This is a genomic window from Salmonella sp. SAL-020, assembly GCF_017372215.1.
GTDB lineage: Bacteria > Pseudomonadota > Gammaproteobacteria > Enterobacterales > Enterobacteriaceae > Salmonella > Salmonella enterica.
The window spans coordinates 2,867,693-3,790,438 of the sequence record NZ_CP071690.1 but is presented as its reverse complement, the minus strand read 5'-3'; the positions used below and the strand labels follow the sequence as shown (position 1 = coordinate 3,790,438).

815 protein-coding genes, 19 tRNA genes, 3 rRNA genes, 3 other RNA genes, 31 pseudogenes, 1 riboswitch and 1 other annotated feature (2 of these 873 only partly in view) are annotated in these 922,746 nt (G+C 52.7%); of the genes and pseudogenes, 501 read left to right on the top strand and 370 right to left on the bottom strand.

The genetic code is table 11. The features are described 5' to 3' along the window. The 4 genes from leuC (J1G48_RS18460) to leuL all read right to left on the bottom strand — a co-directional run. Positions 1-1,372 carry the 5' portion of a 3-isopropylmalate dehydratase large subunit gene (gene leuC, locus J1G48_RS18460; RefSeq protein ID WP_001140632.1) on the bottom strand. Its footprint begins 29 nt before the window's first position, so the window shows 1,372 of its 1,401 coding nt (coding positions 1-1,372); it begins with the start codon at positions 1,370-1,372; its stop codon lies off the left edge, out of view. Positions 1,373-1,374: 2 nt separating this feature from the next. Further along, positions 1,375-2,466, bottom strand: a complete 1,092-nt coding sequence (leuB, locus tag J1G48_RS18455) for a 3-isopropylmalate dehydrogenase (RefSeq protein ID WP_000042328.1) — start codon at positions 2,464-2,466, stop codon at positions 1,375-1,377. Further along, positions 2,466-4,037 (bottom strand): 2-isopropylmalate synthase, encoded by a 1,572-nt coding sequence (gene leuA, locus J1G48_RS18450; protein WP_000082819.1) that lies wholly within the window; start codon positions 4,035-4,037, stop codon positions 2,466-2,468. The genes leuB and leuA overlap by 1 nt, the downstream gene beginning before the upstream one ends. Positions 4,038-4,124: 87 nt before the next feature. Further along, positions 4,125-4,211 (bottom strand): leu operon leader peptide, encoded by an 87-nt coding sequence (leuL, locus tag J1G48_RS18445; RefSeq protein ID WP_001575587.1) that lies wholly within the window; start codon positions 4,209-4,211, stop codon positions 4,125-4,127. Between the two features lie 656 nt (positions 4,212-4,867). Between leuL and leuO the strand changes: the two genes are divergently transcribed. From leuO to mutT, 23 genes are all read left to right on the top strand, one after another. Then, complete coding sequence (gene leuO / locus J1G48_RS18440; RefSeq protein WP_001115423.1) at positions 4,868-5,812, top strand: transcriptional regulator LeuO; 945 nt, start codon at positions 4,868-4,870, stop codon at positions 5,810-5,812. Positions 5,813-6,133: 321 nt separating this feature from the next. Beyond that, positions 6,134-7,858, top strand: a complete 1,725-nt coding sequence (gene ilvI, locus J1G48_RS18435; protein WP_000425606.1) for an acetolactate synthase 3 large subunit — start codon at positions 6,134-6,136, stop codon at positions 7,856-7,858. Positions 7,859-7,860: 2 nt separating this feature from the next. Then, a complete protein-coding gene (ilvN, locus tag J1G48_RS18430) occupies positions 7,861-8,352 on the top strand; it encodes an acetolactate synthase small subunit (RefSeq protein ID WP_001563086.1) in 492 nt (163 codons plus the stop codon). 283 nt (positions 8,353-8,635) lie between these two features. Next, on the top strand, positions 8,636-9,640 hold the full coding sequence (gene cra, locus J1G48_RS18425) for a catabolite repressor/activator (RefSeq protein WP_000762406.1): 1,005 nt from the start codon (positions 8,636-8,638) through the stop codon (positions 9,638-9,640). A gap of 605 nt (positions 9,641-10,245) precedes the next feature. Further along, positions 10,246-10,704: a division/cell wall cluster transcriptional repressor MraZ gene (gene mraZ / locus J1G48_RS18420; RefSeq protein ID WP_000488294.1), complete on the top strand. Its 459-nt coding sequence runs from the start codon at positions 10,246-10,248 to the stop codon at positions 10,702-10,704. Position 10,705: 1 nt separating this feature from the next. After that, the gene (gene rsmH / locus J1G48_RS18415; RefSeq protein ID WP_000970444.1) at positions 10,706-11,647 is read left to right on the top strand and encodes a 16S rRNA (cytosine(1402)-N(4))-methyltransferase RsmH; all 942 of its coding nucleotides are present in this window, start codon (positions 10,706-10,708) and stop codon (positions 11,645-11,647) included. Then, positions 11,644-12,009, top strand: a complete 366-nt coding sequence (ftsL, locus tag J1G48_RS18410) for a cell division protein FtsL (RefSeq protein ID WP_000625651.1) — start codon at positions 11,644-11,646, stop codon at positions 12,007-12,009. Before rsmH ends, ftsL begins: the two co-directional genes overlap by 4 nt. Before the next feature lie 15 nt (positions 12,010-12,024). Further along, positions 12,025-13,791, top strand: a complete 1,767-nt coding sequence (gene ftsI, locus J1G48_RS18405; RefSeq protein ID WP_000642235.1) for a peptidoglycan glycosyltransferase FtsI — start codon at positions 12,025-12,027, stop codon at positions 13,789-13,791. Beyond that, positions 13,778-15,265: a UDP-N-acetylmuramoyl-L-alanyl-D-glutamate--2,6-diaminopimelate ligase gene (murE, locus tag J1G48_RS18400; protein WP_207600919.1), complete on the top strand. Its 1,488-nt coding sequence runs from the start codon at positions 13,778-13,780 to the stop codon at positions 15,263-15,265. The genes ftsI and murE overlap by 14 nt, the downstream gene beginning before the upstream one ends. Continuing rightward, positions 15,262-16,620: a UDP-N-acetylmuramoyl-tripeptide--D-alanyl-D-alanine ligase gene (murF, locus tag J1G48_RS18395; RefSeq protein ID WP_000626630.1), complete on the top strand. Its 1,359-nt coding sequence runs from the start codon at positions 15,262-15,264 to the stop codon at positions 16,618-16,620. Before murE ends, murF begins: the two co-directional genes overlap by 4 nt. Beyond that, the gene (gene mraY / locus J1G48_RS18390) at positions 16,614-17,696 is read left to right on the top strand and encodes a phospho-N-acetylmuramoyl-pentapeptide-transferase (protein WP_000964141.1); all 1,083 of its coding nucleotides are present in this window, start codon (positions 16,614-16,616) and stop codon (positions 17,694-17,696) included. The genes murF and mraY overlap by 7 nt, the downstream gene beginning before the upstream one ends. Positions 17,697-17,698: 2 nt before the next feature. Further along, positions 17,699-19,015 (top strand): UDP-N-acetylmuramoyl-L-alanine--D-glutamate ligase, encoded by a 1,317-nt coding sequence (gene murD / locus J1G48_RS18385; RefSeq protein ID WP_000796445.1) that lies wholly within the window; start codon positions 17,699-17,701, stop codon positions 19,013-19,015. Continuing rightward, positions 19,015-20,259, top strand: a complete 1,245-nt coding sequence (ftsW, locus tag J1G48_RS18380) for a cell division protein FtsW (protein WP_001239803.1) — start codon at positions 19,015-19,017, stop codon at positions 20,257-20,259. Before murD ends, ftsW begins: the two co-directional genes overlap by 1 nt. Then, positions 20,256-21,323, top strand: coding sequence for an undecaprenyldiphospho-muramoylpentapeptide beta-N-acetylglucosaminyltransferase (gene murG / locus J1G48_RS18375; RefSeq protein WP_000016623.1), 1,068 nt, complete (start codon positions 20,256-20,258; stop codon positions 21,321-21,323). Before ftsW ends, murG begins: the two co-directional genes overlap by 4 nt. A 118-nt stretch (positions 21,324-21,441) precedes the next feature. Beyond that, positions 21,442-22,917 carry a UDP-N-acetylmuramate--L-alanine ligase gene (murC, locus tag J1G48_RS18370; RefSeq protein ID WP_001096072.1) on the top strand — a complete coding sequence of 492 codons (1,476 nt, stop codon included), beginning with the start codon at positions 21,442-21,444 and terminating at the stop codon, positions 22,915-22,917. After that, positions 22,910-23,830 carry a D-alanine--D-alanine ligase gene (locus tag J1G48_RS18365; protein WP_000763894.1) on the top strand — a complete coding sequence of 307 codons (921 nt, stop codon included), beginning with the start codon at positions 22,910-22,912 and terminating at the stop codon, positions 23,828-23,830. Before murC ends, J1G48_RS18365 begins: the two co-directional genes overlap by 8 nt. A 1-nt stretch (position 23,831) precedes the next feature. Then, positions 23,832-24,662, top strand: a complete 831-nt coding sequence (ftsQ, locus tag J1G48_RS18360) for a cell division protein FtsQ (RefSeq protein ID WP_000075728.1) — start codon at positions 23,832-23,834, stop codon at positions 24,660-24,662. Beyond that, on the top strand, positions 24,659-25,921 hold the full coding sequence (gene ftsA, locus J1G48_RS18355; RefSeq protein WP_000588463.1) for a cell division protein FtsA: 1,263 nt from the start codon (positions 24,659-24,661) through the stop codon (positions 25,919-25,921). The genes ftsQ and ftsA overlap by 4 nt, the downstream gene beginning before the upstream one ends. A gap of 60 nt (positions 25,922-25,981) precedes the next feature. Then, positions 25,982-27,133 carry a cell division protein FtsZ gene (gene ftsZ / locus J1G48_RS18350; protein ID WP_000462785.1) on the top strand — a complete coding sequence of 384 codons (1,152 nt, stop codon included), beginning with the start codon at positions 25,982-25,984 and terminating at the stop codon, positions 27,131-27,133. 100 nt (positions 27,134-27,233) lie between these two features. Further along, a complete protein-coding gene (gene lpxC, locus J1G48_RS18345) occupies positions 27,234-28,151 on the top strand; it encodes a UDP-3-O-acyl-N-acetylglucosamine deacetylase (protein WP_000595487.1) in 918 nt (305 codons plus the stop codon). 278 nt (positions 28,152-28,429) lie between these two features. Then, positions 28,430-28,927 (top strand): secA translation cis-regulator SecM, encoded by a 498-nt coding sequence (gene secM / locus J1G48_RS18340; protein WP_000014333.1) that lies wholly within the window; start codon positions 28,430-28,432, stop codon positions 28,925-28,927. Positions 28,928-28,988: 61 nt separating this feature from the next. Beyond that, on the top strand, positions 28,989-31,694 hold the full coding sequence (gene secA, locus J1G48_RS18335; protein WP_000905758.1) for a preprotein translocase subunit SecA: 2,706 nt from the start codon (positions 28,989-28,991) through the stop codon (positions 31,692-31,694). 151 nt (positions 31,695-31,845) lie between these two features. Next, a complete protein-coding gene (gene mutT, locus J1G48_RS18330) occupies positions 31,846-32,241 on the top strand; it encodes an 8-oxo-dGTP diphosphatase MutT (protein ID WP_000736053.1) in 396 nt (131 codons plus the stop codon). Between the two features lie 33 nt (positions 32,242-32,274). Here the strand turns inward: mutT and J1G48_RS18325 are convergent. After that, positions 32,275-33,263: pseudogene (locus J1G48_RS18325) on the bottom strand (aldo/keto reductase). Positions 33,264-33,348: 85 nt separating this feature from the next. Between J1G48_RS18325 and J1G48_RS18320 the strand changes: the two are divergent. After that, positions 33,349-34,290 carry a LysR family transcriptional regulator gene (locus J1G48_RS18320; RefSeq protein ID WP_001538994.1) on the top strand — a complete coding sequence of 314 codons (942 nt, stop codon included), beginning with the start codon at positions 33,349-33,351 and terminating at the stop codon, positions 34,288-34,290. Here the strand turns inward: J1G48_RS18320 and yacG are convergent. From yacG to coaE, 3 genes are read right to left on the bottom strand one after another with little or no spacing between them, the layout of a single operon-like run. Continuing rightward, a complete protein-coding gene (yacG, locus tag J1G48_RS18315; protein ID WP_001286419.1) occupies positions 34,287-34,478 on the bottom strand; it encodes a DNA gyrase inhibitor YacG in 192 nt (63 codons plus the stop codon). The genes J1G48_RS18320 and yacG overlap by 4 nt on opposite strands. A gap of 9 nt (positions 34,479-34,487) precedes the next feature. After that, complete coding sequence (zapD, locus tag J1G48_RS18310; RefSeq protein ID WP_000557441.1) at positions 34,488-35,231, bottom strand: cell division protein ZapD; 744 nt, start codon at positions 35,229-35,231, stop codon at positions 34,488-34,490. Beyond that, positions 35,231-35,851: a dephospho-CoA kinase gene (gene coaE / locus J1G48_RS18305; protein ID WP_001270913.1), complete on the bottom strand. Its 621-nt coding sequence runs from the start codon at positions 35,849-35,851 to the stop codon at positions 35,231-35,233. Before coaE ends, zapD begins: the two co-directional genes overlap by 1 nt. Positions 35,852-36,076: 225 nt before the next feature. On the opposite strand from coaE, the gene J1G48_RS18300 reads away from it, so the two are divergent. After that, positions 36,077-37,120, top strand: coding sequence for a GMP reductase (locus J1G48_RS18300; protein ID WP_001217365.1), 1,044 nt, complete (start codon positions 36,077-36,079; stop codon positions 37,118-37,120). A gap of 30 nt (positions 37,121-37,150) precedes the next feature. Here J1G48_RS18300 and hofC read toward each other — a convergent pair whose 3' ends face one another. From hofC to nadC, 4 genes are all read right to left on the bottom strand, one after another. Beyond that, complete coding sequence (hofC, locus tag J1G48_RS18295; protein ID WP_000114102.1) at positions 37,151-38,353, bottom strand: protein transport protein HofC; 1,203 nt, start codon at positions 38,351-38,353, stop codon at positions 37,151-37,153. Next, a complete protein-coding gene (gspE, locus tag J1G48_RS18290) occupies positions 38,343-39,728 on the bottom strand; it encodes a type II secretion system protein GspE (protein WP_000650595.1) in 1,386 nt (461 codons plus the stop codon). The genes hofC and gspE overlap by 11 nt, the downstream gene beginning before the upstream one ends. 9 nt (positions 39,729-39,737) lie before the next feature. Beyond that, the gene (ppdD, locus tag J1G48_RS18285; RefSeq protein ID WP_000414989.1) at positions 39,738-40,175 is read right to left on the bottom strand and encodes a prepilin peptidase-dependent pilin; all 438 of its coding nucleotides are present in this window, start codon (positions 40,173-40,175) and stop codon (positions 39,738-39,740) included. 221 nt (positions 40,176-40,396) lie between these two features. Further along, a complete protein-coding gene (gene nadC / locus J1G48_RS18280) occupies positions 40,397-41,290 on the bottom strand; it encodes a carboxylating nicotinate-nucleotide diphosphorylase (protein WP_001135135.1) in 894 nt (297 codons plus the stop codon). Positions 41,291-41,377: 87 nt separating this feature from the next. Here nadC and ampD point away from each other — a divergent pair, with 87 nt between their 5' ends. Both ampD and ampE read left to right on the top strand, forming a co-directional pair. After that, the gene (gene ampD / locus J1G48_RS18275; RefSeq protein WP_000936326.1) at positions 41,378-41,941 is read left to right on the top strand and encodes a 1,6-anhydro-N-acetylmuramyl-L-alanine amidase AmpD; all 564 of its coding nucleotides are present in this window, start codon (positions 41,378-41,380) and stop codon (positions 41,939-41,941) included. Next, positions 41,938-42,792, top strand: a complete 855-nt coding sequence (gene ampE, locus J1G48_RS18270) for a beta-lactamase regulator AmpE (RefSeq protein WP_000172039.1) — start codon at positions 41,938-41,940, stop codon at positions 42,790-42,792. The genes ampD and ampE overlap by 4 nt, the downstream gene beginning before the upstream one ends. Before the next feature lie 91 nt (positions 42,793-42,883). On the opposite strand, the gene J1G48_RS18265 is transcribed toward ampE, so the two are convergent. The 3 genes from J1G48_RS18265 to aroP all read right to left on the bottom strand — a co-directional run bounded on the left by J1G48_RS18265 (position 42,884) and on the right by aroP (position 46,777). Then, the gene (locus tag J1G48_RS18265; RefSeq protein ID WP_000024766.1) at positions 42,884-43,834 is read right to left on the bottom strand and encodes a family 43 glycosylhydrolase; all 951 of its coding nucleotides are present in this window, start codon (positions 43,832-43,834) and stop codon (positions 42,884-42,886) included. Further along, complete coding sequence (locus J1G48_RS18260; protein WP_000357537.1) at positions 43,834-45,240, bottom strand: MFS transporter; 1,407 nt, start codon at positions 45,238-45,240, stop codon at positions 43,834-43,836. Before J1G48_RS18260 ends, J1G48_RS18265 begins: the two co-directional genes overlap by 1 nt. Positions 45,241-45,403: 163 nt before the next feature. Further along, the gene (gene aroP / locus J1G48_RS18255) at positions 45,404-46,777 is read right to left on the bottom strand and encodes an aromatic amino acid transporter AroP (RefSeq protein ID WP_000969487.1); all 1,374 of its coding nucleotides are present in this window, start codon (positions 46,775-46,777) and stop codon (positions 45,404-45,406) included. Between the two features lie 562 nt (positions 46,778-47,339). Here aroP and pdhR point away from each other — a divergent pair. From pdhR to J1G48_RS18230, 5 genes are all read left to right on the top strand, one after another. After that, the gene (gene pdhR / locus J1G48_RS18250) at positions 47,340-48,104 is read left to right on the top strand and encodes a pyruvate dehydrogenase complex transcriptional repressor PdhR (protein WP_000331771.1); all 765 of its coding nucleotides are present in this window, start codon (positions 47,340-47,342) and stop codon (positions 48,102-48,104) included. Between the two features lie 159 nt (positions 48,105-48,263). Further along, positions 48,264-50,927 carry a pyruvate dehydrogenase (acetyl-transferring), homodimeric type gene (gene aceE, locus J1G48_RS18245; RefSeq protein WP_000003851.1) on the top strand — a complete coding sequence of 888 codons (2,664 nt, stop codon included), beginning with the start codon at positions 48,264-48,266 and terminating at the stop codon, positions 50,925-50,927. A 14-nt stretch (positions 50,928-50,941) separates the two neighbouring features. Continuing rightward, entirely contained in the window at positions 50,942-52,825 is a 1,884-nt protein-coding gene (aceF, locus tag J1G48_RS18240) for a pyruvate dehydrogenase complex dihydrolipoyllysine-residue acetyltransferase (RefSeq protein ID WP_000963608.1), read from the top strand. Between the two features lie 201 nt (positions 52,826-53,026). Further along, a complete protein-coding gene (lpdA, locus tag J1G48_RS18235; RefSeq protein WP_001519338.1) occupies positions 53,027-54,451 on the top strand; it encodes a dihydrolipoyl dehydrogenase in 1,425 nt (474 codons plus the stop codon). Positions 54,452-54,739: 288 nt separating this feature from the next. Next, positions 54,740-55,024 (top strand): hypothetical protein, encoded by a 285-nt coding sequence (locus J1G48_RS18230; protein ID WP_000765366.1) that lies wholly within the window; start codon positions 54,740-54,742, stop codon positions 55,022-55,024. Between the two features lie 37 nt (positions 55,025-55,061). Here J1G48_RS18230 and J1G48_RS18225 read toward each other — a convergent pair whose 3' ends face one another. Both J1G48_RS18225 and J1G48_RS18220 read right to left on the bottom strand, forming a co-directional pair. After that, positions 55,062-55,853 carry a DUF2950 family protein gene (locus J1G48_RS18225; RefSeq protein ID WP_000757445.1) on the bottom strand — a complete coding sequence of 264 codons (792 nt, stop codon included), beginning with the start codon at positions 55,851-55,853 and terminating at the stop codon, positions 55,062-55,064. Positions 55,854-55,865: 12 nt separating this feature from the next. Beyond that, entirely contained in the window at positions 55,866-57,488 is a 1,623-nt protein-coding gene (locus J1G48_RS18220; RefSeq protein WP_000174534.1) for a DUF3300 domain-containing protein, read from the bottom strand. A 388-nt stretch (positions 57,489-57,876) separates the two neighbouring features. Between J1G48_RS18220 and acnB the strand changes: the two genes are divergently transcribed. Further along, positions 57,877-60,474 (top strand): bifunctional aconitate hydratase 2/2-methylisocitrate dehydratase, encoded by a 2,598-nt coding sequence (acnB, locus tag J1G48_RS18215; RefSeq protein ID WP_000888953.1) that lies wholly within the window; start codon positions 57,877-57,879, stop codon positions 60,472-60,474. A 39-nt stretch (positions 60,475-60,513) separates the two neighbouring features. Here the strand turns inward: acnB and J1G48_RS18210 are convergent, their stop codons facing one another. Then, positions 60,514-60,978 (bottom strand): membrane protein, encoded by a 465-nt coding sequence (locus J1G48_RS18210; protein ID WP_000110438.1) that lies wholly within the window; start codon positions 60,976-60,978, stop codon positions 60,514-60,516. 417 nt (positions 60,979-61,395) lie between these two features. Then, positions 61,396-61,719 (bottom strand): hypothetical protein, encoded by a 324-nt coding sequence (locus J1G48_RS18205; RefSeq protein ID WP_001101536.1) that lies wholly within the window; start codon positions 61,717-61,719, stop codon positions 61,396-61,398. Between the two features lie 270 nt (positions 61,720-61,989). Here J1G48_RS18205 and yacL point away from each other — a divergent pair, with 270 nt between their 5' ends. The 5 genes from yacL (at position 61,990) to J1G48_RS18180 (ending at position 66,558) form a co-directional block, all read left to right on the top strand. After that, positions 61,990-62,352 carry a protein YacL gene (gene yacL, locus J1G48_RS18200; RefSeq protein ID WP_000384308.1) on the top strand — a complete coding sequence of 121 codons (363 nt, stop codon included), beginning with the start codon at positions 61,990-61,992 and terminating at the stop codon, positions 62,350-62,352. Between the two features lie 234 nt (positions 62,353-62,586). Continuing rightward, positions 62,587-63,540, top strand: a complete 954-nt coding sequence (locus tag J1G48_RS18195; protein WP_001022092.1) for a 2-keto-3-deoxygluconate permease 1 — start codon at positions 62,587-62,589, stop codon at positions 63,538-63,540. Continuing rightward, entirely contained in the window at positions 63,537-64,808 is a 1,272-nt protein-coding gene (locus J1G48_RS18190; RefSeq protein ID WP_000783302.1) for a D-threonate kinase, read from the top strand. The genes J1G48_RS18195 and J1G48_RS18190 overlap by 4 nt, the downstream gene beginning before the upstream one ends. Continuing rightward, the gene (locus tag J1G48_RS18185; RefSeq protein WP_000448745.1) at positions 64,798-65,781 is read left to right on the top strand and encodes a D-threonate 4-phosphate dehydrogenase; all 984 of its coding nucleotides are present in this window, start codon (positions 64,798-64,800) and stop codon (positions 65,779-65,781) included. Before J1G48_RS18190 ends, J1G48_RS18185 begins: the two co-directional genes overlap by 11 nt. Before the next feature lie 9 nt (positions 65,782-65,790). Beyond that, a complete protein-coding gene (locus J1G48_RS18180; RefSeq protein WP_000678254.1) occupies positions 65,791-66,558 on the top strand; it encodes a DeoR/GlpR family DNA-binding transcription regulator in 768 nt (255 codons plus the stop codon). Positions 66,559-66,587: 29 nt separating this feature from the next. On the opposite strand, the gene speD is transcribed toward J1G48_RS18180, so the two are convergent. From speD to J1G48_RS18165, 3 genes are all read right to left on the bottom strand, one after another. Beyond that, positions 66,588-67,382: an adenosylmethionine decarboxylase gene (speD, locus tag J1G48_RS18175; RefSeq protein ID WP_000734294.1), complete on the bottom strand. Its 795-nt coding sequence runs from the start codon at positions 67,380-67,382 to the stop codon at positions 66,588-66,590. A 20-nt stretch (positions 67,383-67,402) separates the two neighbouring features. Continuing rightward, positions 67,403-68,263 carry a polyamine aminopropyltransferase gene (gene speE, locus J1G48_RS18170; protein ID WP_000829968.1) on the bottom strand — a complete coding sequence of 287 codons (861 nt, stop codon included), beginning with the start codon at positions 68,261-68,263 and terminating at the stop codon, positions 67,403-67,405. A gap of 106 nt (positions 68,264-68,369) precedes the next feature. Beyond that, the gene (locus J1G48_RS18165; protein ID WP_000846613.1) at positions 68,370-68,717 is read right to left on the bottom strand and encodes a YacC family pilotin-like protein; all 348 of its coding nucleotides are present in this window, start codon (positions 68,715-68,717) and stop codon (positions 68,370-68,372) included. A 201-nt stretch (positions 68,718-68,918) separates the two neighbouring features. Here J1G48_RS18165 and cueO point away from each other — a divergent pair, with 201 nt between their 5' ends. Continuing rightward, on the top strand, positions 68,919-70,529 hold the full coding sequence (gene cueO, locus J1G48_RS18160) for a multicopper oxidase CueO (protein ID WP_000946053.1): 1,611 nt from the start codon (positions 68,919-68,921) through the stop codon (positions 70,527-70,529). A 77-nt stretch (positions 70,530-70,606) separates the two neighbouring features. On the opposite strand, the gene J1G48_RS18155 is transcribed toward cueO, so the two are convergent. Then, positions 70,607-72,997, bottom strand: a complete 2,391-nt coding sequence (locus J1G48_RS18155) for a pyrroloquinoline quinone-dependent dehydrogenase (protein WP_000829727.1) — start codon at positions 72,995-72,997, stop codon at positions 70,607-70,609. Between the two features lie 205 nt (positions 72,998-73,202). Between J1G48_RS18155 and hpt the strand changes: the two genes are divergently transcribed. After that, complete coding sequence (gene hpt / locus J1G48_RS18150) at positions 73,203-73,739, top strand: hypoxanthine phosphoribosyltransferase (protein ID WP_000683343.1); 537 nt, start codon at positions 73,203-73,205, stop codon at positions 73,737-73,739. A gap of 57 nt (positions 73,740-73,796) precedes the next feature. Here the strand turns inward: hpt and can are convergent, their stop codons facing one another. After that, positions 73,797-74,459 (bottom strand): carbonate dehydratase, encoded by a 663-nt coding sequence (gene can, locus J1G48_RS18145; RefSeq protein WP_000651591.1) that lies wholly within the window; start codon positions 74,457-74,459, stop codon positions 73,797-73,799. 108 nt (positions 74,460-74,567) lie between these two features. On the opposite strand from can, the gene J1G48_RS18140 reads away from it, so the two are divergent. Together J1G48_RS18140 and J1G48_RS18135 are read left to right on the top strand one after the other, a co-directional pair. Then, complete coding sequence (locus J1G48_RS18140) at positions 74,568-75,494, top strand: ABC transporter ATP-binding protein (RefSeq protein WP_000150619.1); 927 nt, start codon at positions 74,568-74,570, stop codon at positions 75,492-75,494. Further along, positions 75,491-76,261: an ABC transporter permease gene (locus J1G48_RS18135; RefSeq protein ID WP_000983418.1), complete on the top strand. Its 771-nt coding sequence runs from the start codon at positions 75,491-75,493 to the stop codon at positions 76,259-76,261. The genes J1G48_RS18140 and J1G48_RS18135 overlap by 4 nt, the downstream gene beginning before the upstream one ends. 119 nt (positions 76,262-76,380) lie before the next feature. Here the strand turns inward: J1G48_RS18135 and J1G48_RS18130 are convergent, their stop codons facing one another. The 4 genes from J1G48_RS18130 to J1G48_RS18115 are packed head-to-tail and all read right to left on the bottom strand — an operon-like array spanning position 76,381 to position 81,312. Beyond that, a complete protein-coding gene (locus J1G48_RS18130) occupies positions 76,381-77,460 on the bottom strand; it encodes a fimbrial protein (protein WP_000794041.1) in 1,080 nt (359 codons plus the stop codon). Positions 77,461-77,468: 8 nt separating this feature from the next. Beyond that, entirely contained in the window at positions 77,469-80,015 is a 2,547-nt protein-coding gene (locus J1G48_RS18125) for a fimbrial outer membrane usher protein (protein ID WP_001231784.1), read from the bottom strand. 26 nt (positions 80,016-80,041) lie between these two features. Next, positions 80,042-80,725: a fimbrial biogenesis chaperone StiB gene (stiB, locus tag J1G48_RS18120; protein WP_001086413.1), complete on the bottom strand. Its 684-nt coding sequence runs from the start codon at positions 80,723-80,725 to the stop codon at positions 80,042-80,044. A gap of 47 nt (positions 80,726-80,772) precedes the next feature. Next, positions 80,773-81,312, bottom strand: a complete 540-nt coding sequence (locus tag J1G48_RS18115) for a fimbrial protein (RefSeq protein ID WP_000777530.1) — start codon at positions 81,310-81,312, stop codon at positions 80,773-80,775. Between the two features lie 369 nt (positions 81,313-81,681). On the opposite strand from J1G48_RS18115, the gene J1G48_RS18110 reads away from it, so the two are divergent. Together J1G48_RS18110 and J1G48_RS18105 are read left to right on the top strand one after the other, a co-directional pair. After that, complete coding sequence (locus J1G48_RS18110; protein WP_000901960.1) at positions 81,682-82,122, top strand: PTS sugar transporter subunit IIA; 441 nt, start codon at positions 81,682-81,684, stop codon at positions 82,120-82,122. 61 nt (positions 82,123-82,183) lie between these two features. After that, on the top strand, positions 82,184-83,413 hold the full coding sequence (locus J1G48_RS18105; protein ID WP_000245312.1) for a polysaccharide deacetylase family protein: 1,230 nt from the start codon (positions 82,184-82,186) through the stop codon (positions 83,411-83,413). A gap of 6 nt (positions 83,414-83,419) precedes the next feature. Here J1G48_RS18105 and panD read toward each other — a convergent pair whose 3' ends face one another. From panD to thpR, 9 genes are all read right to left on the bottom strand, one after another. After that, positions 83,420-83,800: an aspartate 1-decarboxylase gene (gene panD / locus J1G48_RS18100; protein WP_000621526.1), complete on the bottom strand. Its 381-nt coding sequence runs from the start codon at positions 83,798-83,800 to the stop codon at positions 83,420-83,422. Positions 83,801-83,894: 94 nt separating this feature from the next. Then, positions 83,895-84,749 (bottom strand): pantoate--beta-alanine ligase, encoded by an 855-nt coding sequence (gene panC, locus J1G48_RS18095; protein ID WP_000905348.1) that lies wholly within the window; start codon positions 84,747-84,749, stop codon positions 83,895-83,897. A 125-nt stretch (positions 84,750-84,874) separates the two neighbouring features. Then, the gene (gene panB / locus J1G48_RS18090) at positions 84,875-85,666 is read right to left on the bottom strand and encodes a 3-methyl-2-oxobutanoate hydroxymethyltransferase (protein WP_000805487.1); all 792 of its coding nucleotides are present in this window, start codon (positions 85,664-85,666) and stop codon (positions 84,875-84,877) included. Positions 85,667-85,786: 120 nt separating this feature from the next. Then, positions 85,787-86,266 carry a 2-amino-4-hydroxy-6-hydroxymethyldihydropteridine diphosphokinase gene (folK, locus tag J1G48_RS18085; RefSeq protein WP_000150770.1) on the bottom strand — a complete coding sequence of 160 codons (480 nt, stop codon included), beginning with the start codon at positions 86,264-86,266 and terminating at the stop codon, positions 85,787-85,789. Further along, a complete protein-coding gene (pcnB, locus tag J1G48_RS18080) occupies positions 86,263-87,660 on the bottom strand; it encodes a polynucleotide adenylyltransferase PcnB (RefSeq protein ID WP_125540466.1) in 1,398 nt (465 codons plus the stop codon). Before pcnB ends, folK begins: the two co-directional genes overlap by 4 nt. Positions 87,661-87,821: 161 nt before the next feature. Next, positions 87,822-88,718, bottom strand: a complete 897-nt coding sequence (gene gluQRS, locus J1G48_RS18075; RefSeq protein ID WP_001677011.1) for a tRNA glutamyl-Q(34) synthetase GluQRS — start codon at positions 88,716-88,718, stop codon at positions 87,822-87,824. A 68-nt stretch (positions 88,719-88,786) separates the two neighbouring features. Further along, on the bottom strand, positions 88,787-89,242 hold the full coding sequence (dksA, locus tag J1G48_RS18070) for an RNA polymerase-binding protein DksA (protein WP_001155232.1): 456 nt from the start codon (positions 89,240-89,242) through the stop codon (positions 88,787-88,789). 176 nt (positions 89,243-89,418) lie between these two features. Further along, positions 89,419-90,123, bottom strand: a complete 705-nt coding sequence (gene sfsA / locus J1G48_RS18065; protein WP_000899412.1) for a DNA/RNA nuclease SfsA — start codon at positions 90,121-90,123, stop codon at positions 89,419-89,421. A 16-nt stretch (positions 90,124-90,139) separates the two neighbouring features. Next, positions 90,140-90,670, bottom strand: coding sequence for an RNA 2',3'-cyclic phosphodiesterase (gene thpR / locus J1G48_RS18060; RefSeq protein ID WP_001294178.1), 531 nt, complete (start codon positions 90,668-90,670; stop codon positions 90,140-90,142). Between the two features lie 72 nt (positions 90,671-90,742). Between thpR and hrpB the strand changes: the two genes are divergently transcribed. From hrpB to stfH, 13 genes are all read left to right on the top strand, one after another. Beyond that, on the top strand, positions 90,743-93,172 hold the full coding sequence (hrpB, locus tag J1G48_RS18055) for an ATP-dependent helicase HrpB (protein ID WP_001677012.1): 2,430 nt from the start codon (positions 90,743-90,745) through the stop codon (positions 93,170-93,172). Positions 93,173-93,312: 140 nt separating this feature from the next. Beyond that, positions 93,313-95,835, top strand: a complete 2,523-nt coding sequence (gene mrcB, locus J1G48_RS18050; RefSeq protein WP_000918127.1) for a bifunctional glycosyl transferase/transpeptidase — start codon at positions 93,313-93,315, stop codon at positions 95,833-95,835. A 292-nt stretch (positions 95,836-96,127) separates the two neighbouring features. Continuing rightward, positions 96,128-98,371 (top strand): ferrichrome porin FhuA, encoded by a 2,244-nt coding sequence (gene fhuA / locus J1G48_RS18045; protein WP_000113212.1) that lies wholly within the window; start codon positions 96,128-96,130, stop codon positions 98,369-98,371. Between the two features lie 48 nt (positions 98,372-98,419). Next, entirely contained in the window at positions 98,420-99,217 is a 798-nt protein-coding gene (gene fhuC, locus J1G48_RS18040) for a Fe3+-hydroxamate ABC transporter ATP-binding protein FhuC (RefSeq protein ID WP_001157197.1), read from the top strand. After that, the gene (gene fhuD / locus J1G48_RS18035; protein ID WP_001205361.1) at positions 99,217-100,107 is read left to right on the top strand and encodes a Fe(3+)-hydroxamate ABC transporter substrate-binding protein FhuD; all 891 of its coding nucleotides are present in this window, start codon (positions 99,217-99,219) and stop codon (positions 100,105-100,107) included. Before fhuC ends, fhuD begins: the two co-directional genes overlap by 1 nt. A gap of 14 nt (positions 100,108-100,121) precedes the next feature. Next, positions 100,122-102,161 carry a Fe(3+)-hydroxamate ABC transporter permease FhuB gene (gene fhuB / locus J1G48_RS18030; protein WP_089180341.1) on the top strand — a complete coding sequence of 680 codons (2,040 nt, stop codon included), beginning with the start codon at positions 100,122-100,124 and terminating at the stop codon, positions 102,159-102,161. Positions 102,162-103,097: 936 nt separating this feature from the next. After that, entirely contained in the window at positions 103,098-103,658 is a 561-nt protein-coding gene (stfA, locus tag J1G48_RS18025; RefSeq protein WP_001090556.1) for a fimbrial major subunit StfA, read from the top strand. A gap of 85 nt (positions 103,659-103,743) precedes the next feature. Then, positions 103,744-106,401: a fimbrial biogenesis outer membrane usher protein gene (locus J1G48_RS18020; protein WP_000951681.1), complete on the top strand. Its 2,658-nt coding sequence runs from the start codon at positions 103,744-103,746 to the stop codon at positions 106,399-106,401. Between the two features lie 17 nt (positions 106,402-106,418). Then, positions 106,419-107,171 carry a fimbrial chaperone StfD gene (gene stfD / locus J1G48_RS18015; protein WP_000987333.1) on the top strand — a complete coding sequence of 251 codons (753 nt, stop codon included), beginning with the start codon at positions 106,419-106,421 and terminating at the stop codon, positions 107,169-107,171. Between the two features lie 18 nt (positions 107,172-107,189). Further along, positions 107,190-107,702, top strand: a complete 513-nt coding sequence (locus J1G48_RS18010; RefSeq protein WP_001250315.1) for a fimbrial protein — start codon at positions 107,190-107,192, stop codon at positions 107,700-107,702. Next, positions 107,699-108,175 carry a fimbrial minor subunit StfF gene (gene stfF, locus J1G48_RS18005; protein WP_000738037.1) on the top strand — a complete coding sequence of 159 codons (477 nt, stop codon included), beginning with the start codon at positions 107,699-107,701 and terminating at the stop codon, positions 108,173-108,175. Before J1G48_RS18010 ends, stfF begins: the two co-directional genes overlap by 4 nt. Continuing rightward, complete coding sequence (locus J1G48_RS18000; protein WP_001129315.1) at positions 108,175-108,705, top strand: fimbrial protein; 531 nt, start codon at positions 108,175-108,177, stop codon at positions 108,703-108,705. The genes stfF and J1G48_RS18000 overlap by 1 nt, the downstream gene beginning before the upstream one ends. After that, positions 108,705-109,544 carry a fimbrial adhesin StfH gene (gene stfH, locus J1G48_RS17995; RefSeq protein ID WP_001669135.1) on the top strand — a complete coding sequence of 280 codons (840 nt, stop codon included), beginning with the start codon at positions 108,705-108,707 and terminating at the stop codon, positions 109,542-109,544. Before J1G48_RS18000 ends, stfH begins: the two co-directional genes overlap by 1 nt. A 107-nt stretch (positions 109,545-109,651) precedes the next feature. On the opposite strand, the gene hemL is transcribed toward stfH, so the two are convergent. Continuing rightward, on the bottom strand, positions 109,652-110,932 hold the full coding sequence (hemL, locus tag J1G48_RS17990) for a glutamate-1-semialdehyde 2,1-aminomutase (protein WP_000045254.1): 1,281 nt from the start codon (positions 110,930-110,932) through the stop codon (positions 109,652-109,654). Positions 110,933-111,101: 169 nt separating this feature from the next. Here hemL and clcA point away from each other — a divergent pair, with 169 nt between their 5' ends. Next, entirely contained in the window at positions 111,102-112,523 is a 1,422-nt protein-coding gene (gene clcA / locus J1G48_RS17985; protein WP_000845439.1) for a H(+)/Cl(-) exchange transporter ClcA, read from the top strand. A gap of 81 nt (positions 112,524-112,604) precedes the next feature. Further along, positions 112,605-112,949, top strand: coding sequence for an iron-sulfur cluster insertion protein ErpA (gene erpA, locus J1G48_RS17980; RefSeq protein WP_001278668.1), 345 nt, complete (start codon positions 112,605-112,607; stop codon positions 112,947-112,949). A gap of 100 nt (positions 112,950-113,049) precedes the next feature. Here erpA and J1G48_RS17975 read toward each other — a convergent pair whose 3' ends face one another. Genes J1G48_RS17975 through mtnN form a run of 3 tightly spaced genes read right to left on the bottom strand, consistent with a single transcriptional unit; the run spans position 113,050 to position 115,201 of the window. Continuing rightward, positions 113,050-113,673, bottom strand: a complete 624-nt coding sequence (locus J1G48_RS17975; protein WP_000964234.1) for a TRIC cation channel family protein — start codon at positions 113,671-113,673, stop codon at positions 113,050-113,052. Positions 113,674-113,709: 36 nt separating this feature from the next. Continuing rightward, positions 113,710-114,510, bottom strand: a complete 801-nt coding sequence (gene btuF / locus J1G48_RS17970; protein WP_001118838.1) for a vitamin B12 ABC transporter substrate-binding protein BtuF — start codon at positions 114,508-114,510, stop codon at positions 113,710-113,712. Further along, on the bottom strand, positions 114,503-115,201 hold the full coding sequence (gene mtnN / locus J1G48_RS17965; RefSeq protein ID WP_000689824.1) for a 5'-methylthioadenosine/S-adenosylhomocysteine nucleosidase: 699 nt from the start codon (positions 115,199-115,201) through the stop codon (positions 114,503-114,505). The genes btuF and mtnN overlap by 8 nt, the downstream gene beginning before the upstream one ends. An 84-nt stretch (positions 115,202-115,285) precedes the next feature. Between mtnN and dgt the strand changes: the two genes are divergently transcribed. The 3 genes from dgt (at position 115,286) to cdaR (ending at position 119,670) form a co-directional block, all read left to right on the top strand. Further along, the gene (gene dgt, locus J1G48_RS17960) at positions 115,286-116,803 is read left to right on the top strand and encodes a dGTPase (protein WP_000146451.1); all 1,518 of its coding nucleotides are present in this window, start codon (positions 115,286-115,288) and stop codon (positions 116,801-116,803) included. A gap of 129 nt (positions 116,804-116,932) precedes the next feature. Next, positions 116,933-118,360 carry a serine endoprotease DegP gene (gene degP / locus J1G48_RS17955; RefSeq protein WP_000753958.1) on the top strand — a complete coding sequence of 476 codons (1,428 nt, stop codon included), beginning with the start codon at positions 116,933-116,935 and terminating at the stop codon, positions 118,358-118,360. A 152-nt stretch (positions 118,361-118,512) separates the two neighbouring features. After that, on the top strand, positions 118,513-119,670 hold the full coding sequence (gene cdaR, locus J1G48_RS17950) for a DNA-binding transcriptional regulator CdaR (protein ID WP_000929459.1): 1,158 nt from the start codon (positions 118,513-118,515) through the stop codon (positions 119,668-119,670). A gap of 56 nt (positions 119,671-119,726) precedes the next feature. On the opposite strand, the gene J1G48_RS17945 is transcribed toward cdaR, so the two are convergent. Both J1G48_RS17945 and J1G48_RS17940 read right to left on the bottom strand, forming a co-directional pair. Then, positions 119,727-122,759 (bottom strand): putative mucin/carbohydrate-binding domain-containing protein, encoded by a 3,033-nt coding sequence (locus tag J1G48_RS17945; protein ID WP_000191143.1) that lies wholly within the window; start codon positions 122,757-122,759, stop codon positions 119,727-119,729. Positions 122,760-122,944: 185 nt separating this feature from the next. After that, positions 122,945-123,331, bottom strand: a complete 387-nt coding sequence (locus J1G48_RS17940) for a DUF3461 family protein (RefSeq protein ID WP_000272193.1) — start codon at positions 123,329-123,331, stop codon at positions 122,945-122,947. A gap of 246 nt (positions 123,332-123,577) precedes the next feature. Here J1G48_RS17940 and J1G48_RS17935 point away from each other — a divergent pair, with 246 nt between their 5' ends. After that, positions 123,578-124,879: an MFS transporter gene (locus J1G48_RS17935; protein WP_000017181.1), complete on the top strand. Its 1,302-nt coding sequence runs from the start codon at positions 123,578-123,580 to the stop codon at positions 124,877-124,879. Between the two features lie 36 nt (positions 124,880-124,915). On the opposite strand, the gene dapD is transcribed toward J1G48_RS17935, so the two are convergent. The 3 genes from dapD to map form a co-directional block, all read right to left on the bottom strand. Further along, positions 124,916-125,740: a 2,3,4,5-tetrahydropyridine-2,6-dicarboxylate N-succinyltransferase gene (gene dapD, locus J1G48_RS17930; RefSeq protein ID WP_001186670.1), complete on the bottom strand. Its 825-nt coding sequence runs from the start codon at positions 125,738-125,740 to the stop codon at positions 124,916-124,918. Between the two features lie 29 nt (positions 125,741-125,769). Next, positions 125,770-128,442 (bottom strand): bifunctional uridylyltransferase/uridylyl-removing protein GlnD, encoded by a 2,673-nt coding sequence (glnD, locus tag J1G48_RS17925; RefSeq protein ID WP_001094519.1) that lies wholly within the window; start codon positions 128,440-128,442, stop codon positions 125,770-125,772. A 237-nt stretch (positions 128,443-128,679) separates the two neighbouring features. Further along, complete coding sequence (gene map / locus J1G48_RS17920) at positions 128,680-129,474, bottom strand: type I methionyl aminopeptidase (protein WP_001018214.1); 795 nt, start codon at positions 129,472-129,474, stop codon at positions 128,680-128,682. Positions 129,475-129,924: 450 nt separating this feature from the next. Between map and rpsB the strand changes: the two genes are divergently transcribed. From rpsB to tilS, 21 genes are all read left to right on the top strand, one after another. Beyond that, positions 129,925-130,650: a 30S ribosomal protein S2 gene (gene rpsB, locus J1G48_RS17915; protein ID WP_000246886.1), complete on the top strand. Its 726-nt coding sequence runs from the start codon at positions 129,925-129,927 to the stop codon at positions 130,648-130,650. 257 nt (positions 130,651-130,907) lie between these two features. Beyond that, positions 130,908-131,759: a translation elongation factor Ts gene (gene tsf, locus J1G48_RS17910; RefSeq protein WP_000808106.1), complete on the top strand. Its 852-nt coding sequence runs from the start codon at positions 130,908-130,910 to the stop codon at positions 131,757-131,759. A gap of 144 nt (positions 131,760-131,903) precedes the next feature. Further along, positions 131,904-132,629, top strand: coding sequence for a UMP kinase (pyrH, locus tag J1G48_RS17905; protein WP_000224567.1), 726 nt, complete (start codon positions 131,904-131,906; stop codon positions 132,627-132,629). Between the two features lie 146 nt (positions 132,630-132,775). After that, positions 132,776-133,333: a ribosome recycling factor gene (gene frr / locus J1G48_RS17900; RefSeq protein WP_000622423.1), complete on the top strand. Its 558-nt coding sequence runs from the start codon at positions 132,776-132,778 to the stop codon at positions 133,331-133,333. Positions 133,334-133,473: 140 nt separating this feature from the next. Next, a complete protein-coding gene (gene ispC / locus J1G48_RS17895) occupies positions 133,474-134,670 on the top strand; it encodes a 1-deoxy-D-xylulose-5-phosphate reductoisomerase (RefSeq protein WP_000811903.1) in 1,197 nt (398 codons plus the stop codon). Between the two features lie 312 nt (positions 134,671-134,982). Then, the gene (gene ispU, locus J1G48_RS17890; protein ID WP_000947413.1) at positions 134,983-135,741 is read left to right on the top strand and encodes a (2E,6E)-farnesyl-diphosphate-specific ditrans,polycis-undecaprenyl-diphosphate synthase; all 759 of its coding nucleotides are present in this window, start codon (positions 134,983-134,985) and stop codon (positions 135,739-135,741) included. A gap of 12 nt (positions 135,742-135,753) precedes the next feature. Then, positions 135,754-136,611, top strand: coding sequence for a phosphatidate cytidylyltransferase (gene cdsA, locus J1G48_RS17885; protein ID WP_000922422.1), 858 nt, complete (start codon positions 135,754-135,756; stop codon positions 136,609-136,611). Positions 136,612-136,622: 11 nt separating this feature from the next. Then, a complete protein-coding gene (gene rseP, locus J1G48_RS17880; RefSeq protein ID WP_000949014.1) occupies positions 136,623-137,975 on the top strand; it encodes a sigma E protease regulator RseP in 1,353 nt (450 codons plus the stop codon). Positions 137,976-138,006: 31 nt separating this feature from the next. Next, the gene (gene bamA / locus J1G48_RS17875) at positions 138,007-140,421 is read left to right on the top strand and encodes an outer membrane protein assembly factor BamA (protein ID WP_001240929.1); all 2,415 of its coding nucleotides are present in this window, start codon (positions 138,007-138,009) and stop codon (positions 140,419-140,421) included. Between the two features lie 122 nt (positions 140,422-140,543). Then, positions 140,544-141,029: a molecular chaperone Skp gene (skp, locus tag J1G48_RS17870; protein WP_000758966.1), complete on the top strand. Its 486-nt coding sequence runs from the start codon at positions 140,544-140,546 to the stop codon at positions 141,027-141,029. A 3-nt stretch (positions 141,030-141,032) separates the two neighbouring features. After that, complete coding sequence (lpxD, locus tag J1G48_RS17865) at positions 141,033-142,058, top strand: UDP-3-O-(3-hydroxymyristoyl)glucosamine N-acyltransferase (RefSeq protein WP_001139265.1); 1,026 nt, start codon at positions 141,033-141,035, stop codon at positions 142,056-142,058. A 105-nt stretch (positions 142,059-142,163) separates the two neighbouring features. Continuing rightward, positions 142,164-142,619, top strand: a complete 456-nt coding sequence (gene fabZ, locus J1G48_RS17860) for a 3-hydroxyacyl-ACP dehydratase FabZ (protein ID WP_000210741.1) — start codon at positions 142,164-142,166, stop codon at positions 142,617-142,619. 3 nt (positions 142,620-142,622) lie between these two features. Then, complete coding sequence (lpxA, locus tag J1G48_RS17855; RefSeq protein WP_000565950.1) at positions 142,623-143,411, top strand: acyl-ACP--UDP-N-acetylglucosamine O-acyltransferase; 789 nt, start codon at positions 142,623-142,625, stop codon at positions 143,409-143,411. Further along, positions 143,411-144,559 (top strand): lipid-A-disaccharide synthase, encoded by a 1,149-nt coding sequence (lpxB, locus tag J1G48_RS17850; RefSeq protein ID WP_000741216.1) that lies wholly within the window; start codon positions 143,411-143,413, stop codon positions 144,557-144,559. The genes lpxA and lpxB overlap by 1 nt, the downstream gene beginning before the upstream one ends. Then, positions 144,556-145,152, top strand: coding sequence for a ribonuclease HII (gene rnhB / locus J1G48_RS17845; protein WP_000569412.1), 597 nt, complete (start codon positions 144,556-144,558; stop codon positions 145,150-145,152). The genes lpxB and rnhB overlap by 4 nt, the downstream gene beginning before the upstream one ends. 23 nt (positions 145,153-145,175) lie before the next feature. After that, positions 145,176-148,658, top strand: coding sequence for a DNA polymerase III subunit alpha (gene dnaE, locus J1G48_RS17840; protein ID WP_001294829.1), 3,483 nt, complete (start codon positions 145,176-145,178; stop codon positions 148,656-148,658). A 12-nt stretch (positions 148,659-148,670) separates the two neighbouring features. After that, complete coding sequence (gene accA / locus J1G48_RS17835) at positions 148,671-149,630, top strand: acetyl-CoA carboxylase carboxyl transferase subunit alpha (protein WP_000055753.1); 960 nt, start codon at positions 148,671-148,673, stop codon at positions 149,628-149,630. Positions 149,631-149,809: 179 nt separating this feature from the next. Beyond that, on the top strand, positions 149,810-151,573 hold the full coding sequence (locus J1G48_RS17830; RefSeq protein WP_000524168.1) for a chitinase: 1,764 nt from the start codon (positions 149,810-149,812) through the stop codon (positions 151,571-151,573). 75 nt (positions 151,574-151,648) lie between these two features. Continuing rightward, positions 151,649-153,790 carry a lysine decarboxylase LdcC gene (gene ldcC, locus J1G48_RS17825; RefSeq protein ID WP_001021050.1) on the top strand — a complete coding sequence of 714 codons (2,142 nt, stop codon included), beginning with the start codon at positions 151,649-151,651 and terminating at the stop codon, positions 153,788-153,790. A 55-nt stretch (positions 153,791-153,845) separates the two neighbouring features. Next, positions 153,846-154,235, top strand: coding sequence for a VOC family protein (locus J1G48_RS17820; RefSeq protein ID WP_000901088.1), 390 nt, complete (start codon positions 153,846-153,848; stop codon positions 154,233-154,235). Positions 154,236-154,297: 62 nt separating this feature from the next. Then, the gene (gene tilS / locus J1G48_RS17815) at positions 154,298-155,590 is read left to right on the top strand and encodes a tRNA lysidine(34) synthetase TilS (protein WP_000210041.1); all 1,293 of its coding nucleotides are present in this window, start codon (positions 154,298-154,300) and stop codon (positions 155,588-155,590) included. 83 nt (positions 155,591-155,673) lie between these two features. On the opposite strand, the gene rof is transcribed toward tilS, so the two are convergent. Together rof and J1G48_RS17805 are read right to left on the bottom strand one after the other, a co-directional pair. Beyond that, complete coding sequence (gene rof, locus J1G48_RS17810; protein ID WP_000062330.1) at positions 155,674-155,934, bottom strand: Rho-binding antiterminator; 261 nt, start codon at positions 155,932-155,934, stop codon at positions 155,674-155,676. Then, on the bottom strand, positions 155,921-156,121 hold the full coding sequence (locus tag J1G48_RS17805) for a YaeP family protein (RefSeq protein ID WP_001518678.1): 201 nt from the start codon (positions 156,119-156,121) through the stop codon (positions 155,921-155,923). The genes rof and J1G48_RS17805 overlap by 14 nt, the downstream gene beginning before the upstream one ends. Before the next feature lie 197 nt (positions 156,122-156,318). Here J1G48_RS17805 and J1G48_RS17800 point away from each other — a divergent pair, with 197 nt between their 5' ends. From J1G48_RS17800 to nlpE, 3 genes are read left to right on the top strand one after another with little or no spacing between them, the layout of a single operon-like run. Then, a complete protein-coding gene (locus J1G48_RS17800; RefSeq protein WP_001185319.1) occupies positions 156,319-156,864 on the top strand; it encodes a YaeQ family protein in 546 nt (181 codons plus the stop codon). Next, on the top strand, positions 156,861-157,283 hold the full coding sequence (gene arfB / locus J1G48_RS17795) for an alternative ribosome rescue aminoacyl-tRNA hydrolase ArfB (protein ID WP_000560527.1): 423 nt from the start codon (positions 156,861-156,863) through the stop codon (positions 157,281-157,283). Before J1G48_RS17800 ends, arfB begins: the two co-directional genes overlap by 4 nt. A gap of 31 nt (positions 157,284-157,314) precedes the next feature. Beyond that, positions 157,315-158,016 carry an envelope stress response activation lipoprotein NlpE gene (gene nlpE, locus J1G48_RS17790; RefSeq protein WP_000252580.1) on the top strand — a complete coding sequence of 234 codons (702 nt, stop codon included), beginning with the start codon at positions 157,315-157,317 and terminating at the stop codon, positions 158,014-158,016. Positions 158,017-158,089: 73 nt separating this feature from the next. On the opposite strand, the gene proS is transcribed toward nlpE, so the two are convergent. From proS to metN, 6 genes are all read right to left on the bottom strand, one after another. Then, the gene (gene proS / locus J1G48_RS17785; RefSeq protein ID WP_001260683.1) at positions 158,090-159,808 is read right to left on the bottom strand and encodes a proline--tRNA ligase; all 1,719 of its coding nucleotides are present in this window, start codon (positions 159,806-159,808) and stop codon (positions 158,090-158,092) included. Between the two features lie 110 nt (positions 159,809-159,918). Beyond that, positions 159,919-160,626 (bottom strand): tRNA (N6-threonylcarbamoyladenosine(37)-N6)-methyltransferase TrmO, encoded by a 708-nt coding sequence (gene tsaA, locus J1G48_RS17780; RefSeq protein ID WP_000093988.1) that lies wholly within the window; start codon positions 160,624-160,626, stop codon positions 159,919-159,921. Then, complete coding sequence (gene rcsF, locus J1G48_RS17775; protein WP_001202315.1) at positions 160,623-161,027, bottom strand: Rcs stress response system protein RcsF; 405 nt, start codon at positions 161,025-161,027, stop codon at positions 160,623-160,625. The genes tsaA and rcsF overlap by 4 nt, the downstream gene beginning before the upstream one ends. Before the next feature lie 118 nt (positions 161,028-161,145). Next, positions 161,146-161,961 carry a methionine ABC transporter substrate-binding lipoprotein MetQ gene (metQ, locus tag J1G48_RS17770; RefSeq protein ID WP_000874215.1) on the bottom strand — a complete coding sequence of 272 codons (816 nt, stop codon included), beginning with the start codon at positions 161,959-161,961 and terminating at the stop codon, positions 161,146-161,148. A gap of 38 nt (positions 161,962-161,999) precedes the next feature. Further along, complete coding sequence (locus J1G48_RS17765; protein ID WP_001287486.1) at positions 162,000-162,653, bottom strand: methionine ABC transporter permease MetI; 654 nt, start codon at positions 162,651-162,653, stop codon at positions 162,000-162,002. Next, positions 162,646-163,677 (bottom strand): methionine ABC transporter ATP-binding protein MetN, encoded by a 1,032-nt coding sequence (gene metN / locus J1G48_RS17760; protein ID WP_000594021.1) that lies wholly within the window; start codon positions 163,675-163,677, stop codon positions 162,646-162,648. The genes J1G48_RS17765 and metN overlap by 8 nt, the downstream gene beginning before the upstream one ends. Positions 163,678-163,866: 189 nt before the next feature. On the opposite strand from metN, the gene gmhB reads away from it, so the two are divergent. The 8 genes from gmhB (at position 163,867) to dkgB (ending at position 171,453) form a co-directional block, all read left to right on the top strand. After that, complete coding sequence (gene gmhB, locus J1G48_RS17755) at positions 163,867-164,433, top strand: D-glycero-beta-D-manno-heptose 1,7-bisphosphate 7-phosphatase (RefSeq protein WP_001051725.1); 567 nt, start codon at positions 163,867-163,869, stop codon at positions 164,431-164,433. A 370-nt stretch (positions 164,434-164,803) separates the two neighbouring features. Continuing rightward, positions 164,804-166,345: ribosomal RNA gene (locus tag J1G48_RS17750) — 16S ribosomal RNA — on the top strand. Positions 166,346-166,414: 69 nt separating this feature from the next. After that, a tRNA-Ile gene (locus tag J1G48_RS17745) sits at positions 166,415-166,491 on the top strand. Positions 166,492-166,602: 111 nt separating this feature from the next. Beyond that, positions 166,603-166,678 (top strand) — tRNA-Ala (locus J1G48_RS17740). A 182-nt stretch (positions 166,679-166,860) separates the two neighbouring features. Then, positions 166,861-169,904, top strand: a 23S ribosomal RNA gene (locus J1G48_RS17735). 197 nt (positions 169,905-170,101) lie between these two features. After that, positions 170,102-170,217: ribosomal RNA gene (rrf, locus tag J1G48_RS17730) — 5S ribosomal RNA — on the top strand. The 16S, 23S and 5S rRNA genes sit together here with 3 tRNA genes alongside, the layout of an rRNA operon. Before the next feature lie 191 nt (positions 170,218-170,408). Next, positions 170,409-170,485, top strand: a tRNA-Asp gene (locus J1G48_RS17725). Positions 170,486-170,649: 164 nt separating this feature from the next. Then, positions 170,650-171,453 (top strand): 2,5-didehydrogluconate reductase DkgB, encoded by an 804-nt coding sequence (dkgB, locus tag J1G48_RS17720; RefSeq protein WP_000154868.1) that lies wholly within the window; start codon positions 170,650-170,652, stop codon positions 171,451-171,453. A 20-nt stretch (positions 171,454-171,473) separates the two neighbouring features. Here the strand turns inward: dkgB and yafC are convergent, their stop codons facing one another. Next, positions 171,474-172,388 carry a DNA-binding transcriptional regulator YafC gene (gene yafC, locus J1G48_RS17715; RefSeq protein WP_000648524.1) on the bottom strand — a complete coding sequence of 305 codons (915 nt, stop codon included), beginning with the start codon at positions 172,386-172,388 and terminating at the stop codon, positions 171,474-171,476. 104 nt (positions 172,389-172,492) lie between these two features. On the opposite strand from yafC, the gene J1G48_RS17710 reads away from it, so the two are divergent. From J1G48_RS17710 to J1G48_RS17700, 3 genes are all read left to right on the top strand, one after another. Then, positions 172,493-173,668 (top strand): MFS transporter, encoded by a 1,176-nt coding sequence (locus J1G48_RS17710; RefSeq protein ID WP_001127530.1) that lies wholly within the window; start codon positions 172,493-172,495, stop codon positions 173,666-173,668. 131 nt (positions 173,669-173,799) lie between these two features. Continuing rightward, complete coding sequence (locus J1G48_RS17705; RefSeq protein WP_001230970.1) at positions 173,800-174,600, top strand: endonuclease/exonuclease/phosphatase family protein; 801 nt, start codon at positions 173,800-173,802, stop codon at positions 174,598-174,600. A gap of 77 nt (positions 174,601-174,677) precedes the next feature. Beyond that, positions 174,678-175,448, top strand: coding sequence for a class I SAM-dependent methyltransferase (locus J1G48_RS17700; RefSeq protein ID WP_000207238.1), 771 nt, complete (start codon positions 174,678-174,680; stop codon positions 175,446-175,448). 55 nt (positions 175,449-175,503) lie between these two features. Here J1G48_RS17700 and mltD read toward each other — a convergent pair whose 3' ends face one another. Further along, positions 175,504-176,871 (bottom strand): murein transglycosylase D, encoded by a 1,368-nt coding sequence (gene mltD, locus J1G48_RS17695; protein ID WP_000644705.1) that lies wholly within the window; start codon positions 176,869-176,871, stop codon positions 175,504-175,506. Between the two features lie 71 nt (positions 176,872-176,942). Continuing rightward, positions 176,943-177,698 carry a hydroxyacylglutathione hydrolase gene (gloB, locus tag J1G48_RS17690; RefSeq protein WP_001052774.1) on the bottom strand — a complete coding sequence of 252 codons (756 nt, stop codon included), beginning with the start codon at positions 177,696-177,698 and terminating at the stop codon, positions 176,943-176,945. Between the two features lie 34 nt (positions 177,699-177,732). Between gloB and J1G48_RS17685 the strand changes: the two genes are divergently transcribed. After that, complete coding sequence (locus J1G48_RS17685; RefSeq protein WP_000801238.1) at positions 177,733-178,455, top strand: class I SAM-dependent methyltransferase; 723 nt, start codon at positions 177,733-177,735, stop codon at positions 178,453-178,455. Here the strand turns inward: J1G48_RS17685 and rnhA are convergent. Continuing rightward, a complete protein-coding gene (gene rnhA / locus J1G48_RS17680; RefSeq protein ID WP_000917872.1) occupies positions 178,452-178,919 on the bottom strand; it encodes a ribonuclease HI in 468 nt (155 codons plus the stop codon). The two genes, J1G48_RS17685 and rnhA, sit on opposite strands and share 4 nt — an antisense overlap. Before the next feature lie 63 nt (positions 178,920-178,982). Here rnhA and dnaQ point away from each other — a divergent pair, with 63 nt between their 5' ends. Beyond that, complete coding sequence (dnaQ, locus tag J1G48_RS17675; RefSeq protein ID WP_001670675.1) at positions 178,983-179,714, top strand: DNA polymerase III subunit epsilon; 732 nt, start codon at positions 178,983-178,985, stop codon at positions 179,712-179,714. A 133-nt stretch (positions 179,715-179,847) separates the two neighbouring features. Continuing rightward, a tRNA-Asp gene (locus J1G48_RS17670) sits at positions 179,848-179,924 on the top strand. Positions 179,925-180,246: 322 nt separating this feature from the next. Here the strand turns inward: J1G48_RS17670 and J1G48_RS17665 are convergent. Then, positions 180,247-181,302 (bottom strand): ImpA family type VI secretion system protein, encoded by a 1,056-nt coding sequence (locus J1G48_RS17665; protein WP_000367631.1) that lies wholly within the window; start codon positions 181,300-181,302, stop codon positions 180,247-180,249. A gap of 10 nt (positions 181,303-181,312) precedes the next feature. After that, a pseudogene (gene tssG / locus J1G48_RS17660) lies at positions 181,313-182,089 on the bottom strand (type VI secretion system baseplate subunit TssG); the annotation flags it as partial. Between tssG and J1G48_RS17655 the strand changes: the two are divergent. The 5 genes and pseudogenes from J1G48_RS17655 to J1G48_RS17635 form a co-directional block, all read left to right on the top strand. After that, positions 182,089-182,385, top strand: a pseudogene (locus tag J1G48_RS17655) (DUF2195 family protein); the annotation flags it as partial. The pseudogenes tssG and J1G48_RS17655 sit on opposite strands and share 1 nt — an antisense overlap. Positions 182,386-182,408: 23 nt before the next feature. Continuing rightward, a complete protein-coding gene (locus J1G48_RS17650) occupies positions 182,409-182,930 on the top strand; it encodes a DUF2778 domain-containing protein (protein ID WP_000968384.1) in 522 nt (173 codons plus the stop codon). 396 nt (positions 182,931-183,326) lie between these two features. Beyond that, positions 183,327-183,833, top strand: a pseudogene (locus J1G48_RS17645) (hypothetical protein); the annotation flags it as partial. Beyond that, a pseudogene (locus J1G48_RS17640) lies at positions 183,833-187,207 on the top strand (RHS repeat-associated core domain-containing protein); the annotation flags it as partial. The pseudogenes J1G48_RS17645 and J1G48_RS17640, both read left to right, overlap by 1 nt. Further along, entirely contained in the window at positions 187,204-187,650 is a 447-nt protein-coding gene (locus J1G48_RS17635) for a hypothetical protein (protein ID WP_000171102.1), read from the top strand. The pseudogene J1G48_RS17640 and the gene J1G48_RS17635, both read left to right, overlap by 4 nt. A 65-nt stretch (positions 187,651-187,715) precedes the next feature. Here J1G48_RS17635 and J1G48_RS17630 read toward each other — a convergent pair whose 3' ends face one another. After that, entirely contained in the window at positions 187,716-187,973 is a 258-nt protein-coding gene (locus J1G48_RS17630) for a SymE family type I addiction module toxin (RefSeq protein ID WP_000994230.1), read from the bottom strand. A 334-nt stretch (positions 187,974-188,307) separates the two neighbouring features. On the opposite strand from J1G48_RS17630, the gene J1G48_RS17625 reads away from it, so the two are divergent. From J1G48_RS17625 to J1G48_RS17610, 4 genes are all read left to right on the top strand, one after another. Continuing rightward, complete coding sequence (locus J1G48_RS17625) at positions 188,308-188,541, top strand: hypothetical protein (protein WP_124084119.1); 234 nt, start codon at positions 188,308-188,310, stop codon at positions 188,539-188,541. A gap of 557 nt (positions 188,542-189,098) precedes the next feature. Beyond that, complete coding sequence (locus J1G48_RS17620; protein ID WP_001751277.1) at positions 189,099-189,416, top strand: hypothetical protein; 318 nt, start codon at positions 189,099-189,101, stop codon at positions 189,414-189,416. Next, complete coding sequence (locus J1G48_RS17615) at positions 189,413-189,880, top strand: sugar tyrosine-protein kinase (protein WP_000828182.1); 468 nt, start codon at positions 189,413-189,415, stop codon at positions 189,878-189,880. Before J1G48_RS17620 ends, J1G48_RS17615 begins: the two co-directional genes overlap by 4 nt. Before the next feature lie 316 nt (positions 189,881-190,196). Beyond that, positions 190,197-190,475: a hypothetical protein gene (locus J1G48_RS17610; RefSeq protein ID WP_012543321.1), complete on the top strand. Its 279-nt coding sequence runs from the start codon at positions 190,197-190,199 to the stop codon at positions 190,473-190,475. A gap of 66 nt (positions 190,476-190,541) precedes the next feature. Here J1G48_RS17610 and J1G48_RS17605 read toward each other — a convergent pair whose 3' ends face one another. Continuing rightward, positions 190,542-190,856, bottom strand: a complete 315-nt coding sequence (locus J1G48_RS17605; protein ID WP_072100769.1) for a SymE family type I addiction module toxin — start codon at positions 190,854-190,856, stop codon at positions 190,542-190,544. A gap of 52 nt (positions 190,857-190,908) precedes the next feature. Between J1G48_RS17605 and J1G48_RS17600 the strand changes: the two genes are divergently transcribed. The 10 genes and pseudogenes from J1G48_RS17600 (at position 190,909) to J1G48_RS17555 (ending at position 200,042) form a co-directional block, all read left to right on the top strand. Next, positions 190,909-191,118 (top strand): hypothetical protein, encoded by a 210-nt coding sequence (locus J1G48_RS17600; protein ID WP_001676010.1) that lies wholly within the window; start codon positions 190,909-190,911, stop codon positions 191,116-191,118. Beyond that, positions 191,039-191,609, top strand: a pseudogene (locus J1G48_RS17595) (integrase core domain-containing protein); the annotation flags it as partial. The gene J1G48_RS17600 and the pseudogene J1G48_RS17595, both read left to right, overlap by 80 nt. Positions 191,610-192,371: 762 nt before the next feature. Continuing rightward, entirely contained in the window at positions 192,372-192,869 is a 498-nt protein-coding gene (locus J1G48_RS17590; RefSeq protein ID WP_016695185.1) for a Saf-pilin pilus formation protein, read from the top strand. Between the two features lie 83 nt (positions 192,870-192,952). Then, positions 192,953-193,690, top strand: a complete 738-nt coding sequence (gene safB, locus J1G48_RS17585; protein WP_001676318.1) for a pili assembly chaperone SafB — start codon at positions 192,953-192,955, stop codon at positions 193,688-193,690. A gap of 23 nt (positions 193,691-193,713) precedes the next feature. Beyond that, positions 193,714-196,224, top strand: coding sequence for a fimbrial biogenesis outer membrane usher protein (locus tag J1G48_RS17580; protein WP_000669611.1), 2,511 nt, complete (start codon positions 193,714-193,716; stop codon positions 196,222-196,224). A gap of 21 nt (positions 196,225-196,245) precedes the next feature. Beyond that, positions 196,246-196,716 (top strand): AfaD family invasin, encoded by a 471-nt coding sequence (gene afaD, locus J1G48_RS17575; RefSeq protein ID WP_000266930.1) that lies wholly within the window; start codon positions 196,246-196,248, stop codon positions 196,714-196,716. A 407-nt stretch (positions 196,717-197,123) separates the two neighbouring features. Next, positions 197,124-197,945, top strand: coding sequence for a polysaccharide deacetylase family protein (locus tag J1G48_RS17570; RefSeq protein ID WP_000119387.1), 822 nt, complete (start codon positions 197,124-197,126; stop codon positions 197,943-197,945). Between the two features lie 82 nt (positions 197,946-198,027). Further along, positions 198,028-198,268 (top strand): annotated as a pseudogene (locus J1G48_RS17565) (PerC family transcriptional regulator). A gap of 491 nt (positions 198,269-198,759) precedes the next feature. After that, positions 198,760-199,707 carry a LysR family transcriptional regulator gene (locus J1G48_RS17560; RefSeq protein WP_000970304.1) on the top strand — a complete coding sequence of 316 codons (948 nt, stop codon included), beginning with the start codon at positions 198,760-198,762 and terminating at the stop codon, positions 199,705-199,707. A 119-nt stretch (positions 199,708-199,826) separates the two neighbouring features. After that, complete coding sequence (locus J1G48_RS17555; RefSeq protein ID WP_012543323.1) at positions 199,827-200,042, top strand: hypothetical protein; 216 nt, start codon at positions 199,827-199,829, stop codon at positions 200,040-200,042. Between the two features lie 3 nt (positions 200,043-200,045). Here J1G48_RS17555 and pagN read toward each other — a convergent pair whose 3' ends face one another. From pagN to fadE, 4 genes are all read right to left on the bottom strand, one after another. Next, positions 200,046-200,765 (bottom strand): adhesin/invasin protein PagN, encoded by a 720-nt coding sequence (pagN, locus tag J1G48_RS17550; protein WP_000787603.1) that lies wholly within the window; start codon positions 200,763-200,765, stop codon positions 200,046-200,048. A gap of 330 nt (positions 200,766-201,095) precedes the next feature. Beyond that, positions 201,096-201,503, bottom strand: a complete 408-nt coding sequence (locus tag J1G48_RS17545) for a Spy/CpxP family protein refolding chaperone (protein ID WP_000788200.1) — start codon at positions 201,501-201,503, stop codon at positions 201,096-201,098. A 309-nt stretch (positions 201,504-201,812) separates the two neighbouring features. Further along, the gene (locus J1G48_RS17540; protein WP_000015791.1) at positions 201,813-202,580 is read right to left on the bottom strand and encodes an amidohydrolase; all 768 of its coding nucleotides are present in this window, start codon (positions 202,578-202,580) and stop codon (positions 201,813-201,815) included. Between the two features lie 108 nt (positions 202,581-202,688). Then, on the bottom strand, positions 202,689-205,133 hold the full coding sequence (gene fadE / locus J1G48_RS17535; protein ID WP_000973041.1) for an acyl-CoA dehydrogenase FadE: 2,445 nt from the start codon (positions 205,131-205,133) through the stop codon (positions 202,689-202,691). 239 nt (positions 205,134-205,372) lie between these two features. On the opposite strand from fadE, the gene lpcA reads away from it, so the two are divergent. Both lpcA and J1G48_RS17525 read left to right on the top strand, forming a co-directional pair. Then, positions 205,373-205,951, top strand: a complete 579-nt coding sequence (gene lpcA, locus J1G48_RS17530; RefSeq protein WP_000284051.1) for a D-sedoheptulose 7-phosphate isomerase — start codon at positions 205,373-205,375, stop codon at positions 205,949-205,951. A gap of 212 nt (positions 205,952-206,163) precedes the next feature. Next, entirely contained in the window at positions 206,164-206,931 is a 768-nt protein-coding gene (locus J1G48_RS17525) for a class II glutamine amidotransferase (protein WP_000333387.1), read from the top strand. Here the strand turns inward: J1G48_RS17525 and dpaA are convergent. Continuing rightward, the gene (gene dpaA, locus J1G48_RS17520; protein ID WP_001225658.1) at positions 206,902-207,642 is read right to left on the bottom strand and encodes a peptidoglycan meso-diaminopimelic acid protein amidase; all 741 of its coding nucleotides are present in this window, start codon (positions 207,640-207,642) and stop codon (positions 206,902-206,904) included. The genes J1G48_RS17525 and dpaA overlap by 30 nt on opposite strands. A 249-nt stretch (positions 207,643-207,891) precedes the next feature. Here dpaA and dinB point away from each other — a divergent pair, with 249 nt between their 5' ends. From dinB to prfH, 3 genes are all read left to right on the top strand, one after another. After that, positions 207,892-208,947 carry a DNA polymerase IV gene (dinB, locus tag J1G48_RS17515; RefSeq protein ID WP_001226204.1) on the top strand — a complete coding sequence of 352 codons (1,056 nt, stop codon included), beginning with the start codon at positions 207,892-207,894 and terminating at the stop codon, positions 208,945-208,947. A gap of 218 nt (positions 208,948-209,165) precedes the next feature. Further along, a complete protein-coding gene (locus J1G48_RS17510; RefSeq protein WP_000528884.1) occupies positions 209,166-210,305 on the top strand; it encodes an RNA ligase RtcB family protein in 1,140 nt (379 codons plus the stop codon). Further along, positions 210,302-210,916 (top strand): peptide chain release factor H, encoded by a 615-nt coding sequence (gene prfH / locus J1G48_RS17505; RefSeq protein ID WP_000602086.1) that lies wholly within the window; start codon positions 210,302-210,304, stop codon positions 210,914-210,916. Before J1G48_RS17510 ends, prfH begins: the two co-directional genes overlap by 4 nt. Positions 210,917-211,070: 154 nt before the next feature. Here prfH and pepD read toward each other — a convergent pair whose 3' ends face one another. Then, positions 211,071-212,528 (bottom strand): cytosol nonspecific dipeptidase, encoded by a 1,458-nt coding sequence (gene pepD, locus J1G48_RS17500; protein ID WP_001292977.1) that lies wholly within the window; start codon positions 212,526-212,528, stop codon positions 211,071-211,073. Positions 212,529-212,776: 248 nt separating this feature from the next. Between pepD and gpt the strand changes: the two genes are divergently transcribed. From gpt to crl, 3 genes are all read left to right on the top strand, one after another. Beyond that, entirely contained in the window at positions 212,777-213,235 is a 459-nt protein-coding gene (gpt, locus tag J1G48_RS17495) for a xanthine phosphoribosyltransferase (RefSeq protein ID WP_001292018.1), read from the top strand. 88 nt (positions 213,236-213,323) lie between these two features. Further along, a complete protein-coding gene (frsA, locus tag J1G48_RS17490) occupies positions 213,324-214,568 on the top strand; it encodes an esterase FrsA (protein ID WP_000189582.1) in 1,245 nt (414 codons plus the stop codon). A gap of 57 nt (positions 214,569-214,625) precedes the next feature. Further along, complete coding sequence (gene crl / locus J1G48_RS17485) at positions 214,626-215,027, top strand: sigma factor-binding protein Crl (protein WP_000174693.1); 402 nt, start codon at positions 214,626-214,628, stop codon at positions 215,025-215,027. A gap of 50 nt (positions 215,028-215,077) precedes the next feature. Here the strand turns inward: crl and phoE are convergent, their stop codons facing one another. Continuing rightward, a complete protein-coding gene (gene phoE, locus J1G48_RS17480) occupies positions 215,078-216,130 on the bottom strand; it encodes a phosphoporin PhoE (RefSeq protein ID WP_001043667.1) in 1,053 nt (350 codons plus the stop codon). Positions 216,131-216,412: 282 nt separating this feature from the next. Between phoE and proB the strand changes: the two genes are divergently transcribed. From proB to J1G48_RS17460, 4 genes and pseudogenes are all read left to right on the top strand, one after another. Next, positions 216,413-217,516, top strand: a complete 1,104-nt coding sequence (gene proB / locus J1G48_RS17475; RefSeq protein ID WP_001285275.1) for a glutamate 5-kinase — start codon at positions 216,413-216,415, stop codon at positions 217,514-217,516. An 11-nt stretch (positions 217,517-217,527) separates the two neighbouring features. Continuing rightward, positions 217,528-218,775 (top strand): glutamate-5-semialdehyde dehydrogenase, encoded by a 1,248-nt coding sequence (proA, locus tag J1G48_RS17470; RefSeq protein WP_000893239.1) that lies wholly within the window; start codon positions 217,528-217,530, stop codon positions 218,773-218,775. Between the two features lie 115 nt (positions 218,776-218,890). After that, a tRNA-Thr gene (locus J1G48_RS17465) sits at positions 218,891-218,966 on the top strand. A gap of 163 nt (positions 218,967-219,129) precedes the next feature. Next, positions 219,130-219,336 (top strand): annotated as a pseudogene (locus J1G48_RS17460) (Arm DNA-binding domain-containing protein); the annotation flags it as partial. On the opposite strand, the pseudogene J1G48_RS17455 reads toward J1G48_RS17460, so the two are convergent. Further along, a pseudogene (locus J1G48_RS17455) lies at positions 219,331-220,037 on the bottom strand (IS3 family transposase); the annotation flags it as partial. The pseudogenes J1G48_RS17460 and J1G48_RS17455 sit on opposite strands and share 6 nt — an antisense overlap. 66 nt (positions 220,038-220,103) lie before the next feature. On the opposite strand from J1G48_RS17455, the pseudogene J1G48_RS17450 reads away from it, so the two are divergent. The 8 genes and pseudogenes from J1G48_RS17450 to J1G48_RS17410 form a co-directional block, all read left to right on the top strand. Then, positions 220,104-220,448, top strand: a pseudogene (locus J1G48_RS17450) (diol dehydratase reactivase ATPase-like domain-containing protein); the annotation flags it as partial. A gap of 206 nt (positions 220,449-220,654) precedes the next feature. Beyond that, positions 220,655-220,978, top strand: a complete 324-nt coding sequence (locus J1G48_RS17440) for a DUF1889 family protein (RefSeq protein WP_001673904.1) — start codon at positions 220,655-220,657, stop codon at positions 220,976-220,978. Positions 220,979-221,319: 341 nt separating this feature from the next. Beyond that, positions 221,320-222,558, top strand: a complete 1,239-nt coding sequence (locus tag J1G48_RS17435; protein ID WP_012543325.1) for an MFS transporter — start codon at positions 221,320-221,322, stop codon at positions 222,556-222,558. Between the two features lie 131 nt (positions 222,559-222,689). After that, positions 222,690-224,111 carry a 3-isopropylmalate dehydratase large subunit gene (gene leuC, locus J1G48_RS17430; RefSeq protein ID WP_001274865.1) on the top strand — a complete coding sequence of 474 codons (1,422 nt, stop codon included), beginning with the start codon at positions 222,690-222,692 and terminating at the stop codon, positions 224,109-224,111. A gap of 1 nt (position 224,112) precedes the next feature. After that, positions 224,113-224,739 (top strand): 3-isopropylmalate dehydratase small subunit, encoded by a 627-nt coding sequence (gene leuD / locus J1G48_RS17425; RefSeq protein WP_000379342.1) that lies wholly within the window; start codon positions 224,113-224,115, stop codon positions 224,737-224,739. Positions 224,740-224,753: 14 nt separating this feature from the next. Beyond that, complete coding sequence (locus J1G48_RS17420; protein ID WP_000780208.1) at positions 224,754-225,632, top strand: fumarylacetoacetate hydrolase family protein; 879 nt, start codon at positions 224,754-224,756, stop codon at positions 225,630-225,632. Further along, positions 225,632-226,546: an alpha/beta hydrolase gene (locus J1G48_RS17415; protein WP_000105597.1), complete on the top strand. Its 915-nt coding sequence runs from the start codon at positions 225,632-225,634 to the stop codon at positions 226,544-226,546. Before J1G48_RS17420 ends, J1G48_RS17415 begins: the two co-directional genes overlap by 1 nt. A gap of 33 nt (positions 226,547-226,579) precedes the next feature. Next, positions 226,580-227,545: a LysR family transcriptional regulator gene (locus J1G48_RS17410; RefSeq protein WP_000859023.1), complete on the top strand. Its 966-nt coding sequence runs from the start codon at positions 226,580-226,582 to the stop codon at positions 227,543-227,545. Here the strand turns inward: J1G48_RS17410 and J1G48_RS17405 are convergent. Beyond that, entirely contained in the window at positions 227,490-227,762 is a 273-nt protein-coding gene (locus J1G48_RS17405) for a hypothetical protein (RefSeq protein WP_001675688.1), read from the bottom strand. The two genes, J1G48_RS17410 and J1G48_RS17405, sit on opposite strands and share 56 nt — an antisense overlap. A gap of 691 nt (positions 227,763-228,453) precedes the next feature. Between J1G48_RS17405 and J1G48_RS17400 the strand changes: the two genes are divergently transcribed. Continuing rightward, positions 228,454-228,852, top strand: a complete 399-nt coding sequence (locus tag J1G48_RS17400; RefSeq protein WP_000766837.1) for an outer membrane protein — start codon at positions 228,454-228,456, stop codon at positions 228,850-228,852. Positions 228,853-228,898: 46 nt separating this feature from the next. Here J1G48_RS17400 and stbE read toward each other — a convergent pair whose 3' ends face one another. The 5 genes from stbE to J1G48_RS17375 all read right to left on the bottom strand — a co-directional run bounded on the left by stbE (position 228,899) and on the right by J1G48_RS17375 (position 234,857). Beyond that, the gene (gene stbE, locus J1G48_RS17395) at positions 228,899-229,657 is read right to left on the bottom strand and encodes a fimbrial biogenesis chaperone StbE (protein WP_001247028.1); all 759 of its coding nucleotides are present in this window, start codon (positions 229,655-229,657) and stop codon (positions 228,899-228,901) included. Continuing rightward, positions 229,623-230,948, bottom strand: coding sequence for a fimbrial usher protein StbD (stbD, locus tag J1G48_RS17390; protein WP_000899098.1), 1,326 nt, complete (start codon positions 230,946-230,948; stop codon positions 229,623-229,625). Before stbD ends, stbE begins: the two co-directional genes overlap by 35 nt. A 4-nt stretch (positions 230,949-230,952) precedes the next feature. Continuing rightward, positions 230,953-233,514: a fimbrial outer membrane usher protein gene (locus J1G48_RS17385; protein ID WP_000075344.1), complete on the bottom strand. Its 2,562-nt coding sequence runs from the start codon at positions 233,512-233,514 to the stop codon at positions 230,953-230,955. Beyond that, a complete protein-coding gene (stbB, locus tag J1G48_RS17380; RefSeq protein WP_000781492.1) occupies positions 233,498-234,259 on the bottom strand; it encodes a fimbrial biogenesis chaperone StbB in 762 nt (253 codons plus the stop codon). The genes J1G48_RS17385 and stbB overlap by 17 nt, the downstream gene beginning before the upstream one ends. A 61-nt stretch (positions 234,260-234,320) precedes the next feature. Beyond that, positions 234,321-234,857: a fimbrial protein gene (locus J1G48_RS17375; RefSeq protein WP_000062035.1), complete on the bottom strand. Its 537-nt coding sequence runs from the start codon at positions 234,855-234,857 to the stop codon at positions 234,321-234,323. 662 nt (positions 234,858-235,519) lie between these two features. Here J1G48_RS17375 and J1G48_RS17370 point away from each other — a divergent pair. The 9 genes and pseudogenes from J1G48_RS17370 (at position 235,520) to J1G48_RS17330 (ending at position 242,269) form a co-directional block, all read left to right on the top strand. Further along, positions 235,520-236,254 (top strand): hypothetical protein, encoded by a 735-nt coding sequence (locus J1G48_RS17370; protein WP_001676314.1) that lies wholly within the window; start codon positions 235,520-235,522, stop codon positions 236,252-236,254. Continuing rightward, positions 236,227-236,527 (top strand): annotated as a pseudogene (locus J1G48_RS17365) (hypothetical protein). The gene J1G48_RS17370 and the pseudogene J1G48_RS17365 overlap by 28 nt, the downstream one beginning before the upstream one ends. A 501-nt stretch (positions 236,528-237,028) precedes the next feature. Beyond that, positions 237,029-238,603 carry an EAL domain-containing protein gene (locus J1G48_RS17360; protein WP_000868287.1) on the top strand — a complete coding sequence of 525 codons (1,575 nt, stop codon included), beginning with the start codon at positions 237,029-237,031 and terminating at the stop codon, positions 238,601-238,603. Positions 238,604-238,702: 99 nt separating this feature from the next. Further along, a complete protein-coding gene (locus tag J1G48_RS17355) occupies positions 238,703-239,446 on the top strand; it encodes a hypothetical protein (protein ID WP_058662147.1) in 744 nt (247 codons plus the stop codon). Beyond that, a complete protein-coding gene (locus J1G48_RS17350) occupies positions 239,419-239,907 on the top strand; it encodes a hypothetical protein (protein ID WP_000545419.1) in 489 nt (162 codons plus the stop codon). The genes J1G48_RS17355 and J1G48_RS17350 overlap by 28 nt, the downstream gene beginning before the upstream one ends. 400 nt (positions 239,908-240,307) lie before the next feature. After that, positions 240,308-240,832 carry an Ail/Lom family outer membrane beta-barrel protein gene (locus J1G48_RS17345; RefSeq protein ID WP_000830239.1) on the top strand — a complete coding sequence of 175 codons (525 nt, stop codon included), beginning with the start codon at positions 240,308-240,310 and terminating at the stop codon, positions 240,830-240,832. A 143-nt stretch (positions 240,833-240,975) separates the two neighbouring features. After that, positions 240,976-241,617, top strand: a complete 642-nt coding sequence (locus tag J1G48_RS17340; protein WP_000610827.1) for a helix-turn-helix transcriptional regulator — start codon at positions 240,976-240,978, stop codon at positions 241,615-241,617. A gap of 10 nt (positions 241,618-241,627) precedes the next feature. Next, positions 241,628-241,852 carry a membrane protein gene (locus J1G48_RS17335; RefSeq protein ID WP_000737127.1) on the top strand — a complete coding sequence of 75 codons (225 nt, stop codon included), beginning with the start codon at positions 241,628-241,630 and terminating at the stop codon, positions 241,850-241,852. 57 nt (positions 241,853-241,909) lie between these two features. Beyond that, complete coding sequence (locus J1G48_RS17330) at positions 241,910-242,269, top strand: DUF4156 domain-containing protein (protein ID WP_000722975.1); 360 nt, start codon at positions 241,910-241,912, stop codon at positions 242,267-242,269. Positions 242,270-242,338: 69 nt separating this feature from the next. Here J1G48_RS17330 and mdsC read toward each other — a convergent pair whose 3' ends face one another. Genes mdsC through mdsA form a run of 3 tightly spaced genes read right to left on the bottom strand, consistent with a single transcriptional unit; the run spans position 242,339 to position 248,203 of the window. Continuing rightward, a complete protein-coding gene (gene mdsC, locus J1G48_RS17325; RefSeq protein ID WP_001575673.1) occupies positions 242,339-243,796 on the bottom strand; it encodes a multidrug efflux transporter outer membrane subunit MdsC in 1,458 nt (485 codons plus the stop codon). Between the two features lie 16 nt (positions 243,797-243,812). Next, on the bottom strand, positions 243,813-246,980 hold the full coding sequence (gene mdsB / locus J1G48_RS17320; protein ID WP_000673153.1) for a multidrug efflux RND transporter permease subunit MdsB: 3,168 nt from the start codon (positions 246,978-246,980) through the stop codon (positions 243,813-243,815). Next, positions 246,977-248,203, bottom strand: coding sequence for a multidrug efflux RND transporter periplasmic adaptor subunit MdsA (gene mdsA, locus J1G48_RS17315; RefSeq protein WP_001254855.1), 1,227 nt, complete (start codon positions 248,201-248,203; stop codon positions 246,977-246,979). The genes mdsB and mdsA overlap by 4 nt, the downstream gene beginning before the upstream one ends. A gap of 276 nt (positions 248,204-248,479) precedes the next feature. Here mdsA and golT point away from each other — a divergent pair, with 276 nt between their 5' ends. From golT to foxA, 13 genes and pseudogenes are all read left to right on the top strand, one after another. After that, positions 248,480-250,783, top strand: coding sequence for a gold/copper-translocating P-type ATPase GolT (gene golT / locus J1G48_RS17310; protein ID WP_000083300.1), 2,304 nt, complete (start codon positions 248,480-248,482; stop codon positions 250,781-250,783). Then, positions 250,780-251,244 carry an Au(I) sensor transcriptional regulator GolS gene (golS, locus tag J1G48_RS17305; protein WP_001020583.1) on the top strand — a complete coding sequence of 155 codons (465 nt, stop codon included), beginning with the start codon at positions 250,780-250,782 and terminating at the stop codon, positions 251,242-251,244. The genes golT and golS overlap by 4 nt, the downstream gene beginning before the upstream one ends. A 77-nt stretch (positions 251,245-251,321) precedes the next feature. Then, complete coding sequence (gene golB / locus J1G48_RS17300) at positions 251,322-251,516, top strand: gold resistance metallochaperone GolB (protein WP_001159470.1); 195 nt, start codon at positions 251,322-251,324, stop codon at positions 251,514-251,516. Positions 251,517-251,807: 291 nt separating this feature from the next. Further along, positions 251,808-253,061 (top strand): MFS transporter, encoded by a 1,254-nt coding sequence (locus J1G48_RS17295; RefSeq protein WP_000288507.1) that lies wholly within the window; start codon positions 251,808-251,810, stop codon positions 253,059-253,061. Between the two features lie 188 nt (positions 253,062-253,249). Continuing rightward, a complete protein-coding gene (locus J1G48_RS17290) occupies positions 253,250-255,208 on the top strand; it encodes a site-specific DNA-methyltransferase (RefSeq protein ID WP_000910368.1) in 1,959 nt (652 codons plus the stop codon). 9 nt (positions 255,209-255,217) lie between these two features. Then, positions 255,218-258,190 carry a type III restriction-modification system endonuclease gene (locus tag J1G48_RS17285; RefSeq protein WP_077681940.1) on the top strand — a complete coding sequence of 991 codons (2,973 nt, stop codon included), beginning with the start codon at positions 255,218-255,220 and terminating at the stop codon, positions 258,188-258,190. Positions 258,191-258,466: 276 nt separating this feature from the next. After that, complete coding sequence (ssaA, locus tag J1G48_RS17280; protein ID WP_000934834.1) at positions 258,467-258,568, top strand: small effector SsaA; 102 nt, start codon at positions 258,467-258,469, stop codon at positions 258,566-258,568. A gap of 116 nt (positions 258,569-258,684) precedes the next feature. Then, a complete protein-coding gene (locus J1G48_RS17275) occupies positions 258,685-260,088 on the top strand; it encodes a cytochrome ubiquinol oxidase subunit I (protein ID WP_000393711.1) in 1,404 nt (467 codons plus the stop codon). Beyond that, the gene (cydB, locus tag J1G48_RS17270; protein ID WP_058662148.1) at positions 260,085-261,095 is read left to right on the top strand and encodes a cytochrome d ubiquinol oxidase subunit II; all 1,011 of its coding nucleotides are present in this window, start codon (positions 260,085-260,087) and stop codon (positions 261,093-261,095) included. Before J1G48_RS17275 ends, cydB (J1G48_RS17270) begins: the two co-directional genes overlap by 4 nt. Further along, positions 261,041-261,226 carry a DUF2474 domain-containing protein gene (locus J1G48_RS23595; RefSeq protein WP_305954967.1) on the top strand — a complete coding sequence of 62 codons (186 nt, stop codon included), beginning with the start codon at positions 261,041-261,043 and terminating at the stop codon, positions 261,224-261,226. Before cydB (J1G48_RS17270) ends, J1G48_RS23595 begins: the two co-directional genes overlap by 55 nt. After that, positions 261,145-261,337, top strand: a pseudogene (locus tag J1G48_RS23430) (hypothetical protein). Before J1G48_RS23595 ends, J1G48_RS23430 begins: the two are co-directional and overlap by 82 nt. A 95-nt stretch (positions 261,338-261,432) precedes the next feature. Continuing rightward, on the top strand, positions 261,433-262,437 hold the full coding sequence (gene foxR, locus J1G48_RS17260; RefSeq protein ID WP_000074605.1) for a ferrioxamine uptake transcriptional regulator FoxR: 1,005 nt from the start codon (positions 261,433-261,435) through the stop codon (positions 262,435-262,437). Between the two features lie 145 nt (positions 262,438-262,582). Continuing rightward, positions 262,583-264,691 carry a ferrioxamine B receptor FoxA gene (gene foxA / locus J1G48_RS17255; protein WP_001127730.1) on the top strand — a complete coding sequence of 703 codons (2,109 nt, stop codon included), beginning with the start codon at positions 262,583-262,585 and terminating at the stop codon, positions 264,689-264,691. Positions 264,692-264,731: 40 nt separating this feature from the next. On the opposite strand, the gene J1G48_RS17250 is transcribed toward foxA, so the two are convergent. Continuing rightward, a complete protein-coding gene (locus J1G48_RS17250) occupies positions 264,732-265,364 on the bottom strand; it encodes a LysE family transporter (RefSeq protein WP_000433131.1) in 633 nt (210 codons plus the stop codon). Positions 265,365-265,595: 231 nt separating this feature from the next. Here J1G48_RS17250 and yahO point away from each other — a divergent pair, with 231 nt between their 5' ends. Next, positions 265,596-265,871, top strand: coding sequence for a DUF1471 family periplasmic protein YahO (yahO, locus tag J1G48_RS17245; RefSeq protein WP_000848026.1), 276 nt, complete (start codon positions 265,596-265,598; stop codon positions 265,869-265,871). Between the two features lie 135 nt (positions 265,872-266,006). On the opposite strand, the gene prpR is transcribed toward yahO, so the two are convergent. After that, positions 266,007-267,632 (bottom strand): propionate catabolism operon regulatory protein PrpR, encoded by a 1,626-nt coding sequence (prpR, locus tag J1G48_RS17240; protein ID WP_000205288.1) that lies wholly within the window; start codon positions 267,630-267,632, stop codon positions 266,007-266,009. A 265-nt stretch (positions 267,633-267,897) separates the two neighbouring features. Between prpR and prpB the strand changes: the two genes are divergently transcribed. The 4 genes from prpB to prpE all read left to right on the top strand — a co-directional run bounded on the left by prpB (position 267,898) and on the right by prpE (position 273,493). After that, positions 267,898-268,785, top strand: a complete 888-nt coding sequence (prpB, locus tag J1G48_RS17235; protein ID WP_000052230.1) for a methylisocitrate lyase — start codon at positions 267,898-267,900, stop codon at positions 268,783-268,785. A 122-nt stretch (positions 268,786-268,907) separates the two neighbouring features. Beyond that, complete coding sequence (gene prpC / locus J1G48_RS17230) at positions 268,908-270,077, top strand: 2-methylcitrate synthase (protein ID WP_000132748.1); 1,170 nt, start codon at positions 268,908-268,910, stop codon at positions 270,075-270,077. A gap of 37 nt (positions 270,078-270,114) precedes the next feature. After that, positions 270,115-271,566: a bifunctional 2-methylcitrate dehydratase/aconitate hydratase gene (locus J1G48_RS17225; RefSeq protein WP_001272703.1), complete on the top strand. Its 1,452-nt coding sequence runs from the start codon at positions 270,115-270,117 to the stop codon at positions 271,564-271,566. 40 nt (positions 271,567-271,606) lie between these two features. After that, positions 271,607-273,493 (top strand): propionate--CoA ligase, encoded by a 1,887-nt coding sequence (gene prpE, locus J1G48_RS17220; protein WP_000010206.1) that lies wholly within the window; start codon positions 271,607-271,609, stop codon positions 273,491-273,493. 103 nt (positions 273,494-273,596) lie between these two features. Here prpE and hemB read toward each other — a convergent pair whose 3' ends face one another. Next, entirely contained in the window at positions 273,597-274,571 is a 975-nt protein-coding gene (gene hemB, locus J1G48_RS17215; RefSeq protein ID WP_000130724.1) for a porphobilinogen synthase, read from the bottom strand. A gap of 512 nt (positions 274,572-275,083) precedes the next feature. Here hemB and ehaB point away from each other — a divergent pair. Together ehaB and iprA are read left to right on the top strand one after the other, a co-directional pair. Further along, on the top strand, positions 275,084-278,098 hold the full coding sequence (ehaB, locus tag J1G48_RS17210) for an autotransporter adhesin EhaB (RefSeq protein WP_000556502.1): 3,015 nt from the start codon (positions 275,084-275,086) through the stop codon (positions 278,096-278,098). Between the two features lie 85 nt (positions 278,099-278,183). After that, on the top strand, positions 278,184-278,807 hold the full coding sequence (gene iprA, locus J1G48_RS17205; protein ID WP_000950242.1) for a hydrogen peroxide resistance inhibitor IprA: 624 nt from the start codon (positions 278,184-278,186) through the stop codon (positions 278,805-278,807). A gap of 44 nt (positions 278,808-278,851) precedes the next feature. Here iprA and ampH read toward each other — a convergent pair whose 3' ends face one another. Next, positions 278,852-280,009: a D-alanyl-D-alanine-carboxypeptidase/endopeptidase AmpH gene (ampH, locus tag J1G48_RS17200; RefSeq protein ID WP_000830773.1), complete on the bottom strand. Its 1,158-nt coding sequence runs from the start codon at positions 280,007-280,009 to the stop codon at positions 278,852-278,854. Positions 280,010-280,355: 346 nt separating this feature from the next. Between ampH and sbmA the strand changes: the two genes are divergently transcribed. Together sbmA and yaiW are read left to right on the top strand one after the other, a co-directional pair. Then, the gene (gene sbmA / locus J1G48_RS17195) at positions 280,356-281,576 is read left to right on the top strand and encodes a peptide antibiotic transporter SbmA (RefSeq protein ID WP_000477024.1); all 1,221 of its coding nucleotides are present in this window, start codon (positions 280,356-280,358) and stop codon (positions 281,574-281,576) included. Between the two features lie 14 nt (positions 281,577-281,590). After that, complete coding sequence (yaiW, locus tag J1G48_RS17190) at positions 281,591-282,685, top strand: surface-exposed outer membrane lipoprotein YaiW (protein ID WP_001271418.1); 1,095 nt, start codon at positions 281,591-281,593, stop codon at positions 282,683-282,685. A gap of 37 nt (positions 282,686-282,722) precedes the next feature. On the opposite strand, the gene J1G48_RS17185 is transcribed toward yaiW, so the two are convergent. Then, positions 282,723-283,031, bottom strand: a complete 309-nt coding sequence (locus J1G48_RS17185) for a YaiY family protein (RefSeq protein WP_000763139.1) — start codon at positions 283,029-283,031, stop codon at positions 282,723-282,725. Between the two features lie 267 nt (positions 283,032-283,298). On the opposite strand from J1G48_RS17185, the gene J1G48_RS17180 reads away from it, so the two are divergent. Next, a complete protein-coding gene (locus J1G48_RS17180; protein ID WP_001239240.1) occupies positions 283,299-283,514 on the top strand; it encodes a DUF2754 family protein in 216 nt (71 codons plus the stop codon). Positions 283,515-283,539: 25 nt separating this feature from the next. Here J1G48_RS17180 and ddlA read toward each other — a convergent pair whose 3' ends face one another. Then, positions 283,540-284,634 carry a D-alanine--D-alanine ligase gene (ddlA, locus tag J1G48_RS17175; protein WP_001096584.1) on the bottom strand — a complete coding sequence of 365 codons (1,095 nt, stop codon included), beginning with the start codon at positions 284,632-284,634 and terminating at the stop codon, positions 283,540-283,542. Positions 284,635-284,711: 77 nt separating this feature from the next. Here ddlA and J1G48_RS17170 point away from each other — a divergent pair, with 77 nt between their 5' ends. The 5 genes from J1G48_RS17170 to adrA all read left to right on the top strand — a co-directional run bounded on the left by J1G48_RS17170 (position 284,712) and on the right by adrA (position 289,235). After that, on the top strand, positions 284,712-285,425 hold the full coding sequence (locus J1G48_RS17170) for an extensin family protein (protein ID WP_000480785.1): 714 nt from the start codon (positions 284,712-284,714) through the stop codon (positions 285,423-285,425). Positions 285,426-285,593: 168 nt separating this feature from the next. Then, entirely contained in the window at positions 285,594-286,805 is a 1,212-nt protein-coding gene (locus tag J1G48_RS17165) for a multidrug efflux MFS transporter (protein WP_000446774.1), read from the top strand. A 296-nt stretch (positions 286,806-287,101) separates the two neighbouring features. Further along, positions 287,102-287,362 carry an anti-adapter protein IraP gene (iraP, locus tag J1G48_RS17160; protein WP_001518423.1) on the top strand — a complete coding sequence of 87 codons (261 nt, stop codon included), beginning with the start codon at positions 287,102-287,104 and terminating at the stop codon, positions 287,360-287,362. A 348-nt stretch (positions 287,363-287,710) separates the two neighbouring features. Beyond that, the gene (gene psiF / locus J1G48_RS17155; RefSeq protein ID WP_000705166.1) at positions 287,711-288,031 is read left to right on the top strand and encodes a phosphate starvation-inducible protein PsiF; all 321 of its coding nucleotides are present in this window, start codon (positions 287,711-287,713) and stop codon (positions 288,029-288,031) included. Positions 288,032-288,122: 91 nt separating this feature from the next. Continuing rightward, the gene (gene adrA, locus J1G48_RS17150; protein WP_000484083.1) at positions 288,123-289,235 is read left to right on the top strand and encodes a diguanylate cyclase AdrA; all 1,113 of its coding nucleotides are present in this window, start codon (positions 288,123-288,125) and stop codon (positions 289,233-289,235) included. 14 nt (positions 289,236-289,249) lie between these two features. Here the strand turns inward: adrA and proC are convergent, their stop codons facing one another. Next, positions 289,250-290,059, bottom strand: coding sequence for a pyrroline-5-carboxylate reductase (gene proC, locus J1G48_RS17145; RefSeq protein ID WP_000412192.1), 810 nt, complete (start codon positions 290,057-290,059; stop codon positions 289,250-289,252). A 139-nt stretch (positions 290,060-290,198) separates the two neighbouring features. On the opposite strand from proC, the gene J1G48_RS17140 reads away from it, so the two are divergent. The 5 genes from J1G48_RS17140 to ppnP all read left to right on the top strand — a co-directional run bounded on the left by J1G48_RS17140 (position 290,199) and on the right by ppnP (position 292,885). After that, positions 290,199-290,654 (top strand): YaiI/YqxD family protein, encoded by a 456-nt coding sequence (locus tag J1G48_RS17140; RefSeq protein ID WP_000158143.1) that lies wholly within the window; start codon positions 290,199-290,201, stop codon positions 290,652-290,654. Between the two features lie 184 nt (positions 290,655-290,838). Then, the gene (gene aroL / locus J1G48_RS17135; protein WP_000983569.1) at positions 290,839-291,384 is read left to right on the top strand and encodes a shikimate kinase AroL; all 546 of its coding nucleotides are present in this window, start codon (positions 290,839-290,841) and stop codon (positions 291,382-291,384) included. Positions 291,385-291,410: 26 nt separating this feature from the next. Beyond that, a complete protein-coding gene (gene yaiA, locus J1G48_RS17130; RefSeq protein ID WP_001143161.1) occupies positions 291,411-291,602 on the top strand; it encodes a protein YaiA in 192 nt (63 codons plus the stop codon). A gap of 250 nt (positions 291,603-291,852) precedes the next feature. Then, entirely contained in the window at positions 291,853-292,530 is a 678-nt protein-coding gene (locus J1G48_RS17125) for an AroM family protein (protein ID WP_001276437.1), read from the top strand. A gap of 70 nt (positions 292,531-292,600) precedes the next feature. Next, entirely contained in the window at positions 292,601-292,885 is a 285-nt protein-coding gene (gene ppnP, locus J1G48_RS17120) for a pyrimidine/purine nucleoside phosphorylase (protein WP_000941953.1), read from the top strand. Positions 292,886-292,922: 37 nt separating this feature from the next. Here the strand turns inward: ppnP and rdgC are convergent, their stop codons facing one another. Then, entirely contained in the window at positions 292,923-293,834 is a 912-nt protein-coding gene (gene rdgC / locus J1G48_RS17115) for a recombination-associated protein RdgC (RefSeq protein WP_000964305.1), read from the bottom strand. A gap of 125 nt (positions 293,835-293,959) precedes the next feature. Between rdgC and mak the strand changes: the two genes are divergently transcribed. Continuing rightward, positions 293,960-294,868 carry a fructokinase gene (gene mak / locus J1G48_RS17110; RefSeq protein WP_001219273.1) on the top strand — a complete coding sequence of 303 codons (909 nt, stop codon included), beginning with the start codon at positions 293,960-293,962 and terminating at the stop codon, positions 294,866-294,868. Between the two features lie 21 nt (positions 294,869-294,889). Here mak and araJ read toward each other — a convergent pair whose 3' ends face one another. The 3 genes from araJ to sbcD all read right to left on the bottom strand — a co-directional run bounded on the left by araJ (position 294,890) and on the right by sbcD (position 300,574). Continuing rightward, a complete protein-coding gene (araJ, locus tag J1G48_RS17105; RefSeq protein ID WP_000755625.1) occupies positions 294,890-296,062 on the bottom strand; it encodes an MFS transporter AraJ in 1,173 nt (390 codons plus the stop codon). Positions 296,063-296,234: 172 nt separating this feature from the next. Continuing rightward, positions 296,235-299,375 carry an exonuclease subunit SbcC gene (gene sbcC, locus J1G48_RS17100; RefSeq protein ID WP_001676513.1) on the bottom strand — a complete coding sequence of 1,047 codons (3,141 nt, stop codon included), beginning with the start codon at positions 299,373-299,375 and terminating at the stop codon, positions 296,235-296,237. After that, entirely contained in the window at positions 299,372-300,574 is a 1,203-nt protein-coding gene (sbcD, locus tag J1G48_RS17095) for an exonuclease subunit SbcD (RefSeq protein ID WP_001221260.1), read from the bottom strand. The genes sbcC and sbcD overlap by 4 nt, the downstream gene beginning before the upstream one ends. 214 nt (positions 300,575-300,788) lie before the next feature. Here sbcD and phoB point away from each other — a divergent pair, with 214 nt between their 5' ends. From phoB to malZ, 5 genes are all read left to right on the top strand, one after another. Beyond that, a complete protein-coding gene (gene phoB / locus J1G48_RS17090; RefSeq protein ID WP_000113921.1) occupies positions 300,789-301,478 on the top strand; it encodes a phosphate response regulator transcription factor PhoB in 690 nt (229 codons plus the stop codon). Between the two features lie 69 nt (positions 301,479-301,547). Then, the gene (gene phoR, locus J1G48_RS17085) at positions 301,548-302,843 is read left to right on the top strand and encodes a phosphate regulon sensor histidine kinase PhoR (protein ID WP_000893646.1); all 1,296 of its coding nucleotides are present in this window, start codon (positions 301,548-301,550) and stop codon (positions 302,841-302,843) included. A 408-nt stretch (positions 302,844-303,251) separates the two neighbouring features. Next, complete coding sequence (gene brnQ / locus J1G48_RS17080; RefSeq protein ID WP_000149625.1) at positions 303,252-304,571, top strand: branched-chain amino acid transporter carrier protein BrnQ; 1,320 nt, start codon at positions 303,252-303,254, stop codon at positions 304,569-304,571. Between the two features lie 74 nt (positions 304,572-304,645). Beyond that, positions 304,646-306,016: a proline-specific permease ProY gene (gene proY, locus J1G48_RS17075; protein WP_001537837.1), complete on the top strand. Its 1,371-nt coding sequence runs from the start codon at positions 304,646-304,648 to the stop codon at positions 306,014-306,016. Positions 306,017-306,177: 161 nt separating this feature from the next. Continuing rightward, positions 306,178-307,995, top strand: coding sequence for a maltodextrin glucosidase (malZ, locus tag J1G48_RS17070; protein ID WP_000930715.1), 1,818 nt, complete (start codon positions 306,178-306,180; stop codon positions 307,993-307,995). Positions 307,996-308,066: 71 nt separating this feature from the next. Here malZ and J1G48_RS17065 read toward each other — a convergent pair whose 3' ends face one another. Both J1G48_RS17065 and acpH read right to left on the bottom strand, forming a co-directional pair. Further along, positions 308,067-308,669 (bottom strand): peroxiredoxin, encoded by a 603-nt coding sequence (locus J1G48_RS17065; RefSeq protein ID WP_000244731.1) that lies wholly within the window; start codon positions 308,667-308,669, stop codon positions 308,067-308,069. Between the two features lie 209 nt (positions 308,670-308,878). Continuing rightward, the gene (gene acpH / locus J1G48_RS17060) at positions 308,879-309,460 is read right to left on the bottom strand and encodes an ACP phosphodiesterase (protein ID WP_001009858.1); all 582 of its coding nucleotides are present in this window, start codon (positions 309,458-309,460) and stop codon (positions 308,879-308,881) included. Between the two features lie 93 nt (positions 309,461-309,553). Between acpH and queA the strand changes: the two genes are divergently transcribed. From queA to J1G48_RS23590, 9 genes are all read left to right on the top strand, one after another. Continuing rightward, positions 309,554-310,618 (top strand): tRNA preQ1(34) S-adenosylmethionine ribosyltransferase-isomerase QueA, encoded by a 1,065-nt coding sequence (gene queA / locus J1G48_RS17055; RefSeq protein WP_001266522.1) that lies wholly within the window; start codon positions 309,554-309,556, stop codon positions 310,616-310,618. 196 nt (positions 310,619-310,814) lie between these two features. Beyond that, positions 310,815-311,942 carry a tRNA guanosine(34) transglycosylase Tgt gene (tgt, locus tag J1G48_RS17050; RefSeq protein WP_000667302.1) on the top strand — a complete coding sequence of 376 codons (1,128 nt, stop codon included), beginning with the start codon at positions 310,815-310,817 and terminating at the stop codon, positions 311,940-311,942. 22 nt (positions 311,943-311,964) lie between these two features. Beyond that, the gene (gene yajC, locus J1G48_RS17045) at positions 311,965-312,297 is read left to right on the top strand and encodes a preprotein translocase subunit YajC (protein ID WP_000007628.1); all 333 of its coding nucleotides are present in this window, start codon (positions 311,965-311,967) and stop codon (positions 312,295-312,297) included. Positions 312,298-312,324: 27 nt separating this feature from the next. Beyond that, positions 312,325-314,172, top strand: coding sequence for a protein translocase subunit SecD (secD, locus tag J1G48_RS17040; RefSeq protein ID WP_000934811.1), 1,848 nt, complete (start codon positions 312,325-312,327; stop codon positions 314,170-314,172). 10 nt (positions 314,173-314,182) lie between these two features. Then, positions 314,183-315,154 carry a protein translocase subunit SecF gene (gene secF, locus J1G48_RS17035; protein ID WP_000046629.1) on the top strand — a complete coding sequence of 324 codons (972 nt, stop codon included), beginning with the start codon at positions 314,183-314,185 and terminating at the stop codon, positions 315,152-315,154. 144 nt (positions 315,155-315,298) lie between these two features. After that, complete coding sequence (locus tag J1G48_RS17030; protein WP_000793035.1) at positions 315,299-315,664, top strand: VOC family protein; 366 nt, start codon at positions 315,299-315,301, stop codon at positions 315,662-315,664. Between the two features lie 25 nt (positions 315,665-315,689). After that, a complete protein-coding gene (locus J1G48_RS17025; protein WP_000198318.1) occupies positions 315,690-316,382 on the top strand; it encodes a YafY family protein in 693 nt (230 codons plus the stop codon). A gap of 169 nt (positions 316,383-316,551) precedes the next feature. Continuing rightward, positions 316,552-316,899 (top strand): HNH nuclease YajD, encoded by a 348-nt coding sequence (gene yajD, locus J1G48_RS17020; RefSeq protein ID WP_000974818.1) that lies wholly within the window; start codon positions 316,552-316,554, stop codon positions 316,897-316,899. 437 nt (positions 316,900-317,336) lie between these two features. Then, entirely contained in the window at positions 317,337-317,444 is a 108-nt protein-coding gene (locus J1G48_RS23590; RefSeq protein WP_000176312.1) for a type I toxin-antitoxin system toxin Ldr family protein, read from the top strand. A gap of 83 nt (positions 317,445-317,527) precedes the next feature. Here the strand turns inward: J1G48_RS23590 and J1G48_RS17010 are convergent, their stop codons facing one another. Next, complete coding sequence (locus tag J1G48_RS17010) at positions 317,528-318,391, bottom strand: nucleoside-specific channel-forming protein Tsx (RefSeq protein WP_000752021.1); 864 nt, start codon at positions 318,389-318,391, stop codon at positions 317,528-317,530. A gap of 299 nt (positions 318,392-318,690) precedes the next feature. Next, positions 318,691-319,230 carry a DUF3251 domain-containing protein gene (locus J1G48_RS17005; RefSeq protein ID WP_000198484.1) on the bottom strand — a complete coding sequence of 180 codons (540 nt, stop codon included), beginning with the start codon at positions 319,228-319,230 and terminating at the stop codon, positions 318,691-318,693. A 151-nt stretch (positions 319,231-319,381) separates the two neighbouring features. Here J1G48_RS17005 and nrdR point away from each other — a divergent pair, with 151 nt between their 5' ends. The 6 genes from nrdR to pgpA all read left to right on the top strand — a co-directional run bounded on the left by nrdR (position 319,382) and on the right by pgpA (position 323,489). Then, positions 319,382-319,831 (top strand): transcriptional regulator NrdR, encoded by a 450-nt coding sequence (gene nrdR, locus J1G48_RS17000; RefSeq protein ID WP_000543533.1) that lies wholly within the window; start codon positions 319,382-319,384, stop codon positions 319,829-319,831. Positions 319,832-319,834: 3 nt separating this feature from the next. Continuing rightward, complete coding sequence (gene ribD, locus J1G48_RS16995; RefSeq protein WP_001150229.1) at positions 319,835-320,938, top strand: bifunctional diaminohydroxyphosphoribosylaminopyrimidine deaminase/5-amino-6-(5-phosphoribosylamino)uracil reductase RibD; 1,104 nt, start codon at positions 319,835-319,837, stop codon at positions 320,936-320,938. Between the two features lie 88 nt (positions 320,939-321,026). Further along, positions 321,027-321,497 carry a 6,7-dimethyl-8-ribityllumazine synthase gene (ribE, locus tag J1G48_RS16990; RefSeq protein ID WP_001021372.1) on the top strand — a complete coding sequence of 157 codons (471 nt, stop codon included), beginning with the start codon at positions 321,027-321,029 and terminating at the stop codon, positions 321,495-321,497. A 20-nt stretch (positions 321,498-321,517) separates the two neighbouring features. After that, positions 321,518-321,937, top strand: a complete 420-nt coding sequence (gene nusB, locus J1G48_RS16985) for a transcription antitermination factor NusB (protein ID WP_000801129.1) — start codon at positions 321,518-321,520, stop codon at positions 321,935-321,937. 78 nt (positions 321,938-322,015) lie between these two features. After that, positions 322,016-322,996: a thiamine-phosphate kinase gene (gene thiL / locus J1G48_RS16980; protein ID WP_000742083.1), complete on the top strand. Its 981-nt coding sequence runs from the start codon at positions 322,016-322,018 to the stop codon at positions 322,994-322,996. Next, positions 322,974-323,489 carry a phosphatidylglycerophosphatase A gene (gene pgpA / locus J1G48_RS16975; RefSeq protein ID WP_000154063.1) on the top strand — a complete coding sequence of 172 codons (516 nt, stop codon included), beginning with the start codon at positions 322,974-322,976 and terminating at the stop codon, positions 323,487-323,489. The genes thiL and pgpA overlap by 23 nt, the downstream gene beginning before the upstream one ends. 103 nt (positions 323,490-323,592) lie before the next feature. On the opposite strand, the gene J1G48_RS16970 is transcribed toward pgpA, so the two are convergent. Genes J1G48_RS16970 through xseB form a run of 4 tightly spaced genes read right to left on the bottom strand, consistent with a single transcriptional unit; the run spans position 323,593 to position 327,652 of the window. Continuing rightward, positions 323,593-324,567 carry an aldo/keto reductase gene (locus J1G48_RS16970; protein WP_001199872.1) on the bottom strand — a complete coding sequence of 325 codons (975 nt, stop codon included), beginning with the start codon at positions 324,565-324,567 and terminating at the stop codon, positions 323,593-323,595. Between the two features lie 56 nt (positions 324,568-324,623). Beyond that, complete coding sequence (gene dxs / locus J1G48_RS16965; RefSeq protein WP_000006777.1) at positions 324,624-326,486, bottom strand: 1-deoxy-D-xylulose-5-phosphate synthase; 1,863 nt, start codon at positions 326,484-326,486, stop codon at positions 324,624-324,626. Between the two features lie 23 nt (positions 326,487-326,509). Then, a complete protein-coding gene (ispA, locus tag J1G48_RS16960; RefSeq protein ID WP_000348077.1) occupies positions 326,510-327,409 on the bottom strand; it encodes a (2E,6E)-farnesyl diphosphate synthase in 900 nt (299 codons plus the stop codon). Next, complete coding sequence (xseB, locus tag J1G48_RS16955; protein WP_001124944.1) at positions 327,410-327,652, bottom strand: exodeoxyribonuclease VII small subunit; 243 nt, start codon at positions 327,650-327,652, stop codon at positions 327,410-327,412. A gap of 209 nt (positions 327,653-327,861) precedes the next feature. On the opposite strand from xseB, the gene thiI reads away from it, so the two are divergent. After that, complete coding sequence (thiI, locus tag J1G48_RS16950; protein WP_000668652.1) at positions 327,862-329,310, top strand: tRNA uracil 4-sulfurtransferase ThiI; 1,449 nt, start codon at positions 327,862-327,864, stop codon at positions 329,308-329,310. A gap of 43 nt (positions 329,311-329,353) precedes the next feature. Here thiI and phnV read toward each other — a convergent pair whose 3' ends face one another. From phnV to phnR, 5 genes are all read right to left on the bottom strand, one after another. After that, a complete protein-coding gene (gene phnV, locus J1G48_RS16945; RefSeq protein WP_000909797.1) occupies positions 329,354-330,151 on the bottom strand; it encodes a 2-aminoethylphosphonate ABC transport system, membrane component PhnV in 798 nt (265 codons plus the stop codon). Beyond that, a complete protein-coding gene (gene phnU, locus J1G48_RS16940; RefSeq protein WP_000052719.1) occupies positions 330,145-331,014 on the bottom strand; it encodes a 2-aminoethylphosphonate ABC transporter permease subunit in 870 nt (289 codons plus the stop codon). The genes phnV and phnU overlap by 7 nt, the downstream gene beginning before the upstream one ends. Positions 331,015-331,016: 2 nt before the next feature. Further along, on the bottom strand, positions 331,017-332,126 hold the full coding sequence (gene phnT / locus J1G48_RS16935) for a 2-aminoethylphosphonate ABC transport system ATP-binding subunit PhnT (protein ID WP_000928798.1): 1,110 nt from the start codon (positions 332,124-332,126) through the stop codon (positions 331,017-331,019). A 5-nt stretch (positions 332,127-332,131) separates the two neighbouring features. Next, positions 332,132-333,145 (bottom strand): 2-aminoethylphosphonate ABC transporter substrate-binding protein, encoded by a 1,014-nt coding sequence (gene phnS / locus J1G48_RS16930; protein ID WP_000778008.1) that lies wholly within the window; start codon positions 333,143-333,145, stop codon positions 332,132-332,134. 197 nt (positions 333,146-333,342) lie between these two features. Then, positions 333,343-334,062: a phosphonate utilization transcriptional regulator PhnR gene (gene phnR / locus J1G48_RS16925; protein ID WP_000836268.1), complete on the bottom strand. Its 720-nt coding sequence runs from the start codon at positions 334,060-334,062 to the stop codon at positions 333,343-333,345. A gap of 139 nt (positions 334,063-334,201) precedes the next feature. Here phnR and phnW point away from each other — a divergent pair, with 139 nt between their 5' ends. Together phnW and phnX are read left to right on the top strand one after the other, a co-directional pair. Beyond that, positions 334,202-335,305 (top strand): 2-aminoethylphosphonate--pyruvate transaminase, encoded by a 1,104-nt coding sequence (gene phnW / locus J1G48_RS16920; RefSeq protein WP_000203973.1) that lies wholly within the window; start codon positions 334,202-334,204, stop codon positions 335,303-335,305. A 9-nt stretch (positions 335,306-335,314) separates the two neighbouring features. Continuing rightward, positions 335,315-336,124 (top strand): phosphonoacetaldehyde hydrolase, encoded by an 810-nt coding sequence (gene phnX / locus J1G48_RS16915; protein WP_001675137.1) that lies wholly within the window; start codon positions 335,315-335,317, stop codon positions 336,122-336,124. Positions 336,125-336,220: 96 nt separating this feature from the next. Here phnX and yajL read toward each other — a convergent pair whose 3' ends face one another. Together yajL and panE are read right to left on the bottom strand one after the other, a co-directional pair. Beyond that, positions 336,221-336,811, bottom strand: coding sequence for a protein deglycase YajL (yajL, locus tag J1G48_RS16910; RefSeq protein WP_001275809.1), 591 nt, complete (start codon positions 336,809-336,811; stop codon positions 336,221-336,223). After that, on the bottom strand, positions 336,774-337,685 hold the full coding sequence (gene panE, locus J1G48_RS16905) for a 2-dehydropantoate 2-reductase (protein WP_000705816.1): 912 nt from the start codon (positions 337,683-337,685) through the stop codon (positions 336,774-336,776). Before panE ends, yajL begins: the two co-directional genes overlap by 38 nt. A gap of 125 nt (positions 337,686-337,810) precedes the next feature. On the opposite strand from panE, the gene J1G48_RS16900 reads away from it, so the two are divergent. After that, on the top strand, positions 337,811-338,302 hold the full coding sequence (locus J1G48_RS16900) for a YajQ family cyclic di-GMP-binding protein (protein WP_001138913.1): 492 nt from the start codon (positions 337,811-337,813) through the stop codon (positions 338,300-338,302). A 46-nt stretch (positions 338,303-338,348) separates the two neighbouring features. Here the strand turns inward: J1G48_RS16900 and J1G48_RS16895 are convergent, their stop codons facing one another. After that, positions 338,349-339,713: an MFS transporter gene (locus J1G48_RS16895; protein WP_001000932.1), complete on the bottom strand. Its 1,365-nt coding sequence runs from the start codon at positions 339,711-339,713 to the stop codon at positions 338,349-338,351. Between the two features lie 524 nt (positions 339,714-340,237). Between J1G48_RS16895 and J1G48_RS16890 the strand changes: the two genes are divergently transcribed. Then, a complete protein-coding gene (locus tag J1G48_RS16890) occupies positions 340,238-341,749 on the top strand; it encodes a tetratricopeptide repeat protein (RefSeq protein WP_000403144.1) in 1,512 nt (503 codons plus the stop codon). Between the two features lie 11 nt (positions 341,750-341,760). Beyond that, positions 341,761-343,254, top strand: a pseudogene (locus tag J1G48_RS23585) (SEL1-like repeat protein). 81 nt (positions 343,255-343,335) lie between these two features. Here J1G48_RS23585 and cyoE read toward each other — a convergent pair. The 7 genes from cyoE to J1G48_RS16850 all read right to left on the bottom strand — a co-directional run bounded on the left by cyoE (position 343,336) and on the right by J1G48_RS16850 (position 350,679). Beyond that, entirely contained in the window at positions 343,336-344,226 is an 891-nt protein-coding gene (gene cyoE, locus J1G48_RS16880; protein ID WP_000971352.1) for a heme o synthase, read from the bottom strand. 11 nt (positions 344,227-344,237) lie between these two features. After that, positions 344,238-344,567, bottom strand: a complete 330-nt coding sequence (locus J1G48_RS16875; RefSeq protein ID WP_000019878.1) for a cytochrome o ubiquinol oxidase subunit IV — start codon at positions 344,565-344,567, stop codon at positions 344,238-344,240. Next, positions 344,567-345,181, bottom strand: a complete 615-nt coding sequence (locus J1G48_RS16870) for a cytochrome o ubiquinol oxidase subunit III (RefSeq protein WP_000179833.1) — start codon at positions 345,179-345,181, stop codon at positions 344,567-344,569. The genes J1G48_RS16875 and J1G48_RS16870 overlap by 1 nt, the downstream gene beginning before the upstream one ends. Further along, the gene (cyoB, locus tag J1G48_RS16865) at positions 345,171-347,162 is read right to left on the bottom strand and encodes a cytochrome o ubiquinol oxidase subunit I (RefSeq protein ID WP_000467158.1); all 1,992 of its coding nucleotides are present in this window, start codon (positions 347,160-347,162) and stop codon (positions 345,171-345,173) included. Before cyoB ends, J1G48_RS16870 begins: the two co-directional genes overlap by 11 nt. Before the next feature lie 10 nt (positions 347,163-347,172). Further along, a complete protein-coding gene (cyoA, locus tag J1G48_RS16860; RefSeq protein ID WP_001239448.1) occupies positions 347,173-348,129 on the bottom strand; it encodes a cytochrome o ubiquinol oxidase subunit II in 957 nt (318 codons plus the stop codon). Between the two features lie 452 nt (positions 348,130-348,581). Beyond that, entirely contained in the window at positions 348,582-350,057 is a 1,476-nt protein-coding gene (gene ampG, locus J1G48_RS16855; protein ID WP_000098473.1) for a muropeptide MFS transporter AmpG, read from the bottom strand. Positions 350,058-350,100: 43 nt separating this feature from the next. Next, on the bottom strand, positions 350,101-350,679 hold the full coding sequence (locus J1G48_RS16850) for a lipoprotein (RefSeq protein WP_001537832.1): 579 nt from the start codon (positions 350,677-350,679) through the stop codon (positions 350,101-350,103). A gap of 303 nt (positions 350,680-350,982) precedes the next feature. On the opposite strand from J1G48_RS16850, the gene bolA reads away from it, so the two are divergent. From bolA to fadM, 9 genes are all read left to right on the top strand, one after another. Further along, positions 350,983-351,300, top strand: a complete 318-nt coding sequence (gene bolA, locus J1G48_RS16845; protein WP_000973433.1) for a transcriptional regulator BolA — start codon at positions 350,983-350,985, stop codon at positions 351,298-351,300. Between the two features lie 346 nt (positions 351,301-351,646). Beyond that, the gene (gene tig / locus J1G48_RS16840) at positions 351,647-352,945 is read left to right on the top strand and encodes a trigger factor (protein WP_001198403.1); all 1,299 of its coding nucleotides are present in this window, start codon (positions 351,647-351,649) and stop codon (positions 352,943-352,945) included. Between the two features lie 247 nt (positions 352,946-353,192). Next, positions 353,193-353,816, top strand: coding sequence for an ATP-dependent Clp endopeptidase proteolytic subunit ClpP (gene clpP / locus J1G48_RS16835; protein ID WP_000122257.1), 624 nt, complete (start codon positions 353,193-353,195; stop codon positions 353,814-353,816). Between the two features lie 251 nt (positions 353,817-354,067). Next, positions 354,068-355,339, top strand: a complete 1,272-nt coding sequence (gene clpX, locus J1G48_RS16830; RefSeq protein WP_000130313.1) for an ATP-dependent protease ATP-binding subunit ClpX — start codon at positions 354,068-354,070, stop codon at positions 355,337-355,339. 185 nt (positions 355,340-355,524) lie between these two features. Continuing rightward, positions 355,525-357,879 (top strand): endopeptidase La, encoded by a 2,355-nt coding sequence (gene lon / locus J1G48_RS16825; RefSeq protein WP_001067723.1) that lies wholly within the window; start codon positions 355,525-355,527, stop codon positions 357,877-357,879. A gap of 208 nt (positions 357,880-358,087) precedes the next feature. Next, positions 358,088-358,360 carry a nucleoid-associated protein HU-beta gene (gene hupB, locus J1G48_RS16820; RefSeq protein ID WP_001043544.1) on the top strand — a complete coding sequence of 91 codons (273 nt, stop codon included), beginning with the start codon at positions 358,088-358,090 and terminating at the stop codon, positions 358,358-358,360. Positions 358,361-358,650: 290 nt separating this feature from the next. Beyond that, positions 358,651-360,522, top strand: coding sequence for a peptidylprolyl isomerase (gene ppiD, locus J1G48_RS16815; RefSeq protein ID WP_000969434.1), 1,872 nt, complete (start codon positions 358,651-358,653; stop codon positions 360,520-360,522). Between the two features lie 149 nt (positions 360,523-360,671). Continuing rightward, positions 360,672-361,046, top strand: coding sequence for a helix-hairpin-helix domain-containing protein (locus J1G48_RS16810; RefSeq protein WP_000680322.1), 375 nt, complete (start codon positions 360,672-360,674; stop codon positions 361,044-361,046). A 103-nt stretch (positions 361,047-361,149) separates the two neighbouring features. Beyond that, entirely contained in the window at positions 361,150-361,548 is a 399-nt protein-coding gene (fadM, locus tag J1G48_RS16805) for a long-chain acyl-CoA thioesterase FadM (RefSeq protein ID WP_001194543.1), read from the top strand. 105 nt (positions 361,549-361,653) lie between these two features. Here fadM and queC read toward each other — a convergent pair whose 3' ends face one another. Together queC and J1G48_RS16795 are read right to left on the bottom strand one after the other, a co-directional pair. Beyond that, positions 361,654-362,349: a 7-cyano-7-deazaguanine synthase QueC gene (gene queC, locus J1G48_RS16800; protein WP_000817201.1), complete on the bottom strand. Its 696-nt coding sequence runs from the start codon at positions 362,347-362,349 to the stop codon at positions 361,654-361,656. A 64-nt stretch (positions 362,350-362,413) separates the two neighbouring features. Then, positions 362,414-364,114, bottom strand: coding sequence for an SgrR family transcriptional regulator (locus J1G48_RS16795; RefSeq protein ID WP_001238163.1), 1,701 nt, complete (start codon positions 364,112-364,114; stop codon positions 362,414-362,416). Positions 364,115-364,214: 100 nt separating this feature from the next. Between J1G48_RS16795 and cof the strand changes: the two genes are divergently transcribed. Further along, a complete protein-coding gene (gene cof / locus J1G48_RS16790; RefSeq protein WP_000113030.1) occupies positions 364,215-365,033 on the top strand; it encodes an HMP-PP phosphatase in 819 nt (272 codons plus the stop codon). Between the two features lie 49 nt (positions 365,034-365,082). Here cof and cdsH read toward each other — a convergent pair whose 3' ends face one another. Further along, on the bottom strand, positions 365,083-366,138 hold the full coding sequence (gene cdsH / locus J1G48_RS16785) for a cysteine desulfhydrase (RefSeq protein WP_000987849.1): 1,056 nt from the start codon (positions 366,136-366,138) through the stop codon (positions 365,083-365,085). A gap of 112 nt (positions 366,139-366,250) precedes the next feature. Here cdsH and decR point away from each other — a divergent pair, with 112 nt between their 5' ends. The 3 genes from decR to J1G48_RS16770 are packed head-to-tail and all read left to right on the top strand — an operon-like array spanning position 366,251 to position 370,296. After that, positions 366,251-366,709, top strand: coding sequence for a DNA-binding transcriptional regulator DecR (gene decR, locus J1G48_RS16780; RefSeq protein ID WP_000884593.1), 459 nt, complete (start codon positions 366,251-366,253; stop codon positions 366,707-366,709). Positions 366,710-366,749: 40 nt separating this feature from the next. Continuing rightward, positions 366,750-368,522, top strand: coding sequence for a SmdA family multidrug ABC transporter permease/ATP-binding protein (locus J1G48_RS16775; protein WP_001235566.1), 1,773 nt, complete (start codon positions 366,750-366,752; stop codon positions 368,520-368,522). After that, positions 368,515-370,296, top strand: coding sequence for a SmdB family multidrug efflux ABC transporter permease/ATP-binding protein (locus tag J1G48_RS16770; protein WP_001256083.1), 1,782 nt, complete (start codon positions 368,515-368,517; stop codon positions 370,294-370,296). The genes J1G48_RS16775 and J1G48_RS16770 overlap by 8 nt, the downstream gene beginning before the upstream one ends. A 31-nt stretch (positions 370,297-370,327) precedes the next feature. Here the strand turns inward: J1G48_RS16770 and J1G48_RS23550 are convergent, their stop codons facing one another. Continuing rightward, positions 370,328-370,453: a hypothetical protein gene (locus J1G48_RS23550; protein ID WP_016712120.1), complete on the bottom strand. Its 126-nt coding sequence runs from the start codon at positions 370,451-370,453 to the stop codon at positions 370,328-370,330. A gap of 55 nt (positions 370,454-370,508) precedes the next feature. Here J1G48_RS23550 and glnK point away from each other — a divergent pair, with 55 nt between their 5' ends. Then, on the top strand, positions 370,509-370,847 hold the full coding sequence (gene glnK, locus J1G48_RS16765; protein ID WP_000780341.1) for a P-II family nitrogen regulator: 339 nt from the start codon (positions 370,509-370,511) through the stop codon (positions 370,845-370,847). Between the two features lie 31 nt (positions 370,848-370,878). Continuing rightward, entirely contained in the window at positions 370,879-372,165 is a 1,287-nt protein-coding gene (gene amtB, locus J1G48_RS16760; protein ID WP_000684917.1) for an ammonium transporter AmtB, read from the top strand. Between the two features lie 99 nt (positions 372,166-372,264). On the opposite strand, the gene tesB is transcribed toward amtB, so the two are convergent. After that, a complete protein-coding gene (gene tesB, locus J1G48_RS16755; RefSeq protein WP_000084176.1) occupies positions 372,265-373,125 on the bottom strand; it encodes an acyl-CoA thioesterase II in 861 nt (286 codons plus the stop codon). A gap of 214 nt (positions 373,126-373,339) precedes the next feature. Here tesB and J1G48_RS16750 point away from each other — a divergent pair, with 214 nt between their 5' ends. Beyond that, positions 373,340-373,909: a YbaY family lipoprotein gene (locus J1G48_RS16750; protein ID WP_000779802.1), complete on the top strand. Its 570-nt coding sequence runs from the start codon at positions 373,340-373,342 to the stop codon at positions 373,907-373,909. Between the two features lie 32 nt (positions 373,910-373,941). On the opposite strand, the gene J1G48_RS16745 is transcribed toward J1G48_RS16750, so the two are convergent. Continuing rightward, on the bottom strand, positions 373,942-374,331 hold the full coding sequence (locus J1G48_RS16745; protein ID WP_000961287.1) for an MGMT family protein: 390 nt from the start codon (positions 374,329-374,331) through the stop codon (positions 373,942-373,944). A gap of 84 nt (positions 374,332-374,415) precedes the next feature. On the opposite strand from J1G48_RS16745, the gene ffs reads away from it, so the two are divergent. Further along, positions 374,416-374,512, top strand: an RNA gene (gene ffs / locus J1G48_RS16740) — signal recognition particle sRNA small type. 49 nt (positions 374,513-374,561) lie between these two features. On the opposite strand, the gene J1G48_RS16735 is transcribed toward ffs, so the two are convergent. Beyond that, a complete protein-coding gene (locus J1G48_RS16735; RefSeq protein WP_000213140.1) occupies positions 374,562-376,112 on the bottom strand; it encodes an EAL domain-containing protein in 1,551 nt (516 codons plus the stop codon). 224 nt (positions 376,113-376,336) lie between these two features. Between J1G48_RS16735 and J1G48_RS16730 the strand changes: the two genes are divergently transcribed. Both J1G48_RS16730 and ykgO read left to right on the top strand, forming a co-directional pair. Beyond that, on the top strand, positions 376,337-376,597 hold the full coding sequence (locus J1G48_RS16730) for a type B 50S ribosomal protein L31 (RefSeq protein WP_000801415.1): 261 nt from the start codon (positions 376,337-376,339) through the stop codon (positions 376,595-376,597). Positions 376,598-376,602: 5 nt separating this feature from the next. Then, positions 376,603-376,743: a type B 50S ribosomal protein L36 gene (gene ykgO, locus J1G48_RS16725; protein ID WP_001197749.1), complete on the top strand. Its 141-nt coding sequence runs from the start codon at positions 376,603-376,605 to the stop codon at positions 376,741-376,743. Between the two features lie 55 nt (positions 376,744-376,798). On the opposite strand, the gene J1G48_RS16720 is transcribed toward ykgO, so the two are convergent. The 6 genes from J1G48_RS16720 to acrA all read right to left on the bottom strand — a co-directional run bounded on the left by J1G48_RS16720 (position 376,799) and on the right by acrA (position 383,598). Continuing rightward, entirely contained in the window at positions 376,799-377,269 is a 471-nt protein-coding gene (locus J1G48_RS16720; protein ID WP_000136183.1) for a YlaC family protein, read from the bottom strand. 117 nt (positions 377,270-377,386) lie between these two features. Further along, a complete protein-coding gene (gene maa / locus J1G48_RS16715) occupies positions 377,387-377,938 on the bottom strand; it encodes a maltose O-acetyltransferase (RefSeq protein ID WP_001278793.1) in 552 nt (183 codons plus the stop codon). A 178-nt stretch (positions 377,939-378,116) separates the two neighbouring features. Continuing rightward, a complete protein-coding gene (locus tag J1G48_RS16710; protein ID WP_001280991.1) occupies positions 378,117-378,335 on the bottom strand; it encodes an HHA domain-containing protein in 219 nt (72 codons plus the stop codon). Positions 378,336-378,362: 27 nt separating this feature from the next. Continuing rightward, the gene (gene tomB, locus J1G48_RS16705; RefSeq protein ID WP_000344807.1) at positions 378,363-378,737 is read right to left on the bottom strand and encodes an Hha toxicity modulator TomB; all 375 of its coding nucleotides are present in this window, start codon (positions 378,735-378,737) and stop codon (positions 378,363-378,365) included. Between the two features lie 495 nt (positions 378,738-379,232). Then, positions 379,233-382,382 carry an efflux RND transporter permease AcrB gene (gene acrB / locus J1G48_RS16700; protein WP_001132508.1) on the bottom strand — a complete coding sequence of 1,050 codons (3,150 nt, stop codon included), beginning with the start codon at positions 382,380-382,382 and terminating at the stop codon, positions 379,233-379,235. A gap of 22 nt (positions 382,383-382,404) precedes the next feature. Further along, complete coding sequence (gene acrA / locus J1G48_RS16695; protein ID WP_001039202.1) at positions 382,405-383,598, bottom strand: multidrug efflux RND transporter periplasmic adaptor subunit AcrA; 1,194 nt, start codon at positions 383,596-383,598, stop codon at positions 382,405-382,407. 141 nt (positions 383,599-383,739) lie between these two features. Between acrA and acrR the strand changes: the two genes are divergently transcribed. Both acrR and mscK read left to right on the top strand, forming a co-directional pair. Next, complete coding sequence (acrR, locus tag J1G48_RS16690) at positions 383,740-384,393, top strand: multidrug efflux transporter transcriptional repressor AcrR (RefSeq protein WP_000101753.1); 654 nt, start codon at positions 383,740-383,742, stop codon at positions 384,391-384,393. Between the two features lie 118 nt (positions 384,394-384,511). After that, on the top strand, positions 384,512-387,874 hold the full coding sequence (mscK, locus tag J1G48_RS16685; RefSeq protein WP_000178242.1) for a mechanosensitive channel MscK: 3,363 nt from the start codon (positions 384,512-384,514) through the stop codon (positions 387,872-387,874). Positions 387,875-387,915: 41 nt separating this feature from the next. Here mscK and J1G48_RS16680 read toward each other — a convergent pair whose 3' ends face one another. From J1G48_RS16680 to priC, 3 genes are all read right to left on the bottom strand, one after another. After that, a complete protein-coding gene (locus J1G48_RS16680) occupies positions 387,916-388,851 on the bottom strand; it encodes an Rpn family recombination-promoting nuclease/putative transposase (protein WP_000440504.1) in 936 nt (311 codons plus the stop codon). A gap of 69 nt (positions 388,852-388,920) precedes the next feature. After that, positions 388,921-389,088, bottom strand: coding sequence for a pleiotropic regulatory protein RsmS (gene rsmS / locus J1G48_RS16675; RefSeq protein WP_000051161.1), 168 nt, complete (start codon positions 389,086-389,088; stop codon positions 388,921-388,923). 13 nt (positions 389,089-389,101) lie between these two features. After that, positions 389,102-389,629 carry a primosomal replication protein N'' gene (gene priC / locus J1G48_RS16670; protein ID WP_001676831.1) on the bottom strand — a complete coding sequence of 176 codons (528 nt, stop codon included), beginning with the start codon at positions 389,627-389,629 and terminating at the stop codon, positions 389,102-389,104. Between the two features lie 68 nt (positions 389,630-389,697). Here priC and J1G48_RS16665 point away from each other — a divergent pair, with 68 nt between their 5' ends. The 8 genes from J1G48_RS16665 to hemH all read left to right on the top strand — a co-directional run bounded on the left by J1G48_RS16665 (position 389,698) and on the right by hemH (position 397,979). Continuing rightward, positions 389,698-390,075, top strand: a complete 378-nt coding sequence (locus J1G48_RS16665) for a DUF454 family protein (protein ID WP_001189860.1) — start codon at positions 389,698-389,700, stop codon at positions 390,073-390,075. A gap of 152 nt (positions 390,076-390,227) precedes the next feature. Then, on the top strand, positions 390,228-390,779 hold the full coding sequence (gene apt, locus J1G48_RS16660; protein WP_000127350.1) for an adenine phosphoribosyltransferase: 552 nt from the start codon (positions 390,228-390,230) through the stop codon (positions 390,777-390,779). A 113-nt stretch (positions 390,780-390,892) separates the two neighbouring features. Beyond that, positions 390,893-392,821 carry a DNA polymerase III subunit gamma/tau gene (gene dnaX, locus J1G48_RS16655; RefSeq protein ID WP_000121974.1) on the top strand — a complete coding sequence of 643 codons (1,929 nt, stop codon included), beginning with the start codon at positions 390,893-390,895 and terminating at the stop codon, positions 392,819-392,821. Beyond that, positions 392,154-392,218, top strand: a sequence feature (DnaX frameshifting element). (Overlaps the previous gene by 65 nt.) A 45-nt stretch (positions 392,822-392,866) precedes the next feature. After that, a complete protein-coding gene (locus J1G48_RS16650; protein ID WP_000467098.1) occupies positions 392,867-393,196 on the top strand; it encodes a YbaB/EbfC family nucleoid-associated protein in 330 nt (109 codons plus the stop codon). Then, positions 393,196-393,801, top strand: coding sequence for a recombination mediator RecR (recR, locus tag J1G48_RS16645; RefSeq protein ID WP_001195023.1), 606 nt, complete (start codon positions 393,196-393,198; stop codon positions 393,799-393,801). Before J1G48_RS16650 ends, recR begins: the two co-directional genes overlap by 1 nt. Positions 393,802-393,911: 110 nt before the next feature. Next, on the top strand, positions 393,912-395,786 hold the full coding sequence (htpG, locus tag J1G48_RS16640) for a molecular chaperone HtpG (RefSeq protein ID WP_001523272.1): 1,875 nt from the start codon (positions 393,912-393,914) through the stop codon (positions 395,784-395,786). A gap of 357 nt (positions 395,787-396,143) precedes the next feature. Next, positions 396,144-396,788 (top strand): adenylate kinase, encoded by a 645-nt coding sequence (adk, locus tag J1G48_RS16635; RefSeq protein WP_001220237.1) that lies wholly within the window; start codon positions 396,144-396,146, stop codon positions 396,786-396,788. A gap of 228 nt (positions 396,789-397,016) precedes the next feature. Continuing rightward, positions 397,017-397,979, top strand: coding sequence for a ferrochelatase (gene hemH, locus J1G48_RS16630; RefSeq protein WP_001250083.1), 963 nt, complete (start codon positions 397,017-397,019; stop codon positions 397,977-397,979). Here hemH and aes read toward each other — a convergent pair. Beyond that, the gene (gene aes / locus J1G48_RS16625; RefSeq protein WP_000801777.1) at positions 397,976-398,947 is read right to left on the bottom strand and encodes an acetyl esterase; all 972 of its coding nucleotides are present in this window, start codon (positions 398,945-398,947) and stop codon (positions 397,976-397,978) included. The two genes, hemH and aes, sit on opposite strands and share 4 nt — an antisense overlap. Positions 398,948-399,099: 152 nt before the next feature. On the opposite strand from aes, the gene gsk reads away from it, so the two are divergent. Beyond that, a complete protein-coding gene (gsk, locus tag J1G48_RS16620) occupies positions 399,100-400,404 on the top strand; it encodes an inosine/guanosine kinase (protein WP_000671592.1) in 1,305 nt (434 codons plus the stop codon). Positions 400,405-400,452: 48 nt separating this feature from the next. Here the strand turns inward: gsk and ybaL are convergent, their stop codons facing one another. Continuing rightward, positions 400,453-402,129: a YbaL family putative K(+) efflux transporter gene (gene ybaL, locus J1G48_RS16615; protein WP_000546202.1), complete on the bottom strand. Its 1,677-nt coding sequence runs from the start codon at positions 402,127-402,129 to the stop codon at positions 400,453-400,455. Between the two features lie 214 nt (positions 402,130-402,343). Further along, on the bottom strand, positions 402,344-403,564 hold the full coding sequence (locus J1G48_RS16610; protein WP_001251594.1) for an MFS transporter: 1,221 nt from the start codon (positions 403,562-403,564) through the stop codon (positions 402,344-402,346). Positions 403,565-403,736: 172 nt separating this feature from the next. Here J1G48_RS16610 and ushA point away from each other — a divergent pair, with 172 nt between their 5' ends. Beyond that, positions 403,737-405,398 carry a bifunctional UDP-sugar hydrolase/5'-nucleotidase UshA gene (gene ushA / locus J1G48_RS16605; protein WP_000670386.1) on the top strand — a complete coding sequence of 554 codons (1,662 nt, stop codon included), beginning with the start codon at positions 403,737-403,739 and terminating at the stop codon, positions 405,396-405,398. A gap of 116 nt (positions 405,399-405,514) precedes the next feature. On the opposite strand, the gene ybaK is transcribed toward ushA, so the two are convergent. From ybaK to copA, 4 genes are all read right to left on the bottom strand, one after another. Further along, complete coding sequence (gene ybaK / locus J1G48_RS16600) at positions 405,515-405,994, bottom strand: Cys-tRNA(Pro)/Cys-tRNA(Cys) deacylase YbaK (protein WP_000186618.1); 480 nt, start codon at positions 405,992-405,994, stop codon at positions 405,515-405,517. A 201-nt stretch (positions 405,995-406,195) separates the two neighbouring features. Beyond that, positions 406,196-406,990, bottom strand: a complete 795-nt coding sequence (locus J1G48_RS16595; protein ID WP_000771536.1) for a TraB/GumN family protein — start codon at positions 406,988-406,990, stop codon at positions 406,196-406,198. Between the two features lie 85 nt (positions 406,991-407,075). Beyond that, positions 407,076-407,903, bottom strand: a complete 828-nt coding sequence (locus J1G48_RS16590; RefSeq protein WP_000488544.1) for a lysozyme inhibitor LprI family protein — start codon at positions 407,901-407,903, stop codon at positions 407,076-407,078. 153 nt (positions 407,904-408,056) lie between these two features. Continuing rightward, entirely contained in the window at positions 408,057-410,558 is a 2,502-nt protein-coding gene (gene copA / locus J1G48_RS16585) for a copper-exporting P-type ATPase CopA (protein ID WP_000083909.1), read from the bottom strand. A gap of 109 nt (positions 410,559-410,667) precedes the next feature. On the opposite strand from copA, the gene cueR reads away from it, so the two are divergent. After that, the gene (gene cueR, locus J1G48_RS16580; protein WP_001026760.1) at positions 410,668-411,084 is read left to right on the top strand and encodes a Cu(I)-responsive transcriptional regulator; all 417 of its coding nucleotides are present in this window, start codon (positions 410,668-410,670) and stop codon (positions 411,082-411,084) included. Here cueR and J1G48_RS16575 read toward each other — a convergent pair whose 3' ends face one another. Together J1G48_RS16575 and J1G48_RS16570 are read right to left on the bottom strand one after the other, a co-directional pair. After that, entirely contained in the window at positions 411,085-411,537 is a 453-nt protein-coding gene (locus J1G48_RS16575) for an NfeD family protein (protein ID WP_000561177.1), read from the bottom strand. Continuing rightward, entirely contained in the window at positions 411,534-412,451 is a 918-nt protein-coding gene (locus J1G48_RS16570; protein WP_000906146.1) for an SPFH domain-containing protein, read from the bottom strand. Before J1G48_RS16570 ends, J1G48_RS16575 begins: the two co-directional genes overlap by 4 nt. A gap of 146 nt (positions 412,452-412,597) precedes the next feature. Between J1G48_RS16570 and fetA the strand changes: the two genes are divergently transcribed. Then, positions 412,598-413,275 carry an iron ABC transporter ATP-binding protein FetA gene (gene fetA, locus J1G48_RS16565; RefSeq protein ID WP_000140185.1) on the top strand — a complete coding sequence of 226 codons (678 nt, stop codon included), beginning with the start codon at positions 412,598-412,600 and terminating at the stop codon, positions 413,273-413,275. Next, complete coding sequence (gene fetB / locus J1G48_RS16560; protein WP_001002130.1) at positions 413,262-414,041, top strand: iron export ABC transporter permease subunit FetB; 780 nt, start codon at positions 413,262-413,264, stop codon at positions 414,039-414,041. Before fetA ends, fetB begins: the two co-directional genes overlap by 14 nt. 85 nt (positions 414,042-414,126) lie before the next feature. On the opposite strand, the gene cnoX is transcribed toward fetB, so the two are convergent. The 3 genes from cnoX to tesA all read right to left on the bottom strand — a co-directional run bounded on the left by cnoX (position 414,127) and on the right by tesA (position 416,580). Beyond that, complete coding sequence (gene cnoX, locus J1G48_RS16555; RefSeq protein ID WP_000116055.1) at positions 414,127-414,981, bottom strand: chaperedoxin; 855 nt, start codon at positions 414,979-414,981, stop codon at positions 414,127-414,129. A 59-nt stretch (positions 414,982-415,040) separates the two neighbouring features. After that, positions 415,041-415,811, bottom strand: a complete 771-nt coding sequence (locus J1G48_RS16550) for an SDR family oxidoreductase (RefSeq protein WP_001172804.1) — start codon at positions 415,809-415,811, stop codon at positions 415,041-415,043. Between the two features lie 154 nt (positions 415,812-415,965). Continuing rightward, complete coding sequence (gene tesA / locus J1G48_RS16545; protein ID WP_001010573.1) at positions 415,966-416,580, bottom strand: multifunctional acyl-CoA thioesterase I/protease I/lysophospholipase L1; 615 nt, start codon at positions 416,578-416,580, stop codon at positions 415,966-415,968. On the opposite strand from tesA, the gene ybbA reads away from it, so the two are divergent. The 6 genes from ybbA to J1G48_RS16515 all read left to right on the top strand — a co-directional run bounded on the left by ybbA (position 416,551) and on the right by J1G48_RS16515 (position 423,759). Then, entirely contained in the window at positions 416,551-417,237 is a 687-nt protein-coding gene (gene ybbA, locus J1G48_RS16540; protein WP_001110587.1) for a putative ABC transporter ATP-binding protein YbbA, read from the top strand. The genes tesA and ybbA overlap by 30 nt on opposite strands. Further along, a complete protein-coding gene (gene ybbP / locus J1G48_RS16535; RefSeq protein WP_000561784.1) occupies positions 417,234-419,648 on the top strand; it encodes a putative ABC transporter permease subunit YbbP in 2,415 nt (804 codons plus the stop codon). The genes ybbA and ybbP overlap by 4 nt, the downstream gene beginning before the upstream one ends. Positions 419,649-419,833: 185 nt before the next feature. Next, complete coding sequence (locus J1G48_RS16530; protein WP_000152869.1) at positions 419,834-420,967, top strand: porin; 1,134 nt, start codon at positions 419,834-419,836, stop codon at positions 420,965-420,967. 256 nt (positions 420,968-421,223) lie between these two features. Then, positions 421,224-422,054, top strand: a complete 831-nt coding sequence (locus J1G48_RS16525; protein WP_000524317.1) for a MetQ/NlpA family ABC transporter substrate-binding protein — start codon at positions 421,224-421,226, stop codon at positions 422,052-422,054. Positions 422,055-422,090: 36 nt separating this feature from the next. After that, positions 422,091-423,107, top strand: a complete 1,017-nt coding sequence (sfbB, locus tag J1G48_RS16520; protein ID WP_000569653.1) for a virulence-associated ABC transporter ATP-binding protein SfbB — start codon at positions 422,091-422,093, stop codon at positions 423,105-423,107. After that, entirely contained in the window at positions 423,100-423,759 is a 660-nt protein-coding gene (locus J1G48_RS16515; protein ID WP_000342245.1) for a methionine ABC transporter permease, read from the top strand. The genes sfbB and J1G48_RS16515 overlap by 8 nt, the downstream gene beginning before the upstream one ends. A gap of 38 nt (positions 423,760-423,797) precedes the next feature. On the opposite strand, the gene mnmH is transcribed toward J1G48_RS16515, so the two are convergent. Further along, positions 423,798-424,892 (bottom strand): tRNA 2-selenouridine(34) synthase MnmH, encoded by a 1,095-nt coding sequence (mnmH, locus tag J1G48_RS16510; protein ID WP_001154079.1) that lies wholly within the window; start codon positions 424,890-424,892, stop codon positions 423,798-423,800. A 69-nt stretch (positions 424,893-424,961) separates the two neighbouring features. Further along, a complete protein-coding gene (allS, locus tag J1G48_RS16505) occupies positions 424,962-425,888 on the bottom strand; it encodes an HTH-type transcriptional activator AllS (RefSeq protein WP_000460169.1) in 927 nt (308 codons plus the stop codon). Positions 425,889-426,114: 226 nt separating this feature from the next. On the opposite strand from allS, the gene allA reads away from it, so the two are divergent. The 10 genes from allA (at position 426,115) to glxK (ending at position 437,959) form a co-directional block, all read left to right on the top strand. After that, positions 426,115-426,597, top strand: a complete 483-nt coding sequence (gene allA / locus J1G48_RS16500; RefSeq protein ID WP_000764661.1) for an ureidoglycolate lyase — start codon at positions 426,115-426,117, stop codon at positions 426,595-426,597. 78 nt (positions 426,598-426,675) lie between these two features. Beyond that, positions 426,676-427,494, top strand: a complete 819-nt coding sequence (allR, locus tag J1G48_RS16495; protein ID WP_000141265.1) for an HTH-type transcriptional repressor AllR — start codon at positions 426,676-426,678, stop codon at positions 427,492-427,494. An 84-nt stretch (positions 427,495-427,578) separates the two neighbouring features. Then, positions 427,579-429,360, top strand: a complete 1,782-nt coding sequence (gene gcl / locus J1G48_RS16490; RefSeq protein WP_001096865.1) for a glyoxylate carboligase — start codon at positions 427,579-427,581, stop codon at positions 429,358-429,360. A gap of 12 nt (positions 429,361-429,372) precedes the next feature. Further along, on the top strand, positions 429,373-430,149 hold the full coding sequence (gene hyi, locus J1G48_RS16485; protein ID WP_000943591.1) for a hydroxypyruvate isomerase: 777 nt from the start codon (positions 429,373-429,375) through the stop codon (positions 430,147-430,149). Between the two features lie 100 nt (positions 430,150-430,249). Then, positions 430,250-431,128, top strand: a complete 879-nt coding sequence (gene glxR / locus J1G48_RS16480) for a 2-hydroxy-3-oxopropionate reductase (protein WP_000765815.1) — start codon at positions 430,250-430,252, stop codon at positions 431,126-431,128. A 65-nt stretch (positions 431,129-431,193) separates the two neighbouring features. Then, the gene (locus tag J1G48_RS16475; protein ID WP_000005070.1) at positions 431,194-432,441 is read left to right on the top strand and encodes an MFS transporter; all 1,248 of its coding nucleotides are present in this window, start codon (positions 431,194-431,196) and stop codon (positions 432,439-432,441) included. Positions 432,442-432,536: 95 nt separating this feature from the next. Continuing rightward, complete coding sequence (locus J1G48_RS16470) at positions 432,537-433,991, top strand: putative allantoin permease (protein ID WP_000401061.1); 1,455 nt, start codon at positions 432,537-432,539, stop codon at positions 433,989-433,991. Positions 433,992-434,069: 78 nt separating this feature from the next. Beyond that, entirely contained in the window at positions 434,070-435,431 is a 1,362-nt protein-coding gene (gene allB / locus J1G48_RS16465; RefSeq protein ID WP_000006865.1) for an allantoinase AllB, read from the top strand. 58 nt (positions 435,432-435,489) lie between these two features. Continuing rightward, the gene (locus tag J1G48_RS16460; RefSeq protein WP_000484505.1) at positions 435,490-436,788 is read left to right on the top strand and encodes a uracil/xanthine transporter; all 1,299 of its coding nucleotides are present in this window, start codon (positions 435,490-435,492) and stop codon (positions 436,786-436,788) included. A 22-nt stretch (positions 436,789-436,810) separates the two neighbouring features. Continuing rightward, positions 436,811-437,959 (top strand): glycerate 3-kinase, encoded by a 1,149-nt coding sequence (gene glxK / locus J1G48_RS16455; protein WP_000706327.1) that lies wholly within the window; start codon positions 436,811-436,813, stop codon positions 437,957-437,959. Positions 437,960-438,038: 79 nt separating this feature from the next. Here glxK and allE read toward each other — a convergent pair whose 3' ends face one another. The 3 genes from allE to allD are packed head-to-tail and all read right to left on the bottom strand — an operon-like array spanning position 438,039 to position 441,141. Continuing rightward, positions 438,039-438,824 carry a (S)-ureidoglycine aminohydrolase gene (gene allE / locus J1G48_RS16450; RefSeq protein WP_000540985.1) on the bottom strand — a complete coding sequence of 262 codons (786 nt, stop codon included), beginning with the start codon at positions 438,822-438,824 and terminating at the stop codon, positions 438,039-438,041. Between the two features lie 10 nt (positions 438,825-438,834). Next, positions 438,835-440,070 carry an allantoate deiminase gene (allC, locus tag J1G48_RS16445; RefSeq protein ID WP_000589762.1) on the bottom strand — a complete coding sequence of 412 codons (1,236 nt, stop codon included), beginning with the start codon at positions 440,068-440,070 and terminating at the stop codon, positions 438,835-438,837. Between the two features lie 21 nt (positions 440,071-440,091). After that, positions 440,092-441,141 carry an ureidoglycolate dehydrogenase gene (gene allD / locus J1G48_RS16440; protein WP_000703943.1) on the bottom strand — a complete coding sequence of 350 codons (1,050 nt, stop codon included), beginning with the start codon at positions 441,139-441,141 and terminating at the stop codon, positions 440,092-440,094. 315 nt (positions 441,142-441,456) lie between these two features. Here allD and J1G48_RS16435 point away from each other — a divergent pair, with 315 nt between their 5' ends. From J1G48_RS16435 to J1G48_RS16420, 4 genes are read left to right on the top strand one after another with little or no spacing between them, the layout of a single operon-like run. Further along, positions 441,457-443,121, top strand: a complete 1,665-nt coding sequence (locus J1G48_RS16435; protein ID WP_000580911.1) for an acyl-CoA synthetase FdrA — start codon at positions 441,457-441,459, stop codon at positions 443,119-443,121. A gap of 9 nt (positions 443,122-443,130) precedes the next feature. Continuing rightward, positions 443,131-444,390, top strand: coding sequence for a DUF1116 domain-containing protein (locus tag J1G48_RS16430; RefSeq protein ID WP_000495330.1), 1,260 nt, complete (start codon positions 443,131-443,133; stop codon positions 444,388-444,390). Positions 444,391-444,401: 11 nt separating this feature from the next. Beyond that, positions 444,402-445,211, top strand: a complete 810-nt coding sequence (locus tag J1G48_RS16425) for a DUF2877 domain-containing protein (RefSeq protein ID WP_000821193.1) — start codon at positions 444,402-444,404, stop codon at positions 445,209-445,211. 3 nt (positions 445,212-445,214) lie between these two features. Then, positions 445,215-446,108, top strand: coding sequence for a carbamate kinase (locus J1G48_RS16420; RefSeq protein WP_000855344.1), 894 nt, complete (start codon positions 445,215-445,217; stop codon positions 446,106-446,108). Positions 446,109-446,148: 40 nt separating this feature from the next. On the opposite strand, the gene purK is transcribed toward J1G48_RS16420, so the two are convergent. The 4 genes from purK to ppiB all read right to left on the bottom strand — a co-directional run bounded on the left by purK (position 446,149) and on the right by ppiB (position 449,059). Then, on the bottom strand, positions 446,149-447,216 hold the full coding sequence (purK, locus tag J1G48_RS16415; protein WP_000815603.1) for a 5-(carboxyamino)imidazole ribonucleotide synthase: 1,068 nt from the start codon (positions 447,214-447,216) through the stop codon (positions 446,149-446,151). Then, entirely contained in the window at positions 447,213-447,722 is a 510-nt protein-coding gene (gene purE, locus J1G48_RS16410; protein ID WP_000098736.1) for a 5-(carboxyamino)imidazole ribonucleotide mutase, read from the bottom strand. The genes purK and purE overlap by 4 nt, the downstream gene beginning before the upstream one ends. A 117-nt stretch (positions 447,723-447,839) precedes the next feature. Next, the gene (gene lpxH / locus J1G48_RS16405) at positions 447,840-448,562 is read right to left on the bottom strand and encodes a UDP-2,3-diacylglucosamine diphosphatase (RefSeq protein WP_000212289.1); all 723 of its coding nucleotides are present in this window, start codon (positions 448,560-448,562) and stop codon (positions 447,840-447,842) included. Positions 448,563-448,564: 2 nt separating this feature from the next. Next, entirely contained in the window at positions 448,565-449,059 is a 495-nt protein-coding gene (gene ppiB, locus J1G48_RS16400; RefSeq protein WP_000255991.1) for a peptidylprolyl isomerase B, read from the bottom strand. Between the two features lie 172 nt (positions 449,060-449,231). Here ppiB and cysS point away from each other — a divergent pair, with 172 nt between their 5' ends. Next, a complete protein-coding gene (gene cysS, locus J1G48_RS16395; RefSeq protein ID WP_000912376.1) occupies positions 449,232-450,617 on the top strand; it encodes a cysteine--tRNA ligase in 1,386 nt (461 codons plus the stop codon). Between the two features lie 43 nt (positions 450,618-450,660). Here cysS and J1G48_RS16390 read toward each other — a convergent pair whose 3' ends face one another. The 5 genes from J1G48_RS16390 to folD form a co-directional block, all read right to left on the bottom strand. Beyond that, positions 450,661-451,485 carry a DUF2145 domain-containing protein gene (locus J1G48_RS16390; protein ID WP_000819118.1) on the bottom strand — a complete coding sequence of 275 codons (825 nt, stop codon included), beginning with the start codon at positions 451,483-451,485 and terminating at the stop codon, positions 450,661-450,663. Further along, positions 451,482-451,919 carry an STM0539 family protein gene (locus tag J1G48_RS16385; RefSeq protein WP_001038574.1) on the bottom strand — a complete coding sequence of 146 codons (438 nt, stop codon included), beginning with the start codon at positions 451,917-451,919 and terminating at the stop codon, positions 451,482-451,484. Before J1G48_RS16385 ends, J1G48_RS16390 begins: the two co-directional genes overlap by 4 nt. Beyond that, entirely contained in the window at positions 451,912-452,457 is a 546-nt protein-coding gene (locus J1G48_RS16380) for a metal-dependent hydrolase (RefSeq protein WP_001143571.1), read from the bottom strand. The genes J1G48_RS16385 and J1G48_RS16380 overlap by 8 nt, the downstream gene beginning before the upstream one ends. A gap of 126 nt (positions 452,458-452,583) precedes the next feature. Next, positions 452,584-452,796: a ribosome-associated protein YbcJ gene (gene ybcJ, locus J1G48_RS16375; RefSeq protein ID WP_000190281.1), complete on the bottom strand. Its 213-nt coding sequence runs from the start codon at positions 452,794-452,796 to the stop codon at positions 452,584-452,586. Between the two features lies 1 nt (position 452,797). Then, positions 452,798-453,664: a bifunctional methylenetetrahydrofolate dehydrogenase/methenyltetrahydrofolate cyclohydrolase FolD gene (gene folD, locus J1G48_RS16370; RefSeq protein ID WP_000729164.1), complete on the bottom strand. Its 867-nt coding sequence runs from the start codon at positions 453,662-453,664 to the stop codon at positions 452,798-452,800. 546 nt (positions 453,665-454,210) lie between these two features. Between folD and fimA the strand changes: the two genes are divergently transcribed. The 6 genes from fimA to sfmF all read left to right on the top strand — a co-directional run bounded on the left by fimA (position 454,211) and on the right by sfmF (position 460,304). Continuing rightward, a complete protein-coding gene (fimA, locus tag J1G48_RS16365) occupies positions 454,211-454,768 on the top strand; it encodes a type 1 fimbrial protein subunit FimA (protein WP_000681034.1) in 558 nt (185 codons plus the stop codon). 73 nt (positions 454,769-454,841) lie between these two features. Then, positions 454,842-455,375 (top strand): type 1 fimbrial protein subunit FimI, encoded by a 534-nt coding sequence (gene fimI / locus J1G48_RS16360; protein ID WP_000619618.1) that lies wholly within the window; start codon positions 454,842-454,844, stop codon positions 455,373-455,375. A gap of 43 nt (positions 455,376-455,418) precedes the next feature. After that, positions 455,419-456,111 carry a type 1 fimbria chaperone FimC gene (gene fimC, locus J1G48_RS16355; protein WP_001519112.1) on the top strand — a complete coding sequence of 231 codons (693 nt, stop codon included), beginning with the start codon at positions 455,419-455,421 and terminating at the stop codon, positions 456,109-456,111. A gap of 30 nt (positions 456,112-456,141) precedes the next feature. Further along, positions 456,142-458,754 (top strand): fimbrial biogenesis usher protein, encoded by a 2,613-nt coding sequence (locus J1G48_RS16350; protein WP_000754223.1) that lies wholly within the window; start codon positions 456,142-456,144, stop codon positions 458,752-458,754. 14 nt (positions 458,755-458,768) lie between these two features. Next, positions 458,769-459,776 (top strand): type 1 fimbria D-mannose specific adhesin FimH, encoded by a 1,008-nt coding sequence (gene fimH / locus J1G48_RS16345; RefSeq protein WP_000708656.1) that lies wholly within the window; start codon positions 458,769-458,771, stop codon positions 459,774-459,776. A 9-nt stretch (positions 459,777-459,785) separates the two neighbouring features. After that, on the top strand, positions 459,786-460,304 hold the full coding sequence (gene sfmF / locus J1G48_RS16340; RefSeq protein ID WP_000577507.1) for a fimbria assembly protein: 519 nt from the start codon (positions 459,786-459,788) through the stop codon (positions 460,302-460,304). A gap of 45 nt (positions 460,305-460,349) precedes the next feature. On the opposite strand, the gene fimZ is transcribed toward sfmF, so the two are convergent. The 4 genes from fimZ to fimW all read right to left on the bottom strand — a co-directional run bounded on the left by fimZ (position 460,350) and on the right by fimW (position 463,396). Continuing rightward, positions 460,350-460,982, bottom strand: coding sequence for a fimbria biosynthesis transcriptional regulator FimZ (gene fimZ / locus J1G48_RS16335; protein ID WP_000801273.1), 633 nt, complete (start codon positions 460,980-460,982; stop codon positions 460,350-460,352). 603 nt (positions 460,983-461,585) lie between these two features. Further along, on the bottom strand, positions 461,586-462,308 hold the full coding sequence (gene fimY / locus J1G48_RS16330) for a fimbria biosynthesis regulator FimY (protein ID WP_001258102.1): 723 nt from the start codon (positions 462,306-462,308) through the stop codon (positions 461,586-461,588). 18 nt (positions 462,309-462,326) lie between these two features. Next, entirely contained in the window at positions 462,327-462,638 is a 312-nt protein-coding gene (locus tag J1G48_RS16325) for a hypothetical protein (protein WP_000226499.1), read from the bottom strand. 161 nt (positions 462,639-462,799) lie between these two features. Further along, positions 462,800-463,396 (bottom strand): fimbria biosynthesis transcriptional regulator FimW, encoded by a 597-nt coding sequence (gene fimW / locus J1G48_RS16320; protein ID WP_000944160.1) that lies wholly within the window; start codon positions 463,394-463,396, stop codon positions 462,800-462,802. Between the two features lie 254 nt (positions 463,397-463,650). Here fimW and J1G48_RS16315 point away from each other — a divergent pair. Then, a tRNA-Arg gene (locus tag J1G48_RS16315) sits at positions 463,651-463,727 on the top strand. 26 nt (positions 463,728-463,753) lie between these two features. Here the strand turns inward: J1G48_RS16315 and J1G48_RS23410 are convergent. From J1G48_RS23410 to J1G48_RS16285, 8 genes and pseudogenes are all read right to left on the bottom strand, one after another. After that, a pseudogene (locus tag J1G48_RS23410) lies at positions 463,754-463,852 on the bottom strand (hypothetical protein); the annotation flags it as partial. Continuing rightward, positions 463,821-464,214: pseudogene (locus tag J1G48_RS23405) on the bottom strand (IS3 family transposase); the annotation flags it as partial. The pseudogenes J1G48_RS23405 and J1G48_RS23410, both read right to left, overlap by 32 nt. A gap of 20 nt (positions 464,215-464,234) precedes the next feature. After that, positions 464,235-464,488 (bottom strand): annotated as a pseudogene (locus J1G48_RS23400) (transposase); the annotation flags it as partial. Positions 464,489-464,874: 386 nt separating this feature from the next. Continuing rightward, positions 464,875-466,527: a DUF6056 family protein gene (locus J1G48_RS16305; RefSeq protein ID WP_001575778.1), complete on the bottom strand. Its 1,653-nt coding sequence runs from the start codon at positions 466,525-466,527 to the stop codon at positions 464,875-464,877. Next, a complete protein-coding gene (locus J1G48_RS16300) occupies positions 466,508-467,434 on the bottom strand; it encodes a glycosyltransferase family 2 protein (protein WP_000703619.1) in 927 nt (308 codons plus the stop codon). Before J1G48_RS16300 ends, J1G48_RS16305 begins: the two co-directional genes overlap by 20 nt. Then, on the bottom strand, positions 467,431-467,793 hold the full coding sequence (locus tag J1G48_RS16295) for a GtrA family protein (protein WP_000915523.1): 363 nt from the start codon (positions 467,791-467,793) through the stop codon (positions 467,431-467,433). Before J1G48_RS16295 ends, J1G48_RS16300 begins: the two co-directional genes overlap by 4 nt. Before the next feature lie 422 nt (positions 467,794-468,215). After that, complete coding sequence (locus tag J1G48_RS16290) at positions 468,216-468,425, bottom strand: copper-binding protein (protein ID WP_108745541.1); 210 nt, start codon at positions 468,423-468,425, stop codon at positions 468,216-468,218. Positions 468,426-468,660: 235 nt separating this feature from the next. Continuing rightward, positions 468,661-469,035, bottom strand: a pseudogene (locus tag J1G48_RS16285) (ATP-binding protein); the annotation flags it as partial. 9 nt (positions 469,036-469,044) lie between these two features. Here J1G48_RS16285 and J1G48_RS16280 point away from each other — a divergent pair. Further along, positions 469,045-469,278: pseudogene (locus J1G48_RS16280) on the top strand (efflux RND transporter permease subunit); the annotation flags it as partial. Between the two features lie 50 nt (positions 469,279-469,328). Here the strand turns inward: J1G48_RS16280 and rclR are convergent. Beyond that, complete coding sequence (gene rclR / locus J1G48_RS16275) at positions 469,329-470,183, bottom strand: reactive chlorine-specific transcriptional regulator RclR (RefSeq protein ID WP_000339616.1); 855 nt, start codon at positions 470,181-470,183, stop codon at positions 469,329-469,331. 215 nt (positions 470,184-470,398) lie between these two features. Here rclR and rclA point away from each other — a divergent pair, with 215 nt between their 5' ends. The 3 genes from rclA to rclC all read left to right on the top strand — a co-directional run bounded on the left by rclA (position 470,399) and on the right by rclC (position 472,690). After that, positions 470,399-471,724, top strand: a complete 1,326-nt coding sequence (rclA, locus tag J1G48_RS16270) for a reactive chlorine resistance oxidoreductase RclA (RefSeq protein ID WP_000195925.1) — start codon at positions 470,399-470,401, stop codon at positions 471,722-471,724. 156 nt (positions 471,725-471,880) lie between these two features. Then, entirely contained in the window at positions 471,881-472,117 is a 237-nt protein-coding gene (rclB, locus tag J1G48_RS16265; protein ID WP_000922173.1) for a reactive chlorine resistance periplasmic protein RclB, read from the top strand. A 12-nt stretch (positions 472,118-472,129) separates the two neighbouring features. Beyond that, the gene (gene rclC / locus J1G48_RS16260) at positions 472,130-472,690 is read left to right on the top strand and encodes a reactive chlorine resistance membrane protein RclC (protein WP_000362181.1); all 561 of its coding nucleotides are present in this window, start codon (positions 472,130-472,132) and stop codon (positions 472,688-472,690) included. Between the two features lie 86 nt (positions 472,691-472,776). Here the strand turns inward: rclC and J1G48_RS16255 are convergent, their stop codons facing one another. Further along, positions 472,777-473,952: a DnaJ family molecular chaperone gene (locus tag J1G48_RS16255; protein ID WP_001033453.1), complete on the bottom strand. Its 1,176-nt coding sequence runs from the start codon at positions 473,950-473,952 to the stop codon at positions 472,777-472,779. 325 nt (positions 473,953-474,277) lie between these two features. Between J1G48_RS16255 and pheP the strand changes: the two genes are divergently transcribed. Beyond that, positions 474,278-475,672, top strand: coding sequence for a phenylalanine transporter (pheP, locus tag J1G48_RS16250; protein WP_000786288.1), 1,395 nt, complete (start codon positions 474,278-474,280; stop codon positions 475,670-475,672). A gap of 41 nt (positions 475,673-475,713) precedes the next feature. Here pheP and J1G48_RS16245 read toward each other — a convergent pair whose 3' ends face one another. After that, positions 475,714-476,961 (bottom strand): mechanosensitive ion channel family protein, encoded by a 1,248-nt coding sequence (locus J1G48_RS16245; RefSeq protein ID WP_001156971.1) that lies wholly within the window; start codon positions 476,959-476,961, stop codon positions 475,714-475,716. Between the two features lie 310 nt (positions 476,962-477,271). On the opposite strand from J1G48_RS16245, the gene J1G48_RS16240 reads away from it, so the two are divergent. Further along, positions 477,272-479,242 (top strand): autotransporter domain-containing protein, encoded by a 1,971-nt coding sequence (locus J1G48_RS16240; protein ID WP_000192416.1) that lies wholly within the window; start codon positions 477,272-477,274, stop codon positions 479,240-479,242. A gap of 266 nt (positions 479,243-479,508) precedes the next feature. Here J1G48_RS16240 and nfsB read toward each other — a convergent pair whose 3' ends face one another. From nfsB to J1G48_RS16225, 3 genes are all read right to left on the bottom strand, one after another. Next, a complete protein-coding gene (gene nfsB, locus J1G48_RS16235) occupies positions 479,509-480,162 on the bottom strand; it encodes an oxygen-insensitive NAD(P)H nitroreductase (RefSeq protein ID WP_000355881.1) in 654 nt (217 codons plus the stop codon). A gap of 96 nt (positions 480,163-480,258) precedes the next feature. Next, a complete protein-coding gene (locus J1G48_RS16230) occupies positions 480,259-480,627 on the bottom strand; it encodes an MmcQ/YjbR family DNA-binding protein (protein ID WP_000348989.1) in 369 nt (122 codons plus the stop codon). Continuing rightward, positions 480,627-481,208: a TetR/AcrR family transcriptional regulator gene (locus J1G48_RS16225; RefSeq protein WP_000113613.1), complete on the bottom strand. Its 582-nt coding sequence runs from the start codon at positions 481,206-481,208 to the stop codon at positions 480,627-480,629. The genes J1G48_RS16230 and J1G48_RS16225 overlap by 1 nt, the downstream gene beginning before the upstream one ends. 288 nt (positions 481,209-481,496) lie before the next feature. Between J1G48_RS16225 and J1G48_RS16220 the strand changes: the two genes are divergently transcribed. Beyond that, positions 481,497-481,838 carry a RamA family antibiotic efflux transcriptional regulator gene (locus J1G48_RS16220; protein WP_000155633.1) on the top strand — a complete coding sequence of 114 codons (342 nt, stop codon included), beginning with the start codon at positions 481,497-481,499 and terminating at the stop codon, positions 481,836-481,838. A gap of 5 nt (positions 481,839-481,843) precedes the next feature. Here the strand turns inward: J1G48_RS16220 and J1G48_RS16215 are convergent, their stop codons facing one another. The 4 genes from J1G48_RS16215 to J1G48_RS16200 all read right to left on the bottom strand — a co-directional run bounded on the left by J1G48_RS16215 (position 481,844) and on the right by J1G48_RS16200 (position 486,294). Further along, entirely contained in the window at positions 481,844-482,092 is a 249-nt protein-coding gene (locus J1G48_RS16215; protein ID WP_000682497.1) for a DUF1158 family protein, read from the bottom strand. A gap of 66 nt (positions 482,093-482,158) precedes the next feature. Continuing rightward, the gene (locus J1G48_RS16210) at positions 482,159-483,277 is read right to left on the bottom strand and encodes a YbdK family carboxylate-amine ligase (protein ID WP_001196907.1); all 1,119 of its coding nucleotides are present in this window, start codon (positions 483,275-483,277) and stop codon (positions 482,159-482,161) included. A gap of 11 nt (positions 483,278-483,288) precedes the next feature. Continuing rightward, the gene (gene entD / locus J1G48_RS16205; protein WP_000958063.1) at positions 483,289-483,993 is read right to left on the bottom strand and encodes an enterobactin synthase subunit EntD; all 705 of its coding nucleotides are present in this window, start codon (positions 483,991-483,993) and stop codon (positions 483,289-483,291) included. Positions 483,994-484,038: 45 nt separating this feature from the next. Next, on the bottom strand, positions 484,039-486,294 hold the full coding sequence (locus tag J1G48_RS16200; protein ID WP_001034952.1) for a TonB-dependent siderophore receptor: 2,256 nt from the start codon (positions 486,292-486,294) through the stop codon (positions 484,039-484,041). Between the two features lie 188 nt (positions 486,295-486,482). On the opposite strand from J1G48_RS16200, the gene fes reads away from it, so the two are divergent. The 4 genes from fes to wzz(fepE) all read left to right on the top strand — a co-directional run bounded on the left by fes (position 486,483) and on the right by wzz(fepE) (position 493,213). Continuing rightward, on the top strand, positions 486,483-487,697 hold the full coding sequence (gene fes / locus J1G48_RS16195) for an enterochelin esterase (protein WP_000656608.1): 1,215 nt from the start codon (positions 486,483-486,485) through the stop codon (positions 487,695-487,697). Between the two features lie 30 nt (positions 487,698-487,727). Beyond that, positions 487,728-487,946, top strand: a complete 219-nt coding sequence (locus J1G48_RS16190; protein WP_000396012.1) for an MbtH family protein — start codon at positions 487,728-487,730, stop codon at positions 487,944-487,946. Next, complete coding sequence (gene entF, locus J1G48_RS16185) at positions 487,943-491,827, top strand: enterobactin non-ribosomal peptide synthetase EntF (RefSeq protein WP_000194136.1); 3,885 nt, start codon at positions 487,943-487,945, stop codon at positions 491,825-491,827. The genes J1G48_RS16190 and entF overlap by 4 nt, the downstream gene beginning before the upstream one ends. Positions 491,828-492,076: 249 nt before the next feature. Beyond that, positions 492,077-493,213, top strand: coding sequence for an LPS O-antigen length regulator Wzz(fepE) (gene wzz(fepE), locus J1G48_RS16180; RefSeq protein ID WP_001139588.1), 1,137 nt, complete (start codon positions 492,077-492,079; stop codon positions 493,211-493,213). A 52-nt stretch (positions 493,214-493,265) separates the two neighbouring features. Here the strand turns inward: wzz(fepE) and fepC are convergent, their stop codons facing one another. Genes fepC through fepD form a run of 3 tightly spaced genes read right to left on the bottom strand, consistent with a single transcriptional unit; the run spans position 493,266 to position 496,053 of the window. Further along, complete coding sequence (fepC, locus tag J1G48_RS16175) at positions 493,266-494,060, bottom strand: iron-enterobactin ABC transporter ATP-binding protein (RefSeq protein ID WP_000140620.1); 795 nt, start codon at positions 494,058-494,060, stop codon at positions 493,266-493,268. Beyond that, positions 494,057-495,046 (bottom strand): iron-enterobactin ABC transporter permease, encoded by a 990-nt coding sequence (fepG, locus tag J1G48_RS16170; RefSeq protein ID WP_000480064.1) that lies wholly within the window; start codon positions 495,044-495,046, stop codon positions 494,057-494,059. Before fepG ends, fepC begins: the two co-directional genes overlap by 4 nt. Beyond that, positions 495,046-496,053, bottom strand: coding sequence for a Fe(3+)-siderophore ABC transporter permease (gene fepD / locus J1G48_RS16165; RefSeq protein WP_001277879.1), 1,008 nt, complete (start codon positions 496,051-496,053; stop codon positions 495,046-495,048). The genes fepG and fepD overlap by 1 nt, the downstream gene beginning before the upstream one ends. 110 nt (positions 496,054-496,163) lie before the next feature. Here fepD and entS point away from each other — a divergent pair, with 110 nt between their 5' ends. Further along, positions 496,164-497,408: an enterobactin transporter EntS gene (gene entS / locus J1G48_RS16160; protein ID WP_001081661.1), complete on the top strand. Its 1,245-nt coding sequence runs from the start codon at positions 496,164-496,166 to the stop codon at positions 497,406-497,408. 62 nt (positions 497,409-497,470) lie between these two features. Here entS and fepB read toward each other — a convergent pair whose 3' ends face one another. Next, positions 497,471-498,427: a Fe2+-enterobactin ABC transporter substrate-binding protein gene (gene fepB, locus J1G48_RS16155; RefSeq protein ID WP_001238987.1), complete on the bottom strand. Its 957-nt coding sequence runs from the start codon at positions 498,425-498,427 to the stop codon at positions 497,471-497,473. 308 nt (positions 498,428-498,735) lie between these two features. Here fepB and entC point away from each other — a divergent pair, with 308 nt between their 5' ends. The 7 genes from entC (at position 498,736) to J1G48_RS16120 (ending at position 506,121) form a co-directional block, all read left to right on the top strand. Next, positions 498,736-499,911, top strand: a complete 1,176-nt coding sequence (gene entC, locus J1G48_RS16150; RefSeq protein WP_000367604.1) for an isochorismate synthase EntC — start codon at positions 498,736-498,738, stop codon at positions 499,909-499,911. A 9-nt stretch (positions 499,912-499,920) separates the two neighbouring features. Continuing rightward, the gene (gene entE / locus J1G48_RS16145; RefSeq protein WP_001222465.1) at positions 499,921-501,531 is read left to right on the top strand and encodes a (2,3-dihydroxybenzoyl)adenylate synthase EntE; all 1,611 of its coding nucleotides are present in this window, start codon (positions 499,921-499,923) and stop codon (positions 501,529-501,531) included. Between the two features lie 13 nt (positions 501,532-501,544). Further along, on the top strand, positions 501,545-502,402 hold the full coding sequence (locus tag J1G48_RS16140) for an isochorismatase (RefSeq protein ID WP_001007166.1): 858 nt from the start codon (positions 501,545-501,547) through the stop codon (positions 502,400-502,402). Beyond that, positions 502,402-503,157: a 2,3-dihydro-2,3-dihydroxybenzoate dehydrogenase EntA gene (entA, locus tag J1G48_RS16135; RefSeq protein WP_000752163.1), complete on the top strand. Its 756-nt coding sequence runs from the start codon at positions 502,402-502,404 to the stop codon at positions 503,155-503,157. Before J1G48_RS16140 ends, entA begins: the two co-directional genes overlap by 1 nt. A gap of 2 nt (positions 503,158-503,159) precedes the next feature. Further along, entirely contained in the window at positions 503,160-503,573 is a 414-nt protein-coding gene (gene entH / locus J1G48_RS16130) for a proofreading thioesterase EntH (protein WP_000637969.1), read from the top strand. Between the two features lie 181 nt (positions 503,574-503,754). Then, positions 503,755-505,860, top strand: coding sequence for a pyruvate/proton symporter CstA (cstA, locus tag J1G48_RS16125; RefSeq protein ID WP_001043108.1), 2,106 nt, complete (start codon positions 503,755-503,757; stop codon positions 505,858-505,860). 63 nt (positions 505,861-505,923) lie between these two features. Next, complete coding sequence (locus J1G48_RS16120) at positions 505,924-506,121, top strand: YbdD/YjiX family protein (protein WP_000460619.1); 198 nt, start codon at positions 505,924-505,926, stop codon at positions 506,119-506,121. 35 nt (positions 506,122-506,156) lie between these two features. On the opposite strand, the gene J1G48_RS16115 is transcribed toward J1G48_RS16120, so the two are convergent. Beyond that, positions 506,157-507,245 (bottom strand): oxidoreductase, encoded by a 1,089-nt coding sequence (locus tag J1G48_RS16115; protein ID WP_001016849.1) that lies wholly within the window; start codon positions 507,243-507,245, stop codon positions 506,157-506,159. Between the two features lie 126 nt (positions 507,246-507,371). Between J1G48_RS16115 and J1G48_RS16110 the strand changes: the two genes are divergently transcribed. After that, positions 507,372-508,532, top strand: a complete 1,161-nt coding sequence (locus J1G48_RS16110) for a pyridoxal phosphate-dependent aminotransferase (protein WP_001245593.1) — start codon at positions 507,372-507,374, stop codon at positions 508,530-508,532. On the opposite strand, the gene J1G48_RS16105 is transcribed toward J1G48_RS16110, so the two are convergent. The 4 genes from J1G48_RS16105 to dsbG all read right to left on the bottom strand — a co-directional run bounded on the left by J1G48_RS16105 (position 508,533) and on the right by dsbG (position 512,489). Continuing rightward, a complete protein-coding gene (locus J1G48_RS16105) occupies positions 508,533-509,150 on the bottom strand; it encodes a ParB/RepB/Spo0J family partition protein (protein ID WP_001164756.1) in 618 nt (205 codons plus the stop codon). It abuts the gene before it with no gap. After that, on the bottom strand, positions 509,123-510,358 hold the full coding sequence (locus J1G48_RS16100) for a phosphoadenosine phosphosulfate reductase (protein WP_000118140.1): 1,236 nt from the start codon (positions 510,356-510,358) through the stop codon (positions 509,123-509,125). Before J1G48_RS16100 ends, J1G48_RS16105 begins: the two co-directional genes overlap by 28 nt. A gap of 165 nt (positions 510,359-510,523) precedes the next feature. Further along, complete coding sequence (locus J1G48_RS16095) at positions 510,524-511,426, bottom strand: LysR family transcriptional regulator (protein ID WP_000002497.1); 903 nt, start codon at positions 511,424-511,426, stop codon at positions 510,524-510,526. A gap of 316 nt (positions 511,427-511,742) precedes the next feature. Continuing rightward, on the bottom strand, positions 511,743-512,489 hold the full coding sequence (gene dsbG, locus J1G48_RS16090; protein ID WP_000597122.1) for a thiol:disulfide interchange protein DsbG: 747 nt from the start codon (positions 512,487-512,489) through the stop codon (positions 511,743-511,745). Positions 512,490-512,929: 440 nt separating this feature from the next. Between dsbG and ahpC the strand changes: the two genes are divergently transcribed. The 6 genes from ahpC (at position 512,930) to J1G48_RS16060 (ending at position 519,786) form a co-directional block, all read left to right on the top strand. After that, positions 512,930-513,493 (top strand): alkyl hydroperoxide reductase subunit C, encoded by a 564-nt coding sequence (gene ahpC / locus J1G48_RS16085; protein WP_000052802.1) that lies wholly within the window; start codon positions 512,930-512,932, stop codon positions 513,491-513,493. Between the two features lie 241 nt (positions 513,494-513,734). Then, the gene (ahpF, locus tag J1G48_RS16080) at positions 513,735-515,300 is read left to right on the top strand and encodes an alkyl hydroperoxide reductase subunit F (RefSeq protein WP_000887641.1); all 1,566 of its coding nucleotides are present in this window, start codon (positions 513,735-513,737) and stop codon (positions 515,298-515,300) included. A gap of 332 nt (positions 515,301-515,632) precedes the next feature. Continuing rightward, a complete protein-coding gene (locus J1G48_RS16075) occupies positions 515,633-516,193 on the top strand; it encodes a molecular chaperone (RefSeq protein ID WP_000377428.1) in 561 nt (186 codons plus the stop codon). Then, positions 516,186-518,465, top strand: coding sequence for a molybdopterin-dependent oxidoreductase (locus J1G48_RS16070; RefSeq protein WP_000064319.1), 2,280 nt, complete (start codon positions 516,186-516,188; stop codon positions 518,463-518,465). Before J1G48_RS16075 ends, J1G48_RS16070 begins: the two co-directional genes overlap by 8 nt. After that, the gene (locus tag J1G48_RS16065; RefSeq protein WP_001250383.1) at positions 518,462-519,019 is read left to right on the top strand and encodes a 4Fe-4S dicluster domain-containing protein; all 558 of its coding nucleotides are present in this window, start codon (positions 518,462-518,464) and stop codon (positions 519,017-519,019) included. The genes J1G48_RS16070 and J1G48_RS16065 overlap by 4 nt, the downstream gene beginning before the upstream one ends. Further along, a complete protein-coding gene (locus J1G48_RS16060; RefSeq protein WP_000417098.1) occupies positions 519,019-519,786 on the top strand; it encodes a dimethyl sulfoxide reductase anchor subunit family protein in 768 nt (255 codons plus the stop codon). The genes J1G48_RS16065 and J1G48_RS16060 overlap by 1 nt, the downstream gene beginning before the upstream one ends. Before the next feature lie 67 nt (positions 519,787-519,853). Here the strand turns inward: J1G48_RS16060 and uspG are convergent, their stop codons facing one another. Continuing rightward, a complete protein-coding gene (uspG, locus tag J1G48_RS16055; protein WP_000278499.1) occupies positions 519,854-520,282 on the bottom strand; it encodes a universal stress protein UspG in 429 nt (142 codons plus the stop codon). A gap of 222 nt (positions 520,283-520,504) precedes the next feature. On the opposite strand from uspG, the gene J1G48_RS16050 reads away from it, so the two are divergent. Further along, the gene (locus J1G48_RS16050; protein ID WP_000646124.1) at positions 520,505-521,743 is read left to right on the top strand and encodes a zinc-dependent alcohol dehydrogenase; all 1,239 of its coding nucleotides are present in this window, start codon (positions 520,505-520,507) and stop codon (positions 521,741-521,743) included. 82 nt (positions 521,744-521,825) lie between these two features. Here the strand turns inward: J1G48_RS16050 and rnk are convergent, their stop codons facing one another. The 9 genes from rnk to citC form a co-directional block, all read right to left on the bottom strand. Continuing rightward, entirely contained in the window at positions 521,826-522,236 is a 411-nt protein-coding gene (rnk, locus tag J1G48_RS16045; protein ID WP_000089748.1) for a nucleoside diphosphate kinase regulator, read from the bottom strand. Positions 522,237-522,470: 234 nt separating this feature from the next. Beyond that, entirely contained in the window at positions 522,471-523,277 is an 807-nt protein-coding gene (gene rna, locus J1G48_RS16040) for a ribonuclease I (RefSeq protein WP_001092577.1), read from the bottom strand. 109 nt (positions 523,278-523,386) lie between these two features. Then, complete coding sequence (gene citT, locus J1G48_RS16035) at positions 523,387-524,850, bottom strand: citrate/succinate antiporter CitT (protein WP_000059040.1); 1,464 nt, start codon at positions 524,848-524,850, stop codon at positions 523,387-523,389. 37 nt (positions 524,851-524,887) lie between these two features. After that, a complete protein-coding gene (gene citG / locus J1G48_RS16030; RefSeq protein WP_000982655.1) occupies positions 524,888-525,784 on the bottom strand; it encodes a triphosphoribosyl-dephospho-CoA synthase CitG in 897 nt (298 codons plus the stop codon). Further along, positions 525,756-526,307: a citrate lyase holo-[acyl-carrier protein] synthase gene (citX, locus tag J1G48_RS16025; protein ID WP_001236063.1), complete on the bottom strand. Its 552-nt coding sequence runs from the start codon at positions 526,305-526,307 to the stop codon at positions 525,756-525,758. The genes citG and citX overlap by 29 nt, the downstream gene beginning before the upstream one ends. 3 nt (positions 526,308-526,310) lie before the next feature. After that, positions 526,311-527,840, bottom strand: a complete 1,530-nt coding sequence (gene citF / locus J1G48_RS16020) for a citrate lyase subunit alpha (RefSeq protein WP_000192324.1) — start codon at positions 527,838-527,840, stop codon at positions 526,311-526,313. Between the two features lie 9 nt (positions 527,841-527,849). Further along, positions 527,850-528,758 (bottom strand): citrate (pro-3S)-lyase subunit beta, encoded by a 909-nt coding sequence (gene citE, locus J1G48_RS16015; protein ID WP_000622342.1) that lies wholly within the window; start codon positions 528,756-528,758, stop codon positions 527,850-527,852. Next, complete coding sequence (citD, locus tag J1G48_RS16010; protein ID WP_000700679.1) at positions 528,755-529,051, bottom strand: citrate lyase acyl carrier protein; 297 nt, start codon at positions 529,049-529,051, stop codon at positions 528,755-528,757. Before citD ends, citE begins: the two co-directional genes overlap by 4 nt. Further along, positions 529,048-530,124 carry a [citrate (pro-3S)-lyase] ligase gene (citC, locus tag J1G48_RS16005; protein ID WP_000467872.1) on the bottom strand — a complete coding sequence of 359 codons (1,077 nt, stop codon included), beginning with the start codon at positions 530,122-530,124 and terminating at the stop codon, positions 529,048-529,050. The genes citD and citC overlap by 4 nt, the downstream gene beginning before the upstream one ends. A 384-nt stretch (positions 530,125-530,508) precedes the next feature. Between citC and dpiB the strand changes: the two genes are divergently transcribed. Further along, entirely contained in the window at positions 530,509-532,170 is a 1,662-nt protein-coding gene (dpiB, locus tag J1G48_RS16000) for a sensor histidine kinase DpiB (RefSeq protein ID WP_000121823.1), read from the top strand. Next, positions 532,139-532,819 carry a two-component response regulator DpiA gene (gene dpiA / locus J1G48_RS15995; protein ID WP_000138786.1) on the top strand — a complete coding sequence of 227 codons (681 nt, stop codon included), beginning with the start codon at positions 532,139-532,141 and terminating at the stop codon, positions 532,817-532,819. Before dpiB ends, dpiA begins: the two co-directional genes overlap by 32 nt. A gap of 53 nt (positions 532,820-532,872) precedes the next feature. On the opposite strand, the gene dcuC is transcribed toward dpiA, so the two are convergent. Then, positions 532,873-534,258, bottom strand: coding sequence for an anaerobic C4-dicarboxylate transporter DcuC (gene dcuC, locus J1G48_RS15990; RefSeq protein ID WP_000958619.1), 1,386 nt, complete (start codon positions 534,256-534,258; stop codon positions 532,873-532,875). Between the two features lie 378 nt (positions 534,259-534,636). Between dcuC and pagP the strand changes: the two genes are divergently transcribed. Beyond that, the gene (pagP, locus tag J1G48_RS15985) at positions 534,637-535,209 is read left to right on the top strand and encodes a lipid IV(A) palmitoyltransferase PagP (RefSeq protein WP_000289055.1); all 573 of its coding nucleotides are present in this window, start codon (positions 534,637-534,639) and stop codon (positions 535,207-535,209) included. Positions 535,210-535,396: 187 nt separating this feature from the next. Continuing rightward, on the top strand, positions 535,397-535,606 hold the full coding sequence (gene cspE, locus J1G48_RS15980) for a transcription antiterminator/RNA stability regulator CspE (protein ID WP_000034826.1): 210 nt from the start codon (positions 535,397-535,399) through the stop codon (positions 535,604-535,606). Positions 535,607-535,663: 57 nt separating this feature from the next. Here the strand turns inward: cspE and crcB are convergent, their stop codons facing one another. Further along, the gene (gene crcB / locus J1G48_RS15975; protein ID WP_000939753.1) at positions 535,664-536,047 is read right to left on the bottom strand and encodes a fluoride efflux transporter CrcB; all 384 of its coding nucleotides are present in this window, start codon (positions 536,045-536,047) and stop codon (positions 535,664-535,666) included. 90 nt (positions 536,048-536,137) lie between these two features. Between crcB and J1G48_RS15970 the strand changes: the two genes are divergently transcribed. Next, positions 536,138-536,926, top strand: coding sequence for a deaminated glutathione amidase (locus J1G48_RS15970; protein WP_000495782.1), 789 nt, complete (start codon positions 536,138-536,140; stop codon positions 536,924-536,926). 128 nt (positions 536,927-537,054) lie between these two features. Further along, positions 537,055-537,258, top strand: coding sequence for a twin-arginine translocase subunit TatE (gene tatE, locus J1G48_RS15965; protein WP_000503938.1), 204 nt, complete (start codon positions 537,055-537,057; stop codon positions 537,256-537,258). 85 nt (positions 537,259-537,343) lie between these two features. Here tatE and lipA read toward each other — a convergent pair whose 3' ends face one another. From lipA to J1G48_RS15910, 11 genes are all read right to left on the bottom strand, one after another. Further along, a complete protein-coding gene (gene lipA, locus J1G48_RS15960; protein WP_000042640.1) occupies positions 537,344-538,309 on the bottom strand; it encodes a lipoyl synthase in 966 nt (321 codons plus the stop codon). Positions 538,310-538,514: 205 nt separating this feature from the next. After that, a complete protein-coding gene (locus J1G48_RS15955) occupies positions 538,515-539,468 on the bottom strand; it encodes a YbeF family transcriptional regulator (RefSeq protein WP_001282824.1) in 954 nt (317 codons plus the stop codon). Positions 539,469-539,769: 301 nt separating this feature from the next. Beyond that, a complete protein-coding gene (lipB, locus tag J1G48_RS15950) occupies positions 539,770-540,411 on the bottom strand; it encodes a lipoyl(octanoyl) transferase LipB (protein ID WP_000284009.1) in 642 nt (213 codons plus the stop codon). Between the two features lie 99 nt (positions 540,412-540,510). Then, positions 540,511-540,774 carry a DUF493 family protein YbeD gene (gene ybeD / locus J1G48_RS15945; protein WP_000850547.1) on the bottom strand — a complete coding sequence of 88 codons (264 nt, stop codon included), beginning with the start codon at positions 540,772-540,774 and terminating at the stop codon, positions 540,511-540,513. A 107-nt stretch (positions 540,775-540,881) separates the two neighbouring features. Then, on the bottom strand, positions 540,882-542,093 hold the full coding sequence (gene dacA, locus J1G48_RS15940) for a D-alanyl-D-alanine carboxypeptidase DacA (protein WP_000858711.1): 1,212 nt from the start codon (positions 542,091-542,093) through the stop codon (positions 540,882-540,884). Positions 542,094-542,233: 140 nt separating this feature from the next. Further along, entirely contained in the window at positions 542,234-543,367 is a 1,134-nt protein-coding gene (gene rlpA / locus J1G48_RS15935) for an endolytic peptidoglycan transglycosylase RlpA (RefSeq protein ID WP_001231306.1), read from the bottom strand. A 10-nt stretch (positions 543,368-543,377) separates the two neighbouring features. After that, positions 543,378-544,490: a peptidoglycan glycosyltransferase MrdB gene (mrdB, locus tag J1G48_RS15930; protein ID WP_000131713.1), complete on the bottom strand. Its 1,113-nt coding sequence runs from the start codon at positions 544,488-544,490 to the stop codon at positions 543,378-543,380. A 2-nt stretch (positions 544,491-544,492) separates the two neighbouring features. Beyond that, positions 544,493-546,394, bottom strand: coding sequence for a peptidoglycan DD-transpeptidase MrdA (gene mrdA, locus J1G48_RS15925; RefSeq protein WP_000828700.1), 1,902 nt, complete (start codon positions 546,392-546,394; stop codon positions 544,493-544,495). 30 nt (positions 546,395-546,424) lie between these two features. Continuing rightward, on the bottom strand, positions 546,425-546,892 hold the full coding sequence (gene rlmH / locus J1G48_RS15920; RefSeq protein ID WP_000776107.1) for a 23S rRNA (pseudouridine(1915)-N(3))-methyltransferase RlmH: 468 nt from the start codon (positions 546,890-546,892) through the stop codon (positions 546,425-546,427). A 3-nt stretch (positions 546,893-546,895) separates the two neighbouring features. After that, the gene (gene rsfS, locus J1G48_RS15915; RefSeq protein WP_001161670.1) at positions 546,896-547,213 is read right to left on the bottom strand and encodes a ribosome silencing factor; all 318 of its coding nucleotides are present in this window, start codon (positions 547,211-547,213) and stop codon (positions 546,896-546,898) included. Positions 547,214-547,541: 328 nt separating this feature from the next. Then, positions 547,542-548,150, bottom strand: coding sequence for an adenosylcobalamin/alpha-ribazole phosphatase (locus tag J1G48_RS15910; RefSeq protein ID WP_001241922.1), 609 nt, complete (start codon positions 548,148-548,150; stop codon positions 547,542-547,544). A 96-nt stretch (positions 548,151-548,246) separates the two neighbouring features. Between J1G48_RS15910 and cobD the strand changes: the two genes are divergently transcribed. Continuing rightward, positions 548,247-549,341 carry a threonine-phosphate decarboxylase CobD gene (gene cobD, locus J1G48_RS15905; RefSeq protein WP_001173257.1) on the top strand — a complete coding sequence of 365 codons (1,095 nt, stop codon included), beginning with the start codon at positions 548,247-548,249 and terminating at the stop codon, positions 549,339-549,341. Here cobD and nadD read toward each other — a convergent pair. From nadD to leuS, 4 genes are read right to left on the bottom strand one after another with little or no spacing between them, the layout of a single operon-like run. Further along, positions 549,316-549,957, bottom strand: coding sequence for a nicotinate-nucleotide adenylyltransferase (gene nadD, locus J1G48_RS15900; protein ID WP_001675307.1), 642 nt, complete (start codon positions 549,955-549,957; stop codon positions 549,316-549,318). The two genes, cobD and nadD, sit on opposite strands and share 26 nt — an antisense overlap. 1 nt (position 549,958) lies before the next feature. Further along, the gene (gene holA, locus J1G48_RS15895; RefSeq protein ID WP_000620495.1) at positions 549,959-550,990 is read right to left on the bottom strand and encodes a DNA polymerase III subunit delta; all 1,032 of its coding nucleotides are present in this window, start codon (positions 550,988-550,990) and stop codon (positions 549,959-549,961) included. Then, positions 550,990-551,580: an LPS assembly lipoprotein LptE gene (gene lptE, locus J1G48_RS15890; RefSeq protein WP_001269950.1), complete on the bottom strand. Its 591-nt coding sequence runs from the start codon at positions 551,578-551,580 to the stop codon at positions 550,990-550,992. Before lptE ends, holA begins: the two co-directional genes overlap by 1 nt. A 14-nt stretch (positions 551,581-551,594) precedes the next feature. Continuing rightward, positions 551,595-554,177 carry a leucine--tRNA ligase gene (gene leuS / locus J1G48_RS15885; protein WP_001157915.1) on the bottom strand — a complete coding sequence of 861 codons (2,583 nt, stop codon included), beginning with the start codon at positions 554,175-554,177 and terminating at the stop codon, positions 551,595-551,597. 236 nt (positions 554,178-554,413) lie between these two features. Between leuS and J1G48_RS15880 the strand changes: the two genes are divergently transcribed. From J1G48_RS15880 to J1G48_RS15860, 5 genes are all read left to right on the top strand, one after another. Further along, a complete protein-coding gene (locus J1G48_RS15880; protein WP_001574029.1) occupies positions 554,414-554,755 on the top strand; it encodes a UxaA family hydrolase in 342 nt (113 codons plus the stop codon). A gap of 16 nt (positions 554,756-554,771) precedes the next feature. Next, positions 554,772-555,944, top strand: coding sequence for a UxaA family hydrolase (locus tag J1G48_RS15875; RefSeq protein WP_001670689.1), 1,173 nt, complete (start codon positions 554,772-554,774; stop codon positions 555,942-555,944). 49 nt (positions 555,945-555,993) lie between these two features. Continuing rightward, positions 555,994-556,947 (top strand): 2-keto-3-deoxygluconate permease, encoded by a 954-nt coding sequence (locus tag J1G48_RS15870; RefSeq protein ID WP_000694480.1) that lies wholly within the window; start codon positions 555,994-555,996, stop codon positions 556,945-556,947. A 67-nt stretch (positions 556,948-557,014) separates the two neighbouring features. After that, entirely contained in the window at positions 557,015-558,943 is a 1,929-nt protein-coding gene (locus J1G48_RS15865; RefSeq protein WP_001044182.1) for a sigma-54-dependent Fis family transcriptional regulator, read from the top strand. 92 nt (positions 558,944-559,035) lie between these two features. Then, entirely contained in the window at positions 559,036-559,509 is a 474-nt protein-coding gene (locus J1G48_RS15860; RefSeq protein ID WP_001044884.1) for a zinc ribbon-containing protein, read from the top strand. Between the two features lie 38 nt (positions 559,510-559,547). Here J1G48_RS15860 and J1G48_RS15855 read toward each other — a convergent pair whose 3' ends face one another. After that, positions 559,548-560,543: a tetratricopeptide repeat protein gene (locus tag J1G48_RS15855; protein WP_001016625.1), complete on the bottom strand. Its 996-nt coding sequence runs from the start codon at positions 560,541-560,543 to the stop codon at positions 559,548-559,550. Between the two features lie 124 nt (positions 560,544-560,667). Between J1G48_RS15855 and J1G48_RS15850 the strand changes: the two genes are divergently transcribed. Genes J1G48_RS15850 through J1G48_RS15835 form a run of 4 tightly spaced genes read left to right on the top strand, consistent with a single transcriptional unit; the run spans position 560,668 to position 564,981 of the window. Continuing rightward, positions 560,668-561,375, top strand: coding sequence for a DUF1266 domain-containing protein (locus J1G48_RS15850; protein WP_001575803.1), 708 nt, complete (start codon positions 560,668-560,670; stop codon positions 561,373-561,375). Beyond that, complete coding sequence (locus J1G48_RS15845) at positions 561,372-562,805, top strand: J domain-containing protein (RefSeq protein WP_000845198.1); 1,434 nt, start codon at positions 561,372-561,374, stop codon at positions 562,803-562,805. The genes J1G48_RS15850 and J1G48_RS15845 overlap by 4 nt, the downstream gene beginning before the upstream one ends. Positions 562,806-562,816: 11 nt before the next feature. After that, on the top strand, positions 562,817-563,512 hold the full coding sequence (locus J1G48_RS15840; protein ID WP_000356624.1) for a DUF1266 domain-containing protein: 696 nt from the start codon (positions 562,817-562,819) through the stop codon (positions 563,510-563,512). Beyond that, positions 563,509-564,981 (top strand): J domain-containing protein, encoded by a 1,473-nt coding sequence (locus tag J1G48_RS15835; RefSeq protein ID WP_001017760.1) that lies wholly within the window; start codon positions 563,509-563,511, stop codon positions 564,979-564,981. Before J1G48_RS15840 ends, J1G48_RS15835 begins: the two co-directional genes overlap by 4 nt. A 21-nt stretch (positions 564,982-565,002) precedes the next feature. Here the strand turns inward: J1G48_RS15835 and J1G48_RS15830 are convergent, their stop codons facing one another. The 12 genes and pseudogenes from J1G48_RS15830 to miaB all read right to left on the bottom strand — a co-directional run bounded on the left by J1G48_RS15830 (position 565,003) and on the right by miaB (position 578,381). Next, entirely contained in the window at positions 565,003-566,682 is a 1,680-nt protein-coding gene (locus J1G48_RS15830) for a molecular chaperone HscC (protein ID WP_001713999.1), read from the bottom strand. A gap of 75 nt (positions 566,683-566,757) precedes the next feature. Next, positions 566,758-567,996: pseudogene (locus J1G48_RS23395) on the bottom strand (hypothetical protein). A 31-nt stretch (positions 567,997-568,027) separates the two neighbouring features. Then, positions 568,028-568,963 (bottom strand): pyrimidine-specific ribonucleoside hydrolase RihA, encoded by a 936-nt coding sequence (gene rihA / locus J1G48_RS15815; RefSeq protein ID WP_001207439.1) that lies wholly within the window; start codon positions 568,961-568,963, stop codon positions 568,028-568,030. Positions 568,964-569,079: 116 nt separating this feature from the next. Further along, positions 569,080-569,805: a glutamate/aspartate ABC transporter ATP-binding protein GltL gene (gltL, locus tag J1G48_RS15810; protein WP_000631369.1), complete on the bottom strand. Its 726-nt coding sequence runs from the start codon at positions 569,803-569,805 to the stop codon at positions 569,080-569,082. After that, positions 569,805-570,479: a glutamate/aspartate ABC transporter permease GltK gene (gene gltK, locus J1G48_RS15805; RefSeq protein ID WP_000272799.1), complete on the bottom strand. Its 675-nt coding sequence runs from the start codon at positions 570,477-570,479 to the stop codon at positions 569,805-569,807. Before gltK ends, gltL begins: the two co-directional genes overlap by 1 nt. Continuing rightward, positions 570,479-571,219: a glutamate/aspartate ABC transporter permease GltJ gene (gene gltJ, locus J1G48_RS15800; protein WP_000020930.1), complete on the bottom strand. Its 741-nt coding sequence runs from the start codon at positions 571,217-571,219 to the stop codon at positions 570,479-570,481. The genes gltK and gltJ overlap by 1 nt, the downstream gene beginning before the upstream one ends. Before the next feature lie 159 nt (positions 571,220-571,378). Beyond that, entirely contained in the window at positions 571,379-572,287 is a 909-nt protein-coding gene (locus tag J1G48_RS15795) for an amino acid ABC transporter substrate-binding protein (RefSeq protein WP_001676690.1), read from the bottom strand. Between the two features lie 354 nt (positions 572,288-572,641). Further along, positions 572,642-574,180 carry an apolipoprotein N-acyltransferase gene (gene lnt / locus J1G48_RS15790; protein ID WP_001575804.1) on the bottom strand — a complete coding sequence of 513 codons (1,539 nt, stop codon included), beginning with the start codon at positions 574,178-574,180 and terminating at the stop codon, positions 572,642-572,644. Between the two features lie 19 nt (positions 574,181-574,199). Continuing rightward, a complete protein-coding gene (gene corC / locus J1G48_RS15785; protein WP_001278615.1) occupies positions 574,200-575,078 on the bottom strand; it encodes a CNNM family magnesium/cobalt transport protein CorC in 879 nt (292 codons plus the stop codon). Positions 575,079-575,235: 157 nt separating this feature from the next. Next, positions 575,236-575,709: an rRNA maturation RNase YbeY gene (ybeY, locus tag J1G48_RS15780; RefSeq protein WP_000084480.1), complete on the bottom strand. Its 474-nt coding sequence runs from the start codon at positions 575,707-575,709 to the stop codon at positions 575,236-575,238. Beyond that, a complete protein-coding gene (locus tag J1G48_RS15775; RefSeq protein ID WP_001018045.1) occupies positions 575,706-576,752 on the bottom strand; it encodes a PhoH family protein in 1,047 nt (348 codons plus the stop codon). The genes ybeY and J1G48_RS15775 overlap by 4 nt, the downstream gene beginning before the upstream one ends. A 204-nt stretch (positions 576,753-576,956) precedes the next feature. Next, a complete protein-coding gene (miaB, locus tag J1G48_RS15770) occupies positions 576,957-578,381 on the bottom strand; it encodes a tRNA (N6-isopentenyl adenosine(37)-C2)-methylthiotransferase MiaB (protein WP_001575805.1) in 1,425 nt (474 codons plus the stop codon). A 143-nt stretch (positions 578,382-578,524) separates the two neighbouring features. Between miaB and ubiF the strand changes: the two genes are divergently transcribed. Beyond that, positions 578,525-579,700 carry a 3-demethoxyubiquinol 3-hydroxylase gene (ubiF, locus tag J1G48_RS15765; protein ID WP_000184625.1) on the top strand — a complete coding sequence of 392 codons (1,176 nt, stop codon included), beginning with the start codon at positions 578,525-578,527 and terminating at the stop codon, positions 579,698-579,700. A 66-nt stretch (positions 579,701-579,766) separates the two neighbouring features. On the opposite strand, the gene J1G48_RS15760 is transcribed toward ubiF, so the two are convergent. The 13 genes from J1G48_RS15760 to nagB all read right to left on the bottom strand — a co-directional run bounded on the left by J1G48_RS15760 (position 579,767) and on the right by nagB (position 587,400). After that, positions 579,767-580,342 (bottom strand): hypothetical protein, encoded by a 576-nt coding sequence (locus J1G48_RS15760; protein WP_001109076.1) that lies wholly within the window; start codon positions 580,340-580,342, stop codon positions 579,767-579,769. Positions 580,343-580,477: 135 nt separating this feature from the next. Next, positions 580,478-580,552 (bottom strand) — tRNA-Gln (locus J1G48_RS15755). Positions 580,553-580,595: 43 nt separating this feature from the next. Continuing rightward, positions 580,596-580,670, bottom strand: a tRNA-Gln gene (locus tag J1G48_RS15750). Between the two features lie 46 nt (positions 580,671-580,716). After that, a tRNA-Met gene (locus tag J1G48_RS15745) sits at positions 580,717-580,793 on the bottom strand. Positions 580,794-580,808: 15 nt separating this feature from the next. After that, positions 580,809-580,883: transfer RNA gene (locus J1G48_RS15740), tRNA-Gln, on the bottom strand. Between the two features lie 35 nt (positions 580,884-580,918). Next, a tRNA-Gln gene (locus tag J1G48_RS15735) sits at positions 580,919-580,993 on the bottom strand. 23 nt (positions 580,994-581,016) lie between these two features. Further along, positions 581,017-581,101, bottom strand: a tRNA-Leu gene (locus J1G48_RS15730). Between the two features lie 8 nt (positions 581,102-581,109). Next, a tRNA-Met gene (locus tag J1G48_RS15725) sits at positions 581,110-581,186 on the bottom strand. Between the two features lie 221 nt (positions 581,187-581,407). After that, complete coding sequence (gene asnB, locus J1G48_RS15720) at positions 581,408-583,072, bottom strand: asparagine synthase B (RefSeq protein WP_000337038.1); 1,665 nt, start codon at positions 583,070-583,072, stop codon at positions 581,408-581,410. Between the two features lie 289 nt (positions 583,073-583,361). Further along, complete coding sequence (nagD, locus tag J1G48_RS15715) at positions 583,362-584,114, bottom strand: ribonucleotide monophosphatase NagD (RefSeq protein ID WP_000153143.1); 753 nt, start codon at positions 584,112-584,114, stop codon at positions 583,362-583,364. A gap of 46 nt (positions 584,115-584,160) precedes the next feature. Continuing rightward, positions 584,161-585,381 (bottom strand): DNA-binding transcriptional regulator NagC, encoded by a 1,221-nt coding sequence (gene nagC, locus J1G48_RS15710; protein WP_000187578.1) that lies wholly within the window; start codon positions 585,379-585,381, stop codon positions 584,161-584,163. 4 nt (positions 585,382-585,385) lie between these two features. Beyond that, entirely contained in the window at positions 585,386-586,540 is a 1,155-nt protein-coding gene (gene nagA, locus J1G48_RS15705) for an N-acetylglucosamine-6-phosphate deacetylase (RefSeq protein ID WP_000271186.1), read from the bottom strand. 59 nt (positions 586,541-586,599) lie between these two features. Further along, a complete protein-coding gene (nagB, locus tag J1G48_RS15700) occupies positions 586,600-587,400 on the bottom strand; it encodes a glucosamine-6-phosphate deaminase (RefSeq protein WP_001237059.1) in 801 nt (266 codons plus the stop codon). A gap of 326 nt (positions 587,401-587,726) precedes the next feature. On the opposite strand from nagB, the gene nagE reads away from it, so the two are divergent. The 4 genes from nagE to chiQ all read left to right on the top strand — a co-directional run bounded on the left by nagE (position 587,727) and on the right by chiQ (position 594,006). Next, positions 587,727-589,679, top strand: a complete 1,953-nt coding sequence (gene nagE / locus J1G48_RS15695) for a PTS N-acetyl glucosamine transporter subunit IIABC (RefSeq protein WP_001023069.1) — start codon at positions 587,727-587,729, stop codon at positions 589,677-589,679. A 210-nt stretch (positions 589,680-589,889) separates the two neighbouring features. Beyond that, positions 589,890-591,557, top strand: coding sequence for a glutamine--tRNA ligase (glnS, locus tag J1G48_RS15690; RefSeq protein WP_001287181.1), 1,668 nt, complete (start codon positions 589,890-589,892; stop codon positions 591,555-591,557). 660 nt (positions 591,558-592,217) lie between these two features. Beyond that, positions 592,218-593,624: a chitoporin gene (gene chiP, locus J1G48_RS15685; RefSeq protein WP_001258803.1), complete on the top strand. Its 1,407-nt coding sequence runs from the start codon at positions 592,218-592,220 to the stop codon at positions 593,622-593,624. Between the two features lie 49 nt (positions 593,625-593,673). After that, a complete protein-coding gene (chiQ, locus tag J1G48_RS15680) occupies positions 593,674-594,006 on the top strand; it encodes a ChiQ/YbfN family lipoprotein (protein ID WP_000722258.1) in 333 nt (110 codons plus the stop codon). A 48-nt stretch (positions 594,007-594,054) separates the two neighbouring features. Here chiQ and tcuC read toward each other — a convergent pair whose 3' ends face one another. The 9 genes and pseudogenes from tcuC to ybfF form a co-directional block, all read right to left on the bottom strand. After that, a complete protein-coding gene (gene tcuC, locus J1G48_RS15675) occupies positions 594,055-595,359 on the bottom strand; it encodes a tricarballylate/proton symporter TcuC (RefSeq protein ID WP_000057014.1) in 1,305 nt (434 codons plus the stop codon). A gap of 50 nt (positions 595,360-595,409) precedes the next feature. Next, entirely contained in the window at positions 595,410-596,549 is a 1,140-nt protein-coding gene (gene tcuB / locus J1G48_RS15670) for a tricarballylate utilization protein TcuB (RefSeq protein WP_000811134.1), read from the bottom strand. After that, the gene (tcuA, locus tag J1G48_RS15665) at positions 596,536-597,939 is read right to left on the bottom strand and encodes an FAD-dependent tricarballylate dehydrogenase TcuA (protein WP_000228709.1); all 1,404 of its coding nucleotides are present in this window, start codon (positions 597,937-597,939) and stop codon (positions 596,536-596,538) included. Before tcuA ends, tcuB begins: the two co-directional genes overlap by 14 nt. Positions 597,940-598,036: 97 nt before the next feature. Then, positions 598,037-598,963 (bottom strand): tricarballylate utilization LysR family transcriptional regulator TcuR, encoded by a 927-nt coding sequence (gene tcuR / locus J1G48_RS15660; RefSeq protein WP_000423371.1) that lies wholly within the window; start codon positions 598,961-598,963, stop codon positions 598,037-598,039. 114 nt (positions 598,964-599,077) lie between these two features. Beyond that, the gene (gene fur / locus J1G48_RS15655; RefSeq protein WP_000131700.1) at positions 599,078-599,530 is read right to left on the bottom strand and encodes a ferric iron uptake transcriptional regulator; all 453 of its coding nucleotides are present in this window, start codon (positions 599,528-599,530) and stop codon (positions 599,078-599,080) included. Beyond that, a pseudogene (locus J1G48_RS15650) lies at positions 599,523-599,608 on the bottom strand (ryhB-regulated fur leader peptide). Before J1G48_RS15650 ends, fur begins: the two are co-directional and overlap by 8 nt. A 203-nt stretch (positions 599,609-599,811) precedes the next feature. Continuing rightward, complete coding sequence (gene fldA, locus J1G48_RS15645; RefSeq protein ID WP_001018621.1) at positions 599,812-600,342, bottom strand: flavodoxin FldA; 531 nt, start codon at positions 600,340-600,342, stop codon at positions 599,812-599,814. A gap of 150 nt (positions 600,343-600,492) precedes the next feature. Beyond that, on the bottom strand, positions 600,493-600,786 hold the full coding sequence (gene ybfE / locus J1G48_RS15640; protein ID WP_001040939.1) for a LexA regulated protein: 294 nt from the start codon (positions 600,784-600,786) through the stop codon (positions 600,493-600,495). Positions 600,787-600,919: 133 nt separating this feature from the next. Continuing rightward, positions 600,920-601,690, bottom strand: a complete 771-nt coding sequence (gene ybfF, locus J1G48_RS15635) for an esterase (protein ID WP_000773245.1) — start codon at positions 601,688-601,690, stop codon at positions 600,920-600,922. A gap of 184 nt (positions 601,691-601,874) precedes the next feature. Here ybfF and seqA point away from each other — a divergent pair, with 184 nt between their 5' ends. Together seqA and pgm are read left to right on the top strand one after the other, a co-directional pair. Further along, positions 601,875-602,417 carry a replication initiation negative regulator SeqA gene (gene seqA, locus J1G48_RS15630; RefSeq protein ID WP_000848395.1) on the top strand — a complete coding sequence of 181 codons (543 nt, stop codon included), beginning with the start codon at positions 601,875-601,877 and terminating at the stop codon, positions 602,415-602,417. Between the two features lie 24 nt (positions 602,418-602,441). Further along, the gene (gene pgm / locus J1G48_RS15625) at positions 602,442-604,082 is read left to right on the top strand and encodes a phosphoglucomutase (alpha-D-glucose-1,6-bisphosphate-dependent) (protein ID WP_000974381.1); all 1,641 of its coding nucleotides are present in this window, start codon (positions 602,442-602,444) and stop codon (positions 604,080-604,082) included. Positions 604,083-604,196: 114 nt separating this feature from the next. On the opposite strand, the gene J1G48_RS15620 is transcribed toward pgm, so the two are convergent. The 10 genes from J1G48_RS15620 to kdpF all read right to left on the bottom strand — a co-directional run bounded on the left by J1G48_RS15620 (position 604,197) and on the right by kdpF (position 616,808). Then, positions 604,197-604,682 (bottom strand): pyridoxamine 5'-phosphate oxidase family protein, encoded by a 486-nt coding sequence (locus J1G48_RS15620; protein WP_000070056.1) that lies wholly within the window; start codon positions 604,680-604,682, stop codon positions 604,197-604,199. A gap of 64 nt (positions 604,683-604,746) precedes the next feature. Continuing rightward, positions 604,747-606,066, bottom strand: a complete 1,320-nt coding sequence (gene potE, locus J1G48_RS15615; protein WP_000042658.1) for a putrescine-ornithine antiporter — start codon at positions 606,064-606,066, stop codon at positions 604,747-604,749. Continuing rightward, positions 606,063-608,261 (bottom strand): ornithine decarboxylase SpeF, encoded by a 2,199-nt coding sequence (gene speF, locus J1G48_RS15610; RefSeq protein ID WP_001292402.1) that lies wholly within the window; start codon positions 608,259-608,261, stop codon positions 606,063-606,065. The genes potE and speF overlap by 4 nt, the downstream gene beginning before the upstream one ends. A 379-nt stretch (positions 608,262-608,640) precedes the next feature. Beyond that, complete coding sequence (gene speFL, locus J1G48_RS15605) at positions 608,641-608,745, bottom strand: leader peptide SpeFL (protein ID WP_015632840.1); 105 nt, start codon at positions 608,743-608,745, stop codon at positions 608,641-608,643. Between the two features lie 277 nt (positions 608,746-609,022). Continuing rightward, positions 609,023-609,700: a two-component system response regulator KdpE gene (gene kdpE / locus J1G48_RS15600; protein WP_000186059.1), complete on the bottom strand. Its 678-nt coding sequence runs from the start codon at positions 609,698-609,700 to the stop codon at positions 609,023-609,025. Then, positions 609,697-612,381 carry a two-component system sensor histidine kinase KdpD gene (gene kdpD, locus J1G48_RS15595; RefSeq protein WP_000997469.1) on the bottom strand — a complete coding sequence of 895 codons (2,685 nt, stop codon included), beginning with the start codon at positions 612,379-612,381 and terminating at the stop codon, positions 609,697-609,699. The genes kdpE and kdpD overlap by 4 nt, the downstream gene beginning before the upstream one ends. Further along, entirely contained in the window at positions 612,378-612,962 is a 585-nt protein-coding gene (kdpC, locus tag J1G48_RS15590) for a potassium-transporting ATPase subunit KdpC (RefSeq protein WP_001518103.1), read from the bottom strand. The genes kdpD and kdpC overlap by 4 nt, the downstream gene beginning before the upstream one ends. An 8-nt stretch (positions 612,963-612,970) precedes the next feature. Next, positions 612,971-615,019, bottom strand: coding sequence for a potassium-transporting ATPase subunit KdpB (kdpB, locus tag J1G48_RS15585; protein ID WP_000088026.1), 2,049 nt, complete (start codon positions 615,017-615,019; stop codon positions 612,971-612,973). Positions 615,020-615,039: 20 nt separating this feature from the next. Then, positions 615,040-616,719: a potassium-transporting ATPase subunit KdpA gene (gene kdpA / locus J1G48_RS15580; RefSeq protein WP_000730078.1), complete on the bottom strand. Its 1,680-nt coding sequence runs from the start codon at positions 616,717-616,719 to the stop codon at positions 615,040-615,042. Beyond that, the gene (gene kdpF / locus J1G48_RS15575) at positions 616,719-616,808 is read right to left on the bottom strand and encodes a K(+)-transporting ATPase subunit F (protein WP_001670793.1); all 90 of its coding nucleotides are present in this window, start codon (positions 616,806-616,808) and stop codon (positions 616,719-616,721) included. Before kdpF ends, kdpA begins: the two co-directional genes overlap by 1 nt. Before the next feature lie 336 nt (positions 616,809-617,144). On the opposite strand from kdpF, the gene J1G48_RS15570 reads away from it, so the two are divergent. Further along, entirely contained in the window at positions 617,145-617,351 is a 207-nt protein-coding gene (locus J1G48_RS15570) for a YbfA family protein (RefSeq protein ID WP_000401435.1), read from the top strand. Positions 617,352-617,462: 111 nt separating this feature from the next. Next, positions 617,463-618,884 (top strand): deoxyribodipyrimidine photo-lyase, encoded by a 1,422-nt coding sequence (gene phrB, locus J1G48_RS15565; RefSeq protein WP_001142016.1) that lies wholly within the window; start codon positions 617,463-617,465, stop codon positions 618,882-618,884. 38 nt (positions 618,885-618,922) lie between these two features. Here phrB and J1G48_RS15560 read toward each other — a convergent pair whose 3' ends face one another. Beyond that, complete coding sequence (locus tag J1G48_RS15560; protein WP_001041122.1) at positions 618,923-620,404, bottom strand: MFS transporter; 1,482 nt, start codon at positions 620,402-620,404, stop codon at positions 618,923-618,925. A 328-nt stretch (positions 620,405-620,732) separates the two neighbouring features. Between J1G48_RS15560 and ybgI the strand changes: the two genes are divergently transcribed. The 5 genes from ybgI (at position 620,733) to nei (ending at position 624,711) form a co-directional block, all read left to right on the top strand. Further along, positions 620,733-621,476 (top strand): radiation resistance protein YbgI, encoded by a 744-nt coding sequence (gene ybgI, locus J1G48_RS15555; RefSeq protein ID WP_000798844.1) that lies wholly within the window; start codon positions 620,733-620,735, stop codon positions 621,474-621,476. Between the two features lie 15 nt (positions 621,477-621,491). Then, entirely contained in the window at positions 621,492-622,148 is a 657-nt protein-coding gene (pxpB, locus tag J1G48_RS15550) for a 5-oxoprolinase subunit PxpB (protein ID WP_001188371.1), read from the top strand. Further along, positions 622,142-623,074, top strand: a complete 933-nt coding sequence (gene pxpC / locus J1G48_RS15545) for a 5-oxoprolinase subunit PxpC (protein WP_000932039.1) — start codon at positions 622,142-622,144, stop codon at positions 623,072-623,074. The genes pxpB and pxpC overlap by 7 nt, the downstream gene beginning before the upstream one ends. Next, the gene (gene pxpA, locus J1G48_RS15540; RefSeq protein WP_001017925.1) at positions 623,064-623,798 is read left to right on the top strand and encodes a 5-oxoprolinase subunit PxpA; all 735 of its coding nucleotides are present in this window, start codon (positions 623,064-623,066) and stop codon (positions 623,796-623,798) included. Before pxpC ends, pxpA begins: the two co-directional genes overlap by 11 nt. Positions 623,799-623,919: 121 nt before the next feature. Beyond that, entirely contained in the window at positions 623,920-624,711 is a 792-nt protein-coding gene (gene nei / locus J1G48_RS15535) for an endonuclease VIII (RefSeq protein WP_001113969.1), read from the top strand. Positions 624,712-624,765: 54 nt separating this feature from the next. Here the strand turns inward: nei and J1G48_RS15530 are convergent, their stop codons facing one another. Then, positions 624,766-625,812: an AbrB family transcriptional regulator gene (locus tag J1G48_RS15530; RefSeq protein WP_001122036.1), complete on the bottom strand. Its 1,047-nt coding sequence runs from the start codon at positions 625,810-625,812 to the stop codon at positions 624,766-624,768. Between the two features lie 136 nt (positions 625,813-625,948). Next, positions 625,949-627,232: a citrate synthase gene (locus tag J1G48_RS15525; RefSeq protein WP_000785811.1), complete on the bottom strand. Its 1,284-nt coding sequence runs from the start codon at positions 627,230-627,232 to the stop codon at positions 625,949-625,951. A gap of 100 nt (positions 627,233-627,332) precedes the next feature. Between J1G48_RS15525 and J1G48_RS15520 the strand changes: the two genes are divergently transcribed. From J1G48_RS15520 to pnuC, 29 genes are all read left to right on the top strand, one after another. Beyond that, positions 627,333-627,578, top strand: coding sequence for a hypothetical protein (locus tag J1G48_RS15520; RefSeq protein ID WP_001539488.1), 246 nt, complete (start codon positions 627,333-627,335; stop codon positions 627,576-627,578). A 393-nt stretch (positions 627,579-627,971) separates the two neighbouring features. Then, positions 627,972-628,376: a succinate dehydrogenase cytochrome b556 subunit gene (gene sdhC, locus J1G48_RS15515; protein WP_000263340.1), complete on the top strand. Its 405-nt coding sequence runs from the start codon at positions 627,972-627,974 to the stop codon at positions 628,374-628,376. Continuing rightward, on the top strand, positions 628,370-628,717 hold the full coding sequence (gene sdhD, locus J1G48_RS15510; protein ID WP_000254356.1) for a succinate dehydrogenase membrane anchor subunit: 348 nt from the start codon (positions 628,370-628,372) through the stop codon (positions 628,715-628,717). Before sdhC ends, sdhD begins: the two co-directional genes overlap by 7 nt. Further along, the gene (gene sdhA, locus J1G48_RS15505) at positions 628,717-630,483 is read left to right on the top strand and encodes a succinate dehydrogenase flavoprotein subunit (RefSeq protein WP_000775561.1); all 1,767 of its coding nucleotides are present in this window, start codon (positions 628,717-628,719) and stop codon (positions 630,481-630,483) included. The genes sdhD and sdhA overlap by 1 nt, the downstream gene beginning before the upstream one ends. Positions 630,484-630,499: 16 nt before the next feature. Next, the gene (gene sdhB, locus J1G48_RS15500; RefSeq protein WP_001537859.1) at positions 630,500-631,216 is read left to right on the top strand and encodes a succinate dehydrogenase iron-sulfur subunit SdhB; all 717 of its coding nucleotides are present in this window, start codon (positions 630,500-630,502) and stop codon (positions 631,214-631,216) included. A gap of 523 nt (positions 631,217-631,739) precedes the next feature. Further along, positions 631,740-634,541, top strand: coding sequence for a 2-oxoglutarate dehydrogenase E1 component (gene sucA, locus J1G48_RS15495; protein WP_001181500.1), 2,802 nt, complete (start codon positions 631,740-631,742; stop codon positions 634,539-634,541). A gap of 14 nt (positions 634,542-634,555) precedes the next feature. After that, the gene (gene odhB / locus J1G48_RS15490) at positions 634,556-635,764 is read left to right on the top strand and encodes a 2-oxoglutarate dehydrogenase complex dihydrolipoyllysine-residue succinyltransferase (protein WP_000099853.1); all 1,209 of its coding nucleotides are present in this window, start codon (positions 634,556-634,558) and stop codon (positions 635,762-635,764) included. Between the two features lie 141 nt (positions 635,765-635,905). Next, complete coding sequence (sucC, locus tag J1G48_RS15485; RefSeq protein ID WP_001048590.1) at positions 635,906-637,072, top strand: ADP-forming succinate--CoA ligase subunit beta; 1,167 nt, start codon at positions 635,906-635,908, stop codon at positions 637,070-637,072. After that, the gene (gene sucD, locus J1G48_RS15480) at positions 637,072-637,941 is read left to right on the top strand and encodes a succinate--CoA ligase subunit alpha (protein ID WP_000114633.1); all 870 of its coding nucleotides are present in this window, start codon (positions 637,072-637,074) and stop codon (positions 637,939-637,941) included. The genes sucC and sucD overlap by 1 nt, the downstream gene beginning before the upstream one ends. 1,582 nt (positions 637,942-639,523) lie before the next feature. Continuing rightward, positions 639,524-641,092, top strand: a complete 1,569-nt coding sequence (gene cydA / locus J1G48_RS15475; protein WP_000884371.1) for a cytochrome ubiquinol oxidase subunit I — start codon at positions 639,524-639,526, stop codon at positions 641,090-641,092. Between the two features lie 15 nt (positions 641,093-641,107). Further along, complete coding sequence (gene cydB, locus J1G48_RS15470; RefSeq protein ID WP_000568258.1) at positions 641,108-642,247, top strand: cytochrome d ubiquinol oxidase subunit II; 1,140 nt, start codon at positions 641,108-641,110, stop codon at positions 642,245-642,247. Between the two features lie 14 nt (positions 642,248-642,261). Beyond that, positions 642,262-642,375, top strand: a complete 114-nt coding sequence (gene cydX / locus J1G48_RS15465) for a cytochrome bd-I oxidase subunit CydX (protein ID WP_000270278.1) — start codon at positions 642,262-642,264, stop codon at positions 642,373-642,375. Then, positions 642,375-642,668 (top strand): cyd operon protein YbgE, encoded by a 294-nt coding sequence (gene ybgE, locus J1G48_RS15460; RefSeq protein ID WP_000148790.1) that lies wholly within the window; start codon positions 642,375-642,377, stop codon positions 642,666-642,668. Before cydX ends, ybgE begins: the two co-directional genes overlap by 1 nt. Before the next feature lie 228 nt (positions 642,669-642,896). After that, entirely contained in the window at positions 642,897-643,301 is a 405-nt protein-coding gene (gene ybgC / locus J1G48_RS15455; RefSeq protein ID WP_001046240.1) for a tol-pal system-associated acyl-CoA thioesterase, read from the top strand. Beyond that, positions 643,298-643,990, top strand: a complete 693-nt coding sequence (gene tolQ / locus J1G48_RS15450; RefSeq protein ID WP_000131318.1) for a Tol-Pal system protein TolQ — start codon at positions 643,298-643,300, stop codon at positions 643,988-643,990. The genes ybgC and tolQ overlap by 4 nt, the downstream gene beginning before the upstream one ends. A 3-nt stretch (positions 643,991-643,993) precedes the next feature. After that, positions 643,994-644,422, top strand: coding sequence for a colicin uptake protein TolR (gene tolR / locus J1G48_RS15445; protein ID WP_000124676.1), 429 nt, complete (start codon positions 643,994-643,996; stop codon positions 644,420-644,422). A gap of 64 nt (positions 644,423-644,486) precedes the next feature. After that, on the top strand, positions 644,487-645,665 hold the full coding sequence (gene tolA / locus J1G48_RS15440; protein ID WP_000030577.1) for a cell envelope integrity protein TolA: 1,179 nt from the start codon (positions 644,487-644,489) through the stop codon (positions 645,663-645,665). A 123-nt stretch (positions 645,666-645,788) separates the two neighbouring features. Next, positions 645,789-647,081, top strand: a complete 1,293-nt coding sequence (gene tolB, locus J1G48_RS15435) for a Tol-Pal system beta propeller repeat protein TolB (protein WP_001562341.1) — start codon at positions 645,789-645,791, stop codon at positions 647,079-647,081. A 34-nt stretch (positions 647,082-647,115) separates the two neighbouring features. Then, the gene (gene pal, locus J1G48_RS15430; protein WP_001176621.1) at positions 647,116-647,640 is read left to right on the top strand and encodes a peptidoglycan-associated lipoprotein Pal; all 525 of its coding nucleotides are present in this window, start codon (positions 647,116-647,118) and stop codon (positions 647,638-647,640) included. A 9-nt stretch (positions 647,641-647,649) separates the two neighbouring features. Continuing rightward, positions 647,650-648,438, top strand: a complete 789-nt coding sequence (gene cpoB / locus J1G48_RS15425; protein WP_000097553.1) for a cell division protein CpoB — start codon at positions 647,650-647,652, stop codon at positions 648,436-648,438. Positions 648,439-648,602: 164 nt separating this feature from the next. Further along, positions 648,603-648,678: transfer RNA gene (locus J1G48_RS15420), tRNA-Lys, on the top strand. Between the two features lie 136 nt (positions 648,679-648,814). Next, positions 648,815-648,890: transfer RNA gene (locus tag J1G48_RS15415), tRNA-Val, on the top strand. A 3-nt stretch (positions 648,891-648,893) separates the two neighbouring features. Beyond that, positions 648,894-648,969 (top strand) — tRNA-Lys (locus J1G48_RS15410). Between the two features lie 139 nt (positions 648,970-649,108). Next, a tRNA-Lys gene (locus J1G48_RS15405) sits at positions 649,109-649,184 on the top strand. A gap of 134 nt (positions 649,185-649,318) precedes the next feature. After that, positions 649,319-649,394, top strand: a tRNA-Lys gene (locus J1G48_RS15400). 29 nt (positions 649,395-649,423) lie between these two features. Continuing rightward, positions 649,424-649,549, top strand: a non-coding RNA gene (locus J1G48_RS15395) — RtT sRNA. A 29-nt stretch (positions 649,550-649,578) separates the two neighbouring features. Continuing rightward, a non-coding RNA gene (locus tag J1G48_RS15390) (RtT sRNA) lies at positions 649,579-649,704 on the top strand. A gap of 294 nt (positions 649,705-649,998) precedes the next feature. After that, positions 649,999-651,042 carry a quinolinate synthase NadA gene (gene nadA, locus J1G48_RS15385; RefSeq protein WP_000115336.1) on the top strand — a complete coding sequence of 348 codons (1,044 nt, stop codon included), beginning with the start codon at positions 649,999-650,001 and terminating at the stop codon, positions 651,040-651,042. A gap of 24 nt (positions 651,043-651,066) precedes the next feature. Next, complete coding sequence (gene pnuC, locus J1G48_RS15380; RefSeq protein ID WP_000345361.1) at positions 651,067-651,786, top strand: nicotinamide riboside transporter PnuC; 720 nt, start codon at positions 651,067-651,069, stop codon at positions 651,784-651,786. Here the strand turns inward: pnuC and zitB are convergent. Together zitB and J1G48_RS15370 are read right to left on the bottom strand one after the other, a co-directional pair. Continuing rightward, positions 651,783-652,721, bottom strand: a complete 939-nt coding sequence (gene zitB / locus J1G48_RS15375) for a CDF family zinc transporter ZitB (RefSeq protein ID WP_000951250.1) — start codon at positions 652,719-652,721, stop codon at positions 651,783-651,785. The two genes, pnuC and zitB, sit on opposite strands and share 4 nt — an antisense overlap. Positions 652,722-652,831: 110 nt before the next feature. Then, positions 652,832-653,218, bottom strand: a complete 387-nt coding sequence (locus J1G48_RS15370) for a YbgS-like family protein (RefSeq protein WP_000784385.1) — start codon at positions 653,216-653,218, stop codon at positions 652,832-652,834. Between the two features lie 319 nt (positions 653,219-653,537). On the opposite strand from J1G48_RS15370, the gene aroG reads away from it, so the two are divergent. After that, positions 653,538-654,590 (top strand): 3-deoxy-7-phosphoheptulonate synthase AroG, encoded by a 1,053-nt coding sequence (gene aroG / locus J1G48_RS15365; RefSeq protein ID WP_001109233.1) that lies wholly within the window; start codon positions 653,538-653,540, stop codon positions 654,588-654,590. Between the two features lie 93 nt (positions 654,591-654,683). On the opposite strand, the gene J1G48_RS15360 is transcribed toward aroG, so the two are convergent. Both J1G48_RS15360 and J1G48_RS15355 read right to left on the bottom strand, forming a co-directional pair. Then, positions 654,684-655,229, bottom strand: coding sequence for a FumA C-terminus/TtdB family hydratase beta subunit (locus J1G48_RS15360; RefSeq protein WP_000970374.1), 546 nt, complete (start codon positions 655,227-655,229; stop codon positions 654,684-654,686). Between the two features lie 14 nt (positions 655,230-655,243). Then, a complete protein-coding gene (locus tag J1G48_RS15355; protein ID WP_000086835.1) occupies positions 655,244-656,089 on the bottom strand; it encodes a fumarate hydratase in 846 nt (281 codons plus the stop codon). Between the two features lie 129 nt (positions 656,090-656,218). On the opposite strand from J1G48_RS15355, the gene J1G48_RS15350 reads away from it, so the two are divergent. Beyond that, the gene (locus tag J1G48_RS15350) at positions 656,219-657,109 is read left to right on the top strand and encodes a LysR family transcriptional regulator (RefSeq protein ID WP_000405927.1); all 891 of its coding nucleotides are present in this window, start codon (positions 656,219-656,221) and stop codon (positions 657,107-657,109) included. Here the strand turns inward: J1G48_RS15350 and J1G48_RS15345 are convergent, their stop codons facing one another. Beyond that, positions 657,110-658,093: a LysR family transcriptional regulator gene (locus J1G48_RS15345; protein WP_000282119.1), complete on the bottom strand. Its 984-nt coding sequence runs from the start codon at positions 658,091-658,093 to the stop codon at positions 657,110-657,112. 222 nt (positions 658,094-658,315) lie between these two features. On the opposite strand from J1G48_RS15345, the pseudogene J1G48_RS15340 reads away from it, so the two are divergent. From J1G48_RS15340 to J1G48_RS15310, 7 genes and pseudogenes are all read left to right on the top strand, one after another. Continuing rightward, a pseudogene (locus tag J1G48_RS15340) lies at positions 658,316-659,584 on the top strand (SLC13 family permease). Positions 659,585-659,633: 49 nt separating this feature from the next. Further along, complete coding sequence (locus J1G48_RS15335; protein ID WP_001089085.1) at positions 659,634-659,882, top strand: oxaloacetate decarboxylase subunit gamma; 249 nt, start codon at positions 659,634-659,636, stop codon at positions 659,880-659,882. 15 nt (positions 659,883-659,897) lie between these two features. Next, complete coding sequence (gene oadA / locus J1G48_RS15330; protein WP_000150408.1) at positions 659,898-661,667, top strand: sodium-extruding oxaloacetate decarboxylase subunit alpha; 1,770 nt, start codon at positions 659,898-659,900, stop codon at positions 661,665-661,667. Between the two features lie 12 nt (positions 661,668-661,679). Beyond that, positions 661,680-662,981 carry an oxalacetate decarboxylase subunit beta gene (locus tag J1G48_RS15325; RefSeq protein WP_000444879.1) on the top strand — a complete coding sequence of 434 codons (1,302 nt, stop codon included), beginning with the start codon at positions 661,680-661,682 and terminating at the stop codon, positions 662,979-662,981. A gap of 118 nt (positions 662,982-663,099) precedes the next feature. Next, positions 663,100-663,798, top strand: a complete 699-nt coding sequence (locus tag J1G48_RS15320; RefSeq protein WP_001005986.1) for a triphosphoribosyl-dephospho-CoA synthase — start codon at positions 663,100-663,102, stop codon at positions 663,796-663,798. 379 nt (positions 663,799-664,177) lie between these two features. After that, positions 664,178-665,257, top strand: a complete 1,080-nt coding sequence (locus J1G48_RS15315) for an iron ABC transporter permease (protein ID WP_000128331.1) — start codon at positions 664,178-664,180, stop codon at positions 665,255-665,257. Continuing rightward, complete coding sequence (locus tag J1G48_RS15310) at positions 665,257-666,033, top strand: ABC transporter ATP-binding protein (protein WP_001214701.1); 777 nt, start codon at positions 665,257-665,259, stop codon at positions 666,031-666,033. Before J1G48_RS15315 ends, J1G48_RS15310 begins: the two co-directional genes overlap by 1 nt. A gap of 90 nt (positions 666,034-666,123) precedes the next feature. Here J1G48_RS15310 and gpmA read toward each other — a convergent pair whose 3' ends face one another. The 8 genes from gpmA to modE all read right to left on the bottom strand — a co-directional run bounded on the left by gpmA (position 666,124) and on the right by modE (position 674,991). Beyond that, positions 666,124-666,876 carry a 2,3-diphosphoglycerate-dependent phosphoglycerate mutase gene (gene gpmA / locus J1G48_RS15305; RefSeq protein ID WP_000301556.1) on the bottom strand — a complete coding sequence of 251 codons (753 nt, stop codon included), beginning with the start codon at positions 666,874-666,876 and terminating at the stop codon, positions 666,124-666,126. 223 nt (positions 666,877-667,099) lie between these two features. After that, positions 667,100-668,140 (bottom strand): galactose-1-epimerase, encoded by a 1,041-nt coding sequence (galM, locus tag J1G48_RS15300; RefSeq protein ID WP_000931433.1) that lies wholly within the window; start codon positions 668,138-668,140, stop codon positions 667,100-667,102. After that, complete coding sequence (gene galK, locus J1G48_RS15295) at positions 668,134-669,282, bottom strand: galactokinase (RefSeq protein WP_001049364.1); 1,149 nt, start codon at positions 669,280-669,282, stop codon at positions 668,134-668,136. The genes galM and galK overlap by 7 nt, the downstream gene beginning before the upstream one ends. 2 nt (positions 669,283-669,284) lie before the next feature. Next, positions 669,285-670,331 carry a galactose-1-phosphate uridylyltransferase gene (gene galT / locus J1G48_RS15290; protein ID WP_000187473.1) on the bottom strand — a complete coding sequence of 349 codons (1,047 nt, stop codon included), beginning with the start codon at positions 670,329-670,331 and terminating at the stop codon, positions 669,285-669,287. A 10-nt stretch (positions 670,332-670,341) separates the two neighbouring features. Then, positions 670,342-671,358, bottom strand: coding sequence for a UDP-glucose 4-epimerase GalE (gene galE, locus J1G48_RS15285; protein ID WP_001265465.1), 1,017 nt, complete (start codon positions 671,356-671,358; stop codon positions 670,342-670,344). 222 nt (positions 671,359-671,580) lie between these two features. Further along, on the bottom strand, positions 671,581-672,489 hold the full coding sequence (locus tag J1G48_RS15280) for a DUF2167 domain-containing protein (RefSeq protein ID WP_000885526.1): 909 nt from the start codon (positions 672,487-672,489) through the stop codon (positions 671,581-671,583). Positions 672,490-672,659: 170 nt separating this feature from the next. Next, positions 672,660-674,135, bottom strand: a complete 1,476-nt coding sequence (gene modF / locus J1G48_RS15275) for a molybdate ABC transporter ATP-binding protein ModF (protein WP_000096946.1) — start codon at positions 674,133-674,135, stop codon at positions 672,660-672,662. Positions 674,136-674,202: 67 nt separating this feature from the next. Beyond that, entirely contained in the window at positions 674,203-674,991 is a 789-nt protein-coding gene (gene modE / locus J1G48_RS15270; RefSeq protein WP_001147418.1) for a molybdenum-dependent transcriptional regulator, read from the bottom strand. 128 nt (positions 674,992-675,119) lie between these two features. Between modE and J1G48_RS15265 the strand changes: the two genes are divergently transcribed. The 4 genes from J1G48_RS15265 (at position 675,120) to modC (ending at position 677,959) form a co-directional block, all read left to right on the top strand. Beyond that, entirely contained in the window at positions 675,120-675,269 is a 150-nt protein-coding gene (locus tag J1G48_RS15265) for an AcrZ family multidrug efflux pump-associated protein (RefSeq protein ID WP_000891513.1), read from the top strand. Between the two features lie 166 nt (positions 675,270-675,435). Beyond that, on the top strand, positions 675,436-676,209 hold the full coding sequence (gene modA / locus J1G48_RS15260; protein ID WP_000951416.1) for a molybdate ABC transporter substrate-binding protein: 774 nt from the start codon (positions 675,436-675,438) through the stop codon (positions 676,207-676,209). After that, positions 676,209-676,898: a molybdate ABC transporter permease subunit gene (gene modB / locus J1G48_RS15255; protein WP_000604026.1), complete on the top strand. Its 690-nt coding sequence runs from the start codon at positions 676,209-676,211 to the stop codon at positions 676,896-676,898. Before modA ends, modB begins: the two co-directional genes overlap by 1 nt. A gap of 2 nt (positions 676,899-676,900) precedes the next feature. Then, positions 676,901-677,959, top strand: a complete 1,059-nt coding sequence (modC, locus tag J1G48_RS15250) for a molybdenum ABC transporter ATP-binding protein ModC (RefSeq protein WP_000891710.1) — start codon at positions 676,901-676,903, stop codon at positions 677,957-677,959. Here modC and J1G48_RS15245 read toward each other — a convergent pair whose 3' ends face one another. Next, on the bottom strand, positions 677,960-678,778 hold the full coding sequence (locus J1G48_RS15245; RefSeq protein ID WP_000127031.1) for a pyridoxal phosphatase: 819 nt from the start codon (positions 678,776-678,778) through the stop codon (positions 677,960-677,962). A 163-nt stretch (positions 678,779-678,941) separates the two neighbouring features. Here J1G48_RS15245 and pgl point away from each other — a divergent pair, with 163 nt between their 5' ends. Next, a complete protein-coding gene (gene pgl / locus J1G48_RS15240) occupies positions 678,942-679,937 on the top strand; it encodes a 6-phosphogluconolactonase (protein WP_000815468.1) in 996 nt (331 codons plus the stop codon). 143 nt (positions 679,938-680,080) lie between these two features. Here the strand turns inward: pgl and J1G48_RS15235 are convergent, their stop codons facing one another. Next, positions 680,081-681,364, bottom strand: coding sequence for a putative acyl-CoA thioester hydrolase (locus tag J1G48_RS15235; protein ID WP_001094776.1), 1,284 nt, complete (start codon positions 681,362-681,364; stop codon positions 680,081-680,083). 237 nt (positions 681,365-681,601) lie between these two features. Here J1G48_RS15235 and hutI point away from each other — a divergent pair, with 237 nt between their 5' ends. The 5 genes from hutI (at position 681,602) to hutH (ending at position 687,937) form a co-directional block, all read left to right on the top strand. Next, positions 681,602-682,825, top strand: coding sequence for an imidazolonepropionase (gene hutI, locus J1G48_RS15230; RefSeq protein WP_001249485.1), 1,224 nt, complete (start codon positions 681,602-681,604; stop codon positions 682,823-682,825). After that, positions 682,822-683,763, top strand: a complete 942-nt coding sequence (gene hutG, locus J1G48_RS15225) for a formimidoylglutamase (protein ID WP_000195683.1) — start codon at positions 682,822-682,824, stop codon at positions 683,761-683,763. Before hutI ends, hutG begins: the two co-directional genes overlap by 4 nt. Positions 683,764-683,807: 44 nt before the next feature. Next, positions 683,808-684,533, top strand: coding sequence for a histidine utilization repressor (locus J1G48_RS15220; RefSeq protein WP_000287413.1), 726 nt, complete (start codon positions 683,808-683,810; stop codon positions 684,531-684,533). Positions 684,534-684,729: 196 nt separating this feature from the next. Then, positions 684,730-686,415, top strand: a complete 1,686-nt coding sequence (gene hutU / locus J1G48_RS15215; RefSeq protein WP_001115195.1) for a urocanate hydratase — start codon at positions 684,730-684,732, stop codon at positions 686,413-686,415. 1 nt (position 686,416) lies between these two features. After that, the gene (hutH, locus tag J1G48_RS15210; RefSeq protein ID WP_001095241.1) at positions 686,417-687,937 is read left to right on the top strand and encodes a histidine ammonia-lyase; all 1,521 of its coding nucleotides are present in this window, start codon (positions 686,417-686,419) and stop codon (positions 687,935-687,937) included. Positions 687,938-688,021: 84 nt separating this feature from the next. Here hutH and J1G48_RS15205 read toward each other — a convergent pair whose 3' ends face one another. After that, a complete protein-coding gene (locus J1G48_RS15205; RefSeq protein ID WP_000767403.1) occupies positions 688,022-688,498 on the bottom strand; it encodes a kinase inhibitor in 477 nt (158 codons plus the stop codon). Positions 688,499-688,555: 57 nt separating this feature from the next. Then, a complete protein-coding gene (gene bioA / locus J1G48_RS15200) occupies positions 688,556-689,845 on the bottom strand; it encodes an adenosylmethionine--8-amino-7-oxononanoate transaminase (RefSeq protein WP_000205515.1) in 1,290 nt (429 codons plus the stop codon). 86 nt (positions 689,846-689,931) lie between these two features. On the opposite strand from bioA, the gene bioB reads away from it, so the two are divergent. The 7 genes and pseudogenes from bioB (at position 689,932) to slrP (ending at position 698,960) form a co-directional block, all read left to right on the top strand. Continuing rightward, positions 689,932-690,972, top strand: a complete 1,041-nt coding sequence (gene bioB, locus J1G48_RS15195; RefSeq protein ID WP_000090727.1) for a biotin synthase BioB — start codon at positions 689,932-689,934, stop codon at positions 690,970-690,972. Next, complete coding sequence (bioF, locus tag J1G48_RS15190; RefSeq protein WP_000118943.1) at positions 690,969-692,126, top strand: 8-amino-7-oxononanoate synthase; 1,158 nt, start codon at positions 690,969-690,971, stop codon at positions 692,124-692,126. Before bioB ends, bioF begins: the two co-directional genes overlap by 4 nt. Beyond that, positions 692,110-692,865, top strand: coding sequence for a malonyl-ACP O-methyltransferase BioC (bioC, locus tag J1G48_RS15185; protein WP_000079917.1), 756 nt, complete (start codon positions 692,110-692,112; stop codon positions 692,863-692,865). The genes bioF and bioC overlap by 17 nt, the downstream gene beginning before the upstream one ends. Beyond that, entirely contained in the window at positions 692,858-693,544 is a 687-nt protein-coding gene (bioD, locus tag J1G48_RS15180) for a dethiobiotin synthase (protein WP_000167219.1), read from the top strand. Before bioC ends, bioD begins: the two co-directional genes overlap by 8 nt. Before the next feature lie 650 nt (positions 693,545-694,194). After that, on the top strand, positions 694,195-696,216 hold the full coding sequence (uvrB, locus tag J1G48_RS15175) for an excinuclease ABC subunit UvrB (protein WP_000042502.1): 2,022 nt from the start codon (positions 694,195-694,197) through the stop codon (positions 696,214-696,216). A 308-nt stretch (positions 696,217-696,524) separates the two neighbouring features. Beyond that, positions 696,525-696,698 carry a hypothetical protein gene (locus J1G48_RS15170; protein WP_001575831.1) on the top strand — a complete coding sequence of 58 codons (174 nt, stop codon included), beginning with the start codon at positions 696,525-696,527 and terminating at the stop codon, positions 696,696-696,698. Positions 696,699-696,705: 7 nt separating this feature from the next. Further along, a pseudogene (slrP, locus tag J1G48_RS15165) lies at positions 696,706-698,960 on the top strand (SPI-1 type III secretion system effector E3 ubiquitin transferase SlrP). A 91-nt stretch (positions 698,961-699,051) separates the two neighbouring features. Here slrP and yvcK read toward each other — a convergent pair. Then, complete coding sequence (gene yvcK, locus J1G48_RS15160; protein WP_001246038.1) at positions 699,052-699,960, bottom strand: uridine diphosphate-N-acetylglucosamine-binding protein YvcK; 909 nt, start codon at positions 699,958-699,960, stop codon at positions 699,052-699,054. A 264-nt stretch (positions 699,961-700,224) separates the two neighbouring features. After that, a riboswitch (molybdenum cofactor riboswitch) is annotated at positions 700,225-700,369 on the top strand. On the opposite strand from yvcK, the gene moaA reads away from it, so the two are divergent. From moaA to J1G48_RS15115, 9 genes are all read left to right on the top strand, one after another. Then, on the top strand, positions 700,357-701,346 hold the full coding sequence (moaA, locus tag J1G48_RS15155) for a GTP 3',8-cyclase MoaA (RefSeq protein ID WP_000168181.1): 990 nt from the start codon (positions 700,357-700,359) through the stop codon (positions 701,344-701,346). Its footprint overlaps the riboswitch before it by 13 nt. Positions 701,347-701,367: 21 nt before the next feature. Beyond that, complete coding sequence (gene moaB, locus J1G48_RS15150; protein ID WP_000084606.1) at positions 701,368-701,880, top strand: molybdenum cofactor biosynthesis protein B; 513 nt, start codon at positions 701,368-701,370, stop codon at positions 701,878-701,880. A 2-nt stretch (positions 701,881-701,882) separates the two neighbouring features. Then, entirely contained in the window at positions 701,883-702,368 is a 486-nt protein-coding gene (moaC, locus tag J1G48_RS15145; RefSeq protein WP_000080897.1) for a cyclic pyranopterin monophosphate synthase MoaC, read from the top strand. Beyond that, entirely contained in the window at positions 702,361-702,606 is a 246-nt protein-coding gene (moaD, locus tag J1G48_RS15140; protein WP_000598596.1) for a molybdopterin synthase sulfur carrier subunit, read from the top strand. Before moaC ends, moaD begins: the two co-directional genes overlap by 8 nt. 1 nt (position 702,607) lies before the next feature. Continuing rightward, positions 702,608-703,060, top strand: coding sequence for a molybdopterin synthase catalytic subunit MoaE (gene moaE / locus J1G48_RS15135; protein ID WP_001209387.1), 453 nt, complete (start codon positions 702,608-702,610; stop codon positions 703,058-703,060). A gap of 47 nt (positions 703,061-703,107) precedes the next feature. Next, the gene (locus J1G48_RS15130; RefSeq protein ID WP_000373611.1) at positions 703,108-703,812 is read left to right on the top strand and encodes a Bax inhibitor-1/YccA family protein; all 705 of its coding nucleotides are present in this window, start codon (positions 703,108-703,110) and stop codon (positions 703,810-703,812) included. Positions 703,813-703,956: 144 nt separating this feature from the next. Then, entirely contained in the window at positions 703,957-704,664 is a 708-nt protein-coding gene (locus J1G48_RS15125) for a Bax inhibitor-1 family protein (RefSeq protein ID WP_000529058.1), read from the top strand. 23 nt (positions 704,665-704,687) lie between these two features. Then, positions 704,688-705,296, top strand: a complete 609-nt coding sequence (locus J1G48_RS15120; protein WP_001574057.1) for a hypothetical protein — start codon at positions 704,688-704,690, stop codon at positions 705,294-705,296. A gap of 7 nt (positions 705,297-705,303) precedes the next feature. Continuing rightward, the gene (locus J1G48_RS15115) at positions 705,304-705,864 is read left to right on the top strand and encodes a hypothetical protein (protein WP_001052197.1); all 561 of its coding nucleotides are present in this window, start codon (positions 705,304-705,306) and stop codon (positions 705,862-705,864) included. A 2-nt stretch (positions 705,865-705,866) separates the two neighbouring features. Here the strand turns inward: J1G48_RS15115 and J1G48_RS15110 are convergent, their stop codons facing one another. Genes J1G48_RS15110 through J1G48_RS15100 form a run of 3 tightly spaced genes read right to left on the bottom strand, consistent with a single transcriptional unit; the run spans position 705,867 to position 708,825 of the window. Next, positions 705,867-706,829, bottom strand: coding sequence for a YbhN family protein (locus J1G48_RS15110; protein ID WP_001129817.1), 963 nt, complete (start codon positions 706,827-706,829; stop codon positions 705,867-705,869). Further along, complete coding sequence (clsB, locus tag J1G48_RS15105; RefSeq protein ID WP_000649639.1) at positions 706,829-708,070, bottom strand: cardiolipin synthase ClsB; 1,242 nt, start codon at positions 708,068-708,070, stop codon at positions 706,829-706,831. The genes J1G48_RS15110 and clsB overlap by 1 nt, the downstream gene beginning before the upstream one ends. Then, positions 708,067-708,825 carry an endonuclease/exonuclease/phosphatase family protein gene (locus J1G48_RS15100; RefSeq protein WP_000192039.1) on the bottom strand — a complete coding sequence of 253 codons (759 nt, stop codon included), beginning with the start codon at positions 708,823-708,825 and terminating at the stop codon, positions 708,067-708,069. The genes clsB and J1G48_RS15100 overlap by 4 nt, the downstream gene beginning before the upstream one ends. Positions 708,826-708,957: 132 nt before the next feature. Between J1G48_RS15100 and J1G48_RS15095 the strand changes: the two genes are divergently transcribed. Further along, complete coding sequence (locus tag J1G48_RS15095) at positions 708,958-709,368, top strand: YbhQ family protein (RefSeq protein ID WP_000871970.1); 411 nt, start codon at positions 708,958-708,960, stop codon at positions 709,366-709,368. On the opposite strand, the gene J1G48_RS15090 is transcribed toward J1G48_RS15095, so the two are convergent. The 5 genes from J1G48_RS15090 to cecR form a co-directional block, all read right to left on the bottom strand. Continuing rightward, complete coding sequence (locus tag J1G48_RS15090; RefSeq protein WP_000469050.1) at positions 709,330-710,436, bottom strand: ABC transporter permease; 1,107 nt, start codon at positions 710,434-710,436, stop codon at positions 709,330-709,332. The two genes, J1G48_RS15095 and J1G48_RS15090, sit on opposite strands and share 39 nt — an antisense overlap. Positions 710,437-710,551: 115 nt before the next feature. Next, positions 710,552-711,682 (bottom strand): ABC transporter permease, encoded by a 1,131-nt coding sequence (locus J1G48_RS15085; protein WP_000045765.1) that lies wholly within the window; start codon positions 711,680-711,682, stop codon positions 710,552-710,554. After that, positions 711,675-713,411 (bottom strand): ATP-binding cassette domain-containing protein, encoded by a 1,737-nt coding sequence (locus J1G48_RS15080; RefSeq protein ID WP_001287612.1) that lies wholly within the window; start codon positions 713,409-713,411, stop codon positions 711,675-711,677. Before J1G48_RS15080 ends, J1G48_RS15085 begins: the two co-directional genes overlap by 8 nt. Beyond that, the gene (hlyD, locus tag J1G48_RS15075; protein WP_000743436.1) at positions 713,404-714,399 is read right to left on the bottom strand and encodes a secretion protein HlyD; all 996 of its coding nucleotides are present in this window, start codon (positions 714,397-714,399) and stop codon (positions 713,404-713,406) included. Before hlyD ends, J1G48_RS15080 begins: the two co-directional genes overlap by 8 nt. Next, positions 714,399-715,073 carry a transcriptional regulator CecR gene (gene cecR / locus J1G48_RS15070; RefSeq protein WP_001025254.1) on the bottom strand — a complete coding sequence of 225 codons (675 nt, stop codon included), beginning with the start codon at positions 715,071-715,073 and terminating at the stop codon, positions 714,399-714,401. Before cecR ends, hlyD begins: the two co-directional genes overlap by 1 nt. Positions 715,074-715,302: 229 nt before the next feature. Between cecR and rhlE the strand changes: the two genes are divergently transcribed. From rhlE to ybiB, 3 genes are all read left to right on the top strand, one after another. Continuing rightward, a complete protein-coding gene (rhlE, locus tag J1G48_RS15065; RefSeq protein WP_000007065.1) occupies positions 715,303-716,664 on the top strand; it encodes an ATP-dependent RNA helicase RhlE in 1,362 nt (453 codons plus the stop codon). A 207-nt stretch (positions 716,665-716,871) separates the two neighbouring features. Then, positions 716,872-719,016 (top strand): ATP-dependent DNA helicase DinG, encoded by a 2,145-nt coding sequence (dinG, locus tag J1G48_RS15060; RefSeq protein ID WP_001218637.1) that lies wholly within the window; start codon positions 716,872-716,874, stop codon positions 719,014-719,016. 29 nt (positions 719,017-719,045) lie between these two features. Beyond that, complete coding sequence (ybiB, locus tag J1G48_RS15055; protein WP_000386476.1) at positions 719,046-720,020, top strand: DNA-binding protein YbiB; 975 nt, start codon at positions 719,046-719,048, stop codon at positions 720,018-720,020. A 155-nt stretch (positions 720,021-720,175) separates the two neighbouring features. Here ybiB and ybiJ read toward each other — a convergent pair whose 3' ends face one another. Both ybiJ and J1G48_RS15045 read right to left on the bottom strand, forming a co-directional pair. After that, positions 720,176-720,436: a DUF1471 family protein YbiJ gene (ybiJ, locus tag J1G48_RS15050; protein WP_000849089.1), complete on the bottom strand. Its 261-nt coding sequence runs from the start codon at positions 720,434-720,436 to the stop codon at positions 720,176-720,178. A gap of 284 nt (positions 720,437-720,720) precedes the next feature. Continuing rightward, positions 720,721-720,987, bottom strand: a complete 267-nt coding sequence (locus J1G48_RS15045; RefSeq protein ID WP_000146332.1) for a DksA/TraR family C4-type zinc finger protein — start codon at positions 720,985-720,987, stop codon at positions 720,721-720,723. A 204-nt stretch (positions 720,988-721,191) separates the two neighbouring features. Here J1G48_RS15045 and rlmF point away from each other — a divergent pair, with 204 nt between their 5' ends. After that, entirely contained in the window at positions 721,192-722,118 is a 927-nt protein-coding gene (gene rlmF, locus J1G48_RS15040) for a 23S rRNA (adenine(1618)-N(6))-methyltransferase RlmF (RefSeq protein WP_001275962.1), read from the top strand. Here rlmF and ybiO read toward each other — a convergent pair. The 6 genes from ybiO to rhtA form a co-directional block, all read right to left on the bottom strand. Then, positions 722,115-724,337, bottom strand: a complete 2,223-nt coding sequence (gene ybiO / locus J1G48_RS15035; protein ID WP_001267701.1) for a mechanosensitive channel protein — start codon at positions 724,335-724,337, stop codon at positions 722,115-722,117. The genes rlmF and ybiO overlap by 4 nt on opposite strands. Positions 724,338-724,455: 118 nt before the next feature. Beyond that, the gene (gene glnQ / locus J1G48_RS15030; RefSeq protein WP_000569093.1) at positions 724,456-725,178 is read right to left on the bottom strand and encodes a glutamine ABC transporter ATP-binding protein GlnQ; all 723 of its coding nucleotides are present in this window, start codon (positions 725,176-725,178) and stop codon (positions 724,456-724,458) included. Beyond that, on the bottom strand, positions 725,175-725,834 hold the full coding sequence (gene glnP, locus J1G48_RS15025; protein ID WP_001159076.1) for a glutamine ABC transporter permease GlnP: 660 nt from the start codon (positions 725,832-725,834) through the stop codon (positions 725,175-725,177). Before glnP ends, glnQ begins: the two co-directional genes overlap by 4 nt. A gap of 143 nt (positions 725,835-725,977) precedes the next feature. Then, complete coding sequence (gene glnH, locus J1G48_RS15020; protein ID WP_000838671.1) at positions 725,978-726,724, bottom strand: glutamine ABC transporter substrate-binding protein GlnH; 747 nt, start codon at positions 726,722-726,724, stop codon at positions 725,978-725,980. Positions 726,725-727,200: 476 nt separating this feature from the next. After that, positions 727,201-727,704: a DNA starvation/stationary phase protection protein Dps gene (gene dps, locus J1G48_RS15015; RefSeq protein ID WP_000100805.1), complete on the bottom strand. Its 504-nt coding sequence runs from the start codon at positions 727,702-727,704 to the stop codon at positions 727,201-727,203. A 302-nt stretch (positions 727,705-728,006) separates the two neighbouring features. Further along, the gene (gene rhtA / locus J1G48_RS15010; protein ID WP_001119554.1) at positions 728,007-728,894 is read right to left on the bottom strand and encodes a threonine/homoserine exporter RhtA; all 888 of its coding nucleotides are present in this window, start codon (positions 728,892-728,894) and stop codon (positions 728,007-728,009) included. Positions 728,895-729,246: 352 nt separating this feature from the next. Between rhtA and ompX the strand changes: the two genes are divergently transcribed. Next, entirely contained in the window at positions 729,247-729,762 is a 516-nt protein-coding gene (gene ompX / locus J1G48_RS15005; protein WP_000716763.1) for an outer membrane protein OmpX, read from the top strand. A 62-nt stretch (positions 729,763-729,824) separates the two neighbouring features. On the opposite strand, the gene J1G48_RS15000 is transcribed toward ompX, so the two are convergent. Further along, positions 729,825-731,405 carry a phosphoethanolamine transferase gene (locus tag J1G48_RS15000; RefSeq protein WP_001089322.1) on the bottom strand — a complete coding sequence of 527 codons (1,581 nt, stop codon included), beginning with the start codon at positions 731,403-731,405 and terminating at the stop codon, positions 729,825-729,827. Between the two features lie 264 nt (positions 731,406-731,669). After that, positions 731,670-731,798, bottom strand: coding sequence for a manganase accumulation protein MntS (mntS, locus tag J1G48_RS14995; RefSeq protein ID WP_001670439.1), 129 nt, complete (start codon positions 731,796-731,798; stop codon positions 731,670-731,672). Positions 731,799-731,983: 185 nt separating this feature from the next. Between mntS and mntR the strand changes: the two genes are divergently transcribed. Further along, the gene (gene mntR / locus J1G48_RS14990) at positions 731,984-732,457 is read left to right on the top strand and encodes a manganese-binding transcriptional regulator MntR (protein WP_000533542.1); all 474 of its coding nucleotides are present in this window, start codon (positions 731,984-731,986) and stop codon (positions 732,455-732,457) included. Beyond that, a complete protein-coding gene (locus J1G48_RS14985) occupies positions 732,454-733,566 on the top strand; it encodes an anion transporter (protein ID WP_001046521.1) in 1,113 nt (370 codons plus the stop codon). Before mntR ends, J1G48_RS14985 begins: the two co-directional genes overlap by 4 nt. A gap of 43 nt (positions 733,567-733,609) precedes the next feature. On the opposite strand, the gene ldtB is transcribed toward J1G48_RS14985, so the two are convergent. Then, complete coding sequence (gene ldtB / locus J1G48_RS14980) at positions 733,610-734,530, bottom strand: L,D-transpeptidase (protein WP_001056404.1); 921 nt, start codon at positions 734,528-734,530, stop codon at positions 733,610-733,612. A 218-nt stretch (positions 734,531-734,748) separates the two neighbouring features. Here ldtB and J1G48_RS14975 point away from each other — a divergent pair, with 218 nt between their 5' ends. After that, on the top strand, positions 734,749-736,341 hold the full coding sequence (locus tag J1G48_RS14975; protein ID WP_000961479.1) for an ABC-F family ATPase: 1,593 nt from the start codon (positions 734,749-734,751) through the stop codon (positions 736,339-736,341). A 399-nt stretch (positions 736,342-736,740) separates the two neighbouring features. Next, on the top strand, positions 736,741-737,484 hold the full coding sequence (locus J1G48_RS14970; RefSeq protein WP_024137505.1) for a DUF4261 domain-containing protein: 744 nt from the start codon (positions 736,741-736,743) through the stop codon (positions 737,482-737,484). Between the two features lie 28 nt (positions 737,485-737,512). Here the strand turns inward: J1G48_RS14970 and J1G48_RS14965 are convergent. Together J1G48_RS14965 and J1G48_RS14960 are read right to left on the bottom strand one after the other, a co-directional pair. Continuing rightward, a pseudogene (locus J1G48_RS14965) lies at positions 737,513-738,241 on the bottom strand (Cof-type HAD-IIB family hydrolase); the annotation flags it as partial. Positions 738,242-738,436: 195 nt separating this feature from the next. Continuing rightward, a complete protein-coding gene (locus J1G48_RS14960) occupies positions 738,437-739,702 on the bottom strand; it encodes a DUF1479 domain-containing protein (protein ID WP_000210957.1) in 1,266 nt (421 codons plus the stop codon). A gap of 261 nt (positions 739,703-739,963) precedes the next feature. Here J1G48_RS14960 and J1G48_RS14955 point away from each other — a divergent pair, with 261 nt between their 5' ends. Beyond that, entirely contained in the window at positions 739,964-740,773 is an 810-nt protein-coding gene (locus tag J1G48_RS14955; protein WP_000217902.1) for a Cof-type HAD-IIB family hydrolase, read from the top strand. 77 nt (positions 740,774-740,850) lie between these two features. Here J1G48_RS14955 and J1G48_RS14950 read toward each other — a convergent pair whose 3' ends face one another. The 4 genes from J1G48_RS14950 to moeA all read right to left on the bottom strand — a co-directional run bounded on the left by J1G48_RS14950 (position 740,851) and on the right by moeA (position 746,450). Beyond that, a complete protein-coding gene (locus tag J1G48_RS14950; protein WP_000192661.1) occupies positions 740,851-743,283 on the bottom strand; it encodes a glycyl radical protein in 2,433 nt (810 codons plus the stop codon). Positions 743,284-743,288: 5 nt separating this feature from the next. After that, a complete protein-coding gene (locus J1G48_RS14945; RefSeq protein ID WP_000576953.1) occupies positions 743,289-744,188 on the bottom strand; it encodes a glycyl-radical enzyme activating protein in 900 nt (299 codons plus the stop codon). Between the two features lie 277 nt (positions 744,189-744,465). Then, positions 744,466-745,215, bottom strand: a complete 750-nt coding sequence (gene moeB / locus J1G48_RS14940) for a molybdopterin-synthase adenylyltransferase MoeB (protein ID WP_000829289.1) — start codon at positions 745,213-745,215, stop codon at positions 744,466-744,468. Further along, the gene (gene moeA / locus J1G48_RS14935) at positions 745,215-746,450 is read right to left on the bottom strand and encodes a molybdopterin molybdotransferase MoeA (RefSeq protein ID WP_000395783.1); all 1,236 of its coding nucleotides are present in this window, start codon (positions 746,448-746,450) and stop codon (positions 745,215-745,217) included. The genes moeB and moeA overlap by 1 nt, the downstream gene beginning before the upstream one ends. 202 nt (positions 746,451-746,652) lie before the next feature. Here moeA and iaaA point away from each other — a divergent pair, with 202 nt between their 5' ends. From iaaA to gsiD, 5 genes are read left to right on the top strand one after another with little or no spacing between them, the layout of a single operon-like run. Further along, positions 746,653-747,594 carry a beta-aspartyl-peptidase gene (iaaA, locus tag J1G48_RS14930; protein ID WP_001030503.1) on the top strand — a complete coding sequence of 314 codons (942 nt, stop codon included), beginning with the start codon at positions 746,653-746,655 and terminating at the stop codon, positions 747,592-747,594. Between the two features lie 10 nt (positions 747,595-747,604). Continuing rightward, entirely contained in the window at positions 747,605-749,476 is a 1,872-nt protein-coding gene (gene gsiA / locus J1G48_RS14925) for a glutathione ABC transporter ATP-binding protein GsiA (RefSeq protein ID WP_001120597.1), read from the top strand. Positions 749,477-749,508: 32 nt separating this feature from the next. Then, the gene (gene gsiB, locus J1G48_RS14920) at positions 749,509-751,047 is read left to right on the top strand and encodes a glutathione ABC transporter substrate-binding protein GsiB (protein WP_000191430.1); all 1,539 of its coding nucleotides are present in this window, start codon (positions 749,509-749,511) and stop codon (positions 751,045-751,047) included. A gap of 60 nt (positions 751,048-751,107) precedes the next feature. Then, complete coding sequence (gene gsiC, locus J1G48_RS14915) at positions 751,108-752,028, top strand: glutathione ABC transporter permease GsiC (RefSeq protein ID WP_000936067.1); 921 nt, start codon at positions 751,108-751,110, stop codon at positions 752,026-752,028. Between the two features lie 2 nt (positions 752,029-752,030). Next, entirely contained in the window at positions 752,031-752,942 is a 912-nt protein-coding gene (gene gsiD, locus J1G48_RS14910; RefSeq protein WP_001236024.1) for a glutathione ABC transporter permease GsiD, read from the top strand. Between the two features lie 90 nt (positions 752,943-753,032). Here the strand turns inward: gsiD and rimO are convergent, their stop codons facing one another. Then, a complete protein-coding gene (rimO, locus tag J1G48_RS14905) occupies positions 753,033-754,358 on the bottom strand; it encodes a 30S ribosomal protein S12 methylthiotransferase RimO (protein ID WP_000073317.1) in 1,326 nt (441 codons plus the stop codon). A 230-nt stretch (positions 754,359-754,588) separates the two neighbouring features. On the opposite strand from rimO, the gene bssR reads away from it, so the two are divergent. From bssR to J1G48_RS14870, 8 genes and pseudogenes are all read left to right on the top strand, one after another. After that, on the top strand, positions 754,589-754,972 hold the full coding sequence (gene bssR / locus J1G48_RS14900; RefSeq protein ID WP_000259651.1) for a biofilm formation regulator BssR: 384 nt from the start codon (positions 754,589-754,591) through the stop codon (positions 754,970-754,972). 101 nt (positions 754,973-755,073) lie between these two features. After that, positions 755,074-755,320 (top strand): annotated as a pseudogene (locus J1G48_RS23390) (IS4 family transposase); the annotation flags it as partial. Positions 755,321-755,684: 364 nt separating this feature from the next. Beyond that, positions 755,685-756,200, top strand: a complete 516-nt coding sequence (locus tag J1G48_RS14895) for a CoA ester lyase (protein ID WP_001521476.1) — start codon at positions 755,685-755,687, stop codon at positions 756,198-756,200. A 22-nt stretch (positions 756,201-756,222) separates the two neighbouring features. Beyond that, a complete protein-coding gene (locus tag J1G48_RS14890; RefSeq protein ID WP_001677062.1) occupies positions 756,223-756,972 on the top strand; it encodes an electron transfer flavoprotein subunit beta/FixA family protein in 750 nt (249 codons plus the stop codon). Between the two features lie 10 nt (positions 756,973-756,982). Continuing rightward, positions 756,983-757,936, top strand: coding sequence for an FAD-binding protein (locus J1G48_RS14885; RefSeq protein WP_000157772.1), 954 nt, complete (start codon positions 756,983-756,985; stop codon positions 757,934-757,936). 32 nt (positions 757,937-757,968) lie between these two features. Next, positions 757,969-758,232, top strand: a complete 264-nt coding sequence (locus J1G48_RS14880) for a hypothetical protein (protein WP_001677061.1) — start codon at positions 757,969-757,971, stop codon at positions 758,230-758,232. Next, on the top strand, positions 758,229-759,392 hold the full coding sequence (locus J1G48_RS14875) for an acyl-CoA dehydrogenase family protein (protein ID WP_000835399.1): 1,164 nt from the start codon (positions 758,229-758,231) through the stop codon (positions 759,390-759,392). Before J1G48_RS14880 ends, J1G48_RS14875 begins: the two co-directional genes overlap by 4 nt. 448 nt (positions 759,393-759,840) lie before the next feature. Continuing rightward, positions 759,841-761,526 carry an electron transfer flavoprotein-ubiquinone oxidoreductase gene (locus J1G48_RS14870; protein WP_001000306.1) on the top strand — a complete coding sequence of 562 codons (1,686 nt, stop codon included), beginning with the start codon at positions 759,841-759,843 and terminating at the stop codon, positions 761,524-761,526. A 5-nt stretch (positions 761,527-761,531) separates the two neighbouring features. Here J1G48_RS14870 and J1G48_RS14865 read toward each other — a convergent pair whose 3' ends face one another. After that, positions 761,532-762,422: a LysR family transcriptional regulator gene (locus J1G48_RS14865; RefSeq protein ID WP_000545335.1), complete on the bottom strand. Its 891-nt coding sequence runs from the start codon at positions 762,420-762,422 to the stop codon at positions 761,532-761,534. 261 nt (positions 762,423-762,683) lie between these two features. Next, positions 762,684-763,109, bottom strand: coding sequence for a GntP family permease (locus J1G48_RS14860; RefSeq protein WP_000287110.1), 426 nt, complete (start codon positions 763,107-763,109; stop codon positions 762,684-762,686). A gap of 346 nt (positions 763,110-763,455) precedes the next feature. Between J1G48_RS14860 and J1G48_RS23545 the strand changes: the two genes are divergently transcribed. Next, positions 763,456-763,953 carry a PQQ-dependent sugar dehydrogenase gene (locus J1G48_RS23545; protein WP_021590877.1) on the top strand — a complete coding sequence of 166 codons (498 nt, stop codon included), beginning with the start codon at positions 763,456-763,458 and terminating at the stop codon, positions 763,951-763,953. A 20-nt stretch (positions 763,954-763,973) separates the two neighbouring features. Continuing rightward, positions 763,974-764,135 carry a PQQ-dependent sugar dehydrogenase gene (locus tag J1G48_RS23540; protein WP_001715619.1) on the top strand — a complete coding sequence of 54 codons (162 nt, stop codon included), beginning with the start codon at positions 763,974-763,976 and terminating at the stop codon, positions 764,133-764,135. Here the strand turns inward: J1G48_RS23540 and J1G48_RS14845 are convergent. Continuing rightward, positions 764,132-764,758, bottom strand: a complete 627-nt coding sequence (locus J1G48_RS14845) for a glutathione S-transferase family protein (RefSeq protein ID WP_000631904.1) — start codon at positions 764,756-764,758, stop codon at positions 764,132-764,134. The two genes, J1G48_RS23540 and J1G48_RS14845, sit on opposite strands and share 4 nt — an antisense overlap. 243 nt (positions 764,759-765,001) lie before the next feature. Between J1G48_RS14845 and dacC the strand changes: the two genes are divergently transcribed. Further along, positions 765,002-766,204, top strand: a complete 1,203-nt coding sequence (gene dacC / locus J1G48_RS14840; RefSeq protein WP_000195712.1) for a serine-type D-Ala-D-Ala carboxypeptidase — start codon at positions 765,002-765,004, stop codon at positions 766,202-766,204. Between the two features lie 44 nt (positions 766,205-766,248). Here dacC and deoR read toward each other — a convergent pair whose 3' ends face one another. After that, complete coding sequence (gene deoR, locus J1G48_RS14835) at positions 766,249-767,007, bottom strand: DNA-binding transcriptional repressor DeoR (protein ID WP_000450103.1); 759 nt, start codon at positions 767,005-767,007, stop codon at positions 766,249-766,251. Positions 767,008-767,078: 71 nt separating this feature from the next. Beyond that, the gene (gene ybjG / locus J1G48_RS14830) at positions 767,079-767,687 is read right to left on the bottom strand and encodes an undecaprenyl-diphosphate phosphatase (protein ID WP_001520197.1); all 609 of its coding nucleotides are present in this window, start codon (positions 767,685-767,687) and stop codon (positions 767,079-767,081) included. A gap of 312 nt (positions 767,688-767,999) precedes the next feature. Here ybjG and J1G48_RS14825 point away from each other — a divergent pair, with 312 nt between their 5' ends. Next, entirely contained in the window at positions 768,000-769,232 is a 1,233-nt protein-coding gene (locus J1G48_RS14825; RefSeq protein ID WP_001181274.1) for an MFS transporter, read from the top strand. A gap of 53 nt (positions 769,233-769,285) precedes the next feature. On the opposite strand, the gene J1G48_RS14820 is transcribed toward J1G48_RS14825, so the two are convergent. Together J1G48_RS14820 and J1G48_RS14815 are read right to left on the bottom strand one after the other, a co-directional pair. Continuing rightward, a complete protein-coding gene (locus J1G48_RS14820; RefSeq protein ID WP_000023554.1) occupies positions 769,286-770,101 on the bottom strand; it encodes a Cof-type HAD-IIB family hydrolase in 816 nt (271 codons plus the stop codon). Next, positions 770,098-771,309 (bottom strand): MFS transporter, encoded by a 1,212-nt coding sequence (locus tag J1G48_RS14815; protein WP_000217423.1) that lies wholly within the window; start codon positions 771,307-771,309, stop codon positions 770,098-770,100. Before J1G48_RS14815 ends, J1G48_RS14820 begins: the two co-directional genes overlap by 4 nt. Positions 771,310-771,476: 167 nt before the next feature. Here J1G48_RS14815 and J1G48_RS14810 point away from each other — a divergent pair, with 167 nt between their 5' ends. Further along, the gene (locus J1G48_RS14810; RefSeq protein WP_000661873.1) at positions 771,477-772,097 is read left to right on the top strand and encodes a TetR/AcrR family transcriptional regulator; all 621 of its coding nucleotides are present in this window, start codon (positions 771,477-771,479) and stop codon (positions 772,095-772,097) included. A 116-nt stretch (positions 772,098-772,213) separates the two neighbouring features. On the opposite strand, the gene J1G48_RS14805 is transcribed toward J1G48_RS14810, so the two are convergent. Then, the gene (locus tag J1G48_RS14805; RefSeq protein ID WP_001024853.1) at positions 772,214-773,899 is read right to left on the bottom strand and encodes an aspartate:alanine antiporter; all 1,686 of its coding nucleotides are present in this window, start codon (positions 773,897-773,899) and stop codon (positions 772,214-772,216) included. A gap of 270 nt (positions 773,900-774,169) precedes the next feature. Here J1G48_RS14805 and J1G48_RS14800 point away from each other — a divergent pair, with 270 nt between their 5' ends. After that, positions 774,170-774,547 (top strand): inner membrane protein YbjM, encoded by a 378-nt coding sequence (locus J1G48_RS14800; RefSeq protein WP_000680849.1) that lies wholly within the window; start codon positions 774,170-774,172, stop codon positions 774,545-774,547. A gap of 31 nt (positions 774,548-774,578) precedes the next feature. On the opposite strand, the gene J1G48_RS14795 is transcribed toward J1G48_RS14800, so the two are convergent. Continuing rightward, positions 774,579-774,842 carry a GrxA family glutaredoxin gene (locus tag J1G48_RS14795; RefSeq protein ID WP_000495513.1) on the bottom strand — a complete coding sequence of 88 codons (264 nt, stop codon included), beginning with the start codon at positions 774,840-774,842 and terminating at the stop codon, positions 774,579-774,581. A gap of 169 nt (positions 774,843-775,011) precedes the next feature. On the opposite strand from J1G48_RS14795, the gene J1G48_RS14790 reads away from it, so the two are divergent. From J1G48_RS14790 to J1G48_RS14730, 13 genes and pseudogenes are all read left to right on the top strand, one after another. After that, positions 775,012-775,302 (top strand): YbjC family protein, encoded by a 291-nt coding sequence (locus J1G48_RS14790; RefSeq protein ID WP_001259131.1) that lies wholly within the window; start codon positions 775,012-775,014, stop codon positions 775,300-775,302. After that, positions 775,286-776,008 (top strand): annotated as a pseudogene (nfsA, locus tag J1G48_RS14785) (nitroreductase NfsA). Before J1G48_RS14790 ends, nfsA begins: the two are co-directional and overlap by 17 nt. A 57-nt stretch (positions 776,009-776,065) precedes the next feature. Continuing rightward, positions 776,066-776,968 carry a 30S ribosomal protein S6--L-glutamate ligase gene (gene rimK, locus J1G48_RS14780; protein ID WP_000684361.1) on the top strand — a complete coding sequence of 301 codons (903 nt, stop codon included), beginning with the start codon at positions 776,066-776,068 and terminating at the stop codon, positions 776,966-776,968. A gap of 96 nt (positions 776,969-777,064) precedes the next feature. Further along, positions 777,065-777,541 carry a YbjN domain-containing protein gene (locus J1G48_RS14775; protein ID WP_000624810.1) on the top strand — a complete coding sequence of 159 codons (477 nt, stop codon included), beginning with the start codon at positions 777,065-777,067 and terminating at the stop codon, positions 777,539-777,541. A gap of 348 nt (positions 777,542-777,889) precedes the next feature. Then, complete coding sequence (gene potF / locus J1G48_RS14770) at positions 777,890-779,002, top strand: spermidine/putrescine ABC transporter substrate-binding protein PotF (protein WP_000125769.1); 1,113 nt, start codon at positions 777,890-777,892, stop codon at positions 779,000-779,002. Between the two features lie 87 nt (positions 779,003-779,089). Further along, positions 779,090-780,223: a putrescine ABC transporter ATP-binding subunit PotG gene (gene potG, locus J1G48_RS14765; protein WP_001000694.1), complete on the top strand. Its 1,134-nt coding sequence runs from the start codon at positions 779,090-779,092 to the stop codon at positions 780,221-780,223. A gap of 9 nt (positions 780,224-780,232) precedes the next feature. Further along, a complete protein-coding gene (gene potH / locus J1G48_RS14760) occupies positions 780,233-781,186 on the top strand; it encodes a putrescine ABC transporter permease PotH (protein WP_000105453.1) in 954 nt (317 codons plus the stop codon). Then, positions 781,183-782,028 (top strand): putrescine ABC transporter permease PotI, encoded by an 846-nt coding sequence (gene potI / locus J1G48_RS14755; protein WP_001061629.1) that lies wholly within the window; start codon positions 781,183-781,185, stop codon positions 782,026-782,028. Before potH ends, potI begins: the two co-directional genes overlap by 4 nt. 73 nt (positions 782,029-782,101) lie before the next feature. Further along, positions 782,102-782,575: a YbjO family protein gene (locus J1G48_RS14750; protein WP_000505788.1), complete on the top strand. Its 474-nt coding sequence runs from the start codon at positions 782,102-782,104 to the stop codon at positions 782,573-782,575. A gap of 42 nt (positions 782,576-782,617) precedes the next feature. Continuing rightward, positions 782,618-783,745, top strand: coding sequence for a 23S rRNA (uracil(747)-C(5))-methyltransferase RlmC (rlmC, locus tag J1G48_RS14745; protein WP_001149775.1), 1,128 nt, complete (start codon positions 782,618-782,620; stop codon positions 783,743-783,745). 294 nt (positions 783,746-784,039) lie between these two features. After that, positions 784,040-785,383 carry a PTS sugar transporter subunit IIC gene (locus J1G48_RS14740; protein WP_000399323.1) on the top strand — a complete coding sequence of 448 codons (1,344 nt, stop codon included), beginning with the start codon at positions 784,040-784,042 and terminating at the stop codon, positions 785,381-785,383. A gap of 29 nt (positions 785,384-785,412) precedes the next feature. After that, positions 785,413-785,733 (top strand): PTS sugar transporter subunit IIB, encoded by a 321-nt coding sequence (locus tag J1G48_RS14735; RefSeq protein WP_000655399.1) that lies wholly within the window; start codon positions 785,413-785,415, stop codon positions 785,731-785,733. Between the two features lie 9 nt (positions 785,734-785,742). Next, positions 785,743-787,230, top strand: a complete 1,488-nt coding sequence (locus J1G48_RS14730) for a sulfatase (RefSeq protein ID WP_000644020.1) — start codon at positions 785,743-785,745, stop codon at positions 787,228-787,230. A 218-nt stretch (positions 787,231-787,448) separates the two neighbouring features. Here the strand turns inward: J1G48_RS14730 and artJ are convergent, their stop codons facing one another. The 6 genes from artJ to J1G48_RS14700 form a co-directional block, all read right to left on the bottom strand. Then, positions 787,449-788,180 carry an arginine ABC transporter substrate-binding protein ArtJ gene (artJ, locus tag J1G48_RS14725; RefSeq protein WP_000737538.1) on the bottom strand — a complete coding sequence of 244 codons (732 nt, stop codon included), beginning with the start codon at positions 788,178-788,180 and terminating at the stop codon, positions 787,449-787,451. Between the two features lie 236 nt (positions 788,181-788,416). After that, entirely contained in the window at positions 788,417-789,085 is a 669-nt protein-coding gene (artM, locus tag J1G48_RS14720; protein WP_000895396.1) for an arginine ABC transporter permease ArtM, read from the bottom strand. Beyond that, a complete protein-coding gene (artQ, locus tag J1G48_RS14715; RefSeq protein ID WP_001001677.1) occupies positions 789,085-789,801 on the bottom strand; it encodes an arginine ABC transporter permease ArtQ in 717 nt (238 codons plus the stop codon). The genes artM and artQ overlap by 1 nt, the downstream gene beginning before the upstream one ends. Positions 789,802-789,807: 6 nt before the next feature. Continuing rightward, positions 789,808-790,539: an arginine ABC transporter substrate-binding protein ArtI gene (artI, locus tag J1G48_RS14710; RefSeq protein ID WP_000756583.1), complete on the bottom strand. Its 732-nt coding sequence runs from the start codon at positions 790,537-790,539 to the stop codon at positions 789,808-789,810. Between the two features lie 17 nt (positions 790,540-790,556). Further along, a complete protein-coding gene (gene artP / locus J1G48_RS14705) occupies positions 790,557-791,285 on the bottom strand; it encodes an arginine ABC transporter ATP-binding protein ArtP (protein ID WP_000027186.1) in 729 nt (242 codons plus the stop codon). Positions 791,286-791,514: 229 nt separating this feature from the next. Further along, complete coding sequence (locus tag J1G48_RS14700; RefSeq protein ID WP_001270724.1) at positions 791,515-792,030, bottom strand: lipoprotein; 516 nt, start codon at positions 792,028-792,030, stop codon at positions 791,515-791,517. 127 nt (positions 792,031-792,157) lie between these two features. Between J1G48_RS14700 and J1G48_RS14695 the strand changes: the two genes are divergently transcribed. Further along, the gene (locus tag J1G48_RS14695) at positions 792,158-792,481 is read left to right on the top strand and encodes a heavy metal-binding domain-containing protein (RefSeq protein WP_001160725.1); all 324 of its coding nucleotides are present in this window, start codon (positions 792,158-792,160) and stop codon (positions 792,479-792,481) included. Then, complete coding sequence (locus J1G48_RS14690; protein ID WP_000645850.1) at positions 792,478-793,308, top strand: N-acetylmuramoyl-L-alanine amidase; 831 nt, start codon at positions 792,478-792,480, stop codon at positions 793,306-793,308. Before J1G48_RS14695 ends, J1G48_RS14690 begins: the two co-directional genes overlap by 4 nt. Here the strand turns inward: J1G48_RS14690 and J1G48_RS14685 are convergent. From J1G48_RS14685 to J1G48_RS14655, 7 genes are all read right to left on the bottom strand, one after another. Then, positions 793,305-794,318 (bottom strand): NAD(P)-dependent oxidoreductase, encoded by a 1,014-nt coding sequence (locus tag J1G48_RS14685; RefSeq protein WP_000866905.1) that lies wholly within the window; start codon positions 794,316-794,318, stop codon positions 793,305-793,307. The genes J1G48_RS14690 and J1G48_RS14685 overlap by 4 nt on opposite strands. Before the next feature lie 95 nt (positions 794,319-794,413). Continuing rightward, positions 794,414-795,847, bottom strand: a complete 1,434-nt coding sequence (locus tag J1G48_RS14680) for an SDR family oxidoreductase (protein ID WP_000079010.1) — start codon at positions 795,845-795,847, stop codon at positions 794,414-794,416. A gap of 10 nt (positions 795,848-795,857) precedes the next feature. Then, a complete protein-coding gene (ltaE, locus tag J1G48_RS14675) occupies positions 795,858-796,859 on the bottom strand; it encodes a low-specificity L-threonine aldolase (protein WP_000566348.1) in 1,002 nt (333 codons plus the stop codon). A 38-nt stretch (positions 796,860-796,897) separates the two neighbouring features. Continuing rightward, entirely contained in the window at positions 796,898-798,616 is a 1,719-nt protein-coding gene (poxB, locus tag J1G48_RS14670; RefSeq protein WP_000815309.1) for a ubiquinone-dependent pyruvate dehydrogenase, read from the bottom strand. Positions 798,617-798,773: 157 nt separating this feature from the next. Then, positions 798,774-799,742 carry an NADH oxidoreductase gene (hcr, locus tag J1G48_RS14665; RefSeq protein WP_001676981.1) on the bottom strand — a complete coding sequence of 323 codons (969 nt, stop codon included), beginning with the start codon at positions 799,740-799,742 and terminating at the stop codon, positions 798,774-798,776. A gap of 11 nt (positions 799,743-799,753) precedes the next feature. Further along, positions 799,754-801,406, bottom strand: a complete 1,653-nt coding sequence (gene hcp / locus J1G48_RS14660) for a hydroxylamine reductase (protein ID WP_000458786.1) — start codon at positions 801,404-801,406, stop codon at positions 799,754-799,756. 143 nt (positions 801,407-801,549) lie between these two features. Beyond that, a complete protein-coding gene (locus tag J1G48_RS14655; RefSeq protein WP_000491118.1) occupies positions 801,550-802,449 on the bottom strand; it encodes a lysine exporter LysO family protein in 900 nt (299 codons plus the stop codon). 201 nt (positions 802,450-802,650) lie between these two features. Here J1G48_RS14655 and J1G48_RS14650 point away from each other — a divergent pair, with 201 nt between their 5' ends. Beyond that, positions 802,651-804,309 (top strand): ATP-dependent endonuclease, encoded by a 1,659-nt coding sequence (locus J1G48_RS14650; RefSeq protein ID WP_000599761.1) that lies wholly within the window; start codon positions 802,651-802,653, stop codon positions 804,307-804,309. Here the strand turns inward: J1G48_RS14650 and J1G48_RS14645 are convergent. Beyond that, positions 804,306-805,256 (bottom strand): VirK/YbjX family protein, encoded by a 951-nt coding sequence (locus tag J1G48_RS14645; RefSeq protein ID WP_001519893.1) that lies wholly within the window; start codon positions 805,254-805,256, stop codon positions 804,306-804,308. The genes J1G48_RS14650 and J1G48_RS14645 overlap by 4 nt on opposite strands. Before the next feature lie 145 nt (positions 805,257-805,401). Between J1G48_RS14645 and macA the strand changes: the two genes are divergently transcribed. Further along, positions 805,402-806,520, top strand: a complete 1,119-nt coding sequence (gene macA, locus J1G48_RS14640) for a macrolide transporter subunit MacA (protein ID WP_001201751.1) — start codon at positions 805,402-805,404, stop codon at positions 806,518-806,520. Further along, positions 806,517-808,463, top strand: coding sequence for a macrolide ABC transporter ATP-binding protein/permease MacB (macB, locus tag J1G48_RS14635; protein WP_000125875.1), 1,947 nt, complete (start codon positions 806,517-806,519; stop codon positions 808,461-808,463). Before macA ends, macB begins: the two co-directional genes overlap by 4 nt. A gap of 129 nt (positions 808,464-808,592) precedes the next feature. Here the strand turns inward: macB and cspD are convergent, their stop codons facing one another. Further along, a complete protein-coding gene (gene cspD, locus J1G48_RS14630; protein WP_000447499.1) occupies positions 808,593-808,814 on the bottom strand; it encodes a cold shock-like protein CspD in 222 nt (73 codons plus the stop codon). Between the two features lie 150 nt (positions 808,815-808,964). Here cspD and J1G48_RS23380 point away from each other — a divergent pair, with 150 nt between their 5' ends. The 3 genes from J1G48_RS23380 to clpA all read left to right on the top strand — a co-directional run bounded on the left by J1G48_RS23380 (position 808,965) and on the right by clpA (position 811,765). Beyond that, positions 808,965-809,042: a hypothetical protein gene (locus J1G48_RS23380; RefSeq protein ID WP_212742690.1), complete on the top strand. Its 78-nt coding sequence runs from the start codon at positions 808,965-808,967 to the stop codon at positions 809,040-809,042. Between the two features lie 95 nt (positions 809,043-809,137). Beyond that, on the top strand, positions 809,138-809,458 hold the full coding sequence (gene clpS / locus J1G48_RS14625; RefSeq protein WP_000520789.1) for an ATP-dependent Clp protease adapter ClpS: 321 nt from the start codon (positions 809,138-809,140) through the stop codon (positions 809,456-809,458). 30 nt (positions 809,459-809,488) lie between these two features. Continuing rightward, on the top strand, positions 809,489-811,765 hold the full coding sequence (gene clpA / locus J1G48_RS14620) for an ATP-dependent Clp protease ATP-binding subunit ClpA (RefSeq protein ID WP_000934064.1): 2,277 nt from the start codon (positions 809,489-809,491) through the stop codon (positions 811,763-811,765). Positions 811,766-811,977: 212 nt separating this feature from the next. Here clpA and J1G48_RS14615 read toward each other — a convergent pair whose 3' ends face one another. From J1G48_RS14615 to J1G48_RS14595, 5 genes and pseudogenes are all read right to left on the bottom strand, one after another. Continuing rightward, positions 811,978-812,175 carry a hypothetical protein gene (locus J1G48_RS14615; RefSeq protein WP_001117984.1) on the bottom strand — a complete coding sequence of 66 codons (198 nt, stop codon included), beginning with the start codon at positions 812,173-812,175 and terminating at the stop codon, positions 811,978-811,980. A 161-nt stretch (positions 812,176-812,336) separates the two neighbouring features. Beyond that, positions 812,337-812,690, bottom strand: a pseudogene (locus J1G48_RS14610) (integrase); the annotation flags it as partial. A gap of 454 nt (positions 812,691-813,144) precedes the next feature. After that, positions 813,145-813,232: transfer RNA gene (locus J1G48_RS14605), tRNA-Ser, on the bottom strand. A gap of 148 nt (positions 813,233-813,380) precedes the next feature. Continuing rightward, positions 813,381-814,058, bottom strand: a complete 678-nt coding sequence (locus J1G48_RS14600) for a hydrolase (RefSeq protein WP_000097893.1) — start codon at positions 814,056-814,058, stop codon at positions 813,381-813,383. A gap of 19 nt (positions 814,059-814,077) precedes the next feature. Then, positions 814,078-814,938 carry a pirin family protein gene (locus J1G48_RS14595; protein WP_000809969.1) on the bottom strand — a complete coding sequence of 287 codons (861 nt, stop codon included), beginning with the start codon at positions 814,936-814,938 and terminating at the stop codon, positions 814,078-814,080. A gap of 108 nt (positions 814,939-815,046) precedes the next feature. On the opposite strand from J1G48_RS14595, the gene J1G48_RS14590 reads away from it, so the two are divergent. Further along, a complete protein-coding gene (locus J1G48_RS14590) occupies positions 815,047-815,958 on the top strand; it encodes a LysR family transcriptional regulator (RefSeq protein WP_000597928.1) in 912 nt (303 codons plus the stop codon). Between the two features lie 90 nt (positions 815,959-816,048). Here J1G48_RS14590 and infA read toward each other — a convergent pair whose 3' ends face one another. From infA to trxB, 6 genes are all read right to left on the bottom strand, one after another. Continuing rightward, entirely contained in the window at positions 816,049-816,267 is a 219-nt protein-coding gene (gene infA, locus J1G48_RS14585; protein ID WP_001040187.1) for a translation initiation factor IF-1, read from the bottom strand. After that, the gene (locus tag J1G48_RS14580) at positions 816,195-816,578 is read right to left on the bottom strand and encodes a membrane protein (RefSeq protein ID WP_001539595.1); all 384 of its coding nucleotides are present in this window, start codon (positions 816,576-816,578) and stop codon (positions 816,195-816,197) included. Before J1G48_RS14580 ends, infA begins: the two co-directional genes overlap by 73 nt. Then, positions 816,579-817,283, bottom strand: coding sequence for a leucyl/phenylalanyl-tRNA--protein transferase (gene aat, locus J1G48_RS14575; protein ID WP_001241649.1), 705 nt, complete (start codon positions 817,281-817,283; stop codon positions 816,579-816,581). 44 nt (positions 817,284-817,327) lie between these two features. Then, positions 817,328-819,049 (bottom strand): cysteine/glutathione ABC transporter ATP-binding protein/permease CydC, encoded by a 1,722-nt coding sequence (cydC, locus tag J1G48_RS14570; protein WP_001202260.1) that lies wholly within the window; start codon positions 819,047-819,049, stop codon positions 817,328-817,330. Next, the gene (cydD, locus tag J1G48_RS14565) at positions 819,050-820,816 is read right to left on the bottom strand and encodes a cysteine/glutathione ABC transporter permease/ATP-binding protein CydD (protein WP_001044541.1); all 1,767 of its coding nucleotides are present in this window, start codon (positions 820,814-820,816) and stop codon (positions 819,050-819,052) included. A gap of 113 nt (positions 820,817-820,929) precedes the next feature. Continuing rightward, complete coding sequence (gene trxB / locus J1G48_RS14560; protein ID WP_000537407.1) at positions 820,930-821,898, bottom strand: thioredoxin-disulfide reductase; 969 nt, start codon at positions 821,896-821,898, stop codon at positions 820,930-820,932. A gap of 545 nt (positions 821,899-822,443) precedes the next feature. Between trxB and lrp the strand changes: the two genes are divergently transcribed. The 10 genes from lrp to J1G48_RS14510 all read left to right on the top strand — a co-directional run bounded on the left by lrp (position 822,444) and on the right by J1G48_RS14510 (position 838,163). Beyond that, a complete protein-coding gene (gene lrp / locus J1G48_RS14555) occupies positions 822,444-822,938 on the top strand; it encodes a leucine-responsive transcriptional regulator Lrp (protein ID WP_000228469.1) in 495 nt (164 codons plus the stop codon). A 134-nt stretch (positions 822,939-823,072) separates the two neighbouring features. Further along, positions 823,073-827,194: a DNA translocase FtsK gene (ftsK, locus tag J1G48_RS14550; protein WP_001680783.1), complete on the top strand. Its 4,122-nt coding sequence runs from the start codon at positions 823,073-823,075 to the stop codon at positions 827,192-827,194. Between the two features lie 142 nt (positions 827,195-827,336). Then, positions 827,337-827,948, top strand: coding sequence for an outer membrane lipoprotein chaperone LolA (lolA, locus tag J1G48_RS14545; protein WP_001519746.1), 612 nt, complete (start codon positions 827,337-827,339; stop codon positions 827,946-827,948). A 9-nt stretch (positions 827,949-827,957) separates the two neighbouring features. Then, positions 827,958-829,301 (top strand): replication-associated recombination protein RarA, encoded by a 1,344-nt coding sequence (rarA, locus tag J1G48_RS14540; RefSeq protein WP_000067792.1) that lies wholly within the window; start codon positions 827,958-827,960, stop codon positions 829,299-829,301. A gap of 258 nt (positions 829,302-829,559) precedes the next feature. Then, positions 829,560-830,852: a serine--tRNA ligase gene (gene serS / locus J1G48_RS14535; RefSeq protein WP_000886697.1), complete on the top strand. Its 1,293-nt coding sequence runs from the start codon at positions 829,560-829,562 to the stop codon at positions 830,850-830,852. Between the two features lie 236 nt (positions 830,853-831,088). Continuing rightward, the gene (dmsA, locus tag J1G48_RS14530; RefSeq protein WP_000850262.1) at positions 831,089-833,533 is read left to right on the top strand and encodes a dimethylsulfoxide reductase subunit A; all 2,445 of its coding nucleotides are present in this window, start codon (positions 831,089-831,091) and stop codon (positions 833,531-833,533) included. A 10-nt stretch (positions 833,534-833,543) separates the two neighbouring features. Further along, positions 833,544-834,161 (top strand): dimethylsulfoxide reductase iron-sulfur subunit DmsB, encoded by a 618-nt coding sequence (gene dmsB, locus J1G48_RS14525; protein WP_000213069.1) that lies wholly within the window; start codon positions 833,544-833,546, stop codon positions 834,159-834,161. 1 nt (position 834,162) lies between these two features. After that, positions 834,163-835,026, top strand: a complete 864-nt coding sequence (locus J1G48_RS14520) for a dimethyl sulfoxide reductase anchor subunit family protein (protein ID WP_000534676.1) — start codon at positions 834,163-834,165, stop codon at positions 835,024-835,026. A gap of 349 nt (positions 835,027-835,375) precedes the next feature. After that, positions 835,376-836,524 (top strand): MFS transporter, encoded by a 1,149-nt coding sequence (locus J1G48_RS14515; RefSeq protein WP_000109268.1) that lies wholly within the window; start codon positions 835,376-835,378, stop codon positions 836,522-836,524. A 217-nt stretch (positions 836,525-836,741) separates the two neighbouring features. Beyond that, the gene (locus tag J1G48_RS14510) at positions 836,742-838,163 is read left to right on the top strand and encodes an amino acid permease (RefSeq protein WP_001134268.1); all 1,422 of its coding nucleotides are present in this window, start codon (positions 836,742-836,744) and stop codon (positions 838,161-838,163) included. Positions 838,164-838,455: 292 nt separating this feature from the next. Here the strand turns inward: J1G48_RS14510 and pflA are convergent, their stop codons facing one another. Beyond that, positions 838,456-839,253: a pyruvate formate lyase 1-activating protein gene (gene pflA, locus J1G48_RS14505; RefSeq protein ID WP_000067973.1), complete on the bottom strand. Its 798-nt coding sequence runs from the start codon at positions 839,251-839,253 to the stop codon at positions 838,456-838,458. 118 nt (positions 839,254-839,371) lie between these two features. Beyond that, entirely contained in the window at positions 839,372-839,698 is a 327-nt protein-coding gene (locus J1G48_RS14500; RefSeq protein WP_012543336.1) for a hypothetical protein, read from the bottom strand. A 130-nt stretch (positions 839,699-839,828) separates the two neighbouring features. Here J1G48_RS14500 and sopD2 point away from each other — a divergent pair, with 130 nt between their 5' ends. Further along, positions 839,829-840,788, top strand: a complete 960-nt coding sequence (sopD2, locus tag J1G48_RS14495; protein WP_001145562.1) for an SPI-2 type III secretion system effector SopD2 — start codon at positions 839,829-839,831, stop codon at positions 840,786-840,788. A gap of 75 nt (positions 840,789-840,863) precedes the next feature. On the opposite strand, the gene pflB is transcribed toward sopD2, so the two are convergent. The 3 genes from pflB to ycaO all read right to left on the bottom strand — a co-directional run bounded on the left by pflB (position 840,864) and on the right by ycaO (position 846,228). After that, the gene (gene pflB / locus J1G48_RS14490) at positions 840,864-843,146 is read right to left on the bottom strand and encodes a formate C-acetyltransferase (protein WP_001292799.1); all 2,283 of its coding nucleotides are present in this window, start codon (positions 843,144-843,146) and stop codon (positions 840,864-840,866) included. Between the two features lie 59 nt (positions 843,147-843,205). Next, positions 843,206-844,063, bottom strand: a complete 858-nt coding sequence (gene focA / locus J1G48_RS14485; RefSeq protein WP_058662150.1) for a formate transporter FocA — start codon at positions 844,061-844,063, stop codon at positions 843,206-843,208. 404 nt (positions 844,064-844,467) lie between these two features. After that, positions 844,468-846,228, bottom strand: a complete 1,761-nt coding sequence (gene ycaO / locus J1G48_RS14480) for a 30S ribosomal protein S12 methylthiotransferase accessory factor YcaO (RefSeq protein ID WP_000194823.1) — start codon at positions 846,226-846,228, stop codon at positions 844,468-844,470. 136 nt (positions 846,229-846,364) lie between these two features. On the opposite strand from ycaO, the gene J1G48_RS14475 reads away from it, so the two are divergent. The 14 genes from J1G48_RS14475 to J1G48_RS14410 all read left to right on the top strand — a co-directional run bounded on the left by J1G48_RS14475 (position 846,365) and on the right by J1G48_RS14410 (position 862,282). Beyond that, positions 846,365-847,057 (top strand): DUF421 domain-containing protein, encoded by a 693-nt coding sequence (locus J1G48_RS14475; RefSeq protein WP_000642867.1) that lies wholly within the window; start codon positions 846,365-846,367, stop codon positions 847,055-847,057. 185 nt (positions 847,058-847,242) lie between these two features. Then, on the top strand, positions 847,243-848,331 hold the full coding sequence (serC, locus tag J1G48_RS14470) for a 3-phosphoserine/phosphohydroxythreonine transaminase (protein WP_000079590.1): 1,089 nt from the start codon (positions 847,243-847,245) through the stop codon (positions 848,329-848,331). Between the two features lie 70 nt (positions 848,332-848,401). After that, positions 848,402-849,685 carry a 3-phosphoshikimate 1-carboxyvinyltransferase gene (gene aroA, locus J1G48_RS14465; RefSeq protein ID WP_000445198.1) on the top strand — a complete coding sequence of 428 codons (1,284 nt, stop codon included), beginning with the start codon at positions 848,402-848,404 and terminating at the stop codon, positions 849,683-849,685. A 142-nt stretch (positions 849,686-849,827) separates the two neighbouring features. After that, complete coding sequence (locus tag J1G48_RS14460; RefSeq protein ID WP_000792301.1) at positions 849,828-850,589, top strand: M48 family metallopeptidase; 762 nt, start codon at positions 849,828-849,830, stop codon at positions 850,587-850,589. Positions 850,590-850,761: 172 nt separating this feature from the next. Then, entirely contained in the window at positions 850,762-851,445 is a 684-nt protein-coding gene (gene cmk / locus J1G48_RS14455) for a (d)CMP kinase (protein ID WP_000125007.1), read from the top strand. A gap of 113 nt (positions 851,446-851,558) precedes the next feature. Beyond that, entirely contained in the window at positions 851,559-853,232 is a 1,674-nt protein-coding gene (gene rpsA, locus J1G48_RS14450; RefSeq protein WP_000140324.1) for a 30S ribosomal protein S1, read from the top strand. Positions 853,233-853,387: 155 nt separating this feature from the next. Then, positions 853,388-853,672 (top strand): integration host factor subunit beta, encoded by a 285-nt coding sequence (ihfB, locus tag J1G48_RS14445; protein WP_000167332.1) that lies wholly within the window; start codon positions 853,388-853,390, stop codon positions 853,670-853,672. A 229-nt stretch (positions 853,673-853,901) separates the two neighbouring features. Next, a complete protein-coding gene (locus J1G48_RS14440) occupies positions 853,902-856,166 on the top strand; it encodes a ComEC family protein (protein WP_000705774.1) in 2,265 nt (754 codons plus the stop codon). Positions 856,167-856,202: 36 nt separating this feature from the next. Next, positions 856,203-857,951 carry a lipid A ABC transporter ATP-binding protein/permease MsbA gene (gene msbA / locus J1G48_RS14435; protein WP_000551246.1) on the top strand — a complete coding sequence of 583 codons (1,749 nt, stop codon included), beginning with the start codon at positions 856,203-856,205 and terminating at the stop codon, positions 857,949-857,951. After that, positions 857,948-858,925, top strand: coding sequence for a tetraacyldisaccharide 4'-kinase (lpxK, locus tag J1G48_RS14430; RefSeq protein ID WP_000561676.1), 978 nt, complete (start codon positions 857,948-857,950; stop codon positions 858,923-858,925). Before msbA ends, lpxK begins: the two co-directional genes overlap by 4 nt. 43 nt (positions 858,926-858,968) lie before the next feature. Then, entirely contained in the window at positions 858,969-860,201 is a 1,233-nt protein-coding gene (locus tag J1G48_RS14425) for a winged helix-turn-helix domain-containing protein (RefSeq protein ID WP_000056937.1), read from the top strand. 51 nt (positions 860,202-860,252) lie between these two features. Continuing rightward, positions 860,253-860,435 carry a protein YcaR gene (ycaR, locus tag J1G48_RS14420; protein WP_000350061.1) on the top strand — a complete coding sequence of 61 codons (183 nt, stop codon included), beginning with the start codon at positions 860,253-860,255 and terminating at the stop codon, positions 860,433-860,435. Further along, entirely contained in the window at positions 860,432-861,178 is a 747-nt protein-coding gene (gene kdsB / locus J1G48_RS14415; RefSeq protein WP_000011577.1) for a 3-deoxy-manno-octulosonate cytidylyltransferase, read from the top strand. Before ycaR ends, kdsB begins: the two co-directional genes overlap by 4 nt. Positions 861,179-861,388: 210 nt before the next feature. After that, the gene (locus J1G48_RS14410; protein WP_000436889.1) at positions 861,389-862,282 is read left to right on the top strand and encodes a YcbJ family phosphotransferase; all 894 of its coding nucleotides are present in this window, start codon (positions 861,389-861,391) and stop codon (positions 862,280-862,282) included. Here the strand turns inward: J1G48_RS14410 and elyC are convergent. Further along, positions 862,262-863,038: an envelope biogenesis factor ElyC gene (gene elyC / locus J1G48_RS14405; protein WP_000899553.1), complete on the bottom strand. Its 777-nt coding sequence runs from the start codon at positions 863,036-863,038 to the stop codon at positions 862,262-862,264. The genes J1G48_RS14410 and elyC overlap by 21 nt on opposite strands. Before the next feature lie 135 nt (positions 863,039-863,173). Between elyC and cmoM the strand changes: the two genes are divergently transcribed. From cmoM to J1G48_RS14370, 7 genes are all read left to right on the top strand, one after another. Continuing rightward, entirely contained in the window at positions 863,174-863,977 is an 804-nt protein-coding gene (cmoM, locus tag J1G48_RS14400; protein WP_001154025.1) for a tRNA uridine 5-oxyacetic acid(34) methyltransferase CmoM, read from the top strand. Beyond that, complete coding sequence (gene mukF, locus J1G48_RS14395; protein ID WP_001288828.1) at positions 863,970-865,292, top strand: chromosome partition protein MukF; 1,323 nt, start codon at positions 863,970-863,972, stop codon at positions 865,290-865,292. The genes cmoM and mukF overlap by 8 nt, the downstream gene beginning before the upstream one ends. Further along, complete coding sequence (mukE, locus tag J1G48_RS14390; RefSeq protein WP_000060025.1) at positions 865,273-865,977, top strand: chromosome partition protein MukE; 705 nt, start codon at positions 865,273-865,275, stop codon at positions 865,975-865,977. The genes mukF and mukE overlap by 20 nt, the downstream gene beginning before the upstream one ends. Further along, complete coding sequence (gene mukB, locus J1G48_RS14385; RefSeq protein ID WP_000572746.1) at positions 865,977-870,443, top strand: chromosome partition protein MukB; 4,467 nt, start codon at positions 865,977-865,979, stop codon at positions 870,441-870,443. Before mukE ends, mukB begins: the two co-directional genes overlap by 1 nt. 344 nt (positions 870,444-870,787) lie before the next feature. Further along, positions 870,788-872,638 carry a L,D-transpeptidase gene (ldtD, locus tag J1G48_RS14380; protein WP_000925870.1) on the top strand — a complete coding sequence of 617 codons (1,851 nt, stop codon included), beginning with the start codon at positions 870,788-870,790 and terminating at the stop codon, positions 872,636-872,638. A gap of 259 nt (positions 872,639-872,897) precedes the next feature. Continuing rightward, entirely contained in the window at positions 872,898-873,446 is a 549-nt protein-coding gene (locus J1G48_RS14375; RefSeq protein WP_000357052.1) for a YcbK family protein, read from the top strand. Positions 873,447-873,473: 27 nt separating this feature from the next. Continuing rightward, positions 873,474-874,121, top strand: coding sequence for an MBL fold metallo-hydrolase (locus tag J1G48_RS14370; protein WP_001109471.1), 648 nt, complete (start codon positions 873,474-873,476; stop codon positions 874,119-874,121). Positions 874,122-874,182: 61 nt separating this feature from the next. Here J1G48_RS14370 and aspC read toward each other — a convergent pair whose 3' ends face one another. The 4 genes from aspC to J1G48_RS14350 form a co-directional block, all read right to left on the bottom strand. Continuing rightward, positions 874,183-875,373: an aspartate transaminase gene (aspC, locus tag J1G48_RS14365; protein ID WP_000462653.1), complete on the bottom strand. Its 1,191-nt coding sequence runs from the start codon at positions 875,371-875,373 to the stop codon at positions 874,183-874,185. A gap of 184 nt (positions 875,374-875,557) precedes the next feature. Further along, positions 875,558-876,649: a porin OmpF gene (gene ompF / locus J1G48_RS14360; RefSeq protein ID WP_000977709.1), complete on the bottom strand. Its 1,092-nt coding sequence runs from the start codon at positions 876,647-876,649 to the stop codon at positions 875,558-875,560. 593 nt (positions 876,650-877,242) lie between these two features. Further along, a complete protein-coding gene (asnS, locus tag J1G48_RS14355; RefSeq protein ID WP_000117867.1) occupies positions 877,243-878,643 on the bottom strand; it encodes an asparagine--tRNA ligase in 1,401 nt (466 codons plus the stop codon). Between the two features lie 200 nt (positions 878,644-878,843). Next, positions 878,844-879,305 (bottom strand): Lrp/AsnC family transcriptional regulator, encoded by a 462-nt coding sequence (locus tag J1G48_RS14350; protein WP_000762342.1) that lies wholly within the window; start codon positions 879,303-879,305, stop codon positions 878,844-878,846. 317 nt (positions 879,306-879,622) lie between these two features. Here J1G48_RS14350 and dpaL point away from each other — a divergent pair, with 317 nt between their 5' ends. Together dpaL and J1G48_RS14340 are read left to right on the top strand one after the other, a co-directional pair. Then, the gene (dpaL, locus tag J1G48_RS14345) at positions 879,623-880,837 is read left to right on the top strand and encodes a diaminopropionate ammonia-lyase (protein WP_000544855.1); all 1,215 of its coding nucleotides are present in this window, start codon (positions 879,623-879,625) and stop codon (positions 880,835-880,837) included. 245 nt (positions 880,838-881,082) lie between these two features. After that, positions 881,083-882,519, top strand: coding sequence for a sodium:alanine symporter family protein (locus J1G48_RS14340; protein WP_000893200.1), 1,437 nt, complete (start codon positions 881,083-881,085; stop codon positions 882,517-882,519). 77 nt (positions 882,520-882,596) lie between these two features. Here J1G48_RS14340 and pncB read toward each other — a convergent pair whose 3' ends face one another. Both pncB and J1G48_RS14325 read right to left on the bottom strand, forming a co-directional pair. Next, on the bottom strand, positions 882,597-883,799 hold the full coding sequence (gene pncB / locus J1G48_RS14335; protein ID WP_000191404.1) for a nicotinate phosphoribosyltransferase: 1,203 nt from the start codon (positions 883,797-883,799) through the stop codon (positions 882,597-882,599). Positions 883,800-884,185: 386 nt separating this feature from the next. Further along, a pseudogene (locus tag J1G48_RS14325) lies at positions 884,186-884,404 on the bottom strand (recombinase RecT); the annotation flags it as partial. 20 nt (positions 884,405-884,424) lie between these two features. On the opposite strand from J1G48_RS14325, the gene J1G48_RS14320 reads away from it, so the two are divergent. From J1G48_RS14320 to J1G48_RS14305, 4 genes and pseudogenes are all read left to right on the top strand, one after another. Further along, entirely contained in the window at positions 884,425-885,054 is a 630-nt protein-coding gene (locus J1G48_RS14320) for a hypothetical protein (protein WP_000274547.1), read from the top strand. Continuing rightward, entirely contained in the window at positions 885,038-885,664 is a 627-nt protein-coding gene (locus J1G48_RS14315; protein ID WP_000729406.1) for a hypothetical protein, read from the top strand. Before J1G48_RS14320 ends, J1G48_RS14315 begins: the two co-directional genes overlap by 17 nt. Positions 885,665-886,497: 833 nt before the next feature. Then, a pseudogene (locus J1G48_RS23375) lies at positions 886,498-887,370 on the top strand (phage tail protein); the annotation flags it as partial. Then, positions 887,370-887,951: a tail fiber assembly protein gene (locus J1G48_RS14305; protein WP_000143167.1), complete on the top strand. Its 582-nt coding sequence runs from the start codon at positions 887,370-887,372 to the stop codon at positions 887,949-887,951. The pseudogene J1G48_RS23375 and the gene J1G48_RS14305, both read left to right, overlap by 1 nt. Before the next feature lie 3 nt (positions 887,952-887,954). On the opposite strand, the pseudogene J1G48_RS14300 reads toward J1G48_RS14305, so the two are convergent. Then, positions 887,955-888,170: pseudogene (locus tag J1G48_RS14300) on the bottom strand (tail fiber assembly protein); the annotation flags it as partial. A 258-nt stretch (positions 888,171-888,428) separates the two neighbouring features. Here J1G48_RS14300 and sseI point away from each other — a divergent pair. Then, complete coding sequence (sseI, locus tag J1G48_RS14290) at positions 888,429-889,397, top strand: SPI-2 type III secretion system effector SseI (protein WP_001674638.1); 969 nt, start codon at positions 888,429-888,431, stop codon at positions 889,395-889,397. 97 nt (positions 889,398-889,494) lie between these two features. Continuing rightward, positions 889,495-889,913, top strand: a pseudogene (locus J1G48_RS14285) (transposase); the annotation flags it as partial. 131 nt (positions 889,914-890,044) lie between these two features. Here the strand turns inward: J1G48_RS14285 and J1G48_RS14280 are convergent. The 4 genes and pseudogenes from J1G48_RS14280 to J1G48_RS14265 form a co-directional block, all read right to left on the bottom strand. After that, complete coding sequence (locus tag J1G48_RS14280; RefSeq protein WP_000334547.1) at positions 890,045-890,671, bottom strand: SOS response-associated peptidase; 627 nt, start codon at positions 890,669-890,671, stop codon at positions 890,045-890,047. A gap of 68 nt (positions 890,672-890,739) precedes the next feature. After that, a pseudogene (locus J1G48_RS14275) lies at positions 890,740-891,046 on the bottom strand (hypothetical protein). Then, the gene (gtgE, locus tag J1G48_RS14270) at positions 891,031-891,717 is read right to left on the bottom strand and encodes a virulence effector protease GtgE (RefSeq protein WP_001525490.1); all 687 of its coding nucleotides are present in this window, start codon (positions 891,715-891,717) and stop codon (positions 891,031-891,033) included. Before gtgE ends, J1G48_RS14275 begins: the two are co-directional and overlap by 16 nt. A 270-nt stretch (positions 891,718-891,987) precedes the next feature. After that, positions 891,988-892,179, bottom strand: coding sequence for a DinI-like family protein (locus tag J1G48_RS14265; protein ID WP_000497441.1), 192 nt, complete (start codon positions 892,177-892,179; stop codon positions 891,988-891,990). A 426-nt stretch (positions 892,180-892,605) separates the two neighbouring features. On the opposite strand from J1G48_RS14265, the gene pepN reads away from it, so the two are divergent. The 3 genes from pepN (at position 892,606) to zapC (ending at position 897,144) form a co-directional block, all read left to right on the top strand. Then, complete coding sequence (pepN, locus tag J1G48_RS14260) at positions 892,606-895,218, top strand: aminopeptidase N (protein ID WP_000193790.1); 2,613 nt, start codon at positions 892,606-892,608, stop codon at positions 895,216-895,218. Between the two features lie 207 nt (positions 895,219-895,425). Further along, positions 895,426-896,436, top strand: coding sequence for a quinone-dependent dihydroorotate dehydrogenase (gene pyrD / locus J1G48_RS14255; protein WP_000291723.1), 1,011 nt, complete (start codon positions 895,426-895,428; stop codon positions 896,434-896,436). Between the two features lie 165 nt (positions 896,437-896,601). Beyond that, a complete protein-coding gene (gene zapC / locus J1G48_RS14250) occupies positions 896,602-897,144 on the top strand; it encodes a cell division protein ZapC (protein WP_001574119.1) in 543 nt (180 codons plus the stop codon). Here zapC and J1G48_RS14245 read toward each other — a convergent pair. Further along, positions 897,141-898,250 (bottom strand): YcbX family protein, encoded by a 1,110-nt coding sequence (locus J1G48_RS14245; RefSeq protein ID WP_000224079.1) that lies wholly within the window; start codon positions 898,248-898,250, stop codon positions 897,141-897,143. The two genes, zapC and J1G48_RS14245, sit on opposite strands and share 4 nt — an antisense overlap. A gap of 98 nt (positions 898,251-898,348) precedes the next feature. On the opposite strand from J1G48_RS14245, the gene rlmKL reads away from it, so the two are divergent. The 6 genes from rlmKL (at position 898,349) to rmf (ending at position 906,273) form a co-directional block, all read left to right on the top strand. Continuing rightward, a complete protein-coding gene (gene rlmKL, locus J1G48_RS14240; protein WP_001086485.1) occupies positions 898,349-900,457 on the top strand; it encodes a bifunctional 23S rRNA (guanine(2069)-N(7))-methyltransferase RlmK/23S rRNA (guanine(2445)-N(2))-methyltransferase RlmL in 2,109 nt (702 codons plus the stop codon). A 12-nt stretch (positions 900,458-900,469) separates the two neighbouring features. Beyond that, positions 900,470-902,377 carry an ABC transporter ATP-binding protein gene (locus J1G48_RS14235; RefSeq protein WP_000053044.1) on the top strand — a complete coding sequence of 636 codons (1,908 nt, stop codon included), beginning with the start codon at positions 900,470-900,472 and terminating at the stop codon, positions 902,375-902,377. Positions 902,378-902,391: 14 nt separating this feature from the next. Next, the gene (gene pqiA / locus J1G48_RS14230) at positions 902,392-903,645 is read left to right on the top strand and encodes a membrane integrity-associated transporter subunit PqiA (RefSeq protein ID WP_000333139.1); all 1,254 of its coding nucleotides are present in this window, start codon (positions 902,392-902,394) and stop codon (positions 903,643-903,645) included. A gap of 4 nt (positions 903,646-903,649) precedes the next feature. Then, positions 903,650-905,290 (top strand): intermembrane transport protein PqiB, encoded by a 1,641-nt coding sequence (gene pqiB / locus J1G48_RS14225; RefSeq protein ID WP_000433414.1) that lies wholly within the window; start codon positions 903,650-903,652, stop codon positions 905,288-905,290. Continuing rightward, complete coding sequence (pqiC, locus tag J1G48_RS14220; protein WP_000759136.1) at positions 905,287-905,850, top strand: membrane integrity-associated transporter subunit PqiC; 564 nt, start codon at positions 905,287-905,289, stop codon at positions 905,848-905,850. The genes pqiB and pqiC overlap by 4 nt, the downstream gene beginning before the upstream one ends. A 255-nt stretch (positions 905,851-906,105) precedes the next feature. Further along, complete coding sequence (rmf, locus tag J1G48_RS14215) at positions 906,106-906,273, top strand: ribosome modulation factor (RefSeq protein WP_001537784.1); 168 nt, start codon at positions 906,106-906,108, stop codon at positions 906,271-906,273. Between the two features lie 99 nt (positions 906,274-906,372). On the opposite strand, the gene fabA is transcribed toward rmf, so the two are convergent. Continuing rightward, positions 906,373-906,891 (bottom strand): bifunctional 3-hydroxydecanoyl-ACP dehydratase/trans-2-decenoyl-ACP isomerase, encoded by a 519-nt coding sequence (gene fabA, locus J1G48_RS14210; protein ID WP_000227928.1) that lies wholly within the window; start codon positions 906,889-906,891, stop codon positions 906,373-906,375. Between the two features lie 68 nt (positions 906,892-906,959). Continuing rightward, positions 906,960-908,720 (bottom strand): Lon protease family protein, encoded by a 1,761-nt coding sequence (locus J1G48_RS14205; RefSeq protein ID WP_000156448.1) that lies wholly within the window; start codon positions 908,718-908,720, stop codon positions 906,960-906,962. 185 nt (positions 908,721-908,905) lie between these two features. On the opposite strand from J1G48_RS14205, the gene matP reads away from it, so the two are divergent. After that, positions 908,906-909,358 (top strand): macrodomain Ter protein MatP, encoded by a 453-nt coding sequence (gene matP / locus J1G48_RS14200; RefSeq protein ID WP_000877172.1) that lies wholly within the window; start codon positions 908,906-908,908, stop codon positions 909,356-909,358. A gap of 71 nt (positions 909,359-909,429) precedes the next feature. On the opposite strand, the gene ompA is transcribed toward matP, so the two are convergent. Further along, positions 909,430-910,482, bottom strand: a complete 1,053-nt coding sequence (gene ompA / locus J1G48_RS14195) for a porin OmpA (protein WP_001674965.1) — start codon at positions 910,480-910,482, stop codon at positions 909,430-909,432. Between the two features lie 356 nt (positions 910,483-910,838). Continuing rightward, positions 910,839-911,348, bottom strand: coding sequence for an SOS-induced cell division inhibitor SulA (sulA, locus tag J1G48_RS14190; protein WP_000288733.1), 510 nt, complete (start codon positions 911,346-911,348; stop codon positions 910,839-910,841). A gap of 216 nt (positions 911,349-911,564) precedes the next feature. Between sulA and J1G48_RS14185 the strand changes: the two genes are divergently transcribed. Further along, positions 911,565-912,170: a TfoX/Sxy family DNA transformation protein gene (locus J1G48_RS14185; RefSeq protein WP_001202375.1), complete on the top strand. Its 606-nt coding sequence runs from the start codon at positions 911,565-911,567 to the stop codon at positions 912,168-912,170. On the opposite strand, the gene yccS is transcribed toward J1G48_RS14185, so the two are convergent. Both yccS and J1G48_RS14175 read right to left on the bottom strand, forming a co-directional pair. Then, complete coding sequence (gene yccS / locus J1G48_RS14180) at positions 912,157-914,310, bottom strand: YccS family putative transporter (RefSeq protein ID WP_000950876.1); 2,154 nt, start codon at positions 914,308-914,310, stop codon at positions 912,157-912,159. The two genes, J1G48_RS14185 and yccS, sit on opposite strands and share 14 nt — an antisense overlap. An 18-nt stretch (positions 914,311-914,328) precedes the next feature. Next, positions 914,329-914,775, bottom strand: a complete 447-nt coding sequence (locus J1G48_RS14175) for a YccF domain-containing protein (protein ID WP_001261222.1) — start codon at positions 914,773-914,775, stop codon at positions 914,329-914,331. Between the two features lie 123 nt (positions 914,776-914,898). Between J1G48_RS14175 and helD the strand changes: the two genes are divergently transcribed. Then, positions 914,899-916,953, top strand: coding sequence for a DNA helicase IV (gene helD / locus J1G48_RS14170; protein WP_000420505.1), 2,055 nt, complete (start codon positions 914,899-914,901; stop codon positions 916,951-916,953). Positions 916,954-916,988: 35 nt separating this feature from the next. Here the strand turns inward: helD and mgsA are convergent, their stop codons facing one another. Together mgsA and J1G48_RS14160 are read right to left on the bottom strand one after the other, a co-directional pair. Continuing rightward, complete coding sequence (mgsA, locus tag J1G48_RS14165) at positions 916,989-917,447, bottom strand: methylglyoxal synthase (RefSeq protein WP_000424187.1); 459 nt, start codon at positions 917,445-917,447, stop codon at positions 916,989-916,991. Positions 917,448-917,541: 94 nt separating this feature from the next. Beyond that, positions 917,542-918,204, bottom strand: coding sequence for a DUF2057 family protein (locus J1G48_RS14160; protein WP_058662153.1), 663 nt, complete (start codon positions 918,202-918,204; stop codon positions 917,542-917,544). Between the two features lie 173 nt (positions 918,205-918,377). On the opposite strand from J1G48_RS14160, the gene J1G48_RS14155 reads away from it, so the two are divergent. Beyond that, positions 918,378-918,791, top strand: a complete 414-nt coding sequence (locus J1G48_RS14155; protein WP_001676378.1) for a CoA-binding protein — start codon at positions 918,378-918,380, stop codon at positions 918,789-918,791. Positions 918,792-918,835: 44 nt separating this feature from the next. Here the strand turns inward: J1G48_RS14155 and hspQ are convergent, their stop codons facing one another. Then, positions 918,836-919,153 (bottom strand): heat shock protein HspQ, encoded by a 318-nt coding sequence (gene hspQ / locus J1G48_RS14150; RefSeq protein ID WP_000561983.1) that lies wholly within the window; start codon positions 919,151-919,153, stop codon positions 918,836-918,838. Between the two features lie 57 nt (positions 919,154-919,210). Further along, a complete protein-coding gene (gene rlmI / locus J1G48_RS14145; protein WP_000140478.1) occupies positions 919,211-920,422 on the bottom strand; it encodes a 23S rRNA (cytosine(1962)-C(5))-methyltransferase RlmI in 1,212 nt (403 codons plus the stop codon). 214 nt (positions 920,423-920,636) lie between these two features. Here rlmI and J1G48_RS14140 point away from each other — a divergent pair, with 214 nt between their 5' ends. From J1G48_RS14140 to yccX, 3 genes are read left to right on the top strand one after another with little or no spacing between them, the layout of a single operon-like run. Further along, the gene (locus tag J1G48_RS14140; protein WP_000859416.1) at positions 920,637-921,185 is read left to right on the top strand and encodes a YbhB/YbcL family Raf kinase inhibitor-like protein; all 549 of its coding nucleotides are present in this window, start codon (positions 920,637-920,639) and stop codon (positions 921,183-921,185) included. Positions 921,186-921,210: 25 nt separating this feature from the next. Then, positions 921,211-921,990 (top strand): AraC family transcriptional regulator, encoded by a 780-nt coding sequence (locus J1G48_RS14135; RefSeq protein WP_000548080.1) that lies wholly within the window; start codon positions 921,211-921,213, stop codon positions 921,988-921,990. A gap of 48 nt (positions 921,991-922,038) precedes the next feature. Next, positions 922,039-922,320: an acylphosphatase gene (gene yccX, locus J1G48_RS14130; protein ID WP_000072884.1), complete on the top strand. Its 282-nt coding sequence runs from the start codon at positions 922,039-922,041 to the stop codon at positions 922,318-922,320. Here yccX and tusE read toward each other — a convergent pair. Both tusE and yccA read right to left on the bottom strand, forming a co-directional pair. After that, entirely contained in the window at positions 922,317-922,646 is a 330-nt protein-coding gene (gene tusE, locus J1G48_RS14125) for a sulfurtransferase TusE (protein ID WP_000904449.1), read from the bottom strand. The two genes, yccX and tusE, sit on opposite strands and share 4 nt — an antisense overlap. 86 nt (positions 922,647-922,732) lie before the next feature. Beyond that, positions 922,733-922,746, bottom strand: partial view of an FtsH protease modulator YccA gene (gene yccA, locus J1G48_RS14120; protein WP_000374046.1) — the 3' portion only. Its footprint extends 646 nt past the window's final position; the window shows 14 of its 660 coding nt (coding positions 647-660); its start codon lies beyond the right edge, outside the window; its stop codon occupies positions 922,733-922,735.

Here is a 922,746-nt window from a genome sequence, read left to right as displayed (position 1 = left end):
GGCCGGTAACGGCGGCAGCGGCGGCCATCGCCGGGCTGACTAAATGCGTGCGACCCCCTCGGCCCTGACGGCCTTCAAAGTTACGGTTGCTGGTGGAGGCGCAGCGCTCGCCCGGGTTCAGGCGGTCATTATTCATGGCCAGGCACATGGAACAGCCCGGTAAGCGCCATTCAAATCCTGCTTCGATAAAGATCTTGTCCAGACCTTCCGCTTCCGCCTGCGCTTTCACCGGACCTGAACCCGGCACCACCAGCGCCTGCACGCCAGGCGCAACTTTGCGCCCTTTGGCGACTTCCGCCGCCGCGCGCAAATCTTCAATACGCGAATTGGTACAAGAGCCGATAAAGACTTTATCAATAGCAACGTCCGTTAACGGTACGCCCGGCTGTAAGCCCATATAAGCCAGCGCTTTTTCGGCGCTGGCGCGCTCAACCGGATCGCTAAAAGAGGCGGGATCGGGGATGATGTCGGTGACGGAAATCACCTGGCCCGGATTCGTGCCCCAGGTCACCTGCGGCGCGATCTCTTCTGCTCGCAGGGTGACGACAGTATCAAAGGTCGCGCCGTCATCGGTTTTCAGCGTTTTCCAGTACTCGACGGCTTCGTCAAAATCGCGGCCCTTCGGCGCGTGCAAACGCCCTTTTACGTAGTTAAAAGTGGTTTCATCCGGGGCGACCAGACCGGCTTTGGCGCCCATCTCAATCGCCATATTGCACAGCGTCATGCGGCCTTCCATACTCAGCGCGCGGATCGCGTCGCCGCAAAATTCAACCACGTGCCCGGTGCCGCCGGCGCTGCCGGTTTTACCGATGATCGCCAGCACGATGTCTTTGGCGGTAATGCCCGGCGCGGCGTTGCCCGTGACTTCAATCTTCATGGTTTTAGCGCGCCCCTGTTTCAGGGTTTGCGTCGCCAGTACATGTTCTACCTCAGAAGTGCCGATGCCGAAGGCCAGCGCGCCAAACGCGCCGTGGGTGGCGGTGTGGGAGTCGCCGCAGACGATGGTCATGCCCGGCAGGGTGACGCCCTGTTCCGGCCCCATCACATGGACGATGCCCTGATATGGGTGATTCAGGTCATACAGCTCGACGCCGAACTCGTTACAGTTCTTAATCAGCTCCTGCATCTGGATACGCGCCATTTCACCGGAAGCATTAATGTCTTTAGTCTGCGTCGAGACGTTGTGATCCATCGTGGCGAAGGTTTTCCCTGGCTGACGTACCGGACGATGGTGCGCGCGCAGACCGTCAAACGCCTGCGGAGAGGTGACTTCATGCACCAGGTGGCGGTCGATGTACAGCAGCGGCGTTTCGTTTGGCGCCTCAAAGACCACGTGGGCATCAAATAATTTTTCGTATAACGTTTTGGCCATGATTACACCCCTTCTGCGACATAGCGGGCGATAATATCGCCCATCTCATCGGTACTGACTGCGGCAGCGCCCCTGGCTAAATCGCCGGTGCGAACGCCCTCTTCTAATGCGCGATTGATCGCCTGTTCAATGGCTGTTGCCGCATCGTTGGCATCCAGGCTGTAGCGCAGCAGCAGCGCCAGCGACAGGATCTGCGCAATTGGATTGGCGATATTTTTCCCGGCGATATCCGGCGCGGAGCCGCCAGCCGGTTCATACAGGCCAAACCCTTGCTCGTTCAGGCTGGCGGAGGGCAACATCCCCATTGAGCCGGTGATCATGGCGCATTCGTCGGACAGAATGTCGCCGAACAGGTTAGAGCACAGCAGTACGTCAAACTGCGACGGGTCTTTAATCAACTGCATGGTGGCGTTATCGATATACATGTGCGCGAGTTCCACATCGGGATACGTTTTCGCGACATCATTGACGATTTCACGCCACAGGATAGAGCTTTGCAGTACGTTGGCTTTATCAATAGAGGTGACTTTACGGCGGCGTTTACGCGCCGATTCAAAGGCGATACGGGCAATGCGCTCGATCTCAAAGCGGTGATAAACTTCGGTATCAAAGGCTTTTTCGTACTGACCGCTGCCTTCGCGGCCTTTTGGCTGTCCGAAATAGATCCCGCCGGTCAGCTCGCGCACGCACAGGATATCGAAACCGTTAGCGGCGATATCGGCGCGCAACGGGCAAAATGCTTCCAGTCCCTGATACAGTTTCGCCGGACGCAGGTTACTGAATAATTTGAAATGTTTGCGCAGCGGCAGCAGGGCGCCGCGCTCTGGCTGGCTTTCCGGGGGCAAATTTTCCCATTTCGGGCCGCCGACGGAGCCAAACAGAATGGCATCCGCCTGCTCGCACCCTTCAACGGTGGTTTTCGGCAGTGGATGACCATGATTGTCGATAGCAATACCGCCGACGTCATAGTGGCTGGTGGTTATACGCATATCAAAACGGCTGCGTACCGCATCCATAACTTTCAGGGCTTGCGCCATGACTTCCGGGCCGATACCGTCGCCCGGCAGTACGGCAATATGATAGTTCTTCGACATTACACGGTTTCCTTGTTGTTCTCTTTATTTTGAGCTTTGCGTTGCAATTCTTTTTCAACTTCGGCGGCGCGCCAGATATTGTTCAGTACGTGCACCATCGCTTTGGCGGAGGATTCGACGATATCCGTCGCCAGCCCGACGCCGTGGAAGCGGCGACCATGATGGTTCACGACGATATCGACCTGACCCAGCGCGTCTTTGCCCTGGCCTTTGGCGTTCAGGTCGTATTTAACCAACTCAACGTCGTAGCCAGTGATGCGGTTAATCGCCTGATAGATGGCGTCGACCGGGCCGTTGCCGTTCGCCGCTTCGGCCTTGATCTCTTCACCACAGGCCAGCTTCACGGAAGCAGTGGCGATATCGCTGGAGCCGGACTGCACGCTGAAGTAATCCAGACGGAAATGCTCTGGTTCTTCTTGCTGTTTATTAATAAACGCCAGCGCTTCCAGGTCATAGTCGAACACCTGGCCTTTTTTGTCCGCCAGCTTCAGGAACGCGTCGTACAGGTGATCCATGTTGTAGTCTGTGTCCTTGTAACCCATCTCTTCCATGCGATGTTTCACGGCGGCACGGCCAGAGCGGGAGGTCAGGTTCAGCTGTATCTGGTTCAGACCGATGGACTCTGGCGTCATGATTTCATAGTTTTCGCGGTTCTTGAGGACACCATCCTGGTGGATGCCGGAAGAGTGGGCAAAAGCGCCGCTGCCGACAATCGCTTTGTTGGCCGGGATCGGCATGTTACAGATCTGGCTGACGGTCTGGCTGGTGCGCCAGATTTCGTGGTGATTGATGTTGGTGTGTACATTCATGATGTCTTTGCGCACTTTAATCGCCATGATCACTTCTTCCAGTGCGCAGTTACCGGCACGTTCTCCGATACCGTTCATCGCGCCTTCAACCTGACGCGCGCCCGCATGTACTGCCGCCAGCGAGTTGCCTACTGCTATCCCTAAATCGTCGTGGGTATGAACGGAGATGATAGCTTTGTCGATATTGGGGACACGTTCATACAGGCCGGAAATGATTCCCGCGAACTCAAACGGCATGGTATAGCCCACGGTATCGGGAATATTAATGGTTCTCGCGCCGGCGTTTATAGCGGCTTCCACCACGCGCGCCAGATCGTCAACAGGCGTCCGGCCAGCATCTTCGCAGGAGAACTCTACGTCATCAGTGTAATTACGCGCCCGCTTAACCATGTATACCGCGCGTTCGATGACCTCATCCAGCGTGCTGCGCAGTTTGGTGGCGATGTGCATTGGCGAGGTGGCGATAAAAGTATGGATGCGAAACGCGTCGGCGACCTTCAGCGCCTGTGCCGCGACGTCAATGTCTTTTTCTACACAACGCGCCAGGGCGCAAACGCGGCTGTTTTTAATGGTGCGGGCGATGGTTTGGACGGATTCAAAATCACCCGGAGAAGAGACCGGGAAGCCCACTTCCATGACATCAACACCCATGCGCTCAAGGGCCAGGGCAATCTGCAGCTTCTCTTTCGCGCTCAGGCTGGCCTGTAACGCTTGTTCGCCGTCGCGTAAGGTCGTATCAAAAATAATGACTTGCTGGCTCATGATGTGGTCCTTGTCTCCAGGGGCGCCTTGCGTCAGGCATAAAAAAACCCGCGCAACGGCGCGGGTTTTGTTTGACTTCGAGCTGACTTAATGTTGAATGCCGCCCACCGGTCTACCGCGCACAATAAATGCGTTGAGTAGTAGTAGCCCAGTGAAACGAACGATATGTGACATTAATTCAGCTCCAGCGAATGCGTTATGCTTTTAGTGGTACTGGATATGCCGTTTAATGTCAACTCTATTTTCTGTCGCCATTGCATTTTGTTGACGATATCCGGATACGTACTTTAGCTAATTGTGCTGGGCTGCGCGTCCAATAAAGGATAAAAGAACGAGTGGACATTCATACTTTTCATTGTTTGAAATATTTAGGCATTTTTGTTTGCAAATTGGTTAGGGGAATGGCCTGTTAAAGGTATGCTAAAGGTTTTGTTTATCTTTTTGATTTGTTTTATATTTTAACAAATAACCTTGTTTACTTAATGGATAAGGATAAAGTTATTGATAAATTAATGTTAACTTTTTAGCTATTAATAATATAAACATTTAATTGAAACTTAAATGATCATTCACTTGGTGTATGATTGTGTATTCGCCATAGTTATGGTTATATTGCTTGCGTAATTTAAACATTATGAATCGCAATGGTGTGACTCAGGACACATTATGCTTGCGCTGGCATTCTATTTGTCTCTGTCAGCGTCTTTATGTTTTCCGAATTTTAACGCTTTCCCTTTTTCTTATTTTATATGCATGGTAAATCATATTTTCAGGAATTATTTCTGCCTTCAGCCAGAAAAAGGGAGTTAAGCGTGACAGTGGAGTTAAATATGCCAGAGGTCAAAACCGAAAAGCCGCATCTTTTAGATATGGGCAAACCACAGCTTCGCATGGTTGATTTGAACCTATTGACCGTGTTCGATGCGGTAATGCAAGAGCAGAATATTACGCGCGCCGCCCACACGCTGGGAATGTCGCAGCCTGCGGTCAGTAACGCCGTAGCGCGTCTGAAGGTTATGTTTAATGACGAACTTTTTGTTCGATATGGACGAGGAATTCAGCCGACTGCCCGTGCATTTCAGTTATTTGGTTCAGTCCGTCAGGCGTTACAATTGGTGCAAAATGAATTGCCGGGATCGGGGTTTGAGCCGACCAGCAGCGAACGTGTATTCAATCTTTGCGTGTGCAGTCCGCTGGATAATATCCTGACGTCACAGATTTATAATCGTGTAGAAAAAATTGCGCCAAATATTCATGTCGTTTTTAAAGCGTCGTTGAATCAGAATACTGAGCATCAGTTACGCTATCAGGAAACCGAGTTCGTTATTAGTTATGAAGAATTCCGTCGTCCTGAGTTTACCAGCGTACCGCTATTTAAAGATGAAATGGTTTTAGTCGCCAGCCGAAAACACCCGCGTATTAGCGGCCCGCTACTGGAAGGCGATGTTTATAATGAACAACATGCGGTTGTTTCTCTCGATCGTTATGCGTCATTTAGTCAGCCGTGGTATGACACGCCGGATAAACAGTCGAGCGTGGCTTATCAGGGCATGGTGCTTATCAGCGTTCTGAACGTGGTTTCGCAGACGCATTTGGTCGCTATTGCCCCGCGCTGGCTGGCGGAAGAGTTTGCGGAATCGCTGGATCTGCAAATATTGCCGTTGCCTTTAAAACTGAATAGCCGGACATGCTACCTTTCCTGGCATGAAGCGGCTGGGCGTGATAAAGGGCACCAATGGATGGAAGATTTATTAGTTTCTGTTTGTAAGCGATAAAACCGGGCAGAATAAATCAGAAACAAATTCTGGTTTATTCTGCTTTTTAGCGTATATAAAAAATTTTATGCTGAATTAACGGTGAGCGATTCTTTTCGTCGTTGTGAAAAATAGATGAATTGCTGTAAGTCTGCATTTATAAGCGATTATTTATTACCTGGTGTGATTCAGACGGAGTATTTCTCCATTTCTTCTCTTCTTGCCTCCTGATTATTCTAACCTTCCCCATCTTTACGTCATTCCACCCAATTGCCAGGCGTGATAGCGAGCGGTTAAGGTGTCCGTCAAACCGTGATGACAGGTATAAAGTGGAGGCAAGCCGTGGAGATGTTGTCTGGAGCCGAGATGGTCGTCCGATCGCTTATCGATCAAGGCGTAAAGCAGGTGTTCGGCTATCCTGGAGGCGCAGTGCTTGATATTTATGATGCGCTACATACCGTTGGAGGGATCGATCATGTGCTGGTGCGTCATGAGCAGGCCGCGGTGCATATGGCGGATGGCCTGGCGCGAGCCACTGGCGACGTTGGCGTGGTGCTGGTGACTTCCGGACCGGGAGCGACCAATGCGATTACCGGGATTGCTACGGCCTATATGGATTCCATTCCGCTGGTGATTCTTTCCGGCCAGGTCGCCACCTCATTGATTGGCTATGATGCTTTTCAGGAGTGCGACATGGTGGGGATTTCCCGACCGGTGGTCAAACATAGCTTCCTGGTCAAACAGACGGAAGATATTCCCCTGGTGCTTAAAAAGGCCTTCTGGCTGGCGGCAAGCGGACGTCCTGGGCCGGTGGTCGTGGATTTGCCGAAAGATATTTTGAATCCGGCGAAAAAAATGCCGTATGCCTGGCCGGAGACGGTCAGTATGCGCTCTTACAATCCCACAACATCAGGACATAAAGGACAAATTAAGCGTGCCTTGCAAACGCTGGCGTCGGCAAAAAAGCCGGTGGTCTACGTTGGGGGAGGGGCGATAAGCGCGGCCTGCTATGCGCCGTTGCGCCACATCATTGAAACCTTTAACCTGCCGGTGGTCTCTTCATTAATGGGACTGGGCGTGTTTCCTGCTACTCATCGCCAGTCGTTAGGAATGCTGGGAATGCATGGCACTTATGAAGCCAATATGACCATGCATAACGCCGACGTGATTTTCGCTGTTGGCGTACGATTTGACGACCGCACGACGAATAATCTCGCTAAATATTGTCCGAACGCGACGGTATTACACATCGACATTGACCCGACGTCCATATCCAAAACGGTTAACGCTGATATCCCGGTGGTGGGCGATGCCCGCCTGGTACTGGAACAAATGCTGGAGCTACTGGCGCAGGATGCGCCGTCTCAGCCGCAGGATGATATTCGCGACTGGTGGCAGCAGATAGAGAGCTGGCGCGCCCGTCAGTGCCTGAAATATGACGCGGAAAGCGAAAGCATTAAACCCCAGGCGGTGATTGAAACCCTCTGGCGTCTGACGAAGGGCGATGCGTACGTGACGTCCGATGTAGGACAACACCAGATGTTTGCCGCTCTCTATTACCCGTTCGATAAGCCACGTCGCTGGATTAATTCCGGCGGGCTCGGCACGATGGGTTTTGGCCTACCGGCTGCATTGGGCGTTAAAATGGCCCTGCCGAAAGAAATGGTGGTCTGCGTGACCGGCGATGGCAGTATACAGATGAACATTCAGGAGCTGTCGACAGCCTTACAGTATGAACTGCCGGTACTGGTTCTGAACCTGAACAACCGTTATCTGGGGATGGTAAAACAGTGGCAGGATATGATCTATTCCGGTCGCCATTCTCAGTCTTATATGCAGTCGTTACCGGATTTTGTGCGCCTGGCGGAAGCATATGGCCATGTCGGGCTGCAGATTAACCACCCGGATGAGCTGGAAAGTAAACTCAGCGAAGCCCTTGAGCATGTGCGTAATAACCGACTGGTGTTCGTCGATGTCACCGTTGATGGCAGCGAGCATGTCTATCCGATGCAGATTCGCGGGGGCGGGATGGACGAAATGTGGTTAAGCAAAACGGAGAGGACCTGATGATGCGCCGGATTTTATCGGTATTACTGGAAAACGAATCTGGGGCGTTATCGCGGGTTATCGGCCTCTTTTCGCAACGCGGATATAATATTGAAAGCCTGACCGTCGCGCCGACAGACGATCCGACGTTGTCGCGCATGACTATCCAGACGGTAGGCGATGAAAAAGTGCTTGAGCAAATTGAAAAGCAACTGCACAAGCTGGTTGATGTGCTGCGCGTCAGCGAGCTGGGACAGGGAGCGCACGTTGAGCGGGAAATCATGCTGGTGAAAATCCAGGCCAGCGGCTACGGACGGGAAGAGGTGAAGCGTAATACGGAAATTTTCCGTGGTCAGATTATTGATGTCACGCCAACGCTGTATACCGTTCAACTGGCGGGCACCAGCGATAAACTGGATGCTTTTCTGGCCTCGCTGCGCGACGTGGCGAAAATTGTTGAAGTGGCGCGTTCAGGCGTCGTCGGGCTTTCGCGCGGCGATAAGATTATGCGCTGAGCAGATTCGCCGGATGACGACGCGGTTGCGTTTTATCCGGTCTACAGGCTGATATCTGGCCCAGGTCCGATAAGCGTAGCGCCATCAGGCAGGTTTGCCGGATATCAGCCAACAGGAATTATCGCCCAACCCAATATCACCGGTTGGGCTTTTTTTTGCGAAATCCGTGGTAACCCGGAATAAAAGCGGTTGCCGGAGTGATCAAACTGCGCTTAGATGTTAACGATTTTAACCCATGCCGACATAAAGGTTATGGTTTGTACAATTTACACAAGGGGCAATTGTGAAACTGGATGAAATCGCTCGGCTGGCCGGTGTCTCGCGCACAACTGCAAGCTACGTTATAAACGGTAAAGCAAAGCAATACCGCGTGAGCGACAAAACCGTAGAAAAAGTCATGGCGGTAGTGCGTGAGCACAATTACCATCCTAACGCTGTGGCTGCCGGGCTGCGTGCTGGACGCACACGTTCCATTGGTCTGGTGATCCCGGACCTTGAAAACACGAGCTACACCCGTATCGCAAACTATCTTGAGCGCCAGGCACGCCAGCGTGGCTACCAACTGCTGATCGCCTGTTCTGAAGATCAGCCGGATAACGAAATGCGCTGCATTGAGCACCTTTTGCAACGCCAGGTGGATGCAATCATTGTTTCAACTTCGTTACCGCCGGAGCATCCCTTCTATCAGCGCTGGGCCAACGATCCGTTCCCCATCGTCGCGCTCGACCGCGCGCTGGATCGCGAACATTTCACCAGCGTGGTCGGTGCCGATCAGGATGATGCCGAGATGTTGGCGGAAGAGCTGCGTAAATTCCCGGCGGAAACGGTGCTTTATTTGGGCGCGCTGCCGGAGTTGTCCGTCAGTTTCCTGCGCGAGCAGGGGTTCCGCACCGCATGGAAAGACGATCCGCGGGAGGTGAATTTCTTATATGCCAACAGCTATGAGCGCGAAGCCGCCGCGCAGCTGTTTGAGAAATGGCTGGAAACGCATCCTATGCCGCAGGCGCTCTTTACGACATCATTCGCGCTATTACAGGGCGTGATGGACGTTACGCTGCGGCGCGATGGAAAACTGCCTTCGGATTTGGCGATTGCGACCTTCGGCGATCATGAGCTGCTGGATTTTCTGCAATGCCCGGTACTGGCGGTGGCGCAGCGTCATCGTGATGTCGCGGAACGCGTGCTGGAGATTGTGCTGGCAAGTCTTGATGAACCGCGTAAACCGAAACCCGGCTTAACGCGTATTCGGCGAAACCTGTATCGTCGCGGCATTCTGAGCCGTAGCTAAAGGACCGGCGGTAAAAGACACTCTCTTCTGCCGCCGTCAAACAAATGCGTATCAGTAAAAATATCCCTTAAATAATTAAGACTATTCCTTAAAATTATCCGAAAATTCTTTTTTATTACCTTTCTTTTGTCCGAAATCGTCCATATTCCACTAATTAAGACGTAACGAGTCTTTTCCTTTGTCTTGTTTTGTTACAAGCAGGCAAGAAATCGTCGAATTAACAGCCACTTTTTGTCTTTGGCGCGACAGTCGCTCGTAGGCGCTGGTATAGCAGGCGCTGCACACGTTAAACAGGCACTGTTAACACGGTGCAATATGTCCTAAAATGCCGCTCGCGTCGCAAACTGACACTTTATATTTTTCTCGGATTATATTGAGTCCGTTTTAAACGGCGGTGGGTCTTTGGTTTTTTTCTTACAAATATTCATAACGTTAATTTGACTTGCACGCTGGGTGGAAATTAATCAACGCAGATATTCGCCGTAAACATTGGCTTTTTTACTTAGGTAAGCGTTGTGACTTGCTTGACAAGCTTTTCCTCCGCTCCGTAAACTCCTTCGAGTGGGAATTTGTGGGATAAAGTGGTAAGAAGGGGTGAGACTGGCATGTTCCGGGGGGCAACGTTAGTCAATCTCGACAGTAAAGGGCGCCTGACCGTGCCGACCCGTTATCGGGAGCAACTGATCGAGAGCGCTACCGGTCAAATGGTATGTACCATTGACATCCATCACCCATGCCTGCTGCTTTACCCCCTGCCTGAATGGGAAATTATTGAGCAAAAGTTATCTCGTCTGTCGAGCATGAACCCGGTAGAACGTCGCGTACAGCGTTTACTGTTGGGCCATGCCAGCGAATGTCAGATGGATGGTGCAGGTCGATTACTGATCGCGCCAGTTCTGCGGCAACATGCCGGACTGACGAAAGAAGTGATGCTGGTTGGACAGTTCAACAAATTTGAGCTGTGGGATGAAACGACCTGGTATCAACAGGTCAAGGAAGATATCGACGCTGAACAGTCAGCTACCGAAACGTTATCGGAGCGGCTGCAGGACTTGTCTCTATAAGATGATGGAAAATTTTAAACACACTACGGTACTGTTGGATGAAGCCGTTAATGGGCTGAATATTCGTCCGGATGGTATCTATATTGATGGCACATTTGGTCGCGGCGGCCACTCGCGCCTGATCCTCTCGCAACTGGGCGAAGAGGGGCGCTTGCTGGCGATCGATCGCGATCCGCAGGCGATCGCCGTTGCGCAGACCATTAATGATCCTCGCTTCTCCATCATTCATGGACCTTTTTCCGCGCTGGCTGATTATGTAGCCGAGCGCGAGCTTACCGGCAAGATTGACGGGATCCTTCTCGATCTTGGCGTATCTTCTCCGCAGCTTGACGATGCGGAGCGCGGTTTTTCATTTATGCGCGACGGTCCGCTGGATATGCGAATGGACCCGACGCGCGGCCAGTCTGCCGCCGAGTGGTTACAAACGGCGGAGGAGGCGGATATCGCCTGGGTGCTGAAAACATTCGGCGAGGAGCGTTTTGCCAAACGTATTGCTCGCGCCATTGTTGAGCGCAATCGCGAACAGCCGATGACCCGCACCAAAGAGCTGGCGGAGGTGGTTGCGGCGGCGACCCCGGTAAAAGACAAATTCAAACATCCCGCGACCCGTACCTTCCAGGCGGTGCGCATCTGGGTAAACAGTGAACTGGAGGAGATAGAGCAGGCGCTAAAAAGCTCGCTCAGCGTACTGGCTCCAGGCGGGCGGCTTTCAATCATCAGTTTCCACTCGCTGGAAGACCGTATTGTGAAACGCTTTATGCGTGAGCAAAGCCGCGGTCCGCAGGTACCGGCGGGATTACCGATGACGGAAGCGCAGCTCAAAAAACTGGGCGGTCGTGAGTTACGAGCGTTAGGCAAGTTGATGCCGGGTGAAAAAGAGGTAGCTGAAAATCCTCGGGCCCGTAGTTCAGTTCTGCGTATCGCAGAGAGGACGAACGCATGATCAGCAGAGTGACAGAAGCCCTAAGCAAAGTGAAGGGATCGATAGGAAGCAACGAGCGCCATGCCTTGCCTGGCGTGATCGGTGACGATCTTTTGCGGTTCGGGAAGCTGCCACTCTGCTTGTTCATTTGCATCATTTTAACGGCGGTGACGGTGGTCACGACGGCGCACCATACTCGTTTACTCACCGCGCAGCGTGAACAATTGGTTCTGGAGCGCGATGCATTGGACATTGAATGGCGCAACCTGATCCTTGAAGAAAATGCGCTAGGCGATCACAGCCGGGTGGAGCGGATCGCAACGGAAAAGCTGCAAATGCAGCATGTTGATCCGTCCCAAGAAAATATCGTAGTGCAAAAATAAGGATAAACGCGACGCATGAAAGCAGCGGCAAAAACGCAAAAATCGAAACGCCAGGAAGAACAGACCAACTTCATCAGTTGGCGTTTTGCGTTGCTGTGCGGCTGTATTTTACTGGCGCTGGTTTTTTTACTTGGACGCGCGGCGTGGCTACAGATTATCGCCCCGGATATGCTGGTGCGTCAGGGCGATATGCGTTCGCTGCGTGTTCAGGAAGTCTCCACCTCACGCGGTATGATTACCGACCGTTCCGGGCGTCCACTGGCGGTCAGCGTACCGGTTAAGGCGATCTGGGCCGACCCGAAAGAAGTTCATGACGCCGGCGGCATCAGCGTTGGCGATCGCTGGAAAGCGCTTTCTACTGCGCTCAATATTCCGCTCGATCAGCTCTCCGCCCGTATCAACGCCAACCCGAAAGGGCGTTTTATTTATCTGGCGCGCCAGGTAAATCCTGACATGGCGGACTACATCAAAAAACTCAAACTGCCGGGGATTCATTTGCGTGAAGAGTCCCGCCGCTACTACCCGTCAGGAGAAGTAACCGCTCACCTCATCGGTTTTACCAACGTCGACAGTCAGGGTATTGAAGGCGTTGAAAAGAGCTTTGATAAGTGGCTTACCGGTCAGCCTGGCGAGCGAATCGTGCGTAAAGACCGCTATGGCCGCGTGATTGAAGATATCTCCTCCACTGATAGTCAGGCAGCGCACAACCTGGCGTTAAGCATTGATGAACGCTTACAGGCGCTGGTTTACCGCGAACTGAACAACGCGGTGGCGTTTAACAAGGCGGAATCCGGTAGCGCGGTGCTGGTCGATGTCAATACCGGTGAAGTACTGGCGATGGCGAATAGCCCTTCCTATAACCCCAACAACCTTGCCGGTACGCCGAAAGACGCGATGCGTAACCGTACCATCACCGACGTGTTTGAACCAGGTTCTACGGTTAAGCCGATGGTGGTGATGACTGCGCTTCAGCGCGGTATCGTCAACGAAAATACGGTGTTGAATACCGTTCCATACCGAATTAACGGCCACGAAATTAAAGACGTGGCGCGCTACAGCGAATTAACCCTGACCGGGGTTCTACAGAAGTCGAGTAACGTCGGTGTATCCAAGCTGGCGTTAGCGATGCCGTCCTCAGCGTTAGTAGATACTTACTCACGTTTTGGGCTAGGAAAGGCGACCAATTTGGGGTTGGTCGGAGAACGCAGTGGCTTATATCCTCAAAAACAACGGTGGTCCGACATAGAGAGGGCCACCTTCTCTTTCGGCTACGGGCTAATGGTAACGCCGTTACAATTAGCGCGAGTCTATGCAACGATCGGCAGCTATGGCATTTATCGCCCGCTGTCGATTACCAAAGTTGATCCGCCTGTACCCGGCGAACGCATCTTCCCTGAATCCACCGTACGCACCGTGGTGCATATGATGGAAAGCGTGGCGCTGCCGGGCGGCGGCGGCGTGAAGGCGGCGATTAAAGGCTACCGTATCGCGATTAAAACCGGTACGGCGAAAAAAGTGGGGCCGGACGGTCGCTACATCAACAAATACATTGCTTATACCGCAGGCGTCGCGCCTGCGAGTCAGCCGCGCTTCGCGCTGGTGGTTGTCATCAACGATCCGCAGGCGGGTAAATACTACGGCGGCGCCGTTTCCGCGCCGGTATTTGGTGCCATCATGGGCGGCGTTCTGCGCACCATGAACATCGAACCGGACGCGCTGGCAACGGGCGAAAAAAATGAATTCGTAATTAATCAAGGCGAGGGAACAGGTGGCAGATCGTAATTTGCGCGACCTTCTTGCTCCGTGGGTGGCTGGACTACCCGCGCGAGAACTGCGAGAGATGACGCTCGACAGCCGTGTGGCTGCGGCGGGCGATCTCTTTGTGGCAGTGGTGGGTCATCAGGCGGACGGGCGTCGATATATCCCGCAGGCGATAGCGCAAGGCGTAGCTGCCATTATTGCAGAGGCGAAAGACGAGGCGAGCGACGGTGAGATTCGCGAAATGCACGGCGTACCAGTCGTCTATCTCAGCCAGCTCAATGAGCGTTTATCTGCGCTGGCGGGCCGCTTTTACCATGAGCCATCTGAAAACATGCGTCTGGTGGCGGTGACCGGCACCAATGGCAAGACCACCACCACCCAACTACTGGCGCAGTGGAGCCAGTTGCTCGGCGAAACCAGCGCAGTGATGGGAACGGTAGGCAACGGACTGTTGGGTAAAGTGATCCCGACGGAGAACACAACCGGTTCCGCTGTGGATGTTCAGCATGTGCTGGCCAGTCTGGTTGCGCAGGGCGCGACCTTCGGCGCGATGGAAGTCTCTTCTCACGGCCTGGTGCAGCATCGCGTGGCGGCGTTGAAATTTGCCGCCTCCGTGTTTACTAATTTGAGCCGCGACCATCTCGACTATCATGGCGATATGGCGCATTACGAGGCGGCAAAATGGATGCTTTATTCCACCCACCATCACGGTCAGGCAATCGTCAACGCCGATGATGAAGTTGGACGCCGCTGGCTGGCGTCGCTACCCGATGCGGTCGCAGTATCGATGGAAGGGCATATCAACCCTAACTGTCACGGTCGTTGGCTGAAAGCGGAGGCGGTGGAGTACCACGACCGCGGAGCGACGATTCGTTTTGCTTCAAGCTGGGGTGACGGCGAAATCGAAAGCCGCCTGATGGGCGCGTTTAACGTCAGCAACTTACTGCTGGCATTGGCGACGCTGCTGGCGCTGGGCTATCCGTTAACGGATTTGCTGAAAACCGCCGCGCGTTTGCAGCCGGTTTGCGGGCGTATGGAAGTGTTCACTGCGCCAGTCAAACCGACGGTGGTGGTGGATTACGCGCACACGCCGGATGCGCTGGAAAAAGCGTTGCAGGCGGCGCGTCTGCATTGCGCCGGAAAATTGTGGTGCGTCTTTGGCTGTGGCGGGGATCGTGACAAAGGTAAGCGCCCACTCATGGGGGCCATTGCCGAAGAATTCGCGGATATCGTCGTGGTGACTGACGATAACCCGCGTACCGAGGAGCCGCGCGCCATTATCAACGATATTCTGGCCGGAATGCTGGACGCCGGGCAGGTCAGGGTAATGGAAGGCCGCGCTGAGGCGGTAACCAATGCCATTATGCAGGCAAAAGACAATGACGTCGTGCTGATTGCAGGTAAAGGGCACGAGGATTACCAGATTGTCGGCACGCAGCGTCTTGATTATTCAGACCGCGTGACCGCAGCGCGTTTGCTGGGGGTGATCGCATGATTAGCGTAACGCTCAGCAAAATTGCCGATGTCCTTGGCGCCGAACACCGCGGGGCGGATCTCACGCTCGATACGGTCATTACCGACACACGGAAAGTGACGCCGGGATGCCTGTTCGTGGCGCTGAAAGGGGAACGCTTTGATGCGCATGATTTTGCTGATAAAGCAAAAGCGAACGGCGCTGGCGCCCTGCTGGTCAGTCGTCCTCTGGATATCGATCTCCCGCAGGTGATTGTAAAAGACACGCGTCAGGCATTTGGCCAACTGGCCGCCTGGGTACGTATGCAGGTACCGGCGCGGGTGGTGGCGTTAACCGGTTCGTCCGGCAAAACCTCGGTCAAAGAGATGACCGCCGCGATTCTTAGCCAGTGCGGAAATACTCTGTATACCGCAGGCAATTTTAACAACGACATCGGCGTGCCGATAACGCTGCTGCGCTTAAACCATGATTATGACTATGCGGTAATCGAGTTAGGCGCTAATCACCAGGGAGAAATCGCCTGGACCGTTAGCCTGACGCGCCCGGAAGCGGCGCTGGTCAATAACCTGGCGGCGGCGCATCTGGAAGGCTTCGGCTCGTTGGCCGGCGTGGCGAAAGCGAAAGGCGAAATCTATACCGGTTTGCCTGAGAACGGTATCGCGATTATGAATGCCGATAATAATGACTGGCTGAACTGGCAAAGCATTATTGGCGATCGTCTGGTGTGGCGCTTTTCGCCGAATGCGGCAAACAGCGACTTTACCGCTGCGAATATCCACGTGACGTCACACGGTACCGAATTTACCCTGCAAACGCCGATGGGCAGCATTGATGTGCTGCTGCCGTTGCCGGGGCGGCACAATATTGCCAACGCGCTGGCGGCCGCTGCTTTATCAATGGCGGTGGGGGCGACGCTGACGGCGATTAAAGCAGGGCTGGCGGCGTTAAAAGCCGTACCCGGGCGTCTGTTCCCGATTCAGCTAAGTGAAAACCAACTGGTACTGGATGACGCTTATAACGCCAACGTTGGTTCGATGACCGCCGCAGTGCAGGTCCTTTCTGAAATGCCCGGCTACCGCGTGCTGGTGGTAGGCGATATGGCCGAGCTGGGCGCAGAAAGCGAAGCGTGCCACCTCCAGGTTGGTGAGGCCGCAAAAGCGGCGGGTATTGATCGCGTGTTAAGCACCGGAAAACTCAGTCAGGCTATCAGCCACGCCAGCGGCGTCGGCGAACATTTTGCCGATAAAGCCGCGCTCATTGCGCGTTTACACGCTCTGCTTCAGGAGCAACCAATGATGACTATTTTAGTGAAAGGATCACGCAGCGCCGCGATGGAAGATGTGGTTCATGCGTTACAGGAGAAAGGTTCATGTTAGTTTGGCTGGCCGAGCATTTGGTCAAATATTATTCCGGCTTTAACGTCTTTTCTTATCTGACGTTTCGCGCCATCGTCAGCCTGTTGACCGCGCTGTTCATCTCTTTATGGATGGGCCCGCGTATGATCGCTCGTCTGCAAAAACTCTCTTTTGGCCAGGTGGTACGTAACGATGGCCCGGAATCGCACTTCAGTAAACGCGGTACGCCGACGATGGGCGGCATCATGATCCTGACGTCGATTGTGATTTCCGTTCTGTTATGGGCTTACCCGTCTAACCCGTACGTCTGGTGCGTGCTGGTGGTATTGATCGGCTACGGCATTATCGGTTTTGTCGATGACTACCGCAAAGTGGTGCGGAAAGATACCAAAGGGCTGATTGCGCGCTGGAAATATTTCTGGATGTCGGTTATCGCGCTCGGCGTGGCCTTTGCGCTTTATCTCGTCGGGAAAGACACGCCCGCGACCCAACTGGTGGTGCCGTTCTTTAAAGATGTTATGCCGCAATTGGGGCTGTTTTACATTCTGCTGTCCTACTTTGTTATCGTCGGTACGGGTAACGCCGTAAACCTGACCGACGGGCTTGATGGCCTGGCGATCATGCCGACTGTTTTCGTTGCCGCCGGCTTTGCGCTGGTGGCCTGGGCGACCGGGAACATGAACTTCGCCAATTACCTGCATATTCCGTATTTACGCCATGCGGGCGAGCTGGTGATTGTCTGTACGGCGATTGTCGGCGCGGGATTAGGATTCTTGTGGTTTAACACCTATCCGGCGCAGGTTTTTATGGGCGATGTCGGATCGCTGGCGTTGGGCGGTGCGTTGGGCATTATCGCCGTGCTGCTGCGTCAGGAATTTCTGCTGGTGATCATGGGCGGCGTCTTTGTGGTGGAAACTCTGTCGGTCATCCTGCAGGTGGGCTCCTTTAAACTACGCGGACAGCGTATTTTCCGTATGGCGCCTATCCATCACCACTATGAACTGAAAGGCTGGCCGGAACCGCGCGTGATTGTGCGCTTCTGGATTATTTCGCTGATGCTGGTGCTGATTGGCCTGGCAACGCTGAAGGTACGTTAATCATGGCTGATTACCAGGACAAAAACGTCGTCATTATTGGTCTGGGCTTAACCGGACTCTCTTGCGTGGACTTTTTTCTCGCTCGCGGCGTGACGCCGCGGGTGATGGATACTCGCGTGACGCCGCCGGGTCTGGATAAGCTGCCGCAAGAGGTTGAGCGTCACGTTGGCGGCCTGAACGACGAGTGGCTCTTAGCGGCGGATTTAATCGTCGCCAGCCCTGGTATTGCTCTGGCGCACCCTTCGCTGAGCGCTGCCGCCAGCGCTGGAGTAGAAATTGTCGGCGATATCGAACTGTTTTGCCGCGAAGCGCAAGCGCCGATTGTAGCCATCACCGGCTCGAACGGCAAAAGCACCGTGACCACCTTAGTGGGCGAGATGGCGAAAGCGGCGGGCGTCAATGTCGGCGTTGGCGGCAATATCGGTCTTCCGGCGCTGATGCTGCTGGATGCCGATCGCGAATTGTACGTGCTGGAATTATCCAGTTTCCAACTGGAAACTACCTCAAGTTTGCAAGCGGCGGCGGCAACGGTGCTCAACGTCACTGAAGATCATATGGACCGGTATCCGTTTGGTTTGCAACAGTACCGGGCGGCGAAACTGCGCGTCTACGAGAAGGCGAAAGTGTGCGTAGTGAATGCCGATGATGCGTTGACGATGCCGGTTCGTGGGGCCGATGAGCGCTGCGTCAGCTTTGGCGTCAATATGGGCGATTATCACCTTAATCGTCAGCAGGGCGAAACCTGGCTGCGAGTCAAAGGCGAGAAGGTGCTGAACGTGAAAGAGATGAAGCTTTCCGGTCAGCATAACTATACCAATGCGTTAGCGGCGCTGGCGCTGGCGGATGCCGTAGGTCTGCCGCGCGCCAGCAGTTTGAAGGCGTTGACGACATTTACTGGTCTGGCGCATCGCTTCCAGCTGGCGTTGGAGCATAACGGCGTACGTTGGATCAACGACTCGAAAGCGACCAACGTCGGCAGTACCGAAGCGGCGCTAAACGGTTTGCATGTGGACGGTACGCTACATCTGCTGCTGGGCGGCGACGGTAAGTCGGCAGACTTTTCTCCGCTGACACGCTATCTGACCGGCGATCGTATCCGCCTGTATTGCTTTGGGCGCGATGGCGCGCAGCTTGCCGCACTGCGTCCGGAAATCGCCCAACAGACTGAGACGATGGAAGAGGCGATGCGTTTGCTGGCGCCGCGCGTTCAGCCGGGTGATATGGTGCTGCTGTCGCCCGCCTGCGCCAGCCTCGATCAGTTTAAAAATTTTGAGCAACGGGGCGATGTCTTTACCCGTCTGGCGAAGGAGTTAGGTTGATGCGTTTATCTCTCCCCCGTCTGAGAATGCCGCGCGTACCAGGCTTTGGCCTCCTGGCCTGGCTGTTTGCGGCGCTTAAAGGCTGGGTGATGGCTTCGCGCGATAAAGACGCCGACAGTCTGATCATGTATGACCGCACGCTGCTATGGCTGACCTTCGGGCTGGCGGCGATTGGTTTTGTCATGGTGACGTCGGCCTCCATGCCAGTCGGGCAGCGCCTGGCGAACGATCCGTTTTTGTTTGCCAAACGTGATGCGCTCTATATCTTCCTGGCATTTTGTCTGGCGATGGTCACGCTACGTTTGCCCATGACCTTCTGGCAAAAATACAGCACGACGATGCTGATTGCGTCGATCATTATGCTGCTTATCGTGCTGGTCGTCGGGAGCTCGGTCAACGGGGCGTCGCGCTGGATTGCGCTGGGGCCGCTGCGTATTCAGCCTGCGGAGTTTACCAAGCTGTCGCTGTTCTGCTACCTCGCGAACTATCTGGTGCGTAAGGTTGATGAAGTGCGAAATAACCTGCGCGGCTTTTTAAAACCAATGGGCGTGATTCTGGTGCTGGCGGTGTTACTGCTGGCGCAGCCTGACCTCGGGACAGTGGTCGTACTGTTTGTCACCACGCTGGCGATGCTGTTTCTCGCCGGGGCGAAATTATGGCAGTTCATCGCCATTATCGGGATGGGCATCTCGGCGGTGATTCTGTTAATCCTCGCCGAACCGTATCGTATTCGCCGTGTTACCTCGTTCTGGAACCCCTGGGAAGATCCGTTCGGCAGCGGTTATCAGCTGACGCAGTCGCTGATGGCTTTTGGTCGCGGTGAGATATGGGGGCAAGGGCTGGGGAATTCGGTGCAGAAACTGGAGTATTTGCCGGAGGCGCACACTGATTTCATCTTCGCCATTATTGGGGAAGAACTGGGTTATATCGGTGTGGTATTGGCGCTTTTAATGGTATTCTTCGTCGCTTTTCGCGCGATGTCGATTGGCCGTAAGGCATTGGAGATTGACCACCGTTTTTCCGGATTTTTAGCGTGTTCTATCGGTATCTGGTTTAGTTTCCAGGCGCTGGTAAACGTTGGCGCGGCCGCGGGGATGCTGCCGACCAAAGGTCTTACGCTGCCGCTGATCAGTTATGGCGGGTCGAGTCTGTTGATTATGTCGACGGCCATTATGTTTTTATTACGTATTGATTATGAAACGCGTCTGGAAAAAGCGCAGGCGTTTACACGAGGTTCTCGATGAGTGGTCAACCGAAGCGGTTAATGGTGATGGCGGGCGGTACCGGCGGGCACGTGTTCCCGGGACTGGCCGTTGCGCATCATTTAATGTCCCAGGGCTGGCAGGTTCGCTGGCTGGGTACCGCCGATCGTATGGAAGCGGATTTAGTGCCGAAGCATGGCATCGACATTGACTTTATTCGGATCTCCGGTCTGCGCGGTAAAGGCGTAAAAGCGCTTCTGGCGGCGCCGCTGCGGATTTTTAACGCCTGGCGGCAGGCGCGGGCGATCATGAAGCGGTTTAAGCCGGATGTCGTGCTGGGAATGGGCGGTTATGTTTCCGGCCCCGGCGGTCTTGCCGCCTGGTCATTGGGTATTCCGGTCGTTTTGCATGAGCAAAACGGTATCGCCGGGCTAACCAATCAGTGGCTGGCCAAAATCGCGACCACGGTGATGCAGGCGTTTCCCGGTGCGTTTCCGAACGCGGAAGTGGTGGGTAACCCGGTGCGTACCGACGTACTGGCGTTGCCGTTGCCGCAGGTGCGTCTGGCCGGTCGTGACGGCCCGATTCGCGTGTTGGTGGTCGGCGGTTCTCAGGGGGCGCGAGTCCTGAACCAGACGATGCCGCAGGTTGCCGCCAGACTGGGCGATACGGTTACAATCTGGCATCAAAGCGGAAAAGGCGTGCAGCACACGGTAGAGCAGGCGTATGCCGGGGTGGGACAACCGCAGCATAAGGTAACGGAATTTATCGATGACATGGCCGCCGCCTATGCGTGGGCGGATGTGGTGGTGTGCCGTTCCGGCGCTTTAACGGTGAGCGAGATCGCCGCCGCCGGGTTACCGGCGATATTCGTGCCGTTTCAGCATAAAGACAGGCAGCAGTACTGGAATGCGCTGCCGTTAGAAAACGCCGGCGCAGCTAAGATTTTTGAGCAGCCGCAGTTTACTGTAGAGGCTGTCGCCGACACCCTGGCGGGGTGGTCGCGCGAGGCGTTGTTAACCATGGCGGAGCGTGCCCGCGCGGTATCCATTCCGGATGCTACCGAGCGCGTCGCCAGTGAAGTCAGCCGGGTTGCCCGGACATAATTTGTGGCGGTGCCTTTTGCATCGCAGGGTTTTTCTACCCTCAATAATTTGGGTTGCAGGCAAGCCAACGCATCTGCAATTTGAAGTATGGCGGGTATTGGAGTTAATGGCGTAAAGAATGAATACACAACAACTGGCAAAACTGCGTTCCATCGTGCCCGAAATGCGTCGCGTTCGGCACATTCACTTTGTCGGCATCGGTGGTGCTGGTATGGGCGGTATTGCCGAAGTTCTGGCCAATGAAGGGTATCAGATCAGTGGTTCCGATTTAGCGCCGAATCCGGTGACCCAGCAGTTGACGAGCCTGGGGGCGACGATTTTCTTTAACCATCGTCCGGAAAATGTGCGTGATGCCAGCGTGGTCGTCGTTTCCAGCGCAATTTCCGCGGATAACCCGGAAATTGTCGCGGCGCATGAAGCGCGTATTCCGGTTATTCGCCGTGCGGAAATGCTGGCGGAACTGATGCGTTTTCGCCACGGCATCGCCATTGCCGGGACGCACGGAAAAACCACAACGACCGCGATGGTGTCCAGTATTTATGCCGAAGCGGGGCTGGACCCGACTTTTGTGAATGGCGGACTGGTGAAAGCCGCAGGCGTTCATGCGCGTCTGGGCCATAGTCGTTACCTGATTGCCGAGGCAGATGAGAGCGACGCGTCCTTCCTGCATTTGCAGCCGATGGTCGCGATCGTCACCAACATCGAAGCCGACCATATGGATACCTATCATGGCGACTTTGAAAATTTAAAGCAGACGTTTATTAACTTCCTGCATAACCTGCCGTTCTACGGTCGCGCGGTAATGTGCGTCGACGATCCGGTCATCCGCGAGCTGCTGCCGCGGGTGGGGCGTCAGACCACGACGTATGGCTTTAGCGAGGATGCTGACGTCCGCGTAGAAGATTATCAGCAGATAGGGCCGCAGGGGCACTTTACGCTGTTGCGCCAGGGAATGCCGGATCTGCATGTCACGTTGAATGCGCCGGGTCGCCACAATGCCCTGAATGCCGCCGCAGCAGTGGCGGTAGCGACCGAAGAAGGCATCGACGATGACGCTATCCTGCGCGCGCTGGAAAGCTTCCAGGGGACCGGGCGTCGTTTTGACTTCCTCGGCGAGTTCCCGCTTGAGCCGGTGAATGGTAAAGCCGGGACGGCGATGCTGGTGGATGACTATGGCCATCATCCGACTGAAGTAGACGCCACCATTAAAGCTGCGCGAGCAGGGTGGCCGGATAAAAACCTGGTGATGCTGTTTCAGCCGCACCGTTACACGCGCACGCGCGATCTGTATGACGATTTCGCCAATGTGCTGACCCAGGTCGATGCGCTGCTGATGCTGGACGTTTACCCGGCGGGTGAAGCGCCGATTCCGGGCGCGGATAGCCGTTCTTTATGTCGTACGATTCGTAATCGGGGAAAAATTGACCCGATTCTGGTTTCCGATCCGGCTCAGGTTGCGACAATGTTAGCGCCGGTGCTGACGGGTAACGACTTGATATTAGTGCAAGGCGCAGGAAATGTTGGCAAAATTGCGCGTTACTTATCTGAAATCAAGCTGAAGCCGCAAATCCAGGAGGAAGAGCAACATGGCTGATAAAATCGCGGTCCTGTTGGGCGGAACCTCTGCGGAGCGGGACGTTTCGTTAAATTCCGGCGCGGCAGTGTTGGCCGGGTTACGTGAAGGCGGTATTGATGCGCATCCCGTCGATCCGCAAGAGGTCGATGTCGCGCAGCTTAAAGCAATGGGCTTTCAGAAGGTCTTTATTGCGTTGCATGGCCGCGGCGGTGAAGATGGCACCTTACAGGGAATGCTTGAGCTGCTCGGCCTGCCTTATACCGGCAGCGGCGTGATGGCCTCGGCGCTTTCCATGGATAAACTGCGCAGTAAATTGCTGTGGCAGGGCGCGGGCTTACCGGTTGCGCCGTGGGTCGCATTGACGCGCGCTGAGTTTGAAAAAGGCCTTAGCGAAGAACAAAAAGCGCGAATTTCGGCGCTGGGTTTACCGCTGATCGTCAAACCCAGCCGTGAAGGCTCCAGCGTCGGTATGACGAAAGTAGTAGAAGAAAATGCTTTACAGGGTGCGTTATCATTGGCTTTTCAGCATGATGACGAAATACTGATTGAGAAATGGCTGTGCGGTCCGGAATTTACGGTGGCGATAGTTGGCGAAGAAATTTTACCGTCAATTCGTATCCAACCGGCAGGAACCTTCTATGATTATGAGGCGAAGTATCTCTCTGATGAGACTCAGTATTTCTGCCCTGCCGGTTTAGATGCGTCCCAGGAAGCCGCGCTACAGTCTCTCGTCCTGCAGGCATGGAAAGCTTTAGGCTGCACGGGATGGGGGCGTATTGACGTCATGCTGGACAGCGATGGTCAGTTTTATCTGCTGGAAGCCAATACTTCTCCGGGGATGACCAGCCATAGTCTGGTGCCGATGGCGGCGCGTCAGGCGGGAATGAGCTTCTCGCAGTTAGTGGTACGAATTCTGGAGTTGGCGGACTGATATGTCGCAGGCTGCGCTGAACACGCGAAACAGTGATGAAGAGACGCCTTCTTCACGCCGCAATAATGGAACGCGTCTTGCAGGAATTTTATTCCTGCTGACGGTACTGTGCACCGTGTTTGTTAGCGGGTGGGTCGTGTTAGGGTGGATGGAAGATGCGCAGCGTTTACCGTTATCAAAGCTGGTATTAACCGGCGAGCGTCACTACACGCGTAACGATGATATCCGTCAGGCGATACTGGCTCTGGGCGCGCCGGGAACCTTCATGACGCAGGATGTGAACATTATCCAGAGCCAGATTGAGCGTTTGCCGTGGATTAAACAGGCCAGCGTCAGAAAACAGTGGCCTGATGAATTGAAGATTCATCTGGTTGAATATGTGCCGATTGCGCGTTGGAATGATCAACATATGGTCGATGCTGAAGGGAACACCTTCAGTGTGCCGTCAGACCGCATCGGCAAACAGGTTTTACCCATGTTGTATGGCCCGGAAGGCAGCGCGAGTGAAGTGTTGCAGGGATACCGCGAGATGGGGCAGGTGCTGGCTAAGGATAAATTCACTCTAAAGGAAGCGGCGATGACCGCACGTCGCTCCTGGCAATTGACGCTTAATAACGGCATTAAGCTCAATCTCGGCAGGGGCGATACGATGAAAAGGTTGGCTCGCTTTGTAGAACTCTATCCGGTTTTACAGCAGCAGGCGCAAACCGATGGCAAACGGATTAGCTACGTTGATTTGCGTTATGACTCAGGTGCGGCAGTTGGCTGGGCGCCGCTCCCCCCTGAGGAATCTAATCAGCAACAGAATCAGGCACAGGCAGAACAACAATGATCAAGGCGACGGACAGAAAACTGGTAGTAGGACTGGAGATTGGCACCGCGAAGGTTGCCGCTTTAGTAGGGGAAGTTCTGCCCGACGGTATGGTCAATATCATTGGCGTGGGCAGTTGCCCATCGCGGGGTATGGATAAAGGCGGGGTGAATGACCTTGAGTCAGTGGTGAAATGCGTTCAGCGCGCCATTGACCAGGCGGAATTGATGGCCGATTGCCAGATCTCCTCGGTATATCTGGCGCTTTCCGGCAAACATATTAGCTGTCAGAATGAAATTGGCATGGTGCCCATTTCCGAAGAGGAAGTGACGCAAGAAGATGTGGAAAACGTCGTGCATACTGCGAAGTCAGTGCGCGTGCGCGATGAGCATCGCGTGCTGCATGTGATTCCTCAGGAGTACGCCATTGACTACCAGGAAGGCATTAAAAATCCGGTCGGTCTTTCCGGCGTGCGTATGCAGGCGAAAGTACATTTGATTACCTGCCACAACGATATGGCAAAAAACATTGTCAAAGCTGTTGAACGTTGTGGTCTGAAAGTTGACCAACTGATATTTGCCGGACTGGCGGCCAGTTATTCCGTGTTAACGGAAGATGAACGTGAACTGGGCGTCTGTGTCGTGGATATCGGCGGTGGTACAATGGATATCGCCGTTTATACTGGCGGCGCGCTGCGTCATACCAAAGTGATCCCTTACGCGGGGAACGTGGTGACCAGCGATATCGCTTATGCCTTTGGTACGCCGCCGAGCGATGCTGAAGCCATTAAAGTTCGCCACGGTTGCGCACTGGGCTCCATCGTCGGTAAAGACGAGAGCGTTGAAGTACCGAGCGTGGGCGGGCGTCCGCCGCGCAGCCTGCAACGTCAGACGCTGGCGGAAGTGATTGAGCCGCGTTACACCGAGCTGCTCAATCTGGTCAACGAAGAGATATTGCAATTACAGGAACAGCTTCGCCAACAAGGGGTAAAACATCACCTGGCGGCGGGGATTGTGTTAACCGGCGGCGCGGCGCAAATCGAAGGGCTTGCTGCTTGCGCTCAGCGCGTGTTTCATACGCAGGTGCGTATCGGCGCGCCGCTGAATATCACCGGTCTGACGGATTATGCCCAGGAGCCGTATTACTCAACGGCGGTGGGATTGCTTCACTACGGGAAAGAGTCCCACTTAAACGGTGAAGCAGAAGTGGAAAAACGTGTTACGGCATCAGTTGGCTCGTGGATCAAGCGACTTAATAGCTGGCTGCGAAAAGAGTTTTAATTTTTATGAGGCCGCCAGATATTACGGCCTCAGGCGACAGGCACATGACGGAGAGAGATTATGTTTGAACCTATGGAACTAACCAACGACGCGGTGATTAAAGTCATCGGCGTCGGTGGTGGCGGCGGTAACGCTGTTGAACACATGGTGCGCGAGCGCATCGAAGGTGTTGAATTCTTCGCGGTGAATACCGACGCTCAGGCGTTGCGTAAAACGGCGGTTGGCCAGACCATTCAAATTGGTAGCGGCATTACCAAAGGTCTGGGCGCCGGCGCTAACCCGGAAGTCGGTCGTAACGCGGCGGACGAAGACCGTGAAGCGCTGCGTGCGGCGCTTGAAGGCGCAGACATGGTATTTATCGCGGCAGGCATGGGCGGCGGTACCGGAACCGGCGCGGCGCCAGTGGTTGCTGAAGTGGCAAAAGATTTAGGTATTCTGACCGTTGCCGTGGTGACTAAGCCTTTCAATTTTGAAGGCAAAAAGCGCATGGCATTTGCGGAGCAGGGTATTACCGAGCTGTCCAAGCATGTGGACTCGTTGATCACCATCCCGAACGACAAGCTGCTGAAAGTGCTGGGCCGTGGTATCTCCCTGCTCGACGCGTTCGGCGCGGCTAACGACGTGCTGAAAGGCGCGGTTCAGGGTATCGCAGAGCTGATCACCCGCCCGGGCCTGATGAACGTCGACTTTGCTGACGTGCGTACCGTGATGTCTGAAATGGGCTACGCAATGATGGGCTCCGGCGTGGCGAGCGGTGAAGACCGTGCGGAAGAAGCGGCTGAAATGGCTATTTCTTCTCCGCTGCTGGAAGATATCGACCTGTCCGGCGCGCGCGGCGTGTTGGTCAACATTACGGCGGGCTTCGACCTGCGTCTGGACGAGTTTGAAACCGTCGGTAACACCATTCGCGCGTTTGCGTCGGATAACGCCACCGTGGTTATCGGTACCTCTCTGGACCCGGATATGAATGATGAACTGCGCGTGACGGTAGTGGCGACCGGTATTGGTATGGACAAACGTCCGGAAATCACCCTGGTGACCAATAAACAGGTGCAGCAGCCGGTGTTGGATCGTTATCAGCAGCACGGTATGGCGCCGCTGACGCAGGAGCAAAAAACGGTCGCGAAAGTGGTTAACGACAATACACCACAGGCGGCGAAAGAGCCGGATTATCTGGATATCCCCGCATTCCTGCGTAAGCAAGCTGATTAAGAATTAGCTGGAATTTGGGATTCTGGGCTCTTTGTGCTAAACTGGCCCGCCGAATGTATAGTACACTTCGGTTGGATAGGTAATTTGGCGAGATTATACGATGATCAAACAAAGGACACTTAAACGTATCGTTCAGGCGACTGGCGTCGGTTTACACACCGGCAAAAAAGTCACCCTGACATTACGCCCTGCGCCGGCCAATACCGGGGTCATCTATCGTCGCACCGACTTGAATCCACCGGTAGATTTCCCGGCCGATGCCAAATCTGTGCGTGATACCATGCTCTGTACGTGTCTGGTGAATGAGCATGATGTACGGATTTCAACCGTTGAGCACCTGAACGCTGCTCTGGCGGGCTTAGGTATCGATAACATCGTTATTGAGGTTAATGCCCCGGAAATCCCGATCATGGATGGCAGTGCCGCTCCGTTTGTCTACCTGCTGCTTGACGCCGGTATTGATGAACTGAACTGCGCCAAAAAATTCGTACGCATCAAAGAGACTGTTCGGGTTGAAGATGGCGATAAATGGGCTGAATTCAGACCGTACAATGGTTTTACGTTGGATTTCACCATCGACTTTAACCATCCGGCGATCGATTCCAGCAGCCAGCGCTACGCGATGAACTTCTCTGCGGATGCGTTCATGCGCCAGATCAGCCGTGCGCGTACCTTCGGTTTTATGCGTGATATCGAATATCTGCAGTCCCGCGGCCTGTGCCTGGGCGGCAGCTTCGATTGTGCCATCGTTGTTGACGATTATCGCGTATTGAACGAAGACGGCCTGCGTTTTGAAGATGAATTCGTTCGTCACAAAATGCTTGACGCGATCGGTGACTTGTTCATGTGTGGTCACAATATTATTGGTGCGTTTACCGCGTATAAATCCGGTCACGCATTGAATAATAAATTGTTACAGGCAGTCCTGGCAAAACAGGAAGCCTGGGAATTTGTGACCTTCCAGGACGACGCAGAACTGCCGTTGGCTTTCAAAGCGCCTTCGACGGTACTGGCATAACGACATACGCTGTCGTATAAAATTCGACTGGTTAACCTGGCACTCTCTCCGGCCAGGCGAGCCAGTTGTTTTTTTTACTATCCTTTATCTGCGCTTTCCTTAATACAGCCATTTTGACAGGGTTAAATGGAAACACGGCGCGTTCGCTGTTTTCTTAGCCGATTTTCACCTTAGCTTCTCGTCATTACTGCTGTAGCGCGTACGCTTTAATGATAAGATTTGTGCGCAAATTGTTTTGATTCCGTAAGCCCATGAGGGGCATATCAGGTGGCAATGACGTGAGTGGAATACTGACGCGCTGGCGACAGTTAGGCAGACGATACTTCTGGCCGCATCTCTTATTAGGGATGGTCGCGGCGAGTTTTGGTTTGCCCGCGCTCAGTAACGCCGCTGAAACCAATACGCCTGCAAGGACGACCGCCAGCACCGCGTCTAAAGTTAACTTTAGCCATTTTGCGCTGTTAGAAGCCTCTAACCGTCGTCCCAATTTCACCGTAGATTACTGGCATCAGCACGCTATTCGCACGGTGATTCGCCACCTTTCTTTTGCAATGGCGCCGCAAACGCTGCCCGTTGCCGACGCGCCGTCGCCATTACAGGCGCATCATATCGCCTTACTGAATACGCTCAGCGCGATGCTCACGCAGGAGGGCACGCCGCCGGCGATTGTTCGTCGCCTCTCCCTGGCGTATTTTGCGCCACAAACCGCATTTAGCATCCCGGCCTGGATAAGTCAGGCGCAGGGTATCCGCGCCGGTCCGCAACGTCTCAGCTAACGAAAAAAGACCCTTTTACTTTATTTGTAGCTCCGCGGCGCGGGGCATTTGAGACTTTATTATGCTAATCAAATTATTAACCAAAGTATTCGGTAGCCGTAACGATCGTACGCTGCGTCGTATGCGTAAGGCCGTCAGCCTTATTAATGCGATGGAACCGGAGATGGAAAAACTCTCCGATGACGAACTGAAAGCGAAAACCAACGAATTTCGCGCCCGTATTGAAAAAGGCGAAAGCGTAGAGAGCCTGATTCCGGAAGCGTTCGCGGTGGTGCGTGAAGCCAGTAAACGCGTCTTTGGGATGCGTCACTTCGACGTTCAGCTATTGGGTGGTATGGTGCTCAACGATCGCTGTATCGCCGAAATGCGTACTGGTGAAGGTAAAACGCTGACCGCAACGCTGCCAGCCTACCTGAACGCGCTGTCCGGCAAAGGCGTTCATGTGGTAACCGTGAACGACTATCTGGCGCAGCGTGACGCCGAAAACAACCGCCCGCTATTCGAATTCCTCGGTATGTCCGTTGGTATCAACCTGCCAGGTATGCCTGCGCCAGCCAAACGTGAAGCTTACGCTGCCGACATCACTTACGGCACTAACAACGAATACGGTTTTGACTACCTGCGCGACAACATGGCGTTCAGCCCGGAAGAGCGCGTGCAGCGTAAACTGCATTATGCGCTGGTGGATGAAGTCGACTCCATCCTGATCGATGAAGCGCGTACGCCGCTGATTATTTCCGGCCCGGCGGAAGATAGCTCGGAAATGTACAAAAAAGTGAACAAAATCATTCCGCACCTGATTCGTCAGGAGAAAGAAGATTCTGACACTTTCCAGGGCGAAGGCCACTTCTCCGTTGATGAGAAAGCGCGCCAGGTTAACCTGACCGAACGCGGTCTGGTGCTGATCGAAGAGCTACTGGTGCAAGAAGGCATTATGGATGAAGGCGAGTCGCTCTACTCGCCTGGCAATATTATGTTGATGCATCACGTCACCGCCGCGCTGCGCGCGCACGCGCTGTTTACCCGTGACGTGGATTACATTGTGAAAGACGGCGAAGTCATCATTGTTGATGAACATACCGGTCGTACCATGCAGGGGCGTCGCTGGTCTGACGGTCTGCACCAGGCGGTAGAAGCGAAAGAAGGCGTTGAAATTCAGAATGAAAACCAGACGCTGGCGTCTATTACCTTCCAGAACTACTTCCGTCTGTATGAAAAGCTGGCCGGTATGACCGGTACGGCGGATACTGAAGCCTTCGAATTTAGTTCTATCTATAAGCTGGACACCGTCGTTGTTCCGACCAACCGTCCGATGATCCGTAAAGATTTGCCGGATCTGGTCTACATGACCGAAGCGGAAAAAATCCAGGCCATTATCGAAGATATTAAAGAACGTACCGCGAACGGTCAGCCAGTGCTGGTCGGGACGATTTCTATCGAGAAATCTGAAGTGGTCTCCAGAGAGCTGACCAAAGCGGGCATCAAACATAACGTACTGAACGCAAAATTCCACGCCAACGAAGCAGGCATCGTTGCGCAGGCTGGTTATCCAGCGGCGGTCACTATCGCTACCAACATGGCGGGTCGTGGTACCGATATTATGCTGGGCGGTAGCTGGCAGGCGGAAGTCGCTGCGCTGGAAGCGCCGACGGAAGAACAGATTGCGCAGATTAAAGCGGACTGGCAGGTACGCCATGACGCGGTTCTGGCTGCCGGCGGCCTGCATATCATTGGCACCGAGCGCCATGAATCCCGCCGTATCGACAACCAGCTGCGTGGCCGTTCCGGTCGCCAGGGCGATCCGGGTTCTTCCCGTTTCTACCTGTCGATGGAAGATGCGCTGATGCGTATTTTCGCCTCCGATCGTGTCTCCGGTATGATGCGTAAACTGGGGATGAAGCCGGGCGAAGCGATTGAGCACCCGTGGGTGACGAAAGCTATCGCTAACGCGCAGCGTAAAGTAGAAAGCCGTAACTTCGATATTCGTAAGCAACTGCTGGAATATGATGATGTGGCGAACGATCAGCGTCGTGCAATTTATACCCAGCGTAACGAACTGCTGGATGTGTCTGACGTGAGCGACACCATTAACAGCATTCGCGAAGATGTCTTTAAGGAGACTATCGACGCCTACATTCCGCCGCAGTCGCTGGAAGAGATGTGGGATATCCCGGGTTTGCAGGAACGCCTGAAAAACGACTTCGACCTGGAGATGCCGATTGCCGAATGGCTGGATAAAGAGCCGGAGCTGCATGAGGAGACGCTGCGTGAGCGCATCCTGGCGCAGTCCATCGAGGTGTATCAGCGTAAAGAAGAGGTGGTTGGCGCTGAAATGATGCGTCATTTCGAAAAAGGCGTGATGCTGCAAACGCTCGATTCCCTGTGGAAAGAGCACCTGGCGGCGATGGATTACCTGCGTCAGGGTATTCATCTGCGCGGCTATGCGCAAAAAGATCCGAAGCAGGAATACAAGCGCGAATCCTTCGCTATGTTCGCCGCGATGCTGGAATCGCTGAAATATGAAGTGATCAGTACCCTGAGCAAAGTCCAGGTACGTATGCCTGAAGAGGTCGAAGCGATGGAAATGCAGCGTCGCGAAGAGGCGGAGCGCCTGGCGCAGATGCAGCAGCTAAGCCATCAGGATGACGATGCCGCCGTGGCTGCCGATCTGGCCGCCCAAACCGGCGAACGTAAGATTGGACGTAACGATCCTTGCCCTTGCGGTTCCGGTAAGAAATACAAACAGTGTCATGGTCGCCTGAGCTAATGCGATAAACTTACCGGCCTGATAAGACATAATGTGTTGCCATCAGGTCAGTACTGGCATTATTGCCGAAGGGCGCTACGCTTATTCGGCCTGGCATTGAACACAGATAAAAAGGCGCAGGCGACTGCGCCTTTTTTATGGATGCAACAAGATGAAAAAACTGCAAATCGCGGTTGGGATTATCCGCAACCCGAACGACGAAATTTTTATTACCCAACGCGCCGCTGATGCGCATATGGCGAACAAGCTGGAATTTCCCGGCGGAAAAATTGAAGCCGGCGAAACACCAGAGCAGGCGTTGATCCGGGAGCTACAGGAAGAGGTGGGGATTACGCCAACACAGGTGACACTATTCGACACTCTGGAATATCAATTCCCGGATAGACACATTACGCTGTGGTTTTGGCTGGTTGAACGCTGGGATGGCGAACCGTGGGGGAAAGAAGGACAGCCGGGACGGTGGATCGCGCAGAACGCGTTGAGTACGGACGATTTTCCGCCGGCCAATGAACCGATTATTCGTAAATTACGCCAATTTGCGCTTTAGTGGGGGATCGCAACACGATCCCCATCGATCTTATTAGCGATTTAATGTCGACATAATTTCCGGCCAGTAGCGGGGGCCGGCCGCGGCGTCGTGAGGAAAAACCGCCTCAATTGCCGTCAGCTCCTGCGGGCTTAGGGTCAGTGATAACGCGCCGAGGTTTTCATCCACCCTGGCGCAGTGGCGGGTGCCGGGAATGGGAACGATGTGCCTGTTGCGGGCCAGCAGCCAGGCCAGCGCTAATTGTGCGGGGGTACACTCTTTTTCGCGTGCCATTTGTTTTATTGCTTCAGCCAGACGTAAATTGCGCGAGAAGTTCTCACCCATGAACCTGGGATTTGTGCGACGGAAGTCATTCGCAGCAAAATCTTCTGGCGTTTTAATCGTACCGGTCAGAAATCCGCGTCCCAGCGGGCTGTAAGCGACGAATCCTATACCCAACCGTTCACAGGTGGAAAGTGCTGAAATTTCCGCTTCGCGGGACCAAAGCGAATACTCACTTTGCAGCGCGGTAATAGGGTGAACGTTATGGGCGGTTCCAGCGTTTGCGTTGATGCTTCGGATAGCCCGAGATAACGCACTTTTCCCTCGCGCACCAGGTCCGCCATTGCACCGACAGTCTCTTCTATGGGAACTGATGGATCAACGCGATGTTGATAGTACAGATCGATATGATCGACCCCCAGGCGTTGCAGGCTTTGCTCACAACTACGGCGAACGTACTCCGGTCTGCCATTGACGCCACGCGCCATAGGGTTAGCAGGGTCGAGAACGATACCAAATTTCGTCGCTAAAAATACCCGATCGCGACGATCGGCGATGGCTCTTCCAACTAACCTTTCATTGGTATAAGGGCCATACATATCTGCGGTATCGAGCAGTGTTACCCCCTGATCTAACGCATAATGTAGCGTCTTAATTGAGGTGCTGTCGTCATGAGCGCCGTAAAATGCGCTCATGCCCATACATCCCAGTCCGATGGCTGACACTCGCGGTCCGTTTGCGCCTAATGTACGATATTGCATACTACCTCCATGAGGATATTTTGTGCATGGCAGGCAGTCTATACCTGGCGTATAAGATGAAAAATAGGGGGAATAAGCATGGTTTATGAAGGCTGGCTTAATAATGCGTCATGATGTGATGTCCATATTGCATGCTTTTTGCATGATTGCTGAAAACCATAGCTTCACGCGGGCAGCGGCGCAGTTACATATTTCTACATCGGCGTTAAGTCAGAATATGCGCCAACTGGAGGATGAACTTGGCGTGAAATTGTTGAACCGAACCACCCGGCGTGTCGGTTTGACAGAAGCAGGACATGCCTTTCTTGCCAGTATCAGGCCCGCATTAAACCATATTGATGAGGCGATGGAACATGCCCGCCAGAGCCGCGATATACCCGGAGGGACATTACGCCTGACCGTACCGCGCACGGCGGCTACGCTTCTGTTACAACCTAATCTCGCCGGTTTCATGCGCGATTATCCCGATATTCGGCTGGATATCGATGTGAATGACGGTTTTGTGGATTTAATTAACGAACGCTTTGATGCCGGTATTCGCTTTGGCGATGCGGTACAACTTGATATGAATGTCGTTCCGCTCGGTGATGTTTTACGCCCGGCGATCGTAGCATCCCCTGCATACCTTGCGCGTTTTGGCACGCCGCTGCACCCTCAGGAACTCATCAATCACCGCTGCCTTTGCCATCGTTTTACGCGTGAGAGCGGGCTATATCGGTGGGAGTTTGTTCACGGAGCGCAACGGCTGGAAATTACGCCGGAAGCCGCGTTAATGGTGAATGATAAAGCGTTGCGTCTCTCCGCCGCGCGTGATGGGGCAGGGCTAACCTATGTTTTTGAACAGGATGTCCACGAAGACTTACAGGATGGGCGGTTGTGTTCCGTACTTGAGGAGTGGCTGCCTGCGGCGGACCGGTTTTATTTGTATTATCCCGGCCGCGCGCATATGGCGCCAAAACTACGCGTATTTATTGATTATTTTTGTCATAAGGCGATATTGCCGTCTCAACAGAGCCATCACCGTTAGCGCTCTTCGCTCCAGTCGTCGCTATCAGACTGGTCGCCGCTGCTGGCGATTCGTTTCTCTTCGGCGGCCCATTCGCCCAAATCAATTAACTGACAGCGTTTAGAACAAAATGGGCGGAAGGGGCTAATTTCCCCCCAGACGACCGGTTTACCGCAGGTCGGACAGTTTACGACGGTCACGTCAGACATTTTTACTCCTTAGCAACAGGCCAGTTCAAAATCAAGACGCTCCGGCACCAGACCATTTTCACTATCCAGCGGCATAAAGCGAATGGCAAAACGGCTCTTATGGCCGGAAATTTGCGGATAAAGTTGTGAATCGAGCGTCAGCATAAGACGCAGCAAATCGGCGTCGTCCCCGTTATCCTGATAAAAACCGTTCAGGCTGGTTTGCTTACGGAAAGGCGCTGAATTACGGATCAGATCAAGCACCAGCGTCAGCGCCTGGGTGAGGGGATTCAGGCTGGCAAGCCAGCTTTCAATCTGGGCGTCGCGCTGCGCCTGTTGTAGGTGTAACCAGATATGCAGAGTGGGTAAATCGAAACTGCAACAGCCGCCAGGAATACTTAAGCGTTGACGCACAAGGGCAATCAAGCGATCTTCGCGTAGCTGCTGGCCAATCCTCGGGGCGGAGATCAGCACGCTGCCCGCGGATTTTAACTGCTGGCGCAGGGCTTCAATACGGTCTTGATCGACGCCGGGAACCTCAACCCAGGCCTGTAATTTACGCTGCTGGCGCTCCAGTTCTTTCAGCAGTTCGGTACGGACTTCGCCCCGTTCGAATACATCCAGTAGATCGCTGATGTTACGGAAAAAATGCAGTGCGCCAGCATGGTCTGCAATTGGCAGGTTGATGGAGAGCTGTTGGATTAAAAACTCTATGCGCAGCCACGTACGCATCTTCTCATTGAGAGGGTGTTCAAATAGGACCTGGGTGTGCATTACGGTTTTTCCTGTGAGACAAACTGCGACGCGAGCTTAAGATAACTGGCGTGCAGGCGGGCCACATCTGATGCGATAGCATCCGGTGCGCCGTTATTATCAATAACATCGTCCGCCACGGCAAGGCGCGCTTCACGCGTCGCCTGCGCAGCGAGAATGTGTTCAACATGCTCGCGCGTAACATCATCACGCTGCATTGTGCGTATGAGCTGCGTTTCGGGCGTCACGTCAACCACCAGTACGCGGTTGGCTTTTTGATACAGCCTGTTTTCAACCAGCAGAGGCACAACCCATAACACATAGGGCGACGTAGCCTGTTGAAACTGTCGTTGGGTTTCCTGCTGAATTAAGGGATGAAGCAGAGCGTTAAGCCAGGCTTTTTCTTCCGGATGCGAAAAAATACGCTCACGCAGCGCCCGGCGACGTAACGTGCCGTCGGCGGCGATAAGTTCAGAACCAAAATGTTCCGCTATTGCGTTCAGGGCGGGCTGCCCTGGCTCAACCATCTGGCGCGCAATAATATCCGCGTCGATGACGGTTATTCCGAGGTCAGCGAAGGCATCAGCGACGGTACTTTTACCGCTGCCAATACCGCCGGTTAAGGCTACGGTATACCTCATATCTCCAGCTTCCGGAATTTTAGTTTGACAATCAAAAGGTTAAATTTTAAGCATGCAAAGACGATACGCTCTGAGCATTAACCTACTATTCGCTAGGTAAATTTATGGGATTGTAACGTAAAAAAAGAGAATTTCGCAGTCTTGTACGGCCATGATTAGTGCGTATGATAGCGTCACTGGAGTTGTGAGTTTCGATTTTTCGCCATTAACCCCAGGAATCCGTACATGCGTATTGAAGAAGATCTGAAGTTAGGTTTCAAAGACGTTCTTATCCGTCCTAAGCGTTCTACCCTCAAAAGCCGTTCCGATGTCGAACTGGAACGTCAATTCACCTTTAAACACTCAGGTCAGACCTGGTCTGGCGTACCGATTATTGCGGCCAATATGGATACCGTCGGGACGTTTGAAATGGCGCAAGCATTGGCCGGGTTTGATATTCTGACTGCTGTACATAAACATTATACCGTTGAAGAGTGGGCAGCTTTTATCAACACGGCTTCGGCTGATGTTCTGAAGCATGTGATGGTTTCCACCGGGACCTCTGATGCTGATTTCGAAAAAACCGTGCAGATTCTGGCGCTGAATCCTGCGCTGAACTTTGTCTGTATTGATGTGGCCAATGGCTATTCAGAACATTTTGTGCAGTTCGTCGCGAAAGCACGTGAAGCATGGCCGACAAAAACAATCTGCGCAGGCAATGTGGTAACGGGCGAGATGTGCGAAGAGCTTATCCTCTCCGGCGCCGATATCGTGAAAGTGGGAATTGGTCCCGGCTCCGTATGCACGACGCGTGTAAAAACTGGCGTTGGTTATCCGCAACTGTCGGCGGTTATCGAATGTGCTGACGCGGCGCATGGCCTGGGCGGCATGATCGTCAGCGATGGCGGCTGCACCATGCCAGGCGACGTAGCAAAAGCCTTCGGCGGCGGCGCGGATTTCGTTATGTTGGGCGGCATGCTGGCGGGTCACGAAGAGAGCGGCGGCAGCGTGGTAGAAGAGAACGGCGAGAAATTTATGCTGTTCTACGGCATGAGTTCGGAATCTGCGATGAACCGTCATGTCGGCGGCGTTGCGAAATACCGCGCGGCAGAAGGTAAAACGGTTAAATTGCCGCTGCGTGGGCCGGTGGGCAATACCGCCCGCGATATCCTGGGCGGTCTACGCTCAGCCTGCACTTATGTCGGCGCGTCTCGCCTGAAAGAGTTGACCAAACGCACCACCTTTATTCGGGTGCAGGAACAAGAAAACCGCATTTTCAATAGCCTCTAATATTCTGGCTGGCGTAAATGTGCGCCAGCCTTATCCCATCCCGCTCATCGCGTCTCCCAAATGAAAAATCGGCAAATACATCGCCACCACCAGCGTACCGATAATTAAGCCGGTGATGATCAATAACGCCGGTTCCAACAGCGACGCCAGATTATCGGCCAGCGCCAGCGTAGATTCACTGTGGTGACGGGCAAGGTTATGCAGCATGATATCGAGTGAGCCGGACGCTTCGCCCGTTCTGACCAGTTGCAGGCATAGTGGACTAAATTCCTGGGTATTTTTTAGCGCCAACCAGACCGGATTGCCCGCGGCGATCTCCTGATGTACCTGCGTTAAACGCTGTGACCAGTAAGGGCAGCCGAGACTCTCGATAGCGCTTTCCAGTCCCTGAAGAAAAGGAATGCCTGCGCTTTGGGTTAATGCCAGTACGGTGAATATTTGCGCTAGTTTCTGGCCTCTTATCAGGCGACCCATAACGGGAAGCCGTAGCAGAAGACGCTGCCGCTGCGCTTGCCAGGACGGCTTTTGTTTTACCCTGCGGTGAGCGATAGCAACGAGCATCGTCAGGAACAAGATGAGCCAACCCCATGCCGACCCCCATTGCGCTATCGCAATAATACCGCGCGTCAGAAGAGGAAGCGGGGTATTGAAGCTACGGTAAATGGCGGCAAATTCCGGCAGGACAAAGTGCAGCATGGCGAAAACGACCAGGGCGGCCATTGTTAGAATAATTGCGGGATAGCGCAGCGCCTTTTTCACGCTAACCGTAATCTGCCGTTGCGCTTTTTGCTGACGGGCCAGTTCAAAGCAGCATTCGGCCAGTTTGCCGGTCAGTTCTCCGGTGCGGATCATCGTCTGGTAGAGCGGCGGAAATACCTGCGGCCAGGAGACTAATGCGCTGGAAAAAGGGACGCCCTGTTCAAGCTCGTGAGCCAGCGTGCGCAACAGCGCTTGCCATTGTCGGTGGGGATGCTGTTTCGCAAGGAGTTCCAGCCCTTCTGAAAGCGTCAGCCCGGCATGAATGAGCGTGGCCAACTGATGAATAATTTCAGCGCTTTGCTCTTCTTTCCACAGTGCGGCGTTAACGCCTATGCGCTTGATGCGAAGCGGCATAATGCGCTGATGTTGCAGGGTGATGATCAGCGCCAGACGATTGTCCACCCATACAACGTCTTGTTCCAGTTGACCTTTATCGTTAACGCCTTGCCAGCGCCAGAGCTGTTTAACGCTCATGGGGCATTCCCAGAACGCGCAGTATCTCTTCAAAGGACGTCATGCCTTGCTCAACGGCGCGACAGCCATTTTCAAAAAGCGTCCCTGTACCGGTCTGTTGGAGGTGGGCTTCCAGTGCTTGCGCCGATGCGCCGCTCGCAATTAACTGACGTAATGCCGGGGTAACGGTTAACACTTCGAATAACGCGGTTCGGCCATAAAAGCCGTGGTAGCAATGCTGACAGCCGTTTGCCTGCCAGCGCGGTAGCGCGCTGGGCCAAAGATTGGGCGATAGCACTACGGGATCGCTCAGGCGCTGTTTGCAGTGCGGGCAAAGCTTCCTTACCAGGCGTTGCGCTACCACCAGCGTAAGCGCCGATGAGATCATCCAGCGTGCTACGCCCATTTGCTGCAAACGTATCAGGGTTTCACTGGTGGAGTTCGTATGTAGCGTTGAAAGTACCAGATGGCCCGTTTGTGCCGCCTTAATGGCGATTTCTGCGGTGTCGCCGTCACGAATTTCACCTACCATGATGATGTCAGGGTCCTGGCGTAATAGCGCACGCAGCACATTTTGAAAGGTGAGCCCGGCGCGGGGATGGATCTGCGTCTGGTTAATCCCATCCAGTGGAATTTCTATCGGATCCTCAACGCTACAGAGGTTGATACCCGGCGTATTCCGGGTTTGTAGCGCGCTGTATAGCGTGACCGTTTTTCCGCTACCGGTGGGGCCAGTCACCAGTACCAGCCCCTGAGGTTGCTGTAGGGCTTGTCTAAAAGCGGTAAGTTGTGCCCCGTACATGCCCAGCGTGTCCAGATCCAGCGTTTGTTCAACCTGATGCAACAACCGTAAGACGACTTTTTCGCCTTCTTTACAGGGAAGCGTGGCGATACGAAAAGAGATGCTGTCGCCCGCCAGGTCAACGGTAAATTGCCCGTCCTGCGGCAGTCGATGTTCAGCGATGTCCAAATTTCCCAGGACTTTCAATCTGGCCGTCAGCGCAAGCCCCGTCTCTTTGGCGATGTCCTGCAGAATATGAAGAACGCCGTCGATGCGGAGTCTTATTCGGTAGCGGCTGGCGCCGGGTTCGAGATGGATATCAGAGGCGCGTTTCGCCATCGCCGAGCGTAATGTCTGATTGAGAAGCTGGGCTGCGGTTTCTCCGCCTTTCGCGGCGTTTGCCGAGGGTGCCTGATCCGGCTTATGCCGATGATTTTCCATTTGCTGGCGAGTCCAGCACACAATATCAATCTGTTTTTGCGTGGCGAAATGCAGAGCGTCCAGTAACGCATGAGAGGGCGCGTCGACCACCGCAACAGTGATACTGTTGCTGGCGCTATTGATCAGTACAGCCTGATGACGTTGACACAAGGTGTTGAGCTGAGCGTCTTTCATCTTGTCTCCTTAGTTGGCGTCAAAACGGAAGACATCTTCACAAGCCTGTTGTAACGCGCTGTCGCTTTGAATATTGCAGTTACGCGTCCAGCCAGTAATGCCGTTAGCATTGTCCCAGGCGGGCGTCATGATGACGCTAAGCCCGCTCAGACTCTCCTGGCCGGTAAGCGTGATGACGCCTTTTTCCACGCTCATGCCCGAAACATAACGGGTGATGACGGGCGAGGGGATACCGTTGACGCCCGCATCGCATGTGCTCGTCCCACCATGTTCCAGAGCGCAGAGTTCGACGGCAGTACGGTAGGGGACAAACGTTTGCAACATATCCGTCAGCGCCGCTTTACGCAGATAGTTCTGGTAAGCCGGAATGCCAATGGCGCTTAAAATGGCGATGATGCCAATAACGACCATCAGTTCGATAAGCGTGAAACCGCGTTGTTTTTCCATTGTTCGCTCCTTGAGTTAGCTGGCGCTACTGTGGCAAACGCGGGAAGAGCGGGCGAGCGGCAAAAGGTAAAACGGGAAGGCGGATTCTGAAGATTTTCGCTGCGTTACATGACACGGCAACGTTATTGCGAGGCGCTACGAATGTTTTACCGAATAATGACGCGGATCTACGGACAGGTGATTTATAGACCCGACGGCGCAGCGCCATCGGGTGGAGAGGATCAGCAAAAACGCATGGAGAGATCGAGCGCGCGCACGTGCTTGGTCAGCGCGCCAACGGAGATGAAATCCACCCCGGTTTCAGCAAATTCGCGTAAGGTTTCCGCGGTGACGTTGCCGGATACTTCCAGCCGCGCCTGGCCGTTGACGCGTTTCACCGCCTCGCGCATCTGGTCGGTGTTGAAATTATCCAGCATGATGATATCCGCGCCTGCTTTCAGCGCATCGTCCAGTTCATCCAGATTTTCGACCTCGACTTCTACCGGCACGTCCGGATGTAGCCAGAACGCTTTTTCCACCGCCTGACGAACCGAACCGGAGGCGATGATATGGTTTTCTTTAATCAGGAACGCGTCAGTGAGGCCCAGACGATGATTGGCGCCGCCGCCGCATAAAACCGCATATTTGAGCGCGGTGCGCAGACCCGGCAGCGTTTTACGCGTGTCGAGCAACTGGGTTTGGGTGCCAGCCAACAGTCCAACGTAGCGGCGTACTTCACTGGCGACGCCGGAAAGGGTCTGGACAAAGTTTAGCGCCGTGCGCTCGCCGGTCAACAATACGCGAGCCGGGCCGTTCAGTTCAAACACTGTTTGGTTGGCGTGAATGGCGTCGCCGTCATCGACATGCCAGGTGAGGCGCACATCATCGCCCGCCAGTTGGATGAAGACCTCTTCAACCCAGCGCTTGCCGCAGAAAACGCCGTCTTCACGAGTGATCACCGTGGCATGGGCTTGCGTATCTGCCGGCAAAAGTTGCGCGGTGATATCGTTGCCAGCATCGACTTCTCCACCTAAATCTTCACGCAGCGCCTGAGCAACGGCGGCAGGGATATCGAGATTAATGCGTTCCAGTAGCGCGTCACGTCGGTCGTCTGGGTTATAACGGCGAGGCGGCATGATAAAACTCCAAATTGCTAACGAATCATAAGGTAGAAACATGCTACTCTGAAGCAGCTATAAGCACCACTCAAAAGGAGACTCCGCATGTTGCCAGATAAGGGTTGGTTAGTAGAGGCGCGACGCGTCCCTTCTCCGCATTATGATTGCCGTCCGGATGACGAAAAACCGTCCTTGCTGGTGGTGCATAATATTAGCCTGCCCCCCGGCGAGTTTGGCGGTCCGTGGATCGATGCATTATTCACCGGAACGATAGATCCAGACGCCCATCCTTTTTTTGCAGAAATCGCTCATCTTCGTGTTTCGGCCCATTGTCTGATTCGTCGCGACGGTGAAATCGTCCAGTATGTGCCTTTTGATAAGCGTGCGTGGCATGCGGGCGTATCAAACTATCAGGGGCGGGAACGTTGTAATGATTTCTCCATTGGTATTGAGCTGGAGGGGACAGATACGCTGGCTTATACCGATGCGCAGTATCAGCAGCTAGCCGCCGTGACGCGCACGCTTATCGCTTGCTATCCGGCGATCGCCGACAATATGACCGGACACTGCAACATTGCGCCTGACCGCAAAACGGACCCTGGCCCTGCCTTTGACTGGCCGCGCTTTCGCGCTTTGGTAGCCCTCTCGTCGCACAAGGAGATGACATGACGCTGTTTACGACATTACTGGTGCTGATTGTCGAGCGCCTGTTTAAGCTGGGCGAGCACTGGCAGCTCGATCATCGGCTGGAGGCGCTATTCCGTCGGATTACGCATTTTTCGATGTTGCGCACGATGGGAATGACGGCGATCGCGATGGTGGTGACTTTTCTACTGCTCCAGGCGTTAAAAGGGCTGCTATTTAACGTGCCGACGCTGGTGGTGTGGATTCTCCTGGGCGTGCTGTGTATCGGCGCGGGCAAAGTGCGAGTACATTATCACGCCTGGCTGAAAGCGGCGTCCCGTAACGATCCGCATCCTTGCGAGGCGATGGCCAGCGAGCTTACGCTGATTCACGGCGTGCCGCCGGATTGTAATGAGCGTGAGTTTTTGCGTGAGCTGCAAAATGCGTTGTTATGGATAAATTTCCGTTTTTACCTCGCACCGCTATTTTGGTTTATCGTTGGCGGTCCATGGGGGCCGGTAACGCTGGTGGGCTATGCGTTTTTACGGGCCTGGCAGACTTGGCTGGCGCGCTATCAGACGCCGCACCAACGTTTGCAATCCGGCATTGACGCTATTCTTCATGTGCTGGACTGGATTCCGGTACGTCTGGCGGGCGTAGTGTATGCATTACTGGGGCATGGCGAGAAAGCGTTGCCGGCCTGGTTTGCCTCGCTGGCGGATCTGCATACTTCGCAGTATCAGGTGCTCACACGTCTGGCGCAGTTCTCACTGGCGCGCGAACCGCATACTGACAAAGTAGAAACCCCCAAAGCGGCGGTATCAATGGCGAAGAAGGCCTCGTTTGTGGTGGTGGTGATTATTGCGTTGCTCACCATTTATGGGGCATTAGTGTAGCGTTGTGCCGATGGCGCTAACGCTTATGCTGCCTACAATGGAAAAATCTGTAGGCCCGGTAAGCGCTAGCGCCACCGGGCAGTGCAACGGCTTAGATCGTATCGGCTGGCGGCACGCCAAAATCAGGCATCCCGTTTTCGTCCCAGCGCACCCGTTTCAGACGCGTATGGCGGTTGGGATCGTACAACGGATCGCCTTCAATTTCGGTGTAATTTCTCGCGTGGTACACCAGTACATCTTCACCTTCCGGCGTTTGCGTAAAGCTGTTATGTCCCGGCCCATACTGGCGATTTTCATAGCTGGTGGTAAAGACCGGGCGCGGTGATTTATGCCAGTTGGCCGGATCGCGCGGATCGTCGTTTACGTTAATCCACAGTAATCCCATACAGTAGTTTTCATCGGTGGCGCTGGCCGAATAGCTGATAAACAGCTTGTCGCCATGCACCACGACGGCCGGACCTTCGTTAACCCAAAAACCCCGACACTCCCAGTCGTACTCTGGCTTACTGAGTCTTACCGGCTCGCCTTTAATCGTCCACGGATTTTCCAGTTCAGCCAGATAAATATTTGAGTTACCGGCAATATCCGGCGCTTTTTGCGCCCACAGATACCACTGCTTTCCCTGATGATAAAAAGTGGTGGCATCGAGGGCGAAGGTATCAAACGGTGTTTTAATTTGACCTTTCTCCGTCCACTTGCCGGTGAGTGGGTCGGCATCGGCGCACTCCAGGGCAAACATGCGATGCTGGAAAATTCCCAGCTTATCAAGCGCTTGAGTATGGGTAGCGGCAAAATAGATGTACCACTTGCCGTTGATGCGGTGCATTTCCGGTGCCCAGATGAGCTGGCTCATCGGGCCACTTTCCGGTTTGCGCCAGACGACAACGGGGTCGGCGGCGCGCAACCCTTCCAGCGAATCAGCCCGGCGGATTTCCAGCCTGTCATATTCCGGTACGGAGGCAATAAAGTAGTAATCGCTGCCGTCGCGTAAAATAAACGGATCGGCACGTTGTTCAATAAACGGGTTTGGCCAGTTTGCCATCAGGCTTTCCTTACGCTTTCAGCGGCTTTGAGGTCCTGCAACTCACTCAATTCGCGGTAATTAGTGCGACGTTTTTCCAAATCGTCCTGGATTTTTTTCATCAGTTCACGGTCAACTTTCAGCAGACGTACCACGCCTGCGGTAATCAGATAGCCAACGCCGGGGATAACGGTAAACAACAGCATAATACCGTTCATCGCCGAGGCGCTTTGCGCTTTGGCGCTGGCGTCATAACCGTACCAGGAGAGCAAAAAGCCGACCATCGCCCCGGCAATCGCCAGGCCCAGTTTCAGGAAGAACAGATTACCGGAGAAGCTAATACCGGTAATGCGTTTGCCGGTTTTCCATTCGCCGTAATCATCGACGTCCGCCATCAGCGACCAGTGCAACGGGGAAGGGATCTGATGCAGAATATTGAGCAGGAAGTAGAGCGCCACTATCATCACGGTAGCTTTCGGATCAAAGAAATAGAACGCGCAGGAGAAAATCGCCAGCGCGATATTGGTCCAGAAAAATACCTTCAATTTACACCAGCGATCGGTTAAGACTTTTGCCAGCATACTGCCGATCATCATACCGACCACGCCAAGGCTAATAAAAAGCGTAGCGAAATGGGTGCTTTGTCCCATCACCCAGGTGACGTAATACATGGTCGCCGCCATACGGATAAACCCCGGGCAGACGTTACATAAGGTCAATAGCAGAATGCGTACCCATTGATCGTTTTTCCACACGTCTTTGAAATCATTCTTCATATCATCGTGCGTCGGAACGGCAGGGCGAACGCGTTCGCGGACGCTGGCAAAGCAGAACAGAAACATACCCATGCCGATAATCGCCAGCACGGTCATCGCCAACTGATAGCCTTTGGCTTTGTCGCCGCCGCCAAACCAGTCCACCATCGGCAATAGCGTTAACGATAGCAACAGCGTCGCGATGCCGACTAACACGAAGCGATAAGCCTGACAGGCCACGCGCTCTTTTGGATCGTTGGTGATCACGCCGCCCAGTGAGCAATAGGGAATATTGATGGCGGTGTAGGTCACGGAAAGCAGAAAATAGGTGACGAAAGCATAGACAACTTTGCTGTTATAGCCCCAGTCCGGCGTCGTGAACATCAGCACGCTGAACAGCGCGTAGGGAAATGCAATCCACAGTAGCCAGGGGCGGAAACGACCATATTTACTTTGGGTACGATCGGCAAGCGCGCCCATCACCGGATCGGTAACGGCATCGATAACGCGTACTGAAAGGAGTAAAACACCGACTAACGCCGGGGCAAGACCAAAAATATCCGTATAAAAGTAATTAACAAACAGCATGATAGCGCCAAAAATAATGTTACATCCGGCGTCACCCATGCCATACCCGATTTTCTCTCTTACCGAAAGTCTGCCCTTATCCATTGAGACTTCTCCCCATCAGATGATGGCGGTAATTATTCGCCTGCGAGCTTTTTTTTGCGTAGCAGGATCACGCCGCTGATATGGATAAAATGGTTATACGTGGGAAACTGTGAGGCAGATAACACCCTCCCCGGACGGGGAGGGCGGAAAAGTAACGTCACGATCAGTGGGCTTTCACCGTTTTTGCCGTTTTTTCTTTACACAGATAGCCGACGCCCAGGATAAGCAGCCATACCGGAATCAGCCACACGGAGATCGCCATACCTGGCGTCATCAGCATAATGATCAATACCGCCGCCATAAACAGCAGGCAGAGAACGTTGCCGAACGGATAAAACAGGGCCGGGAAGCGGGTTTTCACGCCCTGCTGCTGTTTCGCGCGACGGAACATCATATGGGCAAGGCTAATCATCGCCCAGTTAATGACCAGCGCGGAGACCACCAGCGCCATCAGCAGTCCGAATGCGGACTCTGGGGCCAGGTAGTTGAGCAGCACGCACAACGCAGTCACGACGGCGGAAACCAAAATGGAGCTCACCGGCACGCCGCGTTTGTCGACGTTCAGCAGCGCTTTCGGCGCATTTCCCTGCTGGGCCAGACCGAACAGCATACGGCTGTTGCAGTAAACGCAGCTGTTATAAACCGATAGCGCGGCGGTGAGAACCACGATATTCAGCGCATTGGCGACAAACGTATCGCCCAGCTCATGGAAGATAAGGACAAACGGGCTGGTATCGGCGGTGACGCGAGTCCATGGCAGCAGCGAAAGCAGAACCGCCAGCGAGCCGATATAAAAAATCAGGATGCGATAGATAACCTGATTGGTAGCTTTGGGAATGCTCTGTTCCGGGTTATCGGCTTCAGCGGCGGTGATCCCTACCAGCTCCAGTCCGCCGAAAGAAAACATAATAATGGCCATCATCATCACCAGCCCGGTCCAGCCATGCGGCAGAAAGCCGCCCTGTTCCCACAGGTTGCGCACGGTGGCCTGCGGACCAGCGGTATCGCTGAAGAGTAACCACGCGCCGAACAGAATCATAGCGATGACGGCGATCACTTTAATAATGGCGAACCAAAACTCCATCTCACCGAACACTTTAACGTTGGTCAGGTTGATGGCGTTGATAATCACAAAGAAGGCTGCCGCAGAAGCCCAGGTGGGGATCTCCGGATACCAGAACTGGATATATTTACCCACTGCGGTCAGTTCCGCCATGGCAACTAATACGTACAGCACCCAGTAGTTCCAGCCGGAAGCGAATCCGGCAAAGCCGCCCCAGTATTTATAGGCGAAGTGGCTAAAAGAGCCGGCGACCGGTTCTTCAACCACCATCTCCCCCAGCTGGCGCATAATCAGAAAGGCAATAAAGCCTGCAATCGCATAGCCCAGGATAATTCCTGGCCCCGCCGACTGAATAACGGAGGCGCTTCCCAGGAACAAGCCTGTCCCTATCGCGCCGCCCAATGCGATAAGCTGAATATGGCGGTTTTTCAGGCCGCGCTTGAGCTGCTCGCCGTGCTGCTGACTGTCCATTATAAAACCTCGTGTATCGAGCGCGGTTTATTCATAACGCGCTTATTTTGAACGATGCAGTAGTGCGTGTGTAAGTTTGCAATTCCGCTTTTTGTATTGATTTATTTACAGATTCGTTTTTTTAAATGTCACTTCAACTCTTTCGTCTTGATCAGAATAATGGTATGTGGCCGCGAATGCACCTGCTTTGTGCAGGGGTGATGACGAGTTGCGTAAAAAGAAAGCACTTGTAAATACCTCCTTTTATTTTCCCTTACAGATGTTAATTTGTTTTTATTCATTATTTATGCATAAAAATGCATTTAATCTACTGTTGAATCGGTTCAGATGAGATTTTTTATCGTTTCAAATACGTTAAATCTACCTCCAGGTGGGTAAATTTAACATTTGTGCACAGTTACAGTTTTGAAACATGATTTCTGTAAAATTGTTAAAATGTGCCTCCTTTACTGATTTCAATCAAAACCTGTATGGACAGAAGGTGAATACTTTGTTACTTTAGCGTCACAGACATGAAATTGGTAAGACCAATTGACTCCGGGCAAATGGCTTAAGACAGGAAATCATGGCCTACAGCAAAATCCGCCAACCAAAACTCTCCGATGTGATCGAGCAGCAGCTGGAGTTTTTAATCCTTGAGGGAACATTGCGTCCCGGAGAAAAACTCCCACCGGAACGTGAACTGGCAAAACAGTTCGACGTCTCCCGTCCCTCCTTGCGCGAGGCGATTCAACGTCTCGAAGCGAAGGGATTGTTGCTTCGTCGTCAGGGCGGCGGAACCTTCGTGCAGAGCAGCCTGTGGCAGAGCTTTAGCGACCCGCTGGTGGAACTGCTCTCCGATCACCCTGAATCCCAGTTTGACCTGCTCGAAACGCGCCATGCTCTGGAAGGCATTGCGGCTTATTACGCGGCGCTGCGCAGCACCGATGAAGATAAAGACCGTATTCGCGAGCTGCACCACGCTATTGAGCTGGCGCAAGAGTCCGGCGATCTGGATGCCGAGTCCGAAGCCGTGCTCCAGTATCAAATCGCCGTCACCGAAGCGGCGCACAACGTGGTATTGCTTCATCTGCTAAGGTGTATGGAGCCGATGCTGGCGCAAAACGTGCGGCAGAACTTCGAATTGCTGTATGCGCGTCGGGAGATGCTGCCGCTGGTGAGTACGCATCGCACCCGTATATTTGAAGCCATTATGGCCGGAAAACCAGAAGAAGCGCGTGAAGCGTCACACCGACATCTGGCGTTTATCGAAGAGATTATGCTGGACAGAAGCCGTGAGGAGAGCCGTCGTGAACGCGCTTTACGCCGCCTGGAACAGCGCAAGAATTAGTTTTTTCTGGCAGAACGTTAACCAGAAGATGTTGTGAATAACGCGCAAAAATGTGCGCGGCAACTAAACGCAGAACCTGTCTTATTAAGCTTTCTGACGAAAGTTTAATGGGACAGGTTCCAGATAACTCAACGTATTAGATAGATAAGGAATACCCCCATGTCAGAACGTTTCCAAAATGACGTGGATCCGATCGAAACTCGCGACTGGCTACAGGCGATCGAATCGGTCATCCGTGAAGAAGGTGTTGAGCGCGCTCAGTATCTGATTGACCAACTGCTTTCTGAAGCTCGTAAAGGCGGCGTGAAAGTCGCGGCAGGCGCAGGGGCCAGTAATTACATCAACACTATTGCCGTTGAAGACGAACCGGAATACCCGGGTAATCTGGAGCTGGAACGTCGCATTCGTTCTGCGATCCGCTGGAACGCCATCATGACCGTGCTGCGCGCGTCTAAAAAAGACCTTGAGTTGGGCGGCCACATGGCGTCCTTCCAGTCTTCCGCCACGATCTATGATGTCTGTTTTAACCATTTCTTCCGTGCGCGCAACGAACAGGATGGCGGCGACCTGGTGTACTTCCAGGGCCACATCTCTCCGGGCATCTACGCTCGCGCGTTCCTGGAAGGTCGTCTGACCCAGGAACAGATGGATAACTTCCGTCAGGAAGTTCACGGCAATGGCCTCTCTTCCTATCCGCACCCGAAACTGATGCCGGAATTCTGGCAGTTCCCGACCGTCTCTATGGGGCTGGGCCCAATCGGTGCTATCTACCAGGCGAAATTCCTGAAATATCTGGAACACCGTGGCCTGAAAGATACCTCTAAACAGACCGTTTACGCCTTCCTCGGCGACGGCGAGATGGATGAGCCGGAATCCAAAGGCGCGATCACCATCGCCACCCGTGAAAAACTGGACAACCTGGTCTTTGTTATCAACTGTAACCTGCAGCGTCTTGATGGCCCGGTCACCGGTAACGGCAAGATTGTTAACGAACTGGAAGGCATCTTTGCAGGTGCTGGCTGGAACGTTATTAAAGTCATGTGGGGCGGTCGTTGGGATGAACTGCTGCGTAAAGACACCAGCGGTAAGCTTATCCAGCTGATGAACGAAACCGTTGACGGCGACTACCAGACCTTCAAATCCAAAGACGGCGCTTACGTACGTGAGCACTTCTTCGGTAAATATCCTGAAACCGCCGCGCTGGTGGCCGACTGGACTGACGAGCAGATTTGGGCGCTGAACCGCGGTGGTCACGATCCGAAGAAAGTCTACGCGGCACTGAAAAAAGCGCAGGAAACCAAAGGCAAAGCGACGGTAATCCTGGCCCATACCATTAAAGGTTACGGCATGGGCGACACCGCGGAAGGTAAAAACATCGCTCACCAGGTTAAGAAAATGAACATGGACGGCGTGCGTTACGTCCGCGATCGTTTCAACGTGCCGGTTGCCGATGCTGATCTCGAAAAACTGCCGTACATTACCTTCCCGGAAGGTTCTGAAGAACACAAATACCTGCATGAACGCCGTCAGGCGCTGCATGGCTACCTGCCAAGCCGTCAGCCGAACTTCACCGAGAAGTTAGAGCTGCCTCAACTTTCAGATTTCGGCGCGCTGCTGGAAGAGCAAAGCAAAGAGATTTCCACCACTATCGCTTTCGTGCGTGCCCTGAACGTGATGCTGAAGAACAAGTCGATCAAAGATCGCCTGGTGCCGATCATCGCCGACGAAGCGCGTACTTTCGGTATGGAAGGTCTGTTCCGTCAGATTGGTATCTACAGCCCGAACGGCCAGCAGTACACCCCGCAGGACCGTGAGCAGGTTGCTTACTACAAAGAAGACGAGAAAGGCCAGATTCTGCAGGAAGGTATCAACGAGCTGGGCGCAGGCGCATCCTGGCTGGCTGCGGCGACCTCTTATAGCACCAACGATCTGCCGATGATCCCGTTCTATATTTACTACTCTATGTTCGGGTTCCAGCGTATCGGCGACCTGTGCTGGCAGGCTGGCGACCAGCAGGCTCGCGGCTTCCTGATCGGCGGGACTTCCGGTCGTACAACGCTGAACGGCGAAGGTCTGCAGCACGAAGATGGTCACAGCCACATTCAGTCGCTGACTATCCCGAACTGTATCTCTTACGACCCGGCTTACGCCTATGAAGTGGCTGTCATCATGCATGATGGTCTGGAGCGTATGTACGGTGAGAAACAAGAGAACGTTTACTACTACATCACCACCCTGAACGAAAACTACCACATGCCGGCCATGCCAGCAGGTGCCGAGGAAGGTATCCGTAAAGGTATCTACAAACTCGAAACCCTTGAAGGTAGCAAAGGTAAAGTTCAGCTGCTGGGCTCCGGTTCTATCCTGCGTCACGTGCGTGAAGCGGCAGAGATCCTGGCGAAAGACTACGGCGTAGGTTCTGACGTGTACAGCGTAACCTCCTTCACCGAACTGGCGCGTGATGGTCAGGATTGTGAGCGCTGGAACATGCTGCACCCGCTGGAAACCCCGCGCGTACCGTACATCGCTCAGGTGATGAACGACGCTCCGGCAGTGGCATCTACTGACTATATGAAACTGTTCGCCGAGCAGGTTCGTACTTACGTACCGGCTGACGACTATCGCGTACTGGGTACGGATGGCTTCGGTCGTTCCGACAGCCGTGAGAACCTGCGTCACCACTTCGAAGTTGATGCTTCTTATGTGGTTGTTGCAGCGCTGGGCGAACTGGCTAAACGTGGCGAAATCGACAAGAAAGTGGTAGCGGATGCGATTACCAAATTCAACATCGATGCAGATAAAGTTAACCCGCGTCTGGCGTAAGAGGTAAAAGAATAATGGCTATCGAAATCAAAGTACCGGACATCGGGACAGATGAAGTTGAAATCACCGAGATTCTGGTCAAAGTGGGCGACAAAGTGGAAGCTGAACAGTCGCTGATCACCGTAGAAGGCGACAAAGCCTCTATGGAAGTCCCGTCTCCGCAGGCTGGCGTCGTGAAAGAGATCAAAGTCTCTGTCGGCGACAAAACCGAGACCGGTGCACTTATCATGATTTTCGATTCCGCCGACGGTGCAGCTGACGCTGCGCCTGCTCAGGCAGAAGAGAAGAAAGAAGCGACTCCGGCAGCAGCACCTGCTGCGGCAGCGGCGAAAGACGTTCACGTTCCGGATATCGGCAGTGACGAAGTTGAAGTGACTGAAGTGATGGTGAAAGTGGGCGACACCGTTGAAGCTGAACAGTCGCTGATCACCGTCGAAGGCGACAAGGCCTCTATGGAAGTGCCGGCGCCGTTCGCGGGCACCGTGAAAGAGATCAAAGTGAACACCGGTGATAAAGTGTCTACCGGCTCACTGATTATGGTCTTCGAAGTGGCGGGCGCAGCGCCTGCCGCAGCACCAGCGAAAGCGGAAGCCGCTCCGGCTGCTCCAGCAGCAGCGACGGGCGTGAAAGACGTTAACGTACCGGATATCGGCGGCGACGAAGTTGAAGTCACCGAAGTGATGGTCAAAGTCGGCGATAAAGTTGCCGCTGAACAGTCGCTGATCACCGTCGAAGGCGACAAGGCCTCTATGGAAGTTCCTGCGCCGTTCGCGGGCACCGTGAAAGAAATCAAAATCAGCACCGGCGATAAAGTGAAAACCGGTTCTCTGATTATGGTCTTCGAAGTAGAAGGCGCAGCGCCTGCGGCCGCTCCGGCTAAACAGGAAGCGGCGGCACCGGCTCCGGCGGCGAAAGCTGAGAAGCCTGCTGCCCCGGCTGCCAAAGCGGAAGGCAAATCTGAGTTCGCTGAAAACGACGCTTACGTTCACGCTACCCCGCTGATTCGCCGCCTGGCGCGCGAGTTTGGCGTAAACCTGGCGAAAGTGAAAGGCACCGGTCGTAAAGGCCGTATTCTGCGCGAAGACGTTCAGGCTTACGTGAAAGACGCAATCAAACGCGCGGAAGCTGCACCGGCTGCTGCGGGCGGTGGTATCCCGGGTATGCTGCCGTGGCCGAAAGTGGACTTCAGCAAGTTTGGTGAAGTTGAAGAAGTGGAACTGGGCCGTATCCAGAAAATCTCTGGCGCGAACCTGAGCCGTAACTGGGTGATGATCCCGCACGTTACGCACTTCGACAAAACCGATATCACCGATCTGGAAGCGTTCCGTAAACAGCAGAACGCCGAAGCTGAGAAGCGCAAACTGGATGTGAAATACACGCCAGTGGTCTTCATCATGAAAGCGGTTGCCGCTGCTCTGGAACAGATGCCGCGCTTCAACAGCTCTCTGTCCGAAGACGGTCAGCGTCTGACCCTGAAAAAATACATCAACATCGGCGTGGCGGTTGATACCCCGAATGGCCTGGTGGTTCCGGTCTTTAAAGACGTGAATAAGAAGAGCGTGACCGAGCTGTCTCGTGAACTGACCACCATCTCCAAAAAAGCGCGTGATGGTAAGCTGACCGCTGGCGAAATGCAGGGTGGTTGCTTCACTATCTCCAGCATCGGCGGCCTGGGAACTACCCACTTTGCGCCGATTGTCAACGCGCCGGAAGTGGCTATCCTCGGCGTTTCTAAGTCGGCGATGGAACCGGTGTGGAATGGGAAAGAGTTTGTGCCGCGTCTGATGATGCCTATCTCTCTTTCTTTCGACCACCGTGTGATCGATGGTGCTGATGGTGCGCGTTTCATTACCATTATCAACAATATGTTGTCTGACATTCGCCGTCTGGTGATGTAAGCGAAAAAGCCGGCCCGACGGCCGGCTTTTTTTTGATAATCTCATGTATTTTGTGAGGTTATTAGCGAAAGCGATAATTCGTGATCCGTTTGTTGTTTCAAAATTGTTAACAATTTTGTAAGATACGGGCGGATAGAACGACCCGGTGGATGATGGGCGATCAAGTACCCCGGACCGCCGGATACAAATAAAGAGGTCATGATGAGTACTGAAATCAAAACTCAGGTCGTGGTACTTGGGGCGGGCCCGGCAGGCTATTCTGCCGCTTTCCGTTGCGCTGATTTAGGTCTGGAAACCGTAATTGTAGAACGCTACAACACCCTTGGCGGTGTTTGTCTGAACGTCGGCTGTATCCCTTCTAAAGCGCTGCTGCACGTAGCAAAAGTTATCGAAGAAGCCAAAGCGCTGGCTGAACACGGTATCGTCTTCGGTGAGCCGAAAACCGATATCGACAAGATTCGTACCTGGAAAGAGAAAGTGATCACGCAGCTGACCGGCGGTCTGGCGGGTATGGCCAAAGGCCGTAAAGTGAAAGTGGTCAACGGTCTGGGTAAATTCACCGGGGCGAACACCCTGGAAGTGGAAGGCGAAAACGGCAAAACCGTGATCAACTTCGACAACGCGATCATCGCGGCAGGTTCTCGTCCGATCCAATTACCGTTTATTCCGCATGAAGACCCGCGCGTATGGGATTCTACCGACGCTCTGGAACTGAAAGAAGTACCGAAGCGTATGCTGGTCATGGGCGGCGGTATCATCGGTCTGGAAATGGGGACCGTATACCACGCGCTGGGTTCAGAGATTGACGTGGTTGAAATGTTCGACCAGGTTATCCCGGCGGCTGATAAAGACATCGTTAAAGTCTTCACCAAGCGCATCAGCAAGAAATTCAACCTGATGCTGGAAACCAAAGTGACTGCCGTTGAAGCGAAAGAAGACGGTATCTACGTTTCGATGGAAGGCAAAAAAGCCCCGGCTGAAGCGCAGCGTTATGATGCGGTTCTGGTGGCGATTGGTCGTGTGCCGAACGGTAAAAACCTCGACGCGGGCAAAGCTGGCGTGGAAGTTGACGACCGTGGCTTTATCCGCGTCGACAAACAGCTGCGCACCAACGTGCCGCACATCTTCGCTATCGGCGATATCGTCGGCCAGCCGATGCTGGCGCATAAAGGCGTTCACGAAGGCCACGTTGCCGCTGAAGTTATCGCCGGGAAGAAACACTACTTCGATCCGAAAGTTATCCCGTCTATCGCGTACACCGAGCCAGAAGTGGCATGGGTTGGCCTGACCGAGAAAGAAGCGAAAGAAAAAGGCATCAGCTATGAAACCGCCACCTTCCCGTGGGCAGCTTCTGGCCGTGCTATCGCTTCTGACTGTGCAGACGGTATGACCAAACTGATTTTCGACAAAGAATCTCACCGCGTGATCGGCGGGGCGATTGTCGGCACCAACGGCGGCGAGCTGCTGGGTGAAATCGGTCTGGCGATCGAAATGGGCTGTGACGCGGAAGACATCGCGCTGACCATTCATGCGCACCCGACTCTGCACGAGTCCGTCGGTCTGGCTGCTGAAGTGTTCGAAGGTAGTATTACCGACCTGCCGAACCCGAAAGCGAAGAAGAAATAATCTTCTGTAGGTGGCAATGCGCCACCCGATACAAAAAAGCGGCTTTACAGCCGCTTTTTTTATGCATGGCAAATCAGATGTGTCAAATGATGGCGAAGGATAACGAAACCGCAAAATTTATCGTTTCCGCAGCAGTACGTTTTTCAAAGCTTATGCCGTCGGTAGTGCCTTTGTCTGTCATTTTCGACCAACTAATTGTTTCATAAGAAATACCTCTCCTTACTTTGTCATCATCCTGAAATTGGTAACTCTATAAAATAATAGTGAGCTAATTATGAGGTTTGATATATGAAACTTTTTCTGACAACAGCAGCGCTAACTGCGACCTTGATTTCCGGCATGACATTTGCCAGCGATCCCGTCATCCCCTGGGCGACTAACAGCGGCGGTACGGAAAGCACGCATATTGCGGCAATGGGCGAGGATTTGAATGCGCAGCATCAGCAGATCACCCACACGCATGAAGGCGTATGGGCGGCCAATTCCGGCAGCATTCAGGCTGATGAAGCCGCGCTGACCAGCAACAAGCCGCCGGTACAAGGCCACCCGGAATTGATGCCGCATCAGGGCTAATGATCACGGCCTGGCGATAACGCCAGGCGCTTACGGGTTATTCGGCGACCTGCCACTGCGCGTCTGGCGCAAAACGCGTGATAGCCTGAACTTTACTCTCCGTCTCCTTGCCTAAATCCGCCTGATAAATACGATCGTCCTGGTTGACCATAAAACTCATCACCCCGGTTTCGCCGTAATGCATCGGCCAGGCCAGAAGCGCCGCGCCGTGACCGTCGTTATCGCTGATAATACGGAAATGGTAGCCGTGGTAACCCTCGTCTGGCGCTGCGGGACTAAAGTTTGGGCCTAACGGACTGGGGACGTCGCCTGCTTTGGTTGGCCAGTACAGGCCATCTTTTTGGCCTTCGCTACTGATTATCCTGTGCGCCCAGCGATGGTTTTGTAAGTAATAGTCCTGCTGCGCATCAACGTAAGCATGCATGGCCTGTAAGGTAGAAAGTTCATTTCGCCCAATAGTACGGGTGAGGATCTCATTCCCGGCTGCCGCCATATCAAAGCGCCAGCCGCCAGTCTCTTTCATCATGGGCACCGGGAGCTGCCAGTCTTCTCGTCCGACATTCAGGTGCGCCGTATTGTCTTTCTGTACAATGCGATGGCCTTCGCGCCAGTCACGATTGAAGCGGGCCACGGCCTCGGGATCGGCACCTTCCGGCGGCAGAAATTGCCGCCAGTCATCGCCCAGTAGCGCGGTAAGCTGCGTTTCGTTTTTTCCGGCTACCGCCGCGGCGAAGGCGCTGGCGGCCGCTTCCGGGGAGGGGAACCGTTCCTGCGCGTAGCCCAGCAAGGGTAACGACAGTAACAGAGCGCTTAACATAACCTTTTTCATTATCTGCTCCGGTTAACGGCGATGAAATTCATGATGTTCAGAAAAATGTTCCCGCGCGGCGGCGCGTTGCTCGGTGTTTAAGTGACTGCCGCGACGGCTTTCCAGGCCGCGTAGCTGTTGCGATTGCCATGACGGCGATCGACTGTCGTTCCCGCTAAACACATTGGCGTGCATATTCTGGCGAAATGCCTGACGCTGTTGCGGCGTAGAGGATTCAATACGCTGGCGGGCGGTGTCTCTCTGCTGTTGTGAAACAGGGTGCTGCTGGGCTTTAGCCTTCAGCTCGGAACGATGCTGCTGCGTGGTGGATTTATTCAGTGTCTGCTGCGCCGCCTCGCGACGACTGCTGTTTTGTGTTCCGTCATAGCCACGGTAATTATTACGCTGGGCAATTTGATTTAACTGCTGCGATGCCGCCTTACGCTGGGCATCGCGGGTGCCTGGCGCTGGCAAAGAAGCGTTGGCCGTATGGCTGCGCTGTTGAAATTGCGTCATGGCCGCCTGGCGCTGACTGTCGCGAGACACTGGCGCTTGCTGCGTTGCGCTTAACCCGCCGCTAACATTGGTGGGATGGAACCGTTGCGCAACGGTATTATTCGGATAGGGGACGCCATTGCGCCAGGCGGGATTATGCTGCCAGCCCATCGTTTGGCCCGGCAGGTTTTGCCCGGATATCCGGTTGAAATTATTGACATTGATGTTGATATTATCGCCATTATGTTGATAACCGTTACCACCATGATGGTAATCATCATCATGGTGGTCGTCGTCATGGTGGTGATGATCGTCATCATCCCAGTCTATGCTGCTGAACAACGCATAGGTGGTGGCGACGCCCAGACTATAACCAAAACCTTTAACAAAACTGTCGGCAAACTGCTGCCCCGGAGGGGGCGGTAAATACACCGGCGGATAAGCGGTATTGGGCCAGGCGCCATACACCGTCGCGGGGTTATAGTTCGGCACGTACACCACCTGCGGATTCGCGGGTTCAATTTTTATAACGGTCGACGGTGTCGCTGGCGTACTGGCGGATGTGGTGGTTGTCGTCGTGACGGCGGTAGAAGCGCTGGACTTCGGCACGCTGGTGACGGTTTGCTGTGGCGTGGATTTTAGCGAACCGGTTTGTTGAGCGAGCAGACGCAGCCTTTGCACCGCATCCATCACATCCTGTGGCTGGGCTAAGAACGCATCGCCCAGGTTTTGCACCCATTGCGGATTCTCGCCCATAAGCGCCATCAACTGGGGAAAGGCGACCAGCGATTTGACGCTGGGGTCCCACGGTTGGCTGGCCACCGCCTGAATAGCGGCATCGCCCTGCAGCGTGGGGTTATCTCGCGACCACTGGACGGCCTGAACCACGTTCGCCGGGTAGGTGGAGGCCATGAGCACCTGAGAAAGCAGGGCATCGGGATAAAGCGCGACAGGCGCGACCCATTGATCAATTTGCGCAGTGGTAAAGGTCGTTTTCGCGACAGGCGCGGGCACAGCGGTCTGCGTTTGCTCAGGGGCGGGAGTCGCCGCCTGCGCGGGCGCTTCGGGAGCGCGGCTTTTAACATACAGTACGCCCGAAGCGGCAAATAACCCGGCACTGCACACAAGGGCAATGAGATGGGGTTTAAAGGGCAACGTCATTTTATCTCTCCCGATTCCCGAGAATCGCTATGGTCATTATGCCTGCCGCCGACGGGGTGCAGTTTGGCGTGAGTATAAAGGGACGATAGTTTAATTTTTAGCTAATGTTGGGATCGGTAACGTTACGTGACGATCAAAGCACGAAATGAGGTAAGCATTTATGGCTGCAGCTCCCGTCTCAGTAGAGCATTAGACCATCCTTAACGATTCAGCCACTTTTTTATGTTGCTTTTTTGTAAACAGATTAACACTTAAAGAAAATCCTGTTATTGTGCCTTATGCGGTACCGGGCATTTACCCTACTAACTACTGTCTCACAGGAGCGTGAAGAGAATCGCCCATCAACAAAAGCGCCGCATTATGACAATGAGAGCGAGGAGATATCGTCGTGCTAGAAGAATACCGTAAGCACGTAGCTGAGCGTGCTGCCCAGGGGATTGTGCCAAAACCTTTAGACGCAACCCAAATGGCTGCGCTTGTCGAGCTGCTGAAGACCCCGCCTGTGGGCGAAGAAGAATTCCTGTTAGACCTGTTGATCAACCGCGTTCCTCCTGGCGTAGATGAAGCCGCTTATGTTAAAGCCGGTTTTCTCGCTGCTGTCGCGAAAGGCGACACCACCTCCCCGCTGGTCTCCCCAGAAAAAGCCATTGAACTGCTGGGCACCATGCAGGGTGGTTACAACATTCATCCGCTGATTGATGCGCTGGACGATGCGAAACTGGCGCCGATTGCTGCCAAAGCACTGTCCCACACCCTGCTGATGTTCGATAACTTCTACGACGTAGAAGAGAAAGCCAAAGCGGGCAATGAATATGCCAAACAGGTGATGCAATCCTGGGCCGACGCCGAATGGTTCCTGAGCCGTCCGCCGCTGGCGGAAAAAATCACCGTCACCGTTTTCAAAGTGACCGGCGAAACGAATACCGACGATCTCTCTCCGGCGCCGGATGCGTGGTCGAGACCGGATATCCCGTTACATGCGCAGGCGATGCTGAAAAACGCCCGTGAAGGCATTGAGCCGGATCAGCCAGGCGTTGTCGGCCCCATCAAACAAATCGAAGCATTGCAGAAAAAAGGCTACCCGCTGGCCTACGTGGGCGACGTGGTGGGCACCGGTTCTTCCCGTAAATCCGCGACCAACTCCGTGCTGTGGTTCATGGGCGATGACATCCCGAACGTGCCGAACAAGCGCGGCGGCGGCCTGTGCCTCGGTGGCAAAATTGCGCCTATCTTCTTTAACACTATGGAAGATGCGGGCGCACTGCCAATCGAAGTTGACGTTTCTAACCTGAATATGGGCGATGTGATTGACGTCTACCCGTACAAAGGCGAAGTGCGCAATCATGAAACCGATGAACTGCTGGCAACCTTCGAACTGAAAACCGACGTGCTGATCGACGAAGTGCGTGCCGGTGGTCGTATTCCGCTGATTATCGGACGTGGCCTGACCACCAAAGCGCGTGAAGCGCTGGGTCTGCCGCACTCTGATGTATTCCGTCAGGCAAAAGACGTGGCAGAAAGCAGCCGTGGCTTCTCTCTGGCGCAGAAAATGGTCGGTCGCGCCTGTGGTGTGAAAGGTATCCGTCCGGGCGCGTACTGCGAACCGAAAATGACCTCCGTCGGTTCTCAGGATACTACCGGCCCGATGACCCGCGACGAGCTGAAAGACCTGGCCTGTCTGGGATTCTCCGCCGATCTGGTCATGCAGTCGTTCTGTCACACCGCAGCCTATCCGAAGCCGGTTGACGTCACCACGCACCACACGCTGCCAGACTTCATTATGAACCGTGGCGGTGTCTCTCTGCGTCCGGGCGACGGCGTGATTCACTCCTGGCTGAACCGTATGCTGCTGCCAGATACCGTGGGTACCGGCGGCGACTCCCATACCCGTTTCCCGATCGGTATCTCCTTCCCGGCGGGCTCTGGTCTGGTGGCGTTTGCCGCCGCGACCGGCGTGATGCCGCTGGATATGCCGGAATCCGTGCTGGTACGCTTCAAAGGCAAAATGCAGCCGGGCATCACCCTGCGCGATCTGGTCCATGCCATCCCGCTGTACGCCATCAAACAGGGCCTGCTGACCGTTGAGAAGAAAGGCAAGAAAAACATCTTCTCTGGCCGCATCCTGGAAATCGAAGGTCTGCCGGATCTGAAAGTGGAGCAGGCGTTTGAGCTGACCGATGCTTCCGCCGAGCGTTCCGCTGCCGGTTGTACCATCAAGCTGAACAAAGAGCCGATTGTTGAATACCTGACCTCCAACATCGTCCTGCTGAAGTGGATGATTGCGGAAGGCTACGGCGACCGTCGTACGCTGGAACGCCGTATCCAGGGCATGGAAAAATGGCTGGCGGATCCGCAACTGCTGGAAGCCGATGCTGACGCAGAGTACGCGGCGGTGATCGACATCGATCTGGCGGATATCAAAGAGCCAATCCTCTGTGCGCCGAACGATCCGGACGACGCGCGTCTGCTGTCTGACGTGCAGGGCGAGAAGATCGACGAAGTGTTCATCGGCTCCTGCATGACTAACATCGGCCACTTCCGTGCAGCCGGCAAGCTGCTGGACAACCATAAAGGCCAACTGCCGACTCGCCTGTGGGTGGCGCCGCCAACCCGTATGGACGCCGCGCAGCTGACCGAAGAAGGTTACTACAGCGTGTTCGGTAAGAGCGGTGCGCGTATTGAGATCCCTGGCTGTTCCCTGTGTATGGGTAACCAGGCGCGTGTGGCCGACGGCGCGACGGTGGTTTCCACTTCTACCCGTAACTTCCCGAACCGTTTAGGTACCGGTGCGAACGTCTTCCTGGCTTCTGCGGAGCTGGCGGCGGTTGCGGCGCTGATCGGCAAACTGCCGACGCCGGAAGAGTACCAGACCTACGTGGCACAGGTGGATAAGACGGCGGTGGATACTTACCGTTATCTGAACTTCGACCAGCTCTCTCAGTACACCGAGAAAGCGGACGGCGTGATTTTCCAGACTGCGGTGTAACAGAGACGGGCCCGGATTTCCGGGCCCGAATGGCGCTTCTTATTTATTATTACGCTTCACTTCCCGTAGCCCCGGCAAATACGTAATTACCCCGCCCATTATTGCCCCGGCTACAATCGCTGGAATAAGCATAATCAATACTTCACCATATATTAATGGTAGTATGCTTATGTCAAAACCATATCGCACCAAATTAAACAACGTCGTGATCAGACCGCCTGCAATGGCGCAAAGGATCATCCTGTTAATTATTTTTTGATATAATTTCAGGGGTATCAGCGCGCAGGCGACACCGGTTAACCATGCGGGGAGGAGACTGTATATCCAGCCGGTAATAATCACTAATTCTGGTATTGTTCTGCAGAAATACAACAAAAATGAGTCTGGTCCGCCAATAATGGCGGGTAAAAAGTTTATGATACCTATCGCGATGGCTGCGCCTATTAACGGGCCAAACAGAATAAACCAACCGCTATGATAAATTATTCGTCGAAATACAGACATAATGTATCCTTCCTGAATTTTCCTTCAACCGTCTGACAAAAAATACAACTCACTACGGCTTCTCTGCTGATATCGCCCATTGCTGGAGCTTAGTTGAAAAGCGCTTATCAAGTAGCCAACAATTTCATGACAACGACCCGGATGATAAGGAAGCGTCTGAAAGACTAGCAGGCATCGGCGTGGCAGGGTATTGATGATTTCTGAAAAAAAACGCCAGAGGGACACCGGGCTGGTAATGCTATAACTGGATGAGGGGCAGCCATTTTTAATGACTGCGCTCTTCCGGCGCATAATAAAAGGTCATCTAAACGGCGCGCTGTCTGATGTGAAATTTGTCGTCGAGTTTTCGCTTAACGGAGATTAAGTGAATGTAAACGTGATGGGTGAGGGAAATTTTCTTGCAGCTATCGGTAATGCCTATATCCCCAGCACTTCCGGCACCAGCTCTTCCAGTTGCCTGACCAGCTCAGGGTCCATATAGCGGTAGTCATCGGGGATATCGAGTACGTGCAGGGGCTTATTTTCAATAATACGACGATATTCAGCCATCAACCGGTCTTTATGTTTCTGCTCCATAACGCAGATAACGTCAGCCCACTGAAGTAACCCGCACGACACGCTTTTTTTGGCGTTGCGGCTGGTGCCAGCGGAACGGACGCTAAGGCCAGGATAGCGGCGGAACACCTGCTCCGCCGTGGGGCTGCGCCATTGATTTCGGCTGCATATGAAAAGCACATTCATTAAATAAATACTCTTCCAGATCGCGCTTCGCTAACGGCGAGTTTGTGAATCGTGGAGACTTAATACCCCACGGTGCGGCACGTAGCACTTTGTCGGAGTGCGTGTAGATATATTGAAGCGCTAGAGTGACTTTCTGTATGAATAATAAACTGTTTTGGCATTTTTATTTTATCTTTTGTGCGCCCCGCTGTTTTTCTTTCACCGTGCTGCGATAATTACCTTAAGGCGCAATGCGGTATTGGCGCATTGTCAGGGCAGAGGAAAACAATTATGGATTACGAATTTCTGCGCGACGTTACCGGAGGGGTAAAAGTACGAATGTCGATGGGCCACGAGGTGGTCGGTCACTGGTTTAATGAAGAGGTTAAAGACAACCTCTCGCTACTGGATGAAGTAGAACAAGCCGCGCGTACGGTCAAAGGCAGCGAACGCTCCTGGCAACGAGCAGGGCATGAATACACGATCTGGATGGACGGCGAAGAAGTGATGATTCGCGCCAATCAACTGGATTTTTCCGGCGATGAGATGGAAGAGGGGATGAGTTATTACGATGAAGAGAGTTTATCCCTGTGCGGCATGGAGGATTTTCTGCGGGTCGTCGCCGCGTATCGGGAATTCGTCAGTAAAGCCTGACCCTCTCTTCGTTATTGTCCCACAACGCCAGTCGACGGACAGTTGGGGGCGGTAGTGGAAACGAAGTCGCCAAACATTCCAGCCGGGAGTATCCCGGCTTTTTTATAGCAGAATGATTTTTTGATTTTTATTAATCATTTTAAAACTGTGATCTGACGCGTTTGTGATCTTAATTTGATTGAATATAATCGTTATGATTTTATTCAATCACAACAAGCAACAGGCGGTAAGACCATGAACATCAAAAAAGCAATAGAGCGCGTACCCGGCGGCATGATGGTCGTACCGCTCGTTATTGGCGCAGTCATTAACACCTTCGCCCCGCAGGCGCTTGAGATCGGCGGTTTTACCACTGCCTTATTTAAAAACGGCGCGGCACCGCTGATTGGCGCTTTTCTGCTGTGTATGGGAGCCGGTATCAGTGTGAAAGCCGCGCCCCAGGCGTTATTGCAGGGCGGGACGATTACGCTCACTAAGTTGCTTGTCACCATCGGCATTGGCCTGGGCGTGGAGCATCTTTTCGGCGCGGAGGGTATTTTTGGCCTGAGCGGCGTGGCGATTATCGCGGCGATGAGCAATTCAAATGGCGGACTTTATGCTGCGCTGGTAGGCGAATTCGGCAATGAGCGCGACGTCGGCGCTATCTCTATTTTGTCTCTTAATGATGGCCCTTTCTTTACGATGATTGCGCTGGGCGCGGCAGGGATGGCGAACATTCCCATTATGGCGCTGGTGGCGGTGCTGGTTCCGCTGGTTATCGGCATGATCCTCGGCAATCTTGATCCTCATATGCGCGATTTTTTGACTAAAGGCGGCCCGCTGCTCATTCCTTTCTTTGCTTTTGCGCTGGGGGCGGGCATCAACCTGGAAATGTTACTGCAAGGCGGACTTGCCGGAATTCTGCTCGGCGTGCTGACAACGTTCGTTGGCGGTTTCTTTAATATTCGCGCAGATCGTCTGGTTGGCGGAACTGGCATTGCCGGGGCGGCGGCCTCCAGCACCGCGGGTAATGCCGTTGCGACGCCGCTGGCTATTGCGCAGGCCGACCCTTCGCTCGCCGAGGTGGCCGCTGCTGCCGCTCCGCTGATTGCCGCCTCGGTGATCACCACGGCAATCCTGACGCCAGTGTTGACCTCCTGGGTTGCAAAAAAACAGGCGCGTCAGGCTTCTTTGGAGAAAAACGCATGAAAATGATGGTTATCGCCGATGATTTTACCGGATCGAATGATACCGGCGTCCAGTTGGCGAAGAAGGGGGCGAGAACGGAAGTTATGTTGAGCGCGTCGCAAAAACCGTCCCGCCGCGCCGATGTGTTAGTCATTAACACCGAAAGCCGGGCGATGCCCGCAGATCAGGCGGCATCTGCCGTTTATGCCGCGCTTTCCCCGTGGTGTGAGACATCGCCAGCGCCGCTGGTGTACAAAAAAATCGACTCCACATTTCGCGGCAATATCGGCGCCGAAGTGACGGCGGCCATGCGCGCCAGTCAGCGAAAACTGGCCGTTATCGCCGCCGCGATCCCTGCGGCCGGACGCACGACGCTTGAAGGAAAATGTCTGGTTAATGGCGTCCCGCTACTGGAAACCGAATTTGCCAGCGATCCGAAAACGCCCATTGTCTCTTCCCGCATTGCCGAGATAGTGGCGTTGCAAAGTGAGATCCCTGTGTATGAAGTCTTTTTGCAGGATGTCCGACGCGGCGGGTTAAGCGCCTTACTTACGGCTTATGCGGCTGAGGGCGAAGGGATTATCGTCGTGGATGCGGTGGAAGAGCGGGACCTGACGTTGATTGCGCAAGCGGCGTGTGAACAACCGTCGATGCCGCTGCTCGTCGGCGCAGCGGGTCTGGCGAATGCGTTGCCGGTTGAACTTTTTATGCAAGACCGGCAGCGGCTGCCGGTGCTGGTGGTGGCCGGTTCGATGAGCGAAGCCACGCGACGTCAGGTGGATAATGCGCTGTGCCGGGGACGTGCGGAGGTCGTGGATATCGATGCCGCGCGCATGGTGTCGGATAGCGCGGAACAGGAAATCGCGTCTGTCGTAGAGCAGGCCTGCGCGCTGTTAAGTCAGCATCGACATACGATTTTACGCACCAGCCGTCGCGCAGAAGATCGACAGTTAATCGACGCGTTGTGCGAAAAATCCGCGATGAGCCGTCAGCAATTGGGCGAGCGACTGAGCCAGCGGCTTGGCGTCGTCACGTTAAACATTATCGAGCAGGCGCGGATTGGCGGGCTGTTTCTGACTGGCGGCGATATCGCTACCGCCGTCGCCGGCGCGCTTGGCGCTGAAGGTTATCGCATTCAGAGCGAGGTGGCGCCCTGTATTCCCTGTGGAACGTTTGTAAACAGCGAAATTGACGATCTGCCGGTCATTACCAAAGCGGGCGGATTCGGTTCAGACAGTACGTTGTGTGACGCGCTTTATTATATTGAGGAGATGTATTGTGGAGACTAAAACCGTTGCCATTACCATGGGCGATCCAGCGGGCATTGGGCCGGAAATTATTGTTAAAGCGCTAAGCGAAGACGGTCTCAACGGCGCGCCGCTGGTGGTTATTGGATGCCTCGCAACGTTGAAACGTTTACAGGCGAAGGGCATCACGCCGAACGTCGAGTTACGGGCCATTGAACGGGTCGCCGAAGCGCGTTTTGCGCCCGGCATCATTCATGTGATTGATGAGCCGCTGGCGCAGCCGGAGGCGCTGGAGGCCGGGAAAGTTCAGGCGCAGGCGGGGGATTTAGCGTATCGCTGCGTGAAGCGCGCCACCGAGTTAGCGTTACGGGGCGACGTACAGGCTATCGCTACCGCGCCGCTGAATAAAGAGGCGCTGCACCTGGCGGGGCACAACTATCCGGGCCATACCGAGCTGCTCGCGACCCTGACCCATAGCCGCGATTACGCGATGGTACTTTACACCGATAAACTAAAAGTGATTCACGTTTCAACGCATATCGCGCTGCGTAAATTCCTTGATACGTTAAGTACCGCGCGTGTCGAAACGGTGATTGGCATTGCTGATACTTTCCTCAAGCGTGTGGGTTACGTTAAACCGCGTATCGCCGTGGCAGGCGTGAATCCTCATGCGGGCGAGAATGGCCTGTTTGGCGATGAAGAGACGCGTATCCTGACGCCAGCCATTACCGATGCCCGCGCAAAAGGTATGGACGTTTATGGGCCGTGCCCGCCGGATACTGTATTTCTCCAGGCTTATGAGGGACAGTATGATATGGTGGTGGCGATGTATCATGACCAGGGGCATATCCCGTTGAAATTGCTTGGCTTTTATGATGGCGTGAATATCACCGCAGGGCTGCCGTTTATCCGGACTTCTGCCGATCATGGCACCGCATTTGATATCGCCTGGACGGGAAAAGCAAAATCTGAGAGCATGGCCGTATCGATCAAACTGGCAATGCAACTGGCATAATTCCCTGTTATGAAAGGACAACACCGTCTGGATCTCATTGTGGCGTATCTGAAAAACCATACGCTGGTTACGGTAGAACAGCTGGTTGAGGCGGTTGACGCATCGCCAGCCACTATCCGTCGCGATTTGATCAAGCTGGATGAGCAGGGCGTGATCAGCCGTAGTCATGGCGGCGTGGCGCTGCGGCGTTTTGAACCCGCCCAGCCCACCACCAATGAAAAACAACTGCGATCGCCCGCTGAAAAACGGGCGATCGCACGCGTTGCCGCATCGCTGGTCAATGCTGGCGATGCCGTCGTGCTGGATGCCGGTACGACAATGATGGAACTGGCGAAATGCTTAACCCATCTTCCGCTGCGGGTCATCACCGTCGATCTGCATATTGCGCTGTTTTTAGCTGAGTTCCGGCAAATTGAAGTGACGATTGTCGGCGGTCGTATCGATGACAGCAGTCAGTCCTGTATCGGTGAGCATGGGCGCAAGCTGTTGCGCAGCGTTTACCCGAACATCGCGTTTATGAGCTGTAATTCATGGGGGGTAAAAACGGGCGTGACGACCCCAACGGAAGATAAGGCCGGGCTTAAACAGGAGATTATTGCTAATGCGCAGCGCAAAGTGTTGCTGGCGGACAGCAGTAAGTATGGCGCGCATTCGCTCTTTAATGTGGTGCCGCTTGAGCGCTTTAATGATGTGATTACTGACGTCAATCTGCCGCCGTCAGCGCAGGTTGAACTGAAAGGGCGCGCTTTTGCGCTAACGCTGGTGCAGCCGGAGTGACAGCGCCGTCAGGCGCTGCCAGTGGTGAATCAGACCGCAGAAATATTGCGGCCGTAGTAAATCTCGCGCATCTCTTTCCACAGCGCGGCGGTGATCTGCTGGCGTTCGGTTTCAGTGAGATCTTCCGGTTTGGTGTGAAACATGTAGTGCTTAAGATCGAACTCTTTAAGCAGCATCTTGGTATGGAAAATATTTTCCTGATACACGTTTACATCCACCATGTCATACAGCGATTTCATATCTTCCGACATAAAATTCTGAATAGAATTAATCTCATGATCGATAAAGTGTTTCATACCGTTGACGTCGCGCGTAAAGCCGCGCACGCGGTAATCGATGGTGACAATATCGGACTCTAGCTGGTGGATCAGGTAATTGAGCGCTTTTAGCGGTGAAATCACCCCGCAGGTTGACACTTCGATGTCGGCGCGAAAGGTGCAAAGCCCGCCTTCCGGATGGCTTTCCGGATAGGTATGCACACAGATATGGCTCTTATCGAGGTGCGCCACCACGGTTTCCGGCAGCGGGCCGGGATGTTCGGTTTGGTCGATAAGTTTCGGGTCGACTGGCTCTTCGCTCACCAGAATCGTGACGCTGGCGCCCTGGGGTTCATAATCCTGTCGGGCGATGTTCAGGATGTTCGCGCCGATAATGGAGCAGGTCTCCGACAGGATCTCGGTCAGTCGGTTGGCGTTATAGAGTTCATCGATATAGGCGATATAGCCATCGCGCTCTTCTGCGGTTTTGGCGTAGCAGATATCGTAAATACAAAAACTCAGGCTTTTCGTCAGATTGTTAAAGCCATGCAGTTTCAGCTTTTTCAATTTTTATCACCTCCTTAACGTCACTGTGCGGACAGTGCGTCATGTAGATATTGCGGTAGCGCAAATGCAGCGGCATGAATAGCCGGGTTGTAATAGCGACATTTGAGGCCGGCGGCATGAAAACGCGCCTGAATAATTTCGCTCGACAGGTGACGAAGAGCGTCGTTGTCCGTCGCCCAGGCGAAGGTCATGATGCCGCCGTAGTAGGTCGGAATCGCCGCCTGGTAGAAGCCGACATCGCTGAAGTAATGACTCAGCTTTCGGTGGCTGTCGAGCGCTTCATCCTGTTGCAGGAAGCACACGCCGTTCTGGGCAACAAAAATGCCGCCCGGATTCAGGCAACGCTTACAGCCTTCATAAAAGGCGGAGGTAAACAGGCTTTCGCCGGGGCCTATCGGATCGGTACAGTCGGAAATGATCACATCAAAGGTCTGATGGGTCTGATTGACGAAATTCACGCCGTCGTCGATCACTAGCGTAAAGCGCGGATCGTCGTAGCTGCCGGCATTGTGGTTGGGTAAATACTGGCGGCAAAACGAGACTACGCCAGCGTCTATCTCTACCATGGTGATGGTTTCGACGTTTTTATGCCGGGTAACTTCACGTAGCATTGCGCCGTCGCCGCCGCCGATAATCAGAACGTGTTTCGCATGACCGTGCGCCAGCAACGGGACGTGGGTCATCATTTCATGATAAATAAACTCGTCGCGTTCGGTGGTCTGTACCACGCCGTCCAGCGCCATCACGCGGCCAAAAGCGGCGTTTTCAAAGATGATTAAATCCTGGTGATCGGTTTTTTCATGATACAGAACGTTGTCTACGGCAAAGTACTGACCAAACTGGTCGTGTAGCGTTTCATGCCACATCGTATTTTCGGCCATTGGCTGATACCTCCATTGTTAACACCCGTAAAAAAAGGGCGCAACATCATAGCTAACAATGACCGTGGATGCACGGTCATTATTTCAGCAATAGGATCACGGAGGATTATTTAACGTAGGCTAACAGGCTCAGAGAATCGCGGGCCAAAGCTTTGCATTTTTTAGCGACCGGAATACCGATGCCGCTAAGATCGCGGTAGCTGTCTTCGCCCAACGATTTCATATCGAAGGTGTCGTAGTTACTCAGGTCCCACTGATTTTGCTGGGCAAAAAAGACCAGCGCACGCCGAATCTGACTGTTGGGTAAATTTTGGTAACCACAGTCATTTTTCAGAAAAACGAAAACCGCCGTTAAATCGGCCATATCTTCAGCTTCGGATTCAGTAAGCGCATAGCTATTTGCGCATAAGGCCATCAGGCTGCCAAACAACACGGGTCTGAAAAACGTCTTCATTGCTTCTACCACGGCATCAGGGAAAGTCAACGTTAGCATACTGAGAACGTAGCGACGACTTTTATTATCAGGATTGGTCGCGGCGTTTTCATTCTTATTGTATTGCTGTCAGGAATGGTAAAGACGTGTTGCTGGCTTGACCTTCCCGTTAGGGCAGGGTCTAAGCTTAGACACCCGCCTGTTCATTATAAGGAAATGATTATGTTACGCCGTGATTTCTTAAAATATTCAGTGGCGCTGGGGGTTGCATCAGCGCTGCCGCTGTGGAGCCGCGCCGCTTTTGCCGCCGAACGTCCCGCGTTGCCTATTCCTGACCTGTTAACGGCAGATGCGAGCAACCGTATGCAGTTAATTGTTAAAGCCGGACAGTCGACATTCGCCGGTAAGAACGCGACAACCTGGGGCTACAACGGTAATTTGCTGGGGCCAGCGGTACAGCTTCACAAAGGAAAAAGCGTGACCGTTGATATCCATAACCAACTGGCCGAAGACACGACGCTTCACTGGCATGGTCTGGAGATTCCGGGCATCGTCGACGGCGGTCCGCAGGGGATTATTCCCGCAGGCGGAACCCGCACGGTGACGTTTACGCCGCAGCAACGCGCCGCGACCTGCTGGATTCATCCGCACAAACACGGCAAAACCGGGCGCCAGGTGGCGATGGGCCTTGCCGGACTGGTGCTGATTGAAGATGACGAGATTCGCAAATTGCGCCTGCCGAAACAGTGGGGCATCGACGATGTGCCGGTGATCATTCAGGACAAACGCTTCTCCGCCGATGGCCAGATTGATTATCAACTGGATATTATGACCGCCGCCGTCGGCTGGTTTGGCGATACGCTGCTGACCAATGGCGCTATCTATCCGCAGCATTCCGCGCCGAAAGGCTGGCTACGTCTGCGCTTGCTAAATGGCTGTAATGCGCGTTCGCTGAATATCGCCGCCAGCGATAATCGCCCGCTTTATGTGATCGCCAGCGACGGCGGCCTGCTGGCGGAGCCGGTGAAAGTCACCGAACTGCCGTTATTAATGGGCGAGCGTTTTGAAGTGCTGGTGGATATCAGCGACGGGAAAGCCTTTGACCTGGTGACGCTGCCGGTCAGCCAGATGGGAATGGCGATCGCTCCGTTTGATAAACCGCATCCGGTGATGCGTATCCAGCCGCTGCGGATTACCGCCTCCGGTACGCTGCCGGATACGTTGACGACGATGCTGGCGCTGCCGTCGCTGGAAGGGCTGACGGTGCGCAACCTGAAACTGTCGATGGACCCGCGTCTTGATATGATGGGGATGCAAATGCTGATGAAGAAATATGGCGCTCAGGCGATGAGCGGCATGGATCATGACAGCATGAACGCGCATATGCAGGGCGGCAATATGGGGCATGGCGAGATGGATCATGGCAACATGGATCACAGCGGGATGAATCATGGCGCGATGGGCAATATGAATCACGGCGGAAAATTCGACTTCCATAACGCTAACTTTATCAACGGCCAGGTCTTCGATATGAACAAACCGATGTTCGCGGCGCAAAAAGGCCGACATGAACGTTGGGTGATTTCCGGCGTGGGCGACATGATGCTGCATCCTTTCCATATTCACGGCACGCAGTTCCGTATTCTGTCAGAGAACGGCAAAGCGCCAGCAGCGCACAGAACGGGCTGGAAGGATACGGTACGCGTTGAGGGCGGTATCAGCGAAGTGTTGGTCAAGTTCGATCACGACGCACCGAAGGAACATGCCTATATGGCGCACTGTCATCTGTTAGAACATGAAGATACGGGAATGATGTTAGGATTTACGGTCTGACCGATGTCTGTGACGCAGGCCGGGTAAGGCGAAACCGCCACCCGGCACAATGCCCGGCATACGCCGGGCATTAATGGTTATTTCGCGTCGTCAGGCAAAGCATAGGCCACGATATAGTCGCCCATCTTCGTACCAAACGAACCGTGGCCTCCGGCAGAAACGACCACGTACTGCTTACCGTTTACCTCATAGGTCATCGGCGTTGCCTGGCCTCCGGCGGGTAAACGTCCCTGCCACAGTTTTTCCCCGTTGCTCATGTTATAAGCGCGCAGGTAGTTGTCGGCGGTCGCGGCGATAAACAGCACGTTACCGGCGGTTGAGATTGGCCCGCCCAGCATTGGCATCCCCATGTTGAACGGCACCGGAACCGGCATCGGGAACGGCATACTGTCGCGCGGCGTCCCTATACGTTTCTTCCACACGATTTCATTGGTCTTCAGATCCAACGCGGAAATATAGCCCCAGGCCGGTTGTTTACACGGCAGGCCAAACGGCGAAAGGAACGGATTCAGCGTGACGCCGAATGGTACGCCGTACTGTGGCTGAATACCCGCTTCTGTACCAGTACCTTTCGCGTCTTTCGGCGGCTCCATCGGATTACCCGGGCCGCGTGGGATCAGCTTCGAGACAAACGGCAGCGCCATCGGGTTAGCGATAGCGACCTGACGGTCTGGATCGACGGAAATACCGCCCCATTCAAACATCCCCAGGTTGCCAGGGAATACCAATGTTCCCTGCTCGGACGGCGGGGTGAAGATACCTTCATAGCGCAACTGGTGGAACATGACGCGGCACACCAGTTGGTCGAACATGGTCGCGCCCCACATATCCGCGCCGGAGAGATCTTTTTTCGGGCGGAAGGTTAAATCAGAGAACGGCTGAGTTTTGGCGACGTAATCGCCTTTTGCCGCGCCCTGCGGGACCGGTTTTTCCGGGGCGGGCACGACCAGCTCGCCATTACGTCTGTCCAGCACAAAGATATTACCGGTTTTCGCTGGCGCATAGATAACCGGAACGGTAGTACCGTCAACGGTAATATCCGCCAGCGTCGGCTGTGCCGGCAGGTCCATATCCCACAGATCGTGATGGACGGTCTGATAACTCCAGGCCAGTTTCCCGGTGGTGGCATTCAGCGCCAGGATGGAGCTGGCATAACGTTCCTGCTCCGGCGTGCGGTTACCGCCCCAGATATCCGGCGTGGTCACGCCCATCGGCAGATAGACCAGATCCAGTTTCGCATCATAGGCGGCAGGCGCCCAGGAGTTCGGCGAGTTAAAGGTAAAAGCGTGCTCATCGGCTGGAATCGCGTTCGGATCTTTCGCCCCCGGATCGAAGGCCCACAGTAGTTTACCGCTATTAACATCAAAACCACGGATAACGCCGGACGTTTCGCGGGTAGAGAAGTTATCCGTGACCGAACCGGCAATGACAATCGTTTTATCGGTGATAATCGGCGGCGACGTCGGTTCATACAGTCCCGGCGTGGTGTCCGGCATATTGGTTTGCAGATTCAGGACGCCTTTGTTGGCGAAGGTTTCACACAGCTTGCCGGTTTCGGCATTCACCGCGAAAAGGCGACCGTCGTTGACCGGGAGGATAATACGGCGCGGACAGTCGGCGATGACCTCCGGCGAGGCGGTATCCGCTTTGGCCTCATGATAAGAGACGCCGCGGCAGGTCACATGCTGGAAAGACGAATCGGTCTTCAACTGAGGATCAAAATGCCACTTCTCTTTACCGCTGGCGGCGTCCAGCGCGAACAGACGCTGGTGAGCTGTACACAGATAAAGCGTATCGCCGACTTTAATCGGGGTCACTTCGTTGGTGATTTCACCCGGATCGTTGGGTTGTTTCAGATCGCCGGTGCGGAAGACCCACGCTTCTTTCAGTTGGTGAACGTTATCCGCAGTGATCTGTTTCAGCGGCGAATAGCGTTGGCCTTCCTGATTACGTCCATAGGCCGGCCAGTCTTCGTCGGCGATCGACGAACTTGTTGCGGCGGGCGTGGCGTCGGCGCGAAGCGTACCGTTGATCTCCTGCGGGTCGTTGAAGCCGGCCCAGGTCAGAATGCCGCCGCTAATCAGCAACGCCACGACCAGCGCCGCCACTGCGCCACTGGAAGGAACCACCAGCCGATGCCAGACAAACGGTAATATTAGCCAGATGCCGAAAAACACCAGGATATCGCTACGCGGCGTGAGCGCCCAGAAGTCGAACCCGACTTCCCACACGCCCCAAATCATTGTCGCCAGCAGCAGGGCGGCATACAGCCACAGCGCGGCACGTTTACTGCGCCATAGCAATCCGGCCACAACCAGCATCACGAGGCCCGCGATGGGGTAGTACCAGGAACCGCCAATAGCAACCAGCCAGACACCTCCGATAAGAAGATACAGCCCACAAAGTGCTGCAAAGAGGGCCGTCAGCGTCACGAGTAATCGTGGCGATCGTGCGTTATTTTCTGCCATAAAAAGACACCATCCCAAATTGTTAATTTTTTAGTAGCAATTAAGTATAGGAATTAACATGTGTGATCGTCATCACAAAATGAGCTTTCTTATCAAATGCCGCGAATGAATACGTTTGCTGTTATACTGCGTGCCTTGCGCGTCAATGCGGCGTTATTAGTCACCGGCATTGAGTGATTTGTTTTTAAATCATATGGTTATAAATATGAAACATACTGTTGAAGTCATGATCCCCGAAGCGGAGATCAAAGCACGTATTGCCGAGCTGGGTCGTCAGATTACCGAACGTTATAAAGACAGCGGCAGTGAAATGGTGCTGGTAGGTCTGTTGCGTGGCTCATTTATGTTTATGGCGGACCTGTGCCGTGAAGTCCAGGTTCCTCATGAAGTCGATTTTATGACCGCCTCCAGTTATGGTAGCGGCATGTCCACCACACGCGACGTGAAAATCCTCAAAGATCTGGATGAAGATATTCGTGGTAAAGACGTGCTGATTGTCGAAGACATTATTGATTCCGGTAATACGCTGTCGAAGGTCCGTGAAATCCTGGGCCTGCGCGAGCCGAAATCGCTGGCGATTTGTACGCTGCTGGATAAACCTTCTCGCCGCGAAGTGGACGTGCCGGTTGAGTTCGTTGGCTTTTCGATTCCGGACGAATTTGTAGTCGGTTACGGTATCGACTACGCTCAGCGTTATCGCCATCTACCGTATGTTGGTAAAGTGGTGGTGCTGGACGAGTAAGCGCAGAAATGCCGGATGGCGTCGCTAAAGCGACTTATCCGGCCTATAGCTAATGGCTTATTGGTGGGGAATGTATTTCAGACTTAGGGCGGAAATACCCTTATGATAGCCGTTCTCCAGCGTTTCTCTGTTGGTGGCGGTGACGTCAAGATCGCGCAGCAGGCCATCATTGATACTGTACGCCCAGCCGTGAATGGTCACATTCTGACCGCGTTTCCACGCTGACTGCATAATGGTGGAATGCCCCAGGTTATAGACCTGTTCCATGACGTTCAATTCATAGAGCGCGTCCAGACGTTGCTCTTCGGGCATTTTTCCCAACAGCGAGCTATGTTTAAGCCAGATGTCGCGGATATGCAGCAGCCAGTTATTAATCAAGCCCAGCTCAGGGTTTTCTACCGCAGCCTTGATACCGCCGCAACCGGAGTGGCCGCAAATGATAATATGCTCAACTTCCAGAACATCTACCGCATACTGAACCACGGAGAGACAGTTCAGATCGGTGTGAATAACCAGGTTAGCCACATTACGGTGAACAAACAATTCGCCCGGTTCAAGCCCGGTTAAACGCTCTGCGGGAACGCGGCTGTCGGAACATCCAATCCATAGAAAGCGCGGTTTTTGCGCTTGCGCCAGTTTCTCAAAAAATCCGGGGTCCTCTTCCACCAGCATTTTTGACCATAGTGCATTGTTGCTGATGAGTGTATCTATGTCTTTCATGGAAGTTAACGACCTGTAACCAAATAAGTGCGTTGGGCTAATATAGGGCAACTCCGTAATTATTTAAACCATATATAAAGTGTAAGAACGTAAAGTAAGTGAGAATTTATGACCATTGCGCTGGAACTTCAACAACTTAAAAAAACCTATCCCGGCGGCGTTCAGGCGTTGCGCGGCATAGATTTGCAGGTCGAAGCGGGGGATTTTTACGCGCTTCTGGGGCCAAATGGAGCAGGGAAATCGACCACCATCGGTATTATCAGCTCATTGGTTAATAAAACGTCCGGGCGCGTTAACGTTTTTGGTTACGACCTGGAAAAAGACGTGGTTAACGCCAAGCGACAGCTTGGACTGGTGCCACAGGAGTTTAACTTTAACCCGTTTGAAACGGTGCAACAGATCGTAGTGAATCAGGCGGGTTATTACGGCGTGGAACATAAAGAGGCGGTTTTACGTAGCGAAAAGTATTTAAAACAGCTCGATCTGTGGGAAAAACGTCATGAACGCGCGCGGATGCTCTCCGGTGGGATGAAGCGCCGCCTGATGATCGCCCGCGCGCTGATGCATGAGCCTAAACTATTGATTCTCGATGAGCCGACGGCGGGCGTCGATATCGAATTGCGTCGCTCGATGTGGGGATTCCTGAAAGACTTAAACGCCAAAGGCACCACCATTATTCTCACCACCCACTATCTGGAAGAGGCGGAAATGCTGTGCCGCAATATCGGTATTATTCAGCACGGCGAGCTGGTGGAAAATACCTCCATGAAAAATCTGCTTTCAAAGCTGAAATCGGAGACGTTTATTCTGGATTTAGCGCCAAAAAGCCCGCTACCTAAGCTTACGGGTTATCAATATCGTCTGGTGGATACCTCGACTCTGGAGGTGGAAGTGTTACGCGAGCAGGGGGTTAACAGTGTCTTTAGCCAACTGAGCGAGCAGGGGGTTCAGGTATTAAGTATGCGTAATAAAGCCAACCGTCTGGAAGAACTGTTTGTGTCGCTGGTGCATGAAAAACAAGGAGATCGCGCATGATGCAGCTTTACTGGGTTGCCCTTAAAAGCATCTGGGCGAAAGAGATCCACCGCTTTATGCGGATCTGGGTGCAAACGCTGGTGCCGCCCGTCATCACCATGACGCTCTATTTTATTATTTTCGGCAACCTGATTGGTTCGCGCATCGGCGAAATGCATGGTTTTAGCTATATGCAATTTATTGTGCCGGGCCTGATTATGATGGCGGTCATTACTAACTCCTACGCGAATGTCGCGTCGTCATTTTTTAGCGCCAAGTTTCAGCGCAATATTGAGGAACTGCTGGTCGCGCCGGTACCAACGCATGTGATCATCGCCGGATTTGTCGGCGGCGGCGTAGCGCGCGGGCTGTGCGTAGGGATTCTGGTGACGGCGATTTCGCTCTTTTTCGTGCCTTTCCAGGTGCATTCCTGGGTATTTGTCGCGCTAACGCTGATTCTGACCGCGATTCTGTTCTCGCTGGCCGGACTGCTGAACGCCGTGTTTGCGAAAACCTTTGACGATATCAGCCTGATCCCGACCTTTGTGCTGACGCCGCTGACCTACCTCGGCGGGGTATTTTACTCGCTGACGCTGCTGCCGCCGTTCTGGCAAGGGCTGTCGCACCTGAACCCGATCGTCTACATGATCAGCGGCTTCCGCTACGGCTTCCTGGGTATCCATGATGTACCGCTGGTGACGACGTTTGGCGTACTGGTGATCTTTATCGCCGCTTTCTACCTGCTGTGCTGGTCGCTGATCCAGCGTGGGCGCGGGTTGCGCAGTTAAGCGCTGACTGGGGAGATGGGGCGTTGGGTTGCACTTCGCTTCACCCCATCTACGGGCCCGTAATATCAATGGGTTACGGGGCTGTAGGTGGGAGGGCTTGCTGAAACCCAACGCTTCTCTCAGCGAATCTGAATCTCCAGCGTGGCGGTAGCCTGGTATTCTCCGGTGTGGGGAACATGTCCGGTGGTATTGACCGGCGCGGCGGTGAACTCGGTGCTGCCTTTACCGTCGGCGTAATCTTCAATCGGCAATTCGGCGCTGCCGCCGGGAACGATGGTATTATCGTATTTATCGGAAATCCGTATCCCCAAATTCTCATTGTCAGTTTTCAGGTAGTCCGGGTTGTGCGGATCGGTTGCGCCATTTAATGACATCGACAGGTTGGTGCCGTCCGCCACGTTACTACAGGTAAAGTTTACCTGAGTGGTGACGTGCGAGTTCTGCGGACTGTCGCCGAGGTGACGAATATCTTTGCCCTCAATATCCGGTAGCCTGACCTCGATAACCTGCCCGGCGTTGATGGAGCAGGACTGCGGCACGGTAATGGTCCCGGACATGGTGACGTGCGCCATCGGTGGAACGGAAGGGGGAATATTATCTCCGCTGCTGCCCGGCGTTTTTGACAAATAGAGATTCATAATCGTCGTCTCAGGAATGGTGATTTCACCTACCAGTGGGTGAGTAATATAAATACGCACGTTACCCTTATTCCCTGCGGACATTTTGTTTATGTCCGCGCCCGTACACCCGCCTGCGGTGGGGTCCTGATTACTGATCGCTGAAAAGGGAACGGGGATATACTGTTTCAGGTTACCGACGATGTAGGTTTCCGTACCAATCTCCAGCTTACCCGCGACCAGAACATAAAAATCCATCTGTTGCCCATTGCTACCCGCTTCGCTGTACGTTCCTTTTTGTGTTAAATCGCCGGTCGTGGCGGTGAAATAGTTAACGCCCTGATAATCTTTATTATCGCAGTCGCACCTGGCGCTGTATTCGCCGCCGACCGACCAACTCTCTTTGACTATTTTCCCTGCCTGGTTCTCATCCGTATCGGTAATGGTCTGGTCAAGGGGAAAAAAGAAATTATGCGTGCCGCTGGTGGGTTGACACCAGCCGCTTCCGTTGCCCATCGTTCCGTCTGCCAGCGCATGGCCTGAAAATAGCGACAGCGCCAGCAGCATCCATAAATTCTTCATTGTGTTCCTCACTGGCAGACGGCGTTCGCCATCACTATGCCGTTCATATTTTTGCTGATATCCAGGTGGTAATCCGCGCGGCAAGAGGCGCTTCCCCAGTTCACCAGCAGCAGGCCCTCTTCCGGCAGGCCGCTGAGGAAGACCTGGCCTTTATCGCCGACGATACTGGCCAGGTTCGCATCCTGCCCATCGACGCTTGCCGTCGCGCCAAAGGGCACGGGCTCGCCATTGCTGCGCGTCAGCGTTAACAACACGCGATAGCCCTTATGCGTGTCATACGCCGCGCGCACCACCGCATTACGCGTCGGGTAGACGGTCTGGTTGTTGAGCGGAATATCCACGTTGTCAGCAAACGTGCTGCTGTCGAGCGAGATATCGTAGCGATAATACGGCGTGACGTTGGGGATCACCGTATAACCCCGGAAGTCGGTGGCGACGCCGGTCTGGTTTTCAACCGAAACGCCGCTGGCGCCGGGCGCTTTAATTAAAATCGCCGCGCCGGTAATCGGCTGGCTCAGGGTAATACCGTTTTCGTGCGCCAGAATGCCGCCGCTGATGCCGTAGCTGACTTGTTGGCTATCTGGCGACTGATTGTAACCGGCGTTGAGGTTGGCATAAGTGCCTTTATAGCTGGCGTTTACCCCGCCGGAATCACCGTCTTGTGTGCTGTGGCTTTGCTGTAACGACCAGTTCAGGTTTCTGTCACGCAGCGCGGTGCCGCTAAGGGTGGTGCTGTTCACCGTGGCATCGTGCTTACGCGTGTTCAGCATATAGCTGGCGTATAGCCTGGAATCGAACACCGTAAACGGAACGTGCAGCGACAGCGTGAACAGCCGATCGTTCTGGTTATAACGATCGTCGTCGTTGTCATCATCGTCATTGTCCGAACGGTACTGGTAGGTGTTTTTGTTATAGCTGTAGCTCAGCGTATAGCTCACCGGACCCCAGCTATTGTTGTAGCTGGCGCTCAGGGATTCCATCTGCTGCGCGCTGTGCCAGTAATCTTCTTTGACCCAACTTAGCGTTAAGGAACCGAGCGTATTGCTAATTTGCTGGTTGACCGAAGCTTCGAAACGATTATGGCGCTTGCCGTAGTTATCATAAAAATCGTCGTCCGGGTTGATCACCTCGCTCAGCGAATTGTAGTTTTCGCTGGCGTAACGATAGCCGGCCAGCGAAAACGTGGTGCCCGTACTGACGACGCCCTTGCTGTAGCGGACGCGCCAGGATTGCCCGATTTCTTTGCGGCCATAGTCAAATTTGGCGTGCGACCAGATGCCGTCCAGGGAAATGGCCCCCAGCATCTGCATATTTTGCCCGACGCCGAAGGCGACGGACTGGTATTTATCGCCGGCAATCTGGCTGCCGCCGTACAGGGTGATGCCCCACGGCAGGCCGTACAGCAGGGTCGCCTGGCCGAAGTCGTCCAGCGTGTGGTTGTTATAATCGCGATATTTACCCACGGTCACGCTGTATTTTGCCCGTCCGGTGCGCTGCAGAATCGGCAGCGAAGAGTAGGGCACGATAAAGTGCTGTTCGCTGCCGTCGGTTTCTTTTACCGTCACGTCATAGTCGCCGTTGCTGCCGGTGGGAAACATATCGTTGATTTCAAATTCGCCCGGCGAAACGGCGGTCTGATAGGCGATATAGCCGTTTTGCCGCACGATAACCTGCGCGTTTGAGCGGGCGATGCCGCGAATCGTCGGGGCGTAACCACGCTGGCTGTTGGGCTGCATTTGATCGTCAGAGGTGAGCTGGAGGCCGCGAAAAGGTACGCTGTCGAACACGTCGGATGGCGTATTGCTGTCTCCGGCGGTGAACTGGCTTTTCAGCGCGATAATGTCGCGCTGTAAATAGTTATAAACGCTGTTCCAGCTACCGCTCTCGCCGTTATTTGAACTCCAGTTACTGTAGTTGCGAAAACGCCACGGCCCGAGGTTAAAACCCGGCTGGAGAGCGAGATACTTCGATTCCGCATCGTCGGAATCCTCACTGGAACCGTACTCTTTATAGCCGCTGAAGCTGTAGTTCAGCATCAGCGCGGTAATCCCCTCCTGCCACTTTTCCGGCGGTACGTAGCCGCGTGCGTTGTTGGCGATGTAGAGTTGCGGGATGCTTACTGATAATGCCTGTTGCTGAAAATCAAACCGCTGGCTGGCGCCGGGGATAACGCTGAGATCGACGCAGCCTTTTTCACTCTCCAGCGTTGGAAAAAGGTCGGTTTTGACGCCGTTATCTTTTAGTTCCTGGAGCCGTAAACAGCCCTGTAATGCCTGTTGACCGTCACTGAGCGTCGCGAGTTGAAAATCAACGTTTCGTGCGCCGATTTCTGTTTTATTGATATTGATAGTGACGTAATAGGTGCCAGGCAGCTGGCTTTTGTCGTTATCAAATGTCGACAGATCGACGCTTGTGCGACTCGCCTGCCCATGGTTTTCAATAAATGCCGGATTGAAATAGTCGCGCGCCCATGCAACGTGTGTGAACGTGCTGCCCAGCGCGATACACACAGCGCAGCGCGATAAATAAAATACCCGGTGTTGCCTTTTGCGCATCGGCACTCTCATCCCTGTCACTCTTCTCAAGGCGTTTGTTTATGTTCGGGGCCAGTACCGCCAAAATCGTTGATGATAGACCAGGCGATCGGGCCGCTGGCGGCGGCAGGCAGCGTGTACTGCGCGTTGCCGAAAGGCGCCACATAGCGCGGGGCTTTCACTTTTTGACTGCCAACGGAAAGGGTGGCGAAGTTCATATAATAGGGCGTGGGGTTCTTCACGGTGAGCGTGCGACCCTGACGCGACCACGTTAATCGATCGGCAACCTCTTCTGGTTTTTGGGTTAACGCTTTTGGCCGGTAAATCAGCTTAAATTCCGCTTTAACGGCCAGCATGAGTGTGTTGTGTTTATTGTCCGGATTGCTGCTGGGAATCGATTTAATATCCAGCCAGTACATCGACTCGCGATCTTCCGGCAAATTACCGCCGGTACGGATAATTCGCAGTACGTTTTTTTGCCCGCCATTAAGGCGAAAAAGCGGCGGGGTGACCATAAACGGCGCATCACCGCTCGCCCCGGTTTCACTGATCGATTGCGCCCAGGACTGAATTAAATAGGGAACGTTGTCGCTATTGCTTATCGATATGGACGCATCTTTGGCATCGCCGTGAAAAATAACCCGCGTTGTGCCGATGTTTATCCCTGCGGCATGCGCCAGCGAACCGCACAACAGGCAACAAAGCAACCCTGCTTTAGCCAATGAATTCATTGATGACCTCAATAAACAAAGGGGCCAGCCGACGCTGGCCACCAGGATCAGTTATATTGCAGATAGAATGTTGCGGTTGCATCGACCGTTCCCGACTTAACGGGAACCGCGGTGGCGATATAGCGGGCGGTGAAAGGCATTGAGAGTTCCGTCACCCCCTCTGCTGTAGGGAGCGCGACTGCGGCAGACCATGCCTGAAGATCGTTAAAGGTCATAGGGGTGCTAGTTTTATCAAGAATTTGCACGCCAATATTCTCAGCATCATCCTCATTTTTCAGGATGGTCGCATCGGTTCCGTCGAGTGTGCCTTCAAAGCGCGCCTGTACACTGCTGTAGACGTTTGCGTCGCAGTTTTCGAGTTCGATGGTGAAGTCTGTATCCCCTGCCGTCTGCCCTGCGGCAGTGAAAAGAGAGGCAAATTCTTCCTGTAATGTCACCTCTACTGAATCCGTTTTTACCGTACAGGCGTTTTGCTTAATGAGGCCGGTGATATGTACGGTGCCGTCTTTGGCGGTGTCTGCCAGCGCGGCGGGGGAGAGGGTGATGGCGGCCAGTGCCACAGTGAGTGTTTTTAAGGAGAGTTTCATTATCTTTGATCCTTTAAGATATTATAAATATTGACATAGTAACAATATCTATAGTGTGGAAAGTTATTGTTCTTTTTATTCCCGAATGAGTAAATATAATGTCCGATGATTTTTACGGCGCGAAGAAAAATTCAGAATACATAAATATGAAATATTTATAATATATATTTAATCAATTATTTTGGTGAGTGTTTGTTTAATTGAATCGCCGTGATTACCCTTTAATGGGCCAGATTCTATGAAGGCTGCTAACAATTTTAAAAATAATGCAAATTTTTTTGAATAAAAAATGATCGTGGTCATAGTGTGTTGTCGGCCAAAAAAACATGCTGACATCATGCAGGATTGGAGCTCAATGGAGGAGAAGTTATGCTGGGATGGGTCATTTCCTGTCATGACGATCGGGCGCAGGAAATGCTCGAAGGTCTTGAAAAGAAGTATGGGCCGTTGGCGCAGTGTCGGGCGGTCAATTTCTGGCGTGGGTTAAGCGTAAATATGCTCAGCCGCATGATGTGTGACGCCCTCCATGCCACCGACTCCGGTGAAGGCGTGATATTTTTAACCGACATTTCCGGCGCGGCGCCTTATCGTGTAGCGTCGCTGATGAGCCATAAACATTCTCAATGTGAAGTTATTTCCGGTGTTAGCTATTCATTGATGGAGGAAATGATTACCTGGCGAGAGTCAATGAGCAGTTCAGCATTTCGCGACCAGATTGTCGCGCTTGGCGCGCCGGATGTCACCAGTCTCTGGCATCAGCAGCAGAAAAATCCGCCTTTTGTATTGCTGCATGATTCGTATGAGTTTTGATCAATACCATTGACGACGCTTTTGCTACAATGACGGCGTTTTTTCGCCTCGGTTATGATATATGGTTATGCGCGTTGTTCTTATCTTGCTGTTCTTTTTCGCCGGTAATGTGTTGGCTGCCTTGCCCGCTCGTTATATGCAAACGACGAAAGATGCCGCCATCTGGTCGCAGATTGGCGACAAAATGGTGACCGTAGGGAATATCCGCGCCGGACAAATTCTTTCCGTAACGCCTGTTGCGGCTGATTATTATGCCTTTAAATTCGGCTTCGGTGTGGGCTTTATCGATAAAGGCCATCTGGAGTCCGTGCAGGGAAAACAAAAAGTGGAAGATGGCCTGGGCGATCTTAACAAGCCGCTCAGCAATCAGAATCTGGTGACCTGGAAGGACACGCCGGTGTATAACGCGCCGGACATCAGTAGCGCCCCGTTTGGCGTATTGGTGGATAATTTGCGTTACCCCATTATTAGCAAGCTGAAAGGCCGGCTACATCAAACCTGGTATCAGATCCGTATTGGCGACAGGCTGGCTTATGTCAGCGCCATGGATGCGCAGGAAGACAACGGCATTCCGATTTTGACCTATCATCACATCTTACGTGATGAAGAGAATACTCGTTTTCGCCATACGTCCACCACGACTTCGGTTCGGGCATTCAGCAACCAAATGACCTGGCTTCGCGATCGCGGCTATGCCACGTTGACGATGTACCAACTGGAGGATTACATCTATAACCGCGCTAATTTCCCGGCGCGCGCGGTGGCTATCACCTTTGATGATGGCCTTAAATCGGTGAGTCGCTATGCGTATCCGGTATTAAAGCAGTACGATATGAAAGCGACGGCATTTATTATCTCATCGCGTATTAAGCGCCATCCGCAAAAATGGAATCCCAGGTCGCTGCAATTTATGAGCGTGTCCGAATTGCGCAAGATAAGCGATGTTTTTGATTTTCAGTCGCATACCCATTTTTTACACCGGGTAGACGGGCATCGCCGCCCGATTTTATATAGCCGCAGCTACCATAATATTCTGTTTGATTTTGAACGTTCGCGGAGGGCGCTCACACAGTTTACTCCGCACGTATTTTATCTTTCTTATCCCTTTGGCGGCTATAACGCGACCGCGATCAAAGCAGCAAAAGACGCCGGTTTCCATCTGGCGGTCACCACGGTGAGAGGGAAGGTGAAGCCGGGAGATAATCCGATGCTGCTCAAAAGGCTGTATATTTTACGCACGGATTCGCTGGAAACGATGTCGCGGCTGATCAGCAACCAGCCGCAGGGATAAGGACTATCAGGCAACCTGTACCGGAATAGCTTTCGCGGTGCGCTTCATTTCGTTGTCGCCTTCAAAATAGGCCACTTTCGGACGCCATGTACGCGCTTCTTCATCAGACATGGTGACGAAGCTGGCGATAATCACAATGTCGCCAACTTCAGCACAGTGCGCCGCCGCACCGTTCACCGAGATGATTCTGGAGCCGCGTTCAGCCGCAATCGCATAGGTTGAGAAACGTTTCCCATTGGTCACGTTCCAGATATCAATCGCTTCGTTTTCCAGAATACCGGAGGCATCAAGGAAATCTTGGTCAATGGCACAAGAACCTTCGTAGTGCAGGTCCGCCTGCGTGACTTTTACGCGGTGGAGCTTGCCTTGCAGCATGGTGCGAATCATAACTTCTTTACCCTGTCGTTTACCTTGGCTAAGCAGGCGCTTGTGGCCTGCTTTGGAAATTCTCAGGCAGTATTGCCCGATTTTTAACCCCTGTCTACTGGGCTAATGTAACGCTTTGATTATCGATCAGACGCGCCTGACCCAGCCAGGCGGCGGCCAGAATCACTGCGCGTTTGCTGGTTTCCGTCAGCTCCTGCAGCGTGTCGGCATCACGGATTTGAATGTCGTCGGCACGGAAGCCTTTTTCATTCAGTTCCTGTTCGGCAATGGCAATAATCTCTTGCAGCTCACGATTACCCGCAATCAGTTTTTCAGCGATGCTATTCATCACGTTGTATAGACCCGGCGCAATTTTGCGCTGCTCTGCGGTCAGATAAGCGTTACGTGAGCTGAGCGCCAGACCGTCTTTAGCGCGAATAATCGGCACGCCGACGATCTCAATGTCATAACTCATATCCGCCACCATTTTGCGGATCAGCGCCAGTTGCTGGAAATCCTTCTCGCCAAAGCAGGCGATATCCGGCTGGATCAGGTTGAACAGCTTGCTGACGATGGTCGAGACGCCGCGGAAATGACCCGGACGGCTGGCGCCTTCCAGCATGGTAGAGAGGCCGGGAACATCAACGTACGTTTGGCCTTCCAGCCCCTGCGGGTAGATTTCCTCAACGGCTGGCGCAAAGACATAATCGACTTTGCGTTTGTTCAGCTTTTCACAATCTTCCTGCAGCGTGCGCGGATAACGCACCAGATCGTCCGGCCGGTCAAACTGCATCGGGTTGACGAAAATGCTGACGATCACCACATCAGCCCGGGCTTTTGCCTCATCGACCAGCTTCATATGGCCGTCGTGCAGGTTGCCCATGGTGGGAACCAGTGCGACGCGTTTACCTTCCTGACGCAGACGACGAATATGCTGGCGCAGCAGCGGCAGGGTTTCAATGATTAGCACAACAAAACTCCTTGAGTTGCTTGATGATCCTGCCCGATGGCGCTGCGCTTATCAGGCCTACATCCGTTGAGGATCTGTAGGCCGGATAAGACGCGTCGCGTCGCCATCCGGCACGGTCAGAAAAATTAGTGAAAGCTGTGTTCTTCGCCCGGATAAACGCCGGACTCCACTTCAGCCATATACTGCTGTACGGCGGCGCGCATGTCGCCCGCCTCGGCAAGGAAATTTTTCGCGAATTTGGGAATATGGCCGCCGGTGATGCCAAACGCATCGTGCATCACCAGGATCTGACCGTCGGTGACGTTGCCTGCGCCGATGCCGATCACCGGAATCGACAGCGCTTCCGTGACGCGCTTCGCCAGCTCAACCGGCACGCACTCCAGCACCAGCAGTTGAGCGCCAGCCGCTTCTAAAGCCAGCGCGTCATCCAGCAGCACTTGCCCTGCATCGCCGCGGCCCTGAATTTTATAGCCGCCGAAGATATTCACCGACTGTGGCGTTAGCCCCAGATGACCACAAACCGGCACGGCGCGTTCGGTGAGCATTTTCACCGTATCAACCAGCCAGGCGCCGCCTTCAATTTTGACCATATTGGCCCCCGCACGCATCACGATAGCCGCGTTTTCACATGCCTGTTCCGGGGTGGCGTAAGCCATAAACGGCAGGTCGGAGAGCAATAGACAGTTGGGCGCGCCACGTCGCACGGCACGAGTGTGGTAAGCGATATCTTCCACGGTGACCGGCAGGGTGGAGTCGTGCCCCTGAATCGTCATGCCCAGTGAGTCGCCAACCAGCATCACATTGATACCTTCGTCGGCAAATAACTTAGCGAAGCTGTAGTCGTAGGCGGTAATTGTCGCGAAGCGTTTTTTCTCTTGCTTGCATTTCTGCAGCAGTGAAATGGTGGTGGGTTTCATAACGTTTCCTGATGGTAAAAGTTATATTTCCCGGCATTCTAACAGTCATATTCAGGGGGGCAATTGATTTAAGCAATCGTTTGGCGCTAAAGCAGTAAACGCTAAAGGGGAGGCGATGTTTTACCAGTGGGCGGGTTTTGCAGCACCAAGATGGGTGAGATGCTGATGCAGGCTGATACCATCCGGAAAGATCAGATCAGGAGCGATTTCGAATAACGGCCACAGCATAAAACCGCGGTTTTTCATGTCGTAGTGCGGCACGGTCAGATGGTCGGTGTTAATGACTTCATCGCCAAACAGCATAATGTCGAGATCCAGCGTGCGCGGCCCCCAGCGTTCGGCCTTGCGCACCCGGCCCTGTTGCAGCTCAATGCGCTGGGTATGGTTAAGCAATTCTTCGGGGGCGAGAGCGGTATCCAGCGCCACCGCAGCGTTCAGGTAATCGGGCTGATCCTGTGGGCCAAGCGGCGGCGTGCGGTAAAACGAAGAAACCGCGACGATACGGCTATCGGGAATGTCGGCGATAGCCTTCAGGGCGGCATTGACCTGCTCCAGCGGAGAGGCCAGATTACTGCCAAGCGCGATATACGCGATCGTCATACGGTGCCCTCGCGGCGCGGCGCGCGTTTGCGCGGACGTGAACGACGGCGGCGTGGAGCAGGATCGTCGTCCAGCTCGTTGAGCATCCCTTTTTGTTCCGGCGGCGCGGAAGCCTGAAACTCGGCCCACCACTGCGCCAGACGTTGCAGTTCAGTATTATTTTCCACCTGAGCGCGCAGCTCCAGCAAATCAAACGCGGCGCGGAATTTGGGATGTTCCATCAGTTTCCAGGCGCGTTTGCCCTGACGACGGGACATGCGTAACTGAAGCTGCCAAATATCACGGGTAAGCGTGGTAAGGCGTTTCGGGATCGCCAGTGAACGGCAGGCTTCATCCAGCACGTCATTCATGGCCAGCGCGAAAGCATCGTAATAGGCAAGGCCGCTCTCCTGAGCGATTTTTTGCGCCATCTCCAGCAGCGGATACCAGAACATGGCGGCAAACAAAAATGCCGGGTTAACGCGCATCTCGTTACGGATGCGGTTATCCGTATTCTTCAACACCTGCGCAATGATGCGTTCCATTGCGCTGTCGCCGTTTTCGGTGAAATAACGCGTAATGGTAGGAAACAACGGCTGGAAGAGGTGGTATTCCCGCAGTTGTTGATAGGTTTCATAACCGTTCCCCGCCTGCAACAGCTTCAGCGACTCTTCGAACAGGCGCGCGGGAGGAATGTCGTTTAGCAAGGTTGCCAGACGCGGGATTGGCTCAGCCGTTTCAGGGCTGATACGCATATTGAGCTTCGCAGCGAAACGCACGGCGCGCAGCATTCGAACCGGATCTTCGCGGTAGCGCGTTTCCGGATTGCCGATCAGGCGAATCACGCCTTCTTGCAGATCCTGCATTCCGCCGACGTAATCGCGCACGGTAAAATCCGCTACGCTGTAGTAAAGGCTGTTGATGGTGAAATCGCGGCGCTGGGCATCTTCTTCGATAGAGCCGAAGATATTATCGCGCAGCAGCATACCGTTTTGCCCACGCTGGGAGGTCGTACGGTCGCTTTCACTGCCTTCATGATGACCACGAAACGTTGCCACTTCGATAATTTCCGGGCCAAACATCACGTGAGCCAGGCGGAAACGGCGCCCCACCAGACGGCAATTGCGGAATAATTTCCGTACCTGATCCGGTGTTGCGTTGGTGGTCACGTCGAAATCCTTCGGCTTTTTACCGAGCAGGAGATCGCGGACGCCGCCGCCGACCAGGTAGGCTTCATAGCCCGCTTTGTTCAGCCTGTACAGTACCTTGAGGGCATTTTCACTGATATCTTTGCGGGAGATAGCGTGCTGTTCACGCGGGATAATCGTCATATGTGGACGGGCGACGGCTTGTTCTGCCTCGCTCTCCTCGCGGCTTAACACCTTACGGCAAAAATTAGCGACTCGGGTAAAAATAGCGCACCTCGGTAGTGTCATACATTAATAAGATCAACTTACTCTATGTCTTTCGCATTACGGCAGACGGGCGTAAGAGAGCAACGCGACCTGGGCTGTAAGCATCATTAACGCCGCAGCAATGCGAAAGACGATGAGCAAAAATAGCGGCTAATCATAGCTCAGCGAGACGCATTTGAGAATGCCGGATTTACATTAGCCGATGTGGGTACGGCTGTAAGCCTCCAGTGCGCCACCGCAAAGCGCAGCAACTCCTCAACAGACATCTCCTGCCACGCTACGACGGCGCGTTGGCCTAAAAAGCGCAATGCCTGGACCAGTACCGGGCGCGGATCGCCTGTCGCAAGCGCAGGGGCATGATTTTGCTTGGAAAGTTTAGCGCCTTGTTCGTTGAGCGCCAGCGGAAGGTGCACGTAGCCTGGCACACGCCAGCCAAACTGTTTATACAGCGAAAGTTGTCGGACAGTGGGTTCGATTAAATCTGCGCCGCGGACGATCTCCGTTACCCCCTGAAAATGATCGTCGACCACCACGGCCAGATTATAAGCAAACAGTCCGTCGCGGCGGTGGATAATAAAATCTTCGCTAGCCAGCTGCGGGTCAGCCTGGATGTCGCCGCGCAAGGCATCATGGAAATGCATCACCGGATGCTGCTGTTTAATTCTGACGGCGGCATTCTCCGGCCCGTGGCATAACGTCCGACAATGGCCGTCGTAAATACCGCCCAGACGTTGAATGCGCGAGCGGGGGCAAGTGCAGTAGTAGCTCAGTCCCTGCTCGTGAAGCCAGGCCAGCGCCTCGCGATAAGCCTCATGACGCTGTGATTGCCATAAGACCTCGCCATCCCAGTGCAGGCCGTAATGTTCCAGCTGGCGCAGAATGGTCGCTGCGGCACCGGGAACTTCACGTGGGGGGTCGATATCCTCGATGCGAACGCGCCAAATTCCGCGTTGCGCACGGGCTTGTAGATAGCTGCCGAGGGCGGCGATTAACGAGCCGAAATGCAGTTCGCCGGATGGCGACGGCGCGAAACGGCCAATATAGTGTGAGTCAGTCATGCTGCGGGCAATAAAGAATAAGGCGGGAAAACTCCCGCCTGTCATAAATAGGGTAGAAACGAACGGGATTAACCCGCCATCTGTTTTTCGCGAATTTCAGCCAGCGTTTTGCAGTCGATGCACAGATCGGCTGTTGGACGCGCTTCCAGGCGGCGGATACCAATCTCCACCCCGCAGGACTCGCAATAACCGAAGTCTTCATCTTCCACTTTCTTCAGCGTCTTCTCGATCTTTTTGATCAGTTTGCGCTCACGGTCACGATTACGTAACTCCAGGCTAAACTCCTCTTCCTGCGCGGCGCGATCGACCGGATCGGGGAAGTTGGCGGCTTCGTCCTGCATGTGCGTCACAGTGCGATCGACTTCATCCCGGAGTTGATTACGCCATGCTTCAAGAATACGCTTGAAGTGCGATAGCTGGGCTTCGTTCATATACTCTTCGCCCGGTTTCTCCTGGTACGGCTCCACCCCAGCGATGGCGAGAATACTCAGGGACGATGTTTTACGGTTTTGCCCTTCTTGCATGTTGCTTCTCCTTAACACGCACTATCGATCCCCATGTTCGGGGGAAAATCAGGTCGCTATAAATAGCAGATGCTTTTCCGGATAGCAATTATCTAAACGTAACACTTGACAACCCTGTGAGGAAAAGCGTATTTACGCACGCGGCCAGAATACTTAATAATCAGGCTGTTATTCCACTACAACGTTATGGGTACTGGTTCGTTCAGTTCCATTTTTTGGGCTGAAAGTTCTGCTTTATAAGCTAAAACTTCCACGCCTTTATTCTGAGCCTCGCTCAATAGCTGCGCGTATTTTATATCGATATGACGTGCGGGTGAAAAACGTGTAATGGCGGAGTGCAGCACCGCGAACACCACCACTGCGCGATGACCTGCCGCCGCAACGCCCATCAATTCCCGAAGATGTTTTTGCCCTCGTTCGGTGATGGCGTCGGGAAAATAACCGTTTTCTTTTTCCGCTAACGTGACCGATTTCACTTCAATATAGCAGTCCGGGCGGAAATCTGCCTGTAACATAAAATCTATACGGCTGCGCTCGGCGCCATATTTGACTTCACTTTTCAGAATATTGTACCCCGCCAGCGCCGGCAGGCGATTCTCCTGAATTGCTTCTTTCGTTAGCTGGTTCGCCCGCAGCGTATTCACGCAAATGAATGCGCCGGATTGCGTTTCAGTCAATTCCCAGGTATGCGGATATTTGCGTTTAGTATTTTCTGATGTCGAATACCAGACGGTATCGCCAGGCGTGGCGCAGCCGGTCATCGCGCCGGTATTAGGACAGTGCAGCGTAAGCGTTGTACCGTCAGGGGTGATGACATCAGCTAAAAAACGTTTATAGCGCTGAATCAGCGTAGCGCGTTGTAAAGGGGGTGAGAATAGCATCGACGTTCCTTCATTATTATTCGCCCAGCGTCCAGCGCTGCAGCTCGGCATAGCGGGTACGGCCTTGCCCATACGAAGAGGCGTAAAGCGCAAACGACGTGACCGGAAATGACCAGCAAAAGCCCGGCGGCGGGATAGCCACCGTATGGCTGGCGTCGCGCAGCAGCGTAATATGCGGGTGAAAAGGCTGCGGGCTTTGGTAACAACCGCTGCGGGCGGCCTGCGCGCGCAGCATATTAGCCAACTGCAACAACCCGCGCGGCGGCTGGCGCATCCCCAGCCACACCACGCGCGAACGCAGCCACTGACCGGCGTCATCCAGATGTAGCGTAAAGCCCGGCTGGCGAATTCGTCCGGCCAGTTGCGCAAGCGCGCGCTGCTTATCGCTACTGACGTCGCCTAAAAAGGCCAGCGTCAGGTGTAGGTTCGCCGCTGCGACGGGGCGTCCGTCTTCAGACGCAAAATGGGCGGCGCGCCAGGCGATAATTTGTGCGCGCGCGTCGTCGGGTAAGTCAATCGCAAAAAACAGCCGTTTTGGCTCAGACATAGGGATACTCGGTTATGGATTAACACGATGCTACAATGCGGCGCAAAGAAAGTTAACCCCGTGGAGCCGTTTGTGACGTCATTGCCCGTTGCCGCCGTATTGCCTGAATTGTTGACAGCCCTAAAAACCGCGCCGCAGGTTTTGTTGTCCGCGCCTACCGGGGCGGGGAAATCCACCTGGCTGCCGTTGCAACTCCTGCAACAGGGGCCGGTTGCTGGAAAAATCCTTCTGCTTGAACCGCGTCGTCTGGCGGCGCGTAATGTCGCGCAGCGTCTGGCGGAAGCGTTGAATGAAAAGCCTGGCGAAACGGTAGGTTACCGGATGCGCGCGCAAAGCTGCGTGGGGCCGCGTACCCGGCTGGAAGTGGTGACAGAAGGCGTATTGACCAGAATGATTCAGCGCGATCCCGAATTACGCGGCGTGGGGCTGGTGATACTGGATGAATTTCATGAGCGCAGTTTACAGGCGGATTTAGCGTTAGCGCTGTTGCTGGATATCCAGCAAGGGCTCCGTGACGATCTCAGGCTGTTAATCATGTCTGCGACGCTGGATAACGACAGGCTTTGTCAGCGACTGCCTGATGCGCCGACGATCGTCTCGGAGGGGCGCGCGTTTCCCGTGGAGCGACGTTATCAGCCGCTTGCGGCGCATTTGCGTTTTGATGAAGCCGTCGCGATGGCGACAGCGGAACTGCTGCGCAATGAAAACGGTTCGCTGCTGCTATTTTTACCCGGCGTAGGCGAAATACAGCGCGTTCATGAACATCTGGCGTCGCGGGTAGGCAGCGATGTCCTGCTTTGTCCGCTGTATGGCGCATTGTCTCTGGAAGCGCAACGCAAAGCGATTGTTCCCGCACCCGCCGGGATGCGTAAAGTGGTATTGGCGACTAACATTGCCGAAACCAGTTTGACGATTGAAGGGATTCGTCTGGTCGTCGATAGCGCTCAGGAGCGCGTGGCGCGATTTGACGCGCGAACGGGACTGACGCGGCTGGTTACGCAGCGTATCAGTCAGGCGTCAATGACGCAGCGCGCGGGGCGCGCCGGACGACTGGCGCCGGGTATCTGTTTACATCTGCTGGCCAAAGAACAGGCGGAGCGGGCGGCGGCGCAAAGCGATCCGGAAATCTTACACAGCGACCTTTCCGGTTTATTGATGGAGGTGTTGCAGTGGGGATGTCACGATCCGGCATCGCTTTTCTGGCTGGACAGGCCGCCGGAGGTGAATCTTCAGGCCGCCCGCCGTTTATTATTGATGTTAGGCGCGCTGGAGGGCGAGCGGTTAAGCGCGCGGGGCCGGAAAATGGCGGCAACAGGTAACGATCCGCGCCTGGCGGCGATGTTAGTCAACGCCGGCGAGGGCGATAGCGCCGCCACTGCCGCCATGCTCGCGGCCATCCTTGAGGACCCGCCGCGCGGCGGCGGTACGGATTTAAGCGTAGTATTTTCGCGGCGACAGCCGGGCTGGCAGCAGCGTAGCCAGCAGCTTTTAAAACGGCTGCAGGTGCGTAATGGCGAGCCGGATAGCGCGCTTATTATGCCGCTGTTGGCCAGAGCGTTTAGCGACCGCATCGCGCGGCGTCGTGGTCAGGAAGGGCGCTATCAGTTAGCCAATGGTATGGGCGCGATGTTAGATGCGGATGACGCGTTGGGACGTCATGAATGGCTGATCGCGCCGCTGTTACTGCAAGGTAGCGCCTCGCCGGACGCCCGAATATTGTTGGCGCAGCCGCTGGATATTGCCTCGCTGATTCAGGCGTGTCCTGATTTACTGCGCCAGTCCGACACGGTTGAATGGGACGAGGCGCAGGGAACGTTGAAAGCATGGCGCAGAATGCGTATTGGACAGTTGACGGTTAGCGTTCAGCCACTGGCGAAGCCGTCTGAAGAGGAGCTTCATCAGGCGATGCTGAACGGCATCCGCGATAAAGGTCTGTCCGTCCTTAACTGGACGCCGGAAGCGGAGCAGTTCCGTCTGCGTCTGCACTGTGCGGCGAAATGGCTGCCGGAATATGACTGGCCTGCCGTGGATGAGGCGTCGCTGCTGGCGACTCTGGAAAATTGGTTGCTGCCGCACATGACAGGCGTACAGTCGTTACGGAGTCTGAAATCTCTGAATGTGACTCAGGCGTTACGGGGACTGCTTGACTATGCCATGCTGCAACGTCTGGATAGTGAACTGCCTGGGCATTACACTGTGCCGACGGGAAGCCGAATAACGATTCGTTATCATGAAGATAACCCGCCCGCGCTGGCGGTCAGAATGCAGGAAATGTTTGGCGAAGCGAAGACCCCAACCATCGCTCAGGGCCGCGTGCCGCTGGTGCTGGAACTGCTTTCGCCAGCGCAGCGACCGCTACAGATTACGCGCGATTTAAGCGCTTTCTGGCAGGGGGCGTATCGCGAAGTGCAAAAAGAGATGAAGGGCCGTTACCCCAAACATGTCTGGCCGGACGATCCGGCGAATACGGCCCCAACGCGGCGCACGAAGAAGTATTCGTGACGTGTTATACGTTGCCTCCAGGCCAGATAAGGCGTTAATCGCCATCCGGCAAAAGGGTAAATTGAGAGATTTCTTCTTCTGTCGTCTGGCGGAAGAATAGAGAATCGGGCCTTTGCGCCTGTATGTTGCGGAGAAAAAGCATGGCGGGGAATGACCGCGAGCCGATTGGACGTAAGGGGAAACCGTCACGTCCTGTGAAACAAAAGGTGAGCCGTCGTCGGCAGCATGACGACGATTATGATGATGACTATGAGGATGAAGAACCGATGCCGCGTAAAGGTAAGGGCAAAGGGCGTAAGCCTCGTGGCAAGCGCGGCTGGCTGTGGCTATTGCTAAAACTGTTTATCGTTTTTGTGGTGCTGTTCGCCATTTACGGCGTCTATCTGGATCAAAAAATCCGCAGCCGTATCGATGGCAAGGTCTGGCAGCTTCCGGCGGCGGTATATGGCCGGATGGTGAACCTTGAGCCAGACATGCCTGTCAGCAAAAACGAGATGGTAAAATTGCTGGAAGCGACGCAGTATCGTCTGGTGACGAAGATGACCCGTCCCGGCGAATTTACCGTGCAGGCCAATAGCATTGAGATGATCCGTCGTCCGTTTGACTTCCCGGACAGCAAAGAAGGGCAGGTGCGCGCGCGGCTGACGTTCAGTGACGGGCGTCTGGAAACCATCGTCAATCTGGATAACAACCGCCAGTTTGGCTTCTTCCGTCTCGATCCGCGGCTTATCACCATGCTTTCTTCGCCAAATGGCGAGCAGCGTTTATTCGTCCCGCGCAGCGGTTTCCCGGATCTGCTGGTCGATACGCTGTTGGCGACGGAAGACCGTCATTTCTATGAGCATGATGGCATTAGTCTTTACTCTATCGGGCGTGCGGTGCTGGCCAACCTGACGGCGGGACGCACGGTGCAGGGGGCCAGTACGCTGACCCAGCAGCTGGTGAAGAACCTGTTCCTCTCCAGCGAAAGATCATACTGGCGTAAAGCGAATGAAGCCTACATGGCGCTGATCATGGATGCCCGTTACAGTAAAGATCGTATTCTTGAGCTGTACATGAACGAGGTCTACCTCGGTCAAAGCGGGGACAATGAAATTCGCGGTTTTCCGCTGGCGAGCCTGTATTACTTTGGTCGTCCGGTAGAGGAACTGAGCCTCGATCAGCAGGCGTTACTGGTGGGGATGGTAAAAGGGGCGTCGATTTATAACCCGTGGCGCAACCCGAAACTGGCGCTGGAGCGTCGTAACCTGGTGTTACGCCTGTTACAGCAGCAGAAAATCATCGATCAGGAACTCTATGACATGCTGAGCGCGCGTCCGCTTGGCGTACAGCCGCGCGGCGGCGTTATTTCACCGCAGCCAGCGTTTATGCAGATGGTTCGTCAGGAACTGCAGGCGAAGCTGGGGGATAAAATTAAAGATCTCTCCGGCGTGAAGATCTTCACCACCTTTGACTCCGTGGCGCAGGATGCCGCAGAAAAAGCCGTTGTCGAAGGTATTCCGGCGTTGAAGAAGCAGCGTAAATTGAGCGATCTGGAAACCGCGATGGTGGTGGTGGATCGCTTTAGCGGCGAGGTGCGCGCGATGGTTGGCGGGGCGGAGCCGCAGTATGCCGGCTATAACCGTGCCATGCAGGCGCGCCGTTCCATCGGGTCGCTGGCGAAACCGGCGACCTATCTGACCGCGTTAAGTCAGCCGAACTTATACCGTCTGAACACCTGGATTGCCGATGCGCCGATTTCTCTGCGCCAGCCGAATGGTCAGGTCTGGTCGCCGCAGAACGACGATCGTCGCTACAGCGAAAGCGGGAAAGTGATGCTGGTGGATGCGTTAACTCGCTCAATGAACGTACCGACGGTCAATCTGGGGATGGCGTTAGGTTTACCGGCGGTAACCGATACCTGGACGAAGCTCGGCGTGCCGAAAGATCAGCTCAATCCGGTTCCGGCTATGCTGTTAGGGGCGCTGAACCTGACGCCGATCGAAGTGGCGCAGGCGTTCCAGACTATCGCCAGCGGCGGAAATCGCGCGCCGTTATCAGCGCTGCGTTCAGTTATTGCGGAAGATGGTAAAGTGCTGTACCAAAGTTATCCGCAAGCTGAACGCGCTGTACCGGCACAGGCGGCTTACCTGACGCTCTGGACAATGCAGCAGGTCGTCCAGCGTGGTACGGGGCGTCAGCTTGGCGCGAAATATCCGGGTCTGCATCTGGCGGGTAAAACCGGGACGACAAACAACAATGTCGATACCTGGTTTGCCGGTATCGACGGCAGCCAGGTGACTATCACCTGGGTAGGCCGTGATAACAACCAGCCGACGAAATTGTACGGCGCCAGCGGCGCGATGGCGATTTACCAGCGCTATCTGGCGAACCAGACGCCGACGCCTTTAGTTCTGACGCCGCCGGAAGATGTGGTGGATATGGGCGTTGATTACGACGGTAATTTTGTCTGTAGCGGCGGTATGCGCACTCTGCCGGTCTGGACGGACGATCCAAATACGCTGTGCCAGCAGGGCGAGATGATGCAGCAGCAACAGCAGCCGTCAGGCAATCCGTTCGATCAGTCGTCTCAGCCGCAGCAGCCTGCGCAGCAACAGCCGCCGAAAGAAGAGAAGAGCGACGGCGTTGCCGGCTGGATTAAGGAGATGTTCGGCGGCAATTAATCACGGTAATAGTACCGGGTGGCGCTGTGCTTATCCGGTCTACACCGTTACGACCCCATTATGTGCGACGTAGGCCGAATAAGGCGCTTACGTCGCCATCCGGCAAATCCCCTATAAATAACATTTCAGTCTAATTTATTAACCCTTCCTTTTCATCTGGTTGTTTCTTAACCCCTTAGTTTTCGTAGGGCCGCGTATCGCTTGCCATTGCGACGATATTTCGCCTATCATGCTGTGGTTATAATAATAATTATCGTTTACGTTATCATTCACTTTCATCAGAGATATACCAATGGCGCGTCTTAAAACTGCTCAGCCAAACTCCTCACTGCGTAAAATCGCAGTTGTAGTAGCCACAGCGGTTAGCGGCATGTCTGTCTATGCACAGGCGGCGGTTCAACCGAAAGAAGAAACCATTACCGTAACCGCAGCGCCTGCCGCGCAGGAAAGTGCCTGGGGACCGGCGGCAACCATCGCTGCAAGACAATCCGCCACGGCAACCAAAACGGACACGCCGATTCAAAAGGTGCCGCAGTCTATTTCCGTTGTTACCGCCGAAGAGATGGCGTTGCATCAGCCAAAGTCGGTTAAAGAAGCGTTGAGTTATACCCCTGGCGTTGCCGTGGGCACTCGTGGCGCGTCCAATACTTACGACTACCTGATCATTCGCGGTTTCGCCGCTGATGGCCAAAGCCAGAATAACTATCTGAATGGCCTGAAAATGCAGGGTAACTTCTATAATGATGCGGTGATAGACCCTTATATGCTGGAACGCGCGGAAGTGATGCGTGGTCCGGTTTCCGTTCTGTACGGGAAAAGTAGCCCTGGCGGTTTGCTGAATATGGTTAGCAAGCGCCCGACGACGGAGCCGCTGAAAGAAATTCAGTTCAAGATGGGTACTGACAGCCTGTTCCAGACTGGTTTTGACTTCAGCGACGCGCTGGATGAAGAGGGCGTATATTCTTATCGTTTGACAGGTCTGGCGCGTTCCGCCAATGCACAGCAGGATCGCGCGGAAGAGCAGCGCTATGCGATTGCGCCAGCGTTCACCTGGCGTCCGGATGACAAGACAAACTTTACGTTTCTCTCTTACTTCCAGAATGAACCAGAGACGGGTTACTACGGCTGGCTGCCGAAAGAGGGAACGGTTGAGCCGCTGCCAAACGGTAAACGTCTGCCAACAGATTTCAACGAAGGGGCGAAAAACAATACCTATTCTCGTAATGAGAAGATGGTAGGGTACAGCTTCGATCATGAATTCAACGACACCTTTACCGTGCGCCAGAATTTGCGCTATGCCGAGAATAAAGTCTCGCAAAATAGCGTCTATGGTTACGGCGTTTGTTCCGATCCGGCAAACCGTGACAGCAAGCAGTGCGCGGCATTAGCGCCAGCGGACAAAGGTCATTATCTGGCTCGTAAATATGTTGTTGACGACGAGAAACTGCAAAACTTCTCCGTTGATACTCAGTTGCAAAGTAAATTTGCCACCGGTGAGGTGGATCACACGCTGCTGACCGGCGTCGACTTTATGCGTATGCGTAATGATATCAATGCCTGGTTTGGCTACGACGACTCCGTACCTCTGCTTGACCTCTATAACCCGGTGTACACTGATTTCGACTTTGCTTCGCGAGATCCAGCAACATCCGGCCCGTACCAGATTTTGAATAAGCAAAAGCAAACGGGTCTGTACGTCCAGGACCAGGCACAGTGGGATAAAGTCCTGGTAACATTGGGTGGGCGTTATGACTGGGCCGATCAAGAGTCTCTGAATCGCACTACTGGCATCACATCTAAACGTGATGATAAGCAGTTTACCTGGCGTGGTGGTGTTAACTATCTGTTTGATAATGGAATAACGCCTTACTTCAGTTATAGTGAGTCGTTTGAGCCGGCTTCACAGACGGGAGAGAACGGGAAAATATTTGCACCTTCGAAAGGTAAGCAGTATGAAGCGGGGGTTAAATATGTACCGAATGATCGGCCGATAGTCATTACCGGTGCGGTCTATCAGTTGACCAAAACCAACAACCTGATGGCTGATCCGGCGGGGTCTTTCTTCTCGGTTGAAGGCGGTGAAATTCGCGCCCGCGGCGTGGAACTAGAAGCGAAAGCGGCGCTTTCTGCAAGCATCAACGTCGTGGGTTCTTACACCTATACTGACGCCGAATACACGACGGATACGACCTATAAAGGTAATACTCCTGCACAGGTACCAAAGCATATGGCGTCGTTGTGGGGCGATTACACTTTCTTTGATGGTCCATTGTCTGGTTTAACGCTGGGGACCGGCGGGCGTTTCACGGGGTCAAGCTATGGCGATCCGGCAAACTCCTTTAAAGTAGGGAGTTATACGGTTGTCGATGCATTGGTACGTTATGACCTTGCGCGCGTAGGCATGGCAGGCTCCAACGTTGCCCTTCATGTCAATAATCTGTTTGATCGCGAATACGTCGCCAGCTGCTTCCAGACGTACGGCTGTTTCTGGGGCGCAGAACGTCAGGTCGTTGCAACGGCAACCTTCCGTTTCTAATTTCTTTTTGGGCACGGCTTGCCGTGCCCGTTTTACAAGTTGGCTGCGATGCAGGAAAACCACATTCATTCCGATACCACCTTTGCGCTGCGAAGCGTCGCCTTTCGTGTGCCGGGCCGCACGCTTTTACACCCCCTCTCGTTAACGTTTCCCGCAGGTCGAGTCACCGGACTTATCGGCCATAATGGTTCCGGTAAATCCACGCTGTTAAAAATGCTGGGCCGCCATCAGCTGCCTTCCGAAGGGGATATTCTGCTCGACAATCAGCCGCTGGCGAGCTGGAGCAGCAAGGCGTTTGCCCGCAAAGTTGCCTATCTGCCTCAACAATTGCCACAGGCGGAAGGAATGACGGTGCGCGAACTGGTGGCGATTGGCCGCTATCCGTGGCACGGCGCGCTGGGACGCTTTGGCGTCGCGGACCGGGAAAAAGTAGACGAGGCGATTACGCTGGTCGGCTTAAAACCGCTGGCGCATCGTCTGGTGGACAGTCTTTCCGGCGGTGAACGCCAGCGCGCGTGGATTGCCATGCTGGTCGCGCAGGACAGCCGTTGTCTGCTGCTGGATGAGCCGACGTCAGCGCTGGATATCGCCCATCAGGTGGACGTGCTGGCGCTGGTGCATCGTTTAAGCCAGCAGCGCGGGCTGACGGTGGTTGCGGTGCTGCACGATATCAACATGGCGGCCCGCTACTGTGATTATTTAGTCGCGCTACGCGGCGGTGAAATGATTGCGCAAGGAACGCCTGCGGAACTGATGCGCAGTGACACTCTGGAACAGATTTACGGTATCCCGATGGGTATCCTTCCGCATCCGGCGGGCGCGGCACCTGTGAGTTTTGTGTATTAATGCGTGATTTATATCCTCTGACTCGCCGCCGTTTATTAACGGCGATGGCGCTCTCGCCGCTGCTGTGGCAAATGAATACGGCGCAGGCTGCCGCTATCGATCCCCGCCGGATTGTGGCGCTGGAGTGGCTGCCGGTTGAGCTGCTGCTGGCGCTCGGTATTACGCCTTATGGCGTGGCGGACGTGCCAAATTATAAGCTGTGGGTTAGCGAACCGCCGTTGCCGGATTCGGTGATTGATGTGGGTCTTCGCACTGAACCCAATCTCGAACTACTGACGGAGATGAAGCCGTCGTTTATGGTCTGGTCGGCAGGTTACGGTCCCTCGCCGGAAAAACTGGCGCGGATCGCGCCGGGGCGCGGGTTCGATTTTAGCGACGGCAAAAAGCCGCTGGCGGTAGCCCGACGCTCGCTGGTTGAACTGGCGCAGACGCTGAATCTGGAAGCTGCGGCAGAAAAACATCTGGCGCAATACGATCGCTTCATCGCCAGCCAGAAGCCGCATTTTATCCGCCGCGGGGGGCGTCCGTTACTGATGACGACGCTTATCGATCCGCGGCATATGCTGGTGCTCGGCCCGAATTGCCTGTTCCAGGAGGTGCTGGACGAGTATAGCATTGTCAATGCCTGGCAGGGTGAAACCAACTTTTGGGGCAGTACGGCGGTTAGCATCGATCGGCTGGCGATGTATAAAGAAGCGGATGTGATCTGCTTCGATCACGGGAATAGCACCGATATGAACGCGCTGATGGCAACGCCGCTGTGGCAGGCCATGCCGTTTGTCCGCGCCGGGCGCTTTCACCGGGTGCCCGCCGTTTGGTTCTATGGCGCGACCCTCTCCACGATGCATTTTGTCCGCATCCTGAATAACGTGTTGGGAGGCAAAGCGTGAGCAGAAAACGTGAAATGCCGGATGGCGGCGTGAAAAACGCCTTATCCGACCTACGGTTCGGGCGCTTTGTAGGCCGGATAAGGCGAAGCCGCCATCCGGCGTTGCTGTTATTGGCGCTGTTTGTTGCCGCCTGCTGGCTGACATGGGTTAACTTCTCCGTTGCGCTACCGCGCAGCCAGTGGCAACAGGCTATCTGGTCACCGGATATCGACATCATTGAGCAGATGATTTTTCATTACAGCCTGCTGCCAAGACTGGCGATTTCGCTGCTGGTGGGCGCGGGGCTTGGGCTGGTAGGCGTCCTGTTCCAGCAAGTATTGCGTAACCCGCTGGCGGAACCGACCACGCTGGGCGTGGCGACCGGCGCGCAATTGGGGATCACGGTGACTACGCTATGGGCGATTCCCGGCGCGCTGGCGACGCAGTTTGCCGCCCTGACGGGAGCCTGTATCGTCGGCGCGCTGGTGTTCGGCGTGGCGTGGGGCAAACGTCTGTCGCCAGTGACCCTGATCCTCGCCGGGCTGGTGGTTAGCCTCTATTGTGGCGCAATCAACCAGTTACTGGTGATTTTCCACCACGATCAGTTGCAAAGCATGTTTTTATGGAGCACCGGAACGCTAACGCAAACCGACTGGAGCGGCGTGCAGCGTCTGTGGCCGCAGTTGCTGGGCGGTGTGATGCTCACGTTATTGTTGTTACGCCCGATGACGCTGATGGGGCTGGATGACGGCGTTGCGCGTAATCTGGGTCTGGCGCTGTCGTTAGCGCGTCTGGCGGCGCTGTCGCTGGCGATTGTGTTGAGCGCTCTGCTGGTCAACGCGGTGGGCATTATCGGTTTTATCGGCCTGTTTGCGCCGCTGCTGGCGAAAATGCTTGGCGCAAGACGTCTGCTGGCGCGCCTGATGCTGGCGCCGCTCATTGGGGCGCTTATTTTGTGGCTATCCGATCAGATTATCCTTTGGCTAACCCGCGTATGGATGGAGGTTTCCACCGGGTCAGTGACGGCGTTAATCGGCGCGCCGCTGCTCCTGTGGCTGCTGCCGCGGCTTAAAAGCATGAGCGCGCCGGATATGAACGCCAGCGATCGTGTGGCGGCGGAACGTCGGCACGTTCTTGCTTTTGCCGTTGCCGGTGGCGCGCTCCTGCTGCTGGCAACATGGGTCGCCCTCTCTTTTGGTCGCGACGCGCACGGCTGGACGTGGGCGAGCGGAACGCTGCTTGAAGAACTGATGCCGTGGCGCTGGCCGCGGATACTGGCGGCGTTAATGGCGGGCGTCATGCTGGCGGTGGCGGGCTGCATTATTCAGCGTCTGACCGGTAATCCAATGGCCAGCCCGGAAGTGCTGGGGATCAGTTCCGGAGCCGCGTTTGGCGTGGTGTTGATGCTGTTTTTGGTGCCGGGGAATGCCTTCGGTTGGCTACTGCCTGCCGGAAGCCTGGGCGCGGCGGCGACACTGCTGATTATTATGATAGCCGCCGGGCGCGGCGGTTTCTCGCCGCAACGGATGTTGCTGGCGGGGATGGCGCTCAGCACCGCGTTTACCATGCTGCTAATGATGCTCCAGGCGAGCGGCGACCCGCGGATGGCGGAAGTATTGACCTGGCTCTCAGGATCTACCTATAACGCCACTGGCGGGCAGGTTACGCGAACCGCGATCGTAATGGTGATTTTGCTGGCACTTGTGCCGTTGTGTCGCCGCTGGTTAACGATTTTGCCCCTGGGCGGCGATGCCGCGCGTGCGGTGGGCATGGCGCTTACGCCGTCGCGTATCGCGCTGCTGGCGCTGGCGGCGTGTTTGACGGCAACCGCGACGATGACCATTGGGCCGCTGAGTTTCGTTGGACTGATGGCGCCGCATATTGCGCGGATGCTCGGTTTTCGCCGGACGATGCCGCATATGGTCATCTCGGCGCTGGCAGGGGGCGTTTTACTGGTCTTTGCCGACTGGTGCGGCAGGATGGCGCTATTTCCGTATCAGATCCCGGCGGGACTGCTTTCAAGCTTTATTGGCGCGCCGTACTTTATCTATTTGCTACGTAAACAGAGTCGGTAAAAAAAAGCTGTGCCACATTTATGTCGGGTGGCAGCCATGCTCAACCCGACCTACAAATTACACAATATCAATATGTTGTGGCAATATTTTGTAGGCCTAAAAATAGCTGAACGCTATCAGGTGCGAGAGCTGTCCTGTCACGTTTTATCGAGGGAACTCTGCTTTTATTTTCAGCAAGAAGCAGGTGTTATTTTTGTATCGATAAGTCATGAGCTATTTCAGTGGCGCGCCGCTGTCTCGTGAACAGGGTGACTAATTTCAACATATCCAGGCCCGAAACGTTGATGATAAATTGCGGCATGATCTATCCAATAATAAGAATTACCGGTTTCGGTATTAAGCCTTTTTAAATATTAAGATGCGGATGCCGCATCTTTAATGCATCTCGTAAATCAATTTTAATTTAATAATAAATTTTCATTATAAAACTTCGATAATAAAATATTATTTTTTTATCGAAGTAATAAAAAACAACTCTATTAAAATAAATTAATTGCCACGAGTAAACAAAAAAAATGTAACTTAGCATTTTTTGATTTTTTTAATGGAATTTATACCAAAAATAAATGTTACGCGTCATTGCTATATATTCAGTACTGTAATTCTGATCTTTTTTTATTCATTTTGACATGTTTATTGTTTTTTTGGCTCTCCCGTCTTGCTTTGTTTGTTTTTTGAACGGTAAAAAATATTTATTATTTAATGCTGATGATCCTTTAAATAAAAAACACTTGTCTTTGGGTTTTTAATGGAAAATACTTCACCGCGCCTAAGGGATGTTATTTATTAACGTGTTGTTTGCTTCTTTTTAATGTTGCATCGGGAATTTCATAACTCGTCATATAATATATATCTACCCATATAAACATGGGGTATTGAGTATAACTCCGTGTGAATAGCGTAAAAATACTCACCAACTTTTAATAAGGATGAAAAATGAATACAGCAGTAAAAGCTGCGGTTGCTGCCGCACTGGTTATGGGTGTTTCCAGCTTTGCCAATGCTGCAGGCAGTAATACTGGTACGGTTACTTTTACCGGTACTATTGAAGATTCACCGTGTTCAATCGTGGTTGGCGACGAACACCAGACCGTTAACCTGGGCCATATCGGTACTGGTTCTCTGATGGGCGGTAAAGAATCTTCAAAAGTCGATTTCCATATCGGTCTGGAAAACTGCGCATTCACCACTGAGAAAGAAGTGTCTACCGTTTTCTCTGCCATCGGTAACGAATCCAGCGCTAATCCGGGCAGCGTTGCGCTGATGCGTATCGGCGGCGGCGAAATGGCGGGTTCCAGCATTGTCATCGGCAACCACCTGGGTTCCGCGATCAAATTGGGCGACGCTTACAGCGAAAATCTGACGATGAACGGCAGCGTTGCGGCGGCGAAACAGACTCTTAACTTCAAAGCCTGGGTGAAAGGCGATTCCGCTGCCAGCACTATCGATACCGGCGAATTCAGCAGCACCGTAAACTTCACGATCAGCTATCTGTAAGTGAAATATCATCCTGCGGCAGTCTGCCGCAGGATAATGCTTAAAGTAAAAAAATAGATTATATATTTCAGGGATAGATTGTCTGATGGCTCACTATAAAAAATTTCGTCTGAGCACGCTTGCGGCCGTGGTGGGTATTGTTCTGGCTGTCGGTCCGGAAAATAGCTATGCGGAAGCGCCCATTCAATTTAATACCCGATTTCTTGATGTTAAAGATGATGCCAGCCTGGATCTCTCCCGCTTTTCCCGTAAAGGCTACATTATGCCGGGGAGCTATCATCTCCAGGTGCTGGTCAATCAGAGTCAAATTGCCCAGGATAATGTTATTACGTATTCCGTTGATAATAACGATCCTGATAACACCTATCCCTGTTTATCGCCTGAACTGGTATCGCTGCTGGGGTTAAAACCTGAAATAGCAGATAAAATGATCTGGATAAATGCCGGTCAGTGTCTGCAACCAGATCAACTGGAGGGGATGGAAACCCAAACGGATTTAAGCCAGTCAACGCTGACGGTGATTATTCCTCAGGCCTATCTGGAATACAGCGATGAAGAGTGGGATCCACCTTCCCGCTGGGATGAAGGGATTCCCGGCGTGTTATTTGACTACAACGTTAACAGCCAGTGGCGACATGCTGAACATGATGACGGCGATGAATATGACATCAGCGGCAACGGCACGGTGGGTGCCAACCTCGGCGCGTGGCGTTTGCGCGCGGACTGGCAGGCTAACTATCGTCACGAAAATGACAGCGAAGATAAAGACAACTTTGGCTCCAGTTCCGAACAGAACTGGGACTGGAACCGCTATTACGCCTGGCGGGCGATCCCGCAGCTCCGGGCGCAGCTAACGCTGGGCGAAGGATCGCTGGAATCCGATATTTTCGATGGCTTTAACTATGTTGGCGGCAGCCTTATCACCGACGATCAGATGTTACCGCCTAATCTGCGCGGCTACGCCCCGGATATATCAGGCGTGGCGCGCACCAACGCCAAAGTCACCGTGACCCAGCGCGGGCGGGTGATTTATGAGTCGCAGGTCCCGGCTGGACCGTTTCGCATTCAGGATATTAATGAAACGGTATCCGGCGATCTACACGTCAAAATTGAAGAACAAAGCGGTCAGGTGCAGGAATATGACGTCAGCACCGCCTCCATTCCGTTTCTGACCCGTCCCGGCCAGGTGCGCTACAAGTTGGCAGCCGGGCGACCGCAGGACTGGGATCACAATATGGAAGGCGGCTTTTTCACCTCAGCCGAAGCCTCCTGGGGGATCGCTAACGGCTGGTCGCTGTACGGCGGTGCCATCGGTGAGCAGGATTATCAGGCGCTGGCGTTAGGACTGGGGCGCGATCTGGCGCTGCTGGGCGCGTTTTCCGTCGATGTCACCCATTCCCGTGCGACGCTGCCAGAGGGTAGCGCCTACGGCGACGGCACCATTCAGGGTAACTCGTTCCGTGCCAGCTACGCTAAAGATTTTGATGATATAGACAGCCGTCTGACGTTTGCTGGTTATCGCTTTTCCGAAGAAAACTACATGACGATGGACGAGTTTATCGATACGCATAATGACGATAACGATCGTCAGCGCACCGGCCACGATAAAGAGATGTATACCCTGACGTACAGCCAGAACTTTTCGGCAATAAACGTCAACGCCTATATCAACTACACCCATCGCACCTACTGGAATCAACCTAACCAGGACAGCTATAACCTGACGCTGTCGCACTATTTCGATGTCGGTGAGGTGCGCGGGATCAGTCTGTCGGTGAACGGTTTTCGCAACGAATATGACAATGAGCGTGATGACGGCGTGTACGTCTCGCTCAGTATTCCGTGGGGCAACAACCGCACGCTGAGCTACAACGGCTCCTTTAGCGATGACAACAACAGCAATCAGGTCGGCTATTACGAGCGCATTGACGATCGCAATAACTACCAGATCAACGCTGGTCGCGCGGATAACGGTGCGACTCTCGACGGCTACTACCGTTATCAAGCGAGCTATGCCGACATTGACGTCAGTGCGAACTATCAGGAAGGCGACTATACCTCCGGCGGACTGAACATCCAGGGCGGCGCGACGCTGACTGCTAAAGGCGGGGCGTTGCACCGCACCAGCGTCAACGGCGGCTCGCGGCTGCTGGTGGATGTCGGCGATGAAGCGAACGTACCCATCTCCGGCTACAGCACGCCGGTATATACCAACGCGTTTGGTAAAGCCGTCATTGTCGACGTCAACGACTACTACCGCAACCAGGTGAAAATCGACATTACCCAGTTGCCGGAAGACGCGGAAGCAATCCTCTCCATCGCTCAGGCGACCCTGACGGAAGGGGCGATCGGTTATCGCCGCATGGAGGTGCTCAGCGGTAAAAAAGCCATGGGCAGTATCCGCCTGCGCGATGGCGGCACGCCGCCCTTCGGCGCAGAGGTTTACAACAGTCGCCAGCAACAGTTAGGGATCGTAGGTGAAGACGGCAGCGTTTATCTGATCGGCATTAACCCCGGCGAGCGGTTGCAGGTGACATGGGAAGGTAAAACGCAGTGTGAAGCGGCGTTGCCCGATCCGCTGCCGGGCGATCTGTTTAGCGGCCTGTTGCTGCCGTGCATCGGCGATGCTTCATCACCTGAGGCAACGCAGCCCGAAGAGAAACCATTACTCCAGCTTCATACGCAGCGGCGGACGTCTTCGACGCAACCCGAAGCGCTCTCTTCTCGTTATCCAACACATTGATTCAGGAAACCGCATTCATGATGTCATTAAAACGTTATAACCTGGCCGCTGTTTTGCTGCTTTTGCTGGGCGGCTACGGTAGCGCCCAAGCCGCCATCGCGCCCGATCGCACCCGCCTGGTGTTTCGCGGCGAAGATAAATCGATAAGCGTCGATCTGAAAAACGCCAACAGCAAACTGCCCTATCTGGCGCAGTCCTGGGTGGAAGATGAGAAGGGCGTCAAAATCACCTCGCCTTTAATCGTCGTCCCACCGGTCCAGCGCATTGAGCCGTCGGCAATCGGACAGGTCAAAATTCAGGGGATGCCGGCGCTGGCGTCGCTCCCCCAGGATCGGGAAACCCTTTTTTATTACAACGTGCGCGAAATTCCGCCGCAAAGCGACAAGCCCAATACGCTGCAAATCGCCCTGCAAACGCGCATCAAAGTTTTTTACCGCCCGCAGGCGCTATCGAAAATCGATATGCAGCATCCCTGGCAATACAAGATCACCCTTCAGCGTCAGGGCAATGGCTATCAGGTGAGCAATCCGACCGGTTACTACGTGGTGTTAAGCAACGCCAGCAACCGCATGGACGGCACACCAGCCAGAGGCTTTAGCCCTTTAGTGATTGCACCAAAAAGCAACGTGACGCTGGGAGGGGACGCCAGTGAATTAGGTCACTCGCCTGTGCTGACTTACGTCAACGATTATGGCGCGCGGTTACCGCTGATTTTTAACTGTACTGACAACAGTTGTGCGGTAGATGAAGCAAAAAGCAGAAAGTCGTAACCGACAAGGAGACGCAAGATGAGGCAATGGCGGTTACGGCTGGGCACGGTAACGTGTGCGGCCATGCTGAGTGCGGTCAGTATGCCGCTGGCAGCGGGAAGTAAGACGGTCAACATGACGCTGACGATAGTCGTTAATGCCGCGCCGCCCTGTACTGTGACCGGCGGTGAGGTGGAATTTGGCAATGTGTTGACGACGAAAGTGGATGGGGTGAATTACCGGCAGGCGGTGGGCTATCGCCTGAGCTGTAACGGCAGAGTGAGCGATTACCTGAAGTTACAGATTCAGGGGAATGCGGTGACTATCAATGGCGAGTCGGTATTGCAAACCGATGTCGATGGATTGGGGATCCGTCTGCAAACCGCCACGGATGGCGAGCTGATTTCACCCGGCAATACGCAATGGTTGTCATTTCAATACAGCGGTGGCAGCGGTCCGGCCATTGAGGCAATTCCCGTCAAAAATAATGGCGTAACGTTAACAGGCGGCGCGTTTAACGCAGGCGCCACGCTGGTGGTGGATTACCAATGAAAAAAATGGCTTTGACGATGTTAATGGGGGGCAGCCTTGCCGCACAGGCAGCCGATAATCTTAAGTTTCACGGCACATTAATTTCACCGCCGAATTGTACGATTAACAATGATCAGACGATCGACGTTAAGTTCGGTAACCTGCTGATTAATAAAATAGATGGTACGCGTTATGCGCAGAATGTTCCGTATGAGATCACCTGTGATTCAACGGTGCGCGATGAGACGATGGCGATGACCCTGACGCTAAGCGGTTCCGTGAGTGATTTTAATCCGGCGGCGGTAAACACCAGCGTGGCGGGGCTGGGGATTGAACTCAGGCAGAACGACCAACCCTTTACGTTGGGGTCCACCATTACGGTGAATGAACAATCGATACCTGTTCTGAAAGCCATACCGGTTAAAAAGAGCGGTGCTTCGCTGAAAGAAGGCGGCTTCGATGCGACGGCAACATTACAGGTGGATTATCAGTAATGGCTAAAAGACAGGCGTTATTACACGGCGCGGCCTGCATCCTCTGTGGGGCGCTGATATTGCCGGTCTCAGCGGCAGATAACCTGCATTTTTCCGGTAGCCTGGTGGCCAGTCCTTGCACGCTCACGATGCAGGGGACGGGGATTGCCGAAGTCGATTTTTCGTCGCTTGACAGTTCTGATTTCACTCCCGACGGCCAGTCTGCTCGTAAGCCTTTGGTGTTTGAACTCACGGATTGCGATTCGGCGCTGAGTAACGGGGTGCAGGTGACTTTCACTGGAACCGAAGCGACCGGAATGCGCGGTATCCTGGCCATCGATAGCCATTCAGGTGCTTTTGGGATCGGGATTGGTATTGAAACGCTATCCGGCGTTCCCGTGGGCATGAACGATAAAGAGGGTGCGATATTCACGCTGGTGACGGGGAATAACGCGCTAAACCTGAATGCCTGGGTACAACGCCTTCCTGGCGAGGACCTGGTTCCGGGAACGTTCTTCGCAAGCGCACTAGTTACCTTTGAGTATTTATGATGAGAAGCATACAGATTTTATTTTTACTGTTGGCGGTCGTTTGTTGCCGTTCAATAGCGGCGGGACCCATGCTGAAAGCGACGTTTTCAAGCACCACGATGTATTATGGTATTGGCCCTAATAGCGACAAATCTATTGTGGCGGAGGTGACGATAGCGACTCCGGAGGGGGTGTACTATGGCTCCTGGAACCTTTCGGGACATCGTAAAGGAGAAACGCTAACCGCAGACTCCTGGTCTGGGCCAGAACCTGCGCCGAAGGTTGTATTGAAGGATTTTGATAACACTGTTTCGCGATCTGCGTGCAAGAATCTTCCCTCGAACTGGAGGGGGTGTGGTTCTTTTACCCTGGAGATTACGGTACAAAGCGATGATTATGGTTGCCCCTGGCTGGCGTCGAGCCATATCGTTGCTACCGCTTTTATCACTAACGAAACGTATTCCCCGCCGGATACGCGCAGCTCAGTTTGCCCGAAAGTTCCCGTTGATACTTTTGATATCTCCTGGGATGCGAACGTTTCGAAACAGAAAACAACCCTCATGCTTGATGCCACTGGTGGCACGGTGAATCGCACGTTACATACCTATTTGATGGAGGGGGGGAAACTGTGCGATGGCAGCAAATTTGACAACCGTGGCGCTTATTGCCGTTTTGTCTCATCGGGTATTACGCTCAATGTGCTGGGCTGCGACCAGTCGAGCGTCACGACCAGCGCCGTTGATCATCCGATAACCGATGTTGAGCTTCATGACATTAATGTAGCGGTGAACACCCGCAACATTGGCTCCGGGCAGTTCACGTCGACCTGTAGCTTCCAGTATATTATTGATGAGCTTTAGGGGGGCTGGGTGTTTGGCGAAGATTCACGCTAACCTGGTATGAACCAAAAAAAAGCCGGGTGGCGGCTTCGCCTTACCCGGCCTACGTTGTTTCTGGACGTTCTCTTTTACAGTTTCGCAAACACCCGACGCGCGGCGTCGATGGTGTTATTGATATCTTCTTCACTGTGCGCCACGGACATAAAGCCTGCTTCGAACGCGGACGGCGCCAGATATACGCCTTCCTCCAGCATCAGGTGGAAGAAACGCTTAAAGCGTTCCACGTCGCACGCCATCACGTCCTGATAGCAGGTTACGCTCTCAGCGTCGGTGAAGAAAATCCCGAACATGCCGCCGACATGGTTAACCACCAGCGGAATATTCGCTTCTTCGGCAGCTTCCAGCAAACCTTCCGCCAGACGGGTGGTGAGCTCATCCAGCGTTTCATGAATGCCGGGCTGGGCGACTTCATTCAGGCAGGCGAAACCGGCCGCCATCGCAATCGGGTTGCCGGAAAGGGTGCCCGCCTGGTAAACCGGGCCCGTCGGCGCCAGCGCATCCATTACATCGCGACGACCGCCAAACGCGCCTACCGGCATCCCGCCGCCGATGATTTTACCCAGACAGGTCAGGTCAGGCACGACGCCGTAGTAATCCTGGGCTCCGGCCAGCGCTACGCGAAAACCGGTCATCACTTCGTCGATAATCAGCAGCGCGCCGAACTCATCGCACAAGGCGCGCAGGCCTGGCAGAAATTCCGGCAGCGGCGGGATGCAGTTCATATTGCCCGCTACGGGTTCGACGATGATACAGGCGATTTCCTGCGGATATTGTTCAAACGCCGCGCGCACTGACGTCAGATCGTTATAAGTGCAGGTCAGCGTATGTTTCGCGAAATCTGCCGGCACGCCCGGCGAGTTCGGCTGACCGAGCGTCAGCGCGCCAGAACCGGCTTTGACCAGCAGACAGTCTGCGTGGCCGTGGTAGCAGCCTTCGAATTTGATAATCTTATCGCGGCCAGTAAAACCACGCGCCAGGCGAATAGCGCTCATCGTCGCTTCGGTGCCGGAGTTCACCATGCGCACCATGTCCATGGTCGGCACCAGGTTGGTCACCAGTTCCGCCATTTTTACTTCCATTTCGGTTGGCGCGCCGAAGCTTAAACCGCGCTCCGCAGCTTCGATCACCGCATTGCGGATAGCCGGATGGTTATGCCCCAGTACCATTGGTCCCCAGGAACCGACATAGTCGATATACGCTTTGCCATCGACATCGTACAGATACGCGCCGTCCGCTTTTTCGATAAACAGCGGGGTGCCGCCCACGCCAGTGAAGGCGCGAACAGGGGAGTTCACGCCGCCGGGGATCAGCTCGCGGGCCGCGCTATAGAGATTTTCAGACTTACTCATGGAAAGATTCCTGGTTCGTAGAAAAAGTGAATACCCGCTATTCTAAGTTATTCAGAGAAGGTTATGAAAGTTTTACGCATTTGAAACAATACGATTTGCAGGGGATTTTCACGGCGTTGGCGAGTAGAATGCCGACTTTAGATTTGTATTACCAATTAATGATCTTCTGATGAAAACAGACACTTCCACCTTTTTAGCTCAGCAAATTGTGCGTTTACGGCGCAGAGATCAGATTCGCCGGTTAATGCAGCGGGATAAAACGCCGCTGGCCATCCTGTTAATGGCGGCCGTTGTCGGCACGCTTACCGGACTGGTTGGCGTCGCCTTTGAAAAGGCGGTTTCCTGGGTACAAAACATGCGCATTGGCGCGCTGGTTCAGGTCGCGGACCATGCGTTTTTGCTTTGGCCGCTGGCCTTTATCCTTTCGGCGTTACTGGCGATGGTCGGCTACTTTTTGGTGCGAAAATTTGCGCCGGAAGCCGGCGGCTCGGGTATCCCGGAAATTGAAGGCGCGCTGGAGGAGTTACGTCCGGTGCGCTGGTGGCGCGTGTTGCCGGTGAAGTTTATCGGCGGGATGGGAACGTTGGGCGCAGGAATGGTATTAGGGCGCGAAGGGCCAACGGTGCAAATCGGGGGCAACCTGGGGCGCATGGTGCTGGATGTTTTTCGTATGCGCAGCGCCGAAGCGCGGCATACGTTGCTGGCGACCGGCGCGGCGGCGGGGCTCTCTGCGGCGTTTAACGCGCCGCTGGCGGGTATCCTGTTTATTATTGAAGAGATGCGCCCGCAGTTTCGCTACAACCTGATTTCGATTAAAGCGGTGTTTACCGGCGTCATCATGTCGAGCATTGTGTTCCGCATATTTAACGGCGAAGCGCCGATTATTGAAGTCGGCAAACTGTCTGATGCGCCGGTTAACACGCTGTGGTTATACCTTATCCTCGGCATTATTTTTGGCTGCGTCGGGCCAGTATTTAATTCGTTGGTGCTGCGTACCCAGGATATGTTTCAGCGCTTTCATGGCGGCGAAATTAAAAAATGGGTGCTTATGGGCGGCGCGATCGGCGGCCTGTGCGGTATTCTGGGGTTGATTGAGCCGGAAGCGGCAGGCGGCGGATTTAACCTTATTCCTATCGCCGCGGCAGGTAATTTTAGCGTCGGGCTACTGCTGTTCATCTTTATTACCCGGGTGGTCACAACGCTGCTTTGCTTTTCTTCCGGCGCGCCGGGGGGCATTTTCGCCCCGATGCTGGCGCTGGGAACGCTGCTTGGTACGGCCTTCGGTATGGCGGCGGCAGTGCTTTTCCCGCAGTATCACCTGGAGGCCGGTACCTTTGCGATTGCCGGGATGGGGGCGCTGATGGCGGCGTCGGTGCGCGCCCCGCTGACGGGGATTGTGCTGGTGCTGGAGATGACCGATAACTACCAGCTCATTTTGCCAATGATTATCACCTGTCTTGGCGCGACACTATTAGCCCAGTTTTTGGGCGGGAAACCGTTATACTCAACCATCCTGGCGCGCACTCTGGCGAAGCAGGATGCGGAACAGGCGGCGAAAAACCAGAATGCGCCTGCGGGCGAGAATACTTGAACGAATTACTAGGGTATTAGATAATGACTGCCAATATTGGGTGAAAATTTATCCAATTACCGATGTCGTTTGGAGCAAAATATGAGTGATGACGTAGCGCTGCCGCTGCAGTTTACCGACGCAGCAGCGAATAAAGTAAAAAGTCTTATCGCTGACGAAGATAACCCGAATCTGAAACTACGCGTGTATATCACCGGCGGTGGTTGCAGCGGCTTCCAGTATGGTTTTACCTTTGACGATCAGGTTAACGAAGGGGATATGACCATCGAAAAACAGGGCGTTGGCCTGGTGGTTGACCCGATGAGTTTGCAGTATCTGGTGGGTGGTTCGGTCGATTATACCGAAGGCCTGGAAGGTTCCCGCTTCATTGTAACCAACCCGAATGCGAAAAGTACCTGCGGGTGTGGCTCTTCCTTCAGTATTTGATTGCTGTTCGTTGTGCCGGATGGCGACGCGAGCGTCTTATCCGGCCGACAGGAAAGATGTTCCAGGCCCGATAAGCTTAGCGCCATCGAGCAAAACAATATCAACGTCCGTTTTCATCCAGGGCAAACGTCGGCAATTTCAAATGCCAGCGAATGGCCGCCAGGCGAATGAACAGCGTGACGACCATACCCATCATGCTGGCGCTTTCCAGCGGTACTGAAAACGTATAAAACGCGGTGGCGTGAACAATCCCGCCGATAATACAGGCCGTGGCATAGATTTCGGTGCGTAGGATCATGGGGATCTCACGTGCCAGAACATCGCGAATAATCCCGCCGCCGACGCCGGTAATCACGCCCATACAGACGGCCACTAATGGCCCCGTTTCAGCGAGGAAGGCTTTATTCACCCCAATGCCGACAAACACCGCCAGCCCGACCGCATCCAGCACCGGCAACATCCATTTCGGCAGACGTCTTGGCTGGCGAACCAGCAGGATGGTCAGCATACTGGTGACCATGGCGACGACCAGGTCGGTAGGATCTTTAACCCAGAATACCGGGCCGTTATCCAGCGCCATATCGCGGATTGTCCCGCCGCCGACGGCAGTAACGACGCCGAGCACCAGGACGCCGAACGGATCCATACGTAATTTCCCGGCCAGCAACACGCCAGAGATAGCAAATACAGCCGTGCCTACAATATCCAGCCAATAGACGAGCATTGTCGAATCCCCACTGGGAGCCTGGTAAGACAGGCTCTAATTCACCTGTGAAAGCGCATTACAGAGTTGTTTTGCGGCGAGGATAATACGCGGGCTTGCGCGTTCAAACCAGTCGCTGTTAAGCGGAATAACCGGAATTTTTAACAGGTTTCCCCAGTATTGTTCAATTTTGAGAATTTCGCCCGCTTTTCCGGCCACGATAATGGCCTGGGGATGCCTTGCCAGCACCTGTTCACGGCTGACTTGCGGCCACGGCACGCGGCTGTCAGCAAAGACGTTTTCTCCGCCGCAGGTCGTCAAAACCTGATGTTGAATAGACCCTTTACCACTGGTAAACAGAGGATTCATGCCAAACTGAAGAAAGACGCGCTTTTTAGCTTTACCGGCATACTCGGCGTTGAGCGCGGCGTACTCGTTTAGCAATGTCTGCGCTGCCTGCTGAGCCTTTTCCGGCTGCGGGCTCCAGGCGGCCAGTTGGCGGAGCGTGTCGGCGATCTGTTCGATGCTTACCGCGTCCACCCACATGACCTTAATACCTAATGACGTCAGTTGGTTTACCTGGCGTTCCGCATTACCGCCGCGCCAGGCGACGACCAGATCCGGCTTCAGCGCCACAATGCGTTCCAGATTCATTCCCTGCCAGGTAGAGACCTGTTCTATTTTTTGCGCTTCGGGCGGGTAGTCGGAATAGCTGCTGACGCCAACGGGCGTAATCCCGGCGGCAAAAGCAAGCTCCGTATTGGCGGGAGAGAGGGTAATTACGCGCGGCGCAGCGTAAAGCCACACCGGGAGCGTAAGCAGCAGGGCGACCAGCGCCCTGAACATTTGCTTAGCCATGCGCCAGTTTCTGTACCAGCGTTTCGACCATCAGAGTCGACTGTTTCGCCGCCACCGCGAGGAATTCGTCAAAGCTGAGGTGCGATTGCTGATCGGCCACGTCAGAAATAGCGCGTACCACCACGAACGGCACGCTGAAGTTATAGCAGACGTGGGCGATAGCGGTGGCTTCCATCTCTACGGCGACCGCGTCGGGGAAGTTATGCCGAATTTTCGCCAGCCCGACGGAGCCGTTAATAAACGCGTCGCCGCTAACAATAAGGCCGCGTACCGCGTTCAGATTCAACTCCCTGATGCAGGATTCCGCGGCGGCAATCAGTTTGTCATCGGCCTTAAATCCGGCCGGACAGCCCGGTAATTGCCCGTATTCATAGCCGAAAGCGGTCACATCAGCGTCGTGGTAACGCGCTTCGTCAGAGACGACGATATCGCCGACCTTCAGCGTGGACGCCAGACCGCCTGCGGAACCGGTATTGATGATCACGTCCGGCTTGCAGTGCTCCAGAAGCAACGTTGCGCCCAGCGCCGCCGCGACTTTACCGATACCGGATTTCAGCAACGCCACTTCGGTGCCGTTCAACTGGCCAGTGTAAATTTCGCAGCCGCCCAGCGTAATCGTCTGACGGTTGTCAATTTTGTCACGCAGCAGCGTAACTTCTTCTTCCATTGCGCCAATGATGCCGATTTTCATAGATTTACTCGCGATAAGTCAGTTTTGGGGGCATAGTTTATCATGCGCTTATGGGGAAGCGCATTTCTCAGGCGGGGAGAGGATATGGCATCGATCGATTTCCGAAATAAAATTAACTGGCATCGTCGTTATCGTTCACCGCAGGGCGTAAAGACGGAACATGAGATCCTGCGGATTTTTGAAAGCGATCGCGGGCGGATTATCAACTCTCCGGCTATACGCCGTTTGCAGCAAAAAACGCAGGTTTTCCCGCTGGAGCGCAATGCCGCGGTGCGTACTCGTCTGACGCATTCGATGGAGGTGCAGCAGGTGGGGCGTTATATCGCGAAAGAGATTTTAAGCCGCCTGAAAGAGCAAAACCGACTGGAGGAGTACGGTCTGGATGCGCTGACCGGTCCCTTTGAAAGTATTGTGGAAATGGCCTGCCTGATGCACGACATCGGTAATCCGCCGTTCGGTCATTTTGGCGAGGCGGCGATCAATGACTGGTTTCGTCAGCGGCTGCATCCGGAAGATGCGGAAAGTCAGCCGCTCACGCATGATCGCTGTGTGGTTTCCTCGCTACGGCTACAGGAAGGCGAAGAAAATCTGAACGATATTCGCCGCAAGGTACGTCAGGATATCTGCCATTTTGAAGGCAATGCACAGGGAATTCGTCTGGTACATACGCTCATGCGGATGAATCTTACCTGGGCGCAGGTTGGCGGAATTTTAAAATATACCCGTCCGGCATGGTGGCGAGGGCCGGTGCCGGATTCCCATCGCTATTTAATGAAGAAACCGGGCTATTATCTTTCTGAAGAGAAGTATATTGCGAGGTTACGTAAAGAACTGCAGTTAGCGCCTTACAGTCGCTTTCCATTAACGTGGATTATGGAAGCCGCAGATGATATTTCTTATTGTGTCGCCGATCTTGAAGACGCGGTAGAGAAAAGAATCTTTAGCGTTGAGCAGCTTTATCACCATTTATATCACGCGTGGGGCCACCATGAGAAGGATTCGCTGTTTGAGCTGGTGGTAGGAAATGCGTGGGAAAAATCACGCGCCAATACATTAAGCCGCAGTACCGAAGATCAGTTTTTTATGTATTTACGGGTAAATACATTAAATAAACTGGTGCCCTATGCCGCTCAGCGTTTTATTGATAATTTGCCGCAGATTTTTGCCGGTACCTTCAATCAGGCGCTGCTGGAAGATGCCAGCGGTTTTAGCCGCCTGCTTGGACTCTATAAGAATGTGGCGGTTGAACATGTGTTTAGCCATCCGGATGTAGAACAGCTTGAACTACAGGGATACCGGGTGATCAGCGGGTTATTAGATATCTATCAGCCGCTATTAAGCTTGTCGCTTAACGACTTTCGCGAGCTGGTGGAAAAAGAACGGTTGAAACGCTTCCCTATAGAATCGCGCTTATTTCAGAAACTTTCTACGCGCCATCGTTTGGCCTACGTGGAAGTCGTCAGTAAATTACCCACGGATTCGGCGGAGTACCCGGTACTGGAATATTATTATCGCTGTCGGTTGATTCAGGATTATATCAGCGGGATGACTGACCTTTACGCATGGGATGAATATCGGCGTTTGATGGCGGTCGAACAGTAAATGGACTTTTGTAAAGATGGACAATAAATTTTTACTTTTTCCAGAAACTTTGTTCCGGAACTTCGCGTTATAAAATGAATCTGACGTACACAGCAATTTTGCGTTACCTGTTAATCGAGATTGAAACACATGAAAAAAACCACATTAGCAATGAGTGCACTGGCTCTGAGTTTAGGTTTGGCATTGTCGCCTCTGTCTGCCACGGCGGCTGAAACGTCCTCTTCAGCAATGACTGCCCAGCAGATGCCAAGCCTGGCACCGATGCTCGAAAAAGTGATGCCATCGGTGGTCAGTATTAATGTTGAAGGTAGCACCACGGTGAATACGCCGCGTATGCCGCGTAATTTCCAGCAGTTCTTTGGCGATGACTCCCCGTTCTGCCAGGACGGTTCTCCGTTCCAGAATTCTCCGTTCTGCCAGGGCGGCGGTAACGGCGGCAACGGCGGTCAGCAACAGAAATTCATGGCGCTGGGCTCCGGCGTAATTATTGACGCCGCGAAGGGCTACGTCGTCACCAACAACCACGTGGTTGATAACGCCAGCGTGATTAAAGTACAGCTTAGCGATGGACGTAAATTCGATGCTAAAGTGGTAGGCAAAGATCCGCGTTCTGATATCGCGCTGATTCAAATTCAGAATCCGAAGAACCTGACGGCGATTAAGCTGGCGGACTCCGACGCGCTGCGCGTGGGGGATTATACCGTCGCTATTGGTAACCCGTTTGGTCTGGGCGAAACGGTGACGTCAGGTATCGTTTCGGCGCTGGGGCGTAGCGGCCTGAACGTAGAAAATTACGAGAATTTTATTCAGACCGACGCCGCGATTAACCGCGGTAACTCCGGCGGCGCGCTGGTGAACCTGAACGGTGAGCTGATCGGTATTAACACCGCGATTCTGGCGCCGGACGGCGGCAACATCGGTATCGGCTTCGCTATCCCCAGTAACATGGTGAAAAACCTGACGTCGCAGATGGTGGAATACGGCCAGGTGAAACGCGGCGAACTGGGGATCATGGGGACTGAGCTGAATTCCGAATTGGCGAAAGCGATGAAAGTCGACGCCCAGCGTGGCGCGTTCGTCAGCCAGGTGATGCCGAATTCGTCCGCGGCGAAAGCGGGTATCAAAGCCGGGGATGTCATTACCTCGCTGAACGGTAAACCGATCAGCAGCTTTGCGGCGCTGCGCGCTCAGGTCGGCACTATGCCGGTCGGCAGCAAAATCAGCCTCGGTCTGCTGCGTGAAGGTAAAGCGATTACGGTTAATCTGGAACTGCAGCAGAGCAGCCAGAGTCAGGTTGATTCCAGCACCATCTTCAGCGGGATTGAAGGCGCTGAAATGAGCAATAAAGGCCAGGATAAAGGCGTTGTGGTGAGCAGCGTGAAAGCGAACTCACCCGCCGCGCAAATTGGCCTCAAAAAAGGCGATGTGATTATCGGCGCTAACCAGCAGCCGGTGAAAAATATCGCCGAGCTGCGTAAGATTCTCGACAGCAAGCCGTCGGTACTGGCGCTGAATATTCAGCGTGGTGATAGTTCTATTTATTTGCTGATGCAGTAATCACCTTTGTCCCCCTTCCACCACGGAAGGGGGCAACACTTTTCTGTGAAACTCCCCACAACTCCATACTTCTTTGCACCGTTTTGTGCATTTGCACAATGTCGAGGCCTGTCATCTTCCTTATGCTTGTGCTCTGCTCACAGGAGGGATTTATGGCTGGCTGGCATCTTGATACCAAAATGGCGCAGGATATCGTGGCGCGCACTATGCGCATCATCGATACCAATATCAACGTAATGGATGCCCGCGGGCGTATTATCGGCAGCGGCGATCGGGAACGTATTGGTGAATTGCACGAAGGCGCGCTGTTAGTGCTGTCGCAGGGCCGGGTTGTGGATATTGACAACGCCGTGGCGCGACACCTGCACGGGGTGCGTCAGGGGATTAATCTTCCCTTACGTCTTGAGGGCGAAATTGTCGGCGTGATCGGCCTCACCGGCGAACCAGAGCATCTGCGTAAATATGGCGAACTGGTGTGTATGACTGCCGAAATGATGCTGGAGCAGTCGCGGTTAATGCACCTTTTGGCGCAGGATAGCCGTTTGCGCGAAGAGCTGGTGATGAACCTGATTCAGGCCGAAGAAAATACGCCGGCGCTGGTGGAATGGGCGCAGCGTTTGGGGATCGATTTGAACCAGCCGCGTGTGGCGGCGGTGGTGGAAGTCGACAGCGGCCAGCTTGGCGTCGATAGCGCAATGGCGGAACTTCAGCAGTTGCAGAATGCGCTTACCACGCCGGAGCGTAACAACCTGATAGCCATTGTTTCTCTCACCGAGATGGTGGTGCTCAAACCCGCCTTAAACTCGTTTGGTCGCTGGGATGCTGAAGATCATCGTAAGCGCGTAGAGCAGCTTATCTCGCGAATGAAAGAGAATGGTCAGCTACGTTTTCGCGTGGCGCTGGGCAATTACTTTACCGGGCCGGGCAGTATTGCACGTTCATACCGCACGGCGCGCACTACGATGATGGTCGGCAAACAGCGGATGCCAGAAAGCCGCAGCTATTTTTATCAGGATTTGATGCTGCCGGTTCTGTTAGATAGCCTGCGTGGCGGCTGGCAGGCCAATGAGCTGGCGCGCCCGCTGGTAAAACTCAAAGCGATGGATAACAACGGGTTATTACGTCGGACGCTGACGGCGTGGTTTCGCCATAATGTCCAGCCGCTGGCGACCTCTAAGGCGCTGTTTATTCATCGTAACACGCTGGAATATCGGCTAAATCGTATTTCGGAACTGACCGGGCTGGATTTGGGAAATTTTGACGATCGGCTGTTGCTGTATGTGGAGCTACAATTGGATGAACAGCGTTAAGCCCGGCGGCGCTTCGTTGACCAGAGCAGGGAAATTGGGCGAAGTGGTAGGCCGGATTAGGCAAAGCCGCCATCCGACAACGTAATCTCACAGCGCCCGAAGACGCTGTGATGGGGGGGGTAATTCGTGGTCAGGCGCTGTAATCCCCGCGCCGTGACCTGCCAGATCACGTGTTGCGGCTGCGGCCAGCTTTCGCCATTGAGCGGGTTGCGGATAACCGACTGGTCTGCGCCCTCGGCATGAAAGACCTCAATCGTATAATCCTCATCCAGCCCGCAGACGTCAGTATAGCCGCCAAGCTGCACCGAACCTTTTATCGACTGACGGTAAACCACCGTACCGCGCGTATTATAAATCGTCACTGCCGCATATTCCGTTGCGAAGTCGCTATGCGGCGCAATTGGGTATGCGGTAAAGATAAATTGTTGCGCACGGATGTCTATTTCCATACTGGCAAAACCATTTTCTTCCTTGCCAATAAGCTGCCAGCTGAATTTATCGCCATATAATGCGGCAGCATCGGAGGTATTTTTCTCTTCCGTTTGTTCCGGTGAGTCGACCTCCAGCCCATCGCTCACCACGCGCCAGCGGTTGTGTTTTTTCAGCCTGACGTTTTGCCCGGTCGTTTCATTGATGGCGCTGCAACGGTAAGGTTCGTCATGGAAGAGCTCAATGTACATTCCCGCTTGCAAAACAACCGTATCGCTATCGGCTGAATAGTGGGTGATGCCATCATAATGACGGCTATAGATAACCTCGCCGGACTCCTCCTTTATCGTGAGCGTGCTGTATGTCGCGGTATAGTAGGGATGAGGCTGCCCGGCCAGTGTTTCTATTGTCATGCGCTGTTGCCGATTATCGTAAGCAAGCTGGCAAAACGTTCTGTCGCCTTGTCCGCGTAACTGCAACGTCACGCCTTTACCGATGCCTTCGCCCGGCTCGCTGTTATCCGCCGGCAGCACATCAACGCTGTCGCGCATTAACGCGCTACGGGTCGGCTCTTCAATATGGGAGAGCATCAGCCAGAGATCGTTTTTGCAAGCGGCATAAGGTTGCGCCATTAATAAAGGGCAGGCGCGGATAGCATCTGCGCGATGGGTAAACATAGCCTGGAGATCTGCGGCAGGATCGTTGTTGAGCGAAAAATGATAAAGCCCTTCGCTATCAAGACGCAGTAACTGATATTTCGTCGACGAGACCAATGTCAGATAGCCCGGCGAGGCTTTCAGGCGGCCAGGCTCGGCATGATAAAGATAAAGGTGGTAGTGGTCGCTAAACGGCACCACAATTTTTCCGGTGGCGCAGTTTATTCCGTTCATCTTACGTTCAAAAACCTTTTCGCCGCTGGCGGTTAACACCGTTATGCTGGCGTATAACGTATTCGCGAAGTAGCTGTGCTGCGTGGCGTTCGTGATATCCAGAACTAATTGTCTGGCCTCATGATCCACGGCTAAACGGGCGAAGGGCATGTCACCGTAGCCGAGGAAAATCAACTGCTCGTTATACGCGGCGCTGTCCTGCAAGGCGGTGAAATTAACGGTAAGTGCGTTTTCCCCTTCGCGGATAACCACATAGTCCGTGTCCGGGCGGTATTTCTGCGATCGCCCTTTGGGCAGGGTGAGATGGTAAATGCCAATGGGCAGGGGAGTTAACGTGAGCGTACTGTCGTTGACGGGCAATGTATACGTGCTGCCGGCGTTGTCGTGTAGCGTTAAGGCGCGTCCATAAAGTTGCTCCGGCTGATCGATATTCAGCGTTAGCGTGAGCGTTCCCGTTTTGTTCAGCTCCGCCAGTTCGGCGTTTTCAACCAGCCAGACAAAAGAGTCCAGCCCTAACTGTTGGCGCGCGCTTTCCCATTCGCGCTCCGGCAACAGATCGTAAAGCGGCCAGACGGGTTTTACCGCCTGTGCGGCGATCTGCTCGCGGGTGAACGCATCGACCGGTAAGCCGCACAGCTGAATAAACGGCGCGACGTCATAACCTGAGGCTGTGGCGATGGCGTCCGCCAGCAGATCGGTCAGGCGATGCTCGCAGGGCAAAAAGTTTTCGTCAGCACCCAGCTCGCGGTAGTTCTGGTTAAACACTCGAAAGGCTTCTGTTCCGCCTTTAAATAACATCAGCATCAGAAATTGCAGGCGGGGGCGGACGCCCCAGGCGTTAACCGGCGTGCGATTCCGCAGATAGGTAATGAATTGCAATTCCTGCTCAGACTGCCGTCCGTAATTGTAGAGCCAGCCGTCGGTATAAAGATGGTTCCCCTGGTTCAGGTTAAGCTGCTGGAAAAACGCGGCGTAAATGTTGTTCCACACCTCACCGACTGGCAGGTCGACGTCATTCATAAAGACGCCCTGATAGCCGTGACCGATTTCATGCAGAATCGTCCACTGCGTGGCGACATTATCGATCCACCCCTGGCTTAATGTTGCAGCCGTTTGCGCGCACCACCAGGGGAGATAATAAGCCGCGCCGACGCCGTGTTTATCCGCTTTAATAAAATAGCGGTTAGCGACATTTTGATTAAGCGGCGAAGCAGGGCTATCGCTGAGACCAGTCCAGCCATTATAGGCGTCGATCACTCGCGTGTAGTACGCATCCAGCGCGGTGATACCGGCGTTGATGACATTAGCGCGATCCGCCCAGGGCAGCAGAAAACGCACGCGGTCCAGTTCCAGTAGGGCAAAAGGCGACGCCTGTTCTTCCCAGGTCTGGAAAAAAGCGTCTTCGGATTGCCCCTTACGCCAGTGTGGCAAATTTTTATTGCTGGTTGGCTGTCGGTAGATCACCGAAAACTCGCCGCCCTGCGCAAAAAAGAGGGTATCAATAAAGGGAACGGAATCGACCGTTGTGCTGATCGTTTGCCAGTTGCCGTTCAGCGTAAGCGATTTCTCACACGCTGAGTCATTGCACAGCAGACGGAGTCTGGCGTTACCGGCGTTGTTATTTGGCTGGCGGATTTGCAGCTGCGTATTCGCTGGCAGAATAAATCCCAGCGCCTGGCGGTCGTGCTCGCGCCCCTTTTCAAATTTGATGTTATCCAGTCCGGGGGCCGCAGGCAGCGAATAACATGTTAGCGTGATTTCCTGAGTCATATAACCTCCATAAATAGGGAGGATGAACATAGCTTTTTATTTTTATTAATAAATACAGCAGGATAACGAAATGATATGTATAGAGCCGCTGTGAGGCATAGTGATGAAAAATGGCGGTAGCCGTGAGGCGGATGAGAGGGAGCAGCAGAGTGATAGGGGCTCGAAATGAAGCCCCGGCAGCTTTTTTATTTGCGGGTAAGCTTGTCCAGATCGGCTTCGATTTCACTGATCTTATTCGCGACGACGCTTTCCAGGTGGCGCAAGTCGTCAAGGATCTTACGTTTGAGATCGAGTTCTGAGCGGTCGCGCTGGCAGATTTGGTCCAGCTCGTCAATCACATAGCGTAGGTTAGGGCTAATCTCCTGTACTTCTTTATAACCCTGACCGATGCCATCGGCCACCACCGTTTTACGCTGGCGTGGATACTTAAACTTCACGCTTTTAGCAAAGAATTCACCTCTATCCTTTTGAAAATAGATTTTCAGGATATCGTTATTGGCTTCTTGCCGCAGGCTGTAACGATCGATTTCCTCAGGATTGGTAATGCCCAGACTTTTTAGATTGTCATACATAGCGGTATCCTTCATCACACTATAACTTTTGAATAATTAACGAAAAATTGGTTTTTCGCCACCAATGTATACAAAAAAAGCGTAGTTGATCGCAGAAGACGTCTCGGCAACGTCATGAGCAAAAGGGCGGCGGTTATTGATAGCTTAAGTAATTCAACGCGATATTCCGTTTATAGAGAAAGCGTTTGAGGTCAGTGTGGGAAATTGACCGGAGGCAGTGGTCGATAACCTTGAGAGGCGGAATCTATGTCCGGAACGTATAATGCCACTATTCGCCGGGTGGTGATTTCCGCCTGGATAGGAAACTCCATTGAATATTATGATTTTCTATTATATGGCCTGGCAAGCGCGCTGGTATTTGGCCCGCTTTTTTTCCCTGGCGCCAGCCCATTGACTGCAACGTTATCTTCTTTTGCCAGTTTCGGCGTGGGATTTATTTCCCGACCGCTGGGCGCGCTATTTTTTGGCAACAGGGGGGATACGCTTGGGCGTAAAAACACGTTATTAATCACGTTAGGCGGGATGGGCGCGGTCACGTTTCTCATCGGTTGCCTGCCTTCTTACGCCAGTATCGGCGCGCTGGCGCCTGCTTTACTGGTTATTCTGCGTTTTCTACAGGGATTTATGGTTGGAGGCGAATGGGGAGGCGCCATGTTGATGGTCGTGGAATATGCTGCTGGAAAGCACCGGGGGCGGTTAAGCGCGCTATCGCAAACAGGAGGACTCACGGGACAATTATTGGCGACAGGCGTATTTATAGTCGTGACCCAATTACCGAAGGAGGCGTTGTTATCGTGGGGATGGCGTATTCCTTTTCTGCTCAGTGCGCTTTTGGTGTTGCCTGGATTATATATGCGTCATCGTCTGGATGAGACGCCTGTCTTCCGTGCGTTTAAAAAGCAGCAGGCCATTAATCATAGGCAGCAAAGAGAAGAAAGGCCGGTGGTCAAAGTAGTACGAGAACAATGGCGCAGCATTTTGCTGATTATAATTCTGCGTTTTGCGGAAAGCGTTCCCTTTTTTCTTGCCACCGTCTTCGCGGTTTCCTGGGCGACGACGCAGCTTGGGATTGCCAGCCTGACTATTCTGTACATTGTAATGTTCACCTGTCTGCTGGCGTATCCCATGCACGTGCTATTTGGCATCATGTCGGATCGGCGTGGCTGCCGTCAGGTGTATATTTTCGGCGCGCTTTTTGTCGCGGCAATGGCTTTTCCCTTTTTCTGGCTGCTGGAAAGCCGTTCGCTCATACTGATGACAATGGGCTACGTTCTGCTTATTAACATTGGTCATAATTCACTGAATGCCGTGCAACCTTCTTTTTTCGCCGGACTGTTTCATCCGCCTGTACGCTACAGCGGTTCATCAATTGGCGCTCAGTTGGGGGCGGTTGTGGCAGGGGGATTCACGCCGTTTATCGCTAAAGCGTTAAGCGCAGTCTATGATAACAGTTGGACTTTGGTTGCCGGTTATGTCGTTTTGACTGCGCTGGCTTCGGCGTTTGCGGCAAAGATTGCGCCGGAAACCGTGTTACCGCATTCGCCGTAATGCAAAGGGGGGCTGTCGCCCCCGCTTTTCACTCGCTTAATCAATAGTGCGCAATAATTCGTTAATGCCCACTTTACCACGCGTTTTGGCGTCGACTTTTTTCACGATCACCGCGCAGTACAAACTGTACTTACCGTCTTTTGACGGCAGGTTGCCGGAAACGACCACGGAGCCCGCCGGTACGCGGCCATAGTGAACTTCACCGGTTTCGCGATCGTAGATTTTGGTGCTCTGGCCGAGGTATACCCCCATGGAAATGACGGAACCTTCTTCGACAATGACGCCTTCCACGACCTCAGAACGCGCGCCAATAAAGCAGTTGTCTTCAATGATGGTTGGGTTAGCCTGCAGCGGCTCCAGTACGCCGCCGATACCCACGCCGCCGGAAAGGTGAACATTTTTACCAATCTGCGCGCAGGAACCCACCGTCGCCCAGGTGTCAACCATGGTGCCTTCGTCAACGTAGGCGCCGATGTTAACGTAAGACGGCATCAGCACGGTGTTGCGGGCGATAAATGCGCCCTGACGAACGGCCGCAGGCGGAACGACGCGGAAGCCTTCTTTCTGAAAACGCGCTTCGTCGTAATCAGCGAATTTCATCGGGACTTTATCGAAGTAGCGGCTTTCCGCACCGTCGATAACCTGGTTATCGTTAATACGGAAAGAGAGCAGAACCGCTTTCTTCAACCACTGGTGAGTGACCCACTGACCGTCGATTTTTTCTGCGACACGCAGCGCGCCGGAATCAAGTAGAGAAATGACCTGTTTTACCGCCTCTCGGGTCACGGTATCTACATTAGCCGGCGTAATATCGGCGCGGCGCTCAAAAGCGGTCTCAATAACGTTCTGTAACTGCTGCATTGTTAAACTCTTTCATATAAATAAACACACTACCCTTTATCGTTTGGATTGAGGGCCGCTGTCAACCGTTGTTGCACCTCAAGTTGCAGCACATTATTAAGTGCGCGCCGATCCGCTGTGGCGATTATGAATAAATCTTCTACTCGTTCACCAATGGTTGTAATTCGGGCGCCATGAAGCGAAATTCCCAGATCGGCAAAAATTTGTCCGACCCTGGCCAGCAGACCAGGCTGATCGAGCGCGATCAATTCCATGAATGATTTTCTGTCGGTATGGGTGGGCAAAAAATTGACTTCCGTTTCGACCGTAAAGTGCCGTAACTTTGCCGGTTGCCGACGCGGCTGCGGCGGCTGCCAGCTACGCTGCGTAATGGTTTGTTCAAGACCGGTGCGAATAACGTCATGGCGATCCGCCGCCAGCGGGCTGCCGTCTGGTTCCAGAACAATAAACGTATCCATTGCCATGCCGTCGCGAGTGGTAAAGATCTGCGCGTCATGGACGCTTAAATTACGCCTGTCCAGCTCGGCGCAGACGGCGGCAAACAGATAGGGTCTGTCCGGACTCCAGATAAAAATTTCGGTTCCACCGCGCGTGGCCTGCGGACTGAGCAACACTAACGGTTGGCGCAGATCGTGCTGCAATAAATGGCGTGCGTGCCAGGCGAGCTGATTTGGACTATGACGAACAAAATAGTTAGCGCGACAGCGGGTCCAGATTTTGTGCAGCGCGGCTTCATCAATATTGTCCATTCGCAGCAGCGCCAGCGCCTGAAGCTGATGGTGACGCACGCGCTCACGCATATCCGGCGTATTTTGCATTCCACGCCTGAGCTGTTTTTCAGTGGCGAAGTACAGCTCGCGCAGCAGGCTCTGTTTCCAGCTATTCCACAAGGTTTCGTTGGTCGCGCAGATGTCCGCGACGGTCAGGCAGACCAGAAAACGCAGCCGTGTTTCGGTTTGCACCTCTTCGGCAAACTGCTTGATGACTTCCGGATCCTGGATGTCGCGGCGCTGGGCGGTGACTGACATTAGCAGGTGTTGGCGCACCAGCCAGGCGACCAGTTGCGTTTCGCGTGAGTTCAAACCGTGCAGTTCGGCGAAGGTGAGTACATCCTGCGCGCCCAGTACCGAATGGTCGCCGCCGCGTCCTTTCGCAATATCGTGGAACAGCGCGGCGATCAGGATCAGTTCCGGATGGGGAAGCCGCGGCCAGAGATCGACGCATAGCGGATGGCGCTGGCGCGTCTCTTCTTTCGCAAAGCTCTCCAGTTTGAGCATTACGCGGATGGTGTGTTCATCCACCGTGTATGCGTGGAACAGGTCAAACTGCATTTGTCCGACGATGTGTGACCACTGCGGCATATAAGCCCACAGTACGCTGTGGCGATGCATGGGCAGCAGGCCGCGGCTGACCGCGCCGGGATGGCGCAGCATACTAAGAAACAGAGTGCGCGCCTCCGGGATGTAACACAGCGGTTGGCTCAGGTGGCGGCGGGCGTGGCGCAAATGGCGTAACGTCGTAGAGTAGATGCCGGTGATCGCGCTATTGCGCACCATCATATAAAACATCCGCAGGATCGCTTGCGGTTCGCGGATAAACAGCGTGTCGTCACGCAGATCAATAAGCGTGCCGCGCAGTTGAAACTCATCGTCAACAGGACGTGGTTTTTCATCCGCAGGTAGCGCCAGAATCGCCTCGTCAAATAGCTGAAGCAGCATCTGATTAAGTTCGCTCACCCGGCGCGTAACCCGGAAGTAGTCTTTCATCATCCGCTCAACCGGATCATTGCCCTCGCCGCTGTAGTTAAGGCGTTGAGCGACGCTTAACTGGCGGTCGAACAGCAGGCGGTTATCGTAGCGGCTGACCACCAGATGTAGCGCAAAGCGAATGCGCCACAGGATATGCAGGCACTCGTTGAGCTCCGCGCGCTCAGCGGGGGTTAAAAAGCCGAATCCCACCATCTCATCGAGCGAGGTAGCGCCGAAGTGACGTCGGGCGACCCACTGTAACGTATGGATATCGCGCAGGCCGCCGGGGCTGCTTTTAATATCCGGCTCCAGATTATAGCTGGTACCGTGATAGCGCTGGTGGCGCTGGTTCTGCTCTTCTACTTTGGCGGCGTAAAATTTGTCGGACGGCCAAAAACCTTCGCTGAAAATATGTTTTTGTAGTGCCAGAAACAGAGCGACATCACCGATCAGCAGGCGCGTTTCGATGAGGTTTGTTGCAACGGTTAAATCAGACAGACCTTCCAGCAGACACTCTTCCAGCGTACGTACGCTATGCCCGACATCCAGCTTGACGTCCCATAATAAAGTCAGCAGCTCGCCGACCTTTTGCGCCTGTTCATCAGGCAGCTTTTTGCGGCTTAAAATGAGCAGATCAATATCGGAAAGCGGATGCAGTTCACCGCGTCCATAGCCGCCGACGGCGACCAGCGCCAGATCGGCAATCTGACCGAAACCGGCCTCAATCCACAGGCGTTGCAATAACTGGTCGATAAATTCGGTTCGGGCTTCAATAAGCTGTTCAGCACAAATGCCGCTGTCAAATGCCTCTCCCAGCCAGTGTTGAAAGATGTCGATGCGGGCTTTGATACCGGCGACGGTCAGTTCAGCGCGCGGCCAGACGCCAGGGTTTTGCGGCTGGTCAGGGAGGGTGGGGAGTGCGGTATTCGCGTGCTGTTCAGGAAGAGTATTCATATGCGCCACCCATTAAAAAGCCGGATAATGGCGTGAACGCCTTATCCGGCCTACGTATTTACTCTTCATCCTTCAAGTTGCTTCTACGTTGGCTGCGCTCGTTCACTCCAGTCACGTACTTATGTACGCTCCTGAAGATTCACTCTCTTGCCGCCTTGAGGCAACTCGAATGATTTTGAGTAAAGGTGTAATTTGTAGGCCTGATAAGATGCGAAGGCATCGCCATCAGGCAAAACATTATTCGTCGTGTGTGATGATCGCCGGGATGGTGTCATCTTTACGCAGCGTCAGAATTTCACAGCCGTTTTCCGTTACCACAATAGTATGCTCGTACTGAGCAGACAAGCTGCGGTCTTTGGTTTTTACCGTCCAGCCGTCTTTCATGGTGCGGATACGGTAATCCCCGGCGTTCAGCATCGGTTCAATGGTAAAGGTCATGCCAGGCTGCAACACGACGCCGCCATCGTCTGCATCATAATGCAGCACCTGCGGTTCTTCATGGAAGCCGCGACCAATACCGTGTCCGCAGTATTCACGTACCACGGAGAAACCTTCGCCTTCGGCATATTTCTGGATGGCGGCGCCAATGGTGCGCAGGCGGATGCCCGGTTTCACCATTTTGATGCCCAGATACAGGCTCTCTTGCGTGACGCGGCACAGACGCTCGCCCAGAATGGTCGGTTTGCCGACGATAAACATCTTCGAGGTATCGCCGTGGAATTCATCTTTAATCACGGTCACGTCGATGTTGACGATATCACCATCTTTCAGATGTTTAGCGTCATCCGGAATGCCGTGGCACACCACTTCATTAATAGAGATACAGACGGATTTCGGATAGCCGTGGTAGCCGAGGCAGGCGGAGATCGCGTGTTGTTCGTTAACGATGTAATCGTTACAGATACGGTCCAGTTCGCCGGTGGTGACGCCCGGTTTGATATACGGTTCGATCATTTCCAGCACTTCGGCTGCCAGACGGCCCGCGACGCGCATTTTTTCGATGTCTTCAGATGTCTTGATAGAGATAGCCATGAATTCTGTCCATCAGTGCCGATGATTTCGGCAATAATTGTGTAAGTGCTGACAATGGTATCAGTCAGGGGTGTGCCCTGCCAAATTGAGAATCATTCTGAACTTCGCCTTTCGTGCCACAGGTGCGTTGGCGACATTTTTTCACCCCAGTCACTTACTGGCCGTAAGCTCCCGGGGATGCAAAAATTTGCCGCCTGCCTGTAACACGAAATTCATCGTTCAATTCAGCACTGAGTGCCAACAATTATTGGTGTCGGTGGCGTATTTGTGGTATAAAGCGCGCCGGACTTCCGATCCATTCGAAGACTACACACGATGGACGGGAGCGACAAATCTCACTTTGTGTAACAACACACACGTATCGGCACATATTCCGGGGTGCCCTTTGGGGTCGGTAATATGGGATACGTGGAGGCATAACCCCAACTTAATCTATAGAGGTTTTAAATCATGGCAACTGTTTCCATGCGCGACATGCTCAAGGCTGGTGTTCACTTCGGTCACCAGACCCGTTACTGGAACCCGAAAATGAAGCCGTTCATCTTCGGCGCGCGTAACAAAGTTCACATCATCAACCTTGAGAAAACTGTACCGATGTTCAACGAAGCTCTGGCTGAACTGAACAAGATCTCTGCTCGTAAAGGTAAAATCCTTTTCGTTGGTACTAAACGCGCTGCAAGCGAAGCGGTGAAAGAAGCTGCTAACAGCTGCGACCAGTTCTTCGTGAACCATCGCTGGCTGGGCGGTATGCTGACTAACTGGAAAACAGTTCGTCAGTCCATCAAACGTCTGAAAGACCTGGAAACTCAGTCTCAGGACGGTACTTTCGAAAAGCTGACCAAGAAAGAAGCGCTGATGCGTACTCGTGAGCTTGAGAAACTGGAAAACAGCCTGGGCGGTATCAAAGACATGGGCGGTCTGCCGGACGCTCTGTTCGTTATCGATGCTGACCACGAGCACATTGCTATCAAAGAAGCGAACAACCTGGGTATCCCGGTATTTGCTATCGTTGATACCAACTCTGATCCGGACGGCGTTGACTTCGTTATCCCGGGTAACGATGACGCAATCCGTGCTGTTAGCCTGTACCTGGGCGCTGTCGCTGCAACCGTTCGTGAAGGCCGTTCTCAGGATCTGGCTTCCCAGGCGGAAGAAAGCTTCGTAGAAGCCGAGTAATAAGGCTTGATAACTCCCTAAAATAGTTCGAGTTGCAGGAAGGCGGCAAGCTCGAGAATTCCCGGGAGCTTACATCAGTAAGTGACCGGGATGAGCGAGTGAAGGCAACGCGCCTGCGGCTCGAAATATGAAGGGGAGAGCCCTTATAGACCAGGTAGTATCACGTTTGGTTAGGGGGCCTGTATATGGCCCCCTTTTTCACTTTTATATCTGTGCGGTTTGATGCCGGGCAGATCAAATCTTTCGAGGATTTTAGAATGGCTGAAATTACCGCATCCCTGGTAAAAGAGCTGCGTGAGCGTACCGGCGCAGGCATGATGGATTGCAAAAAAGCGCTGACTGAAGCGAATGGCGACATTGAGCTGGCAATCGAAAACATGCGTAAGTCTGGCGCTATCAAAGCGGCGAAAAAAGCAGGCAACGTGGCTGCTGACGGCGTAATCAAAACCAAAATCGACGGCAACGTCGCTTTCATTCTGGAAGTTAACTGCCAGACTGACTTCGTGGCTAAAGATGCTGGCTTCCAGGCATTTGCTGACAAAGTGCTGGACGCCGCTGTTGCTGGCAAAATCACTGACGTAGAAGTCCTGAAAGCGCAGTTCGAAGAAGAGCGCGTTGCTCTGGTAGCGAAAATCGGCGAGAACATCAACATTCGTCGCGTCGCTTCCCTGGAAGGCGACGTTCTGGGTTCTTACCAGCACGGTGCGCGCATCGGCGTTCTGGTTGCCGCTAAAGGCGCTGACGAAGAGCTGGTTAAGCAGCTGGCGATGCACGTTGCGGCAAGCAAGCCGGAATTCGTTAAGCCGGAAGATGTGTCTGCTGACGTGGTAGAGAAAGAGTACCAGGTACAGCTGGACATCGCGATGCAGTCCGGTAAGCCGAAAGAAATCGCAGAGAAAATGGTTGAAGGCCGCATGAAGAAATTCACCGGCGAAGTTTCTCTGACTGGTCAGCCTTTCGTCATGGAACCGAGCAAATCTGTTGGCCAACTGCTGAAAGAGCACAACGCTGACGTGACTGGCTTCATCCGCTTTGAAGTGGGCGAAGGCATTGAGAAAGTCGAGACTGACTTTGCAGCAGAAGTTGCTGCGATGTCTAAGCAGTCCTGATTTTCCTGAGGAGCCGCCTGAGGGCGGCTTCTTTTTGCGCCTCTCTTGTAAAATCAGCCGACGCCTGGCGTCTGCGCTGAAATGCGACGTACAATGTCGCCGGAATTAACTCATATCAATCGTTGACAGTCTCAGGAAAGAAACATGGCTACCAATGCAAAACCCGTCTATAAACGCATTCTGCTTAAATTAAGCGGCGAAGCTCTGCAGGGTACGGAAGGCTTCGGTATTGATGCAAGCATACTGGATCGTATGGCTCAGGAGATCAAAGAACTGGTTGAACTGGGTATTCAGGTTGGTGTGGTGATTGGCGGTGGTAACCTGTTCCGTGGCGCGGGTCTGGCAAAAGCGGGGATGAACCGCGTTGTGGGCGACCACATGGGCATGTTGGCCACCGTCATGAACGGCCTGGCAATGCGTGATGCGCTTCACCGCGCCTATGTGAACGCCCGCCTGATGTCGGCAATTCCTTTAAACGGCGTGTGCGACAACTACAGTTGGGCCGAGGCGATTAGCCTGCTGCGTAATAACCGTGTTGTGATTCTGTCTGCAGGTACGGGTAACCCGTTCTTCACTACCGACTCTGCGGCCTGTCTGCGCGGGATCGAAATTGAAGCGGATGTCGTACTGAAAGCGACCAAAGTGGATGGTGTATTCACTGCCGATCCGGCAAAAGATCCTTCCGCGACCATGTACGATCAGCTGACCTACAGCGAAGTGCTGGATAAAGAGCTGAAAGTGATGGATCTGGCGGCGTTCACGCTGGCTCGTGACCACAAACTGCCGATTCGTGTTTTCAACATGAACAAACCGGGCGCGCTGCGTCGTGTGGTGATGGGCGAAAAAGAAGGGACGTTAATCACGGAATAATTCCCGTGAGCGCCAAATACGGGTAAGATTCTGTTCTATTGACGGGTCTTATTACCTGGCAGAAATTAAACGAGACTATACTTAGCACATCTTTATATTGTGTGACCGTCTGGTCTGACTGAGACTAGTTTTCAAGGATTCGTAACGTGATTAGCGATATCAGAAAAGATGCTGAAGTACGCATGGAAAAATGCGTTGAAGCGTTCAAAACCCAAATCAGCAAAGTGCGCACGGGTCGTGCTTCTCCCAGCCTGCTGGATGGTATTGTCGTAGAATACTATGGCACTCCGACCCCGCTGCGCCAGTTGGCAAGCGTAACGGTAGAAGACTCCCGTACCTTAAAAATTAACGTGTTTGACCGTTCTATGGGGCCAGCCGTTGAAAAAGCGATCATGGCGTCAGACCTCGGTTTGAATCCAAGCTCTGCGGGCACCGACATTCGCGTTCCGCTGCCGCCGCTGACCGAAGAACGTCGTAAAGATCTGACGAAAATTGTCCGTGGCGAAGCGGAGCAGGCGCGTGTCGCCGTTCGTAACGTCCGTCGTGATGCGAACGATAAAGTAAAAGCTCTACTGAAAGATAAAGCGATCAGTGAAGATGACGATCGTCGCTCTCAGGAAGAAGTACAGAAAATGACCGACGCGGCAATTAAGAAAGTTGATGCGGCGTTGGCAGATAAAGAAGCAGAACTGATGCAGTTCTGATTGATCTGTACGCAGATATAAACTCATTCCACCGCTAACCTGGCGGATGAGTGGTGTACAAAGCGCCGCGCAGAAGACATTATCAGGTCTCCTGTGCGGCGTTTTGCTTTTTATTCCGTTTCAACACTTCTGGACGTTTCATGAAGCAATTAACCATTCTGGGCTCGACCGGCTCTATTGGTTGCAGCACACTGGACGTGGTGCGCCATAATCCTGATAGCTTCCGCGTTATCGCGCTGGTGGCGGGTAAAAATGTCGCCCGCATGGCGGAGCAGTGCCTGGAGTTCTCGCCGCGTTATGCCGTGATGGACGATACGTCGAGCGCAGAACAGCTCAAAATAATGCTTCAGCAGCATGGCAGCCGCACCGAGGTTCTGAGCGGTCAGCAGGCTGCCTGTGAGATGGCGGCGCTTGATGAGGTCGGGCATGTGATGGCGGCCATTGTGGGCGCGGCTGGTTTACTGCCGACCCTGGCGGCGATTCGCGCAGGGAAGACGATTCTGCTGGCGAATAAAGAATCGCTGGTGACCTGCGGGCGGCTGTTTATGGACGAAGTAAAACGCAGCAACGCCCGGCTTTTACCCGTCGATAGCGAACATAACGCGATTTTTCAGAGTTTGCCGCAATCTATTCAGCATAATCTGGGATACGCTGACCTTGAGCAAAATGGCGTAACGTCGATTTTGCTTACCGGGTCTGGTGGCCCGTTTCGTGAAACGCCCATGTGCGATCTGGCAGCGATGACGCCGGATCAGGCATGTCGTCATCCGAACTGGTCGATGGGGCGAAAAATCTCCGTCGACTCCGCCACCATGATGAATAAAGGTCTGGAATACATTGAAGCGCGTTGGTTATTTAATGCCAGCGCACGTCAGATGGAAGTGTTGATCCATCCGCAATCGGTCATTCATTCGATGGTGCGTTATCAGGACGGCAGCGTCCTGGCGCAGCTTGGAGAACCTGACATGCGTACGCCTATTGCGCATACGATGGCATGGCCGAATCGCGTCACGTCCGGCGCGCAGCCGCTCGATTTTTGCAAACTCAGCGCGCTGACGTTTAGCGCGCCAGATTATCAGCGTTATCCTTGCCTGAAGCTGGCGATGGAGGCGTTTGAGCAAGGTCAGGCGGCAACGACGGCGCTCAATGCGGCAAACGAAATCACCGTTGCCGCGTTTCTGGCGCAACAGATTCGTTTTACCGATATCGCCGGGCTCAATTTAGCGGTGCTGGAGAGGATGGATTTACACGAACCGGCAAGCGTTGAGGACGTATTGCAGGTTGACGCCATCGCGCGTGAAGTAGCCAGAAAACAAGTGATACGGCTCTCACGCTGACGATTATCCCGCGACAGAAGATCGTGCTATTTGTTAGCGTTGGGCTTCGGTGATATAGTCTGCGCCACCTGATCGCAGGTTTTTGGCTTTTTTCGGTCAGGTTAGCCGTGGTTTTACACGGCTTTTTTGTGGATACACAAAATCATTCAGGACGCATCGGGACGGCAGGCGAGTACGTTCCCGGCGTGCGCAGACAGCGCACGACAGGGGCGATGACGCGCGGTCATCCGCGAAGCGAACCGAAGAGAATGTGTATAAAGGCTTCAGTATTCCTGAGTACCGCTAAATCCTTTCAGGGACAAAAAACGCGTTATGTTGTCTGCAACTCAACCAGTAAGCGAAAATTTGCCAGCGCATGGCTGCCGTCATGTTGCAATAATTATGGATGGCAATGGTCGCTGGGCGAAAAAGCAAGGGAAGATCCGGGCCTTTGGGCATAAAGCCGGGGCGAAGTCCGTCCGGCGAGCGGTCTCTTTTGCTGCCAATAACGGTATTGATGCGTTAACGCTGTATGCCTTTAGTAGTGAAAACTGGAACCGACCGGCGCAGGAAGTGAGCGCGTTAATGGAGCTGTTTGTGTGGGCGCTGGATAGCGAAGTCAAAAGCCTGCACCGCCATAACGTTCGCCTGCGTATTATCGGCGATATCAGCCGATTCAACTCACGTTTACAAGAACGTATTCGCAAATCAGAAGCGCTTACCGCCCATAATACGGGTCTAACGCTGAATATCGCTGCGAATTACGGCGGACGTTGGGATATTGTCCAGGGAGTCCGACAACTGGCGGAACAGGTGCAGGCTGGAGTGCTGCGCCCCGATCAGATTGATGAAGAGAGACTAGGCCAGCAAATCTGTATGCATGAGCTGGCGCCTGTGGATTTAGTAATTAGGACTGGGGGAGAGCATCGCATTAGTAACTTTTTGCTTTGGCAAATTGCCTATGCCGAACTTTACTTTACGGATGTTCTTTGGCCCGATTTCGATGAACAAGACTTTGAAGGTGCGCTGCATGCCTTTGCTAATCGAGAGCGTCGTTTCGGCGGTACCGAGCCTGGTGATGACAAAGCCTGATGGGGGTTGCTTTTGCTGAAGTATCGCCTGATTTCTGCTTTTGTGTTAATACCCGCGGTCATCGCTGCGCTTTTTTTATTGCCGCCGGTGGGGTTCGCCATTATTACGCTGGTTGTCTGTATGCTGGCCGCGTGGGAATGGGGACAGTTAAGCGGTTTCGCCGCGCGTTCACAGCGGGTTTGGCTGGCGGTGCTGTGTGGTCTGTTATTGGCGCTGATGCTATTTTTGTTGCCTGAGTATCATCACAACATTCGTCAACCGCTGGTTGAGATGTCGCTTTGGGCATCGTTAGGATGGTGGGTTGTCGCGCTACTGCTGGTGCTATTTTATCCCGGTTCGGCGGCAATCTGGCGCAACTCAAAAACATTGCGTCTCATTTTCGGTTTGTTAACTATTGTGCCATTTTTCTGGGGCATGCTGGCGCTGCGCGCCTGGCACTATGACGAGAATCATTACAGTGGCGCAATATGGTTACTCTATGTCATGATCCTGGTCTGGGGAGCGGACTCTGGCGCGTATATGTTTGGTAAATTGTTTGGCAAACATAAGCTGGCGCCGAAGGTTTCCCCGGGTAAAACCTGGCAAGGGTTTATCGGCGGGCTTGCTACGGCTGCCGTGATCTCATGGGGCTACGGTATGTGGGCGAATCTGAATGTTGCGCCTGTTATCTTGCTGATTTGCTCTGTGGTGGCGGCTCTGGCTTCTGTACTGGGCGACCTCACCGAGAGTATGTTTAAGCGCGAAGCAGGAATTAAGGATAGCGGCCACTTGATTCCAGGCCATGGCGGCATTCTGGACCGAATTGACAGCCTGACGGCTGCCGTACCGGTCTTTGCTTGCCTGTTGTTACTGGTGTTCAGGACGCTCTAACGGAAGGTTTTATGCTGAGTATTCTCTGGAATCTGGCTGCATTCATCATCGCACTGGGCGTGCTGATCACTGTGCATGAATTTGGTCATTTCTGGGTTGCCCGGCGCTGCGGTGTGCGAGTTGAGCGCTTTTCCATCGGTTTTGGCAAAGCGCTCTGGCGTCGTACCGATCGGTACGGCACCGAGTATGTCATCGCCCTGATCCCGCTGGGCGGCTACGTCAAAATGCTGGATGAGCGCGCCGAACTGGTAGCGCCGGAATTGCGTCGTCACGCCTTCAATAACAAAACGGTGGGCCAGCGCGCCGCAATTATTGCCGCAGGTCCGGTTGCGAACTTCATTTTTGCTATCTTTGCTTACTGGCTGGTCTTTATCATCGGCGTCCCTGGCGTTCGTCCGGTCATTGGCGAAATAACGCCCAACTCGATTGCTGCGCAGGCGCAAATTGCGCCTGGTACGGAACTTAAAGCCGTTGATGGTATCGAAACCCCTGATTGGGATGCCGTGCGTTTACAACTGGTGTCCAAAATTGGCGATCAGCAGACGACGGTGAGCGTCGCGCCGTTTGGTAGCGACCAGCGGCAGGATAAAACGCTTGATTTACGTCACTGGGCATTTGAGCCTGATAAGCAAGATCCTGTATCTTCTTTAGGGATTCGGCCCCGCGGGCCACAGATTGAACCGGTACTGTCAGAAGTGCAGGCGAATTCCGCAGCCAGTAAAGCGGGTTTGCAAGCAGGCGACAGGATCGTTAAAGTCGATGGTCAGCCGTTAACGCAGTGGATGAAATTCGTGACGTTTGTACGCGATAATCCCGGTAAGCCGTTAGCGTTAGAGATTGAAAGGCAGGGGAGCGCCTTGTCGTTGACGTTAACGCCGGATACGAAATCGGTTAACGGAAAGGCGGAAGGGTTTGCAGGCGTGGTGCCTAAAATTATTCCTCTGCCGGAAGAGTACAAGACTATACGCCAGTATGGGCCTTTTAGCGCCATCCTCGAAGCCACGGATAAGACGTGGCAGTTGATGAAGCTGACGGTCAGTATGCTGGGTAAATTGATAACCGGTGATGTGAAACTGAACAACCTCAGTGGGCCGATTTCTATCGCTCAGGGGGCTGGGATGTCAGCGGAGTTCGGGGTGATTTATTACCTGATGTTCCTTGCGCTAATCAGCGTGAACTTAGGGATAATTAACCTGTTTCCGCTGCCCGTTCTTGACGGGGGTCATCTGCTGTTCCTGGCGATTGAAAAGCTTAAGGGCGGGCCGGTATCCGAGCGGGTTCAAGACTTTAGTTATCGCATTGGCTCGATTTTGCTGGTGTTGTTAATGGGGCTTGCACTTTTCAATGATTTCTCTCGGTTGTAAGAGAGTTAGTTAGGAAGAACGCATAATAACGATGGCGATGAAAAAGTTGCTCATAGCGTCGCTGCTGTTCAGCAGCGCCACCGTATACGGTGCTGAAGGGTTCGTAGTGAAGGACATTCATTTCGAAGGCCTGCAGCGAGTCGCCGTTGGTGCGGCTCTCCTCAGTATGCCGGTGCGCACAGGCGACACGGTTAATGATGAAGATATCAGTAACACCATTCGCGCTCTGTTCGCCACCGGCAACTTTGAGGACGTCCGCGTCCTGCGCGATGGTAATACCCTTCTGGTTCAGGTAAAAGAACGTCCGACCATTGCCAGCATCACTTTCTCCGGGAACAAGTCGGTGAAAGATGACATGCTCAAGCAAAACCTCGAAGCGTCTGGCGTACGTGTTGGCGAGTCTCTGGATCGCACCACGTTGTCTGATATCGAAAAAGGTCTGGAAGACTTTTACTATAGCGTAGGTAAATACAGCGCCAGCGTTAAGGCGGTCGTCACGCCGCTACCGCGCAACCGTGTTGATCTTAAACTGGTGTTCCAGGAGGGCGTATCGGCGAAGATCCAACAGATCAACATCGTCGGTAACCATGCCTTTAGCACCGAAGAACTCATTTCTCATTTCCAGTTGCGTGACGAAGTGCCGTGGTGGAACGTCGTCGGCGATCGTAAATACCAGAAACAGAAGCTGGCGGGCGACCTTGAAACCTTGCGCAGCTACTATCTGGATCGCGGCTACGCGCGTTTCAATATTGACTCCACGCAAGTGAGTCTGACGCCGGATAAGAAAGGGATCTACATCACCGTCAATATCACCGAAGGCGATCAGTACAAGCTTTCCGGGGTTCAGGTGAGCGGTAACCTGGCCGGACATTCCGCTGAAATTGAGAAACTGACGAAAATTGAACCGGGCGAGCTCTATAACGGCACCAAAGTGACCAAAATGGAAGATGACATCAAAAAGCTTCTGGGTCGCTATGGTTACGCCTATCCGCGCGTGCAGTCACAGCCTGAAATTAACGATGCTGACAAAACCGTAAAACTGCGCGTGAACGTCGATGCGGGCAACCGTTTCTACGTGCGTAAGATCCGCTTTGAAGGCAACGACACCTCAAAAGATTCCGTTCTGCGCCGTGAAATGCGCCAGATGGAAGGGGCGTGGCTGGGCAGCGACCTGGTTGACCAGGGGAAAGAGCGTCTGAACCGTCTCGGCTTCTTTGAAACCGTCGACACCGACACGCAGCGCGTTCCGGGTAGCCCGGATCAGGTTGATGTGGTGTACAAGGTGAAAGAGCGCAACACCGGTAGCTTTAACTTCGGTATCGGTTACGGTACAGAAAGCGGCGTGAGCTTCCAGGCCGGCGTTCAGCAGGACAACTGGTTAGGTACCGGTTATTCCGTGGGGATTAACGGCACCAAAAACGACTACCAGACCTACAGCGAACTGTCCGTTACTAACCCATACTTTACCGTTGACGGCGTGAGCCTCGGTGGTCGTATCTTCTATAACGACTTCCAGGCGGACGACGCGGATCTATCCGACTATACCAACAAGAGTTACGGTACGGATGTGACGCTTGGCTTCCCCATCAACGAGTACAACACGTTGCGTGCTGGTCTGGGTTATGTCCATAACAAACTGTCCAACATGCAGCCGCAGATCGCGATGGATCGTTATCTTGAGTCGATGGGACAATCTGCTGATACCAGCAGTTTTGCCGCTGATGACTTCACCTTTAACTACGGCTGGACCTATAACAAGCTTGACCGTGGTTATTTCCCGACGGACGGCTCGCGAGTCAACCTGACGGGTAAGGTGACGATCCCAGGTTCCGACAACGAATACTACAAAGTGTCGCTGGATACCGCGACCTATGTGCCTATCGATAACGATCACAAGTGGGTGGTTCTGGGGCGTACTCGTTGGGGTTATGGCGATGGTTTAGGCGGCAAGGAAATGCCGTTCTATGAGAACTTCTATGCCGGTGGTTCCAGTACCGTGCGTGGTTTCCAGTCGAATACTATCGGCCCGAAAGCGGTCTATAAAAATGGCGCCCACACTAGTTGGGACGATAATGATGATTACGAAGACTGTACTCAGGAATCAGGCTGTAAATCAGATGATGCGGTAGGTGGTAATGCCATGGCTGTCGCCAGCCTGGAATTTATTACCCCGACGCCGTTCATCAGCGAAAAGTATGCCAACTCGGTTCGTACCTCCTTCTTCTGGGATATGGGTACCGTTTGGGATACGAACTGGGATCCGTCATCTGCGCCGTCAGATGTACCGGATTACAGCGATCCAGGCAACATCCGTATGTCCGCGGGTATCGCATTACAATGGATGTCCCCATTGGGGCCGTTGGTCTTCTCCTACGCCCAGCCGTTTAAAAAGTACGATGGAGACAAAGCCGAGCAGTTCCAGTTTAACATTGGTAAAACCTGGTAATTGTTCACTGCAAAGGAATGCATTGGTAGTGTAGCGATGACTTTTGGCGATGCCCCCAGGGATCGCCAGGCCACGCAAAAAGCTGTACCTTCGGGTGCAAATGGGATGGTAAGGAGTTTATTGTGAAAAAGTGGTTATTAGCTGCAGGTCTTGGTTTGGCGATGGTAACGTCCGCACAGGCTGCTGACAAAATTGCAATCGTCAACATGGGTAATCTGTTCCAACAGGTTGCGCAGAAGACGGGTGTATCCAATACACTGGAAAACGAATTTAAAGGCCGTGCGGCTGAACTGCAAAAAATGGAAACCGATCTGCAATCTAAAATGCAGCGTCTGCAATCCATGAAAGCAGGTAGCGATCGTACTAAGCTGGAAAAAGACGTGATGTCTCAGCGCCAGACTTTCGCGCAAAAAGCGCAGGCTTTTGAGAAAGATCGCGCTCGTCGTTCCAACGAAGAACGCAACAAACTGGTGACTCGTATCCAGACTGCGGTGAAAAAAGTGGCTAACGACCAGAGTATCGATCTGGTGGTAGACGCAAACACCGTTGCTTACAACAGCAGCGATGTGAAAGACATCACCGCTGACGTACTGAAACAGGTTAAATAAGTAATGCCTTCAATTCGACTGGCTGACTTAGCAGAACAGTTGGATGCAGAATTACACGGTGATGGCGATATCGTCATCACCGGCGTTGCGTCCATGCAATCTGCAACAACAGGCCACATTACGTTTATGGTAAATCCTAAGTACCGTGAACACTTAGGTTTATGCCAGGCTTCTGCGGTTGTCATGACGCAGGACGATCTTCCTTTTGCTAAGAGCGCGGCGCTGGTAGTTAAAAATCCCTACCTGACCTACGCGCGCATGGCGCAAATTTTAGATACTACGCCGCAGCCCGCGCAGAATATCGCGCCAAGCGCCGTGATTGATGCGACGGCAACGCTGGGTAGCAATGTTTCAGTCGGCGCGAATGCGGTGATTGAATCTGGCGTACAACTGGGCGATAACGTGGTTATCGGCGCAGGCTGTTTCGTCGGAAAAAATAGCAAAATCGGGGCGGGTTCACGCTTGTGGGCGAACGTAACGATTTACCACGACATTCAGATCGGTGAGAATTGCCTGATCCAGTCCAGTACGGTGATCGGCGCGGACGGTTTTGGCTACGCTAACGATCGTGGCAACTGGGTGAAGATCCCACAACTGGGCCGGGTCATTATTGGCGATCGTGTCGAGATCGGCGCTTGTACCACCATTGACCGTGGCGCGTTGGATGATACTGTTATTGGCAATGGCGTGATTATTGATAATCAGTGCCAGATTGCACATAACGTCGTGATTGGCGACAATACGGCAGTTGCCGGTGGCGTCATTATGGCGGGTAGCCTGAAGATTGGCCGTTACTGCATGATTGGCGGCGCCAGCGTGATCAATGGGCATATGGAAATATGCGACAAAGTCACGGTAACTGGCATGGGTATGGTGATGCGTCCCATCACGGAACCGGGCGTCTACTCCTCAGGCATTCCGCTGCAACCCAACAAAGTATGGCGTAAAACTGCTGCACTGGTGATGAACATTGATGATATGAGCAAGCGTCTCAAAGCGATTGAGCGCAAGGTTAATCAACAAGACTAACGTTCCGCCTTGTAGTTGCCATTCTTTTCCGGCCTGTCACATTCATACGATTGCGGCAGGCCGTGTTATTATTGCCTTTTTGTATATTTGGACAGGAAGAGTATTTTGACTACTAACACTCATACTCTGCAGATTGAAGAGATTTTAGAGCTTCTGCCGCACCGTTTTCCGTTTTTACTGGTCGATCGCGTGCTGGACTTTGAAGAAGGTCGTTTTCTGCGTGCGGTGAAAAATGTCTCCGTCAACGAGCCGTTTTTCCAGGGGCACTTTCCGGGCAAACCGATTTTGCCAGGCGTGCTGATTCTGGAAGCGATGGCGCAGGCAACCGGTATTCTGGCGTTTAAAAGCGTTGGTAAACTGGAACCTGGCGAACTGTATTATTTCGCGGGTATTGATGAAGCGCGCTTTAAGCGTCCGGTGGTGCCAGGCGATCAGATGATCATGGAAGTCACTTTCGAGAAAACGCGCCGTGGCCTGACCCGCTTTAAAGGGGTTGCGCTGGTCGACGGTAAAGTCGTGTGCGAAGCAACCATGATGTGTGCTCGTAGCCGGGAGGCCTGATTCGTGATTGATAAATCCGCCTTTATTCATCCTACCGCCATTGTGGAAGACGGCGCTGTAATTGGCGCTAATGCCCACATTGGTCCCTTTTGTATTGTTGGGCCGCAGGTCGAAATTGGTGAGGGAACCGTACTGAAGTCTCATGTGGTCGTGAATGGTCAAACCAAAATCGGCCGCGACAACGAGATTTATCAGTTTGCCTCCATCGGTGAAGTGAACCAGGATCTGAAATATGCGGGTGAGCCGACCCGTGTGGAAATTGGCGATCGTAACCGCATCCGCGAAAGCGTCACCATTCATCGTGGTACAGTGCAGGGCGGTGGGTTGACGAAGGTGGGTAGCGATAACCTGCTGATGATCAATGCGCATGTCGCACATGATTGTACGGTAGGGAATCGCTGTATCCTCGCCAACAACGCCACGCTGGCGGGGCACGTATCAGTCGATGATTTTGCGATTATCGGCGGTATGACGGCAGTTCATCAATTCTGCATTATCGGTGCGCATGTGATGGTCGGCGGCTGCTCCGGCGTGGCGCAGGATGTCCCTCCGTATGTGATTGCGCAGGGTAACCATGCGACGCCGTTCGGGGTAAATATCGAAGGGCTGAAGCGTCGCGGCTTTAGCCGTGAAGGGCTGGTGGCGATTCGTAATGCCTACAAACTGTTGTACCGCAGTGGTAAAACGCTCGACGAAGCGAAGCTGGAAATCGCTGAACTTGCTGAAAAGCATCCGGAAGTGAAGGCGTTTACCGAGTTCTTTGAGCGTTCAACGCGCGGTCCGATTCGTTAATGGCGGCACAGCGTCCTTTAACGATTGCCCTGGTCGCCGGTGAAACGTCCGGCGATATTCTTGGCGCAGGCTTAATTCGTGCGCTGAAAGCGCGCGTACCCAACGCCCGCTTTGTGGGCGTTGCGGGGCCGCGTATGCAGGCCGAAGGGTGTGAAGCCTGGTACGAAATGGAAGAGCTGGCGGTCATGGGCATTGTTGAAGTGCTCGGACGTTTACGCCGTTTGTTGCATATCCGCGCCGATCTGACCCGCCGTTTTACCGAGCTCAAGCCCGATGTCTTTGTCGGGATTGATGCCCCTGATTTCAACATTACCCTCGAAGGTAATCTGAAAAAGCAAGGGATTAAGACCATTCATTATGTCAGCCCGTCCGTTTGGGCCTGGCGACAGAAACGCGTTTTCAAAATAGGCAGATCCACCCATATGGTGCTGGCTTTTCTGCCTTTCGAAAAAGCGTTTTACGATAAATTTAACGTCCCGTGCCGCTTTATCGGTCACACCATGGCGGATGCCATGCCGCTGGACCCGGATAAAAATGCGGCGCGCGACGTGCTGGGTATCCCGCATGACGCCCATTGTCTGGCGCTACTGCCAGGTAGCCGTGGCGCGGAAGTGGAAATGCTCAGCGCCGACTTCCTGAAAACCGCACAATTGCTGCGACAGCGCTATCCCGATCTGGAAGTGGTAGTGCCGCTGGTAAACGCGAAACGCCGCGAGCAGTTTGAAAAAATTAAAGCGGAGGTTGCGCCGGATCTCGCCGTTCATTTGCTGGACGGTATGGCGCGCGAGGCGATGATCGCCAGCGACGCGGCGTTGCTGGCCTCAGGCACGGCGGCACTGGAGTGTATGCTGGCAAAATGCCCGATGGTCGTGGGGTATCGTATGAAGCCCTTCACTTTCTGGCTGGCGAAACGTCTGGTGAAAACGGAGTATGTGTCTTTGCCTAACCTGCTGGCGGGAAGAGAATTAGTCAAAGAGCTGTTGCAGGAAGAGTGCGAACCGCAAAAACTCGCCGAAGCGCTGTTGCCGCTACTGGCGAACGGTAAAACCAGCCATGCGATGCACGACACCTTCCGTGAGCTGCATCAGCAGATCCGCTGTAATGCCGATGAGCAGGCGGCAGATGCCGTCCTGGAGTTAGCACAATGATCGAATTTGTTTATCCACACACCCATTTAGTGGCGGGTGTGGATGAAGTGGGCCGTGGCCCGCTGGTGGGCGCCGTAGTGACCGCCGCCGTGATCCTCGATCCGGCTCGTCCGATCGTCGGTCTGAATGATTCCAAAAAATTGTCTGAAAAGCGTCGTCTGTCATTGTATGACGAGATTAAAGAAAAGGCGTTAAGCTGGAGTCTGGGACGCGCGGAAGCGCATGAAATTGATGAGCTGAATATTTTGCACGCCACCATGCTCGCCATGCAGCGCGCTGTCGCTGGTCTGCATATTGCGCCAGAATATGTGCTGATCGACGGCAATCGCTGTCCGGAACTGCCTGTGCCGTCAATGGCCGTGGTGAAAGGCGACAGCCGCGTGGCGGAGATTAGCGCGGCGTCTATTCTGGCGAAAGTCACCCGCGACGCAGAAATGGCGGCGCTGGATATCGTTTTTCCTCAGTATGGCTTTGCGCAGCACAAAGGCTATCCAACCGCTTTTCATCTGGAAAAGTTGGCCCAGTATGGCGCGACGGCGCACCACCGACGCAGTTTTGCGCCTGTTAAACGCGCTCTGGGACTTGTGTCCTGATTCTTGTATCGAGAAATCTGAAGATGTCTGAACCACGTTTCGTTCACCTGCGGGTGCACAGCGACTACTCTATGATCGATGGGCTGGCGAAGACCGGGCCGCTGGTGAAAAAGGCGGCCTCATTAGGTATGCCTGCGCTGGCGATCACCGATTTTACCAACCTCTGCGGTCTGGTGAAGTTCTACGGAGCGGGTCATGGCGCGGGCATTAAACCCATCGTCGGGGCGGACTTTAACGTTCACAACGAACTGCTGGGAGATGAGCTGACTCATCTGACGGTACTGGCGGCGAATAATACGGGATACCAGAACCTGACGTTGCTGATCTCGAAAGCGTATCAGCGCGGCTACGGCGCGGCAGGCCCGATTATCGAGCGCGACTGGCTGGTAGAGCTTAAAGAAGGTTTGATCCTGCTTTCCGGCGGGCGCATGGGCGACGTAGGCCGCTGTCTGCTACGCGGCAACCAGGCGCTGGTGGAGGAGTGCGTTGCTTTCTATGAAGCGCATTTTCCCGATCGCTACTTTCTGGAACTGATCCGCACCGGCAGACAGGATGAAGAGACTTATCTCCATGCTGCGGTTGAACTGGCTGAGGCACGTGGTTTGCCGGTTGTCGCGACAAACGATGTCCGTTTCCTTGAAAGCGATGATTTTGACGCCCATGAGATTCGTGTCGCGATCCACGACGGTTTCACGCTCGACGATCCTAAACGTCCACGCAATTATTCACCGCAGCAGTATATGCGCAGTGAAGAAGAAATGTGCGAGCTGTTCTCCGATATTCCGGAGTCGCTGGAAAATACGGTGGAGATTGCCAAACGCTGCAACGTAACGGTGCGTCTGGGTGAATATTTCCTGCCGCAGTTCCCGACCGGCGATATGACCACCGAAGATTATCTGGTCAAAAAAGCGAAAGAGGGGCTGGAAGAGCGTCTGGCTTTCCTGTTTCCGGACGAAGAAGAGCGCAAAAAGCGTCGCCCGGAATATGACGAGCGTCTGGATATTGAACTACAGGTTATCAACCAGATGGGGTTCCCTGGCTACTTCCTCATCGTGATGGAGTTTATCCAGTGGTCAAAAGATAACGGCGTGCCGGTAGGGCCGGGACGTGGTTCCGGGGCTGGTTCGCTGGTGGCCTACGCGCTGAAAATTACCGACCTTGATCCGCTGGAATTTGACCTGCTGTTCGAACGTTTCCTGAACCCGGAACGTGTCTCGATGCCTGACTTCGACGTTGACTTCTGTATGGAGAAACGCGACCAGGTGATTGAGCACGTCGCAGACATGTACGGGCGTGATGCGGTATCGCAGATTATCACCTTCGGTACGATGGCGGCGAAAGCCGTTATCCGCGATGTGGGCCGCGTGCTGGGGCATCCGTACGGTTTTGTCGATCGTATCTCGAAGCTGGTGCCGCCCGATCCGGGCATGACGCTGGCAAAAGCCTTTGAAGCGGAACCGCAACTGCCGGAAATTTACGAGGCGGATGAAGAGGTCAGAGCGCTGATCGATATGGCGCGTAAGCTCGAAGGCGTCACGCGTAACGCCGGTAAGCACGCTGGCGGCGTGGTCATCGCGCCGACCAAAATTACCGACTTTGCGCCGCTGTACTGCGATGAAGAGGGCAAGCATCCGGTTACCCAGTTTGATAAAAGTGACGTGGAATATGCCGGGCTGGTGAAGTTCGACTTCCTCGGTTTGCGTACGCTGACCATCATCAACTGGGCGCTGGAGATGATCAACAAGCGGCGCGAGAAAAACGGCGAGCCGCCGCTGGATATCGCCGCCATTCCGCTGGATGACAAGAAAAGCTTCGACATGCTGCAGCGCTCGGAAACCACGGCGGTCTTCCAGCTTGAATCGCGCGGCATGAAAGATCTGATCAAACGTCTGCAGCCGGACTGCTTTGAAGATATGATCGCACTGGTGGCCCTGTTCCGTCCCGGCCCGTTGCAGTCAGGGATGGTAGATAACTTCATCGACCGTAAGCACGGTCGTGAAGAACTCTCTTACCCGGACGTTCAGTGGCAGCATGAAAGCCTGAAGCCGGTACTGGAGCCGACCTACGGCATCATTCTGTATCAGGAACAGGTGATGCAGATTGCCCAGGTACTTTCCGGGTATACTCTCGGCGGCGCGGATATGCTGCGTCGTGCGATGGGTAAGAAAAAGCCGGAGGAGATGGCCAAACAGCGTTCCGTTTTTGAAGAGGGCGCGAAAAAGAACGGTATCGACGGCGAACTGGCGATGAAAATCTTTGACCTGGTGGAGAAATTCGCCGGTTACGGGTTTAACAAATCGCACTCCGCCGCTTATGCGCTGGTTTCTTACCAGACGCTATGGCTAAAGGCGCACTATCCGGCTGAATTTATGGCGGCGGTAATGACCGCCGATATGGATAACACCGAGAAGGTCGTCGGCCTGGTGGACGAGTGCTGGCGGATGGGACTGAAAATTCTGCCGCCGGATATTAACTCCGGATTGTACCATTTCCACGTTAACGATGAGGGCGAGATCGTCTACGGCATCGGCGCGATCAAAGGCGTCGGCGAAGGGCCGATCGAAGCGATCATCGACGCGCGTAATCAGGGCGGCTATTTCCGCGAGCTGTTTGATCTGTGCGCGCGGACCGACACCAAAAAGCTCAACCGCCGGGTGCTGGAAAAGCTGATCATGTCCGGGGCGTTCGACCGCCTGGGGCCGCACCGCGCCGCGCTGATGAACTCATTGGGCGATGCGCTGAAAGCCGCCGACCAGCACGCCAAAGCGGAAGCTATCGGTCAGGCGGATATGTTCGGCGTACTGGCGGAAGAGCCGGAGCAAATCGAACAATCCTATGCCAGCTGCCAGCCGTGGCCGGAGCAGGTGGTGTTAGATGGGGAACGTGAAACGTTGGGGCTGTACCTGACGGGCCACCCTATCAATCAGTATTTAAAAGAAATTGAGCGCTATGTCGGCGGGGTAAGGCTCAAAGACATGCATCCGACAGAACGTGGTAAAGTCACCACGGCTGCGGGGCTCGTGATTGCCGCAAGGGTTATGGTCACCAAGCGCGGCAATCGTATCGGCATCTGTACGCTGGATGACCGTTCCGGGCGTCTGGAAGTGATGTTATTTACCGACGCGCTGGATAAATACCAGCAGTTGCTGGAAAAAGACCGCATACTTATCGTCAGCGGACAGGTCAGCTTTGATGACTTCAGCGGGGGGCTTAAAATGACCGCCCGCGAAGTGATGGATATTGACGAAACTCGCGAAAAATACGCTCGCGGGCTTGCTATCTCGCTGACGGACAGGCAAATTGATGACCAGCTTTTAAACCGACTCCGTCAGTCTCTGGAACCCCACCGCTCGGGGACCATTCCAGTACATCTCTACTATCAGAGGGCGGATGCGCGAGCGCGGCTGCGTTTTGGCGCAACGTGGCGTGTCTCTCCGAGCGATCGTTTACTTAACGATCTGCGTGGCCTCATTGGTTCGGAGCAGGTGGAACTGGAGTTTGACTAATACAGGAATACTATGAGTCTGAATTTCCTTGATTTTGAACAGCCGATAGCAGAGCTGGAAGCGAAAATCGATTCTCTGACTGCGGTAAGCCGCCAGGATGAGAAACTGGATATTAATATCGATGAAGAAGTCCATCGCCTGCGCGAAAAAAGCGTAGAACTGACGCGCAAAATCTTCGCCGATCTCGGCGCATGGCAGGTAGCCCAACTGGCGCGCCATCCGCAGCGTCCGTACACCCTGGATTATGTCCGTCTGGCGTTTGATGAGTTTGATGAGCTGGCGGGCGATCGCGCCTATGCTGATGACAAAGCCATCGTCGGCGGTATCGCGCGTCTGGAAGGGCGACCGGTGATGATCATTGGTCATCAGAAAGGTCGTGAAACCAAAGAAAAAATTCGTCGTAACTTTGGCATGCCAGCGCCGGAAGGCTACCGCAAAGCGCTGCGCCTGATGGAAATGGCTGAACGCTTCAACATGCCGATTATCACCTTCATCGACACCCCGGGCGCTTACCCTGGCGTGGGCGCGGAAGAGCGTGGTCAGTCTGAAGCTATCGCCCGCAACCTGCGTGAGATGTCTCGTCTGAACGTACCGGTCATCTGCACCGTGATTGGCGAAGGCGGCTCCGGCGGCGCATTGGCGATTGGCGTGGGTGATAAAGTGAATATGCTGCAATACAGCACCTATTCCGTTATCTCCCCGGAAGGTTGCGCCTCTATTTTGTGGAAGAGCGCCGACAAAGCGCCATTGGCTGCTGAAGCGATGGGCATCATCGCGCCGCGTCTGAAAGAGCTGAAGCTCATCGATTCCATCATTCCGGAGCCGCTGGGCGGCGCGCACCGTAATCCGGAAGCGATGGCGGCGTCGCTAAAAGCGCAGCTGCTGGAAGATTTAGCCGATCTCGATGTGTTAAGCACCGATGATTTAAAAAACCGTCGTTACCAGCGTTTGATGAGCTACGGTTACGCCTAATCATTTACCTCATTTTTCCCAGGAGGCCGGATAATCCGGCCTCTTTTTTTTGGACGAGGAAAAATGAGACGCCGATGAGTTGATGTGATTAAACGCAACGGCATGTTCTCCCTGACACTGTAGCAACTGCCAGGCGTGTGGCCAGGGCAGGCAGTGAACTACCCTTCAAGGAGAAAATTATGGGATTGCAAAAAACACTGGCGCTCAGCGCCGTGGCGGCAGGAATCATGTTGAGCTTATCCGGTGCGCAGGCCGCGCCGCTGCTTAGCAGTAGTGAGCCAATGACCATCAACGCCAGCGATCTGGCGGCGAAAGAGAAAGCGCTGACGGATTTTCCGTTAATGGAGGCAGTGAAATCCTCTATCCAGACGTTGGATAACAGCGCGGTCGAACAAATCGAACCGGGGCGCGCCGCTAACCCGGCAAACGTAAAACGCGTTGAAAGTATTCTGAAAGAGGCCGACTGGGATTATCTGTTCCCGATGCGCGCGCCGGAATACACTTATTCTAACTTCCTGAAAGCGATAGGTAAATTCCCGGCGGTTTGTGGTACCTACACCGATGGACGCGATAGCGACGCTATCTGCCGTAAAACCCTGGCTACTATGTTTGCGCATTTTGCCCAGGAGACGGGCGGTCACGAAAGCTGGCGTGACATTCCGGAATGGCGCCAGGCGCTGGTCTATCTGCGCGAAGTCGGCTGGACAGAAGGGCAGAAAGGCGGCTACAACGGCGAATGTAACCCGGATGTATGGCAGGGCCAGACCTGGCCGTGCGGTAAAGATAAGGACGGCGATTTCCTCAGCTATTTTGGTCGCGGGGCAAAACAGCTTTCTTATAACTACAACTATGGGCCTTTCTCTGACGCGATGTATGGCGACGTTCGCCCTCTGCTGGATAAACCCGAGCTGGTGGCGGATACCTGGATGAACCTGGCGAGCGCCGTCTTCTTCTTTGTGTATCCGCAGCCGCCGAAGCCGTCTATGCTACATGTGATTGACGGTACCTGGCAGCCAAACGATCGCGATAAAGCAAACGGCCTGGTATCAGGTTTCGGCGTCACTATTCAGATCATCAATGGCGGCGTGGAGTGCGGCGGCGCAGATGAGAATGCGCAGTCGCTTAACCGCATCGCCTACTACAAAGAGTTTGCCAACTACCTGAAAGTGCCGGTGCCGGCGGACGAAGTGTTGGGCTGTAAAAAGATGAAGCAGTTCGATGAAGGCGGCGCTGGCGCGTTACCGATCTATTGGGAACAAGACTGGGGCTGGAGCGCCGATACTGCGGACGGTAAAACCTATTCCTGCCAGTTAGTGGGATATCAGACGCCGTATACCGCCTTTAAAGAGGGCGACTACACGAAATGTGTACAGCATTATTTCAACGTTAATGTCGTCGATGATAACGGAACCACTGAACCGGATGTCACGCCAACTCCGGCGCCAGTGACGGATGAAAACGTGGCGCCAGTCGCGCGCATTGCCGGGCCGGTCGGGGCGGTGGAAGCTGGTAGCCCGGTTTCACTCAGCGCGGAAGGATCGACCGACGCGAATGGCGACAAGCTCACCTATACCTGGATGTCGCAGGATGGCAAAACGCTGAGCGGCCAGGATAAAGCCGTTGTGATTTTCAACGCGCCGGATGTCACTCAGAACACCCAGTATGTGGTGAATCTGACCGTTAGCGACGGTACGCTCTCCAGTACAGCGGTTTATACGCTGAATGTGAAAGCGAAGGCCGCCGCTGCGGATGACGAAGATAAGACCACCAGCTATCCTGCCTGGAGCAGCAGCCAGAAATGGAATCCGGGCGACATCGTTAACAGTAATGGCGCATTGTACCAGTGCAAACCGTTCCCGGAAGGCTCATGGTGTAATGTTGCGCCTGCCTACTATGAGCCCGGTGTAGGGATTGCCTGGGCCGATGCATGGAACGCATTGTAATAAGATAAATCCTGTCGGTGCTTTGCATCGGCAGGATTGTTACTATGCTTATCTCAGGTTTTTTCAGGAGAAAGCATGAACATCATCGCCATTATGGGGCCGCACGGGGTTTACTATAAAGATGAACCCATCAAGGAGCTTGAGCGTGCATTACAATCCCTGGGATTTCAAATTATCTGGCCGCAAAATAGCGTTGACTTGTTGAAGTTTATTGAACATAACCCGCGCATCTGCGGCGTTATTTTTGACTGGGATGAATACAGTCTCGACCTTTGTAGCGAAATCAACCAGCTAAATGAATACCTTCCTCTCTACGCCTTTATCAATACCAACTCCACGCTGGACGTTAGCGTTCACGATATGCGCATGGCGCTGTGGTTTTTTGAGTATGCATTGGGGCTGGCTGAAGATATCGCGACGCGCATTCATCAATATACAAACGAATATCTCGATAATATTACGCCGCCGTTTACCAAAGCGCTTTTTACCTACGCCAAAGAAGGAAAATATACCTTTTGTACGCCGGGTCATATGGCGGGAACGGCGTATCAGAAAAGCCCGCCAGGCTGCCTGTTTTATGACTTTTTTGGCGGCAATACCTTAAAAGCTGATGTGTCGATTTCGGTGACTGAACTGGGATCGCTGCTGGATCACACCGGGCCGCATCTGGAAGCGGAAGAGTATATCGCCCGTACTTTTGGCGCCGAGCAGAGCTATATGGTGACGAACGGTACGTCGACCTCGAATAAAATTGTCGGTATGTATGCCGCGCCTGCGGGAAGTACGCTACTCATTGATCGTAATTGTCATAAATCGCTGGCGCATTTGCTGATGATGAGCGATGTGGTGCCTCTCTGGTTGAAGCCGACGCGCAATGCGCTCGGTATTCTCGGCGGTATTCCTAAGCGTGAATTTACCCGCGACAGCATTACGCGTAAGGTGGCGGAAACCGCGCAGGCGCAATGGCCGGTTCATGCGGTTATCACCAATTCTACTTACGATGGTCTGTTGTATAACACTAACTGGATCAAGCAGATGCTGGACGTTCCCTCGATCCATTTTGATTCCGCCTGGGTACCCTATACCCATTTCCATCCGATCTACCAGGGGAAAAGCGGGATGAGCGGCGATCGGGTGCCCGGAAAAGTGATTTTCGAAACGCAATCCACCCATAAAATGCTGGCGGCTTTTTCGCAGGCGTCGCTTATTCATATCAAAGGGGAATATGACGAAGAGACGTTTAACGAAGCGTTTATGATGCACACTTCCACATCGCCGAGCTATCCCATTGTCGCCTCTATCGAGACCGCGGCGGCGATGCTGCGCGGCAATCCAGGGAAAAGATTGATTAATCGTTCGGTGGAACGGGCGCTCCATTTTCGTAAAGAAGTACAGCGGTTACGTGAAGAGTCCGATAGCTGGTTCTTTGATATCTGGCAGCCGGAAGAGGTTGATGAGGCCGAATGCTGGCCGGTCACGCCGGGAGAAACCTGGCATGGCTTCGCCGATGCTGATGACGATCATATGTTTCTCGATCCGGTTAAGGTGACAATCCTGACGCCGGGGATGGATGAGCAGGGCAACATGAGCGAAGAGGGGATACCCGCCGCGCTGGTGGCGAAGTTCCTCGATGAGCGAGGCGTGGTGGTGGAAAAAACCGGGCCGTATAATCTGCTGTTTTTGTTCAGCATAGGGATTGATAAGACCCGTGCGATGGGGCTGCTGCGCGGACTGACAGAATTTAAACGCGCCTACGATCTTAACCTGCGCGTCAAAAATATGTTGCCGGATCTGTATGCGGAAGATCCGGATTTTTATCGCAATATGCGCATTCAGGATCTGGCGCAGGGGATCCATAAACTGATCCGCCAGCACGATCTTCCGGGGCTGATGCTGCGGGCGTTCGAGGTTTTACCGGAGATGATCATGACCCCGCACCAGGCCTGGCAGCGTCAGATCAAAGGCGAGGTGGAAACCGTGGCGCTCGATCAACTGCCAGGGCGCGTTTCCGCGAATATGATCCTGCCTTATCCGCCAGGCGTTCCGCTGTTGATGCCCGGCGAGAGGATTACGCAACAGAGTCGGGCCGTGCTCGATTTTCTGCTGATGCTCTGCTCGATTGGCCAGCATTATCCCGGTTTTGAAACGGATATTCACGGCGCGAAACGGAATGAAGACGGGGTGTACCAGGTACGAGTCTTAAAACACGCCTGTTAGCTTGCCTGACGGGAATGTGACGAGTAACGTACTGATAATCAATAAAGGAGACGCTATGCTGGGATTAAAACAGGTTCATCACATCGCGATCATTGCGACAGACTATGCGGTGAGCAAGGCGTTTTACTGCGATATTCTGGGGTTCGATCTGTTAAGCGAAGTTTGGCGGGAAGAGCGTGACTCGTGGAAGGGCGATTTGGCGCTAAACGGGCAGTATGTGATTGAGCTTTTCTCTTTTCCCTTCCCTCCGGCGCGTCCAAGCCGACCTGAAGCCTGCGGCCTGCGCCATCTGGCTTTCAGCGTGGAAAATGTGGAAAACGCCGTTGCGCATCTGGAAAAGCATCAGGTTAAGTGCGAACCGATACGCATCGATCCGTATACCGGGAAGCGCTTTACTTTTTTCAACGATCCGGACGGTTTACCGCTTGAGCTGTATGAGCAGTAAGGCTTGTCATTAAGACGCTCGCCAGGTAACGTTGCCGGGCTAAGTCACTATAAGCATGGATCATGACCACTCTCACGTTGAATACCTCGTTACTCTCTTCTCGCCGTATTCTGGCTGCCTTTAGCGGTGGCCTGGATTCTACGGTGCTTCTGCATCAACTGGTGTTGTGGCTAGAACGCCACCCTGACGTTACGCTGCGTGCTATCCATATTCATCACGGTTTAAGCCCTCATGCTGAAAGCTGGGTGCGGCATTGCGAAACCGTATGCGCACGCTGGCAGGTTCCGCTGGTAGTGGAGCGGGTGACGCTGGCGGATAATGGCCTGGGTATCGAGGCCCATGCGCGTGAAGCGCGCTACCGGGCGTTCGCACAGACGCTATTGCCTGGCGAAGTGCTGGCAACCGCGCAGCACCTTGACGATCAGTGTGAAACATTCCTGCTGGCGTTAAAGCGCGGCAGCGGTCCGGCCGGACTTTCCGCGATGGGAGAACGCTCGCCTTTTGCCGGAACTCTGCTTCTTCGCCCGCTGTTGAGAGAAACGCGGAAGACGCTGGAACAGTGGGCTGTGCGTCATGGCTTATGCTGGATTGAAGATGAAAGCAATCAGGATGACGCCTACGATCGCAATTTTTTACGCCTGCGCGCGCTTCCGCTCTTACAGCAGCGCTGGCCGCATTTTCCTGCGGCGGTAGCCCGTAGTGCGACGCTCTGCGCCGAGCAAGAAAGGCTGCTGGACGAGCTTCTGGCCAGCGATCTTACGGACTGTATCACGACGGAGGGAACATTGCGGCTCTCTCCATTAATGTCGATGAGCGATGTGCGGCGGGCGGCGATTTTGCGTCGCTGGCTGGCGATGCGTAATGCGCCGATGCCCTCTCGCGACGCGCTGGAACGTATCTGGCAGGAGGTGGCGCTGGCGCGCGACGATGCCTCTCCCTGTTTACGCTTTGGCGATCACGAGATTCGCCGTTATCAGTCGCAACTGTGGTGGATTAAATCCGTGGCCGGACAACACGAAACGACGGTCGCCTGGCCCGTCTGGCAAACACCGCTGGCGCTGCCTGCCGGCTTAGGGACGGTACAGCTCGTTCCTGGCGGCGAACTGCGCCGACCGCGAGAGGAAGAATCCGTCAGCATTCGGTTTAAAGCGCCAGGGTTGCTACACATTGTGGGACGTCACGGCGGACGTAAATTAAAGAAAATCTGGCAGGAGCAGGGGATCCCGCCCTGGCGACGAGACACCACGCCGCTGTTGTTTTACGGCGAAACGCTGATTGCGGCTGCGGGTGTTTTTGTGACGCGTGAGGGAGCAGCAGAAGATAAAGAAGGGGTGAGTCTGGTTTGGCATGCCTGATGGCGCTGCGCTTATCAGGCCTACGTATCGCATGGAACGTAGGCCGGATAAGGTGCTTGCACCACCATCCGGCAACAAAATACTCAGGATTCGCTAACTACCACGGTACCAATTTCCGGGTGGCTGAAACTGGCGATTTTATCGAGACGAAGCTCACAAGACTCGCCGGAAACCTCGGCAAGCAGATATTCTACATTTTTACGTAAGATCAAATCGTTCGCTTTTGCCTGCAAAACCTCGCCATCTTTTAACGTTAGCGTCAGTATTAAATGATGCATGCAGGCAAGCTCAAGACTATCGTAGTCATCGCAATTAATGGGTTGATACGTTTCATTCATTGACATAATCGCTCACCAGTAAGTTCGCGGCAGCATAAGCTGCCTTTTCCCTGACCGACTCTGAAAGGGCGCTATCTGCCGCCACTTCATTAAGCACTTTCAATACACAACCCAGCGCATCCGGGACATACCCTAAGTCTCCGCTGGCGATTTCCGCATACCGCTTGCGTACTAACTCACAATATTTTTCCACATGCCCTCCTGTCAGCATTCTGACTTAACCGTGGATGCAAGTCTAAGCCTACGAAGTTAAATCTTGTTTAGCAAGGTGACTATACCATACTCATTTGCGCAATATCAGCGCCTGACGCGAGTAGATAAAAGATTCGTTAACAGCCTTTTAGCGCGGTTTTCGCTACAATGGGCGCCTGATTCGAAAGGAGTTTTCTCATGGCGCTTAAAGCGACAATTTATAAAGCCGTCGTCAATGTGGCTGACCTTGATCGCAACCGGTTTCTGGATGCGGCATTGACGCTGGCGCGTCACCCTTCTGAAACGCAGGAGCGCATGATGCTGCGCCTGTTGGCATGGATAAAATATGCTGATGAACGGTTGCAGTTTACACGCGGGCTCAGCGCGGAAGATGAGCCGGAGGCCTGGCTGCGCAACGATCATCTGGGCATCGATCTTTGGATAGAGCTGGGGCTGCCGGATGAGCGCCGTATTAAGAAAGCCTGTACTCAGGCGAGCGACGTCGCGCTCTTTGCTTATAACTCCCGGGCGGCGCAAATCTGGTGGCAGCAGCATCAAAGCAAGTGTGCGCAGTTCGCTAACCTGTCCGTCTGGTATCTGGATGACGGGCAGCTGGCGCAGCTCAGTGAATTTGCCGATCGTACCATGACGCTACAGGCGACGATTCAGGACGGCGCAATCTGGCTTTCTGATGCTCGGAATAATCTGGAAATACAGCTAACCGCCTGGCAACAGCCCTCATGATTGCCATCTCCCGGACGGTCTCCATAGCCGATAATGAGCTGGAAATTACGGCCATTCGCGCGCAGGGCGCGGGTGGTCAGCACGTAAATAAGACCTCTAGCGCGATTCATTTGCGCTTTGACATTCGGGCCTCTGGCCTGCCAGAGTATTATAAACAGCGTTTGCTGACGGCCAGCCACCATCTGATAAGCGATGATGGCGTCATTATCATTAAGGCGCAGGAGTTCCGGAGCCAGGAGCTCAACCGGGAAGCGGCTATCGCCAGGCTGGTTGCCGTCATAAAAGAATTAACCGCGGAGCAGAAAAGCCGTCGCGCAACCCGTCCGACGCGTGCCTCGAAAGAGCGCCGCTTATCCTCAAAGGCGCAAAAATCTTCTGTAAAGGCGCTTCGCGGCAAAGTTCGTCGTCCACTGGATTGACGGGCAGGAATAGCAATTTCATAAGGATTTTATGGTGAGAACAGCAATATTGTCAGTAGCGGCAGCCTGTACGCTATTTGCATTGATAGGGTGTAATAACCGTGCGGAAGTTGACGCCCTGCAACCTGCGCAGGCGGCGGAATTAAAACCCATGCAGCAAAGCTGGCGCGGCGTGCTGCCCTGTGCGGATTGTGAAGGTATTGAAACGTCACTGTTTCTGGAAAAAGACGGCACATGGGTGATGAACGAGCGCTATCAGGGCGTGCGCGAAGAACCTTCCTCTTTTGCGTCATACGGTACCTGGGCGCGGACGGCGGATAAACTGGTGTTAACCGACAGCAATGGCGAGAAATCGTATTATCGCGCGAAAGGCAATGAGCTGGAGATGCTCGACAGAGAAGGCAATCCGGTGGCTTCGCAGCTTAATTATACGCTTGTGCCTGTTACCGCCAGCCTGCCGGTAACGCCAATGCCGCTGCGTGGTATGTATGTATACAGGGCCGATGCGGCGACCTTTACCGATTGCGCGACCGGAAAACGGCTGCCGGTCGCCAGTAACGCCCAGCTTGAGCGCGGCTATCTGGCGGCGAAAGGTGAAGCGGAAAAACCGGTGCTGCTGACGGTAGAAGGGCATTTTGTGTTAGCCGCGAATCCGGACACGGGCGAGCCGGTAAAAACGCTAATAGCTGATAAAAATGTGAAGTTTGCGCCGGGTAAAGATTGCACTCACTAATAAAAGGCCTCGCAGGGTGCGAGGCCTTTACATATCTGCCGGATGGCGCCGGGCAATCCCAACAAAATGTCGTTTAGCCTTTAATCGCCTTGACCAGATAATCAACGATATCGCCGGTTTTAATCAGCGATTTTTCACCGCTACGACGGTATTTATACTCAATATCGTCGTTATCCAGGTTGCGATCGCCAATCACGATAGTATGTGGAATACCAATCAGCTCCATATCGGCAAACATCACGCCCGGGCGCTCTTTACGGTCGTCCATCAGCACTTCAATGCCCTGCGCGCGCAATTCGCTGTACAGCTTTTCCGCCAGCTCCTGCACACGGAAGGATTTGTGCATATTCATCGGCAGAATAGCGACCTGGAAAGGCGCAATGGCGTCAGGCCATACAATGCCGCGCTCGTCAAAGTTCTGCTCGATAGCCGCGGCAACGACACGTGTTACGCCGATACCGTAGCAGCCCATTGTCAGGATCTGGTTACGGCCATCTTCACCCTGAACGGAGGCTTTCAGCGCTTCTGAGTACTTGGTACCTAACTGGAAGATGTGACCCACTTCGATACCGCGTTTGATAAGCAACGTTCCCTGACCATCCGGACTCGGATCGCCGGCGACTACGTTACGGATGTCGGCAACAACAGGCGTCGCCACATCGCGATCCCAGTTAATACCAAAGTAGTGTTTACCGTCGATGTTGGCGCCAGCGGCAAAATCGCTCATGGCGGCAACGGTACGATCGATGATGACCGGAATCGGCATATTGACCGGGCCGAGGGAGCCAGGGCCGGCATTAATTACGGCGCGAATCTCTTCTTCGGTAGCGAAGGTCAGCGGGCTGGCAACGTGCGGCAGTTTTTCCGCTTTAACTTCATTCAGTTCATGATCGCCGCGAACCAGCAGAGCCACCAGCGGAGACTTGCTGTCTTTCACCGCTTTCACCAGCAGCGTTTTTACCGTTTTTTCAATTGGCAGGTTGAATTGTTCCACCAGCTCCGCGATGGTTTTGGCATTTGGTGTATCGACCAGAGTCATTTCCTGCGTCGCCGCTGCGCGCGGCGTTTGCGGCGCGATAGCTTCTGCCAGTTCAATGTTAGCCGCGTAATCAGAAACATCAGAGAAAACGATATCGTCTTCGCCGCTTTGCGCCAGCACCTGGAATTCATGCGAGGCGTTGCCGCCGATAGAACCGGTATCGGCCTGTACCGCGCGGAAATCCAGCCCCATACGGCTGAAGATACGGCTATACGCGGCGTACATGGCGTCATAGGTTTCCTGCAACGACTCCTGAGAGGTGTGGAAAGAGTAAGCATCTTTCATCAGGAATTCGCGCGAACGCATCACGCCAAAGCGCGGACGCACTTCATCACGGAATTTGGTCTGGATTTGGAAGAAGTTCAGCGGCAACTGCTTATAAGAGCTGAGTTCATTACGCACCAGATCGGTGATAACTTCTTCGTGGGTCGGGCCGAGTACGAACGGACGCTCGCCACGGTCGACAAAACGCAGCAGTTCCGGACCGTACTGTTCCCAACGACCACTCTCTTGCCACAGGTCGGCTGGCTGAACGACTGGCATCGACACCTCGATAGCACCGGCGTTGTTCATCTCTTCACGCACGATGTTTTCGACTTTTTTCAGGACGCGCAGGCCGGTCGGCAGCCAGGTATATAACCCGGAGGCGAGCTTGCGGATCATCCCGGCGCGCAGCATCAGCTGGTGGCTGATAACCTCGGCGTCGGCAGGTGTCTCCTTCAGAGTGGAGAGCAGGTATTGGCTAGTACGCATGTTGTTACGGTTCCAGTTGAACGATCGAACAGGCTCAATGTGAGCCTGATACAAAAAAAGTGATTTAGTTTACCAGCGTGCAAGAGATGTCAAAAGAGAAGGGCGTGAAATTACCGTGGTTCCAGCGCAAACACTTCAAATCCGGTGTTAACCACACGCCAGCGCACGTTAAAATCATGCAGCCAGACGGCATAGGTTTTGCCCGTCTCTTCACCCTTACGATAAGCCGGGCGAGGATCTTGCGCCAGCACATCGCAAATAAATGTCCGTAGCTGCGGATAACGCCTTTCCAGCGTCGTAAGCTGTTGAGCCACCTCAGCGGTAAAACTCACGGGCATTTCAGCTATCGGCGCCTGTTGCGCATAGCTGGCGGCGGCGTCCGGTAAGGCCTCGGCAAACGGTAAATACGGTTTAATATCCACCACCGGCGTGCCATCCACCAGATCCAGACTGCCTAATTTCAGAATTACGCTCTCTTTCCGGCACTCGATACCTTTTAGCGCAACGAGCGACATGCCAATCGGATTGGGGCGGAACGTGGAGCGCGTGGCAAAAACGCCCATTCTGGCGTTACCGCCAAGACGGGGCGGACGAACTGTCGGCCGCCAGCCGCCGTCCATCGTCTGATGAAAAACGAAAAGCACCCACAAATGGCTGAAAGCTTCCAGGCCGCGAACGGCATCGGCCTGGTTGTAAGGCGCTATCAGATGCAGTTCGCCGCAGGCGCTTTTGACCAGACCAGGCTGGCGCGGAACGGCGAATTTTTCTTTATAGGGGGAGCGAATAACGCCGATTTGTTCAAACTGAAAGCTGCTCATTTCGCCGAAATATTCAGGGCGGACCCGATACAAACCGCCTGACGATAGCAGCCTGGCGTGCCGCTGGTAATTTCACAGCTGTGCAGCAGGACGGCGTTGGCTTTCATTTTAGATGCATTAATCTGCATACGCTTGCGCGCAGTTGGAATGTTAGGCGGAGAGTCTTGATTTGTCGCCTGGCAGGATTCGCCGCTAACCTCGCCAAGATCGCGGAAAGGTTTACCGACTAAGTCTTCAGCATTGGTGTAAATCCTGACGGGAGCGGCACGCGGCGCTTTAGGTTTCTCCGGCTCCGCTTTTGGCGGGGTTGCGGTGCTTTGAACGGGTTCAACAGGGGATCTGCTTAGCATGGAACAACCGCCCAGCATGAGTGCCAATAAACAGATCGGTAAAGCACGCATAATATTTCCTCAATGAATGTTCTAATTGCCAGATATTGAATCAGGAGCTTGCATAAATGACAAGACGGGCAATAGCCCGTCCTGAATAATATTACAGATTGTGGAATCAGCCTAAAACTTACCAGCCTTTCACCGCACCGCCATTAAAAACTTTATTTGCGGCTTCGTACACTTCATCAGACTGATAAGCCTGAACGAATTTTTTCACATTCTCGGCGTCTTTGTTATCTTCACGCGTCACGATAAGGTTAACGTACGGAGAATCTTTATCTTCAACGAAGATACCGTCTTTCGCTGGCGTCAGGCCAATCTGGCTGGCGTATGTCGTATTGATGACTGCTAACGCGATCTGCGCGTCATCCAGCGAACGCGGCAACTGCGGCGCTTCCAGCTCAACAATTTTCAGATTTTTCGGGTTTTCGACGATATCCAGCGAGGTAGGAAGCAGACCGACGCCGTCTTTCAGTTTAATCAGCCCTACTTTTTGCAGCAGCAACAGGGAACGACCAAGGTTGGTCGGGTCGTTAGGCACAGCGACCTGGGAACCGTCCTTGAGCTCATCCAGAGATTTGATTTTTTTGGAATATCCTGCAATGGGATAGACAAAAGTCTTACCAACGGAAACCAGTTTGTAGCCTCGATCTTTGATTTGCTGATCCAGATACGGTTTGTGCTGGAAGGCATTGGCATCGATGTCGCCTTTGCTCAGCGCTTCATTAGGCAGAACATAATCATTAAAGGTCACCAATTCCACGTCCAGGCCGTATTTTTCTTTCGCGACTTTCTGCGCGACTTCGGCAACTTGCTGCTCTGCGCCAACGATTACGCCGACTTTAATATGATTTGGATCTTTTTCATCCTGACCGCAACCCGCAAGTGCCAGAGAACCAATCAGAGCACCCACTGCCGCAAAGGTTTTGAATTTGAACGCCATGCTTATTTCCTTAATGAGTATTTGTGTTGTGTTTAACGTTACTTATGCGTGACAGCCCTGACGATGCGATCGCCGGATAACTGAATTAAATAAACCAGAACGACAAGTAATACCAGCACCGTATTCATCACGGTAGCATTGTATCCAATATAACCGTACTGATAGCCGATTTGACCGAGGCCGCCAGCGCCGACGGCACCGCCCATTGCGGAGTAACCGACCAGGGTGATCAGTGTAATGGTTGCCGCATTCACCAGACCAGGCAGCGCTTCCGGTAAAAGGATTTTACGTACAATTTGCAGCGGCGTGGCGCCCATCGCTCGCGAGGCTTCAATCAGCCCGGCAGGGATCTCTAACAACGCATTTTCCACCATACGGGCGATAAAAGGCGCGGCGCCGACGGTCAGCGGTACAATTGCAGCCTGCAAACCAATGGAGGTGCCGACAATTATTCGGGTAAAAGGAATCATCCACACCAGCAGGATGATAAAGGGAATCGAGCGGAAAATATTGACCACCGCGGAGAGGGAGCGATACAGTCTGGCGTTCTCCATAATCTGCCCCGGGCGCGTAACATACAGCAATACGCCAACCGGCAGGCCAATCACGAAACCGAAGAAACCGGAGACAAAGGTCATCGCCAGCGTTTCCCAGACGCCACGAACCAGTAACCACATCATTGCCTCAGACATAACCCAGTACCTCTACTTTCACATGGTGATCCTGCAGCCAGGCAATTGCGGCTTGCGTCTCTTCTTGTGTGCCGTGCATTTCCGTTAGCATAATGCCGAACTTCACACCGCCCGCGTAATCCATCTGCGCGCTGATAATATTATTGTTCACATTGAAACGACGCGCGGTTTCAGAAAGCAGCGGGGCATCCACAGACTGCCCGGTGAACTCCATGCGCAGCATCGGCACGCTGTCAGTTTCCGGCGACGCTTTCAAACGCGCCTGGTAATCTTCCGGAATGTCCAGGTGCAGAGTGGACTGAATAAACTTCTGCGCCAGCGGCGTTTTAGGGTGCGAGAAGACTTCGCTGACCGTATCTTGCTCAATAAGCTCGCCATTACTGATAACGGCAACGCAGTCGCAGATACGTTTTACGACATCCATTTCATGAGTGATAAGCAGAATCGTCAACCCCAGACGACGGTTGATATCTTTCAGCAATTCCAGAATCGAACGGGTCGTCGCGGGATCAAGCGCGCTGGTGGCTTCATCGCACAGCAACACTTTTGGATTACTGGCTAACGCGCGGGCAATCGCGACACGCTGTTTCTGACCGCCGGAAAGATTTGCCGGATAGCTGTCGTGCTTGTCGCCAAGACCGACTAAATCCAGCAGCTCTGTGACACGGCGTTTGATCTCTTCCTTTGGTGTGTTATCCAGTTCCAGCGGCAACGCGACGTTGCCAAACACGGTACGGGAAGAGAGCAGGTTAAAATGTTGGAAAATCATGCCGATTTGACGGCGAGCTTTGGTCAACTCAGACTCTGAAAGCGTTGTCAGCTCCTGACCGCCGACCTGAACGCTACCTTCGGTTGGACGTTCAAGTAAGTTAACGCAGCGGATAAGCGTACTTTTACCGGCGCCGGAGGCGCCAATGACGCCATAAATCTGCCCGGCAGGAACGTGCAGGCTGACATTATTTAGCGCCTGAATGGTGCGCGTCCCCTGCTGGAACACTTTGGTAATATTCGAAAGTTTAATCATTGATTCTTTATTATCGTAATGAAATGAGCGGAGGCATTTTCGTCTGCCTAATACGGTCAACGCCGTCAACAGAATGGATGTTAAGGCATCCAGACGTCTAAATCAATCAGGCTTTATACGATGAGCACTTTCTTGCCTGCTGAAACATGCGATACTAGCGCCACTTGCTTTACTCAGGAGCTATAAAAGGTGGCAAAGTTTGTACCCGCAATTTTTCTCGACCGTGACGGCACCATTAATATGGATCACGGCTACGTACATGAAATCGATGCATTTGAGTTTATAGACGGCGTTATTGACGCGATGCGCGAGCTAAAAAAAATGGGCTATGCGTTGGTGGTGGTGACGAACCAGTCCGGAATCGCGCGCGGCAAATTCACTGAGGCGCAGTTTGAAACGTTAACCGAATGGATGGACTGGTCGTTGGCGGATCGCGATGTTGATTTGGACGGCATCTATTATTGTCCTCACCATCCGCAGGGCAGCATAGAAGAGTTCCGTCAGGTATGTGATTGCCGCAAGCCGCATCCAGGAATGCTTATCTCGGCGCGTGATTTTCTGCATATCGATATGGCGGCTTCTTATATGGTGGGAGACAAGCTGGAAGATATGCAGGCGGCAGCGGCGGCAAATGTCGGGACAAAAGTGCTGGTGCGTACGGGCAAACCGGTCACGGCAGAAGCAGAAAACGCGGCGGACTGGGTGTTAAACAGCCTTGCTGACCTGCCATCAGCGATAAAAAAGCAGCAAAAATAAGCGTTATGGATAAAAGATGAGCGGTTAAAACAAAAATGCATTTTTCCGCTTGTCTTCCTGAACCGACTCCCTATAATGCGCCTCCATCGACACGGCGGATGTGAATCACTTCACACAAACAGCCGGTCGGTTGAAGAGAAAAATCCTGAAATTCAGGGTTGACTCTGAAAGAGGAAAGCGTAATATACGCCACCTCGCGACGGTGAGCTGAAAGCCGCGCCGCACCTGCTCTTTAACAATTTATCAGACAATCTGTGTGGGCACTCGAAGATACGGATTCTTAACGTCCTCGGACGAAAAATGAATACCAAGTCTCAAGAGTGAACACGTAATTCATTACGAAGTTTAATTCTTTGAGCATCAAACTTTTAAATTGAAGAGTTTGATCATGGCTCAGATTGAACGCTGGCGGCAGGCCTAACACATGCAAGTCGAACGGTAACAGGAAGCAGCTTGCTGCTTTGCTGACGAGTGGCGGACGGGTGAGTAATGTCTGGGAAACTGCCTGATGGAGGGGGATAACTACTGGAAACGGTGGCTAATACCGCATAACGTCGCAAGACCAAAGAGGGGGACCTTCGGGCCTCTTGCCATCAGATGTGCCCAGATGGGATTAGCTTGTTGGTGAGGTAACGGCTCACCAAGGCGACGATCCCTAGCTGGTCTGAGAGGATGACCAGCCACACTGGAACTGAGACACGGTCCAGACTCCTACGGGAGGCAGCAGTGGGGAATATTGCACAATGGGCGCAAGCCTGATGCAGCCATGCCGCGTGTATGAAGAAGGCCTTCGGGTTGTAAAGTACTTTCAGCGGGGAGGAAGGTGTTGTGGTTAATAACCGCAGCAATTGACGTTACCCGCAGAAGAAGCACCGGCTAACTCCGTGCCAGCAGCCGCGGTAATACGGAGGGTGCAAGCGTTAATCGGAATTACTGGGCGTAAAGCGCACGCAGGCGGTCTGTCAAGTCGGATGTGAAATCCCCGGGCTCAACCTGGGAACTGCATTCGAAACTGGCAGGCTTGAGTCTTGTAGAGGGGGGTAGAATTCCAGGTGTAGCGGTGAAATGCGTAGAGATCTGGAGGAATACCGGTGGCGAAGGCGGCCCCCTGGACAAAGACTGACGCTCAGGTGCGAAAGCGTGGGGAGCAAACAGGATTAGATACCCTGGTAGTCCACGCCGTAAACGATGTCTACTTGGAGGTTGTGCCCTTGAGGCGTGGCTTCCGGAGCTAACGCGTTAAGTAGACCGCCTGGGGAGTACGGCCGCAAGGTTAAAACTCAAATGAATTGACGGGGGCCCGCACAAGCGGTGGAGCATGTGGTTTAATTCGATGCAACGCGAAGAACCTTACCTGGTCTTGACATCCACAGAAGAATCCAGAGATGGATTTGTGCCTTCGGGAACTGTGAGACAGGTGCTGCATGGCTGTCGTCAGCTCGTGTTGTGAAATGTTGGGTTAAGTCCCGCAACGAGCGCAACCCTTATCCTTTGTTGCCAGCGGTTAGGCCGGGAACTCAAAGGAGACTGCCAGTGATAAACTGGAGGAAGGTGGGGATGACGTCAAGTCATCATGGCCCTTACGACCAGGGCTACACACGTGCTACAATGGCGCATACAAAGAGAAGCGACCTCGCGAGAGCAAGCGGACCTCATAAAGTGCGTCGTAGTCCGGATTGGAGTCTGCAACTCGACTCCATGAAGTCGGAATCGCTAGTAATCGTGGATCAGAATGCCACGGTGAATACGTTCCCGGGCCTTGTACACACCGCCCGTCACACCATGGGAGTGGGTTGCAAAAGAAGTAGGTAGCTTAACCTTCGGGAGGGCGCTTACCACTTTGTGATTCATGACTGGGGTGAAGTCGTAACAAGGTAACCGTAGGGGAACCTGCGGTTGGATCACCTCCTTACCTTAAAGAACTGTTCTTTGAAGTGCTCACACAGATTGTCTGATGAAAAACGAGCAGTAAAACCTCTACAGGCTTGTAGCTCAGGTGGTTAGAGCGCACCCCTGATAAGGGTGAGGTCGGTGGTTCAAGTCCACTCAGGCCTACCAAATTTTCCCTGAATACTGCGTTGTGAAATAACTCACATACTGATGTATGCTTCGTTATCCCACGCCTTGTCTCAGGAAAAATTATCGGTAAAGAGGTTCTGACTACACGATGGGGCTATAGCTCAGCTGGGAGAGCGCCTGCTTTGCACGCAGGAGGTCTGCGGTTCGATCCCGCATAGCTCCACCATCTCGTGAGTGTTTACGAAAAAATACTTCAGAGTGTACCTGAAAGGGTTCACTGCGAAGTTTTGCTCTTTAAAAATCTGGATCAAGCTGAAAATTGAAACACAGAACAACGAAAATTGTTCGTGAGTCTCTCAAATTTTCGCAACACGATGATGAATCGTAAGAAACATCTTCGGGTTGTGAGGTTAAGCGACTAAGCGTACACGGTGGATGCCCTGGCAGTCAGAGGCGATGAAGGGCGTGCTAATCTGCGATAAGCGCCGGTAAGGTGATATGAACCGTTATAACCGGCGATACCCGAATGGGGAAACCCAGTGTGACTCGTCACACTATCATTAACTGAATCCATAGGTTAATGAGGCGAACCGGGGGAACTGAAACATCTAAGTACCCCGAGGAAAAGAAATCAACCGAGATTCCCCCAGTAGCGGCGAGCGAACGGGGAGGAGCCCAGAGCCTGAATCAGCATGTGTGTTAGTGGAAGCGTCTGGAAAGGCGCGCGATACAGGGTGACAGCCCCGTACACAAAAGCGCATGTGCTGTGAGCTCGATGAGTAGGGCGGGACACGTGGTATCCTGTCTGAATATGGGGGGACCATCCTCCAAGGCTAAATACTCCTGACTGACCGATAGTGAACCAGTACCGTGAGGGAAAGGCGAAAAGAACCCCGGCGAGGGGAGTGAAAAAGAACCTGAAACCGTGTACGTACAAGCAGTGGGAGCCCCACCACCAAAGCATTTGCTGTACCGCGTTGACGGAGCGAAGCGACGTCAAACCGATAAAACAGCAGTGTAAAGTGAGCCGCAGGGCGCTTTGCGCGACAGCGCAAAGGCAGGCGGTTTCGCGTAGCGAAAGCGAATGCTTTGGGGTGGGGTGACTGCGTACCTTTTGTATAATGGGTCAGCGACTTATATTCTGTAGCAAGGTTAACCGAATAGGGGAGCCGGAGGGAAACCGAGTCTTAATTGGGCGTTAAGTTGCAGGGTATAGACCCGAAACCCGGTGATCTAGCCATGGGCAGGTTGAAGGTTGGGTAACACTAACTGGAGGACCGAACCGACTAATGTTGAAAAATTAGCGGATGACCTGTGGCTGGGGGTGAAAGGCCAATCAAACCGGGAGATAGCTGGTTCTCCCCGAAAGCTATTTAGGTAGCGCCTCGTGAATTCATCTCCGGGGGTAGAGCACTGTTTCGGCTAGGGGGCCATCCCGGCTTACCAACCCGATGCAAACTGCGAATACCGGAGAATGTTATCACGGGAGACACACGGCGGGTGCTAACGTCCGTCGTGAAGAGGGAAACAACCCAGACCGCCAGCTAAGGTCCCAAAGTCATGGTTAAGTGGGAAACGATGTGGGAAGGCCCAGACAGCCAGGATGTTGGCTTAGAAGCAGCCATCATTTAAAGAAAGCGTAATAGCTCACTGGTCGAGTCGGCCTGCGCGGAAGATGTAACGGGGCTAAACCATGCACCGAAGCTGCGGCAGCGACACTGTGTGTTGTTGGGTAGGGGAGCGTTCTGTAAGCCTGTGAAGGTGTGTCGTGAGGCATGCTGGAGGTATCAGAAGTGCGAATGCTGACATAAGTAACGATAAAGCGGGTGAAAAGCCCGCTCGCCGGAAGACCAAGGGTTCCTGTCCAACGTTAATCGGGGCAGGGTGAGTCGACCCCTAAGGCGAGGCCGAAAGGCGTAGTCGATGGGAAACGGGTTAATATTCCCGTACTTGGTGTTACTGCGAAGGGGGGACGGAGAAGGCTATGTTGGCCGGGCGACGGTTGTCCCGGTTTAAGCGTGTAGGTGTGTGTTCCAGGTAAATCCGGTTCACTTTAACACTGAGGCGTGACGACGAGGCACTACGGTGCTGAAGCAACAAATGCCCTGCTTCCAGGAAAAGCCTCTAAGCATCAGGTAACATCAAATCGTACCCCAAACCGACACAGGTGGTCAGGTAGAGAATACCAAGGCGCTTGAGAGAACTCGGGTGAAGGAACTAGGCAAAATGGTGCCGTAACTTCGGGAGAAGGCACGCTGACACGTAGGTGAAGTGATTTACTCATGGAGCTGAAGTCAGTCGAAGATACCAGCTGGCTGCAACTGTTTATTAAAAACACAGCACTGTGCAAACACGAAAGTGGACGTATACGGTGTGACGCCTGCCCGGTGCCGGAAGGTTAATTGATGGGGTCAGCGCAAGCGAAGCTCCTGATCGAAGCCCCGGTAAACGGCGGCCGTAACTATAACGGTCCTAAGGTAGCGAAATTCCTTGTCGGGTAAGTTCCGACCTGCACGAATGGCGTAATGATGGCCAGGCTGTCTCCACCCGAGACTCAGTGAAATTGAACTCGCTGTGAAGATGCAGTGTACCCGCGGCAAGACGGAAAGACCCCGTGAACCTTTACTATAGCTTGACACTGAACATTGAGCCTTGATGTGTAGGATAGGTGGGAGGCTTTGAAGTGTGGACGCCAGTCTGCATGGAGCCGACCTTGAAATACCACCCTTTAATGTTTGATGTTCTAACGTGGACCCGTTACCCGGGTTGCGGACAGTGTCTGGTGGGTAGTTTGACTGGGGCGGTCTCCTCCTAAAGAGTAACGGAGGAGCACGAAGGTTGGCTAATCCTGGTCGGACATCAGGAGGTTAGTGCAATGGCATAAGCCAGCTTGACTGCGAGCGTGACGGCGCGAGCAGGTGCGAAAGCAGGTCATAGTGATCCGGTGGTTCTGAATGGAAGGGCCATCGCTCAACGGATAAAAGGTACTCCGGGGATAACAGGCTGATACCGCCCAAGAGTTCATATCGACGGCGGTGTTTGGCACCTCGATGTCGGCTCATCACATCCTGGGGCTGAAGTAGGTCCCAAGGGTATGGCTGTTCGCCATTTAAAGTGGTACGCGAGCTGGGTTTAGAACGTCGTGAGACAGTTCGGTCCCTATCTGCCGTGGGCGCTGGAGAACTGAGGGGGGCTGCTCCTAGTACGAGAGGACCGGAGTGGACGCATCACTGGTGTTCGGGTTGTCATGCCAATGGCACTGCCCGGTAGCTAAATGCGGAAGAGATAAGTGCTGAAAGCATCTAAGCACGAAACTTGCCCCGAGATGAGTTCTCCCTGAGACTTAAAGTCTCCTGAAGGAACGTTGAAGACGACGACGTTGATAGGCCGGGTGTGTAAGCGCAGCGATGCGTTGAGCTAACCGGTACTAATGAACCGTGAGGCTTAACCTTACAACGCCGAAGATGTTTTGGCGGATGAGAAGACGATTTTCAGCAGTGATTCAGAGTTGAGTACGCAATACTTTGCGCAGCAGCAAGGCGGCAAGCGAAGGAAAGGAAGGAGCATACAGAAGTATGTGACTGAGTTTACGAGCGCAGGCAACGCCGCTGATGCGATAAAGAATTGCGTACAGAGCACAAAGAATTTGCCTGGCGGCACTAGCGCGGTGGTCCCACCTGACCCCATGCCGAACTCAGAAGTGAAACGCCGTAGCGCCGATGGTAGTGTGGGGTCTCCCCATGCGAGAGTAGGGAACTGCCAGGCATCAAATTAGAAGTATGGCATTAACTTTCGGGGCAGTTCACTACTCGACAGAGAGTAGGACAAAAGCGAAAGCTTTTGAACGTTGCGAAGCAACGGCCCGAAGGGTGAATCACGAAGTGATTCATAAACTGCCAGGCATCAAATTGCAGTAAACCGGGATGAAAATCCGGGTTGTGACAAAGAAATTCGGTGGAGCGGTAGTTCAGTTGGTTAGAATACCTGCCTGTCACGCAGGGGGTCGCGGGTTCGAGTCCCGTCCGTTCCGCCACTTATTAAGAGCCCTGAGCATTAGCTCAGGGCTTTTTCTTTGCATATCATTTAATTATTGCTCAATTCGCAAAAATCCTCTGCATTTCTCGCTCTTTTTCTACAAAGCGCTGAAGGTCATAATCCCCTCAGTTAACGAACATAGTGATTAAAAAGAGGAATTCTATGACTATCCCTGCATTCGGTTTAGGTACTTTTCGCCTGAAAGACGACGTGGTTATCGCTTCTGTGAAAACGGCGCTTGAACTGGGCTACCGTGCTGTCGACACTGCGCAAATCTATGATAATGAAGCGGCTGTTGGACAGGCGATTGCTGAGAGCGGCGTACCGCGTAATGAGCTGTACATCACCACCAAGATCTGGATTGAAAACCTTAGCAAAGACAAGCTAATCCCAAGCCTGAAAGAGAGCCTGAAAAAACTGCGTACCGATTATGTCGATCTGACGCTGATCCACTGGCCATCTCCGGGTGATGCCGTGTCTGTCGAAGAATTTATGCAGGCATTGCTGGAAGCTAAAAAACAAGGGCTGACTCGCGAAATTGGCATTTCAAACTTCACCATTCCGTTGATGGAAAAGGCTATTGCCGCGGTGGGCGCAGACCATATAGCCACCAACCAGATTGAGCTATCTCCGTATCTGCAGAATCGTAAGGTGGTTGACTGGGCGAAAGCGCACGGTATCCACATCACCTCTTACATGACGCTGGCATACGGTAAAGCGCTGAAAGATGAAGTGATTGCGCGCATTGCGGCTAAACATAATGCGACCCCGGCGCAGGTTATTCTGGCATGGGCAATGGGTGAAGGTTACTCCGTGATCCCTTCATCCACCAGGCGTGAAAATCTGGCAAGCAACCTGCTGGCGCAGGATCTGCATCTGGATGCCGAAGATAAAAATGCGATCGCGGCACTGGATTGCAACGATCGTCTGGTTAGCCCGGAAGGACTGGCTCCTGCCTGGGATTAATTACCCGATCCTTTGTACCTTTACCCCTCTTTCACAGCTCCTGCGGGAGCTGTTCTTATATATTCGCTCAAAAAGTCGATAAATGCCCGAATACGTGTGCTGACGGCGCGATCGCTGTAGTAAACGGCGCTGAAAGGCATTTCTACCGGCAGACGTTTATCGGCCAGCAGTTCCACCAGTTCTCCCCGGGCGATCTCTTTATCAATCATATAATCTGAAAGACATGCAATGCCGTTACCGCTCAGGCAAAGTTGTTTTAACGTTTCCCCGCTGTTGGACGAAATCCCACATTCGATCTCATGGAGCTGTCCGTCACTACAGGCTATCGGCCAGGTATTGAGCGAGATGGGTTCTGAGAACCCCAGGCACAGATGCTGTTTTAACTCTTCAACGCTCTCAGGCTTGCCAAAACGGGCAATATAATCCGGTGAGGCGATAATCTTACGATAGCTGGTAAATAACGGACGCGCGCGCAGACTTGAATCTGTCAACGTGCCTGCGCGTATCGCAACATCCACTTTTCGTTCAATAAGATTGATGAACGTTTCTGAGGAGACAAGAGACAACGTTATTTCCGGATACCGTTCACGAAAAGGTTTAATCAGCGGCATCAGGAAATGCAGCATTACCGGCGTTGCCGCATCGATACGCAGTAAGCCGCGCGGGGTATTACGCGACTCCATGATTTCCGTTTCTGCGGCGGCCATTTCTTGCAGTATCTGCTGCACGCGCCTGAAGTATCGCTCTCCTTCTTCAGTCAGGCTCAGCTGTCGGGTCGTACGATTAAGCAGACTGACGCCGAGCTTCATCTCCAGCTTTTTAACTGCCCGGCTGACAGCGGAATTGGCCTGTCCAAGCTGCTCTGCCGCCCGGCTGAAGCTGCCGCTTTCCACGACAGCGACAAAAATTGCGAGTTCTTCGGAGGTGGCTTTCATTTTTGCTCCTGAAGCAAAATTAAATTGATATTTTGGCTATTTTTGTCATTAAAACATCCAGGCATACTGCGTGTCATCTGATTACTGCTGTTATGGAGTTATGTATGCCTCTCGCTTTATTTGCACTGACAATAAGTGCTTTCGCTATCGGTACGACTGAGTTTGTGATTGTCGGCCTGGTGCCGACCATTGCTCAACAACTGGCTATCTCGTTACCTTCCGCCGGAATGCTGGTTTCAATCTATGCGCTGGGTGTGGCTATTGGCGCGCCGGTGCTAACCGCGCTGACCGGACGCCTGCCGCGTAAACAGTTACTGGTCGCGCTGATGGTCTTGTTTACGGCGGGGAATTTGCTGGCATGGCAGGCACCGGGCTATATGACATTAATCGCCGCCCGTCTGCTGACGGGCCTGGCGCACGGCGTGTTCTTCTCGATTGGCTCTACCATCGCGACAAGTCTGGTGCCAAAAGAGAAAGCGGCTTCTGCTATCGCTATTATGTTTGGTGGTTTAACGGTAGCTCTGGTCACGGGCGTGCCGCTGGGCACATTTATCGGTCAGCATTTTGGCTGGCGTGAGACCTTCCTTGCGGTATCACTGTTAGGCGTGATTGCGCTGATGAGCAGTCAACTGCTGATCCCTGCCAATATTCCCGGTCGGGCGGCCGCCAGCATTCGTGACCAGGTGAAAGTACTGACTCATCCTCGTCTGTTGCTGATTTACGCCGTTACGGCGCTGGGCTACGGCGGGGTATTCACGGCATTCACCTTCCTGGCGCCGATGATGCAGGATCTGGCGGGATTCTCCCCGGCAGCAGTAAGCTGGATCCTACTGGGTTATGGCGTATCTGTGGCTATCGGCAATATCTGGGGCGGTAAACTGGCAGATAAGCATGGTGCCGTTCCTGCGCTGAAATTCATTTTCGCCGCGCTGTTTGTTCTGCTGATGGTCTTCCAGGTGACGGCCTCCACGCAGTATGCCGCGCTGGCTACCATTCTGGTGATGGGGGTCTTTGCCTTCGGTAACGTACCGGGTTTGCAGGTCTACGTGGTACAGAAAGCGGAACAATTCACGCCTAATGCGGTAGATGTGGCGTCAGGTCTGAACATTGCGGCGTTTAACATTGGTATTGCGCTGGGCTCCGTGATTGGCGGGCAAACGGTGGCGCATTACGGTTTGGCGCAGACGCCGTGGATTGGCGCCCTCATTGTTCTGGTGGCTTTCCTGCTGATGGGGGTCAGCGGACGTCTTGATAAAACTGTACGCATTGCTTTGGAGTAAATTATTGATGTAAGCGCCTACTTACAAAACAAACTGCAATTGTTCGTTGAAAGTGAGTGCTAAAATCCCTATAACAGAAGAACCAGTCCGGTTGAGGACTGGTTGACGTTACAGAGGTTTGAAAGTCAAAAGTGCGAAAAAACACCTATGCGATGCGCTATGTTGCCGGACAGCCCGCCGAGCGGATTTTGCCGCCAGGGTCGTTTGCGAGCATTGGCCAGGCATTGCCCGCCGGGGAACCGCTAAGCAGTGAAGAGCGGATCCGTATCCTCGTGTGGAATATATTCAAGCAGCAGCGAGCCGAATGGTTATCGGTGCTGAAGAACTACGGCAAAGATGCGCATCTGGTCCTGTTGCAGGAGGCGCAGACGACGCCTGAGCTGGTACAGTTTGCCACCGCTAACTATCTTGCCGCCGACCAGGTTCCCGCTTTTGTATTACCTCAGCATCCGTCTGGCGTCATGACGCTGTCTGCCGCCCATCCTGTTTACTGCTGCCCTTTACGGGAAAGAGAACCAATTTTACGTTTGGCGAAATCAGCCCTGGTGACGGTATATCCCTTGCCGGATACCCGTTTATTAATGGTAGTAAATGTTCATGCGGTAAATTTTAGTCTGGGCGTGGACGTATACAGTAAGCAGTTACTTCCGATCGGCGACCAGATTGCGCACCATAGCGGCCCTGTCATTATGGCGGGGGATTTTAATGCCTGGAGCCGCCCACGTATGAATGCGTTGTACCGCTTTGCACGTGAGATGTCGCTGCGCCAGGTGCGTTTCACTGACGATCAGCGCCGTCGTGCGTTTGGACGACCGCTGGATTTTGTTTTTTATCGTGGGTTAAACGTGAATGAAGCCTCCGTACTGGTGACGCGCGCTTCCGATCACAATCCGCTACTCGTTGAATTCAGTCCCGGCAAACCTGAGCAATAAAGGTGCGTCAGGTCTGCCGTGGGGCAGGCCTCTTCGGGTGCTGCCCTCTATTTTTCTCATAACAGAAGGGCACTACCATGACAACGCATTCCCATCATGACAATGTTGAAAAGCAGTTTGGTTCACAGGCGAACGCCTATTTACATAGCGCCGTTCACGCATCGGGTCGTGACTTAGCGCGGCTGGCGCAAAGGCTGTCTGATTTTTCCCACGCGAACGTACTGGATATGGGATGTGGAGCTGGACACGCGAGTTTTGTCGCTGCGCAACATGCCAACTCGGTCGTGGCATACGATTTATCCGCCAGCATGCTTGAGGTTGTCGCTGGAGCGGCGGAAGAAAGACATTTAAGTAATATTACTCTCCGGCAAGGCTATGCCGAAAAACTGCCCTTTGAAGATGCATCGTTTGAGGTGGTGATTAGCCGCTATTCCGCGCATCACTGGCACGACGTTGGTCAGGCATTGCGTGAGGTTTATCGTGTATTAAAACCCGGCGGCGTGCTGATTATCATGGATGTCATGTCGCCTGGACATCCTGTAAGCGATATCTGGCTGCAAACGGTGGAGGCGTTACGCGACACGTCGCATGTCCGTAACTATTCCAGTGGCGAATGGCTGACGATGGTCAATAACGCGATGCTGGTAACGAATACCGTGATAACCGATCGTTTATCGCTGGAGTTTCGCTCATGGGTAACGCGGATGCGTACGCCAGCGCCGTTGGTTGAGGCGATTCGATTATATCAGGCGAGTGCCCCGGTAGAGGTGAAGCGTTATTTTGAGTTGCAGGATGACGGCTCGTTTAGCAGCGATACTATCATGCTGGAAGCGCATAAAGCGGTATAGCAATTTAAAAGGCGCCGGGGGAAGCGGCGCCTTTTGGCTTTTTCGTCGGACAATATCAGGAGTCTGGCGTGCTATTGTCCTTCACAAACAACGTAAGCTGATCGCCCGGTTGTAGATTATCCGTATCATGGTTCCAGCGCATCACATCTTTGATATTTACCCCGTGACGTCTGGCGATACTGGAAAGCGAATCGCCTTTACGGACACGATAGATAATGCTATCGCTATTGTTTGCCAGTCGTTGTGCGCTGCTGCCAGCGCCTACGGTCAGGCTTTGCCCGATTTTCAGGCGCGAACCACGCAGGTTGTTCCACTGCTGCAAGTCCTTCGTGCTTACGCCAAGCCGCGAAGCAATACCGGAAAGCGTATCGCCAGAGCGCACCTTATAGCTACGGCTATTCAACGGCGTATTGTCGGCGATCAGTTGGGACTGAACGGCGTCAATCTCACCGGAAGCCAGCGACTCACGCAACTGCTCGGCATGCTTTTTGGGCACCATAACATATTGCGGACCGCTTACGCCTAAGGTAGACCCTTTTACACCGGCATTAAACGTCTTCAGCTTGCTGATAGACATGCCCGCCATATCCGCAACCTGGGCCATTTCAACTGGACTGTTTAAACGAACTCGTGCCAGCGCTCGGCTTTCATCTGTTGTTGGCAGACGTACGCCGTAGCGTTTGCTGTTTTTGAGAATTTCACTCAATGCCAGCATCTTAGGTACGTAGAGTTTTGTTTCTCTGGGCAAAGAAAGCGACCAGAAATCCGTCGGTTTTCCACGCGCTTTGTTTGCTTTAATTGCCCGCATAACACGGCCTTCGCCGCTGTTATACGCTGCAACGGTTAACAGCCAGTCGCCGTCAAACATTTTGTTCAGACGCTGCATCATGTCTAACGCGGCGGTCGTAGAGGCTACAACATCGCGACGCGCGTCATAATTACGGGTCTGCTTTAAACCATAATTGCGCCCTGTGCTCGGTATGATCTGCCAGATGCCTGCGGCATTGGCGCCAGACGTTGCGTGAGGATCAAAAGCGCTCTCCACTATGGGTAGTAGTACCAGCTCCATAGGCATGTTACGTTTCTTAACCTGCCCCGCTATCCAGTACATATACGGCTCTGCCCGTAAAGTTACATCGTGGAGATAGCTCTTATTGCGTAAATACTTCTGTTTCTGTTCGCGAATCCGGCTGTTTTCCGGAATTCCCATCTTTAGCTCGTCGCCAATGAAAGCCCACAAGTCCTGATCTGGCGCGATAGACGTTCCGTCGTCCATCCATCGTGCCTGACTCGTAAACTTTCCTGCTTCCCCTTGACCAGCTGCAGAAAGGCTCTGTGCGTGCTGTTGGACGTTGCCAGTGTTCTGAGACGTCTGGCACCCCACAAGCAGGACAGAGGCGAGTAATATCGCTTTTGCCTTCATGTGTGTGTCAATAGTTGCTTAAAAGACGACCGATCATAACGGCGAAGTTAGCGAATGACAAGTAAGAATTATCAGAACGTGTCTTTCTTTGACCTTAACCATGCAAAACGCGCTTCTGGTTGTTGCAATATTGTTTCTTTGTTTATTTCATTAATTAAATCAATATCTTCAGTTCTTAAAAAAAGATTAATCTTACGCTCATTTTTAAGAATAACGGGTAGTGTCATTTGTTTTTTTACACGTAACTCTTTAACTTTACGATAATATTCATTTATGAACGAATCGTGCGGAAGTATGCTCAATGCGAACTTAATGTTAGCTAAAGTGTATTCGTGAGCGCTGCAAATGAGTGTGTCATCAGGCAGAGAGTTAATCTTCATAAGTGACTGATACATCTGTGATGGCGTGCCTTCAAACAGTCGACCACAGCCGCCAGAGAACAGCGTGTCGCCGCAGAATAAGTAAGGATGGCTAAAGTAACAGACGTGTCCTAACGTGTGGCCCGGCGTGGCAAAAAGAGTAAATTTCTCGCCTAAAACGCGAATAGTATCGCCATCGCCAACAAGATGGGTTGCTCCCTTGTCTTGCGTTTCCGCCGGTCCATAAACCGTCATTTGCGGGAAGTGTTGCAACAGCTCTTTGACTCCGCCAACATGGTCGTGATGGTGATGCGTCAGAAAAATCGCCTCCGGCATCCACTTATGTTCAGCAATGGCCTTTAAGACGGGGGCCGCTTCGCCGGGATCAACAATCACACAGCGGCCTTCATCATTGGTCAGCACCCAGATGTAATTGTCCTGAAACGCGGGAATACTGTTAAGATTCATATATTACCTCTCAAATAATTAGCGGAAGGTTGCGATGAAACCGGCAAGGCTCTCTCAAACTGTCGTTGCGCCCGGATGTTGGGGTGAGTTGCCCTGGGGCAATTACTACCGTGAGGCGCTGGAACAGCAGCTAAATCCGTGGTTTGCAAAAATGTATGGTTTCCATTTGCTTAAAATCGGTAATTTAAGCGCAGAAATCAATTCCGAAGCGTGCGCGGTCTCCCATCAGGTGAATGTTTCGTCGCAGGGGTCGCCGATGCAGGTTCTGGCCGATCCGCTACACCTTCCTTTTGCGGATAAATCCGTCGATGTTTGTCTGCTGGCGCATACTTTGCCGTGGTGTACCGACCCGCACCGTTTATTGCGGGAAGCCGACCGCGTATTGATTGATGACGGTTGGCTGGTCATCAGTGGATTTAACCCGCTGAGTTTGATGGGGTTACGTAAACTGGTACCCGTTTTACGTAAAACACCGCCCTATAATAGTCGGATGTTTACCCTTATGCGGCAACTGGACTGGCTGTCTTTACTCAATTTCGAAGTGCTACATTATAGCCGTTTTCATGTCTTACCCTGGAAAAAGCAGGGGGGGCGGCTTTTAAATACGCATATCCCGGCGCTGGGCTGTTTACAGCTTATTGTGGCCCGTAAGCGGACCATCCCGCTTACGCTTAATCCGCTGCGACATAATAAAAGTAAAACCCCTATCCGCCAGACCGTTGGCGCCACCCGGCAATATCGCAAACCGGATGGCTAAGCTTCCGCCTGGTAGCCACTATCTTCCTGCGTGGGATTCATTGCCGCGGCGCGCGCCAGTTCATCACAACGCTCGTTTTCGGGATGGCCTGCATGGCCTTTGACCCATACCCATTTGATCTGATGCTGACCTAACGCAGCATCGAGACGTTTCCACAGATCGACATTTTTTACGGGTTTCTTTTCCGCTGTTTTCCAGCCGCGTTTCTTCCAGTTATGAATCCATTGGGTAATTCCTTGCCGCACATATTGGCTGTCGGTGCTCAATGTCACTTCGCAATGTTCTTTTAACGCTTCAAGCGCGACGATCGCCGCCATCAGTTCCATACGGTTATTGGTGGTCAGCGTGTAACCTTCACTAAACGTTTTTTCATGACCGCGATAGCGTAAGATAGCGCCATAACCACCAGGCCCTGGATTCCCCAGGCAAGAGCCATCGGTGAAAATTTCTACCTGTTTAAGCATCTCTGGTAGACTTCCTGTAATTGAAATCGATAACAAAACGCAAGTCTGACATAAATGACCGATATGAGCACTGCAATTACACGACAGATTGTCCTCGATACCGAAACCACCGGTATGAACCAGATAGGCGCGCACTATGAAGGTCACAAGATTATTGAGATCGGTGCGGTTGAGGTGATAAACCGTCGTCTGACCGGCAACAATTTTCATGTTTACCTGAAGCCCGATCGCCTTGTCGATCCAGAGGCTTTTGGCGTACACGGTATTGCCGATGAGTTTCTGCTGGATAAGCCGGTTTTTGCTGATGTGGTCGATGAGTTTCTTGATTATATCCGCGGCGCGGAGCTGGTCATCCATAACGCATCGTTCGATATCGGCTTTATGGATTATGAGTTTGGTCTGCTTAAACGCGATATTCCTAAAACCAATACTTTCTGCAAAGTTACCGATAGCCTGGCGTTGGCGCGGAAAATGTTCCCCGGCAAGCGTAACAGCCTTGATGCGCTGTGTTCGCGTTATGAGATAGATAATAGCAAACGTACTTTGCACGGCGCATTGCTCGATGCCCAGATCCTTGCCGAAGTGTATCTGGCGATGACGGGCGGACAAACGTCCATGACGTTTGCGATGGAAGGAGAGACGCAACGGCAGCAAGGTGAAGCGACCATTCAGCGAATCGTTCGCCAGGCCAGCCGGTTACGGGTCGTTTTTGCCTCTGAGGAAGAGCTGGCTGCGCATGAATCGCGACTTGATCTGGTGCAGAAAAAGGGCGGAAGTTGCCTTTGGCGGGCGTAATTTATTCCTTTTTAGGCTATAAAAATCATCCTTCGGGCGATTTTTGCAGCAACTGATTCAAAAGGTGAGAAAAAGCGTTGACGGGCGACACCGCAAACCGTAATATTCGCCTCGTTCCCAGCGGGAACATCACGGAGCGGTAGTTCAGTTGGTTAGAATACCTGCCTGTCACGCAGGGGGTCGCGGGTTCGAGTCCCGTCCGTTCCGCCAGATACAAATCTCAGGGTGTTTTTATATATCCTGTGAAGTAAAAAAAAACCGTATCACTGTAAAAGGGATACGGTTTTTTTTCGTCTTCAAGAAGTTCCACCGCCTATCGTGGAATCTGACGCAAATGGGCCTACGCCTGGATGACGAACAGGATATTACCGCCACTTCTTTCACTGTCATGGCTATTTTGATCCCACTGACATTTAAGGCGCGGCCTCATGGCGGTGCTTAACCGGGATCGGGACATGTTCAGCGCAGAAGCAGACTGCGTAATGTTGATATCACTCAGATAATTACGGAGAACCGCCAGACATGCGCATCATCACTCCAGGGCATCCCACTTCTCCAGCAACTCCACCGGGATCTCATTGATCACCTCCGAGAACCGTTTTCCCACCAGTCTTTCAGCCTGGCGTAACAGTGGGATGGTCGGGCTACTGGGTTCACTGCTCTCAAACCAGCGACGAATGCACCGCAGGCGCTCCAGCGCATCATTACGATCGCGAATTGGCCCCGGTTCAGCATTGTGTGGGAGGGATATACCGGGTGGCGCGTTGACAGGCGGCACATCCTCTGCCCGTGCCGGAACGGCATTATCCATAACCGTGCCTGCGGGGTCTGGCACTGGCGCTGGCGACGGAGGGATTTCCGGTGTGGTTGTCTGTACCACGTCAGGCAGCAGCGCTAACAACTGCCGCAGGCGTGAAAAATCTGGAGCCAGATCGCCTAATGTCTCACGCGCCCACACTTGCAGGCGTTCTGCGCTTTCCTGCGCTTCGCGAAACGCCGCCAGCGGTAATGCCCCACGGGCTTCGAGGTCGGCCAGTTGCTGGCGGACGGATTCGGGGGCCAGCGCATCAGCCGGGCGAGGGGCGGATAACGCGCGCTCGACATCCCGTACCTGCAGGCGCAGGACGGCACTGTTTGACAGCGTGATACCGCGAATGTCTGCCATCACGCCTTCGTGATCCAGCAGCGCCGCCAGGGCATTACTGCGCGCCAGCGCCGCATCTTCAATAGATTCTGCGGGTGCGCCTTCGCCGGTAAGCAGCTGTGGATGGAGTGCATCGGACCAGATTACGCTCAGTTCTGCCAGTTGCGTGAGCATTTCCGCCAGTCCCTGTGCGCCAGCCTGCTGGATGCGACTGCGCAGCAGCAGGATCAACACCCGGATATCCTTACTGCGCGTGAGCAGACGGCGCGTATCACGTTCAATTTCCGGCCAGTTCACGGCTTCCGGCGTACTGACAAAATCACCATATTGCGCCTCCGCCTGGGGGGCGGCGCGGCTGAACAGCAGCAGGTATTCCGGGTCGTACTCCGGATCGGGGCCGCAGGGTTGTTCCGCGCTTACCGGTTTAGTCAGGGACATGTCCATATCATTACTCTCAGTTGGTTAAGCCGTGTTCAGGTTCAAAAATCATGCCGGTCACCGGACGGTCATGCATGGCTTTACCTGCCCAGGCCGTCCAGCCAAGCCGCTGCGCACCGCCGATCACCGCAGGCGGTGCGGCATGAGGCTTCAACTGCAGCTCAATTTCCCAGCAATATTCAAAACCAATGAACGTACGCACCAGTTCTGTCAGCACGGGCAGATTGTTGCCACCGGGCAGAAAACGCAGGTAATCCTCCAGCGTGAGCGGGCCGATAATTAGCCGGAATTTGTACTGCATATCCGGTACGGCCTGGCCGATAAGCGCCCCGTTGCCCAGCACCGAAGACTGCGCGGGCGTGCCCAGACGGGTGATTTCATCGTTCGCCACCGTTATCCAGTGCAGGGCGAACTCTTTCACCGCAAAAGGTACGCTGAAATAGTGCGCCAGCGTGGCGGCCAGCCCGTCAGGATTGCGCGATTCGCGTACCAGATGGGCGGAGGCTGCCAGGCGAACATGATCTGACAGCGGGCTTTCGGCGCTTTCCCGTAGATCCTGCCCGCTGAGACTGGCGATATAAAACGCAAAACGGTCGTGTTCCGGTTTGTCCAGCCCGCCACCAGCGGACTGGGCGCTGCGCCATGCCTGCCAGAACTGCGTCAGCCAGCGGTGGTGAAAAATATTGGAAAAATGAACCAGCGTCGGATCGTGACGACTCTCTGAGCGGTTTAGCGCCAGCTCGGTATAGTGCAGCGGCAACGGGCCGTTTGGCCCCCATAGTCCGAGGCTGTATCCATCCCGTTCATCGTCAGGAAATGGATAACCTTACCATTCTGAAAACAACGGTCACACTGAAAAAAAGTACCGGTGAATGTGGCTGTTTCTCAACATTAATCAACTATACCAGCTTACTGGCGCAGGATGTTGAGGGTTACGAACGCGGAAGTGCATATTCCCTTCAGGAGGGGAATATCTCACTGGCGAAGATGCAGGGACGTTATCCTTTCAGCTTTGTATTATCGGTGGATAACCAGTCTGTACGGGATCAGAAGCTGGCGCTAATGATACGTTGTACACCACCGCTGTAATACACAGAATAGTCAGGGAGAAGATGATGGCAGTAAGACTGACTTTTGACGGGCAAAAGCTGACATGGCCTGGTATCGGGATATTTAAGGCGACCACGGGGTTACCGGATTTACAGTGGCCAGATAAACAGTGTGTGCCGGATGCGGCGATACCGGAAGGGAATTATAAATTGTTTATTCAGTTTCAGGGGGAGGCACCGATAAGAAATGCTGCGGATTGTGATCTGGGACCATCATGGGGCTGGAGTACCATTCCGCGAGGCCAGGCTGCCGGAACATGTGAGATATACTGGGCGAACTGGGGATATAACCGTATCCGGCTGGAATCAGCGGATGAGAAGACCCGAAAAGCCTGTGGGGGCAAGCGGGGTGGTTTTTATATCCATGATTCCACCAAAGGTTACAGCCATGGTTGTATTGAAGTGGAACCGGTGTTTTTCCGTATTCTGAAACAGGAGACGGAAAAAGAAAATGGTGAAAAGACATTTACGGTTAATGTTAAGTATGTTTCTGGTCAGCAAACGAATGGTGGAACAAAACAATAATACCGTTAAAACCGGATCAAATTATCGTGTCTGAACGTGCTGTGGTTGACAATGATTACAATGGTGGCCAGATAAGTAACGAGCACCAATGATAAAGTATATGACTGGCGGTGTGCTGGTTATTAATCAAATTTTTATAAAATGCAATGCGAATCTGGTAAGCGTAATAAAAATAAAATCATAATATTGTTATATTCATTTCCTTATTTATGTAATTCAGTATTTATGTTATGTGCTAATTTTTGTGTTTTTATTTTCATGGCTCTTGTCAGCAATATACCCTGTTCTTCTGGTAAATATTTAAATATAACAGGCTGGTTGCATTATAAAGTGCGGGGCACTGTTTCCTGACGGTGAGTCTATTTATTTTAATCCGGTATTAAAGGAGTCACTACCATGAGTTTTGTATCCACAAATAATAAATCCGGTATAGGAGGGCTGACGACAACCACGCCGCCGATAACCGGAGAAAGTGGCGGTGTCACCGCAGATTCAGTCGCCGGAAGCGTGGCAGATGCGGCGGAAGCCGCCGTGGAACAGGCTGCGGGATCGCTGTTTGGCGCATTGCCGGAGCCATCAGGACTGGTGAAAGCCGCGGTGGCAGCGGCGCAGGCCGCCGCCGCAGGTATGGCGCAGGATGCGGTATCGGCCATCGTCTCCGCTGTTGCAGGCGGGCCGGGGGCGCATAATGTGACGGTCAGCGGCAGCGCCGTACCGCCGGGCGCATTACTGTTCGCCAGCCTGGACGGCGGCGAAACATTAAGTGAACTGTTCAGCTATGTGGTACAGCTAAAAACGCCCGACACCCTGAATCTGGGCTATGTCTCCCCGGCGGCCAACCTGCCGCTCAAACCGATGGTGGGCAAAGATCTGTGCGTCAACATCGAACTGGATGGTGGCGGCACTTCCCGCTGGAGTGGCAGCGGACCTACAGCAGCCGTGATGAACGGACGGAGGGGATGTTCGGGCGGGGCTGGAGCGTGCTGTATGAAGTGTGCCTGGAGCGTACGCCGGACAACCCGGATGAAAACTGCATGACGTATGTGGCCCCGATGGGACGGCAAATTGACCTGCAGGCGGTGGAGCCGGGGAGTGGTTTTTACAGCCCCGGCGAGGGGCTGGCAGTGCGGCGCAGCGAACAGGGCCACTGGCTTATCAGCAGTGATGACGGCGTGTACAGGCTGTTTGAAGCGGACCCGTTCAGCCCACAGCGTCGGCGGCTGAAAATGCTGGGCGACCGCAACAGTAACTGCCAGCACCTGACCTACGACAACCACGGGCGTCTGGTGGAAATCAGCGGCGATCGGCAGCGCCCCTGCATCCGGCTGCACTATGAGCTGGCAGCGCACCCGCAGCGCGTGACGCGCATCTTCCGCCATTACCCGGAAGGGGAGCCGGAGCTGCTGCGGCGTTACCGCTACGATGAGGCGGGGCGGCTGAACGGGGTAGTGGACAACGCAGGTCAGTATCAGCGCGAGTTTGCGTACGACGACAACGACTGCATGACGATGCACCGGGAGCCGGGCGGCGAACGGTATTACTACACCTGGGCGTGGTTTGAAGGCCCGGACGATGCGGCGTGGCGGGTGACGGGCCATCATACGGACAGCGGCGAGCAGTACCGTCTGGACTGGAATCTGGCAGAACGTTCGCTGTGCGTGACGGATAGTCTGGGGCGTACGCGCTGCCACTGGTGGGATGCGCAGGGCCTGGTGACGGCGTACCGGGACGAGGCCGGGCAGATGACCACTTTCCGCTGGAGCGATGAAGAGCGGTTACTGCTGGGGATGACGGACGCGCAGGGCGGCAAATGGCGTTATGTCTATGACCGTCTCGGCCACCTGACGGAGACGCATGACCCGCTGGGCCGGGTTGAGCAGACGCAGTGGCATCCGGTGTGGCACCAGCCGGAAACGGAGGTGGATGCCGCGGGGGCGGCGTGGCGTTATGAGTATGATGAGCGGGGCAACCTGCAGGCGGTCAGCGACCCGCTGCACCAGCGCACGGTATACGGGTACGACCGGCACGGTCAGGTGGTGCGGATAACCGACGCGCGGGGCGGAGATAAATACCTGCAGTGGAACGAAGACGGGCAGCTTATGCGCCACACGGACTGTTCTGGCTCGCAGACGGCATGGTTTTATGATGAACGCACGCGGCTGGAAAGGGTGACGGACGCGGAGAGTAACAGTACGCGTTACAGCTATGACGGCAACGGACATCTGACGGAGGTCATGTTCGCGGACGGGCGTACGGAGCGTTACCAGCCGGATGCGGCGGGACGGCTGGTGAAATACACCAGCCCGGCGGGGCAGATAACACGCTGGCAGCGGGACGGCCAGGGGCGGGTGCGCAGGCAGACGGATGCGACGGGTCGCAGGACGGCGTATGAGTACGACGCTTACGGGCGGCTGACCACGCTCACGAACGAGAACGGGGAAAGCTACCGGTTCCGGTACGATGTTCTGGACCGGGTGACGGAACAGACGGACCCCGGCGGCAGCCGCCGGGCATACGGGTATAACGCGCTGAATGCGGTGACGGCGGTGATATACGGCGGGGAGCGCGGGGGAGAAATCCGTCACGGTCTGGAGCGTGATGCGGCGGGGAGGCTGACGGCGAAAATCACGCCGGAGACGCGCACGGAATACCGGTACGACGCGGCGGACCGTCTGCTGGAAATCCGCCGCAGGCGGCATGATGCGGCGGAAGGCGGAGAGCCGGAAGTTATCCGGTTCAGCTACGACAGTGCGGGTAACCTGCTGAGCGAGGAGACGGCGCAGGGCGTGCTGCAGAACCGGTACGATGTTCAGGGCAACCGCACAGAAACGCAGATGCCGGATGGGCGGACGCTGCGGTACCTGTACTACGGGAGCGGCCATCTCCAGCAAATCAACCTGGGGCGTGATGTCATCAGCGAGTTCACGCGTGACCACCTGCACCGTGAGGTGCAGCGGAGCCAGGGGCGGCTGGACACGCGGCGGATGTACGACCGGACGGGCCGGTTAACGCGGAAACTGACCTGTAAAGGAATGCGCGGTGTGGTGCCGGAGACGTTTATTGACCGGGAATATGCGTACAGCGGCCAGGATGAGCTGCTGAAAAAGCGGCACAGCCGGCAGGGGGTGACGGATTATTTTTACGACACGACGGGGCGTATCACGGCGTGCCGGAATGAGGCATACCTGGACAGCTGGCAGTACGACGCGGCGGCGAACCTGCTGGACAGGCGGCAGGGAGAGACCGCGCAGGCGGGTGCAGGCAGCGTGGTGCCGTTCAACCGGATAACGTCATACCGTGGGCTGCATTACCGTTACGATGAATATGGCCGGGTGGTGGAAAAGCGGGGCCGCAACGGTACGCAGCACTATCGCTGGGATGCGGAGCACCGGCTGACGGAAGTGGCGGTCATCCGGGGGAGCACCGTACGGCGTTACGGGTACGTGTACGACGCGCCGGGCAGGCGGGTGGAGAAGCACGAACTGGACGCGGAAGGAAAGCCGTATAACCGGACGACGTTTTTATGGGACGGAATGCGGCTGGCGCAGGAGTGCAGGCCGGGAAGAAGCAGCAGCCTGTATATCTACAGCGACCAGGGGAGCCACGAGCCGCTGGCGCGGGTGGACAGGGCGGCGCCGGGCGAAGCGGATGAGGTGCTGTATTACCATACGGACGTAAACGGCGCGCCGGAGGAGATGACGGACGGCAGGGGCAATATTGTCTGGGAAGCGGGCTATCAGGTATGGGGGAACCTGACGCATGAAAAAGAAACCCGGCCCGTACAGCAGAACCTGCGTTTCCAGGGGCAGTATCTGGACAGGGAAACGGGGCTGCATTACAATTTGTACAGATTTTATGATCCGGATATCGGGAAGTTTATATCGGGCGATCCAATCTCGCTGAAGGGTGGAATAAACTTATATGCGTATGCACCGAATCCTCTGTCATGGATCGATCCTTTAGGTCTTAAATGTGGATCTTCGTATGAGCAGGCCAGAAATAAAGCCCTCAAATGGTTAGAAGAACGTGGATTTAAAGCGGAGAGAGTTAATATAGGTAAGTTCGGTTCGACAAGAGGAAAACCTGTAGGAATGACAACCGCCGATGGCAAAACAGGATTTAGGATCGAATATGATGAACGAAGTGGTGCCCATATTAATGTCTTCAGTGGAAAGGATAAAGGCGAACATTTCTTATCTGATGCAAGTGAATCTATCGTAACAAAACTCCAAAAATTATTTGATCTTCCATCCAAACCTCAAAGGCCAATATCATGACTCTTGATGATGAAATAAAAGAGAAAATATTACAGCTATCTGATTCACTCTTAATCATTGATAGCTGGAATTCTATCGCTGATGAGTTATCAGACTCTTTTGAGTGGATAGGTTCAAAAATTAACTGGTCAAAGACCAGTAAGCATGAAAGTCTGAATTTAAAAGGTAATTATTTCGATTGGATTGATCAAATAAATAACTTTATCCATGCCAATAACATTGATAGTGAAATTTTACATAGCGATAATATTTATTATATAAATGATTCATCATTGGATTTCTCAGTTTCTATTAAACCAAAACAATTTTATCAATTTTTAAAGATGGCTATTAACAATATCCCTCAGCATCATTATTTCTTCAATAGAGAAAAAAAATGGTGTATTGTAATAAGCTCTGAGGGCTATATCGATTTTGGTTTTTCAGTATCAGATAAGATATAATGACAGCCGGGAAGAATTATATAAACCTTCCCGGCTTTTTTATTATTCAATCCCCGTTCATTCCACTAAACCAGCACGTCCTTAATTCCCTTAACCACCTGTTTAGCCTGATAAAGCTGCTCGCGCAGCTTCTGCTCCTCGTTACTGTCCGCCATCAGCACAATACACCCCTGTGAAATCTTCACGGTGACGCCGCGCCCGGTCTTAAATCCCGCTTCTTCCAGCCAGTCGCCCTTAAGATGCAGGCTGGGGATTTGTGAGTAATAGGTGGTCATGTGGGTTTTGCTGTTGATGTGGCGGACGCTGACGCCGGAGGCATTCATATTTGCTGACTAAATAAATTCTTAATTATCCGCCGGATGCTGGCTGATTGTGGAGCTCAGGGTGAGCGAGTATGGGCGCGACATCCTGGCACTGAGCCCCCCTCTCCCCGGCCAGCTCCGGGCGGTGATGAGCAACCGGCTGCCGGGGCCGTATTTTGACGATGAAACGGGCCTGCATTAAAATCTGTTCAGATATTATGCACCGGAGTGTGGCAGGTTCGTCAGTCAGGGCCCGACAGGGCTGTAAGGAGGATTAAATCCTTACCACTATCCGTTGAATCCCGTCACAGATACAGATCCGCTGGGATTGTTTACATGTGAATTATGTAGTCGCATGATAGATGAGACTAATAATAGTCTGGATAGTCTTCCATTTAATCCGGCAAAAATGTTAACGGCTAGTTTAAATATAGCTAATTCTGCAAGATTGCACACAAGTGGGGTAGCCAAACTCGGGATAGGTATTGCTGCTGATGGATTTATTACATTGTCTCCAGTGGGCAATGTTTCTCTGGCAGGGGGGAATATCACATTAGCAACTGCTTCATATAACAGGGCAAATTTATGATTATCAGAATCACTTAATGAAACCGACAAGGATAGGTGCTGCAAAAATTTATTAGGTGTATTGCCTTATAGTGAACAGTTTGACGATCCAGATGAGCCATCAATTAGCGATGTGTATAAAGAGAAATTCCATAACATGATGGATTCTCCAATGAATTTAATCAAAGAGATAGGGACATTGATGTTTGATGAATATGATTAATAAAATATCCATGTTGATCTTTATTATTGGAAGTATAATCGCGATAATATGGATATTATATGCCACTTTATCGAAAAGAGGGATGTTTAGAGATAATCTTAAAAAAATAATCAAGATAATATGTGATTTATTTTGGGGGATAGGCTGATAACTCTGAGTAAAGAATATAAGAGACTGTACATGAAATTATTAATCATTCGTTGAATAAAAGCCGGGAAATCATTATAGGCGGATAACCGCATCACGGAAGATATGTAGTAACTGTACCGGTATGACTGTTACGGGAGGCTGACGCCGGAGCAGATGGCGGGACAACTGGAGCCGGAGTACACACCCCAAAGGAAAGAGAGGTTTGTGTGTATTATTCATTGTGTGATCATAGCGGTACAGGTACTTCTGCTGGTTTGTTATTCACACTATCAGCCCCTGATGCTGATTTATCACCAGGAATATCAGAGTCTGGAGGGGATTCTTATGGGGCACTTCTTGCGGGAGTGGCTTATACAGATGCTCGTAATAAAAATGATAGTTATAAATATACAAAAGGTGTGAGTATGGGACCCGGATTTGGAGACTGGGGGGAACTCACATGCTCCCGGCATTCGAGGTGTCTATCGGAGATTTTCGATCTGATGGATAAGGAATATGATTGGTTATCAGGTGAATTCAAGTGAAAAGAAATAGATTTTTTCTATCGTTACTATTTATGGTGTTGATTGTGTTGTTCGTTATTCTATTTTTTACATGGTTAGGTAGAGAGAATATTAAAAATGATAGCGCTATTCGAGAAGTTGCGAAAGAAGAAGTTGATAAGCTTTTTTCTCTTTATAATAAAGGGGAGTATGCTGAGATATATGATTTGTCATGTGACTCTTTCAAAAATGCCACTGCGAGAAAAGATTTTTTAACAGTTATGGGAACTAAAATGAAAATACTCGGTGAATTTAAAGGGCGAAAACTTCAATATAGTAATGTCATTAATTCAAAATCCGTGGAGTTATATTATAGAGTGGACTATATTAACTATTCTTTAATTGAAGAATTTAACTATATTAAAAATGATGGACAAAAAATATGCTTGCAAGCAATGTTTACGGATGATGCGGGGAAACATGGGGAGGTAATTAAATTACATTAACGTGTGATAACTCCAGTTAGAGCCTATCCCAATGCGATGAAGAATTGGGGCTGTATTATAACTAGCACCGTTCTATAATCCGGGACTGGGAAGGTATATTACGCAGATCCAATAGGGCTGAAAGGGGGATGGAACCGATATCATTCTCCGCTGAATCCTATTACAGATAGTGATCCTCTTGGCCTTATTACTTGTGGTGCTGATAGAGGTGATTCTGGCAAGTTATTAAGATGAAAAATGGTTGAAAATAATTGCGTTAGTGAATGCTCATTTATGCCTTTACCTACAAAAAGTAACGGATTTGCTTGCTGGAATTGTGTTAACGAATGCAAATAAAATCAATGCTGTTGATGTTTTTACTACAGGAATAAGTATGGTTAACGATAAGGATACAGCTATATTAATTAGTGATTTAATGTTGAGATTCGGTAAGGAACTTGATGAATCTGTTGCTGTTGTTCAGTCCCGTTGTGATGAGGATGAATTTAAGGTATATCGAGAAGCGGTTGGTTTGATTATGGGTGAAATGCTTATTAAAATAATGAATCCATTATATGAAAAACATCCCGAAATAAAACCAAAAGGATTGAAATAAAACATCTGGAGCCGGAGGAATAATGTGTAAAAGCCGGAGGGGTTATCTTTTCCCGGCTTTTTATTATCAATTACTCATTAACTCCTGTTCCGTTCTTTTGCGTTTAATCACCGGAATATCTCCGGTATTGTTCAGCGCCCCCAGAAATTTTTTTAACCACTGTTCTGCACTCCGTTTATTAATGCGGGTTACGCCCATCCCTTCAATACAGACAAAGAGTCCGTGGGTATGCTGCGGCGTGATCACGATGCAATCCCTCATTACCCGCACCTTGACGGGCATCCCGTTAATAAACCCCGCCTGCGGCATCCATTCACCGTACAAACGAACTGAAAGTCTCTCAACGCGTGAGTATGTAAGTATCCCGCATAATCGAGCCATTCACATTTAGAGATCATCCGACATAATCAATCTGCCAACGCAGGAGATCGCTGTGCGTAAAGCCCGTTTTACTGCGCACCAGATCATCGCTGTGATTAGATCAGTCGAATCCGGACGGACTGTTAAAGATGTCTACCGGGAGCCGGTATTTCTGAAGCCACCAGGGACAACTGGAAGTCTGGATACGGCGGCAGGGATACGCGTGGAATCACAAAAGGCTCCACCGTATTTACTGTCTGCTCAAGCTGAATTTTCGCCGTAAGGGTAAACAACGGCTGCCGGTACGCAATCCCTCGCCACTGGTCACGCCGGAAGCGCTGAACCAGAGCTGGTCTGTGGGCGTCGTTTTCGCACGTTCAATGTTGTTGATGACTGTAATCGTGAAGCGTTGTCGATTGAAATCGATCTGAATCTGCCAGCTCTGCGAGTGGTCCGTGTACTCGACAGGATTACAGCAACCGCGGTTATCCGGCCATGCTGCGTATGGATAAGGGACCGGAATTTATCTCGCTGGCACTGGCTGAATGGGCAAAGAAACATGCAGTAAAGCTGGCGTTTATCCAGCCGGGTAAGCCGAAGAAAAACGTTTTCATCACGCGCTTTAACCGGACATACCGTACAGAAATACTCAATTCTTATCTGTTCAGAACGCTGAATGAGGTGCGGGAAATTACGGATAAAGGGTTATCAGAATATAACTGCGAACGTCCATATGAATCGCGGAACAATATGATACCGAAGGAATACCGCTAACAACATTATCTGGCCGGAATCTTAAAAATGCATGGAACTAAAACGGGTCTATTTACAGGGGCACCTGCGATGAATTTCGCTGCACTGAAAAGCGATACCGGATGAGAGCTGCTTCAAATTAATGTGCCATGTTCACGGGGAGGTTGTGCGACGTTTGCATAATCCAGCAAGAACTGAAAGGAAGGGGAGAGCTTTTTCATGCCTGTATAATCAGTCTGGCCTGTGTCAGTCAGCTCTTAGTGTTGAGACTCTCATTGGAGCGCTATAATTGCTTTTCCGTTTCGGAAAACAAGATTTTCCATTAAAGATCTTCCCTGCGAGGAAAAGTTAACTAATAATCTTACCGTCGAGTTAGGAGATGTATGTTTAAATATAAACAATGTTGCAACGATGCCTGATAATTATCCTCTCTTCGAAGATAAGTTTCCCACACCCAGTGTGGTGGGTGTCATTGTAATGTTATCACTTGAATGTAAATGGAAGGTATAATTGCTTTTTGACTAGTATTCTATTCCACCCTGACAACACGATGTTAACATCAACACTGTTTATATTGGCAATAACGCAATTTTTTTCAGATTAAGAGGTGCTCTGATATATAGATTTTTATGACATTACTTATTTGAATTGGTAACAAATACCAATAAGTACAAGCTGTTATTACCAGCCACGGATTTTTCCATACGGTAAGATTTGGTATGGCGTTATGTATTCTGGATGTGCTGGATTATTTTAATTTGGTAAAAAAAGGTGGTTATTCAAATGAAAAGCATAAAAAAATTGATTATCGCAAGTGCGTTGAGCATGATGGCTGCTAGTTGTTATGCTAGCTCATTTTTGCCGAACACAGAGCAAGAGAAATCAGTGAATGTTAGCTTTGCCGCTCCCGAAAATTTAACCATATCGTTTGATCAAGTGCCGGGCTTAATGGCTGGGCAGAAGCCTGCAGGTATGAATATTGCGAAGCTTACAGTTGATTCTGCTTCTATTAAAGAATACGGGGCTAGGGGGGTTGCTAACACGACACTGGACGCTGCTGGTAGTGCATGGAAAATAACTGGTAAAAATAGTGGCACGATACTCACTGTGGGCTTCTCAAATAATAATATGAGCAGAGGTCATGGCGCGCAAATGTGGAATGGGAGGAGCTGGTTCACCTTTGATACCAATGCCCCACTTGATATTGTTACAATAGGGGCTCAGAATATCCCACCTGATACGTACCCAATAACTGTAGACGTAGTGGGATATCAGCCTTAATAGTAAACAACCATTAGTGTATTGCGCCTTGTTTAAGGCGTAATACACATCAAGTTTTTTATTTTTCTTTTACAATTTTTGATATGAAAACAATTAATTTTGTTTTAATGGCGGTAGCTTTGTTTGCCTCTAATTCTATGGTTTCAGTATATGCCGCCAGGCAGCAATTAAATTCAGCCACTAAATCATTCAGCGTGAAGCTGGGAGCTACACGTGTGATTTATCACGCTGGTACACCAGGCGCGACGCTCTCGGTGAGCAACCCGCAGAATTACCCTATTTTGGTTCAGTCTTCAGTCAAAGCAGAAGACAAAAATTCGCCAGCCCCCTTTATGGTGATGCCGCCTCTATTTCGTTTAGAAGCGAACCAGCAGAGTCAACTGCGTATTATCCGTACTGGTGGTGACATGCCAACGGATCGTGAGACTTTACAGTGGGTCTGTATAAAGGCGGTACCACCCGAAAATGAACCGTCGGATACACAGGCTAAGGGCGCGACCCTTGACCTCAATTTGTCCATCAGCACCTGTGACAAGCTGATTTTCCGCCCGGATGCCGTGAAGGGGACGCCGGAAGATGTTGCAGGAAATTTAAGATGGGTGGAGACGGGCAACAAACTTAAGGTAGAGAACCCCACCCCGTTTTACATGAATTTAGCCTCTGTCACAGTAGGGGGAAAGCCCATTACAGGGCTTGAGTATATCCCCCCCTTTGCTGACAAAACACTAAATATGCCAGGTGGCACTCGTGGTGATGTCGAGTGGAAAATTATTACAGACTTAGGTGGTGAAAGTCATCCGTTCCACTACGTTTTTAAATAAGTTCAAGGATTTAGCGGCAGAAAATGAAGTTCAAACAACCTGCCTTGCTACTGTTCATCGCGGGAGTGGTTCATTGCGCAAATGCGCACGCTTACACATTCGATGCATCAATGTTGGGCGATGCAGCGAAAGGGGTTGATATGTCGCTCTTTAACCTGGGGGTACAACAGCCAGGGACTTATCGAGTGGACGTGATGGTGAATGGTAAACGTGTCGACACCCGTGATGTGGTGTTCAAATTGGAAAAGGATGGGCAAGGAACGCCTTTTCTGGCTCCTTGTTTGACGGTCAGTCAGCTTTCACGCTACGGCGTAAAAACGGAAGATTACCCTCAGTTGTGGAAAGCAGCAAAGACCCCAGATGAGTGTGCGGATCTGACCGCCATTCCACAGGCTCAAGCGGTACTGGATATCAATAATCAGCAACTGCAACTGAGTATTTCGCAGTTGGCGTTGCGTCCGGAATTTAAGGGGATCGCTCCTGAAGATCTCTGGGATGATGGTATTCCGGCGTTTCTGATGAACTACAGTGCGAGGACAACGCAGACGGATTACAAAATGGATATGGAGAGGCGTGACAACTCTTCCTGGGTACAACTGCAACCGGGAATCAATATAGGTGCGTGGCGTGTCCGCAATGCGACCAGCTGGCAGCGGAGTAGTCAACTGTCGGGGAAGTGGCAGGCAGCATATACCTATGCTGAGCGTGGACTGTACTCACTAAAAAGTCGTCTGACTCTGGGGCAAAAGACTTCGCAGGGGGAGATATTTGATAGTGTGCCATTTACCGGTGTGATGTTGGCATCGGATGACAACATGGTGCCCTACAGTGAGCGGCAGTTTGCTCCGGTAGTGCGTGGAATTGCCCGCACGCAGGCTCGGGTGGAGGTCAAACAGAATGGTTACACCATTTACAACACCACCGTGGCGCCCGGACCGTTTGCACTGCGGGATCTGTCGGTAGCAGACAGTAGTGGTGATCTGCATGTCACCGTGTGGGAGGCCGATGGCAGTACACAAATGTTTGTGGTGCCGTATCAGACCCCGGCGATAGCACTGCACCAGGGATATTTGAAGTACAGCCTGTTGGCGGGCCGATACCGATCGTCAGACTCTGCAACAGATAAGGCGCAGATCGCGCAGGCTACGTTGATGTATGGTCTGCCGTGGAATCTCACTGCATACGGCGGTATACAGAGTGCAACGCACTATCAAGCTGCATCGCTTGGTTTGGGGGGATCTCTCGGGCGGTGGGGGAGTTTATCTGTCGATGGAAGCGACACACACAGTCAGCGTCAGGGGGAGGCGGTACAGCAAGGAGCCTCCTGGCGACTGCGTTACAGCAACCAGCTGACTGCGACGGGGACAAATTTTTTTCTGACGAGATGGCAGTATGCCTCGCAGGGCTATAACACCTTATCCGATGTGCTCGACAGTTATCGACATGATGGCAACCGTCTATGGTCGTGGCGAGATAATTTGCAGCCGAGCTCGCGTACCACCCTGATGTTGAGTCAGTCATGGGGGAGGCATTTGGGCAATCTGAGTTTAACCGGTTCCCGTACCGACTGGCGTAATCGCCCCGGTCATGATGACAGCTACGGACTGAGTTGGGGAACCTCTATCGGAGGGGGCTCGCTGTCATTGAACTGGAATCAAAACAGAACGCTGTGGCGCAATGGCGCGCACCGTAAAGAGAACATAACCAGCCTGTGGTTCAGTATGCCATTAAGCCGCTGGACGGGGAATAATGTAAGTGCTAGTTGGCAGATGACTTCACCATCACACGGTGGTCAGACGCAACAAGTGGGGGTCAACGGAGAGGCATTCAGTCAGCAACTGGATTGGGAGGTGCGTCAGAGTTACCGTGCCGATGCCCCGCCAGGTGGTGGTAATAACAGCGCATTGCACTTGGCATGGAATGGGGATTACGGCCTGTTAGGTGGTGACTATAGCTACAGCCGGGCGATGCGCCAGATGGGAGCCAATATCGCGGGAGGTATAGTTATCCACCATCATGGTGTGACGCTGGGGCAACCTTTGCAAGGCTCAGTGGCGCTGGTTGAAGCGCCAGGGGCCTCGGGGGTGCCAGTTGGCGGCTGGCCTGGCGTTAAGACGGATTTTCGTGGCGACACCACAGTGGGCAACCTGAGCGTCTATCAGGAGAATACAGTCAGCCTCGATCCGTCGCGACTACCGGATGACGCAGAGGTCACACAAACCGATGTGCGCGTGGTGCCAACCGAAGGGGCGGTGGTGGAAGCGAAGTTTCACACTCGCATCGGGGCCAGGGCACTGATGACGCTGAAACGGGAAGATGGGAGCGCCATTCCTTTCGGGGCGCAGGTTACAGTCAATGGGCAGGATGGCAGTGCTGCTCTGGTGGATACTGATAGCCAGGTTTATCTCACTGGTCTGGCGGATAAGGGCGAACTGACGGTGAAATGGGGAGCACAGCAATGTCGGGTTAACTACCAGCTACCTGCCCACAAGGGAATCGCGGGCTTGTATCAAATGAGCGGTCTCTGCAGATAGCCGATTCTGAAGGAGAGAATAATGTGGATGAAAATACAGCGAATGAAAACGGTTATCTATAGCGTAACCTTACTGGTTGCTGCCAGTAGCTTGATGCCGATAGCGAACGCCGCAGAAAAACTTCAGACAACGCTACGTGTAGGGGCTTACTTTCGGGCCGGGCATGTGCCAGATGGGATGGTGCTTGCGCAAGGCTGGGTGACTTATCACGGCAGTCACAGCGGGTTTCGGGTATGGAGCGATGAGCAAAAGGCGGGTAACACGCCTACCGTATTGCTGCTGAGCGGGCAACAGGATCCCCGCCATCACATTCAGGTTCGCCTGGAGGGTGAGGGGTGGCAACCAGATACGGTGAGTGGTCGTGGCGCCATTTTAAGAACCGCTGCAGATAACGCCAGTTTCAGTGTGGTCGTTGATGGCAATCAGGAAGTGCCTGCGGATACCTGGACGCTGGATTTTAAGGCCTGTGCATTGACACACGAGGAGGCGTAGACATCTGTTCCACTCATACTACCTGTATCAGTGAATAAGGCGAATACTGTATATCAGGTTCGAGGATGTATTGAAAATTTACTCAAGGCAAATATGGTTAGCAATCTTCATTGCAGAAAAATAAATTGCTGATTGATTTTAAAATCTGAAATTCATCTTTTTTTGTAGGGAGAGGAATATTATGTTTCGTAAAATAATTTAACGGACACTGATGCCTTTATTATTTTCTGTTTTGTGGATTTGTTTGATTCACTCTTTTGTGAGCGGGGCTTTATAAGCCCCTGGTATAAGGTTTGTTTATCTGTCAGGTATTCATATGTGATATTTAAGATTTTATGTTTAGAGGGCTTTTTCTTGTCCCCTCAGGCGTAAAAATAATTTATTTTTTATATAAAGGAATAAAGCATATGTCTTATGCACGACATTTACCGGTATTAATGTATCACCATGTCAGTGATAAACCCGGACAGATAACCTTATCTCCCCGTACGTTCCGGGCGCAGATGAAATGGCTGGCTGAATCTGGCTGGAAAACCGTTACCGCAGCAGAGGTGGAAGCTTTTTATCATGGTGCAAGATTGCCTCGTAAAAGCGTCATGCTGACCTTTGATGGCGGCTGGCTGGATAACTGGTTGCAGGTTTTTCCGGTGCTGCAGGAGTTTAATCTGCATGCGCATCTCTTTCTTGTGACCAGTTTGATCAGTGACGGACCGGTCCGTATTCCTGCAGGCGAACTGGTGTACTCTCATGATGAGTGTCAGAAGCTGGTTAAACAAGGCCGGGCTGATGAGGTCATGCTGCGCTGGTCAGAGGTCCGGGAGATGCACCTCAGTGGCCTTGTTGAGTTTCACTCGCACACGCACACCCACCGACGCTGGGACCAGAAACCTGTGTCCCGTAATCCGTCGGATTTGCTTCGTGTCGATATTCTTCTTAGTCGTAAGCGGATGAGGGAGATGCTGGGTTATTGCAGTCAGCATCTGTGCTGGCCTGAGGGCTGGTATTGTTCTGACTATATTCATGTGGCTGAAGAGCTGGGGTTCACATACCTGTATACCACAGAAAGGCGTATGAACAATCCAGTCATCGGTTCACAGCGTATTGGTCGTATCAACACAAAGGAGCGAAAGAATGTGGGCTGGCTGAAACGTCGTCTGTTTTATCACACCACGCCCGGATTTTCTTCGCTGCTGGCCCGGCATAAGGGGGCACGTCGGATAGCTGACTGAGCCGGAGACCAGGATGAAAGTGCTGCATACCGAATCCTCCCCCATCATCGGCGGGCAGGGGTTGTAGGCTATATCCCAAATGATGGTGCTGATTTTGAGCAGAAATAAGATAACACCGGAGGCCGTGATAGACCCGGTTGCGCAGAATCTGGAGGCAGCAGGTCACTGGCGCAGGGCTTCTACCCGCTGGCTTTTGGTCATGGGAGATTTTGAATGTACAGAGGCCCAGCGGGAGTGGTTGTTGTTGCGCCGGAATTATTGCCTTGCGCAGATATCTTCCCCTGGCGCCAGTAAAGCTGGATATCAGCGACGTGACGAAATGAGAGGAGCCTGCACATAGGTTTATGTTTTGAGTAAGCGTCTTATTTAAACCGTCTGTTCTGTTTCCTCCGCTTTCACAAATAATGTCGAGCCGGGTGGGGGACTCAAGTAAGAATAATCTGGCGATGTTTTGCTTGTTTCCACGGGATACTTTGTTAGGTGAACGATGCAATTAATGTGCTCCAGACTGCGTCACAGAAAAGGAGAATGCCTTTGCAGAACGGGGGCATGACAATGAACCACTTTATTATTGGTATCTGGTTCGGCGACAACCTTGACGATCACTTCTGAGATAGGGTATTTACACTGAGTGGTAAACAGGTTCAATTAGTAACCGGAGATGGATGCAAAATCATGATCGATTCAGATGCTATTTTGCAGCCAATAGATTTTTTATTAAGATGATATCAAGGACATTGAGGCACACAATGACGCATCAGTAAGTCGTTGATAGCTCATTTGATATAAGAATTTCTTTTATCAACGGAAGATAATGATGGAACTGATCAATAATCGTGGTATGCGAGACTGGATGATATTTATTAAAGTGGCGGAAGTAGGGAATCTTTCCCGGGCTGCACGGGAATTAGATATTAGCATTTCTGCTGTCAGTAAATCGCTTAGCCGCCTTGAGAATTCTATTGAGGTTACTTTACTTCGGCGCGATTCACATCACTTAGAACTGACTGGAGCTGGTCAGACAGCCTATGCAAGCATGAAAAGGATAACATCTTCCTTTCAGTCCTTGCTGGATGAATTGCGAAATCCGGATAAAATTATCAGAGGGAGTATAAAATTTTCGGCTCCGGCTCTTGTCTGTGAGTTTCTTGCCAATAAGTGGATATGGGAATTTACAGCTAGCTATCCGGATACAAAAATCTACCTGGATTCACGAGAGCGTAGCGATTTTTTTAGTAAATCCCTGGAGTTTGATGAGCTGGTTTTTAAAAGTGGCATAATCGAAAGTGAGGATCTCGTGTATCGAAAGATAAGCCCTTTAAAGTTGGTTCTTTGTGCGAGTCCGAAATATATCAGAAAATATGGCAGGATCTCACACCCTGGCGATTTGGAAAATCACATTATTGTGGGTCTTCACAATCATGGTCTTTCCGGACCTCTTACTCTTTTCCGTCAAGATGAATCATACACTATTAGTGGCGCTGTTAATGTTCATTTATCTTCCAATAATCTTTTGAGTGTTCTTAATTTGGTTTTAGAAGGAAAGGGTATCAACCTTATTACTCCGGCCTGGCTTGCCACCAAATACTTAAAAAATAATGAACTTGAAATTATACTTCCTGAATGGAGGGTCCCAGATCTCCCCATTTATCTTGTATGGCGTCATCGTCAGTATTATTCTCCTTTATTTCAACGCTTTCTGTCTTTTATTGAAGATAAATGGAATAATCGCCCACAAATTGATTTTCTGAATGATGATTAACCCGTTTGGAATGGTTTTGACACGTTCCTGACTTAAACCCACATGATGATGACTGAATTGAGGCATCGAGATATGCGACTGGTCAGCCAGTCGTCTTTTGACGATGCCCAATACAAAACATGATGCCGACTGACGGAAATGATAATATCCGGAAACAGGACGGGGCTGTTTTTGGGCAGCCGGAAGTTAAGCCCATACCAGAAACGTTGCAGTGTACTGAAAAATGGCGCCAGGTTGCACCTGTTCAACGATTTTCTGAAGGCGCAGGAGTATTCATTACTGATATCCTCCATTGCGCCTTCGGGAACCCACAGGACCAGCTATTTTACCGATAGTGTTTAAAAGGCGTAAGTAATGCCGAGCATGAAGTCATTGGAGGCAGCCTTTGTGTCTGCATCATAAGCGGTATGTTCATCACCAGCATAGTGATTTTTTGAAATGCTTACTTTGCCAGCATTAATGTATTTATAACTGGCGTCAATCATAATATTATCTGTTACAGCATATTTTGCACCGATACCTGCGCCCCAGGCAAAGTTATTTTTTGAAGCAGACAGAGTTTCATTAATACCAAAACCAACAGGAATGGTGTTATTACTTAGCTTCACATGAGCGAGGCCAACGCCTGCGCTGATATAGGGAGTAAATGCCGTACTATTGTGAAAATCATAATAGCCATTAACCATGTAAGTGGTCATTCGGACCTGATTTTTTACATTTATGTGTACTGGATCACCAAATGCAATAATATCCTGCCCGCCTTTAGCATCCGTCTCACCTCTGAAAGTGGTATCCAGTTCTAAACGTACTGGAAGCTGGAATGGATCATAAAAGTCATAACCGATAGCAACCCCGCCGCCAAAAACGCCTTTGGTACGGTCAGGTAACGTTGCATGACCATTAACTATCTCATCCTGGCTGAAGGTTGAGTTGATTCCATAGACATTGACTACGGATGTCCCCGCTTTCCCGGTGATATAGATCCCTTCTTTTGCTGATGCAGTAGCGGACCAGGCTACCACAAGGGGAATGATGCAGACTGCGAAAAAGTTTTTCATTTCAGAACCTGCCTTAATATTGGGCTAAAAGACAAGTTTCACGGTATAGGGTGTGATATAACGATTACATAAACGAAGCCCAAAAAACGGTCTATTGTAACGCTGGGTTTTCTGTAAGCGGGTAAAAAATGAGATGAAAATTTTAAATAACAATACGATAACCGTCGGTATGGAAATCCATCTCCTCGCCAAATTGCCCCACGTACGGTTTCACTTCTACGTTATGTAACAGGTAGTGTGAGATAGAGCGATGCTGTAACAAAAAGATGAAGATGAATTTGTACCCGACCTGGATAAAGCCCGTTATCCAGGAATAACGGGCAAAAATATTTACTCAAGTGCCTGGGCGAGATCTTGTTGTACCTGTTGACGCTGTTCTGGTGTTAAGACTTTGCTTAAATCAAAATAATATTTAACCCGATAATAGCGAGCCTGTTGTTCTATGTTACTGAAGGCTGCAAGCTGCTGTTTTACGGCGGCGTCATCCCATTTACCGGATTTAATCACCTCTATCAGCGCACCGTCTTTAATTCCCTTCATAGAAATCTGACTGACGTCGGTTTCCAGTTGTTGGTGAAGTTTTTTGATCCGGGTAATCTGATCGTTTGTCAGCTTCAGATGCTGGACAATAGGATCCTGGGCGGGCAGGGGAGGATTGGGGACAGCGGTGGCGAAAGCGCCAAAAGAAACGCCCGCCAGAGTCGCTGCCAGTAAAGTTGTGCGTACAAAGTTTTTCATGAAGATATCCTGATAAGGGAGTGATTAACCGTTTTTATTACCCACGAATGGCGAGCAATTATCTTAGAGCCTATCCCATTAGGGCTATTTTACTTGCCATTTTGGACCTGGGCAGTGCTCAAAATCCTCACGTACTACGTGTACGCTCCGGTTTTTGCGCGCTGTCCGTGTCCAAACTGGCTGCGCCAATAACGCCTGGTGGGATAGGCTCTTAGTCAGAATACGTTGCCTGCCACATTACGCCACGCGAATTTGTTTTACGGAGAGTTACGGAGTGAAACAATCCCGCCGCGGTGAGCGGCAGGTTGCTTACAAGGTGAATGGATCGGCATCGCGCCAGGCTGGAAATTTTTCGCGATAGTCCTGCAAGGCGACGAGAGAAAGATCGGCATCGATACGTGTCGCCTGGTGTGGTTCGGCGGTGGCGATAATGTCGCCCTGGGGATTAATGATCCGGCTATCGCCGCGATAATGTAGCCCGTTACCATCGGTGCCAACCCGGTTGCAGCCTGCGACATAAGCCTGATTTTCAATAGCGCGCGCCGTCAGTAATGTTTGCCAGTGTAGCGAGCGCGGCGCGGGCCAGTTCGCTACATACAGCGCCAGATCGTAATCATTGCGGTTGCGTGACCATATCGGAAAGCGCAGATCGTAACAGAGCAGCGGCAGAATGCGCCAACCGCGCCACTGCACGATGATGCGTTTATCGCCTGCGGCATAATGTTGATGTTCATCCGCCATACGAAATAGATGGCGCTTATCATAGAGATGAACCTTGCCTTCCGGTTCAACCAGTAAGAAGCGATTTACGGCGCCGCGCTCAGTTTGTAGCGCCGCGCTGCCGGCAATCAGAGCGTCAGTTTGTCGGGCTTTGGCCTGCATCCACGTAATCACGCTATCTTGCGAAAGTGAGTTATTAGCGGCCTCCATCGCGAAGCCGGTGGTAAACATTTCAGGCAGAACAATCACATCCCGGCCAGATACGAGCTCTAGCTGTCTGTCAAAATGACGCAGGTTTGCCGGGCCGTCCATCCAGACTAAAGGTTGTTGCAACAGAGTAATTTTCAAACCAGACACGATCGGAGCTCCTCATTGAACAGCGTCTTTACACTGTAGCATGAGCAATAATAAAAAAGCGGCAAGAAAAAGCCCCGCGAAAGCGGGGCAGGAAAGACACGAGACTGATTATGCGGCTTCGACTTTACGCACTTTCTCCGGCAGCTTTACCGGTTTGGTCGCCAGCGCTTCAGGTTCAAAATCATCAACGTTGATACTGCGCAGGCGGCTCTCTTCCGCTTTCGCCAGGATGGCGGCTTCATCTTTATCTATAAGCCCTTTCGCCAGCGCATTGCGCGCCAGTTCATCCAGACGAGTAAACGGCAGATTTTTACCCAGTTCTTTGCAGATGCGCTGGTGGATAGGGTCGGCAGCGATGACATCACGCAGCGCTTCTTCCAGTAAACCGACCGGATTATGTTCGGCGGGCGTCAGATACTGACCGCGCCCAATGCGTGAACGTGTGGCGTTCGGCACCTGTAGGATCTTCGCCACGGCGTGATCCAGCTTATCAGACGGCGCCAGATAATGACGGCCAGTCGGGAAGATCATCGCGGTGAGCAATCCGGCCACGACGCGGTTCGGGAAGTTCTGCAGCAGATCGTCCATCGCTTGTTCAGCACGATACAGCGCATCCTGTACGCCCCAGTGCACCAGCGGCAGGTCGGCTTCGTGGCGGCCTTCGTCGTCGTAACGCTTCAGTACGGCTGAGGCCAGATAAAGCTGACTCAACACATCGCCCAGACGCGCGGAGATACGCTCGCGGCGTTTCAGGCTGCCGCCCAGTACCGCCATTGACACGTCAGACAGCAGCGCCAGGTTTGCGCTCAGTCGGTTCAGATGCTGGTAATAACGCTTCGTGGCGTCGCCGGTTGGCGTATGGCTCGTTAATCCGCGGGTCAGGCCAAGCCAGAAACTGCGGACGGTATTGCTGCCGACATGGCCGATATGTTTAAACAACAGCTTATCAAAGGCATTCACATCATTATTCTGCGCTGCGGCCATCTCTTCCAGTACATAAGGATGGCAGCGAATGGCGCCCTGACCAAAGATCATCATGCTACGGGTCAGGATATTCGCGCCTTCCACGGTGATCGCGATAGGCGCGCCCTGGTAAGCACGCGCCAGGAAGTTGCTCTCGCCCAGCATAATGCCTTTACCCCCAGTGATATCCATCGCGTCGATAATGGACTGCTGGCCGCGGTGGGTGCAGTGGTACTTCACGATAGCCGACAGTACCGCCGGTTTTTCACCCAGCATAATGCCATAGGTGATTAACGATGCGGCGGCATCCATCACATAAGCGTTACCTGCAATACGCGCCAGCGGTTCCTCAATACCTTCCATCTTGCCGATAGATATTTTGAACTGACGACGAATGTGAGCATAGGCGCCGGTTGCCAGCGCGACGGATTTCACCCCGCCAGTGGAGTTGGACGGCAGGGTAATACCGCGTCCTACCGACAAACATTCCACCAGCATACGCCAGCCTTGTCCGGCCATTTTGGGGCCGCCGATAATATAATCAATAGGCACGAAAATATCGTTACCGCGGGTTGGACCATTCTGGAACGGAACGTTAAGCGGGAAGTGACGACGACCAATTTCCACACCCGGCGTTGAGGTGGGGATCAGGGCACAGGTAATACCCAGCTCTTCTTCTCCGCCTAACAATCTATCCGGATCGGAAAGCTTAAACGCCAGGCCCAACACGGTAGCTATCGGTGCCAGCGTAATGTAACGCTTGTTCCAGGTCAGGCGCATACCCAGCACCTGCTGGCCCTGCCATTCGCCCATGCAAACCACGCCGGTATCCGGAATGGCGCCTGCATCAGAACCTGCTTCCGGGCTGGTCAGCGCAAAGCAGGGGATCTCCTGGCCGCGCGCCAGTCGCGGCAGATAGTGATTCTTCTGCTCTTCCGTACCATAGTGCTGCAACAACTCGCCAGGGCCGAGTGAGTTTGGAACGCCGACGGTGATAGCCAGAATCCCGGAGACGCCGGACAGTTTTTGCAGTACACGGGACTGCGCATAAGCGGAGAACTCCAGTCCGCCATACTCTTTTTTAATGATCATCGCAAAAAAACGATGCTCTTTCAGATAAGCCCACAGTTCCGGCGGCAGATCCGCCAGTTCATGGGTAATCTGGAAATCGTTCGCCATCCGGCACGCTTCTTCTACCGGGCCGTCGAGAAACGCTTGCTCTTCGGCAGTGAGTTGCGGTTGTGGATAGTTGTGCAGTTTTTTCCAGTCAGGCTTGCCCTGGAACAGATCGCCTTCCCACCAGGTTGTACCGGCATCAATCGCTTCTTTCTCAGTGCGCGACATCGGCGGCATGACCTTACGGAAGCCGCGGAACACCGGTGCGGAAATCATTGATTTTCGCATCGGTGTGAGGTTAAACGGCACGAGGATAATGGCCAGAGGAACCAACAGCCAGATGGACCACAGGCCAGCGACGCCAAGTGCGGCGGTCCAGGCGAGCAGAATCAGGCTGCTGAGAAATAAACTCACGCGGTGATAGAACAATGCGCCGAGCAGAACAACCGTAGCGATAATACTCAAAATCATCATAACGAAAAGCTCCCTTGCTTGTAGGAGGTCTGACCACTTGTGATGATTAGGTTGTAGTGGATGTAAAATTTTTTAGCAATGTGTTTACAAAATAATTACAACAAAGCTCACATTGTTGCCGTTTTTGGGGGCACGAAAAATCAAAAGCGTGAGGCGTTAATTCGGCTTATGCTTCTCGCCTGTACTGCTATCCGGTACACTGCATACTGTCATTTACATTCATGCTGAAGGATATCCTCATGTACCAGGATCTTATTCGTAACGAACTGAACGAAGCGGCGGAAACGCTGGCTAATTTTTTAAAAGATGACGCCAATATTCACGCTATTCAGCGCGCGGCGGTCCTGTTGGCTGACAGTTTTAAAGCGGGTGGTAAGGTACTTTCCTGCGGTAACGGCGGCTCCCATTGCGATGCGATGCACTTTGCTGAAGAGCTGACAGGCCGTTATCGTGAAAATCGTCCGGGCTACCCGGCAATTGCGATTTCTGATGTTAGCCATATATCCTGCGTCAGTAATGATTTTGGCTATGACTATATTTTCTCTCGTTACGTTGAGGCGGTAGGGCGCGAAGGCGATGTCCTGTTAGGGATCTCGACGTCGGGTAACTCTGGTAACGTGATTAAAGCGATTGCCGCGGCCCGTGAAAAAGGCATGAAAGTGATTACGTTGACCGGCAAAGACGGCGGCAAAATGGCGGGAACGGCGGATATTGAAATTCGCGTACCGCACTTCGGTTATGCCGATCGTATTCAGGAAATTCATATCAAAGTAATTCATATCCTGATTCAACTGATCGAAAAAGAGATGGTTAAATAACTATACCCGTCATACTTCAAGCTGCAGGTGCGTTGGTTGCGCTCAGAAACCCCAGTCACATAGTTATCTATGTTCCTGGGGATTTCCTCCCTTACCGCCTTCCTGCAACTCGAATTATTTAGGGTATAGCATATTGTTTTCTTTGATATTTTGAGATTTGATTGGCTGTAAAAATTACGCCTTCCCGCTTAAGGCGTTTGTGGAGGTGATGTATGTGCGAACTGCTTGGGATGAGCGCCAATGTGCCGACGGATATCTGCTTTAGCTTCACCGGACTGGTGCAGCGTGGCGGCGGAACCGGGCCGCATAAAGACGGCTGGGGAATTACCTTTTACGAAGGAAAGGGCTGTCGCACGTTTAAAGATCCGCAACCGAGCTACCATTCGCCGATTGCGAAACTGGTACAGAATTACCCGATCAAGTCCTGCTCGGTTATCGCCCATATCCGTCAGGCTAATCGCGGTGAAGTGGCGCTGGAAAATACACACCCTTTTACCCGGGAATTATGGGGACGCAACTGGACTTATGCTCATAACGGTCAGCTCAACGGTTATAAGTCGCTGGAAACCGGTAATTTTCGTCCGGTGGGGGAAACCGACAGCGAAAAAGCGTTTTGCTGGCTATTGCATAAATTAACGCAGCGTTATCCCCGCACGCCGGGCAACATGACAGCGGTATTTAAATATATTGCGACACTGGCGACGGTATTACGTGAAAAAGGCGTTTTTAACATGCTGCTGTCAGATGGGCGATATGTGATGGCGTTTTGCTCAACCCATTTGCACTGGATCACTCGCCGGGCGCCGTTTGGCGTAGCCACGCTGGTGGATCAGGATATGGAAATTGATTTCAGCTCACAGACCACGCCAAATGACGTGGTTACCGTGATTGCTACCCAGCCGCTAACGGGGAATGAAACCTGGCAAAAGATTATGCCAGGCGAATGGGCGTTATTTTGCCTCGGAGAGCGTATAATTTGAGGCCAGCTGTGGCTGAACGACTTCGTGACTCAACGGTTTGCTCACGACGTAACGTCCATCAACGATAGAAACAGTTGGCGGCTTATGCGTCTGTTCAAAATAATCGTAGCCGGGTTTTAGCTGCGCCCAGAAATCTTTGTAATATGAATATTTATGACGCTGCATATTGGCGTCGGTCATCCGGAACGGATAAATACTCACCTGCACGCTCGGCTGACCAAAGACCAGCGCGGCGGTGACAAACTGGAAAATCTCATCAATGCCGCTATCGGTCATGGCATAGCAGCCGACGGAAACACAGGCGCCGTGAATCATCAGATATTTACCATCATAGCCATGCGCGCGATCGTAGGCATTGGGAAAACCAATGTTGATGGCCTTATAAAAACGGCTGTCTGGCTTGAGTTGATTGCGCTGAACGCTGTAAAACCCTTCCGGACTTTTAAAATCGCCCTGACGGCGTTTCGGGCCTAACCCACCGGAATAGTTGCAAATTTTGTAGCTATCAAGCAACTGGTATTGCTCACCCATTTTGACGTAGAGATCAAGGGTGCGCTCTTCTTTAAAAATCTGAATATAGACCGGTGAGCCCATTAACTGCTGCTTATACTCTTTACTGACCGGCGTGACGGGGCTGCTGCTGCTCAGCAAACCGGCAAATGAGACGCACGGCATCAGAAGCATCGCAAGAAAAAATGCGATTTTACGCATACTGCTTGTTCCTTGATAAAACGGTTACACACGCCAGAACGGCAAAAGAGTCCCCAAATCGGAGTAATCTGGATTTGGAGCGCTCACATTAGCACCACGGCAGTTTTTCGCAAGTCCCCGTGTGTACGTTTACAATTTTCCCGCCGCTTTCGTCGTCATACCTTCGAATATGTCGCATTTTTAACGCGAATGTCTCTTTGCGCGCAATAAAACATACTGTACACTTAAACAGTATTGTGGGGGCGAGCGATGCGCAAAATCATACATGTTGATATGGACTGTTTTTTTGCCGCGGTAGAGATGCGTGATAATCCGGCGTTACGCGATATTCCCATTGCCATTGGCGGGAGTCGTGAGCGTAGAGGCGTTATCAGTACCGCCAACTATCCTGCGCGCCAGTTTGGCGTACGTAGCGCGATGCCGACCGCCATGGCGCTAAAACTGTGCCCCCATCTCACCTTATTGCCTGGCCGCTTTGACGCCTATAAAGAGGCTTCGCGGCATGTACGTGACATCTTTTCCCGCTACACTTCACTGATTGAACCGCTCTCGCTGGATGAAGCCTGGCTGGATGTGACTGACAGCCCGCACTGTTATGGTTCGGCGACGCTGATCGCCAGGGAGATTCGTCAGACTATTTTCAATGAACTGCAACTCACCGCCTCCGCCGGCGTTGCGCCAGTGAAATTTCTGGCGAAGATCGCCTCCGATCTCAATAAACCGAACGGACAATATGTTATTACGCCAGCCGATGTACCCGGCTTTCTTAAAACGTTGCCGTTAGCCAAAATTCCAGGCGTGGGGAAAGTTTCCGCCGCTAAACTGGAAAATATGGGGTTAAGAACCTGCGGGGATATTCAACAGTGCGATCTGGCGATGCTTCTCAAACGCTTTGGTAAATTTGGCCGGGTATTATGGGAGCGTAGTCAGGGTATTGACGAGCGTGATGTTAACAGCGAAAGGCTGCGTAAATCGGTAGGCGTTGAGCGTACTCTGGCGGAGGATATTCATGAATGGTCGGACTGCGAGGCCATTATTGAACATTTATATCCGGAACTGGAGCGTCGTCTGGCTATAGTAAAGCCCGATTTACTGATTGCCCGACAGGGCGTTAAATTAAAATTTAATGATTTTCAGCAAACCACTCAGGAACATGTCTGGCCGCAATTAAATAAAGAAGACTTAATTACCACCGCCCGTAAAACCTGGGACGAGCGTCGCGGCGAGCGCGGCGTACGGCTGGTGGGGCTACACGTAACGCTGCTCGACCCTCAGTTGGAACGACAGTTGGTGTTAGGGTTATAAGTCAGGCTATTAAGATTTTATCACTATTACGATTGCGCCATCTAAATTTCAGTATTACTATACCCGCGTTTTCTCATTCTCAATAACTGCAAAGGAGGTTCATCATGACACTTTATTCTCTGAACGCACTTTGCAGACCTTTCCAGGATTAATTTTCTTTTATTGCCCTGGATTAGTCTGCCATTTCCTGATTTTTTAATTCATATATGGAATGGTATATGGGCAATTATATTCGTCCTTTATCAGATGTGGTATTTTCTATCGCATCGGATAACCTGTGGATCGAAGATTCCGCGATCCAACAATTATATACGACGGCTAAGTTAACCGGTATGAAACGCGTTATCGGGATGCCAGATCTGCATCCGGGGCGCGGCTATCCTATTGGCGCAGCCTTTTTCTCGCGTGGACGTTTTTATCCGGCGCTGGTCGGCAACGATATCGGCTGCGGCATGGCGTTATGGCAAACGGATATTTTAGGGCGTAAATATAACGCCGATAAACTGGAGAAGCGGCTGGCGTCGCTGCCTGACGTGGCGGACGCGCAGTGGCTGGAGGAGAATGTCCCCGCCGCAATGCAGCATCATTCGTGGCGCTCTGCGCTGGGTTCCATTGGCGGCGGCAATCATTTTGCCGAGCTGCAGCAGGTCGATCGCATCGTCGATGCTGATTCGTTCGCTTTGTCGGGGTTGCAAAAAGCGCAGTTATTACTGCTGGTACACAGTGGTTCACGCGGTCTGGGGCAAGCTATCCTGCGTCGTCATGTGGAGGCGTTTTCGCATAACGGTTTGCCGGAAGATAGCGACGATGCGCGCCACTACCCTGCAGAACATGACGATGCGCTGGCATTTGCCCGCAGTAATCGCGCGCTGATTGCCCGCCGGATACTGCAACAGCTCAGGGCTGAGGGCGAACCGCGGCTGGATGTGGCGCATAACTTCGTTGAACCCTGTACTGTCGCGGGTGAGGCGGGGTGGCTGCACCGTAAAGGCGCTACGCCAGATGGGCAGGGACTGGTGATTATCCCCGGCTCGCGCGGCGATTATAGCTGGCTGGTGAAACCCGTCGTCAGCGAGGAGAGCCTCTTCTCCCTGGCGCACGGCGCGGGGCGCAAATGGATGCGTACCGAGTGTAAAGAACGGTTATCGGCAAAATTTACCCCGCGACAGCTCTGCCGTACTGGGATGGGTAGCCGGGTGATTTGCCGCGATCGCCAGCTCATTTATGAAGAAGCGCCGCAGGCGTATAAATCCATCGATAGCGTTGTGGATTGTCTGGCAGACGCCGGACTGATTACGCCAGTTGCCTGCCTGCGTCCGGTGCTGACGCTGAAAACCTCAGGGGAGAAAAGCGCATGATCTTACTGCAACTTTCTTCTGCGCAGGGACCGGACGAGTGTTGTCTGGCGGTAAAAAAAGCGCTGGATTGTCTGACGAAAGAAGCCGCCAGAGAAAAGGTATCGTTGACGCGACTTGAAACAGAGCCGGGACGATTACCAGACACGCTGCGTTCCGCGCTGGTCTCGCTGGACGGCGAAAAAGCCATGGCTTTCAGTGAACGTTGGTGCGGCACGTTACTGTGGATTTGTACCAGCCCGTATCGTCCGCACCATGGGCGAAAAAACTGGTACGTCGGCATTGGGCGCTTTTCCGCCGACGAGCACATACAGTCTGATGAGATTCGTTTCGAGACTCTGCGCTCTTCCGGCCCGGGTGGGCAGCACGTTAATAAAACCGACTCGGCAGTGCGGGCCACGCACCTGGCGAGCGGGATTAGTGTGAAGGTTCAGTCGGAGCGCAGTCAACATGCGAATAAGCGTCTGGCCCGGCTGCTGATTGCCTGGCGGCTGGAACAGCAACGGCAAAATGAGTGTGCGGCGTTGAAGTCTGAAAGGCGTCTGTTCCATCATCAGATTGAGCGCGGCAATCCGCTGCGGATATTTAAAGGAATGGCGTTTACGCCACAATAATTCGGTGCTACCAGCGCTGTTATAGGGCTGTCTGGCTATTCGCGTGTAGCCGCAGCGCTATTCAGCGCATCCAGGAGAGCTTATCTGGCAATGGATACCCGATATTCCATATTGATAGCCCGTCCAGAAATGGGACGGGCATTTTAGCGCTTTCTTACTTCGCAGGAATCGCTTTCAGCAATTCGGTCAGCAGAGTCCAGTAGTGGCCGACGCTTTCGATATGTACCTGCTCATCCGGAGAGTGAGGTCCGGTAATGGTAGGCCCAATAGAAACCATGTCCATATCCGGATAGGGTTTCTTAAACAGACCGCATTCCAGGCCGGCGTGGATAATCTGGATGTTAGGTGTCTTGTTAAACAGACGCTGATAGGTTTCCCGCACCAGGTGCATGACCGGCGAGTTCGCATCGGGCTGCCAGCCAGGATAGCTGCCTTTTGCTTCGGTTTTCGCGCCAGCCAGCTTGCCCAGCGAATCCAGCATACTCACCACATAATCTTTACCGCTGTCGATAAGAGAGCGAATCAGGCAGTGAATTTCGACATTCGCATCAGACATTGTGACCACGCCAACGTTCAGCGATGTTTCCACTACGCCTTTCGCCACGTCTGAATTGCGGATCACGCCGTTCGGCGTTGCGTTCAGCAGGCGCACAAAGGTATCGCGTGACGGCGCGGTCAATGCGGCTTTATCACTGGCAACCTCATTGAGTTGCAGCGTCAGGTTTTTCTCTTTTTCCGCCAGTTCGTTTTTCAGAATATCCTGGTAAGCGTTCACTAATGTTTTCAGAGCGCCTACGTTGTCTGCGGCAACGGCGAGGGTAGCGAACGCTTCGCGCGGAATCGCGTTACGCAGCGTGCCGCCGTTGAAATCGATCAGACGCAGATCCAGTTCTTCTGCGTGCCCGGCCAGAAAACGCGCCAGCAATTTGTTGGCATTGCCAAGACCGAGGTGAATTTCACCACCGGAGTGGCCGCCTTTCAGGCCTTTCAGGGTTAGCTTAAAGCACGCAAATCCTGCGGGTACAGCTTCACGGGTCAACGGCAGATTAGAGGTAAAATCAATACCGCCTGCGCAGCCCATATAGATCTCACCTTCTTCTTCAGAGTCGGTGTTGATCAGGATGTCGGCCTGCAACCAGCCGGACTGGAGGCCGAACGCGCCATCCATGCCCGCTTCTTCGGTCATGGTCAGCAGCACTTCCAGCGGGCCATGGACGACATTATCATCAGCCAGTACCGCTAACGCAGAAGCCATTCCAATACCATTGTCGGCGCCGAGCGTAGTACCGCGCGCTTTAACCCATTCGCCATCAATATAAGGCTGGATAGGATCTGTAGTGAAGTCGTGAACGGTGTCGCTATTTTTTTGCGGCACCATATCCAGATGCGCCTGTAAAACGACCGGCTTGCGATTTTCCATACCTGCAGTGGCGGGCTTACGGATCAGAATATTACCGACCTGGTCGCGATCCACGTAAAGGCCTTTCTCTTTGGCCCAACTCACAATATGTTCCGCGAGTTGCTCTTCGTGATAGGACGGGTGAGGAATAGAACAGATTTTGGCAAAAATATCCCACAAAGGTTGTGGTGATAACTGAGACAGTTCAGACACGATAAGTCTCCTTGGCGGTGGTCTGAAAAACGTTCTTACAGGCCACAGGGTTAGCGGAATTGATAACTCTTACGAGATGCGACTGAGAATACCACTTTCTCCGCCTGCGGGTAGTATAAAGCATACAAAAAGAGGCGTGGATTCCGCTAAACACTGGTTTTTAGCGCGTCAGGTCTCTATAATCTCGCGCAACTATTTCCCCCTCGAACACTTTTTAAGCCGTAGATAAACAGGCTGGGACACTTCACATGAGCGAAAAATACGTCGTCACCTGGGACATGTTGCAGATTCACGCACGCAAACTGGCGAGCCGCCTCATGCCTTCAGAACAATGGAAAGGCATTATTGCCGTAAGTCGTGGCGGCCTTGTACCGGGCGCACTACTGGCGCGTGAATTGGGCATTCGTCATGTCGATACCGTATGCATCTCCAGCTACGATCACGATAACCAGCGCGAACTGAAAGTGCTGAAACGTGCAGAAGGCGACGGCGAAGGCTTTATCGTCATCGACGATCTGGTCGATACCGGCGGCACCGCCGTCGCGATTCGCGAAATGTACCCTAAAGCGCATTTCGTCACGATTTTCGCTAAACCGGCGGGCCGTCCGCTGGTTGATGATTATGTTATTGATATTCCTCAGAACACCTGGATTGAACAGCCCTGGGATATGGGTGTGGTATTTGTACCGCCGATTTCAGGTCGTTAATCAGCAGCTTTTCAGAGCGCCCGGCAATGCCGGGCGCTGTTTTATTGGTTACAATAAGCCTCTATGAGTATCCAAGGAGGCTGCACGAATGACACAGGCTAACCTCAGCGAAACCCTGTTCAAACCCCGCTTTAAACATACTGAAACGTCTACCCTTGTCCGTCGGTTCAATCGTGGGTCGCAGCCGCCCATGCAATCCGCGCTGGACGGTAAGAACGTCCCGCACTGGTATCGCATGATAAACCGCCTGATGTGGATTTGGCGCGGCATTGACCCACGAGAAATCCTTGATGTGCAGGCGCGTATTGTGATGAGCGACGCAGAGCGAACGGATGATGATTTATACGATACGGTCATCGGTTACCGCGGCGGCAACTGGATTTATGAGTGGGCAAAGCAGGCGATGGACTGGCAGCAGAAAGCCTGTCAGGAACAGGACGCCATGCGCAGCGGACGCTACTGGCTTCATGCCTCAACGCTCTATAACATTGCCGCCTACCCGCATTTGAAGGGCGATGAGCTGGCGGAGCAGGCGCAGGCGCTGGCGAATCGCGCCTATGAAGAGGCCGCGCAGCGGTTGCCAGGCTCGTTACGTGAAATGGAATTTGCCGTTCCTGGCGGTTCGCCTGTCACCGCGTTTTTACATATGCCGAAAGGGGATGGCCCGTTTCCGACGGTGCTCATGTGCGGCGGCCTGGACGCCATGCAAACCGACTATTACACCCTGTATGAACGCTATTTCGCGCCGCGCGGTATCGCGATGTTAACGCTTGATATGCCTTCGGTTGGATTTTCATCAAAGTGGAAATTAACCCAGGATTCCAGCTTGCTCCACCAGCATGTGTTAAAAGCGCTTCCTAATGTTCCCTGGGTGGATCATACCCGTGTTGCGGCGTTTGGTTTCCGTTTTGGCGCCAATGTTGCGGTGCGTCTGGCCTATCTGGAAGCGCCGCGTTTGAAGGCGGTGGCTTGCCTGGGGCCGGTGGTCCATGCGCTACTTAGCGATCCGCAACGACAGAGCACGGTGCCGGAGATGTATCTGGATGTGCTGGCCAGCCGTCTGGGTATGCATGATGCTTCGGATGAGGCGCTGCGTGTGGAGCTCAATCGCTATTCGTTGAAAGTACAGGGGCTACTGGGCAGACGTTGTCCTACGCCAATGCTTTCCGGCTTCTGGAAAAACGATCCTTTCAGCCCGGAAGAAGAGTCTCGCTTAATTACAACATCATCTTCAGACGGTAAGCTGATAGAGATCCCTTTTAACCCGGTGTACCGCAATTTTGACCGCGCGCTGCAAGAAATTACCGACTGGATTAATCATAGATTGTGTTAATAGATTGATAAATTCTATTGATTTGGTAAAACAGTTGCTTCATTAAAGGAGATCGCAATGACGTTACCGAGTGGACACCCGAAAAGTAGATTGATCAAGAAATTTACCGCGCTTGGCCCCTATATCCGGGAAGGGCAGTGCGAAGACAATCGTTTTTTTTTCGATTGCCTGGCAGTTTGCGTCAACGTGAAGCCCGCGCCAGAGAAGCGTGAATTTTGGGGCTGGTGGATGGAGCTGGAAGCACAAGAGAAACGCTTCACTTATCGTTATCAGTTTGGTTTGTTTGATAAAGAGGGCAACTGGACCGCAGTGCCGATTAACGAAACCGAAGTGGTGGAGCGACTGGAATACACGCTACGCGAGTTTCATGAAAAGCTACGCGACCTGCTGATTTCTATGGAGCTGGCGCTGGAGCCGTCTGACGATTTCAACGACGAGCCGGTAAAACTGTCGGCATAACCCTGCTGTCATGCCTGATGGCGCAGCGCCATCAGGCACAATGCGACTTATCAGAACTGGTAGGTCAACCCTATTGCCACAATATCATCGTCATTAATGCCTAACGTGTTATCGCTATCAAGCTGATTGATTTTGTAATCTACAAACGCGGACATATTTTTGTTGAAGTAATAGGTTGCGCCAACGTCAATGTAATTCACCAAATCCTCACTGCCGACGCCCTCAATATCTTTGCCTTTTGACAGCACATAGCCTAATGACGGACGCAGACCAAAATCAAACTGATACTGGATAACCGCTTCGAAGTTTTGGGTTTTATTGGCAAATCCGCCGGAAACTGGCGTCATGTTGCGGGTTTCTGAATAGAAGGTCGCAATATAAATATCATTAGCGTCATACTTAACACCCGTAGCCCAGGCTTCGGCTTTATCGCCCGTACCGCGGCGCTGCAGATTTTGCTCCCTGGTGCGATCGGAGAGAGTATAAGCGCCGCTGACGGCAAAATCGCTGCCGCCGAAATCATAGCTCACGGATGTGCCGAAGCCGTCGCCGTTTTGCTTTTTCACATCGCGATCTTCGTTTTTCCCCTGATACTGTAAGGTAAGATCCAGTCCATCAACGATGCCGAAGAAATCGGTATTGCGGTAAGTCGCCAGCCCGCTGGCGCGTTTAGTCATAAAATTATCGGTCTGGGCGGAAGAGTCGCCGCCGAATTCGGGAAACATATCCGTCCAGGCCTCAACATCGTACAGCGCGCCCAGGTTACGTCCATAGTCAAAAGAACCGATATCTTTTAATTTCAGGCCAGCAAAGGCCAGGCGGGTTTTTTGCTGGGACGAATCACTTTCGGCTTTATTACCGGCAAACTCAGCTTCCCAGCGCCCGTAGCCGGTCAATTGATCGTTAATTTGCGTTTCGCCTTTAAAACCAAAACGAACGTAGCTTTGATCGCCATCTTTGCTGTCATAATCGCTCATATAGTGCATGGCTTTAACTTTTCCATACACATCAAGCTTATTACCGTTTTTATTGTAAACCTCGGCGGCGTGAACAGATGCTGATGCGATGATACTCACCACTATTGCCAGAGTGCTCTTATTCATTTCCATTCCTGTTTTAATTACGCGCTATGATTTGTCGGGAGACCCGGTAAAAAACAGGAAGGTTTTTAACGTTCGGTAATGAAAGATTTATGACAAAGTGAGAATTTTTTTAAAAAAATATGTTTAATTGTTGCGGTAATAAAATGGTCAAATTCCGCCGCTACGCTTGCTGATCCTGCGCAACAAAATTTCACGCTACGCGTACAGGTTGTTGGCAACCGGAGCCAGTCCTGCTAAAACGTTCATTTGGTCTTTATTTCTTATTTTGAACGGCAGAGAATCATGAGTGACAGCCAGACGCTGGTCGTAAAACTCGGCACCAGCGTGCTAACAGGCGGATCGCGCCGCCTGAACCGTGCCCATATCGTAGAACTTGTCCGCCAGTGCGCGCAGCTACACGCCGCGGGACATCGTATTGTTATTGTTACCTCTGGCGCGATTGCCGCCGGACGTGAACATCTCGGCTACCCGGAACTGCCGGCAACGATCGCCTCTAAACAGCTTCTGGCGGCGGTAGGGCAAAGCCGCCTGATTCAACTGTGGGAGCAGTTGTTTTCAATTTACGGTATCCATATCGGGCAGATGCTGTTGACGCGTGCGGATATGGAAGACAGAGAGCGCTTTCTGAACGCCCGCGATACGCTACGTGCATTACTGGATAACCATATTGTGCCGGTTATCAATGAAAATGATGCCGTTGCGACAGCGGAAATTAAAGTGGGCGATAACGATAACCTCTCCGCGCTGGCGGCTATCCTGGCAGGCGCGGATAAACTGCTGCTGCTGACCGATCAGCAAGGATTATTTACCGCCGATCCGCGTAGCAATCCGCAGGCGGAGCTTATCAAAGATGTGTATGGCGTTGACGATGCGCTGCGCTCTATCGCGGGAGACAGCGTTTCCGGGCTGGGAACCGGTGGTATGAGCACTAAGCTTCAGGCGGCAGACGTGGCCTGTCGCGCGGGTATTGATACGATTATTGCCTCAGGCAGTAAACCGGGCGTGATCGGCGATGTGATGGAGGGGATTTCCGTCGGCACCCGTTTTCATGCGCAAGCCTCGCCGCTGGAGAACCGCAAACGTTGGATCTTCGGCGCGCCGCCGGCAGGTGAAATTACGGTTGATGAAGGCGCGACCGCGGCAATGCTGGAACGTGGCAGTTCACTTCTGCCAAAAGGCATCAAAAGCGTGACGGGCAATTTCTCGCGGGGGGAGGTCATCAGAATTTGTAACCTGCAAGGGCGTGATATTGCTCATGGCGTCAGCCGTTATAACAGTGATGCTCTGCGGCGGATAGCCGGTCACCACTCTCAACAAATCGATGCGATTCTGGGCTATGAATATGGCCCGGTCGCTGTTCATCGTGATGACATGATTACTCGATAAGGAACAGGCATATGCTGGAACAAATGGGCATTGCTGCTAAAGCGGCGTCGTATAAGCTGGCGCTGCTCTCCAGCGGCGAAAAAAATCGCGTGCTGGAAAAAATAGCCGATGAACTGGAAGCGCAAATGGAAAGTATCCTCAGCGCGAACGTACAAGATGTTGAGCAGGCGCGAGCCAATGGCCTGAGCGAAGCGATGCTGGACCGCCTGACGCTGACCCCTGCGCGTCTGAAAGCGATTGCTGACGATGTGCGCCAGGTCTGTAATCTCGCCGACCCGGTCGGGCAGGTGATCGACGGCGGTCTGCTGGACAGCGGGCTACGTATGGAACGCCGCCGCGTGCCGTTGGGCGTGGTTGGCGTTATCTATGAGGCGCGTCCGAATGTTACCGTTGATGTGGCTTCTTTGTGTCTGAAAACCGGTAATGCGGTGATTCTACGCGGTGGGAAGGAGACGTATCGCACGAATGCCGCAACCGTTCGTGTCATTCAGAAGGCGCTGAAAGCTTGCGGTTTACCGGAGGCGGCGGTTCAGGCGATTGATAATCCGGACCGTTCGCTGGTCAATGAAATGCTGCGTATGGATAAGTACATCGATATGCTGATCCCGCGCGGCGGCGCAGGCTTGCATAAACTGTGCCGCGAGCAATCCACCATTCCGGTGATTACCGGCGGGATTGGCGTGTGCCATATTTTTGTTGATAGCAGCGCAGACATCGCCCCGGCGCTGAAGATTATTGTTAACGCCAAAACCCAGCGCCCGAGCACCTGTAACACGGTGGAAACCTTGCTGGTGCATCAGGACATCGCAGAACGCTTTTTGCCTGCGCTGAGCAAGCAGATGGCGGAGAGCGGCGTGACGTTGCATGGGGATGAAACCGTCATGCAACTGCATGGCCCTGCCAAACTGGTGCCGCTGAAACCGGAAAAGCTGGATAACGAGTTTCTGTCTCTGGATCTGAACGTTGTGGTGGTCGAAAATATGGATGGCGCTATCGCTCACATTCGCGAACATGGTACTCAGCACTCCGATGCGATTTTGACGAGTGATATGCATAATGCTGCGCGTTTCGTGAACGAAGTGGATTCCGCTGCGGTTTATGTCAACGCCTCTACCCGTTTTACCGATGGCGGGCAGTTTGGGCTTGGCGCAGAAGTGGCGGTCAGCACGCAGAAATTACATGCCCGCGGTCCGATGGGGCTTGAAGCGCTTACCACCTATAAGTGGATCGGCTTTGGCGATGGTACGATTCGTGCGTAATTAATGTCGAGCGGTGCAAAAATAGCCGGTTGAGTAGCAAGGCTATTGACGCACCGCCCGGTTAGTTTTAACCTTCTACCCCGTGATTCACCCGCGTGAACACACCCTTCTCAGGGCCGATATAGCTCAGTTGGTAGAGCAGCGCATTCGTAATGCGAAGGTCGTAGGTTCGACTCCTATTATCGGCACCATCTCAAGTTCCTCAAACGTCCGTATTCATCCATAAATACACTGATTTATAACGACTTTATTGCTTTTTTGTCCATCACCGTCCGTAACCATCCAGTAGAATCCGACACTGAATGTGTATAGGATTGTGTATATGTTCCTGTTCGGTCTTGGATTCCTATCCACATGCCTTTAAACGATATGCAGATTCGCCGCGCTAAGCCTGAAACTAAAGCCTATACACTCGGAGATGGGCAAGGGTTGTCATTGCTAATTGAACCTAATGGAAGCAAGAGCTGGCGGTTCCGTTATCGTTTTGCCGGTAAGCCAAAAATGATCTCGCTGGGTGTGTATCCGACGATCACACTTGCAGATGCCAGTTCTCGTCGTGATGTCACCCACCCACTTCTGATTCGGGCCGCTGGTGTAAAAGTCCTGCTTCAGCCAATTCTCTGAGACTGGCAGATCATGTTTGCGGTAACTGACCGGACGGAACCGGCGCGAGGCTTTCGCCCGCCGCCCCTGCCGACGCAGGCTGGCCGCCACGGTTTTCACGTTGAACTGGTAACCCTGAGCACGAAGCTCATCCGTCAGGCGTGGCGCACCATAGCGTTGTTTTGCGTCACTGAATGCTTCCCGGACGACGTTATCACAGACAAGGCGGAACCGCTGACGCTGGTTTATCTGATGACGACGCTGATGCCAGACGTACCAGCCGCTACGGGCAATCTGAAGTACACGGCACATGGCTTTGATATTGAACTCAGCCTGATGTTTTTCGATGAAGACATACTTCATTTCAGGCGCTTCGCGAAGTATGTCGCGGCCTTCTGGAGAATGGCCAGTTCCTCATCCCGTTCTGCCAGTTGACGTTTCAGACGGGCGATCTCAGCGGACATCTCCTGCTCGCGTTCAGAAGAAGAGAGCTGATTTTGCTGTTTGCTTCGCCAGTTGTAGAGCTGTGATTCATACAGGTTAAGTTCGCGGGCGGCAGCGGCCACCCCAATGCGTTCAGCCAGTTTCAGGGCTTCCTGACGAAATTCAGGCGTGTGCTGCTTGCGTGGCTTTTTGGTGGTTGATGCTGGTTTTGTCATGTGAGTCACCTCTTACTTGTGAGTTTACTCACTTAGTCGCGTGTCCACTATTGCTGGGTAAGATCAATGGCCTCGCTGACCAGTCATGACATGAACGCCGTGCATATCCAGGATCTTCTTGCGGTGGATACGTTTATTCCCCGCGCGGTACAGGGTGGCATTGCCGGGGAATGTTCAATGGAAAACGCCGTTGGCATTGCGGCGATGGTGAAATCCGATCGCTTACAGATGCAGGCTATCGCCAGCGAGCTAAGCGCCCGGTTAAATACCCCAGTTGAAGTCGGTGGTGTGGAAGCCAACATGGCTGTGGCTGGCGCGTTAACGACGCATGGATGCGCCGTGCCGCTGGCGATCCTCGATTTAGGCGCAGGATCCACCGATGCCGCCATTATCAATAACGATGGCGCAGTACGGCGTTGTCGCCGGGCAGGGTAATATCCGTGGTACTGAAGGCCCGCGCAATGCGGTAGCGACCGGGCTGGTTTTAGCCGGAGAAGCCAAAAAATAGTGCAGAAAACAGCCGCGCAAGCGTTTAGCTGCGGGGTAAGTCAAAGAAAGGCGATGTTCTCTTTGATATCCCGGCGGAGTTGGGTACATAGTATCAAGGTGTCTCTCACGTGGTTAATTTTAAGGATAAGAGCATGCCAACAGCAATTGAAAAAGCCTTGGATTTTATTGGTGGTATGAATACTTCGGCGCCAGTGCCCCATTCAATGGATGAAAGCACCGCTAAGGGAATTCTAAAGTATTTGCATGACTTAGGTGTGCCAGCGAGTCCGGAAGTTGTGATGGCACGGGGTGAGCAGGAGGGATGGAATCCTGAGTTCACGAAAAAAGTGGCCGGATGGGCAGAGAAAGTCGCCTCCGGTAACCGCATCCTTATCAAAAACCCAGAGTATTTTTCGACCTATATGCAGGAGCAGCTCAAAGAACTCGTGTGAGCTGACTATCGAATAAAACGCTAACGGACGTTTCCATCTAAGGATGGCGGCGTTCAGAAGGGGTTGCCAGTGACAGTTTTGGACTGCCGATTCATTTCTTTTCGTCAAATTAATGTCTATATATTTATTGAATAAATATATAGTTCATAACTTACTACGTTGCCATTACCGCGTCATTCTTAGATGATCTACATTTCATAAAACACTTGATTCCATTTCGTCTCTATTAAGAAAAATAAAATGTGAACGCTGTCAATTCTGTAAACGTAAAAGATAAATATTGTATACACGGATGTTTGTTGGCAAACAGGCAGATGGCAATCAGGATCTTTTACGGAACATTGTGTATGAAAAATAATATTGAAGAGACAATAGGTAAGTACTTGCCTATTTTAATGATATTACCTCTGGCGGGTTTGGCAGAGTTAGCTTCTTTATATTCAATCCAGGCTTTATTACCAAAGTTAAGTGAGGTTTATAATATCCCATTGAATCAGGTAGGGATGATTTTGTCTGCTGAGGTGGGGTTTCTGGCATTAGCCATGTTATTTAGCGGCACGTTATCTGACCGTTTTGGGCGAAAGCCAATCATTTTTTATTCGTTGCTGGCAGGAGGTATTTTAACTCTATTGTGCGCAACTGCATCATCATGGCCGATGCTGGTGGTATACCGCGCTTTGCTCGGCATTGCAGTAAGTGGTATTACGGCGGCCGTTACAGTCTATATCAGTGAAGAAGTCTCTCCTGCTTTGGCAGGGATTGTTACTGGATATTTTATTTTTGGCAATTCGCTAGGGAGTATGTCTGGTCGTGTGTTTGCAACTTTGATGATGGAGCATGTATCTATAGATACGATTTTCTTTATCTTCGGTGGTGTTCTGATTGCTATGGCACTCGCGGTGAAGTTGTTTCTCCCGACATCCCGACAGTTTGTTCCTACACCTTCACTACAGCTTGGTGCAGTGTTGAAAGGCGGGTTGGAACATTTTAAGAATATCCGCGTATCATTATGTTTTGTCATTGGATTTATTCTTTTCGGCTCTTTTACGTCCATCTTTAATTTTCTGGCGTTTTACCTGCATCGACCGCCTTATGAGCTGAGCTACACCTGGATAGGTTTGATTCCAGTTAGCTTCTCATTAACTTTTTTTCTTGCGCCATATGCTGCCCGTGTCGCGTTGAATATTGGGTCGATGAATGCGCTCAGTATGCTGATCATCTGTATGATGGTCGGTGCATTTCTTACGCTAATCGCCCCTTCTCTGTGGGTTTTCATTTCAGGTATCGTTTTACTGTCAGTCGCATTTTTCTCTGCTCATTCCACCGTATTAGCCTGGGTCAGTTCACGGAGTCCAAACGCAAAAGGACAGGCGACATCGTTTTATCTGCTTTGCTACTACTCTGGCGGTGCAGTAATGGGGTATTTAAACGGGTATCTTTTCTCCTGGCAGGGATGGAATGCTATTGCGGCATCATGTCTGATGATGCTGGGGATAGGATTATTTATCTGCCGGTTTATTTTCGCAAAATATGAGAAACAACCGCAAATCAAAAAACAGTCAGTTCAGGAGAGTTTCTGATTATAGACACGAAGTGTGTTTTTATACTTTCCATAATGGAATCATCATTTTTTCATTAATGTGTCACTATAGCTAAAAGCTTAAATTGTGAATATTTGGCTACCCGGATATTCGTTGCTCCAGGAATATATATGTCTGCTAAAACGCTGTATGAAAAATTAGTTGAGTCACATACCATTCGTGAACTTGATAACGAAGGACATGTTTTACTTTATATTGATCGTTCAATACTGAATGAATATACCAGCCCGCAGGCATTTAGCGGGTTAAGAGAACGCGGCCGCACCGTTCGGCACACCGACACGTTTTTATTGAATATTGACCATGTTAATCCCACGCGGTCGCAACGGGATGACTTAATGACCGATCCGGGAGGACAGCTACAGGTTGATTACTTTCGGGAAAATGCCGCTGACTTTGGCATCACATTATTTGATGTGCTGGATCCGCGTCAGGGGATTGAACACGTGGTTGCTCATGAACAAGGGCTAGTGATGCCTGGCATGGTGATCGCCGCCGGGGATAGTCACACGACAACCTACGGTGCATTTGGCGCGCTGGGCTTTGGTATCGGGACGTCGGAAATTGAACATCTGCTGGCCACGCAGACGCTGGTTTACCGCAAGCTCAAAACCATGCGCGTAAGTGTTCAGGGAGAGCTACCTTTCGCCTGTTCCGCAAAAGATATTGTTCTTGAATTGCTTGAACGTATTGGCGCTGATGGCGCGACCGGATATGCCATTGAATTTGTGGGTGAGGCCATCAGCGCGTTGAGCGTTGAAGGACGAATGACGCTCTGCAACATGGCGGTAGAAGCGGGGGCGCGTGGTGCCATTATTGCGCCGGATAAAAAGGTTTTTGACTATATCTACGGTAAACCGCAAATGCCTGTAGGTGAACTCTGGCAGCAGGCATTGCTGGAATGGTCACAGTTGAGCAGCGATGCTGATGCGGTATTTGATAAGACGGTGGCGATCAACTGCCATGATCTTGAGCCTAAAGTCACCTGGGGAATCAGTCCGGATCAAACAGGTTCCATCACCGGACGTGTTCCTTTCCCGGAACAGGAAACCAATCCGCTTAAGCGCCTGGCGCTTGAGAAGGCCCTTCATTACATGGGATTAACGGCTGGCATGTTGCTGAAAGATATTCGTATCTCTCACGCTTTTATTGGTTCATGCACAAATGGTCGCATTGAGGATTTGCGTGCCGTTGCGAAGGTGCTTGAAGGGCGCAAAATCGCCAGCCATGTTCGCGGGATCATTGTGCCTGGTTCAACAATGGTAAGACGCCAGGCGGAAGAAGAAGGACTGGCGAAAATCTTTATTGCTGCCGGTTTTGAATGGCGGCAGTCGGGTTGCTCAATGTGCCTTGCGATGAATGAAGATGTATTGTCGCCCGGCGATCGCTGTGCATCAGGTACGAATCGTAACTTCCCTGGACGACAGGGCGCTGGAGCAAGAACGCATTTGATGAGCCCGGCGATGGTTGCGGCGGCGGCGGTAGCGGGGCATCTGGTCGATGTTCGGTCATTACTTCAGGCAGGGGAATAAGATGGATACGTTTAAGCAAATCAGCGGGCGAATTGCGCCGATGCTGGAACCGAATATCGACACTGATGTGATTATGCCAAAACAGTTCCTGAAAGGGATCGATCGCCAGGGGCTGGATAAAGGGGTGTTTTTCGATCGTCGCTTTATGGCTGGCGGCCAACCAAATCCTGATTTTATTCTGAACATGCCGGGCTGGCAGAGCGCGACATTCCTGCTGGTTGGCCCCAATTTTGGCTGTGGATCGAGTCGTGAACACGCCGTATGGGGATTAAAACAACTGGGAATACGGGGGCTGATAGGTAGCACATTTGCAGGCATTTTCGATGATAACTGCCAACGCAACGGGATCCTCACGGTCTCATTAGATGAACCTGCTTTGGCGCGCCTGGCGCAGCTTGCCGCGAGTGCTGATACCAATTCTATCACTGTTTCACTCGATCGCTGCGAAATTACGACGGCAGAGGAAACGATCTCCTTTGTGATCAGTGAACTCAAACGGGCGATGCTGGCCGCAGGCGAAGATGCGATAGCCTGGACATTGCAATACTTGCCGGAGATTGAAAATTTTGAGGTTGCGCATTATTCACGGCGGCCGTGGTTAAAACGCCCTGCATCCCCGCGCGGTTAAGGAAGAAGACTGCAATGAAACTGGTTCAATATCTTGTGAACGGTGGCAAACGCTACGGCATTATGCAGGAAACCGGAATAATTGATCTCTCGCAGCGGCTTGGCGACAAATATCCCACTTTGAAATCTCTACTGTGCGCTAATGCGCTGACGGATGCGGCGTTATGGTGTGATGAGCCGGCGGATTATTACTACCAGGAAGTCACTTTTCTGCCGGTGATTGACGATCCGCAGAAGATCATCTGTGTCGGAATGAATTACGCCGATAAGCGTATTGAGTTTAATGAAACCAACCCGGCCCCAACCCTTTTTGTCCGTTTTGCGGATTCTCAGACCGGGCATAATGGCCTGCTGCTGAAGCCTGAAAATACCAATGAGTTCGACTACGAAGGTGAATTAGCCGTAGTGATTGGGCGGCCATGCTCCCGGGTCAGCGCTGAGGATGCTTTAGATTATGTCGCCGGATACAGCTGCTATATGGATGGTTCAGTGAGGGACTGGCAGCATAGCTGGTTTACGGCTGGAAAAAACTGGCCTTCGACAGGATCATTCGGTCCGTGTCTGGTGACCACAGACGACATTCCCGATCCCCAGATGCTACGTTTACTGACACGACTAAACGGGCGGGAGGTGCAGAACGAATCTACGGCAAATATGATCCATCCTATCGCTTCACTCATTGCTTATATAAGCACCTTTACTCTGCTTTCCCCTGGCGACACGATCCTCACAGGGTCGCCTGGTGGAGTGGGCAAAAAACGCGTTCCACCGCTGTTTTTACACGATGGTGATGTTATTGAAGTTGAGATTGAACATATTGGAACCCTGCGCAATGTCGTCCGGGATAGCCGTTATTTAACATCATCTGTTAGCTGGCATGACGGGAGAAAGTGATGAGTACACTGATTGAATGCGGCGCCTCTCCGTTTATTCCGGGGGTTGCGCTCAAGGATGTTCGTCTGGAAAATGGTCTGACGGTAAGAGTGGCTATCGGAGGCAGCGGTTCACCTTTGGTACTGCTACATGGGCATCCGCAGAATCATACAACATGGCGGAAAGTCGCACCGACATTGGCGCAAAATCATACAGTCATTTTGCCGGATTTGCGTGGCTATGGCGACAGCGATAAACCAACGAGCGATCCGGCGCACCGTACCTATTCAAAGCGCACCATGGCGCAGGATATCGTCATGTTAATGGATGCGCTCGGCTTTTCCCGTTTTGCCTTTGTAGGGCATGATCGTGGCGGACGCGTAGGACACAGGCTCGCGCTGGATTATCCGGATCGTGTGACCTGTTGTACTTTTATCGACATTGCTCCAACCGCGACGATGTACGCCTTGACCGATAAATCCTTTGCTACGCGTTACTTTTGGTGGTTTTTCCTGATTCAACCTTTCCCGTTACCCGAAACGATGATTGCGCACGATCCGGCATTTTTTCTGCGTAAGCATATTTCTGGCCAGCTAAAAATAGAGGGCGCGACCTCGCAGGAAGCATTCAATGAATACCTGCGCTGTTACCAGAACCCTGAGATGATCCACGCGATCTGTGAGGACTACCGGGCTGCTGCGACGATTGATTTGGACGATGATGCCGCAGATACGTCGGCGCGTATCCGGTGTCCGTTACAGTTGCTGTGGGGAGGGCTGGGAACGGTAGGGCAACTATATAATGTGGTTGGTACCTGGAAAGAAAAGGCGCTAAACGTTCAGGGGGAAGCATTGCCTTGCGGACACTCCCCGCAGGAAGAGTGTCCTGAGTACTTTATCCAGAAACTTCAGTCCTTTTTACATTCAGTGTTATAACTCGGTCATCCTTTGCAACTTCGCACTGATGCTATGAAAACGACACCTGTAGGAAAAAAACATCGCCAGCCCCTTGAGGGCTGGCCTTCTGTTGAAGATCTTTTCGTTTTTGTCACCGTTGCTCGCAACGGTGGATTTGCCCGGGCAGCGCTGGAGCTGGGGTTATCTCCCTCCTATATCAGCAAACGTATCGCTATCCTTGAAAAATGTCTCAACGCCCGGCTTTTTTTTCGAAATAACAGAGTGATGCGTCTCACACCGGAAGGCGAAAATGCGCTGGGTGGGGCTATGCAGGTCGTCAGTGAAATGGATGGTTTTGTCAGTCGTTTGGATAATCAACGTGGTGTGTTGGCTGGTAATATCACCATCAACTGCTCATTTGGTTTTGGGCATAAATATGTCGCAGAGGCGCTGTCGTCATTTATGATCGCCTATCCTGATATTACGGTAAAACTCACGCTAACGGATCGTGAAGTGGATCTGGTGGAAGAGGGGATCGATATTGAAATTCGCGTTGGGGATGATATCAACGAATTGTATATCGCACGGCAGTTAGCCACTAATCGACGGATCCTGTGTGCTTCCCCTGAATACCTCGAACGCCACGGCAAGCCAGAGTCTGTTAGTGCGCTTGTGCAGCACGATTGCCTAATGATTCAGGAAAAAAACTCGGCATTTGGCAATTGGATATTAACGGACGGTAAGCAGCAGACACATTGCCGACTAAACGGTTTTCATTCTTCCAACAGCGGCAGTGTGGTGCTTATTTGGGCCTTGAAAGGCCATGGCATTACATTGCGGTCGGAATGGGATGTTGCGCAGTATATTGAACGAGGTGAGCTGGTTCGCGTGTTGCCTCAGTGGTATCAGGAAGCGAATATCTGGGCTGTATATACCCGGCGTTCATCAAGTTCTGATCGTATCAAAATCTGCATCGATTTCCTCACGGAGCATCTTGCACAATGCTTGCCAGGCGGTAAAGCACCGGGCGTACTGTGATCAGTCGGCGCCAACTGTCGTGGCGCCAGATGCTCTGACTTACGTTTACTGTTAGGTGTTCTTTTTGCCAGCACCCAGTAGCTTTTAGGGCGTTGCGTTGGTGGCGCGGTTTTGTTTCCGCTATCGTGGCAAAGTTATCTTTTATCCCACCACGAGGCCCAACCTCCACATAGATACCTCCATTATTACCGGATTTCTCACCTGGTTTTAACGTCATATTTTATCTCCTGATTTTTGGGTGACGATTATCGGAGGTTGAGAATTCTATTGGTATCGGCTGGATGGCATTGTAAGTATCACACACTCACTCCATAACAATCAGATTGATTGAGCGACTACTTTAGCTCAATAGATATGTGTTCATCTTAAGCGTATTATCGCAGGTTGGTAATTAAAATTCTTTAAAAAACAATACCATCCATCAATTCAATATGCTGATTTTTCGAGGTTTTCTCAAATTTAGTTATGCTTATGTAATGCTACCTAACTGACTAACAGTAATGCTCTTTTCACACAAAAGCCTTAACAGAGGAAACGCAATATTACGTGACTTAATGCCTCTGCTCATTCTCATTAGTTATACCAATGTAATGTTTTCTCACAGCAAAAGAGAAGTAGCTACCTGTGCAGCATTATAGGCGGAAAATCCATTGGGGGTATTACCAAAGATGAAATAGAAAATTAATATTATTAATTAAATGAATATGAAATAGGTATTGTTCCTGTTATCGTTACAACCTTTTCTGTCATAACAATCTTCTCATTTTCTTTCTCGCATACTTGCTGAGCATGGTATAAATGTCTATGAGGACGTCAGCTCGGAAAAGCATTCGTTCTGCATGGTATGCCTTTCGCTATTCTCAGGGGCGTGAAATGAAAGTTTTCTTTGATGGAGTCTATATAACTATATGAAATTGATAATAATCCTCCTTCTCGCGCTATTCCCGTTATGTTCATCTGCCAGCAATCATTATGCCCTTGTTTTTGAAAATAACACGATACTGCTTGTTTTAAATCTTAAATGTTCTCCCTGTGATTTAAACTGCGCAAATATTCAATACCAGATTTTCAATAAAGAGACGGAGTCTGTTATTTCAGGGGTTGCTAAGCCTGTGACAACGGGCATCGAAAATAATTTTCGTGGTTATATGATGCGTAATAATAATACGTTCTACACATTAATTGAATCAGATAATGAAAACGTATGGGATATGTCTGTTGAGGAGAAGGGAACTCAACAGAACAAAGATGCCGTGCAAAAAGTAAAATATCAGCTTAATGCTATTTTTGACAATGGTACATGCTGAGTCTGGCTTGCCTCAGGGATACGATCGTATCCCTGAATATTTCCCATCAAAACTCAGGAATAAAATCACTCTTACTAATATATTTTTCCAGTATGGCGGTATATTGTCGCCAGTTCCCGGAATCATTGATTACTGCATAATTTATCGATGCTCCCGGCGTTGGCGAGCGTGTTAGCGGCACATCAAGTGCTGTTTTCGGCGCAACCATGATATCGCCGATACTTTTCTTGTTATCCATCGTTAACGTTAAACTCATATACCACGAGGTGGGGTTAACTATCCGTATAGTATTTTCTTTAGCAATAAAGCGTAATTTTTTCTCCTCCGCTTCCGTGGGCGCTTTTAATTCGGTCGGGCGAATTAAAATTTTTAGCCGCAAACGAAGCGGTAATACCAGTTTTCGCGGGTGGTTTTTAATGTCCTGGGTGACTGGCGGTATCTGATAAATGTTTAGCCAGAAGAGACTCTCCCGGTCCGTTGCCAGCTGCTGGCGGGAACTCAGGAGCAGGCGAAGCGTTCTCAGTTCTCCTGGCTGCATTTTAAATACCGGCGGCAGCGCCACCAGCGGCGTTTTGCTATTATCCGGAGAGGCGTCAATGTTTCCGGCGTCGGTCCATACCTGTAACAGCATCGGCGTTGTATTATCGTTGGATAATGTCAACGATTGAGCGACATCATCTGAAGCAAAAATAATTCGGGTTCTGTCAATATTAACGGCAGCTTGTGCCGGGCCATACCATCCCGTCAACCCAAGTAGCGTTAATATGACTTTACTGAAAACTAACCACTGCCTGTAATTGCGCATTCACGCTTCCTGCCGTTACTGTTTGTCCGCCGATCGCCTCAAGCGAGGCAGTAAAATCACCGCTATAGGTTTCTACTGAACCGGATGATACCCGTGTGGTTAAATCTTTATAGCCATACCAGCCTCGGGCGTTGCCAGTGCCTGTCTTGATCCGATCGGGTAACAGGTTAATCGGCGTACCGGCATCGTTATAGATGCGGATACCCACTCCGGAAGCTACGCCAGGTTCGCCATAATGGGTGTCCAGTAGCCACGACAGACCGCCTGCGGATGTGGTTAGCCCCAGGCGACGCGCCGCCGCCACGGCGGTGGGTTGATTAACGACAAAACCCATTGCGACATTAGCGGCGCTGGTGGACGGGAGGGCACTGGACACGGCACCGGACTCACATTCCAGGCTGACGTGGAAAGGCGCCTGACTATTGCCTCCGGCGGCTAATATGCCGACGGCGACAGGGGGAATTTTCACGATCGCAGGATAATCTGTGATTTTACATAACGCGCCGCGAACATAGGTGACGCTATTATATGTACTCCATGCCCCGGGCCAATAGCTGGGCCAGCCATAATAATCGCTGGCATGATCCAGTCCCGCTTTGATCCGCTCGGTAATCAAGCCTGGGCCTTTAAACGCGATATAACCCCGAGGCTGCGTCCAGGTATCTCGGTCCATTGGATTCTGGTAGGCAAAATATTTTCTTGAGTCAATTTTAAACATCTCATATAACACGTTGCTAAACGCGCTGGCAGGAATATAAATATATTTGTCATCCTGAAACCAACTGTCTGCGGTAAGTTGGCGTTCTTTCCAGAAGCGGCTGTAATATTCGCCGGTACTGAGGTTTGTCATACGGACAGCAACATTACGCTCCACATCATAATAAGCGCCTTCTACTTCGGGAGTAAAAAATGCCCCCGCAAAAGCGCTATCGCCATTTGTCGAATACATCTCATAGAGCTTCCCGGCATCGGCGGAATCGCAGCGGTAAAGTACCTGTTTACTGGAATAGGGCGTGCCGGTGGCGGCCGTCAGGAAGTTACCGATCCCACTGGCCAATAGTGTGCCGGAGGGTTGAAAAGTTTCACTATTACTGACGCTAATCACCGTTGGCAAACCGATATTACCGGTATTCGTGTCAGTTGCGCCGATCCAGTTTTGCGCCGTGTAGCCCGCTTTTATCGCCGCGTCAGAGAGCGCGCTCTTATCGGTGACTTTGATACATGACGACCATGTTCCGGCGCTGACGAACAGGCTGGTGATAAACAATAGCGTTCGGAAACTAAAAAGCATTGTGCTATTCCTTCTCGCAGATTTTGTTCAGATAGAGAAACGGTTCTTTGGTGTGAAGATCGAGTTGGTAGGCAACCCGGCAACGCTGGTTTGCCCCTGTTCCCCAGCGCACCAGTAGAGAACCCGACGGATGGGCGATACGGGCATAAATCTGCCCACTCTGGCCGACCATGCCGATGTTTGTGCCTTCACCGTTGAAAACATCAGCGCCCATTGGCGGTATGCCGCCATCCGGCATCTTCACGGAGATCAGCACTGCTTTGCCGCTGATAGTGGCGAAATTGACACGCGCGATGGCGCCGGCATAGGGCACAATCTGCTGACTTCCTCCCGTCAGTTCGGCATCGCTGCGCATCTTACGGGTATCGAGCGTAACGTTATTGACGCGGTAAGGAGATAACGAAGGCAGAATGGCGTAACCAAAGCGATCAACCACAGCGCCCTGGCCATTTTGTACGATCGCGCCCTGCGCGCCATCGGCATGAATAAGCGCAAAGGTATCGCTGGTATAGGGGCCAGCCGTCAGACCGCCAGGGTGAAGAACCAGGGTGCCGGACGCGCCCAGCCCTTCCTGACGATAGTTATCACCCTGGTCATAGTTGGCGCGAAGTGCGCCAAACCGGGTGTTCTGTTGTAGATTACCGCCAAACGTCGTTGGCGCGCTGCTATCGCTATTACTATTGCGATAACGCTCGTAGCCGCCATAAACCGACCATGACAGGTCGCTGTTTTCACCGCTACTGCCGGTCATGGATACGGTTGAGGAACGGCTTTGACTGGACTGGTTATAATTCATGGCGACAGACGTTCTGTTTTCGCCCCAATCCAGCGGTATAGAGACATTAAACGACATTGTGGTTTCGGTATATTTTTGTCGGCTACTCACGTCCAGTGGTTCGTTGACGCCGTGATAAAAGCGATCGTAATCCCAGGTGGTGCGCTGTCGTGCGATATTCACCCCGTAGCTTATATTCCGCCACTGGTTGCTATACCCCATTTGTAGCTGTGTTATACGCGATTGGTTATTGTAGTAGTCTGCGGTGCTGGCGCTGAGGTTAAGCGTGCCAAGCCGTCCTAACGGCTGGCTTACCGTCGCGGACAGGCGATTGCGCTGATGCAGCGTGTCGGAGTAGTAATCAATCCCCGTTTTTGCTTCCCGGCGTACGCCGAGCACGTCCTGAAGATCGCGAAAGCCGTTGGTTGAATAACGATAAGCCGCCAGTACCAGGTTAGTGCCGGTGGTAAACGTTTTGCTGTAACTGAGTTCCGCGCGCCAGCCTTGCTGGCGATCGTTATGCTCTGCGCGCGCGTTCGACCAGGTGGCGTTAAGGCCGAACGCGCCCATACCGGTGGCCCAGACGCCGCCCGCCAGCCATGCCTGGTAACGCTGCGCAATTCGTGAACCGAGGTTGAGGGTAATGGTGTTATTAACGCCGTGCTGGAACGTTCCCTCAAAGAAACGATTTTCAATATCGTAGTACTGACGAACCCTGCCGAAGGCCAGCGAATAGTGCCAGTTACCGGGACGTACCGAATCCGGCACGGAAGAATAAGGCACGGTGAAACGTGAGGTTTTACCGCTGGCCTCGATAACCTCTACCTCCAGATCGCCTTGATAACGGGTGTTGTACAGATCGTCAATATAAAATGGGCCCGGCGGAACGTTGGTTTCATAAATCACTTTCCCCAGTTGTTTTACTACCACGTGCGCGCTACTGGCCGCTACGCCCCGAACTTCCGGCGCATAACCGCGTTTGCCCTGCGGGCGCATCCGCTCGTCGGTGACAAGTTTAGCTCCGTTAAAAGACAGACTGCCGAATAAGCTGGAGTCCGTATAGCTATCGCCCAGCGACAGAATACTGTTAATAGACGCGACAGGTCTTTGCACCCAGGTTCGAACGCTATTATAGCGCCAGGCGCTTCCGCTCTGGTTGCTATTGGCATAGCGCAGATTACTTTGATGACGGACCTGCCAAAGTCCGAGGTTAACGCCCATGTTTAAACCGCTCCATAAGTATTGGTAGCGATAATGGCTGTCGGTATTTTCGGTGTGGGTCCAGTTTGTGTTATGGCGTAAAAACAGCGCCAGCGCGCCGCTATCCCACTCTGAAGGGGAGATATAACCGCGCGGTTTGTGCGTAAGTTCGGTCATTGGAATCGTTAGCAACAGGCGAAGCGTGGCGCTATCAAATTGCCAACCGGCATGAGGCACCCACTCCCTGAGCGGGCGACACTCGGTCGCAGCGTCGGTCGCGGGGAGTGATTTTATCTGTGCTGCTTTCATCACCGATAAGGGCAGGCAGGGTTCAGTCTGTTGACCCTCTTTTACAGCATTAAATCGAATATTAGTGCTCGAGGTTACCAGCGTGCCATTAACGTAAACGTCGGCAAGATAGTCTCCGGAAGGCGTTTGCTGTTCATTAAAACGGGCAATATTTTGTCCGTAAGTGGCCCCCTGAAGTAGCGCAGGAGCAAAATAATACTCTTCACCCTGCGCGGAGCCTGAGCAAACTATGGCGATCAATAGCGCAAGGCTTTTGCGGTTCCAATTAATGGTGGGGGACATCGTAGCTCTCGCTTATCCTTGCGCCCAGGTCGTTAACCAAAGTAACGGTGACTGTACCGGAGAAGGATTTGAGTGACCGTTTGCCCGGCAGCCACCAGGTTTGACTGGAGAAAGGGGCAATCATGTCAGCATCCAGGTTATACGAAGCGCCGTTCACTTTTACATTCAGGTTACTTAAAGAGGCAAACCAGGGCTGCGGATTAACAATAACAATACCGCTTTTTCCGGAACCCTTATTTACCGTTTTAATCTGTAATTTTTTCGCCAGATTATCAGGTTTACCTAGCCCGTCAGGACGATAGAAAAGTTTTATTCTTGAGCGCAGCATCACCAACATTTTATTTTGCCCACTGTCGCTGCCAATATTCGTTGGTGGTACCTGTAATACGTTAAACCAGAATACTGACTCACGATCCTGCGGCAATTTTTTCGTGTTGTTATAAATTACGCGTACCACCTGGCCTGCTTTGGGTTGAATACGAAATACCGGCGGCGTGGCAATGAACGGCATCGCGCTGCTATTTTCCGGGCTGGTATTCATATCGCCATCGTCAAACCAGGTTTGTACGATATAAGGTATTGCATCATTATTTTTTAACTGCACATCTACGGAGGAGGCTGTTGATGGGTAAATTATTCGGCTACCCAAAATAGTAACGCTCGCCCACGATGCTGTGGCGGGTAGGGCCAGCAATAGAAAAACTATTAAGTAATATAATGCGGAATGTCGGGTATCCATTTTCATCTCAACAACTCCCTGGCGATTGAAAATGGTCTGGCGTTTCAACGCCAGACCGTAGCGACGATTATTTATACGAAACGGCGTATTGTAGGGTGGCAGCGACTGTCCCAGCCTCTGCTTTCCCGGTAGAGTAATACCGCGCGGTATAAGTCGCGCTCGCTTCAGAAGCATTTGGTTCCAGCTGTAGGTCGCCGTCGCCAGTAAAGCCGCCGGTCAGATTGATTGGCTCCCCTGAGGTGTCGAGTAATTGGACTTCAACATTTTTCGCGCTGCCAGTATTACCCAGGTTACCGTTACTGGTGACCTGATTACCGACAAAGACAGTGGAAATTTTTGTTGTTTTGTCCTGAGAGCCGGTACATCCGGACAGCCCAATATCAAACGTTATTGGCCCCGCGGTTTTCCCTTGTTCTGATAAATCTTTAGTACTTACTGTTGGTAATAACACGACGGGTTTAGCCTGATTACCATTAATCACGACAGAGCACGTTTCATCAGAGACTTCCCCTTGAAAGGTGATGGTGTTATCAGAAACAGCCATCGCGCTGCTGGAGACAAGAAGCGAGCCTGTGATCATTGCTAAATATTTTTTCATAGACATATGATAATGTTCCTGTATTAATCTTTACTTTTTCAGAACGAGTGCAATTCGCCCGAATGTTTCGTGCTTATGGAGGAGTGGTAAAAATAACGATCATTAACTCTATTTTTGGATGTGAGCTATACCCTCCTGACTATTGATAATGCGATATAAAACAAACAGACTTATTTCTCTCATCATGAAATAGAGCGATAAGCGCTTTCGTCCATACATCTCATTAGTACAACTGATAGTGTTATCATTTAATTGAGTGTAATCCGATAACAATTCTCTCCGCGACTGAATAGATAGACTATGTTGCAATACAACCTGCACATTTTTGCTATGTAAAATCCGTATCAGTTAAACCTCCCGATGGATAATACGATGGTGAGATTAAGGTAAATTTTCTGAAATGTGCTTCTGAAACAGTATAATTAGTCTTACTTTTTTCTTACTTTTGGCCTTTCAGAAGTTTCCTGAGTTTGCGTTAAGGTAAAGAAAAGTGTTCAGATTTACCTATAACTGTTTGATTTGTAATGTTCAGGTAATACTTGTGTCAATTATTGTTTACTATAAGTGAGAGTTATAAGTTAAACTCAGGTTAATTAGGGGGCTGAATTCTTTTTTGAGCATGATAATATGTCGTCTGAATGATGGATGCAGTTACCTTTAGGATTGTCATGAATGAAAGCATATTTTTACTTGATAAGCGTGTTGTATTTGATAGTACGAAGATGACCTTATCGCATGGTAATGAGATAATCAGAATATCAGAAGCTGAGACCCATCTGCTTCTTGCTTTTTGGCATGGTCTTTACAAAAAAGAAGATATTATTCATTTAGTTTGGGAAAATCGCGGAGGCTGCGTCTCAGAATCAAGTTACTATAAACTCATTAATCAAATGAGAAATGATTTTAGTAGCATCGGTCTACAGCCATCTGACATCGTAACTCGCCCTCGGGTGGGGGTGTCGCTGTCTGTTGCCATTGAACCTATAAAAAAAATCACCTCCCTAAAGGTGAGTGATGAAAACGTTAAAGGCCCCTCGACTCGGGAGAAAATATTTTACAAAATTAAACGTCACAGCGTATTTGTGGTATTAACAGGAGCCATTCTTCTGGCATTGCTCTATGGTGTATTTACTATATATAAAGCGCCTGTTCGTAACAGCCCTGATAGTTTTTTTACATATCTTGGCGAATATAACGATTATGCAATCTATAAAACAAAAGAGGATAAGGTCACATTAAGTGAAGTAGTTTTTGCTTTTAACTCTCTAAAAATTAAAATTTACCGGCAAAATGGACGCCATCTTTATTATATCAGGGAGCCTAACATGAATATTTTTCTGCAATGCTTAAATCCTGTTGAAATGGCGGTGCCAAAATGTATTACAGTAAAAGAACGTTACTGATTATATTTGTAATATTTATCGCCATTGTCGCAATCGGATCGGTAATAGCGCTTGAATGGGTAAATCGTGACTCTTATAGAACCAATAATCTTATATGCACGACAAAATCAGAAGCGTATATTGAACCACGAAAATTGTACATGGATGGTGGACTTGTGCTGGATCTTAAATCCGGCAGGATTACCCTGCACTACGATGTTACTACCGATACGAAAGAGAAACGGCTTTTTTTTCGTGATATCTGCATCAGCAAACTGCGCAGAACGGGTATGAAAACATTTACTTTTAAAGTCAATTCAGTTAAGACTTTTGAGTCTGATACTGCTGGCGATTTGTTTTCCTGGTTGAGACTGTTACAGCCTGGTACGATTAATGAGTTAAAGATGGTCAAAATTGGGAAAAATACCTACATGTTTTCGCTTAATCGACATTTGTATAATGTGTGTACCACCAGTAGTAACGTTGAGTTGTAGCCAATAATCCCTGTATTGATGGGAATTCGTTCCGTGATTGTTATGCCTCATCAGGCAGCGAACCTGGCATCTGGCTAACATATTGAATTTAGATATCTGCTATCGCTTATTTTAACGATAGTATCCTGCACCTGTTGGGTATTGATATTTTCTTGTCTATTTTCGGCACAGGGAGTGCCATCTTGCTATCATTAAGAACGTATAACCTATCTCTCAATATTGCTTTTCTATATTAATGTTACTTTAGTTATCCTATAAAAGCGTACAGTGGCAAAAGGAAGGCCGGTAAGAGGGCAATGATTTGAAAGTAAGAAAGCTATTTCTGATGTTGTTTATTGCCGTTCCACTGATCGTAATGATATTGGTGGGGTTACTCGCGGGTATCTTCCAGCTAAAACGAGATATCGCCGTCAGCGCCAATACGCTGCTGCGGTTTAGCGCGGATATATCTGCCGCCTCCTGGCAAGTCGCCGGAAAAGCCGCCAGACTGGCTGAGAGTTCCTGCACTGATACGCTGAAAGAACTGTCCAGAACGCGGGCCTTCACTCCTTATGTACGTGACATTGGGTTTCTGGAAAATGGTGATATCACTTGCTCCTTTGTCACAGGAACCGAACGCTATCATTTTTCCCGGCTGGCAGGGCTTTCCTTACCTGCTTCTTATCCGGAACGGTGGTTGCGATCTATCGGTAGTATGGCCGAAGGACCCGATCGCCTTGTTGTGGTTTATGTGAAAAAAGTAGCAGCGAATAAAGCGGCCTTCGTCATTGTGGATTCGCAGTATGTCCAGGAGCTCATAGAGATATTGGCAGCAGAGAGAGCATCAGCCTTTAGCCTGACATTCGGCGCAGGGGAGGCGATTACCAGCGCTGCGACGTTGCGCGGTAAGGCGTTTTTAACGCAGCGGTTCACCTCAACCGATCACACTCTCCAGCTGATGGTGCGAACCCCCTTCTCAACGTTATCGGCATACTGGTTACAAAACCTTTTTATTTTTGTTCCGCTGTCATTGTGTCTTTCTGTAGGGATGATGTTGTTCTACAGGCGCTGGTATTTAAAACGTTTATCTCTGGCCCGGGAGATTGCCAGGGGAATAACGCACAATGAGTTTACGGTACATTATCAGCCTGTTTTTAATGTTAAACACGGTAGTTGCGGCGGCGTGGAGGCGCTAATGCGCTGGCCGCAACCGGATGGCCGTTTTATAACCCCGGATATTTTTATTACCGCCGCAGAAAATGAAGGCATGATTATTCCACTCTCTCGTCATCTGTTCGAACTGATTGCTCATGACGTAATAAACTGGACTGTACCGGATGATTTCTATATCAGCGTAAATATATCGCCTGCGCATCTTATGGATGACGGTTTTATACAAGATATAGAGGCGCTCAGGACTCGTTTGGGAACGATAACGCTTATGTTGGAGCTCACCGAACGTAGCCTGATTGTAGAACCTTCACAGGTCGCAGAAAAACTTTCAACGCTCCGTGAAAAAGGCGTGTTAATAGCGATTGATGATTTTGGGACCGGCTATTGCTCACTCTCCTATCTCCAGCAATTACCTGTAGACTCTCTTAAAATAGACAGAACGTTTATCGATACCATTGATACCAGCAGCGATGATGTTCCTGTCCTGGATACTATCATTACGCTGAGTCAGCGACTGGGGCTCAATGTGGTTGCCGAAGGGGTCAGTACCCAGCACCAATTGCGTTACATCTTAAGCCACGGGGTAGGATTCGTTCAGGGATTTCTTTATGCCAGGCCGATGGGGGCTAATGACTTTATGAGCTGGCTTGGCAAGTCGGCCCAGAGGCAAAATGGTTTGCTCAAGGGGGAAAACGAATCTGCGAGTGGCCTGGTGGCTGAATAATACAGGAGCTCGCTACGGAAAAAAATTCAATAGCGCGATATATCCTGGTAATATGTTTATGCCGTGAAGAAACGTGATAGCACTGGGGCGGATATTTTTATGAGTCAGAACAATTATCTGATTGACAAAAGAGTTATTCTTGATTGTGAACGAATGACGCTTTCCTGCGCCGGAGAGTCGATAACGATATCTGAATCGGAACGCAGTTTGCTTATCGCTTTTCATGAAGGCCTTTTTAAAAAAGATGATTTAATTAACTATGTCTGGGGGCGCAAAGGTGTCGTGGTCTCTGATGCCAGTTATTATAAATTGATTAACCAGCTACGAGGGTCATTTGATAAAATTGGTCTTAAGGGGGCGTCTGTTGTGACTCGCCCTCGCGTGGGTGTTTTACTCTCCGTTTCCATTGAACCGTTGAGTGATGAGGAGCAAAATACTCCGTTGCCTGCTGTTGCTGAAACAGAAGTATCGACGGTTGAAGTGCGGCACGATGACACTATTATTACCCCAATACCGGGCGCTGTGAATAAAAAAGATTGGCTCTACTTTTGCCTGGCCGCGCTTCTGATGTTTTTTATGATGTATAAAGTTAAGGGTGAAAATATTGATTATTTTACCCTCCAGGGTTCGTATGATGGATACACTTTTTATAGTGTCGGGCATGATAAAACCCATCTGACGGATATCGTTGAAGCGTACTCTGAGATGAGTAATGAAATACATAAACAAAACGGAAAAATCATTTATTACATTCGCGTTCCTAATACAAATATTTTTGTCCAGTGTCTTAACCAACTTGATATAGCGGAGCCGAAATGCATTTCCATAAAAGAACGTTATTAAGCGTGGCGACGCTTGGTATGCTGGCTGTTTCAGTCGTACTGATGGTAGTTTGGGTACGAAACAGTAACCATAGTTCTATTAATACTAATGAATTTTTATGTACGACAAGAACGGTAACGACGATACAACCTAAAGATATCCATGCCGATGGCAGTCTTGTTCTTGATTTTAAGATGAAGAGAATTACGCTTCAATATGAAATAAAAACAAAAGATAACGGTGTAAAAATATTATACCGGGACGTATATATGAAAAATTTACATCGAACAGCACCTGGTGTTTATACGTTCGAAGTATCCCAGGTAAAAGTCTTTGCCACGGACACGGCTGGCGATCTGTTATCATATTTACGGGTTCTGCATCCGGAAGCGGCTAATGAGATTCGAATATCTAAAGTGGGTGAGAAAACCTTTTTTTATTCTCTTAATCGGCAGCTTTATAACGTTTGTACCGCGCAGTAGATCTGAATGTTGTCTGAATGCGTCAGAAAGCGAGTTGCGAAATTGCCCTCCGCAAGGGTAAAGGTTAACTTGAATGTTAATTAAAATCTATATAAAACAGTTATTTATGAATTTTTGACTCTTCGGAAAGGTGACTGATACTCGCTGATAACCTCTCGCAGTCCGCCTGACGGATGCGATGCCAGGATCGGTCTGAAGCAACTATGAATCCGCCATTAATAAAAAAGTAAGAACTCTGTAAGACTGATTTCATATCCATTATCGAATATATCAGGTTATATTACCTCCGCAGTTGGCATGACTGGTAATAAGCGCATTAGGTGTTCTTAATCTAAATGCTATTTGTGTGCCATAAGTTCCGGTACCGCCTTAATTATATATCAAAAATGGAGTGGTTTTAATGAAAAGACGGTCTTCGTTCCTTGTTTTTTTAGGTTTATTATTAGCGTCACCTTTAGCTTTGGCTAACGATCAGCACACCGTATCGTTTGGTTATGCACAAACTCATCTCAGTTCATTGAAAAATAGCGATAGCAAAGATCTGCGAGGCTTTAATTTTAAATATCGTTACGAGTTCAATGAGACCTGGGGGATGTTAGGATCATTCACCGCGACGCGCAATGAAATGGAGAACTACACCTGGAAAGAGGGGAAATTGCATAAAAATGGTTCCGATTCTGTGGACTATGGTTCTTTGATGTTTGGACCAACATATCGTTTTAATGACTATGTGAGCCTGTACGGCAATGCGGGTATAGCGACGATGAAATTTAATAAACACTCAAAAGAAGAGTCCTTTGCCTACGGCGCTGGCGTAATATTTAATCCAGTTAAGAGTATATCTATCGATGCATCATGGGAAGCCAGTCGTTTCTTCGCTGTGGATACCAATACATTTGGTGTCAGCGTAGGTTATCGCTTCTGATATTAAAAGTATAAGCGTTACGTTTATGGCAAGGAATTAAAAATAATATGGCGCTGCTACAGAATAGGGATGGTTATGAGCGCTCAGGTAATCTTAAGAGGAAGATAAAACACTCACCGTAGCGTTATTCTATTGATGAAATTATGATAAATTCACTATCGGAACAACTTCCGTTAAAAACGATAGGTATAGTTTTAACGGATGATTATTATACTTATTTAGGCATCGCTTCACTCTTTGAGGATGGGAAGTGCTTTATGTTCCCACTCAATGGAGAATATAATTCGTGTCAGATATCAGCTAGCGAAGATATCATAATTATTATTGATGGACGAGTTTTGATTCAGGGGGTCTGGAAAGGTTTTAAGGCGCTCATGCAGCATTATCCACATGCTCGTCGAATCTGGCTCACGCGCAGAGATATTGGAAAACTTTATCCACATGGCTGCGATAGAGATCCTGATATCGATCCCGATTTGGCAAAGCCTGTTTTTATTGAGCATTTCATTAAATACGCTTGTGCAAACGAAGTAGCGGTCGGTGAACTTGCGCCGTTGACAAAAAAGGAGGAGGAGTTGTTATGGCACTTTTTATATAAAAAGTCGATGAGTCAGATCGCCAGTAGCTATGGCATGAGTCGTAAGACTTTGTACATTCATAGATTGCGTATCTGTCGTAAATATGGCTTCAAACGCTTTTTCCATTTGCTATTTATTTACCAAAGAAGTCGCCATATCTTCGCATCTAAAATTTGCCGTGTAGACAAAAACGCCGATCAGGCTTGAAGCAAACAAGATGAAAAAGTTAACGATGAGAGAGTGTGAAAGCATCAATCCTACTATGCTGCTTGCCATTAAGATACTTATCTCGGCGCTTGACGAAAAAACAAAAATAAGACTCAGAGAGCATATTGAAAAAACTGAACAAGAAATAGCCTCAAGCATACATGATAGCATCATGACAGAGACTTTTCTTCAGCAAATGAAAGACATTCGTTACATCTTAAATATAGTTCCTTGACGGCGTTCAGAAGCAAGAACGCGTTATTATTTAATGATTAATAGACTAGGTATTAGTATGAAAAAGATCTTAGTATGTTTCGCCGGCTTGGCTTTAACCGCATGTAGCGCTAATTCGTTGAATTATGGCGCTGAACAGGTACGGGTGATGACCAGCGAGCCAGGTAAGGAATGCAGCTACTTAGGGGATATCACGGGCAGCCAGGGGAATTTCTTTACCGGTGGCTGGACTTCCAACAGTAACCTGGAAACGGGTGCCCGTAACGATCTGAAAAACAAAGCTTATAAAATGGGCGGCAATACGGTAGTCCTGTTAACCCAGCGTGCAGGCCAGACAGGAAGTTCATGGCACGGTTCGGGCTCAAGCAAACAAACGAATGTCACGTTAAGCGGGAACGTTTATCGTTGCCCTCGTTAACCTTATTTTGCAGGCAATATATGCCTGTTTAGCGCGCGCGCCGCACTGGCGACGCGGGCGCTATTTGGGCTAACCTTGCTTTTTCTCGCTGTATTCCCGCCAACCGCCGCCTAATGCTTTATACAGATTAATGATATTCAGCTGTTGCATGAGCCGTGTGCGTACCAGGCGCTGTTGCGCGCCATAAAGCATACGATGGGTATCAAGCAGCGTAAGGTAGTCATCGACGCCTTCCTGAAAACGGAGTCCGGCCAGCTCATAGGCGATTTGGCTGGCTTCAACCGCGCGTTGTTCTGATTGCACCTGGTCATTCAGCGTACGCTGTCCCGCCAGACCATCCGCCACGTCGCGAAAGGCTTGCTGAATAACGTTTTCATACCTGGCGATTTCAATCTGTTTTTGGACATGCGCCCTATCCAGGTCAGCGCGTAATGCGCCGCCGTGAAAGAGAGGCAAGGTGATTTGCGGTAGAAAACGCCAGCTTCCCGATCCCGGTTCAAAGAGTCCGCTAAGAGACGCGCTGGCCGTTCCCGCCGTGCCTGTCAGGCTGATTGTCGGGAAGAAGGCGGCGCGCGCTGCGCCTATTCGGGCGTTTGCGCCACGCAGCCTGTACTCGGCGGCGCGAATATCCGGGCGGCGTACCAGCAGATCTGACGGTAATCCGCCTGGCAATGTGGTCGGGATCGCGACTTCCGTAAGCGTGACCGCCTCGTTTAGTCGACGCGACAGTTCAGGCGTGAGCGGCTGGCCCAACAGCAATTCCAGCGCGTTACGATCCCGCGCCAACTGTCGCGTATACGCCGCGCGATTGATTTCGGCAGAACGCAGCGCGATCTCCGCCATACGCAGATCGAGCTGTGTGGCGTTGCCTGTCCGGGCAAGCTGGGTTGTCAATGTGTATGAACTTTTTTGCGCGGCCAGCGTATCTTCGGTTAAGCGCAGCAGCTCCCGGTCAGCCCGTAGCGTCAGCCAGGCGCTGGCGACTTCGGAAACCAGGCTCATTCGCGCCGCAATGTACGTCTCATCAAGCGCCATATAGGCGGCTAATGCCTGGTCGCTAAGGCTTCGCACTCGCCCCCAGAGATCCAGTTCCCAGGCCGTCGTCGCCCCAGCCATCTCGTAGCGTCGGTTAATCTCAGGCTCGTCCGTGACGCTGAGATCGGCGGGAGTGCGACCGGCGTCCATGGCGGTGGCGATGCCGAGCGTCGGCAGCATCTCCGCGCGCTGAATACGGTATAACGCCCGGGCGGCTTCAACATTGAGCCCTGCCTTGCGTAAATCCCGATTATTGCGTAACGCGATCGCGATCAGTTCCTGTAGAAGCGGATCGTGGAAGAAATCACGCCAGCCAATGTCAGCGGCATCCGGCGCGCCAGAAACGGTTGACGTTGCGTAGGGATAGACCATCGCAGTCGGCGATGCGGGGCGTTCGTGCTTCGGCGCCATCGTACAGCCAGCAAGCGTGGTGACGAAAGCAAGCGTCGCCAGCGTGGCGGTCTGCCGATAGCCTGTAAAAGTGATCTTCATTATGCCATTCCCATCATTATGCTTGCTGATCATGTGAATCAACGCGGTTCTCACGCTTTAATGCCATCCTGCGAACCACCACGTAAAACACAGGCGTCAATAACAGGCCGAAGAGCGTGACGCCCAACATGCCGGCAAACACGGCGATGCCCATCGCATGTCGCATTTCCGCGCCGGCACCCGTCGCGAGTACCAGCGGTACTACGCCTGCGATAAAGGCGAATGAGGTCATCAGGATAGGACGCAGACGCAGGCGGGACGCTTCCAGTACGGCGGTCAGCGGGTCTGCGCCGTCGTGTTCTTTGGCGCGGGCAAACTCGACAATCAAAATGGCGTTCTTGGCCGCCAGGCCGACCAGCACCACGAAACCAATCTGCGTAAAGATATTGTTATCTCCGCCAGATACCCACACGCCGACAATGGCTGAGAGTAATGACATAGGCGCAATAAGCAGGACGGCGAAGGGCAGCGACCAACTGTTGTACTGCGCCGCCAGGATCAGGAAGGCCAACAGCACCGCCAGCGCAAAGATAGCAAGCGCAGAATTGCCGGCCTGTTTTTCCTGATAAACCAGATCGGTCCATTCGAAGACCATCCCTTCCGGTAACGTTTCACGCACGATCTTTTCAATCGCGTCCGTCGCCTGTCCGGAGGAGAAGCCCGGAGCCGGTCCACCGCTAATATCTACCGAGGGGAAGCCGTTGTAATGGATGATTCTGTCCGGCCCCGACTGGCGCATAATCGTGACGAAAGCGCTAAGCGGGATCATCTCGCCCTTCGCATTGCGGACTTTAAGCAGGCCGATATCCTCTTGTTGCATACGGAATGGCGCATCGGCCTGCGCCATCACCCGCCAGGTACGGCCAAATCGGTTGAAATCGTTGACGTAAAGCGAGCCGAGGTTAATTTGCAACGTTTCAAAGATGTCGGTGAGCGATACCCCCATTGATTTCGCCTTTACCCGGTCGATATCCACCTGTAATTGCGGGGCGTTTGTCTGGAAACTGGCCAGCATATTGGCCAGTTCGGGCGTCTGCATCGCCTTAGACATAATCTCGCTTTGCACCTTTGTCATCGCTTCAAATCCCAGTTCCGCACGATCTTCAATCTGCAATTTAAAGCCGCCCGTCGCGCCAAGCCCTGGAACCGGCGGTGGCGGGAAGATGCCAATAAATCCGTCGGGAATGTGGCTAAATTTGTGCATTAGCTTTCCGGCGATAGCGTTAGCGGAAAGCGAAGGATCTTCACGCTCGTCAAAGGGTTTCAGCATGGCGAACATCAGCGCCGAATTTGGCACATTTACCGGGCCGTTAACCGACAGACCGGGGAAGACGACGACGCTTTCAACGCCGGGTTCCGCCAGCGCGATAGCGGACATCTGTTTCACGACCGCCTCTGTGCGATCCAACGATGCGCCGCTTGGGAGCTGGGCGATGCCGACGAGATAGTATTTATCCTGCGCAGGCACAAACCCGTTCGGCACCTGATGGAAGCCAAGCCAGGTCAGCCCCACAAAGCCAGCATAGAGCACCATCACAATGACGCTGCCGCGCACGGCCCGACGGACGGCGCTAACATAGCGGTTCGACGCGCTGTCGAAGAAACGGTTAAAGCGATGGAAAAAACCGCCAGTGACCGTGCCCATCAACCGCGTTAGCCAGTCAGCCTTCGCAGTATCGTGGTGCGGTCTTAGCAAAATGGCAGCCAGCGCAGGGGAGAGCGTCAGCGAGTTAATGGCCGAAAGGATGGTCGAAATAGCGATGGTCAACGCGAACTGACGATAAAACTCACCCTGCAGGCCCGCCAGGAATGCGGAAGGGATAAAGACCGCCGTTAGCACCGAGGTAATAGAAAGAATGGGACCAGTGACTTCATCCATCGCCTTCTTTGCCGCCTCTCCGGGGCTTTTGCCCTGCGAGATATGCCGTTCCACGTTTTCGACCACAACGATGGCGTCATCGACAACGATACCTATCGACAGGACCAAACCAAACAGCGAAAGCGTATTCAGCGAAAAGCCAAACAGGTGCATCAAGGCAAAGGTGCCGACCAGCGAAACGGGAACCGCCACCAGAGGAATAATGGACGCCCGCCAGGTTTGCAGGAACAGCACCACGACAAGGACGACCAGCACGAGGGCTTCCAGCAACGTAATCGCCACCGATTGTAGCGATGCGCGCACGAAGACCGTAGGATCATAGGCAATCCGGTATTCGATATCCTGCGGGAAGTTTTGCTGTAACTCATCCATTTTGCCGCGAATCGCGTTAGAAACGTCAATCGCATTGGCGCCCGGACTTTGAATAATCTGTAACGCTGGCGCCGCTTCGCCATTCAGTAAACTGCGCAGCGTATAGGCATCTGCGCCCAGCGTGACGCGGGCGACATCACGCAGACGCGTCACCTCGCCGTCAGCGCCGATTTTTACCACAATCTCGCCGAACTGTTCTTCGCTGGTCAGGCGGCCCAGCGTGTTTACCGTCATCTGAAAAGCTGCGGAGGCCTCCGGCTGTTGCCCGACGGAACCGGCGGCGACCTGTACGTTTTGTTCCCGCAACGCCGTAACGATATCACTGGCGGTAAGACCGCGGTTGGCGATTTTCGCCGGGTCCAGCCAGACGCGCATGGCGTACTCGCCCGCGCCCCAGACGAGAACATCGCCGACGCCGGGTAAACGGGCCAGCTCGTCGCGAACCTGCCGGATGGCGAAGTTAGACAGGTAAAGCGAGTCATAGCGTTTTTGCGGCGAGACAAGATGGACCACCATCAACATATCGGGGGACGTTTTCTCCGTTACAACGCCAATTCGCTGGACTTCTTCGGGCAGGCGAGGCAGCGCGCGGGATACCCGGTTTTGCACCTGAATTTGCGCCATATCAGGATCGGTTCCCTGTTCGAAGGCGATAGAGATAACCATGCGACCATCAATGGCCATCTGGGTATTCATATACAACATGCCGTCAACGCCGTTGATCACCTGTTCCAGCGGCGCGGCTACCGTATCGGCAATCACTTGCGGGTTAGCGCCGGGGTAGCTGGCGCTAACCTGTACCGTGGGCGGCGTAACGGCCGGATATTCACTCAGCGGCAGTTTTAAAAAGGCGATAGCGCCAGCCAGCAGCATTAACAGCGACAGGACGATGGCGAAGATGGGTCGTGCAATGAAAAAGTGGGTGAATTTCATTGGCGCACCGCCTTCGGCGCACTGTCGCCGTCCGCTTTAGTCAATGTCGCGGTCTGTTTGTCGGTCACATTCTGTCGCATCGGCACCAGACGCGGCGCAACGGTCATGCCAGGACGCACCAGCCCCTTGAGGATGATTTTTTCTCCCGGCTGTACTCCCTGTGTAACGACGCGGAGTCCATCGACCATTTGTCCCAGCTCAACCGGACGATACTCCACCTGATTCTCCTTGCCGACGATCAGCACATAATTTTTGCCCTGATCGGCGCTCACCGCCATATCGTCAATCAGCACGGTTTCCCGCGGCTCGCCGATGGGCAAACTGATTCGGGCAAACAGGCCGGGAGAAAGCATTCCGTTGGGGTCAGGAATCACGGCGCGCGCCCGGATAGTGCCGGTGCTGCGGTTCATCTGATTGCCCATAAAGTCGAGTACGCCCTGATAAGGCAGCCCGTTATCGGTGGTTAACCCCATGTTGACTACCGGTGAATTTTTGTCGGAGCGGGTATGCCGTAACGCCTTCAGCCAGGTGGCTTCGTCAATATCGAAATACACATACATGGGATTGTGAGACACGATAGTCGTCAAAAGCGTGGCGTTACCCGCTACGCCGCCGCTGACCAGATTGCCCCGGGTCACCAGTATGCGGTCAACGCGTCCGGCAATGGGCGCGGTAATACGGGTCCAGGAGAGTTCAAGGCGCGCTGCGGCGACGGCGGCTTTGGCCGATTGCATCTGCGCCTGTCGCGCATTACGCGTGGCGGTGACATCGTCAGCGTTTTTACGTGATACGGCGCCGCTGGCGACCAGTCGTTGAATGCGATCGAAATCCGCCTGCGCCTGGCGGGCCAGTACTTCAGCCTGACGTAATTGCGCGACGGCGGTGTCGAGGGCGACCTCGAACGGGCGCGGATCGATCTGGAACAGCAGTTGTCCGCGGCTTACCAGACGTCCTTCCGGAACGCTGACGGCGTCAAGGGTTCCTCCCACGCGCGAACGCAGCTCCACGGTCTCCGGCGCGGCCAGAAAACCGGTGAATTCCGCCGTAGGCGTGAGTGTACGGCTAAGGGCTTTAGCAACCGGTACCGACGGTGGAGGCGGCGCGCTGGCCGGGGGGCCGACGGCGTTGTCTTTATCCCATAGTGCTTCGCCGGCCATGTAAATCACGCCCCCGATGGCGGCGATGACGCCGGCTATCAACATAATTTTGAATGTTCTACGCATGTCGTTTCCCTCTTTACCGCAGCGTGTCGGCCATTCCGCAACGCTGCCGCAGAATTTTTGGCAAAGGCTAGGCGTTACAACGAAGGAAAGGTCAAGCGTTCCTGGCGGGTTTTTACGGGACGTAGGTCGGCATCGTGGCGTAAATGTCTCGCATCATCCTCTTTTATGAGCCATCTCACATTCTCGCCGAACCGTGCAGCCTGAATACGCTTGACCTTCCCACAATGGCAAGCTTTAGGCTTTCTGATACCGAATAGTCAGGATGGGGAAGTCGTCATGAGTCAGTCAGAAAATCGTCACGACACGATAAGCTTGCTTATTGAAGGTATGACCTGCGCGTCGTGCGTCGCTCGCGTTGAAAAAGGTATTAAGGCTGTGCCTGGCGTAACGGACGCTACGGTGAATCTGGCGACGGAGCGCGCCACCGTCCGCGGGACGGCGTCGGCGGAGGCGGTGATCGCGGCGATTGAAAAAACGGGGTATGAGGCGCGACCGATAGAGACGGCGGGGCAGGGCGAAGACGACTCTGAAGAGAAAAAAGAGGCCGAGCGCGTCAGGCTGAAGCGCGATCTGATTCTCGCCAGCGTGCTGGCGCTCCCCGTTTTTGTGCTTGAAATGGGCTCGCACCTTATTCCTGGTATGCACGAGTGGGTGATAAAAACGATTGGCCTGCAACAAAGCTGGTACTGGCAATTTGCACTGACCCTGTTGGTGCTGACGATCCCCGGTCGCCGTTTTTACCTTAAAGGGTTCCCGGCGCTGGCGCGTCTGGCGCCGGACATGAACTCGCTGGTCGCCGTGGGAACCGCAGCGGCATTCGGCTACTCGCTGGTGGCGACCTTTACGCCCGACCTGTTGCCTGAAGGGACGGTAAACGTCTATTACGAGGCCGCCGCAGTGATTGTCGCGCTTATTCTGCTGGGGCGCTTTCTGGAGGCAAGGGCGAAGGGGCGGACTTCCGAAGCGATTAAACGTCTGGTGGGGCTACAGGCGCGGGTCGCGCATGTGTTACGCGAGGGCCGCATCGAGGATATCCCTGTCGACGAGGTTGTGCTGGGCGACTGTGTGGAGGTTCGGCCAGGCGAGCGGATACCGGTTGACGGCGAAGTGACCGAAGGCCGCAGCTTCGTTGACGAGTCGATGATTACCGGCGAACCGATACCGGTTGAGAAATCCGCAGGAAGCGCGGTGGTGGGCGGTACCGTAAACCAAAAAGGCGCGCTCACGCTGCGGGCGACCGCCGTCGGCGGACAGACCATGCTGGCGCAAATCATTCGTCTGGTGGAACAGGCGCAGGGTTCAAAACTGCCGATTCAGGCCGTCGTGGATAAAGTGACGCTGTGGTTTGTCCCGATGGTAATGCTTATTGCTGCGCTGACCTTTGTGGTATGGCTGGCGTTTGGGCCGTCGCCTGCGCTGACTTTCGCTCTGATCAATGGCGTTGCGGTTCTGATTATCGCCTGTCCTTGCGCGATGGGCCTGGCGACGCCGACCTCTATTATGGTGGGAACCGGTCGTGGGGCGGAAATGGGCGTGCTGTTCCGTAAGGGGGAGGCGTTACAGCTACTCAAAGACGCTAAGGTGGTGGCCGTAGACAAAACCGGGACGCTTACCGAAGGCCGCCCGGTACTGACCGATCTCGACGTGGCCAGCGGCTTTGAACGCCGTGAGGTGCTGGCGAAAGTCGCGGCGGTAGAATCGCGTTCAGAGCATCCGATTGCCCGTGCGATTGTCGTGTCGGCAGAAGAGGAAGGGATCGCGCTACCAGGCATGAACGGCTTCGAATCGGTGACCGGGATGGGCGTATACGCTACCGTTGACGGTACGCGTGTTGACGTGGGGGCTGATCGCTATATGCGCGAAATTGGCGTGGATATTAGCGGCTTCGCCACCACCGCCGAACGGTTAGGGCAGGAAGGGAAATCGCCGCTCTATGCGGCTATTGACGGTCAACTGGCGGCGATTATCGCCGTGGCCGATCCGATCAAACCCAGTACGCCCGCCGCAATTAACGCTTTACATCAGCTCGGCATTAAGGTCGCCATGATCACTGGCGATAATGCCCGCACGGCACAGGCTATCGCCAGACAGTTAGGAATTGATGATGTGGTTGCCGAGGTATTGCCAGAAGGGAAAGTCGAGGCGATACGGCGCCTGAAAGCGGCGTATGGGCAGGTGGCGTTTGTCGGCGATGGCATCAACGATGCGCCAGCGCTGGCGGAGTCCGACGTGGGGCTGGCGATTGGCACCGGCACCGATGTGGCGGTGGAATCCGCCGACGTCGTACTAATGTCCGGCAACCTGCAAGGCGTGCCGAATGCTATCGCGCTGTCTAAAGCGACCATCCGCAATATCCACCAGAATCTGTTCTGGGCCTTTGCTTACAATACGGCGCTGATTCCTGTCGCGGCAGGCGCGCTATTTCCGGTCTGGGGCATATTATTGTCACCGGTATTCGCCGCAGGGGCGATGGCGATGTCGAGCGTGTTCGTGCTGGGCAACGCTTTGCGGCTGCGCCGTTTCCGGGCGCCGATGGCAACCCCATCCGACACATCCACGACCCGAGGAGGAGCGTCATGAACATCGGTAAAGCAGCTAAAGCATCGAAAGTCTCGGCCAAAATGATTCGCTACTATGAACAGATTGGTCTGATTCCCGCGGCAAGTCGGACGGATTCCGGCTATCGGGCCTATACCCAGGCTGATGTTAATCAATTGCATTTTATACGCCGCGCGCGCGACCTCGGTTTTTCAGTTGCTGAAATCAGCGACTTACTGAATCTTTGGAATAACCAGTCGCGGCAAAGCGCTGACGTCAAACGCCTGGCGCAGACGCACATTGATGAACTGGACAGACGTATCCAGAACATGCAGCACATGGCGCAAACCCTCAAAGCGCTGATTCACTGCTGCGCCGGCGACGCGCTGCCAGATTGTCCCATTCTGCATACGCTTGGACAACCTGACGATAGCGAGCCGGAGGCGCGTACCGGAGCGGTATTGCGCCGTCCTCGTCGCCACGGACTGGCAAAGCGTCTGTAAGTCCTGAGATTACGCTTGACCTTCCAACACTGGCAAGGCCCAGACTGGCAACAGTTCCCACACAAAAGGAGTTCACCATGCAGTTCCATATTGATGACATGACCTGCGGCGGCTGCGCCAGTACGGTAAAAAAGACGATTCTGACTCTCGATGCTAATGCGACGGTGAGAACCGACCCGGCGACGCGTCTGGTTGACGTTGAAACGTCGCTATCCGCGGAGCAGATTGCCGCCGCCCTGCAAAAGGCCGGTTTCCCGCCGCGCGAGAGGTAATCGTCAATGGCGATCGGTCTGGCGACAGGCCGGTCGCGATACGCTAGCCACGCTTCGCTTTCCTTTGCATGAGATAATCCCCATAAAAAATGTGACAAATCATGTGCCAGTAAGCTTTGTTAATAATATGTAATGATTTGTCTATTTTTGCTAACATTTTACCTGCTATATACAAAAAGATAACAAATAAGTAGCGCAACGCTACCTTGTTACGTCGCTTTGACGACGGGAGCGCTCCAGCGTTTCGCCGCTTCAAAGCTTGATGTTATTTTTTGATGCAGGACACTACCTATGTACACCCCCCTGAACTGGACGACGACACAACGACATGTGGCGTTTGCCAGCTTTACCAGTTGGATGCTGGATGCGTTTGATTTCTTTATCCTTGTCTTTGTACTTAGCGATCTCGCCGAATGGTTTCACGCTTCCGTATCGGACGTTTCCATTGCGATTATGCTGACCCTGGCGGTACGTCCCATTGGCGCGCTGCTATTTGGCCGAATGGCGGAAAAGTACGGACGTCGACCGATACTGATGCTCAATATTCTGTTCTTTACGGTGTTTGAACTGCTTTCCGCCTGGTCGCCCACCTTCATGGCATTTCTGATTTTTAGGGTCATGTACGGCGTGGCGATGGGCGGGATATGGGGCGTCGCGTCATCACTGGCGATGGAAACCATTCCCGATCGTTCGCGTGGCCTGATGTCGGGCATTTTTCAGGCGGGCTATCCCTGCGGCTATCTGTTCGCCTCGGTTATTTTTGGCCTCTTCTACAGTATGGTAGGCTGGCGCGGTATGTTCCTGATTGGCGCCCTGCCTGTTGTCTTACTGCCTTATATCTGGTTTAAAGTGCCGGAATCCCCCGTCTGGCTGGCGGCCAGAGCGCGTAAAGGGAATACCGCGCTGCTTCCTGTTCTGCGCAAACAGTGGAAGTTGTGTCTGTATCTGGTGCTGGTCATGGCGTTCTTTAACTTTTTCAGTCACGGCACGCAGGATCTCTATCCTACCTTCCTGAAGATGCAGCATGGTTTTGATCCGCATCTGATCAGTATCATTGCGATTTTTTATAACATTGCCGCCATGCTCGGCGGTATTTTCTACGGTACGCTATCGGAACGTATTGGGCGTAAAAAAGCGATCATGATCGCCGCCTTTCTTGCGCTTCCGGTACTCCCGCTATGGGCATTTTCCAGCGGATCATTCACGATTGGCCTGGGCGCGTTCCTGATGCAGTTTATGGTGCAGGGCGCCTGGGGAGTCGTGCCGACCTGGCTGAACGAGCTGGTTCCGGCGAATGCGCGCGCCGTGCTGCCAGGGTTTGTTTACCAACTCGGTAATTTACTGGCGTCGGTTAATGCGACGTTACAGGCCCGCATCGCGGAAACGCATGGCGGAAATTACGGGTTGGCAATGGCGATCGTGGCTGGCGCGGTGGCTATTTTAATCTGTGTATTTGTGGCATTTGGTCGCGAGACCCGGGGAGTCGTCATCTCCGGTACAGATAGCGACGCCCTCCCGGAGTCGGCCATCGGTCATCGCACGTAAACACTACGCTCCTGGCGCATACTGTCGCCGGGAGCGCTCCTTCCTCCTGTGGTTTTTACGCCCTTTCAACGAACAACAAAGGTTAATGATGGCATCTGCCTTTCGTGACCATTACAATCATCGCTTACTTTTTTCTTTATAAGAAATTGATTGTTGGACCTTAAAATTGTCAACGGAGCGAAGATATCATGTTGAAAGATAACCAAAAACACAACGAGTCTGTTGCCCCGAATAGCGCCTTTCTGTCTGAGTTACAACGTGCATTACCGGAATTTTTTACCGCCGATCGCTATAACGAGCAGGGCGAACTGATCGCGAAAGGCGGATTTGATCTCGCCAGATTTGAGCGCGCGCTGAAAGCGCGTAATATTGATGAGCTGACTAGCGGTTATCAGATTGATTTTATTGGTAAAGATTACGCAAAAAAACAGGCGGGTGAAAAATCCGTTACCGTTATCGTTCCTGACGTGGAACACAATACTCTGGCAGAAAATAAAAACAGCCATAATCTTTTTCTGACCGGAGATAATCTGGATGTGTTACGCCATCTGCAAAATAATTACGCCGATACCGTCGATATGATCTATATCGATCCCCCTTATAACACCGGATCGGACGGGTTTGTCTATCCCGATCATTTTGAATATAGCGATCGGGCGTTGCAGGATATGTTTGGTCTTAATGATACTGAACTGGCACGTTTAAAATCCATTCAGGGTAAATCGACGCACTCCGCGTGGTTATCTTTCATGTATCCGCGTCTTTTCCTGGCCAGGAAGCTCCTGAAAGATACCGGATTTATTTTTATCTCTATCGACGATAATGAGTACGCCAATCTTAAATTAATGATGGATGAGATTTTTGGCGAAGGCGGATTTGTCACCAATGTGATGTGGAAGCGCAAAAAAGAGATTTCTAACGACTCTGATAACGTTTCCATCCAGGGGGAATACATTCTTGTTTACGCCAAAACCGGTCAGGGCGCTTTACGTTTAGAACCGCTTTCTAAAGAGTATATTCAGAAATCCTATAAAGAACCGACCGAACAGTTTCCAGAAGGGAAATGGCGACCGGTGCCGTTAACGGTGTCAAAAGGGCTGAGCGGCGGCGGCTATACCTATAAAATTACCACGCCGAACGGTACGGTACACGAAAGACTATGGGCTTATCCTGAAGCCAGTTACCAAAAACTGGTGGCCGATAATCTGGTCTATTTTGGCAAAGATAACGGCGGTATTCCCCAGAGAGTCATGTACGCGCACCACAGTAAAGGGCAGCCAACGACCAATTACTGGGATAACGTAGCGTCGAATAAAGAGGGGAAAAAGGAGATTCTGGATCTCTTCGGCGACAACGTTTTTGATACGCCGAAACCGACCGCATTATTGAAGAAAATCATCAAGCTCGCTATCGATAAAGACGGCGTCGTTCTGGACTTTTTTGCCGGTTCCGGCACCACGGCCCATGCGGTGATGGCGCTGAATGAAGAAGATGGGGGGCAGCGCACGTTTATTCTGTGTACTATCGATCAGGCATTAAGCAATAACACTATCGCGAAAAAAGCAGGTTATAACACTATTGATGAAATCAGCCGCGAGCGAATTACACGCGTTGCGGCGAAGATCCGCGCCAACAATCCCGCGACCAATAGCGATCTCGGTTTTAAACATTATCGTTTTGCCACTCCGCCACAGCAGACGCTGGACGATCTGGATAGCTTCGATATTGCTACCGGCCATTTTATCAATACCAGCGGTCAACTGGCCGCTTTCACCGAGTCAGGATTTACCGACATGATCAATCCTTTTTCCGCCAGAGGATTGGGCGTGCCGGGCGGCGCAAGCGGCGAAGAGACCTTATTAACGACATGGCTGGTCGCCGATGGTTATAAAATGGATATTGACGTACAGACCATTGATTTTTCCGGCTATTGCGCCAGGTATGTTGATAATACGCGCCTGTATCTGATTGATGAACGATGGGGAACAGAGCAGACCCGCGATCTTCTCAACTACATTGGTACGCACCAGCTTCCGGTTCAGACCATTGTCATTTACGGCTACTCTTTCGACCTTGAATCCATTCGTGAACTGGAAATCGGCTTAAAACAGCTTGATCAAAAAGTGAACCTGGTGAAGCGTTATTAAGAGGGGATGATGATGAATATTTTACTGGAAGAACTTCCCCATCAGGAACAGGCGTTAGCGGCGATTCTGGCGAGTTTCACCGGTATCGATCACGCGCAGGCCGATCATAATCACTATGCTAATCCGCTGATTAAGGAACGTTACGACGATAAGGCCAATATTGACGTTAAAATGGAGACCGGGACGGGCAAAACCTATGTCTATACCCGGTTGATGTATGAACTGCATCAGAAGTATGGCCTCTTCAAATTTGTGCTGGTGGTGCCGACGCCAGCCATTAAAGAAGGCGCGCGGAACTTTATCACCAGCGATTACGCCAGACAGCATTTTTCACAGTTCTACGAAAATACGCGGATGGAACTTTGCACCATCAACGCCGGTGATTTTAAAGTAAAGTCGGGGCGTAAAAATTTTCCGGCCCAGTTATTAAGTTTTACTGATGCCAGCCGTCGTGATAGCCATACGATTCAGGTTTTGCTGATCAATGCGCAAATGCTCAATTCCGCCAGTATGACGCGAGACGATTACGATCAAACGCTACTGGGCGGGCTGACGTCGCCTGTTAAAGGGCTGCAAATGACGCGACCGGTGGTCATTATTGATGAACCGCATCGTTTTGCGCGAGATAACAAATTTTATCGAGCGATTCAGGCCATTCAGCCGCAAATGATCGTCCGCTTTGGCGCTACCTTCCCGGATATTGTCGAAGGTAAGGGTAAAAATAAATGTGTACGTAAAGATTACTATCGCCGGCAACCGCAGTTTGATCTCAACGCGGTGGACAGTTTTAACGATGGTTTGGTGAAAGGTATTGATATTTATTACCCGAATCTCCCCGAAGAACAGGCCAACAATCGTTATATCGTTGACAGCGTCACGGCAAAGAAATTAATCCTCCGACGGGGGAGCAAAATTGCCGAGGTTGGCGTGGGCGAAAATCTCGCCGATGTCGATGCAGGATTTGAAGGCAGTATCGAATATGCCGGCAGTAAAATGTTGTCGAACGATCTGGAGCTGGAGGCAGGGATGGCGCTGGTGCCAGGAACCTTTGGCGCGAGCTACCAGGAACTGATTATTCAGGACGCTATCGATAAGCATTTTGACACTGAGCAGGCAAATTTCTTACGCAGCAATGAGCCAGAAAATAATGCCCCGCGTATTAAGACCTTAAGCCTTTTCTTTATTGACAGTATTAAAAGCTATCGTGATGACGAAGGCTGGTTGAAAGTCACTTTTGAGCGTTTGCTGAAAAAGAAACTGACGCAACTGATTGACGATTATCAGCGCAAGACCCTGCCGCGAGAAGTGGAGTATCTGTCGTTTCTGCAGGCCACGCTCGCCAGCCTGCACTCGGATAACCAAAACGTCCACGCTGGTTACTTTGGCGAAGACCGCGGAAGCGGCGATGAGGCGATCCAGGCTGAGGTAGATGATATTCTGAAAAATAAAGAGAAGTTGCTCAGTTTTTCAGACCATCACGGCAACTGGGAAACGCGCCGCTTTCTGTTTTCAAAATGGACGCTTCGCGAAGGCTGGGATAACCCGAATGTTTTTGTCATTGCTAAATTACGTTCTTCCGGTAGCGAGTCGAGCAAAATTCAGGAAGTGGGGCGCGGCCTGCGGCTACCGGTAGATGAAAACGGCCATCGCGTTCATCAGGAAGAGTGGCCGTCCCGACTGTCGTTTCTGATTGGTTATGATGAAAAAGCGTTTGCCAGTATGCTGGTTGATGAGATTAATCGCGACAGCAAAGTTCAGCTTAACGAGCAGAAACTGGATGAGGCGATGATCACACTCATCGTCACCGAGCGGCAAAAAGTCGATCCTGCGTTTACGGAGCTTCGTTTGCTGGAAGATCTGGATGATAAAAAACTGATCAACCGGAGTAATGAGTTTAAACCCAGCGTCACGCTTAACGGGGAAACCAAAAGTGGTTTTGCGTGGCTACTGGAGTTCTACCCTGAGCTGACGCAGGCGCGGGTGCGAGCGGATCGCATTCGTGACAATAAGCCCGCCTCCCGACTGCGAGTCAGGTTACGCAAAGAGAATTGGGAACAACTTAGCAGTATCTGGGAGCAGTTTTCCCGCCGTTATATGCTGCAATTCGAGCGTAGCGGCGCGTCTCTGGAACAGATTGCCGCCGAGGTGCTGCGCGATCCGGCGCTGTATATACGCCAGAAGCCAAGCCAGGTGCAACAACGGCTGGTATCGAATGAAGATAATGGCCGTTTTGAAGTGGCGCAGCGGGAAGGCGAATTAGCCGCCAGCGAATTTATGGTGGGCATGAAATATGGCCATTTTCTTAAGCAACTGGCGTTACGCACCAGTCTGCCGGTTAACGTCCTGCACCCGGTGTTAATGGCGATGCTGCGTGATGTTTTGCACGGAGATTCACGCTATTTAAGCGAGATCTCGTTGGACAATATGACCCGCGCATTACAGACGCGGATTAATGCGCATTTTGCGCAGCGCCACGATTATCTGCCTCTCGATTTTCAGGCTTCAACGTCGGTATTTGATTCCACGGCACGGCAGTTCAGAGAGGAGATTAGCGCTGAAATTGTGGGGAAAAATGTGGATGAGAATGCGATAGACGATCCCCGTTCTCTCTATCAAATACCGCCGTTGCGTTATGACAGCGTCGATCCAGAATTGCCGCTATTAAAATACGATTATCCGCAACAGGTTTCTGTGTTTGGCAAACTGCCTAAGCGGGCCATTCAGATCCCCAAATATACGGGGGGCTCTACTACGCCGGATTTTGTGTACCGTATTGAGCGTCAGGACGCCGACAGTGTTTATTTACTGGTTGAAACTAAAGCAGAAAATATGCGCGTAGGCGATCAGGTTATTCTTGATGCGCAACGTAAATTCTTCGATATGCTGCGTCGGCAAAATATCAATGTCGAGTTTGCGGAAGCGACCAGCGCGCCGGCGGTATTTTCTACGATCAATGGCTTGATTGAGGGGAAGGCAAACTAACGGGTTTGAATGGACCTTAACGGTTATCTTTTTGATAGACCATATAAAATGGCCGCCGCGCAGCGAGCGTTGCGGTCATTCTCCCTGTGCTAATCCCCCGTCCCGTAAACCGCGTTGACTTGAAGGTTATCGTTTTACGTCTATTCTTAACTTTCAGCTAAGCGTATTTTGCTGAAATTGCAAATAGTCTTGAGGACGCTGTTTTTTTGTTTTGCCGTTATTTTTATAACGGCCAGGTAGATATTGCCAAGTGAATGTAACTAAGGGAGACATGTTATGCTAAATAGATACTACCGTTTCGCTGTCGAAAAAGACGACCCCTCCGAAGCGCCAGAGTCGGGCGATAAGCCTGACAGCCAGCCGCAAAAAAAATCGTAATTTATCTGGATATTCCCCGACGTTTTTACGTTTGGGGAAAATAACCGTTTCGTTTCAACCTGGTTGCGAACAGTGAATATTTTACACGAAGTGACTATATATAAACGGGAGGGAACATGGAGTTTGATGCCTTCTTTTTAGCGAGACTCCAGTTTGCCTTTACCGTCTCTTTTCATATTATTTTCCCCGCGATTACGATTGGCTTAGCCAGTTACCTGGTGGTACTGGAAGGTTTATGGCTAAAAACGCGTAATCCTGTCTGGCGCTCGCTCTATCAGTTCTGGCTCAAAATTTTTGCCGTCAACTTCGGGATGGGCGTGGTCTCCGGTCTGGTCATGGCTTACCAGTTCGGAACGAACTGGAGCGGTTTCTCCCAGTTCGCCGGCAGTATCACCGGGCCTTTATTAACCTATGAAGTGCTCACCGCATTCTTCCTGGAAGCGGGATTCTTAGGCGTGATGCTTTTTGGCTGGAACAAAGTCGGGCCGGGCCTGCATTTCTTGTCTACCTGTATGGTGGCGTTGGGTACGTTAATGTCGACGTTCTGGATTCTGGCGTCTAATAGCTGGATGCATACCCCGCAGGGATTTGAAATTCACAACGGTCAGGTGGTCCCGGTGGACTGGTTCGCGGTGATTTTCAACCCGTCGTTCCCGTATCGCCTGTTGCATATGTCCGTTGCGGCGTTTTTAAGTAGCGCGATGTTTGTCGGCGCGTCCGCTGCCTGGCATTTACTGAAAGGTAACGATACGCCGGCTATCCGCCGTATGTTCTCGATGGCGTTATGGATGGCGGTCGTGGTGGCGCCCGTTCAGGCATTGATTGGCGATATGCACGGCCTTAACACCCTGAAGCATCAGCCGGTCAAAATCGCCGCGATTGAGGGGCACTGGGAAAATACGCCCGGCGAGCCAACGCCGCTTACGCTGGTAGGCTGGCCGGATATGGAGGCGGAACGGACCCGCTATGCGCTTGAGATCCCGGCGTTGGGCAGTCTGATCCTGACGCATAGCCTGGACAAACAGGTGCCTGCGCTAAAAGATTATCCCAAAGAGGATCGCCCCAACTCTACCGTGGTGTTCTGGTCTTTCCGTCTGATGGTGGGCATGGGCGTACTGATGATCTTCCTGGGGCTGGCCAGCCTGTGGCTACGCTACCGACGCCGACTGTATCATTCGCGGCCCTTTATGCACTTTGCGCTGTGGATGGGGCCGTCCGGGCTTATCGCCATCCTTGCCGGATGGGTGACGACTGAAGTAGGACGTCAGCCGTGGGTGGTCTATGGCCTGCTGCGAACGCGTGATGCGGTTTCCGCGCACAGCACCTTGCAGATGAGCATCAGTTTGCTGGCCTTCTTTGTGGTCTATTCCCTGGTCTTTGGGGTTGGCTATATTTATATGATTCGTCTTATCCAGAAAGGGCCGCAGCCGGCGGAGACACCGACCGCTGAAACCGATGGCAGACCCGCGCGTCCTATCTCTGCCGTGGGAGAATCGCTTGAGCAGGAGAAACGCGAATGACCATCGATCTTCCGGTTATCTGGTTTGCTATTATCGTGTTCGCCACGCTGATGTATATCGTAATGGATGGGTTCGATCTGGGCGTCGGTATCCTGTTTCCGTTTATTCGCGATAAACACGATCGCGATGTTATGGTGAACTCGGTCGCGCCGGTATGGGACGGGAACGAAACCTGGCTGGTGCTGGGCGGGGCCGGGCTTTTTGGCGCGTTCCCGTTGGCTTATGCCGTCATCACCGACGCGCTGACTATCCCGCTGGTGGTTATGCTGCTTGGTCTTATCTTTCGCGGCGTCGCTTTTGAATTCCGTTTTAAAGCCACCGAGTCGCATCGCGCGTTCTGGGATAAATCCTTTATCGTCGGGTCAATCCTGGCGACCTTTGCCCAGGGGGGTGTGGTGGGCGCGGTGGTGAGCGGTTTTCAGGTGGAAGGGCGAACCTTTAGCGGTTCGCAGCTTGACTGGCTGACGCCGTTTAATCTGTTCTGCGGTGTCGGTCTGGTTGTCACCTACGCGCTGCTGGGCGCTACCTGGCTGATTATGAAAAGCGAAGATCCGCTGCATAGCCGGATGTGCGCGCTGTCGCGCCCGTTGTTGATCGTCTTGTTGTTGGTGATGGGAGGCGTCAGCGTGTGGACGCCGCTCACCCACGACGACATCGCCGAGCGCTGGTTCACGCTGCCCAATTTATACTACTTCCTGCCGGTGCCTGTGCTGGTGTTGGCTTTTAGCATCTGGCTATGGCGCAGCGTGAAAAAACCAGAATCCCATGCGCGTCCATTTATTCTCACGCTAGGGCTGATTTTTCTGGGGTTCAGCGGGTTAGGCATCAGTATTTGGCCGAATATTATTCCACCGGATATTTCGCTGTATGCCGCCGCCGCGCCGCCGCAAAGTCAAAGCTTTATGCTGGTTGGGGCGCTGATAATCATCCCGATTATTCTGGCTTATACCTTCTGGAGCTACTACGTCTTCCGTGGAAAAGTGCGACATGGAGAGGGATATCACTGATGGTTAAAGTGAAAAAATGGTCGCGGCGAGTCGTATGGATGGTCGCGATATGGTGCGCCAGCGTGCTTCTGCTGGCGGGCGTCGGAATGTTATTCAGACTGCTCATGACCTCCGCAGGATTTCGCTCCTGACTGATACCCCCCGGACGCGCTTTCATCTCTCGCGAAAGCGCGTTTTTATCGACAGATCGGCGTTTATCGATCACCTTTGCTCGCCTTATCTCTCCCCTCAATAGCGGTTGATAATTATTCTCATCTTTATTGTCGTTCCCGGGCCGCAGTGATATGGTTACACAGTGGCTAACGCTCTGGTATAACGCAGATAAACGGTATTGATGATGTCTCCGATCTCCTGTCACTCTTCCGCCGCCCCGGCGATGAAAAAGATCTTTTCCGTCAGCGACTTCATCGCGTTTGGCGAGCGTTATGGCATTGATTACCGCTTCCCTGCGTTACCGCAGTATACGCAGAGTAGTCCCGTACTTCATGGCGATATCGAAGAGATAGCGCTTCCCGGCGGGATTTGCATTACACGCTCGGATGTTCACGTGTTACAACCTTATGAAACCACCTCTCGCCATAGCAGTCCGCTGTATATGCTGGTGGTGTTGGAAGGTAACGTCGCGCTGGCTGTCAATGAGCAGACCTTTTTGTTGAGCGCGGGGATGGCGTTTTGCTCGCAACTGAGTGAGCAGCAGACGATACGCGCCCATCACGGCGCAGACAGTAAATTGCGCACCTTATCGCTGGGAATGTACCCGGACGGCGGATGGCGGGAGCGTTTGCCTGTCTCGCTGGCAGACGAGTGGGAAAATAGCGCAACCTCGGCGAGGGTCTGGCAGGTGCCGGAGTTTCTGCTTTCGGGGCTACGTTATGCGCAGCAGCCCGGACCTCATGCGGCGTCACGCCAGTTAATGCTGGAAGGCATCATGCTGCAATTGCTGGGCTATGCGCTAAATCTATGTCAGCCCGCAACGCAAAAACGCGGGCTTCCCGTCACCGGTGAATATCAGCGGCTGGAGCTCATTCGGCGTTTACTGGAGCAGACGCCGGAAAAAGCCTACACGCTGAACGAACTGGCGCGTCGGGCGGCAATGAGTCCAAGTAGCCTGCGGTGCAAGTTTCGCCATGCCTATGGGTGTACCGTGTTTGATTATCTGCGCGATTGCCGCCTGGCGCGCGCGCGTCGTTATCTGATGGAGGGATACAGCGTGCAGCAGGCCGCCTGGATGTCAGGCTATCAACATGCCACTAACTTTGCGACGGCATTTCGTCGGCGTTATGGCTGCTCGCCCGGCGAGCTGCGTGACGCGTCTCTGACGGCGTCCCGCCACTGTGCGTAACGCGCCCCGCCAGAACGGTAATATCCGCCGCTAACCCGGTTTTCTGCCGCTTTGGGTGATTTTTTATCATTGCGCATAGGCAATCTGGCGTTACGCATAGTGGTCCGTTATCTCTAAAAGGTAATAATTCTTATTTACAATAAAGATGCCTTTGGAGATGTTCATGTTTGCGACAACGCGTATGGCGCTATTGATAGGCGGAGCTATCGGCGGCGCGACTTTTCCTCTTTTTGCCCAGGAAACCACAAAAAATGATACCGTCATTGTCACCTCGCCCGTTCAGAGTGGCGCGACCAAGCTGGCGACGCCAGATATTGAAACGCCGCAGTCGGTATCCATTATTACCCGCCAGCAGTTTGAAGAGCAGGGCGCAACCAGCGTGCGTCAGGCGGTCAGCTACACCCCAGGCGTATACAGTAACCAGATAGGCGCCTCTAACCGCTTTGATTACATCGTATTGCGTGGTTTTTCGGACGGTAGTCTGGATAACGTCTATCTCGACGGGTTAAAAATGATGGGCGACACCAATTCGCACAGTTCGTTGGTGGTTGACCCCTGGTTTCTGGAAGATATCGAGGTGGTACGCGGCCCGGCGTCCGTTCTGTATGGTCGTTCATCGCCAGGCGGCATTGTCGCGTTGACGTCGCGAAAACCGGCGTTTGATGTCGGGGGAGAAGTGAAGCTGTTTGCCGGCAATCACAACCAGCGCGGGGCGGCTTTTGATGTGACCGGCCCACTGGATGACAATGAACGTGTGGCGGCGCGTCTTAGCGGTATGACACGTTACGCCGATTCGCAGTTTACCCCCTTGAAAGAGGAACGTTATGCGCTGATGCCGAGCCTGACCTGGCGAATTACCGATCGGACGCGTCTTGATCTTATGGCCTATCTGCACCGTGATCCGGAAGGCGGTAGCCACTCCGGACTGCCTTATCAAGGCACGGTTGTACCTTATAACGGCAGAAAAATTTCTAACACTTTCTTTGAAGGTGAAGATGACTACGACAAATACGATCGCCGTGAAAATATGGTGGGTTATAACATTGAGCATCTGTTCGATAACGGCTGGTCGGTACGGCAAAAATTGCGTTATTTGCATACCAAAGTGACGTTGAATCAGGTCTATGCCGCAGGTTGGTTGAATGAAACGGCGCTGAATCGCGGCTATTCCGGCTCCGGGGAGAAAATGTCGGCTATCGCGCTGGATAATCAGCTCGACGGCAGCGTGGATACCGGGGCGATTAATCATCGTCTGCTGGTGGGGATCGATTATCAGGATCGCAGTAATCATACTACTGGCTATTATGGCGCGTTTCCGCCGATTGACGCTTTCAACCCTGTTTATGGCGCTCAGCCGGATTACATTACGTTGTATAGCCGTGAAAAACATAAGCTGCGGCAGACCGGATACTATTTACAGGATCAGATGTCATGGGATCGCTGGCGCTTTACGTTGGGCGGTCGTTACGATCGGGTCAGCGTGTCTAACATCGACAAACTTCATGATTCACGCAGCGATCTCGATAAAAACAACGTCAGCACCCGTGCCGCGTTGCTTTATCTGTTCGACAATGGCGTCGCCCCCTATCTCAGTTATTCTACCGCGTTTACGCCGACCAGCTTCGCCGACGAAAACGGCAATGTGCTGGAACCGATGAAAGGCAAGCAGTGGGAGGCGGGGGTAAAATACGAACCGCTGGGGGGGAATAGCCAGTTTAGCGCCGCCGTGTATCGTATTAACCAGACAAATATCGCGACCAAAGAAGAACCTACCGATCCGTACCGCTCGATTGGTGAAATTGAGTCTAAAGGGGTGGAACTGGAGGCCATTAGCCATTTGTCGGATAGCGTCCGTTTGCAGGCGGCGTATACCTATACTGATATCCGTTATAAGAAAAGTAGCCCGCAAGAGCAGGGTAAGCGCGCGGTTTATGCTCCACGGAACCAGGCCAGCGCCTGGCTAAGCTACGATGTGAAAAGCGGTCTGTTAGAGGGGCTGACTTTGGGCTCCGGCATCCGGTACGTCAACGGCGTGACCAGCGATCGCCTGAATACCCACACGTTGCCGTCCTATACATTGGTCGATATGGTGGTAGGGTATGATTTATCCAGCATTGGGTTAAATGGCTTGAGCGCCCAGCTCAACGTAAATAACCTGACGGACAAACGCTATGTCGCTGCCTGTAATTCGCTCTCTTATTGTTATTTTGGCGCCGAGCGTAGCATTGTAGGCAGCGTGTCATGGGCGTTTTGATAACGCTTATCGTCCGGTAGCAAAGGCTACCGGGCAAACATTAGCGGTGCGTCACGCCTTCATAGAGAAGTCTGAGCGCAAACATCCCGATAATGGCGCCGATAACACGGCTGGCAATGCGCTGTATACGCCCATAAGCGCGGCGGACTGCGGGGAGCGAAAAGGCCTGGCTGAGAAAAATACGCCAGATAACGGATGACAGCACAATTCCGGCCCAGGCCATTAACCTTGCCCATGTGGGCGTTTCTGCGCTAAGCGTTACGGAAAAAATACTGATAAAAAACAGTACGGTTTGCGGATTGGATAAATCGGTCATTAATCCCCGGCGAAAGAAAATCGTCCACGGGGCGGCAATCGGCGTCTGGAGCGTGCTCATTTGCGGCGTCGCCTGGTGGCGAATACTGTTCCAGGCGAACCATAATAAATAGGCGCCGCCGACAATTTTGATAAGAGAAAATACCGCTTCGCATTGCGTAATGAGCGTCGCCAGACCGAAAAGCCCCAGCCCGGAATAAAAGGCGTCTCCCGTGGCGACGCCCAGGCCGGTGATGACTCCCGCCCGGCGTCCTGATGCGAGGCTGGTTTGCACCACCACAAACAGATTCGCGCCGGGATTAAAAAAGGTTAACACAAACAGACTGACGGTAAGCACAACGGCATGAAACGGCTCCATAGGCAACTCTTCTCTTAGCCTCAAGAAATAACGTTCATCTTATTAATAGTCAAACCAGATGATTGCGAGTGAGATCACAAAGCAGGGGCGTTTTAATCCGCGTCGTTATGCCGACTGAGCGGGGGCTGACTGGATTTTTCCAGCAATCTACACTACTTATTTAATCAGTCCGAACGGCCTTTTTGTTCTGATAAAGCGATGATGGCGTAATAATAAAACGAGGGTTTTGCTATGAAAACTGGCTACAAGGTTATGCTTGGCGCATTAGCGTTTGTCGTGACAAACGTTTATGCCGCAGAAATCATGAAAAAAACGGACTTTGATAAAGTCGCCTCCGAATACACGAAAATTGGCACGATTTCCACCACCGGGGAAATGTCGCCGCTGGACGCCAGAGAAGATTTAATCAAAAAGGCGGATGAAAAAGGGGCGGATGTGGTGGTGCTGACGTCCGGGCAGACAGAAAATAAAATTCATGGTACGGCTGATATTTATAAAAAGAAATAAAAGCGTTGCATCATAAAAATACCCGCCTGGGTTTCCGGCGGGTATTTTTATTCCTGGCAACCGTCATCCGTTTTGCCGGATGACGGCCTGCAGTAAACGTAGCGCCATCAGGCATTCAGGACGCTGTCATTTGTCTTAATTATCCGACTGGTCTTTGGCACCTGCTTTTAAACGACGCCACAGAGTGGTGCGGCTAATCCCCAGATAACGCGCCGCCGCGGTCTTATCGCCCTTAAAGCGCGCCAGTACATCCTGTAACGTGTGCGCATCCATGGTTGAAGGCGTCAGTTCTGCTGTGTTCACCATAAGCTCAGGTAATAACTGCCGCATAAATTGCCTGTCCAGCGTTGGCGCGGGATCGACGCTTAAAAAAAGCGCCAGGCGCTCCATCATATTACGCAGTTCGCGAATATTACCGGGCCAGCGCCAGGCCAGCAAAAGCGGCTGACACTGTGTCAATCCATGACGTATCGATTCGGTAAACGGAATTTCCATTGCCGCCAGCGACTGTTTTAAAAAGCTTTCCGCCAGCGGTAAAATATCAGCCTGCCGCTCGCGCAAAGGAGGAAGCGTCAGACGCAGAATACTCAGGCGATAAAAGAGATCGGGGCGAAAACGTCCTTGCATTATCTCCCGATCCAGATCGCAATGCGTAGCGCTGATCACCCGGACATCCACCGGGATCGGCTGGTGTCCGCCGACGCGAGTGACGGCTTTTTCCTCCAGTACGCGCAAAAGTCGGGTTTGTAACGGCAAGGGCATTTCGCCGATTTCATCCAGAAGCAGCGTGCCGCCGTGTGCGATTTCAAACAGCCCCGCCCGGCCTCCTCGTCGTGAACCGGTAAACGCACCCTCTTCATAACCAAACAGTTCCGCTTCCAGCAACGACTCGGTAATCGCGCCGCAATTGACGGCGACAAAGGGAGGGGATGGCTTATTCTGACGGTGAGGCTGGCGGTGAAAAAACGTCTGGTGAATCGCCTGCGCCGCCAGCTCTTTTCCGGTCCCTGTTTCCCCCTGAATCAGCACTGCCGCACGGGAGCGGGCATAGAGCGTAATCGTCTGGCGGAGCTGCTCCATTTGCGGCGACTGGCCGCGTATATCGCCCAGTTCATACCGGGTTTGTAATCCCTTGCCGGATGAGTAATCCACGCGCTGGCGCCGTGTCAGACGGGTCATATCCAGCGCATCATGAAAAGCCTGACGAACGGTCGCCGCGGAATAAATAAAGATGGCGGTCATTCCCGCTTCTTCCGCCAGATCGGTAATTAATCCCGCGCCGACGACGGCCTCAATACCGTTGGCCTTAAGTTCGTTAATTTGCCCGCGCGCGTCCTCTTCGGTGACATAGCTTCGCTGTTCAAGACGGAGGTGAAACGTTTTCTGAAAGGCAAGTAAAGCCGGAATGGTCTCCTGATAGGTCACGATACCGATAGACGAGGTGAGCTTTCCCGCTTTCGCCAGCGCCTGTAATACATCGAATCCGCTGGGCTTGATGAGGATCACCGGTATTGACAGGCGGCTTTTTAAATAGGCCCCATTCGAACCCGCCGCGATAATCGCGTCGCAGCGCTCGGTCGCCAGTTTTTTGCGAATGTAGGTCACCGCCTTTTCAAAGCCGAGTTGAATAGGCGTGATGGTCGCCAGATGATCGAATTCCAGACTGATATCCCGAAACAGTTCGAACAGACGCGTTACGGAGACCGTCCAGATCACCGGTTTATCGCTATTATCGCGCGGAGCGCTGTGAGCAGTCGTCATCGCAGTAGGCTCATCTTTAAGGGGCGATTTTTTGTTTTAAACGTGTTTCATAAATGTTGCAATGAAACGGGGTGATTCGTTTCATGAAACGTTAGCTGACACGTTTTTCTTTTCCCTTAATCGCGCTTATTCATAACAGGCATTACTGTAATTACCTGTTTTTAAATCTCATTGTATTTAATTTTCTCGCTGCCTCTTTGCCTGGCATAGCCTTTGCTTTGGTAAATACATCTTGAATAACAATTTACTAACATGAGGACGAGATATGTCTTTACATTCGCCGGGGCAGGCATTTCGCGCCGCGCTCTCTAAAGAGAATCCATTACAAATTGTCGGCGCGATCAATGCCAACCATGCTCTGTTGGCCCAACGGGCCGGGTATCAGGCTATCTATCTTTCTGGCGGCGGCGTAGCGGCGGGCTCGCTCGGACTGCCGGATCTGGGGATTTCTACGCTGGATGATGTGTTAACCGATATCCGGCGCATCACGGATGTTTGCCCGCTGCCGCTGTTGGTGGATGCGGATATTGGCTTTGGCTCCTCCGCCTTTAATGTCGCGCGGACGGTAAAGTCCATAGCCAAAGCGGGCGCCGCCGCGCTGCATATTGAAGACCAGGTTGGCGCTAAGCGCTGTGGACACCGTCCAAACAAAGCGATCGTCTCGAAAGAGGAGATGGTAGACCGAATTCGGGCGGCAGTGGATGCGCGCACCGATCCGAACTTTGTGATCATGGCGCGTACCGATGCGCTGGCGGTGGAAGGGCTGGAGGCGGCTCTCGATCGTGCGCAGGCTTACGTGGACGCGGGGGCTGACATGCTGTTCCCGGAGGCGATCACCGAACTGTCGATGTACCGCCGGTTCGCCGACGTGGCGCAGGTGCCGATCCTCGCCAACATCACTGAGTTTGGCGCGACGCCGCTGTTTACGACCGACGAGTTGCGCAGCGCAAACGTGGCGATGGCGCTCTATCCGCTGTCGGCGTTTCGCGCCATGAACCGCGCCGCAGAAAAAGTCTATACCGTGCTGCGCCAGGAAGGGACGCAAAAGAACGTGATCGACATCATGCAGACCCGCAACGAGCTGTACGAAAGCATCAATTACTACCAGTTCGAAGAGAAGCTGGACGCGCTGTACAGGAATAAAAAATCGTAGCCTGTAGGCCTGATAAGGCGAAGCCGCCATCAGGCAATGCCGGATGGCACTACGTTTATCCCGCCTACGGTACGGCCTACACGCCTCAATACCCTACACATTACAATAATGACGAGGACAATATGACAGACACGACGATCCTGCAAAACAACACGCATGTCATTAAGCCTAAAAAATCGGTCGCGCTTTCCGGCGTACCTGCCGGAAATACCGCTCTGTGTACCGTGGGAAAAAGCGGTAACGATCTGCACTATCGCGGTTACGACATTCTCGATCTGGCGGAGCACTGCGAATTTGAAGAAGTCGCGCATTTACTGATCCACGGAAAATTACCGACCCGCGACGAGCTGAACGCGTATAAAAGCAAGTTAAAAGCGCTGCGCGGATTACCCGCCAATGTCCGTACCGTTCTGGAAGCGTTACCGGCGGCCTCGCACCCGATGGATGTGATGCGTACCGGCGTTTCCGCGCTGGGCTGCACCCTGCCGGAAAAAGAGGGACATACCGTCTCCGGCGCGCGCGATATTGCCGATAAGCTGTTGGCCTCGCTCAGCTCTATCCTTCTTTACTGGTATCACTACAGCCACAACGGCGAACGTATTCAGCCGGAAACCGACGATGATTCCATCGGCGGCCATTTCCTGCATCTGCTGCACGGTGAAAAGCCAACCCAAAGCTGGGAAAAGGCGATGCATATTTCGCTGGTGCTGTATGCCGAGCATGAGTTCAACGCCTCGACGTTTACCAGCCGGGTGATTGCCGGGACCGGCTCGGATGTCTACTCCGCGATTATCGGCGCGATTGGCGCGCTGCGCGGCCCGAAACACGGCGGGGCGAATGAGGTGTCGCTGGAAATTCAACAGCGTTATGAAACGCCGGACGAGGCAGAGGCGGATATCCGTAAACGCGTGGAAAACAAAGAGGTGGTGATTGGCTTTGGACATCCGGTTTACACCATCGCCGACCCGCGCCATCAGGTGATCAAACGGGTGGCGAAACAGCTTTCAGAAGAAGGCGGCTCGCTGAAGATGTACCACATCGCCGACCGTCTGGAAACGGTGATGTGGGAGACCAAAAAGATGTTCCCGAATCTCGACTGGTTTTCGGCGGTCTCCTACAACATGATGGGCGTCCCTACCGAAATGTTCACCCCGCTGTTTGTCATCGCCCGCGTTACCGGCTGGGCGGCGCACATTATTGAACAGCGTCAGGACAACAAAATTATTCGTCCTTCCGCCAATTATACCGGCCCGGACGATCGCCAGTTTGTGCCGATCGAAAAGCGTTGCTAATTAAAACCTCTAAATATAAAAACAGGAGTTGTACCCTATGTCCGCACATATTTCGAACATCCGCCCAGACTTTGACCGTGAAATCGTTGATATCGTTGATTACGTGATGAATTACGAGATCACCTCAAAGGTGGCGTACGACACCGCGCATTATTGCCTGCTCGACACGCTCGGCTGTGGTCTGGAAGCGCTGGAATACCCGGCCTGTAAAAAATTGCTTGGGCCGATCGTGCCAGGCACGGTGGTGCCCAACGGCGCACGCGTGCCGGGCACCCAGTTCCAGCTCGATCCGGTACAGGCAGCCTTTAACATTGGCGCGATGATCCGCTGGCTCGATTTTAATGATACCTGGCTTGCCGCCGAGTGGGGCCATCCTTCTGATAACCTGGGCGGTATTCTGGCGATTGCGGATTGGCTGTCACGCAACGCCGTCGCCGCCGGCAAAGCGCCGCTGACCATGAAACAGGTATTGAGCGGGATGATCAAAGCCCATGAAATTCAGGGTTGCATCGCGCTGGAAAACGCCTTCAACCGTGTCGGACTTGACCATGTGTTGCTGGTGAAAGTGGCCTCGACGGCGGTGGTCGCTGAAATGCTGGGGCTGACGCGCGATGAGATCCTTAACGCGGTATCGCTGGCGTGGGTGGATGGGCAGTCGTTGCGCACTTATCGTCATGCGCCGAATACCGGTACGCGCAAATCCTGGGCGGCGGGCGACGCTACCTCACGCGCGGTACGTCTGGCGCTGATGGCGAAAACCGGCGAGATGGGCTATCCCTCGGCGCTCACCGCCAAAACCTGGGGCTTCTACGACGTTTCATTCAAAGGTGAAACGTTCCGTTTCCAGCGCCCTTACGGCTCCTACGTGATGGAAAACGTGCTATTTAAAATTTCTTTCCCGGCAGAATTCCACTCGCAAACCGCCGTCGAAGCGGTGATGACGCTGTATGAGCAGATGCAGGCCGCGGGTAAAACGGCAGCGGATATCGAGAAAGTGACCATCCGTACCCACGAAGCCTGTCTTCGCATTATCGATAAAAAAGGCCCGCTCAATAACCCGGCGGACCGCGATCACTGTATCCAGTATATGGTCGCCGTGCCGCTGCTGTTCGGACGGTTAACCGCGGCGGATTATGAAGACGAGGTGGCGCAGGACAAGCGTATTGACGCCCTGCGCGAGAAAATCGTGTGTTATGAGGACCCGGCTTTTACCGCCGACTATCACGACCCGGAAAAACGAGCTATCGGCAATGCGATCACCGTGGAGTTTACTGATGGCTCACGCTTTGGCGAGGTTGTCGTGGAGTATCCGATTGGTCATGCGCGTCGCCGCGCCGACGGTATTCCGAAGCTTATCGAAAAATTTAAAATTAACCTGGCTCGTCAGTTCCCGACTCGCCAGCAGCAACGCATTCTGGATGTCTCCCTGGACAGAGCCCGCCTGGAGCAGATGCCGGTTAACGAATACCTCGATTTATATGTCATCTGAGCCAGCCAGCAGTAAGGCGTAAGTTCAACAGGAGAGCGTGATGTCTTTTAGCGAATTTTATCAGCGTTCCATTAACGAACCGGAGGCGTTCTGGGCCGAGCAGGCCCGACGTATCGACTGGCGACAGCCGTTTACGCAGACGCTGGATCATAGCCGTCCACCGTTTGCCCGCTGGTTTTGCGGCGGCACCACTAACTTATGTCATAACGCCGTTGACCGCTGGCTGGATAAACAGCCGGAGGCGCTGGCGCTGATTGCCGTCTCATCAGAGACCGATGAAGAGCGCACATTTACCTTCAGCCAGTTGCATGATGAAGTCAACGCTGTGGCCGCTATGCTGCTGTCGCTGGGCGTGCAGCGTGGCGATCGCGTATTGGTCTATATGCCGATGATTGCCGAAGCGCAGATAACCCTGCTGGCCTGTGCGCGCATTGGCGCGATCCATTCGGTGGTCTTTGGCGGTTTTGCCTCGCACAGCGTGGCGGCGCGGATTGACGATGCCAGACCGGCGCTGATTGTGTCGGCGGATGCCGGAGCGCGGGGCGGTAAAATCCTGCCGTATAAAAAGCTGCTTGATGACGCTATTGCGCAGGCGCAGCATCAGCCGAAACACGTTCTGCTGGTGGACAGAGGGCTGGCGAAAATGGCGTGGGTGGATGGGCGCGATCTGGATTTTGCCACGTTGCGCCAGCAGCATCTCGGCGCGAGCGTGCCGGTGGCGTGGCTGGAATCCAATGAAACCTCGTGCATTCTTTACACCTCCGGCACTACCGGCAAACCGAAAGGCGTCCAGCGCGACGTCGGCGGTTATGCGGTGGCGCTGGCAACCTCGATGGACACCATTTTTGGCGGCAAGGCGGGCGGCGTATTCTTTTGCGCATCGGATATCGGCTGGGTCGTCGGCCACTCCTATATCGTTTACGCGCCGCTGCTGGCAGGCATGGCGACTATTGTTTACGAAGGACTGCCGACGTACCCGGACTGCGGGGTCTGGTGGAAAATTGTCGAGAAATACCAGGTTAACCGGATGTTTTCCGCCCCGACCGCGATTCGCGTGCTGAAAAAATTCCCGACGGCGCAAATCCGCAATCACGATCTCTCCTCGCTGGAGGCGCTTTATCTGGCCGGTGAGCCGCTGGACGAGCCGACGGCCAGTTGGGTGACGGAGACGCTGGGCGTACCGGTCATCGACAATTATTGGCAGACGGAGTCCGGCTGGCCGATCATGGCGCTGGCCCGCGCGCTGGACGACAGGCCGTCGCGTCTGGGAAGTCCCGGCGTGCCGATGTACGGTTATAACGTCCAGCTACTCAATGAAGTCACCGGCGAGCCCTGCGGCATAAATGAAAAAGGCATGCTGGTGATCGAAGGGCCGCTGCCGCCGGGCTGTATTCAGACTATTTGGGGCGACGATGCGCGTTTTGTGAAGACTTACTGGTCGCTGTTTACCCGTCAGGTTTATGCCACCTTCGACTGGGGAATCCGCGACGCCGAGGGGTATTACTTTATTCTGGGCCGTACCGATGATGTGATTAATATTGCGGGTCATCGGCTGGGGACGCGAGAAATAGAAGAAAGTATCTCCAGCTACCCGAACGTAGCGGAAGTGGCGGTAGTGGGGATAAAAGACGCTCTGAAAGGGCAGGTGGCGGTGGCGTTTGTCATTCCGAAGCAGAGCGATACGCTGGCGGATCGCGAGGCGGCGCGCGACGAGGAAAACGCGATTATGGCGCTGGTAGACAATCAGATTGGTCACTTTGGTCGTCCGGCGCATGTCTGGTTTGTCTCGCAGCTCCCCAAAACGCGTTCCGGAAAGATGCTTCGCCGCACGATCCAGGCGATCTGCGAAGGCCGCGATCCGGGCGATCTGACAACCATTGACGATCCCGCGTCGTTGCAGCAAATTCGCCAGGCGATCGAGGAATAGCCGTAAGCCGGATAAGCCGCGTCCGGCAACGGGTTAGCGTTTGCGACTGAATAGTGGGGTGTAAAGTCGGGAAAGGGCGGCAGCGCGCCGCCCTGTAACAGAATTAACGCAGAATATTTTTCTCAGCCAGATCCAGCGCGAAGTAGCTGAAAATCAAATCGGCGCCGGCGCGTTTAATCGAGCCCAGACTTTCCAGCACGACCTTTTCTTCATCGATGGCGCCAGCCATAGCAGCAAATTTAATCATGGCATATTCACCGCTCACCTGGTAAGCGCCAAGCGGCAACTCTGTGCGTTCGCGGATTTCACGCAGCACGTCCAGATACGCGCCGGCCGGTTTCACCATTAAGCAATCCGCGCCCTGGGCTTCGTCGAGCAGTGATTCGCGAATCGCTTCACGGCGGTTCATCGGATTCATTTGATACGTCTTGCGGTCGCCTTTTAACGCGGTACCCGCTGCTTCACGGAAGGGGCCGTAGAAAGAAGAGGCGAACTTAGTGGAGTAGGACATTATTGCCGTATCGGTAAAACCGGCGGCATCCAGCGCCTGGCGGATAGCCTGGACTTGTCCATCCATGGCTGCGGAGGGCGCAATAAAATCTGCTCCAGCCGCCGCCGCGATAACGGCCTGCTTGCCGAGGTTGGCCAGCGTCGCATCGTTATCCACTCCGTGTTCGCACAACACGCCGCAGTGGCCGTGCGAGGTGTATTCGCAGAAGCAGGTGTCGGACATGACGATCATCTCCGGCACGGTTTGCTTACAGATGCGGGACATTCTTGCCACCAGTCCGTCTTCTTTCCAGGTATCGCTGCCGGTGTCATCAGTATGGTGAGAAATGCCGAAGGTCATAACGGAACGAATGCCAGCATTTGCGATACGTTCAATCTCTCGCGCCAGTTGCTTTTCCGGGATACGCATTACGCCGGGCATGGCATCAATAGCTTTGTAATCGTCGAGTTCTTCTTCAACAAAGATCGGCAACACCAGGTCGTTCAGGCTAAGTGTTGTCTCTTCAAACATAGCGCGCAGCGCAGCGGATTTGCGCAGGCGGCGAGGGCGATGGATAAGGTCTGTCATGGTCTGCCTGATGTTTGTGGAATCGAAGGCCCAGTATACCTGAATCTGCAGGCAGATGTTTTACGAAAACGGTCCTTAACGTAGCAGGCGCAGCCCCAGCGGCAGCAGAACATGACGCTTCCTTTATATACCGAAGATTAATACCTCAGGCACTATATCATTTTAAATAAGAATTAGTTTTACGTTGTTTTTAGTTTTATTTCATCGTCATTTAAGTAAATGTGGGTTTCAACATTATTCATGTTTATTTTGTTTTTCTTTAATCCATATTTATCTTATATGTGTTTTGTTTTTTTATTTTCTTGTAAGGCCATGAAAAAGAATGCTTTTCAATTATAAATTTTCCTTTTATTACGTCCTTTTAATTCATGTCCGAATCCGGACTGAGGATAAAGAATAATTGAACCTTTTAGCAATGACGCCGCATAATCCTTCTTGCTAAACATCTGTATGTTTTTATGCATTGATAATTGATGGATCAACTATATTACGTCCCTGAGGAGGGATGACAAATGCACTCCTGGAAAAAGAAACTTGTAGTCTCACAATTAGCATTGGCTTGCACTCTGGCAATCACTTCTCAGGCGAATGCTACTACTAATGATATTTCTGGTACCACTTACAATACGTTTCATCACTACAACGATGCGACCTACGCTGATGACGTTTATTATGATGGCTATGTAGGTTGGAACAACTACGCAACTGATAGTTACTATAACGGTGACATTTATCCTGTAATCAATAACGCGCGAGTTAATGGCGTTATTTCTACCTACTATCTGGATGATGGCGTTACTACCAATACTAATGCGAATAGCCTGACAATTAAAAACAGTACTATTCACGGTATGATTACCTCCGCGTGTCTTGAGGGTACCGATTGCGTAAATCGTGACACCGGGTATGTATATGATCGTCTGGCGTTGACCGTTGATAACTCTACTATTGATGACAACTACGAGCATTATACCTATAACGGTACCTATACCGATGGTACTGCGGATACACATGTTGTTGATGTTTATGGCATGGGTACCGCGATTACACTGGATCAGGAAGTTGATCTGTCTATTGTAAATAATTCTCATGTTGCTGGTATTACCCTGACTCAGGGCTACGAATGGGAAGATATCGACGATAACACCGTTAGCACTGGCGTAAACAGTAGTGAAGTATTTAATAACACAATCAATGTTGTTGATTCTACCGTAACCTCTGGTTCATTGTCTGATGAAGGTACTTCCGGCTGGTTTGGTAATACTAATAACGCTAGCGATTACAGTGGTTCTTATACTGCTGATGACATTGCGATTGCGGCAATTGCACACCCATATGCTGATAATGCAATGCAGACGACGGTCAACCTCAGCAACTCCACGCTGATGAGCGATGTTGTATTCTCCAGCAATTTCGATGAAAACTTCTTCCCGAATGGAGCGGATAGCTATCGTGATACTGATGCTGACCGCGACACGAACGGTTGGGATGGCACTGACCGTATGGATGTTACCCTGAATAATGGTAGCAAATGGGTTGGTGCAGCAATGTCTGTACATATGACAGACACTGGTACTGATGCCGATGGAGACGGTGTTTTTGAATATACTGTAGATACTAACGGCGACGGTATTCTTGATGCCACATCTCCGGATGGAGTTTACGATTCTTATGCTGTAGGTACCGAGGCAACTGCAACTCTGATCGATATCGCAGCTAATAGTCTGTGGCCATTATCAACTGTAGGTGTTGATAACATTTATACTGACTACAGTGAGTATAACCATATCGTTGGTAACGAAGTTTATCAGAGCGGCCTGTTTAACGTGACCCTGAATACCGGATCACAGTGGGACACTACTAAAACTTCTCTGATTGATACGCTGAGTATCAATAGTGGTTCTGTTGTCAATGTTGCTGATTCTACTCTGGTTTCTGACACTATCGGCCTGACTGGTGGTTCTGCTCTGAACATCAATGAAGATGGTCATGTTGCAACTGATACCCTGTCTATCGATAACAGTACCGTTACGATTGCTGATGATGTTTCTGCTGGCTGGAGCGTAAATGATGCTGCCCTGTACGCAAACACTATCAACGTAACCAATAATGGTGTACTGGATGTTGGTAATAGCGCTTCTAATGCGCTGCAGGTTGATACTCTGAACCTGACCAGCTACACCGATGCTAACGGTTATGTGAACGCTGGTGTCTTCAACATCGAAAGTAACCGTTTCGTACTGGATGCTGACCTGACTAACGATCGTACTAACGACACGACTAAGTCTAACTACGGTTATGGCGTGATTGCGATGAACTCTGATGGTCATTTGACCATTAACGGTAACGGCGATACTTACGATACCGACCAGACGGAAGCAGGTCAGGATGAAGTTGATAACGTTGGTGACAATGTTGCAGCTGCCACCGGTAACTATAAAGTGCGTATCGACAACGCCACTGGCGCGGGTTCTGTTGCGGATTATAAAGGTAATGAGCTGATCTATGTTAACGATAAGAACAGCACCGCAACCTTCTCTGCAGCAAACAAAGCTGACCTGGGTGCTTACACCTATCAGGCTAAGCAGGAAGGCAACACTGTCGTGCTGGAACAGATGGAACTGACCGACTACGCTAACATGGCGCTGAGCATTCCTTCTGCGAACACCAATATCTGGAACCTGGAACAAGACACCGTTGGTACTCGTCTGACCAATGCTCGTCATGGCCTGGCGGATAACGGCGGCGCATGGGTAAGCTACTTCGGCGGTAACTTCAACGGCGACAACGGCACCATTAACTACGATCAGGATGTTAATGGCATCATGGTCGGTGTTGATACCAAAGTTGACGGTAACAACGCTAAGTGGATCGTTGGTGCGGCAGCAGGCTTCGCGAAAGGCGATCTGAGCGATCGTACCGGTCAGGTGGATCAGGACAGCCAGTCTGCCTACATCTACTCTTCCGCTCGTTTCGCAAACAACATCTTTGTTGACGGTAACTTAAGCTACTCTCACTTCAACAACGATTTGTCTGCTAACATGAGCGACGGTACTTACGTTGACGGCAACACCTCTTCTGACGCCTGGGGCTTCGGCTTGAAACTGGGTTATGATCTGAAGCTGGGTGATGCAGGCTACGTAACGCCTTACGGCAGCGTATCCGGTCTGTTCCAGTCCGGCGACGACTACCAGCTGAGCAACGACATGAAAGTTGACGGTCAGTCTTACGACAGCATGCGTTATGAACTCGGTGTAGATGCAGGTTATACCTTCACTTACAGCGAAGATCAGGCGTTGACGCCGTACTTCAAACTGGCTTACGTTTACGACGACTCCAACAACGATGCTGACGTAAACGGCGACTCTATCGACAACGGCGTAGAAGGTTCTGCGGTACGTGTTGGTCTGGGTACTCAGTTCAGCTTCACGAAGAACTTCAGCGCCTACACCGATGCTAACTACCTCGGCGGCGGTGATGTTGATCAAGACTGGTCTGCAAACGTTGGTGTTAAATATACCTGGTAATCATTTTCTCTCAGGAGAAATAAAGGTAATTTAAACTGAAAAATGCCCGTCAAGGACTTGACGGGCATTATTGCAAGGAATGCATATGTTATCTTTAAGCAAGCCACTACAGGAATTCTACAGACTCGATAAATGCCTTTCTAAGCATGGTACGCGTTTCGAGTTTGTTAATGATAAAGAGATTATCTGTTCACCTGATGAAAGTAATACCCATACCTTTGTTATTTTAGAGGGGGTTGTTTCGTTAGTTCGCGGTGATAAAGTTCTTATTGGTATTGTGCAGGCCCCCTTTATTTTCGGTTTAGCCGATGGTGTGGCGAAAAAAGAGGCACAATATAAATTAATTGCGGAGAGCGGTTGCATTGGTTATCGCCTCTCATCATCACAAACTCTTGCCATCATTGAGCAAAACCAACTGTGGCGTGAAGCCTTCTGTTGGATAGTATGGAAAAGTCAGGTACTGGAACTTCGTGACAAGCAGCTCATTGGTAATAATTCTTACGACCAAATTCGTGCGACGTTAATGACAATGATTGAGTGGGATGAAGAACTTCGCTCACGTATTGGTGTTATGAATTATATTCATCAACGAACGCGCGTATCGCGATCGGTGGTGGCGGAAGTTCTCGCGGCCCTGCGTAAGGGTAATTACATTGAAATGAATAAAGGCAAACTGATCAGTATTAACCGTTTGCCCTCCGAATATTAACAAGAATGTTGCGCCTCGTCTGATATAGCGCGAGGCGCGACGACTCAGGATGCAGGAATAGCAATCGGTTTATTGCCGCTTAGCTCAGTAACCAAATCGTTAATCCCGTCGCTCATATTGGTAAAACGCGTGAGAGGGGAACGGGTTACGACCACAAAAGCGCCAATATTATATTGCGGGATCATCGCCATATAGGTAATAAAACCGCCGCCTCCTCCTGTTTTCTGGATAATGCCAGGACGTCCGTCTTTTGGCGCCATATAGACCCAACCCAGACCGAGCGCGTCGGCTTTACCCGGTACGTCCATCCCGATGATTTTCTTTAACTGTGTGCGCTGATAAATCAACGTTTGCATACGATCGGCCTGTTGGCTACGGTGATAGAAATCTGACGACAGATACTGTTGCATCCAGCGCATCATATCTCCTGGCGTAGAATAGACCCCACCGCTGCCAATGGCAGCCAGCGTATTATTACAGGGGCTTGCGCCTTTTTCTGCCACTATCAGACGCTTACACTGATCGGGAGAAGGGGTAAACGTGGTGTCTTTCATTCCCAGCGGGCGGGTAATCTTTTCTTCAAACAGTTGCGTATAAGGTTTGCCGGAGGCGGTCGCCAGCGCGTCGGCTAACAGGTCGAACGCCAGATTGGAATAGGCCGCCTGTGAACCGGGCGCGACTTTTAACGTTGCTGTGGAGAGCCAGTTCCAGCGTTGTTCGCGGGTTGGCCAGACAAATACCGGACGATGCGCCGCGCCGCCGGGCTGTTCTCGCGGAAGCGCGCTGGTGTGGGTCGCTAAGTTGACCAACGTAATCGGCGTGCCTTGATACGTCGGGACATGCGCGCCGGGAGGCGCATATTTGCTGAGAGGATCGTTTAATTTTACCGTTCCCTGATCGAGCAATTTTACCAACATTTCACTGGTCATGAGCTTGGTGAGAGAAGCGATACGAATGACCGAATCAAGCTGTGGACGAACATTATTGCCCGGTCTGGTGTCACCGAAACTACGAAACACGCGTTGATTGCCGTCGATCACCACCAGCGCCATGCCCGTGGCACCGCTACCATAAAAGATATGCTCGGCATAACGATCAACGATATCAGAGGCAAAAACCGGATCGGCAATCGGCTGAGCCGCCTGGACAGAAGTAAGTGATGCCGCAAACAGCATGGCAGTAAAAAGCAGACTACGTTTCAACGGTGATGTCCATAAGTGAAATAACGGTGGTTATGCGTATTTATACTACCCGGCGGCACATTGCAAAACGTTAAAGAGAAAAAAGTGGGTGAAAAAACGTAACGGCGGGTTTTCGTGATGGAGAATGTTTACTTTTGTGATAGAGCGCTTGTGATAACCTGATAGCGTCAGCGTGCCTGCTGTGTATGAAACTCGTCGAAACAATTCTGTTGAGCAGAAATGCGAACTAAGCGTCACAACGTAGGTCACAATGCCTGGTTTAGCCCTTTCATTTGCGTGGGCATGGCGTGCTATTGCCGCCGTCACAGCAGCCGTAATAAAGATAAGAAGTTAGCAGGAGAGCATGATGTTTAAATCTTTTTTCCCAAAGCCAGGGCCGTTTTTCATGTCGGCGTTTGTTTGGGCGCTGATCGCCGTCATTTTCTGGCAGGCGGGAGGAGGAGATTGGGTGGCGCGACTTGTGGGGGCATCCGATGAAGTGCCTATCAGCGCAGCGCGCTTTTGGTCGCTGGACTATCTGATTTTTTATGCTTATTACCTGATTTGCGTGGGATTATTTGCAACGTTCTGGTTCATCTATAGCCCGCACCGCTGGCAGTACTGGTCGATACTTGGCACCTCGCTCATTATTTTTGTCACCTGGTTTTTGGTGGAGGTTGGCGTCGCGGTTAACGCCTGGTACGCGCCGTTCTATGATTTGATTCAAACGGCGCTCAGCTCGCCGCACAAGGTCACTCTTGGTCAATTTTATCATGAAGTGGGGGTGTTTCTCGGTATTGCGCTTATCGCCGTGGTGATCGGCGTGCTGAACAACTTCTTTGTCAGCCACTATGTATTTCGCTGGCGTACCGCAATGAATGAGCACTATATGGCGCACTGGCAGTACCTGCGCCATATCGAAGGGGCTGCCCAGCGTGTGCAGGAAGACACCATGCGTTTTGCCTCTACACTGGAGAACATGGGCGTGAGTTTTATCAATGCCATCATGACGCTTATCGCCTTTCTGCCGGTGTTAGTCACCCTGTCAGCGCATGTGCCGAATTTACCCATCGTAGGACATATCCCTTACGGCCTGGTCATTGCCGCCATAGTCTGGTCATTAATGGGGACGGGCCTGCTGGCGGTCGTCGGGATCAAATTGCCAGGGCTGGAATTTAAAAATCAGCGAGTGGAAGCCGCTTATCGTAAGGAGCTGGTCTACGGTGAAGATGACGCCAGCCGCGCCACGCCGCCCACCGTCCGTGAACTGTTTAGCGCGGTGCGCCATAACTACTTCCGTCTCTACTTTCACTATATGTATTTCAACATCGCGCGCATTCTCTATTTGCAGGTCGATAACGTTTTCGGTTTGTTCCTGCTGTTTCCTTCCATTGTTGCCGGTACGATTACGCTGGGGCTGATGACGCAAATCACCAACGTGTTTGGCCAGGTGCGCGGTTCGTTCCAGTATTTGATTAACTCCTGGACGACGCTGGTGGAGCTGATGTCTATTTATAAACGTTTACGTAGCTTTGAACGCCAGTTGGATGGTCAGCCAGTTCAGGAAGTGACCCACTCTTTTAGCTAACAGAAGGAAACGTTATGTCGGCGGCGTCCCGTCTTTATCCTCTGCCTTTTCTGGCGGTTGCCATATTGGCTGGCTGTAGTAGTCAATCCGGGCAGCCGGTGAGCAAGGGCGAGAAGCCTGTCGACGTGGCAAGCGTAGTACGTCAGAAAATGCCAGCCAGTGTCAAAGACAGAGAGGCCTGGGCGAAAGATATCGCGACAACGTTTAAGAGCCAGGGGCTGGCGCCGACGGTAGAAAATATCTGTTCGGTGCTGGCTGTCGCCCAGCAGGAGTCCGGTTATCAGGCGGATCCTGTCGTGCCGGGGCTAAGTAAAATCGCCTGGCAGGAGATTGATCGCCGCGCTGAACGACTACACATTCCGCTGTTTCTGGTGCACACCGCGCTGAAAATTAACTCCCCCAACGGCAAGAGCTATAGCGAACGCCTGGACACGGTAAAAACCGAAAAACAGCTTAGCGCTATTTTTGATGATTTTATCAATATGGTTCCTATGGGGCAGACGCTATTTGGCTCATATAACCCGGTGCATACGGGCGGCCCGATGCAGGTCAGCATTGCCTTTGCCGAACAGCACGCGAAAGGTTATCCGTGGAAGATGGCGGGTACGGTACGTCAGGAGGTCTTTACGCGCCGTGGCGGGTTGTGGTTTGGAACTTACCATTTGCTGAATTACCCGGCGAACTACAGCGCGCCTGTTTTCCGCTTCGCCGACTTCAACGCGGGATGGTACGCCAGCCGTAACGCTGCGTTCCAGAATGCCGTCAGTAAAGCCAGTGGGGTAAAACTGGCGCTGGATGGCGATCTGATTCGTTATAACAGCAAGGAACCGGGCAAAACAGAGTTAGCGGTACGCAAACTGGCAGGGCAGTTGGGAATGAGTGAGCGTGAAATTCGCAGCCAACTGGAGAAAGGCGATAGCCTGGCGTTTGAAAAAACGGCGCTCTACAAGAAAGTCTATAAACTGGCCGAGGCCAAAACGGGCAAGACGCTTGCGCGGGAAATGTTGCCCGGTATTCAACTGGAAAGTCCGAAGATCACGCGCAAGCTGACGACCGCCTGGTTTGCTAAACGAGTTGATGAGCGGCGGGCGCGGTGTATGGGGCGATAAATTTCGCGCTGGGATATTTTCTCCAGCGCGCTAAGGTTTATTGGTGACGGTGACGCCAGCGTAAAAACGCGGCGATAACGGCGAAAATGAGGCAGCCCGTGAGGAAGGGCACCAGGCCAAAAATCGTCCCGACGCCCAGCCCAATCTCTACCCGCGGTCGACCTGTATCCTGTACCTGCATCAGATGCTCATAGATGCCCGGCGCATGAACCAGCAGGTTTAAGAGTTGCGCTCCGGCCCAGAAGCAAAACAGTACAAATATGGCGTAAGCAATATTTCCGGGCGTAGAGGAGGTTTCTCGATGCTTCCCGCTGAACAGCGATTTTGAGAGAGTGAAATCAGCCATAAAGACCTCCAGGATGATCGGCTACGATCTGGCGTTATGCCATCGGCTTACTGTGAAGTCTGACAGGTCATTGTGTTTGTCAATATCAGAATCATGGTAATTTCACATACGGAATGTATCCATCGCGTAAATTTTTGTTAGTTGTCACAAAACGATCACTTTTATCAAAATTAATTAACATTTAAGAAATTCCGTATCCCCCACAGACTCGCCCGCCAGAAGTATGCAAAAATACGTTTTTGTTGCTGTTAATACGTCGGAGTCGTTATGCGTTTGCCTGTAAAAATTCGTCGTGACTGGCACTACTATGCCTTCTCTATTGGCCTTATCTTTATTTTGAATGGCGTCGTAGGATTGCTGGGATTTGAGGCGAAAGGATGGCAAACCTATGGTGTTGGGCTGGTAACGTGGATTATTAGCTTCTGGCTGGCGGGGTTCATTATTCGCCGGCGCGAAGATGATGAGGTAAAAGACGCCCGATAAACGTTGCGCTATCGGGCGTGCGGTATTACATCGTGGTTTTTAAGGCGTTATTCGCCGTATGGCGTTCCAGCGCCAGCTCAATCAGGCGGCTGATCAAATCGGTATAGCCCAATCCGCTCGCCTGCCAGAGTTTTGGATACATACTGATATTGGTAAAACCTGGCAGCGTATTAATCTCGTTAATCACGACCTCATTGTCTGCCGTTAAGAAGACATCGACACGCGCCATACCCGCGCATCCCAGCGTCTGATAAGCCTGGATCGCGATCGCGCGGATCTTGTCATTCACCCCGGAAGGAAGCTGCGCAGGCACGACAACTTGTGCGCCATTATCATCAATATACTTAGTATCGTAGGCGTAAAATTCGCTGTTCAGTACGATTTCGCCGCAGGTACTGGCCTGTGGGTTATCGTTACCTAATACGGCGCATTCGATCTCGCGCCCTTTGATCCCTTGCTCCACCACCACTTTATGATCGAATTCGAAAGCCAGCGCGACCGCCTGCTGATATTGCGCTTCGTTAGCGACTTTACTAACGCCGACCGAAGAGCCCTGATTGGCGGGCTTAACGAACAGCGGCAGTCCCAGACGGGATTCAACCTCGGCAAAACTAAACGCGTGACGATTCGTTCGGGTGAGTGTAATAAACGGGGCGATATTCAGTCCTGCATCGCGTAGCAGTCGTTTGGCGATGTCTTTATCCATGCAGGCTGCGGAGCTCAGCACGTCTGAACCGACAAACGGTAAGTTTGCGACGCGCAGCATCCCCTGCAATGAGCCGTCTTCGCCCAGCGTACCGTGGACGATAGGAAAAATAACATCTACCGTCGGTAGCGGCTGCCCGTTCTGGGCGTTAATCAATTGGTGTTGATGTTTGCCAGGCACCTGGGCCAGACTGATTGCCGAAGGACGTAGCGCGATATGTGCCGGATCGTCTGCATTCTGCAAATAATTTTCCGCATCGTTAACATGCCATTGTCCCGCCTTATCTATCCCTAACAGCACCACGTCGAAGCGGGTTTTATCGATCGCATCAACGATATTTTTCGCTGATTGCAAAGACACTTCATGTTCCGCCGACTTACCGCCAAATACTATTCCTACCCGCAATTTCGCCATCTTAAAAACCCATTCCATCGAATGCAAAGCGTATACATTACCACGACAAAACGCGGGTTTCGCGGGGTTCTGCCATAATGTTTATGGGATGTGAGAACGGAGGCCGCGTGAGAGGTAAGGGTTTTCTGATTATTGTGCTGTTGGGCGGTATTGGCGGGCTGGGATATCGTTATCTTCCCTCTTATTATAATCCTTTTGCTCCGCTACAACTTGCCGATCCGCCAGGCTGGATCACTACCTTCAAACTACAGCGCCTGATGCCGTCGCAGTGCCGGGAGCTGTTGACGGCGGCCAATCAACAGGGATTAATTTCATCACAACCTGTTGCGGATAGCGCTGGTGAATGTCCCTTGTCCCATGTTGTGCGCGTCAGAGATTTTGGCCAGGTCAAACTGAGCAGCAGTTTTTTAGCCTCCTGCCCGTTGGCGCTGCGCTCCGCGCTGTTTGTCGAACAGCAGGCAAAACCTTTAACAGAAACGTGGATGAAGCGCCGCCTGACCCGCATCGAACATCTGGGTAGCTATGCCTGCCGTAATATTTATCACCGCCCGGATGCGCGTCGCAGTGAACATGCCAGCGCAGAAGCGCTGGATATCAGCGGGTTTCAGCTATCAGATGGCCGAAAAATCACTGTTCTGCGCGGCTGGGGGCGTCAGGAGACGGGGCCCTGGTTACGCGCTATGTTAAACGCCAGTTGCCATTATTATGGCAATGGGCTCGGGCCTGACTATAACGCTGCTCATGCTAACCATTTTCATCTTGGAATGCGGGGCTACGGCGTGTGTCGTTAAAGCATAAACGTCTGCCTTGCGCGGCTATATAATGTGACATGTTTCACAAAAATGATGAACGGGGAGACAAAATAGCAAAGTGTGACGTATCGCACCTCTGGAACCACCAGGAAAAAGAGAACTTGCTAAGCTAACGCGTATTTTCAGCTACTTACCGTTACGAGTCTTATGGAATCCTGGAAAGTTAATCTAATTTCCGTTTGGTTTGGATGTTTTTTTACCGGGCTGGCAATCAGCCAAATCCTGCCATTCTTACCCCTTTATATTTCCCAGCTTGGCGTCTCTTCCCATGAAGCGTTATCAATGTGGTCCGGGTTAACGTTTAGCATCACGTTTCTTATTTCCGCCATTGTGTCGCCGATGTGGGGCAGTCTCGCCGATCGCAAAGGGCGTAAACTGATGCTATTGCGCGCGTCGCTCGGGATGGCGATAGCTATTCTACTGCAGGCATTCGCGACCCATGTCTGGCAACTTTTCCTGCTGCGCGGAATCATGGGGTTAACGTCAGGTTATATCCCCAATGCTATGGCGCTGGTAGCCTCTCAGGTACCGCGCGAACGTAGCGGCTGGGCGCTCAGTACGCTTTCTACCGCGCAGATCAGCGGCGTTATCGGCGGGCCGTTAATGGGCGGCTTTGTCGCGGATCATATCGGGCTGCGGGCGGTATTTCTGATTACTGCCATGCTGTTGGTGGTGAGCTTTCTGGTCACGCTATTTTTAATTAAAGAAGGCGTGCGTCCGGTCATCAGGAAAAGCGAACGCCTGAGCGGTAAAGCCGTTTTTGCGTCGTTACCTTATCCTGCGCTGGTGATCAGTTTGTTTTTTACCACGATGGTCATTCAACTCTGTAATGGTTCCATCAGTCCAATCCTGGCGCTGTTTATCAAATCAATGATGCCGGACAGTAATAACATCGCCTTTCTTAGCGGGGTAATCGCCTCGGTGCCCGGTATCTCTGCGCTTATCTCCGCGCCTCGCCTGGGAAAACTTGGCGACAGAATCGGCACGGAAAGAATTCTGATGGCCACGCTTATCTGCGCAGTGCTGCTTTTCTTCGCGATGTCCTGGGTCACCACGCCGTTCCAGCTGGGGCTGTTACGTTTCTTGTTAGGCTTTGCCGATGGCGCGATGTTACCCGCCGTACAAACGTTATTGGTGAAATACTCCAGCGATCAAATTACCGGACGTATTTTTGGCTACAACCAGTCATTTATGTACCTGGGCAACGTGGTTGGGCCGTTGATGGGCGCGACGGTATCGGCGATGGCCGGTTTCCGCTGGGTTTTTATCGCTACGGCGGCGATCGTGTTGATCAATATCGGGCAACTGACCCTGGCGTTACGTCGTCGGCGTAACGCGCAAAAAGCGAAAGGCCAATAGCGGTGCATCGTAACGGCACTTCTGCCGTTACGATATGGTTTAAATTAAAAGATATATTCTTTATCCGTGAAGTTTTTCTATAGATGGCATAACCTTAAATTATGATATAGCGTGATTATTGTTTTTTGATGGTTTATTATCGTCTCGTTTACGGCCTGAGAAACGTTTCGCTGCGGCGACAGTGATAATTATTTGTGTAAAGTTCTTCCTGTATCATAAAAATAGTACTTTCAGCCTCTAGGCAGTGGTTCTTCATAGTGATAACGTCACCCTGGAACTAATAAGGAAATATGGTCATGAAAAATCTCATAGCAGAGTTGTTGCTTAAGCTAGCCCAAAAAGAAGAAGAGTCGAAAGAACTGGTTGCTCAGGTAGAAGCGTTAGAGATTATCGTCACAGCAATGTTACGTAACATGGCGCAAAACGAGCAGGAGATGTTGATACGTCAGGTAGAGGGGGCACTTGAAGGCGTAAAGCCGGATGCCAGCGTTCCTGATCACGATACGGAATTGCTGCGCCAATATGTAAAAAAGTTGCTGAGACACCCCCGGCACTAATCGTATTTAAAACAACACAGTTGTTATAACGTTACTTTTATAAAATAGCCCTGGCCGCTTCGTTTTTATTTTGCTCTGTATTAACCAGAAGAAAATAAAAACGAAGCGGCTATGGTAATAACAGTGTAACGTTATGCGTTGTTCTTCTGCATCCTGCGTGACTGTGGATAATCGAGTTGCACATTAGCCTACGGTTTGTCAATCAATAAAACATATATTGCTAACGGTAAGTAATACTTTTACTGCCGGGTGGTATTTTTGCCAGTAACAGCCAGACTTATATAAAGTCCCTGGGATATTTCCCAAAGGGACAACGTGTAATGCGTACACTGACAAAAGGATGGTGCTATGAAAATAACATTACTGGTGACTTTACTTTTTGGCCTGGTCTTTTTAACCGCCGTCGGCGCAACCGAAAAACCGTTAACACCGCAACAGCAGCGCATGACGACCTGTAATCAGCAGGCGACAGCGCAAGCGTTGAAAGGCGATGCACGTAAAACTTACCTTAGCGACTGTCTAAAAAACAGCCAGTCAGGCCCTGGCGAGAAAAGCCTGACGCCGCAACAGCAGAAAATGCGTGAATGCAATGTTCAGGCGACGGAACAATCCCTGAAAGGCGATGACCGTAGCAAGTTTATGAGCGCCTGCCTGAAAAAAGCGGCGTAGTGCTATCGGGTGAGCCCTGAAAAACACTCACCCGAAATTTCATACTTCCTCCATGCGCTCTGTTTCTATAATTTGGGAAAATTGTTTCTAAATGTTCCCAAAAATAATGAATGATGAAAATTTTTACCGAAAAGCGGTTGAACAGGCGGTAGCGCCGCCTGACCCTCCTGATGATCGTCAGCGCTCCGGGTTGCGCTTCGCCCGGCGCATCAGGCTACCGCGTGCGGTGGGGTTAGGGGGGATGTTTTTACCGGTGGCCGCCGTGTTAGTGTCGCAACCTGTCTTTGGCGGCTGGTGGCTATTGCTGGTCGGCTGGTCTTTTGTCTGGCCGCATCTGGCGTGGCAGTGGGCGGCGAAAGCCCTTGATCCGCTACGCCAGGAAATTTACAACCTGAAAGTGGATGCGATCCTCTCCGGCATGTGGATCGCGTTGATGGGCGTCAATATGTTGCCTGCCGCCGCGCTGTTTATGATGATGAGCATGAATCTGATGGGCGCTGGCGGGCGGCGGCTATTCACTGTCGGAATGGGCCTTTTGCTGGCGTCATGTCTGGTGACGTTGCAGCTTACCGGGCTACCTGTCGCGATGCGAAGCTCGTCGCTGGAAGTCACGCTCTCTTTGCCCGTCATTATGTTGTATCCGCTGCTGTTCGCCTGGGTAAGTTACCAAACGGCCATTAAATTAGCGGAACATAAGCGACGCTTGCAGGCGATGAGCTCGCGGGATGGCATGACCGGCGTCTATAACCGACGCCACTGGGAAATTTTATTACGTAATGAATTCGATCACAGCCGACGCCACCATCGGGAGGCGACATTGTTGATTATCGACATCGATCATTTTAAGAGCATTAACGACACCTGGGGACATGATGTTGGGGATGAGGCTATTATCGCCCTGACGCGTCAATTACAGATAACGCTACGCGGGAGTGATATTATCGGGCGCTTTGGCGGCGACGAATTTGCGGTGATTATGTGCGGAACGCCGGCAGACAGCGCGATTACCGCCATGTCGCGAGTGCATGAACGGCTAAATACCTTACGCTTGCCGGGCGCGCCGCAGGTCATGTTACGTATCAGCGTGGGCGTGGCGCCGTTAACGCCACAAATCGGTCATTATCGGGAATGGTTAAAGTCTGCGGATATGGCGCTTTACAAAGCAAAGAATGCCGGACGTAACCGCACCGAAGTGGCGGCATGACGTCCAGCCGGGCTTCAGGATTTACTGATCGCCTCTGATTTTTCCATACACTTCGTCATCGCTTCTATTACCGCAGCGCGGAAGCCACGTTCTTCCAGAACGCGTACGGCTTCAATCGTCGTTCCGCCAGGCGAGCACACCATATCTTTCAGTTCGCCGGGATGCTTTCCGGTTTCGAGTACCATTTTCGCCGACCCCATGACGGCCTGCGCGGCGAATTTATAAGCCTGAGCGCGAGGCATACCGCCCAGAACGGCAGCGTCCGCCATCGCCTCGATAAACATAAACACATAGGCCGGCGAAGATCCGCTCACGCCAACCACCGGATGGATCATCGGCTCAGCAATCACCTCCGCCTCGCCAAAGCAGCGGAAAATATTCAGCACATCAGCCGTATCTTCCGGTGTGACCAGCGCGTTGGGTGTGACGGAGGTCATTCCTGCGTTGACCAGCGACGGCGTATTCGGCATAGCGCGAATGATTTTACGGTCGTGTCCCAGCGCGCGCGCAAGCTGATCAAGCGTTACGCCTGCGGCGATAGAGACCACCAGCGAGTCTTTGTTCAGGCTGGAGGAGATTTCACTGAGCACTTTCACCATAATGCCCGGTTTTACCGCGCCGAAAACGATATCCGCGACCTGAGCGACCTCCTGCGCGCTTTGCGCCGCATTAATGCCGTACTGGTCATGCAGGGCGGCAACTTTATCGGGGGAGGGGGTGTAGACCCAGATCTGGCCGGGAAGTACCTGACCGCTGGCAATCAGTCCGCCAAGAATAGCCTTGCCCATATTACCGCAGCCAATAAAACCGATTTTCTTCTCCATCTCGTCACTCCCTATGTTTGTGTGTTATGGGGAATGGTTAGCTTAACGCGGATTGAAAACGGGCAGAAGGAGAAACAGTACTTTGATGAAAGACAAAAGCGCGAGACAATAAAAGATTGTATACCGTACGGGAGACATTATGACCATCTGGGTGGATGCGGATGCGTGTCCGAATGTCATTAAAGAAATTTTGTACCGCGCCGCCGAGCGGATGCAGTTGCCGCTTATTCTGGTTGCCAATCAGGCCTTGCGCGTGCCGCCTTCGCGTTTTATCCGCACGCTCCGCGTGGCCGCCGGGTTTGACGTGGCGGACAATGAAATCGTGCGTCAATGCAAAGCGGGCGATCTGGTGATTACCGCGGATATTCCGCTGGCGGCTGAAGTGCTGGAAAAAGGCGCTGCGGTTCTTAATCCCCGGGGAGAACGCTATAGCGACGCCACGATTCGTGAACGTCTGACGATGCGTGACTTTATGGACACGCTACGCGCCAGCGGCGTACAAACGGGGGGGCCAAACACTCTCTCGCCGCGCGATCGTCAGCATTTTGCCGCCGAGCTGGATAAGTGGTGGCTGGAAAGCCAGCGTAAAAAATAAATCCTGTAATGAAAAATTTACAGTTTATTCATTTCTGATTCTTGCTATAGTACTAATATTGTGACTTTAGTACCTTTGTGTAAATTATTATTTACATTTATGCGTTGTACTAGTTAGATGATATGATTATAACATTGCTGATATCAAATCCTGCGTATGCGCAGTTCCTGGGGGAACGCCTGCTATGATGCAACCTCTTTATCTTGTTGGCCCGCGGGGCTGTGGGAAAACCACCATCGGTATGGCGCTGGCGCAGGCAACCGGTTTTCGGTTTGCAGATACCGACCGCTGGCTGCAATCGCACGTGCAGATGAGCGTCGCTGATATCGTTGAAAAAGAAGGCTGGGGAGGGTTCCGCGCCCGGGAAACCGCGGCCCTGGAGGCGGTAAGCGCGCCTTCGACTGTCGTGGCGACGGGAGGCGGTATTATTCTCACGGAGTATAACCGACGTTATATGCACCGTGTTGGCGTAGTGATTTATCTGTGCGCGCCGGTATCCACGCTGGTTAACCGGCTTGAGGCTGAACCTGAAGCGGATCTGCGCCCGACCCTCACCGGCAAGCCGTTGAGCGAAGAGGTTCGGGAAGTGCTTGAGCAGCGTGACGCGTTGTATCGCGAAACGGCGCATTACATTATTGACGCGACGAAAGCGCCGGCCCAGGTCGTTTCTGAAATTATTGCGGCGCTGCCGCCGTCGACGCAACGGTTACAGGGAGATGTCTATACTTAACGCTCACCCAGAATAAAGGAAACGCTATGCCAACCAGACCACCTTATCCGCGGGAAGCTTATATCGTCACCATTGAAAAAGGCACGCCGGGCCAGACGGTGACGTGGTATCAGCTACGGGCTGACCATCCGAAACCTGATTCGCTCATCAGCGAGCATCCGACCGCAGAAGAAGCGATGGATGCGAAAAAACGTTACGAAGATCCGGATAAATCATAGACGCATGAACCACTCGGAAGGGATTCTGAGTACCCCTAAATTGTATCTCCATCACATTCTTGAAACATTTATACTGGCAACTAAAACCGTAAATTAAGCGATAACAATACAATATTGGAGTTATTTGGAATCTTTACACAATACGTTGCTCATCTGCTGCTACGCTTTCTGAGATTTGTAGGGCAGGTAGCGCGGTGAGCGTGTGAATATTTGCCCGGGAATTACGACGAAGTAATAAGGTGGAATAAAAATGAGTGCGTCGTTGGCAATCCTCACAATCGGCGTTGTGCCAATGAGCGAAGTGTTACCGCTTCTGACGGAATACATCGACGAACAACACATCACCCATCATAGCCTGCTGGGAAAAATGAGCCGGGAAGACGTTATGGCGGATTACGCTGTAGAGCCTGGCGACGATCCGCTTTTGACGTTGCTGAATGATAACCAGATAGCCCATGTTTCCCGCCAGAAAGTGGAGCGAGATTTACAGAGCGTTGTCGAGGTGCTGGATAATCAGGGTTACGATGTCATTATACTGATGAGCACCGCGGCGATTAAAAGTATGGCAGCCCGTAATTCTATTTTGCTTGAACCGCTGCGTATTATTCCACCGCTTGTCGCCTCTATTGTGGATGGACATCAGGTTGGCGTGATTGTGCCTGTTGCAGAACTTCTGGCGGCCCAGGAGAAAAAATGGCAGGTATTGCAAATGCCGCCGGTGTATTCGCTGGCGAATCCGGTTCACGGTTCTGAGCAACAGTTAATTGATGCCGGGCAGGCGCTACTGGATCAAGGCGCGGACGTCATTATGCTGGATTGTCTGGGTTTTCATCAGCGTCATCGGGATATTTTACAGCAGGCGCTGGATGTGCCGGTTTTACTCTCTAATGTTTTGATTGCGCGGTTAGCTTCAGAACTGCTTGTCTAATTTTACGTGACAGGCCGAACGTCAGGACTCTATATTGGGTGTTAATTTAATAATGAGACGGGGCCTGATTATGCTACAAAGCAATGAATACTTTTCCGGGAAAGTGAAGTCTATTGGATTTACCAGCAGTAGCACCGGCCGGGCCAGCGTTGGTGTGATGGCGGAAGGGGAGTATACATTTGGCACCGCCGAACCCGAAGAGATGACGGTTGTGAGCGGCGCGTTGAAGGTACTGTTGCCGGGAACTGTCGAATGGAAAGTGTATACAGCCGGTGAGGTGTTTAACGTGCCTGGCCACAGCGAGTTTCATCTCCAGGTTGCTGAGCCCACCTCGTATCTGTGCCGCTATTTGTAACGGTGAGTCCCCTCTCCGGCGGAGAGGGGCCCTCTGGTTAGCGCTGCGCTTCGCCGCCTAATCCTTCCACCAGGCTTTGAATCAGCGCCGCCAGCTCGCCGGTCATCAGGATAAAGTCCGCGTCAAAACGTTGGGCAAAATCTTCCCGGTCGATATCTTCGTTCTGGTCGCGCAGCTCATCGCAGAATTTCAGACGCTTAATGGAGCCGTCATCGCACATGACGAATTGAATGCGCTGCTGCCAGTCGAGCGCCAGCTTCGTGACCACTTTACCCGCTTCAATATGAACGGCGATCTCGTCGCTGACCAGATCCTGCTTTTTCGCGCGGATCACGCCGCCATCTTCCAGCATCGCTTTCAATTCGGCTTCGTCCAGCAACTGGAAACCCTGAGCGACCGTACCGGAGCGCACCCACTCGGTGAGCGTCAGCTCAATCGGATTTTCCAGCGCCAGCGGGACGACCGGCAGCGAGCCAAGACTTTTACGCAGTAGCGCCAAAGTATCTTCCGCTTTTTTCGCGCTGGCGCAGTCAACCATAATCAGGCCGTTAACGGTATCAATCCACATCATTGTCTGACTGAAGCGGCTAAACGCGCGCGGCAGCAACGAATGCAACACTTCATCCTTCAGGGAATCTTTTTCCGTCTTCTTCAGCTTGCGTCCCTGATCGGCTTCCAGTTTCTGGATTTTCGCCTCCAGAGCCTGTTTGATCACTGGCGATGGCAGGATTTTCTCTTCTTTGCGCGCGCAAATAATAATCTGGCCATTGGCGGTGTGCGTTAACGCATCGCTGTGAGAGCCCATCGGCGGAACCCAGCCCATTTTGGCCATATCCTGGCTACCGCATGGGGTAAACGTCATTGAGGCGAGCTGTTTCTCCATCTCTTCGGCGCGTAATGTAATATCGCGGCTAAGACGGTAAACCATTAAATTTTTGAACCACAGCATGATAATTTCCACGGCCTTGTCGTTAAATCCAGGCGGTATAGTAACGAATTGTCGGCAGGCTTGCATTGCCAATCAGAACGGTGAATTCTACCCTGTTGATATTCCCAAAAAATGAGGAGCGGTATGTGCGTATTGGTATCGATTTAGGCGGCACAAAAACGGAAGTCATTGCGCTTGATGATGCAGGAGAGCAGCGGTTTCGCCATCGTCTGCCTACGCCGCGGGAGGATTATCAGCAAACGATAGAAACCATCGCTACGCTGGTCGACATGGCGGAACAGGCGACCGGCCAGACCGGTAGCGTTGGCATTGGCATTCCCGGTTCTCTCTCGCCTTACACCGGCGTGGTGAAAAACGCTAACTCTACGTGGCTTAACGGCCAGCCGTTCGATAGCGATGTGAGCCGTCGTCTGAAGCGTGAAGTGCGGTTAGCCAACGATGCCAATTGCCTGGCGGTATCAGAGGCGGTAGATGGCGCGGCGGCGGGGGCGCAAACGGTATTTGCGGTGATTATCGGTACCGGGTGCGGCGCGGGCGTAGCGCTAAATGGCCGGGCGCACATCGGCGGCAACGGTACGGCAGGCGAATGGGGCCACAATCCGTTGCCGTGGATGGATGACGATGAGTTGCGTTACCGCGAAGAAATTCCCTGTTATTGCGGTAAACAAGGCTGTATCGAAACCTTTATTTCCGGTACGGGATTCGCCACGGATTACCAGCGTTTGAGCGGTAAAACGCTAAAAGGCGATGAGATTATTCGTCTGGTCGACGCGCAGGACGCCGTGGCGGAACTGGCGATAAGCCGTTATGAGCTACGGCTGGCGAAGGCATTATCTCATGTCGTGAATATTCTGGATCCGGATGTCATTGTGCTGGGCGGCGGTATGAGCAATGTTGAGCGCCTGTACAAAACGGTTCCGTCGCTGATGAAATCGTTTGTTTTTGGCGGCGAGTGCGAGACGCCGGTACGTAAGGCGCGGCATGGCGATTCGAGCGGCGTGCGCGGCGCGGCCTGGCTGTGGCCGCTGGCGTAACGTTGTTAGCCGGATGGCGCGTCATCCGGCAACCGGCGTGACCGATGGCTGCTTGTGTTTTAGACGTCCGTATACCAGCAACGACGACATGGCGGAAAACGAGAGCAGGGCGGCGGGAAGCGCCACATAGTGGTACGCAAAACCTAGCGTCAGCATCAGCCCGCCGCACCAGGCGCCAATCGCGCTACCGAGATTAAACGCGATTTGCCCTCCCGCCGCGCCCAGCAGTTCGCCGCCTTTGGCGTTTTGCAGCAGCAGGATTTGCAGCGGCGCAGAGAGCGCAAACAGACCAGCACAGCAGATAAACGCGAAAGTCAGCGATGCCGTTTTGTATCCGCTGAAGAAAAAGAGCGCCATGAGAGAGAGCACGATAACGAGGTCAGTCACTACCGCGATGCGCAGCGGAGTATATCTGCCGGAGAGTTTGCCGCTTAACAGATTGCCTAACACCATCCCCAGCCCGACCAGCATCATAATAAACGTCATGCTCGTCTCCGAAAAACCGGAGATGTACATCATAAATGGCTTGATATAGCTGAACCAGGCAAAAACGCCCGCATTGCCGAACATCGTGGCGGCGAAAATGAGCCACGGCGCGGGGCTACGCAAGAAGTGAAACTGTTCGCGCAGGCTGCCTTGGGCTTTGTCACGGATATCCGGCACCCAGAAGAAAATTGCGGTGAGCACGGCGATGTTGAAAACCGCGATCAATAAAAAGGTGTAGCGCCAGCTAAATTCCTGGCTCAGGTAAGTGCCGAACGGAATGCCCACCAGATTCGCCACCGTCATCCCTGAAACCATACCCGCGACGGCGGCGGTGACTTTCCCGGGGCGGATAATCTTTGACAGGACAATGGCGCCGACGCCAAAAAAGGCGCCGTGCGGAAAGCCGGAAACCAGTCTGCCGACGGCGAGCATCAGATATGACGAGGAAAAGGTAAATATGGCATTGCCCATCACGCACAGCGTGACCAGAAACAGCAGTATATGTTTAAGCGAAAAGCGGCTGGAAAAGAGCGCCATAACAGGCGCGCCCAGCACGACGCCGAAGGCGTAAAACGAGATCATATGCCCGGCGGCGGGAATCGTTATTCCGACATCGCGTGCCAGCTCCGTCAGCACGCCCATAATGCCAAACTCGGCCATCCCCAGGCCGAACGTACCCAGCGCCAAAGAAAAAATAACTTTTTTCATACCACCTGCCGAAAATGAAGACGCATGTCGCGCGCTGCGGCTATGAATTGTCACAGCCAATCAACGTATAGCTTGCGGATAAGCGCGAGGTAATACCATTCCTTATTCGTCTTTGTGTATTCATTATTATGCTATGTCATGACGGTATGCTGTGTGCAGGATGACATTCGCGTTACTCCACGGCAAACGCTTTGTCCAGTTTGCTATAACCAAGCCCATTGATTTTTTTCACTTTTATCTGCACAGGGATACGTTCTTTCATGGCTTCCACGTGGCTAATCACACCGATGGTCTTCCCGCTGGCATTCAGCGCGTCGAGCGCATCCAGCGCGGCGTCCAGCGTTTCGCTATCAAGCGTGCCGAAGCCTTCGTCGAGGAACAAAGAATCAATGCGCGTTTTATGGCTGACCAAATCTGATAACGCCAGCGCCAGCGCCAGGCTGACCAGGAAACTTTCGCCGCCTGATAACGTTCGCGTATCGCGCACGGCGTCGGCCTGCCAGGTATCGACAACCTCCAGTTCCAGCGCGTCGCTGGCTTTGCGCTGCAATAAATAGCGGCCATGCAGGCGGGTGAGCTGATGATTCGCCAGCCAGACCAGATTATCCAGCGTCAGTCCCTGGGCGAATTTGCGGAACTTATCACCTTCTTTAGAGCCGATCAGCGCATTGAGATAGCCCCAGTCTTCCACTTGCTGAGAGGCTTGCTTCATTTCCGCCATCAGCGCGCGTTGGCGCTGCCGATTATCTGCATCCTGTTTAATTTGCTGGCGGATTTCCCCCTGGCGTGTCGTGTTTTCGCGCAGTTGTTGCGCCAACTGCGTCAGCCGCTGCGCGAGCTGCTCCGCCGTACACGTTGGGTCCAGACCAGCGGGCGGCTGTTGCTGATGGTCAGCCAGCGCCTGCGCGGACTGCGCGCTTAACGCCTTCGCTTGTTGTAGCTGACTTTCCAGCGTTTGTTGTTGTTTTTCCAGACGGGTCACGGTCTCTTCATCCAGCAACGCCGCCAGGAACGTTGCCTGGCTGTCAAACGGGCTATTTTTTAACGCCGCATCAAAGTGCGCTATCGCCTCGGCGGCGCGCTGCTGCTCCTGCGTCGTCTGTTCCTGCAGGGTTTGCAACTGGCTTTGTAATGACACGCACTCATCATGCGCCTGCCGCCAGTTATCCAGCGGCACGTCGTCGTCGGAATCCGCGGTATCCGTTTGCGGTAGCGTCTCCAGCAACGGGGCAAGCCTGTCGATCTGCATTTGCAAATCCGCGAACTCGGTCTGACGCTGTTGCCATATTTTCGCTTCGTCGGCGCGCTCATTCAGCCACGAAGCCTCGTCTTCTGGCGCTGGAAGGGAAAGCGTATACTGCGCCAAATCAGCCGTCAGCGACGCCTGACGCTGCGCAATCTGCGCGGTAAAGCGCGCTACCTGTTCAGTATGCGCCGCGATTTGCGTTTGTAGAGCATGACGCTGGCTGAGCTGATCCAACTGTTGCTCATGCTCTTCCGCGGCGGTCAGCCAGCCCGCGAGGTCTTCTTGCGGCTGGAGCTGAACGCCCAGCGTAGCGCACAGCGTTTGCCATTCCTCAGTAAGCGCTTGCTCCTCCTGCAACAACGACTGCGCCTCGCTTTCATCCCGCTGTAATTGTTGCGTTAAGGCATCTAACTGTCCTCGCAGCGCAGCGCCTTCTTCCGCCAGCGTTTTGACCTCTTTTTCCAGCGCGTCGCGGCGGGTTTGATTCGCGCTCAGCTCCAGCGCCTGATAGGCGGCGATGGCGGGGTGTGTCGTCGAGCCGCAAAGCGGGCACGGCTGGCCGGACTGTAAGTGCGCCCGCTGGCTTTCCAGATCTTTGATGCGCGCCTCCTGCTCGCAAATAGTGCGAACGTCCGCAAGCTCCTGCGCTTTAGTCTTATAACTCAGGCGCTTATCCGCCAGACGTTGGGTGTATTGCGCCTGTTCCTGATGATGACGCGCGATAGCTGCCTGTAGCTGCGCCTGACGCTTTTGTTTCGGGAGAATTTGCCCCTGAAGCGCGGCGAGACGATGGCGTAGCGGACGCTGCCGAGTATGCAATGCCCTGGCTTCCGCCAGCGCCTGTGGCGTGAGGTCGAGCGTGAGCGGCGGTAGCGCATCACGCTGACGCGTATCGCTCAGCAACTGCTGTTGCCATTGGCTCAGTTGCGCCCGATCGTGGGATTGTTGTGTTAATAATGCTCGCCACCCCGCCAGTTCGCTGCGCCAGATGCGGATGCCGTCGTGTTCCGCCAGCCATGTCTTCAACCGCTGCCCTGTGGTGTTCAGTTGCGTGAATTGTCGATGCGCGCAGGCGCGGATACGCCGGCGCAGGCGATACGCGCTTTGTAAGCGAGCATTCACTTCATCACTGTGCTGGCGAACACGCTCAACGGCGCGGGTTTGTTCCTGAATGCGCTCCCAATGCGGGCGCAACTGGCGAGCGGGTTGCGCCAGAGTCAACGCCGCGAGCTGCGGCTGCGCTTTTTCTCGCGCCTCTTGTGCCGCGTACAGCGCCTGCTGCCGGGCGTGTAATTCAGTGTGGAGCTCGTTTTTTCGGGTCAGCCAGTGAAGGTGCTGCTGCTGTACCTGCTGGTCGGCCAGCAGGCGTTTCTCTTCGTCAGTAAGCGCCTGCAAACTAGCTTCCAGTTGCTGTAACTGTTCGTCCGCCAATAGGGCGACGCCGCTGGCCTGCGCTTGTAACTTTTCCAGTTCGAGACGGGCTGATTTATGTTTTTCAAATACCTGTGCGGAGATCTGCCCGTAAATCTCAGTGCCGGTGAGCTCCTCCAGAAGCTCTGCGCGCTCTTTCGCTTTGGCGTTAAGAAAGGCGGCGAACTGCCCCTGTGATAACAACATCGAACGGGTGAAGCGCCCGTAGTCCAGCCCGGTCAACGTGGCGATCATCTCCAGTTTATCCTTTACCTTATCGGCAAAGATCTTTCCGTCTGAACACCGCGCCAGCTCCACGCGTGGGGCCTGGAGATTGCCGTCAGGCTGATTTCGGGCTCGGTTCTGGCTCCAGAACGCGCGCCAGGCTTCGCCTTTTACCTCAAACTCCACTTCGGCCAGACATTCCGCCGTATCGCGCGTCATCAAATCGTTTTGCGATTGCGATACCGTATTCAGGCGCGGCGTTTCGTGGTACAACGCCAGGCAGATGGCGTCAAGCAAGGTGGTTTTTCCCGCGCCGGTCGGGCCGGTAATGGCGAATAACCCGTTACTGGCAAACGGTTCGGCGGTAAAATCGACCTTCCATTCTCCTTTCAGCGAGTTCAGGTTTTTCAGACGCAAACTGAGAATTTTCATGCCTCATGCTCCTCATTCAACGCGTAGAGCGTGCTGGAAAAGAGCTGATTCAGGCGCTCGCGCTGCGGGGTATCTAACGCTTCCAGCGCCAGACGCCGCGCAAAAACCTCTTCCACGCTAAGCTCGCTTAATGTTTCCCGCCGCTCGTTCGCCAGCGAGCGCTCGCGCTGTTCGCGGCTACGGCGCACCAGTAATACCTCTACGGGGAGTGACTCCGTTAATGTCTGTATTCTGCGTTGGATATCGTGCAGATAGTCATCGGTTGTGATTTCAATATCCAGCCAGACGGGGGGCGATTGCTCAACGCCGCGCCACTGCTCAAGCTGTTCGGTAATTGATGCCAGGTCGCCTTTTAAAACCGCCAACGGTTGAGTCACGGGGACAGCCAGACTTTCGGTGCTTTGCCATTTCCCCTGGTCGAAGGTCACCAGATGCACGCATTTGCTTTTGCCGCACTCATCAAAGCTGAGGGCGATGGGCGAGCCGCAATAGCGGATATGCTCCGTGCCGCCGACACATTGCGCGCGGTGAATGTGTCCTAATGCGATATAATCTGCGGGGGGGAAATGCTGCGCCGGAAAGGCATCCAGCGTACCGATATAAATGTCGCGAACCGCATCGCTTTTGCTGGCGCCGACGGTGGTTAAATGTCCCGTCGCGATAACCGGCAGCTTTCGTTCGCCGCGTAGCTGGCACGCTTCCTGATACTGCTGTTGATAATAATCGGCAATCGCATGAAGAAGTTGCTGCTGTTTCTCGCTGCCGGATAACCCCGCCTGACTGGTAATAATGTCGCGCGGGCGCAAAAAGGGAATGGGGCACAGTACGGCGCCCGGAGAACCGTCGCGACGATGAAGTAGCCGCGGCGCATAGCCCGCGCTGGCGATCACGGTTGTATTGAGAAACGCCAGAATGTCGCGCGACTCGTTTAGCGTGGCGACGGAATCATGATTACCGGCCAGCACCACCAGATGACAGCCCGTTTGCTGTAAATTAACGACGAAACGGTTATAAAGTTCTCGGGCATAGCTTGGCGGCGAACCGGTATCAAAAATATCGCCAGCGACAATAATGGCATCCACCTGATGGGCCTGCGCGGTCTCCAGCAGCCAGTCCAGAAAAGCCTGATGCTCCGCGGCGCGGCTTTTACTGTAGAAATTTTGTCCCAGATGCCAGTCAGAGGTGTGGAGGATGCGCATAATTGTTCCATGCAAAAAAAGCGTGAACGGGATTATACACGTCATCCCTTCCATTTTTGGGCGCAATTTACCGCCGGTACACGGTAATGCACGGTTTCACCGGTGTCATAAATCATCAACATGCTGTCAATGCCGCCTTTTTTTTTCATAAATCTGTCATAAATCTGACGCATAATGGCGCGGCATTGATAACTAACGACTAACAGGGCAAATTATGGCGAGACGTATTCTGGTCGTAGAAGATGAGGCGCCGATCCGTGAAATGGTGTGCTTCGTGCTCGAACAAAATGGCTTTCAGCCCGTAGAAGCCGAAGATTATGACAGTGCGGTGAATAAACTTAATGAACCCTGGCCGGATCTCATCCTTCTTGACTGGATGTTGCCCGGCGGGTCAGGGTTACAGTTTATTAAACATCTCAAACGTGAAGCCATGACCCGGGATATTCCTGTGGTTATGCTGACCGCAAGAGGTGAGGAAGAAGATCGTGTGCGCGGGCTGGAAACCGGCGCTGACGATTACATTACCAAGCCGTTTTCCCCCAAGGAGTTGGTGGCGCGCATTAAAGCCGTTATGCGGCGCATCTCGCCGATGGCGGTCGAAGAGGTGATCGAGATGCAGGGACTGAGCCTTGATCCCGGCTCTCACCGCGTGATGACCGGCGACAGCCCGCTGGATATGGGGCCGACCGAATTTAAATTACTCCATTTCTTTATGACGCACCCGGAACGGGTTTACAGTCGCGAGCAGCTACTCAATCATGTCTGGGGCACCAATGTGTACGTTGAAGACCGGACGGTCGACGTGCATATTCGCCGTTTGCGTAAGGCGCTGGAGCACAGCGGCCACGACCGGATGGTGCAAACGGTACGCGGGACAGGGTATCGTTTTTCGACCCGCTTTTAATGCCTTTTCCGCCAGTAGAACACAGGTTTCTGGCGGAGAAGGCTTTCCATTCTTGAGGGAGTATGACGCGTGCTGGAACGGCTGTCATGGAAAAGGCTGGTGCTGGAGCTGGTGCTCTGTTGCATCCCCGCGCTTATCCTTAGCGCTTTTTTTGGTTATCTGCCGTGGTTTTTACTGGCGGCGGTGACGGGACTGCTTGTCTGGCATTTCTGGAATTTGTTACGCCTCTCCTGGTGGCTTTGGGTCGACAGAAGTATGACGCCGCCGCCGGGACGGGGAAGTTGGGAACCGCTGTTATACGGTTTACACCAGATGCAGTTGCGAAATAAGAAGCGTCGCCGCGAGCTGGGGAACCTGATTAAACGTTTTCGCAGTGGCGCGGAGTCGCTGCCTGATGCCGTGGTACTGACCACAGAAGAGGGCGGCATTTTTTGGTGTAACGGTTTGGCGCAACAGATACTGGGGCTACGCTGGCCGGATGACAACGGGCAGAATATTCTCAATCTACTGCGTTATCCGGAGTTTACCCAGTATTTAAAAACGCGTGATTTCACCCGTCCGCTTCATTTGGTGCTCAATACCGGGCGGCACCTGGAGATCCGCGTCATGCCTTATACCGATAAACAACTCCTGATGGTGGCGCGCGATGTGACGCAAATGCATCAGCTTGAAGGCGCCAGACGTAACTTTTTCGCCAACGTTAGCCATGAGTTGCGTACGCCCTTGACGGTATTGCAAGGCTATCTGGAAATGATGCAGGAACAGGCGCTGGAAGGGGCGACGCGAGAGAAAGCGCTGCATACGATGCGCGAGCAAACGTATCGTATGGAAGGGCTGGTAAAACAACTGCTTACGCTGTCTAAAATTGAGGCGGCCCCGGCGCTGTTATTAAATGAAAAAGTGGATGTACCGATGATGCTGCGGGTCGTGGAGCGTGAAGCGCAGACGCTCAGCCAGCAGAAACATACCTTTACGTTTGAGGTCGACGATAGTCTTAGCGTTCTGGGCAACGAAGAGCAGCTACGTAGCGCGATCTCAAACCTGGTGTATAACGCGGTAAACCATACGCCGGCGGGAACGCATATTACGGTGAGCTGGCGACGTGTCGTGCATGGCGCTGAATTTTGCATTCAAGATAACGGTCCGGGGATTGCTGCCGAGCATATTCCTCGTCTGACCGAACGCTTCTACCGCGTCGATAAAGCGCGTTCGCGGCAAACGGGCGGCAGCGGCCTGGGATTGGCGATTGTGAAACATGCGTTGAATCACCATGAAAGCCGCCTTGAAATCGACAGTTCGCCTGGCAAAGGAACGCGATTTAGCTTTGTGCTGCCGGAACGTTTAATTGCCAAAAATAGCGATTAATTGCCTTTCGTAAGTATAACTTTCCATAAGCCAGCGGATGCTGGCTTATTTTCTTTGCAGTTAAGACGGGCTCGTTGAAACATTCAACGTTTGGTGATTTTTTGTTCGCATGATTAGCCATAACTTTTTCATGAGAATGGTGTTTTATTCTGGTTGTAAATTTCATATCGCTATATTCATCTGGTTTTTAGATCCCACCTTGCTTTAAAACGTTATAAGCGTTTAAATTGCGCTTCAGGTGCTGTCATTACGACTGCATTTGCGCGGTAAATCGAAAAACAATTCTTCGCCGCATCGGTCCGGGAGCTTTTCCCGCTGAAATTGATAAAAAACGCCGCTTTATAATCCTCCGGGAAAGGCAAAAATTTTAATGTTTACAACATCACCATCCACAGGCAGTAAGACTTTATGACCCATCAGTTAAAATCGCGCGATATCATCGCCCTGGGCTTTATGACATTTGCGCTGTTCGTTGGCGCAGGCAATATTATCTTTCCTCCTATGGTCGGTTTGCAGGCGGGTGAACACGTCTGGACAGCCGCTATTGGCTTTCTGATTACCGCCGTAGGGCTACCGGTTCTTACTGTTGTGGCGCTGGCGAAAGTCGGCGGCGGCGTAGACAGCCTCAGTACGCCGATTGGTAAAGTGGCGGGACTCCTGCTGGCGACCGTTTGCTATCTGGCCGTCGGGCCGTTATTTGCGACGCCGCGTACCGCGACGGTGTCGTTTGAGGTCGGTATCGCTCCGTTGACCGGCGATTCTGCAATGCCGTTGCTGATTTACAGCGTGGTCTATTTCGCTATTGTTATTCTGGTTTCCCTCTATCCGGGTAAGCTGCTGGATACGGTAGGGAATTTCCTGGCGCCGTTGAAAATTATTGCGCTGGTCATCCTTTCCGTCGCGGCTATCGTTTGGCCTGCCGGTCCAATCAGCAACGCCCTGGACGCTTATCAGAATGCGGCCTTTTCTAACGGATTTGTGAACGGCTATCTGACGATGGATACGCTGGGCGCGATGGTGTTTGGTATCGTTATTGTGAACGCGGCGCGTTCTCGCGGCGTGACCGAAGCGCGCCTGTTGACGCGTTACACGGTCTGGGCCGGCCTGATGGCGGGCGTGGGGCTGACGCTGCTTTACCTTGCCTTGTTCCGCTTAGGTTCTGATAGCGCGACGCTGGTCGATCAGTCAGCGAACGGCGCGGCGATTCTTCATGCCTACGTTCAGCATACCTTTGGCGGCGCGGGAAGCTTCCTGCTGGCGGCGCTGATCTTTATCGCGTGTCTGGTGACGGCGGTGGGGCTGACCTGCGCCTGCGCTGAGTTTTTCGCGCAGTATATTCCGCTGTCTTACCGCACGCTGGTCTTTATTCTCGGCGGCTTCTCTATGGTGGTGTCAAACCTCGGACTGAGCCATCTGATTCAAATTTCCATTCCGGTGCTGACGGCTATCTATCCGCCGTGTATCGCACTGGTTGTATTAAGTTTTACCCGCTCATGGTGGCATAATTCCACCCGCATCATCGCGCCGGCCATGTTTATCAGTCTGCTTTTTGGTATCCTTGACGGCATCAAAGCATCTGCCTTTGGCGATATGCTGCCAGCCTGGAGTCAGCGTTTGCCGCTGGCGGAACAGGGACTGGCGTGGTTGATGCCAACGGTGGTGATGGTGATCCTGGCGATTATCTGGGATCGCGCGGCGGGTCGGCAGGTGACCTCCAGCGCTCACTAAAATCGCTGACATATGTGTACACCACGGGGCTTAACGCCCCGTGGTTTTTTATTGTGTTGATAGGTCAGAAATTGATGGAAAGCAATAATAAGCTAAAGCGTGGGCTGAGCACCCGGCACATTCGCTTTATGGCATTAGGTTCGGCAATCGGCACCGGCCTGTTTTACGGCTCGGCGGACGCCATCAAAATGGCGGGGCCGAGCGTGCTGTTGGCCTATATTATTGGCGGGGTCGCGGCATATATCATTATGCGCGCATTGGGGGAAATGTCCGTTCACAACCCTGCCGCCAGCTCATTTTCGCGCTATGCGCAGGAAAACCTCGGCCCGCTTGCGGGCTACATTACCGGCTGGACCTACTGTTTTGAGATCCTGATCGTCGCCATTGCCGACGTGACCGCGTTCGGCATTTACATGGGAGTCTGGTTCCCCGCCGTGCCGCACTGGATTTGGGTACTTAGCGTGGTGCTGATCATTTGCGCCATCAACCTGATGAGCGTCAAGGTGTTCGGCGAGCTGGAGTTTTGGTTCTCCTTCTTCAAAGTCGCCACCATTATTATCATGATTGTCGCGGGTATCGGCATCATTGTGTGGGGAATTGGCAACGGCGGGCAGCCGACCGGCATTCATAACCTGTGGAGCAACGGCGGCTTCTTCAGCAATGGCTGGCTGGGAATGATCATGTCGCTGCAAATGGTGATGTTCGCTTACGGCGGGATTGAGATTATCGGTATCACCGCCGGGGAAGCGAAAGACCCGGAGAAATCCATTCCGCGCGCCATTAACTCAGTACCGATGCGTATCCTGGTATTTTATGTCGGCACGCTGTTCGTCATTATGTCTATCTATCCGTGGAATCAGGTCGGCACAAACGGCAGCCCATTTGTGCTGACGTTCCAGCATATGGGGATTACCTTTGCCGCCAGCATTCTGAACTTTGTGGTATTGACCGCCTCGCTTTCCGCTATCAACTCCGATGTGTTTGGCGTAGGCCGTATGCTGCATGGTATGGCGGAGCAGGGGAGCGCGCCGAAAGTCTTTGCCAAAACGTCACGCCGTGGTATTCCGTGGGTTACTGTGCTGGTGATGACGATTGCGCTGCTGTTTGCGGTTTACCTGAACTACATCATGCCGGAAAACGTCTTCCTGGTGATTGCCTCGCTGGCGACGTTTGCGACGGTATGGGTATGGATCATGATCCTGCTGTCACAAATCGCCTTCCGCCGTCGTTTACCGCCGGAAGAGGTAAAAGCGCTGAAGTTTAAGGTGCCGGGCGGTGTCGTAACGACGATAGCGGGTCTGATTTTCCTGGTCTTCATTATTGCGCTTATCGGCTACCATCCGGATACCCGCATCTCACTGTATGTGGGCTTCGCCTGGATAGTTCTGCTGTTGATTGGCTGGATGTTTAAACGCCGTCGCGACCGTCAATTGGCGCAGGCGTAGTCGTTTTTCTCTGCCTTATCCGGTCTGCAGACAATGGTAGGCCGGATAAGCGGAGCCGTTTCTCCTCCTGGAGTCTCCTCCCCTAATAAACCCCTGGATGATGAGTTATCCTTTAAATCTCTGTGGCAAGGTGGCCCCATTTTCAGTGGAGGGGATACGAGATGTTGAATGCCTGGCACTTACCGGTTGCCCCATTTGTGAAGCAACATAACGATAAATTAACCATTACGCTGTGGCTGAGCGGAGAAAATCCGCCGTCTCGCGTGACGTTGCGCTCAGAATTCGATAATGAAGAAATCTCACTGGCGATGCGCAAACAGCGCCGCCAGCCGCAGCCGGGCGTGACGGCGTGGCGAGCGACGCTCAATATCGCGTTAGGGCAGCCCCGTCGCCGTTACAGCTTTAAATTGCTTTGGCACGACCGCCAGCTTTGGTTTACGCCGCAGGGATTTAGCTGCTTTCCGCCCGCGCGTCTGGAACAATTTGCGGTTGATGTGCCGGATAGCGGCCCGCAGTGGGTCGCCGATCAAATTTTTTATCAGATCTTCCCGGATCGTTTTGCCCGCAGCCAGTCTCGTGAAGCCGGGCAGGATAAGGTGTATTACCACCATGCTGCCGGTCACGACATCGTGCGTAAAGAGTGGGATGAACCGCTCACTCCCCAGGCGGGCGGTTCCACCTTTTACGGCGGCTGTCTGAATGGCATTTGTGAGAAGCTGCCGTATCTGAAAAAACTGGGTGTCACAGCGCTATATCTGAATCCGGTATTTACCGCGCCGAGCGTCCATAAGTACGACACGGAAGATTATCGCCATGTCGATCCGCAATTTGGCGGCGATCGGGCGCTGCTACGCCTGCGGCGTGAAACGCAAGCACAGGGCATGAGGCTGGTGCTGGATGGCGTGTTTAACCATAGCGGCGACTCGCATGCGTGGTTTGACAGGCATAACCGCAGCACTGGCGGCGCGTGCCATCACCCGGACTCGCCGTGGCGTGACTGGTACTCCTTTTCACCACAAGGCGTGGCGCTGGACTGGCTGGGTTATCCGAGCCTGCCGAAACTCGATTATCAATCAGAAACGCTGGTCGATGAGATCTATCGCGGTGAGGACAGTATCGTTCGTCACTGGCTAAAGGCTCCGTGGAATATGGACGGCTGGCGGCTGGATGTCGTACATATGCTGGGCGAGGCGGGCGGGGCGCGTCATAATTTGCAGCACGTCGCCGGTATTACCCGGGCGGCAAAAGAGGCGCAGCCCGAAGCCTATATTGTGGGGGAACATTTCGGCGATGCGCGGCAGTGGCTACAGGCCGATGCGGAAGATGCCGCCATGAATTATCGCGGCTTCACCTTCCCGCTATGGGGATTTCTCGCCAATACTGATATCGCTTACGAACCACAGCATATTGATGCCCGGACCTGTATCGCGTGGATGGATAACTACCGCGCCGGGCTGTCACATCAGCAACAACTGCGCATGTTTAATCAACTCGACAGCCATGATACTGCGCGCTTTAAAACCCTGCTGGGTAAAGACGCGGCGCGCCTGCCGCTGGCGGTGGTCTGGCTGTTTACCTGGCCCGGCGTGCCATGTATTTATTACGGCGATGAAGTCGGCGTGGACGGCGCAAATGACCCTATGTGCCGCAAACCATTCCCGTGGGATGAACGCAAGCAGGACGGCAACTTGCTGGCGCTGTACCAGCGTATGGCGAAACTGCGCCAGAGCAGTCTGGCGCTGCGTCGTGGCGGATGCCAGGCGCTGTATGCCGAAGGTGACGTAGTGGTATTCGTGCGAGTTTATCAGCAGCAGCGGGCGCTGGTGGCGATTAACCGGGGCGAGGCCTGTGAAGTGGCGCTGGAAGCGTTGCCGTTGCTGAACGTGGCCGGATGGCAATGTAAAACGGGAAGCGGTGACATCCGCGAGGGAAGACTTAGTTTACCCGCGATTTCCGCGACGGTATGGATGAATCGTTGAGGCGAGGTGGTTCATAATACCTCACGCATAAAAAAGGCTCGCATTCGCGAGCCTTTTATCAATGCACTGACTTACAGGCTGGAAATGTTCTCAGCCAGGTATTTAGCCACGCCGTCCGGAGAGGCGTTCATGCCTTCTTTGCCTTTTTCCCACTGCGCCGGGCAGACATCACCGTGCTCTTCGTGGAACTGCAGCGCGTCGACCATACGCAGCATTTCGTCGATATTACGACCCAGCGGCAGATCGTTTACGACCTGGTGGCGAACAATACCGTTAGCGTCAATCAGGAAAGAGCCGCGCAGCGCAACGCCTTCGTCCGGGTGTTCGATACCGTAAGCTTTCTGAATTTCACGCTTCACGTCGGCGACCATTGCGTATTTCACCGGGCCAATGCCGCCTTTATCGACAGGGGTGTTACGCCATGCGTTGTGAACGAACTCAGAGTCGAAAGAAACGCCGACCACTTCAACGCCGCGCTTCTGGAATTCTTCATAACGTTTATCAAAGGCGATCAGCTCAGACGGGCAAACAAAAGTGAAGTCCATCGGCCAGAAGAACAGAACGGTCGTTTTACCATTGGTGTGTTGTTTGAAGTTGAATTTATCAACAATCTCACCGCTACCCAGTACCGCCGCAGCGGTGAAATCCGGGGCCTGACGAGTAACCAGTACCATAATAATTCTCCTGCAATATTAAGGGTTTTAGAACGCAACGCGGGCAGTATAGGGAGGGCGAAGCGACAAAACAATGCGGTCTTGACAATCAATGAGACAGCTTTTGCCTATCGATCGGGTCATTATAAATCGTAATGATGACCCTTTTATGACAGCGAACGATCTTTCTGCCAACGGCGGATCTGACGCACGCCCTCGCTATCAGGCCGTCACAGCGCTTTGCGGGCGGCCTGTGCCATCATACGCGGATAAAAATGCCAGAAGCGCTCTTCTAACGCGTCGTAGTGCGCGTCCAGATCGTACCAGGAATCACGCAAGGCATCCAGCCGGGGACGGCGATTCGCCATGCCATTCAGCACGTTTTGAATGAAATCCATATCGCGATACCGCTCTAACCATTTTTCTGACCAAAGATAATCATTCAGGTTGACAAAGCGCGGCGGGGAGTCGGGCAGAATCGTCGCGACCTGCGCATGGGCGTAGCCGACAAACGCCTGAAGTGGAAAATCGGGAGAGATTTGCGTCCAGTGACGCGATAAAAAATGATCCCACATGACGTCCAGCGTAATGGGCGCCACGCGCCGCGTTTCATGGCGGAACCACTCTCGCGCCTCACGAACTTCCGGCAGGTTGTCGGTCATGACGTCAATACGCCGATGCATATAAATACCCTCTACCACGTCAGGAGGATAATGCGTTGCCGGGTTACCGCGGACAAAATCGGCCAGAAGATTACCGGAAAGCGAGCTGTCGGCAAGGTGCGCCAGATGCAGGTGAGCAAGAAAATTCATTATTGATTCTCTGTCCAAAAAGCGGGTAACGGTTGCAGCGGGAACGCCCCGGCACTAGACTACCCGCCTCTTATTTTAGTCTGAGTCAGAGTCATGCGCGTTACCGATTTTTCCTTTGAACTACCCGAATCCCTGATTGCCCACTACCCACAGCCGGAACGCAGTCGCTGCCGTTTGCTGTCATTAGAGGGGCCGACGGGCGCGCTGACGCACGGTACTTTCACCGATCTGCTCGATAAGCTCAACCCTGGCGATTTGCTGGTCTTCAATAATACCCGCGTGATCCCGGCGCGGCTCTTTGGCCGTAAAGCCAGCGGCGGCAAGATAGAAGTGCTGGTCGAACGTATGCTCGATGATAAACGCATCCTGGCGCATATTCGCGCTTCTAAAGCGCCAAAACCGGGCACGGAACTGCTACTGGGCGACGACGAAAGTATCCACGCGACCATGACCGCGCGTCACGGCGCTCTGTTTGAAGTTGAGTTTAATGACCCGCGTCCGGTGCTGGATATTCTTAACGCCATCGGCCATATGCCGTTGCCGCCGTACATCGACCGCCCGGACGAGGACGCCGACCGCGAACTGTACCAGACGGTCTACAGTGAAAAACCGGGCGCCGTCGCCGCGCCGACCGCGGGGCTGCACTTTGATGAGCCGCTGCTGGCGGCGCTTCGTGAGAAAGGTATCGAAATGGCGTTTGTTACGCTACACGTAGGCGCGGGCACTTTCCAGCCAGTGCGTGTCGATACCATTGAAGATCACATCATGCACTCCGAATATGCTGAGGTGCCGCAGGAGGTGGTCGACGCGGTGCTGGCGGCGAAAGCGCGTGGCAACCGGGTTATCGCTGTCGGCACCACCTCGGTACGCTCACTGGAGAGCGCGGCACAGGCGGCAAAAAACGATTTGATAGAGCCGTTCTTCGGCGATACGCAAATCTTTATTTATCCAGGTTATCAATACAAAGTGATTGATGCGCTGATCACCAACTTTCATCTGCCGGAATCGACGTTGATTATGCTGGTTTCCGCATTTGCCGGTTATCAACACACCATGAATGCCTATAAGACTGCGGTAGAACAAAAATATCGCTTTTTTAGCTACGGGGACGCGATGTTTATCACGTACAATCCGCAGGCTATTTCTGAGCGTCCGTAAGAAGGCTATCTCACTTGCCATTTTGACGCCGGGCAGTGCTCGCCATCCTCACGTACTGCGTGTACGCTCCGGTGGCTGTGCGCTGGTCGACCCCAAACTGGCTGCGCCGATGACGCCTTCGGGAATTTATTAGCTATGGAATCATTCCGTAGCGAGTCGTTAAACGTCGGACTGTTTTTCTGACGCAGGAGTGATAATGAAATTTGAGTTAGATACCACCGATGGTCGCGCGCGTCGCGGTCGTCTGGTGTTTGATCGTGGCATAGTGGAAACGCCTGCTTTTATGCCTGTGGGTACTTACGGTACCGTGAAAGGCATGACGCCGGAAGAAGTGGAAGCGACCGGCGCGCAGATTATTCTCGGCAACACTTTCCACCTGTGGCTGCGCCCGGGTCAGGAGATCATGAAGCTGCATGGCGATCTGCACGATTTTATGCAGTGGAAAGGGCCGATTCTCACCGATTCCGGCGGCTTCCAGGTCTTCAGCCTCGGCGATATTCGTAAGATTACCGAGCAAGGCGTGCACTTCCGTAACCCGATCAACGGTGATCCGATTTTCCTCGATCCGGAAAAGTCGATGGAGATCCAGTACGATCTCGGTTCCGATATCGTGATGATCTTTGATGAATGTACGCCGTACCCGGCAGACTGGGACTATGCGAAACGCTCGATGGAGATGTCGTTGCGTTGGGCGAAGCGTAGCCGCGACCGTTTTGATAGCCTTGGCAATAAGAATGCGCTTTTTGGCATCATTCAGGGCAGCGTTTACGAAGATTTACGCGATATCTCGGTGAAAGGTCTGGTAGAGATTGGCTTTGATGGCTACGCTGTCGGCGGTTTGGCTGTCGGTGAGCCGAAAGCAGATATGCACCGCATTCTGGAGCACGTTTGCCCGCAGATCCCGGCTGACAAACCGCGTTACCTGATGGGCGTGGGTAAACCGGAAGATCTGGTGGAAGGAGTGCGTCGCGGTATTGATATGTTTGACTGTGTCATGCCAACGCGAAATGCCCGTAATGGTCATCTGTTTGTGACCGACGGCGTGGTGAAGATTCGTAATGCAAAGCATAAAAGCGACACCAGCCCGCTTGACGCCGAGTGCGATTGCTACACCTGTCGCAATTATTCACGCGCTTACTTGCATCATCTCGACCGTTGCAACGAAATATTAGGTGCGCGTCTCAATACCATTCATAACTTGCGTTACTACCAGCGTTTGATGGCGGGTTTACGCAAGGCTATTGAAGAGGGTAAATTAGAGAGCTTCGTAACCGAGTTTTACCAACGTCAGGGGCGACCCGTTCCACCTTTGAACGTTGATTAATTTTAATAATGAGGGAATTTGAATGAGCTTTTTTATTTCTGATGCGGTAGCGGCAACAGGTGCTCCAGCGCAGGGCAGCCCGATGTCTCTGATTTTAATGCTGGTGGTGTTTGGTCTGATTTTCTATTTCATGATCCTGCGCCCGCAGCAGAAGCGCACCAAAGAGCACAAAAAGCTGATGGACTCCATTGCGAAAGGTGATGAAGTTCTGACGAATGGCGGTCTGGTCGGTCGAGTGACCAAAGTAGCGGAAGCCGGCTACATTGCCATCGCGCTGAATGACACCACGGAAGTGGTTATCAAACGTGACTTCGTAGCTGCCGTTCTGCCGAAAGGCACCATGAAGGCGCTGTAATATTTCGTTTTCCCAAAGGGAACTGCCGTGTTAAACCGTTATCCTTTGTGGAAGTACATCATGCTGGTCGTCGTGATTATCGTCGGCCTGCTTTACGCACTTCCCAACCTGTATGGTGAGGATCCGGCTGTTCAAATCACTGGCGTGCGCGGCGTCGCCGCCAGTGAGCAAACGCTGATCCAGGTCCAGAAAACGTTACAAGAAGAAAAAATTCCCGCTAAGTCTGTGGCACTGGAAGAGGGCGCTATTCTTGCGCGCTTCGACACCACCGATACCCAGCTACGCGCCCGTGAAGCGCTGATGAGCGTGCTGGGGGATAAATATGTCGTGGCGCTTAACCTTGCGCCGGCTACGCCGCGCTGGTTGGCGGCTATTCACGCCGATCCGATGAAGCTCGGTCTTGATCTGCGCGGCGGCGTTCACTTCCTGATGGAAGTGGATATGGATACCGCGTTAGGTAAACTCCAGGAACAAAATATCGATAGCCTGCGCAGCGATCTGCGTGAAAAAGGCATTCCTTATACCACCGTTCGTAAAGAAAATAATTATGGGTTGAGCATCACGTTCCGTGACAGCAAAGCGCGTGATGAGGCGATCGCCTATCTGACGCCGCGTCATCGTGACCTGGTGATTTCCAGCCAGAGCGGCAATCAACTTCGCGCGGTAATGACCGATGCGCGCCTGAGCGAAGCGCGTGAATACGCCGTTCAGCAGAACATTAATATTCTGCGTAACCGTGTTAACCAACTGGGCGTCGCGGAGCCTGTCGTACAACGCCAGGGCGCAGACCGTATTGTGGTTGAGCTGCCGGGTATCCAGGATACCGCTCGCGCGAAAGAAATTCTCGGCGCGACCGCGACGCTGGAATTCCGTCTGGTGAATACCAACGTTGACCAGGCCGCCGCTGCTGCCGGGCGCGTACCGGGTGATTCCGAAGTGAAACAGACCCGCGAAGGTCAGCCGGTGGTATTGTACAAACGCGTGATCCTCACCGGCGACCATATCACCGACTCGACGTCCAGCCAGGATGAATATAACCAACCGCAGGTTAACATCTCGCTGGATAGCGCAGGCGGCAATATCATGTCTAACTTCACTAAGGACAATATCGGCAAACCGATGGCGACCCTGTTTGTGGAGTATAAAGACAGCGGTAAGAAAGACGCTAACGGTCGCGCCGTACTGGTGAAACAGGAAGAAGTGATTAACATTGCCAACATCCAGTCCCGGCTGGGTAACAGCTTCCGTATTACTGGTATCAGCAACCCGAACGAAGCGCGTCAGCTCTCGTTGTTGTTGCGTGCGGGCGCCCTGATTGCGCCGATTCAGATCGTTGAAGAGCGCACCATTGGCCCGACTCTGGGTATGCAGAACATCAAGCAGGGCCTGGAAGCCTGTCTGGCCGGTCTGGTGGTCTCCATCCTGTTCATGATCTTCTTCTATAAGAAGTTTGGTCTGATTGCGACCAGCGCGTTAGTGGCTAACCTGGTGTTGATTGTCGGTATCATGTCGCTGTTGCCGGGGGCAACGCTCAGTATGCCGGGGATTGCGGGTATCGTGTTAACCCTTGCGGTGGCGGTCGACGCCAACGTTCTGATTAACGAACGTATCAAAGAAGAGTTGAGTAATGGCCGCACGGTACAGCAGGCGATAAACGAAGGCTATGCCGGCGCGTTCAGTTCCATCTTCGATGCGAACATCACGACGCTGATTAAAGTCATCATTCTGTATGCCGTTGGTACCGGGGCAATTAAAGGGTTCGCGATTACGACCGGTATCGGTGTGGCGACGTCGATGTTTACCGCGATTATCGGTACGCGTGCTATCGTAAACCTGCTATATGGCGGCAAGCGCGTCACTAAGCTGTCAATCTGAGGAGTGCGATGTGGCACAGGAATACACTGTTGAACAACTAAACCACGGCCGTAAAGTCTATGACTTTATGCGCTGGGACTTCTGGGCATTCGGCATCTCCGGGCTGTTGCTGATCGCGGCCATTGTCATTATGGGCGTACGCGGGTTTAACTGGGGGCTGGATTTCACCGGTGGTACGGTAATTGAAATCACGCTGGAAAAACCGGCTGAAATGGACGTGATGCGCGAAGCGCTGCAAAAAGCGGGCTATGAAGAGCCGCAGTTGCAGAACTTTGGCAGCAGTCACGACATTATGGTGCGTATGCCGCCAACCGAAGGTGAAACCGGCGGTCAGGTACTGGGTAGCAAAGTGGTGACGATCATTAATGAAGCCACCAACCAGAACGCGGCCGTGAAGCGTATTGAATTCGTGGGGCCAAGCGTGGGCGCCGATCTGGCGCAAACCGGCGCTATGGCGCTGCTGGTGGCGTTGATCTCTATCCTCGTTTATGTCGGTTTCCGCTTTGAGTGGCGACTGGCGGCAGGGGTGGTCATCGCGCTGGCGCACGACGTGATCATTACGCTGGGGATACTGTCGCTTTTCCATATCGAGATTGACCTGACCATTGTGGCATCGTTGATGTCGGTGATCGGTTACTCGCTGAACGACAGTATCGTGGTCTCCGACCGTATTCGTGAAAACTTCCGCAAAATCCGTCGCGGGACGCCTTACGAAATCTTTAACGTGTCGCTGACCCAGACGCTACACCGTACGTTGATTACCTCCGGTACGACGTTAGTGGTAATTCTGATGCTGTACCTCTTCGGCGGTCCGGTACTGGAAGGCTTCTCGCTGACGATGCTGATCGGTGTCTCTATTGGTACGGCATCTTCTATCTATGTCGCATCGGCGCTGGCGCTGAAACTCGGTATGAAGCGCGAGCATATGCTGCAGCAGAAAGTCGAAAAAGAAGGGGCGGATCAGCCGTCCATTCTGCCGTAAACACGTATTTAAGTGTTATCTGAATCCCGGTCATACGATCGGGATTTTTTTTATGTACCATGACGATAAACATTACTGACAGTATGCTGTCAGGAGCCCTGTCATACACTCCTCATGAATTAATCCACACACGCAGGAGGATGTATGAAAAACTTGATTAACTGGTTTGAAATTCCAGTTACTGATATGGCGCGTGCAATCGCCTTTTATGAGCAAGTGATGCAGATATCGTTACGTCGGGAAACCATGGATGGGGCGGACCTGGCCGTATTCCCGTATGCTGAACCCGGACCCGGCGGAGCGCTGATAAAGCAGGATGATGTCGCTCCAGTTGCGCAGGGAGTCGTTATTTATCTGCATACCGCCGATTTGTTAGCCTCGATTGAACGTGTCGTCCTTGCTGGTGGCAAGTGTGTTCTGGAACCCATGGTTCCCGGAGATGACATTGGAACCATCGCGTTGTTTATTGACAGCGAAGGTAACCGAATAGGTTTACATCAACCTGCGTGATATTTGCTAAATGTAGAGAGTCAATATGACCAGACGCGCTGACCGTTTGTTTCAGATCGTGCAAATTTTGCGGGGTAGACGACTGACGACGGCAGCGCTGTTGGCACAGCGGCTTGCGGTTTCTGAACGGACGATTTATCGCGATATTCGCGATCTGTCGTTATCCGGTGTGCCTGTCGAAGGTGAAGCGGGGAGCGGATACCGTTTAATGGCGGGTTTTGATCTGCCGCCCTTGATGCTTACCCATCGTGAATCGGAAGCACTGATGGTGGCTATACGGTTATTGAAAACCTGGGGCGGCGATTCGCTATCGCGCGAGCTTGAATCCGCCCAGGAAAAAGTGTTGGCTATTTTACCGGAAGAGAGCCGTCGTAAAGCGGAGCAGACACGGATTTACGCTCCGGATTTGGGTACATCTCCACATTCGCGCAGCGCGTTTGATCTTATCCATCAGGCCGTTTCGGCGCAGCAGGTGTTGGCGCTACATTATCGTGATGAAGCGGGGCATCTCTCTTCGCGGGATATACAACCTCTGGGATTGTTTTTCTGGGGAGAGCACTGGCTACTGGTTGCCTGGTGTGAGAGACGGGAAGACTATCGGTGTTTTCGCCTCGATCGCTGTTTACAAATTACTCCGCTTAACCGGCGATTTCGTGAAACAATCGACCGTTCTTTGCGTGATTTTTTGCGTAAAGTTGAGCACGAAAAAATGCCGTAAGATGTGATAGCGATAACTCCAACGCTTGTAAAACGGGTTGATTGGTCATCAGTTTGCCTGAAATAGCCTTCCTTACCTGGATATATAAGTTGCACAGAATCATTGCTAAAAGCCCGGCTTCGCGGGAAACTGCGCATAACCCTTTGTATTATTCAGGTACCTGTTGATTATGGCTATCATCCCCAAAAACTATGCGCGCCTGGAAAGCGGCTATCGTGAAAAAGCGCTGAAGCTGTTTCCGTGGGTATGCGGACGTTGTTCCCGTGAGTTTGTGTATTCAAATCTGCGTGAGCTGACGGTGCATCATATCGATCATGACCACACCAATAATCCGGAAGACGGCAGCAACTGGGAGCTATTGTGCCTCTACTGCCACGATCATGAGCATTCTAAATATACCGAAGCCGATCAGTACGGTTCGACGGTCATTGCCGGGGAAGATGCGCAAAAAGATGTCGGCGAGGCGACTTATAACCCGTTTGCCGATCTGAAAGCGATGATGAACAAAAAGAAATAAGCAGGCTGCTGACAAAGTTGTTGGTGCTGTTGAATGTTAGGTTACGCTTCGCTCCACCCAACGGAATCCGCAATATAAATGAACTATTGGTTTTCGTAGATCGGATGCAATCCGACATTTTTTCAGCCCCGGAGTTTGTCGCCAGCCCCAAACGTCCTGTAACGCATACATTGTCACTGGAATCCCGATCGCAAGGTTGGGATTTTTTTGTTTTTAAGTCCTGCCGATACTGGCGAGCAGAGTAGAATCAGCGGTAAGCCGGGGCAACCCGGTGAGGCGCAATGTTGCGGGGGCTTGATCCCCGGTGGCCTTGTCGCTGGAAAGAGAAAACCCCCGCACATTGTTCGGTATTCACCGGCAACATTACGGGGGCTAACTTGACCCTAGACAAGTTGAGGATAGCCGCGAACCGTTGCCATTGCAACAAAGGCGGCAATATGACGCTCACAGAGTTGAGCATTACTATCTGGCACGATCTGGCGGCACCAACGCTGGTCGGGATTGCGACAGGTCTGTTTTTAGGCTGGTGGCATCGCCGGAAGTAATGTGAAGTGGGCGCGACTCGCCGCCGCATGGCAGCATGCGCCCGAAACGGGCCAGAAGACGACCTCTGGCCTTTTTTGCAGGTTTAGAAGTTGTAACCCACGACCAGGTAGCCGCCCCAGCCGGTAGATTTCGCGCTGAAATCGCCGTCGCCCCAGTTCAGTTTTGCGCCATTCTGCCACTGTCCGCCGTTATGGAAGTAACGCGCAACGACCGAGTAGTGCCAGTGATCGTAGTTCAGCGCCAGGATATGGCTGGAAGCGATGGAGTTGCTGGTACGGTTCGGATCGTCGCCTAAATCAGATCCCCAGTCAAAGTTGGTAAAGCCGATATAGCTCAGTTTACCGCCCCACAGATCGGTGATGGGGACGAAGTATTTCACTTTGAAACGGTAGCCGTCCCATTCGTTTTCATTGGACGCGCCGTAGTTTTGCCACTGATATTTCGCATACACGTTCAGCGACAGACCCATCGGCAGGCCTGTGTCGATATCGGTCCCCAGACCCATATACCATGTGCTCTGGCGGCTGGCTTTGTTATCGCCCATATCGTAGATGTAGTTGTTGGCGAAATACCACTCTTTAAACGGGCCGAAGCTCAGGTCTGCGCCGGTCAGCTTATCAATCGAGAAACGCGGTTCGATTTCCATGAACAGCGGAGAACCGTCGGACCAGATACCTTTATCGTTGCCGTTACCCCAATCAAAGGTTTTGGGAATATCGATATAGCCGTAGAAATCAAACCAGTCTTTTTTGGCAAATGCTTCATATTCCAGATAGACGTCGTTGTTCAATTTCGGCGAGAAACGGGTATGGTAGCTGCCTACCACGTTTACGCTCTGGTGCCACCAGTCGGACAAATACTGCGGCTGATCATTTTCTGCTGCGTTAGCAGTAAAAGATGAGGTGAGCGCCAGCGCTGCGCTGACTGCGAGTAAAGTTTTTTTCATATGTATGCCACTGTTTGAAATCCCTTGCGGGAGTGAAAAGAACGCAATTTGCGTTTCTAAATATTTCGTGTTTCTGCGGAGCCTATTATAAAAATCATTGCTCACAAAAATATGTCTTGTTTCACATATCTATCATTTACGTAATCGATTGCGTTCACGTTTGCGCATTTTAGACGCGGCGACAGTACTATCTTTCATGAATATTACCAATCCATGTCATAAATGACGGAAATGTCAGTAGGGCAACAAAAGTCGCGCGGGGGATGTTGCGGAACGCACAAAACGCTCCGCCAGAACGTTTATTGATTAACAGGCTGAATATCATGGATGCGAATGAAGCCTAACTGCGCCGGTGTGATCCCCTTCAACGGTAACGAAATATTGACATCACTGGGCGCCAGCAAGCTGGCAGGGGCATTTACCAGAAGGCTCTGTGCATTCACCTCCTGATAGTTCTCCGTAGTGCCCTGAAGTTGCCCGTACTCTACGGTAGCGCTGAATGCCGGCAGCGGATCGCGGGACTCGCCCTGAATGTGTAACGTTGCGTGAGCGCCGTCTGCGACAGGCGTAATTTCCAGCAATGTCATACGTAGCGTACCGATCTGGCTCTCCAGCCGGGCAGGCGTATTGGCGCCAGGCAACAAATAGACGCCGCGGGTTGACTCCGCATTCAGCTTATTTTGTTGGGTAATTTTTACCGTTTCCTGATTCAGTTGGGTCATCTCTTTATTCAGGGTGCTAATGCTTTGATGCATCTGGCGAACTTCGCTCTGCGGCGCGCAGGCGGTCAGGCTCAAGAGACTTCCCACCAGGAGAATTCTTAGGTAACGTCTTGTCATGTCGATGATTTCCTTCGTGGTCCGATAGCGTAATGGTAGTGCGCTATACGCACAAAGGCACCGATCCTTTATCTCAAAAGCGCTCCGCCTTTGTTGTCGCGCCAGTTCAGGGTAAAATAGTGTTTTCTAAATCATCTGGTCAGGACGCCGTATGCATTGCCCATTTTGTTTCGCCGTAGATACCAAAGTCATTGACTCTCGTCTTGTAGGCGAGGGCTCGTCCGTGCGCCGCCGTCGGCAGTGTCTGGTGTGTAATGAACGCTTTACGACCTTTGAAGTGGCTGAACTGGTCATGCCGCGCGTGATAAAAAGCAACGATGTGCGCGAACCCTTTAATGAGGATAAGCTGCGTAGCGGCATGTTGAGAGCGCTGGAAAAAAGACCCGTCAGCGCAGATGATGTTGAAATGGCATTGAACCATATTAAGTCACAATTACGTGCCACTGGGGAGCGTGAAGTTCCCAGCAAGATGATTGGCAACCTGGTCATGGAGCAGCTGAAAAAACTCGATAAAGTCGCGTATATTCGCTTTGCCTCCGTCTATCGCAGTTTCGAAGATATCAAAGACTTTGGCGAAGAAATCGCTCGCCTACAGGACTAAGCCATGCAGGATGAGTTTTACATGGCGCGAGCGCTCAAACTGGCGCAGCGTGGACGTTTCACCACTCACCCGAACCCTAATGTCGGCTGTGTCATTGTTAACAATGGCGACATCGTCGGCGAAGGTTATCACCAGCGCGCCGGAGAGCCGCACGCCGAGGTCCATGCGCTGCGGATGGCGGGCGCAAAAGCCAAAGGCGCAACCGCCTATGTCACGCTTGAACCCTGTAGCCATCATGGGCGAACGCCGCCATGTTGCGATGCGCTGATTGCGGCTGGCGTCGCGCGCGTGGTCGCCGCGATGCAGGACCCGAACCCACAGGTCGCCGGGCGCGGACTGTATCGCCTGCAACAGGCGGGTATTGCGGTCAGCCACGGGTTAATGATGAGTGAAGCGGAGGCGCTCAATAAAGGCTTCCTCAAACGGATGCGTACCGGATTCCCTTATCTTCAGCTTAAACTGGGCGCCTCCGTCGACGGACGGACGGCGATGGCCAGCGGCGAAAGCCAGTGGATCACCTCGCCGCAGGCCCGGCGCGACGTTCAGCGCTTGCGTGCGCAAAGTCACGCTATCTTAACCAGTAGCGCGACGGTATTGGCTGACGATCCGGCCTTGACGGTGCGTTGGGCGGAGTTAGACGCCTCTACGCAGGCGTCTTACCCGCAGGAAAATCTGCGCCAGCCGGTGCGAATTGTTATCGACAGCCAAAACCGGGTAACGCCTGCGCATCGTATTGTGCAGCAGCCTGGCGAAACGTGGATTGCGCGTACCCAGGAAGATAGCCGCGCGTGGCCCGATTCGGTTCGTACTATCAGCGTGCCGGCGCACAACGGACATTTGGATCTGGTTGTGCTGATGATGCAGTTAGGCAGGCAGCAGATTAATAGCATATGGGTTGAAGCCGGACCGGGACTGGCGGGCGCGTTGCTGCAAGCCGGGCTGGTGGATGAACTGATTGTCTATGTCGCGCCTAAATTGTTGGGAACCCAGGCGCGGGGATTATGCGAATTGCCGGGGCTTGAGAAGCTCGCCGACGCGCCGCAATTTACCTTCAGCGAAATACGTCATGTCGGCCCGGATGTTTGCCTGCATATGGTGAGCGCATGAGTTCTCCCGTCGAAAGGGGAGCAGCGCTCAAATTATTATGATAAAATCCGCCCCCCTGCGGGGCCAAATGAACCCTGGAAGAGAGAATATGAACATTATTAAAGCTAACGTTGCAGCCCCTGACGCTCGTGTCGCCATCACTATTGCGCGTTTCAATCAGTTTATCAACGACAGCCTGCTGGATGGCGCGGTTGATGCCCTGACGCGTATTGGTCAGGTAAAAGATGATAATATTACCGTAGTGTGGGTGCCTGGCGCCTATGAACTGCCGCTGGCGACCGAAGCGCTGGCGAAAAGCGGTAAATACGACGCCGTGGTTGCGCTGGGAACCGTGATTCGCGGGGGGACTGCGCACTTTGAATATGTGGCAGGCGGCGCCAGCAATGGCCTGGCAAGCGTTGCCCAGGACAGCGGCGTGCCGGTAGCCTTTGGTGTTCTGACCACCGAGAGTATTGAACAAGCCATCGAACGTGCTGGTACAAAAGCCGGTAATAAAGGCGCAGAAGCTGCGCTGACCGCGCTTGAAATGATTAATGTATTGAAAGCCATTAAGGCCTGATTTTTTGTAAGGGGAATTCCGTGAAACCTGCTGCTCGTCGCCGCGCCCGTGAGTGTGCCGTCCAGGCGCTTTACTCCTGGCAGTTGTCCCAGAACGACATCGCTGATGTTGAATACCAGTTCCTGGCGGAACAGGACGTAAAAGACGTCGACGTTCTCTATTTCCGTGAACTGCTATCCGGGGTGGCGACTAACAGCGCGTACCTGGATGGTTTAATGAAACCGTATCTGTCCCGCCTGCTTGAAGAGCTGGGACAGGTTGAAAAAGCCGTGCTGCGTATTGCGTTGTTTGAGCTGTCAAAACGCAGCGATGTGCCTTATAAAGTGGCCATCAACGAAGCGATTGAACTGGCGAAAACCTTTGGCGCTGAAGACAGCCACAAATTCGTCAACGGCGTACTGGATAAAGCAGCTCCGGTGATTCGTCCCAACAAAAAGTGATTCACAGGCCGGAAAGATAGCGGGCGATCGATACCCGCCGTCTCCGGCCTTTTCTTTTTTTCTGCTGAGGCATAACGTATGGCATGTGGCGAGTTTTCCCTGATTGCCCGTTATTTTGACCGTGTAAAAAGCTCTCGTCTTGATGTTGAAACCGGTATTGGCGACGATTGCGCGCTCCTGAATATTCCTGAAAAACAGACCCTGGCGATCAGTACCGATACGCTGGTGGCGGGCATCCATTTCTTACCCGATATCGATCCTGCCGATCTGGCGTATAAAGCGCTGGCGGTGAATTTAAGCGATCTGGCGGCGATGGGCGCCGATCCGGCATGGTTAACGCTGGCGCTCACGCTTCCTGACGTCGATGAGGCGTGGCTTGCCGCGTTCAGCGACAGCCTGTTTGAACAACTGGATTACTACGACATGCAGCTCATTGGCGGCGATACCACGCGCGGCCCGCTGTCGATGACGCTAGGTATTCATGGCCTTGTGCCAGTCGGTCGGGCGTTGAAACGTTCTGGCGCAAAACCGGGCGACTGGATTTATGTTACTGGCACGTTGGGCGATAGCGCTGCCGGGCTGGCGATTCTACGGGGTGATTTTCGCGTGGGAAGCTGGGGGGATGCCGACTATCTGGTCAAACGCCATCTGCGCCCGACGCCGCGTATTTTACAAGGGCAGGCGCTACGCGATCTCGCCAGTTCAGCGATCGATCTTTCCGACGGTTTGATCTCCGATCTTGGTCACATTCTGCAAGCCAGCAACTGCGGCGCGCGAATCGATTTGGAGGCGCTGCCTGACTCCGAAGAACTGTGGGGACATGCCAATGATCCCGAACAAAAGCTTCGCTGGATGTTATCCGGCGGCGAAGATTATGAACTGTGCTTTACCGTCCCGGAGCTGAACCGTGGCGCGCTGGATGTCGCGCTTGGTCATCTGGGCGTGCCGTTTACCTGTATCGGGCAAATGACGGCGGATATCGAAGGGATCGCCTTTGTGCGTGACGGAGAACCTGTCACTTTTGACTGGAAAGGATATGACCATTTTGCCACGCCATAAAGATGTTGCGAAAAGTCGCCTGAATTTGCGCAATCCGTGGCACCTGCTCGCTACCGGCTTTGGCAGCGGGCTGAGCCCCGTGGTGCCGGGCACGATGGGCTCGCTGGCGGCGATCCCCTTCTGGTATTTGATGACGTTTCTGCCGTGGCAGCTTTATTCGCTGGTCGTGATGTTTGGGATCTGCATTGGCGTTTATCTTTGCCATCAGACGGCGAAAGATATGGGCGTACACGACCACGGCAGTATTGTCTGGGATGAATTTATCGGTATGTGGATAACGCTGATGGCGTTGCCGACGACGGACTGGCAGTGGGTGGCTGCCGGGTTCGTTATTTTCCGCATTCTGGATATGTGGAAACCCTGGCCGATCCGTTGGTTTGATCGCAACGTGCACGGCGGCATGGGAATTATGATCGATGATATCGTCGCCGGCGTGATATCCGCCGGCATACTGTATTTTATCGGTCATCACTGGCCGCTCGGTATTATTTAAAGGGTTTGCCGGATGGCGGCGTAAACGCCTTATCCGGCCTATCCCCGAACAATATGTCGATTTCGCAGGCCCGATAAGCGCCGCGCCATCGGGCAATGGCAGATTATTTAAATCCCACCACCGGATGCTGTTTGTACGGCGTTTCGAGTTCAGCAATCTGCTCCGGTTTGAGCGTTAAATCAACGGCATTCAGCAACTCATCTAACTGCTCTTCACGCGAAGCGCCGATAATCGGCGCGGCGACGCCTCGTTTACTGAGTAGCCAGGCCAGCGCGACCTGCGCTCGCGTTGCGCCAAGCGCCTTGCTGACGCCAGCCAGCCGTTCCGCTATTTGCGCATCATTTTTATCGCTTTCAGCGTATAAATTTTTGCCCACGTCATCCGAGACCAGCCGGGCCGTGGTTTCTCCCCAGGGGCGAGTTAAGCGCCCGCGCGCCAGCGGACTCCACGGAATCACGGCGACGCCTTCCTGCCAGCACAGCGGTAGCATCTCACGCTCTTCCTCGCGGTAGATCAGGTTATAGTGATCCTGCATGGTGACAAACGGCGCCCAGCCGTGTTGTTTTTGTAGCGCCAGCGCTTGGGCAAATTGTGAGGCGTGCATTGAGGAAGCGCCGATATAGCGGGCTTTACCCGCCTTCACCACGTCGTTTAGCGCTTCCAGAGTCTCTTCTATCGGCGTGGTGTAATCCCAGCGGTGGATTTGCAGGATATCGACATACTCCATTCCCAGACGGGTGAGGCTATCGTCAATAGAGCGCAGGATTTGCGCGCGGGACAATCCTTCCGGCAGATCGCCGACGCGATGGAAGACTTTCGTCGCTACCACCACCTCGTCGCGCCGGGCGAAATCACGCAGCGCGCGGCCGACAATCTCTTCGCTGCTGCCGTCGGAGTAGCTGTTGGCGGTATCAAAAAAGTTAATGCCGCCCTCAAGGGCGCGCTTGATGATGGGACGGCTGCTCTCTTCGGGAAGCGTCCAGGCGTGATTGCCGCGACTCGGCTCGCCGAATGTCATACAGCCCAGACAAAGGCGGGACACCCGAAGATCGGTATTTCCTAACGTGTTGTATTGCATGACTCCGCTCCTGTTATACCCGTCACTCTTCAAGCATAGCAGGAGCAAAGAGGAGATTATGCCAGCCAGGCCTTGATTTTGGCTTCAATGCCTGCGGCGTCAAGCCCCAGTTCCGCGCGGGCTTCTTCCTGCGTTCCTTGCGGGATAAAGAAATCCGGAAGACCGATATTCAGCACAGGTACAGGTTTACGATGGGCCATTAGCACTTCGTTTACGCCGCTGCCAGCGCCGCCCATAATGGCGTTCTCTTCCAGCGTCACCAGCGCGTCATGCTGCGCGGCCATCTCCAGAATTAGCGTGTCGTCCAGCGGCTTAACAAAGCGCATGTCGACCAGCGTGGCGTTCAGCGCTTCGGCGACTTTCGCCGCCTCAGGCATTAAGGTGCCAAAGTTCAGAATCGCCAGTTTTTCGCCATGACGCTTCACAAGGCCTTTACCAATAGGCAGTTTTTCCAGCGGGGTTAGCGCCACGCCCTGCGCATTACCGCGTGGATAACGTACTGCCGTCGGGCCGTCGTTATAGTGATACCCGGTAAATAACATCTGGCGACATTCGTTTTCGTCGCTTGGCGTCATGATCACCATATCCGGGATGCAGCGCAGATAGGAGAGATCGAACGCGCCCTGGTGTGTTTGCCCATCCGCGCCAACGATACCGGCGCGATCGATGGCGAACATGACCGGCAGTTTCTGGATAGCGACGTCATGGATGACCTGATCGTAGGCGCGTTGCAGGAAAGTAGAGTAGATCGCCACGACGGGCTTATAGCCGCCAATCGCCAGACCTGCGGCGAAGGTGACGGCATGCTGCTCGGCGATGGCGACGTCAAAATAGCGATCCGGGAATTTACGTGAAAATTCCACCATGCCGGAACCTTCGCGCATTGCCGGGGTGATCGCCATCAGCTTGCTGTCTTTGGCGGCAGTTTCACACAGCCAGTCACCGAAGATTTTTGAATAGCCTGGCAGACCGCCGCTGCTTTTCGGCAAACATCCGCTGGAAGGATCAAATTTAGGCACCGCATGGAAAGTGATCGGATCTTTTTCCGCGGGCTCATAGCCGCGGCCTTTCTTGGTCATGATATGCAGGAACTGCGGGCCTTTCAGGTCGCGCATGTTCTTCAATGTGCTGATAAGCCCCATGACATCGTGACCATCGACCGGCCCGATGTAGTTAAAGCCCAGCTCTTCGAACAGTGTGCCCGGCACAACCATGCCTTTAATATGTTCTTCGGTACGCTTGAGCAGTTCTTTAATTGGCGGTACGCCGGAGAAGACCTTTTTTCCGCCTTCGCGCAGAGAAGAGTAAAGTTTACCGGAAAGTAGCTGCGCCAGATGGTTGTTGAGCGCGCCGACGTTTTCCGAAATCGACATTTCATTGTCGTTCAGAATGACCAGCATGTCGGGTCGGATATCGCCTGCGTGATTCATTGCTTCAAACGCCATACCGGCGGTGATGGCGCCGTCGCCAATCACACAGACGGTGCGGCGATCTTTGCCTTCTTTCTCCGCCGCCACGGCAATACCGATACCGGCGCTGATGGAGGTGGAGGAATGCCCAACGCTCAGCACATCGTATTCGCTTTCTCCGCGCCACGGGAACGGATGCAGACCGCCTTTCTGGCGAATGGTGCCGATTTTGTCGCGACGACCGGTAAGGATTTTATGTGGATAAGCCTGGTGACCAACATCCCAGATTAGCTGGTCAAACGGGGTGTTGTAGACATAATGCAGCGCCACGGTAAGTTCTACCGTGCCCAGCCCGGAAGCGAAGTGCCCGCTGGAACGGCTTACGCTGTCGAGTAAGTAGCGGCGTAGCTCGTCGCAGAGTTTCGGCAGACTCTCTTTCGGTAACAGTCGTAACTCCTGGGTGGAGTCGACCAATGCCAGGGTAGGGTATTTGGCTATATCAAAACTCATCGCAAGCTCATTGGATATGGGGTTTATTTATCACGCTGGATTATGTAGTTCGCTAGCGCTTCCAGTGCCGAGGTGTCCAGTGATTGCGCGGCCAGCTGATGTAACGACTGACGGGCGTCCTCTATCAGGTCCCGGGCTTTATTCCGGGCTTGCTCAAGACCCAGAAGTGCAGGGTAGGTACTTTTGCCAAGCTGCTGGTCTGCGCCCTGACGTTTACCTAACGTTGCAGTATCGCCCACCACATCCAGAATGTCATCCTGAACCTGGAAGGCAAGGCCGATACTCTCTGCATAGCGGTCAAGTATCGGCAGAGTATTCCGTCCTTTATCGCCCGCGCTCAACGCGCCAAGTCTAACGGCGGCGCGAATGAGCGCGCCGGTCTTATGGCGATGAATACGTTCCAGCGCGTCCAGAGTGATCCGCTGGCCTTCTGCCGCCAGATCCAATGCCTGACCGCCGCACATACCGGCGATGCCGCTGGCGTTCGCCAGTTCGGCGATCATCGCGATACGATCGCGATCGGTGACTTCCGGCATCGGCGCGTCGCTGAGAATGGCAAACGCCAGCGTTTGCAACGCGTCTCCCGCCAGGATTGCGTTGGCTTCGCCAAATTTAATATGGCAAGTCGGCAGGCCGCGACGCAAATCGTCATCGTCCATTGCTGGCAGGTCGTCATGGATCAGCGAATAGGCATGAATGCATTCGACCGCCGCAGCTGGCGCATCCAGCGTTGCCGTACTGACGCCAAACATTTGACCGGTGGCGTAAACCAGAAATGGCCGCAGGCGTTTACCGCCTAATAATGCGCCATACTGCATGGCTTCGACCACGGGAGTGTTCTGAAAGGGCAGTGGCGCGATAAAACGGCTCAGCGCCTGATTCGCTTGCGTTACGCAAGCCTGTAGCTGCTGCGTAAAGTCCATTTACTCATTATCCGCGATAAAAGGCTCAGGTGAAGCCTCTTCATTATCAGACAGCAAAATTTGCACGCGCTGTTCCGCCTGCTGCAGTTTTGCCTGCCCCTGACGCGCCAGTTGTACGCCGCGCTCGAATTCATTCAGCGCGTCTTCCAGCGGCAAATCGCCGCTTTCCAGGCGGGTAACAATATGTTCCAGCTCGCTCAGCGCAGTTTCAAAGCTGGCGGGCGCCTCATTTTTCTTCGGCATGATGACTGTTTGACTCTCTGTAATGGCAGCACAAGTCTATGGTAACGGACTCACACTGATAAGCAAATAACGCGCAATGGTAAGGGGAAATGCGCAAGATGTCCGTGATAGTGATATACTTCCGCGCCTGGATGCAGCCGTAGGTATGGGCTGCTATACTATTTCTCCACGACAAGCCTTAGATAGCTTGCTAAAGAACCATTGCCGCCATGAAGTTTATCATTAAATTGTTCCCGGAAATCACTATCAAAAGCCAATCTGTGCGTTTGCGCTTTATAAAAATTTTAACCGGGAACATCCGTAACGTTTTAAAGCACTACGATGAGACCCTCGCGGTTGTCCGTCACTGGGATAACATTGAAGTTCGCGCCAAAGATGAAAACCAGCGTCTGGCGATTCGCGACGCGCTGACCCGCATCCCGGGGATTCACCATATTCTTGAAGTCGAAGATGTGCCGTTCACCGATATGCACGACATTTTCGAGAAAGCGTTGGCGCAGTATCGCGAACAGCTTGAAGGCAAAACCTTCTGCGTGCGGGTAAAACGTCGCGGTAAGCATGAGTTTAGCTCCATTGAAGTGGAGCGCTATGTTGGCGGCGGATTAAATCAGCATATTGAATCGGCGCGCGTGAAGCTCACTAACCCGGATGTGACGGTGCATCTGGAAGTGGAAGATGATCGCCTGCTGCTGATCAAAGGGCGTTATGAAGGTATTGGCGGTTTCCCGATTGGCACCCAGGAAGATGTGCTGTCGCTGATCTCCGGCGGTTTTGACTCCGGCGTCTCCAGCTATATGCTGATGCGTCGCGGCTGTCGCGTACACTACTGCTTCTTTAACCTTGGCGGCGCGGCGCATGAAATCGGCGTTCGCCAGGTGGCGCATTACCTGTGGAACCGCTTTGGCAGCTCCCATCGCGTGCGTTTTGTGGCGATTAACTTCGAACCGGTGGTCGGCGAGATTCTGGAGAAAGTTGACGACGGCCAGATGGGCGTGGTGCTCAAACGTATGATGGTACGCGCGGCGTCGAAAGTGGCGGAACGTTACGGCGTACAGGCGCTGGTGACCGGCGAAGCGCTGGGCCAGGTATCCAGCCAGACGCTAACCAACTTGCGCTTGATCGATAACGTGTCTGACACGCTGATCCTGCGCCCGCTGATCTCTTACGATAAAGAGCACATTATCAACCTGGCGCGCCAGATTGGTACGGAAGATTTTGCCCGTACGATGCCGGAATACTGTGGCGTGATTTCAAAAAGTCCGACGGTGAAAGCCATTAAAGCGAAAATTGAAGCCGAAGAAGAAAATTTCGACTTCAGTATTCTCGATAAGGTGGTAGAAGAAGCGAACAACGTCGATATTCGTGAAATCGCCCAGCAGACCCAGCAGGAGGTGGTGGAAGTAGAAACCGTGAGCGGTTTCGGCCCGAACGACGTGATTCTGGATATCCGTTCTGTGGATGAGCAGGATGACAAGCCGCTGAAAGTGGAAGGTGTGGACGTCGTTTCGCTGCCGTTCTACAAGCTGAGCACTAAATTTGGCGACCTCGATCAGAGCAAAACCTGGCTGCTGTGGTGCGAACGCGGGGTAATGAGCCGCCTGCAGGCGCTCTATCTGCGCGAGCAGGGCTTTGAAAACGTGAAAGTGTATCGTCCGTAATTCCTTTGCCGGGTGGCGGCTATGTCCTACCCGGCCTACCGTTTTATTTCTGCCCCAACCGTTTTGCAATGCGCTCCAGCTTCATCATCAGCAGCAGCGTAATGGCCACCAGCACAATAGTCAGCGCCGCGCCGTCGGCAATATTTCCACGGTCGGTCAGGCTAAAGATAGCTACCGGCAGCGTCGTCCAGCCCGGCGGATAAATCATCATCGTCGCGCCCAACTCCCCCATGGAGAGCGATAAACTCAGCGCCAGCGCTGACACCATCCACGGCATCAATAACGGCAACGTCACGTGACGCAGACGATACCAGGGCGATGCCCCCAGACTCGACGCGACGTTTTCAATATCGGCGGAAATGCGCGCCAGTCCGGTCGACACGTTACTGAAGGTAAAGGCGGAAATCAGCACAAAGTGCGCTGTCAGCACAATCCATAGGGTGCCGTTCATTTGCAATGGCACCTGGCTGAAAGCAACCAGAATGCCCAGACCCACGGACACTGACGGAATCGCACTCGGCAGATAGAACACCATACTTAACCATTTCTGCGTTTTCACCCCATATTGACGCAGCGCCAGCGCCGCCCAAACGCCGCAAAGCAGCGCAAACAGGCTGGCGCAAAAGCCAATCGTGAGGCTGGCAAGTAGGGCATCCCATGCCGCACCGTGCAGAGCGTTAACAAAGTGGTTCAGCGTGAAGCCACTCGGCAGAATACCGTTCCACTGCTGGCTAAGGCTGGACATTAGAATCACCGCCAGCGGCAGGAAAAAGAACACGATAAACAGTACGCTAGCCACAACGCCCGCCGCTGCGCGTCCTTTAGGTGACCAAATTAGCATGGCTGGCTCCTTACGCCGGTACGCGATGCCGCCAGGCGATAGAGGGAGAACAGCCCCAGCGACAAGACAATGTTAATCAACGCAATCATGCAGGCGACCGTATAGTCGGACTCCAGAATCGCTTTGCTGTAAACCATCATCGGCAGGGTGTTAACCCCTTTCGCGCCAATAAACAGTACGATGCCAAACTCGTTAGTGGTCAACAGCAGGCACAGGCTGCCACCAGCCATCAGCGCCGGTAGCGCCGCCGGGAAAATCACCTGCCCAATCACCCGTAACGGGTGCGCCCCCAGAATGCTGGCTGCCTCTAGCTGGCTTTTATCAATTTGCCGCAGCGCGGCCATCAGTGGCCGCATCACCAGCGGAGTGAACACCGTGATCTCCGCCAGAATGACGCCCTGCATCGAGTAGAGAAAATCCACCGGCGGTAGCTCAAAGGCAAACAGGCTCATCAGCGTACCGTTGAGCAGACCCGCTGACCCATAAATAAAGGTGAACGCCACCGTAATCAGGAAGGTCGGCAGCGCAATAAAAGTATCGACGACCCGACCAATCAACTCGCTGCCGGGGAAAGGAATAAACACCAGAATCAGCGACATCACGCTGCCCAGCAGCAGGCAACCGGCGGTGGCGAAAAAGGCGATTTGCAACGTGTTCAGCAACGCGCCGACAAAGCGTTTCGAGTCGACCACCTGGCGGAAGGTCTCGAGCCCGATCTCGCCATTAGCACCGCGTAGCGCCTGTTCAACGATGAGCGACAGAGGCCAGAAAAACAGCGTCGCCAGCACCAGCAACGGGAGCAGCAGCCACAGCAGTGGGCGTAGGTTAAGCGCCGGTTTTTCCAGAGGTAAAATGAGTGACATGGTTATACCTCAATCAGGACCGCATCATCCGGTTCGAACCACAGCGCCAGCTTGTCGCCCACGCGCGGCAGCGGATTGACATGCGTCAACACCATTCGCACCGTTTCGCCAGCAACGTCACACAGCAGATGGGTTAAATCGCCCTGCCAGTGCACCGATTGCAGTGTGGCGTTGAAGCGGTTGCTGTAGGCCGAACGCGGCGTCAGGCTGAGGTGCTGAGGACGAATGCACAGCAGTTTGTTGTAACCGTGGTGGCTGCCCCGGCTGAACGCGCGAATCACCGCACCGCCGCAGCTGACGTCCACCAGCCCCGGAGCCTCCGTTATCCCCAGCGCGATGGCGGAGAGAATATTGGCGCGACCTAAGAATTCGGCGGCAAAACGATTGGGCGGATGCTGATATAGCGCGCGGGTTTCGCCGTGAGCAATCAGCGAGCCATCCTTCATAATGCCGATTTTATCGGCCAGGGTGAGCGCTTCCGTTTGATCGTGGGTGACGTAGAGAATAGTGAGCTCCGGCAGCTCACGGTGAAGACAGGCGATTTCTTCCACCATATTATGACGAATCTGTGCGTCCAGCGCTGACAGTGGTTCATCCAGCAACAGCACGCGCGGGCGCACGGCAATCGCGCGGGCGATGGCCACGCGTTGCTGCTGGCCGCCGGAAAGTTGATGCGGATAACGGGCGGCGTAATCACTCATGCCAACCGTTTTCAGCGCCTGCGTTACACGCTCATTAATTAGCGCCTTTGGCTGCTTCTGCGCACGCAGGCCAAAAGCGACGTTGTCTTCCACTTTCAGATGCGGGAACAAGGCGTAGTTCTGCACCACCATCGCCAACCCGCGTTTATAGGGTGGCAGATGGGTGACGTCCGTATCGCCAATCAGAATACGACCGCCTGCAGGTTGCACAAAGCCCGCAACCGCACGCAGCACCGTCGTTTTTCCAGATCCTGATGGGCCAATCAGCGCCAGCACTTCGCCAAGTTCAATCGTCAAAGAGAGCGGTTTAAGCACCACGTTGCCGTGATACGCAACGCGCAGCGAGTCGAGGACTATCCCCGATGTCCCCTGCGATGCAGGGACGTGAACGGCAGTCGTTTTCATCAGCATCAGGCTTACTCGCTTTCGGTCACTTTGTGCCAACGGCTAATATCTGCCGACAGCGAAACGGCTACGTCATCCCAATTTGGCTGCCAGCTCTGCACGCCTTCTAACGCGGCAGTGGCGGCCTTGTAATGTTCGTCGCTCGGCGTCACGTCGCTGCGTACTGGCATTCCCCAGGAGAGTTCGCTGACGCGAGTCTGCGCTTCTTTACTCAGCAGGAAGTTAATCAGCTTTTTACCATTTTCACTCTGCGGCGCCCCCTGGACCAGGCCAATGACATAAGGGATGGCCAGCGCGCTGCGCTCGCCTTTGTCGTTGGCCGGCCAGAAGATTTTCACGTTCGGGTTACGTTCCATCTGCGCGAGGTTCATTTGCAGGTCGCCGTTAGCGACGTAGATTTCACCTTTATTAACCAGCGCGGTTAGCTTGCCGGTAGAGGCAGATGGCCCGACGTTATTGGCCTGCAGCTTGCCGAGATACGCAAAACCGGCATCTTTACTGCCGAAGCTGTGGAAAGCCTGCAGCATCACCGCCGTGCCGTCAGCGGCCTGACCTGGCGTGGAATACTGGAGTTTATTTTTGAATTTACCGTCAAGCAGATCCTGCCAGCTCGCCGGGGCAGTTTTCAGCAGCTTGCTGTTGTAGATAAAGCTCAGATAGTTCTTTACCAGCGGCGAATAAAGGTTGTTGGCATCGGGGATAGCCGATGCGGCGTCGGTGTTAAAGTTCGCCAGCAGCTTTTCGGCGGCGGCGCGCTGAATGAATGGCGGCGCGGTTACCAGCACGTCGGCCTGTGGATTCGTGCGCTCTTTTGCCAGACGTTCCACTACCACGCCACCACCGCCTTCAACATAGCGTACGGTAATGCCGGTCGCTTTGGTGAATGCGTCAAACTGCACCTGGTACCAGCTGTTATCGCCATCGTGCAGCCCGTCGATGGAGTACACCGTGACCACCGATTCCGCCCATGACGGGGCGCTGGCGAGAGCGAAGACAGACAGCAGAGCAAGTCGGGAAAGTTTCATCGTAATAGCCTCATAGCGTACGTTGCATTTTCTGGCCTATACCAGGTTTGCTTTTTACGCTAAACGGCTTATATGACAAAACGATGAAAGAGAAATAAATCAGTCCACGCCGGATGATGCTGCGTTTATCCGGATAGCCGTGAGACGATACGATTGGTAGGCCGGATAAGTCCCGCAGCCAACATCCGGCGCATCCGCTAGTGGGTATCTACCTCAATACGCAGGCTGTCGTGACGCCAGTATTCGATATCCAGATCCAGCACTCGCCCGTGTTGATCGTAGTTCAGGCGGCGCAGTAACAGCGCCGGGCGTCCTTCCATAACTCCCAGCGCCTGTGCGGCCTGCGCAGGCATGGCGGTGGGGTAGAACGACAGATGCATGCTGGTATAGACGAGGTTGTAGTGCGACTCGTATACCTCGGTCAGGCTGCCGTTGAGATCGTACTGCAGCAGCTCAGGCACGCGGGCGGGCAAACAATGGTTTTCGCAGTAGCACACGGCGCGGCCATCGGCGTAACGCAGACGGGTCAGCAGATAGATTTGATCAAACGGCTGGAGCTGGAGGGGCTCCATGACCTCGACAGGCACGGTGGTTAACACGCCGCTCAGTAGCGCGGTTTTTGGCTCCCGCCCCTGCTCGCGGCAAAGCTTATGGAAGTTGGTGTTCTGGGTCGGATCCAGCCACAGGCGTTCCGGCGTAACGAACCAACCGCGACGATCGGCGCGCCAGATAAGCCCACTGGACTCCAGCTGTGCCAGACTTTCGCGAATAGTAATGCGCGTGGTGTTGAAGATCGCGCACAGTTCGCGTTCAGACGGCAGTTTATCACCGCTTTTCAACGCACCGCTCTGAATACGTGCCTGAAGCTGTGCCTTGATCAACAGGTACTGCGGGATATCGCCCGGGATAGATTTCATGCTTACTCGCTTCCGTTTTGCCTGCCGCCATTATACAAGCAGAGATGAATTTTTTGTTGCAGCGCGATTTTCTCTTTGACCCGTCGCGGCAAAGATCGTCATGATAAATGCAATCTGGTATAGACCAAAGGTAAATAACATGACTTCGCGTAACTATCTGTTGCTGACTCCTGGCCCGCTCACCACCTCTCGTACCGTGAAAGAAGCGATGTTGTTCGATAGCTGTACCTGGGATGATGATTACAATATCGGCGTGGTGGAACAGATCCGCCAGCAGCTGACCGAACTGGCAACGGCCTCCGAAGGCTACACCTCCGTACTACTGCAAGGCAGCGGCAGCTATGCTGTGGAAGCCGTACTGGGCAGCGCATTGGGTCCGCAGGATAAGGTGCTGATCGTCAGCAACGGTGCATACGGCGCACGAATGGTCGAGATGGCCGGCCTTATGGGTATCGCCCATCACGCTTACGACTGCGGCGAAGTTGCGCGCCCGGACGTGCAGGCGATCGACGCGATCCTCAACGCCGACCCGACGATCAGCCATATCGCCATGGTGCATAGCGAAACGACCACCGGGATGCTCAACCCCATTGATGAGGTGGGCACTCTGGCGCATCGCTATGGCAAAACCTACATCGTTGACGCCATGAGTAGCTTCGGCGGCATCCCCATGGATATTGCAGCATTACACATCGACTATCTGATCAGCTCCGCCAATAAATGCATTCAGGGCGTGCCGGGTTTTGCCTTCGTGATTGCCCGCGAGCAAAAACTGGCCGCGTGCAAAGGGCGTTCCCGCTCGCTGTCGTTAGATCTCTACGCCCAGTGGCGTTGCATGGAGGATAACCACGGCAAATGGCGTTTTACTTCGCCCACACATACCGTCCTGGCGTTTGCACAGGCGCTGAAAGAGCTGGCGAAAGAAGGTGGCGTGGCGGCACGTCATCAACGCTATCAGCAAAATCAGCGCAGCCTGGTGGCCGGAATGCGGGCGCTGGGCTTTAACACGCTGCTGGATGACGAGCTTCATTCGCCCATTATCACCGCCTTTTATTCACCGGAAGACCCGCAGTATCGCTTTAGCGAATTTTATCGCCGCCTCAAAGAGCAGGGCTTTGTTATCTATCCTGGCAAAGTGTCGCAAAGCGACTGCTTCCGCATCGGCAACATTGGCGAAGTATATGCCGCCGATATCACTGCCCTGCTGACCGCCATTCGTACCGCCATGTACTGGACGAAATAAGGAACCATGATGAACCGTATTCACGCTGTTATTCTCGACTGGGCGGGCACCACCGTCGATTTTGGCTCCTTCGCGCCGACGCAAATTTTCGTCGAGGCGTTCCGTCAGGCATTTGATGTGGAGATCACCCTCGCCGAAGCACGCGTGCCAATGGGGCTGGGTAAATGGCAACACATTGAAGCGCTGGGAAAATTACCTGCTGTTGACGCGCGCTGGCAGGCAAAGTTTGGTCGCTCCATGAGCGCAGCAGATATTGATGCCATCTACGCCGCTTTCATGCCGTTACAGATTGCTAAAGTTGTCGATTTTTCTTCTCCTATTGCCGGAGTTATCGACACGATCGCGGCGCTACGAGCCGAGGGCATCAAGATAGGCTCCTGCTCCGGTTACCCACGAGCGGTGATGGAGCGCCTGGTTCCCGCCGCCGCCGAGCATGGCTATCGTCCGGATCATTGGGTAGCAACGGACGACCTGGCCGCGGGTGGTCGCCCGGGGCCGTGGATGGCGCTGCAAAACGTGATTGCGCTGGGCATTGATGCGGTCGCGCACTGCGTGAAGGTAGATGATGCCGCGCCGGGCATTAGCGAGGGGCTTAACGCGGGGATGTGGACGGTGGGGCTGGCGGTATCGGGTAACGAATTCGGCGCAACATGGGACGCCTATCAGACAATGTCGAAAGAGGACGTTGCGGTCCGCCGCGAGCACGCGGCCAGCAAGCTGTACGCCGCCGGGGCGCATTACGTGGTGGATTCACTGGCGGATTTATCTGGGGTGATTGCGCATATTAATGCGCGTCTGGCGCAGGGCGAACGCCCGTAAAATAACTGCCGGATGGCGCTGCCGCTTATTCGGCCTACAGACTGTACCGTTTTGTAGGCCGGATAAGGTGTTTACGCCGCCATCCGGCAATCATTCTTATTCGTAGTAGTTATAAATCCCCGCCGCCATCACCAGTTGCGAAGCCACTTCATGCGCTTTTTCACGACCAACCAACAGGTCGATGATTTTCAAGCCAAAATCGATAGCGGTACCCGGTCCCTGGCTGGTTAATAATTTTACCCGCGCATCCCACACCACACGCTTATCCTGCCACTGTTCGGCGGGGATCTTATCTTTCAGCGCCGGAAAACCGGTCATATTGCCGATAGGGAAGATATCGTGCGGCACGAGCACTGTAGCGGCTGCGGCGCAAATGGCTGCGACAATACGCCCGGAGCGGTGAAACTGTTTTACGGTTTCGACCAGCAGCGGGCTGTCGCGAAAGCACTCGGCGCCTTTAATTCCGCCGGGCAACACGATGATGTCATAATCGCCGTCGGCAACTTCAACCAGCGGCGCATCCGCCAGCAGCTTCACGCCGCGCGAGCAGACAATCGTCAGGTTGCCATCGCTGGCGACGCTGGCGGTAGTGACGTGGATTCCGCCGCGAACCAGCAGATCGATAGTGGTGACCGCTTCGGTCTCTTCACTACCAGGGGCGAGGCATACCAGTGCCTGAGCGCTCATACTCACTCTCCTTTCGCTTTACCATTTCAAACAGGCGGCTATTTTCCGGAACGGCGAGACCGTGCACGCGGGCGCGCTTGAGTAAATAACCGGTGATGTAGTCAATTTCGGTATGGCGCATGGCGCGCACGTCCTGCAACATGGATGAGATGTTTTCTGCCGTACTGTCAATCACTTGCTCAACATAATAGCGTAAATCGTCTGCCGATGTGTGGTAGCCTTCACGTTCAATCACGGCGGCGACCTCTTCGCAAATCGCGTTGATTTCATCAGTATGATGGCGCAGCTCGCCGTTCGGGCAGTTCCAAAGCGCGGTGAGCGGGTTGATAACACAGTTGACCGCCAGTTTGCGCCACATCTCTGCGCGGATATTGTTATGCCAGGCGACATCGGGCAGTACCCCCTGCAGGATATCGGCGAGATAACTGTAATCGCCGTCTTGCTCGCGTGCCGGGCCAATATGCGTAGTACCGTTAGCGACATGAATAATGATATTACCGTCGCGGCGCGCAGCATGGGTGATAGTCCCCATCAACATCGGCTGTTGGATATTTTGCAGTTCTTCTATGGTTCCCATTCCATTATGAATGAGCAGAATAGGCGACGTCACCGGTAGGGTTGACGCCAGGGTTCGTACTGCGTCGGAAACCTGCCACGCTTTCAGCGTGACTAACAACAGTTCGCTCTTCGCCAAAAAATCCGGATCGTTTGCCGTCAGTGATTCGTTGAAAAAGGAACCATCGGTATCGATCAGATTTACGCTGCAATAAGGTTGTGGCACCCGTAGCCAGCCCTGTACGTCATGTCCATGTTTGCACAGTGCCGAAAGCCAAAGTTGTCCTAAGGCTCCGCATCCCAGTACAGTAATTTTCATTGTTCCTCCTCACCTGCAACAGCGCCAGGTGTTATGGCGCTAATTATAGCGTCATCAGCTAAGCTTCTCGTTAAGCCTCGTTGCAGGTATTATGCAACGCAACGAAAATGAAGGGAGAAGAAAAGATGCCATCTTTCGATATTGTTTCTGAAGTTGATCTGCAGGAAGCGCGTAACGGCGTGGATAACGCGGTTCGCGAGGTTGAGTCTCGTTTTGACTTTCGTGGCGTAGAGGCGACTATTGAACTGAACGATGCCAATAAAACCATCAAGGTGCTGAGCGAGTCCGATTTCCAGGTCAATCAGTTGCTCGATATTCTGCGCGCCAAGCTGCTTAAACGCGGTATTGAAGGCGCTTCGCTGGATGTACCGGACGAGTTCGTGCATAGCGGTAAAACCTGGTATGTGGAAGCGAAGCTGAAGCAGGGCATTGAAAGCGCCGTGCAGAAGAAAATCGTCAAGCTGATTAAAGACAGCAAACTGAAGGTGCAGGCGCAAATTCAGGGGGAAGAGATTCGCGTGACGGGCAAATCACGTGACGATCTGCAATCGGTAATGGCGCTGGTTCGCGGCGGTGATTTGGGCCAGCCGTTCCAGTTCAAAAACTTCCGCGATTAAGTTGTTATGCCGGATAGAGCCTCGCCGCCATCCGGCAATGCAGTATTTATCCTTTGCTGATAAGCTGTTCAACTTCAAAGCGATTGGTCACTTTGCTGTCGATTTTGACGTAAGCGGAATGCTCTTCCGCCACGATCAGCGCTTCGCTTACGCCTTTCATTTCCAACAGTCGCTGTTTTAGTCTGTCGTCAGCAACGATATCCGCTGGAATTTCCACACGCAGGCTGCTGACATAGGGCGGCTCTTTCATGGTACTTGCCACCGCCAGCCATACCATCGCCAGTACGGCCCCGGCAAGGAAAACGGTTTGCCCATCAAACGTGCCGTCTATCCAGCCGCCCAGCGAGCCGCCAAGCGCCACGCCAAGAAACTGACTGGTAGAATAGACGCCCATCGCCGTTCCTTTATACCCCGCGGGCGATTCTTTGCTAATAAGCGAAGGCAGCAGCGCCTCCATCAGATTAAAGGCGAGGAAAAAGAGTTGTACGCCAATCACCAGCTCCCAGAAATGTTGGCCCGCTCCCCACAACACGATTTCTGCGACGACAATGAGTCCCACGCAGAACAGGAATACCTGCTTCATCCGCCGTTTGACTTCAGCATAGATAATAAAAGGCACGACGGCGGCAAAGGCGATTACCATGGTTGCCAGATACACCTTCCAGTGTTCGGCGGCAGGGAAACCGGCATCGGCAAGCTGGCCGGGCAGGGCGACAAAGGTGGACATCAATAAAATATGCAGACACATAATGCCTAAATTGAGTTTGAGCAGCCTCGGCTCCGCCAGCACTTTACTGAAGCTGCCTTTGACCATCCCGGATTCGCGATTCAGCACATGGTTGGTACTGTTGGGAACCACCCAGATCGTCAAAATAATGCCCAGGGTGGCGAGGGCGGCGATCATCCAGAACAACGCGTTCAATCCCAGACTATGGGTAACGATCGGCCCTAATACCATCGCAATCGCGAAGGTGATACCAAAGCTGACGCCGATAAACGCCATCGCTTTGGTACGGTTTTGCTCGCGGGTGAGGTCAGACAGGAGCGCCATGACGGCGGCGGCAATAGCGCCGGACCCTTGTAGCGCTCGCCCCAGAATAATGCCCCAGATTGAGTGGGAGAGCGCGGCAATGACGCTGCCCGCGACAAATACCGCCAGTCCGCCGACAATCAGCGGTTTGCGGCCAATGCGGTCGGACAGCAGCCCAAAGGGAATTTGAAAGATAGCCTGCGCCAGCCCGTAAATGCCGATCGCAATGCCAATTAATGCTTCGCTGGCGCCCTGTAGCGCCATACCGTATGTGGTCAGTACTGGTAGAACCATAAACATGCCCAGCATACGCAACGAAAAGACGGTCCCTAAACCCCATGTGGCGCGCAGCTCCCCTGGCGTCATTTTATAATCGTTCATTGCCACCTCTGTATAAAAGCTGGGAGTAGTGTAGTGCGGGGAGTGTGCCGGGTAAATAGAGGGTTAATTAGCAAATATTATGTTTTTGAAACAGTTGAGCTAAAAAAGAGATAAATTGTTAACACGATAGGGGCGATCGGGAGAGTCAGCATAGCCTTGTGCTCATTCATATTCCGATCTCCTTGAGCTGTAGTGGCTATCTGAGCCATCTCAGTATAGTGTAGCGGTTAGCCACGGCCTTCAGGCTGTGTACGCTGTTGCTCCATGTAGCAATAGCAGACTCGTCAAGTCAGACTGTCAGCGAACCGCGCTGCTGGCCGGTGGGTGACTTTAAACTTTTGCTTTGCCATAGGAAGCCGATTCTGAAACGATGGCAATGATCAGAACCGTCCATCTCCTGAAAATTTGATTTATTCAACAACGCCGAGACTGATAGCAAACTTTCCGCGTGATGGCGCGCGTTTATCAGGCAGAAGGTTCGTCAGCAGTCGCATTTATTATATTATTCAAGGAGTGAATTCGTTATGGAAATTAAATTTTTATCATTATGTATTTTAGCGGGTGTTTTATTTGTTAGCCAGGTGAATGCTTCAGCGAACAACGGTAAAGATGATGTAAAATATGCTGCGCTTACCCAGAAGGATCTTGATGCTTTGCCTGTGGAAAAAAGAGCTTCGTTTCTGGATGAACTGGGGTTTATCCATGAATACGGCCTTAATGTACCGATGAATCGCGAACAGGCGTTGCAGTATTACAAGCAGGCCTGTGAGCTTGGCGGTAACTACGGCTGTTATAATGTGAAGTATGCTTATCAGTATGGCGACGGAGTGGCCAAAGATAGCGCTCAGGCCAATAAGTATGCTAAGAAAATGAATCTGGATAATTTATTGATTGAGCAAGAATATATTGATAAGTTTTCGCAAGAAATTTTCACGGCAAAAGTATTGGCCGATACGGATAAATCGCAGCGACCAGAATTTATTAATGCACTATTTAATTTTCTAAATAATAGGCCAGAGAGCGATGCGCTTTTTTTTAGTCGTATCGGATTTAATCAGGAAAAAACGTTCCGCCTTGCTACGCTATGGGTGCAGGACGGCGATCCACAAATGGATTATCAACTGGGGTTACTCACCCTTAATGATTTCTCTGGTCATTATGTGGATGAGCCTTATAAAGCCAGGCCGGCCTCGTTGAAATGGTTTCGCGCCGCCGCGGAAAAAGGCGTCGTTGAGGCCCAATCTCTCTTGGGGGGTATTTATTCGGGGGGAGAGGGCGATGAGTGGGGGATTAAGCCAGACATTCAGGAAGCACAAAAATGGTATGGACAGGCGGCTAAGCAGGGGGACAGCGATGCACAGATTGCGTTAGGTAAAATCTATTATTCTGGCGCAACAGGGCGCACTGATTACGCTAAAGCGCTGGCATTATTTACGCAGGTTGAAAATGATGGTACTAATTCGCGCTCAACGATGCCGTTGAGTTGGATGTATTATAACGGTTTAGGTACTGCACCTGATTGTGATAAAGCCTGGTCGTATTACAAGAAAGCATCTCGATATGTAGGTAAGAAAGTTGAGGAAAAAATATTTTTAAGTAAATGCGCAGCGGATATTCAGAGTCGAAAAAACAACGCGGATGCTTTACCTAAAGTAACTCTGAAAAAAGAGAGAATTTTCTCTCGCGGGATAACGGCTAAACCGAAAGAATGCGCACTAATTTTTCAGATTGGCACAGATAAAATTCGTAACATGGCGAATTTGCATATTACGCTTGAACTGAAGAATGCTGATGGAATGGCAACTGAGGAAACGTTGATGATTCCGCCATTCGGTTTGAATACTCTGGGGATAGATATGCAAAATCATGATGTTGATCCTCTCGTTACCCCATACGATCTCCCGCTGTATACGCAAGATTTTTGTCACGGGATTGACGATATCCATTTTACGCTGAAATCCGCTACGGCAACGATTAACGGTAAGAATGTCGATTTACTGAAAGCTGATAGTGTGCGCTTTTTAGATAAAGAATAAGGGAATGAAAAATGATAAAACGGAAATGGAGTATTTTGTTTCTGCTTGGGCTTTCTTTCGCATCGGTATGTCAGGCAGGTGGTGATATTGACGCGTTGTATAGCCGTATTGCGCAGAAAGATATTCAGGCGCTAAATGAGCTAAAAGCGTTAGCCAAAGATAATAATGCTCAAGCGCTGGCGGAGTTGGGGTTTATTTATGAGTACGGTGTTTCAGTATCTGTGGATATTCCGCAAGCAATAAAGTACTACGAGCAGGCTTGTGATTTGGACGGTGATTATGGTTGCTTTAATGCAGCTTATTTCTATGAATATGGCATCGGTACCCAAAAGGACATTACGCAAGCGAAAACATTAGCAAAACAGCTTAGAGAAAAAATTAATCTATCCAATATCAATCTCGATAAAAAGGTGAGTGAACGTATAATTGGGAGTGTTTATAGTAATAAACTTGAGGCATATAGAGACCTTTCATTTCGTCCTCATTTTATTCAAGGCTTAAGTTTCTATTTTTATGCCCCGCAATCAGATGAGCGAAAACTGCTGAGTCGAATAGGTTTTGACTCATCACATCTTGCGCGGATAGCGATACTCTGGGCGAGAGAGGGTGATCCTGAGGTCGCGTATTAGACGGCAAAACTGGTCTCTACTTTGTATTTTAATAATGAAACGAAAACGATAGATATTGCTGAAGCGCTGAAATGGCTCCGAATTTCGGCCGAGAAGGGGGATGCCGACTCACAGACGCTGTTAGGTTTTCTTTATGAACACGCTGGATTGGGATTACAACCAGATGGAGAGAAAGCCAGGAAATGGTATGAAATGGCGGCGCAGCAAGGTAATGGAGAAGCATTGTATACGTTAGGTCGTATGTACTATTCTGGCGTAATGGTTAACGTTGATTACGATAAAGCGCTGTATTTTTTTAAAAAAGCTTATGAGAAAGAATTACAGGCGGCCGCTGATTATTTAGCACAGATGTATTTTAATGGCCAGAGTGTAGATGTCGATTGCCAACAATCCTGGCACTATTACGATAACAGCTATATAAAAAAGATGACACAACGCGATTATCTTGATTATTGTGAAAAAGATCGAAAGCGCCGTAATGATTTTAGTCAGCAACTTCCTGAGCTGACATTAGAAAAATATGCGGGATTATTTGGCAGGATTGATAATATTCCTCTGTGTCAGATTGGATTTGTTGTCAATACGAATAAGTTAATTCATGTTGCGAACTTACGTGTGGAATTGATATTAAAAAATGATGCTGGAGTTAGTGACGAAAGAATAGTCGCTTTTCCTCCTTTGGGTCTCAATACTCTGGGTGCTGAACAGGGTATGGGGGATTCTTTTAAGTCGATGGGATATCTCTTGATGAAAAACGGTGACTTGTGTGATTACCATAAACTTACTTTCACCGTGAAGTCAGCGACGGCAACAATCAATGGTAAAAAAGTTGATTTACTGAAAACGGATAATTTACATATTATTCAGAATCGATAACTCGTGGGGCGTTACTGCCTGATGAAATGGATAAAAAAACCGCCGTTTGTGACACGGCGGTTTTTTCAATAGCAACGCTTGTTACCAGACGTAAGTCAGCAGATTCTGCGAATTCGGCACCATAAAATCAACGGACATCATGATACTCAGCGCGGTAATCGCAATGATAGAGAAGCCGAACAGCTTACGCGCCCAGACCTTATCATCTTCCACTTTGTAACCGCGTAGCGCCATGCCGAGCCACCAAACGCTGACCGCCGCGGCGACCACCAGGTATTTGTAACCGGCATAACCGCCCAACGTGAGCATTAGCGTTGCAACGGCAAACGCAATGATGTACAGCGTGATGTGGTTTTTAGCGACTGAGATTCCTTTTACCACCGGCAGAACCGGGATATTGGCCGCCTGATAGTCCTTAAAGCGGAAAATGGCGATGGCGTAAGAGTGCGGCATCTGCCAGAGGCTGAAAATAGCCAACAGAATCGCCGCGCCGCTGTCAAAGTCGCCCGTTACGGCGCAGTAGCCAATCACCGGCGGCGCTGCGCCGGAGAGAGAACCAATCAGCGTGCCGTAAACGGAGTGACGCTTCATGTACAAGCTGTACACGCCAACGTAGACCACGAAGCCCATCACCCCCAGCCAGCAGGCCAGAGGATTAGCGCCAAACCACAGCAGCATAAAGCCAGCAATACCCAGCAGGGTGGCGTATACCAGCGAGACGCCAGGAGAAATCAGGCCTTTGACCAGCACCCGATTCTTGGTCCTTTCCATCTTCCTGTCGATATCCCTGTCGATGTAGTTGTTAAATACACAACCCGACGCCACAACCAGTGACACCCCGACCAGCGTATAAATGAACAGGGGATAGTCAATGCTGCCCTTTGAGGCCAGCAGAAATCCCCCGATCACCGAGATCAGGTTGCCAAAGATGATGCCTGGTTTCGTTACTTGCAGGTATTGCTTAAACATCATACTCGCCGCTCTTAGTGCATCATCATGTTGTAGTTGAGGTTCCACATAATCCAGATGGAGCCCACAACCAGGATGGCGATGATCAGCACGGTAAAGATGAAGGCCGTCATGTTCCAGCCTTCATCAGATTTGGTGTTCATGTGCAGGAAACACACCAGATGCACCAAAATCTGCACCACTGCCATTGCCAGGATAGATCCCAGAATAACGGCCGGAGAGGCAGCGCCGGTCATCACCATCCAGAATGGAATAACCGTCAGGATGACCGACAGGATAAAGCCGGTCATGTACGTTTTTACGCTGCCGTGGGATGCGCCGCCGCTCTCGGTAGAATGACTCATTACATCGCCCCCATCAGATAAACAACAGTGAATACGCAAATCCAAATCACATCCAGGAAGTGCCAGAACAGGCTCAGGCACATGATGCGGGTACGGTTAGTGCTGGTCAGACCGCGACGGGCAACTTGCACCATCAGCACCGCCATCCAGATCAAACCGGAAGTGACGTGCAGACCGTGCGTGCCGACCAGCGCGAAGAACGCAGACAGGAAGCCGCTGCGATCCGGGCCCATACCGTTAACAATCAGGTGATGGAATTCATAGAGTTCCATCCCGATAAATCCGGCACCGAACAAGAAGGTCAACGCCAGCCAGGAGATAACCTGGCTCTTGTTGTTCTTGTGCATGGCGATCGCCGCCATGCCGTAGGTAATGGAGCTAAATAACAGCAGGAAGGTTTCAACCAGAACGAACGGCAGTTCGAAAATGTCCTTACCTGTCGGGCCGCCAGCGGTGCCGTTCACCAGAACGGCATAGGTAGCAAACAGAATAGAGAACAGAATGCAGTCGCTCATCAGGTAGACCCAAAATCCGAAGATTTTGTTCTGGCCTGCGTCATGGTGCCCGTGTTCGTGCGCGTGGGCAGTCGCGTGCGTTAAAGTATCAGTTGCCATTTTTCAGCCCTGCCTTAGTAATCTCATCGAAATGCTGGTTTTCCAGTTTTTCGACTTCCGGGACCGGCACGTAGTAATCCACATCTTCATCAAAGCTTTTTACAATCCAGCTGATGATCATGCCTGCGAAACCCACTATCGCCAGCCACCAGATATGCCAGATCATGGCGAAGCCAAATACCGTTGCGAAGGCGGCGATAACAATACCGGCACCGCTATTTTTCGGCATATGAATCTCTTCATATTGTCCAGGCTGTTGGTACGCTTCGCCTTTTTCTTTCATTTCCCAGAAGGCGTCACGTTCGTGAACGTGCGGCACAACGGCAAAGTTATAGAACGGCGGCGGAGACGAGGTTGACCACTCCAGCGTACGGCCACCCCATGGGTCGCCGGTCAGATCGCGGTTCTGATCGCGGTCGCGAATAGAAACGAAGATCTGAATCAGTTGACACAGGATACCCAGCGCAATCAGCGCGGCGCCGGCGGCGGCAACCATCAGCATCGTATGGAACTGCGGATCAATTTGCTGGCTGAGGCGACGGGTCATGCCCATGAAGCCCAGTACATACAGCGGCATAAAGGCTACAAAGAAACCGATAATCCAGAACCAGAAGGCGCGTTTACCCCAGGTTTCGTTCAGCTTGAAGCCAAACGCCTTCGGCCACCAGTAGGTCATACCCGCGAAGCAGCCAAACACTACGCCGCCGATGATCACGTTATGGAAGTGCGCAATCAGGAACAGACTGTTGTGCAGGACGAAGTCCGCGCCCGGTACCGCCAGCAGCACGCCGGTCATACCGCCGACCGAGAAGGTCACGATAAAGCCGATGGTCCACATCATTGCGGAATGGAAGACGATACGGCCCTGATACATGGTGAACAACCAGTTGAAGATCTTCACCCCGGTCGGGATGGCGATAATCATGGTGGTGATACCGAAGAAGGCGTTAACGTTCGCGCCTGCGCCCATCGTGAAGAAGTGGTGCAGCCAAACGATAAACGACAGTACGGTAATACAGACGGTCGCCCAAACCAGCGAGGTATAGCCGAACAGACGTTTACGCGAGAAGGTCGCTGCGATTTCGGAGAATACCCCGAAGACCGGCAGAATCAGAATGTACACTTCCGGATGGCCCCAGGCCCAAATCAGGTTGATGTACATCATCATGTTGCCGCCCATATCGTTGGTAAAGAAATGGGTGCCCAGATAGCGATCCAGGGTCAGCAACGCGACGGTAACCGTCAGAATCGGGAAAGAGGCGATGATCAGTACGTTGGCGCACAAAGAGGCCCAGGTAAAGACCGGCATCTTGAACATCGTCATACCCGGCGCACGCATCTTCAGGATCGTCACGAAGAAGTTGATACCGGTTAACGTCGTACCAATACCCGAGAGTTGCAACGCCCATATCCAGTAATCGACCCCGACGCTGGGACTGTACTCTATTCCCGATAGCGGCGGATAAGCCAGCCACCCTGTCTGCGCGAATTCACCCACGCCCAGCGAGAGGTTAACCAGGATAACGCCGACAACGGTGAACCAGAAGCTCAGGTTGTTCAGGAAAGGGAACGCAACGTCGCGCGCGCCGATCTGCAGCGGAACCACCAGGTTCATCAGACCGATAACGAAGGGCATCGCCACGAAGAAGATCATGATTACGCCGTGAGCGGTAAAGATCTGATCGTAGTGGTGCGGCGGTAGAAAACCCGCTTCGCCTGCGGAGGCAAGTGCCTGCTGGCTACGCATCATGATGGCATCGGCGAAACCACGTAACAGCATCACAATCGCGACGATGATATACATGATGCCGAGGCGTTTATGGTCAACTGACGTTAACCACTCTTTCCATAGGTAGGTCCACTTACCGAAGTAAGTAATCGCTGCCAGTATCGCCAGTCCCCCGACGATAATTGCAGCGATCGTTACCATGACGATAGGTTCATGGAACGGTACTGCATCCAGTGATAATTTTCCGAACATCTTATCTTCCTCAACCCTTGGAGTTGGCGGATTCCGCGTGGCTCATGTCCATACCTTCCATTCCTTCATGCGAGCTGTGCTCACCTTCAGGTTGGGTCATGTCCATGCTCTTACCGTGGTCCATGAATTTGTTAATAACGTCCTTGAACAAATCTGGTTTCACGCTGGAGAAATATTCCACCTTGTTGTACTCGCTTGGCATAGCCACTTTCTCGAACGCCGCCATATCATTCATGGTGTTCGGAGACTGCTTCGCTTTTGCGACCCATTGGTCGAATTCTGCGCGGTCTTTGGTGGCGATAGCTTTAAACTTCATACCAGAGAAGCCCGGGCCACTATAGCTGGCGGAGATGCCATCGTAGGTTCCGGGTTCGTTGGCGATCAGATGCAAACGTGTTTGCATACCGGCCATGGCATAAATCTGGCTACCCAGACGCGGGATAAAGAAGGAGTTCATCACGGAGTTGGAGGTCACTTTGAAATAAACCGGCGTGTTCGCCGGGAAGGCGATCTCGTTGACGGTGGCGATACCCTGCTCCGGATAGATGAAGAACCATTTCCAGTCCATGGAAACCACTTCGATGGTGATCGGTTTTTCGTCATGCGCCAGCGGCTTGCTTGGTTCAAGCGCGTGCGTGGTTTTCCAGGTCAGTACGGCAAGGAAAATGATGATTAAGATAGGCACCGTCCAGACCACGGCTTCCACTTTATTGGAGTGTGACCAGTTCGGGCTATACTTCGCATCCTTATTACTCGCACGATACTTCCAGGCGAAACCAACAGCCATCAAGATGGCGGGAATAACGACGATCAACATCAGGCCAAATGCCGTCAGTATCAGCGAACGTTGCTCCAGTCCAATCTGTCCTTTGGGATCCAGCAGCGCAGAATTACAGCCACTGAGTAATGCAGTGCCTGCAATTAATGACAACCATCCCAAACTTTTATTGTATTTCCTGAGTCTCATTTAACGACCTCAATTCCACGGGACCTGGTGGCGTTTAAAGTGTAGGGGCATTTTACGGTAAGGTTACATTACTGTAAACATGATTGGTTCTGTGTTACCAAGTTCTGCCGCGCATGTCACATATGTTGCCAAGTATGTCGAAATAACTTTAAGACACTGTTGAAACTTTGCGTTATAACGGATGAGGTCTGTAAGTGGGATGTTGAGGGATAATTGGTATAACCAATGTAAAAATAAAACAATTACTTAACAATTTATTATCAATAAAAGGACAATCAACGGCAGAAATTTAAATTTAATCGGCTGAATCGTGTAAAGAAAATAGGTAGCGTAGAAATTACCAATAATTTCCAAAATTCTGTTGCGCACAAAAAGACAAATATATTTTTTATCAATTGATGGTTATTTAGCCGTTATAATTCCGGGTCGTTATTACAACGGCAAATAATGTTTTAGAGCAGGCGTGTTTTTCGTAGTGCCAGGTAGTCCAGCAACCCGCCAAAGACAATGCCGCACACGGCAACCGCTACCGCAGTCTCAAGCAATCCGGACAGGAATGAGAAGTTAGTGTAATCCAACGCGTTCATGGTCAGCAGGAGTACCCATACCGCCAGCAAAGCGACGCCCGCGAGCAGGATTGAAAGCGCGAAATTGTAGGCGCCACGGTATTGCGTGCGGGGAATGAAACGCTCGTTCTGCCAGCTATATTCCAGCGTTTGCCGACAGACCAGCAACAGTAACAGCCCGGGAACGGCGGCAACAACCGAGAAGAGGTAGAATGTCGGCCAGCCGTGCGCTTCAACGAACCAGCCCGCTACAGGACCAACATAAACGCGGCCTACTGCGGAGAGGGCCGACAGTAGGGCAAACTGTGTTGCGGAAAACGACTTATTACATAGCGTCATTAATAAGGCGACAAAGGCGGCAGTACCCATCCCGCCGCACAGATTTTCGAAAAAGACCGCCGCGCCCATGCTGAACATGTTTTTATCGGTAATGGAGAGCAACCAGTAACCGGCGTTGGACGCGCCTTGCAAAATGCCGAAAATCAGCAGCGCGCGAAACAGCGAAAGACGCTGCATTAATATGCCGCCGTATAACGCGCCGACGATCGTCGCCAGCAGGCCCAGCGTTTTATTGACCACGCCGACTTCGCCGGCGTCAAAGCCGACGCCGCGAATCAAAAAGGTGGTGGTCAGGCTCATAGCGAAGGCATCACCCAGTTTATAAAGCACAATGAGCAGTAAAATCAGCCAGGCGTTATTACGGCCAAAGAAATCGCGTAGCGGCGCGACGACGGCCTGTTCCAGCGATTTCGGGGACGGGATAGTATCGGTCGGTTCCGGCGCCAGTAAGGTGGCGATAATGCAGGGGATCAGCAATGCCGCCATCAGCCAGTACATGCCCTGCCAGCCGAGCCAGCGATCGGCCAGCCATAGCGCCAGTCCGCCGGAAACCAGCATTCCCAACCGGTAGCCAAGCACGCTGATTGCCGCGCCAGCGCCGCGTTCTTCTGCGGGTAAAACATCGGTTTTCCAGGCGTCGAACACGATATCCTGCGAGGCGGAGCAAAAAGCAATCACCACCGCCAGCGCCGCCATCCAGCGTAGCTGCGTGCCGGGTTCAAGAAAGCCCATCGCCGCAATCGCCGCCAGTAACAACAGTTGGGTGGCGAGTAACCAACCGCGACGACGACCTAAAAAAGGCGGCGTGTAGCGGTCCATCAGCGGGGACCAGAGAAACTTAAACACATAGGCCTGACCAACCAGCGAGAAGAAGCCAATCGTTTTAAGATCGATATTCTCGACGGTCATCCACGCCTGTAGCGTACCGGAAGTGAGCGCCAGCGGGAGACCGGAGGCAAAACCCAATATCAGCAGAATGGCTGAGCGCGGTTGCTGGAAAATACGTAAATATTGACTTGACATAGGCATCTACAGACCCGGCTTCTGCCGGGTCTTGTTGTTGCTATTAACGGGCGTTTTGCTTGATAAAATCGTGAATACTGGTGTCCTGAGACATATCAGCAATGGTATCGGTCAGAACGCTATTCACTGCGTCGGCAATATTCTGGTTAGAGGCCTGGAACGCCCCTTCAATAGAGTAGTTGGCGCGATAGTTTTTGGTCATCTTGCTGCCATTTGCCGCGGTCGCAATAATCGCGATATCCGCTTTGGTCGCGATGTTGTAGCGCACGCTGCCCTGGGAAACATCAGCATACAGTTGGTTAACAATAATCTGCAGATTAACCGCGCCGTTAGGCCCGATCATATAGCCCCGCGCCGTCATCTGTTTTTCCAGGACTTCTTGTAACAGGAAGCGTAAATCGCGGGAGGCGGTTAACGTTACCAGCTGGTTGTTACGCGTGACTTTCGCTAACGCTTGATCCTGGCGCTGGTCCGCGCCGGTAATGCTAACGGTGACGCCCATCAGGCTCGGGTCCTGCTGTGGCAAGGTGATCTTCGGCGCGACGTCAATGGTCGTCGGCGGTGTGGCGCATCCTGCCAGCATAAACAGAGCGACTAACGGAAAGAGAAGTTTTTTTAACATATTCAGGCTCTCAATGACGCTTAAAACGTGATAGGTAAAAATTCCCGCCATCATAACACCGCTAACGGCGAGGGGAAGTGGTCAACGCAGGTAAATTCGTCGTAATGTCCGATTTGGTATTGATAACGGCGCGAGCGGGGATTTTGAGCGCTAAAAGAATGATTAAGGCAGTAAACTTCATACGTTTGGCTGAAATAATCAGACGAAAGCTAAATTTTTGTTGTCATGCTGTAATGGAAACGGTAAAAGCGGCTAGTATTTAAAGGGATGGGTGACATCACAGCGTTGTCGGAGGAGATTTTCATGATGATACGTGAGCAAATAGAAGAAAAATTAAGGACAGCGTTCGACCCCGTGTTTCTCGAAGTTGTGGATGAAAGCTATCGTCACAATGTTCCTGCAGGATCGGAAAGCCATTTTAAGGTCGTGCTGGTGAGCGATCGCTTTACAGGCGAACGTTTTCTTAATCGTCATCGGATGATTTACGGTACGTTAACGGCGGAACTTTCCACAACCGTACATGCGCTGGCACTGCATACTTATACCCTCAAAGAGTGGGAAGGATTGCAGGATACTATCTTCGCGTCGCCTCCTTGTCGCGGCGCGGGAAGCATCGCGTAGCAAAACGGATTTGCAACTACCTCCGCTTTTCCAGTATGTTGCTACAGAATTATGTGAAAACGGCCTGCGGGCCGTTTTGTTTTGTCTGAATTTTGAGCGTGTCGTACAGTATTCAGACAAAAATTAGCCGAGAATTGTGAAAACCGCCGCAGCATCGCACAATCACCGTTCTCGACTCACAAAAGTGATGCCGCTATAATGCGCCGTCTTATATATGAACGTCTTCGGGATGATTCTGACGACAGGGAATGTGATTGATTATGAGAACATCCCGGTTCCGCGAAGCAAATAGCACGTGCTTGCGGAGTAGAGTTGACCGAGCACTGTGATTTTTTGAGGTAACAAGATGCAAGTTTCAGTTGAAACCACTCAGGGCCTTGGCCGCCGTGTAACGATTACAATCGCTGCTGACAGCATCGAGACCGCTGTAAAAAGCGAGCTGGTCAACGTAGCGAAAAAAGTACGTATTGACGGCTTCCGTAAAGGCAAAGTACCGATGAATATCGTCGCTCAGCGTTATGGCGCTTCTGTTCGCCAGGACGTGCTGGGCGATCTGATGAGCCGCAACTTCGTTGACGCGATCATCAAAGAAAAAATTAACCCGGCAGGCGCGCCGAACTATGTTCCGGGCGAATACAAAGTGGGTGAAGACTTCACTTACTCCGTCGAGTTTGAAGTCTATCCGGAAGTTGAACTGACCGGCCTCGAGTCCATCGAAGTTGAAAAACCGGTTGTTGAAGTCACCGACGCTGACGTTGATGTGATGCTGGACACCCTGCGTAAGCAGCAGGCGACCTGGAAAGAAAAAGACGGCGCTGCTGATGCGGAAGACCGTGTGACCATCGACTTCACCGGCTCTGTAGACGGCGAAGAGTTCGAAGGCGGCAAAGCGACCGATTTCGTTCTGGCGATGGGCCAGGGTCGTATGATTCCGGGCTTTGAAGACGGCGTTAAAGGCCACAAAGCTGGCGAAGAGTTCACTATCGATGTGACCTTCCCGGAAGAGTACCATGCTGAAAACCTGAAAGGTAAAGCGGCTAAGTTCGTTATCAACCTGAAGAAAGTTGAAGAACGCGAACTGCCGGAACTGACCGAAGAATTCATCAAACGTTTCGGCGTTGAAGATGGTTCCGTAGCCGGTCTGCGCGCTGAAGTACGTAAAAACATGGAACGCGAGCTGAAAGGCGCGGTGCGTAACCGCGTTAAGTCTCAGGCGATTGAAGGTCTGGTAAAAGCTAACGACATCGACGTACCGGCTGCGCTGATCGACAGCGAAATCGACGTTCTGCGTCGTCAGGCTGCGCAGCGTTTTGGTGGTAACGAGAAACAGGCTCTGGAGCTGCCGCGCGAACTGTTCGAAGAACAGGCTAAGCGTCGTGTAGTTGTCGGTCTGCTGCTCGGCGAAGTCATTCGTACCAACGAGCTGAAAGCGGACGAAGAACGCGTTAAAGGCCTGATCGAAGAGATGGCGTCTGCTTACGAAGATCCGAAAGAAGTAATTGAGTTCTACAGCAAAAATAAAGAGCTGATGGACAATATGCGTAACGTCGCTCTGGAAGAACAGGCTGTTGAAGCGGTTCTGGCAAAAGCGAAAGTGTCTGAAAAAGCCACTTCCTTCAATGAGCTGATGAACCAGCAGGCGTAATTTGTCGCGTTAAAAGCACGAAATTTGCACAAAAACCCGTCACCTTTCAGTGACGGGTTTTTTTTTGTCACGCATTTTGCATGGTAAGGGTGCGAAAACCGCGTTTCAGTGTTAGCGTTAGAGCAAAAGATTGTTATGCTTGAATTATGGCGATGCCGTACCCATTACAGAGGGACTGGCTGATAATCCGTCCATCAGGTTACAATCAGTACAGCAGGTTTTTTCAATTTTTATCCAGGAGACGGAAATGTCATACAGCGGAGAACGAGATAATTTGGCCCCTCATATGGCGCTGGTGCCGATGGTCATTGAACAGACCTCACGCGGTGAGCGCTCTTTTGATATCTATTCTCGTCTACTTAAGGAACGCGTCATATTTCTGACCGGCCAGGTCGAAGACCATATGGCTAACCTGATCGTGGCGCAGATGCTGTTCCTGGAAGCGGAAAACCCGGAAAAAGATATCTATCTGTACATTAATTCTCCTGGCGGCGTAATTACTGCGGGGATGTCCATCTATGACACCATGCAGTTTATTAAGCCAGACGTCAGCACCATTTGTATGGGACAGGCGGCCTCTATGGGGGCGTTTCTGCTGACTGCCGGGGCGAAAGGCAAACGTTTCTGCTTGCCGAACTCTCGCGTCATGATCCACCAGCCGCTGGGCGGCTACCAGGGCCAGGCGACGGATATTGAAATTCACGCCCGCGAAATTTTGAAAGTAAAAGGGCGCATGAATGAACTTATGGCGCATCATACGGGTCAATCTCTTGAGCAGATTGAACGTGATACTGAGCGCGATCGCTTCCTCTCCGCGCCTGAAGCGGTAGAGTACGGTTTGGTTGACTCAATTTTGACCCATCGTAATTGATGCCCTGGACGCAAGTGTGCCGCTATACACTTCATCCTTCACGCTACCTCGGTGTTGGCTGTTAGCGCGCCTCCCAGTGACTTACTTATGTAAGCGCCTGCGGAGTCGCCGAGTTGCCGCCTTGATGTAGCTCGAATGATTTTGTGTATATACTAATGAAGGGCGGCACAACGCTGATTAGCGGCTTGCGCCTGAGAATGGCATTTGCGTCGTCGTGTGCGGCACAAAGAACAAAGAAGAGGTTTTGACTCATGACAGATAAACGCAAAGATGGCTCGGGCAAATTGTTGTACTGCTCTTTTTGCGGCAAAAGCCAGCATGAAGTGCGCAAGCTGATTGCCGGTCCATCCGTGTATATCTGCGACGAATGCGTCGATTTATGTAACGACATTATTCGCGAAGAAATTAAAGAAGTTGCTCCGCACCGTGAACGTAGTGCGCTGCCGACGCCGCATGAAATTCGTACCCACCTGGACGATTACGTTATCGGCCAGGAGCAGGCGAAAAAAGTGCTGGCGCTGGCGGTCTATAACCACTACAAGCGTCTGCGTAACGGCGATACCAGCAATGGCGTCGAGTTAGGTAAAAGCAACATTCTGCTGATTGGACCGACCGGTTCCGGTAAAACGCTGCTGGCGGAAACGCTGGCGCGCTTGCTGGATGTGCCGTTCACTATGGCGGATGCGACCACGCTAACCGAAGCGGGTTACGTTGGTGAAGACGTCGAGAATATCATTCAGAAACTGTTGCAGAAATGCGACTACGACGTGCAAAAAGCGCAGCGTGGGATTGTCTACATTGATGAAATCGATAAGATTTCGCGTAAATCAGACAATCCGTCCATTACCCGCGATGTTTCCGGCGAAGGCGTACAGCAGGCGTTGCTGAAACTGATCGAAGGCACCGTCGCCGCGGTTCCACCGCAGGGCGGTCGCAAACATCCGCAGCAGGAGTTCTTACAGGTAGATACCTCTAAGATTCTGTTTATCTGCGGCGGCGCGTTTGCCGGTCTGGATAAAGTGATCGCTAACCGTGTTGAAACCGGCTCCGGCATTGGTTTTGGCGCGACGGTGAAAGCGAAGTCCGACAAAGCCAGCGAAGGCGAGCTGTTGTCGCAGGTTGAACCGGAAGATTTGATCAAATTTGGTCTGATTCCTGAGTTTATCGGTCGTCTGCCAGTGGTAGCGACGCTGAATGAACTCAGCGAAGAAGCGCTGATTCAAATCCTGAAAGAGCCGAAAAATGCGCTGACCAAGCAGTATCAGGCGCTGTTTAACCTGGAAGGCGTCGATCTGGAATTCCGTGACGAAGCGCTGGACGCTATCGCCAGGAAAGCAATGGCGCGTAAAACCGGCGCCCGTGGCCTGCGTTCTATCGTCGAAGCGGCGCTGCTGGATACCATGTACGATTTGCCATCTATGGAAGACGTCGAAAAAGTGGTGATCGACGAGTCCGTTATTGCCGGTCAGAGTAAGCCGTTGCTGATTTACGGCAAACCGGAAGCGCAGGCTTCTGGCGAATAATTAAACATTCATACAATCAGTTAGCCAAAAAAGGGGGGATTTTATCTCCCCTTTCGTTTTTCCTGTAAACACGCCGTTGAATGTGTGGGAAACATCCCCATATACTGACGTACATGTTATAGGTGGTATGGAGCACAGCTATACTATCTGATTACCTGGCGGACACTAAACTAAGAGAGAGCTCTATGAATCCTGAGCGTTCTGAACGCATTGAAATCCCCGTATTGCCCTTGCGCGATGTGGTGGTTTATCCGCACATGGTCATACCCTTATTTGTAGGGCGGGAAAAATCTATCCGTTGTCTGGAAGCGGCTATGGACCATGATAAAAAAATCATGCTGGTCGCCCAGAAGGAAGCATCGACGGATGAGCCGGGTGTAAACGATCTTTTCACCGTCGGGACCGTGGCCTCTATTTTGCAGATGCTGAAACTGCCTGACGGCACCGTAAAAGTGCTGGTCGAGGGGTTACAGCGCGCGCGTATTTCCGCGCTGTCTGACAACGGCGAACATTTCTCCGCGAAGGCGGAGTACCTTGATTCGCCAGCCATTGATGAGCGTGAACAAGAAGTGCTGGTGCGTACCGCTATCAGCCAGTTCGAAGGCTACATCAAGCTGAACAAAAAAATTCCGCCGGAAGTGCTGACGTCACTCAATAGCATTGACGACCCTGCACGTCTGGCTGACACCATCGCCGCGCATATGCCGCTGAAACTGGCGGATAAACAGTCCGTACTGGAGATGTCCGACGTTAACGAACGTCTGGAATATCTGATGGCGATGATGGAATCTGAAATCGATCTGCTGCAGGTTGAGAAACGCATTCGCAACCGCGTGAAAAAGCAGATGGAGAAATCCCAGCGCGAGTACTATCTGAACGAGCAAATGAAAGCGATTCAGAAAGAGCTTGGCGAGATGGACGACGCGCCGGACGAAAACGAAGCGCTGAAGCGTAAGATCGACGCGGCGAAAATGCCGAAAGAGGCGAAAGAGAAAGCGGAAGCGGAACTGCAGAAGCTGAAAATGATGTCTCCGATGTCGGCGGAAGCGACCGTGGTGCGCGGCTACATCGACTGGATGGTGCAGGTGCCGTGGAATGCGCGTAGCAAGGTCAAAAAAGACCTGCGTCAGGCGCAGGAAATCCTCGATACTGACCATTATGGTCTGGAGCGCGTGAAAGACCGCATCCTTGAGTATCTCGCGGTTCAAAGCCGTGTAAATAAAATCAAGGGGCCGATCCTGTGTCTGGTGGGGCCGCCGGGGGTAGGTAAAACCTCGTTGGGCCAGTCCATCGCTAAAGCAACAGGGCGTAAATACATCCGTATGGCGCTGGGCGGCGTGCGTGATGAAGCGGAAATCCGCGGTCATCGCCGGACTTACATTGGCTCTATGCCGGGTAAACTGATCCAAAAAATGGCCAAAGTGGGGGTTAAAAACCCACTGTTCCTGCTCGATGAGATCGACAAAATGTCTTCTGACATGCGCGGCGATCCGGCTTCCGCACTGCTGGAAGTGCTGGATCCGGAGCAGAACGTGGCGTTCAGCGATCATTACCTGGAAGTGGATTACGATCTCAGCGATGTGATGTTCGTCGCCACTTCCAACTCCATGAACATTCCGGCGCCGCTGCTGGATCGTATGGAAGTGATCCGTCTGTCCGGTTATACCGAAGACGAGAAGCTGAATATTGCTAAACGTCACCTGCTGCCGAAGCAGATCGAGCGTAACGCGCTGAAGAAAGGCGAACTGACGGTCGACGATAGCGCGATTATCGGTATTATCCGCTATTACACGCGTGAAGCGGGCGTTCGTAGTCTGGAGCGTGAAATCTCCAAACTGTGCCGCAAAGCGGTTAAACAACTGTTGCTCGATAAGTCGTTAAAACATATCGAAATTAACGGTGATAATCTGCACGACTACCTCGGTGTGCAGCGCTTTGACTATGGCCGCGCGGATAGCGAAAACCGCGTAGGTCAGGTGACGGGCCTGGCGTGGACGGAAGTGGGCGGCGATCTGTTGACCATCGAAACCGCCTGCGTCCCGGGCAAAGGCAAGTTGACCTACACCGGCTCGCTCGGTGAAGTGATGCAGGAATCCATTCAGGCGGCGCTGACCGTGGTGCGTGCGCGCGCGGAAAAACTGGGTATTAATCCGGACTTTTACGAAAAACGCGATATCCACGTTCACGTGCCGGAAGGCGCAACGCCGAAAGACGGTCCAAGCGCCGGTATCGCGATGTGTACCGCGCTGGTTTCCTGCCTGACCGGTAATCCGGTGCGCGCAGATGTGGCAATGACCGGTGAGATCACGCTGCGTGGTCAGGTGTTGCCGATCGGCGGCCTGAAAGAAAAACTGTTGGCGGCGCATCGCGGCGGGATTAAAACGGTCTTAATTCCGTTCGAAAATAAACGTGACCTGGAGGAAATTCCGGACAACGTGATTGCCGATCTGGATATTCATCCTGTGAAGCGCATTGAGGAAGTTCTGACGCTTGCTCTGCAAAACGAACCGTCTGGAATGCAGGTTGTAACCGCAAAATAGTGACCTCGCGCAAATAGCGCTAATAAAAACAGGGCTGGCAGGCTATTTCGGACTTGCCAGCCTTTTTTTGTATAGCTAATTTAGATGGTTGATTGGGTCTGCCACCATTAACGGGTGTTGTAAGGGCGTGGCAGGCCTGATATAACTGCTGCGCGGTCGTACTTCGAAGGATTCAGGTGCGATATAAATTATAAAGAGGAAGAGAAGAGTGAATAAATCTCAACTGATCGAAAAAATTGCTGCAGGGGCTGATATCTCTAAGGCTGCGGCTGGACGTGCGTTAGATGCGATTATTGCTTCTGTTACCGAATCTCTGAAAGAAGGGGATGACGTTGCACTGGTAGGCTTTGGTACTTTTGCTGTTAAAGAGCGTGCTGCCCGTACTGGTCGCAACCCGCAAACAGGTAAAGAGATCACCATCGCCGCTGCCAAAGTGCCGAGTTTCCGTGCAGGTAAAGCGCTGAAAGACGCGGTAAACTAAGCGTGATCCCCTCGGGGGATGTGGCAAAGTACAAGGGCGCATCAACTGATGTGCCTTTTTTATTGGCGATTCGGGACTTTCTGTGCGTTGCGGGCTGACAATTGCCCTCGTTTCTTGTCACAATAGGCTTTTGTGCGCCGCGTTCAGAAAATGCGATGCGCGTGAAGTCTCTATACGCAAATCATTCAGGTTGCGTCGACGCGGCTACTGAGCGAATCACTCAGTAGCCAGCAGAGAAGCCGCCTGAAAGATAAAGTGTAAAGTCACCTACAGCGGAGTGTGGTTACACCATGATGGACAGCTTACGCACGGCTGCAAACAGTCTCGTGCTCAAGATTATTTTCGTTATCATTATCGTGTCGTTCATTTTGACCGGCGTTAGTGGTTACCTGATTGGCGGAAGCAATAACTACGCCGCAAAAGTGAATGGCCAGGAAATCAGCCGGGCACAGTTTGAGAATGCGTTTAACAACGAACGTAACCGTATGCAGCAGCAGTTGGGCGACAGGTATTCTGAACTGGCGGCCAACGAAGGTTATATGAAAAGCCTGCGCCAGCAGGTGCTGAATCGTCTGATAGATGAAGCGCTGTTGGATCAATATTCCCGCGAACTGAAACTGGGCATCAGCGATGAGCAGGTAAAACAGGCGATTTTCGCCACTCCCGCTTTTCAGGTGGACGGTAAGTTTGACAACAACCGCTATAACGCGATTGTGAATCAGATGGGAATGACCGCCGATCAGTACGCTCAGGCGCTGCGTAACCAGCTTACCACTCAGCAACTGATCAACGGCGTGGCCGGTACTGATTTTATGCTGAAAGGGGAAACCGACGAACTGGCGGCATTAGTCTCTCAACAGCGCGTGGTGCGTGAAGCCGTTATTGATGTCAACGCGCTGGCGGCGAAGCAGCAGGTGACCGATCAGGAAGTGTCCAGCTACTACGATCAGAATAAAGTCCGCTTTATGACGCCGGAACAGTTCCGCGTAAGCTATATCAAGCTGGATGCCGCGACGATGCAGGCACCGGTCAGCGATGCGGATATTCAGGCCTATTATGACCAGCATGTAGATCAGTTTACTCAGCCGGAGCGTATTCGTTACAGCATTATTCAGACCAAAACGGAAGATGATGCGAAAGCGGTACTGGATGCGCTGAACAAGGGCGAAGATTTCGCCACGCTGGCGAAAGAGAAATCTACCGATATCATCTCTGCGCGTAATGGCGGCGATATGGGCTGGCTGGAAGAGTCTGCCACGGTGCCGGAACTGAAAAACGCCGGATTAAAAGAAAAAGGCCAGATATCTGGCGTGATTAAGTCGTCTGTCGGTTTTCTGGTGGCGCGTCTGGATGATATTCAGCCTGCCAAAGTGAAACCGTTAAGCGAGGTTCGCGACGACATTGCCGCGAAAGTGAAACAGGAAAAAGCGCTGGATGCTTACTATGCGTTGCAGCAGAAAGTGAGCGATGCGGCAAGCAACGACAATGAGTCGTTAGCAGGCGCTGAACAGGTCGCTGGCGTAAAAGCCGTTGAAACCGGCTGGTTTAGCCGTGACACCTTACCGGAAGAGCTGAACTTCAAACCGGTAGCCGATGCTATCTTTAATGGCGGTCTGGTAGGCGAAAACGGTACGCCGGGGCCGAATTCAGACATTATCACCGTAGATGGCGACCGGGCTTTTGTTGTGCGCGTGAGCGAACATAAACCTGAAGCCGTGAAGCCGTTGGCAGAAGTGAAAGAACAGGTCACTGCCCTGGTGAAGCATAATAAAGCGGAACAACAGGCGAAGCTGGATGCGGAAAAACTGCTGGTCGAGCTGAAAGCGGGCAAAGGCGCGGAAGCGATGAAAGCGGCGGGGCTGAGTTTTGGCGAGCCTAAAACGTTAAGTCGTACCAGTCAGGATCCGGTGAGTCAGGCGGCCTTTGCGTTAAGCCTTCCGACGAAAGATAAGCCAGTTTATGGCGTGGCGAACGATATGCAGGGTAACGTCGTTCTGCTGGCGTTTGACGAGGTGAAAGCGGGCGCCATGCCGGAAGCGCAGAAAAAAGCGATGGTGCAGGGCATCACGCAGAACAATGCGCAAATTGTCTTTGAGGCGCTGATGAGCAATCTGCGTAAAGAGGCGAAAATCAAAATCGGCGACGCTCTGGAACAGCAGTAATCGTCGAGGCGCTTCGCAAAAAATTGCAAAACGTTGTATCCCACAAAGGCCGCTTTCGCGGCCTTTTCCATTTCTGAGAATTGCCGTTTGTTCGTTTTTCTCCGCCCCGCTATCGTGGCTGCACTGTTAACAAACAAGGAGAAAACAGTATGAAACACGGAATTAAAGCACTGCTTATTACACTTTCTTTAACCTGCGCGGGCATGGCCCATAGCGCACTGGCGGCGACGCCTGTCGCAAAAAATGCAGCGGTGGAAACAAAAGCGGATACGCCTTCTTCATCCTCCGCCAAAGCGGCATTACCTGCTAAAGCCAGCGATGATGAAGGTACCAGGGTGAGCATTAATACCGCGTCTGCGGAGGATCTGGCGCGGGTGATGAACGGCGTTGGGCTGAAAAAAGCGCAGGCTATTGTGAGCTATCGGGAGGAGTATGGTCCTTTTAAAACGGTGGATGATTTAAAGCAGGTGCCGGGAATGGGAAGCGCGCTGGTGGAGCGTAATCTGGCAGTTTTAACATTGTAATCACTTGCATAGTGGCCAAAATTTGCCAGACTGTAGAGGTCATACCAGTTATGACCTCTGTACTTGTCGTTTACTTATAACAACAACGTAAGGTTATTGCGCTATGCAAACACAAATCAAAGTTCGTGGATATCATCTTGATGTTTATCAACATGTTAATAATGCCCGCTATCTGGAGTTTCTGGAAGAGGCCCGTTGGGATGGTCTGGAAAACAGCGACAGCTTTCAGTGGATGACGGCCCGCAATATTGCCTTTGTGGTGGTAAACATCAATATAAATTACCGTCGCCCGGCGGTATTGAGCGATCTATTGACCGTGACCAGCCAGGTACAACAGCTTAACGGTAAAAGCGGCGTATTAAGCCAGACGATTACGCTGGAGCCAGAAGGGCAGGTGGTGGCCGATGCGCTCATCACGTTTGTTTGTATTGATTTAAAAACGCAAAAAGCGCTGCCGCTGGAAGGCGAATTGCGTGAAAAGCTGGAACAGATGGTGCAATAACGCTTCGCAGTCTGATGGCGTTGAACTTGTCCGGCCTGGCGATATTGACCATGGTGAATATCGCCAGGCCGGATAAGGTGCATGCGCCGCCATCCGGCAAAACAATCACCTTAACCCGGTTTTTTGCTTCATTGCCGCCATCACCGCCGCTTTATTCGACAGATAATGATTCAGGCCGTTAGCGCGCAGATTACAGGCCGCGCAATGACCACAGCCATCGCCTTTAATGCCGTTATAGCAGGTCAGCGTCTCTTCGCGAACCAAATCCAGTTGGCCCCAATAATCGGCCAGCGCCCAGGTTTCAGCTTTATCAATCCACATTAAGGGCGTTTCGAAACGGATATCTTTCGCCATGCCCAGATTCACCGCGTGATTCAGCGCTTTGACGAACTCATCGCGACAGTCTGGATAGCCGGAAAAATCGGTCTCGCAAACGCCAGTGATCACCGCTTCGGCTTTAACCTGATAAGCGTAAATCGCCGCCAGCGTCAGAAAGAGAATATTGCGTCCCGGTACGAAAGTATTGGGGATACCGTCAGCGTTCGGTTCATAGTCCGGCACCGGAATGCTATCCCGCGTCAGGCTGCTGACCGCCAGTTCGTTCAGCAAAGTGACATCCAACACTTTATGCGCGCGTGCGCCAAGTTTTAACGCCAGCGCCCGCGCGACATCAATCTCTGCGCGGTGGCGCTGACCATAATCAAACGTGACACAATGCACTTCATCATACTGATGCCGCGCTTGCGCCAGACAAGTGGTGGAGTCCTGACCTCCACTAAATACAACAACGGCGCGTTTCATAGTTATCCTGATCAATGACGAAAGCCAATATGGTAACGCGTACGGATAATCCCGACCAGCTTCTTCACGGCGAAGGCGGCGGAAGCCAGGCTTCGCTAAATTCAAACCAGCCGCGAGGGGTGAGTCGAACGCCGTTAACGCCCGGTGGGGCGCTGATGCGATAGTGATAATTAAATAGTGGCGTAAGTGTGGCGTCATCCATCAGGTTAGCAAAAACTTGTTGTAGCGCGGCGCGGCGATCTTTTTCATTGGGCTGAATTTGCAGAGCGTCAAGCGTAGCCTGCAGATGGGAAAACGCAGGCGCGTCCAGGACATGTGACCAGATCTGATCGCAACGTAGCCACTGCTCCAGCGTATATTCCGGCGCTTCGCCGATCAGCCTGTCGCCCATCATCAGATCCGCTTGCGCCAACGCAGGGCAGTTATCCCAGTTTTTGGCATTATGAAAAATCAACGTTAACTCACAGCCGAGCGTCGCCAGGTAATGTCGAAGCTGTTCCGCCATCGTATGCAGCTCTACGGGAAGGTGATACGCCAGGGTAAGTTTTTTCGGCAATGGCGTTTCATCAACGTCCTGCCATTGCGGGATTGTCCAGCCGGGTAGCAGCCCCTGACTTGGCATAATCAAGTTCTCATCTACCGGTAAGGTTTTCAGCAGCGAAGTATGATGGATAATATGTATCAGACGCCGCGCCTGCTGTACGTTGAGCCGTGAGCCCTTTTTGAGGGTTAAATAACAAAAGCCAAGACTGATACCACTACTTACCTGACTCAGCGTCGCCAGCTCTTCCGGTTTGCCGATGGCAATCTGCACCGGATGGCGGCAACTGGTGCCCAGATCCTGGGCAAACAGTTGCGGGGTGATCCAGAATTCAATCGCTTTCAGCAGCGGATGGCTGAGGTGATAATGGTCATGACTTTCCAGACGCACCAGTTCCGGCGTGAACAACGCCAGGCGAAAAGGACCGGTGCCGATAAGCGGCAGGTCAGGATGCGCCAGACCGCTACAATAGCTCGCCAGACGATGCGCCAGCCAGTAATCAGGTCGGTGAAGGAGAAAGGTCAGGCACTGAGGATGCGTTACTTCGATCCGTGCGACGCTAATAAACAATTTGCTTAGCGCGGGTAGGGTAAGCAGCCTTTCCAGGCGTTCGTGTAGCTGCGCGGTATCCACCGCATCGCCATTATGCCAGTGCAGCGTGGAGCGAATATAAAAATCCCAGCGTAAACCGTCGGCGGAAACCTCCCAGTGATGCGCCAAATCCCCGCAAGGATATTGACTGTCGCGGTCGAAGCGCGTTAACCCGGAAAAAACTTGCCCTGCGAGATGCTGTTCCGCGCGGCCTGGCAGGAAACCCGGCTGCAGCGGATCAAGCGGACGATAGTAGGGAATACGCAATGTCGGCGTATCGTTTTGCCATTGGCCGCCCATAAAAGGCTGGAGCATCGCCCGTAACTCGCCCGGCGCCAGCTGCGCCAGTTCCAGTACGTTGAGCTGCTGCCCTTTTTCCAGCGCCTGTTCCATCATGGCGGTGCGGAGCGATTCCGGCGTGACCAGAAACTGGAGCCGTCCACGTTTCCCGCGCCCGGACTGCGCCTCCCATCTTAGCCAACCTGCCTGCTGGGCCTGACGCAGCAGCGTTCGCAGATGGCGCTCGCTACAAAAACAGCGTTCGGCCAGTTCGCTAACGGTGACATGTTGCGTTTCCCCGGCGGAAGGCTGCCAGAGGCGTTGATATTGATTAAGCCGATTCAGTAGCCTCATAGAAACCCGGAACACTTCCTTTTATCTGTTCACTATTACTTCCGTATATCTCAGGTAATACTGAACAACAAGTTAACCGCGTCACAGTGTGGAGAAAGAGATGGCCCGTCTGGCAGCATTTGATATGGATGGCACGTTATTAATGCCCGATCACCATTTGGGTAGAGAAACGATCGCCACGCTGGCGCGTCTGCGCGAACGCGATATCACCCTGACATTCGCTACGGGTCGTCATGTGCTGGAAATGCGGCATATTCTGGGGACGCTTTCACTGGATGCTTATCTTATTACCGGTAACGGGACGCGAATTCACTCGCTGGAAGGCGACGTGCTGCATCGTCAGGATCTCGATCCTCAGGTTGCCGATACGGTGATGCACCATGCCTGGGATACCCGAGCCAGTATGCATGTGTTTAATGACAACGGCTGGTTTACAGGCCAGGAGATCCCCGCGCTACTCCAGGCGCACGTCTACAGCGGCTTTCGTTATCAGGTTATCGATATAAAAAGTATTCCGGCCCATCAGGTGACGAAGATCTGTTTTTGCGGCGATCATGACGATCTGATCCGTTTGCGCATTCAGCTCAATGAGGCGCTGGAAGAACGCGCGCACCTCTGTTTCTCTGCCGTCGACTGCCTGGAAGTGCTACCGCTGGGGTGCAATAAAGGATCGGCGCTGGCGGTATTGAGCAACCATTTAGGGCTTTCACTGGCAGATTGCATGGCGTTTGGCGACGCGATGAACGATCGGGAAATGCTGGGCAGCGTCGGGCGGGGGCTCATTATGGGCAATGCCATGCCGCAGCTTATCGCCGCGCTGCCACACCTTTCGGTTATCGGACATTGTGGTAATCAAGCGGTATCACACTTTTTGACGCATTGGCTGGACAATCCGCATCTACCTTATTCCCCCGAATGAGAGATCTCTTCCAGCAAGCCAGACATTCAGTCTGGCTTTTTTTTGGTTTCTAGTCGCCGGTAAGTAATTTTGCGATGGCCGCTGACCACGGCGTCAAATCGCCGATATGGTCGCTAACCCAGGCCGGATGGTAATAGGTATCCAGATAGCGATCGCCGCTATCGCACAATAACGTCACGATAGCGCCGGTTTCTCCAGCCTCGCGCATCCGGGCCGCAAGCTGCAGCGCTCCCCACATATTCGTGCCGGTAGAGGCGCCGACTTTACGGCCTAGCTGCGTTTCCAGCCAGTGTGCGGTGGCAACGCTGGCGGCGTCCGGCACGCGCAGCATCTCATCCACGACATCCGGAATAAAAGAAGGCTCTACTCGCGGACGACCAATTCCTTCAATTTTACTGCCTACCGGGCTGCGTAATGAAGCGTCGCGATCCTGCCAGTAAGGTAAAAAGACGGAATTTTCCGGATCCACCACCATGAGCTGAGTATCATAGCCCTGGCAGCGAATATAGCGCCCAATCGTCGCAGAGGTTCCGCCCGTTCCGGCGCTCATGACGATAAATCGCGGTACCGGATGGGGTTCGTTGCGCATCTGGCGGAAAATACTGTCGGCAATATTATTGTTGCCCCGCCAGTCGGTAGCTCGTTCTGCGTAGGTAAACTGGTCCATATAGTGACCGTTCAGTTCATGCGCCAGCCGCTCGGAGGCGGCATAAATTTCGCAGGCGCTCTCCACAAAATGACAGTGGCCGCCGTAAAATTGAATCTGTTCGATTTTACGTTTTGCGGTACAGGCGGGCATGACGGCGATGAACGGCAGTCCCAGTAAACGCGCGAACCAGGCTTCGGAAATCGCCGTTGAGCCTGATGATGCTTCAATAATCGGAGTGCCTTCTTTAATCCAGCCATTGCACAACCCATAAAGGAACAGCGAGCGCGCCAGACGATGCTTGAGGCTACCGGTGGGATGCGTGCTTTCGTCTTTCAGGTAAAGCTGGATACCTGGAAATGCCGACAGGGGCAAACGAATAAGATGCGTATCCGCCGAGCGCTGGTGGTCAGCGTTAATTTCATTAATGGCATTTTTAACCCAATTGCTACTCATCATTAATATCCATTTATCATTTTGTGCCAAGAGTAGCGAAAAGTACGGAAAAAATTGTTGCTATTTGACCTTTAAATTACAATGTAAGGAGAAAAATATTCTCTATGGAGTGGGTATGTTAGATAAAATTGACCGTAAACTGCTTTGCTTATTGCAGCAGGACTGTACCCTCTCTTTGCAGGCGCTGGCGGATGCCGTTAATCTGACGACAACGCCTTGCTGGAAGCGGCTTAAACGCCTGGAAGATGACGGTATCCTGCTTGGCAGGGTCGCGCTGCTGGACCCGGAAAAACTGGGGCTGGGATTAACCGCTTTTGTGTTGATAAAAACGCAGCACCACAGCAGTGAATGGTACTGTCGGTTCGTGACCGTCGTCTCTGAGATGCCGGAAGTGCTTGGCTTCTGGCGGATGGCGGGGGAATACGACTATCTGATGCGAGTTCAGGTGGCCGACATGAAGCGGTATGACGACTTCTATAAACGTCTGGTCAATAGCGTCCCAGGACTGTCAGACGTCACCTCCAGTTTTGCGATGGAACAGATTAAGTACACCACCTCTCTGCCCATTGAATAATTCTCCCGGTATTGCCGGAAATCATATCAGGAAATAACGCGTGCGATTATTTGCTCAATTAAGCTGGTACTTTCGCCGGGAATGGCGTCGCTATCTTGGCGCGGTGGCCCTGCTTATGCTTATTGCGATGCTTCAGCTGATCCCGCCCAAAGTGGTGGGGATTGTCGTGGATGGCGTAACCGCACAGCATTTTACTCCAGGCCGAATAGCGATGTGGATTGGCACCATTGCCCTGATCGCCGTAGTGGTCTATTTGTTGCGCTATGTCTGGCGCGTGCTGCTGTTTGGCGCTTCTTATCAATTAGCCGTTGAACTGCGTGAAGATTATTATCGCCAGTTGAGTCGTCAGCATCCTGAATTTTATCAGCGCCATCGGACGGGCGATCTTATCGCGCGTGCGACGAATGATGTGGATCGCGTCGTATTTGCGGCGGGCGAGGGCGTTCTGACGCTGGTTGACTCGCTGGTAATGGGCTGCGCGGTACTGATTGTCATGTCGACGCAAATTAGCTGGCAGCTAACGCTATTAGCGCTGTTGCCGATGCCGATTATGGCGCTGATGATCAAACGTTACGGCGATCGGCTGCATGACTATTTCAAACTGGCGCAGGCCGCCTTCTCCAGCCTGAACGACCGCACGCAGGAGAGTCTGACCAGCATCCGTATGATCAAAGCGTTTGGTCTGGAGGACCGCCAGTCTTCGCTGTTTGCGGCGGATGCCGAAGATACCGGCAAGAAAAATATGCGCGTGGCGCGTATTGACGCGCGTTTTGATCCAACCATTTACATCGCCATTGGCATGGCGAACCTGCTCGCGATTAGCGGCGGAAGCTGGATGGTGGTTAACGGCAGCCTGACGCTGGGCGAACTCACCAGCTTTATGATGTATCTGGGGTTGATGATTTGGCCGATGCTGGCGCTGGCCTGGATGTTTAATATCGTGGAGCGGGGGAGCGCCGCTTACAGCCGCATCCGCGCCATGCTGGCGGAAGCGCCGGTAGTTAAGGATGGCGAAGAGCCGGTCCCGGCGGGGCGCGGCGAACTGACGGCGGCCATTCGTGAGTTTTGCTATCCGCAAACGACGCATCCGGCGCTGGAGAATGTGAACTTTCGTCTTAAACCGGGTCAGATGCTGGGGATATGCGGTCCGACCGGCGCGGGGAAAAGCACAATATTGTCGCTTATCCAGCGCCATTTTGATGTGACGCAGGGAGAGATCCGTTTCCATGACGTGCCGTTGACGCATCTGCAGCTGGATAGCTGGCGTAGCCGACTGGCGGTCGTCAGCCAGACGCCGTTTTTGTTCTCGGACTCTATTGCCAATAATATTGCGCTCGGACGCCCGGAGGCGACTCAGGAGGAGATTGAACAGGTGGCGCGTTTAGCCAGCGTACATGAGGATATTCTCCGTTTGCCTCAGGGCTACGACACGCAGGTAGGTGAACGTGGCGTCATGTTATCGGGAGGGCAAAAACAGCGTATCTCGATTGCCAGAGCGCTACTGTTAAATGCGGAAATTCTGCTTCTCGATGATGCGCTTTCTGCAGTAGATGGCCGCACGGAGCATCAGATTTTGCATAATTTGCGCCAGTGGGGCGAAGGGCGTACGGTCATCATCAGCGCGCATCGTTTATCCGCGCTGACCGACGCCAATGAAATTATCGTTATGCAACATGGTCATGTTGTTCAGCGCGGCGATCACGATCAACTGGCGCAGCAGATTGGCTGGTATCGCGATATGTATCGCTATCAGCAACTGGAGGCCGCTCTGGATGACGCGCCGGAACGCGGCGAGGAGGCGGTGAATGCGTAGTTTTGGACAGCTATGGCCGACGCTGAAACGGTTGCTGGCGTATGGCTCGCCATGGCGAAAACCGCTCTCTGTCGCGGTGATGATGCTGTGGATTGCGGCGGCGGCGGAGGTTAGCGGTCCGCTGCTGATCAGCTATTTCATTGATAACATGGTGGCCCGCCACCATTTACCGTTGGGCAAGGTCGCGGGGCTGGCGGCCGCCTATGTGGGGCTACAGTTTCTGGCGGCGGGTCTCCATTACGCCCAGTCTTTATTATTTAACCGGGCGGCCGTTGGCGTGGTTCAGTCCTTGCGCACGGACGTCATGGATGCCGCCTTGCGTCAGCCGCTAAGCGCCTTCGACACGCAGCCTGTCGGACAATTAATTTCACGCGTGACCAACGATACGGAAGTCATCCGCGATCTGTACGTCACGGTCGTCGCAACGGTATTACGTAGCGCGGCGTTGATCGGCGCCATGCTGGTCGCTATGTTCAGCCTTGACTGGCGGATGGCGCTGGTGGCGGTTTTGATTTTTCCGGCGGTATTGACCGTGATGGTCATTTATCAGCGCTACAGCACGCCGATTGTACGCCGCGTGCGGGCATACCTGGCGGATATTAACGACGGCTTTAACGAAATCATCAATGGGATGAGCGTAATCCAGCAGTTTCGCCAGCAGGCGCGCTTCGGCGAACGCATGGGCGAGGCCAGCCGCTCGCACTACATGGCGCGGATGCAGACGCTGCGCTTGGACGGCTTTTTATTGCGTCCGCTGCTTAGCCTCTTTTCCGCGCTCATTTTATGCGGTTTGTTGATGCTTTTCAGCTTTACGTCTGCCGGCACGATTGAGGTCGGGGTGCTGTATGCGTTCATTAGCTATTTGTCACGTCTGAACGAGCCGCTCATTGAACTGACCACCCAGCAATCCATGCTACAGCAGGCGGTTGTGGCGGGAGAGCGTGTTTTTGAACTGATGGATCGCCCGCGCCAGCGCTATGGCAGCGACGACAGGCCGTTACAAAGCGGGGCGATTGATATTGATCATCTGTCGTTTGCTTACCGCGACGATAATCTTGTTTTACAGGACATTACGCTATCAGTACCGTCCCGTAGCTTTGTGGCGCTGGTGGGGCACACCGGCAGCGGGAAGAGCACGCTCGCCAGCTTATTAATGGGGTATTACCCCCTGACACAAGGCGAAATTCGGCTGGATGGGCGAGAAATCGCCTCTCTTAATCATCGCGTTTTACGCCAGGGCGTGGCGATGGTTCAACAGGACCCGGTAGTGATGGCGGATACCTTTCTGGCTAATGTGACGCTGGGGCGCGATGTCTCCGAGGCGCAGGTGTGGCAGGCGCTGGAAACGGTACAACTGGCAGATCTGGCGCGCGGCCTGAGCGACGGGCTGCATACGCATCTCGGCGAGCAGGGAAATACGCTGTCCGTCGGGCAAAAACAGCTATTGGCGCTGGCGCGCGTGCTGGTTGACGCCCCGCAAATATTAATTCTTGATGAAGCGACGGCCAGCATCGATTCCGGCACTGAGCAGGCGATACAGCAGGCGCTGGCGGCGATTCGCGAGCGCACCACGTTGGTGGTTATTGCCCATCGGCTATCGACAATCGTGGAGGCGGATACCATTCTGGTTCTCCATCGCGGCCAGGCGGTGGAGCGCGGGACGCATCAACAATTGCTGGCGGCGCAAGGGCGCTACTGGCAAATGTATCAATTACAGTTAGTTGGCGAGGAGTTAGCCGCCAGCGTACACGAAGAACCCGGCCCTGCGGCATAAGGTTTGGCACCACAGGGCAAAGCCTCGCCCATTATGCACCGTCGTGGTGCGTTTTTCTTTCCCTGCTTCGATTTTGGGGCGCGTCAATATAAAGACGCGCCGCTAACTGCGCTTTTCCTCGCTCGCCAGCTTCTGGCACATCCTTTGCAATATCCATTCTGAAGAGTCCATGCGCGGCGGCAGCCGTTACCTAATTCTGACTGGAGGGTTCTATGAAGCTGGTTACCGTGATTATCAAACCGTTCAAGCTGGAGGACGTGCGGGAGGCGCTTTCTTCCATTGGCATTCAGGGACTGACCGTCACCGAAGTGAAAGGGTTTGGCCGTCAGAAAGGACACGCCGAACTGTATCGCGGCGCGGAGTACAGCGTGAATTTCCTGCCGAAGGTCAAAATTGATGTGGCTATCGCCGACGACCAACTGGAAGAGGTGATCGATATCATCAGTAAAGCGGCTTACACCGGAAAAATTGGCGACGGCAAAATTTTCGTCGCGGAGCTCATGCGCGTTATTCGGATTCGTACCGGCGAAGCTGACGAAGCAGCGCTGTAAGACCCGCCACACAGCAACAGGAAATGAAAAAATGAAGATAGCGATGATAAAAACCACACTGGCTTCACTGGCGCTGCTGCCTGGGCTAACGATAGCCGCGCCGGCGGTTGCCGATAAAGCGGATAGTGCTTTTATGATGATTTGCACCGCGCTGGTGCTGTTCATGACGATACCGGGTATCGCGCTGTTTTACGGCGGATTAATTCGCGCCAAGAACGTGTTGTCAATGTTAACGCAAGTGACCGTCACCTTTGCGCTGGTCTGTATTTTATGGGTGGTGTACGGCTATTCGCTGGCTTTTGGCGAAGGGAATCATTTCTTCGGTAATACCGATGGGGCGATGTTGAAGAATATCGCGTTGACGGCGGTAACGGGGACGATTTATCAGTATATTCATGTCGCGTTTCAGGGATCTTTCGCCTGTATTACCGTCGGGCTGATTGTCGGCGCGCTGGCGGAGCGTATTCGTTTTTCGGCGGTGCTGATTTTTGTCGTGGTGTGGTTCACGCTCTCTTATATCCCGATTGCGCACATGGTGTGGGGCGGCGGCCTGCTGGCTGCTCACGGCGCGCTGGATTTTGCCGGTGGTACGGTGGTGCATATTAACGCCGCTATCGCCGGGCTGGTGGGGGCTTATTTAATTGGCAAACGCGTCGGCTTTGGGAAAGAAGCATTTAAACCCCATAACCTGCCGATGGTCTTTACCGGTACTGCGATTCTGTATATCGGCTGGTTTGGGTTTAACGCGGGTTCTGCGGGTAGCGCAAACGAGATAGCAGCGCTGGCCTTTGTGAACACCGTGGTGGCGACCGCCGCCGCGATTCTGGGGTGGATTATCGGCGAGTGGACTCTACGCGGTAAGCCTTCCCTGCTGGGGGCGTGTTCCGGCGCGATTGCCGGTCTGGTCGGCGTGACGCCAGCCTGTGGCTATGTTGGCGTTGGCGGCGCGCTGGTTATCGGCGTTATTGCGGGTCTGGCGGGATTGTGGGGAGTCACCATGCTTAAACGTCTGTTACGGGTAGATGATCCGTGCGACGTATTTGGCGTTCACGGCGTTTGCGGAATAGTCGGCTGTATCCTGACCGGCGTTTTTGCCGCCAGTTCGCTGGGCGGCGTCGGCTTTGTCGACGGCGTTACGATGGGACATCAGGTGATGGTACAGCTGGAAAGTATTGCTATTACGGTCGTCTGGTCCGGCGTTGTCGCGTTTGTTGGTTACAAACTGGCGGATATCCTTGTTGGACTGCGTGTACCGGAAGAGCAGGAGCGCGAGGGGCTGGATGTGAACAGTCACGGCGAGAATGCGTATAACGCGTGATTGCGCAACATGCCTGATGGCGCTGCGCTTACCCAGTCTACCGTAGGCCGGATAAGCGCAGCGTCATCAGGCCATTAACGCCGCATAGCGGCACGTTTTTTAATTGTGATTGCGCATTACCCCTTCCTGCACGGTTGAAGCGACCAGCGCGCCATCCTGAGTATAAAACTCGCCGCGAACAAAGCCCCGGGCGCTGGAGGCGGAAGTGCTCTCCACGCTATAAAGTAGCCATTCATTAAAATTGAACGGACGATGGAACCACATAGAGTGATCGATCGTGGCGATCTGAATGCCCTTTTCCAGAAAACCGATGCCGTGAGGCTGAAGCGCGACGGGAAGGAAATTCAGATCCGAGGCGTATCCCAGTAAATATTGATGGACGCGAATGTCATCCGGAACGGTGCCGTTGGCGCGAATCCATACCTGACGCACAGGCGCGGCGACGTGACCTTTCAACGGATTGTGAAATTCGACGGGACGAATTTCCAGCGGGCGATCGCAGAGAAACTTTTCTTTCAGAATCGGCGGCAGTAAATGCGCCAGCGATTGCGCGATTTCCGTTTCTGACGGTAGTCCTTCCGGCCCGACTGCTGTCGGCATGGTTTTTTGATGTTCAAAACCCGGTTCCGGCGCCTGGAATGAGGCGGTCATGTAAAAGATGGGTTTCCCGTTCTGAATTGCGGCAACGCGGCGGGCGCTGAAGCTATTCCCATCGCGCAGCACTTCTACGTCATAGATAATGGGTTTTTGGCTATCGCCTGGCCGCAGAAAATAACTGTGGAATGAATGCACCAGTCGCGCTTCCGGCACCGTTTCTTTGGCGGCATAGAGCGCCTGGCCCACCACCTGACCGCCAAATACCTGGCGCAGCCCTAAGTCTTCACTTTGGCCCCGAAAGAGTCCTTCTTCAATTTTTTCCAGATTCAATAATGTCAGCAAATTATTCAGTGTCTGACTCATACATACTCTCCAGGTGACAACGATGCCGAAGCGAGGTAGGGCAGAGTATAACGCAATTTTGCAAGTGGTCCGATGGGTACAAAAGTCTGAATAACAGACCAATTCCAGGCAAAAATGAGTGACATGTGCCACACTTAATCACGTTATGTTTCTGTTAACCACTCTTCCGGCGGGGGGAAAGGCCTGCTGGTGCATTGATGATAAGGAGAATTGAATGAAACTCGTGCACATCGTAAGTGGTTTAGCGGTTGCGATATCTCTGGCGGCCTGCGCTGATAAAAGCGCTGATATCCAGACGCCTGCGCCAAACCCTAACATGTCGATTACAGCTAACCAGTCTACTATTCAGCAACCCAATGTTTCCGGTACCGTCTGGATCCGCCAGAAGGTCGCTCTGCCGCCAGATGCGGTGCTGACCGTGACGCTTTCAGATGCTTCGCTGGCTGATGCGCCGTCTAAGGTGCTGTCGCAAAAAGCGGTACGTACCGAAGGTAAACAGGCGCCTTTCAGTTTTGTGTTGCCGTTTAACCCATCAGATATTCAACCTAACGCGCGTATTCTCCTGAGCGCGGCCATCACCGTTGACAATAAGCTGGTATTTATTACCGATAGCGTGAAACCGGTGATTAACAATGGCGGCACTAAAGCGGATCTGACGCTGGTACCGGTACAGCAAACGGCGGTGCCTGTGCAGGCCAGCGGTGGTGCGACGACGACGGTTCCATCGACTTCGCCGACCCAGGTCAATCCGTCTTCTGCCGTTCCTGCGCCTACCCAGTATTAATCCTGCGCCAACCCTCTCCGTTACGGAGAGGGTTAATACACCCAGCGATAGCGTTGTAAATCGATTTGTCCGCTTCCCGACACCACTACGCCTTCCGCCAGTAATGCCTGACGTTGCCGCTGTAGATCCGGCCCGGTAAGTGATATTGCGCCCTGGCGGTTCACCACCCGATGCCATGGTAAAGTGCTGCCTTCCGGCAGACGTTTTAAAACTCCGCCGACCTGACGCGCTGCCCGAGGGGAACCGGCAAGCCGGGCGACATCGCCGTAGGTCGTGACAAACCCTTCCGGGATCGAAGCGACGATTTGCCAGACGCGTTGAGGAAATGTGTCCTGAATATCCATAATAGAATCCTGCGTTAATGCTTCAGGATAATCTGGAATAAGGGGGGAGGAAAGCCCGGATGCGCAAGAAACCAGCATCCGATGCCTGATGGGTTGCAATTGCACGATATAGCAGTGATAATGCGCCTGCGCGTTGGTTCACAACGCTCTCAATGGGGGCTCTGTTGGTTCTCCCGCAACGCTACTCTGTTTACCAGGTCAGGTCCGGAAGGAAGCAGCCAAGGCAGATGACGCGTGTGCCGGGATGTAGCTGGCAGGGCCCCCACCCATTTGTGCCTCTCCACACTGTTCTTTTCTGCTGTGCGACGTTATAGCCGCTGTTCCGCCCAAAGAATAAATGCCGTAGCGGGTAGGGGCTTACTGTATAACCAGCCCTGACCATAATGTACGCCATGCTGGCGTAGCCACTGTTCTTGCCTGGTCGTTTCGATGCCTTCTGCGACCATCTTAAGTTTGAGCGTTTTCGCCATTTCAATAATATGCGGCGTGACGTTTTTATATTCCAGCGCATCGACAAAAGATTTATCAATTTTAAGGACATCCACATCCAGATTTTGTAAGTAGCTGAGGCTGGAATAGCCGGTGCCAAAGTCATCAATATAAATTGAATGTCCCGCGTTACGGTATCTGGCGACAATTGGCGCGCTGGTTTTCGGATCGGCGAACTCGCGTTCCGTTAACTCAAGCGCGATTTGCGACGGAGAAATTTGGCTACGGTTCAGCAGCGTGCTTAACAGCGTCGGCAACGTTTCCGACGCCAGATCGGATGCCTCAAGATTGATTGAAATATGTTGTTCGGGGTGGGACTTTAACCAACTCCCCATGTCTTCAAAAACGGTGTCGATGATTAGCCGGGTTAGCGGCTCCGTGAGCCCGGTTTGTTCAGCCAGCGCGATAAAAATTTCCGGCGAAAGGAAAGTGCCGTCCGCCTGTTGCCAGCGAGCTAAGGCTTCGGCACCGACAATTTTTCCGCTGCTCAGGGAGACAATAGGCTGATAGTGTACGTTAATTTCGCGATTGTCTATCGCATCCTGGAGACGGTGGCGGGGCGACTGTAGCCGACGCAAAATACGCAGAATAAAGGCCGCGGCCAGCAGACCCGTTACGATGCCCGCCGGTAGCCAGATAAACGCCTGTCGATACCAGCTCCTTTCCAGCGGAGCGGTCGGTGCCCAGCTTACGATAGTAATGCCCATTTCCGGAAAGGGGTGGATAGCATACTGAATGCCTCGGTTTTCCAGCCGCAGGGGCGTCTCATGGTGAATGAGCGGAAGAATAGCGGGGTCAAGGTTACCGCTGCTGGCAACCACAGTATTGCGTTCCCGGCCAATAATAGCGACGTCAATCGGCCATGCGCCAAACGGAATCACATCGATAAAGGACGCCGGGTCGATCATCACGATATAGCTGTCGCTCCCGAGTGCCGCCATATAACGTTTTATACCCAGATCGTTTTGCGCCGTAAACCAGGCGCGATAACCGTCGCGAGTGATTTTCATGGGCGGAGGGAAAGCGGGAATATGGCTCTCTTTTTCAAGTGAGGAGCAAACGGGAATCGAATTTTTAAGATACAGAACTTCCTGGACATACCGAAAGCTATAAGACACGCGGCGCATGGCGAGTAAATGGGCGCTGCTGCAGGGCTCGCCTTTAAAGGAGGCAATATGCGTTAACGCGGCTTTTGCCTGGTCACTGACCCTTTCTGTACGTAGCGCCACCCGGGACGAGAAGATATCCAGCTCTTCGTTAAACCTTTTTTCAACTTGACGGTGCGCCAGCCACAGGCTCAATCCTATCGGGAAAAGGACAGACAGGATAAGCACTCCCGTTACCAGGCTGACCAGATGTCGTGTTGTCACAGTGATGTCCTTATAAACACAGCGTAGAGAAAGTATATCCGATCGTAAATCGCGCCCTTGAATGATAAAGCTATTTTATCGATTTTACAGATACAGGGGCCAGACTAACGCGTTACGCCACGTTGCTTTTGCCGCCAGGAAGAGATCGTGAATGTTTACCGGTTGAAAAAGGAGCATTGATAGCGTATTTTATTGTTATGTTATAACATAATTGAGAGAGCGCAATGAAACCTGATATTCATCCTGTATACCGCACCGTCGTATTTCACGACACCAGCGCAAATGAATATGTGAAAGTGGGATCAACTATCAAAACTGAACGTGAAATCGAACTGGACGGCGTGACATATCCGTATGTCACTATTGATGTGTCATCAAAATCGCATCCTTTTTATACCGGTAGACAGAAAACGTTTGATAGCGAAAGTAGCGCCGCACGCTTCCAGAAACGTTTTGGTCATTTTATCGGCGCTAAACGGGGGTAAATGAAATGCAGGTGTTAAACTCACTTCGCAATGCAAAACAACGGCATCCGGATTGCCAGATAGTCAAACGCAAAGGACGCTTATACGTGATTTGTAAAACAAATCCGCGTTTTAAGGCGGTTCAGGGGCGTAAAAAAAGACGTTAAAAAACCAACGGTTCAGGGAAAGCAGTGCGTACCAGGGAGGGTGCGCACTTTTTTATTACCGGCTGGCTTCTGCGCGGGCCAGCGTAAAAATATCGTAGAAGGAAAGTTCGCCCTTACGGGCAACCATTTTTTGCAGCTGGACTTTATGTTCATTATCCACCTGTGGAGACTGAAGAATCGTCTCAATGAGCGTGGGGGGAACAAAGCGGGTGTTGTACCATTCGCCGTTGTAACAGACCCGGAGGTCCAGCACATCGATGTCGTTATAGTGATAACGCGGGGCGATGTCGAAAAAGAAGAAGCCATTAAATGCGATAAATAACACCACTAACAGCCACACTGACCCCACCAGCGTTTCTGATTGCAGCATGACCGCCAGCGTCGCAAACCAGGCTGCATACATCGCGATAAATAACCCAGGATGCTTGCGGATAAAACTGATACTAAAACGCGGCCTGTTATCGCGTTTTTCACGGACGTTTAAGTCATCAATAGTTTCGCTAAGCAGGCGCTGTATCTCTGTCATCTTTTGCCTTCATGATTTCTGCGACATAGGGGGTAGTAACAGCCCATTTTAAAGGGAGGTGTAACGTGAAAAAAGTAACAGATTAACCACGAATTAGCATAACAGTTATCATTTGAACTACAATTTTTTAATGATTCGCGCCGGATTTCCGCCTACCACGACGTCTGGCGGTACGTTTTTTGTCACCACAGCGCCTGAAGCGACGACGACGTTATCGCCGATGGTTACGCCAGGATTAACGACGGCTCGTCCGCCTATCCAGACGTTATTTCCGATAGTGACGGGTTTACCTAATTCTCTGCCGCTGTTGCGTTCGACGGCGTCCAGCGGGTGCGTGGCGGTATAGATATGTACCCCTGGCGCGAGCATACAATTATCGCCAATATGAATAGGGCAAACATCAAGCATGACGCAGTCGAAGTTAGCGTAAAAGGAGTGACCAAGAAAAATATTATAGCCGTAGTCGCAACGGAAGGAAGGTTCAATATAGGCGTCTTCGCATCGACCCAACAGGTCGCGTAAAATCGCCTGACGCTTATTTATTTCATCAGGCGTAGTATAATTGTATTGATGGATGAGTTGACGCGCCCGCAGTCGATCCTGGCATAAAGTTTCATCGGTCGGGCAATACAGTGCCCCAGCGATCATTTTTTGTTTTTCGTCACTCATCGCGCGCTCCCCTTGGTGGATATTATCGCAATAGAAGCAATAATAAAGTATTAGAGGGAACGTTCCCTGCTATTGCTATGTGATCTATATCACTGTTCTATAATAGCCCGTTGTGTTATTAGCCAGAACGAGGAGGCAGATAACACCTGCGTGTTCTCTAAAAAGTAATGTAGCGTGATTAACGAATGAATTTCCATACTGAAGAGGGGATCTTGTCGTAGAGTTTGTTCATCGTCAATTCTGCAAGACGGTGATCCGCAGCTGAGTAAAATACAGCCAGCTCATTGTCGGACAATTCATATTTATTTTTCTCAATGACGCGCTCCAGAGTGTCAATTGTCTGACAGCGCCGTAAACGCATCAAATAATCAGTTTTAGTTAATGGTTTATCAGACATAAATTCTACCTATGATTGTAATAATTTTTAACAAGACAAACTAACAGGATTGGCCCTGGTGGCGTTGACGAAACAACGGAACAGGCGGTTGCCCGATTTACGCCATTTTTGCAAATCCTGCGTATTAATACCATAGCTGCTGAACAACATAAAGGTGTCGTCCAGGTATTCATCTATCTGCGCAATCAATTTATTGTCTTCATTGTACTTAATTTTATAATTAAGCGCGAAAGTTGCAATATGCTCTATCAGCTCATTGAGCTGCAGGTTGACTGCTGAGGTCGGGTCATTAACCCAGCCATGGTTGCTTTCTTCAAGGTTTGCAAGACAGTCATGATACAGGGTTTCGCAAAGAAATTTAAGCTGTGCTATATCATGTCTTTTGGGTGAGTATTCGTCCATAATGCATCCCCTTTTTAGTGGCTTAAACTAACCGAACACCTTCGGGATGGATACAACTAACTAACCTGGTACTTCCCACGTCACCTTATGATTTAACTATAATCTACTCTAAAAAACTTTTCATCGTCATATTACGAAAAATTACAATTGCGTGAAAGCCGCGTGTTGCCATACTTTTTCGAATTTTAACAGTGATCGTCGGTCGCCTAAAAAGGAACCAGTTTTATTGTTTGTGTAATCATTGGGTTAACGTTTTTTAGCTTTTCAGGCTAAAACAATAGACTCTGACAGGAGAAAATAGCCAGGAATATTCTTAATATTTCTTAATTAATGGCTGAATTAAGAAATGGCCAACTTTCCTAAGAAAAGCCTTTAACGCAGTAAGGATTATACCTTTTATTAATATGGCAAAAAATAATCAATCTAACAATAAGCGTATTTTATGATTTTTGCGTAAAAAAGGCCGCTTGCGCGGCCTTATCAACAGTGAGCAAATCAGCGATGTTCTGTCGAATGACTATGCTCAATATCTTCGCTTTTACGGCTAAAGCGGCGGCGTACCACCACGAAGAAGACCGGTACGAAGAAAATAGCCAGTACGGTTGCCGTTACCATCCCGCCCAGTACGCCAGTACCTACCGCATTCTGCGCGCCGGAACCCGCGCCGGAACTGATAACCAGCGGCATAACCCCCAGCATGAACGCTAACGAGGTCATCAGAATCGGGCGCAAACGCATCCGAACGGCCTCCAGCGTCGCTTCTACCAGACCTTTCCCTTCTTTATCCATTAAGTCTTTGGCGAATTCGACGATAAGTATCGCGTTCTTCGCCGACAACCCAATGGTTGTGAGCAGGCCCACCTGGAAGTAAACGTCGTTAGTCAGTCCGCGGAAGGTCGCAGCCAGCAGCGCGCCGATAACCCCAAGCGGAACAACCAGCATTACGGAGAACGGGATAGACCAGCTCTCATACAATGCCGCCAGACACAGGAAGACGACGATCAGCGAGATAGCATACAGGGCAGGGGCCTGGTTGCCGGACAACCGCTCCTGGTAGGACATCCCGGTCCAGTCATATCCAATGCCTGACGGCAGCTTGCTGGCCAGTTCCTCCATCATCGCCATCGCTTCACCAGTACTCTTGCCTGGCGCCGCCTGACCCAGAATTTCCATCGAAGGCAGACCGTTATAGCGTTCCAGACGCGGCGAACCATATTCCCAGCGGGAAGAGGAGAATGCGGAGAACGGCACCATCTGACCATCGCTACCACGAACGTACCAGTCGTTAATATCATCCGGCAACATGCGGTATTTCGCTTCGGACATCACGTAAACTTTCTTCACACGACCGCGATCGATAAAGTCGTTTACATAGCTGCCGCCCCATGCTGCGCCCAGTGTGGTATTAATGTCGCTAATAGACACGCCCAGCGCCTGAGCTTTTTCCTGGTCGATATCGATTTTAAACTGCGGCGTATCTTCCAGACCGTTAGGTCGAACGCCGACCAGCAGATCAGGATATTTCGCCACCTCGCCGAACAACTGATTACGTGCCTGGGTGAGTTTTTCATGACCAAGTCCCGCCTGGTCAATCAACTCGAAGTCAAACCCGGTTGCGGTGCCCAGTTCAACAATCGCCGGTAGGTTAAAGGCGAAGACCATCGCATCTTTAATTTGTGAAAACGCTGCGGTTGCCCGCTGGGTAATCGCTTCAACCTTGTTTTTTTCGCCTGGACGATCGGCCCAGTCTTTCAACGACACGAATGCAATACCGGTATTCTGACCGCGCCCTGCAAAACCGAAGCCGTTGACGGCGAATACCGATTCAACGTTGGCTTTCTCTTTGTTCAGATAGTAATCCGTGACCTCATCCAGCACTTTTTGCGTGCGCTCTTGCGTCGCGCCGGCGGGGAGCTGGACCATTGTCAGGAATACGCCCTGGTCTTCATCCGGCAAGAAAGAGCTTGGCAGACGAACGAACAGATAAGCCATACCGACGACGATAATGAGATAGAGCAGCAGATAACGCCCGGTGCTGCGCAGAATATTGCCTACGCTATCGGTGTAGTGATGCGTGCTCTTATCAAACAGGCGGTTAAACCAGCCGAAAAAGCCTTTTTTCCCTTCGCCATGATCGCCTTTGGCGACGGGTTTGAGCATCGTCGCGCACAGCGCAGGCGTCAGGATCAGCGCGACCAGCACCGACAGCGCCATCGCCGATACGATGGTGATAGAGAACTGACGATAAATTGCCCCGGTTGAGCCGCCAAAGAAGGCCATCGGAATAAATACCGCCGACAGTACCATCGCGATACCCACCAATGCGCCCTGAATCTGGCCCATGGATTTGCGCGTCGCTTCCTTCGGCGGAAGGCCTTCTTCCGTCATAACACGTTCGACGTTCTCGACCACCACGATGGCGTCATCCACCAGCAAGCCGATGGCGAGCACCATCCCGAACATCGTCAGCGTGTTTATCGAGAAACCGAATGCCGCAAGCACGGCAAAGGTTCCCAACAACACCACCGGAACCGCAATAGTCGGAATCAACGTCGCGCGGAAGTTCTGCAGGAACAGGTACATCACCAGGAACACGAGGATAATCGCTTCGACCAGCGTTTTTACCACTTCATGAATAGAGATCTTCACGAACGGCGTGGTGTCATACGGGTAGACGATTTTCATCCCTGGCGGGAAGAACGGTTCCATTTTTTTCAGTTCGGCGCGAATAGCGGTAGCGGTATCCAGCGCGTTGGCGCCGGTAGCCAGTTTGATGCCAAGACCTGACGCTGGCTGACCGTTAAATTTCGCGATGACGTCGTAGTTCTCGCCGCCAAGCTCAATTTTCGCTACATCCCGCAGACGAACCTGGGAGCCATCCTGATTCACTTTCAGCAGGATTTTGCCAAACTCATCCGTTGAGGTCAGACGCGTTTGGGCAATAATCGATGCGTTAAGCTGCTGGCCTTTTACCGGCGGCGTACCACCGAGCTGACCTGCCGCGACCTGGGCGTTCTGCGCTTTGATCGCGTTAATCACGTCGACCGGCGTCAGTTGGTATTTGGTCAGCTCTGTCGGATTCATCCAGATACGCATCGCATACTGCGAACCAAACAGCTGAACGTCGCCCACCCCAGAGGTACGGCTGATCGGATCTTTCATATTGGCGGCAACGTAATCCGAAATATCCTCCTGGGTCATGGTGCCGTCGGTGTTAATGACGCCCACTACCATCAGGAAGCTACTTGAGGACTTCTCAACGCTCACGCCCTGTTGCTGTACTTCCTGGGGAAGTAAAGGCATTGCCAGTTGCAACTTGTTCTGAACCTGAACCTGCGCGATATCCGCATCGGTGCCGGATTCAAAGGTCAGCGTGATCTGCACGGTCCCCGTGGAGTCACTGTTGGAGGACATATACATCAGGTTATCGATACCGTTCATATTCTGTTCGATAACCTGCGTGACGGTATCCTGTACCGTTTTCGCATCAGCGCCAGGGTAGGTTGCGGAGATCGTCACTGCTGGTGGCGCAATCGTCGGATATTGCGCTACCGGCAATTTGAGGATCGCGAGCCCCCCTGCCAACATGATGATGATGGCGATCACCCACGCAAATATAGGGCGATCGATAAAGAAATTAGGCATGTCTTAACGGCTCCTGTTTAAGTTAAGACCTGGGCTGAGCAGGTTGATCACCGCTTGCGGCTTGCTGTTTGTTATCCGCGGTAATTTCCTGCACTTTAACCTGTGCGCCAGGACGTACTTTTTGCAGCCCGCTGACGACTACGCGGTCGCCCGCTTTCAACCCGTCAGTCACCAGCCACTTATCGCCGATCGCCTGGCTTGCGACGATTTGGCGGGTTTCCACTTTGTTATCAGCGCCAACCACCAGCACCGTGGCATCGCCGCGTGGAGTACGGGTAACGCCCTGTTGTGGAACCAGTAATGCCGTCGGTTTTGTCCCTTCCTGCAGACGTGCGCGAACGAACATTCCTGGCAATAAGGTGTGATCCGGGTTAGGGAAGATGGCGCGCAAAGTAATAGACCCGGTGGTTTGGTCAACGGTCACGTCGGAGAACTCAAGCGTACCGGACTGCGGGAATTTGATACCGTCGCTGGTCACCAGATCGACCTTCGCTTTGCCGTTTTCCTGTTTCAGCGAACCATTTGCCAGCTCCTGCTTCAGGCGCAGGAAGTCATTGCTGGACTGGGTCACATCGACATAAATAGGGTCCAGCTGCTGCACTGTCGCCAGCGCCGACGCCTGACCGTTCTGTACCAGCGCGCCTTCCGTTACGGACGACTTACCAATACGACCGCTAATCGGCGAGGTGACTTTGGTATACGCCAGGTTGATACGTGCGGTTTCAACGGCGGCTTTTGCTGCGACAACGGCGGCAGTCGCTTGTTGCGCGTCAGCCAGCGCCTGATCGTATTCCTGCTTACTGATGTACTGCGTACCCAGCAGCTTTTGATAACGCTTCACCGTCAGTTCAGCGATATTCGCGGCGGCCTGCGCTTTTGCCAGATCGCCCTTAGCGCTGTCGTAAGTCGCCTGGTAGGTCGCAGGATCAATCTGATAGAGAGAGACTCCCGCTTCGATATCACTTCCCTCAACGAAATTACGCTTCAGGATAATGCCGCTTACCTGTGGGCGAACTTCGGCGATACGGTAAGCAACGGTACGACCCGGAAGTTCAGTTGTGATTTGCAGTGGTTCCGTTTTTAGTGTGACAACTCCAACTTCTGGCATCTGCTGGCCGCCTTGCTGGTCCTGTTTGTCGTCACATCCTGTTAGCGCTAAGCTGCCTGAGAGCATCAGAACGACCGCCAGAGGCGTTAACCCTCTGTTTTTGTTCATATGTAAACCTCGAGTGTCCGATTTCAAATTGGTCAATGGTCAAAGGTCCTTAAACCCATTGCTGCGTTTATATTATCGTCGTGCTATGGTACATACATCCATAAATGTATGTAAATCTAACGCCTGTAAATTCACCGACATATGGCACGAAAAACCAAACAACAAGCGCTGGAGACACGACAACACATCCTGGATGTGGCCCTGCGTTTGTTCTCGCAGCAAGGCGTATCAGCAACCTCGCTGGCGGAGATTGCGAACGCTGCTGGCGTGACGCGCGGCGCAATCTATTGGCATTTCAAAAATAAGTCGGATTTATTCAGTGAGATCTGGGAGCTATCAGAATCCAATATTGGTGAGCTTGAGATTGAGTATCAGGCAAAATTCCCCGACGATCCACTATCTGTATTAAGAGAAATTTTAGTTCATATTCTTGAAGCTACTGTAACAGAAGAACGACGCCGCTTATTGATGGAGATTATATTCCATAAATGTGAGTTTGTCGGAGAAATGGTTGTGGTTCAACAGGCGCAACGTAGCCTTTGTCTGGAAAGTTACGATCGGATTGAACAAACGTTAAAACATTGTATTAATGCTAAAATGCTGCCTGAAAATCTGCTGACTCGTCGTGCGGCGATACTGATGCGCAGCTTTATTTCAGGGCTCATGGAAAACTGGTTATTTGCTCCGCAATCGTTTGATTTAAAAAAAGAAGCTCGCGCCTACGTCACGATCCTGCTGGAGATGTATCAATTGTGTCCGACGCTGCGCGCGTCGACGTTCAACGGCTCCCCCTGATAATATTCCAGGAAAACTCCTGGACATTTTCTGTGTCGCTATTCTGTTTGTTACAGGCGTGATATTCTTGCGACTCAATTATTTCCGGTCTGCTTGCCGGTTCAGACACTTCATTCTCATGACTATGTTGCAGCTTTATAAACGTTCACAGCATTTTGTTTTTATTACAATTAGCGTCCTTATTATCCTGCTGTCCTGTCAGTCTCTGGCATTTGCCCGGGGGCAAACGAATGGCGACCTGCCGTCAAAAGCGGATGTGCAAAACCAGCTGGATACGCTGAATAAGCAAAAAGATCTCTCCGCCCAGGATAAGCTCGTCCAGCAGGACCTTATTGATACGTTAGCTACGCTGGAGAAAATCGAGCGGGTAAAAGAGGAGACCGTACAGCTACGGCAGAAGGTGGCGCAGGCGCCTGAAAAAATGCGTCAGGCGACGGCTGCGTTGAATGCGCTGAGCGACGTCGATAATGATGATGAAATGCGAAAAACGCTGAGTGCGCTTTCGTTACGTCAGCTTGAGCTGCGCGTGGCGCAGGTACTGGATGATTTGCAAAATTCGCAAAACGATCTTGCCGCTTATAACAGCCAGCTTGTTTCGCTACAGACCCAGCCTGAGCGCGTGCAAAACGCCATGTATACCGCCTCACAGCAAATACAGCAAATCCGTAACCGTCTGGACGGCAATAACGTCGGCGAAGCCGCGCTTCGCCCCAGCCAACAGGTGTTATTACAGGCACAACAGGCGCTGCTTAATGCGCAGATCGACCAGCAACGTAAGAGTCTTGAAGGAAATACCGTTTTGCAGGACACCCTGCAAAAACAGCGGGATTACGTGACGGCCAACAGTAATCGCCTTGAACATCAGCTTCAACTTTTACAGGAGGCGGTCAACAGTAAACGACTTACGCTAACGGAAAAAACGGCCCAGGAGGCCATTTCGCCGGACGAAACGGCGCGTATCCAGGCGAACCCGCTGGTAAAACAGGAACTGGATATTAACCATCAACTCAGCCAGCGTCTGATTGTCGCGACCGAAAACGGCAATATGTTGATGCAGCAAAACATTAAAGTAAAAAACTGGCTCGATCGCGCGCTGCAGTCGGAAAGAAATATCAAAGAACAGATTGCCGTCTTAAAAGGCAGCCTGTTGCTGTCGCGTATTCTTTATCAACAGCAGCAAACCCTGCCCTCCGCCGACGAACTCGAAGATATGACCAACCGCATTGCGGATTTGCGTCTGGAGCAGTTTGAAATCAACCAGCAGCGTGATGCCTTATTCCAAAGCGATGCCTTTGTCGACAAGCTGGAGGAGGGGCATACCAGCGAGGTGAATGATGAAGTTCATGATGCGTTGCTTCAGGTGGTGGAGATGCGCCGTGAGCTATTGGATCAGCTAAATAAACAGTTGGGTAACCAGCTGATGATGGCGATTAACCTGCAAGTTAACCAGCAGCAGTTGATGAGCGTCTCGAAAAATCTGAAAGCCATTCTGACGCAGCAGATTTTTTGGGTGAACAGTAACCGCCCTATGGACTGGGACTGGCTTAAAGCGTTCCCCCAAACGTTAAAAGAGCAATTCAGCGCCATGAAAATCACGGTGAACTGGCAAAAAGCCTGGCCCGCGGTATTTATTGCTTTTTTGGCCGGGTTGCCGCTCTTGCTCATCGCCGGTTTAATCCGCTGGCGTCTGAAATGGTTAAAAGCGTATCAACAGAAGCTGGCCGCCGCCGTGGGAGCGTTGCGTAACGATAGTCAGCTCAATACGCCAAAAGCTATTCTGATCGATCTGATCCGCGCGCTGCCGGTGTGCCTGATTATCCTCGCGCTTGGACTGATCCTGCTGACCATGCAGCTAAATATCAGCGATCTGCTCTGGGCCTTTAGTAAAAAGCTCGCAATGTTCTGGCTGGTCTTTGGGCTGTGCTGGAAGGTGCTGGAAAAAGAGGGCGTGGCAATACGCCATTTCGGTATGCCAGCGCAGTTGACCAGCCACTGGCGTCGCCAGATTGTACGCATTAGCCTCGCATTGCTGCCGCTGCACTTTTGGTCTGTGGTGGCGGAGTTGTCGCCGCTGAATCTGATGGATGACGTGCTGGGGCAGGCGGTTATTTTCCTCAATCTGCTGGTCATAACATTGCTGGTGTGGCCACTGTGCCGGGAAAGCTGGCGCGATAAAGAATCTCACGGCATTCGACTGGTGACCGTGACGATTCTTTCCATTATTCCGGTGGCGTTAATGGTATTAACGGCGACCGGCTATTTCTATACCACCCTGCGCCTGGCGGGGCGCTGGATTGAAACCGTCTATCTGGTCATTATCTGGAACCTGCTTTATCAAACGGTGCTGCGCGGGTTAAGCGTAGCGGCGCGCCGGATTGCCTGGCGACGCGCGCTGGCTCGTCGTCAGAACCTGGTAAAAGAGGGAGCGGAAGGCGCGGAGCCACAGGAAGAACCCGCCATCGCGTTGGAGCAGATTAACCAGCAAACATTACGTATCACGATGCTGCTAATGCTTGCCCTGTTCGGCGTTATGTTCTGGGCGATTTGGTCCGATTTGATCACCGTATTCAGCTATCTTGATAGCATCACGCTGTGGCACTACAACGGCTCCGAAGCTGGCGCTGCGGTGGTGAAAAGCGTGACGATGGGCAGCTTGCTATTCGCCATTATTGCCGCGATGGTGGCCTGGGCGCTCATCCGCAACTTACCCGGCCTGTTGGAAGTGCTGGTGCTTTCACGTCTGAATATGCGCCAGGGGGCTTCGTATGCGATCACCACGATCCTTAACTACGTCATTATCGCTGTTGGCGCGATGACAGTATTCGGATCGCTCGGCGTCTCGTGGGATAAACTCCAGTGGCTGGCGGCGGCGTTGTCGGTGGGTCTCGGTTTTGGGCTACAGGAGATCTTCGGTAACTTTGTCTCGGGTTTAATCATCCTCTTCGAACGTCCGGTACGCATTGGCGATACGGTAACGATCGGCACCTATTCCGGCACGGTCAGTAAGATTCGTATTCGCGCCACCACTATTACCGATTTTGATCGTAAAGAAGTGATCATTCCGAACAAAGCATTCGTAACGGAGCGGCTGATTAACTGGTCCCTCTCCGATACCACGACACGTCTGGTGATCCGGCTTGGCGTGGCTTATGGCTCGGATCTGGAGAAAGTGAAAAGAGTCCTGCTACAGGCGGCGATGGAGCATCCGAAGGTGATGCACGATCCGGAACCTGCCGTATTCTTCACCACCTTTGGCGCCAGCACTCTGGATCATGAACTGCGTCTGTATGTGCGTGAATTGCGCGATCGTAGCCATACGGTGGATGAACTGAACCGCGCGATCGATCGACTGTGCCGTGAAAATGATATCAATATCGCCTTTAACCAGCTTGAGGTGCATCTGCATAACGCGAAGGGCGACGAAGTCACTGAAGTGAAGCGCGATCTCAACGGCGGCGATCTGGCGCCTACGGCAAGCTAAAAGGCGGTGGGCCGCGCGCTTTATGAGTGCGCGCGGCGCCGCTAATGCGACAGCGTAGAAAGCTCTTCCGGCGTAATGCCGGTGACGCTGGCGATGAGCCCGGGTTCCAGCCCGTTGGCAAGCATTTTGCGGGCAATAGCGCGCGCTTCGGCCTCTCGGCCTTGTGCTAACCCTTGCTCAAGGCCTTTTTGCAGGCCCTTTTGCAACCCTTCCGTTCGGCCTTTTTCTTCCAGCCATTCCGCTATTGTCATCAGTTGTTCCTTATACTGCGGCGCGCCCTGCGCCAGTTGACGAATTAGCGCCCCGGGTTCTGCGGCGTTTCCTGCTTTCAACATATAGTTGATCAACACACTGAGCTGCGTGTCCGTCAAATGATCCTGCGTTAAAAGCGTGATAAGGGGGTCGAGCAGTTCGCTTAAATCGCGTTGACGAATATGTTTTTGCAGGAGCTCTAACATCGCTATCCGCCGATGCTGCAAAAGCTGATTATCCGGCATTGTCGTCAGGTCGACCAGCGCAAATTCGCAGCTGTATAAGGCCTTCGCCATATCCGGTTTCACAAACATATTATGCCAGTTAAGGCTATAGGGCCACGGGCTTTCCGGACCGTGATAAAAGAGGATTGGTACCACCAGCGGCAAGGTATCATGACCGGCATCCAGATGACGCTGCATGGCGGCAATGGCGTACCGCATCAGGCGAAAAGCCATCAGCCGGTCTGATTTGCTCTGATGTTCAATGAGCGCGTAAACATACCCTGGGCCGTGTTGGGTATGCAGAGAGTAGAGAATATCTGAATAGCGGCTGCGTAAATTGTCTTCAACAAAACTCCCTGACTCCAGCTTCAGTGAATCCAGATCGCAGATTGCAAGAAAGGCTTCTGGCAAGTGGATAGCCAGAAAGTCGCGGGCGACCTCTTTTTGCATCAGCATTTGTCGAAATACCGCATCGTGCGGCGTGGTGGGTAGACGTTCCATGACCTGTCCCTTGTTGCCTGACTGTAGCGACCACTCTGTCAGCGACAACGAGGACAAACCAGAGGGCAATTACTCTGTTTGCGAGTCGTCTTCCGTACTTTTTAACTTGTTTTCATAATCTCGCATAACTATTTCCAGCGCGCGTAGCACCGTTCGTGCCGGTAAGCGATTCTCTTCAAGCAGCACAATTAAATCCACGGCCAGTTTGACTTCATCAGGGGCATTTTCAAGCGACATACTTTCTCCAGGGTTAGCGGGTTAAACGCGCCAGTACGTTTTCTATTTTCTCCAGCGCATGTCGGCAACGCGCCAGCCGTCCTTCATAGATCTCGACTTCCTTTTGCAGCGTTTGTTGTTCGACAAGGCCGGTCGCCTGCGCCAGACGAATTTTGCGCTCCTGTGTCATCGCCAGTAGTCGACGTTCAAACTCCTGATGCTGTATTCGTCTGCGCTGCCAACGGCCAAGCCCTGGCGCGGCGGCGTCCCACTGGCGCAGCGACCAGGCGGCGGTTTCATGCGATATCGCCTCCAGTTGCGAAGCCAGATGTTCTGCCAGCCAGGCGACTTGCGGCAGTTGCTCATGTTTTACCGCCTGACGCAACGCGGCGAGATTGGCGTCAGCCTCTTCCAGATATCCCTGCAACAGAGTACTGCGGGTACGGAAAAGATGTCGGTCAAAGCGCGCGCTTAACGTCGCATGTTGCGCCAGCGGCGCGCAGCGTTGGCGTAGCGTCGCCAGCCTCTCTTCCAGCGTCTGTAACAGCATAGCGGTTTTCAATTCAACACCCCGATGAAAATAAGACAGGCTGTGCTACAGTAGCCTTCTGTTTGATAACGATTCGCATTATGCAACGTACTATTTTAATCATCATTGGCTGGCTGGCGGTAGTATTAGGGACATTGGGCGTGGTTTTGCCTCTGTTGCCGACAACGCCGTTCATTTTACTGGCGGCCTGGTGTTTCGCCCGCTCGTCGCCTCGTTTCCATGCTTGGTTGTTATACCGCTCATGGTTTGGCGGTTATCTGCGCCACTGGCAGCGCTATCGGGCCATGCCGCCGGGAGCGAAACCGCGAGCGATCGCGTTGATATTGCTGACCTTTGGTATTTCGCTGTGGCTGGTGAATATGATGTGGGTGCGGGTGCTGCTGTTGGTTATTTTGGCCTGTCTGCTGATCTTTATGTGGCGGATACCGGTGATTGATGAAAAGCAACAAAAGCGCTGAAGCACACGAATCGCTGTTGCAATTGTCGTTCACAGCCAGTAAATTCGACCGTTTTCGAGCACAGGCGCAGGCGGTCAAAGAGTAACCGAGCGTTACCCCTGACCGAAAAGTATTGCGCCGTGAGTAACACCGTACTTAGCAGGCATATATCCATGACCGCGACTGCACAGCAGCTTGAGTTTCTCAAAAACAGCATCAAAAGCATTCAGGATTACCCGAAACCGGGCATTCTTTTCCGTGATGTCACCAGCTTACTGGAAGACCCGAAAGCCTACGCGCTCAGTATTGAACTGTTGGTTGAGCGTTATAAAAATGCGGGTATCACCAAAGTGGTCGGCACCGAAGCGCGTGGCTTCCTGTTTGGCGCGCCGGTTGCGCTTGGGCTGGGCGTTGGTTTTGTTCCGGTACGTAAACCGCGCAAATTACCGCGTGAAACTATTGCCGAGACCTATGAATTAGAGTACGGCACCGATCAGCTGGAAATTCATGTCGACGCGATTAAACCTGGCGACAACGTGCTGGTCGTGGACGATCTGCTGGCGACTGGCGGCACCATTGAGGCGACCGTGAAGCTGATCCGTCGTCTGGGCGGGAAAGTCACCGATGCGGCGTTCATCATCAATTTGTTCGATCTGGGCGGCGAGCAGCGTCTGGAAAAGCAGGGGATTACCTGTTATAGCCTGGTGCCGTTTCCGGGGCATTGATTCAGGCTATTCGCACTGCTATTTTAGCCAGAGAGACAACCTCGCTGTATCGGCGAGGTTGTGTTAGCATTACCCTTCTATGAATCCACCTTCCAGCGTTTCAGAGCCTGCCAATGAGTTATCAGGTCTTAGCCAGAAAATGGCGCCCACAAACCTTTGCTGACGTCGTCGGCCAGGAACATGTGCTGACCGCACTGGCGAACGGCTTGTCGTTAGGGCGCATTCATCACGCATATCTTTTTTCCGGCACGCGCGGCGTCGGTAAAACCTCTATCGCCCGACTGCTGGCGAAGGGGCTGAACTGCGAAACCGGCATTACCGCGACGCCGTGCGGCGTTTGCGATAACTGTCGGGAAATTGAGCAAGGGCGTTTTGTCGATCTCATTGAGATTGACGCCGCATCGCGTACCAAAGTCGAAGACACCCGCGACCTGCTGGATAATGTCCAGTACGCGCCTGCGCGCGGTCGCTTTAAAGTCTATCTGATCGATGAAGTCCACATGCTGTCGCGCCACAGCTTTAATGCGCTACTTAAAACGCTTGAAGAGCCGCCAGCGCATGTGAAATTTTTACTGGCGACCACCGATCCGCAGAAGCTGCCGGTGACCATTTTGTCGCGCTGCCTACAGTTTCATCTCAAAGCGCTGGATGTTGAACAGATTCGCCATCAGCTTGAGCATATTCTCAATGAGGAACATATCGCTCACGAACCCCGCGCGTTGCAGTTGTTATCGCGTGCGGCTGACGGCAGCCTGCGCGATGCATTAAGTCTGACTGACCAGGCGATCGCCAGCGGCGACGGGCAGGTTTCGACGCAGGCGGTAAGCGCCATGCTCGGTACGCTGGACGACGACCAGGCTTTGTCATTAGTCGAGGCGGTGGTTGACGCTAACGGCGAACGCGTCATGTCGCTTATCAACGAGGCGGCGGCGCGCGGTATTGAATGGGAAGCGCTGCTGGTCGAAATGCTTAGCCTGCTGCACCGTATTGCGATGGTGCAACTTTCGCCTGCCGCGTTAGGCAGCGATATGGCGGCTATCGAGCAACGGATGCGCGAACTTGCCCGGACGGTGCCTCCCGGCGATCTTCAGCTCTATTATCAGACGTTGTTGATTGGTCGCAAAGAATTGCCCTGGGCGCCGGACCGGCGGATGGGCGTTGAAATGACGTTACTGCGTGCACTGGCGTTTCACCCGCGTATGCCCTTGCCGGAGCCTGAAACGCCGCGGCAGTCTTTTGCGCCCGTGGCCCCAACGGCGGTAATGACGCCGCCGCAGGTGCAGCAGTCGTCGGCGCCCGCGCCGCAGACATCGCCAGCGCCGCTGCCGGCGTCTACCAGTCAGGTGCTGGCGGCGCGCAATCAGCTACAGCGCGCGCAGGGAGTAACCAAAACAAAAAAGAGTGAACCGGCAGCCGCATCCCGCGCGCGGCCGGTGAATAACTCTGCGCTGGAGCGGCTGGCCTCGGTTTCGGAGCGCGTACAGGCGCGCCCGGCGCCGTCTGCGCTGGAAACGGCGCCAGTAAAGAAAGAGGCTTATCGCTGGAAGGCCACCACGCCGGTAGTACAAACCAAAGAAGTGGTGGCTACGCCAAAAGCGCTTAAGAAAGCTCTGGAGCATGAAAAAACGCCGGAGCTGGCGGCTAAACTGGCGGCGGAAGCGATTGAGCGCGATCCGTGGGCGGCGCAGGTAAGTCAGCTTTCTTTGCCTAAGCTGGTGGAGCAGGTGGCGCTTAATGCCTGGAAGGAACAGAACGGCAACGCGGTTTGTCTGCATCTGCGCTCGACGCAGCGGCACCTCAATTCCAGCGGCGCGCAGCAAAAGCTGGCGCAAGCGCTCAGCGATCTGACGGGAACGACGGTTGAACTGACCATCGTTGAAGATGATAATCCCGCGGTGCGTACGCCGCTGGAATGGCGTCAGGCCATTTATGAAGAGAAACTCGCGCAAGCGCGTGAGTCAATTATTGCGGATAATAACATTCAGACGCTGCGTCGATTCTTCGACGCCGAGCTGGATGAAGAGAGTATCCGCCCCATTTGATCGTAAGCCTGGCTTGCGATTGTGAACCATCAAGAGAGAGAGCTTATGTTTGGAAAAGGCGGTCTGGGCAATCTGATGAAGCAGGCCCAGCAGATGCAGGAAAAAATGCAGAAAATGCAGGAAGAGATTGCGCAGCTGGAAGTGACCGGCGAATCCGGCGCGGGTCTGGTGAAGGTTACCATCAACGGCGCGCATAACTGCCGCCGCGTGGAAATTGACCCAAGCCTGCTGGAAGATGACAAAGAGATGCTGGAAGATCTGGTCGCTGCGGCCTTCAACGATGCGGCGCGCCGCATTGAAGAGACTCAAAAAGAGAAGATGGCTTCCGTCTCTTCCGGTATGCAATTGCCGCCAGGCTTTAAGATGCCATTCTGATGCAAACCAGTCCGCTGTTAACTCAGCTTATGGAAGCGTTGCGCTGCCTTCCGGGCGTCGGCCCTAAGTCGGCGCAGCGGATGGCGTTTACCCTGTTGCAGCGCGATCGCAGCGGCGGAATGCGCCTGGCGCAGGCGCTGACCCGGGCGATGTCGGAAATCGGCCACTGCGCCGACTGCCGCACCTTTACCGAGCAGGATGTCTGTAATATCTGTTCGAACCCGCGGCGTCAGGAAAACGGCCAGATTTGCGTGGTGGAGAGTCCTGCGGATATCTACGCCATTGAGCAGACCGGGCAATTTTCCGGGCGGTATTTCGTGCTGATGGGCCACCTGTCGCCGCTGGACGGCATCGGGCCGGATGATATCGGTCTCGATCGTCTGGAACAGCGGCTGGCGTCAGAAAAAATCAGCGAGCTGATCCTCGCGACCAACCCGACGGTTGAAGGAGAGGCTACCGCAAACTATATTGCCGAGCTGTGCGCGGAGGCCGGCGTCGAAGCCAGTCGTATCGCCCACGGCGTGCCGGTTGGCGGCGAACTGGAGATGGTCGACGGTACGACGCTGTCCCACTCGCTGGCGGGACGCCATAAGATTATTTTCTGAACAAACGGAGGCGGCATTCGCGGCCTCCGCTTGAAATCACACCCGCTTGTCCCCATCTCACCCTCAACGTATTTTTACCATTAAAAATGGCATTGTTGAGGTCTATCCACATGAAAGGACAAGAAACGCGTGGTTTTCAGTCAGAAGTTAAACAGCTTCTGCACCTGATGATCCATTCTCTTTATTCCAATAAAGAAATCTTCCTGCGTGAACTCATCTCTAACGCCTCAGATGCGGCGGACAAGCTGCGTTTCCGCGCTCTGTCAAACCCGGACCTGTATGAAGGAGATGGCGAGCTGCGTGTGCGCGTCTCTTTCGATAAAGATAAGCGTACGTTGACCATTGCCGATAACGGCGTGGGGATGAATCGTGATGAGGTGATTGACCACTTAGGCACCATTGCCAAGTCCGGCACCAAATCTTTCCTCGAATCAATGGGGTCCGATCAGGCGAAAGATAGCCAGCTCATCGGTCAGTTTGGCGTAGGCTTCTACTCCGCGTTTATTGTGGCCGATAAAGTGACCGTACGTACCCGTGCAGCAGGCGACAAGCCGGAAAATGGCGTGTTCTGGGAATCGGCAGGCGAAGGCGAATACACCGTTGCCGATATCACCAAAAATGACCGTGGTACGGAAATCACCTTACACCTGCGTGAAGGCGAAGATGAATTCCTCGATGACTGGCGCGTACGCTCAATTATCAGTAAATATTCCGATCACATCGCATTGCCGGTAGAGATTGAAAAACGGGAAGAAAAAGACGGCGAAACCGTGATTTCCTGGGAGAAAATCAACAAGGCCCAGGCGTTGTGGACCCGTAACAAGTCGGAAATTAAAGACGACGAGTACAACGAGTTTTACAAGCACATCGCGCATGATTTCACCGATCCGCTGACCTGGAGCCACAACCGCGTGGAAGGTAAGCAGGAGTACACCAGCCTGCTGTATATCCCGTCGCAGGCGCCGTGGGATCTGTGGAACCGCGATCACAAACATGGTTTGAAGCTGTACGTACAGCGCGTGTTCATTATGGACGATGCCGAGCAGTTCATGCCGAACTATCTGCGTTTCGTGCGCGGCCTGATTGATTCTAATGACCTGCCGTTGAACGTCTCCCGTGAAATCCTGCAGGACAGCACGGTAACGCGTAATCTGCGCAGCGCCCTAACCAAACGCGTTCTGCAAATGCTGGAAAAACTGGCGAAAGACGACGCGGAAAAATACCAAACCTTCTGGAAACAGTTTGGTCTGGTGCTGAAAGAAGGCCCGGCGGAAGATCACGCCAACCAGGAAGCGATCGCTAAACTGTTGCGCTTTGCCTCCACCCATACCGACTCTTCCGCCCAGACCGTGTCGCTGGAAGATTACGTCTCCCGGATGAAAGAAGGGCAGGAAAAAATCTACTACATCACCGCAGACAGCTATGCGGCGGCGAAAAACAGCCCGCACCTGGAACTGCTGCGTAAGAAAGGCATCGAAGTGCTGCTGCTCTCCGATCGCATCGACGAGTGGATGATGAACTACCTGACCGAGTTTGACGGTAAAGCATTCCAGTCGGTCGCTAAAGCCGATGAGTCCATCGAAAAACTGGCGGATGAAGTCGACGAAAACGCGAAAGAAGCGGAAAAGGCGCTTGAGCCGTTCGTGGAGCGTGTCAAAACCCTGCTGGGCGATCGCGTGAAAGAGGTGCGTCTGACGCATCGTTTAACCGACACGCCGGCGATTGTCACCACCGATGCGGATGAAATGAGCACCCAGATGGCGAAACTGTTCGCCGCGGCCGGTCAGTCCGTGCCGGAAGTGAAATACATCTTTGAGCTCAACCCGGATCATGTGCTGGTTAAACGCACTGCCGATACCGAGGATGAAGCGCAGTTTAAAGAGTGGGTCGAGCTGCTGCTGGATCAGGCGCTGTTCGCTGAACGCGGTACGCTGGAAGATCCGAACCAGTTTATCCGCCGTATGAACCAGTTGCTGGTGTCCTGATAACGCTCATCTGATTGCCGGATAGCGACGCGAAGCATCTTATCCGGCCTACGGACGGGTACTGTTTTGTGACTGCCGGATGGCGACGTGAAACGTCTTATCCGGCCTACGGACGAGTACTGTTTTGTGACTGCCGGATGGCGACGCGAAGCATCTTATCCGGCCTACGGGCGAGTACTGTTTGTAGGCCGGATAAGCGCCAGCGCCATCCGGCATTTTTTATAATACCTTCTCTTTTCTCGATTTCTCTTCGTTAACCGTTTCAGCATCAGGCGGCTTCCTTGAGCGAAATGCGTGATGGTGGTATCGTTTAGCGCTTTTTAAAAAATATCGACAACCTTTGAGGGGATTTTCGTAATGCGTATTATTCTGCTTGGCGCTCCGGGCGCGGGTAAAGGAACTCAGGCTCAGTTCATCATGGAGAAATATGGTATTCCGCAAATCTCCACTGGCGATATGCTGCGCGCCGCAGTGAAATCAGGCTCCGAGTTGGGCAAACAGGCGAAAGATATCATGGACGCCGGTAAACTGGTGACCGATGAACTGGTGATTGCGCTGGTTAAAGAGCGTATCGCCCAGGAAGACTGCCGTAACGGTTTTCTGCTGGATGGTTTCCCGCGCACGATCCCGCAGGCTGACGCGATGAAAGAAGCGGGTATTGTCGTGGATTACGTGCTGGAATTCGACGTACCGGACGAACTGATCGTTGACCGCATTGTGGGCCGTCGCGTACACGCCGCCTCTGGCCGCGTTTACCACGTAAAGTTTAATCCGCCGAAAGTGGAAGGCAAAGATGACGTCACCGGCGAAGATCTGACGACCCGTAAAGACGATCAGGAAGAGACCGTTCGCAAACGTCTGGTGGAATATCATCAGATGACCGCGCCGCTGATTGGCTACTACCAGAAAGAAGCGGAAGCGGGCAACACCAAATACGCTAAAGTTGACGGTACGCAGGCCGTTGCCGACGTGCGCGCAGCGCTGGAAAAAATCCTCGGTTAATTTTTTCGCGTAGTGAACCGCTTATCAGGCCTGCCATTATCCCGCAAGCCTGATAAGCGTAGCGCCATCAGGCAATCGGTGCCGGATGGCGGCCTGAACGCCTTATCCGGCCTGCTGGTATCGTTAGCGCCATTCGGCGAATTCTCGTCTTACCTCTCGCAGCAATTAGTTCTTCTTTATCACTTTTCCGCTACAATTATCAACAATTTGAATAGATAAGAGGCGGCAATGCGTCAGACGAAAACCGGTATCCTGCTGGCTAACCTTGGCACGCCAGATGCCCCAACTCCCGAAGCGGTAAAGCGCTACCTGAAACAATTTTTAAGCGACAGACGCGTGGTGGATACTCCTCGTCTGCTGTGGTGGCCGCTGCTGCGTGGCGTTATTTTACCGCTGCGTTCGCCGCGCGTCGCGAAACTCTATCAATCTATCTGGATGGATGGCGGTTCGCCGCTCATGGTATATAGCCGCGAACAGCAACAGGCGCTGGCCGCGCGGTTGCCAGACACGCCCGTCGCGCTGGGGATGAGCTACGGTTCGCCCTCGCTGGAAAGCGCTGTCGATGAACTGTTAGCAAGCGACGTTGACCATATCGTCGTGCTGCCGTTGTACCCGCAATACTCTTGCTCAACGGTGGGCGCAGTCTGGGACGAACTGGGGCGGATACTGGCGCGTAAACGTCGTATTCCCGGTATCTCATTTATTCGCGATTACGCAGATGACAGCGCTTATATCGATGCGCTGGCGAAAAGCGCGCGTGAGTCGTTCGCCAGACACGGCGAGCCGGATGTGCTTCTGCTCTCCTATCACGGCATTCCACAACGTTATGCGGATGAAGGCGATGACTACCCGCAGCGCTGTCGCGATACCACGCGCGAACTGGTTTCCGCATTGGGACTGCCGCCGGAAAAGGTAATGATGACGTTCCAGTCGCGCTTTGGCCGTGAACCGTGGCTGACGCCGTACACCGATGAAACGCTAAAAATGTTGGGTGAAAAGGGGACTGGCCATATTCAGGTTATGTGTCCGGGATTTGCCGCGGATTGTCTGGAGACGCTGGAAGAGATAGCGGAACAGAACCGCGAGATTTTCCTTGAAGCGGGCGGTAAAAAATATGCGTACATTCCGGCGCTGAACGCGACGCCGGAACATATTGATATGATGCTGAAACTCACGGCGCCGTACCGTTAACGCGGTGTCTTCATCCTCGCCATAAAGAAGCGTGCGCCGTCCTGCAAGGCATCGTCGGCGATTGTCATCATTCGCGAATAGTGCAGGAAGGCGTGCAGTGTGCCGGGATACATTTTGTATTCGCAGGGCTGCTGGTGCGCCTGTAATGTCTTGTGCAGCAAGCGGCTGTCATCAATGAGCGGATCAAACTCCGCGCTGGCAATAAAGCAGGGCGGCACATCGCGCGTGAGATCGTTATTAAACAGACAATACCAGGGCGATTCCCGATCTTCATCGTTACGCAGATAGGCCTTTTCGTACATGTCCAGATCTTCACGCGTCAGGCCGTCCCACGCGCCGCCGAACAGACGGCGGCTTACCGAATCCTGCAACCCATACAGCCCATACCACAACAGAATCGCGATAACGTTACCGCAGCGAATGTGCTTATCACGTAGCCAGAGCGCGCTGGCAAGCGCCAGCATGGCGCCTGCGGAATCCCCGGCGAAACCGATTTTCTCCACGTTGAGCGAGTATTCATCGGCATGTTGAGAGAAGTAGCTGCATACCGCGACGGTTTCTTCAATGGCCTGCGGATAACGCGCTTGCGGCGACAGCGAATAATCAATACCGATCACGGTGCAGCCGGTATAACGCGCCAGCAGACGCATTATCCGGTCATGCGTATCCAGATTACCGAGGATAAATCCGCCGCCGTGCAGATAGTATAAGGTGGCCTGACTGGTCGGCTGCGGCGAGTAGAGCCGGGTTGTTACATCGCCATAAGGCGTAGGGACGGCGCAGGTGCGGGTGGTCATGGACGGCGCGTCGGCATTCCAGAAACGGCGCTCAAGAAGATAATACTGACGCTGGGTCTCAATATCGCCATCGGCAGGCCAGGGGGGAAGGCCTGGTTGCTGGAAGTTTACGACGGCTTTCATTTCGTCTGACAGTCGGGTGAGTACGGGAATTTTATTTTCCGGCTTCATAAAACGCTCCTTGTGAAAGTGAACCATTGTAAAAAACGCGGCTGGAGAAGCTGCGATCTCGTCGTCCGATATTGAAACGCCATCGTCCGTCGCGCGCAGCAGGGGGAATGTGCTACCATGCAGCGCTCCGTTATTCATCCGTAAGCACAATCATGAAATTTCCCGGTAAACGTAAATCCAAACACTATTTTCCCGTCAATGCGCGTGACCCGTTGTTGCAACAAATTCAGCCAGAACAGGAAACCAACGCCTCCTGGGTCGTCGGTATCGACCAGACGTTGGTGGATATTGAGGCGAAAGTGGATGACGATTTTATTACACGCTATGGATTAAGCGCCGGGCATTCTCTGGTGATAGAAGACGAGGTGGCGGAGAAGCTGTATCAGGAACTGACGCGGGAAAATCTGATCACCCATCAGTTTGCTGGCGGCACTATAGGCAATACGATGCACAATTACTCGGTACTGGCGGATGACCGTTCGGTGTTACTGGGCGTGATGTGCAGCAACATTGAGATTGGCAGCTACGCTTATCGCTACCTGTGTAATACTTCCAGCCGTACCGACCTGAATTATCTGCAAGCGGTAGATGGCCCGATTGGCCGCTGTTTCACGCTGATTGGCGAATCCGGCGAGCGTACCTTCGCTATCAGCCCCGGCCATATGAATCAGCTACGGGCGGAAAGTATTCCGGAAGCGGTGATCGCTGGCGCCTCCGCGCTGGTGTTGACCTCATATCTGGTGCGCTGTAAGCCTGGCGAACCGATGCCTGACGCGACGATGAAAGCGATCGAATACGCGAAAAAGCATAACGTGCCGGTTGTCATGACGCTGGGCACCAAATTTGTGATCGCCGATAATCCGCAGTGGTGGCAGGCGTTTCTCAAAGAGAATGTCTCGATTCTGGCAATGAATGAAGAAGAAGCGGAAGCGCTGACCGGCGAAAACGACCCGCTGCTGGCGGCGGATAAGGCGCTGGACTGGGTCGACCTGGTGTTATGCACCGCCGGGCCGATAGGGTTATATATGGCGGGCTTCACCGAAGAGGAAGCAAAACGTAAAACCCAGCATCCGCTGCTACCGGGAGCTATTGCTGAATTTAACCAGTATGAATTTAGCCGGGCAATGCGCCATAAAGATTGTATTAATCCGCTGCGCGTTTATTCGCATATTGCGCCGTATATGGGCGGGCCGGAAAAAATCATGAACACCAACGGCGCGGGCGATGGCGCGCTGGCGGCGCTGCTGCACGATATTACGGCGAACAGTTACCATCGTAGCAACGTACCGAACTCCAGTAAGCACAAATTTACCTGGCTGACTTATTCGTCGCTGGCGCAGGTGTGTAAATATGCTAACCGTGTCAGTTATCAGGTACTGAACCAGCATTCTCCGCGTCTGACACGCGGGCTGCCGGAACGTGAGGACAGCCTGGAAGAGTCGTACTGGGATCGCTAATCTGGCTTGCCCGATGGCGCTGCGCGCATCGGGCCGTCCGACAAACCCTTAACTGGCGACGACTTCACCTGCGGGCGGCGTTTCAAGCAGTTCCAGCATCGCCCGGGCAATTTCTCGCTCGCCCATCACTACCTGATTGGCTCCCCGCTCGGTAATATATTTCACTTCATCATCATAGTGCGCGCGGGCGATTATCTCGATATCAGGACTTTTTTCCCGCGCTGAGGCGACAATCTCGCCGGCTTCGTACCCGTTGGGGATGGTCAATAATAGCCAGCGGGCGCAGTCCAGATGCGCCAGATTCATAATTTCTTCGTTAGCGGCGTTGCCCAGCACGGCGCGAATCCCGCGTTCGCGCAGTTCATCCACGCGGGTACGGGACGTTTCGATAACCACCAGCGGAATCCCCGCCGCCAGTAATTTTTCTCCCAGCAGACTGCCTACGCGGCCAAAACCCACCAGCAGGGCATGATTACAGATATCCACCGGAATTTGCTTCTCTTCTTCGATAGCCTCTTCCAGAGTTTGCTCTTCCAGCGTTTCGGTTTTCGCCAGATACTTCTCCAGCAGGGTAAACAGTACGGGATTAAGCATAATCGACAAAATAGCGCCTGCCAGCACCAGGTTCTGTCCCGCTTGCGGCAGCAGGTTGAGCGCCATGCCGAGTCCGGCGAGAATAAAGGCGAACTCGCCGATTTGCGCCAGGCTGGCGGCAATGGTCAGCGCGGTTCGCGGCGAGTGGCCGAACATACGCACCAGGAAAAACGCAGCGATCGATTTACCAAAGACGATAATGGCAAGCGTCGCCAACACCGCCAGCGGCTGTTGGATCAAGACTAACGGATCGAACAACATGCCGACGGAAACAAAAAACAGGACGGCAAAGGCGTCGCGCAGCGGCAACGTATCGTGCGCCGCCCGGTGACTCAGCTCCGACTCATTAAGCACCATTCCAGCGAAGAACGCGCCCAGCGCAAAAGAGACGTCAAACAGTTCTACCGCGCCAAACGCAATGCCTAACGCCAGCGCCAGTACGGAAAGGGTAAACAATTCGCGCGAGCCGGTGGCGGCGCTGCGAGCCATAATCCACGGCACCAGGCGGCGTCCGACCAGCATCATGATGGCGATAAACGCCACCACTTTACCAATGGTTATCCCCATATCGACTGCCAGCGAGGCTATGCCGACATCGCCTTTTTCCACCATGCCGGCAACGGCGGGCAGCAAGACCAGCGTCAGTACCATCACCAGATCTTCGACAATCAGCCAGCCGATGGCGATTTGCCCGCGCTGGCTATCAAGGAGTTGCCGCTCCTCAAGCGCGCGCAGCAGGACGACGGTACTGGCGGTAGACAGACAGAGCCCAAAAACGATGCCGGTCATTAATGACCATCCCAGCACGGCGGAAAGCGCCATACCCAGCAGCGTCGCCACCGCTATCTGAGCGACAGCGCCGGGAATGGCGATAGACTTTACCGCCATCAAATCCTTCAGCGAAAAATGCAGCCCGACGCCGAACATCAATAGAATCACGCCGAGCTCCGCCAGCTCCGGCGCCAGTTTGGTATCCGCAACAAAACCCGGGGTAAAAGGTCCCGCCAGAACGCCCGCTAACAGATATCCCACCAGTGGAGAAATACGCAATTTGTTGGCAATCATGCCGAGAATAAAAGCGAGCACAAGGCCGCCGACAATGGTGGTGATAAGCGGGGTAGCGTGATGCATTCCGTCTCCTTTGGTTGCTGGACTCCAAAACTCCGGGTAATAGTTTATGACAATTTCAATCAGGATGTTTATAAAAAATGGTTGTGTTTTATAAAAAGATACGATCTGAAGGCAAAAAGAGCACGGAACGTAAAAGTGATAAGTATGGGATGGACAAAGCAAGATGGCATCAGGATGTACAGGCGGTTAAAGCGTACCTTTAACCGCCATAAAATCACGATTTATGTCGATTATCAGGTAAGAATATGGTCAGTATCCCCAGAAGCGGCAGGAAAGCACAGATTTTATAAACTAAATAGATACTGGTATGGTCGGCAATCAGCCCCAGCACCGCTGCGCCCAGGCCTCCCATCCCGAAGGCAAACCCGAAAAACAGGCCGGAAACCATACCGATGCGTCCTGGCAGCAACTCCTGGGCATACACCAGAATGGCGGAAAACGCCGACGCTAGAATAAAGCCGATAATCACCGTTAAAATCCCCGTCCAGTACAGCGTGGCGTAGGGTAAAACAAGGGTAAACGGCGCGACACCGAGAATAGAGCCCCAAATCACATATTTCCTGCCGATTTTGTCGCCCACCGGCCCGCCGATAACCGTCCCGGCAGCCACCGCAAACAGGAAGGCAAACAGATGGAGCTGCGCGTTTTGTATTGATAATCCGAATTTTTGCATCAGATAAAAGGTGTAATAGCTACTGATGCTCGCCATATAGAAATATTTCGAGAAAATGAGTAGCAATAATACGCTGACCGCCAGCACGACTTTATTGCGCGGCAGCGGGTTAGCGATTATCGCTTTTGGCTTGCCTTTCGCTATCCGGTGCTGGGCTGCATACCAGCGGCTGATCTGCGCCAGCACCACGATCGCCAGCAGCGCGGCCAGCACAAACCAGGCGACATTCCCTTTGCCATAGGGCGCGATAATCACGGCGGCCAGCAGCGGCCCCAACGAACTGCCGAAGTTACCGCCGACCTGGAAGATAGACTGCGCCAGACCATGACGTCCTCCGGAGGCCATGCGCGCCACGCGGGATGATTCCGGGTGAAAAACGGACGAGCCGGTACCCACCAGCGCCGCAGCGAGCAATACGCCGCCAAAACTTCCCGCCATTGCCAGCAGTACCAGCCCGCTCAGGGTAAAACACATGCCGACAGGCAGCGACCACGGCATGGGATACTTATCCGTCCAGTAGCCGACGACCGGTTGCAGTAGCGATGAGGCGAGCTGGAACGTCAGGGTGATCAAACCTATCTGGACGAAAGTCAGCGAAAACTCCGCCTGCAACAGGGGATAAATGGCTAAGATTAGCGACTGGATCATATCGTTCAGCAGATGGGAAAGACTGATCGCGCCCAAAATACCAAACGAAGTACGTGCTTTAGCGGCCGCTGCGGGCGCGCCGGCTAACGGCTGGGTTGGTTCACTCATGGCCATAGAAAGTCACTTAAATTTTATGCGATGTTGGAGATAGTAGGATGTGTAATTATTACTTGCCTAACATACCTGTGAAATGTGTTTGAAGGAAGTCTCAATTCTGAAAACATATTTGTCTATTATTGCAAGGAAAGGTAATTTCTGCGGTTGATATTGAGTCAGGGAGAGAAAGATGAAATTTTTGAAACGGGGTGTGGCGCTGGCGTTACTGGCGGCGTTCGCGCTGACGACTCAGCCTGCACAGGCTTACGAAAAAGATAAAACCTATAAAATTACTATCCTGCATACCAACGATCACCACGGTCACTTCTGGCGCAGCGAATATGGCGAATATGGCGAATATGGTCTGGCAGCGCAAAAAACGCTGGTGGACAGTATCCGTAAAGAGGTGGCGCAAGAGGGGGGAAGCGTCCTGTTGTTATCCGGCGGCGACATTAATACCGGGGTGCCGGAATCCGATCTCCAGGATGCGGAGCCCGATTTCCGCGGGATGAATCTGATTGGCTACGACGCTATGGCCGTCGGTAATCATGAATTTGATAACCCGCTCACCGTATTGCGCCAGCAGGAAAAGTGGGCGAAGTTTCCCTTTCTTTCCGCCAATATTTATCAAAAAAGTACCGGCGAGCGTCTGTTTAAGCCGTGGGCTATTTTTACACGCCAGGATATAAAAATCGCGGTAATCGGCTTAACCACCGATGACACGGCGAAAATAGGCAACCCGGAATATTTCACCGATATTGAGTTTCGTAAACCTGCTGAAGAAGCAAAGGTGGTGATTCAGGAACTTAATATGAATGAAAAACCGGACGTGATTATCGCGACCACGCATATGGGACATTATGACAACGGCGATCACGGTTCGAACGCGCCGGGCGACGTTGAGATGGCGCGTAGCCTGCCTGCCGGTTCGCTGGCGATGATTGTGGGCGGTCACTCACAAGACCCGGTATGCATGGCGTCGGAAAATAAAAAACAGGTGAATTACGTACCGGGAACGCCCTGCGCGCCGGATAAGCAAAATGGTATCTGGATCGTGCAGGCGCATGAGTGGGGTAAATATGTGGGCCGCGCGGATTTCGAATTCCGTAACGGCGAGATGAAAATGGTTAACTACCAGCTTATTCCGGTAAATCTCAAGAAAAAAGTGACCTGGGATAACGGGAAAAGCGAGCGTGTACTTTACACGCCGGAAATCGCCGAAAATCCGCAAATGCTCTTGTTATTAACGCCGTTCCAGAATAAAGGTAAAGCGCAACTGGAGGTGAAAATTGGTAGCGTGAATGGCCTTCTTGAAGGCGATCGCAGTAAGGTCAGATTTGTCCAGACCAATATGGGACGGGTGATTCTGGCTGCGCAGATCGCGCGCACCGGCGCCGATTTTGGCGTGATGAGCGGCGGCGGTATTCGCGACTCGATTGAGGCGGGAGATATTACCTATAAAAGCGTGCTCAAGGTACAGCCGTTCGGCAACATTGTGGTGTATGCCGATATGAGCGGCAAAGAGGTAGTTGATTATCTCACCGCCGTAGCACAGATGAAACCGGACTCCGGCGCCTATCCACAGTTCGCCAATGTGAGCTTTGTCGCCAAAGAGGGCAAGCTCACCGAGCTGAAAATCAAAGGCGAGCCTGTTGATCCGGCCAAAACCTACCGCATGGCGACGCTGAGTTTCAACGCCACGGGCGGCGATGGTTATCCGCGCATCGATAACAAACCGGGATACGTGAATACCGGGTTTATTGACGCGGAAGTGCTGAAAGAGTTTATTCAGCAAAATTCACCGCTGGATGCGGCGGCGTTTACGCCAAAAGGCGAGGTGAGCTGGCTGTAGCGGTACGGATAGCCATTTCTGCCTGATGGCGCGCAGCCTTAAGGCCTACGGATTATGTCTGCTGTAGGCCGGATAAGGCGTTTGCGCCGCTATCCGGCAATGTATTTTACGCAGGCTTAATCCCGACGCGCGATATCAGCGAATTTAGCACCCAGTATGGCGGCCAAATCGTCAGCCGCCAGTTCAATATCCAGCCCGCGTTTACCACCGGAAACATAAATAGTGGCAAACGTGCGGGCAGGCGCGTCAATCAGCGTGGGCAGCCGTTTCTTCTGTCCCAGCGGACTGATCCCGCCGACCAGATATCCCGTGGTGCGTTGCGCCACCATCGGGTCGGCCATATCGACCTTTTTCGCGCCCAGAGCTTTGGCGACTTTTTTCAAATCCAGCTGTCCGGCTACAGGCGTCACGGCGACGGCCAGTTGCTTCATATCGCCATTCACGGCGACCAAAAGCGTTTTATACACCTGATCGGCGTTTAGCCCGAGCTTACGCACCACTTCATCGCCAAAGTTAGTTTCATTCGGATCGTGATCGTAGGTGTGAATGTTAAACGGAATCTTGTTTTTTTCGAGTAACTTAACTGCGGGTGTCATAACGTTCCTTCTTACTACAGACGTGATTTGCCATCAGCATACGCCCGAAAGCGGACTAAAAAATAGTATAATCTTGTGCATTAGGTCTTGGCAGTTGCGGCAACTTTGAGCGACAATCTGAAGATCCGAAGCGAAAGCGTCGGGATAATAATAACGATGAAATTCCTCTTTGACGGGCCAATAGCGATATTGGCCATTTTTTTATTTCAATATTTGCGGTAGGTTGCCTTCGCCGTACAGATGTAGCGCCCCTACGGCTACCACGTAGCGTCCCGGCGGCAGTGCCAGCAGCGCGTCGCGCCAGGCTTCATTGCGTTTCACCATCAGTACATCATACAGCGGCTGGCTAAACGTTCTGGGGAGCGAAGCGCCGACGCTGGTCGGCGGCTGCTCAAGCCACCAGCCGATCATCACCTGCAAAAGCCGTGCGTTGGTGTGCCAGTGCGTCAGCGTGTCGTCGAGCAGCGCCATCCCGCCATCGGGCAGATCGCATAGTAGTTCGAGCTGGTGTTTCGCCCCTTCCAGCTCTTGCACCGGCAGCGACATTTCGCGGGCAGCCTGTAATAGCTGATAATCAATGCCATAGTCCGGACGCAATCCCAGCCGTTGCGCCTGCGTGGCCTGTAGCACCATAGCTATCTGCCATAAAGGTTGATTATCAAAATGGATCAGCGGCATACCCAACTCGCTGACCCGTTTTTCCAGTGCGCTTAACTGCCCGGCGCTGAGACGTTCGACCAACGGCGGGCATTTGGGGAGATTGCTGAATGGCGTTTCGTTACCAGAAATATCCGCTTCAACGACCAGCGCGTCGGCCTGGCGTAGCTTTTTCACCAGCTTTGCTGGAAGAGGAGCCATATCGCGCGTCCCCATATGAATACTGCCAACCAGATGCAGATGACGACCGCCGGGCAGGGAGAGATCGATAGCAGGCCAACTATTTGGGGTACCACGCAGCGCGCGCCATAAACGTTTAAGTTGATTTAATAGCTTCATACGCGCTCCCTTTGAAAAAGCTCATGCTAGCGCGTTGGAGAAAAGGGCGCAATGCGCCCTGACGGGACGTCAACGATCGGTCGGGTTATTCGCTGCCGTCGAGATAGGCCGTTCTGGCGATGGTCATTTCAAGCTGGCATTTATAAATACTGATGCGCTTTTCAGCGGGTATGGCCTCGGATTTTGCATCGCTAAGTTTGCCGCACTGCTGCTCTTTTTTGGTCACCCAGACTCGCTGTTCTTGTTTTAATGCCGTTCGGGCAGAGGCGGGTAGCGATTTCCAGACCTGATTAAGCTCGCGATCTCTACTCTCAAATTTCTTTGCTGCGATTTCAATCAGTGAGTTATTTTTTTTCTTTATAATGCTATCACCAGATACCGTCATTCTTGCCATTACATAAATAGACCGCGCCAATTTATCGGTTTTTGGCACAGGGGTGACAACAATATCTTTGTTGTTGTCTGCTAGCTGAATATTGTAGTTAACCTGTTTCCAGGTCACCGTATTGTTTATTACCTGTCCATCCCCTTGTGAAATATAGAATAGAGTGTTTGGTAAGTCTTTCATTAATTTAAATAATGGCTGAGGAATACCCATGGCGACGGTAGCCGAGCAAGTTCGTAAGTTGGCATTTTCTGCTTGAGGGTTCTGCGTGATTACATCACTGAATTGAACAGGAATAGCCCGGAGTTGTTGCTCGTATTGAGTCTGGGGGATATCGAAGAAAAGCGTGGAGGGCTCTTTAATATAGTCTTGCTGTAAACGACCTAATGCTTCATTGTAAATCCATTCTTTTGCCGCCGTGACTGCATTATCGTTGCCACATTTTAACTCTGGAGTGGAATCAAATAACCCTGCATAACTGACGGCGGGAGAAAGCAGGAAAAGAAGCGTAACTGCTTTTCTAAACATAAATAACACATCCTTATGATTCAAAAAAACATTATAAAATGTTGTTTTTTATTTTTCTACAGGATGTGCGGTTAAATTTTTATATATTGATACGGTAAATTACTGATGGCTTAATAATATATCAGGCAGCTGATGCTGCCTGATATAGCGTTTTTACGCTTTCGGTTTAAAACGCAATAGCCGGTTGGCATTGCTGACGACGGTAATGGAAGACAGCGCCATTGCCGCGCCTGCTACTACCGGGTTTAACAAGGTACCGGTAAACGGCCACAGAATACCGGCGGCCACCGGGATACCAATGCTGTTGTAGATAAATGCGCCAAGCAGGTTTTGTTTCATATTGCGCAACGTCGCGCGCGAAATGGCCAGCGCATCCGCCACGCCCATCAGACTATGGCGCATCAGCGTAATCGCCGCGGTTTCAATCGCCACATCGCTGCCGCCGCCCATCGCGATACCGACGTCCGCCTGCGCCAGCGCGGGCGCATCGTTGATACCATCGCCGACCATCGCAACCTGACGACCCTGGCTTTGCAGGCGTTTAATCGCATCGGCTTTGCCATCCGGCAGAACGCCCGCAATGACTTCGTCAATACCCGCTTCTTTGGCAATCGCGTTAGCCGTCGTTGGGTTATCCCCGGTGAGCATTACCAGACGGTATCCGGCGTTGTGCAGGCGTTCAAGCGCGGCAATACTATCGCTGCGCAATGGATCGCGTACCGCCAGTAACGCCGCCGCTTTACCGTCAATCGCCAGCAGGACCGGAGTCGAGCCTTGCGAGGCCTGCGCGGTGATTTCCGCCGTCATGTCATCCGTGGCGACGTGCTGTTCGTTCAGCAACGCCTGGTTCCCCAGAAGCAGTTGATGACCTTCCGCTTCACCGCTGACGCCCAGTCCGCGCAGCGTTCTGAAACCGTTCACCTGCGGCAGTTTATCATCGCCGGCTTTTTCCAGAATCGCATGGGCCAGCGGGTGGCTGGAGCCTTGTTCGAGCGCGGCAGCCAGACGTAATGCCTGAGCTTCCTCAACGCCGTTAAAGGTTTTTATCGCCACCACTTGCGGCTTGCCTTCCGTCAGCGTCCCGGTTTTATCAAAAACGAGGGTATCCAACGTACTGGCGCGTTGCAGGGCATCGGCGTCGCGTACCAGCACGCCGAATTCGGCAGCGCGGCCTACGCCGGAAATAATCGACATTGGCGTCGCCAGGCCTAATGCGCAAGGGCAGGCGATAATCAGTACGGTGGTGGCGATGACCAGCGTATAAACAATTTGCGGCGCCGGCCCGAAGAAATACCAGATAGCGGCGCTGAACAGCGCAATGGCCACGACGACGGGAACGAATACCGCGGAGATTTTATCGGCCAGTTGGCCAATTTCCGGTTTACTGCTCTGCGCCTGGCGTACCATGCGAATAATGCGTGACAGCGTGGTATGACTGCCCACCGCGCTGGCGCGGAACAGGACGCTGCCGTCCTGGACGACGGTGCCGGCATGAACGCTGTCGCCTTCGCCTTTTTGCTGCGGAATGGGTTCGCCGGTCAGCATGGCTTCATCAAGCCACGCTTCGCCCTGGGTAATTTCGCCATCCACCGGCACGCGATCGCCGGTAGTGAGCCGCAGCAGCATCCCTGGCTGAACGTCCGCCAGCGGGACGCTTTTTTCGCCGTCTTCTGTCACGACGCGTGCGGTGGGCGGGGTGAGATCGAGTAATTTTTCCAGCGCTTTTGAGGAACGCTGACGGGCGCGCGCTTCCAGCATGTGTCCGAGATTAATCAGACCGATAATCATCGCGCTGGCTTCGTAATAGAGGTGCCGTGCTTCCATCGGGAACCACTGCGGCCACAGGTTGACGCTCATGGAGTAGAGCCAGGCGACCCCGGTGCCGAGCGCCACCAGCGTATCCATCGTCGCCGTGCCGTTCAGCAGGCTTTTCCACGCGTTACGGTAAAAGTGACCGCCCGCAAAGACCATCACCGCAAGCGTGATCAGGCCAATAGCCAGCCACAGGCTGCGGTTGTCGCCGGTCACCATCATGTTATCGCCGATCATCCCCCAGACCATGACCGGTATACCGACCGCCAGGGCAACGATGGCCTGCCAGCGAAAACGTTTCATGGTGGCGATGGCGGTTTCCTGCTGGCGCTCGCGGCGTTTGATGTCATCTTCAATCGCCTCTGCGCCGTAGCCGGCTTTTTCCACCGCCTGCACTAAATCAGCGGCGGACGCGCTGCCCATCACCAGCGCAGTGCGTTCCGCCAGGTTTACCCGTGCCTGCGTGACGCCCGGTACGCTTTGTAGCGCATGTTGTACGCGGGTGACACAACTGGCGCAGCTCATGCCGCTTAACAGCAACTGTTGGCTTTCTTCATCGGCCGTCGCTACCGGAAGCTCATGAGGAACCGCTGCCAGTGCTTCCGACGGGATTGATGACTCCGTCAGCGGTTTAGCCTTTGGGTGGCTTAACGTCGCGCCATACCCGGCTTGTTTGATGGTTTCAATTAACGCGTCCGCACTGGCGGTACCGGTAACGTGCGCTTCGGTTACGGTGACGTCCGCCAGCTCAACATCCGGACGTTGTTCAAGACTTTCTTTCACGCGTTTAACGCAATGACCGCAGGACAAACCGTCCAGGGTCAGGTCGATAGTTTGAGACATAGTAAAAACTCCTTTATGATTGGTCATCAATTCATTGACCTTAGTAATCGTAGTGACTCACTGTGATAAAGGTTAAACCTTCCAGCAAGGTTAAGGTCAAGGGGGAAATATGAATATTAGCGATGTGGCGAAAAAAACCGGTTTAACCAGCAAAGCCATTCGGTTTTATGAAGAGAAAGGGCTGGTGACGCCGCCATTACGTAGCGAAAATGGTTATCGCACCTACACGCAGAAGCATTTAAACGAGCTGACGTTGCTGCGACAGGCGAGGCAGGTGGGGTTTAATCTGGAAGAGTGTGGCGAACTGGTCAATCTGTTTAACGATCCGCGACGCCATAGCGCAGATGTGAAAAAGCGGACGCTGGAAAAGGTCGCGGAGATCGAGCGCCATATCAGCGAGCTGCAATCAATGCGCGATCAACTGCTGGCGCTGGCGGAGAGTTGTCCCGGCGATGACAGCGCCGACTGCCCGATTATTGATAATCTTTCCGGCTGCTGTCATCACAAGGCGCAAAAGCCACGTTGATTAAACGGCACGAATGCGTAAGGTGATGCCTTCCACGGCGATCACTTCGACATGCGTACCTGCGCGCAGGTCTTCGTCAGCGCATACCGGCCACGAGCTGTCGCCGACACGCATATGACCCCGTCCGTTAACTAACGCGGCATCAAGCATAAACCGGCGGCCTACCAGTTGTTGTCCGCGTTGGTTAAGGCGGCTGTCGGTCGGCTTCTGCTCCCGCACGCGACGCGCCAGCCAGCGCCACCAAAGCCAGGCCGCCAGTAACGTTAAGGCCGCAAACAGCACGCCCTGCCATTCCCAGCCGAGCGGTAAGAGCCAGACGGTTAAGCCGGTAATCACTGCCGCCACGCCGCTCCACAGCAAATAGCCGTTACCGCCGAGCATTTCCGCAGCCAACAACAGGCCGCCGAGGCTAAGCCAGAAGATATGCGGATGTACCAGAATCATCGCTATCATGCTTTTTTCCGTTCGCTGGCGCTGTCCTTAACCAGCTCGCTGATCCCGGCGATAGCGCCCATCAGACTGCTGGCATCCAGCGGCATCATGACCACTTTGCTGTTATTCGCCGAGCCGATTTGCTGTAACGCTTCGGTGTATTTCTGCGCCACGAAGTAGTTTATTGCCTGAATATCCCCGGCGGCGATGGCTTCAGACACCATCTGCGTAGCGCGGGCTTCCGCTTCGGCGGAACGTTCGCGCGCTTCCGCCTGCAGGAAAGCGGACTGACGTTCGCCTTCGGCTTTCAGAATCTGCGACTGTTTTTCCCCCTCGGCTTTCAGGATTTCCGCCTGACGCACCCCTTCGGCCTCAAGGATATAGGCGCGTTTGGTACGTTCCGCTTTCATCTGGGCGTTCATTGAGGAGATCAATTCCGCGGGCGGGCGGACATCGCGAATTTCGATACGGGTAACTTTAATTCCCCACGGATTGGTGGCTTCATCGACAATATGCAGCAGCCGCGTGTTGATGCTGTCGCGCTGGGAGAGCATTTCATCCAGCTCCATCGAACCGAGCACCGTACGGATATTGGTCATGGTCAGGTTAATGATCGCCAGTTCCAGATTACTGACTTCATAGGCGGCGCGCGGCGCATCGATAACCTGAATAAAACAGACCGCATCGATAGTGACGTTGGCGTTATCTTTTGAGATCACCTCCTGCGACGGAATATCCAGCACTTGTTCCATCATATTGATCTTGCGGCCAATTCTGTCCATAAACGGTACAACAAGGCTTAATCCCGGCTGCAGGGTTTTGGTGTAACGTCCAAAGCGCTCCACCGTCCACTGGTACCCCTGCGGAACGATTTTGACGCCCGCGCCGACGATCACCAGCGCGACGAAAATGAGAATAGGGATAAGAATGAGCATAGCTAAACCTCCTGTTGCGTTGTCCATAAACCGATTTTGCTGACGAATTAAGCGAATTATACCTGATTCAGTAAAGCATGTTCCCCCCTTATTAATTACAGGGATACACTATCGCTATAAAAATATGAACAACGGATGCGCAATAAATGACAGAACGTAGCATGTTGCTTGAGTTAAAGCAGGTCGGTTACCGGACTGCGACGACAAAAATAGTGAATAACATCAGTTTTACGCTGCAACGCGGCGAATTTAAGTTAATTACCGGTCCTTCTGGCTGCGGAAAAAGTACGTTGTTGAAAATGGTGGCCTCGCTAATAAGCCCTGATATCGGCATGATTCTTTTTGAGGGGCAGGATATTACTACTCTGAGTCCGGAAGCCTATCGCCAGCAGGTTTCTTATTGCGCTCAGACGCCAGCGCTATTTGGCGATACGGTTTACGATAACCTGATTTTTCCCTGGCAAATTCGCCATCAGCGCCCGCAGCCGACAGCCTTCGCAGACGATCTGGCGCGTTTTGAACTGCCGGATACGATTCTGCAAAAACCGATTGCCGCGCTTTCCGGCGGGGAAAAACAGCGTATTGCTCTAATTCGTAATCTACAGTTTCTGCCGAAAATACTGTTACTCGACGAAATAACCAGCGCGCTGGATGAACATAACAAACGGAATGTGAATGATATTATTCATCGCTATGTTCGCGATAAGCAGGTCGCTGTCTTGTGGGTAACGCATGATAAAGATGAAATTCAACACGCGGATAAGGTGATAACGTTAACGCCATCTGCCGGAGAGATGCAGGAGGCGCGTTATGAACGAGCATAATATTACCAATACCTCGCTGGCGTTATCGATGCTGCTGGTGGTGGTCGCGATGCTCATCAGTCACAAGGAAAAGCTGGCGCTGGAAAAAGATATTCTGTGGAGCGTATGCCGGGCGGTGATACAGCTCATTATTGTCGGCTATGTACTGAAATACATCTTTGGCGTTAATCATGCCGCCCTGACGCTACTGATGGTGCTGTTCATCTGTTTTAACGCCGCATGGAACGCGCAAAAGCGCAGTAAATATATCGATAAGGCATTTCTCTCCTCGTTTATCGCCATCACCGTCGGCGCCGGGCTAACGCTGACGGTACTGGTGCTTACCGGTTCGATTGAATTTGCGCCGATGCAGGTGATTCCCATCGCTGGCATGGTCGCCGGTAATGCGATGGTAGCGGTAGGGCTGTGCTACAACCAACTGGGGCTGCGTTTTCATAGCGAGCAGCAGCAAATCCAGGAAAAGTTAAGTTTGGGCGCAACGCCGAAAATGGCCTCCGCCGGGCTTATCCGCGATAGCATCCGCGCATCGCTTATCCCGACGATCGACTCGGCAAAGACCGTTGGGCTGGTGAGCCTGCCGGGGATGATGTCCGGGCTGATTTTTGCCGGGATCGATCCGGTAAAAGCGATTAAATATCAAATTATGGTAACGTTTATGCTGTTGTCGACAGCCAGCCTGTCTACCATCATTGCCTGCTATTTAACCTACCGGAAGTTCTATAATTCGCGTCATCAGTTGGTAGTAATGCCGCTCAAGAAATCATGATAGTTGCCGGATGATGGCGCAAGCGCCTTATCCGGCCTGAGGACGACAGGTAGGCCAGATAAGCGCGCCATCAGGCAAGAGAGGATTAATACAGTAGCGCGTACAACTGGCGGCGGTATTTCGACGCCAGCGCATCGCCGGTGCCGAGCGCGGCAAGGATCTCCTGGAAGGTTTTGCGCGTCTGTCCCTCGGCGGCGGCAAGATCTTTTCTCAGATGGCTGAACAGCAATTCCAGCGCTTCTTCATTACGTCCGACCTGGTGCAACTGCAACGCCAGTTGCGTTGCCAAAGCCGCATCCTGCGGATTCTCCGCGACTTGCTGCTGAAGTTGCTGAATTTCCGGCGTATCCGCCGCCTGTTTAAGCAGTTCGATCTGCGCAACCAGCCCCTGATAACGGGTATCCTGATCCTGTAGCGGTATAGTTTTTAACACCGCTTCGGCCTCTTCAGAGCGGTTCAGCGCAATTTGCGCTTCCGCCAGTAACAGGCCAATCTCACCGTTCTGCGAAGAGAGCTGCCAGGCGTCTTTGAGCAACGGCAGCGCGTCAATGTAGTTGCCCTCCTGCATTAACTGCATCGCTTGTTGCGCTTTTAGCTCTTCTTCACGCGGCAGTACTTTATCCAGCAGAGCGCGGATTGCCTCTTCCGGCTGCGGCCCCTGGAAACCATCGACCGGTTGGCCATTCTGGAACAGATAGACAGTCGGGATGGCGCGCAGACCAAACTGAGCGGCGATCATCTGTTCGGCGTCGCAGTCCAGCTTTGCCAGAATAAACTGACCGTGGTACTGGGCAGCCAGACTTTCCAGCACTGGCGTTAATTGCAGACAGTGTTGGCTGCGTTCAGACCAGAAATAGAACAGTACCGGCGTGGTCATGGACTGCTCTAAGGTCTGCTGCAGGTTGGATTCATTAATATTGACAATGTTCTGTACGGACATGGCGTCGCTCTCTTTTGTCTGTGTCACGTTTACATGGGGGCTGACGGGCGCGCTTCAACTCAGCTTTGTAAAATTTTATCCAGCATCCGGCCCGGCAATAGGCGTTTCAGCGCCATCACTGCCCAGGTGACCAGCGTAACGGGATAGCGCAGCCTGGGTTTATCGCTTGCAAAAGCATGACGTACTTTCGCTACTACCGCGTCAGGATCGCGGGTGAAACGTGCGGCGATGCCGGGATTTTCTACCGGTTTATCACGCTGCGTCTGGTTAACGTTATCCGTAAAACGGGTACGAATCGGCCCCGGTTCTATCAGGCTCACTTTAATGCCTGTGTGCCGTAGCTCCATACGTAGCGCGTCAGACCAGGCTTCGAGCGCGTATTTGCTGGCGGCATAAGCGCCGCGCCCTGGGGTGGAAATCAGCCCCATCACCGATGAGGTCATCACAATGCGTCCTTCGCCATGCGGCAACATGGCGGGAAGTAAGCGCATAGTAAGCTGATGCGCGCCGAAGAAATTACTGGAAAACTGTTGCTCCATCTGCTCACGGCTGATGGTGGAAAGGGGGCCATACACGCCGTAGCCGGCATTGTTAAAGATCCCATACAGACGATTATCGGTCAGGGCGATCACTTCATCGGCGGCACGATCCACGCTTTCAGGGGAGTCGAGATCGATCAACACGCCGGTAAATCCCATACTGTTCATCCGGGCGACATCATCAGGTTTGCGGCAGCCCGCCAGGATTTGAAAGCCCTGGCGTTTAAGTTCAAGCGCGCTGTCCAGACCGATTCCGCTGGAACATCCTGTTATTAAGACCGATTTTTGCATAACTTTACCTGTCAGGATCTCCGTTGATTTAAGAGTCGTGGTTAACTATATCCGTCATACTTCAAGTTGCCTGTGCGTTCGTTTACTCCAGTCACATAGGTATCTATGCTCCTGGACATTCTCTTACGTGCCGCCTTCATGCAACTCGAATTATTCAGGAGAGAAAAGGGGTCAACTGCTTCGCCATCCAGTCGGCAATAAACGGCTGGGCGTCGCGGTTGGGATGAATGCCGTCATCCTGCATCCACTGTGGTTTCAGATATATCTCTTCCATAAAAAACGGTAACAGAGGAATATCGAACTCTTTGGCGAGCTTAGGATAAATGGCGCTAAAGGATTCATTATAACGGCGACCGTAGTTAGCGGGCAGATGAATTTGCATCAGTAACGGTTGGGCATCGGCGGCTTTCACCGTCTGAATGATTTTACGTAGCGTCTGTTCGGTTTGCGCAGGCGCAAAACCGCGTAGGCCATCGTTGCCGCCAAGTTCCACCACTACCCAGCGCGGGTGATGCTGTTGCAACAGCGCCGGCAAACGCGCCAGTCCCTGCTGCGAGGTATCTCCGCTTATACTGGCATTAACGACCGACGTTTTGTTTTGCCATTTATCATTAAGGAGCGACGGCCATGCCGCGCTGGCGGCCATACGGTAACCGGCGCTGAGGCTATCGCCCAGAATTAATAAGGTGTCTGCGGCGGCGGCACGGAAAGTTAACAGGATCAAAAACAGGAAGGGCAAATGCCAGCGGAAAACAGTGTTGAAGTTCATCGTCTCAGGAAGTCCGTCGGTCAGGGTGAGCATGAGCTTTCCATCCTTACCGGAATTGAACTGGTTGTCAAACGCGGCGAAACCATTGCGCTGATTGGCGAATCAGGATCGGGAAAATCTACGCTGCTGGCGATTCTCGCCGGACTGGATGACGGCAGTAGCGGAGAGGTCAGTCTGGTCGGGAAACCGCTTCACCAGATGGACGAAGAGGCGCGGGCGCAGCTTCGCGCTCAGCATGTCGGTTTTGTTTTTCAATCCTTCATGCTTATTCCTACGCTTAACGCGCTGGAAAACGTTGAACTACCGGCCCTGCTACGCGGTGAAAACAGCGGTCAGAGTAAGGCGGGGGCGAAAGCGCTGCTCGAACAACTGGGACTGGGAAAACGGCTTGACCACCTTCCGGCACAGCTTTCCGGCGGCGAACAGCAGCGCGTAGCGCTGGCGCGCGCGTTTAACGGGCGTCCTGATGTGCTGTTTGCCGATGAGCCGACGGGCAACCTTGACCGTCAGACCGGAGATAAAATCGCCGACCTGCTATTTTCGCTTAACCGCGAGCACGGCACCACGCTGATTCTGGTGACGCACGACCCGGCGCTGGCGGCGCGCTGCGACCGGCGGCTGCGGTTGGTCAACGGTCAGTTACAGGAGGAGGCATGATAGCCCGCTGGTTCTGGCGCGAATGGCGCTCGCCGTCGCTGATTATTGTCTGGCTGGCGTTGAGTCTGGCGGTGGCCTGCGTACTGGCGCTCGGCAGTATCAGCGACCGGATGGAAAAAGGGTTAAGTCAGCAAAGCCGCGAGTTTATGGCAGGCGATCGGACGCTGCAAAGTTCGCGGGAGGTACCGAAAGCCTGGCTTGAAGAGGCGCGTAAACGCGGCCTTAACGTGGGCGAGCAGTTAACCTTTGCGACCATGACGTTTGCCGGCGATACGCCGCAACTGGCCAGCGTGAAGGCGGTAGATAGCGTTTATCCGATGTACGGCGAATTGCAAACCCGTCCAGGCGGAGTGAAACCGCAGCCGGGTAGCGTACTGCTGGCGCCGCGTCTGATGGCGCTGCTTAATTTGAAAACGGGCGATACCATTGATGTCGGCGACGTGACCTTGCGTATTGCCGGTGAAGTGGTGCAGGAACCGGATTCCGGATTTAACCCTTTTCAGATGGCGCCGCGTCTGATGATGAATATGGCCGATGTGGCAAAAACCGGTGCGATACAGCCGGGGAGCCGCGTGATGTGGCGGTATAAATTCGGCGGAACGCCGCAACAGCTTGCTGGCTATGAAAGCTGGCTGTTACCGCAGCTTAAACCGGAACATCGCTGGTACGGGCTGGAGCAGGATGACGGGGCATTGGGGAAATCGCTCGAACGTTCGCAGCAGTTTTTGCTGCTTTCGGCGTTATTAACGCTACTGCTGGCGGTAGCTGCCGTCGCGGTGGCGATGAGCCATTACTGCCGTAGCCGCTACGATCTGGTGGCGATTTTAAAAACGCTGGGCGCGGGCCGGGCCCAGTTGCGTAAACTTATTATCGGACAGTGGTTGATGGTGCTGGGGCTTTCCGCCGTCACGGGAGGCGCGATTGGGTTACTGTTTGAAAACATATTGCTGGTGCTGCTAAAACCGGTATTGCCCGCCGATTTGCCGCCCGCCAGCCTGTGGCCCTGGCTGTGGGCGCTGGGCGCGATGACGGTCATCTCTTTGCTGGTCGGTTTACGGCCTTATCGATTGTTGCTGGCGACCCAGCCGCTACGGGTGCTGCGCCGCGATGTTGTCGCTCGCGTCTGGCCGTTAAAAATTTATTTGCCTGTCGCCTGCGCCGTCGTGGTGGCGCTGCTCGCCGGATTGATGGGCGGAAGTATGCTGTTGTGGGCGGTTCTGGCGGGTGCAGTGATACTGGCGCTGCTGTGCGGTCTGGTGGGCTGGATGCTGCTTAACGTGCTGCGCGGCATGACGTTGACGTCGCTACCGCTGCGTCTGGCCGTCAGCCGACTTCTGCGTCAGCCGTGGTCAACGTTGAGTCAGCTTTCGGCGTTTTCGCTTTCGTTTATGCTGCTGGCGCTCTTGCTGGTGCTGCGCGGCGACCTCCTTGATCGCTGGCAACAGCAACTCCCGCCGGAAAGTCCGAACTATTTCCTTATCAATATTGCTTCAGAGCAGGTCGCGCCGCTGAAAGCCTTTTTGGCGGAACATCAGGTGATTCCGCAGACGTTTTATCCGATTGTGCGGGCGCGGTTAACCAGGATAAACGGTAATCCGACGGAAGGTCAGCAGGATGAGTCACTCAACCGTGAACTGAATTTGACCTGGCAGGATACGCGCCCGGCGCATAACCCGCTGGTCGCCGGTCACTGGCCGCCAAAACCGGGCGAAGTCTCCATGGAAGAGGGGCTGGCGAAGCGGCTGAACGTCAAACTCGGCGATAGCGTAACCTTTATGGGCGATACCCAGGCGTTTAGCGCTAAAGTTACCAGTCTGCGTCAAGTGGACTGGGAAAGCCTGCGGCCCAACTTTTTCTTCATTTTTCCTTCCGGGGCGCTGGACGGGCAACCACAAAGCTGGTTGACCAGTTTTCGCTGGGAGAATGGCAACGGCATGTTAACGCAGCTTAACCGCGAGTTTCCTACCGTCAGCCTGTTGGATATCGGGGCGATCCTGAAACAGGTGGGACAGGTGCTGGAGCAGGTCAGTCGGGCGCTGGAGGTGATGGTTGTGCTAGTCACCCTCTGCGGCATGTTGCTATTACTGGCCCAGGTACAGGTCGGGATGCGTCAGCGCCATCAGGAGCTGGTGGTGTGGCGCACGTTAGGAGCCGGAAAGAAACTGTTGCGTACCACACTCTGGTGCGAATTCGCCATGCTGGGATTAGTTGCCGGGTTGGTCGCCGCGATTGGCGCGGAAACGGCGCTGGCGATCTTACAAATCAACGTTTTTGATTTCCCCTGGGAGCCGGACTGGCGTTTATGGGGCGCACTGCCGTTTTGCGGCGCGCTGCTGCTTTCCGTATGCGGCGGCTGGCTTGGCGTTCGTTTGCTGAAAGGCAAAGCGCTATTCCGACAGTTTAGCGGATGATTCATGATGTGAATAATTTCGCGCCGGTTTTTAAAACGGCGCGTACTTTTTTAGTCGCACAAATTGCTAACTCCTTGATTTTTAGTAGCACAAATCATTAAAAAATACACAACACGTAAGGTTTTATAACAGTTATTATTTGCCTGCTAAATGATTTGGATTGGCTATCTATCAAGGAAAATATAATGACAATTAAAATAACAGCGTTGGCGGCATCGATCGGCGCGGCAGTGGCTTTCATGCCTTTCGCCACTCAGGCGGAAATCACCGTTTTAAAACAAGATCCCCAGGCGGGTAATCCACTCAGCCGACTCAATTTCACCGTTGGCGGGAGTATTCGTCCGCAGTTCCAGAATATGACCGGTAATGACGGCGCGAACGGTTATAAACGTAATGGTTTTGATGGCGGGACGCGTTTCCGCTTCGCCGCGGATTATTATCTGTTTGATGATATCAGTTGGATTAGCTATTACGAGCTGGGCGTCAATATCCCTGCGGTATTTGACTGGGATAACCATTATGCGAAGGGCGCGACTGATACCACTCGCCGTATGCTGTATACCGGCTTCAAGAGCGCGACGTGGGGAACGCTGACCTTCGGTCAACAGAACAGCATTTATTACGATGTGGTGGGCGTAAAAACCGATATCTGGGATTACGACATGATAGGTCAGGCGCCGGGCAACGGGATTAACGGCGACTACGATGGTTCTTATCGCACGCGTAAGTCATTGAAGTATAAGAAAAGCATTGGCAATGTCGATCTCTACGCATCTTATCTGTTCAGCGACGATTATAATGCCAATAACGGCCTGAATTACAAGCGTAAAGGCGGCGGTTCTTTAGGCGCGGATTACCATCTCACCGACGATCTGACCTGGGGGACGGCATGGAACTATACCCGTGCGGAGATGCGTGGCAACGGCAATAAAACTTACGATCAAAATATTGTCGGTACCGCATTAAGCTGGACGCCGGAAAACTGGACTATCGCCGCAGGCGGCGGTTGGTATCAGAACTTTATGACGACCAAAAAAGTGTCTGTGAATGATTACTTTGCCGGCGATGCGTGGGGTCTGGAATATTTTGTCGGTTACGCTTTCCCGATTGGTCAGTATGCCGTGAAAGCTATTCAACCGTACTTTATGGGCGACCGCATTGAATATGTGAATGGCCGCGACTATCTGCGCACCGATAACGGCGTGGGGATCACCTTCCAACTGGATTATGGTTTCCGCGTTGATTATGAACATGTTTTCACCTCCAGCACTGACAATCTGGGCGATATGAACCTGGTGCGTCTGCGTTACGATTTCTAAAGCGTTTTCCTGTGCCGGATGTTGGCGTTAAGACCTCTTATCCGGCATTTCCCTTTACGCCATTCCCGCCTGACACACGCCTGAGCGCCTGCCTCGTACATTTAACGACACACCAGGAAACATCATGAAATAATTTCAAGGACAGCAGGCTGTGATCTGTGTCATGTTAAGAAATAGCCTTTCGTTTGGGCCAAAACAGACGATGCCGCATGAACGGCATCCGGCACAGCATCACACTATTTAAAATGGAGAAATTATGGGATTGCGTCAGAGTTTACGCATTGCGGCCAGCACGCTATTACTGGCCTGCGGATTACAGTTTGCCCATGCCGATAGTTCCCCGCAAACGATCGTATTTGGCGTCGCGCCAGGGCCGTATGGCGACATGGTGAAGCAGGCGATTGCGCCGACATTAAAAGAAAAAGGGTATAAGGTCGTGGTGCGCGAGTTTAGCGACTATGTCCAGCCCAATATGGCGTTAGCTAACGGCAGCATCGACGCCAACCTCTTTCAACATACCCTCTATTTTGACAAATTCACCGCTGACAAAGGGCTGAAGCTCAGCAAACTTATTGTGGTACCGACCGCTGGGATGGGCTTCTATTCACGTAAAATCAACAGTCTGGATGCGCTTAAAAAAGGGGACATTATTACTCTCTCCAACGATCCGACTAACCTGGCGCGCGGCCTTCGCTTCCTGCAATCGTTGGGGCTCATCACGATTAAGGACAATATCGATCCGACCAAAGCCTCTGAACGAGATATCGCCAGCAATCCAAAAGGACTGGTTTTCAAACCGCTGGAAGCCGCACAGCTACCGCGCACGCTGGATGGCGTGACCGGCGCGCTGGTTAACGGGAACTTTGCGGTGGCGGCAGGACTCGATCTCTCCAGCGCGATTAAGCAGGAACACCTGGATGAGAATCTGAAAAATATCATTGCGGTACGCAGTGAAGATGCCGATAAGCCGTTTGCCAAAGATATTGTCGAGGCGGTGAAATCGCCGGCTTATCGCGCGGTCATCGACGATCCAAAGAATATTTATAGCGCCTTCCAGAAACCGGAATGGATGACCGCGACACCCTGATCGCAGCGGTAGCCATCCCCAATTTCTGAGGTGAATATGATTGAAATAGAAAAAGTCTGCGTCGATTTTACCGCCGGTCGCGGTACCCTCACGCGCGCGGTGGATGATGTGAGCCTGCATATCGCCGCGGGCGAGATTTTTGGCATTGTCGGTACCAGCGGCGCAGGAAAAAGCACTCTGCTGCGTACCCTGAACGCCTTAACGCGTCCCAGCCAGGGGCGCGTCAACGTTAACGGCGTGGAAATTTCTGCGCTGGACGGAAAAGCGTTACGCCAGGCGCGGCAGCGTATTGGTATGATTTTCCAGCATTTTAACTTAATGCATACCCGGACAGTGGCGCAAAACGTGGCGTTTAGCCTGAAAGCGGCTGGCTGGGAACGCAGCAAAATCGCGCCACGGGTGGCGGAAATTTTAACGCTGGTGGGCCTTGCCGATAAAGCGAACCGTTTTCCGGTACAGCTCAGCGGCGGGCAAAAACAGCGGGTGGGGATAGCCCGCGCCATCGCTAACCATCCGGATGTTTTGCTGTGTGACGAACCGACTTCCGCTTTGGATCTGGAAACTTCCGCCACGATTCTGGCTCTGCTCAGACAGATCAACGCACAGCTCGGGATTACTATTGTGCTGATCACCCATGAAATGAACGTGATCAAATCTATTTGCGATCGCGTGGCGGTGATGTCGGGCGGTAAGGTTGTGGAATCGGGCGAGGTGTTTGATGTGTTTGCCCACCCGCAACACGCTTTCACACAGCAACTGGTGTCTCATACTCTTAATTTGACCCTGCCGGAACGTTTACGGGAACACCTGCCCGGGCAGTTGCTGAAAATTTTGTTTATCGGCGATTCGGCGGAGCAGCCGGTACTGTCGGAGGTGGCGATCAAGTTTGGCGTCGCGGTCAATATCCTGCATGGCAAGATTGAATATATCGGCGAACGCGCGTTGGGCATTCTGGTGGTGCAATTAACCGCGCCGCATAATCCAACGGCGGTGGCCGCCGCCGTGGAGCATATCCGTCAACGTACCGCACAGGTGGAGGTGATCCGTGGATGATTTATTGCCGGATTTAACGCTGGCGTTCAATGAAACTTTCCAGATGTTGAGTATTTCAACGGTGCTGGCGATTCTTGGCGGTCTACCGCTCGGTTTTCTGATTTTTGTCACCGATCGTCATCTGTTCTGGCAGAACCGTTTTATTTATCTCGCCGCCTCGGTTCTGGTGAATATTATCCGCTCGGTGCCATTTGTTATTTTACTGGTGCTGTTACTGCCGCTAACGCAGCTTTTGCTGGGCAATACGATAGGCCCGATTGCGGCCTCCGTCCCGCTGTCGGTGGCCGCAATCGCGTTTTATGCACGCCTGGTAGATAGCGCGCTCCGTGAAGTCGATAAAGGGATTATTGAGGCGGCGCTGGCATTCGGCGCTAGTCCGATGCGTATTATCTGTACCGTACTGTTGCCGGAAGCCAGCGCAGGGCTGCTGCGCGGCCTGACGATTACGTTGGTAAGCTTAATCGGCTACTCGGCGATGGCCGGGATTGTCGGCGGCGGCGGGGTAGGCGACCTGGCGATTCGCTATGGCTACTACCGTTACGAAACCGAAGTGATGGTTGTTACCGTGGTGGCGCTGATTGTGCTGGTTCAGGTCGTTCAGATGCTGGGCGACTGGCTGGCAAAACGTGCCGACAAGCGCGACAGACACTAAGCCGGCTTAATGTAGCGTCAGCCGGCAATAAAAATAAGCTATTGCGCTTTTAGCCAGTTGGCAACCTCTTGCCATGTGCCGCGAAAAACGATATTCGCGGCTTTTTTCTCCAGTTGATAGCGATACATTGGGTCGTAATATTCGTTAAGTAGCGGAACCAGCCATGCCATATGGCCGTCGGTGCTGCCGCTGGATAATTGCTCTGCCAGCGCCCTATCCAGCGTGTCCGTCAGTTCGGCAAAGCGTTGCAACCCCAGACGGCGGCGAATAGCGAACAGTCCATGATGAAGATATTCACTATACGCCTGCCAACCGGCTTCATCGCCGTAGGCGTGGGTGAAGTCGTGATGCATACGGATGAAATACTCTTCACGCAGTCGTTCCAGACGAAGCGCAAACGGATCTTCCACTACCGCAATGGGGGCCTGCGCCATTCTTTCGCGTAAACACTCAGGCAGATGGTTGGCGCCGATCGTTCGCCCTTCATCTTCCAGTACCCACCTTTTTAGCGTCTGACGCGCGTTAATTTTCAGCAATTCAACGGCAAGTTTGTTTTCAAAACTGGCCTGGCTGAGCTGGGGGTTCAGCGTGCGGCCAAAAGAGGAGCCGCGATGACGCGCGAGACCTTCCAGATCCACGCCGTTGGGCTGTTGTCGTACCAGTTGCGTTTTGCCGCTGCCCGTACAGCCGCCAATTAAAAGTATCGGTTTTTGCGCCAGTTGCCAGGTCGCCTGAATTGCTGTCTGGCGCAGCGCTTTATAGCCGCCTTCAATAAGCGGGCAGTCAATCCCTGTTTCTTGCAGCCAACGTTGTACGATATGTGACCGCTGACCGCCGCGCGCGCAGCACAGATACCCGTTGGGGAAACGTTGATACGCGGCTTTCCAGGCCTCAAGCCGCTGCTGGCGAATGTCGCCGCAAACCAGCCGATGCCCCAGCGCTAACGCCGCATCCGCGCCCTGACGTTTGTAGCAGGTGCCGACGGCGGCCCGCTCGTCGTCCATCATCAATGGCAGGTTGATAGCGCCCGGCATGGCGCCCTGTTCAAACTCAATCGGCGCGCGTACATCAATTAAAGGCGTATCGGCAAGGAGGAGCGCGCGATAGTCCTGTGCTTTTTGTCTGTCTTGCATAACGTAAAACGTAACCTTAAATCATCCTTTGCGCTATTTTACGCGCCAATTCGCAAAGTGGCTTGATTTTTAACAGCGTACCGTGTTGAAAATGGATAAAAAACCGGCTATTTCGGGTTGTCGTTGGGTAAATAATTTCACAATGTCTTCTACCGCTTTGCCTCCGCCAAATTTATGCCAGGCGAGGCTTAACGGTGAGGGCGGACGCATCGTCGGGATGGTACAGCTCACCAGTTCGTTTTTGTCGATCAGCGTTTGACAGAGCGGCTGCGGGACAAAACCGATACCGACGCCTGCCAGATGAGCGGCGATTTTGGTTTCCATATCAGGCACGATAATTTCCTTCTGCCCCGGAAGGCGCCAGGCTACCCGCTTGGTCAGCGTACGCGCGCTGTCTTCGATATTAATTGCCGGGAAACGGCGCAACTGCGCTTCTGTTAGAGGCCCGCTGACGTGAGCTAAAGGATGATCCGCAGACATCACAAAACGCCATTGTACGGAACCTAAAGGGTCGAGCATAAAGGTATTAGCCAACGGCTCGGTGCCAGTTACGCCAATCGCCAGCGAAAAACCTTCATACAGGAGCGAATCCCAGACGCCCATATAAATTTGCCGGGAAAAGTGAAACTGAGTGAAAGGGTAACGCGCATTAAGCCACGATAAGAGACTGGCGACCGCTTGCGGGCTATAGAGCAGGTTATTCACCACAATATTGACCTGACGCTCTACGCCGTCGTTAACCTGGCGTAGCTCGTCAGGCATGCTGTCCAACCACGCAAGCCAGTCTTTTGCCTGAGAGAGAAGGTGAGAGCCCGCCGCCGTCAACGAGACGCTTCGCGTTGTGCGAAAGAACAGCCCTACGCCGGTATTTTCCTCCAGCAGTTTGATGCGGTAGCTAATGGTTGCCGTGGTTTTACACAGGCGCTCCGCCGCTTTGGAGAAACTCCCCGTTTCGGCAACGCTGATAAAGGTACGCAGTGTTTCCGGGTCAAACATCGTCAGACGCCTCCTTACGATCCTGATAAAACCAGAATTGTTTTCCTATGATTTTTAAGTAGTTTTACATAATAGCCATGTTTGATTTGTGGTCTAAATCTACTTTTGGAAAAATATTCCAACTTTTATGTTGATGTTAAATCCCGAAGGTTTTAGATTGCATGGTATTGAAACCGGACAGAGTCCAAACCGCGGTTAAACGGAATCGAGCTACAAGGGAAAAATAATGAAACTTGAGGTATTACCGTTAGATCAGAAGACGTTCAGCGCTTATGGCGATGTTATTGAGACGCAGGAACGTGACTTTTTTCATATAAACAACGGGTTAGTTGAGCGATATCACGACCTGGCGAAGGTTGAAGTTCTGGAGCAGGATCGCACGCTGATCAGTATTAACAGGGCGCAACCGGCCGCGATGCCTATTGTGGTACATGAACTGGAACGTCATCCTTTAGGTACGCAGGCGTTTGTGCCGATGAACGGCGAGGCTTTTGTCGTTATTGTCGCGCTCGGCGATGATAAACCCGAGCTCTCCACGCTGCGGGCGTTTATTAGCAATGGACGGCAGGGCGTCAATTATCACCGTAATGTATGGCATCACCCGCTGTTTGCGTGGCAGACGGTTACCGATTTTCTGACGGTGGATCGCGGCGGCAGCGATAACTGTGATGTTGAAAGTATCCCGACACATGAACTCTGTTTTGCGTGACGCTATTGGCCTTCTTGCATAAGATGAACATATTGTTCATTGTTTATGCTCATATTTTGGGCCGGAGTTAACGTAAATATGACGGAAGTAAGACGACGCGGCAGGCCAGGACAGGCAGAGCCGACTGCGCAGAAAGGCGCTCAGGCGCTGGAGAGGGGCATAGCGATATTGCAATATCTCGAAAGAAGCGGCGGCAGTTCATCAGTTAGCGATATTTCCGGCAGCCTGGATTTACCGCTTTCTACGACGTTTCGCCTGTTAAAGGTACTGCAAGCGGCTGATTTTGTGTACCAGGATAGCCAGCTTGGCTGGTGGCATATTGGTTTAGGCGTATTTAATGTGGGCTCTGCGTATATTCATAATCGCGATGTCCTCTCGGTGGCCGGACCCTTTATGCACCGACTTATGCTGCTTTCTGGCGAGACGGTCAACGTAGCGATTCGCAACGGTAATGAAGCGGTGTTAATCGGTCAAAAGGAGTGCAAATCGATGGTCAGAATGTGCGCGCCCTTAGGGAGTCGTCTGCCGTTACATGCTTCCGGCGCCGGAAAAGCGCTGCTTTACCCGCTCACCGAAGAAGAGCTGGTGGGGATCGTCGTCAATACCGGTTTGCGGCGGTTTACGCCGACCACTCTGGTGGATTTACCTATCCTGCTTAAAAATCTGGAGCAGGCGCGTGAACAGGGCTACACCGTCGACCAGGAAGAACATGTTGTCGGGCTGAATTGTATCGCCTCCGCTATCTATGACGATGCGGGCAGCGTGGTCGCCGCTATCTCAATATCGGGACCGGCTTCCCGGCTGACGGAAGATCGCTTTATCAGCCAGGGTGAACTGGTACGGGATACCGCGAAAGACATCAGTACGGCGCTTGGGCTAAAACCCCCTGTAGCCTGAGCCGCATCCCGCTCGCTGGAGCGGGACTTTTTTAAAATTTTTAAAAGTTGGAAACTTTTTCCAATAAAAAGAGGTAGCAATAAAATGGCAAAAATGAGAGCCGTGGATGCGGCAATGTATGTGCTGGAAAAAGAAGGTATCACCACAGCATTCGGCGTTCCTGGGGCTGCAATCAACCCCTTCTATTCTGCAATGCGTAAGCATGGAGGCATTCGCCATATACTGGCGCGTCATGTGGAAGGCGCTTCGCATATGGCTGAGGGCTACACACGTGCGGCGGCAGGTAATATTGGGGTCTGCCTGGGCACTTCCGGCCCGGCGGGAACCGACATGATCACCGCGCTCTATTCCGCTTCTGCCGACTCTATCCCGATTTTATGCATTACTGGTCAGGCGCCACGAGCGCGTCTGCACAAGGAAGATTTCCAGGCAGTCGATATTGAAGCGATTGCAAAACCAGTCAGCAAGATGGCAGTGACGGTTCGTGAGGCGGCGCTGGTGCCGCGCGTATTACAGCAGGCTTTTCATCTGATGCGCTCAGGCCGCCCAGGTCCTGTGCTGGTTGATTTACCGTTTGATGTCCAGGTTGCGGAAATCGAATTCGATCCGGATATGTATGAGCCGCTGCCGGTATATAAGCCAGCCGCCAGCCGCGTACAGATTGAAAAGGCGCTGGAGATGCTGATTCAGTCCGAGCGTCCGGTAATTGTCGCGGGCGGCGGGGTTATTAACGCCGACGCCGCGCCACTGCTGCAGCAGTTTGCCGAACTGACCAATGTACCGGTGATCCCTACCCTGATGGGCTGGGGCTGTATCCCGGACGATCACCCCCTAATGGCGGGGATGGTCGGCCTGCAAACGGCGCACCGCTACGGCAACGCCACTCTGCTGGCATCCGATATGGTTTTTGGCATCGGTAACCGTTTCGCCAACCGTCATACGGGGTCCGTTGAGAAATATACTCAGGGGCGAAAAATCATCCATATCGATATTGAACCGACGCAAATTGGCCGCGTGTTGTGCCCGGATCTGGGCATCGTTTCGGACGCCAAAGCGGCGCTAACGTTGCTGATCGATGTCGCGCAGGAGATGCAAAAGGCGGGGCGTTTGCCATGCCGGAAGACCTGGGTGGACGAATGCCAGCAGCGTAAACGGACTTTGCTGCGTAAAACCCACTTTGACAACGTGCCAGTGAAGCCGCAGCGCGTCTATGAAGAGATGAACAAAGCCTTTGGTCGCGATGTGTGCTATGTCACCACCATTGGATTATCGCAAATCGCGGCAGCGCAGATGCTGCATGTGTTTAAAGACAGACACTGGATCAACTGCGGCCAGGCGGGGCCTCTTGGCTGGACAATCCCGGCGGCATTAGGGGTTTGTGCTGCCGATCCGCAACGCAATGTGGTGGCGATTTCCGGCGATTTCGACTTCCAGTTCCTGATTGAAGAGTTAGCCGTCGGCGCGCAGTTTAACATCCCGTATATCCATGTGCTGGTTAACAACGCTTATCTTGGTCTGATTCGCCAGTCGCAACGCGCATTTGACATGGACTACTGCGTACAGCTCGCCTTTGAAAATATCAACTCCAGCGAAGTGAATGGCTATGGCGTTGACCATGTAAAAGTGGCAGAAGGGTTAGGCTGTAAAGCAATTCGTGTCTTTAAACCGGAAGATATTGCGCCTGCATTTGAACAAGCTAAAGCGCTGATGGCGCAATATCGCGTTCCGGTGGTGGTGGAAGTCATTCTGGAACGCGTAACCAATATTTCCATGGGCAGCGAACTGGATAACGTAACCGAGTTTGAAGAGGTTGCGGATAGTGCGAAAGATGCGCCAACAGAAACCTGTTTTATGAAATATGAGTAAGGGAGGTAATCGATGTTACGTTTCTCTGCCAATCTTTCTATGCTGTTTACGGAATATGATTTCCTGGAACGCTTTGATAAAGCGGCGTTGTCGGGATTTCGCGGCGTGGAATTCATGTTTCCCTACGATAACGACATCGAAGTGTTAAAACGTAAGCTCAGGGATAATAATCTGGAACATACGTTACATAATTTACCTGCTGGCGACTGGGCGGCTGGCGAACGTGGAATTGCCTGTATTCCTGGGCGCGAAGAAGAGTTTCGCGATGGCGTAGCGGCCGCAATCCGCTATGCACGTGCGTTAGGCAATAAGAAAATAAATTGTCTGGTGGGTAAAACGCCGTCAGGATTCTCCGCAACGGAGATCCACGACACGTTGGTCGAAAACCTGCGCTATGCGGCAAATATGCTGGCGAAAGAAGACATTTTATTACTTATCGAACCTATTAATCACTTTGATATGCCGGGATTCCATCTCACCGGCACTCAACAGGCGTTAGCATTAATTAAGGATATCGGCAGTGATAATATCAAAATTCAGTATGATATTTATCACATGCAACGCATGGAAGGGGAATTAACGCAAACCATGACGGCATGGGCCGATAAAATAGGCCATTTACAGATTGCTGATAACCCGCGTCGCGGCGAGCCGGGGACCGGGGAAATTAATTATGACTTTATTTTTAATGTCATTAAACAGTCTGGTTATGATGGCTGGGTTGGCTGTGAATATAAACCACTGACTACCACGGAAGCGGGATTATCGTGGATTAATCAGTACCGTTAAAACGCAGAATAATTCGGGCAGCGCTTTTTTTTCCACTGTGTTGGAAAGGGATTGTGTTGCCTGAATCTGGAAACACCGAAAGCAATAAAAGAGGTTGTATATGAAACTGGGATTTATTGGCCTGGGAATTATGGGCTCGCCAATGGCTATCAATTTGGCACGCGCCGGTCATCAATTACACGTTACGACTATTGGTCCGGTCGCGGACGAACTGCTCTCGCTGGGGGCGGTAAATGTTGAGACTGCACGTCAGGTAACTGAATTTGCAGACATTATCTTCATAATGGTGCCGGATACGCCGCAGGTTGAAGAGGTGTTATTTGGCGAACACGGTTGCGCCAAAACATCGCTTCAGGGAAAAACCATCGTCGATATGAGTTCTATTTCTCCTATCGAAACCAAACGTTTTGCCCAGCGCGTTAATGAAATGGGCGCTGATTACCTGGATGCCCCGGTTTCCGGGGGAGAAATCGGGGCGCGTGAAGGCACTCTGTCGATTATGGTCGGCGGCGAGCAGAAAGTCTTTGACCGCGTTAAACCGCTCTTTGACATCCTGGGAAAAAATATCACCCTGGTGGGCGGCAATGGGGATGGGCAAACCTGTAAGGTGGCTAACCAAATTATTGTTGCGCTGAATATTGAAGCGGTTTCTGAAGCCTTAGTGTTTGCTTCAAAAGCAGGCGCCGATCCGGTACGCGTGCGCCAGGCGTTAATGGGCGGGTTCGCCTCTTCACGCATTCTGGAAGTTCACGGCGAGCGGATGATCAACCGGACGTTCGAGCCTGGTTTCAAAATCGCGCTTCATCAGAAAGACCTTAATCTTGCATTGCAAAGCGCAAAAGCGCTGGCGCTGAATTTACCGAATACGGCGACCTGCCAGGAATTATTCAATACCTGTGCGGCAAATGGCGGGAGCCAGCTTGATCATTCGGCAATGGTACAGGCGCTGGAATTAATGGCCAATCATAAATTGTCCTAATTATGTGTATCGCTGCGGCTGCAGCGATACCTGTTCACAAGGAACACTCTGTAAAGGTGAAGAACATGAGTGAAACTAAAAAATCCGGGATTGATTACTGGAAACAAATTGTTGTCGTAATGAGCCTGGGCTGGGTAGCGATTTGGATCTATCGCACCGTGCTTACGCCAATTTATCCAGAAATTCAGGCATCTTTAGACAATGTAAGTAATGCAGAAATAGGCGCCATTGCAAGTTTTTACTTTTTTGCTTACTGCAGTATGCAAATCCCTTGCGGAATATTGGTCGATAAATTCGGTCAAAAAATCATGCTGATGGCCGGATTTACGCTTTTTATTATTGGTACACTCTGTATCGCGAAAGCCAATGGCCTGACCATGATCTATATAGGGTCGCTAATGGCAGGTGGCGGATGCGCTTCTTTCTTTAGCTCGGCTTATTCACTCTCTTCGGCAAACGTGCCGCAGGCCCGTCGGGCATTAGCCAACGCGATTATCAACAGCGGGTCGGCTATAGGGATGGGGATTGGCTTAATCGGTTCCAGCGTATTAGTAAAAAACATGAGCATGGCCTGGCAAAATGTACTGTATATCGTGGCCGCGATATTAGTAATCATGCTGTGCGTCTTTACGCTGATCATTCGCGGTAAAGCCAAAAGCGACTCTGCGCAAGCGGAAAAGCAAACCCAAACCGTTACGGAAGATGAGAAACGTGCGCCTTTATTCTCTGGTTTATTGTGTAGCGTTTACTTCCTCTATTTCTGTACCTGCTACGGTTATTATTTGATAGTGACCTGGCTGCCCTCTTATCTACAGACTGAAAGAGGATTTGATGGCGGAGCTATCGGGCTGGCATCAGCGCTGGTGGCGGTGGTTGGCGTACCGGGGGCGTTATTTTTTAGCCATCTGTCAGATAAATTCCGTAACAGTAAAGTTAAGGTTATTCTCGGTCTGGAAATTGTGGCGGCAGCAATGTTGGCGTTTACGGTTTTGTCCCCGAATACCACGATGCTGATGGTCAGCCTGACGCTATACGGCTTGCTGGGGAAAATGGCGGTAGACCCGATCCTGATCTCCTTTGTATCTGAACAGGCTTCGGCAAAAAGTCTGGGAAGAGCTTTCAGCCTTTTTAATTTCTTTGGCATGAGCTCGGCGGTTGTCGCCCCAACGTTGACCGGATTTATTTCGGATGTAACGGGGTCGAAGGAGATCAGTTTTGTGATTTCAGCATGTTTAGTGGTCACCGGAACGCTGATCTTTGCTGTCGTCACTTTATATAAAAAGAAAGCAACGCAACGTATTGCTTCAGCTTAAAAATAATTATATCTACTAATTCTTTATTTTATATTTATTTGTTCCTCATAGCTAAACCCATAACAACGTTATCCGATGCGTGAAAAGAGGGATTTATGGAACATCAAAGAGAGCTATACCAGCAGCGCGGTTATAGCGAAGACTTATTACCTAAAACAGAAACCCAACGAAACTGGAAGGCATTTAACTATTTCACCTTATGGATGGGATCTGTACATAACGTGCCAAATTACGTTATGGTCGGCGGTTTTTTTATACTGGGCCTATCAACATTTAATATCATGTTGGCCATTATTATCAGCGCATTATTTATTGCGGCGGCGATGGTAATGAATGGCGCGGCAGGCAGCAAATATGGCGTTCCTTTTGCTATGATATTGCGAGGTTCTTACGGCGTCCGCGGCGCGCTATTCCCTGGATTATTGCGAGGGGGAATCGCGGCAATTATGTGGTTCGGCTTACAGTGTTACGCGGGATCGCTGGCATTTCTTATTTTGATTGGGAAGATCTGGCCAGGATTTCTGACATTAGGCGGAGATTTCAAGCTGCTGGGTCTTTCACTGCCAGGACTAATTACTTTTCTAATTTTTTGGATTATTAACGTTGGCATCGGTTTTGGCGGTGGTAAAGTATTAAATAAATTTACCGCTATCCTCAATCCATGTATTTACATTGTCTTTGGCGGCATGGCTATTTGGGCAATATCGCTGGTCGGCATTGGCCCGATTCTGGACTATCTGCCTTCAGGCGTGCAAAAAGCAGAGCACAGCGGCTTTCTGTTCTTGGTGGTGATTAACGCCGTAGTCGCCGTCTGGGCAGCGCCAGCGGTGAGCGCGTCCGATTTCACGCAAAACGCGCATTCATTTCGCGCTCAGGCATTGGGACAAACGCTGGGGCTTATCGTAGCGTATATATTATTCGCCGTAGCCAGCGTGTGCATTATTGCCGGAGCCAGTATTCATTATGGTATGGATACCTGGAACGTGCTGGATATTGTGCAGCGCTGGGACAGCCTGTTTGCTTCATTCTTTGCGGTGTTGGTGATTCTGATGACGACAATTTCAACCAACGCCACCGGTAATATTATACCTGCGGGGTATCAAATTGCGGCGCTTGCCCCGACAAAGCTTAACTATAAAAATGGCGTAATGATTGCCAGTATTATCAGTCTACTGATTTGTCCATGGAAATTAATGGAGAATCAGGACAGTATTTATCTGTTCCTCGATATTATCGGCGGTATGCTTGGCCCGGTAATCGGCGTAATGTTAGCTCATTATTTTGTGGTAATGCGTGGAAAAATTAATCTTGATGAGCTGTACACCGCCAGCGGTGATTACAAATATTATGATAATGGATTTAACCTGACTGCATTTTCAGTCACCCTGGTCGCAGTTATTCTGTCATTAGGCGGCAAGTTTATACCATTTTTGGAGCCTTTATCCCGCGTGTCCTGGTTTGTAGGCGTAATAGTTGCGTTCGTTACTTATGCGCTATTGAAGAAACGCACGGGTTTTGAAAATACAGGAGAGAAAAAACTCGCAGGTTAAATATTGAAAAAGCATTAAGCGTATTTAATGAAGTGTGCGCTATTTAAAAACTATCTGTATCCATACAAGGAGTTTGTTATGTCTTTTGATTTAATTATTAAGAACGGTACTGTCATCTTAGAAAACGAAGCGAGAGTTATCGATATCGCCGTCCAGGGCGGAAAAATCGCCGCGATTGGCGAGAACCTGGGGGAAGCGAAAAATGTGCTGGATGCGACGGGATTGATCGTTTCGCCGGGCATGGTTGACGCGCATACCCACATTTCTGAACCGGGCCGTACCCACTGGGAAGGCTATGAAACCGGTACCCGCGCGGCGGCGAAAGGCGGTATTACCACGATGATTGAGATGCCGCTCAATCAGCTGCCGGCGACGGTCGATCGTGAGACGATTGAACTCAAGTTTGACGCGGCAAAAGGTAAATTGACCATCGACGCCGCGCAGTTGGGCGGTTTGGTTTCTTATAACCTGGATCGGCTTCATGAGCTGGACGAAGTGGGCGTTGTCGGCTTCAAGTGCTTTGTCGCCACCTGCGGCGATCGTGGCATCGATAATGATTTTCGCGACGTTAATGACTGGCAGTTTTACAAAGGCGCGCAAAAATTGGGGGAAATGGACCAGACGGTACTGGTACATTGCGAAAATGCTCTGATTTGCGATGAGCTGGGCGAGGAAGCTAAACGCGAAGGTCGCGTAACGGCGCATGATTATGTCGCCTCACGTCCGGTATTTACTGAAGTGGAAGCCATTCGTCGCGTGCTGTATCTGGCGAAAGCGGCAGGTTGCCGTCTGCACGTTTGCCATATCAGCAGCCCGGAGGGGGTAGAGGAAGTAACGCGCGCGCGTCAGGAAGGCCAGGATGTCACCTGTGAATCGTGCCCGCACTATTTTGTCCTCGATACCGATCAGTTCGAAGAGATTGGCACCCTGGCAAAATGTTCTCCGCCAATTCGCGACCAGGAAAACCAGAAAGGGATGTGGGAAAAACTGTTTAACGGCGAAATCGACTGCCTGGTATCCGACCACTCTCCATGCCCTCCGGAAATGAAAGCAGGCAATATCATGCAAGCATGGGGCGGAATTGCCGGACTGCAAAACTGCATGGACGTCATGTTTGATGAAGCGGTGCAAAAACGCGGTATGTCGTTGCCGATGTTTGGCAAATTAATGGCGACCAACGCCGCCGATATTTTTGGTCTGAAACATAAAGGACGTATTGCCCCCGGCAAAGATGCTGACCTGGTCTTTATTCAGCCTGACAGCAGCTATGTTCTGAAAAATGAAGATCTGGAATATCGCCATAAAGTCAGTCCGTATGTTGGCCGTACTATTGGCGCGCGTATTACCAAAACGATTTTGCGCGGCGATGTTATTTATGACATCGAGCATGGCTTCCCTGTGCCGCCAAAAGGTCAGTTTATCCTTAAACATCAGCAGTAATCCGGTGTGATTTAATGCCCGTCGTCACGACGGGCATTCTCTATTTTAAGGTGTGGATATGTTCCCTGTTATTAACCGCGAAAGTGTGTTGTCCGGCTTTCAGTGGTTTTTCTTTATTTTCTGTAACACGGTTGTGGTTCCCCCTACCTTGCTGTCCGCTTTTCATCTTCCCGCTGATAACTTGTTAATGCTCACACAATACGCTTTTTTGACCACCGCGTTGGCCTGCCTGGTTCAGGCATTTTGCGGCCATCGCCGTGCCATTATGGAAGGGCCGACAGGACTGTGGTGGGGCGCTATTCTTACGATTACGCTTGGCGAGGCGTCTCGCGGCACGCCGCTGAACGATATCGCCTCCAGCCTGTCGGTCGGGATCGCGATCTCCGCAATGGTGACGATATTTATCGGCATTAGCGGCTTAGGACACCGTCTGGCTCGCCTGTTTACGCCGGCGGTAATGGTTTTTTTCATGCTGCTTTTGGGCGCGCAGCTGACCTCAATATTTTTTAAAGGCATGCTGGGGCTGCCTTTTGGCATTGCCGATACCAGCGCCAGAATCAAATTGGCCCCCTTTGGGCTGGCGGTCGCGGTGATGTGTTTTATCCTCGCGATGATTATTTTCCTGCAGCAGCGTATCTCCCGTTACGCGTTACTGGTAGGGACCGTGGTCGGGTGGGGGCTATGGCGGTTATGCTTTCCTTCATCACACTTACCGCCGGGTGAATTAAGCTGGCGATGGTTTCCGCTGGGCAGCCACGGCACGCTGATGCCGGGTATTATTGTGACGGCGGTGATGACGGGGTTAGTCAACATCAGCAACACTTACGGCGCCATCCGCGGTACCGATATCTTTTATCTGCATCAAGGGTCGGGCAGTTCTCGTTATCGCCGAAGCTTTATGATTTCCGGACTGATGACGTTAGTGACGGTGCCTTTCGCGGTCGTGCCTTTTTCGCCTTTTGTGTCTTCCATTGGTTTATTAACGCAAACCGGCGACAGTTCTCGCAAATCCTTTATCTGTGGTAGCGCGCTGTGTCTGCTGGTTGCCATTATAACGCCGTTAACCCGCTTATTTTGCGCTATTCCACTGGCGATCAGCAGCGCCGTTATGCTGGTCTCTTATTTACCTTTACTTTATTCCGGTTTGGTTTTTAGCCAGCAAATTACGTTTACCGCGCGGAATATTTATCGCCTGGCGTTACCGCTTTTTGTCGGCATTTTTTTGATGGGGCTTCCTCCGGTCTATTTACAGGATCTTCCACTGATGATTCGTCCTCTGCTTAGCAACGGATTACTGGTGGGAATCTTACTGGCAGTGCTTATGGAAAATCTTATTCCGTGGGAACGCATTAAATAACGTGAGAAAACAAGGAGACATGATGAAGATTGTAATTGCGCCAGATTCATTTAAAGAGAGCTTAAGCGCTGATAAATGCTGTCAGGCTATTAAAGCGGGATTTTCAACCGTATTTCCTGATGCGCGCTATGTTTGTTTACCGATCGCCGATGGCGGAGAAGGAACCGTGGACGCAATGGTGGCTGCGACCGGCGGGAAACGGGTTTCTGTGGACGTTAGCGGGCCGATGGGGGAAAAAGTAAACGGATTTTATGGCCTGACCGGCGACGGCAAAACGGCGATTATTGAAATGGCGGCGGCGAGCGGATTGATGCTGGTGGCGCCAGAGGCGCGTAATCCGCTGCTGGCATCCAGTTTCGGCACCGGCGAATTGATTCGTCACGCCCTGGACGCGGGGATTCGCCATATTATTCTGGGTATCGGCGGCAGCGCCACGGTGGATGGCGGAATGGGAGTAGCGCAGGCGCTCGGTGTGCGTTTTCTGGACGCGCAAGGAATGCTGCTTGGCGCCGGAGGGGGCAATTTATCGCGCCTGGCGAGCATTGACCTGCAGGGGTGCGATCCGCGTATTTCAGAGTGTCGTATTGAGGTCGCCTGTGATGTTGATAACCCGTTGGTGGGGCCACGCGGCGCGGCGGCGGTATTCGGTCCGCAGAAAGGGGCGACGCCTGAAATGGTCGAGACGCTGGAAAATGGATTACGTAATTATGCCCGTGTTTTACATGCCCTGACCGGACGCGACATGTCTCAAATACCGGGCGGTGGAGCGGCCGGAGGAATGGGGATTGCTGCTATCGTCTTCCTGGAAGCGGAAATGAAGCCCGGTATTGAGATTGTTATGCAGGCGGTGAAGTTGGAGGAGGCGGTAAAAGAGGCCTCGCTGGTGATTACCGGAGAAGGGCGAATCGACTCGCAAACGGCGGGAGGAAAAGCGCCGATAGGCGTTGCGTCAGTGGCGAAACGGCATCACGTCCCGGTTATCGGCATTGCCGGCGTACTGGGCGACGGCGTGGAAGTGGTCCATCGCCACGGTATTGATGCCGTATTCAGTATTTTGCCGCGGCTGGCGCCTTTGCCGGAGGTTCTGGCGAACGGTGAACAAAATCTCTACCACAGCGCCTGTAATATTGCCCGCGTCATCAAACTTGGCCAGGATATCGGGACTCGTTAAGCATAAAAAAAGCCACGGTTCTCACCGTGGCAAAATCCAACATAGCTAAATTAAAAATAATCAGGAGGGCTGTCCGCCGTTAAATCATAACGTCGCGGTTACAGTCTTTGGAGTAGATGTAGCTGAATGCTTCGCCACGACCTACACCGTATCCGGCCTGCAGGGAATAAGCGCCCATGAAGATGTAGTCGCCTTTTTTCACCGGCACCCAGTTGTTGTCGAGGTTATAAACCCCCTGGCCGGAAAGGATATAAGCGCCATGTTCCTGGACGTGGGTTTCAATATAGCCGTGGCTGGCGCCCGGTTCGAACGACAGAATATGCATATTCATATCGAAGCCCAGCTCTTTAGGCAGGAAATCCAGCAGAATAACATCTTCCATGCCTTCATAATGAATACGCTCCAGCTGGCTGGCATTGCCGGAAACCAACCACGGGGCATGCCCCTCGACAGGAGTATAGCGGCGTTTATATAAAAATAGCTGGCTGTCTTCCGTTTGAGCGTTGCTAAAGGTCATCATCTCGCCCGGTGGACAATAGAGGTATCCGCCCTGAGTTAAAGAGAATGTTTTTCCTTCTGCTTTAGCTTCAATATTTCCCGTAATGACATAGAGAAAAGTTTCAATCCCCTCGCCGCCAAAGCCCTGCTGGTTGCCGCCATTCTGATGTAAGGTGACCAGATAATCGACGAAAGAAGCACCCAGCTTCGGCGTCGAAAGGATTGTGACGTCACAGTTTTCAAAGCCAGGAATAATATTTTTCACCAGACCGTCCGGCGTTAAGAGCGCATAGTTACCGTGTTTCACAATGGCGCGGTTCGCCAGTAAATCATCGCGGTAACCCGTGACGTTATTCAGATATCCCATTGATGGCTCCTTATTTTTGCCAGGCAAGTTGATGCAGCATTAATGCCAGAGTTTTGACCCCTTCAGCAAGGTCATTAATGTTGGTACGTTCCGCCGGGTTATGGCTGATACCATTAATGCTGGGGACGAAAATCATACAGGTAGGGACGCGCGGCGCGAAAATTTGCGCGTCATGACCTGCGCCGCTATGCATTATGCGATAGTTCAGTTGTTCGGTTTCACACAGCCTGGTGAGGGCCGCGACCAGTTCGGCGTTCATCGGCACCGGCGCTTCGTCCATCCACAAATCGATATCGATGCTGATATCCATTTCATCGCAGATGGCGCGCATATCGTTTTCCAACTGTTCGGTAAATTCGCGAAGTACCGCGGCGTCCGTATGCCGGCAATCGATTGTAAATGTGGTTTTTCTAGGGACTACATTGACCGTATTCGGCTGCGGCTCAACTTTGCCGAACGTTAATACCAGGGGATCGCCATGCTGTTTGGCTTTTTCAATGGACTGACTGCAAATACGACTGAAGGCGTGCACCGTATCGCGACGATAGCCCATTGGCGTTGTGCCTGCATGGTTGGACTCGCCGTTGAGCGTCACCGTGTAGCGACGTTGCCCGACGATGGCGTTGACGACGCCAATCGACTGTCCGTTGCTCTCCAGAACGCAGCCTTGCTCAATATGCAATTCAACAAAGGCGCGGATATCGGTTCGCGCAGCGAGTGGCGCGGCGGGAAGGGTAAATCCGCACGCCTGCATAGCGTCGACAAAGCCTGTGCCTTTGGCGTCCTGGATATGGCGTACCTCTTCAGGATTCGCCAGGCCAAAAATGTTCTTGCTGCCCCAAAAAACGTAAGGGAAACGGCTGCCTTCTTCCTCTGCCATTGACACTACCTCGACGGTGCGCAGCGGCGCGCCGTAGGTCGCTTTTAGCCAGTCGATCGCCAGCCAGGCGGCAAGCGCGCCGAATTGCCCGTCCAGATTGCCGCCGTTGACGACCGTATCAATATGCGAACCGCTTAAAATCACCTGCTCCGGAAATTGTGTGCCGCAAAGGCGGCCATATAAATTTCCGACGTCATCAAAGCGTGTCTCCAGACCGCTTTCTGCCATTCGCTTTTTAAACTGCTGCTGTGTTTCCAGCCACTCAGGCGAATAAAGTAAACGCGTCATTCCACCCGTAGGATCGGCTCCAATGGAAGAGAGCCAGGGCAATGTTTCTTCTATCGCGTGGCGAAAATGCTTTATCATAGAAAATTCCTGTTTCAATAATTATTGGGCAAAGGGATTTTTTGTTTCGTATGACTTGAGATAGAGGGCATCGGAAATCAGATATTGATAAATATCATCAACAATATCGATACCATTCATATCGGCATTTTTCTGTTTAATATCCTGATCCTGTCCAGGATAATAAACCTGTTTAAAACCGGGAGCGGGCTTCACGGAATTGAGTTCCTGCATAGTCTGACTAATATGTTTGCGGAATAATTCACAGGAAGAAAAGAACGCCGGATTAATGACCAGATGAAGTTGTCCTAAATTGCGTCCGGCGTGTAAATCTTCATACATCGAACTGACCTGGCGGCCAAACGGCAGCCCCAGCAGAATGCCGGACAAAATATCGATCATCATCATCAGGCCGTAACCTTTCGGGCCTGCGGCGGGTAATAACGCATTGACGGCAAAAGGATCATGTGTCGGCGCGCCGTTTTTATCGACGGCCCAACTCTCCGGAATGGACTCATTGCGAGACCGTGCATCGAGGACTTTTCCCCAGGCCTGCACGGTGGTGGCCATATCAAAGGTAATGATGTCATCGCCTTCGCCCGGCGCGGCAAAGGCCAGCGGATTAGTGCCATAGTAAATATCCGCCCCGCCAAACGGCACGACCATAGGATCGGACTGACAGATAGACAGACCAATCAGGCCTTCGCGAGCAGCCTGGCGGACGAAATAAGAGATGGCGCCGCTATGGCCCATTCTGCTAATGCCGACAACCGCGACGCCATTTTTTTTGGCTATTTCAATAGCATGCTCCATTCCCATTTTGGCTGCGACCTGTCCGGCAGCATTATCGGCATGCAGTATCGCCGTACAGGGACCGGTATTCTCAATGCGGAACGTCGGCTCCCGGTTGGTGCCGCCTTTTGAAATTCGTTCGGCATAATATTCAACGCGTACGGCGCCATGTGAGTGAATACCTCTGGCATCTGCATAAACCAGTACGTCGGCGACGGTGGCGGCGTGCTCACGTTTTAGTCCGGCTTTATAAAGCTTATTTTCGATAAGCTGATGGAGTGTTTCCCGACTGATTTTCATCTGTCTTCCTTTTTAACGACGGTGTGAAGCATGACTGCGATTAACATACCGGGAAAATAAAATGATTATGTGATCCAGACAGGCAAAAAAATATAATTAGAATTTATTTGATAATCAGGCGGGTTTTATCTTTTTGCTTAAATAAAAAGCTTTTTTAGAAAATCATAACTAATCCTTTAGCCGTTGTTTGAATTCTTTTGTTAATAAATTTGATGTGACGTTAATCACTCTATTTACCCTCCCGGATATATACCGTGAAGCGCACATTAACACTGCTCGTGCAATTGCAATGGGTGCAATTATTAAGGAGTTGTTATGATCCACGCCTTTATTAAAAAAGGGTGTTTTCAGGACTCTGTCAGCTTAATGATTATTTCTCGAAAGCTGAGTGAGTCCGAAAATGTTGATGATGTATCGGTAATGATGGGAACGCCTGCGAATAAGTCGCTGCTGGAAACTACCGGTTTCTGGCATGACGATTTTCATGGCGCTACGCCCAATGACATTTGCGTGGCGATTCGTACCGAAGCGGTAGATGACGGCATTACGCAGGTGATTGTGCAACAGCTCGAAGAAGCATTGCAGCAGTTGGCGCAGGGAAGCAGCGGCAGCCAGTCGTTAATCCAGGTCAGACGCTGGGAAAGCGCCTGTCAGAAACTGCCAGAGGCGAATCTGGCGCTGGTATCGGTGGCCGGCGAATATGCGGCGGAACTGGCAGAGCAGGCGCTGGATCGTTCGTTGAACGTGATGATCTTCTCCGATAATGTCACGCTGGACGATGAAATCAGACTAAAACGCCGGGCGCGTGATAAAGGACTGCTGGTCATGGGGCCGGATTGCGGCACCGCTATGATCGCCAATACGCCGCTGGCTTTCGCTAACGTCATGCCAGAGGGCAACATCGGGGTGATTGGCGCTTCCGGCACCGGTATTCAGGAGCTCTGTTCACAGATTGCGCTGGCGGGGGAAGGGATTACCCATGCCATCGGGCTTGGCGGACGCGATTTGAGCGCCGAGGTCGGCGGGATCAGCGCGCTAACGGCACTGGAGATACTCAGCGCGGATGAAAAGAGCCAGGTGCTGGCCTTTGTCTCCAAACCGCCTGCCGATGCGGTTCGTCAGCATATTATCGCGGCGATGAAAGCCACCGGGAAACCCGTTGTAGCGCTGTTCTTAGGGTTTTCCTCTCCCGTTGCGCGTGAGGGAAACGTCTGGTTTGCCTCGACGCTGGATGAAGCCGCCCGCCTGGCATGTTTATTGTCTCGCGTGACGTCGCAGCGTAAAGAAATGGTTTCAACAGGCGGCGTGATTCGTGGCCTCTATACCGGCGGAACGCTGGCGGCGGAAGCGGCGGGGCTGCTGGCCGGCTATCTGGGCGTCGCGGCGGATACGGAACATCACCATGGCATGATGCTTGACGCTGACGGCCACCAGATTATCGATCTGGGCGATGACTTTTATACCGTTGGGCGACCACATCCGATGATCGACCCGGCGTTACGTAATCAGCTTATCGCCGGGCTTGGCGCGCAGCCGCAGGTACGCGTGTTATTAGTGGACGTCGTTATTGGTTTTGGCGCGACCGCCGATCCCGCCGCATCGCTGATTCAGGCCTGGCAGAAGGCATGCGCCGCACGCGCCAGCGATCAGCCGCTGTTCGCCATCGCAACCGTCACCGGAACGGAACGCGATCCTCAGTGCCGCTCGCAACAAATCGCCGCGCTCGAAGATGCCGGCATCACGGTAGTGGATTCTCTTCCCGAAGCCACTCTGTTGGCCGCGGAACTGATTCGACCCACTCTCTCTTCCACTCATCCATCAGCTCCCCGGTTACTGGAAGCGGTAGCGGTGATTAATGCCGGGTTACGTAGCTTCGCGCTGGATTTACAGGCTGCCGGTATGCCCGTGGTGCACTACCAGTGGGCGCCTGTCGCTGGCGGTAATAAAAAACTGGCTCGTCTGTTAGAACGTTTGCAATAAGGGGTTCCCATGTTTACATCAGTGGCGCAAGCCAACGCTGCAGTCATCGAACAAATTCGTCGCGCACGTCCGCACTGGCTGGATGTGAAGCCAGCTTCTTCATTAATTAGCGTGCTCAATCAAGGGAAAACGCTTCTTCATGCCGGCCCGCCGATGCGCTGGCAAGAGATGACCGGCCCGATGAAAGGCGCCTGTATCGGCGCATGCCTGTTTGAAGGATGGGCCAAAGATGAAATGAGCGCGCTCGCGCTGTTAGAGCAGGGAAAGGTCAACTTTATTCCCTGCCATCACGTTAACGCCGTGGGGCCGATGGGCGGTATTACCTCAGCCAGTATGCCGATGCTGGTCGTGGAAAATATCACCGACGGCAATCGCGCGTACTGCAATCTCAACGAAGGGATCGGCAAAGTGATGCGTTTCGGCGCCTATGGCGAGGATGTTCAGCAACGTTTGCGCTGGATGCGTGATGTGCTGATGCCGGTATTAAGCGCGGCGCTGGGACGTCTGGAGCGGGGGCTCGACCTGACCGCAATGATGGCGCAGGGCATTACGATGGGAGATGAATTCCACCAGCGCAATATCGCCTCTTCCGCATTGCTGATGCGCACGTTGGCGCCGCATATCGCCCGTCTGGAACACGATAAGCAGCAGATAGCGGAAGTGATGGATTTTCTGAGCGTCACCGATCAATTCTTCCTTAATCTGGCGATGGCCTACTGTAAAGCCGCCATGGACGCGGGCGCGCAGATTCGCGCCGGCAGTATTGTGACGGCGATGACCCGTAATGGCGATATGTTTGGCATTCGGGTTAGCGGTCTGGGCGACCGTTGGTTCACCGCGCCTGTTAATACGCCGCAGGGGCTATTTTTTACCGGTTTTTCGCAGGATCAGGCCAACCCGGACATGGGCGACAGCGCCATTACTGAAACGTTTGGTATTGGCGGCGCTGCGATGATTGCCGCGCCTGGCGTAACGCGTTTTGTCGGTGCCGGGGGAATGGAAGCGGCGAAATCTGTTTCTGAAGAGATGGCTGAAATTTATCTCGAACGCAACATGCAGCTACAAATCCCCGGCTGGGATTTTCAGGGGGCCTGTCTGGGACTGGATATCCGCCGCGTGGTCGAGACCGGAATTACGCCGCTGATTAACACGGGTATCGCGCATAAAGAGGCGGGGATTGGACAGATTGGCGCGGGAACCGTCCGTGCGCCGCTGGCCTGTTTCGAGCAGGCGCTGGAAGCGCTGGCGGAAAGCATGGGCGTAAGTTAAGAGAGCGTCTCATGAAACGTATCCATCCTCTTATGGCAAGCCGACAATCGGCGGATTATCGGCAACCCTGGCAGATGTCAGGGGTATGGCGTCGCTCTATTAATTTTGTGGCGAAAAGCGGTGAGTTATTAACGCTTCACCGTCGGGGGAGCGGCTTCAGTCCGGGAGGGTGGATACTGCGCGGCGGCGATTTTGACGCCTTGCGCGATGTGCTCACCGATGGCGAAAAACCGCAGTCAACCGCTGCCGGTATTCAGATTGGCGAGTTTCTTTTATGCGAGCCGGAGAGGCGCTGTTCGCTGCGGGTTCCGCGCTATCTTGCGTCGCCGCGTCTTAACGCGACGTACATGCAGCGTAGTGAGGAGACGGGACTGTTTGGGCCGTTAACCGTCGCCGCAGCCCAGCCTCTATGTCCGGAACTTCGCCAGTTTTGTCACTGCTTTCAGTCGGCGCTTGCAGGTGCTGCGACTGACTGGCGGCTATGGCTGGGTAAAGGGCCGGGCTTAACGCCCAGTCATGACGACACGCTGACGGGAATGTTGCTGGCGGCCTGGTATTTTGGCGCCATAGATGAACGCGTCGGGCGTAATTTTTTTGCCCAATCCGGCAGCCTTGATCGGGCGACGACGCTCGTGAGCGTCAGCTATTTACGCTATGCGGCTATGGGTTATTTCGCGTCGCCTTTACTCCACTTTATTCATGCGCTGCGACGAGATGCTCGCACAGAAACGGCGATTGACGGACTGCTGGCGCTGGGGCACACCTCTGGCGCGGATACGCTGCTGGGGTTCTGGCTTGGACAACAAATAGTAAAAGGATAGGGAATGAAAACGTTGGTAGTTGCTCTTGGCGGCAACGCATTATTGCAGCGCGGAGAAGCGCTAACGGCAGAGAATCAATATCGCAATATTGCTGACGCGGTGCCCGCGCTGGCGCGACTTGCCCGCTCGTATCGGCTGGCGATAGTACATGGCAACGGCCCTCAGGTCGGCCTGTTGGCTTTACAGAACCTTGCCTGGAAAGCCGTTGAGCCTTATCCGCTGGATGTGCTGGTAGCGGAAAGTCAGGGCATGATCGGCTATATGCTGGCGCAGCGTCTGGCGCTTGAACCCGATATGCCGCCGGTGACTACGGTATTAACGCGGATAAAGGTATCGGCGGACGATCCTGCTTTTCTTGAACCGGAAAAGTTTATCGGTCCCGTTTATTCGCCAGAAGAGCAAATGGCGCTGGAAGCGACTTATGGCTGGCATATGAAACGTGATGGAAAATATCTGCGCCGTGTCGTCGCTTCCCCGGCGCCGCGTCAGATTATCGAAAGCGCCGCTATTGAGTTATTGCTAAAAGAGGGCCATGTGGTGATTTGCAGCGGCGGTGGCGGGGTACCTGTTGCCGGCGAAGGCGAAGGGGTCGAGGCGGTGATAGATAAAGACCTGGCGGCGGCATTGCTGGCGGAGCAGATAGCGGCCGATGGTCTGATCATTTTGACGGATGCGGATGCGGTGTATGAACATTGGGGAACGCCGCAGCAGCGCGCTATTCGTCAGGCTTCGCCCGATGAGCTGGCGCCGTTTGCCAAAGCCGATGGCGCGATGGGGCCGAAGGTGACCGCGGTAAGCGGGTATGTGAAGCGGTGCGGAAAGCCGGCATGGATTGGCGCATTATCGCGTATTGACGATACCCTGGCGGGCAGGGCGGGAACCTGCATCCGTCTGTGATCGCGACGGGCGGCGACAGAGAATGCGCCGCCCACGCTGTTTATTTAAGCTTACTTTGCGCCCAGATAATGCCGCTGGCGTATTCGCCCGGCAGGAGCGGAGAGAGCGCTTCCAGGGTGGCGCTAAGACGTGACGTATCGCTGTCGGTCAGATTCAGATGGCCGACTTTTCGCCCCGGACGTACCGCTTTATCATACCAGTGCAGATGTACCAGCGGCAGCTTCAGCCAGTCGTAATTCAGCTCGCTGCCGATCAGATTGATCATCACCGACGGGGCGTTAATCACCGGCGCGGGCAACGGCAGGCCGGTAATCGCGCGCAAATGCAATTCAAACTGACTGATGCTGGCGCCATTTTGCGTCCAGTGTCCGCTGTTATGCACGCGCGGCGCCAGTTCATTGATTAACAGGCCTTCCGGCGTGATAAAACATTCCATCGCCATTACGCCGACGTAGTTCAACGCCTGCATAATTGCTGACAGCATCGATTCCGCCTGCTCCTGCTGTTCGGCGTTCGCCTGTGGGAACGCGACGCTGGTCCGCAAGATGCCGTCCTGATGCAAATTGTGCGTTAGCGGGTAAAACACGGTACTGCCGTCATGAGCGCGCGCGCCGACTAACGACACTTCGCCGGAAAAATGGATACCGCGCTCAACAATACATTCGCCATAGCAGTCATCCGGCAGTTGCCCGGTTTCGTCCGCGCGTAGACGCCACTGCCCGCGACCGTCGTAGCCGCCAACGCGACGCTTAATAATCGCCAGTTCGCCCAGACGGTCAAAGATGCCGGACCACTCGTCGGTGCTGGTCAGCAGCTGCCACGGCGCGGTCGCGAGTCCCAGTTTATCGAAAAGCTGTTTTTGTGTCAGACGGTCGGCGATGATCGGAAATACATCGCGATTGACGAAGGCCGGGTGGCGCGCCAGCTCGCGGGTAAGCGCGGTTTCCGGCCAGCGCTCAATCTCTGCGGTAATGACGCTCTGCTGTACCGGCACGGCGGTAGGCTCTGCATCCAGACCAACCGGCCAGACGGCGATACCCAGCGGTTCGCCCGCCTGGCGCAGCATTCGGCCCAGTTGTCCGTTGCCGAGAACGCAAACTTGCTTCATAGCGTCCCCCGCGGATCGGGATTTTCCAGTACTTCATCGGTTTGCGCTTTGCGCCAGTCGGCAATGCGCTGATGCAGTTCCGCGTCGTGTTGCGCCAGAATCTGCGCGGCGAGCAGGGCGGCGTTAGCGGCACCGGCTTTACCGATCGCCAGCGTACCCACCGGAATGCCGCGCGGCATCTGCACAATGGAGTAGAGGCTATCCACGCCGCTTAGCGCAGCGCTTTGTACCGGCACGCCGAGTACCGGGACCAGCGTTTTTGCCGCAATCATTCCCGGCAGGTGCGCCGCGCCGCCCGCGCCGGCAATAATCACTTGATATCCGTTCTCTTCCGCCGTTTCGGCGAAGCTGAACAGTTTATCGGGGGTGCGATGGGCGGAAACCACTTCTACATGGTGCGGGACATCCAGAATTTCAAAAATTTCGGCGGCGAATTGCATGGTAGCCCAGTCGCTTTTGGACCCCATCACGATGGCGACACGCGCCGGATTATTGCGGGAAGACATGCGTCTTAAAACTCCTGTGGTGCGGGACACGCTGCTTTTGAGGTGTCAGAGAATAGCATGATAATCAGGCAAGGAAAACGGTTGCGTGCGCGCCGTAACGGACGATTCGACGAACATTTACAGAGGGAAGGCGATTAACTCAACGTTGTCCGGCGTGACTTTTACCATTGAACCTTCATGATGCCATGCGCCTAACACCACGCGGAACGCGGGCTGGTCGTTGGCGGAAAGTTCATGCACCGCCGGGCGGTGGGTGTGACCGTGAATCAGCCACTGTACGCGGTGTTTTTCCATTTCGGCGACGACGGTCTGCGCATTGACGTCCATAATATCCAGCGATTTGCTGCTGTTGGCGGCTTTACTGCCGGCGCGCATTCTGGCGGCGATACGGCGGCGGATAAACAGCGGCAGGGTAAGGAACAGCCGTTGAACCCACGGATTATGGACTTTGGCGCGAAACGCCTGATATCCGGCATCATCGGTACAGAGCGTATCGCCGTGCATAATCAACACATTGCGGCCATACAGGTCGAGCACTTTTTCCTGCGGCAGTAGCGTCATGCCGCTTTCGCGGGCAAAGCGTTTGCCAATCAGGAAGTCGCGATTACCATGAATAAAGAAGCAGGGGACGCCGGAATCAACCAGCGATTTAATGGCAACGGCCATTTCACGATGTAGCGGGTTGGGGTCGTCGTCGCCAATCCAGGCCTCGAAGAGATCGCCAAGAATATACAGCGCGTCGGCCTGGCGGGCTTCTACGGCTAAAAAACGCAGAAAACCGGCGACGATCGCCGGTTCTTCCGTTTGCAGATGCAAGTCTGCAATAAACAGTGTCGCCACGATTACTCGCTGACGGTCACGTTTTCAATGATGACGTCTTCTTTTGGTACGTCCTGGTGCATACCGCTACGGCCAGTGGCGACGCCTTTGATTTTATCTACCACGTCCATACCTTCTACAACTTCCGCAAAGACGCAGTAGCCCCAGCCCTGCAGACTTTCGCCGGAGAAGTTCAGGAAGTCGTTGTCTGCCACGTTGATGAAGAATTGCGCGGTAGCCGAATGTGGCGCCTGAGTACGTGCCATTGCCAACGTACCACGGGTATTTTTCAGACCATTGTTGGCTTCGTTTTTGATCGCCTCTTTGGTGGCTTTCTGTTTCATGCCCGGCTCAAAGCCGCCGCCCTGAATCATAAAACCGTTAATCACACGGTGGAAAATGGTGTTGTTGTAAAAACCTTCGCGGCAGTAGTCCAGGAAGTTTTTAACTGTTTCAGGCGCTTTATCATCAAAGGTTTTGATTACGATATCGCCGTGATTAGTGTGGAAAGTAACCATTTTTGCATCCTGTTCCAAGAGAGTGGTGCTTTAGCCCGCAATGGGGCACATATAGGGGCTTGTTATAGCATAACCGTAAGCTGCGATCACCTTGCAAAGTGTGCTGCTTCGATTACGAATAATATGTATCATACAGAGATTATTACCCACACACGTCTATACGGAATCTTCGATGTTAAAAATTTTTAATACACTGACGCGCCAAAAAGAGGAATTCAAACCCATTCATGCCGGGGAAGTCGGCATGTACGTGTGTGGTATCACCGTTTACGATCTCTGCCACATTGGCCACGGACGCACGTTTGTCGCTTTTGACGTTGTCGCGCGCTATTTGCGTTTTCTCGGTTATAAGCTGAAGTATGTGCGTAACATTACCGATATCGACGATAAAATTATTAAACGCGCCAATGAAAACGGCGAAAGTTTTGTCGCGCTGGTCGACAGAATGATTGCGGAAATGCATCAGGACTTCGACGCGCTGAATATTCTGCGTCCGGACAGCGAGCCGCGTGCGACGCACCATATTCAGGAAATTATCGAGCTCACCCGCACCTTAATCGAGAAAGGACACGCCTATGTGGCGGATAACGGCGATGTGATGTTCGATGTACCGACCGATCCGACTTATGGGCAGCTTTCCCGTCAGGATCTTGAGCAGCTTCAGGCGGGCGCGCGCGTAGATGTCGTTGACGTGAAGCGTAACCCGATGGACTTCGTGCTGTGGAAAATGTCGAAAGAGGGCGAGCCGAGCTGGCCGTCGCCGTGGGGCGAAGGGCGTCCGGGCTGGCACATTGAATGTTCGGCGATGAACTGCAAGCAGTTGGGCAACCATTTTGATATTCACGGCGGCGGTTCCGATCTGATGTTCCCGCACCATGAAAACGAGATTGCCCAGTCTACCTGCGCGCATGACGGCGAATACGTCAACTACTGGATGCACTCCGGTATGGTGATGGTGGATCGCGAGAAGATGTCCAAATCGCTGGGCAACTTCTTTACCGTGCGCGACGTGCTGAAATACTACGATGCGGAAACCGTGCGCTACTTCCTGATGTCCGGGCATTACCGTAGCCAACTGAACTACAGCGAAGAGAACCTCAAGCAGGCGCGCGCTTCGCTGGAGCGGCTATACACCGCATTGCGTGGAACGGATAAATCAGCGGCCCCGGCGGGCGGCGAGGCGTTTGAAGCGCGTTTCGTGGAGGCGATGAATGACGATTTCAATACGCCGGAAGCCTACTCCGTCCTGTTTGACATGGCGCGTGAAGTCAACCGTCTGAAGGGCGAGGATATGACCGCCGCGAATGCGATGGCGTCTCATCTGCGGAAGATTTCCGGCGTGCTGGGACTGCTGGAGCAGGAGCCGGATGTTTTCCTGCAAAGCGGCGCGCAGGCGGATGACGGTGAAGTTGCGGAAATTGAAGCCTTGATTCAACAGCGTCTGGATGCCCGTAAAGCGAAAGACTGGGCGGCGGCGGACGCGGCGCGCGATCGTCTCGCTGAAATGGGTATTATTCTGGAAGATGGCCCGCAGGGCACCACCTGGCGGCGTAAGTAAGCGCTTTTACAGGCCGCTCTATTTGCATAGAACGGCCTGTTTTTTATTTTTTCGCACCGGGCGAAAGATAAACACACACCGACTCCCCCAGATTCTGATGTTCACACCCGGGCATTGCCCGGCTGTAATGGGCAATAAAGCGGATGACGCTGTCGCCGCTGTTTAGCCCCACATTTCCTTTTCGCAGCAATTCTGCTGGCTGATCGTCGGTGAAAACGTTAGGGGTGAACAGTTTTGCGCCTAATCGTTCAAAAGTGCCAGCACTAACGATAGAGGGTTGATAACCCTGAAGCTGCAACCAGCGGCGGGCATCATTACGTGACCAAATCTGCGCATCGTTTGCTCGCGCAAACACTTCGAGAAGCCAGCCATTCGAATTCTGATAAGGGCCGGAAAAAGGCCACGCAATCAGGTTATAGCGGGGACTGTGGAAGAGATTGAGTTTGATAGCGCTATGTAAGAGCGTTTGTAATGCCGTCGCGATATCTGAACGCGGGCGCAAAACGGCAATGCTCTGATTCACCAGGTCATCAGCCAGAAACTCATACAGACCTTGTATATAGAGCGCTGATTCAGCGGTTCCGCAAGTATTCAGATTATGGTAAACCCGCCAGTCTCCGTTTGGCTGGCGCATGGCATAGCCAGCATGTGACCAGGTTAAATGTCGGCTCGACATATCTTGCCCCTGGCGAACCAGAATGACGACCGGATCGGATTGACTGTTAAGCTGTTGTTTGAGCTGTAGCGCCTGATCCATTGTCGCTGCGATGCTCTCCGGCGTGTTTGCTTTTTGGTGACAGTTAGCACTGTCTGCATAAGCGTTGAGCGAGATTGCGCTGAGCCACAGGGCAAACGCGAACCGCTTCATTTGGCCGGTACCGTCTGGTTGCTGGAAAGTCCTGCGTCGTCCTGATTTACCATATGGGCAAGGACCTTGCCCTCTTTTTTCAAATAAGCGCCGGTGCCTTCCTGCGTTTTTTCCAGAGTGACTTTATCACCTGCTTTGAGGTTGCCTTCTTTGACGACATTTAGAGGAACTTGCATTTTAATGTCTTTGTTATCGGGGGACTTAGTGGTTAACAGCGCGGTTTTTTGCTTTTTATTTTCGACAACAGATCCAATGCTCAGGTTGAGCGGCAGCAGTACGGGGGAGAGTATAATTCCGCTAACCAGTGCGGAACTGCCCACGCTGACAACCGCAGACGATGCCGCATACCAGCCAGTGGCAGACATTTCTTCGCTATAGCTGGCGTGGGAAAATGAGAAACAGATGACCGCGGCGGCGAATGTCATTTTATTCATATTGATTCCTTTTAATATGCGTTTTAAGTACCCATAGAAATAACACTAAAATACTTCCCGGCAACCACACCCACAGCAATTCTGAGAGAATGACCTGGTGTCCATACGGCGTGATGTAGCTTGAAAGCGCAAACGGCGCGACTTTAATCACCTGCCAGGGCGCAAAGAAACGTTCATCCGACCACGGCCACAGCCAGCCGACGCCTTTCCCACCCGTGGTTATCGAATCCAGCAGGCTGTGCGACAGCAATGAAACGGTTAAAAACAGCCAGCAGCGCACCTGCCCCGCTCGAAACCATCGTCGTCCCGCGAGTACGCACAACAGGGGGAGGACGAATGCGAAAAGTAAAGAATGGGTAAATCCACGATGGCCGAACACGTTGCCGTAGGCGACGCCAAATTTAAAGGCCAGCACGTCGGCATCGGGGAGCATCGCCAGCACAACACCGGCAAACAGCAGGCGAGGAGGGATAACTTTCAGGCCTAAGCCTGCGCCAAGACACAGAGGAACGGCGGCGTGGGTGATAACGGTAGGCATAGCGATGGTTCACAGGGAAATAGCCATGCTAGCAGTTGGAACGCAGAGGATTAAGTGGATGATTATCTGAAAAGACAGCGTAATCAGGCCGGATAAGACGCTTTGCGTCGCTATCCGGCACTTGTATCAGGCCACGACGTTCACACTTTGGCCTTCAAAGCTAACGGTTTGCCCGGCGACAATTTTGCAGCGTTTACGCGTTTCAACCACGCCATCAACCTTCACCAACCCGTCGGCAATGGCGATTTTCGCCTGCGCGCCGCTTTCGCTCCAGCCTTCCAGCTTGAGCAGATCGCACAGCTCGACGTGCGGGTGCTTGCCTAAAGAGAATGTCGCCATGTTATTTTCCTTGTGGATCGTGATATTCAATGCACGCCTGCAGCGTGTTTTCGATAAGCGTGGCGACCGTCATCGGGCCGACGCCGCCCGGTACTGGCGTGATGTATGACGCGCGCGCCGCGGCTTCGTCAAACACGACGTCGCCAACGATCTTGCCATTTTCCAGACGGTTAATACCGACATCAATCACAATTGCGCCTTCTTTAATCCATTCGCCGGGAATAAAGCCCGGTTTACCTACGGCGACAATGAGCAAATCAGCATGCTCGACATGGTGACGCAGATCTTTGGTAAAGCGGTGCGTAACGGTAGTCGTACAGCCAGCCAGCAGCAGCTCCATGCTCATCGGGCGTCCAACGATATTGGACGCGCCAATGACCACCGCATTCAGGCCGTAGGTATCAATATTGTAACGCTCAAGCAGCGTCACAATACCGCGGGGCGTACAGGGACGCAGGCGTGGCGCACGCTGACACAGACGACCGACATTATAAGGATGGAAACCGTCTACGTCTTTATCTGGCGCGATACGCTCCAGCACTTTAACGTTGTCGATACCTGCCGGTAAAGGCAACTGCACCAGAATACCGTCAATCGTGTTATCTGCATTCAGAGTATCGATAAGCGCCAGCAGTTCGGCTTCGCTGGTGGTTTCTGGCAGGTCATAGGAGCGGGAGACGAACCCCACTTCGTCGCACGCTTTACGTTTGCTTGCGACATAAATCTGTGAGGCCGGATTGCTGCCGACCAACACCACAGCCAGGCCGGGAGCGCGAAGTCCTGCTGCGACGCGTGCCTGAACTTTTTGAGCAACCTCAGATCGCACCTGCTGCGCAATCGTTTTACCGTCAATAATCTTTGCTGCCATCAGAGAGAAGATTCCATCTGTTACTTCAAGTCAAAGGGGATGACGCTATTTTGTCAGAAGCGGGCCTCGCTGTCAGTTAACGTTTGTGTTTCCGATGCAAACGCGACGTCTCCCCCGTTCGTTGCCGATGCTGAGACGTGACCCATAAGCGCGCCATGATTAACCAAAAAGAAACAATTCATCACCCTGGCTATGGTTACCGTAATCCCTCGTCGTTAATAGCATCGGGCGGCATAATGCGACATTTTATACAAAATAAGATTAGACCCTTCTTATATCCCAATAAGAATTAGCTTAGGTCATTAAAAGAGTTTGCGGCTATTTTTTATTTAGCGAAATGTTTAATTTATTACCGTGACGAAATGTCATATTCGCAAAGATTAATTACTGCGTCTGATACTCAGGGGAGAAACAGAAAACTAATTAATCTGCGATATCTATCTTTACAGGATGCAGAGATAACTTTTCTGACATGCTATGTCGATAATAATTCAAACGGAGCCGACAGGATGCCGAAACCGGGTGTGTGTAATTCAAGGGAAATCCATGAAACATAAATTAATGACCTCTACTATTGCGAGTCTGATGTTTGTCGCTGGCGCAGCGGTTGCGGCTGATCCTACTCCGGTGAGCGTGAGTGGCGGTACTATTCATTTCGAAGGTAAACTGGTTAATGCAGCCTGTGCCGTTAGCACTAAATCCGCCGATCAAACGGTGACGCTGGGTCAATACCGTACCGCCAGCTTTACGGCGATTGGTAATACGACTGCGCAGGTGCCTTTCTCCATCGTCCTGAATGACTGCGATCCGAAAGTGGCGGCCACCGCTGCCGTGGCTTTCTCTGGTCAGGCAGATAACACCAACCCTAATTTGCTGGCTGTCTCCTCTGCGGACAATAGCACCACCGCAACCGGCGTCGGGATTGAGATTCTTGATAATACCTCTTCACCGTTGAAGCCGGACGGCGCGACCTTCTCGGCGAAGCAGGCGCTGGTTGAAGGCACCAATACGCTGCGTTTTACCGCACGCTATAAGGCAACCGCCACCGCCACGACGCCAGGCCAGGCTAATGCCGACGCCACCTTTATCATGAAATACGAATAATCCCGTCAGGGAACGCCAGGGAAGGGAGGCGCCTCAACGGAAGAGGCTATCGGGGATAAAAGAGAACATAGCAATGATAAGGAAAGGCGCGGCGCTAGTGGGGCTTGTTTTGATGTCGCCCGTTATTGCGCAGCCGGTAATGGTAGAGAGCGGGCGTGTTCACCTGCGCGGACAACTGGTCAATGGCGGCTGCGCTGTCGCCACAGAAAGCCAGGATTTGCGCGTACTGATGGGACAGTACCGCACGAATGCGTTTACCGGTCCTGGCAGCTTCGCTCCCGTCAGCGTTCCATTTTCGTTACGGTTAATCTCCTGTAGCGCGGAGGTCTGGCGTCATGTCGGCATTGCGTTTGCTGGCGTTACGCCTGCGGAAGATCCCCATGTTTTTCTGGCCAGCGGCGAAGGTATCGGTAATGCCGGAATCGGCCTGGCGTTATTTGATGACCAGCAGCGGCAAATCATACCTAACACGTTACCGCTTCATTACACGCCCATTTTAACGTCAGAAATGACTTTGCATTTTACCGCCCGCTATCGGGCAATTTCAGAAAATATGACGCCGGGACGAATTCATTCAGAAGTGTGGTTTACGCTGGTTTACCCATGAATTTTCTTGCCGACGTGACTCAATGCAAAAGGTATTTTTTACCATGCTGAATAGTATAAAATTAGGCTTTATTGTTCTTCTCACGTTATTTACTTCGCTGAACGTACAGGCGGCGGGGGGGATTGCATTAGGCGCCACGCGAGTTATTTATCCCTCGGCGGCGAAGCAGACTTCTCTGGCAATCAGTAATAGCGATACTCAAGAACGTTACCTCGTCAATTCATGGATCGAAAATAGCGCCGGGCAGAAAGAAAAAACGTTTATCGTTACGCCGCCTTTATTCGTCAGCGAGCCCAAAAGCGAAAACACGCTGCGTATTATCTACGCCGGGCAACCGCTACCCGGGGATCGGGAGTCGTTATTCTGGATGAACGTGAAAGCCATCCCGTCGGTCGATAAAAGTCATATTGAAGGAAAAAACGTTCTGCAACTGGCGATTCTGTCGCGCATCAAACTGTTCGTGCGTCCGGCGAATTTGCCGCAGACGCCGGAAGACGCGCCGACCTTGCTGAAATTTTCCCGTGTCGGCAACCATCTCAAGATAACCAACCCATCTGCTTATTACCTCACGCTGGTCAATATCAGCGTGGGCGCGAAAAAGATTGATAACGTGATGATCGCGCCAAAAAGCGACATGCAAATTCCCTTACCGACTGGCGCGCAGGGCAGCGTGACATTTCAGACCGTCAATGATTACGGCGCATTGACGTCGGCGACAACGGCCAGTCTCGGTTAAGCAGAGAGCGTGAAGCCACACGAGAACACGATGAAGAAGACAACCTGGTTTGCAGGGCGATTTCCCGGCTATGTATCACCGTTAAGCGGCGTGGCGCTGTCGGTGCTGGCGGCGCTGTGTCCGCTGACGAGCCGCGGCGAAAGTTATTTCAACCCTGCGTTTTTGTCGGCGGATACCGCGTCCGTGGCGGATTTATCTCGCTTTGAAAAAGGTAATCATCAGCCGCCTGGTATTTACCGGGTGGATATCTGGCGTAACGACGAATTCGTAGCGACGCAGGATATTCGTTTTGAGGCGGGCGCCGTGGGCGCCGGCGATAAATCCGGCGGCCTGATGCCTTGTTTTACACCGGAGTGGATTAAACGGCTGGGCGTGAATACCGCGGTGTTCCCTGTCTCAGATAAAGGCGTCGATACCACGTGTATTCACCTTCCTGAGAAAATCCCGGGCGCGGAGGTCGCGTTCGATTTCGCGTCGATGCGCTTAAACATTAGCTTGCCGCAGGCGTCATTGCTCAACAGCGCGCGTGGCTATATCCCGCCGGAAGAGTGGGATGAAGGGATACCCGCCGCACTCATTAATTACAGTTTTACCGGTAGCCGCGGAACAGACAGCGATAGCTATTTTTTGAGTCTGCTGAGCGGGTTGAACTATGGCCCCTGGCGGCTGCGTAATAACGGAGCCTGGAGCTATTCGAAAGGGGACGGCTATCATTCGCAACGCTGGAACAACATTGGCACCTGGGTACAGCGCGCCATCATTCCGCTAAAAAGCGAACTGGTCATGGGGGACAGCAATACCGGGAACGATGTTTTCGACAGCGTCGGCTTTCGCGGAGCGCGGCTGTACTCTTCTGACAATATGTATCCCGATAGCCTGCAGGGCTACGCCCCCACGGTCAGAGGGATCGCCCGGACGGCGGCAAAGCTGACGATACGACAGAACGGGTATGTTATCTACCAAAGCTATGTGTCGCCGGGCGCGTTTGCGATTACCGATCTTAATCCTACCTCTTCCAGCGGCGACCTTGAGGTGACGGTAGATGAAAAAGACGGTAGCCAACAACGTTACACGGTGCCTTACTCTACCGTTCCGCTATTGCAGCGTGAGGGTAGGGTGAAGTATGACCTGGTGGCCGGGGATTTTCGCAGCGGCAATAGTCAGCAGTCTTCGCCATTCTTTTTCCAGGGAACGGTGATTGCCGGCCTGCCTGCGGGGCTGACGGCTTACGGCGGTACGCAACTTGCCGATCGTTACCGTGCCGTGGTGGTCGGGGCGGGGCGAAATTTGGGCGACTGGGGAGCCGTGTCGGTCGATGTCACACATGCGCGTAGCCAACTGGCAGATGACAGCACCCATCAGGGGCAATCGTTGCGTTTTCTGTACGCCAAATCGCTGAATAATTACGGGACTAATTTTCAATTGCTGGGTTACCGCTATTCCACGCGCGGATTTTACACCCTGGATGATGTGGCATACCGCAGTATGGAAGGGTACGACTACGAATACGATAGCGACGGACGCCGCCATAAAGTGCCGGTGGCGCAGAGCTACCACAATCTCCGCTACAGCAAAAAAGGCCGCTTTCAGGTCAATATTTCGCAAAACCTGGGGGATTACGGGTCACTGTATCTTTCCGGCAGTCAACAAAATTACTGGAATACGGCGGATACCAATACCTGGTATCAACTGGGATACGCCAGTGGATGGCAAGGCATAAGTTATTCGCTGTCATGGTCGTGGAACGAGTCGGTGGGGATCTCAGGCGCCGATCGCATTCTGGCATTCAATATGTCCGTTCCGTTTAGCGTTCTGACCGGACGGCGCTATGCGCGCGACACTATTCTTGATCGTACTTATGCCACGTTTAACGCCAACCGCAACCGCGACGGCGACAATAGCTGGCAGACCGGCGTGGGCGGCACGCTTCTGGAAGGACGTAATCTGAGCTACAGCGTGACGCAAGGGCGTAGCAGTAGCAATGGTTATAGCGGCAGCGCCAGCGCTAGCTGGCAGGCGACGTATGGCACGCTGGGCGTGGGATATAACTACGATCGCGATCAGCATGACTATAACTGGCAACTTTCCGGCGGCGTGGTCGGTCATGCGGATGGTATTACGTTTAGCCAACCGTTGGGCGATACCAATGTCTTGATTAAAGCGCCGGGAGCGAAAGGCGTGCGCATCGAAAACCAGACCGGCGTGAAAACGGACTGGCGGGGTTATGCGGTAATGCCCTACGCCACGGTATATCGCTATAACCGCGTCGCGTTAGATACCAACACGATGGACAACCATACCGATGTCGAAAATAACGTCAGCAGCGTAGTGCCGACAGAGGGCGCTCTGGTGCGGGCCGCTTTTGATACGCGGATAGGCGTAAGGGCAATCATTACCGCGAGGCTTGGCGGACGTCCGTTACCGTTTGGCGCGATAGTACGAGAAACCGCCAGCGGTATTACCAGTATGGTCGGCGATGACGGGCAAATTTATCTGAGCGGCTTGCCGCTAAAAGGTGAACTGTTCATCCAGTGGGGAGAGGGGAAAAACGCGCGTTGTATCGCCCCTTACGCCCTGGCGGAGGATAGCCTGAAGCAGGCGATTACGATAGCCAGCGCGACCTGTATCCGTCCGTCGTCATAAAAGGAAAAATAGAGATGAAAATATACTCAGCGCTATTGCTGGCGGGGACCGCGCTCTTTTTCACCCATCCCGCGCTGGCGACGGTTTGCCGTAATTCAAACGGGACGGCGACCGATATCTTTTACGACCTGTCAGATGTTTTCACCAGTGGCAATAATCAGCCGGGACAGGTGGTTACGCTGCCGGAAAAATCTGGTTGGGTCGGCGTAAACGCGACGTGCCCGGCGGGGACAACGGTAAATTATACCTACCGAAGCTATGTATCAGAATTACCGGTACAAAGCACCGAAGGAAATTTTAAATACCTCAAGCTGAATGACTACCTTCTGGGCGCGATGAGCATCACCGATAGTGTCGCTGGCGTATTTTATCCGCCCCGTAACTATATTCGCATGGGCGTCGACTCTAACGTGTCGCAGCAAATGCCGTTTGGCGTGCAGGACTCAAAGCTGGTTTTTAAATTAAAAGTGATACGGCCTTTTATTAATATGGTGACGATCCCTCGCCAGACAATGTTTACTGTCTATGTGACGACCTCTACCGGCGACGCGTTGAGCACGCCGGTATATACCATTAGCTACAGCGGCAAAGTGGAAGTGCCGCAAAACTGCGAAGTGAATGCCGGACAGGTCGTGGAGTTTGATTTCGGCGATATCGGCGCGTCGTTATTTAGTCAGGCGGGGGCGGGTAATCGTCCGCAAGGCGTCACGCCGCAAACGAAAACTATCGCTATTAAATGTACCAACGTCGCGGCGCAGGCCTATTTATCTATGCGGCTTGAAGCCGAAAAGGCCTCAGGGCAGGCGATGGTGTCCGATAATCCGGATTTAGGCTTTGTGGTTGCTAATAGCAACGGTACGCCGCTCACACCCAATAATTTGTCGAGTAAAATTCCGTTTCATCTTGATGATAACGCCGCCGCTCGCGTAGGTATTCGCGCCTGGCCGATCAGCGTGACGGGGAATAAACCGGCGGAAGGGCCGTTTACTGCGCGCGGCTATCTACGAGTCGATTATGATTAAGGAGGCATAATGATCTTTCGGCGCGTTTTCATCGCTATCGGTTGTGTTTTGTTCAGCCCGCTGAGTCAGGCCAACTCATCTCTGGGCGAAGTGAATATTGAACTGCGCGGTAACGTGGTGGATTTTACCTGCGCCGTGGTGGCGGGCGACAGTAACAAATCGGTTAACCTCGGCACCTGGCCGACAAAACAGCTTCACGCCGCCGGTGACGCCACGCAACCGGTAGCCTTTAGCCTAAAACTTGAAGGCTGCCCGCCGGGGTCGGCGTCTATAACGTTTTCCGGGACGCCAGCGCCCGGCACGGCATTACTGGCGCTTGCTGATACGGCAATGGCGCAAAAACTGGCGATTGAAATTCGCGATGGCGATCAACGTCGATTGCCACTTGAACAGGCCAGCAAGGCCGTCGATATTGACAACAACGGCAATGCTACCCTGAAATTCTATGCGAACTATATCGCCTTAGCCGATGGCGTGCAGCCCGGACTTGCTAACGCGGATGCGACCTTCCTGATCAATTACAATTAGTGTCCGTTATTGTGGCTCCCGAACGATAATTCGCCGGGAGTACATTTACAATAATTCGTGTGATTTGGCGTAATCGATAAGCTCAACGATAGAGTGAAGGCCAAGTTTAGAAAATATATTGGCCTTATGCGCGCTGATAGTCTTGTTACTCAATAAAAGTTGCTCGGCAATTTCTTTGTTAGACATTCCATTGGCCAGATAGCGCAGCACGGTAACTTCGCGGTTAGATAGTGGCATATCATGGTGCCCGCCTTTGGGGGTACGGGTATTACTGATGAAATTAAGCGTCTCAGATGGGAAAAAAGAATAGCCGGATAAAATCATTTTTACCGCATTATAAATATCATTGAGGTCTTTGCGTTTACTTACAAATCCGTTTGCGCCCGCTCTTATTGCTCTTCCGGCATAAAAAGCCTCTGATTTCGACGATAAAAAAAGTATCCGGGTATGTTCCTGGATAGATTTGATTCGTTTAAGTAAGGTAAAGCCGTCGGTGCCCGGTAATTCAATATCCAGAATGACAAGGTCAACAGGATAAGTGCGCAGATACTCTATCGCTGTTCGGCTATCATCCGTTTTCAGGACAACCTGAATATTGCTATTTTTACCGAGTAAAACTTCGATCGACATTCTTACAATAGGGTGTTCGTCCATAATGATAACAGATGCAGGTTTCATTGTTGTATGCCTCAGACTGTTATGCGTCCTTCGTTTTAGAATAAGCGTCAGACACCTTAAAGATTGTGAAATAGCCAGATCTACACACCACACAGTGGAGCAATAATAAAGAATGAGACCTCCCTGTTGACTGGCTATTTTGCGTAAGAGTAATAAATATGTGGAATATCCATTTCGCACCAACAAAAAAGAAATTTCTGATTAAGTAAAAACAATATGGATTATACCTGGTCTGATTTCTCGGAAAAGTCTTGCGAAATGCGAATTATGGATAGCGGGTAGGATGTTCTGTGGCGTTATAGAAAATTTGTTCGTGGTGGAGCTATTTTCTTTAGAGTTGACATTGAGTAGTTTAAACTGTTGTTTTTAAGTATAAAAATAATATGAAAGACTAATTGTTTAGTATTTGTTATGTAATAACAGAAAGATGTTGACGCTGGAGACCTCAAAAAACGAGGAGGGACAGGGGGCGATGTAAGAAAAAAATTTTTATCGCTTACCAGGACGAGTTGTAAATATTAATTTTATGTGAAATATTTACATTTAATGGAAGTGAAAATAAGTAATTTCTTAAAAAATCTTATTCACCAAAACGTTAGTTCGTTAAAAAATGTCGTGGAAAGTAACGTTTAACTGCTGGATCAGCCGAAGAAAGCTTTGTCTGTGGGGAAGGTTAAGGAGGGTGATAAGTTGTTTAAGCCGGTAAACTACACGATGATAAGGTACGCTTTGCTGACGTGCTATTTCTTTTAAAGAGGCACCTTGCGCTAAAGTTTCAATCATCAACCAGTCAGTACGGCTAAAGCTTTCCGATAAGCGAGGTTTGGCGGCTGATAACAAGGCTTCGCGTACAGAGGCCAGATTTTGTCGTCGCGACAGAACAAAAAAACGCCCAGCCATACGGATAAACTGTGTTATAGCGGGGGTTTTATCTGATACCAGCAGGTAAATCTGGATATCGCTTTGTTGCCAACTGAGCGCGCGTAGCTGGTTAAGCGCCTCAATACAGGAGACAGGTAGCGCCTCCATATCTACAATCAGTTGTCTGAGCGACCCCTTTTCAATCCACAAAGAAATGTCATCTAATGAGCGGAATGCAGCGGTAGGTTTTCCGGAAAATAAGTAGTGACTCAATGAATAGCCGAGGTAGTTATCAGTTGTAATTATTGCCTGGGAAATGATACCAACCGGCAAGGCATAATTAAGCTGTTGGTCCAGTAACTCAAGGCGATCAAATATCTGCGGCGTTGGAGAGTGATAACGGCAGGCGCAGTCTTTGGCATTTCTTAAACGGCGGTGTCTTTCCCTGCGTGGTACGCTGCGCATCCTGCTTTTTCCATTGCTCTAATATATATCTGGTAATATGGCTGGCCATAAATAACCTTGTCCCATCGTTGCACCAGCGTAAAAAGCAATGCTTCGTTGCTCTGATGTTTCAATGCCTTCCATCAGCATTAACTGCTGAAAAAAAACTTCGCTATCATGTTTTGACGGAAGTTGCGTCAGGACCTCATAGCCGATTAATTGCGCAGTTGAGAGATTAACGATTGGCTCAGATTTTAACAATCCGCTGTTGAGATATGAATGGCGTGTTGGCGAAGACGCCAGGTGTGGGGGATTTATCCTTTCCTTTAATAAAGTACCCTGTGCCACCAAACACTCCTCCAGGCATTTATGATGCAGCCATATATTTTTGACCCCTGAATCTATCAGGATATTATGGGCATCATTGTGGCAGCGTTAAAAAAATGCCTGTAGGTATCGTTACTTAATTATTGGTGAGATATTTCGTAAGCCTTGTAAAAAGTTAAGTGAGTTTACTTACTGAGTAAGAAATGAAGGTTAACTCTAATATACTTTAAAAACTGCTGCTCCGTTTTAACATGTAATTTGCGCATAATGCTCCGGCGGAGTGACTTTGTCTGCTCTTCAGAAAGTGAAAGTAAAGCACCCGTTTCGCTTAAATGATAACCGCTGGCGATCAGTTTTAACAGGTGACGTTCTGTTACTGAAAAATGACGAGTCGTGCAGTAGTGGCAAATGCCAGAAGGGACGCTATGTCGAAGCGCTCGCTTATGTAAGATCAATATCATTTTCCGGGTAATTTCTTCAACATCATCTTTCCGATAAATATGCGGCAGCATATACAGACATGGTCTGAACATGAGCTTTTCTTTATCGCATTTATTACAAATAATCACCCGTAGCTGATGTTGGGTATGCATAGGTATCTGGTAACAGCCTGCGCTGAACCAATCATCATCCAGGGCCAGGAAAGCGATATCGGCATTATCTATCTCTTCTGGCGGCAGAAAGTCAATTTTCTGCTGCCATTGATTCGCCAGACGCGTCATGATGATTTTCAAACCATGCTCAAAGTGACTGTTTTGTTCCTTAATAGCGATACGCAGCATAAAAAATATCCTACACGGCAGGTGAATCATGGTGAAATATTAAAGAAACTGATTGATTTTCTAAATACTGGCGGCCTTAATTCCCACTTTATGCGTGCTGAGATGTGTCCAGGCGATTTCCTGGAACCTGGCATTGCGCCAGAAAAGACGATATTCGTACACTTAGTCAGCAACCAGAACAAAAGCCATTGACTCAGGAGTGCCTGACCGTATAATTCTCGCGTTTCGTCTACACGAAGTCTTCACTTCACAAGGCGCCCTTAGCTCAGTTGGATAGAGCAACGGCCTTCTAAGCCGTGGGTCGCAGGTTCGAATCCTGCAGGGCGCGCCACTTATATATCAACTGGTTACGCCTCTTTAATTCTCATATGGGACATCATCACCAAAAATGTCGTCTATTTTCCTCGCGTGTTCCGTTAAATGATTAGGCGCAAGGTGAGCATATCTGTGAATCACCACGGATAACCTGGACACTTCTGAGTCGTTGATGATATAGGTTTTCATATTCAGCCGGTGGCATCTGCTCGCTCGAACCATGCCGGCGTCTACTGTTATAAAACATTTCTATGTAATCAAAAATATCGCTTCTGGCTTCGTCTCTCGTTCCGTAGATCTTTTCCTTTATCCGTTCACGCTTCAGTAGCTGGAAAAAGCTTTCTGCAACCGCATTGTCATGACAGTTGCCACGACGGCTCATTCTGCTCTCCAGTCCGTGCGATTTCAGGATCGACTGCCATTCATAGCGGGTGATTACGTCGCCACACGGCCATCAGAAGCGCATTCAGGACTCTATCTTTTGTCATTCATGGTTGCAGTGACCAATTGAATCTATTGCGGCTTTTTTTAATATGTCCCGTTCGTCAGTAACCCGCTTCAACTCTTTCGGGAGTCGGCGGATTTCGGTCTGATCATCTGACTGCTCTTTATTTCTTTATTGGTGGAGGAGTTCGACCCGTACTTCTTTATCCTGGCGTAAAGACTGTGGGTAGTAATATCGAGATGTGTTGCGACGCTGGAAACAGAATGGCCACGCTCAACAACCTGTCTTACCGCTTCAATTTTAAACTCTTCGGGATAACGTTTACCGCTCATAGGCACCTCTCTTTAAGTCATCTTAAATGGCTCTGAGGTGTCTGTTAAATCCGTGGCGATTCACATTGACCGCAGATTGTCAGGTTCCTTTACCCGGTAGTGAAACCAGTAGGGGGCAGTTTATCCGCACTAAAAGACGGTGTTCCTGCATCTGTGGTGGAGTTGAACCGGATGGGCTTTGGGCACATGCGTATCCTTGCGTGTATTGGTCAGTTGCCGGAGTCTGGATTAATGCACTATGGCTCCGTTGGGTTCTTTTTTGGGACTGATGGTGCATTGCGACTTCTTGCTAAGAAACCTGATGGGGCATTTGTGACATACGATATGTAGGAATCCCCGCCGCCCGTTACCCATTGGTGGCGGGGAACATTAATTATACATGAATGTTATTTAATTATTTCCGTAATATTCTCATTTGTCCTCGCCCCTGTTCTAACGTCCCATGTCCCAGATGTAATTGATTCTAATTCATTTGAATCTATGTCGTTAATCGCCCGCCCGGAAAGCCATCTTCCGTCTATTTGGAATGTCTTCTTGTCGACATCTGCATTTATAATTTTTCCATCCTTTGTTTTAAAGCTAATGAACATCGCTGTCTTCTCATCAAGAGAATCAGCAGGATTCTTATTAAACTCAAATATTACAAAGGTTTTAATGTCCATTTGCTGTTTATATATCCATAATGATTTTATATAAACGTTGTTACATATTTTTGCGTTAATATTAAGAGGCTTGAAATTAAAGGCTCGTGAATAGTCGAAAAATCCTGGAGCAGTTATTTTCAAATCAATCCCGTAGTATCTAGACATTGCTTCACTGTTAAACGTATCAAGACTTGGGCCTGCATGCAGTACCGGTGGAAAGTAATAATCAGGAATTATCGCTTGATCTTGTTTGTTATGTTTCGCCCTGTCTATTATTTCTTCCCTAATCTCCGTTTGTTTGCTTATTGATTTAATTGATGAGTAATAGAGGATGTATGATGGAATGAAATATAAAAAAGCCATTGCATATGTAGTAACAGATAAATAAATGGAAGCCTTGTTAAATTTCGTAAATGCAGAATGAGCAACAAAGGAAATCGAAAGAATCATAAAGCAGAGTGCTCCATTGAGAGCCCTGCTGGGCATTGCAGGAGATGCAAGGAACGCAACATTTGCAGCAATTGCACCCAGTATGAATAAAAAGCTTCCAAACATAAGTTTGCTGCTACTATTCCTTGATAACACTACAGAGATTAGTAGTATTATAAATGCAATATAGACCTGCCAATATGCCCCCATTGCTGATGGCAGCCTTTCTGAAAAGTGCTCAAGAACCCTCCATGCAAGTGGTTGATTGTACCAGTCTTGTATTGTAGACGCACGGGATAGGTTTCCCGGAGCCAGCAGGAGAACCCCCGCGCCTATTGCAGATCCGAATACGCCAATCAGTAAATATTTATTTCTATTCATTATAAAGAAATATGCTACAGAAATTAATACAACTACAAGAGATGTATTTTCATTTGAGCAACCTGCAAATATCGATGATATGGCATATACAAAGAGTATTAAATTGGATTTTTTACCATTGCTTAAATATATAGAAATTAGTATATAAATGGCAATGAACATGTTGGTCCATAAGTAATTTGCTGACCCAACAAGCCAGAAGTTAGTTTGACCGAGGGCTGGATTTGCAATGAAGTATAAGAAAAATAAGAAAATCATCACATATGGGGACGGTGACGACTTTGTTAATGTAGCTGGGATCATTGTCCAGCACAACACCATTAATGTTAGCGCTGCTGAGTTTATTGCATTGTAAATATGCGGGGAGAAAAACTTTAATAGAGATGTGCTGATCGTATCTGACACAACCCTTCCGCTCCATCCCAAATAGTGCATTTTTACGCTAGAAAGCGAAAGCTCTCTTAGGGCATAAGTATAGTCATCAGAGTTCATTGGTGTGATAAATCCTATTGAATACACCAACGAGAAAACTATAAGGATAGCAATTACCATTTTTAATCTATTGTTAACCATTTTTCTTCTCATTCTTAATTATGTACTTAGGTCTTTTTTTGGTTTCTATGTAAATTCTACCAATATATTCTCCAAGAATACCTATTCCTATCAATTGAACGCCACCCAGGAAAAGTACAGAAACAAGAAGTGACGGGTAGCCAGGAACATTATTTCCAAATATTAATTTATCAATAATCATCCATGCACCGTAAAGGAATGACATACCTGCAATAAACAATCCAATATAAGTCCATATGCGGAGCGGAAATGTTGAGAAAGAAGTTATTCCTTCCAGCGCCAGATTCCATAATTTCCAGCCATTGAATTTTGAATCGCCGGCAACACGTTCAGCGCGGGCGTATTCAACTATATCAGTCTTGCCGCCCACCCATGACAGAACGCCTTTCATAAACAGATTACGTTCTGGCATCTGTTTAATATTTTCGACAACCTCACGACTCATTAACCGAAAGTCGCCAACGTTCTCTTCAATTTTCGGATTGCTGATTTTATTATGCAGCTTATAAAACCATTCAGCTGTCTTACGCTTCATGCGCCCGTCAGTTGAGCGGTCTGAGCGCTTAGCCAGCACCATATCCGCGCCAGCCTGCCACTTCTCAATGAGATGGGGGATAACTTCTATCGGATCCTGTAAATCGACATCAATAGGAATGACCGTATCCCCGGTTGCATGGTCGAGACCCGCGAAAAGAGCAGGTTCTTTACCGAAGTTTCGCGTAAACGAAAGCGGAATAACGAGCGGATCAGATGCAGCTATTTTGTTAATTATTGATTCAGTCGCATCTTTGCTTCCGTCGTTGATGAAAACAATCTCAACTTCATACGGTTTTAGCTCTTCAAACTCGCGAACCGTTTTATAGAAAATAGGTATCGTGGCTTCTTCATTGAAGACCGGAACGACTAACGAGATTTTCATTTCGCATCCCTAAAGACAATGAACTTTGAATAAATGAATCCGCATATCAGGCTGATAGCTGAAAAGGTGACAAGAGTAAGGAGTGGCGGCAGGGAACATTTGTCAGCCATCCAGCCAACAACGGCGCTCAGTGTTCCCATAAATCCCACGTACATCATGTAGCGAAGCGTGGTGGTGCTGGCGTTAAAGGTGAAGCGCGCATTGGCATAGAAGCTGAACGATACGGCGATAACAAAACCGGAAAAGTTCGCCAACGCCTGATGCGTATGCATCCCATACACACAAAAAGCAAATACGCCCCAATGAATAAGCGTGTTAAGAACACCGATCGATGTGTACTTAGCGAATAACTTCAACATTATGAAAATCAGCGGATTCGGAAAGGTCTGGAGTGTAGCACTACAAATTGCTTTGATCGATATAAACGATCAATAATGTGGTATTCAATAGTTTAAAGTTATTGTTATCTTATTAATTGATCGTTGTTACCGATCAATTGGGGCTACTGATTGCTTAGTAGTTTGGGACAAAAACGGGACACACAAAGCTTTGCATCGGCTTGCAAGTCTTTGCATGTTTTTCGAGGATGGGGCGAGTGAGCGCCGTAGTAATGGAATAACTTGTTGTTAGCTCAGGTAGTTCCAGGAACATCTAAGCCGTGGGTCGCAGGTTCGAATCCTGCAGGGCGCGCCATTTAACCTCTCAAAATTATGTTAATCCGTAAGCTTCTGCGGCGGCGACGTTGCGCCATCCGCAGTACGTGACGCTAATATGCAAATAACTAATTGCGTTTAATCTGTTTATGGTGCTCCTCAGCCTGGATCTCGTGGGAGAAAGAATGGGCATTATTCATCGATTGATGGATGACCATTGCTTTTTCATAGCCGTCCATTTCAGAAAAGGATGTCGCATTTTCCACAGTAGCCGGGGCGCTGGTTTTCTGTGTCTGAGCCATTTGCTGATGCGCGAAGGCGTCACCGTTATTCATCATCTCATGCGCCGTGGCGGATAATTGGCGAGATTCCATTTTCTCTGCGGCTTTTACGCCAGCTGAAATAAAAAAACGACAGCTAAAAGGGATGTAAACTTATTCATCTTATTTCTCCGGTGTGGGTTAATAAGAGAAATAATAAAACAGTCGTTGGGGCTGGCGCGTGACAGGATAATGACGATTATATCAGATTATTTTGCTGGCTAGTGATAGCGCCTTTCACTATCGCTACAGTTCAACGGAGGTATTTGGGTAATGTCAAAATAAAACGAGTAGCGCGCGTATCGGAGGTGACAGAAACTTTTCCCTGATGCGCAGTGACGATGGATTTTACAATTGCCAGGCCTATACCGCGGCCTTCCCCTTTACGCTGGCGGGAGGGAGTAACGTGATAAAAACGATCGAAAAGGCGCGGCAAATGTTCCGGCGCGATTGGCGTACCGGGGTTTTCAACAATAATATGTATCTGGTCGTCCGCTTCTTTTATCCGAAGAGTAATGGTTTTACCCGGCGGCGTATAGCGCATCGTATTAGAGAGTAAATTACTGATCGCTCTGCGTAGCATGATGGGATCGCCGGTGATTCAGCAGGCGCGGCCTTCAAAGCGCAAGCTCCCAACACCTTTTCGGCAGAAAAACTCGATGAGGCGCTTTACCACGGGGCGGTGCTCCGGGTGCGGCCAAAAGCCATGACGGTAGCGGTGATTATCGCCGGTCTGCTACCTGTTTTATGGGGGACCGGCGCGGGTTCTGAGGTGATGAGCCGTATTACCGCGCCGTTGCTGTCGCTGTTCATCATTCCGGCAGCCTACAAGCTGATGTGGCTGCGCAGGCATCGTCGCCTTGCGGCATAACGTGTGTCGCCCGCCTGCGGCGTCAAACTGTAGGCGGGTTCAGTATACGTTTATCGTTCGAGCGCGCTGACCCGTTTGCGGTACTCGCCTGGTGTACAACCGAATTCACGGACAAAAGCTTTGTGAAAAGAAGATTCGCTCGCATAACCTACCGACTCGGCAATCACCATCACCGGCAGCGCTTCACGCGACAGGGTCTGGGCGGCGATTTGCAGGCGCAGCGTTGTTAACACGGCTAAGGGCGTCGTAGCGGACACGTCGCGAAATAGCTGGGCGAAGCTCGCCCGCGACATGTGTACCCGTTGCGCCAGCGTTTCGACCGTCCAGGGATGCGCCGGTGTTTCCAGCATGTGAAGGATCACGCGGCCCAGCCGGGGATGCAGCAATAAATTGAGCACACTTTTCGCGGTGCCGGCCTGCGATAGCCAGTCGCGAACGGCGAGGGTAAACAGCGTGGCGCACTGCTGACTGTATAAGACGTCAGCGCCAGGTAAATGGCGTTCTGACTCCTGCTGTAACAGCAAAATGGCGGCGTTAAGCCAGATACTGGCGGGGCTATGCAGCGGCGGGGCAAGACATAACACTTCCGGCAACGCGGTAAGGAAATAACGTGACGTCGTGTGCAGACGTAGACTACCGCACACGATATGTGTCGGTGCTTCGCCAGACTGGCGCAAACGGTGGGCGGAGTTTTGCGGCAGAATCACCACCTTTCCCGGCGTAAGCGTCATGGCGTCGCCGGTAGGCATTTCCAGTTGCGCTTCGCCCTGCGTAACGGTATGCCAGCGAATCACCGATAGCTCGCCAGCGGCGTGCGGTAACTGCCAGTCGCCGCCTAACGGGCAATTCTTGTCGATTGAGCCCTGAGGGGCGTTAAGCGTCAATAGCCGACTAAGCGCATCCATATAGACTCCAGAACAGATTTATTTTCAAAAATAGGGATCACCATTTCTGTCTTTGATCACTATATTTCGGACTCAATGTCATTTCTACCCTTGTTTTTGCTAAACGCCAATTTAGACGATAAGACAAAAAATGACGCGTTGCGGATAACCCTGTCTTTTTTGACGTTATTTATACTTGTCCTGACAAACAGATGGTGATTTGGCGGAGAAAGAAGATGACACAGTATCAGGCGCTCATTATTGGTTTTGGCAAGGCAGGAAAAACGTTGGCGGCAACTCTGGCGAAGACGGGATGGCGCGTGGCGATTATCGAACAGTCCGCCAGTATGTTCGGCGGAACCTGCATCAACATTGGCTGCATTCCAACGAAAACGCTGGTTCATGACGCGGAACGTGAGGGCGATTTTTCTGTCGCCATGCAACGCAAAGCGGCGGTCGTAAATTTTTTACGCGACAAAAATTTTCATAATCTTGCCGACCTGGACAATGTCGATGTGATTGAGGGAAGGGCGGAGTTTATTGATAACCATACCTTACGGGTATTTCAGGCGGACGGCGAGCGGGTGTTACGGGGAGAAAAGATCTTCATTAATACTGGCGCAGAGTCGGTGATCCCGGCTATTACGGGCTTAACAACGACGGCAGGGGTGTTCGATAGCACCGGGCTACTCAGCCTGAGCCAGCGTCCGGCGCGGCTGGGGATTTTAGGCGGCGGTTATATTGGCCTTGAATTTGCCTCAATGTTCGCCAACTTCGGTACGAAGGTCACTATCTTTGAAGCAGCGCCGCAATTCCTGCCTCGTGAAGATCAGGATATCGCGCAGGCAATTACCCACATTTTACAGGAAAAGGGCGTCGAGCTGATTTTAAACGCCAACGTACAGGCCGTATCCTCAAAGGAGGGCGCGGTACAAGTTGAAACGCCGGAAGGCGCGCATCTTGTGGATGCCCTGCTGGTGGCGTCGGGGCGAAAACCGGCGACGGCTGGCTTACAGTTGCAGAACGCCGGCGTGGCGGTGAACGAACGCGGCGGGATCATCGTGGATGATTACCTGCGTACCACGGCGGACAATATCTGGGCGATGGGCGATGTTACCGGAGGGTTGCAGTTTACCTATATTTCACTGGATGATTTTCGTATTGTACGCGACGGGTTATTGGGAGATGGCAAACGCAGTACCCGCGATCGCCAGAACGTCCCGTATTCCGTCTTTATGACGCCGCCGCTCTCTCGTGTCGGGCTGACGGAAGAACAAGCGCGGGCAAGCGGCGCAACGGTGCAGGTGGTGACATTACCGGTGGCGGCGATCCCTCGCGCCCGTGTTATGAACGATACCCGTGGCGTACTAAAAGCGGTAGTGGACGTGAATACGCAGCGTATTGTAGGGGTGTCATTGTTATGCGTCGATTCTCATGAAATGATTAATATCGTTAAAACCGTTATGGATGCAGATTTACCTTATACGGTGTTACGCGACCAGATATTTACCCATCCTACAATGAGTGAGTCTTTAAACGATCTCTTCTCTCTCATTAAGTAAAACATAAATAATGTAGCCCTGTTAATCAGGGCTTTTTTTTGCCTGTCAGACCATAAAAATACGCCAGGACAAATATGCTGGCGTCTGAAAGAAAAGGCTTTAGTCAGGCGTAACGTATTATAACACCATTGAAATAACCCACGACTGGAAATCTCGATGTTAAAAGTTACCACACTTATTGCTTCATTATTGGCTGCGCCGCTGGCGTTTTCCGTCTCCGCCCAGCCGCTAACTGACGTTGAATATATCAGCGTTTCTGCGGTGTCAGCAACGCCGTCAATGCTTGAAGACGCTATTGCCAGACTGGCGCAAAGTAAACAGGCGTCGTCATGGAAAATTACGTCAATGCGTATTGATAATACGGGTTACGCCACTGCGATATTATATAAATAAGGAGAGCCTGAGATGGATAAATATCTTCGTCTGTTAAGTCAGGGGGATCGGCTTGGATTAACATTAATTCGCCTGAGTATCGCCATCGTTTTTATCTGGATTGGACTACTAAAATTTGTGCCCTATGAGGCAGACAGTATTACCCCGTTTGTGGCGAACAGCCCGTTTATGTCTTTTTTCTATGAACATCCTGAAGAATATCGTCAGCATCTGACGCATGAGGGCGAACTAAAACCGGAGGAACGCGCCTGGCAAACGGCCAATAATACGTATGCGTTTTCGGATGGTCTGGGCGTGGTGGAATTGATTATCGCGGTGCTGGTACTGGCTAACCCTGTCAGCCGCTGGTTAGGGCTGGCGGGCGGCGTGCTGGCATTCCTGACGCCATTTGTCACGCTGTCGTTTTTAATCACCACGCCGGAGGCCTGGGTTATGCCGCTGGGCGATGCGCATTATGGTTTCCCGTATTTATCGGGCGCTGGGCGGCTGGTATTAAAAGATACGTTAATGCTGGCAGGGGCGGTGATGATCATGGCGGACTCCGCCCGTTCGTTACTTTTACAGCGACAGTAGCGACCCTCTTACCCTCTTACCCTCTTTATGCCGCGATTCGTCGGGTGGCGCTTGCGCCATCCGACAATGTGTTGATGAATGATGGACTACCCTGACAGAAGTTCCTGTTCCACCTGTTGAACCTGCGCCTCCAGCGTATTGCGAATTTCGGTTAGCGCCCGTTCCTGCTCGGAGAAATAGGCTTCCTTATCCGCAACGGAAGAGGCGAGCCGCCAGGCGTTTTCCGTTTCCAGCTGCGTTATCTCTTTCAACAGCGCGTCGATTTGCGTGCGGAGCTGGCGTATTTTATGGCGCAGATGTTCCAGGTTATTGAGCCTGTCGCTTGCCATCATCGGTTCCAGACCGCTTTGCAGCTGCGTCAATAACGCGCGAATTGCCGCCAGATCGGCATTCTGCCGCGCCTGATTAAGTTGTACCATCATCTGGTGCGCTTTTTCTTTTAATTCATCGGCGACCACATCCGGGTGACACAGGCGGCTGGCCTGACGCCACAAACGTTTTAATTCATTGCGTTCGTCAGCCGACAAACGTTGATCGCGAGCGTAGCGGAATTGCGCTTCCTGCTGCTGCTCCCGGTACTGGTGATAGTCCTGTTCCGCATTTTCCTGCGCCTGGCGGAATGCGCTGTCGTCCTGATGGGAAAAATCCGCTTCCAGCTCGCGAATTTCCGCCAGCAACGCGGTAATTAATTCCGTCTGCTGCTGGATTCGCTGACGGATGCCCACCGCTTCGCGCGAGGCGGCATTCAATCCTGTCCACTGCTGTTTTAGCGTTGCCAGTTGATCCACGGCCTGGGAAATAAATTGCAGGCAGGATTGATAATCCTTTTCCCGGCGTTTTATTTCGGCTTCTTGCTTACGCTGCATACTCACCGCGAGCTGTTTACGCAACTCCAGAATACGGCTCATCAACGGCCCGAGACGCAGATGATAGAGGTCGTTGAAATCGTCGAGGATTTGTACCCGCGCATTTCGTTTGTCAATCAGATCGCGAAGTTGGGCTTCAAGCGCTTTCAGCTCCAGTTTACTGGCGGCAATAGAGGGATCTTGCCACGTCGAGAGCGCCCGTTGAGCCTGTAGCCAGGCGGCGATCTCTTGCATGGCGTCACTGAATCGACGAGCTTCAATCGCCTGGGCAATCGCGCTGATTACGGCATCCTGCGGCTCATTTTTCAGGTAGATGAGCTGCTGACGGATAATCTCTTCGTCCTCAAGTTCGATGGCGCTTTTGATGATCTCTAAACGTTTGATGATCTTATTCATGACGTTGATGCCTGGCGTGGCTCAAAAACGGATAACAGATACCAGGTCTGATTCACCTTTTTGAAAATACTGAAAAAATACTAAATGTATTCTGTAGGGTGTCGTACTTTTCGTCCAGAGTTATTCACATATTTTATACTCGGCGTCTGTCACCCGTAACGTTCTATATCGGCGCGCACTCTTTTCTTTTTACTCCCCGCGACATCTTTTTTTACACGATAACGTTAACGTCCGGAGTTGAGCCTTGACAAACGATTGCGCCTTGCGGCAGCGAGAGCGAAATGTTAAAAGGTGCCCCTCAATAAAAACGATACAGGGGTAGGACGTGAAAAACGCGTCAACTGCATCCGGCGCCAGCGTGTCGGATGCCGCGTCGAAGAATGAACCGACGCTTCAGCGGGGGTTGCAAAACCGCCATATTCAGCTAATTGCGCTGGGCGGTGCCATTGGCACCGGACTGTTTCTGGGCATCGGCCCGGCGATTCAAATGGCGGGGCCGGCTGTTTTGTTGGGCTATGGCGTTGCCGGGATTATCGCTTTTCTCATTATGCGCCAGTTGGGTGAAATGGTCGTGGAAGAGCCGGTTTCCGGATCGTTTGCCCACTTCGCCTGGAAATATTGGGGGCCGTTTGCGGGCTTTTTGTCGGGCTGGAACTATTGGGTCATGTTTGTGCTGGTCGGGATGGCGGAGTTGACCGCGGCGGGCATCTATATGCAGTACTGGCTGCCTGACGTACCAACATGGGTATGGGCGGCGGCGTTTTTTATTATCATTAATGCCGTGAATCTGGTGAACGTTCGTCTGTATGGCGAAACGGAATTCTGGTTCGCGCTGATTAAAGTGCTGGCGATTATCGGCATGATAGGTTTTGGTCTGTGGCTGCTGTTCTCCGGCCACGGCGGCGAACATGCCAGCATTGATAACCTCTGGCGTTATAACGGTTTCTTCGCTACCGGTTGGCATGGTTTGCTTCTGTCGCTGGCGGTGATTATGTTTTCTTTTGGCGGACTGGAGCTGATCGGCATTACTGCGGCGGAAGCGCGCGATCCGCAAAAAAGCATCCCGAAAGCGGTGAATCAGGTGGTATACCGTATTTTGCTGTTCTACATCGGTTCGCTGGTGGTGTTGCTGGCGCTCTATCCGTGGGTAGAGGTGAAATCCAATAGCAGCCCTTTTGTGATGATCTTCCATAACCTGGACAGTAATGTGGTGGCTTCGGCGCTGAATTTCGTTATTCTGGTCGCGTCGCTTTCGGTATATAACAGCGGCGTTTATTCGAATAGCCGAATGCTGTTCGGCCTGTCCGTACAAGGCAACGCGCCGAAATTTTTAACCCGCGTCAGCCATCGCGGCGTACCGGTGAACTCGCTGATACTTTCCGGAGCGATTACCTCGCTGGTGGTGCTGATCAACTATCTGTTGCCGCAAAAAGCGTTTAGCCTGTTGATGGCGCTGGTTGTCGCGACGCTATTGCTAAACTGGATAATGATCTGTCTCGCGCATTTACGTTTTCGCGCGGCGATGCGTCGTAAAGGGCGCGAGACGCAATTTAAGGCGCTGTTCTATCCCGCCGGAAACTATTTGTGCATTGCGTTTCTGGCGCTGATTCTGGTGTTAATGTGTACGATGGACGATATGCGATTGTCGGCGATTTTGCTGCCGGTATGGATTGTATTCCTGTTTATCGCGTTTACAGTTTTGCGCCGTAAGGCTCATTAACTTTTTTGCCCGATCCCATGCTCATGCGATCGGGCAATCCATTAATGCCGCAATGTCCCTGACAGAGCACGAATATCGCTGCCGGTCGGCGTCTGATGAATACGCAAGCCGAACTCTTCCACCACGGCAAAAATATGGTCGAAAATATCGGCCTGGATGCTCTCATATTCCAGCCACACGACGGTATTGGTAAAGGCGTAGATCTCTATCGGCAAACCATGATCGTCAGGCGCCAGTTGGCGTACCATCAGCGTCATGTCTTTACGGATGCGCGGATGGTGGCGTAAATATTCGTTCAGATAGGCGCGAAATGTCCCGATATTGGTCATTCGGCGGTGATTTAAGGCTGATTCCGGCGCATCCAGTTGTTTATTCCATTCATCGATTTCCTGATGACGGCTGGTAAGGTACGGCTTTAACAGTTGCGCGGTTAATAGCCGCTGTTTTTCATCATCATCCAGAAAATGGATACTGGTCGCGTCAATATTAATGCTGCGTTTAATCCGGCGTCCGCCGGACGCAGACATGCCGCTCCAGTTTTTGAACGAGTCGGAAACCAGCGACCAGGTGGGAATGGTGGTGATGGTATTATCCCAGTTGCGTACTTTTACCGTGGTTAAACCAATATCAATGACCGCGCCATCTGCGCCATATTTTGGCATCTCCAGCCAGTCGCCCAGTTTGAGCATATCGTTGGCGGAAAGCTGTATACCAGCAACCAGGCCAAGAATCGGGTCTTTAAAGACCAGCATTAATACCGCGGCCATCGCGCCAAGCCCGCTGATTAAAATTGCTGGTGACTGGCCAATCAGCAGTGAGATCATCAGAATGCCGACGATAATTGCGCCGATGAGCTTAATGCCCTGAAATATTCCTTTTAGCGGTAACTGAGAGGCGGCGGGCCATTTTTGCGATAGATTGAAAATCACGTCCAGCAGAGAAAATAACGACAGCAGGGCGTAGGTCATAATCCATAACTGCGCGCAGGTCGTCAGGATATCCGCAGCCTCACTGCCTTTTTGTAGCCAGAGCGCGGCCTGAATATTGACAATGATGCCTTGTAGCGTAAAAGCCAGACGATGGAATAATTTATTCTGGGTAATAATTTGCAGCCACAGGCGGGAACTGGCGCTGGCGCGTTTTTCGAAAGCGCGCAGTACTATCCAGTGCAAAATAATATGCACGACAACTGCTGTCAGAAAAATAATACCAAATATCACCACCAGCGACGTGGTGTGATTCATTTCAATTCCCGCTAAATCTTCTACCTGGGATATCAATTCCTGCATAATCTCTCCTTTATAAACAGCAGCCTATGATGACTGCTGAATGGCATTTATGCAAATCAGGACGCCTGCGCTTCAGGCATAATCAGCAACAGACGGGTAAAAGCGCCTCTGGGGTTATCCATACGCTATATTTTATCCAGCGCCCTGTAAACGTCGTCATTTTACGCGGTTCCCTCTTTTTGAACAGGCGCCAGTCCGTCAACAATGAATGAAAACTTTTTAACCAGAATGTTTAAAACGATTGCAATATCTCTGTCGGATAATGATTAGCACCGTCGTATCTATCAACAATAACATTAAGGAACATCGGATGACCCAAAAGCGTACCCTGCTAAAATACGGCATACTCTCGCTGGCGCTGGCCGCGCCATTATCTGCCTGTGCGTTTGACTCTCTTACGGTAATTGGCGATAGCCTTAGCGATACCGGAAATAACGGTCGCTGGACCTGGGATAGTGGTCAAAATAAGCTCTACGACGAACAGTTGGCCGAACTATATGGGCTGGCATTAAGCCCTTCCAGCAATGGCGGTTCTAATTATGCCGCCGGCGGCGCGACGGCGACCCCGGAATTAAACCCGCAGGATAATACCGCAGATCAGGTACGGCAGTGGCTTGCCAAAACGGGGGGAAAAGCCGACCACAACGGTTTGTATATTCACTGGGTCGGCGGAAACGATCTGGCGGCGGCCATCGCGCGACCTGCCATGGCACAGCAAATAGCCGGTAATAGCGCCACTAGCGCGGCGGCGCAGGTAGGGCTGTTACTGGATGCCGGCGCCGGGCTGGTCGTGGTGCCAAACGTACCGGATATTAGTGCGACGCCAATGCTTCTGGAGGCGGTAATCACCGCCGGGCTGGGCGCAGCGGCTCCCCCGGCGCTAAAAGCGGCGTTAGAGGCGCTGGCGGAGGGAGCTACGCCCGATTTCGCCAGTCGGCAACAGGCGATCCGCAAGGCGTTGCTGGCGGCGGCTGCAACGGTAAGCAGCAATCCGTTTATTCAGCAACTGCTCGTTGAGCAACTGCTGGCGGGCTATGAAGCGGCGGCAGGGCAGGCGTCAGCTCTGACCGATGATTATAATCGGATGGAAGAGAAGGGGCTGGAGCAACACGGCGGCAATATAGCCCGTGCCGATATCAACGGCCTCTTTAAGGAAATTCTTGCCCACCCGCAGGCGTTTGGTCTGACAAATACCGTAGGTATGGCCTGCCCGCCGGGCGTATCCGCTTCGGCGTGCTCCTCGGCAATGCCTGGATTTAATGCGTCGCAGGACTATCTGTTTGCCGATCATTTACATCCCGGTCCGCAGGTCCATACCATTATTGCGCAATATATCCAGTCGATCATTGCCGCGCCGGTACAGGCGACATATCTGAACCAAAGCGTTCAGTCGATGGCGCAAGGTAGTCGTACCACGCTTGACAGCCGTTATCAGCAGCTTCGCCAGGGGGAAACCCCTGTCGGTTCGCTGGGCATGTTCGGCGGATACAGCGGGGGATATCAACGTTATGATAATAATGAGGCCGACGGGAACGGTAATCATAATAATCTGACGGTTGGCGTCGATTATCAGCTTAACGAGCAGGTACTGCTGGGAGGGCTGATAGCTGGTTCTCTGGATAAGCAACATCCTGACGATAATTATCGTTATGACGCCCGTGGTTTTCAGGCCACCGTATTCAGCCATTTGCGCGCCGGTCAGGCGTGGCTGGATGGCGATTTACACTATCTGTCCGCTAAATTCAGTAACATTCAGCGCAGTATCACGCTCGGTGCGCTAAGACGGGTGGAAGAGGGCGAAACCAACGGTCGGCTGTGGGGCGCGAGGTTAACCAGTGGTTATGATTTTGTCATGATGCCGTGGTTAACGACCGGACCGATGCTGCAATATGCATGGGATTACAGCCACGTTAATGGCTATAGCGAGAAGCTCAATACCAGTACATCAATGCGTTTTGGCGACCAAAACGCCCATTCGCAGGTGGGTAGCGCTGGCTGGCGTCTGGATCTCCGCCACAGCATCATTCACTCCTGGGCGCAGATTAATTATCGCCGTCAGTTTGGCGATGATACGTATGTGGCGAATGGCGGCCTTAAATCGACCGCGCTGACGTTTAGCCGCGACGGAAAAGCGCAGGATAAAAACTGGGTTGATATCGCGATTGGCGCAGATTTTCCGCTGTCGGCAACGGTGTCCGCTTTCGCCGGGCTGGCGCAAACGGCAGGGTTAAGCGATGGCAATCAAACCCGTTATAACGTTGGGTTTAGCGCCCGATTTTGATGATACGCCAGGGAGGGCCAACTCCGTGGTGACAATATCGCCATCGTAGGCGCAAACCGGTGTCACGCCGTTTTCTCCTTCATCCAGATGGGGGGTATCCAGATATGGCAAACGGCGTGCCAGTTTTAAATATTATTTATTTTCAATAGTTTGAAAGAGAAAGTTAACACTGGCGATGTAAAACCTGGCACTTCGCGCCATTGATCATTGGGGAACCTGGCAGAAAGGTGAAAAAAGCCGGACGGGCGTCCGGCTTAGGCAGGGGATTAAACTTCCGTCAGTGTGGTTTCAAGCGGCAGACGTGATTTCGGCAGCCCGGCGTTGAAATCCTCGACGCTATGATGGCCGACCGGCACCACGACCAGACTGGTATAGCCTTTTTCTTTCAGACCAAATTCAGCGTCGAGCACCTCGGCGTCGAAACCTTCAATGGGGACGGCGTCGAGACCCATCGCGGCGACGCCCAGCAGAAAGTTGCCGACGTTCAGATAAACCTGCTTCGCCATCCACTGGTGGTCATCTTTCAGCGAGACGCGGTGCATATCGGCGAAAAAGCGGCGACCTTTATCATTTTCCGCTTTAGCTTCCGGCGTAGCGAAACGGCCATCAGCATCTTCCTGATCGACGACGCGCTCAAGCCATGCGTCATCCATTGCGGTTTTGGCGCAGAAGACCACCACATGGGAGGCGTCCAGCATTTTGCGTTCGTTGAACGTGTAGTTTCCGGCAGCGGATTTTGCTACGCGCGCTTTGCCTTCTTCCGTACTGGCGACAATAAAGTGCCACGGCTGGGAATTGGTGCTGGAGGGGCTGTACTGTAGTAGTGTTTTTATTTTATCCGCTTCTTCGGCGGTCAGTTTTTTGCTGGGATCGAACGCCTTAGTGGAGTAGCGCTGTAAGGCGACAGAAACGATATCCATAAATGCTCCTGGTTGGTTTAGTACCCTTTTGTATCAGCAGGGTACCGGGTTATCGGTAAAAAGATAAGGGAGGAAAATGCGGAAACGGTTATTGCATCAGCGCGGTCGCAGGCGCAGTTGCTCTCTTTTAGGCAGCCCGTCTACGACCAGATTCCATGAGTCATTTATCAAATCGTTGAGTAGCGAGACGGTGATATCCTCGCCCGCATAGACTGAAATCCAGTGTTTCTTATTCATGTGATAGCCTGGCGCAATGCTGGGGTAAATTTGTTGATTTACCAGGGATTTTTGGGGATCCGACTTCAGGTTTACCACTGGGCGACAGTGATGTTCAGTGAACAGCATGAATATTTTGCCGCCGACTTTAAACACATCGTACTGTGGGCCGAAAGGCCAGCAGTGTTCGGTAAAAGGCAGTTCCAGCGCAAAGCGTTTTGCACAGGCGTGCAGTGTTTGACCGTCCATTATTGCTCCTCGCGAGTCAGCGCGCGCCACATCGCTTCGAATCCCAGCGCAATATATTCGCCAGCGCGAGCGGGATCGCGCGCGGCGAAATCCATTGTTGTTTCAGCCAGCGCCAGAAAAAGGCCGTCGCCGAAGGCGCGGTACTCATCCGACATAAACACCATCAAAACGGAACGATGACATAAATCGCGCAATTCGGGGAACATATCGTCGGCCCGTTGTTCCGTCTCTTTGGTGAGCTTTTCGCTGACGGCCAGTTGACGGATCGCCCGGTGGCGCGCGGGATGGTTCAGACCCCAACTGATGTAACTGTTCCAGATAAAGCGGGTCATCGTTTTGGCATCGGTAATGGATCGATCCAGCTCCATTATCATTGACTGGCAGAGATCCTGCTTTAAATGCAAATACAACGTGTTAATCAGCTCATCTTTGGTCGCGAAATAGCGAAACAATGTTCCTTCTGCAACACCTGCGTTACGCGCAATCACCGCCGTTGAGGCGGCGATACCGGATTGCGCTATCGCCTGGGTTGCCGCTTCCAGTAATGCTTGTTTTTTGTCTTCACTCTTCGGACGAGCCACTACACGTTACCCTTATGTCTGGAAAAACATGATTGAATCATGCCCGTTGTCGCGTCGCAACGGTGAATGTCAACCTTTGAAAAGTACCTTGACGGCGTATCTTTGCTTTCTATAATGAGTGCTTACTCACTCATAATCAAGGGCTGCCGCATGAAGTGGTAGAAAAGCCTATTGCAGGCCATGCGATAAGCCATCTCACAATTTGTGTGGTTATTACTATGCTTATTGCTGTTGCCGTAAATGTGCGGTGCGGGAGCCGCTGACGAGTTTGATAGAGGGGAGAGCACGATGACCATTTCCGCTCAGGTTATCGACACGATTGTCGAGTGGATTGATGATAATTTGAATCAGCCGTTACGTATTGATGATATTGCCCGTCATGCGGGGTATTCCAAGTGGCACCTGCAGCGCCTTTTTATGCAGTACAAAGGGGAGAGTCTGGGGCGCTACGTGCGTGAACGGAAGCTAAAACTGGCGGCGCGCGACCTGCGCGACACCGACCAGAAGGTGTATGATATTTGTCTCAAGTATGGTTTTGATTCGCAGCAAACCTTTACGCGCATTTTTACCCGCACGTTCAACCTGCCGCCAGGCGCTTATCGTAAAGAAAAGCATGGTCGTACGCATTGAAATGTTTAATCGGCCAGCGAAAACCAGCGCCGCCAGATAAAGCGAATGACATAATATTCCAGCGCGCCGAGCAACAGAAACCATAAACAAAACAACAAAGTATAAAGCTGGTTGAGATCCATAAGATGAAAGATCCCGACCAGTTTTTGCGCCAGCGCAAGGCCGAGCGAAGGGGCGGGCAGCAGCAGGCTGGAGAGCAACGCCATCAGCAAAATACCGGCAGCGGTCATCAATGATTCAAGCGGGTGTTTCATGGCTTTGTTAAACGTAAGTTAAAACGCCATTGTCCGGGATATCGCCTGGTAAGGCAAATATGCTGTCTATTGTCCCGCCCAGATTTCACAATGTTTTTGTACCAGACCTATCAGCGATCCGCCGTCGGCAATAAACTCCCGCATATATTGCGCTTCGTTACCGCCTTTTTTCACCTGCAGACGTAGCGCGTCAATGGCGCTGTCGGCGCCCAGCTTGCGCGCAGAGGGGGTAACGTTGTCCAGCAGACGCAGCGTATCATCTGCCAGGCGACGGCGGTCGCCGGTATAGGCATCGGTTATCACGCCCTCCAGACCATAGCGGCAAGCCTGAAAACGGTTGAATTTATATAACAGATAGTCTTGTTCCTGCGGTTTAAAGGGACGCTCGGTCAGCAGCCAGTGCGCGGTCGCCTGAATCAACCCTGCCATATTGATGGCATGATCAAGGGTGAGCGGCGTATCCATCACCCGAACTTCTACCGTGCCAAAGGCCGGGTTGGGGCGGATATCCCAGTGCAAATCTTTGATGCTGTCGATCATCGTGGTGTAAGACAGACGGCGAAATAGTCCGGCAAACTCTTGCCAGTTACTGACCCACGGCATGGGACCGTTATCGGGAAAAGCGGAAAAAATATTCAGGCGCGCGCAGGCAAAACGGGTGTCAGATCCTTGCATATAGGGAGACGCGGCGGAGAGCGCAATAAAGTGCGGCACAAAATGCGACAGCCCGTGTAAAAGATAAATCGCATCGTCGCCATTCGCGCAGCCGACGTGGACATGCTGGCCGAAAACCGTCGCCTGTTGAATTAAGTAGCCGAAATTTTCCAGCGTGCGTTGATAGCGCTCATTATCACAGACCTCCTGACGCTGCCATTTTTGAAAAGGGTGCGTACCGCCGCCGCAAATGCCGAGATGGTGTTCCGACGCCGCCTGTAAAATAACGTGCTGCATGGCAGAAAGTTGGGCCGCCGCCTGGTCAATATCGCGGCAGACGCCCGTGGCCATCTCCAGCATACTTTCGGTGATATCGTGCTTAATTTCTCCCGCAGTAAGTTGGGGCTTAACGGCGTCGATCAGCGTAGAAGAGTCCTGACTTAAATCGTAGCCAGGTGGATTGATCACCTGCATCTCCAGCTCAATACCAAGCGTATAAGGTTCAGAAACGTGAAAATCATTCAGCGCCATAGCGATCTCATTTATCGGGGGATTGCGCTAAGTATAGAAGCGGGAGCGCTCCTGTCGTGGGGAAAGCGCGTTATTGCAGAAACAAGAGTAATAACGCTATTGCTACGTTGAAACCATTCTGTACGGACGGTACGTTCAGCCATCATGGCGGCAAAGGCTGGCAGCAGATGTAACGAGATGTGCGTGGCGGTAAGCGAGGTAACTTTTGCGCTATCGAATCCCGGGAGCGTGACGCGGTCTGAAAAGGCTTTATAAACGCTCTCTTTGGCGGAGAAAGCCAGCGTCAGGGCAAGCGGAAAAGGGAGCGAGCTCGCCTGGAGAATTTGGCGCTCATCGCTATCAATAATGGACGGCGCCAGCTCTGTCGCCGTGTGTTGACTCATGATTTTTTCTATATCAATGCCGATACGCTGTTGGGATATGACGGCCAGCGCCGTTGTCGCACAGTGGCTGATGCTGCCAAATAGGCCGTCCGGCCATAGCGGCTGTCGCTTGTCGCCCATACCGGGCACTGTCCTGACGCCCACCTCGCGTAGCGCATGAACGGCGGCAATGCGGCCTGCCAGATGTTCAGCTTTACGCTTGCGTCCGGCAGACCGGAGCCGATCGTGATGAGGTAGCCATAGCAGGTCGTGTTCGCGAAAGCTGCTCGCATCAAAGTCGACGATATGCAGCCTGTGTCCGGCAAAGGGAAGGGGAAAATGAGATGTCAGCATCGTTTTTGCCAATTCCCTCCCCGAATGAGGGAGGGAAGGTTGCCATCAGAAATGGGTATTAATGCTCATATACCACGTACGTCCTGGTTCGTTATAGGTGTACGCGCCAGCGCCCGCCATATAAGCGCCAGTTTGAGTATCCCTGACGGTTTGCGCGTTACCTTCACGCCACAGACGTTTGTCAAAGAGGTTATCCACGCCACCGGTCAGGCTGACATTTTTGGTCACGTCCCAGGTCGCGCTCAGGCCAACAATACTGTATGGGCTGACCGCTTGCTTATCTGTTCCGGTAACGGGGTTACCCTGATAATCATATTTCTTCGGCTCTTGTTTGCCGTACCAGGTGAAGGTTGATTGCAGAGAAACGTCCTGACGTACCTGCCAGCTCAGGGTTGAGTTAAGCGTGTACTGTGGAATAATCGACAGGCGTTCGCCGGTCTCTTTGTTTTTACTCTGCAGCATATACGTAACGTTATTCGTCCAGTTGACGGTGTCGCTAACCGGTACGTTTAACGTGCCTTCCAGACCTTCAACGACCGCTTTCGGCACGTTCTCCCACTGATAAACATCCGTTTTGCCGTTGTTGATACGCTGCAACGGCACCGTACCCGCTTCAATCTTATTGCGGTAATCATTGCGGAACCAGGTGATGCCGGCCAGCCAGCCATCGCGTTTAAATTCCAGACCGATCTCTTTATTGATGCTGGTTTCGGCTTTCAGATCATCGTTACCCATCATATAGCAGCCGATGCCGGTACCCGCGCCAGTCGCGTAGCAACCCTGACCTTTACTGTACAAAATATAGTTTGGGTTAGTCTGGTACAGACTCGGGGCTTTATAAGCGCGGGCGATCCCCATTTTCAGAGTAAAGTCATCCCCCAGACCTTGCGACAGGTTCAGCGACGGGCTCCAGTTATCCCCCACAATACTGTGATGATCGAAACGTAGCCCCGGCGTCAGCATAGTGCTGTCGGTCAGTTCCATGTTGTTTTCAGCAAACAGAGAGAAAATTTCCGCTTTTGAATAGGGGCTACGATTGGTACTGCTGTAACCCGGGATATTTCCCCCCATAAAGGTTTGCGAGTTGGAGAGCTCGTCTTTCATACGCTGTTGGGCCCATTCGGTACCCAGCGTCAGGTTTTGATTTACCAGCAGATCGAAAGGAAGGCTCACTTCGCTGTGTAGGGTGACGTCATTCAAATCGGCATCGGCATATTTTTGCGATGCTTTGGGATCGAAAATTCCTTCGGTGCCGCCTGCCAGGCCTTCCGGCATCCGGGAGTTACGGGTATGTTCGTATTGCACCCAGTTACTGGTGGTTACGCCATTATTCCAGCCGCCGTTCCAGGTCAGAGAGTAGTTCTGCCGATAGAGGCGGTTTGTCTCTTTTCCGTAATTATCTTTCACCAGTTGGTTCGTATTGGTGTTCTGAGTATCGCCGGCATAGAGGTTGCCCTGGCGACTGTAACCGGCCTCCAGCTCCAGAGACTGAAGCGGAGCAAAATCCCAACGAACCACGCCGTTGATATCTTTGTTAATGACCCCCTCGCGTCCGGCTGGTAACGTGTCGGCGTAACTCCCGGTACGTTCAGACTGATGCCCCTGGTTAATATTACGCGCATCCGCCTGCGTTTTGTCGAGGTTGCCATACAGACGGAAGCTGAAATCCCCGCCCAGCGGGCCGTTCAGGCTAAAGTTAGTGCGTTTGGTCGCGCCTTCGTCTTTATGTTCCGGCGCGTTGAAATAGGTATTCCAGGAGCCGTGCCACTCGCTACCGCCTTTTTTGGTAATGATATTGACCACGCCACCCGCCGCGCCGTTACCGTAGCGTGCAGCGGCAGGGCCACGCAGCACTTCAATGCGTTCGATCATCTCCGGCGGCACCCACGCGGTATCGCCACGGGTATCGCGTTCGCCGCGCCAGCCCAGGCGCACCGAGTTACGGCTGGTGACGGGTTTACCGTCTATCAGGATAAGGGTGTTTTCCGGCCCCATGCCGCGAATATCGATTTGGCGGTTATTCCCGCGCTGACCGCTGGTGGAGTTGCCGGTCAGGTTCACGCCCGGCATGGTGCGGATGATTTCTGACACGTCGCGCGCGGGCGGATTTTTGCGGATCTCATCGGCGGTGATGGTGGATACGCCTGGCGCCTGTAGGTTTTGCTGGGCAGCGGTCACCACGATGGTGTCTTCATTGGTGAGCGCAGCGCTATCGGTTTTGTCTTCCGCCATCACGGGCAGAGCGGCCCCGTAAATCCCTAAATTGACCAGTAAGGTCAGGGAATGAATCTTCTTGTTCATTGTATATCCTGCTTTTCTTTAGCCACATAAGCCAAAGCGCCCGTCAAAGGCATTGGCCGGGTGGTGAAATTGTGTTCGCGCGTCCCATAGCGCGACAATACGCTATTGCAAATGCAAATAGTTATCAATAATATTATCAATATATTTCACCTTTTATATACAAAATTCATAATAAACACAGGGTTATAATGAAAGAGGCGCTGGCAACGGGAAGTAAGGCCTGGTGGAGGACGAAAACCGGGCCGGAATGGATACGGGAAAAAGACGGAAATTATCGGGTCACTTTTTGGTGGCGCGACCCGCAGGGAAACGAAACACACTCCCCGATACGGCGTGTCTGGGTCTACATCACTGGCGTAACCGATCATCATCAAAACGCGCAGCCTCAGACGATGGCGCGTATTGCCGGAACGGATGTCTGGCGCTGGAGTACGGCGCTTAGCGCTAACTGGCGCGGCAGCTACTGTTTTATTCCTACCGAACGCGATGACGTTTTTGCCGCTTTTGCGCCGGGCGAAACGCCCGATCGGAACGCACTGCGTGAAGGCTGGCGACAGCTATTACCGCAGGCGATTGCCGACCCGCTTAATTCGCAAAGCTGGCGGGGAGGACGTGGTCATGCGGTTTCAGCGCTGGAAATGCCGGATGCGCCCCTTCAGCCGGGATGGGATCGTCCTGAAACGCCGTACTCGCCGCCTTTGATGATGCAGTGGCATAGCGCACGTCTGGGTAACTCCCGCCGCGTATGGATATTGACGACCGGAGACGAGGCGCCGGAGGAAAGACCGTTGGCTATTCTGCTGGACGGTCAATTCTGGGCGGAAAATATGCCCGTCTGGCCCGCGCTTGCCTCGCTGACTCATCAACGCCTGCTTCCCGGTGCCGTCTATCTGCTGATTGACGCGATTGATACTCACCACCGCAGCCAGGAGTTGACCTGCAATGCCGACTTCTGGCTGGCAGTGCAGCAGGAACTGTTGCCGCAAGTCAGAGCCGTGACGCCTTTTAGCGATGATGCCGGGCGAACGGTGGTCGCCGGACAGAGCTTTGGCGGCCTGTCGGCGCTGTATGCCGGCCTGAACTGGCCGACGCGTTTTGGCTGTGTACTAAGCCAGTCAGGATCGTTCTGGTGGCCTCATCGCATCACCCCGCCGGAGGGGGAAGTCATTACCCGGCTGAAAACCGGCGCATTATGTGCGCGCGGACTGCGTATCGTACTGGAAGCCGGCGTGCGTGAGCCGATCGTGTTTCAGGCGAATCAGGCGCTTTATGCCCAACTGAATACTTCGCAGCAGTCCATTTTCTGGCGTCAGGTTGACGGCGGACACGATGCGCTTTGCTGGCGCGGCGGGCTAACGCAAGGGCTGATGCTGCTTTGGCAGCCGCTTATCGACACGCTTTAACCGGGCACATGTCCATGACAGGAGTTGAGTATGGAATTCAGTAATCCCTTCGATAATCCGCAGGGACAGTTTTACATCCTGCAAAATGCGCAGCGTCAATTCAGCCTTTGGCCAGCGGCGTGCACGCTTCCCGCAGGCTGGGACGTGGTATGCGAACCGCAATCGCAGGACGCGTGCCAGCAGTGGCTTAATACGCGCTGGACAACACTGAATCCGGCGCATTATGCCGATAAGCAGGAGGCGAAATGACGCAGCGTTTACCGTTAGTCGCCGCTCAGCCGGGGATCTGGATGGCGGAAAAACTCTCTGATTTACCCTCCGCCTGGAGCGTGGCGCACTATGTGGAACTGAATGGCGAGCTGGATGCCGCCTTGCTGGCAAAAGCGGTAGCGGTAGGGATGCAACAGGCGGATACGCTACGGATGCGTTTTACCGAAGAGAACGGCGAGGTCTGGCAATGGATAGATCCTGAGCACACCTTCGGCGAGCCCCCGATTGCCGATTTACGCGACCATCCCGATCCGCATCACGCGGCGCTGGCGTTAATGCAGGCGGATTTACGGCAAAACCTGCGCGCAGATAGCGGTAAGCCGCTGGCGTTTCACCAGTTAATCCGCATTGATGATACCCGCTGGTATTGGTATCAGCGCTATCACCATTTGCTGGTGGATGGCTTTAGCTTCCCGGCGATAACTCGCCAGATTGCGGCGATTTATCGCGCCTGGCAGAGCGACGCTCCTACGCCGGAGTCGCCTTTTACCCCCTTTGCGGATGTGGTCGAGGAATATCAGCGCTATCGCCAGAGCGAGGCCTGGCAGCGTGACGGCGCCTTCTGGGCGCAGCAGCGCCGCGAGCTGCCGCCGCCGGCGTCAATGTCTGCCGCGCCGTTGCCGGGGCGGTCGGCGAGCGCGGATATTCTACGTATGAAATTGAACGCGCCGGCGGGGGCGTTTCGCCAACTGGCGGCGCACATGCCTGAGATACCGCGAGCGGATCTTGCCCTGGCGCTGGTGACGTTGTGGCTGGGACGATTATGCGGGCGTATGGATTATGCCGCCGGATTTATCTTTATGCGGCGGATGGGTTCGGCGGCGTTAACGGCGACCGGGCCTGTCCTTAACGTGTTGCCGCTGGCGATTAACCTTCATGCGACGGAAGATCTGCCAACGCTGGCGAAGCGTCTTGCGGCGCAGTTAAAGAAGATGCGCCGCCACCAGCGTTACGACGCCGAACAGATTGTACGCGATAGCGGGCGAGCCGCAGGGGAGACGCCGCTATTTGGCCCGGTGCTCAATATAAAAGTGTTTGATTATCATCTGGATCTTCCTGGCATACAGGCGCAAACCCATACCCTGGCGACGGGGCCGGTTAACGATCTTGAACTGGCGCTTTTTCCGGATGAAAACGGCGGTCTGGATATTGAATTGCTGGCGAATGCACAGCGTTACGATGATGCCACGCTCTCCCGCCATGCCTTACGATTGATGGCGCTTATCACGCAGTTTGCGGATAACCCGGCGCTGCGCTGCGGCGATGCGCAAATGCTGCTGGCGGAAGAACAAACGCAATTAGCACACCTTAATAATACGGCGGTAACGATTCCCGCCGCCACGCTTAGCGATTTGGTGGCGCAGCAGGCGCAAAAAACGCCAGAGGCTTCCGCGTTGGCAGATGCGCATTATCACTTTACCTACCGTGAAATGCGCGAACAGGTTGTGGCGCTGGCGTACGCGCTGCGGGAACGCGGCGTTCAGCCTGGTGATAGCGTGGCGGTGGCGTTGCCGCGGTCGGTTTTCCTGACCTTAGCGCTGCATGGCATTGTCGAGGCGGGCGCCGCCTGGCTGCCGCTGGATACCGGTTATCCTGACGATCGGCTGCGAATGATGCTGGAAGATGCGCAGCCGAAACTATTAATTACGACTCAGGCGCAGCTGGCGCGCTTTCACGATATTCCGGGGATGGAATATTTGTGTTATAGCCAACCGCTACCGGTCAGTGACGCCACTCCGCTGGGGCTGTCGTTACCGCATCATACCGCTTACATCATTTTCACCTCTGGCTCGACGGGCAGGCCGAAAGGGGTGATGGTGGGACAAACGGCGATAGTCAACCGGCTGCTGTGGATGCAGGCTCACTATCCGTTGACGGCGGATGATGTAGTAGCGCAAAAAACGCCGTGCAGTTTTGACGTCTCAGTATGGGAGTTTTTCTGGCCGTTTATCGCCGGGGCGAAACTGGTGATGGCCGAGCCGGAAGCGCACCGCGACCCGCTCGCGATGCAGCGGTTCTTTGCGCAATACGGCGTCACGACCACTCATTTTGTGCCGTCGATGCTGGCGGCCTTTATTGCCTCGCTCACGCCAGCGTCGGCGGGGAAAAGCTGCGCTTCCTTAACGCGCGTTTTCTGTAGCGGCGAGGCCCTGCCGACGGCGCTGTGCCGCGAATGGGAGACGTTAACCAACGCGCCGCTACACAATCTGTACGGGCCAACGGAGGCCGCGGTGGATGTGAGCTGGTATCCGGCCTGTGGCGATGAGCTGGCGGCTGTTGACGGCAACAGCATCCCGATTGGTTATCCCGTCTGGAATACCGGTTTACGTATTCTCGATGCGCATATGCAGCCGGTGCCGCCGGGCGTGGCTGGCGATCTCTATCTTACCGGTATCCAACTGGCGCAGGGCTATCTGGGGCGTCCGGATCTTACCGCCAGCCGTTTTATCGCCGATCCTTTTGCGCCAGGCGAACGGATGTACCGTACCGGAGATGTGGCGCGCTGGCTGGATTCCGGCGCGGTGGAGTACCTGGGGCGCAGCGACGATCAGCTCAAAATTCGGGGGCAACGTATTGAACTGGGCGAGATTGACCGCGTCATGCAAACGCTGCCGGATGTTGAACAGGCGGTAGCACATGCCTGCGTCTTTAATCAGGCGGCGGCGACGGGCGGGGATGCCCGGCAACTGGTCGGCTATCTGGTGTCGCACTCCGGTTTGCCGCTGGATTTACCGGCGCTGCAGGAAAAATTACGCCAAAAACTTCCCGCGCATATGGTGCCGGTTGTGTTGTTGCAACTTGCCGGTTTGCCGCTTAGCGCTAATGGCAAGCTGGATCGCAAAGCCCTGCCGCTGCCGGACCTGACGCCGCGCGTGAAAGGGCGTGCGCCGCAGTCCGCAACGGAGATTGCTGTCGCCGCGGCGTTTTCCCGCCTGCTGGGCTGTGAGATTAACGACGTTGAAAGTGATTTCTTTGCGCTGGGCGGACACTCGCTGCTGGCGATGAAACTGGCCGCGCAGCTAAGCCAGACGTTTAACCGCCAGGTGACGCCGGGGCAGGTGATGGTGGCGTCTGACGTGGCGCAGTTAAGTAAGCTGCTCGATACTGACGATGACGAACGCTCGCGCAATCTGGGGTTCGGGCCGCTGTTGCCGCTGCGTGAAAGCGATGGTCCAACGTTATTTTGTTTCCATCCGGCGTCGGGGTTCGCCTGGCAATTTAGCGTATTATCACGCTATCTCAGCCCGTCGTGGTCGATTATGGGGATTCAGTCGCCGCGCCCCGCTGGCCCTATGCAAACCGCAACCACCCTTGATGAGGTATGTGAACATCATCTGGCGACTTTGCTCGCCCGGCAGCCGCATGGCCCTTATTATTTATTAGGCTATTCGCTGGGCGGGACGCTGGCGCAAGGGATCGCCGCCCGGTTGTGCGCGCGCGGCGAAACCGTGGCGTTTTTGGGGTTACTGGACACCTGGCCGCCGGAAACGCAAAACTGGCGGGAAAAAGAGGCGAATGGCCTCAATCCGGACGTATTGGCGGAAATTGAACGTGAACGCGCTGCGTTTGTCGCCGCGCAGCAGGGAAATGCCTCCGACGCCTTATTTACCGCCATTGAAGGCAATTATGCGGATGCCGTCCGTTTGCTGACGACGGCGCATAGCGTACCGTTTGATGGACATGCTACGCTCTTTGTGGCGGATAAAACGGTGCCGGAAGGCGTATCGCCTGAACAGAGCTGGTCGCCGTGGATAGCGTCGTTGGCTATTTATCGCCAGCCGTGCGCGCATGTAGATATTATTTCTCCCTCCGCTTTTGAAACTATCGGGCCCATCATCAGCGAACTTATTAATAAATAACGGGCGTTGTTTCTGCCTTTAACAAATTAAATCCTGAAACCCATAATAATTACTAATTATTATGGGTTTTTTATTGCAACTATTAATTCTTTTAACATAAGTGATACATGCTACAGGCAAGTTTAATTCCGAATATTTAGCTTTTCGGGCACTGGCGCGTAAAGATTGTTTCGGATAATTCTGACTTGCTGTTAGAATCTCTGACAGGAATGTGTTCTTTCATTGGATAAAGTTTTCAGGTCATACGGCATGCCATCTCTTAATGTAAAACAAGAAAAAAATCAGTCACTTGCAGGTTATTCACTGCCGCCCACCAACAGTCATGAAATCGATTTGTTTAGCCTTATAGAGGTGTTATGGCAGGCGAAACGTCGTATTCTTGCTACCGTTTTCGCCTTTGCGTGCGTGGGGTTGCTTCTGTCCTTTCTGCTGCCGCAAAAATGGACTAGCCAGGCGATTGTCACACCGGCGGAGTCGGTACAGTGGCAGGGGCTGGAGAGAACGTTGACCGCGCTGCGCGTGTTGGATATGGAGGTAAGCGTTGATCGGGGCAGCGTATTTAATCTGTTTATTAAAAAGTTTAGCTCGCCCTCGCTGCTGGAAGAATATCTTCGTTCTTCTCCGTATGTCATGGATCAATTAAAAGGCGCGCAAATAGACGAGCAGGATCTTCACCGGGCGATTGTCCTGCTGAGCGAAAAAATGAAAGCGGTGGACAGTAATGTCGGCAAGAAAAATGAAACGTCGTTATTCACGTCGTGGACGCTGAGTTTTACCGCGCCGACGCGGGAAGAAGCGCAAAAAGTGCTGGCTGGCTATATTCAGTACATCTCCGATATCGTCGTGAAAGAGACGCTGGAAAATATTCGTAACCAGCTGGAAATCAAAACCCGCTATGAGCAGGAAAAGCTGGCGATGGATCGGGTGCGTCTCAAAAATCAGCTTGATGCCAATATTCAACGTCTTCATTATTCGCTGGAAATCGCCAACGCCGCCGGTATTAAGAGACCGGTTTACAGCAATGGTCAGGCGGTAAAAGATGATCCGGATTTTTCTATTTCTCTCGGCGCGGATGGTATTTCCCGCAAACTGGAAATTGAAAAAGGGGTAACGGACGTGGCTGAGATCGACGGTGATTTGCGTAACCGTCAATACCATGTTGAACAACTGGCGGCAATGAATGTGAGTGACGTGAAGTTTACCCCGTTTAAATATCAACTGTCGCCGTCTCTGCCAGTGAAAAAAGATGGCCCGGGTAAAGCGGTCATTATTATCCTGGCGGCGTTGATTGGCGGTATGATGGCCTGCGGCGGCGTATTACTGCGTCACGCGATGGTCTCACGTAAAATGGAAAACGCGCTGGCGATAGATGAACGGTTAGTCTGATTTACCCGAAAAGCCGGATAGCGATATCCGGCTTTGTCATCTGTGTGGGCGACTATCGCCGCCCCAACGGTACCACCAGCGGCGTACCGGCAACCGGATCGTCGATAATCATACAGCGCAGCCCATAGATTTTTTCGATAAGCTCTGCGGTAACAATCTCTTTCGGCGCGCCCTGTGCGACAATATTACCTTCGCGTAATGCAATCAAATGCGTGGCGTATCGGCAGGCCTGATTCAGGTCGTGCAGGACGGCGGCGAGCGTATAACCTTTTTCGCGGTTGAGATCGCTTAACAACTCCAGCAAATCAATTTGATGGCTAATATCCAGCCACGTTGTCGGCTCATCCAGCAGCATGATGGATGTTTCCTGCGCCAGCACCATGGCTATCCACGCCCGCTGACGTTGGCCGCCGGACAGAGTGTCTACACTTTGCGCCGCTAGTGAGGTGATACCTGTTGCACGCATGGCACTGGCGACGGCATCGGCATCTTCCTTACGCCAGCGGGTAAATAACGGCTGATGCGGATACCGCCCTCTGGCGACCAGCTCTTGTACGGTGATATCGCCCGGCGTGGTAGCGTTTTGCGCCAGCAATCCGATGCGCCGCGCCACCTCTTTACTGGCGTAACGCTGTATTTGTTCGCCATCCAGCCAGACATGGCCGTCAACAGGCGTCATCAGACGGCTTAGCGTGCGTAGCAACGTTGACTTGCCGCAGCCGTTAGGGCCGATGATGGCGGTAAAATGGCCGTCCGGAATCGAAACATTAAGGTTTTTTGCGACGGTATAGCTGCCATAACCCAGCGTTAACTGGTCGCCGCGCAAACGGGCTACGGATTCGGTCATTTTTTGCGGGACTCCTGAATTAACAAGACGATAAGGTAAATACCGCCGAGGCTGACGGTGACCACGCCCACTGGAAGCTGATAAGGCATAAACAGTTGCTGCGCGCACGCATCGGCGGCCAGTAGTAATAATGCGCCGCACAGCGCCGACTGGGTTAATCCCCAGCGCGCTGTGCCGCTAAGACGGCGGGCGATGTGCGGCGCGACAAGGGCAATAAACGAGATGGGGCCTGCCAGTGCCGTTGCCGCAGCGGTGAGCGACACCGCCACCAGCATCAGCATCAGGCGTGACCGCTCCACGCTAACACCCAGCGCGCAGGCGCTGTCATCGCCCATCTCCAGCAGCCGCATACGACGCACCAGTAGCGCGGCGCCTGTCAGCATTACAATAATCAGCGGCGCTGAAGGCCAGGTTTTTGCCCATGTCAGACCGTTGAGCGACCCGGCGTTCCATAAGCCGGCGGTGAGCGCCGTTTCCAGCGACGCCTGCAACAGAAGCCAGGTATTAAAGGCGACTAACATCGCGCGGATGCCGATACCGATGATAATCAGCCGGAAAGTTTCAATCCCGTTACGCCAGGCGAGCAGCCAGACAATCAATGACGTGACGATACCGCCCGCCATTGCCGCCAGCGCGATCGCGGTAAGATGCTGGCCAAACAGGACCATTGCGACCAGTACGCCGCTCCAGGCGCCGGTATTAAAGCCCATCACATCAGGGCTGCCTAGCGGGTTACGCATCAACGACTGAAAAATCGCGCCACTGACGCCAAGCGCAGCGCCAATCAGCAGCGCCATTAATACGCGCGGTAGTCGCCATTCGGTTACGACAAGGGTGATGTTACGCGGCGCGTCGCCCAGCAGCGCGGCAATAATCTGCCCGGTCTCAAGAGGCACGGCGCCGCTTTGCAGACTCCATAAGCCAATGGCGAAGCAGCCAGCCGCCAGAAGCAGGCAACTTACGATAAGCCGACGAGAAAGAAACATCACAGGCCGCCTCCGTTCGATTTACGGCGTACCAGAAAGATAAGTACCGGCGCGCCGATAAACGCACTGACGACCGATACCCGGAGTTCGCCCGGCACCAACAGACGACCAATAATATCGGCAAAAAGCAGCAGAGCAGGGGTGGCCAGTAGCGTCACTGGCAGCGACCAGCGGTGGTCTGCGCCCACCAGCCAACGCGCCATATGCGGCATCATCAGACCAATAAAGGCGATAGGGCCGACCAGCGCCGTTGCGCTGCCGCACAAGACGGTAATCGCCAGTAAACCGATAAGTTGGGTGCGCGCCACTTTACTCCCCAGCGCCGTCGCGGTATCGCTGCCGAGGCTCAGGCTGTTCAGCGCTCGGCTCAGAAATAGCGCCACGATCCCAGCGATAACCACGGGCGCGAGCGCGACTTTCAACGTTTGCAGGCTACGAATGTCCAGCGATCCCGCCTGCCAGAAGCGAAGCTGATCATAGACCTCTGGATTTAACAGCGCGATGCCGCTGGTCAATCCTTCCAGTACCGCGCCAAGCGCCACGCCCGCCAGTGTCAGGCGGACCGGGCTTAACTGGCCGCCGCCCTGACTACCGGTGAAGGCGACAATCAGCGATGCGATAAGCGCGCCGCTAAATGCCATGAAAAGCTGCTCCAGCGGCGTGGAGAAACCAAACAGCGCCGCGCCCAGTACAATGGCGAAGCTGGCGCCGTTGTTAACGCCCAGAATCCCCGGGTCGGCGAGCGGGTTGCGAGTAAGTGTTTGCATGAGCGCCCCGGCGAGGCCCAACGCGCCGCCTGCCAGTAATCCGGCCAGCGTACGCGGCAAACGCGCATCCAGGACGATGGTGCAATCGGCGCTTTGGCACACGCCGGTGAACGCCTCCAGCACGACGGCGGCGGGCAGCGGTTTCGCGCCAATGACCAGGCTTAAAACCGCGGCGAGACTCAGTAATAACAACAATCCGGGCACGGCAAACGCGCGCGTCACGGAAAACGAGCATGACATAGTAACTTCCATGATAATGATAGTAATTATCGTTATCTATCTTATTTGGTTATGTTAGCATGTGCAGCCATTGAATGGATATTTAAAAAAACTCGCATTAAGGCGTTGTAATGAATCGACAATCCTGGCTGCTCAATCTCAGCCTGTTGAAGACGCACCCTGCATTTCGCGCAGTATTTCTGGCCCGTTTTATCTCTATTGTCTCGCTGGGGCTGCTTGGCGTGGCGGTTCCGGTACAGATCCAAATGATGACGCACTCCACCTGGCAGGTAGGGCTGTCGGTAACGTTAACCGGCGGCGCCATGTTTATTGGCTTAATGGTGGGCGGTGTGCTGGCCGATCGCTACGAACGCAAAAAGGTGATTCTGCTGGCGCGCGGTACTTGCGGTATTGGCTTTATTGGCCTGTGCGTGAACGCGCTGTTGCCGGAACCGTCATTGCTGGCGATATATCTCCTTGGCCTGTGGGACGGCTTTTTCGCGTCTCTGGGCGTGACCGCGTTACTGGCGGCGACGCCAGCGCTGGTCGGAAGAGAAAATCTGATGCAGGCCGGCGCGATTACCATGCTGACGGTACGTCTGGGATCGGTTATTTCCCCGATGTTGGGGGGCATATTGCTTGCCAGCGGCGGCGTAGCCTGGAACTATGGGCTGGCGGCCGCCGGGACGTTTATTACGCTATTGCCGTTACTGACGCTGCCGCGACTGCCTGTTCCTCCGCAGCCGCGGGAAAATCCTTTTATCGCGTTACTGGCGGCATTTCGTTTTTTGCTCGCCAGTCCGCTTATCGGCGGTATTGCGCTGCTTGGCGGTCTGGTGACGATGGCAAGCGCGGTACGCGTCCTCTATCCGGCGCTGGCGATGAGCTGGCAGATGTCGGCGGCGCAAATCGGTTTGCTGTATGCGGCAATTCCGCTGGGGGCGGCCATTGGCGCGCTGACCAGCGGACAACTGGCGCATAGCGTTCGTCCGGGGCTCATTATGCTGGTTTCGACAGTCGGTTCTTTTCTGGCGGTGGGGCTGTTCGCCATCATGCCGGTCTGGATCGCAGGTGTTATCTGTCTGGCGCTGTTTGGCTGGCTTAGCGCCATCAGTTCGTTATTACAATACACCCTGCTGCAAACCCAGACGCCGGAAAATATGCTGGGGCGAATGAATGGCCTGTGGACCGCGCAAAACGTCACGGGAGACGCTATCGGCGCGGCGCTGTTAGGCGGTCTTGGCGCAATGATGACGCCGGTCGCTTCCGCGAGCGTGAGTGGATTCGGGCTGGTGATTATCGGTTTGCTGCTGCTGTTAGTGCTGGGCGAGCTACGCCGTTTTCGCCAGACGCCGCCGGTTAGCGATGCTGGCTGATGAAGGGGCGTTTATCCGACTGACAAAATCGGTCTGGTCAGTCGGATAAGACTCCGATAAGGCTAAAACAGGGCGGCAAGCCGGTTAAGCAACAATGTTGCGCTGTAATAATCCAGACGGAACGTCTCCGTACCCAGGGCATAGACGCGCTTATTTTGCACCGCTGGCAGGTGCGCCAGCAGCGGATTGGCGTAAAGGGCCGCAACATCGTTGTTGTCGCCGGCAAACAGGAAAAGAGATTCACCGTTTAACCCGGCGGCCAGATTTTCACCGCCAAGCTGAATGATATCGTGGCGCTTACCCTGGCTTTTGCTGGTTTGCAGCCCTCGGGGCAATGTCGCCAGCGTAAAGCCTAACTGTGTCAATAGCTTGCCTTGTGCTGATTCTGGCGTCCACAGATTGGCGCTATGCGCGGCAGGGGTATACACCAGCGCGCTAACCGGCTGCGGCGGCAGGGCGATTCGCTGTTTAACCGTCGTCAGTTGCGCCTCAAATTCCGCTATTCGCGCGGCGGCCTGTTTCTCCTGACCGGTGATCTCGCCAAGTTGCGTGAGCAAACTCTGCCAGCTTTTATCGTCATAATTGATGACGAGTGTCGGCGCGATAGCGGAGAGCTGATCGTAAAGCGCCAGCGCGGAGTCGCCGCCGGTGGCGCTAATCAAAATGAGATCCGGCATTTGCGCGGCGACCGTTTCGGCATTCGGTTCGCCGATGTACAGCCGGGCGACATGGCGAGCCTTTGCTACGTCGCTCCACTGGCGCATAAACCCTTGATCGTCGGCAAAGCGGTTATTCGGCGTAGTGGCTCCGCTGGCGACGACGGGCGCATCAATCGCCAGCAGCGAGCCTGTCAACGTCACGCTGGTAGAGACGATACGCGCGGGTTTGTGGTCCAGAGTATGAACGCCGCGGCTGTCCTGGATTTGCCGGGGCCAACCGGCGTCCTGGGCTAAGGATATTCCTGAAATTGATATACCAACCACTAAAAGCAGCCAACGATAAAAGGCGGGGAGTCTCACAATAGCGTCCTGTTATTAATAAAGTTAATGCTTCTCATTTTCATGTCAGCGGCAGCGAGATGCAAGCCTTAGTGCCATTTAACTCATGACCAGAGTTGACAGAGCGACGTTTTACTCTTAGGTTAGCGCACTAAAAATAGAAATAATAATCATTATTATACACAAAATCATTCAAGAAGCATCGCAACGGCAAGGGAAGAAATCCCCGCGGGCATAGATAACTGTGTGACCGGGGTTTCTGAGCGCAGCCAACAAAGAGGCAGCTTGAAAGATGAAGTGTATATAAGCCTTTATCATTGGAGGATGATATGGATATGTCACTGGCCGAGGACGCTCAGGAGACAATGGCAACGCTTGCTCCCGATCGCTTTTTCTTCATGTCGCCGTATCGCAGTTTTACCACTTCCGGGTGCTTCGCCCGTTATACCGAGCCTGCGGTTGCCGGAGATTCGCCGGATAGCCCTTTCCAGCAGAAATTGCGCCAGCAGTTTGCCGAGGCCAAATCGCAGGGCATCGCCAACCCTATCCTGGTGGGGGCGATTCCCTTTGATACCCGCCAGCCGTCGTCGCTATTTATCCCGATGGCGTGGCAGTCCTTTTCCCGCCAGCAAAAGCAGCGCACGGCGCGTTATTTTACTGACCATCAGTCGCTGACGGTGACGGCGCGAAAGGCGATTCCGGAGCAGGATGCTTTTGAAGCGATGGTCGCACGCGCGGCTATGCTGACCGCCACGCCAGACGTCGATAAAGTGGTGCTTTCCCGGCTGGTAGATATCACCACTGATGTAGCGGTGGATAGCGGAGCATTGCTGGAGCGGCTGGTTGCGCAGAATCCAGTTAGTTACAACTTCCATGTGCCACTGGCGGATGGCGGCGTTCTGCTGGGCGCCAGCCCCGAATTGCTGCTACGCAAAGAGGGCGAGCGGTTTAGTTCGCTGCCGTTAGCAGGCTCGGCACGCCGACAGCCCGATGACGTTCTGGATCGCGAGGCGGGAAACCGACTGCTGGCTTCACAAAAAGATCGCCATGAACATGAGCTGGTGACGCAGGCGATGAAGCAGATCCTGCGCGATCGCAGCACGGAACTGCAATTACCTTCCTCTCCGCAGTTGATCACCACGCCGACGCTATGGCATCTCGGTACGCCGTTTGAGGGCAAGGCCAACGCCGGAGAAAACGCGCTGACGCTGGCCTGTCTGCTGCATCCAACGCCTGCGTTAAGCGGTTTCCCTCATCAGGTCGCGAAAAAGCTGATTGCTGAACTGGAACCGTTCGATCGTGAACTGTTTGGCGGCATTGTCGGCTGGTGCGATGCCGAAGGAAACGGCGAGTGGGTAGTGACGATTCGTTGTGCGAAATTGCACGGTAATCAGGTGCGCCTGTTCGCCGGCGCCGGGATTGTCCCTGCCTCTTCGCCAGTCGGCGAGTGGCGGGAAACCGGCGTCAAGCTCTCTACGATGTTGAACGTTTTTGGACTGCATTAAGGAACGATGATGCGTATACCTTTCACCCGTTGGCCGGATGAATTTGCCCGCCGTTATCGTGAAAAAGGCTACTGGCAAGACGTGCCGTTGACCGATATTCTGACCCGCCACGCTGGCAGCGACAAGACGGCGGTCATTGAAGGCGAGCGCGCATTCAGCTATCGCCAGCTCAACCAGGCCGCAGATAATCTGGCCTGCAGTTTACGCCGTCAGGGCATCAAACCTGGCGAAACCGCTCTGGTACAACTGGGGAATGTACCGGAACTGTATATCACCTTTTTCGCCCTGTTGAAGCTTGGCGTAGCGCCCGTTCTGGCGCTGTTTAGCCATCAACGTACCGAACTTAACGCCTATGCGATGCAGATCGCGCCGACGCTGGTGATTGCCGATCGCCAACATACGCTGTTCGCCGGGGAGGACTTTCTCAACACGTTTGTGGCTGAACACCGCTCTGTGCGGGTGGTGTTATTGCGCAACGACGACGGCGATCACAGCCTGGACGCGGCGATGCGGCAGGCGGCGGAAGATTTCACCGCCACGCCATCACCTGCTGACGAAGTGGCCTACTTTCAGCTTTCCGGCGGTACTACCGGCACGCCAAAGCTTATTCCCCGTACCCATAACGACTATTACTACAGCGTGCGCCGTAGCAATGAGATTTGCGGTTTTAACGAGGAGACGCGTTTTCTGTGCGCGATTCCCGCCGCGCATAACTACGCCATGAGTTCGCCGGGCGCGCTGGGCGTCTTTCTTGCCAAAGGAACGGTAGTGCTGGCGACCGATCCCAGCGCCACGCTCTGTTTCCCGCTGATCGAAAAACACCAGATTAATGCCACGGCGCTGGTGCCTCCCGCGGTCAGTCTATGGCTACAGGCTATCCAGGAGTGGGGCGGTAATGCGCCGCTGGCGTCATTAAGGTTATTGCAGGTTGGCGGCGCGCGGCTTTCTGCGACGCTGGCCGCCCGTATTCCGGCTGAAATTGGCTGTCAGTTGCAGCAGGTCTTCGGCATGGCGGAAGGGTTAGTGAACTATACCCGGCTGGACGATAGTCCGGAACGGATTATCAATACCCAGGGAAGACCCATGTGTCCGGACGACGAAGTGTGGGTGGCGGATGCCGACGGGAATCCACTGCCGCCGGGCGAGATTGGTCGTCTGATGACGCGCGGCCCCTATACTTTTCGCGGCTATTTCAACAGTCCGCTACACAATGCCAGCGCCTTTGACGCCAACGGTTTTTACTGTTCCGGCGATCTGATCTCCATTGATCAAGACGGTTACATCACCGTTCACGGGCGTGAAAAAGATCAGATCAATCGGGGCGGCGAGAAGATAGCCGCCGAAGAGATAGAAAACCTGTTACTGCGCCACCCAGCGGTGATCCATGTGGCGCTGGTCAGCATGGAAGATGAACTGCTGGGAGAAAAAAGTTGCGCATATCTGGTGGTAAAAGAGCCGCTGCGAGCGGTACAGGTACGCCGTTTCCTGCGAGAGCAGGGCGTGGCGGAATTTAAATTACCGGATCGCGTAGAGTGCGTTGCGTCACTGCCGCTGACGCCGGTTGGTAAAGTCGATAAAAAACAATTACGCCAGCGGTTGGCGTCACGTTCACCGCTCTGAAGGAGAAAGAGAGATGGCAATCCCGAAACTACAGTCTTACGCGCTGCCCACCGCACTGGATATCCCGACCAACAAAGTGAACTGGGCATTTGAGCCGGAGCGCGCTGCGCTGCTCATCCACGATATGCAGGATTACTTTGTCAGCTTTTGGGGCCGCAACTGCCCAATGATGGACCAGGTGATTGCTAATATCGCCGCCCTGCGCCAGTACTGTAAGGAACATCATATCCCGGTCTATTACACCGCTCAGCCGAAAGAGCAAAGCGATGAAGATCGCGCGTTACTCAATGATATGTGGGGGCCGGGACTGACGCGCTCTCCGGAACAGCAGAAGGTGGTAGAAGCCTTAACGCCGGATGAGGCGGATACGGTGCTGGTGAAGTGGCGCTATAGCGCGTTTCACCGCTCGCCGCTGGAACAGATGTTAAAAGATACCGGACGCAATCAGCTCATCATTACCGGCGTGTATGCGCATATTGGCTGTATGACCACCGCTACCGATGCGTTTATGCGCGACATTAAGCCGTTTATGGTGGCGGATGCGCTGGCGGATTTCAGCCGGGAAGAGCATCTGATGGCGCTGAACTATGTGGCGGGGCGTTCCGGTCGCGTCGTCATGACCGAGTCGCTGCTGCCGACGCCGGTTCCTGCCAGTAAAGCGGCGCTGCGGGCGTTGATTCTGCCGTTGCTGGATGAGACCGACGAGCCGCTGGATGATGAAAACCTGATTGATTATGGCCTGGATTCAGTACGCATGATGGGGCTGGCAGCGCGCTGGCGTAAAGTACACGGCGATATCGACTTCGTGATGCTGGCGAAAAACCCGACCATTGACGCCTGGTGGGCGCTGCTTTCTCGCGGGGTAGAGTAATGGCCTGTATTGATTTTTCAGACAAAACGGTATGGGTGACCGGGGCGGGGAAAGGGATCGGTTACGCGACGGCGCTGGCGTTTGTCGACGCCGGGGCGCGGGTGATCGGCTTCGATCGCGAATTTACGCAAGAGAATTATCCCTTTGCTACCGAAGTCATGGATGTGGCGGATGCCGCACAGGTTGCGCAGGTGTGCCAGCGTGTGTTGCAAAAAACGCCGCGGCTGGATGTGCTGGTCAACGCCGCCGGTATTTTGCGTATGGGAGCGACCGACGCGCTTAGCGTCGACGACTGGCAGCAGACATTTGCGGTCAATGTGGGCGGGGCATTTAACCTGTTTTCGCAGACGATGGCGCAGTTTCGCCGTCAGCAGGGAGGGGCGATTGTCACCGTAGCCTCAGATGCGGCGCATACGCCGCGTATCGGTATGAGCGCTTACGGCGCCTCTAAAGCGGCGCTGAAAAGCCTGGCGCTAACCGTAGGGCTGGAGCTGGCGGGCTGCGGGGTGCGCTGTAATGTGGTGTCGCCTGGTTCGACTGACACCGATATGCAGCGCACGTTATGGGTGAGCGAAGATGCCGAACAGCAGCGTATTCGCGGTTTCGGCGAACAGTTTAAGCTCGGCATACCGCTCGGTAAAATCGCCCGTCCGCAGGAGATAGCCAATACCATTTTGTTTCTTGCCTCCGATCTGGCCAGCCACATTACCTTGCAGGATATCGTGGTGGACGGCGGTTCAACATTGGGAGCCTGACGATGATCTGGAAACGGCATTTAACGCTGGATGAATTGAACGCTACCAGTCAGAACACGCTGGTGGCGCATCTGGGCATTGTTTACACCCGTCTGGGCGATGAAGTGCTGGAGGCGGAAATGCCCGTCGATGCCCGCACTCATCAACCGTTTGGTCTGCTACACGGCGGCGCATCGGCAGCGCTGGCGGAGACGTTAGGATCAATGGCGGGTTATCTGATGACCCGCGACGGGCAGTGCGTGGTCGGGACCGAGTTAAACGCCACCCACCACCGCGCCGTCTCGCAGGGGAAAGTACGCGGCGTTTGCCTGCCGCTGCATCTGGGGCGGCAGAATCAAAGCTGGGAAATTACGCTCTTTGACGAGCAGGGGAGGCGCTGCTGCACCTGTCGCCTGGGAACGGCGGTAATGGGATAGTTCTGGCAAAGTAAAATGCAATTGCAGCATTAACGAAGAAAGGAAGTGATCTGGTTAACACTGTAATGTAAAAAATGGGTAACAATCCGGTTTTATCATGTTGTTGTGTTGTTAATTACGGTAAAGGTGTTATAGAAACAAAATGTAACATCTCTCTGGAACACCCAAACGGACAACAACTATGAATAAATCAGGGAAATACCTCGTCTGGACAGCGCTCTCAGTATTGGGTGCGTTTGCCCTGGGCTATATTGCGTTAAATCGTGGGGAACAGATCAACGCGCTATGGATCGTGGTGGCGTCGGTCTGTGTCTATCTTATTGCGTATCGTTTTTATGGGCTCTATATCGCCAAAAAAGTGCTGGCGGTTGACCCAACGCGTATGACGCCCGCGGTACGTCATAATGATGGTCTGGATTATGTCCCGACCGATAAAAAAGTGCTGTTCGGTCACCATTTTGCGGCCATTGCTGGCGCAGGTCCGCTGGTCGGGCCGGTACTGGCGGCGCAGATGGGCTATCTGCCGGGGATGATCTGGCTGCTGGCGGGCGTCGTGCTGGCGGGAGCGGTGCAGGACTTTATGGTGCTGTTCGTCTCGACCCGGCGCGATGGGCGTTCGCTTGGCGAGCTGGTTAAAGAGGAGATGGGCGCGACGGCAGGGGTGATCGCGCTGGTGGCCTGCTTTATGATCATGGTGATCATTCTGGCCGTCCTGGCGATGATCGTGGTGAAAGCGCTGACCCATAGCCCGTGGGGAACGTACACTGTCGCGTTCACTATTCCACTGGCGATTTTTATGGGCATCTACTTGCGTTATTTGCGTCCGGGGCGCATCGGCGAGGTGTCGGTCATTGGGCTGGTATTTCTTATTTTCGCTATTATTTCCGGCGGATGGGTGGCGGCAAGCCCAACCTGGGCGCCGTACTTTGATTTTACTGGCGTGCAGCTTACCTGGATGCTGGTGGGTTATGGTTTTGTCGCGGCGGTACTGCCGGTCTGGCTGCTGCTCGCGCCGCGTGATTACCTCTCTACCTTCCTGAAAATTGGTACGATTGTCGGTCTGGCGGTCGGGATTCTGATTATGCGTCCGACGCTGACTATGCCGGCGCTGACCAAATTTGTTGATGGTACCGGACCGGTCTGGACGGGCGACCTGTTCCCGTTCCTGTTTATTACCATCGCCTGCGGCGCGGTCTCCGGTTTCCATGCGCTCATCTCCTCCGGCACGACGCCGAAGATGTTGGCCAACGAAGGCCAGGCCTGCTTTATCGGCTACGGCGGGATGTTAATGGAATCTTTCGTCGCCATTATGGCGCTGGTCTCCGCCTGTATTATCGATCCGGGTGTTTACTTTGCGATGAATAGCCCGATGGCGGTACTGGCGCCAGCGGGGACAGCGGATGTCGTAGCTTCTGCCGCGCAGGTGGTCAGTAGTTGGGGTTTCGCTATCACGCCGGATACGTTACACCAGATTGCCAATGAAGTCGGCGAACAATCCATTATCTCCCGCGCAGGCGGAGCGCCAACGCTGGCGGTAGGGATGGCCTACATTTTACATGGCGCGTTGGGCGGCATGATGGATGTGGCGTTCTGGTATCACTTCGCCATTCTGTTTGAAGCGCTGTTTATTCTGACGGCGGTGGATGCGGGCACCCGTGCGGCGCGCTTTATGTTGCAGGATTTGTTGGGCGTAGTGTCGCCAGGGCTGAAACGTACCGATTCGTTGCCAGCGAACCTGCTTGCTACGGCATTGTGCGTGCTGGCGTGGGGGTATTTCCTCCATCAGGGCGTGGTCGATCCGTTGGGCGGTATTAACACCCTGTGGCCGCTGTTTGGCATCGCTAACCAGATGCTGGCGGGTATGGCGCTGATGCTTTGCGCCGTGGTACTGTTCAAAATGAAGCGTCAGCGTTATGCGTGGGTCGCGCTGGTGCCGACGGCCTGGCTGCTGATTTGTACGCTGACGGCGGGCTGGCAGAAAGCGTTTAGTCCGGATGCGAAAATCGGCTTCCTGGCCATTGCCAATAAGTTCCAGGCGATGATCGACAGCGGCAATATTCCGCCGCAGTACACCGAATCGCAACTCGCGCAGTTGGTATTCAATAACCGTCTGGATGCCGGGCTAACCATCTTCTTTATGGTGGTGGTCGTGGTGCTGGCGGTCTTCTCTATTAAGACGGCGCTGGCCGCTCTGAAGATTGATAAACCGACGGCGAATGAAACGCCGTATGAGCCGATGCCGGAAAATGTGGATGAGATCGTGACGCAGGCGAAAGGCGCGCACTAATCTTTTTACATCAATAGCCCTCTCCAGAATAAGGAGAGGGCATTTGAATGACAGGTGACAACGATGTTCGATACGCTTTCGAAAGCCGGAAAATATCTGGGACAGGCCGCAAAAATGATGATTGGCGTGCCAGACTACGACAACTATGTTGAGCATATGCGCATAACGCATCCGGATCAGACGCCGATGACCTATGAAGAATTTTTCCGCGAGCGGCAGGATGCGCGCTATGGTGGAAAAGGCGGCGCGCGTTGCTGCTGAGGGTTGCCAGGCCTGATAAACGCAACGTCACCAGGCTATATTCTGAAAAATTCAACTTTTTCAAACGCCGCACGCAGGGTGTCTGGCGTTAACGTCACCGGTAAATAGTGGATGGATTCGACCGGGCGCAGGGTATGCGCGATGACCCTATCGATCTCGGCGGTGTTATGAATATCCACGTCCAGTTCGCTAAGCCGGGCCGGCAGATGAAATCGCCGGTACGCTGTAATCAATTGCGCCAGCACGTCATCTTGTCCCAGTAGCGCGCTTTGCACCAGAATGCCATAAGCCACTTTCGTTCCGTGCAGGAATTTTTCCGTTTGCGGCAGAACGGTCAGACCGTTGTGTACCGCATGGGCGGCGGCGACACGGGTATAGCGTTCCCCGAGGCCGCCGACCATACCGCCGCCAGCGATAATCGCATCCACCACGTCGCAAAATGCCTGGGTCAGCCGACGCTGCTGTTTATCCGCTAATGCTTGTTCGCTGCTGGTCAGCAGGAGATCGCGAATAGCGCACGCGCTGTTAATGCCCAGTCTTACGGTCAATGGCAACGTTTCAGGCTGCGGCGCAAGCACAACGGCTTCATACCATTTCGCCAGCGTATCGCCAATGCCAGCTAACAGATAGTCATCGGGCGCCTGCAGAATAATGCGCGGTTCGACCAGCACCAGAAAATTGGCATCATCAAAAATTTCGAACTGTAACGCCTGTCCCGCGTCGTTATACCAGACGGAAAGCGGTGTCCAGGCGGCGCAGGTTGCCGCGATTGTCGGGATAGCGACAAACGGCAGCGCCAGACGGCGGGCGAGCGCTTTGGCGGTATCGAGCAGCGCGCCGCCGCCGACGCCTATCACCACCTGACGATCGTCGTTGCAGGCGTGCGCCAGTTGGGCAACATGGCGTTCGCTACAATGGCCGGTAAACGGCAGATGCTTTGCGCCAGCACGTTCAAACGCTTCCGGCAGGTAAGGCCGGGCGGCGGCAATCGCGCGTTCGCCGTACACCCAAACGGCGTGGGAAAGCTGTTCCGGCGTGAAAAAGTCGGTCAGTCTTTCGAGGCTTCCTGCATGGGAAAAATAATTCGCCGGGCCGGTAACGACGCGGATCTCAGTGTGGTTCATGTTGTGTTATCCTTAGGGTCTTCTCACCGTTGTTATTATATTTAGACATCTAAACGTCTTGATTGCCAAATACTAACACCCTGTGATAGTGTGTCAACAACCACATCACTGGCGGGTATGAAGATAATGAGAAATAACCCACTGATTCCAAAAAGCAAATTGCCAAATCTTGGTACCACGATTTTTACGCAAATGAGCGCGCTGGCGCAGAAACATCAGGCAATAAATTTATCGCAAGGCTTCCCTGATTTTGATGGTCCTCGTTATTTGCACGAGCGGTTGGCTTATCATGTCGCGCAGGGCGCGAATCAATATGCGCCGATGACGGGGGCGCAGGCGCTGCGGGAGGCCATTGCCGATAAAACGGCGGAAATATATGGTTATCGACCCGATGACGTCAGTGATATCACCGTCACAGCGGGCGCGACAGAAGCGCTGTATGCGGCGATTACCGCGCTGGTGCGGGCAGGGGATGAGGTTATCTGTTTCGATCCCAGTTACGACAGCTATGCCCCGGCCGTGGCGCTCTCCGGCGGAGTGTTAAAACGCATAGCGCTTACGCCGCCGCATTTTCGCGTCGACTGGCAGGCGTTTTCGGCGTTGCTTAGCGAGCGCACGCGACTGGTGATCCTCAATACGCCGCATAATCCCACCGCTACCGTCTGGCGCCAGGCGGATATCGAGGCGCTGTGGCAGGCTATCGGCGAGCGGGAAATTTATGTATTAAGCGATGAAGTGTACGAACATATTTGTTTTGCCGCCGAAGGTCATGCCAGCGTACTGGCGCACCCTCAGTTACGAGAGCGGGCGGTTGCCGTTTCATCGTTTGGTAAAACCTTTCATATGACAGGATGGAAGATTGGTTACTGCGTTGCGCCTGCGGCCATTAGCGCCGAAATACGCAAAGTTCATCAGTACCTGACGTTTTGCGTCAATACGCCGGCGCAACTGGCGCTGGCGGATATGCTGCGCGCCGCGCCGGAACACTATCGCGCGTTACCCGATTTTTACCGGAAAAAACGCGATGTGTTGGTTAACGCGCTGGCGCAAAGCCGATTAAAAGTGCTGCCCTGTGAAGGTACCTATTTTCTGTTAATCGATTACAGCGCAGTGTCGACGCTAAATGACGTTGAGTTTTGTCAGTGGCTAACCGAAGAAGTCGGTGTCGCCGCTATTCCGCTCTCTGTCTTTTGCGCCGCCCCTTTCCCGCATCAGCTTATACGTTTATGTTTCGCTAAACAGGAATCAACGCTGCCGGCCGCCGCAGAGCGCCTGTGTAAACTGTAGTTATTTAACCGTCCACGCTCTGGAGAATCGACGGTCTGCAAAAAGCTCCTGCAGGCCGTTGATCTGTTTCAGGCGCAGGACTTCATCGGCGTCCATACCTAACTCCTGGCCGATTTTGCTCTCGTCCCAGCCTAGCAGAGAAAGTTCGCGCACGATTTCTGACATGGCGTGGATCTGGTGGCGCCCGCGCGCGCGGTTATGCCGAATGGTTGCCGCCATGCGTTCGTGACGTTCTCTGTCCAGACACGTTATCGGCAGGTAGCCTTTCAGACGCCTTTTCAGGGCCGCTTTTCCTTTGCCCAGCTCATGACGGTGAAAACCGTCTACAATCTCGTACTCCTCCGTATTGGCCTTTACCACCACGATCGGCTGAGTAAACCCATCTTGTTCAATCGATTTAAGCAGCAGTTTTTTCTCCGGCGGCGCAACGTTATTCGGGTTGTAGTCATTAGGTGAAATATGATCGTTTTTCACCCACAGGACACAATCGACAGGCTCATCGCGAAAAGGACTAACGCTATGTATCGCCATTCTAAATTCATTAATGGCGGCGATCCTCTCCTCTTCAGGCAGTTCAGAGAGAAAGTGAGTTATTTCGGTTGTGAGTCGGTGTTGCATAAGATCCCCCATTCCTGGCGTTTAGCTTTCATACGTTCGTTATAACGCTGGTAATTCTTAGGTTTTGTCGGACTGAATGACAGCGCCCGGCACCAGTAATCATTGTTCAGTAATACTTTGCAGATCCGTCGCCACGACGGAATATCGCGCGATCCGATATCGCCATGCTGCGTTTGTGAAATGGTGTGCATGCCTTTTTTCTTATACCACTGCAAATAAACGGCGATTTTATTACGGTAATGTTCGGCAGTGACTTCAGGCATACTGTGTAGCAGGAGCAGCGCGTACTCTTCCCAGTTAAGGTGATCGGGTTTTAAAATTTTCCGGTGGCCGTAAAAATGGCTGTCTTGTCCGGCGTATATTCCTCCGCTGAGTGCGCCGCTGACTCTGGCGCACATGGCCGCCCAGCGCTCAGGTTCGATAACATGATACAGCCATAACCCCTGTCGTTGTTCCGGGCCGAACGGTTCGCAAATACGCATGTAACGGGGCGGTACTCCAGCCTGATACATCAAATTATACAAAGGGTTACATGGTTTACCTGTTTTGGCGAACCAGGTCCAGATATCTGCGGTTTTCCAGTCATAGATGGGATAGATATACCAGGTGTGCCCTTTAGGGGCTAACGTGGTCCAGGGCTTATCGTCGGCAAAGCGCTGCTTATGCGAGTTAGCGATAGCGGCAAATCGGTTATAGGATTCGTCGGAACGAATACCGACCAGCATAGCGGCAGGACGTTTTTCTGAAAACCAGTCGGCAAAATCGCGAACGAACTGTTCAAAGGTCATGCCGTGTTGATAAAAGGAAAAAAAGGCCGGATCGGTAATCGCATCTTCTGGCGGTTGTCGTACCCAGTCGGTACCCGGCTGCCAACACTGCCACTCCGGCTGGTATTGTGAAAGGGAATTTTGTGTGGTTAAGGGTAATGCGACCCAATAAAAACGCTCAATAACGTCCGCGTAGTATTCACGTAACGATTCAATATAGGCGATGGTACAGGAGAATTGCGCTTCCCAGTCAATGAAGAGAACATGGATCTTTTTATTCATTTTGCGCGCCAACGTTGCCGTCAGGTGCAACATAAGTCCTGAATCTTTACCACCAGAAAATGAGACGCAGACCCGGGGTAAGGTTTCCAGGGTCCACATTATACGCTCTTGAGCCGCTTCCAGAACATTTTGCTCGAGCGGAACTTTATAAACCGACATCTCTGGATAGTCTCCGATGTGTTAACTACAGTATATTCGAAATAATTAACATAAAGGATAAGCAGATTAGATGAACTTGCAATGCTTTATTATATTTGTAAAATAAATATATTCCATAAACATATACATTAAATTTATATTAATATCCGTTATCTGACCTTCTTATTAATGTTTTTTTGTGATGTGCTCAATGAGCTCAGCAAATCCGCTATTATTCAGCGAAGCCCTATTATACATAAGATAGAATTGTATGGGAGCAATGGTAAAAGGTATGGTGACTTTTTTAAGTTTGATAGAGGAAGAGTAATAGTCAAAAAATGTTTGTGGTAAAAAACCAATAAGCTCCGTGGAGCTGATAGAGTTGGCGATGGTCATCAGCGATTTGCTTCTGAAACCAATTATTCTTTCCCCCAGCACATCATCCATAAGTGAATGATATTCTTTCATACCGGTTGCCCGGGAGACGAGTTGCGTAAATGACTCTTGTAGAATTTCGTCGATAGTGGCGGTGTCGCCTAGTCGGGGATGGTTTTCACTGCAAACCAGGATGCATTCTAGCCTATTAAAGTGAGTACAAACAATAGAACGATTATTCAGTGGGGCCATTGAAACCACAATATCTGCTTTGCGGTAGGCAAGCAGATCTTCAGGCAGTTCGTCAGTGGTCAAAATGTCGTGATGTTCAATTTCAACCTGTGGATCTTTGCGGATATATTTAACTAATTTCATCACATATTGGGTGATCAACAGCTGTGGGCTGTAGATAATAAATTTTTTCTTCAGGCTGGACTGATTCATTATATTAATAGTTTGTTCCAGGCTGTTAAGATTATTTTCTAAATGATAATGTAAATTAATGCCTGTTACGGTAGGCGTAATTCCTTTGCCTGAACGAATAAATAGAGGGTCGTTGAATTGCGTGCGCAGGCGTTGCAATGACTGGCTTACGGCAGAAGGTGTAATATAGAGTGTTTCTGCTGCTTTGCTAATGCTTAAATGTTGATAGATACATTCAAATATAACCAACAGGTTAAGATCGAATTTTTTAAGGTCGTAAAGGTTAGCCATAGTATGTTCCCGGCATTATCATGGTATCTTCCATGATTATGACTTAATCTCAATAATTTACCAGAGTTATGTTTATTAAACTTAATGTAGAGTTTATTTAAACTAAAATACCACAGTTATGAATATTTTAGCGAGTAAATAATTACAGTAAAGGCGGACATAACGTACACTTTTATAACCACGCCGTTAGTCTAAAAAGGCTGTGTCGGATGACATGCTGGTCTGGCGTCGCGTTAATGCCAGTCAGAGGTTGGCCCGACAAACGTAGCGCTATCGGGCGTGGTACGGTTAAGCTCCAGCTTTGCTAATTTCTGCGTTAAGGCTGCCCCATCATGGCGTCCAGTTGCGCTTTTTCCGGTAAACCCACAACCTGTTGCAAAATCTTATCTTTATTCATGTAATAAATTGCTGGCGTCGCGTTAGCGCCAAGATCGTCCATTAGCTGCTGATTCTGATTAATGACTTTCATCTGCGCCGGGGGGATGGACGCCGGAACCTCCAGCTTCATCTTTCCTGCGGAGGCTTCATAGTCATGCCAGGTTTTCGCCGGGTCTTTCGCGGCTAAAATCGCTGCGGCTGTGGCCGGGCTTTCCGGTTTAATCACGCCGACCAGTAATGTGCGTAATTGTACCTTGCCGGATTCGACCCACGGACGAGCTTGTTGCCAAAACTGCTTACAATAGGGGCAGAAAGGGTCGGCGAAGACATACAGCACCACCGGCGCGTCTTTTTTACCGTCGAGTATCCATGACGCTTTTTCCATTTTCTGCCACATTTCACGTCCGGCCGGTGCATAGATCTCTTTTTCTATCAGGGCGTTGCTAAGATTTTCGCCTTTTTCATTATACATATAGCCGGAAATCGCGTGTTTACCGTCCGGCGTCAGGTAAATCGTGACGCCCATATCCTGATACTTTCCGAGATAGCCCTTCATGCCCCCCGGCGCCTCGAAGGATTTCAGGATAGTTATACCCTGTTTTTCAATGGCTTTAACCGGCGCAGGCAGTTCTTCCGCGTGGGCGAGAATGGGCAGCATAGCAAGCAGCAATGTACGTTTAATCATATTTTTTCCTTTTAATATCAAAGCGAAAAGAGTATTAATGATGATGCCTATCACAGACATAGGTAAGAGCTGGCGTGCCAGGATTGCCCTTTCTGTGCTGGGGTGATGTAATCCTTTTCGCTGTTACAGCCTTTGTTAAGGTAATGTAGAGCGCAACACTTAGCCAGCATATACGCTATGGATTTCGAGTTGCAGACAATACGTCTGTAATTTGCAAGACGAGTCGTACTGGCTCTGAAGTTACCTACGGGTAGTTCAGGTAATGGGGCCGCCTGTCAGGCGGCCTTTTTACTTTAGATGGCTGACAGGGCGCAGTGTTCACAATGTCGCCCGAAACGGGTTGTTAGTTAACGCTTATTGATTTGATAATGGAAACGCATTAGCCGAATCAGCAAAATTTCGTTAACTTACTCCTCAACGAAAACACGGAGGAAGTATAGATGTCCTTAATTAACACCAAAATCAAACCTTTCAAAAACCAGGCGTTCAAAAACGGTGAATTCATTGAAGTCACCGAGAAAGATACCGAAGGCCGCTGGAGCGTCTTCTTCTTCTACCCGGCCGATTTTACCTTTGTTTGCCCGACTGAACTGGGTGACGTTGCCGACCATTACGAAGAACTGCAGAAGCTGGGCGTAGACGTTTATTCCGTCTCAACCGATACTCACTTCACGCACAAAGCATGGCACAGCAGCTCTGAAACTATCGCAAAAATCAAATATGCGATGATCGGCGACCCGACTGGCGCCCTGACCCGTAACTTCGACAACATGCGTGAAGACGAAGGTTTGGCAGACCGTGCAACCTTTGTTGTTGACCCGCAGGGTATCATCCAGGCGATCGAAGTTACCGCTGAAGGTATCGGCCGTGACGCGTCTGACCTGCTGCGTAAAATTAAAGCAGCACAGTACGTTGCCGCTCACCCAGGCGAAGTATGCCCGGCGAAATGGAAAGAAGGCGAAGCGACTCTGGCTCCATCTTTAGACCTGGTCGGTAAAATCTAAATTTCCGTCGTCTTTCACGCCATAGCTGCGTTGGCGTCGCCTGCTCACCCCGGTCACTTACTTCAGTAAGCTCCCGGGGATTCTCAGGCTAGCCGCCTTACTCTGACGTGAAATACTTTGGAAATTGTTTCAGTCATGGGCGCACCCGCGCCCATTTCATTTCAGCACCATGACGCAAGTTGCATTAATGCAGTCCCGCGAAGTCGGCTTGCATGATGATGTTTTCAGAGAGGGAAGAAGAATGCTCGACACAAATATGAAAACCCAGCTCAGGGCTTACCTTGAGAAACTGACCAAACCTGTTGAGCTGATTGCCACGCTGGATGACAGCGCTAAATCGGCGGAAATCAAGGAACTGCTGGCTGAAATCGCCGAGCTGTCCGACAAAGTCACGTTTAAAGAAGACAATACTCTGCCGGTGCGCAAGCCGTCTTTCCTGATTACGAATCCAGGTTCTCAGCAAGGGCCGCGCTTTGCCGGTTCTCCGCTGGGCCACGAATTTACCTCGCTGGTTTTGGCGCTGCTGTGGACCGGCGGTCATCCGTCAAAAGAAGCGCAGTCGCTGCTGGAGCAGATTCGCGATATTGACGGCGATTTTGAATTCGAAACTTATTATTCACTCTCCTGCCATAACTGCCCGGACGTAGTGCAGGCGCTGAACCTGATGGCGGTGCTGAACCCGCGTATTAAACATACGGCAATTGATGGCGGCACCTTCCAGAACGAAATCACCGAACGTAACGTGATGGGCGTTCCGGCGGTGTTTGTCAACGGTAAAGAGTTCGGCCAGGGACGTATGACTCTGACCGAGATTGTCGCTAAAGTGGATACTGGCGCAGAAAAACGTGCGGCGGAAGCGCTGAACAAACGCGATGCGTATGACGTGCTGATTGTCGGCTCCGGCCCGGCGGGCGCGGCGGCGGCGGTCTACTCGGCGCGCAAAGGCATCCGTACCGGTCTGATGGGCGAGCGCTTCGGCGGTCAGGTGCTGGATACCGTGGATATCGAAAACTATATCTCGGTGCCGAAAACCGAAGGCCAGAAACTGGCGGGCGCGCTGAAAGCGCATGTCAGCGATTACGACGTTGACGTTATCGACAGCCAGAGCGCAAGTAAACTGGTTCCGGCAGCGGCAGAAGGCGGCCTGCATCAGATTGAAACGGCGTCCGGCGCAGTCTTGAAAGCGCGCAGTATCATCATCGCCACCGGCGCGAAATGGCGCAATATGAATGTGCCGGGCGAGGATCAGTATCGCACCAAAGGCGTCACCTATTGTCCGCACTGCGACGGTCCGTTATTTAAAGGGAAGCGTGTGGCGGTCATCGGCGGCGGCAACTCTGGCGTTGAAGCGGCTATCGATCTGGCAGGTATTGTAGAACACGTTACGTTGCTGGAGTTCGCGCCGGAGATGAAGGCGGATCAGGTGCTACAGGACAAAGTGCGTAGCCTGAAAAATGTCGATATCATTTTGAATGCGCAAACGACAGAAGTGAAGGGCGACGGTTCGAAAGTGGTGGGGCTGGAGTATCGTGACCGTGTCAGCGGCGATATTCATAGCGTCGCGCTGGCAGGGATTTTTGTGCAGATTGGTCTGTTGCCGAATACCCACTGGCTGGAAGGCGCGCTTGAGCGTAACCGCATGGGCGAGATCATTATTGACGCCAAATGTGAAACCAGCGTTAAGGGCGTCTTCGCTGCAGGCGATTGCACCACCGTTCCTTACAAACAGATTATCATCGCCACAGGCGAAGGGGCGAAAGCCTCGTTGAGCGCCTTTGATTATCTGATTCGTACCAAAATCGCATAAAAAGAAGTAAGCACACCTGCAAGGCCAGTTAACTGGCCATCGTAAATGGCCCGATAGTGTAAGCTATTCGGGCCTGCGGTGTTTATGCCTGGGGAACGCCACTGGGTAAAACACCTTCTTCATTATCAATACTCTGAAACCGTCTGTTAATAACAGACGGTTTTTTATTTCAACGGTCTTCTGTTTTTAAACTTTGAAACAATAAAAAAGCCTTCTACGGATTTAACTGGAATTTTTCTGTTTTTTTATCAAAGAAAGATTAAGCGCTTCCGCTAACATGCCCATTCTTTTTTCTTGATTTATATTGCATTTGTATGTGAGGTTATTTATTCATGGATTCAATCTATGAATCACTGACGGAATTAGAAAAAACAGGGCTTACATTGCGTGATTTTTTTAATTCTCATGATAGTCATTCACTGAAATCTGCCTACGTGAGATTAAATCCCTCTGCTGCGGTAAACCTTACCGACCGGGCGTGGCTGGAAGCGGAGTATGACTTTAATGCGCTATTCGTCGGTCCTGGCAAGCTGCTGGCTGCGCCTTTCGCTTCAGTGTATCTGGAGGACGATGCGCTGGTGATGGGAAAGGCGACGCTGGAGATACGGGAGTTTATGGCAGCGTTGGGATTATCGGTTAATCAGGAGAGCAATATTCCTGACGATCATATTTCCTGCGTGCTGGAGTTGACCACACTATTACTGGCTAATACCCGGCAAACGTCACCATACCGATCTACTCTCACTCAATATATCAATAACTATTTAACAAAGTGGGTGCCATTATATATCGAAAAAATAAAAACTCATGCACAAACGACCACGTTATATACGGTGGCGGACATCTTATTTTATTGGCTTGATGAATTAAAACGAGAGTATCAATATGAGTAATGAGACAGGACATCTGAACAGACGTTCTTTTTTAAAGGGGATAGTGGCACTGGGCGCCGTTGCGGCTTTACCCGGAGGATTACTGACCTCCCGATGCGCGCTTGCGCAGCCGCCTGTTCCCTTTAACCCTAAAACGTACAAAATTTATCGTAACGCGTGTCCGCGTAACTGCTATGACACCTGTAGCCTCAAGACATGGGTAAAGGACGGGGTCATTACTTTCGTGGAAGGCGCGCCGGAATCAACATTTACTCACGGTACCCCTTGCGTCAAAGGGTTAAGCTATCCGCGCCGGGTTTATAGCCCCGATCGTATTAAATATCCCATGGCGCAGGACGTTCGCGGTAGCGGCAACTGGCGTCGCATCTCATGGGAAGAGGCGATGCAGCGCATTGCCGCCAAAATGCTGGAGATTAAGAAAAAAGACGGTTCTATGCTCGGTCTGGCGCTGACCAAATATTCCGGTAAGTTTGGCGTGCTGAACTATGCCGTTGAAGGGATGATGTCCTCGCTTGGCTACACCACCCGTTTTGCCGGTACGCCGTGCTGGCCTGCCGGTATCGACGCGCAAAACTACGACATGGGCGACATGTGGTGTAACGACCCGGAAGATATGGTGAAAGCGAAATACATCATTATCTGGGGCGCCAACCCGGCCTGGTGCTCAATGCACAGCATGAAGTACATCTATCAGGCGCGCGAGAAAGGGGCGAAGGTCGTGGTTATCGACCCGCTGCTGTCGCAGACTGCCGCCAAAGCCGATCTCTACCTGCGCGTACGGCCTGGCTCAGACGGCGCTCTGGCGCTGGGGATGGCGCGTCATCTGGTGGATAAAGGCCTGGTGGATCAGGACTTTGTCAACAACGATGCTCATGGCTATCCGGAATTTGAAGCCTATCTGCGTAATAACGTCACCGTGGAGTGGGCGGCAGAAATCTGCGGCCTGTCTGCGGATGTCATTCGCCAACTGGCGGAAGAGTTTACGGCGGTTAAGCCGGCCACGGTCTGGATTGGTTACGGGATGCAGCGTCATGTCAACGGCGGCGCCAACGTTCGCGCTATCGATGCCTTTGTCGCTATGTCCGGCAACATCGGTGTCGAAGGCGGCGGCGCGCGTTATGGCCATCTGCATACCTGGGGCTTTAACTATAACGCCATGCTGCAGAAGCCGCCGGTGGGCGCTATTGGCATACCGGGAGCGGCGGGCACCACCAGTGAATTCGGGGCTGCCGCTGGCAGCGACGCCGTGCAGTACTCCGATCGCTCTCTGAATATCAACCAGACGGCGCAGGGGATTCTGGAGGCCAACGATCCGCCGGTTCGTATGCTGTGGGTCGCCTGTAAAAACCCGTTTGCCCAGGATTTCGATCGCAGCAAGATGAAAAAAGCGTTTGAAAAACTGGAAATGGTGGTCTGCGCCGATCAGTTCTTCAACGAAACGGTGCAACACGCTGATATCGTGCTGCCCGTTACCACCGCGTTTGAAGAGTGGAACGTGGATGCTTCTTACTGGCACTACTGGCTTTCCATTAATCAGCCGGCGATTAAGCCGATGTATGAAGCAAAATGCGACCTTGAAATCGCTACCATGCTGTCGCGCACCATTAATAAGATGGCGCCGGGTTCCTGTACCTTCCCGCAAGAGTTCGATCACAAGCGCTGGCTGGATCAGGAGTTCAACGACGGTATGGCGAAAATGTTTGGCATCTCTTCCTGGGACGATCTGCTGGACGGGCCGAAAAAAGCGATCCTGCCAAGTTCTGCCGCCTGGTACGACCGCAAGTTCAAAACGCCGTCAGGCAAGTATGAATTTAAATCTGAACTGGCGGAGAAAAACGGCCATACCGCGCTGCCGGAATACAAACCGGAAGCCGAGAGCAAACTGCCTTTCCATCTGTTTACGCCGCACGTGCAGTTTGGCCTGCACTCGCAGTTTATCAACCTGGACTGGATGCAGGTGTTCTACCCGGAACCGTTCGTTTATATCCATCCTTCTTCCGCACAGAAAAAAGGCATCAGCGAGAACGATCTGGTCAAAGTTTTCAATGGCACCGGTGAAGTTGAGCTGCGGGCAAAAGTCACCACCAACGTGCCGGAAGATTTTCTGGTGATGTATGAAGCGTGGTTCCCGAAACGGCAGTACAACGTGCAAAACGTCGTGGCCGATACGCCTGCTGATATGGGGCTGATGAAAACTGGCGCGCCGGGCGCCGCTATCCACAGTCAGTTTGCTGACGTTGTATTGATCGGTAAAGGGGAGTCCGTAGCATGAGACGTGCGTTTTTAGTGAATAGCGATAAGTGCATCGGCTGCCGTGGCTGTGCTATGGCGTGTAAAAGCTTTAACCAACTGGAGCCGGATCGCTTCTGGCGCTACGTTTATCCGTTGGATAAAGACATCTATCCACATGAAGAGCGGGCGTTTTACTCGCTGGCCTGTAACCACTGCGAACATCCGGCCTGCGTCGCCGCCTGTCCGGTCGAAGCCTATACCAAACGTGAAGATGGCGTGGTGGTGCATAACCCTGAGCGCTGCATTGGCTGCAAAAACTGTATTCGTAACTGTCCTTATGGCGCGCCGCGTTTTAATGAAGAGACGCGTAAAGCGGAAAAATGCAGTATGTGCTACGAGCGTCTTGATATCGGTATGAATCCGGCGTGCGTAAACGCCTGCCCGGTGGGCGCCTTGTCGATTATCGATTTGGATTCCGATCCTGTGCCCGATAATGCGGTGCAGTATCCGCCAGGGTTCCCGCATATGCCACAGCTCAATCCAGGAACGCGCTTTATTCTGGCGCGCCAGCCTAAGCAGCCGGAGGACAAGTAATGGAAAAATATGAACTGCCGCTGGTGTTTTTTACGGTATTAAGCCAGATGTCTGTCGGGATGGCTTTGGTACTGACATGGCGTACGCTGCGTGGTGAAGTGGAAGGCCAGCGTTTCTATTGGTTGGCCACCGGGCTGGTGCTGGCATTGGCGTCTATTGCCGCGATTCTGCATCTGGCGCATCCCGATCGCGCTTATGATGCGCTGATTAACCTGCGACATGCCTGGTTAAGTCGGGAAATCCTTGGCGCCACGTTGTTTGGCGCAGCGGTCGGCGTAACTTTCCTGGCAAAGGGACATAAAGCGATGGCTCTTATCGCCTCCGTGTTCGGCGTGTTACTGGTGGCGGTGCAGGGGATGACCTACGCCGCGCCAGCGATGGTAGCTATCGCTAATGGATTTACCATGCTGTTATTTTTTATTACGGTATGGGTCATGGGTTGCGCGGCGATTCCGCTGTTAAGACTCAGGCCTGCCGTTCCTGCGTTACGCCAGGGAATTGTGGTGTGTACCGCGGTACTTATCGCGGCGCCGCTGGTGTGGTTAAGCGGGGGAACGGTCATGCAGATGACGGCGCGTTCATGGCTGGCTTCCCCGTTTTATCTGGCAAGCCTGGTTTGCCTTGCGCTCGCTTTTGTCGCCAGCCGTCACGGTGATTCGCGCCCGAAACTCCTGTTCGTCTTGTTATTCGTTGGCGTATTTCTGAGCCGGCTGGTCTTTTTTGGCGACACGGTGAGTACTATTGTGAATATCGGGCATTTGTATTAACGATGATGCAGTAAAAAGCCCTGCCAGGCGTGACCTGGCAGGGCGTGTCAGTTTTTAGCCACCAGGGTTAACGCACAACCAATACCGGCAGCGTCGCATGGCGCACCACGCTTGAGGCGTTAGATCCCAACAGGTGTGTCGTGATAGACGGATTACGCGAACCGATTACCACGACATCCGCATCCAGTTCTTCGCCCATCTCATTGACGACATCGCGCACGCTACCAAAGCGAACATGCGTTTTAATTCGTGAAGGATCGATACTGAAGTGTCCCACCATCGTTTGCAGACGCGTTTCCGCCTCATGCTGTAAATGTTCTTCAAAGCGACGCACGTCGGCGGCAAAGCGATGCAGACTCATGCTCGCGGACCCAGGCAGTACATGCAACAGATGAATGACGCCATCCTGTTGCGCCAGAAACTCAGCGTGGCGAATGGCTTTATCGCTAAGTTCCATTTCAAAAACATCAACCGGCATAATGATTGTCTTATACATACCCGTTACTCCCTGTTAATCAATACTGAATTTATTCAAGCATATAATAATGTTTCTTTCTGCTATTCGTCTGGCAATTTTAAATATTACGGCAACCTGACGTTAAAAAAGTCGTGTATTTTCCAGGAAAAATCCTAAAGCCGCCTGTTTTGCCGGCAGTCTCTCCGGGATAGCTACCCTTTTATAGTCGAACGCAACATTCACCGTTACCCCGGAGGCTGCATGAAAGCATTGACGTATCACGGTCCACATCACGTAAAGGTTGAAAACGTACCCGATCCCGGCATTGAGCAGCCTGACGATATCATTTTGCGTGTTACCGCCACCGCGATTTGCGGATCTGATTTGCATCTCTATCGCGGCAAGATCCCACAGGTAAAACATGGCGATATTTTCGGCCATGAGTTTATGGGCGAGGTGGTGGAAACCGGACATGATGTGAAGAATATTCGAAAAGGGGATCGGGTCGTTATCCCGTTTGTCATTGCCTGTGGTGACTGCTTTTTCTGTCGGCTACAGCAATATTCAGCGTGTGAAAACACTAACGACGGACACGGCGCGACGATGAATAAAAAACAGATCCCACCGCCGGCGGCGCTGTTTGGGTATAGCCATCTGTATGGCGGCGTTCCCGGCGGACAGGCCGAATATGTTCGCGTGCCAAAAGGTAATGTCGGTCCATTTAAGGTGCCGCCGCTGTTATCTGACGATAAAGCGCTGTTTCTTTCTGATATTTTGCCTACCGCCTGGCAGGCGGCAAAAAATGCCCAGATTCAGCAAGGTTCCAGCGTGGCGGTTTTTGGCGCAGGGCCGGTAGGATTACTGACTATCGCCTGTGCGCGACTGCTGGGCGCGGAGCAGATCTTCGTCGTTGATCACCACGCCTGGCGCCTGCGTTTCGCCGAAGAACGTTACGGCGCGATACCGATCAACTTCGATGATGAGAACGATCCGGCGGAAAAAATCATCGAGCAGACGGCAGGACACCGCGGCGTGGACGCGGTAATTGATGCCGTAGGCTTTGAAGCGAAAGGCAGCTTGACGGAGACGGTTCTGACGAACCTTAAACTGGAAGGCAGCAGCGGCAAAGCGCTGCGACAATGTATCGCGGCGGTCAGACGCGGCGGCGTGGTCAGCGTGCCCGGCGTGTATGCCGGTTTTATTCACGGCTTTTTATTCGGCGACGCCTTTGATAAGGGGCTAACTTTTAAAATGGGTCAAACCCATGTTCACGCGTGGCTGGGAGAATTATTACCGCTTATTGAAAAAGGGTTGCTGAAGCCGGAGGAGATTGTCACGCACTATATGCCGTTTGAAGAGGCGGCGCGCGGCTACGAAATTTTCGAAAAACGCGAAGAAGAGTGCCGAAAGGTTATCCTGGTGCCGGGAGCGACGTCGGCACAAGCGGCGCAGAAACAGGCGACGGGAGTAATCAACCCGATGCCAGGCGGCGTTGTCTGAAACAGGCAGAAATGAAAGGGCTAACGGAAAGAGGATGCGCAGGCATCCTCTGTGTAAACGCATTAACGCTTATGCAGATGGTTTAACGCAGGAAGTCGCCCGCGGCTTCAGGCTGATATTCGAGTTCCAGCACTTCGAGATGGGTGGAGGCGCCGCCCGGCAGTTCCCAGTGAATGGTGTCGCCGACGCGCAGTCCCAGCAACGCCGCGCCGACGGGCGCCATTACCGAAAGCTGGGTACTGCTATCCGTCATATTGGCGGGGTACACCAGCGTCCGCACGCGTGTTTCACCATCGCTCAAATTGCGGAATTTAACGCGGCTGTTCATGGTGACGACATCGTTCGGCATCTCTTGTGGCGAACACATTTGCGCGCGATCCAGTTCGGCGTTGAGCGCGTCGGCAATCGGCAGATCCGCATACGCAGGCTGTTCCAGAAGACGATCAATACGTTCGGCGTCAAGGTCGTTAATGATAATAGTGGGTCTGGACATTTCTTACTCCATGTCATCGATACTGCGAGTAGTGCAGGTAAATGGTCCCAAAAGAAAACCCTCACCGTCTGGCGGCGAGGGTTTAACTCTCATGATGATACTGAGACTTACCCCGTCTTTGAAGTGATTTAGTTCACATTCGGGTAAATCCTCAAACGTCATAGCCCTGAGTGAATTTTAGTCTACATTCGGGCGTGTTCTCAAATGTGGCTACGGTTTTAAACCTCTGCTTCGTCAATAACCGGCTTTATCGATAATAAACTGTTTCCCGCAGTTGCCGGGATGCGGCTGCGGCTGGAATGAGGCAGAGGAGAGCGGGGCGTTAATCATCGACGCCTTTAATGAAAACTGAATCTCTGTTAAATAGGCGGGATTGCCATGGCAGTTTACTTTAACGGCTTTGACATTATCCTGGCCCCACATTTGTGCGACGACGCTATCAAACTCAGCGCGGCTAACGGTTTTGCCGTAATTATCCGTCAGAAACTGCCCCAGCGCGCTGTCTTTTATCGCCTTATCCAGCCGTATCATGGTGCCGAAATAGGCATTGGGATCAAACCCGAAACAGGCGCCATGTTTGGCATATTCGTAGCGCTCCAGACAGGAATTCCCCCCCGCGCCGGGCATCACTTCCTTAAGCGCTGTCGCGATGTCAGGCGAAAGTCCGGGGGTGGGGGCTGAGCATTTCCGGCTGGCCTTGACTTCAGGCAGATTCGGGATTGGCCGCGTCGCACAACCAAAGCGCTGCCAGCGTCTCTGGTCAACACCGCGTGCGGCGATAGATTTGGGTAATCCTGGCCACAGGCCGTGGACGGTCAGAAAGTCTGCTTTGTTGGCTGGCTCTTTTTGCAGACGGCACTCATCGGGCTCCCGATGGCGGCGTTCATGCTGGCTTTGACAAAAACCGGTTTGCCAGGAAAGCGCCAGCACATAGTCAGTGAAATCACCGTACTGTTGCGCCTGAAGTTCGTCGGCGTTGGCGGCAAAAATCGGGGTTAAGAGGGCAGCCAGCAGCGGACTGTAATGCCATATTGTGTTCATGATGAATTCGATAATTTATACACATTATGAATGTTACCCATTTAATCATAAAAAATGCCGCTCAGGTGAACCTGAACGGCATCATTTTTAACCTGCGTTGGCGTAATGTTTAATTCCACATTGCCAGAATCGGCCAGCCCACCAGCAACAGCATCGCGATATAGATAACGCCAAAGATTGCGCCAAGCCGCCAGTAGTCTCTGGATTTCACGTAACCGCAGCCGTAGATAATCACACCAGGGCCGGTGGCATACGGCGTCAGACAGCCCATGATACCGATAGACAGCACCAGCAGAATACACAGTTGTTCCATCGGAACGCCCGGAATGCCTTTACCCACCGCCAGAATGACCGGCAGCATGGTCGCGGTGTGAGCGGAAAGACTGGCGAACAGATAGTGCGCGAAATAGAACACCAGTACCAGTACAATCACGGTTGCATCCGGCGAGAAACCTTCCAGATGCGTACTCATGGTATTGGCGAACCAGTCAATAAAGCCGGAGCGGGTTAAGCCATTGGCCATGACCACCAGCGTAGCGAGGTTCACCAGGGTGTTCCAGGCGCTGTTGTAGCGCGTAATATCTTTCCACGGCACAACATGCAACGCCAGCATCAGCGAGACGGCCAGCAGACCCACGGCAGTGGCGTTGATGATTTTTCCACCAAAAACCCACAATCCTAAGCTAAGCAGCACCAGGCCAATCAGCGTCCACTCTTTGCGGGACAGACGCCCCATGTTTTTTAACTCGCCGCCAGCCCAGGCCGCGACTTCCGCACTGTGGGTCACTTCAGGTTTATAAAGTACATAGGAGAGCCACGGCGCAACGATCAGTAAAATAATCCCTACCGGCAGAAAGCTGAGAAACCACTGCAGCCAGCTAATCTGGACGCCAGCGATCTTGCTGACGAACTCCAGACCTAATACGTTCGGGGCCGCGCCAGTGACAAACATCGAAGAGCTCAGGCTGGTACTGATCACCATCATCCACATCAAATAACCGCCGATGCGGCGTGCGGAAGGATCGTTTGGAAACGATTTAAACAGCGGCGGCAGGTTCTTGATGACCGGGAAGACAGTCCCGCCGGTACGAGCCGTATTGGAGGGAGTAAACGGCGCCAGCAAAATATCGATAATGACAATCGCATAGCCGAGCGTCAGCGTGCGTTTACCCATGAATTTTACCAGAAACAGCGCAATGCGGCGCCCCAGCCCGGTCACTTCGTAGCCCAGCGCGAAAATAAACGCGCCGAAAACCAGCCAGACCGTGGTGCTGGAGAAACCGGCAAGCCCCCATTTCAGCGCCTGTTTACTGGCGTTAAACGCCGGATCGGCCAGTTCCGAAGCGTCAAATAGCAGGTAATTGCTGCCGATAACGCAAATGGTTACGGCGATAAAACTGATCGCTGTCGCCGGGATCGGCTCCAGGATCATACCGACAATCATCGCGACGAAAACCGCAAAATAGTGCCAGGCCTGCGGCGGCATACCATCTGGAACAGGAATTAGCAACATGACGCCCATCACCACTAATGGGGCCAACAACTTCCATATATTATCTTTGGATAAAGACATAAATGACTCTCCGGAAAGGATATTTTCTATAATTGTGTTAATGATTAACTTGCGAAATTTGCGCTAAAAACCAGGTCACGATCAGCAGATCGGCGCTACCGCCTGGGCTGAGATTGCGTTCAATGCATTGCTGATCGAACCGGTGGAGATAAACGAGATCGTCAGGCGTCCGTATGCCGCCCTGATGTAATAAGACCGCCGCCTGCTGCTGTAACCAGCGCAGACCGTCCGCCCCGCCGCGCGACGCGACGTTGGTATCGCCGTTAAGCGACATCAGCAGCAGTAAGGTATCAAGCAGCGCCAGTTCCGGATCGCGCCCCTGCGCCAGCAATGCGCGGTAGTGCGGTAACGCGTGGCGGATGACCAGCGGATAGCCCGCTTCCGCTTCGCCGCGCGCGCCAGTTAATCCCAGTTGCTGATACAGCCGCTGACCTGCGGTGAGCTGTAGGTTGTTCTGGCGCAGTTCGCGCGTGGTCAGGCCGCGGCAAAAATCGGCGGCGGTAGCGCAGAGTGTTTCTGCAGCGATCGGCTGGCGTAGCTGATACAGGCGGCCAATGGCGGCGCACAGTAACCCCAGCGAGAAAATGCTGCCTTTATGGGTATTGACGCCCGCCGTTGCGCGAAACATCGCTGCTTCACAGGCCATCCCCAATGGACGCAGGCCCGCCAGAACTGACTCTGGCGGCAGGCGCGTGCAGCTGGCGCCATATTCCATAAAGCGCGGCAGCCAGTGTCGAATCGCCTCCGCGCTGCGGTGAAAATCCGCCAGCGCCATATCTTTGTGCGCGCCGCAGTTTAGTCGGTCTACCAGACCGGGTTTTGGCGATAAATTTACCTCGGTCAGCATGGCGCGCCAGGCCAAATCGGCCCAGGCGTCATACAGCGACTGAGGCTGAATGGAGGCGTTAGTCGGGTTGGCGGGAATCGGCATCATGCAGCAGCGCCTCCATATGAATCAGTAAATCAGTCAGCGCGTGGGTTTTACCCCGCGCGCATTCAGCCGCGCTTTGCCCGCACAGCAGACAGCGGCGGGCGGGAAGCGCGAAATGGCGGCGGGAGAGTATTTCGCCTTCCGCCGTCAGGACATCGATATCCCACAGGCGCCCCAGTGGATAACGCTGTTCAAGTGCGATGGTCGCCTGTTTGAGCGCCTGAGCGGGCGCGTCAATCGCTAGCAGCCCTTCCGGCCCGCTGGCGGAAGCCAGTGCAGCCTGCTCCCGGATAGTCCAGCCATACTCTTCTGCCAGCGTGTGCAGGGCAGTCACGCCGTGATTAAAGATCCGGCGGGTTAACGCGCTGTCTTTTATCGGGCCTGGCGCCACCACGGTAAAGGAGACCAGTGGAGTGGCGTGGCGCGTTAGCCAGGCGCGCTGTCTTGCTTGTCTCTCATCCCGGCTGGCGAGCAGCTCAGGAATAGAAACGTCGTGACAGGTGGCGAGTTCAGGAAACAGGCGCATGGCTTATTCCTTCACCTGATGCACCACATCGATCACTGAACCGTCGCGATAACGCACGACAGCAATCACGCGGTCGGTGAATTCGATAGGGCGGGGCTGACCGGTAAGCAGTTGCGCGCGTTCGCGCAGCCACTCAATCGATACCACTTTCATTCCCGCTGCTTGCAGTCGTTCAGCCAGCTCCGGACGCGCCGGGTTGACGGCGATACCGTGATCGGTGACCAGAATGTCGACGCTGGAGCCTGGTGTGACGCAGGTGGTGACGTTATCAACCAGCGTTGGGATGCGACCGCGCACCAGCGGCGCGACGATGATGGACAGCGCCGCCGCGACGGCGGTATCGCAGTGGCCGCCGGACGCGCCGCGTAGAACGCCGTCGGAGCCGGTCAGCACGTTAACATTGAAGTGGGTGTCTACTTCCAGCGCGCTCAGCACCACCACGTCCAGACGGTCGACGGAAGCACCTTTAGAGCCCCAGTTGGCGTACTGGTTAGCGCTGATTTCGATATGGTTCGGGTTGCGGGCCAAAGATTGCGCAGCGTTACGATCGAAGCTCTGCACGTCAAGCAGTTTGCGGATTAAGCCCTTTTCATGCAGGTCGACCATGGTGGCGGTGATACCGCCCAGCGCGAAATTAGCCACAATGTTGCGGCTACGCATTTTGTCTTCCAGGAAGCGGGTGACCGCCAGCGATGCGCCGCCGGTGCCGGTTTGCAGGGAGAAACCTTCGTTGAAGTAGCCGGAGTGAGCAATGACTTCCGCCGCGCTGCGGGCGATCAGCAGTTCACGCGGATTAGTGGTCATGCGGGTCGCGCCAGCGCCGATTTTGTTTGCATCACCGACTTCTTCGATTTGCACGATCAGATCAACCTGATCCTGAGCGATGCTTGCCGGGTTATGCGGATACGGCAGCAGTTGCTCCGTCAGCATCACGACCTGCTTCGCGCTGTCGGCATCCACCATCGCGTAGCCCAGTGAACCGCAACAGGCCTTGCCGGTATAACCATTAGCATTACCGAATTCATCGCAGGAGGGCACGCCAAGAAACGCAACATCAATGTTGAGTTCGCCGCTTTGTACCAGATGTACACGACCGCCGTGGGAGTGAATCTGAACCGGCTCAGCCAGCAGGCCGCGAGAAATTTCTTCCGCCAGCGGGCCGCGCAGGCCTGACGTGTAGATGCGGCTGACCACCCCGTTACGAATGTGTTCAACCAGCGGCGCGTGGCAGTCGCTCAGCGAGCTGGAGGCCAGGGTCAGATTTTTGAAGCCCATCTTCGCGATGGTTTCCATCACCAGGTTAATCGTCAGATCGCCGCCGCGAAACGCGTGGTGAAAAGAGAGCGTCATGCCGTCGCGTAAACCGGAACGGCGGATGGCCTCTTCCAGGCTGGCGCACAGTTTGTGGTCGCGCGGTTTTTGCGCTTGTAGATCCAATTTTGCCGCACTTTGGTAAGCGCTCAGTTCGCTTTCAGCGTGACGGCTCCAGGCTGCTACGCGATCCTGGCGTTGAGATTCATTTTTCTGCGTCATTTTTTTGCCTTATTCTTCGCGAATACCGGAAAGTTCTGCACGGGAGAGCACCAGACGGGCGCGTTCAATCACCGGGCTGTCGACCATCTTGCCGTTAAGGGAAACGACGCCGAGACCTTCGCGGGCGGCGGCTTCTGCGGCTTCAACGACCAGACGCGCATGGGCGACCTCTTTACGCGTCGGCGCATAAAGGTTGTGCAGCAGTTCGATCTGGCGGGGGTTGATCAGTGACTTACCGTCAAAGCCCAACTGTTTAATGTGGGCGGCTTCTTGCAGGAAACCGGCTTCGTTGTTGGCGTCGGAATAGACGGTATCGAAGGCCTGAATGCCGGCGGAACGCGCGGCCTGCAAAATGGCGCAGCGGGCGAACAGCAGTTCGGTGCCTTCCGGAGAGCGTTCGGTGCGCAGGTTGCGAACATAGTCTTCCGCGCCCAGCGCAATCCCGATCAACCGTTCAGAGGCGTGGGCGATTTCTACCGCGCGGGTAATACCCAGCGGCGATTCCACGGCAGCTAACAGGCCGGTACTGCCCGGTTCGCGACCGCAGGCGTTTTCAATGCGCAGAATTTCGTTTTCGATATCAATGACGTCCTGCGCGGTGTCGGTTTTCGGTAAACGCACCACGTCCGCGCCGCCGCGCACGACCGCTTCCAGATCGTTGACGCCCCATTCGGAATCCAGCGCATTCACGCGGACAATGGTTTCGACGTCACGGTAAAGCGGGTGTTGCAGCGCGTGATATACCAGACGGCGCGCCGCATCTTTTTCGCGTAATGCAACGGAGTCTTCCAGGTCGAACATCAGCGCGTCGGCCGGGTAGATAAACGAATTGCTCACCATCGCCGCGTTGGCGCCCGGTACGAATAACATACTGCGGCGGGTGCGGGTTTTACGTTGTTGCAGAGAGGCGGAAATCATTGGCGATCCTCCCAGGGCAGAGCGGCAATACCGCTGGCGCGCGCCAGTAGCGTTTCCAGTCGGGCGCGCAAAATGCAGTCCAGAGCGCCTTTATCATCGACGTTCAGTTGTACGCCGCGCACGTCGTAGCGAGAAAGCACCTCCAGGATGGTGGCGCGAATGGCCTCGCCAAACTGTTTTTCAACGCTACTGTTGATTTGCAGGTCAATATCCTGCGTATCGAGCGGCGCAATGCGTATCATCACATCGCCGGACTCAAGCGTGCCTGCGACGGCTAGCTGGTTTATTTTCATTTTTCACCTGTTGCTAAGACGGGGGACTTTTGACGGGCTGCCGCGCTGCCCGGATGGCGTTCGACCATGCCCTGCAAATAGCGCAGGGTGGCGTCGGGAACCAGCGGCGCGATAGCCGTGAGATCGTGTTTAACCAGCAGCTTGCGTACCCAGGAGGCGGATATCGGCGTCTCCTGGAAGCAAAGCCGCTCTATTTCCACCAGCGTAATGGGTGGGGCGGGAAGCGTTGGCGTCTCCAGCCAGAAACGCATATCAAGGTTGTACTGGGCGGTAACGGTGCAAAACGGTTCCGTACCGACAAAGCGGTGTGTGATGCCAAGCGCGGGCGCCAGATACTGGCGAAAAATCTTCAGGTCGATTTCGGTATAACAGTGATTAATGACGCTCTGCTCTTTAATGAAATAGCAGGGGAACGTCGCCCGAGAAATAATGTATTCGGAGCCGCGGTGAACGGTTAAGCGCGGGATATCGGTGGTCCCTTTAAGAACCAGATCGAGTCGGTCTTCATAGGGAAAGCGTGATGTATCTTCTTTGACCAGGAACAGATGCAGCCAGTCGCACTGTGCCGCCGCCTGTTGGATCAGATAGCGATGGCCGTGCGTGAAAGGATTGGCGTTCATCACAATACAGCCAATTTTCTTTCCCTCATGACGCAATGTCGCCAGCGATTCCGCATACCGTTTCAACCGGGTCGCGCTATTTTCCATTAAGACCATTACGCCAGGGACGCTGGCTATCGTCGAAAAGCTGCACTGTTTAAACAGCGCTTCGTATTCCGTTTTGGTATAAATAAAAAGATGGGTGCAGTGCCGCTCCCAGGCGAGATTAATCAATTCCGTCGCCAGCGTTAACGCTAAGCCTTCGCCGCGTACTGATTCGCTAATGGCCACGCATTTAATGATATTTCCGGCAATACCGCCGCAGGCAATAAGACGGTCATCACGGCTGACGGTAATAAACACTTCTACAGTGGTATCGACGCTTAAATCATTCTCTTTGAGAAAGTGAGCGATCTCCGCCATTTTTTTATTTTCAGAGCGTTTTACCCGAGTGAATACATTATTGCCAAACATAGTAAGAAATATCCTGGTGATATGCTTGTTGCCACTTTTCTGTATATGTTGCGCTGTGTTGCAACTTGATAACTTTTTCTTTTCAGTCAGAGTGGGAGTTTTTTTATGACGAGTTATTTATTTTTCTCTCTGACGTATACATCGTAAGGAGTATTTTGGTGGTAAATTTTGATTTATTTCACAAAGCGTTAGATGGTTTTTAAGTGTTTTATGGTTTTAAGTTTTTTAATTAATTTAATCGCCATTCCGGCGGTGGGTTTTAGTTGTTTAATTGATTTAATGTGGGGAATCTGTAACGATTGGTTTTTATATGCATCAAGATGCTGAAAACATTTTTATTACATTTGCGATAAATCTGAAGAAAAATGCCCATAAGGAACCTTAATGTCCTATCAGAAAAATAAAAAGCTGTTTCCTTTTTTTCGGCAACTCGCGTTTCCGTTACGTATTTTTCTGCTCATTCTGGTGGTTTCTGTTTTCATCGTGGCAGCGTTAGCACAATATTTGTCTGCCAGTTTCGAAGATTATCTGGCGTCCCATGTTCGTGATATGGCGATGAATCAGGCAAAAATTATTGCTTCTAACGACAGCATTATCGCTGCCGTAAAAAACCGGGACTATAAACGCCTGGCGATAATTGCGAATAAACTGCAGCGCGGGACGGATTTTGACTATGTGGTGATAGGCGATCGCCACTCGATCCGGCTTTACCATCCGAATCCGGAAAAAATCGGCTATCCCATGCAGTTTACGAAACCCGGCGCGCTGGAAAGAGGAGAAAGTTATTTCATTACCGGTAAGGGCTCAATAGGGATGGCGATGCGCGCCAAAACGCCTATCTTTGACAACAAAGGCAACGTGATCGGCGTTGTTTCAATTGGCTATCTGGTCAGTAAAATCGACTCCTGGCGGCTGGACTTCTTATTACCGATGGCGGGGGTTTTTGTCCTGTTGCTGGTGGTATTAATGCTGCTTTCCTGGTTTTTCGCCGCGCATATCCGCCGACAAATGCTGGGCATGGAGCCGAAACAGATTGCGCGCGTGGTACGCCAGCAGGAGGCGTTGTTTAGCTCGGTTTATGAAGGGCTGATCGCCGTTGATCCGGAGGGACATATTACCGCGATTAACCGCAGTGCGAGAAAAATGTTGGGGCTGCCGTCGCCGGGGCGTCAGTGGCTGGGCAAGCTGATCGCGGAAGTCGTCAATCCGGCAGACTTTTTTACCTGCCAGATCGCAGAAAGACGCCAGGACGTGATGGCCAACTTCAATGGCCTGAGCGTCATCGCCAATCGTGAGGCTATCCGTTCCGGCGAGGAGCTGCTGGGCGCTATTATTAGTTTTCGCAGCAAAGATGAAATCGCGACGTTGAACGCGCAGCTAACCCAGATTAAACAGTATGTTGAGAGCCTGCGCACGCTACGCCATGAGCACCTGAACTGGATGTCGACTCTGAACGGCCTGCTGCAAATGAAAGAGTATGATCGGGTCAGAGAGATGGTGCAGGGCGAATCGCAGGCGCAGCAGCAACTTATTGATAGTTTACGCGGCGCCTTCGCCGATCGTCAGGTGGCCGGTTTGCTGTTTGGCAAAGTTCAGCGCGCGCGTGAACTGGGGCTCAAGATGGTGATTGTTCCCGGCAGCCAGCTACATCAACTGCCGGAGGGGCTGGATAGCACGGAGTTCGCCGCCATCGTCGGGAATCTGCTGGATAACGCGTTTGAGGCGAGTTTGCGTACACAGGAAGGCGACAATACCATCGAACTTTTCCTGAGCGACGAGGGCGACGAGGTGGTGATAGAGGTCGCCGACCAGGGCTGCGGCGTTCCTGAAGCGCTGCGGGAAAAAATTTTTGAACAGGGCGTAAGTACCCGAACCGACGAACCCGGTGAGCATGGTATCGGGTTATATCTGATTGCAAGTTATGTGGGGCGCTGTGGCGGGGTCATTACGCTGGAAGACAATGATCCTTGTGGCACCTTATTTTCTTTATTCCTTCCGAAAGTGAAAAAAAACGATGACAGAACCATTAACCCTATTGATCGTTGAGGATGAAACGCTGCTGGCGGAGATGCACGCAGAATATATCCGCCATATTCCTGGCTTTAACCAGATATGGCTGGCGGGCAATCTGGCGCAGGCGAGAATGATGATTGACCGGTTCAAACCTGGATTAATTCTGTTAGATAATTATCTGCCGGATGGGAAGGGGATTACGCTGCTGCATGAATTAATGCAGTCGCGCTATCCCGGCGGCGTCGTGTTTACGACCGCCGCCAGTGACATGGAGACGGTAGCGGAAGCGGTACGTAGCGGTGCGTTTGATTATCTGGTCAAACCTATTGCTTATGAGCGTTTGGGGCAGACGCTGACCCGCTATCAACAGCGCAGACGTATGCTGGCGAGCGCGGATAGCGCAAGTCAGAAGCAGATAGATGAAATGTTCAACGCCTATGCGCGCGGCGAACCGAAAGGGGATTTGCCGACCGGTATTGATGCCTTAACCCTTAATGCGGTGATGAAGCTGTTTGCCGATCCAACCGTACGCCATACGGCTGAAACGGTCGCGCAGGCCTTAACGATAAGCCGCACCACATCCCGACGCTACCTGGAATATTGCGCGAGTCGGCACCTGATTGTCGCAGAGATTATTCATGGCAAAGTGGGCAGGCCGCAGCGTATTTACCACGGCGGCTAAGCCTGGTTTAAGATGCCGGGGCGATGTTTTCCCTCGCCCCGGCTTACGGTCTATCAGCCGCCAGTAACGGCGGAAGAGGCGCCTGGCACCATAATTTCCGTGGCGATAATGACGATCAACAGACCGACGATGACCGGAACGGACGTGCGCTTCACCACTTCAAACGGTGATATTTTAGCCATCCCGGCGACAGCGACCACGACGCCGGAGACCGGCGAAATCGTGCGCCCCAGGTTTGAGGCTTGCAGCATTGGGATAGATAAATAGGCTGGGTTGATGCCGGAGGAGTGCGCCAGTTTAGGGATCATCTCAACAAAGGCGTAAAAAGGCGCATTGCCTGAACCGGTGGTCATCGCGGCCAGCATGGTTAAAATCACTAATACCAGCATCAGAATAATGCTGGCGGAACCAAAAGAAGTGGCAATCGAGATCAGGCTTTGGATAAAGCCAATGGTGCTCAGCCCCTGGGCGAAAACGCCCGCCGCGACCAGCAGCATCACGACGCCGGCAAACGCATCCGCCATGCCGCGATAAGCCACTTCCAGGCCGGAAAACACATTTTGCGTGTTGAAGCCGCGCACGAATTCCAGCACGGCGGCCAGCAGCATACAGATCACCAGAATGGTAATAATGTGCAACTGCGGCCCCCATTTACCGTCAAAAATCAGTACGCCGATAATGGGCGTGAACGGCAAAAGGGCATAAAACGCCGGGGCCGTGGTGGTAATCTCCGCCACGTCCAGCATCTCATGTGAAATGTTCTCTTTTTTATCCAGATAGCGTTGCCAGAAAAAATGCGCAATCGCCATACCGATAATGGCGGCGATGGAAATCGGCAGCGTGGTTTTGAACGCGAAATCGATTAATGGCATCTCCGCCGCTTTTGCGGCTAAAACCACATCGCCAGACGTTGGCGAGAGGATGATGGCGGCCGGAGAGGCGCAAATAGCCGCCGCCGCGCCGCGGCTAATGCCGACGTTGACCATCACCGGGAAGAGAGTAGCCATGAGCAGTACGCCAAGCCCCGTCGCGGAAGAGACGGCCAGCGACATCAGGCAGGCGACAAAATAGGCGGCAATCATCAACAGGTAGGGCGAGTTTATGTACTGTAAAGGTTTCGACGCCAGCTTCACGACCATATCATTCGCGCCGATATGCGTCATATAGGCGGCAAAGCCGCATAGCATCATGATCATCATGCCAAGATCGCCGCCGCGACTCATAAGCAAAATTTTGATGTATTCAACAATATCTGTTGCGGTATAGCCGGTACTGGTTTCGCTGGCAGGTAATACCTTATGCCCCATCAGCGCGCTGATAATAAGCAGAACCAGACCGCCGACAAATAAAACGCCAGTGGCGGAATATCCCTTAATGATGTAGCGTGCTACACCCACAATAACGACGACTCCGATAAGGAGCTCTATAACTGTTAGCATTGTTTCCCCTGTCTTATCGACACCCAGAGTAAAAATAAGAACCACAAAAGTGGTATAAAAATGTACCGAATAAAGGATGGCGCCTTACTGATTAAAATCACGGCGCGGTTATTTTTTCATGTCATCACTAAAGATGAAATATGTTTATACGAATTTTCTGTAGTGCTATAAGTATTAATTTATTGTTATTTTATTGTTTTATTTGTTGTGCTTTGTTTTGTGTTTTTTGTGAAAGCTTATTAAGGAGCGCGTGACGGTTCTGAGTGCTAAATCAAACGCCGTTAACCCGATACTCTCTCAGATTATTCTCTGTTTATAGTTTGTTAAGATTTTATTCAGGTTAATGTTGTTATTATCACAGTCGAATTTTTGAACGGTATGTATGTTGCGATGATCATCAGAAAGTATTTTCTTATTATTGCTCTCCTTGTTATGCCATGGCTGGCTATTCCTTCAGTCTCTGCGGCGGATAAAGGGTGGTTTAACACGTTTACCGATAACGTCGCAGAAACGTGGCGACAGCCTGAGCATTATGATTTGTATGTCCCCGCCATTACCTGGCATGCGCGCTTTGCCTACGATAAAGAGAAAACGGATCGCTATAACGAGCGGCCGTGGGGCGTTGGTTTTGGTCAGTCGCGCTGGGACGATAAAGGCAACTGGCATGGCCTCTATATGATGGCCTTTAAAGATTCATTTAACAAATGGGAACCCATAGGCGGTTATGGCTGGGAAAAAACCTGGCGACCGCTGGAAGACGATAATTTTCGTCTGGGACTGGGCTTTACCGCAGGCGTTACCGCGCGCGACAACTGGAATTATATTCCCATCCCTGTGCTGTTGCCTTTAGCATCGATAGGCTATGGTCCCGCTACCTTTCAGATGACCTACATTCCGGGTTCGTATAACAACGGAAACGTCTATTTTGCCTGGATGCGTTTCCAGTTTTGACGGAGAAGGGCATTGTTCTGTTGTGAATTAAAAAGCCTTAAAAAACAATAAGTAGATAGGGTTAGTTAAAAATTAACGCGATATTTATCACTTTTTCGCAAAGTTCGACTGGACAAAATGCATCACAATTGTTGTACTGGTATCCGACACAGCATTTGTGTCTATTTTTCATGTAAAGGTAATTTTGATGTCTAAGATTAAAGGTAACGTTAAGTGGTTTAATGAATCCAAAGGATTCGGTTTCATTACTCCGGAAGATGGCAGCAAAGACGTGTTCGTACACTTCTCTGCAATCCAGACCAATGGTTTTAAAACTCTGGCTGAAGGTCAGCGCGTAGAGTTCGAAATCACTAACGGTGCCAAAGGCCCTTCCGCTGCAAACGTAACTGCTCTGTAAGCATACGTCCGACAGCAAGATTTCAAAACCCGCCCTTTCGGCGGGTTTTTTTTGCGCTTAACGCGCCGCTGCGGCGGAAAATAGCCAGAATGCCAGCGCCGTCATGGCAAACGAACCCAACAGGTTAATCAGCACATTCAGCAGCGCCCAGCCAAAGCGCCCCTCTTGCAGCAAGAATACCACTTCGGCAGAAAAAGTAGAAAAGGTCGTCAGGCCGCCGCAAAAGCCGGTCGTAATGAGCACTTTCCACATCGGATCGATATGTGTCATGCGGTTAAACCAGGCGAACCCCATGCCGATAATAAACGCGCCAAGCAAATTTGCTGTTAGCGTACCGATGGGAATCGCCTGATGAAGCGGATTAAAACGCATACTGAGCATCCACCGGGCTACGCTCCCCGTTCCACCGCCAATAAAAACTGCTAAAAGAAGCTGTAACACTGCCGAATCCTTTATTTAATTGCTATACAAGAGGAGTGTAACGCCGAACACGCATAATTGGCGAGTCCTGACAGAGGTGTGGGAGGGGATATGTTCGTTGCAGCCGGGCAGTTTGTGGTGAGTTCTGTATGGGAAGAGAATGCGCAAGTTTGCGTTTCGTTAATGGCTCAGGCGGCGGGCCGCGGCGTATCGCTTCTGGTGTTGCCTGAGGGGATATTAGCGCGAAATGACATCGACCTTGACCTGCCGATTCGCGCCGCGCAGCCGCTGGATGGCGCGTTTATGACGCGGCTTCTGGAAGAAAGCGCTCATAATAATATGACGACGATATTCACTATCCTTGTCCCGTCAACGCCTGGACGGGCGGTTAATATGCTGGTGGCGCTACGGGCGGGTCACATTGTCGCGCGTTACGCGAAGCTGCATCTCTATGATGCGTTTTCGATGCAAGAATCCCAAAGTATTGATGCCGGAACCGTTATCGCGCCTGTGCTGGACGTGGAGGGGGTTAAGGTGGGGCTTATGACCTGTTATGACCTGCGCTTTCCTGACATGGCGTTAGCGCTGGCTTTACAGGGGGCTGACGTATTGGCGCTGCCGACGGGCTGGGTTCGCGGCCCGTTGAAAGAGCAGCAGTGGTCGACGCTGCTGGCGGCGAGAGCGCTGGATACCACCTGCTATATGATTGCGGCCGGGGAGTGTGGTAATCGTAATATTGGTCAAAGTCGTATTATCGATCCGTTGGGGGTAACGATAGCCGCGGCAGCCGATCGTCCGGCGCTGATCGTCGCGGAAATATTCAGAGAACGAATAGATCAGGTGCGGGAGCAACTTCCTCTTTTGCAGCAACGACGATTTGCGCCACCGCAATTATTATGATGTTTTTTTACGCAAAGCTTGATTCACCTTGTTACAGATTGCTATTGTGTGCGCGCGTCGAAAGACCGTTAATATTCTCAGGTTAATCCGGCGCGTTACGCAGCCTGTTTTTAGTGAAGAAGGTATCTATGGGTGAGATTAGTATTACCAAACTGCTGGTGGTTGCCGCACTGGTTGTTCTGCTGTTTGGTACCAAGAAGTTACGTACGCTGGGCGGAGACCTGGGCACGGCGATTAAAGGATTCAAGAAAGCAATGAACGATGAAGACGCGGGCGTTAAGAAAGACGTCGACGGTAGCGTTCAGGCTGAAAAACTCTCGCACAAAGAGTAATAGCGCGATGCGCTTGCTCCGCAGAGTAAAAAAACCGGCGAGTTGCCGGTTTTTTTTGCCTGAAATGTAAGCGTCTATTACACGATCATTTCACTTCCATGCCTTTGGCCTGGAGATCAGCATGGTACGAAGAACGTACAAAGGGGCCACAGGCGGCATGGGTAAAGCCCATCGCCAGAGCTTCCGCTTTCATCTCGTCAAACTCTTCCGGGCTGACATAACGCTGTACCGGCAGGTGATGGCGGCTTGGCTGTAGATACTGACCAAGCGTCAGCATGGTAACGCCGTGACGGCGTAAGTCGCGCATAACCTCAATGATTTCCGCATTGGTTTCGCCTAAGCCCACCATCAGACCCGATTTTGTCGGAATTTCCGGGTGCGCTTCTTTGAAGCGTTCCAGTAATTTCAGCGACCAGTTGTAATCGGCGCCCGGACGAACCTGGCGGTAAATACGCGGCACGTTTTCCAGGTTGTGGTTAAACACATCCGGCGGCGTCGCGTTAAGGATATCCAGCGCGCGATCCATACGTCCACGGAAGTCTGGCACCAGCGTCTCTATTTTTATCTCCGGGCTTTTGGCACGGATGGCAGTGATGCAGTCAGCAAAATGCTGGGCACCGCCGTCACGCAGATCGTCACGGTCGACAGAGGTGATGACCACATAGCGTAGCGCCATGTCGGCGATCGTTTGCGCCAGTTTCTGCGGCTCTTCCGCATCCGGCGCAACGGGGCGGCCATGGGCGACATCACAGAACGGACAGCGGCGAGTGCAAATGGCGCCAAGGATCATAAACGTAGCGGTACCGTGGTTGAAACATTCAGCCAGGTTTGGGCAAGACGCTTCCTCGCAGACAGAATGCAGGCCATTTTTGCGCATTGCGGCTTTGATGCCCTGGATACGGGTAGAATCCGCCGGAAGTTTTATTTTCATCCATTCCGGTTTACGTAGTAGAGCGTCGCGCTCTGTGACCACATTTTTAACCGGGATAAGAGCCATCTTATCGGCATCGCGGTATTTTACACCGCGTTCCATCACAATGGGTTTACTCATAGCGTGCGTGTTCCAGTTGCGAATAACGAAGGAAAGCGTTTCAATTCAAGGGAAAGTTGTATTTATCAACTATTTTTGAATTTGTGACACGCAGTATATCATTGATAAGGGCCATAAAGCAGCCTGACAGCCCGGCAAAATGTAAAATAGTTGTTGTTTTGTGCTGTTTGCCCATATCTTCCGTGACCTGAATGCAACATTTTTGTCAGAACGCCTCACGGATGATATCAATGACGTTCTCCAGCACCGGATCGCGCAGACTCAGTTTATTGTAATGCAGCGAGAACTCGACCTGTTCACTATTCACCGGCGCGTAGGGAAGGCGTTCAAGCGGCCAGCAACGGCTAAATAAGTCGTAGAAGCGGGTGGGCATCAGTCCCAGCAGATCGCTGCTGGCGATCAGCGAGGCAATGGTAAAAATATTGTAGCTGCTAAAACTGATTTGCTGATCGGGAAATGTCTCCTGCAGTCGCTGGCGCAGCAGGGAAAGATGTTGTCCCTCCAGCATCAGAAAGGTGTGATCCGCGCTGTTCAGTCTCTCTTCAGTAATGGCGTTCGCCAGACACGGGTGATGCTGGCGGCAGACAATCTCAAGCGTATCGCTAAACAGGACGTGATGCTGGATGCTCCGGTTGTTATAGCTATGGGTATTGATAATGAGATCGGTCTGAAACTGACTAAGCTGGCTTTCGGCATCGTCTACCGGAATGTTGCGCAGCAAAAGCTGAGGATAACGCGGCCTGATGGCCTGGTAAATAACCGGCATCACTAGCGCGCCGACCGAAGGCGTCGTGCCAATTGTAATGGTGCGTTGCTTATCATAGCTGCCCGTAAGATCCAGGGCGCCAAGAATAGATTCCAGCCCCTGGCTGATGTATTCGTGCAGATGCGTAGCATACGTCGTGGGCGTTACGCCCTGGCCTTTGCGAATAAACAGCGGATCGGGAAATATAGTCCGTAATTTTTGAATGGACTGGCTGATGGCTGACGGCGTCAGGTTAAGAATTTTCGCTGCATTGACGATCCCTTTATGGACATATACGGCCTCGAAAATCGTCAACAGATTGAGGTCAATATTTCTCAGTGTTCTGAAAATTTGCGGTTTGTCTTGTAGGTGTTGATCGGCCGGTTGTCTTTCTGCCTGATTATTATCACTCACGCTCTGGCTCCGAATTCATTCGTATTATGAATAATAGATGAAATAGTATATTTTGCATTTATGAGTTGGTTTTAAAATTACTCTTATGAATGTATTTTTAGTCATTTCAATAAGATAAGTAACAGCAAGGCCGGGATTTTGTTCACGGAAAATTCCTCATCATGAGGACTGAAGAGGCCATGCCGCCTGGCGGCTACAGCAGGGATATAACGAAAATATAGAAAGCGGGGGGAGAAGTAAAGCATTCAAATCATATATGATTAATGACCCATAAATTTCTTGGGCCATTATATTTTACGCATTAAGCAGCAATATATTCATACGGTGGATTATTTAGCAGAGCTAAAATATTCGCCAGCAAGCGGGGCGCAATATTATCCGTGGTAGCGTCTTCCTTCCACTGCGTTATTTTAGCCATTTCCATGCCGGCATAACCACACGGGTTGATACGCAGGAAAGGAGAAAGATCCATGTTAACGTTTAGCGCTAAACCGTGGAATGAGCAGCCGCGACGGATACGTAAACCCAGCGAGCAGATTTTCTTTTCACCCACGTAGACGCCCGGCGCATCGGCGCGCGGATGCGCCTCAATACCAATTTCAGCCAGCGTATTCACCACGGTCTGTTCAAGTAGGGTGACTAAATCACGCACGCCCAGTTTACGTCGTTTCAGGTTAAGTAAAACGTACATTACCTGTTGGCCCGGACCATGATAGGTCACCTGTCCTCCACGATCGCTCTGCACAACGGGAATATCGCCAGGCATCAATATATGTTCCGCTTTACCGGCCTGGCCCTGGGTAAACACCGGGTAATGCTCAACCAACCAGATTTCATCATGGCTGTTTTCATCGCGCATATCGGTAAAGTTATGCATGGCCTGAGAGATAGCTTCATAGGGCTGAAGGCCGAGCTGGCGGACAAGGATTTTATCCTGATACAAAACGGCATCTCCGTAGAGAATGAAAAAAGAGAGGAAAGTATATCACAGCGGGGGAGGCGGGGAGTTACCCGGATAAGACCGGGTAACCGTCTGGATGTATTACAATACCATTCGCACGATATCAATATTGCCCAGTTCTTCGTACAGCGTTTCAACCTGTTCAATATGGGTGGCATTAATGGTGATAGAGACCGAGTGGTAGTTGCCTTTGCTGCTCGGTTTTACCGTCGGAGAGTAATCACCAGGCGCATGGCGCTGTACCACTTCAACCACCTGATCAACCAGCTCAGGTAACGCCTGCCCCATTACTTTGTAAGTAAATGGCGTAGGGAATTCAAGCAGTTCGTTAAGTTTGGTTTTCATGTCAGCTCCGGCATTACGTAAAAAAATAACAACTCCCGCCACAGGGCGGGAGTTTTACTGATGCATAGTATATGGGGACGAAAATCACACTTTCAAGCGTTCAATTTTTATCCAAACCAGTGATGGAACATTAATTTAATGTAATCAATGATTTTACCGAAGAAGTTCCCTTCCGGGATCTCTTGCAGTACGACCAGCGGACGCTGCTCGATGGTTTTACCGTCCAGCTGGAAGTTGATAGTGCCAACCACCTGGTTTTTCTGCAGCGGCGCGTGCAGTTCTGCGGTATTCAGTACATAGCTCGCTTTCAAATCTTTCATGCGACCGCGAGGGATCGTCAGGTAAACGTCTTTATCAACGCCCAGCGAGGCGCGATCGGTATTACCAAACCAGGCGGGTTCAGAGGCGAACTCTTTACCAGCCTTCAGCGGATTAACGGTTTCAAAGAAACGGAAGCCCCACGTCAGCAGTTTTTTGCTTTCTGTTTCACGGCCTTTATAGGTCCGTCCGCCCATCACGGCGGAAATCAATCGCATCTGACCTTCGGTTGCGGAAGCGACCAGATTATAGCCCGCTTTGCTGGTATGGCCGGTTTTGATGCCGTCCACATTCAGGCTGTTATCCCACAGCAGACCGTTACGGTTTAGCTGGCGAATGCCGTTAAAGGTGAACTCTTTTTCTTTATAAACGGCATATTCGTTCGGCACATCGCGAATTAACGCCTGACCAATCAGCGCCATATCGCGAGCTGAACTGTATTGTCCGTCGGCGTCCAGGCCGTGTACGGTCTGGAAGTGGGTATTTTTCAGCCCCAACGCGTTCACATAGCTGTTCATCAGCCCGACGAAAGCATCCTGGCTACCGGCGGCGAAATCAGCCATCGCCACACAGGCGTCATTGCCGGATTGCAGATTGATGCCGCGTATCAACTGAGAGACCGGTACCTGCATTCCCGGCTTGAGGAACATCAGCGAGGAACCTTTAAATACCGGATTGCCGGTGGCCCAGGCGTCATTACCGACGGTAACCAGGTCGGTTTCTTTAAATTTACCCGCTTTCATTGCCTGTCCGATGACGTAACTGGTCATCATCTTCGTCAGACTAGCCGGGTCGCGACGTTCGTCGGCGTTTTGTTCCGCCAGAACTTTGCCGGAGTTGTAGTCGATCAGGATGTAGGATTCCGCATCGATCTGCGGAACGCCCGGGATCATAGTTTTGATATTCAGGTCATCGGCATGTGCGGTTGAGATAAACGCGGCACAAAGCGCCGTGGTGAGCGCCATGCGCTGCATAAAACGAGCGGAAAAAGTGGTCTTCATGGTCTGAACTACGACGTCCGTGATGAAATTAAAAAAAAGAGCCCTACTATAGCAAAAGCATAACTGGCAGGCATCTGACTTTCCGCGTGACTTTGTTAATGTCATTTACAGAAATTGACAGTACAGATACCTGCGATCGGTTACTGCGCGCTGGCGATAAAGGACTGTAATTGTGCTTCTGTTTGCAAACGTTGCTGTAACGCGCTGGCTTCGGCTTTACTGGCAAAAGGCCCCAGTTGAATACGCCAGACCGCGCCGTTTTGTATTACGCGCCCTGGTACGCTGAACTGCTGGCTTAAACGCTGTTGGTACTGCTGCGCGCGCGTTTGATCGCTGACGGCGCCGACCTGGACGACGAAACGACCGCTCGCCGCGGCGGCTGGCGCACTCACCGGGGCAGATACCGGGGCCGCGGCAGCAGGCGCGCTTACCGGCGTCGCAGTCGCTGGAGCCGTCACCGGCGCGGAAACCGGCGCTGTCTGTGGTGTCGGCGTCGGTTCATTACTCTCCAGCACGCCAGGCGCCAGCGTAGTCGGCGCGCCGAGGAAGCCGCTACTGCTCACCGGCGCACCGGTGGTATCGTCACTTTTCAACGTGGAATTACTGACCGGAAGAACGTCGCCTTGCGGTTGCGCAGGCGCTGAAGAGGCGCTTCCCATTCCGCCGCTTAAATCAGGGCGCGGGGGCAGAGCGTAGGTCTGTTTCGCCACCGTCGTACAGGCCATCCCCGGGCCGGAGAGCGAACCATCCGGCGCCACGATAATAGGGTCAATCCGTACTTTAGTATTATTCGAGGTATTCAGACGATCCGCCGCCGCGCGGGACAGGGAGATGACCCGATCGGTGCCATAGGGGCCGCGATCGTTAATACGCACGACGATCATGCGACCGTTGGCCAGGTTGGTGATTCGCGCATAGCTGGGGATAGGCAGTGTCGGATGGGCGGCGGTAAGCTGCATCGGATCGAACATCTCCCCGGAGGCGGTTAAATTACTGCCGGGTTCCGCATCATAAATAGCGGCCAGGCCAGCCTGGCTAAAGCGGGACGGGTCCTGAACGATTTTATAACTTTTACCGTCACGTTGATAATCCTGGTTTGCGGTCGGATTCAGAGGTTCATAACGCGGTTCCGCTCCGCTGATTTCCACAGTCGGACCATTACATACCGCAGGTTGCGGCGCGACGGTGGTTTGCTGCTGACCGCCGTCATTAGTACATGCCGCGAGTAGTACTATCCCTGCCGCGACGCAGATTACAGGCAACTGCTTACGCATTGCGCACCCCTTATACGCTTTTCGACAACATTTTTCTGTGGGTGTGGATCGACATCACAATCCCGAACCCGGCCATCAGCACAATCAGTGCGGAGCCCCCGTAGCTGACCAGGGGTAAAGGTACTCCAACCACAGGCAGAATACCGCTCACCATACCAATATTTACGAAGACATAAACGAATAATATTAACATTAATCCGCCAGCCATCACGCGACCAAATGTAGTTTGCGCTCTGGCGGCAATCCACAGACCGCGCATTATTAGCAAAATATAGAGCGCGAGCAGAATCAGGATGCCCACCAGACCGAGCTCTTCCGCCAGTACCGCGAAAATAAAGTCGGTATGGCGTTCGGGTAAAAACTCCAGCTGCGACTGGGTGCCGTGGAGCCAGCCTTTACCGCGCAGGCCGCCTGAGCCAATGGCGATTTTAGACTGAATAATATGATAGCCCGCGCCCAGCGGATCGGTCTCCGGATCAAGGAGCATCATGACGCGCTGGCGTTGGTAATCGTGCATCAGGAAAAACCACAAAATAGGAATAAACGCAGCGATCAATACAATGGCGACCCCAATTAAGCGCCAGCTCAGGCCAGACAAAAATAGGACAAAGAGACCGGAAAGGGCGACCAGAATAGACGTCCCCAGGTCCGGCTGGGCGGCGACCAGCAGGGTAGGCATAAAGATTAATACCAGGGCGATGGCGGTATTTTTCAGCGAGGGCGGGCAGACGTCACGGTTAATAAAGCGGGCGACCATCAGCGGCACGGCGATTTTGGCTATTTCCGAAGGCTGAAAGCGAACGATTCCCAGATCGAGCCAGCGCTGCGCGCCTTTGGATATTGCGCCGAAGGCATCAACGGCGACCAGCAAAATGATACAAATGATATAAAGATAGGGCGCCCAGCCTTCATACACGCGCGGCGGGATCTGCGCCATCACCACCATGACCACCAGCCCCATCGCAATCTGACCGATTTTACGCTCCATCATGCCGATGTCCTGGCCGCTGGCGCTCCAGATGACCAACGCGCTGTAAACCAGTAACGCCAGCAGAATGAGTAGCATCGTGGGATCGATATGAATTTTATCCCAGAAGGTTTTTTTGTTCGGATTATCCGTCATGATTATTGGTCCTCCGCCGCTGCAACCACCGGGTTTTCCGCAGGCAAATGGGTGTTGTTGTCGCCCAGCATGATGTGATCAAGGATTTGGCGCATGATTGTGCCTACTGCCGGGCCTGCACCGCCGTTTTCAAGGATGATCGCGACGGCGACCTGGGGATTGTTATACGGCGCAAAGGCGGTCATTAATTTATGGTCGCGCAGGCGCTCGGCGATTTTATGCGCATTGTACGTTTCGTTGGCCTTCAGGCCAAAGACCTGCGCGGTGCCCGACTTCGCCGCGATTTTATAGGGCGCGCTGGCAAAATATTTATGCGCTGTGCCGTTAGGGCGGTTGGCGACGCCATACATGCCATCTTTCGCAATTTCCCAGTAGCCGGAGTGAATATCGCCCACCGGCGGCTCATGCGGCTGTACCCACGGCACCTGTTTACCGTTTTCCGCGGTGCTCATTAACAGGTGCGGGACTTTAACTACACCGTCGTTAATAAGGATCATCAGCGCCTTACTCATCTGAATCGGCGTCGCTGTCCAGTAACCCTGGCCGATGCCCACCGGAATCGTATCGCCCTGATACCACGGTTTTTTAAAGCGTTTCTGTTTCCACTCGCGGGTCGGCATATTACCAGAGCGCTCTTCTGCGAGATCAATTCCGGTGTAGTGACCATAGCCGAACTTACCCATCCATTCTGACAGGCGATCGATCCCCATATCATAGGCAACCTGATAGAAGAAGGTATCCGCCGACTCTTCAAGGGATTTGGTGATATTCAGATGCCCGTGGCCCCATTTTTTCCAGTCGCGATAACGTTTCTCAGACCCCGGCAACTGCCACCAGCCAGGGTCGAAAAGACTGGTGTTACGGGTGATGACGCCAGCGCTTAACGCCGATACGGCGACGTAAGGCTTAACGGTAGAAGCAGGTGGGTAGACACCCTGAGTCGCGCGGTTCACTAATGGCGTGTTCGGGTCGTTAAGAAGCCCGGAATAATCTTTGCTGGAGATGCCATCCACGAAAAGGTTAGGGTCGTAACTTGGCATGGAGACCAGCGATAGCACGCCGCCGGTACGCGGATCGGTGACAATCACCGCCGCGCGACTGCCTGCCAGCAGCGTTTCAATATACTGCTGGAGCTTGAGATCCAGCGTCAGGTAGATATCGTGTCCGGCCTGCGGCGGCACCTCTTTGAGTTGGCGAATAACGCGACCGCGGTTGTTGACTTCAACCTCTTCATAACCGGTTTGCCCATGCAGAATATCTTCATAGTAGCGCTCAATGCCCAGCTTGCCGATGTCATGGGTGGCGGCGTAGTTCGCCAGTTTGTTTTCTCTGTCGAGACGCTCGACGTCTTTATCATTGATTTTCGATACGTAGCCGATAACGTGGGTCAGCGCCGATCCGTATGGATAATAGCGGCGTTTATAGCCTTTGACTTCGACGCCCGGAAAACGGTACTGGTTGACGGCAAAGCGCGCGACCTGAACTTCCGTCAGGTTTGTTTTCACCGGAATAGAAGTAAAGCGATGGGATCGGGCGCGCTCTTTTTTAAAGGCGGCGATATCGTCGTCGTTTAAATCGACCACACTGCGTAGCGCATCCAGCGTTTGCTGAACGTTATCCACCTTTTCCGGCATCATTTCAATCTGATAGATAGTGCGGTTCAGCGCAAGGGGAATGCCGTTACGGTCGTAGATTATCCCGCGGCTTGGCGCAATTGGCACCAGCTTGATACGGTTTTCGTTCGAGCGGGTCTGGTAATCGGTAAAACGAAGGATTTGCAGATTATACAAATTGGCGATCAGTACGCCGGTCAGCAGCAAAATACCCAAAAAGGCGACCAGCGCCCGACGCACAAACAGTGCGGACTCAGCCGTATAGTCACGAAAAGAATTTTGTCGTTTCATCCGCTGCTTAATCTTCTCAAGACTTCACGATCACTCACGGTGATAAGGGTGGTTGGTTGTGATGCTCCACGCCCGGTACAAACTCTCCGCAACCAGAACTCGAACCAGCGGGTGAGGGAGCGTTAACGCCGAGAGCGACCAGCTCTGTTCCGCTGCCGCTTTGCAGGCGGGAGATAATCCTTCCGGGCCGCCAATCAGCAAACTGACGTCGCGCCCGTCCTGTTTCCAGCGCTCCAGCTCATTGGCTAACTGCGGCGTATCCCACGGCTTGCCTGGAATATCCAGGGTAACAATGCGATTCTTACCGGCGGCGGCCAGCATCTGCTCGCCCTCTTTGTCGAGAATGCGTTTGATATCCGCGTTCTTGCCGCGTTTGCCCGCAGGGATTTCGATCAGCTCAAAGGGCATATCTTTCGGAAAACGACGCAGATATTCCGTAAATCCCGTTTGAACCCAGTCGGGCATCTTCGTGCCGACAGCGACAAGTTGCAGCTTCACGCATTAACTCCAGAGTTTTTCCAGTTCATACAGGCGGCGACTTTCTTCCTGCATGACATGCACAATCACATCGCCCAAATCGACGACAATCCAGTCAGCCGCATTTTCGCCTTCGACGCCCAATGGCAGCATACCGGCCGCGCGCGACGACTGCACCACGTGGTCGGCAATAGACATAACGTGACGGCTGGAGGTGCCGGTACAAATAATCATACAGTCGGTGATACTGGATTTACCCTGAACATCTAAGGCGATGATGTCCTGACCTTTCAGGTCATCAATTTTGTCGATAACAAAATCCTGGAGTGCTTTACCCTGCAAGTTTTCCCCCTGGGTGAATAATTGCGTTATAACGATAGAAAAAAGGCCAACAGGCTGGACCGGTAAGGCGTTGCGAGTTAACGCTAACCTTCCGGCGGGACGCCGTGTAGTATACCTGAATCAGCGGCGATACCGGGACTTATGTCGCCGGATCGGCGTTTAAAACCAGATTATCATCCCATCCCACGTCACAGAAAGCATCGCCATTTTTGTAAAACAATTTCTGCAAAGCTCTGCAAGGTGAAAAAAGCCTGGCTGCGGAGAATAACAGCCTGTCGGGGGCTGTCAATGGGCGAAACCGCTGCGGCGAGAAAAAACGGAAAATTCATCACTCAGGCCGCCAGACGGCACGACTATTTAATACTTTCAGGGTGGCGAACCCTTCGCATATGTCGATTGCGCTCCAGCATCCCTGTTCTACCCGGAAATGCCATAGCGAGGCGGCGGGCATTGCGAGCAGACGGGCAATCAACAGGCTGAGTACGCCCTGATGGCTGACGATCAGCAGGTTCTGGCAATCGCTAAACGCGTCGAGTCGCGAGATAAAGCGCTCTACGCGCCGGGTAAAAGCCTGAAAACCCTCGCCATTGGTCGGAACCGCATTCTGCCAGTCCGTACACCAGGCGGCATAGCTTTCGGCATCTTCATGGGTGAGGTCGCGGTGATGGCGCATTTCCCAGTCGCCAAAGTACATCTCATTAAGCTCAGGTAAGATGTGTTGCGGCACATCCCGGCCCTCCAGTACGAGCCGGGCGGTATGGCGCGCGCGCTCCAGCTCGCTGCATAACACCCGGTCAAATGGCGCGTGGCGCAATAAAGTATGTAGCGTTTTCGCCTGGCCAATCCCTTTTTCCGTTAACGGCGTGGGAGCATGTCCGCTATACAACCCGGCGACATTGGCCTCGGTTTCGCCATGACGCACCAGCCACAATCGCATGGTATTCCTCATGAGGTTAAATGCGCAAAACATGATAATGCCCCTGATTGCGCAACGTTTTTTTCACTAAAATAGCGTTTTTTGGCCGGAGGCATAATGGCGTTATTCAACAGCGCGCATGGCGGTAATATTCGGGAAGCCGCGACGGTGTTGGGCATCTCGCCTGACCAGTTACTGGATTTTAGCGCAAACATTAATCCGCTGGGTATGCCTGTCAGCGTGAAACGCGCGCTTATCGACAATCTGGACTGCATTGAGCGCTACCCGGACGCCGATTATTTTCATTTGCACCAGGCGCTGGCGCGTCATCATCAGGTGCCGGCATCGTGGATACTGGCGGGAAATGGCGAGACGGAGTCAATCTTTACCGTGGCGAGCGGTCTTAAACCGCGTCGTGCAATGATTGTCACGCCAGGTTTCGCGGAGTATGGCCGGGCGCTGGCGCAAAGTGGCTGTGAAATTCGTCGCTGGTCTCTACGCGAAGCGGATGGCTGGCAGCTTACCGATGCCATTCTTGAGGCGTTGACGCCCGATCTGGACTGCCTGTTTCTGTGTACGCCCAATAATCCTACCGGCCTGCTGCCGGAGCGGCAGTTATTACAGGCCATTGCCGATCGCTGCAAATCGCTGAACATTAACCTGATCCTGGATGAAGCGTTTATCGATTTTATTCCGCATGAGGCGGGCTTTATTCCTGCTCTTAAAGATAATCCGCATATCTGGGTGCTGCGTTCGCTGACCAAATTTTATGCCATTCCCGGCCTGCGGTTGGGATATCTCGTCAATAGCGATGACGCGGCGGTAGCGCGGATGCGTCGCCAACAAATGCCGTGGTCGATTAACGCGCTGGCGGCGCTTGCCGGTGAGGTAGCGTTACAGGATAGCGCCTGGCAACAGGCGACCTGGCATTGGTTACGGGAGGAGGGCGCCCGGTTTTATCAGGCGCTTTGTCAGCTCCCCCTGCTGACGGTTTATCCCGGGCGGGCAAACTATCTGTTGTTACGCTGTGAGCGAGAGGATATTGATCTGCAGCGACGGTTGCTGACGCAGCGGATTTTAATCCGTAGCTGCGCTAACTACCCGGGGCTGGACAGCCGCTATTATCGTGTGGCGATACGCAGCGCTGCGCAAAACGAGCGTCTGCTGGCGGCGCTGCGCAATGTGCTTACCGGTATAGCCCCTGCTGATTGATGTAGTTCAGCACGTTTTCCGGCAACAGATCGTCGCAGGATTCGCCTTTTTCCAGCCGTTCGCGGATGAGGGTTGCGGAGATATTAAGCCAGGGCGTTTCCGCCAGGTAAATTTTACCGGCTGGCAACTGGTGCAGATCGTCCGGCGTATGGGTCAGATGCTGTTCCAGCCACTGCTGGTGTTGCGCCTGCGTCATTTCAAGGGGATAGCCCGGACGACGACAAACGATCAGGTGAGTGTTATCAAGGATGGTGTCGTAATCATGCCAGGTGGGGAAGTTAAGTAGCGAGTCCTGGCCGATAATAAACGCCAGCGGCGCTTCGGGCCCCTGTTCTTCGCGCCATGCTTTCAGCGTTTGCGCAGTGTAAGAGGGCGCGTTTCGCTGTAGCTCGCGTTCATCCAGCGTAAAAAGCGGCTTATCGTCGATAGCCAGCTCCAGCATATATTTACGCTGCGCGCTGGAGGCTTCCGGCTGGGGGCGATGCGGCGGCACATTGTTAGGCATAATAATCACCCGCGATAAGCCGATCAGATTCGCCAGCGTTTCAACAGGTTTAAGATGTCCATAATGCACCGGATCAAAGGTGCCGCCGAATAAAGCCTGTAACGATTTCATATCACCCATCAATAAATACGTCTGCCAGCGCCTTATGGCAGAGCAGGAGCGACAGCCCTTCAAGGTCTGCCCATACCGACTGACCATAATCCTGTTTGAGCGTAATTTCTGTACGCGTCAGTAACTGCACGGCCTGGCGAAGCTGTGCAGGATGGAGACGCAGCAACGCGTCGCCGATCATGGGGCGACGGTTTTGCCAGACCCGGTGTTTATCAAACAGCGCGCGTAACGGCGTATGCGCGGACTGACGTTTGAGATTTACCAGTAGCAGCAGCTCTCGCTGGAGGGTGCGCAGCAGAATAACCGGTTCGCTGCCTTCAAGGCGTAGCTGTTGCAGGATATGCAGCGCGCGTTTGCTTTTCCCCATCAGTAACGCATCCACCCAGTGGAAAGGGGTAAAGTGGGTGGCGTCATTGACGGCCTGCTCCACGCGAGGAAGCGTTAACTTACCGTCAGGCCAAAGCAGCGACAGCCGTTCCAGCGCCTGCGCCAGCGCCAACAGATTGCCCTCATAGCAATAGCACAGCAGTTGGTTCGCGGCGTCATCCAGTTGCAAATTCTGTGCTTTCGCTCTGGCGGCCACCCAGCGGGGAAGCTGCGCCTGCTCCGGCGTCTGACAACTGACCTGAACGCTACGGTCTGCCAGCGCGGTATACCAGGCGGCGTTTTCCTGCGCTTTGGTGAGCTTGTTTCCGCGTACTATTAATAACAGGTCGTCATGCAGCAGCTCGCTCAGGGTGGCGAGTTGCTCATTCATTGCCGCGTTAGGCCCGTTTTCCGGCAGTTGCAGCACCAGCGTTTGACGGCTGGCGAACAGGCTCATCGCCTGGCAGAGTGAGAAAAGCGATCCCCAGTCGGTACTGGGATCGAGAGTAAAAGCGTGGTGCTCTTCGAAGCCTTGCGACGCAGCCGCCAGACGAATAGCGTCCTGACTTTCCTGCAGCAGCAGCGGATCGTTGCCCAATAGCAGATATGCCGCGCGCAGCCCTTCGTTGAGCTGCGCGCGGAGTTGTTCAGGATACAACCTGATCATTAGTTACTCAGCGTAGTGGAGACGCGTGCTGGCGTAGAGGCGGGCGCCGCCGTCTCATTGTCGGCGGTAGCCTCCTCTTTCGTCGCCTGAATATCCGCCGCGCGGACGCTGGTCAGCTTACGAATCAGCTGTTCAGCGGCTTTGTCGTACATCTCCTGAACGATCATGGCCTGCTCGTTATCCTTCGCCAACGCCATCTGCGGGTTATCGAAGAACGAACGGTACACTTTCGTGCTGATAGGATAGATGTCATGGCCCGGAATCAATACCGAGGCATTGACGGTCATCACCATCTGATATTCCGCCGTCTGGCCGTCCTGGAACACTGACGCCGTATCCTGCGAAATAGTCACCGTTCCAAGCCGCAGAGACGGAACGTCTTTGCGCGTTGTGTCTTTATCAAGCAAGTTTACGTTATTCAGCCGTAACTGATTACGTACCGCACGACTTAGCGGACCGTTCGGATCGCCGGAATCGAGGATCATCGTTTTCATTGAAGCCGGAACCTGCGTAGTGCTACGCAGATGCCAGCCGCATCCGGCGGTGACCAGCACAGCCAGAGATAACAACAGTGTTACCAGATATCGCACGCTTCCTCCCGCGCTTAGCCAACAACCAGATTGAGGAGTTTACCCGGAACGTAAATCACTTTACGCACGGTAACGCCATCAAGATATTTTGCCACCAGATGTTCCTGGCCTGCACGTTCACGCACCTGTTCTTCGGTGGCATCCACCGCAACGGTGATCTTACCGCGAACTTTACCGTTAACCTGCACGACAACCAGCGTGGTGTTTTCCACCATTGCCTGCTCGTCGGCAACCGGCCACGGCGCGTTGTCGATATCACCTTCGCCGCCCAGTTCCTGCCACAAGGTAAAGCAGACGTGCGGGGTGAACGGGTTAAGCATACGCACGACGGCCTGCAGCGCTTCCTGAAGCAGTGCGCGGTCTTGTTCGCCTTCCTGCGGGGCTTTCGCCAGTTTGTTCATCAACTCCATGATCGCCGCAATGGCGGTGTTGAACGTCTGACGGCGGCCGATATCATCGGTCACTTTGGCAATGGTTTTATGCACATCGCGACGCAGCGCTTTTTGATCTTCGCTCAGCGCATCGACGTTCAGCGCCGCGACAGGACCTTTAGCGGTGTGTTCGTAAACCAGCTTCCAGACGCGTTTAATAAAGCGGTTTGCGCCTTCTACGCCGGACTCCTGCCATTCCAGAGTCATATCCGCCGGAGAAGCGAACATCATAAACAGGCGTACCGTGTCCGCGCCATAACGTTCAACCATTACCTGCGGGTCGATACCGTTATTTTTCGACTTGGACATTTTACTCATGCCAGTGTAGACCAGCTCATGACCCGCTGCGTCTTTTGCTTTGACGATGCGGCCTTTTTCATCGCGCTCGACGATAGCGTCAACTGGCGAAACCCAGTTACGTTCGCCGTTCTCGCCGACATAATAGAACGCATCCGCCAGCACCATGCCCTGACACAGCAACTGCTTAGCCGGCTCGTCAGAGGTGACCATGCCCGCATCGCGCATCAGCTTATGGAAGAAGCGGAAGTAGAGCAGGTGCATGATGGCATGTTCAATACCGCCGATGTAGATGTCGACTGGCAGCCAGTAGTTTGCCGCTTTCGAATCCAGCATTCCTTCCTGATACTGCGGGCAGGTGTAACGCGCGTAGTACCATGACGATTCCATAAAGGTGTCGAAGGTGTCGGTTTCACGCAGCGCCGGCATCCCGTTAACGGTGGTTTTCGCCCACTCAGGATCGGCCTTGATCGGGCTGGTGATGCCGTCCATGACGACGTCTTCCGGCAAAATAACCGGCAGTTGATCTTCCGGCGTCGGCAGCACGGTGCCGTCTTCCAGGGTGACCATCGGGATCGGCGCGCCCCAGTAACGCTGACGGGAAACGCCCCAGTCACGCAGACGATAGTTCACTTTACGTTCGCCGACGCCTTTTTCCGCCAGTTTATCGGCAATGGCGTTAAACGCCGCTTCAAAGGCCAGACCGTCGAACTCGCCGGAGTTAAACAGCACGCCTTTTTCGGTCAGCGCCTGTTCGGAAAGATCCGGCTCGGAACCGTCGGCGGCCAGAATCACCGGCTTGATGGTCAAACCGTATTTGGAGGCAAATTCGTAGTCGCGCTGATCGTGACCCGGAACGGCCATCACCGCGCCAGTGCCGTACTCCATCAGGACAAAGTTTGCCGCCCAGACCGGGATCTCTTCGCCAGTTAACGGATGAGTCGCTTTAAAGCCGGTGTCGACGCCTTTTTTCTCCATGGTCGCCATTTCGGCTTCGGCCACTTTGGTGTTACGGCATTCGTCGATGAACGCCGCCAGCTCGGCGTTGTTCGCCGCCGCTTTTTGCGCCAGCGGATGACCGGCGGCCACCGCCAGGTAAGTGGCGCCCATAAAGGTATCCGGACGGGTGGTATAGACGGTCAGCGTGTTATCGTAACCCTTCACATCGAAGGTGATTTCCACGCCTTCAGAGCGGCCAATCCAGTTGCGCTGCATCGTTTTTACGGTATCAGGCCAGTGGTCCAGCTTATCCAGATCGCGCAACAGTTCGTCTGCGTAAGCGGTGATTTTGATAAACCACTGTGGGATCTCTTTACGCTCAACTTTGGTGTCGCAGCGCCAGCAGCAGCCGTCGATCACCTGTTCGTTGGCGAGAACGGTCTGATCGTTCGGGCACCAGTTAACGGCAGAAGTCTTCTTGTACACCAGGCCTTTTTTATACAGCTCGGTGAAGAATTTCTGTTCCCAGCGGTAGTATTCCGGGGTGCAGGTCGCGATTTCACGGCTCCAGTCATAGCCAAAACCCAGCGTTTTGAGCTGGTTTTTCATGTACGCGATGTTGTCGTACGTCCACGGCGCCGGCGCGGTGTTGTTCTTCACCGCCGCGCCTTCTGCCGGCAGGCCGAAGGCGTCCCAGCCGATTGGCTGCAGCACGTTTTTGCCCAGCATACGCTGGTAGCGGGCAACCACGTCGCCGATGGTGTAGTTACGTACGTGGCCCATGTGTAGTCGGCCAGAAGGATAGGGAAGCATCGACAGGCAGTAATACTTCTCTTTGCTCTCGTCTTCGGTCACTTCAAATGTGCGCTTCTCATCCCAGTGAAGCTGTACTTTGGATTCTATCTCTTCCGGGCGGTATTGCTCTTGCATGGCAGCCAGTAGTCCTGTTTTCGATACAGCTACAAATGTAGCTTTAGAGGTGGTGTTTAGATCCGCATAGCATAGCCCAAACACGCACGTCAAAACAGGGGGTAGAACATTTGTCGCGCCAGGCGTCCGTGAGGAGGTGACGCAAAATGCGACACGACTGAGGCAAATTACCGCAGTTCCTGTCACCGCCAGATCGGCTCATGAAAATAAAGTTATATAAATGAAGCAGTTAAAAAATGGCACGCCTTTTGATTAGGGAAGACAGGACTAAAGCAAAGGAGTTAATCGTGAAAAAAAATGCAGTGGTGATTCACCCTCAGGATTGCGTCGCGACGGCTATTACGGCGCTCAAGGCCGGCGAAACCGCCACAATGTTCATTGGCGAACGCGAGATAAGCGTTGTGTTACATCAGGATGTGCCATTTGGCCACAAATTCGCCATCTGCGATGTGCCTTTTCATGGCGAAGTTTATAAATATGGCGAATCCATTGGCCGTGCCACTCAGGAAATAAAAAGTGGCGACTATGTGCACGTCCACAATGTGGAAAGCGAACGCGGACGTGGTGACTGGAAATAATATAAAACAAGGGAAAATGATTATGAGCAATGAGACTTTTTTGGGGTTCCGCCGCCCTGACGGCCGTTTTGGCATCCGTAATTATGTACTGATTTTACCTACCAGCGTTTGTGCGAATAAAGTTGCCCAGGATATTGCCCGGCAGGTAAAAGGCGCGACATGGGTGAATAACGATTTTGGCTGCTGCCAGGTGGCAGGCGATGCGCGTCTGACGGAAAAGACATTGATTAATGTGGCGAATAATCCCAACGTCGGCGCTATTGTGGTTGTGGGCTTAGGCTGTGAAGGCGCGGAGCCGCTGCGCATCGCAGAAGAGATTACCGCATTTGGCAAACCGACCTCCTGCATTACCATTCAGGAAGAGGGCGGCACGCTTAAATGTCAGGCTCGGGGGATTTCGCTGGCCCGCGACTATGCGCAACAACTCTCCATGCAAAAACCGCAGCAAGCACCGGTTAGCGAGCTGCTGCTGGCGATGGAGTGCGGCGGGTCAGATACGACATCGGGGCTGGCGTCTAACCCTTCCTGCGGGGTCGCCTCGGATAAGCTGATACGCTGCGGCGGAAGCTCAATTCTTTCTGAAACGACGGAATTTATTGGCGCCGAGCATGTGATGGCGAAACGCGCGGTGACGCCGGAGGTTGGTCAACAGCTTATTGATTTAGTGGTCGGCTGCGAGGCGCGAGCAAAAGCGCTGGGCGAGGATATTCGCGGGGGACAGCCGACGCCGGGCAATATTAAAGGCGGGTTGACTACCATTGAAGAAAAATCGTTAGGCTGTATGCATAAAGCAGGTCATGCGCCGTTACAGGGCGTCCTGGAATATGCCGATAGTCCAACGCATCCGGGCCTGTGGATTATGGATACCCCGGGGCAGGATATTGAATCTATTTCCGGCATGGTGGCGGGTGGAGCGCAGATCGTTATTTTTACTACCGGTCGCGGAACGCCTGCCGGTAACCCAATAGCGCCGGTAATAAAAATTACGGGTAATAAAGCAACGTGGGAAATGATGCAGGACAATATTGATATTGATGTGTCCGCCATTATGTCTGGCGAGGCTTCTATTACGCAAATGGGCGAGGAAATTTATCAGGAAATTTTACGCGTCGCGAATGGGAAAACGACTAAATCAGAAGATTTAGGTCATAACGAATTCTCTATTTATAAGATCGCGCCGACGTTCTGATACCAAATCGGGCAGCACAAGCTGTCCGGTTATCTCCTGGGAATAAGCTATGAAAATTAAAAAAACACTGGAACGTTTTCCTGGTGGTATGATGGTTGTACCGCTAATCATCGGCGCATTGTTTAAAACTTTTGCGCCGGAGGCGCTGGAAATAGGCGGTTTTGTCACCTCTATTTCGCATGGCGCAATGGCGATTTTAGGCATGTTTTTAGTCTGTATGGGCGCGGATATCCAGTTTAAAGCCGCGCCGAAAGCGTTGAAAAAAGGCGCTGCGATCACCTTTGCGAAATTTGCCAGCGGCGTGATTATTGGCATTCTGGTCGGGAAATTTTGCGGCCCGGATGGGTTATTAGGTCTGTCGGCTTTAGCGATTATTTCGGCGATGACCAACTCGAACAGTGGGTTATATGCCGCGTTGGTGGGGGAGTACGGCGATGAAACCGACGGCGGCGCGATTGCGGTAATATCGTTGAACGATGGTCCCTTTTTCACCATGCTGGCGTTAGGGTCGGCAGGCATGGTGTCGATACCCTTTATGAATCTGGTGGCGGTTATTATTCCCATTATCATTGGCATGATTTTGGGTAATCTGGATGAGGACATGCGCAAGTTTCTTAAACAGGGCAGCGTGGTAACGATTCCCTTTTTTGCCTTTGGGTTAGGATACGGTATTGATTTCGCAAGACTTATCACGGCAGGTTCTTCAGGCATTTTACTGGGACTCATGACGGTGGCGATTGGCGGATTTTTTAATATTTTCGCCGATCGTGTGACGGGAGGCAGTGGCGTGGCAGGCGCGGCGGTATCCACCACCTCTGGCAACGCCGTCGCGACGCCAGCGGCAATCGCGCTGCTCGATCCGCATTTTACCGACCTGGCGTCGACGGCGGCGGCACAGGTGGCGGCCTCGACGATTATTACCGCTCTGTGCGCCCCCTTCCTGACCGTATGGATAAAAAAACGCTACGATCGTAAACTGAACCCAGCCGCCGCAGGCGGTTAGCGTTTCGGCGGAAAATAAATCACGACGGGCGGTCTCGCCCGTTCATAAACCAACAGGATGGTGAGTGATGAATAAGACGAAAGATATAGCCGCATCTCCTCTCTGTTTTGTCTCTCCTTACCCGCAACTGGCAAAGGCTGCCGAGGCGCTGGTCGCGCAGTTGGATTACGCCGTCACTATTCATCAAACGACGCTTAATCGTATCCTGGATGAGCTACCTTTATTAGAGTCCCGTGGGCACCAGGTACTGATTAGTCGTGGCGGATGTGCGGAAATATTAAAAAAGCACAGTAAATTACCGGTAGTCGAAATTAAAATGTCCGGCTACGACATTCTTGATGCGCTTATCCCTTTTAAAGGACAAAAAGGCACTGTCGGTATTGTCGGCTTTTCCAGTGTGATCAAAGGATGCGCGCGCGTAGCGGAACAGTTAAATATTAACTATAAAATTTTTACCTTACAGGGAAATGATAAAGAAACGATTTCTTGCCTGAAGCGGCAATTAGCGTCCACGCCATTAGATTGCATTGTTGGCGATACCGTTTGTCAGGATTATTTTTCACCGCTGGGCTCGCAATTCCGTTTACTTGATTCCAGCCCCGCCTCAATAACCGAAGCTCTGGAAGAAGCCCGCTCATTATATCTGGCTTTTCGCAGCCAATTACTCGAGCGTCATCATCTGCAGCTGATTCTCGATCAGTTTGATAAAGCTGTTATCACGCTTGATGATACCGGCGCGTTACTGCATTACAATAAATATGCGAGCCAACTTTTTAAAATTAACGCCTCCGGTGAGATTTATGACGCATCTTTCCTGAAACAGGTATTGCACCAGGAGCGGCATACATTACGTGAGGGAAAAACCGTCAGCGCGAAAGTCGTCGATACGCCGCAAGGCGCGATGGTGGTTAATCTGTATCCGGTATTTGCGGCCAGACAGTTAAGCCGGGTAGTGTTGACGATGCAAACCGTCTCCAGTTTACAGGGGGCAGAACATCATGTTCGCCGCCAGGAACTGTCTCGCCGCGGCTTGAGCGCCCGCTATCATTTCGACGATCTGCTTACCGAAAACCCGGAAATGCTGCGTCGTCTGGCGATCATTAAAAATTATGCCGGTACGGACGCGACTATCTTAATTAATGGCGAAAGCGGGACGGGGAAAGAGGTGCTGGCGCAAAGTATTCATAATGCCAGCCAACGCGTCAACGGCCCGTTTGTCGCCATTAACTGCGGCGCGATGGCCCCTCAGATTCTGGAGAGCGAACTCTTTGGCTATGTCGCCGGCGCATTTACCGGCGCGTCGCCGAAAGGCAAAATAGGCCTGTTTGAATTAGCGCACCACGGTACCATTTTTCTGGATGAGATTAGCGAGCTGGATAAACCGCTACAGACGCGCTTATTACGGGTATTGCAGGAGCGGCAGATTATGCGGCTGGGCTCAGACCAGATGATACCTGTTGATATTCGCGTGATTGCGGCGACCAATCAGACGTTAACGAAGCTCATTGCGGACGGGACATTTCGCGAAGATCTTTACTATCGGCTTAACGTATTAAAAGTGACCACCATCCCGCTACGCAAACGTCCGGAGGATATCAAAGCCATCGGCCTGTCGCTGCTTACTAGTTTCAGCCAGCATTATAAACGCCCGGCACTAACGTTAACCCCGGCGCTGTGGCAAGAGCTTCAGCGCTTCGCCTGGCCCGGAAACGTCAGGCAGTTAAGCAATATTATCGAACGGCTGGTACTCTCTATTGATCACTCCCCGGCAACGCTGGATGAGGGTCGCCTCTTGCTGGACGATCTGGAAGAGGGGAGCCGACGCGAGCCAACTACCTGCCACGACTGCCAGATGCTGGCTGGCGATTATAAAACGATTCGCCTGCGTATTTTGAGAAAATTATTAGAGGCGGAAAGGGATAATAAATCGTTAGTGGCGAAACGGTTAAATGTCGATCGTACCTCGCTGACGCGCTGGATACGTGAGTCGGCCTGACAAGAATTTACAGACTCTGTGGGCAGCCTTGCAAAGCGTAACGCAAATAACGTCTATTATTATAGGCAGTTAACGATCCAAGAGGTGAAGTGATGAACAAGGTTGCTCAATATTACCGTGAACTGGTGGCCTCATTAAGCGAGCGTTTACGCAATGGCGAGCGCGACATTGATGCGCTGGTGGAGCAGGCGCGCCAGCGCGTGATGCAAACAGGGGAGTTAACGCGAACCGAGGTGGACGAACTGACGCGCGCTGTCAGACGCGATCTGGAAGAGTTCGCCATGAGCTACGAAGAGAGCCAGGACGATAGCGTCTTCTTGCGGGTGATTAAAGAGAGTCTCTGGCAGGAACTGGCGGACATTACCGACAAAACCCAGCTGGAATGGCGCGAGGTATTCCAGGATTTGAATCACCACGGCGTGTATCACAGTGGCGAAGTGGTGGGATTGGGGAATCTGGTGTGCGAGAAATGCCACTATCATCTGGCGGTTTACACGCCGGATGTGTTGCCGCTCTGCCCGAAGTGTGGCCACGATCAGTTCCAGCGCAGGCCGTTTGAGCCGTAAGGTTCATTATCGTGAGCGGACGGTTGCCGTCCGCCATGTTAAGCGTGCAGTTGGGCTTCCAGTTTGCGGATCTCTTCATCGACGTTCCATTTGCCCGTGGGCTGTGCTTTTTTGAACCAGTAGAGCGCTTGTTGTAGGTCTTGTGCGGTACCGTGTCCATCTCTGTACATGCATCCGAGGTTGTACCAGCCCGATGAATTGTTACATTCTGCTGATTTGTGGAACCATTCCAGTGCTAGCGAATAATTTTGCTCGACGCCATGACCGCATTTGTACATCCAGCCGATACTGTTATAGGCATCATTGTCACCCTGGTCTGCCGCTTTTCGAAACCAGTATATTGCCTGCTGGTAATCTTGTTTGATACCTTTTCCGATGTAATAACAATAGCCCATCTGATATTGCGAGTAGCTGCTCTCTTGTAGCGCGCTCTTCTTGTACCAAAGGGCGGCAAGGGATAAATTTTTCCGACATCCTTTCCCATTGCCATACATATACGCCAGTCTTTCCTGGCTGGCGCAATGGCCTTGTAATGCTGCCTGTTTAAACCAGTAGAGTGCCTGTGTATCATTTTGCTCTACGCCAGTTCCTGAATGATACATTCTCCCGAGATTATATTGCGCAAGGTTGTGGCTCTGTTCTGCTCCTTTGCGATACCAGGCAACGGCCTGGGCATAATCTGGCGCCATCCCGGTTTCTCCTTCCTGAACCCAGCCTAATGTGTTGAAAGCGTGGCGGTGTCCTTGCTGTGCGGCTTTTTCTGACCAGAATAAAGCCAGCGTATTATCTTTCATGTCGGTAGGCGTGTCTTTGTATCGTAAGCCGAGCCAATATTGTGCCTCGCAGTGTCCTTGTTCAGCTGCCTGCTGCAACCAATAAAAAGAGAGCTTATCCTCTTCGCTGCCATCTATACATTCGTCATTATATAAACGGCCTAATATATATTGAGCTTCACTATTTCCTGACTGCGCCAGTTCGGTTAATTGTGCTAAAGATACGTTGTCGCAGGGATGACTGGTTATGGAATGATTCATTTTTTAATTTATCCCGCCATTGTTTTTTAGATTAATAATATATTGCGATTTGGCTTTGTTGTACTCTATTTTAGTTTTCAATTGCGTTTTTATTTGTGGTGTGAATATATTTTGGCGATTTATTATGGATAAAGAATCACAATATTTACTCTTTGCACTTTCCTCGCCGATGGAAGTATTGAACGAGGACTGTTTACCTTCACATTCGTCACCGAAAATGTATTTAGGTGTAAAACGTTTCGATCTTGAATCGTCGTGGGGTATTGAAAATCGCGATGAACTGCTTCAGACCATTTCCCGCATGACGGATGACGGTCATGCCACGCAACTGGAATGGCTATATCGCCGCTGGTTTAGGTATGCGCCGCAGGAGTGGCAGGAGTATACCGACGCGCTGGACGAGGGAGATCGCATTTATGCCCGATTCGTCGCTGATACCGCCGTGTGTTGCGGCGAAGGTGGTATTCGCAGTTGGGATTATGTGCGGATGGGATTTCTCTGCCGCATGGGCGTGCTCAATGAATGGCTGACGGAAGAGGAGAGCCTGTGGCTGCAGTCGCGGATACAGCTTCGCGCGCTCAGCTATTATTCCGGCTGGTTGCCGTATTTCAGCGCTTATTACACCGGGCGTTTGTACTGGCAGTTACGGAATGGCGATAACCTACCGTTGCTACGCGAGACATTCGCCCGTAAGGAGTTTGATGACGCGGGGCGACGTATGATGAATAAGCTGATCGCAGGGAAGGACAGTTTTTACGCCACGCTGCCGTGGCGCTACCTGCCCCATTACCCTGAATGCCCGGACACGCTTCAGGAGGTGAGCGATCTATGAAAACCTGTTGGCAAGTCCTTGGCATTGAGGCCACCACGGATACCGACGCCATTCGTCAGGCTTATCTGGCGCTGCTTCCGTCATTTCATCCGGAAACCGATCCGCAGGGTTTTAAGCAATTGCGAGAAGCCTATGAGAATGCATTGCAGGGGACAACATCGCCCGCCATTACGGTGGTTGATGAGGATCCCGATACCCCGTGGGTGAATTATCTCAGGGAGATATTCGGTGATTTGCTGGCGGATGGCGAACGGCGCTTTCAGCCGCAGGCATGGCAGGAGTTTATCCAACAGATCAATAAATTATCGATTTTACAGGTCGAAAAATCGCGCTGGTGGCTGTGCGCTATCGCGATGAAGACCTTTCCTATTTCTTACTCGTGTCTGAAACTGCTGTCAGATCGCCTGGCTTGGGAACAGGGGAGTGATAATCGAGATGTCGATGCCGAGGAGGTGGAGGATCTTTTGTTTGAAATCCGCCGTGGCGACCTGTTTGATTATTCGCTATTGCTGCATTTGCCAGTGGCGGTACAAAACCAGACCATTGCTTTTTATGATGCCCTGGACAACACCTTTTTCGAGCATCCTCTCTATTTCGCCCAACTTATGGCCCAGCACGGCCCGTGGATTATCCCGGACAATCTACGCTTTCAACGACGTCTGTTACGCTGGTTCAGCACCTTGCACTGGGGTATTGCGGAGCTGCTGCCTGTCGCCCTGGCATGGCAGGAAGCCGAACCCGATAACGCAACGCCGGGTTATTACTACTTAGCCCAGCGCGTATTTTGCGGTGAAGGCGATAGCCTGCTGCCAGAACTTTACGCGCAGTGGTGGGCGCATCCTTCTACCCAGCTTGACGATCTGTTGCTGCGCTGGTGCCGTCAGCATCGACCGGACTTTTTCCCGCTGCTGGTGATGGCGGTTGAGGGGCGTGAGCAGGTGGATATTAACGCTGAACAGCTGCTGTATATTCCCGGCTCAAGCGCTCGTTCCTGCTTGCTGTGGGCCGAGGCGCTGCACAGCGGCGCATTATCGCCGCTAAGCGAAAGTTTTATTGCGCGGCGTTTGAATTATGGCGCGCCAGCGGTGAGTGAGGCGCATAGCCAGCATCCATACTGGCTGTTGTATCAGGTGGCGGATAGCCTGGCGTGCGCCGAGGAGCCGTCAGCGGCATTGTTACAGAGTCTGGTAACGAAGCTTGATGCGCCGGATATCTGCCCGTTGGAAGCGCTGGTTATTCGCGGGTTGCTGGGGCGGGCTGCGGCTGTCGCCACACCGTGTGAAGCTGTAGTCGCAGATGAAGAACCGGTGACGACGGTGACTTCGCCGAGTACGGAGGAATCTGGCGGCGGCTTTGGCCTCTGGCAGGTGATTAAAATCATTTTATTTATTGGCGTTGTCGGCCATGTATTACGCCAGTTTATGCATTAGGGATATCGAATATGGACAAGGAAGAACAATATTTACTTTTTGCGCTCTCCACGCCGATGGAGGTGCTATATATCGGCAATGAGCCTTCGCATACCTCTCCAGCAATGTATACCGGAATTCCTGCTGTCGATCTCTCCGATTCATGGGGGATTGATAACCGTGAAGATCTTATTCAAACCATCTATCGGATGACGGACGATGGTCATGCGGCAGATTTGGCTCCCTTTTATATCCGCTGGTTTACGCTATCTCCTCGTCAATGGCGCGAATTTACCGCGCAGTTTGGCGAGCAGGGCCAGATTTATGCGCGATTTGTTGCCGAAACCGCACTATGCTGCGGGCGCGGAGGCATTAAAGCCTGGGACTATGTGCGTATGGGGTTTTTATGCCGGATGGGGGTGTTGAATCAATGGCTGACGGAAGAGGAAAGCCTGTGGCTGCAATCGCGTATCTATGCGCGGGCGTACTATTTTTACGACGGTTGGACGCAATATTTTGCCGCCTATTCGTTGGGTCGGCTGTACTGGCAGGCTAAAGGGGACACCATACAGGCATATTTCGCTCACCTAAAGTACGACGCTTCAGGCGCGCGGATGTTTAATGAACTGGCCTCTACGACAGAGAGTTATTATGCGCAGCTACCGTGGCGTCCGCTCAACGAACAACCGACATGCCCGGAAACGCTTAAAGGAGTGAGCGATTTATGAATATCTGTTGGGAAATCTTGGGCATTGAACCTACCACCGATCTGGAATGTATCCGTCAGGCTTATCTTGCCCTGTTGCCCTCATTCCACCCTGAGAGCGATCCGCAGGGTTTTAAGCGATTGCGCCAGGCCTATGAAGAAGCGCAGCACTGGGCCGCCTCGCCTGCGGAGGACGCAAAAACGGAAGAGGTGGGCGACGAACATGAAATACTGGTGGCGTTCAGGGAATTGCTGGCATCAGAGCGCGATCGCTTTCAGCCCTCGGCATGGCAGAAATTTATTCAGCAATTGAACCAGTGTTCAATGGATGAGATAGATAAGCTGCGCTGGCAGTTGTGCGACATCGCCATGAAAACAGAAACGATCTCGCTGTCTTGCCTGGCATTGTTGGCGCAGCGTCTGAACTGGCAGCCGCAGGAAGCAGAAGATGATGCTGATGGAGAAGAGCTGGAAGCATTTCTGGAGACCGTAAAGCGGGGCGATGCGTTTGATCTGCTAAGTCTGGCCAAATTGCCTCTTGTTGTTCAAGACCAAACTGACGCCTACTTTTTTAAGCTTGAGCGTATCTGGCGCTTTTATCCCGAACATTTTGCCGACGCTCTGCAGGTTCAGGGAGCCTGGATAATTCCCGATGATAAACAGCTGCATCGTAAACTATTACACTGGTTTAGCGCCGAGCAGTGGGGCATGGCGGAACTGGTCGATATTGCTCGTCGCTGGCAGGCCGCGGAGCCGGATAACGAAGATGCGCACTATTACCTGTGCAAACAGCGTTTGCTCTGCGGTGAAGGGGAAAGCCTGTTGGCCGACCTTTGCGATTTCTGGCAGCGTTATCCCTCCACGCAGGCGGACGACCTGTTGCTGGGCTGGTGCCGCCAGCATCGGCCTGATTTCTTCCCGCTGGCGGTGATGGCGGTCGAAGCGCGCTGTATGGCGGATGCCGAATATGTCCCCGGTGAAAGCGCGCGCACGCGTTTACTGTGGGCCGACATTTTGCACAGCGGTAGGTTATCACCGCTGGGGCGTTCATTTGTTGACTCCCTGTTTTATAAGCGAAAAGCGATGGCGTGGGCAAATTCACGGCTGAGTACCCAGGGGGAACCCGAAACGCCGCTGTTGGATCTGTACCGGACGGCGGAGCAGGTGGTGCTGGAAGCGTTTCCCAAAGAAAAGCCCTTTTTTCGCCTGCTGATCCGGCTGGAGGAGGGGCAATCCTGTCCGCTGGAGGCGCTGATAACGCAGGCATTGTCATCTAAAATCGCCATGAAGCCAGGCGATATTCGTGACAAAAAGGAGCTGGCGGAAGAGCTCAGGCTGGCGGCTGAGAAAGAAGAGACAAAATTGTCTTCTGAAGCGAAAACCGAAGCACCCCGTCAGGCGGAATCTGGCGGGGTGATGAAAATCATGAAGATTGTCGGTTTGATCGCGTTGATTGTCTGCGCGTTAAATCGATTCTTCCATTTTTTCTGAACAGGGGTAGTGAAAGCGCCGTTACGGCGCTTTCGGCTCGTCAATACCCAGATATTCACAGGCGCGACGGCGTACGTCATCGACACGCTGCATATCATTAGACAGCAGGGCCGCGTCGAAATCGGTAATAATCTCCCCCAGCATTTCGCGCTCATCGCCTAACGCGCGTGACCACTGCTCCTCTAACTGTGCTTTAAACGTCCGGTTAATCAGCATATCGCGGGGATAAATTTTCAGCGCCAGCAGCCGCTCGCGGCTGGCGTCGATTTGCTGCGTCGTCAGTGAGGTGGCATTGTGACTGATGATTCTGGATTCACTCTTGCCGTCTTCCAGCAGCACGTCAACTTCCAGCAGACCATTAATATCGTAGCTAAAACGAATATCAATGGCCTGAATGTGCCCGTTCGGCTTCAGCATGACGTCAAAAGAATCAATCAGGATATTATTTTTCACCTTATGGCTTTCGCCCTGGTATACCCTGACGCAAATAGAGTCCTGCTCAGGGTGCATGGTGGAGTACGTTTCCACTTTTGACACCGGAACGGTGGTATTGCGTTCAATGATGGGCGAGAAAATACCAGGCACTCCCTGTCGGTTGACTTCCACGCCCAGCGAGTAGGGGCAGATATCCGTGAGGATCACCTCTTCAACGTCTTCATGGCGCAGGCGACAGGCGGCCTGAGTTGCGGCGCCAAGCGCCACGATGGTGCTGGGATCGTAACTTTGATAGGGCAATTTACCGAATAAGCGCACCGCGATGCGTTGCACCAGCGGCATCTGTGACGCGCCGCCGACCAGCACCAGGCTGTCAATTTGCTCCGGTTTGAGTCGGGAGTCGCGCAGCGCCTGCTCAATGGGCGTGCGCAGCCGGTTGAGCAACGGTAGCCACAGGGCTTCCAGCTCATCGTCATAAAACGTGCTTTCCAGAATGCTCTCCTGATAAAGCCAGCTCATGCGCAGCGGGGAGCTGCTGGCGCATTTTGCGGCTTCAACACAGGCATACAGCGCAGCCAGATCGCTATCCGTCAGCGCTGATTTATCGAGGTTCCAGCGTTTCAGCACTTCATCAAGCAACAAATGCGTGAAATCTTCGCCGCCGAGGTAGTTATCGCCAGCGGAGGCGTGAACTTCGATAATCGGCGTAGCGTATTCCAGAACGGTCACATCAAAGGTTCCGCCCCCCAGATCGAAAACCAGCGAACGGCTATTTTGCTGCGTATGCAGGCCATAAGCCATTGCCGCCGCCGTGGGTTCATTGATCAAGCGCACGGCGTTTAACCCCGCAAGCTCAGCGGCAAGGCGTGTATGCTTACGCTGCTCATCGCTGAAATAAGCCGGAACCGAGATCACGACATCCTTGATTGGCTGCTGAAGGTAGTCTTCCGCATCTTCTTTCAGCGAGCGTAAAACCAGCGAAGATAATTCCGGCGCATTAAACGACTCTTCACCCAAATGCCAGTGAGTATTACTGCCCATTGCGCGTTTAAATAAGGCAGCGGTTTTATCTGGATGAGATGTTTTACGAGCTGCGGCAGGTTTTCCCACCAGAATTTGCTTATTTTCATCCATACTAATTATGGATGGTGTTAAATATTCACCAAATTTATTAGGTATTAATTGTGCGGCTCCGTCTTGCCAGACGGCGATTAAACTATTAGTGGTGCCGAGATCGATACCAATCGCTAACGTTGCATTATCCATTGCGTTTAATTTATCGGGAAAGAGAGTTTATAGAATAAAGAACACCACCCTCTGGCGTGGTGATCTTTATCAATGTCACGCCTGGCGAAAGTATTCATCCATAATGTTCGTCAACTCCGGGCGCTCGCCGTCATCATTGATGGCGAAATCGAGGAAAAAAGCATCGGCCTGTGGCGTGCGTTTCTGGGCCAGTAAACGAAACGCCAGCGGGTAGTGGCAAGCATAATCGGGGGTGCGAGTCAGAAAACGGACAAAATCAATCAACAAGGGGGAATGGGTATAAAACAGCGCGCGTAACAATACGGCGGGAAATCCCTCTTCGGTGATCCCTTGCGCCATGATTTTGTTGAGGCCGGCCTCGCTCAGATCGCCTGCGGCAATAATGTCTGTGCAGGCCGCAAGATTGGGATAATTCGCCGCGCAGTTAGCCAATGCGTTCGGCCAGTTGACGCGGGTATAACGTTCGTCATGGCGAGTAAAGTAATCCTCCCAAAGGGATGGCGGTAGTTTTTCGTACTGTATTTTCAGGGGGATGCGGCGCTGAAACTGGGCTTCTTCCAGGCGCTCGCCGTCATAAAATCGCAGGTATTGCTGTCGCGTCTCGTAGCATGTCATCGCCACCGGCTGGCTGATGACCCAGGTCTTCACGGGCCGGCCTTCCAGCGCGGCGGCGGTGGCTTTATGGTGACCATCAAGCAGGACGCAAAGCCAGGTGTCATTCATATACCAGGCCAGCGCGTGGCTCTCTGGCTTATCGCGGTAATACCCGGCGCGTTGTGGGTTAAATCGCGATGGGGACTAGCCTGGCAGTAAAAAACAGGGTTCGCCGGACTGATAGTGATAGTCCACGTCAGCAATCCACTGCCCTGTGGTCGCGGGATTCGGTTGTTTTTCGTTACCCACCGCCCAGAAAAAATGCCCGTTGCCATCCGTCGGATAAAGTTCGCGTTCTTCCAGCCGGTAATAGCCATCGGCAAAGAGTGAAAACAGCGGCGTCAGGGCGGTAAATGCTTCGTTCAACCCGACTCCTGTCTGATTCCACTCGGCAAGTGAGGATAAAAACTGCGCGGCGCCTTCATCATCATTGCTAAAACCGGCATAAACAAATTCTGCGCAGGTTGGGCACCAGGCTTCAGTGTAAAAACGAATCAGCGGCGAGCCATGCCAGGAGAGCGTATGAATACCGGCGTCAGAGTCGGGAGCGTGGATAACGCAGGGACGAAGCAATGCTTTTCCGTTACGTACTGAAAACGTTATATGGGCTACATCGTGCTGTAGCAGGCTGATTTCAGGTCTATTGTTACGCCAAAACATCGCTGTTCATCCCTGGATTCTACTTTGCGCTTTATGCGTAGTATTGCAGCCGCTCCGCCAGCAAATCGACAAATCCCTGGCGGTCTACATCCACCATCACCGTCGCATTCGGCTTATTCCCCGTCAGGAAATAATAATCCACCACCGTCATCCCCTGGGTGTATTTCCCCTTGGTTTCCACGCCGACCCAACGCTCAACGGTGGTGAAAATCTCGGGCTTGAGCAGCCAGGCGATGGTGCACGGGTCGTGCAGCGGTGCGCCGACAAATCCCCATTTTTCGTCTTTGTGGTACTCCATAAAGAAGTCCAGCAGTTCGGCGACGATGGTGGAAATCGGGTTACCGATGGCGCGAAAGCGTTCGATATCGGCGGCGTGAATCTGTGCCTTATGAGTGACGTCCAGCCCGGCCATCACCACCGGAATGCCTGACTGGAAGACAATTTCTGCCGCTTCCGGGTCGACGTAAATATTAAATTCCGCAGCGGGCGTCCAGTTACCCAGCGCCATCGCGCCGCCCATGATCACAATGCGGGCGATTTTCGTATGCAGTTCCGGATGGCTATTCAGCAGCAGCGCCACGTTGGTCTGTGGGCCAGTGGAGACGATGGTGACCGGTTGTGCGCTCTCGCGCAGCGTTTTTGCCATCAGCTCAACGGCAGTGCCGCTTTGCGGGGCGAATGACGGCTCGGGCAGCGCCGGGCCGTTGAGGCCGCTTTCGCCGTGAACGTTATCGGCGATAATCAGTTCGCGCATGAGAGGTTTCACCGCGCCGCCCGCCACCGGAATATCCGGGCGTTTGAGCAGTGTCAGCATCCGCAGCACGTTGCGCAGGGTCTTCTCCGGCGTCTGGTTACCGGCGGAAGAGGTGATCGCTTTCACTTCCAGTTCAGGGGAGGCGAGGGCGAGAACGAGGGCGATCGCGTCATCATGACCCGGATCGCAATCAATAATAATGGGCAGTGCCATTGTGGCTCCTTGTAAGCGGTACTTTGTGACAAGGTTAACGCCCGGCTGGATACGTTTCGAGAAGCGAAGCGGTAAAGCGTGAGATAGCGCGCACTCTGACGTGCGCGCCGGGAAGATTAGTGCAGGATTTTCGCAAGGAAGTCTTTTGCGCGATCGGAACTGGGGTTAGCGAAGAACTCCTCTTTTGGCGAATCTTCGACGATTTTACCTTCATCCATAAAGATCACCCGGTTAGCCACTTTACGGGCAAAGCCCATTTCGTGCGTCACCACCATCATGGTCATCCCTTCGTTCGCCAGCTCGACCATCACGTCCAGTACCTCGTTGATCATTTCCGGATCGAGCGCGGAAGTCGGTTCATCGAATAACATGGCAATGGGGTCCATACATAGCGCGCGGGCGATCGCCACGCGCTGCTGCTGACCGCCGGAAAGCTGCGCCGGGAACTTGTTGGCATGCGCAGACAGGCCAACGCGCTCCAGCAGCTTCAGGCCTTTATCGCGGGCGGCGGCCTTATCGCGTTTCAGCACTTTCACCTGCGCCAGCGTCAGGTTTTCGATGATCGACAGGTGGGGAAACAGCTCGAAGTGCTGGAATACCATGCCCACGCGGGAACGCAGTTTCGCCAGATCGGTTTTTTTGTCGTTCACAATAATGCCGTTAACGGTAATTTCGCCTTTTTGCACCGGTTCCAGACCGTTGACGGTCTTAATTAGCGTGGATTTACCGGAACCCGATGGCCCGCAGACTACCACCACCTCACCTTTTTTCACTTCTGTTGAACAATCGGTCAGCACCTGAAAGTGACCATACCATTTTGAAACATTTTTCAGGGTAATCATTAAACTGTCCTTTTCTTCAAATAGCTGACCAGCAACGACGCGCTCAGGCTGATAACAAAATAAACGGCGCCGGCGAACAGAATCATTTCGACCTGAGTACCGTCACGCTCGCCGATAGTCGACGCGGTGCGGAAGAAGTCCGCCAGGCTGAGTACATAAACTAAAGAGGTGTCCTGAAATAGCACGATGCCCTGCGTAAGCAACAGCGGCACCATCGCCCGAAACGCCTGCGGCAGAATAATGAGCTTCATCGACTGCCAGTGGGTCATCCCCAGCGCCAGCGCGGCGCTGGACTGCCCGCGGGAAATACTTTGAATACCGGCGCGAATAATCTCGGAATAGTAGGCCGCTTCAAACATGGAGAATGCCACCATCGCGGAGATCAGGCGGATATCGGTTTTCGGCGATAGTCCCAGCACGTTTTGCAGAAAGCCGGGTACAATCAGATAGAACCACAGCAAGACCATGACCAACGGGATGGAACGGAAAACGTTAACATACGCTTTAGCAAACCAGGCGATAGGAGCAAAGCTTGAGAGGCGCATGACGGCCAGAATGGTTCCCCAGACTATCCCCACGACAACGGCGGTGACGGTGATCTTCAGCGTGATGACCAACCCGGCCAGCAGGTAAGGCAGTGAGGGGATAATCGAACTCCAGTCAAATTCGTACATTATTTGCTCCCCACGTTGCCCGGCAGGCGGACTTTGCGTTCAACCAGGCTCATGACCAGCATGATAACGGCGTTAATCAGCACATAGGCCAGCGTAATGGCGGTGAAGGATTCCCAGGCGTGCGCCGAGTAATCCAACAGTTTGCCTGCCTGCGCCGCCATATCCACCAGGCCGATGGTTGAGGCAATAGCCGAGTTTTTCACCAGGTTCATCATCTCTGACGTCATTGGCGGCACGATAACGCGATAGGCATTCGGGAGCAGGACATAGCGATAAGCCTGCGGCAGCGTTAGCCCCATCGCCAACGCCGCGTTCTTCTGCCCGCGAGGCAGAGACTGAATCGCGGCGCGCACCTGTTCGCAAACGCGGGCGGCGGTAAACAGTCCCAGACAGATCATTGAGGAGAGGAAAAACTGAATATTGGGATCGAGTTCCGCCTTAAACCACATGCCAAGATCTTCCGGCAACAGTTCAGGCACCACCAGGTACCAGGTGAAGAATTGCACGATCAGCGGCACGTTACGGAACAGTTCTACGTACAACGTGCCCAGTCCGGAGAGGAAACGGTTGGGAACGGTACGTAAAATGCCGAAAATAGATCCTACCAGGAAAGCGATAATCCAGGCGGTAATCGAAAGGGCTACGGTGACCTGAAAACCACTCCATAGCCAGCCGAGATAGGTGGTATTGCCGAAGGGGGCTTCCTGTAAAAAAATACCCCAGTTCCAGTCTATTGACATACATCTACTCCGAAAAAAAAGGGTAGCAGCGCTACCCTCGAAGATTGTTGCCCGGCGATTTGCGGCTTCAGGCCCGATGGGGAACGACCATCAGGCTTATAGTCTGTCCGTGCTGAGCGACAATCGAGAGGACAGGAGTCCCGTCCCATTTAGTTTTAGTTAGTTAAGCGCTTTATCATTCGGTGCTTTGAACAGGGCTTTCATCTCGTCAGACAACTCGAAATTCATGTTCAGGTTTTTCGGTGGGATCGGATTTTTAAACCACTTATCAAACCACTTTTCCGCTTCGCCGGAGGTTTGCGCCTGAGCGATGGTATCGTCCATCAGCTTTTTAAACTCAGGGTCGTTTTTACGCAGCATACAGCCGTAGGCTTCCTGGGACTGCGGTTTACCGACAATCTCCCAGTTATCCGGTTTCTTGGCTTTGGCGCGCTCGCCGGCCAGCAGCGCGTCATCCATCATAAAGGCGACGGCGCGACCGCTTTCCAGGGTGCGGAACGAGTCACCGTGGTCTTTCGCGCTAATAATACGCATCCCCATCTTTTGCTCTTCGTTAAGCTTATGCAGCAGAATTTCAGAGGTCGTCCCGGAGGTGACGACGACCGCTTTGCCTTTCAGATCCGGGAAATCTTTAATATCGCCGCCTTTTTTAGTCAGCAGTCGCGTCCCGACGACGAAAATCGTATCGGAGAAAGCGGCCTGTTTCTGGCGCTCAAGGTTGTTAGTCGTTGAACCACATTCAAAATCGAAGGTTCCGTTTTGCAACAGCGGAATACGGTTTTGCGAGGTGATCGGGATCAGCTTCACCTGCAGATCGGGCTTGTTAAGTTTCTTTTTTACCGCTTCCACAATGGCGTTGGAGTAGTCCTGGGAATAGCCGACCACTTTCTGCTGGTTGTCGTAATAAGAAAAGGGCACAGAAGATTCGCGATGCCCGACGACGATCACGCCATTTTTAGCGATCCTGTCCAGGGTGCTACCAGCGGCAGGCGCGCCATCTTCTGCGTGCGCAAGGCCCGCAGACAGTCCCATGACCAGCATTGCTGTGGTTAGCTTACGTAATTGCATATCCAACTCCTTTATCATCTGCGCCGTCGACGCATTGATAGCTATTGTGATGTTGTTATTGCCTGCAACTTGCGCGTGCAGTGTTATGTGTGTTTGTTAACATTTAGTGTGGCTTGTTGTAAATATTTTGCTGCGATATTGTTTATTTTTGCGAAGTGCGCCGCACCGTTCAGAGGCAAAAATCCTACATTGCACCGTTCAGGTGCTACCGATGATCGATTTTGGTGCGACCAGGTTGCACAAGCAGCCAGAACAGGTTTGCCATGTTTAACAAAGCAATAGACGTGCCAGAATGGGGGAAAAAGGAGGATTTTCAGGCCGGATAAATGAAGCGCTATCCGGCCTGGGGAGAGATTATTTCCGTCGTTGTCGCAGACTCATCACTACCGCGCCAAAAGCAAACAGCGCGGTCAGTACCCATAGCGGCCAGTTGCCGGTACGGGCATAGGGAGTTAACCCCGTGGTTGGCGTGACATTGGTGGTCAGTACCTGGCGTGTGAACTGCGGGATCATCGCCTGAATCTCGCCCTGAGGGCCAATCACCGCCGTAATACCGTTATTAGTACTGCGCAGCAACGGACGCGCCAGCTCCAGCGAACGCATCCGCGCCATCTGGAAATGTTGCCACGGGCCAATGGACTTACCAAACCAGGCGTCGTTAGAAATCGTCAGCAGATAGTCGGTGTCCGGGCGGAAGTTATCCCGCACCTGTTCGCCAAGAATAATTTCATAACAGATTGCCGCCGTCAGCTTATAGTCGTGCGCATGTAACTGCGGCTGGATATAAGGGCCGCGGCTAAAGGAGGACATGGGCAGATCGAAGAACGGCGCCAGCGGACGCAGGATAGACTCCAGCGGAACGAACTCGCCAAAGGGTACAAGGTGATTTTTATTGTAGCGATTGGGCGAGTCATAACTGTATGGATTATCCTTGCCCAACGTAATAATCGTATTGTAGGTGTCGTATCGATTCTGTTTATTGAGACGCGCATCGACAATACCGGTGATCAGCGTGCTATTTTTTTCGCGTAACATCTCGTCCAGCGAACGAAGGAAGGGCTGCTGATTGATTTCGAGATCCGGAATCGCCGACTCAGGCCAGATAATAATCTGTGATTTGCCTAACTCTGGGCGGGTTTCGTTGAGATAAATTTTTAGCGTATTCAGTAGCTGGTTTTCGTCCCACTTCAGCGACTGCGGAATATCGCCCTGCACCAGCGATACCTGGGTCGCTTTGGCCGGTTCCAGCGTAAACCACTGGATATAACGTAGCGGAAAGGGCAAAGCAAACAGAATCACGGCGACAGCCAGCGGACGCCAGTTCCGCGTCGCCAGTGCCAGCGCTAACAGGCCGCTGACCATCATCAGCAGGAAGTTGATCGCTTCGACGCCCATTACCGGCGCCAGGCCTTTTAGCGGGCCGTCGACCTGACTATAGCCAAATTGCAGCCAGGGGAAGCCGGTCAGCACCCAGCCGCGTAAAAATTCGGTGATTTGCCATATTGCAGGCGCGGCGATAGCGACGCGCAGCCAGTTGGTTTTTGGCCACAGGCGCGACAAAATCCCGGCAAACAGTCCGGTATACAGCGAGAGATAAGCTGCAAGCAGCACCACCAGAAAAACGTTAACCGGGCCCGGCATGCCGCCAAACTGCGCGATACTGACATAAACCCAGTTAATCCCGCTACCGAAAAGTCCGAGTCCCCAGCAATAGCCGATGGCGGCAGACTGGAGCGGGCGGCGATTAAACGTTAAGGCCTGCAGCCCGATAAGCGACACTATCGCTGCGGGCCAGACGTCATACGGAGAGAAAGCCAGTGTTCCGCAGGCGCCGAATAATAACGCCAGCAGCAGGCGAATACGCTGGCGTTCAATTAACGAGGCAAATGCCATTTTTAGTCCACTATTGCTGTTATTCGTCCAGTTTTGGCTGGGGCGAGTCATCCGGGATCCTGACATGCACCTGAATAATACGACGACTATCGGCCATCGCCACTTTGAACTGGTAACCATCAATGTCAATGGTTTCGCCGCGGGCCGGTAAATGGCCGAACGCCTGCATCACCAGCCCGCCGATGGTATCGACCTCTTCATCGCTGAAGTGGGTGCCGAAAGCGTCATTGAAGTCTTCAATCGACGCCAGCGCGCGAATCGTCCAGGTATGGCGGCTAAGCTGACGGAAGTCGATATCGTCTTCTTCGTCATACTCATCTTCAATTTCACCGACAATCAGTTCGAGGATGTCTTCGATAGTCACAAGGCCGGAAACGCCGCCAAACTCATCGATAACGATGGCCATATGGTAGCGCTGGGAGCGGAATTCCTTGAGCATACGGTCAACCCGTTTGCTTTCCGGTACGACAACCGCGGTGCGTAACACTTTGTCCATGCTGAAGGCTTCGGCATCGCTGCGCATAAACGGCAGCAAATCTTTGGCCATCAGAATCCCTTCAATGTGATCTTTATCTTCGCTGATCACCGGAAAACGCGAGTGGGCGGACTCGATGATAACATCGAGACATTCGTCCAGCGTCTGGTTGCGTTTCAGGGTAATCATCTGGGAGCGCGGGATCATAATATCGCGAACGCGCTGGTCGGCGATGTCCATTACGCCTTCGAGCATATCGCGCGTATCTTCATCGATAAGCTCGTTCTGCCCGGAATCACGGATCAGCGCCAGCAACTCATCACGGTTTTTAGGTTCACCGTGGAAAAGCTGGCTGAGTAGCAGGGAAAAAAATCCCTTTTTACTGTTTACTGTGTCACTACTGTGTGAATTGTCGTCGCTCATGGCGTCGTATGGGTTCTCATGTTAGTTAATACAAAGCTCGTCATGCGTATACTCAGCTGTGACGGCATGTTTTGCCTGATGGCGCTACGCTTATCAGGGCTACAAAAGGCATGAATGTAGGCCGGATAAGGCGCAAGCGCCGCCATCCGGCAAGCTACTATTCTGCAATCTTCTCGGCAATGTACGGATCCTCATAGCCCATAGCAAGCATAATCTCCGTTTCGAGAGACTCCATCTCTTCCGCTTCGTCATCGTCGATATGATCGTAACCCAGCAAATGCAGGCTACCGTGCACGACCATGTGCGCCCAGTGCGCTTCCAGCGGCTTGCTCTGTTCCTGCGCTTCCTGCTCCACGACCTGACGGCAAATAATCAGATCGCCCAGTAGCGGCATTTCAATACCGGGGGGCGCTTCAAACGGGAAGGAGAGAACATTAGTGGGTTTATCTTTCCCGCGGTACGTCAGATTAAGGTCGTGGCTTTCGGTCTCATCCACCAGACGGATTGTGACTTCCGCCTCTTCCTGAAACTGCGGAATAACGCCGTCCAGCCAGCGTTGAAACTGAGCTTCATCCGGCAGGCCCGCGTGGTTTTCACAGGCCAACTGTAAATCGAGGATCACCTGGCTCATTTCTGTTCCTGCTCCTGGGCTTCACGCTTACGCTCCGCCGCCAACGCCGCTTTGCGTTTTTGTTCTGCCTCTTCCCAGGCTTCATAGGCGTTCACAATGCGGGCAACGACCGGATGGCGCACCACGTCTTCGCTGTGGAAGAAGTTAAAGCTGATTTCATCGACTTCCGCCAGCACTTCAATAGCATGACGCAAGCCGGATTTGGTGTTGCGTGGCAGGTCAATCTGCGTCACGTCGCCGGTGATCACCGCTTTCGAGTTAAAGCCGATACGTGTCAGGAACATCTTCATCTGTTCGATAGTGGTGTTCTGGCTTTCATCCAGAATGATAAAGGCGTCGTTTAATGTGCGTCCGCGCATATAGGCCAGCGGCGCGACTTCAATCACATTGCGTTCAATCAGCTTCTCGACTTTTTCAAAGCCGAGCATTTCGAACAGCGCGTCATACAGCGGACGCAGGTACGGGTCCACCTTCTGACTTAAATCGCCTGGCAGAAAGCCGAGTTTTTCGCCCGCTTCCACCGCCGGACGGGTCAGTAGAATACGGCGAATCTCCTGGCGCTCCAGGGCGTCTACCGCAGCGGCGACCGCAAGATACGTTTTACCGGTACCCGCCGGGCCGACGCCAAAGGTAATATCATGATCGAGAATATTGGCGATGTACTGCGCCTGGTTCGGGGTACGCGGTTTAATCACGCCGCGCTTGGTTTTGATATTGATCGCTTTGCCATAGTCAGGCACGCTTTCCGCGCTCTGTTCCAGCACCCGCGCTTCTTTGATCGCCAGATGAATTTGTTCCGGTTCGATATCCTGAGTCTGGCCGCGCATCGGTGCGGTATCGACATACAGACTTCGCAAAATATCTGTCGCCGCGGTCACGCAAATCGGACGACCGGTCAGTTTAAAGTGATTGTCACGGCGGTTGATTTCAATACCGAGACGACGTTCGAGCTGTTTAATATTGTCATCAAACGGCCCGCAAAGGCTCAACAGACGGGCGTTGTCTGCGGGCTCAAGGGTAATTTCGCGAGTGTCTATATTCAAACTGTTCCTCTTGTGTCTGTATCGCCGGACGCTGAACATTTACCGGCATCTAAGGAAATTATTCACGCCATAGGGAAAAGGCGCAAGCATTGCAATGAAGATGGGGATGAAGAGGGAAAATTGCAAGGCCCGTCGGGCGACAGGCCATGACCAGGAAGCCCGACAGGCGTAGCGCCATCGGGCATTATTGCCTTTCCTGCAGGATTAAGGCTGGTAGAATCCTACGCCCAGCTCATTTTCTTTACGGGTACGGGCAATGACGGACTCCGGTGTTTCGGCGACGCGCAGACCCATTTCATCTTCGGTACGCACCACTTTTCCGCGCAGGGAGTTCGGATAGACGTCAGTAATTTCCACATCGACAAACTTACCAATCATCTCCGGCGTGCCTTCAAAGTTCACCACCCGATTGTTTTCGGTACGGCCAGACAGTTCCATAATGTTTTTACGTGACGTGCCTTCCACCAGAATGCGCTGTGTCGTGCCGAGCATACGGCGGCTCCATGCCATCGCCTGCTGATTGATACGCTCTTGCAGAATATACAGACGCTGCTTCTTCTCTTCTTCCGGTACGTCATCAACCATATCGGCAGCCGGCGTTCCCGGACGCGCAGAGAAGATAAAGCTGTAGCTCATATCAAAGTTGACGTCAGCGATAAGCTTCATGGTTTTTTCGAAATCATCGTTAGTTTCGCCAGGGAAACCGACGATAAAGTCAGAGCTTATCTGAATGTCCGGCCGAGCCGCGCGCAGTTTACGGATGATTGCTTTATATTCCAGCGCAGTGTGGGTGCGCCCCATCAGATTCAACACGCGATCGGAACCGCTCTGTACCGGCAGATGCAGGAAACTGACCAGCTCCGGCGTATCGCGGTACACCTCGATAATATCGTCGGTGAACTCAATCGGATGGCTGGTGGTAAAGCGAATACGGTCAATGCCGTCGATGGCGGCAACCAGACGCAGCAGATCGGCAAAGGTACCGGTGGTGCCGTCGTAGTTTTCTCCGCGCCAGGCGTTAACGTTCTGGCCCAGCAGGTTGACCTCACGCACGCCCTGCGCCGCTAACTGGGCGATTTCGAACAGGATATCGTCTGAGGGACGGCTGACTTCTTCACCGCGGGTATACGGTACCACACAGTAAGTACAATATTTATTGCAGCCTTCCATGATAGAAACGAAAGCGGTCGGGCCTTCTGCGCGCGGTTCCGGCAAACGGTCGAACTTCTCGATTTCCGGGAAGCTGATATCGACCACCGGGCTGCGGTCGCCACGCACGGAGTTAATCATCTCCGGCAGGCGGTGTAAGGTTTGCGGGCCAAAAATAATGTCCACGTAATGGGCGCGTTGACGAATGTGCTCGCCTTCCTGGGAAGCCACGCAGCCGCCGACGCCAATAATCAGATCGGGATTTTTCTCTTTTAACAGTCTCCAGCGACCTAATTGATGGAAGACTTTTTCCTGAGCCTTCTCGCGGATTGAGCAGGTATTCAACAGCAGCACATCCGCCTCTTCCGCCACGTCGGTCAGTTGATAGCCGTGGGTGGCGTCCAGCAGATCGGCCATCTTCGATGAATCGTACTCGTTCATCTGACAGCCCCAGGTTTTAATATGGAGTTTTTTAGTCATCGACTTGCTCTTGCGAAATAGTGGCTGAAAAGCAGGGCGCATAGTGTAATGCTTTGGCGCGGTTGTGACCAGTATGACTGACGTCAGCCCTAATGGGTAAAAAATCCTGTAAACTTGTCTAAAACGTAACAGGATGAATGACCATGACAAATCAACCAACGGAAATTGCCATTGTCGGCGGGGGAATGGTCGGCGGCGCGCTGGCGCTGGGTCTGGCGCAGCAAGGGTTTACGGTGATGGTAATAGAACATGCCGCGCCTGCGCCGTTTGTGGCTGACAGCCAGCCTGACGTGCGGATTTCGGCCATTAGCGCGGCATCCGTGGCGCTGCTCAAGGGGCTGGGCGTTTGGGAGGCGGTGCAGGGAATGCGTAGCCATCCTTATCGGCGACTGGAGACCTGGGAGTGGGAAAACGCCCATGTGGTGTTCGACGCCGCTGAACTCAAGCTGCCGCTGTTAGGCTATATGGTAGAGAACAACGTCCTGCAACAGGCGCTGTGGCAGGCGCTGGAAGCGCACCCCGGCGTGACGCTGCGCGTTCCGGCTTCACTGGCGGCATTGCACCGCCGCCACGATGGTTATGCGCTGGAACTGGCCGACGGCGAATGGGTAACGCCGAAGTTAGTGATTGGCGCCGACGGCGCGAATTCGCAGGTTCGGCAAATGGCGGGAATTGGCATTCATGCCTGGCAATATGCGCAGTCGTGTATGCTTATCACCGTCAAGTGTGAAAATGCGCCAGGCGACAGCACCTGGCAGCAGTTTACGCCAACGGGGCCGCGCGCTTTTTTGCCGCTGTTCGACGATTGGGCGTCGCTGGTGTGGTATGACGCTCCGGCACGTATTCGCCAGCTACAGAGTTTATCGATGACGCAATTGCAGGTGGAAATTAACCAGCACTTTCCGGCGCGTCTGGGGGCGGTGATGCCTGTCGCGGCGGGCGCGTTTCCGCTAACCCGTCGTCACGCGTTGCAGTATGCGCAACCGGGGCTGGCGCTGGTAGGCGACGCGGCGCATACCATTCATCCGCTGGCCGGGCAGGGCGTCAACCTGGGGTATCGGGATGTTGATGCGTTGATTGATGTGCTGGCGAGTGCCCGTAGCTATGGCGAGTCCTGGGCCAGTCATTCGGTGTTGAAACGCTATCAGACGCGGCGCATGGCAGATAATTTTATGATGCAAAGTGGAATGGATCTGTTTTATGCCGGGTTCAGCAATGAACTGCCGCCACTGCGTATTTTACGCAATATGGGGCTGATGGCGGCGCAGCGCGCAGGCGTGCTAAAACGTCAGGCGCTGAAGTATGCGTTGGGATTGTAACCCGCTGAATGCCTTACCCGGTTTGTAAAAACGCTCAATTGCAGGTCGGGTAAGCGTATTGACATCTTACTTTACTGCAAATAAAGCACATAAACCTAATTTCCCTTTGAAATCAATTTCATACCAAGGTGATGCCATTTCAATTGTGCATACGTTGTATTGGCAACGTACTACTTTATGTAGCATCAGTAATGTGGAACTCATTGATTTTACCAGAATCGCCAGGGTGATTAATGCGGCGAGAATCCGATACCACGTCAGTGTTGCATGTTGGACATCAAACCACAGAATATAAAAAGTGATGATGTGAAGAATGACTTTGCTGGACAGAGCGCGAATATAGAATCCACGCAGCGCCCTTTTCGAGGAAAACGCGACATTAATCAGCGCGCTTTGTTTTTCTTGCACAGGGATCCCTGGCAGATACACTATCCATTCCGCACTATTCTGGCGTAGCATGACCGCCTTTTTCTGGTGCAGTATATGTAGCCTCATTGACACTGCCACGGGGTAAACCAGACCCAAAATAATCAACCAGGCGGCGCTGGCCGTGATATCAATGAAGGTGAAAGCGCAGAGCAAGACGACCATAAAAAATGTTAATGGCCGCAAAAAGAGATACCAACAAAACTGGTAATTCATTGTGAGGTTACCGAACGCTCCCTGTAAGGCTTTATCATAGCGTTTTACTGATAGCAGGGCATTAAGGGGGAAACCTCTTTCGGAATTTATAAACGCAGAAAAGCAAAAAGCTCGCCGAAGCGAGCTTTTTAAAGGTGGCTGGGGTACGAGGATTCGAACCTCGGAATGCCGGAATCAGAATCCGGTGCCTTACCGCTTGGCGATACCCCAATTGTCGTACTTCTTGCGCTCGTTAGCAGAGCGTCTTTAAAACTGGCTGGGGTACGAGGATTCGAACCTCGGAATGCCGGAATCAGAATCCGGTGCCTTACCGCTTGGCGATACCCCAACAAATTATTTTCGAACCGGTCGAATATCTCGACGCGTTCTGAATATGGTGGCTACGACGGGATTCGAACCTGTGACCCCATCATTATGAGTGATGTGCTCTAACCAACTGAGCTACGTAGCCAGATGATTTCTTCGATGGCTGGGGTACCTGGATTCGAACCAGGGAATGCCGGTATCAAAAACCGGTGCCTTACCGCTTGGCGATACCCCAATACCGTCGCGGTGAACCGCAAACTCGAAGAAATATGGCTGGGGTACCTGGATTCGAACCAGGGAATGCCGGTATCAAAAACCGGTGCCTTACCGCTTGGCGATACCCCATCCGTACAACGCTTATCGGTGAATGGTGCGGGAGGCGAGACTTGAACTCGCACACCTTGCGGCGCCAGAACCTAAATCTGGTGCGTCTACCAATTTCGCCACTCCCGCAAAAAAGATGGTGGCTACGACGGGATTCGAACCTGTGACCCCATCATTATGAGTGATGTGCTCTAACCAACTGAGCTACGTAGCCATCTTTTTTCGCGTTACCTTATCGGCGTTGCGGGGCGCATTATGCGTATTGAGCCTTGAAGCGTCAACCTCTTTTTCATCGAAAAACGTCGGAAAGTGTCTGTTTGGTTAGGTTGCGAACAGCGTGGCGCAATATTCGGCAATTATTGGTTATTAATCGTTTTTCCGAAAGTGGTTTGCTATAAAAAAAGAGCCCCTAAGGGCTCTTTCGTCATCGTTAATTTACTGGTACGCCGACTGATGCACGCCGACCGCGCGGCCTGACGGGTCATCCATCGTTTTGAATGCTTCATCCCACTCAATGGCTTTGGCGGAAGAACAGGCCACGGACGGGCCGCCGGGTACGCATTCCGCCGCGCTCGGCACCGGGAACAATTCTTCAAAAATTTCCCGGTACAAGTACGCCTCTTTAGACGACGGCGTGTTGTATGGAAAGCGGAAGCGGGCGGTTTCCAGTTGTTGATCGGAAATCTGTTTCGCCGTCACTTCTTTCAGCGTATCGATCCAGCTGTAGCCTACGCCGTCAGAGAACTGCTCTTTCTGACGCCACGCGACGCTTGCTGGCAGATAAGACTCGAAGCACTCGCGCAGCACGTGTTTTTCCATCTTGCCGTTGCCGCACATTTTATCCTGTGGGTTGATACGCATCGCCACGTCGAGGAATTTTTTATCCAGGAACGGTACGCGCGCTTCCACGCCCCAGGCGGACATCGCTTTGTTGGCGCGGGCGCAGTCATACATATGCAGCGCCTGTAGCTTACGGACCGTCTCTTCATGTAACTCTTTGGCGTTCGGCGCTTTATGGAAGTACAGGTAGCCGCCAAACACCTCATCGGAACCTTCGCCGGAGAGCACCATTTTGATGCCCATCGCTTTGATCTTACGCGACATCAGATACATCGGCGTTGAGGCGCGGATAGTGGTCACGTCATAGGTTTCAATGTGATAGATAACATCACGAATGGCATCAAGGCCTTCCTGCACGGTGAAGTGAATTTCATGGTGCACGGTGCCGAGGTGGTTAGCCACTTCCTGGGCCGCCTTCAGGTCAGGCGAACCTTCCAGACCGACCGCAAAAGAGTGCAACTGTGGCCACCAGGCTTCGGAGCGCTCCTGATCTTCGACGCGACGGGCGGCGAATTTTTTGGTGATTGCCGAAATAACCGACGAGTCCAGACCGCCGGAGAGCAGCACGCCATAGGGCACGTCGGACATCAGGTGGCTTTTCACGGATTCTTCCAGCGCCTGGCGCAGCGCGTTTTTGCCGGTGACGTTGTCTTTTACCGCATCGTAATCGAACCAGTCGCGCTGATAGTACTGACGAATTTCGCCGTCTTTGCTCCACAGGTAGCTGCCCGCCGGGAACTCTTTAATGGTGCGGCAGACCGGGGTCAGCGCTTTCATTTCTGACGCTACGTAGAAGTTGCCGAATTCGTCATAGCCCATATAGAGCGGAATAATACCGATATGGTCACGACCAATCAGATAAGCGTCTTTTTCGCTGTCATACAGGGCGAAGGCGAACATCCCCTGTAAATCGTCAAGGAAATCCGGCCCTTTTTCCTGATACAGCGCGAGAATAACTTCGCAGTCGGAGCCTGTCTGGAACGCGTAACGATCGCCATACTCCGCGCGTAACGTCTGATGGTTATAAATTTCACCGTTCACCGCCAGTACGTGGGTTTTTCTGGCGTTATACAGGGGCTGGGCGCCAGCGTTAACATCAACAATCGACAAGCGTTCATGTGCGAGAATCGCGTTATCGCAAGCGTAGATGCCGGACCAGTCCGGGCCGCGATGGCGCATCAGGCGTGACAGTTCAAGGGCTTTTTTACGCAGTTCCGCTGCATCTGTTTTGATATCGAATACGCCGAAAATAGAACACATAGCCTTCTCCGTTAATCTGTTGCGTCGTACTTTTTGTATTTGCTTGACTAAAAAATGCCGCAAAGGCGTGGAAGGCGCAAGGGGATTACGGTCTGAAAAATGAAAAATGCAATCGTCATTGTTGATTAGTGAAAAATGATTACGTATTGCGCGGATTTATTGATGGATCTTCAGTTTTATCGTGGTTTAATTGAATTATGTTTTTCCTGATGACGTTTCGCTTATCAGGCCTACAATGTTGTTCGAACCGTAGGCCTGAAAGCGGCGCGTCATCGGGCAGGGGACAGGTTTAGATAACGTCTATCTCGGCGACGGAAGGGTAAATCCAGCTTGGGCGGAACGGCATACTGTCAATATCATTGATTGTTGATACGCCTGAAAGCACCAGAATGGTCTCCAGACCGGCCTGGAACCCCGCCAGAATGTCGGTGCGCAGGTTGTCGCCGACGATAACGGTCTCTTCCGAGTGCGCCTGCATTTTGTTTAACGCCGCGCGGATGATCCACGGGCTGGGTTTGCCGACATAAAACGGCTTCCGGCCGGAAATTTTTTCAATGCCTGCGCACAGCGCGCCGCAGGCCGGATAAAAGCCGCGACCGTGAGTATCCGGGTTGGTAGCGATAAAGCGTGCGCCATTGGCGACGAAAAATGCTGCTTTATGCATCATGTCCCAGTTGTAGGAGCGGGTTTCTCCAACGATGACAAAATCAGGGTTCACATCGGTAATGGTAAAACCCGCTTTATAGAGCTCGTGAATAAGCGCGCCTTCGCCCACGACATACGCTTTTTTACCTTCCTGACGGCGCAGAAAATCGGCTGTCGCCATTGCTGACGTATAAAACACGCTGTCCGGCACGTTAACGCCAGCGGTAGCAAAACGGTTCGCCAGATCCTGGCCGGTTTGCGACGGGTAATTGGTCAGCAGCACCAGCGGCAGACCTTTTTCCAGAATCCCCGTCAGAAATTCCGCCGCACCGGGTACGGCTACGTTGTCGTGCATCAGCACGCCGTCGATATCGCAGATTACATTCTTGATGGTCATGAACTACCCAGGGAATTTGTGAATAATCCGATACTATAAGAGCGCATCAACTTTCCAGCAAACGTTGCAGCAATGTTCCGTTGAGCATGGCGCGTTTAACTAAGGCAAATGCGCCGATAGCAGAACGGTGATCCAGCGTGGAGCGTACCACCGGCAAATTTTTGCGAAATGCCTTTAACGCCTGCGTATTGATACAGCTTTCGATAGCGGGCAACAGGACTTTATCGGCTTCAATGATCTCGCCGGCAATGACGATTTTTTGCGGGTTAAACAGGTTGATAGCAATGGCGATCGTTTTGCCCAAATGGCGACCAACATGCTCAATGACTTCCGAGGCCAGGCTGTCGCCCCGGTTTGCCGCCTTACAGATGGTTTTAATCGTGCAGTCGTCAAGCGGAACACGGCTTTGATACCCTTGTTTAAGCAAATTCAGCACCCGTTGTTCAATCGCCGCATTGGCGGCAATGGTTTCCAGACAGCCGAAATTACCGCAGTGGCAGCGCTCGCCCAGCGGCTCCACCTGAATATGCCCAATTTCACCGACGTTGCCGTTACGGCCAATGAAGATGCGTCCGTTGGAGATAATCCCGGCGCCTGTACCACGATGAACGCGCACCAGAATCGAGTCCTCGCAATCCTGACTGGCGCCGAAGTAGTGTTCCGCCAGCGCCAGGCTACGGATATCGTGTCCCACGAAACAGGTAACGTGAAACCGTTTTTCCAGCGCTTCGACCAGTCCCCAGTTTTCAACCTGAATGTGCGGCATGTAACGAATCACGCCGCTTTCCGGATCGACAAGCCCTGGCAGGATCACCGAGATAGCGATCAATTCACGAATTTTACGCTGACAGCTATCAATAAAGACGGCGATGGTGTTGAGCAGCGCATGTTCCAGCGTCTCCTGGGTGCGCTCCGGTAGCGGATAATGCTCCTCAGCGACCACTTTACTGCTCAGATCGTAGAGCGTTAAAGTGGTGTCATGACGGCCCAGGCGAACGCCAATGGCGTGGAAGTTACGGGTTTCCGTGACGATAGAGATAGCGCGGCGGCCTCCGGTAGAGGCCTGCTGATCGACTTCTTTGATCAGCCCGCGTTCAATGAGTTGACGCGTAATTTTCGTTACGCTGGCGGGAGCAAGCTGGCTTTGCTCGGCAATTTGTATGCGCGAGATAGGACCATGCTGGTCAATCAGGCGGTAAACGGCCGCGCTGTTAAGCTGTTTTACGAGATCAACGTTACCTATCTGAGCTTGTCCGCCTGGTGTCATATTCTCACTTACTCAAGTCAACGACCTCGTCACCATTAACGATGGTCTTGATAATTTTAAAATCGTGGGTGAACGCGGTCAGGTTGGCGACTTTACCCGGCGCAATGCTACCGAGATGCTTATCAACGCCGATAGCGCGTGCCGGATAGAGCGTTGCCATGCGCAGCACTTCATCCAGCGCGATGCCGCAATGCGCGACCAGGTTGCGTACGCCTTCAATCATGGTTAAGGACGAACCGCTCAACGTACCGTTTTCATCCACACACAGTCCATTGCGGTAGTATATTGTTTTACCTGCGAAAATGAACTGCTCAATATTGGCCCCCGCCGGTGCGGTGGCGTCTGTCACCAGACAAAGTTTGTCGCCTTTAAGGCGTTTGGCATTGCGAATGTTGGCGTAGTCGACATGCAGACCATCGGCGATAACGCCGCAATAAATATCCGCTTCGTCCAGAACAGCGCCAGCAAGGCCCGGCTCACGCCCTGTAATGTACGGCATCGCGTTAAACAGGTGAGTCGCAAAAGTAATCCCGGCGCGGAAGCCTGCTTTCGCCTCTTTTAACGTCGCGTTGGAGTGACCTGCGGAAACCACAATGCCCGCATTCGCCAGTTTAGCGATTACGTCAGCAGGCACCATTTCCGGCGCGAGAGTGACTTTGGTGATGACGTCGGCATTATCGCATAAGAAATCGACCAGCGCAGCGTCTGGTTTACGCACGAAATCAGGATTATGGGTGCCTTTTTTTACCAGATTAAGCCAGGGGCCTTCCAGGTGGAGACCCAGCGCCTGGTGCGGATGTTTTTCCAGGTATTCGCGCATGACGCGAATGCCCTGTTTCATCAATTCGTCGCTGGTAGTGATAAGCGTTGGCAGAAAGTTAGTACAGCCCGATTTTTCATTGGCTTTCTGCATAATTTCCAGCGTTTCAACGCTGACGGCTTCTGCGGTATCGTTAAACTGCACGCCGCCGCAGCCGTTTAGCTGCACATCAATAAAACCGGGGGAGAGAATGGCCCCATTCAATGAGCGTTGTTCTATTCCCGGCGGCAGTTCGGCCATCGGACAAACGCGGTCAATCAGGCCATTAGCGACAACAAGCGCATGGTCATCAAGAATTTCGTGACCGGTAAAGATCCGGCCCTGGGTTAAAGCATACATTCCGACCCCCGATATCAAAAATTTACCGCCCCGCATTGACTGGCGGGGCGGAGACAACATTACAGACCTTTAATATTTTCTGCTTCTAATTCATTGAAATATTTCAATGTTTTAACTTTAAGTTCCATTGTGGACGGCTCATCGCATACCACAACCGCTTTCGGATGGAGTTGCAGGCAGCTAATGGTCCACATGTGGTTGACGTTGCCTTCAACCGCCGCCTGCAGCGCCTGGGCTTTCTGATGGCCCAGCACCAGAATCATCACTTCTTCCGCATCCAGCAGCGTGCCTACGCCTACCGTCAGCGCGTATTTCGGCACCTGGTTTACGTCACCGTCAAAGAAGCGGGAGTTCGCTACGCGAGTATCATGGGTTAACGTTTTGATACGGGTACGGGAAGCCAGGGAAGACGCCGGTTCGTTAAAGGCGATGTGACCGTCGTTGCCGACGCCGCCCATAAACAGATGGATTTTACCGTAAGAACGAATTTTTTCTTCATATTGACGGCATTCCGCATCGATATCCGGTGCGTTACCGTTGAGAAGATTGATGTTTTCTGCTGGAATATCAACGTGATCGAAAAAGTTACGATGCATAAAGCTGTGGTAGCTTTCCGGGTGCTCTTTCGGCAGGCCAACATATTCGTCCATATTAAAGGTGACCACATGCTTAAAGCTGACCTCGCCCGCTTTGTGCATCTCAACCAGCGCTTTGTACGCCGTTAGCGGCGTGCCGCCGGTAGGCAGTCCAAGGACAAACGGACGATCGGCGGTCGGTTTGAACGCATTAATACGGTTAACGATATGGCGAGCGGCCCATTTGCCAACCTGTTCTGCGGTACTCAGGGGGATCAGTCTCATTCTTCACCTCGATAATCAATGTCAAAATTTGGCGGATCGTATTAAGCGTAACCTGGATATCCAGGGTTCGTGTTCAATCCGTCCTGATTTTTTGAATCATAAAATAAGTTTTCCGTGTTAGCCAGTGGATGGTGGGGGTGATTACGATATTTAGTGATTATAATCACAAAAAACACCCGTTTAATTTGCGAGGCGAATTAATTTTCCACACACTCTGCAGAAGATGATCTCACCGTTCGATTACAGAACATCACGTTTTTAACGTTTGCAGCACAATAAAAAACGGCTTCAAAGAAGCCATATCGGCGTCTCGTAGGGGGAATAAGATGAATATTTTAGGTTTTTTCCAGCGGCTGGGTAGGGCGTTGCAGCTCCCTATCGCCGTGTTGCCGGTGGCAGCGTTGTTGCTGCGATTCGGCCAACCAGATTTGCTGAATATGCCGTTTATCGCGCAAGCGGGCGGGTCTATTTTCGATAACCTGGCGCTGGTTTTCGCTATCGGCGTGGCCTCCAGTTGGTCTAAAGATAGCGCGGGCGCGGCAGCACTGGCGGGAGCCGTGGGTTACTTCGTCATGACCAAAGCGATGGTGACGATTAACCCGGAAATCAACATGGGCGTGCTGGCGGGGATTATTACCGGTCTGGTCGGCGGCGCGGTTTATAATCGTTGGTCTGGTATCAAACTGCCTGATTTTCTCAGTTTCTTCGGTGGAAAACGTTTTGTGCCGATCGCAACGGGCTTTTTCTGTCTGGTGCTGGCCGCTATTTTCGGTTACGTCTGGCCGCCGGTACAGCATGGCATCCATGCGGGCGGTGAATGGATCGTTTCCGCAGGCGCGCTGGGTTCCGGTATCTTTGGCTTCATCAACCGTCTGCTGATCCCCACCGGTCTGCATCAGGTACTGAACACCATCGCCTGGTTCCAGATTGGCGAATTCACCAATGCCGCAGGCACTGTATTCCACGGCGACATCAACCGCTTCTATGCTGGCGACGGCACGGCGGGGATGTTTATGTCCGGCTTCTTCCCGATCATGATGTTTGGTCTGCCGGGCGCCGCTCTGGCGATGTATTTCGCCGCGCCGAAAGAACGTCGTCCGATGGTGGGCGGTATGCTGCTGTCTGTCGCGATCACCGCGTTTCTGACCGGCGTAACCGAGCCGCTGGAATTCCTGTTTATGTTCCTGGCGCCGCTGCTGTACCTCCTGCACGCCATTTTGACTGGTATCAGCCTGTTCGTCGCGACGTTGCTGGGTATCCATGCGGGCTTCTCTTTCTCGGCAGGCGCGATCGACTATGTTCTGATGTATAACCTGCCAGCGGCCAGCAATAACGTCTGGATGTTGCTGGTGATGGGCGTTGTATTCTTTATCATCTACTTCCTGCTGTTCAGCGCGGTTATTCGTATGTTTAACCTGAAAACGCCGGGCCGCGAAGATAAAGTTGATGAGATGGTAACGGAAGAAGCCAACAGCAACACCGAAGAAGGGTTAACGCAACTGGCGACCAGCTATATTGCTGCGGTTGGCGGTACGGACAACCTGAAAGCGATCGATGCGTGTATTACCCGTCTGCGCCTGACCGTGAATGACTCTGCTCGCGTTAACGATGCGGCCTGCAAACGCCTCGGCGCTTCCGGGGTGGTTAAACTGAACAAACAGACCATTCAGGTTATTGTCGGCGCGAAAGCAGAATCGATTGGCGATGAAATGAAGAAAGTGGTGGCGCGGGGGCCGGTCGCGGCAGCGTCTGCTGATGCGGCTCACGTTGCAACACCTGCTCCGGCGGCCAAACCCCAGGCGGTGCCGAATGCGGTGACTATCGCTGAACTGGTCTCTCCGATTACCGGTGAGGTAGTGGCGCTGGATCAGGTACCGGATGAAGCTTTCGCCAGCAAAGCGGTCGGCGACGGCGTGGCGGTGAAACCCACCGATAAAACCGTGGTTTCTCCGGCGGCGGGTACTATCGTGAAAATCTTCAACACTAACCACGCGTTCTGTCTGGAAACCGAAAAAGGCGCGGAGATCGTTGTCCATATGGGTATCGATACCGTCGCGCTGAACGGTCAGGGCTTTAAGCGTCTGGTAGAAGAGGGTGCGGAAGTCACGGCGGGTCAGCCGGTGCTGGAACTGGATCTGGACTTCCTGAATGCCAATGCGCGTTCCATGATAAGCCCGGTTGTTTGCAGCAACAGCGATGACTTCAGCGCTCTGGTCATCAAAGCGGATGGTCACGTGGTGGCGGGTCAAACGCCACTGTACGAGATCAAGAGCAAATAATCGCTTCCTGGCCGGATAAGGCGTAAGACGCCATCCGGCGATATCACAGAAAACATAAGCGGCAGAGGGGAACCTTCGCCGCTTTTTTTTACCGCAATTAGCCCCAATATTTTCTGCAAAGCCACTTTTTAAGTAACTAAAGGTTGTCAGTCTGTCCGGCTTATAAGATCATATGCCGTTATACGTTGTTTACGCTTTGAGGAATCCACGATGAGTGAGGCTGAAGCCCGCCCGACTAACTTTATTCGTCAGATTATTGATGAAGATCTGGCGAGTGGTAAACATACCACTGTCCATACCCGTTTTCCGCCGGAGCCGAATGGCTATCTGCACATCGGCCACGCGAAATCTATCTGCCTGAACTTTGGCATCGCGCAAGATTATCAGGGCCAGTGCAACCTGCGTTTCGATGACACCAACCCGGTAAAAGAAGATATCGAGTACGTTGATTCGATCAAAAACGACGTCGAGTGGTTAGGCTTTCACTGGTCTGGCGATATTCGCTACTCCTCCGATTACTTTGACCAACTGCACGCCTATGCGGTCGAGCTAATCAATAAAGGCCTGGCCTACGTTGATGAGCTGACGCCGGAGCAGATCCGTGAATACCGCGGTACGCTGACCGCGCCGGGTAAAAACAGCCCGTTCCGCGATCGCAGCGTGGAAGAGAACCTCGCGCTATTTGAAAAAATGCGTACCGGCGGTTTTGAAGAGGGTAAAGCCTGTCTGCGCGCTAAAATCGACATGGCGTCGCCGTTTATCGTGATGCGCGATCCGGTGCTGTACCGCATTAAATTTGCTGAACACCACCAGACCGGCAACAAGTGGTGCATCTACCCGATGTACGACTTTACTCACTGCATCAGCGATGCGCTGGAAGGCATTACTCATTCTCTGTGTACGCTGGAGTTCCAGGATAACCGTCGTCTGTACGACTGGGTGCTGGACAACATCACCATTCCGGTTCACCCGCGCCAGTACGAATTCTCGCGCCTGAATCTGGAATACACCGTGATGTCCAAGCGTAAGCTGAACCTGCTGGTGACCGACAAACACGTCGAAGGTTGGGACGATCCGCGTATGCCGACTATTTCCGGTCTGCGCCGTCGCGGCTATACCGCAGCTTCTATTCGTGAGTTCTGCAAACGCATCGGCGTCACCAAGCAGGACAACACCATTGAGATGGCGTCGCTGGAATCCTGCATTCGCGAAGATCTGAACGAAAACGCGCCGCGCGCGATGGCGGTAATCGATCCGGTAAAACTGGTTATCGAAAACTACCCGCAGGGCGAGAGCGAAATGGTTACCATGCCTAACCATCCGAATAAACCGGAGATGGGCAGCCGTGAAGTGCCGTTTAGCGGTGAGATCTGGATCGATCGCGCAGATTTCCGCGAAGAAGCGAACAAGCAGTACAAGCGTCTGGTGATGGGCAAAGAAGTGCGTCTGCGTAATGCCTACGTCATTAAAGCGGAGCGCGTAGAGAAGGATGCCGAAGGGAATATCACCACCATCTTCTGTACCTATGATGCCGATACGCTGAGTAAAGATCCGGCTGACGGGCGTAAAGTGAAAGGCGTAATCCACTGGGTTAGCGCAGCACATGCGTTGCCGATTGAAATTCGTCTCTACGACCGTCTGTTCAGCGTGCCGAATCCAGGTGCCGCGGAGGACTTCCTGTCTGTTATCAACCCCGAATCATTAGTGATTAAGCAGGGTTATGGTGAGCCGTCGCTGAAAGCGGCGGTAGCAGGAAAAGCTTTCCAGTTTGAACGTGAAGGCTACTTCTGCCTCGACAGCCGCTATGCAACGGCCGATAAGCTGGTCTTTAACCGCACCGTGGGCCTGCGTGATACCTGGGCGAAAGCGGGCGAGTAAGCACTGCGCCAACAGACGAATGCTGTAAAAATACCTTGTCAACGCCGCGTTTTGCGGCGTTTTTTCTCTGCATTTCCAAGAGCCTATCCCATTAGGGCTATTTTACTTGCCATTTTGGACCTGGGCAGTGCTCGCCAAAACGCGTTAGCGTTTTGAACGCCGCTAGCGGCGGCCCGAAGGGCGAGCGTAGCGAGTCAAACCTCACGTACTACGTGTACGCTCCGGTTTTTGCGCGCTGTCCGTGTCCAAACTGGCTGCGCCAATAACGCCTGGTGGGATAGGCTCTAAGTCGATTCTCTTTTTTGCGAGGCGAATTAATTATTCTCTGAAAATTATTGATCTGATAAATGATTATTAATCTAAATGTTATAAGCGTCAGGTCAACAGGAGACAATTATTTTCATGCCTATGGAAAACAAGTCAATTTTCTTTCTGGCGGTCTGCTTCCCCCACCAGCAGTCGAATGTAACAGAAAGCAATTAAATATGTGCGGTTGCTCATATTATTACATACTGGTTACAGAAAGAGATTGATAATTCGCATCGCGAAAAATAGTCTATTTAACGTAGTAAATGAGGTTTCTCAGCGCTACTTTTTATTTTTATTTTTTCGCTGTTCGCTTTTGTCGGCAGCAATTTATACGTCAAAGAGGATTAACTTATGCGTACGTTTAGTGGCAAACGTAGTACGCTGGCTCTGGCTATCGCCGGTATCACAGCAATGTCGGGGTGGATCGTTGTTCCGCAGGCGCAAGCCTCCGGCTTTTTCGACGACTCCACGTTAACGGGCGGCATCTATTATTGGCAGCGTGAACGCGATCGCAAAGATGTGACCGACGGCGACAAATATAAAACTAACCTTTCTCATGCGACCTGGAACGCTAACCTGGATTTTCAGTCTGGTTACGCTGCGGATATGTTCGGTCTGGATATCGCGGCGTTTACCGCGATTGAAATGGCAGAAAACGGCGACAGCGGTCATCCAAACGAAATTGCCTTCTCGAAAAAGAATAAAGGCTACGACGAAGACTATTCCGGCGATAAGAGCGGTATCAGTCTTTATAAAGCCGCCGCGAAATTTAAATATGGCCCGGTCTGGGCGCGCGCCGGTTATATTCAGCCTACCGGTCAGACGCTGTTAGCGCCGCACTGGAGTTTTATGCCGGGTACTTATCAGGGTGCGGAAGCCGGCGCCAGTTTTGACTATGGCGATGCGGGCGCGTTAAGTTTTTCCTACATGTGGACTAACGAATATAAAGCGCCGTGGCATACCGAAATGGATAAGTTTTATCAGGCGGATAAAAAAACTAATGTGGACTACCTCCACTCCATCGGCGCGAAGTACGACTTCAAAAATGATCTGGTGCTGGAAGCGGCGTTTGGTCAGTCCGAAGGCTATGTCGATCAATATTTCGCAAAGGCCAGCTATAAATTTGATTTAGGCGGCAATCCGTTCACCACCAGTTACCAGTTCTACGGCGCGCGCGACAAAGTAGACGATCGCAGCGTGAATGATATTTACGACGGTACGGCCTGGCTGCAGGCGTTGACCTTCGGCTACAAAGTCGCGGAAGTGGTTGACCTGCGTCTGGAAGGCACCTGGGTGAAAGCGGACGGTCAGCAGGGCTATTTTCTGCAACGTATGACGCCAACCTACGCCTCTTCAAACGGTCGTCTGGATATCTGGTGGGATAACCGCTCCGACTTTAACGCTAACGGTGAAAAGGCGGTTTTCTTCGGCGCGATGTATGACCTGAAAAACTGGAATCTGCCGGGCTGGGCTGTGGGCGCGTCTTACGTTTACGCTTGGGATGCTAAACCGGCAACCTGGCAAAGTAACCCGGATGCTTACTACGACAAAAACCGCACTATCGAAGAGTCCTCATACAGTCTGGATGCGGTCTATACCCTGCAGGAGGGGCGTGCCAAAGGCACCATGTTCAAACTGCACTTCACCGAATATGACAACCACTCCAATATTCCAAGCTGGGGCGGTGGTTACGGCAACATCTTCCAGGATGAACGTGACGTGAAATTTATCGTTATTGCGCCATTCACTATTTTCTGATGTCAGATGCGGCAGGCTGCCGGTCTGCCGCGCTGTTGAGGAACGACCTATGAAAAAAATTTTACTCATCGCCAGCATGACCGCCGGTTTGACGGCCTGCGCGTCATCACCCGCGCCGGAAGAAGATAGCCGGCTGAAAGAGGCGTACAGCGCCTGTATCAATACCGCACAGGGCTCGCCTGAGAAGATAGAGGCCTGCCAAAGCGTACTGAATGTCCTTAAAAAAGACCGCAAACATCAGCAATTTGCTAACGAAGAAAGCGTGCGGGTACTGGACTATCAGCAGTGCATTCAGGCGACGCGCACGGGTAACGATCAGGCGGTCAAGGCTGACTGCGACAAGGTCTGGCAGGAAATTCGCAGTCATAATAACGTGCAATAAAAACCTGCCTTGCCACCCACGGGCGAATGTTTTCCGCCCGTGGTTTTTTCAGGCTTTATTTTCTGCCGCGATATAGCCGCGACTCAGACGTACAAACAGCATCGCCGTCGCGGCAAGTCCACATAATGCCGCGCACATCAGCCACCAGCCGGGCGAGCTTTTGTCGCCGGTTAACTTTACCAGCGCGGTAGAGATGGCCGGCGTCAGGCCGCCAAAAATCGCCGTCGCCAGGCTAAAGGCCAGCGAGAAACCAACGGTACGCACATAGACTGGCATCACTTCGGTTAACGCCGCGACCATTGCGCCGTTATACATGCCAAAAAAGAAAGAGAACCACAGCAGTACCAGCGTCATGCGGGTAAAGTCGGGCGCGGCGGTCAGCCATTGCATGACGGGCCAGGTGGTGATCAGCGCCAGCAACGTAATGCCCATTAATACGGCGCGACGGCCAATCCGGTCGGAAATCGCGCCGCCAATGGGTAACCAGATAAAATTGGACACCCCCACCAACATGGTGACGATCAAACTGTCCCGCGCGCTGAGATTAAGCACGGTTCTGCCATAGGTCGGCGTATAAACGGTGATAAAATAAAACGTTGTGGTGGTCATCGCCACCAGCAGCGTTCCGGCCGTAATAATGCGCCAGTTTTTGGCGATAGTTGCAAAAATTTCCCTGGTGTCGGGGCGATGCTTGCGTTGTAAAAACGCCTCTGTTTCTTGTAATGAACGACGTAAAACAAAAATCAGCGGAATGATCATACAGCCGATAAAGAACGGAATTCGCCAGCCCCACTCCGATATCGCGTCGTGTCCCAGCGTGATATTCAGGCTATAACCAATCAACGCGGCAACAACGATCGCGACCTGCTGACTGGCGGATTGCCAGCTGGTATAAAACCCTTTATTGCCTGGCGTTGCGATTTCGGACAGATAGACCGAGACGCCGCCTAACTCAACGCCCGCAGAAAATCCTTGTAATAACCGGCCCAACAGCACCAACGCAGGCGCTGCCAGGCCGATCGTTTGGTAGCCGGGGACGAGGGCGATGAGCAACGTACCGCAGCCCATAATCGCCAGTGTCACCATCAGCCCTTTACGGCGTCCGATTCTGTCAATATAGGCGCCAAGCACAATCGCGCCGACGGGGCGCATTAAAAAACCGGAGCCAAAGACGGCAAAGGTCAACATTAATGAGGCAAATTCGCTTTCCGCCGGAAAAAACGTTCTGGCGATATAGGTGGCGTAAAATCCGAACAAGAAAAAATCAAACTGTTCAAGAAAATTGCCGCTTGTCACGCGCAGTATTGCGCCGAACGTGCCGGCGCGCGATGTTGCAGGTGTGTGTTGTGCCATAGGGTTTGCTCTCCACTGTCTTTATTGTTTTATGGGTAAGATGTTGCGGGTCAGTTGCCTGTATCCCCCGCATGTTTTCCGCGTCGCTTCTCAACTGCCCATTTGAGTAAGGCCGCGCAGCGGAAAAATCCGTGGGCGAATTTTCCGTAGGGAAGGGTGAGAAAGAGCGCCATCACCACGCCTAAATGGAGCGCCAGCAGTATGCCCATTCCGCTGGTGTCTCTGCCTGCCAGCAGCGCCAGCCCGGTCAGACTGGTTAAGAACAGCAGCAGAATAAAGCCGCGATCCATGGGTTTCTGGCGCGCATCGCCATGTAACGGCGACCGCCGCAGATTGAGCCACAGTAGCCCGGCCGGGCCGATAAGCAGACCGATACCGCCCAGCGTGCCGAGCATGACCGGCAGGCTAAAAAACGGGTAGGGCGCTTCCCAACCGGCGACGTAGTGATAGCCCGTCGCCACGACCGTGGCGGCAAAACAGAGCATAAAACCGTAAAAGGTAAAGTGATGAAAGCGACGGCGCAGCAGCGTGAACGCATCGTCCGCTTCGTTACAGCCTTTGCCGTGACCGCCGTCGAGATATTTCAGCGTTAACGCATTGTGCGACGCTTCCGCAATCTCTGCCGAACGCGGTACGCCCGGCGAGATCTCACGCCAGAAGCGAATTACGCCCGCCATAAGCAAACCGATTGCCAGCACAAAAACTGAGCCAAACATCCATGCCAGCAGGCTATGCGGAAAAATTTGATAGAAGTCACCGGCCAGCGGCGGATGAATCAGCGACCCTTTCAGCGCCATCGCCAGTAATAAAAAGAGCGTCAGACCGACTATCAGCGCCAGCGCGACGGTGATCCCCGCCCGGCGGTATAACGCGCCAAAAGCGGCGGGCTGGGCATACTGTTGATACGTCTCCAGGCGGGCTTGCGCCATCGCTTTCGGCACGTTAATGGCAAATTCATGGGGCGGCGCATACTGGCATGCGTGCAGGCAGGCGCCGCAGTTATGACATAAATTCGCCAGATAATGAATATCGGCTTTACCGAATTCGAGCCGCTGGGTCATCGCCGGAAATACCGCGCAAAAACCTTCGCAGTAGCGACACGCGTTACACACTTGCATGACGCGTTCGACCTCGGCTTCCGGTTCGGTAAGCACGGTGGCCTCAATGATTAATTTTTCAAGCTGTTTCATGCTGCGCCTCCTTGTGCGCCGCGCGGGCGGCTTCTATTCCCGCAATGCGGCCAAAGGTTGTGCCGATAGACATGCCTACGCCTGCGGTATACCCCTTGCCCAGTACATTTCCTGCCATCATCTCGCCGGCAACAAACAGGTTGCGGCTTGGATGACCGGCAAAATGCACCGCGGCACGTTCATTGACTTTCAGACCCAGGTAGGTAAACGTGATGCCGGGTCGCAGCGCATAACCGTAGTAGGGCGGCGCATCAAGCGGGCGCGCCCAGTGGGTTTTCGCCGGCGTCAGGTTTTTAGTGGCGCAGTCATCAAGCAAGGTATGATCAAAATGACCGGGCTGGCAGGCCTGGTTATACTGCGTGACGGTATGGGTAAATTTTTCCGCGTCCAGCCCCAACTGGCAGGCCAGCTCAGCCAGCGTATTGGCCTGCGCGCCAGGAAAAACCGGCGGCATAAAGTGGCCGATGGCTTTGCTGTCAATAATCGAATAGCCAATTTGTCCTGGCTGTTGAGCCACCAGCCGCCCCCAAATGGCGTAACGCTTCGGCCAGAAATCTTCGCCTTCATCATAAAAACGTTCGGCGTCGCGATTCACGACAATACCCAGCGATACGCAATCCACGCGAGTACAAATACCGCCGTCGTACAGCGGCGCCCTGGCATCAATCGCTACGCAGTGCGACTGGGACGGATCGCCAATGATATCCGCGCCGGCATCCATCATAAATTTGAGTAATACGCCCTGGTTAAAACGCGTGCCGCGAATCAGGAAATTATCCGCGGGCCATTCGCCGCGGGCGTTTTCTCCCCAGGCCTCCCGCAGCCATTCACGGTTTGATTCGAAACCGCCAGCCGCTAATACGCAGGCTTTGGCGGTAATCCGTTCGCTACCCGCCAGCGCCGCCACGAATTCGCCGTCATGAAGTTCAAGCGCGTGAACCGGCGTGTTATAGCGAACCTGTACGCCCAGCCGTTCGGCGCTACGGTAATAGGCATTGACGAGCGCTTTCCCGCCGCCCATAAAAAACGCATTGGTGCGCGCAACGTGGAGCGCACCTGATAGCGGCGGTTGAAAGTTAACGCCATGTTTGCGCATCCAGTCGCGGCATTGCGAAGAGGTGCGAATGACCAGCCGCGCCAGCGCCTCGTTGGTGTTGCCGTCGGTGACTCGCCACAGATCCTGCCAGAATTCCTCTTCAGGATAGCTTTCTACCAGCACATCCTGCGGCGCATCATGCATACAGCGCAGGTTTCGTGTGTGCTGAGAATTTCCGCCGCGCCATTCCCGCGGGGCAGCCTCCAGCAGCAGAACCGATGCGCCCGCTTCCCGTGCGGTCAGGGCGGCGCATAATGCGGCATTGCCTCCACCTATCACCAGTACATCAACCATCTTATACTCCCGTACCATTTAACTATTTGTTAAATTTGTAATTGAAATGTATACGGATAAATAAGCGGCGCGCTATCAGGTAGCGCTAAACAGGGGTTTAGTAAGCGTAAAGGGTTGCGCCTGGCCATTCACCGGCGTCGACTAACTGACGCATAACTTTGGTAAGGACTACTCTGGCGGCAAGGCCGGCGGGCGTCAGTTCATCATCCGACAGGCTGACTAAAAAATTGGGGCGGCTGAGTACCGGATTATGGACGCCGATCACGCGTAGCGCGTCGTTATCCAGATGAGAAATCGCCGCGCCGGGCTGCAACGTGGCGCCAAGACCGTCGCGCACGGCGCGCATCAACAACGCCAGACCGTCAATTTCCGCGACGATCTCAACGTTAAGCGCATGTTCCTGGCAGACAGCGTCCAGCCTGCCGCGCAGCCCATGTCCCTGGCTTGGCATAATGAGCGGAATGCCTGCCAGTTGTTCAGGTGTGATCGGGTTATCAGGAAGCGCCGCCAGCAGGGCATGGGAGCCAATCAGAAAAAGCTGTTCTTCAAGGATCGGTCTGGCGCTCCAGCGCAGGATTTTATCTTTTTGAAAGACAACGGCTAAATCAATCTGGCGGGTATTGATCATTCTTTCCAGATTACCGGACAAGCTTTCCACCACATGCAGTCGAACATCGGCATAGTTTTCCTGCATGGCATGGATAAACGGTATACCCAGTATGGAGGCGGTACTGGGGGCCATTCCTACGCTCACATGACCGGAAAGGCGCGCTTCTCTGGCGGCGAGAATTGCGTCGTCGGCATGACGCAGGGCGAGTTGCGCCTGCGAATAAAAGGCCAGCCCGGCGTTGGTTGGCGTTACGCCGCGCGAAGTGCGCTGCAGCAGACGGATGGCAAGCTCGTTTTCCAGACGGGACATCTGTTGACTTAATGCTGAAACGCCAATATCAAGATCCTGTGCGGCGCTGCCCATACTGCCGGTTTCAATAATACGCACGAAATAGCGTAACTGGCGAAGCTCCATTCCTGCTCTCCTGAGATGCGATAGCGTTTTTTACATTAAATCAACATCAAGCGGCAGGAAAGAGGAGGATATAAAAAAGCCAACCGGGCGGTTGGCTCTTCGAAAGATTTACACTTATTTAGTCACGTCATCGTGCGCGTGCTCGTCTTCGCGGCAGTCGCCTTCAGCGCAGTGGCCGTAAAGATAGAGGCTGTGATTAGTTAAACGAATACCGTGTTTCGCCGCAATTTCACGCTGGCGCGCTTCAATAGAGTCATCACTAAATTCAATCACTTTTCCGCAGTCAAGGCAGATAAGATGGTCGTGATGATGCTGTTGCGTCAGTTCAAAAACGGATTTACCGCCTTCAAAATTATGGCGGGTCACGATACCGGCATCGTCAAACTGGTTCAGCACACGGTATACGGTTGCCAGACCGATTTCTTCACCCATGTCGATCAGGCGTTTGTATAAATCTTCCGCACTGACGTGATGGTTATCTGGTTCCTGAAGAACTTCCAGAATTTTTAAACGAGGAAGCGTTACTTTCAGGCCAGCCTTCTTTAATGCGGTATTGTTGTCAGTCATGCGGAATCTGTCCTGTTGCTAAGCGATTCACTTCATTAGAGAAGTGACAGAAATTGCACTCAAGATAATGCGTATCATTATAGGACTGCCATGCCGAAATGAAAACCGCAAGTCTCTCGCAGATGTTAATAAAACTGTGGTTTTGCCTGCAAATTCTGGCGCCACCTGATTACACCCGGACATTGTACAGGGATGGGTGCGAAAGTTACAAATTTGTAGCAATTATTTTGATTGGTCTTGTCTATTGATGCGGCGCAGATATAACGCTGCGCCGCATAAGATTAGGCGTTGAGGATGTCGTCGAGGTGCAATTCAGCCGAAACTTGCTTAACCCATTTTTCAACACGCTCGGCGGTCAGTTCAGGCTGACGGTCTTCGTCAATCGCCAGACCGACAAAATGATCGTCGTCAGCCAGACCTTTAGAGGCTTCAAAATGATAGCCTGCAGTTGGCCAGTGACCCACAATCGTGGCGCCGCGCGGCTCAATAATGTCGCGAATCGTGCCCAGCGCATCACAGAAGTATTCCGCGTAGTCTTCCTGATCGCCACAGCCAAACAGCGCCACCAGCTTACCGTTAAAGTCAATCTCTTCGAGAGTCGGGAAGAAGTCATCCCAGTCACATTGCGCTTCGCCATAGTACCAGGTTGGGATGCCCAGCAGCAGAATGTCATACCCTTCCAGGTCTTCTTTACTGCTTTTTGCAATGTCATGCACATCGGCAACGTCTTTACCAAGCTGTTTTTGAATCATTTTTGCGATATTTTCGGTATTACCGGTGTCGCTGCCGAAAAAGATGCCAGTGATTGCCATGAGTAAAATAACCTCTTGAAACTTATTGAAATGGTGGTGGCGAATTGCCCACGGATAAGGGCAATCATAGCAGAACAGGCAGATATGCGGAAACAGCAATCACGCGGGACTGCACGCTCTGCTACACGAAATATGAAACAAAACTTATTTTCAGACTAAACCCTGGCCGCGCAGCGCCATAAGCTGCTTCATTAATATTTCTTCAATGAGCTCGCTGCGGCTAATGTTGCGCGCTTCGGCCAGCTCATTCAGCGCGTCAACCGCTTGTGCGTTGAGTTTTAATTCGACACGCTTGAGGCCACGAACTTTGTCGCGTTTTAACTGGTTGCGCTTGTTGATGCGTAACTGTTCATCGCGCGAAAGCGGATTCGTTTTAGGTCGTCCCGGGCGACGCTCGTGCGCGAACAGATCTAATGTCGTACGGTCCGTTTGTTCTTTGGCCATGATTTTGGTGACTTCGGGGGAAACAATCAGCCAGGCTTATGCCCGGATGGATAGCGCGCCATCATACATCAGCGAGGAAGCGACGCCAACGCCCGCGCGCGTAATCGCGCACAGGCGATGAGTTTTTAATCAGTTAGCGTTTATCGTGCAGATAACGGCGGATGGCGCGCAGAACCGCCTCTGGTTTTTCGGCATGTACCCAGTGGCCCGCGCCGGCGATCACATGCGCGCGCGCCAAAGGGAATTGCGCCAGCAGCGCGTCGCGGTACGCTTCGGTCACGTACGGCGAGTTACCGCCTGGAATAAACAGCGCCGGATGTTCCCAGGGCGGAATGGTTTCCCAGCCGACGATATGCGGATACTGCTCCCATAATACCGGAACATTAAAACGCCATTCGCCTTCAGCCCAGGATTTTAACAGAAACTGGATCACGCCTTCTTCGTTGAGGTGTTGGCGCATAATCCCTGCCGCCTGTTGGCGGGATGTCGCGTCGGATTCGCTGACGGCATTAATGGCCGCGAAAATGCGATCGTGGCGGCGAACGTGATAATCCACGGGGGCGATATCAATCGCGACCAGACGATCGATGCGATCGGGCGCCAGCGCCGTCAGCGCCATTACCGCTTTTCCGCCCATGGAATGACCAATAAACGTCGCTTTTTCAATCTGCTGCGCGTCAAGCGTATCCAGAAGATCCTGGGCCATTGCCGGATAATCCATGACCGGATCGCGCGGCGATAAACCATGATTGCGCATATCGACCTGAATAATGTCGTGATCGGTCACCAGATCGCGCGCCAGTACGCCGAGGTTGTCCAGGCTGCCAAACAGACCATGAACGAGAACGATGGGGGAATTATTGTGCAGGTTTTGTGCAGATTGCGCTCGGATGTTTAATTTCATGGCAAAGTTCTTTTTTTCGCTCTGTCGGGTTAGGGTATTATGTTGACCATTCTGCCACTGGGCTGCAACCTCTAAGGTTTACTCCGAGTTTTTTTGTCAGCCGGGCTTAACGCTATCCGCTGTTGGGATTTGTTCCTATAATCCCAATGACTTGTATTCAGCAAAGACATCGCACTGGATTAAGATGAAAACGATTGAAGTTGATGATGAACTCTATAGCTATATTGCCAGCCACACCAAGCATATCGGCGAGAGCGCATCCGACATTTTACGGCGTATGTTGAAGTTTTCCGCCACGACACAGCCAACGGCTTCAGCGGTGAAGGGGACGCCTGCGGCGCAACCCGTTGCCGAAGCGAAACCGGTTAACCCGGTAAAAGACAAAGTTCGCGCGATGCGTGAGCTGTTGTTGTCTGACGAATATGCCGAGCAGAAAAAAGCGGTCAACCGCTTTATGCTGATTCTGACTACACTCTATTCACTGGATCACCACGCGTTTGCGGAGGCGACGGAGTCGTTGCATGGCCGCACGCGCGTCTATTTTGCGGCGGATGAACAAACGCTGCTGAAAAATGGGAATCAAACTAAACCTAAGCACGTTCCCGGCACGCCGTACTGGGTGATCACCAACACCAACACCGGCCGTAAATGCAGCATGATCGAACACATCATGCAGTCAATGCAATTCCCGGCGGAATTGATTGAAAAGGTTTGCGGAACAATTTAATCCTTGCATTAGAAGGACCAGGCAATGGCAATCCACAACCGCGCAGGACAACCCGCGCAACAGAGTGATTTGATTAACGTCGCCCAACTGACGGCGCAGTATTATGTACTGAAACCGGAGGCAGGGAATGCAGAACATGCCGTGAAATTTGGCACTTCCGGCCATCGCGGTAGCGCAGGTCGTCACAGTTTCAACGAACCGCATATTCTGGCGATCGCCCAGGCGATTGCTGAAGAGCGGGCGAAAAATGGCATTACCGGCCCCTGCTATGTGGGGAAAGACACCCATGCGCTCTCGGAACCGGCCTTCATTTCCGTGCTGGAAGTGCTGGCGGCAAACGGCGTAGACGTTATCGTGCAGGAAAATAATGGCTTTACGCCAACGCCTGCCGTGTCAAATGCTATCCTGGTCCATAACAAAAAAGGCGGCCCGCTGGCTGATGGTATTGTCATTACGCCGTCGCACAACCCGCCGGAAGATGGCGGTATTAAATATAATCCGCCCAATGGCGGCCCGGCGGATACCAACGTCACTAAAGTGGTAGAAGATCGTGCCAATGCGCTGCTGGCGGGCGGCCTGCAAGGCGTTAAGCGCATCTCTCTGGATGCGGCAATGGCCTCGGGCCACGTTAAAGCGGTAGATCTGGTACAGCCGTTTGTCGAAGGGCTGGCGGATATCGTTGATATAGCGGCGATTCAGAAAGCCGGTCTGACGCTGGGTGTCGATCCGCTGGGCGGCTCCGGTATTGAATACTGGAAACGTATCGCTGAGCATTACAAACTTAACCTGACGTTAGTTAACGATCAGGTTGATCAAACCTTCCGCTTTATGCACCTTGATAAAGATGGCGCGATCCGTATGGATTGCTCCTCCGAATGTGCGATGGCGGGTTTGCTGGCGCTGCGTGACAAGTTTGACCTGGCCTTCGCCAACGACCCGGACTACGACCGTCATGGCATCGTGACGCCTGCAGGGCTGATGAACCCGAACCATTATCTGGCGGTCGCCATTAACTATCTGTTCCAGCATCGTCCGCTGTGGGGCAAAGACGTGGCTGTCGGTAAAACGCTGGTCTCTTCCGCGATGATTGACCGCGTGGTGAATGATTTGGGACGCAAGCTGGTAGAAGTGCCGGTTGGCTTCAAATGGTTTGTTGACGGTTTGTTCGACGGCAGCTTTGGTTTCGGCGGGGAAGAGAGCGCGGGCGCTTCGTTCCTGCGTTTCGACGGTACGCCGTGGTCTACCGATAAAGACGGGATCATCATGTGCCTGCTGGCGGCGGAAATCACCGCCGTTACCGGGAAAAACCCGCAAGAGCATTACAATGAACTGGCAGCGCGTTTTGGCGCGCCGAGCTATAACCGTCTGCAGGCGGCAGCGACCTCGGCCCAGAAAGCGGCATTGTCTAAACTGTCTCCGGAAATGGTGAGCGCCAGCACGCTGGCAGGCGACCCGATTACCGCGCGTCTTACCGCAGCGCCGGGTAATGGCGCATCGATTGGCGGCCTGAAGGTAATGACCGACAACGGCTGGTTCGCCGCGCGTCCATCCGGTACGGAAGACGCTTACAAGATCTATTGCGAAAGCTTCCTGGGGGAAGAACATCGCAAGCAGATTGAGAAAGAAGCCGTTGAAATCGTTAGCGAAGTATTGAAAAACGCCTGATGGGCGATATGGAAGAAAAAGGAGCCTTACGGCTCCTTTTTTGTATTAACGGCGCTGCGCTTATCAGGCCTGTAAACCGCCTCCAGGCCGGATAAGGCGCTTGTGATATCTGACTTATTCGCTCTGAGTCGCCAGATGTCGGCGGCAGGTGAGGGCGTCGCATTCAATACGCACCACGCAAACCGCTTTCATCATATCTTCCCGATAACTGAAGGTTTTTCCCGGATCGGTCTGACGCATAATGACGTCCAGGCCGTAGCGCATCTCCTCGCGTGTTTGCAATATCGATGCCAGTCCGGTGGCGAAAACGCTGGTGTAGGCGTAGCTATAATCACAGGGGTCATCGGCACGTAGTAATGCATGGTCGCCGTCCATTTCAATGCATACTGCCGGGTTCTTACGTAACAGACGCATCTTTTTCCCGGTGCGTGCGCCGTGAAAATAAAATATCCAGCGTCCGTTCTGATACTCGTAGCCAAAATTTACGGGGACAACATACGGACAGAGATTGTCGTTAAACCCTATCCGACACACTTCGTGTTTACTGAGAATAGCCAGTATTTCTGCTATATCAGTGACTTCCCGTTCTGGATTACTCATTTCTATTATCTTATTCAAAGAGTGAAAATGCCCGGACTACCGTTACCGCAGCCCGGGCGCGCCATCAGCCGTGTTTATTTTTCAATTCAAAACGCGGTGAGACCAGGCCGTATAACGTCCAGCCGAGGAAGGTCACAATTGAGCCGTACAGCATGGCTTCTTCACCGGAGGAATAGAGCGCGTAGAAGCTATACATGGCGCCAACGAAGGCCACGAAGTTAGCGACTTTCGCTTTTGATGACGGCACATTCGCCATTTTCTGAATGATAACCAGCGCGGCCATCGACAGAATATACGGAATAATGTTCGTCACCACCGCCAGGTTAACCAGGACGTTAAACTGACTATTCAGCGACGGGCTAATGGTCATCAGCGACAGGCCAGTCTGAATAATCACAATAATCAGCATCCCCTGTACCGGCGCGTCGACTTTCGTTACACGAGAGAAGACTTTCGGGAAATAGCCTTCGTCAGCGGAGGATTTAAATACCTGGGCGATAGTGAACTGCCAGCCCAGCAGCGAGCCGCAGCAGGACATTACCATCAGCGCCATGATCACTTTACCTACCGCAGGCGTGAACATCTGTGCAAACGCCAGACCAAACGGCGCCGTGGAGTTCGCCAGATCCATGTTCGGCACAATCCCGGCAATCACGTTAGTCGAAACGATATAGATGACCGCCGCGCCCAGCGTACCGCCCAGTACCGCGATGGGGACGTTCTTTTCCGGATTCTCGACCACGTCTGCGTTGGCGCAGGCGGATTCCAGTCCAAGAAATGCCCATAACGTCATGGCGATGGAAGAACCGACCGCGCTAAAGAACGGAACATGGTGCGGGTTCCATGACGCTACGTACATGCTGGGGCTAAACCAGAACCAGCCAATGATGCACAGGCCGACAACCGGAATGATGACGCCCCAAACGGTAACGCTACTGATCTGTCCGGTAATACGCGCGCCGCCAAAGTTTGCGATGGTACAAACCCACAATACGGCGATAGTCGCCAGACCGATCTGGAGCGGCGTCAGCGCGGCGCCGAACAGTTCGGTACCATAGCCGACAGCGGAGATGGCGATAGCCACGTTGGCGATCAGCAGCGAGACGCCGTAGGTATAGTTCGCCATAAAGTTGCCGGATTTACCGAAGGCATATTCGGCGTAACCGCCCATGCCGCCGGATTTACGGCTAAACATACCGCATTTCGCAAACGCCCAGGCCAGTGCCATCGAGCCGACGGCGGTGACCAGCCAGGAGATAATGGATATCGTGCCGACTTCAGACAGTTTGGTCGGTAGCATGATGATCCCGGAGCCCATCATGTTGACCATAGTCAGAATTGTGAGCTGCACGACACCCATTTTATTGGATTTAGGTTTACTCATAATTTTTCCTCCTTCAGCAGGGAGCGCTGCGCGTCACGAGGTTTAATGACGTAGCACCAGACCTGCTTACGGCCGTCGTGTTCTTCGATATAAACGCCCTGCAGTTCAGGCGCAAAGCCCGGCAGCAGGTTGATCCCTTCTTCCAGGGCGCTGAAGTAACGCAGGACAGAACCGCCCCAGATTTCACCCGGAACTACACACAGCACTCCCGGCGGGTAAGGCAGAGCGCCTTCAGCCGCGATACGACCTTCCGCTTCCGGCAGGCGAACCAGTTCGACCTCGCCGCGCAGATAGGCATAGTTGGCCTCTTGCGGATTCATACTGACTTTCGGGAAATGCGATTTACGGAACATCTCTTTTTGCAGCTGTTTCACGTTGTGCCGCGCATAGAGATCGTGCATCTCCTGGCAAAGCTGACGCAGGGTATAGCCGGCATAACGCGCTTCATGCTGTTTGTAGATGGACGGTAATACTTCCGCTAACGGCGCATCAGCTTCCAGCAGTTTTTCGAAACGAGCCAGCAGGGCGACAAGCTGTTGTAACTTCGCCATGTCTTCTGCCGGCGTCAGCAGGAACAGAATGGAGTTGAGGTCGCATTTTTCCGGCACAACGCCGTTCTCGCGCAGGAAGTTGGCGAGGATCGTGGCAGGAACGCCAAAGTCTTCATATTCGCCGCTCGCTGCATTAATGCCCGGTGTGGTGAGCAGCAGTTTGCAAGGGTCGACAAAGTACTGATGTTCGGCATAGCCTTCAAACGCATGCCAGTGTTCTCCCGGAACGAAGTGGAAGAAGCGCAGATCGCTGGCGATCTCTGACGTCGGGTATGACTGCCACGGCTTACCATCAATCAGTTCCGGTACGAACGGACGGATGTGATGACAGTTTTCGAGGATCAATTTACGGGCATCGATGCCGTTAACCACGCAATCCATCCACATATTGCGACCGCTGACGCCTTCGTGCATTTTGGCGTTAACGTCCAGCGCAGCGAACAGCGGATAGAACGGGCTGGTGGAGGCGTGCATCATAAAGGCGTTGTTCATGCGCTTATGCGGAACGTAGCGCGATTGCCCTTTGATATGGCTATCTTTTTTATGGATCTGCGAGGTCTGGGAGAAACCGGCTTGTTGTTTGTGAACGGACTGCGTCACCAGAATACCCGGATCGTTTTCGTTCAGTTCCAGCAGCAGCGGCGAACAATCGGCCATCATCGGAATAAATTGTTCATAGCCGACCCAGGCGGAGTCAAACAGGATGTAGTCGCACAGATGACCAATTTTATCGACGACCTGACGGGCGTTATAAATGGTACCGTCGTAGGTGCCTAACTGGATGACGGCCAGACGGAATGGACGTGCTTCGCGGGCACGCTGCGGCGCGACTTCGCTAATCAGCTCGCGCAGGTAATCTTCTTCGAAGCAGTGAGCGTCGATCCCGCCGATAAAACCATACGGGTTACGCGCGGTTTCCAGATAAACTGGCGTTGCGCCCGCCTGCAATAATGCGCCGTGGTGGTTAGATTTGTGGTTGTTACGGTCAAACAGTACCAGATCGCCCGGCGTTAACAGCGCGTTGAGTACGACTTTGTTAGAGGAGGAGGTCCCGTTCAGCACAAAGTAGGTCTTATCGGCGTTAAAGACTTTCGCCGCATGTTGCTGCGCAATGCAAGGCGCGCCTTCGTGAATCAGCAGATCGCCCATCGCCACGTCCGCGTTGCATAGGTCGGAGCGGAAGAGCGTTTCGCCAAAGTATTCCACGAACTGATTACCGGCAGGATGACGGCGGAAGAATTCGCCGCCCTGATGTCCCGGGCAGTCAAATGCGCTGTTGCCCTGGTTGACATAATCCACCAGCGCGCGGAAAAACGGCGGACGTAACTGCGTTTCGTAGTGGCTTGCTGCGGTTTCCAACTGGCGACCATAGAAGGCAGTACGGGATTCATTATATTCGAATACACCAGAGATACGCGGCAAATACTCAGGCGGTACGCGCCCTTCGTCATGAGTCGCAACAAACACGGGAATACCGTAACCCGTTGCGTCGATTTCATCGAGTTTTCCGTGTTCAATGTCGTCGATGGATAACACGATGGCAGCCACGTCGATGAAACGACTCTCATCAACATTTACAATATTACGGTGTGTAGAAAAACAATCCGGGCAATGACGGCTAACGGCAATTTTTAATTCTGACATTTTTCATCTCTTTATTTCAGGTAATAGCAGGCCCTCAATTTCTCGCATGAGAAACTGATTCTTCCGGAAAAAATCAAAGCTATCCCGCTGATAAAAAAATCAGTAAATTAGCTTTATTTTAGATGTAATAAATCCCAACCCGTCCGGTTGCAGGAAATTCAGGATTTAAGGAGTTGAGTACTACGATATACAGGCAGAAACCGCGATAACTAAAATTGCGCTGAGTCGGAATTTCTTCTGTCAAACTATATAGTTAGCTGGCTTGGTGTAAAAGAATTACCGTACTGTCGCTTTTAACAATTCGAGTTATTTAGGCAATAGACCTGAATGACATAAGGGTCGGAAAGACCTGTATGCTGAAGTACCCGTAGCAGAAAAACTACCGGGCATTAAAGAAATGAAAGTCGAAACTATTACGGTGGGCAAACATCATAATATGCGTTGTCCGCCTTATATGGGGCATAAAACGATTATTATTTTCCATTTTGAGGTCCTTTCATTGATTTATTGAAAGCATGGATATTTTATCCAGGAAGTGCCAGCAATCTGTGAACCAGATCAACAAAAAACGATCATTTGAAAAATAATTAGTCGGCGATTATGCATATCGTGCTGTGAAATAACGGATTGTTTCTTAAATGTTAATTATATGTTTTTTATATCCTCTATAAAATATAATATCGCCGCGAAAATAATTATTCGCGACGCCGAAAATAAATGACATAAAAATTAGAAGTTATTTAAAAATAATGAATAGCTATTCACGGCATAAAGCGATAGCCAATTCCGGTTTCGGTAATAAAATGGCGTGGGCGGGTGGGATCTTGTTCCAGTTTCTGGCGTAAATGTCCCATATAGATGCGCAAATAGTGGCTATGCTCCACGGCGTTAGGCCCCCAGACCTGGTTTAATAACTGCCGTTGGGTTAATACTTTGCCGGTATTATTGAGTAATACCGCCAGCAGGCGGAACTCAATCGGCGTCAGATGGATTTCTTCGTCGCCACGGTGGATCAACCGTGCGGCGAGATCGACCGTCACGCCGGAAAAACGGACGATCGGATCGGCGCTAGGGCTGGCGGCGTGCCGTCGCAGCGCGACACGCAAACGCGCCTGCAACTCGCCAATGCCGAATGGCTTGCTCAGGTAATCATCAGCTCCGGCGTCAAGCGCGGCAATCTTATCGCTTTCTTCGCTGCGGGCGGAAAGGACAATCACCGGTATTGCGCTCCACTGACGCAGGTCGCGAATGAAATCGATTCCGTCGCCGTCCGGCAGGCCGAGATCGAGAATAATCAGATCGGGCTTTCGCGTGGCGGCTTCCAGTAAACCACGTTGTAATGTTTCAGCTTCATACACGCGCAGGCCGTCGCCTTCCAGCGCGGCGCGCAGAAAGCGGCGGATGGCCTGTTCATCTTCAACAATCAGAACGTTTGTCACATATCCTCATGAAAATCGTCAAGTTCAGGTGGTTTTCCTTGCGGCAGCGTAACACGGAAACAGGCGCCGCCCTGCGGTCGATTATAGGCGGTAAGCGTGCCGCCGTGTACCTCTACGATAGCATGGCAAATCGCCAGCCCCAGCCCCACGCCGGGGACGGCGGACTCTTTGTTGCCGCGGGCGAACTTATCGAAAATCTTCTGTTCTTGCCCCGCAGGAATACCCGGCCCGTTATCCCAGACATCCAGTTGTAAACGATCGTCCTTAACCGCAGCATCAATGCCGATACTGGCCTGCGGCCCGGCGTACTTAACGGCGTTTTCCAGCAAGTTGATCAGGACGCGCTCAAATAAGGGGCCATCGACATGGATAAGCGTTAACTGTTGCGGCAGCGACAATGTAATCGGATGCAATAAACCCGGCTCTAACATCTGTAACGCGCTCCCGACGACCTCTTCCAGCGTCAGCCACTCTTTTTTAAGATTAAACCCGCCGGACTGAATACGCGCCATATCCAGCAAATTATTCACCAGCCGGGTGGTGTTGAGAATATGCTGGCGGATTTCACTGGCCTGACGCGCGTGGGGCGATCCTGCGCTGGCTAAATCCAGCGTCAAAATTTCCGCCTGGCCGAACAATACCGTCAGCGGCGTGCGTAAATCATGCGACAGTGCCGCCAGCAGAGCGTTGCGAATACTTTCGCGCTCGCTGGCGAGACGCGCCTGTTCTTCGCTGGCGGTCAGCGTCAGTCGTTCCAGCGCGTTGGCGACAAGCAGAGTAAATGTTTCCAGCAGGCGTTGCTGCTCCGGCACCATTAACTGACGCAAATTACCCGGTTCGACGATAGCCAGACCGTACGTTTTATCGGCGCTTTTCAGCGGCAGGATTTGATAAGGCACGCCAGGGAGGGTATCGGTGCCTGCGCCGGCAGGCTGGCCTTTATCAAAACTCCAGCGCGCAATTGCGTCGTCCCACGGCGTCATGCCTTGCTGGTGGGTGAGAGGCAGCAACTTACCGTTAGCATCAGGTAATAAAATTTGGCTGCGCGCCTGAAACGTCGAGGCGATAAACCGCTCGCTGGTCGCGGCGATATCATGTTCACTACGCCCGACGGCCAGCGCTTTAGACATTTCATATAAATGACGGGTACGCTGTTCCCGATAACGGGCGACGCGCGCTTGATAGCGCACCCCGGCAGTAAGATTGCCAATCACCAGACCAACCGTCAGCATCACGGCAAAAGTCAGCAGATACTGCACGTCCGAAACGGCGAGCGTACCGCGTGGCGCGATAAAAAAGAGATCGAAACTCGCCACGTTAATCACCGTCGCCACCACCGACGGCCAGCGCCCGTAAAGCAGCGCAATCACCACTACGCCCAGCAAATAGAGCATCACCAGATTGGCGGCGTCGAAGGTGACAAGCCACTGCATAGCGATAAGCGTGGTGATGGCGCAAAGCGCCACGGCGACCAGACAGCCCTGAATCTGCCCACGCCATTTCTCTTTAAAAGGACGGTTATCAGGCGTTTGCGCCAATGCGCGGGCTGGCGGCTCTTCCAGCGCGACGATCACCTGATCGAGATCCGGCGCGCGCCTGGCAAGACGGTCGGCGAAAGCGTCACGTCGCCACCAGCGTCGCGACGCCGGGCGGCCCATGACGATTTTCCCCAGATTATGCTCGCGGGCATAGCGCACGACCGCTTTCTCTTCGGCGGGATCGGACAGGGTGGCGGTTTCCGCGCCAAGCTCCTGCGCCAGGCGCAGCGCGCTTAAAATAGCCCGCCGTTGTTTTTCCGGTAAGCGGTGTAACGTTGGCGTTTCGACATAGACGGCGTGCCAGACGCTGCCGAGCCGGGAGGCCAGACGCGCCGCGGTACGCACCAGTTTTTCGCTGCCGGTGTTATGCCCGATACACAGTAAAATCGCATCGCGGGTGTGCCATACTTTTTCTTCGCCCGGATGCGCGCGCCAGGCGCGCATCTGATCGTCCACGCGATCGGCTGTCCGGCGTAGCGCCAGCTCGCGGAGGGCGATCAGATTGCCCTTGCGGAAAAAATGTTCAATAGCGCGTTCCGCCTGACCGGCGATATACACTTTACCTTCGTTGAGCCGTTGGCGCAGATCGTCGGGCGGCAGATCGACCAGTACGACTTCATCAGCGGCATCAAAAAAGGGATCGGGGACGGTTTCGCGCACCTGAATCCCCGTGACGCCGCTCACCACATCGTTCAGACTTTCCAGATGTTGTACGTTCACGGTGGTGAAAACGTCGATTCCCGCTTCCAGCAGCTCTTCAATATCCTGCCAGCGCTTAGGATGGCGTGAGCCAGGCGCGTTACTGTGCGCCAGCTCATCCATTAAAATCAGCGCCGGACGCCGGGCGAGGGCGGCATCCAGGTCAAATTCGCGAATTTGCCGCCCCCGGTGCGAGTGACGTTTTGGCGGCAGAATGGTCAGCCCGTCAAGTAGTGCGGCGGTCTCTTCACGGCCGTGCGTCTCTACCACGCCGATCACCACATCCAGCCCCTGCGCTCGCAGCCGCTGCGCTTGCGCCAGCATCGCCCAGGTTTTTCCGACGCCTGCGCAGGCGCCGAAGAAAATTTTCAACTTCCCCCGGTGGGGCGGGGGCGTTTGTTCCAACAAGCGATCCGGATCAGGACGCAAGGGTTCGTCGTTCATTTCGCTCTGTGTCCCTGTAGCGCATCCAGCGCCAGATTAAGCTCAACAATATTCACCACCGGTTGCCCAAGAAAGCGCGCCAGCGGCCTGTGCGTATATTCTGCAACCAGTTGCGCGACCTGTTCAACGGGAAGCTGGCGAGCCGCCGCCACGCGGGGGATTTGCCATGCCGCGGCGCCGGGCGTCAGATTATTATCCAGCCCGCTTGCCGAGGCCGTCGCCAGCTCAACCGGAACCGCGGAACTCGCCTGGGGGTTAGCGGCGCGTAGCGCGGCGACGCGGGACTGTATTTGCGCATCCAGTTCGGGATTGCTGGCGGCCAGGTTGCTTCCGCCCGACGCCAGTGGATTATAAGGCGTATCGGCGGTGGCGGAGGGCCGGCCATGAAAATAACCCGCGGCGGTAAACGATTGTCCGATAAGCGCTGAGCCGCGTATCACATTGTCTTTATGAATCAGCGAGCCATTAGCCTGCCAGGGAAACCACCACTGCCCCAGCGCCGTGGTCAGAAGCGGATACACGCCGCCGGTCAATAACAGCAGAAATAACATTGTCGAAAAAGCAGGACGTAAACCGATCATCATACACCTCACGCCAGACCCAGCAGGGTCAGCAGCACATCAATCACTTTGATACCAATAAACGGCACCACCAGACCACCCAGACCATAGATCCATAAATTACGGCGCAGCATGGCCGATGCGGAAAGCGGCTTATAACTCACGCCTTTTAATGCCAGCGGGATCAGAAAAATAATAATCAGGGCGTTAAAGATCACCGCGCTCAGAATGGCGGAGTTCGGCGAATGCAGCCCCATCACGTTGAGCGCGTTTAGCTGCGGATAGGTAGCGGCAAACGCGGCGGGAATAATGGCGAAATATTTCGCTACATCATTCGCGATACTGAAGGTGGTGAGCGAGCCGCGCGTCATCAGCATCTGCTTACCGATATGCACCACTTCAATCAACTTGGTTGGGTTAGAGTCCAGATCCACCATATTACCGGCTTCTTTCGCCGCCTGGGTGCCGGAGTTCATCGCCACCGCGACGTCAGCCTGCGCCAGCGCCGGGGCATCGTTAGTGCCGTCGCCGGTCATGGCGACCAGCCGTCCTTCCGCCTGATATTGACGGATCAGCGCCAGCTTGGCTTCCGGCGTGGCTTCGGCAAGAAAATCGTCCACACCGGCTTCGGCGGCAATCGCTGCCGCCGTCAGGCGGTTATCGCCAGTGATCATCACCGTTTTAATACCCATCTTTCGCAGCTGGGCGAAACGTTCTTTAATACCGCCTTTAACGATATCCTTGAGGGCGATAACACCCAGTACGCGCGCGCCCTCCACGACCACCAGCGGCGTCGCGCCCAGGCGCGCCACGTTCTCGACGTTTTGCTCGACATCGGCGGGAAAATGGCCGCCATTGCTCTCGACATGACGCCGAATCGCGTCCACCGAGCCTTTACGGATCATCCGGTTATCGATATTAATCCCGCTCATGCGGCTTTGTGCGGTAAACGGAACAAAGGTGGCATGAAGCGACTGCACATCGCGTTCACGCAGGTTAAAGCGCTGTTTGGCGAGGATCACAATGCTGCGACCTTCCGGCGTTTCGTCGGCCAGCGAAGCGAGCTGCGCGGCGTCAGCCAGCGTGCGTTCGTCCACCCCTCGGGCGGGTATAAAATCGGACGCCTGGCGGTTGCCGAGCGTGATAGTGCCGGTTTTATCCAGCAGTAGCACGTCGACATCGCCCGCGGCTTCTACGGCGCGGCCGCTGGTGGCGATGACGTTCGCGCCCAACATTCGGCTCATTCCGGCTACGCCAATGGCGGAGAGTAGCCCGCCGATGGTGGTGGGGATCAGGCACACCAGCAACGCCACCAACACGGTGACGCTGACCGCATTACCGCCCCAGGCGGAGAAGGGCCACAGGGTGGCGGTCGCCAGTAAAAAGACAATGGTCAGGGCGATGAGCAAAATCGTCAGGGCAATCTCGTTAGGCGTTTTCCGCCGCTGCGCGCCTTCCACCATCGCGATCATCCGGTCAAGAAAGGTTTCGCCAGGATTGACGCTACAGGCAATCACCAGCCAGTCGGAAAGAATTCGCGTGCCGCCGGTGACAGAGGCGAAATCGCCGCCGGACTCGCGGATCACCGGGGCGGATTCGCCGGTAATCGCACTTTCATCCACCGACGCGCCGCCTTCGATGACCTCGCCGTCGCAGGGAATAATATCGCCCGCTTTGACCAGGACAATGTCGCCTTTTCGCAGTTCAGCGGCGGGCACGTTATCGGCCTGCGCATCATGGCGCGGGGCGCGCAGCCGACGAGCGAACGCGGTCTTTTTCACCCCTTTCAGACTGTTTGCCTGGGCTTTGCTGCGGCCTTCCGCCAGCGCTTCGGCAAAATTGGCGAACAGTACGGTGAACCATAACCACAGGCTGATAATCCCTGTAAACAAGGCGCTTCCCGCTATTTGTCCTGTTACCATAGCGAGCGTTAACAGAGTGGTTAGCACGCTGCCGGCCCAGACCACAAACATCACCGGGTTACGCCACTGGGCGCGTGGGCTTAATTTTTTTACGGCATCCGTTAGCGCCTGTACGAGTAAAACAGGTTCAAACAGCGCCAGTTGCTTGCGACTCATATCAATGTACTCCGCATCGCTCAAGGTAAAGAGAAATGTTCCGCTACCGGGCCAAGCGCCAGGGCAGGAATAAACGTCAGCGCGCCGACCAGCAGTACCGTGCCGATGAGCAGCCCAATAAATAGCGCGCCGTGGGTCGCCAGCGTTCCCTGACTGGCCGGCTGTACTTTTTTACTGACCAGCGATCCGGCGATGGCCATGACAGGAATAATCACGCCGAAACGGCCGACGAACATGCAGAACGCCAGCAAACAGTTCCAGAAAGGCGAGTTAGCGCTCAGACCCGCAAAGGCGCTACCGTTGTTGTTGGCGGCAGAGGAGACGGCATATAGCACTTCGCTAAAACCGTGCGGGCCAGGGTTCAGCATTGCGCTGCGTCCGGCATCCGTCATCATCGCCAGCGCCGAACCCAACAAGACCAACATCGGCGTGACCAGAATCGCCAGCGCGGTCATTTTCATTTCGCGCACGTCGATTTTTTTCCCCAGATATTCCGGCGTGCGACCGATCATCAGCCCCGCGATAAACACCGCCAGCAGGACAAACAGCAACATGCCATACAGGCCTGAACCGACGCCGCCAAAGACCACTTCGCCAATTTGCATCAGCCACATCGGCACCATACCGCCCAGAGCGGTAAACGAGTCGTGCATGGCATTTACCGCCCCGCAGGACGCCGCGGTCGTGACGACGGCAAACAGGCTGCTGGCCAGCACGCCAAAGCGCGTTTCTTTACCCTCCATGTTGACGCTACTGTCCGCGCCCGCCGCCAACAGATGTGGATTTCCCTGAACTTCCGCCCACATCACTACCGCTACGCAGACCACAAAAATGAATGACATTGCCCACAGTAGCGCGCGTCCCTGACGGCGATCGCCCGCCGCTTCGCCAAAGGCGAAACAGAGCGCGGCTGGAATCAAAAATATCGCCAGCATCTGCGCCAGATTAGTGAGCGCGGTAGGGTTTTCGAACGGATGCGAAGAGTTGGCGTTAAAGAAACCGCCGCCGTTGGTGCCAAGCATTTTGATCGCCTCCTGCGAAGCAACCGGACCCATCGGCAAAAGTTGTTTAGCGCCTTCAAGGGTGGTGATGGGCTGATAAGCCGACAGATTTTGCGGTACGCCTTGTTGGATAAAAAACAGCGCGATAATTAACGCGACAGGAAATAATATCCATAGCGTAATGCGTACCAGATCCTGCCAGGCATTACCCAGCGTGTGCACATTCTGGCGCGTAAAGGCGCGGATAAGCGCAAAAACCACCGCAATCCCGGTCGCCGCCGACAGGAAATTTTGCACCGTCAGCCCGGCCATCTGGCTAAAGTAGCTCAGCGTGCTTTCGCCGCTGTAGGCTTGCCAGTTGGTATTGGTGACAAAGCTGACGGCGGTATTCAGCGCCAGATCCCAGGACAGCCCCGGTAGCCGCTGCGGATTTAAGGGCAGCCACTCCTGCCAGAACAGCAGGCAAAACAGGATGCCCAGTCCCAGCAGATTGAGCGTCAGTAGCGCCAGTAAATACTGACGCCAGTTCATTTCGTGGTCGGTAATGCCAAGAGTCCGCCAGAGGATACGCTCAACGCCAGCCACGCCCGGCAACGGAACGGCGGCGATGAGCCTTGCCAGGCCCGAACCCAACGGTTTCGCCAGTACCAATAAAATCAGTAAAAAACTGGCGATCAGTAAAAATCCTTGCGCGGCCATCAGAACGCCTCCGCATTAATCAGGGCATAGACCAGATAACCTAAAAGTAAGAAAACCAGCACGATGCCGGTTATCACGCCTGCACTCACAGAGCACCTCCAGTGGCATTGTTTTACTCCTGAGAAAGGTAATTTTTTGGCTGCAAAGATTTCGCAAAAATTGGCGGGCAGAGTGTAAAAAAAGTATAAAAATGGCAAAGACCATTATTTAACTAATGATTAGTATTAATTTAACCTTTTTGTAACTAATTTACGCTTTGAATGTAAATCTGCTGGAAAAGCGTGAAAATAAGTGGTCGGATGAGTAGTAAAATTACACCGAAAGCGGTACTATTTTAATCAGGTAACGAGGTTCAATTTTTCGGTGCTATTCACCGATTCAATCTATACCGGGGCGGATAGCGTCGGTATAAAGGGGGGAAACGTATGGAACACTATAAAGACTATCCAGCGCATGTCATTTTTGCACGTCGTGCTTTCGCGGTGACCGCAGGCGTGCTGGCGTTGCCGGTGATGCTCTTCTGGAAAGACCGCGCGCGTTTTTATAGTTATCTGCACCGTGTCTGGTCGAAAACCAGTGATAAACCGGTATGGATGGCGCAGGCTGAAAAAGCCACCTGCGACTTTTATTAATCGCGACCAGCCTGAAAAAACCGTCAGCCGCCACGCTGGCGGTTTTTTTATGCGCCAGGGTCTACACTGTTTAACGCTATTCGCCGTGACGTTTTATCTTTCAGGAGTTGTATGCCCACCCATTTAGTCTGGTTCAGGCGCGATCTGCGTTTACAGGATAACCTTGCGCTGGCCGCCGCCTGCCGCGATGCATCCGCGCGGGTGCTGGCGCTTTATATTTCCACCCCCGCGCAGTGGCAGGCCCATGATATGGCGCCGCGGCAGGCGGCATTCATCAGCGCGCAGCTCAATGCGCTACAGACGGCCCTTGCAGAGAAAGGCATTCCGTTGCTGTTTCATGAAGTGGCGGATTTTAACGCCAGTATTGAAACGGTCAAAAACGTTTGCCGACAGCATGACGTCAGCCATCTGTTTTATAACTATCAGTATGAGTTTAACGAGCGTCAGCGTGATGCGGCGGTGGAAAAAACGCTGCCCTCTGTCATCTGCGAAGGCTTTGACGATAGCGTGATTCTGGCGCCCGGCGCGGTGATGACCGGCAATCATGAAATGTATAAAGTTTTTACGCCGTTTAAAAATGCCTGGTTGAAACGGCTAAAAGAAGATATCCCGCCGTGCGTTCCGGCCCCGAAGATCCGGGTGAGCGGCGCGCTTTCTACACCCTTAACGCCAGTCTCGCTTAACTACCCGCAACAGGCGTTTGACGCCGCGCTTTTCCCGGTGGAAGAAAACGCGGTCATCGCGCAGCTACGTCAGTTTTGCGCGCAGGGCGCAGACGAGTACGCGTTACGGCGCGATTTCCCTGCGGTTGACGGCACCAGTCGGCTTTCCGCCAGCCTGGCGACGGGCGGCCTGTCGCCGCGACAGTGCCTGCACCGATTACTGGCGGAGCAGCCGCAGGCGCTGGACGGCGGGCCGGGAAGCGTCTGGTTGAATGAGCTCATCTGGCGGGAATTTTACCGTCATTTAATGACCTGGTATCCGGCATTATGCAAACACCAGCCGTTTATCCGCTGGACAAAACGCGTCGCGTGGCAGGAAAACCCGCACTATTTTCAGGCATGGCAGAAAGGCGAAACCGGTTATCCCATTGTCGATGCGGCGATGCGCCAGCTTAACGCGACGGGCTGGATGCATAACCGTTTACGCATGATTACCGCCAGCTTTCTGGTAAAAGATCTGTTGATTGACTGGCGGTTGGGGGAGCGCTATTTCATGTCGCAGCTTATTGACGGCGATCTTGCCGCCAATAATGGCGGCTGGCAGTGGGCCGCTTCAACCGGTACCGATGCCGCGCCTTATTTTCGTATTTTTAATCCCACGACTCAGGGAGAGAGGTTCGATCGCGACGGCGAATTTATCCGCCAGTGGCTACCGGCATTACGCGATATCCCTGGAAAAGCGATTCACGAGCCGTGGCGGTGGGCGGAAAAAGCGGGAGTCGTGCTTGATTATCCTCGGCCTATTGTGGAGCACAAACAGGCGAGAATCGCAACGCTTTCCGCCTATGAGGCGGCGAGAAAAGGGGCGTGATACAGGCCCGGTAGCGCAAACTACCGGGCATTCTGCTATCAGGATTCGACGGCCAGCGCGCGGCTTTTGAATTTGAAGGACTGATACAGCCAAATCAGCAGGACAACCCCTACGCAGGCTAACGCGCCCCAGGTGATCTGTTCAAAAACATCCACATAGGCGTTGATGGCGTAATTAACCGCGCCGCTGGCGTCGAAGGCGCTTTGCGAGGTCTGGTCAGCGATGACGCCTGCCAGATAGTTAGCTATCGCGCCGGACAGCAGCATATAAATTCCGGTTAATACGCCGGTGACGCCGGGGATATCAATGCGCGTAATTTGCGACATGGCGACCGGGTCGATAAATAGCTCGGCAAAGCCCATCACCGCCAGTCCCAGCACCATTAGCGGCATTGAAGAGTGTCCGTAAGCGGCGGACCAGCGTGCGCTCAGGGTCAGAATACAGAATCCGGCGCTCATCAGACCGAGACCCAGCGCGAATTTGCCCCAGATACGCACGGTGCGATTACCGCTTACGCTCTCTTTAACCAGCCAGGCCAGGACGACCCCACACAGCATCACGGCAAAGGCGTTCACCGACTGGAACATGGCGGTAGGAACGGAATAGCCCAGAATATCGCGGTTCACAAAGCGGTCGATATACAGGCTGATAGAACTGCCGCCCTGCTGGGCAAACGCCCAGAACAGCATACTGAACAGGGTCAGGGTGACAATCAGCCCCAGTTCTTTGCGCTGTTTGGCCGTTTGCGCCTGGTGATAAATTTTTGCCAGCACGACCAGGCCGATCGCGGTCGCCACGATTAAGGCATAGACAGACCATTCTTTCCAGAACAGAACGGTAATCAGCAACGGCGCCGCTACCAGCAAAATTAACAGCCAGCCCCAGTTCGGCAGCAGGTAGTTTCTGGCGCACAACACGGCTTTATTCACGCCGGTGGTGTGGGTGAAATGACGATTTCCACACAGGAAGATCACTAACCCCGCAAGCATACCAATGGCGGCGAGCGCAAAGCCCATCGCCCAACTGTACTCCTCTTGCACATAGCCGCAGGCGATAGGCGCCACGATCGAACCAATATTGCCCGCTGCGTAAAGCAGCGAGAACCCGCCGTCGCGGCGCGGATCTTCCGGCTGGTACAGTTCGCCCAGCAGGCAGCTAATATTCGATTTAAACAGGCCGTAGCCGCAGACAATGATCGCCAGCGACAGATAAAGGAATGTCGGCGCGATCTCACTGGCGCCCAGCACTAAATGACCTATAGCCATTAAAAATGCGCCCAGCATGACTGCCATTCGGTTGCCAAGCACCTTATCCGCCAGATAGCCGCCAAGAATCGGCGTTACGTAGACCAGCGAACAATAAGCGCTGAATAACTCATAGGCGTGGTTATCGTCGTATTTTAGCTGATTGGTGAGATAAAGAATCAGTAGGGCGCGCATACCATAAAAGCTGAAGTACTCCCAAATTTGCAGGGCGACAACGTAGTAAATAGCGCGGGGTTGAGATGCTTGTTTATTCATCGTATTTCCGGGATAGAGACGCTGCGGCAAGAAAGCGGGCATCTCAGATAATGCCTTTCTTAGTGGGCTTATTAAGCCTGCCGCATCGCCGTGTTTCCTTAAAGTTACCAACATGATACAGAACTGATTTTTTCTGCAATATGCGTTCTGATTGCATAAATATACATGAAACCGATCGTGTTTTGCTAAGTAATTTGCGCCAAACCCGGGGGTGATTGTTTCTTGATGTGTCAAACAAATGTTTATCGACGAACGGCTAACAGGAGGCTATGTTAACGGAGGCTGAACCCGTAACGGGAAAGTAGAACGTGGGTTAAAGGGAGCGATGATGAAAAACACCGAGCTGGAACAACTGATTAACGACAAGCTGAACAGTGCGGCAATAAGCGATTATGCGCCGAATGGTTTACAGGTCGAAGGAAAAGAGACGGTACAGAAAATCGTTACCGGCGTGACCGCAAGTCAGGCGCTGCTCGATGAGGCGGTGCGTTTGCAGGCCGATGCGGTCATTGTTCATCATGGTTACTTCTGGAAAGGCGAGTCTCCGGTTATTCGCGGTATGAAACGCCGTCGCTTAAAAACGTTACTGGCAAATGATATTAACCTTTACGGTTGGCATCTGCCGCTGGATGCGCACCCTGAGCTGGGCAACAATGCGCAGTTGGCGGCGCTATTAGGCATTACCGTGAAAGGAGAAATTGAGCCGCTGGTGCCGTGGGGAGAGCTCTCAATGCCGGTGCCGGGGCTGGAACTGGCCTCATGGATTGAAGCGCGTCTGGGGCGTAAACCGCTATGGTGCGGCGATACCGGGCCAGAGAATGTGCAGCGTGTCGCCTGGTGTACCGGCGGCGGGCAAAGTTTTATTGATAGCGCCGCCCGCTTCGGCGTGGATGCTTTTATTACCGGCGAGGTGTCTGAACAGACCATTCATTCCGCGCGCGAACAGGGGCTGCATTTTTATGCCGCCGGGCACCATGCCACTGAACGCGGCGGTATTCGCGCCCTGAGCGAATGGTTGAACGAAAACACGGCGTTGGATGTGACGTTTATTGATATCCCTAACCCGGCATAACTGAGAGGTAATAAAGTGCAGCGAGCGCGTTGTTATCTGTTAGGCGAAACGGCGGTCGTTCTGGAACTTGAACCGCCGATTACGCTGGCGAGCCAGAAACGCATCTGGCGTCTGACGCAGCGTCTGGTCGATATGCCGAACGTGGTGGAAGCCATTCCCGGGATGAACAATATCACCGTGATCTTGCGGGAACCGCAAACCCTGGCGCTGGATGCGATTGAGCGTCTGCAGCGCTGGTGGGAAGAGAGCGAGGCGCTGGAGCCGGACTCGCGTTCGGTTGAGATCCCGGTGATCTATGGCGGCGCAGGCGGGCCGGATCTGGCGGCGGTGGCACGGCACAGCGGTTTGAGTGAAAAGCAGGTCGTGGAGCTACATGCCTCCGTTGAGTATGTCGTCTGGTTTTTAGGCTTTCAGCCTGGCTTTCCCTATCTTGGGAATTTACCAGAACCGCTCCATATGCCCAGACGCGCGGAGCCGCGCCTGCAGGTTCCGGCCGGTTCTGTCGGCATCGGCGGCGCGCAGACGGGGATTTATCCATTATCCACGCCGGGCGGCTGGCAGCTGATCGGCCTCACGCCGTTGAAGTTATTCGATCCGATGCGGGAGCCCCCGGTTCTGCTACGCCCTGGCGATAGCGTACGCTTTGTGCCGCAAAAGGAGGGAATATGCTGAATATTATTCGCGCGGGGATTTACACCTCCGTGCAGGATAGCGGGCGTCACGGCTTTCGTCAGTCGGGGCTGAGTCACTGCGGTGCGCTGGATAAACCCGCCTTTCAGACCGCTAATCTCCTGGTCGGGAACGATGCGAATGCCCCGGCGCTGGAAATCACTCTCGGTCAACTGGTTGTCGAATTTGAAAATGAGACCTGGTTCGCTCTTACCGGCGCAGGCTGCGAGGCGCAGTTGGATGATCAACCGGTCTGGACAGGCTGGCGATTGCCGGTAAAAGCGGGTCAACGTCTTACGCTGCATCGACCGCTTCACGGGATGCGTAGCTATCTGGCGGTGGCGGGCGGTATTGCTGTGCCGGAGGTAATGGGATCGTGTAGTACCGATCTGAAGTCCGGTATCGGTGGGCTGGAAGGACGGTTGCTAAAAGATGGCGATCGGTTGGCGATGGGTAAACCATCGCGACAGTTTAGCGGGCCGCAGGGCGTGAAGCAGTTACTGTGGGGGAATCGCATCCGTGCGCTGCCGGGGCCGGAATACCGTGAATTCGATCGCGCCTCGCAAGAAGCGTTCTGGCGTTCGCCGTGGCAACTCAGTCCGCAAAGTAATCGCATGGGCTATCGTTTGCAGGGTCAATCGTTAACGCGGACAACGGATCGCGAACTGCTGTCGCACGGTTTGCTGCCCGGTGTCGTGCAGGTGCCTTACAACGGCCAACCTATTGTGCTAATGAATGATGCCCAGACAACTGGCGGCTATCCGCGCATTGCCTGCATCATCGAGGCAGATATGTACCATCTGGCGCAGATCCCGCTAGGGCAACCGATCCATTTTGTGCAATGTTCGCTGGAAGAGGCGCTCAACGCGCGCCGCGAGCGTCAGCGCTATCTGGAACAGCTTACCTGGCGGCTTCAGCATGAACATTGATTTAAATGCGGATGTGGGCGAAGGCTGCGCCAGCGACAGCGAATTATTAACGCTGGTCTCCTCCGCCAATATCGCCTGTGGTTTTCACGCCGGTGATGCGCAAACCATGCTGACCAGCGTGCGCGAGGCGCTGAAAAACGGCGTGGCGATCGGCGCGCATCCCAGCTTTCCGGATCGGGATAATTTTGGGCGGACGGCGATGGCTTTGCCGCCGGAAACGGTATACGCCCAGACGCTGTACCAAATCGGCGCGCTGGGGGCGATTGTTCAGGCGCAAGGCAGCGTGATGCGCCATGTCAAACCGCACGGTATGCTCTATAACCAGGCGGCGAAAGATCCCCATCTGGCACAGGCGATTGCGAAAGCGGTACACGACTATGATCCGTCACTGATACTGGTTGGACTGGCGGGAAGTGAGCTGATCCGGGCCGGTGAGCGCCATCGCCTGGTGACGCGGCAGGAGGTGTTTGCCGATCGCGGCTATCAGGCCGACGGTAGCCTGGTGCCGCGCATGCAACCTGGCGCGCTGATTCACGACGAAGAGCAGGCGCTGGCGCAAACGCTGGATATGGTACAAGCCGGGAGAGTGAAAAGCGTTACTGGCGTGTGGACGACTGTCACGGCGCAAACGGTGTGCATTCATGGCGACGGCGAGTATGCGCTTGCATTCGCTCGCAGGTTACGCGCCGCGTTCAATGCGCGTAATATACACGTTATTGCCTGAGAGCCCGACGATTGAAGCTATTATATTACGGCTGTGGATATTCATTATGGCGTTCGATGTGCATTCCCGATAGTCAGAGGCGGTGTAGTCCATTAATCAACTGTTAACAAAGGATATTATTATGCCTGAAGGCCCGGAAATTCGTCGTGCGGCGGATAATCTGGAGGCGGCAATCAAAGGCAAACCCTTAACCGATGTCTGGTTTGCCTTTGCACAGTTAAAACCGTATGAATCGCAGCTTACCGGTCAACTTGTTACCCGGATAGAGACGCGGGGAAAAGCGTTATTGACCCACTTTTCAAATGGCCTGACGCTCTACAGCCACAACCAACTCTATGGCGTATGGCGGGTGATCGATACTGGTGAAATACCGCAGACCACGCGTATATTGCGCGTCAGGCTACAAACGGCGGATAAAACTATTCTGCTTTATAGCGCGTCTGATATCGAAATGCTGACAGCAGAGCAGCTCACGACGCACCCTTTTTTACAGCGGGTCGGTCCGGATGTGCTGGACGCGCGTCTCACTCCGGAAGAGGTTAAAGCTCGATTGCTGTCGCCGCGTTTTCGCAACCGACAATTTTCTGGGCTGTTGCTGGATCAGGCCTTTCTGGCGGGATTGGGGAATTATCTGCGCGTTGAAATCCTCTGGCAGGTAGGGTTAACCGGACAGCATAAAGCGAAAGATCTCAACGAGGCGCAACTGAATGCGCTTTCTCACGCGCTGTTGGATATTCCGCGCCTGTCCTACACGACTCGCGGTCAGTCGGATGAAAACAAGCATCATGGCGCACTGTTTCGCTTTAAGGTTTTCCATCGTGACGGCGAAGCGTGCGAGCGGTGCGGCGGCATTATTGAAAAGACAACACTGTCCTCACGCCCGTTTTACTGGTGCCCGCATTGCCAGAAATAGCCGGAACCGCCATCGGCGAGCGGCTATTGCCTGATGGCGCGACGCTTATCAGCCCTACAAAGGTTGTCTGGGCGCATAGGTTGATATAAAACGGGCCACTGCTGGCCCAGTTAACAGAATGCTGAACAGCCGTAGGGTTTGCATTGCCATGATGAGCGCCATATCGGCACTGCTTCCTGCCGCGATCGCGGCAACCGTATCCAGACCACCGGGACTGGTGGCGAGATAAGCCGTCATAAAATCAATCTGCATGTAGTAAGCCATTCCCCACGCCATCGCGGCGCAAATCGCCATCAGCGCGAAAATTGACAATAAGATTTGCGGCAATGGCCGCAGCGCCATAAAAAACACCTGTCTGTCAAAACCCAGCCCAATACGCCAGCCTATCGCCATATACGCCACGGCCAGCAGCCATTCGGGTAATTCAATTTCAATGATGCCTTGCGAATGGAGAATCGCGCCTGCCAACATGGGGAGCAGCATCGTGCCGGAAGGGATACGCAACAGGCGACCGGCAATGCCCGCCACGATCGCTAATAGCAGCGTCGTCAATAAATTACCGCTAAGCGGTGGAAACCAGATCACCTGTTGGCTGACCGCTGCCGCGCTGTCGCCGAGTATCAGGCGTGTCACCAGCACCGCCGCGCCAGCCACAAACAGTACCCGTAGATACTGCATAAACGCCACCAGGCGGATATCCGCCCCGTAATCTTGCGCCATCGCTACCATTGCCGCCGCGCCGCCCGGCGAAGACCCCCATGCGCCGGTGTTGCCGGGCAGCGAGCTGTAGCGTACCAGCAGCCAGCCGACTATCGCGCTGGAAAGCAGCGTCACCAGCAACACTAAAAGCACGACCGGCCAGTAGAGGGCGAGGGTGGTCAATATCGAACCGGTTAGATTTTGGGCGATCATACAGCCGAGAATCGCCTGCGCGGCGAGAAAAATACCGCGCGGAAGTTGTAGCGTACTACCTCGCAAACTCAACACGATACCCGCAATCATTGGACCGAGCAGCATCGCCGCCGGAAGGTGCAGCCAGAGAAAAATAAGGGAAATGAGCAGCGATAACAGGAACAACAAAAACCACTGCAGAATCGGCATTCCATGCTCCCTGAATGATATTTAGCGAAACCTTAATTAATCATAGAGAGTAACGGGGTAAGAATAAAATAATGAGGATAAGAAAAAAGGGAAAATGTACCGGATGGCGAGGGTTGCGTCGCCATCCGGTTGTCAATTAACGCTTCAGCGCCGATTTAAAATCGCGTTTATCGTAGCCGGTATACAGCTGACGAGGACGGGCGATTTTCATGCCGTCAGTGTGCATTTCATTCCAGTGTGCAATCCAGCCAACGGTACGCGCCATGGCGAAGATCACGGTGAACATGGAGGACGGAATGCCCATCGCTTTCAGAATGATGCCGGAGTAGAAGTCTACGTTCGGGTACAGTTTCTTCTCGATGAAGTACGGGTCGTTGAGCGCAATGTGCTCAAGCTCCATCGCCACTTCCAGCAGATCATCTTTGGTGCCCAGCTCTTTCAGCACTTCATGGCAGGTTTCACGCATCACGGTGGCGCGCGGATCGTAGTTTTTGTAAACACGGTGACCGAAGCCCATCAGGCGGAAAGAATCATTCTTGTCTTTCGCACGGCGAACAAATTCCGGAATGTGTTTAACAGAGCTGATTTCTTCCAGCATTTTCAGCGCGGCTTCGTTGGCGCCGCCGTGCGCGGGTCCCCACAGGGAGGCGATCCCGGCGGCAATGCAGGCGAATGGGTTGGCGCCGCTTGAACCTGCGGTACGTACCGTTGACGTTGAGGCGTTCTGCTCATGGTCAGCGTGCAGGATCAGAATACGGTCCATCGCGCGCTCCAGTACCGGATTCACTTCATAGGTTTCACACGGCGTGGAGAACATCATGTTCAGGAAGTTACCGGCGTAGGAAAGGTCGTTGCGCGGATAAACAAACGGCTGACCGATGGAATATTTGTAACACATCGCCGCCATGGTCGGCATTTTGGACAGCAGGCGGAACGCCGCGATTTCACGGTGGCGCGGATTGTTCACATCCAGCGAGTCGTGGTAGAACGCCGCCAGCGCGCCAGTGATCCCGCACATTACCGCCATCGGATGTGAGTCGCGACGGAAAGCATGGAACAGGCGAGTGATTTGCTCATGGATCATCGTATGGCGGGTGACTGTCGTTCTGAACTCGTCATACTCTTCCTGCGTCGGTTTTTCGCCGTACAGCAGGATGTAACAGACTTCCAGATAGTTGGAATCGGTAGCAAGCTGGTCAATCGGGAAACCGCGATGCAACAAAATGCCTTCGTCGCCGTCGATGAAGGTGATTTTAGATTCGCAGGATGCGGTAGAGGTGAAACCAGGGTCAAAAGTAAAAACTCCTTTTGAACCGAGACTACGAATATCAATAACATCTTGACCGAGTGTACCTTTTAGCACATCCAGTTCAATAGCAGTGTCACCAGTAAGGGTGATTTTTGCCTTTGTATCAGCCATTTACGGTCTCCTTAGCGCCTTATTGCTTAAGACTGCCGGAACTCAGACTTGCCTTCTCCACGTCATCTTCCTCGTCGTTAGTGCAGGGAAGATTCTGTGTATGCATCAATCAACCGTTACCAGTTTGTTATTTGGCTCGCCGCTCTGTGAAAGAGGGGATGACCTGGGTACAGAGCAATGGGCGCTTGCAGGTAACGGCTTGATTAATTTCGAATTAGCAGCAAATCAGGAACGTAGCAATCCGAGTAATGTAACCTGTCTATCACTAATAACTGTCCTGAAAGAATGGGTCAATATCATTGTACTGTTACATAACTTATTAACAGGTGAAAGAGTGACCCCATAACTTTTACGCATTATATGCTTTTTCTGGTGTCGTTTGTAACAATTTTGTTTAATGTTTGTCAAATCAGATGATTGAAAATTAAAAAAATGTTGTTATCGTGACCTGTGTCACTGTTCAGGATAAAACCCGACAAACTATATGTAGGTTAATTGTAATGATTTTGTGAACGTCCTATACTGCCGCCAGGTCTCCGGAATACCCTGCAATCCCGAGCCACCCAGCGTTGTAACGTGTCGTTTTAGCTACTGGAAGCAGTGTTTTACATGACGCGCAGTTATAGAAAGGACGCTGTCTGACCCGCACGCAGACCGGAGGAAGGAAATCCCGTCGTCTTTCTGGCTACAGGTAGATTCACCTCTGTAACCGAAGTCTTAAGGGAATAATAAGAACAGCATGTGGGCGTTATTCATGATAAGAAATGTGAAAAAACAAAGACCTGTCAATCTGGATCTACAAACGATTCGGTTCCCCATCACAGCGATAGCGTCCATTCTCCATCGCGTATCCGGTGTGATTACTTTCATCGCCGTCGGCATACTACTGTGGCTACTGGGCACCAGCCTCTCTTCTCCGGAAGGATTCCAGCAGGCCGCCGATATCATGGACGGCTTCATCGTTAAATTTATCATGTGGGGCATCCTTACCGCGCTGGCGTATCACGTCATCGTGGGAATTCGTCACATGTTAATGGATTTTGGCTATCTGGAAGAAACATTCGAAGCGGGTCAACGCTCTGCCAAAATCTCTTTTGTTATCACTGTCGTGCTTTCACTTCTCGCAGGAGTCCTCGTATGGTAAGCAACGCCTCCGCATTAGGACGCAATGGCGTACATGACTTCATCCTGGTCCGTGCTACCGCTATCGTTCTGACGTTATACATCATCTACATGGTGGGTTTTTTCGCCACGAGCGGCGAACTGACCTTTGAAGCCTGGACCGGTTTCTTCTCATCGGCCTTCACCAAAGTCTTCACCCTGCTGGCGCTTTTTTCCATCTTGATTCATGCCTGGATCGGCATGTGGCAGGTGTTAACCGACTACGTTAAACCACTGGCAGTGCGTCTGATACTGCAACTCGTTATTGTTGTTGCGCTGGTGGTTTACGTCATCTATGGATTTGTTGTGGTGTGGGGTGTGTAATGAAACTGCCAGTCAGAGAATTTGATGCTGTTGTGATTGGTGCCGGTGGCGCAGGTATGCGCGCGGCGCTGCAAATTTCCCAGAGCGGCCAAACCTGTGCGCTGCTCTCGAAAGTCTTCCCGACCCGTTCCCATACCGTTTCCGCGCAGGGCGGTATCACCGTGGCGCTCGGCAATACCCATGAAGATAACTGGGAATGGCACATGTACGATACCGTAAAAGGGTCGGACTACATTGGTGACCAGGATGCTATCGAATATATGTGTAAGACCGGACCGGAAGCGATTCTGGAACTGGAGCACATGGGGCTACCGTTCTCCCGTCTTGATGATGGACGTATCTATCAGCGCCCGTTCGGCGGCCAGTCGAAAAACTTTGGCGGCGAGCAGGCGGCACGTACCGCGGCGGCGGCTGACCGTACCGGTCACGCCTTGCTGCACACGTTGTATCAACAGAATTTGAAAAACCACACCACGATTTTCTCCGAATGGTATGCGCTGGATCTGGTGAAAAACCAGGATGGCGCGGTGGTGGGGTGTACCGCACTGTGCATCGAAACCGGTGAAGTGGTGTACTTCAAAGCCCGCGCGACGGTGCTGGCGACCGGCGGCGCAGGCCGTATCTACCAGTCCACCACCAACGCTCACATCAACACCGGTGACGGTGTCGGTATGGCGCTGCGTGCCGGTGTCCCGGTGCAGGACATGGAAATGTGGCAGTTCCACCCGACCGGCATCGCCGGGGCGGGCGTGCTGGTGACAGAAGGCTGCCGCGGCGAAGGCGGTTACCTGCTGAACAAACACGGCGAGCGCTTTATGGAGCGTTATGCGCCGAATGCCAAAGACCTGGCGGGTCGTGACGTGGTGGCGCGTTCCATCATGATCGAAATCCGTGAAGGCCGCGGCTGTGATGGTCCGTGGGGGCCGCACGCTAAACTGAAACTGGATCACCTGGGTAAAGAGGTGCTGGAATCTCGCCTGCCGGGTATCCTGGAGCTGTCCCGTACTTTCGCCCACGTTGACCCGGTGAAAGAGCCGATTCCGGTTATCCCGACCTGCCACTACATGATGGGCGGTATTCCGACTAAAGTGACCGGTCAGGCGCTGACCGTGAACGAGCAGGGCGAAGACGTGGTCATTCCGGGGCTGTTTGCGGTAGGCGAAATCGCCTGTGTATCGGTTCACGGCGCCAACCGTCTGGGCGGTAACTCACTGCTGGATCTGGTGGTCTTTGGCCGCGCGGCGGGGCTGCATTTACAGGAATCCATCGCCGAGCAGGGCGTGCTGCGCGACGCCAGCGAGTCTGACGTTGAAGGTTCTCTGGAGCGCCTGAATCGCTGGAACAATAACCGCAATGGCGAAGATCCGGTGGCTATCCGCAAAGCGTTGCAGGAGTGTATGCAGCATAACTTCTCCGTATTCCGTGAAGGCGACGCGATGGCGAAAGGGCTTGAGCAGTTGAAAGTGATCCGCGAGCGTCTGAAAAACGCCCGTCTGGATGACACGTCCAGCGAGTTTAATACCCAGCGTGTTGAGTGTCTGGAGCTGGATAACCTGATGGAAACCGCCTACGCCACTGCCGTATCAGCCAACTTCCGAACGGAAAGCCGCGGCGCGCATAGCCGCTTCGATTTCCCGGAGCGTGATGATGCCAACTGGTTGTGTCATACCCTGTATCAGCCGCAAACGGAATCCATGACGCGCCGAAGCGTCAATATGGAGCCGAAACTGCGTCCGGCGTTCCCGCCGAAGATTCGTACTTATTAATTGCGGAGACAGGATGATGAAACTCGAATTTTCGATTTATCGTTATAACCCGGATGTCGATAACGCTCCGCGTATGCAGGATTACACCCTGGAAGGCGAAGAAGGGCGCGACATGATGCTGCTGGATGCGTTAATCCAGCTTAAAGAAAAAGATCCCAGCCTTTCTTTCCGTCGTTCCTGCCGCGAAGGTGTGTGCGGTTCTGATGGTTTGAATATGAACGGTAAGAATGGTCTGGCCTGTATTACCCCTATTTCGGCGCTGACTCAGCCGGGTAAGAAGATTGTGATTCGCCCGCTGCCCGGTTTGCCGGTGATCCGCGATTTGGTGGTAGACATGGGGCAATTCTACGCACAATATGAGAAGATTAAGCCTTACTTATTGAATAATGGGCAAAATCCACCGGCTCGTGAGCATCTGCAGATGCCGGAGCAGCGTGAAAAACTCGATGGGCTGTATGAATGTATTCTTTGCGCCTGTTGCTCAACATCCTGCCCGTCATTCTGGTGGAACCCGGATAAGTTTATCGGTCCGGCGGGGCTGCTCGCGGCGTATCGATTCCTGATCGATAGTCGTGATACCGAGACCGACAGTCGTCTGGAAGGGATGAGCGATGCATTCAGCGTATTCCGCTGTCACAGCATTATGAACTGCGTCAGTGTATGTCCTAAGGGACTAAACCCGACGCGCGCTATCGGCCATATTAAGTCGATGCTGTTGCAGCGTAGCGCATAAGTAGTTGTAGTGGTTGCCGGATGGCGATGTACCGTCTTATCCGGCCTACAGGCGCAAGCCCGTAGGCCTGATAAGCGCAGCGCCATCAGGCAATAGAAGTGCAGGAAACCTCTAAAAACTGCCATATGATTAGTAATAATCGAGATGTTCAGAGCGAGACAAGGCGCGGTCTGAACGAATCTTCGGGAGCATAGTTAACTATGTGACCGGAGTGAGCGAAGGCCGCAACGCAGTCGTAGCCTGAACAGCGAAGATTATTAGACAGTTTTTAAAGGTTCCTTAGCGGACGCAGATGACACGACAGTCCGCAACAAGTGAACCCCGGCACGCATACAGCGTATGCGTGGTTAGTATCCACGGCGAAATACTCGTCATAGTTCACGTTGCATGTGCGTTGGCTGCACTTGCTCACCCCGGTCACTTACTGGATGTAAGCTCCCAGGGATTCGCAAGCTTGCCGCCTTCCTGAAACGTGACCTATTTAGAGTATTAAATAAGCAGAAAAGATGCTTAAGGGATCACGATGCAGAACAGCGCTTTGAAAGCCTGGTTGGACTCTTCTTACCTCTCTGGTTCGAATCAGAGCTGGATAGAACAGCTCTATGAAGACTTCTTAACCGATCCTGACTCGGTAGACGCTAACTGGCGTTTGACGTTCCAGCAGTTACCTGGTACCGGAGTCAAACCGGATCAACTCCATTCAAAAACACGTGAATATTTCCGGCGGCAGGCGTTGGCTGGCTCACGTCACTCTTCTACGATTTCCGACCCTGACACCAATGTGAAGCAGGTTAAAGTCCTGCAGCTTATTAACGCTTATCGTTTCCGTGGCCATCAGCATGCAAACCTCGATCCGCTGGGTCTGTGGAAACAAGAACGCGTGGCGGATCTGGACCCTTCTTTCCATGATTTGACCGAGGCCGATTTCCAGGAAACCTTCAATGTCGGCTCCTTTGCCAGCGGCAAAGAGACGATGAAGCTGGGCGAGCTGCTCGACGCGCTCAAACAGACCTACTGCGGCCCGATTGGCGCTGAGTATATGCACATCACCAGCACCGAAGAGAAACGCTGGATCCAACAGCGCATCGAATCCGGTCGTGCGGCCTTTAGCGCTGACGAGAAAAAACGCTTCCTGAACGAACTGACCGCCGCTGAAGGGCTGGAACGTTATCTGGGTGCCAAATTCCCGGGTGCGAAACGTTTCTCGCTCGAGGGGGGAGATGCGCTGATACCCATGCTGAAAGAGATGGTTCGCCATGCGGGTAACAGCGGCACTCGCGAAGTGGTGCTGGGGATGGCGCACCGCGGTCGCCTGAACGTGCTGATCAACGTACTGGGTAAAAAACCGCAGGATCTGTTCGACGAATTTGCCGGTAAGCATAAAGAACATCTGGGTACCGGCGACGTGAAGTATCACATGGGCTTCTCGTCAGATATCGAAACCGAAGGCGGTCTGGTTCACCTGGCGCTGGCGTTTAACCCATCGCATCTGGAAATTGTGAGCCCGGTGGTGATGGGCTCCGTGCGCGCCCGTCTGGACAGACTGGACGAACCGAGCAGCAACAAAGTGTTGCCGATCACTATTCACGGCGACGCCGCGGTGACCGGCCAGGGCGTGGTTCAGGAAACCCTGAACATGTCGAAAGCGCGCGGTTACGAAGTGGGCGGTACGGTACGTATCGTTATCAACAACCAGGTGGGCTTCACCACCTCTAACCCACTGGATGCGCGTTCAACGCCTTACTGCACCGATATCGGTAAAATGGTCCAGGCGCCGATTTTCCACGTCAATGCGGACGATCCGGAAGCCGTCGCTTTTGTGACCCGTCTGGCGCTGGACTTCCGTAACACCTTTAAACGCGATGTGTTCATCGATCTGGTGTGCTACCGCCGTCACGGCCACAACGAAGCCGACGAGCCAAGCGCAACCCAGCCGCTGATGTACCAGAAAATCAAAAAGCATCCGACGCCGCGTAAAATCTACGCCGACAAGCTGGAAGCGGACAAAGTCGCGACGCTGGAAGATGCCACCGAAATGGTTAACCTCTATCGCGATGCGCTGGATGCAGGCGAATGCGTGGTGAAAGAGTGGCGTCCGATGAATATGCACTCGTTCACCTGGTCGCCGTATCTAAACCACGAATGGGATGAAGCATACCCGAACAAGGTAGAAATGAAGCGTCTGCAGGAGCTGGCAAAACGTATCAGCACCGTGCCGGAAGCCATTGAAATGCAGTCTCGCGTGGCGAAAATTTATGGCGACCGTCAGGCAATGGCGGCAGGCGAGAAATTGTTTGACTGGGGCGGTGCGGAAAATCTGGCTTACGCCACGCTGGTCGATGAAGGCATTCCGGTGCGCCTGTCCGGGGAAGACTCCGGTCGCGGCACCTTCTTCCATCGTCATGCGGTGATCCACAACCAGACGAACGGCTCAACGTATACGCCGTTGCAGCATATTCACAGCGGTCAGGGACAGTTTAAAGTCTGGGACTCCGTGCTGTCTGAAGAAGCGGTACTGGCTTTTGAATACGGTTATGCCACGGCGGAACCACGTACCCTGACTATCTGGGAAGCGCAGTTTGGCGATTTTGCCAACGGCGCGCAGGTAGTGATTGACCAGTTCATCTCCTCCGGCGAGCAGAAATGGGGCCGGATGTGCGGTCTGGTGATGCTGTTGCCGCATGGCTATGAAGGGCAGGGCCCGGAGCACTCTTCCGCGCGTCTGGAACGTTATCTGCAACTTTGCGCCGAGCAGAATATGCAGGTTTGCGTGCCGTCCACCCCGGCGCAGGTCTACCATATGCTGCGCCGTCAGGCGCTGCGCGGGATGCGTCGTCCGCTGGTGGTGATGTCGCCGAAATCGCTGCTGCGTCACCCGCTGGCGGTTTCCACGCTTGATGAACTGGCGAACGGTTCCTTCCAGCCGGCCATTGGCGAAATTGACGAGCTGGACCCTAAAGCCGTAAAACGCGTGGTAATGTGTTCTGGTAAGGTTTATTACGACCTGCTGGAACAACGTCGCAAAAACGACCAGAAAGATGTCGCTATCGTGCGCATCGAACAGCTCTATCCGTTCCCGCATAAAGCGGTGCAGGAAGCGCTGCAACCATACGCTCACGTCCATGATTTTGTCTGGTGCCAGGAAGAGCCGCTCAACCAGGGCGCATGGTACTGCAGTCAGCATCATTTCCGTGAAGTGATTCCGTTTGGGGCCGCTCTGCGTTATGCAGGTCGCCCGGCCTCCGCCTCTCCGGCGGTAGGGTATATGTCCGTTCACCAGAAACAGCAACAAGATCTGGTTAATGACGCGCTGAACGTCGATTAAATAAAGGATAAATAATGAGTAGCGTAGATATTCTTGTTCCCGACCTGCCTGAGTCCGTAGCGGACGCGACCGTCGCCACCTGGCATAAAAAACCGGGTGATGCGGTTGTTCGTGACGAAGTGCTGGTAGAAATCGAAACTGACAAAGTGGTACTGGAAGTACCGGCATCAGCGGACGGCATTCTGGATGCGGTTCTGGAAGAGGAGGGGACGACTGTCACCTCTCGCCAGATCCTGGGTCGCCTGCGTGAAGGCAACAGCGCGGGTAAAGAGACCAGCGCCAAATCTGAAGAGAAAGCGTCTACGCCGGCACAGCGCCAGCAGGCGTCGCTGGAAGAACAAAACAACGATGCGCTCAGCCCGGCGATCCGTCGCCTGCTGGCTGAACACAATCTGGAAGCCAGCGCCATTAAAGGCACTGGTGTGGGTGGGCGTCTGACCCGTGAAGATGTGGAAAAACATCTGGCGAAAGGCGAGTCTAAAGCACCCGCTGTTGAACCTGCAGCACAACCCGCTCTGGGCGCGCGCGGCGAAAAACGCGTGCCAATGACCCGCCTGCGCAAGCGCGTGGCCGAGCGTCTGCTGGATGCGAAAAATTCTACCGCCATGCTGACGACCTTCAATGAAGTCAACATGAAGCCGATTATGGATTTGCGTAAGCAGTATGGCGAAGTGTTTGAAAAACGTCATGGTATCCGCCTGGGCTTTATGTCCTTCTACGTGAAAGCGGTAGTGGAAGCGCTGAAGCGTTATCCGGAAGTGAACGCCTCTATCGACGGCGATGACGTGGTGTACCACAACTACTTTGATGTGAGCATGGCGGTGTCTACGCCGCGCGGCCTGGTCACGCCGGTCCTGCGTGACGTGGATACGCTGGGCATGGCTGACATTGAGAAAAAAATTAAAGAACTGGCTGTCAAAGGCCGCGACGGCAAGCTGACCGTAGAAGACCTGACCGGCGGTAACTTTACCATTACCAACGGCGGCGTATTCGGTTCGCTGATGTCTACCCCGATCATCAACCCGCCGCAGAGCGCGATTCTGGGAATGCATGCTATTAAAGACAGGCCGATGGCGGTGGATGGCAAGGTGGAAATCCTGCCGATGATGTACCTGGCGCTCTCTTACGATCATCGCCTGATCGATGGTCGCGAATCCGTGGGCTTCCTGGTCACCATCAAAGAGTTGCTGGAAGATCCGACCCGTCTGCTGTTGGACGTGTAGTCAGCAAGAGCATCACCTGCTACCTGTAGGCCGGATAAGGCGTTCACGCCGCCATCCGGCGATGGTGTAATGCCTGATGGCGCGCAGCTTTCAGGCCTACAGGTCTAAAGATAACGATTACCTGAAGGATGGACAGAACACATGAACTTACATGAATATCAGGCAAAACAACTTTTTGCCCGCTATGGCTTACCGGCGCCGGTGGGTTATGCCTGTACTACTCCGCGTGAAGCCGAAGAAGCCGCGTCTAAAATCGGTGCCGGCCCGTGGGTAGTGAAATGTCAGGTTCACGCTGGCGGCCGCGGCAAAGCGGGCGGTGTGAAGGTAGTAAAAAGCAAAGAAGAGATTCGCGCCTTTGCGGAAAACTGGCTGGGCAAACGTCTGGTGACCTATCAAACAGACGCTAATGGCCAACCGGTAAACCAGATTCTGGTTGAAGCGGCGACCGACATCGGCAAAGAACTGTACCTCGGCGCGGTGGTTGACCGTAGTTCTCGTCGCGTGGTCTTTATGGCATCTACCGAAGGCGGCGTAGAGATCGAAAAAGTCGCGGAGGAAACCCCGCATCTGATCCATAAAGTCGCGCTCGATCCGCTGACCGGCCCGATGCCGTATCAGGGACGGGAACTGGCGTTCAAATTGGGTCTGGAAGGTAAACTGGTGCAGCAGTTCACCAAAATCTTTATGGGCCTGGCAACCATTTTCCTTGAGCGCGACCTGGCGCTAATCGAAATTAATCCGCTGGTGATCACTAAGCAGGGCGATCTGATTTGCCTCGACGGCAAGCTGGGCGCTGACGGCAACGCGCTGTTCCGCCAGCCGGATCTGCGTGAAATGCGTGACCAGTCTCAGGAAGACCCGCGTGAAGCGCAGGCGGCGCAGTGGGAACTGAACTACGTCGCGCTGGACGGCAACATCGGTTGCATGGTGAACGGCGCGGGCCTGGCGATGGGCACCATGGACATCGTTAAGCTGCATGGCGGCGAACCGGCTAACTTCCTTGACGTGGGCGGCGGCGCAACCAAAGAGCGCGTCACCGAAGCGTTTAAAATCATCCTCTCGGATGACAACGTGAAAGCGGTTCTGGTTAACATCTTCGGCGGTATCGTCCGTTGTGACCTGATTGCCGACGGTATCATCGGCGCGGTGGAAGAAGTGGGCGTGAACGTTCCGGTGGTGGTGCGTCTGGAAGGCAACAACGCCGAACTCGGCGCGAAGAAACTGGCTGACAGTGGCCTGAATATTATTGCAGCGAAAAGTCTGACGGATGCAGCTCAGCAGGTTGTTGCCGCAGTGGAGGGGAAATAATGTCCGTTTTAATTAATAAAGATACCAAGGTTATCTGCCAGGGCTTCACCGGTAGCCAGGGGACTTTCCACTCCGAACAGGCGATTGCTTACGGTACGCAAATGGTCGGCGGCGTAACGCCGGGCAAAGGCGGCACCACGCATCTGGGTCTGCCGGTGTTCAACACCGTGCGCGAAGCGGTAGAAGCCACCGGTGCGACCGCATCCGTTATCTACGTGCCGGCGCCGTTCTGCAAAGACTCCATTCTGGAAGCGATCGACGCAGGCATCAAACTGATTATCACCATCACCGAAGGTATTCCGACGCTGGATATGCTGACCGTGAAAGTGAAGCTGGACGAAGCGGGCGTACGCATGATCGGCCCGAACTGCCCAGGTGTGATCACCCCGGGCGAATGCAAAATCGGCATCATGCCGGGTCACATTCATAAGCCGGGTAAAGTGGGTATCGTTTCCCGTTCCGGCACGCTGACCTATGAAGCGGTTAAGCAGACCACCGACTACGGTTTCGGCCAGTCCACCTGCGTGGGTATCGGCGGCGACCCGATTCCGGGCTCTAACTTCATCGACATCCTGAAACTGTTCCAGGAAGATCCGCAGACTGAAGCGATCGTGATGATCGGCGAGATCGGCGGTAGCGCAGAAGAAGAAGCGGCTGCTTATATTAAAGAACACGTGACCAAGCCGGTTGTTGGCTATATCGCGGGTGTTACCGCGCCGAAAGGCAAACGTATGGGCCACGCTGGCGCCATCATTGCCGGTGGTAAAGGCACTGCGGATGAAAAATTCGCCGCGCTGGAAGCCGCAGGCGTGAAAACCGTTCGCAGCCTGGCCGATATCGGCGAAGCGCTGAAAGCAATTATAAAATAAAACTCGCTGTTCTTGCGGGAACAGATAAATGTCCGTTTTCGACATGGTTGGCCACCTTTACGGTGGCCTTTTTTATGGCTTTATTGTTTGTGGCAAAGTACGGGTGAAGCATCCGGGATATAAAATTATTGGCTTTGTAAATATTGAGCTATAGGAAAATGATGCCTCATTAAAAAAACATGGTGGAGTCTAAAAATAATTGATAATAACCGTCTGGCAGCGGCAGTAAATTTACTCAGTTTGCCGGTTAACTCTTTTGCAGCAAATACAGATGCTGTCTTAGTGAAAGACCTGCCGACCTCATCGGAGACGGATTATGCGCTTTCCGCCATGAAAAAAGCGCATCGCAGCATTACACTATGTTGACGCTAACCTCTATAGTAAATTGACGCTTGACTCTGTGGCCGCGCATGTTTGCCTGAGCGCGAACTACATGTCTCCTCAGATGTATCGCGCTTACACAGACTGCTTGTTTAATGGCAGAATAAAACAGCTATTTTAATCATAAGAGTACCGACATTATTTCCATGAAGTATTAAAGGTATCGTTTAATAAATCATATGAACTTTTGCTGGTTAAAAGAGGTTAACTTTAAAAATTATTAAGAACTTATTGGCACTATTCGTTCGTGATTAATTATGTCTAAAGGGTATTTATGGCTGCGAATAAACAGAATTATCACTATGAGTGACGTAGAAATTGAGGGTAAATCTGTGAAGGTGATAACAGAATCTTCGCTATAATAATTATGGAGAGGTAAATACGGTGTTGTTGAAATAAAGAAAAATTAGCGAATAAAATGTTTGATCCTGGCTATCTGGAAGGCTTATTAGCGATAATTAAGGCGATAACCTGGCAAGATGATCCTGGCCGTTAGTCGTCGGGAAAGGGAAGTTGGGGCAGGGTAATCCCGGTGGGATGATGGCGCGTGTGCAATGAGATAGTTTCTTTGCGGTGTTAATTATAAGTAAAATAAAAATAGACTAAATGTATAAAATAATAAGTGTTGATAACCTGCAGAAAAAATCTGTGAGCTATTTAGCAATAATTGAACATCAATGTGGAATGTTTTTTACTGGATGCGGGGCAGTAAAAAACGCACAAAATGTTTAGCCTTATCGAATAAGCCTCTTTTTACAGGGGGTTGGAAATTACTCTTTGCAAAAACAAAAAGTTAACAAAAAATTCACCATGCATTCAATGAATAAACATTATTAACATTAACTTCAAAAATTGATTTTAATCAATATTTAAATGTTGGAAAAGAGCATCAAAACTGGTTAAATTGTCCGTGATCAAATTCCCTGAAAAGCGATAGATTAGCCATAAATTGATCGCTGTCGAAAAAAGCAAATCTGACCCACTAAAAACCTGTTTATTGTAAGGGTTTTACGGCGTAATATATTTGCGGGATCAATTTGGGTTTTTTATTAACATGTTTGTAACCTTTCATCATTACTGTTTCCTTCCCGAGGGGATAGTACGATGAGAGGCCGCAAATAAATTTGTATTGGGGCATGCGTGTGACCCTTTCTAACGGGGTTCACTCTCGGAGTCTTCATGCGATGAGCAAGGAGTCATGATGTTAGATATAGTCGAACTGTCGCGCTTACAGTTTGCCTTGACCGCGATGTACCACTTCCTGTTTGTGCCGCTAACGCTCGGTATGGCGTTCCTGCTGGCCATTATGGAAACGGTATACGTCCTTTCCGGCAAACAGATTTATAAAGATATGACCAAGTTCTGGGGCAAGTTGTTTGGTATCAACTTTGCTCTGGGTGTGGCTACCGGTTTGACCATGGAGTTCCAGTTCGGGACAAACTGGTCGTACTACTCCCACTATGTTGGGGACATCTTCGGTGCGCCGCTGGCCATCGAAGGTTTGATGGCCTTCTTCCTCGAATCCACCTTTGTAGGTCTGTTCTTCTTCGGCTGGGATCGTCTGAGTAAAGTTCAGCATATGTGCGTCACCTGGCTGGTGGCTCTGGGGTCCAACCTCTCCGCGTTGTGGATTCTGGTAGCGAACGGCTGGATGCAAAACCCAATCGCTGCGGATTTCAATTTCGAAACCATGCGTATGGAAATGGTGAGCTTCTCTGAACTGGTGCTGAACCCGGTAGCACAGGTGAAATTTGTTCATACTGTGGCGTCCGGCTATGTCACCGGCGCGATGTTCATCCTCGGTATCAGCGCTTACTACATGCTGAAAGGTCGTGACTTCGCCTTTGCTAAACGCTCCTTTGCTATTGCCGCCAGCTTCGGTATGGCTGCCGTACTGTCCGTTATCGTACTCGGCGACGAATCCGGTTACGAAATGGGCGACGTGCAGAAAACCAAGCTCGCTGCGATTGAAGCTGAATGGGAAACGCAACCTGCTCCGGCCTCCTTTACCTTGTTCGGTATTCCTGACCAGGACAAACAGGAAAACCATCTGGCGATTCAGATCCCTTATGCGCTCGGTATTATCGCTACGCGTTCCGTGGACACGCCGGTTATTGGCCTGAAAGATCTCATGGTTCAGCATGAAGAGCGTATCCGTAACGGGATGAAAGCCTATGAACTGCTGGAGCAGCTGCGCGCCGGTTCTACCGACCAGGCCGTTCGCGACCAGTTCAACAGCATGAAGAAAGATCTCGGTTACGGCCTGCTGCTGAAACGCTATACGCCTAATGTGACTGACGCGACCGAAGCGCAGATCCAGCAAGCGACGAAAGATTCCATTCCTCGCGTTGCGCCGCTGTACTTCGCTTTCCGTATCATGGTGGCGTGCGGCTTCCTGCTGCTGGCGATCATCGCACTTTCCTTCTGGAGCGTGATTCGTAACCGCATCGGTGAGAAAAAATGGCTGTTGCGCGCGGCGCTATACGGTATTCCACTGCCGTGGATTGCGGTTGAAGCAGGTTGGTTCGTCGCCGAGTATGGTCGTCAGCCGTGGGCGATCGGCGAAGTGTTGCCGACAGCCGTGGCGAACTCATCGCTGACCGTAGGCGATCTGCTGTTCTCCATGCTCCTGATTTGCGGCCTGTATACCCTGTTCCTGGTGGCAGAATTGTTCCTGATGTTCAAATTTGCACGCCTTGGCCCAAGCAGCCTGAAAACCGGTCGCTATCACTTTGAGCAGTCCACCGTGACTTCTCAGCCGGCACGCTAAGACAGGAGTCGTCAAATGATCGATTATGAAGTACTACGTTTTATCTGGTGGCTGCTGGTTGGCATTTTGCTAATTGGTTTCGCTGTCACCGATGGGTTCGACATGGGGGTGGGGATGCTCACCCGTTTCCTCGGTCGTAACGACACCGAACGTCGAATTATGATTAACTCTATCGCCCCGCACTGGGACGGTAACCAGGTGTGGTTGATCACCGCGGGCGGTGCGTTGTTTGCTGCCTGGCCGATGGTTTACGCCGCGGCGTTCTCCGGTTTCTATGTAGCGATGATCCTGGTGCTGGCGTCTTTGTTCTTCCGTCCGGTCGGTTTTGATTACCGTTCCAAGATTGAAGACCCGCGCTGGCGCAACATGTGGGACTGGGGCGTGTTCATCGGTAGCTTTGTGCCGCCGCTGGTGATTGGCGTGGCCTTTGGCAACCTGTTGCAGGGCGTACCGTTCCACGTGGATGAGTATCTGCGTCTGTACTACACCGGTAACTTCTTCCAGTTGCTGAACCCGTTTGGTCTGCTGGCGGGTATCGTAAGCGTAGGGATGATCATCACGCAGGGGGCGACTTACCTGCAAATGCGCACCGTTGGCGAACTGCACCTGCGCGCGCGCGCCACCTCGCAGATTGCGGCGCTGGTGACATTAGTGTGCTTTGCGCTGGCGGGCGTTTGGGTAATGTATGGTATTGATGGTTATGTCGTGACATCCGCGATTGACCATCATGCCGCCTCTAACCCGCTGACTAAAGAAGTGGCGCGTGAAGCTGGCGCCTGGCTGGTGAACTTTAATAATGCTCCGATCCTGTGGTTGGTTCCGGCTCTGGGCGTGGTTCTGCCGCTGCTGACTATCCTGACTTCCCGTATGGAGAAAGGCGCGTGGGCATTCCTGTTCTCTTCGCTGACCCTGGCCTGCATTATTCTGACGGCGGGTATCGCTATGTTCCCATTTGTGATGCCGTCCAGCACGATGATGAATGCCAGCCTGACCATGTGGGATGCGACATCCAGCCAGATGACGCTGAACCTGATGACCTGGGTTGCGGCGGTGTTCGTACCGATCATTCTGATCTACACCAGCTGGTGTTACTGGAAAATGTTCGGTCGTATCACTAAAGAACATATTGAAAGCAACACCCACTCTCTGTACTAAGTAAGGAGCTTAAAATGTGGTATTTCGCATGGATTCTGGGAACGCTTCTTGCCTGTGCATTCGGGATCATTACCGCCCTGGCGCTTGAGCACGTTGAAGCGGGTAAAACCGGTCAAGAAGAAAGCTAATGACCCATATTATCGCAAAACTGTATGCGGTAATGGACAAGCGCCCGTTAAGGGCGCTTTCCTTCGTGATGGCGATAGTGCTGGCAGGATGTATGTTCTGGGACCCGTCACGGTTTGCCGCCAGGACCAGCACGCTTGAAATCTGGCACGGATTATTGCTGATGTGGGCGGTTTGCGCAGGCATAATCCACGGCGTGGGTTTTCGCCCTGAATCCGTACACTGGCAAGGGATTTTTTGTCCGCTCCTTGCGGATATCGTCCTTATCGTCGGCCTGATTTTCTTCTTCTTGTGAATAAGAAACCTCCTTAAAAATATAGGGGCTTGCATAAGCCCATATATTTTTACTCTCCCTTAACTTCCCCCCATTCCCAAGCCTCATTCCCACGCGTATAGTAGCAACGTTTAAAAGCTCTACTTTTGTTGCATTACCGGGATATAAAGTGAATACAAGGCGATATACAACGGCATTCTTGAGGCATTACGGCGGCAAGCGGATGACGCCAATAAAGAGGCTGCAGGGATGAATAAGTATATGTTTCGATGGCCAATTCGAGTTTATTACGAAGACACGGACGCCGGCGGTGTGGTTTATCACGCCAGCTATGTCGCTTTTTATGAAAGAGCGCGCACGGAGATGCTGCGTCACCATCACTTCAGCCAACAGGTGCTGCTGGCGGAGCGGGTCGCCTTTGTGGTGCGCAAGATGACGCTGGAATACTATGCGCCTGCGCGGCTCGACGATATGCTTGAAGTTCAAACAGAAATTACGTCAATGCGTGGCACCGCTTTGGTTTTCACGCAACGCATTGTCAACGCAGAGAACACGCTGCTAAATGAAGCAGAGGTTCTGATTGTTTGCGTTGATCCACTCAAAATGAAGCCTCGTGCGCTTCCTAAGTCTATTGTCGCGGAGTTTAAGCAGTGACTGACATGAATATCCTTGATTTGTTCCTGAAGGCAAGCCTTCTGGTTAAACTTATCATGTTGATTTTGATTGGTTTTTCAATAGCATCCTGGGCCATCATTATCCAGCGAACGCGTATTCTGAACGCCGCTGCGCGTGAGGCGGAAGCGTTTGAAGATAAATTCTGGTCCGGAATCGAACTATCGCGTCTGTACCAGGAAAGCCAGGGGAGGCGCGATAGTCTGTCGGGCTCGGAACAAATCTTTTATAGCGGGTTCAAAGAGTTTGTCCGGCTCCATCGCGCCAACAGCCATGCGCCGGAGGCAGTGGTAGAGGGGGCGTCGCGTGCGATGCGCATCTCCATGAACCGAGAGCTGGAAACGCTGGAAACGCATATCCCGTTTCTTGGCACGGTAGGCTCAATCAGTCCTTATATCGGTCTGTTTGGCACCGTATGGGGGATTATGCATGCGTTTATCGCCCTGGGCGCGGTGAAACAGGCGACTCTGCAAATGGTTGCGCCGGGTATTGCCGAAGCATTGATTGCCACGGCGATTGGTCTGTTTGCCGCCATCCCTGCGGTTATGGCTTACAACCGACTGAATCAGCGCGTGAACAAGCTGGAACTGAATTACGACAACTTTATGGAAGAGTTCACCGCGATTCTGCACCGCCAGGCGTTTACCGTAAGCGAAAGCAACAAGGGGTAAGCCATGGCCAGAACGCGTGGACGAGGTCGTCGCGAACTTAAGTCCGAAATCAATATTGTACCGCTACTCGACGTACTGTTGGTGTTGCTGCTGATCTTTATGGCAACCGCGCCGATCATTACCCAGAGCGTGGAGGTCGACTTGCCGGAGGCGAATCAGTCGCAGGCGGTCAGTAGTAACGACGATCCACCGGTCATTATTGAGGTTTCCGGAGTAGGGCAATACAGCGTAGTGGTTGATAAAGATCGAATGGATCAACTGCCGTCTGAACAGGTGATCGCAGAAGTAAAGCGTCATCTGCAGGCTAATCCGAAAACAGTCTTTTTAATCGGCGGCGCGAAAGAGGTGCCGTACGATGAAATAATTAAAGCGCTGAACTTGTTACACAGCGCGGGCGTAAAATCGGTTGGCTTAATGACGCAGCCAATCTGAAGTCTGCGTCCCGTTGGCTTGAAAGACGGCGAGTAACAGGCGAACAGTTTTTTGGGAACCGAGAGTGTCAAAGGCAACCGAACAAAACGACAAGCTCAAACGGGCGATAATTATTTCAGCCGTGCTGCATATCATCTTATTTGCAGTGCTGATCTGGAGTTCGTTTGATGAGCATATAGAGGCTTCTGCCGGCGGCGGCGGTGGTTCCGCTATCGACGCGGTGATGGTCGATCCTGGCGCCGTTGTGCAGCAGTACAACCGTCAGCAGGATCAACAGGCCAGCGCCAGACGCGCGGAAGAAGAGCGTAAAAAGCTGCAACAGCAGCAAGCAGAGGAGCTGCAGCAGAAGCAGGCTGCCGAACAGGAGCGGTTGAAACAACTTGAGAAAGAACGTTTAGCGGCTCAGGAGCAGCAAAAGCAGGCTGAAGAAGCGGCAAAACTGGCGCAACAGCAGCAGCAACAGGCCGAAGAAGCGGCGAAAGCGGCGGCGGACGCGAAGAAAAAAGCGGAGGCCGAAGCGGCGAAAGCGGCGGCGGACGCGAAGAAGAAAGCGGAGGCCGAGGCGGCGAAAGCGGCGGCGGACGCGAAGAAGAAAGCGGAAGCCGAGGCGGTAAAAGCGGCAGCGGACGCGAAGAAGAAAGCGGAAGCCGAAGCGGCGAAAGCGGCGGCGGAGGCGAAGAAGAAAGCGGAAGCCGAAGCGGCGAAAGCGGCGGCGGAGGCGAAGAAGAAAGCGGATGCCGAGGCGGCGAAAGCGGCGGCGGAGGCGAAGAAGAAAGCGGATGCCGCGGCGGCGAAAGCAGCGGCGGACGCTAAGAAGAAAGCGGCTGCCGAAAAAGCGGCCGCCGCAGAAGGCGTCGACGATCTGCTTGGCGATCTCAGCTCGGGTAAGAATGCGCCGAAAACCGGCGGCGGCGCGAAAGGGAATGGTCAGCCATCGAAAGATAGCGGTACATCGGGCGCTAACGGTGGGGCGACAGGCGCTGATATCAGCGCCTACGCGAAACAGATTCAGGTCGCCATTCAGAGCCGTCTGTATGATGCGAGCCTGTATCAGGGCAAACAATGTGTCTTGCATATTAGCCTGGCGCCGGATGGCTCATTAAAAAGCATTACGTCTGAGGGCGGCGATCCGGCGCTTTGTCAGGCGGCGTTAATGGCGGCAAAAACCGCGAAAATTCCTAAACCGCCAAGCCAGGCTGTTTATGAGAAAATAAAGGATGCCAAACTAGACTTTAAACTGTAGATACTTTTCTTTATGGAAGTTGGAGCGGTTGAGTTGTTACTGGTCCTGGTGGTTTTGTGTATTTGAGTTTGTTAACATTCTGCTAAATTATCGTGGGTCGCAGGCCCAGGTATGGGAGATATGATGAAGCAGGCATTACGAGTAGCATTTGGTTTTCTGATGCTGTGGGCGGCGGTGCTGCACGCAGAAGTCCGTATCGAGATCACCCAGGGGGTGGACTCGGCGCGACCGATTGGCGTTGTGCCTTTTAAATGGGCCGGGCCGGGCGCTGCGCCTGAAGATATCGGCGGCATCGTGGCGGCAGATTTACGTAATAGCGGTAAATTTAATCCGTTAGACCGGTCCCGACTGCCGCAGCAGCCAGCCACCGCTCAGGAAGTTCAGCCTACCGCATGGTCTGCGCTGGGTATTGATGCCGTCGTCGTTGGGCAGGTAACGCCGAATCCGGACGGTTCCTACAATGTTGCTTATCAGCTGGTTGACACTGGCGGCGCGCCGGGGACTGTACTGGCGCAAAATTCTTATAAAGTGAACAAGCAGTGGCTGCGTTATGCAGGTCATACCGCCAGTGACGAAGTCTTTGAAAAACTGACGGGCATTAAGGGCGCGTTCCGTACTCGTATCGCCTATGTGGTACAGACTAATGGCGGTCAGTTCCCGTATGAACTGCGTGTGTCGGATTACGATGGTTACAATCAGTTTGTGGTGCACCGTTCTCCGCAGCCGTTGATGTCTCCGGCGTGGTCTCCGGACGGCTCAAAACTGGCTTACGTGACATTTGAAAGCGGTCGCTCCGCGCTGGTTATCCAGACGCTGGCAAACGGCGCAGTGCGTCAGGTTGCGTCCTTCCCGCGTCACAACGGCGCGCCGGCCTTCTCGCCGGATGGGACGAAACTGGCGTTCGCGTTATCGAAAACCGGAAGTCTGAACCTGTACGTTATGGATCTTGCTTCCGGCCAGATTCGTCAGATAACGGACGGGCGTAGCAACAATACGGAGCCGACCTGGTTCCCGGACAGCCAGACTCTGGCCTTTACCTCTGACCAGGCTGGACGTCCGCAAGTGTATAAAATGAACATTAACGGCGGTGCGGCGCAGCGTATTACCTGGGAAGGTTCGCAAAACCAGGATGCGGATGTCAGCAGCGACGGTAAATTTATGGTAATGGTAAGCTCAAATAACGGGCAGCAGCACATTGCCAAACAAGATCTGGTGACGGGTGGCGTACAGGTTCTGTCGTCAACGTTCCTGGATGAAACGCCAAGTCTGGCACCTAACGGCACGATGGTAATCTACAGCTCTTCTCAGGGGATGGGATCTGTGCTGAATTTGGTTTCTACAGATGGGCGTTTCAAAGCGCGTCTTCCGGCAACTGATGGTCAGGTGAAATCGCCTGCCTGGTCGCCGTATCTGTGATAATAATTAATTGATTACTAAAGGAATTAAAGAAATGCAACTGAACAAAGTGCTGAAGGGCCTGATGATTGCCCTGCCTGTTATGGCAATCGCGGCATGTTCTTCCAACAAGAACGCCAGCAATGACGGTAGCGAAGGCGGCATGCTGAACGGCGCCGGCACTGGTATGGACGCTAACGGCAACGGCAACATGTCATCTGAAGAGCAAGCGCGTCTGCAGATGCAGCAGCTGCAGCAGAACAACATCGTTTACTTCGATCTCGACAAGTACGATATCCGTTCTGACTTCGCGGCAATGCTGGATGCGCACGCTAACTTCCTGCGTAGCAACCCGTCTTACAAAGTCACCGTAGAAGGTCACGCGGACGAACGCGGTACTCCGGAGTACAACATCTCCCTGGGCGAACGTCGTGCTAACGCCGTTAAAATGTACCTGCAGGGTAAAGGCGTTTCCGCTGACCAGATCTCCATCGTTTCTTACGGTAAAGAAAAACCTGCCGTACTGGGCCACGACGAAGCGGCTTACGCTAAGAACCGTCGCGCTGTACTGGTTTACTAAGAGAATTGCATGAGCAGTAACTTCAGACATCACCTGTTGAGTCTGTCGTTACTGGTTGGCATAGCGGCCCCCTGGGCCGCTTTTGCTCAGGCGCCAATCAGTAGTGTCGGCTCAGGCTCGGTCGAAGACCGCGTCACTCAACTTGAGCGTATCTCTAACGCTCACAGCCAGCTTTTAACCCAACTTCAGCAGCAGCTCTCCGATAATCAGTCCGATATCGATTCTTTGCGCGGCCAAATCCAGGAAAATCAGTATCAACTGAATCAGGTGATGGAGCGCCAGAAGCAAATTATGCTGCAGCTGGGGAGCTTGAATAATGGCGGCGCAGCGCAGCCAGCAGCTGGTGACCAGAGCGGGACGGCAACCACTGCGACCCCCGCCCCGGATGCCGGTACGGCAACCTCAGGGGCGCCGGTACAAAGTGGCGATGCGAATACCGATTACAATGCGGCAATTGCGCTGGTGCAGGATAAGTCTCGCCAGGATGATGCGATTGTGGCGTTTCAGAACTTCATCAAGAAATACCCTGATTCTACTTATCAGCCGAACGCCAATTATTGGCTGGGCCAGTTGAATTACAACAAGGGTAAAAAAGATGACGCCGCCTATTATTTCGCCTCGGTAGTAAAAAACTATCCTAAGTCGCCGAAGGCTGCGGACGCGATGTACAAAGTTGGCGTTATCATGCAGGACAAAGGTGATACGGCAAAAGCGAAAGCGGTTTATCAGCAGGTGATTAACAAATATCCTGGCACTGATGGCGCGAAACAGGCGCAGAAGCGTCTTAACGCGATGTAATGCGTACCATGCGACCAGAAAACGCCTTTTTTCTGGTCGCGTCGTGCGATTCCTAAGCAGTTGAGCCCTCTGCGTCGAAATTTTTGTTGCGCTCAAATCTGAAATCAGTAATATATGCCGCCGTTGCCACGGGATATTAAACAACTCGAAAGCAACGCAAAAGTGGGTCGTTAGCTCAGTTGGTAGAGCAGTTGACTTTTAATCAATTGGTCGCAGGTTCGAATCCTGCACGACCCACCAATCGTTCGGTGGAAACGAGAATAAAACGTGAAGGATAACGTTGCGTCAGCAACGGCCCGTAGGGCGAGGCGAAGCCGAGTCATCCTGCACGACCCACCACTAACTTCGGTTAGTCAGTAATATCCAGCGTAGTATCGGGTGATTAGCTCAGCTGGGAGAGCACCTCCCTTACAAGGAGGGGGTCGGCGGTTCGATCCCGTCATCACCCACCACTTGGGTCGTTAGCTCAGTTGGTAGAGCAGTTGACTTTTAATCAATTGGTCGCAGGTTCGAATCCTGCACGACCCACCAATTTAACATCAAACTCAGATGTTGAACGTGAAGGATAACGTTGCGTCAGCAACCTGTAGGGCGAGGCGAAGCCGAGTCATCCTGCACGACCCACCATCTTTAGATGGTCCGAGTAAAATCTTTCAGGCAGCACCCGTATGGGTCGTTAGCTCAGTTGGTAGAGCAGTTGACTTTTAATCAATTGGTCGCAGGTTCGAATCCTGCACGACCCACCAATATACAAGGTGGTAACTGGTAGAGAACGTGAAGGATAATGTTGCTTTAGCAACGGCCCGAAGGGCGAGGCAAAGCCGAGTCATCCTGCACGACCCACCATCCTGAATGATTGAAGCAGTAACCCTTATCCAAGGGGTCGTTAGCTCAGTTGGTAGAGCAGTTGACTTTTAATCAATTGGTCGCAGGTTCGAATCCTGCACGACCCACCAATGTAAAAAAGCGCCCTAAAGGCGCTTTTTTGCTATCTGCGATATGGAAGATTCGAACCTACCGCAGGTCCGGGTCTCACGTAGTGAGACAACGGAGCCGCTTGCGGCGACGGCCCGAAGGGCGAGCAAAGCGAGTCATCCTGCACGACCCACCAATGTAAAAAAGCGCCCTAAAGGCGCTTTTTTGCTATCTGCGATATGGAAGATTCGAACCTGCCGCAGGTTCTGGACTCACGCAGTGAGACAACGGAGCCGCTTGCGGCGACGGCCCGAAGGGCGAGCGAAGCGAGTCATCCTGCACGACCCACCAATGTAAAAGAGGGCGCTGGCGGCGCCTTTTTGCTATCTGCAATATGGAAGATTCGAACCTGCCGCAGGTTTGGGTCTTGCCTGATGCGCTGCGCTTATCAGACCTACAGACGGCACCGCTCACGTAGGCCAGATAAGACGTTACGCCGCCATCAGATATGGGGCTACGTAATTATTGTGACTTTCCTTATTGAATCAGCTATCTTGTTTAGCATATAAAACAAATTAACCGATTGTGGCGTTTGTTACGCTTTCATTCGGTTATTTCGTTAAGTCAGTAAAACGAGAAACCACGATGAGCGTAATGTTTGACCCACAAGCCGCAATCTACCCGTTCCCGCCGAAACCAACGCCGTTGAACGACGATGAAAAGCAATTTTATCGTGAGAAAATCAAGCGTTTGCTCAAAGAGCGCAATGCCGTCATGGTGGCGCACTACTACACCGATCCGGAAATTCAACAGTTAGCAGAAGAAACCGGCGGCTGTATTTCCGACTCGCTGGAAATGGCCCGTTTCGGCGCGAAGCACGCCGCATCCACGTTACTGGTAGCGGGCGTACGGTTTATGGGGGAAACCGCCAAAATCCTCAGCCCGGAAAAAAACATTCTTATGCCTACGCTGGCGGCGGAATGTTCGCTGGATTTAGGCTGCCCAATAGACGAATTTAGCGCTTTTTGTGATGCGCACCCTGACAGAACCGTAGTGGTCTATGCTAACACCTCGGCTGCTGTTAAAGCGCGTGCGGACTGGGTTGTGACCTCCAGTATCGCCGTAGAACTGATTGAGCATCTGGATAGTTTGGGGGAAAAAATTATCTGGGCGCCGGACAGACACCTGGGGAATTACGTGCAAAAACAGACCGGGGCCGATGTACTGTGTTGGCAAGGGGCGTGTATCGTGCATGACGAGTTTAAAACCCAGGCGTTGACCCGTTTAAAAAAAATCTATCCCTATGCCGCTCTTCTGGTTCACCCTGAATCGCCGCAGTCCATTGTCGAGATGGCCGATGCGGTGGGCTCCACCAGTCAGCTTATTAAGGCGGCAAAAACGCTGCCGCACAGACAGCTTATCGTGGCGACCGATCGCGGCATCTTCTACAAAATGCAGCAGGCGGTGCCTGAAAAAGAACTGCTTGAAGCGCCCACGGCTGGCGAGGGGGCGACCTGCCGTAGCTGCGCGCACTGTCCGTGGATGGCGATGAATGGCCTGAAAGCCATTGCTGAAGGGCTGGAGCAGGGAGGCGCGGCGCATGAAATACAGGTTGATGCGGCGCTACGCGAGGGCGCATTACTGCCGCTCAACCGGATGCTGGATTTTGCGGCTACACTTCGGGCGTAAAGACGGAAATCTTTGGGGGAGAGAATGGATTTTTTTAGTACGCACAACATACTGATTCATATTCCGATTGGCGCTGGCGGGTACGATCTCTCGTGGATCGAAGCGGTAGGAACCATCGCCGGCCTGCTCTGTATTTGGCTTGCCAGTCTGGAGAAGATCAGCAACTACTTTTTTGGACTGGTTAACGTCACCCTGTTTGCGATTATTTTCTTTCAGATCCAGCTTTATGCCAGCCTGTTGCTGCAACTCTTTTTCTTTGCCGCCAATATTTATGGCTGGTATGCGTGGTCGCGGCAAACAAAGGATAATGAAGCCGAGCTTAAAATCCGCTGGCTGCCGTTGCCAAAAGCAATGGCATGGCTGGCGATATGTGTGATAGCTATCGGTTTGATGACGCGATATATCGATCCCGTATTCGCCGTCCTGACGCGCGTGGCCGTCGCCATTATGCAGATGCTGGGGTTACAGGTGACAATGCCTGTACTGCAACCGGACGCTTTCCCGTTCTGGGACTCTTGCATGATGGTGCTGTCTATCGTGGCGATGATTTTGATGACACGCAAATATGTCGAAAACTGGCTCCTGTGGGTGATAATCAACGTAATCAGTGTGGTGATTTTTGCTTTGCAGGGCGTCTATGCGATGTCGCTGGAATATCTGATCCTGACATTTATCGCCGTGAACGGTAGTCGCCTGTGGATAAACAGCGCGCGGGAGCGAGGATCGCGCGCGCTTTCCCGTTAATGGTGATGAACATGCCCGGATGGCGTCTGATTCAGATGACAGTCCGGGCCGTGACACACTTGATACTCCATCTGAATCGTAGCGTGCGCAATATGGTATTCGTGCATCAGGAAATCCTGGATACGTTCCAGCAGCGCATCATGGTCGTGTGGCGGAATGACCTGAGCGTGCAATGTCATGACCGGTTTTTCGCCGACCATCCAGACATGCACATGGTGTACGTTGCGGACTTCGGGGATTTCCCGGCTTAAATGGCGCTGTAAGGCATTAATATCCAGTGAAACCGGCGCGCCTTCCAGCAATTCGTTGACGCTATCTTTTAACAAACGCCAGGCGCTGCGTAGTACCAGTACCGAAACCAGAATAGAGAGAATCGGGTCCGCTGGCGTCCAGCCCGTCCAGATAATGATCAACGCGGCGACTATTGCGCCGACGGAACCCAGCAAATCGCCCATCACATGTAGCGCGGCAGCGCGCACGTTCAGGTTTTTTTCATCGCTTCCCCGATGGAGTATCCAGAACGCAAACAGGTTCGCCAGCAGACCCGCAACCGCAATTACCATCATCAGATTGCCCGCCACCGGACGTGGCGTGTAAAAGCGCTCTATCGCTTCCCAGACAATGAGAAGGGTAATGACCACCAACGCAATGGCATTCACAAAAGCCGCCAGTGTGGTGAGTCTTAGCCAGCCAAAAGTGTGGCGAACAGTCGGGGGACGACGGGAAAATTGAACCGCCAGCAGCGCAAAAAGAAGGGCCGCCGCGTCGGTGAGCATATGTCCCGCATCCGCCAACAACGCCAGAGAGCCGGAGAGTATCCCGCCCACCACCTCAAGGAGCATAAATCCGGCAGTGACGATAAAGGCGAAAAGCAGGCGACGAGCATTATTATCTTTCGGCAGGTGTGAATCGGCATGAGAGTGTGAGTGCGCCATAACGTCATTCCTTTGTTATTCTCATCAATACTGTAGACATCATACTGATTTTTCGCTGACAAAATAAAAAGGAGAGCGAAAGCTCTCCCGTTATCAGACTTTTTTCTGCATTACTGTGTGGTACCGTCGGTTTTGGTATTCACGTCATTATTGACGCCATTACCGGTTTCCACTTTTTTATTAATATCCGGGCAGCGACCGTCTTTACACATGGTATTTTTATGCTCTTCATCCTTGGTCATTCCGTCATGATTCATGGTTGAACCGTCTGGATGCTGCATCGTGCTGTTAGTATTGCCGTTGGTATTGATGTCGTTGTTATTCACATCATTCGGCGCCACATTCTGGCGGGCGTCCGGGGCAACCTGACCGGCATTTGCCGCCGAGTTCGCCTGGCCATTACTGGATTGCGCGTTAGATTCAGCAGCTAACGCTGTGCCGCTGGCAAGGCCGAGGGTAGCGGTGAGTAAAAGCGTAGTCAGTTTTGTCATTTTCATAAGATGCTCCTGTTATGGTGGATATGTCGGATAACCTCTTCCAACAGTGCACGTGTCAGTCAAATCCTCAAATAAGGGATAAAAAACGTTCGCCGCCGCGGGTTAACGCAGCAGAGAATCTTGCAATAATTCATAAACAGAGTGGTTACAGTTAAAAAGTGTAGGTTAGATCCCATTTTTCGCTACATTTGTGCGTTTTTTTCCTGAATTCCAGGATTATTCCGTTCAAAGTGTAAAAGCCCGTTTACACTATTTAATTGAAGAGATAGATTGGAGGGATTGCATTCATTGGGATAAGTACGGCAACACTGGAATAAACATGAATTATCAGAACGACGATTTACGCATTAAAGAAATCAACGAGTTATTACCTCCGGTCGCGCTGCTGGAAAAGTTTCCCGCCACGGAAAATGCAGCAAATACCGTTGCTCACGCGCGCAAAGCCATCCATAAAATTCTCAAAGGCAATGACGATCGTCTGCTGGTGGTGATCGGTCCTTGTTCAATTCATGATCCGGCAGCGGCGAAAGAGTATGCCGCCCGTTTGCTGGCGCTACGTGATGAGCTTCAAGGCGAGCTTGAAATTGTCATGCGCGTCTATTTTGAGAAACCGCGTACCACCGTCGGCTGGAAAGGGCTGATTAACGATCCGCACATGGATAACAGCTTCCAGATTAACGACGGTCTGCGTATTGCGCGCAAACTGCTGCTGGATATTAACGACAGCGGCCTGCCTGCCGCCGGCGAATTCCTCGATATGATCACGCCGCAATATCTGGCCGATCTGATGAGCTGGGGCGCCATTGGCGCGCGGACTACTGAATCCCAGGTTCATCGCGAACTGGCGTCTGGCCTCTCTTGTCCGGTCGGTTTTAAAAATGGTACTGATGGCACGATTAAAGTTGCCATTGACGCCATCAACGCCGCCGGCGCGCCGCATTGCTTCCTCTCCGTCACTAAATGGGGTCATTCGGCGATTGTGAATACCAGCGGCAACGGCGACTGCCATATCATTCTGCGCGGAGGTAAAGCGCCAAACTATAGCGCGCAACATGTTGCTGAGGTGAAAGAAGGCCTCATCAAAGCGGGACTGACGCCGCAGGTCATGATCGATTTCAGCCATGCCAACTCCTGTAAGCAATTTCAAAAGCAGATGGAGGTTTGCGCCGATGTCTGTCAGCAGATAGCGGGCGGTGAAAAAGCGATTATTGGCGTGATGGTAGAGAGTCATCTGGTAGAAGGAAACCAGAGTCTGGAAAGCGGTCAGCCGCTGACCTACGGTAAAAGCATTACTGACGCCTGTATTGGCTGGGAAGATACCGATGCGCTGCTTCGTCAGTTGTCGGCAGCGGTAAAAGCCCGTCGCGGCTAAGTTTAGTTTCTATCCTGTGGTGAAGTGCAGGATAGAAAACATATCGGTCCGGTAACAGCCTACCGGACCGATATTGCCAATATTAATGTATTATTATTTGGCGTACTTGGGTACTTCCTGCTTCTGGAGAGTATTTCCTTCCGAATCAATTCCTACAATGACTCTATAGCGGTCAAAATATAACTTCTTAATGGATTCTGTTCCTAATTCTTCGTAGGCAACAATTTCTACTGATTTAACATGTTTTGTATTAATTGCAGACGCTCCTCCAATCCCGAGTAGCGAAACCCCACCGTATTTTTTACAAAGCTCAGCGACATAATCAGCACGATCGCCTTTGCCAAGAAACGCAGTTGCCCCTTGTTGAAACATCATTTCTACAAATGGGTCCATACGCGCGGCCGTTGTAGGACCGTTGGAGCCAATAGGTAAACCAGGTCTGGCAGGGCAGGGGCCAGCATAGTAAATCGTTTGGTTTTGAAAATCGACCGGTGATTTTTCTCCGTTACTAAGCGCTACTTCGATTTTTTTATGCGCGGCGTCACGGCAGGTGTAAGCAAATCCAGTGAGAAATAATATATCGCCGACCTTAAGAGTTTTCGCTTTCTCTTTAGTCAATGGTAATGTTAATTCCATCATAGCTTCTCCAGGTATTAAATGATTTCACTAGCGTGGCGGCTTGCATTACATTGGAAATTGATTGCGACTGGCAGTGCAGTGATATGGCAAGGATAGTAATCGACATGCACGCCTAACGCCGTAATACGCCCGCCCATACCTAAAGGGCCGATCCCTGTATTATTCACGGCCTCTAATAATTCAGCTTCGAGCTGGGCATAAAGTGGTTTAGCATTGAACTCACCAAGAGGGCGTAATAATGCTTTCTTAGCCATCCACGAACAGTGATCCATTGTACCGCCAACGCCGATACCAATAATATAAGGAGGGCATGGATTGCCTCCTACACGACGGACAGTTTCCAGAACAAAATCTTTTATACCATCAATACCATCGCCGGGAAGCAATGTTTTAAAAGTTCCCATATTTTCGCTACCGCCGCCCTTTGGCATAACGGTAATTGTCACTCGGTCACCATCAACAATTTCAGTATGTAAAATTGCAGGAGTATTATCATTAGTATTAATACGTTCTAATGGATCTGCAACCATGGATTTTCTTAAGTATCCATTTTCATAGCCCTGGCGAACACTCTGGTTCACCTGATCTTTAAGCGGCTTACCTTCCCAGCATACATGTTGTCCAATTTCCATTATAACGATACAAGTGCCGGTATCATGGCAGCATGCAAGTTGTTCTTTTTTTGCATACTCTCCATTATCAATTAATATCTTAATGGTTTCCTTGCCGATCTTTGACTCTTCTTTATCATATGCTTTACGAAAAGAACACATGAGATTATCATCCAGTTCATAACAAGCTTTTTTTACAAGTTTTTCGATAACCGAAATGATAATTTCTGTATTTAATATACGACTCATACTCCCTCCAGTGCTATGTTGCATTGTTTTATCCATTGATCACATTTTCATGATATTCGTATTCATTGTAGGAAGGAAATATGTTATTTTTATTAAATGATAAATTTTATTTATAGTAGTGGAAAATAGATGGAAATTAGACAATTAGAATATTTTGTAAGCGCTTCTTTGTTAGGTAACTTAACCAGAGTTGCTGAGCGGCATTTTGTTTCTCAACCTAATATCACCATTGCTATTAAGAAGTTAGAGACTGAATTAGGGGTGACATTATTTGATAGAAAGAAAAATAAACTTGTCCTTACTGAGGAGGGCATGTTTTTCTTACAAAAAATTGAACCTATCCTTATTGCGTTAAAAAATAGCGTAGCGGAAATGAAAGATTATCGTAATGAAAATGGTGGCATAGTAACTTTGGGGATCCCACCGATGATAAGTTTGTTTCTTTTTTCACCGCTCTTCAAGCATTTCCGAGAGATTTATCCAGAGATGGAACTCTCTCTTGTTGAAGAGGGGACTTTTGGTTTACATGATAAACTTTCTGCTGGAGAGCTGGATCTTGCTATTGTTATTATTAATGACTGTCCAAAAGAATTAGTTACGGTACCATTAATGACTCAGCAGCACGTGGTATGTATGTCAGATAAACATCCCCTGGCAAAAAAGGATAGTATCGATTGGGAAGATCTACAATATGAGCCATTGATACTAATGAAAAAAGATTCCTGGCATAGAAAAACGATTATTGAAGAATGTACAAAGCGAGGAATTCATACACATATTTTTCTATCATCAAACAGGGTTCAAACCAACATAGATCTGGTTGCTAAAAATGAAGGAATTTCTTTCATTTTGGACGCTGTCGATCTTAAAGCCGAAAAAGTAATAACCAAGGCCATGACTGAGCCGACTTATGTTACGATTGGTTTGGCCTGGAAGAAAGATAAATATTTATCATATGCAACCAGAGCGTTAATTAAATTTATTGAGGATTATATTAAAGAACATTTTACAATTAAATAATTATATTTGTTCTTCAACAAAAATTTCCCATAGCTCTTCGGCATCTGGAGGCATTCTCTTGGCTGGTCTATAAAGTCTTATTTCTATGGGTACCCATAAATTGCTTTCTTTTTCCGCTGCAGTAACAATAGTTTTAGCCTCTATATCTTGCCTGGCAAGGCTTTGAGGTATCCAGGCAACACCATCGCCAGATCTGACCATTGCCAATAGTGTTGCTGCCAGATCGGCCACAAAGGCAACATTTATATTATGGGTAATTCTGTTAATAGACGCTGTATTTGCTATTATTCTTCCCAGACCTGATTGTGATGAAAAAGAAAGGTAAGGGAATTGAATCTTATTATTTATATTCCACAACGGTTTTAACGTTTCTGAGTCTGGTTTACTGAATGGAATTAATGTATCAAACCCAAGACGAATGCTCATAAAGTTATTTTTATTTAAATTTAGATGCATATGTGGGTGATGGTGACACAGCAAAAATTGTGAATCTCCCTGCCGCATCATTTTTTCGCACGCATTCAATGAGTCAGATAAAAGACGAAATGAACCAAATTTTGCAATTTTATCACTTTGCTTTAACAAGTGCGGTACAAAAGAGAAAGACAAAGCATGCGTTGCTGAAAAAACAAGACTAGGTTGTTTATTACCTGCAGCCTCAAGGGTATCACTTTTCAATGTGTACAAGGAGTGGATCAGTTCGGGAAGCTGGTCTGTAAATACTTCTCCGGCCTTGGTAAGGGTGACTCCCCGTTTACTTCTTTCAAAAAGGGGCGTACCCACCCATTCTTCGAGAGATTGTATCCGACGACTAAATGCGGGTTGAGTCACATATCTTGAGGCAGACGCTTTTGAGAAATTCAACGTTTCTTTTAGAGCCAGACAGTCTTCGAGCCATGTTAGTTCGAGGTGATGCCGATATTGCATAAGCTGCAACCTTATTAGCATTGGATGAGTTTCATTTATATAAGTAGCATTATACACAGACAGATTTTAAGAGGAAATTATTTGATTAAACAGAAACAAAAGCAGTAAGAATATGTTATTCCTTTGTCGGGTAAGTGTTGTTATTTATGTGAGTGTATTCTTTCTCAATAGAAATTAATTAGATGTAATTTTAGTATAACATGTGATTTATGCTTGTTGCAGTTGTATTCATGACTGTAATGAGTTGTTTTTGTACCCTAATAATATAAGGACGTATACATGTCACCAGCGATTATTACTTTGTTGGTTTTAGTGGTTGCAATAATTATCTTTGTTAGCGATCGTCTTCCTATGGGATTAGTTGCATTTATGGTCCCAATGGCACTTTATTTTACCGGTGTTATCGATGCTAAGGATATTTTTGCTTCAATCGTAAATGCGAATGTTATTCTTATCGTCGCCATGTGTTTACTCGGTGCGGCATTTTTTAAAACAGGTTTGGCATGGCAATCAAGTAAAATTTTACTAAAATATGCTAAAACAGAAAGAAGCCTTAGTGTATTGATTTTTCTTATTGGTGGAGTTATGTCTGCCTTTGTTTCTAATAGCGGAACAGTTGCTGTGCTAATTCCTATTGTTTTAGGTATTGCCGCCAGTAGTCAGATTAAGCCTATTAAACTTCTTATGCCTCTGGTTTTTGGGGCAACAATCGGTGCTGATATTTCTATTATCGGTTCGCCAGGAAATCTGATTGCTAAAAATACTATTGAAACTTTTAGTAAGGGAAGTCTGTCGGTGCCATTTTTCGAATACGCTAAAATTGGTATTCCTTTGCTGATTGCATGCTCTATATTTCTCTATTTCTTCGGTTCAAAACTCATCGCAGATCGTGATGGAAATACACAATCTGATTCTCAAATGGATTATAGCCAAATTCCGGCCTGGCATAGAAATTTAACTTTAGCCGTTTTTATTCTGTCTATCGCTGGAATGGTGGCAACTGATTATATTAAGTTTCTGCCTCCAATGCATATTATTGCGTGTTGTGCGGCTATTGTTCTTGTATTTGCTGGCGTTTTGACACAAAAGGAAACTTTTAATTCTTTTGAAACACTAACTGTTTTCATGCTTGCGTTTATGATGCCTTTAGGAGCCGCGCTGAATTCTACTGGTGCTGGAGAAATGATTGCTAATGCCGTTATTTCAGTAACCGGAGATTCTGGCGTTATGATTATTATGGCGTCATTGTGGATACTTACATGGGCTTTGACTCAAGTTATGAGTAACACTGCAGCATGTACGTTGTTATGCCCGGTAGGATGAACTATCGCACAGTCTATTGGCGCAGACCCTCGTGCAGTTGTTATTGCTGTTTTTATTGCGAGTAGTGTTGCTGTTTGTACCCCAATGGCTATTCCAGCAAACTCAATGATTATTGGCCCGGGGAATGTTAAATTTAAAGATTTTTTAAAACCCGGATTGGCGATTAGTTTGGTTTGTTTTATCGTTAGTATGATTTTACTACCGATATTTTATCCCTTCTATTAATGCCTGATATTACTTTTCTATTTTAGATTATTAAATTTGAGACTTTATTATGAATAGTTCGGTGCTATTAGGTGAAGGCTTCACCCTGATGTTCCTCGGCATGGGGTTCGTGCTGGCGTTTCTGTTCCTGCTGATTTTCGCCATCCGCGGCATGTCCGCCGCCGTCAACCGCTTCTTCCCTGAACCGGCTCCGGCGCCAAAACTGGCACCTGCCGCCGCCGCGCCCGCGGACGACTTTGCCCGCCTCAAGCCGGTGATTGCCGCCGCTATCCACCACCATCGCCGCCTTAACCCTTAATTCCCGGAGGAATCCATGACCATTGCCATTACCGACGTCGTCCTGCGTGACGCCCACCAGTCCCTTTTCGCCACCCGTCTGCGCCTTGACGATATGCTGCCGATTGCCGCCGCGCTCGATGACGTGGGCTACGGGTCGCTGGAGTGCTGGGGCGGCGCCACCTTTGACGCCTGTATCCGCTTTCTCGGCGAAGACCCGTGGCTGCGCCTGCGCGAACTGAAAAAAGCCATGCCCAAAACCCCACTGCAGATGCTGCTGCGCGGCCAGAACCTGCTCGGTTATCGCCATTACGCCGATGACGTGGTGGAACGCTTCGTCGAACGCGCCGTCAAAAACGGCATGGACGTGTTCCGCGTCTTCGATGCCATGAACGACCCGCGCAATATGAAAGCCGCCCTGCAGGCGGTACGTAGCCACGGGGCGCACGCCCAGGGCACGCTCTCCTACACCACCAGTCCGGCGCACACCCTGCAGACCTGGCTGGATTTAACAGAGCAACTGCTGGAAACCGGCGTTGACTCGATTGCCATCAAGGATATGTCCGGCATTCTCACCCCGATGGCCGCTTTTGAGCTGGTGAGCGAAATCAAAAAACGCTACGACGTACGTCTGCACCTGCACTGTCACGCCACCACCGGGATGGCGGAGATGGCCCTGCTGAAGGCTATCGAGGCGGGTGTTGACGGCGTGGACACGGCGATTTCGTCCATGAGCGCCACCTACGGCCACCCGGCCACCGAAGCGCTGGTGGCGACGTTGGCAGGTACTGAGCATGACACCGGGCTGGATATCCTGAAGCTGGAAAATATCGCCGCGTACTTCCGCGAGGTGCGCAAAAAGTACCACGCCTTTGAAGGCCAGCTGAAAGGCTACGACAGCCGCATCCTGGTGGCGCAGGTGCCGGGCGGAATGCTCACTAACCTCGAAAGCCAGCTGAAGCAGCAGAACGCGGCGGACAAACTCGACCAGGTGCTGGCGGAAATCCCCCGCGTGCGCGAGGACCTCGGCTTTATTCCGCTGGTGACCCCCACCTCACAGATTGTCGGCACCCAGGCGGTGCTCAACGTGCTGACGGGCGAACGCTACAAGACCATTGCCAAAGAAACGGCGGGCATTCTGAAAGGCGAATACGGCCACACCCCGGTGCCGGTGAACGCCGCGTTACAGGCCCGCGTGCTGGAAGGAGGCGCTCCGGTGACCTGCCGCCCGGCAGACCTGCTGAAGCCGGAACTGGCTGAACTGGAAGCGGACGTCAGGCGCCAGGCGCAGGAGAAGGGGATTCAGCTTGCGGGAAACGCCATCGACGACGTGCTCACCGTGGCGCTGTTCCCGCAAATCGGCCTCAAATTCCTCGAAAACCGCCACAACCCGGCGGCGTTTGAGCCACTGCCGCAGGCGGAAGCCGCGCAGCCGGTGACAAAAGCAGAGAAGCCTGCCGCTTCCGGTATCTACACCGTGGAAGTGGAAGGCAAAGCCTTTGTGGTGAAGGTCAGCGACGGCGGCGATATCAGCCAGCTCACTGCGGCTGCACCTGCTGCCTCTTCTGCTCCTGCCACCGCCCCGGCAGGCGCCGGCACCCCGGTCACCGCGCCGCTGGCGGGCAACATCTGGAAGGTGATTGCCACCGAAGGCCAGACAGTGGCCGAAGGCGATGTGCTGCTGATTCTGGAAGCCATGAAGATGGAAACCGAAATCCGCGCCGCGCAGGCCGGGACGGTACGCGGTATCGCGGTGAAGTCCGGGGACGCGGTTTCCGTGGGCGACACCCTGATGACGCTGGCGTAACGGAGAACTGAAATGGAAAGTCTGAACGCCCTGCTTCAGGGCATGGGGCTGATGCACCTTGGCGCAGGCCAGGCCATCATGCTGCTGGTCAGCCTGCTGCTGCTGTGGCTGGCGATTGCGAAAAAGTTCGAACCGTTACTGCTGCTGCCGATTGGCTTCGGCGGCCTGCTCTCCAACATCCCGGAAGCGGGTATGGCGCTGACCGCGCTGGAGAGCCTGCTGGCGCATCACGACGCCGGGCAGCTGGCGGTGATTGCCGCGAAGCTTAACTGCGCGCCGGACGTGCACGCCATTAAAGAGGCATTAGCGCTGGCGCTGCCGTCGGTGCAGAGCCAGATGGAGAACCTGGCGGTGGACATGGGCTACACGCCGGGGGTGCTGGCGCTGTTCTATAAAGTGGCGATTGGCTCCGGCGTCGCGCCGCTGGTCATCTTCATGGGCGTCGGCGCGATGACCGACTTCGGCCCGCTGCTGGCCAACCCGCGCACCCTGCTGCTGGGGGCGGCGGCGCAGTTCGGTATCTTCGCCACCGTACTGGGGGCGCTGACGCTGAACTACTTCGGCCTTATCAGCTTCACCCTGCCGCAGGCGGCGGCCATCGGCATCATCGGCGGCGCGGACGGCCCGACGGCGATTTATCTGTCGGGCAAGCTGGCGCCGGAGCTGCTGGGGGCCATCGCGGTGGCGGCGTACTCGTACATGGCGCTGGTGCCGTTAATCCAGCCGCCGATTATGAAAGCGCTGACCACGGAGACGGAGCGGAAAATCCGCATGGTGCAGCTGCGCACGGTGAGTAAGCGGGAAAAAATCCTCTTCCCGGTAGTGCTGTTACTACTGGTGGCGCTGCTGCTGCCGGACGCCGCGCCGCTGCTGGGGATGTTCTGCTTTGGCAATCTGATGCGTGAAAGCGGCGTGGTGGAGCGTCTGAGCGACACGGTACAGAACGGGCTGATTAATATCGTCACCATCTTCCTCGGGCTGTCGGTGGGCGCGAAGCTGGTGGCGGATAAGTTCCTGCAGCCGCAGACGCTGGGCATTCTGCTGCTGGGTGTGATTGCGTTCGGTATCGGGACGGCGGCCGGGGTGCTGATGGCGAAGCTGCTGAACCTGTGCAGTAAGAACAAAATCAACCCGCTTATCGGTTCGGCGGGGGTGTCGGCGGTGCCGATGGCGGCCCGCGTATCGAACAAAGTGGGGCTGGAATCAGACCCGCAGAACTTCCTGCTGATGCACGCGATGGGCCCGAACGTGGCCGGGGTGATTGGCTCGGCGATAGCCGCCGGGGTGATGCTGAAGTACGTGCTGGCGATGTAAATCTGTTCCTTTCCCGGAGGCGGCGCGTTGCGCCTGTCCGGGCTACCGGATTGCATGGATCTGTAGCCCGGACAGATGCGCAGCATCGTCTCCGGGAATGTCCCATAAGGAGACTTTGATGAATGAAACCATAGCATTTCGTCCGGAAGGCCGGGCATCGATAAAAGATGTGGTTGTCAATTATACGCTGGCATCACTGGACGAGCTTGAACAACTGCACCCGGCGCTGAATCTGCTGGCGCACCCGTCAATTGTCCGTGGCAGCCATGATTTCTTTGTCTGTTGTTATAACGCGGGCGTACAGCATGCGCAGGCCGGGGCGGCTGAAACGGTAGCGGTTTTGCCTGATTCACTGCCACAAGAACGGCAAAGGAGCGGGCTGCTGTGTGCCGCAGCAGGTCGTCTGGATGCCCTGCGCCAGCCGCTGACGCACAATCGTTTATGTGACCTGGCCAGTCAGTTCTGTGCTGGCATGGCAGATGTTGACAGCGAAACCCGCAGCGGTTTTTATACCGTGCGCAGCATATCGCTGCCGGTTTACCGGCGGCTGTTGCGGGATCAACATTCTCACGGTGTCTGCCTGCAGCAGGCTCTACTGCACCTGCTGGCCTGGAAGAGCGATTCCCCCTGGGCGCGGCAGCAGGCGCAGCGGCTGCTCTGGCAGGGCGGCGTGCTGGGCGATAAAGGTGAGTTTGCGCTTATGACGCTGGATGATGAACTGCGGGAGCGCCAGATTGAGTGGCCCGGGCTGTGGTCGCTGCTGGCCGTCACCGGGTTTCTGGCGAAATTCCCTGCCGGACCGATATTTGCTGACTGAAAAATGAGGACTGCTGACAATTATCTGTTGTGTTGGCATTTCTGCGAGAGGCAGCTAGCGCTTTGCCTGACTTACGAAACGAGAATATCAACAGATTACGTACTTTTTGTAGGTCCGTGGTTGGAACATTGCCACCTGGTTACATTTTGTCAACAGCCTCAAGCGTGGATGGCTCCACGCTTTTTTTGTCTATGGAAAACCCCCAGCCAGGCCCTGTGTCTTGATCAGGAGATCTGATCAAGACACAGGGCTATGCCGGAGGATATTTATTGGAAACCGGTGAGATAGGCCACCGTGTCATTAATCGAAATATAAATAAATATATAACGAAATAATTCGGCGCTATAATTCTCCTCTGATTAATAACGTAGCCCGAACCATGACCTGTCAGGACAAATCACTTTTAGCCCCCGCTCTCGCTTCCACGCCCGTCATTCCGCGCTATCGCCAGATCATACGCAAACGGGCTGTGCTCATGTTAGCTATTGCGTTGGCGATGATGACTTCACTGATGGTGGATGTAACCTGTGGGTCTTCTGGTTTACCGCTCAGTGCGCTATGGCAGGCGCTTTTTCAACCGGAAAAGGTGAATGCGGGCATACACGTTATTGTCTGGGATATTCGTTTACCCTATGCCCTGATGGCCCTACTGGTGGGCATGGCGTTAGGGTTAGCGGGCGCCGAAATGCAAACCATTTTAAATAATCCGCTGGCGACGCCGTTTACCCTCGGCGTATCGTCCGCGGCGGCTTTTGGCGCTGCGCTGGCGATTGTGTTGGGGATCGGTATTCCCGGTATTCCTGCCGCCTGGTTTATCCCGGCCAATGCGTTCATCTTTGCGCTTTTATCCGCGTTACTCCTGGACGGTATTACCCGTTGGACAGGCGTCGCCGCATCCGGAGTGGTGTTGTTCGGTATTGCACTGGTATTCACCTTTAACGCGTTGGTCGCCATTATGCAGTTTGTGGCTGATGAAGATACGCTGCAGGGGCTGGTATTCTGGACGATGGGGAGCCTGGTCCGCGCGTCGTGGGAAAAATTGGGCGTACTGGCCGTGGTGTTTATTGCTGTGCTTTTTTGCGCGTTACGAAGCGCCTGGCAACTCACGGCATTACGTCTGGGCGAAGAGAGGGCGATGAGCTTTGGGATTCATGTCCGCCGTTTACGCCTGCTGTCATTGTTGCGTATCAGCTTGTTATCAGCGCTGGCGGTAGCTTTCGTCGGGCCGATTGGTTTTATTGGTCTCGTTGCACCGCACATTGCACGAATACTTTTGGGGGAAGATCACCGTTTCTACCTTCCGGGCAGCGTGCTGATAGGCGGGCTGGTGTTATCGCTGGCCTCTATTGCGGCGAAAAATAGTATTCCGGGCGTCATGGTGCCGGTGGGGATTGTCACCTCGCTGGTCGGGGTTCCGTTCTTTTTAAGCATTGTATTGCGACATCGGGGGAGTCTCTGATGCGCGGGTTAATGCTCCGCTCATTTAGCGCCGGCTATTCCACTCAGCCGGTTATTGCAGATCTCAACGTTCCCTTACTGCCGTGCGGGAAAATTACCATTTTGCTGGGGCCGAACGGCTGTGGTAAATCGACGTTACTACGTTCGCTGGCCGGGCTGAATAACGCCGACGGCGAGGCGCTGCTTGATGGCGAAGATCTCATGTCGTTATCGTTTGCCGAGCGGGCGCAGAAAGTTGTGTTTTTGCCGCAGTCATTACCGCAGGGCGTACATCTGCATGTACTGGAGTCGATTATCGTGGTACTGCGGGCATCAGGCGGCAGAGACAATGCGCAGGGCAGAGCGCAGATACTGGCTATCCTTGAGCAATTGGGCATAACGCATCTGGCGTTGCAGTATCTCGACCAGCTTTCCGGCGGTCAGCGGCAGTTAGTGGGTCTGGCGCAATCGCTGATTCGTCGCCCTGAACTTCTGTTGCTGGATGAGCCGCTCAGCGCGCTGGATTTAAACTATCAGTTTCACGTAATGGATCTCGTGCGTCGGGATACCCAGGCGCAAAATAGGGTAACGATAGTCGTGGCGCATGACATTAATATTGCACTGCGTCATGGTGACCATGTCCTGATGCTAAAAGACGGCAGGCTGGTCGCCAGCGGCGCGCCGGAGACGGTGATTACTGCGGAGCGTCTGGCTGAAGTGTACCGGGTACGAGGACGCGTGGAGCGCTGTTCGCAGGGGAAATTGCAGGTGGTGCTGGACGGCGTGATCGCTGTTTAAGACATATTGCCTGATGGCGCTGCGCTTATCCGGCCTACCCATTGCTCGTAGGCCGGATAAGGCAGTTATACCGCCATCCGGCAAAGGTGATTACTTCGCTTTACCCTGATTCGCCACGGCAGCCGCTTTCGCGGCGATTTCGTCAGCGTTGCCCAGATAGTAATGTTTGAGCGGCTTGAAGTTTTCGTCGAACTCATACACCAGCGGCACGCCGGTCGGGATGTTTAACTCAAGGATCTCATCTTCACTCATGTTATCCAGGTATTTCACCAGCGCACGCAATGAGTTACCGTGAGCGGCGATGATCACGCGCTCACCGCTCTTCATACGCGGCAGGATGGTGTCGTTCCAGTAAGGAATAACGCGGTCGATGGTCAGCGCCAGACTTTCGGTCAACGGCAGCTCTTTCTCGCTCAGTTTGGCATAACGTGGATCGTGACCCGGATAACGCTCATCATCTTTGGTCAGTTCCGGCGGCGTCACGGCAAAACCGCGGCGCCACTGTTTAACCTGCTCGTCACCATATTTTTCTGCCGTTTCCGCTTTATTCAGCCCCTGCAACGCGCCATAGTGACGTTCATTGAGTTTCCAGGATTTTTCCACCGGCAGCCACGCTTGATCCAGTTCATCCAGTACGTTCCACAGCGTATGGATAGCGCGTTTCAGTACGGAAGTGTAGGCAAAATCAAAGCTGAAACCTTCTTCTTTTAGCAGTTTACCCGCTGCTTTTGCTTCGCTTACGCCTTTTTCAGACAGGTCAACATCATACCAGCCGGTGAAACGGTTCTCTTTGTTCCATTGACTTTCACCGTGACGTACCAGAACCAGCTTAGTTACAGCCATACTCTCACTCCTATAAATCATATGTAATGATAATAATTCTCATTATATTGCCGCGAGGTGTTGGCGGCAATGCTTACGCATAACCATAGCGAAAATAGTGGCGCAGTGTAAGGTTCTTGTGAACTCAGAGTTGCGATTTTGTCTTTAAGTGGTGGAGGTTTGAGCAGGGCAATGGCGCGTAGGCCCGATAAGCTTGCGTCATCGGGCATGTAGCGGCATATCGTTAGAACGGAATAAACTGATACTCGGTCAGGCTGGCGTACTCCTCGCCAGGGCGAAGGATACAGTCAGGCTGCGGCCATTCAGGATGATTCGGACTGTCCGGCAGCAGTTCGCTTTCCAGCGCCAGCCCTTGCCAGTCGGCATAAGGTTCCGGCCCGCGGGAAGGTGTACCCGCCAGATAATTGCCGGAATAAAACTGCAACGCCGGGGCGGTGGTGTAAACCATCATTTGTAGCTTTCCATCCTGTGACCACAGACGGGCCGCCGGCTTTTTGCCATCACCCTGCGTCTGTAGCAGGAAAGCATGATCGTAGCCTTTAACCTTGCGCTGATCGTCATCGGCGAGAAATTCACTGGCAATGACTTTTGGCATCCGGAAGTCAAACGAGGTATTGGCTACCGATTTTAGCCCCTGGCGTGGAATACCGGATTCATCTACCGGCAGATACTCATCCGCCAGAATTTGCAGCTTATGTTGGCGCACGTCGGTCCGATCGCCGTCCAGATTAAAATAGACGTGGTTGGTCAAATTCACCGGACAGGGTTTATTGACCGTCGCCCGGTAGGTGATGGATATTCTATTGTCATCGGTCAGACGATATTGCGCCGTGGCGCAAAGATGGCCAGGAAAGCCCTGGTCGCCGTCATCAGAGGTGAGCGCGAATAATACCTGGCGATCGTTCTGGTTCACAATTTGCCAGCGGCGCTTGTCAAAGCCTTCCGGTCCGCCGTGTAGCTGGTTCTCGCCCTGACTTGGGCTTAACTGTACGGTTTCGCCGGCAAACGTATAGCGGCTATTGGCGATACGGTTCGCGTAACGGCCAATAGAGGCGCCGAGGAATGACGTCTGTTCAGGGTAGTGTTCCGGGCTGGCGCAGCCCAGCAATGCTTCCCGAACGCTGCCGTCAGACAGCGGAATACGGGCGGAAAGAAGAGTGGCTCCCCAGTCCATCAGCGTTACCACCATCCCTGCGCTGTTGCGCAGGGTTAGCAGGCGGTACGGTTGACCATCGGGGGCCAGTGCGGGCGTTTCATTTAGCACTGTCCTGCTCCTTGTGACGGTTTGCATACATAAAAGGTTTCTTTGATTCCGGTTTTCGCTTCGTACTGTTGCGCAACGGCCTGCTGCACAGCGGGAACCAGATCTTCCGGGATCAGCGCGACAACACACCCGCCGAAGCCGCCGCCGGTCATGCGCACGCCGCCTTGATCGCCGATGGTCGCTTTGACGATGTCTACCAGTGTGTCTATCTGCGGGACGGTAATTTCGAAATCATCGCGCATTGAGGCATGGGACTCCGCCATCAGTTGGCCCATACGTTGCAAATCACCTTTCTCCAGCGCGCTTGCCGCTTCAACGGTGCGCGCATTTTCGCTCAATACATGGCGAACGCGTTTTGCGACTACCGGGTCCAGTTCGCTGGCAACGGCATTGAACGCCTCAAGGCTGACATCGCGCAGGGCCGGCTGCTGGAAGAAACGGGCGCCGGTTTCGCACTGTTCACGGCGGGTATTATACTCGCTGCCCACCAGCGTGCGCTTAAAGTTACTATTGATGATCACCACGGCGACACCTTTCGGCATGGAAACCGCTTTGGCGCCGAGCGTACGGCAATCAATCAGCAACGCATGATCTTTTTTGCCGAGCGCAGAGATGAGCTGATCCATAATGCCGCAGTTACAGCCGACAAACTGGTTCTCGGCCTCTTGTCCGTTGAGCGCAATTTGCGCGCCGTCCAGCGGTAGGTGATAAAGCTGCTGGAAGACGGTGCCCACCGCCACTTCCAGCGAGGCGGAGGAGCTTAACCCGGCGCCCTGCGGCACATTGCCGCTGATGACCATATCCACGCCGCCAAACGCGTTGTTACGCTGTTGCAGGTGTTTCACTACGCCGCGCACATAGTTAGACCACTGCTGGCTATCGTGGGTCACGATCGGCGCATCCAGTGAAAATTCGTCCACCTGATTGTCGTAATCGGCGGCAATCACCCGTACGGTACGATCGTCGCGCGGCGCACAGCTAATTACGGTCTGGTAATCGATAGCGCAGGGCAGAACAAAACCATCATTGTAATCAGTGTGCTCGCCGATCAGATTGACGCGGCCTGGCGCCTGAATCGTGTGGGTAGCAGGGTAGCCGAAAATTTCAGCAAACAGCGCGCGCGTTTTCTCTTTCAGATTCATTTTTATACTCCGGATTCGCGAAAATGGATGTCGCTGACCGCGCGCAGGCGTTCAGCCGCTTGTTCTGCGGTTAAATCACGCTGGGTTTCCGCCAGCATTTCATAGCCGACCATAAATTTACGGACGGTCGCAGAGCGCAGCAGCGGCGGATAAAAGTGCGCGTGCAACTGCCAGTGCGCGTTTTCTTCACCGTTAAACGGCGCGCCGTGCCAGCCCATTGAGTAGGGGAAGGAACACTGAAACAGGTTGTCATAACGACTGGTCAGCTTTTTCAACGCCAGCGCCAGAGAGTCGCGCTGCTCGTCGCTTAAATCGGTAATGCGCAGGACATGCGTTTTGGGTAACAGTAGCGTTTCGAACGGCCACGCCGCCCAGTAAGGCACCACCGCCAGCCAGTGTTCGGTTTCGACCACGGTGCGGCTGCCGTCCGCCAGTTCCCGCTGGACATAATCCACCAGCATTGGCGAGCGCTGCTCGGCGAAATAGGCTTTTTGTAAACGATCTTCGCGTTCGGCCTCATTCGGCAGGAAGCTGTTGGCCCAGACCTGTCCATGCGGATGCGGGTTCGAACAGCCCATCGCCGCGCCTTTATTTTCAAAGACCTGCACCCACGGATAGGTTTTGCCTAACTCGGCGGTCTGCGTCTGCCAGGTTCTGACGATTTCCGTCAGCGCGGGCAGGCTCAACTCCGGCAGCGTTTTACTGTGATCGGGAGAAAAGCAGATCACGCGGCTGGTGCCGCGCGCGCTCTGACAGCGCATCAGCGGATCGTGGCTGTCCGGCGCATCCGGCGTGTCGGCCATCAGCGCCGCGAAATCGTTAGTAAAGACGTAAGTCCCTTTGTAATCGGGATTTTTATCGCCGGTGACACGCGTATTGCCCGCACACAGGAAGCAGTCCGGATCATGGGCCGGCAGCATTTGCTGAGACGGCGTTTCCTGCGCCCCCTGCCAGGGGCGTTTTGCGCGATGCGGCGAAACCAGAACCCACTGGCCGGTAAGCGGGTTATAACGGCGATGCGGATGATCGATGGGATTAAATGGGGTCATAACAACGTCCTTAATCTGGGTATCCCTGCGGATGGCGTGACTGCCAGTGCCAGGTGTCCTGCGCCATTTCGTCAAGCGTGCGGGTGACGCGCCAGTTCAGCTCGCGATCGGCTTTGCTGGCATCCGCCCAATACGCCGGGAGATCGCCGTCGCGACGCGGCGCGAAGTGGTAATTAATGGGTTTACCGCAGGCTTTACTAAAGGCGTTGACCACATCCAGGACGCTACTGCCGACACCCGCGCCGAGGTTATAAATATGTACGCCGGATTTGTCCGCCAGTTTTTCCATCGCCACGACGTGCCCGTCGGCTAAGTCCATAACGTGAATGTAATCGCGTACGCCGGTGCCATCCTCGGTCGGGTAATCATTGCCGAAAACGGCGAGCGATTCGCGACGACCCACGGCGACCTGGGCGATATAGGGCATCAGGTTATTCGGAATACCTTGCGGATCTTCTCCCATGTCGCCCGACGGGTGCGCGCCGACCGGGTTGAAATAACGCAGCAGCGCAATACTCCACTCCGGCTGGGCTTTTTGCAGATCGGTGAGGATCTGTTCTACCATCAATTTACTTTTGCCGTAGGGGCTTTGCGGCGTGCCGGTAGGAAAACTTTCGACGTAAGGAATTTTGGGCTGATCGCCATAAACGGTGGCGGAGGAGCTAAAAATAAGGTTTTTAACGTTGGCCGCACGCATGGCGCTGACCAACCGCAGCGTACCGTTGACGTTGTTGTCATAGTACTCCAGCGGCCTGGCGACCGATTCGCCGACGGCTTTCAGGCCGGCAAAGTGAATCACGGTATCAATCGCGTGATCGTGCAGAATTTCGGTTATAAGCGCTTCGTTGCGAATATCACCTTCGACAAAGGTCGGGTGCTTACCGCCCAGACGTTCAATCACGGGCAGCACGCTGCGCTTGCTGTTGCAGAGGTTATCGAGGATGACGACGTCATGACCATTTTGCAGCAACTGTACGCAGGTATGACTTCCAATGTAACCGCTACCACCTGTAACCAATACTCTCATAATTCGCTCCGTTAAGCCTATGGTATGGAATAACCATAGCATAACAAAGATGCGAAAAGTGTGACATGTAATAAATTAGTGGAATCGTTTACACACTGGTGATTTTACGCATTTGTATCGATTAAATGATTACAAATCATCTGGCTTGAGAATACTTCTGCTTTTTATCCGAAAAAAAGGCGCGTTACGCGCCTGGGAATGAAACGGACGGGGCAAGAGCTGTCAGTCTTTTTTACGCGAGAGTAGCTTCCTGGCGAGCGCCCCGACAGCGACGACGCCGATGGCGGTCACTTTCCAGAATTTAAGCAACGCGATACCGAGCATAGCAAGCAGTCCTACTTTCTTGGCCGCGATACCGCCAATCAGCGCGGCGAGCCCATACTCCGCTATTTTGTCCGTTGATTCGTTGAAGTCAGCGTAGCGTTGTCCAGCGTTGAACTTGACGGAACTGAGAATTCTTTTCGCCAGAGGGATTTCGTGGTCAACAGAGCCTCTGTCGGTCACCAGATTTAAAGAAAAATAGCCTTCACGTCCCAGCAGATAGGTGTTGTAGTTCACGCCTTGTTCATTCAGTGGTTCGTTGGTGCCGATATCATGGATGGCGGCGGACCAGATCAGACGATGATTGGTTGCATCGTAGGTAGGCTTCTCGATCCAGCCAATAATTTCTATCGGCTCAATGCCTTTTGCAATACGATCTTTATTCGCTTCTTTTGTGCCTTTGCGCAGGTTATCCATTAATTCATCGGCATCCCAGTTTTTTGCATCATCATCTTTTACATAACCAGAATCATCATATTCGATAGAAATAAATCCATTCATTTCCTTTTTAAATACGAGGCCGTAAAAATATTCATCGTCAACATAGTTACCAATTTCACGCATAAATACCGCCGCTTCTTTTGCGGGTATCCAGGTAAATCCTTCCGGCAGATTAAGCGTGGCTTTATCACCTAAACTAATCTTTGTCGGACCCGCAACGGCGGCGCGACTCATGCCTTCAACAGCGACCTCAACGGCGGTTTTACGCGCTTCCTGCGCAGCGGTCGGCTTTTGCTCAGCATAACTGCTGGGGCAAAATAACATGGCTGCCAGTAAAAATAGTATTATTTGTGGAAAACGAAAAGCCATAATGAATCCCTTATATTCACATACGACATCATTGTCGAAAATTTCAGGATTATTATGACAATGAGGCGGTCAGCGATTCAAGAGATAGTAAGCTTATCGACCGTTATTATTATTCTTAATAAAAGGAGAGTGGTTCCAGAATGGCGCGCGGCGCCATTCTGATAATACATTTAATTATTGCATCGTCCGGAAACGTACTTATAACGTTCGCCATCTGGTACAAATTCCAGCCGGTGGGTAATACAGGCAGGCGCATCCTCTGCATGATGGGAAACGAACAGCAGTTGGGTCTCTCCCTGGCGAATTAATACATCTACAAAACGGCGTACCAGTTGGCGGTTCAGCGGGTCCAACCCTTGCAGCGGCTCATCCAGAATCAACACTGTCGGATGCTTAACCAGCGCGCGCACGATCAGCGCCAGCCGCTGCTGTCCCCAGGAGAGACTGTGGAAGGGGGCATCCGCCGTACGCTTATCGATTCCCAGAATATCCAGCCACTGTTGCGCCAGTTTTCGTTGCCTGTCTGAAACGGCCTGGTAAATGCCGATAGAATCGAAATAGCCGGAGAGAATGACATTGCGCACCGTGGTACTGACGCGGTAATCCAGATGTAAACTGCTGCTGACGTAGCCGATATGTTTTTTGATATCCCAGATTGTTTCGCCGCTTCCTCGCCGCCGCCCGAACAGCGTAAGATCGTTGCTGTAGCCTTGCGGATGATCGCCAGTAATAAGGCTAAGCAACGTAGACTTACCCGCTCCGTTAGGACCGACGATCTGCCAGTGTTCGCCCGGATTGACTCGCCAGCTTAGGTGGTGGAGGATAGGGCGATCGTTATACGAGACTACGCCATCGTTAAGTACGATCCGTGGTTCGCCATCGGGTAACGCATGGCGGGCGGAAGGTTCGTCCGGTTCGGGTAATTGTACGTCGGTCAGACGCTCGCTGTGCGCGAGTTGAGCAACCAACGCCCGTTGCAGCAACTCCGCCGTCGTTCCGGTCTCCGCCAGCGTACAGTCGGCAAGCACGCCGGCAAACTGCACGAAGTCCGGGATCTCATCAAAACGGTTGAGTACCAGCGCCAGGGTCATACCCGCCTGGTTCAACGCCGTCAGGCGTTGCGCCAGTTGTTGACGGGCGGTCACGTCAAGCCCGTCGAACGGTTCATCAAGGATTAATAACTCCGGCTCAGACATCAGCGCCTGACACAGCAGCGCTTTTCGCGTCTCGCCGGTAGAAAGGTATTTAAAACGCCTGTTGAGTAAAGTGGAAATGCCGAACTGCTGCGCCAGCATCGCACAGCGGGCAGGATGGTGAACTTCATCCTGAATAATTTCCGCGGTAGTGCGCCCGGTATCGTCTTCGCCAGGACTGAGCATATCGGTGTTATTACGTTGCCACTCATCGCTGACCAGCTTTTGCAATTGTTCAAAGGACAGACGAGTAATGCGGGTAAACCGACACTGGCGCTCGCCAGTTAATAACGGCAGTTCGCCCGCCAGCGCGCGGGCGAGCGCCGACTTCCCGCTCCCGTTAGCCCCAACGAATGCCCAGCTATCGCCCGCATTGAGCGTCAGCGAATCCAGATGAAGTGTTTTTGTATCGCTCAGACGAAACGTGCCTTGCGAAATTTGCAACGATGACATTTTGCATCCCATTTTTTGCAGCGATGAATGACAGGGATACGTCTTTCGGCAACGGATGTCAATGTGCTTAGCACAACGTTGCAATAATCACTCTGTCCGCATTAAACCAGGCAATCACGTCATCGCCTTCCTTTAACGTGGCGGCATCTGAAGTCGGTATCGTGGCGCACAGCGTCTGGCCGTCCGGCAGCGCCATCAACACTTCACACTGTTCCGCGCCGCGCTCGATATGGCTGATCGTTCCCGACAACTGATTGTCAGCGGCGCGCGCAACGGCTGCATCCCGGGTAATGCCAACCCACGGTGCTTTTAGCAGGATCAGCACTTCTTTACCTTCCTCCAGGCCGAGACGCTCGCCGCTTTGCGCCGTCAGCGCGACTTTAAGCCGCGTTTTGCCGTCGGCCAGCAGCACATCGACATGCTGTTGCACCTGATCGCGATCGCGGGCGGTAATGGTGCCGAACCACTGATTTCGGGCGCTGGTTTGCAGTGAAAAGCGGGAAATAGCGGCCAGCAGACTGTCAAGCGGCAGGGCGTCATCGTCACTTAACACATCGAACGCTTTTTGCTGAATTTGGCCCAGCAAATCGTAAAGCTGGATCAGACGCTGACCATAGCGGGTTAATACCGCGCCGCCGCCGCCTTTGCCGCCCGTTGCGCGCTCAACCAGCATATGTTCGCTAAGCTGGTTCATGTCGTTTATCGCATCCCAGGCGCTCTTATAGCTGATTCCCGCGTCTTTCGCGCCCTGACTAATAGAGCCGGAAAGCGCAATGTGTTTCAGCAGAGAGATACGTCGGGGATCGGCAAAAAGCTTTTGCTGAAGTTTCAGGGTAAGAAGGATTTCGGCCTGCATAACCAGCTCCTGGTAAAAAGACTATTGTGACTGAAAAGCGCGTCAGCGCAAAGCCGACCGCACAAAAGGGGAGTGCTTTTCTGTGTGATGCGGTTAAAATACAAAAAGGACTATATCTGGAGTTGCCCATGTTAGAGTTATTAAAAAGTCTGGTATTCGCCGTCATCATGGTACCGGTAGTGATGGCCATCATCCTCGGTCTGATTTACGGTCTGGGTGAGGTGTTCAACATTTTTTCCGGTATCGGTCAGAAAGACCAGTCCAGACAGAACCGCTGATTTCCCCAAACGCCCGCTCAGTCGGGCGTTTTTGTTACTCAAGATCCTGCTTTTCCTGCCGATATTTTCTGTGTTTAATCGTTAATGGGTATGAATAACCGCTGGGAAACCCCTGAGATTATCGTTATATTGTCGCTTACATAACGAAACACACAAGGAGTTACAGATGGCGCATTCCTGGTTACGCCTGGTCGCAGGGGCAACATTATCTTTCGTCATCGCCGGTCATGCGCTGGCGGATGAAGGCAAGATCACCGTATTTGCCGCCGCGTCGCTAACGAACGCGATGCAAGACATTGCGGCAGAATATAAAAAAGAGAAAAATGTGGATGTGGTCTCCTCATTCGCCTCCTCTTCAACGCTGGCGCGCCAGATAGAAGCGGGCGCGCCGGCGGACCTGTTCATCTCTGCTGATCAGAAATGGATGGATTACGCAGCCGATAAAAAAGCGGTGGATACCACGACGCGCGAAACATTGCTTGGCAATAGCCTGGTGGTGGTGGCGCCGAAAGCCAGCGAGCAGAAACCGTTTACCATCGACAACAAAACGGACTGGATTCGTCTGTTGAACGGCGGGCGTCTGGCAGTGGGCGATCCGCAACACGTACCGGCGGGAATTTATGCCAAAGAAGCGCTGCAAAAGCTGGGCGCATGGCAAACGCTTGAACCGAAACTGGCGCCGGGCGAGGATGTGCGCGGCGCGTTGGCGCTGGTCGAACGTAACGAAGCGCCTTTGGGCATTGTATATGGTTCTGATGCGGTTGCCAGCAAGGGGGTCAACGTGGTGGCGACGTTCCCGGAAGATTCACATAAAAAAGTGGAATACCCCATCGCTATCGTGGAGGGGCATAAAAATGCGACCGTCAGCGCGTTCTATGATTACCTGAAAGGACCGCAGGCCTCGGCAATCTTTAAACGTTATGGATTTACGACGAAGTAATGATACTGACCGATCCAGAATGGCAGGCTGTCCTTCTTAGCCTGAAAGTGTCTTCCCTGGCCGTGCTGTTTAGCCTGCCGTTTGGGATCTTTTTTGCCTGGTTACTGGTACGATGCCGGTTTCCGGGCAAAGCCTTACTTGATAGCGTCCTGCATCTGCCGCTGGTGCTGCCGCCGGTGGTGGTCGGCTATCTGCTGCTGGTGTCGATGGGGCGACGCGGGTTTATTGGCCAGTGGCTGTATGACTGGTTCGGTCTCACGTTTGCCTTTAGCTGGCGCGGCGCCGTGCTGGCGGCGGCGGTGATGTCCTTCCCGCTGATGGTGCGGGCCATTCGGCTGGCGCTGGAGGGGGTGGATATCAAGCTTGAACAGGCCGCCAGAACGCTGGGCGCCGGGCGCTGGCGCGTTTTTCTGACTATCACCTTACCGCTTACCCTGCCGGGCATTATTGTCGGTACGGTGCTGGCGTTTGCCCGTTCGCTTGGCGAATTTGGCGCGACCATTACCTTTGTTTCTAATATTCCGGGCGAAACCCGCACCATACCTTCCGCCATGTATACCTTGATCCAGACGCCGGGCGGGGAGAGCGCGGCGGCGAGGCTGTGCGTGATTTCGATTGTATTAGCGCTGATTTCGCTGTTGATTTCTGAATGGCTGGCGCGGATTAGCCGTGAACGGACGGGGCGCTAACCATGCTGGAGCTTAATTTTTCCCAGACGCTGGGAACGCACTGTTTAACCCTCAACGAAACGCTGCCAGCCAGTGGGATCACGGCTATCTTTGGCGTCTCCGGCGCGGGAAAAACCTCGCTGATTAATGCCATCAGCGGTTTGACTCGCCCGCAAAAAGGACGCATCGCGCTGAATGGCCGGGTGTTGCATGACGCGGAAAACGGTATCTGTTTAACGCCGGAAAAGCGCCGCATCGGTTATGTTTTCCAGGATGCGCGCCTGTTCCCCCATTACAAAGTACGCGGCAATTTGCGCTACGGCATGGCGAAAAGCATGACCGGTCAGTTTGATAAGCTGGTGTCGCTGCTGGGAATTGAAGCGTTGCTTGATCGCCTGCCGGGGAGCTTGTCCGGCGGAGAAAAACAGCGCGTAGCGATAGGCCGGGCATTGCTCACCGCCCCGGAGTTGCTGCTGTTGGACGAACCGTTGGCCTCGCTGGATATCCCGCGTAAACGCGAATTACTGCCGTACCTGCAACGGCTGGCGCGGGAAATCAATATTCCCATGCTGTATGTCAGCCATTCTCTCGATGAAATTCTCCACCTGGCGGATAAAGTCATGGTGCTGGAGGATGGACAGGTTAAAGCGTTTGGCCCGCTGGAAGAAGTCTGGGGAAGCAGCGTTATGCACCCGTGGCTGCCGAAAGAGCAACAGAGCAGTATTCTGAAAGTTAGCGTGCTGGAGCATCACCCACATTATGCCATGACCGCCCTGGCGCTTGGCGACCAGCACCTGTGGGTAAATAAACTCAATCAGCCGCTGCAATCCACACTGCGTATTCGTATACAGGCGTCGGATGTCTCGCTGGTACTACAGCCGCCGCAGCAGACCAGTATCCGCAACGTATTGCGGGCAAAAGTGGCGAATTGTTATGACGATAACGGACAGGTGGAAGTCCAGCTTGAGATAGGCGGCAGAACGCTGTGGGCGCGAATAAGCCCGTGGGCCAGGGATGAGCTGAATATCAAGCCTGGCCTGTGGCTTTACGCGCAGGTGAAAAGCGTTTCTATCACCGCCTGACTATAGTAGGTGGGTGTAAATAAATTTGGCGATGCTATCGGTAGTGTTATCGCCGATCACAACGTCAGCGCGCGCTTTCACCGCCTCATCGGCGTTGCCCATCGCAACGCCGGTGCCTGCCGCCTCCAGCATACTGATGTCGTTGTAGTTATCGCCGAAAGCGATCACATTTTTCATTGACCCTCCCTGCGCTTCTATCCACTGGGTAAGGCGCTTGCCTTTACTGTTGCCTTTGCGCGCGATATCCACCTGATCGTGCCATGACCATTCGCACTCCAGGCCAAGCGCCTGTTCAACATGCTGACCGAACCGCTGTAGCCTGGGAATATCTTCATCGGTAAGCGCAAACTTCCACACGGCATTCACGTCGCGCGCCGCCTGCGCCAACGAAGAGACCTGTGTAAAGGTCGGACGTTGCTCCGGCGGCAAGGTCTGCGCCCACCGGGAGGTACGCACGACGTGACCGGTTGGGTGTTCGTAAAGCATAGCGTCATCAACATACATCAGGCCGTGAATCTGATGCTCATCCAGTAAATCAATCAACTGCAACGCCTTATCCACGGGCATAGGATCGGCATCCAGGACAGTTTTAGCTTGATAATCATACAAATAGGTGCCGTTGCAGCAAATAGCAGGTGTTTCCAGCGCCAGCGCCTGATAAAAAGGATGAATAGCAACGTGATGGCGACCCGTGACAATGATAAGTTGAAAGCCCGCCTCTTTGGCGCGTGATAGCGCTTCAAGCGAGGAGGGGAGTAAGGTTTTATGCGGGGTTAATAATGTTCCGTCTAAATCGAGGGCAATCACGCGTGCAGTCATAATTTTTTCCAGATTAAGAGTAATAATTCCGTCTGTCGGCATGGTACACCGGGACGGTAAGCAGACAAAATTCTGCGTCTGAATTCAGCATTCGCCGTCAAAAGCGACTACGTTAAGCTGTGTCCTGTTATTGCAGCTACATGCCATATGCAAAGGAGTATTCATGAAACAAACAGTCTATACCGCCAGCCCTGAGAGTCAGCAAATTCACGTCTGGAGCCTGAACCACGAAGGGACGCTGACGCTGGTGCAGGTCGTGGATGTGCCCGGTCAGGTTCAGCCGATGGTGGTCAGTCCGGATAAACGCTACCTCTATGTCGGCGTGCGCCCGGAGTTTCGTGTCCTGGCGTATCGTATTGCGCCGGATGATGGCGCGCTGACGTTTGCCGCCGAATCCGCCCTGCCGGGTAGCCCGACCCATATTTCTACCGATCATCATGGTCGTTTTGTCTTTGTCGGATCGTATAACGCCGGTAATGTCAGCGTGACGCGCTTACAGGATGGCCTGCCGGTTGAGTTGGTGGATGTGGTGGAGGGGCTGGACGGCTGCCACTCGGCAAATATTACGCCTGATAACCGTACCCTGTGGGTGCCTGCGCTAAAACAGGATCGCATTTGTCTGTTTACGCTAAGCGATGACGGCCATCTGGTGGCCCAGGAGCCGGCGGAAGTAAATACAGTTGAAGGGGCAGGCCCGCGTCATATGGTCTTCCACCCGAATCGACAATATGCGTATTGCGTCAATGAACTGAACAGTTCGGTGGATGTCTGGCAGCTTAAAAATCCGCATGGCGAGATAGAGTGCGTGCAAACGCTGGATATGATGCCCGCCGATTTTTCCGATACCCGCTGGGCGGCGGATATTCATATTACGCCGGATGGACGGCATCTGTATGCCTGTGACCGCACCGCCAGTCTGATTACCGTCTTTAGTGTCTCCGAAGATGGCAGCGTACTGAGCGTTGAAGGCTTCCAGCCGACGGAAGCCCAACCGCGCGGCTTTAATATCGACAATAGCGGAAAATACCTGATTGCTGCGGGTCAAAAATCACATCATATCGCGGTCTATGAAATTACGGGCACTCAGGGGTTGCTGACGGAAAAAGGCCGTTATGCCGTCGGCCAGGGGCCAATGTGGGTTGTGGTGAACGCGTACTAAAGCGCTGTGTGCCGGATGGAGGCGGGCTGGAACTCATCAAGGCGGGATGCCTGATTAATTTCAATAAACATTGCTTGCAGTAAAACCACGGGCCGCCACATCTGCTGCGGCGGCCCGTTTATAAGCCTGAACCGGAACGGTGATTACTGCTTAGGTTCCGCCACTACTTTACTGCCTACACCGCGGTTGTTGTATTCCCACATGCGGTTGTAGTTAGTGTCGTTCAGATTACGCTGCACCTCGTCTTTGTCATCCACGGTCCCCGTATTTCCAGCAAACGGACGTTTCGAGATGACCGCGTCGGCCCACGGTTTGGCAACGTTGAAGCCCTCGTTAATCACGCTGTCGCGGATCACGACCTGACCGTTGGTGTTGGCGTCGACATCCAGCGAGCGGCCAAGCTGCGCAACGCCATCGCCGGAGGCGTTAAAGCGGCTGTTGATCGCCAAAAAGCCATAGTAAATATTGGACAGCGTCGCCGGGGCGAAGACGTAGGCTTCCTGCTGTGTGCGGGAGTTGACGACCTGGAAGTTGGTGTTATCGAACACCACGGCGCCGCGTCCGGAAACCATATCCACATCGCCTTCAATATAGCTGTTCGTCACCAGCGTACGCGGCTGGCGATCGGTTTGCAGACGGTTCTGCACGCCGCTGTTGGTCACAAAGAAGGTGTTCTGGCGGCCAAGGATATTGACCTTGTTAATCTGGACTTTGTCGCCATCGGTACGCAACGCCACCGCCGGATGGTTTCCGGCATCGACGCTGTCGCCTAGCGTGTTCTCGATGGTCAGATTTTGTAGCTGCAGACCGTTATTCTGCGACCAGAACGCGGCAGAACACATCACACCGATCGTCGCGGCGTGTTTGCTTTGGCAGTTATCGAACATATACCAGGCGGGTTTACCAGGCATATATTTCCCGCCGGGATTCACCGCGCGGCGCCAGTCAGCGACGCTCATTTCACCATCAATCGCCATCCCAATTTTCACATCGATCGGTTTTTCACCGGTCCCGTACAGGGTCAGACTTCCCGGCGCGGCGGGAACATACACGGTCCCCTGATAGTCGCCCGGCATAATAGCAATGTACTGGCGTTTGTTCGTGCGTTTAACCATTGCCGCATCGACCGCGGCCTGAATCGAGGTGTGCGTAACGCCTGGCGTACCTGCCGGCCCCACCACAAAGTCAGGCTGTGCGGGCAGGGTAATCGGCGACGGCGACCACGGGGCGGTATTCGGCGTCAGGGAGGCAAAATAGCGCGCCGCAACGAAGTTTTTCGCTTCATTTGCCGACAGAATTGGGCGCGAGGCGGTGCCAGGCGCGGTTTGATCGGAAGGGATCTGATCGGGTGGCGTAGAGCTACAGGCGCTCAGCGTCACGCCAAAAGCCAGTGCCAGCGCCAGACGGGAAACCGATAATGTATTCACAGGTTGCTCCGGGCTTGAAAAAGTTAAATGACATCCATTGAAGCCTGCTTTTTTATACTAAGTTGAACGAAACGGGAAGGCGAAAAGGTAAAAAGTTCCTTTTCAGGCCGGAAACACCTGTAGCATCAGATAGTTTTATCACAATTAAGCAACAACTTTCGCGCTTTGAGTTGACAATCCGGAGCAGAAAGAAAATAAATGTCTATACAACTCATGACAGGCAAGAGAGCGACAGGAATGCGGCAACTTTTACCGGGCGATACTGTCTGGCGAAACATCAGGCTGGCGACAATGGACCCGCAGCGGCAAGCCCCGTACGGGCTGGTGGATAACCAGGCGCTGATTGTACGCGAAGGGCATATTTGCGATATCGTGCCAGAGACGCAGCTTCCTGTCAGTGGGGACAATATCCATGATATGCAGGGACGACTGGTAACCCCGGGACTTATCGATTGCCACACGCATCTGGTGTTTGCCGGTAACCGCGCCGCAGAGTGGGAGCAGCGGCTTAACGGCGCGTCATACCAGCATATTAGCGCTCAGGGCGGCGGCATTAACGCGACGGTATCAGCAACCCGCGCCTGTGCGGAGGAGACGCTCTACCTGCTGGCGCGCGAACGCATGATGCGCCTTGCCAGCGAAGGCGTTACGCTGCTGGAGATTAAATCCGGCTATGGCCTGGAGCTGGCGACAGAAGAAAAGCTGTTGCGCGTTGCTGCAAAACTTGCCGCCGAAAACGCTATCGACATTAGCCCCACGCTATTGGCCGCTCATGCTACGCCAGCGGAGTATCGTGACGACCCGGACGGCTACATCACTCTGGTCTGCGAGACGATGATTCCGCAGCTCTGGCAAAAAGGGTTATTTGATGCGGTAGACCTCTTTTGCGAGAGCGTCGGCTTTAATGTGGCGCAGAGTGAGCGCGTATTGCAGACGGCGAAGGCGTTAGGTATTCCCGTTAAAGGCCATGTTGAGCAGCTTTCGCTGTTGGGCGGCGCGCAGCTGGTGAGTCGCTATCAGGGTTTATCGGCGGATCATATCGAATATCTTGATGAAGCGGGCGTCGCGGCGATGCGTGACGGCGGTACTGTCGGCGTGTTGTTGCCTGGCGCGTTTTATTTTCTGCGCGAGACGCAGCGCCCGCCGGTGGAACTGCTGCGCCGCTATCAGGTGCCTGTCGCCGTCGCCAGCGATTTCAATCCCGGCACCAGCCCGTTTTGCAGTTTGCATCTGGCGATGAATATGGCCTGCGTACAGTTTGGTCTGACGTCGGAAGAGGCATGGGCGGGCGTTACGCGCCATGCCGCTCGTGCGCTGGGAAGACAGGCGACGCATGGGCAGCTCAGGGCCGACTACCGGGCGGATTTTGTGGTGTGGGATGCTGAACAGCCGGTAGAGGTTGTGTATGAGCCGGGGCGTAATCCTTTATATCAGCGGGTATACAGAGGACAAATCTCATGACGCAATGGTATCCGGCTTCTCCGGCGCTCTGGCAGGGGCGCGATGACAGTATAGAAGCGCCGGATGCGCGGCGTCTGTTTCAGACCGTCACGCGCAGCGAGACCTTTTCCCCCGAAAACTGGCAGCAAAAGATCGCGTTAATGGGATTTGCCTGCGACGAGGGGGTAAAACGCAATGCAGGGCGTCCCGGCGCGGCAGGCGCCCCGGATGCGTTGCGTAAAGCGCTGGCGAATATGGCCAGCCACCAGGGACATGAACGGCTAGTGGATTTAGGCAATTGGGTTGCGCCTACGCCCGATCTGGAAGGCGCGCAGCAGGCCTTGCGCGATGCGGTAAGCCGCTGTCTGCGGGCCGGGATGCGCACGCTGGTGCTGGGCGGTGGGCATGAAACCGCGTTTGGACACGGCGCGGGGGTGCTGGACGCGTTTGCGCAGGAAAGCGTAGGTATCATTAATCTTGATGCGCATCTGGATCTCCGTCAGACCGACCGGGCAACATCCGGGACGCCGTTTCGTCAACTGGCGCAGCTATGCGACGCGCAGAGCCGCGCGTTTCATTATGCCTGTTTCGGCGTGAGCCGTGCGGCGAATACGCAGGCGTTGTGGCGGGAAGCGCAGTGGCGGAATGTTACCGTGGTGGAGGATCTTGACTGCCATGACGCGCTGGCGCAGATGACGCAGTTTATCGACAAGGTGGATAAAATTTATCTGACTATCGATCTCGACGTATTGCCTGTCTGGGAAATGCCGGCCGTCTCCGCTCCCGCAGCGCTGGGCGTGCCGCTGATACAGGTTCTGCGTTTAATTGAGCCGGTTTGCCGCAGCGGAAAATTACAGGCGGCGGATCTGGTTGAGTTTAATCCACGCTTTGATGAAGATGGCGCAGCGGCGCGCGTGGCGGCGCGGCTTGGCTGGCAAATCGCGCACTGGTGGCGTTAATCTGTCATCCGGAAAACACTCTCCGCATAAGGAAGGCTTCACGCATGTATTCATCCCGCTCCCGTTCTGCACCTGCGCCTTTTTACGAAACGGTGAAACAGGACATCTGTAAAAAAATAGCCGGCGGCGTCTGGCAGCCGCACGATCGCATTCCGTCGGAAGCTGAACTGGTCGCTCAGTATGGCTTTAGCCGAATGACCATCAACCGGGCGCTGCGTGAGCTGACGGATGAAGGGTGGCTGGTGCGTTTACAGGGCGTGGGGACGTTTGTCGCCGAACCGAAAGGCCAGTCCGCGCTGTTTGAAGTCCGCAGTATCGCCGAGGAGATTGCCGCCCGCCGTCATCAGCATCGTTGTGAGGTGCTCACGCTGGAGCGCGTGCGGGCAAACGCCATCCAGGCCAGCGCTCTCAACGTCAATGAGAGCGATGTCATTTTCCATTCCATCATGGTGCATTATGAAAACGATCTGCCGGTACAAATTGAAGATCGCTGCGTGAATGCGGATATTGCCGTGGATTACCTGACGCAGGATTACCGTCAGACCACGCCGCACGCTTATTTGTCGCGGATCGCGCCGCTAACGGAAGGGGAACATATTGTGGAGGCGGTGCGCGCCACGGCGCAAGAGTGCGCGTGGTTAACTATCAAAGAGCATGAGCCTTGTCTGCTCATTCGTCGTACAACCTGGTCCGCGTCGCGGATTGTTTCTCACGCCCGCTTACTTTTCCCCGGGTCGCGCTATCGGCTACAGGGACGATTTATCTCCTGAGCGGGCCGCTGCCGGAAAACGTGATTGCTGACACAATATAACAAAATTGTATCATTTTTGTTAATTCTATTCTTGTGCTTACTTGTATAGACAAGTATATGTCTGATTCTTATCTGTGGGTCTGCGGCGGTGCCTGATAGTGGCGTTTTAGCGTTATTTGGCGATGGCAGACCGATAATAATGAGGAGTCATTGCTATGCCTGAAAGCAAGTATCGTCAGCAGACTATCCGCGCGCCCCGAGGCACGGTATTAACGGCGAAAAGCTGGCTGACAGAAGCCCCGCTGCGGATGTTAATGAATAATCTCGATCCTGACGTGGCGGAAAATCCGCATGAGCTGGTGGTCTACGGCGGGATTGGTCGCGCCGCGCGCAACTGGGAATGCTATGACGCTATTGTTGATGCGCTCACCCGGCTGGAGGCGGACGAAACGTTGCTTATTCAGTCTGGCAAACCGGTCGGCGTATTTAAAACGCACGACAACGCGCCGCGGGTATTAATCGCCAACTCCAACCTGGTTCCCCACTGGGCGACATGGGAACACTTTAACGAACTGGATGCGAAAGGGCTGGCGATGTACGGTCAAATGACGGCCGGAAGCTGGATCTATATCGGCAGTCAGGGAATCGTGCAGGGAACATACGAAACCTTTGTCGAGGCGGGGTGTCAGCACTATAACGGCACGCTGGCGGGACGCTGGGTGCTGACCGCCGGATTGGGCGGCATGGGCGGCGCGCAACCGCTAGCCGCGACGCTGGCCGGAGCGTGTTCGCTGACGATTGAATGCCAGCAAAGCCGTATCGATTTTCGTCTGCGTACTCGTTACGTGGATGAGCAGGCCGCCACGCTGGATGACGCGCTGGCCCGCATTACGCGCTACACCCGCGAGGGGAAAGCCGTGTCCGTCGCCCTGTGCGCGAACGCGGCGGATATCCTGCCGGAACTGGTTAATCGCGGCGTGCGCCCGGACCTGGTGACCGATCAGACCAGCGCCCACGATCCGCTACATGGCTATTTACCCTCCGGCTGGCGCTGGGAGGAGTATCAGAAAAACGCGCAATCCGATCCCCACGGGACGATGCAGGCAGCAAAACGTTCCATGGCGGCGCATGTTCGGGCGATGCTGGCGTTCAGTAAAATGGGCGTGCCGACCTTTGACTATGGCAACAATATTCGTCAGATGGCGAAAGAGATGGGGGTGGAAAACGCCTTTGATTTTCCGGGATTTGTGCCAGCCTATATTCGTCCGCTGTTCTGTCGTGGTATCGGGCCGTTTCGCTGGGTGGCGCTGTCCGGCGATCCGCAGGATATCTATAAAACCGATGCCAAAGTCAAAGAGATAGTGGCTGAGGATAAACATCTGCATCACTGGCTGGATATGGCGCGCGAGCGCATTCATTTTCAGGGGTTACCGGCGCGTATCTGCTGGGTAGGCCTGGAGTGGCGGCAAAAACTGGGGCTGGCGTTCAACGAAATGGTGCGTTGCGGCGAGGTATCCGCGCCCATTGTGATTGGCCGCGATCACCTGGATTCCGGCTCTGTCGCCAGCCCTAACCGTGAAACCGAAGCGATGCGCGACGGTTCCGACGCGGTTTCCGACTGGCCGCTGTTAAATGCGTTGCTGAATACCGCCAGCGGGGCGACATGGGTATCGCTCCATCATGGCGGCGGGGTGGGAATGGGGTTTTCGCAACACGCCGGTATGGTGATTGTCTGTGATGGCACTGACGAGGCCGCCGCGCGTATTCGCCGCGTGTTACACAACGATCCGGCGACGGGCGTCATGCGCCATGCCGATGCCGGATATGATCTCGCGGTGGAATGCGCTGTTGAGCAAGGTCTGAATTTACCGATGGTTGCGGCGACGCAGGGGAAAGGCTGATATGAACACCATGACACTCACTCCGGGGCAGTTAAGCCTCTCTCAACTGTACGATGTCTGGCGTCATCCGGTACAGCTTCGGCTGGACGCCAGCGCCATTGACGGCATTAACGCCAGCGTCGCGTGCGTCAATGATATCGTTGCCGAAGGGCGTACCGCCTACGGCATCAACACCGGTTTCGGCCTGCTGGCGCAGACGCGCATCGCTGATGAAGACTTGCAAAATCTACAGCGATCGTTGGTGCTGTCTCACGCCGCGGGCGTAGGCGACCCACTGGATGACGCGATGGTGCGTCTGATCATGGTATTGAAAATCAATAGCCTGGCGCGCGGGTTTTCCGGAATTCGGTTGAGCGTGATAGAAGCGCTCATCGCTCTGGTGAATGCCGGCGTGTATCCGCTGATTCCGGCAAAAGGCTCGGTTGGCGCGTCGGGCGACTTAGCGCCGCTGGCGCATCTGTCGCTGACGCTGCTTGGCGAAGGAAAAGCGCGCTGGCAGGGCGAATGGCTTCCGGCGCAGACGGCGCTAAAAAAGGCCGGACTGGAGCCTGTCGCGCTGGCGGCCAAAGAGGGGCTGGCGCTGCTTAATGGCACCCAGGCATCAACGGCCTTCGCGCTGCGCGGTTTGTTTGAGGCACAGGAGTTATTTGCCTCCGCCGTTGTCTGCGGCGCGCTGACTACCGAAGCCGTACTGGGATCGCGCCGTCCTTTTGATGCGCGCATTCATGCCGCGCGCGGACAACAGGGGCAAATTGACGTCGCGCGGTTGTTCCGGCACCTGCTGACCGATACCAGCGCCATTGCTGAATCACATCACCACTGTCATAAAGTTCAGGACCCGTATTCCCTTCGCTGCCAGCCGCAGGTAATGGGCGCTTGTCTGACCCAGTTACGTCAGACGAAAGAGGTACTGCTGGCTGAGGCCAACGCGGTATCCGATAATCCGCTGGTCTTTGCCGATGCGGGGGAGGTGATCTCCGGCGGTAACTTCCATGCTGAACCGGTTGCCATGGCGGCGGATAATCTGGCGCTGGCGATAGCGGAAATCGGCGCGCTATCGGAGCGGCGCATCGCGCTGATGATGGATAAACATATGTCGCAGTTACCGCCGTTCCTGGTGAAAAATGGCGGCGTTAATTCCGGTTTTATGATTGCCCAGGTCACCGCCGCGGCGCTCGCCAGCGAGAATAAAGCGCTGGCGCACCCGCACAGCGTGGATAGCCTGCCGACCTCGGCGAATCAGGAAGATCATGTCTCAATGGCCCCGGCGGCAGGGCGGCGACTCTGGGAAATGGCGGCGAATACCCGCGGCATCATTGCCGTGGAGTGGCTGGCGGCCTGTCAGGGGATAGATTTACGGGAAGGGTTAACCTCCAGCCCGTTACTGGAACAGGCGCGGCAGACACTGCGCGAGCAGGTGGCGCACTATACGCAGGATCGTTTTTTCGCGCCCGATATTGAGTGTGCGACGGCGCTGCTGGCGCAAGGCGCGTTACAGCGTCTGGTGCCGGACTTTATGTGAATGCTGCCGGATGGCGCGGCGCGTATTCGGCTTACCCAACCCGTTGGCAGGGTAAGACGTTTACGCCGCCATCCGGCACAGCGTTTAACTGAACATCGCCGTGATCGAGGCGCTGGCGAGCGAATGGAAATGCACATTAAAGCCGACCATCGCGCCGCTGGCGTCTTCATCAACGTCAAGACGCTCGACGTCCAGCGCGTGAACCGTAAAGATATAGCGGTGCGTTTCCCCTTTAGGCGGCGCCGCGCCGCCGTAGCCCGCTTTACCGAAATCGGTACGCGTCTGAATGACGCCGTCTGGTACGGCCACCAGGCCTGAGCCGAACCCCTGGGTCAGTACGCGCGTATCCGCCGGGAGGTTCACCACCACCCAGTGCCACCAGCCGGAGCCGGTCGGCGCGTCGGGATCGTAACAGGTCACGACAAAACTTTTGGTGCCCATCGGCACGTCGTCCCAGGCCAGATGCGGCGAAATATTATCGCCATCATAGCCCATACCGTTAAAAACGTGGCGATGAGGAAGTTTATCTCCATCGCGCAAATCGTTGCTGATAAGTTTCATGCGCTCTCCTTTTGACTCACCAGAAGTGTAGCCAGAAGCAGCATCGCTTACCGCTGATTAATGGCTAAAAAATGTTTCATTGTGTACCGCGTCATTGACCGCCTGGGTCAAACGGCGCAGTTGATCCGGACGAATAATGTAGGGCGGCATCAGGTAGATTAGCTTGCCGAACGGCCTGATCCAGACGCCTTGCCCGACGAAGAAGCGTTGAAGCGCCGCCATATTGACCGTGTGCGTGGTTTCAACCACCCCAATCGCGCCCAACACCCGCACATCCGCCACCCAGGGCGAACTTTGCGCGGGGGCTAACTCAGCGCGTAACTGAGACTCGATAGACGCCACCTGCTGACGCCATTCGCCGCTTTCCAGCAGCGTCAGGCTGGCGCAAGCGACGGCGCAGGCCAGCGGATTCCCCATAAACGTCGGGCCATGCATAAAACACCCCGCCTCGCCGTTGCTAATAGTCTCTGCAACCTGGCGTGTCGTGAGCGTTGCCGAGAGGGTCATGGTGCCGCCGGTTAAGGCTTTGCCGAGACACAGAATATCCGGCGCGATCCCGGCGTGCTCGCAGGCGAACAGTTTGCCGGTACGGCCAAACCCGGTGGCTATTTCATCGGCAATCAGCAGAATGCCTTCGCGATCGCACATGTTACGAATACGCCTGAGCCATTGTGGATGATATATGCGCATCCCGCCCGCGCCCTGAACGATAGGTTCCAGAATCACGGCGGCTATTTCATGGCGATGCGCGGCCATCAGGCGGGCAAATGGCGCGATGTCGCTTTCATCCCATTCGCCATCCATCCGGCTTTGCGGCGCCGGCGCGAACAGGTTTTCCGGCAGATAGCCTTTCCACAAGCTGTGCATGGAGTTATCCGGATCGCACACCGACATCGCGCCGAACGTGTCGCCATGATAACCGTGGCGAAACGTCAGAAAACGCTGACGCGATTCGCCGCGCGCCTGCCAGTATTGCAGCGCCATCTTCATGGCCACTTCTACCGACACCGAACCAGAGTCGGCCAGAAAGACACACTCCAGCGGCTCAGGCGTTATCGCGACCAGCTTACGGCACAGATTCACCGCAGGTGTATGGGTTATGCCGCCGAACATGACATGCGACATGGCGTCAATTTGCGCTTTCATCGCCGCATTCAATTGCGGGTGGTTATAACCATGAATGGCCGCCCACCAGGAGGACATCCCCTCAATCAGGCGTTCGCCCGAGGCGAGAACCAGCTCGCAGCCTTCGGCCCGCTCAACGGGATATACCGGCAGCGGCGAGGTCATGGAAGTGTAAGGATGCCAAATATGGCGTTTATCGAAGGCCAGATCGTCCGTTGTCATAATCGACTTGTAAACCAAATTAAAAAGATTTAGGTTTACGAGTCTACACCATATCAAAAACAAACAACATATTTTGGAGAAGCCCGATGGCTCGCCACCCACGCTGGACACTGTCGCAAGTAACCGAATTATTTGAAAAACCACTGCTGGAATTGCTGTTTGAAGCGCAGCAAATTCATCGCCAGCATTTCGATCCGCAGCAGGTACAGGTTAGTACGCTGCTGTCGATCAAAACCGGCGCCTGCCCGGAGGATTGTAAATACTGCCCGCAGAGCTCGCGCTATAAAACCGGGTTGGAAGCCGAGCGTTTAATGGAGGTAGAGCAGGTACTGGACTCCGCCCGTAAAGCGAAAAACGCCGGTTCGACCCGCTTCTGTATGGGAGCGGCCTGGAAGAATCCGCATGAACGCGATATGCCTTATCTGGAGCAGATTGTACAGGGCGTCAAAGCGATGGGGCTGGAAACCTGTATGACGCTCGGCATGTTGAACGAGAGCCAGGCGCAGCGTCTGGCTAACGCCGGGCTGGATTACTACAACCACAACCTCGATACCTCGCCGGAGTTTTACGGCAATATCATCACTACCCGTACCTATCAGGAGCGCCTCGACACGCTGGAAAAAGTCCGTGAAGCAGGGATTAAAGTGTGCTCCGGCGGCATTGTGGGTCTGGGCGAAACGGTTACCGATCGCGCCGGACTGTTGTTGCAGTTGGCGAACCTGCCGACGCCGCCGGAAAGCGTGCCAATCAACATGCTGGTGAAGGTGAAAGGCACACCGCTTGCGGATAACGATGACGTGGATGCGTTTGATTTTATTCGTACTATCGCCGTGGCGCGCATCATGATGCCGACCTCATACGTGCGTCTTTCCGCAGGGCGTGAACAGATGAACGAGCAGACCCAGGCGATGTGCTTTATGGCCGGGGCGAACTCGATTTTCTATGGCTGCAAATTGTTAACTACGCCAAATCCGGCAGAGGACAAGGATCTGCAGTTATTCCGTAAGCTGGGACTGAATCCGCAGCAGACCAGGGTGCTGGCGGGCGATAACGAGCAGCAGCAACGTCTGGAGCAGACGCTGATGACGCCTGACACCGATGATTATTACAACGCGGCAGCCTTATGAGTTGGCAACAACGCGTCGACGATGCGCTGACGGCGCGTCGGGCGACGGATACGTTGCGCCGCCGCTATGTGGTGTCGCAGGGCGCCGGACGCTGGCTGGTAGCGAACGGGCGACAGTATCTTAACTTTTCCAGCAATGATTACCTCGGCTTAAGTCAACATCCGCAGATTATTCGCGCCTGGCAACAGGCAGCGACGCGTTTTGGCGTCGGCAGCGGCGGGTCGGGTCATATCAGCGGTTATTCCGTGGCGCACCAGGCGTTAGAGGAGGAACTGGCGCAATGGTTAGGATATCCACGCGCGCTGCTGTTTATCTCTGGCTTTGCGGCGAATCAGGCGGTCATTACCGCCTTAATGAAAAAAAATGACCGGATTGTGGCCGACAGGTTGAGTCATGCTTCCCTGCTGGAAGCCGCTAATCTGAGTCCGGCGCAGCTTCGCCGCTTTATCCATAACGATACGCAGCATCTGTCGCGTTTACTGCAATCGCCCTGCGTGGGTCAGCAACTGGTGGTGACAGAAGGTGTATACAGCATGGACGGCGACAGCGCGCCGCTGGCGGAAATCCAGCACATTGCCCGCAGGCATCATGCCTGGCTGTTGGTTGATGATGCGCACGGCATCGGCGTGACTGGCGATGAGGGGCGGGGCACCTGCTGGCAGCGGGGGGTGAAGCCTGAGTTGCTGGTGGTGACTTTCGGTAAGGGGTTTGGCGTCAGCGGCGCAGCGGTGCTCTGCTCGGAAAGCGTCGCAGATTATCTGCTGCAATTCGCCCGTCATCTGGTTTACAGCACCAGTATGCCGCCCGCCCAGGCGCAGGCGTTAAGCGCCTCGCTGGCGGTGATCCGTAGCGATGAAGGTCGTGAACGGCGCGAAAAACTCGCCGCTCTGGTTCAGCGCTTTCGGGCCGGCGTTAACGCGTCCCGATTTACGCTACTGAATGCCCATAGCGCCATCCAGCCGTTAATCGTGGGCGATAACAGCCGTGCATTGCGCCTGGCGGAGGCGCTGCGTCAACAAGGATGCTGGGCGACGGCGATTCGTCCGCCGACGGTGCCTGTCGGTACGGCGCGCCTGCGCTTAACGTTAACGCAGGCGCATGAAGCGTGCGATATAGACCGTCTGCTGGAGGTGCTGCATGGCGCAGGTGAATAAGCAGGCTATTGCGGCGGCGTTTGGCCGGGCCGCATCGCAATACGAACAGCACGCCTCTTTACAGCAACACAGCGCGGATGCGCTGCTGACGCTGTTGACAGGCCGCCAGTTTGCCAGTGTGTTGGACGCAGGCTGCGGCCCCGGACGTATGAGTCGTTACTGGCGAGAGCGGGGGAGCGAAGTGACCGCCCTGGATCTTTCGCTGCCGATGCTGCAACAGGCTCGCGATCGTCAGGCGGCGCATCACTATTTGCTGGCGGATATCGAAGCGATTCCCCATGACGCCGGCGTTTTTGACCTGGCCTGGAGCAACCTGGCGGTCCAGTGGTGCGGCGATTTACGCGATGCGTTGAGCGAGTTGTATCGGGTTGTACGGCCCGGCGGCGTGGTGGCGTTTACCACCTTGTGCCAGGGGTCGTTGCCGGAGCTGCGTCAGGCATGGCAGGCCGTCGATAATCGCGCTCACGCGAATAGCTTTTTGCCGGAAGAGGCCATTGACCACGCGCTACGCGGCTGGCGGGCGTCTCGTCATACTCAGGCGATGACATTGTGGTTTGAGGATGCCCTGAGCGCGATGCGTTCGCTCAAAGGCATTGGCGCCACCCATCTTCATGAAGGGCGGGAGACGGATGTATTAACCCGCGCCCGGCTTAGACAGATTCAACTGGCATGGCCGCAGCGGCAGGGGAAATATCCGCTGACGTACCACCTTTTTATGGGAGTGATTGAACGTGACTAAACGCTATTTTGTGACCGGTACTGATACTGAAGTCGGTAAAACGGTCGCCAGTTGCGCCTTATTGCAGGCCGCAACGCAGTTAGGTTATCAAACCGTAGGCTATAAGCCCGTCGCTTCCGGCAGCGAAATGACAACCGACGGGCTACGCAATAGCGATGCCCTGGCCTTGCAGCGTAACAGCAGCCTGCCGCAACCTTATTCCGCTATCAATCCTTATACTTTTGCCGAGCCTACTTCTCCCCACATCGCTAGCGCCGACGAAGGCCGGGCGATAGACGCGGCGGTGTTATCACGCGGATTACGAACGCTGGAGGCGCAGGCAGACTGGGTGTTGACAGAAGGGGCGGGCGGCTGGTTTACACCGCTCTCTGCCACGCTGACGTTTGCCGACTGGGTACAGACGGAGCAGCTGCCGGTGATTCTGGTTGTTGGCGTCAAGCTGGGCTGTATTAATCACGCCATGCTGACGGCGCTGGCGGTAGAACAGGCCGGATTACCGCTTGTCGGATGGATAGCCAACGACATGCAGCCGCCAGGCGCGCGTCATGGTGAATATCTCGCGACGCTTCGCCGCGTCATACCGGCCCCGCTGTTAGGGGAAATCCCGTGGCTGGGCGTTTCTCCATCGCAGGCGGCGACAGGACAGTATCTGGACCTTAGCCCCCTGGAACGCGCCTGACCGCGCTTAAAAACCGCCTTCTTGCAGGATCAGACGATCCTGCTGTTCTTTCGCCAGACCCTCCTGACGTCGCCATGCTAAAAATGTGCAAAATGTGAGCGTCTACGCCTCAATTTTTGCCTTCTCGTTAGCCAATAATCTGCCAAAAATAGCGATAATTTTTTTTTATCGCCCGGCGAAAACGTCAGGGGCTGATTTTGCCAGGCGGCAGGGGATACGGGCTGGAAGCAGTTATCCACTATTCCTGTGGATAACCTTGTGTATTAGAGTTAGAAAACACAACGTAAGCGAGAGGCGACGCGGCCTGCGACTAAATTGGCGCGAAAGACGGCTTGAGAAAATATCCCTTTTCAGACAGCAAGTTATATAAAATCAATGGTTGTAAAGGAAGGAGGATACGTTGACATAAAACTTTCATCATCCGACTTGACAAATGTTAAAAAAGACTCTGGTCTGGGGATAACCAGCACACTGCTGGAATTTTACCCCGCGACTGTCTATGTTTTACCTCTAAATAGCGTGGGGTATCTACCGATAGCCATTATACACTGGAGTGTTACTGTTTTTTCATCCAGTATTTTTTATTGGCAATATTCACCGTCGAGAGTAAAATTACATCCCTGCCCGCTCACTCCTTCAGGTAGCCGCTCATGAGTAAACCGTTCAAACTGAATTCCGCTTTTAAACCTTCTGGCGATCAGCCGGACGCTATACGTCGTCTGGAAGAGGGGCTGGAGGACGGGCTGGCGCATCAGACGTTATTGGGCGTGACCGGCTCCGGGAAGACATTCACCATTGCCAACGTCATTGCGGACTTGCAGCGGCCAACGATGGTGCTTGCGCCCAATAAAACCCTGGCGGCGCAGCTCTACGGCGAAATGAAAGAGTTTTTCCCGGAAAACGCGGTGGAGTATTTCGTCTCCTACTATGACTACTATCAGCCGGAAGCGTATGTGCCAAGTTCGGATACGTTTATCGAAAAAGACGCTTCGGTAAACGAACATATTGAGCAAATGCGGTTGTCGGCAACGAAAGCGTTGCTTGAGCGACGCGATGTCGTGGTGGTGGCTTCCGTGTCCGCGATTTACGGTCTGGGCGATCCGGATCTCTACCTGAAAATGATGCTGCATCTGACGGTGGGAATGCTGATTGACCAGCGCGCGATTTTGCGTCGGCTGGCGGAATTGCAATACACCCGTAACGATCAAGCTTTTCAGCGTGGTACCTTTCGCGTGCGCGGCGAAGTGATCGACATCTTCCCGGCTGAATCTGACGACATCGCGCTACGCGTTGAGCTGTTTGATGAAGAAGTGGAACGCCTGTCGCTGTTCGACCCGTTAACCGGGCAGGTAGAGTCAACGGTGCCACGTTATACTATCTATCCCAAAACGCACTACGTGACGCCGCGCGAGCGTATTCTGCAGGCGATGGAAGAGATAAAAGATGAGCTGGCGGACAGGCGTAAGGTCTTGCTGGCGAATAATAAGCTGCTTGAAGAGCAGCGATTAAGCCAGCGCACGCAGTTCGATTTAGAGATGATGAACGAGCTGGGCTACTGCTCAGGCATTGAAAACTATTCCCGCTTTCTGTCGGGCCGCGGGCCGGGCGAACCGCCGCCAACCTTGTTCGATTATCTGCCCGCCGACGGACTGCTGGTGGTGGATGAGTCTCATGTCACCATCCCGCAGATAGGCGGCATGTACCGCGGCGACCGGGCGCGCAAAGAGACGCTGGTCGAGTATGGCTTCCGTCTGCCTTCGGCGCTGGATAACCGTCCGCTGAAGTTTGAGGAGTTTGAAGCCTTAGCGCCGCAAACTATCTATGTTTCCGCCACGCCCGGCAACTATGAGCTGGAAAAATCTGGTGATGAGGTGGTGGATCAGGTCGTGCGACCGACCGGGCTGCTGGACCCGATTATTGAAGTGCGTCCGGTGGCGACCCAGGTGGACGATCTGCTGTCCGAAATTCGTCAGCGTGCGGCCATTAATGAGCGTGTCCTTGTCACTACGCTTACCAAACGGATGGCGGAAGATTTGACCGAATATCTGGAAGAGCACGGCGAGCGCGTGCGTTACCTGCACTCAGATATTGATACCGTGGAGCGCATGGAAATCATCCGCGATTTGCGTCTGGGCGAGTTTGACGTTCTGGTGGGGATTAACCTGCTGCGCGAAGGGCTGGATATGCCGGAAGTCTCGCTGGTGGCGATTCTGGACGCCGATAAAGAGGGCTTCCTGCGCTCCGAGCGCTCCCTGATTCAGACCATAGGGCGCGCGGCGCGTAACGTTAACGGTAAAGCGATTCTGTATGGCGATAAAATCACGCCGTCGATGGCGAAGGCGATTGGCGAAACCGAGCGACGTCGCGAGAAGCAGCAGAAGTACAACGAAGAGCACGGTATCACTCCGCAGGGGCTGAACAAAAAAGTGGTCGACATCCTGGCGCTGGGGCAGAACATTGCGAAAACCAAAGCGAAGGGGAAAGGCAAGGGCCGTTCTACGGCAAAAGCCGGAATTGTCGAACTGGATATGACGCCGAAAGCGTTGCAGCAGAAAATTCATGAACTGGAAGGGCAAATGATGCAGCACGCGCAAAATCTGGAGTTTGAAGAAGCCGCGCAAATTCGCGACCAGTTGCACCAGTTACGCGAGTTGTTTATCGCGGCGTCCTGACAATGTGTCGATCGCCAGCGAGTCATCGTTACCATGGCTCGCTTTTGAGAATTTCAGTTCAATAGTAAGGGCTAAGTCAGTCAGGAATGAAAAACAGTGACAGGCTTTGACTAACGAGATTGTCGAAAAACTCAAAACATCAATGGGGTAGCTAGTTTAATCACAACTGAAGAAAATTAGCGTTGAGGCTGAACCCAACGCTAATTTTCCCTCTCTCCTCGGCTATGAAAAAAAACGCCCCGTATTATCGGTATAGCTATCCTCATGATCGTCATTTTAATCTTATGTGAGTTCGTTGAAAGCGTGTCATGGCAACAGATTACATCATTCTACTTAAAAAAGAGGTGATGGAAGCGCGAGCATTTATAAGTCAAGCGCTGCAAATACTGAATGATTTGTCCGAAATAATGACGACTGTGACCTCTTATTTAAAGTTGAGAATATCCTTATCTGTTACTTTAGGTTACGTTCAGATCAGGTAGGGAAAATATGTTTAATATTACTAATATACAATCTACGGCAAGGCATCAAAGTATTAGCAATGAGGCCTCAACAGAGGTGCCTTTAAAAGAAGAGATATGGAATAAAATAAGTGCCTTTTTCTCTTCAGAACATCAGGTTGAAGCACAAAGCTGCATCGCTTATCTTTGTCATCCACCTGAAACCGCCTCGCCAGAAGAGATCAAAAGCAAGTTTGAATGTTTAAGGATGTTAGCTTTCCCGGCGTATGCGGATAATATTCAGTATAGTAGAGGAGGGGCAGACCAATACTGTATTTTGAGTGAAAATAGTCAGGAAATTCTGTCTATAGTTTTTAATACAGAGGGCTATACCGTTGAGGGAGGGGGAAAGTCAGTCACCTATACCCGTGTGACAGAAAGCGAGCAGGCGAGTAGCGCTTCCGGCTCCAAAGATGCTGTGAATTATGAGTTAATCTGGTCTGAGTGGGTAAAAGAGGCGCCAGCGAAAGAGGCAGCAAATCGTGAAGAAGCCGTACAACGGATGCGTGACTGCCTGAAAAATAATAAGACGGAACTTCGTCTGAAAATATTAGGACTTACCACTATACCTGCCTATATTCCTGAGCAGATAACTACTCTGATACTCGATAACAATGAACTGAAAAGTTTGCCGGAAAATTTACAGGGAAATATAAAGACCCTGTATGCCAACAGTAATCAGCTAACCAGTATCCCTGCCACGTTACCGGATACCATACAGGAAATGGAGCTGAGCATTAACCGTATTACTGAATTGCCGGAACGTTTGCCTTCAGCGCTTCAATCGCTGGATCTTTTCCATAATAAAATTAGTTGCTTACCTTAAAATCTACCTGAGGAACTTCGGTACCTGAGCGTTTATGATAACAGCATAAGGACACTGCCAGCACATCTTCCGTCAGGGATTACCCATTTGAATGTGCAGAGTAATTCGTTAACCGCTTTGCCTGAAACATTGCCGCCGGGCCTGAAGACTCTGGAGGCCGGCGAAAATGCCTTAACCAGTCTGCCCGCATCGTTACCACCAGAATTACAGGTCCTGGATGTAAGTAAAAATCAGATTACGGTTCTGCCTGAAACACTACCTCCCACGATAACAACGCTGGATGTTTCCCGTAACGCATTGACTAATCTACCGGAAAACCTCCCGGCGGCATTACAAATAATGCAGGCCTCTCGCAATAACCTGGTCCGTCTCCCGGAGTCGTTACCCCATTTTCGTGGTGAAGGACCTCAACCTACAAGAATAATCGTAGAATATAATCCTTTTTCAGAACGAACAATACAGAATATGCAGCGGCTAATGTCCTCTGTAGATTATCAGGGACCCCGGGTATTGTTTGCCATGGGCGACTTTTCAATTGTTCGGGTAACTCGACCACTGCATCAAGCTGTCCAGGGGTGGCTAACCAATCTCGAGGAGGAAGACGTCAACCAATGGCGGGCGTTTGAGACGGAAGTAAACGCGGCAGCCTTCAGCATGTTTCTGGATCGTCTTAGCGATACGCAGAACACCCGACACCCGGATTTTAAGGAACAAGTCTCCGCCTGGCTGAAGATAGCGCACTAAGAGAAACCGCATTTATTATAGCGATGGGTGCAACGATAAGCTGTGAAGATCGGGTCACACTGGCATACCACCAAATGCAGGAAGCGACGTTGGTTCATGATGCTGAAAGAGGCGCCTTTGATAGCCACTTAGCGGAACTGATTATGGCGGGGCGTGAAATCTTTCGGCTGGAGCAAATAGAATCGCTCGCCAGAGAAAAGGTAAAACGGCTGTTTTTTATTGACGAAGTCGAAGTATTTCTGGGTTTTCAGAATCAGTTACGAGAGTCGCTGTCGCTGACAACAATGACCCAGGATATGCGATTTTATAACGTTTCGGGTATCACTGAGTCTGACCTGGACGAGGCGGAAATAAGGATAAAAATTGCTGAAAATAGGGATTTTCACAAATGGTTTGCGCTGTGGGGGCCGTGGCATAAAGTGCTGGAGCGTATAGCGCCAGAAGAGTGGCGTGAAATGATGGCCAAAAGGGCTGAGTGTATTGAAACGGATGAGTATCAGAGCCGGGTCAATGCTGAACTGGAAGCGTTAGGAATAGCAGGTGATCCTGACGCAGAGCGCATGGCTGGAATGCGGATAATGGAAGAGATCAATCAGACCCTCTTTACTGAGATCATGGAGAATATATTGCTGAAAAAAGAGGTGAGCTCGCTCATGAGCGCCTACTGGCGATAGCTGAACGCAGTTTATCAGAAGAGGGAGAGAGCCTGTTTACCCTTCGGTGTAAACAGGCTTCTGATAAGCGCAGCGTCGTCGGTAAACGGGCTTAACCCAACGCCTGTAGCGCTTTTTCCAGCGCATTATGTAATAACTGACGATCGTGGCGATAGGGGATATCGCTGGCCTCCAGCACTTCCTGAATCACCAGCCGATCGTTCACCGCACTGACGTCAACTCGCGGCCCAACCACTACTGCGTCAATGACTTTTTTGCCAATATATTGCTCCATCATTGCCAGCTTATCGACCAGCGTTAAACTGGCGGCGGGCAGACTCAGTTCGCGACCCAGATTGCCGATATACACCATTGGCGCTGGGGTGCGCCGCAGCGCCTGCGCCAGTTCATCCAGCAGCAGGCAAGGCATCAGGCTAGTATAAAAACTGCCAGGGCCAATCAGAATCAGATCCGCGTCATTAATGGCCTGTACCGCTTCCCGCGTCGCCGGAACGTTCGGCGTTAACATGATCTCCTGCGGCGGCGTCGCTAACTGATCGATATTCACCTCGCCGTAAATCTCATGCCCCTGTTCGTCAATCGCCATCAGATCTACCGGTAGCTCCGACATCGGGATCAGCTGCGCGTCCACTTTAAGCAGATTACGAATTAAATTAATCGCTTCCAGAGGCCGCACGCTCAGGTGATCTAACGCCTTTAACATCAAATTTCCGAGGTTATGACCAGAAAGTTCGCCATTACCGCCAAAACGATACTCAAACATAGCGGACGCGACGCTAGGTTCGGTAATTAACTGATTCAGACAGTTGCGCATATCGCCCCAGGCGATCCCGCCTTCCGAGCGGCGAATACGGCCAGTTGACCCCCCGTTATCTGTGGTAGTCACAATGCCGGTCAGGCGCGAACCTAATGAAGAAAGCGAGGAGAGGACGCGTCCTAATCCATGCCCTCCGCCGAGGGCAACGACACGATCAAGGTCAGCCAGCGTACGATTGCGCATAAAAATTCCTGAAGTCAAATAAGCAGCGCTACAGTAGCGCAAGTCGCGGGTTTTCAGCAATTAGCCGACCGGCTAAAAGACAATTAATTATTCCCGACTACCCCTTTATAGCGAGGGCGTTACCACGGCTAAATGATATATATCAATGTAAAAGTGTGATTTTCACGTATTCTGTCGCTAAATAGCACGATCATATCGCTATGTATATGTTTATATAGCGAAAGCGTGATGGCGAAATTGTCATTTACACGCTAGTATCGGCGTAACCACAGTAAACACTCTAGCCTCTGCACCTGGGTCATTTTTGATACGGTGCTTTGGCCGTGACAACGTTTAACGTTTGCCACCAGGGCGCAGGAAGAAATGACTCCGCCTCCCGTATTTGGAAAGGTGTACATGGCTTCACAACTTACCGATGCTTTCGCGCGTAAGTTTTACTACTTGCGTTTGTCGATTACCGATGTGTGTAACTTTCGTTGCACCTACTGTCTGCCGGATGGCTACAAACCTGGCGGCGTCACTAACAACGGTTTCCTTACCGTCGATGAAATTCGTCGCGTTACGCGCGCTTTTGCCAGTCTTGGCACGGAGAAGGTGCGTCTTACCGGCGGCGAGCCTTCATTACGCCGCGATTTTACCGACATCATTGCCGCCGTGGGTGAAAATGATGCTATTCGCCAGATCGCGGTGACCACTAACGGTTATCGACTGGCGCGCGATGCCGCGAACTGGCGCGAAGCGGGGCTGACGGGCGTCAATGTTAGCGTGGATAGTCTGGATGCGCGTCAGTTCCATGCGATTACCGGTCAGGACAAATTCCGCCAGGTGATGGCGGGCATCGATGCCGCCTTTGACGCCGGTTTCGAAAAGGTGAAAGTCAACACCGTGCTGATGCGCGACGTGAATCACCATCAGTTGGATACCTTCCTTGCCTGGATTCAGCCTCGCCCCATTCAGCTACGCTTCATTGAACTTATGGAGACGGGCGAGGGGAGCGATCTCTTCCGCAAACATCATATTTCGGGTCAGGTATTACGCGACGAGCTGATTAAGCGCGGTTGGATCCACCAGCTCCGCCAGCGCAGCGATGGCCCGGCGCAGGTTTTTTGTCATCCCGATTACGCCGGTGAGATCGGCCTCATTATGCCGTATGAAAAAGATTTCTGCGCCACCTGTAACCGCCTGCGTGTTTCGTCCGTCGGTAAGCTGCATTTATGTCTGTTTGGCGACGGCGGCGTGAGTTTACGCGACCTGTTACAGGATGACGCGCAGCAATACGCGCTTGAGAAACGTATTTCCGACGCGTTGCGGGAGAAAAAGCAGACCCATTTCCTTCACCAGAGCAATACTGGTATTACGCAAAATTTATCTTACATTGGCGGTTAATCCTTAATAAGGAGATTTCAGATGAGTCAGGTCAGCGCTGAATTTATCCCGACCCGCATCGTTATTCTTACTGTTTCCAGCCGACGCGGCGAAGAAGACGACACCTCCGGTCATTATCTGCGTGATTCGGCGCAGGAGGCCGGGCATGAAGTGGTGGCGAAAGCCATCGTTAAAGAGAACCGTTACGCGATTCGCGCCCAGGTTTCCGCCTGGATCGCCAGTGATGAGGTGCAGGTCGTATTGATAACTGGCGGGACCGGTTTGACCGAAGGCGATCAGGCGCCGGAAGCGCTGTTGCCGCTGTTCGATCGTGAAGTGGAAGGATTTGGCGAAGTGTTTCGCATGCTCTCGTTTGAAGAGATCGGCACCGCAACTCTGCAGTCGCGCGCGGTAGCTGGCGTGGCGAATAACACCTTGATTTTCGCCATGCCGGGCTCCACAAAAGCGTGCAGAACCGCATGGGAGAATATCATTGCGCCGCAGCTGGATGCCCGTACACGCCCATGTAATTTTCACCCTCATTTAAAGAAATAACGATGTCGCAATTAACCCATATAAACGCCGCAGGCGAAGCGCACATGGTGGACGTTTCCGCGAAAGCGGAAACCGTTCGTGAAGCGCGTGCGGAAGCATTCGTTACCATGCGTAGTGAAACGCTGGCGATGATTGTTGATGGCAAACACCACAAGGGCGATGTTTTCGCCACCGCCCGAATTGCCGGTATTCAGGCCGCCAAACGCACCTGGGAGCTGATCCCGCTGTGCCACCCGCTACTGCTAAGTAAAGTGGAGATTCAGCTTCAGGCCGAGCCGGAGTATAACCGCGTGCGTATTGAGTCTCTGTGCCGTCTGACCGGTAAAACCGGCGTCGAAATGGAAGCGTTAACCGCGGCGTCCGTCGCGGCGTTAACCATCTACGACATGTGCAAAGCGGTACAAAAAGATATGGTAATTGGTCCGGTGCGCCTGCTGGCGAAAAGCGGCGGCAAATCGGGGGATTTTAAGGTGGATGCGCATGATTAAGGTGCTTTTCTTCGCCCAGGTTCGCGAGCTTACAGGAACTGATGCGCTGGATCTTCCAGCAGATTTTTCCACCGTTGAGTCGCTGCGACAGCATCTGGCGACAAAGAGCGATCGTTGGGCGCTGGCGCTGGAAGACGGTAAGCTGTTGGCGGCGGTCAACCAGACGCTGGTAAGTTTTGACCATCCGCTGACGGCGGGCGATGAAGTGGCGTTTTTCCCGCCAGTCACGGGGGGCTAACATGCGTGAAACGCGAATTGTAGTCGGCCCTGCGCCGTTTAGCGTCGGGGAGGAATATTCCTGGCTGGCGGCGCGCGACGAAGACGGCGCGGTCGTCACCTTTACCGGAAAAGTGCGCAATCATAACCTGGGCGATAGCGTTAAGGCGCTGACGCTGGAGCATTATCCCGGCATGACTGAGAAAGCTCTGGCGGAGATCGTCGTTGAGGCACGTTCCCGCTGGCCGCTGGGGCGGGTCACGGTGATTCATCGCGTTGGCGAATTATGGCCGGGCGATGAGATTGTGTTTGTCGGCGTCACCAGCGCGCACCGCAGTAGCGCGTTCGACGCCGGTCAGTTCATTATGGATTATCTGAAAACCCGTGCGCCGTTCTGGAAGCGTGAAGCCACGCCGGAAGGCGATCGCTGGGTCGAAGCGCGCGACAGCGACCAGCAGTTGGCGAAACGTTGGTAGCAGAATGTGATACGCTTTAGGGTATCATTTCCACACAGGAGTTCATCATGGACAGATTTCCACGATCTGATTCAATAGTGCAGGCGCGGTCCGGCCTGCAGACCTATATGGCGCAAGTGTATGGCTGGATGACGGTCGGACTGTTACTGACCGCGTTTATCGCGTGGTATGCGGCTAATACGCCAGCCGTCATGATGTTTGTCTTTTCCAGTAAGATCACTTTCTTTGGCTTAATTATTGCCCAGCTTGCGCTGGTGTTTGTTCTGTCGGGACTGGTGCATAAACTTAGCGCCGGAATGGCGACGACGCTGTTTATGCTCTATTCGGCGCTAACCGGATTGACGTTATCCAGTATTTTTATCGTTTACACCTACTCCTCTATCGCCAGCACGTTTGTGGTGACGGGGGGAATGTTTGGCGCCATGAGCCTGTACGGGTACACCACTAAACGCGATCTTAGCGGTTTCGGCAATATGCTGTTTATGGCGCTTATTGGTATCGTTCTGGCGTCGCTGGTCAATTTCTGGCTGAAGAGTGAAGCGCTGATGTGGGCGGTAACCTATATCGGGGTGGTGGTGTTTGTCGGTCTGACAGCCTATGACACGCAGAAACTGAAAAATATCGGCGAGCAAATAGATACCCGCGATAGCGCTAATCTGCGTAAATATTCGATTCTCGGCGCGTTAACGCTGTACCTGGACTTTATCAACCTGTTCCTGATGTTACTGCGTATTTTTGGTAATCGCCGCTAATTATAGCGATCTCTTAAAATCCTGGCCTTGCGCCAGGATTTTTTTAGGACTATATTTAGGGCGAAACAGCATAAATATCTTAGAAATGTTTTCCTGCGCTTGCCATTCTTATCACGTGATCATGTGAAGAGTGATAAATGACAAGTGGGACCTCTGGCTGCAATACGTATACGGCAAATAGCATTTATTCCCGCGACAATGTTATCCCTTACCTATTGGTATACTGCGTTGGGACTATGGTGTACCGCCGGCATTATATGGTTAACGTTGTATACTCATTTTTTGATAACCCACGTTCAACCTGTTGTTGTTTTGTGGATATCAGCACTTTTGCTTGGTCTGGGGTATGGGGCCGTTACCTGTCTTTCCCGCTTTGGCACTGTTGTCGCAACGTTGATATATATTGCCATCATTACGCTTACCGGCGTGTCATTAGCTTACCTTTTCTCAAGTGGCGCGACCATTTTCGTGATTGTTGGAATCATGTTTAGTCTTAATGCCTTATTTATTTTCTACCTGAATATCAGTTCTGGTCTATTCAGGCTGTTAATCTTCATGGCGGTAAGCGGGATCATCGCTGCGATAGTTGTCAATAGCCTGGTGGCCAGTAGCACTATGGTCTGGATAGTCAGTATGCTGACGGTATTGGTATGGACATTGATTACAGCACTAGAAAAATCGACACTTCATGGTTATGCCCGCATGTTATATCACAGCGAGTTTTCATCCCTGTCTCGTTGCGCTTTATTTGGCGCGCTGACGCTTTACCTTGGCATTATTAATGCTGTGGTTACGCTGTGTCGTTATATCATTTTGATGATTCTGGAAATACTATTATCTTTCAGGCCGTAGGCGTTGCAGGTTTTTTATTCAGGTTGGTGATGATGGGTATAATGAGTAAATTATGTGGCAAACAATTTTGGTTAGCGTTTTGTGAAGCTAAAGACGTCACTCGCGCCATTAAAAATGGCGGCGAGGATTTTAATAAGAAATGCCCGCCAGCGCTGATTTCTCATTTCATTACCGGATTTTCATGGGAACATTCATTACCTAATCCTGCGCCTGTTTGCGCGTTTAGTTTTATGCTTCTTGTGGGAGGTGTGTGCAGTGCGCATTTTGTTTTTGATAAGTTTATCCTGTATTGGCCACTAAATATAATTATTTATTTTGGCAGTGCTATAGGTATGATGCTATGTGTTATGGCTGAGGTATGGCTTATTGCCAAAGGTTTTATCCTGGGGTTGCGCCTCTGCGTTTTACTGTTTTTATTAAATATTATGCTCTGTGGTACTGGATTATTTGACGTGTTGTGCCATCAAAATAGCGAACTAAAGAGTGATCTGGTTATCGCGATTATTATGGTTGTGCTTTGCCGCTGGGTGATGAATGGCGAAACGTTTACGATGATGATTCGTTTCTGCCTGGGGCGTCGATTAGTGCGAGTCGCATTACAAAAATATCTCACCTCACAGACAAGGAAATGATAAGCCCATGAACCTGATGACGTGGCTAACAGGAAAAACACTGGCGGAGCTGGTGAAAAAAGGGCAGTTGATCCCGCCAGAAATTAAGTTACCTGTGTATCCGGCCAGCCACTACAAAAAAAACTGGTATGAACAAGGTATTCCTCACGGAGGCGTTATTGGGCTTACGGCGATTATGATGACCATGACATGGATCGTCAGTATAAACATGGTTATTGCGCAGTTTGAGCTGCACAATAAAAAGCATCTGGAGCTGGTCTTCTTCCTGGCCGTGGGCTATATCGCTTTTCTTACCCCGTCAAATCAGCTCCTGCTTAAAGGAAGAATGAGCGGGGTCATTATTTACCGCTATGCGCTATTACTGGCCATTATTTCCGTTACGTTGGCAACGTTCTGTACCCTGTCATCAGTATTCATGGGTGAGTTTAACGAAGTGCTCCTGCTGCTGTTTAGCTGGTCATTGCTGCTTTTTTCCCGCTTACAGATGAATACGTCTTTTTTCTCAGCATATGTTTATTTTTACCGGATAAAACGCGTTGTGCTGGAAAGCGAAAACGCGTCTGCTTAAATTCATTTCGCCATCGCCCGCTCGTTTTTCGCCCGCAGCTTCTTCGCCCGGCTCTCCAGGATCAGATAGCACACCAGCGCCAGCAACAGGGGAATAAAATAGTAAAGCACACGGTACGCGAGCAGGGCGGCGATAATCGTGCCTTGCGACGTATGTTCGCCCGCCAGCAACGCGAGGAATACGGCCTCCAGCACGCCGATGCCTGCCGGAATATGCACGATGACGCCCGCGATACTGCTCACCAGCAGTACGCCCAGCACAAAGAAATAGTTCACATCCTGACCCATCAGCAGCCAGATGATGGCGCCCATCGCCATCCAGTTCGCGCTGGAGATCGCCATCTGCGCCAGCGCGAATTTCCATGACGGCAGCACCAGTTTCTGTCCTTTAATCGTCATATGCCGCCGCTTCGCAAAGGCGCAAAACCACAGATAGACCGCGATAATCAACAATAAAACGATACCGAGAATTCGTAGCGTGCCTTCATCGATATACCAGTGGTCGGGAAGCTGGACAATGCCGAAGGTAAAAATGATGCCGCCAAGCAGAATATAGCCCAGCCAGTTAGTGGTAATGCTGAGTGAGAAAATACGCGTGATAGTACTGCCGGGCAACCCGAGGCGAGAGTACAGTCGGTAACGCATCCCGATCCCGCCGACCCAGGTGCTGAGCGTCAGGTTAAAGGCATAGCAGACGAACGATACCAACATCACCTGTCGCTTCGCCAGTTTATGGCCGCAATAAAGCCGTCCAAGCAGGTCGTAGCAGCCGTACAGAAGATAGCTAACGATCACCAGTCCTACAGCGCTTAAAAGCGCCGTGCGGTTATAGTCGCGGATGACGGTCCAGACATCGCCCCAGTCGACCTTTTTAGCATAAACCACCAGCAGAACGACGACCGCAATAAAAAACAGCCAAGTCAGCACTTTTTTAGCCAGCCGCCAGCGCGGATGCGATTTAGCCATTAGGGCTTCACTCCTGTATTTTCTGGATCAACGCGATCCTGGGTTTCCATTTCCGGCTGGGCAGGCGGGGGAACCTGCGCCAGATGCGGGGTATGCGCAGGTAGCCAGCCGACCAGCGCCGGGAAATGACGTAAAAAGTGGAACGCCAGCACGCTTTTGGTCAGGTTCCACCAGGTGCGTTTCGGCAGCATAGACTCATCGACCTGCTTACAATCATTCACGATGATGCCTTGTAAATTATCGCGCAGGGTCTGGTTAAAGGTACGATCGTGAATGATCAGGTTAGCTTCAAGGTTAAGCGACAGGCTGAGCGGATCGAGATTACTCGACCCTACCGTGGCCCAGTGATCGTCCATCAGCGCCACTTTGCCATGCAGCGGACGGCGTCGGTATTCATAAACCTGCACACCGCCCTTCACCAGATAGTTATAGAGCAACCGCGCGCCGACTTTGACTATCGGCATGTCTGGTTCCCCCTGGACAATCAGTTTTACGCTCACGCCACGGCGGGCGGCTTTACGCATTGCGTGGAGCAAGCGATAGCCGGGGAAAAAATAGGCGTTAGCGATAATCACCTCACGCTTTGCCTGGGTCAGCATTTTCAGATAATGACGTTCGATATCGTCGCGGTGCTCTTCGTTATCTCGCCAGACAAACAGCGCCTGCGCTTCGCCGGGGTGGCGGTTTTCTTCGGCCTGATGATGGCGCTTCCACCAGCGGCGCGCGGGGCTTTGCCCCGGCAGATTCTCGACTTCGAATTGCAGGATATCGGCCACTACAGGCCCTTCGACCCGTACCGCGTAGTCTTGTTTCGCCTGCGGGCCGTAATCCGACATATGTTCGGCGGAGTAGTTAATGCCGCCGACAAAGGCAATACGATCATCAATCACCACAATTTTGCGGTGCATTCGGCGGAAGATATTGGTTCGCAACCCCAGTAGACGCGGGCGGGGGTCGTAATAGCGAAAAATCACGCCCGCTGAGGTCAATTCGCCGACAAACGCGTCGCTGAGATCGGGAGAGCCGTAGCCGTCGAGTAATACTTCGGCTTTTACGCCGCGCTGTGCGGCTTTTAGCAGAGCGGCATGGAGCTTTTTACCCACCTCATCTTCAAACAAGATAAAGGTTTCCAGAATGATTTTTTGCTGTGCCTGAGCGATAGCCTCAAACACGGCAGGATAGAACTGGTCGCCGTTTTCCAGTAGCTGAATTTGATTACCTTCACGCCAGCCGCATTTCATAGATGGATCTCCGCGCTAAGGGGGGCATGGTCTGATAAATGTCGCCAGTTCCGCAGCGGTAGCGCCGTAGGAGAACTGGCGTTCGCATTCTTGACGTAAATACGATCGAGTCGCAGCAGCGGCATACTCACCGGGAATGTGCGCGCCGGTCGGCCATGGGCACGGGTGAATATCTCCTCCAGCCCGGCCGCGTTTAACGGCGGGCCGGCCTTTTGCCGCCAGTCATTAAAGTCTCCGGCCACCAGCACCGGTTCTGATTCCGGCAAGGCATTCACCCATCCCGCCAGCATGGTTAACTGCGCCTGGCGGTGGCTCTCCCGCAGGCCGAGATGTACGCACATGACGTGGATAGGGCGGTTGAGCATGGGCGGCGTAATGCGGCAATAGAGCACGCCGCGTTTTTCGCTACCGCCGACCGAGACGTCGCGATTTTCATAATGTTCAATGGGATAGCGAGAAAGAACCGCGTTACCGTGGTGGCCTTCCGGATAGACCGCATTGCGGCCATAGGCGAAATCGCTCCACATGGTGTCGGCCAAAAATTCATAGTGGGTAGTGTCCGGCCAGTTTTCGATATGCAGCGGATGTACTTCATGCGCGCCCATTACTTCTTGCAGACAGACGATATCGGCGCCGACCGTTCTGACGGCGTCGCGTAGCTCCGGCAGGATGAAGCGTTTATTAAAGGCGGTAAAACCTTTGTGCGTATTAATTGTGAGCACTTTGAATGAAAAATTTCGCGTGTGTTGAGTCATTTTCTTCCTGTCCGCGTCACTATCCTGATTGAAATAGTGTAGTCGTCGTCACAAAAAGATGCGGTCTTACGGAATTTTCCGTAAAGTTCGGTACTCTGAATAATGAGAGAAAAATGCTTCAGGAGAAAAGCCATGAAGTGGCAACAACGCGTTCGTGTCGCAACCGGCCTCGGTTGTTGGCAGATTATGTTGCATTTACTGGTAGTGGCGATGCTGGTAATAGGCTGGATGAGCGGCACATTAGTGCGCGTCGGCCTGGGATTATGCGTGCTTTATGGCGTGACGGTACTGCTGATGCTGGCGTTGCAGCGCCATCATGAGCAACGCTGGCGCGATGTGGCGGATGTGCTGGAAGAGCTGACTACCACCTGGTACTTCGGCACCGCGCTGATTGTCCTCTGGCTGCTATCCCGCGTATTGCAAAACAATGTCTTGCTGGCGCTGGCGGGGCTGGCTATCCTGGCCGGGCCCGCCGTGGTCTCGCTACTGGCGAAAGATAAAAAGCTACATCACTTTGCGTCTAAACATCGCATACGCCGCTGAACCCGTGGTGGCCGCTATCACCAGTAGCGGCCACAAACTTCCCCAGACAATCCCCAGACTCGCATCCTTAAGATAAATTTGCTTGGTAATATCAGTAAAGTGGCGGATAGGATTTATCCACGTCAGGTTTTGCAGCCAGACTGGCATATTTTCCACCGGCGAGACATAACCCGAGAGCAAAATCGCCGGCATCATAAAGACAAAGACGCCGATAAACGCCTGCTGTTGCGTGGCGCAAAGCGATGATATCAGCAAGCCAAAGCCTACCAGCGACAGCCCGTAAATCACCATCGTGAAATAAAACAGCGCTAACGAACCGGCGAAGGGAATTTGGTATGCCCAAATGCCGATAGCCAGCACGATCGTGGCCTGGAAGGTCGCGACAATCAGCGCCGGCACCGCTTTACCAACGAAAATCTGCCAGGTGGTGAGCGGAGAGACCAGCAGCTGATCCAGAGTGCCTTGTTCACGCTCGCGGGCGACGGACAGCGAAGTGACGATCATCACGCCGATAGTGGTGATCATGGCGATCAGCGAGGGCACCACAAACCACTTGTAGTCCAGATTCGGGTTATACCAGTTGCGTACCACCAGTTCGCTATTGTTGGGCTTTGGCTTGCCGTCCATCAATGTCTGCTGATACTCCTTGACGATCTGTTGCAGATAATTGGCGGCGATTTGCGCGCTATTGGAGTTACGTCCATCAAGAATGAGTTGCATCGGCGCAGGCTGGAAGGTATCCAGATTCCGCGAGAAATCCGCCGGGAAGCGCACCAGCAGCAGCGCTTTTTGCGTATCAATAGTCGGCTGGATCTCCTGCGGACTGTTCAGCAATAGCACATGGGTAAACGCTTTCGCGCGGGCAAAGCGCTGGGTAAGTTCTACCGAATGTTTGCCATTATCTTCGTTATAGATGGCGATAGTCGCGTTAGTGACTTCAAGCGTCGCGGCGAACGGAAACAGGATGACCTGAATCAGCACCGGCAGAATCAGGATCGCGCGCGTTTGCGGTTCGCGTAAAAGCGATTGCAGTTCTTTGCGAATTAACGTCCATAAGCGATGAAACATGTCCGTCCTCTCAGTCCAGTTTGTAGGCCTGATAAGCAAAGCGCATCAGGCATAATGCCGGATGGCGGCGTGAACGCCTTATCCGGCCTACGACGACAATTATCCATACACATATTTAATCCAGTCGTCGTTTGGTTTTTAGCCACGTCAGGCCAATAAACATCACCGCCGAGGCGATTAAAAACAGTACGTTAACGCCTAACACGACCGGAATATTGCCGGCCAGAAACAGACTTTGCAGGGTGCTGACAAAATAGCGCGCCGGAATAATATAGGTCACCGCGCGGATCACCGCAGGCATACTGTCTATCTGGAAGATAAATCCGGACAGCATAATCGAGGGCAAAAAGGCGGCGTTCAGCGCCACCTGCGCGGCGTTAAACTGGTTGCGAGTGATGGTGGAAATCAACAGCCCCATCCCCAGCGTACTCAGTAAAAACAGACTGGTGATGATAAACAGAATCACCAGCGAACCGCGATACGGCACGCCGAGAATAAACACCGATACCAGCATACAGAGCAGCATCGCCAGCATACCGAGAAAGTAATAGGGAATAAGCTTACACAGCAGCAGTTCAACACGCGTCACTTCGGTTGAGAGCAGCGCCTCCATCGTGCCGCGCTCCCATTCGCGGGCAACGACCAGCGAGGTGAGGATTGCGCCAATTACCGTCATGATAATGGTCACCGCCCCGGGAATGATAAAATGCTGACTGATCGCCGCCGGGTTAAACCAGTAGCGCGTCTGGACGTCGATGAGCGGTTCAAAGGTGTCGCCGCGATCTTCCGCCCGCTGCTGTTGCCAGATTTGCCAGATGCCTTCCACATAACCCTGAACGAAGTTGGCGGTGTTTGGCTCGCTGCCGTCGGTAATCACCTGAATTGGCGCGCTGTCACCGTCGCGCGCCATTTGCTGCGCGAAATCCACCGGAATCACCACCAGTCCGCGAATGCGTCCGGCCTGCATTTTTTCAATTAATTCATGGCGGTTATCGCTAATGGTCGCGTCGATATAGGGTGAACCGGTCATCGCATGAGTGAAATCCAGCGCCTCCTGGCTTTGTTGTTCAAGCAGAATCCCCACCCGCAGCTTGCTGGAGTCGAGGTTAATACCGTAACCAAAAATAAACAGCAACAGCAGCGGGATCACCACCGCAATCAGCCAGCTACTGGGATCGCGCACGATCTGGCGCGTCTCTTTGACGCACAACGCACGCACGCGGCGCCAGGAGAGAGACTTACTCATGCGTATGCTCCTTATCCCAGTCATTGATGAGAGTGATAAAGGCCTGCTCCATCGTCGGATCGGCCTGTTGCTCATCGGCGGCCTGCGCTTTGAGATCGTCCGGCGTACCGCTGGCGATAAGCTTCCCGCGATAAACCAGTCCGATGCGATCGCAATATTCCGCCTCATCCATAAAGTGGGTCGTCACCATTACCGTGACCCCTTTTTCCACCATGCTATTAATATGCAGCCAAAATTCACGGCGGGTGAGGGGATCAACCCCGGACGTTGGTTCATCAAGGAATAAAATATCCGGTTCGTGCATCAGCGAGCAGGCCAGCGCCAGTCGCTGTTTAAAGCCCAGCGGCAGCGCATCGGTGGGATGCGACGCGATGCTTTTCAGACCAAACGCTTCACTCATGCGCTGAATTTTTTCATTTTGCGCGCGGCCCCGCAAACCGTAGACGCCGGAGAAAAAACGCAGGTTCTGCTCAACCGTCAGGTTGCCGTAAAGCGAAAATTTTTGCGCCATATAGCCCAGATGCTGACGGGCTTTGCCGGAGCTGACTTTCAGGTCCATATCCAGCACCAGCGCCTTGCCGGACGTCGGCACCAGCAGGCCGCACATCATTTTAAAGGTGGTTGATTTACCCGCGCCGTTCGGGCCGAGCAGGCCAAAAATCTCGCCGCGTTGTACGACGAAATTAACATGGTCCGTGGCCGCGAAATCGCCAAATTTTTTCGTCAGTTCCTGCGCTTCAATCACCGTTTCGCCGGCAGTGCCTTCAACCGTATGCAGGATTGAACCCAGCGGAGACTCCGAGGTTCCCGCTCCGCCAAGCAGATCGATAAACGCATCTTCGAAGCGCGGCGCGGTCTCATTGAGGGTGATTTCCGGCATTCCTTCGGCCTGACGAATATCTGCTGCGGTCGCCTCTTTTTTCAGGATCAGGCGTACCGAACGCCCCTGAATCATGCCGTCGCTCACCTGCGGCAGTCTGAGCGCTCTCTGTAGTAACTTACGGTTGTTTTCCTGTGGACTGCTCATCAGAAAGCTACGACCGGCCATCGTTTGCGTCAGCGCTTTAGGTTCGCCCTGATAGAGCAGCTCGCCTTCATTCATCAGCAGCACATCGCGGCACTGTTCGGCTTCATCCAGATAGGAGGTGCTCCATAAAATCAGCATCCCGTCGCCCGCCAGTTCGTGGACCATTTGCCACAACTCGCGCCGTGAAATCGGGTCAACGCCAACGCCCGGTTCATCCAACAGCAGCACTTTCGGTTCGCCGACCAGCGTACAGGCCAGCCCCAGTTTTTGCTTCATCCCGCCGGACAATTTTCCTGCCAGACGGCCAGTGAAAGGGCCGAGGGCGGTAAACTCCAACAAACGGGCAAAGGTCTTTTCCCGTATCTCGCCGGTAACGCTGCGTAAATCGGCATAGAGATTAAGGTTCTCCATGACGGTAAGATCTTCATACAGACCGAATTTCTGCGGCATATAGCCCAGAACCGCGTGCAGCTCGCTGTCGTTTTGTATCGGGTCGAAGCCCAATACTGACGCGTTGCCGCCATCGGCTTTGAGCAGGCCCGCCAGCATACGCATCAGCGTGGTTTTTCCTGCGCCGTCCGGCCCTACCAGCCCGGTGACATAACCGGAATGAATGGTACAGTCGAGCGGCGCGACGGCGGGTTTATCCATTCCCGCAAAGCGCTTCGTCAGACCGTGCAGCGTAATAACGGCCTCACTCATGCCGTGCCTCGTCATTAAATTTCACCGTGACTGGCATCCCCTGGCGTAACGCATCGTCCGCATCGGTGACGATAATGCGCAGGCGATAGACGAGATCGGTACGCAGATCCGGCGTTTCGACGGTTTTCGGCGTAAATTCCGCGGTGGGCGAAACGAAACCAATCTTGCCGTGGTAAGGTTTGTCAGGACGACCGTCGGTATACAACAGAATGTCGCGCCCCGGTTGCGTCTGACTGAGGTTGCGTTCATCGACATAGGCGCGCACCCAGACGGGGCGGGTCAGCGAGAGCGTTAATACCGTGCTGCCGGCGTTCAGCATACTGCCAGGCTCGACCGCGCGGGTGAGCAAGGTTCCGTTGGCAGGCGCGATAAGCGTGGTGTCCTGCAAATCAAGCTGCGCCTGCGCCAGTTGGGCCTTTGCCTGTTCCAGGCTGGCTTTCGCCTGGGCGATATCCTGTTCACGATTACCGGTACGGTACTGGCTCAGTTTATCCTGCGCGGACTTCAGCGTCGCCTGCGCCTGATCGCGCGATGAGCGGGCGTTTTCCAGATCGTTAGCGGAAATGGTGCGGCTTTTCCACAAACCTTGCTGACGGTTATAAAAGTTTTGCGCGTAGTCATAGGCGGCTTGCGCCTGTCTGACGGCGGCGGCGGCCTGGGCTATCTCTTCATCGCGATAGCCTGCCAGCATCAAATCATATTGCGCCTGCGCGACCGACACGCCAGCTTTCGCCTGCATTAGCGCGTTTTCGTATGGCGCGTGATCCAGTTCGCCGAGCACCTGTCCGGCTTTGATAGTATCGCCTTCATCAACATTCAGCGACGCCAGCCTGCCGCCGACGCGAAAGCTGATATTGACGGTACGGATATCGACATTACCGTATAGCGTCAGCCCATCGTCCTGCCGACTTTGATACCACCAGGTTCCACCGGCAATCACAGCGACGATCGCTGCGATTGCCAGTCCGATAACGACAGGTTTTTTCATCAGTCCAGACTCCTTTGCGTTAAACCGTGCAGAATAAGATCGATGTGGCAGGTTACCGTCTGGTAAATCAGCTCCGCTTTTTCTTCATCAAACTGCGGCCAGCCGGTACGTAACAGAATAGTTTCTTTGCCGAGACGAAACGCCAGTACTTCTCCCAGTAAGGCATGGGTATGCAAAATCATGCGCGTATCATTGGCGTCGCAGCCGGTATAAGCGGCAACCAATCTTGTCAGATGGGTGTGCAACGGATCGATAACCTGTTCATGGACCAATTGATAGGCCGACGTGGGAGAGAGCTGCTCGCGTGAAATAAATTTGCTCAGGTTAACGGTGTCTTCCTGCGTCAGCAGCATAATCATGTTCTTGCAGGCGAGCAGAATGAGCTCGCGTATGGCGTCCCGGTCAGGGGCAGGCTGGCTAAACAGACGCTCCGCTTTTTCAGCATGGGGGCGAAATTTTTCGCCAAGAAAATCGGCAATCCACTGGGCGCAGGCGAGGTATAAATCCTCTTTTGAGCCGAAATAGTAAGTAATGGCGGCAATATTTTGCCCCGCCAGCGCAGCGATATCGCGCGTGGTAGCATGGAGGCCATACTCGCCAAACTGCGCCAGCGCGGCGGCAATGAGCTGACTTTTCGCCTGCTCGCCCTTGGTGGTCGTAGTGGGAATATTCATCACACGCCCTAAGTCTTAATCAATCGATTGATTAAGACTATGACTCATAATGGTACTTGTCCAGTGTGGTCGATTAATTTGTCTTTGCTACCTTCCGGGATAATTTATGCGCCGCATCACAAAAACTGCTACACTCCGCCCCTTCATGACATTGTGGTTTTTGTCATTCCAAATTTGAGCATCTCCCTGAAAACTACACCGGCAACGGTCGGGGCGGTCCGGAGTAGTTATGTCTTTTGATTCCCTGGGATTAAACCCTGATATCCTGCGCGCCATTGCCGAGCAGGGTTACCGTGAACCTACCCCTATTCAGCAACAGGCGATTCCCGCCGTGCTGGAAGGCCGCGATCTGATGGCCAGCGCCCAGACCGGAACCGGTAAAACGGCGGGTTTTACCCTGCCATTATTGCAGCATCTGATTACCCATCAGCCGCACGCTAAAGGTCGTCGCCCGGTGCGCGCGTTGATCCTCACGCCAACCCGCGAGCTGGCGGCGCAAATTGGCGAAAACGTCAGAGATTACAGTAAATATCTCAACATTCGCTCGCTGGTGGTATTTGGCGGCGTAAGCATCAATCCGCAGATGATGAAACTGCGCGGCGGCGTGGATGTGCTGGTGGCGACGCCGGGACGTCTGCTCGACCTGGAACATCAAAATGCCGTGAAGCTGGATCAGATTGAGATTCTGGTACTGGATGAAGCCGACCGTATGCTGGATATGGGCTTCATTCACGACATTCGTCGCGTGCTGGCGAAACTGCCGGCGAAGCGTCAGAATCTGCTGTTCTCCGCCACGTTCTCTGACGACATCAAAGCGCTCGCCGAAAAGCTGTTGCGCAACCCGCTGGAAATCGAAGTGGCGCGCCGCAACACGGCCTCAGAGCAGGTAACGCAGCACGTGCACTTTGTCGATAAAAAACGCAAACGTGAACTGTTGTCGCAGATGATTGGCCAGGGCAACTGGCAGCAGGTGTTGGTCTTCACCCGCACCAAGCATGGCGCGAACCATCTGGCGGAACAGCTTAATAAAGACGGTATTCGCAGCGCGGCGATCCACGGTAATAAATCGCAGGGCGCACGTACCCGCGCGCTGGCCGATTTTAAATCCGGCGATATTCGCGTGCTGGTGGCGACGGATATTGCGGCGCGTGGTCTGGATATTGAAGAACTGCCGCACGTGGTCAACTATGAACTGCCGAACGTACCGGAAGATTATGTACACCGTATTGGCCGTACCGGTCGCGCGGCGGCAACTGGCGAGGCGCTGTCGCTGGTCTGTGTTGACGAGCATAAATTGTTGCGTGATATCGAAAAGTTGCTGAAAAAAGAGATCCCACGCATTACGACGCCGGGCTATGAGCCGGACCCGTCGATTAAAGCGGAGCCGATTCAGAACGGTCGTCAGCAGCGCGGCGGCGGCGGTCGTGGACGCGGACAAAATCAGGGGGGAGCGGGGCGCAGTCAGCAGCCGCGACGCCAGGATAGCGGGGCGGCGAAGGCGAAACCAAAACCGCGCACAGGCGAGGGGAAACCCGCGGGCGACAAAGCACGTCCGCCGCGTCGCCCGCGCAGAATCACGCCTGCCCAGTAAATTTTATCCGGCAACATGCCCGGTAGTGCGACGCTTACCGGGCCTACGGACTATGCAAATACGTAGGCCGGGTAAGGTGCTTGCACCGTCATCCGGCAAAATACACATCGCGTTGCGAGCCGCCTTCCAGAACCGGCAAAAAAGGTACTTCCCGCCCCTGAAATGTGCCACAATAGTGGCTGTTTATACAGTACTTCAGGTTTTCTCATGGCATTGACCGCTGCGCTGAAAGCGCAAATCGCCGCCTGGTATAAGGCGCTTCAGGACCAGATTCCCGACTTTATTCCCCGTGCGCCGCAGCGGCAGATGATTGCTGACGTCGCCAGAACGCTGGCCGGGGAAGAAGGGAGACATCTGGCTATTGAAGCGCCGACCGGCGTCGGGAAAACCCTCTCCTATCTTATTCCCGGTATCGCCATTGCCCGGGAAGAGCAAAAAACACTGGTGGTCAGTACCGCTAACGTGGCGTTACAGGATCAGATCTTTAGCAAAGATTTGCCGCTGCTACGAAAAATCATCCCCGATCTGCGCTTTACCGCCGCCTTTGGCCGCGGGCGTTACGTGTGTCCGCGGAACCTGGCGGCGCTCGCCAGTAGCGAGCCTACGCAGCAGGATCTGCTCGCCTTTCTTGATGACGAACTGACGCCTAACAACCAGGAAGAGCAAAAGCGCTGCGCCAGGCTGAAAGGGGATCTTGACGGTTACAAATGGGATGGTCTGCGGGATCATACCGACATTGCTATTGACGACGATCTGTGGCGGCGATTAAGTACCGATAAAGCCAGTTGTCTGAACCGCAACTGTCACTATTACCGCGAGTGTCCATTCTTTGTCGCCCGACGTGAAATACAGGAAGCGGAAGTCGTGGTGGCGAATCACGCGCTGGTAATGGCGGCGATGGAAAGTGAAGCCGTACTGCCGGAACCAAAGCATCTGCTGTTGGTACTGGATGAAGGTCATCATCTGCCCGATGTCGCTCGCGATGCGCTGGAGATGAGCGCGGAAATTACCGCCTCCTGGTATCGCTTGCAACTGGATCTGTTCAGCAAACTGGTGGCGACCTGCATGGAGCAGTTTCGCCCTAAAACCACGCCGCCGTTAGCGAACCCTGAGCGACTTAACGCCCATTGCGAGGAGGTGTACGAACTGATCGCCTCGCTCAATGCCATTCTTAATCTGTATATGCCCGCAGCGCAGGAGGCGGAGCACCGTTTTGCAATGGGCGAGTTGCCTGATGAGGTCATGGAAATCTGCCAGCGACTGGCGAAGCTGACCGAGACGCTGCGTGGGCTGGCGGAGTCCTTTCTCAACGATCTCAGCGAAAAAACCGGGTCGCACGATATTGTGCGTTTGCATCGGGTGATTTTACAGATGAACCGGGCGCTGGGAATGTTCGAGGCGCAAAGTAAATTATGGCGGCTGGCTTCGATGGCGCAGTCTTCAGGCGCGCCGGTGTCCAAATGGGCGACGCGTGAAATACGCGAAGGGCAACTCCACGTCTGGTTCCATTGTGTCGGTATCCGCGTCAGCGAGCAGCTGGAAAGATTGTTATGGCGCAGCGTACCGCACATTATTGTCACCTCGGCGACACTGCGCTCGCTCAATAGCTTTTCGCGCCTGCAGGAAATGAGCGGCTTAAAAGAAAAAGCCGGCGACCGCTTTGTGGCGCTGGATTCGCCGTTTAATCATGTGGAACAGGGGAAACTGGTGATTCCTCAAATGCGCTACGAACCCACCATTGATAACGAAGAGCAGCATATTGCCGAAATGGCGGCCTATTTTCGTGAGCAACTGGAGAGCAAAAAACATCATGGTATGCTGGTACTGTTCGCCAGCGGGCGGGCGATGCAGCGTTTTCTGGAGCATGTCGCTGATGTGCGCTTACTCCTCCTGGTCCAGGGCGACCAGCCGCGTTACCGGCTGGTGGAGCTACACCGTAAACGGGTGGAGAGCGGCGAACGCAGCGTGCTGGTTGGGCTTCAGTCTTTTGCCGAAGGGCTGGATCTTAAAGGCGAGCTGCTGACGCAGGTCCATATCCATAAAATTGCCTTCCCGCCGATCGACAGCCCGGTCGTGATCACCGAAGGCGAATGGCTAAAAAGCCTGAATCGTTATCCGTTTGAGGTACAAAGTTTACCAAGCGCGTCTTTTAATTTAATTCAGCAGGTAGGGCGATTGATCCGTAGCCATGCCTGTCGGGGAGAAGTGGTCATTTATGATAAGCGTTTGTTGACCAAAAACTACGGACAGCGTTTACTGAATGCCTTACCTGTTTTTCCGATAGAGCAGCCTGCCGTGCCAGACGTTATAGTAAAACCAAAAGCAAAACCTGCACGCCGCCGACGGCGTTAATGCTGTGAGCACACTTCAAGGAGCTTTCAATGGATTATCGCAAGATCATCAAAGAGATCGGGCGAGGTAAAAATCACGCCCGCGATCTGGATCTGGATACCGCGCGCGGTTTGTATACCCGAATGCTGAATGGCGACATCCCCGACCTGGAAATGGGCAGTATATTGATGGCGCTGCGTATTAAAGGCGAAGGCGAAGCCGAAATGCTGGGCTTTTATGAGGCCATGCAGAATCATACCATCAAACTGACACCGCCCGCAGATAGGCCGTTGCCGGTCGTTATTCCCAGCTATAACGGCGCGCGTAAACAGGCGAATTTAACGCCGCTGCTGGCTATCCTGCTGCATAAATTGGGCTTCCCAGTCGTAGTACACGGCGTCAGTGAAGATCCGACCCGCGTACTGACGGAAACTATATTTGAGCTGATGGGGATTATCCCCACCCTACACGGTGGACAAGCGCAGGCCAAACTGGACGGGCGCCAGCCGGTGTTTATCCCGGTGAGCGCGCTCTGCCCGCCGCTGGAAAAACAGCTGGCGATGCGCTGGCGGATGGGCGTGCGTAACAGCGCGCATTCACTGGCCAAGCTGGCGACGCCATTTGCTGAGGATGCCGCGCTGCGTTTATCAAGCGTTTCTCATCCTGAATATGTTCCGCGTGTGGCGACCTTTTTTAGCCGCATTGGCGGGCGGGCTTTGCTGATGCATGGTACCGAAGGCGAAGTCTATGCCAACCCGCAACGCTGTCCGCAAATCAGCCTGATTGATAGCCGCGGCGTGCAGGTACTGCATGAGCGTCAGAGCGACACGCACGACGAGCCGCTTTCACTGCCTGCGACTAAAGATCCTGAAATCACCGCGCGCTGGATTGAGCGCTGCCTTGCCGGCCATGAGCCGGTGCCGCAATCATTAAAAACGCAAATGGCCTGTTGTCTGGTTGCGACGAGAGAGGCGGCGACGTTAGAAGACGGGCTTGCGCGCGTCGAACAGGCTTTTAGCGAATAAAAAAAGCCCGTCCAGTGACGGACGGGCAAATAAGGGTAACAAACAGGGTTAATGAGGGTTGGAGCAGTGGGTCTGTTGGCAAACAGACGAGGGTAATACCCGTCAGAATTCAAACAACAGCGATGTTACAGCCTGAAATCTGGCGGGCAGGTAAATTATTTATAAATCACCGCAGTGCCGCTCATTTTGTCATTACCCACGGCGGAGGTGATGTTATAAGCGCTTGCGCCAGCAGCGGCGGCTTTTTCAGCCAGTTTAGCTTCCAGGCCATCCAGCGTGGTGGCGCCATCGGCAGACACTACGCCGATTTTATGCAGGTTTTGCGTCTGAGACGCGCTAACCGGTTCTGCGGCAAAAGCGCCAAAAGAAAGGGTGGAAAGCGCGATGGCTGCAACAGCATATTTAATGGTTTTCATGATTAATCTCTCGCAGGTTATTCTGTTTATGGGACGATGTTCCGTCGATGTGATGAGTATCACGGTTTTTTGCGAAAGATAAAATCGAATAGAATTGACGGCCTTGCTCAAAATTTTTGAATGACAAATAACCTATTGATTATTAATTAATTCAACGGTGGAATTTACCGTTCTTGTCATCTGGCTTTACAGAGTCGAGGTTAACGGCACATTCTGCGACGCAGAACGCTAAAAAGCATGAGCGTAAAGGAATGGATGATACTGGCGGTTTCGGTAAAGAAAAGTCAGCGTAACTGGCTGTCTTTTGAACCTCTGCGATTATATCCTGAAAATGTTGCGTTATGTAAATCTTTCTCCTGCTGGCAGGATATGCATAACCGAACGCCCGGTACGGCTTTACGCCGCGCTTCAGGGATAGGGTCGCCGCACGATTCGCATTCATCGCGACTTTCGCCGTGGGGAAGTTCGCCGCGAGCGCGGGCAACGGCATCTTCAATGGTATTGTTGATTTGTTCATTCACTGCGTCGTCATTTGCCCAGCCGGATGCCATCACGCTCTCCTGATTTTAGGGTACCTGAGGTTAAGTGTAGCGCCGTCAGGTGAAAAAATCGCATCGCGCGATCTTTTCAGACCATGAGCAGAACCAATGTCATTCAGATATCCGATCAAACGAGCGAGGCAGGGAATTCGCGGTGGTATATTTACCCCGTGGCGTTATACGGGTATCTTACGCCGCTGCTAAAAGGAGAATGCCATGTCCGCCCAGAAACCGGGGTTACACCCGCGCAACCGCCACCAACACCGTTATGATCTCGCCGCACTGTGTCAGACCACGCCGGAATTGACGTCCTTTCTTATCCGCACGCCCGCCGGTGAACAGAGCGTTGATTTTGCTAATCCGCAAGCGGTAAAAGCGCTCAATAAGGCGTTGCTGGCGCATTTTTATGCCGTTACACACTGGGACATTCCGCCAGGGTTTTTATGTCCGCCGGTGCCTGGTCGTGCGGATTATATCCATCATCTGGCGGATCTGCTTGGCGAAACGACAGGGAGTATTCCGGCGCAGGCAACTATTCTGGACGTGGGGGTGGGCGCCAATTGTATTTATCCGCTTATCGGCGTACATGAATATGGCTGGCGATTTACCGGTAGTGAAGTCAGCGACGCAGCGATGTCCAGCGCGCAGGCTATCATTCAGGCTAATACGGGGTTAAGCCGCGCCATTCGTCTGCGTCGGCAAAAAGATCCGGCGGCCATTTTTACCGGTATTATTCATAAAAATGAATTTTATGACGCAACGCTTTGTAACCCGCCTTTTCACGACTCCGCCGCCGCAGCCCGCGCGGGCAGCGAGCGTAAGCGCCGCAATTTGGGGCAGAATAAAGATGATGCGCTGAACTTTGGCGGTCAACAGCAGGAGCTATGGTGTGAAGGCGGCGAAGTCGCCTTTATTAAAAAAATGATTGCTGAAAGCCAATCCTTCCGCCGTCAGGTGTTGTGGTTTACGACGTTGGTGTCGCGCGGCGAGAATTTACCACCGCTTTACCGGGCGTTGACGGAGGCTGGCGCGGTGAAAGTGGTGAAAAAAGAGATGGCCCAGGGGCAAAAGCAAAGCCGCTTTATCGCCTGGACCTTTATGGATGACGACCAGCGTCGCCGTTTTATCACCCGTAAACGCTAAATCGTCGGTTCGCGCGGCGGCAGTGAATCAGGCGGCGGGCCGCCGGCGGGGGCGGGCAGAACCTGATACGTTTGCACCGGCGCGCGCACATTAGCCAGATCAAAATGCTTTTTCACCTGGCTATCAAGGGCAAAACGCACCGTCCACTGCTTGAGCGGTAGGGTGGTGAACGATACGCGTAAAGTAAACGCCGTGTTCGTTAAACCGACAATACCGGCGAACGTGGGTTCGCCGATAATCAGCCCGCGAATATCCTCCGTCTCCATCAGCGCCGTTACCGCGTCTTTCAGCGCCTGATTCGCTTTATCCGCATCCTCATGGCGATCCACGTCATAGTTGGCGACAACTGAGCCGATACCGCGCACAAAGTTGGCGAAAGTGGTGATCGAGGACCACGGGATAATATGGTATGCCCCGGTATCCTGCCGCACGCCGACGGAACGAATCGACATTCTTTCGACCGTCCCCGTCAGCGGGCCTATGGTGACTAAGTCGCCGGTATTCATCCCGTTTTCAAACTGAATAAAGACGCCGGTAATAATATCTTTCACCAAGGTTTGCGAACCGAAAGAGATAGCCAGACCTAACGCCCCCGCGCCAGCCAGCAATGGCGCGATATTGACGCCGATTTCCGATAACACGATCATGATGGTTATGGTACTGATAATCACTGCCAGCGCATTGCGGAACAGCGTCAGCAGCGTGCGCGTGCGGGCGCTGGGTAGCGGGCGGCCATGAATATCGGAGGCCAGACGATTCTCAATCAGACTGGCGAGGATCGTCCATCCCACGGCGGAGAAGAATAAGATTAACGCGATACGGATAAGGATATCGACCATCTTTTCCCCCGCGCCATAATGTAGCCAGTGCCAGAAATCGAATAGCCCCCAGGCGTTGAGCAACAGCATAACGGCGACGCAGACGGTCAAAAAGCGTGCGACTTTTAGCGCTGAGGAGAGCCAGCCGTTAAGCCGCTTTTGTAATTCCGGGTAGTTGCGCTGCGTATGGGGCGACAGGGTGATGGTTTTCGCTATCCAGCGGGTAAACATACCGGAGATAAACGCGGCGATGCCAATAATCGCCAGACTGCGCACGGTCGCGCCCATCATAAACTTCAGGCTATTGCCTGGGTCGAATAACGAGAAGAAAAACAGCACGATAAAGTAAGCGCTGGCCAGCCAGTGCCACACCAGCGCAAAGGCGCGGATAAACAGGCTAAAAAAGGCTAATGATCGTTCCGCCAGACTTAATAAATGTTGCGTAATCTCCGCTTTGTTTTTAAAGATCAGGTACAGCGCCCAGATGGTGATGCAGAGCATGATCGCCACATTAGCCATCGCGCCAACCTGAACATTCACCTGGTTGGAAATAATCGGAACGGCAACAATCAGCCCGTAGCCAATCAAGCTGCTAAGGGAACTCATACGGCGATTCCAGTAACGCGCTGTCGCATCCTGAATCGCGAATGGGCGTAACTCCGGTACATTAGGGCAAAAAATAAGCCGCAGAATCGCTTTAAAGAACTCTATTAGCGCGAAGGCATTCAGGAACAGGCTTTGCTGAAAAGCGATAGTTCGACTTCCCGCATGGAAATTATCACTGAGCATCTGACCGATAAATAAGGTGAGCGCCAGTAGCAGGAGGTCGATAATAAACGCGCCGACGATCATCGCCGGGAGCTGTAACCAGTTGCTGCGTTCACGGTTTTTCTTGCGTGCCCACAGGCCCATTTTTCGATATAACGGCAGGGCGCAAAGCCGTATCACGCTATAAAAACCAAATACCGCGACGGCCAGAAATAAAAAGTGGGTTAACGCGTTGGTGAAGGTTTGCGAGTTAAACGGCTTGTGCGGCGCATCGGTGATGTTGCGATAAAGCTGGGCGAAACGGGTAGCGAAAGCATCGCCGTACTGACGGGTAACGGTGGTGACGTTCTCCAGTACCGTTTTCTCATCTTTGGCCGCAGGCGGCGCAAGCGCTGGCGCTGGCTCGGTCGGCGGCGTGGTTGAGGCTTCGCGGAGTTGCGCTATCAATTCGTTACGTGAAGCCTCGTTCTCCAGTACGTCAGCCAGGGCCGCATAGGCCGCTTTTTTTTGTTCAGGACTGGGCTCTGGCGCTGCTTGCTGGCTGGTTGATGTCCCCGTGGTCACGCCGGGTATGGCGACCGCATGGGCAGGTGCGCCCAGTAGACAAAAAAGGATGAACAGGGTCCACCGCATGACTCCTCCAGTGAGAAAAGAGACGCAAAACACTAAGTATAGATGGCGCAGGGGAGGGAAAATGAAATGGGACTATTCCATGATGCCCTTCCTGCCGCAGGGCTGGAAGGGCGATATCTCAGGAGACGTGCTGTAAAAATTCCTGTAAACGTGGGCTTGGCGGGTTTTCGATCAACGCCTGCGGACTGCCATCTTCGGCAATACGGCCTTTATCGATGAAAATCAGCCGTGAGGCGACTTTTTCGGCAAAGCCGATTTCGTGAGTGACAATGACCATGGTCATGCCTTCTTCCGCCAGATCCTGCATGACTTTCAGCACTTCATGGCGCAGTTCAGGGTCCAGAGCGGAGGTTGGCTCGTCAAAGAGCATCATTTTCGGCTTCACTGCCAGCGCTCGGGCAATGGCGACGCGCTGTTGTTGACCGCCGGAAAGCTCGGAGGGGTAGTGATGCGCCCGTTCCGCCAGTCCAACTTTCGCTAACAGAGCTTTCGCCTGTTTTTCCGCTTCTTCTTTCTTTACGCCGCGCACGCGCAGAGGACCGAACATTACGTTTTCGAGCGCGGTCAGATGCGGGAACAGATAAAACTGTTGAAACACCATGCCGGCTTCCTGGCGAATCAGCCGTTCGTCTACTTTAGGATCGTTGACTTTCAGACCATCGACAATCAGATCACCGGAGGTGATCTCTTCCAGTTTATTGATACAGCGTAATAACGTGGATTTACCCGAACCGGAAGGGCCGATAATCACAACCACTTCGCCCTGACGGATGTTTAAATCAATGTTATGTAGCACCTGGGTGGGGCCAAAGTGCTTGGAGACGTTTTTAAATTCAATCACAGGATTTTCATCCTTCTTTCAAGACGACGCAAAATAAAGCTCAGCACCAGCGTAATGATCAAATAGAAGACGGCCACGGCGCTCCAGATTTCCAGGGCGCGAAAGTTACCGGCAATAATTTCCTGGCCCTGACGGGTCAGCTCGGCTACGCCGATAACAATAAACAACGAGGTGTCTTTGATGCTAATGATCCACTGATTGCCCAGCGGCGGCAGCATACGGCGCAGAGCAAGCGGTAAAATAACATGGCGGATGGTTTCCCGGCGAGAAAGGCCCAGCGCCAGACCCGCTTCGCGAAAACCTTTGTGAATGGATAGTACTGCGCCACGAGTAATTTCCGCGATATAAGCGCCGGAGTTAATCATAATTGTCACGACCGCTGCGCTGAACGGATCAATACGCAAATCATTAAATGCCATCGGCAGGGCAAAGTAGATAAACATGACCTGGACAACGATGGGCGTGCCGCGAATAATTTCAATGAAAACCAGGGCGATGTGGTTGGCGAACCAGCCGCCAAACGTACGGGCAAAACCTGCCGCCAGTCCAATAACCAGGCCGCCAGCCAGACCGAGGACCGAGATCCACAGGGTCATTTTAGCGCCCTCAAGCAAAAGCGGAATGGCGGGCCAGATGGCGCTCCAGTCAAACTGCATATGTCGTTCCTGTTACCGTGGTGTAAATAGTCAAATGCTCTATCCGGCGCGGAAATGGCGGAAAGTGTCTTATCCGTCACGGAAAGAGCTGTAGGCCCGGTGAGCGTCCTCACTACCGGGCCACAAGCCAACATCAGGTCGTTTTATTTAGGTTCTGTACCGAACCATTTTTTGTAGATTTCGTTATAGGTGCCATTCTCACGCAGCGTTTTCAGCGCGCCGTTGACTTTCTCGCGCAGTTCATCGCTGCCTTTCGGGAAGGCAACTCCGTATTGCTGTGCTTCCAGCGATTCGCCTACCGCCTTGAACTGGCCGTTGCCTGCGGTTTTGATAAAGTACAGGATGTTCGGCGTATCGTGCAGAACGGCGTCTGCGCGGTTGGTGCCTAATTCCATGTACGCGTTATCAATGTTCGGGAACTGACGCAGGTCTTTGGTTTTGATATTCGCTTTCGCGTAATCCACCGACCCGGTTCCGCTCTTCACGGCAACGACTTTGCCATCGAGGTCTTTAACGCTTTTAATATCGTTATTGTTGGCTTTCACCATCACGAGCAGACCGCTTTTGTAATAGCCATCGGAAAAGTCGATCGCTTTTTTACGCTCGTCCGTAATCGTAATACCCGCCAGCGCCAGATCGATATTTTTGGTTTGTAATGCCGGAATAATGCCGCTGAAATCCATCGGTTTCAGGGTGTAGTCCAGCTTCAGTTCTTTCGCGATAGCGTCCCACAGATCAACATCAAAACCGACGTATTTGTCGCCCTGTTTAAATTCAAACGGAACGAACGCCGTATCGGTTGCCACAACGAGTTTCTTATCCGCGGCGTGCGAAGACACCGCAAAAGCCAGGGTAAGTGCAGCCAGTGAAACTTTTAATAGAGACTTCATAGCATTTCCTTTTCTATCCACGGGGCGATCCCCTGCGAGAACATGTAGCGTAATGAAAAAATCATGCCAATTATGTAACTCATTGTTTTAACAGAAGCGTGAAACATTCCTGTGCACAATAAGTCGGGCAAAACCAGTACGCCGCACCGTTTTGGGGCACTGATTTAGTGCATGAATAACAAAGTAGAGATACAGGGTCTATTTAGCGTAAAAATCGTTGTTAAAACAATCTTTAATTAACGATTGTGTGATGTAATTATTACAAATAATTCACTTTTGTCGGAGGGGAGTACAAGACGTGTGCACTATTTAAGTGCAAAACCCCTGTGCCAGGCAGGGGTATAGGGATGACTTATATACCTGTGTACATCAAGTTGCAGGTGCGTTCGCTTCAGTGACCGACGGAAGTCAGGCTTCTGCGGATTCGCTGCGTTTGTACCTTCCTGCAACTCGAAGTATTCAGGGTAGAGATAGATTTATTCGATGTTGGATTCGATAAACCACAGGAATTTATCGAGGTCGCGTGATGCGGCGGTAAAGATATCGGCAGTGTCTTCATCTTTGGCTTCACCAATAGCTTTGCGAACATCATTAGCGACAACAGCGTAGCGATCGGCCAGTTCTTTTAAGTGATCCTGCACGTTATGGATGTCGAGCGGATAGCTTTTCAGTGGAGTTTTGCTGTTGATAACTTGCGTGGTGCCTAACGCCACACCGCCAAGCTGTACGGCACGCTCGGCCATAGTATCCAGATGATCGGTCAGTGCGGTACGGAAGCCATCCAGCATCTCATGAACGGCAATAAAGTTAGCACCGCGCATGTTCCAGTGGGCCTGTTTCGTGATCAGCGACAGGTCAATGAACTGGATCACCTGACGATTAAGCAACTCAACCGTCGCTTTTTTATCGCTCTCTGATACATCGTTACGGGTATAAAGCAGATTAGACGCTTTTGTTTTTACCAGTTTAGCGGTACTCATAATCTCATATCCTCTTGATGTTTGTGTCCCAGGTAATTAACGAAAATAAGTATAGCACCGGTTTTTAACTTTGCTTTTTTGAATTTACCTATCACTTTAATAGTACAGACAAGATTTAATATTTATTATGATTAAAAATCAATTAGTTAGATGAGTTTGCTGTTTGGTGGGTAATAATTCTCATTTTAATGTAAAAAATGAGAAAAAATATGACAAAAAATGACGAAGTAATAGCGCAATAATAAAAGGTGAATAACGAGGTGATATTCTGCATGATTATGCACATCATGCAGAATAAGAAACTATTTTACGTCAACTTGTTTAATTTGCGGTTCGCGTCGAATCGTTAGGGTAGAACCCATTGAGGCGGCAATGATGGCGCACAGGGCCAGGATTTGTATGCCCGTAAGCGTTTCGCCCAGAAAAATCATCCCGGAAACGGCGGCCAGCGCGGGTTCCATGCTCATCAGCGTACCGAAGGTGCGGGTTGGCAGGCGCGTCAGTGCAATCATTTCCAGTGAATAAGGCAGCGCCGTAGAAAGCACAGCGACCGCTAACCCTAAGGGAAGAATCGACCAGTGCCATAGCGCGTCGCCAGCCTGAACTGCGCCAATCGGCACGAAAATGATGGCGGCAATCAGCGAGCCTACCGCCACCGTGGCCGGACCATGTTCCGCGCCTGCTCGCTGGCCGGTAAGAATATAGACAGCCCAACAGGCGCCAGCGCCGAGCGCCAACGCGGCCCCGGTAAGATCGACGTGAGACATATCTTGCCCTAATGGCAGCAGGAACCAGAGCCCAAGCACAGCCAGTACGACCCAAATAAAATCTACCGGCCGCCGGGATGAAAACAGCGCGACCGCCAGAGGACCGGTAAATTCCAGCGCGACCGCAATACCCAACGGCACCGTCTGAATCGACAGATAGAATAGATAGTTCATCCCGCCCAGCGACAGACCATAAAACAGTAAAGGCAGCCGCTGCTCTTTGGCAAAACGCAAACGCCAGGGTTTGAAAAAGGCGATAAGGATAAGCGTTCCCAACGCCAGACGAAGCGCCGTTACGCCCGGCGCGCCGACAAGAGGAAATAACGATTTTGCCAGTGAAGCGCCACTCTGAATAGAGGACATGGCAATGAGCAAAACCAAAATGGGCAACCAGACTGGTAGTTTACGTGTTGACCCCGGCATCCTTTCTCCTGTCAAAAAATGTCAGTACGAGTAAAGGTGGCAGTGTAATGGAAATTCCCCGGAGCGGTTGAGGATTCGTTGAAAAAAATTTCCAGGATTCCATAAAATGAACTTAAATTGATGGATAAATAGACTGTTAGTTTAGGAATAATCTGGATGAATGTATCGCGCCACACGCGCATTATTGGTGCAATCAGCCGGAAAAGTGATGTTAATTGAATAAGATAGCGCGATATGGAAACGTTCTGTTACATGAAAGGCGCCCTTAGACACCGTGAATCGCAAAGAGTTTCCCATTAATTTTTGATATATTTAAAACTTAGGACTTACTTGAAGCACATTTGAGGTGGTTATGAAAAAAATTGCATGTCTTTCAGCACTGGCCGCTGTTCTGGCTTTTTCCGCAGGTACTGCAGTAGCTGCTACTTCTACCGTTACCGGTGGTTACGCTCAGAGCGACGCGCAGGGCGTAGCGAATAAAATGAGCGGTTTCAACCTGAAGTATCGTTACGAGCAGGACGACAACCCGCTGGGCGTAATCGGTTCCTTCACCTACACCGAAAAAGATCGTACTAACGGTGCGGGCGATTACAACAAAGGTCAGTACTACGGCATCACTGCCGGCCCGGCTTACCGTCTGAACGATTGGGCGAGCATCTACGGTGTAGTCGGTGTGGGTTACGGTAAATTCCAGACGACCGATTACCCAACCTACAAACATGACACCAGCGATTATGGCTTCTCCTATGGCGCTGGTCTGCAATTCAACCCGATGGAAAATGTTGCTCTGGACTTCTCTTACGAGCAGAGCCGTATTCGTAGCGTTGACGTTGGCACCTGGATTGCTGGCGTAGGTTACCGCTTCTAATCACGTCGGTGAAAATGAAAAATCCGCCTTTCGGGGCGGATTTTTTTTGCCTGAAACGTGCATTATTTTAGTGAAAAAATATCGCTGCCCAGATGGTTATAGTCCACTTTCTGTAATTTGAAATTGGTGATATAAACGGGCCCGGCTTTCTGTTCCGAAATAAATCGATAGCGATTTTTGATCTCTTTAGCGCTAATTCCTGTCCATTGCGAGAAAAAACTCAGGAAATCGTTCGCGGAACGGCGAGCTTTAATGATCCGATGCGCTTTACTGTCGCTGGATAGCACCATAAACGGCACCTGGAAGTTTTGCTGGAATTTGTCGTCATGCGCCAGGTACTGTACCGCTTTGCCGCGTTCTTTAAACGCCAGCCCGTGATCGGAGAAATAGACGAGCGAAAAACTGTCGCCGCTATGACGAAGCTGAGTATAGAGCTGACGGAGCAAATTGTCGGTTTGCGTCATGGTGTATAAATAACAAGACGTCTCTTTCGACTGGACAAACGTCGCGTATTTTCCCTGAGTACGGTCGCAGGCCTGGGGATGCGATCCCATTAAATGCAACACAATCAACTGCGGTTGCGTGCGTTCTGTCGCCAATACCTGCGCCGTCATGGTTAACAGCGCGTCGTCGCGAGTATTTTTATCCGCTTCAAAATCGCCGTTTTTCAGGAAATGCGCTTCATCGGCGCGTTTGGCGATACTGGCGATGGCCGTGTCGTATTCGCCGATTTGCCCCTGATTGGAAAACCACCATGTCTGAAAACCGGCGCGGTTAGCCAGCGTGACGAAATTATCCTGATACTGCGGTTTGTTAACCACCACGCGATTGAGCGTTAAACCGAGCGATTTTTGCGTTGAGCCGCTGGCGGCGATGTAATCCATAAAGAAGTCGCCATTCACATGGCTGGCGAAGGGGGTATTATCCCAGTGGCCGCCGAAAGCGCCCATGGCATCCCGTCGCGCGCTTTCACCAATCACCACGACATAGATGTGATATCTGGGTTTCACCGCAGTAACCGTCCAGCTATCTTTTATGCCGGATAGCTGCGCCATACGGTGCTGCTCTTCAATGACTTCGTTGTTATTGACGATAACGTCTTTGGCGAAGCGAAAAACCGGATAGCCGGTATCAATAACCTTAAAAACGCCGCCCCAGGCCAGATTTTGTATCGGCGCGACGAAAAATGCCGCGACGCTGATCAGCAGGCACAGGCTGTCGAGGCTATTCCAGCGCGGCCTGACCTCTTCTTTTCGGCGGCGAAGCGCAATAATACCCAGCGCAAAAATAAAAAGTCCGGTCAGGTAGCTATACCACGGGAAGATGGTCAGGATTTCGCTCGACTCTTCCATATTGGTGGAGTGCAGCGCCAGCAGCGTATTAAAGTTCGGCGCGCCGTAAGCCTGGCCAAAGGGAAAATAGCAAGCGGCTACCAGCGAACAGATGCCGAGCAGCGCTTTTTGTCCGCGGGGCAGGTAGCGCCAGAGCAACAGCAACAGGCAGGTAAACGCCGCGGTATAAAGCAGGCTAAAGGGGTAGCCGAGCGCGAGGTTAATCAGCAGCGACTGTAAAAAGTAGAGGCCCGCCCACGGGCTTACAGCCCGACGACGGGCCAGAAGTGAATCGATAAGGGTTGAATTCATATGCCACTATTGCAAAAACGCCATGTGCTAACCCTGGCGCGAAGGGTCATTACCTGCCTGATTATGCGTAAAAAAGGTATTGGGTTCGCAACGGCGAGTCGCAAAATATTCAGGGCTGCCAGAAGATAGAGCGTGCGGGTAAGAAGGTCAACCGCCGGAAAGAAAATGTTTTGCGAAGAGAATAGCAAAACCACAAAAAAACAGGGGAAATGGGCGCCATTTCCGTTGAGGATGCAAAATAAAGCGGCGTACCGCACCGCCGCGTTATTTCGTGGAAGGGTTATCCTGCTCCGGTTTGCCGTTGAGCATATCGCACAACATAGAGAGCAGCATTAACCGGACTTTAAAGGGAGAGTGACTGAACACGCGTATACACCTCTTAAATTCGTTCATATAAACCTCCTGATGTTTCTATCCCATCGATCCGTGAGGGATGTCTGCATTACATACAGATATAGCACAGGCTATGTTTTATAGCTATTGCTAAAACGTTAATTTTTTGTGCCCGGACAACTCTGGTTTACAATGAGCGCTCTGTCAGCTGACGCGTTAACGCGTCACAGAAACGAGGAAGCAAAATGGGTCGTCGCGCAGGTACGCCAACAACAAAAAAAGTGACGCAATTGGTGAACGTAGAAGAACACGTTGAAGGATTTCGTCAGGTCAGAGAGGCGCATCGCCGTGAGTTGATAGACGATTACGTTGAGCTGATTTCCGATTTAATTATTGAGGTAGGGGAAGCGCGTCAGGTGGATATGGCGGCTCGGCTCGGCGTCTCCCAGCCAACTGTGGCCAAAATGCTTAAGCGCCTGGCATCGTTAGGATTTATTCAAATGATCCCCTGGCGCGGCGTTTTTCTGACGCCGGAAGGGGAGAAGCTGGCGCAGGAAAGCCGCGAGCGGCACCAAATTGTCGAAAATTTTTTACTGGTGTTAGGCGTAAGTCCGGAGATCGCGCGTCGTGATGCGGAAGGGATGGAACACCATGTCAGCCAGGAGACATTGGATGCCTTTTTGGCCTTCACGCAACAGCATGGAACATCTGCAGAATGAATCTGGCCTTTTTACGGGCGCTGCGGCGTGACCGTTTTTTTCAGTTGTTGATCATTGTGGGGATGGCGTTAAGCCTGTTTGTTCCTTTTGCGCCCCGCGCCTGGCCTGGCGCGATTGACTGGCACACCATTATTACCCTCAGTGGGTTAATGTTGCTCACTAAAGGCGTTGAGCTGAGCGGCTATTTTGATGTGCTGGGACGCAAGATGACGCGCCGATTTCATACCGAGCGGCAACTGGCGATGTTCCTGGTGCTGGCTGCGGCGGCGCTGTCGACCTTTCTGACAAACGATGTCGCGCTGTTTATCGTTGTGCCGCTGACGATAACGTTAAAAAAACTGTGCGCGATTCCGGTCAACCGATTGATTATTTTTGAAGCGTTGGCGGTGAACGCCGGTTCGCTGCTGACGCCTGTCGGTAATCCGCAAAATATTCTGTTGTGGGGACGCTCCGGCTTAACCTTTGCTGAATTTAGCGGGCAAATGGCGCCGCTTGCCGTCATGATGATGCTGACGTTACTGCTCCTGTGCTGGTTTTGTTTTCCGGGTAGGGCGTTACAGTATCATACCGGTACGCGTTCGCCGCAGTGGCAGCCCCGTCTGGTGTGGAGTTGCCTGGCATTATATGTCGTTTTTCTTACCGCGCTGGAGCTCAGGCAAGAGTTATGGGGACTGGTGTTGGTGGCGGCTGGGTTTATTGTGCTGGCGCGCAGGGTGATAGTCAGCGTGGACTGGACGCTGCTGCTGGTATTTATGGCGATGTTTATTGATGTCCATCTGCTAACGCAATTGCCGGCGTTGCAGGGCGTTTTCAACCAGGTTGGCGCACTGTCTCACCTGGGGCTTTGGCTAACCGCTATCGGCCTGTCGCAGGTTATCAGTAATGTGCCCAGTACCATTCTCCTGCTGAACTATGTACCGGCCTCGACGTTGCTGGCGTGGGCGGTGAATATCGGCGGGTTTGGTCTGCTGCCGGGGTCGCTGGCAAATCTTATTGCTTTACGGATGGCGAACGATCGCCGAATCTGGTGGCGATTTCATTTCTATTCGCTGCCGATGCTGGCATGGGCGGCGCTGGTGGGATATGGATTATTGCAACTGATGCCGTAAGAGAAGCCCGATAGTGTCTATCGGGCTTCGCAGGCAGAGTCTGTCAGTTCAGACGAACCGGCATCCCGGAACGATCCTGAACTGCCTGTTGTACGACGGTCTGATCAACGTCAGGCTCGTTGGTGACGGCCAGGATACTCTTATTAAGCGTGATCGGCACCGCTTCCTTACCTTCAAACTGCGCTTCCGTCGTTGACAGCGGGTTATGCACCTCAATGTAACGGCTACCGTCCGGCTCGGTGGTGGCTTTTACCGGTTCATCGATAAACTGCACGCGGGTACCGACCGGCACATTTTCAAACAGGAATTTGATATCGTCGTTGCGCAGACGTACGCAGCCGTGGCTCACGCGAAGCCCGATGCCGAAGTTGGCGTTGGTGCCGTGAATAGCATACAGGCGACCGATGTACAGCGCGTACAGGCCCATCGGGTTATCCGGGCCCGCAGGTACGACGGCAGGCAGCGGCTCGCCGGCGGCGCGATATTCAGCGTGCATTTTTGCCGTAGGCGTCCAGGTCGGACCGGCTTTTTTACGTTCAACTTTGGTCGTCCAGTTGATAGGCGTGTCTTTACCTAACTGACCGATCCCAATCGGCAGGACGATAACGGTGTTTGTGCCTTTCGGGTAGTAATAGAGGCGCATTTCCGCGCTATTGATGATAATGCCTTCGTGTACGGTATCCGGCAGGATCAGCTGCTGCGGAATATTCAGCACGGTACCGCCCTTCGGCAGGAAGGTATCCACGCCCGGGTTGGCTTCCAGCATGTTGGACAGCCCCATCTGATACTCCGCGGCAAAATACTCCAGCGGCTGGGTATTGCCCTCAGGAACGGTGATGACCTGATTTTGCCCAATTAAACGGCTACCATCGGTAGGCAGCGGGTAAGTGACTGCTGAGGCTGTTTTACAAAAACCAACTACAGCGAAAGCCGCCGCGAAAAGCGTTGTTAATTTCATATTCATGTTATGCGAGATTCTGTGCCAAGCAGGCTAGTAGGTTGAGAATTCTGTCATGTTGGGAGCGCATTATAGGTGCATTCCAGTAAACAGGGAATTCAGATGTGTACGAAATCACGTTTTTTTCCCTTACGGTTCAGTGTAGCCCTTTGTACAGGGCGCGATCTTATTTCAGACTTGTGGCATAATAAGCGGTTTGTCACATCTTTTTTCAGGATAAGCCTGTGTTAGTTTCCAGCAACGTTACCATGCAGTTCGGCAGTAAGCCGCTGTTCGAAAACATTTCCGTCAAATTTGGCGGCGGCAACCGTTACGGCCTGATCGGCGCCAACGGTAGCGGAAAGTCCACTTTTATGAAAATCCTCGGCGGCGACCTGGAGCCGACGCTGGGCAATGTTTCCCTCGATCCGAATGAGCGCATCGGTAAGCTGCGTCAGGACCAGTTCGCTTTTGAAACATTCACCGTACTTGATACTGTCATTATGGGGCATGGCGAACTGTGGGAAGTCAAGCAGGAGCGCGACCGTATCTACGCCTTGCCGGAAATGAGCGAAGAAGACGGCTATAAAGTCGCCGATCTGGAAGTAAAATACGGCGAGATGGACGGTTATTCCGCTGAGGCGCGCGCGGGCGAACTGCTGTTGGGGGTGGGCATCCCGCTGGAGCAGCATTACGGTCTGATGAGTGAAGTCGCGCCAGGCTGGAAATTACGTGTGCTGCTGGCGCAGGCGTTATTCTCTAATCCGGACATCCTGTTGCTCGACGAACCGACCAACAACCTGGATATTGATACTATCCGTTGGCTGGAGCAGGTGCTGAACGAGCGCGACAGCACGATGATCATCATTTCGCACGACCGTCACTTCCTGAACATGGTTTGTACGCATATGGCGGATCTGGATTATGGCGACTTGCGCGTCTATCCGGGTAACTATGATGAGTATATGACGGCGGCGACCCAGGCGCGTGAACGTCTGTTGGCCGATAATGCGAAGAAAAAAGCGCAAATTGCCGAGCTGCAATCTTTTGTTAGCCGTTTTAGCGCCAATGCCTCTAAATCGCGTCAGGCAACGTCGCGCGCGCGGCAGATTGATAAAATCAAGCTGGAAGAGGTGAAAGCCTCCAGCCGTCAGAACCCGTTCATCCGTTTTGAGCAGGATAAAAAACTGTTCCGTAACGCTCTGGAAGTGGAAGCGTTGACGAAAGGTTTTGATAACGGTCCGCTGTTTAAAAATGTCAATTTGCTGCTCGAAGTCGGGGAGAAGCTGGCGGTACTCGGCACCAATGGCGTGGGTAAATCTACGCTGCTGAAGACGCTGGTTGGCGATCTGGACGCCGATCACGGCACCGTTAAATGGTCGGAAAACGCGCGTATTGGTTACTACGCGCAGGACCACGAATATGAATTCGAAAATGACCTGACGGTGTTTGAATGGATGAGTCAGTGGAAGCAGGAAGGCGACGACGAGCAGGCAGTGCGCAGTATTCTGGGCCGCCTGTTATTTAGCCAGGATGATATCAAAAAGCCTGCGAAAGTCCTCTCCGGTGGCGAGAAGGGCCGTATGCTGTTCGGCAAACTGATGATGCAAAAGCCGAATATCCTGATCATGGACGAACCGACTAACCACCTGGATATGGAGTCGATCGAATCGCTGAATATGGCGCTGGAGCTGTATCAGGGCACGCTGATCTTTGTTTCGCACGACCGTGAGTTCGTCAGCTCGCTGGCAACCCGCGTCATTGAAATTACGCCGGAGCGCGTGGTGGACTTCAGCGGCAACTACGACGATTATTTGCGTAGTAAAGGGATCGAGTAAGTTATTGTCTGTAACCCCGATAGCGTCGGGGTTACAGAATGTTAACAAGATAATTTTTATTTTTTCCGAATGCAATGTGAAAATTATATATACTCTTAATATTCGATTTTAAAATTAAATGAAAGAAGAGGAACTATCATAAAAATTGCGAATATATTTTGTGGTAAACATATTGTAATGTTATTTTCTTTATAAGAATTCAAGTGCTATTTTATATTCCTTTATTGTTCAACAAAAGGAATAAATATGAGCATTTTGGAACGCTTTTTTGGCCGTAAAGAAAAAAACTCATCTAATATACAAGGTGTTTTAGTAGCGAATGCTGAAATTGATAACCCACTAAGTTTAGTTGTTGTATTTGATACTCTCCCGGAAAATAATTCAAAAGAACTCACCCGCTTGTTGCGTAATTATCATTCCAGTATGAAACAGGCAACGTGTGAACTTGTCCCTGAACTGGATTTTTTTGGTTTAGCAGGATGGGGTAAGCATGTAATATCGATGGTTGGATTTAAAACGCCTTACCCTCAGGAATCAATCGAACAATGCGTCGCGCCAGCTCATTATCCCCAGGAAGTAAAAGAGCAAGTACGGGCAACCAGTGCAAATATTATTTTATATTATAAGGGGTATGATACTTCACCTTTAGAGCAATATGTTGCGTTGGCTGTGGTTGCAGGTGCATTAAGTAGCATGGGGGCTGTCGCTGTATTAAATGAATCGGCTCACACTTCATTACCTGCGGGGGTATTTAAGTCTCAGGAGTTGGGTAAGCATAGTCTGGAAATATTGCGTGAAGGTTTCCCGCTGACCTCTCTATTTTGTGGATTTGTGAAATATGAAGTTGAGGATATCGAAGGCGTATGGATGCGTACCTATGGTGCTGATTGCTTTGGGCTACCAGATTTCGCAGCACACGCACAAGGTCATCACGAAGGGCAAAAATATTCTGATATTTTCAATAATGTTCTGCGTTACCTGCTTGAAAGTGGAGCAGAAATGGCTGCCGGGCATACCATGCAAGTCGGTAAAACGACATTTATGAAACTGCGCGATCCCCTTGACGATGAATATTACTTACAGGGGCCTGGAACCACATTAGTGGTTGAACTGATTGAAGAAGATGAGTGTAATGCTCATTGAGAAATCGGGGCAATTGCCCCGACTCTCGTTAAAGTGTAAACGGCACTTTATTTTCCAGCACAGCCTGAATCACATTCAGTGCGCCTTCATGATTATTATTATCGGTAGCGTAACGGGCGATTTATTTAATGTTTTCTGCGGCATTGTCCATCGCAAAGGAATAACGCGCCATTTTAAGCATCTCTGCGTCATTGCCGCTGTCGCCAATGGCGACGACATTCTGTGGCGACAGATCCCAGCGTTTCAGTAACCGCGAAATACCGTTTGCTTTATGCAGGCCGGGAATAATCAGATCGATAAAGTCAAAACCACTTGTGGCGGGCTTCATAATGCCATCGAGCGTAACGTGTAGTTTGTCGATCACTAACGGGATTTGTTCATCCGGTAGGTTGAGCGAAAACTTGAACTGTACGTCATCAATCTCCTGATAATCTTTTACAGGTTTCAGGCGATGGTAGTGTTTTGCCATCAGGGTAACGAATGCTTCTGGCGCATTTTCGCTGACATATGCACTTTGCAGACCGCAGGCGACAAAATTAAGTTGCTTATCTTTCAGCAACTCGCCAATCACAATACGCGATTCATGCCGGGTCAGTTCGCCGTGGAACAGTTGCTTGCCATGTTCGTAAACCAGTGCGCCGTTTTCCGCGACAAAAGAGATCTCATCCTTTAGCTCAGGAAAGAACGAAATAAGCTGGTAATACTGATTACCGCTGGCGACAACGAACTCAATGCCGCGCTTTTTCAGTTCCTGAAATTACGCCGGAGCGCGTGGTGGACTTCAGCGGCAACTACGACGATTATTTGCGTAGTAAAGGGATTGAAAGCTAAACACTGACGCCCGGTGGCGCTGTGCTTACCGGGCCTACGTATCCTGGCGCGTAGGTTCGGTAAGACGGGTGCGCCCAGGCAAAGGGCACACCGCAGGTGAGCGGGAAGGGCGGTACGACCGTCAAACGTCCATACCTAATGCCCGCTTGCCGTGAATATTCAGATCGCGCAGCGTGAAGCGCCCTTCCCAGGTGGTTTCATAGTCCTCGCGCGGGAAATCGCCCGGTGATGCGCCTGTCTCCAGCGCCGCTTTCACCTTACGCGCATAGGCCAGATTTTTCTCACACATTGGCGCGGCAGGAATGTACATCACATTGCCCCAGCCCTGCTGATTTTCGACGGAGGCGACGGAGTGGATGACATCGCAATGCCACCACACGGAATCCCCGGCTTCCAGCGGCGGAATGCTGGTTAACGCCGCCATCAGTAAAGGATGCCACTGTTCAGAAATCGGCAGCACCCGGCCCGGCGCGACGCCGCATAATTCATCTTCCGGGACATCATCCAGCAGCGGGCGCAGCAGAATATATGCCATCGCCTCCGGGATAGGGACGACATGAAGCAACCCCTGACCGGGCAGCATATCGGAGAGCGCGGTCCAGCCCTGGAAGGTGCGAAATACCGAGCATTTGGTGGTGTTATCCACCGTATACTCTTCAACTTCGGTACGGTGTGCCGCATTCCACGGATCGTACTGCTCGACGTTGCCGTTAAACACGCTGGCGAATACCCGCTGATAGGCTGGCAGCAGCCAGCGCTCCAGCGCACCGGAGTCGGTATGCGCCCCCAGTCCTTTGGATGTGGTGCCCGGCGGGCGGCGGCGGATGCGATCCGGGTAAATGATGCTGATATCCGGATTAAACCATCGCTTGCCGTCGTGCTCTACCTGCCATAGACGGTTGAGGAACGACTGCGCCAGCGCCATCTCTTCACTTTGGCGGGCCTGCATTTGCGCCTGCGACCAGTAGACAGGATAGATTTCAGGCCGGGAGGCGCTCAGCGTACCGAAAAAATTATCCCCCGGTCCTTTATACACCTCGTCAAAATGGTTCTTGTCCAGATAGTCGAGCATCGACTGGTCCCATGCCAGCGCCTGTTCGCGTGGAAAATGACCTTTAATCACCGCGCACCCGCGGCGCTTAACCTCGGCGCGGGTGGCATCGCTAATGTTGCCCATCGCCAGTTCGCTAAAAGGGATAATTGGCCATACCGGCTGCCCCTGCGCCTTCAGATCGTTAATTTCCGCCACCCGGGCTGCTATGGTGGCGCTCAAACGGTCGAACACCGCCTGTACGTCGCCGATTTGCGCGCGTAGCGCCTGCTTCATCTGACGAATGGCCGCTTTTGGGTCGGCGGGTAGCGTTTCGTGGGTAAAAGGAGTCGTCATATCAACCTCATCATCTTTCGTTCGAAAGTAAAATTAGTTACATCTGATACTTTAAGTTAAAATAAGGTTAATGCAAGTTTAAAATATTGCAGGAGCGCACAAGGAGAGAAGCGAGAGAAAAACGTAAGGTGGCCAGGACGCCTTAATGTCTTATGCGGCTATTCCTTTCGTTCAGCCACTTTTCATTCGAAATAAATTTGTGGTTCTGCTCACATTGTTATTAAAATGTTTCTGGTCGCAGTTACAGCCAGGAGCTTAAGTATGACCGTTAACGTTGTCGTTACCGATATGGACGGCACTTTTCTCGACGATGCCAAGCAGTACGATCGTGTACGCTTCATGGCGCAATACCAGGAACTGAAAAAACGTAATATCGAATTTGTAGTCGCCAGCGGTAATCAGTACTACCAGTTGATCTCCTTCTTCCCCGAGCTGAAAGACGAAATTTCCTTTGTCGCAGAAAATGGCGCGCTGGTGTATGAACATGGCAAGCAGTTGTTTCACGGGGAGCTAACCCAACATGAATCGCGTATTGTGATTGGCGAACTGCTGAAGGATAAGCAACTTAATTTTGTCGCCTGCGGTCTGAAAAGCGCTTATGTCAGCAAAAACGCTCCCGAGACTTTCGTGGCGCTGATGGCCAAACATTATCACCGCCTGCAGCCGGTAAACGATTATCACGACATTGACGATATCCTGTTTAAGTTCTCCCTGAATTTGCCCGATGAACAAATTCCGCTGGTTATCGACAAACTGCACGTATCTCTGGATGGCATCATGAAGCCCGTCACCAGCGGCTTCGGTTTTATCGACCTGATTATCCCGGGACTGCATAAAGCGAATGGCATCAGTCGTCTGTTAAAGCGCTGGAACAGGTCGCCACAGAATGTCGTCGCCATTGGCGACAGCGGTAATGATGCGGAAATGTTGAAAATGGCGCATTACTCTTTTGCCATGGGCAATGCCGCAGACAATATCAAAGCGCTTTCACGTTATCACACTGATGATAATAACCATCAAGGCGCGCTCAACGTCATTCAGGCCGTGCTTGACGGCACCGATCCCTTCTGATTAACAGGACTGCGTAGGCCTATTAAACGTAGCGCCATCAGGCAGTTCGGACATATTGCCGATGGCGCCAGGGTAAATTACAGCATATGTTCGGTACGGGCGATGATATCGTCCTGCGCATCCGGCGACAGCGCGGTGAAGAAGGCGGAGTAGCCTGCCACACGCACGACCAGATCGCGGTACTGGTCTGGATGTTTTTTCGCATCCAACAGCGTTTCGCGTGACACGATGTTGTACTGAATATGCCAGCCTTTATGCACCTCAAAGAACGTCCGTAGCAGAACCATCAGTTTCTGTTTGTCGGATTCGTTTTCCAGCGTCGTTGGGTTCAGTTTCTGGTTGAGCAGCACGCCGCCGAGAATGGAACCGGTAGGTAATTTGCCTACGGAACCAATCACCGCCGTCGGGCCGAGATGATCCGTACCTGATGCAGGGCTTGCGCCTTCCGCCAGCGGTGTATGCGCTTTGCGACCATCCGGGGTAGCCATAGTCGCGGCGCCAAATGGCACGTTTGCTGAGATAGAGGACGTACCGGCGTAATAGTTGCCGCCCACAGGGCCACGACCGTAGCGCGGGTTATGGTATTGCTTCAGCTCATCAATATAGGTCTGATAAGCGCGCGCCAGCAGGGTATCGACACTGTCATCGTCGTTACCGTACTTCGGCGCGCCGTTAATCAGACGCTGGCGCAGCTGCTCATGGGTCAGCCCGTCAAAGTCATCGGCCAGCGCGGCGGCAAGCTGCTGTTGACCGATAACGCCCTGTTCGAAGACCAGTTTTTTCACGGCGGCGAGGCTGTTGCCCAGGTTGGCGATACCGACCTGGAGACCGGATACCCAGTCATATTTAGCGCCGCCTTGCTTGATACTCTTCGCGCGTTCAATACAGTCATCTACCAGCGCTGAGCACAGAATATCGTGGACGTTCTCTTCCAGCATGGTGTCGACCACATACTCAATTTCGATCGATTTGCGCGTGTAGTAGCGAATTTGGGTATCCCAGGCGGCCATCACTTCGTCAAAATTGTTAAAGTTGCCTGCGGAGAGCGCCTTTTCCTGCGGCAGAAATACCTTGCCGCTGGTGGCGTCGCGACCGCCTTCCAGCGCCGCCAGCATGACGCGGGCGAAGTTAATAAAGCTCATGCCGGTGCAGCGATAACCCCATTTCCCGCCGACGGCGGTTTCGATACAGCCGATCGCCGCGTAATCGTAAGCGTCCTGTGGTTCGATCCCCAACTTGATAAATTCCGGGATGACGATTTCATCATTGTTAAACGCCGGCATCCCAAAGCCGCAGCGGATGACCTGGACGCAGGCGTCAAGGAAATCGTTACTCATTCCGGCGTGATAACGCACACTGAGGTTGGGCTGGGTAGAACGCAGACGTCCACAGGACTCCAGAATGGCGTAAGACAGCGGATTCACTGCGTCCATTGGCTGACCGTTGATGAGATTCTGACCGCCAATGGTGACGTTTTGATACAGCGGGCTGCCTGCGGAAGCTTTAGAGTGCGAACCGGAGCGGATCTTGTTTACTTCCAGCAGTTTCAGCCAGCAGCTGTGCAGCAGTTCAATGGCGTGCTCACGATCCAGCGTCTGGTTTAGTTCTACATCGCGACGATAATAGGGGTAAAGATACTGGTCCATACGACCAAATGACACCGAGTGACCGTTAGACTCAATTTGTAGAATCAGCTGGATGAAGTAGCACAATTGCAGTGCTTGCCAGAAGGTCTGCGGCGGTTGGTGGGCGATCACCTCGCAGTTTTCGGCGATGGTAAGTAGCTCTTTACGACGGCTTTCACGGGACTCTTCGCCCGCCATCTGGCGCGCCAGCGCGGCAAAGCGCGTGATGTGCTGGCTTACCGCGTCGAGCACAATATCAATCGCCTTCAGGAACTGCTCGCCATGCAGATCTTCCAGCACGGTCAGGTTGATGCGTGAGCGGCGCTCGGCGACTTTATCGCGCAGGCCATCAAGCCCTTTTTCCAGCAGCAGCGGGAAGTTCACCGCCAGGTGCGCGTCACCGGAGGTCATATTGCCTTCGGCTTTGATAATGCCAGTCGCCAGAAGCCCTTTTTGTTCATCGGTAAACATGCCGTAGCAGCGATCCTGGACGGTTTGACCGCGCCACCACGGACAGACGTCGTGCAGAATACGTTTGTTTTCTTCACTTACGGAAAAACCTGCGCCGGGCCGGTCTGCCAGGTCGTCGATCTCTTTTTCAATCCACGAGACGGTATATTCCGGGAAAATCGGCGCGGCGCGGACTTCACTTGCCTGGTTGCCGACGATCAGTTCATCGTGTTTTATCCAGATAGTGCGTTCCGCCAGGTGATGGGCCAGCGCCAGCGCGCGGCGTACCGGAATCGGTTTATCCAGATGTTGCTGATACATTTCGGTATAATGTTGCGCGCGCTCGGTACAGACCGGCGGTTTCACGATATGTACCAGCGCGGTTTTGTGCGCCTTAATGCGGTCACTGAGCGTGTCCAGTTTCAGTTGGGTCATGATAATTATCCTCGTAGGGTCGCGGTTAAACCTTTTTGGCAGGCGTACTTCTGGGCAAAATCAAGTAACGCCGGCGCATCCAGTGGTTTATCCGGGGCATGATAGGGCTGACTGAGTAAGTGGTATTTATTAATGCCCAGCGTGTGGTAGGGCAGAAAATGAATTTCCCCGACGTGCAGTTCGTCGGCGGCAAAGTCGGTAATGGCTTTAATGGCCTCCTCATCGGCATTAAATCCCTGAATCAGCGGGACGCGAATCACCATTTTTTTGCCCGCGGCGGCGAGTTTCCTGAGATTTTCCAACACCCGCGAGGCGCTGCCATCGGTCCACTGCTTAAACGGCCCGTCGGCGACATGCTTCAAATCAGCCAGAAACAGATCGATATAAGGCAGTGAGGGCGCAATGTATTTCCATGGAACATGCAGACAGGTCTCAACCGCCGTATGAATACCGGCGTCATGGCTGGCTTTAAACAGCTCTGCCGCCAGCTCCGGCTGCATAAACGGTTCGCCGCCGGAAAGCGTCAGACCGCCGCCGCTGCGATCGTAAAAAGGTTTATCGCGCAGTACCGTCGCCATGATCTCATCCACGCTTTTTATTTCGCCGCACACGGTTAACGCCTGTGTGGGGCAGCAATGCGCCAGGACTGAAAAATGGGCGTCGGTCAGTTTCTCGCGATGGATGAGCAGGCCGTTTAGCGCGCGCTCAATGACGTCCGGCGCGGCTTGCGCGCACAGGTCGCATCCTTCGAGACACAGCCGCGCGTCGTATAACAGATCCTGAGCGCGGGCGCGGCTTTCCGGGTTCTGGCACCAGCGACAGCCCAACGAACAGCCTTTGAGAAATACTACGGTACGGATACCGGGGCCATCGTGGGTAGAATAGCGCTGAATATTGAAGATCATAAACGGCCTCTCTTATTTCATATAAAGATTAAATTACTTTCGAATGAAAGTTATCTTGATGTGCGTCAACGAATGGAGAGGTTCTGACAAAGAGGCGTTAAATGAGGTACAACATCACGGTTTGAGGCTGTGATATGGCGTTTAAGATGATGCCGCGCTGCTTGAGCCGATCGTCAGTCGGAGCTTGGGTAAGCTGGCTTTTCGTCTGATGGCAGTAATTATCTGTTGATACAGCACGGCCATAAACCGTGCTTTGGTATGTTTATCCGTAAAGTGGCTACTGTCCGCAGACTTCACAGCCGGGGTTGCGCATTAACTTCATTTCGCGGAACTGACAGGTCATCGCATCGTACATGACGATTTTTCCGCTAGCGGGCTGACCGTAATGCGCCAGCAGCTTAATGGCCTCCATTGCCTGTAGCGAACCGATCACGCCAATCAGTGGCGCCATCACCCCTGCCTCTACGCAGGTCAGAGCGTTTTCGCCAAACAGACGGCTCAGGCAGCGGTAACAGGGTTCGTTTTCCCGATACGTAAAGACGGTAACTTGTCCTTCCATACGAATTGCCGCGCCGGAGATTAGCGGCACTTTCGCGGTATAGCACCCGGCGTTAAGTTGATTACGTACGCTAACGTTATCAGTACAGTCCAGTACCAGCGAATGCCCGGCAATCAGGCTGGTCATAGCGTCGTCGTCCAGCCGCGCGTTAACGGGCGTAATGGTAATATGCGGGTTGATTCGCGCCAGCGCGTCGCGGGCGGACTCAACCTTTGGCTGCCCGACCGTGGCGTCGCTGTGCAAGGTTTGACGCTGGAGATTGGAAACGGAAACGGTATCAAAATCGAGTAGCGTCAGTTGCCCGACGCCAGCGCCGGCCAGATACTGCGTTGCCGCGCAGCCGAGTCCGCCCAGCCCGACCACTAATACCCGCGCATCTTTTAACGTTTCCTGCCCTTCAAAATCGAAGCCGCGCAGAATAATTTGTCGGTTATAGCGCAGCATCTCCTGGTCGCTAAGTTCCGCCATTACAGGCCTCCGAACAGAGCATTAAACGGCTCGACTTCCACCCATTCTCCCGGCTCAACATTGCCGCGTTCACGCTCCAGCACAATAAAGCAGTTGCCCAGACTAAACGAGCTGAAAATATGTGAACCCTGGTGTCCGGTGGTCGTGACCTCCAGTTCGCCGTTGGCGCTACGTTGCAGAATGCCGCGCTGGAAATCGAGACGCCCCGGCGTTTTCTTCAGGCGAGATGCTGTGCGTACACGCTGGCGCGGCGGCACTGCGCTTGCCGTGTTGCCGCCAAGCTTCGCCAGTAAGGGCTGAACCAGTTGATAAAAAGTGAGCGCCGCAGAGACTGGATTCCCCGGCAGGCCACAGAACCAGCTATTACTGAGCTTGCCGAAGGCAAACGGTTTGCCTGGCTTGATAGCCAGCTTCCAGAAGGCGATTTCGCCCAGCTCCTCAAGGATGGTTTTGGTATAGTCCGCTTCACCAACCGAGACGCCGCCGGAGCTTATCACTACATCGGCCTGGCTGTCGGCGTCGACAAACGCGGCGCGAAGCTTACCGGGATCGTCAGGAATAATGCCTAAATTGATCACTTCGCAGCCAAGCTGTTGCAGCATCAAATGTATAGTTAGACGGTTAGTGTCATAAATTTGTCCCGCCTCCAGCGGCTGGCCCGGAAGCTGGAGCTCGTCGCCGGTCGAGAACAGCGCTACGCGCACTTTACGTACAACCTGTGCATCGGCAATTCCCAGCGACGCCAGCACTGGCAGTTCGGCAGTAGTCAGGCGCGTACCGGCCGGAAAGACCACCGCATCCTGGCGAATATCCTCGCCGCGGCGGCGGATGTTTTGTCCGCAACGAACATCGGCGGTAAAACGCACGCCGTCATCGGTTTGTTCCGTCTGCTCTTGCATAACTACCGCCTCGCAACCTGTCGGCACCGGGGCGCCGGTCATAATGCGAATGCAGGTGCCCGCAGGCCACTCTCCCTGGTAAGGCTGACCGGCAAATGCTTTGCCGGCGACGGGCAGCGGCTTATCGGCGGACAAATCCGCCATACGTACCGCATAACCATCCATAGCTGAATTATCAAAGCCGGGAACATCGAGGGGAGAAACGATATCGGTCGCCAGGATGCGGCCAAAGCAGTTCACCAGCGGCAACGTTTCTACGGCGGTGAGCGGGGTAATACGTGAAAGCATCTGTGTCAGCGCCGTTTCAAGCGGCATCAATCCGGCGGAAAATTCCATGAACATACTCCTGCGAGGCAAAATCGAATCCGGCTATTATGTCAGAAAACAGTGGCGGGCAGTATGCTACCTCGGTCTTAGAGACGGCCTTGCGCCTTTACATACCTTACGCATCTTTCTATATTCAAAAATCGAATGAATAACTCACAACAATTCTGATAGTTATAGTAAAAGTTGTGTGCCACCGTAATGGACCCTAAAAATGAATAAAGCAGTGATTGCGATTCACGGCGGCGCAGGCGCGATTGCTCGCGCGCAAATGAGCCATGAGCAGGAGCTACGCTATATCCAGGCGTTGTCAGAGATTGTTGAAAGCGGGCAAAAGATGCTGGAAGCGGGTGACAGCGCGCTTGATGTAGTGACGGAAGCGGTGCGTCTGCTGGAAGCGTGTCCGCTCTTCAATGCGGGTATCGGCGCGGTCTATACCCGAGACGGGACTCATGAACTGGATGCCTGCGTGATGGACGGCAATACCCTGAAAGCCGGAGCCGTCGCGGGCGTGAGTCATGTTCGCCATCCTGTGCTCGCCGCCAGGCTGGTGATGGAGCGCAGCCCGCATGTACTCATGGTGGGGGAAGGGGCGGAAAACTTTGCCTTTTCACAGGGGATGGCGCGCGTTTCGCCGGATATCTTTTCCACCCCGGCGCGTTACGAGCAATTGCTGGCGGCGCGTGCGGCGGGCGAAATGGCGCTCGATCACAGCGGCGCGCCGCTGGACGAAACGAAAAAAATGGGTACAGTCGGCGCGGTGGCGCGGGATAAATTCGGCAATCTGGCGGCGGCAACGTCTACCGGCGGGATGACCAATAAATTGCCCGGGCGCGTCGGCGACAGCCCGCTGGTCGGCGCCGGGTGTTATGCCAACAACGCCAGCGTCGCCGTTTCCTGTACCGGAACGGGAGAGGTCTTTATTCGCACGCTCGCGGCTTACGATATCGCCGCATTGATGGAATATGGCGGACTCAGCCTTGCCGACGCCTGTGAGCGCGTGGTGATGGAAAAATTACCGGCGCTGGGCGGCAGCGGTGGATTAATCGCCGTTGATCACGAAGGTAATGTCGCGTTGCCGTTTAACAGCGAAGGGATGTATCGCGCCTGGGGATATGCCGGGGATACGCCTACCACAGGAATTTACCGGGAATAAGGAGCCGCAGGTGCCGCACAGCGATGAACTGGATAGCCGCGATGTTCTGTCCGTCAGTGGCCTGAATATCGCGTTTCACCACGAAGGGCAACAGGTAGACGCCGTGCGTAATGTGTCATTACGCCTGAAGCGTGGAGAGACTCTGGCGATTGTCGGCGAGTCGGGCTCGGGAAAATCGGTGACGGCGCTGGCGTTAATGCGGCTGATTGAGCAGTCGGGCGCGAACGTGCGCTGCGGCGAAATGCTGTTGCGTCGGCGTAATCGCCAGGTGATTGAGCTGTCTGAGCAGAGTGACGCGCAGATGCGGCGTGTGCGCGGCGCGGATATCGCCATGATTTTCCAGGAGCCAATGACCTCGCTCAACCCGGTATTTACCGTTGGCGAGCAAATTGCCGAATCTATTCGTTTGCATCAGGGCGCCAGCCACGAAGAGGCGCTGGCGGAAGCGAAACGTATGCTCGATCAGGTACGGATCCCGGAGTCGCAGGCGATTTTATCGCGTTATCCGCATCAGCTTTCCGGCGGGATGCGCCAGCGAGTCATGATCGCGATGGCGCTATCCTGCCGTCCGGCGGTATTGATTGCCGATGAACCCACCACGGCGCTGGATGTCACTATCCAGGCGCAAATTCTGCAACTTATCAAAGTGTTGCAGCAAGAGATGTCGATGGGCGTGATTTTTATCACCCACGACATGGGCGTCGTGGCGGATATCGCCGATCGCGTACTGGTGATGTATCAGGGCGAGGCCGTGGAAACCGGCAGCGTAGAGCAGATTTTCCATGCGCCGACGCATCCTTATACCCAAACGTTACTGGCCGCCGTCCCTCAGCTTGGCGCGATGCGCGGCCACTCGCTGCCACGCCGTTTCCCGTTGATTTCCGCTGACGAACCGGCCCTTTATGAATCGCAGATTGAGCAAGACACGGTGGTGGAAGGCGAGCCTATTCTCCAGGTTCGGGGGCTGGTGACGCGATTCCCGCTGCGTAGCGGTCTCTTTAACCGCGTTACGCGTGAAGTTCATGCCGTTGAGAATATCAGTTTCGATCTCTGGCCCGGCGAAACGCTATCGCTGGTGGGCGAGTCCGGTAGCGGAAAATCGACGACCGGACGCGCGCTGCTGCGGTTGGTTGAATCCCGGCAGGGGGAGATTATCTTTAACGGCCAGCGCATTGACACGCTGTCTGCGGGTAAACTCCAGCCGTTGCGCCGCGATATTCAGTGTATTTTCCAGGACCCTTACGCCTCGCTCGACCCGCGCCAGACCGTGGGGTATTCCATTATGGAACCTTTACGGATTCATGGTCTGGGGCAGGGGGACGCTGCGGCAAAGCGCGTGGCCTGGTTGCTTGAGCGTGTCGGATTACGTCCTGAACATGCCTGGCGTTATCCGCATGAGTTTTCCGGCGGTCAACGTCAGCGCATCTGCATTGCTCGCGCGTTGGCATTGAATCCTAAAGTGATTATTGCCGATGAGGCGGTCTCCGCGCTGGATGTTTCCGTTCGCGGGCAGATCATTAATTTACTGCTCGATTTACAACGGGAAATGGGGATCGCCTACCTGTTTATTTCGCATGATATGGCGGCCGTGGAGCGAATTAGCCATCGCGTGGCGGTGATGTATCTTGGTCAAATTGTTGAGATGGGGCCGCGGCGCGCCGTTTTTGAAAATCCGCAGCATCCTTATACGCGTAAATTGATGGCGGCGGTGCCGGTTGCCGATCCCTCCAGACACCGGCCGCGGCGCGTTCTGCTATCAGATGATATACCCAGCAATATTCATAAACGTGGCGAAGAGACGCCCGCCGTTTCATTACAGTTGGTCGGGCCGGGACATTATGTTGCGCGACCTCAGCAGGATAATGCGCTCTCGCGCTTATAACATTCAGACTGGCAGGGTTTCAGGAGAACAACATGACGCAATTTATTACGCATAAATGGCTGGCGGCGCTGGGACTGGCCTCATCCATTGCGGCTTTTCCGGCCCTGGCGGCCAAAGATGTGGTGGTGGCGGTAGGGTCTAATTTCACCACGCTCGATCCGTATGACGCCAACGATACGCTCTCGCAGGCGGTGGCGAAGTCATTTTATCAGGGGCTGTTTGGCCTGGATAAAGACATGAAGGTAAAAAACGTCCTGGCGGAAGGCTATACCGTTTCTGATGACGGTCTGACCTACACCATTACCCTACGGCAGGGGGTGAAATTTCAGGACGGCGCGGATTTTGATGCGGCGGCGGTGAAAGCGAATCTCGATCGCGCCAGCAATCCGGATAACCACCTCAAGCGTTATAACCTGTATAAAAATATCGCAAAAACGGAGGTCGTCGATCCGGCAACGGTAAAAATTACCCTGAAACAGCCGTTCTCCGCTTTCATTAATATTCTGGCGCACCCGGCGACGGCGATGATCTCGCCGCAAGCGCTGGAAAAATATGGCAAGGATATTGGTTTTCATCCGGTCGGTACCGGTCCATACCAGCTTGAAACCTGGAATCAGACCGACTTTGTCAAAGTGAAAAAGTTCGCCGGTTACTGGCAGCAGGGCTTACCCAAGCTGGATTCTATTACCTGGCGTCCGGTTACTGACAACAATACCCGCGCGGCGATGCTGCAAACCGGCGAAGCGCAATTTGCTTTTCCTATCCCTTATGAGCAGGCCGCGTTACTGGCGAAAAATAAAAACCTCGAACTGGTCGCCAGCCCGTCCATTATGCAGCGTTATATCAGTATGAATGTGACGCAGAAGCCGTTTGATAATCCTAAGGTGCGTGAGGCGTTGAATTACGCTATCAATCGTCAGGCGCTGGTTAAAGTGGCGTTTGCCGGATACGCCACGCCGGCGACGGGCGTGGTGCCGCCGTCGATAGCCTATGCGCAAAGCTATCAGCCGTGGCCCTATAATCCGGCTAAAGCGCGCGAACTGCTGAAAGAGGCGGGGTATCCAGACGGTTTCAGTACCACGCTGTGGTCATCGCATAACCATAGCACCGCGCAAAAAGTGTTGCAGTTTACCCAACAGCAACTGGCGCAGATTGGCATTAAAGCCCGGATAACCGCGATGGACGCCGGCCAGCGCGCTGCGGAAGTCGAGGGCAAAGGGCAAAAAGAGAGCGGCGTGCGAATGTTCTATACCGGCTGGTCGGCGTCGACGGGCGAAGCTGACTGGGCGTTATCGCCGCTCTTCGCCTCACAAAACTGGCCGCCGACGCAGTTTAATACCGCTTTTTACAGCAACAAGCAGGTCGACAGCGATTTGGCGGCGGCCTTAAAGACCAACGATCCGCAGGAGAAAACACGATTGTACAAAGAGGCGCAGGATATTATCTGGAAAGAGTCGCCCTGGATACCGTTGGTGGTGGAGAAATTGGTTTCTGCGCACAGTAAAAATTTGACCGGTTTCTGGATTATGCCGGATACCGGTTTCAGCTTTGACGATGCGGATTTGAAGTAAGTAATGCGATGGGGCTGGATGGCGCGCGCGTTGTCCGCCATCCGGTAAAAGGTTCGTGTGATGCTTAACTATGTTCTCAAGCGCCTGCTGGGATTAATTCCTACTCTGTTGATTGTGGCAGTGCTGGTGTTTTTATTTGTTCATTTGTTGCCCGGCGACCCGGCGCGGCTGATAGCCGGACCGGAAGCCGACGCGCAAGTGATCGCGCTGGTTCGTCAGCAGCTGGGGCTTGATCAGCCGCTTCATGTCCAGTTTTGGCGTTACATCACCCATGTTTTACAAGGCGATTTCGGGACGTCAATGGTTTCCCGCCGCCCGGTTTCTGAGGAGATCGCCAGCCGCTTTTTGCCGACGCTGTGGCTGACGATAACCAGTATGATATGGGCGGTTCTGTTTGGCATGGCGATCGGCATCGCCGCCGCCGTGTGGCGTAATCGCTGGCCTGACCGGTTAGGAATGACGCTTGCCGTGACCGGCATTTCTTTCCCGGCTTTTGCGCTGGGAATGTTGTTAATGCAGATTTTTTCCGTGGATCTGGGCTGGCTACCGACCGTGGGGGCGGATAGCTGGCAACATTATATTTTACCCTCCCTGACGCTTGGCGCGGCGGTGGCATCAGTCATGGCGCGTTTTACGCGCTCCTCGTTTGTCGATGTCCTGAGCGAGGATTACATGAGGACCGCGCGGGCGAAAGGCGTCAGTGAAACGTGGGTGGTGTTAAAACATGGCCTGCGCAATGCGATGATCCCGGTCGTCACCATGATGGGACTGCAATTTGGCTTCCTGCTTGGCGGATCGATCGTCGTTGAAAAAGTGTTTAACTGGCCGGGGCTTGGGCGATTACTGGTCGACTCCGTCGACATGCGCGACTACCCCGTGATTCAGGCGGAAGTGCTGCTGTTTTCTCTGGAATTTATTCTTATCAACTTAGTGGTGGATGTCCTCTATGCCGCCATTAATCCGGCTATCAGGTATAAGTAAGGATGCGATTATTTAACTGGCGCCGTCAGGCGATTTTACATGCTATGCCGGTGGTAAAACCCGACCAGATACGCACGCCGTGGCGGGAGTTCTGGCGTCGTTTTCGCCGCCAGCATGTCGCGTTGGTCGCCGGGGGATTCGTACTGGCGTTAATTCTGGTGGCGATTTTTGCCCGTTGGCTGACGCCCTACGATGCGGAAAACTATTTTGACTACGATAGCCTGAACAATGGCCCCTCTTTGCAGCACTGGTTTGGCGTTGACTCGCTGGGAAGAGACATCTTTAGCCGGGTTCTCGTTGGGGCGCAGATCTCACTGGCGGCGGGCGTGTTCGCGGTATTTATCGGCGCGATAATCGGTACGGTGTTGGGATTGCTGGCGGGATATTATGAAGGCTGGTGGGATCGTTTTATTATGCGCATTTGCGATGTGCTGTTCGCCTTCCCCGGCATTTTGCTGGCGATTGCCGTTGTGGCGGTGTTAGGCAGCGGTATTGCTAATGTGATCGTTGCGGTGGCGATTTTCTCTATTCCGGCGTTTGCTCGTCTGGTGCGCGGAAATACCCTGGTCTTAAAACAGCAGACGTTTATTGAGTCTGCCCGCAGTATCGGCGCCAGCGACACGACGATTTTGTTTAGCCATATATTGCCGGGAACGGTCTCGTCAATTGTGGTTTTCTTTACGATGCGTATCGGTACGTCAATTATTTCCGCGGCAAGCCTGTCATTTCTCGGATTAGGCGCGCAGCCGCCAACGCCGGAGTGGGGAGCGATGCTCAATGAAGCGCGGGCGGATATGGTCATCGCGCCGCACGTAGCGCTCTTCCCGGCGGTGGCGATTTTCCTGACAGTGCTGGCGTTTAACCTGTTAGGCGACGGGTTGCGCGATGCGCTGGACCCGAAGATTAAGGGGTAAGCCAGCCCGGTGGCGTTGACGCCTGGAGGGCCTGGAACGGGCTCGTCAGGCGGGATAACACATCCGGCACCCGCGCCGGGGGAGGTGGCGTTAAACCCGACTGCCCCACAAATCATATTCGTCGGCGTTTTCCACTTTCACGCGCACGATATCGCCCGGCTTGACGTTGGTTTCGCCGTTCAAATAGACCGCGCCGTCAATTTCCGGCGCATCCGCCATGCTACGCCCGATAGCGCCTTCTTCGTCAACCTCATCGACGATCACCAGAATTTCGCGGCCCACTTTTTCCTGCAAGCGCTCAGCGGAGATTTGCTGTTGCAGTTGCATAAAGCGGTTCCAGCGCTCTTCTTTCACCTCTTCCGGCACCTGATCCGGCAGCTCATTCGCGCCTGCGCCTTCCACCGGGCTGTACTTGAAGCAGCCTACACGATCGAGGCGCGCCTCTTTCAGGAAGTCGAGCAGCATCTGGAAGTCTTCTTCCGTTTCGCCGGGGAAGCCGACAATAAAGGTGGAGCGTAGGGTCAGTTCCGGGCAGATTTCGCGCCACTGCTTAATGCGCGCCAGCTGGCGGTCAACGGAACCGGGACGTTTCATCAGTTTAAGAATCCGCGGGCTGGCATGTTGCAGCGGAATGTCCAGATAAGGCAGGATTTTGCCTTCCGCCATTAGCGGAATCACATCATCAACGTGTGGGTAGGGGTAGACGTAGTGCAGACGTGTCCAGACGCCCAGTTTTGATAACTGCTCGCACAGGCTCACCATACTGGTTTTCACCGGTTCGCCATTATGGAATCCGGTGCGGTGCTTCACATCTACGCCGTAGGCGGAGGTATCTTGCGAAATCACCAGAATCTCTTTGACCCCGGCATCAACCAGACGTTTCGCTTCGCTTAATACGTCGCCAATCGGACGGCTGACCAGATCCCCGCGCATCGACGGGATGATGCAGAACGTGCAGCGGTGATTACAGCCTTCAGAAATTTTCAGATACGCATAATGGCGCGGCGTCAGTTTTACACCCTGTTCTGGTACGAGGCTTAAAAATGGATTGTGCTTCGGCTTCGGTACGTAATGATGTACGTGCTGCAGAACTTGCTCATAGCTATGCGGCCCGGTGATTTCCAGTACTTTCGGATGCACTTCGCGGATCTGATCTTCTTTTGCGCCCAGGCAGCCGGTGACGATTACCTTACCGTTTTCGTTCAGCGCTTCGCCAATGGCTTCCAGCGACTCTTGTACCGCGCTGTCAATAAAGCCACAGGTATTAACGATAACCATATCCGCATCGTCATAGCGTGGCACAACGTCATAGCCTTCGGTACGCAGCTCAGTCAGGATGCGTTCCGAATCAACGAGGTTTTTCGGACAGCCCAGGGAAACGAAGCCGATCTTTGGCTGGTGGGTTACATTACTCATAGCTTAAAAAGTGTTCATTTATTGGAATGGTCAGGGCAGGGATTCTACAGATATCCGAACAAAAATTGTATCGCAATCTCATCGAGAGCGGCGGCATCAACCGTTGTGGTTATCAGCAAAAGGTGAAAAAGGGCACTTCTAAGAAAATTCTTGATCTCTGACACCCCTTTGTCTAAAAAACGACCATACTATTAAGTTGAACCCTGGTAGAAAAGAGGAGGAAAAAAGGTATGGTCGTTGACAGACTGAGAACCGATCTTCTCAACAAGCTGATAAACGCGCGTATCGATCTTGCCGCTTATCTGCAATTGCGAAAAGCGAAGGGGTATATGTCAGTCAGCGAAAGTGACACTCTGCGTGACAATTTTTTTGAACTGAATCGCGAGCTCCACGATCACGCTTTACGGCAGGGACTGCATCTCGATCAGGAAGAGTGGAACGCGCTGCGCCGTGCCGAAGGCGCGCTTGCAGCCGCCGCCGTTTGTTTAATGAGCGGACACCATGATTGTCCGACCTTTATTGCCGTCAACGCAGATAAACTTGAAAACTGTCTGACAACTTTGACGCTGAGTATTCAGAGTCTGAAAGCACATTCACCGCTTACACAGGTCTGAACAAGGGGAGGCGACTCCTGAGGAATCCCCAGCAAACCAAGACAGGCATAGTGTTATGTGATCTAATTGATTGCGCTAACACTTTCAAGGAAATCATCACTATGCCTGCTCGTTCATTATGCCAAAAATCCTTTAAAAATATACTGGAGCCTTTGCACCTTTACCGCCGTCAATCTCTGATTGAGGCTACCAGTGTAGTGATTAACAGTGCATCTCTTACACTTATTCAGTATTGGGCGTGATTTGTCAGGAGTAGCATCGGTCAGGCACAAGACAAAACGTATCGATCGACTTCGGGGAAAGTCTCACTTGCAGAATGAAGTTTCAGATACTTTTTCAGCGTGTTACTAAAAAATCACGGAGGGAATGACCCGGGTTGTCATGCTCTCCTATATGCCAGCCTGTTTTCCGCCAAAGGTGACTAAATTCGGTTCACCAGACAATCGTTGATGTTCTTAGGGAACGGTATAGTCGAATTCACTCCTGAAACAGGTACGGAATGTCGGCCGTTTACTATTCTGAAACGTTATTTATATCAAATAATTAAATTTTATTTTTATCTTTGTTATTGTAACAATAAATTACATGTTTCTTTCTGTTATCAGCGAACCTGAACCAATTTTAATGGGGGGTTAGATAAAAGCTAATTCAGAAAATTATGTTTTTAAGATATATTGAATTATCAGATGCTCCATTCAAATGAGAGACGAGAATGCAAACGTTAGAACGGTTTTTTCTTTTCGTTACGGGGGACCAACCTGAACGATTTGAAAAAGCAAATAGCAGTTGTGCTGATAGCGTAATCCTTGATTTAGAAAATGCGGTGTCATCTGAGAAAAAAATAATTGCCAGAGAAAATGCTCTGAATTTCATGAGTAATGATGAAAAAGTACTGATTGCTGTACGTGCAAAAATTGTAATAACTTCACGCCTGGCTGGATCATATCCTTCTGTTGACGGTATCACAACTGAATTTATGAAAAACGAGTTGACAATACAAAATGCTATTCACTCCTGTAAAATGGGGTTCAGTGGCAAGGTATGTATTCACCCTCCACAAATTTCACATGTAAACAGAGCATTCAGCTATTTAAAACAAGAAATCGAGTGGGTTCCCCAGATTATGCGACTGGCTCAATATCCCCATGGAGCGTTCAGTCATGAAGGGCAAATGGTGGATAAACCGTTACTGGAAAAAGCAAAAAGGATTTTGGCTCATAGCATTTAGTAAATATATGAAGGAGTCACCAATGAAAGCTTTAGTTTGTGTAAAACAAGTTGTCGATCATAACGTTAGAATTAGAATAAAGCGAGATCATTCTGATGTTGATATTTCTGATTCAAAACTCAGTATCAATCCATTTGATGAAATTGCAGTTGAAGAAGCAGTACGTTTAAAAGAACGGGGATTAATCAGTGAGGTTGTTGTAGTGTCTATAGGAAACACAGGTGTAGGGGATGTATTGCGTACAGCACTGGCAGCAGGGGCAGACAGGGCAATATACATATTAACAAAAAACTCTCTTACACCACTAATTGTGGCCAAAACTATCACCGCTATTACCCGGAATGAAAAACCCGATATTATATTATTAGGCAAGCAAGCTATTGACGATGATTGTAATCAGGTAGGCCAAATGCTGGCAGCATTACTCGATCTTCCCCAAGCCACTAATGTTAGTGAAATTACTATTTCTGATAATTCATTAACTGCTGTTCGTGAGGTTGATGGAGGATTAGAAACGTTAAATTTATCCCTGCCTGCAGTACTCACTACAGATCTACGTCTGAATACACCGAGGAATATCAGCTTGCCGAATGTTATTAAAGCCAAAAAGAAACCTGTTAAGGAGATAGATTTCGATTCACTTGGTATTAACCCGTCATCCAGATTGACTATTATTAAAGTTGATGAGCCAGCAAGAAGGAAAGCAGGCATAATCGTTCCAGATATTAACACGCTGCTAGATAAATTAAAAAACGAAGAAAAAGTAATTTAAGGAGGAAAATATGGCTTCTTTAGTTATTGCTGAACATAACGGCAATACTCTTTTACCTTCAACACTCAGTACTATCACTGCGGCAAAAGCCATTAATAGTGATATAGATATACTTATGTTAGGATATGGTATAGAAAGTATTGCAGTTAAAGCCAGTCATATTCAGGGGATATCCACTGTATTTGTTGCTGACAGCCCACTATTCGAACACCTTCTGGCAGAGAATGTGGAAAAACAGATCAGCTATTTTTTGAATAGTGGGAAAAATCATTATCAGTCCATTCTTTTTCCTGCAAGCTCTTTTGGAAAAAACTGTGCGCCACGCTTAGCAGCAAAACTTGATGTATCTCAGATTAGTGATATTACGCGTGTCATTGATCAACATACCTTTGAACGTCCAATCTATGCGGGTAACGCTATTGCCACAGTACACAGTGATGATGAATATAAAGTGATAACTGTTCGTCCTACCTCATTTGCGGCTGCGGCTGCGGTTGCGGAAGATGAGGGAAAAGCCCCCATTGAATTTACAGAGGTTGTTCTTGGTTCAGATCAGGTAAAATTTATTAGCCAACATGTTAATAAAAGTAACCGTCCAGACTTACAATCCGCCAGAGTTGTAGTATCAGGTGGACGAGGAGTAGGAAGTGCACAGGCATTCAAAGAACTTGTTGATAACCTGGCAGATAAATTAGGCGCTGCCGTGGGGGCAAGCCGGGCTGCTGTAGATGCTGGTTATGCACCAAATGATTATCAGATTGGCCAGACCGGAAAAATCGTTGCGCCTCAACTTTATATTGCTCTGGGAATTTCTGGCGCCATACAACATCTTGCCGGGATGAAAGAGTCAGGCGTCATTGTCGCTATTAATAAAGATCCTGACGCTCCTATCTTTTCTATTGCGGATTATGGTTTGGTAGCTGATATTTTCAAAGCTGTACCTGAACTTATCGATAAATTATAAATCATATTTTTTCCTCCTTAAAGGTAACTTTTATGCAATATACTGATATTCAAATTTGGCAGCCTGGCATTCTGCGCAACACCGATTATCTTAACCCCGGTCCCGCTAAGCTGCTGGCCGCCACTCTGGATAAAGACATCAAAATCTTTAAAGAGGGGGGCGTTCTGCCAGAATTATGGCACTGGCTCTATTTTCTTCCTGTCGACCGCCAGTCAGATCTATCTGCTGATGGTCATCCGATAAAAGGTCATTTTATACCCCCTGTTGGCGCTGGTTTATTGAGGAAAAAATTATGAAAAGTATTGAAAGGGATAAATATCAGGATATTCGTGATGCGGTTCGTTCATTATGTAGTGAATTTGATGATAAATATCACCGTAAGATAGATGAAGCAAAAGCCTATCCTGAAGAGTTTGTTAATAAACTAACCAAAGCTGGTTGGCTGGCTGCGCTCATCCCGGAGGAATTTGGAGGGTCAGGGCTTGGTTTAACTGAAGCATCTATTATCATGGAAGAGATCAATAGATCGGGTGGAAACTCTGGAGCCTGCCATGGTCAGATGTATAACATGAATACGTTGTTACGTCATGGATCCGATAAACAGAAAGAATTCTGGCTGCCACGGATAGCTACTGGTGAATGGCGCCTGCAGTCGATGGGCGTCACAGAACCCACAGCAGGTACAGATACCACCAGAATTAAAACTACAGCTGTAAAAAGAGAAGACCGGTATGTGATAAACGGACAAAAAGTCTGGATTTCACGTGTTCAACATTCAGACTGGATGATTCTTCTGGTTCGAACTACTCCGCTTGCAAATGTAAAACGTAAATCCGAAGGGATGTCTATTTTCATGGTTGATATTAAAGAAGCTATGAAAAATGGAATGACAGTACGACCTATTCCCAATATGGTCAATCATGAAACCAACGAGCTCTTTTTTGACAACCTGGAAATTCCCGAAGAAAATCTTATTGGTGAAGAGGGTATGGGTTTTCATTACATACTTGATGGTTTAAATGCAGAGCGTACCTTGATTGCGGCAGAATGTATAGGCGATGGATATTGGTTTATGGATCGTGTTACCCGCTATACCTGCGAGCGTGAGGTTTTTGGTCGTCCCATTGGTCAGAACCAGGGGGTGCAGTTTCCTATTGCAGAAGCATTTATTGCAGTGGAAGCGGCTAATCTGATGCGTTTTAAAGCGTGCGAGCTTTTTGATCAGCATCTTGATTGTGGAGCACAGGCTAATATGGCGAAATACCTTGCTGCGAAAGCCAGCTGGGAAGCAGCCAATGCCTGCCTGCAATTTCATGGTGGATATGGTTTTGCCTGTGAGTATGATATCGAACGAAAGTTTAGAGAAACACGTTTATATCAGGTTGCTCCCATATCTACCAACCTGATCCTGAGCTATATCGCTGAGCATGTGCTGGAGATGCCACGTTCATTCTGATGTCAAATCAATTGGAAAAATATTATGAAACAGTTACCTCTGTCCGGAGTCATTATAGTCTCGATTGAACATGTCATTGCCACTCCCTTCTGTACCCGACAGTTTGCTGATTATTTCTCGCGGGTAACTATAATAGAATGCCAAGAAAACAGGGACTTTTCCTGCAATTATGATGAACGGCTTAAAAATGATTTGTGTATATTCTTTTTCATCTGAGGGAGAAAGCTAAATATAAATGTTATGGAATGCTTCATCATCACCGACATTTTTTTAATAGTTGATAACTGGCTATATAGTCTTATAGGCACCTTTTTCTAAGGTTGAACATTCCTATACCATTTCATCTGTTTTATCACTATGATATTTATTTCATTGGTTACAATATGAATGCAATTTTATTTACATAATATAGCTGTTCCTACGGTGCTGAAAAATTAAGGAGTTAATAATGAACGATACACTTTCTAATACCCAGCAATCACGTGAGACAATAGAATGTGATGTTCTTATTGTGGGAGCAGGACCCGCCGGATTATCTGCAGCTCTTAAACTTAAATTACAGGCAAATGATGCAGGAAAAGAACTGTCCATTATCGTCCTTGATAAAGGAGCTGAGCCTGGTTCTCATATTCTCAGTGGGGCAGTCATGGATCCCCGAGCGCTGAATGAACTAATTCCTGATTGGCAGGAAAGAGGCGCACCCATTAAACAGCCTGTTACTCAGGATAAATTACTGTTACTGACGAATGAAAAATGTATTAATTTGCCGGATGCATTGATTCCTGATAATTTTCGCAACCATGGAAACTTTATCGTAAGCCTCGGTAATCTCATTAAATGGCTCGCCGGTCAGGCAGAAACGTCAGGCGTGGATATTTATGCAGGCTTTTCGGCAACTGAGATACTGTATGATCAGGATACTAACATTATCGGTGTAGTAACTGGTGATATGGGACGTCATCGGGATGGCAGCAAGAAAGAGGGGTTCCAGAGTGGAATAGAAATTCTGGCAAAATATACAATTTTTGCCGAAGGGGCCCGCGGTAGTCTGGCTAAAGAACTGATCAAAAAATTTCATCTTGATACAGGCAAAGCACCCCAGAGTTTTAGCATAGGCATAAAAGAGTTGTGGGAGGTTCCATCAGACCAGTCCCATCCGGGGCTTGTAATTCACACCACAGGTTGGCCTCTGGATAAAGAGTCGTTCGGGGGTGGGTTTCTCTATCATCTTAATGATAATAAAATTGCACTAGGTTTGGTTGTGGGACTTGATTATTCAAATCCCTGGTTAAGCCCTTTTCAGGAAATGCAGCGCCTGAAAACACACCCTTCTATACGCAAATACATTGACCGGGGTAAGCGTATTGGTTATGGCGCAAGAGCAATCAATAACGGCGGGATTGCGTCTATGCCTGATCCCTGTTTACCTGGTGGTCTGCTGATTGGTTGTAATGCCGGTACGCTCAATGCAAGTAGAATCAAGGGCATCCATACAGCTATCAAAAGTGGCATGATAGCGGCTGACGCTATATTTAATGCTTTGCTGGACAACAGGAAAAACGACATACTGACAGAATATCAAACATTACTGCGACAGAGCTGGCTTTGGCAGGAACTGGAAAATGGTAGTAATTTCAAACCCTGGTTTAAAAAAGGGCGTGTGATAGGTTTTATCATGACTGGCATTGAGCATTGGCTGCTTCCCCGAATGGGTATAAAAAAAATCCCCTGGCGTGTAAAAAATAACCGACCGGACAATATCACTCTGCAACCGGCCAACAAAAGCCAGAAAAAACTGTACGACAAACCTGACGGTAAACTGACGTTTGATATTTTGTCATCCGTCTATCTCAGTAACACCTGGCATGATGACGACCAGCCAGTACATTTGAAAATCAGTGATCAGAATATCCCTATATCCATTAATCTGGATATTTATGGTGGCCCCGAAGAACGATATTGCCCTGCCGGAGTATATGAATTTTTACAGGATAGTGAAACACAAAACATGCGTCTGCAAATAAATTCACAGAACTGTATTCACTGTAAAGTTTGTGACATTAAAGATCCTAAACAAAATATAACCTGGACTACGCCTGAAGGTGGCAACGGACCAAATTATACAGGGATGTAACGCTATCACTCAGTCTGAGCTGTGAGCATAGTAACCAGTTTTTGTGTGAAGCCGGGTAATTTGTCAAAGCTTCTGGCGCAGATTTGTAATTTTCTTAATGACCAAAATTCATCAAGATCAATAATCGAAAATTCATGCAACTGACGCAAACGGGATGCAGCAGAGTGAGGCATTATACCAATGCCCACTTTTGCTTCAACCATACGGCAAAATGTTTCAAAGTTGCCGACCTGTATTCTAATTTTCAGTTTAGATGGTACTAGTTCTGCCTTTTTTCGGATAAATTCAAACATTCCTGTCCCTTCAGGCAGACTGATTTGTTCATATTGAATTAATTCATGAAAGGTCACGCTTTTTCTGTCAGCAAAGGGATGGTCTGTCGCGGTGATAAGCACTAGCCTATCAGTACGGAACGGCAGTATTTCAAGATTATCTGTTGTAATATTACCAGCAACAATTCCGAGATCAGTTTTCCCCTCAATAACAGAACGTACAATTTCCGGACTTGGATACTCCCTGAGATCAATATTCACATCGTTATATAGTGTAAGGAAATGGCTCAACAATGGGGGGAGATACTCTGCAATAGCAGTTATACTGGAAAATATTCTGACATGTCCTTTGATGCCTTTAACATGCTCCTGCATATCGCTACGTAACATTTCCATCTGATTCACAATAAGGCTGGCGTGGTGTTTAAATGTTTCACCAGCAGAGGATAACGTTATCCCCTTGCTACTACGATACAGCAATCTCAGATTGATACTCTGTTCAAGATTACGTATACGCACGCTACCAGATGCGGCAGACATGTAAGTTTTTTCCGCTCCACGTGTTAAGCTCCCTTCTTCACTGATAGCAAGGAATAATTTTAAATCTTTTATATCAAAGTGCATCGTTGTGGCTCATAATTAACGTATAATACAGTGTGCTGCTTTTTTATAGACTCAGTCAGACTGAGTATTTCGGCCTATCCGAATTCCTGTCACGTCGAGATAACTACAAAATGTAGGCTGACGGTGTCACCGCCCTACCATGATCCGGGGATCTGGTAGGACGCTGGTGACCGCTGACAGGGGGTCAGGTCAGACATATTGTCGGAACCGTTGTAACGTAGATGCTAATACCTGCTCCCCGTGGTCATCAGGTTAACCCGTTTACAGCGGTTTTTTCAGCCCCGGCAGATTTATCATAAACTGATCACCGTAAATATGTGGAATCAGCCAAGTAAAGAACAGATTGGCAAACGCCACCACAAACAATGATACGCCTCCATAGGTCAATAAAGCGCATACAAGAATAATCATCGGCATGGCTTTGTTCTGGCCCACCATACAGGTCACAGCACTGACAATTGAGTAGTAAAAACCAGCAAATTCAATCAGCTTGCCAAATACTGCGCCCAGCAGAAAGACAGGAAAATAAAGTTTTACAAAACCGATCAACTTATCCATAAATATATCACTGAAAACCGGGGCGACCGTCACTGGACGGGTGAACAGAACTGCGCCAAGTGCTACCAGCGGAGCAAAAAGGATCACACTGTAACCACGATAAGCGACCAGCATCAGTAATGAATACATTCATTGTCTTATCTCGCTAGCATGACTACCCATTTTATCCATGTTATGCAACAGCTTGTGTCATATTTTTCTGATCTCCATTTTAGATCAGACAGGCTATTACTCAGGGATTCCGGCGCGAAGAATGGAACATACTCTAAAAAGTACTCGGCGGATTCAAGTCGGTATCACTCCGTTAATAATCTTTATTCTCGACCCGCTGCATGTTGATTTTACGGTTAAACGCCGTTCTCTTATTCATCGCAGGAGTAAACCATCATGACATGCAGTGAAATCCCCAGAAAACGATCATGTATTCAATCGTTGATTATCGTTTCGAATACCGACTTTTATCGCAGGATTTATGATGGCTAAAGTCGATGTGAAATGCCCGTTTTGCGCGCAAACGGCATCCGTTAAAAAGTATGGTCCGGGGAGTGCAGGGCACCAGCATTACCGCTGTCAGGCATGTTGCCGCAGCTTTCAGGTCGACTATGAATACCGCGCCTGTCAGCCCGGCATGAAAGGGCAGGTTGTTGATCTTGCCATGTACAATGCCGGTATTCGTAATCCGCAGGGGCTGGCCATCAATCCCTGGAGCGGCGCGCTATGGCTGCATGAACACGGTCCGCGCGGCGGCGATGAAATTAACATCCCGGAAAAAGGCAAAAATTATGGCTGGCCGCTGGCTACATGGGGCGTTAACTATAGCGGTCTGAAAGTGTCGGAAGCCAAAGGTAAAATTGTCGCGGGGGCGGAGCAGCCGGTTTATTACTGGAAAGATTCTCCGGCAATTAGCGGGATGGCCTTTATATCAGCGACGTTTTTGTGCCGTGACGGCACAAACTGTTTATCGGCGCGCTAAAAGATAAAGAGGTCATTGTGATGCGCGTCGATGGCAATACGGTGACGGAAGAAGGCCGTATTCTGGGTGACAGAAAGCAGCGTATTCGGGATGTGCGTGTCGGACCTGACGGCTACTTATATGTGTTAACCGATGAGTCCGACGGGCAGTTACTCAAGGTAAGTCCTGCAGCCACGCGTTAGGTCACCGGGATCATCACCACTTTGCGAAAAGCAGGGCGCTCGGTAAGCTGCTGATACCAGCGCTCCAGATTCGGGCGCGGCGTCCATTTCAGACCCACGTTCAGCAGGTTATAGACGAAAGGCGCAATAGCGATATCGCCGGTGCCAAAGTTATCTCCGGAGAACCACGGCTGGCGGGCCAGAGCATCATCAAGAAGCGCAAACAGGCCATCACACTTTTCGATACCAGCTTCAATTGCCGCCTGGTCGCGTTTTTCCGGCGGGGTTCTGACCAGTCCCATCAGGATCACGCGGTGCGCCGGGCTTAACGTTTGATTCGCCCAGTCCATCCATTTTTCGCCCTCCGCACGCCGCGCCGGATTATCAACCCATAGCCGGTTCTGGCCGTATTGCGCCGCCAGATAGCGGACAATGGCATTGGATTCCCACAATAACAGGTCGGTTTCATCATCTTTAAGCAGCGGCACCAGCCCATTAGGATTCATCGCCAGATAGTCGGCATCCTGGTTAACGCCGAATTTTCCGCCTGCCAGAATTTGATCGTATGGCAGTTCCAGCTCTTCAAGCGTCCACAACACTTTTTTAACATTAGTCGAGTTGTTCCGGCCCCACAGCGTAATCATATTAACCCCTTCCGTTTTATCAGGATGATGACAGTAATCGGCCTACCGTGAGATAAACCTAACATTTACACAATGGTCTGTAAAAAAATCGTTATGAAGGAAGCGTAACGGGATGTTATTGCATAAACTTTAAAAACTTTACCAAGTTACGGTTTCTTTAACGTCGTGAGTGCGTTATTACTCACCGCACTTATTACACGGTGGTGTGACGTGTGTTTTTGGAATGGATACTCGGGTGGTACTATGACGCAATACGCTTCTTCCCTTCGTAGCCTCGCGGCAGGTTCGGTTCTCTTATTCCTTTTCGCTTCGCCTGTAAAGGCAGAGGAACAAACGATCGCGCCGCCGGGCGTTGATGCGCGAGCCTGGATCTTAATGGATTACGCCAGCGGTAAAGTACTGGCGGAAGGCAACGCCGATGAGAAACTCGACCCTGCCAGTTTGACAAAAATTATGACCAGCTACGTGGTGGGCCAGGCGCTGAAGGCAGGGAAAATCAAGCTGACCGATATGGTGACGGTGGGCAAAGATGCCTGGGCGACGGGGAACCCGGCGCTACGTGGGTCGTCGGTGATGTTTCTGAAGCCAGGCGATCAGGTGTCGGTTGCGGATCTTAATAAAGGCATCATCATTCAGTCAGGTAATGATGCCTGTATCGCGCTTGCCGACTACGTCGCCGGAAGCCAGGAGTCCTTTATCGGCCTGATGAACGCCTATGCGAAACGACTGGGGTTAACCAATACAACCTTCCAGACGGTACACGGTCTTGATGCGCCAGGGCAGTTCAGTACCGCTCGCGATATGGCGCTGCTCGGCAAGGCCTTGATTCACGATGTGCCTGACGAATACGCCATTCATAAAGAGAAAGAATTTACTTTTAATAATATTCGTCAACCGAACCGCAACCGCCTGTTGTGGAGCACCAATCTGCATGTCGACGGCATGAAAACGGGGACAACGGCTGGCGCTGGGTATAACCTTGTCGCCTCCGCCACCCAGGGCGATATGCGCCTGATCTCTGTCGTGCTGGGGGCGAAAACGGACCGTATTCGTTTTAATGAGTCAGAAAAACTGCTGACCTGGGGTTTCCGCTTCTTTGAAACGGTCACGCCGATTAAACCTGACGCGACATTCGTGACGCAACGGGTCTGGTTTGGCGATAAGCGTGAGGTCAATTTGGGGGCGGGCGATGCGGGGTCTGTGACGATTCCGCGTGGGCAGCTTAAAAACCTGAAGGCCAGCTTTACGTTGAACGAACCACAGCTCACGGCGCCGTTGAAGAAAGGGCAGGTTGTCGGCACCATCGATTTCCAGCTTAACGGAAAATCCATTGAGCAACGCCCGTTAATGGTGATGGAAAACGTCGAGGAGGGGGGATTTTTCAGCCGGATGTGGGATTTTGTGCTGATGAAACTCCATCAGTGGTTTGGCAGTTGGTTCTCGTAAAATAACTCCGTTGCCGGGTGCGCGTCGCATCCGGCTACGGGCGGTTAATACATCAGAGTAATTTGTTGCGCTTTAGCGTAGGCCACAAAGGCCTCATCGGGACGGCGGTCGCTGATAATCGTATCAAAGCGTGATAATTCCCCCATCCGCGCCGGACGTACCTTGCCGAATTTACTGTGATCCACCACCAGTACATGGCACTGTGCCATTGTCATTGCCCAATGTTTTACCGGCAGCTCTTCCAGATTAAAGCAGGTAGCGCCTTTACTGGTATGAACGCCAGCGGCGGAATAAAACGCGATATCCGGACAAATATTGTTTAACGTTTCATGGAAATCAAGCGGTTTGAAAATGGCGTTGCTGGCGTGAAACTCCCCGCCGCTGAGGATGGCGCGGCAATGGGGTTTGTCCTGCAGCGCCAGAAAGGTATTAAGTGAATAGCACACCGCCGTAAAGGGAAGGTCATTATCAATGGCTTCAATGATCCACGGCGTGGTGGTGCCACAGTCAATAAATACCGTCTGATGGGCTTGTACCAGGCCCGCAGCCAACTGAGCGGCTCGGCGTTTTTCTTCCACCAGACGAGATTTTTGATCGCTTAACAGATAATGGCTGGCGCTGCGGGGCTCCAGTACGATATAGCCGCCCAGCAACACGACAGGCGCGCTTTTATGGTTCAGGTCGCGACGAATGGTCATTTCAGAGACGCCCAACAGGGTCGCGGCTTCTTTAAGATGAAGTTTATCGCTGCGTTTTAAGGCCTGCAGCAATTGACCAATACGCTCGTCGCGTCGCGTTTCCATAGTTCCCCTGGAGAGTTAAATAAGCGCTCCGCACCATACAGAGCGCTTAATATTACTCTTTTTTTCGCTATTTAGTCACGTACCCAGCCTTTTCGAATGGGCAATGCGAAACAGAAACGGTAACAACGTTGCAGCGCCTGGTAGAGCGGCGCGCCGTACCATTGCCAGATCAGCTGTGCGCTCAGGCAGCCAAGCATCGCTACCAGCAGCGCGCCAATCATATCTAACGGCCAGTGTACGCCGAGATAGACGCGCGACCAGGCGATGGTCATGGCTATCGCCATCATCACGATGCCTGACCAGAGGCGGTGCCAGAACAAAAACGCCAGCGCAAAGGTAAAAATCACCGTACCGTGATCGCTGGGGAACGAGTCATCGGCGGCATGATGCAGGAAGTTATAGCCGATATGATCGACAAACGGACGGTCGTGCGGGAAAAGGTGTCCCATTGTCCAGGAGACCGCCAGACTGATAATCAGCGCGATGCCGATTTTAACGATCAGCTGGCGCTGGGCGCAGACCCGATCGCGGGGCCCCCACAGCCAGAGTACCACGGCTAAGAGCGGGACGATGTTGATGACATCTTTGGCGATAAAGATAGCGAGCGAAATTATCCACTGCGCGGAATCAGGCGTGGCGTTAATAAAATAAAACAGCGAGTTGTTAAGGTTTTCCAGCATAACATCCAGGCTCGGAGCAATGAAATCAAAAGGGATAGCCAGCTCATCCCCGTGCAAACTGAGCATAAATGCAGCGTAACAGGGAGGAAAAGCAGTATTGTCTTATTTGGCGGCAACATGAAGAGATTTAAGACAATGGCATAAAATAACGTTGATGATAACGGCGCAAACTTAAATTAACCTTAAAGTACGCAAGCGCTAAGCGGCTTTCTGTAAAAATGTGCGCTATTTCCCTTGCAGCCTCATAATTCGCTATCTCAGTTCCCCGACTTTCATTACACTCTGCGCGGTTTTTATTGGCGAAGAGATGGTATGCAGAATCGTTTACAATCAGGCGGCAGGCTGGGACGTCAGGCGCTGCTTTTTCCTCTCTGTCTGGTGCTGTACGAATTTTCTACTTATATTGGCAACGACATGATCCAGCCGGGTATGCTGGCGGTGGTTGAGCAGTATCAGGCGTGCCTGGACTGGGTTCCGACGTCCATGACCGCTTATCTGGCGGGCGGTATGTTCTTACAGTGGCTGCTTGGCCCGTTGTCTGACCGGATTGGCCGTCGTCCCGTGATGCTGGCGGGCGTCGTGTGGTTTATTGTCACCTGCCTGGCGACGTTACTGGCGAAAAACATCGAACAATTTACCTTCCTGCGTTTTTTGCAAGGGATTAGCCTGTGTTTTATCGGCGCTGTAGGGTATGCCGCGATTCAGGAGTCCTTTGAGGAGGCGGTGTGTATAAAAATTACCGCGCTGATGGCGAACGTGGCGTTAATCGCGCCGCTACTGGGACCACTGGTTGGGGCGGCATGGGTGCATGTTCTGCCGTGGGAGGGGATGTTTATTTTATTTGCCGCACTGGCCGCTATCGCCTTTTTCGGGCTACAGCGCGCAATGCCGGAGACCGCCACGCGGCGGGGCGAAACGCTGTCATTTAAGGCGCTGGGCCGGGATTATCGGTTGGTGATAAAAAACCGGCGGTTCGTCGCAGGGGCGTTAGCGCTGGGATTTGTCAGCCTGCCGTTGTTGGCCTGGATTGCGCAGTCGCCGATTATCATCATTAGCGGCGAACAGCTCAGCAGCTATGAATATGGTCTGCTGCAGGTGCCCGTTTTTGGCGCGCTCATTGCCGGTAATCTGGTGTTGGCGCGTTTAACCTCCCGACGTACGGTTCGCTCGCTGATCGTGATGGGCGGCTGGCCTATCGTCGCGGGGCTGATCATCGCCGCGGCGGCGACGGTGGTTTCATCCCATGCTTATTTATGGATGACGGCGGGATTAAGCGTATACGCTTTTGGCATTGGGCTGGCGAATGCCGGACTGGTGCGTCTGACGCTCTTCTCCAGCGATATGAGTAAAGGAACGGTCTCGGCGGCGATGGGAATGCTACAAATGCTGATTTTTACCGTTGGCATTGAAGTCAGTAAACACGCCTGGTTAAGCGGCGGCAATGGGCTATTTAGCCTGTTTAATCTGGCAAACGGTATTCTTTGGCTACTGCTGATGCTGGTCTTCTTAAAAGATAAGCGGACGGGGAATTCGCAAACAGTCTGAGAGAGCGGCTACGCCTGATAAGCTTTCTGTTATCAGGCGTAGAGAGGCATCCGCTAGACGTTGAACGGCGGCTCGTTGTTTAATACGCTGTCGATGATATCCAGCACGCCTTCCTGATTGTTCGATCCGGCGCGGTATTTCGCCGCCGCCGCGACCGCTTCGCTGGCGTGCGACATGGCAAAACTAAACCCGGCCTGACGCAGCATCTCAATATCGTTGCCGCCGTCGCCGAATACCACCACTTCACTATCATGAATGCCCCAGCGCTGCTGTAACAGACGCAGGCCGTTGGCTTTATGCACGCCGGGAATTATTAAATCAATACTGCCATAGCCGGTATGAACGGGGACCATGATATCGCCAATAGCGTCGTGCAGCGCCGCCTGTACTTCCGGTATCCGTTCATCGGTAATATTAAGGCCGAATTTGAAAAAGACATCGTTGATGTTATTAAAATTATCCACAAACTCCAGACGATGATAATACATTGCCGCAACGGCTTTTAACGCATCGTTGTACCGTTTCAGCGTGTAGGCGCTGTTTTTTCCACAGGCGATAATCTCCACATCGGCGCGTGTGAGCAGGTGTTCGACAACCGTCTGGAAGTCGGCTTTTGTCAGCTCGCCGTTAAAAATATCCTCTCCTTCGCTGACCACCCAGCCGCCGTTTTCCGCGACAAAAGCGATTTCGTGCGCAATTTCCGGAAAGAACGAGATTAACTGGTAATACTGGTTGCCGCTGGCCACGACAAAGCGAATGCCTTGCCGCTTCATTTGTTGGTACTGCGCCATAAACCGGTCACGGTTATAGGTTTTTTGATCGCTCAGAAACGTGCCGTCCATGTCGACGGCGATTAATTTAATACTCATGCGTTATGCTCCATCACCGGTTGCGGAGTCGATACAGGTTTGGCGACGGCCTTCGCCACCAGCGCCGCCAGAATAACCAGCGCCAGCACAACCATCATGGCGCTGCGTAATCCATAGTGCTCTCCCAGATAGCCCAACAGCGGCGGCCCGACCAAAAACGCCAGATAGCCGGTCGTGGCGACAACGCTCACACGCGTCGGCGCGTCGGGACCGGTATCGCTGGCGGCGGAAATGGTCAGCGGGAAGCCGAGCGAAGCGCCCAAGCCCCAAAGAATGACCGAGACGCCGGCAACCCAGTCGCTATCGACAAAAATAATCAGGCCAATGCCCAACGCTCCCATCAACGCGCTGGCGCGAACAACCGTCACCCGGCTATAGCGGTCAATAAACCAGCCGCCGGTAAAGCGGCCAACGGTCATACCAAGCGTGAAACCGGCGTAGATCAGAGAGCCGGAGGTTGGGCTAAAACCGTGTCCGTCTACCATCAGTAGCGGTAGCCAGTCATTCGCAGATCCTTCGGCGAATGCCATTGCCAGCACCACCACGCCAATAAGCAAAAGCTGGATGTCCCGATAAAAAGGTAATCCTTTTTCCTGAAGGTGAGCATCTTCCGATGCGTTTTTACCCGTACCGTCAGGGATCGCCCGAATGGCGATGAAAATGGGCGCGATCGCCACGGCAGCCGCGAGGATGATATGGATGTTAGGCGGGACGCTTAATGCGGTTAACGCCATGCCGACACCAGCGCCCGCCAGCGTGCCGAAACTGTAAAAACCATGCATCATCGGCAGAACGGTTTTATTCAGCTCGCGTTCGACCGCCGCGCCTTCGACATTAATCGCCACTTCGGCGGCGCCAAAACTGGCGCCGAAAACGGCTAATCCAAGGGCAAAAATCAGCGGCGAGGCGCACCACAGCGCGACGCTAAGAATAACCATCCCGCCTACTGCGCAGGTCATCGTCGTGCGAATAACCTTCCGGGTGCCAAATCGTTTCACCAGCCAGGCGGAACAAAGAATACCGCTCATTGAACCGATAGAAAGCCCGAATAAGACCGCCCCCATTTCCGCGGTAGAGACGGAAAGAATATCCCGAATAGCAGGCGTTCGGGTTGCCCAGGAGGCCATCAGCAGTCCGGGTAAAAAGAAGAACATAAACAGCGCCCAGGTACGGCGTTTTAAGGCGTTACGTGAGGAGAGGACGGTCATAGCGTCAGGCCAGAAAATAGAAGCGAGAGGTAAACATTAGCAAGCTTGTGTACATTTGTACATATCGTCGTCATACTTCGTTGTGCAGACAGTTTTTGCTGTCTGTTTTTTCAGCGTAAGCGGCAGGCTACTATCGCCTGCATCCTGAATGAGATGTGGAACTCATCATGAAAGAAAATGCCGTAAGACGCGCCAATGATCCTAAGCGACGGGAAAAAATAATTCAGGCCACACTGGAAGCGGTAAAGACCTATGGCGTTCATGCCGTGACGCACCGGAAAATCGCCGCTATCGCTCAGGTGCCGCTTGGCTCGATGACCTACTATTTTGCCGGTATGGATGCGTTATTGAGTGAAGCCTTTACACTTTTCACCGAGAACATGTCGCGTCAATACCAGGACTTTTTTGCGCAGGTGACGGATGCGGAGGGGGCGTGCCAGGCGATAACGGAAATGATTTACGGCTCGCAGGTTACGACGCCGGATAATATGGCGTTAATGTATCAGTTATATGCCTATGCCAGCGATAAGCCAGCGTTAAAAATAGTCATGCAAAACTGGATGCAGCGTAGCCAGAATACGCTGGCGCAGTGGTTTGACGCACAGACCGCCCGCGCGCTGGATGCGTTTATCGAGGGGATGACGCTGCATTTTGTAACGGATCGAACGCCGCTGGCGCGTGAAGCGATTTTACAGATGGTAAAGCGAATCGCCGGAGAGTCAATGTCGTGTCACTCTGCGTCAGGCAACAAAAAACCCACCAACCTTGAACCGAAATGGCGGGGTTGATGGGCTCCACAAAATGGGGACATCAAAGAAAAGCAGTGGCAATAGGTATGACTGATGCTTTAACGAAAAGTTCGACCTATTGGCAAAATTTTTTCACTTAAAGGCAAACTTCAGTTTTATCCTAACCCCGGCCAGATGATGACAATAAGCGTCCCCGCCAGCGTTAGCAGAACGTTGGCGATGGCGTAAGTCCCCGCATAACCCAGCGCTGGAATATTACTGCGCGCCGTATCGCTAATGATTTCCATCGCCGGGGCGCAGGTACGCGCGCCCATCATGGCACCGAACAGCAGCGCCCGGTTCATGCGCAGCACATAAGCGCCAAACAAGAAGCAGATCACCACCGGTACCAGGCTGACGACAAGCCCGGCGATCAGCATTTGTCCGCCGACCGCGCCCAGACCGTTGCTGATACCGCTGCCGGCGCTTAAACCAACGCCTGCCATAAACACCATCAAGCCGAATTCTTTCACCATATTAAGCGCGCCCTGCGGAATATAACCAAAGGTAGGATGGTTAGCGCGCAGGAAACCGAGCATGATCCCGGCGAACAACAATCCGGCCGCGTTGCCGATGCCGAAACTAAAATTGCTGAACTGGAAGGTAATCATCCCGATCATTAACCCGATGATAAAAAAAGCGCAGAAGGCGAGCAGGTCCGTCACCTGACTATGGATCGAAATAAAACCAATGCGATCGGCGATGGTTTTTACGCGTCTGGCGTCGCCGCTCACCTGTAACACGTCGCCTTTATTCAGCACGACGTTATCGTCGATAGGCATTTCGATCTGGCTGCGGATGACGCGGTTAAGGAAGCAGCCATGATCGGTCAGCTTGAGCTGAGCGAGGCGGCGACCGACCGCATTGTGGTTTTTCACCACAATTTCTTCCGTCACGATGCGCATATCAAGCAGATCGCGATCAAACACTTCCTTACCATTACGGAAGCTGGGATCGAGCCTGGCGTGCGCGTCCGGATAGCCGACCAGCGCAATCTCATCGCCCATTTGCAGCACCGCATCGCCATCCGGGTTCGCCAGAATACCGTTACGACGAATACGTTCGATATAGCAGCCTGTCTGGCGGTAAATACCCAGCTCGCGCAGGTTTTTGCCGTCAGTCCAGGCCACCAGTTCCGGGCCAACCCGATAGGCGCGGATAACCGGCAAATAAACCTTGCGATTAGCATCGGTATCCAGACCGCGCTCGCGAGCAATTTGCTGGGCGCTGGTTTGCAAATCCTGATGCTGTAGTTTAGGCAAGTAGCGCGCGCCCACGATCAGACTGACCAACCCAATCAGATAGGTCAGGGCATAGCCCAGGCTCAGATTATCAAGAGCGGAGGAGAGTTGGGTGCTGGCGATGCCGGAATGTCGCAGGGTATCGCCTGCGCCAACCAGCACGGGCGTGGAGGTCATTGAGCCAGCCAGCATACCGGCCGTCAGGCCGATATCCCAGCCGAATAGCTTACCAAGGCCTAAGGCGATTAGCAGAGCGCTACCGACCATGACCAGGGCAAGCATCAGATAATTTTTACCGTCGCGAAAAAAAATCGAAAAAAAGTTGGGGCCAGCCTCGACGCCGACACAAAAAATAAACAGCATAAATCCCAGATTTAGCGCGTCGGTGTTAATACTAAAGTGTTGCTGCCCTAATAATAGAGAGACCACTAAAACGCCAATGGAATTACCAAGTTGGACTGAACCCAGACGTAACTTGCCAAGACACAGGCCAAGAGCCAGGACCACAAATAATAACAGGATGTAATTCCCATTTAACAAATCTGCGACGTTTATATTCACGGAGACTAACTTCTTGTTTACGAGTAAGCTGTTGAAAGAAATGGTAATTTACGCTACTGTTTTTATCATGAATTAAGGGTGCAATCGTATTGCATACAGCATCCAAATAAAAACAACACAACAATATATCCTGCTAGTTTAATCTTATTGCGTACTAACGGCTATAAGAATCGTGCAGGTATGTTTTTGGCATGGAATGCCACATGACTTTATCTGACTGGATGCCTCACGGCGGAAAGCGTGTTCGATAGAGAGTGTCAGGAGGAACGATTGAAACATAAACACGGGTGGGCAAGCGTTGTCTGCTGCTTTGTACTCTTTATTGTGGTGTGTCTTTCATTAACTATGCATGTACAAGGCGCTTTTCGCGCGGCAGGGCATCCTGAGATTGGACTGTTATTTTTTACGTTGCCTGGTGCGGTGGCCAGTTTTTGTTCTCACCGACGCGAGGTGATCCGACCGCTGATCGGGGCGATGCTGGCGGCGCCGTTTTGCCTGGTGTTAATGCGCGTGGTATTTATGCCTACCCGATCGTTTTGGCAAGAACTGGCGTGGTTATTTAGCGCCGTATTCTGGTGTGCGTTAGGCGCGCTCTGTTATTTGTTTATTAGCAGCCTGTTTAGCCACCGGCGAAAAAAACGCCAATAGCGCCCTCCGGTAGAGGGCGTTGCCAGAGCAATCAGGCGAAAAGATTCAGATTTTCTTTTGCCCATGCTTCAAAATCCGTACAGCCGCCGATATGTTTTTGATCGACAAAAATCTGCGGTACGGTTTCTACAGGTTTACCTACGGTTTTTTCCAAATCCGCTTTAGTAATGCCTTCAGCATGGATATCAATATAGCGGTAGTTAAAATCGTCGCGTTCTTTGCTCAGTTTTTCCGCCAACTCTTTTGCACGCACGCAATAAGGGCACCCTGGGCGGCCAAAAATAACAGTAAACATATCTCTCCTCGAACATAAAGCCAGACGGCGAACAGGTGTTATCATGCCGCGATTTACGGCAGATGAAAAGCAGGTTACGCCTGTTCCTTTGATAACCCAGGGCTATATCTGTTAAGCACGCCGGACCAGAACGTTCTACACTGTGCGTCAGTTAACCGGGAGGCTTGATATGCGCACGATTGGCGTGTTACCCAAAAGCGTACTGATACTGGAATGCCTCGGTATGATTTTGCTGGCGCTTGCTCTGCTATCGCTTAATCATTACCTTACGCTGCCCGCGCCGTTCAATACGCCGCTGGCTGGCGTATTGATGGTTTTCCTCGGCGTCGTGTTGATCCTCCCCGCCGCGGTGGCGATGATGTGGCGTATTGCGCAGTTACTGGCGCCGCAGTTGATGAAACGTCCACCCGACATTTCTTCCCGTTCAGATAGAGAAAAGCATAATGAGTCCGACCATTGAACTTCTTTGTGGCCATCGTTCTATTCGCCATTTCACCGATGAACCCGTGACTGACGCGCAGCGAGAGGCCATTATTGCCGCCGCGCGCAGCACGTCCAGTTCCAGTTTTTTACAGTGCAGCTCTATTATCCGTATTACCGATCGGGCGCTGCGTGAGGCGTTAGTGCCCCTGACGGGCGGGCAAAAGCATGTGGCGCAGGCCGCTGAGTTCTGGGTATTTTGCGCCGATTTTAATCGTCATTTGCAGATCTGTCCTGACGCGCAGCTGGGGCTTGCCGAACAACTGTTGCTCGGTGTCGTCGATACGGCGATGATGGGGCAAAACGCGCTGACGGCGGCGGAATCACTGGGGTTAGGCGGCGTGTATATCGGCGGCATCCGTAACAATATTGAGTCTGTTACCGAACTATTAAAATTGCCGAAGCATGTATTGCCGCTCTTTGGCCTGTGTTTGGGATGGCCTGCGGATAATCCGGATCTGAAACCGCGCCTGCCTGCCGAGCTTGTGGTTCATGAGAACTAGTATCAACCGCTTGATGAAAAGCTGCTGGCGCGCTATGACGAGCAGTTGGCTGAGTATTATCTGACCCGCGGCAGTAATACGCGACGCGATACCTGGAGCGATCATATCCGTCGCACCCTGATTAAAGAAAATCGCCCATTTATCCTTGAATATTTGCATAAACAGGGCTGGGCGACGCGCTAAAACCTGCGGGCCAGTGTATGATACGCGGGCTTTTCAGGGTTTTCAGCGAGGTGCAGGGTGAAAATTGCCATATTGTCCAGGGATGGAACGCTCTATTCTTGCAAACGTCTGCGCGAAGCGGCGATGCGGCGCGGCCATCTGGTCGAGATACTCGATCCTCTTTCCTGCTATATGAATATTAATCCGGCAGCGTCGTCGATCCATTACAAGGGGCGTCGTCTGCCCCATTTTGACGCCGTTATTCCCCGTATTGGTTCGGCCATTACCTTTTATGGTACCGCTGCGCTACGTCAGTTTGAGCTATTGGGTAGCTATCCGCTGAATGAATCCGTCGCCATTACCCGCGCGCGCGATAAGCTGCGATCGCTACAACTTCTGGCGCGCCAGGGGATCGATCTTCCCATTACCGGGATCGCCCATTCGCCGGATGATACCAGCGATCTTATTAAGATGGTTGGCGGGGCGCCGCTGGTCGTGAAGCTGGTAGAAGGCACGCAAGGGATCGGCGTGGTATTGGCAGAGACGCGTCAGGCTGCTGAAAGTGTTATTGATGCGTTTCGGGGGCTGAATGCCCATATCCTGGTTCAGGAATACATTGCCGAAGCTAAAGGATGCGATATTCGTTGTCTGGTCGTCGGCAATGAGGTTGTGGCGGCGATTGAGCGGTGCGCGAAAGCCGGTGATTTTCGCTCCAATCTTCATCGCGGCGGGGTGGCCAGCATCGCGACGATCACGCCCCGTGAACGGGATATCGCCATCAAAGCCGCACAGACGCTGGGGCTGGATGTGGCGGGCGTCGATATTTTACGCGCCGCGCGCGGGCCGCTGGTGATGGAGGTGAATGCCTCGCCGGGACTGGAAGGTATCGAAAAGACTACGGGCGTGGATATCGCGGGGCGAATGATTCAGTGGATAGAACGTCACGCTACGCCTGAATTTTGCCTTAAAATCGGCGGCTAATCGCAATCATGGATTCCGCCGTAGTACGAAGCACGCTTTTTGCGTAAGCTGTGCCGGTAATTTTTTCATCGTCATCGTAAGAGGTAGCACATTATTATGATATCACTGGTCGTTCCCACTCTGGATACGTTGCGTCAATGGCTCGACGACCTGGGCATGAATTTCTTCGAATGTGATACCTGCCAGGCGCTGCATTTGCCGCATATGCAGAATTTTGACGGCGTCTACGATGCTAAAATCGATTTGGTGGACAACACCATTCTTTTTTCCGCGATGGCGGAGGTCAGGCCTTCCGCGTTGCTGCCGCTGGCGGCCGATCTCTCTGCTATCAACGCCAGTTCGTTGACGGTAAAAGCCTTTCTCGATATGCAGGATGATAATCTACCAAAACTGGTTGTGTGCCAGTCTTTATCCGTTATGCAAGGCGTCACCTACGAACAGTTCGAATGGTTTGTTCGCCAAAGTGAAGAGCAGATTTCTATGGTGATCCTTGAGGCCGGGGCGCATCAGCTTCTGTTTAACGCGGAAGAAGACGCGCAAAAAACCAGCGCAGTTGACCATTTTCTTCACTAATCCCTTCCGATAATCAGGCAGTCGCTGCCAGCGCGGCTGCTGTTTACGTTTTTTTATGCTGCTATTAACCTTTATTTAAAGAATTATTCACCTCCTTTCTGACCATTTCGCTTTATCACATAGACAAAACCTGCATAAAAAATTGATAAAAGGCGTTTTTTAATCTGGGCTATAGCCTCAAACCTTAGCTAAAGTTATTCTTGCGAAGCTTCTATAGCGAGCTTGATGGCAGGGAGGGCGACCTCTCTTCTTCATTTGTATCAAATGAAAAGGTATGCACATTTCAGGCATGTTTTAAACCACGCCTAATGGGTTCATTTGTTAACGGATTTCAGAAGGAAAGCGATGATGACCGCCTTAAAGAAAAAATGGCTATCGGGTCTGGTTGCGGGTGCTCTGATGGTCGTCTCTGTCGGCACGCTCGCTGCCGAACAAAAAACGCTGCACATTTATAACTGGTCAGATTATATCGCGCCGGACACGGTGGCGAACTTTGAAAAAGAGACCGGGATTAACGTTATCTATGATGTCTTTGACTCTAACGAAGTGCTGGAAGGCAAGTTAATGGCAGGCAGCACCGGGTTCGATCTGGTGGTGCCATCGGCCAGTTTTCTTGAGCGCCAGCTCACCGCGGGCGTTTTTCAGCCGCTGGATAAAAGCAAACTTCCCGGCTGGAAAAACCTCGATCCTGAACTGCTGAAACTGGTAGCGAAGCACGATCCTGACAACAAATACGCCATGCCCTACATGTGGGCCACGACGGGCATTGGCTATAACGTTGATAAAGTGAAAGCGGTGCTGGGGGATGATGCGCCAGTGAATAGCTGGGATTTAGTCCTCAAGCCGGAAAATCTGGAGAAGCTAAAAAGCTGCGGCGTCTCTTTCCTTGATGCGCCTGAAGAAATTTTTGCCACTGTGCTGAACTATCTGGGTAAAGATCCGAATAGCAGCAAAGCGGATGACTACACCGGCCCGGCAACCGATCTGTTGTTGAAGCTACGGCCAAACATTCGCTATTTTCACTCCTCGCAATACATTAACGATCTGGCTAATGGCGATACCTGTGTGGCCATCGGCTGGGCGGGCGATGTCTGGCAGGCCGCTAACCGGGCGAAAGAGGCGAAAAATGGCGTCAATATCTCTTTCTCGATCCCCAAAGAGGGGGCAATGGCGTTTTTTGATGTGTTTGCCATGCCGGCTGACGCCAAAAATAAAGACGAGGCCTACCAGTTCCTTAATTATCTGCTGCGCCCTGATGTGATTGCCCATATTTCCGATCACGTTTTCTACGCCAATGCGAATAAAGAGGCGACGGCGCTGGTCAGCCAGCAGGTGCGCGATAACCCGGGAATTTATCCGCCGGCGGATGTGCGGGCCAAGTTGTTTACCCTGAAAGTGCAGGAGCCGAAGATTGATCGCGTCCGCACCCGCGCATGGACGAAGGTGAAAAGCGGTAAGTAATTGATTAACGGTATGGCCTGATAAGCGTGCGCTATCGGGCATTCCACCGTTTGTATCGTTTGATTGTGTTATGCCGGAGAGCGCCTTGTGAATGATGTCCCCCACCGCCCGCAGGTGAAAACCCGTAAAGCGCTGACGCCGCTTCTGGAAATTCGCAACCTGACGAAGTCATTCGACGGGCAACATGCTGTCGATGATGTCAGTCTGACTATCTATAAAGGCGAGATTTTTGCCCTGCTGGGCGCGTCAGGTTGTGGAAAATCGACTCTGCTACGGATGCTGGCAGGTTTTGAACCGCCGAGCAGCGGGCAAATTATGCTCGACGGCATCGATCTGGCGCATGTTCCGCCGTATCAGCGTCCGATTAATATGATGTTTCAGTCCTATGCGTTGTTTCCGCATATGACGGTAGAGCAGAACATCGCTTTTGGTCTGAAGCAGGACAAACTGCCGAAGGCGGAGATTACCAGCCGCGTCAATGAGATGCTGGGTCTGGTGCACATGCAGGAGTTTGCGAAACGTAAGCCGCATCAGCTTTCCGGCGGTCAGCGTCAGCGCGTGGCCCTGGCGCGCAGCCTGGCGAAACGTCCTAAGCTGCTCTTGTTGGATGAACCGATGGGCGCGCTGGATAAAAAATTACGCGACCGGATGCAGCTTGAAGTGGTGGATATCCTTGAGCGCGTCGGCGTGACCTGCGTCATGGTGACGCACGATCAGGAAGAAGCGATGACGATGGCGGGGCGCATTGCCATCATGAACCGTGGAAAATTTGTGCAAATTGGCGAACCGGAGGAGATTTACGAGCATCCGACGACCCGCTACAGCGCCGAATTTATCGGATCGGTAAATGTTTTTGAGGGCTTACTGAAAGCGCGTGAAGAGGACGGTCTGGTCATTGACGCGCCCGGTTTGGTTCATCCGTTAAAAGTCGATGCAGATGCCTCTGTCGTTGATAATGTGCCGGTATATGTGGCGCTACGTCCGGAAAAAATCATGCTCTGTGAGTCGCCGCCTGCCGATGGCTATAATTTCGCCGTCGGCGAAGTGGCGCATATTGCGTATCTCGGCGATCTGTCTATTTATCATGTGCGGCTAAAAAGCGGGCAGATGATCAGCGCTCAACTGCAGAATGCGCACCGTTACCGGAAAGGGTTACCGACCTGGGGCGATGAAGTGCGTTTGTGCTGGGAAGCGGATAGCTGCGTGGTCCTGACGGTATAAGGGGGAAACATGAGCACACTTGAACCTCCGGCACGCATCAGTAAACCTGGCGGCGCGGCGCTATGGTTGGCGCGAATGCAAATGAAACATGGGCGTAAGCTGGTTATTGCTTTGCCTTATATCTGGCTCATTCTGCTGTTTTTACTGCCGTTTCTTATCGTCTTTAAGATAAGTCTGGCGGAAATGGCGCGGGCGATCCCGCCGTATACCGATCTGCTGGAATGGGCTGACGGTCAGTTGTCGATTACGCTCAATCTCGGTAATTTTTTGCAACTGACCGACGATCCGCTTTATTTCGAAGCCTATCTGCAATCGTTACAAATTGCCGGTATTTCCACAATCTGCTGCCTGCTGCTGGGCTACCCGCTGGCGTGGGCGGTGGCGCACAGCAAGCCCTCCACGCGCAATATCCTGCTGCTGTTGGTGATCCTGCCCTCGTGGACGTCTTTTTTAATACGCGTCTATGCCTGGATGGGCATTTTGAAAAACAACGGTGTGCTGAACAATGTGTTGCTGTGGCTAGGGGTTATCGATCAGCCGCTGACGATCCTGCACACTAACCTGGCCGTCTATATCGGCATTGTTTATGCGTATCTGCCGTTTATGGTTCTGCCCATTTATACCGCATTAACACGTATTGATTATTCGCTGGTGGAAGCGTCGCTGGATCTCGGCGCCCGACCGCTGAAAACATTTTTTAGCATCATTGTCCCGCTCACCAAAGGCGGAATCATCGCCGGCTCGATGCTGGTTTTTATCCCGGCGGTGGGCGAGTTTGTGATCCCGGAACTGCTTGGCGGGCCGGACAGTATCATGATTGGTCGCGTCCTGTGGCAGGAGTTTTTCAATAACCGCGACTGGCCGGTTGCTTCTGCGGTCGCCATTATTATGTTGCTGCTGCTGATAGTACCGATCATGTGGTTCCATAAACATCAGCAAAAAAGTGTGGGGGAGCATGGATGAATAACTTACCGGTTGTTCGCTCGCCCTGGCGCATTCTGATTCTGGTGCTGGGGTTTACTTTTCTCTATGCGCCGATGTTAATGTTGGTGATTTACTCGTTTAACAGTTCGAAGCTGGTGACGGTGTGGGCGGGATGGTCGACGCGCTGGTATGGCGAGCTCTTTCGGGATACCGCCATGATGAGCGCAGTGGGACTAAGCCTGACAATTGCCGCCTGCGCGGCGACGATGGCGGTGGTGCTCGGTACTATCGCCGCGGTGGTGATGGTGCGATTTGGACGATTTCGCGGCGCAAACGGCTTTGCGTTTATGATCACCGCGCCGCTGGTGATGCCGGATGTGATTACCGGGCTGTCGCTGCTGCTGCTGTTTGTCGCGCTTGGTCATGCTATCGGCTGGCCCTCCGATCGCGGGATGCTGACCATCTGGTTGGCGCACGTCACTTTCTGTACCGCCTATGTGGCAGTGGTGATCGCTTCGCGATTACGCGAACTGGATCGTTCGATTGAAGAGGCGGCGATGGATCTTGGCGCGGCGCCGTTGAAGGTCTTTTTCGTCATTACGTTACCGATGATCATGCCAGCGGTGATCTCGGGCTGGCTGTTGGCCTTTACGCTCTCCCTTGACGATCTGGTGATTGCCAGCTTCGTTTCCGGTCCCGGCGCCACCACGCTACCGATGCTGGTTTTCTCCAGCGTGCGCATGGGCGTGAACCCGGAAATCAACGCGCTGGCGACGTTAATCCTCGGCGTGGTAGGAATCGTCGGATTTATTGCCTGGTACCTGATGGCGCGAGCGGAAAAACAGCGGATTCGCGATATCCAGCGTGCAAGACGCGGCTGAAGCCACTAAAATCTTCCACTATGGCAATGCGTTGCCGCGCGGGTCGCGGCATCATTTTCAGGGAAGACATTCATTGGGATTTATAAAGCAATCAACCTCATCACATGCCCGTTTAAATGTGCCTACGCTGGTGCAGGTTGCGGCTATGGCGATTATTTTGATTCGCGGTCTCGATGTGCTGATGATTATGAATACCCTCGGCATACGCGGGATGGGCGAGTTTATTCATCGCAGCGTGCAGACGTGGAGCTTAACCCTGGTCTTTCTGGCCAGTTTAGTGCTGGTCTTTGTTGAAATTTATTGTGCGTTTTCGCTGGTGAAAGGCCGTAGCTGGGCGCGCTGGGTGTACCTGGCGACACAAATTATTGTGAGCGGATATCTGTGGGCGGCGTCGTTAGGCTACGGATATCCGGAGTTGTTTAGCATCGCGGGAGAATCGAAGCGTGATATCCTGCATTCCCTGGTCATGCAAAAACTCCCCGATCTTTTAATTCTGTTTCTGCTGTTTATTCCCGCTCCCAGCCGTCGGTTCTTCCGGCTGCAATAATGTGTATAATCGTCGCCCCGGATAATATGAAGGTTTTTTGGTATGCAGTGCGCACTCTATGACGCGGGTCGCTGCCGTTCCTGTCAATGGATTACGCAGTCGGTTAACGAACAACTTTCCGCAAAAACAGCCGATTTACATCGTTTGCTCGCCGGGCTGCCTGTTGAACAGTGGTGTGCGCCGATTGGCGGCCCGGAACAGCATTTCCGCAACAAAGCGAAAATGGTCGTGAGCGGTAGTGTAGAAAAACCGCTCTTCGGGATGCTGCATCGCGACGGTACGCCGGTCGATCTTTGCGGCTGCCCGCTGTATCCCGCCTCCTTTGCCCCCGTATTCAGCGCGCTAAAACCTTTTATTGCCCGTGCCGGACTCACGCCTTATAACGTGGCGCGAAAACGTGGCGAACTGAAATACCTGTTGCTGACGGAAAGTCAGTTCGATGGCGGCATGATGCTACGCTTCGTGTTGCGTTCAGAAACCAAACTTACGCAACTGCGCGCGGCGTTACCGTGGCTGCGCGCGCAACTGCCGCAGCTCAGAGTGATCACCGCAAATATCCAGCCGGTACATATGGCGATTATGGAAGGGGAGACGGAAATCTACCTGACGGATCAGCAGGCGCTGGCGGAACGTTTTAACGATGTGCCGCTGTGGATTCGCCCGCAAAGTTTCTTTCAGACCAACCCTACGGTCGCCAGCCGATTATATGCGACGGCGCGCGACTGGGTAGGGCAACTGCCGGTACGCCATATGTGGGATCTTTTTTGCGGAGTGGGCGGATTCGGCCTGCACTGCGCGACGCCGCAGATGCAATTAACCGGTATTGAGATCGCGCCGGAGGCGATTGCCTGCGCGAAGCAATCCGCTGCCGAGCTGGGATTGACCCGCCTTCATTTCCAGGCGTTGGATTCCACCCAATTCGCCACCGCACAAGGTGAAACGCCCGACCTGGTGTTGGTGAATCCTCCCCGCCGCGGCATTGGCAAGCCGTTGTGCGATTACCTTGCACAAATGGCGCCGCGTTTTATTATTTATTCAAGCTGTAACGCGCAGACGATGGCGCAGGATATTCGTCATCTGCCGAACTACCGTATTCAACGTGTTCAGCTTTTCGATATGTTCCCGCATACCGCGCATTATGAGGTTTTAGCGTTACTGCGCAGGCTGTAGCGCCAAAAGCCAGACATACAAAATATCTATATTAACTATCTAATTATCCATAAATAATAATAACCATGATCGATCGATAAAAAACTCCGATCGATCGTGGTTATATATTACCCTATTTTTGCAAATCAAATCACAAATAATCACTTTAAATCTTTTAATGACTAATTTTGATTATTACAGTGCGTGTAAGGCAAAATTAGACAAGGTGGTTTATCGGGTAACTTTCAATAGCATCAGCGAAGCAATACGTAACGTCAGTAAAGGGGTCAATCATGACAACGAATAGGCACGCTTATGGAGGGCGTTCAGACGATGTTTGCCAAATTTATAGATGTTATTCAAACGTTTTTAACTGAACCGGCAATATTAATTGGGATATTAGTCGGTGTTGGCTATGCGCTGGATAAAAAGACGCCTATAAAAATTATCACCGGTATGATCAGCGCGATGGTCGGTTTGATGATGGTGTTATTTGGCGGCTTTCAATTTTCAGCCACTTTTAAACCGGTTGCAGAGGCAGTCAGCAAGGCTTATGGCGTGCATGGATACTTAATGGATTCATATGCCATGAAAGCCGCGACGCAAATAGCGCTGGGCGATAATTTCGGCTATGTAGGATACGTTTTTGTACTGGCGTTTTTTACTAACCTGTTATTAGTTTTATTTGGCCGTTATACCGGCGCAAAAGGTATATTTCTTACCGGTAATACCGGGGTCTCTCATTCACAGGCAGTACTGTGGTTAATCGTCTTCTGGCTGGGGTTCGGTTGGGTACAATCCATTGTGATTGCCGGGGTATTGACCGGGGTCTTTTGGGCGTTTTCAACTACGCTTATTGTTAAACCCATCGCCAAAGTGACCAATAACGCCGGTTTTACCATTGCGCATAACCAGATGCTGGGACTGTGGTTTTTCTCGAAATTCGCGCATAAATTCGGCGATCCGGAAAAGCATGACGCCGAAAACCTGAAACTTCCCGGTTGGTTAGCCATTTTTAACCACAACGTGACGGCAATCGCCATTGTGATGACGCTCTTCGTTGGCGGTTTTCTATTGGCGACAGGGATCGATAACGTACAGTTAATGGCGAAAGGAAAACCCTGGTATATTTATATCATCAATCTGGGCCTGCAATTCTCTATGTATATGGTCATCTTGCTGCAGGGCGTGCGGATGATGGTAGGCGAAATTAACGGTTCGTTTAAAGGATGGCAGGATCGCTTTATTCCTAACGCTATACCGGCTGTGGATGTTGCTGCTTTATTACCTTTTTCGCCGAACGCGGCCACGCTGGGATTCGTCTTTTGTACTTTCGGCACGATTTTTTCCATGGGCATCCTGCTGCTCATCCATAGCCCTATTATGGTATTGCCTGGTTTTGTTCCGCTCTTCTTTTCCGGCGGTCCCATCGGCGTATTAGCCAACCGAATGGGGGGATATCGTTCCGTTATTATTTGTACTTTCCTGTTAGGGATTATTCAGACTTTCGGTACGGTATGGGCCATTCCTTTAACCGGGCTGGCAAAAGAAGGCGTGGGCTGGACGGGAATATTTGACTGGGCGACTCTGTGGCCTGCGATTTGTGAATTACTGAAATTTATTGCTTCAACGTTCCATCTTGGTCCTTATTCCATTTAATTGATTCGGTTTATATAAAGGATTTTATTATGAAAGATTCTGTAAATATTTTATTCGTATGCGGTTATGGTGTAGGCAGTAGCGTAATGTTACAGACTGTTGTTAAAAAAGCGTTAGCAAAATATGACTTCTCTTTTGATATGGAGCATACGGCAGCGGGAGAGGTCGGTGGATTTACCGACTGGGCAGATATTTATGCGATTTCGAAAAAATTGCTTGATGTCGTTAGCCTTGACCCTAAACACGGACAATATCTTATTCCCATTGAAAATATCATGGATGGCGAATCAATAGGTAAACAGATTTACGATGTGGTAGAGAAAAATTTTCCGCACCTGCTCAACAAATGAGGGTGAGTCATGAAAGCGATTATTCTGCTGTTTGACAGTCTGAATAAAAACTATTTGCCGCCCTATGGCGATTTGCTAACGAAAGCGCCTAACTTTCAACGCCTGGCGGCACATGCCGCCACCTTTGACAATAGTTATGTCGGCAGTATGCCCTGTATGCCAGCCCGTCGGGAACTGCACACCGGGCGCTATAATTTCCTGCATCGTGAGTGGGGGCCGCTGGAACCCTTTGATGATTCCATGCCGGAATTATTGAAAAAAGCGGGGATCTACACCCATCTTATCAGCGATCATCTGCATTACTGGGAAGACGGCGGCGGTAACTACCATAACCGCTATAGCTCCTGGGACGTAGTACGCGGTCAGGAGGGCGATCACTGGAAGGCAAGTGTTGGCGAGCCGCCCATTCCGGAAGTACTGCGCGTTCCACAAAAACAAACCGGAGGCGGCGTTTCCGGGCTATGGCGTCATGACTGGGCGAACCGCGAATACATCCAGCAGGAAGCCGATTTTCCCCAGACGAAAGTTTTTGACGCCGGGTGCGATTTTATCCATAAAAATCATGCCGAAGATAACTGGTTATTGCAGGTTGAGACGTTTGATCCGCATGAGCCGTTTTATACCACCGAGGAATATTTATCGCTCTATGACGATGAGTGGCAAGGCCCGCATTATGACTGGCCGCGCGGCAAAGTCAGTGAAAGCGAGGAGGCGATAGCGCATATTCGCTGTCGTTATCGGGCCTTGGTTTCCATGTGCGACCGCAATCTGGGACGTATCCTTGATCTGATGGATGAACACGATCTCTGGCGCGATACGATGCTGATTGTCGGTACCGATCACGGCTTCTTGCTGGGGGAGCACGGTTGGTGGGCTAAAAATCAGATGCCCTATTATAACGAGGTGGCGAATAACCCGCTGTTTATCTGGGACCCGCGCAGCGCGGTATGCGGAGCGCGACGGCAGTCGCTGGTGCAGATGATTGACTGGGCGCCAACGCTACTGGATTATTTTCAGCAACCTATTCCCGCAGATATGCAGGGCCAACCGCTGGCGAAAGTCATTGCCAGTGATGAACCCGTCAGGGAAGGCGCGCTGTTTGGCGTGTTTAGCGGACATGTTAATGTTACCGACGGACGCTATGTTTATATGCGGGCCGCGCAGCCGGGGCGTGAGCATGACATTGCGAACTACACGTTAATGCCGATCAAGATGAATGCGCGTTATGACGTGGATGAACTGGGAAAATTATCTCTGGCACCTCCGTTTAACTTTACTAAAGGGCTTCAGGTATTACGTATTCCGGCCAGGGAAAAATATAAAGGTGTGAATAGCTTTGGTCATCTCTTGTTTGATCTCAGAGACGATCCGCAGCAGCAACATCCTATTCATGATGAGGCCATCGAAGCAAGGATGATCAACTTACTTATCCGTTTGATGAAAGAAAATGATGCTCCGGCGGAGCAGTATCGCCGTCTGGGTCTGGATGTTGTCTAAAAACGTAACAATGTTGTAAGCCGGGTGCGCGTTAGCGTCACCCGGCAAGTATTAGTCCGAATCGCCTGTTGATGCAGGCGTTTGAGACTGATGACAAACTGTAGAATGCCCAATGGCGCTACGCTTATCAGGCCAGGATAGTTTCCGATGGCGACCCGTGGGCTGAATAAGGTATTTATACTGCCATTTCGCAATACAGTGGGGTAATAATATACGTCTTACTGCGGGAACCACTGATCGCTGATTTTCTGATAAGTGCCGTCCGCTTTAATGGCGGCCAGCGCATTATTCAGTTTTTCCAGCAACGCCTTATTGTCCGGGCGCACCGCGATGCCAAGTCCGGTACCGAAGTATTGCGGATCGGTCACTTTCTCTGTTGCCGGACCCAGTTGCGGATTCGTTTTCAGCCACTCATTGACCACTGCGGTATCGCCAAAGACACCGTCAATACGGCCATTTTTCAGGTCGATAATCGCATTCTGGTAGCTGTCGTAGGCCACGGTTTTGACCTCCGGATGTTTATCCTGGAGATATTTTTGATGCGTGGTGCCATTTTCCATACCGATACGCTTACCTTTTAGATCGGTAAAGGTCTTATAGGTGTCTTTTTTGGCAATCACCAGCGCAGAGTTCGCATAATAGGGATTGCTAAAGGCGACCTGCTTACTGCGCTCCGGGGTAATGTCCATTCCGGAAATGACGGCATCATATTTTCTGAATTTCAGCGCCGGGATAAGACTATCGAAAGCATGATTGGTAAAAGTACATTCTGCCTGCATTTGCTTGCATAATGCGGTTGCCAGATCGATATCGAAGCCCACAATTTTATTACTCGCATCCAGGGATTCAAACGGGGGATAGGTGGCGGAAACCCCGAAATTGATTTTTTCAGCGGCGATGCTGCCAGTGGCGAAAGAGGCGAGTAATGCAGCCAGAACTAACTTTTTCATGATGTCACTCCCGTAATCTTATGATTATGCGCCGTGTCTGCGGCATAGATTTACAATGCCATCAATTGAATTTGTATGCAATAAAAATGATTAAATATTTTGAAATGGATAAAAAAAGACGGACAAGTTAACCACTTGTCCGTCGGGTTTATTCAATATTATGCATCGTAGGCTTGATAAGCGCAGCGCCATCTGACCATTGTCGAACGGCGGCGAGAATGCCTTATCCTGCCTGGTTAATTGCGCCGCTCAAACGCCAGGGCTTTACGCTCAATCAAACGCATCATCAGCGTCAATAGACCGTTGACGACCAGGTAAATTACGCCTGCCGCGCCAAATACCACCACATCGTAGGTACGACCATAGAGCAACTGACTGTACCCCATGACTTCCATCAAGGTGATGGTATAGGCCAGCGAGGTACTTTTGAAGACCAGTACCACCTCATTAGAATAGGAGGAGAGGGCGCGTTTAAACGCATAGGGCAACAAAATCGCCAGCGTATCTTTCTTACTCATCCCCAGCGCGCCGCAGGACTGCCACTGACCTTCCGGAATCGCGCGAATCGCGCCATAAAATAGCTGCGTGGTATAAGCGGCGCTGTTTAGCGACAACGCGATCAGTGCGCACAGCCACGGTTCAGACAGTAGATGCCAGAGTAGCGGATACTCTTGCAGTGTCGGGAATTGACCGGGTCCGTAGTAGATCAGGAAAATTTGCACCAACAACGGCGTACCGGTAAACAACGTGATATAGCCGCGCACCAGCCACACCACGAACGGCGTTTTTAGCGTCAGGATGATGGTAAAAACTAACGCCAGCACCAAAGCGACGGCAATAGAAGCCACGGTCAGCGTCAGGCTGGTGTGTAGCCCTTTTAGCAGTTCAGGTAAGTACTCAAGCATTAGTCTGGCCTCCGCTCAAAACGTGTTGCGCGCAGGTCTATGCGTTTGAGAATGTACTGACTGATCAGCGTAATGACCAGGTAAATAGCCGCCGCAATAATGTACCAGTTAAACGGTTCCTGGGTGCGTGTGGCAATACTTTTGGTCTGCAACATCAGATCGTTAACGCTGATAAGGCTGACCAGAGCCGTATCTTTTAGCAACACCAGCCACTGATTACCCAGCCCTGGCAGGGCGTGACGCCACATCTGCGGCATCACCAGACGGAAAAAAATCGCCGTCTTTGATAATCCCAGTGCCTGACCCGACTCCCACTGACCAGACGGAACGGCTTTCAGCGCGCCACGTAGCGTCTGCGACGCATAGGCCGCATACAGCAGGGACAACGCAATCACGCCGCACAGGAACGGACTGACGTCAAAGTTCTCAATCTCCATTTGCACCGGGATCTGCGTAAAGCCGAGATGGAGGGTAAACCCGTCAGACAGCGTAAGCAGGAGTTGCGAGGAGCCGAAATAGATAAACAGCACCACCAGAATTTCCGGCAGGCCGCGCAAAATAGTGACCAGCGCGGAGCCTATCCAGGCAATCGGGCGCCATTTTACGGACTCCCAGACGGCAAAGAACATGGCTAACGCGAGGCCAATGATCAGCGCGCAGACGGCAAGGCCGACGGTCATCCCGGCGGCGCTTGCTAAAGGAAAAAATTCGTTCATCAAAGATTACTTCTGGAACCATTTGTTATAGATGGTCTCGTAAGTCCCATCTTTCTTCACTTTTTCCAGCGCAGTATTGAATTTCTGCTGCAGCTCGGTGTTGCCCTGACGTACCGCGATACCCAGGCCGGTGCCGAAATAATCTTTATCGGTGACTTTATCGCCGACCGGCGCCAGCTTAGGATTGGCTTTCAGCCATTCGGTCACGACCGCCGTGTCGCCGAAAACAGCGTCGATACGGCCATTTTGTAGATCCAGCTTCGCGTTCTGATAGCTGTCATACGGTACGGTGGTGATTTCCGGATGCTTATCCATGATGAATTTCTGGTGCGTCGTACCGTTCTGTACGCCGACTTTCTTGCCTTTCAGTTGATCAACGCTGGTGTATTTGCCCTGCTGACCCACGAACAGCGCGGAGTTGTCGTAATATGGCGTGGTAAACAGCACCTGCTTTTCACGTTCCGGCGTGATATCCATTCCCGCCATTACAGCGTTGAAGCGGCGGAATTTCAGGCTGGGGATCAGGCCGTCGAACGCCTGATTGGTAAAGGTACAGGAGGCGTCGATCTCTTTACATAGCGCGTTGGCCAGGTCGACGTCAAAGCCGACAATCTTGTTATTAGCATCCATCGATTCGAACGGCGGATAGGACGCTTCGGTCGCAAAACGAATGGTCTGGGCTGCTGTAGCGGAAAGGCTAAAGCCTGCAATTAGCGCGGCAATCAGAACTTTTTTCATTGTCATTGTCCCGAATCTTAGTGAGAGAGATAGTTTTTGAACGCTTCGGTCTGAGGGTGGGCAAAGCAACCCGCATCACCGTGCTCGACGATGTGACCATTTTCCATATAAATCACACGACTGGCGGTCTTACGCGCCACTTCGACTTCATGCGTAACGATCACCTGAGTAATGTTCGTTTCCGCCAGCTCATGAATAATGCTGACGATTTGAGCGGTAATTTCCGGGTCCAGCGCGGCGGTCGGTTCATCAAACAGCAGCACCTGCGGCTCCATCATCAGCGCGCGGGCAATCGCGACGCGCTGCTGCTGACCGCCGGAAAGGTGCAACGGATAACGATCGCTATATGGCTTCAGACGTAAACGCTCCAGCAGCTTTTCTGCGCGCGCCAGCGCCTGATCTTTTGTCAGACCCAGTACGCGGCAGGGCGCTTCAATCAGATTCTGCACAACGGTGAGATGCGGCCAAAGATTATATTGCTGAAAGACCATTCCGACATTTTGACGTAGCTCACGAATCGCCTTATCGGACGGCGTTTTCGTAAAGTCAAAATGGTTCCCGGCGATAGTCAAAGTGCCGGAGCGCGGCATCTCAAGCAGATTGAGTACACGCAGCAGCGAACTTTTACCCGCCCCGCTTGGGCCAAGCAACACCAGCGTTTCGCCTTCGGGGCAATCCAGCGTGATATCGAACAGCGCCTGATGCGCGCCGTAAAAGCAATTAATGCCGTTTAATTGAATACTCATTGACACTCGTATACAGGCAGTCTGATAGCTATTGAAGCCGCAGATAGTACCTTTCGCAGAATAGTTATGCAATATTTATGCGTTAAAAGTTAAATATATCCCACATTCTTCCCTAAACATAGCACAAAATAGCAGGAGGAATAGTAGGTAAGAAGAATTGTCGGCATCCCGGGCAGAATGCCAGACAATTTACGGGGTTATGGGTGCAAAAGCGGGGGAATACTGTCTGTTAACGGTTTTCTATTGACTGGCGCAGCGTACCGGCAGGGGCATGGACATCTCCGCCCAGATAGCGAACGTCGTCAATCACCCAGCATGAGCCTTCGTGAATCATAAGCACTTCATCCTGCCAGCTTTGATCGCCCTGTTTTAACGCCACCCGCAGAGGAATGTTGCGCGCATCTCGGTTCGGAATGGTTGATGCGCTGGCGACGTTGGCGCTATCCGGCAGCGTAGCGCGGCTGGAGAACAGATCGCCGCTCATCAACTGGCGGTGCTCCGTATCGCGGCTGGCGTCGGTCAACAATTTCGCCAGGTTATCACTCAAGTAGGGGCGAAGCGCGGCGATATCATTGCTGTGGTGTTGAATACGGTAGTCGTAAAATTGTTGAGCCACGCTGTCCGGGCCGCCTTCCACACACGCGCCGATACGCGGGCCATTATCTTTGTAGGCGGGAGTGACGGTCGTACAGGCGCTAAGCAGAAGCGCGCACGGGATGAGCAAAGAGAGTTTAGAATAGCGCATGATGATTTCCTTATAGGCGATCGAGCAAAAACCGATCTACGATAATCAATTATATCCTTTCAATGATAGCGTATCAGCTTGATAATGCGTTTGAGATCGTGTGCTTAGCTAACCCGGGAGATTCACTATGCAGTTTTCAACAACCCCAACGCTGGAAGGACAAAGCATCGTGGAGTATTGCGGTGTGGTAACGGGCGAAGCCATTTTAGGCGCCAATATTTTCCGCGATTTTTTCGCCGGCATTCGGGATATCGTCGGCGGACGTTCCGGCGCGTATGAGAAAGAGCTGCGTAAAGCGCGTGAAATCGCTTTTCAGGAACTTGGCGAGCAGGCTAAAGCGTTGGGTGCCGATGCGGTGGTAGGCATCGATATTGATTACGAAACTGTCGGCAAGGATGGCAGTATGCTAATGGTCAGCGTCAGCGGAACGGCGGTGAAAACGCGCCGATGAAAGCGCTACTGTGGCTGGTGGGTCTCGCGTTGCTGTTAACAGGCTGCGCGAGCGAAAAAGGAATTATCGATAAAGAGGGATATCAGCTTGATACCCGACATCGGGCGCAGGCGGCCTATCCGCGCATTAAAGTCCTGGTGATTCACTATACGGCGGAAAACTTTGACGTTTCGCTGGCGACGTTAACGGGCCGCAACGTCAGTTCGCATTACCTGATTCCCGCAACCCCGCCATTATATGGCGGTAAACCGCGCATCTGGCAACTGGTGCCGGAACAGGATCAGGCCTGGCATGCGGGCGTCAGTTTCTGGCGAGGCGCCACGCGTCTCAATGATACGTCTATTGGCATTGAGCTGGAAAATCGCGGCTGGCGAATGTCCGGCGGGGTGAAATCTTTCGCGCCGTTTGAATCCGCGCAAATTCAGGCATTGATTCCGTTAGCGAAGGACATTATCGCGCGCTATGACATCAAACCGCAGAATGTGGTGGCCCATGCGGATATCGCGCCGCAGCGTAAAGACGATCCCGGCCCGCGCTTCCCGTGGCGCGAGCTGGCGGCGCAGGGGATTGGCGCCTGGCCTGACGCCCAGCGTGTGGCGTTTTATCTGGCTGGACGCGCGCCGTATACGCCAGTCGATACCGCAACGGTGCTTGCGTTACTCTCGCGCTATGGCTATGAAGTCAAAGCCGATATGACGGCGCGCGAGCAGCAGCGGGTGATTATGGCGTTCCAGATGCACTTCCGTCCGGCGCAATGGAACGGTATCGCAGATGCCGAAACGCAGGCGATTGCCGAAGCATTACTGGAGAAGTACGGCCAGGATTAACGCGGTAAATTTCCGTGATCGCGCAGCCAAGCGGCGGTGCGCTCAATGCCTTCGTCCAGCGTGATGATGGGCTGGTAGCCCAGCTCTTCCTGCGCGCGAGTCGTATCGAGCGTAAAATCAAAATTCAGTTTTGACACGCCGTAATGCGTTAGCGGGGGCTCTTTGGCGGATTTTTTGCCGAAGCGCTCCATACTGCGGGCGATCATATCCAGCATCGGGTAAGGCACAGAGCGAATGCGGCAATCGATAGTCAATTCATCAATTAACTTTTGTACGATGCTGCGTAAGGTACGGTTTTCGCCGTTAGTGATGTTATAAGCGCGGCCAGAAGGCAGATGATCGCAGCCCGGCTGGCTGGCCAGCCACATGGCGTGGATCGCATTTTCATAGTAGGTCATATCGACCAGCGCGCTGCCCCCGTGCGGTAATAAGACGCTACCGTAATGGTGCATCATATGCGCCAGACGTGGGATAAATACTTTATCGTGCGGGCCAAACAGGCTTTGTGGACGCAATACCGTAAAACGTGTTTGCGGATTGGCCTGCGCCAACAGATTAATCACCTCTTCGCCGGCGGCTTTACTGCGGGCGAACTCATTGGCAAACCGATGCGGGCGGAAATCTTCTTTGATATCACGGTGATGGTGGTAATCAAAATAGAGCGAGGGAGAGGAGATATGAATAAAATTGCGCACGCCCCAGGCGACCGCCCATTCTCCCAGACGGCGGGTGGCGCGAACATTCGCCAGATCGAAAGCCTGTTGGGTTCCCCAGGGCGAGGTAAAGCTGGAGCAGTGCCACAACGTGTCGATCCCGGCAAGCATCACTTTAGCCTGCGAGGAGACCAGTTCGGTTAAATCCGCATGGACGAATTCCGCGCCCATTTTTTCAAGCAGCTTGCCCATCGCTTCATTGCGACCCGTCGCTCTGACGCTGATGCCTTTATTGCGCAAAAATTCAACCGCGTTTCGACCTAAGCCGCTGGTGGCGCCGGTAACCAGTACCTTCATATCAATCCACTGTGTTTAATAAACCGTCGTGCGCATTCTTCCGTGAATTACGTCGGTATGCAATGGGAAACACGAAAGAATACAGCAACTTTTTCTCATTTTTCTGTGATTTGTTCTGCAAATCGGGCAATACGCCTTGCCATTCCCCGGAAAATAAACAGGTGCGCCGGGATCATCAGTAGCCAGTAAATCAGGCCCGGCATTCCGTGGGGATGCCACCAGGCGCGCACGTCAATTTCGCGGTAGCGACCTTTATCGTGCAGCGTGAAGCTAAGCCGCCCCAGACCCGGCGCTTTCATGCCAAACAAGAGCGTGAGCTGTTTTTCTGGTTCGACAATGATCACTTTCCAGCTATCTACCGTATCGCCAGGCTTGAGCAAGGTATGCGACGGGCGGCCTTTCGCCAGTTTATGCCCCACCAGACGGTCCATCGCGGCGCGCGTCTGCCACAAAATATTGCCGAAAAAATAGCCCTCTTTGCCACCCAGCCGATTTACGACCTGCCATAGCGCCGATAGGCTGGCCGGGGTCTGCGCGGTAAAGCCCGCCTGCTTTGGAAAATAGCCGTATTCGGGACGCCAGCGGGCGAAGGCCAGCGCGTCGTAGCCCCAGTCGCTGGAGTTCACCAGTTTTTCTTCTTCTTTTAGCGTGCGGCGAACGGCGTCATCAAAGGTGATAAGCGTTTGGGGGATCAACTTTTTTAACGCGGCGTCATCGGCCAGCAAATCGTGCCTTAACCCCTGGATTAAGGCTTTTGCGGTAGTCGGCGGCACGGAGGTAATGACGTTTAAAAACCAGACCGAAATCCAGCGGGTCGGAAAAGGCACCGGGATCAGCGGACGCCGTTTACCGCTGACGGCCATAAAACGTTCAAACTGCTGCTGATAGCTTAATACCTGCGGCCCGGCGGCTTCCAGAATACGATGCTCGTGCGCAGGGTGGTCCAGCAAGCCGACCAGGTAGTAGAGTAAATTTTCCAGAGCGATGGGCGTGGTGCGCGAACGCACCCAGCGCGGCGGCGTGAGTATTGGCAGGTTGTAAACCATGTCACGCATGACTTCGAAGGCGGCGGAGCCTGCGCCGACGATGATCCCGGCGCGTAATTCCGTCACCGGCACGCCTGCGTCGCGCAGCGTGTCAGCCGTAAGCTGGCGGGCGCGCAGGTGATCGGATTGCTCATGCTCTGGCGCCTGCAATGAACTGAGGAAAATAAGTTGTTTAACCGGCGTCTGGCGCAGCGCGTCTCGCACGTTGAGCGCCGCCTGACGCTCATGGGCGATAAAATCGCCGCCTTCGCCCATGCCGTGTACCAGATAGTAAACGGTATCAATGTCGCGAAGCAGCGCGGGTAAATTTTCCGGCCAGTGCAGATCGACCTTATGACAACTGACGTTGGCGAGGCGCTGTTTTTCCAGACGTTCGACGCGCCGCGCCGCCGCCCGCACCTGATGTCCTTGCTGACTTAGCGCAAAGACCAGGTGCTGGCCGATATAGCCGCTGGCGCCGAGAACCAGAATGCGTTGCGCCACGTTGCTCTCCTTAGCGGGCTAAAAAGGCGCGCCAGTGGGCGACGACGTCGGCAAGCTGTTCGCGAGAAACATCCAGATGCGTCACCAGACGCACACTCGGCGCGGCGTTAATCAGGATATTCCGTTCCCGCAAATAGTCGCCAAGCGCGGCGGCCTGTGCTTCGCCAACGCGAACAAACAGCATATTCGTTTCGTGGCGCATGACCTCCGCGCCCGCTTCGCGAAGCTGCTGCGCCAGCCAGGCGGCGTTATCATGGTCCTCTTGCAGACGCGCCACGTTATGCTTCAGCGCATACAGTCCGGCCGCTGCCAGAATCCCGGCCTGACGCATTCCGCCGCCGACCATTTTACGCCAGCGCGTCGCGCGTTTAATGTAATCGCGGTTGCCGACCAGCAGCGAACCGACCGGCGTTCCGAGACCTTTTGACAGGCAGATGGTAAAAGAGTCGCAATACTGCGTAATCTCTTTTAACTCACAACCGTAGGCAACCACCGCGTTAAAAATTCGGGCGCCGTCAACGTGCAGCGCCAGTCCACGTTCGCGGGTAAATGTCCAGGCGTCTTTCAGATACGCGCGCGGCAGCACTTTCCCGTTATGCGTATTTTCCAGACTGAGCAAGCGCGTGCGCGCGAAGTGGATGTCATCCGCTTTAATCTTCGCCGCCACGTTCTCCAGCGGCAGCGTACCGTCCGCGGCGGCGTCGATGGGCTGCGGCTGAATGCTGCCGAGCACCGCCGCGCCGCCAGCTTCATAAAGATAATTATGCGCGCCCTGACCGACGATATACTCTTCGCCGCGTTCACAATGGCTAAGCAGCGCGACCAGATTGGCCTGGGTGCCGGTGGGTAAAAAAAGCGCCGCTTCTTTACCGGAAAGGTCGGCGGCGTAGCGCTGAAGGGCGTTAACAGTAGGGTCATCGCCGTATACGTCGTCCCCGACCGGGGCGGTCATCATCGCCTCGAGCATGGCGCGGCCCGGTCGGGTAACGGTATCACTGCGTAAATCAATCATGGCACATCCCTGGATTTTAAAAGGTGATGTGCACTGTTTTACCTTAGCCAGTTCGTTTTCGCCAGTTCGATCACTTCATCGCCGCGGCCGCTAATAATGGCGCGCAGCATGTACAGGCTAAATCCTTTAGCTTGTTCCAGTTTGATCTGCGGCGGGATCGCCAGTTCTTCTTTTGCCACGACCACGTCAACCAGTACCGGGCCGTCAATGGAAAACGCGCGCTGTAGCGCTCCGTCCACGTCTGCGGCTTTTTCCACGCGAATACCGGTAATGCCGCAGGCTTCGGCGATACGCGCGAAATTGGTGTCGTGCAGTTCGGTACCGTCGGTAAGGTAGCCGCCAGCTTTCATTTCCATCGCCACAAAGCCCAGCACGCTGTTATTAAAGACGACGATTTTTATCGGCAGCTTCATCTGTACCACCGAGAGAAAATCGCCCATCAGCATACTGAAGCCGCCATCACCGCACATCGCGATAACCTGACGACCCGGCGCGGTAGCCTGAGCGCCGAGCGCCTGCGGCATAGCGTTGGCCATTGACCCGTGGTTAAACGAGCCCAGCAGGCGGCGCTTGCCGTTCATTTTTAGATAGCGGGCCGCCCAGACGGTCGGCGTGCCGACATCGCAGGTAAAAATAGCGTCGTCAGCGGCGAAATGACTAATTTGTTGCGCCAGATATTGTGGGTGGATGGCTTTATCGCTGAGTTTGGCTAAGTCATCAAGCCCTTTACGGGCGTCCCGATAGTGCTCCAGAGCTTTATCGAGGAATTTACGATTGCTTTTTTCTTCCACCAGCGGCAGCAGGGCGCGAAGCGTGGCTTTAATATCGCCCACCAGCGCCATGTCGACTTTGCTGTGCGCGCCAATACTGCCCGGGTTGATGTCAATCTGAATGATTTTGGCATCGCTCGGATAAAAGGCGCGGTAGGGGAACTGGGTGCCGAGCAGGATCAGCGTATCGGCGTTCATCATGGTGTGGAAGCCAGAAGAGAAGCCAATCAGGCCGGTCATTCCCACATCATAAGGGTTATCGTACTCAACGTGCTCTTTGCCGCGCAGGGCATGAACGATTGGCGCTTTTAGTTTTGCCGCCAACGCGACCAACTCCTCATGCGCGCCCGCGCAGCCGCTACCGCACATTAATGCGATATTGCTGGAGTAGCGCAGCAGTTGCGCCAGTTTTTTCAGCTCTTCCTCCGCCGGCGTAACGACGGGGTGCGGGGCATGGTACCAATGGGTGACGGCGTTTTCAGGCGCGGGTTTCAGCGCCACGTCACCCGGAAGTACGACCACGGAGACGCCGCGATTTAGCACCGCTTTGCGCATGGCGATGGCGAGTACCTGCGGGATCTGCTCCGGGCTGGAAACCAACTCGCAATAGTGGCTGCATTCACGGAACAACTCCTGCGGGTGGGTCTCCTGGAAATAACCGCTGCCGATTTCACTGGACGGAATATGGGCGGCGATCGCCAGAACAGGGACGTGGTTACGGTGGCAATCAAACAGGCCATTGATCAGGTGCAGGTTGCCCGGTCCGCATGAACCGGCGCACACTGCCAGCTCGCCGGTAAGCTGCGCTTGTGCGCCGGCAGCGAAAGCGGCGACCTCTTCGTGGCGGGTTGGCATCCATTCAATGGTTCCCATACGATTAAGACTATCGCTCAGGCCGTTCAGGGAGTCGCCAGTGACGCCCCAGATTTGTTTTACGCCAGCCTGTTCCAGCGTTTTGGCAATAAAAGCGGCAACGGTTTGTTTCATGGTTCTCCATCTCCTTAAATGTGATAACGGTTACAAGTTTAGTTGAAGATGACGATGACGTTTTTCTTTGGCGAAGAGAGGGGCGAAAGGATGAAGCGAGCGGCAAATCGCCCGGTAGCGCTGACGCTTACCGGGCCTATGATGGAACGTTTACCGATTATGCGAGAACAAGATCGCTCTGCGGATGGCAGGAGCAGGCCAGTACGTAACCTTCGGCAATCTCCGCCTCGCTCAGCGTCATGGTGCTGCTCACCGTATAGTCGCCGGAAACGACTTTGGTTTTACAGCAGCCGCAAACACCTGCCCGACAGGCAGCGGCAACCGGTACTTTATTACTCTCCAGCGCCTCCAGCAGCGTCGTACCGATCGGGGCATAAAATTCCTGCGCTGGCTGTAGTTTGGTGAATTTCAGGCCGCTGGTTGCCGTTTCCGCCACCGGCGTGAAGAACTTCTCTTTAAAGAAGCGCGTTACGCCAAGCGCTTTCACTCCCTGTTCGACGAAATCCATATAGGGCGCCGGGCCGCAGGTCATGATGGTGCGCGATGCCAAATCCGGTACGCGCTGTAATAATTCCGTGGTCAGACGGCCCGCGACAAAACCTTCCGTGGCATGATTTTCCGCCACTAGCGTGACCGGATACTGTCGCCACTCGTCGGCAAAAATCACATCATCCGGCGAACGGACGTTAAAGATGACCTGCACATCGGCCTGTGGGCGGTATTTTGCCAGCCAGCGACGCATCGACATGATTGGCGTTACGCCACAACCGGCGGCGAGCAGCAGAAACTTATCTTCTGTTTTATCGTCACAGGTAAAATCGCCCATTGCATCAGACAGCCAGATGTAATCGCCGCGCTTGATGTCATGGGTCAACCACTGTGAACCCGTGCCATCGTCAATCCGACGAACGGTCAGCGTGATATATTCACTGACGCCCGGCGTAGACGAAAGGGTGTAGGCGCGCAGCGTTTCCGCTGAATTACGCACGCTCACCAGCGCATACTGCCCGGCGCGGTAAGGGTAGTAATCATGGCATAATAGCGCAATTGTCCATACATCCGGCGTCTCCTGACGGATGTGATGCACCTGCATTCGCCAGGGACACTGTGAGGTTGGCATCGTCATCATTGACCTCCTTACGCGCTCAGCAATTGCTTCATGTCTTCTTCAACGGTGGTCACGGAACGCAGACCGAACTTCTCGTTGAGCACAGCCAGCAGATCCGGCGTGAAGAAGCCCGGCGCGGTCGGCCCGGTGACAATATTTTTCACGCCTAATGACAGCAGCGTCAGCAGAATCACGATCGCTTTCTGCTCAAACCAGGAGAGCACCAGCGATAGCGGCAGATCGTTGACGCCGCAGCCCAGTTTTTCCGCCAGCGTAACGGCGAGGATGATGGCAGAGTAAGCATCGTTACACTGACCGGCATCGACCAGACGCGGCAGACCTTCGATATCGCCAAACTCCAGTTTGTTGAAACGGTATTTACCACACGCCAGAGTCAGGATCAGGCAGTCATCCGGCACGCTGGTGGCGAAATCGGTAAAGTAGTTACGCTCGCCGCGCGCGCCGTCACAGCCGCCGACCAGGAAGATGTGGCGCAGTTTTTCACGACTGACCAGATCGATGAGCGTATCGGCAGCGCCGAGCAGGGTCTGACGGCCAAAACCGACGGTGATGAGATGCGGAATTTCGCTATACGGGAAGCCCGCCATTTGCTGCGCCTGGGCAATGACCGGCCCGAAGTCATCGCCTTCAAGATGGCTAACGCCCGGCCAGCCGACGATGCTACGGGTCCAGATACGGTCGTCATAGCTGCCCACGGTCGGGTCGATAATGCAGTTAGAGGTCATCACGATTGGGCCAGGGAAGCGGGCGAATTCGACCTGCTGATTCTGCCAGCCGCTGCCGTAGTTACCGACCAGATGCTTGAATTTACGCAGTTCCGGATAGCCATGTGCGGGCAGCATTTCACCGTGAGTATAGACGTTAACGCCGGTGCCTTCGGTCTGTTCCAGCAGGTTGTAGAGATCTTTCAGATCGTGACCGGAGATCAGAATGCACTTGCCTTCAGTCGCTTTGACGTTGACCTGAGTCGGCGTTGGGTGACCGTATTTGGTGGTTTCACCGGCGTCCAGAATGCTCATCACTTTGAAGTTCATCTGGCCGATTTCCATTGCGCACTCCAGCAGCGCGTTCATGTCAGCAGGCCAGGTGCCCAGCCAGGCCATGATTTTGTGGTACTGCGCGTAAATGTCGTTGTCGTATTGACCGAGAACGTGCGCGTGTTCCATATACGCCGCCGCGCCTTTCAGACCGTACAGGCACAGCAGACGCAGGCCGAGGATGTTCTCGCCAATGGCGGCTTTGTCTTTATTCGGGGTAAATTCCGCCGCCTGACGTTGCAGTTCGCCCAGATCGTCGCTGACCAGTTGCAGATCGGCCATCGGATTGTCGCAATGCGCATTAGCATCCACGCTCAGGCACTGCGCTTTCAACGCTTCACGCAAGGCAATCGCTTCACGGGCGTAGCCGACGATACGCGGAGAGTCGAAGTTAACGTTGGTCAGCGTGGAGAAAAACGCGCGCGGCGCAAAGTTATCAACGTCGTGATTAATGATGCCATATTCACGGGCCTTCACCGCCCAGGCAGACAAACCTTGCAAAGCCGCAATCAGCAGATCCTGCAGATCGGACGTTTCAGCTGTTTTACCGCACATTCCCTGCGCGTAGGAGCAGCCGTTTCCGGCTGGTGTACGGATGGTTTGTTCACATTGCACACAAAACATGGTCACACCTTTTAAAGTTATATTTAATATACATGTTTAAGGTTATGCCTGTGAACAAAGGGATAAAAGGGATTTCTGCCATAATGTGCAAGGAGATTGATTTAGCGCAATTTTGGCGGCAGATGCCTACCGCCAAAGAGGTATCAGGCCGAGAAGAACGCCATTAAGAGGGGGACCAGCAGGCTGAGGATAAAGCCATGTACGATAGCCGCCGGAACAATCTCTACGCCGCCGGAGCGCTGTAATACCGGCAACGTAAAGTCCATTGAAGTCGCTCCGCACAGGCCCAACGCCGTTGAACGGCTGCGGCGAACCAGACCGGGAATAAGCATAATGGCTAAGAGCTCGCGGGCCAGATCGTTAAAAAATGCCGCGCTGCCGATAACCGGTCCAAACGACTCCGTCAGCAAAATACCGGAAAGAGAGTACCAGCCGAAACCTGACGCCATCGCCAGGGCGGTTTTTAGCGGTAAGTCCAGGATAAACGCATTAATCACGCCGCCCAGTAATGAGCTTGCCACGACAACGACCGCGACCATCATTCCCCGGCGGTTAAGCACAATTTGCTTTAAGGTCATGCCGCTATTTCGTAGCTGAATCCCCACCAGGAACAATAAAAAGATCAGCGTATATTCACTGGCTTCGGTGGCGTGCTGTAAAACAGAGAGTCCGCTCAGGCCGATAACAAACCCCAATACCACTACGCCGCACAGTTGCAGCGACTCCAGCGCCATGGCAATACGCGAAGGCAGTTTTTCCTGCTGATGATGGTGACGCCACGGGAGGATACGTTCCAGCCACAATAAGGCGGCGATATTACACAATAAAATAATCGTAATACTGACGGCGGAATAATGAAAAATCGCCACCAGATTACTGGCGAGGTTATCCAAAAACGCCAGGCTTATTCCCATAAAAAAGAGAATAAGATACACGATCCAGCTCAGTAGCCGGTTAATGAGTTGTAATGCGGCTTTATGTCGCAGTGGAATGAGATAGCCCACAATCAGTGGAACCAGAATGATTAAAAGTCCTGAAAACATGAACAGCCGGGCCCTTTTTTATTGTTTGAATAGCGTACATGACACTACCGAATTCCAGACTATCAGTAAAGCGACACCGTCAGCCGTACATTTATCAGACATTTGCCCCAGGCAAAGGGGGGGAATATCACGCCTGGCGGACGCATTTGCCGTTATACTGCGGTGAATTTTATGGAGTGATGACGTTTTTCTGGAGGAAGCATGATTCTCGAACGCGTTGAAATAGTAGGATTTCGCGGTATCAACCGACTGTCGTTGATGCTGGAGCAAAACAACGTGCTGATTGGGGAAAACGCCTGGGGAAAATCCAGCCTGCTGGATGCGCTGACTCTGTTATTGTCGCCGGAACTCGATCTCTACCATTTTGTCCGTGAGGATTTCTGGTTTCCGCCTGGCGACATAAAAGGACGCGAGCATCACCTGCATATTATTCTGACTTTTCGCGAAACGCAGCCAGGGCGGCATCGGGTACGTCGTTATAGAGCGCTGGAAGCATGCTGGTCGCTTTGCGAGGATGATTTTCACCGTATTTTTTATCGGCTAGAGGGCGAATGCGGCGCCGATGGCAGCGTGATGACGCTGCGCAGTTTTCTCAATAGCGATGGGCAGCCATTACTGGTGGAAAATATTAACGATCAGGTGCGCCACCTGGTTCGTCTGATGCCAGTGCTACGTTTGCGCGATGCGCGCTTTATGCGACGTATTCGCAACGGTACGGTGCCCAATGTGCCGGATGTTGAAGTCACGGCCCGACAGCTGGATTTTCTGGCGCGTGAGCTGGCGACCCGGCCGCAAAATTTAACCGACGGGCAGATTCGTCAGGGACTGTCCGCGATGGTGCAACTGCTTGAACACTATTTCTCAGAGCAGGGCGCAGGACAGGCGCGTCACCGACTCATGCGCCGGCGTTCGCAAAATGAGCAGCGTAGCTGGCGCTATCTGGATATTATTAATCGGATGATCGACAAACCGGGCAGCCGGTCGCATCGGGTGATCCTGCTGGGGCTTTTCTCCACGCTGTTACAGGCGAAAGGGACGCTGCGGTTACATAAAGACGCGCGACCATTACTGCTGGTGGAAGATCCGGAAACCCGTTTACATCCCATTATGCTTTCAGTCGCCTGGCAATTGCTCAATCTGTTACCGCTACAGCGGATAGCGACAACCAACTCAGGCGAACTGCTCTCGCTAACGCCGGTGGAGCATGTCGTACGGCTGGTGCGCGAATCTTCCCGCGTCGCCGCCTGGCGTCTGGGCCCGGGCGGGTTAAGCGCGGAAGATGGACGGCGTATCGCCTTTCATATCCGCTTTAATCGCGCGTCGTCGCTGTTTGCGCGTTGCTGGCTACTGGTGGAAGGCGAGACGGAAACCTGGGTTATTAATGAGCTGGCGCGTCAGTGTGGACATCATTTTGATGCGGAGGGCATTAAAGTCATTGAGTTTGCTCAGTCCGGCCTGAAACCGCTGGTGAAGTTCGCTCGCCGTATGGGAATCGAGTGGCATGTCCTGGTGGATGGCGACGAAGCGGGGAAAAAATATGCCGCGACGGTCCGCAGTCTGCTTAATAACGATCGGGAAGAAGAACGCGAACATCTCACGGCGCTGCCTGCGCTGGATATGGAACATTTTATGTATCGTCAGGGCTTTGCCGATGTTTTTCACCGGGTTGCGCAACTTCCGCCTAATGTGCCGATGAATACCCGGAAAATTATCACTAAAGCTATCCACCGCTCGTCAAAGCCGGATTTGGCGATTGAAGTCGCGATGGAAGCCGGGCGGCGGGGAATTGACGCCGTGCCGCCGCTGTTCAGAAAGATGTTCTCGCGCGTGGTTTGGCTGGCGCGGGGCCGGGCGGATTAACGTTTGAATGTGACCGGAACCTGTTCGACGACGCTATCGAGTAACGCATAGCGGCGGCGATACTCGGCCCGTTTCTTACTGGCGATCTCCGATTCGCTTTTTCGGGCGATCGCCAGCGGTAGCGCATAGTAATTTCCTTTAATTCTTTCACCGCCTAACGATTCCCAAAACGCGTCATAGTCGGCATGCATTTGCGTCTTTTTATCCATGTATCGCCAGCTACGGTAAACGTGCGCATCGTTACTCACGGCTATAATCTGCTCCGCCTGAAAGACTTGCGCAAACTGACAGAGAGCCTCCATCACGATGCGTTTGGGAAAAAGACCATGGCAGGCTTTGGTCGCCTGCTGGATAATTTCGTGAGGGACGTCGTTTGCCGCGCCCTGTAATCCGCCGATAAATAGTGTGCGTTGTTGGTTAAAGCGACACAGGGTAAATGTGATCTCTGCCAGAATACGTAACTGTGCGTCGCGAACAACAATAGTGCTTTCACCTTCTTTATCCAGTGAGACCAGACTGACTAAATCAAGTTGAAACAACTCGCCGGTTTTAGTTTCAAATTTAGCAAGATTCAGGCCATACTGACTTAAATAGCTAACTTGTTGTTCCCGCGATAAAAGTTGGCGCATCTGTTGATAATGAAAACACAGCGCATCTAAGGCGAAATCGCGTTTAATATTTACAGCCATATAAGGACGATGTAGCCGAATAGGCAAACGCGGCTGACGAGCAAGTAACGTATTTAACTCCGGCCATTGGGTGAGATTGGTCAGTAATTGGCTGGTCGCACGCGGCATGACTAATGAGCGGATTAAAAACTTGCGACGAAAGCTGGCTTTACGCCAGAATTTTCCTGGCTGTAATTGCCCGCGCGTCAGACGAATAAATAATTGTAAAGGAGAGATGTAATCTGAAGTGTACCAGGTATTATCTGTAAGCTGTGTCATGATCGTAATCCGCGACATAAGATTGTCGAGATTGAACCACAGGAAACATTAACCAATCGTCAATACAGCCGGCGCTATCTTTATTGCGTCAGGTTTGTTTAGATACGGTTTACTTTCTGGTTAAAATTTTGCCGTCAGGGTTTCTATGCGTGCTAAGGGAAAGAAATTTAAAAAGCGTTATCTGGTCATTATTTTAATTCTTTTAGTGGGGGGGATGGCTGGCTGGCGAATGATAAATGCCCCGCTGCCAACTTATCAGACATTAATCGTGCGGCCAGGCGATCTTGAACAGAGTGTACTGGCGACTGGAAAACTGGACGCGTTGCGTAAAGTGGATGTCGGCGCGCAGGTGAGCGGCCAGTTGAAAACGCTGCTGGTCTCCATTGGCGATAACGTTAAAAAAGATCAGCTACTCGGCGTGATTGACCCAGATCAGGCGGAGAACCAGATAAAAGAGGTCGAGGCCACCTTGATGGAGCTGAACGCGGAGCGTCAGCAGGCAGCCGCTGAGTTAAAGCTGGCGCGGGTTACGCTGGCGCGCCAGCAGCAGTTAGCTAAGACTCAGGCGGTATCGCAACAGGATCTGGATACCGCGGCGACGGAGATGGCGGTTAAACAGGCGCGTATTGGCACCATAGATGCCCAGATCAAACGTAATCGGGCCTCGTTGGACACCGCGAAAACCAACCTGGAATATACCCGTATTGTCGCCCCCATGGCGGGGGAAGTGACGCAAATCACTACCCTGCAAGGACAAACGGTGATTGCAGCTCAGCAGGCGCCCAATATTCTGACGCTGGCGGATATGAGCACCATGCTGGTAAAAGCGCAGGTCTCGGAAGCGGACGTGATCCATCTTCGGGCGGGGCAGAAAGCATGGTTCACCATTGCAGGCGATCCGCAAACGCGCTATGAAGGCGTTTTAAAAGATATTCTGCCGACGCCGGAAAAGATCAACGACGCTATTTTTTATTACGCCCGGTTTGAAGTGCCGAATCCCAAAAGAATCTTGCGTCTTGATATGACCGCACAGGTTTATATTCAACTCATGGATGTCAAAAATGTGCTGATTATTCCTCTCGCCGCGCTTGGCGAACCGGTGGGCGGCAATCGTTATAAAGTGGCGCTGTTGCGTAACGGCGAAAAACGTGAGCGCGAAGTGGTCATTGGCGAGCGTAACGATACAGACGTGGAAGTGGTTAAAGGTCTGGAAGCGGGCGATGAGGTGATCATCGGCGAAAGCAGGCCAGGAGCGACGCCATGACGGCATTGCTTGAACTGTGCAATGTGAGTCGTAGCTACCCCTCCGGAGAAGAGCAGGTGGCGGTGTTGAAAGATATCTCCCTGCAAATCCACGCCGGGGAGATGGTGGCGATCGTCGGCGTTTCCGGTTCTGGAAAATCAACGCTGATGAATATCCTCGGGTGCCTGGATAAACCGACCAGCGGCACTTATCGGGTGGCGGGGCGGGACGTCTCGACGCTGGACCCGGACGCGCTGGCGCAGCTGCGGCGTGAGCATTTTGGCTTTATCTTTCAGCGCTACCATCTGTTGTCGCATTTAACGGCAGCGCAAAATGTTGAAATCCCCGCCGTCTACGCCGGCATTGAACGCAAAAAACGCCAGGCGCGCGCCAGAGAGTTGCTTTTGCGGCTGGGATTAAGCGATCGCGTCGATTACCCACCTTCACAGCTTTCTGGCGGACAGCAGCAGCGTGTCAGTATTGCCCGCGCTCTGATGAACGGTGGACAGGTGATTCTGGCAGATGAGCCGACCGGCGCGCTGGATAGCCATTCCGGCGAAGAGGTGATGGCGATTTTGCGCCAACTGCGCGATCGCGGACATACGGTGATCATTGTGACGCACGATCCGCTGATTGCCGCCCAGGCGGAGCGGATTATTGAAATTCACGATGGCAAGATTGTCCATAATCCGCCCGCGGAGGAAAAGAAACGCGAACAGGGCGTTGACGCTGCCGTAGTTAATACGGCTCCCGGCTGGCGGCAATTTGCCAGCAGCTTTCGCGAAGCGCTGTCAATGGCGTGGTTAGCGATGGCCGCTAACAAAATGCGTACTTTACTGACCATGCTGGGAATTATTATCGGTATTGCGTCGGTGGTGTCGATTGTGGTGGTCGGCGACGCCGCAAAACAGATGGTACTGGCGGATATCCGCGCTATGGGCACTAACACGATTGATATTCATCCAGGCAAAGATTTTGGCGACGACAATCCGCAGTATCGACAGGCGCTGAAATATGACGATCTGGTCGCTATTCAGAAACAGCCGTGGGTTAACTCTGCGACGCCCAGCGTTTCAAAGAGCTTACGTCTTCGCTATGGCAATATTGATATTGCCGTAAATGCTAATGGCGTCAGTGGCGATTATTTTAACGTTTACGGCATGTCCTTTAGGGAGGGGAACACCTTCAATTCTGTACAGCAACAGGATCGCGCGCAGGTGGTGGTGCTGGATGCCAACACGCGACGCCAGCTATTTCCAAATAAAGCGAATGTCGTAGGGGAAGTGGTGCTGGTGGGTAATATGCCGGTTATTGTTATTGGCGTGGCGGAAGAGAAACCGTCCATGTACGGCAATAGCAATCTGTTGCAAGTTTGGTTGCCCTATAGCACGATGTCAGATCGCATAATGGGTCAGTCATGGCTTAACTCGATCACCGTTCGTGTGAAAGATGGCGTTGATAGCGATCAGGCTGAACAGCAGCTTACCCGCCTGCTCACCTTACGCCACGGTAAAAAAGACTTCTTCACCTGGAATATGGACAGCGTTCTGAAAACGGCTGAAAAAACCACCTATACTCTTCAGTTATTTCTGACGCTGGTGGCCGTCATTTCGCTGGTTGTCGGCGGCATTGGCGTTATGAATATTATGCTGGTTTCCGTCACCGAGCGAACGCGTGAAATCGGCATCCGTATGGCGGTAGGCGCGCGCGCCAGCGATGTGCTACAGCAGTTTCTTATTGAAGCGGTGCTGGTTTGCCTGGTTGGGGGAGCGCTGGGGATTAGCTTGTCGATGTTCATCGCATTTATGCTACAGCTTTTCCTGCCCGGCTGGGAGATCGGTTTTTCACTGACTGCGCTGGCGAGCGCGTTTTTATGTTCGACGTTTACCGGGATACTGTTTGGCTGGCTACCGGCGAGAAACGCGGCGCGACTGGACCCGGTGGATGCGCTGGCAAGGGAGTAATCTCGCTGACGTCATTTGTCGGCCTGATAAGATGCAACAGTGTCGCTATCAGGCACTGGCGTTAAATAAAAATGCCAGCCGATCGGGCTGGCATTTTGCCTCCTGGATGTACACAATGAGACAGAGGAGCTATGCAACGGCCTCTGCTTCGATGGGCACGATGACGCTGGCGTGATTGCCTTTTGGCCCCTGGTGGACATCAAACCGGACAGACTGTCCGGCTTTAAGCGTTCTGTAACCATCCATTTGAATGGTGGAATAATGGGCGAAAATATCCTCGCCGCCGCCTTCAGGGCAGATGAAACCAAACCCTTTGGCATTGTTGAACCACTTTACAGTACCCGTTTCCATGCTTCGACATCCTTCGTAAATCTTATATAAGTAAGATGGAATGAACCGGTGACGGAGTGGGGGCTGTTCAAAACCTCACCAACTCTCGACATTACAATTTAGAGAAATCAGGCGAGGCGTCAAGCATCAGGCAGGGGGGATCGGGTAAAAATGAATCAAAAATTTGAAGCAGTTAACGCTATTGCCGGGAATGTGACAGATGTCGCGGATGGTACTGATAGATGTTAGTTATCTATCAATTGAGGTAGATTGATTGTGTGCATAGACTCTGGTCAGCGGCAGATTTTCCTGCCGACAACCGTAACCGATAATGACGACTGACAATGGGTAAGACGAACGATTGGCTGGATTTTGACCAGTTGGTGGAAGATAGCGTGCGCGACGCGCTAAAACCGCCATCTATGTATAAAGTGATATTAGTCAATGATGATTACACTCCGATGGAGTTTGTTATTGACGTGTTACAAAAATTCTTTTCTTATGATGTAGAACGTGCAACGCAATTGATGCTTGCAGTTCACTATCAAGGCAAAGCCATCTGCGGCGTGTTCACCGCCGAGGTGGCGGAAACCAAAGTGGCGATGGTGAACAAGTATGCAAGGGAGAACGAGCATCCGTTGCTGTGTACGCTGGAAAAAGCCTGAATGCAGGTATAAAAATTGGGGGAGGTGCCTATGCTCAATCAAGAACTGGAACTCAGTTTAAACATGGCTTTCGCCAGAGCGCGCGAGCACCGTCATGAGTTTATGACCGTCGAGCATCTGTTGCTGGCGCTGCTCAGCAACCCATCGGCTCGCGAAGCGCTGGAAGCATGCTCCGTGGATCTGGTGGCGCTCCGTCAGGAACTCGAAGCCTTCATTGAACAAACCACACCCGTACTGCCTGCCAGTGAAGAAGAGCGTGATACGCAGCCGACGTTAAGTTTCCAGCGTGTCCTGCAGCGTGCCGTCTTCCATGTTCAGTCTTCCGGGCGTAGTGAAGTGACTGGCGCGAATGTGCTGGTGGCTATCTTTAGCGAACAGGAATCACAGGCGGCTTATCTGCTGCGCAAGCATGAAGTGAGCCGTCTGGATATCGTGAACTTTATTTCTCACGGGACGCGAAAAGACGAACCGAGCCAATCTTCCGATCTCGGCAATCAGCCAACTGGCGACGAACAAGCTGGCGGGGAGGAACGTATGGAAAACTTCACGACGAATCTTAACCAACTTGCTCGCGTGGGCGGCATCGATCCGCTGATTGGTCGTGAAAAAGAACTTGAACGCGCGATCCAGGTCTTGTGTCGTCGCCGTAAAAATAACCCGTTGCTGGTAGGGGAATCCGGCGTCGGCAAAACGGCGATTGCCGAAGGGCTGGCCTGGCGTATCGTGCAGGGCGATGTGCCGGAAGTGATGGCCGATTGCACCATTTACTCTCTGGATATCGGTTCGCTGCTGGCGGGCACCAAATACCGCGGCGATTTTGAAAAACGGTTTAAGGCGTTGCTGAAACAGCTTGAGCAGGATACCAACAGCATCCTGTTTATCGATGAAATCCATACCATTATCGGCGCTGGCGCGGCGTCGGGCGGACAGGTGGATGCGGCAAATCTGATTAAACCGCTGCTTTCCAGCGGCAAGATCCGGGTGATCGGCTCAACGACCTATCAGGAATTCAGCAATATTTTTGAGAAAGACCGTGCATTAGCGCGCCGTTTCCAGAAAATTGATATTACCGAGCCTTCGGTGGAAGAGACGGTGCAAATTATCAACGGCTTGAAACCTAAGTACGAAGCGCACCACGACGTGCGTTATACCGCGAAAGCGGTGCGTGCGGCGGTCGAGTTGGCGGTAAAATATATCAATGACCGCCATCTGCCGGATAAAGCCATTGACGTGATTGACGAAGCGGGCGCTCGGGCGCGTCTGATGCCGGTGAGCAAACGTAAGAAAACGGTCAACGTGGCGGATATTGAGTCCGTAGTGGCGCGAATTGCGCGAATTCCTGAAAAGAGCGTCTCGCAGAGCGATCGCGATACGCTGAAGAACCTGGGCGATCGTCTGAAAATGCTGGTCTTCGGCCAGGATAACGCGATTGAGGCGCTGACCGAAGCTATTAAGATGAGTCGTGCCGGTCTGGGCCATGAGCATAAACCTGTCGGCTCATTCTTGTTCGCCGGGCCAACTGGCGTAGGGAAAACTGAAGTTACGGTACAGCTTTCAAAAGCGCTGGGTATTGAGCTGTTGCGCTTCGATATGTCCGAATATATGGAGCGTCATACGGTGAGCCGTTTGATCGGCGCGCCTCCGGGATACGTCGGTTTCGACCAGGGCGGGCTGCTGACGGATGCGGTGATTAAGCATCCTCATGCGGTGCTGTTGCTGGATGAGATCGAAAAAGCGCACCCGGATGTCTTTAACCTGCTGCTGCAGGTGATGGATAACGGTACGCTGACCGATAACAATGGCCGTAAGGCGGATTTCCGCAACGTGGTGCTGGTGATGACCACCAACGCCGGCGTGCGAGAAACCGAACGTAAATCTATTGGTCTTATTCATCAGGACAACAGTACCGATGCGATGGGCGAGATCAAGAAAGTGTTTACGCCGGAGTTCCGTAACCGTCTCGACAACATTATTTGGTTCGATCATCTGTCTGGCGAGGTGATTCATCAGGTTGTCGATAAGTTTATCGTCGAGTTGCAGGCTCAGTTGGATCAGAAAGGCGTCTCTCTGGAAGTCAGTCAGGAAGCGCGCGACTGGCTGGCGGAAAAGGGCTATGACCGGGCGATGGGCGCACGACCGATGGCGCGTGTGATTCAGGATAACCTGAAAAAACCGCTGGCCAATGAGTTGCTGTTTGGATCGCTGGTTGATGGCGGACAGGTCACCGTCGCGCTGGATAAAGAGAAAAATGCGTTGACGTATGGCTTCCAGAGTGCGCAAAAGCACAAGCCGGAAGCCGCGCATTAATCTTCGTTTCACTGCCGTACAAACCGGGCCTTAGCGCCCGGTTTTTTTACGCCGGCTAATAGTTAGCCTGATGGCGTTGTGCTCGCGGTAGGCGGACAAGGCGCTTGTAAATTGCGTCATCATCCGGTAATCGACGGGTCAAATGCGAAAAAAAAGCCCGACCCGCTGCGTGAAAAGGGATGCTGAAGCCGCTGTTACCAATGCCAAAAAAACTAATCCTCTTCTCTGAAAAGAGTAGTCTTACACTTAGCACAAAGAATTCTTCTGTGATTATCCCATACCTGTATCAAACCAACATCGCTGAATTTCTCGTGACCACAACTGTAGCAGGATATTTTGCTCATATTGTGTTTTTTAATATATTCATCTTTGGTGGGAAGTTGCTTCCAGTAGCCTATCAGTCCGGGCATAACCTCTCCTTGAGTGGGTTATGTAATTTGCAAATTATGATAATAATTATATAAGAAATAGTTCAGTATGAAATTATTACTTATCACATTTTCGAAAGCGAATGCTATTAGCATCACACTTTCTACGTTGTTATCAACGATAATGCTTTCGTACAGGTAGCTTAGCTGTTGGCAGTGCTATACCCCGTCCAATCATCCATCAACGCCACCCGTTTAGGCCATAACGTCCCACGCTGATACGCTGCTTCAGCCTTATCTGCCAACTGGTGCGCCAACGCATGTTCAATAACCTCACGTTGATAATCCGTTGCTTCACCAGCCCACTCACGGAAAGTAGAACGGAAGCCATGTTGCGTTAAGTCGATATATCCCATTCGTTTCAATACAGCCAATAACGACATATCAGAAAGTGTTTCAGCGCGAGGGGCAGGGAATACATGATTGTTATCTTTTAATCGTGGTAAATCTTTTAACAAATCAACAGCAGCATCAGACAGAGGAACTCGGTGCTTTTTTACTACCGAGAGATACTTATGCAAACTTTTCTAAAGCGTTTCAGGTAGGGAAGTAGGGCTGTTTTACACAATCTATAGTAAGTTTGGTGTAGCAACCAAAGGTCCAAAAACAAACCTTTCATCAGGAAAATCACAGTAAAAACAAGAAGTTTAGATACAAAAGCCCGTACTTTCGTACGAGCTCTTTCTTGAATATGGCGGTGAGGGGGGGATTGACTCGCTTTGCTCGCCCCTTCGGGCAGTCTCCTCGCAGGCTCGTCGTCTGTCCAACTGGCTGCGCCGCTACTCAGCCCATCCCTGGGCCTCGCCCCTTCGGGGCCAGAGCAAGCTCTGTTCAAAAACGCTCCCGGCGTTTTTGTGTCGAACCCCGGTCGGTGGTTCTCATCCCCCCTTAGTTTGGGGGATATATATAAGCAAAAAGCCCGTACTTCTGTACAGGCTCTCAACTTGAATATGGCGGTGAGGGGGGGATTCGAACCCCCGATACGTTGCCGTATACACACTTTCCAGGCGTGCTCCTTCAGCCACTCGGACACCTCACCATATTGTATTGCTGCCTGACCGCTTGGGGGGCAACGGGGCGCTACTATAGGGAGTTGCGCTAAAACGGTCAAGCAGAATTTACATATTCACTGTCGTTTGCTCATGCAATAGACATAATCCCCGCCCAAACTGGCGCGGGGAGGCAAATTAGCGCTGTGAATCCAACATTTCGTTGTTTTTCACCACATCCTGCGCTTTGCTGTAGCTTTCTATCAGCAGTTGATAGGCCGGGAATACCTGAGTATAAACGTCGGCCCACGCGGCGGCGTCTTCACGGTTCCAGGTGCCTTGCAGCTCAGAGGCGACTGCGGCAGTATCCATCGGTACGACGCCAGCCTGTACGATACGCGCCAGGGTGATCTCCTGCGCCATCTTACTGTAGGTACCGGATGCGTCGATCACGGCAAATACCTTATAACCTTCCGCTACCGCGCTAATGGCCGGGAATGCCATGCACACGCTGGTAATCGTCCCGGCAATGATCAGCGTCTTACGACCCGTCGCTTTTACCGCCTTAACGAAATCTTCGTTATCCCAGGCGTTAATTTCACCTTTACGCGCAATGTACTGCGCATGTGGCGCATTAGCGTGGATCTCCGGGATCAGCGGGCCGTTCGGACCTTGCGGTACGGATGCCGTGGTAATGACCGGCATTTTCGCTAACGTCGCCATCTTCGCCAACGCCGCGGCGCGAGCGCGTAATTCCGGCATTGGCATATCGCCTACGGTCTGGAAAAGACCGCTTTGATGATCGATTAAAAGCATCACGGAATCGTTAACATCAATTACCGGGCGCAAACCATTAAAATTAGCAGGACTTGACATCGTGTTCTCCTTCATGTTTTCAGATTTGGCCAAAACGGCCGGAGTTGAAATCGCGGACTGCTTCTGCGATCTCTTGTTTCGTGTTCATAACAAATGGGCCGTAACCCACAATCGGTTCATTCAGCGGCTCGCCTGATAACAGCAATACGCTGGCGTCGCTGCTGGCCTCAAGGTGCAGCGTTTTCCCTTGCTGGCTCAATACCACCAGTTGCGCTTCGTTGACCGGCGTCGTGCCGTTCACCGTGATATTGCCTTTCAGTACCACCAGCGCGGTGCTCCATCCTTCCGGCTGTGCCAATGTAAGCTGGCGATTGCGTTGCAGGCGCATATCCCAGACATTGAGCGGCGAGAAAGTGTGCGCCGGGCCTTTTGTCTCTTCATAACGCCCTGCAATGACCCGCACGACTCCGGCGTCATCCGGTAACGTAACGGTCGGGATAACATCGTGGGTAATGCTTTGATAACCCGGGGTGGTCATTTTGTCCTTCATTGGAAGGTTAACCCACAACTGCACCATTTCCAGTTCGCCGCCCCGACGGGTAAACGCGTCGGAATGGAACTCTTCATGCAAAATGCCTGCGCCTGCGGTCATCCACTGAACGTCGCCCGGGCCGATAACGCCGCCGCGACCGGTAGAGTCCCGATGCTCGACTTCGCCACTATAAACAATCGTCACGGTCTCGAAACCGCGGTGTGGATGCTCCCCAACGCCGCGTTTTTCATTACCCGGCGTAAATGTGTGCGGCCCGGCATAATCCAGCAGCAGGAAGGGACTCAACTGCTGCGCATGTGACTGATAAGAAAAGAGTGAACGAACCGGAAATCCATCGCCAACCCAGTGCGGGCGAGGTGCGGTATAGACGCCTGTAATCTGTTTCATGGTGTTCTCCTCAGTGGCGTTGTCTTGATGTGAATAAGCTTATATTCATGACAAAAGCTTCGGTAGTGGCTAAAATGGCTCATACCGTTCCATTAATAGGACAATGTAATGATAAAAACGGATCTCAATGATTTTGCGTGGTTTGTGCATGTGGTCGAAGAGGGTGGGTTTGCCGCGGCGGGGCGTGCGCTTGATGAACCAAAATCAAAACTGAGCCGGCGTATTGCGCAACTGGAGGAACGGCTGGGCGTGCGATTGATTCAGCGAACCACCCGGCAGTTTAACGTTACCGAAGTGGGACAAACATTCTATGAGCACTGTAAAGCGATGCTGGTGGAAGCTCAGGCGGCGCAGGATGCCATTGCCGCATTGCAGGTAGAGCCTCGCGGTATCGTGAAGCTGACCTGCCCGGTGACGCTGCTGCATGTACACATCGGCCCAATGCTGGCGAAGTTTATGGCGCGTTATCCTGATGTTTCGCTACAGCTTGAAGCGACCAATCGTCGGGTGGACGTCGTAGGGGAGGGGGTGGATGTGGCGATTCGCGTCAGGCCGCGCCCGTTTGAAGATAGCGACCTGGTGATGCGCGTCCTGGCTGACAGAGGGCATCGCCTGTTTGCCAGCCCGGATCTTATCGCACGGATGGGAATCCCTTCCGCGCCGGCGGAGTTGAGCCATTGGCCAGGGCTAAGTCTTGCATCCGGCAAGCATATTCACCGCTGGGAACTTTATGGCCCGCAGGGCGCACGTGCGGAAGTCCATTTTACCCCGCGTATGATTACCACCGACATGTTGGCGCTACGCGAGGCGGCGATGGCGGGCGTGGGGCTTGTGCAGCTACCTGTCTTAATGGTGAAAGAACAACTGGCCGCCGGTGAACTGGTCGCGGTGCTGGAAGAGTGGGAGCCCCGGCGGGAGGTTATTCATGCTGTGTTCCCATCCCGGCGAGGGCTATTACCTTCCGTACGTGCGTTGGTCGATTTTTTGACGGAAGAGTATGCGCGGATGGTGGAAGAGTAACCTGCTCGTCATTCATCGACTTAATGGACGCAAAAAAGGCCGGTTAAACCGACCTTTTATCCAGCCGCCCTTCAGGGCGTGAGGAGACAATTAGCGACTACGGAAGACAATGCGGCCTTTGCTCAGGTCGTACGGGGTCAGCTCAACGGTCACTTTGTCGCCCGTCAGGATGCGGATGTAGTTCTTACGCATTTTACCGGAGATGTGTGCAGTAACCACGTGACCGTTTTCTAACTCTACGCGGAACATGGTATTAGGTAACGTTTCGAGAACGGTACCTTGCATTTCAATATTGTCTTCTTTGGCCATCTAATCCTCTGGGGTATCACTACCATAATTTGAACCGGCAAGATAATGCCGAACTTCTTTTGATAAGTAAAGATTTGTGCGTTTAAAACACAGCAAACCAGGTTTAGCACATGATTCCGCGACACACGACAACGCCGCGTTATACACCTTTTCCCTGATACTACCGCCTGATGAATCGACATAAGCGCAACATATAAGGGAACGGTGAAATAAACGATGGGCGTTACCTGACAACGGGCTGCGGGATAATGAGCTAAACCAATTCTGCGGCAGCAATTATAACACCCCAATAAAAAATGTGCCGAAAACATTCACTTCCGGGGCAAAAATAATGTCCGCGGCACCCAAAAACGGGAGGCCAGCGGCTGTTGGCGTAAGGCCGCGAGGTGATCGAGGTAGTCACGACGTGGAATTTCAATGGCACCGAGCGAGGCGGTATGACTATTAAGTACCTGACAATCAATAAGTTTACCGCCGTGACGGATAAATTCAGCGCAAAAAACCAGCAGTGCGGTTTTAGAGGCATTCTCCTGGCGGCTAAACATCGATTCGCCGCAAAACAGCGCCCCCTGCGAGACGCCATACATCCCGCCGACCAGTTCCCGATCGCGCCACACTTCAATGGAGTGCGCGTGGCCCAATTCATGTAATCGGCGATAGGCTTCCTCAATACCACGCGTTATCCAGGTGCCTTCGTCACGGTGATTGGCGCATCCATCAATGACCCGATCGAAAGCGTAATTGAGCGTCACGCGGTAAGGGGATGCGTTGTGAAAGCGCTTCATGCTGCGACTGAGGTGAAACTTTTCAGGCCACAGCACGGCGCGCGGATCGGGCGACCACCACAGAATCGGGTCGCCCGGCGAAAACCACGGGAAAATCCCGTGCTGGTAGGCCATTAACAACCGGGCAGGGCTGAGATCGCCGCCCAGCGCCAGTAAACCGTTAGGCTCGCGTAAAGCGCCTTCCGGCGAAGGGAAGGCGATAGAATGTCGGGAAAGCTGAACCAGACGCATGACGGCGAAACTCCAGTACGCAAGTCGGATCGTTCAATAATAGCTTACAGACGTTGTTTAAACTGATAATAGCGCCCTTGTCCGGCTAACAATTCTGCATGAGTGCCTCGCTCAATGATGCGCCCGTCGTCCATTACGATGATTTGATCAAAACGGGCCAGGCCGCGCAAACGGTGCGTCACCATCAGGACGGTTTTCTCGCGCATCACATCGGCAAGTAATTCCAGCATTTCGCTCTCGGTGGTCGCATCCAGCCCCTCAGTGGGCTCATCCAACAGCATTAACGGAGCATCATGCAACAGCGCGCGGGCGATGGCCAGACGACGAAGTTCGCCGCCGGATAGCAGACGACCGCCTTCGCCGAGCCAGCTATTAAGCCCACTATCTTCGAGCAGATTTTCGAGGCCGACGTGACGCAGCATATCGGAAAGGGCTTCGTCGCTGGCATTGGGCGCCGCCAGTAATAAATTATCACGCAGCGTGGCGCTGAACAGGTGGACACGCTGCGGCACCACGCTGATAGTCCGGCGTAAGGCGGATTCGCTCAACGAGGATAGCGGAAGATCGTTGAGCAGAATTTCGCCTTGTTGCGGGTCCCAGGCGCGGGTGAGTAGCTGCAACAGCGTTGATTTTCCGCAGCCGGTACGCCCCAGAATAGCGACATGCTCGCCAGGATTAGCCTGTAATGAGAGGGCATTGAGCGCATTAATCGGCTGGTCGGGATAACGAAACGAAACGTCCCGCAGGGTGAGTGTGACCTTTTCCGGCGCGGGAGTTTCTGATTGCGGAAAGGTCACCTCCGGTTTTTGCTCCGTTAATTCAGTGATACGAAGCGCAGAGGCGATAACCTGCCCCAGATGCTGGAATGCGCCGGTAACGGGCGCAAGCGCCTCGAAAGCCGCCAGCGCGCAGAAGACAAACAGCGCGATGAGCGCGCCGGGCTGCGTATTGCCGCCAACGCCGCCGGAGGCCATCCACAACATTAACATCACCGCCAGCGCACCAATCAGCAGCATTAACGCCTGCGATAAGGCGGTGAGTTCAGACTGTCGGCGTTGGGCCTCATGCCATTGTAATTCGGTGGCTTCCATTTGCGCCCGATAGCGTTTGCTGGCGCCAAAAATGGTGAGTTCCGCCTGGCCCTGTAACCATGACGTGAGCTGCTGGCGATACTGACCGCGTAGATGCGTCAGATTTTGGCCGGTATTTTTGCCGGCGCGATAAAACACCGGCGGCATAATAAACAGCGTCAACAGCATAATGCCGCCCAGCGTGATCGCCAGCGTCACGTCGAGAACGCTAAGCCCCAGGGTGACAATCATAATCACTACAAAAGCGCCGACCAGCGGGGAGATGACGCGCAAATAGAGATGATCCAGCGTGTCAACGTCGGCAACGATGCGGTTCAGCAGTTCACCTTGCTGATATCGCGCCAGACCCGCGGGGGAGAGCGGTAAAAGTTTGCTAAAGGTATAAATACGCAGATGTTGCAGCACGCGGAACGTGGCGTCATGACTTACCAGACGTTCAAAATAACGACCAGCGGTACGGGTAATGGCCGCGCCGCGCACGCCGGCTGCCGGGAGCATATAGTTAAAACTGTAAATTCCCGCGAAGCCTGCGATAGCGGACGCGGACAGGAACCAGCCGGAAAGCGTCAGCAGCCCGATACTGGCAAGCAGGGTCAGGATTGCCAGCGCAATTCCCAGCGTTAGCATCCATTTATGGCGTTTATAAAGCGTCAGATAAGGGAGTAGCGCGCGCATTTAAATATCCTCCTGACGATGAGCCAATAACGTCGCAAAAGCGCCGTTGGCGGCGCTGAGTTCGGCATAACTGCCTTGTTCGACAATCGCGCCATCTTGCATAACCCAGATAGCGTCCCAGTCGGCGAGATCTTCCAACTGATGCGTCACCATTAATGTGGTCTGGCGTTTTGACGCCGCTTTTAACGCCTGCATGACGCGTTGCTCGCTGTGAGCGTCCAGGCTTGCCGCCGGTTCATCCAGCAGTAGCAGTTGACAGGGATTAAGTAGCGCACGGGCGACCGCTACACGCTGTGCCTGGCCGACGGAAAGTCTGCTGGCATGATTGCCGAGCGGGGTGTCTACTCCCTGCGGCAGCAGCGGTAAAAACTCGCTTACCCATGCGGCGTCAAGCGCGGCATAAAGTTCCTGCTCGCTGGCGTCCGGGCGCGCCAGTAATACATTTTCGCGTAGCGTCGCCGCAGGTAATTGCGGGTTTTGCCCAACCCAGGAGAGATGCTGGCGCCAGGATTCCGGCGAGAGATCGCGAAGCTCGACACCGTTAATACGCAAAGATCCCTGATAGGAGAGAAAACCGGATAATACATTCAACAGAGAGCTTTTACCGGAACCGCTGCGTCCTACCAGGACGGCGCGTTCTCCTGCCGCTAATGAGAAATTCAGCGGCCCGGCAAGCGTTTTGCCTTCTGGCGAGGTGATAATAAGATTGACTGCGTCAATGGTTACAGGTTCGTTTTCCGCCAGCTCAACTTCGCCGCGCGCCGGGTGGGCGAGGGGTGTTTCCAGAAACGTCTTCAGACTATCCGCCGCGCCAACCGCCTGCGCCTTAGCATGATAAAACGTGCCGAGGTCGCGTAATGGCTGGAAAAACTCCGGCGCGAGGATCAAGGCGAGGAACCCGGCGGCGAGCGTCACGCCGGTACCGTAATGACCAAAGTTCAGCTCGCCCAGGTAAGAGAAGCCAAAATAAACGGCGACCAGCGCAATAGAAAGCGAGGTGAAAAATTCCAGCACGCCGGAAGATAAAAAGGCGAGGCGCAGTACTTCCATCGTGCGCTGACGAAAATCCTGCGATGCTGCGCGAATGCTCTCAGTTTCCGCTTCTCCACGACCGAAAATTCGCAGCGTTTCCATCCCGCGCAGACGGTCAAGAAAATGGCCGCTTAGCCGGGCAAGCGCCAGGAAATTGCGGCGGTTGGCGTCAGCCGCGCCCATCCCCACCATCGCCATAAATAGGGGAATGAGCGGGGCGGTGCCCAGCAGAATCAGCGCTGCCGCCCAGTTTGACGGGAAAATCGCCGCCACGATTAAGAGCGGTACGCAAACGGCAAGCGCCATTTGCGGCAGATAGCGCGCATAATAGTCATGCATATCGTCAATCTGCTCCAACACCAGCGTCGCCCAGCTACCGGCGGGCTTGCCCTGAATCCAGGCTGGGCCGGCTTGCTGCAGACGATCCAACACCTGACGGCGGATCTCAAAGCGAATATGTTGTCCGGCATGAAAACCGACGCGCTCGCGCAACCACACCACCCAGGCGCGGAGGACAAAGACCAGTATCAGCAGGATAAAAGGGAGCAACAGCGCTTCCCGTGGAATGTTCTCCATGATCATATGTTGCAGGATACGCGCCATGATCCAGGCCTGAGCGACAATTAATACGCCACTCATGAACCCCAACAGGCGGGAAATATTCAACCACCGTTGGGAGATTACGCTTTGCTGTTTTAACCAGCGGGTCAGCTCTTTTTGACGGGTTTTATTCATTGCACGCTTAGCAGGTGAGTTATTGGAATTTCAGGCAGGGCAATGTTACAACGACGCAAAAATAAAGGCGACTTATAGTCGCCTTTTTTACTTTTGTTACTGATTTGTAAAAACTATTTGCTCGCGTCGGCCAGACCATCGAGATAGCGTTCAGCATCCAGCGCCGCCATACAGCCCGTACCTGCAGAGGTGATCGCCTGACGGTAAATATGATCCATGACGTCACCCGCCGCGAATACGCCAGGGATGCTGGTTTGTGTGGCGTTGCCATGGGTGCCGGACTGAACTTTGATATAACCATTTTCCAGCTCAAGCTGGCCTTCGAAGAGCGCCGTGTTTGGGCTATGACCGATGGCTACGAAAAGTCCGGCGATGTCCAGCGTCTCGATATTATCGCTCTGCTGCGTGTCGCGAAGACGCAGACCGGTGACGCCCATCTGATCGCCGGTCACTTCTTCCAGCGTCCGGTTGGTGTGCAGAATGATATTGCCATTTTCGACTTTATCCATCAGGCGCTTAATGAGGATTTTTTCAGCGCGGAAACCGTCACGGCGATGGATAAGGTGCACTTCCGAAGCGATGTTGGACAGATAAAGCGCTTCTTCAACCGCGGTGTTGCCGCCGCCGATCACCGCTACTTTCTGATTGCGGTAGAAGAAACCGTCGCAGGTTGCGCAGGCGGAAACGCCGCGCCCTTTAAAGGCTTCTTCCGATGGCAGCCCCAGATAGCGCGCGGAAGCGCCGGTCGCAATGATCAACGCATCACAAGTGTACTCTGCGCTGTCACCTGTCAGACGGAACGGACGATTTTGCAGATCCACGTTGTTGATGTGATCAAAAATTATCTCGGTTTCAAATTTTGCCGCATGTTCATGCATGCGTTCCATCAGCAGCGGGCCGGTCAAATCGTTTGGATCGCCGGGCCAGTTTTCCACTTCCGTCGTGGTAGTCAGTTGACCGCCTTTTTCCATACCGGTAATAAGTACCGGCTGTAAATTTGCGCGCGCGGCATACACCGCCGCGGTATATCCCGCCGGTCCTGAGCCCAGAATAAGCAGCTTACTGTGTTTGGTCGTGCCCATGAGATCCCCATAGTTGTTGGCAGACAATGAGCAGAATTGTAGGGAATTTACAGACGTAAAAAAAGAGCATAACGATTTTGTTAACAATATGTGTAATAGCATGAACCGATGAACGGCCGCGACAGCGACGTTATCATCACAAACTTTAATTAAAATCGGTAACTTATAAGGTGACGAAATGACAGTTTACCGCCCTCTCTAATGAATAACTGGCATGTTGTACTAAAAATCGATGTTTTGCTTTGACAATCACCTGCTGTTTTGCGAAAACATTCGAGGAAGAAAAAACTGTGTTATGTATGTGCTGCATAATCATGCATGTAAATACCATGTTTACCGGGCTAGTGAAATCTACGCATGGCGTGGACAGACGCCATTCGTGATGTCGATAGCTGCCGCGAGGCAACGGTCTTCTCACCATAGACCAGGCATTGCGCGCCGTTAATCCCTCTGGGTTTCGGTCTATCGTGATGGGCAGCGACTCTGAACAGTGATGTGAGTAGAGTCAGGCAGGAGTAGGGAAGGAATACAGAGAGACAATAATAATGGTAGATAGCAAGAAGCGCCCTGGCAAAGATCTCGACCGTATCGATCGTAACATTCTTAATGAACTGCAAAAGGATGGGCGTATTTCCAACGTCGAGCTTTCTAAACGAGTAGGACTTTCGCCGACACCTTGCCTTGAGCGTGTGCGTCGGCTGGAGCGACAGGGGTTTATCCAGGGCTATACGGCGCTGTTGAACCCGCATTATCTGGATGCGTCACTTCTGGTATTCGTTGAGATTACCTTAAATCGCGGCGCGCCGGATGTGTTTGAACAGTTTAATGCCGCCGTGCAAAAGCTTGAAGAGATTCAGGAGTGTCATTTGGTTTCCGGCGATTTCGACTACCTGTTGAAAACCCGTGTACCGGATATGTCAGCGTATCGAAAACTATTGGGAGAGACGTTGCTGCGCTTGCCAGGTGTGAACGACACCCGAACTTACGTAGTGATGGAAGAGGTAAAACAGAGTAATCGTCTGGTTATTAAGACACGCTAACACGGAACAGGTGCAAAATCGCTGTAGTTTGATTACACTCCTGTTAATCCATACAGCAACAGTGCCGGGGCAACCCGGTGCTGTTGTCCGTTTTAGCATCGGGCGGGAAAAGCCTGGAACCTGGAGAGCCTTTTTTGAGCCAGGAATATACTGAAGACAAAGACGTCACATTGACGAAGTTAAGCAGCGGGCGCCGACTTCTGGAAGCGTTGTTGATACTTATTGCCCTTTTTGCCGTCTGGTTGATGGCGGCCTTGTTGAGCTTTAACCCTTCGGACCCCAGTTGGTCGCAAACCGCCTGGCATGAACCCATCCATAATTTAGGCGGCGCGCCGGGCGCGTGGCTGGCCGATACACTGTTCTTTATTTTTGGCGTAATGGCCTACACCATCCCTGTCATTATTGTCGGCGGGTGTTGGTTTGCGTGGCGTCATCAGTCTACGGATGATTACATCGACTATTTTGCTGTGTCGCTACGCCTTATCGGCGTGCTGGCGCTGATTCTCACTTCCTGCGGTCTGGCGGCCATTAATGCCGACGATATCTGGTATTTCGCCTCTGGCGGCGTAATTGGCAGCCTGTTAAGCACCACGCTGCAGCCGTTGTTGCATAGTAGCGGCGGAACGATAATGCTTCTCTGTATTTGGGCTGCCGGGCTGACGCTCTTTACCGGCTGGTCCTGGGTCAGTATCGCCGAAAAATTAGGCGGCTGGCTGCTTAATATACTGACCTTCGCCAGCAACCGTACCCGGCGTGATGATACGTGGGTTGACGACGAAGAGTATGATGACGAATACGATGAAGAAACCGACGGCGTGCAGCGTGAATCTCGCCGGGCGCGTATTTTGCGCGGCGCGTTGGCGCGTCGTAAGCGACTGGCTGAAAAATTCAGCAATCCACGGGGCCGTCAGACCGATGCCGCGCTCTTTTCCGGCAAACGGATGGATGATGACGAGGACATTCAGTATAGCGCGCGCGGCGTCGCTGCCGATCCCGACGACGTTCTGTTTTCGGGCAACCGTGCGACGCAGCCGGAATATGATGAATATGATCCGCTGTTAAACGGCCATTCTGTCACCGAACCGGTCGCCGCCGCTGCGGCTGCAACTGCCGTCACCCAGACGTGGGCAGCGTCCGCCGATCCCATAATGCAAACGCCGCCCATGCCTGGGGCTGAGCCGGTTGTCGCGCAACCGACCGTGGAGTGGCAGCCCGTACCGGGGCCGCAAACCGGCGAACCGGTTATCGCGCCTGCGCCGGAGGGGTATCAGCCGCATCCGCAATATGCTCAACCGCAAGAGGCGCAAAGTGCGCCGTGGCAGCAACCTGTGCCTGTCGCTTCCGCGCCGCAATACGCCGCGACGCCAGCGACCGCAGCAGAATATGACTCTCTTGCGCCGCAGGAAACACAGCCGCAATGGCAGGCGCCGGATGCCGAACAACACTGGCAGCCGGAGCCGACCCATCAGCCGGAGCCGGTTTATCAGCCGGAGCCGATAGCGGCTGAACCTTCCAACATGCCGCCGCCGGTTATCGAACAGCCGGTTGCCACCGAGCCTGAACCTGACACAGAAGAGACCAGACCCGCCCGTCCTCCGCTTTACTATTTTGAAGAGGTGGAAGAGAAACGCGCCCGTGAGCGCGAACAACTGGCGGCATGGTATCAACCGATTCCGGAGCCGGTAAAAGAGAACGTGCCGGTCAAACCTACGGTATCTGTCGCGCCGTCCATACCGCCAGTGGAAGCGGTAGCCGCCGCCGCGTCGCTTGACGCAGGTATTAAGAGTGGCGCCCTGGCAGCAGGCGCCGCGGCCGCTGCGCCTGCATTTAGTCTGGCTACCGGCGGCGCGCCGCGTCCGCAGGTGAAAGAGGGGATTGGTCCGCAACTGCCGCGTCCGAACCGCGTTCGCGTGCCGACCCGACGGGAACTGGCATCGTACGGTATTAAGCTGCCGTCACAGAGGATTGCAGAAGAAAAAGCCCGCGAGGCGGAGCGCAATCAGTACGAGACGGGCGCGCAGCTAACCGATGAAGAAATAGATGCAATGCATCAGGACGAGTTAGCCCGTCAGTTTGCGCAGTCGCAGCAGCATCGTTATGGTGAAACGTATCAGCATGATACTCAACAGGCAGAAGATGACGAGACCGCTGCGGAAGCTGAATTAGCCCGCCAGTTTGCCGCTTCGCAACAGCAGCGCTATTCCGGCGAGCAACCCGCTGGCGCGCAGCCGTTCTCACTGGACGATCTGGATTTCTCGCCAATGAAAGTATTGGTTGATGAAGGTCCGCACGAACCGCTGTTCACGCCGGGTGTCATGCCCGAGTCAACGCCTGTTCAGCAACCTGTAGCGCCGCAGCCGCAGTATCAGCAGCCGCAGCAACCGGTAGCGCCGCAGCCTCAGCCACAGTACCAGCAGCCGCAACAGCCGGTAGCGCCGCAACCGCAGTATCAGCAGCCGCAGCAGCCGGTAGCGCCTCAGCCGCAGTATCAGCAGCCGCAACAGCCGGTAGCGCCGCAGCCGCAGTATCAGCAGCCGCAGCAGCCGGTAGCGCCGCAGCCGCAGTATCAGCAGCCGCAACAGCCGGTAGCACCGCAGCCGCAGTATCAGCAGCCGCAGCAGCCGGTAGCGCCGCAGCCACAGTATCAGCAGCCGCAGCAGCCGGTAGCGCCGCAGCCACAGTATCAGCAGCCGCAACAGCCGACAGCGCCGCAAGACAGCTTGATCCACCCGCTGTTGATGCGTAACGGCGACAGTCGTCCATTACAGCGTCCGACGACGCCGCTGCCTTCGTTAGATCTTCTGACGCCGCCGCCGAGCGAAGTTGAACCGGTAGATACCTTTGCGCTGGAACAAATGGCGCGTCTGGTTGAAGCGCGTCTGGCGGATTTCCGCATTAAAGCTGATGTGGTGAACTATTCGCCAGGCCCGGTCATTACTCGCTTTGAACTGAATCTGGCCCCGGGCGTTAAAGCGGCGCGTATCTCCAACCTTTCCCGGGATCTGGCGCGCTCATTGTCAACGGTAGCCGTACGCGTTGTGGAAGTCATTCCAGGCAAACCTTACGTAGGGTTGGAATTGCCGAACAAGAAACGGCAAACCGTTTATCTGCGCGAAGTGTTGGATAACGCCAAATTCCGCGAGAATCCGTCGCCGCTTACCGTGGTGTTAGGTAAGGATATCGCGGGCGATCCGGTAGTGGCGGATCTGGCGAAAATGCCTCACCTGCTGGTGGCCGGTACGACCGGTTCCGGTAAGTCGGTCGGGGTTAACGCCATGATCCTCAGTATGCTGTATAAAGCGCAGCCGGAAGACGTTCGCTTTATCATGATCGACCCGAAAATGTTAGAACTCTCGGTCTATGAAGGTATACCGCATCTGCTGACAGAAGTTGTTACCGACATGAAAGACGCGGCTAACGCGTTACGCTGGAGCGTCAATGAGATGGAGCGTCGCTATAAGCTGATGTCCGCGCTCGGCGTGCGTAATCTGGCTGGTTATAACGAGAAAATCGCCGAAGCGGCCCGCATGGGACGCCCGATTCCGGACCCGTACTGGAAGCCGGGCGACAGTATGGATGTTCAGCATCCGGTTCTGGAAAAACTGCCGTATATCGTGGTACTGGTTGATGAATTTGCCGACCTGATGATGACCGTCGGTAAAAAAGTTGAAGAGTTGATCGCGCGTCTGGCGCAGAAAGCGCGCGCCGCGGGGATTCACCTGGTACTGGCGACGCAGCGTCCGTCGGTCGATGTGATTACTGGTTTAATTAAAGCCAACATTCCAACCCGTATCGCTTTTACCGTATCCAGCAAGATCGACTCCCGCACCATTCTTGATCAGGGTGGCGCTGAGTCGTTATTGGGAATGGGGGACATGCTCTATTCCGGACCAAACTCCACCATGCCGGTACGTGTCCATGGGGCGTTTGTGCGTGACCAGGAAGTCCATGCGGTGGTGCAGGACTGGAAAGCGCGCGGTCGTCCGCAATATGTGGATGGCATTACCTCCGACAGCGAAAGCGAAGGTGGCGGTGGCGGTTTTGACGGCGGCGAAGAATTAGATGCGCTATTCGATCAGGCCGTTAATTTCGTCACCCAGAAGCGTAAAGCGTCCATTTCCGGCGTTCAGCGTCAGTTCCGCATCGGCTATAACCGTGCGGCGCGTATTATCGAACAGATGGAAGCGCAGGGTATTGTCAGCGCTCAGGGGCATAACGGTAATCGTGAAGTGCTGGCTCCGCCGCCTTTTGAGTAAACCTGTAAGCCGGATGGCGCTGTGCAGGCTGCCATCCGGCAACAAAATTCAGTATTTTCTTCTTTCCTCATGCTGATTTTTGGCCTGGAATAGAAAGCAAAAGGAGCTCCTGGTCGGGAGTGTCGAAACCTGAGGAATAATGATGAAAAAAATGGCAATCGCCTGTGCATTACTTTCAAGCGTTGTAGCCAGCAGCGTATGGGCTGACGCCGCCAGCTCTCTGAAAAGCCGTCTGGATAAAGTGAGCAGCTTTCATGCCACCTTTACTCAAAAAGTCACCGATGGCAGCGGTGCCGCGGTGCAGGAGGGACAGGGTGATTTATGGGTTAAGCGGCCAAATCTATTCAACTGGCATATGACGCAACCTGACGAGAGTATTCTGGTTTCTGACGGCAAAACGTTATGGTTCTATAACCCGTTTGTAGAACAGGCTACCGCCACGTGGTTGAAAGATGCCACTGGAAATACACCGTTTATGCTGATTGCCCGCAACCAGGCCAGCGACTGGCAGCAGTATAATATTAAGCAGGATGGCGATAATTTTGTGCTGACGCCGAAAGCCAGCAACGGCAATCTGAAACAGTTCACCATCAATGTGGGACGCGACGGGACTATCCACCAGTTTAGCGCCGTAGAACAAGACGATCAGCGTAGCGCCTATCAGCTAAAATCCCAGCAAAACGGCGCTGTTGATCCGTCAAAATTTACGTTTACTCCGCCGCAAGGGGTAACGATAGACGACCAACGTAAGTAGAGGCGATGAGTGAGCAATCTGTCGCTCGATTTTTCTGATAATACGTTTCAACCGCTGGCCGCGCGAATGCGGCCGGAAAATTTAGCGCAGTATATCGGCCAGCAGCATTTGCTGGCCGCAGGTAAGCCGTTGCCTCGCGCTATTGAGGCCGGGCATCTGCACTCCATGATTTTATGGGGGCCGCCAGGGACGGGGAAAACCACGCTCGCTGAAGTGATCGCCCGCTACGCCAGCGCCGATGTCGAGCGTATTTCCGCCGTCACTTCTGGGGTAAAAGAGATTCGTGAAGCTATCGAGCGCGCCCGCCAGAATCGTAATGCTGGTCGCCGTACCATCCTGTTTGTCGATGAAGTGCATCGCTTTAACAAAAGCCAGCAGGACGCCTTTTTACCGCATATCGAAGATGGCACTATCACCTTTATCGGCGCGACCACGGAAAATCCCTCTTTTGAGCTGAACTCGGCGCTATTGTCGCGAGCGCGGGTCTATCTGCTGAAATCGTTGACCACTGACGATATCGAGCAAGTACTGGACCAGGCGATGCAGGACAAAACGCGTGGTTACGGCGATCAGGATATCGTGTTACCGAATGAGACACGGCGAGCGATTGCTGAGCTGGTCAATGGCGACGCGCGGCGCGCCTTAAATACGCTGGAAATGATGGCTGATATGGCGGAGGCGGATGACAGCGGCAAACGCGTTTTATTGCCCGCCTTGTTGACCGAGATCGCCGGCGAGCGCAGCGCGCGTTTTGATAACAAAGGCGATCGCTTCTACGATCTTATTTCCGCCTTACATAAATCAGTGCGCGGCAGCGCGCCGGATGCCGCCCTCTATTGGTATGCCCGTATCATTACTGCGGGAGGCGATCCGCTGTACGTGGCGCGTCGCTGCCTGGCGATTGCCTCGGAAGATGTGGGTAATGCCGATCCGCGCGCGATGCAGGTCGCCATTGCCGCGTGGGATTGTTTCACCCGCGTTGGCCCGGCTGAAGGCGAAAGGGCGATCGCGCAGGCTATCGTTTATCTCGCCTGCGCACCGAAGAGCAACGCCGTCTATACCGCCTTTAAGGCTGCGCTGGCCGACGCGCGCGAACGTCCTGATTATGACGTTCCTGTCCATCTGCGTAATGCGCCAACCAAACTGATGAAAGAGATGGGCTATGGCCAGGAGTACCGCTATGCCCACGATGAGCCCAATGCCTATGCTGCGGGTGAAGTGTACTTCCCGCCGGAAATCGCGCAAACGCGCTATTATCATCCGACAAATCGTGGTCTGGAAGGCAAGATTGGCGAAAAGCTCGCCTGGCTGGCTGAACAGGATCAAAATAGCCCCACAAAACGCTACCGCTAGTGTAAACGTTGCGGTAAGGTTATCTCTAAATATGATGCTCCAGGTATCATGGCGTTGATGATGAATCTCGTTATGCCTGATAGCACGTTGCTTATGAGGTCCGCGGGTATAGCGCAATGGATGCGTTGTTGCTGTCGTCGGTCTGGTAAGGCGAAAACGTCGCTATTACGTAAACGCGGTTTACGTTCATCAATACAATCAGAGGCGATCATCAATTGATCGCGTTTCCTTTTATTATTCGATAAGCACAGGATAAGCATGCTCGATCCCAATCTGCTGCGTAATGAGCCAGACGCAGTCGCTGAAAAACTGGCACGCCGGGGCTTTAAGCTGGATGTAGATAAGCTGCGCGCTCTTGAAGAGCGTCGTAAAGTTTTGCAGGTCAACACGGAAAACCTGCAGGCGGAGCGTAATTCTCGATCGAAATCCATCGGCCAGGCGAAAGCGCGCGGGGAAGATATCGAGCCTTTACGCCTGGAAGTGAATAAACTGGGCGAAGAGCTGGATGCGGCGAAAGCCGAGCTGGATACCTTGCTGGCGGAGATCCGCGATATCGCACTGACCATCCCAAACCTGCCTGCGGATGAAGTGCCGGTAGGTAAAGATGAAAACGACAACGTTGAAGTCAGCCGCTGGGGTACCCCGCGTGAGTTTGATTTTGAAATCCGCGATCACGTCACCTTAGGGGAAATGCACTCCGGCCTCGACTTTGCCGCCGCGGTTAAGCTGACCGGCTCCCGTTTTGTGGTGATGAAAGGACAGATTGCGCGTATGCATCGCGCATTGTCGCAGTTCATGTTGGATCTGCATACGGAACAGCACGGCTATAGCGAAAACTACGTGCCGTATCTGGTTAACCACGACACGCTGTATGGCACCGGTCAACTGCCGAAATTCGCAGGCGACTTGTTCCATACCCGTCCGCTGGAAGAAGAAGCAGACAGCAGCAACTATGCTTTGATCCCGACGGCGGAGGTTCCGCTGACCAATCTGGTACGCGATGAAATCATCGACGAAGATCAACTGCCGATTAAAATGACGGCGCATACGCCTTGTTTCCGTTCTGAAGCAGGTTCTTATGGTCGTGATACCCGTGGCCTGATTCGTATGCATCAGTTTGACAAAGTTGAGATGGTGCAGATCGTTCGCCCGGAAGATTCTATGGCTGCGTTGGAAGAGATGACCGGCCACGCGGAAAAAGTGCTCCAGCTACTGGGACTGCCGTACCGTAAAATCATTCTGTGCACTGGCGATATGGGCTTCGGCGCCTGCAAAACCTATGACCTCGAAGTCTGGGTTCCGGCGCAGAATACCTACCGCGAGATCTCTTCCTGCTCTAACGTCTGGGACTTCCAGGCGCGTCGTATGCAGGCACGTTGTCGCAGCAAGTCCGACAAAAAGACCCGTCTGGTCCATACCCTGAATGGTTCTGGTCTGGCGGTAGGTCGTACCCTGGTGGCTGTGATGGAAAACTATCAGCAGGCTGATGGCCGCATTGAAGTGCCGGAAGTATTACGTCCGTACATGAACGGACTGGAATATATCGGCTAATCCTCGCTTTCTCCTCTTCTAAAAAGCGCCTTCGGGCGCTTTTTTTATGCCAGTTTGATACCGGACAATAATCCCTACCCTATTAGGGGTAATACTGATTTCGAATGAAGGTCAGTTTTTAACACTATTTTTCTATTTTTTCGATATATATCAGACTTTATAGCGAAGTTGTCGCTATATAAAATTCTATACATCGTTTTATTGCTTTTTTATTGTGAGCAGCAGAGTGAGCCCTTATGAAAACTAAGATCCCTGATGCCGTGCTGGCAGCCGAGGTGAGCCGTCGTGGTTTAGTCAAAACCACCGCGATAGGCGGCCTGGCGATGGCCAGTAGCGCATTTACCCTGCCATTTACCCGCATCGCTAACGCCGCAGAGGCGATAAGCCCGACGAAAACCGACGAGAAAGTCGTCTGGAGCGCCTGTACGGTAAACTGTGGCAGCCGTTGTCCGCTACGTATGCATGTTGTGGATGGCGAAATCAAATATGTTGAAACGGATAATACCGGAAACGATGATTACGATGGCCTGCACCAGGTTCGCGCCTGCCTGCGCGGTCGTTCTATGCGTCGTCGCGTCTATAACCCGGATCGGCTCAAGTATCCGATGAAGCGCGTCGGCGCGCGCGGCGAAGGTAAATTTGAGCGTATTAGCTGGGACGAAGCCTACGATATCATTGCCACCAATATGCAGCGTCTTATCAAAGAGTATGGCAACGAGTCCATTTATCTGAACTATGGCACGGGAACGCTGGGCGGCACTTTGACACGTTCATGGCCGCCAGGAAAAACGCTGGTCGCTCGTCTGATGAACTGCTGCGGCGGTTATCTTAATCACTACGGTGATTACTCTTCCGCGCAAATCGCAGCGGGTCTGAACTACACCTATGGCGGCTGGGCGGATGGCAATAGTCCGTCCGACATTGAAAACAGTAAGCTGGTGGTATTGTTTGGCAATAACCCTGGCGAAACCCGCATGAGCGGGGGCGGTGTAACGTATTATCTTGAACAGGCGCGGCAGAAATCAAACGCGCGGATGATCATTATCGATCCTCGTTACACCGACACCGGCGCCGGTCGCGAAGATGAGTGGATTCCGATTCGTCCAGGTACCGATGCGGCGCTGGTCAATGGTCTGGCATATGTCTTAATCACCGAGAACATGGTCGATCAGCCGTTCCTGGATAAATATTGCGTTGGTTATGACGAAAAAACCTTGCCTGCCAGCGCGCCGAAAAACGGTCACTACAAAGCCTATATTCTGGGCCAGGGTAAAGACGGTATCGCGAAGACGCCGGAGTGGGCGGCGCAAATTACCGGTATCCCGGCGGATCGCATTATTAAGCTGGCGCGAGAAATCGGCAGCGCTAAACCCGCCTATATTTGCCAGGGATGGGGACCACAACGTCATGCTAATGGAGAAATCGCCACGCGCGCCATCTCGATGCTGGCGATCCTGACGGGTAATGTTGGGATTAACGGAGGTAACAGCGGCGCGCGCGAAGGGTCTTATGCCCTGCCATTTGAACGTATGCCCACGTTAGAAAACCCGGTTGAAACCAGCATCTCCATGTTTATGTGGACCGATGCCATTGAACGCGGCCCGGAAATGACGGCGCTGCGTGATGGCGTGCGGGGGAAAGATAAGCTGGACGTGCCGATTAAAATGATCTGGAACTATGCTGGCAACTGTTTGATTAACCAGCACTCTGAGATTAACCGCACCCACGAAATCCTGCAGGATGACAAGAAATGCGAAATGATCGTCGTTATCGACTGTCATATGACCTCGTCGGCAAAATACGCCGATATTCTGTTGCCGGATTGCACTGCTTCTGAGCAGATGGACTTTGCGCTGGATGCCTCCTGCGGGAACATGTCTTACGTTATCTTCACTGACCAGGCAATTAAACCGCGCTTCGAGTGTAAGACGATTTATGAGATGACCAGCGAACTGGCGAAACGTCTTGGCGTGGAACAACAGTTTACCGAAGGACGGACGCAAGAAGAGTGGATGCGTCATCTGTACGAACAGTCGCGTAAATCCATTCCGAATCTGCCCACCTTTGAGGAGTTCCGTAAGCAAGGCATCTTCAAACAGCGCGACCCCGAAGGCCACCATGTCGCCTATAAAGACTTCCGCGAAGATCCGCAAGCGAATCCACTTACAACGCCATCGGGCAAGATTGAAATCTATTCACAGGCGTTGGCGGATATCGCCGCTACCTGGGAGCTGCCGGAAGGCGACGTGATCGATCCATTACCGATCTACACGCCAGGTTTTGAAAACTATAACGATCCGCTAACGGATAAATTCCCGCTGCAGTTGACGGGTTTCCACTATAAAGCGCGTGTGCATTCCACTTATGGCAACGTAGACGTACTGAAAGCCGCCTGTCGCCAGGAAATGTGGATTAACCCAATGGATGCGCAGAAACGCGGTATCAACAATGGCGATAAAGTCCGCATCTTCAACGATCGCGGCGAAGTTCATATCGAGGCTAAAGTGACGCCGCGCATGATGCCGGGCGTGGTCGCTCTGGGAGAAGGCGCATGGTATGACCCGGATGCAAAACGCGTGGATCAGGGCGGATGTATTAACGTACTGACGACCCAACGTCCTTCTCCGCTGGCGAAGGGGAACCCGTCACATACGAACCTCGTTCAGGTTGAAAAGGCGTAAGGAGTAACCGATGACAACCCAGTATGGATTTTTTATTGATTCCAGCCGTTGCACCGGTTGCAAAACCTGCGAACTGGCCTGCAAGGACTACAAAGATTTGACCCCGGATGTCAGCTTCCGTCGCATTTATGAGTATGCAGGTGGCGACTGGCAGGAGGATAACGGCGTCTGGCACCAGAACGTCTTTGCCTACTATCTCTCCATCTCCTGTAACCACTGCGAAGACCCGGCCTGCACCAAAGTCTGCCCGAGCGGCGCGATGCACAAGCGCGATGACGGTTTTGTGGTGGTGAACGAAGAGGTCTGTATCGGTTGCCGCTACTGCCACATGGCCTGCCCGTACGGCGCGCCGCAGTACAACGCGGCCAAAGGTCATATGACCAAGTGCGATGGCTGTTATGACCGGGTGGCGGAAGGTAAGAAACCGATCTGCGTCGAATCCTGTCCGCTGCGGGCGCTGGATTTCGGCCCGATAGACGAACTGCGCAAAAAACACGGTGAGCTGGCTGCCGTCGCGCCGTTACCGCGCGCGCATTTCACGAAGCCGAATATTGTGATTAAACCCAACGCCAACAGCCGCCCGACCGGGGACACTACCGGTTATCTGGCCAATCCGAAGGAGGTATAAGATGGGAAGTGGATGGCATGAATGGCCGTTGATGATCTTCACGGTCTTTGGTCAGTGCGTGGCCGGTGGTTTTATTGTTCTGGCTTTGGCGCTGATGAAGGGCGACCTGCGCGCGGAAACGCAGCAGCGGGTGATCGCCTGTATGTTTGGTCTGTGGGTGCTGATGGGGATTGGCTTTATCGCCTCGATGCTGCATCTGGGCTCGCCGATGCGCGCGTTTAACTCGCTTAACCGCGTGGGTGCTTCCGCACTGAGCAATGAAATTGCCAGCGGCTCGGTGTTTTTTGCGGTCGGCGGGATTGGCTGGCTGCTGGCGGTACTGAAAAAGCTGCCGCCGGCACTGCGCACACTCTGGCTGATTATCACGATGGTACTGGGCGTCGTCTTCGTCTGGATGATGGTACGCGTCTATAACAGCATCGATACAGTACCGACCTGGTATAGCGTCTGGACGCCGCTGGGCTTCTTCCTGACGCTCTTTATAGGGGGCCCGCTACTGGGTTATCTGCTGCTGCGCATCGCAGGCGTGAACGGTTGGGCGATGCGTTTGTTGCCTGCGGTGTCGGTGCTGGCGCTGGTGGTTATTGCCATTATGGTGGCCATGCAGGGCGCGGAACTGGCGACGATTCACAGTTCCATTCAGCAGGCGTCTGCTCTGGTGCCGGATTATGGTTCGCTGATGGCCTGGCGTATGGTGCTGCTTGCGGCGGCGTTGTGCTGCTGGATTGTGCCACAGTTAAAAGGGTATCAACCTGCGGTACCGTTGCTCTCTGTCGCCTTCATTCTGATGCTGGCGGGGGAATTGATTGGCCGCGGCGTATTCTATGGGCTGCATATGACCGTGGGCATGGCGGTAGCCAGCTAACGCGTTGACGCGCATTCGGCCTGCAGAACGTGCAGGCCGAATTCGCCTTTAGCCGCCATCAATCTAAGGAATATAACCGGGGCGGAGAAGGCGCATATAAATCCATAGAGAAGAAAACGAAGCTAAAGGAACCATGAAATTTTTCGACTGAACAAAACGCCGATTTTGCGGGTTAGATCAATAAAAACAAGGGGATGAATTTTTAGCCTTTCAATATATTCACGTGCAGAATAAGTAAATCAAATCGATAGTCTCAAAACTTGAGAATCGCCCATGCGGAGCCGATTGACAATGTTTTTGGCGATGGCATGATGCGCATGAAATTTGAACTTCCTCACGGTTTTTATTCATGTCCACCTATACCCGTCCCGTCATGCTTTTGCTGTGCGGGCTACTTTTGTTGACCCTGGCCATTGCGGTACTGAATACGCTTGTGCCGCTGTGGCTTGCTCAGGCAAACCTTCCTACCTGGCAGGTGGGGATGGTCAGCTCGTCTTATTTTACCGGCAATCTGGTCGGGACGTTATTTACCGGGTATTTAATTAAACGCATTGGGTTTAACCGTAGCTATTATCTTGCCTCGCTGATCTTCGCCGCGGGTTGTGTCGGGTTGGGGGTGATGGTGGGGTTCTGGAGCTGGATGAGCTGGCGTTTTATTGCCGGTATCGGCTGCGCCATGATTTGGGTGGTTGTCGAAAGTGCGTTGATGTGCAGCGGAACCTCGCATAATCGCGGGCGCCTGCTGGCTGCCTATATGATGGCCTATTACATGGGGACCTTCCTTGGACAATTATTGGTCAGTAAAGTATCTGGTGAATTGCTGCACGTCCTTCCCTGGGTGACCGGAATGATTCTGGCGGGAATTCTGCCGCTACTCTTTACCCGAATTGTAAATCAGCAAACGCAGGCACGTCATTCCTCTTCTATTAGCGCCATGCTGAAGCTACGCCAGGCGCGTCTTGGCGTGAATGGTTGTATTATTTCCGGCATTGTTCTTGGTTCATTATATGGCCTGATGCCGTTATATCTGAAGCATCAGGGGATGGCTAACGCCAGCATCGGTTTCTGGATGGCGGTGCTGGTGAGCGCCGGCATTTTGGGGCAATGGCCAATGGGACGTCTGGCGGACAAATTTGGTCGCTTGCTGGTGTTACGCGTACAGGTATTCGTTGTCATACTCGGTAGTATTGCCATGTTAACCCAGGCGGCGATGGCGCCAGCTCTGTTTATTCTGGGGGCGGCGGGTTTTACGCTTTATCCCGTCGCAATGGCCTGGGCCTGTGAAAAAGTCGAACATCACCAGCTTGTGGCAATGAACCAGGCGCTGTTGTTAAGTTATACGGTAGGGAGCCTGTTGGGGCCGTCTTTTGCTGCGATGTTAATGCAGAATTATTCAGATAATCTGCTGTTTATTATGATCGCCAGCGTATCGTTTATTTATCTGCTGATGCTGTTACGTAACGCCGGCCAGACGCCTAATCCTGTCGCCCACATCTGACTGTTCTCTGAATTGTATGCAGGACGTGAGTCTTGCATACTATTTGTTTATGTTTTACGTAAAATAATTGACCTGCATAATTTTCTTGCTTTGCTGAAAAATAAAATGTGCCGAAGGTTATAATTTTGCGCTCCTCTATTTTCTCTCTTCGTCTTTACCGCGCATAATCCCCCGCTTCATTTATAGTAATAGCATTGTGTTCACGAAGGATCGCGTTATGCCGAATGTGCAGGAAAAACAGTTGCGATGGTACAACATCGCCCTGATGTCGTTTATTACCGTTTGGGGATTCGGCAATGTTGTCAATAACTATGCTAACCAGGGGTTAGTGGTTGTCTTCTCCTGGGTGTTTATTTTTGCGCTCTATTTCATTCCTTATGCCTTAATCGTGGGGCAACTGGGCTCAACCTTCAAAGAGGGAAAAGGGGGCGTCAGTACCTGGATTAAGCATACGATGGGGCCGGGGTTGGCTTACCTTGCGGCATGGACCTATTGGGTCGTGCATATTCCCTACCTGGCGCAAAAGCCGCAGGCGATACTCATTGCATTGGGATGGGCTTTAAAAGGCGACGGCTCGTTGATAAAAGAATATACCGTCGTTGCCTTGCAGGGGCTGACGCTGGCATTGTTTGTTTTCTTTATGTGGGTTGCTTCCCGGGGGATGAAATCGCTAAAGGTTGTTGGGTCTGTGGCCGGGATTGCCATGTTTATCATGTCAATTTTATATGTTGTGATGGCAGTGACCGCGCCAGCAATTACAAACGTTGAAATTGCGACCACTAACATCACCTGGCAGTCATTTATTCCTCATATCGATTTTACCTATATCACCACCATCTCTATGTTGGTCTTTGCGGTTGGTGGGGCAGAGAAGATCTCGCCTTATGTCAACCAGACGCGGAATCCAGGAAAAGAATTTCCGAAGGGGATGCTCTTTTTAGCCGTCATGGTTGCGGTCTGCGCTATCCTCGGTTCGTTGGCGATGGGAATGATGTTTGATTCGCGGCATATACCTGACGATTTAATGACTAATGGGCAATATTATGCATTCCAGAAATTGGGTGAGTATTACCATATGGGTAATTCATTAATGGTGATTTATGCCATTGCCAATACTCTGGGGCAAATCGCCGCGCTGGTGTTTTCTATTGATGCGCCACTGAAAGTTTTACTGGGTGATGCAGACACTAAATATATCCCGCAGCGCTTATGTCGTACTAACGCTTCAGGTACGCCTGTTAACGGTTATTTGCTGACATTAGTGTTGGTCGCTATCTTGATTATGTTGCCAACGCTTGGCATCGGCGATATGAACAACCTGTACAAATGGCTGCTTAATCTCAATTCAGTCGTTATGCCGCTGCGCTATCTGTGGGTATTTGTCGCCTTTATTGCCGTCATTCGACTGGCGCAAAAGTACAAACCCGAATATGTGTTTATTCGCAACCGGGCGTTGGCGTTAACTGTGGGAATATGGTGTTTTGCCTTCACCGCGTTTGCCTGCCTTACCGGTATTTTCCCCAAAATGGAGGCGTTCACGCCGGAGTGGACATTCCAGCTGACGTTGAACATCGTGACGCCTTTTGTCCTGGTCGGGTTGGGATTAATTTTCCCACTGCTGGCGCGTAGAAACACATAACGACGCTCTTTTCCACGGCGCTCCTGTCAGGCGAGCGCCTTTTAAGGTTACAGGTGCCTGGGTTCCAGGCGGAGACCACGGTATTAACAGGCGCCGGGGGCAGCAATAGTTGTCAGACCTTCAACCCAGCAGCAGATAAGCGACTCTGTATTTAATACCTGGTTAGCGCAATATTGTTAACCATGCCTGTCTGATGGCGGGGTCGGGTATTTTAGCGGTAAGAGCGTTATCCAGACAGCAAAACGGCTACCGTCATGGGTAGCCGTTTAAAAGCGGGTAAGATAGCAGGCGATTAATACATCACTTTATGACCATACTGCTCAAGAATACCCTTTACACGCTCCATGGTCTCTTTTTTAGGCGGCTTCACGCCATCCAGTTTATATTCTTCGCCCATTGCCACCCATTTATGTTTGCCCAGCTCATGATAGGGCAACAGTTCGATTTTTTCGACATTACCCATATCGCGGGTAAACTCGCCCAGGCGATGCGCGGAATCATCGTCGTCAGACCAGCCGGGAACGACAACGTAACGGATCCAGACCTTCACATTTTTCTTTGATAAATACTGCGCGAATTCCAGCGTCCGGTGATTAGAGACACCGACCAGATTCTGGTGGATCTCATCATTCATCTGCTTGAGATCGAGCATCACCAGATCGGTAACGTCCAACAGTTCATCAATCACCGGGTCATAACGGCGCACAAAGCCGTTGGTGTCGAGACAGGTGTGGATACCTTCTTTTTTACAGGCGCGAAACCAGTCGCGTACAAATTCTGCCTGCAAAATGGCCTCGCCGCCGGATGCCGTCACGCCGCCGCCAGAAGCATTCATAAAATGCCGATAGGTCACCACCTCTTTCATTAAGTCTTCAACGGTGATTTCTTTACCGCCATGCGTATCCCATGTGTCGCGGTTATGGCAATACAGGCAGCGCATCAGGCAGCCCTGAAAAAAGGTAATAAAGCGGATGCCTGGGCCATCAACGGTGCCACAGGACTCAAAGGAGTGAATGCGACCAATAACCGGCTTTTTATCAGCAGTTACTGCAACACTTTCATTTGTAATACAATTGGTTAAGTTACTCATATCGCTTCGGCTAGCTCTAAATAACATGGGGTTTATGGACACATTCCGGGCATGTTGAGCACCCTGGTAAGGGGGTTGCATCCTGTAAAAAAGCGGTACTGCGAGCGTAAATTTTGGACTACAGAATGTGTGGCTGTTCCAGAATGTGCTGCAATGGAGCTATTTTACCTCTATTCAGTATAAAATATACGGCAAATCTATGCTGCATAACTCGCACCGCCAGAAATTCTGGCTCATTCATCAGCTCGTAACGCCTCAACCGCAATACATACTGTAAGTGTATCATCCATAGCGTCCTGGTTTTGCTGTTTATGATCCGCCTCTTTTTTCGAATGGTTGGCGCCGTTTTGTTGTGGTCAGAACGAAAATAATTCTCAACATAATTCAGATGTGTCCAAAGAACGTTATGCGCTGTCCAGCGCCTGGCGTCGCATTCAACGCGCAATCAGGTGTAAATCTGATGTCATTTCTAAACCCAGGCTGATTCAATCTCTTAAATAGAGTGTGGTTTTAATCAAAAAATGAGAGCAACGGATTGGATCTTGCTTTCGCGGTAAATAATCAAGGGAGTTATTATGCCAGTTACGTTAAGTTTTGGTAATCGTCATAACTATGAAATTAATCATTCACGGCTAGCCCGTTTGATGAGTCCTGATAAAGAAGAAGCGCTATACATGGGGGTATGGGATAGATTTAAGGACTGCTTCAGAACACACAAAAAACAAGAGGTGCTGGAGGTATTATATACACTCATCCATGGATGTGAACGTGAAAATCAAGCTGAACTTAATGTTGATATAACCGGCATGGAGAAGATACATGCCTTTACACAATTAAAACAATATGCTAATCCATCTCAACAAGACCGCTTTGTTATGCGTTTTGATATGAATCAGACACAAGTTTTATTTGAGATTGATGGCAAGGTTATTGATAAATGTAATTTGCATCGTCTCCTCAATGTTTCAGAAAACTGTATTTTTAAAGTGATGGAAGAAGATGAAGAAGAGTTGTTTTTTAAAGTATGTATTAAGTATGGAGAAAAAATTGCCCGCTATCCAGAATTATTAGAAGGATTTGCTAATAAACTTAAAGATGCAGTTAATGAGGATGATGACGTTAAGGATGAAGTTTATAAGCTTATGCGATCTGGAGAAGATCGAAAAATGGAATGTGTTGAATGGAATGGTACTCTTACTGAAGAGGAGAAGAATAAACTACGCTGTCTTCAAATGGGGTCTTTTAATATTACTACCCAATTTTTTAAAATAGGTTACTGGGAATTAGAGGGGGAAGTCCTGTTTGATATGGTTCATCCAACACTTAGCTATCTGCTACAAGCATATAAACCGTCATTGTCATCTGATTTAATAGAAACTAACACGATGCTGTTTTCTGATGTATTAAATAAGGATTATGATGATTATCAAAATAATAAAAGAGAAATTGATGCTATTCTAAGAAGAATATATAGATCACATAATAACACTTTATTTATAAGTGAAAAGTCGAGTTGTCGCAATATGCTTATATAAAAAGTCATTAAAAAGGCCCCACTGATATGGAGCCTTTTTTGTACGCTTTTTATGGCGTAATTTCAGTCAAACCCATTACATGGTCTGCGTGAAGGTACGAGTAATAACGTCCTGCTGCTGTTCTTTCGTCAGGGAGTTAAAACGTACTGCGTAACCAGATACACGGATGGTCAGCTGCGGATATTTTTCCGGATGTTCCATCGCGTCCAGCAGCATTTCACGGTTCATGACGTTGACGTTCAGGTGCTGACCGCCTTCGATGGACGCTTCGTGGTGGAAGTAACCATCCATCAGACCTGCCAGGTTAGTCTTACGAACTTCGTCGTCTTTACCCAGTGCGTTCGGAACGATAGAGAAGGTATAAGAAATACCATCTTTCGCGTAAGCAAACGGCAGTTTAGCAACGGAGGTCAGAGAAGCGACAGCGCCTTTCTGGTCACGACCGTGCATCGGGTTAGCACCTGGTCCGAACGGCGCGCCAGCGCGACGACCATCCGGGGTGTTACCGGTTTTCTTACCATACACAACGTTAGAAGTGATGGTCAGAACAGACTGCGTCGGGATAGCGCCACGGTAGGTGGTCAGTTTCTGAATTTTCTTCATGAAACGTTCTACCAGGTCAACCGCCATGTCATCTACACGAGCGTCGTTGTTACCAAACTGCGGGTATTCGCCTTCGATTTCGAAGTCGATAGCCAGACCATCTTCGTCACGAATCGGTTTAACTTTCGCATATTTGATGGCAGACAGGGAGTCAGCAGCAACGGACAGACCTGCGATACCACACGCCATGGTGCGGATAACGTCACGGTCGTGCAGCGCCATCAGAGAGGCTTCGTAGCTGTACTTGTCGTGCATGTAGTGGATAACGTTCAGCGCGGTGACATACTGTTTAGCCAGCCAGTCCATGAAGTGATCCATGCGATCCATCACTTCGTCGAAGTTCAGAACATCGCCTTTGATCGGTTCGGATTTCGGACCAACCTGCATTTTCAGTTTTTCATCAACGCCGCCGTTGATAGCGTACAGCATGGTTTTCGCCAGGTTTGCACGCGCGCCGAAGAACTGCATTTGTTTACCAACGATCATCGGGCTTACGCAGCATGCGATAGCGTAGTCATCGTTGTTGAAGTCCGGACGCATCAGGTCATCGTTCTCGTACTGCAGAGAAGAGGTGTCGATGGAGACTTTAGCGGCGAATTTCTTGAAGTTCAGCGGCAGTTTTTCAGACCACAGAACGGTGATGTTCGGCTCCGGAGACGGCCCCATGGTGTACAGGGTGTTCAGGAAACGGAAGCTGTTTTTGGTGACCAGAGTACGGCCATCAACGCCCATACCGCCGATAGATTCGGTTGCCCAAATCGGGTCGCCGGAGAACAGTTCATCATATTCAGGAGTACGCAGGAAGCGAACCATACGCAGTTTCATGACCAGGTGGTCAATCATTTCCTGTGCGTCTTGCTCGGTGATTTTGCCTGCTTTCAGGTCACGTTCGATGTACGCATCCAGGAAGGTGGATACACGACCGAAGGACATTGCTGCGCCGTTCTGAGATTTAACCGCAGCCAGGTAACCGAAGTAAGTCCACTGGATTGCTTCCTGAGCGTTAGTCGCCGGACCAGAGATATCGCAGCCGTATTTAGCTGCCATTTCTTTGATCTGACCCAGAGCGCGGTGCTGTTCAGCGATTTCTTCACGCAGACGGATAGTCGCTTCCAGATTTACGCCGTTTTCCAGATCGGATTGCAGAGACGTAAACTGTGCGAATTTGTCTTTCATCAGGTAGTCGATACCGTACAGCGCTACGCGACGGTAGTCACCGATGATACGGCCACGGCCATACGCATCCGGCAGACCGGTCAGAACGCCGGATTTACGGCAACGCAGGATGTCCGGAGTATAAACGTCGAACACGCCCTGGTTGTGAGTCTTACGGTATTCGGTGAAGATTTTTTTGATCATTGGGTCCAGCTCGCGATTGTACGCTTTGCAGGAACCTTCAACCATTTTGATGCCGCCGAACGGGATAATCGCACGCTTCAGCGGAGCTTCAGTCTGCAGACCAACAATTTTCTCAAGCGCTTTGTTGATGTAGCCAGCGTCGTGAGAAGTGATGGTGGAAGCAACGGAGGTGTCAAAGTCAACAGGCGCGTGAGTGCGGTTTTCCTGTTTAACGCCTTCCATTACGCTGTCCCACAGCTTGGTGGTCGCGTCAGTAGCGCCAGCCAGGAAGGACTCGTCACCCTCATACGGAGTGTAGTTTTTCTGAATGAAGTCACGGACGTTTACTTCATTCTGCCAGTCACCTTTGGTAAAACCTTCCCAGGCTGTGGCTAACTTTTCATTAAGCTCGGACATGTAACACCTACCTTCTTAAGTGGATTTTTTATTTACTGCGTGTAATGGGCATCAACAGATTAATGATGCTCGTTACCACGCAGGTAAATGACCCAGTATGTCAACCCGACCAACAAACCGCCGCCGATAATATTACCGATCGTGACCGGAATCAGGTTATCAGTGATGAAGCTCATCACGGTCAGGTGAGAAAAACTTTCCGGAGACGAACCAACCGCGGTCCAAAACTCCGGTGTAGCAAAATCGCGTATTACAATACCCATAGGAATCATAAACATGTTTGCGATACTGTGCTCAAAACCGCTGGCGACAAACATGGCGACGGGCAGTACCATGATGAACGCTTTGTCCATCAGGCTACGACCTGAGTAGCTCATCCACACGGCCAGACAAACCATCAGGTTCGCCAGAATACCGAGGCAGACAGCTTCAATAAAAGTGTGGTGCATTTTGTGGTCGGCGGTTTGCAGGACGTTAAGTCCCCATTGACCGTTGGCAGTCATATACTCGCCGGAAAGCCACATCAGTAACACGAAAAGCAGAGCGCCAATCAGGTTACCAAAATAGACGTTTAACCAGTTTTTAGCCAGTTGCCCCCAGGTGATGCGACCGCTAGCTTTAGCTACAACGATCAGAACAGTAGAGGTGAAGAGATCAGCGCCGCAAATAACACAGAGAATCAGTCCCAAAGAGAAACAGATACCCCCGATAAGTTTCGCCATGCCATAAGGCATCGCGCTAGTACCGGTTGTCGCAGTAATATAAAAAACAAAGGCAATTGAAATGAATACGCCGGCGGTAATCGCCAGATAGAAAGTCTTAAGCGGATGTTTCGTTGCTTTATAGACGCCTGCTTCTTCAGCCACTTTGGCCATTGCTGCAGGGAGTAAAAGGTCAAAAGGGTTGTCAGCTTTCACACTAACTCTCTCTTTATTAAGTCGGCGACGAGATACTAACAAAGCATTATAGATGAGAATTTGATATAGATCATATCTCGCCTGGCTTATAGGCCCGTAAGTCGCATGGCTTTTATGCAATTACGGTGTAACTTTTTGATTATCCTAATAAAAATAAATTTTAAAAATTATAAATAGAGTTGAATTTTTTCCTGACTCCTCCTGCTGCACGGTTAATTAATATGGAGTAATCAACAAATAAAGTAACATCACTATGTCAATTAATTTAATATCAACAACCAATATTTAACCTTGTTATTACATTTTTCGCCGTTTAGCGAAAATAAATAAAACGGGGCCGCAAAGGCGCCCCGTAATATAACGCAGCCGAGAGGGTAAACCTACCCTAAGTCACTCATATGGCCTTATTTTGACCAGTATGCCGCTTTCGCGCGCTGTAATTTATCATACGCTTTTAACAAGGACTGATGCGCCGGGAACGCTTGTAGATCGTGGTCGACAGCCGGTAGTCCATAAAAAGCCGCTTCACCGCTAAGCGCGGCGCTGGCGGCCTCTACAGCCTCTGCGCCATACATTTTTATAAAAGCATTGAGATATTGCAGTGGCTGACGCGCATCTTCTTGCGACAGGAGCAGCAGAGTTTGCAGGCAACGGTAATAGTTTGCGCGTGTCGGACTAAAGACCGACGAATTGAACTCCATCGTCCATTCTGTCCAGATTAGCGCCTGCTCCAAATCGCCGCCCGCTAACGCTAACATTGCTTTTAATTCGCCGACGCGCAGTGTATACCAACCATTGTCCGCTCCGGTCGCCAGACCCAACAGTTCACGCACGCGGGTGAAATCGTCAAAACCTTCTTCATCCAATTGTTCAATCAGATTGAGATAATCTTCTTTATTCCAGGCGCTACCGGGCAGCGAAAGCAGAGTCTCACGAAGATGGCTACCCATATTGTTGTTGGCCAGCCACAGATCTTCGGCAGGATAAATATCAGACATTCCCGGTACGATAATACGACAGGCGTATACGCCGAGATGCTCGTAATCGGCAATGTAAACTTCTTTATCTTCAGCAGCAAAGATGGCCATCAGCGTGGCGAATTCTTCTTCGGTAGTGCCGGAAAAACTCCAGTCCGTGAACGGATAATCGGCGTCCTGTTTGAACAGATCCCAGGAAATCAGGCCGCTGGAGTCGATGAAGTGGGTCTCCAGATTAGTGTGCTCCGCGACTTCTTCATCATCGAACGTTGGTGGCGTGAAGACATCAAGATCTTTCAGACCGCGTCCCTGGAGTAGCTCGGTCACTGTACGCTCCAGCGCAACGCCAAAGTCAGGATGGGCGCCAAAAGAAGCAAAGCAGGTACCGTTAGCCGGGTTGAACAGCACGACGCAGATAACCGGATACTTACCGCCCAGCGAGCCGTCATAGGCGAAAATCGGGAAACCCTCGGCTTCCAGCGTGGCGATTGACTCCATTACCGCCGGATAACGCGCCATCACCTCTGCGGGAATCTCCGGCAGACTGATACTTTCCGCAATGATGCGATTTTTCACATAACGCTCGAAGACTTCCGACAGTCCCTGAACGCGGGCTTCATTACGCGTATTGCCGGCGGACATTCCGTTAGAGACGTACAGGTTGCCGATGATATTCATCGGAATATACACGGTCTGGTTATCGGACTGACGGGTAAATGGCAGGCCGCAGACGCCGCGAGCTTCATTGCCGGACTGAAGATCAATTAACTGGCTTCCGGTGAGTTCATTTTCCGGATCGTAAAACGCGCGCAGACGGGCATCAAGCAAGCCTTCCGGTACGTCGTCATTTTCAGTCAGCGGGAACCACTTTTCGTTCGGGTAATGCACGAATGGCCCATTGGCGACCGTTTCGCCAAGCCAGAAATCAGCAAAGAAGTAGTTGGTTGACAGACGCTCGAAGTATTCGCCCAGCGCCGAGGCCAGCGCCGCTTTTTTGGTCGCGCCTTTTCCGTTGGTAAAGCATAACGCGCACTCTTTATCGCGAATATGCACTGACCAGACGTTTGGCACCGGGTTCAGCCAGGAGGCCTCTTCGATGTGAAAGCCGAGGTCGAGTAACTTTTGCTGGAAGCGGGCGATGGAGTCTTCCAGCGCGGCGTCTTTGCCGGGAATAAATGTTTGCGTCATGAAAATCACTTTTGTCGTACGGAAAGCGCGCAATGATACGGGTTTTATGTGACGGGCGCTATCTCGCCGGGACATCGGCGGAAATAAAAGTATTGGCTATGCTTTTACACTGGCATTCACAGGAAGAGCATAAAAAATGAAAGCATTTGATTTGCAACGAATGGCGCTGGATAACGTGCCGGTAGCGTTTTTGGGGGAAGTGGCGCTGCGTAGCTTTTACACCTTTGTTCTGGTGTTTCTTTTCTTAAAGGTGACAGGACGACGCGGCGTACGGCAAATGTCGCTTTTTGAAGTGCTGATCATTTTGACATTGGGATCGGCGGCAGGCGACGTCGCGTTTTATGATGACGTTCCGATGCTCCCTGTTCTGGTGGTATTCATCACCCTGGCGCTGCTCTATCGCCTGGTCATGTGGCTGATGGCGCATAGTGAAAAGTTGGAAGATCTGCTGGAAGGCAAGTCGGTGGTCATTGTTGAAGACGGCGAACTGGCGTGGGAAAAACTGCAGCGCTCGAACATGACGGAGTTTGAGTTTTTTATGGAGCTTCGCTTGAATGGCGTTGAGCAACTGGGGCAGGTCAGACTGGCCATCCTGGAGACAAACGGACAAATCAGCGTCTATTTCTTTGAAAATAAAGACGTTAAGCCGGGGTTAAGCATTCTTCCTGAGCACTGTACGCCACGCTTTATCGTGGCGCCGGAGGCTGGCGACTATGCCTGCGTACGTTGCAGTGAAGTGATACGCATGAATATCGGGGAAAAGCAATTATGTCCGCGCTGCGCAAATCCAGAATGGACGAAGGCAAGCCGGGCTAAACGCGTTGTTTAACAGCGAAAATATCGGATTTATACGGTTAAACCGGAAGATTCTGTTGTGTGACGCATGCCGCATTTTCTCCTCGCATTGTTTTACCCATTGCGGCGCGTGTCACTGAATGATAAAACCGATATTCACATGAATAACGTTTGCCTGATGTCTGTCAGGCAGGAAACAATGCAGCGTGGTGAGGGGAAATGGCTCAGGTCTTTAATTTTAGTTCAGGTCCGGCGATGCTACCGGCGGAAGTACTTAAACTGGCGCAACAGGAACTGCGTGACTGGCACGGTCTTGGTACGTCGGTAATGGAAATTAGCCATCGAGGCAAAGAGTTTATCCAGGTCGCTGAAGAGGCGGAGCAGGATTTTCGCGATCTCCTTAATATCCCCTCCAACTATAAAGTTTTATTTTGTCACGGCGGCGGTCGCGGGCAGTTTGCTGGCGTGCCGCTCAATCTGCTGGGCGATAAAACCACGGCGGATTATGTCGATGCTGGTTACTGGGCGGCGAGCGCCATCAAAGAAGCCAAAAAATACTGTGCGCCGCAGATTATCGACGCCAAAATCACCGTTGACGGCAAACGTGCCGTAAAACCGATGCGCGAGTGGCAGCTTTCCGATAACGCCGCTTATTTACACTATTGCCCGAATGAGACCATTGACGGCATCGCCATCGATGAAACGCCGGATTTTGGCCCGGAAGTGGTCGTCACGGCGGATTTTTCTTCTACCATCCTGTCTGCGCCGCTGGACGTCTCTCGCTATGGCGTAATTTATGCTGGCGCGCAGAAGAATATCGGTCCGGCAGGACTGACGCTGGTTATCGTCCGGGAGGATCTGTTAGGCAAGGCGCATGAGAGCTGCCCGTCCATCCTCGACTACACCGTCCTGAATGATAACGACTCGATGTTTAATACGCCGCCGACTTTCGCCTGGTATCTTTCCGGTCTGGTGTTCAAATGGTTGAAAGCGCAGGGCGGCGTGGCGGCGATGCACAAAATCAATCAGCAAAAAGCGGAGTTGCTGTACGGTGTGATTGATAACAGCGATTTCTACCGTAACGATGTCGCACAGGCCAACCGTTCGCGGATGAATGTTCCGTTCCAGTTAGCGGACAATGCGCTGGACAAGGTCTTTCTGGAAGAGTCTTTCGCCGCCGGTCTGCACGCCTTAAAAGGGCACCGTGTTGTTGGCGGGATGCGCGCCTCTATCTATAACGCCATGCCGATTGAAGGGGTAAAAGCGCTAACCGATTTCATGATCGATTTTGAGCGTCGCCACGGCTAATTCGTTTCTTTTTTCATCCCCACGGCCAGTCTGTGGGGTTTTTATTTCTGTTTTTTGAGAGTTGAGTTTCATGGAATCCCTGACGTTACAACCCATCGCGCGGGTCGATGGCGCCATTAATTTACCTGGCTCCAAAAGTGTTTCAAACCGTGCTTTGCTCCTGGCGGCTTTAGCTTGTGGTAAAACCGTTCTGACGAATCTGCTGGATAGCGATGACGTCCGCCATATGCTCAATGCCCTGAGCGCGTTGGGGATCAATTACACCCTTTCTGCCGATCGCACCCGCTGTGATATCACGGGTAATGGCGGCCCATTACGTGCGCCAGGCGCTCTGGAACTGTTTCTCGGTAATGCCGGAACCGCGATGCGTCCGTTAGCGGCAGCGCTATGTCTGGGGCAAAATGAGATAGTGTTAACCGGCGAACCGCGTATGAAAGAGCGTCCGATAGGCCATCTGGTTGATTCGCTGCGTCAGGGCGGGGCGAATATTGATTACCTGGAGCAGGAAAATTATCCGCCCCTGCGTCTGCGCGGCGGTTTTATCGGCGGCGACATTGAGGTTGATGGTAGCGTTTCCAGCCAGTTCCTGACCGCTCTGCTGATGACGGCGCCGCTGGCCCCTAAAGACACAATTATTCGCGTTAAAGGCGAACTGGTATCAAAACCTTACATCGATATCACGCTAAATTTAATGAAAACCTTTGGCGTGGAGATAGCGAACCACCACTACCAACAATTTGTCGTGAAGGGAGGTCAACAGTATCACTCTCCAGGTCGCTATCTGGTCGAGGGCGATGCCTCGTCAGCGTCCTATTTTCTCGCCGCCGGGGCGATAAAAGGCGGCACGGTAAAAGTGACCGGAATTGGCCGCAAAAGTATGCAGGGCGATATTCGTTTTGCCGATGTGCTGGAGAAAATGGGCGCGACCATTACCTGGGGCGATGATTTTATTGCCTGCACGCGCGGTGAATTGCACGCCATAGATATGGATATGAACCATATTCCGGATGCGGCGATGACGATTGCCACCACGGCGCTGTTTGCGAAAGGAACCACGACGTTGCGCAATATTTATAACTGGCGAGTGAAAGAAACCGATCGCCTGTTCGCGATGGCGACCGAGCTACGTAAAGTGGGCGCTGAAGTCGAAGAAGGGCACGACTATATTCGTATCACGCCGCCGGCGAAGCTCCAACACGCGGATATTGGCACGTACAACGACCACCGTATGGCGATGTGCTTCTCACTGGTCGCACTGTCCGATACGCCAGTTACGATCCTGGACCCTAAATGTACCGCAAAAACGTTCCCTGATTATTTCGAACAACTGGCGCGAATGAGTACGCCTGCCTAAGTCTTCTGTTGCGCCAGTCGACGGGCTGGCGCGCCGAGTCCGTATTCGCACTATTTTTATAATTATGACTAATGCTAATTTGTTGATGATTTAACACATTGATTTATGTGTTTTTTATAATAGTTATCAACGGAAGATTAGTATGAAAAATAAATCATTACTACTGGCGGTGGCGATTTCCGCCACGCTACTGGCAGGATGTAAAAATGGCGTGAATGGCAATTTAATCGCCAGTTCAGGCATGTCAGCCTACAAAGCCGCCACACTGTCCGATGCGGATGTTAAGGCATTATCTAATAATGCCTGTAAACAAATGGACAGCGAGAATCAACTGGCAGGTTCGAAAAGCAAATACACCAAACGTCTGAGCAAAATCGCCAAAGCGCTGGGTAACAACATTGACGGTACGCCGGTTAGCTATAAAGTCTATATGACCAGCGATATCAACGCATGGGCGATGGCGAACGGTTGCGTTCGCGTATACTCCGGCCTGATGGATCTGATGACCGATAATGAAATTGAAGGCGTACTGGGCCATGAACTGGGCCATGTCTCTTTAGGGCACTCTCGCAAGGCAATGCAGACCGCTTATGCCACGCTGGCGGCTCGCGATGCGATTTCCGCCACCAGCGGCGTCGCAGCGCAGCTTTCCCAGTCTCAATTGGGCGATCTGGCGGAAGGCGTCATCAATTCGGCGTTTTCTCGCAGTCAGGAGTCGGATGCGGATGACTTCTCTTACGATCTGCTGAAAAAACGCGGGATTAACACCCAGGGCTTAGTCACGGCATTCGATAAATTCGCCACAATGGACGCAGGTCATGCAAAATCATTGATGGACTCCCACCCGGCTTCAGCCGATCGCGCGCAGCATATGCGCGACAGAATTGCCGAAGATAAAAAGTAAATTATTGTCATCTTTCGGGCTGGTTTCTCGCCGGCCCGCTATAATTGCGCAATTATTCCGCATCTGATTACAGACAAAACTGGTTTTTGCACGCAACGTTAACGGTCGCGAGCGTTGGCGCGTATAATGCGCGGCGTTTACGTTAACGGTACGCCTGTTTAAGGAGATAAAGATGACGGCAATTGCCCCGGTAATAACCATTGATGGCCCAAGCGGTGCAGGTAAAGGCACCTTGTGCAAAGCAATGGCGGAAGCATTGCAATGGCATCTGCTGGATTCCGGCGCGATATACCGCGTACTGGCGCTGGCGGCATTGCATCACCATGTCGATCTCGCCTCTGAAGATGCGCTGGTGCCTCTGGCGTCCCATCTGGACGTGCGTTTCGTCTCAACGGACGGCAACCTGGAAGTTATCCTGGAAGGCGAGGACGTTAGCGGCGAAATCCGTACGCAGGAAGTCGCGAACGCGGCATCCCAGGTGGCAGCATTCCCACGCGTGCGTGAAGCGCTTCTTCGCCGCCAACGCGCATTCCGCGAAGCGCCTGGTTTAATCGCCGATGGACGCGATATGGGGACCGTGGTCTTCCCGGATGCGCCGGTAAAAATTTTCCTTGACGCCTCCTCGGAGGAACGTGCGCATCGACGTATGCTACAGTTGCAGGAGAATGGCTTTAGTGTTAACTTTGAACGCCTTTTGGCCGAGATCAAGGAACGCGACGATCGCGATCGTAATCGCGCTGTAGCGCCGTTAGTTCCTGCTGCTGATGCATTAGTTTTGGATTCTACCCGATTAAGCATTGAGCAAGTGATTGAAAAAGCGTTACAATATGCGCGCCAAAAATTGGCTCTCGCTTAAATGCGACCGAATTTGTAGTACCCCCGTTGCAAAGGATTGACAGCGGGTATGTTAAACAACCCCATCCGGCACGGAGCCAGGTGGACGTTAAATATGAAACCTGAAGATTAAACATGACTGAATCTTTTGCTCAACTCTTTGAAGAATCCTTAAAAGAAATCGAAACCCGCCCGGGTTCCATCGTTCGTGGTGTTGTTGTTGCTATCGACAAAGACGTAGTACTGGTTGACGCCGGTCTGAAATCTGAGTCTGCCATTCCGGCTGAGCAGTTCAAAAACGCCCAGGGCGAACTGGAAATCCAGGTTGGTGACGAAGTTGACGTTGCTCTGGATGCAGTAGAAGACGGCTTCGGTGAAACTCTGCTCTCTCGTGAGAAAGCTAAACGTCACGAAGCATGGATCACGCTGGAAAAAGCTTACGAAGATGCTGAAACTGTTACCGGTGTTATCAACGGCAAAGTTAAGGGTGGCTTCACTGTTGAGCTGAACGGTATTCGCGCGTTCCTGCCAGGTTCTCTGGTAGACGTTCGTCCGGTGCGTGACACTCTGCACCTGGAAGGCAAAGAGCTTGAATTCAAAGTAATCAAGCTGGACCAGAAACGTAACAACGTTGTGGTTTCTCGTCGTGCCGTTATCGAATCCGAAAACAGCGCAGAACGCGATCAGCTGCTGGAAAACCTGCAGGAAGGCATGGAAGTTAAAGGTATCGTTAAGAACCTCACTGACTACGGTGCATTCGTTGATCTGGGCGGCGTTGACGGCCTGCTGCACATCACTGATATGGCCTGGAAACGCGTTAAGCATCCGAGCGAAATCGTGAACGTTGGCGACGAAATCAACGTGAAAGTGCTGAAATTCGACCGCGAGCGTACCCGTGTATCCCTGGGCCTGAAACAGCTGGGCGAAGATCCGTGGGTTGCTATCGCTAAACGTTATCCGGAAGGTACCAAACTGACCGGTCGCGTGACCAACCTGACCGACTACGGCTGCTTCGTTGAAATCGAAGAAGGCGTTGAAGGCCTGGTTCACGTTTCCGAAATGGACTGGACCAACAAAAACATCCACCCGTCCAAAGTGGTTAACGTTGGCGACGTAGTGGAAGTGATGGTTCTGGATATCGACGAAGAACGTCGTCGTATCTCCCTGGGTCTGAAGCAGTGCAAATCTAACCCGTGGCAGCAGTTCGCAGAAACCCACAACAAGGGCGACCGCGTTGAAGGTAAAATCAAGTCTATCACTGACTTCGGTATCTTCATCGGCCTGGACGGCGGCATCGACGGCCTGGTTCACCTGTCTGACATCTCCTGGAACGTTGCAGGCGAAGAAGCAGTTCGTGAATACAAAAAAGGCGACGAAATCGCTGCAGTTGTTCTGCAGGTTGACGCAGAACGTGAACGTATCTCCCTGGGCGTTAAACAGCTCGCAGAAGATCCGTTCAACAACTGGGTTGCTCTGAACAAGAAAGGCGCTATCGTAACCGGTAAAGTCACTGCAGTTGACGCGAAAGGCGCAACCGTAGAACTGGCTGACGGCGTTGAAGGTTACCTGCGTGCTTCTGAAGCATCCCGTGACCGCGTTGAAGATGCGACTCTGGTTCTGAGCGTTGGCGACGACGTTGAAGCTAAATTCACCGGCGTTGATCGTAAAAACCGCGCAATCAGCCTGTCTGTTCGTGCGAAAGACGAAGCTGACGAGAAAGATGCCATCGCAACTGTTAACAAACAGGAAGATGCAAACTTCTCTAACAACGCAATGGCTGAAGCATTCAAAGCAGCTAAAGGCGAGTAATCCTCTGAAACTTCGGGTCTTTTAGTCCGAAGTATAACGAGATTACTTGACAGATTGCAGGTTTCGGCCTGTAATCAAGCACTAAGGGCGGCTACGGCCGCCCTTAATCAATCTCACGGCTGCAGCCAATTTGCCTTTAAGGAACCGGAGGAATTATGACCAAGTCAGAATTGATTGAAAGACTTGCAACCCAGCAATCTCACATTCCCGCTAAGGCGGTTGAAGACGCGGTAAAAGAGATGCTGGAGCATATGGCCTCGACTCTTGCGCAGGGCGAGCGTATTGAAATCCGCGGTTTCGGCAGTTTTTCTTTGCATTACCGCGCGCCTCGTACCGGACGTAACCCCAAGACCGGCGATAAAGTGGAACTGGAAGGAAAATACGTTCCTCACTTTAAACCGGGTAAAGAACTGCGCGATCGCGCCAATATTTACGGTTAAGTTTTAACGCAAAACTTGAACCCGAAAAAAGCACCGTCAGGGTGCTTTTTTCATTTATACGCCGTCAGGCGCAAACGCTATTCGACCGAAAACTGGAAAACGTTTCGCATTTTTTGCTGCGTCTTACATTTATCAGGTAAAAAACCTGGAATCCGCGCCGTATAGCACAAAATCCCCTCCAGACAATGGCGTCCTGAACCTGCACACTTTCCCGCACAGGGAGGTGTCTATGAAGATAACGACGGTCAGCGTATGCGTAGTATGCGGCATACTTCCGCTCATGATATTGCCAGTATTACCTGATACGTGGATTCTCGCGGTGCTGTTTTGTCTGGCATGTTTGCTTTGCCTCATACCCCATCACTATGCGCGCTACGCGGCATTAACCTTGCTCTTTTTCATGTGGGGGATATTTGCCGCCAGGCAGGCCATCTGGGCGGGAAACGTCCTGCCCGCTGCGACGCAGGAGGCGACAGTCGTCATTACTGCCACCGATCATATGACCACTCATTATGGGCGAATTACCCATTTGCATGGAAAGCCACTCTTTCCTGCTGTAGGGATTGTCCTGCATGGCCAGTACTTACCCACGGAAGTGTGTGCCGGACAGCAGTGGGCGATGACGCTGAAGGTCAGAGCGGTACACGGACAGCTTAACGAAGGCGGTTTTGATAGCCAGCGTTACGCGCTGGCGCAGCACCAACCGTTGACCGGGCGTTTTCTACAGGCTAAAGCGATTAACCCTGAGTGTAGCTTGCGTGGGCGCTATCTTGCTTCGCTTCGCGCTACGCTTGCGCCTTATCCGTGGCAGCAGGTTATTCTGGCGTTGGGAATGGGGGAGCGGGGAGCGGTGTCGCAGGAGGTGAAGGCCGTTATGCGCGATACGGGGACTGCCCATTTGATGGCGATTTCCGGCCTGCATATCGCTTTTGCTGCGTTATTGGCTGCCGGATTAATCCGTGGCGGACAATTCTTTTTGCCGGTCAGATGGATTCGTTGGCAGACGCCATTGCTGGGCGGCATTCTTTGCGCGATATGTTATGCCTGGCTTACCGGCTTACAACCGCCTGCGCTGCGCACGGTGGCGGCGCTGAGCGTCTGGGGAGGATTAAAATTAAGCGGACGACAGTGGAGCGGCTGGCAAGTCTGGTGCTGCTGTCTGGCCGCGATTATTTTCGCCGATCCTGTGGCGGTTATATCACAAAGTCTTTGGCTGTCAGCATTTGCGGTTGCCGGCCTGTTATTCTGGTATCAGTGGTTTCCTGCGCCAAACGGAAATTTTCCACGGGGCTTACGTTGGTTGCTTAACCTGCTTCACCTACAGGCAGGCATTACACTTCTGCTTTTGCCTCTCCAGGTGGCGCTTTTTCATGGCATAAGCGTTACCGCAATGCTGGCGAATCTTTTTGCCGTACCCTGGGTCACATTTGTGACGGTTCCGCTCATCCTGGCGGGAATGATTCTGCATTTAACCGGGCCGTTTTTTCTTGAAGAGTGGGTATGGTACCTGACCGATCGCGCGTTAGCCGCGCTATTTTACCTGTTGAATGCTTTACCGCAGGGCTGGGTCAATATTGATAACCGTTGGCAGTGGCTGACGCTTTTACCCTGGCTAACGCTTATCGCGTGGCGATTAAACGTCTGGCGTACCTGTCCGGCGGTCTGTTTATGCGGGTTATTGTTGATGAGCTGGCCACTCTGGCGGCCGATAAACGCCAGCGGATGGCAGGTGCATATGCTGGATGTCGGTCAGGGGCTGGCGATAGCGATCGTCAGGGGCGATAAAGTAATACTCTACGATACCGGTCGGGCATGGCCGGAGGGCGACAGCGGGCAACAGGTTATTATTCCCTGGTTGCGCTGGCATAATCTGACGCCGGAGGGCGTTATTTTGAGTCATGAGCATCTGGATCATCGGGGCGGGCTGCGTTCGCTACAGCAGGTCTGGCCGTCAATGTGGATTCGCAGCCCGTTAGGCTGGCAGGGACATTTGCCCTGTTTTCGCGGTGAGCAGTGGCAATGGCAGGGGCTAACGTTTCAGGCGCACTGGCCGTTACGCGAAAGTGCCGATCGAGGAAATAACCGCTCCTGTGTGGTCAAAGTGGATGACGGCGTACATAGCATCCTGCTCACGGGCGATATTGAAGCGGGCGCTGAACAAAAAATGCTAAGTCGTTACTGGCGACATCTTGCGGCGACGTTTATCCAGGTGCCGCATCATGGTAGTAATACGTCGTCGTCGCTACCATTTATTCAGCGCGTACATGGTGAAGCGGCGCTGGCGTCCGCATCGCGCTATAACGCATGGCGGCTGCCGTCCCGCAAGGTAAAACAGCGCTACCGACAGCAGGCGTATCAGTGGTTTGATACACCCCACCAGGGGCAAATTTCGCTGCTGTTTTCTCCGCAGGGCTGGCGCATACAAGGCTTACGGGATCAAATTTTACCTCGCTGGTATCATCAGTGGTTTGGCGTGTCCGAGGATAACGGGTAGAATATGCGGCTATTTCAACAAATGCTGGTTTTTTGAATGCATAACGATAAAGATCTCTCTACGTGGCAGACCTTCCGCCGACTGTGGCCAACCATAGCGCCTTTTAAAGCAGGTCTGATCGTGGCGGGCATAGCGTTAATTCTCAACGCAGCCAGCGATACCTTCATGCTATCGCTCCTCAAGCCATTACTGGATGATGGTTTCGGTAAAACGGATCGCTCAGTGTTGCTGTGGATGCCGCTGGTGGTTATTGGGCTGATGATATTACGAGGCATCACTAGCTATATCTCCAGCTACTGTATTTCATGGGTGTCAGGCAAGGTGGTAATGACCATGCGCCGTCGCCTGTTTGGCCATATGATGGGAATGCCCGTCGCCTTCTTTGATAAACAGTCTACCGGTACGCTGCTGTCGCGTATTACTTACGATTCAGAACAGGTTGCCTCTTCTTCATCTGGCGCACTGATTACCGTGGTGCGTGAAGGGGCATCGATCATCGGATTGTTTATCATGATGTTCTATTACAGCTGGCAGTTGTCGATCATCCTGGTTGTTTTAGCACCGATTGTGTCGATTGCGATTCGCGTTGTCTCAAAGCGGTTCCGCAGCATCAGTAAAAATATGCAGAACACGATGGGACAAGTGACTACCAGCGCTGAACAAATGCTGAAAGGACACAAAGAGGTACTGATTTTTGGCGGTCAGGAAGTCGAAACTAAACGCTTTGATAAAGTCAGCAATAAGATGCGACTGCAAGGCATGAAAATGGTCTCTGCCTCGTCAATTTCCGATCCTATCATTCAGCTCATTGCCTCGCTGGCGCTGGCGTTTGTCCTCTATGCTGCGAGCTTCCCAAGCGTAATGGATAGCCTGACGGCAGGGACCATCACCGTGGTGTTCTCCTCCATGATCGCGCTGATGCGTCCATTAAAATCGCTGACAAACGTTAACGCGCAGTTCCAGCGTGGGATGGCGGCTTGTCAAACGTTGTTTGCGATTCTGGATAGCGAACAGGAGAAAGATGAAGGTAAACGTGTCATTGACCGCGCGACCGGCGATCTCGAATTCCGCAATGTGACGTTTACTTACCCGGGCCGTGAAGTGCCGGCATTGCGTAACATCAATTTGAAAATTCCTGCCGGGAAAACCGTGGCGCTGGTGGGGCGTTCCGGATCGGGTAAATCAACTATCGCCAGTCTGATCACCCGTTTCTACGATATTGATGAAGGGCACATCCTGATGGATGGTCACGATCTACGCGAATACACTCTGGCCTCTCTACGTAATCAGGTGGCGCTGGTTTCGCAAAACGTGCATCTGTTTAACGACACGGTCGCCAATAACATTGCTTATGCCCGGACGGAAGAATACAGCCGCGAGCAGATTGAAGAGGCGGCGCGCATGGCCTATGCCATGGACTTTATCAATAAGATGGATAATGGCCTGGATACCATCATCGGCGAAAACGGCGTACTGCTTTCCGGCGGTCAGCGCCAGCGTATCGCGATCGCCCGCGCCTTACTGCGCGACAGCCCGATTCTGATCCTTGATGAAGCTACGTCCGCGCTGGATACCGAATCTGAACGTGCGATTCAGGCAGCGTTGGATGAGCTGCAGAAAAACCGTACCTCTCTGGTGATTGCGCACCGTCTCTCCACCATCGAACAGGCGGATGAGATCGTTGTAGTCGAAGACGGTATTATCGTTGAGCGCGGCACTCATAGCGAGCTGCTGGCGCAACACGGCGTTTACGCCCAGCTACATAAGATGCAATTTGGCCAATGATTGCGCGTATCTGGTCGGGTGAATCCCCGCTATGGCGGTTACTGCTGCCGCTCTCCTGGCTGTATGGCCTGGTGAGCGGGGCGATTCGTCTGAGCTATAAGCTTGGTTTTAAACGCGCCTGGCGAGCGCCGGTACCGGTGGTTGTGGTAGGGAATCTTACGGCTGGCGGTAACGGTAAAACCCCCGTAGTCATTTGGCTGGTGGAAAAGCTGCAACAGCGTGGCGTGCGCGTGGGGGTCGTTTCCCGCGGCTACGGCGGGAAAGCTGCCGCTTATCCGCTGCTCCTGACGCCTGAGACGACAACCGCAGAAGCGGGAGATGAACCGGTATTGATTTATCAGCGGACCGGCGCGCCTGTCGCGGTGGCGCCTGAACGCGCCGCGGCGGTGAAAGCGATTCTGGCGGCGCATAATCTGCAGATTATTATCACCGACGATGGGTTGCAGCATTACCGACTCGCGCGAGATATTGAAATTGTGGTGATTGACGGGGTGCGCCGTTTTGGCAACGGCTGGTGGCTTCCTGCCGGCCCTATGCGCGAACGCGCCAGTCGCCTGAAAACCGTGGACGCCGCTATCGTCAATGGCGGCGTCGCCCGGGCAGGCGAAATACCCATGCAGCTAGCGCCTGGACTGGCGGTGAACTTACGTACGGGAGCGCGTTGCGATGTAGCGCAGCTGAGCAATATTGTGGCGATGGCGGGCATCGGTCATCCGCCGCGCTTTTTCGCCACGCTGGAAGCCTGTGGCGCGCATCCGCAAAAGTGTGTCCCGCTGGCGGATCATCAAACGCTCGCCCCTGCTGACGTTCAGGCGTTGGTCGGTGAAGGACAGACCCTGGTAATGACGGAAAAAGACGCGGTGAAATGCCGTGCTTTTGCCGAAGATAACTGGTGGTTCTTACCGGTTGATGCGCGTTTGTCCGGTGAGCAGCCTGATAAGTTGCTTGAACATATCACCTCGCTGGTTCGCTAGCGTCCCCCAATGCAGCGGCAGTGATGAATTTATGGAGTCATGAATGTCATTGCCGTACCTTTCTCTTTCCCAGGCCCGGTGTCTTCACCTTGCTGCGCAGGGGCTATTGAAAAAGCCACGCCGTAACGTGCTGCCTGGCGATGTTCTTGCCGCCATCTCACGCATGGCGTTGCTGCAAATTGATACCATCAATGTTGTCGCACGTAGCCCCTATCTGGTGCTGTTTAGCCGTCTCGGTTCGTACCCGCAGGCCTGGCTGGATGAGGCGCTGCGACGCGGCGAGTTAATGGAATACTGGGCGCATGAGGCCTGTTTCTTACCACGCCGCGACTTTAAACTTATCCGCCATCGTATGCTGTCGCCGGAAAAGATGGGCTGGAAATATCGCGCGGCATGGATGCATGAGCACGCGGAAGAAATAGAACAGCTAGTGCGGCATATTCAGGAGCACGGTCCGGTGCGTTCTGCCGATTTTGAACATGCGCGGAAAGGCGTCAGCGGCTGGTGGGAATGGAAACCACATAAACGCCACCTTGAGGGTTTATTTACCGCCGGAAAAGTCATGGTTGTTGAGCGGCGTAATTTTCAACGTGTATATGATTTAACGCCCCGTGTGATGCCGCACTGGGATGATGAACGCGATGGACTGTCACAGTCGCAGGCGGAAAACCTGATGCTGGATAATAGCGCGCGCAGTCTGGGGATTTTCCGTGAACAGTGGCTGGCGGATTACTACCGCCTGAAACGTCCTGACCTGAAGGGATGGCGGGAGAGCCGGGCGGAACAGCAGCAGATTATTCCGGTCGAGGTGGAAACGTTGGGGCGGATGTGGCTTCATGCCGATCTTCTTTCGCAGCTGGAACCAGCGCTGAATAACGCCTTAAAGGCGACCCATAGCGCAGTGCTGTCGCCTTTCGATCCTGTGGTATGGGATCGCAAGCGGGCAGCGCAGCTCTTCGGATTTAACTATCGGCTGGAATGTTATACGCCTGCGGCGAAGCGCCAGTACGGTTATTTTGTGCTGCCGCTATTATACCAGGGCCGTTTAGTCGGGCGAATGGATGCCAAAATGCACCGTAAAACGGGGGTGCTTGAGATTATCTCGCTGTATCTGGAGGACGATATTCGCCCTGGCGTTAGTCTGCAAAAAGGAATCTGGCAGGCGATTAGCGCGTTTGCTGCCTGGCAACGGGCATCGCGCGTGACGCTGGGACAATGTCCGCCAGGCCTGTTTAGCGCCATGCGTCATGGCTGGGAAATAGACCCTGCACCATAACCGATTATGTTAATATTGAAGGATTCACAATCCGGTCCATCTGGAGGAACTATGGATCATCGTCTGCTTGAAATCATCGCCTGCCCGGTATGTAACGGCAAACTCTGGTATAACCAGGAACAGCAAGAATTAATTTGCAAACTGGATAATCTCGCTTTCCCGTTACGCGACGGCATTCCTGTATTGCTGGAAAATGAAGCTCGCGCCCTGACATCTGATGAGAGTAAATCATGAGTTTCGTCGTCATCATTCCGGCCCGTTTTTCATCTACCCGACTGCCAGGAAAACCATTAGTGGATATTAATGGTAAGCCCATGATTGTTCATGTCCTGGAGCGGGCGCGCGAATCTGGCGCGGAACGCATTATTGTTGCCACCGATCATGAAGACGTGGCTCGTGCGGTAGAAGCGGCTGGCGGCGAAGTGTGCATGACGCGCGCCGATCACCAGTCCGGCACCGAACGGTTGGCGGAAGTGGTAGAGAAGTGCGGATTCAGCGACGATACCGTTATTGTGAACGTTCAGGGCGATGAGCCGATGATCCCGGCGGTTATTATTCGCCAGGTCGCGGAAAATCTGGCGCAGCGCCAGGTTGGCATGGCGACGTTGGCGGTGCCGATTCACAGCGCCGAAGAAGCGTTTAACCCGAATGCGGTAAAAGTCGTGCTGGATGCTGAAGGCTATGCGCTTTACTTTTCCCGGGCGACGATTCCCTGGGATCGCGACCGCTTTGCAAAAAGTCTGGAAACGGTAGGAGATACTTGCCTTCGTCACCTGGGCATTTATGGCTATCGCGCGGGTTTTATCCGCCGTTACGTGAGCTGGCAACCCAGCCAGCTGGAACATATTGAAATGCTGGAGCAACTCCGTGTGCTGTGGTACGGCGAAAAAATTCATGTCGCCGTCGCCAAAGCGGTGCCCGGCACGGGCGTAGACACCGCCGACGACCTGGAGCGCGTGCGCGCTGAAATGCGTTAACATGATCCTGTTCATGATCGTCTTAGACGGTCATGAACAGCGCGGTATGATAGCGCAAAGATGAATACTCACGTCTGCTCACTAGTGGCAGCTTTCTCGTACCGTTACGATTTTCCTCATTTTTCTTTTCTTCCCTTGATCTGATACGGGTGACATCTGTCCATACGACGCTCATTATTAAAGCAGTAGCACTAATGGGGGTAATCTGGAATGGAACAGTTGCGGGCCGAACTCAGTCATTTGTTGGGTGAAAAACTTAGCCGTATAGAGTGCGTGAATGAGAAAGCGGATTCCGCATTGTGGTCATTATATGACAGCCAGGGCATCCCGATGCCGCTGATGGCGCGAAGTTTTACCACTCCCGGCGTTGCGCAGCAACTGGCCTGGAAAACCTCAATGCTGGCGCGTAGCGGTACGGTGAGGATGCCGGTAATCTATGGCGTATTGACGCATGAAGAGCATCCTGGTCCGGATGTGCTGCTGCTGGAACGACTGCGCGGTGTACCGGTAGAGGCGCCGGCGCGCACTCCGGAACGCTGGGAACAGCTAAAAGATCAGATTGTCGAAGGGCTGTTAGCCTGGCATCGGCAGGATAGCCGCGGTTGCGTTGGCGCCGTAGACCATACTCAGGAGAATATCTGGCCTTCCTGGTATCGTCAGCGGGTGGAGGTGCTGTGGACGACGCTAAATCAGTTCAGCAATACCGGCCTGACGATGCAGGACAGACGCATTCTGTTTCGTACCAGAGAATGTCTTCCTTCGTTATTTGAAGGGTTTAACGACAACTGCGTACTGGTGCATGGCAACTTCTGCCTGCGCAGTATGCTTAAAGACGCCCGTAGCGATCAGCTTCTGGCGATGGTCGGCCCCGGGCTGATGCTGTGGGCGCCGAGAGAGTTCGAACTGTTTCGCCTGATGGATAATCCATTGGCGGAGGGATTGCTTTGGCATTATCTGCAACGCGCGCCAGTGGCGGAGTCCTTCATCTGGCGGCGTTGGCTCTATGTGCTGTGGGACGAGGTTGCGCAATTGGTCAATACCGGACGTTTTAACCGTACCAATTTTGATCTGGCGGCGAAATCATTACTCCCCTGGCTTGCCTGATATGCCTTTCAGCCATTGCCAAAGTCGCCCTAATGTTTCATACCCAGCGCGATCGCTGTGCATCAGCCAGACCGGGGACGGAATTGCCCGCTCCCAGGGATTGAGCGGCGAATCGATCGCCAACTGATTCGCCGGCGCGGGAAGCGGATTCAGCCCGGCATGCTGAAAGAAAATCATCGCACGCGGCAAATGCGAGGCGGAGGTTACCAACAGGAAAGGGGCGTCGCCGATGGCCTGCTTAACGGCGGCGGCTTCTTCTTCCGTATCTTTTGGCTTATCCAGCGTAATAATATCGCTACGCGGTACGCCCAGCGACTGCGCCACCCGCGCACCGACTTCCGCCGTGCTTACCGTATTGGTTTTTGCTATGCCGCCGGTAAAAATCAGCCTGGCTCCCGGATTCGCGCGCCACAGCCGAATGCCTTCCGCCAGCCGCGGCAAGCTGTTGTTAATTAAATTAGAGCTCGGCGCCCACTGCGGGTTCCAGGTATAGCCGCCGCCGAGAACCACAATATATTCCACCTTTTGCGGACCCTGCCAGGTAGGGTAGCGGTTTTCTATCGGACGCAGCAAATGGTCAGAGACGGGTTGCAGGCTTAATAGCAATAGCGCCAGCCAACCTACGCTGATAAATACTTTTCCGGTCTTCTGAAAGCGGCTAAACCAGAGCAGCGCCAGGCCGACGCCAATGATCAGCAACATCAGCGGAAGCGGCAATAACATACCGCCAATCACTTTCTTTAGCGTAAAAAGCATCCTTTTTGGTTCCTTTTTTAACCATATAGCGGAGGATTAACGGTGATATTACACCAGACAGGTTCATTCTGGCCGCGGCTGTGACAAAATAGCGGTTTTATCAGATAACGCCTGAGCCAGCCTGTGGAGAGTCCGATGCAGGATCGCAATTTTGATGACATTGCTGAAAAGTTTTCCCGTAACATTTACGGCACGACCAAAGGACAACTGCGGCAAGCCATTCTGTGGCAAGACCTGGATCGCGTGCTGGAGGAGATTGGCGGGCGGAAACTGCGGGTGCTGGATGCCGGCGGCGGCGAAGGGCAAACGGCGATTAAGATGGCGGAACGCGGCCATCAGGTGACGTTATGCGATCTGTCTGGCGAAATGATCGCCCGCGCGCGGCAGGCGGCCGAGGCAAAAGGTGTGAGCAAAGACATGCATTTTATACAATGCCCGGCTCAGGACGTCGCTTCGCATTTGGAAAGCCCGGTTGATCTGATATTGTTTCATGCTGTGCTGGAGTGGGTAGCCGATCCTGTCGGCGTATTAGAAACGCTCTGGTCAGTATTGCGCCCTGGCGGCGCGCTGTCGTTGATGTTCTATAACGCTAACGGTTTGCTGATGCACAATATGGTGGCGGGTAATTTTGACTACGTGCAGGCGGGGATGCCTAAACGCAAGAAGCGCACGCTGTCGCCTGACTACCCGCGCGACCCCGCGCAGGTGTACCAGTGGCTGGAGGCGATTGGTTGGCAGATTACCGGTAAAACCGGCGTGCGTGTGTTTCATGATTATCTGCGTGAAAAACACCAGCAGCGTGACTGTTATGAGACCCTGGTCGAACTGGAAACGCGTTATTGCCGCCAGGAGCCGTATATTAGCCTTGGGCGCTACATTCATGTCACCGCGATTAAAAGCCCGGCGCTAGCCGCAGATGCAAGGATAACCTATGAGTGAATTTTCCCAGACAGTCCCCGAACTGGTTGCCTGGGCCAGAAAAAACGACTTTTCCATCTCGCTGCCGGTAGACAGACTTTCCTTTCTGCTGGCGGTCGCCACGTTGAACGGCGAACGCCTTGACGGCGAGATGAGTGAAGGCGAGCTGGTGGATGCATTCCGCCATGTGAGTGATGCGTTTGAGCAAACCAGCGAAACCATCGGCGTGCGCGCGAACAACGCGATTAACGATATGGTGCGTCAACGTCTGCTGAACCGCTTTACCAGCGAGCAGGCGGAAGGCAATGCGATTTACCGATTAACCCCGCTCGGGATTGGCATCACCGATTACTACATTCGTCAACGCGAATTCTCTACGCTGCGTCTTTCTATGCAGTTGTCGATTGTGGCCGGCGAATTGAAGCGCGCGGCGGATGCGGCAGCGGAGGGGGGCGATGAGTTCCACTGGCATCGCAACGTTTACGCGCCATTGAAATATTCGGTGGCGGAGATTTTCGACAGTATCGATCTCACCCAGCGCATCATGGATGAACAGCAGCAGCAGGTGAAAGACGATATCGCACAACTGCTGAATAAAGACTGGCGGGCGGCGATTTCCAGCTGTGAGCTGCTGCTTTCCGAAACGTCCGGTACGCTGCGCGAGTTGCAGGATACGCTGGAGGCGGCGGGCGATAAGCTGCAGGCTAACCTGCTGCGCATTCAGGATGCCACGATGACGCACGACGATCTGCATTTTGTCGACAGGCTGGTGTTTGACTTACAAAGTAAACTCGACCGCATTATCAGTTGGGGTCAGCAGTCTATTGATTTATGGATCGGCTACGATCGTCACGTGCATAAATTTATCCGTACCGCGATCGATATGGATAAAAACCGTGTCTTCGCCCAGCGGTTGCGCCAGTCCGTGCAGACTTATTTTGACGATCCCTGGGCGCTAACCTACGCGAATGCCGATCGTCTGCTGGATATGCGCGATGAAGAGATGGCGTTGCGTGACGATGAAGTCACCGGGGAGTTGCCGCCGGATCTGGAATATGAAGAGTTTAACGAGATCCGCGAGCAGTTAGCGGCCATCATTGAAGAACAGCTGGCTATCTACAAAACCAGACAAACGCCACTGGATCTTGGGCTGGTGGTGCGCGAGTATCTGGCGCAATACCCGCGCGCGCGTCATTTCGACGTGGCGCGTATTGTTATCGATCAAGCGGTACGTCTTGGCGTAGCGCAAGCAGATTTCACCGGACTGCCAGCCAAATGGCAGCCGATTAATGATTACGGAGCCAAGGTACAGGCGCATGTCATTGACAAATATTGAACAAGTGATGCCGGTTAAGCTGGCGCAGGCGCTGGCGAATCCGTTATTTCCGGCGCTGGATAGCGCATTACGTTCGGGCCGCCACATCGGGCTGGACGAACTGGATAATCATGCCTTTCTGATGGATTTTCAGGAATACCTGGAAGAGTTTTACGCGCGTTATAACGTGGAACTGATTCGCGCGCCGGAGGGGTTCTTCTACCTGCGTCCGCGTTCTACCACGCTTATCCCGCGCTCGGTGTTATCCGAACTGGATATGATGGTCGGTAAAATTCTCTGCTACCTCTATCTTAGCCCGGAGCGTCTGGCCAACGAAGGGATCTTTACTCAGCAAGAATTGTACGACGAGCTGCTTACCCTTGCGGACGAAGCCAAACTGCTAAAGCTGGTTAATAACCGCTCGACGGGATCTGACGTTGATCGTCAGAAACTGCAGGAAAAGGTGCGTTCTTCTTTAAACCGCCTGCGTCGTTTGGGCATGGTATGGTTTATGGGCCACGACAGCAGCAAATTCCGCATTACCGAATCGGTCTTCCGCTTTGGCGCGGATGTCCGCGCCGGCGACGATCCTCGCGAGGCGCAGCGTCGTCTCATCCGCGACGGGGAAGCGATGCCCATTGAAAACCATCTGCAACTTAATGATGAGACCGAAGAGAGTCAGCCGGACAGTGGAGAGGAAGAATAATGATTGAACGCGGTAAATTTCGCTCGCTAACGCTGATTAACTGGAACGGTTTTTTTGCCCGTACTTTTGACCTGGATGAACTGGTCACGACGTTATCCGGGGGCAACGGTGCCGGGAAATCCACGACGATGGCGGCGTTCGTCACGGCGCTGATCCCGGATCTTACATTACTGCACTTTCGTAACACCACGGAAGCCGGCGCCACCAGCGGTTCGCGCGATAAAGGTCTGCACGGTAAGCTGAAGGCGGGCGTCTGTTACTCCATGCTCGACACCATTAATTCCCGCCATCAGCGGGTGGTGGTCGGCGTGCGTCTGCAGCAGGTCGCTGGGCGCGATCGCAAAGTGGACATCAAACCGTTCGCTATCCAGGGGCTGCCGATGTCGGTACAGCCGACACAACTGGTGACGGAGACATTAAACGAACGTCAGGCGCGCGTACTGTCGCTTGCTGAGCTGAAAGACAAGCTTGACGAGATGGAAGGCGTGCAGTTTAAGCAGTTTAACTCCATCACCGATTATCATTCGCTGATGTTTGACTTAGGGATTATCGCCCGTCGTCTGCGCTCCGCTTCCGATCGTAGTAAATTCTATCGTTTGATAGAGGCCTCGCTGTACGGCGGGATCTCCAGCGCCATTACCCGATCGCTACGCGATTATTTATTGCCGGAAAACAGCGGCGTGCGCAAGGCGTTCCAGGATATGGAAGCGGCGCTGCGCGAGAACCGACTCACGCTGGAAGCGATTCGTGTTACCCAATCCGATCGCGATCTGTTTAAGCATTTGATCAGCGAAGCCACCGATTATGTGGCGGCGGATTATATGCGCCACGCCAATGAGCGTCGGGTTCACCTTGATCAGGCGTTGGCGTTTCGACGCGAACTGTACACATCGCGCAAACAACTGGCGGCTGAGCAGTACAAGCACGTCGATATGGCCCGTGAGTTGGGCGAACATAACGGCGCCGAAGGTTCTCTTGAGGCGGATTACCAGGCGGCGAGCGATCACCTGAATCTGGTGCAAACCGCGCTGCGTCAGCAGGAAAAAATTGAACGCTACGAAGCGGATCTTGAAGAGCTGCAGATTCGACTCGAAGAGCAAAACGAAGTGGTGGCGGAAGCCGCCGAAATGCAGGACGAAAATGAAGCGCGTGCCGAAGCCGCCGAGCTGGAAGTCGATGAACTCAAAAGCCAGCTTGCGGATTACCAGCAGGCGCTGGATGTACAGCAAACGCGCGCGATTCAGTATAACCAGGCGATATCAGCGCTTGCCCGCGCTAAAGAACTTTGTCATCTGCCGGATCTAACGCCGGAAAGCGCCGCCGAATGGCTGGATACTTTCCAGGCAAAAGAGCAGGAAGCTACGGAAAAACTGCTGTCGTTGGAACAAAAAATGAGCGTGGCGCAAACCGCGCACAGCCAGTTTGAGCAGGCTTACCAGCTAGTAGCGGCGATCAACGGCCCGCTGGCGCGTAGCGAAGCCTGGGACGTGGCGCGCGAGCTGTTACGGGACGGCGTGAACCAGCGTCATCTGGCGGAACAGGTACAGCCGCTGCGGATGCGCCTGAGCGAACTGGAACAGCGGCTGCGCGAGCAGCAAGAGGCGGAACGTCTGCTGGCTGAGTTCTGTAAGCGACAGGGCAAAAATTTTGATATTGACGAACTGGAAGCGCTGCATCAGGAGCTGGAAGCCCGCATCGCGTCCTTGTCTGAGAGCGTGTCGTCAGCCAGCGAACAGCGTATGGCCTTGCGTCAGGAACAGGAACAGCTGCAATCCCGTATCCAGCATCTGATGCAACGCGCTCCTGTCTGGCTGGCGGCGCAGAATAGCCTGAACCAGCTTAGCGAACAGTGCGGCGAGGAGTTTACGTCCAGCCAGGAAGTGACCGAATACCTGCAACAGCTACTGGAGCGTGAGCGCGAAGCCATTGTCGAACGCGACGAAGTGGGCGCGCGTAAAAATGCGGTTGATGAAGAGATCGAACGTTTAAGCCAGCCGGGCGGCGCGGAAGATCAGCGTTTGAATGCGCTGGCGGAGCGTTTTGGCGGGGTACTGCTGTCGGAAATCTACGATGATGTCAGTCTTGAAGATGCGCCGTACTTTTCCGCACTGTATGGCCCGTCGCGCCATGCGATCGTCGTACCGGATTTATCGCAAATAGCCGAACAGCTTGAAGGTCTGACCGACTGCCCGGAAGATCTGTACCTGATCGAAGGCGATCCGCAGTCTTTTGATGACAGCGTATTCAGCGTTGACGAGCTGGAAAAGGCGGTGGTCGTGAAAATTGCCGACCGTCAGTGGCGTTATTCGCGTTTTCCGTCGCTGCCTATTTTTGGCCGTGCGGCGCGCGAGAACCGTATTGAAAGTCTCCATGCGGAACGGGAAGTGCTTTCCGAGCGCTTTGCCACGCTCTCGTTTGACGTGCAGAAAACCCAGCGTTTGCACCAGGCGTTCAGCCGTTTTATCGGTAGCCACCTTTCTGTTGCCTTTGAGGACGATCCGGAAGCGGAAATTCGCCGACTGAACGGGCGTCGCGTCGAGCTGGAGCGCGCGCTGGCGACGCATGAAAGCGACAACCAGCAGCAGCGCCTTCAGTTTGAGCAGGCCAAAGAGGGCGTTTCCGCGCTTAACCGTTTGCTGCCGCGGCTGAATTTATTGGCCGATGAAACGCTGGCCGATCGGGTCGATGAAATTCAGGAACGGTTGGATGAGGCGCAAGAAGCGGCGCGATTTGTGCAGCAATATGGCAACCAGTTAGCCAAACTGGAGCCGGTGGTTTCCGTTCTGCAAAGCGATCCGGAACAGTTTGAGCAGTTAAAAGAAGACTATGCATGGTCGCAGCAAATGCAGCGCGACGCGCGCCAGCAGGCTTTTGCTCTGGCTGAAGTTGTCGAACGTCGGGCGCATTTCAGCTATTCCGACTCGGCGGAAATGCTGAGCGGCAACAGCGATCTCAACGAAAAGCTGCGCCAGCGGCTGGAGCAGGCGGAAGCCGAGCGTACCCGCGCCCGCGAAGCGCTGCGCAGCCATGCCGCGCAGTTAAGTCAGTACAGCCAGGTCCTGGCCTCGCTAAAAAGCTCTTACGACACGAAAAAAGAGCTGCTTAACGATTTGCAGCGCGAATTACAGGATATTGGCGTTCGCGCCGACAGCGGGGCGGAAGAGCGTGCCCGCCAGCGTCGCGATGAACTGCACGCCCAGTTGAGCAATAACCGTTCGCGTCGCAATCAGCTTGAGAAAGCGCTCACCTTCTGCGAAGCGGAGATGGAGAACCTGACCCGTAAGCTGCGCAAGCTGGAGCGTGATTATCATGAAATGCGCGAGCAGGTCGTGACCGCGAAAGCCGGCTGGTGCGCAGTCATGCGGATGGTGAAAGACAATGGCGTGGAACGCCGTCTGCACCGTCGTGAGCTGGCTTATCTGTCGGCGGATGAACTGCGCTCCATGTCGGATAAGGCGTTGGGCGCGCTGCGCCTGGCCGTCGCGGATAACGAACATCTGCGCGACGTATTGCGTCTGTCGGAAGATCCGAAACGCCCGGAACGTAAAATCCAGTTCTTTGTGGCCGTTTACCAGCATCTGCGCGAACGTATTCGTCAGGATATTATTCGTACCGACGATCCGGTTGAAGCCATTGAACAAATGGAGATTGAGCTGAGTCGTCTGACGGAAGAGCTGACATCGCGTGAGCAAAAGCTGGCGATCAGTTCCCGCAGCGTGGCAAACATTATCCGCAAGACTATCCAGCGTGAGCAGAACCGTATTCGCATGCTGAACCAGGGGTTGCAAAGCGTCTCGTTTGGCCAGGTGAATAGCGTGCGGTTAAACGTCAACGTGCGTGAAACGCATGCCACCTTGCTGGATGTGCTTTCAGAACAGCAGGAGCAGCATCAGGATCTGTTTAACAGCAATCGTCTGACCTTCTCCGAAGCGCTGGCGAAACTGTACCAGCGCCTGAATCCGCAGATCGATATGGGGCAACGCACGCCGCAGACCATCGGCGAGGAGCTGCTGGACTACCGTAACTATCTGGAAATGGAAGTTGAAGTTAACCGTGGGTCCGACGGCTGGCTGCGTGCGGAATCCGGCGCGCTATCAACGGGGGAAGCTATCGGGACCGGGATGTCAATTCTGGTGATGGTTGTGCAAAGCTGGGAAGACGAAGCGCGCAGACTGCGCGGGAAAGATATTTCGCCATGTCGCCTGCTGTTCCTCGATGAAGCGGCGCGTCTGGATGCGCGCTCTATCGCCACGCTGTTTGAACTATGCGAACGTTTGCAGATGCAGCTCATCATCGCCGCGCCGGAAAACATCAGTCCGGAGAAGGGCACGACCTATAAACTGGTGCGTAAAGTGTTTCAGAATACTGAGCATGTTCATGTTGTCGGGCTGCGTGGCTTTGCGCCGCAGCTTCCGGAAACGCTTCCCGGTACGCAAACGGAAGATACGCCTTCAGAAGCGAGTTAAATACGGCAGAAACGATGACGTGCCTGATGGCGCCTCGTTTATCAGGCAAGGCCGGATAAGTCGGTTACGCCGCCATCCGGCACAACAAGTTCTGCTTTATCATTAGCCTGGGGCGGCGAAAGCCGCCTTTTTCTTTATCTGAAAAATCTCTCCGGGTAGTGCATTTTCTTTAAACTTCTTTACATTAGGTTAGGCAAAAACGTAACGAACTTTATATACTGGAGTTAAGCCTGACGAGTGAGCAGGCTGACTCGTCATACTAAACAAAAGCATTGGTTGCGGTTGACCCGCGCTGCGGGCAGCACAGTCATGCGGAGTATGATAACGAAAACAGGGGGCAAGGGATGTTGCTTAACAAGATGTGTGGTCGTTGTCTGTCGGCAATCAGTTTATGCCTGGCCGTAACATTCGCTCCACTGTTCAATGCGCAGGCCGATGAGCCTGAAATGATACCTGGCGATAGCGCCGTTGCCGCGCCGGATCTAGCTGGGCCGCAGAAGCAATCAGCCGCGACGGCGATTATGGCCGGGATTCAGCCGCTGCCGGAGGGCGTTTCAGCCGAGAAAGTCCGGGCTGATTTACAGTCGCAGCTTCCTTCCGGCTATACGCCGGTCTATATGAGCCAGCTGACATTGCTGTATGCCGCGCGCGACATGAAGCCCATGTGGGATAATCGCGATGCGGTGAAAGTCTTCCAGCAACAGTTGGCGGAGGTGGCGATTGCCGGATTCCAGCCGCAGTTTACCGCCTGGGTGGCATTGTTGACCGATCCCGCCGTAAACGGTATGGCGCGCGATGTTGTGTTGTCAGACGCTATGATGGGCTATCTCCATTTCATTGCGAATATCCCCGTCAAAGGCCAGCGCTGGTTATATAGCAACAAACCTTACGCATTGGCGACGCCGCCAGTCTCGGTGATTAACCAGTGGCAAATCGCGCTGGAAGAGGGGCAGTTGCCGATGTTTGTCGCCAGCCTGGCGCCGCAGCATCCACAGTATGCGCCCATGCATGACGCGCTGCTGAAGCTGGTGGCGGACTCTCGCCCGTGGCCGCAGTTGGCCAATACCGCAACGCTGCGCCCGGGGCAATGGAGTAACGATGTGCCTGCGCTGCGCGAAATATTACAGCGTACGGGGATGCTGGATGGCGGTCCAAAGATAGCCTTACCCGGCGATAACACTGCTGATAGCGCCGTCGTCAGCCCCTCCGCCGTGGTCGACGAAACATCGGTGGCGCAGCCGGTCGACGAACAAACGGCCCGCCGTAGTAAGCCGGCTCCGGCGGTACGCGCCGCCTACGATAATGAACTGGTCGAGGCGGTAAAGCGTTTTCAGGCATGGCAAGGGCTGGGGGCGGATGGCGTTATTGGCCCGGCGACGCGTAACTGGCTTAATATGACCCCCGCGCAACGCGCAGGCGTACTGGCACTGAATATCCAACGTTTACGCCTGCTGCCGGCGGAACTCTCTACCGGTATTATGGTAAACATTCCCGCTTATTCGCTGGTCTACTATCAGAATGGCAACCAGGTGCTGGCTTCGAGGGTGATCGTCGGGCGTCCCGATCGTAAAACGCCGATGATGAGCAGCGCGCTGAATAATGTGGTGGTGAACCCGCCGTGGAACGTTCCGCCCACGCTTGCGCGTAAAGACATTTTACCGAAGGTGTGGAATGACCCAGGCTATCTGGAGCGCCATGGCTACACCGTGATGCGCGGCTGGAACAGCAAAGAAGCGATCGATCCGTGGCAGGTTGACTGGACCACCATTACGCCATCGAATCTTCCGTTCCGTTTCCAGCAGGCGCCAGGCGCGCACAATTCGCTGGGGCGTTATAAATTTAATATGCCGAGCTCTGATGCGATCTATCTGCACGATACGCCTAACCATACTCTCTTTCAGCGTGACGCCAGGGCGTTAAGTTCCGGCTGCGTGCGGGTCAATAAGGCCTCTGAACTGGCGAATATGCTCTTGCAGGATGCTGGCTGGAACGATGCGCGGATCTCAGGCGCCCTGAAGCAAGGCGACACGCGGTATGTCAATATCCGGCAGAACATTCCAGTAAATCTTTACTATCTGACCGCGTTTGTCGGCGCAGATGGACGTATGCAATATCGTACAGATATTTACAATTACGATCTCACAGCGCGATCCAGCGCACAAATTGTGCCAAAGGTTGAACAATTAATCAGGTAAATGAAGAAGTTCTGGTAAATATGTTGTCCTAATGTTTGGCTTCAACGGGGCGTTTCGCTGTAGACCCCCGTTGTGGCTGGGGGAGGGCCATCTTGACGCGGGCTTTATCGGCAGTTAAGGTGCCTTTCGTGCGCCAGAAGTGCATATACAACAACCTTTAAGTCGACCGGGCCGTTCAGAAGTCTGTGCCAGCCGGTATCATGTCTGCTTAAAGGTAGAAGTGTATTAACGATAACATTGACCTGTAGACCTGATTATCATGGACAAATTTGACGCTAATCGCCGCAAGCTGCTGGCGCTTGGTGGTGTCGCTCTCGGCGCCGCCATCCTGCCCGCGCCAGCGTTTGCCACACTCTCGACCCCACGCCCGCGCATTTTGACGTTAAACAATCTCCATACCGGAGAGTCAATCAAGGCGGAGTTTTTCGATGGAAGAGCCTACATTCAGGATGAATTAGCAAAGTTAAACCATTTTTTCCGTGACTATCGCGCGAATAAAGTCCGATCAATCGATCCCCGCTTGTTTGACCAACTTTACCGACTTCAGGGGCTGTTAGGGACGCGTAAACCTGTGCAGCTCATCTCAGGCTACCGTTCTCTTGATACCAATAATGAATTACGCGCCCGTAGCAGCGGCGTAGCGAAAAAAAGCTACCATACAAAAGGGCAGGCGATGGATTTTCATATTGAAGGCGTGGCGCTGAGCAATATTCGCAAAGCGGCGTTATCTATGCGCGCAGGTGGTGTAGGATATTACCCACGTAGTAACTTTGTGCATATTGATACCGGGCCGGCGCGGCACTGGTAATCAGCGAGGCTTAATCAAAGGAGCAGTATGAACTATCGTATTATTCCGGTCACCGCGTTCTCCCAGAACTGTTCATTAATCTGGTGCGAACAAACCCGGCTGGCGGCGCTGGTCGATCCGGGCGGCGACGCGGAAAAAATTAAACAGGAAGTGGACGCCAGCGGCGTGACGTTGATGCAAATTTTACTCACGCATGGGCATCTCGATCATGTCGGCGCGGCGAGTGAACTGGCGCAGCATTACGGCGTTCCTGTTATCGGTCCGGAAAAAGAAGATGAGTTCTGGCTGCAAGGACTGCCGGCGCAAAGCCGCATGTTTGGTCTGGATGAGTGTCAGCCGCTGACGCCTGATCGCTGGCTGAACGACGGCGATCGCGTCAGCGTAGGGAATGTGACGTTACAGGTGTTACATTGTCCGGGACACACGCCGGGACACGTGGTTTTCTTTGATGAACAGTCGCAACTGCTGATCTCCGGCGATGTGATTTTCAAAGGTGGCGTCGGGCGCAGCGATTTTCCTCGCGGCGATCACACCCAGTTGATTGACGCCATTAAGCGTAAATTATTGCCGCTTGGCGATGATGTGACCTTTATTCCTGGCCACGGCCCGCTCTCTACGCTCGGATACGAGCGTCTGCATAATCCCTTCCTGCAAGATGAGATGCCGGTCTGGTAAGCAGAATGAAAAAGCCTGCAATGTGCAGGCTTTTTTATCGGTCACGCCAGTCGACAGCTTTTTATAGTACCGCGACAATGGCTTCGCACAGCGGCGCCATATTATCCGGGGTCATGCCCGCCACGTTCACGCGACCAGAAGCCACGGCATAAACGCCAAACTCTTCACGCAGACGTAGCACCTGATCTTTGGTCAGACCGCTGAATGAGAACATCCCGTTCTGCTTGATAATAAAGCTGAAGTCACGGTTCGCGCCTTTTTCCTGCAAGGTATTCACGAACAGTTGACGCATACGCTGAATACGCTGGCGCATGTCCGTCAGTTCCTGTTCCCAGATAGCGCGCAGGGCGTCATTACTCAGGATAGTCGCGACGATGGACGCGCCGTGCGCTGGCGGGTTGGAGTAGTTAGCGCGAATGGCGGATTTCATCTGGCTAAAAGCGCGATCCACGGTTTCCGCATCGGCAGCCACGAGGGTGCAGGCGCCGACGCGCTCATTATATAAGCCGAAGTTTTTGGAGTAGGAGCTGGCGACAATAAGCTCTTTATGCAGCGCGGCAAAGGCGCGCAGACCTTCCGCATCTTCTTCCAGGCCGCGGGCAAAGCCCTGGTAAGCGAAATCGAATAGCGGCAGCCACCCTTTTTCAACGGAAAGCTCAGCCAGAACCTGCCACTGTTCCAGAGTAGGGTCAATGCCGGTTGGGTTATGACAGCAACCGTGGAACAGAACCACATCGCCGGCCTGTGCTTCGCTCAGGCTGGCTTGTAGCGCTTCAAAATCCAGCGTGTGATTTTCCGCATCGTAGTAAGCGTACTCCCGAACTTCCAGGCCGGCAGCGTTAAACACGCTTTTGTGGTTCGGCCAGCTGGGGTTGCTCACCCACACCCGTTTTACCGGAGTATTTTTTGCCAAAAAGTCGGCGGCAATGCGTAACGCGCCGGTACCGCCCGGCGTTTGCGCCGTGCGTGCGCGCTTGTCGTTAATCAGCGCGCTGCCTTTGCCGAACAGCAGTTCCTGAGTGCAGCGAGCAAATTCCGGAATCCCGTCAATGCCGAGATAGTTTTTCGTCGTTTCATTTTCCAGTAAATACTGCTCGGCTTTTTTAACGCTGGTGAGCACCGGTGTTTTGCCGGTTTCATCTTTATATACGCCAATGCCAAGGTTAATTTTCCCTGGACGGTCATCGGCGCGAAACAGATCGGCCAGGCCCAAAATCGGGTCGGCAGGAGCGGCGGTTATGTTCTCAAACATGACGAGGTTCCATTATAGTTACAGAAGGGAAATCCGCTATCAGGTTAACGGCAGATTTACAAAATGCCAACCGTTAGCGCTAAAAAGCCCGCCTGTTTTTGAAAGACGCACATTTTCTCTAAGAGAGATAAAAAAACAGGACCGAAGTCCTGTTTTTGAGGCATAAAACAAAGGGGTCTGCTGATCAGAACTGGTAAGTAATACCGACAGCCGCCTGATCGTCGGTGCCAACGTAGCTGGAGCTGTAGTCGTTTTCGTCCAGCAGGTTGAAACGGTAGTCAACCCATACGTTCATGTTTTTGTTGAAGTAGTAAGTCGCGCCCGCCTGAATATATTTCGCCAGATCGGCCGAGCCGTCGGCGCCGTTCAACTGCTTACCTTTACTCTGCACATACGAGATTGCCGGACGCAGGCCGAAGTCAAACTGGTACTGAGCGACCACTTCCAGGTTCTGCGTTTTGTTTGCCATTTCCACGGTATCGGTAACCGTATTTTCAACAATGCTCATATTGCGGGTTTCAGCATATACGGCAGCCAGGTAGACGTTGTTTGCATCATATTTCGCGCCAACGGCCCATGATTCTGCGCGATCGCCATTACCATCGCGATCCTGCTGATCGTTAGTACGCTTGCTGTTGCTGTACGCTGCGGTGACGCCAAAGCCGTCGAACTCATATGCCATGGTGTAACCTACGCCATCGCCATTCTGAGAGTTAATGCTGTGGTTGTCCTGATTTTTACCCTGATACTGGATACCGAAAGAGAGACCGTCCACCAGACCAAAGAAGTCAGAGTTACGGTAGGTCAACAAACCGCCAGCACGGCTGGTCATGTAGTTATCAGTATAGGCGCCGCCCCAGGTTTCGCCGGAGAAGTAGGGGGCCATATCGGTATAGGATTCAACATCGTAAACGATACCGTAGTTACGACCATAATCGATTGAACCCACTTCCGCGTATTTCAAACCCGCGAAGGCCAGACGGACCAGATTCGAGTTCTGCTGTTCGCCTTCAGCGCGGTCTGCTTTAGTACGGTATTCCCACTGACCGAAACCGGTCAGATCGGTGTTAATCTGCGTTTCCCCTTTAAAACCAATCTGGGCATAAGTCTGGTCGGCATTTTTGCTATCGCCGGTCGTTGTCCATACGTGACGACCCACGGCTTTACCGTACAGATCCAGCTTATTACCATCTTTATTATAAATTTCTGCTGCGTTTGCGGTTGCAGCAGCCAGCAGGGCAGGGATCACCGCTGCCAGGATTTTGCGCTTCATCATTATTTATTACCCTCATTGGTTTTTTTATATGACACCTGCCACTGCCGTCAATAAAACTTTACAGAAATATTGATGAGAGTTTGGTGTCTTTATGTGTCTGACAGGCATCTTTCCATTCAAACTAACGTTTCGCTACCGTGAAAGTGCTACAAATATAAAGATTTAGTTTCAAAAGGAAAAAATATGTAAACAAATGTTATTTTCGCGGAACTTTGTGAACAACGTCAAACTTCCCCTGAGTTCTCGCTTTGATTTGATCGTTTTTCTTTTATCACTATGATTTTATTGTAATTATTGGCTTGTAGAACCGTTGTGCCTGAAAAAGCAGCAGAAGAGCTATTTCATAAAAATAGCCATTTAGAAGTCTTGATGTCTGAAATTGTGGTGAAAAATTGTGCTATTAGAACAGAAAAATCTAATCCGCAATAAAATTAAGGATTAATTTTTATGTGTAAATATTTTCGTGAAATATACAGTAACAAGATGTGGTAATTCAGAGGGTTGTAATTAAATTTATTTACTTATTGATAATAAAGCTGACATTCAGGCGAAAAAAAAGGCCAGCATAGCTGGCCTTGAGTGTGACGTAAAAATCAGAAGCTGGCGTTGCGTGGGGTCCGTGGGAACGGAATAACATCGCGCACGTTTTGCACACCCGTGACGTAAGCGATAAGGCGTTCAAAGCCCAGGCCAAAGCCGGAATGCGGTACAGTACCGTAGCGACGCAAGTCGCGATACCACCAGTAATCCTCTTTATTCAGCCCCATTTCGGCCATACGGGCATCCAGCACATCCAGACGCTCTTCACGCTGGGAACCACCGATGATTTCGCCGATTCCCGGCGCCAGCACATCCATGGCCGCCACGGTTTTGCCATCTTCGTTAAGGCGCATGTAAAATGCTTTAATTTCCTTCGGATAGTTTTTCACCACTACCGGCGCTTTGAAATGCTCTTCCGCCAGATAACGTTCGTGTTCGGAAGAGAGGTCGACGCCCCAGAACACCGGGTTTTCAAATGTCTTACCACAGCGTTCCAGAATGGCGACCGCATCGGTGTAATCCACCTGAGCGAAGTCGGTAGAGACAAAACGCTCCAGACGAGCGATAGCGTCTTTATCTACGCGTTCGGCAAAGAACTTCATATCATCCGCACGCTCTTCCAGAACCGCCTTGAAGACATATTTCAGCATGGCTTCCGCCAGACGGGCGTTGTCTTCCAGATCGGCGAACGCCACTTCCGGCTCCAGCATCCAGAACTCCGCCAGGTGGCGGCTGGTGTTGGAATTTTCCGCGCGGAAGGTCGGCCCAAAAGTATAGATTTTGGACAGCGCACAGGCATACGTTTCACCGTTGAGCTGGCCGGAGACGGTCAGGAATGATTCTTTGCCAAAAAAGTCTTTGTCAAAATCTACTCTGCCCTGGTCGTTACGCGGCAGGTTTTCCAGATCCAACGTTGAGACGCGGAACATTTCGCCAGCGCCTTCGGTATCGGAAGCGGTAATCAGCGGGGTGGAGACCCAAAAGAAACCCTGCTCATCGAAGAAGCGATGCAGCGCCTGCGCCAGAGTATGGCGAACGCGCGCTACCGCGCCAATCAGGTTGGTGCGCGGGCGCAGATGCGCGACCTCACGCAGATACTCAATGCTATGGCGTTTTGCCGCCATCGGGTAGGTATCCGGATCTTCCACCCAGCCTGCGACCTCTACTTTCGTAGCCTGGATTTCGAAACTTTGCCCCTGTCCCGGCGACGCGACAACCTTACCTGTTACTACCACGGAGCAGCCTGTCGTCAGGTGTAATACTTCTTCATTATAATTGGGCAGAGAATTATTAATGACAGCCTGTACAGGATCAAAGCAGGAGCCGTCATAAACGGCGAGGAAGGAGATGCCAGCTTTTGAATCTCGGCGGGTACGCACCCATCCGCGCACGGTGACTTCTTGGTCAACGGCTACGCGGCCCTGGAGTACGTCGGCTACAGGCACAACGCTCATAATATTCTCTCTAGTTAATAGTCGGAAAAAATAAACACTTGTCCACCCGAAATGGGGGTATTCCTATGTTACCTGGCATCTGCAATCAGACAAGCAGAAATCGCATCTGGAAGCAGGTTTTCAGAAAGAAACCTGTAAAAAGTTCGCACCTGCTCGCGAACCATTGAGAATTTAGGCTGGTTTTGCAAGCTTTGCGCACGTTACTCGATCAGGACGCGCATCTCTTGCTTGGCGTTTTGCATCACGACAATCGTTTTAAAAGACTTAATATTGCCTGAGGAAAAGAAAAGCTCACGGGTAAGCGCTTCATATTCCGCCATGTCACGAACATTGAGCACCAGTAAAAAGTCGAAATCGCCCGTTACGTAGTAGACCTGCTGCACCTGCGGGCAACTGACAAACCGTTGACGAGCCTCTTCCAGTAAATTGAATCGCTCGTTTTCGATCACCACCTGCACCACAATCGTGACCGGGCGTCCCACTTTGCCAGCATCAATAAGGCTGACATTGCCTTTAATTATGCCCGCCTCCTCCAGTGCCGCGATACGACGATTCACTGCCGAAGGTGAAAGATTGACCTGTTCGGCGATTTCCCGCTGAGAAAGACGATTATCGCGCTGCAATAATGTCAGAATGTTTTTATCCCAGGCGTCAAGCTTCATATCGCAAATAACCTCTTTAATGTGATGACTATCACTGTGCGCAATTTTGCCGCGTCCAGGTCGTTAAAAAAAGGTGAAAATTGCACGACGATGGGCATTTTCGCGCCATTTAACAGCAATAAGCATAGTACTATCATAATCAGTGGAATAAAGAAAAGGACGTAATAGATATTGTGCGGCTCTTTTATCAGTACGGTTTATTAAAGTGAGGATAACCACTACTACAGCCACAAAACGCGAGTTCTTTACTTGTTTCTACTCAATAATTGCCAAAAACATATTATTTCAATAAATAAACTTTAACAAAAGGTATCATTATGCATGAGCTTATTAAATACCAGTTTAATACACGTCGGAAAAAATATGGTACAGGAGCGGCTTTAAGTTTGCTTAACGGAAATGTTGGGCGTGAGGTGTTAGCATTTCATAAAAAATTACCCAATTATGCCGTTACGCCGTTACATAATCTGGCGCATCTAAGCCGGCGGCTTGGACTAGGGTCCATCCATATTAAAGATGAGTCCTGGCGTTTTGGTCTGAATGCTTTTAAAGGTCTGGGCGGCTCTTATGCTGTAGGAAAATATCTCGCTGATAAATTGCAATGTGATATTAACTCGTTAAGTTTTGCTGCCCTTAACACTCCTGAGATTAAAGAAAAAATTAAGGATTGTGTTTTTGTTACCGCGACGGATGGCAATCATGGCCGTGGTGTGGCGTGGGCGGCGGAGCAATTAGGTCTAAAAGCCGTCGTTTATATGCCTAAAGGATCATCGTTAATCCGGGCAGAGAATATTCGCCATCATGGAGCTGAATGCACCATCACCGATCTGAACTACGATGATGCAGTGCGACTGGCCCATAGAATGGCGCAAACAAAAGGCTGGGTGCTTTTGCAGGATACAGCTTGGACAGGGTATGAAGAGATCCCAACGTGGATTATGCAAGGCTATATGACACTAGCGGTTGAAGCTTATGATCAGCTCGCAGAAACAAACAGTCCGTTGCCAACCCACCTTATTTTACAAGCGGGGGTGGGATCATTTGCTGGCAGTGTTATGGGTTATTTTGTTGAAAAAATGCAGGAAAGTATCCCTAATATTATTGTGGTTGAGCCGCATCAGGCCAACTGTCTTTATCAATCCGCAGTTATGAATGATGGTCAACCTCACTGCGTCACTGGCGATATGGCGACGATAATGGCCGGGCTTGCGTGTGGGGAGCCGAATATTATCAGTTGGCCTATTATTCGGGACAACACCAGTTGTTTTATTTCCGCTGATGATTGTCTGGCGGCTAAGGGTATGCGCATTTCTGCCGCGCCGCGTCCAGGTACGGATACGCCTTTTATTTCCGGCGAGTCCGGAGCTATTGGCGTAGGGTTGCTTTATGAGTTGATGAACAATATGCATTATCAGGATCTTGCTAATCGCTTACAGCTTGATGCCAATGCTCATGTTCTGCTTATTAGCACCGAAGGCGATACGTCCCCAGATATTTATGAAGATATAGTCTGGAACGGACGCAGTGCTTAAACATTACGACTAAAAAATTAGATAATAAAGGCAGCATGTAAAAAACGCGTTTTTTATACGCATAATAAACCTAATGCAGGAAGCAAAACTTCATAACAATATACCATTAAAACGGCATTTAGTGAGTAAGGGATGCTCCTACCCGCTGACTTTCCAGTTTAGTGTTGTTGGCAAAATTCAGGATTACGCTGAACTGGAAAGATTATTTCTGAGACTGAACGAATTAATTTAAATCCGAGGTCATTATGTTAGAGCAACTTTCACAACTCTTTGAATTTCTATGGGGTGGCCCATTATTTTTGTGTGTTATCGGCATTGGCTTTTATTTCACAGTACGCCTCAAATTTTTCCAGATTATCAATTTAAAAGAAATTTACCGTAATACAATTGGTACACTTGCCGGAAAAAATAAACAAAACACTACTGGCGAGGCAGCGTCTAAAAAATCCTTAAAATCAATAGAGGTGGCTGCCACTGTGCTATCCGGCTCATTAGGCGCGGGAACGATCGCAGGTGTTGCTGCGGCTATTGCGGTTGGCGGACCTGGGGCAATTTTCTGGATGTGGATCATTGCGGTCGTGGGTATGATGACCAAAATGGTTGAAGTGACGCTGGCGGTGAAATACCGAAGTAAAGGTGAGAATGGCGAATATTATGGCGGCCCAATGCATTATATTAAGAAAGGGCTCAATAAAAAATGGCATCCCCTGGCAGGATTATATGCGTTTGCATTAATGATTCTGGTTATTACGGATGCCTGTTTTGTGCAAACTAATACGATGGCGGCGGTCATTCACTATACGTTTGAAATCCCAACAAGCGTCATCGGGGGATTTATTGTCATCGTAGGCGCGTTGGTTATTTTAAAAGGACTCTCCAGTCTTGGTAAATTCTGTACGATTGCACTTCCACCGATCACCATTGCCTATTTCATTGGTGCCGCTGGTGTAGTGGTATTGAATATCGAGGCTATCCCACAGGTTATAAAAAGTATTTTCTATTATGCCTTTGCCCCTGCGCCAGCAGTCGGTGGCTTTGTCGGGTCAACCATCATGATGGCCATCAGTAAAGGAGCCAGTCGCGGAATATTCACTAACGAAGCCGGCATGGGTACCTCGGCCACAGTACATGCTACTGCCAACGTGGATTATGCTTTCCGTCAGGGAATGTGGGGGGCAGTGGAAGTATTTTTTGTCTCAATGATTACCTGTAACTTTACCGCATTTGCTGTACTTGCTTCTGGTATGTGGACAGACGCCAGTTATCAAGGTATTCAGATTATCTTTGCCGCCTTAAAAGAAACATGGCATCCGATTATTGTTCAGGTTCTCTGTCTCGGTGTGGCGTTGATTCTGTTTACTTCTTATCTTGGTTCATATATTAAATTTCGCACTTCGATAAACTATATCTTTGGCGATAAGCTAGAACGCATCATTAAATGGCTATATTTTTTGCCGCCACTGATTGCCGTTAATATGGAAATCCCGGTAATCTGGTTAATGGCTGATATTGCTGTCGGTTTTCTGGTTATCCCCAACGTAATTGCTCTGTTCTTGCTGCGTAAAGAATTTATTAGCGAATTCAATTTATTCAGAACGCGTACACAGCGGGACACTCATTCTGAAAAAACAACGCAAATTACGCACGTAAATATGTCGAAGAGTGAAGGGAAAGAGGAGTAACCATCGCGGCCAGAACAGGTAAGATGGTCAGAAGAGTAACAAAGCGCCCACTTTCCGGGCGCTTCGCACAGGCATGGTTAACTTGCTTTACGCACCTGCGGGAGATCGAACGCTTTACGCAGCGCGCGCACAAACGCTTTATCATGACAGATCGTTTTACCGGGGCTGTCGGAAAGTTTAGCCACCGGCTTTCCGTTACATTCCACGAGCTTAATCACGATATTGAGCGGTTTTACCTGAGGGATATCGCAGGTCAGGCGGGTACCGATGCCGAAGCTTAACTGCACGCGAGAGGCGAAATGGCGATAGAGCTCGACCGCCTTTGGCAGATCAAGGTTATCTGAAAAGACCAGCGTTTTTGTCAGCGGATCAATCCCCAGCTTTTCATAATGGGCAATCGCCTTTTCGCCCCATGCGACAGGGTCTCCTGAGTCGTGGCGTAACCCCTGATAACGGCTGGCGAATTCAATGCCGAAATCGCGTAAAAACGCATCCATTGTAATGCAATCTGTCAAGGCGATACCAAGCTGGTCCGGATATTCGTTAAGCCAGGCGGCCAACGCGGCACGCTGGCTGGTCGCCAGGTCCGGACTGATTTGTTGATGCGCCTGGAACCATTCGTGCGCCTGAGTGCCCATCGGCGTCAGCGCCAGGCGACGCGCGAGATCATAGTTGCTGGTGCCGACGAACCATGACTCCTGCTGGAGACGTTTAACTATCGCCTGCTGCACTTCACGAGAGAAACGGCGGCGGGTGCCGAAGTCCATCAGGTGGAAGCGGGACATATCGAGATTGGCGGTTAACGCAGTGAAATCAACCAGCTTACTTTCCAGCGCGTCGAGCGCCTGATCAACGCCCGCGTTTGGCGAGCGGTAGTGATGAACCAGCTCACTGATCACGGCCAGCAGCGGCACTTCCCACATAATGACTTCACGCCACGGGCCGGTTAAGCGAATATTCAGCTTGCCGTTATCGTTGGTGACACAGACTTGAGCTGGGTTATAGCGAAACTCGCGTAACCAGTTCAGATAATCCGGTTTAAAAAAGGGCAGGCCGGAGAGCCACTGGAACTCGTCCTCCTGGAGGCGCAGGTGCTGCATCGCGTCCACCTGCTCGCGAATAGCATCGGCATAAATACCCAGCAGGTCGTCGCCACGGCAACGAAACTCAGCCGCTACCTGCACATCATAGTAGTGGTGAAAAACGGCTTGCTGCATATGCAACTTATAAGCATCTGTATCCAGCAACGAGTGCAGAACAGGAGAAGCGAATTGTGTCATAGGTGCGCTGTTGCGTCCTCTCACGGGAGCGTTTAGTACAATAAACAACTAAGAAAACCGCTGGAGTATACCTTGTTTAGCGATTTATTGAACCCCGATCACACCATAAGCTGTCTTTAGGGTCGAGCGCATTTCGTGCCCCATGTTATAAAAATGTAGCGATGCGACTGCTAACCCCTTGAATTTAAGGATTTCTACTGCGCTGCTACCATGCTTTGGGGCAGTGATGGGGCATAGCGGGAAAGTGCCTGGTTGAGCAGAGAAACCTGTTCTGCGCTCTTCTCTGACATCCACTTTCCATACACCTTGTAAACCATCTGTGCATCGGTATGCCCCATCTGCGTTGCTATAAAGTTTGGGTTAGCACCAGCTGATAATGACCAGCATGCATAAGGGTTCATGCCCCATTGCATAGCCTGCATGACGATAGCCATACAGTCGGCTGGTTTCCCTGCAAGGTGTGCCGGTACCGTCACCTGTGAGTCTGCCATCAGGTTAGCGAAAGCTGTTAACTGACCCAGTGCCTGAACGTTAAAAATTGCGTTACTGGCAGAAATGGTGTTTGGTGCCTGCTGCTCAGTGGTAACAATATTTGTGTTTTCCATGATTTTCCCCTTATGCCTGTATGTACGGTGTACAGGGAACGCCTGACTGTTACCGGATTGAACTGAAAAATGTTTATGGTGTACAGGAGAATCTGATCTCATACCGACAGGCATCGCTGGGGGCATGGGTAGCGATTGCTGGTGGCGGCGATCCTTATGAAGTGGCTTACGCTATCTATAAAGCCGTGCCAGATATCTCCGTACTGACGAATGATGTAGTGAATCCATCAGGCGCTGCGGTGGATAAAAAAACGATACCGATCATTGTGTATCCGGATACGTATCACGTGCCGTTTGTAGTGCCATCATCACAAAACGTTACGCTTTTAATCACCTGGAATACAGCCTCAACCAGCTATATCGATCCAACCGGGATTGAAAAAGCAGTGCAGCAAAGCATTGCTGATTACATTAACGGAATTGCAACGGGTGAACCAATAAACATTTTCCTGATTCGGGATATTTTTCTTAATCAGGTTAAGGGGCTTGTATCTTCAAACCTTGTATCAATGATTGATATTCAGGTTGGAATAAACGGAAAAATTGTCCCACCTGCAACCGACTCCAGCCTGGTTTATGGTGATACTTACGCCTATTTTTCCACTTCATCTTCACAAATTCAGGTTAAGCAATATGGCAGCTCTTCTTGAAAGCATTATTCCGGCCTACCCCTATACGCAATATAATGACGATCCGGATATAGTTGCCTTTTTTGATGCTTATAACAAACTGGCACAGGGGTATCTTGATTACTTTAACAACCTGAATTTACCTTGCTGGACCTCCCCGGCGATTACCGGTGAGTTGCTGGACTGGATTGCGGCGGGTATTTATGGGGAATCACGCCCCTTGCTTCAAATCTCCGAGGATGCCATTGCTCGTGGGGCGTATAACACTATTGAGTACAATAATGTCGCGTATGCAAAACTGAGAAATTATGTTCCCGGCTCAGCGTCATATGTTCCGGACGACTATTTTAAACGGATACTGACATGGAATTTTTATAAAGGCGATGGTTCGCACTTCTGTATCAACTGGTTCAAACGACGGCTTGCACGCTTTATACATGGAGCTAACGGAATAGACCCACCTGTACAGTCCACTTTTGATATTAGTGTAATGCCCGATAAGGGCATTTTTTTTGTCTCCATTCCTGACTATGGCGATGGTGTCGGACACTTTCTTAAAGATGCAATTGACCAGTCGCTGGTGAAACTCCCTTTTATTTATACCTATTCGGTAACGGTGGTTGAGCAATGATTATTGGATTCGGAAATAATGTCGTCTCCTCACTGGCGGCTGATATTACCGCCAGCCAGACGACCATTCAGGTGATGCCTGGTGTGGGAGCGATGTTTGCTAATTTGCTGACCAGCGATTATGCAAACAGCTCAAACCCTCTTAAAACTTACGCCAAAATTACACTGACAGACGCAAAAGAAACAGTTTTTGAGGTATGCCATCTGACAGCAGTTAATAATGACATGCTGACGGTTATTCGCGGTCAGGAAGGTACAACAGCGAAGGGATGGTCACTGAATGACGTTATAGCGAATTTTGCGACGCGAGGATCTGAAAATCAGTTTGTACAAATTGAAGAGCTCCAGAGTGGGCATTATGTCGCTGGTGTGGCCGGAGGTACAGAAAATAATCTGACGCTGGAGTTACCAGCAACTTATTTCGTCAATGGTGGAGTTGACTGGACATTGCGCACTCCACTTGTGGTTATTCCGGCGCTAAACAATACCGGAGCCAGCACTCTGCAACTGACGATGGGAGGACGTGTGCTTGGCATATTCCCACTATACAAGGGGAATAAAGCAGAGTTATCGGCCAATGATATTATTAAAGATATTCCTGTCTTATGCGTTCTGGATAATACAAAAACCTATTTTTCTGTGCTTAATCCCCTGGAGATTTATTTGGGATCACGGTATTTGCAGAAGGACCAGAACCTGTCCGACGTACCGGATAAGGCCAAAGGTCGCTCCAGTCTTGAGGTCTACAGCAAAACCGAAAGTGATGAAAACTACATGGCTAAAAGCCAGTGTGGTGCGGATATCCCGAATAAGCCGCTGTTTGTACAAAATATCGGAGCGCTCCCTGCATCAGGTACGGCTGTTGCAGCGAACAGACTGGCATCACGCGGCGCGCTTCCGGCACTGACTGGTACGACAAGAGGCAGCGATAGTGGCCTGATAATGGGCGAGGTTTACAACAATGGCTATCCGACGCAATACGGAAATATTTTACGTCTGACCGGAACCGGTGATGGGGAAATCCTCATTGGCTGGAGCGGGACAAATGGTGCGCCAGCGCCCGCATATATTCGCAGCCATCGAGATACCGCCGATGCTGAGTGGTCCGAATGGGCAATGCTTTACACCACACTAAACCCACCTCCGGATTCGCATCCAGTAGGGGCGGCGATTGCATGGCCATCTGATGCTACTCCGGCAGGTTACGCTCTGATGCAGGGGCAGTCCTTCGATAAATCTGCTTACCCGTTACTGGCTATAGCGTATCCGTCCGGCGTTATCCCTGACATGAGAGGCTGGACAATAAAGGGTAAGCCCATCAGTGGACGTGCCGTATTGTCGCAAGAAATGGACGGCAATAAATCGCACTCGCACACCGCGCGGGCGCAGGTTACTGACTTAGGGACAAAATCTACCTCATCCTTTGATTACGGCACGAAATCGACCAATACCACGGGCAATCATACTCACCAGTTCGGCGGTTATATCAATTCATACTGGGGAGATTCCAATCACACCTCATTTCAGCCAGGAGGTGGTGCATGGACACAGGCCGCTGGCGACCATGCACATACAGTTTATATCGGAGGACATGAGCACACCATGTATATAGGTCCACACGGACACGTCGTTATTGTGGACGCAGACGGTAATGCGGAAACCACGGTTAAAAACATTGCATTTAACTACATAGTGAGGCTGGCATAATGACTTTTAAAATGAGCGAACAGGCGCAGACAATTAAAATTTTCAATCTGCGTTCAGATACTAACGAATTTATTGGTGCAGGTGATGCGTATATTCCGCCGCACACAGGACTACCGGCAAACTGTACTGATATCGCCCCTCCTGATATTCCCGCCAGTCATATTGCTATATTTGACGCTGAAACCCAGACATGGAGTTTGCATGAGGATCACCGCGGCGAGATGGTTTACGACACAACAACCGGCAATCAGGTTTATATCTCCGCTCCTGGTCCGTTGCCCGAAAATGTCACATCAGTTTCACCAGGTGGTGAATACCAGAAATGGGATGGTAAGGCTAAGGTCTGGGTAAAAGACGAAGCGGCTGAAAAAGCAGCGCAGCTTCGTCAGGCGGAAGAAACCAAAAGCCGTCTTTTGCAAATGGCATCTGAAAAAATCGCGCCATTGCAGGATGCAGTTGATCTTGGAATCGCAACAGATGATGAGAAAGCGCGGCTCGACGAATGGAAAAAATATAGGGTGCTGGTAAACCGGATGGATACAGCCGCCCCTGACTGGCCGGAAAGACCAGCCAGCCAGTAGGCGTTACTGTGGTAATGCAGGCCACCTGATTGCTGTGAAGGTGGCCTCATCTGAAACACCTGTTAAGTCCAGCGATTTAAGAACATTGATATAATTCATCGGCAGAATCAAAGCTGCTTTATTTTCATCACTGATAATTCCCAACGTTAATTCTGTGCGCCAGTCCTTAATGGCATTATCTGCATCGTTAAGTAATTTCTGCCGGGTGACTTCTGCCCGCCAAAATTGAACGCCCGGGCGCTGATGCCGGATGATCTGGTCATCGTGGAAAGCGACCCTGAAAAAATCGACACTTTAGCTGTAAAATGACAGTCCCGCCATCCGGTCATCATAACGGATTTTTCTTCTGCACCTTCTGAAGCCCGCCATGGCAGGACGACCATGAATCCGCCGATAACCTTATTGTGAAATTAAGACCAGGAAGAGATGATGTCTGTCGGACAGATACTATATGTAAATTTATAAAGGTTTTTTGTTATGCCCTTTCATATTGGAAGCGGATGTCTTCCCGCCATCATCAGTAACCGCCGCATTTATCGTATTGCCTGGTCTGATACCCCCCCTGAAATGAGTTCCTGGGAAAAAATGAAGGAATTTTTTTGCTCAACGCACCAGACTGAAGCGCTGGAGTGCATCTGGACGATTTGTCACCCGCCGGCCGGAACGACGCGGGAGGATGTGGTCAGCAGATTTGAACTGCTCAGGACGCTCGCGTATGACGGATGGGAGGAAAACATTCATTCCGGCCTGCACGGGGAAAACTACTTCTGTATTCTGGATGAAGACAGTCAGGAGATATTATCAGTCACCCTGGATGACGTCGGGAACTATACCGTAAATTGCCAGGGGTACAGTGAAACACATCACTTAACCATGGCAACAGAACCGGGAGTGGAACGCACAGATATAACTTACAACCTAACCAGTGATATTGATGCTGCGGCCTATCTGGAGGAATTGAAACAGAATCCAATTATAAATAATAAAATAATGAATCCGGTAGGGCAGTGTGAGTCATTAATGACTCCTGTAAGCAATTTTATGAATGAAAAAGGGTTCGATAATATTCGTTATCGAGGTATATTTATCTGGGATAAACCAACAGAGGAAATACCAACAAATCATTTTGCAGTGGTTGGAAATAAAGAAGGGAAAGACTATGTGTTTGATGTTTCAGCCCATCAGTTTGAAAATAGAGGTATGAGTAATCTGAATGGCCCATTAATTCTTTCAGCAGATGAATGGGTGTGTAAATATAGAATGGCAACAAGAAGGAAACTTATTTATTATACTGATTTTAGTAATTCAAGTATAGCAGCTAATGCCTATGATGCATTACCACGAGAATTAGAATCAGAATCTATGGCAGGGAAAGTTTTTGTTACATCACCGAGATGGTTTAATACCTTTAAAAAGCAAAAATATTCCTTAATAGGTAAAATGTAAGCGCACCGTGGAGGACGTCTGTCAGAACCCTGTCAATCCGGCGATGATAGTGTCCACTTAAATTTTGATGGACACTATCACAGATGACAGAGTCCACAGCCCGGCGCAAACACGGCTGTCGGTCAGGAAAGAGAAAAGCCAGTCGCTGTACGACTGGATACAGGCGCAGTTGAAAACGTTGTCGGTGCATGCGGAGATGGCGAAGGAGTTCGGTTACATGCTGAAGCAGTGTGATGCGTTGAGCGTGTCCTCTGCAGCGACGGTCGGGTGGAGATCGACAACAACATCTGTGAAAACGCCTTACGGTGCGTGGCGCTGGGCCGACGTAACTATCTGTTCTTCGGCTCAGACAGGAGCGGCGAGGCAGCGGCGATCATCTACAGCCTGCTGGGTACGTGCAAACTAAACGGCGTAGAGTCCGAGGCATGGTTACGCGACGTGCTGTGGAAAATCAGCGACTGGTCATCGAACCGGGTGCACGAACTGCTGCCCTGGAACCTCGAAACCGTAAAATAATCCTTACGCTACGTCCTAAACGGGACGCTTACTGAGTTATGAGGGTGAGGTGGTTTTCTTAATGAGCATCTGAACGCCGGTTTGTGGGATAGGGCAGGTGGGACGGATTCGGGACAGTCATCCGTTTTTAACTATTGGCATGGATTGGTATCTTTTCGCATCATGGGACGTGTGAGCGCAGGTATGACGCGGTATGTTATTGACTTAGAATGTGGTTCCAGGAACTGGCGCATCCATACCCGAGCAGTTTCCGGTGTCAGTGCCAGCGGGCGACGATCGTGAATGTCTACCAGACCTTTATCGGCTGCGGAGGTAACAATCAGGAATCCCTCTGCTTCATCACCGCGCTCAAACGGCGTACTGCCAATGGCAGCCATGAATATCGGCTTCCCGTCCTTTCTGTGAATGAAATACGGCTGTTTTTTGTCGCCTTCCTTCTTCCACTCGAACCATCTATCGGCAAAACAGATAGCCCGGCCATGCTGCCATAGTGGCTTAAACATTCTGCTGGAGGCCGCTGTCGCGACACGGGCGTTAATAAGTGGAGCTTTATCCCACCATCCGGGAGCGTAACCCCAAATCACCGGGTCGAGATGTAATTGCTCGTCGCGTTCGCTCAATAGCAGGACTTTAGTCCCGGGCGCCACGTTATACCGGCCTATAGGCTGAGGGTCATAAGCAATATTACGATCGGCTTCGTCGGCCAGATATGCCAGATATTCTTCACGGGTCTGTGCTTGTGCAAAGCGTCCACACATATGAAACCTCCAGTCGTCAGACTGAAAGTATAGGGCAGGGGGAAAATGTGGCGCGCTCCGGTAATGATTTACAGGGAATTTATACAGTAATTCGAAATGAAAATTTGTGTATTGATGAATTCCGAAACTGAGCAGTGAGCAAACTGATGAATCAATCGCAAATTGCGTCGAATCTCGACGGCTTTATTCCCCAGTTTCACCCCATAGCTTCCCCGTAGGAAATTGAGCCATAAAAAAAACAGCCCTGACAGGCTGGTTTTTAAGGGGAATTTTGGTCGGCACGAGAGGATTTGAACCTCCGACCCCCGACCCCCCATGTTGGCGGTAGCCTGAATAATTATCTTGGTAAAGGTTAACTATCATAAAATGGTACACCAGTCTTTCCAGGAGGAGGAGTGTAAAGGTTTTGGCTCATAAACACCGTCATAGTAAAGACCACAAATACTGCAATCTTCATTTTTATATTTATCATTGAATGCTAAGGTAAGCTTGTCATAGACATCAATATTTGATTGCCATTCAGGTGAGGTATTCATTGAATCATAAATTAATACTTTTTTCACTTCACTATCATAGCCTACAATGCACTCTGCATGTAGACATTCCGAGCCAAGTGAAGGCCTGATCAACATCAGTGGTCCATGGTTTTGTAATTCGTAAGAAATAAAACTCTCAAAGTCATCTTCTACAGTACTATTGAAAACTTCTGCCTGTAAAGCTTCTTTAATGTTTGTAAAAAGAGAGGATTCAGGTATTTTTTGCACATTCATTTCTTTTAATAAATTCTCACATTCTATTATATCAATACCCTCTAATATATTATTAAACGCTTGATTATCAGAAGTGATGTCCTCTAATGCACTATAATTATTGCCATCTCTGGATTTGATAACATTTAATGAGCAAACCCAGCAATTATTGTAGAGGGTGTTGCCTGTGGTATCAAACTGGCTTTGAAAGTTACGATGGTGAATAATCTGACCCTGAGGAGTTGCTGTATTACTTCTGTAAACGCTGCCTAAACTATTTTGAATGTGTCTTAACATAATATACTCGCCGAATAGTAATTTTGTTAATGTAATTATATACTACAGTGTGGATATTAATACAATTCTTTTGTTGTTAATTATTATTTATGAAATTAATTGAAAGTGAATAAGTTAGAGGTGTTTGTTGGCCTTAAAATTACATTTGTTGAGGGGGCTTATATGATATGTTTTTATTGTATTGTCGCATTTTTCTTAAGCTGAATCCGGATTTTGGGGAGGTGGCTAAATGTAAATGACGTGGTTTAAGATAAATCTATTTTTAATAAGCTATCTGTTCAAATTTTCGCGATCGCTTTTGTTGGTATCACTATTCAAGCAGTTTGCCTGCATCGGCTTCACCCTCACTTCGGCATCAGGGAAAATCTGGTGCACCTGCTTCGTCAGTTCGGCCAGAATGATCTCGCTGGCCCCTTCGAGTCCTTCAACATTACGCTTGTCATAAACCAGTTCTACGAACATACGTGTTTCGCTAATAACTGTTTGTATATACAGTATTTTTGCTTTGGCGGTTTTGTCTGTCAAGGCATGAACCACTTGTTTTTAAATTTTGGGGAACATACTGCGGGCGTGTTTGTTATCGATTTTCCCTGCAGGGCTGATGGGGTCTGGCGTTGACTAAAATTATGTGTGGGGCATGGATGGGGCAAAAGTGGTCTGTGAAGTTCGTTAAAGTTCGTTAATCAAGCTTCATCTCGATCTCGCTCATCCCTTGTTTAAAGCGCTCCTGGACGATCTTTATCGATTTTAAAAACTATGAGTACATATTATAAAAATGTAGCAAATAGGCCGTTTGTGCCTGAAAAGATGAACATTCTGCGTAGCGCGATTTGCGCAACAGGAATAGACTGGAGTCGACACTCTACACAAAGATGCGAAAGGTTTTTTATGACACAACAGCCACAAGCCAAATACCGCCATGACTATCGCGCGCCGGATTACCAGATTACTGATATTGACTTGACCTTTGACCTCGATGCCGAAAAAACCGTGGTCACCGCAATAAGCCAGGCTGTTCGTCATAGCGCGCCTGATGCGCCTCTTCGCCTTGATGGGGAAGATTTAACGCTGGTATCTATCCACGTCAACGATGCGCCGTGGACAGCATATAAGGAAGAAGAGGGCGCGCTTATCATCAGCGACCTGCCAGAGCGTTTTACGTTACGCATTGTCAACGAGATAAGTCCGGCGGCGAATACGGCGCTGGAAGGATTGTACCAGTCCGGCGATGCGCTCTGTACCCAGTGTGAAGCGGAGGGCTTCCGCCATATTACCTGGTATCTTGACCGCCCGGACGTACTGGCGCGATTTACCACCAAAATTATTGCCGATAAAAGCAAATATCCGTTCCTGCTCTCCAATGGCAACCGTGTTGCACAGGGCGAGCTGGAGAATGGCCGTCACTGGGTTCAGTGGCAAGATCCGTTCCCGAAACCGTGTTATCTGTTTGCGCTGGTGGCCGGTGATTTTGACGTGCTGCGCGATACCTTTACCACCCGCTCCGGGCGTGACGTCGCATTAGAACTGTACGTTGACCGTGGCAATCTGGATCGCGCGCCGTGGGCAATGACCTCGCTGAAAAATTCCATGAAATGGGATGAAGCGCGTTTTGGGCTCGAATATGACCTCGACATCTATATGATTGTCGCGGTGGATTTCTTTAATATGGGCGCGATGGAGAATAAAGGTCTCAATATCTTTAACTCCAAATACGTGCTGGCGCGAACCGATACCGCGACGGATAAAGATTATCTCGATATTGAGCGCGTGATAGGCCATGAGTATTTCCACAACTGGACCGGCAACCGCGTCACCTGCCGCGACTGGTTCCAGTTGAGCCTTAAAGAGGGGCTAACCGTGTTCCGCGATCAGGAGTTTAGCTCTGATTTGGGGTCACGCGCGGTGAACCGCATCAGTAACGTGCGTACCATGCGCGGTTTACAATTCGCGGAAGACGCCAGCCCGATGGCGCATCCTATCCGCCCGGATAAAGTAATCGAAATGAATAACTTCTACACCCTCACCGTTTATGAAAAGGGCGCGGAAGTCATTCGCATGATCCACACGTTGCTGGGTGAGGAAAATTTCCAGAAGGGGATGCAGCTTTATTTTGAGCGCCATGACGGCAGCGCCGCGACGTGTGATGACTTCGTACAGGCGATGGAAGATGCTTCTAATGTCGATTTGTCCCATTTCCGCCGCTGGTACAGTCAGTCCGGCACGCCGATTGTAACGGTAAAAGATGATTATAATCCGGAAACCGAGCAGTACACGTTGACCATCAGCCAGCGCACTCCGGCGACGGCGGATCAGGCGGAGAAGCAGCCGCTGCATATTCCATTCGCCATCGAACTGTACGATAACGAAGGCAACGTCATTCCGTTGCAAAAAGGCGGTCACCCGGTCAACGCCGTGCTGAACGTCACGCAGGCGGAGCAGACATTTACCTTCGATAATGTTTACTTCCAGCCTGTTCCGGCCTTGCTGTGCGAGTTTTCAGCGCCGGTGAAACTGGAATATAAATGGAGCGATCAGCAGTTGACGTTCCTGATGCGCCATGCGCGCAATGATTTCTCCCGTTGGGATGCGGCGCAAAGCCTGCTGGCCACATACATTAAACTGAATGTGGCGCGTCATCAGCAGGGGCAACCGCTATCGCTTCCGGTGCATGTCGCTGATGCGTTCCGTGCAGTACTGTTGGATGAGAAAATCGATCCGGCGTTGGCCGCAGAAATTTTAACGCTGCCTTCGGCCAATGAAATTGCGGAGCTGTTTGAGGTCATTGACCCGATCGCCATTGCGCAAGTTCGTGAAGCGCTAACGCGTACGCTGGCGGCAGAACTGGCGGATGAGTTCCTGGCTATCTATAACGCCAATCATCTGGATGAGTATCGTGTTGATCACGGCGATATCGGTAAGCGCACGCTGCGCAATGCTTGCCTGCGCTTCCTGGCGTTCGGCGAGACGGAGCTGGCTAATACGCTGGTCAGCAAACAGTATCGCGACGCCAATAATATGACCGATGCGCTGGCGGCCCTGTCTGCTGCGGTGGCGGCGCAGTTGCCGTGCCGCGATACGCTGATGCAGGAGTATGACGATAAGTGGCATCAGGACGGCCTGGTGATGGATAAATGGTTTATCCTGCAATCCACAAGCCCGGCGGAAAATGTACTGGAAACCGTACGCGGCCTGCTCAAACACCGTTCTTTCAGTATGAGCAACCCGAACCGCGTCCGTTCATTAATTGGCGCGTTTGCTGGCAGCAACCCGGCGGCGTTCCATGCGCAAGACGGTAGCGGATACCAGTTCCTGGTCGAGATGCTGACCGATCTGAATAGCCGTAACCCGCAGGTAGCATCTCGCCTCATTGAACCGCTGATTCGTCTGAAACGTTACGATGAAAAGCGTCAGGAGAAAATGCGTGCGGCGCTGGAGCAGTTAAAAGGACTGGAGAATCTTTCCGGCGATCTGTACGAGAAGATAACTAAAGCGTTAGCCTGACAGTATCCGTTATAAAGAGGTAAGACATGCCCGGTAAGCGTTAGCGCTGCCGGGCATTTTTTTGCCGGACGATGACGCTCGCTGGCGAAACGTGAAGTGAGAATGAAGGAAAACGATTGCTATTTATTGCCGTAGGTCAATTCCCTTTTGCCTTGTTATCGCCCATAATACGCCCCCGGTTTGCACACCGGGAATCCAGGAGAGTTCATGTACTATCCCTTCGTTCGTAAAGCCCTTTTCCAGCTCGATCCAGAGCGCGCTCATGAATTTACATTTCAACAATTACGCCGCATTACAGGTACGCCGCTGGAAGCGCTGGTGCGCCAGAAAGTACCGACAAAGCCGGTTACCTGCATGGGACTTACCTTTAAAAATCCACTGGGGCTGGCTGCCGGTCTGGATAAAGACGGGGAGTGCATCGACGCGTTAGGCGCGATGGGGTTTGGCTCCCTGGAAATCGGCACCGTGACGCCGCGCCCACAGCCGGGTAACGATAAGCCGCGTCTTTTTCGTCTGGTGGATGCTGAAGGTCTGATCAATCGGATGGGCTTTAATAATCTGGGCGTCGATAACCTGGTCGAGAATGTTAAAAAAGCCCATTTTGATGGTATTCTGGGAATTAACATCGGTAAAAATAAAGATACGCCTGTCGAAAATGGCAAAGATGACTACCTGATTTGTATGGAAAAAGTCTATGCTTATGCGGGTTATATCGCCATTAATATTTCTTCGCCGAATACGCCAGGGCTACGTACGCTCCAGTATGGCGATGCGCTGGACGATCTGTTAACTGCCATTAAAAATAAGCAAAACGATCTTCAGGCGATCCACCATAAATATGTGCCGGTGGCAGTAAAGATCGCGCCGGATCTTTGTGAAGAAGAATTGATCCAGGTTGCCGATAGCCTGCTTCGTCATAATATTGATGGGGTGATTGCGACAAATACCACCCTCGATCGTTCTCTGGTACAAGGAATGAAAAATTGCCAGCAAACGGGGGGATTAAGTGGCCGGCCATTACAATTAAAAAGCACAGAAATTATTCGCCGTTTATCCCAGGAGTTAAAGGGACAATTGCCTATTATCGGCGTCGGCGGCATTGACTCAGTTATCGCCGCGCGCGAGAAGATAGCGGCAGGAGCTACGCTGGTACAAATTTATTCCGGCTTTATTTTTAAAGGCCCGCCATTGATTAAAGAAATCGTAACGCACATCTAAACTTTAGCCTTTATCAGACAACCAGGGCTTTATTTCCGGCGCTGGTTGTTTTATATTTCTCCACTGTTGCTTATTTAGACATTTTAGGCTTTTATTATTGGGGTAATAAACGAAGCGGCAAAAGGACAATGCTGTTACGAGTTGCTTAAAAGCGGGAGAGAGGTAATGCGAATTAAACCTGACGATAACTGGCGCTGGTATTATGATGAAGAGCACGATCGTATGATGCTCGATCTCGCCAATGGTATACTTTTTCGCTCGCGCTTCTCTCGTAAAATGCTTACGCCGGACGCGTTTTGCCCGACCGGTTTTTGTGTGGATGATGCCGCGCTCTATTTTTCCTTTGAAGAAAAATGCCGGGATTTCGAATTAACCAAAGAGCAACGCGCGGAGCTGGTGTTGAATGCGCTGGTGGCGATTCGCTATCTCAAACCGCAGATGCCAAAAAGCTGGCATTTTGTAGCGCATGGCGAAATGTGGACCCCAGGAACGGGCGATGCCGCAAGCGTCTGGTTAAGCGATACGGCGGAACAGGTTAATTTGCTGGTCGTTGAGCCGGGAGAAAATGCCGCGTTGTGTCTGCTGGCCCAGCCGGGCGTGGTGATAGCAGGCCGAACCATGCAGCTTGGCGATGCGATTAAAATTATGAACGACAGGCTGAAACCGCAGGTTCACTGTCACAGTTTCAGCCTTGAACAAGCGGTTTAATTCTCCAGTCGTAACGCGGTCTTAGGCACGCAGCTACAGCTCAGAATCGTACCATCGTCACCCATAGCCGATTTTTTCAGCGGACTTACTTCGCCTTCCAGCAAACGTATCCGGCAGCAACCACAGATACCAGCCCGGCAAGAATACGGAATACGAATCCCCTGATTCTCCAACTGTTCCAGTAGTACCTGTTGATTATTCCCGCAGAAGGTTTGCCCCTGCCAGTCGATGGTTACACTCGCGTCCGGGTGTTTATCTGGCGTAACGCTGTCGTCGACCGTTGTGGCGCCATAAGCTTTTGCCGGAGCTGTCGCCAGAATCTCCACTTCATCGCCGACGCGAACGACGCCGCTATTGCGGGCAATCAGATTCTGACCGAAATCCACATCGCCATTGTCCTGGGCGGTACGAAAAGCTTGCAGTGTCGCCAGCGGTTCTCCGGAAGGATGTTTTTGCCCCTTTTCAGGGCTGACGGTTGTAAAAATACAGCGGCTACAGGGCTTCACGACGTCAAAAATCACATCGCCAATGCGAAGCACTTTCCAGCTATCTTCCTCCCAGGCCGCTACGCCGGAAACCACTAAGTTTGGGCGAAATTGTTCCATTTGTACGCCTGCCGGACAACGCTGTTGCAGATCGCGCAGCGAGGCTTCGTTGGTCAATAAATACGGGTAGCCATCGGCAAATCCCAGCGGCACCGCGTTATGTCGTTTGACCCGGCGCGTCAACTGCGGCCCAACCCAGCGCAACTGGACATCGCGGGAGAAAAAGCCGCTCAACCATTGATTAATCGCCGTCGGGGCGACGCGAGCGGTAAAATGGTTTCCCCAGACCTCGGTCGGCGCATCCTGCGGGGTGAAATCCGTAAAGCGAACCAGCGCGCTACTGCCGTCTGGCGCGGTCAAATGGAGGCCGTCGTGTAAGGGAGAAGGGGTAAAACGTACCATTTGTGGAAACTGGCGGGCGGTAATAAATGTGCCGTCAGGCTCGGTCACCATGAAGATGCGATCAAAAGCCAGGCCGCTGATATCTGCCAGCGCATGAGTCAGGCCAATGCCGCGCATGGATTTGACCGGATGAATAAAGAGCCGTGATAACGTCGCCACCGTACAGTCCCTCAAATGAAAATAAGCCTTCAACTTTATGACATGGGCGTGAGATTAGCTATAATGCGCAACAATTTTCTTAGCGTAAAAGTGACAATATGAATTCTCTGTTTGCCAGTACGGCCCGCGGGCTGGAAGAGCTGTTAAAAACTGAACTGGAAAAACTGGGCGCCGTAGGGTGTCAGGTTGTTCAGGGTGGGGTCCATTTTCAGGGCGACACGCGGCTTATTTACCAGAGCCTGATGTGGAGCCGCCTGGCCTCGCGTATTATCCTGCCGATGGGTGAGTGCAAGGTCTACAGCGATCTCGATCTTTACCTCGGCGTTCAGGCGATAAACTGGACAGAGATTTTTAATCCTGGCGCGACGTTTGCGGTGCATTTCAGCGGCCTGAACGACACCATCCGTAATAGTCAGTATGGCGCGATGAAAGTTAAAGACGCGATTGTCGATGCGTTTACGCGGAAAAATCTTCCGCGTCCAAATGTGGACCGCGAATCGCCGGACCTCCGTATTAACGTCTGGCTGAATAAAGAAACTGCCAGCATTGCGCTGGATCTCAGTGGTGATGGCCTGCACCTGCGCGGTTATCGCGATCGCACCGGGCTGGCGCCAATTAAAGAGACGCTGGCGGCAGCGATTGTTATGCGTTCCGGCTGGCAACCAGGTACGCCGCTGCTCGACCCTATGTGTGGTTCGGGGACACTGTTGATTGAGGCCGCGATGTGGGCGACCGATCGCGCGCCGGGACTGCACCGTGGTCACTGGGGATTTAGCGGCTGGGCGCAGCATGACGAAACTATCTGGCAGGAAGTGAAAGCCGAAGCGCAGACCCGGGCGCGTAAGGGGCTGGCGGAGTATTCCTCTCATTTCTACGGTTCCGACAGCGATGCGCGCGTCATTGAGCGGGCGCGCAGCAACGCCCGTCGCGCCGGTATCGGGGAGCTTATCACCTTTGAAGTGAAAGATGTGGCGCAACTGAGTAATCCATTGCCGAAAGGCCCGTATGGTACGGTGATCAGTAACCCGCCTTACGGCGAACGTCTGGACAGCGAACCGGCGCTGATTGCGTTGCACAGTCTGCTGGGCCGTACCATGAAAAATCAGTTTGGCGGCTGGAACCTGTCGCTGTTCAGCGCTTCGCCCGATCTGCTGGGCAGCCTGCAATTACGTGCCGACAAACAGTTTAAAGCCAAGAATGGCCCGCTGGACTGCGTGCAGAAAAACTATCATATTGCGGAAACCACGGCGGACAGTAAACCGGCGACGGTGGCGGAAGATTACGCTAACCGCCTGCGTAAAAATCTTAAAAAGCTGGAGAAATGGGCGCGCCAGGAAGGGATTGAATGCTATCGCTTGTATGATGCCGACCTGCCGGAATATAACGTGGCGGTAGACCGTTACGGCGACTGGGCGGTGATTCAGGAATATGCGCCGCCGAAAACGGTGGATGCGCAAAAAGCGCGGCAGCGCCTGTTCGATATTATTGCGGCAACCTTGTCAGTGCTCGGTATTCCGCCGAATAAACTGGTGTTAAAAACCCGTGAACGGCAAAAAGGAAAAAACCAGTATCAGAAAATGAGCGAGAAGGGCGAGTTCCTTGAAGTCAGCGAATATAATGCGCGCTTATGGGTAAATCTGACGGATTATCTCGACACCGGTCTGTTCCTCGATCACCGTATTGCCCGCAGGATGCTGGGAGAAATGAGCAAAGGCAAAGATTTCCTGAATCTCTTTTCTTATACCGGCAGCGCCAGCGTACATGCGGGTCTGGGCGGCGCGCGCAGCACCACAACGGTGGATATGTCCCGCACCTATCTGGAGTGGGCCGAACGTAATTTGCGTCTGAACGGACTGAGCGGCCGCGCGCATCGCCTGATTCAGGCCGACTGCCTGGGCTGGCTGCGCGAGGCGAATGAACAGTTCGATTTGATCTTTATCGATCCGCCGACGTTCTCTAACTCAAAACGTATGGAAGAGTCGTTTGATGTTCAGCGCGATCATGTCGCGTTAATGAAAGATTTAAAACGTCTGCTGCGTAAAGGCGGCACCATCATGTTCTCAAATAATAAGCGCGGATTCCGTATGGATCTGGAAGGGCTGGCTGAGCTGGGGCTTACCGCACAAGAAATTACGCAAAAAACGCTTTCCCCGGATTTTGCCCGTAACCGTCAGATCCATAACTGCTGGCTGATCCGCGCCGCCTGAAAGGAAAAGTAAATGTCATTAATCAGTATGCATGGCGCATGGCTGTCGTTCAGCGACGCGCCGCTTCTCGATAACGCAGAGTTGCATATCGAAGATAACGAACGCGTCTGTCTGGTGGGGCGTAACGGCGCCGGGAAATCCACCTTGATGAAGATCCTCAACCGCGAACAGGGTCTGGACGATGGGCGTATTATTTATGAGCAGGATCTGATCGTCGCGCGTCTGCAACAGGACCCGCCCCGTAATATTGCGGGCAGCGTCTATGACTTTGTCGCCGAAGGTATCGAAGAACAAGCGGAATACCTCAAGCGCTATCATGAGATTTCCCGTCTGGTGATGACCGATCCCAGCGAGAAAAACCTCAATGAAATGGCGCGCGTACAGGAACAGCTCGATCATCATAATCTGTGGCAGCTGGAAAACCGTATTAATGAAGTGCTGGCGCAGCTTGGACTCGATCCTAACGCCGCGCTGTCGTCGCTCTCCGGCGGCTGGCTGCGTAAAGCCGCGCTGGGTCGGGCGCTGGTCAGCAATCCGCGCGTATTGTTACTGGATGAACCGACTAACCATCTGGATATCGAAACTATCGACTGGCTGGAAGGGTTTCTGAAAACCTTTAACGGAACGATTATTTTTATCTCTCACGATCGTTCGTTTATTCGCAATATGGCGACCCGCATTGTCGATCTCGATCGTGGCAAACTGGTCACCTATCCGGGAAATTACGATCAATACCTGCTGGAGAAAGAAGAAGCGCTGCGCGTAGAAGAGTTACAAAACGCGGAATTTGATCGCAAACTGGCGCAGGAAGAAGTCTGGATTCGCCAGGGGATCAAGGCGCGCCGCACCCGTAATGAAGGGCGCGTGCGGGCGTTAAAAGCGATGCGTCGTGAACGCAGCGAGCGCCGGGAAGTGATGGGCACGGCGAAGATGCAGGTCGAAGAGGCGACGCGCTCCGGTAAAATCGTTTTTGAGATGGAAAACGTCGATTACCAGGTAGAAGGAAAACAACTGGTAAAAGATTTCTCCGCTCAGGTACAGCGCGGTGACAAGATTGCGTTAATTGGCCCGAACGGCTGCGGTAAAACCACGCTACTGAAACTGATGCTGGGACAGCTTCAGGCTGACAGCGGGCGCATCCACGTAGGAACGAAGCTGGAAGTCGCCTACTTCGATCAGCATCGCGCCGAACTGGACCCGGAAAAAACCGTGATGGATAACCTGGCGGAAGGCAAGCAGGAGGTGATGGTAAACGGTAAGCCGCGCCATGTACTGGGCTATTTGCAGGACTTCCTGTTTCACCCCAAACGGGCGATGACGCCCGTCCGCGCGCTTTCCGGCGGCGAACGTAACCGTCTGCTGCTGGCGCGACTGTTCCTCAAGCCGAGCAATCTTTTAATTCTCGATGAACCAACGAACGATCTTGACGTCGAAACGCTGGAACTATTAGAAGAATTAATTGATGGCTATCAGGGCACGGTACTACTGGTCAGCCACGATCGGCAATTTGTCGATAATACCGTGACGGAATGCTGGATTTTCGAGGGCGGCGGCAAAATCGGACGTTATATCGGCGGCTACCATGATGCGCGTGCGCAGCAAGAGCAGCATCTGGCGACGAAACAGCCGATGGCGAAAAAAAATGAGGAAGTTATTGCCCCTAAAGCAGAAATTGTAAAACGTGGCAGTAGCAAACTAAGCTATAAACTGCAGCGCGAGCTGGAGCAGTTACCCGGTCAGCTTGAAGACCTGGAAGCGAAGCTGGAAGCGCTACAGGCGCAGGTTGCGGATGCGGCCTTTTTTAGCCAACCCCATGAGCAAACGCAAAAAGTTCTGGCCGATTTAAGTCAGGCGGAGCAAGAACTTGAGCAAGCCTTCGAACGTTGGGAGTATCTTGAAGGCCTGAAAAACGGGGCATAACGAAAGGAGCGCCTATGTGTGAACATCACCATGCTGCGAAGCACATATTGTGCCCGCAATGTGACATGCTGGTGGCTTTACCCCGCCTCTCGCATGGGCAAAAAGCAGCATGTCCACGATGCGGCGCAACGTTAACGACCGAGTGGGACGCGCCCCGGCAGCGTCCTACCGCCTGTGCGTTAGCGGCACTATTTATGTTGCTGCTTTCTAACCTTTTTCCCTTCGTGAATATGAATGTCGCGGGCGTCACCAGCGAAGTCACGCTTCTGGAAATCCCCGGCGTCATGTTTTCTGAAGATTACGCCAGCCTCGGCACGTTCTTTTTATTATTTGTCCAACTGGTGCCGGCATTTTGCCTGGTGACTATTCTATTACTTGTCAACCGCGCCAGTCTGCCGTTGTCGGTAAAAAAAACGCTGGCAAGGATCTTTTTCCTCCTCAAATCGTGGGGAATGGCGGAAATATTTCTCGCCGGGGTGTTGGTCAGTTTTGTTAAGCTGATGGCCTACGGCGATATCGGCATCGGCAGCAGCTTTATTCCCTGGTGCTTATTTTGTCTCGTTCAACTGCGGGCGTTCCAGTGTGTCGATCGCCGCTGGTTGTGGGATGATATCGCCCCGCAGCCTGCACTGGCGCAGCCGTTAACGCCGGGGATTACCGGTATCCGGCAGTCTTTGCGTTCTTGCGCCTGCTGTACGGCGATCCTGCCTGCGGAGAGTCTCGTCTGTCCGCGTTGCCATACGAAAGGCTATGTCCGGCGTAAAAACAGTTTGCAGTGGACGCTGGCGTTATTATTTACCTCGATCATGCTTTATCTGCCCGCCAATATTTTGCCGATTATGATTACCGACTTACTGGGCTCGAAAATGCCGTCGACCATTCTGGCTGGCGTGATTTTGCTGTGGAGCGAGGGGTCTTATCCGGTGGCGGCGGTTATCTTTCTCGCCAGTATTATGGTGCCGACGCTAAAAATGATCGCCATTGCCTGGCTTTGTTGGGATGCGAAAGGCCACGGTAAGCGCGACAGTGAACGGATGCATTTTATTTATGAAGTAGTGGAGTTTGTGGGGCGCTGGTCAATGATTGATGTCTTTGTCATTGCCGTACTCTCTGCGCTGGTGCGTATGGGAGGGTTAATGAATATTTATCCTGCGATGGGTGCGTTGATGTTTGCTTTAGTCGTCATAATGACAATGTTTTCTGCGATGACCTTTGATCCGCGTCTGTCGTGGGATCGTGAGTACGAACCAGGCCATGAGGAGTCCTGATAGCATGGAACCTAAAAAAGGGGAAGCCAAAGTACAAAAGGTGAAAAATTGGTCGCCTGTCTGGATATTCCCGATTGTTACTGCGCTTATCGGAGCCTGGATTCTGTTTTATCACTACAGCCACCAGGGACCGGAAGTTACCTTAATCACCACCAATGCGGAAGGCATTGAAGGCGGAAAAACGACGATCAAAAGTCGCAGCGTGGATGTTGGCGTGGTTGAAAGCGCGACGCTGACTGACGATCTGACCCACGTACAAATCAAAGCGCGGCTCCATTCCGGTATGGAAAAGTTGCTGCATAAAGACTCGGTATTTTGGGTGGTAAAACCGCAGGTGGGGCGTGAAGGCATCAGCGGGCTTGGGACGCTGCTATCAGGTGCGTATATTGAACTACAACCAGGAAGTAAGGGCAGTCAGCCGGAAAGCTATCAGCTTCTTGACTCACCGCCGTTGGCGCCGCCCGATGCCAAAGGTATTCGTGTGATTCTGGACAGCAAAAAGGCCGGTCAGCTCAGTCCTGGCGATCCCGTTCTGTTCCGGGGCTATCGGGTAGGGTCCGTTGAAACCAGCTCTTTCGATCCGCAAAAACGGACAATGAGTTATCAGTTGTTCATTAAGGCGCCAAACGATCGGTTGGTCACCAGTAATGTCCGATTCTGGAAAGATAGCGGTATCGCTGTGGATCTGACATCGGCGGGAATGCGCGTGGAAATGGGATCGTTGACGACGTTGTTTGGCGGCGGCGTGAGTTTTGATGTGCCGGAAGGACTTGAGCAGGGGCAACCCGTCGCCGAAAAAACGGCGTTTAATCTCTACGACGATCAAAAAAGTATTCAGGATTCGCTGTATACCGATCATATCGATTACCTGATGTTCTTTAAAGATTCGGTGCGCGGATTACAACCCGGCGCGCCGCTGGAGTTCCGCGGTATTCGTCTGGGGACGGTAAGCAAAGTGCCTTTCTTTGCGTCTAAAATGCGCCAGGTATTTAACGACGATTACCGTATTCCTGTGCTGGTGCGCATTGAACCGGAGCGTCTGAAAGCGCAATTGGGAGAAAATGCGGATGTTGGCGCGCATTTGACGGAACTGCTTAAGCGCGGTTTACGCGCTTCGCTTAAAACCGGTAACCTGGTGACCGGGGCGCTGTATGTCGATCTGGACTTTTATCCTAAGGAGCCGCCGATTACCGGGCTACGCGAATTTGATGGTTATGAAATTATTCCCACCGTCAGCAGCGGCCTGGCGCAAATTCAACAGCGACTGGTGGAAACGTTGGATAAGATCAACAACCTGCCGCTGAATCCGATGATTGAACAAGCGACCAATACGCTGTCTGAAAGCCAGCGTACTATGCGTCGGCTGCAAACCACGCTGGATAATATGAACAAGATTACCTCCAGTCAGTCGATGCAGCAGCTTCCGGCGGATATGCAAACGACGTTACGCGAACTTAACCGCAGTATGCAGGGCTTCCAGCCTGGATCGGCGGCGTATAACAAAATGGTGGCGGATATGCAGCGTCTCGATCAGGTGCTTCGTGAGTTACAACCGGTGTTGAAAACTCTGAACGAGAAGAGCAACGCGCTGGTATTTGAAGCGAAGGATAAAAAAGATCCTGAGCCTAAGAGGGCGAAACAATGAAAAAATGGCTAGTCGTGATAATGGCGTTCTGGCTGGCGTCATGTAGCTCCGGCGGAGAGAATAAAAGCTATTATCAGCTCCCGATAGCGCAAAGCGGTGTGCAAAGCACCGCAAGCCAGGGCAACCGTCTCTTATGGGTAGAGCAGGTTTCCGTACCTGACTATCTGGCAGGTAACGGCGTGGTGTATCAAACCAGTGATGTTCAGTATGTGATTGCCAATAACAATCTGTGGGCCAGCCCGCTGGACCAGCAATTACGTAACACGCTGGTGGCGAATCTTAGCGCCCGGCTTCCTGGCTGGGTCGTCGCTTCCCAGCCGTTGGGAACCACCCAGGATACGTTAAACGTTACCGTAACCGGATTCCATGGACGCTACGATGGTAAGGTTATCGTCAGCGGGGAGTGGTTATTAAACCACAATGGACAGCTGATTAAGCGGCCTTTCCATATCGAAGCCAGTCAGCAGAAAGATGGCTATGATGAGATGGTCAAAGTACTGGCAAGCGCATGGAGTCAGGAAGCAGCCGCTATCGCAGATGAGATAAAGCGCCTTCCCTGAGATAAAAGTAATGTAAATTTAACCGCTTCAGGTCGTGCGCCTGAGGCGGTTTTTTTATTTTTGACGCCGGAAAAATAGTTGTTATGGCTCACATTTTTTGTACAAATGATTTACCGTATAGCTCACAAATATGACATTGGTGTGAATTTTGCGCATTGACGGGCGATCCATTTAGAGGTATTCGTGTAGTGTGATTGCACATTTTGTAATCACTGTTTTCTTTTCCACCAGATACAAATATGAGGGAAACGAGGCATGAAGAGACAAAAACGAGATCGCCTGGAACGGGCACATCAACGTGGATATCAGGCCGGCATCGCCGGACGATCAAAAGAAATGTGTCCCTATCAGACGCTGAATCAACGGTCATACTGGTTGGGAGGTTGGCGACAAGCCATGGAGGACAGGGCGGTAATGGCCTGATTCTGTCTCTTTAGAAAAAGAAACCTCCGCAGTGCGGAGGTTTCGCCTTTATGGGCTTTGCAAGCATGATACCGATAGCGCGGAATATCAATTCAACACTTAGAACGCGGAAGTATCCTGGAACAAACCGACTTTCAAATCGTGTGCGGTATAGATCAGACGACCATCCACCAGAACCTCACCGTCCGCCAGGCCCATGATCAGGCGACGGTTTACGATACGTTTGAAATGAATACGATAGGTGACTTTCCTGGCTGTCGGCAGAACTTGGCCGGTAAATTTCACTTCGCCCACGCCCAGAGCGCGGCCTTTGCCTTCGCCGCCCAGCCAGCCCAGGTAGAATCCCACCAATTGCCACATAGCATCCAGACCCAGACAACCGGGCATCACCGGATCGCCGATAAAGTGGCATCCGAAGAACCATAGATCCGGATTGATATCCAGCTCGGCTTCGACATAGCCTTTGTCGAAATTGCCGCCCGTTTCGGTCATCTTAACGACGCGGTCCATCATCAGCATGTTCGGCGCAGGGAGTTGCGGCCCTTTAGCGCCAAACAGTTCACCACGACCAGAGGCAAGAAGGTCTTCTTTTGTATAGGATTCGCGTTTATCTACCATGTTTTATGTAAACCTTATTTTATTGAAGCACGCAGGATAGCTAACACGTGTACGCTGAACAAGTCCGATCAGTTCGGAATAAAAGCGTTCAGCCAACGTAATGGCCACGGGAAACGATGACGGCCTTCCTGTTGCGTCGCCTGCGCGATACGCTCCTGGATAGTCTGCATCAACGTCGTTTGACCTTCGCCATCCCACACCAGATTTAACAGTAGCGGTAAGGCGTCGGTCACGTCGTCTACCGCCCAGATAGTGAACTTCTCTTCTTTAACCGCTTGCAGCAGTTCAGATTTAAGACTGAGATGGCGGACATTGGCTGCAGGGATAATCACGCCCTGTTTACCGTTTAATTCCCGCTGCTCGCAGATGGCGAAGAAACCTTCAATTTTTTCGTTTAGCCCACCCACCGGTTGCGCGCGACCAAACTGATCGACCGAGCCGGTAATCGCAATGTTTTGATTCACCGGCACATTGGCCAGCGCGCTGATGAGCGCACATAATTCCGCCATTGAGGCGCTATCGCCATCCACTTCGCTGTAGGACTGCTCAAAGGTTAACGAGGCAGAGAAGGGAATTTGTTGCTCCAGCTGCAACTCCGACATCAGGAAGGCCTGCATAATCATCATTCCCTTAGCGTGGATATTCCCGCCAAGTTCGGCCTTGCGCTCAATATCGTTAAATTCGCCATCGCCGATATGCACAACACAGCTAATTCGCGACGGTTCGCCAAAGGCGCGCGGATGCCCGGGAAACTCAATGACGGAAAGCGCATTGATTTGTCCAACGCGTTCGCCTTCGGTTTCAATCAGGATCTGCTCTTGCAGAATCTCATCCTGCATCCGCTCCGCCAGAAAGCCTTCTCGCCATTCGCGTCGGGCAAGCATCAGGCTGAGCGCTTCTGCGCCGCAGGTATCGCCTTCGCATAAAGGCGACGCCTCCTTAAACTGGCGGGCTATCCACAGTGGGCAAAGAGGCAGCGTATCCTGTTCGCCGGTATAGCGCACAGCCTCGCGTATCAGGACGGGCCAGGCGTCCGGTGCCGGAGGGGGCAAATTATCGCGTAAAGCGATACGCGTCACCCATTGACACCACAGGGTCATAGCTTCTGCGTCCGCTATCTGTAAATTGTCTTCAAATTCACTGTAGATAGCCTGTTCCGCGAGCTCCGGTTCCATCTCCTGAAAATCAGCCAGTGATTCACGTTCGCCAACCAGAATCACCTTCAGTTTGAGCGGCATTGATGGCACGGAGACCGGTAATGGACGCGACTCGTCAAAGGCCACCCAGTCAAAACGCTCGCGGCTAACGATGGCTTTCAGACGCATCCACAGTAACGGCTGCGCCAGAAGGGTTCGTAAGGAAATAATCAGCACGCCGCCGTTCGCCTGATGAACCAGTCCCGGCTGCAGGATAATGTCGCCGTTATACTGCCGCAGGCAACCAAAGAGCTGTTCGGCTTCGACCCAGTCCGCGCTGACGACTTGTGTGACGGTGGCAAAGTTGTCTTGCGCATTCTGCGCGGCGCGGTAATGAACAGTATGCCCGGAAACGTCATAATGTCCGCCGGTTAATTGTCCGGCATCGGTTTGCAGAGCGCGGACGGCATCTGAAAGTAAAGTGAGATACTCTTGCTCTTCAGGCGCTTTAGTCAGCATAAAAGAGGATGATGCCCACGGCTGTATAAGTTGCTCAAGCGCAAATTGCAGTCGTGGCTGAGTATCACTGAGTAAGGTGTCGTTTTCGTCAGTCGCGTGTGGCTGTGCAAATATCTCCTGATAGCTTTCGCTATCCGGAACCAGATCACGCCATGCAAGTTTCGTAATGGTCAAAGTTGAGGTTTTTTAGTCTGTTGTAAAAGGGGGGATTATAGCCTAACCCGTCACGCTGCACACGCGGAAAGCGAATGCAAAGTAATATGAAGACGTGTAACCATTCACAGGTTCGAGATTCTTTTCTTCAGATGGCTAAAAAACTGATATTCTGATAACAGTTACACGGTAACGTTGGGATCGCAATGAAATATCAACAACTTGAAAATCTTGAAAGCGGTTGGAAATGGAAATATCTGGTGAAAAAGCACCGCGAAGGGGAGTTGATCACCCGCTACGTGGAAGCCAGTGCTGCCCAGGAAGCCGTCAATTTGTTGTTGGCCCTCGAAAATGAACCGGTGCGGGTAAATGTCTGGATAGACAGGCATATGAATCCTGCCTTGCTTAATCGGATGAAACAAACCATTCGGGCAAGACGCAAACGACACTTCAATGCGGAACATCAGCATACGCGCAAAAAATCTATCGATTTAGAGTTTATGGTCTGGCAGCGTCTGGCGGGCCTTGCGCAGCGACGCGGTAAAACATTATCCGAAACGATAGTGCAACTGATAGAAGACGCGGAGCATAAAGAGAAATATGCCACGCAAATGACCACGTTAAAGCAGGATTTACAGGCGTTATTAGGCAAGAAGTAACGCTGAAAGGCGTTGTCACCCAGACCAGAGCAAAAAACCCCGCGACGCGGGGTTTTTTATCAGACGGAAACTTAAGCCTGCGGCTGAGTTACCACGTCTTTAACGCCTTTAACTTCGATCTCTACGCGACGATCCGGAGCCAGGCAATCGATCAGGGCAGCGCGAGGTTTCACGTTGTCACAGGTGTTGCCGGTAACCGGGTTAGATTCGCCCATACCACGTGCGGAGATTTTGTCAGACGGAATACCTTTGGAGATCAGGTAATCAACAACAGACTGAGCACGTTTCTCGGACAGACCCTGGTTGTAAGCGTCAGAACCGATACGGTCAGTGAAGCCCAGAACGACAACGGAACCGTCTTTCGGATCCAGGTTGCTCAGCTGGCTGTACAGCTGATCCAGAGCCTGCTGGCCTTCCGGCTTCAGGGTAGATTTGTTGAAGTTGAACAGTACGTCAGACTTCAGAGTGAAGTGCTTGGTCTGTACTTCCGGAGCCGGAGCCGGTGCCGGAGCTACTACCGGAGCAGCTTCTTGCTGGCCGAAACGGTAGGAAACACCTACGCTCAGCAGGCCGTTGTCCGGACGGGTGCCGATGGTGTTGGCATCACCGATGTTGTTAGTCCACTGGTATTCCAGACGGGTTGCGATTTCAGGGGTGATGGCATACTCGATACCGCCCGCGAATACCGGGGAAACGCCGGTGTCGTGGTCTTTAGTAGACGGGCCGCCAGGGACGTTAGACTTGGTGTCTGCACGCCATACCATACCACCCAGACGGGTATAAACGTCCAGATCGTCAGTGATTGGATAACCCAGTTTAGCGGTCAACTGAACGCCCTGAGCTTTATAAGCGCCATTGATGTTGTCGCCTTTGTACGGCATACGGCCTAACCAGTCGTAGCCCATTTCAAAGCCAACATACGGGTTAACCTGGTAACCACCAAAAGCACCTGCGCCCAGTTGGTTTTCATGAGTCGGGCCATCATTGTGAATGAAGCCGGTGTCATGGTACTGAGACCAGCCCAGTTTAGCACCAGCGTACCAGGTGTTATCTTTCGGAGCGGCCTGCGCTACGGTAGCGAAACCAGCCAGTGCCACTGCAATCGCGATAGCTGTCTTTTTCATTTTTTGCGCCTCGTTATCATCCAAAATACGCCATGAATATCTCCAACGAGATAACACGGTTAAATCCTTCACCGGGGGATCTGCTCAATAGTTACTCTACCGATATCTACGGCTTATGCTGAGCACCCCTGGCGATGTAAAGTCTACAACGTAGTTGGAAACTTACAAGTGTGAACTCCGTCAGACATGTGAAAAAAACATGACGGATATACACATCATTTAACAGTTTCAGATGATAAATCGTACAGCAAAAATTGCGGAAACCGCTTCTGACAAGCGTTCTCGCAAAAAAAACGTTAGCACTCAAAGGAGATACGTTCGCGTAAAAAAAAGTCCAGGATAAATCCTAATTTTACTTAATGATACAAATTAGAGTGAATTTTTAGCCCGGAATGCTGTCTCCTGGATAAAGCGTGCGCACGTACAGGGCGCATGATAAACCCTACCGCATTACCTACCTTCGCTGCTTCAACCAGGCTGGCATGTTCTTCTTCTGTCAGTTCTTCAGTCATCCAACCAATTACCACGCTGTAATTTCCTGTACGCAAAGCGCGGATCATCGACTCCAGCGTATGACGAGGCGCAAGCTGGCTAATTTGCATCACTTTCGTTAATGGCAAACCTGAAGACTGTACCCATTCACGGCTGAGCTTTTGCTGCGGCGTGAGCCAGAGCTGCCAGCGTGATTGTTGGCCTAACTGACGGAGTAAAGGCAAAAGCAGGAGTTGCGCCATCATGGGCTGGTCTTCGTGGTAGACAACTTCACTGACCAGTCCTGCCGCGGCATTTTCCGTAGCGGTGCGCGCAGCGTTGTGGGTAGTGGTAGGAAATGACGAAGAACGATTTGCATAACCTGAAGTGTACATAATCAATCCAGCCCTGTGAGTTACTGTATATTCATACAGTACCCCTGTGGCGATGAAAGATCAACTCTATTTTCGGAAACTGTCTCGCAATTTTTATTCTTAGTGGCGTCAAAAATAAAAATCATCTTGCTCGCGGAGTATAAGTTGCCTATTTTCGTCATTAACGGATCCGTTACTGCAAATCATTCTTTTACTTTATGATTTAAAAGGAATTTTATGAGAGCACTCTCTTATGACAGGATCTATAAATCGCAAGAATATTTGGCCTCTTTGGGGACGATCCAGTATCGATCTTTATTCGGTAGCTATAGTCTGACCGTGGAGGATACCGTCTTTGCGATGGTGGCTAATGGCGAGCTTTATCTCCGCGCCTGTGAAGAAAGCGTACCCTACTGTGTGAAGCATCCCCCCGCCTGGCTCATGTTTATGAAATGTGGACGTCCCGTTATGCTCAACTATTACCGGGTGGATGAAAGCCTGTGGCGCGATCAGCAGCAGCTGGTACGTTTATCGAAGTATTCTCTTGACGCGGCAATGAAGGAAAAACACAGCCGTATTTTACAGCACAGACTCAAAGATCTTCCCAATATGACCTTCCATCTGGAAACATTGCTCAATGAGTCAGGGATAAAGGACGAAAATATGTTACGCATACTGGGCGCGAAAATGTGCTGGCTAAGGTTGCGACAAAGCAATCCCTTGCTGACGGTGAAAGTTTTGTATGCCCTGGAAGGCGCAATTGTCGGCGTACATGAAGCGGCGCTCCCGGCGAGTCGTCGCCAGGAGCTTGCCGACTGGGCTCATTCGCTTACGGCTGGGTAATTAATGTAGAAGTCGGCGGTGAAATTTGCCGTTGCAAGCGTCCAATCTCGGGCAGTAAGGCAATGAGCAAACCAATTTGTTGAACAACCAGAGGTTCTTTGCTGTCCGGACGTGTTTCCAGTGACTGAACTCGCTGCTTTAAACCCTCCAGCGCCTGGTGTACGCGCTGTTCGTCTTCAGGTTGATGATGAAGCGCATCATCAACGTAGCAGACCGCGTCATCCAGAAGCCCCAACACGTCCGGATTACTGAGCTTTTCGCGGTGCGCGCCGAGGGCGGAGATATAGCTGGTAAAAGTGTGATTGAGGCAAAGCAGCCTGAACGCCGCCTCCCGGGTTTCAGCCGTGACGTCGGGTTCGCTCGACATATTAGAAACCACGGATGCCAGTTCTGCATCGCGGTTGTGCGCGTCGCGTCTGGCAATGCGATAGGCCAGGCGGTTATCCCGTCCCTGGTGATATTGCTCAAGGATCGCATCAAGGTAGCGGCAATTAGCATCGGTGGCGCGCTGGAGTACCCGGGGAAGGTTGCGAAAGCGCCAGTCCGGCCAAATAAAGCTGACCGCAGCCCAGGCGATAGCGCAGCCAATTAACGTGTCGACGACGCGCGGTAACGCTACCTCGAAGCCTTCGCCCAGGAGGTTAAAGCAGAGTAATACCAGCAGGGTGATGAACATCGTTGCATGGGCATACTGCACATTACGGAATGCGAAGAAAAGCACGCCGGTAATCACCAGCAGAACTAACTGTCCTTCAAGCGAAGGAACAAACCATAAAATCGGCAGGCCGATAGCAACGCCTACCAACGTGCCGATAATCCTGAGCGCAAGGCGATGGCGGGTCGCGTTATAGTTAGGCTGGCAAACAAACAGGCTGGTGAGCAATATCCAGTACCCGTGGCGCATCCCGGTAATTTGGATGAGAGCATAACCGATGCACAATACCAGCGACATGCGTACCGCATGGCGAAAGAGAGCGGACTCCGGGGTAAAATTACGGCTCAGACGCAGCCAGATGTCGCTAAACCCGTGCAGGCTATCATCAGCCAACTGGTTTTCTGACTCATTGCGCGGCATTGCCTGGGCCTGCTCCGACTCGATCGTCGCCAGTTGCGCATCAATGGCGCGTAGGTTGGTTAATAAGAATCCAAGCGTATTCAGCAGCTCTAAAGAAGCGCCGCTGGCGCGCATACGTTCAAGCGCGGCGTCAATGTGGGTAAAGACGCGTTCAAAACGCGGATCATGCTGGTACGGCGTACGCAGTAAGATACAGCGCGCCAGCTGCGTACAGGCCTGCGCCTGCATCGACATCAGACGCTGAAAGCGGAACATGACGTCGCTATGGCGAAAATAATCGCGCAGTGTCTGGTATTGAATATGCGAAGAACTGGCGCGTTCATGAATATCCTGCGCCACAAAATAGTAATGGAGGGTGCGGCGCGTACCGCGTTGACCGCGATCGCCGCGCAGGCGACTCAATAACGACACTTTCGTTTGGTTCAGCGTCGCCATTAACTGCCCGTTCGCTAACGCTAAATCATAGAGCGGCGCCTGGCTTTCATCTTCAATATCAGGATCAAACAGACGTGATTTCAGTTCCAGATAGTGCGCTAACTGTTCGTAACTGCGTGCCAGATTATCCTGCAACGGACGGATCGGAAATAGCAGATGCCCGGTTAGCGTCAGTAGGTTATACCATACTGCGCCTGCCAGCAGGAGCAGTGGTTGCTGATACCAGTGATCGTATAAAGAGGTACCCAGCATCGTATAGATGGCAATGAGTAACGCGCCGAACGCGATGGTGGCATAGCGTTGCCCCAGTCCTCCCAACAGAATAAACCCGCTGGTGGATAACGTTAAGCCCAACGCAAATAGCCACGGCCAGGGAAAGAGCAGCTCCACAGAAGCCGACGCGATAAAAAAGCAAATTAAGGTAATGATTAAATTACGCAAGCGTCCGGCAAGGCGATCGTCGAGATCGGTTAGCGCCGCGGCAACCATACCGAGCGTGAGCGGGATGGTCAGTTTGACGTCGCCCAGCCACCAGGGCAGGGCGGTGGTGCCGCACAGAGCGATAAAAATGCGGATGTAATACAGCCAGGTACTGTTCCAGGTATAACGGCGAATCAACGGACTTAACATAAAGGCTATTTGTCCCGATCATTCAAAACGGCGGCGCGCGTTAGCTTCTCGCGCGGCGCGAGCGGTTTCTACAGAGACGACGCGGCGACCGACAGGCCAAAGCGCAATCGCGGCAATTTTAAAGTTCGCAATACCGACAGGTATCCCGATGATAGTGACACACTGAGCGATACCGGAGGCAATGTGCATCAGGCATAGCCACCAGCCGAAAAAAAGTAACCAGAAAATATTCAGCAAGGTACCGCCAGTATTCATTAATACGCTTTTCGCCGCCGGATTAAGTTCGTCAACGTGAATGGCTTCATTACCGTAAGGGAACAGGGACAGTTTGGTTATCTCCCAGCAGGAGCGGGTCAACGGCAGGGTAAAAATAAGCACAATACTGACAAGCGTCGCCAGCAGCCAGGCCAGCGTAGTGGCAAAGCCGCCCAGTACAAAGTTTAAAATATTCAGAACGGTACGCATAAACCCTCAGTTCATTCCGGTTTTCTATCACTGCGGGCAATTGTAACGTTTTTTTAGACTGGAGCACGTTTTCTCTGGCGGTTACACTGATAAGCACATCTTTACGTCTGGATTCGCTGAGTCATGGAACTGAAAGCAACTTCTCTTGGAAAACGTCTGGCGCAACACCCGTATGATCGTGCCGAGATCCTCAACGCTGGGGTGAAAGTGTCTGGCGACAGGCATGAATATCTTATTCCATTCAATCAGTTATTGGCGATTCACTGTAAGCGTGGGCTGGTATGGGGCGAGCTGGAGTTTGTCCTGCCGGAGGATAAAGTCGTGCGTTTGCACGGTACCGAGTGGTCGGAAACCCAGCAATTCCATCGCTATCTGGACGCGCACTGGCGTCGCTGGAGCCAGGAGATGAGTGATGTCGCCGCGCAGGCATTACAGGAGCAATGGGCGCGTATTAGTGAGCGAACGGGCGGAAACCAATGGCTTACCCGTGAACGCGTTCGGGGGCTGGAACACGAAATTCGCCAGACGTTTGCCGCCTTGCCGCTGCCGGTCTCACGTCTGGAGGAGTTTGCTCACTGTCGCGAGATATGGCGTAAGTGTCTGGCATGGTTACAGGATAGCGAGGGAAGTCGGCAGCAGCATAATCAGGCGTATGCTGATGCCATGCTGGAAGCGCATGCCGACTTTTTTACGCAGATAGAATCCTCTCCGCTTAATCCTTCCCAGGCCAGGGCGGTGGTTAACGGCGAATCATCGTTACTGGTACTGGCGGGCGCGGGAAGCGGTAAGACCTCGGTGCTGGTGGCGCGCGCGGGTTGGCTGTTGGCGCGCGGACAAGCCGATGCGGGGCAAATTCTTTTACTGGCGTTTGGTCGCAAGGCGGCAGAAGAGATGGATGAGCGTATCCGCGAGCGCTTACATACGGAAGAGATTACTGCCCGTACGTTCCATTCGCTGGCGCTGTATATTATTCAGCAAGGCAGTAAAAAAGCGCCGGTTGTCAGTAAGCTGGAAAGTGACGCCACCGCGCGGCATCAGCTATTTCTGCGCACCTGGCGTCAGCAGTGTAGCGAGAAAAAAGCGCAGGCCAAAGGCTGGCGTCAGTGGCTGGAAGAGGAGATGCAGTGGGTAGTGCCGGAAGGTAATTTCTGGGACGATGAGACATTGCAGCGGCGTCTGGCCCCTCGCCTGGATCGTTGGGTCAGTTTGATGCGTATGCACGGCGGCGCGCAGGCAGAAATGATCGCTGGCGCGCCAGAGGAGTGCCGCGAGCTGTTTGGCAAACGCATTAAGCTGATGGCGCCGCTGCTAAAGGCCTGGAAAAGCGCGTTGAAAGCGGAAAATGCCGTTGATTTCTCCGGGCTGATCCATCAGGCAATGGTGATCCTCGAAAAAGGGCGTTTTATCAGCCCGTGGAAGCATATTCTGGTCGATGAATTTCAGGATATTTCCCCGCAACGGGCGGCGCTGTTAGAGGCGCTGCGCAAGCAGAATAGCCAGACTACGCTGTTTGCCGTTGGCGATGACTGGCAGGCGATTTACCGTTTTAGCGGGGCGCAGCTCTCCTTAACGACGGCGTTTCATCAGACGTTCGGCGAGGGCGAGCATTGCCACCTGGACACCACGTACCGCTTTAACAGTCGGATTGGCGATATTGCCAATCGCTTTGTACAGCAGAATCCGCACCAGCTTAAAAAACCGTTAAATAGTCTGACCCCAGGCGATAAAAAAGCGGTGACGTTATTGGATGAAAGCCAGTTGGACGCGTTACTGGATAAATTATCCGGCTATGCGAAGGAAGATGAACGTATCCTGGTGCTGGCGCGCTATCACCATCTGAAACCCGCGAGTCTACAAAAAGCGGCGACTCGCTGGCCGAAGTTACAGATAGACTTCATGACTATCCATGCCAGCAAAGGCCAACAGGCCGATTACGTGATTCTTGTCGGATTGCAGGAGGGTAACGACGGTTTCCCCGCCCCGGCGCGAGAATCCATTATGGAAAGTGCGCTTCTTCCTCAGGTTGAGGATTTTCCGGACGCTGAAGAGCGGCGTTTGTTATATGTGGCGTTGACGCGCGCGCGTGCGCGGGTCTGGCTGCTTTTTAATAAAGATAATCCCTCGCGCTTTGTGGAGGCGCTTAAACAGCTGGATGTGCCGGTGGCGAGGAAGCCCTAAAGCGCGGGCGGTACAGCATCCCGCCCGCGTAGCGGTTATTTCAGGCGCTCGGCCAGATAACGCGCATAATCCGGAATAAGAATATCTACAGCGTCATTAAAATGCGGGGACTGGATGATAAAGTCCGCCGTTGAGACGTTAGTGGCGACAGGGATATTCCATACGGTGGCCAGACGCAGTAGCGCTTTGACATCGGGGTCGTGCGGTACCGCGTTAAGCGGGTCCCAGAAGAAAATCAACACGTCGATTTTCCCTTCTGAAATGAGTGCGCCAACCTGCTGGTCGCCGCCCATCGGGCCGCTCAGCATCGCATTAACGTCCATACCGGTTGCGCGCTGGATCAGATTCCCCGTGGTGCCGGTTGCATAAAGAACGTGTTTTTCCAGCAACGGCTGATGGCGTTCCACCCAGTTCATTAACATCTGTTTGCAGTGGTCGTGAGCAACCAACGCGATATGTTTGCGCGTCGGCAAGGTGCGAGTCGTCAGTTCCATAATTCGATTCCGTAGTTAACCTGTCTACAGATTACTGGAAGCGCTTGATGCTGCAAGAGAAAGAGAAAAAAATTGCGCGCTGGGACAACTCATATCAAGAGGGCGGCTGTTTTTCCGCCCATTGCAGAAAATGATGGCGTGTCTGCGGGTCGGCCAGTCGGAACCAATATTTCAGCCGCTGTTCTGTCAGAGTTTGTGATTGCGGCGGTACGGTATCAAGCTCTGAGACGTCGGAAAGTAATGTGCTGTCGTCTGCCATCATCGTGGCGAACTGAGGAAGCGAGGCGCGTTTCGCCGATTTATTATAACGCTCGGTCTCTATTTCATAATCGACCACTTTAGCCGTAGAAGTAATGGCCAGAATATCGAGTTTTACCGGAATGGGCATGGCGTCGCCGTCCAAAAGCGCCAGACGCGGCGCCGCGTTAAAATGCGAGGCTTCGCGCTCGTTTTCCAGCCGCGGGAGCTGGAAATTGACCTGACTTATCAGTTGGGTATCGAAACTTATCACCAGCGGCGGAGAAATATAAAGCCGCTCTTCATTACCGGGCAGGCGGATGGTTTTTTCCACCCGGAAAACGAGTTGATGCGGCCCGTTTTCCAGTTCAATGCTCTCTGCGCCGCGTAATAAAGAGCTGGACACCTTTTTGCCGTCCAGCACCAGCAGATCAATCTCATTAGACAAACGGAGCGTTGTGGCAAAAACAGTCACCGGCAAACAGAGAGCAAGGAAGGTGGCTAGCGCGCCGGTTTTCATAAGGTTCTCCTGTCCAAAGGCCGTCTGGCTAATAATGTATCGAAATTTTTCTTAGATCATGTTTACTAACATATAGACATATTTTGGCGTTTTGCTCTCATACATCGGTATGGGATGAATGGTTGCTATGTCAGGTTTGTCGTACACTTTGCAAAACAGCCAGGAGAAAGATGATGAAAGAGACCGATATTGCTGATGTTTTGACGTCCACTCGCACTATCGCGCTGGTAGGTGCGAGCGATAAACCCGATCGTCCAAGTTATCGGGTAATGAAATACCTGCTTGAACAGGGCTACCATGTGATTCCGGTTGCGCCAAAAGTCGCGGGTAAGACATTGCTGGGGCAACAGGGGTATGACACGCTGGCGGACATTCCCGAAAAAGTCGATATGGTGGATGTTTTTCGCAACTCTGAAGCTGCATGGGGCGTCGCGCAGGAAGCTATCGCCATCGGCGCAAAAACGCTATGGCTACAGCTTGGCGTGATCAACGAACAGGCGGCGGTGCTGGCGCGGGATGCAGGCATGACCGTGGTGATGGATCGCTGCCCGGCGATTGAGATCCCTCGCCTGGGGCTGGCGAAATAAAAGTTTAAATGGCCGGATATCGCTCTCCGGCCTTTTACATACAATCAGTTACGTAGTCGCGGCGCCTGAAGCTGCTTGCGAATGGTACGCGCCAGTTCATCCATCGATGGCTGTTCTGGATGCTCGTCCCGCATTTCGCTTCGCAACTGGGCCTCGGCCAGATAAGTATGCACTGGCTGACCATCATCATCTTCCATTACCACGTGGTACCACGGAGCGGCGCGAAGTTCGTCGTTAACCGCCAGTTCATCAGGCGACGGCTCATCAAGCGAATATTCCGGGTCGATATCGACGACCACTCCGAGGTAACCTAACAGGGAATGGCGGACCTGTTGGCCGATACCGAATTTGCTGGCTATCATAGTCACCTCCCGGGAAATAGATACCCTTTATATGAGGATACTATTCCACTTTTCAAGTTACATGACGCGACAGGCAAACCCTTTCAGATACAGCCCTTCCGGGTAGGTGGCGATCACCGGGTGATCGGCGGCCTGACGGAACTGCTCTATAAATTGTACATCACGACCGGCATCTATTGCGGCATCGGCAATGATTTTCTGAAATAAATCGCTGGTCATCAGTCCGGAGCAAGAGAATGTCAGCAGTATGCCGCCCGGATTGAGCAGTTGAATCGCTAACATGTTAATGTCTTTATAGCCCCGGCAGGCGCCCATTAACTGGCTTTTATTTTCAACGAATTTGGGCGGGTCCATGATGATGACGTCGAATTTTTCGCCGTGTTCACGGTAAGCGCGCAGCAACTTAAACACGTCGTCGCGCACGAATTCGGCTTTGCTCAAGTCCAGTTGGTTCAGTTCAACGTTTTGCCTGGCGATATCCAGCGCATCCTGTGAGGTATCCACGCTGACAACCTGGCGACAACCGCCCATTAACGCCGACACGGCAAAACCGCCGGTATAAGAGAAGCAGTTCAGTACCCGCTGATTTTCCACGTAGCGGCGCGTCGCCAGACGACTGTCGCGCTGATCAAGATAATAACCGGTTTTGTGGCCGCCCTGGATATCGACCAGCAATTTCATACCGTGTTCTTCAATTGGCAAAAGCGCAGGCGGCAGTTCGCCAGTGACCGGACCTTGCGTCAGCGCCATCCCTTCTTTTTTCCGCACGGCGACGTCGCTGCGATCGTAAATAGCGCAATCCGGATCGCATGTTTGCAGCGCACTAATTAATGCGGCGCGTTGATATTCGGCCCCGGCGCTGAGCAGTTGCAGCACCAAAAAATGACCAAAACGATCGATAGTGACGCCAGGCAGGCCATCGGACTCACCGGCGATCAGACGATAGCTATCCAGGCCGTCTTTTTTCGCCAGCCAGTCGCGCCACTGCTGCGCCTGGCGCAGGCGGCGGGTGAAAAACGCAATATCAATGGATTCTGCTTTATCAAATGTCCAGACGCGCGCGCGGATCTGGGAGGCTGGTGACCAGGCGCCGCGTGCTAACCACTTTCCCTGATGGTCGACGATATCGATAGTTTCACCGAGGTTGGCTTTGCCTTCCAGACGGGATACGGCGCCGGAAAAGACCCATGGGTGGCGGCGGAGTAAAGATTTTTCTCGCCCTTTGCTGAGGACTAAACGGGGATATTGCGGAAATGTAGATTCAGTCATGCGGAGTAACCTCTCACAAACAGTGACGCGGGCCGGATGATAGTTCCAGCCTGGGACCGTGAAAACGAAATGGCGCGTAGGGTAGCACAGATGAGAGGGGCAATCACCAGCGTATGGTGGTGAGCGTTTCTGCACAAAATAGAATCGTAAAGGCACAGTTTCTTCAGCGGACGCTTTTTATAGTGTTATTTCTTTACATGAAGAAGGAAATACAATGAAAACAGTCTTCTCTTTGACCGCAGCCGCAATGATGGCATTGAGTGGCGGCGTATCTGCCGCGTCGGCGTTTAGCCTCAGTAGCGCGGATATTCCGGCGGATTTTCGTTTAACGCAACAGCACGTCTTTAAAGGATTTGGTTGTAGCGGAGAAAATATTTCGCCGCAGCTGAGCTGGCGCAATCCGCCTGCCGGAACCAAAAGCTACGCTATTACCGTCTTCGATCCTGATGCGCCCACCGGAAGCGGCTGGTGGCACTGGACGATGGTGAATATTCCTGCGCAGATTCACGACCTGCCGACGGGGGCTGATAAAAAAACGTTACCCGCTGGAGTGGTGCAGGGACGGAATGATTTCGGTTATGCTGGTTTTGGCGGCGCCTGTCCGCCGCCGGGCGATAAGCCTCATCGCTATCAGTTTACTGTGTGGGCGCTGAATACGGCAACACTGCCGCTCGACAGTGAGTCGAGTGGCGCGTTGGTAGGGTTTATGCTTAACGCGCATGTGATTGCGAAAGCAAAATTCACGGCCACATACGGAAGATAAAACAGAGGACGGCACGGTGCAGGAGATGCATATTCGACATCAGGATCTTACGACGGCAGAGGTGCGTTCCAGTCATCTGCACCGTTTGCATCGTGTTACGCTTTTTTCCGCCGCTATCTGCCATATTACGCAGGGCAGTAAAGTCATCATTCAGGATGATAGCCGCCTTGTCGCCGGGCCGGGCGAGTTGATTATTATTCCGGCGAACACGCCGCTGGAGATTATTAATCAGCCTGCGCAGAACGGTTTTCGCTCCGACCTGTTGTTACTTTCACCGGAGATTATTGCTCGCTTTAAAACGATGTACGTTCAGGATTATCCACCGGCAAACCTGACATCGCTGTGTACCCCGATGAGCCGTAGCCTGACATTTATGTGGGAGAACGTGTTGGATGCTGTGCGCCAGGGCTTACCTGTCGGGCTACAGGAACATCAGGCGATGGGGTTACTGTTAGCGCTTTTGCATGATGGCGCGGCGGGACCGCTGCTTATTGAACGGCGTTACACCCTCACGGAGCAGGTGCGGCAACTGATTATGCTCTCACCTGCTAAGCTATGGACAGCCCAGGAGATAGCCCGCCGTCTTGCTATGGGAACATCGACGCTGCGTCGGCGTTTGCAGCGCGAATCGCAGAGTTATCGGCAAATTATTGAAGAGGTACGCATGTCCTGCGCGCTTTCTCAACTGCAATCGACGACGCTGCCGATCGGCGAAATAGCGCTACGGTGCGGCTACCTGTCGGGGTCGCGATTTACGGCCAGATTCCGCCAACATTATGGGTGTCTGCCTAGTCAGGTACGTTAAGTATGTCCTGTATGCGTCTTCACCGTTGATTATGAAAGGAGAACCATCATGTCGAACGTCTGCATTATCGCCTGGGTTTATGGTCGCGTTCAGGGCGTCGGGTTTCGCTATACCACGCAGCATGAGGCGCAGCGGCTGGGGTTAACCGGCTATGCGAAGAATATGGATGACGGAAGCGTAGAAGTGGTGGCCTGTGGCGACGCGGCGCAGGTAGAAAAGCTCATCAAGTGGCTGAAAGAGGGCGGGCCGCGCTCTGCTCGTGTGGACAAAATCCTCACTGAACCGCACAGCCCTCGCGAGACGTTAACAGGCTTCAGTATTCGGTATTAGATACATTTTACCGGCTTGGGCAGACCGGCGATTTTGGTCGCTTGCTTTGCCGGGCCTTTCGGGAACAGACGATACAGATAGCGGCTGTTGCCTTTTTCTTCGCCGAACTTATTCGCCATCGCTTTTACCAGCATTCGGATGGCGGGAGAGGTATTAAACTCCAGGTAAAATTCGCGCACGAAGCGCACGACTTCCCAGTGTTCCGCAGAGAGCTCAATGCCTTCATTGGCGGCGATAGCGACTGCCAGCGTTTCACTCCACTGCGTCGTCTCTTTCAGATAGCCTTCGCTATCAGTACTGATTTCTTTACCTTCAAAGATCAACATAACGTTTCACTGCGTAATCAACACGGACGGCAGTGTAGCAAAAAATAAAGCCCTGCATAAGCAGGGCTGGAAGAGGGGAATGTCGATTAGTCGCGGCTGG

Coding starts and splice junctions, on each gene's coding strand:
- gsiC (WP_000936067.1), top strand. CDS start 751,108: ATGCTTAACTATGTTCTCAAGCGCCTGCTGGGATTAATTCCTACTCTG.
- J1G48_RS17410 (WP_000859023.1), top strand. CDS start 226,580: ATGAAAACGACACCTGTAGGAAAAAAACATCGCCAGCCCCTTGAGGGC.
- mraZ (WP_000488294.1), top strand. CDS start 10,246: ATGTTCCGGGGGGCAACGTTAGTCAATCTCGACAGTAAAGGGCGCCTG.
- odhB (WP_000099853.1), top strand. CDS start 634,556: ATGAGTAGCGTAGATATTCTTGTTCCCGACCTGCCTGAGTCCGTAGCG.
- tsaA (WP_000093988.1), bottom strand. CDS start 160,626: ATGAGCAGCTTTCAGTTTGAACAAATCGGCGTTATTCGCTCCCCCTAT.
- cmk (WP_000125007.1), top strand. CDS start 850,762: ATGACGGCAATTGCCCCGGTAATAACCATTGATGGCCCAAGCGGTGCA.
- galK (WP_001049364.1), bottom strand. CDS start 669,282: ATGAATCTGAAAGAGAAAACGCGCGCGCTGTTTGCTGAAATTTTCGGC.
- hpt (WP_000683343.1), top strand. CDS start 73,203: ATGAAACATACTGTTGAAGTCATGATCCCCGAAGCGGAGATCAAAGCA.
- J1G48_RS18300 (WP_001217365.1), top strand. CDS start 36,077: ATGCGTATTGAAGAAGATCTGAAGTTAGGTTTCAAAGACGTTCTTATC.
- entF (WP_000194136.1), top strand. CDS start 487,943: ATGACGCAGCGTTTACCGTTAGTCGCCGCTCAGCCGGGGATCTGGATG.
- J1G48_RS14730 (WP_000644020.1), top strand. CDS start 785,743: ATGAAAGCGATTATTCTGCTGTTTGACAGTCTGAATAAAAACTATTTG.
- xseB (WP_001124944.1), bottom strand. CDS start 327,652: ATGCCGAAGAAAAATGAGGCGCCCGCCAGCTTTGAAACTGCGCTGAGC.
- J1G48_RS18155 (WP_000829727.1), bottom strand. CDS start 72,997: ATGGCAGAAAATAACGCACGATCGCCACGATTACTCGTGACGCTGACG.
- fimY (WP_001258102.1), bottom strand. CDS start 462,308: ATGCGCAGCGTACCACGCAGGGAAAGACACCGCCGTTTAAGAAATGCC.
- chiP (WP_001258803.1), top strand. CDS start 592,218: ATGCGTACGTTTAGTGGCAAACGTAGTACGCTGGCTCTGGCTATCGCC.
- J1G48_RS15520 (WP_001539488.1), top strand. CDS start 627,333: ATGCATCAATCAACCGTTACCAGTTTGTTATTTGGCTCGCCGCTCTGT.
- pgl (WP_000815468.1), top strand. CDS start 678,942: ATGAAACAAACAGTCTATACCGCCAGCCCTGAGAGTCAGCAAATTCAC.
- dpiB (WP_000121823.1), top strand. CDS start 530,509: ATGTCCTATCAGAAAAATAAAAAGCTGTTTCCTTTTTTTCGGCAACTC.
- J1G48_RS14790 (WP_001259131.1), top strand. CDS start 775,012: ATGCGCACGATTGGCGTGTTACCCAAAAGCGTACTGATACTGGAATGC.
- entE (WP_001222465.1), top strand. CDS start 499,921: ATGCGTATACCTTTCACCCGTTGGCCGGATGAATTTGCCCGCCGTTAT.
- holA (WP_000620495.1), bottom strand. CDS start 550,990: ATGATCAGGTTGTATCCTGAACAACTCCGCGCGCAGCTCAACGAAGGG.
- serC (WP_000079590.1), top strand. CDS start 847,243: ATGGCTCAGGTCTTTAATTTTAGTTCAGGTCCGGCGATGCTACCGGCG.
- J1G48_RS17650 (WP_000968384.1), top strand. CDS start 182,409: ATGATGGCAGTAAGACTGACTTTTGACGGGCAAAAGCTGACATGGCCT.
- J1G48_RS14280 (WP_000334547.1), bottom strand. CDS start 890,671: ATGTGTGGACGCTTTGCACAAGCACAGACCCGTGAAGAATATCTGGCA.
- dnaE (WP_001294829.1), top strand. CDS start 145,176: ATGTCTGAACCACGTTTCGTTCACCTGCGGGTGCACAGCGACTACTCT.
- J1G48_RS15265 (WP_000891513.1), top strand. CDS start 675,120: ATGTTAGAGTTATTAAAAAGTCTGGTATTCGCCGTCATCATGGTACCG.
- cmoM (WP_001154025.1), top strand. CDS start 863,174: ATGCAGGATCGCAATTTTGATGACATTGCTGAAAAGTTTTCCCGTAAC.
- bioC (WP_000079917.1), top strand. CDS start 692,110: ATGGCGCAGGTGAATAAGCAGGCTATTGCGGCGGCGTTTGGCCGGGCC.
- murC (WP_001096072.1), top strand. CDS start 21,442: ATGAATACACAACAACTGGCAAAACTGCGTTCCATCGTGCCCGAAATG.
- J1G48_RS17165 (WP_000446774.1), top strand. CDS start 285,594: ATGGAATCCTGGAAAGTTAATCTAATTTCCGTTTGGTTTGGATGTTTT.
- J1G48_RS14865 (WP_000545335.1), bottom strand. CDS start 762,422: ATGCACTTTGATATAAAAGATTTAAAATTATTCCTTGCTATCAGTGAA.
- J1G48_RS15315 (WP_000128331.1), top strand. CDS start 664,178: ATGACCTGTCAGGACAAATCACTTTTAGCCCCCGCTCTCGCTTCCACG.
- J1G48_RS14580 (WP_001539595.1), bottom strand. CDS start 816,578: ATGTTTTCGGCACATTTTTTATTGGGGTGTTATAATTGCTGCCGCAGA.
- hemL (WP_000045254.1), bottom strand. CDS start 110,932: ATGAGTAAGTCTGAAAATCTCTATAGCGCGGCCCGCGAGCTGATCCCC.
- bolA (WP_000973433.1), top strand. CDS start 350,983: ATGATGATACGTGAGCAAATAGAAGAAAAATTAAGGACAGCGTTCGAC.
- J1G48_RS14135 (WP_000548080.1), top strand. CDS start 921,211: ATGCATATTCGACATCAGGATCTTACGACGGCAGAGGTGCGTTCCAGT.
- citX (WP_001236063.1), bottom strand. CDS start 526,307: ATGCGCCTGTTTCCTGAACTCGCCACCTGTCACGACGTTTCTATTCCT.
- leuL (WP_001575587.1), bottom strand. CDS start 4,211: ATGTCACATATCGTTCGTTTCACTGGGCTACTACTACTCAACGCATTT.
- nadA (WP_000115336.1), top strand. CDS start 649,999: ATGAGCGTAATGTTTGACCCACAAGCCGCAATCTACCCGTTCCCGCCG.
- elyC (WP_000899553.1), bottom strand. CDS start 863,038: ATGCTTTTTACGCTAAAGAAAGTGATTGGCGGTATGTTATTGCCGCTT.
- acpH (WP_001009858.1), bottom strand. CDS start 309,460: ATGAATTTTCTTGCTCACCTGCATCTGGCGCACCTTGCCGACAGCTCG.
- dps (WP_000100805.1), bottom strand. CDS start 727,704: ATGAGTACCGCTAAACTGGTAAAAACAAAAGCGTCTAATCTGCTTTAT.
- J1G48_RS14955 (WP_000217902.1), top strand. CDS start 739,964: ATGACCGTTAACGTTGTCGTTACCGATATGGACGGCACTTTTCTCGAC.
- J1G48_RS14650 (WP_000599761.1), top strand. CDS start 802,651: ATGATTCTCGAACGCGTTGAAATAGTAGGATTTCGCGGTATCAACCGA.
- gloB (WP_001052774.1), bottom strand. CDS start 177,698: ATGAATCTTAACAGTATTCCCGCGTTTCAGGACAATTACATCTGGGTG.
- J1G48_RS16850 (WP_001537832.1), bottom strand. CDS start 350,679: ATGTTAAAAAAACTTCTCTTTCCGTTAGTCGCTCTGTTTATGCTGGCA.
- rmf (WP_001537784.1), top strand. CDS start 906,106: ATGAAGAGACAAAAACGAGATCGCCTGGAACGGGCACATCAACGTGGA.
- cyoA (WP_001239448.1), bottom strand. CDS start 348,129: ATGAGACTCAGGAAATACAATAAAAGTTTGGGATGGTTGTCATTAATT.
- stbE (WP_001247028.1), bottom strand. CDS start 229,657: ATGCGCAATTACAGGCAGTGGTTAGTTTTCAGTAAAGTCATATTAACG.
- J1G48_RS14320 (WP_000274547.1), top strand. CDS start 884,425: ATGTACGGTGTACAGGGAACGCCTGACTGTTACCGGATTGAACTGAAA.
- phrB (WP_001142016.1), top strand. CDS start 617,463: ATGCCCACCCATTTAGTCTGGTTCAGGCGCGATCTGCGTTTACAGGAT.
- J1G48_RS16100 (WP_000118140.1), bottom strand. CDS start 510,358: ATGTCGGTTTATAAAGTTCCGCTCGAGCAAAATGTTCTGGAAGCGGCT.
- tolB (WP_001562341.1), top strand. CDS start 645,789: ATGAAGCAGGCATTACGAGTAGCATTTGGTTTTCTGATGCTGTGGGCG.
- lpxC (WP_000595487.1), top strand. CDS start 27,234: ATGATCAAACAAAGGACACTTAAACGTATCGTTCAGGCGACTGGCGTC.
- J1G48_RS16475 (WP_000005070.1), top strand. CDS start 431,194: ATGAGTGAAACTAAAAAATCCGGGATTGATTACTGGAAACAAATTGTT.
- proC (WP_000412192.1), bottom strand. CDS start 290,059: ATGGAGAAGAAAATCGGTTTTATTGGCTGCGGTAATATGGGCAAGGCT.
- J1G48_RS17345 (WP_000830239.1), top strand. CDS start 240,308: ATGAAAAGACGGTCTTCGTTCCTTGTTTTTTTAGGTTTATTATTAGCG.
- ybiO (WP_001267701.1), bottom strand. CDS start 724,337: ATGCGGTGGACCCTGTTCATCCTTTTTTGTCTACTGGGCGCACCTGCC.
- proA (WP_000893239.1), top strand. CDS start 217,528: ATGCTGGAACAAATGGGCATTGCTGCTAAAGCGGCGTCGTATAAGCTG.
- J1G48_RS17005 (WP_000198484.1), bottom strand. CDS start 319,230: ATGACAAGACGTTACCTAAGAATTCTCCTGGTGGGAAGTCTCTTGAGC.
- pncB (WP_000191404.1), bottom strand. CDS start 883,799: ATGACACAATTCGCTTCTCCTGTTCTGCACTCGTTGCTGGATACAGAT.
- J1G48_RS16215 (WP_000682497.1), bottom strand. CDS start 482,092: ATGAAACACCCGCTTGAATCATTGATGACCGCTGCCGGTATTTTGCTG.
- J1G48_RS14595 (WP_000809969.1), bottom strand. CDS start 814,938: ATGAAACAGATTACAGGCGTCTATACCGCACCTCGCCCGCACTGGGTT.
- adk (WP_001220237.1), top strand. CDS start 396,144: ATGCGTATTATTCTGCTTGGCGCTCCGGGCGCGGGTAAAGGAACTCAG.
- rnk (WP_000089748.1), bottom strand. CDS start 522,236: ATGTCCAGACCCACTATTATCATTAACGACCTTGACGCCGAACGTATT.
- J1G48_RS14460 (WP_000792301.1), top strand. CDS start 849,828: ATGAAAAATAAATCATTACTACTGGCGGTGGCGATTTCCGCCACGCTA.
- lipA (WP_000042640.1), bottom strand. CDS start 538,309: ATGAGTAAACCCATTGTGATGGAACGCGGTGTAAAATACCGCGATGCC.
- ybeY (WP_000084480.1), bottom strand. CDS start 575,709: ATGAGCCAGGTGATCCTCGATTTACAGTTGGCCTGTGAAAACCACGCG.
- mntS (WP_001670439.1), bottom strand. CDS start 731,798: ATGAACGAATTTAAGAGGTGTATACGCGTGTTCAGTCACTCTCCCTTT.
- J1G48_RS16650 (WP_000467098.1), top strand. CDS start 392,867: ATGTTTGGAAAAGGCGGTCTGGGCAATCTGATGAAGCAGGCCCAGCAG.
- cydB (WP_058662148.1), top strand. CDS start 260,085: ATGACCATCGATCTTCCGGTTATCTGGTTTGCTATTATCGTGTTCGCC.
- ompF (WP_000977709.1), bottom strand. CDS start 876,649: ATGATGAAGCGCAAAATCCTGGCAGCGGTGATCCCTGCCCTGCTGGCT.
- J1G48_RS14475 (WP_000642867.1), top strand. CDS start 846,365: ATGAAAGCATTTGATTTGCAACGAATGGCGCTGGATAACGTGCCGGTA.
- J1G48_RS18265 (WP_000024766.1), bottom strand. CDS start 43,834: ATGGCAAACTGGCCAAACCCGTTTATTGAACAACGTGCCGATCCGTTT.
- psiF (WP_000705166.1), top strand. CDS start 287,711: ATGAAAATAACATTACTGGTGACTTTACTTTTTGGCCTGGTCTTTTTA.
- J1G48_RS17665 (WP_000367631.1), bottom strand. CDS start 181,302: ATGGACATGTCCCTGACTAAACCGGTAAGCGCGGAACAACCCTGCGGC.
- ampD (WP_000936326.1), top strand. CDS start 41,378: ATGTTGCCAGATAAGGGTTGGTTAGTAGAGGCGCGACGCGTCCCTTCT.
- dinG (WP_001218637.1), top strand. CDS start 716,872: ATGGCATTGACCGCTGCGCTGAAAGCGCAAATCGCCGCCTGGTATAAG.
- J1G48_RS14140 (WP_000859416.1), top strand. CDS start 920,637: ATGAAAACAGTCTTCTCTTTGACCGCAGCCGCAATGATGGCATTGAGT.
- tusE (WP_000904449.1), bottom strand. CDS start 922,646: ATGTTGATCTTTGAAGGTAAAGAAATCAGTACTGATAGCGAAGGCTAT.
- acrR (WP_000101753.1), top strand. CDS start 383,740: ATGGCACGAAAAACCAAACAACAAGCGCTGGAGACACGACAACACATC.
- tcuR (WP_000423371.1), bottom strand. CDS start 598,963: ATGGAGCTTCGCCAGTTACGCTATTTCGTGCGTATTATTGAAACCGGC.
- fes (WP_000656608.1), top strand. CDS start 486,483: ATGAAAGAGGCGCTGGCAACGGGAAGTAAGGCCTGGTGGAGGACGAAA.
- araJ (WP_000755625.1), bottom strand. CDS start 296,062: ATGAAAAAAGTTATTTTTTCTTTGGCGCTGGGTACGTTCGGCCTGGGG.
- aspC (WP_000462653.1), bottom strand. CDS start 875,373: ATGTTTGAGAACATAACCGCCGCTCCTGCCGACCCGATTTTGGGCCTG.
- tesA (WP_001010573.1), bottom strand. CDS start 416,580: ATGAACTTCAACACTGTTTTCCGCTGGCATTTGCCCTTCCTGTTTTTG.
- tatE (WP_000503938.1), top strand. CDS start 537,055: ATGGGTGAGATTAGTATTACCAAACTGCTGGTGGTTGCCGCACTGGTT.
- phnU (WP_000052719.1), bottom strand. CDS start 331,014: ATGTCACTCATTTTACCTCTGGAAAAACCGGCGCTTAACCTACGCCCA.
- J1G48_RS16770 (WP_001256083.1), top strand. CDS start 368,515: ATGCGTAGTTTTGGACAGCTATGGCCGACGCTGAAACGGTTGCTGGCG.
- J1G48_RS16570 (WP_000906146.1), bottom strand. CDS start 412,451: ATGCTCATTCTTATCCCTATTCTCATTTTCGTCGCGCTGGTGATCGTC.
- galE (WP_001265465.1), bottom strand. CDS start 671,358: ATGAGAGTATTGGTTACAGGTGGTAGCGGTTACATTGGAAGTCATACC.
- tcuC (WP_000057014.1), bottom strand. CDS start 595,359: ATGGCACAACACACACCTGCAACATCGCGCGCCGGCACGTTCGGCGCA.
- J1G48_RS23550 (WP_016712120.1), bottom strand. CDS start 370,453: ATGGATATTGCAAAGGATGTGCCAGAAGCTGGCGAGCGAGGAAAAGCG.
- aes (WP_000801777.1), bottom strand. CDS start 398,947: ATGAAGCCGGAAAATAAAATTCCCGTACTCACCCGACTGTCAGACGAA.
- J1G48_RS16890 (WP_000403144.1), top strand. CDS start 340,238: ATGGAAATTAAATTTTTATCATTATGTATTTTAGCGGGTGTTTTATTT.
- bamA (WP_001240929.1), top strand. CDS start 138,007: ATGGCGATGAAAAAGTTGCTCATAGCGTCGCTGCTGTTCAGCAGCGCC.
- J1G48_RS17285 (WP_077681940.1), top strand. CDS start 255,218: ATGATGAATATTTTACTGGAAGAACTTCCCCATCAGGAACAGGCGTTA.
- J1G48_RS16295 (WP_000915523.1), bottom strand. CDS start 467,793: ATGTTGAAGTTATTCGCTAAGTACACATCGATCGGTGTTCTTAACACG.
- mnmH (WP_001154079.1), bottom strand. CDS start 424,892: ATGCAAGACAGACAAAAAGCACAGGACTATCGCGCGCTCCTCCTTGCC.
- afaD (WP_000266930.1), top strand. CDS start 196,246: ATGTGGATGAAAATACAGCGAATGAAAACGGTTATCTATAGCGTAACC.
- phnW (WP_000203973.1), top strand. CDS start 334,202: ATGACTTCGCGTAACTATCTGTTGCTGACTCCTGGCCCGCTCACCACC.
- fimW (WP_000944160.1), bottom strand. CDS start 463,396: ATGCTGCGTATCGCTATTAAGGAACAAAACAGTCACTTTGAGCATGGT.
- J1G48_RS14370 (WP_001109471.1), top strand. CDS start 873,474: ATGAACTATCGTATTATTCCGGTCACCGCGTTCTCCCAGAACTGTTCA.
- J1G48_RS16665 (WP_001189860.1), top strand. CDS start 389,698: ATGCAACGTACTATTTTAATCATCATTGGCTGGCTGGCGGTAGTATTA.
- rhlE (WP_000007065.1), top strand. CDS start 715,303: ATGTCTTTTGATTCCCTGGGATTAAACCCTGATATCCTGCGCGCCATT.
- ppiD (WP_000969434.1), top strand. CDS start 358,651: ATGATGGACAGCTTACGCACGGCTGCAAACAGTCTCGTGCTCAAGATT.
- dnaX (WP_000121974.1), top strand. CDS start 390,893: ATGAGTTATCAGGTCTTAGCCAGAAAATGGCGCCCACAAACCTTTGCT.
- gluQRS (WP_001677011.1), bottom strand. CDS start 88,718: ATGACTGACTCACACTATATTGGCCGTTTCGCGCCGTCGCCATCCGGC.
- rnhB (WP_000569412.1), top strand. CDS start 144,556: ATGATCGAATTTGTTTATCCACACACCCATTTAGTGGCGGGTGTGGAT.
- frsA (WP_000189582.1), top strand. CDS start 213,324: ATGACACAGGCTAACCTCAGCGAAACCCTGTTCAAACCCCGCTTTAAA.
- J1G48_RS17545 (WP_000788200.1), bottom strand. CDS start 201,503: ATGAAAAACTTTGTACGCACAACTTTACTGGCAGCGACTCTGGCGGGC.
- ppiB (WP_000255991.1), bottom strand. CDS start 449,059: ATGGTTACTTTCCACACTAATCACGGCGATATCGTAATCAAAACCTTT.
- leuB (WP_000042328.1), bottom strand. CDS start 2,466: ATGTCGAAGAACTATCATATTGCCGTACTGCCGGGCGACGGTATCGGC.
- sucA (WP_001181500.1), top strand. CDS start 631,740: ATGCAGAACAGCGCTTTGAAAGCCTGGTTGGACTCTTCTTACCTCTCT.
- cysS (WP_000912376.1), top strand. CDS start 449,232: ATGTTAAAAATTTTTAATACACTGACGCGCCAAAAAGAGGAATTCAAA.
- J1G48_RS16050 (WP_000646124.1), top strand. CDS start 520,505: ATGAAAGCATTGACGTATCACGGTCCACATCACGTAAAGGTTGAAAAC.
- pagP (WP_000289055.1), top strand. CDS start 534,637: ATGTATGTTGCGATGATCATCAGAAAGTATTTTCTTATTATTGCTCTC.
- ykgO (WP_001197749.1), top strand. CDS start 376,603: ATGCAGGTGTTAAACTCACTTCGCAATGCAAAACAACGGCATCCGGAT.
- J1G48_RS15085 (WP_000045765.1), bottom strand. CDS start 711,682: ATGAGTAAGTCTCTCTCCTGGCGCCGCGTGCGTGCGTTGTGCGTCAAA.
- J1G48_RS18365 (WP_000763894.1), top strand. CDS start 22,910: ATGGCTGATAAAATCGCGGTCCTGTTGGGCGGAACCTCTGCGGAGCGG.
- gltL (WP_000631369.1), bottom strand. CDS start 569,805: ATGATTACCCTGAAAAATGTTTCAAAATGGTATGGTCACTTTCAGGTG.
- phnT (WP_000928798.1), bottom strand. CDS start 332,126: ATGCTGATGAAAACGACTGCCGTTCACGTCCCTGCATCGCAGGGGACA.
- J1G48_RS15045 (WP_000146332.1), bottom strand. CDS start 720,987: ATGGCATCCGGCTGGGCAAATGACGACGCAGTGAATGAACAAATCAAC.
- ybfF (WP_000773245.1), bottom strand. CDS start 601,690: ATGAAATTAAACATCCGAGCGCAATCTGCACAAAACCTGCACAATAAT.
- cspE (WP_000034826.1), top strand. CDS start 535,397: ATGTCTAAGATTAAAGGTAACGTTAAGTGGTTTAATGAATCCAAAGGA.
- pnuC (WP_000345361.1), top strand. CDS start 651,067: ATGGATTTTTTTAGTACGCACAACATACTGATTCATATTCCGATTGGC.
- J1G48_RS17940 (WP_000272193.1), bottom strand. CDS start 123,331: ATGTATGACAATCTAAAAAGTCTGGGCATTACCAATCCTGAGGAAATC.
- J1G48_RS17935 (WP_000017181.1), top strand. CDS start 123,578: ATGTCCGGAACGTATAATGCCACTATTCGCCGGGTGGTGATTTCCGCC.
- macA (WP_001201751.1), top strand. CDS start 805,402: ATGCGTGCTAAGGGAAAGAAATTTAAAAAGCGTTATCTGGTCATTATT.
- ompA (WP_001674965.1), bottom strand. CDS start 910,482: ATGAAAAAGACAGCTATCGCGATTGCAGTGGCACTGGCTGGTTTCGCT.
- fadE (WP_000973041.1), bottom strand. CDS start 205,133: ATGATGATTTTGAGTATTATCGCTACGGTTGTTCTGCTCGGCGCATTG.
- J1G48_RS18000 (WP_001129315.1), top strand. CDS start 108,175: ATGGCTAAAAGACAGGCGTTATTACACGGCGCGGCCTGCATCCTCTGT.
- J1G48_RS17065 (WP_000244731.1), bottom strand. CDS start 308,669: ATGGTACTGGTTACTCGTCAGGCCCCGGATTTCACCGCTGCGGCGGTA.
- J1G48_RS16875 (WP_000019878.1), bottom strand. CDS start 344,567: ATGAGTCATTCTACCGAGAGCGGCGGCGCATCCCACGGCAGCGTAAAA.
- rdgC (WP_000964305.1), bottom strand. CDS start 293,834: ATGCTGTGGTTCAAAAATTTAATGGTTTACCGTCTTAGCCGCGATATT.
- ldtB (WP_001056404.1), bottom strand. CDS start 734,530: ATGAATATGAAATTAACAACGCTTTTCGCGGCGGCTTTCGCTGTAGTT.
- adrA (WP_000484083.1), top strand. CDS start 288,123: ATGTTCCCAAAAATAATGAATGATGAAAATTTTTACCGAAAAGCGGTT.
- J1G48_RS14860 (WP_000287110.1), bottom strand. CDS start 763,109: ATGTATTCATTACTGATGCTGGTCGCTTATCGTGGTTACAGTGTGATC.
- J1G48_RS14885 (WP_000157772.1), top strand. CDS start 756,983: ATGGCTTCTTTAGTTATTGCTGAACATAACGGCAATACTCTTTTACCT.
- J1G48_RS17635 (WP_000171102.1), top strand. CDS start 187,204: ATGACTCTTGATGATGAAATAAAAGAGAAAATATTACAGCTATCTGAT.
- cueR (WP_001026760.1), top strand. CDS start 410,668: ATGAATATTAGCGATGTGGCGAAAAAAACCGGTTTAACCAGCAAAGCC.
- J1G48_RS17800 (WP_001185319.1), top strand. CDS start 156,319: ATGGCGCTTAAAGCGACAATTTATAAAGCCGTCGTCAATGTGGCTGAC.
- J1G48_RS14890 (WP_001677062.1), top strand. CDS start 756,223: ATGAAAGCTTTAGTTTGTGTAAAACAAGTTGTCGATCATAACGTTAGA.
- pxpC (WP_000932039.1), top strand. CDS start 622,142: ATGCTGAATATTATTCGCGCGGGGATTTACACCTCCGTGCAGGATAGC.
- hutI (WP_001249485.1), top strand. CDS start 681,602: ATGCGGCAACTTTTACCGGGCGATACTGTCTGGCGAAACATCAGGCTG.
- pqiC (WP_000759136.1), top strand. CDS start 905,287: ATGAAAAAATGGCTAGTCGTGATAATGGCGTTCTGGCTGGCGTCATGT.
- murF (WP_000626630.1), top strand. CDS start 15,262: ATGATTAGCGTAACGCTCAGCAAAATTGCCGATGTCCTTGGCGCCGAA.
- zapC (WP_001574119.1), top strand. CDS start 896,602: ATGCGAATTAAACCTGACGATAACTGGCGCTGGTATTATGATGAAGAG.
- pyrD (WP_000291723.1), top strand. CDS start 895,426: ATGTACTATCCCTTCGTTCGTAAAGCCCTTTTCCAGCTCGATCCAGAG.
- clsB (WP_000649639.1), bottom strand. CDS start 708,070: ATGAAATGCGGCTGGCGTGAAGGTAATCAAATTCAGCTACTGGAAAAC.
- ftsZ (WP_000462785.1), top strand. CDS start 25,982: ATGTTTGAACCTATGGAACTAACCAACGACGCGGTGATTAAAGTCATC.
- glnS (WP_001287181.1), top strand. CDS start 589,890: ATGAGTGAGGCTGAAGCCCGCCCGACTAACTTTATTCGTCAGATTATT.
- potI (WP_001061629.1), top strand. CDS start 781,183: ATGAATAACTTACCGGTTGTTCGCTCGCCCTGGCGCATTCTGATTCTG.
- J1G48_RS15870 (WP_000694480.1), top strand. CDS start 555,994: ATGAAAATTAAAAAAACACTGGAACGTTTTCCTGGTGGTATGATGGTT.
- J1G48_RS18225 (WP_000757445.1), bottom strand. CDS start 55,853: ATGAAAAAGGTTATGTTAAGCGCTCTGTTACTGTCGTTACCCTTGCTG.
- sdhB (WP_001537859.1), top strand. CDS start 630,500: ATGAAACTCGAATTTTCGATTTATCGTTATAACCCGGATGTCGATAAC.
- J1G48_RS15840 (WP_000356624.1), top strand. CDS start 562,817: ATGGACAAGGAAGAACAATATTTACTTTTTGCGCTCTCCACGCCGATG.
- tgt (WP_000667302.1), top strand. CDS start 310,815: ATGAAATTTGAGTTAGATACCACCGATGGTCGCGCGCGTCGCGGTCGT.
- bioB (WP_000090727.1), top strand. CDS start 689,932: ATGGCTCGCCACCCACGCTGGACACTGTCGCAAGTAACCGAATTATTT.
- J1G48_RS14645 (WP_001519893.1), bottom strand. CDS start 805,256: ATGACACAGCTTACAGATAATACCTGGTACACTTCAGATTACATCTCT.
- ybbA (WP_001110587.1), top strand. CDS start 416,551: ATGCCAGCGGAAAACAGTGTTGAAGTTCATCGTCTCAGGAAGTCCGTC.
- J1G48_RS14160 (WP_058662153.1), bottom strand. CDS start 918,204: ATGAAAACCGGCGCGCTAGCCACCTTCCTTGCTCTCTGTTTGCCGGTG.
- modE (WP_001147418.1), bottom strand. CDS start 674,991: ATGCAGGCCGAAATCCTTCTTACCCTGAAACTTCAGCAAAAGCTTTTT.
- J1G48_RS17140 (WP_000158143.1), top strand. CDS start 290,199: ATGACCATCTGGGTGGATGCGGATGCGTGTCCGAATGTCATTAAAGAA.
- J1G48_RS14845 (WP_000631904.1), bottom strand. CDS start 764,758: ATGATTACGCTGTGGGGCCGGAACAACTCGACTAATGTTAAAAAAGTG.
- mscK (WP_000178242.1), top strand. CDS start 384,512: ATGACTATGTTGCAGCTTTATAAACGTTCACAGCATTTTGTTTTTATT.
- J1G48_RS17275 (WP_000393711.1), top strand. CDS start 258,685: ATGGAGTTTGATGCCTTCTTTTTAGCGAGACTCCAGTTTGCCTTTACC.
- J1G48_RS17010 (WP_000752021.1), bottom strand. CDS start 318,391: ATGAAAAAAACTTTACTCGCAGTCAGCGCAGCGCTGGCGCTCACCTCA.
- ampG (WP_000098473.1), bottom strand. CDS start 350,057: ATGTCAAGTCAATATTTACGTATTTTCCAGCAACCGCGCTCAGCCATT.
- mdsC (WP_001575673.1), bottom strand. CDS start 243,796: ATGAAGATCACTTTTACAGGCTATCGGCAGACCGCCACGCTGGCGACG.
- citC (WP_000467872.1), bottom strand. CDS start 530,124: ATGTTTGGCAATAATGTATTCACTCGGGTAAAACGCTCTGAAAATAAA.
- pgpA (WP_000154063.1), top strand. CDS start 322,974: ATGACCATTTTGCCACGCCATAAAGATGTTGCGAAAAGTCGCCTGAAT.
- crl (WP_000174693.1), top strand. CDS start 214,626: ATGACGTTACCGAGTGGACACCCGAAAAGTAGATTGATCAAGAAATTT.
- rlmKL (WP_001086485.1), top strand. CDS start 898,349: ATGAATTCTCTGTTTGCCAGTACGGCCCGCGGGCTGGAAGAGCTGTTA.
- dkgB (WP_000154868.1), top strand. CDS start 170,650: ATGACTATCCCTGCATTCGGTTTAGGTACTTTTCGCCTGAAAGACGAC.
- ybgE (WP_000148790.1), top strand. CDS start 642,375: ATGACCCATATTATCGCAAAACTGTATGCGGTAATGGACAAGCGCCCG.
- proY (WP_001537837.1), top strand. CDS start 304,646: ATGGAAAGCAATAATAAGCTAAAGCGTGGGCTGAGCACCCGGCACATT.
- dsbG (WP_000597122.1), bottom strand. CDS start 512,489: ATGATTAAACGTACATTGCTGCTTGCTATGCTGCCCATTCTCGCCCAC.
- J1G48_RS14690 (WP_000645850.1), top strand. CDS start 792,478: ATGAAAGCGCTACTGTGGCTGGTGGGTCTCGCGTTGCTGTTAACAGGC.
- metQ (WP_000874215.1), bottom strand. CDS start 161,961: ATGGCGTTCAAATTCAAAACCTTTGCGGCAGTGGGTGCTCTGATTGGT.
- entA (WP_000752163.1), top strand. CDS start 502,402: ATGGCCTGTATTGATTTTTCAGACAAAACGGTATGGGTGACCGGGGCG.
- J1G48_RS16435 (WP_000580911.1), top strand. CDS start 441,457: ATGATCCACGCCTTTATTAAAAAAGGGTGTTTTCAGGACTCTGTCAGC.
- J1G48_RS16895 (WP_001000932.1), bottom strand. CDS start 339,713: ATGAACGATTATAAAATGACGCCAGGGGAGCTGCGCGCCACATGGGGT.
- J1G48_RS14375 (WP_000357052.1), top strand. CDS start 872,898: ATGGACAAATTTGACGCTAATCGCCGCAAGCTGCTGGCGCTTGGTGGT.
- J1G48_RS14810 (WP_000661873.1), top strand. CDS start 771,477: ATGAAAGAAAATGCCGTAAGACGCGCCAATGATCCTAAGCGACGGGAA.
- ftsA (WP_000588463.1), top strand. CDS start 24,659: ATGATCAAGGCGACGGACAGAAAACTGGTAGTAGGACTGGAGATTGGC.
- thpR (WP_001294178.1), bottom strand. CDS start 90,670: ATGTCTGAGCCAAAACGGCTGTTTTTTGCGATTGACTTACCCGACGAC.
- allR (WP_000141265.1), top strand. CDS start 426,676: ATGACGGAAGTAAGACGACGCGGCAGGCCAGGACAGGCAGAGCCGACT.
- speF (WP_001292402.1), bottom strand. CDS start 608,261: ATGTCAGAATTAAAAATTGCCGTTAGCCGTCATTGCCCGGATTGTTTT.
- nfsB (WP_000355881.1), bottom strand. CDS start 480,162: ATGGATATCGTTTCTGTCGCCTTACAGCGCTACTCCACTAAGGCGTTC.
- glxK (WP_000706327.1), top strand. CDS start 436,811: ATGAAGATTGTAATTGCGCCAGATTCATTTAAAGAGAGCTTAAGCGCT.
- J1G48_RS14735 (WP_000655399.1), top strand. CDS start 785,413: ATGAAAGATTCTGTAAATATTTTATTCGTATGCGGTTATGGTGTAGGC.
- fhuD (WP_001205361.1), top strand. CDS start 99,217: ATGCGTGATTTATATCCTCTGACTCGCCGCCGTTTATTAACGGCGATG.
- J1G48_RS16200 (WP_001034952.1), bottom strand. CDS start 486,294: ATGAACAAGAAGATTCATTCCCTGACCTTACTGGTCAATTTAGGGATT.
- iraP (WP_001518423.1), top strand. CDS start 287,102: ATGAAAAATCTCATAGCAGAGTTGTTGCTTAAGCTAGCCCAAAAAGAA.
- J1G48_RS15845 (WP_000845198.1), top strand. CDS start 561,372: ATGAAAACCTGTTGGCAAGTCCTTGGCATTGAGGCCACCACGGATACC.
- ybaL (WP_000546202.1), bottom strand. CDS start 402,129: ATGCATCACGCTACCCCGCTTATCACCACCATTGTCGGCGGCCTTGTG.
- fimZ (WP_000801273.1), bottom strand. CDS start 460,982: ATGAAACCTGCATCTGTTATCATTATGGACGAACACCCTATTGTAAGA.
- rclC (WP_000362181.1), top strand. CDS start 472,130: ATGGATAAATATCTTCGTCTGTTAAGTCAGGGGGATCGGCTTGGATTA.
- fetA (WP_000140185.1), top strand. CDS start 412,598: ATGACAGAACGTAGCATGTTGCTTGAGTTAAAGCAGGTCGGTTACCGG.
- J1G48_RS14510 (WP_001134268.1), top strand. CDS start 836,742: ATGCCGAATGTGCAGGAAAAACAGTTGCGATGGTACAACATCGCCCTG.
- apt (WP_000127350.1), top strand. CDS start 390,228: ATGACCGCGACTGCACAGCAGCTTGAGTTTCTCAAAAACAGCATCAAA.
- ybiB (WP_000386476.1), top strand. CDS start 719,046: ATGGATTATCGCAAGATCATCAAAGAGATCGGGCGAGGTAAAAATCAC.
- prpE (WP_000010206.1), top strand. CDS start 271,607: ATGTCTTTTAGCGAATTTTATCAGCGTTCCATTAACGAACCGGAGGCG.
- artQ (WP_001001677.1), bottom strand. CDS start 789,801: ATGAACGAATTTTTTCCTTTAGCAAGCGCCGCCGGGATGACCGTCGGC.
- J1G48_RS18180 (WP_000678254.1), top strand. CDS start 65,791: ATGAAAGGACAACACCGTCTGGATCTCATTGTGGCGTATCTGAAAAAC.
- malZ (WP_000930715.1), top strand. CDS start 306,178: ATGTTGAATGCCTGGCACTTACCGGTTGCCCCATTTGTGAAGCAACAT.
- leuA (WP_000082819.1), bottom strand. CDS start 4,037: ATGAGCCAGCAAGTCATTATTTTTGATACGACCTTACGCGACGGCGAA.
- J1G48_RS14700 (WP_001270724.1), bottom strand. CDS start 792,030: ATGCGCTATTCTAAACTCTCTTTGCTCATCCCGTGCGCGCTTCTGCTT.
- poxB (WP_000815309.1), bottom strand. CDS start 798,616: ATGAAACAAACCGTTGCCGCTTTTATTGCCAAAACGCTGGAACAGGCT.
- J1G48_RS17225 (WP_001272703.1), top strand. CDS start 270,115: ATGTCCGCACATATTTCGAACATCCGCCCAGACTTTGACCGTGAAATC.
- J1G48_RS16970 (WP_001199872.1), bottom strand. CDS start 324,567: ATGCAATACAACACGTTAGGAAATACCGATCTTCGGGTGTCCCGCCTT.
- tolR (WP_000124676.1), top strand. CDS start 643,994: ATGGCCAGAACGCGTGGACGAGGTCGTCGCGAACTTAAGTCCGAAATC.
- sdhC (WP_000263340.1), top strand. CDS start 627,972: ATGTGGGCGTTATTCATGATAAGAAATGTGAAAAAACAAAGACCTGTC.
- lon (WP_001067723.1), top strand. CDS start 355,525: ATGAATCCTGAGCGTTCTGAACGCATTGAAATCCCCGTATTGCCCTTG.
- allB (WP_000006865.1), top strand. CDS start 434,070: ATGTCTTTTGATTTAATTATTAAGAACGGTACTGTCATCTTAGAAAAC.
- J1G48_RS18140 (WP_000150619.1), top strand. CDS start 74,568: ATGACCATTGCGCTGGAACTTCAACAACTTAAAAAAACCTATCCCGGC.
- artJ (WP_000737538.1), bottom strand. CDS start 788,180: ATGAAAAAGTTAGTTCTGGCTGCATTACTCGCCTCTTTCGCCACTGGC.
- fhuA (WP_000113212.1), top strand. CDS start 96,128: ATGGCGCGTCTTAAAACTGCTCAGCCAAACTCCTCACTGCGTAAAATC.
- aat (WP_001241649.1), bottom strand. CDS start 817,283: ATGCGTCTGGTTCAGCTTTCCCGACATTCTATCGCCTTCCCTTCGCCG.
- J1G48_RS16070 (WP_000064319.1), top strand. CDS start 516,186: ATGAGTAATGAGACAGGACATCTGAACAGACGTTCTTTTTTAAAGGGG.
- J1G48_RS14795 (WP_000495513.1), bottom strand. CDS start 774,842: ATGTTTACTGTTATTTTTGGCCGCCCAGGGTGCCCTTATTGCGTGCGT.
- stiB (WP_001086413.1), bottom strand. CDS start 80,725: ATGAATTCATTGGCTAAAGCAGGGTTGCTTTGTTGCCTGTTGTGCGGT.
- potF (WP_000125769.1), top strand. CDS start 777,890: ATGACCGCCTTAAAGAAAAAATGGCTATCGGGTCTGGTTGCGGGTGCT.
- phoB (WP_000113921.1), top strand. CDS start 300,789: ATGGCGAGACGTATTCTGGTCGTAGAAGATGAGGCGCCGATCCGTGAA.
- lrp (WP_000228469.1), top strand. CDS start 822,444: ATGGTAGATAGCAAGAAGCGCCCTGGCAAAGATCTCGACCGTATCGAT.
- iprA (WP_000950242.1), top strand. CDS start 278,184: ATGTTATCTTTAAGCAAGCCACTACAGGAATTCTACAGACTCGATAAA.
- accA (WP_000055753.1), top strand. CDS start 148,671: ATGAGTCTGAATTTCCTTGATTTTGAACAGCCGATAGCAGAGCTGGAA.
- J1G48_RS16390 (WP_000819118.1), bottom strand. CDS start 451,485: ATGAAGCGGTTCGCGTTTGCCCTGTGGCTCAGCGCAATCTCGCTCAAC.
- pflA (WP_000067973.1), bottom strand. CDS start 839,253: ATGAGTAACTTAACCAATTGTATTACAAATGAAAGTGTTGCAGTAACT.
- J1G48_RS16190 (WP_000396012.1), top strand. CDS start 487,728: ATGGAATTCAGTAATCCCTTCGATAATCCGCAGGGACAGTTTTACATC.
- J1G48_RS17375 (WP_000062035.1), bottom strand. CDS start 234,857: ATGTCTATGAAAAAATATTTAGCAATGATCACAGGCTCGCTTCTTGTC.
- hlyD (WP_000743436.1), bottom strand. CDS start 714,399: ATGAAAAAACCTGTCGTTATCGGACTGGCAATCGCAGCGATCGTCGCT.
- J1G48_RS16900 (WP_001138913.1), top strand. CDS start 337,811: ATGCCATCTTTCGATATTGTTTCTGAAGTTGATCTGCAGGAAGCGCGT.
- hcr (WP_001676981.1), bottom strand. CDS start 799,742: ATGACGATGCCAACCTCACAGTGTCCCTGGCGAATGCAGGTGCATCAC.
- gltK (WP_000272799.1), bottom strand. CDS start 570,479: ATGTACGAATTTGACTGGAGTTCGATTATCCCCTCACTGCCTTACCTG.
- J1G48_RS18110 (WP_000901960.1), top strand. CDS start 81,682: ATGCTGGGATGGGTCATTTCCTGTCATGACGATCGGGCGCAGGAAATG.
- J1G48_RS16460 (WP_000484505.1), top strand. CDS start 435,490: ATGTTCCCTGTTATTAACCGCGAAAGTGTGTTGTCCGGCTTTCAGTGG.
- yacG (WP_001286419.1), bottom strand. CDS start 34,478: ATGTCTGACGTGACCGTCGTAAACTGTCCGACCTGCGGTAAACCGGTC.
- phnV (WP_000909797.1), bottom strand. CDS start 330,151: ATGCTAATTTGGTCACCTAAAGGACGCGCAGCGGCGGGCGTTGTGGCT.
- clpX (WP_000130313.1), top strand. CDS start 354,068: ATGACAGATAAACGCAAAGATGGCTCGGGCAAATTGTTGTACTGCTCT.
- J1G48_RS23540 (WP_001715619.1), top strand. CDS start 763,974: ATGCGCGTCGATGGCAATACGGTGACGGAAGAAGGCCGTATTCTGGGT.
- ftsW (WP_001239803.1), top strand. CDS start 19,015: ATGCGTTTATCTCTCCCCCGTCTGAGAATGCCGCGCGTACCAGGCTTT.
- acrB (WP_001132508.1), bottom strand. CDS start 382,382: ATGCCTAATTTCTTTATCGATCGCCCTATATTTGCGTGGGTGATCGCC.
- lnt (WP_001575804.1), bottom strand. CDS start 574,180: ATGGCATTTGCCTCGTTAATTGAACGCCAGCGTATTCGCCTGCTGCTG.
- proS (WP_001260683.1), bottom strand. CDS start 159,808: ATGCGTACTAGCCAATACCTGCTCTCCACTCTGAAGGAGACACCTGCC.
- J1G48_RS16210 (WP_001196907.1), bottom strand. CDS start 483,277: ATGGCGCTGAATGATTTTCACGTTTCTGAACCTTATACGCTTGGTATT.
- gspE (WP_000650595.1), bottom strand. CDS start 39,728: ATGAAAGACGCTCAGCTCAACACCTTGTGTCAACGTCATCAGGCTGTA.
- mltD (WP_000644705.1), bottom strand. CDS start 176,871: ATGAAGGCAAAAGCGATATTACTCGCCTCTGTCCTGCTTGTGGGGTGC.
- tcuA (WP_000228709.1), bottom strand. CDS start 597,939: ATGGTTGATGTACTGGTGATAGGTGGAGGCAATGCCGCATTATGCGCC.
- potE (WP_000042658.1), bottom strand. CDS start 606,066: ATGAGTAAACCTAAATCCAATAAAATGGGTGTCGTGCAGCTCACAATT.
- erpA (WP_001278668.1), top strand. CDS start 112,605: ATGAGTGATGACGTAGCGCTGCCGCTGCAGTTTACCGACGCAGCAGCG.
- stfF (WP_000738037.1), top strand. CDS start 107,699: ATGAAAAAAATGGCTTTGACGATGTTAATGGGGGGCAGCCTTGCCGCA.
- J1G48_RS15370 (WP_000784385.1), bottom strand. CDS start 653,218: ATGAAAATGACAAAACTGACTACGCTTTTACTCACCGCTACCCTCGGC.
- panB (WP_000805487.1), bottom strand. CDS start 85,666: ATGAAACCCACCACCATTTCACTGCTGCAGAAATGCAAGCAAGAGAAA.
- seqA (WP_000848395.1), top strand. CDS start 601,875: ATGAAAACGATTGAAGTTGATGATGAACTCTATAGCTATATTGCCAGC.
- moaC (WP_000080897.1), top strand. CDS start 701,883: ATGTCGCAATTAACCCATATAAACGCCGCAGGCGAAGCGCACATGGTG.
- yajD (WP_000974818.1), top strand. CDS start 316,552: ATGGCTATCATCCCCAAAAACTATGCGCGCCTGGAAAGCGGCTATCGT.
- J1G48_RS17630 (WP_000994230.1), bottom strand. CDS start 187,973: ATGAATGCCTCCGGCGTCAGCGTCCGCCACATCAACAGCAAAACCCAC.
- entS (WP_001081661.1), top strand. CDS start 496,164: ATGAATCGACAATCCTGGCTGCTCAATCTCAGCCTGTTGAAGACGCAC.
- htpG (WP_001523272.1), top strand. CDS start 393,912: ATGAAAGGACAAGAAACGCGTGGTTTTCAGTCAGAAGTTAAACAGCTT.
- acrA (WP_001039202.1), bottom strand. CDS start 383,598: ATGAACAAAAACAGAGGGTTAACGCCTCTGGCGGTCGTTCTGATGCTC.
- cecR (WP_001025254.1), bottom strand. CDS start 715,073: ATGAATATTCCCACTACGACCACCAAGGGCGAGCAGGCGAAAAGTCAG.
- J1G48_RS16245 (WP_001156971.1), bottom strand. CDS start 476,961: ATGCAGGAATTGATATCCCAGGTAGAAGATTTAGCGGGAATTGAAATG.
- J1G48_RS18125 (WP_001231784.1), bottom strand. CDS start 80,015: ATGCGCAAAAGGCAACACCGGGTATTTTATTTATCGCGCTGCGCTGTG.
- fepG (WP_000480064.1), bottom strand. CDS start 495,046: ATGTTTCTTTCTCGTCGGCTTATCGTAAGTTGCCTGCTTCTGGCGGCT.
- map (WP_001018214.1), bottom strand. CDS start 129,474: ATGGCTATCTCTATCAAGACATCTGAAGACATCGAAAAAATGCGCGTC.
- clcA (WP_000845439.1), top strand. CDS start 111,102: ATGAAAACAGACACTTCCACCTTTTTAGCTCAGCAAATTGTGCGTTTA.
- phoE (WP_001043667.1), bottom strand. CDS start 216,130: ATGAATAAGAGCACTCTGGCAATAGTGGTGAGTATCATCGCATCAGCA.
- ddlA (WP_001096584.1), bottom strand. CDS start 284,634: ATGGCGAAATTGCGGGTAGGAATAGTATTTGGCGGTAAGTCGGCGGAA.
- yajL (WP_001275809.1), bottom strand. CDS start 336,811: ATGAGCGCTCAGGCACTGGTATGCCTCGCCCCTGGTAGTGAAGAGACC.
- yajC (WP_000007628.1), top strand. CDS start 311,965: ATGAGCTTTTTTATTTCTGATGCGGTAGCGGCAACAGGTGCTCCAGCG.
- artP (WP_000027186.1), bottom strand. CDS start 791,285: ATGAGTATTCAATTAAACGGCATTAATTGCTTTTACGGCGCGCATCAG.
- hemB (WP_000130724.1), bottom strand. CDS start 274,571: ATGACAGACCTTATCCATCGCCCTCGCCGCCTGCGCAAATCCGCTGCG.
- speE (WP_000829968.1), bottom strand. CDS start 68,263: ATGGCCGAAAATACGATGTGGCATGAAACGCTACACGACCAGTTTGGT.
- ybiJ (WP_000849089.1), bottom strand. CDS start 720,436: ATGAAAACCATTAAATATGCTGTTGCAGCCATCGCGCTTTCCACCCTT.
- J1G48_RS14695 (WP_001160725.1), top strand. CDS start 792,158: ATGCAGTTTTCAACAACCCCAACGCTGGAAGGACAAAGCATCGTGGAG.
- J1G48_RS17590 (WP_016695185.1), top strand. CDS start 192,372: ATGAAAAGCATAAAAAAATTGATTATCGCAAGTGCGTTGAGCATGATG.
- J1G48_RS17685 (WP_000801238.1), top strand. CDS start 177,733: ATGAAACCGGCAAGGCTCTCTCAAACTGTCGTTGCGCCCGGATGTTGG.
- cobD (WP_001173257.1), top strand. CDS start 548,247: ATGGCGTTATTCAACAGCGCGCATGGCGGTAATATTCGGGAAGCCGCG.
- sbcD (WP_001221260.1), bottom strand. CDS start 300,574: ATGCGCATCCTCCACACCTCTGACTGGCATCTGGGACAAAATTTCTAC.
- J1G48_RS16380 (WP_001143571.1), bottom strand. CDS start 452,457: ATGCCTACCGTTATCACCCACGCCGCCGTTCCTCTGTGTCTTGGCGCA.
- J1G48_RS16110 (WP_001245593.1), top strand. CDS start 507,372: ATGAGAAATAACCCACTGATTCCAAAAAGCAAATTGCCAAATCTTGGT.
- phnX (WP_001675137.1), top strand. CDS start 335,315: ATGAACCGTATTCACGCTGTTATTCTCGACTGGGCGGGCACCACCGTC.
- J1G48_RS15115 (WP_001052197.1), top strand. CDS start 705,304: ATGAACCTGATGACGTGGCTAACAGGAAAAACACTGGCGGAGCTGGTG.
- ybaK (WP_000186618.1), bottom strand. CDS start 405,994: ATGACACCCGCAGTTAAGTTACTCGAAAAAAACAAGATTCCGTTTAAC.
- mdsB (WP_000673153.1), bottom strand. CDS start 246,980: ATGAAATTCACCCACTTTTTCATTGCACGACCCATCTTCGCCATCGTC.
- J1G48_RS17570 (WP_000119387.1), top strand. CDS start 197,124: ATGTCTTATGCACGACATTTACCGGTATTAATGTATCACCATGTCAGT.
- J1G48_RS15310 (WP_001214701.1), top strand. CDS start 665,257: ATGCGCGGGTTAATGCTCCGCTCATTTAGCGCCGGCTATTCCACTCAG.
- serS (WP_000886697.1), top strand. CDS start 829,560: ATGCTCGATCCCAATCTGCTGCGTAATGAGCCAGACGCAGTCGCTGAA.
- lpxB (WP_000741216.1), top strand. CDS start 143,411: ATGGCGGCACAGCGTCCTTTAACGATTGCCCTGGTCGCCGGTGAAACG.
- J1G48_RS15350 (WP_000405927.1), top strand. CDS start 656,219: ATGGAAATTAGACAATTAGAATATTTTGTAAGCGCTTCTTTGTTAGGT.
- cydX (WP_000270278.1), top strand. CDS start 642,262: ATGTGGTATTTCGCATGGATTCTGGGAACGCTTCTTGCCTGTGCATTC.
- J1G48_RS14175 (WP_001261222.1), bottom strand. CDS start 914,775: ATGCGTACCGTTCTGAATATTTTAAACTTTGTACTGGGCGGCTTTGCC.
- J1G48_RS18020 (WP_000951681.1), top strand. CDS start 103,744: ATGGCTCACTATAAAAAATTTCGTCTGAGCACGCTTGCGGCCGTGGTG.
- rsmH (WP_000970444.1), top strand. CDS start 10,706: ATGATGGAAAATTTTAAACACACTACGGTACTGTTGGATGAAGCCGTT.
- oadA (WP_000150408.1), top strand. CDS start 659,898: ATGACCATTGCCATTACCGACGTCGTCCTGCGTGACGCCCACCAGTCC.
- gsiD (WP_001236024.1), top strand. CDS start 752,031: ATGCGATTATTTAACTGGCGCCGTCAGGCGATTTTACATGCTATGCCG.
- ahpF (WP_000887641.1), top strand. CDS start 513,735: ATGCTCGACACAAATATGAAAACCCAGCTCAGGGCTTACCTTGAGAAA.
- J1G48_RS14685 (WP_000866905.1), bottom strand. CDS start 794,318: ATGAAGGTACTGGTTACCGGCGCCACCAGCGGCTTAGGTCGAAACGCG.
- zitB (WP_000951250.1), bottom strand. CDS start 652,721: ATGGCGCACTCACACTCTCATGCCGATTCACACCTGCCGAAAGATAAT.
- J1G48_RS18320 (WP_001538994.1), top strand. CDS start 33,349: ATGAAGGCTGGCTTAATAATGCGTCATGATGTGATGTCCATATTGCAT.
- glnD (WP_001094519.1), bottom strand. CDS start 128,442: ATGAATACTCTTCCTGAACAGCACGCGAATACCGCACTCCCCACCCTC.
- aroG (WP_001109233.1), top strand. CDS start 653,538: ATGAATTATCAGAACGACGATTTACGCATTAAAGAAATCAACGAGTTA.
- aroL (WP_000983569.1), top strand. CDS start 290,839: ATGATGCAACCTCTTTATCTTGTTGGCCCGCGGGGCTGTGGGAAAACC.
- J1G48_RS17580 (WP_000669611.1), top strand. CDS start 193,714: ATGAAGTTCAAACAACCTGCCTTGCTACTGTTCATCGCGGGAGTGGTT.
- J1G48_RS16420 (WP_000855344.1), top strand. CDS start 445,215: ATGAAAACGTTGGTAGTTGCTCTTGGCGGCAACGCATTATTGCAGCGC.
- artM (WP_000895396.1), bottom strand. CDS start 789,085: ATGCTTGAGTACTTACCTGAACTGCTAAAAGGGCTACACACCAGCCTG.
- hutH (WP_001095241.1), top strand. CDS start 686,417: ATGAACACCATGACACTCACTCCGGGGCAGTTAAGCCTCTCTCAACTG.
- dxs (WP_000006777.1), bottom strand. CDS start 326,486: ATGAGTTTTGATATAGCCAAATACCCTACCCTGGCATTGGTCGACTCC.
- J1G48_RS14870 (WP_001000306.1), top strand. CDS start 759,841: ATGAACGATACACTTTCTAATACCCAGCAATCACGTGAGACAATAGAA.
- ldtD (WP_000925870.1), top strand. CDS start 870,788: ATGTTGCTTAACAAGATGTGTGGTCGTTGTCTGTCGGCAATCAGTTTA.
- J1G48_RS15220 (WP_000287413.1), top strand. CDS start 683,808: ATGTATTCATCCCGCTCCCGTTCTGCACCTGCGCCTTTTTACGAAACG.
- J1G48_RS17170 (WP_000480785.1), top strand. CDS start 284,712: ATGTTTATGGGATGTGAGAACGGAGGCCGCGTGAGAGGTAAGGGTTTT.
- J1G48_RS16430 (WP_000495330.1), top strand. CDS start 443,131: ATGTTTACATCAGTGGCGCAAGCCAACGCTGCAGTCATCGAACAAATT.
- J1G48_RS17420 (WP_000780208.1), top strand. CDS start 224,754: ATGAAACTGGTTCAATATCTTGTGAACGGTGGCAAACGCTACGGCATT.
- sucD (WP_000114633.1), top strand. CDS start 637,072: ATGTCCGTTTTAATTAATAAAGATACCAAGGTTATCTGCCAGGGCTTC.
- tomB (WP_000344807.1), bottom strand. CDS start 378,737: ATGGACGAATACTCACCCAAAAGACATGATATAGCACAGCTTAAATTT.
- yacL (WP_000384308.1), top strand. CDS start 61,990: ATGGATTACGAATTTCTGCGCGACGTTACCGGAGGGGTAAAAGTACGA.
- fepC (WP_000140620.1), bottom strand. CDS start 494,060: ATGACCGAATCCGTAGCCCGTTTGCGCGGCGACCAGTTAACGCTGGGT.
- J1G48_RS15095 (WP_000871970.1), top strand. CDS start 708,958: ATGAAGTGGCAACAACGCGTTCGTGTCGCAACCGGCCTCGGTTGTTGG.
- helD (WP_000420505.1), top strand. CDS start 914,899: ATGGAACTGAAAGCAACTTCTCTTGGAAAACGTCTGGCGCAACACCCG.
- miaB (WP_001575805.1), bottom strand. CDS start 578,381: ATGACTAAAAAACTCCATATTAAAACCTGGGGCTGTCAGATGAACGAG.
- amtB (WP_000684917.1), top strand. CDS start 370,879: ATGAAGATAGCGATGATAAAAACCACACTGGCTTCACTGGCGCTGCTG.
- glnH (WP_000838671.1), bottom strand. CDS start 726,724: ATGAAGTCTCTATTAAAAGTTTCACTGGCTGCACTTACCCTGGCTTTT.
- leuO (WP_001115423.1), top strand. CDS start 4,868: ATGCCAGAGGTCAAAACCGAAAAGCCGCATCTTTTAGATATGGGCAAA.
- J1G48_RS15525 (WP_000785811.1), bottom strand. CDS start 627,232: ATGGCTGATACAAAGGCAAAAATCACCCTTACTGGTGACACTGCTATT.
- J1G48_RS15130 (WP_000373611.1), top strand. CDS start 703,108: ATGGACAGATTTCCACGATCTGATTCAATAGTGCAGGCGCGGTCCGGC.
- sdhD (WP_000254356.1), top strand. CDS start 628,370: ATGGTAAGCAACGCCTCCGCATTAGGACGCAATGGCGTACATGACTTC.
- prpB (WP_000052230.1), top strand. CDS start 267,898: ATGTCTTTACATTCGCCGGGGCAGGCATTTCGCGCCGCGCTCTCTAAA.
- J1G48_RS16060 (WP_000417098.1), top strand. CDS start 519,019: ATGGAAAAATATGAACTGCCGCTGGTGTTTTTTACGGTATTAAGCCAG.
- J1G48_RS15360 (WP_000970374.1), bottom strand. CDS start 655,229: ATGATGGAATTAACATTACCATTGACTAAAGAGAAAGCGAAAACTCTT.
- rlmI (WP_000140478.1), bottom strand. CDS start 920,422: ATGACTGAATCTACATTTCCGCAATATCCCCGTTTAGTCCTCAGCAAA.
- dacA (WP_000858711.1), bottom strand. CDS start 542,093: ATGAAGACCACTTTTTCCGCTCGTTTTATGCAGCGCATGGCGCTCACC.
- J1G48_RS16385 (WP_001038574.1), bottom strand. CDS start 451,919: ATGAATAAAATGACATTCGCCGCCGCGGTCATCTGTTTCTCATTTTCC.
- rclB (WP_000922173.1), top strand. CDS start 471,881: ATGTTAAAAGTTACCACACTTATTGCTTCATTATTGGCTGCGCCGCTG.
- J1G48_RS18195 (WP_001022092.1), top strand. CDS start 62,587: ATGAACATCAAAAAAGCAATAGAGCGCGTACCCGGCGGCATGATGGTC.
- yccX (WP_000072884.1), top strand. CDS start 922,039: ATGTCGAACGTCTGCATTATCGCCTGGGTTTATGGTCGCGTTCAGGGC.
- J1G48_RS17765 (WP_001287486.1), bottom strand. CDS start 162,653: ATGTCTGAGGCAATGATGTGGTTACTGGTTCGTGGCGTCTGGGAAACG.
- J1G48_RS16230 (WP_000348989.1), bottom strand. CDS start 480,627: ATGGACGGTCAAACACTGCACGCCTGTGCAAAACGCTTTGCGCTGGAA.
- mrdB (WP_000131713.1), bottom strand. CDS start 544,490: ATGACGGATAATCCGAACAAAAAAACCTTCTGGGATAAAATTCATATC.
- allD (WP_000703943.1), bottom strand. CDS start 441,141: ATGAAAATCAGTCGGGAAACACTCCATCAGCTTATCGAAAATAAGCTT.
- J1G48_RS16550 (WP_001172804.1), bottom strand. CDS start 415,811: ATGCAAAAATCGGTCTTAATAACAGGATGTTCCAGCGGAATCGGTCTG.
- gsiB (WP_000191430.1), top strand. CDS start 749,509: ATGACGCAATTTATTACGCATAAATGGCTGGCGGCGCTGGGACTGGCC.
- cyoE (WP_000971352.1), bottom strand. CDS start 344,226: ATGATGTTTAAGCAATACCTGCAAGTAACGAAACCAGGCATCATCTTT.
- phnS (WP_000778008.1), bottom strand. CDS start 333,145: ATGAAACTTTCCCGACTTGCTCTGCTGTCTGTCTTCGCTCTCGCCAGC.
- citE (WP_000622342.1), bottom strand. CDS start 528,758: ATGATTTCCGCCTCTCTGCAACAACGTAAAACCCGCACCCGCCGCAGT.
- J1G48_RS17525 (WP_000333387.1), top strand. CDS start 206,164: ATGTGCGAACTGCTTGGGATGAGCGCCAATGTGCCGACGGATATCTGC.
- ybfE (WP_001040939.1), bottom strand. CDS start 600,786: ATGGCCAAAGAACAAACGGACCGTACGACATTAGATCTGTTCGCGCAC.
- leuC (WP_001274865.1), top strand. CDS start 222,690: ATGTCTGCTAAAACGCTGTATGAAAAATTAGTTGAGTCACATACCATT.
- ehaB (WP_000556502.1), top strand. CDS start 275,084: ATGCACTCCTGGAAAAAGAAACTTGTAGTCTCACAATTAGCATTGGCT.
- J1G48_RS14615 (WP_001117984.1), bottom strand. CDS start 812,175: ATGCCCGGACTGATAGGCTACTGGAAGCAACTTCCCACCAAAGATGAA.
- J1G48_RS16575 (WP_000561177.1), bottom strand. CDS start 411,537: ATGATAGCGATGATTCTGGTACATCCGCATATCTTCTGGCTTAGCCTC.
- panE (WP_000705816.1), bottom strand. CDS start 337,685: ATGAAAATTACTGTACTGGGATGCGGAGCCTTAGGACAACTTTGGCTT.
- rlmC (WP_001149775.1), top strand. CDS start 782,618: ATGCAGTGCGCACTCTATGACGCGGGTCGCTGCCGTTCCTGTCAATGG.
- cydD (WP_001044541.1), bottom strand. CDS start 820,816: ATGAATAAAACCCGTCAAAAAGAGCTGACCCGCTGGTTAAAACAGCAA.
- nadD (WP_001675307.1), bottom strand. CDS start 549,957: ATGAAATCGTTACAGGCTTTATTCGGCGGCACCTTTGATCCGGTGCAT.
- queA (WP_001266522.1), top strand. CDS start 309,554: ATGCGCGTTACCGATTTTTCCTTTGAACTACCCGAATCCCTGATTGCC.
- gtgE (WP_001525490.1), bottom strand. CDS start 891,717: ATGTTAAGACACATTCAAAATAGTTTAGGCAGCGTTTACAGAAGTAAT.
- J1G48_RS14440 (WP_000705774.1), top strand. CDS start 853,902: ATGAAGATAACGACGGTCAGCGTATGCGTAGTATGCGGCATACTTCCG.
- fepD (WP_001277879.1), bottom strand. CDS start 496,053: ATGTCATGCTCGTTTTCCGTGACGCGCGCGTTTGCCGTGCCCGGATTG.
- hutG (WP_000195683.1), top strand. CDS start 682,822: ATGACGCAATGGTATCCGGCTTCTCCGGCGCTCTGGCAGGGGCGCGAT.
- J1G48_RS14265 (WP_000497441.1), bottom strand. CDS start 892,179: ATGTTCGTAGAACTGGTTTATGACAAGCGTAATGTTGAAGGACTCGAA.
- mrcB (WP_000918127.1), top strand. CDS start 93,313: ATGGCGGGGAATGACCGCGAGCCGATTGGACGTAAGGGGAAACCGTCA.
- lpdA (WP_001519338.1), top strand. CDS start 53,027: ATGAGTACTGAAATCAAAACTCAGGTCGTGGTACTTGGGGCGGGCCCG.
- thiL (WP_000742083.1), top strand. CDS start 322,016: ATGGCATGTGGCGAGTTTTCCCTGATTGCCCGTTATTTTGACCGTGTA.
- glnK (WP_000780341.1), top strand. CDS start 370,509: ATGAAGCTGGTTACCGTGATTATCAAACCGTTCAAGCTGGAGGACGTG.
- degP (WP_000753958.1), top strand. CDS start 116,933: ATGAAAAAAACCACATTAGCAATGAGTGCACTGGCTCTGAGTTTAGGT.
- moaA (WP_000168181.1), top strand. CDS start 700,357: ATGGCTTCACAACTTACCGATGCTTTCGCGCGTAAGTTTTACTACTTG.
- J1G48_RS17355 (WP_058662147.1), top strand. CDS start 238,703: ATGAGTCAGAACAATTATCTGATTGACAAAAGAGTTATTCTTGATTGT.
- pepN (WP_000193790.1), top strand. CDS start 892,606: ATGACACAACAGCCACAAGCCAAATACCGCCATGACTATCGCGCGCCG.
- J1G48_RS14960 (WP_000210957.1), bottom strand. CDS start 739,702: ATGACGACTCCTTTTACCCACGAAACGCTACCCGCCGACCCAAAAGCG.
- dksA (WP_001155232.1), bottom strand. CDS start 89,242: ATGCAAGAAGGGCAAAACCGTAAAACATCGTCCCTGAGTATTCTCGCC.
- fhuC (WP_001157197.1), top strand. CDS start 98,420: ATGCAGGAAAACCACATTCATTCCGATACCACCTTTGCGCTGCGAAGC.
- fldA (WP_001018621.1), bottom strand. CDS start 600,342: ATGGCAATCACTGGCATCTTTTTCGGCAGCGACACCGGTAATACCGAA.
- rof (WP_000062330.1), bottom strand. CDS start 155,934: ATGTCAATGAATGAAACGTATCAACCCATTAATTGCGATGACTACGAT.
- purE (WP_000098736.1), bottom strand. CDS start 447,722: ATGTCTTCCCGCAATAATCCGGCGCGTGTCGCCATCGTGATGGGGTCC.
- J1G48_RS17820 (WP_000901088.1), top strand. CDS start 153,846: ATGCTGGGATTAAAACAGGTTCATCACATCGCGATCATTGCGACAGAC.
- fimH (WP_000708656.1), top strand. CDS start 458,769: ATGAAAATATACTCAGCGCTATTGCTGGCGGGGACCGCGCTCTTTTTC.
- J1G48_RS17350 (WP_000545419.1), top strand. CDS start 239,419: ATGCATTTCCATAAAAGAACGTTATTAAGCGTGGCGACGCTTGGTATG.
- J1G48_RS16750 (WP_000779802.1), top strand. CDS start 373,340: ATGAAACTCGTGCACATCGTAAGTGGTTTAGCGGTTGCGATATCTCTG.
- phnR (WP_000836268.1), bottom strand. CDS start 334,062: ATGAAATCTATCCCGGGCGATATCCCGCAGTACCTGTTGATCAAGGCA.
- J1G48_RS15530 (WP_001122036.1), bottom strand. CDS start 625,812: ATGCCGATTCTGCAGTGGTTTTTGTTGTTCCTGTTATCGCTGCTCATT.
- mtnN (WP_000689824.1), bottom strand. CDS start 115,201: ATGAAAATCGGCATCATTGGCGCAATGGAAGAAGAAGTTACGCTGCTG.
- J1G48_RS16470 (WP_000401061.1), top strand. CDS start 432,537: ATGGAACATCAAAGAGAGCTATACCAGCAGCGCGGTTATAGCGAAGAC.
- dinB (WP_001226204.1), top strand. CDS start 207,892: ATGCGCAAAATCATACATGTTGATATGGACTGTTTTTTTGCCGCGGTA.
- J1G48_RS15830 (WP_001713999.1), bottom strand. CDS start 566,682: ATGGATAATGCAACGTTAGCGATTGGTATCGATCTCGGCACCACTAAT.
- rihA (WP_001207439.1), bottom strand. CDS start 568,963: ATGGCACTGCCCATTATTATTGATTGCGATCCGGGTCATGATGACGCG.
- allE (WP_000540985.1), bottom strand. CDS start 438,824: ATGGGATATCTGAATAACGTCACGGGTTACCGCGATGATTTACTGGCG.
- mdsA (WP_001254855.1), bottom strand. CDS start 248,203: ATGCGTAGAACATTCAAAATTATGTTGATAGCCGGCGTCATCGCCGCC.
- lpxK (WP_000561676.1), top strand. CDS start 857,948: ATGATTGCGCGTATCTGGTCGGGTGAATCCCCGCTATGGCGGTTACTG.
- stbB (WP_000781492.1), bottom strand. CDS start 234,259: ATGAAAATGGATACCCGACATTCCGCATTATATTACTTAATAGTTTTT.
- J1G48_RS15855 (WP_001016625.1), bottom strand. CDS start 560,543: ATGAATCATTCCATAACCAGTCATCCCTGCGACAACGTATCTTTAGCA.
- pxpA (WP_001017925.1), top strand. CDS start 623,064: ATGAACATTGATTTAAATGCGGATGTGGGCGAAGGCTGCGCCAGCGAC.
- glnP (WP_001159076.1), bottom strand. CDS start 725,834: ATGCAGTTTGACTGGAGCGCCATCTGGCCCGCCATTCCGCTTTTGCTT.
- kdpB (WP_000088026.1), bottom strand. CDS start 615,019: ATGAGTCGCAAGCAACTGGCGCTGTTTGAACCTGTTTTACTCGTACAG.
- ribD (WP_001150229.1), top strand. CDS start 319,835: ATGCAGGATGAGTTTTACATGGCGCGAGCGCTCAAACTGGCGCAGCGT.
- J1G48_RS17945 (WP_000191143.1), bottom strand. CDS start 122,759: ATGACTCAGGAAATCACGCTAACATGTTATTCGCTGCCTGCGGCCCCC.
- mukE (WP_000060025.1), top strand. CDS start 865,273: ATGTCATTGACAAATATTGAACAAGTGATGCCGGTTAAGCTGGCGCAG.
- cydB (WP_000568258.1), top strand. CDS start 641,108: ATGATCGATTATGAAGTACTACGTTTTATCTGGTGGCTGCTGGTTGGC.
- glxR (WP_000765815.1), top strand. CDS start 430,250: ATGAAACTGGGATTTATTGGCCTGGGAATTATGGGCTCGCCAATGGCT.
- ubiF (WP_000184625.1), top strand. CDS start 578,525: ATGACAAATCAACCAACGGAAATTGCCATTGTCGGCGGGGGAATGGTC.
- J1G48_RS18210 (WP_000110438.1), bottom strand. CDS start 60,978: ATGTCTGTATTTCGACGAATAATTTATCATAGCGGTTGGTTTATTCTG.
- J1G48_RS18230 (WP_000765366.1), top strand. CDS start 54,740: ATGAAACTTTTTCTGACAACAGCAGCGCTAACTGCGACCTTGATTTCC.
- J1G48_RS16290 (WP_108745541.1), bottom strand. CDS start 468,425: ATGATGAATAACGGTGACGCCTTCGCGCATCAGCAAATGGCTCAGACA.
- fur (WP_000131700.1), bottom strand. CDS start 599,530: ATGACTGACAACAATACCGCATTAAAGAAGGCTGGCCTGAAAGTAACG.
- stfA (WP_001090556.1), top strand. CDS start 103,098: ATGAATACAGCAGTAAAAGCTGCGGTTGCTGCCGCACTGGTTATGGGT.
- hemH (WP_001250083.1), top strand. CDS start 397,017: ATGCGTCAGACGAAAACCGGTATCCTGCTGGCTAACCTTGGCACGCCA.
- pyrH (WP_000224567.1), top strand. CDS start 131,904: ATGGCTACCAATGCAAAACCCGTCTATAAACGCATTCTGCTTAAATTA.
- dapD (WP_001186670.1), bottom strand. CDS start 125,740: ATGCAGCAGTTACAGAACGTTATTGAGACCGCTTTTGAGCGCCGCGCC.
- rna (WP_001092577.1), bottom strand. CDS start 523,277: ATGAACACAATATGGCATTACAGTCCGCTGCTGGCTGCCCTCTTAACC.
- nlpE (WP_000252580.1), top strand. CDS start 157,315: ATGGTGAGAACAGCAATATTGTCAGTAGCGGCAGCCTGTACGCTATTT.
- fabA (WP_000227928.1), bottom strand. CDS start 906,891: ATGGTAGATAAACGCGAATCCTATACAAAAGAAGACCTTCTTGCCTCT.
- kdsB (WP_000011577.1), top strand. CDS start 860,432: ATGAGTTTCGTCGTCATCATTCCGGCCCGTTTTTCATCTACCCGACTG.
- sfmF (WP_000577507.1), top strand. CDS start 459,786: ATGATCTTTCGGCGCGTTTTCATCGCTATCGGTTGTGTTTTGTTCAGC.
- J1G48_RS16140 (WP_001007166.1), top strand. CDS start 501,545: ATGGCAATCCCGAAACTACAGTCTTACGCGCTGCCCACCGCACTGGAT.
- allC (WP_000589762.1), bottom strand. CDS start 440,070: ATGATAAAGCATTTTCGCCACGCGATAGAAGAAACATTGCCCTGGCTC.
- J1G48_RS17415 (WP_000105597.1), top strand. CDS start 225,632: ATGAGTACACTGATTGAATGCGGCGCCTCTCCGTTTATTCCGGGGGTT.
- pgm (WP_000974381.1), top strand. CDS start 602,442: ATGGCAATCCACAACCGCGCAGGACAACCCGCGCAACAGAGTGATTTG.
- sfsA (WP_000899412.1), bottom strand. CDS start 90,123: ATGCTATTCTCACCCCCTTTACAACGCGCTACGCTGATTCAGCGCTAT.
- J1G48_RS14655 (WP_000491118.1), bottom strand. CDS start 802,449: ATGTTTTCAGGACTTTTAATCATTCTGGTTCCACTGATTGTGGGCTAT.
- dpaL (WP_000544855.1), top strand. CDS start 879,623: ATGCATGAGCTTATTAAATACCAGTTTAATACACGTCGGAAAAAATAT.
- J1G48_RS15880 (WP_001574029.1), top strand. CDS start 554,414: ATGGCACGCCTTTTGATTAGGGAAGACAGGACTAAAGCAAAGGAGTTA.
- J1G48_RS16105 (WP_001164756.1), bottom strand. CDS start 509,150: ATGCAACACCGACTCACAACCGAAATAACTCACTTTCTCTCTGAACTG.
- pagN (WP_000787603.1), bottom strand. CDS start 200,765: ATGAAAAACTTTTTCGCAGTCTGCATCATTCCCCTTGTGGTAGCCTGG.
- prfH (WP_000602086.1), top strand. CDS start 210,302: ATGATCTTACTGCAACTTTCTTCTGCGCAGGGACCGGACGAGTGTTGT.
- ybbP (WP_000561784.1), top strand. CDS start 417,234: ATGATAGCCCGCTGGTTCTGGCGCGAATGGCGCTCGCCGTCGCTGATT.
- J1G48_RS14515 (WP_000109268.1), top strand. CDS start 835,376: ATGTCCACCTATACCCGTCCCGTCATGCTTTTGCTGTGCGGGCTACTT.
- uvrB (WP_000042502.1), top strand. CDS start 694,195: ATGAGTAAACCGTTCAAACTGAATTCCGCTTTTAAACCTTCTGGCGAT.
- J1G48_RS15080 (WP_001287612.1), bottom strand. CDS start 713,411: ATGAGTGAGGCCGTTATTACGCTGCACGGTCTGACGAAGCGCTTTGCG.
- J1G48_RS17125 (WP_001276437.1), top strand. CDS start 291,853: ATGAGTGCGTCGTTGGCAATCCTCACAATCGGCGTTGTGCCAATGAGC.
- moaE (WP_001209387.1), top strand. CDS start 702,608: ATGCGTGAAACGCGAATTGTAGTCGGCCCTGCGCCGTTTAGCGTCGGG.
- J1G48_RS15205 (WP_000767403.1), bottom strand. CDS start 688,498: ATGAAACTTATCAGCAACGATTTGCGCGATGGAGATAAACTTCCTCAT.
- clpA (WP_000934064.1), top strand. CDS start 809,489: ATGCTCAATCAAGAACTGGAACTCAGTTTAAACATGGCTTTCGCCAGA.
- dacC (WP_000195712.1), top strand. CDS start 765,002: ATGACGCAATACGCTTCTTCCCTTCGTAGCCTCGCGGCAGGTTCGGTT.
- fimI (WP_000619618.1), top strand. CDS start 454,842: ATGATAAGGAAAGGCGCGGCGCTAGTGGGGCTTGTTTTGATGTCGCCC.
- J1G48_RS23545 (WP_021590877.1), top strand. CDS start 763,456: ATGGCTAAAGTCGATGTGAAATGCCCGTTTTGCGCGCAAACGGCATCC.
- can (WP_000651591.1), bottom strand. CDS start 74,459: ATGAAAGACATAGATACACTCATCAGCAACAATGCACTATGGTCAAAA.
- queC (WP_000817201.1), bottom strand. CDS start 362,349: ATGAAACGCGCCGTTGTTGTATTTAGTGGAGGTCAGGACTCCACCACT.
- rpsA (WP_000140324.1), top strand. CDS start 851,559: ATGACTGAATCTTTTGCTCAACTCTTTGAAGAATCCTTAAAAGAAATC.
- artI (WP_000756583.1), bottom strand. CDS start 790,539: ATGAAAAAAGTTCTGATTGCCGCGCTAATTGCAGGCTTTAGCCTTTCC.
- golT (WP_000083300.1), top strand. CDS start 248,480: ATGAGTCAGTCAGAAAATCGTCACGACACGATAAGCTTGCTTATTGAA.
- J1G48_RS14820 (WP_000023554.1), bottom strand. CDS start 770,101: ATGAGTATTAAATTAATCGCCGTCGACATGGACGGCACGTTTCTGAGC.
- J1G48_RS17560 (WP_000970304.1), top strand. CDS start 198,760: ATGATGGAACTGATCAATAATCGTGGTATGCGAGACTGGATGATATTT.
- gcl (WP_001096865.1), top strand. CDS start 427,579: ATGGCAAAAATGAGAGCCGTGGATGCGGCAATGTATGTGCTGGAAAAA.
- J1G48_RS16075 (WP_000377428.1), top strand. CDS start 515,633: ATGGATTCAATCTATGAATCACTGACGGAATTAGAAAAAACAGGGCTT.
- J1G48_RS15000 (WP_001089322.1), bottom strand. CDS start 731,405: ATGAATTCAACCCTTATCGATTCACTTCTGGCCCGTCGTCGGGCTGTA.
- fimA (WP_000681034.1), top strand. CDS start 454,211: ATGAAACATAAATTAATGACCTCTACTATTGCGAGTCTGATGTTTGTC.
- J1G48_RS15245 (WP_000127031.1), bottom strand. CDS start 678,778: ATGACTGCACGCGTGATTGCCCTCGATTTAGACGGAACATTATTAACC.
- mukB (WP_000572746.1), top strand. CDS start 865,977: ATGATTGAACGCGGTAAATTTCGCTCGCTAACGCTGATTAACTGGAAC.
- gpmA (WP_000301556.1), bottom strand. CDS start 666,876: ATGGCTGTAACTAAGCTGGTTCTGGTACGTCACGGTGAAAGTCAATGG.
- J1G48_RS14590 (WP_000597928.1), top strand. CDS start 815,047: ATGATAAAAACGGATCTCAATGATTTTGCGTGGTTTGTGCATGTGGTC.
- mutT (WP_000736053.1), top strand. CDS start 31,846: ATGAAAAAACTGCAAATCGCGGTTGGGATTATCCGCAACCCGAACGAC.
- fadM (WP_001194543.1), top strand. CDS start 361,150: ATGCAAACACAAATCAAAGTTCGTGGATATCATCTTGATGTTTATCAA.
- J1G48_RS14340 (WP_000893200.1), top strand. CDS start 881,083: ATGTTAGAGCAACTTTCACAACTCTTTGAATTTCTATGGGGTGGCCCA.
- cpoB (WP_000097553.1), top strand. CDS start 647,650: ATGAGCAGTAACTTCAGACATCACCTGTTGAGTCTGTCGTTACTGGTT.
- J1G48_RS16115 (WP_001016849.1), bottom strand. CDS start 507,245: ATGAACCACACTGAGATCCGCGTCGTTACCGGCCCGGCGAATTATTTT.
- J1G48_RS14950 (WP_000192661.1), bottom strand. CDS start 743,283: ATGACCCAACTGAAACTGGACACGCTCAGTGACCGCATTAAGGCGCAC.
- rcsF (WP_001202315.1), bottom strand. CDS start 161,027: ATGCGTGCTTTACCGATCTGTTTATTGGCACTCATGCTGGGCGGTTGT.
- citD (WP_000700679.1), bottom strand. CDS start 529,051: ATGAAAATAAACCAGCTAGCCGTCGCAGGCACGCTTGAGTCCGGCGAT.
- ybgI (WP_000798844.1), top strand. CDS start 620,733: ATGAAAAACACCGAGCTGGAACAACTGATTAACGACAAGCTGAACAGT.
- gpt (WP_001292018.1), top strand. CDS start 212,777: ATGAGCGAAAAATACGTCGTCACCTGGGACATGTTGCAGATTCACGCA.
- golS (WP_001020583.1), top strand. CDS start 250,780: ATGAACATCGGTAAAGCAGCTAAAGCATCGAAAGTCTCGGCCAAAATG.
- stfD (WP_000987333.1), top strand. CDS start 106,419: ATGATGTCATTAAAACGTTATAACCTGGCCGCTGTTTTGCTGCTTTTG.
- leuS (WP_001157915.1), bottom strand. CDS start 554,177: ATGCAAGAGCAATACCGCCCGGAAGAGATAGAATCCAAAGTACAGCTT.
- mgsA (WP_000424187.1), bottom strand. CDS start 917,447: ATGGAACTGACGACTCGCACCTTGCCGACGCGCAAACATATCGCGTTG.
- J1G48_RS16730 (WP_000801415.1), top strand. CDS start 376,337: ATGAAACCTGATATTCATCCTGTATACCGCACCGTCGTATTTCACGAC.
- ppnP (WP_000941953.1), top strand. CDS start 292,601: ATGCTACAAAGCAATGAATACTTTTCCGGGAAAGTGAAGTCTATTGGA.
- J1G48_RS15335 (WP_001089085.1), top strand. CDS start 659,634: ATGAATAGTTCGGTGCTATTAGGTGAAGGCTTCACCCTGATGTTCCTC.
- ribE (WP_001021372.1), top strand. CDS start 321,027: ATGAACATTATTAAAGCTAACGTTGCAGCCCCTGACGCTCGTGTCGCC.
- moeB (WP_000829289.1), bottom strand. CDS start 745,215: ATGGCGGAACTTAGCGACCAGGAGATGCTGCGCTATAACCGACAAATT.
- aroA (WP_000445198.1), top strand. CDS start 848,402: ATGGAATCCCTGACGTTACAACCCATCGCGCGGGTCGATGGCGCCATT.
- allS (WP_000460169.1), bottom strand. CDS start 425,888: ATGTTTGACCCGGAAACACTGCGTACCTTTATCAGCGTTGCCGAAACG.
- J1G48_RS15875 (WP_001670689.1), top strand. CDS start 554,772: ATGATTATGAGCAATGAGACTTTTTTGGGGTTCCGCCGCCCTGACGGC.
- mrdA (WP_000828700.1), bottom strand. CDS start 546,394: ATGAAACGACAAAATTCTTTTCGTGACTATACGGCTGAGTCCGCACTG.
- bioF (WP_000118943.1), top strand. CDS start 690,969: ATGAGTTGGCAACAACGCGTCGACGATGCGCTGACGGCGCGTCGGGCG.
- tesB (WP_000084176.1), bottom strand. CDS start 373,125: ATGAGTCAGACACTGAATAATTTGCTGACATTATTGAATCTGGAAAAA.
- J1G48_RS14740 (WP_000399323.1), top strand. CDS start 784,040: ATGGAGGGCGTTCAGACGATGTTTGCCAAATTTATAGATGTTATTCAA.
- J1G48_RS16795 (WP_001238163.1), bottom strand. CDS start 364,114: ATGAGGCTACTGAATCGGCTTAATCAATATCAACGCCTCTGGCAGCCT.
- matP (WP_000877172.1), top strand. CDS start 908,906: ATGAAATATCAACAACTTGAAAATCTTGAAAGCGGTTGGAAATGGAAA.
- corC (WP_001278615.1), bottom strand. CDS start 575,078: ATGAGCGACGACAATTCACACAGTAGTGACACAGTAAACAGTAAAAAG.
- J1G48_RS16065 (WP_001250383.1), top strand. CDS start 518,462: ATGAGACGTGCGTTTTTAGTGAATAGCGATAAGTGCATCGGCTGCCGT.
- hspQ (WP_000561983.1), bottom strand. CDS start 919,153: ATGATAGCCAGCAAATTCGGTATCGGCCAACAGGTCCGCCATTCCCTG.
- citF (WP_000192324.1), bottom strand. CDS start 527,840: ATGACGCAGAAAAATGAATCTCAACGCCAGGATCGCGTAGCAGCCTGG.
- J1G48_RS14880 (WP_001677061.1), top strand. CDS start 757,969: ATGCAATATACTGATATTCAAATTTGGCAGCCTGGCATTCTGCGCAAC.
- speFL (WP_015632840.1), bottom strand. CDS start 608,745: ATGGAAAATAATAATCGTTTTATGCCCCATATAAGGCGGACAACGCAT.
- J1G48_RS15970 (WP_000495782.1), top strand. CDS start 536,138: ATGTTCGTTGCAGCCGGGCAGTTTGTGGTGAGTTCTGTATGGGAAGAG.
- J1G48_RS16710 (WP_001280991.1), bottom strand. CDS start 378,335: ATGTCTGATAAACCATTAACTAAAACTGATTATTTGATGCGTTTACGG.
- ybjG (WP_001520197.1), bottom strand. CDS start 767,687: ATGCTGGAAAACCTTAACAACTCGCTGTTTTATTTTATTAACGCCACG.
- rsmS (WP_000051161.1), bottom strand. CDS start 389,088: ATGTCGCTTGAAAATGCCCCTGATGAAGTCAAACTGGCCGTGGATTTA.
- asnB (WP_000337038.1), bottom strand. CDS start 583,072: ATGTGTTCTATTTTCGGCGTATTCGATATCAAAACAGATGCAGCGGAA.
- ppdD (WP_000414989.1), bottom strand. CDS start 40,175: ATGGAAAAACAACGCGGTTTCACGCTTATCGAACTGATGGTCGTTATT.
- J1G48_RS15090 (WP_000469050.1), bottom strand. CDS start 710,436: ATGTTTCATCGCTTATGGACGTTAATTCGCAAAGAACTGCAATCGCTT.
- fetB (WP_001002130.1), top strand. CDS start 413,262: ATGAACGAGCATAATATTACCAATACCTCGCTGGCGTTATCGATGCTG.
- rlmF (WP_001275962.1), top strand. CDS start 721,192: ATGTCCGCCCAGAAACCGGGGTTACACCCGCGCAACCGCCACCAACAC.
- rseP (WP_000949014.1), top strand. CDS start 136,623: ATGCTGAGTATTCTCTGGAATCTGGCTGCATTCATCATCGCACTGGGC.
- coaE (WP_001270913.1), bottom strand. CDS start 35,851: ATGAGGTATACCGTAGCCTTAACCGGCGGTATTGGCAGCGGTAAAAGT.
- J1G48_RS18115 (WP_000777530.1), bottom strand. CDS start 81,312: ATGAAACTCTCCTTAAAAACACTCACTGTGGCACTGGCCGCCATCACC.
- kdpC (WP_001518103.1), bottom strand. CDS start 612,962: ATGATCGGTTTACGTCCTGCTTTTTCGACAATGTTATTTCTGCTGTTA.
- entD (WP_000958063.1), bottom strand. CDS start 483,993: ATGCTGACATCTCATTTTCCCCTTCCCTTTGCCGGACACAGGCTGCAT.
- cdsH (WP_000987849.1), bottom strand. CDS start 366,138: ATGATGAGTAGCAATTGGGTTAAAAATGCCATTAATGAAATTAACGCT.
- sseI (WP_001674638.1), top strand. CDS start 888,429: ATGCCCTTTCATATTGGAAGCGGATGTCTTCCCGCCATCATCAGTAAC.
- J1G48_RS17385 (WP_000075344.1), bottom strand. CDS start 233,514: ATGTCCCCCACCATTAATTGGAACCGCAAAAGCCTTGCGCTATTGATC.
- J1G48_RS18190 (WP_000783302.1), top strand. CDS start 63,537: ATGAAAATGATGGTTATCGCCGATGATTTTACCGGATCGAATGATACC.
- J1G48_RS18205 (WP_001101536.1), bottom strand. CDS start 61,719: ATGAATGTGCTTTTCATATGCAGCCGAAATCAATGGCGCAGCCCCACG.
- J1G48_RS15100 (WP_000192039.1), bottom strand. CDS start 708,825: ATGACTCAACACACGCGAAATTTTTCATTCAAAGTGCTCACAATTAAT.
- nrdR (WP_000543533.1), top strand. CDS start 319,382: ATGCATTGCCCATTTTGTTTCGCCGTAGATACCAAAGTCATTGACTCT.
- stbD (WP_000899098.1), bottom strand. CDS start 230,948: ATGCTTTTTAGTTTCCGAACGCTATTGTTTATCACCAGCCTGTTCGTC.
- rclR (WP_000339616.1), bottom strand. CDS start 470,183: ATGGATGCGCTTAGTCGGCTATTGACGCTTAACGCCCCTCAGGGCTCA.
- ispA (WP_000348077.1), bottom strand. CDS start 327,409: ATGGACTTTACGCAGCAGCTACAGGCTTGCGTAACGCAAGCGAATCAG.
- J1G48_RS17185 (WP_000763139.1), bottom strand. CDS start 283,031: ATGGCTGATTTCACTCTCTCAAAATCGCTGTTCAGCGGGAAGCATCGA.
- J1G48_RS17030 (WP_000793035.1), top strand. CDS start 315,299: ATGAAAAACTTGATTAACTGGTTTGAAATTCCAGTTACTGATATGGCG.
- J1G48_RS16525 (WP_000524317.1), top strand. CDS start 421,224: ATGGGATTGCGTCAGAGTTTACGCATTGCGGCCAGCACGCTATTACTG.
- J1G48_RS14600 (WP_000097893.1), bottom strand. CDS start 814,058: ATGTCAAGTCCTGCTAATTTTAATGGTTTGCGCCCGGTAATTGATGTT.
- murD (WP_000796445.1), top strand. CDS start 17,699: ATGGCTGATTACCAGGACAAAAACGTCGTCATTATTGGTCTGGGCTTA.
- J1G48_RS14945 (WP_000576953.1), bottom strand. CDS start 744,188: ATGATCTTCAATATTCAGCGCTATTCTACCCACGATGGCCCCGGTATC.
- foxR (WP_000074605.1), top strand. CDS start 261,433: ATGTCTCCGATCTCCTGTCACTCTTCCGCCGCCCCGGCGATGAAAAAG.
- folD (WP_000729164.1), bottom strand. CDS start 453,664: ATGGCAGCAAAGATTATTGACGGTAAAACGATTGCGCAGCAGGTGCGA.
- murG (WP_000016623.1), top strand. CDS start 20,256: ATGAGTGGTCAACCGAAGCGGTTAATGGTGATGGCGGGCGGTACCGGC.
- J1G48_RS16870 (WP_000179833.1), bottom strand. CDS start 345,181: ATGGCAACTGATACTTTAACGCACGCGACTGCCCACGCGCACGAACAC.
- pflB (WP_001292799.1), bottom strand. CDS start 843,146: ATGTCCGAGCTTAATGAAAAGTTAGCCACAGCCTGGGAAGGTTTTACC.
- J1G48_RS17405 (WP_001675688.1), bottom strand. CDS start 227,762: ATGACGTTAAAACCAGGTGAGAAATCCGGTAATAATGGAGGTATCTAT.
- sbmA (WP_000477024.1), top strand. CDS start 280,356: ATGTTTAAATCTTTTTTCCCAAAGCCAGGGCCGTTTTTCATGTCGGCG.
- J1G48_RS15865 (WP_001044182.1), top strand. CDS start 557,015: ATGAATAAGACGAAAGATATAGCCGCATCTCCTCTCTGTTTTGTCTCT.
- J1G48_RS14425 (WP_000056937.1), top strand. CDS start 858,969: ATGTCATTGCCGTACCTTTCTCTTTCCCAGGCCCGGTGTCTTCACCTT.
- citG (WP_000982655.1), bottom strand. CDS start 525,784: ATGATGCCGATTCCCGCCAACCCGACTAACGCCTCCATTCAGCCTCAG.
- dpiA (WP_000138786.1), top strand. CDS start 532,139: ATGACAGAACCATTAACCCTATTGATCGTTGAGGATGAAACGCTGCTG.
- J1G48_RS14315 (WP_000729406.1), top strand. CDS start 885,038: ATGGCAGCTCTTCTTGAAAGCATTATTCCGGCCTACCCCTATACGCAA.
- panD (WP_000621526.1), bottom strand. CDS start 83,800: ATGATTCGCACCATGCTGCAAGGCAAGCTCCACCGCGTAAAAGTCACG.
- lpxD (WP_001139265.1), top strand. CDS start 141,033: ATGCCTTCAATTCGACTGGCTGACTTAGCAGAACAGTTGGATGCAGAA.
- J1G48_RS15835 (WP_001017760.1), top strand. CDS start 563,509: ATGAATATCTGTTGGGAAATCTTGGGCATTGAACCTACCACCGATCTG.
- J1G48_RS14815 (WP_000217423.1), bottom strand. CDS start 771,309: ATGACCGTCCTCTCCTCACGTAACGCCTTAAAACGCCGTACCTGGGCG.
- J1G48_RS16120 (WP_000460619.1), top strand. CDS start 505,924: ATGTTCGATACGCTTTCGAAAGCCGGAAAATATCTGGGACAGGCCGCA.
- J1G48_RS17710 (WP_001127530.1), top strand. CDS start 172,493: ATGCCTCTCGCTTTATTTGCACTGACAATAAGTGCTTTCGCTATCGGT.
- J1G48_RS17330 (WP_000722975.1), top strand. CDS start 241,910: ATGAAAAAGATCTTAGTATGTTTCGCCGGCTTGGCTTTAACCGCATGT.
- nagC (WP_000187578.1), bottom strand. CDS start 585,381: ATGACACCAGGCGGACAAGCTCAGATAGGTAACGTTGATCTCGTAAAA.
- J1G48_RS17400 (WP_000766837.1), top strand. CDS start 228,454: ATGAAATTGATAATAATCCTCCTTCTCGCGCTATTCCCGTTATGTTCA.
- tilS (WP_000210041.1), top strand. CDS start 154,298: ATGACCACTCTCACGTTGAATACCTCGTTACTCTCTTCTCGCCGTATT.
- leuD (WP_000379342.1), top strand. CDS start 224,113: ATGGATACGTTTAAGCAAATCAGCGGGCGAATTGCGCCGATGCTGGAA.
- J1G48_RS15860 (WP_001044884.1), top strand. CDS start 559,036: ATGAACAAGGTTGCTCAATATTACCGTGAACTGGTGGCCTCATTAAGC.
- rhtA (WP_001119554.1), bottom strand. CDS start 728,894: ATGCCGGGGTCAACACGTAAACTACCAGTCTGGTTGCCCATTTTGGTT.
- ilvN (WP_001563086.1), top strand. CDS start 7,861: ATGCGCCGGATTTTATCGGTATTACTGGAAAACGAATCTGGGGCGTTA.
- cdaR (WP_000929459.1), top strand. CDS start 118,513: ATGGCTGGCTGGCATCTTGATACCAAAATGGCGCAGGATATCGTGGCG.
- moaB (WP_000084606.1), top strand. CDS start 701,368: ATGAGTCAGGTCAGCGCTGAATTTATCCCGACCCGCATCGTTATTCTT.
- msbA (WP_000551246.1), top strand. CDS start 856,203: ATGCATAACGATAAAGATCTCTCTACGTGGCAGACCTTCCGCCGACTG.
- J1G48_RS17340 (WP_000610827.1), top strand. CDS start 240,976: ATGATAAATTCACTATCGGAACAACTTCCGTTAAAAACGATAGGTATA.
- clpP (WP_000122257.1), top strand. CDS start 353,193: ATGTCATACAGCGGAGAACGAGATAATTTGGCCCCTCATATGGCGCTG.
- purK (WP_000815603.1), bottom strand. CDS start 447,216: ATGAAGCAAGTTTGCGTTCTCGGCAACGGACAACTGGGCCGAATGCTG.
- chiQ (WP_000722258.1), top strand. CDS start 593,674: ATGAAAAAAATTTTACTCATCGCCAGCATGACCGCCGGTTTGACGGCC.
- rpsB (WP_000246886.1), top strand. CDS start 129,925: ATGGCAACTGTTTCCATGCGCGACATGCTCAAGGCTGGTGTTCACTTC.
- J1G48_RS16595 (WP_000771536.1), bottom strand. CDS start 406,990: ATGAAGCTATTAAATCAACTTAAACGTTTATGGCGCGCGCTGCGTGGT.
- ftsL (WP_000625651.1), top strand. CDS start 11,644: ATGATCAGCAGAGTGACAGAAGCCCTAAGCAAAGTGAAGGGATCGATA.
- entC (WP_000367604.1), top strand. CDS start 498,736: ATGGATATGTCACTGGCCGAGGACGCTCAGGAGACAATGGCAACGCTT.
- J1G48_RS15355 (WP_000086835.1), bottom strand. CDS start 656,089: ATGAGTCGTATATTAAATACAGAAATTATCATTTCGGTTATCGAAAAA.
- citT (WP_000059040.1), bottom strand. CDS start 524,850: ATGTCTTTATCCAAAGATAATATATGGAAGTTGTTGGCCCCATTAGTG.
- dcuC (WP_000958619.1), bottom strand. CDS start 534,258: ATGCTAACAGTTATAGAGCTCCTTATCGGAGTCGTCGTTATTGTGGGT.
- ybeD (WP_000850547.1), bottom strand. CDS start 540,774: ATGAAAACCAAACTTAACGAACTGCTTGAATTCCCTACGCCATTTACT.
- rlpA (WP_001231306.1), bottom strand. CDS start 543,367: ATGCGTAAGCAGTTGCCTGTAATCTGCGTCGCGGCAGGGATAGTACTA.
- btuF (WP_001118838.1), bottom strand. CDS start 114,510: ATGGCTAAGCAAATGTTCAGGGCGCTGGTCGCCCTGCTGCTTACGCTC.
- J1G48_RS16425 (WP_000821193.1), top strand. CDS start 444,402: ATGAAACGTATCCATCCTCTTATGGCAAGCCGACAATCGGCGGATTAT.
- uspG (WP_000278499.1), bottom strand. CDS start 520,282: ATGTATAAGACAATCATTATGCCGGTTGATGTTTTTGAAATGGAACTT.
- ybcJ (WP_000190281.1), bottom strand. CDS start 452,796: ATGGCGACATTCTCTTTAGGCAAGCACCCGCACGTCGAGCTGTGCGAT.
- J1G48_RS17250 (WP_000433131.1), bottom strand. CDS start 265,364: ATGGAGCCGTTTCATGCCGTTGTGCTTACCGTCAGTCTGTTTGTGTTA.
- J1G48_RS16590 (WP_000488544.1), bottom strand. CDS start 407,903: ATGTTTAGAAAAGCAGTTACGCTTCTTTTCCTGCTTTCTCCCGCCGTC.
- J1G48_RS15560 (WP_001041122.1), bottom strand. CDS start 620,404: ATGAATAAACAAGCATCTCAACCCCGCGCTATTTACTACGTTGTCGCC.
- J1G48_RS16240 (WP_000192416.1), top strand. CDS start 477,272: ATGACCCAAAAGCGTACCCTGCTAAAATACGGCATACTCTCGCTGGCG.
- J1G48_RS15170 (WP_001575831.1), top strand. CDS start 696,525: ATGGCAACAGATTACATCATTCTACTTAAAAAAGAGGTGATGGAAGCG.
- cueO (WP_000946053.1), top strand. CDS start 68,919: ATGTTACGCCGTGATTTCTTAAAATATTCAGTGGCGCTGGGGGTTGCA.
- dpaA (WP_001225658.1), bottom strand. CDS start 207,642: ATGCGTAAAATCGCATTTTTTCTTGCGATGCTTCTGATGCCGTGCGTC.
- yaiA (WP_001143161.1), top strand. CDS start 291,411: ATGCCAACCAGACCACCTTATCCGCGGGAAGCTTATATCGTCACCATT.
- J1G48_RS23380 (WP_212742690.1), top strand. CDS start 808,965: ATGAATCAAAAATTTGAAGCAGTTAACGCTATTGCCGGGAATGTGACA.
- trxB (WP_000537407.1), bottom strand. CDS start 821,898: ATGGGCACGACCAAACACAGTAAGCTGCTTATTCTGGGCTCAGGACCG.
- J1G48_RS16680 (WP_000440504.1), bottom strand. CDS start 388,851: ATGGAACGTCTACCCACCACGCCGCACGATGCGGTATTTCGACAAATG.
- aceF (WP_000963608.1), top strand. CDS start 50,942: ATGGCTATCGAAATCAAAGTACCGGACATCGGGACAGATGAAGTTGAA.
- J1G48_RS17700 (WP_000207238.1), top strand. CDS start 174,678: ATGACAACGCATTCCCATCATGACAATGTTGAAAAGCAGTTTGGTTCA.
- yvcK (WP_001246038.1), bottom strand. CDS start 699,960: ATGCGCAATCGTACGCTGGCTGACCTTGATCGTGTCGTTGCCCTCGGC.
- ushA (WP_000670386.1), top strand. CDS start 403,737: ATGAAATTTTTGAAACGGGGTGTGGCGCTGGCGTTACTGGCGGCGTTC.
- arfB (WP_000560527.1), top strand. CDS start 156,861: ATGATTGCCATCTCCCGGACGGTCTCCATAGCCGATAATGAGCTGGAA.
- lolA (WP_001519746.1), top strand. CDS start 827,337: ATGAAAAAAATGGCAATCGCCTGTGCATTACTTTCAAGCGTTGTAGCC.
- yccS (WP_000950876.1), bottom strand. CDS start 914,310: ATGTTAAGTCCGTTGATTCGCCGTTATACCTGGAACAGTACCTGGCTG.
- hofC (WP_000114102.1), bottom strand. CDS start 38,353: ATGAGCGTTAAACAGCTCTGGCGCTGGCAAGGCGTTAACGATAAAGGT.
- decR (WP_000884593.1), top strand. CDS start 366,251: ATGTTAGATAAAATTGACCGTAAACTGCTTTGCTTATTGCAGCAGGAC.
- J1G48_RS16530 (WP_000152869.1), top strand. CDS start 419,834: ATGACAATTAAAATAACAGCGTTGGCGGCATCGATCGGCGCGGCAGTG.
- J1G48_RS15570 (WP_000401435.1), top strand. CDS start 617,145: ATGGAACACTATAAAGACTATCCAGCGCATGTCATTTTTGCACGTCGT.
- mntR (WP_000533542.1), top strand. CDS start 731,984: ATGGGTCGTCGCGCAGGTACGCCAACAACAAAAAAAGTGACGCAATTG.
- J1G48_RS16255 (WP_001033453.1), bottom strand. CDS start 473,952: ATGAATAAGATCATCAAACGTTTAGAGATCATCAAAAGCGCCATCGAA.
- mraY (WP_000964141.1), top strand. CDS start 16,614: ATGTTAGTTTGGCTGGCCGAGCATTTGGTCAAATATTATTCCGGCTTT.
- hutU (WP_001115195.1), top strand. CDS start 684,730: ATGCCTGAAAGCAAGTATCGTCAGCAGACTATCCGCGCGCCCCGAGGC.
- J1G48_RS17290 (WP_000910368.1), top strand. CDS start 253,250: ATGTTGAAAGATAACCAAAAACACAACGAGTCTGTTGCCCCGAATAGC.
- J1G48_RS14185 (WP_001202375.1), top strand. CDS start 911,565: ATGAGAGCACTCTCTTATGACAGGATCTATAAATCGCAAGAATATTTG.
- recR (WP_001195023.1), top strand. CDS start 393,196: ATGCAAACCAGTCCGCTGTTAACTCAGCTTATGGAAGCGTTGCGCTGC.
- cof (WP_000113030.1), top strand. CDS start 364,215: ATGGCCCGTCTGGCAGCATTTGATATGGATGGCACGTTATTAATGCCC.
- pqiB (WP_000433414.1), top strand. CDS start 903,650: ATGGAACCTAAAAAAGGGGAAGCCAAAGTACAAAAGGTGAAAAATTGG.
- ycaR (WP_000350061.1), top strand. CDS start 860,253: ATGGATCATCGTCTGCTTGAAATCATCGCCTGCCCGGTATGTAACGGC.
- J1G48_RS18220 (WP_000174534.1), bottom strand. CDS start 57,488: ATGACGTTGCCCTTTAAACCCCATCTCATTGCCCTTGTGTGCAGTGCC.
- sopD2 (WP_001145562.1), top strand. CDS start 839,829: ATGCCAGTTACGTTAAGTTTTGGTAATCGTCATAACTATGAAATTAAT.
- nadC (WP_001135135.1), bottom strand. CDS start 41,290: ATGCCGCCTCGCCGTTATAACCCAGACGACCGACGTGACGCGCTACTG.
- pqiA (WP_000333139.1), top strand. CDS start 902,392: ATGTGTGAACATCACCATGCTGCGAAGCACATATTGTGCCCGCAATGT.
- J1G48_RS16300 (WP_000703619.1), bottom strand. CDS start 467,434: ATGAAAATCTCGTTAGTCGTTCCGGTCTTCAATGAAGAAGCCACGATA.
- J1G48_RS17605 (WP_072100769.1), bottom strand. CDS start 190,856: ATGGCTCGATTATGCGGGATACTTACATACTCACGCGTTGAGAGACTT.
- nagB (WP_001237059.1), bottom strand. CDS start 587,400: ATGAGACTGATCCCCCTGAGTACCGCAGAACAGGTTGGCAAATGGGCC.
- pdhR (WP_000331771.1), top strand. CDS start 47,340: ATGGCCTACAGCAAAATCCGCCAACCAAAACTCTCCGATGTGATCGAG.
- dmsB (WP_000213069.1), top strand. CDS start 833,544: ATGACAACCCAGTATGGATTTTTTATTGATTCCAGCCGTTGCACCGGT.
- ispC (WP_000811903.1), top strand. CDS start 133,474: ATGAAGCAATTAACCATTCTGGGCTCGACCGGCTCTATTGGTTGCAGC.
- J1G48_RS17555 (WP_012543323.1), top strand. CDS start 199,827: ATGATGCCGACTGACGGAAATGATAATATCCGGAAACAGGACGGGGCT.
- metN (WP_000594021.1), bottom strand. CDS start 163,677: ATGATTAAACTTTCGAATATTACCAAAGTGTTCCAGCAGGGGACGCGC.
- sulA (WP_000288733.1), bottom strand. CDS start 911,348: ATGTACACTTCAGGTTATGCAAATCGTTCTTCGTCATTTCCTACCACT.
- tsf (WP_000808106.1), top strand. CDS start 130,908: ATGGCTGAAATTACCGCATCCCTGGTAAAAGAGCTGCGTGAGCGTACC.
- J1G48_RS15280 (WP_000885526.1), bottom strand. CDS start 672,489: ATGGCTTTTCGTTTTCCACAAATAATACTATTTTTACTGGCAGCCATG.
- nagD (WP_000153143.1), bottom strand. CDS start 584,114: ATGACCATCAAGAATGTAATCTGCGATATCGACGGCGTGCTGATGCAC.
- brnQ (WP_000149625.1), top strand. CDS start 303,252: ATGACCCATCAGTTAAAATCGCGCGATATCATCGCCCTGGGCTTTATG.
- ispU (WP_000947413.1), top strand. CDS start 134,983: ATGTTGTCTGCAACTCAACCAGTAAGCGAAAATTTGCCAGCGCATGGC.
- mukF (WP_001288828.1), top strand. CDS start 863,970: ATGAGTGAATTTTCCCAGACAGTCCCCGAACTGGTTGCCTGGGCCAGA.
- kdpD (WP_000997469.1), bottom strand. CDS start 612,381: ATGAACGACGAACCCTTGCGTCCTGATCCGGATCGCTTGTTGGAACAA.
- fhuB (WP_089180341.1), top strand. CDS start 100,122: ATGCCGGATGGCGGCGTGAAAAACGCCTTATCCGACCTACGGTTCGGG.
- J1G48_RS14775 (WP_000624810.1), top strand. CDS start 777,065: ATGATATCACTGGTCGTTCCCACTCTGGATACGTTGCGTCAATGGCTC.
- rnhA (WP_000917872.1), bottom strand. CDS start 178,919: ATGCTTAAACAGGTAGAAATTTTCACCGATGGCTCTTGCCTGGGGAAT.
- foxA (WP_001127730.1), top strand. CDS start 262,583: ATGCCTTTGGAGATGTTCATGTTTGCGACAACGCGTATGGCGCTATTG.
- lpcA (WP_000284051.1), top strand. CDS start 205,373: ATGTACCAGGATCTTATTCGTAACGAACTGAACGAAGCGGCGGAAACG.
- bssR (WP_000259651.1), top strand. CDS start 754,589: ATGGTCGTTGACAGACTGAGAACCGATCTTCTCAACAAGCTGATAAAC.
- potH (WP_000105453.1), top strand. CDS start 780,233: ATGAGCACACTTGAACCTCCGGCACGCATCAGTAAACCTGGCGGCGCG.
- J1G48_RS14825 (WP_001181274.1), top strand. CDS start 768,000: ATGCAGAATCGTTTACAATCAGGCGGCAGGCTGGGACGTCAGGCGCTG.
- thiI (WP_000668652.1), top strand. CDS start 327,862: ATGAAGTTTATCATTAAATTGTTCCCGGAAATCACTATCAAAAGCCAA.
- nagA (WP_000271186.1), bottom strand. CDS start 586,540: ATGTATGCTTTAACCCAGGGCCGGATCTTTACCGGTCACGAAATTCTT.
- J1G48_RS14155 (WP_001676378.1), top strand. CDS start 918,378: ATGAAAGAGACCGATATTGCTGATGTTTTGACGTCCACTCGCACTATC.
- J1G48_RS18130 (WP_000794041.1), bottom strand. CDS start 77,460: ATGAAGAATTTATGGATGCTGCTGGCGCTGTCGCTATTTTCAGGCCAT.
- ldcC (WP_001021050.1), top strand. CDS start 151,649: ATGAACATCATCGCCATTATGGGGCCGCACGGGGTTTACTATAAAGAT.
- hcp (WP_000458786.1), bottom strand. CDS start 801,406: ATGTTTTGTGTGCAATGTGAACAAACCATCCGTACACCAGCCGGAAAC.
- dmsA (WP_000850262.1), top strand. CDS start 831,089: ATGAAAACTAAGATCCCTGATGCCGTGCTGGCAGCCGAGGTGAGCCGT.
- ycaO (WP_000194823.1), bottom strand. CDS start 846,228: ATGACGCAAACATTTATTCCCGGCAAAGACGCCGCGCTGGAAGACTCC.
- J1G48_RS16810 (WP_000680322.1), top strand. CDS start 360,672: ATGAAACACGGAATTAAAGCACTGCTTATTACACTTTCTTTAACCTGC.
- J1G48_RS15795 (WP_001676690.1), bottom strand. CDS start 572,287: ATGCAATTACGTAAGCTAACCACAGCAATGCTGGTCATGGGACTGTCT.
- modB (WP_000604026.1), top strand. CDS start 676,209: ATGATACTGACCGATCCAGAATGGCAGGCTGTCCTTCTTAGCCTGAAA.
- modA (WP_000951416.1), top strand. CDS start 675,436: ATGGCGCATTCCTGGTTACGCCTGGTCGCAGGGGCAACATTATCTTTC.
- ompX (WP_000716763.1), top strand. CDS start 729,247: ATGAAAAAAATTGCATGTCTTTCAGCACTGGCCGCTGTTCTGGCTTTT.
- tig (WP_001198403.1), top strand. CDS start 351,647: ATGCAAGTTTCAGTTGAAACCACTCAGGGCCTTGGCCGCCGTGTAACG.
- cstA (WP_001043108.1), top strand. CDS start 503,755: ATGAATAAATCAGGGAAATACCTCGTCTGGACAGCGCTCTCAGTATTG.
- nei (WP_001113969.1), top strand. CDS start 623,920: ATGCCTGAAGGCCCGGAAATTCGTCGTGCGGCGGATAATCTGGAGGCG.
- golB (WP_001159470.1), top strand. CDS start 251,322: ATGCAGTTCCATATTGATGACATGACCTGCGGCGGCTGCGCCAGTACG.
- J1G48_RS16095 (WP_000002497.1), bottom strand. CDS start 511,426: ATGGCTAACCTTTACGACCTTAAAAAATTCGATCTTAACCTGTTGGTT.
- J1G48_RS16220 (WP_000155633.1), top strand. CDS start 481,497: ATGACCATTTCCGCTCAGGTTATCGACACGATTGTCGAGTGGATTGAT.
- ahpC (WP_000052802.1), top strand. CDS start 512,930: ATGTCCTTAATTAACACCAAAATCAAACCTTTCAAAAACCAGGCGTTC.
- hyi (WP_000943591.1), top strand. CDS start 429,373: ATGTTACGTTTCTCTGCCAATCTTTCTATGCTGTTTACGGAATATGAT.
- ampE (WP_000172039.1), top strand. CDS start 41,938: ATGACGCTGTTTACGACATTACTGGTGCTGATTGTCGAGCGCCTGTTT.
- J1G48_RS16745 (WP_000961287.1), bottom strand. CDS start 374,331: ATGCTGGTTTCTTGCGCATCCGGGCTTTCCTCCCCCCTTATTCCAGAT.
- J1G48_RS16305 (WP_001575778.1), bottom strand. CDS start 466,527: ATGAGAAGAAAAATGGTTAACAATAGATTAAAAATGGTAATTGCTATC.
- moaD (WP_000598596.1), top strand. CDS start 702,361: ATGATTAAGGTGCTTTTCTTCGCCCAGGTTCGCGAGCTTACAGGAACT.
- J1G48_RS14305 (WP_000143167.1), top strand. CDS start 887,370: ATGACTTTTAAAATGAGCGAACAGGCGCAGACAATTAAAATTTTCAAT.
- iaaA (WP_001030503.1), top strand. CDS start 746,653: ATGAATAAAGCAGTGATTGCGATTCACGGCGGCGCAGGCGCGATTGCT.
- pal (WP_001176621.1), top strand. CDS start 647,116: ATGCAACTGAACAAAGTGCTGAAGGGCCTGATGATTGCCCTGCCTGTT.
- secA (WP_000905758.1), top strand. CDS start 28,989: ATGCTAATCAAATTATTAACCAAAGTATTCGGTAGCCGTAACGATCGT.
- ftsI (WP_000642235.1), top strand. CDS start 12,025: ATGAAAGCAGCGGCAAAAACGCAAAAATCGAAACGCCAGGAAGAACAG.
- J1G48_RS14235 (WP_000053044.1), top strand. CDS start 900,470: ATGTCATTAATCAGTATGCATGGCGCATGGCTGTCGTTCAGCGACGCG.
- J1G48_RS16350 (WP_000754223.1), top strand. CDS start 456,142: ATGAAGAAGACAACCTGGTTTGCAGGGCGATTTCCCGGCTATGTATCA.
- allA (WP_000764661.1), top strand. CDS start 426,115: ATGAAACTTGAGGTATTACCGTTAGATCAGAAGACGTTCAGCGCTTAT.
- J1G48_RS17975 (WP_000964234.1), bottom strand. CDS start 113,673: ATGCTCGTCTATTGGCTGGATATTGTAGGCACGGCTGTATTTGCTATC.
- J1G48_RS15850 (WP_001575803.1), top strand. CDS start 560,668: ATGGATAAAGAATCACAATATTTACTCTTTGCACTTTCCTCGCCGATG.
- J1G48_RS18010 (WP_001250315.1), top strand. CDS start 107,190: ATGAGGCAATGGCGGTTACGGCTGGGCACGGTAACGTGTGCGGCCATG.
- nagE (WP_001023069.1), top strand. CDS start 587,727: ATGAATATTTTAGGTTTTTTCCAGCGGCTGGGTAGGGCGTTGCAGCTC.
- ltaE (WP_000566348.1), bottom strand. CDS start 796,859: ATGATTGATTTACGCAGTGATACCGTTACCCGACCGGGCCGCGCCATG.
- gltJ (WP_000020930.1), bottom strand. CDS start 571,219: ATGTCAATAGACTGGAACTGGGGTATTTTTTTACAGGAAGCCCCCTTC.
- dnaQ (WP_001670675.1), top strand. CDS start 178,983: ATGAGCACTGCAATTACACGACAGATTGTCCTCGATACCGAAACCACC.
- J1G48_RS17335 (WP_000737127.1), top strand. CDS start 241,628: ATGAAAAAGTTAACGATGAGAGAGTGTGAAAGCATCAATCCTACTATG.
- entH (WP_000637969.1), top strand. CDS start 503,160: ATGATCTGGAAACGGCATTTAACGCTGGATGAATTGAACGCTACCAGT.
- J1G48_RS18105 (WP_000245312.1), top strand. CDS start 82,184: ATGGTTATGCGCGTTGTTCTTATCTTGCTGTTCTTTTTCGCCGGTAAT.
- J1G48_RS15320 (WP_001005986.1), top strand. CDS start 663,100: ATGAATGAAACCATAGCATTTCGTCCGGAAGGCCGGGCATCGATAAAA.
- kdpA (WP_000730078.1), bottom strand. CDS start 616,719: ATGGCCGCGCAAGGATTTTTACTGATCGCCAGTTTTTTACTGATTTTA.
- J1G48_RS15325 (WP_000444879.1), top strand. CDS start 661,680: ATGGAAAGTCTGAACGCCCTGCTTCAGGGCATGGGGCTGATGCACCTT.
- J1G48_RS16720 (WP_000136183.1), bottom strand. CDS start 377,269: ATGACAGAGATACAGCGCCTGCTTAGCGAAACTATTGATGACTTAAAC.
- J1G48_RS17295 (WP_000288507.1), top strand. CDS start 251,808: ATGTACACCCCCCTGAACTGGACGACGACACAACGACATGTGGCGTTT.
- J1G48_RS14985 (WP_001046521.1), top strand. CDS start 732,454: ATGAATCTGGCCTTTTTACGGGCGCTGCGGCGTGACCGTTTTTTTCAG.
- yahO (WP_000848026.1), top strand. CDS start 265,596: ATGAAAACTGGCTACAAGGTTATGCTTGGCGCATTAGCGTTTGTCGTG.
- copA (WP_000083909.1), bottom strand. CDS start 410,558: ATGTCTCAAACTATCGACCTGACCCTGGACGGTTTGTCCTGCGGTCAT.
- J1G48_RS17510 (WP_000528884.1), top strand. CDS start 209,166: ATGGGCAATTATATTCGTCCTTTATCAGATGTGGTATTTTCTATCGCA.
- J1G48_RS15110 (WP_001129817.1), bottom strand. CDS start 706,829: ATGGCTAAATCGCATCCGCGCTGGCGGCTGGCTAAAAAAGTGCTGACT.
- J1G48_RS14410 (WP_000436889.1), top strand. CDS start 861,389: ATGGAACAGTTGCGGGCCGAACTCAGTCATTTGTTGGGTGAAAAACTT.
- gsk (WP_000671592.1), top strand. CDS start 399,100: ATGAAATTTCCCGGTAAACGTAAATCCAAACACTATTTTCCCGTCAAT.
- sucC (WP_001048590.1), top strand. CDS start 635,906: ATGAACTTACATGAATATCAGGCAAAACAACTTTTTGCCCGCTATGGC.
- infA (WP_001040187.1), bottom strand. CDS start 816,267: ATGGCCAAAGAAGACAATATTGAAATGCAAGGTACCGTTCTCGAAACG.
- macB (WP_000125875.1), top strand. CDS start 806,517: ATGACGGCATTGCTTGAACTGTGCAATGTGAGTCGTAGCTACCCCTCC.
- sfbB (WP_000569653.1), top strand. CDS start 422,091: ATGATTGAAATAGAAAAAGTCTGCGTCGATTTTACCGCCGGTCGCGGT.
- cnoX (WP_000116055.1), bottom strand. CDS start 414,981: ATGTCCGTACAGAACATTGTCAATATTAATGAATCCAACCTGCAGCAG.
- cydA (WP_000884371.1), top strand. CDS start 639,524: ATGTTAGATATAGTCGAACTGTCGCGCTTACAGTTTGCCTTGACCGCG.
- J1G48_RS23590 (WP_000176312.1), top strand. CDS start 317,337: ATGACGCTCACAGAGTTGAGCATTACTATCTGGCACGATCTGGCGGCA.
- prpR (WP_000205288.1), bottom strand. CDS start 267,632: ATGACGACTGCTCACAGCGCTCCGCGCGATAATAGCGATAAACCGGTG.
- J1G48_RS18165 (WP_000846613.1), bottom strand. CDS start 68,717: ATGAAGACGTTTTTCAGACCCGTGTTGTTTGGCAGCCTGATGGCCTTA.
- folK (WP_000150770.1), bottom strand. CDS start 86,266: ATGACGATCGCGTATATCGCGCTTGGCAGTAATCTGGCCTCTCCGCTG.
- J1G48_RS17025 (WP_000198318.1), top strand. CDS start 315,690: ATGACCAGACGCGCTGACCGTTTGTTTCAGATCGTGCAAATTTTGCGG.
- sdhA (WP_000775561.1), top strand. CDS start 628,717: ATGAAACTGCCAGTCAGAGAATTTGATGCTGTTGTGATTGGTGCCGGT.
- yaiW (WP_001271418.1), top strand. CDS start 281,591: ATGTCGGCGGCGTCCCGTCTTTATCCTCTGCCTTTTCTGGCGGTTGCC.
- J1G48_RS18260 (WP_000357537.1), bottom strand. CDS start 45,240: ATGGATAAGGGCAGACTTTCGGTAAGAGAGAAAATCGGGTATGGCATG.
- moeA (WP_000395783.1), bottom strand. CDS start 746,450: ATGGAATTTTCCGCCGGATTGATGCCGCTTGAAACGGCGCTGACACAG.
- rclA (WP_000195925.1), top strand. CDS start 470,399: ATGACACAGTATCAGGCGCTCATTATTGGTTTTGGCAAGGCAGGAAAA.
- asnS (WP_000117867.1), bottom strand. CDS start 878,643: ATGAGCGTTGTGCCTGTAGCCGACGTACTCCAGGGCCGCGTAGCCGTT.
- J1G48_RS16610 (WP_001251594.1), bottom strand. CDS start 403,564: ATGGCCATGAGTGAACCAACCCAGCCGTTAGCCGGCGCGCCCGCAGCG.
- J1G48_RS15620 (WP_000070056.1), bottom strand. CDS start 604,682: ATGAGTAATCCAGAACGGGAAGTCACTGATATAGCAGAAATACTGGCT.
- deoR (WP_000450103.1), bottom strand. CDS start 767,007: ATGGAAACGCGACGCGACGAGCGTATTGGTCAATTGCTGCAGGCCTTA.
- J1G48_RS14875 (WP_000835399.1), top strand. CDS start 758,229: ATGAAAAGTATTGAAAGGGATAAATATCAGGATATTCGTGATGCGGTT.
- ftsQ (WP_000075728.1), top strand. CDS start 23,832: ATGTCGCAGGCTGCGCTGAACACGCGAAACAGTGATGAAGAGACGCCT.
- clpS (WP_000520789.1), top strand. CDS start 809,138: ATGGGTAAGACGAACGATTGGCTGGATTTTGACCAGTTGGTGGAAGAT.
- sbcC (WP_001676513.1), bottom strand. CDS start 299,375: ATGAAAATTCTCAGTTTGCGTCTGAAAAACCTGAACTCGCTGAAAGGA.
- J1G48_RS17180 (WP_001239240.1), top strand. CDS start 283,299: ATGCGTTTGCCTGTAAAAATTCGTCGTGACTGGCACTACTATGCCTTC.
- cspD (WP_000447499.1), bottom strand. CDS start 808,814: ATGGAAACGGGTACTGTAAAGTGGTTCAACAATGCCAAAGGGTTTGGT.
- J1G48_RS15910 (WP_001241922.1), bottom strand. CDS start 548,150: ATGCGATTGTGGCTGGTGCGTCATGGCGAAACCGAGGCCAATGTCGCC.
- prpC (WP_000132748.1), top strand. CDS start 268,908: ATGACAGACACGACGATCCTGCAAAACAACACGCATGTCATTAAGCCT.
- modF (WP_000096946.1), bottom strand. CDS start 674,135: ATGTCATCGTTGCAAATTTCGCAAGGCACGTTTCGTCTGAGCGATACA.
- galT (WP_000187473.1), bottom strand. CDS start 670,331: ATGACCCCATTTAATCCCATCGATCATCCGCATCGCCGTTATAACCCG.
- ssaA (WP_000934834.1), top strand. CDS start 258,467: ATGCTAAATAGATACTACCGTTTCGCTGTCGAAAAAGACGACCCCTCC.
- bioA (WP_000205515.1), bottom strand. CDS start 689,845: ATGACAACGGACGATCTGGCCTTCGATAAACGCCATATTTGGCATCCT.
- J1G48_RS14895 (WP_001521476.1), top strand. CDS start 755,685: ATGCAAACGTTAGAACGGTTTTTTCTTTTCGTTACGGGGGACCAACCT.
- maa (WP_001278793.1), bottom strand. CDS start 377,938: ATGAGTGACGAAAAACAAAAAATGATCGCTGGGGCACTGTATTGCCCG.
- aceE (WP_000003851.1), top strand. CDS start 48,264: ATGTCAGAACGTTTCCAAAATGACGTGGATCCGATCGAAACTCGCGAC.
- safB (WP_001676318.1), top strand. CDS start 192,953: ATGAAAACAATTAATTTTGTTTTAATGGCGGTAGCTTTGTTTGCCTCT.
- modC (WP_000891710.1), top strand. CDS start 676,901: ATGCTGGAGCTTAATTTTTCCCAGACGCTGGGAACGCACTGTTTAACC.
- ihfB (WP_000167332.1), top strand. CDS start 853,388: ATGACCAAGTCAGAATTGATTGAAAGACTTGCAACCCAGCAATCTCAC.
- rimO (WP_000073317.1), bottom strand. CDS start 754,358: ATGAGTAATGTAACCCACCAGCCAAAGATCGGCTTCGTTTCCCTGGGC.
- J1G48_RS18135 (WP_000983418.1), top strand. CDS start 75,491: ATGATGCAGCTTTACTGGGTTGCCCTTAAAAGCATCTGGGCGAAAGAG.
- tcuB (WP_000811134.1), bottom strand. CDS start 596,549: ATGAAACAGCTTGAAAAATTAATCATTGAGGCCACCGTGCTTACCGAA.
- stfH (WP_001669135.1), top strand. CDS start 108,705: ATGAGAAGCATACAGATTTTATTTTTACTGTTGGCGGTCGTTTGTTGC.
- J1G48_RS14520 (WP_000534676.1), top strand. CDS start 834,163: ATGGGAAGTGGATGGCATGAATGGCCGTTGATGATCTTCACGGTCTTT.
- J1G48_RS17370 (WP_001676314.1), top strand. CDS start 235,520: ATGAATGAAAGCATATTTTTACTTGATAAGCGTGTTGTATTTGATAGT.
- dgt (WP_000146451.1), top strand. CDS start 115,286: ATGGCATCGATCGATTTCCGAAATAAAATTAACTGGCATCGTCGTTAT.
- fimC (WP_001519112.1), top strand. CDS start 455,419: ATGCTGAATAGTATAAAATTAGGCTTTATTGTTCTTCTCACGTTATTT.
- J1G48_RS15760 (WP_001109076.1), bottom strand. CDS start 580,342: ATGAATTACCAGTTTTGTTGGTATCTCTTTTTGCGGCCATTAACATTT.
- ybgC (WP_001046240.1), top strand. CDS start 642,897: ATGAATAAGTATATGTTTCGATGGCCAATTCGAGTTTATTACGAAGAC.
- J1G48_RS17830 (WP_000524168.1), top strand. CDS start 149,810: ATGGGATTGCAAAAAACACTGGCGCTCAGCGCCGTGGCGGCAGGAATC.
- proB (WP_001285275.1), top strand. CDS start 216,413: ATGAGTGACAGCCAGACGCTGGTCGTAAAACTCGGCACCAGCGTGCTA.
- zapD (WP_000557441.1), bottom strand. CDS start 35,231: ATGCACACCCAGGTCCTATTTGAACACCCTCTCAATGAGAAGATGCGT.
- cydC (WP_001202260.1), bottom strand. CDS start 819,049: ATGCGCGCGCTACTCCCTTATCTGACGCTTTATAAACGCCATAAATGG.
- J1G48_RS14350 (WP_000762342.1), bottom strand. CDS start 879,305: ATGAAGCTTGACGCCTGGGATAAAAACATTCTGACATTATTGCAGCGC.
- J1G48_RS17625 (WP_124084119.1), top strand. CDS start 188,308: ATGATAGATGAGACTAATAATAGTCTGGATAGTCTTCCATTTAATCCG.
- cyoB (WP_000467158.1), bottom strand. CDS start 347,162: ATGTTCGGAAAATTATCACTGGATGCAGTACCGTTCCATGAACCTATC.
- yafC (WP_000648524.1), bottom strand. CDS start 172,388: ATGAAAGCCACCTCCGAAGAACTCGCAATTTTTGTCGCTGTCGTGGAA.